640 protein-coding genes, 13 tRNA genes, 1 other RNA gene, 7 pseudogenes and 1 riboswitch are annotated in these 715,156 nt (G+C 70.0%); of the genes and pseudogenes, 318 read left to right on the top strand and 343 right to left on the bottom strand.

Annotated elements, in window-relative coordinates; genetic code table 11:
• The 3 genes and pseudogenes from JIG36_RS17930 to JIG36_RS17920 form a co-directional block, all read left to right on the top strand.
• Nucleotides 1-575: pseudogene (locus tag JIG36_RS17930) on the top strand (2-oxoacid:acceptor oxidoreductase subunit alpha); the annotation flags it as partial.
• A complete protein-coding gene (locus tag JIG36_RS17925) occupies nucleotides 568-1,599 on the top strand; it encodes a 2-oxoacid:ferredoxin oxidoreductase subunit beta (RefSeq protein ID WP_203377385.1) in 1,032 nt (343 codons plus the stop codon). The pseudogene JIG36_RS17930 and the gene JIG36_RS17925, both read left to right, overlap by 8 nt.
• Nucleotides 1,600-1,663: 64 nt before the next feature.
• The gene (locus JIG36_RS17920; protein WP_203377384.1) at nucleotides 1,664-2,476 is read left to right on the top strand and encodes an SAM-dependent methyltransferase; all 813 of its coding nucleotides are present in this window, start codon (nucleotides 1,664-1,666) and stop codon (nucleotides 2,474-2,476) included.
• Here the strand turns inward: JIG36_RS17920 and JIG36_RS17915 are convergent.
• The gene (locus tag JIG36_RS17915) at nucleotides 2,473-3,486 is read right to left on the bottom strand and encodes a potassium channel family protein (protein WP_203377383.1); all 1,014 of its coding nucleotides are present in this window, start codon (nucleotides 3,484-3,486) and stop codon (nucleotides 2,473-2,475) included. The two genes, JIG36_RS17920 and JIG36_RS17915, sit on opposite strands and share 4 nt — an antisense overlap.
• A 165-nt stretch (nucleotides 3,487-3,651) precedes the next feature.
• On the opposite strand from JIG36_RS17915, the gene JIG36_RS17910 reads away from it, so the two are divergent.
• Nucleotides 3,652-4,149, top strand: a complete 498-nt coding sequence (locus JIG36_RS17910; RefSeq protein WP_203377382.1) for a phospholipase — start codon at nucleotides 3,652-3,654, stop codon at nucleotides 4,147-4,149.
• On the opposite strand, the gene JIG36_RS17905 is transcribed toward JIG36_RS17910, so the two are convergent.
• Both JIG36_RS17905 and JIG36_RS17900 read right to left on the bottom strand, forming a co-directional pair.
• Nucleotides 4,096-6,780, bottom strand: coding sequence for an adenylate/guanylate cyclase domain-containing protein (locus JIG36_RS17905; RefSeq protein WP_203377381.1), 2,685 nt, complete (start codon nucleotides 6,778-6,780; stop codon nucleotides 4,096-4,098). The two genes, JIG36_RS17910 and JIG36_RS17905, sit on opposite strands and share 54 nt — an antisense overlap.
• 800 nt (nucleotides 6,781-7,580) lie before the next feature.
• A complete protein-coding gene (locus tag JIG36_RS17900; protein ID WP_203377380.1) occupies nucleotides 7,581-7,802 on the bottom strand; it encodes an FmdB family zinc ribbon protein in 222 nt (73 codons plus the stop codon).
• Between the two features lie 725 nt (nucleotides 7,803-8,527).
• Between JIG36_RS17900 and JIG36_RS17895 the strand changes: the two genes are divergently transcribed.
• From JIG36_RS17895 to JIG36_RS17885, 3 genes and pseudogenes are all read left to right on the top strand, one after another.
• Nucleotides 8,528-9,685, top strand: a complete 1,158-nt coding sequence (locus JIG36_RS17895) for a lytic transglycosylase domain-containing protein (RefSeq protein WP_203377379.1) — start codon at nucleotides 8,528-8,530, stop codon at nucleotides 9,683-9,685.
• Nucleotides 9,686-9,772: 87 nt separating this feature from the next.
• On the top strand, nucleotides 9,773-10,792 hold the full coding sequence (locus tag JIG36_RS17890) for a GNAT family N-acetyltransferase (protein WP_203377378.1): 1,020 nt from the start codon (nucleotides 9,773-9,775) through the stop codon (nucleotides 10,790-10,792).
• A 105-nt stretch (nucleotides 10,793-10,897) separates the two neighbouring features.
• A pseudogene (locus JIG36_RS17885) lies at nucleotides 10,898-13,327 on the top strand (lamin tail domain-containing protein); the annotation flags it as partial.
• Here the strand turns inward: JIG36_RS17885 and hemB are convergent.
• The 8 genes from hemB to JIG36_RS17845 all read right to left on the bottom strand — a co-directional run bounded on the left by hemB (nucleotide 13,324) and on the right by JIG36_RS17845 (nucleotide 21,513).
• Nucleotides 13,324-14,313: a porphobilinogen synthase gene (gene hemB, locus JIG36_RS17880; protein WP_203377376.1), complete on the bottom strand. Its 990-nt coding sequence runs from the start codon at nucleotides 14,311-14,313 to the stop codon at nucleotides 13,324-13,326. The pseudogene JIG36_RS17885 and the gene hemB overlap by 4 nt on opposite strands.
• Before the next feature lie 10 nt (nucleotides 14,314-14,323).
• Entirely contained in the window at nucleotides 14,324-15,910 is a 1,587-nt protein-coding gene (locus JIG36_RS17875) for a bifunctional uroporphyrinogen-III C-methyltransferase/uroporphyrinogen-III synthase (protein WP_203377375.1), read from the bottom strand.
• A complete protein-coding gene (gene hemC, locus JIG36_RS17870) occupies nucleotides 15,907-16,836 on the bottom strand; it encodes a hydroxymethylbilane synthase (RefSeq protein ID WP_203377374.1) in 930 nt (309 codons plus the stop codon). Before hemC ends, JIG36_RS17875 begins: the two co-directional genes overlap by 4 nt.
• Nucleotides 16,833-18,122 carry a glutamyl-tRNA reductase gene (locus tag JIG36_RS17865; RefSeq protein ID WP_203377373.1) on the bottom strand — a complete coding sequence of 430 codons (1,290 nt, stop codon included), beginning with the start codon at nucleotides 18,120-18,122 and terminating at the stop codon, nucleotides 16,833-16,835. Before JIG36_RS17865 ends, hemC begins: the two co-directional genes overlap by 4 nt.
• The gene (locus JIG36_RS17860; RefSeq protein WP_203377372.1) at nucleotides 18,119-18,877 is read right to left on the bottom strand and encodes a redox-sensing transcriptional repressor Rex; all 759 of its coding nucleotides are present in this window, start codon (nucleotides 18,875-18,877) and stop codon (nucleotides 18,119-18,121) included. The genes JIG36_RS17865 and JIG36_RS17860 overlap by 4 nt, the downstream gene beginning before the upstream one ends.
• 215 nt (nucleotides 18,878-19,092) lie before the next feature.
• A complete protein-coding gene (locus JIG36_RS17855) occupies nucleotides 19,093-19,734 on the bottom strand; it encodes an HAD family hydrolase (RefSeq protein WP_203377371.1) in 642 nt (213 codons plus the stop codon).
• Between the two features lie 10 nt (nucleotides 19,735-19,744).
• Entirely contained in the window at nucleotides 19,745-19,993 is a 249-nt protein-coding gene (locus JIG36_RS17850; protein WP_203377370.1) for a glutaredoxin family protein, read from the bottom strand.
• A complete protein-coding gene (locus JIG36_RS17845) occupies nucleotides 19,990-21,513 on the bottom strand; it encodes an AMP-binding protein (RefSeq protein ID WP_203377369.1) in 1,524 nt (507 codons plus the stop codon). Before JIG36_RS17845 ends, JIG36_RS17850 begins: the two co-directional genes overlap by 4 nt.
• A 435-nt stretch (nucleotides 21,514-21,948) precedes the next feature.
• Between JIG36_RS17845 and JIG36_RS17840 the strand changes: the two genes are divergently transcribed.
• Nucleotides 21,949-22,812 (top strand): ECF subfamily RNA polymerase sigma factor, BldN family, encoded by an 864-nt coding sequence (locus JIG36_RS17840; RefSeq protein WP_203377481.1) that lies wholly within the window; start codon nucleotides 21,949-21,951, stop codon nucleotides 22,810-22,812.
• Between the two features lie 247 nt (nucleotides 22,813-23,059).
• Nucleotides 23,060-23,959 (top strand): annotated as a pseudogene (locus JIG36_RS17835) (DUF5667 domain-containing protein); the annotation flags it as partial.
• Nucleotides 23,960-24,371: 412 nt separating this feature from the next.
• Here JIG36_RS17835 and JIG36_RS17830 read toward each other — a convergent pair.
• From JIG36_RS17830 to JIG36_RS17810, 5 genes are all read right to left on the bottom strand, one after another.
• Nucleotides 24,372-25,193, bottom strand: coding sequence for a lysophospholipid acyltransferase family protein (locus tag JIG36_RS17830; RefSeq protein WP_438870731.1), 822 nt, complete (start codon nucleotides 25,191-25,193; stop codon nucleotides 24,372-24,374).
• 177 nt (nucleotides 25,194-25,370) lie between these two features.
• Entirely contained in the window at nucleotides 25,371-26,435 is a 1,065-nt protein-coding gene (locus JIG36_RS17825) for an NAD-dependent epimerase/dehydratase family protein (RefSeq protein WP_203377367.1), read from the bottom strand.
• A gap of 69 nt (nucleotides 26,436-26,504) precedes the next feature.
• The gene (locus JIG36_RS17820; RefSeq protein WP_007465623.1) at nucleotides 26,505-26,606 is read right to left on the bottom strand and encodes a 30S ribosomal protein bS22; all 102 of its coding nucleotides are present in this window, start codon (nucleotides 26,604-26,606) and stop codon (nucleotides 26,505-26,507) included.
• Nucleotides 26,607-26,767: 161 nt separating this feature from the next.
• Nucleotides 26,768-26,980: a helix-turn-helix domain-containing protein gene (locus JIG36_RS17815; RefSeq protein WP_127498359.1), complete on the bottom strand. Its 213-nt coding sequence runs from the start codon at nucleotides 26,978-26,980 to the stop codon at nucleotides 26,768-26,770.
• Nucleotides 26,981-27,179: 199 nt separating this feature from the next.
• On the bottom strand, nucleotides 27,180-28,097 hold the full coding sequence (locus tag JIG36_RS17810) for a proline dehydrogenase family protein (RefSeq protein ID WP_203377366.1): 918 nt from the start codon (nucleotides 28,095-28,097) through the stop codon (nucleotides 27,180-27,182).
• Nucleotides 28,098-28,314: 217 nt separating this feature from the next.
• On the opposite strand from JIG36_RS17810, the gene JIG36_RS17805 reads away from it, so the two are divergent.
• Complete coding sequence (locus tag JIG36_RS17805) at nucleotides 28,315-28,851, top strand: CGNR zinc finger domain-containing protein (RefSeq protein WP_203377365.1); 537 nt, start codon at nucleotides 28,315-28,317, stop codon at nucleotides 28,849-28,851.
• Here JIG36_RS17805 and JIG36_RS17800 read toward each other — a convergent pair.
• The gene (locus JIG36_RS17800) at nucleotides 28,838-29,659 is read right to left on the bottom strand and encodes a sugar phosphate isomerase/epimerase family protein (protein ID WP_203377364.1); all 822 of its coding nucleotides are present in this window, start codon (nucleotides 29,657-29,659) and stop codon (nucleotides 28,838-28,840) included. The two genes, JIG36_RS17805 and JIG36_RS17800, sit on opposite strands and share 14 nt — an antisense overlap.
• A gap of 111 nt (nucleotides 29,660-29,770) precedes the next feature.
• On the opposite strand from JIG36_RS17800, the gene JIG36_RS17795 reads away from it, so the two are divergent.
• Nucleotides 29,771-30,634, top strand: coding sequence for a DUF3109 family protein (locus JIG36_RS17795; RefSeq protein ID WP_307872772.1), 864 nt, complete (start codon nucleotides 29,771-29,773; stop codon nucleotides 30,632-30,634).
• Between the two features lie 3 nt (nucleotides 30,635-30,637).
• On the opposite strand, the gene JIG36_RS17790 is transcribed toward JIG36_RS17795, so the two are convergent.
• Nucleotides 30,638-31,321, bottom strand: a complete 684-nt coding sequence (locus JIG36_RS17790; RefSeq protein WP_020512993.1) for a response regulator — start codon at nucleotides 31,319-31,321, stop codon at nucleotides 30,638-30,640.
• A gap of 31 nt (nucleotides 31,322-31,352) precedes the next feature.
• Nucleotides 31,353-32,651: a sensor histidine kinase gene (locus JIG36_RS17785; protein ID WP_203377478.1), complete on the bottom strand. Its 1,299-nt coding sequence runs from the start codon at nucleotides 32,649-32,651 to the stop codon at nucleotides 31,353-31,355.
• Nucleotides 32,652-32,874: 223 nt separating this feature from the next.
• On the opposite strand from JIG36_RS17785, the gene phoU reads away from it, so the two are divergent.
• Nucleotides 32,875-33,528, top strand: coding sequence for a phosphate signaling complex protein PhoU (phoU, locus tag JIG36_RS17780; protein ID WP_203377363.1), 654 nt, complete (start codon nucleotides 32,875-32,877; stop codon nucleotides 33,526-33,528).
• 93 nt (nucleotides 33,529-33,621) lie between these two features.
• Here the strand turns inward: phoU and JIG36_RS17775 are convergent, their stop codons facing one another.
• Nucleotides 33,622-34,368: a phosphoglyceromutase gene (locus JIG36_RS17775; protein ID WP_203377362.1), complete on the bottom strand. Its 747-nt coding sequence runs from the start codon at nucleotides 34,366-34,368 to the stop codon at nucleotides 33,622-33,624.
• A 134-nt stretch (nucleotides 34,369-34,502) separates the two neighbouring features.
• On the opposite strand from JIG36_RS17775, the gene JIG36_RS17770 reads away from it, so the two are divergent.
• Together JIG36_RS17770 and JIG36_RS17765 are read left to right on the top strand one after the other, a co-directional pair.
• Nucleotides 34,503-35,783: an MDR family MFS transporter gene (locus JIG36_RS17770; protein WP_203377361.1), complete on the top strand. Its 1,281-nt coding sequence runs from the start codon at nucleotides 34,503-34,505 to the stop codon at nucleotides 35,781-35,783.
• 43 nt (nucleotides 35,784-35,826) lie between these two features.
• The gene (locus JIG36_RS17765; RefSeq protein ID WP_203377360.1) at nucleotides 35,827-37,053 is read left to right on the top strand and encodes an MFS transporter; all 1,227 of its coding nucleotides are present in this window, start codon (nucleotides 35,827-35,829) and stop codon (nucleotides 37,051-37,053) included.
• A 719-nt stretch (nucleotides 37,054-37,772) separates the two neighbouring features.
• On the opposite strand, the gene JIG36_RS17760 is transcribed toward JIG36_RS17765, so the two are convergent.
• Nucleotides 37,773-38,261, bottom strand: a complete 489-nt coding sequence (locus JIG36_RS17760) for a type III secretion system chaperone family protein (protein ID WP_203377359.1) — start codon at nucleotides 38,259-38,261, stop codon at nucleotides 37,773-37,775.
• Nucleotides 38,255-39,523, bottom strand: coding sequence for a D-inositol-3-phosphate glycosyltransferase (gene mshA / locus JIG36_RS17755; RefSeq protein ID WP_307872771.1), 1,269 nt, complete (start codon nucleotides 39,521-39,523; stop codon nucleotides 38,255-38,257). Before mshA ends, JIG36_RS17760 begins: the two co-directional genes overlap by 7 nt.
• A gap of 124 nt (nucleotides 39,524-39,647) precedes the next feature.
• On the opposite strand from mshA, the gene JIG36_RS17750 reads away from it, so the two are divergent.
• Nucleotides 39,648-40,403, top strand: coding sequence for an SDR family oxidoreductase (locus tag JIG36_RS17750; protein WP_203377357.1), 756 nt, complete (start codon nucleotides 39,648-39,650; stop codon nucleotides 40,401-40,403).
• 2 nt (nucleotides 40,404-40,405) lie between these two features.
• Entirely contained in the window at nucleotides 40,406-41,182 is a 777-nt protein-coding gene (locus JIG36_RS17745; protein WP_203377356.1) for a class I SAM-dependent methyltransferase, read from the top strand.
• Here the strand turns inward: JIG36_RS17745 and JIG36_RS17740 are convergent.
• Nucleotides 41,146-41,544 carry a response regulator gene (locus tag JIG36_RS17740; RefSeq protein ID WP_203377355.1) on the bottom strand — a complete coding sequence of 133 codons (399 nt, stop codon included), beginning with the start codon at nucleotides 41,542-41,544 and terminating at the stop codon, nucleotides 41,146-41,148. The two genes, JIG36_RS17745 and JIG36_RS17740, sit on opposite strands and share 37 nt — an antisense overlap.
• Nucleotides 41,545-41,859: 315 nt before the next feature.
• On the opposite strand from JIG36_RS17740, the gene JIG36_RS17735 reads away from it, so the two are divergent.
• Together JIG36_RS17735 and JIG36_RS17730 are read left to right on the top strand one after the other, a co-directional pair.
• Nucleotides 41,860-42,072, top strand: coding sequence for a DUF7455 domain-containing protein (locus JIG36_RS17735; protein ID WP_203377354.1), 213 nt, complete (start codon nucleotides 41,860-41,862; stop codon nucleotides 42,070-42,072).
• 57 nt (nucleotides 42,073-42,129) lie between these two features.
• Nucleotides 42,130-43,545 carry a PAS domain-containing sensor histidine kinase gene (locus JIG36_RS17730; RefSeq protein ID WP_307872770.1) on the top strand — a complete coding sequence of 472 codons (1,416 nt, stop codon included), beginning with the start codon at nucleotides 42,130-42,132 and terminating at the stop codon, nucleotides 43,543-43,545.
• Nucleotides 43,546-43,595: 50 nt separating this feature from the next.
• Here JIG36_RS17730 and JIG36_RS17725 read toward each other — a convergent pair whose 3' ends face one another.
• The 8 genes from JIG36_RS17725 to JIG36_RS17690 all read right to left on the bottom strand — a co-directional run bounded on the left by JIG36_RS17725 (nucleotide 43,596) and on the right by JIG36_RS17690 (nucleotide 50,631).
• Nucleotides 43,596-44,384 carry an SRPBCC family protein gene (locus JIG36_RS17725; RefSeq protein ID WP_236047143.1) on the bottom strand — a complete coding sequence of 263 codons (789 nt, stop codon included), beginning with the start codon at nucleotides 44,382-44,384 and terminating at the stop codon, nucleotides 43,596-43,598.
• 82 nt (nucleotides 44,385-44,466) lie between these two features.
• Nucleotides 44,467-45,210, bottom strand: a complete 744-nt coding sequence (locus JIG36_RS17720) for a hydrolase (RefSeq protein WP_203377353.1) — start codon at nucleotides 45,208-45,210, stop codon at nucleotides 44,467-44,469.
• Nucleotides 45,211-45,321: 111 nt separating this feature from the next.
• Complete coding sequence (locus tag JIG36_RS17715; RefSeq protein ID WP_203377352.1) at nucleotides 45,322-46,866, bottom strand: methyl-accepting chemotaxis protein; 1,545 nt, start codon at nucleotides 46,864-46,866, stop codon at nucleotides 45,322-45,324.
• Between the two features lie 186 nt (nucleotides 46,867-47,052).
• Entirely contained in the window at nucleotides 47,053-47,295 is a 243-nt protein-coding gene (gene csrA / locus JIG36_RS17710) for a carbon storage regulator CsrA (protein ID WP_203377351.1), read from the bottom strand.
• 88 nt (nucleotides 47,296-47,383) lie between these two features.
• Entirely contained in the window at nucleotides 47,384-47,821 is a 438-nt protein-coding gene (gene fliW / locus JIG36_RS17705) for a flagellar assembly protein FliW (RefSeq protein ID WP_203377350.1), read from the bottom strand.
• Nucleotides 47,822-47,823: 2 nt separating this feature from the next.
• Entirely contained in the window at nucleotides 47,824-48,720 is an 897-nt protein-coding gene (locus JIG36_RS17700; RefSeq protein ID WP_203377349.1) for a flagellin N-terminal helical domain-containing protein, read from the bottom strand.
• A gap of 16 nt (nucleotides 48,721-48,736) precedes the next feature.
• Entirely contained in the window at nucleotides 48,737-50,146 is a 1,410-nt protein-coding gene (flgK, locus tag JIG36_RS17695) for a flagellar hook-associated protein FlgK (protein ID WP_203377348.1), read from the bottom strand.
• The gene (locus JIG36_RS17690; protein ID WP_203377347.1) at nucleotides 50,146-50,631 is read right to left on the bottom strand and encodes a flagellar protein FlgN; all 486 of its coding nucleotides are present in this window, start codon (nucleotides 50,629-50,631) and stop codon (nucleotides 50,146-50,148) included. Before JIG36_RS17690 ends, flgK begins: the two co-directional genes overlap by 1 nt.
• A 271-nt stretch (nucleotides 50,632-50,902) precedes the next feature.
• On the opposite strand from JIG36_RS17690, the gene JIG36_RS54060 reads away from it, so the two are divergent.
• The 14 genes from JIG36_RS54060 (at nucleotide 50,903) to JIG36_RS17620 (ending at nucleotide 63,769) form a co-directional block, all read left to right on the top strand.
• Entirely contained in the window at nucleotides 50,903-52,129 is a 1,227-nt protein-coding gene (locus tag JIG36_RS54060; RefSeq protein WP_203377346.1) for a flagellin N-terminal helical domain-containing protein, read from the top strand.
• 114 nt (nucleotides 52,130-52,243) lie between these two features.
• The gene (fliD, locus tag JIG36_RS17680) at nucleotides 52,244-53,635 is read left to right on the top strand and encodes a flagellar filament capping protein FliD (protein ID WP_203377345.1); all 1,392 of its coding nucleotides are present in this window, start codon (nucleotides 52,244-52,246) and stop codon (nucleotides 53,633-53,635) included.
• A 46-nt stretch (nucleotides 53,636-53,681) separates the two neighbouring features.
• Complete coding sequence (gene fliS / locus JIG36_RS17675; RefSeq protein ID WP_236047141.1) at nucleotides 53,682-54,065, top strand: flagellar export chaperone FliS; 384 nt, start codon at nucleotides 53,682-53,684, stop codon at nucleotides 54,063-54,065.
• A gap of 16 nt (nucleotides 54,066-54,081) precedes the next feature.
• Nucleotides 54,082-54,405, top strand: a complete 324-nt coding sequence (locus tag JIG36_RS17670) for a hypothetical protein (protein ID WP_203377344.1) — start codon at nucleotides 54,082-54,084, stop codon at nucleotides 54,403-54,405.
• 179 nt (nucleotides 54,406-54,584) lie between these two features.
• Nucleotides 54,585-54,932 carry a flagellar basal body rod protein FlgB gene (locus tag JIG36_RS17665; protein WP_203377343.1) on the top strand — a complete coding sequence of 116 codons (348 nt, stop codon included), beginning with the start codon at nucleotides 54,585-54,587 and terminating at the stop codon, nucleotides 54,930-54,932.
• A 2-nt stretch (nucleotides 54,933-54,934) separates the two neighbouring features.
• On the top strand, nucleotides 54,935-55,327 hold the full coding sequence (locus JIG36_RS17660) for a flagellar basal body rod protein FlgC (RefSeq protein ID WP_203377342.1): 393 nt from the start codon (nucleotides 54,935-54,937) through the stop codon (nucleotides 55,325-55,327).
• Between the two features lie 8 nt (nucleotides 55,328-55,335).
• Nucleotides 55,336-55,701 (top strand): flagellar hook-basal body complex protein FliE, encoded by a 366-nt coding sequence (gene fliE, locus JIG36_RS17655; RefSeq protein ID WP_203377341.1) that lies wholly within the window; start codon nucleotides 55,336-55,338, stop codon nucleotides 55,699-55,701.
• Nucleotide 55,702: 1 nt separating this feature from the next.
• Nucleotides 55,703-57,331 carry a flagellar basal-body MS-ring/collar protein FliF gene (gene fliF, locus JIG36_RS17650; RefSeq protein WP_203377340.1) on the top strand — a complete coding sequence of 543 codons (1,629 nt, stop codon included), beginning with the start codon at nucleotides 55,703-55,705 and terminating at the stop codon, nucleotides 57,329-57,331.
• A gap of 85 nt (nucleotides 57,332-57,416) precedes the next feature.
• Nucleotides 57,417-58,442, top strand: coding sequence for a flagellar motor switch protein FliG (gene fliG, locus JIG36_RS17645; protein ID WP_203377339.1), 1,026 nt, complete (start codon nucleotides 57,417-57,419; stop codon nucleotides 58,440-58,442).
• Nucleotides 58,426-59,106 carry a FliH/SctL family protein gene (locus tag JIG36_RS17640; RefSeq protein ID WP_203377338.1) on the top strand — a complete coding sequence of 227 codons (681 nt, stop codon included), beginning with the start codon at nucleotides 58,426-58,428 and terminating at the stop codon, nucleotides 59,104-59,106. The genes fliG and JIG36_RS17640 overlap by 17 nt, the downstream gene beginning before the upstream one ends.
• A gap of 25 nt (nucleotides 59,107-59,131) precedes the next feature.
• Nucleotides 59,132-60,439 carry a FliI/YscN family ATPase gene (locus tag JIG36_RS17635; RefSeq protein ID WP_203377337.1) on the top strand — a complete coding sequence of 436 codons (1,308 nt, stop codon included), beginning with the start codon at nucleotides 59,132-59,134 and terminating at the stop codon, nucleotides 60,437-60,439.
• A 95-nt stretch (nucleotides 60,440-60,534) separates the two neighbouring features.
• On the top strand, nucleotides 60,535-60,978 hold the full coding sequence (locus JIG36_RS17630) for a flagellar FliJ family protein (RefSeq protein WP_203377336.1): 444 nt from the start codon (nucleotides 60,535-60,537) through the stop codon (nucleotides 60,976-60,978).
• Complete coding sequence (locus JIG36_RS17625; protein ID WP_203377335.1) at nucleotides 60,975-61,985, top strand: transglycosylase SLT domain-containing protein; 1,011 nt, start codon at nucleotides 60,975-60,977, stop codon at nucleotides 61,983-61,985. The genes JIG36_RS17630 and JIG36_RS17625 overlap by 4 nt, the downstream gene beginning before the upstream one ends.
• Before the next feature lie 38 nt (nucleotides 61,986-62,023).
• Nucleotides 62,024-63,769, top strand: coding sequence for a flagellar hook-length control protein FliK (locus JIG36_RS17620; RefSeq protein WP_203377334.1), 1,746 nt, complete (start codon nucleotides 62,024-62,026; stop codon nucleotides 63,767-63,769).
• Between the two features lie 70 nt (nucleotides 63,770-63,839).
• Here the strand turns inward: JIG36_RS17620 and JIG36_RS17615 are convergent, their stop codons facing one another.
• The 25 genes from JIG36_RS17615 to JIG36_RS17495 all read right to left on the bottom strand — a co-directional run bounded on the left by JIG36_RS17615 (nucleotide 63,840) and on the right by JIG36_RS17495 (nucleotide 85,866).
• A complete protein-coding gene (locus JIG36_RS17615) occupies nucleotides 63,840-64,082 on the bottom strand; it encodes a hypothetical protein (protein ID WP_203377333.1) in 243 nt (80 codons plus the stop codon).
• Nucleotides 64,079-65,749: a hypothetical protein gene (locus JIG36_RS17610; protein WP_203377332.1), complete on the bottom strand. Its 1,671-nt coding sequence runs from the start codon at nucleotides 65,747-65,749 to the stop codon at nucleotides 64,079-64,081. Before JIG36_RS17610 ends, JIG36_RS17615 begins: the two co-directional genes overlap by 4 nt.
• On the bottom strand, nucleotides 65,727-67,781 hold the full coding sequence (gene flhA, locus JIG36_RS17605; RefSeq protein ID WP_203377331.1) for a flagellar biosynthesis protein FlhA: 2,055 nt from the start codon (nucleotides 67,779-67,781) through the stop codon (nucleotides 65,727-65,729). Before flhA ends, JIG36_RS17610 begins: the two co-directional genes overlap by 23 nt.
• Before the next feature lie 163 nt (nucleotides 67,782-67,944).
• Complete coding sequence (locus JIG36_RS17600) at nucleotides 67,945-69,036, bottom strand: EscU/YscU/HrcU family type III secretion system export apparatus switch protein (protein ID WP_203377330.1); 1,092 nt, start codon at nucleotides 69,034-69,036, stop codon at nucleotides 67,945-67,947.
• Between the two features lie 8 nt (nucleotides 69,037-69,044).
• The gene (gene fliR / locus JIG36_RS17595) at nucleotides 69,045-69,809 is read right to left on the bottom strand and encodes a flagellar biosynthetic protein FliR (RefSeq protein WP_203377329.1); all 765 of its coding nucleotides are present in this window, start codon (nucleotides 69,807-69,809) and stop codon (nucleotides 69,045-69,047) included.
• Entirely contained in the window at nucleotides 69,806-70,663 is an 858-nt protein-coding gene (gene fliP / locus JIG36_RS17590) for a flagellar type III secretion system pore protein FliP (RefSeq protein WP_203377328.1), read from the bottom strand. Before fliP ends, fliR begins: the two co-directional genes overlap by 4 nt.
• A complete protein-coding gene (locus JIG36_RS17585; protein WP_203377327.1) occupies nucleotides 70,660-71,103 on the bottom strand; it encodes a flagellar biosynthetic protein FliO in 444 nt (147 codons plus the stop codon). Before JIG36_RS17585 ends, fliP begins: the two co-directional genes overlap by 4 nt.
• 5 nt (nucleotides 71,104-71,108) lie before the next feature.
• Nucleotides 71,109-71,870: a flagellar motor switch protein FliN gene (fliN, locus tag JIG36_RS17580; RefSeq protein WP_203377326.1), complete on the bottom strand. Its 762-nt coding sequence runs from the start codon at nucleotides 71,868-71,870 to the stop codon at nucleotides 71,109-71,111.
• Nucleotides 71,867-72,814 (bottom strand): flagellar motor switch protein FliM, encoded by a 948-nt coding sequence (locus JIG36_RS17575; protein WP_203377325.1) that lies wholly within the window; start codon nucleotides 72,812-72,814, stop codon nucleotides 71,867-71,869. Before JIG36_RS17575 ends, fliN begins: the two co-directional genes overlap by 4 nt.
• A gap of 114 nt (nucleotides 72,815-72,928) precedes the next feature.
• Nucleotides 72,929-73,387, bottom strand: coding sequence for a flagellar basal body-associated FliL family protein (locus JIG36_RS17570; protein WP_203377324.1), 459 nt, complete (start codon nucleotides 73,385-73,387; stop codon nucleotides 72,929-72,931).
• A gap of 12 nt (nucleotides 73,388-73,399) precedes the next feature.
• Nucleotides 73,400-74,428 (bottom strand): flagellar motor protein MotB, encoded by a 1,029-nt coding sequence (locus JIG36_RS17565; RefSeq protein ID WP_203377323.1) that lies wholly within the window; start codon nucleotides 74,426-74,428, stop codon nucleotides 73,400-73,402.
• A 4-nt stretch (nucleotides 74,429-74,432) separates the two neighbouring features.
• Entirely contained in the window at nucleotides 74,433-75,224 is a 792-nt protein-coding gene (locus tag JIG36_RS17560) for a flagellar motor protein (RefSeq protein WP_203377322.1), read from the bottom strand.
• Complete coding sequence (locus JIG36_RS17555; RefSeq protein ID WP_203377321.1) at nucleotides 75,224-75,511, bottom strand: flagellar FlbD family protein; 288 nt, start codon at nucleotides 75,509-75,511, stop codon at nucleotides 75,224-75,226. The genes JIG36_RS17560 and JIG36_RS17555 overlap by 1 nt, the downstream gene beginning before the upstream one ends.
• Before the next feature lie 201 nt (nucleotides 75,512-75,712).
• Nucleotides 75,713-76,996 (bottom strand): flagellar hook protein FlgE, encoded by a 1,284-nt coding sequence (locus JIG36_RS17550; RefSeq protein ID WP_203377320.1) that lies wholly within the window; start codon nucleotides 76,994-76,996, stop codon nucleotides 75,713-75,715.
• Nucleotides 76,997-77,023: 27 nt separating this feature from the next.
• Nucleotides 77,024-77,473 (bottom strand): flagellar hook assembly protein FlgD, encoded by a 450-nt coding sequence (locus JIG36_RS17545; RefSeq protein ID WP_203377319.1) that lies wholly within the window; start codon nucleotides 77,471-77,473, stop codon nucleotides 77,024-77,026.
• 119 nt (nucleotides 77,474-77,592) lie between these two features.
• Nucleotides 77,593-78,081, bottom strand: a complete 489-nt coding sequence (locus JIG36_RS17540) for a hypothetical protein (protein WP_203377318.1) — start codon at nucleotides 78,079-78,081, stop codon at nucleotides 77,593-77,595.
• Between the two features lie 7 nt (nucleotides 78,082-78,088).
• Nucleotides 78,089-78,451: a response regulator gene (locus JIG36_RS17535; protein WP_203377317.1), complete on the bottom strand. Its 363-nt coding sequence runs from the start codon at nucleotides 78,449-78,451 to the stop codon at nucleotides 78,089-78,091.
• Complete coding sequence (locus JIG36_RS17530; RefSeq protein ID WP_203377316.1) at nucleotides 78,448-78,936, bottom strand: chemotaxis protein CheX; 489 nt, start codon at nucleotides 78,934-78,936, stop codon at nucleotides 78,448-78,450. Before JIG36_RS17530 ends, JIG36_RS17535 begins: the two co-directional genes overlap by 4 nt.
• Nucleotides 78,933-79,328 carry a response regulator gene (locus tag JIG36_RS17525; RefSeq protein WP_203377315.1) on the bottom strand — a complete coding sequence of 132 codons (396 nt, stop codon included), beginning with the start codon at nucleotides 79,326-79,328 and terminating at the stop codon, nucleotides 78,933-78,935. Before JIG36_RS17525 ends, JIG36_RS17530 begins: the two co-directional genes overlap by 4 nt.
• Nucleotides 79,325-80,170, bottom strand: coding sequence for a CheR family methyltransferase (locus tag JIG36_RS17520; protein ID WP_203377314.1), 846 nt, complete (start codon nucleotides 80,168-80,170; stop codon nucleotides 79,325-79,327). Before JIG36_RS17520 ends, JIG36_RS17525 begins: the two co-directional genes overlap by 4 nt.
• Complete coding sequence (locus JIG36_RS17515) at nucleotides 80,167-81,408, bottom strand: protein-glutamate methylesterase/protein-glutamine glutaminase (protein ID WP_236047139.1); 1,242 nt, start codon at nucleotides 81,406-81,408, stop codon at nucleotides 80,167-80,169. The genes JIG36_RS17520 and JIG36_RS17515 overlap by 4 nt, the downstream gene beginning before the upstream one ends.
• 4 nt (nucleotides 81,409-81,412) lie before the next feature.
• Nucleotides 81,413-82,285 (bottom strand): hypothetical protein, encoded by an 873-nt coding sequence (locus tag JIG36_RS17510; RefSeq protein WP_203377312.1) that lies wholly within the window; start codon nucleotides 82,283-82,285, stop codon nucleotides 81,413-81,415.
• Entirely contained in the window at nucleotides 82,285-82,722 is a 438-nt protein-coding gene (locus JIG36_RS17505) for a chemotaxis protein CheW (RefSeq protein ID WP_203377311.1), read from the bottom strand. Before JIG36_RS17505 ends, JIG36_RS17510 begins: the two co-directional genes overlap by 1 nt.
• 1 nt (nucleotide 82,723) lies before the next feature.
• The gene (locus JIG36_RS54055) at nucleotides 82,724-85,078 is read right to left on the bottom strand and encodes a chemotaxis protein CheW (protein WP_203377310.1); all 2,355 of its coding nucleotides are present in this window, start codon (nucleotides 85,076-85,078) and stop codon (nucleotides 82,724-82,726) included.
• Between the two features lie 89 nt (nucleotides 85,079-85,167).
• The gene (locus JIG36_RS17495) at nucleotides 85,168-85,866 is read right to left on the bottom strand and encodes a response regulator transcription factor (protein ID WP_203377309.1); all 699 of its coding nucleotides are present in this window, start codon (nucleotides 85,864-85,866) and stop codon (nucleotides 85,168-85,170) included.
• Between the two features lie 357 nt (nucleotides 85,867-86,223).
• On the opposite strand from JIG36_RS17495, the gene JIG36_RS17490 reads away from it, so the two are divergent.
• Nucleotides 86,224-86,745, top strand: a complete 522-nt coding sequence (locus JIG36_RS17490; protein ID WP_307872769.1) for a CAP domain-containing protein — start codon at nucleotides 86,224-86,226, stop codon at nucleotides 86,743-86,745.
• Here the strand turns inward: JIG36_RS17490 and JIG36_RS17485 are convergent.
• Entirely contained in the window at nucleotides 86,742-87,785 is a 1,044-nt protein-coding gene (locus JIG36_RS17485; protein WP_438870730.1) for a UDP-N-acetylmuramate dehydrogenase, read from the bottom strand. The genes JIG36_RS17490 and JIG36_RS17485 overlap by 4 nt on opposite strands.
• A 67-nt stretch (nucleotides 87,786-87,852) precedes the next feature.
• Here JIG36_RS17485 and JIG36_RS17480 point away from each other — a divergent pair, with 67 nt between their 5' ends.
• From JIG36_RS17480 to JIG36_RS17470, 3 genes are all read left to right on the top strand, one after another.
• Nucleotides 87,853-88,611, top strand: a complete 759-nt coding sequence (locus JIG36_RS17480) for a maleylpyruvate isomerase family mycothiol-dependent enzyme (RefSeq protein ID WP_203377307.1) — start codon at nucleotides 87,853-87,855, stop codon at nucleotides 88,609-88,611.
• Nucleotides 88,612-88,707: 96 nt separating this feature from the next.
• A complete protein-coding gene (locus JIG36_RS17475) occupies nucleotides 88,708-90,126 on the top strand; it encodes a GH1 family beta-glucosidase (RefSeq protein ID WP_203377306.1) in 1,419 nt (472 codons plus the stop codon).
• A gap of 13 nt (nucleotides 90,127-90,139) precedes the next feature.
• Nucleotides 90,140-91,165, top strand: coding sequence for a LacI family DNA-binding transcriptional regulator (locus JIG36_RS17470; RefSeq protein WP_203377305.1), 1,026 nt, complete (start codon nucleotides 90,140-90,142; stop codon nucleotides 91,163-91,165).
• On the opposite strand, the gene JIG36_RS17465 is transcribed toward JIG36_RS17470, so the two are convergent.
• The 3 genes from JIG36_RS17465 to JIG36_RS17455 all read right to left on the bottom strand — a co-directional run bounded on the left by JIG36_RS17465 (nucleotide 91,130) and on the right by JIG36_RS17455 (nucleotide 93,186).
• On the bottom strand, nucleotides 91,130-91,951 hold the full coding sequence (locus JIG36_RS17465) for an EI24 domain-containing protein (RefSeq protein WP_203377304.1): 822 nt from the start codon (nucleotides 91,949-91,951) through the stop codon (nucleotides 91,130-91,132). The genes JIG36_RS17470 and JIG36_RS17465 overlap by 36 nt on opposite strands.
• A gap of 37 nt (nucleotides 91,952-91,988) precedes the next feature.
• The gene (locus JIG36_RS17460; protein ID WP_203377303.1) at nucleotides 91,989-92,414 is read right to left on the bottom strand and encodes a hypothetical protein; all 426 of its coding nucleotides are present in this window, start codon (nucleotides 92,412-92,414) and stop codon (nucleotides 91,989-91,991) included.
• A gap of 349 nt (nucleotides 92,415-92,763) precedes the next feature.
• On the bottom strand, nucleotides 92,764-93,186 hold the full coding sequence (locus tag JIG36_RS17455; RefSeq protein WP_203377302.1) for a hypothetical protein: 423 nt from the start codon (nucleotides 93,184-93,186) through the stop codon (nucleotides 92,764-92,766).
• Nucleotides 93,187-93,358: 172 nt separating this feature from the next.
• Between JIG36_RS17455 and JIG36_RS17450 the strand changes: the two genes are divergently transcribed.
• Nucleotides 93,359-94,426 carry a PKD domain-containing protein gene (locus JIG36_RS17450; protein ID WP_203377301.1) on the top strand — a complete coding sequence of 356 codons (1,068 nt, stop codon included), beginning with the start codon at nucleotides 93,359-93,361 and terminating at the stop codon, nucleotides 94,424-94,426.
• Between the two features lie 223 nt (nucleotides 94,427-94,649).
• On the opposite strand, the gene JIG36_RS17445 is transcribed toward JIG36_RS17450, so the two are convergent.
• The 10 genes and pseudogenes from JIG36_RS17445 to mtfM all read right to left on the bottom strand — a co-directional run bounded on the left by JIG36_RS17445 (nucleotide 94,650) and on the right by mtfM (nucleotide 100,737).
• Complete coding sequence (locus JIG36_RS17445) at nucleotides 94,650-95,534, bottom strand: alpha/beta fold hydrolase (RefSeq protein WP_203377300.1); 885 nt, start codon at nucleotides 95,532-95,534, stop codon at nucleotides 94,650-94,652.
• A complete protein-coding gene (locus tag JIG36_RS17440) occupies nucleotides 95,531-95,845 on the bottom strand; it encodes a DUF2516 family protein (RefSeq protein ID WP_203377299.1) in 315 nt (104 codons plus the stop codon). The genes JIG36_RS17445 and JIG36_RS17440 overlap by 4 nt, the downstream gene beginning before the upstream one ends.
• 66 nt (nucleotides 95,846-95,911) lie before the next feature.
• Nucleotides 95,912-96,358 carry a hypothetical protein gene (locus JIG36_RS17435; RefSeq protein WP_203377298.1) on the bottom strand — a complete coding sequence of 149 codons (447 nt, stop codon included), beginning with the start codon at nucleotides 96,356-96,358 and terminating at the stop codon, nucleotides 95,912-95,914.
• A 14-nt stretch (nucleotides 96,359-96,372) separates the two neighbouring features.
• Nucleotides 96,373-96,738 (bottom strand): annotated as a pseudogene (locus JIG36_RS17430) (helix-turn-helix domain-containing protein); the annotation flags it as partial.
• 69 nt (nucleotides 96,739-96,807) lie between these two features.
• Nucleotides 96,808-97,716, bottom strand: coding sequence for an asparaginase (locus tag JIG36_RS17425; protein ID WP_203377296.1), 909 nt, complete (start codon nucleotides 97,714-97,716; stop codon nucleotides 96,808-96,810).
• Nucleotides 97,713-98,546 carry a beta-keto acid cleavage family enzyme gene (locus JIG36_RS17420; RefSeq protein WP_203377295.1) on the bottom strand — a complete coding sequence of 278 codons (834 nt, stop codon included), beginning with the start codon at nucleotides 98,544-98,546 and terminating at the stop codon, nucleotides 97,713-97,715. Before JIG36_RS17420 ends, JIG36_RS17425 begins: the two co-directional genes overlap by 4 nt.
• A gap of 10 nt (nucleotides 98,547-98,556) precedes the next feature.
• A complete protein-coding gene (gene ygfZ / locus JIG36_RS17415) occupies nucleotides 98,557-99,591 on the bottom strand; it encodes a CAF17-like 4Fe-4S cluster assembly/insertion protein YgfZ (protein WP_203377294.1) in 1,035 nt (344 codons plus the stop codon).
• Between the two features lie 4 nt (nucleotides 99,592-99,595).
• On the bottom strand, nucleotides 99,596-99,988 hold the full coding sequence (locus JIG36_RS17410; protein WP_203377473.1) for a Fur family transcriptional regulator: 393 nt from the start codon (nucleotides 99,986-99,988) through the stop codon (nucleotides 99,596-99,598).
• 48 nt (nucleotides 99,989-100,036) lie between these two features.
• Nucleotides 100,037-100,639 carry a heme-binding beta-barrel domain-containing protein gene (locus JIG36_RS17405; protein ID WP_236047136.1) on the bottom strand — a complete coding sequence of 201 codons (603 nt, stop codon included), beginning with the start codon at nucleotides 100,637-100,639 and terminating at the stop codon, nucleotides 100,037-100,039.
• Complete coding sequence (mtfM, locus tag JIG36_RS53265) at nucleotides 100,633-100,737, bottom strand: small membrane protein MtfM (RefSeq protein WP_268919125.1); 105 nt, start codon at nucleotides 100,735-100,737, stop codon at nucleotides 100,633-100,635. Before mtfM ends, JIG36_RS17405 begins: the two co-directional genes overlap by 7 nt.
• A gap of 14 nt (nucleotides 100,738-100,751) precedes the next feature.
• Here mtfM and JIG36_RS17400 point away from each other — a divergent pair, with 14 nt between their 5' ends.
• On the top strand, nucleotides 100,752-101,126 hold the full coding sequence (locus JIG36_RS17400) for a DsrE family protein (protein ID WP_203377292.1): 375 nt from the start codon (nucleotides 100,752-100,754) through the stop codon (nucleotides 101,124-101,126).
• A gap of 10 nt (nucleotides 101,127-101,136) precedes the next feature.
• Here the strand turns inward: JIG36_RS17400 and JIG36_RS17395 are convergent, their stop codons facing one another.
• From JIG36_RS17395 to JIG36_RS17385, 3 genes are read right to left on the bottom strand one after another with little or no spacing between them, the layout of a single operon-like run.
• Nucleotides 101,137-102,012 carry a hypothetical protein gene (locus tag JIG36_RS17395; RefSeq protein ID WP_203377291.1) on the bottom strand — a complete coding sequence of 292 codons (876 nt, stop codon included), beginning with the start codon at nucleotides 102,010-102,012 and terminating at the stop codon, nucleotides 101,137-101,139.
• Nucleotides 102,013-102,035: 23 nt separating this feature from the next.
• Nucleotides 102,036-102,446, bottom strand: coding sequence for an NUDIX hydrolase (locus JIG36_RS17390; RefSeq protein ID WP_203377290.1), 411 nt, complete (start codon nucleotides 102,444-102,446; stop codon nucleotides 102,036-102,038).
• Nucleotides 102,447-102,451: 5 nt separating this feature from the next.
• Entirely contained in the window at nucleotides 102,452-104,485 is a 2,034-nt protein-coding gene (locus JIG36_RS17385; RefSeq protein WP_203377289.1) for an ATP-dependent DNA helicase, read from the bottom strand.
• 55 nt (nucleotides 104,486-104,540) lie between these two features.
• On the opposite strand from JIG36_RS17385, the gene JIG36_RS17380 reads away from it, so the two are divergent.
• A complete protein-coding gene (locus JIG36_RS17380) occupies nucleotides 104,541-105,047 on the top strand; it encodes a DUF402 domain-containing protein (RefSeq protein ID WP_203377288.1) in 507 nt (168 codons plus the stop codon).
• On the opposite strand, the gene sigJ is transcribed toward JIG36_RS17380, so the two are convergent.
• Nucleotides 105,027-105,893 carry an RNA polymerase sigma factor SigJ gene (gene sigJ / locus JIG36_RS17375; protein WP_203377287.1) on the bottom strand — a complete coding sequence of 289 codons (867 nt, stop codon included), beginning with the start codon at nucleotides 105,891-105,893 and terminating at the stop codon, nucleotides 105,027-105,029. The genes JIG36_RS17380 and sigJ overlap by 21 nt on opposite strands.
• A gap of 89 nt (nucleotides 105,894-105,982) precedes the next feature.
• On the opposite strand from sigJ, the gene JIG36_RS17370 reads away from it, so the two are divergent.
• From JIG36_RS17370 to JIG36_RS17360, 3 genes are all read left to right on the top strand, one after another.
• Nucleotides 105,983-106,936, top strand: a complete 954-nt coding sequence (locus JIG36_RS17370; RefSeq protein WP_203377286.1) for a PI-PLC domain-containing protein — start codon at nucleotides 105,983-105,985, stop codon at nucleotides 106,934-106,936.
• Nucleotides 106,937-107,015: 79 nt separating this feature from the next.
• Nucleotides 107,016-107,642, top strand: coding sequence for a DUF47 domain-containing protein (locus JIG36_RS17365; RefSeq protein ID WP_203377285.1), 627 nt, complete (start codon nucleotides 107,016-107,018; stop codon nucleotides 107,640-107,642).
• Nucleotides 107,643-107,645: 3 nt separating this feature from the next.
• Entirely contained in the window at nucleotides 107,646-108,659 is a 1,014-nt protein-coding gene (locus JIG36_RS17360; protein WP_203377284.1) for an inorganic phosphate transporter, read from the top strand.
• On the opposite strand, the gene JIG36_RS17355 is transcribed toward JIG36_RS17360, so the two are convergent.
• The 3 genes from JIG36_RS17355 to JIG36_RS17345 all read right to left on the bottom strand — a co-directional run bounded on the left by JIG36_RS17355 (nucleotide 108,652) and on the right by JIG36_RS17345 (nucleotide 112,480).
• Nucleotides 108,652-110,250 (bottom strand): glycoside hydrolase family 13 protein, encoded by a 1,599-nt coding sequence (locus tag JIG36_RS17355; protein WP_203377283.1) that lies wholly within the window; start codon nucleotides 110,248-110,250, stop codon nucleotides 108,652-108,654. The genes JIG36_RS17360 and JIG36_RS17355 overlap by 8 nt on opposite strands.
• 31 nt (nucleotides 110,251-110,281) lie before the next feature.
• Entirely contained in the window at nucleotides 110,282-111,328 is a 1,047-nt protein-coding gene (locus JIG36_RS17350) for a LacI family DNA-binding transcriptional regulator (RefSeq protein ID WP_203377282.1), read from the bottom strand.
• Between the two features lie 174 nt (nucleotides 111,329-111,502).
• Nucleotides 111,503-112,480, bottom strand: coding sequence for a Gfo/Idh/MocA family protein (locus tag JIG36_RS17345; RefSeq protein ID WP_203377281.1), 978 nt, complete (start codon nucleotides 112,478-112,480; stop codon nucleotides 111,503-111,505).
• 47 nt (nucleotides 112,481-112,527) lie between these two features.
• Between JIG36_RS17345 and JIG36_RS17340 the strand changes: the two genes are divergently transcribed.
• On the top strand, nucleotides 112,528-113,319 hold the full coding sequence (locus JIG36_RS17340) for an NUDIX hydrolase (RefSeq protein ID WP_307872768.1): 792 nt from the start codon (nucleotides 112,528-112,530) through the stop codon (nucleotides 113,317-113,319).
• A gap of 137 nt (nucleotides 113,320-113,456) precedes the next feature.
• On the opposite strand, the gene pstB is transcribed toward JIG36_RS17340, so the two are convergent.
• The 6 genes from pstB to JIG36_RS17310 form a co-directional block, all read right to left on the bottom strand.
• A complete protein-coding gene (pstB, locus tag JIG36_RS17335; RefSeq protein ID WP_133874204.1) occupies nucleotides 113,457-114,233 on the bottom strand; it encodes a phosphate ABC transporter ATP-binding protein PstB in 777 nt (258 codons plus the stop codon).
• A 9-nt stretch (nucleotides 114,234-114,242) separates the two neighbouring features.
• Nucleotides 114,243-115,292: a phosphate ABC transporter permease PstA gene (gene pstA, locus JIG36_RS17330; protein WP_438870736.1), complete on the bottom strand. Its 1,050-nt coding sequence runs from the start codon at nucleotides 115,290-115,292 to the stop codon at nucleotides 114,243-114,245.
• Between the two features lie 32 nt (nucleotides 115,293-115,324).
• Nucleotides 115,325-116,401, bottom strand: a complete 1,077-nt coding sequence (pstC, locus tag JIG36_RS17325) for a phosphate ABC transporter permease subunit PstC (RefSeq protein WP_203377279.1) — start codon at nucleotides 116,399-116,401, stop codon at nucleotides 115,325-115,327.
• Nucleotides 116,402-116,442: 41 nt separating this feature from the next.
• Nucleotides 116,443-117,540: a phosphate ABC transporter substrate-binding protein PstS gene (gene pstS / locus JIG36_RS17320; RefSeq protein WP_203377278.1), complete on the bottom strand. Its 1,098-nt coding sequence runs from the start codon at nucleotides 117,538-117,540 to the stop codon at nucleotides 116,443-116,445.
• 247 nt (nucleotides 117,541-117,787) lie between these two features.
• A complete protein-coding gene (mshD, locus tag JIG36_RS17315) occupies nucleotides 117,788-118,660 on the bottom strand; it encodes a mycothiol synthase (RefSeq protein WP_203377277.1) in 873 nt (290 codons plus the stop codon).
• Nucleotides 118,661-118,670: 10 nt separating this feature from the next.
• Entirely contained in the window at nucleotides 118,671-119,393 is a 723-nt protein-coding gene (locus JIG36_RS17310) for a winged helix-turn-helix transcriptional regulator (RefSeq protein ID WP_203377276.1), read from the bottom strand.
• Between the two features lie 258 nt (nucleotides 119,394-119,651).
• Between JIG36_RS17310 and JIG36_RS17305 the strand changes: the two genes are divergently transcribed.
• The 5 genes from JIG36_RS17305 (at nucleotide 119,652) to JIG36_RS17290 (ending at nucleotide 123,043) form a co-directional block, all read left to right on the top strand.
• Nucleotides 119,652-120,653 (top strand): hypothetical protein, encoded by a 1,002-nt coding sequence (locus JIG36_RS17305; RefSeq protein ID WP_307872767.1) that lies wholly within the window; start codon nucleotides 119,652-119,654, stop codon nucleotides 120,651-120,653.
• Nucleotides 120,654-120,728: 75 nt separating this feature from the next.
• On the top strand, nucleotides 120,729-121,523 hold the full coding sequence (locus JIG36_RS17300; protein ID WP_307872766.1) for an LmeA family phospholipid-binding protein: 795 nt from the start codon (nucleotides 120,729-120,731) through the stop codon (nucleotides 121,521-121,523).
• A 70-nt stretch (nucleotides 121,524-121,593) separates the two neighbouring features.
• Nucleotides 121,594-121,671, top strand: a complete 78-nt coding sequence (locus JIG36_RS54655) for an Ms5788A family Cys-rich leader peptide (protein WP_369076880.1) — start codon at nucleotides 121,594-121,596, stop codon at nucleotides 121,669-121,671.
• Nucleotides 121,672-121,856: 185 nt separating this feature from the next.
• Nucleotides 121,857-122,705 carry a sulfurtransferase gene (locus JIG36_RS17295; RefSeq protein ID WP_203377275.1) on the top strand — a complete coding sequence of 283 codons (849 nt, stop codon included), beginning with the start codon at nucleotides 121,857-121,859 and terminating at the stop codon, nucleotides 122,703-122,705.
• Between the two features lie 2 nt (nucleotides 122,706-122,707).
• Nucleotides 122,708-123,043: a DUF1416 domain-containing protein gene (locus JIG36_RS17290; protein WP_203377274.1), complete on the top strand. Its 336-nt coding sequence runs from the start codon at nucleotides 122,708-122,710 to the stop codon at nucleotides 123,041-123,043.
• A gap of 148 nt (nucleotides 123,044-123,191) precedes the next feature.
• On the opposite strand, the gene JIG36_RS17285 is transcribed toward JIG36_RS17290, so the two are convergent.
• Both JIG36_RS17285 and JIG36_RS17280 read right to left on the bottom strand, forming a co-directional pair.
• On the bottom strand, nucleotides 123,192-123,806 hold the full coding sequence (locus JIG36_RS17285) for a hypothetical protein (RefSeq protein WP_203377273.1): 615 nt from the start codon (nucleotides 123,804-123,806) through the stop codon (nucleotides 123,192-123,194).
• 41 nt (nucleotides 123,807-123,847) lie between these two features.
• Nucleotides 123,848-125,104 carry an AI-2E family transporter gene (locus JIG36_RS17280; RefSeq protein ID WP_307872765.1) on the bottom strand — a complete coding sequence of 419 codons (1,257 nt, stop codon included), beginning with the start codon at nucleotides 125,102-125,104 and terminating at the stop codon, nucleotides 123,848-123,850.
• 112 nt (nucleotides 125,105-125,216) lie between these two features.
• Here JIG36_RS17280 and JIG36_RS17275 point away from each other — a divergent pair, with 112 nt between their 5' ends.
• Both JIG36_RS17275 and JIG36_RS17270 read left to right on the top strand, forming a co-directional pair.
• Nucleotides 125,217-125,513: a GroES family chaperonin gene (locus JIG36_RS17275; protein WP_203377469.1), complete on the top strand. Its 297-nt coding sequence runs from the start codon at nucleotides 125,217-125,219 to the stop codon at nucleotides 125,511-125,513.
• A 79-nt stretch (nucleotides 125,514-125,592) separates the two neighbouring features.
• Nucleotides 125,593-127,542, top strand: a pseudogene (locus tag JIG36_RS17270) (PrsW family intramembrane metalloprotease); the annotation flags it as partial.
• 490 nt (nucleotides 127,543-128,032) lie between these two features.
• Here the strand turns inward: JIG36_RS17270 and JIG36_RS17265 are convergent.
• Nucleotides 128,033-129,181, bottom strand: coding sequence for an FUSC family protein (locus JIG36_RS17265; protein ID WP_307872764.1), 1,149 nt, complete (start codon nucleotides 129,179-129,181; stop codon nucleotides 128,033-128,035).
• Nucleotides 129,182-129,643: 462 nt separating this feature from the next.
• Between JIG36_RS17265 and JIG36_RS17260 the strand changes: the two genes are divergently transcribed.
• A complete protein-coding gene (locus tag JIG36_RS17260; protein WP_203377269.1) occupies nucleotides 129,644-130,276 on the top strand; it encodes an HD domain-containing protein in 633 nt (210 codons plus the stop codon).
• Here JIG36_RS17260 and JIG36_RS17255 read toward each other — a convergent pair.
• The gene (locus JIG36_RS17255) at nucleotides 130,273-130,533 is read right to left on the bottom strand and encodes a DUF4031 domain-containing protein (protein ID WP_203377268.1); all 261 of its coding nucleotides are present in this window, start codon (nucleotides 130,531-130,533) and stop codon (nucleotides 130,273-130,275) included. The genes JIG36_RS17260 and JIG36_RS17255 overlap by 4 nt on opposite strands.
• Nucleotides 130,530-132,329: a glycerol-3-phosphate dehydrogenase/oxidase gene (locus tag JIG36_RS17250; RefSeq protein ID WP_203377267.1), complete on the bottom strand. Its 1,800-nt coding sequence runs from the start codon at nucleotides 132,327-132,329 to the stop codon at nucleotides 130,530-130,532. The genes JIG36_RS17255 and JIG36_RS17250 overlap by 4 nt, the downstream gene beginning before the upstream one ends.
• A 139-nt stretch (nucleotides 132,330-132,468) precedes the next feature.
• Between JIG36_RS17250 and JIG36_RS17245 the strand changes: the two genes are divergently transcribed.
• On the top strand, nucleotides 132,469-137,829 hold the full coding sequence (locus JIG36_RS17245) for an Ig-like domain-containing protein (RefSeq protein WP_203377266.1): 5,361 nt from the start codon (nucleotides 132,469-132,471) through the stop codon (nucleotides 137,827-137,829).
• A gap of 117 nt (nucleotides 137,830-137,946) precedes the next feature.
• Here JIG36_RS17245 and groL read toward each other — a convergent pair whose 3' ends face one another.
• Nucleotides 137,947-139,569, bottom strand: coding sequence for a chaperonin GroEL (gene groL, locus JIG36_RS17240; protein WP_203377265.1), 1,623 nt, complete (start codon nucleotides 139,567-139,569; stop codon nucleotides 137,947-137,949).
• A gap of 277 nt (nucleotides 139,570-139,846) precedes the next feature.
• Nucleotides 139,847-140,764 carry a hypothetical protein gene (locus tag JIG36_RS17235; protein ID WP_203377264.1) on the bottom strand — a complete coding sequence of 306 codons (918 nt, stop codon included), beginning with the start codon at nucleotides 140,762-140,764 and terminating at the stop codon, nucleotides 139,847-139,849.
• 97 nt (nucleotides 140,765-140,861) lie between these two features.
• Here JIG36_RS17235 and JIG36_RS17230 point away from each other — a divergent pair, with 97 nt between their 5' ends.
• Nucleotides 140,862-141,371 (top strand): GNAT family N-acetyltransferase, encoded by a 510-nt coding sequence (locus JIG36_RS17230; protein WP_203377263.1) that lies wholly within the window; start codon nucleotides 140,862-140,864, stop codon nucleotides 141,369-141,371.
• A complete protein-coding gene (locus JIG36_RS17225; RefSeq protein WP_203377262.1) occupies nucleotides 141,371-141,862 on the top strand; it encodes a hypothetical protein in 492 nt (163 codons plus the stop codon). The genes JIG36_RS17230 and JIG36_RS17225 overlap by 1 nt, the downstream gene beginning before the upstream one ends.
• Here the strand turns inward: JIG36_RS17225 and JIG36_RS17220 are convergent.
• The 4 genes from JIG36_RS17220 to JIG36_RS17205 form a co-directional block, all read right to left on the bottom strand.
• The gene (locus JIG36_RS17220; protein ID WP_203377261.1) at nucleotides 141,801-142,778 is read right to left on the bottom strand and encodes a GNAT family N-acetyltransferase; all 978 of its coding nucleotides are present in this window, start codon (nucleotides 142,776-142,778) and stop codon (nucleotides 141,801-141,803) included. The genes JIG36_RS17225 and JIG36_RS17220 overlap by 62 nt on opposite strands.
• Before the next feature lie 260 nt (nucleotides 142,779-143,038).
• On the bottom strand, nucleotides 143,039-144,322 hold the full coding sequence (thrC, locus tag JIG36_RS17215; protein ID WP_203377260.1) for a threonine synthase: 1,284 nt from the start codon (nucleotides 144,320-144,322) through the stop codon (nucleotides 143,039-143,041).
• Nucleotides 144,323-144,333: 11 nt separating this feature from the next.
• Nucleotides 144,334-144,470, bottom strand: a riboswitch (SAM riboswitch).
• A 77-nt stretch (nucleotides 144,471-144,547) separates the two neighbouring features.
• The gene (locus JIG36_RS17210; protein WP_203377259.1) at nucleotides 144,548-145,411 is read right to left on the bottom strand and encodes an ABC transporter permease; all 864 of its coding nucleotides are present in this window, start codon (nucleotides 145,409-145,411) and stop codon (nucleotides 144,548-144,550) included.
• A complete protein-coding gene (locus JIG36_RS17205) occupies nucleotides 145,408-148,170 on the bottom strand; it encodes an alpha/beta fold hydrolase (protein WP_203377258.1) in 2,763 nt (920 codons plus the stop codon). Before JIG36_RS17205 ends, JIG36_RS17210 begins: the two co-directional genes overlap by 4 nt.
• Before the next feature lie 113 nt (nucleotides 148,171-148,283).
• On the opposite strand from JIG36_RS17205, the gene JIG36_RS17200 reads away from it, so the two are divergent.
• A complete protein-coding gene (locus tag JIG36_RS17200; RefSeq protein ID WP_203377257.1) occupies nucleotides 148,284-150,476 on the top strand; it encodes an AAA family ATPase in 2,193 nt (730 codons plus the stop codon).
• Here the strand turns inward: JIG36_RS17200 and JIG36_RS17195 are convergent.
• The gene (locus JIG36_RS17195; protein ID WP_203377256.1) at nucleotides 150,473-150,814 is read right to left on the bottom strand and encodes a DUF3263 domain-containing protein; all 342 of its coding nucleotides are present in this window, start codon (nucleotides 150,812-150,814) and stop codon (nucleotides 150,473-150,475) included. The genes JIG36_RS17200 and JIG36_RS17195 overlap by 4 nt on opposite strands.
• Before the next feature lie 252 nt (nucleotides 150,815-151,066).
• Between JIG36_RS17195 and JIG36_RS17190 the strand changes: the two genes are divergently transcribed.
• Nucleotides 151,067-151,525: a hypothetical protein gene (locus tag JIG36_RS17190; protein WP_203377255.1), complete on the top strand. Its 459-nt coding sequence runs from the start codon at nucleotides 151,067-151,069 to the stop codon at nucleotides 151,523-151,525.
• Nucleotides 151,526-151,584: 59 nt separating this feature from the next.
• The gene (locus JIG36_RS17185; protein WP_203377254.1) at nucleotides 151,585-151,992 is read left to right on the top strand and encodes a hypothetical protein; all 408 of its coding nucleotides are present in this window, start codon (nucleotides 151,585-151,587) and stop codon (nucleotides 151,990-151,992) included.
• A gap of 60 nt (nucleotides 151,993-152,052) precedes the next feature.
• Here the strand turns inward: JIG36_RS17185 and JIG36_RS17180 are convergent, their stop codons facing one another.
• The 6 genes from JIG36_RS17180 to JIG36_RS17155 form a co-directional block, all read right to left on the bottom strand.
• Entirely contained in the window at nucleotides 152,053-153,063 is a 1,011-nt protein-coding gene (locus JIG36_RS17180; protein WP_203377253.1) for an ABC transporter permease subunit, read from the bottom strand.
• A complete protein-coding gene (locus tag JIG36_RS17175; RefSeq protein WP_203377252.1) occupies nucleotides 153,060-154,046 on the bottom strand; it encodes an ATP-binding cassette domain-containing protein in 987 nt (328 codons plus the stop codon). Before JIG36_RS17175 ends, JIG36_RS17180 begins: the two co-directional genes overlap by 4 nt.
• Before the next feature lie 22 nt (nucleotides 154,047-154,068).
• Nucleotides 154,069-154,467: a contact-dependent growth inhibition system immunity protein gene (locus tag JIG36_RS17170; protein WP_307872763.1), complete on the bottom strand. Its 399-nt coding sequence runs from the start codon at nucleotides 154,465-154,467 to the stop codon at nucleotides 154,069-154,071.
• A 25-nt stretch (nucleotides 154,468-154,492) separates the two neighbouring features.
• Nucleotides 154,493-155,659, bottom strand: coding sequence for a putative T7SS-secreted protein (locus tag JIG36_RS17165; protein ID WP_203377250.1), 1,167 nt, complete (start codon nucleotides 155,657-155,659; stop codon nucleotides 154,493-154,495).
• The gene (locus tag JIG36_RS17160) at nucleotides 155,652-155,969 is read right to left on the bottom strand and encodes a hypothetical protein (RefSeq protein ID WP_203377249.1); all 318 of its coding nucleotides are present in this window, start codon (nucleotides 155,967-155,969) and stop codon (nucleotides 155,652-155,654) included. The genes JIG36_RS17165 and JIG36_RS17160 overlap by 8 nt, the downstream gene beginning before the upstream one ends.
• 84 nt (nucleotides 155,970-156,053) lie before the next feature.
• Entirely contained in the window at nucleotides 156,054-156,839 is a 786-nt protein-coding gene (locus JIG36_RS17155) for a DeoR/GlpR family DNA-binding transcription regulator (RefSeq protein WP_203377248.1), read from the bottom strand.
• A 190-nt stretch (nucleotides 156,840-157,029) separates the two neighbouring features.
• Between JIG36_RS17155 and JIG36_RS17150 the strand changes: the two genes are divergently transcribed.
• From JIG36_RS17150 to nagA, 3 genes are read left to right on the top strand one after another with little or no spacing between them, the layout of a single operon-like run.
• Nucleotides 157,030-157,950 carry an SIS domain-containing protein gene (locus JIG36_RS17150; protein WP_203377247.1) on the top strand — a complete coding sequence of 307 codons (921 nt, stop codon included), beginning with the start codon at nucleotides 157,030-157,032 and terminating at the stop codon, nucleotides 157,948-157,950.
• A gap of 2 nt (nucleotides 157,951-157,952) precedes the next feature.
• The gene (locus JIG36_RS17145; RefSeq protein WP_203377246.1) at nucleotides 157,953-158,939 is read left to right on the top strand and encodes an ROK family protein; all 987 of its coding nucleotides are present in this window, start codon (nucleotides 157,953-157,955) and stop codon (nucleotides 158,937-158,939) included.
• Complete coding sequence (nagA, locus tag JIG36_RS17140; RefSeq protein ID WP_203377245.1) at nucleotides 158,936-160,030, top strand: N-acetylglucosamine-6-phosphate deacetylase; 1,095 nt, start codon at nucleotides 158,936-158,938, stop codon at nucleotides 160,028-160,030. Before JIG36_RS17145 ends, nagA begins: the two co-directional genes overlap by 4 nt.
• On the opposite strand, the gene JIG36_RS17135 is transcribed toward nagA, so the two are convergent.
• Nucleotides 159,993-160,712, bottom strand: a complete 720-nt coding sequence (locus JIG36_RS17135) for a phosphatase PAP2 family protein (protein ID WP_307872762.1) — start codon at nucleotides 160,710-160,712, stop codon at nucleotides 159,993-159,995. The two genes, nagA and JIG36_RS17135, sit on opposite strands and share 38 nt — an antisense overlap.
• A gap of 9 nt (nucleotides 160,713-160,721) precedes the next feature.
• A complete protein-coding gene (locus tag JIG36_RS17130) occupies nucleotides 160,722-162,104 on the bottom strand; it encodes a trypsin-like serine peptidase (RefSeq protein ID WP_203377467.1) in 1,383 nt (460 codons plus the stop codon).
• Between the two features lie 178 nt (nucleotides 162,105-162,282).
• Between JIG36_RS17130 and JIG36_RS17125 the strand changes: the two genes are divergently transcribed.
• Nucleotides 162,283-163,500 (top strand): DUF4032 domain-containing protein, encoded by a 1,218-nt coding sequence (locus JIG36_RS17125; RefSeq protein WP_203377244.1) that lies wholly within the window; start codon nucleotides 162,283-162,285, stop codon nucleotides 163,498-163,500.
• On the opposite strand, the gene JIG36_RS17120 is transcribed toward JIG36_RS17125, so the two are convergent.
• Nucleotides 163,483-165,264: a potassium channel family protein gene (locus tag JIG36_RS17120; RefSeq protein ID WP_307872761.1), complete on the bottom strand. Its 1,782-nt coding sequence runs from the start codon at nucleotides 165,262-165,264 to the stop codon at nucleotides 163,483-163,485. The two genes, JIG36_RS17125 and JIG36_RS17120, sit on opposite strands and share 18 nt — an antisense overlap.
• 112 nt (nucleotides 165,265-165,376) lie before the next feature.
• On the opposite strand from JIG36_RS17120, the gene JIG36_RS17115 reads away from it, so the two are divergent.
• Nucleotides 165,377-166,369, top strand: a complete 993-nt coding sequence (locus JIG36_RS17115; protein ID WP_203377242.1) for a hypothetical protein — start codon at nucleotides 165,377-165,379, stop codon at nucleotides 166,367-166,369.
• Nucleotides 166,370-166,437: 68 nt separating this feature from the next.
• Here JIG36_RS17115 and JIG36_RS17110 read toward each other — a convergent pair whose 3' ends face one another.
• The 4 genes from JIG36_RS17110 to JIG36_RS17095 all read right to left on the bottom strand — a co-directional run bounded on the left by JIG36_RS17110 (nucleotide 166,438) and on the right by JIG36_RS17095 (nucleotide 172,304).
• Entirely contained in the window at nucleotides 166,438-166,989 is a 552-nt protein-coding gene (locus JIG36_RS17110; RefSeq protein ID WP_203377241.1) for a hypothetical protein, read from the bottom strand.
• 172 nt (nucleotides 166,990-167,161) lie between these two features.
• Nucleotides 167,162-170,443, bottom strand: coding sequence for a S8 family serine peptidase (locus JIG36_RS17105; RefSeq protein ID WP_438870735.1), 3,282 nt, complete (start codon nucleotides 170,441-170,443; stop codon nucleotides 167,162-167,164).
• Nucleotides 170,444-170,715: 272 nt separating this feature from the next.
• The gene (locus JIG36_RS17100) at nucleotides 170,716-171,879 is read right to left on the bottom strand and encodes a low temperature requirement protein A (protein WP_203377239.1); all 1,164 of its coding nucleotides are present in this window, start codon (nucleotides 171,877-171,879) and stop codon (nucleotides 170,716-170,718) included.
• Between the two features lie 2 nt (nucleotides 171,880-171,881).
• Entirely contained in the window at nucleotides 171,882-172,304 is a 423-nt protein-coding gene (locus JIG36_RS17095) for a GNAT family N-acetyltransferase (protein WP_203377238.1), read from the bottom strand.
• Nucleotides 172,305-172,333: 29 nt separating this feature from the next.
• Here JIG36_RS17095 and JIG36_RS17090 point away from each other — a divergent pair, with 29 nt between their 5' ends.
• Nucleotides 172,334-175,174: an Hsp70 family protein gene (locus JIG36_RS17090; protein ID WP_438870728.1), complete on the top strand. Its 2,841-nt coding sequence runs from the start codon at nucleotides 172,334-172,336 to the stop codon at nucleotides 175,172-175,174.
• Nucleotides 175,175-175,225: 51 nt separating this feature from the next.
• Here the strand turns inward: JIG36_RS17090 and JIG36_RS17085 are convergent, their stop codons facing one another.
• Complete coding sequence (locus JIG36_RS17085) at nucleotides 175,226-176,311, bottom strand: ABC transporter ATP-binding protein (RefSeq protein WP_203377236.1); 1,086 nt, start codon at nucleotides 176,309-176,311, stop codon at nucleotides 175,226-175,228.
• A 152-nt stretch (nucleotides 176,312-176,463) separates the two neighbouring features.
• On the opposite strand from JIG36_RS17085, the gene JIG36_RS17080 reads away from it, so the two are divergent.
• Nucleotides 176,464-176,537, top strand: a tRNA-Thr gene (locus JIG36_RS17080).
• Between the two features lie 367 nt (nucleotides 176,538-176,904).
• Here JIG36_RS17080 and rlmB read toward each other — a convergent pair.
• The 4 genes from rlmB to JIG36_RS17060 are packed head-to-tail and all read right to left on the bottom strand — an operon-like array spanning nucleotide 176,905 to nucleotide 183,842.
• Nucleotides 176,905-178,023 (bottom strand): 23S rRNA (guanosine(2251)-2'-O)-methyltransferase RlmB, encoded by a 1,119-nt coding sequence (gene rlmB, locus JIG36_RS17075; protein WP_203377235.1) that lies wholly within the window; start codon nucleotides 178,021-178,023, stop codon nucleotides 176,905-176,907.
• Nucleotides 178,023-179,438 (bottom strand): cysteine--tRNA ligase, encoded by a 1,416-nt coding sequence (gene cysS, locus JIG36_RS17070; RefSeq protein WP_203377234.1) that lies wholly within the window; start codon nucleotides 179,436-179,438, stop codon nucleotides 178,023-178,025. The genes rlmB and cysS overlap by 1 nt, the downstream gene beginning before the upstream one ends.
• A gap of 31 nt (nucleotides 179,439-179,469) precedes the next feature.
• On the bottom strand, nucleotides 179,470-180,825 hold the full coding sequence (locus JIG36_RS17065) for a class II fumarate hydratase (RefSeq protein ID WP_236047467.1): 1,356 nt from the start codon (nucleotides 180,823-180,825) through the stop codon (nucleotides 179,470-179,472).
• Between the two features lie 38 nt (nucleotides 180,826-180,863).
• Entirely contained in the window at nucleotides 180,864-183,842 is a 2,979-nt protein-coding gene (locus tag JIG36_RS17060) for an AfsR/SARP family transcriptional regulator (protein WP_236047126.1), read from the bottom strand.
• Between the two features lie 299 nt (nucleotides 183,843-184,141).
• Here JIG36_RS17060 and JIG36_RS17055 point away from each other — a divergent pair, with 299 nt between their 5' ends.
• The gene (locus tag JIG36_RS17055; RefSeq protein ID WP_203377231.1) at nucleotides 184,142-184,654 is read left to right on the top strand and encodes a hypothetical protein; all 513 of its coding nucleotides are present in this window, start codon (nucleotides 184,142-184,144) and stop codon (nucleotides 184,652-184,654) included.
• On the opposite strand, the gene JIG36_RS17050 is transcribed toward JIG36_RS17055, so the two are convergent.
• Nucleotides 184,639-185,385, bottom strand: a complete 747-nt coding sequence (locus JIG36_RS17050) for a TetR/AcrR family transcriptional regulator (RefSeq protein ID WP_203377230.1) — start codon at nucleotides 185,383-185,385, stop codon at nucleotides 184,639-184,641. The genes JIG36_RS17055 and JIG36_RS17050 overlap by 16 nt on opposite strands.
• 96 nt (nucleotides 185,386-185,481) lie before the next feature.
• Between JIG36_RS17050 and JIG36_RS17045 the strand changes: the two genes are divergently transcribed.
• Nucleotides 185,482-186,597, top strand: a complete 1,116-nt coding sequence (locus JIG36_RS17045; RefSeq protein ID WP_203377229.1) for an FAD-dependent oxidoreductase — start codon at nucleotides 185,482-185,484, stop codon at nucleotides 186,595-186,597.
• Nucleotides 186,598-186,626: 29 nt separating this feature from the next.
• On the opposite strand, the gene JIG36_RS17040 is transcribed toward JIG36_RS17045, so the two are convergent.
• The gene (locus JIG36_RS17040; protein WP_203377228.1) at nucleotides 186,627-187,739 is read right to left on the bottom strand and encodes an ROK family protein; all 1,113 of its coding nucleotides are present in this window, start codon (nucleotides 187,737-187,739) and stop codon (nucleotides 186,627-186,629) included.
• Between the two features lie 52 nt (nucleotides 187,740-187,791).
• Between JIG36_RS17040 and JIG36_RS17035 the strand changes: the two genes are divergently transcribed.
• Nucleotides 187,792-189,003, top strand: a complete 1,212-nt coding sequence (locus JIG36_RS17035; protein WP_203377466.1) for an MFS transporter — start codon at nucleotides 187,792-187,794, stop codon at nucleotides 189,001-189,003.
• 33 nt (nucleotides 189,004-189,036) lie between these two features.
• Here the strand turns inward: JIG36_RS17035 and hisC are convergent, their stop codons facing one another.
• Genes hisC through hppD form a run of 4 tightly spaced genes read right to left on the bottom strand, consistent with a single transcriptional unit; the run spans nucleotide 189,037 to nucleotide 192,879 of the window.
• Nucleotides 189,037-190,119: a histidinol-phosphate transaminase gene (hisC, locus tag JIG36_RS17030; RefSeq protein WP_203377227.1), complete on the bottom strand. Its 1,083-nt coding sequence runs from the start codon at nucleotides 190,117-190,119 to the stop codon at nucleotides 189,037-189,039.
• A 9-nt stretch (nucleotides 190,120-190,128) separates the two neighbouring features.
• The gene (locus JIG36_RS17025) at nucleotides 190,129-191,097 is read right to left on the bottom strand and encodes an RDD family protein (protein ID WP_203377226.1); all 969 of its coding nucleotides are present in this window, start codon (nucleotides 191,095-191,097) and stop codon (nucleotides 190,129-190,131) included.
• Nucleotides 191,094-191,714, bottom strand: a complete 621-nt coding sequence (locus tag JIG36_RS17020; protein WP_307872760.1) for an RDD family protein — start codon at nucleotides 191,712-191,714, stop codon at nucleotides 191,094-191,096. Before JIG36_RS17020 ends, JIG36_RS17025 begins: the two co-directional genes overlap by 4 nt.
• Nucleotides 191,715-191,724: 10 nt before the next feature.
• Nucleotides 191,725-192,879 carry a 4-hydroxyphenylpyruvate dioxygenase gene (hppD, locus tag JIG36_RS17015; RefSeq protein ID WP_203377225.1) on the bottom strand — a complete coding sequence of 385 codons (1,155 nt, stop codon included), beginning with the start codon at nucleotides 192,877-192,879 and terminating at the stop codon, nucleotides 191,725-191,727.
• A gap of 180 nt (nucleotides 192,880-193,059) precedes the next feature.
• Here hppD and JIG36_RS17010 point away from each other — a divergent pair, with 180 nt between their 5' ends.
• Entirely contained in the window at nucleotides 193,060-194,391 is a 1,332-nt protein-coding gene (locus JIG36_RS17010; RefSeq protein WP_307872759.1) for a PQQ-binding-like beta-propeller repeat protein, read from the top strand.
• Between the two features lie 70 nt (nucleotides 194,392-194,461).
• Entirely contained in the window at nucleotides 194,462-196,129 is a 1,668-nt protein-coding gene (locus JIG36_RS17005) for a fumarate hydratase (RefSeq protein ID WP_203377224.1), read from the top strand.
• Between the two features lie 520 nt (nucleotides 196,130-196,649).
• Here JIG36_RS17005 and JIG36_RS17000 read toward each other — a convergent pair.
• The gene (locus JIG36_RS17000) at nucleotides 196,650-197,531 is read right to left on the bottom strand and encodes a LysR family transcriptional regulator (protein WP_203377223.1); all 882 of its coding nucleotides are present in this window, start codon (nucleotides 197,529-197,531) and stop codon (nucleotides 196,650-196,652) included.
• Between the two features lie 75 nt (nucleotides 197,532-197,606).
• On the opposite strand from JIG36_RS17000, the gene JIG36_RS16995 reads away from it, so the two are divergent.
• Nucleotides 197,607-198,908, top strand: a complete 1,302-nt coding sequence (locus tag JIG36_RS16995) for an aspartate aminotransferase family protein (protein ID WP_203377222.1) — start codon at nucleotides 197,607-197,609, stop codon at nucleotides 198,906-198,908.
• Nucleotides 198,909-199,002: 94 nt separating this feature from the next.
• On the opposite strand, the gene JIG36_RS16990 is transcribed toward JIG36_RS16995, so the two are convergent.
• From JIG36_RS16990 to JIG36_RS16975, 4 genes are read right to left on the bottom strand one after another with little or no spacing between them, the layout of a single operon-like run.
• Entirely contained in the window at nucleotides 199,003-199,998 is a 996-nt protein-coding gene (locus JIG36_RS16990; RefSeq protein ID WP_307872758.1) for an outer membrane protein assembly factor BamB family protein, read from the bottom strand.
• Between the two features lie 14 nt (nucleotides 199,999-200,012).
• Nucleotides 200,013-200,471, bottom strand: a complete 459-nt coding sequence (locus tag JIG36_RS16985) for an SRPBCC family protein (protein WP_203377221.1) — start codon at nucleotides 200,469-200,471, stop codon at nucleotides 200,013-200,015.
• Between the two features lie 33 nt (nucleotides 200,472-200,504).
• A complete protein-coding gene (locus JIG36_RS16980; RefSeq protein WP_203377220.1) occupies nucleotides 200,505-201,614 on the bottom strand; it encodes a fumarylacetoacetate hydrolase family protein in 1,110 nt (369 codons plus the stop codon).
• Entirely contained in the window at nucleotides 201,611-202,456 is an 846-nt protein-coding gene (locus JIG36_RS16975; protein ID WP_203377219.1) for a hypothetical protein, read from the bottom strand. The genes JIG36_RS16980 and JIG36_RS16975 overlap by 4 nt, the downstream gene beginning before the upstream one ends.
• Before the next feature lie 74 nt (nucleotides 202,457-202,530).
• On the opposite strand from JIG36_RS16975, the gene JIG36_RS16970 reads away from it, so the two are divergent.
• Entirely contained in the window at nucleotides 202,531-203,688 is a 1,158-nt protein-coding gene (locus JIG36_RS16970; protein ID WP_203377218.1) for a homogentisate 1,2-dioxygenase, read from the top strand.
• Between the two features lie 23 nt (nucleotides 203,689-203,711).
• On the opposite strand, the gene JIG36_RS16965 is transcribed toward JIG36_RS16970, so the two are convergent.
• Nucleotides 203,712-204,413, bottom strand: coding sequence for a hypothetical protein (locus JIG36_RS16965; RefSeq protein WP_203377217.1), 702 nt, complete (start codon nucleotides 204,411-204,413; stop codon nucleotides 203,712-203,714).
• A gap of 412 nt (nucleotides 204,414-204,825) precedes the next feature.
• On the bottom strand, nucleotides 204,826-206,022 hold the full coding sequence (locus JIG36_RS54050; protein ID WP_203377216.1) for a chitosanase: 1,197 nt from the start codon (nucleotides 206,020-206,022) through the stop codon (nucleotides 204,826-204,828).
• Nucleotides 206,023-206,227: 205 nt separating this feature from the next.
• On the opposite strand from JIG36_RS54050, the gene JIG36_RS16955 reads away from it, so the two are divergent.
• The 6 genes from JIG36_RS16955 to JIG36_RS16930 all read left to right on the top strand — a co-directional run bounded on the left by JIG36_RS16955 (nucleotide 206,228) and on the right by JIG36_RS16930 (nucleotide 212,879).
• A complete protein-coding gene (locus JIG36_RS16955; protein WP_203377215.1) occupies nucleotides 206,228-207,409 on the top strand; it encodes an ROK family transcriptional regulator in 1,182 nt (393 codons plus the stop codon).
• Between the two features lie 106 nt (nucleotides 207,410-207,515).
• Nucleotides 207,516-208,832 (top strand): ABC transporter substrate-binding protein, encoded by a 1,317-nt coding sequence (locus tag JIG36_RS16950; protein ID WP_203377214.1) that lies wholly within the window; start codon nucleotides 207,516-207,518, stop codon nucleotides 208,830-208,832.
• A 3-nt stretch (nucleotides 208,833-208,835) separates the two neighbouring features.
• On the top strand, nucleotides 208,836-209,774 hold the full coding sequence (locus JIG36_RS16945) for a carbohydrate ABC transporter permease (protein WP_203377213.1): 939 nt from the start codon (nucleotides 208,836-208,838) through the stop codon (nucleotides 209,772-209,774).
• Nucleotides 209,771-210,652: a carbohydrate ABC transporter permease gene (locus tag JIG36_RS16940; protein WP_203377212.1), complete on the top strand. Its 882-nt coding sequence runs from the start codon at nucleotides 209,771-209,773 to the stop codon at nucleotides 210,650-210,652. The genes JIG36_RS16945 and JIG36_RS16940 overlap by 4 nt, the downstream gene beginning before the upstream one ends.
• Nucleotides 210,649-211,905 (top strand): 6-phospho-beta-glucosidase, encoded by a 1,257-nt coding sequence (locus tag JIG36_RS16935; RefSeq protein WP_203377211.1) that lies wholly within the window; start codon nucleotides 210,649-210,651, stop codon nucleotides 211,903-211,905. The genes JIG36_RS16940 and JIG36_RS16935 overlap by 4 nt, the downstream gene beginning before the upstream one ends.
• Nucleotides 211,902-212,879 carry an N-acetylglucosamine kinase gene (locus tag JIG36_RS16930; RefSeq protein ID WP_203377210.1) on the top strand — a complete coding sequence of 326 codons (978 nt, stop codon included), beginning with the start codon at nucleotides 211,902-211,904 and terminating at the stop codon, nucleotides 212,877-212,879. The genes JIG36_RS16935 and JIG36_RS16930 overlap by 4 nt, the downstream gene beginning before the upstream one ends.
• A 117-nt stretch (nucleotides 212,880-212,996) precedes the next feature.
• Here JIG36_RS16930 and JIG36_RS16925 read toward each other — a convergent pair whose 3' ends face one another.
• The 4 genes from JIG36_RS16925 to JIG36_RS16910 form a co-directional block, all read right to left on the bottom strand.
• Entirely contained in the window at nucleotides 212,997-214,154 is a 1,158-nt protein-coding gene (locus JIG36_RS16925; protein WP_203377209.1) for a tetratricopeptide repeat protein, read from the bottom strand.
• Between the two features lie 335 nt (nucleotides 214,155-214,489).
• Complete coding sequence (ispF, locus tag JIG36_RS16920) at nucleotides 214,490-214,960, bottom strand: 2-C-methyl-D-erythritol 2,4-cyclodiphosphate synthase (protein ID WP_203377208.1); 471 nt, start codon at nucleotides 214,958-214,960, stop codon at nucleotides 214,490-214,492.
• Between the two features lie 70 nt (nucleotides 214,961-215,030).
• Nucleotides 215,031-215,726, bottom strand: a complete 696-nt coding sequence (ispD, locus tag JIG36_RS16915; RefSeq protein WP_203377462.1) for a 2-C-methyl-D-erythritol 4-phosphate cytidylyltransferase — start codon at nucleotides 215,724-215,726, stop codon at nucleotides 215,031-215,033.
• Nucleotides 215,727-215,776: 50 nt separating this feature from the next.
• On the bottom strand, nucleotides 215,777-216,262 hold the full coding sequence (locus JIG36_RS16910) for a CarD family transcriptional regulator (RefSeq protein WP_030443670.1): 486 nt from the start codon (nucleotides 216,260-216,262) through the stop codon (nucleotides 215,777-215,779).
• Nucleotides 216,263-216,597: 335 nt separating this feature from the next.
• Here JIG36_RS16910 and JIG36_RS16905 point away from each other — a divergent pair, with 335 nt between their 5' ends.
• Nucleotides 216,598-217,350 (top strand): hypothetical protein, encoded by a 753-nt coding sequence (locus tag JIG36_RS16905; protein WP_203377207.1) that lies wholly within the window; start codon nucleotides 216,598-216,600, stop codon nucleotides 217,348-217,350.
• Nucleotides 217,351-217,359: 9 nt separating this feature from the next.
• Here the strand turns inward: JIG36_RS16905 and JIG36_RS16900 are convergent, their stop codons facing one another.
• Genes JIG36_RS16900 through JIG36_RS16885 form a run of 4 tightly spaced genes read right to left on the bottom strand, consistent with a single transcriptional unit; the run spans nucleotide 217,360 to nucleotide 220,786 of the window.
• Nucleotides 217,360-217,818 (bottom strand): DUF6023 family protein, encoded by a 459-nt coding sequence (locus JIG36_RS16900; RefSeq protein WP_203377206.1) that lies wholly within the window; start codon nucleotides 217,816-217,818, stop codon nucleotides 217,360-217,362.
• On the bottom strand, nucleotides 217,808-218,869 hold the full coding sequence (locus tag JIG36_RS16895) for a type III polyketide synthase (RefSeq protein WP_203377205.1): 1,062 nt from the start codon (nucleotides 218,867-218,869) through the stop codon (nucleotides 217,808-217,810). The genes JIG36_RS16900 and JIG36_RS16895 overlap by 11 nt, the downstream gene beginning before the upstream one ends.
• Nucleotides 218,870-218,915: 46 nt before the next feature.
• Nucleotides 218,916-220,070 carry an acyl-CoA dehydrogenase family protein gene (locus JIG36_RS16890; protein ID WP_203377204.1) on the bottom strand — a complete coding sequence of 385 codons (1,155 nt, stop codon included), beginning with the start codon at nucleotides 220,068-220,070 and terminating at the stop codon, nucleotides 218,916-218,918.
• A complete protein-coding gene (locus JIG36_RS16885) occupies nucleotides 220,067-220,786 on the bottom strand; it encodes a methyltransferase domain-containing protein (protein ID WP_203377203.1) in 720 nt (239 codons plus the stop codon). The genes JIG36_RS16890 and JIG36_RS16885 overlap by 4 nt, the downstream gene beginning before the upstream one ends.
• A 46-nt stretch (nucleotides 220,787-220,832) precedes the next feature.
• On the opposite strand from JIG36_RS16885, the gene JIG36_RS16880 reads away from it, so the two are divergent.
• The 6 genes from JIG36_RS16880 to JIG36_RS16855 all read left to right on the top strand — a co-directional run bounded on the left by JIG36_RS16880 (nucleotide 220,833) and on the right by JIG36_RS16855 (nucleotide 226,235).
• A complete protein-coding gene (locus JIG36_RS16880; protein WP_203377202.1) occupies nucleotides 220,833-221,660 on the top strand; it encodes a UbiA family prenyltransferase in 828 nt (275 codons plus the stop codon).
• A 100-nt stretch (nucleotides 221,661-221,760) separates the two neighbouring features.
• The gene (locus JIG36_RS16875) at nucleotides 221,761-222,432 is read left to right on the top strand and encodes a hypothetical protein (protein ID WP_203377201.1); all 672 of its coding nucleotides are present in this window, start codon (nucleotides 221,761-221,763) and stop codon (nucleotides 222,430-222,432) included.
• Between the two features lie 30 nt (nucleotides 222,433-222,462).
• Entirely contained in the window at nucleotides 222,463-223,881 is a 1,419-nt protein-coding gene (radA, locus tag JIG36_RS16870) for a DNA repair protein RadA (protein ID WP_203377200.1), read from the top strand.
• Between the two features lie 73 nt (nucleotides 223,882-223,954).
• Nucleotides 223,955-225,145 (top strand): DNA integrity scanning diadenylate cyclase DisA, encoded by a 1,191-nt coding sequence (disA, locus tag JIG36_RS16865; protein WP_203377199.1) that lies wholly within the window; start codon nucleotides 223,955-223,957, stop codon nucleotides 225,143-225,145.
• A 14-nt stretch (nucleotides 225,146-225,159) separates the two neighbouring features.
• A complete protein-coding gene (locus tag JIG36_RS16860) occupies nucleotides 225,160-225,504 on the top strand; it encodes a hypothetical protein (protein ID WP_307872757.1) in 345 nt (114 codons plus the stop codon).
• A gap of 113 nt (nucleotides 225,505-225,617) precedes the next feature.
• Nucleotides 225,618-226,235 (top strand): DUF6518 family protein, encoded by a 618-nt coding sequence (locus JIG36_RS16855; protein WP_203377198.1) that lies wholly within the window; start codon nucleotides 225,618-225,620, stop codon nucleotides 226,233-226,235.
• A 10-nt stretch (nucleotides 226,236-226,245) separates the two neighbouring features.
• Here the strand turns inward: JIG36_RS16855 and JIG36_RS16850 are convergent, their stop codons facing one another.
• The 4 genes from JIG36_RS16850 to JIG36_RS16835 all read right to left on the bottom strand — a co-directional run bounded on the left by JIG36_RS16850 (nucleotide 226,246) and on the right by JIG36_RS16835 (nucleotide 228,649).
• Nucleotides 226,246-226,761, bottom strand: a complete 516-nt coding sequence (locus tag JIG36_RS16850; protein WP_203377197.1) for a 2'-5' RNA ligase family protein — start codon at nucleotides 226,759-226,761, stop codon at nucleotides 226,246-226,248.
• The gene (locus JIG36_RS16845) at nucleotides 226,762-227,529 is read right to left on the bottom strand and encodes an adhesin (RefSeq protein WP_203377196.1); all 768 of its coding nucleotides are present in this window, start codon (nucleotides 227,527-227,529) and stop codon (nucleotides 226,762-226,764) included.
• Between the two features lie 83 nt (nucleotides 227,530-227,612).
• Entirely contained in the window at nucleotides 227,613-228,149 is a 537-nt protein-coding gene (def, locus tag JIG36_RS16840) for a peptide deformylase (protein ID WP_203377195.1), read from the bottom strand.
• Nucleotides 228,146-228,649 carry a glycine cleavage system transcriptional repressor gene (locus JIG36_RS16835; protein WP_203377194.1) on the bottom strand — a complete coding sequence of 168 codons (504 nt, stop codon included), beginning with the start codon at nucleotides 228,647-228,649 and terminating at the stop codon, nucleotides 228,146-228,148. The genes def and JIG36_RS16835 overlap by 4 nt, the downstream gene beginning before the upstream one ends.
• 21 nt (nucleotides 228,650-228,670) lie before the next feature.
• Here JIG36_RS16835 and JIG36_RS16830 point away from each other — a divergent pair, with 21 nt between their 5' ends.
• The 3 genes from JIG36_RS16830 (at nucleotide 228,671) to JIG36_RS16820 (ending at nucleotide 233,582) form a co-directional block, all read left to right on the top strand.
• Nucleotides 228,671-229,567 (top strand): iron-sulfur binding domain-containing protein, encoded by an 897-nt coding sequence (locus tag JIG36_RS16830; protein WP_203377193.1) that lies wholly within the window; start codon nucleotides 228,671-228,673, stop codon nucleotides 229,565-229,567.
• A gap of 128 nt (nucleotides 229,568-229,695) precedes the next feature.
• Nucleotides 229,696-232,200 (top strand): alpha-L-arabinofuranosidase family protein, encoded by a 2,505-nt coding sequence (locus JIG36_RS16825; protein WP_203377192.1) that lies wholly within the window; start codon nucleotides 229,696-229,698, stop codon nucleotides 232,198-232,200.
• Complete coding sequence (locus tag JIG36_RS16820; protein ID WP_203377191.1) at nucleotides 232,197-233,582, top strand: glycoside hydrolase family 43 protein; 1,386 nt, start codon at nucleotides 232,197-232,199, stop codon at nucleotides 233,580-233,582. Before JIG36_RS16825 ends, JIG36_RS16820 begins: the two co-directional genes overlap by 4 nt.
• Nucleotides 233,583-233,849: 267 nt before the next feature.
• Here the strand turns inward: JIG36_RS16820 and JIG36_RS16815 are convergent, their stop codons facing one another.
• From JIG36_RS16815 to JIG36_RS16775, 9 genes are all read right to left on the bottom strand, one after another.
• Entirely contained in the window at nucleotides 233,850-236,372 is a 2,523-nt protein-coding gene (locus JIG36_RS16815) for an ATP-dependent Clp protease ATP-binding subunit (protein WP_203377190.1), read from the bottom strand.
• Between the two features lie 479 nt (nucleotides 236,373-236,851).
• Nucleotides 236,852-237,208, bottom strand: coding sequence for a histone-like nucleoid-structuring protein Lsr2 (locus JIG36_RS16810; RefSeq protein WP_203377189.1), 357 nt, complete (start codon nucleotides 237,206-237,208; stop codon nucleotides 236,852-236,854).
• A 127-nt stretch (nucleotides 237,209-237,335) separates the two neighbouring features.
• Nucleotides 237,336-238,844 carry a lysine--tRNA ligase gene (gene lysS / locus JIG36_RS16805; RefSeq protein ID WP_203377188.1) on the bottom strand — a complete coding sequence of 503 codons (1,509 nt, stop codon included), beginning with the start codon at nucleotides 238,842-238,844 and terminating at the stop codon, nucleotides 237,336-237,338.
• Nucleotides 238,845-238,897: 53 nt separating this feature from the next.
• Complete coding sequence (locus JIG36_RS16800; protein ID WP_203377187.1) at nucleotides 238,898-239,656, bottom strand: type III pantothenate kinase; 759 nt, start codon at nucleotides 239,654-239,656, stop codon at nucleotides 238,898-238,900.
• Nucleotides 239,657-239,686: 30 nt separating this feature from the next.
• Nucleotides 239,687-240,538, bottom strand: coding sequence for a carboxylating nicotinate-nucleotide diphosphorylase (gene nadC / locus JIG36_RS16795; protein ID WP_203377186.1), 852 nt, complete (start codon nucleotides 240,536-240,538; stop codon nucleotides 239,687-239,689).
• 14 nt (nucleotides 240,539-240,552) lie between these two features.
• The gene (locus tag JIG36_RS16790) at nucleotides 240,553-242,196 is read right to left on the bottom strand and encodes an L-aspartate oxidase (protein ID WP_203377185.1); all 1,644 of its coding nucleotides are present in this window, start codon (nucleotides 242,194-242,196) and stop codon (nucleotides 240,553-240,555) included.
• Nucleotides 242,197-242,258: 62 nt separating this feature from the next.
• A complete protein-coding gene (locus JIG36_RS16785) occupies nucleotides 242,259-243,164 on the bottom strand; it encodes a septum formation family protein (protein WP_203377184.1) in 906 nt (301 codons plus the stop codon).
• A gap of 142 nt (nucleotides 243,165-243,306) precedes the next feature.
• Nucleotides 243,307-244,143 (bottom strand): pantoate--beta-alanine ligase, encoded by an 837-nt coding sequence (gene panC, locus JIG36_RS16780; protein ID WP_203377183.1) that lies wholly within the window; start codon nucleotides 244,141-244,143, stop codon nucleotides 243,307-243,309.
• The gene (locus JIG36_RS16775) at nucleotides 244,140-245,006 is read right to left on the bottom strand and encodes a Rossmann-like and DUF2520 domain-containing protein (RefSeq protein WP_203377182.1); all 867 of its coding nucleotides are present in this window, start codon (nucleotides 245,004-245,006) and stop codon (nucleotides 244,140-244,142) included. Before JIG36_RS16775 ends, panC begins: the two co-directional genes overlap by 4 nt.
• 263 nt (nucleotides 245,007-245,269) lie before the next feature.
• On the opposite strand from JIG36_RS16775, the gene JIG36_RS16770 reads away from it, so the two are divergent.
• Both JIG36_RS16770 and JIG36_RS16765 read left to right on the top strand, forming a co-directional pair.
• Nucleotides 245,270-246,214: an SAM-dependent methyltransferase gene (locus JIG36_RS16770; RefSeq protein WP_203377460.1), complete on the top strand. Its 945-nt coding sequence runs from the start codon at nucleotides 245,270-245,272 to the stop codon at nucleotides 246,212-246,214.
• Nucleotides 246,215-246,231: 17 nt separating this feature from the next.
• Nucleotides 246,232-247,356, top strand: coding sequence for an NADH-quinone oxidoreductase subunit D (locus tag JIG36_RS16765; RefSeq protein WP_203377459.1), 1,125 nt, complete (start codon nucleotides 246,232-246,234; stop codon nucleotides 247,354-247,356).
• Here the strand turns inward: JIG36_RS16765 and JIG36_RS16760 are convergent, their stop codons facing one another.
• The 8 genes from JIG36_RS16760 to folP form a co-directional block, all read right to left on the bottom strand.
• Nucleotides 247,357-248,544: a hypothetical protein gene (locus JIG36_RS16760; protein ID WP_203377181.1), complete on the bottom strand. Its 1,188-nt coding sequence runs from the start codon at nucleotides 248,542-248,544 to the stop codon at nucleotides 247,357-247,359.
• 246 nt (nucleotides 248,545-248,790) lie between these two features.
• The gene (locus tag JIG36_RS16755; RefSeq protein ID WP_203377180.1) at nucleotides 248,791-249,282 is read right to left on the bottom strand and encodes a hypothetical protein; all 492 of its coding nucleotides are present in this window, start codon (nucleotides 249,280-249,282) and stop codon (nucleotides 248,791-248,793) included.
• Between the two features lie 63 nt (nucleotides 249,283-249,345).
• Complete coding sequence (locus tag JIG36_RS16750) at nucleotides 249,346-249,663, bottom strand: hypothetical protein (RefSeq protein ID WP_236047123.1); 318 nt, start codon at nucleotides 249,661-249,663, stop codon at nucleotides 249,346-249,348.
• A 31-nt stretch (nucleotides 249,664-249,694) separates the two neighbouring features.
• On the bottom strand, nucleotides 249,695-250,936 hold the full coding sequence (locus tag JIG36_RS16745) for an ABC transporter permease (RefSeq protein ID WP_203377179.1): 1,242 nt from the start codon (nucleotides 250,934-250,936) through the stop codon (nucleotides 249,695-249,697).
• A gap of 137 nt (nucleotides 250,937-251,073) precedes the next feature.
• On the bottom strand, nucleotides 251,074-251,553 hold the full coding sequence (locus tag JIG36_RS16740; RefSeq protein WP_203377457.1) for a DUF3180 domain-containing protein: 480 nt from the start codon (nucleotides 251,551-251,553) through the stop codon (nucleotides 251,074-251,076).
• A 35-nt stretch (nucleotides 251,554-251,588) separates the two neighbouring features.
• Nucleotides 251,589-252,116, bottom strand: coding sequence for a 2-amino-4-hydroxy-6-hydroxymethyldihydropteridine diphosphokinase (gene folK, locus JIG36_RS16735; protein WP_203377178.1), 528 nt, complete (start codon nucleotides 252,114-252,116; stop codon nucleotides 251,589-251,591).
• Entirely contained in the window at nucleotides 252,113-252,475 is a 363-nt protein-coding gene (gene folB / locus JIG36_RS16730; protein WP_203377456.1) for a dihydroneopterin aldolase, read from the bottom strand. The genes folK and folB overlap by 4 nt, the downstream gene beginning before the upstream one ends.
• Nucleotides 252,476-252,518: 43 nt before the next feature.
• Nucleotides 252,519-253,352 carry a dihydropteroate synthase gene (folP, locus tag JIG36_RS16725; RefSeq protein WP_236047423.1) on the bottom strand — a complete coding sequence of 278 codons (834 nt, stop codon included), beginning with the start codon at nucleotides 253,350-253,352 and terminating at the stop codon, nucleotides 252,519-252,521.
• Between the two features lie 341 nt (nucleotides 253,353-253,693).
• On the opposite strand from folP, the gene JIG36_RS16720 reads away from it, so the two are divergent.
• Genes JIG36_RS16720 through JIG36_RS16690 form a run of 7 tightly spaced genes read left to right on the top strand, consistent with a single transcriptional unit; the run spans nucleotide 253,694 to nucleotide 262,230 of the window.
• A complete protein-coding gene (locus JIG36_RS16720; RefSeq protein WP_184954644.1) occupies nucleotides 253,694-253,987 on the top strand; it encodes a hypothetical protein in 294 nt (97 codons plus the stop codon).
• 1 nt (nucleotide 253,988) lies between these two features.
• Nucleotides 253,989-254,351, top strand: coding sequence for a hypothetical protein (locus JIG36_RS16715; RefSeq protein ID WP_202990866.1), 363 nt, complete (start codon nucleotides 253,989-253,991; stop codon nucleotides 254,349-254,351).
• Between the two features lie 34 nt (nucleotides 254,352-254,385).
• Complete coding sequence (locus tag JIG36_RS16710; RefSeq protein ID WP_236047119.1) at nucleotides 254,386-258,006, top strand: ATP-binding protein; 3,621 nt, start codon at nucleotides 254,386-254,388, stop codon at nucleotides 258,004-258,006.
• Nucleotide 258,007: 1 nt separating this feature from the next.
• On the top strand, nucleotides 258,008-259,966 hold the full coding sequence (locus tag JIG36_RS16705) for a DMT family transporter (RefSeq protein ID WP_203377176.1): 1,959 nt from the start codon (nucleotides 258,008-258,010) through the stop codon (nucleotides 259,964-259,966).
• Between the two features lie 4 nt (nucleotides 259,967-259,970).
• On the top strand, nucleotides 259,971-260,516 hold the full coding sequence (locus JIG36_RS16700; RefSeq protein WP_203377175.1) for a hypothetical protein: 546 nt from the start codon (nucleotides 259,971-259,973) through the stop codon (nucleotides 260,514-260,516).
• A complete protein-coding gene (locus tag JIG36_RS16695; RefSeq protein WP_203377174.1) occupies nucleotides 260,513-261,628 on the top strand; it encodes a M23 family metallopeptidase in 1,116 nt (371 codons plus the stop codon). Before JIG36_RS16700 ends, JIG36_RS16695 begins: the two co-directional genes overlap by 4 nt.
• Entirely contained in the window at nucleotides 261,625-262,230 is a 606-nt protein-coding gene (locus JIG36_RS16690) for a hypothetical protein (protein ID WP_203377173.1), read from the top strand. The genes JIG36_RS16695 and JIG36_RS16690 overlap by 4 nt, the downstream gene beginning before the upstream one ends.
• Before the next feature lie 2 nt (nucleotides 262,231-262,232).
• On the opposite strand, the gene JIG36_RS16685 is transcribed toward JIG36_RS16690, so the two are convergent.
• Nucleotides 262,233-262,790, bottom strand: a complete 558-nt coding sequence (locus JIG36_RS16685) for a hypothetical protein (RefSeq protein ID WP_307872756.1) — start codon at nucleotides 262,788-262,790, stop codon at nucleotides 262,233-262,235.
• Nucleotides 262,791-262,890: 100 nt separating this feature from the next.
• Here JIG36_RS16685 and JIG36_RS16680 point away from each other — a divergent pair, with 100 nt between their 5' ends.
• Nucleotides 262,891-265,524 carry an FtsK/SpoIIIE domain-containing protein gene (locus JIG36_RS16680; protein WP_203377172.1) on the top strand — a complete coding sequence of 878 codons (2,634 nt, stop codon included), beginning with the start codon at nucleotides 262,891-262,893 and terminating at the stop codon, nucleotides 265,522-265,524.
• Complete coding sequence (locus JIG36_RS16675) at nucleotides 265,521-266,204, top strand: hypothetical protein (RefSeq protein WP_307872754.1); 684 nt, start codon at nucleotides 265,521-265,523, stop codon at nucleotides 266,202-266,204. The genes JIG36_RS16680 and JIG36_RS16675 overlap by 4 nt, the downstream gene beginning before the upstream one ends.
• Nucleotides 266,205-266,363: 159 nt before the next feature.
• On the opposite strand, the gene JIG36_RS16670 is transcribed toward JIG36_RS16675, so the two are convergent.
• A complete protein-coding gene (locus JIG36_RS16670) occupies nucleotides 266,364-266,765 on the bottom strand; it encodes a RidA family protein (RefSeq protein ID WP_203377171.1) in 402 nt (133 codons plus the stop codon).
• A gap of 159 nt (nucleotides 266,766-266,924) precedes the next feature.
• On the bottom strand, nucleotides 266,925-267,392 hold the full coding sequence (locus JIG36_RS16665) for a MarR family winged helix-turn-helix transcriptional regulator (protein WP_203377170.1): 468 nt from the start codon (nucleotides 267,390-267,392) through the stop codon (nucleotides 266,925-266,927).
• A gap of 64 nt (nucleotides 267,393-267,456) precedes the next feature.
• Here JIG36_RS16665 and JIG36_RS16660 point away from each other — a divergent pair, with 64 nt between their 5' ends.
• Nucleotides 267,457-267,960 carry a carboxymuconolactone decarboxylase family protein gene (locus tag JIG36_RS16660; RefSeq protein WP_203377169.1) on the top strand — a complete coding sequence of 168 codons (504 nt, stop codon included), beginning with the start codon at nucleotides 267,457-267,459 and terminating at the stop codon, nucleotides 267,958-267,960.
• A gap of 104 nt (nucleotides 267,961-268,064) precedes the next feature.
• Here the strand turns inward: JIG36_RS16660 and folE are convergent, their stop codons facing one another.
• The 6 genes from folE to dacB form a co-directional block, all read right to left on the bottom strand.
• Nucleotides 268,065-268,712, bottom strand: a complete 648-nt coding sequence (folE, locus tag JIG36_RS16655; protein ID WP_203377451.1) for a GTP cyclohydrolase I FolE — start codon at nucleotides 268,710-268,712, stop codon at nucleotides 268,065-268,067.
• Nucleotides 268,709-270,727, bottom strand: a complete 2,019-nt coding sequence (gene ftsH, locus JIG36_RS16650; protein WP_203377452.1) for an ATP-dependent zinc metalloprotease FtsH — start codon at nucleotides 270,725-270,727, stop codon at nucleotides 268,709-268,711. Before ftsH ends, folE begins: the two co-directional genes overlap by 4 nt.
• A 274-nt stretch (nucleotides 270,728-271,001) precedes the next feature.
• Entirely contained in the window at nucleotides 271,002-271,577 is a 576-nt protein-coding gene (hpt, locus tag JIG36_RS16645) for a hypoxanthine phosphoribosyltransferase (RefSeq protein WP_203377168.1), read from the bottom strand.
• A gap of 138 nt (nucleotides 271,578-271,715) precedes the next feature.
• Nucleotides 271,716-272,753 (bottom strand): tRNA lysidine(34) synthetase TilS, encoded by a 1,038-nt coding sequence (gene tilS, locus JIG36_RS16640; protein WP_203377167.1) that lies wholly within the window; start codon nucleotides 272,751-272,753, stop codon nucleotides 271,716-271,718.
• Nucleotides 272,753-273,814, bottom strand: coding sequence for a zinc-dependent metalloprotease (locus JIG36_RS16635; protein ID WP_203377166.1), 1,062 nt, complete (start codon nucleotides 273,812-273,814; stop codon nucleotides 272,753-272,755). Before JIG36_RS16635 ends, tilS begins: the two co-directional genes overlap by 1 nt.
• A gap of 97 nt (nucleotides 273,815-273,911) precedes the next feature.
• A complete protein-coding gene (gene dacB / locus JIG36_RS16630) occupies nucleotides 273,912-275,315 on the bottom strand; it encodes a D-alanyl-D-alanine carboxypeptidase/D-alanyl-D-alanine endopeptidase (protein ID WP_307872753.1) in 1,404 nt (467 codons plus the stop codon).
• Between the two features lie 1,081 nt (nucleotides 275,316-276,396).
• Here dacB and JIG36_RS16625 point away from each other — a divergent pair.
• Nucleotides 276,397-276,900, top strand: a complete 504-nt coding sequence (locus JIG36_RS16625) for an inorganic diphosphatase (RefSeq protein WP_203377165.1) — start codon at nucleotides 276,397-276,399, stop codon at nucleotides 276,898-276,900.
• Nucleotides 276,901-277,035: 135 nt separating this feature from the next.
• On the opposite strand, the gene eccD is transcribed toward JIG36_RS16625, so the two are convergent.
• A complete protein-coding gene (eccD, locus tag JIG36_RS16620; protein WP_203377164.1) occupies nucleotides 277,036-278,469 on the bottom strand; it encodes a type VII secretion integral membrane protein EccD in 1,434 nt (477 codons plus the stop codon).
• Nucleotides 278,470-278,614: 145 nt separating this feature from the next.
• On the opposite strand from eccD, the gene eccCa reads away from it, so the two are divergent.
• Complete coding sequence (gene eccCa, locus JIG36_RS16615; protein WP_203377163.1) at nucleotides 278,615-282,583, top strand: type VII secretion protein EccCa; 3,969 nt, start codon at nucleotides 278,615-278,617, stop codon at nucleotides 282,581-282,583.
• A gap of 117 nt (nucleotides 282,584-282,700) precedes the next feature.
• On the top strand, nucleotides 282,701-283,966 hold the full coding sequence (gene mycP / locus JIG36_RS16610) for a type VII secretion-associated serine protease mycosin (RefSeq protein ID WP_203377162.1): 1,266 nt from the start codon (nucleotides 282,701-282,703) through the stop codon (nucleotides 283,964-283,966).
• 35 nt (nucleotides 283,967-284,001) lie between these two features.
• Here mycP and JIG36_RS16605 read toward each other — a convergent pair whose 3' ends face one another.
• The 6 genes from JIG36_RS16605 to JIG36_RS16580 form a co-directional block, all read right to left on the bottom strand.
• On the bottom strand, nucleotides 284,002-284,757 hold the full coding sequence (locus tag JIG36_RS16605) for a hypothetical protein (RefSeq protein WP_203377161.1): 756 nt from the start codon (nucleotides 284,755-284,757) through the stop codon (nucleotides 284,002-284,004).
• 149 nt (nucleotides 284,758-284,906) lie between these two features.
• Nucleotides 284,907-286,079 (bottom strand): MarP family serine protease, encoded by a 1,173-nt coding sequence (locus JIG36_RS16600; RefSeq protein ID WP_203377160.1) that lies wholly within the window; start codon nucleotides 286,077-286,079, stop codon nucleotides 284,907-284,909.
• A gap of 70 nt (nucleotides 286,080-286,149) precedes the next feature.
• Nucleotides 286,150-286,857 carry an NUDIX hydrolase gene (locus tag JIG36_RS16595; protein ID WP_203377159.1) on the bottom strand — a complete coding sequence of 236 codons (708 nt, stop codon included), beginning with the start codon at nucleotides 286,855-286,857 and terminating at the stop codon, nucleotides 286,150-286,152.
• Nucleotides 286,854-287,438: a TlpA family protein disulfide reductase gene (locus JIG36_RS16590; RefSeq protein ID WP_307872751.1), complete on the bottom strand. Its 585-nt coding sequence runs from the start codon at nucleotides 287,436-287,438 to the stop codon at nucleotides 286,854-286,856. Before JIG36_RS16590 ends, JIG36_RS16595 begins: the two co-directional genes overlap by 4 nt.
• A 170-nt stretch (nucleotides 287,439-287,608) precedes the next feature.
• Nucleotides 287,609-288,406: an endonuclease III gene (gene nth / locus JIG36_RS16585; protein WP_268919627.1), complete on the bottom strand. Its 798-nt coding sequence runs from the start codon at nucleotides 288,404-288,406 to the stop codon at nucleotides 287,609-287,611.
• Between the two features lie 42 nt (nucleotides 288,407-288,448).
• Nucleotides 288,449-289,645 (bottom strand): CapA family protein, encoded by a 1,197-nt coding sequence (locus tag JIG36_RS16580; RefSeq protein ID WP_203377158.1) that lies wholly within the window; start codon nucleotides 289,643-289,645, stop codon nucleotides 288,449-288,451.
• 205 nt (nucleotides 289,646-289,850) lie between these two features.
• Here JIG36_RS16580 and JIG36_RS16575 point away from each other — a divergent pair, with 205 nt between their 5' ends.
• From JIG36_RS16575 to JIG36_RS16565, 3 genes are all read left to right on the top strand, one after another.
• Nucleotides 289,851-290,528, top strand: coding sequence for a Crp/Fnr family transcriptional regulator (locus JIG36_RS16575; RefSeq protein ID WP_203078383.1), 678 nt, complete (start codon nucleotides 289,851-289,853; stop codon nucleotides 290,526-290,528).
• A gap of 213 nt (nucleotides 290,529-290,741) precedes the next feature.
• Entirely contained in the window at nucleotides 290,742-292,079 is a 1,338-nt protein-coding gene (locus JIG36_RS16570; RefSeq protein WP_203377157.1) for a carboxyl transferase domain-containing protein, read from the top strand.
• Nucleotides 292,076-294,082, top strand: a complete 2,007-nt coding sequence (locus JIG36_RS16565) for an ATP-binding protein (protein ID WP_203377156.1) — start codon at nucleotides 292,076-292,078, stop codon at nucleotides 294,080-294,082. Before JIG36_RS16570 ends, JIG36_RS16565 begins: the two co-directional genes overlap by 4 nt.
• Here the strand turns inward: JIG36_RS16565 and JIG36_RS16560 are convergent.
• From JIG36_RS16560 to sp36, 5 genes are all read right to left on the bottom strand, one after another.
• Nucleotides 294,059-295,018: a serine/threonine-protein kinase gene (locus tag JIG36_RS16560; RefSeq protein WP_203377155.1), complete on the bottom strand. Its 960-nt coding sequence runs from the start codon at nucleotides 295,016-295,018 to the stop codon at nucleotides 294,059-294,061. The two genes, JIG36_RS16565 and JIG36_RS16560, sit on opposite strands and share 24 nt — an antisense overlap.
• A gap of 51 nt (nucleotides 295,019-295,069) precedes the next feature.
• The gene (locus JIG36_RS16555) at nucleotides 295,070-298,720 is read right to left on the bottom strand and encodes an adenylate/guanylate cyclase domain-containing protein (protein ID WP_203377154.1); all 3,651 of its coding nucleotides are present in this window, start codon (nucleotides 298,718-298,720) and stop codon (nucleotides 295,070-295,072) included.
• Nucleotides 298,717-299,529: an MBL fold metallo-hydrolase gene (locus JIG36_RS16550; RefSeq protein ID WP_203377153.1), complete on the bottom strand. Its 813-nt coding sequence runs from the start codon at nucleotides 299,527-299,529 to the stop codon at nucleotides 298,717-298,719. The genes JIG36_RS16555 and JIG36_RS16550 overlap by 4 nt, the downstream gene beginning before the upstream one ends.
• 101 nt (nucleotides 299,530-299,630) lie before the next feature.
• On the bottom strand, nucleotides 299,631-300,116 hold the full coding sequence (locus tag JIG36_RS16545) for a RidA family protein (protein WP_203377152.1): 486 nt from the start codon (nucleotides 300,114-300,116) through the stop codon (nucleotides 299,631-299,633).
• A complete protein-coding gene (gene sp36, locus JIG36_RS16540; protein ID WP_093619400.1) occupies nucleotides 300,113-300,268 on the bottom strand; it encodes a Sp36 family protein in 156 nt (51 codons plus the stop codon). Before sp36 ends, JIG36_RS16545 begins: the two co-directional genes overlap by 4 nt.
• A 118-nt stretch (nucleotides 300,269-300,386) precedes the next feature.
• On the opposite strand from sp36, the gene JIG36_RS16535 reads away from it, so the two are divergent.
• The 3 genes from JIG36_RS16535 (at nucleotide 300,387) to bagB (ending at nucleotide 303,562) form a co-directional block, all read left to right on the top strand.
• Nucleotides 300,387-301,235, top strand: coding sequence for an Rv0361 family membrane protein (locus JIG36_RS16535; protein ID WP_203377151.1), 849 nt, complete (start codon nucleotides 300,387-300,389; stop codon nucleotides 301,233-301,235).
• 187 nt (nucleotides 301,236-301,422) lie between these two features.
• The gene (gene bagA / locus JIG36_RS16530) at nucleotides 301,423-302,376 is read left to right on the top strand and encodes an ATPase BagA (protein ID WP_203377150.1); all 954 of its coding nucleotides are present in this window, start codon (nucleotides 301,423-301,425) and stop codon (nucleotides 302,374-302,376) included.
• 58 nt (nucleotides 302,377-302,434) lie between these two features.
• Entirely contained in the window at nucleotides 302,435-303,562 is a 1,128-nt protein-coding gene (gene bagB / locus JIG36_RS16525; protein ID WP_203377447.1) for an ArsA family ATPase, read from the top strand.
• A 16-nt stretch (nucleotides 303,563-303,578) separates the two neighbouring features.
• Here the strand turns inward: bagB and JIG36_RS16520 are convergent, their stop codons facing one another.
• Nucleotides 303,579-303,881 (bottom strand): WhiB family transcriptional regulator, encoded by a 303-nt coding sequence (locus JIG36_RS16520; protein ID WP_203377149.1) that lies wholly within the window; start codon nucleotides 303,879-303,881, stop codon nucleotides 303,579-303,581.
• A gap of 317 nt (nucleotides 303,882-304,198) precedes the next feature.
• Between JIG36_RS16520 and JIG36_RS16515 the strand changes: the two genes are divergently transcribed.
• The gene (locus JIG36_RS16515) at nucleotides 304,199-306,619 is read left to right on the top strand and encodes a transglycosylase domain-containing protein (RefSeq protein WP_203377446.1); all 2,421 of its coding nucleotides are present in this window, start codon (nucleotides 304,199-304,201) and stop codon (nucleotides 306,617-306,619) included.
• A gap of 49 nt (nucleotides 306,620-306,668) precedes the next feature.
• Here the strand turns inward: JIG36_RS16515 and JIG36_RS16510 are convergent, their stop codons facing one another.
• On the bottom strand, nucleotides 306,669-307,070 hold the full coding sequence (locus tag JIG36_RS16510) for a nuclear transport factor 2 family protein (protein WP_203377148.1): 402 nt from the start codon (nucleotides 307,068-307,070) through the stop codon (nucleotides 306,669-306,671).
• A 133-nt stretch (nucleotides 307,071-307,203) separates the two neighbouring features.
• Between JIG36_RS16510 and JIG36_RS16505 the strand changes: the two genes are divergently transcribed.
• The gene (locus tag JIG36_RS16505) at nucleotides 307,204-308,112 is read left to right on the top strand and encodes a restriction endonuclease (protein WP_203377147.1); all 909 of its coding nucleotides are present in this window, start codon (nucleotides 307,204-307,206) and stop codon (nucleotides 308,110-308,112) included.
• Nucleotides 308,113-308,114: 2 nt separating this feature from the next.
• Here the strand turns inward: JIG36_RS16505 and JIG36_RS16500 are convergent, their stop codons facing one another.
• The 4 genes from JIG36_RS16500 to JIG36_RS16485 all read right to left on the bottom strand — a co-directional run bounded on the left by JIG36_RS16500 (nucleotide 308,115) and on the right by JIG36_RS16485 (nucleotide 311,026).
• Nucleotides 308,115-309,194 (bottom strand): Gfo/Idh/MocA family oxidoreductase, encoded by a 1,080-nt coding sequence (locus tag JIG36_RS16500; protein WP_203377146.1) that lies wholly within the window; start codon nucleotides 309,192-309,194, stop codon nucleotides 308,115-308,117.
• Between the two features lie 21 nt (nucleotides 309,195-309,215).
• Nucleotides 309,216-309,722 (bottom strand): hypothetical protein, encoded by a 507-nt coding sequence (locus JIG36_RS16495; RefSeq protein ID WP_203377145.1) that lies wholly within the window; start codon nucleotides 309,720-309,722, stop codon nucleotides 309,216-309,218.
• 246 nt (nucleotides 309,723-309,968) lie between these two features.
• A tRNA-Pro gene (locus JIG36_RS16490) sits at nucleotides 309,969-310,045 on the bottom strand.
• 72 nt (nucleotides 310,046-310,117) lie between these two features.
• Nucleotides 310,118-311,026 (bottom strand): metallophosphoesterase, encoded by a 909-nt coding sequence (locus JIG36_RS16485; protein ID WP_203377144.1) that lies wholly within the window; start codon nucleotides 311,024-311,026, stop codon nucleotides 310,118-310,120.
• Between the two features lie 26 nt (nucleotides 311,027-311,052).
• On the opposite strand from JIG36_RS16485, the gene JIG36_RS16480 reads away from it, so the two are divergent.
• Nucleotides 311,053-311,505 (top strand): GatB/YqeY domain-containing protein, encoded by a 453-nt coding sequence (locus JIG36_RS16480; protein WP_203377143.1) that lies wholly within the window; start codon nucleotides 311,053-311,055, stop codon nucleotides 311,503-311,505.
• A 67-nt stretch (nucleotides 311,506-311,572) separates the two neighbouring features.
• On the top strand, nucleotides 311,573-312,535 hold the full coding sequence (locus tag JIG36_RS16475) for a hypothetical protein (protein WP_203377142.1): 963 nt from the start codon (nucleotides 311,573-311,575) through the stop codon (nucleotides 312,533-312,535).
• Nucleotides 312,536-312,644: 109 nt separating this feature from the next.
• Here JIG36_RS16475 and JIG36_RS16470 read toward each other — a convergent pair whose 3' ends face one another.
• From JIG36_RS16470 to JIG36_RS16460, 3 genes are read right to left on the bottom strand one after another with little or no spacing between them, the layout of a single operon-like run.
• Nucleotides 312,645-312,944 carry a hypothetical protein gene (locus tag JIG36_RS16470; protein ID WP_203377141.1) on the bottom strand — a complete coding sequence of 100 codons (300 nt, stop codon included), beginning with the start codon at nucleotides 312,942-312,944 and terminating at the stop codon, nucleotides 312,645-312,647.
• Between the two features lie 60 nt (nucleotides 312,945-313,004).
• A complete protein-coding gene (locus tag JIG36_RS16465) occupies nucleotides 313,005-315,212 on the bottom strand; it encodes a putative bifunctional diguanylate cyclase/phosphodiesterase (protein ID WP_203377140.1) in 2,208 nt (735 codons plus the stop codon).
• Nucleotides 315,213-315,215: 3 nt separating this feature from the next.
• A complete protein-coding gene (locus JIG36_RS16460) occupies nucleotides 315,216-316,376 on the bottom strand; it encodes an FIST signal transduction protein (RefSeq protein WP_203377139.1) in 1,161 nt (386 codons plus the stop codon).
• Nucleotides 316,377-316,467: 91 nt separating this feature from the next.
• On the opposite strand from JIG36_RS16460, the gene pyrE reads away from it, so the two are divergent.
• From pyrE to JIG36_RS16440, 4 genes are all read left to right on the top strand, one after another.
• The gene (gene pyrE, locus JIG36_RS16455) at nucleotides 316,468-316,995 is read left to right on the top strand and encodes an orotate phosphoribosyltransferase (RefSeq protein WP_203377138.1); all 528 of its coding nucleotides are present in this window, start codon (nucleotides 316,468-316,470) and stop codon (nucleotides 316,993-316,995) included.
• Nucleotides 316,996-317,034: 39 nt separating this feature from the next.
• Complete coding sequence (locus JIG36_RS16450) at nucleotides 317,035-317,349, top strand: PadR family transcriptional regulator (protein ID WP_203377137.1); 315 nt, start codon at nucleotides 317,035-317,037, stop codon at nucleotides 317,347-317,349.
• Nucleotides 317,346-318,095 (top strand): hypothetical protein, encoded by a 750-nt coding sequence (locus tag JIG36_RS16445; RefSeq protein WP_203377136.1) that lies wholly within the window; start codon nucleotides 317,346-317,348, stop codon nucleotides 318,093-318,095. Before JIG36_RS16450 ends, JIG36_RS16445 begins: the two co-directional genes overlap by 4 nt.
• A gap of 202 nt (nucleotides 318,096-318,297) precedes the next feature.
• A complete protein-coding gene (locus JIG36_RS16440) occupies nucleotides 318,298-319,047 on the top strand; it encodes a sulfite exporter TauE/SafE family protein (protein WP_203377135.1) in 750 nt (249 codons plus the stop codon).
• A 220-nt stretch (nucleotides 319,048-319,267) separates the two neighbouring features.
• Here the strand turns inward: JIG36_RS16440 and cutA are convergent, their stop codons facing one another.
• Genes cutA through JIG36_RS16425 form a run of 3 tightly spaced genes read right to left on the bottom strand, consistent with a single transcriptional unit; the run spans nucleotide 319,268 to nucleotide 321,911 of the window.
• On the bottom strand, nucleotides 319,268-319,585 hold the full coding sequence (gene cutA, locus JIG36_RS16435) for a divalent-cation tolerance protein CutA (RefSeq protein WP_203377134.1): 318 nt from the start codon (nucleotides 319,583-319,585) through the stop codon (nucleotides 319,268-319,270).
• Nucleotides 319,582-320,637, bottom strand: a complete 1,056-nt coding sequence (locus JIG36_RS16430) for an aspartate-semialdehyde dehydrogenase (RefSeq protein ID WP_203377133.1) — start codon at nucleotides 320,635-320,637, stop codon at nucleotides 319,582-319,584. The genes cutA and JIG36_RS16430 overlap by 4 nt, the downstream gene beginning before the upstream one ends.
• An 8-nt stretch (nucleotides 320,638-320,645) precedes the next feature.
• On the bottom strand, nucleotides 320,646-321,911 hold the full coding sequence (locus JIG36_RS16425; RefSeq protein WP_203377132.1) for an aspartate kinase: 1,266 nt from the start codon (nucleotides 321,909-321,911) through the stop codon (nucleotides 320,646-320,648).
• Nucleotides 321,912-322,122: 211 nt separating this feature from the next.
• Between JIG36_RS16425 and JIG36_RS16420 the strand changes: the two genes are divergently transcribed.
• From JIG36_RS16420 to JIG36_RS16380, 9 genes are all read left to right on the top strand, one after another.
• On the top strand, nucleotides 322,123-322,911 hold the full coding sequence (locus tag JIG36_RS16420; RefSeq protein ID WP_307872750.1) for a hypothetical protein: 789 nt from the start codon (nucleotides 322,123-322,125) through the stop codon (nucleotides 322,909-322,911).
• Between the two features lie 185 nt (nucleotides 322,912-323,096).
• A complete protein-coding gene (gene leuA / locus JIG36_RS16415) occupies nucleotides 323,097-324,824 on the top strand; it encodes a 2-isopropylmalate synthase (protein ID WP_203377131.1) in 1,728 nt (575 codons plus the stop codon).
• Nucleotides 324,825-324,911: 87 nt separating this feature from the next.
• Nucleotides 324,912-325,556, top strand: a complete 645-nt coding sequence (locus JIG36_RS16410; RefSeq protein WP_203377130.1) for an HNH endonuclease family protein — start codon at nucleotides 324,912-324,914, stop codon at nucleotides 325,554-325,556.
• Nucleotides 325,556-325,921 (top strand): hypothetical protein, encoded by a 366-nt coding sequence (locus JIG36_RS51915; RefSeq protein WP_236047111.1) that lies wholly within the window; start codon nucleotides 325,556-325,558, stop codon nucleotides 325,919-325,921. Before JIG36_RS16410 ends, JIG36_RS51915 begins: the two co-directional genes overlap by 1 nt.
• A 104-nt stretch (nucleotides 325,922-326,025) precedes the next feature.
• Nucleotides 326,026-327,186, top strand: a complete 1,161-nt coding sequence (locus JIG36_RS16400; protein WP_203377129.1) for a calcium-binding protein — start codon at nucleotides 326,026-326,028, stop codon at nucleotides 327,184-327,186.
• Nucleotides 327,187-327,294: 108 nt separating this feature from the next.
• On the top strand, nucleotides 327,295-328,455 hold the full coding sequence (locus tag JIG36_RS16395) for a calcium-binding protein (protein ID WP_203377128.1): 1,161 nt from the start codon (nucleotides 327,295-327,297) through the stop codon (nucleotides 328,453-328,455).
• Entirely contained in the window at nucleotides 328,452-329,471 is a 1,020-nt protein-coding gene (locus JIG36_RS16390; protein WP_203377127.1) for a calcium-binding protein, read from the top strand. The genes JIG36_RS16395 and JIG36_RS16390 overlap by 4 nt, the downstream gene beginning before the upstream one ends.
• Entirely contained in the window at nucleotides 329,468-330,490 is a 1,023-nt protein-coding gene (locus JIG36_RS16385; RefSeq protein ID WP_203377126.1) for a calcium-binding protein, read from the top strand. The genes JIG36_RS16390 and JIG36_RS16385 overlap by 4 nt, the downstream gene beginning before the upstream one ends.
• Nucleotides 330,491-330,510: 20 nt before the next feature.
• Entirely contained in the window at nucleotides 330,511-331,935 is a 1,425-nt protein-coding gene (locus JIG36_RS16380; RefSeq protein WP_203377125.1) for a calcium-binding protein, read from the top strand.
• Between the two features lie 75 nt (nucleotides 331,936-332,010).
• On the opposite strand, the gene JIG36_RS16375 is transcribed toward JIG36_RS16380, so the two are convergent.
• The 9 genes and pseudogenes from JIG36_RS16375 to ffs form a co-directional block, all read right to left on the bottom strand.
• Nucleotides 332,011-333,048 carry an ABC transporter ATP-binding protein gene (locus JIG36_RS16375; protein ID WP_203377124.1) on the bottom strand — a complete coding sequence of 346 codons (1,038 nt, stop codon included), beginning with the start codon at nucleotides 333,046-333,048 and terminating at the stop codon, nucleotides 332,011-332,013.
• A gap of 14 nt (nucleotides 333,049-333,062) precedes the next feature.
• Nucleotides 333,063-334,103, bottom strand: a complete 1,041-nt coding sequence (locus tag JIG36_RS16370) for an ABC transporter ATP-binding protein (RefSeq protein WP_203377123.1) — start codon at nucleotides 334,101-334,103, stop codon at nucleotides 333,063-333,065.
• A gap of 11 nt (nucleotides 334,104-334,114) precedes the next feature.
• Nucleotides 334,115-335,116, bottom strand: coding sequence for an ABC transporter permease (locus tag JIG36_RS16365; RefSeq protein ID WP_203377122.1), 1,002 nt, complete (start codon nucleotides 335,114-335,116; stop codon nucleotides 334,115-334,117).
• Between the two features lie 117 nt (nucleotides 335,117-335,233).
• The gene (locus tag JIG36_RS16360; protein WP_203377121.1) at nucleotides 335,234-337,006 is read right to left on the bottom strand and encodes an ABC transporter substrate-binding protein; all 1,773 of its coding nucleotides are present in this window, start codon (nucleotides 337,004-337,006) and stop codon (nucleotides 335,234-335,236) included.
• 75 nt (nucleotides 337,007-337,081) lie between these two features.
• Nucleotides 337,082-338,083 carry an ABC transporter permease gene (locus JIG36_RS16355; RefSeq protein ID WP_203377120.1) on the bottom strand — a complete coding sequence of 334 codons (1,002 nt, stop codon included), beginning with the start codon at nucleotides 338,081-338,083 and terminating at the stop codon, nucleotides 337,082-337,084.
• A 407-nt stretch (nucleotides 338,084-338,490) separates the two neighbouring features.
• Nucleotides 338,491-339,084 carry a recombination mediator RecR gene (recR, locus tag JIG36_RS16350; protein WP_203377119.1) on the bottom strand — a complete coding sequence of 198 codons (594 nt, stop codon included), beginning with the start codon at nucleotides 339,082-339,084 and terminating at the stop codon, nucleotides 338,491-338,493.
• 4 nt (nucleotides 339,085-339,088) lie between these two features.
• Nucleotides 339,089-339,388, bottom strand: coding sequence for a YbaB/EbfC family nucleoid-associated protein (locus JIG36_RS16345; protein WP_236047368.1), 300 nt, complete (start codon nucleotides 339,386-339,388; stop codon nucleotides 339,089-339,091).
• A 2,570-nt stretch (nucleotides 339,389-341,958) separates the two neighbouring features.
• Nucleotides 341,959-343,590, bottom strand: a pseudogene (locus JIG36_RS54775) (DNA polymerase III subunit gamma and tau); the annotation flags it as partial.
• 98 nt (nucleotides 343,591-343,688) lie between these two features.
• Nucleotides 343,689-343,783, bottom strand: an RNA gene (gene ffs / locus JIG36_RS16335) — signal recognition particle sRNA small type.
• Between the two features lie 81 nt (nucleotides 343,784-343,864).
• Here ffs and JIG36_RS16330 point away from each other — a divergent pair.
• Nucleotides 343,865-343,952, top strand: a tRNA-Ser gene (locus JIG36_RS16330).
• 293 nt (nucleotides 343,953-344,245) lie between these two features.
• Here JIG36_RS16330 and JIG36_RS16325 read toward each other — a convergent pair.
• From JIG36_RS16325 to JIG36_RS16315, 3 genes are all read right to left on the bottom strand, one after another.
• Nucleotides 344,246-344,635, bottom strand: coding sequence for an STAS domain-containing protein (locus JIG36_RS16325; protein ID WP_307872748.1), 390 nt, complete (start codon nucleotides 344,633-344,635; stop codon nucleotides 344,246-344,248).
• 142 nt (nucleotides 344,636-344,777) lie between these two features.
• A complete protein-coding gene (locus tag JIG36_RS16320; RefSeq protein ID WP_203377117.1) occupies nucleotides 344,778-344,987 on the bottom strand; it encodes a hypothetical protein in 210 nt (69 codons plus the stop codon).
• 357 nt (nucleotides 344,988-345,344) lie between these two features.
• A tRNA-Ser gene (locus tag JIG36_RS16315) sits at nucleotides 345,345-345,434 on the bottom strand.
• 126 nt (nucleotides 345,435-345,560) lie between these two features.
• On the opposite strand from JIG36_RS16315, the gene deoD reads away from it, so the two are divergent.
• On the top strand, nucleotides 345,561-346,277 hold the full coding sequence (gene deoD, locus JIG36_RS16310; RefSeq protein WP_203377116.1) for a purine-nucleoside phosphorylase: 717 nt from the start codon (nucleotides 345,561-345,563) through the stop codon (nucleotides 346,275-346,277).
• A 178-nt stretch (nucleotides 346,278-346,455) separates the two neighbouring features.
• Here deoD and JIG36_RS16305 read toward each other — a convergent pair whose 3' ends face one another.
• The 3 genes from JIG36_RS16305 to JIG36_RS16295 all read right to left on the bottom strand — a co-directional run bounded on the left by JIG36_RS16305 (nucleotide 346,456) and on the right by JIG36_RS16295 (nucleotide 348,119).
• Nucleotides 346,456-346,872 carry a nucleoside deaminase gene (locus tag JIG36_RS16305; RefSeq protein ID WP_203377442.1) on the bottom strand — a complete coding sequence of 139 codons (417 nt, stop codon included), beginning with the start codon at nucleotides 346,870-346,872 and terminating at the stop codon, nucleotides 346,456-346,458.
• A 32-nt stretch (nucleotides 346,873-346,904) separates the two neighbouring features.
• Nucleotides 346,905-347,423, bottom strand: a complete 519-nt coding sequence (locus JIG36_RS16300; protein ID WP_203377115.1) for a tRNA adenosine deaminase-associated protein — start codon at nucleotides 347,421-347,423, stop codon at nucleotides 346,905-346,907.
• A gap of 360 nt (nucleotides 347,424-347,783) precedes the next feature.
• Nucleotides 347,784-348,119 (bottom strand): hypothetical protein, encoded by a 336-nt coding sequence (locus JIG36_RS16295; protein WP_203377441.1) that lies wholly within the window; start codon nucleotides 348,117-348,119, stop codon nucleotides 347,784-347,786.
• Between the two features lie 150 nt (nucleotides 348,120-348,269).
• Between JIG36_RS16295 and JIG36_RS16290 the strand changes: the two genes are divergently transcribed.
• A complete protein-coding gene (locus tag JIG36_RS16290; RefSeq protein WP_236047107.1) occupies nucleotides 348,270-349,010 on the top strand; it encodes a M23 family metallopeptidase in 741 nt (246 codons plus the stop codon).
• Between the two features lie 156 nt (nucleotides 349,011-349,166).
• Here the strand turns inward: JIG36_RS16290 and JIG36_RS16285 are convergent, their stop codons facing one another.
• Nucleotides 349,167-350,300, bottom strand: coding sequence for an NHL repeat-containing protein (locus JIG36_RS16285; RefSeq protein WP_307872747.1), 1,134 nt, complete (start codon nucleotides 350,298-350,300; stop codon nucleotides 349,167-349,169).
• 453 nt (nucleotides 350,301-350,753) lie between these two features.
• Here JIG36_RS16285 and JIG36_RS16280 point away from each other — a divergent pair, with 453 nt between their 5' ends.
• Both JIG36_RS16280 and JIG36_RS16275 read left to right on the top strand, forming a co-directional pair.
• On the top strand, nucleotides 350,754-351,713 hold the full coding sequence (locus tag JIG36_RS16280) for a prephenate dehydrogenase (protein ID WP_203377113.1): 960 nt from the start codon (nucleotides 350,754-350,756) through the stop codon (nucleotides 351,711-351,713).
• 38 nt (nucleotides 351,714-351,751) lie between these two features.
• Entirely contained in the window at nucleotides 351,752-352,330 is a 579-nt protein-coding gene (locus JIG36_RS16275; RefSeq protein WP_203377112.1) for a DinB family protein, read from the top strand.
• 197 nt (nucleotides 352,331-352,527) lie between these two features.
• On the opposite strand, the gene mtnA is transcribed toward JIG36_RS16275, so the two are convergent.
• Nucleotides 352,528-353,490 (bottom strand): S-methyl-5-thioribose-1-phosphate isomerase, encoded by a 963-nt coding sequence (gene mtnA, locus JIG36_RS16270; protein ID WP_203377111.1) that lies wholly within the window; start codon nucleotides 353,488-353,490, stop codon nucleotides 352,528-352,530.
• A gap of 197 nt (nucleotides 353,491-353,687) precedes the next feature.
• Here mtnA and JIG36_RS16265 point away from each other — a divergent pair, with 197 nt between their 5' ends.
• The 10 genes from JIG36_RS16265 (at nucleotide 353,688) to JIG36_RS16220 (ending at nucleotide 365,336) form a co-directional block, all read left to right on the top strand.
• Complete coding sequence (locus JIG36_RS16265) at nucleotides 353,688-354,758, top strand: PHP domain-containing protein (protein ID WP_203377110.1); 1,071 nt, start codon at nucleotides 353,688-353,690, stop codon at nucleotides 354,756-354,758.
• A gap of 142 nt (nucleotides 354,759-354,900) precedes the next feature.
• On the top strand, nucleotides 354,901-356,571 hold the full coding sequence (locus tag JIG36_RS16260; RefSeq protein ID WP_203377109.1) for a DUF885 domain-containing protein: 1,671 nt from the start codon (nucleotides 354,901-354,903) through the stop codon (nucleotides 356,569-356,571).
• 518 nt (nucleotides 356,572-357,089) lie between these two features.
• Entirely contained in the window at nucleotides 357,090-358,166 is a 1,077-nt protein-coding gene (locus JIG36_RS16255; RefSeq protein WP_307872746.1) for a hypothetical protein, read from the top strand.
• Complete coding sequence (locus JIG36_RS16250) at nucleotides 358,153-361,107, top strand: ATP-binding protein (protein WP_203377108.1); 2,955 nt, start codon at nucleotides 358,153-358,155, stop codon at nucleotides 361,105-361,107. The genes JIG36_RS16255 and JIG36_RS16250 overlap by 14 nt, the downstream gene beginning before the upstream one ends.
• Nucleotides 361,104-361,568, top strand: a complete 465-nt coding sequence (locus tag JIG36_RS16245; RefSeq protein ID WP_133874038.1) for a roadblock/LC7 domain-containing protein — start codon at nucleotides 361,104-361,106, stop codon at nucleotides 361,566-361,568. Before JIG36_RS16250 ends, JIG36_RS16245 begins: the two co-directional genes overlap by 4 nt.
• Nucleotides 361,565-362,026 (top strand): DUF742 domain-containing protein, encoded by a 462-nt coding sequence (locus JIG36_RS16240; protein WP_203377107.1) that lies wholly within the window; start codon nucleotides 361,565-361,567, stop codon nucleotides 362,024-362,026. The genes JIG36_RS16245 and JIG36_RS16240 overlap by 4 nt, the downstream gene beginning before the upstream one ends.
• Nucleotides 362,004-362,642, top strand: coding sequence for a GTP-binding protein (locus JIG36_RS16235; protein WP_203377106.1), 639 nt, complete (start codon nucleotides 362,004-362,006; stop codon nucleotides 362,640-362,642). Before JIG36_RS16240 ends, JIG36_RS16235 begins: the two co-directional genes overlap by 23 nt.
• A 122-nt stretch (nucleotides 362,643-362,764) precedes the next feature.
• Nucleotides 362,765-363,697 carry a hypothetical protein gene (locus JIG36_RS16230; RefSeq protein ID WP_203377105.1) on the top strand — a complete coding sequence of 311 codons (933 nt, stop codon included), beginning with the start codon at nucleotides 362,765-362,767 and terminating at the stop codon, nucleotides 363,695-363,697.
• 245 nt (nucleotides 363,698-363,942) lie between these two features.
• Nucleotides 363,943-364,974, top strand: a complete 1,032-nt coding sequence (locus JIG36_RS16225) for a UDP-N-acetylglucosamine 2-epimerase (RefSeq protein WP_203377104.1) — start codon at nucleotides 363,943-363,945, stop codon at nucleotides 364,972-364,974.
• A gap of 11 nt (nucleotides 364,975-364,985) precedes the next feature.
• Nucleotides 364,986-365,336, top strand: coding sequence for a hypothetical protein (locus JIG36_RS16220; protein WP_203377103.1), 351 nt, complete (start codon nucleotides 364,986-364,988; stop codon nucleotides 365,334-365,336).
• Here the strand turns inward: JIG36_RS16220 and JIG36_RS16215 are convergent.
• Complete coding sequence (locus JIG36_RS16215; RefSeq protein WP_203377102.1) at nucleotides 365,333-366,085, bottom strand: dienelactone hydrolase family protein; 753 nt, start codon at nucleotides 366,083-366,085, stop codon at nucleotides 365,333-365,335. The two genes, JIG36_RS16220 and JIG36_RS16215, sit on opposite strands and share 4 nt — an antisense overlap.
• 59 nt (nucleotides 366,086-366,144) lie before the next feature.
• On the opposite strand from JIG36_RS16215, the gene JIG36_RS16210 reads away from it, so the two are divergent.
• The gene (locus tag JIG36_RS16210; RefSeq protein WP_203377101.1) at nucleotides 366,145-366,711 is read left to right on the top strand and encodes a TetR/AcrR family transcriptional regulator; all 567 of its coding nucleotides are present in this window, start codon (nucleotides 366,145-366,147) and stop codon (nucleotides 366,709-366,711) included.
• 77 nt (nucleotides 366,712-366,788) lie between these two features.
• Entirely contained in the window at nucleotides 366,789-368,240 is a 1,452-nt protein-coding gene (locus JIG36_RS16205; protein ID WP_203377100.1) for a glycoside hydrolase family 18 protein, read from the top strand.
• Between the two features lie 76 nt (nucleotides 368,241-368,316).
• On the opposite strand, the gene JIG36_RS16200 is transcribed toward JIG36_RS16205, so the two are convergent.
• On the bottom strand, nucleotides 368,317-368,913 hold the full coding sequence (locus tag JIG36_RS16200) for a TetR/AcrR family transcriptional regulator (RefSeq protein ID WP_203377099.1): 597 nt from the start codon (nucleotides 368,911-368,913) through the stop codon (nucleotides 368,317-368,319).
• Nucleotides 368,914-369,029: 116 nt separating this feature from the next.
• Here JIG36_RS16200 and JIG36_RS16195 point away from each other — a divergent pair, with 116 nt between their 5' ends.
• The 3 genes from JIG36_RS16195 to JIG36_RS16185 all read left to right on the top strand — a co-directional run bounded on the left by JIG36_RS16195 (nucleotide 369,030) and on the right by JIG36_RS16185 (nucleotide 373,387).
• Nucleotides 369,030-370,619: an MDR family MFS transporter gene (locus JIG36_RS16195; RefSeq protein WP_203377098.1), complete on the top strand. Its 1,590-nt coding sequence runs from the start codon at nucleotides 369,030-369,032 to the stop codon at nucleotides 370,617-370,619.
• Between the two features lie 244 nt (nucleotides 370,620-370,863).
• Complete coding sequence (locus JIG36_RS16190; RefSeq protein ID WP_307872745.1) at nucleotides 370,864-372,474, top strand: tetratricopeptide repeat-containing diguanylate cyclase; 1,611 nt, start codon at nucleotides 370,864-370,866, stop codon at nucleotides 372,472-372,474.
• A gap of 112 nt (nucleotides 372,475-372,586) precedes the next feature.
• Nucleotides 372,587-373,387 carry an SAM-dependent methyltransferase gene (locus JIG36_RS16185; protein ID WP_307872744.1) on the top strand — a complete coding sequence of 267 codons (801 nt, stop codon included), beginning with the start codon at nucleotides 372,587-372,589 and terminating at the stop codon, nucleotides 373,385-373,387.
• A gap of 406 nt (nucleotides 373,388-373,793) precedes the next feature.
• Here JIG36_RS16185 and JIG36_RS16180 read toward each other — a convergent pair whose 3' ends face one another.
• Nucleotides 373,794-374,045, bottom strand: a complete 252-nt coding sequence (locus tag JIG36_RS16180) for a hypothetical protein (protein ID WP_203377096.1) — start codon at nucleotides 374,043-374,045, stop codon at nucleotides 373,794-373,796.
• A 267-nt stretch (nucleotides 374,046-374,312) separates the two neighbouring features.
• Here JIG36_RS16180 and JIG36_RS16175 point away from each other — a divergent pair, with 267 nt between their 5' ends.
• The gene (locus JIG36_RS16175) at nucleotides 374,313-374,549 is read left to right on the top strand and encodes a DUF397 domain-containing protein (RefSeq protein ID WP_203377095.1); all 237 of its coding nucleotides are present in this window, start codon (nucleotides 374,313-374,315) and stop codon (nucleotides 374,547-374,549) included.
• Between the two features lie 366 nt (nucleotides 374,550-374,915).
• Here JIG36_RS16175 and JIG36_RS16170 read toward each other — a convergent pair whose 3' ends face one another.
• Entirely contained in the window at nucleotides 374,916-375,824 is a 909-nt protein-coding gene (locus JIG36_RS16170) for a Sco1979 family transcriptional regulator (protein ID WP_203377094.1), read from the bottom strand.
• A gap of 323 nt (nucleotides 375,825-376,147) precedes the next feature.
• Here JIG36_RS16170 and JIG36_RS16165 point away from each other — a divergent pair, with 323 nt between their 5' ends.
• Nucleotides 376,148-376,471 (top strand): hypothetical protein, encoded by a 324-nt coding sequence (locus JIG36_RS16165; RefSeq protein ID WP_203377093.1) that lies wholly within the window; start codon nucleotides 376,148-376,150, stop codon nucleotides 376,469-376,471.
• Complete coding sequence (locus JIG36_RS16160) at nucleotides 376,468-376,647, top strand: hypothetical protein (protein ID WP_203377092.1); 180 nt, start codon at nucleotides 376,468-376,470, stop codon at nucleotides 376,645-376,647. Before JIG36_RS16165 ends, JIG36_RS16160 begins: the two co-directional genes overlap by 4 nt.
• A 372-nt stretch (nucleotides 376,648-377,019) precedes the next feature.
• On the opposite strand, the gene JIG36_RS16155 is transcribed toward JIG36_RS16160, so the two are convergent.
• The 7 genes from JIG36_RS16155 to JIG36_RS16125 all read right to left on the bottom strand — a co-directional run bounded on the left by JIG36_RS16155 (nucleotide 377,020) and on the right by JIG36_RS16125 (nucleotide 383,971).
• Nucleotides 377,020-377,859, bottom strand: coding sequence for a phosphoribosylaminoimidazolesuccinocarboxamide synthase (locus JIG36_RS16155; protein ID WP_203377091.1), 840 nt, complete (start codon nucleotides 377,857-377,859; stop codon nucleotides 377,020-377,022).
• A gap of 74 nt (nucleotides 377,860-377,933) precedes the next feature.
• A complete protein-coding gene (locus JIG36_RS16150; protein ID WP_203377090.1) occupies nucleotides 377,934-379,148 on the bottom strand; it encodes an MFS transporter in 1,215 nt (404 codons plus the stop codon).
• Between the two features lie 167 nt (nucleotides 379,149-379,315).
• Complete coding sequence (locus JIG36_RS16145; protein ID WP_203377089.1) at nucleotides 379,316-380,380, bottom strand: outer membrane protein assembly factor BamB family protein; 1,065 nt, start codon at nucleotides 380,378-380,380, stop codon at nucleotides 379,316-379,318.
• A gap of 114 nt (nucleotides 380,381-380,494) precedes the next feature.
• Nucleotides 380,495-381,112, bottom strand: a complete 618-nt coding sequence (locus JIG36_RS16140) for a DUF305 domain-containing protein (protein WP_307872743.1) — start codon at nucleotides 381,110-381,112, stop codon at nucleotides 380,495-380,497.
• Complete coding sequence (locus JIG36_RS16135) at nucleotides 381,097-381,894, bottom strand: lytic polysaccharide monooxygenase (protein WP_203377088.1); 798 nt, start codon at nucleotides 381,892-381,894, stop codon at nucleotides 381,097-381,099. The genes JIG36_RS16140 and JIG36_RS16135 overlap by 16 nt, the downstream gene beginning before the upstream one ends.
• A 92-nt stretch (nucleotides 381,895-381,986) precedes the next feature.
• A complete protein-coding gene (locus JIG36_RS16130; RefSeq protein WP_203377087.1) occupies nucleotides 381,987-383,288 on the bottom strand; it encodes a HAMP domain-containing protein in 1,302 nt (433 codons plus the stop codon).
• Complete coding sequence (locus JIG36_RS16125) at nucleotides 383,285-383,971, bottom strand: response regulator transcription factor (protein ID WP_203377086.1); 687 nt, start codon at nucleotides 383,969-383,971, stop codon at nucleotides 383,285-383,287. The genes JIG36_RS16130 and JIG36_RS16125 overlap by 4 nt, the downstream gene beginning before the upstream one ends.
• 36 nt (nucleotides 383,972-384,007) lie before the next feature.
• Between JIG36_RS16125 and JIG36_RS16120 the strand changes: the two genes are divergently transcribed.
• The 3 genes from JIG36_RS16120 (at nucleotide 384,008) to JIG36_RS16110 (ending at nucleotide 385,632) form a co-directional block, all read left to right on the top strand.
• Complete coding sequence (locus JIG36_RS16120; protein ID WP_203377085.1) at nucleotides 384,008-384,610, top strand: superantigen-like protein SSL4; 603 nt, start codon at nucleotides 384,008-384,010, stop codon at nucleotides 384,608-384,610.
• 66 nt (nucleotides 384,611-384,676) lie between these two features.
• Complete coding sequence (locus tag JIG36_RS16115; RefSeq protein ID WP_203377084.1) at nucleotides 384,677-385,087, top strand: phage holin family protein; 411 nt, start codon at nucleotides 384,677-384,679, stop codon at nucleotides 385,085-385,087.
• Nucleotides 385,084-385,632 carry a DUF3618 domain-containing protein gene (locus JIG36_RS16110; RefSeq protein ID WP_203377083.1) on the top strand — a complete coding sequence of 183 codons (549 nt, stop codon included), beginning with the start codon at nucleotides 385,084-385,086 and terminating at the stop codon, nucleotides 385,630-385,632. Before JIG36_RS16115 ends, JIG36_RS16110 begins: the two co-directional genes overlap by 4 nt.
• Before the next feature lie 9 nt (nucleotides 385,633-385,641).
• Here JIG36_RS16110 and JIG36_RS16105 read toward each other — a convergent pair whose 3' ends face one another.
• The 3 genes from JIG36_RS16105 to JIG36_RS16095 form a co-directional block, all read right to left on the bottom strand.
• Nucleotides 385,642-386,625, bottom strand: a complete 984-nt coding sequence (locus JIG36_RS16105; protein ID WP_203377082.1) for an SGNH hydrolase domain-containing protein — start codon at nucleotides 386,623-386,625, stop codon at nucleotides 385,642-385,644.
• Complete coding sequence (locus JIG36_RS16100) at nucleotides 386,612-387,838, bottom strand: acyltransferase family protein (protein ID WP_203377081.1); 1,227 nt, start codon at nucleotides 387,836-387,838, stop codon at nucleotides 386,612-386,614. The genes JIG36_RS16105 and JIG36_RS16100 overlap by 14 nt, the downstream gene beginning before the upstream one ends.
• 120 nt (nucleotides 387,839-387,958) lie before the next feature.
• Nucleotides 387,959-389,836, bottom strand: a complete 1,878-nt coding sequence (locus tag JIG36_RS16095) for a discoidin domain-containing protein (RefSeq protein ID WP_203377080.1) — start codon at nucleotides 389,834-389,836, stop codon at nucleotides 387,959-387,961.
• A gap of 100 nt (nucleotides 389,837-389,936) precedes the next feature.
• Between JIG36_RS16095 and JIG36_RS16090 the strand changes: the two genes are divergently transcribed.
• A complete protein-coding gene (locus JIG36_RS16090) occupies nucleotides 389,937-390,944 on the top strand; it encodes a LacI family DNA-binding transcriptional regulator (protein ID WP_203377079.1) in 1,008 nt (335 codons plus the stop codon).
• On the opposite strand, the gene JIG36_RS16085 is transcribed toward JIG36_RS16090, so the two are convergent.
• Nucleotides 390,904-392,736, bottom strand: coding sequence for a hypothetical protein (locus JIG36_RS16085; RefSeq protein WP_203377078.1), 1,833 nt, complete (start codon nucleotides 392,734-392,736; stop codon nucleotides 390,904-390,906). The two genes, JIG36_RS16090 and JIG36_RS16085, sit on opposite strands and share 41 nt — an antisense overlap.
• Before the next feature lie 168 nt (nucleotides 392,737-392,904).
• Here JIG36_RS16085 and JIG36_RS16080 point away from each other — a divergent pair, with 168 nt between their 5' ends.
• The 3 genes from JIG36_RS16080 (at nucleotide 392,905) to JIG36_RS16070 (ending at nucleotide 396,555) form a co-directional block, all read left to right on the top strand.
• Nucleotides 392,905-394,398, top strand: a complete 1,494-nt coding sequence (locus JIG36_RS16080) for a PAS domain-containing protein (RefSeq protein ID WP_203377077.1) — start codon at nucleotides 392,905-392,907, stop codon at nucleotides 394,396-394,398.
• The gene (locus JIG36_RS16075; protein ID WP_203377076.1) at nucleotides 394,395-396,086 is read left to right on the top strand and encodes a putative bifunctional diguanylate cyclase/phosphodiesterase; all 1,692 of its coding nucleotides are present in this window, start codon (nucleotides 394,395-394,397) and stop codon (nucleotides 396,084-396,086) included. Before JIG36_RS16080 ends, JIG36_RS16075 begins: the two co-directional genes overlap by 4 nt.
• A 136-nt stretch (nucleotides 396,087-396,222) precedes the next feature.
• On the top strand, nucleotides 396,223-396,555 hold the full coding sequence (locus tag JIG36_RS16070) for an STAS domain-containing protein (protein WP_203377075.1): 333 nt from the start codon (nucleotides 396,223-396,225) through the stop codon (nucleotides 396,553-396,555).
• Here the strand turns inward: JIG36_RS16070 and JIG36_RS16065 are convergent.
• The gene (locus JIG36_RS16065) at nucleotides 396,529-396,681 is read right to left on the bottom strand and encodes a hypothetical protein (protein ID WP_203377074.1); all 153 of its coding nucleotides are present in this window, start codon (nucleotides 396,679-396,681) and stop codon (nucleotides 396,529-396,531) included. The two genes, JIG36_RS16070 and JIG36_RS16065, sit on opposite strands and share 27 nt — an antisense overlap.
• A gap of 252 nt (nucleotides 396,682-396,933) precedes the next feature.
• Here JIG36_RS16065 and JIG36_RS16060 point away from each other — a divergent pair, with 252 nt between their 5' ends.
• Together JIG36_RS16060 and JIG36_RS16055 are read left to right on the top strand one after the other, a co-directional pair.
• Nucleotides 396,934-399,027 carry a PhoX family protein gene (locus tag JIG36_RS16060; RefSeq protein ID WP_203377073.1) on the top strand — a complete coding sequence of 698 codons (2,094 nt, stop codon included), beginning with the start codon at nucleotides 396,934-396,936 and terminating at the stop codon, nucleotides 399,025-399,027.
• A 161-nt stretch (nucleotides 399,028-399,188) separates the two neighbouring features.
• Complete coding sequence (locus JIG36_RS16055; RefSeq protein WP_203377072.1) at nucleotides 399,189-401,252, top strand: PhoX family protein; 2,064 nt, start codon at nucleotides 399,189-399,191, stop codon at nucleotides 401,250-401,252.
• A gap of 71 nt (nucleotides 401,253-401,323) precedes the next feature.
• Here JIG36_RS16055 and JIG36_RS16050 read toward each other — a convergent pair whose 3' ends face one another.
• The 3 genes from JIG36_RS16050 to JIG36_RS16040 all read right to left on the bottom strand — a co-directional run bounded on the left by JIG36_RS16050 (nucleotide 401,324) and on the right by JIG36_RS16040 (nucleotide 403,441).
• The gene (locus JIG36_RS16050; protein ID WP_203377071.1) at nucleotides 401,324-402,307 is read right to left on the bottom strand and encodes a metal ABC transporter substrate-binding protein; all 984 of its coding nucleotides are present in this window, start codon (nucleotides 402,305-402,307) and stop codon (nucleotides 401,324-401,326) included.
• A gap of 104 nt (nucleotides 402,308-402,411) precedes the next feature.
• Nucleotides 402,412-402,999 (bottom strand): GNAT family N-acetyltransferase, encoded by a 588-nt coding sequence (locus JIG36_RS16045; protein ID WP_307872742.1) that lies wholly within the window; start codon nucleotides 402,997-402,999, stop codon nucleotides 402,412-402,414.
• Nucleotides 403,000-403,234: 235 nt separating this feature from the next.
• A complete protein-coding gene (locus JIG36_RS16040; protein ID WP_203377069.1) occupies nucleotides 403,235-403,441 on the bottom strand; it encodes a tautomerase family protein in 207 nt (68 codons plus the stop codon).
• A 127-nt stretch (nucleotides 403,442-403,568) separates the two neighbouring features.
• On the opposite strand from JIG36_RS16040, the gene JIG36_RS16035 reads away from it, so the two are divergent.
• Nucleotides 403,569-404,414, top strand: a complete 846-nt coding sequence (locus JIG36_RS16035; RefSeq protein ID WP_203377068.1) for an MmyB family transcriptional regulator — start codon at nucleotides 403,569-403,571, stop codon at nucleotides 404,412-404,414.
• Nucleotides 404,415-404,458: 44 nt separating this feature from the next.
• On the opposite strand, the gene JIG36_RS16030 is transcribed toward JIG36_RS16035, so the two are convergent.
• Genes JIG36_RS16030 through JIG36_RS16015 form a run of 4 tightly spaced genes read right to left on the bottom strand, consistent with a single transcriptional unit; the run spans nucleotide 404,459 to nucleotide 409,126 of the window.
• Complete coding sequence (locus JIG36_RS16030) at nucleotides 404,459-405,160, bottom strand: class I SAM-dependent methyltransferase (RefSeq protein ID WP_203377067.1); 702 nt, start codon at nucleotides 405,158-405,160, stop codon at nucleotides 404,459-404,461.
• 56 nt (nucleotides 405,161-405,216) lie between these two features.
• Nucleotides 405,217-406,386 (bottom strand): aminotransferase class V-fold PLP-dependent enzyme, encoded by a 1,170-nt coding sequence (locus tag JIG36_RS16025; protein WP_203377066.1) that lies wholly within the window; start codon nucleotides 406,384-406,386, stop codon nucleotides 405,217-405,219.
• Entirely contained in the window at nucleotides 406,386-407,693 is a 1,308-nt protein-coding gene (locus tag JIG36_RS16020; RefSeq protein ID WP_203377065.1) for a pyridoxal-phosphate dependent enzyme, read from the bottom strand. Before JIG36_RS16020 ends, JIG36_RS16025 begins: the two co-directional genes overlap by 1 nt.
• On the bottom strand, nucleotides 407,690-409,126 hold the full coding sequence (locus JIG36_RS16015; RefSeq protein WP_203377064.1) for an alanine racemase: 1,437 nt from the start codon (nucleotides 409,124-409,126) through the stop codon (nucleotides 407,690-407,692). Before JIG36_RS16015 ends, JIG36_RS16020 begins: the two co-directional genes overlap by 4 nt.
• A gap of 237 nt (nucleotides 409,127-409,363) precedes the next feature.
• Here JIG36_RS16015 and JIG36_RS16010 point away from each other — a divergent pair, with 237 nt between their 5' ends.
• Nucleotides 409,364-410,509, top strand: a complete 1,146-nt coding sequence (locus JIG36_RS16010) for a YibE/F family protein (protein WP_203377063.1) — start codon at nucleotides 409,364-409,366, stop codon at nucleotides 410,507-410,509.
• Nucleotides 410,510-410,543: 34 nt separating this feature from the next.
• Nucleotides 410,544-411,584, top strand: a complete 1,041-nt coding sequence (locus tag JIG36_RS16005; RefSeq protein WP_203377062.1) for a glycerophosphodiester phosphodiesterase family protein — start codon at nucleotides 410,544-410,546, stop codon at nucleotides 411,582-411,584.
• Here the strand turns inward: JIG36_RS16005 and JIG36_RS16000 are convergent.
• Nucleotides 411,577-412,413, bottom strand: a complete 837-nt coding sequence (locus JIG36_RS16000; RefSeq protein ID WP_203377061.1) for a class I SAM-dependent methyltransferase — start codon at nucleotides 412,411-412,413, stop codon at nucleotides 411,577-411,579. The genes JIG36_RS16005 and JIG36_RS16000 overlap by 8 nt on opposite strands.
• Nucleotides 412,414-412,515: 102 nt before the next feature.
• Here JIG36_RS16000 and JIG36_RS15995 point away from each other — a divergent pair, with 102 nt between their 5' ends.
• Entirely contained in the window at nucleotides 412,516-415,440 is a 2,925-nt protein-coding gene (locus tag JIG36_RS15995; protein ID WP_203377060.1) for an ATP-binding protein, read from the top strand.
• 44 nt (nucleotides 415,441-415,484) lie between these two features.
• Here the strand turns inward: JIG36_RS15995 and JIG36_RS15990 are convergent, their stop codons facing one another.
• From JIG36_RS15990 to JIG36_RS54045, 8 genes are all read right to left on the bottom strand, one after another.
• Nucleotides 415,485-420,263, bottom strand: a complete 4,779-nt coding sequence (locus JIG36_RS15990; RefSeq protein ID WP_203377059.1) for an ExeM/NucH family extracellular endonuclease — start codon at nucleotides 420,261-420,263, stop codon at nucleotides 415,485-415,487.
• A gap of 216 nt (nucleotides 420,264-420,479) precedes the next feature.
• Complete coding sequence (locus JIG36_RS15985; RefSeq protein WP_203377058.1) at nucleotides 420,480-422,051, bottom strand: DHA2 family efflux MFS transporter permease subunit; 1,572 nt, start codon at nucleotides 422,049-422,051, stop codon at nucleotides 420,480-420,482.
• Between the two features lie 146 nt (nucleotides 422,052-422,197).
• Nucleotides 422,198-422,584 (bottom strand): BlaI/MecI/CopY family transcriptional regulator, encoded by a 387-nt coding sequence (locus JIG36_RS15980; protein WP_307872741.1) that lies wholly within the window; start codon nucleotides 422,582-422,584, stop codon nucleotides 422,198-422,200.
• Nucleotides 422,585-422,695: 111 nt separating this feature from the next.
• Nucleotides 422,696-423,934, bottom strand: a complete 1,239-nt coding sequence (efeB, locus tag JIG36_RS15975) for an iron uptake transporter deferrochelatase/peroxidase subunit (RefSeq protein ID WP_203377057.1) — start codon at nucleotides 423,932-423,934, stop codon at nucleotides 422,696-422,698.
• Nucleotides 423,935-423,972: 38 nt separating this feature from the next.
• Entirely contained in the window at nucleotides 423,973-425,106 is a 1,134-nt protein-coding gene (efeO, locus tag JIG36_RS15970) for an iron uptake system protein EfeO (RefSeq protein WP_203377056.1), read from the bottom strand.
• 7 nt (nucleotides 425,107-425,113) lie between these two features.
• Complete coding sequence (gene efeU / locus JIG36_RS15965; protein WP_203377055.1) at nucleotides 425,114-425,953, bottom strand: iron uptake transporter permease EfeU; 840 nt, start codon at nucleotides 425,951-425,953, stop codon at nucleotides 425,114-425,116.
• Nucleotides 425,954-426,024: 71 nt separating this feature from the next.
• Complete coding sequence (gene chrA, locus JIG36_RS15960) at nucleotides 426,025-427,143, bottom strand: chromate efflux transporter (RefSeq protein ID WP_203377054.1); 1,119 nt, start codon at nucleotides 427,141-427,143, stop codon at nucleotides 426,025-426,027.
• Nucleotides 427,140-427,832: a metalloregulator ArsR/SmtB family transcription factor gene (locus JIG36_RS54045; RefSeq protein ID WP_203377053.1), complete on the bottom strand. Its 693-nt coding sequence runs from the start codon at nucleotides 427,830-427,832 to the stop codon at nucleotides 427,140-427,142. Before JIG36_RS54045 ends, chrA begins: the two co-directional genes overlap by 4 nt.
• Nucleotides 427,833-428,086: 254 nt before the next feature.
• On the opposite strand from JIG36_RS54045, the gene JIG36_RS15950 reads away from it, so the two are divergent.
• A complete protein-coding gene (locus JIG36_RS15950; protein WP_307872740.1) occupies nucleotides 428,087-429,793 on the top strand; it encodes a glucuronyl esterase domain-containing protein in 1,707 nt (568 codons plus the stop codon).
• 50 nt (nucleotides 429,794-429,843) lie between these two features.
• Here the strand turns inward: JIG36_RS15950 and JIG36_RS15945 are convergent.
• Nucleotides 429,844-429,917: transfer RNA gene (locus tag JIG36_RS15945), tRNA-Glu, on the bottom strand.
• Between the two features lie 45 nt (nucleotides 429,918-429,962).
• A tRNA-Glu gene (locus JIG36_RS15940) sits at nucleotides 429,963-430,035 on the bottom strand.
• Between the two features lie 180 nt (nucleotides 430,036-430,215).
• On the opposite strand from JIG36_RS15940, the gene JIG36_RS15935 reads away from it, so the two are divergent.
• Both JIG36_RS15935 and JIG36_RS15930 read left to right on the top strand, forming a co-directional pair.
• Entirely contained in the window at nucleotides 430,216-430,824 is a 609-nt protein-coding gene (locus JIG36_RS15935; protein ID WP_203377052.1) for a TMEM175 family protein, read from the top strand.
• Between the two features lie 110 nt (nucleotides 430,825-430,934).
• Nucleotides 430,935-431,552 carry a DUF4232 domain-containing protein gene (locus JIG36_RS15930; RefSeq protein WP_203377051.1) on the top strand — a complete coding sequence of 206 codons (618 nt, stop codon included), beginning with the start codon at nucleotides 430,935-430,937 and terminating at the stop codon, nucleotides 431,550-431,552.
• A gap of 7 nt (nucleotides 431,553-431,559) precedes the next feature.
• On the opposite strand, the gene dcm is transcribed toward JIG36_RS15930, so the two are convergent.
• The gene (dcm, locus tag JIG36_RS15925; protein ID WP_307872739.1) at nucleotides 431,560-433,536 is read right to left on the bottom strand and encodes a DNA (cytosine-5-)-methyltransferase; all 1,977 of its coding nucleotides are present in this window, start codon (nucleotides 433,534-433,536) and stop codon (nucleotides 431,560-431,562) included.
• A 409-nt stretch (nucleotides 433,537-433,945) separates the two neighbouring features.
• Between dcm and JIG36_RS15920 the strand changes: the two genes are divergently transcribed.
• The 6 genes from JIG36_RS15920 to JIG36_RS15895 all read left to right on the top strand — a co-directional run bounded on the left by JIG36_RS15920 (nucleotide 433,946) and on the right by JIG36_RS15895 (nucleotide 443,290).
• Entirely contained in the window at nucleotides 433,946-435,928 is a 1,983-nt protein-coding gene (locus JIG36_RS15920; protein WP_203377050.1) for an AIPR family protein, read from the top strand.
• A 26-nt stretch (nucleotides 435,929-435,954) separates the two neighbouring features.
• Nucleotides 435,955-437,469 carry an ATP-binding protein gene (locus JIG36_RS15915; protein WP_203377049.1) on the top strand — a complete coding sequence of 505 codons (1,515 nt, stop codon included), beginning with the start codon at nucleotides 435,955-435,957 and terminating at the stop codon, nucleotides 437,467-437,469.
• Complete coding sequence (locus JIG36_RS15910) at nucleotides 437,466-438,452, top strand: PD-(D/E)XK motif protein (protein ID WP_203377048.1); 987 nt, start codon at nucleotides 437,466-437,468, stop codon at nucleotides 438,450-438,452. The genes JIG36_RS15915 and JIG36_RS15910 overlap by 4 nt, the downstream gene beginning before the upstream one ends.
• A complete protein-coding gene (locus JIG36_RS54040; protein ID WP_203377047.1) occupies nucleotides 438,449-441,439 on the top strand; it encodes a Z1 domain-containing protein in 2,991 nt (996 codons plus the stop codon). Before JIG36_RS15910 ends, JIG36_RS54040 begins: the two co-directional genes overlap by 4 nt.
• Nucleotides 441,440-441,524: 85 nt before the next feature.
• The gene (locus tag JIG36_RS15900) at nucleotides 441,525-441,914 is read left to right on the top strand and encodes a very short patch repair endonuclease (protein WP_203377433.1); all 390 of its coding nucleotides are present in this window, start codon (nucleotides 441,525-441,527) and stop codon (nucleotides 441,912-441,914) included.
• A gap of 53 nt (nucleotides 441,915-441,967) precedes the next feature.
• Complete coding sequence (locus JIG36_RS15895) at nucleotides 441,968-443,290, top strand: ATP-binding protein (RefSeq protein ID WP_307872738.1); 1,323 nt, start codon at nucleotides 441,968-441,970, stop codon at nucleotides 443,288-443,290.
• A gap of 129 nt (nucleotides 443,291-443,419) precedes the next feature.
• Here the strand turns inward: JIG36_RS15895 and JIG36_RS15890 are convergent, their stop codons facing one another.
• Entirely contained in the window at nucleotides 443,420-444,274 is an 855-nt protein-coding gene (locus JIG36_RS15890) for an oxidoreductase (RefSeq protein WP_203377046.1), read from the bottom strand.
• Between the two features lie 99 nt (nucleotides 444,275-444,373).
• Here JIG36_RS15890 and JIG36_RS15885 point away from each other — a divergent pair, with 99 nt between their 5' ends.
• Nucleotides 444,374-445,237, top strand: coding sequence for a helix-turn-helix domain-containing protein (locus tag JIG36_RS15885; RefSeq protein ID WP_203377045.1), 864 nt, complete (start codon nucleotides 444,374-444,376; stop codon nucleotides 445,235-445,237).
• The gene (locus JIG36_RS15880) at nucleotides 445,234-446,184 is read left to right on the top strand and encodes an aldo/keto reductase (protein ID WP_203377044.1); all 951 of its coding nucleotides are present in this window, start codon (nucleotides 445,234-445,236) and stop codon (nucleotides 446,182-446,184) included. The genes JIG36_RS15885 and JIG36_RS15880 overlap by 4 nt, the downstream gene beginning before the upstream one ends.
• 8 nt (nucleotides 446,185-446,192) lie before the next feature.
• Here JIG36_RS15880 and JIG36_RS15875 read toward each other — a convergent pair whose 3' ends face one another.
• Entirely contained in the window at nucleotides 446,193-447,809 is a 1,617-nt protein-coding gene (locus tag JIG36_RS15875) for a methyl-accepting chemotaxis protein (RefSeq protein WP_307872737.1), read from the bottom strand.
• A gap of 121 nt (nucleotides 447,810-447,930) precedes the next feature.
• Nucleotides 447,931-449,028 carry a glycoside hydrolase family 19 protein gene (locus tag JIG36_RS15870; RefSeq protein WP_203377043.1) on the bottom strand — a complete coding sequence of 366 codons (1,098 nt, stop codon included), beginning with the start codon at nucleotides 449,026-449,028 and terminating at the stop codon, nucleotides 447,931-447,933.
• Nucleotides 449,029-449,307: 279 nt separating this feature from the next.
• Here JIG36_RS15870 and JIG36_RS15865 point away from each other — a divergent pair, with 279 nt between their 5' ends.
• From JIG36_RS15865 to JIG36_RS15855, 3 genes are read left to right on the top strand one after another with little or no spacing between them, the layout of a single operon-like run.
• Nucleotides 449,308-449,595, top strand: a complete 288-nt coding sequence (locus JIG36_RS15865; protein ID WP_203377042.1) for a hypothetical protein — start codon at nucleotides 449,308-449,310, stop codon at nucleotides 449,593-449,595.
• Between the two features lie 42 nt (nucleotides 449,596-449,637).
• The gene (locus JIG36_RS15860) at nucleotides 449,638-451,707 is read left to right on the top strand and encodes a hypothetical protein (protein ID WP_203377041.1); all 2,070 of its coding nucleotides are present in this window, start codon (nucleotides 449,638-449,640) and stop codon (nucleotides 451,705-451,707) included.
• Nucleotides 451,708-451,711: 4 nt separating this feature from the next.
• Complete coding sequence (locus JIG36_RS15855) at nucleotides 451,712-453,892, top strand: hypothetical protein (protein WP_203377040.1); 2,181 nt, start codon at nucleotides 451,712-451,714, stop codon at nucleotides 453,890-453,892.
• Between the two features lie 7 nt (nucleotides 453,893-453,899).
• Here the strand turns inward: JIG36_RS15855 and JIG36_RS15850 are convergent, their stop codons facing one another.
• The gene (locus JIG36_RS15850) at nucleotides 453,900-455,384 is read right to left on the bottom strand and encodes a family 43 glycosylhydrolase (protein WP_203377039.1); all 1,485 of its coding nucleotides are present in this window, start codon (nucleotides 455,382-455,384) and stop codon (nucleotides 453,900-453,902) included.
• A 129-nt stretch (nucleotides 455,385-455,513) separates the two neighbouring features.
• On the opposite strand from JIG36_RS15850, the gene JIG36_RS15845 reads away from it, so the two are divergent.
• Nucleotides 455,514-457,142: a hypothetical protein gene (locus tag JIG36_RS15845; protein WP_203377038.1), complete on the top strand. Its 1,629-nt coding sequence runs from the start codon at nucleotides 455,514-455,516 to the stop codon at nucleotides 457,140-457,142.
• Here JIG36_RS15845 and JIG36_RS15840 read toward each other — a convergent pair.
• Both JIG36_RS15840 and JIG36_RS15835 read right to left on the bottom strand, forming a co-directional pair.
• Nucleotides 457,129-458,364 carry an NYN domain-containing protein gene (locus tag JIG36_RS15840; RefSeq protein WP_203377037.1) on the bottom strand — a complete coding sequence of 412 codons (1,236 nt, stop codon included), beginning with the start codon at nucleotides 458,362-458,364 and terminating at the stop codon, nucleotides 457,129-457,131. The genes JIG36_RS15845 and JIG36_RS15840 overlap by 14 nt on opposite strands.
• 34 nt (nucleotides 458,365-458,398) lie before the next feature.
• On the bottom strand, nucleotides 458,399-459,118 hold the full coding sequence (locus JIG36_RS15835) for an IucA/IucC family C-terminal-domain containing protein (protein ID WP_203377430.1): 720 nt from the start codon (nucleotides 459,116-459,118) through the stop codon (nucleotides 458,399-458,401).
• A 385-nt stretch (nucleotides 459,119-459,503) separates the two neighbouring features.
• On the opposite strand from JIG36_RS15835, the gene JIG36_RS15830 reads away from it, so the two are divergent.
• Nucleotides 459,504-461,033: a peptide deformylase gene (locus tag JIG36_RS15830; protein ID WP_203377429.1), complete on the top strand. Its 1,530-nt coding sequence runs from the start codon at nucleotides 459,504-459,506 to the stop codon at nucleotides 461,031-461,033.
• Between the two features lie 10 nt (nucleotides 461,034-461,043).
• On the opposite strand, the gene JIG36_RS15825 is transcribed toward JIG36_RS15830, so the two are convergent.
• Complete coding sequence (locus tag JIG36_RS15825; protein ID WP_203377036.1) at nucleotides 461,044-462,156, bottom strand: globin domain-containing protein; 1,113 nt, start codon at nucleotides 462,154-462,156, stop codon at nucleotides 461,044-461,046.
• A 144-nt stretch (nucleotides 462,157-462,300) separates the two neighbouring features.
• Between JIG36_RS15825 and JIG36_RS15820 the strand changes: the two genes are divergently transcribed.
• A complete protein-coding gene (locus JIG36_RS15820; RefSeq protein ID WP_307872736.1) occupies nucleotides 462,301-463,068 on the top strand; it encodes a CPBP family intramembrane glutamic endopeptidase in 768 nt (255 codons plus the stop codon).
• Nucleotides 463,069-463,078: 10 nt separating this feature from the next.
• Here JIG36_RS15820 and JIG36_RS15815 read toward each other — a convergent pair whose 3' ends face one another.
• Nucleotides 463,079-464,290 (bottom strand): hypothetical protein, encoded by a 1,212-nt coding sequence (locus JIG36_RS15815; protein WP_203377035.1) that lies wholly within the window; start codon nucleotides 464,288-464,290, stop codon nucleotides 463,079-463,081.
• 133 nt (nucleotides 464,291-464,423) lie between these two features.
• Here JIG36_RS15815 and JIG36_RS15810 point away from each other — a divergent pair.
• Both JIG36_RS15810 and JIG36_RS15805 read left to right on the top strand, forming a co-directional pair.
• Nucleotides 464,424-464,514 (top strand) — tRNA-Ser (locus JIG36_RS15810).
• Between the two features lie 37 nt (nucleotides 464,515-464,551).
• Nucleotides 464,552-464,624 (top strand) — tRNA-Arg (locus JIG36_RS15805).
• Between the two features lie 72 nt (nucleotides 464,625-464,696).
• Here the strand turns inward: JIG36_RS15805 and JIG36_RS15800 are convergent.
• Nucleotides 464,697-466,847: an MMPL family transporter gene (locus tag JIG36_RS15800; protein WP_203377034.1), complete on the bottom strand. Its 2,151-nt coding sequence runs from the start codon at nucleotides 466,845-466,847 to the stop codon at nucleotides 464,697-464,699.
• Between the two features lie 165 nt (nucleotides 466,848-467,012).
• Between JIG36_RS15800 and JIG36_RS15795 the strand changes: the two genes are divergently transcribed.
• The 3 genes from JIG36_RS15795 to JIG36_RS15785 all read left to right on the top strand — a co-directional run bounded on the left by JIG36_RS15795 (nucleotide 467,013) and on the right by JIG36_RS15785 (nucleotide 470,402).
• Nucleotides 467,013-468,176 carry an amidohydrolase family protein gene (locus JIG36_RS15795; RefSeq protein ID WP_203377033.1) on the top strand — a complete coding sequence of 388 codons (1,164 nt, stop codon included), beginning with the start codon at nucleotides 467,013-467,015 and terminating at the stop codon, nucleotides 468,174-468,176.
• 97 nt (nucleotides 468,177-468,273) lie between these two features.
• Complete coding sequence (locus JIG36_RS15790) at nucleotides 468,274-468,957, top strand: response regulator transcription factor (protein ID WP_203377032.1); 684 nt, start codon at nucleotides 468,274-468,276, stop codon at nucleotides 468,955-468,957.
• 68 nt (nucleotides 468,958-469,025) lie between these two features.
• Complete coding sequence (locus tag JIG36_RS15785; protein ID WP_236047097.1) at nucleotides 469,026-470,402, top strand: HAMP domain-containing sensor histidine kinase; 1,377 nt, start codon at nucleotides 469,026-469,028, stop codon at nucleotides 470,400-470,402.
• 139 nt (nucleotides 470,403-470,541) lie between these two features.
• Here the strand turns inward: JIG36_RS15785 and JIG36_RS15780 are convergent, their stop codons facing one another.
• A complete protein-coding gene (locus tag JIG36_RS15780; RefSeq protein WP_203377030.1) occupies nucleotides 470,542-471,078 on the bottom strand; it encodes a hypothetical protein in 537 nt (178 codons plus the stop codon).
• Between the two features lie 303 nt (nucleotides 471,079-471,381).
• Complete coding sequence (locus JIG36_RS15775; RefSeq protein WP_203377029.1) at nucleotides 471,382-474,093, bottom strand: IPT/TIG domain-containing protein; 2,712 nt, start codon at nucleotides 474,091-474,093, stop codon at nucleotides 471,382-471,384.
• A 157-nt stretch (nucleotides 474,094-474,250) separates the two neighbouring features.
• On the opposite strand from JIG36_RS15775, the gene JIG36_RS15770 reads away from it, so the two are divergent.
• Together JIG36_RS15770 and JIG36_RS15765 are read left to right on the top strand one after the other, a co-directional pair.
• Nucleotides 474,251-475,438, top strand: a complete 1,188-nt coding sequence (locus JIG36_RS15770) for a WD40 repeat domain-containing protein (protein ID WP_307872735.1) — start codon at nucleotides 474,251-474,253, stop codon at nucleotides 475,436-475,438.
• Nucleotides 475,439-475,535: 97 nt separating this feature from the next.
• Nucleotides 475,536-475,685, top strand: coding sequence for a hypothetical protein (locus JIG36_RS15765; RefSeq protein ID WP_203377028.1), 150 nt, complete (start codon nucleotides 475,536-475,538; stop codon nucleotides 475,683-475,685).
• 224 nt (nucleotides 475,686-475,909) lie between these two features.
• Here JIG36_RS15765 and JIG36_RS15760 read toward each other — a convergent pair whose 3' ends face one another.
• Nucleotides 475,910-477,895, bottom strand: a complete 1,986-nt coding sequence (locus JIG36_RS15760) for a DUF6311 domain-containing protein (protein ID WP_203377027.1) — start codon at nucleotides 477,893-477,895, stop codon at nucleotides 475,910-475,912.
• A gap of 266 nt (nucleotides 477,896-478,161) precedes the next feature.
• Between JIG36_RS15760 and JIG36_RS15755 the strand changes: the two genes are divergently transcribed.
• Nucleotides 478,162-478,875: a class I SAM-dependent methyltransferase gene (locus JIG36_RS15755; RefSeq protein ID WP_203377026.1), complete on the top strand. Its 714-nt coding sequence runs from the start codon at nucleotides 478,162-478,164 to the stop codon at nucleotides 478,873-478,875.
• 47 nt (nucleotides 478,876-478,922) lie between these two features.
• Here the strand turns inward: JIG36_RS15755 and JIG36_RS15750 are convergent, their stop codons facing one another.
• Nucleotides 478,923-479,453 (bottom strand): YbhB/YbcL family Raf kinase inhibitor-like protein, encoded by a 531-nt coding sequence (locus JIG36_RS15750; RefSeq protein ID WP_203377025.1) that lies wholly within the window; start codon nucleotides 479,451-479,453, stop codon nucleotides 478,923-478,925.
• Nucleotides 479,454-479,734: 281 nt separating this feature from the next.
• On the opposite strand from JIG36_RS15750, the gene JIG36_RS15745 reads away from it, so the two are divergent.
• A complete protein-coding gene (locus JIG36_RS15745; protein WP_203377024.1) occupies nucleotides 479,735-480,931 on the top strand; it encodes a GAF domain-containing sensor histidine kinase in 1,197 nt (398 codons plus the stop codon).
• A 59-nt stretch (nucleotides 480,932-480,990) separates the two neighbouring features.
• On the opposite strand, the gene JIG36_RS51905 is transcribed toward JIG36_RS15745, so the two are convergent.
• The 4 genes from JIG36_RS51905 to JIG36_RS15725 all read right to left on the bottom strand — a co-directional run bounded on the left by JIG36_RS51905 (nucleotide 480,991) and on the right by JIG36_RS15725 (nucleotide 485,849).
• Entirely contained in the window at nucleotides 480,991-481,995 is a 1,005-nt protein-coding gene (locus tag JIG36_RS51905; protein WP_236047091.1) for a C40 family peptidase, read from the bottom strand.
• A 237-nt stretch (nucleotides 481,996-482,232) separates the two neighbouring features.
• Nucleotides 482,233-482,862: a DUF4352 domain-containing protein gene (locus tag JIG36_RS54035; RefSeq protein WP_203377023.1), complete on the bottom strand. Its 630-nt coding sequence runs from the start codon at nucleotides 482,860-482,862 to the stop codon at nucleotides 482,233-482,235.
• Between the two features lie 161 nt (nucleotides 482,863-483,023).
• Nucleotides 483,024-483,983, bottom strand: coding sequence for an NAD(P)H-quinone oxidoreductase (locus JIG36_RS15730; RefSeq protein ID WP_203377022.1), 960 nt, complete (start codon nucleotides 483,981-483,983; stop codon nucleotides 483,024-483,026).
• A gap of 18 nt (nucleotides 483,984-484,001) precedes the next feature.
• Nucleotides 484,002-485,849, bottom strand: a complete 1,848-nt coding sequence (locus tag JIG36_RS15725) for an RICIN domain-containing protein (protein ID WP_203377021.1) — start codon at nucleotides 485,847-485,849, stop codon at nucleotides 484,002-484,004.
• A 217-nt stretch (nucleotides 485,850-486,066) separates the two neighbouring features.
• On the opposite strand from JIG36_RS15725, the gene JIG36_RS15720 reads away from it, so the two are divergent.
• Nucleotides 486,067-486,151: transfer RNA gene (locus JIG36_RS15720), tRNA-Ser, on the top strand.
• 151 nt (nucleotides 486,152-486,302) lie between these two features.
• On the opposite strand, the gene soxR is transcribed toward JIG36_RS15720, so the two are convergent.
• Nucleotides 486,303-486,743, bottom strand: a complete 441-nt coding sequence (gene soxR, locus JIG36_RS15715) for a redox-sensitive transcriptional activator SoxR (protein WP_203377020.1) — start codon at nucleotides 486,741-486,743, stop codon at nucleotides 486,303-486,305.
• Nucleotides 486,744-486,788: 45 nt separating this feature from the next.
• On the opposite strand from soxR, the gene JIG36_RS15710 reads away from it, so the two are divergent.
• Nucleotides 486,789-487,463, top strand: coding sequence for a thiamine pyrophosphate-binding protein (locus JIG36_RS15710; protein WP_203377019.1), 675 nt, complete (start codon nucleotides 486,789-486,791; stop codon nucleotides 487,461-487,463).
• Nucleotides 487,463-488,332, top strand: coding sequence for a transketolase family protein (locus JIG36_RS15705; RefSeq protein WP_203377425.1), 870 nt, complete (start codon nucleotides 487,463-487,465; stop codon nucleotides 488,330-488,332). The genes JIG36_RS15710 and JIG36_RS15705 overlap by 1 nt, the downstream gene beginning before the upstream one ends.
• Nucleotides 488,333-488,348: 16 nt before the next feature.
• On the opposite strand, the gene JIG36_RS15700 is transcribed toward JIG36_RS15705, so the two are convergent.
• Both JIG36_RS15700 and JIG36_RS15695 read right to left on the bottom strand, forming a co-directional pair.
• The gene (locus tag JIG36_RS15700) at nucleotides 488,349-488,786 is read right to left on the bottom strand and encodes a hypothetical protein (protein WP_203377018.1); all 438 of its coding nucleotides are present in this window, start codon (nucleotides 488,784-488,786) and stop codon (nucleotides 488,349-488,351) included.
• Between the two features lie 58 nt (nucleotides 488,787-488,844).
• Nucleotides 488,845-489,975 carry a thiolase family protein gene (locus tag JIG36_RS15695; RefSeq protein WP_203377017.1) on the bottom strand — a complete coding sequence of 377 codons (1,131 nt, stop codon included), beginning with the start codon at nucleotides 489,973-489,975 and terminating at the stop codon, nucleotides 488,845-488,847.
• Between the two features lie 35 nt (nucleotides 489,976-490,010).
• Between JIG36_RS15695 and JIG36_RS15690 the strand changes: the two genes are divergently transcribed.
• Nucleotides 490,011-490,415 carry a PH domain-containing protein gene (locus JIG36_RS15690; RefSeq protein WP_203377016.1) on the top strand — a complete coding sequence of 135 codons (405 nt, stop codon included), beginning with the start codon at nucleotides 490,011-490,013 and terminating at the stop codon, nucleotides 490,413-490,415.
• Here JIG36_RS15690 and JIG36_RS15685 read toward each other — a convergent pair.
• On the bottom strand, nucleotides 490,412-491,323 hold the full coding sequence (locus tag JIG36_RS15685) for a rhomboid family intramembrane serine protease (protein WP_203377015.1): 912 nt from the start codon (nucleotides 491,321-491,323) through the stop codon (nucleotides 490,412-490,414). The genes JIG36_RS15690 and JIG36_RS15685 overlap by 4 nt on opposite strands.
• 22 nt (nucleotides 491,324-491,345) lie before the next feature.
• A complete protein-coding gene (locus JIG36_RS15680; RefSeq protein WP_203377014.1) occupies nucleotides 491,346-491,876 on the bottom strand; it encodes a peptidylprolyl isomerase in 531 nt (176 codons plus the stop codon).
• 160 nt (nucleotides 491,877-492,036) lie between these two features.
• Here JIG36_RS15680 and JIG36_RS15675 point away from each other — a divergent pair, with 160 nt between their 5' ends.
• Complete coding sequence (locus JIG36_RS15675) at nucleotides 492,037-492,663, top strand: hypothetical protein (RefSeq protein ID WP_307872734.1); 627 nt, start codon at nucleotides 492,037-492,039, stop codon at nucleotides 492,661-492,663.
• 73 nt (nucleotides 492,664-492,736) lie between these two features.
• Here the strand turns inward: JIG36_RS15675 and JIG36_RS15670 are convergent, their stop codons facing one another.
• Together JIG36_RS15670 and JIG36_RS15665 are read right to left on the bottom strand one after the other, a co-directional pair.
• Nucleotides 492,737-493,846 carry a magnesium and cobalt transport protein CorA gene (locus JIG36_RS15670; protein WP_203377013.1) on the bottom strand — a complete coding sequence of 370 codons (1,110 nt, stop codon included), beginning with the start codon at nucleotides 493,844-493,846 and terminating at the stop codon, nucleotides 492,737-492,739.
• 92 nt (nucleotides 493,847-493,938) lie between these two features.
• On the bottom strand, nucleotides 493,939-495,033 hold the full coding sequence (locus JIG36_RS15665) for an aminotransferase-like domain-containing protein (protein ID WP_203377012.1): 1,095 nt from the start codon (nucleotides 495,031-495,033) through the stop codon (nucleotides 493,939-493,941).
• Nucleotides 495,034-495,144: 111 nt separating this feature from the next.
• Between JIG36_RS15665 and JIG36_RS15660 the strand changes: the two genes are divergently transcribed.
• From JIG36_RS15660 to JIG36_RS54650, 4 genes are all read left to right on the top strand, one after another.
• Nucleotides 495,145-495,876, top strand: coding sequence for a phosphocholine cytidylyltransferase family protein (locus JIG36_RS15660; RefSeq protein WP_203377011.1), 732 nt, complete (start codon nucleotides 495,145-495,147; stop codon nucleotides 495,874-495,876).
• Nucleotides 495,864-496,925: an iron-containing alcohol dehydrogenase family protein gene (locus tag JIG36_RS15655; RefSeq protein ID WP_203377010.1), complete on the top strand. Its 1,062-nt coding sequence runs from the start codon at nucleotides 495,864-495,866 to the stop codon at nucleotides 496,923-496,925. The genes JIG36_RS15660 and JIG36_RS15655 overlap by 13 nt, the downstream gene beginning before the upstream one ends.
• Nucleotides 496,900-497,625: a CDP-alcohol phosphatidyltransferase family protein gene (locus JIG36_RS15650; RefSeq protein ID WP_203377009.1), complete on the top strand. Its 726-nt coding sequence runs from the start codon at nucleotides 496,900-496,902 to the stop codon at nucleotides 497,623-497,625. Before JIG36_RS15655 ends, JIG36_RS15650 begins: the two co-directional genes overlap by 26 nt.
• Nucleotides 497,626-497,717: 92 nt before the next feature.
• A complete protein-coding gene (locus tag JIG36_RS54650; protein WP_369076878.1) occupies nucleotides 497,718-497,939 on the top strand; it encodes a DUF6879 family protein in 222 nt (73 codons plus the stop codon).
• Between the two features lie 208 nt (nucleotides 497,940-498,147).
• On the opposite strand, the gene JIG36_RS15645 is transcribed toward JIG36_RS54650, so the two are convergent.
• The 4 genes from JIG36_RS15645 to JIG36_RS15630 form a co-directional block, all read right to left on the bottom strand.
• Nucleotides 498,148-498,726, bottom strand: a complete 579-nt coding sequence (locus JIG36_RS15645; RefSeq protein ID WP_307872733.1) for a TetR/AcrR family transcriptional regulator — start codon at nucleotides 498,724-498,726, stop codon at nucleotides 498,148-498,150.
• Nucleotides 498,719-499,552 carry an alpha/beta fold hydrolase gene (locus JIG36_RS15640; RefSeq protein ID WP_203377008.1) on the bottom strand — a complete coding sequence of 278 codons (834 nt, stop codon included), beginning with the start codon at nucleotides 499,550-499,552 and terminating at the stop codon, nucleotides 498,719-498,721. Before JIG36_RS15640 ends, JIG36_RS15645 begins: the two co-directional genes overlap by 8 nt.
• 74 nt (nucleotides 499,553-499,626) lie before the next feature.
• Entirely contained in the window at nucleotides 499,627-501,114 is a 1,488-nt protein-coding gene (locus JIG36_RS15635) for an arylsulfotransferase family protein (protein ID WP_203377007.1), read from the bottom strand.
• 64 nt (nucleotides 501,115-501,178) lie between these two features.
• Complete coding sequence (locus JIG36_RS15630; RefSeq protein ID WP_203377006.1) at nucleotides 501,179-502,354, bottom strand: glycosyltransferase family 4 protein; 1,176 nt, start codon at nucleotides 502,352-502,354, stop codon at nucleotides 501,179-501,181.
• Nucleotides 502,355-502,379: 25 nt separating this feature from the next.
• Here JIG36_RS15630 and JIG36_RS15625 point away from each other — a divergent pair, with 25 nt between their 5' ends.
• Both JIG36_RS15625 and JIG36_RS15620 read left to right on the top strand, forming a co-directional pair.
• Nucleotides 502,380-503,240 carry an Fpg/Nei family DNA glycosylase gene (locus JIG36_RS15625; protein WP_203377005.1) on the top strand — a complete coding sequence of 287 codons (861 nt, stop codon included), beginning with the start codon at nucleotides 502,380-502,382 and terminating at the stop codon, nucleotides 503,238-503,240.
• Nucleotides 503,241-503,388: 148 nt separating this feature from the next.
• Nucleotides 503,389-504,978: a sugar transferase gene (locus JIG36_RS15620; protein WP_203377004.1), complete on the top strand. Its 1,590-nt coding sequence runs from the start codon at nucleotides 503,389-503,391 to the stop codon at nucleotides 504,976-504,978.
• Here the strand turns inward: JIG36_RS15620 and JIG36_RS15615 are convergent.
• A complete protein-coding gene (locus JIG36_RS15615; protein ID WP_203377003.1) occupies nucleotides 504,975-505,835 on the bottom strand; it encodes a poly(ethylene terephthalate) hydrolase family protein in 861 nt (286 codons plus the stop codon). The two genes, JIG36_RS15620 and JIG36_RS15615, sit on opposite strands and share 4 nt — an antisense overlap.
• Nucleotides 505,836-505,960: 125 nt before the next feature.
• Here JIG36_RS15615 and JIG36_RS15610 point away from each other — a divergent pair, with 125 nt between their 5' ends.
• The 9 genes from JIG36_RS15610 (at nucleotide 505,961) to JIG36_RS15570 (ending at nucleotide 516,311) form a co-directional block, all read left to right on the top strand.
• Nucleotides 505,961-507,154 carry a sensor histidine kinase gene (locus JIG36_RS15610; protein WP_203377002.1) on the top strand — a complete coding sequence of 398 codons (1,194 nt, stop codon included), beginning with the start codon at nucleotides 505,961-505,963 and terminating at the stop codon, nucleotides 507,152-507,154.
• Nucleotides 507,151-507,894 (top strand): LytR/AlgR family response regulator transcription factor, encoded by a 744-nt coding sequence (locus JIG36_RS15605; RefSeq protein WP_203377001.1) that lies wholly within the window; start codon nucleotides 507,151-507,153, stop codon nucleotides 507,892-507,894. Before JIG36_RS15610 ends, JIG36_RS15605 begins: the two co-directional genes overlap by 4 nt.
• Before the next feature lie 606 nt (nucleotides 507,895-508,500).
• Complete coding sequence (locus JIG36_RS15600; protein WP_438870727.1) at nucleotides 508,501-509,187, top strand: response regulator transcription factor; 687 nt, start codon at nucleotides 508,501-508,503, stop codon at nucleotides 509,185-509,187.
• Nucleotides 509,184-510,215 carry a HAMP domain-containing sensor histidine kinase gene (locus JIG36_RS15595; protein ID WP_438870726.1) on the top strand — a complete coding sequence of 344 codons (1,032 nt, stop codon included), beginning with the start codon at nucleotides 509,184-509,186 and terminating at the stop codon, nucleotides 510,213-510,215. The genes JIG36_RS15600 and JIG36_RS15595 overlap by 4 nt, the downstream gene beginning before the upstream one ends.
• A 91-nt stretch (nucleotides 510,216-510,306) precedes the next feature.
• Nucleotides 510,307-511,794: a DUF4153 domain-containing protein gene (locus JIG36_RS15590; RefSeq protein ID WP_203376999.1), complete on the top strand. Its 1,488-nt coding sequence runs from the start codon at nucleotides 510,307-510,309 to the stop codon at nucleotides 511,792-511,794.
• Nucleotides 511,795-511,824: 30 nt separating this feature from the next.
• Complete coding sequence (locus tag JIG36_RS15585; RefSeq protein WP_203376998.1) at nucleotides 511,825-512,220, top strand: DUF485 domain-containing protein; 396 nt, start codon at nucleotides 511,825-511,827, stop codon at nucleotides 512,218-512,220.
• Nucleotides 512,217-513,839 (top strand): sodium/solute symporter, encoded by a 1,623-nt coding sequence (locus tag JIG36_RS15580; protein ID WP_203376997.1) that lies wholly within the window; start codon nucleotides 512,217-512,219, stop codon nucleotides 513,837-513,839. The genes JIG36_RS15585 and JIG36_RS15580 overlap by 4 nt, the downstream gene beginning before the upstream one ends.
• 118 nt (nucleotides 513,840-513,957) lie before the next feature.
• Nucleotides 513,958-514,737, top strand: a complete 780-nt coding sequence (locus JIG36_RS15575) for an ABC transporter ATP-binding protein (protein WP_203376996.1) — start codon at nucleotides 513,958-513,960, stop codon at nucleotides 514,735-514,737.
• Between the two features lie 35 nt (nucleotides 514,738-514,772).
• Nucleotides 514,773-516,311, top strand: a complete 1,539-nt coding sequence (locus tag JIG36_RS15570; RefSeq protein ID WP_236047298.1) for an ABC transporter permease — start codon at nucleotides 514,773-514,775, stop codon at nucleotides 516,309-516,311.
• Here JIG36_RS15570 and JIG36_RS15565 read toward each other — a convergent pair.
• Nucleotides 516,308-516,535 (bottom strand): hypothetical protein, encoded by a 228-nt coding sequence (locus JIG36_RS15565; RefSeq protein ID WP_203376995.1) that lies wholly within the window; start codon nucleotides 516,533-516,535, stop codon nucleotides 516,308-516,310. The two genes, JIG36_RS15570 and JIG36_RS15565, sit on opposite strands and share 4 nt — an antisense overlap.
• 94 nt (nucleotides 516,536-516,629) lie before the next feature.
• Nucleotides 516,630-516,863, bottom strand: a complete 234-nt coding sequence (locus JIG36_RS15560) for a hypothetical protein (RefSeq protein WP_307872731.1) — start codon at nucleotides 516,861-516,863, stop codon at nucleotides 516,630-516,632.
• A gap of 89 nt (nucleotides 516,864-516,952) precedes the next feature.
• On the opposite strand from JIG36_RS15560, the gene JIG36_RS15555 reads away from it, so the two are divergent.
• The 9 genes from JIG36_RS15555 (at nucleotide 516,953) to JIG36_RS15515 (ending at nucleotide 525,279) form a co-directional block, all read left to right on the top strand.
• Nucleotides 516,953-517,459, top strand: coding sequence for a flavin reductase family protein (locus tag JIG36_RS15555; RefSeq protein WP_307872730.1), 507 nt, complete (start codon nucleotides 516,953-516,955; stop codon nucleotides 517,457-517,459).
• 140 nt (nucleotides 517,460-517,599) lie between these two features.
• Entirely contained in the window at nucleotides 517,600-517,959 is a 360-nt protein-coding gene (locus tag JIG36_RS15550) for a DUF485 domain-containing protein (RefSeq protein WP_203376993.1), read from the top strand.
• The gene (locus JIG36_RS15545; protein WP_203376992.1) at nucleotides 517,959-519,632 is read left to right on the top strand and encodes a monocarboxylic acid transporter; all 1,674 of its coding nucleotides are present in this window, start codon (nucleotides 517,959-517,961) and stop codon (nucleotides 519,630-519,632) included. The genes JIG36_RS15550 and JIG36_RS15545 overlap by 1 nt, the downstream gene beginning before the upstream one ends.
• Before the next feature lie 133 nt (nucleotides 519,633-519,765).
• On the top strand, nucleotides 519,766-520,977 hold the full coding sequence (locus JIG36_RS15540) for an LCP family protein (RefSeq protein WP_203376991.1): 1,212 nt from the start codon (nucleotides 519,766-519,768) through the stop codon (nucleotides 520,975-520,977).
• 17 nt (nucleotides 520,978-520,994) lie between these two features.
• The gene (locus tag JIG36_RS15535; RefSeq protein ID WP_203376990.1) at nucleotides 520,995-521,327 is read left to right on the top strand and encodes a rhodanese-like domain-containing protein; all 333 of its coding nucleotides are present in this window, start codon (nucleotides 520,995-520,997) and stop codon (nucleotides 521,325-521,327) included.
• Nucleotides 521,324-522,121, top strand: coding sequence for a glycerophosphodiester phosphodiesterase (locus JIG36_RS15530; protein WP_203376989.1), 798 nt, complete (start codon nucleotides 521,324-521,326; stop codon nucleotides 522,119-522,121). The genes JIG36_RS15535 and JIG36_RS15530 overlap by 4 nt, the downstream gene beginning before the upstream one ends.
• Nucleotides 522,122-522,266: 145 nt before the next feature.
• Nucleotides 522,267-523,460, top strand: a complete 1,194-nt coding sequence (locus JIG36_RS15525; protein WP_203376988.1) for a sensor histidine kinase — start codon at nucleotides 522,267-522,269, stop codon at nucleotides 523,458-523,460.
• Complete coding sequence (locus tag JIG36_RS15520; RefSeq protein ID WP_203376987.1) at nucleotides 523,460-524,389, top strand: DUF5926 family protein; 930 nt, start codon at nucleotides 523,460-523,462, stop codon at nucleotides 524,387-524,389. Before JIG36_RS15525 ends, JIG36_RS15520 begins: the two co-directional genes overlap by 1 nt.
• A gap of 146 nt (nucleotides 524,390-524,535) precedes the next feature.
• A complete protein-coding gene (locus tag JIG36_RS15515) occupies nucleotides 524,536-525,279 on the top strand; it encodes a glycoside hydrolase family 16 protein (protein ID WP_203376986.1) in 744 nt (247 codons plus the stop codon).
• Here JIG36_RS15515 and JIG36_RS15510 read toward each other — a convergent pair.
• Entirely contained in the window at nucleotides 525,250-526,464 is a 1,215-nt protein-coding gene (locus tag JIG36_RS15510; RefSeq protein WP_203376985.1) for an arginine deiminase, read from the bottom strand. The genes JIG36_RS15515 and JIG36_RS15510 overlap by 30 nt on opposite strands.
• Before the next feature lie 314 nt (nucleotides 526,465-526,778).
• Here JIG36_RS15510 and JIG36_RS15505 point away from each other — a divergent pair, with 314 nt between their 5' ends.
• The 5 genes from JIG36_RS15505 to pheA all read left to right on the top strand — a co-directional run bounded on the left by JIG36_RS15505 (nucleotide 526,779) and on the right by pheA (nucleotide 530,178).
• Nucleotides 526,779-527,516: a hypothetical protein gene (locus JIG36_RS15505; protein ID WP_203376984.1), complete on the top strand. Its 738-nt coding sequence runs from the start codon at nucleotides 526,779-526,781 to the stop codon at nucleotides 527,514-527,516.
• 105 nt (nucleotides 527,517-527,621) lie between these two features.
• Nucleotides 527,622-528,083, top strand: coding sequence for a PAS domain-containing protein (locus tag JIG36_RS15500; protein WP_203376983.1), 462 nt, complete (start codon nucleotides 527,622-527,624; stop codon nucleotides 528,081-528,083).
• 94 nt (nucleotides 528,084-528,177) lie between these two features.
• On the top strand, nucleotides 528,178-528,567 hold the full coding sequence (locus tag JIG36_RS15495) for an ACT domain-containing protein (RefSeq protein ID WP_203376982.1): 390 nt from the start codon (nucleotides 528,178-528,180) through the stop codon (nucleotides 528,565-528,567).
• 40 nt (nucleotides 528,568-528,607) lie between these two features.
• Nucleotides 528,608-529,195 carry a hypothetical protein gene (locus JIG36_RS15490; RefSeq protein ID WP_203376981.1) on the top strand — a complete coding sequence of 196 codons (588 nt, stop codon included), beginning with the start codon at nucleotides 528,608-528,610 and terminating at the stop codon, nucleotides 529,193-529,195.
• Between the two features lie 35 nt (nucleotides 529,196-529,230).
• Nucleotides 529,231-530,178, top strand: a complete 948-nt coding sequence (gene pheA, locus JIG36_RS15485) for a prephenate dehydratase (RefSeq protein ID WP_203376980.1) — start codon at nucleotides 529,231-529,233, stop codon at nucleotides 530,176-530,178.
• Here pheA and JIG36_RS15480 read toward each other — a convergent pair.
• The 3 genes from JIG36_RS15480 to JIG36_RS15470 form a co-directional block, all read right to left on the bottom strand.
• Nucleotides 530,175-530,912 carry an AIM24 family protein gene (locus JIG36_RS15480; protein ID WP_203376979.1) on the bottom strand — a complete coding sequence of 246 codons (738 nt, stop codon included), beginning with the start codon at nucleotides 530,910-530,912 and terminating at the stop codon, nucleotides 530,175-530,177. The two genes, pheA and JIG36_RS15480, sit on opposite strands and share 4 nt — an antisense overlap.
• 120 nt (nucleotides 530,913-531,032) lie before the next feature.
• Entirely contained in the window at nucleotides 531,033-531,392 is a 360-nt protein-coding gene (locus tag JIG36_RS15475) for a metallopeptidase family protein (protein WP_203376978.1), read from the bottom strand.
• A gap of 46 nt (nucleotides 531,393-531,438) precedes the next feature.
• Entirely contained in the window at nucleotides 531,439-531,867 is a 429-nt protein-coding gene (locus tag JIG36_RS15470) for an OsmC family protein (RefSeq protein ID WP_203376977.1), read from the bottom strand.
• Nucleotides 531,868-531,933: 66 nt separating this feature from the next.
• Here JIG36_RS15470 and JIG36_RS15465 point away from each other — a divergent pair, with 66 nt between their 5' ends.
• The 4 genes from JIG36_RS15465 to JIG36_RS15450 all read left to right on the top strand — a co-directional run bounded on the left by JIG36_RS15465 (nucleotide 531,934) and on the right by JIG36_RS15450 (nucleotide 535,769).
• Nucleotides 531,934-532,716: a hypothetical protein gene (locus JIG36_RS15465; protein ID WP_203376976.1), complete on the top strand. Its 783-nt coding sequence runs from the start codon at nucleotides 531,934-531,936 to the stop codon at nucleotides 532,714-532,716.
• Between the two features lie 67 nt (nucleotides 532,717-532,783).
• Nucleotides 532,784-534,046: a serine--tRNA ligase gene (gene serS, locus JIG36_RS15460; protein ID WP_203376975.1), complete on the top strand. Its 1,263-nt coding sequence runs from the start codon at nucleotides 532,784-532,786 to the stop codon at nucleotides 534,044-534,046.
• A 110-nt stretch (nucleotides 534,047-534,156) separates the two neighbouring features.
• Entirely contained in the window at nucleotides 534,157-534,969 is an 813-nt protein-coding gene (locus JIG36_RS15455; protein ID WP_203376974.1) for a Cof-type HAD-IIB family hydrolase, read from the top strand.
• Entirely contained in the window at nucleotides 534,969-535,769 is an 801-nt protein-coding gene (locus JIG36_RS15450; protein WP_203376973.1) for an HAD family hydrolase, read from the top strand. Before JIG36_RS15455 ends, JIG36_RS15450 begins: the two co-directional genes overlap by 1 nt.
• On the opposite strand, the gene JIG36_RS15445 is transcribed toward JIG36_RS15450, so the two are convergent.
• Entirely contained in the window at nucleotides 535,766-536,338 is a 573-nt protein-coding gene (locus JIG36_RS15445) for a bacterial proteasome activator family protein (RefSeq protein WP_203376972.1), read from the bottom strand. The two genes, JIG36_RS15450 and JIG36_RS15445, sit on opposite strands and share 4 nt — an antisense overlap.
• 108 nt (nucleotides 536,339-536,446) lie before the next feature.
• The gene (gene ddaH, locus JIG36_RS15440) at nucleotides 536,447-537,274 is read right to left on the bottom strand and encodes a dimethylargininase (protein ID WP_369076877.1); all 828 of its coding nucleotides are present in this window, start codon (nucleotides 537,272-537,274) and stop codon (nucleotides 536,447-536,449) included.
• Nucleotides 537,275-537,341: 67 nt separating this feature from the next.
• Between ddaH and JIG36_RS15435 the strand changes: the two genes are divergently transcribed.
• Together JIG36_RS15435 and JIG36_RS15430 are read left to right on the top strand one after the other, a co-directional pair.
• Nucleotides 537,342-537,800: an Lrp/AsnC family transcriptional regulator gene (locus tag JIG36_RS15435; protein ID WP_203376971.1), complete on the top strand. Its 459-nt coding sequence runs from the start codon at nucleotides 537,342-537,344 to the stop codon at nucleotides 537,798-537,800.
• A 40-nt stretch (nucleotides 537,801-537,840) separates the two neighbouring features.
• Nucleotides 537,841-539,679: a beta-propeller domain-containing protein gene (locus JIG36_RS15430; protein WP_203376970.1), complete on the top strand. Its 1,839-nt coding sequence runs from the start codon at nucleotides 537,841-537,843 to the stop codon at nucleotides 539,677-539,679.
• A gap of 187 nt (nucleotides 539,680-539,866) precedes the next feature.
• Here the strand turns inward: JIG36_RS15430 and JIG36_RS15425 are convergent, their stop codons facing one another.
• The 3 genes from JIG36_RS15425 to mobA form a co-directional block, all read right to left on the bottom strand.
• Nucleotides 539,867-540,955 (bottom strand): T3SS (YopN, CesT) and YbjN peptide-binding chaperone 1, encoded by a 1,089-nt coding sequence (locus JIG36_RS15425; protein WP_203376969.1) that lies wholly within the window; start codon nucleotides 540,953-540,955, stop codon nucleotides 539,867-539,869.
• Between the two features lie 86 nt (nucleotides 540,956-541,041).
• Nucleotides 541,042-541,317 carry a DUF6457 domain-containing protein gene (locus JIG36_RS15420; RefSeq protein WP_203376968.1) on the bottom strand — a complete coding sequence of 92 codons (276 nt, stop codon included), beginning with the start codon at nucleotides 541,315-541,317 and terminating at the stop codon, nucleotides 541,042-541,044.
• Between the two features lie 95 nt (nucleotides 541,318-541,412).
• Complete coding sequence (gene mobA / locus JIG36_RS15415; protein ID WP_307872729.1) at nucleotides 541,413-542,012, bottom strand: molybdenum cofactor guanylyltransferase; 600 nt, start codon at nucleotides 542,010-542,012, stop codon at nucleotides 541,413-541,415.
• A 192-nt stretch (nucleotides 542,013-542,204) separates the two neighbouring features.
• Here mobA and fdhD point away from each other — a divergent pair, with 192 nt between their 5' ends.
• Nucleotides 542,205-543,032, top strand: a complete 828-nt coding sequence (gene fdhD, locus JIG36_RS15410; RefSeq protein WP_203376967.1) for a formate dehydrogenase accessory sulfurtransferase FdhD — start codon at nucleotides 542,205-542,207, stop codon at nucleotides 543,030-543,032.
• Between the two features lie 142 nt (nucleotides 543,033-543,174).
• On the opposite strand, the gene JIG36_RS15405 is transcribed toward fdhD, so the two are convergent.
• Together JIG36_RS15405 and JIG36_RS15400 are read right to left on the bottom strand one after the other, a co-directional pair.
• Nucleotides 543,175-544,197 (bottom strand): DUF4192 domain-containing protein, encoded by a 1,023-nt coding sequence (locus tag JIG36_RS15405; protein ID WP_203376966.1) that lies wholly within the window; start codon nucleotides 544,195-544,197, stop codon nucleotides 543,175-543,177.
• Nucleotides 544,198-544,238: 41 nt separating this feature from the next.
• A complete protein-coding gene (locus tag JIG36_RS15400; protein WP_203376965.1) occupies nucleotides 544,239-544,742 on the bottom strand; it encodes a GNAT family N-acetyltransferase in 504 nt (167 codons plus the stop codon).
• A 56-nt stretch (nucleotides 544,743-544,798) separates the two neighbouring features.
• Between JIG36_RS15400 and JIG36_RS15395 the strand changes: the two genes are divergently transcribed.
• The 5 genes from JIG36_RS15395 to JIG36_RS15375 all read left to right on the top strand — a co-directional run bounded on the left by JIG36_RS15395 (nucleotide 544,799) and on the right by JIG36_RS15375 (nucleotide 552,058).
• The gene (locus JIG36_RS15395) at nucleotides 544,799-545,680 is read left to right on the top strand and encodes a fructosamine kinase family protein (RefSeq protein ID WP_203376964.1); all 882 of its coding nucleotides are present in this window, start codon (nucleotides 544,799-544,801) and stop codon (nucleotides 545,678-545,680) included.
• A 69-nt stretch (nucleotides 545,681-545,749) separates the two neighbouring features.
• Entirely contained in the window at nucleotides 545,750-546,781 is a 1,032-nt protein-coding gene (gene moaA, locus JIG36_RS15390) for a GTP 3',8-cyclase MoaA (RefSeq protein ID WP_203376963.1), read from the top strand.
• A 105-nt stretch (nucleotides 546,782-546,886) separates the two neighbouring features.
• On the top strand, nucleotides 546,887-547,147 hold the full coding sequence (locus JIG36_RS15385; RefSeq protein ID WP_203376962.1) for a MoaD/ThiS family protein: 261 nt from the start codon (nucleotides 546,887-546,889) through the stop codon (nucleotides 547,145-547,147).
• A gap of 349 nt (nucleotides 547,148-547,496) precedes the next feature.
• Nucleotides 547,497-548,843 (top strand): metallophosphoesterase, encoded by a 1,347-nt coding sequence (locus tag JIG36_RS15380; protein WP_438870734.1) that lies wholly within the window; start codon nucleotides 547,497-547,499, stop codon nucleotides 548,841-548,843.
• Nucleotides 548,844-548,920: 77 nt separating this feature from the next.
• Entirely contained in the window at nucleotides 548,921-552,058 is a 3,138-nt protein-coding gene (locus tag JIG36_RS15375; protein WP_203376961.1) for a UvrD-helicase domain-containing protein, read from the top strand.
• On the opposite strand, the gene JIG36_RS15370 is transcribed toward JIG36_RS15375, so the two are convergent.
• On the bottom strand, nucleotides 552,045-552,722 hold the full coding sequence (locus tag JIG36_RS15370) for a prepilin peptidase (protein WP_236047086.1): 678 nt from the start codon (nucleotides 552,720-552,722) through the stop codon (nucleotides 552,045-552,047). The two genes, JIG36_RS15375 and JIG36_RS15370, sit on opposite strands and share 14 nt — an antisense overlap.
• Before the next feature lie 236 nt (nucleotides 552,723-552,958).
• On the opposite strand from JIG36_RS15370, the gene JIG36_RS15365 reads away from it, so the two are divergent.
• From JIG36_RS15365 to JIG36_RS15350, 4 genes are all read left to right on the top strand, one after another.
• Entirely contained in the window at nucleotides 552,959-553,519 is a 561-nt protein-coding gene (locus tag JIG36_RS15365; RefSeq protein WP_307872728.1) for an LppU/SCO3897 family protein, read from the top strand.
• A gap of 110 nt (nucleotides 553,520-553,629) precedes the next feature.
• Nucleotides 553,630-554,835 carry an ATP-binding protein gene (locus tag JIG36_RS15360; RefSeq protein ID WP_203376959.1) on the top strand — a complete coding sequence of 402 codons (1,206 nt, stop codon included), beginning with the start codon at nucleotides 553,630-553,632 and terminating at the stop codon, nucleotides 554,833-554,835.
• Nucleotides 554,836-554,863: 28 nt separating this feature from the next.
• Nucleotides 554,864-555,397, top strand: a complete 534-nt coding sequence (locus tag JIG36_RS15355; protein WP_203376958.1) for a DoxX family membrane protein — start codon at nucleotides 554,864-554,866, stop codon at nucleotides 555,395-555,397.
• Between the two features lie 137 nt (nucleotides 555,398-555,534).
• A complete protein-coding gene (locus tag JIG36_RS15350; RefSeq protein ID WP_203376957.1) occupies nucleotides 555,535-556,854 on the top strand; it encodes a glycosyltransferase 87 family protein in 1,320 nt (439 codons plus the stop codon).
• On the opposite strand, the gene JIG36_RS15345 is transcribed toward JIG36_RS15350, so the two are convergent.
• The 4 genes from JIG36_RS15345 to moaC are packed head-to-tail and all read right to left on the bottom strand — an operon-like array spanning nucleotide 556,841 to nucleotide 559,496.
• Entirely contained in the window at nucleotides 556,841-557,257 is a 417-nt protein-coding gene (locus tag JIG36_RS15345; RefSeq protein WP_203376956.1) for a molybdenum cofactor biosynthesis protein MoaE, read from the bottom strand. The genes JIG36_RS15350 and JIG36_RS15345 overlap by 14 nt on opposite strands.
• Nucleotides 557,254-558,471 (bottom strand): molybdopterin molybdotransferase MoeA, encoded by a 1,218-nt coding sequence (locus JIG36_RS15340; RefSeq protein WP_203376955.1) that lies wholly within the window; start codon nucleotides 558,469-558,471, stop codon nucleotides 557,254-557,256. Before JIG36_RS15340 ends, JIG36_RS15345 begins: the two co-directional genes overlap by 4 nt.
• A gap of 9 nt (nucleotides 558,472-558,480) precedes the next feature.
• On the bottom strand, nucleotides 558,481-559,011 hold the full coding sequence (locus JIG36_RS15335) for a MogA/MoaB family molybdenum cofactor biosynthesis protein (RefSeq protein WP_203376954.1): 531 nt from the start codon (nucleotides 559,009-559,011) through the stop codon (nucleotides 558,481-558,483).
• Nucleotides 559,008-559,496 carry a cyclic pyranopterin monophosphate synthase MoaC gene (gene moaC / locus JIG36_RS15330; RefSeq protein WP_203376953.1) on the bottom strand — a complete coding sequence of 163 codons (489 nt, stop codon included), beginning with the start codon at nucleotides 559,494-559,496 and terminating at the stop codon, nucleotides 559,008-559,010. Before moaC ends, JIG36_RS15335 begins: the two co-directional genes overlap by 4 nt.
• A 565-nt stretch (nucleotides 559,497-560,061) precedes the next feature.
• Between moaC and JIG36_RS15325 the strand changes: the two genes are divergently transcribed.
• From JIG36_RS15325 to JIG36_RS15315, 3 genes are all read left to right on the top strand, one after another.
• Nucleotides 560,062-562,518, top strand: a complete 2,457-nt coding sequence (locus JIG36_RS15325) for a putative bifunctional diguanylate cyclase/phosphodiesterase (RefSeq protein ID WP_203377415.1) — start codon at nucleotides 560,062-560,064, stop codon at nucleotides 562,516-562,518.
• 1,139 nt (nucleotides 562,519-563,657) lie between these two features.
• Nucleotides 563,658-565,028 carry a glycosyltransferase 87 family protein gene (locus tag JIG36_RS15320; RefSeq protein ID WP_307872775.1) on the top strand — a complete coding sequence of 457 codons (1,371 nt, stop codon included), beginning with the start codon at nucleotides 563,658-563,660 and terminating at the stop codon, nucleotides 565,026-565,028.
• A gap of 1 nt (nucleotide 565,029) precedes the next feature.
• The gene (locus JIG36_RS15315) at nucleotides 565,030-565,440 is read left to right on the top strand and encodes a TFIIB-type zinc ribbon-containing protein (RefSeq protein ID WP_203376952.1); all 411 of its coding nucleotides are present in this window, start codon (nucleotides 565,030-565,032) and stop codon (nucleotides 565,438-565,440) included.
• A gap of 393 nt (nucleotides 565,441-565,833) precedes the next feature.
• Here JIG36_RS15315 and JIG36_RS15310 read toward each other — a convergent pair whose 3' ends face one another.
• A complete protein-coding gene (locus tag JIG36_RS15310) occupies nucleotides 565,834-567,030 on the bottom strand; it encodes an SUKH-3 domain-containing protein (protein ID WP_203376951.1) in 1,197 nt (398 codons plus the stop codon).
• On the opposite strand from JIG36_RS15310, the gene JIG36_RS15305 reads away from it, so the two are divergent.
• From JIG36_RS15305 to JIG36_RS15290, 4 genes are read left to right on the top strand one after another with little or no spacing between them, the layout of a single operon-like run.
• Nucleotides 567,023-567,589, top strand: a complete 567-nt coding sequence (locus JIG36_RS15305) for a YbaB/EbfC family nucleoid-associated protein (protein ID WP_307872727.1) — start codon at nucleotides 567,023-567,025, stop codon at nucleotides 567,587-567,589. The genes JIG36_RS15310 and JIG36_RS15305 overlap by 8 nt on opposite strands.
• Entirely contained in the window at nucleotides 567,579-567,896 is a 318-nt protein-coding gene (locus JIG36_RS15300) for a hypothetical protein (protein WP_203376950.1), read from the top strand. The genes JIG36_RS15305 and JIG36_RS15300 overlap by 11 nt, the downstream gene beginning before the upstream one ends.
• On the top strand, nucleotides 567,893-571,786 hold the full coding sequence (locus JIG36_RS53250; RefSeq protein WP_203376949.1) for a toxin glutamine deamidase domain-containing protein: 3,894 nt from the start codon (nucleotides 567,893-567,895) through the stop codon (nucleotides 571,784-571,786). Before JIG36_RS15300 ends, JIG36_RS53250 begins: the two co-directional genes overlap by 4 nt.
• On the top strand, nucleotides 571,786-572,115 hold the full coding sequence (locus tag JIG36_RS15290; protein ID WP_203376948.1) for a hypothetical protein: 330 nt from the start codon (nucleotides 571,786-571,788) through the stop codon (nucleotides 572,113-572,115). The genes JIG36_RS53250 and JIG36_RS15290 overlap by 1 nt, the downstream gene beginning before the upstream one ends.
• Here JIG36_RS15290 and dnaB read toward each other — a convergent pair.
• Complete coding sequence (gene dnaB, locus JIG36_RS15285; protein WP_438870733.1) at nucleotides 572,112-573,545, bottom strand: replicative DNA helicase; 1,434 nt, start codon at nucleotides 573,543-573,545, stop codon at nucleotides 572,112-572,114. The genes JIG36_RS15290 and dnaB overlap by 4 nt on opposite strands.
• A 403-nt stretch (nucleotides 573,546-573,948) precedes the next feature.
• Between dnaB and JIG36_RS15280 the strand changes: the two genes are divergently transcribed.
• Nucleotides 573,949-578,208 (top strand): hypothetical protein, encoded by a 4,260-nt coding sequence (locus JIG36_RS15280; protein WP_203376946.1) that lies wholly within the window; start codon nucleotides 573,949-573,951, stop codon nucleotides 578,206-578,208.
• 164 nt (nucleotides 578,209-578,372) lie between these two features.
• Here the strand turns inward: JIG36_RS15280 and JIG36_RS15275 are convergent, their stop codons facing one another.
• The 6 genes from JIG36_RS15275 to JIG36_RS15250 all read right to left on the bottom strand — a co-directional run bounded on the left by JIG36_RS15275 (nucleotide 578,373) and on the right by JIG36_RS15250 (nucleotide 582,537).
• On the bottom strand, nucleotides 578,373-579,236 hold the full coding sequence (locus JIG36_RS15275) for a hypothetical protein (RefSeq protein ID WP_203376945.1): 864 nt from the start codon (nucleotides 579,234-579,236) through the stop codon (nucleotides 578,373-578,375).
• 363 nt (nucleotides 579,237-579,599) lie between these two features.
• Entirely contained in the window at nucleotides 579,600-580,049 is a 450-nt protein-coding gene (gene rplI / locus JIG36_RS15270) for a 50S ribosomal protein L9 (RefSeq protein WP_203376944.1), read from the bottom strand.
• 14 nt (nucleotides 580,050-580,063) lie between these two features.
• Nucleotides 580,064-580,303, bottom strand: a complete 240-nt coding sequence (gene rpsR / locus JIG36_RS15265; RefSeq protein WP_007073789.1) for a 30S ribosomal protein S18 — start codon at nucleotides 580,301-580,303, stop codon at nucleotides 580,064-580,066.
• 36 nt (nucleotides 580,304-580,339) lie between these two features.
• Nucleotides 580,340-580,903, bottom strand: coding sequence for a single-stranded DNA-binding protein (locus JIG36_RS15260; RefSeq protein WP_203376943.1), 564 nt, complete (start codon nucleotides 580,901-580,903; stop codon nucleotides 580,340-580,342).
• 65 nt (nucleotides 580,904-580,968) lie between these two features.
• Nucleotides 580,969-581,259: a 30S ribosomal protein S6 gene (gene rpsF, locus JIG36_RS15255; protein WP_133873827.1), complete on the bottom strand. Its 291-nt coding sequence runs from the start codon at nucleotides 581,257-581,259 to the stop codon at nucleotides 580,969-580,971.
• Between the two features lie 294 nt (nucleotides 581,260-581,553).
• Nucleotides 581,554-582,537 (bottom strand): hypothetical protein, encoded by a 984-nt coding sequence (locus tag JIG36_RS15250; protein ID WP_203376942.1) that lies wholly within the window; start codon nucleotides 582,535-582,537, stop codon nucleotides 581,554-581,556.
• A gap of 129 nt (nucleotides 582,538-582,666) precedes the next feature.
• On the opposite strand from JIG36_RS15250, the gene JIG36_RS15245 reads away from it, so the two are divergent.
• Both JIG36_RS15245 and JIG36_RS15240 read left to right on the top strand, forming a co-directional pair.
• Nucleotides 582,667-583,443 (top strand): deoxyribonuclease IV, encoded by a 777-nt coding sequence (locus tag JIG36_RS15245; protein WP_203376941.1) that lies wholly within the window; start codon nucleotides 582,667-582,669, stop codon nucleotides 583,441-583,443.
• 22 nt (nucleotides 583,444-583,465) lie between these two features.
• Entirely contained in the window at nucleotides 583,466-585,886 is a 2,421-nt protein-coding gene (locus JIG36_RS15240) for a hypothetical protein (protein WP_236047083.1), read from the top strand.
• 7 nt (nucleotides 585,887-585,893) lie between these two features.
• On the opposite strand, the gene JIG36_RS15235 is transcribed toward JIG36_RS15240, so the two are convergent.
• The 3 genes from JIG36_RS15235 to JIG36_RS15225 form a co-directional block, all read right to left on the bottom strand.
• Entirely contained in the window at nucleotides 585,894-587,423 is a 1,530-nt protein-coding gene (locus JIG36_RS15235; RefSeq protein WP_203376940.1) for a glycosyltransferase family 87 protein, read from the bottom strand.
• Between the two features lie 110 nt (nucleotides 587,424-587,533).
• Nucleotides 587,534-590,110 (bottom strand): transglycosylase domain-containing protein, encoded by a 2,577-nt coding sequence (locus tag JIG36_RS15230; protein ID WP_307872726.1) that lies wholly within the window; start codon nucleotides 590,108-590,110, stop codon nucleotides 587,534-587,536.
• Between the two features lie 364 nt (nucleotides 590,111-590,474).
• Nucleotides 590,475-590,945 carry a DUF5318 domain-containing protein gene (locus tag JIG36_RS15225; protein WP_203376938.1) on the bottom strand — a complete coding sequence of 157 codons (471 nt, stop codon included), beginning with the start codon at nucleotides 590,943-590,945 and terminating at the stop codon, nucleotides 590,475-590,477.
• A gap of 159 nt (nucleotides 590,946-591,104) precedes the next feature.
• Between JIG36_RS15225 and JIG36_RS15220 the strand changes: the two genes are divergently transcribed.
• Together JIG36_RS15220 and JIG36_RS15215 are read left to right on the top strand one after the other, a co-directional pair.
• Entirely contained in the window at nucleotides 591,105-591,755 is a 651-nt protein-coding gene (locus JIG36_RS15220; RefSeq protein ID WP_203376937.1) for a PadR family transcriptional regulator, read from the top strand.
• 20 nt (nucleotides 591,756-591,775) lie between these two features.
• On the top strand, nucleotides 591,776-592,855 hold the full coding sequence (locus JIG36_RS15215; RefSeq protein WP_133876851.1) for an inositol-3-phosphate synthase: 1,080 nt from the start codon (nucleotides 591,776-591,778) through the stop codon (nucleotides 592,853-592,855).
• A 70-nt stretch (nucleotides 592,856-592,925) separates the two neighbouring features.
• Here the strand turns inward: JIG36_RS15215 and JIG36_RS15210 are convergent, their stop codons facing one another.
• From JIG36_RS15210 to JIG36_RS15195, 4 genes are read right to left on the bottom strand one after another with little or no spacing between them, the layout of a single operon-like run.
• Nucleotides 592,926-593,315 carry a hypothetical protein gene (locus JIG36_RS15210; RefSeq protein WP_203376936.1) on the bottom strand — a complete coding sequence of 130 codons (390 nt, stop codon included), beginning with the start codon at nucleotides 593,313-593,315 and terminating at the stop codon, nucleotides 592,926-592,928.
• On the bottom strand, nucleotides 593,312-593,512 hold the full coding sequence (locus tag JIG36_RS15205; protein ID WP_236047081.1) for a hypothetical protein: 201 nt from the start codon (nucleotides 593,510-593,512) through the stop codon (nucleotides 593,312-593,314). Before JIG36_RS15205 ends, JIG36_RS15210 begins: the two co-directional genes overlap by 4 nt.
• A gap of 32 nt (nucleotides 593,513-593,544) precedes the next feature.
• Nucleotides 593,545-594,000, bottom strand: a complete 456-nt coding sequence (locus JIG36_RS15200; protein WP_203376934.1) for a methylated-DNA--[protein]-cysteine S-methyltransferase — start codon at nucleotides 593,998-594,000, stop codon at nucleotides 593,545-593,547.
• A gap of 35 nt (nucleotides 594,001-594,035) precedes the next feature.
• Nucleotides 594,036-594,443 (bottom strand): hypothetical protein, encoded by a 408-nt coding sequence (locus JIG36_RS15195; protein WP_203376933.1) that lies wholly within the window; start codon nucleotides 594,441-594,443, stop codon nucleotides 594,036-594,038.
• Between the two features lie 87 nt (nucleotides 594,444-594,530).
• Between JIG36_RS15195 and JIG36_RS15190 the strand changes: the two genes are divergently transcribed.
• Together JIG36_RS15190 and JIG36_RS15185 are read left to right on the top strand one after the other, a co-directional pair.
• The gene (locus JIG36_RS15190; RefSeq protein ID WP_203376932.1) at nucleotides 594,531-595,049 is read left to right on the top strand and encodes a SigE family RNA polymerase sigma factor; all 519 of its coding nucleotides are present in this window, start codon (nucleotides 594,531-594,533) and stop codon (nucleotides 595,047-595,049) included.
• Nucleotides 595,046-596,140: a TolB-like translocation protein gene (locus JIG36_RS15185; protein ID WP_203376931.1), complete on the top strand. Its 1,095-nt coding sequence runs from the start codon at nucleotides 595,046-595,048 to the stop codon at nucleotides 596,138-596,140. Before JIG36_RS15190 ends, JIG36_RS15185 begins: the two co-directional genes overlap by 4 nt.
• Before the next feature lie 10 nt (nucleotides 596,141-596,150).
• On the opposite strand, the gene JIG36_RS15180 is transcribed toward JIG36_RS15185, so the two are convergent.
• The gene (locus JIG36_RS15180) at nucleotides 596,151-597,584 is read right to left on the bottom strand and encodes a CCA tRNA nucleotidyltransferase (RefSeq protein WP_203376930.1); all 1,434 of its coding nucleotides are present in this window, start codon (nucleotides 597,582-597,584) and stop codon (nucleotides 596,151-596,153) included.
• Nucleotides 597,585-597,641: 57 nt separating this feature from the next.
• On the opposite strand from JIG36_RS15180, the gene JIG36_RS15175 reads away from it, so the two are divergent.
• The 8 genes from JIG36_RS15175 (at nucleotide 597,642) to JIG36_RS15140 (ending at nucleotide 606,349) form a co-directional block, all read left to right on the top strand.
• Nucleotides 597,642-598,523: a hypothetical protein gene (locus JIG36_RS15175; protein WP_307872725.1), complete on the top strand. Its 882-nt coding sequence runs from the start codon at nucleotides 597,642-597,644 to the stop codon at nucleotides 598,521-598,523.
• 48 nt (nucleotides 598,524-598,571) lie between these two features.
• Nucleotides 598,572-600,350 carry a murein biosynthesis integral membrane protein MurJ gene (gene murJ, locus JIG36_RS15170; RefSeq protein WP_203376928.1) on the top strand — a complete coding sequence of 593 codons (1,779 nt, stop codon included), beginning with the start codon at nucleotides 598,572-598,574 and terminating at the stop codon, nucleotides 600,348-600,350.
• A gap of 188 nt (nucleotides 600,351-600,538) precedes the next feature.
• A complete protein-coding gene (locus tag JIG36_RS15165) occupies nucleotides 600,539-602,065 on the top strand; it encodes a protein kinase family protein (RefSeq protein ID WP_307872724.1) in 1,527 nt (508 codons plus the stop codon).
• A gap of 45 nt (nucleotides 602,066-602,110) precedes the next feature.
• Nucleotides 602,111-602,800, top strand: coding sequence for an RNA polymerase sigma factor SigM (sigM, locus tag JIG36_RS15160; protein WP_307872723.1), 690 nt, complete (start codon nucleotides 602,111-602,113; stop codon nucleotides 602,798-602,800).
• Nucleotides 602,797-603,660 (top strand): RsmA family anti-sigma factor, encoded by an 864-nt coding sequence (locus JIG36_RS15155; protein ID WP_203376927.1) that lies wholly within the window; start codon nucleotides 602,797-602,799, stop codon nucleotides 603,658-603,660. Before sigM ends, JIG36_RS15155 begins: the two co-directional genes overlap by 4 nt.
• 135 nt (nucleotides 603,661-603,795) lie before the next feature.
• Nucleotides 603,796-604,755, top strand: coding sequence for a thioredoxin-disulfide reductase (gene trxB, locus JIG36_RS15150; protein ID WP_203376926.1), 960 nt, complete (start codon nucleotides 603,796-603,798; stop codon nucleotides 604,753-604,755).
• Between the two features lie 18 nt (nucleotides 604,756-604,773).
• A complete protein-coding gene (gene trxA, locus JIG36_RS15145; RefSeq protein ID WP_203376925.1) occupies nucleotides 604,774-605,100 on the top strand; it encodes a thioredoxin in 327 nt (108 codons plus the stop codon).
• Between the two features lie 100 nt (nucleotides 605,101-605,200).
• Nucleotides 605,201-606,349 carry an N-acetylmuramoyl-L-alanine amidase gene (locus JIG36_RS15140; RefSeq protein ID WP_203376924.1) on the top strand — a complete coding sequence of 383 codons (1,149 nt, stop codon included), beginning with the start codon at nucleotides 605,201-605,203 and terminating at the stop codon, nucleotides 606,347-606,349.
• 7 nt (nucleotides 606,350-606,356) lie between these two features.
• On the opposite strand, the gene JIG36_RS15135 is transcribed toward JIG36_RS15140, so the two are convergent.
• The gene (locus JIG36_RS15135; protein ID WP_203376923.1) at nucleotides 606,357-607,025 is read right to left on the bottom strand and encodes a GNAT family N-acetyltransferase; all 669 of its coding nucleotides are present in this window, start codon (nucleotides 607,023-607,025) and stop codon (nucleotides 606,357-606,359) included.
• 167 nt (nucleotides 607,026-607,192) lie between these two features.
• On the opposite strand from JIG36_RS15135, the gene JIG36_RS15130 reads away from it, so the two are divergent.
• Together JIG36_RS15130 and JIG36_RS15125 are read left to right on the top strand one after the other, a co-directional pair.
• Nucleotides 607,193-608,497: an aminotransferase-like domain-containing protein gene (locus JIG36_RS15130; RefSeq protein WP_203376922.1), complete on the top strand. Its 1,305-nt coding sequence runs from the start codon at nucleotides 607,193-607,195 to the stop codon at nucleotides 608,495-608,497.
• Between the two features lie 8 nt (nucleotides 608,498-608,505).
• The gene (locus JIG36_RS15125; protein WP_236047077.1) at nucleotides 608,506-609,468 is read left to right on the top strand and encodes a D-alanine--D-alanine ligase family protein; all 963 of its coding nucleotides are present in this window, start codon (nucleotides 608,506-608,508) and stop codon (nucleotides 609,466-609,468) included.
• A gap of 334 nt (nucleotides 609,469-609,802) precedes the next feature.
• On the opposite strand, the gene JIG36_RS15120 is transcribed toward JIG36_RS15125, so the two are convergent.
• Nucleotides 609,803-610,729 (bottom strand): phosphotransferase, encoded by a 927-nt coding sequence (locus JIG36_RS15120; protein WP_203376920.1) that lies wholly within the window; start codon nucleotides 610,727-610,729, stop codon nucleotides 609,803-609,805.
• Nucleotides 610,730-611,198: 469 nt separating this feature from the next.
• Here JIG36_RS15120 and JIG36_RS15115 point away from each other — a divergent pair, with 469 nt between their 5' ends.
• Nucleotides 611,199-611,687 (top strand): HEAT repeat domain-containing protein, encoded by a 489-nt coding sequence (locus JIG36_RS15115; protein ID WP_203376919.1) that lies wholly within the window; start codon nucleotides 611,199-611,201, stop codon nucleotides 611,685-611,687.
• A 520-nt stretch (nucleotides 611,688-612,207) separates the two neighbouring features.
• Here JIG36_RS15115 and JIG36_RS15110 read toward each other — a convergent pair.
• Complete coding sequence (locus tag JIG36_RS15110; RefSeq protein ID WP_307872722.1) at nucleotides 612,208-613,056, bottom strand: hypothetical protein; 849 nt, start codon at nucleotides 613,054-613,056, stop codon at nucleotides 612,208-612,210.
• A gap of 310 nt (nucleotides 613,057-613,366) precedes the next feature.
• On the opposite strand from JIG36_RS15110, the gene JIG36_RS15105 reads away from it, so the two are divergent.
• Entirely contained in the window at nucleotides 613,367-613,612 is a 246-nt protein-coding gene (locus JIG36_RS15105; protein ID WP_203376918.1) for a hypothetical protein, read from the top strand.
• Nucleotides 613,613-618,138: 4,526 nt separating this feature from the next.
• Here JIG36_RS15105 and JIG36_RS15100 read toward each other — a convergent pair.
• The 8 genes from JIG36_RS15100 to rpmH form a co-directional block, all read right to left on the bottom strand.
• Nucleotides 618,139-619,182: a ParB/RepB/Spo0J family partition protein gene (locus tag JIG36_RS15100; RefSeq protein ID WP_203376917.1), complete on the bottom strand. Its 1,044-nt coding sequence runs from the start codon at nucleotides 619,180-619,182 to the stop codon at nucleotides 618,139-618,141.
• Nucleotides 619,179-620,147: a ParA family protein gene (locus JIG36_RS15095; protein ID WP_369076879.1), complete on the bottom strand. Its 969-nt coding sequence runs from the start codon at nucleotides 620,145-620,147 to the stop codon at nucleotides 619,179-619,181. Before JIG36_RS15095 ends, JIG36_RS15100 begins: the two co-directional genes overlap by 4 nt.
• A gap of 1,533 nt (nucleotides 620,148-621,680) precedes the next feature.
• Nucleotides 621,681-622,457 (bottom strand): 16S rRNA (guanine(527)-N(7))-methyltransferase RsmG, encoded by a 777-nt coding sequence (gene rsmG, locus JIG36_RS51885; protein WP_438870732.1) that lies wholly within the window; start codon nucleotides 622,455-622,457, stop codon nucleotides 621,681-621,683.
• Nucleotides 622,458-623,133: 676 nt separating this feature from the next.
• Nucleotides 623,134-623,703, bottom strand: a complete 570-nt coding sequence (locus JIG36_RS15085) for a Jag family protein (protein WP_203376915.1) — start codon at nucleotides 623,701-623,703, stop codon at nucleotides 623,134-623,136.
• A 140-nt stretch (nucleotides 623,704-623,843) separates the two neighbouring features.
• Nucleotides 623,844-624,887, bottom strand: a complete 1,044-nt coding sequence (gene yidC, locus JIG36_RS15080) for a membrane protein insertase YidC (protein ID WP_203376914.1) — start codon at nucleotides 624,885-624,887, stop codon at nucleotides 623,844-623,846.
• A 1-nt stretch (nucleotide 624,888) separates the two neighbouring features.
• Entirely contained in the window at nucleotides 624,889-625,146 is a 258-nt protein-coding gene (yidD, locus tag JIG36_RS15075) for a membrane protein insertion efficiency factor YidD (protein WP_203376913.1), read from the bottom strand.
• Complete coding sequence (gene rnpA / locus JIG36_RS15070; protein ID WP_203376912.1) at nucleotides 625,143-625,499, bottom strand: ribonuclease P protein component; 357 nt, start codon at nucleotides 625,497-625,499, stop codon at nucleotides 625,143-625,145. The genes yidD and rnpA overlap by 4 nt, the downstream gene beginning before the upstream one ends.
• A 35-nt stretch (nucleotides 625,500-625,534) precedes the next feature.
• A complete protein-coding gene (rpmH, locus tag JIG36_RS15065) occupies nucleotides 625,535-625,672 on the bottom strand; it encodes a 50S ribosomal protein L34 (protein ID WP_133873797.1) in 138 nt (45 codons plus the stop codon).
• Nucleotides 625,673-626,368: 696 nt separating this feature from the next.
• Between rpmH and dnaA the strand changes: the two genes are divergently transcribed.
• The 5 genes from dnaA (at nucleotide 626,369) to JIG36_RS15040 (ending at nucleotide 634,186) form a co-directional block, all read left to right on the top strand.
• The gene (gene dnaA, locus JIG36_RS15060; protein ID WP_203376911.1) at nucleotides 626,369-628,135 is read left to right on the top strand and encodes a chromosomal replication initiator protein DnaA; all 1,767 of its coding nucleotides are present in this window, start codon (nucleotides 626,369-626,371) and stop codon (nucleotides 628,133-628,135) included.
• A gap of 1,787 nt (nucleotides 628,136-629,922) precedes the next feature.
• On the top strand, nucleotides 629,923-631,056 hold the full coding sequence (gene dnaN / locus JIG36_RS15055) for a DNA polymerase III subunit beta (RefSeq protein WP_203376910.1): 1,134 nt from the start codon (nucleotides 629,923-629,925) through the stop codon (nucleotides 631,054-631,056).
• A 104-nt stretch (nucleotides 631,057-631,160) separates the two neighbouring features.
• Nucleotides 631,161-632,033, top strand: coding sequence for a phosphogluconate dehydrogenase (NAD(+)-dependent, decarboxylating) (gene gnd / locus JIG36_RS15050; RefSeq protein ID WP_203376909.1), 873 nt, complete (start codon nucleotides 631,161-631,163; stop codon nucleotides 632,031-632,033).
• A 7-nt stretch (nucleotides 632,034-632,040) separates the two neighbouring features.
• Nucleotides 632,041-633,171, top strand: coding sequence for a DNA replication/repair protein RecF (gene recF / locus JIG36_RS15045; protein ID WP_203376908.1), 1,131 nt, complete (start codon nucleotides 632,041-632,043; stop codon nucleotides 633,169-633,171).
• A gap of 526 nt (nucleotides 633,172-633,697) precedes the next feature.
• Nucleotides 633,698-634,186 (top strand): DciA family protein, encoded by a 489-nt coding sequence (locus tag JIG36_RS15040; RefSeq protein ID WP_203377408.1) that lies wholly within the window; start codon nucleotides 633,698-633,700, stop codon nucleotides 634,184-634,186.
• On the opposite strand, the gene JIG36_RS15035 is transcribed toward JIG36_RS15040, so the two are convergent.
• Complete coding sequence (locus JIG36_RS15035) at nucleotides 634,177-635,640, bottom strand: hypothetical protein (RefSeq protein WP_236047075.1); 1,464 nt, start codon at nucleotides 635,638-635,640, stop codon at nucleotides 634,177-634,179. The two genes, JIG36_RS15040 and JIG36_RS15035, sit on opposite strands and share 10 nt — an antisense overlap.
• Nucleotides 635,627-636,193, bottom strand: a complete 567-nt coding sequence (locus JIG36_RS15030) for a hypothetical protein (protein WP_203376907.1) — start codon at nucleotides 636,191-636,193, stop codon at nucleotides 635,627-635,629. The genes JIG36_RS15035 and JIG36_RS15030 overlap by 14 nt, the downstream gene beginning before the upstream one ends.
• Before the next feature lie 560 nt (nucleotides 636,194-636,753).
• Here JIG36_RS15030 and gyrB point away from each other — a divergent pair.
• The 6 genes from gyrB to JIG36_RS15005 all read left to right on the top strand — a co-directional run bounded on the left by gyrB (nucleotide 636,754) and on the right by JIG36_RS15005 (nucleotide 642,790).
• Entirely contained in the window at nucleotides 636,754-638,703 is a 1,950-nt protein-coding gene (gene gyrB, locus JIG36_RS15025) for a DNA topoisomerase (ATP-hydrolyzing) subunit B (protein WP_307872721.1), read from the top strand.
• Between the two features lie 116 nt (nucleotides 638,704-638,819).
• Nucleotides 638,820-641,327 carry a DNA gyrase subunit A gene (gyrA, locus tag JIG36_RS15020; RefSeq protein ID WP_203376905.1) on the top strand — a complete coding sequence of 836 codons (2,508 nt, stop codon included), beginning with the start codon at nucleotides 638,820-638,822 and terminating at the stop codon, nucleotides 641,325-641,327.
• A gap of 3 nt (nucleotides 641,328-641,330) precedes the next feature.
• The gene (locus tag JIG36_RS15015) at nucleotides 641,331-642,206 is read left to right on the top strand and encodes a DUF3566 domain-containing protein (RefSeq protein ID WP_203376904.1); all 876 of its coding nucleotides are present in this window, start codon (nucleotides 641,331-641,333) and stop codon (nucleotides 642,204-642,206) included.
• 79 nt (nucleotides 642,207-642,285) lie between these two features.
• Nucleotides 642,286-642,359: transfer RNA gene (locus tag JIG36_RS15010), tRNA-Ile, on the top strand.
• 211 nt (nucleotides 642,360-642,570) lie between these two features.
• Nucleotides 642,571-642,699, top strand: coding sequence for a DLW-39 family protein (locus JIG36_RS51880; protein ID WP_215795213.1), 129 nt, complete (start codon nucleotides 642,571-642,573; stop codon nucleotides 642,697-642,699).
• 18 nt (nucleotides 642,700-642,717) lie between these two features.
• Nucleotides 642,718-642,790: transfer RNA gene (locus JIG36_RS15005), tRNA-Ala, on the top strand.
• A gap of 76 nt (nucleotides 642,791-642,866) precedes the next feature.
• Here the strand turns inward: JIG36_RS15005 and JIG36_RS15000 are convergent.
• The 7 genes from JIG36_RS15000 to JIG36_RS14970 form a co-directional block, all read right to left on the bottom strand.
• Nucleotides 642,867-644,102, bottom strand: a complete 1,236-nt coding sequence (locus JIG36_RS15000) for a site-specific integrase (protein WP_307872720.1) — start codon at nucleotides 644,100-644,102, stop codon at nucleotides 642,867-642,869.
• Between the two features lie 6 nt (nucleotides 644,103-644,108).
• On the bottom strand, nucleotides 644,109-644,387 hold the full coding sequence (locus JIG36_RS14995) for a helix-turn-helix domain-containing protein (RefSeq protein WP_203376903.1): 279 nt from the start codon (nucleotides 644,385-644,387) through the stop codon (nucleotides 644,109-644,111).
• Entirely contained in the window at nucleotides 644,384-644,650 is a 267-nt protein-coding gene (locus JIG36_RS14990) for a hypothetical protein (protein ID WP_203376902.1), read from the bottom strand. Before JIG36_RS14990 ends, JIG36_RS14995 begins: the two co-directional genes overlap by 4 nt.
• Nucleotides 644,651-644,782: 132 nt before the next feature.
• Complete coding sequence (locus JIG36_RS14985) at nucleotides 644,783-646,360, bottom strand: replication initiator (protein ID WP_203376901.1); 1,578 nt, start codon at nucleotides 646,358-646,360, stop codon at nucleotides 644,783-644,785.
• 394 nt (nucleotides 646,361-646,754) lie between these two features.
• On the bottom strand, nucleotides 646,755-647,006 hold the full coding sequence (locus JIG36_RS14980; protein ID WP_203376900.1) for a hypothetical protein: 252 nt from the start codon (nucleotides 647,004-647,006) through the stop codon (nucleotides 646,755-646,757).
• Nucleotides 647,003-647,260: a hypothetical protein gene (locus JIG36_RS14975; protein ID WP_203376899.1), complete on the bottom strand. Its 258-nt coding sequence runs from the start codon at nucleotides 647,258-647,260 to the stop codon at nucleotides 647,003-647,005. Before JIG36_RS14975 ends, JIG36_RS14980 begins: the two co-directional genes overlap by 4 nt.
• On the bottom strand, nucleotides 647,257-647,778 hold the full coding sequence (locus tag JIG36_RS14970; RefSeq protein ID WP_203376898.1) for a hypothetical protein: 522 nt from the start codon (nucleotides 647,776-647,778) through the stop codon (nucleotides 647,257-647,259). Before JIG36_RS14970 ends, JIG36_RS14975 begins: the two co-directional genes overlap by 4 nt.
• Nucleotides 647,779-648,040: 262 nt before the next feature.
• Between JIG36_RS14970 and JIG36_RS54645 the strand changes: the two are divergent.
• The 4 genes and pseudogenes from JIG36_RS54645 to JIG36_RS14955 form a co-directional block, all read left to right on the top strand.
• Nucleotides 648,041-648,241: pseudogene (locus JIG36_RS54645) on the top strand (GntR family transcriptional regulator); the annotation flags it as partial.
• A gap of 93 nt (nucleotides 648,242-648,334) precedes the next feature.
• Nucleotides 648,335-648,811, top strand: a complete 477-nt coding sequence (locus tag JIG36_RS14965) for a GntR family transcriptional regulator (RefSeq protein WP_307872719.1) — start codon at nucleotides 648,335-648,337, stop codon at nucleotides 648,809-648,811.
• Nucleotides 648,786-649,637, top strand: a complete 852-nt coding sequence (locus tag JIG36_RS14960; protein WP_203376896.1) for a hypothetical protein — start codon at nucleotides 648,786-648,788, stop codon at nucleotides 649,635-649,637. Before JIG36_RS14965 ends, JIG36_RS14960 begins: the two co-directional genes overlap by 26 nt.
• 7 nt (nucleotides 649,638-649,644) lie before the next feature.
• Nucleotides 649,645-650,094: an NUDIX hydrolase gene (locus JIG36_RS14955; protein ID WP_203376895.1), complete on the top strand. Its 450-nt coding sequence runs from the start codon at nucleotides 649,645-649,647 to the stop codon at nucleotides 650,092-650,094.
• Between the two features lie 317 nt (nucleotides 650,095-650,411).
• Here JIG36_RS14955 and JIG36_RS14950 read toward each other — a convergent pair whose 3' ends face one another.
• Complete coding sequence (locus tag JIG36_RS14950) at nucleotides 650,412-651,200, bottom strand: hypothetical protein (protein WP_203376894.1); 789 nt, start codon at nucleotides 651,198-651,200, stop codon at nucleotides 650,412-650,414.
• Between the two features lie 549 nt (nucleotides 651,201-651,749).
• On the opposite strand from JIG36_RS14950, the gene JIG36_RS53245 reads away from it, so the two are divergent.
• The 5 genes from JIG36_RS53245 to JIG36_RS14930 all read left to right on the top strand — a co-directional run bounded on the left by JIG36_RS53245 (nucleotide 651,750) and on the right by JIG36_RS14930 (nucleotide 656,026).
• Complete coding sequence (locus JIG36_RS53245) at nucleotides 651,750-651,875, top strand: hypothetical protein (RefSeq protein ID WP_268919609.1); 126 nt, start codon at nucleotides 651,750-651,752, stop codon at nucleotides 651,873-651,875.
• A gap of 927 nt (nucleotides 651,876-652,802) precedes the next feature.
• On the top strand, nucleotides 652,803-653,486 hold the full coding sequence (locus tag JIG36_RS14945; RefSeq protein WP_236047229.1) for a DUF6461 domain-containing protein: 684 nt from the start codon (nucleotides 652,803-652,805) through the stop codon (nucleotides 653,484-653,486).
• Between the two features lie 53 nt (nucleotides 653,487-653,539).
• Nucleotides 653,540-654,076, top strand: a complete 537-nt coding sequence (locus tag JIG36_RS14940; protein WP_203377405.1) for a helix-turn-helix domain-containing protein — start codon at nucleotides 653,540-653,542, stop codon at nucleotides 654,074-654,076.
• A 132-nt stretch (nucleotides 654,077-654,208) separates the two neighbouring features.
• Nucleotides 654,209-655,504 (top strand): class I SAM-dependent methyltransferase, encoded by a 1,296-nt coding sequence (locus JIG36_RS14935; RefSeq protein WP_203376892.1) that lies wholly within the window; start codon nucleotides 654,209-654,211, stop codon nucleotides 655,502-655,504.
• Between the two features lie 123 nt (nucleotides 655,505-655,627).
• The gene (locus tag JIG36_RS14930; RefSeq protein ID WP_203376891.1) at nucleotides 655,628-656,026 is read left to right on the top strand and encodes an NUDIX domain-containing protein; all 399 of its coding nucleotides are present in this window, start codon (nucleotides 655,628-655,630) and stop codon (nucleotides 656,024-656,026) included.
• 70 nt (nucleotides 656,027-656,096) lie between these two features.
• Here JIG36_RS14930 and JIG36_RS14925 read toward each other — a convergent pair whose 3' ends face one another.
• The gene (locus tag JIG36_RS14925) at nucleotides 656,097-656,879 is read right to left on the bottom strand and encodes a hypothetical protein (protein WP_203376890.1); all 783 of its coding nucleotides are present in this window, start codon (nucleotides 656,877-656,879) and stop codon (nucleotides 656,097-656,099) included.
• Nucleotides 656,880-657,025: 146 nt separating this feature from the next.
• Here JIG36_RS14925 and JIG36_RS14920 point away from each other — a divergent pair, with 146 nt between their 5' ends.
• A complete protein-coding gene (locus tag JIG36_RS14920) occupies nucleotides 657,026-657,577 on the top strand; it encodes a YbaK/EbsC family protein (protein WP_203377404.1) in 552 nt (183 codons plus the stop codon).
• Nucleotides 657,578-657,654: 77 nt separating this feature from the next.
• On the opposite strand, the gene JIG36_RS14915 is transcribed toward JIG36_RS14920, so the two are convergent.
• From JIG36_RS14915 to JIG36_RS14900, 4 genes are read right to left on the bottom strand one after another with little or no spacing between them, the layout of a single operon-like run.
• Complete coding sequence (locus tag JIG36_RS14915; RefSeq protein WP_203376889.1) at nucleotides 657,655-658,296, bottom strand: DsbA family oxidoreductase; 642 nt, start codon at nucleotides 658,294-658,296, stop codon at nucleotides 657,655-657,657.
• 11 nt (nucleotides 658,297-658,307) lie between these two features.
• Nucleotides 658,308-658,733 carry a SufE family protein gene (locus tag JIG36_RS14910; protein WP_203376888.1) on the bottom strand — a complete coding sequence of 142 codons (426 nt, stop codon included), beginning with the start codon at nucleotides 658,731-658,733 and terminating at the stop codon, nucleotides 658,308-658,310.
• A gap of 24 nt (nucleotides 658,734-658,757) precedes the next feature.
• The gene (locus tag JIG36_RS14905) at nucleotides 658,758-659,150 is read right to left on the bottom strand and encodes a CBS domain-containing protein (protein WP_203376887.1); all 393 of its coding nucleotides are present in this window, start codon (nucleotides 659,148-659,150) and stop codon (nucleotides 658,758-658,760) included.
• Between the two features lie 28 nt (nucleotides 659,151-659,178).
• The gene (locus JIG36_RS14900) at nucleotides 659,179-660,912 is read right to left on the bottom strand and encodes a proline--tRNA ligase (protein WP_203376886.1); all 1,734 of its coding nucleotides are present in this window, start codon (nucleotides 660,910-660,912) and stop codon (nucleotides 659,179-659,181) included.
• A gap of 137 nt (nucleotides 660,913-661,049) precedes the next feature.
• Between JIG36_RS14900 and JIG36_RS14895 the strand changes: the two genes are divergently transcribed.
• The 12 genes from JIG36_RS14895 to JIG36_RS14840 all read left to right on the top strand — a co-directional run bounded on the left by JIG36_RS14895 (nucleotide 661,050) and on the right by JIG36_RS14840 (nucleotide 678,530).
• The gene (locus JIG36_RS14895) at nucleotides 661,050-661,817 is read left to right on the top strand and encodes an SGNH/GDSL hydrolase family protein (RefSeq protein ID WP_203376885.1); all 768 of its coding nucleotides are present in this window, start codon (nucleotides 661,050-661,052) and stop codon (nucleotides 661,815-661,817) included.
• Between the two features lie 47 nt (nucleotides 661,818-661,864).
• Nucleotides 661,865-662,764 carry a sulfurtransferase gene (locus JIG36_RS14890; RefSeq protein WP_203376884.1) on the top strand — a complete coding sequence of 300 codons (900 nt, stop codon included), beginning with the start codon at nucleotides 661,865-661,867 and terminating at the stop codon, nucleotides 662,762-662,764.
• A gap of 67 nt (nucleotides 662,765-662,831) precedes the next feature.
• Entirely contained in the window at nucleotides 662,832-664,559 is a 1,728-nt protein-coding gene (locus tag JIG36_RS14885) for an HSP90 family protein (RefSeq protein WP_203376883.1), read from the top strand.
• Nucleotides 664,556-667,318, top strand: coding sequence for a tetratricopeptide repeat protein (locus tag JIG36_RS14880; protein ID WP_203376882.1), 2,763 nt, complete (start codon nucleotides 664,556-664,558; stop codon nucleotides 667,316-667,318). The genes JIG36_RS14885 and JIG36_RS14880 overlap by 4 nt, the downstream gene beginning before the upstream one ends.
• A gap of 44 nt (nucleotides 667,319-667,362) precedes the next feature.
• Complete coding sequence (locus JIG36_RS14875; protein WP_203376881.1) at nucleotides 667,363-667,968, top strand: TetR/AcrR family transcriptional regulator; 606 nt, start codon at nucleotides 667,363-667,365, stop codon at nucleotides 667,966-667,968.
• A gap of 62 nt (nucleotides 667,969-668,030) precedes the next feature.
• Nucleotides 668,031-669,359, top strand: a complete 1,329-nt coding sequence (locus tag JIG36_RS14870) for an acetyl-CoA carboxylase biotin carboxylase subunit (protein ID WP_203376880.1) — start codon at nucleotides 668,031-668,033, stop codon at nucleotides 669,357-669,359.
• A 5-nt stretch (nucleotides 669,360-669,364) separates the two neighbouring features.
• Complete coding sequence (locus JIG36_RS14865) at nucleotides 669,365-670,243, top strand: hydroxymethylglutaryl-CoA lyase (RefSeq protein ID WP_203376879.1); 879 nt, start codon at nucleotides 669,365-669,367, stop codon at nucleotides 670,241-670,243.
• A gap of 144 nt (nucleotides 670,244-670,387) precedes the next feature.
• On the top strand, nucleotides 670,388-671,413 hold the full coding sequence (locus tag JIG36_RS14860; RefSeq protein WP_203376878.1) for a hypothetical protein: 1,026 nt from the start codon (nucleotides 670,388-670,390) through the stop codon (nucleotides 671,411-671,413).
• Between the two features lie 288 nt (nucleotides 671,414-671,701).
• Nucleotides 671,702-673,039, top strand: a complete 1,338-nt coding sequence (locus tag JIG36_RS14855; RefSeq protein WP_203376877.1) for a chaplin family protein — start codon at nucleotides 671,702-671,704, stop codon at nucleotides 673,037-673,039.
• A gap of 233 nt (nucleotides 673,040-673,272) precedes the next feature.
• Nucleotides 673,273-674,814, top strand: coding sequence for an acyl-CoA carboxylase subunit beta (locus JIG36_RS14850; protein ID WP_203376876.1), 1,542 nt, complete (start codon nucleotides 673,273-673,275; stop codon nucleotides 674,812-674,814).
• A gap of 12 nt (nucleotides 674,815-674,826) precedes the next feature.
• Nucleotides 674,827-675,984 carry an acyl-CoA dehydrogenase family protein gene (locus tag JIG36_RS14845; protein ID WP_203376875.1) on the top strand — a complete coding sequence of 386 codons (1,158 nt, stop codon included), beginning with the start codon at nucleotides 674,827-674,829 and terminating at the stop codon, nucleotides 675,982-675,984.
• A gap of 89 nt (nucleotides 675,985-676,073) precedes the next feature.
• Nucleotides 676,074-678,530 (top strand): ATP-binding protein, encoded by a 2,457-nt coding sequence (locus JIG36_RS14840; RefSeq protein WP_203376874.1) that lies wholly within the window; start codon nucleotides 676,074-676,076, stop codon nucleotides 678,528-678,530.
• A 266-nt stretch (nucleotides 678,531-678,796) separates the two neighbouring features.
• Here the strand turns inward: JIG36_RS14840 and JIG36_RS14835 are convergent, their stop codons facing one another.
• The gene (locus tag JIG36_RS14835; RefSeq protein ID WP_203376873.1) at nucleotides 678,797-679,282 is read right to left on the bottom strand and encodes a MarR family winged helix-turn-helix transcriptional regulator; all 486 of its coding nucleotides are present in this window, start codon (nucleotides 679,280-679,282) and stop codon (nucleotides 678,797-678,799) included.
• A gap of 105 nt (nucleotides 679,283-679,387) precedes the next feature.
• On the opposite strand from JIG36_RS14835, the gene JIG36_RS14830 reads away from it, so the two are divergent.
• Entirely contained in the window at nucleotides 679,388-679,966 is a 579-nt protein-coding gene (locus tag JIG36_RS14830; RefSeq protein WP_203376872.1) for a YceI family protein, read from the top strand.
• 154 nt (nucleotides 679,967-680,120) lie between these two features.
• Nucleotides 680,121-681,587: a glutamate-cysteine ligase family protein gene (locus tag JIG36_RS14825; RefSeq protein WP_203376871.1), complete on the top strand. Its 1,467-nt coding sequence runs from the start codon at nucleotides 680,121-680,123 to the stop codon at nucleotides 681,585-681,587.
• 241 nt (nucleotides 681,588-681,828) lie between these two features.
• On the opposite strand, the gene JIG36_RS14820 is transcribed toward JIG36_RS14825, so the two are convergent.
• On the bottom strand, nucleotides 681,829-683,625 hold the full coding sequence (locus JIG36_RS14820; protein ID WP_203376870.1) for a Hansenula MRAKII killer toxin-resistant protein 1: 1,797 nt from the start codon (nucleotides 683,623-683,625) through the stop codon (nucleotides 681,829-681,831).
• A gap of 165 nt (nucleotides 683,626-683,790) precedes the next feature.
• Here JIG36_RS14820 and JIG36_RS14815 point away from each other — a divergent pair, with 165 nt between their 5' ends.
• Nucleotides 683,791-684,831 (top strand): PASTA domain-containing protein, encoded by a 1,041-nt coding sequence (locus JIG36_RS14815; RefSeq protein ID WP_203376869.1) that lies wholly within the window; start codon nucleotides 683,791-683,793, stop codon nucleotides 684,829-684,831.
• Nucleotides 684,832-684,835: 4 nt separating this feature from the next.
• On the opposite strand, the gene JIG36_RS14810 is transcribed toward JIG36_RS14815, so the two are convergent.
• Complete coding sequence (locus JIG36_RS14810; protein ID WP_203376868.1) at nucleotides 684,836-685,135, bottom strand: hypothetical protein; 300 nt, start codon at nucleotides 685,133-685,135, stop codon at nucleotides 684,836-684,838.
• Between the two features lie 372 nt (nucleotides 685,136-685,507).
• On the opposite strand from JIG36_RS14810, the gene JIG36_RS14805 reads away from it, so the two are divergent.
• The 3 genes from JIG36_RS14805 (at nucleotide 685,508) to JIG36_RS14795 (ending at nucleotide 687,192) form a co-directional block, all read left to right on the top strand.
• Nucleotides 685,508-686,389 (top strand): helix-turn-helix domain-containing protein, encoded by an 882-nt coding sequence (locus tag JIG36_RS14805; protein ID WP_203377403.1) that lies wholly within the window; start codon nucleotides 685,508-685,510, stop codon nucleotides 686,387-686,389.
• Complete coding sequence (locus JIG36_RS14800; protein ID WP_203376867.1) at nucleotides 686,353-686,577, top strand: DUF397 domain-containing protein; 225 nt, start codon at nucleotides 686,353-686,355, stop codon at nucleotides 686,575-686,577. The genes JIG36_RS14805 and JIG36_RS14800 overlap by 37 nt, the downstream gene beginning before the upstream one ends.
• 156 nt (nucleotides 686,578-686,733) lie before the next feature.
• A complete protein-coding gene (locus JIG36_RS14795; protein WP_203376866.1) occupies nucleotides 686,734-687,192 on the top strand; it encodes a hypothetical protein in 459 nt (152 codons plus the stop codon).
• 51 nt (nucleotides 687,193-687,243) lie between these two features.
• On the opposite strand, the gene JIG36_RS14790 is transcribed toward JIG36_RS14795, so the two are convergent.
• From JIG36_RS14790 to JIG36_RS14780, 3 genes are all read right to left on the bottom strand, one after another.
• Nucleotides 687,244-687,837 carry a hypothetical protein gene (locus tag JIG36_RS14790; protein ID WP_203376865.1) on the bottom strand — a complete coding sequence of 198 codons (594 nt, stop codon included), beginning with the start codon at nucleotides 687,835-687,837 and terminating at the stop codon, nucleotides 687,244-687,246.
• Nucleotides 687,838-687,920: 83 nt separating this feature from the next.
• Nucleotides 687,921-688,739, bottom strand: a complete 819-nt coding sequence (locus JIG36_RS14785) for a WecB/TagA/CpsF family glycosyltransferase (RefSeq protein ID WP_307872718.1) — start codon at nucleotides 688,737-688,739, stop codon at nucleotides 687,921-687,923.
• Nucleotides 688,740-689,403: 664 nt separating this feature from the next.
• Nucleotides 689,404-689,486, bottom strand: a tRNA-Leu gene (locus tag JIG36_RS14780).
• 199 nt (nucleotides 689,487-689,685) lie between these two features.
• Between JIG36_RS14780 and JIG36_RS14775 the strand changes: the two genes are divergently transcribed.
• From JIG36_RS14775 to pknB, 7 genes are all read left to right on the top strand, one after another.
• Nucleotides 689,686-690,483, top strand: coding sequence for an FHA domain-containing protein (locus JIG36_RS14775; RefSeq protein ID WP_203377402.1), 798 nt, complete (start codon nucleotides 689,686-689,688; stop codon nucleotides 690,481-690,483).
• A gap of 5 nt (nucleotides 690,484-690,488) precedes the next feature.
• The gene (locus JIG36_RS14770; protein ID WP_203376863.1) at nucleotides 690,489-690,974 is read left to right on the top strand and encodes an FHA domain-containing protein FhaB/FipA; all 486 of its coding nucleotides are present in this window, start codon (nucleotides 690,489-690,491) and stop codon (nucleotides 690,972-690,974) included.
• The gene (locus tag JIG36_RS14765) at nucleotides 690,971-692,416 is read left to right on the top strand and encodes a PP2C family protein-serine/threonine phosphatase (protein ID WP_203376862.1); all 1,446 of its coding nucleotides are present in this window, start codon (nucleotides 690,971-690,973) and stop codon (nucleotides 692,414-692,416) included. Before JIG36_RS14770 ends, JIG36_RS14765 begins: the two co-directional genes overlap by 4 nt.
• Before the next feature lie 79 nt (nucleotides 692,417-692,495).
• Nucleotides 692,496-693,956, top strand: a complete 1,461-nt coding sequence (locus JIG36_RS14760; protein WP_203377401.1) for an FtsW/RodA/SpoVE family cell cycle protein — start codon at nucleotides 692,496-692,498, stop codon at nucleotides 693,954-693,956.
• Complete coding sequence (locus JIG36_RS14755) at nucleotides 693,953-695,449, top strand: penicillin-binding transpeptidase domain-containing protein (RefSeq protein WP_203376861.1); 1,497 nt, start codon at nucleotides 693,953-693,955, stop codon at nucleotides 695,447-695,449. The genes JIG36_RS14760 and JIG36_RS14755 overlap by 4 nt, the downstream gene beginning before the upstream one ends.
• Nucleotides 695,450-695,451: 2 nt before the next feature.
• Nucleotides 695,452-696,780, top strand: coding sequence for a serine/threonine-protein kinase (locus JIG36_RS14750; RefSeq protein ID WP_203376860.1), 1,329 nt, complete (start codon nucleotides 695,452-695,454; stop codon nucleotides 696,778-696,780).
• On the top strand, nucleotides 696,777-698,606 hold the full coding sequence (gene pknB, locus JIG36_RS14745) for a Stk1 family PASTA domain-containing Ser/Thr kinase (protein WP_203376859.1): 1,830 nt from the start codon (nucleotides 696,777-696,779) through the stop codon (nucleotides 698,604-698,606). The genes JIG36_RS14750 and pknB overlap by 4 nt, the downstream gene beginning before the upstream one ends.
• Nucleotides 698,607-698,664: 58 nt before the next feature.
• Here the strand turns inward: pknB and JIG36_RS14740 are convergent, their stop codons facing one another.
• From JIG36_RS14740 to JIG36_RS14725, 4 genes are read right to left on the bottom strand one after another with little or no spacing between them, the layout of a single operon-like run.
• On the bottom strand, nucleotides 698,665-699,315 hold the full coding sequence (locus JIG36_RS14740; RefSeq protein ID WP_203376858.1) for an aminodeoxychorismate/anthranilate synthase component II: 651 nt from the start codon (nucleotides 699,313-699,315) through the stop codon (nucleotides 698,665-698,667).
• Between the two features lies 1 nt (nucleotide 699,316).
• A complete protein-coding gene (locus tag JIG36_RS14735; protein ID WP_203376857.1) occupies nucleotides 699,317-699,625 on the bottom strand; it encodes a hypothetical protein in 309 nt (102 codons plus the stop codon).
• Nucleotides 699,626-699,629: 4 nt separating this feature from the next.
• On the bottom strand, nucleotides 699,630-702,020 hold the full coding sequence (locus JIG36_RS51875; RefSeq protein ID WP_236047069.1) for a class E sortase: 2,391 nt from the start codon (nucleotides 702,018-702,020) through the stop codon (nucleotides 699,630-699,632).
• Nucleotides 702,020-702,832 carry a DUF881 domain-containing protein gene (locus JIG36_RS14725; protein WP_203376856.1) on the bottom strand — a complete coding sequence of 271 codons (813 nt, stop codon included), beginning with the start codon at nucleotides 702,830-702,832 and terminating at the stop codon, nucleotides 702,020-702,022. Before JIG36_RS14725 ends, JIG36_RS51875 begins: the two co-directional genes overlap by 1 nt.
• Before the next feature lie 180 nt (nucleotides 702,833-703,012).
• Between JIG36_RS14725 and JIG36_RS14720 the strand changes: the two genes are divergently transcribed.
• Nucleotides 703,013-703,276 carry a cell division protein CrgA gene (locus JIG36_RS14720; protein ID WP_203376855.1) on the top strand — a complete coding sequence of 88 codons (264 nt, stop codon included), beginning with the start codon at nucleotides 703,013-703,015 and terminating at the stop codon, nucleotides 703,274-703,276.
• A gap of 207 nt (nucleotides 703,277-703,483) precedes the next feature.
• Nucleotides 703,484-705,619 (top strand): (Fe-S)-binding protein, encoded by a 2,136-nt coding sequence (locus JIG36_RS14715; protein ID WP_203376854.1) that lies wholly within the window; start codon nucleotides 703,484-703,486, stop codon nucleotides 705,617-705,619.
• A 3-nt stretch (nucleotides 705,620-705,622) separates the two neighbouring features.
• On the opposite strand, the gene JIG36_RS14710 is transcribed toward JIG36_RS14715, so the two are convergent.
• Nucleotides 705,623-706,291 carry a GOLPH3/VPS74 family protein gene (locus tag JIG36_RS14710; protein ID WP_203376853.1) on the bottom strand — a complete coding sequence of 223 codons (669 nt, stop codon included), beginning with the start codon at nucleotides 706,289-706,291 and terminating at the stop codon, nucleotides 705,623-705,625.
• Nucleotides 706,292-706,392: 101 nt separating this feature from the next.
• On the opposite strand from JIG36_RS14710, the gene JIG36_RS14705 reads away from it, so the two are divergent.
• The 3 genes from JIG36_RS14705 (at nucleotide 706,393) to JIG36_RS14695 (ending at nucleotide 709,706) form a co-directional block, all read left to right on the top strand.
• Entirely contained in the window at nucleotides 706,393-707,727 is a 1,335-nt protein-coding gene (locus JIG36_RS14705) for a hemolysin family protein (RefSeq protein ID WP_203376852.1), read from the top strand.
• Nucleotides 707,720-708,775 (top strand): hemolysin family protein, encoded by a 1,056-nt coding sequence (locus tag JIG36_RS14700; protein ID WP_203376851.1) that lies wholly within the window; start codon nucleotides 707,720-707,722, stop codon nucleotides 708,773-708,775. Before JIG36_RS14705 ends, JIG36_RS14700 begins: the two co-directional genes overlap by 8 nt.
• Before the next feature lie 85 nt (nucleotides 708,776-708,860).
• On the top strand, nucleotides 708,861-709,706 hold the full coding sequence (locus tag JIG36_RS14695) for a LamG-like jellyroll fold domain-containing protein (RefSeq protein ID WP_203376850.1): 846 nt from the start codon (nucleotides 708,861-708,863) through the stop codon (nucleotides 709,704-709,706).
• 302 nt (nucleotides 709,707-710,008) lie between these two features.
• On the opposite strand, the gene JIG36_RS14690 is transcribed toward JIG36_RS14695, so the two are convergent.
• Complete coding sequence (locus JIG36_RS14690) at nucleotides 710,009-710,632, bottom strand: HAD family hydrolase (RefSeq protein ID WP_307872717.1); 624 nt, start codon at nucleotides 710,630-710,632, stop codon at nucleotides 710,009-710,011.
• 369 nt (nucleotides 710,633-711,001) lie between these two features.
• Between JIG36_RS14690 and JIG36_RS14685 the strand changes: the two genes are divergently transcribed.
• Both JIG36_RS14685 and JIG36_RS14680 read left to right on the top strand, forming a co-directional pair.
• Nucleotides 711,002-711,475, top strand: coding sequence for a YcxB family protein (locus JIG36_RS14685; protein ID WP_203376849.1), 474 nt, complete (start codon nucleotides 711,002-711,004; stop codon nucleotides 711,473-711,475).
• 160 nt (nucleotides 711,476-711,635) lie between these two features.
• Nucleotides 711,636-712,379: a hypothetical protein gene (locus tag JIG36_RS14680; RefSeq protein ID WP_203376848.1), complete on the top strand. Its 744-nt coding sequence runs from the start codon at nucleotides 711,636-711,638 to the stop codon at nucleotides 712,377-712,379.
• 46 nt (nucleotides 712,380-712,425) lie between these two features.
• Here JIG36_RS14680 and JIG36_RS14675 read toward each other — a convergent pair whose 3' ends face one another.
• On the bottom strand, nucleotides 712,426-713,331 hold the full coding sequence (locus JIG36_RS14675) for a phosphotransferase family protein (protein WP_203376847.1): 906 nt from the start codon (nucleotides 713,329-713,331) through the stop codon (nucleotides 712,426-712,428).
• Between the two features lie 358 nt (nucleotides 713,332-713,689).
• Nucleotides 713,690-714,268: a dCTP deaminase gene (dcd, locus tag JIG36_RS14670; RefSeq protein ID WP_203376846.1), complete on the bottom strand. Its 579-nt coding sequence runs from the start codon at nucleotides 714,266-714,268 to the stop codon at nucleotides 713,690-713,692.
• Nucleotides 714,269-714,343: 75 nt separating this feature from the next.
• On the opposite strand from dcd, the gene JIG36_RS14665 reads away from it, so the two are divergent.
• Together JIG36_RS14665 and JIG36_RS14660 are read left to right on the top strand one after the other, a co-directional pair.
• Nucleotides 714,344-714,844 carry a pyridoxamine 5'-phosphate oxidase family protein gene (locus JIG36_RS14665; RefSeq protein ID WP_203376845.1) on the top strand — a complete coding sequence of 167 codons (501 nt, stop codon included), beginning with the start codon at nucleotides 714,344-714,346 and terminating at the stop codon, nucleotides 714,842-714,844.
• Between the two features lie 52 nt (nucleotides 714,845-714,896).
• Nucleotides 714,897-714,967 (top strand) — tRNA-Gly (locus JIG36_RS14660).
• Nucleotides 714,968-715,156 lie beyond the last annotated feature (189 nt).

Here is a 715,156-nt window from a genome sequence, read left to right as displayed (position 1 = left end):
TCTCGGTCGAGTTCACCACCCAGGCCAACGGCGACGACGGCCGCTTCCTGCCCTACCTCCGCAACCCCGAGACGATGGCCCGGCCGTGGGCCATCCCGGGCACACCCGGCCTCGAACACCGCATCGGCGGCCTGGAGAAGGCCGACAAGACCGGCGACATCTCCTACGACCCGGCGAATCACGAGCACATGGTCCGCACCCGCGCCGCCCGGATCGAGGCCATCGAGGTCCCCGACGTCGAGGTCGAGGACGCCGACGAGAACGCCCGCGTGCTGGTGCTGGGCTGGGGCTCCACCTACGGCCCGATCGGCGCCGCCTGCCGGGCCCTGCGCCAGCGCGGTCTCCCGATCGCGCAGGCCCACCTGCGCCACCTCGCCCCGCTGCCGGCCAACCTCGGTGAGGTCCTGGCCGCGTACGACAAGGTGGTGATCCCGGAGATGAACCTGGGTCAGCTGGCCCACGTGATCCGCGCGAAGTACCTGGTCGACGCGGTTCCCTTCAACCAGGTCAGCGGCCTTCCGTTCACCGCCGCGACCTTGGAGAGCATGCTCGAGGACGTGGTCAAGAATGGCTAGCCCGACGATTCCGCTGACGCCGGTCAACCTCACCGCCAAGGACTTCAAGTCCGACCAGGAGGTCCGGTGGTGCCCCGGCTGCGGTGACTACTCGATCCTGGCCGCCATGCAACGGTTCATGCCCGAGCTGGGCATCCCGCGCGAGAACATCGTGTTCGTCTCCGGCATCGGCTGCTCCTCACGCTTCCCGTACTACATGAACACCTACGGGATGCACTCGATCCACGGCCGCGCGCCGGCGATCGCCACCGGACTGTCCGCGTCGCGCCCCGACCTGTCGGTGTGGGTCGTCACCGGCGACGGTGACGCGCTGTCGATCGGTGGCAACCACCTGATCCATGCCCTGCGCCGCAACGTCAACCTGAAGATCCTGCTGTTCAACAACCGGATCTACGGCCTGACCAAGGGGCAGTACTCGCCCACCTCCGAACTCGGCAAGATCACCAAGTCGACCCCGGCCGGCTCGGCCGACTCACCGTTCAACCCGCTGTCCCTGGCCCTCGGCGCCGAGGCGACGTTTGTCGCCCGGACCATCGACTCGGACGCCAAACACCTGCAGTCGGTGATGCGGGCCGCGGCCCAGCACCAGGGCTCGGCGTTCGTCGAGATCTACCAGAACTGCAACATCTTCAACGACGGCGCGTTCGAGCTGATCAAAGACGCCGGCACCCGCGACGACCACCTGATCCGCCTGGAGCAGGGCCAGCCGATCACGTTCGGCGCCGACGGCCGGTTCGCGGTCACCCACCCCGCCGGCGGCTTCGGCCTCAAGGTCGAAGAAGGCGGCGAAGCGATCGTCCACGACGCCACGGTCGACGACCCCGCCTACGCGTTCGCCCTGACCCGGCTCTCCGGCTCCGACCTGGGAACCACCCCGATCGGCGTGTTCCGCAACGTGCAACGCCCGTCCTACGACGAACTGATCACCAAGCAACTGGTCGACGCCAAGGCCCAGGCCGACGGCACCGCCGAGCAGATGCTCGACAACCTGCTCACCAAGGCCGACACCTGGACCATTATCTAGGCCTGCCGTTTCTCCGGACCCCTCGGTACGATGTCAGACCTCATCGATACCGGGGGGTCCTGCCGTGACCGAGACACCCGATCCCGAGCTCCACAAGCTGCTCAACACCGAGGTCGCACATTCGGCCCGGGTGTGGAACTACCTTCTCGGCGGCAAGGACAACTTCGCCGCCGACCGTGAGGCTGCCGAATACGCGCTGGCTCTGATGCCCGAGCTGGTGCAGTCGGCCCGGGCCAACCGCGAGTTCCTGGGCCGGGCGGTCCGCTTCCTGGCCGGTGAGGCGGGCATCCGCCAGTTCCTCGACATCGGCACCGGCCTGCCCACCGCCGACAACACCCACGAGGTGGCGCAGGCCGTCGCGCCGGACAGCCGGATCGTCTACGTCGACAACGACCCGACGGTTCTCGTGCACGCGCGGGCGCTGCTGACCAGCTCACCCGAGGGCGCGACCGACTATCTCGACGCCGACCTGCGGGACACGGCGACCATTCTCGACGGCGCCGCCCGCACGCTCGACCTGAACCGTCCGGTCGCGATCATGCTGTCCGGGTCGGTCAACTTCGTGGTCGACGACCCGGAGGCGTACGCGGTGGTCGATCGCCTGGTCGAGGCCGTGCCCGCCGGCAGCTATCTGGTCGTCTCGCACCCGACCAAGGAGGTCAACGGGCCGGCGGTCGAGGAGTCGATGCGCCAGTGGAACGAGAGCGGCGCGGCGCCGATCACCGCCCGCAGCCGCGAGGGCATCGAGCGGTTCTTCACCGGGCTCGAACTGGTGCCGCCCGGCGTGGTGACCTGCTCGGCCTGGCGGCCCGACCCGTCCCGGCAGGAGATCACCGACAAGGTCTCCGAGTTCGCCGGGGTGGGGCTCAAACGCTAGACGGCGACGTCGACGCTGCTGCTCTCGTCGCGGATGTAGACGATCAGGTCGCCGGTCTCGATGGTGACCTTCTGCTCGCCGCCCAGGGGCAGCACCTTGCCCCGCCGGATCAGCGCGACGGCCAGCGTGGACAGTTCGCGCGGGTTGCGGCCGACCTCGGCCCGCTCGGCGCTGCGCATCGCCAGCGCCATGCCCGCGCCGGGGGTGAGCAGGTCTTCCACGACGTCGATGAGCGGCGGCGCGGTGGTCGTGAGGCCGAGCAGACGGCCCGCGGTCGCCGACGAGACGATCACGTGGTGGGCGCCGCTCTGCTTGAGCAGTGCGGCGTTCTCCTGCTCCCGCACCGACGCGATGATCCTGACCTGGCCGGCGGTGAGCTGGCGGACGGTCAGCGTGATCAGCACCGAGGCCTCGTCGCTGTCGGTCGCGATGATGACGGCCTTGCAGTTCTTGACGTCCGCCTCGAGCAGCACGGCCGAGCGGGTCGCGTTGCCCTCAATCACCGCCAGTCCGTTGGCCTGGGCCTGGCGTACGCCGTCGGTCCGGTTCTCGACCAGGACGATCCGCGACTTGTCGTAGCCCGTCTCCAGCAGCGCGGCGACCGCGGCCCGGCCCTTGGTGCCGTAGCCGCAGATGATGATGTGGTCCTTCAACTTTCGCCTCCACCGCGTCACCCGCAGGCTGTTGCGGTATTGATCGGTCAGCACCTCGAGGGTCGTGCCGACCAGGATGATCAGGAAGAGCACACGCGCCGGCGTGATGAACAGGACGTTGATCAGGCGCGCGTGCGGTGTGACCGGCGTGATGTCGCCGTAGCCGGTGGTGGAGAGCGAGACGACCGCGTAGTAGAAGCAGTCGAGCAGCGTGAGGCCGTCCTCGTTGACGTCCCGGTAGCCGTCACGGTCGGCATAGATGATCGCGACCGTGACGAGGACGAGTGTGATCGCCAGCGCGAGCCGGATGGCCAGCGCGCGAAGGGGGCCCTGACGGACCCTCGGCAGATTGATCATGAGATGCCCCGCACGGTGACACCATAGCGATCGGACCTGGGCCGACCACCCAGGACATCACATTAATAAACGTTAAGGGAACATCATCTCTCGACTTCGGCACGCAGCGGGAAAGCCGGATCGACAACCTTGTATGCCACCGACAGGCGTTCGAAAACTGCTGTGATGACACGACGCCTCGCTGTAGTCCTCACCCTCGTGCTGGCCCTCCTCGCGCCGGCCGGGACAGCCCGGGCCGCCACCACCGACAAGGCCTCCGTTCTGGCGAACTGGACACAACCGACCTCGACCAGCACGGCCGCCTGGAACGCGGCCCGCCTCGACCGCGAGCCCTGGACCGGCTACGGCTTCGACTGGACCACCGACTACTGCTCGGCCAGCCCCGAACGGCCGCTCGGCTTCGACTTCAGCAACGCGTGCTGGCACCACGACTTCGGCTACCGCAACTACAAGGACCTGGGACAGTTCAAGGCGAACAAGGCTCGCGTCGACGACACGTTCTATGCCGACATGAAGCGCGTCTGCGTCAGATACCGGGTGATCGCGCGGGCCGCCTGCTACAGCGTGGCCTGGGCCTACTACCAGGCCGTGCACGTGTTCGGCTCGATCTCACTCGTCCGCCAGGCCGACCTGGACCGCGCCGAGGCGCTGATGGACCGCTAGCGACTGGGTGAACCGGGTCGCGCCGTCCTCGAGGTCCGGGTGCTCGACGGCGAGCGCCATCGCGACGATCCGGTCGAACCCCAGACCGACCCCGTCCGCGTACGCGGCGTCGAAGGCGGCATCACCCAGCGAACCCCGCAGGGACAGTTGCTGGTCGGCCCAGAAACGCCCGAACATCTCCGTACGCCGGGCTCCGCGCGCCGCTTCGGCCCCGCCGAACAGCACCGTGGCGGTCGCGGGGTCACCACCCATCGCGCAGCGCACCGCGATGGCCGCCACCGCGTCGGCCGCCGCGCCCCGGAACCCGTGCCGCAGCCGGGACCGCAGCGCCACCACCAGGTGGTCGTGCCCGGCGACCAGGTCACCGCGGCGCAGCGCGACCATGCCGAGCAGCCAGTCGACCGTCCGTTTGCCACGGTGCTCGGGACAACTCGCCTCGGCCTGCCGGGCGGCGCCGAGCAGGTCGGCCGCCGGGGTGAGCTCGTCGCGTCGCCACAGCAGCTCGGCCAGGGCGATCACAGCCGGCAGGGCTGATTCGGCCACCCCGTTGCGCTCGGCCTCGGCGATCACCTCGCGGCACAGCTGCTCGGCCTGGTCGTACCGGCCGTCTTGGATCAACGAGGTCCGGTGCCCGGCCAGGGAACGCATCAGCAGCGGCTGGTCCTCCTCGGCCCGGGCGATCCGCTCGGCCCGGACGAGGAAGCGCGTACGCTCCGCCCGGTCGTCGGCCAGACCGGCGTGCACCAGATGCGCGTACGCGAGCACCGCCGGTTCCACCTCGACCCCGTCGAGCCGCTGGTAGAGGCGGAACAGCAGGTCCCGGCCCTCCCCGGCGCCGCCGTGCTCACGCCACCACGGGTCGAGCACGAGAGCCAGGCGCAGGCCGGTACGCACGCTGCCCTTGGTCGCGGCCCAGCGCAGCGCGGTCTCCCACTCCGGCACATAAGGCGTCATCTCGGTGAGCGACGTCGTCCGCGGCTGGCCGTCGGTGTCGACCGCGACGGATTCCAGCGTGTGCAGGGCCCAGGCCGCGTGCCGGTCACGCGCGGCGCGCTCGTCACCGGCGGCGGTCAGGCGGCGGGAGGCGTACGCGCGCACCTGTCCGGAAAGGCGGTAGCGCGGCCCCGGAACGACCTCGACCAGGGACTTGTCGGAGAGTTCGGAGAGGGCGCCGAGCGCGTCGGCCGACCCGCACCACTCCACCGTGGCCAGGTCGACCGTGCCGGCGAAGACGGCGAGGCGGCGCAGCAGCCCGGCCGCCGGAGCGGTCAGCGTGCGGTAGGACCAGTCCAGAACGGCGGTCAGGCTCTCGTGCCGGTCGCCGCCCTCCATCTCCACCGGGTCCAACGCGGCCAGCGGGTCGTCCAGGCGGGCCGCCAGCTGGGCCGCCGAAAGGGAGCGCAGACGAGCCGCGGCCAGCTCGATCGCGAGCGGTGAACCCTCGAGCCGGGCCGCGACCTCGGCCAGGTCGGTCTGGTCCTCGGCCAGGCCGGGGCGTCCACCACGCGCCTCGGTCGTGCGCTCGGAGAGCAGCGTGAAGGCGTCCCCGGGCGACAGCGGCGGGATGCGCCAGACGACCTCGCCCGCCACGTTCAGCGGCACCCGGCTCGTGACCAGCACGTTCACCCGCGGACAGCGGGCCAGCAGACGGCGTACGAGGGTGGCGCCGGCGGCCGGGGAGGCGTCGGCGGTCTGCAGGACGATCAGCATGTGCCGGGTCGAGCAGTGTTCCAGCAGCGTCTCGAGCACGGGACGACCCGGCTCGGTGCGCACACCCAGGGCCGCGGCCAGCGCGGGCGCCAGTCCGTTCGGCGCGCCGGCGACATCCACATTCCAGACCCCGTCCCCGTACGAGGTCAGCAGAGGCTCGGCCACCGCAAGCGAGAGTCGCGTCTTGCCCGCGCCACCGGGGCCCGCGACCGTGACGATGCGGTGGCGCTGCAGGAGCCCGGTGACCTCGGCCAGCTCGTTGCGGCGGCCCAGGAACGGGGTGATCGGGGCGGGGAGGTTGTGGGTGGCCGCTCCCGGGGTGCGCGGGCGGGGGAAGTCACGCTCCAGACCCGAGGCGAGGATCTGGAAGAGGCGCTCGTCGTCGTCGAAGCCGCGCAGGCGGTGCGGGCCGAGGTCGAGCAGGGTCTGCGGGGCCTCCGTGGCTTTTGTCTCCGGCTCATGGGGGGCCGTGCCGGCTCCGGACGTCAGGATGGCGAGGGCGGTCGCTCCCGAGCAGAGGATCTGTCCGCCATGCGCGGCCGAAGCGACGCGGGAAGCGCGGTGCACCTCGGCGCTGGCGTACTCGTCGCCGTGGGGACGAGCCCACCCGGTGTGCATGCCCATACGCACCCGGGGTGCGACGTCCGGACTGGGCCAGTCGTGTGCGGACAGTTGCCGTTGAGCCTCCACACAGGCCGCGATCGCTGACGCCGGATCGTGGAAAGCAATGAAAAAACTGTCACCCTCAGTGAAGAGCTCGACACCGCCGAAGTAACTCAGCGCATTCCTCATCACCGAGCGGTGATCGCCGAGGACCAAGCCGTAGTCGTCACCTAGCATCCGGGCCAACCGCGTCGAGCCCTCGATGTCGGTGAACACAAAGGTCACCAGCCCGCTCGGCAGCTCGGTCCGTCCCGACACGGTTGAACCTCCGCCCCCTTTGGGAAGTCAAGTCTCATGCTGCCGTATCACTGCGTCACCGGCCATCGTAGAAACGGACGGTAATCATCCACCCGCCACGGCCGACCCCGGACGAAGGACATTGGTAGCTTCGTTAAGCACTACGCGTGACGTAACGAAATGGATCGAGCCGGGTCACGCCGCAGTTGGCCAGTTCCGGCCGCCCGTTCGGCGGTCCCCGCAAGAGGCACGGTGTGCGACGGCTCGCCAAGCCCTCTCCGTACCGCTAGATCATCATATTTCCGGTGCCGTCGCCGCAGGTCGCACCGTTGGTCCGCCGTACGGGAAGATCGCGTTGTTTTCCCCGGCCGGGTGCATCTCCGGGCCGGGTGTCCCGCTATGTGGACCCCGATCGGCTCTCGTGAAGCGATTCCCGGGTCTGAAGCCCGCCGCCGGTGTTGAGGGCGGCCGAGGTCATCGCCCCCGCCAGAGGTCGCCGACGTGTGGGGTTGCGATCTCGCCGGGCGGACGCCGTTTGCCTTGTCGGCGCCGTCCTGGGTGGTCACGGACGCCGGGCTGCGGTCGTCCTGGTTGGGCTCTCACCTGCGGCGCTCGGGCCGGGCCTCGGTCCCCGTTCGTGGTCGGTGGTCCGTTCGGGCTGCGGCGCTCGGGCCGGTCCGTTCGGCCGTGGCGCTCGGGCCGGACCCATTCATGCTGGCCCATTCGGGCGTGGCGCTCGAGCTGGTCCGCTGCAGACTGGGCCGTTCGGCCGTGGGGCTCGGGCCGGTCTGTTCAGGCTGGTCCGTTCGGGCCGCGGGCCGTCAGCAGCCGCAGGCACCGCCACAACAACCGCCGCCGCCGGCCGGGGCGGCCGGGCGTGCGGACGCAGTCCCACCACGACCGGTGAAGGCAACCGTCGAGAGCAGCTTGACCGTGTCGGCGTGCCCCTGCGGACAGGCCGTGGGCGCGGAGGCCTCACTCATCGGCCGGTTGACCTCGAACGTGTCACCACAGGCCCGGCAGCGAAACTCGTAACGCGGCATGCCGAAAGCCTAGGCCCTCGCCCCAGCCACAGAAAGGCGACGCCCCTACCCTGCCTCCTGCTCCCAACTAGGCCTACCCCACCCAACCGGGGGCGGGCCCAGACCGTACTCCACGGCCCTGAGAAATCGGCGAGTTATCCACAGGCAGAAACGAGCCTGGCAGTTATCCACAGGCATCGAAGCGGGCACTCGGCGGCGGGCCCGGGTTGGGTAGTGTCGTCGGCGTGGTGGAGCGGCAGGACAAAGAGGTGCCAAGGCCCGAGCTGAGAGCTGCGGCGCCCCATCTGGGTGGCCCGTTGGGCAGCTCCGGGGCGGCCCCGCTCGAGCAGCCTCCGGCCGCCTCGGCGAGCTCCGACCACGATGCGACTTCCGAGACCGACCACCCCGACGAGACAGGATCGGCGAGCGGTCGGCCGACCACCGGAGAGCCGGCTTCACCGGCGGCAGGGGACGCGGCCGGCCCGAGTGTGGGCACAGTCCGGCCAGGAAAGCCCGGCGCAGGAGGAGCGAGCACGAGCCCCACGGGCGCAGGCACTTCGGGAACAGGCAGCGCGGGCGGCCCGGCAGTAGGCGCGAGCGGCCCGGGGACGGGCAACGCCAGCGGCACGGGAACAGGCAGCGCGGGCGGCCCGGGAGTGGGCGGGGCGGCCGCGGGTGCTGTCGGCTCGGGCGCCGCTGGAGCGACGAAGGCCGGCGGGCCGAAGATTGCGCCGCCGGCGGGGCCCATGAGCGAAGTGGAACGGGCCGCCCGGCTCAGCGCGGCCCCGGGGAAAGAGGACTCGGCCGCCGACAAGGCCCAGGACAAAGCGCGAACTGCCACCGACAAGGCCGAGGCCAAAGCGGGGGCCGTCGCCGACAAAACAGCAACGGGCGCCGACAAGGCCGGAGAAAGCACGGACAAAGCGGGGACCAGCACGCCGACCGTCACCAAGGGCGGGGCGGACGGCAAGGCCGGCAGTCCGGCCAGCGTGGGAGTAGCGGTTCGGCGGCGGTCGGGGCTCGGGCGGGTTGGTCGCGGGGTTGCGTCCTGGGCCAAGCGGCCCAGCGGGCGGCTCATCGTGCCGGCCGTCATCGCCGTCTTGTTGCTGGGTGCGGCGGGGACGGCGGGGGCCTATCTCGTTCCGGAGGCGCTTCAGTCGGCGCCGTCGCCCAGCGCTACTCCCGGTTTTCCGCTCGACGCCGCCGGTGGCGTGCCCTCGGCGGGGCAGCCGGGTGGGCTGCCGGGAAGTGATCCGGCGGGGCTGCCCAGCGCGTTCGCGCCCTCGCAAGGGCCGGCCGTGGCGCCGACCACCGCTGTGCAGAACGGGGTCCGGCCGGCCGACGCGCTCGCGGGGTGGGCGGGGCAGATCGGCACGCGGGTCGGGATTCCGGTGGTGGCCGTGCAGGCGTACGGGTATGCCGAGCTGGTCACCGTGCGCACCAACCCGGCCTGCCGGCTGAGCTGGACCACCCTGGCCGCGATCGCGTACGTCGAGTCTTCGCACGGCAGCGCCAACGGGGCCGTGCTCTCCACCGACGGCACGGCCATGCCGCCGATCCTGGGGCTGCCGCTCGACGGGAAGGGCGGGCGGCAGCTGATTCCGGATACCGACCGGGGCGCGCTCGACCAGGACACCACCTATGACCGGGCGGTCGGGCCGATGCAGTTCATCCCGGCGACCTGGAACTCCTACAAGGTGGACGCCGACAACAACGGGATCGCCGACCCGAACGACATCGACGACGCGGCGCTGACCGCGGCCAAGTACCTGTGTCAGAACGGGCGGGACATGTCCAAGCCGGAGTCGTGGTGGGACGCGATCCTGTCGTACAACGCGGTCCGGCCCTATGCACAGAAAGTGTTCGACGCGGCCAACGATTACGGGAAGCGGTCGCGGAGCTGACGTCAAAGTTGCACGCAGGGTGACGATACCTACACATTTACGTTCGGAGCACTTCCCAGACGGAACGCTTACCGGCAAGCTGTACGAGTGAGGGTGCGTGAATGGGATCCCCGGACCGCGTCGGCGGCGGAGATCCGGTCGCTCGTGGAGACGGTGAACGCGGTGCTGGCCGCCGACCTCCCCGACGACCCGGCGTGGGTGGACGGTCAGGTCCGCGAATACCTCGCCGAGACCATGCCCGGCGAGCGCCGTCTGAGCTGGGTGGCCGAGGACGACCGGCTGCCCGAGGGCGAGAGCGAGATCTTCGCCCACATCAGCATGCTGCTGCTCGGTGACATCGGCGTGCTCGAAGTTCTCGTACGTCCCAGCCTGCGCCGCCGTGGTCTGGGGCGCCAGCTCGTGGCGGTCGCGGCCCGCCGGGCGTACCACGAAGGCTTCTCCACCATCGGCGTCGAGGCCATCGGCGGCACCCCGGCCATCGCGTTCTACGAGTCGCTGGGCTTCGAGCGGGAGTACGTCGAGACCCGCAGCGTCCTCACCCTGTCCTCGATGGACTGGCCCTCCCTGACCGTCATGGCGAACGGTATCGGCGCCGGCTACAGCGTCGAGTTCCACCCCGGCGGCCCGCCCGACCACCTGCTCGAGGCGTACGCGCAGGCGAAGCTCGAAGCCCAGGACGACGACGATGACCTCGACCTGGCGCCCCGCTCGTCCGACCCGCAGCGGCTCCGCGACTCGCTCGACACGTTGCACAAGCGCGGCCTGACGCCGTACATCGTGCTCGCCGTGCACGACGACACCGGTGTCGTGGCCGGGCTCACCGAAGTCGTCGTCCCCGCTCACCACCCGGAACGCGCCGATCAGTACGACACGATCGTCGTGCGCGACCACCGCGGCTACGGCATCGACCGCGCGATCAAGGCGCGCATGCTGTTCGAGCTGCGCTCGGCCGAGCCGGGGCTGCGCGAGGTGCAGACGTGGAACGCACAGCACAACGAGTCCATGCTCAAGGTCAACGCCGAGCTGGGATATCAGGCCGACCGCGACTGGTACGAGTACGGTGCCGACGTCGCGCAACTGGTTCAAAGCCTCGAGTCCATCGATTAAGCTCAAACTCCGCGACCGGACGACGCCGAGCGCCCGCCGACGCCACCGCCGGTCCGCCGTGGAGGCACCGTGCCGGGTCGCTCGCTGGTCGCCGCTCTGAGAAAGACAGCTGCGCCGAAAAAGGTGGCTGCGCCGGGAAGGACAGACGCCTTCATGGGTGCGACCGCGCTCAGAAAAGCACTCATGAGGACGACTGCGGCCGCCCTCATGACAACCGCCGTGCTGATGGCGCCCACCCCGGCCCAAGCGACGGCCACCGACCCGCTGACGGTGGGCGTGATCCAGGGCAACACCGCCCGGTCCCCGTACGCGCCACCGACCGGCAACGGTTCGAGCAGTGCGAAATACCAGGTCCGCGGCGTGGTGACCCAGCTCGCCCGATCACACACCAGCGCCGGCGTCGAGCAATACGGCTTCTTCCTGCAGAGCCGCAAGAACAACACCGACGGCGACCCGGCGAGTTCCGACGGCGTCTTCGTCTACATGGGCACGTTCAGCACGTTGATCGGCGGCTACACCCCCAAGCCCGGTGACGAGATCATCATGAGCGCCCGCGTCGCCGAATACTTCAATCTCACCCAGCTGACCAGCGCCGAATGGGTCACCATCCTGGCCACCGGGCTCGACCTGGCCTCCGAGGTGCAGATCGACGATGCGATCCCGCCCGCCCAGAGGACTGCGTCCGACCTCTACTGGGAACAGCGCGAGGGCATGCAGCTGCGGGTGCGCGCGGGCTCCGGCGTCGTCTCGAACACCAAGACCTACGCGTCCACCGACGACGCCGAGGTGTGGCTGGTCGACCGCGACGATCCCCTGATGAAGCGGCCCGATCCGTACGCGCGAAGGGTCTTCCGCGACGCCCACCCGCTCGACGACGTGCCCGGCCCGGCCGACAACGGGAACGGCAACCGGATCATGCTCGGGCCGATGGGTGTGAAGGCCGCGGCCGGCGACAGCTCGGTGGTGCTCCCGCCCGCCCGCACCTTCGACACCACCAGCGGCGACGCGGTCGGCGGCGTCTACTTCGCGTTCAACAAGTACGGCATCCAGGTCGCCGCCGTCGCCTTCACCCGCGGCGCCGACCCGGCCGCGAACAATCCGCCGCGCCCGGCCAACCGGCAACGCGAGGTCTCGATCGCCACGTTCAACGTCGAGAACCTGTACGACTTCCGCGACGACCCGAACGACGGCTGCGACTTCACCGGCAACACCGGCTGCCCGGGTGTCACCCCGCCGTTCGACTACACCCCCGGCAGCCAGTCCGAGTACGACAACCGGCTCGGCCGCCTCGCCCGCCAGGTCACCACGGGCCTGCACAGCCCCGACCTGATCCTCGTGCAGGAGGCCGAGGACCAGGACATCTGCCGGGTCGTGGCCGCCGCGTTGAGCTGCGGCACCGCCGACAACGCCGACGGCAAGCCGGACACGCTGCAGGAACTCGCGCTGACGATCGGCCGCAACGGCGGTCCCGCGTACGACGCCGCCTCCGACCGTGGCGGCGCGGACGCCCGGGGCATCGTGTCGGGCTTCCTGTTCCGCACCGACCGGCTCTCGCTCGTCGCCGCCGACCGGATGTCGTTGCCGGTGACCTATCGGGGCGCTCCCCTGCCGGGCAACGCCGACGTCGCCAACCCCAAGACGTTCAACGCCGTGCTGCCGGCCGACGTCGACCGTTCGACCGGAGTGGACGGCGACAATGTCTTCACCCGGGCCCCGCAGGTCGGTCTTTTCGAGGTGCGCGCTGCGCCCGGCTCGCCCGACAGCTACCAGCTCTGGGCGATCAGCAACCACTTCTCGTCGGGGCCGGAGACCCGTGTCGGCCAGCGGCGCGAGCAGGCCGCGTACAACGCCGCAATCGTCGCCGCCGTCGAGGCGTCCCGTCCGGGGGCGCGCGTGGTCCTCGGCGGCGACCTGAACGTGTTCCCGCGGCCGGACGACCCCACGCCGGCCACGCCCGGTGATCAGCTCGGCCCGCTCTACACCGCCGGCCTGCACAACCTCTGGGACAACCTGGTCGCCGACGCTCCGAGCACCGCGTACTCGTACGTCTTCGAGGGCCAGGCGCAGACACTGGACCAGCTGTTCGTCAACAACGCGCTGTTAGGCGACCTGATCCAGATGCGCTCGGCGCACCTCAACGCCGACCACCCGGACGCCGTCAGCGACCACGATCCGCAGGTGGCGCGCTTCCACTCACGGGCCGGGCTGACGGTCGGGGACGCGCGCGTGGTCGAGGGCGACTCGGGGCGGACACCGCTGATCTTCCCGGTCACGCTGACCCGGCCGCTGAGCCGGGCGTTGACGGTCTGCGCGGCCACCGTGCCGGGAACGACGACCCTGCCGTACGCCGACTTCGACCCGTACCTCGGTTGCCGCACCATTCCGGCCGGTTCGACCCGGGTCGAGTTCCCGGTTCAGGTGCGCGGCGACCGCCTGCGCGAGCGGGACGAGCAGCTCACGCTCGAGGTGGCGGCGCTTTCCGCCGTACGGGTCGTGGCCGGCACCGGCACGGGCACCATCGTCAACGACGACTAGTAGCGGTTGCGGAGCATCTGGGCGACCTCGGTGGCCCAGTACGTCAGCGTGACCTGAGCGCCGGCCCGCTTGATCGACGTCAGCGACTCGATCATGACCCGTTCCCGGTCGATCCAGCCGTTGCGGGCCGCGGCCTCGACCATCGCGTACTCGCCCGACACCTGGTAGGCCGCCACCGGCACGGTGACCCGCTCACGGATCGCGGCGATCACGTCGAGGTATGGCAAAGCCGGCTTGACCATGACGATGTCCGCGCCCTCGGCCACGTCGAGGTCGACCTCGCGCAGCGCCTCGCGCAGGTTCGGCGGGTCCTGCTGGTACTGCCGGCGGTCGCCCTGCAGGGTCGACTCGACGGCTTCGCGGAACGGGCCGTAGAACGCGCCCGCATATTTGGCCGAGTAGGCCAGCACCGAGACGTCCTGATAGCCCGCTTTGTCGAGAGCGCGCCGGATGACCCCGATCTGGCCGTCCATCATCCCGGACGGCCCGACCATGTGGACCCCAGCGTCAGCCTGGGCCACGGCCATCTCGGCGTAGATCTCCAAGGTGGCGTCGTTGTCCACCGAGCCGTCCGAAGCCAGCACGCCGCAGTGCCCGTGATCGGTGAACTCGTCGAGGCACAGGTCACCCATGACGACCGTCGAGTCGCCGACCTCGGAGATCAGGTCCCGGATGCCGACGTTCAGGATCCCGTCCGGCTCGAGGCCCGCGGACCCCGTCGCGTCTTTGTGCTCGGAGGTCGGGACGCCGAAGAGCATGAGCCCGCCGACGCCGGCCGCGACCGCCTCGTGCGCGGCCTTCCGCAACGAATCGCGCGAATGCTGCATCACACCGGGCAGCGAGCTGATCTCGCGCGGCTCGGTCAGCCCCTCCTTCAGGAAGAGGGGCAGGATGAGCTCGGCCGGCGCCAGCCTGGTCTCTTCGACCAGGCGGCGCATGGCCGGGCTGCGGCGGAGGCGGCGCGGACGGACATCCGGGAACGACATGACGAAACCCCTAGCGGAAGCGAAGAGCCGTAGGTCCCTGCACCTTGGAGCCGCGCCGCTGCTTGGCCGGCATCGCGGCCAGCTTCTCGCGCAGCTCCACCGCGTACGACGCCAGCGCCTCGACCAGGTCCGGCACCGAGGCGTGCTGGGGCTGGACGTCGACGCGCAGGCCGAACTCGGTGGCCGTCTCGGCGGTCTTGGGGCCGATGACCGCGACGACCGTGCGGGCGTGCGGTTTGCCGGCGATGCCGACCAGGTTGCGTACGGTGCTGGACGAGGTGAAGAGCACCGCGTCGAAGCCACCCGACTTGATCGCGTCACGGATCTCGGCCGGCGGCGGCGCCGCGCGAACGGTCCGGTAAGCGGTCACGTCGTCGACCTCCCAGCCGCGCTCGATGAGCCCGGCCGCGAGCGTCTCGGTGGCGATGTCGGCCCGGGGCAGCAGCACCCGGCCGACCGGGTCGAGGATCTCGTCGTGCGGGGAGAACTCGGCCAGCAGGCCCTCGCTCGACTGCTCGCCCTTGGGCAGCAGCTCGGGCTGGATGCCGAAGGCGCGCACGGCGTCGGCGGTCGCCTCACCGATGCAGGCGATCTTCACGCCGCCGAAGTGGCGGGCGTCGAGGCCGTGCTCGTCGAACTTCTCCCAGACCGCGCGAACGGCGTTGACCGAGGTGAAGACGACCCAGGCGTACCGGCCGTCGACCAGGCCCTTGACCGCGCGCTCCATCTGGGCCGGGGTGCGCGGGGGCTCGACCGCGATGGTCGGCACCTCGCACGGGATGGCGCCGTAGGCCCGCAGACGCGCGCTCATCGCGCCGGCCTGCTCCTTGGTGCGCGGCACCAGCACCTTCCAGCCGTACAGCGGGCGGTTCTCCCACCAGCTCATCGAGTCGCGCTCGGCGACGTCGGTGCCGACGGTGAGCACCACGCGGCCGGTGAAGCCGAGCGCGGCGGCCACGAAGCTGTCGACCGTCGAGGTGGTCGTGTACTGCGTCTCGCCGGTGCCGTCGCCGGTCACCGCGACCGGGATGCCCGGCTCGACACCGGCGGCGAGCAGGCCGTCACGCACGGCGGCGAGGTCGCCCGCGTCGACCGCGACGGCGAACGAGCCCTTGAGGGCCGCGGCGGCGAGCGCCTCGAAGTCGAGGGCGCCGACGTCACCGACGTCGGCCGTGACGCGCACGCCGGGCAGCGGGACGCCGGCGTAGGTGGCCACACCTTCGGCCTGACCCAGACCGGGCACGACCTCGAAGTGCACCGCGGTGCGGGCGACCGCCTGCACCTCCTTGACCACGGACTCGTGGCCGAACGGGTCACCGGCGACGAGGTGCACGGCGGACAGGCCGGACTTGGCCGCGGAGAGCAGCACCTTGGCGACGTCGCCGGGCGCTCCCTCGGCCGGGCTGAACTGGGCGTCCTCCTTGGCCTCGGACCGGATGGCGGTCAGCAGGGACTCGGGGACTCCACGGTCGTAGACCACCTGGTCGGCATCGGTGAGTGCGGCGTGCGCGCGGCGGGTCAGCAGTTCCGGGTCGCCTGGTCCGGCGCCGACGAACGCGATGCGTCCTGCTGGCTTGCGGGCGGTGCGGGTGGTCATTCTGTGCTCCCGATCAGGGTGTCGGCGCCGTTGTCGAGGAGATCGGCGGCGAGCGCCTTGCCGATCTCCGCCGCGTCGGCGGGCGTTCCGGTGCGCGACAGCCGGATGGCTCGAACCCCATCCGGGCTGATCACCGCACCGCGCAGGTAAATCTCGTCGCCTTCCTCGCCTTCGGCGAGCTCGGCGTGTGCCGCAACCGGGGCGGAGCACCCGGCCTCGAGCGTGGCGAGCATCGCCCGTTCCGCCGTGATGGCGGCCCGGGACGGTGCGTGGTCGATTGCGGCCAGCAGTTCGACCAGGTCTGTGTCGTCGGCCCGGCACTCCACCGCCAGCGCGCCCTGGGCCGGGGCGGGCAGCATGAGCATCGGGTCGAGCGTTTCCGCGATCTCGGCGACCCTGCCGATCCGCACCACGCCGGCCCGGGCGAGAACAACGGCGTCCAGATCGGCCTCGGGTCCGTGAACCCGGGCGATCCGGCTGTCGATGTTTCCGCGGATCGGCGTGACCTGCAACTCTAGGCCCAAAGCATGCAGTTGCGCGATTCGGCGCACCGCGCCCGTTCCGATCACCGAACCGGGCGGGAGCTCGGCCAGTGTGCGGCCGCCCTGGGCGATCAGCACGTCGCGCGGGTCTTCGCGCGGGGGAACGGCCGCGATGTGCAGCCCGGCGTGCTCCCCGGTGGGCAGGTCCTTGTACGAGTGCACGGCGAAATCGATCTCGCCGGCGAGCAGCGCGTCACGCAGCGCCGAGACGAAGACACCCACGCCGAGCTGGGCCACCGGGGCCGAGGACCGGTCGCCGGACGTGACGATCCGCACCAGCTCGACCGGGCGGCCGGTGGCGGCGGTCAAGGCGTCGGCGGTCTGCTGCGACTGGGCGAGCGCCAGCGTGCTGCCGCGCGTGCCCAGGCGAAGAGGGGCGGTCACGCCTGTCCTCCGATCTCGGGTACGGCGTTGGCGGGTGTGGCATGGGGCACGTCCAGATCGAACAGTTCGCGCAGCAGCGTGGCGTACTGGTCGCCACCGGGTTCGGCGGCCAGCTGACGAACCCGCACGGTCGGCGAGTGCAGCAGCTGCTGGACGACGCGATGCAGCGTACGGGAAACATCGGCCCGTTGCTCCTCGCTGAATTCCGACCGGCGTGACCACAGCTTGCGCAGCTCGGCCGAGACCACGTCTTCGGCGCGGGCGCGCAGCGCGGCCACCGTGGGCGCGATGTCGGCACCGCGCAGCCAGCCCAGGAAGTGCTCGACCTCGGCGGCCACGATCTGCTCGACGGCGGCGGTCTCGGCCGCGGCCGGCATCGACCGGCGGGTGGTGGCCAGGCTGTCGATGTCGATCACGGTGACGCCGGGGATGCCGGTCGCGTCGGCGGCCACGTCGCGCGGGACGGCCAGGTCGAGCACGACCAGCGGCGCCGCCGCCTCCAGGCGCTCGCGGGTGAGCACCGGCTCGGTCGACGCGGTGGCCGAGACGACCAGGTCGGCCTCGCGCAAGGCGGCGTCCAGATCGTCGTAGCCGACGGCCACGGCCCCGTACGCCTCGGCGAGCCGGTCGGCCCGGGCCGCGCTCCGGTTCGTGATCCGCAGCGGCCCGACCCCGGCCCGGGTCAGCGTCGCGACCGAGAGCGCACCCATCGCGCCCGCGCCGATCACCAGCGCCTTGCGGCCGGTGAGATCACCCAGCTCGGACTCGGCCACGTCGAGTGCGGCGGTCACGACGCTCTGCCCGGCCCGGTCGATCCCGGTCTCGGAGTGCGCCCGCTTGCCGACCCGCAGCGCCTGCTGCATGAGCTCGTGCAGCAGGCGGCCGGCGGTGTCCGACTCGGTGGCCGCGTGGTACGCGTCGCGCAGCTGCCCCAGGATCTGGGACTCGCCCACGACCATGGAGTCGAGACCGCTCGAGACCTTGAACGAGTGCAGCACCGCCGCCTCGTCGTAGTGCACGTAGAGGTGACCAGCCAGCTCGGTGGCCGGGATGCCGGAGACCTCGGACAGCACGTTGCAGACGTCGCCGAGACCGCCGTGGAACGTGTTCACCGCCGCGTAGATCTCGACCCGGTTGCAGGTGGAGAGGACGACCGCCTCACCCACGAACGGCTGGGCGACGAGCTTCTCGAGCAGCCCGGGCACGGCTTCGTCGGCGATGACAAGCCGTTCGAGCGTGGCGACGTCGGCGGTGCGGTAGGACGCACCGACGCTGAGAAGATTCACGACCCGACCGCCTCCTGGTTGCCCGCCGCCGGGGCGGACCGGCCGCCCGGCAACGCGGTCAGCGATGCCTTGCGGTGTTCATGGAAAGAGAGAATCTGCAGCTCGATGGCGAGGTCGACCTTGCGGACGTCGACGTTGGCCGGAACCGACAGCACACACGGAGCGAAGTTCAGGATGCTGGTGACGCCCGCGTCGACCAGCACGTCGGCCACGGCCTGGGCGGCGCGGGCGGGGGTGGCGATCACGCCGATCGCGATGTTCTCTTCGACCGCGACCCGCCCCAACTCCTCGATGTGGCGCACGGTCAGGCCCTGGATCTGCTCGCCGACCTTGGCCTCGTCGGCGTCGAACAGCGCCACGATCTTGAAGCCGCGGCTGGCGAACCCGTCGTAGCCGGCCAGCGCGTGGCCGAGGTTACCGAGACCGACCAGGCAGACCGCCCGGCGCTGGTCGAGGCCGAGAACGTACTCGATCTGCTCGATCAGCAGGGTCACGTCGTAGCCGACGCCCCGGGTGCCGTACGAACCGAGGTGTGAGAGATCTTTGCGGAGTTTCGCCGAGTTGACCCCGGCCGCCGCGGCCAGCCCCTCGCTCGAGATCGTGTCCGAACCGCTGTCGCCCAGGTTGTGCAGGGCGCGCAGATATTCGGGCAACCGCGCGATCGTGGCCTCCGGCAGATCCGGGAAGGCCGGAACGGCACCGGCGCGGTCGCCTGGGGCATTACCGGGCGTAACTCCGTGACGCTGCTGGCTCATCTGACTCCGTGCCGACGAGGTGGCGAACCTGCGAACCCCCGGGCGCCTGGATCGACCGGCTGTGCTACCGGGGCTCTTCGGCATCAAAGACTAGGCGCTTGTGAAGGCGTGCACAAATCGCGATCTTGGTGGCGCAGCTGGACAAAGATCATCCAGCGTGCTATCGGGGTGAACTGTTGAAGTATGCCCGCTTCGCCCCCGCACCGACCACCCTGCTACAGGGTACGAGCGATCGCGACCGCTTCGACGAGAGTGTCCGCAACCGGGCGACCCGAGGCGCGCAACCGGGACGGGTCGGTGAAGCCGCCGGTGTAGAGCACGATCTGCCCTCCGACGGCGTCGGCCGCGGCCGCGTCGTCGAGCGAGTCGCCGATCAGCACGACCTGATCACCGGTCACCCCCAGCTCGGCGATGTGCTCGGCCAGATGGCCCGCCTTGAGGTGGCCGCCGATCTCGGTGCGCAGCCCGTCGACCCGGGTGAAGACCCCGGTCAGCCCGTACGTCTCGATGGCCGGCACCAGCTCGGAGTGGAACCACATGGACAGCAGCGACTGCGAGCCGTGCCACTCCTTGAGCGCCGCCGACGCGTCCGCCGCCAGGGTCATGTTCGTCAGACCCAGCCGGTACGCGTCGTGGAAGATCCGGTCGAGGCGGCCGAACTCCTCGTCGTCGACCGCGCGTTCGAGGATCTCGGCGTAGAACTCGGCCACCGGCCGGCGGAACCGGCTGCGGTGCTCGTCGGCGTCGACCGACCGTCCACCGACCGCCGCGAAGGCCTCGTTGGTGGACGAGACCACCAGGCTGAGGTCGTCGAGCAGGGTGCCGTTCCAGTCCCAGACAAGGTGAGTTCGCGCCACGGCGAACAACCTACAGCCGGGGCTCCCCGGGCGGTCGGGCCAGATCACGAAGGAGTCGCGACTCCTCGACCCGCCAGTAGCCGTGCTCGGCGCCGTCGAGCAGCACGACCGGCACCCGGTCGCCGTAGTCCCGTTCCAGCTCGATCGATGAGTCGACGTCGACCCGCACCCACTGACCAGGAAGGATCCGGTCGAGCACGGCCTCGGCGTCCTGGCATAGGTGGCAGCCGTCGCGGCTGATCAGGGTTACCCGGCTCACGACCCCAACTCTCTCTTACGCACCTTGCCGGTCGCCGAGTGGGGAAGCTCACGAACCAGCTCGACGGTCGGCAGCTTGAACCGGGCGAGCTGGGCCGCGCAGAAGACCTGCAGCTCGGCCGGGGTGGGCGGCGGGTCGATGGCGGCCACCACGAACGCGTGCGGCCGCTGCCCGGCGTCGTGGTCGGGCACCCCGACCACGGCCGACTCGGCGACGCCGGGATGGGAGCCGAGCACCCGCTCGATCTCGGCCGGATAGACGTTGAAGCCGTGCACCAGGATCAGCTCGTCGATCCGGTCGACCAGGTGCAGGTCGCCGTCGCCGTCGGCGTAGGCCACGTCACCGGTCGCCCACCAGCCGCCGGCGTCCGGGCCCTCGCGCCCGTCGGGCCAGTAGCCGGAGAAGAGGTTGGCGCCGCGCACCACGATCTCGCCCGGGTCGGTGCCGGCGACATCTTCGACGGAGAGGTCGAGCTCGGCCAGATCCTCCTCGGGCGAGGGCGTGCCGTCCTCCCAGAGCACCTGACCCGCGGCCGAGCGCAGCCGCAGGGACACCCCGGGCAGCGGGCGGCCGATCGAGCCGGGCTTGCCGCGGTCGCTCACCGCCGTGGTGGTCAGCACGGGCGCGGTCTCGGTCAGTCCGTATCCGACCAGGATGCTTTTGCCGGTCGCGGCGCCGAAGCGGGCCATCTCGTCCGGCACGAGCGGCGCCGCCCCGCACACGGCACTCCGCACGCTGCGCATGGCGATTTTCACGCTCGGCTGCCGGGACCAGGCCGCATACATCCCCGGCACGCCCACGGCCACGGTCACTCCACGCTCGGCGATCACCGTGAGTGAGGCCGCCGCGTCGAAACGGTCGATCAGGACGCCGGTCGCCGCGTGGTGCGCGACGCTGCCCAGGCCGGTGTTGAGCCCGTACGCGTGGAACATCGGCACCGCGAGCAGCACCACGTCATCCGGGCCGACCACAGGAGGATCGATCGCGTCGAGCTGGTCGTGGTTGGCGGCCAGCGCCGCGTGCGTGAGCATCGCGCCCTTCGGCCGGCCACTGGTCCCCGACGTGTAGAGCAGCACGGCGAGGTCATGCGCCGCCACCTCGGGCAGGTCATCGGGCGCGGTGTCCAGATCAAGATCGAGGTTTCCCCGTACGCGGGGAGGCCCGGACCCGCGCTCCCCCGCGCCCACGACGAGGGCCGCCTGGGAGTCGGCGAGCACGTAGTCGAGCTCGTCGGGCGCGTAACCCGGGTTCAGCGGCACGGCGACACGCCCCGCCCGCAACACCCCGTAGAAGGCCACCACGAACTCGATCGAGTTGCCGAGCACCAGCGCGACCCGTTCGCCGGGCGGCACGAGCGAGGCCACCCGGTGCGCGGCCGCGGTCACCCGGCGGTCGAGCTCGGCCCAGGTCATCTCGGTGTCGGTGGTGATCAGCGCGGTGCCCTCGGGCCGGCGCGCGGCGGCCCGAGCGACCGGGTCGCGGGCTGCTTCGTCCACGAGGCACGAGTCTGGCACAAACATCCACGGAAGTGGACGGCGGACACCGTGTCCGTCGCGCGGACACCCGTGTCGGTCATCGTGGCAGACGTTCCTTGTGTCTTGTCTGCGCCACTTCGTACCATTTTCGCGCAGCGCACACGGAGTGCGACTCCGTGTGTTCGGTGTCCGTGATACTTCGCGTCTAAGTAACGGACTCCACAGCCATGGGTGAGGTTGGTCTGCACAAAAGCGGGCTACTTCACCCGTTTTGCTATGAGTGATCACCCCTCATCCCGAGGAGGCCGCTGTGCCACAAAAAGCACGGAAACACTGCGAATCCCAGTCTGGCGGGACGGATCAGCAGTCGGAGCAGAGCCGCCGGGTCGAGGAGGCGCAGTGAGTCATGTTTACGCCGGGGATCCGTACCGCCCCACCCTCGCCGACAGCCTGACGGGCCTCCGTCGCTCGGTCGACGACATGATCGTCAACACCATCCGGGGGGACAGCCCGAAGCGGACCCGCAACCGCCCGCACGTCAACGAGTCGCCGGGGCAGCGGATGCCCCCGACCGGCAACGCCAAGCCGATGGCCGGCGGTGGCCGGGTGGCCGTGCCCGGCCGGCCCTCGATGCCGGCCCAGCCGACCGCCGGTCAGCGCAGCAACCTGCCGGAGGCGCCGGTCGGTGAGCAGACCGTCGTCGTGCCCGCGCAGAGCACGACCGGTCCGCAGCGCGACGCCGAGCCGCCGAAATACCCGGCCCGCCCCGACCCGGGTGACGCCGCGGCCGAGGTGTGGGCGCTGGTCGAGCGGGCCCAGGCCGGCGAGGCCGAGGCGTTCGGCCTGATCTACGACCGGTACGTCGACACCGTGTTCCGGTTCGTCTACTTCCGCGTCGGCAACCGCCAGCTGGCCGAGGACCTCACCTCGGACACGTTCCTGCGCGCGCTCAAGCGCATCGGCAGCTTCACCTGGCAGGGCCGCGACCTCGGGGCCTGGCTGGTCACCATCGCCCGCAACCTGGTCGCCGACCACTTCAAGTCGGGCCGGTACCGCCTCGAGGTGACCACCGGAGACGTGCTCGACGCCGACCGCGAGGCTCGGGGGCCCGAGGGCAGCCCGGAATCGTCGGTGGTCGACCACATCACCAACGTCGCCCTGCTCACCGCGGTCAAGCAGCTCAACCCGGAGCAGCAGGAGTGCATCGTGCTGCGGTTCCTCCAGGGCTTCTCGGTGGCCGAGACCGCGCAGACGATGGGCAAGAACGAGGGCGCCATCAAGGCACTGCAGTACCGCGCGGTCCGAGCGCTCGCCCGCCTCCTGCCGGATGGATTCCAGGCGTGACCGCCTGCACCGAGCGGCACCCAGCCGCCGCCGACCAACGGCCTCGCAGGCGAGGACCAGAAGGGCACGCCAACAGCAAGCCCAGCGTGACGGGGCTCTCTCATACCCGATACCGGACGCAGTCTCCCGTAACCGGGGACGCGTGTCGCGCGTTTGTCCGAGTGCGACCCCGGGCGGCACTGTCGGCCACCGGCTTCGTCGCGACCGCCGGCGGTGCTGCCGGCGAGACATTCACAAGCGAGGGGAGGTGCCCGCGGTGAGATTCGATTTTCTGGACCGGCGGAGCGCCGAGCGCTTCGCGGAGCTTCTCGACGAGACCACCGGCGGCCGGCGGCATCACAGCCGCGGCCCGGCCGATGAGCAGCTCGCCGAGCTGGTCGCCATCGGTAGCAGCCTGTCCACGGCACGCCCGGCGGCCCGGGTCGATCCCGAGTTCCGCACGGGGCTGCGGGCCATGCTGGTCGCCACCGCGGAACGGGACGGCATCGGCCGCACCGCGACCGCGACGGCCGTCGACGAGCCCGCCATTGCCCAGCCCACCACGGCCCGCGGGGGCCGGTTGAGGCACGGACTGCTCGGCCACGGCGGCCGCATCCGGGCCCGGGGCGCGATCGTCATCGGGGTCGCGGCCGGCGCGCTGGCCGTCTCCGGCATCTCCGCAGCCAGCGAGAACGCATCGCCGGGGGACGCCCTCTACGGGGTCAAGCGCTCGACCGAACGGGCCCAGCTGGCGATGGCCGGTTCCGACGTCACCCGGGGGCAGCTGTCGCTGGACTTCGCCCGCAACCGGCTGGCCGAGGCCGTCGCCATGCCCGGCGACGACACCGGGTTCCCCGGGGTGCTGGACGACATGGACGCCGACACCCGCAAGGGCGTCAAGCTGCTGACCACCTCGGCGGTGGCCCGCAAGGACAGCAAGCCGCTGATCACCGTCGACTCGTTCGTCGACCGGCAGCGGCAGACGCTGAGCCCGGCCTTGACCAGGCTCTCGTCGCCGAACCAGGAGCGGGCGCTCAAGTCGATCGCCCTGCTCGACTCGGTCAGCGAGCGGGCGGAGTCCCTGCGTACGGGATTGAGCTGTGAAGACACCGTCTCGGCGGGGTCGGACGCGCTCGGCCCCAAGCTGAAGGGCTGCGCGGCCGACAACGGATCGGGCAGCCAGAGCTCGTCGAAGCCGTCGGGGCAGGCCGGCAAGCCGGCCACGCGCCCCGGCAGCAAGGGCGACCCCACGGCCGACCCGCAGCAGAGCGGCGACCCGGCCGTCACGCCGTCGGCCACGACCAACCCCGGCATGAAGGGGCAGCGCGCCCAGACGAGCGCGCCGGTCCTGCCGCCCGGCGGCACACCGGTGCAGTCGACCGGCCCGGACGGTGAGATGTCGCCGCAGCTGAACGGCGACGAGGGCGAGGAAGACCCGCTCGGCGGACTGCTGGGCGGACTGCTCGGGGACGACTGAGCAAGCGCGAAGACATGGCGAGGGGCGGTTGCCGGGTGTTACCGGTGCCGCCCCTCACTTGTCACTATAGGCGCACAGGTCGTCACGATCCAGTGACAATCGGTCATAGCCCGAAGGCGTCCGGCCGTTTCTCCAGCAACTCCAGCAACGTGGCCTGAATTGTCTCGCGTACCTGGTCAGCCAGGTTGTAGACCACCATCGGGTCGTCCGCGAGGTCGGTCAGGTGCTCGGTCGGGATCGGCGGGCAGAACTGGATGAGCCACTTGCTCGGCAGCGGCACCAGACCCAGCGGGCCCAGCCATGGGAAGGTCGGCGTGACCGGGAAGTAGGGAACGCCGAGCAGCCGGGCCAGCGGCTTGACGTCGGCCAGGATCGGATAGATCTCCTCGGCCCCGACGATCGCCACCGGGACGATCGGGGTGCCCGTGCGCAGCGCCGCCGAGACGAACCCGCCGCGGCCGAACCGCTGCAGCTTGTAACGGTCGGCGAAGCGCTTGCCGATGCCCTTGAAGCCCTCGGGGAACACGCCGACCAGCTCGCCCGTGCTCATCAGGCGCTCGGCGTCGGGGTTGCAGGCCACGGTGGCGCCCGACTTGCGGGCCAGCTCGCTCACCACCGGCATGCGGAAGACCAGGTCGGCGCCGAGCAGGCGCAGATGCCTCTCTTCGGGGTGCTGGTCGCGGATCGCCACCCCCAGCATCAGCGCGTCGAGCGCGAGCGTGCCCGAGTGGTTGGCCACCACCAGGGCGCCGCCCTTGGGCGGCACGTTCTCGATGCCGAAGACCTCGGTGCGGAACCAGTCGTGGTGGAGCACGCGCAGCAGCGGCTGGAAGACGGCGTCGTTCAGCTCACGGTCGAAGCCGAACTCGTCGACCTCGTAACCACCGGTGAGCCGCCGGCGCAGGAAGGCCAGGCCACGGGCCACCCGCTGATCCCAGATGTCGAGCGTGTCGGGCTCGGGCTCCGGGGGCGTGGTGGCCGTTCCCGTTCATCGACGGCACCTCCGGGATCGGGCGACGGCCGTTGACACGGACCGGCTCGGCCGGTCGGGGCAGCGTGAAGTCGGCGTGTCCCGGCAGCATGCCGCGAAACTCGTCCTGGCTCAATGCCGGTCACCTCCGGCGGCGGCGCCGGCCCGCACCCGGCGGATGCCGTCGAGAATCGCCTTCTCGGCCGCGGCGAGGCGGTCGGCGGTGAGCGACGAGCCGTTGGCGTGGCCCTTGATGAAGTCGTCGAAGGCCTCGGCCGTGGTGCGCGGGGTGAACCCGAACTCGCGCTCGAGCCGGGTCGTGTCGACCACGCGGCCGTGCACGAACAGGTCGATCTGGTCGAAGCCGATCTGACCGATGCCGACGTTGCGGGCGACTCCGGCCAGCGTGGAGAGCGTGCCCTCGGGCAGCGGCACCGAGATGCGCCCGGCCCGCCGGATGGCCTGCGAGAGCGACAGGATGCCGGCTCCGGCCACGTTGAAGGTGCCCGCGTGTTCCTCGACGATCGAGCGGTGCAGGATCTCGAGCGCGTCGTCGACGTGCACGAACTGCAGACGCGCGTCACGGCCGAGCACGGTCGGCACGACCGGCTGGGCGAAATAGCGCGTCAGCGTGGTGTCGGCCGTCGAGCTGATGAACGGCGCGAAGCGCAGCACGGTGGCCGCGACCTCGGGCCGCCGGCGCCGGAAGCCACGCACATAGCCCTCGATGTCGAGGATGTCGCGCGCGAAGGAGCCACGCGGCACGGCCCGGGGTTCGGTGTCTTCGGTGAAGACGCCCGGGTCGCGGAACGACGCGCCGTAGGCCGCCGTCGACGAACGCACCACCAGCTTGCGCAGCCGGGGTGCGGCCTGCGCGGCGGCGAGCAGCTGCATCGTGCCGATGACGTTCTGCTCTTTCATGGCGGCCCGCCCGTGCTGGGCGTCGGGCGCGCTGGTCACCGCGAGGTGCACCACCGCCTCGGCTCCGAGGTCGGCGATCGCGCCGGACGCGGCACGCGCGTCAGCCCGGATCAGCTCGACGTCGGCCAGCAGCTCACGCAGAGCCGTGGGCGGTTCGTGCGGATCCAGGCCGACGACACGGTCGACCCGGGAATCTGCGGCGAGACGAGCGGCCACCCGGGCGCCGAGGTATCGGCTGACTCCGGTGACCACAACGACGCTGGGCGGAGAGGTCACGACGGGCGCACCTTCCGATGCGGCGTGCGGCAAGTGTCCGACCGGCCGGGAATCACACCCGGCCCCGGATCACTTGCCCAGACGACGACGCTGGACGCGGGTCTTGCGCAGCAGCTTGCGGTGCTTCTTCTTCGCCATACGCTTGCGGCGCTTCTTGACCACGGAGCCCATACGAAATGCCTCTCGAAACCTGGTGGCTCGGAACGGGTGGCGCCGGTGGCACTCCCCGATTCCGATCTGATCGACGGCCCCCGAAACGCACAGCAGTCGGGAGCCAACCGCACCAGCGTACCGGCCCGGCCGTGGCCGGGCCAAAACGGCCCCGGGACGCGTTACGCGGTCTGCGAGAAAGCGCCGCGGAGATACTCGTGCACAGCGTGCTCGGGCACGCGGAACGACCGTCCGACCCGTACGGCCGTCAGGTCACCCCCGTGCACCAGCCGGTAGACCGTCATTTTGGAGACCCTCATGAGGGCGGCCACCTCGGCCACGGTCAGGAACCGCACCTCCGAGAGCTTCTCCTCGGTCTGGGCTGGACCTGTCATGTCGTCGCACCGATCCTTTCGCAGGCACAACCGCGGCGACCGGAAGGTCTAGCGACGCGGTGGCAAACGTGCGTGTCATCAGAACGGTATCGATACGGCTGTGACCAACGCGATACGTTCCGTGAAAAAGGTCAGAAAAAGTCAAGGCCGACACGCCGGATCTGTTGCGGTTTAGACCGAATTGTTGCCCATGAGGCGGCTATCGCCCCACCAGCCCCCGTCCGAGAACGGCCACGTTGCGGGGCCGCTCGGCCAGGCGGCGCATGAGGTAGCCGTACCACTGCTCGCCGTACGGGAGGTAGACACGCACGACGTTGCCGCCGGCCGACAGCCGGGACTGCTCCTCGACGCGGACGCCGTGCAGCATCTGGAACTCGTACTCCTCGGCGGTGCGGTCGAACCAGCGGGCCCGGTCTTCCGCGATCGCGATCAGCCGCGGGTCGTGGGTGGCCACCATCGGGTAACCCTCGCCCGACATCAGGATGTTGAGGCAGCGCACGAACGACTTGTCGATGTCGAGCGCCGACTGGAACGCGACCGACTCGGGTTCCGCGTAGGCCCCCTTGCAGAGCCGCACCCGGGAACCGGCCGTGGCCAGCTCGCGGCAGTCACCCTCGGTGCGCCGCAGGTAGGCCTGCAGGACGGCGCCCGTGCCCGGGTGGTCCTTCCGCAGGTCGGCCAGGATCTCCAGAGTGGAGTCGGTGAGGGTGTGGTCCTCGGCGTCCAGCGTCACCGTCGTGCCGGCCTCGGCCGCGGCCGCGCAGACGGCCTGAGCGTGCTCGTAGGCCAGCTTCTCGTCGAGACGCTGCCCGAGGGCGGAGAGCTTGACGCTGACCTCGGCCACGGGGCTCAGACCCGCGCCCTTGATGCGGCTCAGCAGCGAGCGGTATTCGTCGCGGACCGCGACCGCCTGCTCCACGCTGCGGGTCTCGGCCGCGAGGTGCTCGAACGTGATCGACAGACCGTCGTCGGCCAGCGTGCGGCCGGTGCGCAACGCCTCCTCGGCGTCGTCGCCCCCGACGAACTTGCGGACGGCGTTCTTGCTGACGCGGGCCGAGGTGGCGAGCCGCCCGAGACGGTCCGACCCGGCGGCGGCCAGGAGCAGGGAACGGAGCATGACCCGAGCGTATCGTCCGGAAGACCCGCAATCGCGGGAGTGCCACTCGCGTGGCAGTGCCGCCTCACGACCATGGCAGCGCCGCCTCACGACCATGGCAGCGCCGCCTCAAGACCGTGGCAGTGCCGCCTCACGAGCGTGGCGGTGGCCGCCTCGCGAGGCGTAGTCGGCCACAGAGCTTATGTTCGACCGGCTCAGAGGCGGCTACCTTTGTCGGGTGAACTTCGATGCGTACGCCCGGACCGCGGTCGACCTCGTCAACGCGGAGTTGGGCGATCTCGACGGGCTGCGGGCGCTGTTCGGCGACGAACAGGGCTGGATGCGCGACGAGGTCGTCGAGAAGGACGTGGCCGTGTTCCGCCGGGCCCAGCGCCGCCTGCGCGAGGTCTTCGAGCACGGGACGACCGGCCACGACGGCGACGCCGTCAAGGAGCTGAACTCACTGCTCGAGATGTTCCCGGTGCAGCCCCGCATCTCCGGCCACGACGCCGCCGACTGGCACATGCACGTGACCAGCCGCGGCTCGTCGGTCAGCGCGGAATACCTGGCCGGCGCCGCCTGGGGCCTGTCGGTGTGGCTGTGCGAATACGGCAGCGCCCGCTTCGGCATCTGCGCCGACGAACGCTGCGGCAACGTCTATCTGGACACGTCGTCCAACAACTGCCGGCGCTTCTGCTCGGAACGCTGCGCGACCCGCTCCCACGTCGCGGCCCACCGCGCGAGAAAGCGCGCCCAGACGCTTACGCCCGCGTGATCGCTGGGGTCGCCGACTCGGCCGGGGCCAGGTGCTTGCGGGCGAACTCGAGCGACTCGCGCAGGTCGGCCTCGCGGACCGCCCGGCTCGCCGCCTTGCGGGTCGAGACCTCGAGCGCCACCGACCCCCGGAAACCGCGCGCCGAAAGCGACCGCAGCAGCTCGGCGCAGGGCTGGTTGCCGCGGCCCGGAACCAGATGCTCGTCGCGGCCCTCACCGGTGCCGTCGCCCAGGTGCACGTGCTTGAGGCCGGAGCCCATCTTGTCGGCCATGCCCAGCGCGTTGATCCGCGACGCCGCGCAGTGCGACAGATCGAGCGTGTACGCGTCGAAGCCGGTCTCGGTCGGATCCCAGCCCGGCGTGTAGGGCACGAACCAGCGGCCGGCCATCTTGACCGGGAACATGTTCTCGATCGCGAACGCCAGGTCGGGGTGACGGGCCTGCACCTTGGCCAGGCCGGCGGCGAAGTTCTTCGCGTAGTCACGCTGCCAGCTGAACGGCGGGTGCACCACGACCGTGGGCGCGCCCAGCGTCTCGGCCAGCTGGGCGGCCCGGTTGAGCCTCTCCCACGGGTCGGGGCTCCACACCCGCTGGGTGACCAGCAGACACGGGGCGTGCACCGACAACACCGGCAGGTTGTAGTGGTCGGACAGACCTTTCAGGGCGCCGGCATCCTGGCTGACCCGGTCGGTCCACACCATGACCTCGAGGCCGTCGTAGCCGGCCGTGGCGGCCAGCTCGAACGCGGCGGCCGTCGGCTCGGGGAAGACCGACGAGCTGGACAGAAGCACGGGGACGCGGGAACTCACGTAGTCAAGCGTAGACCCGATTGTCGCGCACGCCGCCTCCTCGACCGGGTATATGCGGTCATACCGGGCGTCAGCGCGGCTTTGGTCACCTGCGCGCGTACGCTGTCGCGAGTGAGCCGCCGTACCCCGATCCGCATCACCCTCGACCCCGCGGCAGCCGAGCGCGCCCCCGAGGTCGGCCTCGACTTTCCTCGTGAGTGGATCGAGTTCCTCGACCCCGCCGACGAGAAGCATCTCGTCCGCGCCGACCTGACCTGGCTGCTGTCCCGCTGGACCTGCGTCTTCGGCTCGGCCTGCCACGGCATCGTGGCCGGCCGGGCCCAGGACGGCTGTTGTTCGCACGGGGCGTTCTTCACCGACGCCGACGACGGGAACCGGGTCAAGGCCGCCGCCGCCAAGCTGACCCCCGAGACGTGGCAGCACTACCGCCGCGGGTTCAAGAACTACACCGAGGTCGACACCATCGACGGGTCCAAGCCGGCCCGGCGCACGGCGATCCAGTCCGAGGACGGGCCGTGTGTGTTCCTCAACGACGCCGACTTCTCCGGCGGCGGTGGGTGTGCCCTGCACGCCCAGGCGCTGCGCGACGGCCGGCACCCGCTGGAATACAAGCCCGACGTCTGCTGGCAGCTGCCGGTGCGGCGCGAGCAGGACTGGATCAAGCGACCGGACGGCTCGAAGCTGCTGCAGTCCACGCTGACCGAGTTCGACCGGCGGGGCTGGGGGCCGGGCGGGCACGACCTCGACTGGTGGTGCACCTCGTCGCCCGAGGCCCACGTGGGCAGCGACCCGATGTACATCTCATACGCGCCCGAGCTCATCGCGTTGATCGGCCAGGCCGCGTACGGGAAATTGGCCGAGCTGTGTGACGCCCGGCTGAAGGCCGGCGTCGTGGCGGTGCACCCGGCCACCGTGGCCGCCGAAGGGCCGAAGAAGCGCGGCGGACGTGAGCCCGCCGCGCCCCCGAAGTCCTGAGGATCAGGGCTCGAACTTGTAGCCCAGGCCACGCACGGTGACGATGTAGCGCGGCGCCGACGGCTCCGGCTCCACCTTGGACCGGAGCCGTTTGACGTGTACGTCCAGGGTCTTGGTGTCACCGACGTAGTCGGCGCCCCACACCCGGTCGATCAGCTGGCCGCGGGTGAGCACCCGCCCGGCGTTGCGCAGCAGCAGCTCGAGCAGCTCGAACTCCTTGAGCGGCAGCTGCACGCCGGCGCCGTCGACCGTGACGACGTGGCGCTCGACGTCCATCCGCACCGGGCCGGCGGCGAGCGTCGGGGTCGAGACCTCGGCGGCCTCGGTGCCCTGGCGGCGCAGCACGGCCCGGATCCGGGCGACCAGTTCGCGCGGCGAGTACGGCTTGGTCACGTAGTCGTCGGCGCCGATCTCCAGGCCGACCACCTTGTCGATCTCGCTGTCGCGGGCCGTCACCATGATGATCGGCACGGCCGAACGCTGCCGCAGCTGGCGGCACACCTCGGTGCCGGACATCTCGGGAAGCATGAGATCGAGCAGCACGATGTCGGCACCGGTCCGGTCGAACTGCGTCAGAGCCGAGGTTCCGGTCGGGGCGACCGACACCTCGAAGCCCTCCTTACGCAGCATGTACGACAGGGCGTCGGAGAACGACTCCTCATCCTCGACCACGAGCACGCGGGCCAATGTGGTTCCTTCCATCTTCCGGCTTCCGGGGCTAACGCCCGGCCGCACCGGACTCGATCTCAATTGCCGTCGGTAACGGCAAGGGGGCTTCAGGGGGTCGCGCTGGTAGGCGCAGGGTGAACGTCGAGCCGTCGCCCAGGGTGCTGGTCACGTCGACCCGGCCCCCGTGGTTGGTCGCGATGTGCTTGACGATGGCCAGGCCCAGACCGGTTCCGCCGGTGGACCGGGAACGTGCCTGATCGGCACGGTAGAAACGCTCGAAGATGCGGTCGACGTCGTGCGGGGCGATGCCGATGCCCTGGTCGGCCACGTCGATCTCGACCCAGTCGTCGCCCTGACGCAGGGTGAGCTCGACCTTCGTGTCCTCACCGGAGTAGGCGATCGCGTTTTCCACCAGGTTGGTCACGGCGGTGGCGACCTGGCTGTCGCTGCCATAGACCATGGCGCCCTTGGGGCCGTTGTAGACGACCTCGATGGTCTTGGCCGAGGCCGTGGTGCGGGTGCGGTCGATGACCTCGGCGATCACCCAGTCGACCGACACCGGCTCGGGGGTCGGCAGCGGCTCGGCGCCCTGCAGCCGGGTCAGTTCGAGCAGCTCGCTGACCAGCCGGCCCATGCGCGCCGACTCGTGGTGGATGCGCTCGGCGAACCGGCGGGCGGCCAGCAGATCCTCGTTCTGTTCCTGCTCGGGGTCGGCCGCCGGCAGTTCGGTGGCGTCGAGCAGGGCCTCGGCGAGCAGTTGGAGGGCGCCGATCGGGGTCTTGAGCTCGTGGCTGACGTTGGCCACGAAGTCCCGCCGTACGCGGGCCAGCCGGTGCGACTCGGTGACGTCGGCCGCCTCGATCGCGACGTGCGTCTGGTTCAGCGCGACCGCGCGCAGGTGCAGGCCGAGCGGCGCCTGCGCCCCACCGGCCCGGCCCCGAGGAAGATCAAGTTCCACTTCCCGGCGTACGCCCGTACGACGCACCTGACCGGCCAGCGTCCGCAGAATGGGATGGGCGGCGATCGTGCCCGGCGCCCCGCCCGACCGGAGCAGGCCCATGGCCCGGGCGGCCGGGTTGACCAGCACCGGGTGGTCCTCGGCGTCGAGCACCACCACGCCGACACGCAGCGAGTCGAGGCTCTTGCGTCCGAGCCCCTTCATGCCGTGCTTGCCGGCGTGCGGCTCCCATCCCGCTCCCCCGGAACGGGCCGAAGGCTCCTCTGCGTCGATGGTGCGACCCCCCTCATGCGGCCTGTTGCCAGACTTTTCAACCGGCCTCGGCGACCTGCGGGCACGGGCGAACACCAGCCCAGCGACCGCGCCGACAACGAGCGCGGCGAGGATCAGAGGGATGCCGTACGCCAGGTCCACGCAGCGATCGTAGGGTCATTGTTTACCTGGCTACTAGAATGAGCCGGACAAATCGGGCGCGCGTCGAATAATGTTCACCACTGCGCCCGGCGTCGTTCATCGCCGTTCACGTAGCCGCCGTAACGCCCACTTAGCGTGGGGGCCAGCCACGGTCGTGCCCTGCCCTTGGGACGGCCCCACCGAACCCCGGGACGAGGACATGCGCGAGGAGTTCCAGGCCGACCTCAACGAGGTCAGCCGCCTGATGGTCACCATGGCGGAAGCCGTACGCGAGGCGATGCGCAAGGCGACCAAGGCCCTGCTGACCGCCGACCTGAAGGCGGCCGAGGCCGTGATCGAGCGCGACCACGAGGTCGACGAGCTCAACAGCCAGGTCGAGGCCAAGGTCGCCGACACCATCGCCCGTCAGGCGCCGGTCGCCTCCGACCTGCGGATGGTCATCACCGCCCTGCACATCTCGGCCGATCTCGAGCGGATGGGCGACCTGGCCGAGCACGTGGCCAAGACGGCCGCCCGCCGGCACCCGTCGCCGGCCGTACCGGCCGAGCTGCGCCCGGTCTTCCAGGGCATGGCCGAGGTGGCCGACAAGATGGCCGAGAGCATCGGCAACCTGCTGGCCAAGCCCGACGCCGAACTGGCGGCCAAGCTGGAGCACCAGGACGACGAGATCGACGACCTGGAGCGCAAGCTCTTCAAGATCATGCTGGACGACGACTGGCCGTACGGCGCGGAGACCGCGATCGACGGCGCGCTGCTGGGCCGCTTCTACGAGCGGTACGCCGACCACGCCGTCAACGTGGGCGAGCAGCTTGTATACCTGATCACCGGAGAGCCGGTGGCCGACCAGAGCTGAGCGGTTCTTTCGCTCGCCCGGTCGGGGCGAAGGCCGGGACGCCACGGGGGCGTCCCGGCCTTCTGCTGTTTCCGGGGCCGTGGTCGGCCGTTTCTAGCGGCCCTGGTTGGCGACCGCGGCCGCGGCTTCCTTCGCCGCCTCGGGGTCGAGGTATTCGCCGCCCGGCTTGAGCGGGCGCAGGTCGTCGTCGAGGTCGTAGCGCAGCGGGATGCCGGTCGGGATGTTCAGCTTCGAGATCGCCTCGTCCGAGATGCTGTCGAGGTGCTTCACGAAGGCCCGCAGCGAGTTGCCGTGCGCGGCCACCAGCACGGTCTTGCCGGCGCGCAGGTCCGGAACGATCTCGTCGTACCAGTAGGGCAGGGCCCGCACCAGCACGTCCTTCAGGCACTCGGCCTTCGGCTTGGCCTCGGGCGGCAGCAGGGCGTAGCGCGGGTCGTCGAACTGGGAGAACTCCGAGCCGGCCTCGATCGGCGGCGGCGGCACGTCGTAGGACCGGCGCCAGAGCATGAACTGCTCCTCGCCGTACGTCTCGAGGGTCTGCTTCTTGTCCTTGCCCTGCAGGGCGCCGTAGTGGCGCTCGTTGAGCCGCCACGACCGCTTGACCGGAATCCAGTGCCGGTCGGTGATGTGCAGGGCGATCTCGCTCGTCCGGATGGCGCGGCGCAGGACGCTGGTGTGCACCACGTCCGGCAGCACGCCGCTCTCCTTCAGCAGCTCGCCACCGCGGCGGGCCTCGGCCTCGCCCTTGGCGTCGAGGTCGACGTCGACCCAACCGGTGAAGAGGTTCTTGGCGTTCCACTCGCTGTTGCCGTGTCGCAGCAGCACCAGAGTCCCTGTCATGACCTCCATCCTGCCGCAGCCCGTTTCCTTGCGGGCCGCGACCCCGAAGTGGCGACCACCACATGGAAACCCGGTTGCGCTCGCTCTTTCCATGTAAGGGAATGAAGGCCGGGCGCTACTTACGGGGGAATGACGTGCGGGGATGGTTCGACCAGGCTGTGGGTGGCCTGCCACGCCAGTTCTGGCTGCTCTGGACCGGCACGCTGATCAACCGCCTGGGCTCGTTCGTCGTGATCTTCCTGGCGATCTACCTGACCGCCGACCGGCACTTCTCGCAGAGCCAGGCCGGCCTGGTCATCGGCCTGTACGGGGTCGGGGGCGCCCTCGGCACCACGCTGGGCGGGGTGCTGGCCGACCGCTGGGGCCGCAAACCGACCATGCTGACCGCCCAGTTCGGGGCGGCCGCCCTCATGCTCGTGCTCGGTCTCGCCCACGACTACGGCCAGATCCTGGCCGCGACGTTCGCGCTGGGCCTGTTCACCGAGGCGGTGCGCCCGGCCTTCTCGGCGATGATGGTCGACGTCGTGCCCGAGCACGACCGGGTGCGGGCGTTCTCGCTCAACTACTGGGCGATCAACCTGGGCTTCGCGCTCTCGGCGGTCGGAGCCGGGCTGGCCGCCAAGGTCGACTACCTGCTGCTGTTCGTCGTCGACGCGGGGACGACCCTGGTCACCGCCCTGATCTGCCTCGTCTTCCTCCGCGAGACCCGGCCCGCTCGAGCGCCCGAGGGGCATCGGACCCGCGACTCCGGCGGCATGATCACCGCGCTGCGCGACCGCGTCTTCCTGGCGTACCTGCTGGTCTCGGTCTTCGGCATCGTCGTGATGATGCAGCACATGTCGACGCTGCCGATCGCCATGACCACGGAGGGGCTGTCGGCGGCGACGTACGGCTGGGTGATCGCGGTCAACGGTGTGCTCATCGTGCTCGGGCAGCTGTTCGTGCCGCGGCTGATCGGCGGGCGCGAGCCGGCCCGCGTCCTCGCGCTCGGGTCGCTGATCATCGGTGTCGGCTTCGGGCTCACGGCGTTCGCCCACGCATCCTGGTTCTTCGCGCTGAGCGTGGTGATCTGGACGCTCGGCGAGATGATCCAGTCGCCCAGCAACGCGACCACGGTCGCCGCGCTCTCCCCGGCCTCGATGCGCGGGCGCTACCAGGGGCTCAACTCGCTGAGCTGGTCGGCCGGCACCGCCCTGGCCCCGATCGCGGGTGGCCTCACGCAGGAACATCTCGGCAATACGGCCCTGTGGCTGGGCTGCTTCGTCGTCTGTGCGCTGGTCGCCGTGGGGCACCTCGTGTCAGGGCCGAGCCGCCGGCGGCGTATCGCGCTGCTCTCGCCCTCGGCTCCCGTCGCCGAGCCTCCGCCGGTGCCCTCGATCGCCGAGCCGCTGGCCGACGCACCGCCCGCGCGGTAACGTCCGCATCTGTTAAGACAGTTACCTATAGCGGGGGCGCCGGGTGCGGGCATGGCTGCGGGACACGGCCGGCGGGCTGTCCGCGACGTACTGGTACCTCTGGACCGGCCTGCTGATCAACAAGGTCGGCGGGTTCGCGATCCTGTTCCTCTCGCTCTACCTGACCTCGCAACGCGGCGCCGGCACCGCTCAGGCGGGGCTCATCGTGGGGACGTACGGAATCGGGGGTCTGCTCGGCAGCCTGACCGGCGGCGTCCTGACCGACCGCTGGGGACGTCGCCGCACGCTGCTGACCTCGCACTTCACCACGGTGGCGGCGCTGCTCGCGCTGGCCTTCAGCAGCGACCTCGTCATGATCGCGGTGTGGTGCGCGCTGCTCGGCGTGGCCCAGTCGATGGCCAGTCCGGCCTTCGTGGCCGCGATCATCGACGTCACTCCCGCCGAGAAGCGGTCACGCGCGTTCAACCTGCAGTTCTGGGCGCTCAACCTGGGCCTGGCCGGGGCGTCGCTGCTGGCCGGGCTGCTGGCCCAGTGGAGTTACGTGGGCCTGTTCCTGATCGACGGCGCCTGCACCCTGGTCACCGGCATCCTGATCGCCTGGAAGGTCCCCGAGACCCTCCGTACGCCGTCCTCCCCGTCCCGCCCTCGCGCCGGCGGCCTCGGCACCGTGCTCACCGACCGGATCTTCCTGGTGTTCGTGGGACTGACCCTGCTGCAGGCGCTGATCTACGCCCAGAGCAACACGATCGTCCCGCTGGCGATGCACGCCGACGGCCTCTCCCCCGCCGCGTACGGCTCGGTGGTCGCCCTCGGCGGCGCCCTGATCGTGCTGGGCCAGCTGTTCGTGCCCCGCCTGATCGACGGCCACCGCAAGCACCGGGTGCTGGCGCTGGCCCTGCTGGTCGACGGCGTCGGCTTCGGCGTGCTGGCCTTCGCCGACCACCTGGCCTGGTATCTGCTGGCCGCCGCGATCTGGACCGTCGGCAGCATGCTGGCCGCCCCGCCCAACGCCGAGATCAACTCTGAGCTGGCGCCGTTGGCTCTGCGGGGCCGTTACCAGGCGGTGTTCTTCCTGACGTTCCCCGCCGCGTCGTTCCTGGCGCCTTCGGTGGGTGGGGCCGGTCTGCAATACCTCGGGGACGCGCACTGGGTCGTGGTGGGCGTGCTGGGGGCCTTGGCAGCGGGCCTGCATCTGCTGGCCGGGCGACCGCGGGAGCGCCGGGTGGCCGCGATCCGCGACGAGACGTCAGCCGTCGCCGAGGTCAGCTGAGGAGGGAGGCGTCTTCCTCTCCCACTAAACCCACCGCCACCCCCAGCCACCCAGGGCAGGGTGGGGACTTTACGCCCCGACGAGGCCATGAAGCGGGTTGTCCACAGGCACCCGCAGACAAAAAATGACGGCCACTTGGGCCGTCCTCAGTTGGCACCGGCGGCGGCGGACGACGCCCATCCCCATAGGCGTCGCCCGCACTAACCGCCGGTCTCGGGTCGCGCCGTCCCCCAACGGCTTATGCCACCCGTCCCCAAACGTCGGCCGCGGCGATCGTCTCCGATCCACCAGTTCCCCGAACTAACGGTCCGACGTCCATTGATTACGCTAGTTGGGGCAGTCAAGGCAGACAAGCCAACTGGCTGTCCGCCATCTGTCTGCACCATCACAGTCATCGACAATTGGCCGATCGGCCCATGACCTGTCCCACAACTGGACCGGATTAAAGCCGCAGTCCGGACACGACACGGGGTGACGGGACCGCGGTCGATGCGTTCGCACGCCCTCCGAGATCGACGTGATCTTCTGCGGGCGGTCGACCGGGAAGGAAAGTTTCCTGCCGTCGGCGCCCTTCTTCGGAGACGAGACGGAAGGGGAGGCCGATCGGCGGCGCCGTTCACTCCGCATTCATCGGCAATTTCCTATCGCCGAGGAAAACCCGCCCCGAGTCGGGGGCGATCAGGATTCGTCCGCCTGAGGGAGCCAGGTGTTTGCGGCGATCAGGATTCGTCCGTCTGGGGAGCCAGGTGCTTGAACGCCTGGAGGTTGGCCAGGGACTCGCCCCGCTTGACCCGCCACTCCCACTCGCGCCGGATGGACGAGCCGAAGCCGATCTCGAGCATCGTGTCGAACGACTCGTCGGCGTACGTGAGAACCGCGCCCAGCAACCGGTCCAGCTCGTCCTCGTCCAGGCCGCCGAGCGACACCCGGCCGGTCAGATAGACGTCGCCCGCCGCGTCGATCGAGAACGAGACCCCGTACGTGCGGGCGTTACGCCTCAGCAGCCAGGCCCACAGCTCCTCGTGCCGCTCGTCGGGACGGCGCATCACGAACGCCTCGACGCGCAGCGCGTGCTCGCCGACGATCAGGTTGACCGCGGTCTTGAGCTTGTGGGTGCCGGGGAGCGTGACCACGTACGAGGCGGGGCCGGTGCTCTCCCACTCCAGCTCGCGGTCGGTCAGCACCTTCTCGATCAGCTCGGTCACCATGCGTACGCCTCCAGGCGCTTCGCGATCAGGGCCCGGTGCGCGGTCACGGCCTCACGGTAGACCCGGAGCAGACCCTCGGCCGTACGGTCCCAGGAGAAGTCGGACGCGTGCGCGACCGCCCCCGCCGCCAGCCGTCGCAGCTCGCGGGGCTGGGCCAGCAGGTCGTCGAGCACCTTGGCCCACGTCGAGGGGTCGTGCCCGTCGACCAGCAGGCCGCTGATCCCGTGCCGCACCGCGGTCACCAGGCCACCGACCGCGGCCGCCACCACGGGGGTGCCGCAGGCCTGCGCCTCGAGCGCGACCAGCCCGAACGACTCGTTGTAGGACGGCACCGCCACCAGGTCGGCGCTGCGATAGAGGGCGGCCAGCCCCTCGGTGTTCTGGGGCGGCAGGAAGACCACCTTGCCGGCCACGCCGAGCGAGGTCGCCAGCTCGATGAGGGCGCTCGGGCGGTCGAGCCCGGTGCCGCTCGGCCCGCCGCAGATGACCAGCGTGGTGTCGGGGTCGTTCATCGCGGCCAGCGCCGAGATCAGCACGTCGGGCGCCTTGAGCGGCTGGATCCGGCCGACGAAGGCGATCACCTTGCCCCGCTCGGGCAGCCCGAACCGGGCCCGCTCGCTCGCGCCCGGACGGAACCGGTCGAGGTCGACGCCGGGCTGCACGACCGTGGTGCGGGCCGGGTCGGCGTCGTAGTAAGCGACCAGGTCCTGCGCCTCGAAGCGGGTGTTCGCGACGAGCCGGTCGGACTCGGCGATCACCTGCTCCTCGCCGATCACCCGGGCCTTGGGCTCGGGGCGGTCACCGGCCGCGATCAGCCGGTTCTTCACCTTGGCCAGGGTGTGCGCGGTGTGCACGTGCGGCACGCCCCAGCGTTCCCGGGCCAGCCAGCCGACCTGGCCGGAGAGCCAGTAGTGCGAGTGGATCAGGTCGTAGTAGCCCGGCGGGCGTGCCGCCTCGGCCCGCAGCACGCCGTTGGTGAAGGCGCACAGCTGGGCGGGCAGCTCCTCCTTCGAGAGCCCCTCGTACGGGCCGGACGTGATGTGGCGTACGCAGACGCCGGGGGCCATCTCGACCTTCGGGGGCAGCTCGCTGCGGGTGGCACGGGTGAAGATCTCGACCTCGACGCCGAGGCGGGCCAGCCGCTTCGAAACCTCGACGATGTACACGTTCATGCCGCCGGCGTCACCGGTGCCCGGCTGCTCGAGCGGGGACGTGTGAACCGAGAGAGTGGCGATGCGCCGGGGGGTCGGCCATTCTGCCACGATCAATCCTCCTGGACGGGTGTCACGCAAATTGTTGCGCAGTCACTAATCTTCCCCGCCGCGGTGCCCTGAACCACCATCCAGTCACTCCGGGGTGACCCAAGTCATCGGGAAGGATGGGGGCATGCAGAACATCGCAGTGGTCACGGGCGCGTCCAGCGGCATCGGGGCGGCGACCGCCCGCCGGCTCGCGTCCGAGGGTTTCCACGTCGTCGCCGCGGCCCGGCGCGCCGACCGGCTCGCGGCCCTGGTCAAGGAGATCGGCTCGGCGGCCACCGCGGTCGAGTGCGACGTCACGTCCGACGAGTCGGTGGCGGCGCTGACCTCGGCCGTCGCCGACCTGGGCGGACCGGTCACGTTGCTGGTCAACAACGCGGGCGGGGCGCAGGGGCTCGACCCGGTCGAGTCGGGCGCGGTCGCCGACTGGCAGTGGATGTACGACGTGAACGTGCTCGGCTCGCTGCGGGTGACCCAGGCGCTGCTGCCGGCCCTGGTCGCGAGCGGGGCCGGGACGATCGTGACGGTCGGCTCGACGGCGGCGTTCACGGTCTATGAGGGCGGCGGTGGTTACACGGCGGCCAAACACGCCCAGACGGCCCTGGTCGGGACGCTGCGGCTGGAACTGGCCGGGAAGCCCGTACGCGTCATCGAGGTCGATCCGGGCATGGTGCGTACGGACGAGTTCTCGCTCAAGCGGTTCGGCGGTGACCAGGCCCGGGCCGATGCCATCTATGAGGGCGTACGGGAACCGCTGGTGGCGGACGACATCGCGGACATCATCGCGTACGCCGCGACGCGTCCCCAACACGTCAATCTCGACCGCATCGTGGTGCGTCCGATCGCGCAGGCCGCCCAGCACAAGGTCCACCGGGAGAAGTAGGCGTGAGACCCGTCGGCGAGATCACCCGCGGGACCACCAATCCGAACCGGTTGCGCCGCGTCGACAACTACGTGGCGTACCGGTGCGGTGATCTTCTGCGGGCCGCCGCGGAGCCGCTGGTCATCGATCTCGGCTACGGCGCCACCCCGGTCACCGCGGTGGAGCTCCGGAGCCGTCTGGCCGCATCCGTGCGCCCGGACGTCACGGTGGTGGGGCTGGAGATCGATCCCGTACGGGTGGAAGCCGCCCAGCCGCATGCCGATCCCCCGCACCTGGTGTTCCGCCGGGGCGGTTTCGAGCTGGCCGGTCTGCGCCCGACGGTGGTGCGCGCCTTCAACGTGCTGCGTCAGTATGCGGAGGAGGAGGTCGCGGCGGCGTGGACGGCGATGACCGCGACCGGCGCCGTGCTGGTCGAGGGCACCTGCGACGAGCTGGGCCGGATCGCCACGTGGGCCGTGGTCGAGGCCGGCGAGCCGGGCACGCTCACCTTTTCCGCCCGGTTGTCCGATCTGGACCATCCGGCGACGTTCGCCGAGCGGCTGCCCAAGTCGCTGATCCACCACAACGTGCCGGGCGAGCCGGTACACACGCTGCTGCAGTCCCTGGGCCGGGCGTGGGAGACCGAGGCGACCCCGTTCGGGCCGCGTCAGCGTTGGCTGGCGACCTGCCGGCGGATGCGGGCGGAGGGCTGGCCGGTGCTCGACGGCCCCGCCCGTTGGCGGCTCGGGGAGCTGACTGTCCCCTACTCGTTCTCGCCCAGCACCGAGCGCAGAGTCTGAACCAGCACCTCGCTGCTGAACGGCTTCTTCACCAGCAGCGCGTCCTCGCCGATCAGCCCGTCGGCCACGGCAAGCTCCTTGGGCAGCCCGGAGATGTAGACGACGCTCATCTCGGGGCGCAGCTGGGTCGCCGACCGGGACAGTTCGCCGCCCGAGACGCCGGGCAGGCCCAGGTCGGTGACCAGGATGTCGATGTCGCCCGGATGCTCGCGGCAGGCGGCGATGGCCTGCTGGGAGTCGCCGGCGATGAGGGTGGCGAAGCCGCGGCGCTCGAGCATCCGGCGCATGATGTCGCGCAGATCCTCCTCGTCGTCCACGACCAGGACCGTGGGCCGCGTCTCGGGTGCGGGCGCCTGCGACATGGATCCTCCCGGTGGTTCTGATGTCACGTTCCGTGCCGGTTCGCGCTCTCACGCTAACCGCAGGAGGTTGCACGGTCCGGCCTTTAGGCCGAAGGGCCGTGACCAATACCGGTGTCAGCCAGTTCACCCGCTCGGAAACGCATGCTGAGGCCCGGTTGGGGGAAGGATGGGGGCGACCCGGTTGCACCTGGGTTGCAACGCCTCCAGCCCCGCACCGGGCCGCTGGAAGATCGAAGAGAACAGCTAAAGCTGCGGGGCGGAGGGCCGATTGACACGGCGTACCGCTACACACCGCCACTGAGCAAGGAGAGCGATATGTCCAGCCTGCTGTCGCCCGAGATCACCACCGTTGCCGCGATGACCGAGCGCTGCGACCGTTGCAGCGCCGCCGCCAAGCTGGTGGTCACGCTGACCAGCGGCGGCGAGCTGGCGTTCTGCGGCCACCACGGCAACCGCCACCACGAGGACATCGTGAAGGTCGCCGAGCGCATCGTCCTTGAGGACGGCTACGAGTGGGCCGGAAAGTAACCGCTTGATACGCATGCGCCGCGTTATGCTCGTTTCCTCGGAATATGAGGGGATTACGTGCATGATGCGGCGCGTGATCTGGGCAGGTTGTCCCGGCTGACCGCCGGGTGTGCCGGTCTCGCGGTCGCCGTCTTCGGCACCACGGCCCTGCTCATGTCACTGAAAGGCGCTCCGCCGGACGGCTTCCTCGCCGATCCGGCGGCCGCGCTCGTCCCGGCCGGAATCGCCCTGGTGCTCCAGGCGGTCCCGGTGGTCAGCCGCACAGCCGGCCGGGTCGTGCACGGTCTCGCCGCCCTCCTCCTCGCCGGGGCCGTCGTGCTCGGCGTGGCCGCGTTCCCCCGCCACGCCGCCGCCTCGATCGCCACCCTCCTCGCGATCGCTGTGCTCGTGCTTCTCGGGCAGCTGATCCGCGCACTGGTCACGGCCGACAAGCGACAACGCCGCCTCGCCGACTTCACCGACACCCTGTTCCAGTCGATGAACGAGGCCGTCATGGTGACGGACGCCAACTACCAGGTGATCGACGTGAACCGGCGCTGGCGCGAGCTCACCGGCCACGACGCCGACGAGCCGGTCCGCCTCGATCCCCCGCCGGTGCCGCCCGCCGGCGGTGGAGACTGGATGCTGCCCCGCGTCGACGGCGGCGCGGTGCCCGTCCTGGCCTCGATGGCGCCGATCCCGGACGAGGAGGGCGCGCCCCGGGCGTACGTGGCCACCTACGTCGACATCGCCGACCGCAAGCGAGCCGAGGAGACCCTCAGCGAGAAGGCGGCCGAACTCGAGCGCGGCAACGCCCGGCTGCGCGAGACCAACACCCGGCTCGAGGCGGCTCTGACGTTCAAGAACGACCTCACCTCGATGCTGACCCACGACGTGGCCCAGCCGATCAGCTCGATCGCCAGCCTCGCCGAGCTGTTGCACGCGGACTGGGGCGACCTGCCCGACGACATCCGGCTCGAGCTCGCCACGAAGATCGACAAGAACACGCAGCGGCTGATCAAGATGATGAACGACCTGCAGCTGCTGTTCCGGCTCGACATGGGTTCGGTGACCGCGCGGCGGGCGCCGGTGCCGCTGCACGAGGTGGCGGCGTCGGTGGTCGCGGCGTCACCGGCCGGCCCCGGCGAGATCGTGGTCGAGATGGGCGACGACGTGACGGCCCTGGGCGATCGGGCCCACGTCGTGGCCGTCCTGCAGAACCTGGTCAGCAACGCCATCGCGTACGGGAACGCTCCGGTCCTGATTTCCGCCCGCCATCTCGGGGATCAGGTCGAACTGGTCGTGCAGGACAGCGGCCAGGGCATCCCGGACGAGCTGCTGCCCAACCTGTTCGGCCGGTTCATGCGGGGATCGGGGCTGGGGCTGTTCATCGTGCGGCACCTGGTCGAGGCGAACGGCGGTTCGGTGCGCTACGAGCACGCCGACCCGCACGGTGCCCGCCTGGTCGTCACCTGGGAGGCGGCGCCCGTATAGCGAACCGCCCACCCCCTGACAGCGGGGCGGGCGGTTCGGCCGGCGGCCGCTCACCAGTCGCTGGCGCTGCCGCGGTCCTCTTCGTTGATCATGCCGTCGCCCCACGCGTCCTTCTTCGTGGTGCGGCCGCCCATCCGGGCGCTGCCGGCCGCGCCGCCGCTGACGACTCCGGGCTTGCCGATGCGCCGCCCGGGGGCGAGCACCTCGTCGAGGTCGTGCGGGTCGCTGATGCCAGGGGCGGAGGTGATGTCGACGCGGGTGCCCATGGCCGAGGCCGAAAGTCCGTGGTACGGCAGGTCGGCGCGGCTGGCGTTGCTCTGCTCGGCGGCGCTGGTGCCCCACCCGGCGCCGGGGTGCGGACGGTTGCGGGCCCGGGCGGCGACCGCGGCCGGGGTCGGCACCGGCCGGGCGAACTTCTTGGAACTGGCCCCGGCCTCGACCAGTCCCTTGAACGTGGTGAGATCGTCCTTGAGGCGCTTGGTGAGCGACGCCTGGCCGTGCCGGTCGTGCGGCATCAGGAACGCGATGTCGGCCTCGAGCTGCGCGACCACCTGGGTCTTGGCCTCACCCATCGGACGCAGTGTGATGGTCTCGGCGAGCAGCGGCCCGTCCGTGGTCGCCCACGAGATCCGCTCGTCCAGCGTCAGTTCGGTGATCTGCGCGTCGAACTCGCGGCGGTGGCCCTCGACATCCATGATCCAGTGCGTCTGGTGCTGGCCGATCGGCGTGACCTCCTGCACGCCGCTCATGAACTGCGGGTAGTTCTCGAACGCGGCGAGTTGCTCGTACACCGTGTGCAACGGCGCACTTACCTCGATGGCCTGCTGAACCATACTCATCGCATCTCTCCTATGCCTTCACGTAATGACTGTCGGCATGACTGAGAGTACGGAGACGGCTACTTCGAGCGGCCGGTTTCGCTCAGACCCGGCGGACGTACTGCCAGTGCCCGACCTCGGTGGCGTACCGGGCGTCACTCGCGGGGACCATCGCCACCTCCGACGCACGCAGCATGGCCACGACCCGCGGCGACGGCGAACGCCAGGACTCGCTGATCTCGACCAGGGTGCCGGTCTCGCGGCAGGCGGCGGCCAGGGCGCCGATCAGGTCGGGGCTCAGCACGGCGTCGTCCAGGCCGACCTGAGCCAGCAGGCCGAGCGGACGGGCGAGCTGGGTCGGGGCGTACCGGGAGGCCCGCTCGATGCCGCGGACGGTGACGCTGACCAGTTCCTCGGCCACCTGGTCGGCGGTGATCCGGCCGGTGGTGAGCATGGCGCGCACGTCGCGCGGGCCGACGACCCCGCCGGCCATCGGCAGGCGCGAGACGGCGACCGACAGCGCCTCCAACGAGCTGATGTCCGGCGGCAGCGCGAGCCAGCCGTCCGGGCGGACGACCTCGACCTCGGCCGCGATGCGCAGCGTGAGTTCCGTACGCCGCTGGGCCCGCCGCACCGAGTCGGCGTACGCGGAGATCCAGGTGGTGTCCGGGCCGACCTGGTCGGCGAACGTGATCGCGGACAGCCCGGCCAGGTCGGCGGCCGAGACGACCACCCCGACGGCGTCGCGCCCGGCCGAGAAGCCGGTGTGCACATGCGCATCGGCCGTAAGGTCCAGAGCGTCGACGGCGCTCACGACACCGATGACTGATTCCCGCTCCGCGCTCACTGTCTCTCCCCGGCCTCTGCTGCGACGGGCTCTTCCCGTCTGACCAAGAGAGTGGGCCCGCCCCGTTGTCAACCCCGGTCCGCTGCCGGTGCATATCGGGTGCGCCCCGAACTAGATGCGGAACGAACTGACCAGGCTGCGCAGGTCGTCGGCGGTTCGGGCCACGCCGCCGGACGCCTGGCGGGTCTGCTCGACACCCTGCACCGCGGCCGCGCTCGCGCTCGAGACGTCGGAGATGTTGGACGCGATGCGGGCCGAGCCGTTCGCCACCTCGGCGATGCTGCGACTCATCTCGCCCGTCGTGGCCGTCTGCTCCTCGACCGCCGACGCGATCGTCAGCTGGAACTCGTTGATCTGGCCGATGACCTCGCTGATCCGCGAGATGACCTCGACCGCGCCGCCGGTGTCCTGCTGGATGGCGGCCACGCGGGAGCCGATGTCCTCGGTCGCGCGGGCGGTCTCCTGGGCCAGGTCCTTGACCTCGCTGGCCACCACGGCGAAGCCCTTGCCCGCCTCGCCGGCGCGGGCCGCCTCGATCGTCGCGTTCAGCGCCAGCAGGTTGGTCTGCTCGGCGATCGAGGTGATCAGCTTGATGACGTTGCCGATCTCGGCCGACGAGTCGCCGAGCTGACGAACCGTGTCGGTCGCGCGGGCCGCCTCGGACACCGCGATCGACGCGATCTGGGCGGACTCGCTGGTGTTGCGGGAGATCTCGCGGATGGCCAGGCCCATCTGCTCCGAGCCGGCCGCCACCGACTGCACGTTGCGGGAGATCTCGTCGGCCTCGGCCGAGGCGGCCGCGGTCTGCCGGTCGGTGTTGCCGGCGGCCTCCGCGATCTGCGCCGCCACCGCCGACAACTCGCTGGCCGCGCCGGCCAGGGCGTCCGCGTCGCGGCCGATCGTCTCGAGCGACACCCGGATCGATTCGAGCGCCCCGTCCAGCCCGGCCGCCATCTTGCCGAGCTCGTCGCGGCTGGTGATGCCGCTGCGCCCGGTCAGGTCGCCCTTGGCCAGCGCGTCGATGACGGCGCCGAGGGTGCGCACCGGCACCAGGATCGAGCGGGCCAGCGGGATGGCCAGGCCGATCAGGAGCGCCAGGCCGGCCAGGGCGACCACGATCGAGAGGGTACGGGTGCGGCTGACCGTCTGGGCCATGTCCTGCTCTTCGGTCCCGACGGCGGCGGTGACCTGGTCGATCAAAGCGCCGAGTTCGTCGTCGGTGACGTTGTTGCGCTCGGCGATCTCGCCGATCCGGGTGCGCTTGTCGGCCGCGGCCACGAAGTCGGAGATGAACGTGCCGAAGGCGACGAAGTCGGGGCGGTTCTGGGCGAACGTCTGGGCCACGCCGTCCGCCACGCAGGAGGCGACCACGGCGTCGGCGGCCTCGGTGGCCGACTGCACGTCGTCCTTCACGTCCTGGGTCACGTCCTGGGCGAGGGCCGACCGGTACGCGTCCACCTTGAGCTCGCTCTGCCGGGTGTCGAGGTGGTTGAGCGCGGCCTGACAGGCCTGCAGCTGCGACACGTTGTAGCCCTGGTCGGCCAACCGGTTCTGGCCGATGAGCCCGATCGCGGTCAGCGCGGCCAGCATGACGGCGCCGACACCCACGATGATGGCAAGACGTTTGGCGATTCCGAGTTCGGCCAACCGCGACATCGATCCCCCTTCGAAGCCGGAACAGCACCGCCCGAGCGGTAATGAACATCTTTCAGGTGTTCCGGCGCGGAGGATGCGCTTTTGTCTTTTACAACAGAAAAAGCGCACTGAACGTCAGTCCGATATGGCGGACACAAAGACGGGCGCCCCGCCGATAACGACGGGGCGCCCGGAAGAGCAAAAACGTCAGTCCGATGTGGCCGGCGGTTGGAGCATCTTGCTGACCGCCTGCACTTCGTCCTGTGTGGGCGAGGCGGCCTCTCGGTTCGAGGCCTGCAGCTCCCGGTACACCTCCTCGCGATGCACCTGCACGTCACGCGGAGCCTGGATGCCCAGCCGGATCACATCACCACGCGCTTCGAGGACGGTGATGACGACATCGTTGCCGATCATCACGCTTTCCCCGGAGCGCCGGGTCAGTACGAGCATCGTCGGTGCCCTCCTCCATCCGTGGACGGACAGCATCGCGAGACAGACGCGGTCGCGAACGATGCGCGCGACCGCGCCTGCGGATACCTCAGTAGACCGGGTTCATGACCGCGCGGACGGGGAACCCCGAGCCGCTCAGAACCACCTGCATGGCGCGCATGGAGTCCCGGTCGACGACGATCGGGGCCATCAGGTTGGCGGTGGTCTCGTTGGTGCCGGCCGTGATGACGGTCAGCAGCAGCAGACGGTCCGGGTCCTTGCTGTTGAGCGCGGCGAAGACGTCGGCCTCGATCTCTGGCGCGTAGTCCGGGAAGAACGGCTCCGGCGGCGCCACGAGGAAGCGCAGGTCGGGGTCCTCAGTGGACGTGAACGCGTAGAGCAGGCCGTCTTCGTTGAGACGCACCAGCACGAACTCCCGGTGGGCCGGGAACCCGGGCATGGGTACCGCCATCGTGATGGACGGCAGACCCAGCGACGGGTCGGACATGCTGGCCTCGATCGTTCGGGTCGCGGTACGAGTAGTCATGGTCACCTCAGGAAATCGATGAGCGAGGGCTGGATCACCTTGGCCGAGGCGGCCAGGGCGGCCTGATAAGACGTCTGCTGGATCTGCAATTCCATGATCGCCTTAGGCAGGTCGACATCCTCGATGTCGGAAAGCTGCGACGTCACGGAGAGCAGATGGTCATCAGCGGACTGCTTCATCTGCGTAATCCGATTATATCGGGCGCCAACGTCCGAAAGGGTGGACTTTAGTAAATCGTGCGCCGTATCCAGGTTGCTGAGCCCGGTGTTCAGGGCGACGTCGTCATTGCCGCGAAGCGCCGCCGAAATGTCGCCCAGCACCTTGAAGAGCTGAGTGTCGCTACCGTTCGCGCCGTACGCTTCCGCGCCGGTCGTGTCGATCCGCACCTTCGCGTTCGGTCCGACCGATCGGGTCGTCTGTCCGTCGTTGCCGACGTAATCGCCGGTTTCGCTGAAGGCGACCGCGCCCGGCGTGGTGCCGCCGAACACCGGCCGGCCGAGATACTTGGTGTTCGCCTCGCCGATCATCGACTGGCGGATGTTGTCGATCTCGACGGCGATCGCCTCACGCGCCGACGCGTTGTTCGCCGAGCTGAGGCCCTGCACGGTCAGATCCCGTACGCGGATGATCTGTCCCGACGCGTCGCCCAGCTTGTCCTGGATGGTGCCGAGCCAGCCGAGCCCGTCGTCGGCGTTGCGCGAGAACTGTTGCGTGGCCCGCATCTCACCGCGCAACTGCAGCGACGTGACGGTTCCGGTCGGCGAGTCGGAGGGGCGGCTGAGCTGCTTGCCGCTGGAGATCTGCTCCTGCAGCTTCTGGCCCTTGGCCATGCTGCGGTTGAGGTCGCCCAGCATGCGGTGCCGCATGCTGGTGTCGGTGACCCGGCTGGAAATGGTCATGCGAGCCCCCTACCCGCTACCGGCCGACGAGACCGGTGCGGTTGATCAGCTGATCGAGCATCGAGTCGATGGTGGTCAGCACCCGGGAGGCGGCCTCGTAACCGCGCTGGAAGGTCAGCAGGTTGGTCATCTCCTCGTCGAGGTTGACCCCCGACTCGGCCTCGCGCGAGGTGTCGACCTGATCCCGTACGGCGTCCTGGATCTCGCTGCGCCGCGACGAGGACTGCGAGGCCACACCGAGCTGACCGATCATCTGCTGGTACATGGCGTCGGGGCCGCTCTGCGACGTGCCGAGCGCGGCCAGTTCGTCGGCGCGGTCGTTGTCGATCGCGGCCACCGCCGGCGGTACGGCCTTGGGGTTGCCGGCCGAGAAGGCGACCTTGTCGGGGTTGTCGATCGCGACCTTGATGTCGCGGGCGTTGTCACCCGTGAAGAACGCCTGGCCGGGGTCGCCGTTGACGTCGTAGCCGGTGGTGGTCAGCCCGTTGACGGTGTCGGCCAGGCCCTTGGCCACGGCGTCGAGCTGGCCGGAGATGCCCGGGATGATGGTGTTCATCGTGTCGAGCATCGAGCCCATCGTGCCGCCCGCGGGCGCGACGGTGTCGGTGCCCGCCCACTTGAGCGCGACCTGGGTCGTCGGCGTCCAGGAGTCGAGGTTGGGTGGCCCGGACAGCTCCAGCTTGCGGGTGGAGAAGTCGCTGACCAGCGGCGACGTTCCGACGTAGACATTGATCGAGCCGTCGGTCTTGGCCAGGGAGGTGGCGCCGACCAGCTCGGAGAGCTTCATGACGGCCACGTCGCGCTGGTCCTGCAGCTCGTTCGCCTCGAGACCGGCTGCCTTGGCCACGACGACCTGGTTGTTCATCTTCGCGATGTTGTCGGCCATCGTGTTGACCTGATCCACGAACGCGCTCATCTCGTTGCGGTTCGCGCCGAACTGACTGGCGAGCGACTCCCGCGTGTCGTTCAGGGTGATCGCCACGGTGCGGCTCTTCTCGAGCAGCGACGAGCGGGTCGACGGGTCCTGCCAGTTGTTGGCGACGTCGTTCCAGCCGTCCCACATGTCGTGCAGACGAGCCTGCAGCGCGGTGTCGCTCGGTTCGGCCAGAACGCTTTCGATCTGCCCGTACGCGGCCTTCTGGCTCTGCAGGTACGCCGAGTTCGCGTGTTCGGTGCGACCCCGTTCCTCCAGGTACGCGTTCCGGCCGCGCTCCACGCCGGCGACGGTCACGCCGTTGCCGACCTGGGTCGTGGTCGCGTAGACACCGGGGTTGAGGCTGCCGGTCTGCGACGCCATGCGCACCCGTTGCTTCGTGTATCCCTCGGTGTTCGCGTTCGCGATGTTCTGGCCCGTGATGTCCAGGCCCCGGCGCTGCGCGTAGAGCGAGGTGAGCGCCGTGTTGATCCCACTGAATGAACTAGCCATCAGATCGCCTCATCCACCAGGCTGGAGCGGCGGATGCCGCCGGAAACGGTCTGGCCCTGCGGCCCGTACGTTTCCACAGTTTCGGCGAACGCGAGCATGGTTTCGCGTGCTGCGCGTTGCCCGGCCGTGAGCAGGTCCCGGTTCACGTCGGCGAGCGCGCTGATCTCGGACGTCAGCAGCAGGAACGCCTTGCGATGCTGGTGCAGCAGATCGGACCAGGGGGCGGGAGCGGCGTCGGCCAGCTCGCCCAGCGAGGCCTCGGGCGGAAGTCCGAGTTCGACGGCGACGTCCTGGGCGTAGGCAGCGCGGATGACCTCGGTCTGCCGAATCTGCTCCAGCACCACCTCGACCTCGCGGGTGGCGTGGCTCAGCCAGCGGGAGCGGCCGGCCGCGAGGAGCAGCTGCTCCTCCTCCAGCTTGAACAACAGCATCTCGAGCAGCTCACGTGAACGCCACAGGACGCTGGCCAGGTCGGTCAGACTCACCCTGGTCCTCCGTCTCGCCTTCGGTCGGGTCGGAAACGAACCCGCTCATTCGGACACGTCGGCACGTCTGCCACTCCGCTGAGGGATTTCCCCCGATCGGGTGCATTACGGGTTCATGTGAGTTCCACTCGGGTTTCTTCGGGTTCGCCGGAAATGGGCGCGGAAATCTCGCACACTGCTGAGGAACCGTCGGCACCGCGCCGATCGGCCTGGCGTAACGCCACGGCCCCATGGATGGGCCGCTCCAAGACCCCTCAAGGAGGAAGCACTCATGGGTCTCCGCATCAACCAGAACATCGCCGCGCAGAACGCCTACCGGAACCTGTCGGTCACCGACAGCCAGATGTCGAAGTCGCTGGAGAAGTTGTCCAGTGGTTTCCGCATCAACCGGGCGGCCGACGACGCGGCCGGCCTCTCCATCTCCGAGGGCCTGCGCTCGCAGGTCGGCGGTCTCAAGGTGGCCGTGCGGAACACGCAGGACGGTGTCTCGGTCGCGCAGACTGCTGAAGGTGCGCTCAACGAGACGACCGCCATCCTGCAGCGTATGCGCGACCTGTCGGTGCAGGCGGCCAACTCGGGCGCCACCGACTCGTCGGCCGCCGACGCCGCCAACAAGGAGATGGGCCAGCTCAACGCCGAGCTCGACCGGATCGGCAAGAGCACGGCGTTCGGCAAGCAGAACCTGCTCGACGGCACCTTCGGCAACACCGTCAAGACCAAGTTCACCGACGCCGCGACCAACTCGCTGCCCGCCGACGGCACCACCGGCGCGGCCGCCGCCGTTCCGGGCACCGGTGGCGACTTCAGCTTCACCATCAGCAAGGTGGGCGGCGCCGCCCCGACCGGCGGCCCGATCGAGGTCAAGGTGGGCCAGCTGGGTTCCGACGCGTCGGCCCAGGACCTGGCCAAGGCGGTCAACGCGGCGACCGAGAAGGCGCTCAAGGCTGCCGGCTACCAGGGCAACGAGATCACCATGTCGGCCAAGGTCGACGCGCAGAACAACACGACCTACTCGATGGCCGGTTCCGGTGACTTCTCGGTGGCCGACACCACCGGCACCGTCCTCGGCGACACGAAGATGGACCTCACCAACCTGGACAAGACCGGCGGTAACAGCGGCAAGTTCCAGGTCGGCGCGAACGCCAACCAGAAGATCGGCATCTCCATCGGCGGCGTGGACTCCGAGACGCTCGGCACGGCGTCCCTCGACCTCACCAAGGACCCCGACGCCGCCATCAAGGCGATCGACAAGGCCCTGTCGTCGGTGACCGACAGCCGCGCCACGCTCGGTGCCGTGCAGAACCGCTTCGAGCACACCATCAACAACCTCAACGTGGCGGTCGAGAACCTGTCCGCGTCGGAGTCGCGTATCCGTGACACCGACATGGCCCAGGAGATGGTCTCCTTCACCCGGTCGCAGATCCTCACCCAGGCCGGCACGTCGATGCTGTCGCAGGCCAACCAGTCGGCGCAGAACGTTCTCTCGCTGCTGCGCTAACCGAACTGCCACCGCCAGCAACTGAATATCTCGTGCAAGTGACCGAATAGGTGGGGGTAGCCGTCAAAAGCGGCTGCCCCCGCTTCTTCTTCCGGCAGTGAAAGGCAGGCTCCGATGAGCACTTCGGTTGACGGACTCGTCAGTGGCCTTCAGACCTCGTCGATGATCACCTCCTTGATGCAGGTCGAGGCCGCGCCTCAGACCCGCCTCAAGACCAAGGTGAGCACCGCCCAGACCGCGGTCGCCTCCTATCAGTCGGTCAACGCCGCACTGACCTCGCTCAAGAACTCGGCCGACAGCCTCGGCCAGCTCAGCACGTGGCGCGCGGTCAAGGCGACCTCGAGCTCCAGCACCGTCACCGCGACCGCCGTGACCGGCACCAACAGCGCCTCCGGCACCACCGTGTTCAACGTCAAGAGCCTGGCCAAGAACCAGATCACCACGGCCAAGGTGCCCACCAGCGGCGACATCAGCTCGGGCACCATCCAGATCACCACCGGCCCGCTCGACGGCAGCACCAACGACAAGGTCAACACGATCACGCTGGGCGACGACAAGTCGCCCAAGGGTGTCGCCGCCGCCATCAACGCGGCCGGCATCGGCCTCAAGGCGACCGTGGTCACGACCGGTGGCTCCAGCGACATCCTGCAGATCAGCGGGGCCAAGACCGGCAGCGCCAACGCGTTCCGGATCGACAGCGGGCTCGACGGAGTGTCCTCGCCGCTGACGAACGTCGCGTCGGCCTCCAACGCCCAGCTGGAGATCGGCGGCGGTGACGACAACGCCGCCAACGGTGGTTACTCCGTCACCAGCGACACCAACACCTTCGCCAAGCTCATGCCCGGTGTCTCGATCACCGTCTCGAAGCTCGAGAACGACGTGACGGTCACCTCCGACCAGGACGTCAGCGGCATCGCCAGCAAGATGCAGGCACTGGTGGACGCGGCCAACAGCGCGCTCAGCGAGATCGGCAACCAGACCGCATACGACGCCGCCACCAAGAAGGGCTCGCCGCTGACCGGCGACTTCTCGGTCCGCAACATCTCGCAGTCCCTGCTCAGCAAGATCAGCCTCGGTCTGACGTACACGAACCCCTCGTACGACAAGACCCAGCCGAGCGACCCGTCCACCCGGACCAACCTCGAGAAGATCTCGATCTCGCTGTCGAAGTTCGGTGTGGCCCTCGACAGCACCGGCAAGCTGACCTTCGACTCGGCCAAGTTCACCGCCGCCTACAACGAGAACCCGCTCCAGATCCAGGCGGCCGGCATCGAGTTCGCCGACCAGATGGAGAAGTACGCGGGCGACCAGTCGACCAACATCACCTCGGTCATCACCGGCCGCAAGAACGAGATCGACGGCCTGAACTCCCAGATCAGCAACTGGGACATCCGGCTCGCGGCCAAGCGGACCGCACTCCAGAAGCAGTACTCCGACCTCGAGACCTCACTCGGCAAGTTGAAGAACCAGTCCACCTGGCTCGCCGGCCAGCTCTCCGGCCTCTGATCCACCGCCCCGACCAGCCGTCGCAGGGCCCTGACCTAGGAGACCGATGACCGTGACCGCCCCGAACCTCCGCCACCGCTACCTGCAGGACTCGATCCAGACCGCCTCGCCCGCCAAGCTGCTGATCATGCTGTACGACCGCCTGATCCTCGACCTGGCGCAGGGCGAGGAGGCCCTGCGGGCGGGCGAGATCGAGAACGCCCACGAGAAGATCACCCACGCCCAGGAGATCGTCATCGAGCTGCAGGTCAGCCTCGACGTCGAGGCCTGGTCGGGCGCTCCGGGCCTGGCCAACCTCTACGGCTATCTGCTCACCGAGCTGATCGGGGCGAACATCGCCAAGGACCCGGCGCGGGTCGCCGTCTGCCGCGGTTTCGTCGAGCCGCTGCGCGACGCGTGGCGTGAGGCGGCCGCCTCGGCGGTCGCGTGACGAACGGGCTGACCAGATGAGCAACGGTGAGTGGCACGGCGCCTGGAGCGCGGCCCTGGACGAGCTGGAACTGGATGTGTCGACGGTCGAGTTGATGCTCGCCGACGAGCACCGCCATGCCGAGACGCCACCGGCCAGCCTCTGGAAGCCGCCGACCGAACTGGGCGCGCTGCCGCTGGAGCTCAAGCCGAGGGCCGACGAGATCCTCACCCGGCAGCTCAAGGCGGCCGAGGAGATCGCCCGCCGGATGACCGCCACCAAGCAGCAGATGACCATGACGACCAAGATCGAGACGGGCGAGGCGGTCAAACGACCCGTCTACGTCGACCGCGCTATGTGAGGGACCTCCGACGTCCCGGGACCCCCTATGTGGGGACCCGGGACGTTTTCGCGTGCAACCGGCCCGCAACCGTCTGACGCTCAGCGAATCGGCGCGCGAACCGAACTGCAATGTACGAGCGACGGAACGCTCACCGAAGTGCCACGGATCGGCCCTTGGAACTCACACAAGGAGCTGCTGTGTTCGACGATGTCTCGTCGTCCGCCCTGCGCGTCGCGGTCACTGGTCTCGCGGCCCGGCAGAGCGCTATCGCGAACAATATTGCGAACATCGAAACCCCAGGCTATCGGGCTCGTAAGGTTGAGTTCGAGGAGGCGCTGCGCGGCGCTGTCGCCAAGGGTCTGTCGCCGCTGGGAGTCGCTCCGCAGACCTCGACGTCGCTGGAGCCGACCCGGCTGAACGGCAACAACGTCAACCTCGACGAGGAGACGCTCTCCCACATCGACACGACGATGCGCTACCAGCTGACCATCCGGGCGCTGGACACCAAGTACTCGATGCTGCGCGACGCGATCAAGGGAGCCTGACGATGAGCACTTTCAACGCTATCGGCGTCGCCGGTTCCGGCGTGACCGTCTACCGCAAGTGGCTGGACGCGGTGTCCGACAACATCGCCAACATGGACAACACCAGCCGTACGTCGGAAAAGGCGTTCCAGGCGCGGTACGTGATCGCGCAGGAGGCCCAGGACGGCAACGGCGCCCAGGTGGGTGGCGTGGCGCTGGGCAGCGCCGAGGGTGTGCTGGTGCACGACCCGGACAACCCGCTCGCCGACAACCAGGGCTACGTGCGCAAGCCGGACATCGACCTGAGCTCCCAGATGGCCCAGATGATGATGGCCCAGCGCGCCTACCAGGCGAACCTGTCGGTCGTGGACCGGGCCAAGGACTCCTACACCGCCGCCATCAACCTGGGGAAGTGAGGTAGGCGATGACCTCCGCGATAGGACCGATCGGCAGCCCGTTCGGCAGCGTGGCCGGCATCTCCGGCCTCGACAAGGTCGGCGACATCGGCAACATCGGTGGGGCCGGCGCTCTGACCGGCACCGACAAGGCCACCGAGGCCCAGGGACCCAACGAGAGCTTCGCCAGCATGCTGTCGCGCGGCCTCGAGAGCGTCCAGGCGTCACAGACCAAGGCCAGCGACCTCGCGGTCCAGGCCGCCCAGGGAACACTGCAGGACCCGGCCCAGTACACGATGGCGGCCAACGAGGCGCAGCTCGGCCTTCAGCTGACGCTCGCCGTCCGCAACAAGGCCGTGGAAGCGTTCCAGGAAATCATGAGGATGCAGGCCTGACATGACCGACCGCCTTCCCGCTCCGGTTCGCCGCGTCACGGACATGTTCCGGTCCTTCACCCCGGGACAGAAGGCCGTCACGATCGCGGCAGTGATCGCACTCGTCGTGGGTGCCTACTTCTTCGCCACGTGGGCGTCGAAGCCGTCGTACTCGATCCTGTTCAACAACCTCTCGTCCAAGGACGCCAGCGCGATCGTCGAGTCGCTGAAGAAGTCCGGGACGACGTACGAGCTGGCCAACGACGGTCAGACCATTCTGGTGCCGCAGGACCAGGTCAACGAGCTGCGCCTGTCGCTGAGCGGTGAGGGCCTGCCGGGCGACGCCGGCACCGGCTACGCGCTGCTCGACCAGCAGGGCATCACCACCAGCGACTTCATGCAGCAGACGAACTACCAGCGCGCCCTGGAGGGCGAGCTGTCCAACACGATCAAGTCGATCGCGGGGGTCGAGGCGGCCACCGTGCACCTCGTGATCCCCAAGAAGGACGTCTTCGCCGACGAGCAGGACAAGCCGACCGCCTCGGTGCTGGTGCAGACGTCGGCCACCGAGCCGCTGGACAGCCAGCAGGTGCAGGCCATCGTGCACCTGGTCGCCTCCAGCGTGGAGGGCCTCGACCCGACCGAGATCACGGTGGCCGGCGCCGACGGCAAGATCCTGTCGACCGGCGGCGGTGCGGCCGTCGGCACGGGCGGCGACAGCGGCACCGATTCGGCGACCGTCGCCTTCCAGAACCGGATGAACCAGTCCATCCAGAGCATGCTGGACAGCGTGGTCGGGCCGGGTAACTCGTCCGTGGTCACCACGGTGGCCCTCGACTTCGACCAGACCCAGACGACCAGCAAGACCTACAACTCCGACCCGTCGGTGCCCGCGCTCTCCGAGCAGAACACGCGGGAGGCCTACAACGGCGCCAACAACTGCGCCGGCGGCGTGCTCGGCCCGGACAACATCTCCGGCCCCGGCTGCACCACCGGCAGCGGCAGCAGCAACGGCCCGGGTCAGTACGAGAACAGCAGCAGCGTCCGGAACAACGCGGTCAACGAGGTCAACGAGGTGCGCCGCAGCGCCCCGGGCGGCATCAAGAAGCTCAACGTGGCCGTCCTGCTCAACAGCAGCACCTCCACCACCATCGACCCGGCCCAGGTGCAGCAGCTGGTGACCGCGGCGGCCGGCATCGACAGCACCCGCGGCGACACGATCGCGGTCTCGGCCATGCCGTTCGACCAGAGCGCGGCCAAGGCGGCCCAGGAGGCCCTGGCCGCCTCCTCGGCGGCGGCCACGCAGGCCAAGCAGATGTCGATGTACAAGACGGCCGGACTGGCCGGACTGGTGCTGGTGCTGCTCTTCCTGGCCTGGAGGTTCAGCCGCAAGAGCAAGAAGCGGCGGGGCCTGACCCCCGAGGAGCGCAAGCACCTCGAGGACATGCAGGCCGCGCTCGAGGCACAGCGGCTCGCCGAGCTCAACCAGGCGATCCCCGCGCAGATGCTCGAGGCCGGAATGGCCATGGACGACACGAACGTGCAGGCTCGCGAGGAACGCCAGCGGGAGATCGATCAGATGGTCAAGGATCAACCTGAGGAGATGGCAGTGCTCTTGCGCGGCTGGCTGGCCGCCGATGTGACGCGCTGACCCTTCGCGCGGCGGCCGGTCAGCCCGGCCGCCGCCACAGCCGTCCTACGGCTTGTTTCCGCTGCGGGTTCCGAGGGAGTACGCGTTGACCACACCGGCGCTCACCACCATGTCGATGACGGGCGTGCGCAAGGCCGCCATCATGCTCGTCCAGTTCGGCAAGGAGCAGTCCGCCCAGATCATGTCGCAGATGTCGGAGAAGGAAGTCGAGATGATCTCGGCCGAGATCGCCCGGCTCGGCAAGCTGGAACCGACCCAGGTCGACGATGTGATGGACGAGTTCTACGCGATGGCCACGACCCGGTACGCCGGTTCGGGCGGCATGGACTACGCCCGCGAGCTGCTAGAGGCCTCGCTGGGCAAGGACCGCGCGGCGTTGATACTGGATCGCCTCGAAGCCTCGATGAACGACATCCCGTTCAACTTCCTCAGCCACGCCGACCCCCGGCAGCTGCTCTCCTACGTGCAGTACGAGCACCCGCAGACGATCGCTCTGGTGCTCGCGCACATCCCCTCGGCGCTCGCCTCGTCGATCCTGGCCGGCCTCCCGATCGAGGTGCAGACCGAGGTCGCGCACCGGATCGCGGTCATGGACCGCACCTCCCCCGAGATCATCCGCCAGGTCGAGCAGGCCCTGCAGCGCAAGCTTTCGTCGGTGCTGCAGCCGGACGAGCTCTCCACCGTCGGCGGTCTGCAGCCGCTGGTCGACATCATCAACCGCGCCGACCGCACCACCGAACGGCTCATCCTGGAAGCCCTGGACGCCCGCAGCCCCGAGCTGGCCGAGGAGATCCGGCGCCGGATGTTCATGTTCGAGGACATCATCAACCTCGAGGACCGCGCCATCCAGCTGGTGCTGCGCCAAGTGGAGCCGGCCGACCTGGCCACCGCCCTCAAGGGTGTGCCCGACACCGTGCGCGACAAGGTCACCAAGAACCTCTCCGAGCGCGGCCGCGAGAACCTGCTCGAGGAGATCGACCTGCTCGGCCCGGTCAAGGTCAAGATGGTCGAGGAGGCCCAGGCCAAGATCGTCTCGGTGATCCGCTCGCTCGAGGACTCCGGCCAGATCGAGGTCCAGCGCGGTGGCGAGGCCGATGAGCTCATCGCCTGAGAGCACCAGCCCGGTTCTGCGCGGCTCGAGTGCGGAGTCGGTCTCGGCCGCCCGGTTCGGGGTCGACCTGCGTACCGGGCTGCCGAGCGACGGCGACTCGCTCGACCGCCTCAAACAGCAGGCCCGTACGGCCGGATACGCCGAGGGGTGGGCCCAGGGTCAGCGCGAGGCGGCCGTGGCCGCGGAGAACGCGCACGCCCGGGCCCGGGCCACCGAGCAGGCGTACGAGCAGCGGCGGGCGACCGCGCTGGCGCAGGCGGTCAACGCGCTCGGCCGGGCCGTGACCGAACTCGAGAACCAGCTCATGCCCACCTTCGGCGAGCTGCAGGAGGTGCTGCTGGCGCACGCCTTCGAGCTGGCCGAGGCGATCATCGGGCGCAGCCTGGACGACCCTCAGGGCCGTACGGCGGACGCGGTGCGCCGGGCCATGGCAGCCGTCCCCGAGGCCGGATCGCTGGTCGTCAGCCTGCACCCGGAGGACTTCCACGTGCTGGTCGGCGAGGGCGGCGACACGGAGTTCGAGTACGAGGGACGCCGGGTGCGCCTGCGCCCCGACCCCGCGCTGCGTCCCGGTGACGCGATCGCGGAGACCGGCATGGCGACGGTGGACGCCACCATCGCCGCCGCCGTGACCCGCGCGCGGGAGGCCCTGCGGCTGCAGTAGCCCGGCGTCAACGGAGAGGCACAAGATGACGGACGTGTTCCGGCACCGCATGACGGCGGCGATCGAGGCGGCCCGCCCGCTCACACGGGGCAAGGTGGTCGGCGCGGTCGGCCTGCGGGTGACCGTCAGTGGCGTCGACGCCCGGGTCGGCGACCTGGTGCAGATGGGCGAGGGCGCCGACGCGATCTTCGCCGAGGTGGCCGCGATCGAGGGCGACAAGCTCTCCTGCCTGCCGCTGGGCCCGATCGCCGGGCTCGGCACGGGCACACCGGTCATCAGCACGGGCGGGCCGCTGCGGGTCGCGGTCGGCCCCGACCTGCAGGGCCGCATCCTGGACGGGCTGGGCCGCCCGATGGACGGCGGACCGCCGCTCAAGGGCCACATGGTCAGCATCGACGCGGCGCCCCCGTCGGCCATGGAACGCCAGCTGGTCGACAAGCCGATGTCCCTGGGCGTACGGGTCCTGGACACGCTCGTGCCCTGCGGGCGGGGGCAGCGCATCGGCATCTTCGCCGGCTCCGGCGTCGGCAAGTCGACGCTGATGAGCATGATCACCCGAGGCACCTCGGCCGAGCTGAACGTGGTCGCCCTGGTCGGTGAGCGTGGCCGCGAGGTCCGCGAGTTCATCGAGCACGACCTGGGCGAGGAGGGGCTGGCGAGGTCGGTGGTGGTCATCGCCACGTCGGACACCCCTCCCCTCGTACGCCTGAGGGCCGGCGCCGTGGCCACCCGGATCGCCGAGTACTACCGCGACGAGGGCGCCGACGTGCTGCTGATGATGGACAGCGTGACGCGTGCGGCGATGGCGCAGCGCGAGGTGGGGCTGTCCGTGGGCGAACCGCCGGCCACCCGCGGATATCCGCCCTCGGTGTTCGCCATGCTGGCCTCGCTGCTGGAGCGGGCCGGGCCGGGCGCGCGGGGCAGCATCACCGGCCTCTACACCGTGCTGGTCGAGGGTGACGACCACAACGAGCCGATCGCCGACGCGGCCCGCTCGATCCTCGACGGTCACGTGGTGCTCGACCGCAAGCTGGCCACCGCCGGCCACTTCCCGAGCATCCAGGCCCTCGACTCGATCTCGCGTGTGGCCAATAAGATCACCAGCAAGGAGCAGCGGGCCGACGCCACCGAGTTGCGCCGCCTGATGGCCGCTCACCGCGACGTCCGTGAGCTGGTCGAGATCGGGGCGTACGTGGCGGGCACCAACCCGGACGCCGACCGGGCCACGGCGATCTGGCCGCACATCAACGCGTTCCTGCGCCAGGGCCTCGACGAGCGCGTCACCGCCGACGAGGCCTGGGCCCAGCTCCGGGCCCTCGTCGCTGCTTCCTGACGAGTTGCAGCTCGGGTGCAAGGGCTCAGTGATCCGGTTGCCGGGCCGACCGGGAAGGTGAGGGCCCGTCCACGGCCGCGCTAGGAGGCAGAACGTTGAACCGCTTCTTCCGGCTCTCTCCCGTGCTCCGCGCCCGCAAGGCCCAGGAGGACGCGGCCAAGGGCGCCGTCATCCAGTCCCGGGCCGACATCCGTGATGCCGAGGCCCTCGTACGCCGCAAGCATCTCGACCTGGTCGGAGCCGAGGCGCCCACCGAGGGCTCGGCCCGCGCCATCGTCGCCGGCCTGGTCGCCCGCCAGTCGCTGGCCGGGGCCCTGATGAGCGCCCATCGCATGGTCTCCGACGCGCAGGAGATCGAGCGCGAGCGCATGGCCGTGCTGGCCGACGCCGCCAAACGCCGCCGTGCGGTCGAGATGATGGCCGAGCGGCACGCCGAGATGGTGCGCGCCAACGACCTCCGCCGGGACCAGGCCAACCTCGACGAGCTGGCGATGACCAGCAAGGCCCGCAACGCCGCTCGCGGCGGAGGCGCTGAATGATCGGTGTCACCGGGGTGCTCAACCGCATCCAGGAGTTGCAGGGCCAGCTCGGCCTCACACCGGTCAATCCGGCCCCGGGCGCCACCGGCACCGTCGGCACCGCCACGACCACCGGCGCCGGCGGCAACGTCTCGTTCGCCTCGGCGCTGGCCACCGCGACCGGCCAGGGCGGCGGGATGCGGCTGAACAACCAGGCCAGCGGCCAGGACGTGGTCGACGCGGCCAAAAAATATCTCGGCACCCCGTACGTCTTCGGAAGCACCGACCCCGACAAGGGCCTGGACTGCTCGGCGCTGGTGCAGCGCGCCTACAGCGACCTCGGCATCAAGCTGCCCCGCCTGTCCCATCAGCAGGCCAAGGCCGGCGAGCCGGTGGCCAACCTGGCCCAGGCCAAGCCGGGCGACATCCTGGCGTTCGACTCCCCCGTCGACCACGTCGCCATCTACCTCGGCGACAACAAGATGATCGCGGCGCCCAAGCCGGGTGACCACGTCAAGATCCAGAGTGTCTACGAGAAGCCCACGCACATCCGCCGGGTCGTCTCAGACTTCTCCGCGGTGGCCGGTGGTCAGAACGTCGCCGCGGTCCGGCCGGCCAGTCTGCAGGGCACCGGCTCGCTGGCCGGAGTTCCGTACGCCGACATGTTCGTCAAGGCCGGCAACCGCTACGGCGTCTCCCCCAAGCTGCTGGCCGCGGTGGCCAAGGTCGAGTCCGGGTACGACCCGCAGGCCGTCAGCAAGGCCGGCGCGCAGGGGCTCATGCAGCTCATGCCGTCGACCGCGCGCGGCCTGGGCGTCAAGAACTCGTTCGACCCCGAGCAGGCGATCAACGGCGGGGCCAAGCTGCTGGCCCGCAACCTGCGTGAGTTCAAGTCGCTGCCGCTGGCTCTGGCCGCCTACAACGCGGGCGGCGGCGCGGTGCACCGGTACGGCGGCATCCCGCCGTTCTCGGAGACCCAGGCCTATGTCCCGAAGGTCCAGAAGGCCCTCGCCGCGCTCGGCGGCTGACCGCCGAGCGCCCCAACCTGAAGGAGAGGCTGATCAAGATGCCGAATTCCGTCAGCGGGCCCGACCGCGCGTCGGTCGCCGACATCGGCCGTCGTCCCGGCAGCAAGCGGGGCGAGGGCGCGGAGGAGTTCGGTTCCGCGCTCTCGGCCGAGCTCGACAAGCCGAAGCGGGACGAGCCGAACCGGGCGGACGGGCGCGACGACCGCCGGACCGCCGATCAGCGGACCGCCGAGGACCGGGCCGCCGACCGGACCATGGACCGCGCCGCCGACCGGGCGGCCGCGGACCGCGCCGCCGATCGGGCCGCTGACCGCCGGGCCGAGGCCGAGCAGGCCGCCGCCGGGCGCAGCGCCCTGCAGCGTGACGCGGCCGACCGGGCCGCCGCCACGAACCGGGCCGATCAGCGTCGCGCCGACCGCCCCGCCGACCGCCAGACCGATCGCCCGGCCGACGCTCAGGAAACCGCCGGTCGCACTGGGACCGAGCGCGCCGACGGCGACAAAAAGACCGACTCCTCCGGCACGACCACCGGCGCCGACGAGACCAGACCGGCGGAGGCTCAGGCGGCCGCCACCCCATCGAGCGCCGCGCAGACCGCCGCCGCGACCGCCGGAGCCGCCCCGCCGCAGCCGGCCAACCCGAACGCCCCGGCCGAGGCCGCGAAGGGCGATGCCTCTGACGCCGTCTCGCTCGCCGGAGGACCCATCCGGCCCGCCACCCCTCAGGCCGCCGCGAACGCGCCGGCCCCGGACGCGGCCGCTGCTCAGCCGGGCACGGGTGCTCCTGGCACCGGGACTCCCGGTACGGCCACTCCCGGCACGGCTCTTCCGCCCGCCCTCGCCGCCCAGGTCGCCCAGAACGCCGCCGCGGCCCAGGGTGGCCAGGACGGCCATCCGGCCGTCGGCACCGACCCCACCGGCACCGCGACACCGGCCGGACCGCTGGCCGCGGCCGACGCCGCGGCCACGCTCACCTCGCCCGCCGGCATCGAGACCCCGATGGCCGGGCCACGCCCGGCCGGCCTCGCCCCGCCTACGACCGACGCCGCGACGGCCACCACGCCGGCCGGACCGGCTCCCACACCCACCGGCACCACGCCCGCCGACCCCGCGGCCCAGCCGGACGCCACGGCCGGGCCGCCGGCGGCGATGCCCGACCAGGCCCAGACCGACGCCGGCACCGCCGCCCCGACCGCCAACCCGGTCAACCCGGCCGCCGCCCCCGGCGTGGCCCCGGACGGCACCGCGACCCCGGGCGCGCTCGGCCAGGCCGGCATCGCCGGAGTCACCGGACCGCAGGCGGCTGCTCCGGCCGCGCCCGCCGCCGGCACCGCACCCCCGCCCAGCCCGGCGCAGGCCTTCCAGCCGACCGCCGCCCAGCTGGCCACCCGGATCATCCCGCTCAAGCTGGACGCGGACGGCGTACACCGGCTGACCGTGCACCTGCACCCCGTCGACCTGGGCCCGGTGCAGGTGGTGGCCGAGATCCGCAACGGCGAGATCAACGTGCAGCTGACCAGCGGCACCGACGCCGGCAACGAGGCGCTGCGCAACGCCATGGACGACCTGCGCCGCGAGCTGAACGACGCCGGTTTCCGCAACACCTCGCTCGATCTGAGGCAGGGCAACGCCCAGCAGGAGCAGGCCCGGCAGCAGTTCACCCAGGGCGGTCTCCCGGGCGGCGGCCGCCGGGACACCACGGCCGGACCGGCCACCGCCGAGACGACCGCTCCGACGATCCGCCGGGCCGCCCCGGGCACCAGCCGCCTGGACACGCACGCCTAGCGCTTCCTTCTCCACAGCAAGAAGAGGGGGTGGCCGCCGAAGCGGTCACCCCCTCTTTTGCTGACCCTGGTCAGGCCGGCTTCTCCGTCCCGTCCATGGGCGTCGGCGTCACCGGGGCGCCTTCCGGCTTCCCCTCCGGCCGGCCGTAACCCGCGGTGACGAACCGCAACGCCGCCAGCAGCAGCGCGGCGATCGGAACCGCGATCACGAACCGGATCAGTACCTCGGTGACATCGATCTGGTCGAGGACGTAGCGATAGAGCGCCGGCGCGCTCATCAGGAGCGCGAACAGCAGAACCGACGGACGGATCACTGCCGCACCGAGCGGGTGACGCGCCGCGGGGCCGCGGCGACCGGCTGGACGTCCGAGGCGATCCGCGCACAGAGCATGGCGGCCCAGGCGTGCGGAGTGGCCGGCTTGCCGTCGAGCGAGTAGATCGGCAGCTCGAGCCCGAGCACCGAGGCCGGGTCACCGGTCAGCTCGACGCCGTGCACCACCAGCGACTCGACCTCGCCGAGCGTCCGCAGGTGGCGGGCGCTGTCGGCGGTCTTGCGGGTGGCGTCGACGACCGCCCAGACCGCGGTGGCCCCGATCGCGTCGCACATCTCGTTGACCCAGATGGTGTCGGTGCCACCGACCGGCGCCTCGAGGACGACGACCCAGGGTTCCTCGGCGCTGTGCAGCTTCTCGGCCCGGGACTCGGCCGACTCCGGCGTCGAGATCAGGCGGGACGAGTGCAGCCCGGTGCCGGCCGTCGACTGGGCGGCGAGCAGCAGGTGGTTCTCGGGCACGCCGATCTGCTCGAGCAGCTGGCGGCCGATCGTCACCCCGAGGTTGATGTCGCCCGCGAGCACCAGGATCTCGCCCGGCCCGTCCGGAATGCCCGGAGCGCTGGGCCGCGCGGCCAGCACACTCAGAACGCCGGCGTAGGTGTCGCTGCCGGTGATCTGGCGGGCCATGTTCTCGGGCATGCCGACCGACATGAGGTTGCGGACGACCGGCTCGTTGTCGGCCACCGGCTCGGCGACCGGCACCGGCGCGGGCGTGGCGGCCGGGACGGCCGAGACCGGCGCGGCCTGCTTGAACCCGTACACCTCGGGCGCCGGGGTCTCGATGACCGGCTCCGGAGCCGGCGGCACCTCGTCGATCTCGATCTCGCTCGCGGCCAGGCCACCGATCCGCTCGGCCAGGCTGGGCGCGGGCGAGGTCGGCATCGCGGCCGGTGCGGCCGGGCTGATCGGAGCGGCCATCGGAGCCGGAGCCGCCATCGGAGCCGCGGCCATCGGGGCCGGAGCGGGCGGCTCGGGCACATAGGCCGGGGCGGCGGGCGACTGCGGCGCCACCGCGGGCGGCGGCGCGGCAGGCGTCCGGGCCACGTTGACCGGCGACTCGCTCGCGGCGGCCGGGCGGAACGGCCGTACGGTCGGGGTGTCCTCCCGCGGAGCGGGCTTGGGCCGCGACGTGAGCTGTTCGCCCCCGCCTCCACCACCCGGGGTGCCGCTGTTGAGACCGGCCATCAGCTCGGCGAAGGCGGCCCCGGTGTCGCCGAGGGCGGCGTGGCGTCCCTCGTCGGCCCCGAAGTTGTTCTCGGCCGCCGGCCGGGGCGCGGTCTCGCCCGGGCGGGTCATGCCGAACGACGCCGGCGTCACCGACCGGGGTGAGGACGATCCGAACGGGCGCGGGGCGCTCCGGCCGGGTTCGTCGAGCCGGTCCTGCGACTCGGCCCGCTCCAGGAGCCGTTCCAGGCTGTGCTGGCCGGTGTCGGCCGTCTTCGTCCGTGAAGCCATGTCATTCCTGTCCTCGTTCGGGTCCGGCACCTCGACCGACAGCTCGTAATGCTGTTTCGCGAAGAAGCCACCGACACCGCCACTGCGGACCTTGTCGGCGGAGATGATCCGGACACGGGAGCCGTACTCATCGCGCACCTGAGCCAGCAACGGCTCGATGGCCGGCCCCTCAAGCAGCACCCGCGTAGGCACCGTTGACCACCCCAATCGTCTCGATCTGTGCTGTGGAACCAGAGATTTCGCCGTACGACAGCACCTGGACCCGGCGTGAGCCGGCGCGCAGAAGACGCATCAGGGGCAGTCGCAACTGTGGCGAGCAGGCCAGCACCGGGGCCAGACCCTGCTGTTCCGCGGTCTCGGTGAGCCGGGCCGCCTCACTGACGATCGCCTCGGCACGCATGCCGTCGATCGCCATGAAGGCCCCCGTCTCACTGGGCCGCAGAGATTCGAGCAGTTGCTGCTCGAGCATGGGATCGAGCGTGATCACCGTGAGACGGCCGGCGGTCGTGTACTGGGCCGCGATGGCGGGACCCAGAGCCGCACGGGCCGCCTCGACCAGGCTGTCCTGGTCGACGGAGACCTTCGCTCGAAGGGAGAGTGCCTCGAAGATGCGGACCAGGTCGCGGATCGGCACGCCCTCGTCGAGCAGCCCCTGGAGCACCTTCTGAATCTGGCCGAGGCTGAGCACCGCGGGCGTCAACTCCTCGACCACGACCGGGTGGGTGCGCTTGACCGTCTCGGTCAGCGCGCGCACGTCCTCGCGGCCGAGCAGCCGGCTCGCGTTGCTGCGGACCACTTCGGCCAGGTGCGTGATGATCACGCTGGCCCGGTCGACGACGGTCGCACCGGAGAGCTCGGCCTGGTAGTGCAGCTCGGAGGGGACCCACTTGCCGGGCAGGCCGAACACCGGCTCGACGCCGGCCTTGCCGGGCAGGCCCTGGAGCCCGTCGCCGATCGCCAGCACCGTGCCCGGCGGCGCCTCGCCGGTGCCGGCGTCGGTGCCGGAGATCCGGATGGCGTACGAGGAGAGCGGAAGGTCGAGATCGTCGCGCGTGCGCACCGGCGGCATGATCACGCCGAGCTCCATCGCCATCTTGCGCCGCAGAGCCCGTACGCGGTCGAGCAGGTCACCGCTGCTGGCGTCGACCAGGTCGACCAGGTCGGGTGAGAGCGCCAGCTCCAGCGGGTCGACCCGCATCTCGCCCAGGAGTTGCTCGGGCGAGTCCGCGGGCGGCATCTCGGGCGCCTCGCCGGCCGCCGCGATCGCCGCCTGCTCGTCCTCCGGCACCGGATCCTTGATCTTCTGGGCGGCGAACAGGACCCCCGCGCCGACCACCAGGAACGGGAGTTTGGGCAGGCCCGGGATGACGCACAGGGCGAGCGACGCGCCACCGGCGATGCGCAGCGCGAGCTTGTTCTGGCTGAGCTGGGTGGTGACCGTCGAGCCCATGTCGCCCGAGGTCGCCGAGCGGGTCACGATCAGACCGGTGGCGACCGAGAGCAGCAGGGCCGGGATCTGCGAGACCAGACCGTCGCCGATGCTCAGCAGGCTGTAGTGGTTCATCGCGTCGCCGGCCGACATGCCCTGCTGGGCCACGCCGATGGCGAAGCCGCCGACCAGGTTGATCAGCGTGATGATGACGGCCGCGATGGCGTCACCCTTGACGAACTTGGAACCACCGTCCATGGCGCCGTAGAACTCGGCCTCGGCGCCCACCTCGGCCCGGCGCTTCTTGGCCTGGTCCTCGTCGATCAGGCCGGCGTTCAGGTCGGCGTCGATCGCCATCTGCTTACCCGGCATGGCGTCGAGGGTGAACCGGGCGCCCACCTCGGCCACGCGCTCGGCGCCCTTGGTGACCACGACCATCTGGACGATGACCAGGATCAGGAAGATCACCAGACCGATGACCAGGTTGCCACCGACGACGAAGCTGCCGAACGCGTGGATCACCTTGCCGGCGTCACCCTCGCTGAGCACGAGCCGGGTCGCGCTGATGTTGAGCGCGAGGCGGAACAGGGTGGCCACCAGCAGCAGGGCCGGGAAGATCGAGAAGTCCAGCGGTTTCTGGACGAACATGCTGGTCAGCATGATCAGCAGAGCGGCCGTGATGTTGAGCGCGATCAGCATGTCCAGCAGGAAGGTCGGCAAGGGCACGACCATCATGAGGACGATGCCGACCACCCCGACGGGTACGGCAAGTTTGCTGATGTTGCGGTTCTTCACGGCACCTTCCAGGAGTGGGCGTGGGAGCCATCCCTGCGCGGTCGTCGCCGTCCTGGCGTTTTTCTGTTCGGCGGTCCGTCGCCTTCACTGAGCAAGGGCTGCTCTCCAAGGCGATCTTCCCTCGTTCGAGGGACCTATGTGAGGAAATCTCCTAACTTTTCAGTTATGCGGCTTCTGATTCAGAATGTGGGTTGCGGTGCAGGCCTGCCGCCGATCCCTTCGTCTTCAGGCTCATGACGAACGCCAGCACCTTGGCCACCGCGCCGAAGAACTCGGCCGGGATCTCGTGCCCCACCTCGACGCCGCCGTAGAGGGCCCGGGCCAGCGGTTTGTCCTCGACCATGGGCACCCGGTGCTCGGCCGCGAGCTCGCGGATCTTGGTGGCCAGCGGGCCCTGGCCCTTGGCCACCACCCGGGGCGCGCCCTTCTGCGGCTCGTAGCGCAGCGCCACCGCCACGTGGGTCGGGTTGACCATGATCACGTCGGCCGTCGGCACGTCGGCCATCTGCCGGTTGCGGGCCATGGCCATCTGCCGGGCCCGGATCTGGGCCTTGATCAGCGGGTCGCCCTCGCTGTTCTTGTACTCCTGCTTGACCTCTTCCTTGGTCATGCGCAGCTGCTTGTTGGTGCGGCGGCGCACGACGAAGTAGTCGGCCGCGGCCATCACGATGCCGGCCACCGAGGCGGCCCGGATCAGGTTGAGGGCGGCGTCGACGACCGTGCCGAGCAGGGCGGCGATAGGCAGCTGACCGGCGCTCATCAGGGCCGGGAAGACACTCTTGGTGGTGGCGTAGAGGACGCCGGCCAGCACCGCAGTCTTGATCAGCGCCTTGGCGCCCTCCCAGAGCGACTGCGGGCCGAGCATCCGCTTGAGGCCGGGCCACGGGTTGAGCTTGCTGAACTTGGGGATGAAGAGCTTGGTGGCGACCCGGATGCCGCCCTGGGCACCGGCCGCGGCGATGCCGACCACCATCATCGTCATGGACAGCGGGAGCACGGCCCAGACCGTGCCCATGCCGGCTTCCTTGAGCAGGGCCATCGCCTGGGCCGGCTCCGGGTCGGCGATGACGTCGGGGATCTGCGCCATCAGCTTCTCGGCGTGCTCGAGCGCCGACTCCAGGGTGCGGGGCAGCATGACGCTCGCGGCCAGCATGCCGAACCAGGCGCCGATGTCCTGGCTGCGGCCGATCTGGCCTTCGCGCTTGGCCTTCTTGAGTTTCTGGGGTGTCGGTTGTTCAGTCTTCTCTCCCGACATCTCACCCCCTAGCCGCCGCTGATCGTGACCACCGCGTTGACCGCGCGCTCCACGATCGAGTCGACCACGCCGGGCAGCGCGGAGATCGCAATACCGGAGATCAGCAGAACCATGAAGATCTTGGCCGGGAAGCCCAGCTGGAACGCGTTGAGCGCCGGAGCCACGCGGTTGAGCAGGCCGAACGCGACGTCGGTGAGAAACAGGACGGCGATCAGCGGGCCGGCGATCTGGATGGCGGCCATGAACATCTCGCCGATGCCCCGGATCAGCAGCTCGCTGAACTCGCCCGACGAGAAGGTCCAGTTCAGCGGCACGGTTTTGAACGTCTGCAGGAATCCGCGCAGCACCAGCTGGTGCCCGTCGGTGGCGAACAGCAGCGTGATGGCGACGAGGTTGTAGAACCGCCCGAAGATCGAGCTCTGGTTCTGCGACAGCGGGTCGTAACCCATGGCCAGCGTGAAACCACCGAACAGGTCGATCAGGTCACCCGCGGCCTGGAGGGCGGCGAACAGCAGCGCGGTGACGAACCCCAGCCCGGCGCCCACGAAGACCTGGATCAGGATGCTGAAGATGATGTCCGAGGTCTGCAGCGACGGGAGCGTGCCGCGCAGGTAGGGCGCCATCGGCAGGGTCAGCCCGATGGAGAGCAGCGCCTTGACCGTGCCCGGGATGAGCCGCGAGTTGAACGGCGGGCAGACCATCATCCAGGCCCCGGTGCGGGCCGCGCCGAGCATGAGGGCCAGCAGCTCGGCGGTCGGGACGCTGTAGTTCATCGGTACGAGGCCACCAGCGCCGTGAGGATCAACCCCCACCCGTTGACGATCACGAACAGCAAAAGCTTGAAGGGTAAAGCAACAGTCACCGGTGGCAGCATCATCATGCCCAGCGACATCAGGGACGCCGAGACCACCATGTCGATGAGCAGGAACGGGATGAAGATGACGAAGCCGATGATGAACGCGGCCCGCAGCTCGGACAGGATGAACGCGGGCACAAGCGTGGTGAGCTCGACGTCGTTGCGGTTGGCCGGCCGCTCCTGACCCGAGAGCTTGATCATCAGCGCCACCTCGTCGTCCCGGGTGGTCTTCCACATGAAGTCGCGCAGCGGCTGCACGCCGTCCTTGAAGGCCTGCGCCTGGGTCTTGTCACCCTTCAGATAGGGCTGCACGCCCTGCTCGTTCATGGCCGAGACGGTCGGGCCCATGATGAACAGGCTGATGAACAGGGCCAGACCGGCCAGCACCTGATTGGGCGGCATGCTGGTCAGACCGAGCGCGTTACGGGTGATGCCCAGCACCATGAAGATCTTGGTGAAGCACGTGCAGAGCAGCAGCAGGGCCGGCGCGACCGAGAGCACGGTCAGGCCCAGCATGATGATCAGGGAGGTGGCCGGGCGGCTGCCGTCCGGGTTGGTGCCCTGGATGTTGACGTTGAGGTTGGGGCCCCGGGGACGGGTGGGCGGGCTGGGTGGCGCGGGGGCCCGCTCGGGCAGGGCGACCGTGTAGGTCACCGGCGCGCGTTCCGGGGCGGCGGGCGTGCGGGACGGCTCGGCCGCGGCCGCACCGGGCAGCAGCACGAGCGCGAACCCGAGGCTCGCCAGCAGGAGGAACACCGCGCGTTTGATCATCGGTGGCTGGTCCGATCCCGGAGGAACTCGACCGCCGAGCGCCACGTGCGCGGCGAGAGGATCGAGCCTTCCAACCGGCTGGGCCGCGGGGCCGCCGGATGCCGGCCGGGCAGGTCGCCCGGCCCGTTCGCCAACTCCGTGGCCAGCTCGTCGTCGACCTCGACGTGGTCGCGGTGCTCGGCCGGGTGGTGCTCGAAGATCTCGACCTCGGCCTCGCCGAGCAGGCTGACCTGCTGATCGGTGACCCCGAGGATCATCGCGCGGTCGGCCACCTTGACCACGGCCACCGCGGCGCCCCGGGACAACTGCTGGCGGTTGAGCACCTCCAGGGTCCCGTGCCCGCGCCCGAGCAGCGGACGGCGGATGAGCCGGGCCAGGCCCCACATCATCCCCAGGATGATGAACAGCGAGAAGCCGATCCGCAGGACGAGCTCGAACAAGGCCGTTACTCCCGCTCGGTGCCGGGGGTGACGATCTCGGTGACCCGGATGCCGAAGTTCTCGTCGACCACCACGACCTCGCCCCGGGCGATCAGGCGTCCGTTGACCAGCAGGTCAGCGGGGCTGCCGGCGGCCCGGTCGAGCTCGACGATCGCTCCGGGCGTCAGAGACAGGAGCTCCCGTACGCTCATCCGGGTGCGGCCCAGCTCGGCCGACACCTCCATCTCGACGTCGTGCAGCATGTCCAGGCCTCCGCGGAGCTGCACCGCGGGTGCGGCCGCGGCCTCCCGGCGGGCCACGTTGCCGCCACCCGCGCCCTCGGCGGGCCAGGGGCTCAGCGCCAGCGCCAGCACGGCCCGGATCTCGGGGCCCTCGACCAGCGGCACCGCGACGGCGTCGTCCTTGGCGGCGATCGCGCTGAGCGCCACCTGCGGCTCCATCACCACGCCGGGGTCGAGCACGACGGGGCCGAAGATCCGGGCGGCGGCCTCGAGGGCCGGGCGCACCGCGGCGGTCAGGTCGAGCTCGCCGAGCGGACTCTCCTTGAGCGCGTCCGCCAGGTCCTGCCCGACCACCACGACGACCTCGCCGGCGGCCGCTCCGCTGAACCTGGCAGTGACCGCCTGCCCCTCGGTGAGGATGTCCGCGGACGCGGCGACCGGCTCGGCGACGGCCAGCGGCCGGCTCGTGGGAAGGACGCCCAGCGCGGCGTCGGCCGCGTTCCGGGCGAGCGCCAGCTGCGGCGCGGTGATGGTGGGCGCGGTCATGGGCGACCAGACTCCTTGGGCGATTCCTTGGGCGTCGGCACCACAAGACAGGCGAGCCGGGCACCCTGATTACCGGGAACTGCATGGGCGAAAACGGTCTCGTTGACGGTCACCTCGAGCGGCTGACTGGTCGGGTGACCCAACGGCACGACGTCTCCGGGACGTAGGTCCACGATGTCATCGGTTCGCATACGAATGGGCTGGAATCGGACCGCAACGTCGAGCGGAGCGGAGGAAAGTCCGGCCGTGAGGTTGCGCATCGCCAGGTCCTTGGCGGCCCGTTCGGCGTCGCTGAGCACCACCGTCTCGGTGCGCGACAGCACCGGGAGGATCGTGTTGAAGGGCAGGCAGATCGTGTGCATCGTCTCCTCGGCACCGATCTTCATGTCGAACGAGGCGATCACGCAGGCGTCACCGGGCTGATGGGCGCGGAGGAACTGCGCGTTGTACTCGATCTCCTTGAGCTTGGGCGACATGTCGACCAGCGTCTCGAAGCCGTACCGCAGCTCGCCCAGCATCCGCTCCAGCAGACCGCGGAGCAGGGGCATCTCGACCTCGGTCAGCGGCCGCTCGGGCTGGGCGCCGCCGGGGCCGCCGAGCATGTGATCAATAGCGGTCATGGAGGCCGAAGTGGCGATCTCCATGAGGGCCGAGCCGGGCAGCGGGTCGAGAACCACCACCGCGATCACCGTGGGGTTGTTCAGGGCCGCCACGTACTCGTCGTAGTTCAGCTGTTCGATCGAGGCCAGCGTGACGTTGCTGACCGCCCGCAGACGCGTCGTGAGCAGCGTCCCGCAGCTGCGTGCGTACGTCTCGAAGGCGATCTGCAGGGTCCGGATGTGCTCACGTGACAGCTTGATCGGCTTGCGGAAGTCGTACGCGGTCGGCCCTCCGCCCTGACCACGGCGGGACAGCCGGCCCGGGGTACGTGCGGCGTTGGTCACGTTGTCCCCATCGGCTCGTTTCCGGAACGGCTGAGCGCGAGGGGCGTTTTGATCCCGTTAAAGCCAGTAGGGCGGGTTCACCGCAGTGAACCCGCCCTGGCTGATGACTACTTGTTACTGGGTGACGAACGAGGTGTAGTACATCCCCATCACCATCTTCTTGCCGTCCTCGGTGTACGCCTTCACGATCTTCGCGGTGAGGTCGGTCTTGATCTCCTCGCGGCCCTTCTCGGTGGAGAGCGCGGCCAGGGTCTTGCCGGTGTACTCGTCGATCGCCAGCTCGCGGGCCTCGCTCGTGTCGACCGACTCGGCGCCGGCGTCCGCGGTCTGCTGCAGCGAGAAGTTCAGCTTGAGGTAGTGACCGTCGGCCAGGTTGATCGTCATCGCCTCTTCGAGGGCCACCACGCTGCCCTTGACCGGAGCGGCCTCGGCCTTGTCGCCCTTCAGCATGAAGAACGCTCCGGCGCCACCGCCACCGAGCAGCACGACGGCGGCGATAACGATGATCATCAGCATCTTCTTGGACTTCTTGGGGGCGTCGGCGGCGGTAGTAGTCGTCTCGTCCTTGCTCATCGAAAGCTCCTCTCAGTCGTGCGTCGGGTTGGTGTTGCCGGAAGTCGTGCCGGTCTCGCCAGTTGTATCGGCCTTGGTGGCGGGCGTTTGAGCTGACTTGGCTGCAGCTGAGGTTTGTCCCGGGTGCAGTTTGTTGTCGGCCCCGGCCGCGGCCGGCAGTAGCGCTGCCTGGTCGGCCGTGAGCGTCGTCAGAACAACGATGTCCACGCGGCGGTTCATGGTGATCGAGCGCGGGTCGGACGGGTCGATCAGTGGCTTGGTGTCGGAGAAACCGACGGCGCTCATCCGGTTCTTGGCGACGCCGTGAGCCCCCAGATAACGCACGGTGGTCGAGGCGCGGGCCGCGCTGAGTTCCCAGCCGCTCGGGTAGAACGTGGTCTTGGCCTTGAGCTGGTTGGTGTTGCCGTCGACCTCGATGTTGTTGGGCAGCTTGACCAGCGACGGGGCGATGGCGTCGAGGATCTTCTTGCCGCCGGGCTGCAGGTCGGCCCGGTTGCCGTTGAAGACGACCTCGTTGGTGAGGATGGTGACGACCAGGCCGCGCCGGTCGATGGTGAACTGCACCGAACCGAGCAGCTTCTGGGCGGCCAGAGCGTCGGAGATCTTGTTCTCGACCTTCTTGAGGTTCTCGGCCTCCTTGGCGGCGGCGTCCGCGTTCTGCGAAGCCTTCTTGCGGTCCTCGGCCGCCATCGCGGCCTTGACGGCCTCCTTCTGCTGAGCGGTCAGGTTGGACGAGCCGGCCTTGCCGTCGCCCGGGTTGGCGCCGGGGTCGATGGCGACGATCTCGGCACTGTTGCCGGAGCCGTCCATCGGGCCGGTCTGGCCCTGGAAGGCGACGCTCTGCGCGCCGAAACCGGACGAGAGACCGGAGGCGAGCTGGGCGAACTTCTTCATGTTGACGTCGCTCATGGAGTACAGGACGACGAAGAGAACGAACAGCAGGGTCAGCATGTCGGCGTAGGACACGAGCCAGCGCTCGTGATTGACGTGCTCCTCGTGCTCCTCGTGCTTCTGCTTACGCTTGCCCCCGCCACCGCTCATCGGGTCAGGCCGCCTTCTTCGTGTTCGCGGCCGACTCGGCCTTCTTGGCCTCGTCCGGCGGGAGGAGGCTGCGGAGCTTCTGGGCGACCAGACGCGGGTTGGAGCCGGCCTGGATGGCCAGGACACCGTCGACGACCAGCTCCATCTCCTCGGCCTCGACACCGCTGAGGCGGGTCAGACGGGCGGCGATGGGCAGCCAGATGACGTTGGCGCTGAGCACGCCCCAGAGGGTCGCGACGAACGCGGCGGCGATGGAGTGACCGAGCGTGTCCGGCTTGTCGAGGTTCTCGAGCACGTGCACGAGACCCATGACCGTGCCGATGATGCCGATCGTGGGGGCGTAGCCGCCCATGTTCTCGAAAAGCTTGGAGCTGGCCTTGTCGGCCTTCTTCTTGGCCGCGATCTCGGCGTGCAGGATGTCGTGGAGCTCATCCGGGTCGGTGCCGTCGATCGCCAGCTGCAGACCGCGCTTGAGGAAGGGGTGCTCGACCGTCTTGACCGCGTCCTCCAGGGCCAGCAGGCCCTCGCGGCGGGCCCGCTCGGCCAGCTTCACGATCTCCTCGACCAGCTTCGTCGGCGGCGTGACCTTGGCCAGGAACGCCTTCTGCAGCATCTTGCCGGCGCCGGTCGCGTCCTTCAGCACGCCGCCGGCCATACCGGCCGAGAACGCGCCGCCGAACACCAGCAGCATCGAGGGGATCAGGATGATCGAGGCCGGTGAGCCGCCCTCGAGGATCTGCACCGTGAAGATGATGATGAGGCCGGCGACTACACCGACGATGGTTGAGATGTCCATCAGCGTCCATTCCGGTGCAGCGGGAGCACCTTGGCGTCGTCGTCGTCACCGGGCGACGGGGCGGAGGAGTGGGTGTTGGTGGGCTCGGCCTCGAGACGACTTGCCTGTGCGATCAGTGAGGCGCGGTAGTGCCGCACCGAATCGATGAACTCGGGCACGGACTCGGCAATGACGTACTTGGTGCCGTCGACCAGCGTGATGACCGTGTCGGGCGTGCAGTCCGCGCGCTCGACAAGGTCCGGGTTCAGGGCGAACACGGCACCGTTGATACGGGTTACGAGGATCACTTACATCCGTCCTTGGGTGATGGTGTGTGTTCTGGCTGGCGGGCCGTCCGTGGCCCCTCGATATGTGTTTCGGCCTGTTCCCGGTTGCCGATGAGATCCAAGCGGTGGCGGTACGGGTGCAGCGGCTGTTTCCAAACACAACGGCCGGGGCAGACGCGGATGCGCCTGCCCCGGCCGGAGGCCGAACGCGTGGTGAGACAATTACCGCTTCATGCTGACGAGCTCCTGGAGGAGTTCGTCGGAGGTCGTGATGATGCGGGAGTTCGCCTGGAAGCCGCGCTGGGCGATGACCAGGTTGGTGAATTCCTGAGCCAGGTCGACGTTCGACATCTCGAGGGCACCGCTGATCACCTGGCCGAGGCCGGCGCTGGTGGGCGTGCCGACCTGGGCCAGACCGGAGTTGACGGTGGAACGCCACTGCGAGTCACCGGTCTTCTCGAGGCCGTTGACGTTCTTGAAGGTGGCCAGGGCGACCTGGCCCAGCACCTTCTTCTGACCGTTGCTGAAGGCGCCGATGATCTGCCCGGTGTCCGACACCGTGTACGACAGCGAGGCCAGCGTGCCGGCCGCGTTGCCGTTGGAGTCCGACACCCGGGCCTCGGTCAGGCCGTGGAACATCGTCAGGTCGCCGGCGTCGACGGAGAACGTGTCACTGATGTTGGGGTCGATCGCGGTGGCGCCCGTGAACTCCAGCATCGCCTTCGTCGCCGGAGGCGTGGCGACCGGCTTGCCGTCCTTGAACTGGATGGTCGCGGTGATCGGCGTGCTCGGCCCGGCGTCACCCGACTTCGTGAGGGTCACCTGCCAGTCCTGGACGGAGGCGGTGGGATCGGTGGTGGTCCGCGTGAACTTCGCCGAGAGGCTGATCGGGTTACCCGTCTTGTCGAACGCCTTGAACGGGATCTCGATGGCCGGGATGGTGGTCGGGTCGGTCACGTCCTCGGGCATGTCGTTGGTCAGGTTGCCCTTCATCTCCACCGTGCTGGTCGCCACCGGTGAGATGCTCTTGCCCAGGGGCATCCTGATGTCGCCCGGCTTCGCGGCCGGGTTGACCACGCCGTCCTCGTCGGCGGTCCAGCCCTGCACGGGCTCACCGGTCGCGGTGGCGAGGGTGCCGTTGGCGTCGAAGAAGAACGAGCCGGCCCGGCTGTAGAGCTCCTCGTTGCCGCGGCGCGTGATGAAGAAGCCGTCGCCCTGGATCATCATGTCGCCGGCCTTGCCGGTGGTCTGCGCCGATCCCTGGCTGAAGTTCGAGGTGATACCGGCGTTGCGGACACCGAGACCGACCTGGCCGGGGTTCGAGCCGGCCTGGCCGTTCTGCGGGGCGCCGGCGGCGGCGGTCATCTGGCTGAGCGTGTCCTGGAACTGGACCGAGCTCGCCTTGTAACCGACGGTGTTGACGTTGGCGATGTTGTTACCGGTCACGTCCATCATCTGCTGATGCGCGTGCAGGCCACTGATTCCGGAATAGAGCGAACGCAGCATGGATAGTCCTTCGTTAGCGGATGCGGATTACGGCTTGGGCGTCGCTTCGGTCCCGCCCGGCTGGTTCTCCTGGACTTCCGTGACCTTGGACAGCAGCACTTCCGTGTTCCCGATCCGGAGAATCGGTTCGCTGTCGCCGTTGAGCTTGGCGGCTGAGATGGCCCCGGTGTGCCGGACGCCGTCGCCGTCCATGTATTCCACGTTCTTGCCGACCAGGGAGCTGGCAGTGATCAGCTGCTGGCCCTTGAGCATGTCGGCGATGCCTTCCAGCTTCTCGACCTGGGTGAACTGGGCGGTCTGAGCCAGGAACTGGGTGGAGTCGGCCGGTTTGCTGGGGTCCTGGTATTTCAGCTGGGCCACCAGGAGCTTCATGAAGGTGTCCCGGTCCCCGAGGGTCTTGCTTTTCTCCTTGGCCGCACCGGCACCGGCCGCCGCGGCGGCCCCAGCACCGGAGATTCCTGAGGTCGGCGAAGTCATAAGAGTTGCTCCCGTCCGTCAGCACGCTCTTAATCCGATTCGGCCGCACCGGCGTTTTGCTTAGAACCAAACAGAAACGGGCCTGCCACCTGGGCAGACCCGTTTCTGTGCGGCGTGCGTCAGGGCGCGAGGGAGAGGCTGAGCTTCCCCTTGCCGTAACGGTTGACGTCGACGAGCAGGTCGACGCGACGGCCGAGCGCCATCAGGTGGGCCCGGGCGTCGCCGGGCAGCGGTTCACCCGGGTAGACGACCTGGTAGAGCTTGATGTGCGGACCACCCTCGCGGTTGAGCAGGCTGGTCAGCACGTTGCACAGCTCGCCGACGTTCTCGGCGAGGTTCGGGTAGAGCTGCTTGTCGTCGATGCTGTCCTCGGCAGCACCGGCGGGAAGCAGGCCGAGAGCGGCGCCGGCGTTGGCCGCCAGCGCGAGCTCCATCCCGAGCACGGCGTAGATGTTCTGCGCGGAGTCGGTGAAAATCGCGACCGTCGAGGTGGGGATCTCATCTGCGCTGAGAGGCTCACCGGGACTGACGGTCACCTCGCGGCCGAGCAGATCCTCGAAGAGATTACGGACGGCCAGGGTGCCAGGAAGAACCGATACGTCGGACATGTCTAGATCATCCCAAAATAGGAGCGAAGACCTCATCGAATCGCTCAGCTGAGAAAGGCTTGACGATGAAAAAGAGAGCACCGGCGGCATCCGCCTGTTCCTTCATCTCGGGAGTGCTCTCGGACGTCACGAAACCGAACTTGACGTCGCTTCCGGAAGCACGGAGCTGCCGGAGACATTCGATACCGTTCATTTCCGGCATGTTCCAGTCGGAAAGCACCAGATCGGGGTTCTCCGACTTGACCATGTCGAAGGCCTCACGCCCGTTGGCGGCCTCGATCAGTTCGTGATCGCCGAAGCCCGCCTGCCGCAGGGTGCGGACCACGATCTGACGCATAACCCGGCTGTCGTCAGCGATGAGAATCTTCATTCCGCGCCCTCCTTGTTGTTGTCACCGCGGCTCTGCCACATGGAAATCGACACCGGCTCGCCGTCCCACATCCCGTAGACCCCACTGATCCGTACGGTGTTGGGAAAGCGCGCCGTCGCTTCGGGAGCGAGCACCACCTGCGGCAGCGACAGAAGCGCGCCGGGTGGCAACATCGCCTTGACCTGTCCGCCGACGATGTTGGCGAGTTCGCCGAGCACGTCGGACATGTCCTCGTCGCTGACCTCGTCCGCCTCCATGGCCAGAAAAGCGCCGGCGGCACGACGGGCCGCCTGCCGGGACGAGGCGTAGACGACGTGTCCGGTCCAGGAACCGTTGATGGAGACGGAGGAGTGGACCTCGGACGGCTGGTTCTCGTCGTTCGTCGGGATCAGCGGGCTGACGCCCTCGGGATCCAGATACGACTCCCACACCTGCTCCACCATCTCCGCGAGGTCGTTCTCGTTGACCTCGACTTCGATGCTCATGAGTTCGCTCCGGTCGGGACGAGGCCCAGAAGGGCCAGCTTCTCGATCATGGCCCCCTCGGTGAAGGGCTTGATCACGTATTCGTGGGCGCCCGCGGCGAGCGCGCGGACGATCTGGCTCTGTTCGCTCTCGGTGGTGACCATCACCAGCGTCATCTCACGCAGACGCGGCTCGGACCGCGCGTGCGAGACGAACTCGAGCCCGTTCATGTTCGGCATGTTCCAGTCGATGAGGGCCAGCTCCGGCACCTCGGTCATCGCGTTCAGCAGGTCGAGCGCCTCTTTGCCGTCGCCCGCCTCGATCGCCTCGAAGTTGAGCTTGGTGACGATGCGCTTGAGGATCATGCGCATCGCGCGGGAATCGTCGATCACCATGGCGCGCATCGGCGTCATCCCCTTCTCCCGGCGCCTACGGACGCCCCGGTGCGGACTCGGTAGGCGGACGTGCGGCCGGCGGCCACCCGCTCGTAGTTGTCGTCGATTCCGATCGTGGTCTCGGCCGCCCCCAGGAAGAGAAGGCCGTCCGGGCGGAGCAGCCGGGCCACGTTCTGAAGCACCGTGCGTTTGGTCGCGACGTCGAAATAGATCAGGACGTTGCGCAGGAAGATGACGTCGAACGGCTGCATGGCGGGCAGCGGCGCGGTGAGGTTCATGAGGCGGAACGACACGTTGCGGCGCAGCGCCGGGGCGATCCGCCAGTGCGCGCCGGCCCGCTCGAAGTACTGCACCAGCTGTGCGGCGGGCAGGCCCCGGTTCACCTCGACCTGGCTGTACTCCGCGGTCTCGGCCCGCTTCACCATCTCGGTCGAGATGTCCGTCCCCATGATCTCGTAACTCCACCCCGGCGGCAGCGTTTCCTGCAGGGTGATGGCCAGGCTGTACGCCTCCTGGCCGCTGGAGCTGGCGGCCGACCACACCCGGATCTTGCGGGTGGACGCCCGTGACTTGATCAGTTCGGGCAGGACGACGCTGGTGAGCGCCGTGAACGGCTCCCGGTCCCGGAACCACGACGTCTCGTTCGTGGTCAGCGCGTCGATGATCCGGCGCTGCTTGGCCGGGTCAGGCCGGCGCTGCAGGTCGGCCAGGAACTCGGTGACGCCGGAAGCGCCGACGGCTCGGGCGACCGGGATGAGCCGCGCCTCGACCAGATACTCCTTGCCGGGGGCGAGCACGATCGAGGCCTCACGCCGCACGAGCTGGGAGACGAAGTTGAACTCGGCTTGGGAGAGCGTCATCGGGCCACCGCCGCCGAACGGCCGGACTTGACCCGGTTGACCAGGTGGGCCGCGATCCGGTCGAGCGGCAGGACCTCGTCCGCCAGCCCCGCGCCGACGACGGCGCCCGGCATGCCCCACACGACCGAACTGGCCTCGTCCTGAGCCAGGATCTCGGCGCCCGCGTCTCTCAGCACCTTCGCACCACCCCGTCCGTCATGTCCCATTCCGGTCAGCACGGTGGCGTAGGCCGACGCGCCGTAGAGCGCCGCGACGGACCGGAACATGACGTCCACGGCCGGGCGGCAGGAGTTCTCCGGGGGCGCACTGCTGAGCTGGATCAGCGTGGACGTGCCCCGGCGATGGAGGACCAGATGCTTGTCGCCCGGCGCGATGTAGGCCCAGCTGGGGTTGAGCTCCATCCCGTCACCGGCCTCGACCACCCGCAACGGCGTGCTGCGGTCGAGCCGCTCGGCGAACATCTTGGTGAAGACGGGGGGCATGTGCTGCGTGATGACGATGGGCACCGAGATGTCGGCCGGGATGTGCTGGAGCACCTTGGTGAGCGCATCGGGCCCGCCGGTCGAGGAGCCGATCGCGAGGATGTCGATGCGGCCGCCGGGGGTGGTCCGTCGCGGGGCGGGGCTGCCGGGCCGGGCGCCGGGTCCGGCCGGCGCGGCACCGGGCCGAGCGGGGGCGGCGCCGGGCGGGGTGGCACCCGGACGGCCCGGAATCGGCCGGGGCGAGGCGGCGCCGGGGCGGCCCGGGATCGGACGGGGCGGCGCGGCGGACGGGGCGCCGGCGGACGGGCGGGCCGGGGGCGGCATCGGGGGCGCGGACATCCGGCGCTTGCCGGAGAGCACGTAGATCTTGGGGACGAGCTCGGTGCGGACGGCCTTGATCGACTCGTTCACGGACCCGACGTTGCTGGGCTTGGTGACGTAGTCGGTGGCTCCGGCCGCGAGCGCCTCGAGCGTGCTCGCCGCCCCGGCCGCCGACAGCGTGCTGAACATGATCACCGGGATCCGCTTGTGGCGCTTGCGCAGCTCGCGGACCGCGGTGATGCCGTCCATCTGCGGCATCTCGATGTCCATGGTGATCACGTCGGGCTTGAGCTGATCGATCTTGGCCTGGGCCAGCAGCCCGTTGGACGCCGTGCCGACGACCTCGATCTGATCGGCGCCACTGAGGGCGTCGACGATCAGACGGCGTACGACCACCGAGTCGTCGACGACGAGAACCGAAATCATCGGGCCCATGTCCTCACCCCAACCAAGCCGGGCCGAGAGCCGCCACCACGGGGGCCAGAAGCCGGTGGGCGGTCGAGGTGTCCAGCAGGTCCCGCACCACCAGCGCCTGCACCGCGCCGCTGAGCATGTTCCACACCCCGCCGGCCCGGTCGGCCAGCGGAATGGCGGCCGTGTCGACGGCCTGCACCAACAGCATCTGTGCCGCGGCGGCCGTGCGGACCCGATCCGAGAGATACGCCGCCCAGGACGCCGAATGCACCGCCGGGGACCAGCCACCCGCGTTGCGCCGGGCGTCCTCGGCCGAGGCGAGGAGCCGGTTGAGATCCCTCGTCGGCAGCGAGCGCAACCGGTCGAGCAGCGACGAGACCGTGTAGTGGTGCGGTCCGAGGTCGATCGGGGCGCCGACCGGCAGCTTGCGCATGGCCGCGACCCAGCCCGCGCCCAGCCGGCGGCGGGTGTCGGCGTCGAGCACCTCTTTGAGATAGCTGGCGACCGCCGCGTCGCAGATCAGCGCGGTGGCCGAGGCCGCGGTCTCGGACTGCTGCGCGTCCCGGCCGGTGCCCGTCCACGTCCAGGCCATCACGTCGTAGCGCAGGCAGGTCAGCAGCGCGTCGACGGTGCCGATCGGGGCCCGCTCGACAAGGGCCAGGCTCCCGGCCGGGTCGTCCTTGCTCATCCCCTTGAGCGACGGCATCCGGCGGGCCGCGCTCTCCACCTCGACCCAGAGCGGACCGCGTACGCCCTCGTCCGGCAACCGCTCGGCGAGCAGCGGCAGGTCCGCCGCCTGCAGACGCAATCCGCGCAGCACGACCTCGGCCGTGGCCGACCCGCCGGTGAGGCGGGTCAGGTCGAAGCCGAGCACCGGGGCGCTGACGAGGCTGTACATCAGGTCGTGGCGCGGTACGTGTCGACGGCCGCGTTCACGTCGAGGGCGAGCATCAGCCGGCCGTCCAGTTTGAACGTCCCCACGACGAGGTCGCGGGTGGGCCCGCTGAGCGTGACCGGCGGCGGCTCGAAGGTGTCGTCGTCGAGATCGACCACCTCGCCGATCCGGTCGACCACGAGGCTCACCGGTTCACCGTCACCCCGCAGGATCACGTTCATCACCGGGCCCTCGAGCTCCTTGCGCTCCAGGCCGAGCTGGACCCGCAGGTCGACCGCGGCGATCACCTGACCGCGCAGGTTGAAGAGCCCGCCGATGGCCGGCGGTGCGAGCGGCACCGGGGTGTACTCGTTGTACGAGAGCACCTCCTGCACCGTGTGCACCTCGACCCCGAACAGCTGGTCGGCCACCTCGAAGGTGGCGAACTGACGGCTCGCCATCTCAGGCCTCCACCAGCAGCTCGTCGTTTTCCAGGTCGGTGTAGAAGTTCGGGTCGGCCGCGAGGATCGCGCGGCGCACGTCCAGCAGCTCGGTCACCCGCTGCTGGATGACCGCCGTGCCGACCAGGCCGTCCTCCTCGGCGTCGCGCCGGGCCGTCGTCGAGTTCTCGGCGATGTCCACGATCCGGTCGACCACCAGCGCCACGCTCCGGGCTCCTTCGCTGTAGACGACGACCGAGACGGTGTCGCCCTCGGGCTCCTCGCCGTACGCCCCGAGCAGGTGCGACAGCCGCACCAGGGGCAGGATCTGCCCGCGGTACTGCACCACCTCGCGGCTTCCGGCGTGCTCGATCCGCTCGCGCGGGAACTCCTCGAGCCGGGTGACCGTGTCGAGCGGGATCGCGACCCGCCGCTCGCCGACCGCGGTGACGAGCAGCCGTTCGCCCGTGCCACCGCCCTTGGCCGCCCGCGCAGACGCCTCCAGGTTCTGCCGTTCGGCGTCGGGGGCCAGGTGACTGCGGCGGGCCAGCGACGAGACGTCGAGGATCAGGCCCACCTTGCCGTCGCCCAGGATCGTCGCTCCGGCGTACAGGCCGATGTCCTTGAACCTCGAGTTGAGGGCCTTGACCACGACCTCTTCGGTGTTGAGGACCCGGTCGACGACCAGGCCGAAGCGCCGGCCGTCGGCCTGCAGGACCATGATGTAGACACCCTGGTCGCCGCCGACCTCGAGCCCGAGCGCGCGGTCCAGCCGTACGAGGGGAAGCAGTTTGCCCCGCAGGCGGTAGACGGGCGCACCCGACGCGTACTCGATCTTGGTGGACTGCCCGTCGATGAAGACCAGTTCCAGCACCGCGACCTGCGGGACGACGTACCGCTGCTCACCGCAGTCGACCGTGAGCGCCTGGATGATGGCGAGCGTCAGCGGGATGGTCAGGCGCCACACCGTGCCCTGGCCGGGAGTCGAGTCGACGCTGACCGCGCCGCCGATGTTCTCGATGTTGGTCTTGACGACGTCCATGCCCACGCCGCGGCCGGACACGTTGGTGACCTTGGCCGCGGTGGAGAAGCCCGGCTGGAAGACCATCGCCATGATGTCGCGCTTGTCCATGGACGCGATCTGGTCGGCCCGCAGCAGGCCGTTCTCGACCGCCTTCTGCGCGATCCGCTCCACGTTCAGGCCGGCGCCGTCGTCGGCGACCTCGACCGCCACGTGACCGCCCTCGTGATAGGCGCGCAGCGTGAGCTTGCCCTCGGCGATCTTGCCGGCCGCGGTGCGGGTCTCGGGGTCCTCGATGCCGTGGTCGACCGCGTTGCGGACGAGGTGGGTCAGCGGGTCCTTGACCGCCTCGAGCAGGCTGCGGTCGAGCTCGGTCTCCTTGCCCTCCATGACCAGCTGGACCTGCTTGCCGAGCGACTGGCTCAGGTCGCGGACAACCCGGGGCAGCTTCGACCAGATGTGCTCGATGGGCTGCATGCGGGTCTTCATGATGCCCTCTTGCAGCTCACTGGTGATCATGCCGAGCCGCTGGGCGCTGCGGACGAGGGTGGCGTCGCCGGTCTCCATCACGCCCCGGACCAGCTGGTTACGGGCGAGCACGAGCTCACCGACCATGTTCATCAGCGTGTCGAGCAGGTCGACGTCAACCCGGATCGCGCTGTCGGCGATGCTGCGCTTGGGCGTCTGGGCCTGCAGGGCCTCGCTGACCGCGGCCGGCTGGGCCTTGCCCTCGTCGAGCAGGATCGTGCCGAGCTTGCGCTCGTCGCCCTCGATCTGCTGGGCGAGCGCGGAGCCGACGTCCGAGGCCTGCGCCGCGCCGGTCTCGACCAGGATCTCGCCGATCGGCTTGCGCTGGTTCTCGACCGGCTCGGGGGCCGGCCGGGCGGGCGTCTCGTCCAGGGACTGCGGGGTCCCGGCCTCGGCGGTCTCGCCCGCGGGGGCCTCGGCGGCCGGTGCGGCCGCCGCCTCGCCCGAGTTCATCTGAGCGTTGACCTGCGCGATGATGGTGTCGATGTCGACGTCACCCTCGGCCTGCGTCTCCTCGATCGCGGCGAGGATCGAGCGCACACCGTCGATGGTGGCGAGCAGCGTGGTGATCGTCGTCGGCGTCACCGGCATGACCCCGTCGCGGAGCTTGGACAGCAGCGACTCGCCCGCGTGGGCCAGCTTCTCGAGCCGGCTGAAGGCCAGGAAGCCACTCGTTCCCTTGATGGTGTGGATCGCCCGGAAGATGCGGGAGATCAGGTCCCGGGAACTGGGGTCCTGCTCGAGTTGCACCAGGTCGCGGTCGATCTGGTCCAGGTTCTCGTGGCTTTCCATGAGGAATTCGCCAACGATCTCACCAAGGTCTTCCACGCTCGTTTACCTCCTGCTCGGCGTCCAAGGCCCTCATCGGTTGTCGGCTTCGTCACCTGAGGACACCGGGACCACAACCGAAGGGGAAATCAGGCCTCGCCGCCGGGACGGCGGTAGCGGTAACCGAATCCGCGCACGGATTCGATGGGTGAATCGTCGGGGTCGGACCAGCCGAGCTTGCGGCGCAGGCGGAGCACGGCGAACTTGACGCGCTCCTGGCCGATGCCGGTCGGGTCGTCCCAGGCCTGGGTCAGCAGCTGGTTCGGGCTGAGCACCGCCCCGGCGTGCCGCACCAGCGCGTTGAGCAGCCGGAACTCGGTCGGCGTGAGGCGCTTCTCGTCACCCTTGACATAGACCCGGCGCTTGGTCGGGTCGAGGTGCACGAGACCGTCGTCGTAGACCTGACTGGCCCAGCTGTTCTGCCCGGTCGACGAGCGGCGCAGCAGCGCCTCGACGCGGGCCAGCAGTTCGTTGTTGGCGAACGGCTTGGTGAGATAGTCGTCGGCGCCGCCGCGCAGCCCGCGCACCTTCTCGGCCTCCTGGCCGTGCGCGGTCAGCACCAGCACCGGCACGTCGGAGACGTCCCGCAACCGCTCGAGCACCTGCCAGCCGTCCATCTCGGGCAGGCCCACATCGAGCACCACCAGATCGGGGTGTTCGGCGTACGCCTCCTTGAGGCCGGTACGGCCGTCGCCGGCGTGTGCCACCTCGTACCCCGCACGGCTGAACAGCAGTCGCAGAGCCAGTGCGATGTCCGGATCGTCCTCGACGACGAGTAGGCGACTCATCCTGTGCTCACCCTGCCCCACCCCTCGCTCGCACCTTGTTCCGGACACGACCGCCCGTCCGGTGCGCCGCTCGGCGCCCGGTGGGGGTCGGTGTCGTGGGTCCTGCACCGGCGACTGCCGGCGGCGGAATCAACCGCGCAAAGCCACGATAGCGTGATGTCACGGTCTATTTACGGACAGTGACAGATTCGCGGGCTATCCGCTCGTAGCGGCGTGGCCCGGAAGGATCACCAATCCCCCCAGACTGACACGTTCTGACCATCCGTTTCCGGTTTCCGGCAAAGATGGGACTTACGGCCGCAAAACGGCTCCGATATCCCTAGGTGGGCGACTCCGCCCAGGGAGAGGAGCCAAGCCGTGCTCAAGAACGTGGTGCGAGGTCTCGTCCTGCTCGTCGCCGGTCCGGCGATCGGGCTCGCCGTGGCCGCCCCCGCGCAGGCCCAGGTGCCGGTGCCGCCCCTGCCGCCGGGCGTCGGGGCCACGGTGGTCGCGCCGCGCACGCTGATGTCCCAGGTCGTGACCATGACCAATCAGCAGCGCTACGCCAACGGCTGCCGGCGTCTGCTCACGGTCGATCAGGAGCTGACGGTCGCCTCCGTACGGCAGAGCGTCTACATGGCCCGTACGGGACTCTTCAGTCACGTCTGGCGCGACGGCACCACCTTCGTACGGCGGTCCCACCTGGCCGGATATGCCCAGCCCTCCGGCGAGAACATCGCCTGGGGCTACCGCACCGCGACCGAGGTGATCGAGGCCTGGATGGCCAGCCCGCGGCACCGCGCCAACATGCTCAACTGCGGCGCCAAGTCGATCGGCACCGGCGTCGTCTACGCCGCGAACGGGGTGCCCTACTACACGCAGGTCTTCGGCTGGGATTAAAGAGCGCAGTTGATCAGCACGGGCTCGGGACGCAGCTCGACGCCGAATCGCTCCCGCACCCCGTCGCGGACCGTGCGGGCCAGCGCCAGCAGCGACTCGGTGGTGCCGGCGCCGCGGTTGGTGAGCGCCAGCGTGTGCTTGCTCGAGATGGCCACGCCGTCGCCGGCGAAACCCTTGGGGAAACCGGCGTTCTCGATCAGCCAGGCCGCCGGGATCTTCACCGTGCCGTCGTCACCCGGCCAGTGCGGGGCGTCGAGCCCGAGCGCGGCCCACTCGTCGGCGCCGACCACCGGGTTGGTGAAGAACGAACCGACCGACCACGTGTCGCGGTCGTCTGAGTCGAGGACCATGCCCTTGCCCGCGCGCAGCTTGAGCACGGTGTCGCGGGCCAGCTGCAGCGGCACCCGGTCGCCGGCCTCGACACCCAGGTTGCGGGCGAGCTCGGCATAGCGGATCGGCGCCGACTCGGCCGAGCGGGCCAGCCGGAAGTCGACCTCGAGCACCACGAAGCGGTCGTTGTGCTTGAAGACGCTCGCACGGTAGGCGAAACCGCACTCGGACGGGGGCATCACGCGGATCGTGCCGTGCTCACGGTCGTACGCGTGCACCGCCACGATCGTGTGACCGACCTCCTGCCCGTACGCACCGACGTTCTGGATCGGGGTGGCACCGGCCGAGCCCGGGATACCGCTGAGGCACTCGACCCCGGACAGGCCCCGCTCCACCGCGTACGCCACGAAGTCGTCCCACGGCTCCCCCGCGGCGACCCGGACGACAACGCTGTCCGCGTGTTCCTCGACGACGCGCACACCCCGGTTGCGGAGCAGCACGACCATGCCGTCGAAGCCGCCGTCGCCGATCACGACGTTGCTGCCGCCGGCCAGAATGAGCACCGGGCGCCCTTCGGCCGTGGCATTGCGCACGGAAGCCACCACTTGGTCCGTTTCGGTGGCGACCGTCAAGATGCCGGCGGGCCCGCCAAGGCGTAGCGTCGTGTACGCCGACAGGTCGGTTTGCGGGGCGGCGGTAACGTCAGGCACGCCAACCACCCTAGGCTCAACGGTTCGGGCATCTCATCGGCGGTCCGGTGGAGCGGAGAGAATCGCGATGAACAGGCTGCACGCCACGAAGGACTTCTGGCTGGCGGCGCTGCGGGCAGACAGCCCCGCGCTGCAAGATGCCGTCGCCCAGGCGGGGCCCGAGGCGGCCGTGCCCGGCTGTCCCGACTGGACCGTCGCCTCGCTGGTCGAACACCTCACCTCCGAGCTGCACTGGGTGCGGGAGATCGCGGCCCGGGGCACGACCGACCGGCCCGACCAGCCCCAGATCCCGGAGCGCCCCGGGTGGGAGGCCGCTCTCGACGGCCTGCGCCGCGAGCTCACCGGCACGATCGAGACGCTCGAGGCCCTCGACGCCGACTTCCCGGCGTGGAACTGGGCGCCGCAGGCCAAGAAGGCGGCGTTCTGGCAGCGCCGCATGGCCCACGAGATCTCGGTGCACCGCTGGGACGCCGAGTCCGCGGCCGAGCGGCCCGTCCCGATCGAGACCAAGCTGGCCGCCGACGGGGTGAGCGAGGTGCTCGACACCTGGCTGCCGGCCGGTCGCCGCAAGGGCCCGACCGACCTGCACGGCGTGGTCCACCTGGTCGCGAACGACGCCGGCTACGAGTGGTTCGTGCGGTTGCGCGGGGCCGGGGTGGCCCTGCTCGACACGATGACCATCCTCGACACCGACGACCATCACGCCCGCGCTCAGGCAACCGGCACGGCCAGCGATCTGCTGCTGATGCTGATGGGCCGCGTGCGCACGGATCGCCTGGTCATCACCGGTGACCCCCGCCTGATTACGGCCCTGCACACCGGGTAGCGCGCTTACATTCGACTTACCGGTCTTCCGCGGATTGTTTCCGCGCCTATGATTAACCGGTTAAGTTCAGACTTCGTGAGCGACTAAGGGGTACGTATGACGGCCACCGTCACGTCCACGTCGGCGCAGCCGGCCCTAGCCGCGATCACCTTCCCCGACGACTTCATCTGGGGCGCGGCCACCGCGTCGTACCAGATCGAGGGCGCGGCGCGGGAGGACGGTCGCGGCCCGTCGATCTGGGACACCTTCAGCCGTACGCCGGGACGCGTCTACAACGGGCACACCGGCGACGTCGCGTGCGACCACTACCACCGCTACGTCGACGACGTGGCGCTGATGGCGGATCTGGGGCTGGCGTCGTACCGGTTCTCGATCGCCTGGCCGCGCATCCAGCCCGACGGCACCGGCCCGGTCAACGTCAAGGGCCTGGACTTCTACGACCGGCTCACCGACGAGCTGCTCGGCAAGGGCATCGACCCGGTCGTCACGCTCTATCACTGGGACCTGCCGCAGACCCTCGAAGACCTCGGCGGCTGGGCCAACCGCCTCACCGCGGAGGCCTTCGCCGAGTACGCGCAGATCGTCCACGCCCGCCTCGGTGACCGGGTCAAGACCTGGACGACGCTGAACGAGCCGTGGTGCTCGGCCTACCTCGGTTACGGCAGCGGCGTGCACGCGCCCGGCAAGCAGGACCCGGCGGCCGTCTTCGCCGCCGTGCACCACCTGCTGCTGGGTCACGGCATGGCGGCCCGGGCGCTGCGTTCGGCCGGCGCCCAGAGCATCAGCATCACGCTCAACCCGTCGGTCGCGCTGCCGGTCGACGGCACCAACCCGGCCGACATGGAGGCCGTACGGATCGTCGACGGGCTGTCCAACCGGATGTTCCTCGACCCGCTGTTCAAGGGGCACTACCCGGCCGACATGCTCGAGCACATGTCCCGGTTCACCGACCTGTCGTACATCGCCGACGGTGACCTGGCCACGATCAAGGCCCCGATCGACGTGCTGGGGATCAACTTCTATCAGCCCGCGTACGTCTCGGCGAAGCCCGGCGCCCCGGCCGCGCTCGACCAGCCCGGCAGTGAGGGCATCGCGTGGCGGGCGCCCGACGGTCCCGTCACCGACATGAACTGGCTGATCGAGCCGTCCGCCCTGACCGGCCTGCTCAAGCGGATCAACGACGACTACCCGGGCATCCCCCTGCTGATCACCGAGAACGGCGCCGCGTACCCCGAGGGCCCGTCGGCCGACGGCGAGGTCCACGACGCCCGCCGCGTCGACTATCTCGACGGCCACCTGCGGGCCTGCCATGATGCCCTGGCGGCCGGAGTGGATCTGCGTGGTTACTTCGTCTGGTCGCTCATGGACAATTTCGAGTGGGCCGAGGGGTACCGCAAGCGGTTCGGAGTCGTGCACGTCGACTACGCGACCCAGAAGCGCACGCTGAAGGACAGCGCGAAATGGTACCGGGAGGTGATCCGGCGCAACGGCATCGCCGCGCCGGGGACTGAGTAAGGAGTGAGCTTTTGTGGTGACGCGGGAGCGGCCGACCCTGGAAGCAGTGGCGCGCCGCGCCGGGGTGTCCCGGGCGACCGTCTCCCGCGTCGTCAACGGCTCGACCTCGGTGGCCGCCGCCATCCGCGAGGCGGTCACGCGGGCCGTCGACGAGCTGGGCTACGTCCCTAACCAGGCCGCCCGTAGCCTGGTCACCCAGCGCACCGAGTCGATCGCGCTGATCCTGCCCGAGACGGCCAACCGCGTCTTCTCGGACGACCTCTTCTTCCCGGCCATCATCCGGGGCGTCGGCGTCGAGCTCGAGGCCGCCGACAAGCAGCTCGTGCTGATGATGGCCGGTTCGGCCAAGAGCCACGACCGGGTCGAGCGGTACGCGGTCGCCGGTCACGTGGACGGCGTCATGTTCGCCTCCATGCACGGCGACGACCCGCTCCCCGGCAACCTGGCCCGCCTCGGCATCCCGGTGATCTGCAGCGGCCGCCCGCTGGGCTCGCTGGATCACAGCGGCCCCGAGGTGCCCTATGTGGACGTCGACCACTTCGGCGGGGTCGCCGCGGGCGTACGTCACCTGGTCGCCGCCGGCCGTCGCCGGATCGCCACCATCGCCGGCCCGCAGGACATGGTGGCCGGCATCGACCGCCTGGCCGGCTACCGCGCCACCCTCGAGGAGGCCGGCCTGGCCCAGCACGTGGCGTTCGGCGACTTCACCCGCGAGTCCGGCATCAGCGCGATGCGCACGCTGCTGGCCGACGACCCCGCGGTCGACGCCGTCTTCGCGGCCTCCGACATGATGGCCCACGGCGCGCTGATCGCCCTCAAGGACGCCGGCCGCCGGGTCCCGCACGACGTCGCCGTGATCGGCTTCGACGACTTCGAGATCAGCCGCTACAGCGATCCCCCGCTGACCACGGTCCGCCAGCCGATCACCGACATGGGCCGCACGATGGCCCGTCAGCTGCTGGGCCTGATCAACGGCGAGGACGGCCTGCCCGACGCCGTGGTGCTACCGACCGAGCTGGTGGTCCGCGACTCCGCCTGAGACCGGCGCCTGCACGGAGTGGCCGAGCGCCTGCCGGGCCAGCAGCGTGGCCCCGGCGATCGCGGCCGGCATCATCAGGATCGCGCCCAGCGGAATCAGGAAGCAGCAGAACACGGCCACGCCGAACCCGAGCGCCAGTGGCCGGCACGCACCCAGCACGACCCGCCGGTGGCGCAGCCGCTGCCCGCGCCGCTGGAACGGCACGCCGGTCAACTCGAGGGCCAGCAGCCAGCCGCCGAAGGCCCCGCCGATCACCGGGATGACCGTCTGCCCCACGACCGGCAGGAACCCGAGCAGGAACAGCGGGATGCCGATGACGATCGACAGCCCGATCAGCCGCAGCGAGTCGGCCAGGCTGCGCCGCAGCCCCGGCCAGAACCCGGCCTCGACCGCGTCGGGCACCCCGCCGAACCGGTCTTCGACCAGCTCCGAGATCCGCTCGTAGAACGGGTCGCCGATCAGCAGTGTCACGGCGGTGAAGGTGAGCACGCCGAGCAGCACGGTCACGCCGAGCAGGGCCAGCCCGCCCAGCACCTGAACGAGGTCGCGCAGCCACTCCGACCAGTCGTCGGCGAACCAGGTGACCGCCTCGGACAGCTGAGGCAGATAGTCGAGCAGGAAGAACAGCGCCGTCCCGTAGAGCAGCCCCGCGATCAGCGCGGGCAGCAGCCCGAGCCCGAGCAGCTTGGGGCTGCGAAGCACGAGGCCCAGCCCGCGCCCGAGCAGCCCCGCACCGAGAAAGAACTGCTTGACCGCGCCAAGCGGCTTACCGGGGTCGGTGTTCACGCCAGCAGAGTAGAGCAGCGGGGTGAGTTCGGTGTTGTTAGACCGCCGGCTTGACCACGATCAGGGCCAGCAGCGCGTGCACCACGAGCAGGGCCCACATGTTCCCGGACTCGTAGACCAGAAGCGTCGGCGGAGCGAGCAGGATCAGCGCGGCCAGCCGGAACCAGGGCCACGCGAGCCCGCGCAGCAGTTGCAGCACGAGCAGCATGACGATCACACACGGCAGCAGCAGGATCGAGATCCACAGGGCACCGGCAAAGCCGAACACGAGCCGGGTCAGAAACGGATCAGCCGGGCTGTCGACGAACTGGAGGACGATGCTGCCCGCGACAAGCAGGACAAAATAGACAGCCGCGTGCACCAGGGTCCAGAGCAGCAACGGCAGCATGGCGACCTCGGCCCGGGCCCGGCGGGCCCGTTCCACCGGCCGACCGGCCTTCGTCCAGGGAGTCGTCAGTGTCATTCCGCTTTCCCGTCGCCGCCCGCCGAGCCGAGAAGCGAACCCTGCCCTCGATTGAAGAGCCGCAAGATTTCGTTGTCGGTGGGAGAGCAGCCACCGCCTCCCCCACCCGCCCTGGGACGGTGCTGCGCAGCCAGCCTATCGCCCGCCGGCCGCCGCCCGGCTTCCTGTCCACAGGAGCGCACGGCCCGATTCCGCGTTGTCCACAGGGCGGGTGCCGAGCGGGCCGACCGCAACCGGCCGGCCCTCGGTTTCCCGTTCCCGCCGCCGGGTCGGAGGTGGGCTCCACTGGGGAACCTCACGGGAACGTGGGCGGGACCTCACGTCACGGGAACGTCGGCGGGACCTCACGTCACGGGAACGTCGGCGGGGCCTCGCTGCCGGGGGCCGAGGACGACGGCGGCTCCTCGGGCGGGGTCGGGGAGATCTCGGTCGGGGTCGGCACCGGGGGCATGGTCAACGGCGGGAACGGGTCGTCGGTCGGGGTCGCCGACGGCGTGGTGGGGGACGGTGACCCGGTAGGAGCAGTCGTGGTGAGCGAAGGCGCCGCGATCGGCGCGATCGGCTGGAGCGACGGCGTCCCGGAGGCCGTGACGGTGGGGGTCGGGCGGCGGGGCTGGGCGGAGTAGCGGACCGCCACCGGCTCGCGCGATGTCGAGGTGGGAGCGGCGCCCAGGGCGCCCGAGCCACCCGGAGCGCCCACTGCAGCGGGGCGCTCGGATGGCGTGGCCAGGTTCCAGCCGATCGAGATGGCGATCGGCAGTCCGATTGCCACTAGTCCGAAAAAAACTGATTTGGGGGAAAGCCGCACGTTCTAGACAACGTGCCGAGAGCCGAAAAAGGTTACGGCCCAGCTGGTAGAACGGGCTTGATCAATGGGGTGTGTCACCGGTACTGTCCGCTGGCTCCCCTCTGTCGGGAGGCGGAGGCACACCAACGGGGGAAACATGAAACTCGTTCACCGTCGCGCCTTGCCGGTCCTCTTCACCGCGGCCCTCACCGCTGGTGTGGTCGGCGTCGGCGCGCCCGCGTTCGCGGCCGGGGAAGCACCCGTCGGCGCCTACGATCTGGACAGCAACGCCATCTGGACCGGTCAGACGGTGACCCTCACGCAGACCGCGCTGACCGACGACGACACCGAGGCCGCGGCGATCAGCCGCGTCATCAACTGGGGCGACGGCACCGCGGCGCAGACCGCCGAGGCCGGCACGACGAGCTGGACACACACGTACGCGGCGGCCGGCTCCTACACCGTCGCCGTGACTCTGAACGACGGCACGGTCGAGGGCCCCGGCACGCTGACGCCGGCCGCGGTCGGCGTGACCGCCGCGCCGGGCAACCTCGGCTGGCAGAAGAACCTGATCTACACGAACACCTATCAGGGCACCGACGGCGCCGAGCACGACTACACCGTGGAGGGTGTCTTCACCCCGACCGGCCTGCCGACGACCGCCGACGAGGCGTGGGTGGCGTGGGGCGACAGCGAGCACACTCTGCTGGCCCAGCAGGAAACCTCGGTCACGGTCCCGCACTACTTCGGCCACGGCACCTTCAACCCGCAGGTGCAGCTGGAGAACGAGCAGGGCAAGGCGACCGCGCGCAACGCGTCGACGCTCACCGTCAACTACGACCGCACGGCTCCCCGGGTCGCGGTGAAGTTCCCGGCCAGCCCGAACAAGGCCAGCTCGTGGACCACGGTCCGGGGCACGGCGAGCGACAGCCAGGCCGGTGTCGACTACGTCAGTCTTCTCACGTTCAAGTGGAAAGACGGCGCCGGCATGTACATCTACAACTTCGACACGAAGTCGTGGATCCGCTACACCGGCCAGCCGCTGAGCGCGCTGCCCAGCGGTGTCGAAGACCGGGCTCCGGTCACCTCGTCCGGCACCTGGGCCTCGCGGTCGGTGGCCGGCCTCTCCAAGGGCTGGCACCTCGAGCTGTGGCCGATGGCGATCGACAAGGTCGCGAACTGGAGCAGCGAGGAATACTACGTTCCGGTCTGGCTCTCCAGCTGACCCCGAGGAAAGCGAAAGCTGCCCTGCGGAAAGGCGAAAGCAGACCCGCGGAAAGGCGAAAGCAGACCCGCGGAAAGGCGAAAGCAGACCCGCGGAAAGGCTAACGCTGACACGCGGAGAGGCGAAAGCCGACCTGCGGAGAAGCGAGAGCTGACCTGAGGGAAAGCAGAAGCTGACCGACCAACGCGTACGAGGCCTCTCCGGGAATCACTCCGGGGAGGCCTCAGTCGTTGAGGAACGCCGAGATCCGTTCGCGCAGCTCGGCGCGGTTGGTCCAGAGCACGGCCGGACGGTCGTACACGTGCAGCTCGGCCCCGGGCAGCAGGGACGCGACCCGCTCGGCCCACGCGACGGGATGCACCTCGTCGCCGACGCAGCCGAGCACCAGGGCCCGCCCACGGAAGGCACGCATCAGCGACTCGTCGGGAACAGCGGGCTCGTGCCACAGCGTGGTCAGCTCGGGGGCCAGGCCGTCGCGCTGCAACTGCTCGACCCGCTGGCGCAGATAGCTCCAACCGGTCGGCGTGTTGCGGACCGAGGGCGGCAGCTCCGCCTCGACGGCCGCCGCGATCGACGCCGCCTCGCCCGACTCGACCGCGGCCAGCAACCGTTCGACCCGGGCCTCGGCCGCCGCGGGGCGGGTGCCGTCGAGCGGCGCCGGAAGATAGAGGACGACCCGCTCGAACCGGTCGGGCGTGTCGCTGAGCAGCCGGCACAGCGCACCCGCGCCCATGCTCACGCCCAGCGCCCGGGTCGCGCCGGCCAGGTCAGCGACCCCGCGCAGGTCGGCGGCGAGGTCGGCGAAGCTCCACGGCCCGACCGGGGCCTCGGAACGGCCGTGACCGCGGAAGTGGAAGAAGACGCGCCGGCCCTGGACCGCACTGCCCAGCGGGCGGGTGCCGGAGATGTCACCGCCCAGCCCGTGCGCGAACACCGTGACCGGGTCACCGACGCCGGTGGTCAGCTCCTCCAGGCGTACGCCGGAAGGGGTTGCGATCATCTCGGTCGCGGGCCCGGGCAGGGTCGGACGCCCCGAGCGCGGACCGGTGGGGTCGGCGCGGTGCAGGCGGGGCCCACCGTCGGGCGGTGGCGGGCCGAACCGCCTCACCAGAAGCCTTTGCCGTCCGACAGATCCTTCAGGCCGGGACGGACGTCGAGCAGATAGATCAGGGCCGCGGCGATGCCGATCAGGCTGAAGATGCCGACCGCGCCGCTGATCAGCAGGGTCAGCACGATGCAGATGGCGAGAATCGCCGCCCACGCGCCCTTCGGCAGGGTGCCGATGGCCTGGAATCCGTCGCCCCTCTGGGTCAGGCAGTGGATCAGCGCGACCGCCTGGACGACCAGCGAAAGAATGAGGATGAGCAGGTTGAGGTAGCCGACGACGGCGGCGTAGAAGATCGGCGCGGAGGAGGCCATGAGGGAAAGTCTATGCCGCGGGGCCCAGGCGATGCCGGGCCCCGCTGATCATGTGTTGCCAGGTCGTCACTTCGAGGCAGCGCGCTTGCGCGGCTTCGGCGCCGGCTTGGCCTCCTGGGCGGCCTCGATGGCGGCCGGCTCCTCGGTGGTCTCGAGGTCGGCGTTCACGACCTCGGCGGCCTCGACCACGCCGGTGCCGACGACGCGCTCGCCGCGGGCGACCAGGGCGGTGTACGTCGCGACGGCGCGGTCCTGGGCGATCTGGGCGAACGAGGTGGCGACGCTGGCGGCGTTGCCCCGCAGAGCGTCGAAGTCGGTCGTGGACGCCTTGTCACGCAGCTCGGCGGCCTTGGTGCTGGCCTGCTCGTTGTAGACGCGCAGGGAGGCCGCGGCGCGCTCGCTCAGCTCGTTGAGCACGGCGGGCAGCTTGCGCAGCTGCTCGACGGCGAGGTCACCGGCGCCGGCGGCGGCGTAGAGCGGGGCGGGGAACCGGGTCTTGGTCTGCTCGGTCATTTCTGCTCCTCATGGGCTTCGGAGGCGGTCTGGGTGCGAGCGTTCTCGTTGCGGAACGTCTCGTAGATCTGGGACAGGGACTGCTTCTGCGCGATCGTGAGGTCCGGATCCGCCGCGATCGCGGCCAGCACCCCCTGCTGGCCCTCGCTGTCCAGAAGGCCGGCACGCAGGTACATCGCGGGCGTCGACACCCGCAGCGCGCTGGCGATCTGCTGCAGCACTTCGGCACTGGGCTTGCGCAGGCCACGTTCGATCTGGCTGAGGTACGGGTTGCTCACGCCCGCCTTGTCGGCGAGCTGGCGCAGCGAGATCTTGGCGGTCTGCCGGAGGTCACGGATGAAACCGCCGATGTCCTCAGGCAGATCCTTGGGTGTGGCCATGCATCCGAAGGTAGCTCCGGGTGCTAGCTGTTGCAAGCAAAACGCTAACTACAGCTAGCGTGAGTCGAGTCACCGTACGGGTCGTACCTGACCCACGGGCTCTCCTCCACCGAGGACCAGCTCCTCGATCAGCGGCACGCTCACGCCGAGTTTACGCAGCTCATCGAGGAGTACGGGGGTACGCGCGCGCATCCCGCCGTCGTCGATCTTGAGCGCAACGGCCCCTACGTGCGGCACGGCGACCGCCACCACGCCCTCGGCGCCACCCTTGGCCAGCAGCCCCGGCACGCCCGCCATCAGCACGGTGTCGTCGGCGCCGGTGCCGGCCACCAGCTCGGGGCGGGCCCGCATCTCGTCGGCCACCCGGCGCTCGGGACTGCCCGGCTCGGCCTCGACCAGCCGCTGGAACGAGCGCGCCAGCCCGGTCAGCGACAGCGCGAGCACCGGCGCGCCACAGCCGTCGACGCCGACCGCGGTGATCTTCTCGCCGGCCAGCTCGGCCACCGCGTCGGCGATCGCCACCTGCAGCGGGTGGGCCGGGTCGAGGTACGTCTCGAGCGGCCAGTCGTTGGCCACGCACGTCGCGAGCATGCCGGCGTGCTTGCCCGAGCAGTTCATCAGCACCCGCTCGGGCCCACCGCCGGCACGCAGCCAGTCGTCCCGGGCGTCCTCGGCGAGCGGCAACGAGGTGGGACAACGCAACGCCCCCACCTCCAGTCCGGCCCCCGCGAGGATCTCGCGGACACGGCGTACGTGGAAAGGCTCTCCGAAGTGGCTGCCGCTGATCAGGGCCAGGTCGGCGTCGTCGCGCGGCACGAGGCCGGCCCGCAGCATCCCGACCGTCTGCAGCGGCTTGTTCGACGAGCGCGGGAAGATCGGGGTGGTCACGTCGCCCCGGCTCGCACCGCCCAGGACGGCGACGGAACCGTGGTGGACGCTCTCGACAAAGCCGGAGCGCACGACTTCGGCGATGATCATCGAGCGGGGACTCCCAGCAGCTCACGGGCCTCGCCGGCGGTCAGCGGCGGGCGCTGGGCCAGCTGGGCGAAACCGACGGCGCGGGCCACGAGCTGCATGTTCGACTCGACCGGCCGCCCCTTGGCGTACGTGATCGTGTCTTCCATGCCGACCCGCAGGTGACCGCCCGCGCTCAGCGAGGCGAGCATGACCGGGATGGTGCCGCGCCCGATGCCGGTGGCCGAGAACGTCGTGCCCTCGGGCAGGTCGCGGATGGTCTGCTCACACGCGACGAGCGCGGCCGCGGTGGCCGGCATGCCGCCCGGCACGCCCATCACCAGGTCGACGTGCACGTGACCGCCGAACGGCAGCCCGTGCCGGCTCAGCAGCCGCTGCAGCGACGCCAGCTGGCCCAGGTCGAAGATCTCGTACTCCGGCACGATGCCGCGCTCCTGCATGCGGGCGTGCAGGTCGACGATGAACTCCCAGCGGTTCATGAACACGCCGTCACCGAAGTTGACCGTGCCCATCGTGCAGGAGGCCATCTCGGGCCCGGCGTCGAGCACGGCCAGGCGGTCGGACTCCGGATCGGTGACCGCGCCGCCCGAGGAGAGCTGCACGATCAGGCCGGTCGACTCGCGCAACGCGGACACGGTCGCGCGCAGCCTCCCCTGGTCGAGGGTCGGTTCGGCATCGGCGTCACGGATGTGGACGTGGATGATGGCGGCGCCCAGCGCTTCGCACTCCTTGGCGGTGGCCACGAGTTCGTCGAGCGTGACGGGCAGCGCGGGCACATCGGCCTTGCTGCTTTCGGCGCCGGTCGGAGCAACGGTGATCACGGTCCCGGTCATGGGAGTGACACTAGTGTTCGTCGAGGGCCACCACGGACTCGCCCACCATCAGCTGGTCGGTGGCGGTGCGCTTGAGCACGGCGAGGGCGATGAGACCCAGTTCGTGGTGGCGCACGGCCGTGCCGATGAATCCGACCTCGCGGCCCTCGCGGGTCACCGGGGTGCCCTTCGCGGGCGGCTGGTCGGTGGCGATGCCGTCGAAGTGCAGCAGGGCGAGGCGGCGCGGCGGACGGCCGAGGTGGTGCACGCGGGCCACCGTCTCCTGACCGCGGTAGCAGCCCTTGTCGAGGTGCACGGCGGCAGCCAGGAACTCGGCCTCGGCCGGGATCGTGCGGTGGTCGGTCTCCCAGCCCAGCCGGGGGGTGTGCCGCTCGACGCGGAGCGCCTCATAGGCCCACAGACCGGCCATCGGGACGCCGAGCTTCTCGATCACCGTGGTTTTCTGCGCGCGCGGGACGAGCAGGTCAATCCCGAGCGGCACCCGGCGGGCAAGGCCAAATTCGGTTTCCCGTACGGCGTAACGACTCGTCGCCCCGGGCGGGACATCGCCGGCGGCGAACTTGGCGCCGGGCACCGCGTTGATCTCGGGCTCGGCCAGGCCGGGGATGACGTCGGCCGCCCCCGGGCCCACGAGGGAGAGAACGGCGATCTCGGCCGTCGCGTCCCGGGGCTCGACGCGGGTGAAGAACCGCATCATCTCGAGGTATTTCAGCAGGCCTTTTCCGGCGCCGGGCTCGGTGTCGAGCCACGTGGTCGTGCCGTCCTCGGTCACCATCGCGTGCTGCTCGACATGGCCGTTGGGTGAGAGGACCAGCAGCTCGGTGCCCTGCCCGGGCGACAGGTAGGACAGGTGCTGCGTGGTCAGCGTGTGCAGCCACGAGGCGCGTTCCTCGCCGGGCACCGCGATCACGTCACGGTTCGACCGGTCGACCAGGCCCACCGCGGTGGCCAGCGTGCGCTGCTCGCGCATCGGGTCACCGTAGTGTGCCGGCACCCCGGCGTCGGCCGACTCGGGATCGAGGTCCTCGACCATCACCACGGTCATGTCGTTACTCCTTGCAGTCCCCGCACACGCCGAAGAGCGAGACGTGACCCACATCGACCCGGAAGTCGCGTTCGCTCAACAACCGGTCGGTCACCGGTTGCATCACACTCGGGTCTACCTCATCGATCGACCCACATCCACGACAGACGAGGTGAACGTGCTGATCCTCACCCGCCGCGTGATAGGTCGGCGACCCGTGCGACAGGTGGGTGTGCGTCACCAGCCCGAGCTCCTCGAGCAGCTCGAGCGTGCGGTAGACGGTGGTGATGTTGACTCCGGCCGCTCGTTCGCGCACGTGGTTGTGCACCTGTTCGGGCGTGGCGTGGCCGAGCTCGTGCACCGCCTCGAGGATCAGCTGGCGCTGCGGGGTGAGCCGCAGGCCACGCTCGCGGAGCATGGCGGCAAGCGAAGTGGCGGACACGCCACAAGATTACGCCCTCGGTGCTCAGCCGCCGACTCTCAGCAGCCGCGCCGACATGTGCGGCTTGAGCTCGCTCTTGTCGATCGACACCTCGTGGGCGTAGAGAAGAGCGCCGTCGACGATGCCGAAGAGCCGCTGGGAACCGGTGAGGTGCTGACCGTTGGGGGTGTAGGCGATCGCGTCGGCCTCGATCTCGAGCCGCGTGGTGCCGATGGTCTTGCCGACGTAGATCTCGGCGACGCCGTCCGGGTTGATCATGACGGCCTCCATCTCGTCGGTCGCGCGGCCGTCGTGCAGAACCGGACGCCAGAAGCCCGACTCGACGATCCACTCGCCGGCCGGCTTCGACTCGGCGTCGAGCAGCCACGAGCGCGACTCGAACCGCAGGAACGGCCGGCCGTCGTGGCTGATCCGCACCTCCTGGCCGAAGTCGTAGTCGTCGTCGGCCGGGAAGCCACCCTGGCCACGCCCGCGCCACAGCCCGACGAACGGCAGCAGGCCCAGCAGAGCCGGGTTCAGGTCGGCGCCCTGGCGGAGGTCGTGGGTTTCCTCGTACGGGTAAGGGTCGACCGGCGGCGCGTTGAGCCACGGGGGTGGGCCCAGCGGATTTTCCTGATCGCTCACCAACGCCCCCTCGAAACGCGCATCGCCAGATAGCCGAAGCCGCCCGCCAGTGCGCCGAGACCGGCGACCAGCAGGCTCACGAACCCGATTTCCGTAACCATGACCGGCCCATCCTATGCTGGCCGCCATGACACGCCTTCTGGTCGTCAAGGCAACCGCCGGCGCCGACGCCCCTGAGCGCTGTTCGCAGGCGTTCACCGTGGCCAGCACGGCCCTCTCGTCCGGGGTGGACGTGTCGTTCTGGCTCACCGGCGAGTCGGCCTGGTTCGCGCTGCCGGGCCGGGCCGCCGAGTTCGAGCTGCCGCACGCGGCGCCGCTGCCCGACCTGCTCGACCTGCTGCTCTCGGCGGGCCGGGTGACCGCCTGCACGCAGTGTGTGGCCCGCCGCGACATCACCGCCGACGACGTGCTGCCGGGCATCCGCATCGCCGGCGCCGCCGTCTTCGTCGAAGAGATCATGTCGGACGGCGCGCAGGCGCTCGTCTACTGACGTCGCCCGCTCACCGGCAGGGTGTGCTCACGGTGACGCGCAGCGCCGGGCCGTCGGGGGCGACCACGGCCGAGCCCTCGGTCGCGGTGTAGGTGACCGCCGGATCTCCGACCTGCACCGCGCCTGCCCCGCCGGGCAGCTTCCGCAGACGATCGGCGAAATCCTGGCGCATCGGGACACCGGCCACCGTGTACGACGCGGCCACCGTGCCGTCGGCACACGTGACCGCCTGGACCTCGGGACCCTGGGCCGGGGCGCCGAGCACCCGCAGCACCTCGGTCAGCAGCGCCGGCGCGGGCGCGGCCCGGGAAGCACCCGGATCGGCCGTGGACGGGGTGTGGCCCTCGACCGGGCGGCAGCCCGACGACAGCCGCAACGTCAGCGCCCGGGCCGAGGTCGGGGCGTTCATGTCGACGCCGATGAAGTTGCCGGCGTCCGCGTGCAGCGACACGCGCGTGCCGCCACGGGTCTCGGCCACATCGGCCTGATAGTCGCCGGGCAGGGCGGCGGCGATCGCCTCGGCCGTCCCGGTCGCGTCGCCGCCGGGCACCTGCACGGTGATGGTGCGGGCGGCGATCAGCCCATCGCGTACGGGGGTCACCCGGCAGTCCCGCGTGAACTCCAGCCCGCCGAGCACCGCGGCCCGTCCGTCACCGCCGGCCGCCGCGTAGACCACCCCGGCCGCGCGTTGCAGGTCGGTCACCGCGAGGCTGAGGTCGCGCTGCTCGGGCACGGTCGCGCGCTCGTGCCCGACCGACCAGACGGCCAGCACCGAGACGACGACGATCCAGGCCCCGACGATCGCGGCCGCCCACCATCGCCGCTTCCGGTGCGGCGGCTCTCCCGCCGGCACAGCCACTCGCTCCGGCGCCGTCACGGCAGCCATGGTGACACGCTCCGTCTCGGCGATCAGGTCAGGGCGGCGTATTCGGCGGACGTCAGGAAGCGCTCGATCATGGCGGCCGTGCCCGGAGTGAACTCGCGGTCGAGCGCCTCCGCGGCCGGCGTGAAGACCATGGCCGCGCCCTCGCCGAGCACCACGTCGGACTGCCGGGCGCTGGTCGGGGCGTAGAAGTAGTGCTTCTCGCGGGCGTCGGCCGCGATCTCCTGCCTGGCGAACAACCGCAGCGGCGCCGCCGGGCGCAGGGCGGTCTCTTCCCACAGCTCGCGCTCGGCCGCCTCGACGTGGGTCTCGCCCGCTTCGACCGAGCCGCCGGGCAGACCCCAGACGTGCGGGTAATAGGGGGCGTTGCCGTCGCGCAGCTGCAGGAGCAGCGCACCGGAGCTGTCGACCAGCAGGACGCACGCGATCTGGCGCATCGGGCTCACTTTCCGGAGAGGCGCTGCAGGGCGCCCAGGGCGACGTCGGGACGAGTCGTGTACCAGAACGGCGGCAGCGACTTGCGCAGGAACGCGCCGTAGCCCCGGGCCGTCTCGAGGCGCGAGTCGAGGACCGCGACCACGCCCTTGTCGCCGGTCGAGCGGATCAGGCGGCCCACCCCCTGGGCCAGGCGCACCGCCGCGATCGGCACGCTGACCGAGGCGAAGCCGGAACCGCCGTTGGCGTCGACCGCGGCCGCCCGGGCCGCGGCCAGGGGCTCGTCGGGGCGCGGGAACGGCAGCCGGTCGATCACGACCAGCTGGCACGAGTCACCCGGCACGTCGACGCCCTGCCAGAGCGACATGACGCCGAACAGGCAGCTCGCCTTGTCTTCCTTGAACCGGCGGACCAGGACCGGCAGCGATTCCTCGCCCTGCAGAAGGATCGGCAGGTCGGTGCGGGCGCGCAGCAGCTCGGCGGCCTGGGTGGCGGCCCGCCGCGACGAGAACAGGCCGAGGGTGCGGCCGCCCAGCGTCTCGACCAGCTTCACCAGTTCCTCACCGGCGGCGGCGGGCAGACCGGACATCTGGGGGCGGGGCAGGTGGGCCGCGACGTAGAGAATGCCCTGCTTGGGATAGTCGAACGGCGAGCCCACGTCGAGCGACGTCCACCCGTCGCCCGAGACGGCCGGGGTCTCGGCCGAGATCGGCTCGCCGGGGCGGGCGGTCGGCACGGGCGAGGCGGCGGGCAGGCCGAGCGAACGCGCCACGGTGTCGAAGCGGCCGCCCAGCGTGAGCGTGGCCGAGGTCGCCACCACCGTACGGTCGGTGTAGAGCCCCTGGGCCAGGGTGCCGGCGACCGAGAGCGGGGCGACCACGAGCGCGCGCCGGCCGCTGCCGGTGTCGGACTTCTCGACCCAGGCGACGTCGAACGCCGACTCTTCGAGCAGCCGCTGGGCCGTGTCGTTCAGGTCGTCGAGCGCCGCCTTGGCCTGCTGCTTGCGGACCGGGTCGGGGTCGTCGCTCTTGATGTCGCCGATCGCCGTGAGCCCGGCCCGGGTGGCCGACTCGGTCAGCGTCACGGCCTGTTGCAGCAGCTCGGGCAGCCCGCCGGTGATGCGACCGGCCGGGGTCTCGGCCAGGCCGACGGTGAGCGCGTCGGCCGCCTCGGCCAGCGACTCGGCCGCCGCGGGCGGGATCAGCGTGCGGGCGCGGCGGGAGGAACGCTCGATCGCGTCGGGGGTCAGCTCGGCCTGCGAGGCCGAGGAGACCCGGTCGGCCAGCTCGTGGGCCTCGTCGATGACGAGCAGCTTGTGCGGGGGCACGATGTGGCGCTCGGCGAGCATGTCGACCGCGAGCAGGCTGTGGTTGGTGACCACGAGGTCGGCCTCGCGGGCCCGCGCGCGTGAGGCCTCGGCGAAACACTCCGGCCCGTACGGGCATCGTTGCGCCCCGACGCAGTCGCGCGCCGGCATCGACACCTGGCGCCAGGCCGTGTCGTCGACGCCGGGGTCGAGCTCGTCGCGGTCGCCCGTCTTGGTCTTCTCGGCCCAGGCCTGCAGCCGCTGGATCTGCTTGCCGAGCCGGCCCGCCTCGCCGAGCCACTGGGTGGCCTTGGGCGGCGCGTCGTCGAAGAGCGTGTCGGTCGGCTCCTCTTCGTCGGCGTGTTCCATCTTGGCCATGCAGAGGTAGTGGTGGCGGCCCTTGAGCACGGCGAAGGTGGGCTTGCGGCCGAGCACCGGCTCGACCGCGGCCGCGAGGCGGGGCAGGTCGTGTTCGACCAGCTGGTTCTGCAGGGCGAGGGTGGCCGTGGAGACGACCACCGGACCGTCGACGAGCAGCGAGGGAGTCAGGTAGGCCAGGCTCTTGCCGGTGCCCGTGCCGGCCTGGACGAGAAGGTGTTCACGCTCGCGTATGGCCTTGTCGATCGCGGCGACCATGGCCTCTTGACCGGGGCGGGACGCACCCCCGGGCACGGCGCCGACCGCGGCCTGGAGGAGTTGGTCGGCGGTGGCGCTCTTCTTCGTTGCTGCGGGCACGCGCAGACGGTACCCGCCACCACCGACAGAAGCCGACCACCGTTAGGGTTCTCGCATGCCGAGTGACACGGTCCGGGTCGTCTACACGAAGTACGACGGTTCGGCCCATCGGGACTATCCCGCCCGCCGCTTCGACACCGACGACCTCGGAGTCTGGGTGGGCGTGTCGCGCGGCACCGAGTCGGTCTACCACGGCCGCCCGTCGGTCGAGCAGATCCCGTTCGTGCTGGTCATCCCGCATCACGCGTGGTGGACGGGCATGTTCAACCCGCAGCCGCGCACGAGCGAGGTCTACTGCGACATCACCACTCCCGCCCGCTGGGAGGGTGACACGGTGCACATCATCGACCTCGACCTCGACGTGGTGCGCCGCCGCGCGACGGGGCTGGTCGAGCTGCGCGACGAGGACGAGTTCGACGAGCACCGCACCCAGTTCGGCTACCCCGACGACCTCGTCCGCGAGGCCCGGGCGGCGGCCGACAAGCTGCTCGTGGCGCTGGGCGACGGTAGCGAGCCGTTCGCCACGCACTACCACCAATATCTACAGAAGGTCGCTGACTAGCAGCTTGTTGGGGTTGAGCTGCTGGAAGAGGCCGGTGATGCGGCCGTCGGCCACCGTCACGGCCATCGCCCCCGAGATCTGGCCGCCCCGCACCAGGACCCCGGCCACGCCGTTGACCAGCACCGGCTCCAGCGTGACGCCGGCCATGCGCTGCCCGTGGGCGATGCCGACATAGAAGCGCGAGACCTTCTCGACGCCGACGATCGGGCGCAGCGCGGTGCTCGTGAAGCCGCCGCCGTCGCTGATCGACACCACGTCGGGCGCCAGCACCGCGGCCAGTGCCTGCAGGTCACCGCTGTTCGCGGCCTCGATGAAGGCGGTCAGCACGCGCCGCTGCTCGGCCACGCCGGCGGTGTGCCGCACTCCGCCCTCGGAGGCGGCCTTGCGCCCGCGGGAGGCGTGCTGGCGGGCGGTGGCCTCGGTCGTACCGAGAACCCGGGCGACCTCGTCGTAGGGCACGGCGAACGCGTCGTGCAGCACGAACGCCACCCGCTGCTCGGGGCTGAGCCGCTCGAGGACCACCAGCAGGGCGAGCCCGACCTGGTCGCGCTGTTCGGCCCGGGCGGCCGGGCCGACCTCGGGGGCGACGAAGAACTCGGGGAGCCACTGGCCGGTGTAGGCCTCGCGCGACACGCGGGCCGACTTGAGCACGTCGAGGCAGAGCCGGCCGGTGACCGTGGTGAGCCAGCCGCGCAGGTCGCGGATCTCCTGATCACCGGCGCGCGTGTAGCGCAGCCAGGCCTCCTGCACCACGTCCTGGGCCTCGGCCATGCTGCCGAGCATCCGGTAGGCGACCGAGACGAGGTGTGGACGCTCGGCCTCGAAGGCCTCGGCAGACGGTGGCATGGGGGAATTCTGCGCGAGATTCCTGGGGCGGGGTAGCACTTGTGACACAGTAGAGAACGCATATTTGGCACGAATCGGGCGGTGGGACTGTGGTTGACGGGCTGGTGATCGCGGGTGGCCTCGCCGGGGCCGCGGGGTTGGCCGGAGTGGTCGCAGCACTGGCCCGCCGCCGGACCCCCTACCTGGCGGCCGGGCACGGCCTGGCCCGGCCGGACGACATCGACCCGCTGCCCGCGGTGCTCCGCCGGGGGCTGGGCGGGCTGACCGTGCCGGTCACACCCGGCCCGCGCGGCGAGCTCTTCCTCGGGCCCGGAGCGCCGCAGCCCGGCCGTACGCTGCGCCGGCTCGTCCTGACCCCGCTCTTCGCCCGGGCCCGCGGCCACAACGGCCGGATCACCCGCGACCAGAAGGTGCCGTTCCGGCTCGTGGTCGAGTTCACCGGCGCCGTGCGCGACGCCGAGACGCTGCTGCGGGCCTACCGGATGCTCGACCAGCAGCTGCGGGACCACTCCGGTCTGCTCAGCCGCTGCGCCGGGGACGACCTCACGCCGGGCGCGGTCACCGTCTCGATCGCGGGCATCGTCGACGTCCGCGAGCTGCTCGTGACCGAGGAGGTGCGATACGCGTTCGCCGAGGGCTCGTTCGACGACCTGGGCTCGCGGTCGGCGCCGCCTGCGCTGGTGCCGACGATCAGCGAGCCGTGGAGCCGGCGGTTCGGCTGGGACGGGCTCGAGCCGATCCCGGCCGAGGAACGGCACCTGCTGCACGCGATGGTGCGGTCGGCGCACGACGACGGCCGTACGGTGCGCATCTCGGGCCTGCCCAAGGGACCGAGGAGCGCCCGGGAGGCGATCTGGACCGAGCTCGGCGCGGCCGGGGTCGATGTGATCGCCGACCACGACCAGCGCCACCTCGCCCGGCACCTGCGCCGCCACCCGGTGAGCCGCTGGGCGGCCCAGGAACCGCTGCCCACCCGGGCGGTCCGCCGTCCGTCGCCTCGCCCCAACGCTCCGCGACCGGAACGACGCCGGCAATCCGTTTAGCGGGCGAACGAAAGGTGAACCAGGGGAAGCCGTAGCATTCCCCGGAGATCATCCCAAGTCCGTCGATCGAGGTCGAGCCGTGAAGTTTTCGTTCCGCCCCGTCGAGGGCGCCTTCTACGACCTGTTCACGCAGGCCGCGAACAACCTCGTCAAGGGCACGGAGCTGCTCAACGAGCTGGGCCTGCCCGGGGTCGACGTGCAGTCGGTGAGTGACCGGCTGACCGACGTCGAGCACGACAGCGACCAGATCACGCACGACCTCTACAAGAAGATCAACTCCACGTTCATCACCCCGTTCGACCGCGAGGACATCTATTCGCTGGGCTCGCAGCTCGACGACGTGATGGACCACCTGGAGGCGGTCGGCAACCTCCTCTATCTGTACGGGCTGACCGAGCTGCCGTCGCTGCCACGCGAGATGCACGAGCTGGTCGACGTGCTCGACCAGCAGGCCAAGATCACCGCCGGGGCGATGCCGCGGCTGCGCACGATGAAGGATCTCGAGGAGTACTGGATCGAGATCAACCGGCTCGAGAACGAGGGTGACCGCGCGTACCGGATGCTGCTGGTCCGGCTCTTCTCCGGCGAGTACGACGCCCTCACCGTGCTCAAGATGAAGGAGGTGGCCGACGAACTGGAGGCCGCCTGCGACGCGTTCGAGCACGTGGCGAACACCGTCGAGACCATCGCGGTCAAGGAGAGCTAGGCCTTGTCGCCCGAGTTCTTCGCGGTCACCGCGGTGATCATCGCCGCGATGGCCTTCGACTACACCAACGGCTTCCACGACGCCGCCAACGCCATCGCCACCAGCATCAGCACCCGGGCCCTGACCCCCCGGGTCGCGCTGGCCATGGCCGCCGTCGGCAACTTCATCGGCGCGCACCTGGGCGCCGACGTGGCCAAGACGGTCGGTGACGGCCTGGTCAAGCTCGAGCTCGGCGTCCCGAGCCTCGGCATCGTCTTCGCCGGGGTGCTCGGAGCGGTCACCTGGAACCTGATCACCTGGTGGTTCGGCCTGCCCTCGAGCTCGTCCCACGCCCTGTTCGGCGGCCTGGTCGGGGCGACCATGGTGGCCGGGTCGTCGCTGGGCTCGGTGCAGTGGCACACGATCATCGAGAAGGTCCTGATCCCGATGGTCGCGTCGCCGATCGTCGGCCTGATGCTCGGCTTCCTGGTCATGGTCGCGATCATGTGGATCTTCCGGCGGGGCAACCCCGGACGGCTCAACCGCGGCTTCCGCGTCGCCCAGACGATCTCGGCCGCGGCCATGTCGGTCGGCCACGGCATCCAGGACGCGGCCAAGACCATGGGCATCGTGGTGCTGGCGCTCTACACCGGCGGCTTCCAGGACAGCTCCACCCACATCCCGTGGTGGGTCTACATCACGACCGCGACGATGCTGGCCGCGGGCACCTACTCGGGCGGCTGGCGGATCATCCGTACGCTCGGCCGCAAAATCATCGACCTGGGCCCGGCCGAGGGTTTCGCGGCCGAGACGGTGGCCAGTTCGGTGCTCTTCTTCAACGCGTACGTGCTGCACGCCCCCATCTCGACCACGCACACGATCACCTCGGCGATCATGGGCGTGGGCGCGACGAAGAGGCTGAACGCGGTCCGCTGGAACGTGGCCGGCAACATCGTGATCGCCTGGATCACCACGTTCCCGGCCGCCGGCCTGATCGCCTGCCTGCTCTACTTCCTGTTCCGCCCGGTCTTCAGCTGACCGACCACCAGGCGGTGGTGTCGGGTGGCAGCACACCGCCCTCCACCGGTCCGCTCGCGAGCAGGAGGGTGCCGGGCGGGTCGATCGCGACCGGTGCGCCGGTCATGTTGACCGTGCAGGCGAAGCCGTCGCCGCGGGTGAAGGACAAGATGCCGGTGGGGCCCGGCTGCCAGGTCAGGGTGGCGGCCCCGGTCAGGGTCTTGCGGCGCAGCGCCAGGGCCTCGCGGTACATCGACAGGGTCGAGCCGGGCACGCCGTCCTGGGCCTCGACGCTCAAGGACGCCCACGAGGCGGGCTGAGGCAGCCAGCTCGGTCCGCTGTCGGGACCGAAGCCGTACGGGGCCGTGGTTCCCGACCAGGGCAGCGGGACCCGGCAGCCGTCGCGGTATCCGTCCTGGCCGGTCGCCCGGTGGAACGCCGGGTCCTGGCGCACCTCGGGCGGCAGGTCGGTCACCTCGGGCAGGCCCAGCTCCTCACCCTGGTAGAGGTAGGCCGAGCCGGGCAGGGCTAGCAGGAGCAGGGTCGCGGCGCGGGCCCGGCGCAGACCGGCCACCGGATCGACCTCAGTCGGGCGGCGGCCCGCGACATCGCCCGCGTCCGCCTGCAGCAGGCGGTTGGTGTGGCGCACGACGTCGTGGTTCGACAGGGTCCAGGTGGCGGGGGCGCCGACCGCGGCCATCGCGCCGATCGAGGCGTCGATCATCTCGCGCTGGGCCGTCGGCTCCCACGGGGTGGCCAGGTAGCTGAAGTTGAAGGCCTGGTGCAGCTCGTCGGGGCGCACGTAGTCGGCGACCCGGGCCAGGGTCGGCGCCCAGGCCTCGGCCACGGCGATGCGCTCGCCCGGGTACTCGTCGAGGATGGTCCGCCAGCTGCGGTAGATGTCGTGCACGCCGTCACGGTCGAAGCACGGGCTCTCGCCGACGTCGAGCAGGTGCCATTCGGCCACGCGCCCCAGCGACGGCAGCCCGGCCTCCTTGACCAGGCCGTGCGCCACGTCGATGCGGAAACCGTCGACGCCCAGGTCGAGCCAGAACCGCAGGATCGTGCGGAACTCGTCGGCCACGGCCGGGTGGTCCCAGTTGAAGTCGGGCTGCTCGGGCGCGAACAGGTGCAGGTACCACTGGCCGTCGGGCACCCGGGTCCACGCCGGACCGCCGAAGATCGACGGCCAGTCGTTGGGCGGCTGATCGCCCCGGCCGTCGCGGAAGTGGTAGCGCTCGCGCAGCGGAGAGCCGGGCCCCTCGGCCAGCGCCTGCTGGAACCAGATGTGCTGGTCGGAGGAGTGGTTGGGCACCAGGTCGACGATCACGCGCAGGCCGAGGTCGTGCGCGTCGGCGACGAGGCCCCGGGCGTCGCCGACCGAGCCGAAGATCGGGTCGACGGTGCGGTAGTCGGCGACGTCGTAGCCGGCGTCGGCCTGCGGGGACAGATAGAACGGGGACAGCCAGACGGCGTCCACGCCCAGGTCACGCAGGTAGGGCAGGCGGGCCCGGATGCCGGGCAGGTCGCCGATTCCGTCGCCGTTCGCGTCGGCGAAGCTGCGCGGATAGATCTGATAGATCACCGCGTCTCGCCACCAGGACTCAGTCATGGTGGCGAAGCTATCACGTTACTAACACGTGTTACATACGCGGTTTGACCGCCGAATCGCGAACCACCAGGGTGGTGCCGAGAACCTGGTGCGGATGCTGGTCCTCGCCGCGCATCGCCGAGATCAGGAAGTCGGCGGCCGTGCGGCCCTTGGTGACGATCGGCTGCCTCACGGTGGTCAGCCGCGGCCGGAACCAGGCCGACTCGGCCAGATCGTCGAAGCCGGTCACCGACACCGCCGACGGCACGTCCAGCCCCATCTCCTGCAGCGCGTCGACCGCCCCGTAGGCCAGCACGTCCGACAGGGCCAGGATCGCGGTCGGGCGCGGGTCGCGTTTCATCAGCTCACGGGTGGCGGTGTAGCCGTCCGTCCGGGTCACCGGCACCTCGGCCAGCGCCACGTCGGCCATCGTCATCCCGGCCCCGGCCAGCGCGTCGGCGATGCCGTCCATCCGGCGCCCGAGCGGGCCGCGGTAACCGCGGGACTCCACGTCGGGGCCGGGGCCCATGGAGAGCACAGCGATCCGGCGGTGGCCCAGCTCCAGCAGATATTGCGTGACCTCACGAGCCCCACCGCGGTCGTCGACCTCGACGCTGGGCGCGTTCTCGTAACGGTCGCTGTCGATCAGCACGAACGGGACGCCCCGCCGTTCGAGTTCGAGCACCTCGGCCCCCTCGGTCTCGAGCCCGCAGACCACGAATCCGTCCACCGCCGCGTACGGGATCGCCTTGAGCACCGAATCCTGCAGGGGCGGGGTCAGCAGAAGGGTGTAGCCCTCCTGGTCACAGACCTGACCGACACCCATCAGGAAGCGGGCGTAATAGGGGTTCTCGAGGATGCGGGCCAGCCGTTGCGGCAGCAGCACCCCGATCGAGTTGGTGGTGCCGGCCTGGAGCATGCGGGCCAGCGTGTTCGGCGTGTAACCCATCTCGGCGGCGACCGCGAGAATGCGGTCGCGGGTCGCCGCCGAGATGCGCTGCGGGCTGTTGAAGGCGAACGAGACGGCGGAGCGGGAGACGCCGGCAGCCCGGGCCACATCGCTCGATGTCGGCTTGCCGCCGACCTTTCTCGACGGCATGCGCCAACCCTAGCGCCTGTTTCGTAGCTGAAGCGGGGCTGCGTCGAGGTCCAGATCCCGCCTGGCGGCGTCCCGCGAAAGCCCGGTTCCAACACCGGGAGCCGGACCTCCACGGGCCGACACCAGACGAAATCTGGACCGCGCCTCGCACACGCCCCAGCTACGAAACAGGCGCTAGTAGGCGACCCCGATCTCCTCACGGATCGTGTCCAGCAACGTCATGATCTCCAGCGTCGTCGCGTGCGGCATGAGCGGGCTCTCCAGCTCGCCGGCGAGCAGGCACCGCTGCACCTCGGCCGCCTCGAACTGGTAGCCGCTGCCCGGGAAGTCGAACTCGAACGTCTCGGCCTCGCGGCCCGCCCGCTGCAGCACGAACGAGCGCGGCACGAAGAAGCCCTCGGGCAGCTCGATCCGCCCGTCGGTGCCGGTGATCGTCGCGTTGTTGCGGCTCTGCCCGTTGATGCTGCAGGTCAGCGCGGCCACCGCGCCGGGCTCCCAGCCCATCAGGATGCCGGTGTTCTCGTCGACACGTTCCGGCGTCAGGTGCGCCCACGCCTGCACCGAGGCCGGCGCCCCCATGATCAGGTGGGCGAAGTTGATCGGGTAGACGCCGAGGTCGAGCAGTGCTCCGCCACCCAGCTTGGGATCGCGCAGCCGGTGCTCGGCGTCGAACGGGCCCTGCAGACCAAAGTCGGCGTGGATCGAGCTGACCCAGCCGATCGTGCCCTCCTCGACCAGCTCGACGATCTTGCGGATGGCCGGGTTGAGGCGCATCCACATGGCCTCCATGAGGAAGACGCCCTTCTCGCGGGCGGCCGCCACGAGCCGGGCGGCCTCCGGCAGGTCGAGCGTGATCGGCTTCTCGACCAGCACGGCCTTGCCGGCCGCGACGCACAGGTGCGCGGCCTCGGCGTGGAAGGCGTGCGGCGTGGCGATGTAGACGACGTCGACTTCGGGGTCGGCGGCCAGATCCGCGTACGAGCCGTGGGCGCGCGCGAAACCGAACTTCTGGGCGAACTCGGTGGCGGTCTCCTGACGGCGGGAGCCGACGGCGGCGAGTTCGGCGCCGGGCACATGCCGCAGGTCGGCGGCGAACGAGGCGGCGATCCCCCCGGGACCGAGAATTCCCCAGCGAACCTTCTGATCGGTCATGATCCTTACGGTATCGTCCGCGGCCGTCCCGGTGTCAGGATCGTCGGGTGACCGATTCCACGCCGTTGCGGCTGCCCCCGGCTCTGATCAAGCGAGCACGCGAGTTCGACGGGGTGCCGGCGCCGGTGCGCGACGCGGCCACGGTCGTGCTCCTGCGCCCTTCGGGCGAGAGCTTCCAGCTGTACGTGATGCGGCGCGCGGCCACGATGGCCTTCGGCGGCCTGTACGCCTTCCCCGGCGGCGGCGTCGACCCGGACGACCGCCCCGATCCCCTCCGCACCGACTGGCCCGCCCGTCTCGGTGTGCCCGCCGAGCGTGCCCATGCCGTGGTCGGCGCCGCCGTGCGCGAGCTCTTCGAGGAGACCGGCGTGCTGCTCGCGGGCCCGGCCGACCGGCCCGACCGCACGATCGCCGACGTGAGCACCGACGACTGGGAGGCCGACCGCGCCGCCGTCCTGGCCCGCGAGCTGACGCTGAGCGAGCTGCTGACCCGGCGGGGGCTGCGGATACGGGACGACCTGCTGTTCGGCTGGGCGCGCTGGGTCACCCCGGAGTTCGAGCCCAAGCGGTACGACACGTGGTTCTTCGTCGCCCTGCTGCCCGAGGGTCAGCAGACCCGGGACGTGTCGGGCGAGACCGAGGACACCGCCTGGATCACGGCGGCGGAGTCGGCCGGGCTGCCCATGCTGCCACCGACCCGCTCGGCGGTGGACTCCCTGGCCCCGTACGGGGAAATGGCGCAAGTGGTCGCGGCCGCGAGCCGCCGCGACGCCGCGACGCCGGTCATGCCTCGCGTCGAGCTGACCGACGACGGCGGCGCGCTGCTGCACCTGCAGTAACGCGCCGCCAACTGGCCCAACCCCGCCACACCCAGGGGGCTGGCCAAAAAATACGCCGTCGCAAGTGGACAAATCGACTTGTCCACAGGTGACGTTCTAGACAATCGCGCCGGTAGAGCCGAAGCCCACCGAAGGGCCTAGCCGAAGCGACCGGTGATGTAGTCCTCGGTCTTCTTCTCGGTCGGGTTGCTGAAGATCTTCTGCGTGTCGTCGTACTCGATCAGACGGCCCGGGTCACCGGTCTTGTCGATCGAGAAGAAGCCGGTCTTGTCGCTGACCCGCGCGGCCTGCTGCATGTTGTGCGTGACGATGATGATCGTGAAGCGGTCCTTCAGCTTGAACATCAGGTCCTCGATCGCCAGCGTCGAGATCGGGTCGAGCGCCGAACAGGGCTCGTCCATCAGCACGACCTGCGGCTCGACCGCGATCGTGCGGGCGATGCAGAGACGCTGCTGCTGACCACCGGAGAGGCCGGCGCCGGGCCGGTTCAGGCGGTCCTTGACCTCGTTCCACAGGTTCGCCGACTTGAGCGACTGCTCGGCCGCGTCGTCCAGAACCGACTTCTTCTTGACGCCGTTGAGCTTGAGTCCGGCGACCACGTTCTCATAGATCGACATCGTCGGGAACGGGTTGGGCCGCTGGAAGACCATGCCGATCATGCGACGGACCGCGGTGACGTCCACGTCCGGGTCGTAGATGTTCTGGTCGTCGATGGTCAGCGAGCCCTCGATGCGGGCGCCCGGCAGCACCTCGTGCATGCGGTTGACCGACCGCAGGAACGTGGACTTGCCGCAACCCGACGGCCCGATGAGGGCGGTGATCGTCTTCGGCTCGACGGTCATCGACACGCTGTCGATCGCCTTGAACGACCCGTAGTAGGAGGAGACGTTGCTCGCCTCGATGCGCTTGGCCATGGGTTACCTCTACTTGGACAGACTGTTGCGACGGGCGAGCAGCTTGGCGGCGATCGTGAGGATCAGGACGATCGCGACCAGGGTCAGCGCGGCCGTCCAGGCCCGCGCCGGGGCGTACCGGGAGGCGTCACCGGCCTGCTGGTACACGAAGAGCGCCAGGGACTGCTGGCCACCCTCGAACGGGTTGAAGTTGATCGACGCGGCACCACCCGCGACCAGCAGCACCGGGGCCGTCTCGCCGGCCGCGCGGGCCACGGCGAGCATGACGCCGGTGACGATGCCGGGCAGCGCGGTCGGGAGGACGACCTTGAGGATCGTCTTCCACTGCGGCACCCCGAGCGCGTACGCACCTTCGCGCAGCGGCCCGGGCACCAGGCGCAGCATCTCTTCGGTGGACCGGACGATCGTCGGCAGCATCAGCACGGTCAACGCCAGTGAGGCGGCGAAACCGGAGAACCGCGGGGTGCCGTTGTTGAACCACGGGCTGACGATCAGCACCCAGAACGAGAGGATGAACAGACCGGCGACGATCGACGGGATGCCCGTCATGACGTCGACGAAGAAGCGGACGGTGTTGGCGAACCGGCCCCGGCCGTACTCGACCAGGTAGATCGCGCCGAGCACACCCAGCGGCACAGCGATCAGGGTGGCGATGCCGACCTGCTCGAGCGTGCCGATGATGGCGTGGTAGGCGCCGCCTTCGGGGTCGCGGGCACCGATGTTGTTCATCGACGTGCCGAAGAAGTTGCCGTCGAGGCGCTCGACACCCTTGGAGACCAGCGTCCACACCACCGACGCGAGCGGCAGGATCGCCAGCACACAGGCGGCGTAGATGAGCGTCTTCCACATGCGGTCGCGCGCGGTGCGGGGACCCTCGATGCGGCCGGCGACGACCTGCAGGCCGATCAGGTAGAAGACGACGCCCAGCACCACGACGAGCACATAGTTGCCGATGCCGAAGCCGTAGACGACGGCGGCCGCGATGAGCAGGCCGGCCGCGGCGATGCCGAGGTTGATGCCCAGCGGCAGGCGCTTGGTGCGAATGTTGTCCGGCGTCATGACGACGCCGGCGGCTTCCCGATCCAAAAGGCTCATGCCGCACTGTCCCGGAACTCGCGCCGACGGTAGATGATCGCCCGCGCCGCCATGTTGACCACCAGGGTGATCGCGAAGAGGACGAGACCCGAGGCGATGAGGGCGCCACGGCCGGTCTCGTTGGCCTCGCCGAAGGCGTTGGCGATGTTGGCGGCGATCGAGTTACCGCCGTTCTCGATGATGTTGAACGAGATGTTGAAGACGATGCCGAGCGTCATCGCCAGGGCGATCGTCTCGCCGAGGGCACGGCCGAGGCCGAGCATCACCGCGGCGATCACACCGGGCTTGCCGTACGGCAGGACCGCGGTGCGGATCATCTCCCACTTGGTGGCGCCCAGTGCGAGCGCGGCTTCCTCGTTCATGCCCGGGGTCTGCCGGAAGACCTCACGCGACAGCGACGTCACGATCGGCAGCACCATGATCGCGAGGACCAGGCTGCCGAGGAGCACCGAGCGGCCGAACGGCCCGTCGCCACCGAAGATCGGGATCCAGCTGAAGTACTTGTTGAGCCACGTGGAGAACTCGCGGACCGGCTCCATGAAGACGTCGCGGCCCCAGAGGCCGAAGACGACACTGGGCACGGCGGCCAGCAGGTCGATCACGAAGCCCAGCGGCGTGGCCAGCCGCCGGGGTGCGTAGTGCGACAGGAACAGCGCGATGCCCAGAGCGATCGGCACCGCGACGAGCAGGGCGATGATCGAGGTCAGCAAGGTGCCGAAGGCGAGGACCGCGATACCGAAGCGCGGCTCGGTCTCGTTCGGGAACCACTGGTTGAAGGTCAGGAAGTTCTCGTTGTCGGCCCGGATGGCCGGCACTGCCTTGGAGATCAGGAAGATCGCGATGGCGACGATGATGACGAGCACCATCGCGCCGGCCGCCACGGAGAGGCCTTTGAAGCCGGCCTCCATACCGAATCGGGCCTTCTTGGGCAGGGCGCCCCCGCCGCCGCCGAATGGGGGTTCATCGTGACTACTCGGTGAAACGCCGGTGCCAGCGCCCCGGGTGTGACGTCCGATCACACCCGAGTCGCTGGCGGTGGCGTTCTCCGAGCGGGAGGAGGGGTAGTCACCCATCTGCTCGCTCGCTGTCGTCTCGGAGGGATTTGTTCGTCAGGTCAGGAGATCGAGGCGACCGCGGTCTCGACCTTGCTGCGGATGCTCTCCGGCAGCGGGGCGTAGCCCAGGTCGCCCAGCGCCTTCTGACCGCCGGTGCTGGAGGTGTAGGAGAAGAAGGCCTTCAGCGGAGCGGCCTTGGCGGAGCCCTTGCTGCAGACGATCTCGTACGTCACCAGGACGATCGGGTAGGCCCCGGCGGTCGTGGCGGCGTAGTCGATGCTGAGCTTCAGGTCGTTGCCGGTGCCCTCGATCTTGGCGCCCTCGATGCCCTTACCGGCCGACTCGCCGGTCAGCTCGGTGTACTCACCGGCACCGTTCTTGATCTTGGCCTTCTGCAGGTCGCTGTTCTCGGCGTACGAGAGCTCGACGTAGGAGATGGAGCCGGCGGTGCCCTTGACCGCGGTGGCGACACCGTCGGACTTGGCGGCACCGGTGCCGCCCTTGGCCTTCCAGGCCTTCGCGTTGCCGTAGGTCCAGTCGGCCTCGGCGGTCTTGCTCAGGTACTTGGTGAAGTTGTCAGTCGTGCCCGACTCGTCCGAGCGGTGCACGGCGGTGATCGCGCTGTCCGGGAGCTTGGCGCCGGAGTTCTGCGCCGCGATCGCCGGGTCGTTCCACTTGGTGATCTTGCTGTCGAAGATCTTCGCAAGGGTGGGGGCGTCGAGCTGGAGACCGTCGACACCGTCGAGGTTGTAGACGACCGAGATCGGGCCGACGACCATCGGGAGGTTCAGCGCCGCGCCACCGGGGCACTTCGCGTCAGCCTGCGGCTGCTCCTCCTCCTTGAGGGCGGAGTCGGAACCCGCGAAGTCGGCGGTGCCCGCGATGAACGCCTGGATGCCGGCACCCGAGGCGGTGCCCTGGTAGTCGACCTTCGCGTCGGCACACTGGGCCTGGTAGGTCTTGATCCACTCGTCCATGGCGTTCTTCTGCGCCGACGAACCCTGAGCCGTCAGGCTGCCGGCGACACAGTTGCTCGACGCCTCGGACGCACCGGCGTCGTCGGACGGCGAGTTGTTGTCCGAGCCGCACGCGGTGAGCGCGAGCGATGCGGTCAAAGCAATGCCGGCTGCCAGAAAACCGGACCGCTGGAGCTTCACAATGTTCCCTTCGGTGGTGTGCAAGCCGGCGTCGCACCGGCACAACCGAAGCTAAGAGGGGGAGGTAGCCGGTTACCCGGGGCTAAATGAACGCGCAGTGAACACGTTCACGCCGAAACGTGGCCTTGCCCTGAGGGCGAGTTGTCCGTTGCGTGAACTGAGTGACTAGAGACCGACATGTCGGATATAGGGGGGCGGCAGTTACCGCCTCGAGATACGCCGTTGTCCGGGTCGTGACCCGTGGGACTCAATTTCGGGCGTAGTTGATGTCGGTCTTGTAGATCTCGAAACCGAGCCGCCGGTAGAGCGCCACGGCGGCGGTGTTCGACTCGTCGACGTACAGGCTCGCGACGGTCAGACCCTGGCCGGCCAGGTGCCGCAACCCGGCCACGCTCAGCGCGGCCCCTAGGCCCTTGCGGTGACCGGCCGGGTCGACGCCCAGCACGTAGATCTCCCCGATCGCCGGGTCGGCCGCGGAGGCCGGGTGCACCTTGGTCCAGTGGAAACCGAGCAGGGTGTCGGCGACGTCGACGGCGAGCAGGAACCCGGCAGGGTCGAACCACGGCTCGCTCTCGCGCGCCAGCAGGTCGTCGCGGGTCCAGCGGCCCTGCTCGGGGTGGTGGGCGAAGGCCCGGGAGTTGACCTCGAGCCAGGCGTCCTCGTCGGCCCCGGGGCGGAAACCACGCACGGTGACGCCGGCCGGGAGCGCGATGTCGGGCATGGGCTCGGTGAGCGGGCGGCGCATCTGCCACAGGACCCGTACGCGCTCGAAACCGTTCTTCTCGGCGAAGGCACGGGCGCCGGGATCGTCACCGTGCGCCCAGAACCGCAGCTCCCCCGGCCCGGCCGCCACGAGCAGGGCCGTGCCGTAACCCTGCCGGCGGTGGGCGGGATGGACGACGAGCTCGCCGCCGGAGAAGGCGTATCCGGCCAGGGAGCCGTCTTCGGCCCGGACGAGGAAATGCGTGTGCGCGGCGGGATCTTCCCCGCCGCGCACACGCAGCACTACGTCTTCGGACAGTGGGTAGACGCCGTCGGCCTGCTCGGCCGCGGCGGCCAACGCGAGAACGTCAGCCGCCTCAGCAGCACTCAACCGGTCAAGAGCACGAACTGACGTCATGCCCTCAAACTTAGACCGGCAGCGAGACCGGCTCGTTGTCGGGCAGCTGGCGGCCGGACGGGGGGACGACGAACTTGTAGCCCACCTGGCGCACCGTGCCGATCATCGACTCGTATTCCGAGCCGAGCTTGGCCCGCAGACGACGGACGTGCACATCGACCGTGCGCGTGCCGCCGAAGTAGTCGTAGCCCCAGACCTCGCGCAGCAACTGGTCGCGGGTGAAGACCCGGCCCGGGTGCTGGGCGAGGAACTTCAGCAGCTCGAACTCCTTGTAGGTGAGGTCGAGCGGGCGGCCCTTGAGCTTCGCCGCGTAGGTGTCGGGGTCGATGTTGAGCTCGCCCGCGCGGATCGAGCCACCGGCGCCCGCGGTCGCGTTGCTCAGTCGGCCGACGGCCAGGCGCAGCCGCGCCTCGACCTCGGCGGGTCCGGCGCTGGCCAGGATGACGTCGTCGACACCCCAGTCGGCGTTGAGCGCGATCAGGCCCGCCTCGGTCACGACCGCCATGAGCGGGACGCCGATGCCGGTCGCGTGCAGCATGCGGCACGTGGCGCGGGCCTCGGAGAGCTCGGAGCGGGCGTCCACCAGAACGGCGTCGGGGCTGGGCCCGGACACCAGGGTGCGGACATCGCGAGGTGCGGTGCGTACGGAGTGGGGAAGCAGATCCAGCGCGGGCAGCACGGCGGAAGGCTCGCCAGCACGTGCCGTCACCAACAGAAGGATTTCCACACTCACCTCCGTCCTTGCGGCACAGGGCCGCTCGGGTGACTCGATGGCGTTCATACTTCGGCTCCGCCATCGGCGGACATTTCCCGGCGTCACCGACGGGTGGGCTGGGCTTACCTTAACCGATGCATCACCGAGAACGCCTCGATCGTTTGACTGAGTGATGTAGTGAACGCCCTTCCGGTGTACGAATGGCGGTTTAGTAACAAGCCTTTAACAAACGCCGCGGAATTGGGTGCCCGGTCGGGTTCTGGCACGATCTCATCCGTGTTCCCTTCCATGCCGCAGGACGACTCCTGGGACGCCGACGCCTCGCGCGAGATCGCGAGGGGCGGCGGCAAGCGGCCGCCGACCGGCTTCCGGGACGACAAAGAGCCGGACCGCAAGGGTTCCGCCGAGCCTGATGAGGCCGAGGACGACGAAGAACTCGAAGAGATCGAAGTCGTTCCGGTACGGCGGCAGCTGGCGCTCGCCATCGCCGGGTTCGCCGGTCTCCTGTCGGTCGGCATGGTGCTGGGCGCCCTGACCTCCGCGCCCGACTCGCGGCTTCCGTACGCGATCGTGGTGTTCGGCGTTCAGTTGCTCTATCTGCTGGCCTGGGTGATGGCGCTCAGCCCGCCCGCGCCCGCGGCCACCGCCGGGGTCAGCGTGGCGGTCGCGCTGGTCGCCGACTATCTCAGCGTCACCAGCGCCGAGGCGGCCCTCATGCCGCTGGTGTGGACGACCCTGGGCGGGTTCGTCGCGGCCCTGATCGGCCAGCTGTTCCGGGCCGAGGACCGGGCCCGGCTGACCGACTCGTGGCGGGCTACGCTCGCGATCGTGGCCGGCGTGGCCGCGTACGCGATCCCGATCGTCCTGACCCGCCAGGAGAACGGCACCCAGACCGTGATCGTCTGCGCCGCCGCCGCGGGTGTCGCGCTGGTCGTGGCCCGGGCCACCGACGCCCTCTTCCCCAAGCCGCGCATCGCCGCCCAGGTGCCGCGCGGTGTGGCCGGGGTCGTGCTCGGCGCGATGCTCGGCACGCTGTCCGGGGCCGCCCTGGGCAGCTTCCTGGTCTTCCCGTTCACCCCGGCCAAGGGCGCGATCGTCGGCCTCATCGCGGTCGTGGTCGCCCACCTGGTCGACCTCGCGGTCAACTTCGGACAGGCCGGCCGCGAGCTCGCCGGTGACGCCCCGACGTTCTGGGTGGCCCGGCACATGCAGGGGCCGCTGGGCGCCTTCGCCCTCGTCTCGGCCGCGGCGTACGCCCTGAGCCACTGGTTCCTCTGAGGCCGCTGTTTCACCGGGTCCACAGAACGGGCATGTACGGTTCCCGGCAAGTTTTCGGCTCTGTCAGGAGGACCGGTGAGCGGCGAGGTCTACGGCACTCAGCGCCCGCGTAAGAAGCGGTGGGGACGACGCCTGCTGATCACCTTCATCGTCTTCCTGGTCATCGTGCTCGGCCTGCTCATCGCGCTCGACCGGTTCGCCGTCGGCTACGCCGAGCGCACCATCGGCGACCGGGTCTCGCAGCAGGTCGCCGACCAGAACGCGAGCAGCGAGAAGCCGGACGTCACGATCGAGGGCGTCCCGTTCCTGACCCAGGTGCTCGACGGGAACTACCAGGAGATCCGGATCCAGCTGGCCAACCTGACCGGCCCGGCGGGCAACAACCGGACGGTCAAGGTGGCCAACCTCGACGTGCGCGCCAACGACGTCAACGCGCCGCTCGACACGATCCGCAACGGCACCGGCGACATCGTCGCGAAGACGGTCACCGGCACCGGCACGATCGACTACCCGCAACTGGCCGAGCTGATCGGCCAGCCCGGGCTGAAGCTCGACGAGAAGGACGGCAAGCTGGTCGGCAGCGCACCGCTGCAGGCGCTCGGGCAGACCTTCAACGTCTCGGGCACGGCCACCGTCGCCGTGCAGAACGGCGTCGTCCAGGTGCGCTTCTCCGACGTGACCGCGGCCGAGCTGCCCAACGTGCCGATCGTGCGCAACCTGGTCAACGCGTACGTGCAGAAACTCTCGGTCGACCTGCGGGTGCCGGAACTGCCGCTCAAGCTGGCCGTGCAGAAGGTCGAGCCACGTCCCGAGGGTCTCCAGTTCACCGCCGGCGCCAACGACGTGTCACTCAACGCGGGCGGACTGTGACCCCGGCCATGTTCCCGGATCGTGGTCGAGTCTGTTACCGGCACATGAACCGCTGGTAGGGTCCAATCTCATGAGCCCGTTGCTCACCAAGAGGCGTGCGGTCGACCTGTGCCGCATGGCCGCCTGCCTGTGTTGCCCCGTCATCTGACGGGGCCACGTGTGCTGAGCACTTTCTAGCTCTCTCTCCCCGCCGGCAACGCAGCCGGATTCGTGGCGCCGTCGCACGACAGCTCGAGATCCATTTCCAATCTCCACTGGGTCCCGCGCGCGGTGCGACAAGCAAATTCCGTGCGCTGACTCACCCCCATCTCTCACCTGACAGGGAGTAGACCGATGAGTCGCGACACCGCACTCGTCTCGGCCGACTGGGCCGAGCAGAACCTCGACACCCCGGGCGTCGTCTTCGTCGAGGTCGACGAGGACACCTCCGCCTACGACGGCGGGCACATCCCGGGCGCCGTCAAGATCGACTGGAAGCAGGACCTCCAGGACCCGGTCCGGCGTGACTTCGTCAACCAGGAGCAGTTCTCCGCCCTCCTCTCCGAGCGCGGCATCTCCAACGACGACGTCGTGGTGCTCTACGGCGGCAACAACAACTGGTTCGCCGCGTACGCGTACTGGTACTTCAAGCTCTACGGCCACGACCAGGTCAAGCTGCTCGACGGTGGCCGCAAGAAGTGGGAGCTCGACGCCCGCGCGTACACCAAGGACGTTCCGGTCCGCGCGAAGACCAGCTACTCGGCCTCCGCGCCCGACCTGTCGATCCGCGCCTTCCGCGACGAGGTCGTCGAGGCCATCGGCGTGAAGAACCTGGTCGACGTGCGCAGCCCCGACGAGTTCGCCGGCCGCCTGCTCGCTCCGGCCCACCTGCCGCAGGAGCAGTCGCAGCGGGCCGGCCACATCCCGACCGCGATCAGCGTGCCGTGGAGCAAGGCCGCCAACGAGGACGGCACCTTCAAGTCCGACGACGAGCTCGCCAAGATCTATGGCGACGCCGGCCTCGACGGCAGCAAGGACACCATCGCTTACTGCCGCATCGGCGAGCGCTCCTCGCACACGTGGTTCGTGCTCAAGGAGCTCCTCGGCCAGCAGAACGTCAAGAACTACGACGGCTCCTGGACCGAGTACGGCTCGCTGATCGGCGTCCCGATCGCGCTCGGCGACGAACCTGGGAAGGCCTGATCATGACTTCTCCGTCCAACACCACCGCGGCCGGTTGCGCCGCTCCCGACCAGTCGGCTCCCATCCCGGCCTCGGTCGACCTCAACCGCGAGACCGTCCTCACCGGCATCGTGCAGAACGCCGAGGGTGAGCCGGTCGGCGGCGCGTACGTGCGGCTGCTCGACTCGAGCGGCGAGTTCACCGCCGAGGTGGTCTCGTCCCCCGAGGGCGTGTTCCGCTTCTTCGCCGCCCCCGGCTCGTGGACGCTGCGTGCCCTTTCGCGCAGCGGCAACGGCGAGGCCGTGGTGGACGCCACGGTCGGTGTCAACGAGGTCGCGCTGGCGGTTTCGCCGGCCTGACCGCCCACGCTCTGAAGATCAAGGGCGGGTTTCCCGTACGGCGGGAGGCCCGCCCTTCATCGTGCCCGGACACCCTTTTGTGGGCGGCTGCCGTGCCCGCGTTCACCGTGGGTTGCCACCCCGTTGTCGGCGGCTGCGTTGCCCGCGCTCACCGTGGGCTGCCGTCCCACTTCCACTTCTCGGGGCGCGGGTGGCCGGGCCGGTCGGCGCGGCCGGTCGACCAGAGCAGCGTGGCCCACGGGTCCTCATCGGCCGGAGCCTCGGGGAACAGCCTGGTCAGCGCGCGGGCGCACAGATCTTCCGGCGGCTCCCACGTCAGACCCAGCCCGGCCGCCAGGTCGTGCATGTGGACGATTACCTCGACGACACCCATCGCCGCGAAGCCGCTCGGGTCGGACGGCCCGTAGTTGTGGAACGACCTCCGCTCGGGCGGGGCCGTCGCCACCACTGCGGCCAGCAACCCACCGCACGACTCGAGAACCTGCAGCAGACCGGCGGGACGTTGAGCCGGATCGACGAACACGGTCAGGTAGGGCCCGCCCTCGCGACGACTCTGATACCCGTACGGGACATGGGCGGTCACCGACGGCGCGGCCAGGGACAGCTGTGATGCGTACATGAAAAGGTCGTCCGCCATGTGCTCGGTGGTCTCCCAGCAGGTCCAGGTGAGATCCCCCGCCCGTACGGACCAATCGCGGTCTTCCGCCTCGGACAGGGTCTCGATCGCCAGGCCCACCGCGCGCGTCACATCGTCAGCATCCACGGCCGTGACTCTGCGTTCTCCGGCCCGCGCGGACAACCGAATTAGCCGCCGCTTCCCCCGCTCACCACGACGGCCGTCGGCGGCACCTCGGGGCGGCGCCGGGTCAGGCGGCGGACGCCGGTGTTGAGCACCGCGATCAACGGCACCGCGACCAGCGCGCCGATGATGCCGGCCAGCACCACCCCCGACGCGATCCCGATGATCACGGCGAGCGGGTGGATGGCGACGGCCCGGCCCATGATCAGCGGCTGGAGCACATGACCCTCGACCTGCTGCACCAGGATCACCGCGCCCAGCACGATCAACGCGTAGACCCAGCCCTGGTCGACCAGCGCGACCAGCACGGCCACCGCCCCCGACACGCTGGCGCCGACGATCGGGATGAACGCGCCCAGGAACACGAGCGCGGCCAGCGGGAACGGGAACGGGATGTCCAGGATCACCAGCGCGATGCCGATGCCGACGGCGTCGATGAACGCCACCAGGACGGTCGCCCGCACATAGGCGCCGAGGGTGGCCCATGAGGCGTCACCGGCGTCGGCGATCGACCAGCGGGCGTTCACCGGGAACAGCCGGACGACGAACCGCCAGATCTTGCGGCCGTCGCGCAGAAAGAAGAACGTCGAGAAGAGCACCAGCAGCATGCCGGTCAGCACCTCGAACACGGTCGCCGCGGTGGCGATGCCGGTCGAGGTGAGCGACGCGCTGTGCGTGTTGATCCACTCCTGTGCGTTGTCGATGGCCTGGTTGACCTGGTCGTCCGAGAGGTGCAGGGGGCCGGTCTTGGCCCACTCCTGGATCTGGCGGACGCCGGCGGTCGCATTCTGGGTCAGCGACGGCAGGCCGTCGAGGAACTGGTTGATCACCAGGGTGAACGTGCCCGCGACCGCGGCCAGGCCGCAGATCAGCACGAGGAACGTGGCCAGCGACGGCGGCAGGCGCAACCGGCGCAGCCAGCCGACGGCGGGCGCGAGCAGGGCCGAGAGCAGCAGGGCGACCGCGAGCGGGATGACGACGACGCTGATGATGCCGATGAACCGCAGCAGCGCCCAGCCGACCAGGCCGACCACGATCAGACGCCAGCCCCAGGCGGCGGCGATCCGCAGCGAGTGCGGCACCTCGGCGTCGTCGCGGCTGTTGGTCGAGTGGTGCACGTCGTCGGGCTCGGGCGGCGGAGGCGCGAATTCGACCTCGTTGTCCGGTTCGGGCGCGGGGTCCTCGCGCGCCAGGCGGACGGACTCCCGCCCGGATTCATAGGCACGCTTCAAGTTGTCCCGGACTCGCTGCAACCGGCTCACGGCTAACAACCTAGTCTCCGGGCGCTCCCGCACGGTGGCCGCCACGACGGGCGGCGTACCGTCAGCAGTCGTGAGCACCGACACCCGAACCGAGAGCGGACTGCCGATCCGCATGCTGCACGACCGCGTGCTCGTCCGGCAGGACGGGGGCGAGGGCGAGCGCCGTTCCACCGCGGGCATCGTCATCCCCGCGACGGCGTCGATGGGCCGCCGGCTCTCGTGGGCCACGGCGGTCGGGGTGGGCCCGAACGTCCGCTCGATCGTCGTCGGCGACCGGGTGCTGTTCGACCCCGACGACCGGTCCGAGGTCGAACTGCACGGCCGGGAATACGTGTTGCTCCGCGAGCGTGACGTGCACGCCGTCGCCGCCAGCCGGGTCGAGTCGGACGGCACCGGCCTCTATCTCTAGACCCTCCCGGCCGCTGTCTCGCGGCTCGCTCATCCGCCTCGGGGCGGCCGCTCCCCGATCGGGTGACTACGCTGGCTGCATGGCCGACGTTTCGCCGGGTGGGACGCCCGACCAGGCTGCTCCGCTCTCCTCGCCGCCCGCTTCTTCGCCGGCCGGGCCGGGGCAGGCCGGTGTCGCGGCCTCTTCGCCGGCCGGCACGGCGCCGGCCGGTGTTGCGGCCTCTTCGCCCGCGGGCCCGGTGCAGGCCGGTGTTGCGACCTCTTCGCCCGCGGGCCCGGTGCAGGCTGGTGTTGTGGTGCCCGAGGCCGGCGAGCTCACGCCCATGGTGCTGCCTCCGACCGAGGTCTCGGTCGCCGCGCGTCGCACCGGCTGGCGGCGGTGGCTGCCGATCGCCGGCGTCATCACGTTCCTGCTGGCCGGCGCGATCGGCATGCTGCTGTTCCTCGGCGTCAACATGGGCGTCACGAGCCTGTTGGTCGGCCTCACCGCGGCCGTTCTGCCGGTCCCGCTGCTGGTCGCCAGCTTCTTCTGGCTCGACCGCTACGAGCCCGAGCCGATCCGCTACCTGGCCTTCAGCTTCGCCTGGGGCGCCGCGATCGCCACCGCGGTAGCGCTGGTCGTCAACACCGCCTCGGCCTCCCTGTTCGAGCGGATCGGCCTGCCCGACGCCCTGGTGGCAGTGCTGGTGGCGCCGTTCATCGAGGAGCTGATGAAGGCCGCCGGCCCGCTGCTGCTGTTCTGGCGGCGGCGGGCCGAATGGTCCGGCATCACCGACGGCATCGTCTATCTGGGCATGTCGGCGCTCGGCTTCGCCATGGTGGAAAACGTTCTCTACCTCGGCGAACACGGTTACGGGGCCGGCGCCGAGCAGTACGGTCCCGCCACCGGCCTGCAGAACCTCTTCGCGATCTTCATTGTGCGCATCCTGTTCACCGGTTTCGCGCACCCCCTGTTCTCCGCGATGACCGGCATCGGCCTGGGCATCGCGGCCCGCTCGGGCGACCGCCGGGTGCGCTGGCTGGCCCCCATCGCCGGCCTGCTGCTGGCGATGATCCTGCACGGCACGTTCAACCTGCTGCCCACGCTCTCGGTGAGCCTCTCCCAGCCCTTGATCATGCTGTACGGCTACCTGGGCTTCATGGTCCCGTTCTTCTTCGCGGTCGTCGGTTTCGCGATCGCGTTGCGCTCCTGGGAGGGCCGGCTCACCGAGCGGATCCTGCCGTTCTACGTGAACACGGGCTGGTTCTCCCCACCCGAGGTGGCGGCGCTGGGCAGCCTCGGCCGCCGCTATTCGGCCCGCCAGTGGGCCCGCCGGGTGGCCGGCCAGTCCGGCCAGAGGGCGATGAAGAGCTTCCAGTTCGCCTCGACCCAGCTGGCCCTGCTCCGCGACGGCATGAACCGGGGCCTGGACCGCAAGCCGGCCGACATCAACCGCGCCGCCGCCGAGGAACATCGCCTGCTCAACGAGATCCTGGAATACCGGGCCGCCTTCAACGGCCGAGACCCCCAGGCGCCCAGAGCCTTCTGGGACGGCCACAACTACCAGATCACCTTCCCCGACGGCGTGACTCGCACAGTCCCCCCACCCGCCGAGCCGGTGGTCCCGCTACCGATCAAGATCCCCCAGCCCCCGTACGCCGCCGCGTGGCCCCACCCGCACGGCAACCCTCCCCACGGTTACGGAGCCCAGCCGGCCCTCGGTTACGGCTGGCCCACTCACAGCCCCCAGCCCGGTTATCCCGCCCAGCCCGGCTACCCCGCCCCCGCGCAGCCCGGTTACGCCGCTCAGCCTGGTTACGCCGCTCCCGCCCAGCCCGGTTACGGCGCCCAGCCCGGCTACGGCGCCCAGCCCGGTTACGGCGCTCAGTCTGGTTATGCTGCCCAGCCCGGCTACGGCGCTCAGCCCGGTTATGCCGCTCCCGCCCAGCCCGGCTATTACGTCCAGCCCGCCCATAACGGTGAGCCCCCTTACGGAGGCCAGCCGACTTCCGGCGCGCACCCGTCGACCGGCGCTCAACCCGGATATGCCCCACCCGGATATGTCGCCCACCCCCAGCAGCCCGGCCAGCCCACATACGCCACTCAGCCCGGCTACGGCCACCAGCCGCAATACGGAACACCGCCGGGCTACGACGCAACCCAGCCGGGCCACACCGCGCAGCCCGCTCAACCCCATCCGGCCCCGCAGCCCGCGGCTCAGCCCGGCCACGATGGAGCGCAGCCCAGCCAGAGCGCTCAGCCCGGACAGAACCCCGCGCAGCCCAGCCAGAACGCATCGTCGCCCCGGCCCGAAACCGCGCCCGAGCCCGACCAGGGCGCCCAGCCGGCCAACGACGCGCCCCAGCCCGGCTACAGCTACCCGACCACCTACCAATACCCGGACAACTACAGCTACCCGACCACGCCCAACTACCCGACCCCACCGCCGTTCGCCCCGCCGCCCACGGAGGCCACCCCGGCCAACGACCGTCACCCCGCGAGCGAGAACCCGCCCCAGCAATAGGGAGTGCCCAGGTGGGTCAGGTCGGTGGGTGGCCCAGGCCCGAGCGCGAGGCCGGTTTGCGCCGCTGGGAGTGCGGGCGCCCGTGCCAACCGACCGCCCGCCGGACCAGGCGCGGCGCCTCGGCATGGTCCACCCCGCTGGCCCGAAGAAGGTCGGTCGCGGTCGTACGGATCTGTGCCACGATGACCCCGCCGGAGAAGCCCACCCCTTCCTCGTACGCCTTCCCGCACTCGGCCGCCGCCCGCAACGCCCGCTCACGGGCGGCAACCGGCTCGACTCCCTTGGCCCACTCCTGGCGCAGCAGGTCGACCGCGTCGCCCAGCAACCCCACCGAGACCGGCAGCACCTCGGGAATCGTCTCGTCATCACCCAGCGCGGTGTCAGCGCGACGGCTCATCACGCGACAGTTCCTCAACGCGTACGTAATGTGGCTCGCCCCGTCGACATAGAGCGCCAACGCACCCCGGTTGCGCCAGCGGGCCGGCGCGAACGCCACGTTCTCGCGGGCGGCAGTCACCGCGGCCGAGAACGCCGCGAAGGTCGCCTCGGCCGCCCGCAGATGGGCCAGCGCGTCCTCGATCGTGCTGCGTTCCCGCTCGGCCAGCCCCGCACCGACCTGATGCAGCCCGTCGGCCAGCGCACGCAGGGCCGGGTCGGCCGCCCGCCGGACGACGTTCAGCGGGTTGAGCGGCAGCAGCAGCGTCATCACCGCCAGCCCGACACCACCCCCGACCAGCGCGTCGAAGAATCTCGTCCAGGGCAGACCCGTGCTCGACGTCAGCGTGGCAACCAGCACAGCCGACGACGCCGACTGCACCACCAGCGGCGTCCCGCCCCCGACGGCCGTCGCCACCAGGACCGCCAGCAGCACGATCAGCCCGATCTGCCACGGCCCGCTGCCGACCAGCAGGATGAACGCGTCGCCGATCCCGATGCCGATGGCCACCCCGAGAACCAGTTCCGCCGTACGCCGCACCCGCTGCCCCACCGACGAGGCGAGCGTGATCACCGCGGCGATCGGGGCGAAGAAGGGGCTGGGCCGTCCGATGAGGTCGTGCGCCACGAACCAGGCCAGCCCCGCCGCCACGCCGGCTTGCACGGCCAGAGCCAGCCCGTAGCGCGTGCGTCGCAGCCCCTCCCAGAGACCGCTCCGACCTCGCGCCACAGCCCGAGCGAACCGCCCTCGTGCCGCCGACTCCGTCATGCCCAAACCCTAGGTCGTCCGCCATCCCGGCGTGCAGACCCAACTCCGCCGCTGTGGATAACTCCGGAATGTGGATAACCGCTCGGCCGCTCAATTTCGGAGTACGTTCGGTGCGCCACGGCAGTCACGTGGCCCGACGAGGTGGGACGGAGGCCCCCTTGGTTGGGGTGGGTTGGGCCAGTTGCCGCCAGCCCCGAGAGCGGCGGGTTAGGGCAGTTGCCGCCGCATGGGAAGGGACAAAGGCCCAGCACCACACACGGAAAGGGCCCAGCACCCAAGGAACGGAAACGACCCAGCGCAGGCACGGAGACGGCCCAGCACCCGGAGAACAGAAACGGCCCAGCGCGGGCACAGACACGACCAGAAACAGGCGGCCGAGCAGCGATCGACGGCCCCACCGAAGGTGATGTCAGGATTGGCGACGTGGAAAATCTCGTAGCGCAATTCCGCGGCGCCGTCCGCACGGCCGGCGCCACCGTGGGGGACGGAGATCTGGAAGCCGCGGCCGCCTACCTGCTGACCAGGTGGTCCGAACCGCAGCGGCAATATCACACCGTTCAGCACCTGACGGCCGTTCTGGACGTGATCGACCGGTTCGACGCGCTGGCACCCCACCCGGAACGGGTTCGGCTGGCCGCCTGGATGCACGACGCCGTCTATGACCCGACGGCGCTCGGCGATGCCAACGAGCGGGACAGCGCCGAGTTCGCCGAGGGCCTCCTGCAGACGCTGGGCGTGCCGGAAGACACCGCCGCCGAGGTTGCCCGCCTGGTCGGCCTCACCGCGGGCCACGCCACCGAGGAGGACGACCCGGACGGGGAACTGCTCTGCGACGCCGATCTGGCCGTGCTCGCGGGCGACGACGAGGCGTACGCGGACTACACCGCGAAGATCCGGCGGGAGTACGCCCACGTGCCGGACGACGACTTCAAGGCCGGCCGCGCCCAGGTGCTCAAGGCACTGCTCGAGCTGCCCTCGATCTACCGCCTCGAGCCGATCCGTGAGCAGTGGGAAGCGCGGGCCCGCGCCAACCTGGAGAACGAGTTGAAGAGCTAGTACAGGTGCTTGGGCCGCCGCAAACCGGCGGCCCTCAGGCGCGACGCCAACTCGCGGGACGGCAGCAACACCGCCCCGAGCCACAGCGCGCTCTGGAACCGGAAGGCCGGAATGTCGTAATGGTCCCGGTCGAAGGCCCGCCGCGGCGCCCCCAGCATCTCGGCGAAGACGTGCAGCTCGTCGTACGAGAGGTCGCTCACCAGATGCGACCAGAGCCGCCCCCGGGCCGGCCAGAGCGGCTCGTCGACGAGGATCAAAGGTCGACTTGCAGCAGGTCGATCCCGCGGTCGGCGGCGAACCCCCGCACGTCGGGCGCGCCCACCCGGGCCGCGTCGGCCGCCGCGTCGTCCGGCATCGTCTGGGACTGCCGTTCGGCCGCCACCCGCGCCATGTAGTGCTCGACCTCGCGTTCGCGCACCGCATTGTCCCAGCCCAGCGCGTCACCCATCACGGCCGCGGCGTGGGCGGCCGATTCGGTGCCGCGGTGGGTGGTCTCGATCGAGATTCGCGTACGGCGGGTGAGCACGTCATCGAGGTGCAGGGCGCCTTCGGCCAGGGCCGCATATGCCACCTCGGCCGCGAGGTATTCCGGCGCGCCCGTGAGCGGGACCGCCAGCTCCGGATCCGCCTTGATCATCGCGAGCAGGTGGACCGCCAGCGTGCCGTAGCGCTCGAGCAGGTGCTCGACCACGCCGGCAGTGACGCCGTGGCGGCGGGCCGTGTCCTGCCGGTCGCGCCAGGCCGCCGCGTAACCGTCGGCGCCCAGCAGCGGCAGCTCGTCGGTGCGTGAGGGCGGGATCTCGCCGCCGAGCCGCCGCACCGCCTTGTCGACCACGTCGGCCGCCATCACCCGGTACGTCGTGTATTTGCCCCCGGCCACGAGCAGCAGCCCCAGCATCGGCTCGAACACGGCGTGCTCGCGGGAGAGCTTGGACGTGGAGTCGGCCTCGCCCGAGAGCAGGGGCCGCAGACCGGCGTAGACGCCCTCGATGTCGTCGGTGGTCAGCGGCCGGTCGAGCACCATGTTGACCTGGTCGAGCAGATAACGGATGTCGCGCGCGGAGGCCGCGGGGTGGGAGCGGTCGAGCTTCCAGTCGGTGTCGGTGGTGCCGATGATCCAGTGGCCGCCCCACGGGATGACGAACAGCACCGAGGTGGGCGTCCGCAGGATCAGCCCGGCCTCACCGGTGATCGCCGAGCGGGGCACCACCAGGTGGACGCCCTTGGACGCCCGGACGCGCAACCCGGGGCGTACGCCCACGTCGCGCAGCATCTGGGACATGTCGTCGCTCCACACGCCGGTGGCGGCCACGACCGTACGGGCCCGGACCTCGATCTCGGGTGAGTCGGGGGCTTCGAGGTCGCGTACGCGGACACCGACCACCTCGCGGGCCTCGCGGATGAAGCCGGTGACGCGGGCGCTGGTGACCACGGCCGCGCCCAGGCTGGCCGCCGTGCGGGCCAGCGTGACCACCAGGCGGGCGTCGTCGACCTGGCCGTCGTAGTAGCGGATCGCGCCGCTCACCGTGTCGGCCCGCAGGCTCGGGAACAGGTGGCGGGCGCCGTCGCGGGTGAGGTGGCGGTGCAGCGGCATGCCCCGGCCGGGGCCGAAGACACCGGCGAACACGTCGTACGCGGCCACACCGAGCCCGTAGTAGGCCCGGCGGCCCACGCGGACGGCCGGGTTGCCGGCGGGCAGCGGCACCAGGATCGGCACGGGGCGTACGAGGTGGGGCGCCAGCCGGGTGGAGAGCAGGCCCCGCTCGGTCAGCGCCTCGTGCACCAGGTGCAGCTCGAGCTGTTCCAGATAGCGCAGGCCACCGTGGATCAGCTTGCTGGATCGGCTGGACGTGCCGGCCGCGAGGTCACGGGCCTCGACCAGGGCGACCTTGAGGCCACGGGAGGCGGCGTCGAGGGCGGCGCCGGCACCAGTGACCCCGCCGCCGACGACGAGGACGTCGAACTGCTCGTCGCGCAGGCGCCGGATGTCGGCCACCCGGCGGATCGGGGAGAGACGACCGGCCGCGTAACGGGAGACGGAGGGTTCGCGCACGCGTCCCACGTTAGCGCCCGCGAGCGCTCCCCAACCCGCTCCTGTGTGCAACCGATCCGCTCTCGGCCGTCCCTAGCGTCAGATCTTGGCCTGGACCAGCGGAGTCCCGGTCGCCGGCCTCGAGACAACGGGGATCTGAATGCACCGAGCCGTTCTGCGGTCCAAGGCCTACCGGACGCTGGTCCTGGTGGTCGTGACGGCGGTCGCCCTGACCGCGACGATCACGATCCTGGGTAACCGGGCGGACGCGGCCATCACCACCGCTTTCAGCTCCCGTTTCCAGGCCAACGTCAACGGCTCGATCCTGCTGCGTGGCAACACCAACATGGTGTGCCCGCCCGCGCTGGCGGCCTGCACCGACGGCCAGAACGGCGTGGCCACCGGCAACGTCCTCGGCACGCTGAACAACAACAACTACGTCATGCAGTACGCGGACGTGGACGGTGACCCGGCCACGTTCAACGACAGCACGGCGACCCTCAGCCTTCCGGCGGGCAGCAAGGTGCTGTTCGCGGGGCTCTACTGGAGCGCCGACACGTCCGCCGGCAACAGCGGCGCGGCCGCCCGGAGCGCGGCGGACAAGGGCACGGTCAAGTTCCGTACGCCGGCCGCCGCGACCTGGAACCCGGTGACCGCGTCGACCGTGTTCACGAACGGCACGAACTACGCCTACCAGGGCTTCGCCGACGTGACCGCGCTCGTCTCGGGCGCGGGCAGCGGTGTCTACAGCGTGGCCGACATCCAGGCCGGTACGGGCAAGGACCGGTACGCCGGCTGGGCGCTCGCGATCGCCTACCAGAACTCGGCCGAGCCCATGCACAGCCTGCGCATCTTCGACGGCTTCGGCGTGGTCAACAGCAACAGCGCCGACAGCAGCGTGAAGATCGGGGTCAGCGGCTTCCAGACCCCGCAGAGCGGCACCGTGCACGCCACCGTCGGCACGGTCGTCTACGAGGGTGACCTCGGGCTGACCGGCGACAACCTGATGCTCGACAACCAGAAGATGTCGGACACCGCCAACCCCGAGGACAACTTCTTCAACAGCACCGTCAGTCAGGCCGGTACGAACCTCACCAGCGACCGCTCGCCCGCCAACAAGAACCTGATGGGCGTCGACATCGACCAGTTCGACGCGAGCGGCAAGCTCCAGAACAACGTGCAGAACGCCGAGCTGACGCTGACCACCGGCGGTGAGACGTTCTATCCGGGCGTGGTCACCTTCACCACCGATCTGTTCGCCCCGGACGTGCAGTCCACGGTGACCGGCGTGGACACCGACGGCGGCGACCTGCTGCCGGGCGACGTGATCGAGTACACGATCACCGTCCGGAACGACGGCACCGACACCGCCCTGCAGACCGTGCTCACCGACGCGATCCCGACGCACACCACGTACGTGCCCGGTTCGCTCACGATCGCCGGCGCCTCGAAGACCGACGCCTCGGGCGACGACTCCGCCCAGTTCGCGGGCGGAACCGCCACGTACAACGTCGGGACGCTGGCGCACAACGACACCACGACGCTGACGTTCCGGGTCAAGGTCGACAACGACACCCCGGCCGGCTACCCGATCACCAACCTGGCCAACTCCACCTACAAGGCCCAGTTCACCGGCATGACCGTCAACGGCGTCCCGGCCACGACCGGCATGACCGTGCAGCAGCCGCACGCGGACCTGTCGGCGGCGCTCAGCGTCTCCCCGACCGCGGTGCAGCGGGCCGCCTCCCCGAACGGCGTCACCTACACCGTCGTCGTCACCAACAACGGCACCGACCTCGAGCCGGCCGCGAAGGCCGAGCTGACCCTGCCGGCCGGCGTCACCACCGGTCCGCTGCCCTCGGGCTGCACAGTCGCGGGCCCGGTCGTCACCTGCTCGGCCGGTGCGCTGCTCAAGAACACCCAGGCCACGTTCGTCATCCCGGCCACGGTCGCCGCCGGTGCCGCTGCCGGCGCGGTCGCCTCGGTCCAGGTCTCGGGCGCCGGCGCCGACGCGGTTGGGCCCAACAACACCGCCTCGGCCGCCGTCCGCGTCAACTCGGCGCCCCAGGCCACGGCCGACACCGCGAACACCACCAACGGCGTCGCGGTCCGGATCGACGTACGGGCGAACGACAACGACCCGGACAACGCCCGCGCCGACCTCACCGTCACGCTGGGCACCCCGCCGGCGCACGGCAACGTGGTCGTCGACGCCGACCGCACCATCACCTACACCCCCGACCTGGGCTGGGCCGGCACCGACTCGTTCGGCTATTTCGTCGCCGACGGCGAGGGCGGCAGCGACACCGCGACCGTCACCGTGACCACGGACAACGCCGCCCCGGTGGCGGTCGACGACACCCGCGCCACCGCGGCCGCCACCCGCATCGACATCCCGGTGCTGGACAACGACTCCGACCCGAACAACCACCCGATCCACGTCGCCTCGATCACCCAGCCGCCGGCCGGCGCGGGGTCGGCCACGCTGACCGGCAACGTGGTCAGCTACACCCCGGCCGCGGGCTTCACCGGCACCGCGACCTTCACGTACGCCGTCGAGGACAGCCTGGGCGCACGGACCACCGGCCAGATCCGGGTCGCCGTGGACAACGCCAAGCCGGTCGCCGCCGACGACCTGGCCGGCGTCGCCTACCGCGGCAGCGTCACGATCGACGTGCTGCACAACGACACCGACGCCAACAACGACCCGCTGACGATCAAGTCGGTCGGCACGCCCGCGCACGGCACCGCCACCATCACCGCCGGCAAGATCGTCTATCAGGCGCCGGCCGGGTTCTCCGGTGACGCGACCTTCACGTACGTGGTGACCGACGGCTCCGACGACGCCACCGCGACCGTCACCGTGACCGTCGCCAACGCCGCGCCCACCGCGGCCGACCAGTCGGTGCACACGGCCACCGACACCGCCGTCCGCATCGACGCGCTGCTCGGCTCGAACGACCCGAACGGCGACACGTTGACGGTCACCGGCTGGACCAACCCGACCTACGGCAGCGTGGCCCGGAACGCCGACGGCACCCTCACCTACACCCCGACCACCGCCTACACCGGCAACGACAGCTTCGACTTCACGGTCGGCGACGGTCACGGCGGCACCGACACCAAGAAGATCAGCATCGTCGTCACCAACGGCGCACCGATCGCCAGGCCCGACCCGGTCACCGTGCCGTCGGGCACCGTCGCCACCATCGCGGTGCTGGCCAACGACTCCGACCCGAACAACGACCCGCTGACCGTGACGATCGACGTGGCGCCGCAGCACGGCACCGCCTCGGTGGACGCGAGCGGCAAGGTCACCTACACGCCGGCCGCGGGCTACGCCGGCGGCGACTCGTTCCACTACACGGTCGCGGACGGCCGGGGCGGCCAGGACGGCGCCACCGTGACGGTCGGCGTCATCAACACCGCGCCGGACGCCCGCGACGACGCCACCAGCACCGACACCGACACCGCGGTCACCATCACGCCGCTGGGCAACGACAGCGACGCGAACGGCGACGCCCTGCGGGTCACCGCGATCACCCCGCCCGGCCGGGGCACCGCGGTCCGCAACGCCGACGGCACCGTCACCTACACCCCGAACGCCGGCTGGTTCGGCACCGACGCCTTCACCTACTCGACCAGCGACGTGCACGGCCTCACCGCGACGGCGACCATCACGGTCACCGTGCGCAACGCCGCGCCCATCGCCGTCGACGACCGGTTCGTCGTACGCCCCGGCGTGACCACGAAGCTGGACCTGCTCGCCAACGACCGCGACCCGAACACCGGCCAGAAGCTGAGCGTCGCCACCCTCGGCAGCCCGGCCAAGGGCACGGTCACCCTCAACGCGGACGGCACCGTGGGCTACCGCCCGAACGCGCTCACCGGCGGCACCGACACGTTCGACTACGTGCTCACCGACGACCTGGGCCTCACCGCCACGGCCACGGTCACCATCGTCATCGACGCGCTGCCGACCGCGGCCGCCGACACCGCCACCACCAAGGGCGGCACCGCCGTCGACATCGCGGTGCTGGGCAACGACACCGACCCCGAGGGCGGCGCGCTGACGCTGCTGTCGGTGGGCACCCCGGGGCACGGCACCGCGACCATCGTGGACGGCAAGGTCCGGTACACGCCGGCCACCGGCTTCAGCGGCGACGACACCTTCACCTACGTGGTGCGGGACGCCGCCGGCAACACCGTCACCGGCACGGTGACCGTCGCGGTGGCCAACGCCGCCCCGGTCGCCGACGACGACGCGGCCGCCGTGCTCGCGGGCAAGCAGGTCGACGTGGACGTGCTGGCCAACGACACCGACCCCAACACCGGTCAGAAGCTGACCGTGACCACGGTCGGCACCCCGGCCCACGGCACCGCCACCATCGTGAACGGCAAGGTCCGCTACAAGGCGGCCGCCGACTACGCCGGCATCGACACGTTCACCTACACGATCAGCGACGGTCAGGGCGGCACCGCCCAGGCGACGGTCACCGTGACCGTCAGCTCGGGCGCGGCGGTCGCGGTGCCGGACGAGCGGACCACGCCCTACCAGCAGGCCGTCACCGTGCCGGTGCTCGCGAACGACCTCGACCCGGACAAGAGCCTGACCCTGAGCAGCGTGACCACGCCCGACCAGGGCACCGCGGTGATCGTCGGCGGCAAGGTGAAATACACGCCGCCGGCCGGCTTCACCGGCGTCGCGAAGTTCAGTTACACGGCCGTGGACGGCGACGGGAACCACGTCACCACGACGGTCACCATCACCGTCGGCGCCCCGCCCGTGGTGCCGGACAAGTCGCTGACCGCCAAGCCCGGCGTGGGCGTGACGATCACCCTGCCCACAGTGGACGAGCACGGCGTGCCGGTGACGGTGAAGTCGATCGGCAAGCCCCGGCACGGCACGGCCAGGCTCAACGCGGACGGCACGGTCACCTACGTGGCGGCCAAGGGCTTCAGCGGCACCGACACCTTCACCTACGAGGCGGTCGACGCCAACGGCAACCCGGCCGAGGGCACGATCACGATCAAGGTGGCCGGCACCAACACCAAGCCGGTCGCGAAGAACGACAACGTCTCGGTCGGCGCCGGTGACTCGGTGGTGATCGCGCCGCTGAAGAACGACACCGACGCCAACGGCGACAAGCTGACGGTCGTCAAGATCGGCAAGCCGAAGCACGGCACGGCGGTGCTCAACCAGGACGGCACGGTCACCTACGCGCCGAACCAGAGCTACGCCGGCGGCACGGACTCGTTCACCTACACGATCAGCGACGGTCACGGCGGCAGCGCCACGGCGATCGTCACGGTCACCGTGGACCCGGCCGCGACCGACGTCGGGGCGGGCAACGGCAAGCTGGCCAAGACCGGCGCGGACATCATCTCGGTCGTGGTCGCGGGCGGTATCGCCGTCCTGGTCGGCGGGTTCCTGCTGATGGCGGGCGGCGACCGGCTGCGGCTGGCCGCGCTCGGCCTGCACGGTCCGGGCCGCCACCGCCCGGGCCGCCACCGCGGCTAGGCGTCACACAAGCTGCGCCACCGGCCGCCACCGCGGCTAGGACCGCAGCGGAGCTGGACAGCAAGAGAGGCAGGTCGCCAGGCGACCTGCCTCTCTTGGTTGGTGCTAGGACTGGACTCAGAAGTCCATGTCACCGCCGCCCGGGGCGCCGGCCGGAGCCGGGGTCTTCTCGGGCTTGTCGGCCACGACGGCCTCGGTGGTGAGGAACAGCGCGGCGATCGACGCGGCGTTCTGCAGCGCCGAGCGGGTGACCTTGGCCGGGTCGATGATGCCCGCGGCCAGCAGGTCGACGTACTCACCGGTCGCGGCGTTGAGGCCGTGACCCGCTTCGAGGTTGCGCACCTTCTCGACCACGACGCCACCCTCGAGGCCGGCGTTCACGGCGATCTGACGCAGCGGGGCGTCGAGCGCGACCTTGACGATCTGCGCACCGGTCGCCTCGTCGCCGGCCAGGTCCAGCTTGTCGAACGCGGTCTTGCCGGCCTGCACCAGGGCGACGCCACCACCGGGCACGATGCCCTCCTCGACGGCCGCCTTCGCGTTGCGAACGGCGTCCTCGATGCGGTGCTTGCGCTCCTTGAGCTCGACCTCGGTGGCCGCGCCGACCTTGATGACCGCAACACCGCCGGCCAGCTTGGCCAGGCGCTCCTGCAGCTTCTCGCGGTCGTAGTCGGAGTCCGACTTCTCGATCTCGGCGCGGATCTGGTTGACCCGGCCCTGGATCTGCTCGGCGTTGCCCGCGCCGTCGACGACGGTGGTCTCGTCCTTGGTGATGACGATCTTGCGGGCCTGGCCCAGCAGGCTCAGGTCGGCGTTCTCCAGCTTGAGGCCGACCTCTTCGCTGATGACGGCGCCACCGGTGAGGATGGCGATGTCCTCGAGCATGGCCTTGCGACGGTCACCGAAGCCGGGGGCCTTGACGGCGACCGACTTGAAGGTGCCGCGGACCTTGTTGACGACCAGGGTGGCCAGGGCCTCGCCCTCGACGTCCTCGGCGATGATGACGAGCGGCTTGCCGCCCTGCATGACCTTCTCCAGAACCGGGAGGAGGTCCTTCACCGCGGAGATCTTGCTGTTCGCGATCAGGATGTAGGGGTCGTCGAAGACGGCCTCCATGCGCTCGGCGTCGGTCATGAAGTAGGCCGACACGAAGCCCTTGTCGAAGCGCATGCCCTCGGTGAGCTCGAGCTCGAGGCCGAAGGTGTTGCTCTCCTCGACGGTGATGACGCCTTCCTTGCCGACCTTGTCCATGGCCTCGGCGATGATCTCGCCGACCGTGGAGTCACCGGCGGAGATGGAGGCGGTCGAAGCGATCTGCTCCTTGGTCTCCACGTCCTTGGAGATCTGGGTCAGACCCTCCGAGACGCTGGCCACGGCGGCCTCGATGCCCCGCTTGAGGGCCATCGGGTTGGCGCCGGCGGCCACGTTGCGCAGACCCTCACGGACCAGCGCCTGGGCGAGGACGGTCGCCGTCGTCGTGCCGTCACCGGCAACGTCGTCGGTCTTCTTCGCGACCTCCTTGACCAGCTCGGCGCCGATCTTCTCGTAGGAGTCCTCGAGCTCGATCTCCTTGGCGATCGACACACCATCGTTGGTGATGGTGGGAGCGCCCCACTTCTTCTCGAGCACGACGTTGCGGCCCTTGGGGCCGAGCGTCACCTTGACGGCGTCGGCGAGCTGGTTCATGCCCCGCTCGAGGCCGCGACGAGCTTCCTCGTCAAATGCGATGATCTTGGCCATACGGCTGTGTCCTCCTGGACATTCGAGGTGCCGGGCCGCCTGGCCCCGCCCCCGCACGTGTGCGGAACTCTGCGGACGTCACCACCTGGCGTCGTGACGTCCTCAGGCCGAGCCGGATAGCCCGCGACGACCGGCCCCGTGCCCCGGCGCCGATGGCGACGCCGCGACCGAGACCCCACCGTCCCGACCTGCTTGGCACTCAGGAGTCCCGAGTGCCAATGACTTGTTTAGCACTCCGGGGGTGCGAGTGCAAGAAAACCCCGGCCTCCGGCGGCGGTCACTCCTCCGGGGCGCCGAGCTCCGCGAACAGGGATCGGCTGGTCACCGGTTCCACGGCTCGGCGGGCCTGCCCGTACGTCACCAGGGCCGCGATCGCCCACAGCTGAACCAGCAGCACTCCGGCCACCGTCGCGGCCAGCCCGCCGAAGGCGTAGTCGACCATCCGGGGCACCACCGTGGCCGCGGCCGCGGCGACGATCAGCCCGGCCGGTCGCGAGTGGGAGAGCAGGTGCATCGCGCGGCGCGGACCACGCCCACGCTCGACCAGCACCACGCAGCCGAGCAGCCCGCCGAAGGTCAACGCCACGGTCGAGCCGATCGCGAACACGATCGCGACCAGACCGCCCGCCGTGCCCACCTGCTCCTCGGTCAGCAGCAGGGGCAGGCCGCCGGTGAGCAGGCCGAACCCGGAGAACCAGAGCCACAGGGCCCGCAGCCGCATCGAGACCAGCGCCCACACCCGGCCCGGGCGGGGTCGCAGGCCCTCGGCGGCGGCCGGCAGCACCACGCCGGCGGCGCCGGCCAGGCTCAGCACCAGCGGCAGGGCGGACACCGCGAGATAGGCCAGCCACATGGCCGGGAGCAGGAGCAGGCCGAACCCGCCGACCAGGTCGGCCAGGGCGGGGGCGGCCACGATCGTGTCGTCGACCCGGCCGACGAAGAAGTGGGTCGGCAGCGCGACGAGCAGCATGACCGGCAGCAGGTGGGCGGCGTGCCGCGCGACGACCCGGCCGAACCGGCGGGCCCACGCGGCCAGCCCCGGCCCGGCCACGAGCGGGTCGGTGACGGCCGGCAGCTCGGGACCGAGGTCGCGCCGCCAGCTCAGATCGGCCGTACGCCCCTCGGGGTCGAAGGGATCGGCGGCGGCCACCACCGGTTCCTCGACCATGAAGATGCGTGCCTCGCCGTCGTTCACCAGCACACCTTGCCCCAGCACCCGCGCCGCCCGCCACCCCGTCCGATTCCTGCCAACCCGCTTGCCGCCCGCGCCTGCGCAGGGTAGTCAGGACGCCATGGGCAGCTGGAACGTGCACCGGGTGAGACGGGAGGACGCGGCCCGGATGCGCGCGCTGCGGCTCGAGATGCTCGCCGACAGCCCGCTCGCCTTCCTCGAGACGCTCGCCCAGGCCGCCCAGCGGTCCCACGAGTCGTACCGGCAGCGGGTCGTGCAGGCCGCGTCCGGCGGCAGCCTGGCGATGTTCGTGGCCGACCCGGGCGACGGCGGGCCGCTGATCGGGCATGCCGGCGGCACGGTGGCGCCCGACTTCCCGGGTGAGACGGTGATCTTCGCGGTCTACGTGACGCCGGCCTACCGCGGCGGCAAGGTGGTGGCCGACCTGATCGAGGCGGTGTCCGGGTGGTCGCGGGCCGCGGGCCGGCGCCACACGCTGCTCGAGGTCGTCGTCGGCAACGACCGGGCCGTGCGGGCGTACGAGAAACTGGGGTTCTGTGACACCGGCGAGCGCGTGCCCCACCCGGTGATCCCCACCCTCACCGAGCTCCGGATGCGCCGGAGCGTGTGATGGCCGCCCGGCACGTGGCGCGAGGCGCGTTGACCGCGGTCAACGGCACCACGGCGGTCGGGCTGCTGATCGCCCTGGTCACGCGCAGCAAGATCCGGCGGGGCCGCCACGGCGTGCTGATCGCCGAGGGCTACCGCCTGAAGGTGCCGCCCGCGTCCTGCTTCACGGTCGGCTCGGTGATCCTGACCCGGCGCAGCGCCGAGTGGCTGCTCGACGAGCAGCGCCGCGACCTGTTCGACCACGAGCACCACCACGCCGGGCAATACGCGGTGCTCGGGCCGCTGTTCTGGCCGGCCTACTGGGTCGCCTGCGGCTGGTCGTACGCGACGACCGGCTCGTGGGGCGTCCGCAACTTCTTCGAGAGGAACGCGGGCCTGGAGGCCGGTGGCTATCCCACCGACCTGCCGTTGCGGCCCTGGCTGCTCAAGCTCAGAGGTCCTTCTGCCACTCGATCCAAGCGTCGGCCGCCCGGAAACCCATCGCCCGGTTGACCTTGAGCATGTAGGTGTTGGAGGCGGCGTTGAACGTGTCGATCGCCTCGAGCCGGGGCTTCGCCGCCCGTACGTAGGCCAGGTTTTCGATCTTGACGAGCATGCCGAGCCGGTGGCCACGATGGTCGGGGTCGACGATCGTGGTGCTCTGCCAGGCGTGGACGGGCTGGTCGGCCTCGGCCACGATCCACGTCCAGGCGACCGGCCGGCCGTCGTGCAGAGCGCCGGTCTGATAGCTGACCCGCCCCCGGGCCTGCCGCGACTGCTCGCCCTGGCGCAGCCGGTCGGCGTCCATTTTCTCCGGCTCGATAACCAGGTCTCCGGTCGGGGCGTCGGCGTTGAGCCGGCCCTCCAGGTAGGCCACACCGTCGATAAGGTCGTCGGGCGGCACACCGACCCAGCTCCGCAGCGTGTAGCCCTCGGCGTGCTTCTCGGCCTCGCTGCGCAGCTCGGCCAGCAGTGCCTCGTCGAGCGCGGTGACGTCGAGCCGGCTGCGGATGTCGGTCAGCCCCGGCTTGGCCCCGACCGACTCGGCGAACAGCTTGCCGTCGGGATGCCGGTCGACCGAGGAGCCCTGCAGGTATTTGCGGTCGTGGGCCGCCGCCCGTTCGACCGCCACGTCGTAGAGCGCCCGGCCCAGGCCCTGCCGCCGGTGGCCGGGCAGCACCATCAGGTCGACCCCGACCAGCTCCAGATTGTCCAGTTGCGGGAAGTCGAGTTCGAGATAGCCGACCGGCTCGCCGTCCAGATAGCCCAGATATCGCTCGACGAGCGAGCCGGGTGGCGGATTGTCGAAGATCTTGAGGAAGTTTTTCCGGATCGAGAACGGAATGTCCGGACAGTCGTGATGTGCCGTGACGCTGGCGATGTCGAAGACGATCTCGCGCGAGGTAAGAGGCCCCACAGATACACGCATGGCCGCCACCCTTGCGGGCGACGGCCAAGAGCGCGAACGATTTTCCGTCGTTCGAAAGTTGGTCGGGAGGGCGGACGCACAGCGCCTCCGGCACTGGGTCGTTGGGCCCCTCGAGAGATTGTCGCCAAGCTCGAGGTGAGGGGCCGCGTACGGCGCCGCACCCTCCCGCAGAGAGCATCCTGCCGATCCGGAGATCCCGGCGCAAGTCCTCGCGCGATGGAATTCTCACTTGATGCCAGAAGCTCGGTTACTCACCGTTATTACCCCAGGAGACCGGCCTCGCGCGCGCCCTTGAGCGACGGCTTGATCCGATGGGTCGGACCGACCAGTTCGGAGATCGCGTCCAACGTTTTGAGACCTTCGCCGGTGTTGTAGACGACTGTCTCCTTCTCCGGGTCGAGTTTCCCGCTCTCCACGAGCTTCTTCAGCACCGCCACGGTCGTGCCGCCGGCGGTCTCGGCGAAGACGCCGGTCGTCTCGGCGAGCAGCCGGATGCCGGCGCGGATCTCGTCGTCGTCGGCGTAGTCCATCCAGCCGCCGGTACGCCGTACGGCCTCGATCGCGTAGGCCCCCGCGGCCGGGTCACCGATGTTGAGCGACTTCGCGATGCCGGTCGGCTTGACCGGGGTGATCTCGTCGGTGTCGTTGTGCAGCGCGGTGGCGATCGGGTTGCAGCCGGCCGACTGGGCGCCGAAGACGGTCCAGCCGCCCTCGGGGGCATCGCACAGGCCGATCTCGACGAGCTCGCTGAACGCCTTGTCGACCTTGGTCAGCAGCTCACCGGAGGCCATCGGGATGACCACCTGGGCCGGGATGCGCCAGCCGAGCTGCTCGGCCACCTCGTAGCCCAGGGTCTTGGAGCCCTCGGCGTAGAACGGCCGGACGTTGACGTTGACGAACGCGGTGTCCTCGAACTCGTCGGTCTCGACCAGTTCGCCGCAGAGCCGGTTCACGTCGTCGTAGGAGCCCTCGATGGCGACCAGGTCACCGCCGTAGACCGCGGTCGTGACGACCTTGCCCTGCTCCAGGTCGTACGGGATGAAGACGATGCTGGGCGCGCCGGCCCGGGCCGCGTGGGCGGCGACCGAGTTGGCCAGGTTGCCGGTGGAGGCGCAGGCGAAGCGGGTGAAGCCGAGGCCGCGGGCGGCGGTGAGCGCCACCGAGACGACCCGGTCCTTGAACGAGTGGGTCGGGTTGGCCGAGTCGTCCTTGACCCACAGCGGCGCCCGCAGGCCGATCGCTGCGGCCAGGGCGGGCGCGCTCACCAGCGGGGTCAGGCCGGGGTCGAGGGTGACCCGGGTCGCCGGGTCCTGGCCGGCGGGCAGCAGACCGGCGTAACGCCAGATGTTCTGCGGGCCGGCTTCGATCTGCTCACGGGTCACCCGCGCGAGGAGCTCCTGGTCATAGGCCACCTCGAGCGGGCCGAAACACTCGTAACAGGCATGCTGGGCGACCAGCGGATATTCCGCTCCGCAGGCACGGCAGACGAGGCCCTTGGCGGGCGAGGCGGAGGTAGCAGTAGGTGCACTGACGGTAGACGTCATCGAGGCCTTCCCTCTCATCTTTCCCCGGGGCGACCTGCCAGGCCGGGGACGGAATTAGCACCTGCCGCGCGCGGCCTCGTCATCGAGACATGCGTGGTGGTTGCCGGGGCTTCGCAGGGCCGTATCCCTCTGCCCCTCTGGATGAGGTATTCAGTTGTGTTTCCAACACCTTACGACGGGATCCCTCGAATCAGCTCGTGGGTTCCTAAGGTGTGAGCATCACCCCTAGGAGGTGACGTCCTTGCGGGTGAAGCGCCAGAATGCCACCCCCCAGCAGATCGTGGCATAGACGATCGCGCTGATCGCACCCTTCACCAGGTCGTCCACCTGCACCGGGGTGGACAGCAGCCCCATCCAGGCGTCGCTGTAATGCGTGGGCAGGGCGTTGCGGATCGCACCGAGCGCGGTGATCTGGTCGAGGATGCTGGACAGGATCCAGATCATCACCGCCCCGCCGACCGCACCCAGCGGCGCGTCGGTCATGACCCCGAGCAGGAACGCCAGCCCGGCCACGACCAGCATCGTGACGGCCAGATAGCCGGCGATGCCGAGCAGCCGCAGCAGACCCGCCCCGGGGGCGATCTCGGCCGCGATGGTGCTGCCGAGCGGATGCCAGCCGTAGCGCAGCGTGCCGGCGAGCAGCCCGACCCCGGTCAGCACGGCCAGCGCCACCGCCGAGTAGGCGAGCGCGACGATCAGCTTGACCGCGAGCAGCCGGGCCCGGGGCACGGGAACCGCCAGCAGATAGCGCAGGCTGCCCCAGCTGGCCTCGCTGGCCACCGTGTCGCCGCAGAACAGCGCCACCACCACGACCAGCAGGAAGCCGGCCGAGACGGCCAGGCAGAACAGCGCGAAGTTGAGCCCGCCCGAGGTGGCCAGGTCGACCAGGCTGCCGAACGCGCCGCCGTTGTCGTCGTCCCCGCCGCCGCTGTCGAACTCGAACGCGATCAGGATGATCAGCGGCAGCACGGCCATGAACCCCAGGCCGATCTGGGTACGCCGGCGCGAGGCCTGACGGCGCACCTCGGCCCAGATCGGCAGGGTGCGCGACGGCCGGTAGCCGGTCGCTCCGCTCACGTCGACGCTCATCGGTCTCCACTCCCCCGCGAGTTCTCCCCGACCAGGGCCAGGAAGGCGTCTTCCAGGCGACGGCGCGGCACCACCCGGTCGACCGCGACCCCCGCCCGCACCAGCGACGCCACCACCTCGGAGCGGGGCGTGCCGTTCATGTCGACGATCAGCCCGGACGGCCCGTCGGGCAGCACCGAACGCACACCCAGCTCGCCCAGCACCCGCTCGGCGGCCGGCACGTCGGACACCTCGATCTGCACCGACGGGGACTCGCCGACGATCTCCTCGACCGGGCCGGACGCGACGATCCGCCCCTTGTTGACCACGACCGCGTGCGTGCAGGTCTGCTCCACCTCTGCCAGCAGGTGGCTGGAGACCAGCACGGCCCGGCCGTCGGTGGCGTAGCGCTTGAGCACGCGGCGCATCTCGGCGATCTGCGGCGGGTCGAGTCCGTCGGTCGGCTCGTCGAGCACCAGCAGTTCGGGCAGGCCGAGCATGGCCTGGGCGATGGCGAGCCGCTGCCGCATGCCGTGGCTGTACTTCTTTGTGCGGCGGTGCACCGAGTCACCCAGGCCGGCGATCTCGAGCGCCTCGTCGAAGCGGGCGTCCTCCCACGGGCGGCCGGTGGCCTTCCAGTACGCCCGCAGGTTCTCGAGCCCGGTCAGGTGGGGCAGGAAGCCCGGGCCCTCGACCAGCGCACCGACCCGCGACAGCACCGGCGAGCCGGGCACCAGCTTGTGGCCGAACACCAGGGCCTCGCCCGCGGTCGGCATGGTCAGGCCCATCAGCACCCGCAGCGTCGTGGTCTTGCCGGCGCCGTTGGGACCGAGAAGACCGACCACCTGCCCGCGCTGCACGGTGAAGCTGATCTCTTCGACGGCGACAAACCCGTCCCCGTACGCCTTCCGCAGCCCCTTGACCACCAGAGGCGTACCGGCGTGCTCGGGGTCGGTCGGCGTGTGCTGCCGCCGGAGCCGGCGCCGCCGTACGAGCAGCAGCACGGCCAGCCCCACCGCGAGCACCACGATCAGGGCGCCCAGCACGTACCGCCAGATCGTCTGCGGGTTGGCGATCGGCTCGCCCACCACGGTCGGCAGCGTCATCTGCGCGCCGGCCTGGACCGTGTAGGTGGCCGGCTCGACCGGTGAGAGGAACGCCTGGTCGGTGGTGGCGACCACGACCCGTACGGTGTGCCCGGCGTCGATCTGGCGCACGATGGCCGGCAGCCGGACCGTCCGCACCTCCGACTCCTCCAGCGAGGCGGGCAGACCGGTCAGCCGCACCGGGGCGACCAGGCCCGCGCTCAGCGTCTCGGCGCCCGACTGGTCGACGTCGTAGAGCTTGACGAAGAGGGTGGCCTCCCCGGTCGGCGAGGCGGCCCGCAGCTGCACGGTGGGCGACCCGACCACGTCGATCGCCTTGGTCACCGGTTCCGACTCGAACGTCGCATGCTGCCCGGGGATGTCGGCGGCGACCCCGGAAAGCAGTTCGCTGAGGCGGCCGCCGGTGCCGGGCAGTGACGAGAGCGTGCCCGGGTTGCCGTTCGGCGGGTTGGCGATCGGCTGCGCCGGGCCTTGCAGGGTCACGGTGGTGCTTCCGGTTCCGCCCAGGCCCGGGTACGCGTCGTCGGAGTACCCGTTCGTCACGAGCCCCCGGTCGAGCGCGCTGAACCCGGCCACGCGCGAGTAGGTGAAGCTGTCGGACGGCGCCTCGCCCTCGCCCTTCACGTAGTGGTCGAGCCACTGCGCGGTCAGGAACTTCACCCTGTCCTGATCCGTCTGCGGGCCCACGCCACCGTCGTGGCCGCCGGTGAACCAGGCGACCCGCACCGTGGTGCCGGTCGCGGCGATCGAGCGCGCGTTGGCGTCGGCCTCGCTGAGCGGGAAGAGTGTGTCGACCGCGCCCTGGATGAGCAGCGTGGGCGCCTTGATCTGACCGACGGTCGCGGCCGGGCTCGACCGTCGCAGCAGGTCGAGGGTCGACTGGTCGGGGTCGCCGCTGGTCGCGACGTCGAGATAGGCCCGGCACACGTCGGCCGCGAACCGCCCGCAGGCCGGGTCGATGGTCACCCCGGCCGGCGGCGCGGACGGCCCGCGCAGCGTCTCGGCCGAGGGCACCGCGCCCCCGTTGCCGAAGAAGACGCCCGCCCAGCCCTTCTTGAAGACTCCGGTGGCCGACGTGTCGGCCGACTGCGGCAGGAAGACGTTGGTCAGGTCGTTCCAGGTGATCGACGGGACGATCGCGTCGACCCGCGGGTCCTGCCCGGCCAGCATCAACGCCAGCGCCCCGCCGTAGGAGCCGCCGACCACGCCCACCCGCGGGTCGCCGGCGGCGTCGGTCTCGATCTCGGGCCGGGCCGCGAGCCAGTCGAGCAGGCCCTGCGCGTCGCGGATCTCGTAGTCGGGGCTGTTCAGGTGGATCTGGCCGCCGCTGCGCCCGAAGCCCTCGGCCGTGTAGGTGAGCACGGCGTAACCGCGCCCGGCCAGCGACTCGGCGTCGTCGCTCATCGACTCCTTGGTGCCGCCGAAGCCGTGCGCGAGCAGCACCGCGGGCACCTTGCCGTCGCGGTCGCGGGGCAGGTAGAGCCGGGCGTCGAGGGTCACGCTCTCGTTGCGCTCGGGGCCACTGAGCACGGTGATCATCTTGTCCTGCGAGGTCCAGCCCGCGCGCTCGGGCCAGGCCGACCAGCCCACGAGGCCGGCCAACAGCACGACGACGGCCGAGGCGGCGATGACCCGCCGCCGGGTGGGCCGGGGCAGCCGGCTGGTCCAAGACATGCGTGAACGCTAGCCGGAGGCGTCTGAGCGATGCCTGTGAAACCTCTCAGGAGCCCGCGGACGATAGCGTGGACCATGGGATCAGGAAGCTCTATCGACAGGGGCCTGCGCGCGTGACTGAGGAACTGACGCTGACCGTGACGCTGCGGCCGACCGGGCTCGACGACCGCCGCGGCATCGTGCGACTGCACCCCGAGGTGATGACCGCGCTGTCGATCAACGCGGGTGATCCCGTACGCCTGAGCGCCACCCGCACCACGTCGGCGCTCGCGGCCAAGGCGCAGCCGGGGGCGAGCCGCGAGTTCCTCTACGCCGACGATCTCACCCTGGGCAACCTGGGCCTGCGCGACGGCGGCCGGGTCACCGTGGCCCGGCAGCCGGCGGTCGCGGCCCGGCGGGTCACGCTGGCCGGCTCGGCCGACGTGGTGGCGCTGGTCTCGCCCGAGATGCTGCGGCTGGCCCTGCTCGGCAAGGTGGTCAGTGAGGGCGACAACGTCTCGCTGCGCCCGCAGGAGGTGCTGCCGGCCGGCACCCCCGACGTCGGCCAGAGCCTGCGCAACCGGCTCGGCTACCAGTGGACCACCGCGCTGCTCACCGTCACCGAGGTCACCGGGTCGGACGGCGCCGTCATCACCATGGACACCGTGGTCGGCTGGCAGGACGGCCCGGTCTCGTCCCCGGTGCCGGGCCCGGTCACGCAGCCGCAGGCCCCCGCCGCAACCGATCCCGAGGTGCCGCCGCTCAGCATCGACGACCTGCCCGGCATGCGCTCGCAGGCCAAGGAGCTGGAAGAACTGCTCGACCTGGGCTTCAACCACAAAGAGGTGCTCGAAAAGCTGGGCACCGAGGTCTCGCTCGGCGTGCTGATCTCGGGACCGGCCGGCTCGGGCAAGTCGTCGCTCGTGCGGGCGGTCGCGGCCCAGGTCAAGGCCCGGGTGCTGGCCGTCTGGGCGCCCGAGGTGGCCGCGCTCACCAACACCGCGGCCGCGAGCCGGCTGCGTGAACTGGCCCGCGAGGCCCGCAGCGGCGGCTCGACCGTGCTGCTCTTCTCCGACGTCGACGCCCTGGCCCCGCGCGACGAGCCCGGCCCCATTTCGGTGGTCCTCCGCCAGGTGGTCGAAGAGACGATCCGGGCCGGGGTCGCGGTCGTCGCCACCACCAGCCGGCCCGAGTCGCTCGACCCGTCGCTGCGCGCGCCCGAGCTGCTGGCCACCCAGCTGGCGGTGCCGCTGCCCGACGCCGCCATGCGCCGCGAACAGCTGAGCGTGCTGACCCGCAGCCTGCAACTGGCCGAGGACGTACGCCTGGACGAGATCGCCGGACGCACCCCCGGCTTCGTGGCCGCCGACCTGGGCGCCCTGGCCCGTGAGGCCGGTGTGCGGGCCGCGCTGCGCCAGAAGGACGGCAGCGTCGAGAAGCCGACCGTGGCCATGGCCGACTTCGAGGCCGCGCTCGACGTGATCCGGCCGACCTCGATGGCCGAGTCCACTCTCGAGGTCGCGGCGGTGACCCTCGACGAGGTGGGGGACATGGTCGAGGTCAAGCAGGTGCTGACCGAGTCGGTGCTGTGGCCGCTGACCTATCCCGACACGTTCGCCCGGCTCGGCGTCTCGCCGCCGCGCGGTGTGCTGCTCTACGGCCCGCCCGGCTGCGGCAAGACGTTCCTGGTCAAGGCGATCGCCGGCACCGGCAAGGCGAACGTGCTCTCGGTCAAGGGCGCCGAGCTGCTGAGCAAGTGGGTGGGCGACAGCGAGCGGGCCGTCCGGGAGTTGTTCCGCCGGGCCCGCGAGGCCGCGCCCACGCTGGTGTTCCTCGACGAGGTCGACGCGCTGGCGCCGACCCGCGGCCAGGGCACCGACGGCGGCACGGCCGACCGGGTGGTGGCGGCCCTGCTCACCGAGCTCGACGGCGTGGAAGACCTGCGCAACGTCGTGGTCATCGGCGCCACCAACCGGCCCGACCTGATCGACCCGGCGCTGCTGCGGCCCGGCCGGCTGGAGCGCCTGGTCTACGTACCGCCGCCCGACGCCGAGGCCCGCGCCGCGATCCTGGCCGCGTCGTCCAAGTCGGTGCCGCTCGACGAGGCGGTCGACCTGACGGCCCTCGGCGCCGAGCTGGAGGGTTTCTCGGCGGCCGACTGCGCGGCCCTGATCCGCGAGTCGGCCCTGGCCGCGATGCGTGACTCGCTGGAGGCCACGACCGTCACCGCCGGCAACGTGGCGACGGCCCGCAAGCGCGTGAGGGCGTCACTCGACCCCGGTCAGGTCGCGTGGCTCGCCGCTTACGCGGAAACGCATCAGCCCTAACGCCGGCGCGTGCGCGCTCTCGTCGAGCGCAGTCGCCGCAGACGGCCGACCAGCACCGGGTCGTGCTCGAGGGCGGCCGGGTTGTCGAGCAGGGCGTTGAGCAGCTGGTAATAGCGTGTCGAGGACAGGCCGAACGTGTCGCGGACGGCCTGCTCCTTGCTGCCGGCGTGCTTCCACCACTTGGCCTCGAACGCGAGTATCTGCTGCTCACGCTCGGTCAGCCCGGCCGCCTCGGGCGTCGGCTCGACCGGCGGCGCGGCCTCCTCCTGTTCGCGGGGCGTCGGAATGTGCTGGTCAGCGGTCGACTGCTCGCCGGACGGTTCCGCGACGGGCTGCATGACGCTCCAATATCGAGGGTGAGCACAGGTGTACGAGGGGAACCGTCAGCATAGATGCCCGGCGGCCCCATCCGCATGATCGACTCGGCGCCACCCGGAGGGCCCGCCCTTGCCCGATCGCCCGGGAAAAGCGCCGGATCGGGCATCGCACTATTCTCTGTCGTCTATTTCACAGAGAACGTTTCAAGGGCATTTTCCGAGCCCCTTCCTTGCTAGCGTCGGGCCACATTGATCATCGCTACAAGCACGGGGGTGTTTGTTATCAAAACGGCACGTCGCGCACTTTTTTCGGCGCTCAGCATCCTGACCCTCACGACTGGAGTCGTCGTCAGCGGCGTTTCTCCGGCGTCGGCCGCGACCACCTGCGACCGGAAGATCAAGCCCTACACGTGGGCCAACTTCAAGGGCACGGTCACGCTGAAGATCTGCCACAACAAGCACTTCGTCGAGACCGTCCACGCGGCCATTCAGAACAACACCGGATGGGCCGTCTACGGCACGCTGCGCATCGCCGACAACCAGAACCAGGCCTGGAACAGCACCCAGTTCCGTACCGATCCCGGCGTCGAGATGGGCGACTACTGGACCGTCAACCAGAACTGGCCGAACGGCCGCCGGGCCTGCGCGGTCTTCCGTCGCGACGGCGTGATGCCGCCGGCCCTGGGCCACGCGTGCATCAAGGTCGAGGGCGGCAAGTTCAAGAGCGACTGAAAGCAAGGGGCAATACCATCAACACCGTACGGAAAAAGGTCTCAGCCCTCCTCGGAATCGTGGTTGTCACCACCGGCCTGGCGCTGAGCGCCGCTTCGCCGGCATCCGCCGCGACCACGTGCGACCAGAAATCGTCGGCCTATACGTGGGCGAATTTCAAGGGCCGGGTCACTTTGAAGATCTGCCACAACAAGCATTTCGTGGAATCGGTTCACGCGTCCATCACGAACCTGACCGGATGGGCCGTCTACGGAAGCCTGCGGGCGGCGGACAATCACAACCACGCATGGGACAGCAACAACACCCGCGTCGACCCATCGGGGACCAAGGGTGTGAACTGGGACGTGAATGCGAACTGGCCCAACGGATACCGGGCGTGCGCAATTTTCCGTCGTGACGGAGTGACGCCGCCGCCGCAGGGCCACGCCTGCATGAAGGTCGAGGGCGGCAAGTTCAAGAGCGACTGAGCGACCGATGAAGAGAAAGGGGGGTGGCCGAGGCCACCCCCCTTTCCTTCGCGCGGCCGCTCAGGTGATGTCGCGCCGGCGGATGGCCCACAGCGCCGCGCCGACGGTCACCACGAGGATGCCCGCGAGCAGGCCGCCGGCGTGCTGCCAGGTGAGATCGAGGATTGCCGGCTGGCAACCGTTGTTCGAGGAGAAGTCGCAGGCGCTGGTGTCCTCGATGCGGTAGGTCTTGTCCATCCAGGCCGACATCCAGACCGGCGCCAGATAGGCCTCGGCGAACTTCACCTTGGCCATGAACAGCACCGCCCCCAGGCCGAACTGCAGAACGATGACCACGCCGACGGCCACCCCGAGCGCCATGGCGGTGTGCCGGCCCAGCGAGGCCAGCGAGAAACCGGCCGCGCCGGCCACCAGCACCAGGGCGAGCCCGCGCAGCTCGGTCAGCGCGATCGACTGCCACGCGCCCGAGGTCAGCCCGTCGGTCGAGCCCCGCAGATCGGCGATGGCCAGGAAGGCCGCGGTCCAGAGCGCGGACACCACGACGGTCAGCACGGCCGCGCCGGCCAGCAGGATCGTCAGCTTGGTGGCCAGCACCCGGATCCGGGTGGGCCGCCACAGCAGCAGGTTCATCATGCCGCCGCTGTTCCACTCCGCGCCCACGAAGGACGCGCCGACCACGAAGGCCACCATCGCCAGCAGGGCGGCCAGCGTCGTGATCATGCCGGGGAACTCGCCGAGGAACTCGAAAGTCGCCGGCATGAACCACTGCGGGTCGTAGTCGGACTCGGTCGGGATGTAGATGTCGTCGCAGTTCGGCGGGAACTGGCTCGCGGCCGGGGTGCCCTGCGCGGCGGTGCAGTTCTCTTTCTCCGTCACGGACTGCTGGTAGCTGCGCTGGAACTGCGCCTGCGCCTCGGCCTGGGCGGCGGCCCGCTGATCCGACCCGATCTTCTCGTTGGTCAGGAACATGCCGGCCGCGATGGCCACCAGCAGGATGAGCAGTCCGGCCACGAAGAACTTCGTGAAGCGCCGCTTGACCAGGCGCCGTGCCTCGGCTCGGGCCAGGCTCACTGTCCCCACCCCCCGGTCGGCGTCGCCACCGCGCTCTGGTCCACCTGACGGTTGTGCCCGTCGACCGGCGCGGTGCCGGTGAGCTCGAGGAAGACGCTCTCGAGGTCGGCCGCGATCGGGGTCAGCTCGCTGACATAGATCTCGCGCTCGGCCAGGATGCGCGTGATCTGCGCCGGGTTGCCGGCGTTGCCGACCGTGAAGTGGTCGTGCTCGACGACCACCTGGGCGCCGTTGGCCCGCAGCAGCTCGATCGCGCCGCGCATGTCGACCCCCGGTTCCAGGCGCACCTTCACCCCCGACGAGGTGTGGCTGGCCAGCACGTCGGCGACCGATCCGGCGGCCACCCGCCGGCCGCCCGAGATGATCGTGACGGAGTCGCAGATGAGCTGGATCTCGCCGAGGATGTGGCTGGAGAGCACCACCGTCATGCCGGACTCGGCCAGGTTGCGCATCAGCGTGCGCATCTCGCGGATGCCGCCCGGGTCGAGACCGTTGGCCGGCTCGTCCAGAATCAGCAGCTTCGGCTCCTTGAGCAGCGCCGACGCCACCGCGAGACGCTGCTTCATGCCGAGCGAGTACGTCTTGACGCGGTCCTTGGCCCGGTCGCGCAACCCGACCAGCTCGAGCACGGCGACCACGCGTTCCTCGCGGACGCCGCCCGCGTCGGCCAGCAGCGCGAGCGTGTCCTGCGCCGTGAAGTTGCCGAAGAACTGCGGGCTCTCCACGATCGCGCCGACATGGCCCGCGACCTCGGACAGGTGCTCGGGAACCTCACGACCGAGAATCGCCATCCGCCCGCCGTTGGGCCGGATCAGCCCGAGCAGCGTCCGCAGCGTGGTCGTCTTGCCCGAGCCGTTGGGCCCGAGGAAGCCGTGCACCTGCCCCGCCTCGACGACCATGTCGAACCCGTCGAGAGCCCGTCGCACCCCTTTACGGCTGCGATACGTCTTCTGCAGCCCGGATATCTCCAATACGGCAGTCACGGGCAGACTCTAAGCAGCCTCGTCAATGCGTAGTACTCCGGAACGCGGAAATGTCCCTCATAAGGTCCCGATCGAGGTCGTCGGGTGATATCGCGGCGACGACCCGCCGCACCCGCTCCACCTGGTCGGGGTGACTCCGCCAGTGCTCGGCCGGCAAACGCAGCACCGTGGCGAGCAGATCACCGGGATAGAAGTCCCCCTCGACCAGCGGATCCTCTTCCAGCCGGGCGAGCGCCAGCGGCACCAGCACCGGGACCCCCACCTGCTGACCGAGCAGAATCCGCAAGTCTTCGACCTCCAACGTGCCGACGGCCCGCCGCCGGAGCGCCAGAACGGTGCTCACCAGCCGAGTCGCATCCGGCTGCGGATCACCCCAGTCGTCGTCCTCGATCTCCTGAAGCGATCTGTCCAGCCCTTGCACGTCCACCTCCGATGTCGCGGCCATCCTAGGGCCGGGGAACGAACTGTTCCGAGTGATCGAGCAACCGGCTCGCCTCGGACAGCTCGGACTGGTAGCCGGCCTTGTCCCGGGCCGAGATGCGTGTGTCGCCCAGCAGCCGCTTGAACTGCGCGATCCGCCTCACCAGACCACGCTGGGCACTCCTCACCTCGTCGACGTGGTCGTAGGGAACGCCGTTGCCCTTGGTCGCGACCACCTCGCCGTTCAGCTCACGCCGGGCGCCCTCGAGGTCCTTGGGCGTGAGATGTTCCTTGAGGCGGTCGGTCTTGCTCGGCGCCGCACGCGGAGGCGCGCTACCGCTCGCCGGAGCGACTGCGTCCTCCCCGGCGGCGTGCTGCATGATCGAGCCGCCGGCGGCGACGGTCACGGTGGCGCCGGTCGCGATTCCCGCCGCCGCGACGACGTTGATCGGCACACCGGCGACCGCACCGACTCCGGTCGCGTCGAGAGCAAGGCCCAGCCCTTCGCCGCTCGCGCTGATGCCGGTGAGAGCGATGCCGCCGGCCAGGGCCAGGGTGTCGAGCGGATGGTTGAGCATCGCGTTGCCGACCGAGGCCACGTTGTTGACGACGTTCGCGCCGATGTCGCGCGCCTTGTTCGCGGCCCTGCGCAGCCAGCTTCGCTTCCTCGGTGCGGCATCGGCTTCCTGATCGAGGAATCGGGCGGCGGTGCGGCCGGCCGTATCGACCTGCTGCCGAGCCAGCCCGAGCATGCTCCGAGCCGCTTCCCGGCCCGGCTCGCCCGCGTCTACGAAGGCCGGAATGGCCTGGTCAGACGCGGTGCCGGCCACGGTCTGGTCGTACTGTTGCCGAGCCGCCCGCGTCTGCGCTTCCGCCTCGTCCCACTGCCGGATGGCGTCGGCCGCCTGACCCTGCGCCCACTCGAGCGTGTGCGCGTAGGTGTTGAGGACGTCGCCCGCCGTGCCGAGCGAATCCGACGCGGCGTACCACTTGGCCGGCTCGTAGTGGAATTTCTCCCGGAACTCCTCGGCCGCGACACCTGTCCACGCGTCGGTGTCGATGGCGACCAGTCCGTCACCCGCCCGCTCCGCGTCGGCCGACCGGCTGAGCAGCGAAGACGCGTTGGCCCGGATCGCGGCCGGGTCGCCCGGGACCAGGGCCAGCGGATCGTAGGTGGCGCCGAGCTCAGTCATCGAGCACCGGCTCACCCGGATCGCTGGTCAGCCGCCCGGCTGCCGCCTGATCCGCGGCGCGATAGGCCCCGGCCACGTCGGAGAGAATGCCGCCGATCTCCTCGGCGTCCTTCAGGAGCATGCCGATGCCGGTGTCCCACCGGTCGCAGAAGTTCTCCATGGCGTTGTGCAGGTCGGCCTGGCCGTACATGGCTTCCGGCCCGTCCAGTCGCTTCAGCTGCAGCTCATGCTGGTCGGCAACGCTGCGGGTGATACCGGTGGAGGCCGACTCGAGAACGCCGATCTCCACGTGGAATCCAGGACCGTCCATCTCGTCGCCCCGTCCCTCGAGTCGCTCCGCATGCTAGGACCGGCGTGCAATATGGACGTGGATGATCCTTTTGGGTGGATCTTGTCAGGCGGTGATGACCTGGACGCCGGCCTCGCGGAAGCGTGCGACCACGTCGGCCGGGGCACCGGAGTCGGTGACCAAAGTTTCGATCTTGGTGATGGGGCAGATGCGGGCGAACGCGTGGCCGCCCAGCTTCGACGAGTCGGCGATCACCACGACGCGCTTGGCGCGGGCCACCATCAGGCTGTTCATGGCGGCCTCGCCCTCGTGGTGGGAGGCCGCGCCCAGTTCGACGTCGACCGCGTCGACCCCCAGCAGCACGATGTCGAGCGTGACCTCCTTGAGCAGGGCCCCGCCGAGCGGCCCGACCACCTCGAAGGACTGCGGTCGCACCACGCCGCCGGCCACCACGATCTTCATGCGCGAGCGGACCAGCAGCTCGTTGGCGATGTTCAACGCGTTGGTCACGACCGTGAGCTGGGAGCCCTCGCCACCGGCGTTGAGGTCGGGACGCACGGCCAGCGCCCGCGCCACCTCGGTCACCGTGGTGCCGCCGTTGAGCCCGACGACCGTGCCGGGGGTGACCAGGCCGGCCGCGGCCTCGCCGATGCGCTGCTTCTCGGCCGAGTGCTTGGCGCTCTTGTAGCGCAGCGGCAGGTCGTACGAGACGCCGTTGGCGACCGCACCCCCGCGCGTACGCGTGATCATCTGTTGCTGGGCCAGCTGGTCGAAGTCACGGCGGATGGTGGCCTGCGAGACGTCGAGGCGTTCGGCCGCGTCCTCGACGCTGACCCGGCCACTCTCCGCGAGTAACTCGAGCAGGGCATTCCACCGCGCGTACCGGTCCACCCAGACTCCCAGATGCACATTACGTGATAAGAGTGTGCACATTAGTGCGCGAAAGCCCGACAAGCAAAGCTCACGGCTGCGCGGTGCGGCGACGACGGTTGCGTCCGCGCCGGACTTCCACGCAGAATGACGCTCGAAAGACCCCGGTACTGAGCGCTTATGCGCAGCACGCACGGTTGAAGGGTGGCCCATGACCTACGTCAAGGCGGAGATCGCCAGCCAGCCGGAGTGCTGGCGGCAGGCCGCGAAGCTGGCCGACGCCCCCGGGCTCCCGCAGCGCGGTGAGCGGGTCGCCGTGGTCGGCTGCGGCACCTCCTGGTTCATGGCCAAGGCGTACGCGGCCCTGCGCGAGCAGAAGGGCCACGGCGAGACCGACGCGTTCCAGGCCTCCGAGTTCCCGCGGCGCCGCCGCTACGACCGGGTCGTCGCGATCACCCGCTCCGGCACCACCACCGAGGTCCTCGACCTGCTCAACGACCTGGCCGGTGGCACGCCGACCACGGTGATCACGGCCGACGACGCCCAGCCGGCGGCGCGGATCGCCGACCAGTCGGTCGTGCTCGACTTCGCCGACGAGGAGTCGGTGGTGCAGACCCGCTTCGCCACCAGCACCCTCGCGCTGCTGCGGGCCCACCTGGGCGAGGACATGGAGTCGGTCGCGGCCGACGCCGAAGTCGCCGTCCGCCTGCCGCTGCCGGTGCACCCGGCGCTGGCCGAGCAGATCACCTTCCTGGGCCGGGGCTGGACCGTGGGCCTGGCCGAGGAGGCCGCGCTCAAGTGCCGCGAGGCCGCCGCGTTCTGGGCCGAGGCCTACCCGGCGATGGACTACCGGCACGGCCCGATCTCGATCGCCGCTCCCCGCCGCGCGGTGTGGGCCTTCGGCGAGGTCCCGACCGACCTGGCCGACGAGGTCGAGGCCACCGGCGCCCTGTTCGTGCACAGCCGCCACCACGGCGGGTACGCCGCCCTGGGCAGCTGGTGCGGCGGCCGGGCCCCGCTCGACCCGATGGCCGACCTGGTCGTCGCGCAGCGCGTGGCCGTTCTGCTCGCCACCAGCCAGGGTCTCGACCCCGACCACCCCCGCAACCTGACCCGCTCGGTAGTCCTGTAGGTATGAGCGACTGCACCGGAGGGAGCGGAGCGGCTGTAGGGCCAGGAGGGCATGCCCATCAGGCTCAGCGCCGCGTGGTGGTCGCCCTGGACGTGGGCGGAACGGGCATGAAATGCGCACTGGTCCGCCCGGACGGGACGGTCCACCACACCGAGCGACACCCCACCCGTGCCGAGCGGGGGCCGGAAGCCGTGCTCGGCACGATCCTCGACGTCGCCGCCGGTCTGGCCGACAAGGCCCGGGCCGACGGCCTCGAGCCGGTCGCGGCCGGGGTCGCCGTGCCGGGCGTGGTCGACGAGGAGAACGGCATCGCCGCCTGGTCGTCGAACATCGGCTTCCGCGACGTGCCGGTCCGCGCCCGCCTGGAGGAGCGGCTCGGTCTGCCCGCCGTGCTCGGCCACGACGTGCGGGTCGGTGGCACCGCCGAGGCCCGCCTGGGCGCCGGCCGGGGACACCGGCACGTGCTGTTCGTGGCGATCGGCACCGGCATCGCCGCCGCCCTGATCGTGGACGGCACCGGATACGGCGGCGCGCACGGCGGGGCCGGGGAGCTCGGCCACATCGTCGTCCGGCCGGGCGGTCCGGCCTGCCCGTGCGGTCAGCGTGGCTGCCTGGAGTCCCTGTGCTCGGCCCGCGCCATCGGGCTGCGTTACGCCGAACTGGCCGGGGTTCCGGGGGCCACCGCGCTCGATGTCGTCACCCGGGCCGGTCAGGGCGACGATCTGGCCCGCACGGTCTGGCGGGAAGCGATCGAGGCGCTGGCCGACGGCATGGTCATCGCGCAGGCGCTCTACGACGTCGGGGTGTTCGTCATCGGCGGCGGGCTGGCCGAGGCCCGGAGCGAGCTGCTGCACCCCCTGAAGGAGACGTTCCGCGAGCGGGTCACCTTCCACCGCGTACCGGAGTTCGTCCGCGCCGGCCTCGGCGACGAGGCCGGCTGCATCGGTTCCGCCCTGCTCGCCCTCGACCACCTGGAGAAGACATCGTGACGACCCGCATCGGCGGCAAGATCGTTCGGCCCGGAGCCGTCGTCGAGGGGTACGTCGAGGTGGACGGGCCGGCCATCCTGTCGGTCGAGGCGGCCGCCGTCACGGATGACGACGTGATCGTGCCCGGCTTCGTCGACCTGCACTGTCACGGCGGGGGCGGGCACACGTTCACCACCGGCGACGCCGAGTCGGCCCGCCGGGCGGCCGCGTTCCACCTGGGCCACGGCACCACGACCATGCTGGCCAGCCTGGTCAGCTCGCCGTTCGAGCTGATGCGCGACGCCACCGAGGCCTACCGCCCGCTGGTCGAGGCCGGGATCATCGCCGGCGTGCACTACGAGGGTCCCTACCTCTCCGGCGTACGGTGCGGCGCGCAGAACCCGGAGTTCCTGCGCGACCCGTCGGTCAAGGAGCTGGCCGAGCTGATCGACCTGGGCGGCGTCCGCCTGGTGACGGTCGCCCCCGAGCTGCCGGGCGCGTTGGAGGCGATCGGCTTTCTGGTCGAGCGGGGCGTCGCCGCTGCGGTCGGGCACACCGACGCCACGTACGAGCAGACGCTGGCCGGAGTGGCCGCGGGCGCGACCGTCGGCACCCACCTGTTCAACGGCATGCGGCCGCCGCACCACCGCGAACCGGGCCCGGTCGTCGGCCTGCTCTCGTCGCCCGTGGTGTGCGAGCTGATCGCCGACAACATCCACCTGCACCCGGGCATGCTGGCGTTCGCCGCGGGCACCGCCGGCCCTGACAAGGCGGCGCTGATCACTGACGCCATCGACGCCACCGGCATGGCCGACGGCACCTACGACCTGGGCGGTCAGCAGGTGGTGGTGGCCGACCGGGTGGCCCGGCTGGCGCGCGACGGCTCGATCGCGGGCAGCACGCTGACCATGGACGAGGCGTTGCGCAACACGGTCGCGGCCGGAATCCCGCTGGCCGACGCGGTGGCGATGGCGTCGACCACGCCGGCCCGGGTGCTCGGCCTGGGCGACGAGGTGGGCGCGCTCGAGGCTGGTCTGCGGGCCGACCTGGTCGTGCTCTCGAGCGACCTGCGGGTCAAGCGGGTGATGAGATCCGGTCGCTGGGTGGAGTGAGCCCGGCCGGCCGTTCCCAGCCGCGCAGCGCGGGCAGCGGGATGCGGTCGAACGGGATGCGCTCGATCAGGCGGGCCAGCACGACGCCGAGCAGCGCGCCGGCGATCGAGTCGGTGAGCCAGTGGAAACCGGTGTAGACGGTTGTGATGAACACGATCACCACGGGCAACACCCGGAGCGCGTACGTCTCCCGGCGGCTCAGCGGACGGCGCAGGAGCGCGACGACCAGCAGGGCGATCACCGCGTACCAGACGAGTGAGTTGCCGAGGTGCCCTGAGGGGTAGCTCATCGCGTACGCACCCGAGGCGTCCGGGTTGTGCATGATCACCGGGTTGGGGCCGTCGAACCGGGGCGCGGCCCGGTCGGCCCAGATCTTCAGCGGGCCGATCGTCAGGTAGGTCAGCAGGAACCCCGCCGCGAACGGGAAGACCGCCCGCACCGAGCGGGTACGCCAGGTCAGCAGACCGGTGAGGATCAGCGACACCGGCATCAGGATCTGACCGCCCTGGCCCAGGTAGTTGAGCACCCGGGCGGTCCAGTAGGGCAGCCACGGCTGGTGGCCGAGCGACCAGTCGGCCACCCGCTCGTCGAGCCGGAGCAGGTGGCCGTTCATGAGTGCGACCGTCAACGCGACGAACGCCGCCAGCAGGGCGACGTCGAGCCACCAGTTCTTCTTCGGCACAACCTCAAACTAGAGGTAGCGGGCCAGCCGGGCCGCCAGCAGGTCGGCCCGTACGCCGGAATTGGGGCATCCGCCGAAGTGGTGCAGCGCCACCACCTTGTTGGTCGCGCGCGAGAGCACCGGCGAGCCGGACGAGCCGCCCTCGGTGTCGCAGTAGTACGCCACGTCCGATCCCGTGGCATAACCGTCGTAGCCCGGGTTGACCACCGCGCAGTTGCCGGCCTTCTCGCCGAGCGACCCCGCGATCCGGGCCGGTTCGCCCGCCGGGTGCTGCGGCACGTACAGCTCCTGGCCCTTGGCCGGCCGCTTGGTGTCGAGCAGCAGGTAGCCGAACTTCTTGACCGCGTCGAACTTGTCGACCGAGAACAGGGTGAAGTCGTACGTCTTGTCGGTCGCGATGACCTGGGAACCCCAGACCTTGGTCGGCTGGAGGACGTCGTAACCGCCGCACTTCGCGCACTGGTAGTTGAACCAGACCTCGGTGTCGTAGGCCTGGGCCGAGCTGGTGAAGCAGTGGTTGTTGGTGAGCATGCGGTTCTGCGGGCCGACCCGCCAGCCGGTGCACAGCTCGGTGCCGTTGATCAGCAGCCGGGCGATGGCCTTGGTCTTCGTGAACGCCACCGGGTCGGAGGTGCGGTAGCAGACGGCGTCGGCCGAGGTGTCGCTGCCGCAGACCGATTCCTCACGGCCCGTACGGCCGGGGGCGAGCACCTGCTTCTCGGGCTGACGGTCCTGTTCCGTACGACTGAAACCGCGCGCCACCCGGTCCACGTCGACGCCGGGGCCGCCGGCCAGGCTGTTCAGCCCGAGCGGGTCGGACGCGCCGCGGTGCACCTCGAGCACGGCCGTGTCGCCGGTGACCGACATGGCCCAGCGGTCGTTGTCGGCCGGCTTGTCCGTGGCCTCGTACCGGTAGCTCTCGGTGCCGTCGGCGTTGGTGACCGTGACGTAGTCGCCGGGCAGCAGCGCCATCCGCGAGAAGTGCAGCTTCACATAGGAGGCGCCGGGATAACTGAACGTCTCCTTCTGGGGCTTGCCGCCGAGGTAGCCCAGAAGCTTGCTGACCCGGAGCTGCTCACCGACCCGCTGCCGGCCGTTCGCGGTGCCCGACTCGATCGGCCGTTCGGTGGTCCCGGGCTCCGGCGGGGCCAGCGTCCCCTTCTCCGTCCTCGGCTCCGCCGCCTGCTCGGTGGCCGCCGCGCCGGGCTGCGCGGGTGCGGGAGTGGCCGGCGTGACTCCGGGTTGCGTCGAGGCGTTCTGCCCGCTTCCGAACTTCTGGTCGGCGGAGACCGGCGTACGGGCCGCCTCCGGCGCGTCCTGCCAGGTGCCGACCGGTTTCCCGTTGTCCCCGGCCGCACGCCAGGCGGTCGCGCCCGCCGCGCCCGCCAGCATCACGGCCGCACACGCCGCGATCGCTATGCCTGCCTTACGTCGACCGGTCTTCAACGGCACTGTGGTTAACCCGCCATTCGTTTCATTTCTAGAACATCTGTACTGATCCGGCGTTCTCGCACCTGTGTAACGAGCCACCTCCGGCAGCGTCGCGCGGTGGAGCGTGCACACTGGTTCGGTGCGCATCACTTCCGCCCTCGTCGACCCGGCTCTGCTGGATCTGCCGTGGGGCATTCCGCTCGAGGACTGGCCGGCCGACCACCTGGTCGCCCTGCCTCAGGGCATCTCGCGCCACATCGTGCGTTTCGTGAAGCTCAACGACGTGGTCTACGCGCTGAAGGAGACGCGCGAGCGGATCGCCGAAAAGGAGTACGACCTCCTGCGCGCGCTCGAACGCATCGACTTCCCGGCGGTCGAGGCGGTCGCGATCGTCACCGACCGCGAGACGCCCGAGGGCGAAGACCTGGAAACCGTGCTGATCACCCGGCACCTGCAGTTCTCGCTGCCCTACCGCGCGCTGTTCTCGCACACGCTGCGGCCGAACACGCTCAACCGCCTGCTCGACGCCCTGGCCGCGCTGATCGTGCGGATGCACCTCACCGGTTTCTCGTGGGGCGACTGCTCGCTGTCCAACACGCTGTTCCGCCGTGACGCCGGCGCCTTCGCGGCCTATCTGGTCGACGCCGAGACCGGCAACCTCTATCCGAAGCTCTCCGAGGGACAGCGCAGCGAAGACATCGAGATCCTGCGGCTGAACATCTTCGGCGAGCTGCTCGACCTGCAGGCGGCCGAGCTGCTGCACGAGTCGATCGACCCCGAGAACGTGGTCGACGACATCGTCGCGCGCTACGAACGGCTGTGGCACGAGGTGACGTACGAGCAGGAAGTGCCCCGGCGTGACGCCCGGCTCGACATCGAGGGCCGCATCCGGCGGCTCAACGAGCTCGGGTTCGACGTGGCCGAGGTGTCGATGTCCACCGTGGACGGCGGTGTCCGCATCCGCCCCAAGGTCGTCGACGCCGGCTACCACACGCGTCGCCTGCTGCGCCTGACCGGCCTCGACGCCGAGGAGAACCAGGCCCGCCAGCTGCTCAACGACCTCGACACCTATCGCGCCGAGAGCCTGCTCACCGACGAGCAGCAGGCCGCCCACCGCTGGCTGACCGAGGTCTTCGAGCCGGTCGTGCGCGCCGTCCCGGCCGACCTGCGGCGCAAGCTGGAACCGCAGGAGATCTTCACGCAGATCATCCAGCACAAGTGGCTGCTCTCCGAGCAGGCCGGCCGCGACGTCGGCATGGCCCCCGCCGTGCAGTCCTATCTCACCGACGTGCTGTCCAAGAAGCCCGACGAGCAGGCCGTCCTCGGCGTCGAGGTCGACTCACTCGCCGGCGGCTGAGCCGTCCGGCAGGGCCGCCGCCTCTTCGAGCAGCGCCCGCAGACCGGCCCGCCGGGCCACGACCACGACCTCGTCGCCCGGCGCAAGCACGCGCCGCCGGTCGGGCAGCCAGTCGACCCACTCCGAGCCGGCCGCGGTCATGCCGATCACGCGGGTGCTCTCCGGCCGTTCCGCGACCTCGAGAGCCGAGCCGTCCAGAGCCGAGCCCGGCATCACCCGCACCGCGGCTACCAGCAGCGCGTGCCGCTCGACCGGGATCGTCGCCAGCACCTCACGCTCGCGCATGGCGGCGGCGAAGGCGGGCGCACACAGCCGCGAGACGCTGCGCGAGATGTTGATGTTGAAGGCGGCCTCGACCCGCTGGGCGAAGTCGTCGTCGAACAGCCGCAGCACCACGCGGATGTCCTCGCGGGCGGCCCGCGCGTGCAGGGCGGCCTGCAGGTTGACGGCGTCGTTGGTCGAGACCACCACCAGCGCCTGGCAGCGGTCGATCGAGGCCGCCCGCAACGTCTCCTCCTGGGCCGCGTCTCCGGTGATCACCGGCACGCCCAGCGACTCGGCCACCTTGACCCCGCGCGCGTTCGGATCGCGGTCGACCGCGACCACGTCGAGCCCGAGGTCGATCAACTGCCGCAGCACCCGGGTGCCGACCGTGCCCAGCCCGACCAGCACGATGTGACCAGAGTGGACCTTGAGCACCTCACCGCGGTCGAGGGCCAGCCGGGTCTTGACCACGCCGTCGACCACCGCGGCCGTGATCAGCGGGAGCAGCGCGACCCCGGCCAGCGTGAGCACCAGCTGGGCGGCCTGGGCGGCGGGCGTGTTGCCGGGTTCCACATCGGACGAGCCGACCACGGTCAGTAACGTGATGTAGATCGACCGCCAGAACCCCTCGACGCCGGTGAACCTTGACAGCAGGACACCCGAGATCACCGTGAGACCGAGAGCGATCAGCACGGCGATGCCCAGCTTGCGGGTCAGCCCGACCCGCACGGCCCGACCGATCGACAGCCACGGGCGACGGCGGCGGCCGGCCCGGGCCAGACGGCGGGCGGTCACCGCCTGGGCCGCCGGGCGGCCGGTGGCCTCGGCCAGCACCAGGTCGACCGGCTTGCGCGCGGGCTCGTCGGGTTCGGCCGGCAGCACGGTCATCCGCCCGGCGTCGTTGTAGGTGGCCAGGGTGAGCAGCGCCGACGAGCCGGGCACGTCGCCGCGCCGGGCCACGGTGAGGGTGCGGGCGGCGTACCGGAAATGGGTCGGCGCGACCTCACCGAGCGCGGCGGCGACGAAGGCGGGAGCGGCCATCGCGGCGTCGGAGAGCACCGCGGCATCGGCGAAGAGCCGCCGGACCCCGTACGCGAGACCGGTTGTGAACATGCGGATGACGAGTCGCAAGTCACCCTCGACGGCACGCGCACACAACGCGGCGTGAAGGTTGACCATGTCGTCGGGCATCACCAGCGCCAGGGCGGCGGCACCGGCCAGACCGGCCTCGCGGAAGGTGCGTTCGTCGAGCCGCTTCGCGGTGATCACCCGTACGCCGCGGGCCCGCAGCCCTTGCAGATCAGGAACGGCCGGACGCAGGTCAGGCGGCGTGATCACGGTCAGGCGGATGCGACCCGAGGTGGCCAGTTCGTCGGCCAGCGTATAGACGAGCGCGTCCGACCCGCAGACCACAAAATGCGGCCGGGTGTCGCCGTTGCGGTCCCTCAGCCGGGCGACGAAACCCTTCCTCGCATTGTCCTTGATCGGTTCCGTAGCCACGTTCGCGATGGTAACCAGCCGGAACCGCTCGGCGGGGCCGCTCGTTGCCCCATCCGACGCTTTCGTCCGAATTCGGGTAAATCGCTTTCCCGATCTTGCCAGAAGGAGAACAGTGCGCAAGTTGTGGTATGCCGGAGCGGCCATCGCCGGTGGGGTCTTCCTGTTCGCGGCCACGCCCGCCCAGGCCGATCTGCTGCCCGGCACCGACGCCGCGGCCCAGCAGGCCGACGAGCGGCTCGCCGACCTGCTGGGACAGAGCAACGGGCTCAATGTGGACAATCCACTACGGAGCAGCACGCTGGGTGACAGTGCCCTCGGCAAGACCCCGATCACGCAGCTCAAGGCGGGTCAGAACTCGCCCGACCTCAACCCGCTGCTGCCGGGCGAGGGTGACACCCCGCGGCGCGGCCTGACGCCCCGCGAATCCGCCGGCGACGAGCGGCCCCAGCTGCTGCCCGACGCCGATGTGGTGCGCGGCTCCGGCCGTTCACTGCCCGTCCGCAGCCTGCCCATCTTCGGTTCGGACGGCCTACCCACACTGAACGGCACGATGGCCGACGGCCAGACCCAGAACTTCTGGCTCCCGGTGATGCAGAACTCGTCGTTCAACGGGCGCCCGCTGGACCCGGCCGCGCTCGGGCGGTCCTCGAAGACCGAGAGCTTCGAAGGCGGCGTGCCGCTGCTCGGCGGCCTCGGCGGCGCGCAGCCGGCCAACCAGGGCGGCGACGAGCCCGACATCTCCGGCCTCCCACTGGGCGGCGTGATGATCCTCCCGGCCGCCTCGGCCACGGCGGCGCCCGCCACTTCCGCGGTTCCGGTGCCGGACTCGGCCGCCGGGATGCCGACCGCTGGGACGCCCGCCGCTGGGACGCCGACCGCCGAGATGCCCGCCGCCGGGACACCGACCGCTCAGACGCCCATCGCTGGGACGCCGGCCACCGGGGCGCCGGTCGCCAAGCCGCAGAAGCAGAAGCAGAAGCCGGCTCCCACCGTCACTCCCGACGACCCGCGCCTGCACGAGGAGCCGGTCGACACCGACACCACGGCCGAGCACCGGCCGTTCTCGGCCGACAGCCGCCCGATCGCCGGAATCGACCAGCAGTAGCGCTGATCCGCCAGGCCTCACGGGAAAGGCCCGCGCGGCGTATGCCGGGCGGGCCTTTTTCGTCTTCGTCAGCCCCGCGCCCGCTGCACCGCCGCTTTGATCAACTTAGTCGCGTCGACGTCGGCGGGCGCCTCGATGAGGATGGCAACCGTGGCGTCGATGACGACATACCGGCTCTTCGCCGCCTGCACGGGTAGCCGGTGGACCGCGGCGCCCGCGACACTGGCGCCGGCCTTCGACCCGCACGAGCGCGCCTCGTCCACCAGCATCTTCAAGCCGTCGCTCTCCGGTGTGCGGAACAGCAACAACTGCTCGTTGACCGTCTCGCCGGAGACACCGAGCAGGCTGAGGGCCGCGACGTAGTAGGCGCCGTTGGTCCGGTAGCCGGGCCATCCCTCACCCAGCACGTCGCCGAACAGGTCACACGCCTGCGGCCAGTCCGGCCCGTCATCACACGAGTCGCTGAGCTCGTACGCCACCCGGGACGCGGCGTCCGATTCAGCCGTCGACCACACGTCATCCGCTGTCAGCAGCCGGCGGGGTTGCGCCTCGACGGCACAGAGCGGCTCAGCCGCGACGCTCGTCCGGGCCGGGCCCGCTCCGTCCGAGGAAGAGGGCATTGCCTGCGGTGGAGGCGATCCGCCGGCCTCACACGAAGTGAGCAGGGCGAGCGCTAGAACAACACTCAGCACGCGGGGAAACAGTGTCAAGAAGCCTTCCTCGGTTCAGAGCTCGATGAAAGGGCCCGCCCGGCATGACGCCGGACGGGCCCTTTGCTTACTCGCCGGAGAACTACCCGGTGACGGCCGAGATCACGATCGGGCCGCGGCCGACAACCGCGCCCTCGTCGGTCACGATCGCCACCTCAGCCGACAGGGACCGGCCCGCGGGCGGCACCGACGCGGCGGTGACCGTACCCGAGACCGTCGTCGACGCGCCGTTGGCCAGCGTGACCGACGTCGCCGGCACGGAGACCGCACCCAGCGCCGGGCTGAAGTAGACGTCCAGGTAGTCGTACTCCGTGGTGCCCGCGGGCACCGCGTAGCCGTCGACCACGGCGGTGTAGGTGCCGGCCGCCGGGTTCGCCAGCGAGACCGACTCCTCCGAGTCACCGTCCGCGTCCTGGCCCACCAGCACCCCGTCGCGGTAGAGCGACAGGTCGAGGTCGGCCGTGGCGTCGCTCGTGCTGCCGATCTTCACGTCGAGCCGCGAGGAACCGGCCGGCACGACGATCTCGTACTCCTGGCTCGCACCCTCCGCGATGGACGGACGCTGGCGGCTGGCGCTGCCGAGCGGGCCGCCCTGCGCCGAGACGGTCACCGGGCCGAACACGTTCTTGACGTTGAAGCTGAACGCGGCCGGCTGGTTCACCGTGACGCTGGGCAGCGTGACCGTCTCGGGGGTCAGCGTCACACCCTGGATCTTGGCGCTCACCTTGAACGGGTTGTCCATGACCGGAGACGTACGCCGGGCCTCGACCTCGATCTCCCAGACGCCCGGGATCGGGTTCTCGTACGACCGCTCCTCCGGCTTGCAGGTGGCCGGGTCGGAGTAGTTCGTGAAGCACAGCGCGCTCGCCGTGTCCTCGGCCGGGACGCCCCACGGGTTGATCGCAATCCAGCGGGTCTGCGAACCGGACGCGACGCCGGACAGGTTCACCTGCAGCGCCTTGGTGCCCTCGGGAACGGTCACGTAGTACGAGGTGGTCGACGCGCGGTCGACCTTGCCCGAGAACGAGGTCGCGTACGAGGGCTTCTTGGTGTCGACGCCGGTGACGATCGTGTTGAGCACCTCGAAGTCGATCACCGGGGTGGTCGGGTCGTCGACCTTGAGCAGCGCGCTCGCGACGCCGTCCTTGGCCCGCACCACGACCGGGACGCTGACCGTCTTGTTCAGCGGCAGCACGACGACCGGGGACGAGACGAACGACGAGCGGTCGCCCTGCCACGTGAGGGTGTGCAGCACCGGGTAGCTCGGGCCGCTGGTGCGGGTCAGCTTGATCGTTTGAACCTTGACCTGGCCCGGCTTGAGGCCACCGTCGGCGACGGCGCAACGGTTGTAGATGCCGGTGCCCTGGCCCGGGGTGGCCAGCAGGTCGGACAGCGGGGTGCAGACCGGGGCCGACGAGGTGTACGTGCGCGTGGCCGGCTTCTTGGCCAGCAGCTTCCACGCGTCGGGCACGTTCATCTGGCCGTAGCCCTGCTCGTTGACCTGCTCGCCCGGGATCGGGTCGGCCGACGAGTAGATCGCCCGGCGCAGCTGCGGCGGGGTCACCTTGATGCCGTTGGCCTTGGCCGCCGACAGCAGCAGAGCCGCGCCACCGGCGGCCTGCGGGGAGGCCATCGAGGTGCCGTTCTGCATCGAGTAGCCCGGGGGCAGGGTGTAGGGCACGGTGGTCAGACCGGCCACGTCCTCCCACAGCGGCGACAGCGAGACCGCCGAGCCGGGGGCCGAGATGTTCGGCTTGAAGCCGCCGTCCTCACGCGGGCCGCGCGACGAGAACGGGAACAGCTGCAACGCCTTGCGGGTGTCGGCGCCGTAGTTGGACTTCCACGTGTCGTCGGAGATGCTGGCCGCGACGCTGACGACCTCGGTGGAGCCGGACGGCTCGCCGAGCGTGTTGGTGCCCGGGCCGCTGTTGCCGGCCGAGATGAACAGCTGCACGCCGTACTTGGTGATCAGCTGGTTGTACAGCTGGGCCTGGGCGTTGCTGCCGTCGTTGAGCGCGGGCAGGCCGCCGATCGACATGTTGACGACGTCGACGCCCCGGTTGATCACCAGGTCGGCCATGCCGGTGGTCAGCGCGGCGTTGGTGCAGCCGCCGCCCCACGAGCAGGCCCGCGCCGAGACGATCTTGGCGCCGGGCGCCTGACCGTCGAACGCCTTGTTGCCGAACAGGTCGTTACCGGCGGCGATACCGGCCACGTGCGAGGCGTGCAGGCCCTCCGGGATGCCGATGTTGACGAAGTCGGCGACCCCGTCGACCCCGGCCGGCGTCAGGTCGACGTCCTCGCGGTACTCGACGACGAACGGCATCCGCTCGGCGATCGCGGTCGCCGGGTTGTCGGTGCCGAAGTGGCCGACGTCGAACTTCTCCTTGTACGGCCGCATGACGGCGTCGTCGGTGAAGTCGAAGTTCTGGTTGGTGTCGACCCGAATGTCATGGCTGACCGGGTCGTAGAGGATGCCCCACGTGTCGGTGGTGTCGCCGTCACGGTTGACGTCGCCCTCGGGCTCGGAGGCGGCGGTGATCGACTCGGCGAACCGGTTGACGCGCCAGGTGCCCGCGGGGGCCTTCCAGGTGGAGCCCGCGTACGTGAAGGACGGGCCGCTCACCTCGGTCAGCATCGCGCGCCAGGTGCCGTCGCTCTCGAGCAGCGGGTCGGTGGCGGTGACCCAGTCGACGATCTTGCGCTCGCCGGTGGTCGTCTTCGCCAGCGCCGGGTGGTCGAGGTCCACACCGGAGTCCATGATGCCGATCGTGACGCCGCGGCCGTCGTACTTCGGGTTCTTCTTCTTGAAGCCCTCGGAGCCGATCTCGTCGTTCGGCATGTACGGGTTCACGGCGGGCGTCGTCGGCCCGGGCGCGTCCAGCTTCGCCGGCTTCTTCGACGACTTCTCGGCCGCGCCGGTCTCGGGCAGCCTGATCGTCTCTTCGAGGTCGACGGCCGAGACGCCGGCCAGCTTGGCGGCGGTCAGCACCTGGGCGATCGGCACCGAGGCCAGCACGTAGCCGATCTCGTCGAACTGCCGCGTCACGACGCCGCCGAGCGCCTTGATCTTGGCGGCCACGTCGGCCGACTTGCCGGCCTCGGTCGCGACGATGACGGTCACGAACTTCTTGTGAGCGGCCTCGGCCTTGGCCAGCAGATCGGCGTCGTGCGCGCCGAGGGTGTCAGCCGGTGCGTCCTTGGGGGTGGCCGGTTCCGCGGCCGCCTTCTGCAGGGCGGCGGGAACCGGGTCGCCCGGCGCCGCAGCGGCCGGCAGCGCACTGCTCAGTGTCGCGCCGGCGGCCACGCCGACGGCCAGCACAGAGGTGAACGTTCGCCGGCCCCATGTGGATTGTTGTCTCACGTACGGGTCCTCCGGAAGGAAGGCGCCCAGCGGGGGTTCACTGGGGCGCATCCACCGGATCTTCCGATCGATCACCATTAAAGTCACTACGCTCGATGACGTTGTGACTAGGCCGTGACATTCGCCGATACGCATCTGTGCGGGATCATTTCCTGCGCGTTACCGCAGGTCACGGAAATTCTTCGCCGCCCGCGGCCCTATCGCCGTATGCGAAAGCAAATGTCCGATCTTCGATGCGCACTCTCCGTTCCATGCCCCTTCGGGCAGCATTCCTAGGTGATCGGATCCGGCGTGCGGCGGCCAAGAGCGACCAGAAGAACGAGCACGCCCGCGATCAATTCGATCGAGCCCGGGACGAACGGCGTCAGAAGAACCAGAACCACACCCACCGGGTACGCGAACCGCAGCGGCCCGGCCTGATGCGGGCGCACGTGCAGCAACCACACGAAAAACAGATAAACGGCAACCGGAACGGCGATCGCGTACGCGGTCAGGGTCGCCGAGATCTCCGCGTGATCCGTCACGTGATCGACCGCGAGCGCGAGCCCGGCCCCGACCGCGGCCGCCGATCCGAAGATGAAGTAGTGGCCGTAACCCCACAGGATCGAGGTGCGCAACGAGGTCAGCAGGCGATGCGCCGACCGGTCGAAATAGATCCACCACAATGCGAACACGATGACCACGCCGGAGACCGCGAGCCGGGTCAGTCCGGCCGCGTATTCCGCACGCTCGTCGAACGCGTCGTGGAAGGCGACCGTCGCCGCCATCACCGATTCGCCGAGCACGATCAGCGTGAACAGGCCGTACCGCTCGGCGATGTGCCGGGGATGAAAGGTGGTCGGCCCCCCGGGCGCATTCTCGGCCCAGACCGGCACCGCCAGTTCGAGCAGCACCAGCGCCACGAAAACGGGAACCGTCGCGGCGGATTCGGCCGGCAGCAGAAGGCGGAGAAGCCACAGCACCTGAACGGCGGCGATGCCGGTCGCATACCGCAGGGCCGTCGCCCGCCGTTGCGGGTCGGAGCGGGCCGCCCGCAACCACTGCGCGACCAGCGCCAGCCGCATCACCACATAGCCGATGGTGATCTCGGTGAAATCGGAGTGCTCGAACGCCGAGTCGACGCCGGCCGCCAGCACCAGCGCGCCCGCGATCTGCACCAGGGTGGTCAGCCGGTAGACGTCGTCGTCGGTGTCGTAGGCCGAGGCGAACCAGGTGAAGTTCATCCACGCCCACCAGATCGCGAAGAACACCATCAGGAAGCCGCGCAGCGCGATCAGCACGTGCCCCTCGGCCAGGTTGTGGTGCAGCGGCGCCGCGGCCAGCGACACCGCGACCACAAAACACAGGTCGAAGAAGAGTTCCAGCGGTGTCGACGCCCGGTGCGGCTCGTCGGCCGAACGGGCGCGCATCGGGGCGAGCCAGGTGCGGTCAGTCATCGTCAAGCTCCGGCGATCAGGTCCCAGTTGAGCAGGGTGAAGGGCGCCTCCTCGGAAGCGCCGGCCCGACGGTAGGTGGCGAGAGCGGCGTCGTTGTCCGGCTCGGTCCCCACCCACATGCCATAACAGCCGTTGCGCCGGGCGATCGCGGCGAGCTCGGTCACCAGCGCCGTCGCGACACCGCGCCGACGGGCCTCCGGCGCGACACCCAGCTCGTACACGAACATCTCGGTGCCCTTGTCGGGGTGCGTCATCTCGACCCCCGAGATCATCCCCAGGGCACGACCCTCATTCCCGTACGCAATGAGGAGGTGATGCCCCGGGGAGGCGAGGAAACGCTCGGTCGCCCCGATCAGGGGAGGCGCGTCGAAGAGCTCCGCCGCCGCGTGAACCGGAGCCGCCTCGGTGATTCGCTCGATACGCATGGGCGCCACCTTAGGGTCTACGTCGTAGCATGGCGGCCGTGACGGAAGGGTTCGTACTCGGCGTCGACCTGGGAACCTCGCACACCGTGGCCATGCTGCGACGCCCCGACGGGCGCACGCGGCCACTGCTGTTCGACGGGCGCCCCCTGCTGCCGTCCGCGGTCTATCTCGACCCCGGCGGCCGTCTGCACGTGGGCGCCGACGCGTTGCGCCTCGGCCATGCCGACCCGGCCCGCCTCGAACCCCACCCCAAACGCCACGTCGACGACGAGTCGGTGCTGCTGGGCGACGGTTCCGGCGTGCCGGTGGCCGGACTGCTCGCGGCCCTGCTGGGCGCGGTGGCCGACGAGGCGGTGGCCACGGCCGGTTTCCTGCCGCCGGCCACGGTCACCTATCCCGCGTCTTGGGGCGCGCCCCGGCGGGCAGTGCTGGTCGAGGCGCTGGGCCGGGCGGGCTGGCCGGCCGAGACCCGGCTGCTGCCCGAACCGGTGGCCGCCGCCCGATACTTCGCCGAGGTGCTGCGCCGGCCGCTGCCGGTGGGTTCCTCGCTCGCGGTCTTCGACTTCGGCGGCGGCACGCTCGACGTCGCGGTGGTGCGCCACGACGCGCCGGGGGCCGACTTCTCGGTGACCGCGTCCGGTGGCGCCGACGACCTGGGCGGGCTCGACCTCGACGCGGCCCTGGTCGACCACCTGGGCAAGACGCTGGCGGGTGCCGAGCCGGCGGCGTGGCGGGCCCTCACCGAGCCGTCGACGCTCGGTCAGTGGCGGGCCCGGCGCCAGTTCTGGGAAGACGTGCGTGGCGCCAAGGAAATGCTTTCCCGCAGCTCGTTCGCCCCGGTGGCGGTGCCGGGCGTCGAGCACGCGGTGCATCTCACGCGCGACGAGCTGGAGGCAACGGCCGATTCCCTCGTACGCCGTGGGGTCGCCGAAGCCGCAGCGGTGATCGCGGCCGCCGGCCTCGAACCGTCCGAGCTGGCCGGTCTGTTCCTGGTCGGCGGCTCGTCGCGGGTGCCGCTGGTGGCCCGGCTGCTGCACAGCGAGCTGGGCATCGCCCCGACCGTCCTCGAACAGCCCGAACTGCCGGTCGCCGAGGGCGCCACCCTGCCCTCCCCCTCCGCCCGGCCCACTTCTGCCCCGGCCTCCGCGCCTTCCTCCGGTGCGCCGACCTCGGGTCCTCCGACCTCCACGATGGCCTCGACGTCCGCCGCGCCGACACCTCCTCCAGCGCCGCCGACTACGCCCACCTCCGCGCCGCCGCCGGCACCCGCACCCGCTTCTTCGCCCGGCGACGACCGGCACTACGCCGCCCCCGTCGACCCTTGGGCCACCGGCGAGGCGGCCGCGATCGCCGCGGGCGGGCACGCCGCCCCGCCCGGCTCACCCTCGGTCTTCGGTCCGCCCAGCCATGAACCCTGGCTCGCCTCCGAACAGACCCCACCGCCTCGCGGGGGCCGGCCCGGTCACCGCCCGCCCGGCGGTCCCGGCTTTTCCGGCGCTCCCGAACAGACTCCGTCCCGCCGCAGCCGCCGCCGCTGGGTGGTCGCCGGCGCCACCGCGGTCGTCGTCCTGATCGCCGCCGGGGCCACCGCCGCCTGGGCGTTCTGGCCGCGCTACCCCGCCCTCGGCTTCCAGACCCTCGGCGCGCCGGTCCACGTCACCCCCGCCGTCCCGCTCAGCAGCGCCTTCCAGGAGGTCGCGGTCCACGGCGACCGCGCCTACATGGCAAGCGCCGACTACGACACCGGCAAGATCGGCGTGGTCAGCATCCGGACCGGCGCCACCAAACCGGACTGGACCAACCCCGACGCCGGCACCGCGAAGCGCTGGGAAGCGATGATCGGCCTGCCGGTCGGGGTGGCCCTGCTCAGCGACGGCGACTACGACACCAAGACCCGCCAGCTCGTCATCCTGCGCGCCGACGACGGCAAGCTGCTGTGGAAAAGCTCCCTCGGCCAGGACGACGAGGTCTGGTTCAACGGTGACCGGGCCGTCGTCGCCGACCGGCAGAACAAGCGCCTGGTCGGCCTCGACATCGCCAACGGCCGGGAACGCTGGCAGCAGCCCGACCCGCCCGGCTCGGCGCCCCAGCTGATCAGCGTGACCACTCCCGCCGACCTGTCCGGTCCCGCCGGTCCGACCGGTCGTCCCCTGTCACCCGACCTGGGCGACGACCCTCGCCTCGTGCAGATCGGCGGCGACAGTTCGGCCCGGGTCATCAACGCGAACACCGGCGAGGTCCTGGTCACCCGCCCCGACGTCGCCGACACCACCGACGCCGACTACGCGGTCGCGCACAACAACCGGCTGATCGTTCGCAAGTCCGACGACACCAACCGCCTGGTCTCGTACGGGCTGGACAAGCTCGACGGCGTCGACATCGTCTACACGTCCCCGTCGCGCGACGCCAAGCTCTACCGGGTGAGCCCGTGCGGCGACGACCGGGTGTGCGCGGTCGAGGGCAGCGGCTCCACCGACGACAACGCCCAGCTCGTCGCCGTCGACATCCCCGAGGCGAAGGTGGCCTGGAAGGTCCCCGCCCCACGCTCCGACGCGGTCGTTCCGGTCGGCGACGCCGTCCTCACCGGCTACACGTCGGAGGCCCGTCTGTTCGACGCCGACGGCAAGCAGCTCTGGGCCGGCGAGGAGGCCACCGCCGCCCGCCTCGACGCGGCCAACATCCTCGAGTTCAGCAAGCCCTACTCCGGCTACCCTGAGGATCCCGCCTTGGCCGGCCGTCACCTGGGCGACAAGCCCGTGCAGCTGGGCCCGCCGCAGAGCAAGATCGCCACCGGCAGCTGTTCGTGGAACACCACCTACCTGGCCTGCCCGACCGACAAGGACTTCGTCGTCATCAAGTTCGCCGAATAGAAAAACCGGGCGGCCCCGAAGGGACCGCCCGGTTCTCTACGCCAAGGTGCTTCAGATGCGAACGCCGGACTCCGCGTTGAACACGTGGATGCCGGTCGTCTGCGGCTGGATGTAGACCGTCTCGCCCATGTTCGGCATGTTCTTGCGGTCGGTGCGGACCACGAAGCGCTCCTGCGTGCCGTCCAGGTCGGCGTGACCGTAGACGTTGGCGTCGGAGCCGAGGTCTTCGACCAGGTCGACGACGATCGGCAGCGCGCCCGCCGACTCGGTGGTCAGCTCGGCGGCCTCCGGACGGAAACCGACGGTGACCTTGCCGCCACCGCTCTGCGCGGCCGCAACCTGCTCGCGGGTCAGCGGCACGTTGAACGAGCCGAACTTACCGCCGGTCTCGGTCAGCGGAACGGTCTTGATGTTCATGGCCGGCGAGCCCATGAAGCCGGCCACGAAGACGTTGCCCGGGGTGTCGTACAGGGCGCGCGGGGTGTCCACCTGCTGCAGCACACCGTCGAGCATGACGGCCACGCGGTGACCCATCGTCATGGCCTCGACCTGGTCGTGCGTCACGTAAACCGTGGTGACGCCCAGCTTGGCCTGCAGCGAGGCGATCTGCGAACGGGTCTGCACACGGAGCTTCGCGTCAAGGTTCGACAGCGGCTCGTCCATGAGGAACACCTGCGGCTCACGCACGATCGCGCGGCCCATGGCAACACGCTGACGCTGACCACCGGAGAGCGCCTTCGGCTTACGCGACAGATACTCGTCGAGCTGCAGGAGAGCCGCAGCCTCCTTCACCCGCCGGTCGATCTCGGCCTTGGAGGTCTTCCGAAGCTTGAGCGCGAACGCCATGTTCTCGTACACCGACATGTGCGGGTACAGAGCGTAGTTCTGGAAGACCATCGCGATGTCGCGGGACTTCGGCGGCAGGTTGGTGACGTCCTTGCCCTCGATCAGGATGCGCCCACGGTCGACATCCTCCAGCCCCGCGAGCATGCGCAGGCTGGTGGACTTGCCACAACCGGAGGGACCGACCAGAACAAGGAACTCTCCGTCGCCGATCTCGAGATTCAACTCGTTGACCGCCGGGCGCTCAGACCCCGGGTAGATGCGCGACGCCTTGTCATACGTAACGGTAGCCATGCTGAAACAGACTTCCTTTCCACCGGCAGGAACGTGCCGGACGATCCGAGTGGAGGAACAGCCATGTAAACGTAAAGCTTTTTACACGACATGCCAAGACAGCCAGCAACTTCACAGCAAGTACACTGACCCCCTGACACGCGCCGGAACACGCCCCTGTAGCTCAGATGGCCAGAGCACCCGTCTTGTAAACGGGAGGTCGTCGGTTCGATCCCGACCGGGGGCTCTGAACTCGCCTGGGGGCCGAGCCCCCAGACCCCACGTTACGGTGGTAACGGTTTGCCGGGCCGTCGCGCTGAGCGCGAGTCGGGCCAGCGGCTTCGCCGCGAAACGGCGCCCCCAAGCCCAGCCCAACCCGCCCCCGGTTCGGGGGATCTCCTTGCGACGGCTGCTGTAGCTCATCGTGAAGAAGGGCAGGGTGCAACCGGGGTTTGGTTGCGCCCTGCCCTTCTTTGCGATTCGCTGTGGCCGCCTTCGCAAGGAGATCTCCCGAACTCCCCTGCGCTCCCACCCCCCACCGCTCCCATCGCCAGGGAGATCTCCACAGCGATGGCCTCAAGGCAGGGGCAAGGGGCGGCAGCCCCAACAACGGCCTACTCCACCGAACGCCGCCGAGAAACCTCAGCCAGAGTCACAGCCGCAGCCACCGACGCATTCAAAGACTCCACATCCGAGGCCATAGGAATAGAAACCCGCAGATCACAGGTCTCCCCCACAAGCCGCGACAACCCACGCCCTTCCGACCCCACCACAACAAGCAACGGCCCCACGGCGGCTTCCAGCTCATACAGGCTGGTCTCACCATCAGCATCCAGCCCAATGGCAGTAAACCCAGCCTCCTGAGCCTTCTTGACGGCTCGAGTCAGGTTCACCACCTGCGAAACCGGAACACGAGCCGCAGCACCAGCACTGGTACGCCAAGCAGTAGCCGTAATCCCAGCCGCCCGCCGCTCAGTCATGAACACCCCATGACCACCGAACGCGGCCACCGACCGAATCACGGCCCCCAGGTTGCGCGGATCCGTAATCCCATCAAGGGCCACCAGCAACGGCGCCGGCTGCTCCAACGCCGCAGCCACCAGGTCATCGAAGTCCTCATACGCGAACGGCGGAACCTGCAGCCCAATACCTTGGTGCAGCACCCCACCGGTCATCCGGTCGAGCTCGTTACGCCCGATCTCGAGAATCGGGATGCCCCGATCCCCCGCGGTCCGCACGATCTCGGCTACGCGCTCGTCGATGTCGATGCCCTGAGCGACATAAAGGGCCGTCGCCGGCACGGCCGCCCGCAGAGCCTCCACCACCGGATTGCGGCCGAGCAGCAGCTCAGGCCCTTCCTTGGTCGGGTTCGACCGGCGACCCGGCGCGACCCGAGGCCCACCACGCCCGACAGCACCGCGACCGCGCTGAGGCGCCTGCTTGCCATAGGCACGGCCCCCACCACGACCCCAAGTCGTGTCCTTGGAGCCCGGAACCCCCACCTTGGGCGCACGCCCTTCAGCGGCCGCCGCGCGCCGCTCCTTGTCCTGCTTGCGGGCGGTCTTCTCCGGCAGCTTCTCGGTGCCCGAATATCCCTTGTGCCACGGCCGCTCATCGGCCGGCAGGGTCTTGCCCCGGCCCTTCAAGCCGGAGCGGTTCTTCCCGCCCGAGCCGGCCACGGCCCCCTTCTTCGAGGTGACCCGCTTGCTCGCGTTGCGCGAATTTCCTGGCATCAGTGCTGCTCTCCTACCGTCCAGCGCGGCCCGGCCGGAGTGTCCTCCACCTGAATTCCCGCGTTCTTGAGCTGGTCGCGGACCGAGTCGGCCGCCGCCCAGTCCTTGCGTGCCCGGGCCTGCGACCGCTGCTCGAGGGCGAGCTTGACCAGCGAGTCGACGACCGGCTTGAGGTCGCTCTGGGGCGTCCTCCCGGTCCACGCCTCGTCGAGCGGGTCGAGACCGAGCACACCGAGCATCGCGCGGACGGCGGTGATCGCCCCGCGGATGCCGGCCTCGTCTCCGGCCGCGAGCGCCGTGTTGCCCTCGCGGATGCAGTCGTGCACGACGGCCAGCGCGGCCGAGGTGTTGAGGTCGTCGTTCATCGCCGCCGCGAAGGCCGGCGGCACATCTTTGGGGCGGCCCGGGCCGACGATCTCGGTGGCCCGCTGCACGAAGCCCTCGATCCGCCGGTAGGCCACCGCGGCCTCGCGCAGCGCCTCGTCGGAGTAGTCGATGCGCGAGCGGTAGTGCGGGGTGCCGAGGTAGTAGCGCAGCTCGACCAGGCGGATACCCATCGCCTGCACCGCGGCCACGTCGATCACGTTGCCCAGCGACTTGCTCATCTTGGCCTCGCCGAGGTTGAGCAGCGCGTGGTGCACCCAGTGGCGGGCGAACGGCAGGCCGGCCGAGCGGGACTGGGCGATCTCGTTCTCGTGGTGCGGGAAGGTCAGATCGAGCCCGCCGCCGTGGATGTCGAACTCGTCGCCGAGGTAGCGACGGGCCATGGCGGAGCACTCGATGTGCCAGCCGGGACGGCCCCGGCCCCACGGCGACGGCCACGACGCGTCGCGCGGCTCGTCGGCCTTCACGCCTTTCCACAGGGCGAAGTCGCGGTAGTCGCGCTTGTCCTTCTCGCCGCCGTCGGAGGGCGGGCGCATGTCGTCGGGGTTCTGGCCCGACAGGGCGCCGTATTCCGCATAGGACGGCACGTCGAAGTAGACGTCACCGGTTCCGCCGGACGCCGGGTACGCGTGTCCGCGCTCGATCAGTTCCTCGATCAGCTCGTGCATCTCGGGGATGTGACCGGTCGCCAGCGGCTCGTACGTCGGTGGGATGACGTTGAGGTCGCGGTAGTTGGCGTCGAGCACCAGCCGGTTGGCGTGCGCGATGGCCCAGAACGGCCGGGTCTGCGTCGTCGCCTTGTCGAGGATCTTGTCATCGACGTCGGTGATGTTGCGGATGAACGTGACGTCGTAGTTGGTGTGCAGCAGCCAGCGGCGCAGCACGTCGTAGTTGACGGCCGAGCGCAGGTGCCCGATATGGGGCACGGACTGCACGGTGAGCCCACACAGGTAGATACCGACCTTACCGGGCGTCATCGGGACGAAGTCCCGGACCGATCGGGTCGCGGTGTCATACAAGCGCAAACTCACCGTACAAGGGTACCGGCCTTGGGAAGCGGGTTCAGGGGCGCGTCATCCGCAGCACGTCGAGGGCCTGATCCAGTTGCTCCTCGGTCAATGTGCCCTTCTCCAGGTGCCCGCGTTCGATCACGACCTCGCGGATCGTGCGGTTCGACGCGAGCGCGGCCTTGGCGATGGCGGCGGCCTCGTCGTAGCCGAGATACCGGTTCAGCGGGGTGACGATCGAGGGCGAACCTTCCGCGTACGCGAGAGCGACCTCGACGTTGGGTTCGAGCCCGTCGATGCAGCGGTCGGCGAGCAGGCGCGACGCGTTGGCCAGGAGCCGGATCGACTCGAGCAGGTTGCGGGCCATCACCGGCAGCATCACGTTGAGCTCGAAGTCGCCCTGCGAGCCGGCGAAGGACACGGTCGCGTCGTTGCCGATGACCTGCGCGGCGACCTGCCGGACGGCCTCGGGCACGACCGGGTTCACCTTGCCCGGCATGATCGACGAACCCGGCTGCAGGTCGGGCAGGCGCAGCTCGCGCAGGCCGGCCCGCGGCCCCGAACCCATCCAGCGGATGTCGTTCACGATCTTGTAGAGGCCGACGGCGATCACCTTGAGCTGGCCGGACGCCTCGACCAGCGCGTCGCGGGCGCCCTGGGCCTCGAAGTGGTCGCGGGCCTCGGTGACCGGCAGGCCGGTGCTCTGACGCAGACGTTCGATCACGGCCGGGGCGAACCCGGGCGGGGTGTTCACGCCGGTGCCGACCGCGGTGCCGCCCAGCGGCAGTTCGGCCAGGCGCGGCAGCGTGGCGGTCAGCCGTTCGATGCCGTTGGCGACCTGCCTCGCGTACCCGGAGAACTCCTGCCCGAGCGTCACCGGCGTGGCGTCCATCAGGTGCGTGCGGCCGCTCTTGACCACCTCGGACCAGGCCTCGGACTTCGCGACCAGCGCGGCGCCGAGGTGTTCGAGGGCCGGGATGAGCTCGGCGGTGACCGCCTCGGTGGCGGCCAGGTGGATCGACGAGGGGAAGACGTCGTTGCTCGACTGCGAGGCGTTGACGTGATCGTTCGGGTGCACCGGCCGGCCCAGCTCCCGCGCGGCCAGGGTGGCGATGACCTCGTTGGCGTTCATGTTGGACGACGTGCCCGAGCCGGTCTGGAAGACGTCGATCGGGAACTGGTCGTCGTAGCCGCCGTCGGCCACGTGGGCGGCCGCCTTCACGATCGCCTGGGCCAGGTCGTCGTCGAGGACGCCGAGCGCCGCGTTCACCTGCGCGGCCGCACCCTTGATCTGGGCCAGGGCCTTGATGTGGGCGGGTTCGAGCCCGCGTCCGGAGATGGGGAAGTTCTCCACCGCGCGCTGCGTCTGCGCCCGCCAGAGGGCGTCGGCCGGAACCCGGACCTCGCCCATCGTGTCCTTCTCGACCCGATAACCGCTCTCGTCAGTAGTCACGCCTCCATCGTCTCTCCGCCCGCGCCCGAGTGCAGATGATCCGTACCACCCAGCGCGACGAGTGACTTCTCGACGTCGCGCAGCTCCGGCGCCTCCAGCCCGGCCAGCGTCGCCCGGGCCTGTTCCAGCAGCCGCCGGGCCTCCTGCGGGTCGTCGCCGAGCAGGCAGTCACCGAGGCCGGCCTGGGCCAGGGCGATCGGGTAGGGCAGCCGGGACTGCCGGGCCAGGAGCAGGGCCCGCTCGAAGGCCGTGCGGGCCTGCGCGTCGTCGCCGGTCAGCCGCAGAGTGGTGCCGAAGCCGTGCCACAGCCGGGACTCCTGCGTCGGGTCGTGCACCATGGCGGCCCGGTCGATGGCTGCCCGGTGGCTCGCGACCGCCTCGGTGAGCCGGCCCTCGGCCGCCAGCAGCAGCGCCAGCTCGTTGTGGTTCTCGGCCTCCCCGTACGGATAGTTGGCCTTCTGCATCGCCCGCAGGGCCACCCCGACCTGGCGGCGGGCCGCGCCGATGGTCACCTTCCCCATCCGCTGCTTGACCACCGCGATGCTGGCCAGGGCGTCGCCGATCCGGGTCGGGTCGCCGACCTCGAGCTGCATCAGCAACCGCAGCCGGTGATATCGCAGCGACTCGGGATAACGACCGAGCCGCTGATAGCCGAGCGCGATCGCGTTGAGCTCGTCCCGGCCGGTCCGCGGGGTGAACATCCGCCGCACCGCCAGCGCGACCTCGAGGCTGCGGGCCCAGCGCCCGGCCACGTGGTGCACGCCGGCCAGGTTGACCATCGACATCGCCACCGCGTCGCGGTCGCCCAGCTCCTCGCGCAGGGCGATGCACTGCTCCAGCAGTCGGACCGCCTCGTCCATCTCGCCCCGGCGGTAGTGCACCGACGCCAGATAGTTGAGGACGGTCGCGGTGGCGGCGCGGTCCCCGCTCGCCTCGATCACCGACCGGGCCTGGGACTGCAGCGCGAAGACGTCGTCGAGGTAGCCGCCGGTGAACAGGTGCCGCCAGGCCGCCCGGGGCAGCTGCCACGCATAGCGGCTCAGTTCGGGCACGGTGGCGGCGGCATCCACGTACTGGCCGAGGCTGGTCCGCTCCCGTTCGAGCCGGGCCACCGGGTCGGTGAGCGCCTCGACCAGGTCGGGCCGCAGCGGCTCGGGCGCCCCGATGTCGCGGTCGAGCACCGCCCGGTAGGCCGGCAGGTTGGTCGCGGCCGCCGCGTGCAACTGCTGATCGAGCAGGCCCCGCAGTGCGGTGACCCGCTCGCCGGGCGCGATCTCGGAGCCCAGCGCGGCGGCGAACTCGCGCAACAGGTCGTGCAGCCGGTAGACCTCCGGTTCCGGCTCCTCCACCAGGTGCACGTCGACCAGGTCGTCGAGGATCTCGCGGGCGTCCTCCAGCGGGAGCCCGCCCAGCGCGGCCACCGTGAACGCGTCGAACTCGGACGCCGGGCCGACGCCGAGCAGCCGGAACACCCGCTGGGTGGCCTCCGGCAACTGCCGGTACGAGACGGCGAACGCGCTGGCCACCGACCTGTCCTCGGCCGCCAGCTCGGGCAGCGCGGAGTCGCCGAGCCGGCGCACCAGGTCGGCCACCTGCCAGCGGGGCCGGTGGGCCAGACGCGCCCCGGCCAGCCGGAGGGCCAGCGGCAGGCAACCGCAGCGCCGGGCCACCTCGGCCGCGCCGTCCGGGTCGGCCCATACCCGCGGGCCGGCGATCCGGGCCAGCAGCGTGACCGCCTCGTCGGGGCTCAGCAGGGGCAGCGATTCCGGATGCACCCCGTCCAGGCCGAGCAGCCGGCGCCGGCCGGTGATCAGCGCGAGGCTGCCCGGCGCGGTCGGCAGCAGGTCGGCCAGCTGGGCGCTGGAGGCGGCGTTGTCGAAGAGCACCAGCGTGCGGCGCCGGGCCAGTTCGGTGCGCCACAGGCCGACGCGGTCGACCAGCCCCGGCGGGATCCGCTCGGCCTCGACACCGAGCTGCCGCAGCAGCACGAGCAGGGCGGCGGCCGGTTCGACCGGACGGCCGTCGCTGTGGCCCTGCAGGTCGACGAAGAGGTGCGCGTCGGGATAGCGGTCGCCCAGCAGCGTGGCGACGTGCAGCGCGAGCGTGGTCTTGCCGCTGCCGGCCATCCCGTCGATCACCGCGACGACCGGGCCCGCCGTGTCGGAGCCGTCGATCGCGGCGACCAGGCGGCGGACCACCTCGACCCGGCCGGTGAAGTCGCCGACCGTACGGGGAAGGCATCGGACCTGTGCGGGCCGCGCGGGCTCACTCAGCGCGCCGGAGAGCATCGCCGTATGCAGTTCCTGCAGCTCGCGACCGGGATCGAGACCCAGCTCGTCCCGCAGAGCCGAACGCACCCGCTGATATTCGCCGAGCGCGTCGGCCTGCCGTCCGGACCGGTGCAGGGCCCGCATGAGCTGGCCGCTCAGCTTCTCGCGCAGGGGGAACCGGTCGACCGCGGTGACGAGCTCGCCGATCAGGTCGCGGTCCCGCCCGGCGGCGATCTCGAGCTCGGCCCAGCCTTCCAGAGCGGCCACGTGCTGCTGGTCGAGAACGGCCGCGGCCAGCCGTACGCCGTGACTGTCGAGCCCGGCCGCGGCGTCCCCGCGCCACAGGTCGAGGGCCCGGCGGTAGAGCGCGGGATCGTTGTTCTCGCGGGCGTCGGCCACCAGACGCGTGAACTCGGCGGCGTCGAGCTCCCCCGGGCCGGGCCCCAGGCAGTAGCCGGCCGGGTCGCTGCGGATCGCGCCGGCCGGCAACGAGCGGCGCAGGCGGGACACGCAGGTCTGCAACTGGCCGCGGGCGGTGGCCGGCGGCTCGGCACCCCAGACCGCCTCGGCGAGGGTGCCGACGCCCAGCACGCGTCCCGCGTGCAGCAGCAGCATGGCCAGCACGATGCGATCACGGCCCGCCGTGATGGCGACGTCCTGCCCGTCGACGGTGACGGACAGGGGCCCGAGGATGCGATACCGCATGCCGCCCCCAGCCTTGTAGGACATCGACACTAGCCGAGACGGCAAGAGCGGAACGAGAGCGGAACAACAGCGCGATGCGCGACGCTGTTCAGCGCCGCCGTCGCGCCGTGGATGTCCAGGCATCGCCCCAGCACGGCGCGGCGGCCACGGTGTTACGGGGGACCCATAGCCCGTCCGCGTCCGGCTGGACGCGGACGGGCTGTAGGTATTTCGCTGATCACTGTCGGTTGGACGATCCGGCGACCGGAACGTACCGTCGTGCGGGCGTGCCCCCTCGTCCCCGACCGAAGGAACCCTTCATGCGACGCGCCCTCCTGGCCGTGATCGCCGGCAGCCTCCTGCTGACCGGCGCCGCCTGCGACAGCGACGCGGACAGCAACGAGGCCGCCGCCCCGGCCACCACCGCCCCGAGCACGGCGCCGAGCAGCGCCGCGCCCGACTACACGGCGAACACCAAGCAGGTGTGCACCAAGCTCCAGACGCTCTACACGGTCGAGCTGCGCGACTTCGGCTCCGCCATGGGCAAGCTGATCACCTACCGCGAGGCCAAGCAGACCGCCGAGATCACCAAGGCCGAGGCCGCCGCCACGACCGAGCTCAAGCAGGTCGCAGCGAAGATCCGCAACGACACCGCGGCCGCCCAGAACCCCGAGTTCAAGGCGGCCGGCATGACGTCGGCGGCCAAGGTCGACGCGAGCGCGGCCAACAAGGGCTACGTCAAGACGGTGACCACCATGACCAAGCTCAACAGCACGATCGAGAACCAGTTCAAGGAGTGGCTGAGCCCGGTCGCCGGCTACTGCGCCGCCTGACCCCGGCCGTCAACCGGGCTTCGCCGGTACAGGTTGTCGAGGAACAGGTCGAGGGTGAAGTCGAAGCGCTCGTGCCCGTCGCCGGAGGTGCGTTCGGCCGCGTAGCGCCTGGTCTGGGGGAACCTGTCGGCCGGCAGCGCTTCGAGGCGGCGGACGAGGTCGTCGCGACTGAGGATCCACGCTGCCTCGGGGTCCTTCTGACGCTGCTGGACCAGTGAGGTCTCCAGCGCATAGCCGACGACGTAGAGCGAGAGGGCGTCGACCGCCCAGGCCGCCGTGCGGGGGTCGGCGCCGGAGGCCAGGGCGATCGCGAAGAGGCCCTCGCCGACCCGCAGAGTCTCCAGATTGGTGGGGACGACGGCGAGCGCGGCCCGGGAGACGCCGGGGTATCTCAGGTATTGATCACGCAGCTGGGCGTAGACGTCCTTGAGCTGTTCCCGCCACCGGGCCGGGTCGGGCTCGGGCAGCACGATCCGGGCGCTCAGCCAGCCGATCAGCAGGTCGTCGATGTCGGCCCGGTTGACGATGTGGGCGTAGAGCGAGGACGGGCCGGTCCCGAGCACCTTGGCGACGCTGCGGATGGTCAGCGCGTCGTACCCGTCGGCGGAGATCACCTGGAGGGCGGCCTCGGTGATCCGTTCGACGGTGATGGGCACCCGGCGCGTCACCGGCTCGGTGGCTCCGGGCTGGGCGTGCCGGGCGGCGCGGCGCTGTGAGGGGTCGACCGACATGCTCGTCACTATACGTTGACACGAACTTAGCTCGTTGGCTAGAACTTAGTTCGTTAAGACGAACTTAGTTCGTTGAGCGCGACGGAAGGAACAGCGATGGTCACGATCGTCGGCGCCGGCCTCGGCGGCCTCACCCTGGCACGCGTCCTGCACCTGAACGGCATTCCCGTCACCGTCTATGACGCGGACGACTCGGCCGGCGCCCGCAGCCAGGGCGGGCAGCTCGACCTCCACGAGAACGACGGTCAGCGCGCGCTGGGCATCGCCCGGCTCACGGACGAGTATCGCCGGATCATCCACTGGGGTGGCGGCGCGCAGCGGATCCTCGACCCGCAGGGCGGGGTGCTCGTCGACCTGCCCGACAACGGGTCGATGGCGCGGCCGGAGGCGCTGCGCGGGGACATCCGGCGGATCCTTCTGGAATCACTGCCGGCCGGGACCGTGCAGTGGGGCCGCAAGCTGCGGTCGGCGACACCGCTCGGGGCGGGGCGTCACGAGCTCGCGTTCGCGGACGGGTCGACGGCCGTCTCCGAGCTGCTGGTCGGCGCCGACGGGGCGTGGTCCAAGGTCCGGCCGCTGGTCTCGGACGAGAAACCGGTGTACGCGGGCATGAGCTACATCGACCTCTACCTGCACGACGTGGACGAGCGTCATCCGGCGGCGGCCAAGGCGGTCGGGAGCGGCGCCATGAAAGCTCTGGTCCCGGGACGGGGCTTCCTCGCGCACCGGGAAGCGGGGGACGTCATCCACACGTACGTGGTCTTCCTCCGGCCGGTCGAGTGGTTCGCCGAGGTCGACTTCGCCGACCCGGGTGCCGCGAAGAGCCGGATCGCCGCCGAGTTCGACGGGTGGGCGCCCGAGCTGGTCTCGCTGATCGCCGAGGGCGACACCGCGCCGGTGCTCCGCAGCATCTACGAGCTTCCGAACCGTCATCGCTGGGAGCGGGTGCCGGGCGTGACGTTGCTCGGCGACGCGGCGCACGTGAGCCTGCCCGGCGGCGACGGCGCGAACCTCGCGATGCTGGACGGGGCCGAGCTCGGACAGGCGATCGCCGCGCATCCCGGCGACCCCGAAACGGCGCTTGCGGCGTACGAGGATGTCATGTTCCCGCGCAGCGAAGCGGCCGCGATCGCCGCGCACCGGACGGTCGAGCTCATCTTCGGCGCCAACGCCCCGCACGGGCTCGTCGACCTCTTCAAGCCGAGGAGCTGAGGACGGACGGGCGGAGCGGGGACGGGCGGTCAGCTGAGCTGGGGCAACAGGGACGACCAGGCGTTCTCGGCGGCGCCGGCGATCGGGCCGTCGGGGCCCAGCGCGGCCGCGACCAGCGGGGGCGGTGTCTCGCGGCGGATCGCCATCAGGCCCGCTCGGTACGACGCGTGCAGTTCGGCCGGGGCCGCCGCCAGCAGGTCGGCGGCGATGCTGCCCAGCGTCACCAGGTCGGCGTCCAGGCCGTTGACCAGGCCCGCCAGGCCGCGGCCGAGGGCGGCGGCGATCACCCCGACGGCGGCGCGCTCGTCGGGGCCGTCGGAGGCGATGACGCGGCGGGCGTACGTGACCGGGTCGCGCGGCGGCGGCTGGCCGAGGAAACGGGCCAGGGCCGTGCCGTCGACCGCCGTTCCCCAGCAGCCGCGCGCGCCGCACGGGCAGAGGACCGCGGGGTCGCCGAACGGCATGTGGCCGAACTCGCCGCTGGCCCCAGTGGCGCCGACCAGCAGGTGACTCCGGTCGACGACGGCGCCGCCCAGGCCGCCCTCGATGCGCACGTGCAGGGCGACCGAGGCGTCCGTCGCGGCGCCGCGGGCCGATTCGGCGGCGGCGGCCAGGCTGGCGTCGTTGCCGGCCACGAACAGGGGCGCGCCGGGCCACAGTTCGGTCAGGTCGACGTCGTGCCAGCCCAGGTTGCTGGCGTCGAGACGCAACGAGGGCGAGACGGTGCCGGGGACCGAGATGCCCATGGCGCGCAACCGGATCCCGTACGTACGGAAGAACTTGCCGACCGCAGCCGTGACCGCCGCCGTGAGCTCGGGCCACGTCGCGCCCGCGTGGGGTGCCGCCAGCGAGGCGAGGGGATGTCCGCCCAGCTCGACCACGTCGATCCGCCAGGCCTCGTGGGTGATCTCGGCCGCCAGCACCAGGGGACCTTCGGGGTGCGGCATCAGCACCGTCGTCGGGCGGCCGCGGGCGCCGCTGGGGGCGGCCGGCGCCTCGGACAGCAGGGCGGCCTGGGAGAGGCGGGCCACCAGTTCGGTGGCCGCTCCGGTGCCGACGCCGAGCAGGCGGGCGGCGGCGGCCCGGGTGACGCCGGGGCGCGTGTGCGCCACCCGGAGCAGCTCGGTTGAGCGCGTCGTCACAACCGACTCCCTTCTTTTGCTCTGATCAAGAGCTTATTCTGCGACAGTGACCATGAACCGCCCGGCCCTGGCCGCCCTGGGCGCCTCCGCGTTCTTCTACGTGACCGCGGAGACGCTTCCGGTGGGCCTGCTGCCCGAGATCGCCCGCGGGCTCGACGTGGCCGAGTCCGACGTCGGCCTGCTGCTGACCAGCTATGCCGTGGTGGCCGGGGTGAGCACGATCCCGCTGACCGCGCTCACCATGCGGGTGGCCCGGCACAAACTGATCGCGATCACCATGGCGATCTTCGTGGTGTCGCAGGCCGCGGCCACGTTCGCGCCGACGTTCGAGATCCTGGCCGGCGCCCGGCTGATCTGCGCGCTGGCCCACGGCGTGTTCTGGTCGGTGATCGGGCCGGTCACCGCCCGGCTGGCACCTCCGGGGCAGGCCGGCAAGGCGACCGCGCTGGTCTTCGTGGGCAACTCGCTCGCCATCGTGCTGGGCGTTCCGCTGGGCACCGCGCTGGGTCAGTGGCTGGGCTGGCGGGCGGCAGTCGGGGCGGTCACCATCGGCGGGGCGATCTGCGTGCTCGTGCTGCTGCGGGTGCTGCCCAAGCTGCCGCCGCGGCCGCACGACCTGGCGACCCGCCCGGCCGTCCAGCTGCGGGCCGCGGTCGCCATCGTGCGGGACCCGCAGGTGGCGCTGCTCTGCCTGATCACCGCGGTGCTCGTGATCGGCCACTTCGCGGCGTACACGTACATCGCCCCGCTGGTGCGGCGCGACGCCGGGCTGGAGGGGGCCGGTCTGAGCGTGCTGCTGCTCGGCTACGGCTTCGTCGGGCTGATCACCAACGGGGCCGTCGGACGTCACGTCGACCGGCGGCCGGGGACCGTGCTGGTCGCCCTGCTCTCGGTGCTGGCGGTCTCGGCCGGGCTGCTCGCGCCGGTGCTCGGTCTGTGGCCGACCGTGCTGGTCACGCTGCTGTGGGGCGGCGCCTTCACCGCCATCCCGGTCATCCTGGCGGCGGCCCCGCTGCGGATCGCGCCGCGGGCCCGGGACGCCGCCTCCGCGCTCTATGTGGTCGCGTTCCAGATCGGGATCGGCGGCGGCGCGCTGCTCGGCGAGCGGCTGGTGGGTTCCGGTCACCTGGGCGTGCTGCCGCTGGTCACGGCCGCGATGGCGGTCACCGCGGTCGTGCTCGTGCGGACCGCCGGGCGCCGGGTCTTCCCCGCCCGGCTGAGCGAGGAAGACCATCACCGCGCCGAGGCGCAACTCGTCGGCTAGGCGCCGTTTCGCGGGCCGGCCCACAAGAAGGGCTTAGTTGGTGAGGGCCACTTCGGCGGCGGCCAGGAAGGAGTCGTTCTCCTCCGGCGTGCCGATGGTCACCCGTACGCCGTCCCCCGCGAACGGCCGCACGATGACCCCCCGCGATTCGCAGACCTGGGCGAACGGCACCGCCCCGGCGCCCAGCGGGAGCCAGACGAAGTTGGCCTGGCTGGACGGCACGTCGACCCCGAGCTTGCGGACGGCCTCGGTGACCCGGTCGCGCTCGGCTACCACGAGCGCGCAGCGGCGGCGGACCTCCGGTTCCTGACCCAGGGCCGCGATCGCCGCCGCCTGCGCGACCAGGCTGGTCGAGAACGGCGTGACCACCTTGCTGATCGCGGTCGCCACCTCGGGCTGCGCCACCAGGTAACCCATCCGCAGACCGGCCAGCCCCCACGCCTTGCTCATGGTGCGCAGCACGAGGACGTTCGGCCGGTCGCCGTAGGTCGCCACCCCGTCCGGCACGTCGGGGTCGGTCACGAGTTCCCGGTACGCCTCGTCGAGCACGATCAGCACGTCGGAGGGGACGGCCGCGATGAAACGGTCGAGCTCCGCCTTGCGCACGCTCGTGCCGGTCGGGTTGTTCGGGTTGCAGACGATCACGAGCCGGGTCCGCTCGGTGATCGCGTCGGCCATCGCCTGCAGGTCGTGGCCGTGCTCGCCGGTGTTCGGCACGCGCACGCTGGTCGCGCTCGCACCGGCCGCGATGATCGGGTAGGCCTCGAACGAGCGCCACGAGTAGACGATCTCGTCACCGGGCAGGCAGGTCGCCTTGACCAGGATCTCGGCCAGCGCCACCGAGCCGCAGCCGGTCACGATGCGGTCGGCGCTCACGCCCAGCTTGGCGGCCAGGGTGTCGCGCAGAGCCACCGAGCCCATGTCGGGGTAGCGGTGCGAGCTGAGCATCGCCTCGGCCACCGCCTCGGCCACGCCGGGGAGCGGCCCGTACGGGACCTCGTTGCTGGCCAGCTTGATCGCCTCGGCGATGCCCAGCTCACGGGTCAGGTCGGCCAGGTTGCGACCCGGCACGTACGCGGGAAGGTTGTCGAGGTCGGCACGGGTGAGGCGGGTCATCGGGGTCCTTTATGAGGAGGAGGAGGAAGAGGAGGTGCCGTTGCTGCCGCCGCCGGTGGTGGCGTCGACGGGCTGACGGTCGTCCGGCGGGAGCGCGACCACGACCGTACGGGCCGTCTTGTCGTGGAACGCCTGGCGCAGCTGCTGGTCGAAGACCGGCGAGATGCAGTCGATCAGCTGCAGGACGAACCCGATGCCGGCGCAGCCCCAGGCCGGCGTCCACAGGCCGAGGCGGGCCCAGCGGCCGAACGCCCGCCCGAAGCCCAGCGGCTCGGTGTTCTCGACCGCCATGACCTTGATCCGCATGAGGCGTTTGCCCAGCGTCTGGCCGGTGCTGCCGATCGACGGGGCCTCGTAGAGCAGCCAGAGCAGCGTGGCCACGATCAGCATGGCCCAGAGCAGGCCGTCCATGCGGCCCGAGCCCTGCACGTCGAAGGCGCTGCCGCCGTTGGCCATCTCGTCGAGGCTGGCCCGGTAGAGCGGCACGAACTCGCGCGCGAACTCGTAGAAGAAGTAGCCGTTGACCACCACGTTGAGCAGCAGCACGGCCAGGATGTCGACCAGGCGGGCGACCAGACGCGGCCCGAGACCGGCCAGCGCGTAGCCGTGCGGGCGGGCCTGGATCGGCGGGTACATGCCGGCGCGCACGCCCGGGGGCATCTGCTCCCAGCCGGGCGGGGGCTGCCATCCCGGCGGCGGCTGCCAGCCGGGCGGGGGCGGCGGCTGCGGGCCCCACCCGGGCGGGGCCTGCGGCGGCTGAGGCTGCTGGTGCACCGGGGGCGCGGGTGTGACCGGGGTCGGCGGGGCCGACACGGGCGGGGTGGCTTCCGCCGGCGGCTCCTCCTCGACCGGCGGCGGGCCGTCCGGCGGCACCGCGCCGGCCGGGATGGCCTTCCCCAGCCAGCCGTCACCGTCCCAGTAACGCTGAGTGTCGGGGTCGGCCGGGTCCTTGTACCAACCGGCGGGCAGCGAGCTCATGGAGAAACCTTAACGACCACGGTGCGGGCGAATTTGTCGTGCAGGGTCTGCTGGTACGGCTTGTCCCAGAGTTGCCACAGTCCGTCGACCCAGCTGAAGAACGGCAGGAACATCCCGCCGATGTATTCGACGAGATAGCGCTTGGCCGCCATCCCCCGGGTGAGGCGCTGCGCCGGGTCGAGCGGCACGACCCGGATCTTCATGGCCTTCTTGCCGAACGTCTGGCCGCTGCGGTGCATGTATTCCACCGCGTACACGAAATAGAGCAGCATCATCAGCACGAGGAAGCCCAGTTCGAGCAGCAGGAACGGCAGGAACAAGCCGCCGAACACCGCCTCCGGGTCGGGCTCGGGCCCGTACGGGTCGGGGAATTCGATGCGGGAGACGATGACGAAGAAGGCCGGGACGGCCAACACGAAGCTCACCCCGGTGAGGATCGCCATGTCGATCATGTATGCGAGCAGGCGCTGCGCGAAGTCGGCGAGGGGCACCCCGGCCGGGCTCAGGGGCAGCGGCGGTGGCGCGTACGCATAGCCGTAGCCCGGGTAGGGCGGCGGCGGATGGCCGGGCCCCGCCGGATAGCCCGGCGGCGGCCCGTATCCCGGTGGTTCGTTCACGCGACCAGTGTCACAGATTGCCGCGCAGTTCCTGCTCCCGCTCGATGGCCTCGAACAACGCTTTGAAATTGCCCTTGCCGAATCCGAGCGAGCCGTGCCGCTCGATCAGCTCGAAGAAGACGGTCGGGCGGTCCTGCACCGGCGACGTGAAGATCTGCAGCAGGTAGCCGTCCTCGTCCCGGTCGACCAGGATCTTGCAGCTCTGCAGCTCCTCGATCGGCACCCGCACCTCGCCGATCCGGGCCCGCAGCTCCGGGTCCTCGTAGTAGGAATCGGGCGTGTCGAGGAACTGGACGCCGGCCGCGCGCATGGCGTCGACGCTGGCCAGGATGTCGTTGGTGGCCACGGCGACGTGCTGGGCGCCCGGGCCGCCGTAGAACTCGAGGTATTCGTCGATCTGCGACTTGCGCTGCGAGACGGCGGGCTCGTTGAGCGGGAACTTGACCTTGCGGGTGCCGTCGGCGACGACCTTGGACATCAGCGCCGAGTAGTCGGTGGCGATGTCGTCGCCGATGAACTCGGCCATGTTCGTGAAGCCCATCACCCGGCGGTAGAACTCCACCCACTCGTCCATGCGGCCCAGCTCGACGTTGCCGACCACGTGGTCGACGGCCTGGAAGAAGCGCTTGGGCTGGATCCCGGCCTCGATGGCGGGCTGCCGGTCGACGATCGGGGCGCGGGAGACGAACCCGGGCAGGAACGGCCCGTCGTATCCCGACCGGTCGATGAGCGAGTGCACGGTTTCCCCGTACGTCGCGATGGAAGCGACCCGGACGGTGCCGTGCTCGTCCTTGAGGTCGTGCGGTTCGCTCACGCTGCGGGCGCCGGCGGCCACCGCGTGCGCGTACGCCTTGTCGACGTCGGGAACCTCGATCGCGATGTCCTGGATGCCGTCGCCGTGCTTCGTCACGTGGTCGGCGCCCGGCGCGCCGGCGTGCACCGCCCCCACCAGCACGAACCGGGCGCCACCGCTGACCAGCACGTATTCGGCGTGGTCGCGGTAGCCCTGCTCGGGGCCGCGATAGGCGACACAGGTCATGCCGAAGGCCGTGGAGTAGTAGTGGGCCGCCTGCTTCGCGTTGCCCACGAGGAACTTCAAGTGGTCGACGCCCTTGACGGGAAAGACGTCGTCGGTGCGGGTCCCGTGTTCCATCGTCTGCGTCATTGACCGAGGTTGTCGCAGGTCACAGGCGGTTTCAACAGTTGCTCGCGCGCCTGGGCAGGCTGACCGTCCGGCGTCGGGGAAACCGCCGCGGCCGGTGCAAATTGCACAATGTCACGGGCGCCCTGCCCGAAATATCGTACAAATGCTATCGACACGGGCGAATCAAGATCCTTCGTCCGGGTGATTGACCTGGTTAGCGTGTCGCGCATGGCGTCGGGTGGCAGCCCCTGGAAAGGGTACGCGCTGGTCGCGATCGTGATCGTGATCGTGCTGGCCACCACCGGCGTGTGGAACCCGTGGCCCCAGGTGTGGAGCTGGGTCAACACGAGCGAGCCGATCGCCGGCGGCGCCGCCCGGTGGCAGGCCCGCATCGGTGGCAGCCCGCAGAGCGTCGCGATCGTCGGTGACGCGGTGGTCGTCGAATACCGCACGTCCATCGAGGCGTACGGGCTGACCGCCGGGATCAAGCTCTGGGACAACGACGCCGACTGGGCCGCGATCTCGGGTGAGGGCGGCGACGCGGTGGTCGCCACCGGGCGGCTGCTCACCAAGGGTTACCAGGTGCTCGACCCGCGCAGCGGCGCCCAGCTGCGCGCCGACACCGAGGCCACCGCGGTCTGGACCTACCGCAACGGGCTGCTCGACCTGCGCTGCGCCAAGGGCGGCGACTGCCAGCTGACGGCGTGGGCGCCGCGCGGCACCAAACCGCTCTGGAGCGTCGACACGGGCGGGATCGGGTTCGTGCTCAACGCGGCCAACCCCGACCTGCCGGACACCCGCCAGCTCACCGCCGACCGGGTCGACGACGACGTGGCCCGCCCCCGGCTGATGCCGAGCCTGATCGGGCTGCCCGACGACGGCAAGGTGCGCGTGGTCGACACCGCCACCGGCCGGGTCGTGCAGACCGCGGAGCCCACGGCCGAGCAGCGGATCGCGATCGCGGGCGGCCGGGTCCTCACGGTCACCGGCATCGCCAAGGACGGCACCTGCTACTACGGCGTGGTCGCGACCGACCCGCCCTCGTCGGCGCCGGTCTGGCAGCGGGACGGGCTCAACCTGCGTACGGCCGACAACGGCTCGGGATGCAAGCAGGAACACGACCCGGCCGGTGGTGAGGACGTGATCCTCGGCGTCGACCCGACCGGCCGCGAGGAGTTGCTGGCCGGGCACGACGGGCGGGTGTTGTGGCACGGCGCGAAGGGCGAGACCGTGCTCAGCGTCAACGACAGCTTCGCGGTGATCCGCAGCGCCGACTCGCGGACACTGCGCGGCTTCAGCTTCAGCCGGAGCCGGAACGCCTGGTCACGGTCGGTCGGCGAGGGGGTCGGGGCGGCCCTGACGCCGTACGCGGCCATCATCACCAGCCGCAGACCGGACCGGGTCGTCGCCGTCGCGCCCAGCACCGGCCGGGTGCTGGCCGACGTGCGTACGGACGCCGAGATCTTCGCCGCCGGACCGGGCGGACTGATCGCCGTTTCCGGACGCGATATGGCCTATCTGCCGTTTGCTTGACCGAAATGGTATGTGCCCGACGTGGGAGCGGTTCGCCGAAGCCCCGACCGCTGTCCTAGGCTTTCCGCTCATGAGCAGAGGCGCCGCATTCTCGTACTCGCCGCTGTTGCCGATCGGCGACGACCTGACCGAGTACCGACTGGTCACGGACGAGGGCGTGGATGTGGTGCACGGCCCGGGCGGGCGGCGGTTCCTCACCGTCGAGCCGGCCGCGATGACCCAGCTCACGGCCGAGGCGATGCACGACATCGCGCACTACCTGCGCCCGGCCCACCTGTCCCAGCTGCGGGCCATCATCGACGACCCCAAGGCGTCGCCCAACGACCGGTTCGTGGCGCTCGACCTGCTGCGCAACGCGAACATCGCGGCCGGCGGCGTGCTGCCGATGTGCCAGGACACCGGCACCGCGATCGTGATGGGCAAGCGCGGGCGGCACGTGCTCACCGACGGCACCGACGAAGAGGCCATCGCCCAGGGCGTCTACCAGGCCTACACGCGGCTCAACCTGCGCTATTCGCAGCTGGCCCCGCTGACCATGTGGGACGAGCGCAACACCGGGTCCAACCTGCCGGCCCAGATCGAGCTCTACGCCGAAGACCCGGGCGGCCAGCCCGACGCCTACAAGTTCCTGTTCATGGCCAAGGGCGGCGGCTCGGCCAACAAGTCGTACCTCTACCAGGAGACCAAGGCGCTGCTGAATCCGGCGCGCATGATGGAGTTCCTCGACGAGAAGCTGCGGCTGATCGGCACGTCGGCCTGCCCGCCCTACCACCTGGCCGTGGTCATCGGCGGCACCAGCGCGGAATACGCGCTCAAGACGGCCAAGCTGGCCAGCGCGAAATACCTGGACAACCTGCCCCGCCACGGCACGATGTCGGCGCACGGCTTCCGCGACGTCGAGCTCGAGGCGGCGGTGCTCGAGCTGACCCGCGACTTCGGCATCGGCGCCCAGTTCGGCGGGCGTTACTTCTGCCATGACGTACGGGTGATCCGCCTGCCCCGCCACGGCGCGTCCTGCCCGGTCGCGATCGCCGTCTCGTGCTCGGCCGACCGCCAGGCCCTGGCCAAGATCACGCCGTCCGGTGTCTGGCTGGAACGCCTCGAGACCGACCCGGCCCGCTTCCTGCCCGAGGTCGACCTCGGCGGCGAGCCGGTGGTGAAGGTCGACCTCAACCGGCCGATGTCCGAGATCCGGGAAGAGCTGTCGAAATACCCGGTCAAGACCCGCCTGTCACTGACCGGCCCGCTGGTCGTGGCCCGCGACATCGCCCACGCCAAGATCGCCGAGCGCCTCGACGCGGGCGAGCCGATGCCGCAGTACATGAAAGACCACGCGGTCTACTACGCCGGCCCGGCCAAGACCCCCGAGGGCTACGCGTCGGGTTCGTTCGGCCCGACCACGGCCGGCCGCATGGACTCCTACGTCGAGCGCTTCCAGGCCGCCGGGGGCTCCCTGGTCATGCTGGCCAAGGGCAACCGCTCGGGCCAGGTCACCCAGGCCTGCAACTCGTACGGCGGCTTCTACCTGGGTTCGATCGGTGGCCCGGCCGCCCGCCTGGCGCAGGACTGCATCCGCCATGTCGAGGTGCTCGAATACCCTGAGCTGGGCATGGAAGCGGTCTGGAAGATCGAGGTCGAGGACTTCCCCGCGTTCATCGTCGTCGACGACAAGGGAAACGACTTCTTCGCCGACGTCACCCGCCCCAACCCGCTCCTGCGCATCGGCGCCCGCCCCTAGCTGAGTCAACGCCAGGCTCTTGTCGTCACTATGAGTCCTCCGGGGCGGGAGAACGAGCAACCGTCGGTATTCTCGTAGCCCTACTCAGCGCCCTCCTTTGGTTCTCGGATGAGAGACGTCTGGCGGCCTTCGTCGTCCTCGCCCTCTTCGTTCCATACCTGGCGGTGGTGGCCCCATTCAGATGTGGCGGTTTCACGCGTGAACGTCGTGCGTGCCGGAAGCTCGGCAACAGCTGGCTGATCGGTTGTAGCTACCACCGCTTCGATCGCCTCGGACGGATCTTCGGTCGCGACCGGGACCGCGCGGCGGGCCGTGGCACATCCCCGAACCCGCGGGTCCAGGCGGCTCGCTCCGGGGGGAATGCCTGGCAGACGACCTGCGGGCGAGCCAAGTCGCCCCCGCGGATTCGACATTCTGTCGCTGGCGGTGAGCCTCAGCAGCATGGTCGCGGGCTGGTTGGCGTTGTGGATCGGTCCCTGATCCGAGGCCGGCAGAGCGCTTGGACGACGAAAGCGCGCGTCTACTGGCTGCGGAGGGCGGTCAGCACGGCCGTGATCTCGGGGCGCGGCGTGGACGGGCGCCGGGCCGCCGCGGTGATGCGGCGGGAAACCGGCGGCGAAAGGGGCCGCGTGACCACCTCATAGCGCGGGTCGACGGCCAGGCCGGGCAGCAAGGTGATCGAGCCGCCGCGTTCCACGTGTTGCAGCGCGATCATGTAGTTGTTGAAGCGGCACACCACCGACGGCTCGAAGCCGGCCTCCCGGCACAGGCGGGTGGCCAGCTCGGACATGTAGGAGCCGGCCACGTCGAACGTCCAAAGCTGGCCGGCGCAGGCCTCCAGGTCGACCGCCTCGAGTGCGGCCAGGGGATGCCCCGGCGGGAGCACGAGCACCACCTCGTCCTCGGTCAGCGGCACCAGGTCGATCGACGGGTCGAGCTCGGCCCCGGCGAAGTCGGTGGTCGTGATGATGACGTCGACCTCGCCGCGGCGCAGGGCCGGCATGCTCTCGTGCGGTTCCATCTCGAGCAGCACCACGGTGACGTCGGGGTGGCGCGCCGCCAGCACCGACACGGCCTCGGCGGCCAGTCCGGGCAGGGCGCTCTGGAAGGCGCCCAGCCGGACCGTTCCGGCGGGCTGGAGCGCCAGGCCGCGCAGTGACGCCTCGGCCGCGTCCATGGCGGCCAGGATCTCGCGGGCCCGCCCGGCCAGCAGCACCCCGGCCGCGGTGAGGCGCACCCGGCGGCCGGTGCGTTCGACCAGGGCCGTTCGGGTCTCGCGTTCCAGCGTGGCCAGCTGCTGCGACACCGCGGACGGGCTGTGGTTGCCGCGCTGGGCGACCGCGCGCACGGTCCCATAGGTAGCGAGATCAACGAGCAGTCGCAGGCGCCACGGGTTCAGCATTGTTCGCTTCTCCTTAACAGCACCGGCGAAAACATGAGATGGACCTGACGCTCGCAAACAAAATAGCGTCAAGGCATGGCTGATTCCTTCTGGTCCGACGCCGAACGACACCTGGTCCGCTATTCCGGCGCGGGACGCTTCGTCCCCGAGATCATCGAGCGCGCCGAGGGCAGCTTCGTCCACACGGCCGATGGCCGCCGCCTGCTCGACTTCACGTCGGGGCAGATGAGCGCGATCCTCGGCCACTCGCACCCGGCCGTGGTCGAGACCGTGCAGCGCTCCGCGGCCACCCTCGACCACCTGTTCAGCGGCATGCTCAGCCGCCCGGTGGTCGACCTGGCCCGCCGTCTGGCCGAGTCGCTGCCCGACCCGCTGAACAAGGTGCTGCTGCTGACCACGGGCGCCGAGTCGAACGAGGCCGCGATCCGGATGGCCAAGCTGGTCACCGGCCGGCACGAGGTGATCTCGTTCGCCCGCTCGTGGCACGGCATGACCCAGGCCGCCGCGAACGCCACCTACAGCTCGGGCCGCAAGGGCTACGGCCCGGCCTCCCCCGGTAACTTTGCCATCCCGACGCCGAACACGTACCGGCCCGACTTCACCGACGAGAACGGTGAGCTGGACTGGCGGCGGCAACTGGACTTCTCGTTCGACCTGTTCGACGCGCAGTCGGTGGGCAGCCTGGCCGCCTGCATCGTCGAGCCGATCCTGAGCTCGGGCGGCGTGCTCGACCTGCCGCCCGGCTATCTGGCCGTGCTGCGCGACAAGGTGCACGAGCGCGGCGGACTGCTGATCCTCGACGAAGCACAGACCGGTCTGTGCAGGACCGGTGACTGGTACGCGTTCCAGCGCGACGGCGTCACCCCCGACATCCTGACGCTGAGCAAGACCCTGGGCGCCGGCCTGCCGCTGGCCGCGGTGATCACCAGCGACGAGATCGAGCGGACGGCCCACGAGCGGGGCTTCCTGTTCTTCACCACGCACGTGTCCGACCCGCTGGTCGCCGCGGTCGGCAACACCGTGCTCGACGTGCTCGAGAACGACAAGCTGGACCGGCGGGCGGCCGAGCTCGGCGCCCACCTGGCGGGCGGCCTGCGCGAGCTGGCCCAGCGGCACGAGATGATCGGTGACGTACGGGGCCGGGGTCTGCTCGTGGGTCTCGAACTCGTGCACGACCGTGCCACCAAGGAGCCGGCCGACGAGCTGGGCGCGGCCGTCACCCGGCGTTGCCTGGAGCTGGGCCTGCACATGAACGTGGTGCAGCTGCCGGCCATGGGCGGCGTGTTCCGCATCGCGCCCGCGCTGACCTCGACCGTGGAGGAGCTGGACCTGGGCCTGCAGATCCTCGACCAGGCGATCAGCGAAACAAAGCGCTGACCAGGCCAGGCCAGGCGATCAGCGAAACAAAGCCATGACCACGCCGGGCCAGGCGATCAGCGAGACAAAGCCATGGCCACGCCGGGCCAGGCGATCAGCGCAGCGACGCGATGATCACGGTGTCGACGGTGAGGTAGTGTTCGGGCGCCTCGGGGTCGGCGGGACCGTCGGCCGTGAGGCGCTCGATCGCCACCCAGTCGTCGGTGACCTGCCAGCGGCCCGGCTTCCAGTCCAGCTTCTCCGAGCCCACAGCCAGCGGAAAGTCCGCCACGACGGCCCCGCCCCGGATCACCTGCAGATGCCGCTCGGCGGTGAGCACCACCAGCCGCCCCCGCGACACTCCCAGCAGTTGCGTGCCCGGCGGCGTGTCACCGGGAACGGAACCGGCACACATCGAGCGGCCGACTGCACAGGTCAAAGGCTGGTTCCCGTACGACGTGACAGCCGCCCCCGTGGAGATCGCGTAGGCCCCGGAGGCGCAGACGTACTGCCCGCTCGTGGTGGTGAATCCGTCGGTGCACGCGGCCGGAACCTCGACGCTCCACCCGCGGGCGCCGGAGCTCACCCCGTACGCGGAAAGCCTTTGACCCTCTCGGACCAGCACGAACTCGCCACCGACCCAGAGATCCACCGGCGCCCAGACGACCGACGCGCCCGTGCGGTGCCCGTCGTAACCCGGCGCGTCCGGTCCCGTGGCGACGGTCCAGAGTTCCTTTCCCGTACGCCCGTCGACCGCGATCAGACGGCCGTCGGACCAGCGGCTGATCACCGTCGACCCCGACGCCACGACTCCGGAGACCTCGGCCGGCCAGCGCCGCAGCGACCACCGGGCGGTGTTCACGCTCTTGGCGTCGACCGGACCGTCCGCGCGCACCTGCCGCTTGGCCGCGTAGACCCGCAGGCTCTCATCGACGATCAAGGGCGCCATGTTCGTACGGCCGGTCACCTGGGCGGTCGAGACGGAAGCGCTCGGATAGGGCGTGGCGGCCGGCGACAGCACCTCGGCCGGGGCCAGCACCCGCCAGCCGATCAGACCGGCCACGGCGAGGAGCACGAGCGCCGCCAGAGATCGCAGCAGCACCCGGGACACCCGGGAAGCCTATGTCAGGCGACCGCGGCCAGATCGTCGAGGTCACGGCGCAATGCACCCTCGGCGGTCTCGGCCGCGAGCCCGCCGAAGATCAGCCCGAGGATGCGACCGGCCGGAGCGGTGGCCGAGCCGTCCTGCTTCACGGTCACCATCGTGCCGCCGCGGTGCCGGCCCGAGATGACCGGAACGAACGAATATGTCATGCGGTAGTCGGCGCCGATGCCGGGCGAGGTGACCACAAACCGCTCGGGCACCTCGCACTCGCGCACCCGGAACTCCTCGGTGACCTCGCCGCCGTCGGCCATGCCGCGCGTCTCGCGCCACACCGTGCCCGCGCCGAACGGCCCGTGGGTGCGCACCTCGACCCGGGTCACGGCGGTCAGCCAGTCACGGCGCCGATGCAGATCGGTGAACACCTGCCACACCGCCGCGACCGGCGCGTCGATCAGGCGGGTCACCACGACCGTCGACATAGCGTCACCCCCGGGTACACGGTACGACACATCTCACGGCAGGATCGTGCCGGAAACCGAGCCCAGCGAGATCTCGGTCCCGGCGACCGAGCGGGCGGTGCCGGCGATCCGTACGCGGTCGCCGTTCTCGAGGAAGCCGCGCAGGGTGCCGTCGGCCAGTTTGACCGGCTCGGCGCCGTTGCGGGTCAGTTCGAGGAACGAGCCCACCTGGTCACGCTCCGGCCCCGAGACCGTGCCCGAGGCATAGAGGTCGCCCGTGCGTACGGAAGCTCCGTTGCTGGTCAGATGGGCCAGCTGCTGGGCCGCGGTCCAATACATGGAGGCGAACGGTGGCGTGCTGACCAGGGTGTCGTTCCATTCGACGGTCAGCCGCAGGTCGAACGCGGGCCCGGCCGGGAGCAGATAGCCGAGCGGTTCCGGACTCTGCGGCGGCGCCGGCACGGTGGCCAGCGCGTCGAGCGGCACCACCCACGGCGACACCGAGGTCGCGAACGACTTGGCCAGGAACGGGCCGAGCGGCCGGTATTCCCAGGCCTGCAGGTCACGGGCCGACCAGTCGTTGACCAGAGTGACCCCGAAGACGTGCTCGGCGAAGTCGTCGGTCGCGATCCGCCGCCCCGGCGTGCCGACCACAAAACCGACCTCGGCCTCGACGTCGAGCCGCCGCGTGGGCCCGAAGACGCCCTCGGCGAGCTGGCCCGACGGCCGGACGATCGGGGTGCCCGAGACGACCACGGTCGCGGACCGGCCGTGATAGCCGATCGGCAGGTGCTTCCACTGCGGCGACAGACCGGGCGAATCGGGGCGCAGGATCGCCGAGACGTTCAACGCGTGCTGCTCGGACGAATAGAAGTCGGTGTAATCGGCGACCTCGAACGGCAGGTGCATAGTCACGTCGCTCAGCGGGATGACAGGCGGACCGGTCACCACGTGCGCCACCACGGCCTCGCGCGCGGCCGTCCACTCCCGACGGCCGGCCGCCATCAGCGGGTTGAGCGACGCCTGGGCCAGATGTCCGCCGAGCGCCGACAGATCAACAACACCGGTTCCCAGCCGTACGCCGATACGCCGCTCGCCGCGGGGCCGGCTGAACACCCCGTACGGCAGATTGTCGGGCCCGAACCCGCCATCATCGTCGCTCACTCGAACCCCCCGTTGATCAGCCCCAGCCGCACCAGCTCGGTGAGCGGCTCGACCACGTTGGCCGCGCCGAAACCGACGAACAGCGGCCGGGGTTCGGCCCGCCGGGCCCGGCACGCCTCGACGAGCGGCACCGGATGGGTCGCGGCCAGCACCTCGGCCACCTCGGCGACCTCGCCGCCGTCCTGCGCGCTGATCGACGCGGTCAGCACGTTGAGGAAGCCGTGATGGGTGAAGCCGGTCTCGGGGTCGGTGTGCCGGATCGCGTGGCGCAGACCCGCGGCGAGCCGGAACGGCAGGTCACGGTCGCGGCAGGCGCAGAGCACGGCGGCCAGCTCGACCGGGGTCGGGAACAGCTCGGCCGCGAGCCCGCCGACCCGGAACTTGGGGGCCATGGCCAGGCCGTCGGCGCGGGCCTGGGCGACCGTGTCCAGGGCGGCCAGCAGACCCCAGCTGAGCGGGATCTCGGCGTACACCCGCAGGTCTTTGTCGCTCTGCGCCAGCGCGCGCAGGTCGGCCAGGCCGGGCTGCGGATCCTCACCACGACGGGCGACCGCGGCCTCCAGATGTTGCACCCGGGCCCCGGCCGCGCGCAGTTTCTCGACCGCGACCGGCACGGCACTGACGCTGACGTCGCCGACCAGCGCGGCCGGCAGATCATGGGCGCGCAGGTCGGCGCCGATCAGCGAGGCGGGCACGAGCAGCGGACCGAGCAGGCCGGCGAACCAGCCCGCACGGTGCTCGTCGTGCTTGGCGACGGCCTCGGCGACGCCGGTGGGACTCGGCGGCAGCAGAGACGCGTCGTCCACCAGCCCGGCGAAGAGCGGAGGCACCAGCGTTGACACGATTCCGAACCTAATGGACGCTTCGAGAAGCGGACAACCACGTCCAGTATGTCTGATTTTAGGTGGAGGCAACGATGCCCTACTACCGCAGCGTCGGCGAGGTGCCCCACAAGCGGCACACGCAGTTCAGACGCCCCGACGGCGGACTCTATGCCGAGGAGTTGATGGGACAGGAAGGCTTCTCGTCCGATTCCTCGCTGCTCTACCACCGGCACGCGCCGACCGCGATCGTGTCAGCCGAGACGTACGAGGCGCCGAAACTGACCCGGTCGCCCAACCTGCCGTTGAAGCCGCGGCATCTGCGTACACACAAGCTCGACGCCGGTCCGGCCGACGCGGTGCTCGGCCGCCACCCGCTGATGGCCAACGACGACGTCCGCATCGGGTACGCGGTCGCCGACCGCCCGTCGCCGCTCTACCGCGACGCCGTCGGCGACGAGATGCTGTACATCGAGGACGGTCGGGTGGTCGTCGAGACCACGTTCGGCACACTTGACGCCGGCACCGGCGACTACGTGATCATCCCGACCTCGGTCGTGCACCGGATCGTGCCGGTCGACGGCCCGGCCCGGCTGCTGACGATCGAGGCCACCGGCCACATCGGACCGCCGAAGCGTTACCTGTCGGTGCGCGGCCAGTTCCTCGAACACGCGCCCTACTGCGAACGCGACCAGCGCGCCCCCGCGGCGCCGCTGCAGGTCGACGAGACCGACGTCGAGGTGCTGGTCAAACACCGGGCCGGCTGGACCCGGCATGTCTACGCCCACCACCCGTTCGACGTGGTCGGCTGGGACGGCTGCCTCTACCCGTGGGCGTTCTCGATCCACGACTTCGAGCCGATCACCGGCCGGGTGCACCAGCCGCCGCCCGTGCACCAGACGTTCGAGGGCCCGAACTTCGTGGTCTGCTCGTTCGTGCCGCGCAAGGTCGACTACCACCCGCTGGCGATCCCCGTGCCGTACAACCATCACAACGTCGACTCCGACGAGATGATGTTCTATACCGGCGGCAACTACGAGGCCCGCCGCGGTTCCGGCATCGACCAGGGCTCGATCTCGCTGCACCCGTCCGGCTTCACCCACGGCCCCCAGCCCGGAGCCGTCGAGCGGGCCCTCGGCGTCGAGGCGTTCGACGAGCTGGCGGTCATGGTCGACACGTTCCGCCCGCTCGACCTGTGCGACGCCGCGCTGGCGGTCGAAGACACCGCCTACGCCTGGACGTGGAACCGCTGACGGCGGCTAATGGGCTTCCCGTTTCAGCCGGTCAGCACCGCCATCTCGACCAGGAGCCGGGCCGGGAGCGGCTTCTCGGCCGGGAAGGCGGGAACCCGGAGGGCCACCGTGCCCTCGTCCTTGTGCAGGCAGTACGCCTTGCCCGCGGCCAGTTCGAGATAGCCGTCCTGATACTTGACCCCGTTGCTCTCGTCGCAGGCGGCCGGGTCGGCGAACGGATCCCCGCTCGCCGGCCCGATCGTGGCCCGCCCCTCGAGTGGTTCGGCGCTCCAGATCCGCTGGTCGGAGCCCGTGCAGTTCTGCACGGTGTCGTTCTTGCCCGGCGTCGCGCAGAGCAGCGAGATGTCCCCCGTGTACGGATCCGTGCCGGCGCGCGGCGGGTCGAGCCACACCGCACCCTGCGGATACTTCGACGCCGTGCTCATCGGGATCTCGACCTTCACGACGGCCGTGCCCAGGCCCTGCTGAGCGGGCGCTGTCGAGCCGACGACCCCGGTCGACGCATCCGGCCCGGCGGAACCGATGACCCGGGGCAACGCGGCCGGCTCGGAATCGTCGCCGGTCTGGCTGCGATAGAGCGAGACGGCGAAGGCCCCCGCGGCCAGGACGGCGACGGCCAGGGCGGCGACCAGGCGGACCGGGCTCGGTCGCTCACCCCGCACCAGCACAACGGCCACGCCGATGAGCACGATCACCGCAACGACCGCGATCACTAGATCCACCATGCCGGACAACCTACTCACCACCGGCCGGCCGCACGGACCGCCTGTGGACATCCGAGTTTCGGCCGGTCGCTGCCTGTGGACAACCGAGCACCGCCAGCTTGACAGCGGCGTAGCTTCCCCGCCCAGGTCCCCGAGGTGGGTGGGGGTTTGGGATGGCCGTACAGCTGATCTTGAGGAATCGCGATCTTGGAATGGCGTCCTGGAATGGCGTCTCGGAATGGCGTATTGGAACGGCGCGCGGATCTTGACCCGGTTCTGCATCGGGCTCCCGTTCACCAGGCGCGCGGATCTTGAGGGGCCGGCCGCAAATTGTCGCGTGGCAAGGACATGCCGGAGCGGGCTTAGACCGAACGACCGCGGCGAGGCCGGAACCGCCGTGGCGGCCCCGGCCTCTGATCCCCGGGATGGAAGCTCAGCCGATGTGGAAGGCCTCGCCGTAGACGGCGAAGTCCAGCGGCGTGTTCAGGTCGAAGTTGCCGTTGTTGAGGAAGCGACGCTGGGCCGTGTCCACACGGGACGTGTCCGAGTGCGCCTCCTCCTTCTTCATCTCGATCACGCGCTCGTCGAGGAACACGTTGAGCCACGTACGCTCGTCGCCGCCCTGCGCCGGGGGCTTCGCGCGCTTCAGCGCCTGCGAGCGGATGGCCCGCATGCCCTCGTAGCCGTGCATCACCGCGGCGTCGTAATAGGCGAACTGACCCAGAGCCCGTACGCCGTCCGACTTGCCGTCCCGCACCGACGGGTTGAAGTAGACGCGGTCGCGCTCGGCCTCCTGCGCGGCCTGGAAACGGGAGTCGGCGGCCGCCGTACGCCAGTCGTTGGTGAAGTTCGGGTCGAGTCCCGCGTGCGAGTCCGTACCGTTCACGTTGCGCAGCGCGGGCAGGTATTTGGCCAGCACGTTGCCGGGGACGGCGGCGGTGTAGGCCTCGACCAGTTCGAGCATGTCACCGGTGCCCGAGCAGAACCCGATGATGCCGGCCGTGTAGCCGCGCCCGTCGCCGATGTCCTCGATGTAGCGGAACTGGGCCCGCCAGTCGAGCGACGAGTTCTCGGCGGCCGACACGATCTGCATCGCGACGTCCTTCTTGGCCGGATTGTCCAAGTTGGTTCCCGAGGGAGTGGTCGGGGAAGTCGTGCCGCCGGGCAACGTCCACTTCTGGTTGGCGGCGGTCGAGCAGGTCCAGATCTGCAGGCGGGTGGCGTTGGCGGTGCTGCTGCCGGTGACATCCAGGCACTTGCCGCTGCCCGAATTGACCAGAGTTCCACCGGAGGCCGAGGCCGACCACTTCTGCGCCCCGGTGCCGTTGCAGTCGTACAGCTGAATCTTGGCGCCGTTGGCGGTGGACGCGGCGGTCACGTCGAGGCACTTGCCGAGGGCCCGGATGCTGCCGTCGGTGTTGCCGACCGTCCATTGCTGGGCGGCCGAGCCGTTGCAGTCGTAGAGCTGGATGGCGGTGCCGTTGGCCGTGCCGGCGGCCGCGACGTCGACACATTTGCCGCCCAGGCCCTTGATCGGACCCGCGGTCGCGGCACTGGCCGGGAGCAGCCCGACGATCAGGGCAGCACTGGGGACGGCCAGCGCGACGGCAGCGTAGATGGCGCGTTTCATGGCGCTCCTCGCAGAGGGGGGATTCGTGGGGATGGCGCGCGCGACGAGGAGAGACGCTACAACTGTTAAATAGGTTTATCAATAGGCTTCGATCGACTGCTCTACGCTGAGCCTCGGGCCCTTGACACCCTCGACCGGCCCGCCTACCGTCCGGGCTAACTGTTAGTCAGTTTGCCAATCAGTCGACACGCTCCCGGGAGCCGCCGTGACCCGTCTGGCCGGTTCGTCAAAGCTGCTGCGCGCCATGAACGAGAGCGCGGCCCTGGCCCACCTGCTGGACCCCGGCATGCTCACGCGGGCCGATCTCCGGAAGCTCACGGCCCTGTCGACCCCCACCATCTCCGAGGTGCTGCGCCGCCTCACCGACGCCGGCCTGGTCAACGTGGTCGGCCACAACAGCGGCCGGCCGGGGCCGAACGCGGAGATCTACAACGCCAACCCGGACGCGGCGTACGCGGCGGCGGTGTCCGTGCGGGACATCGGCGCGAGCGGCGCCCCGTCGGTGGTCGCGGCGCTCTGCGATCTCACCGGCTCGGTCCGCGGGCGCGTCGAGGCCCGCATCGACTTCCTCACCACCGACCCGCTGACCGCCCTGGTCGACGTCGTCGCCAAGCTGCGCGAGGAGGCCGGCGTCCCGGCCGAGCGGATTCGCCATGTGCAGTTCGGCGTGGCCGGCTCCTACGACCCGCACACCGAGACCATCCGCCACGTCGACGTGCCTGGGTTCGGGCGTACGGGCCTGGTGCCGCAACTGGCGGCCGCACTCGGCACCGACGTGGGTGTCGACAACGACGTCAACCTGGCCGCGATCGCCGAGCGGCGGCGTGGCGTGGGCCGTGACGCCGAGGGTTTCGCCCTGCTGTGGCTGGGCGAGGAAGGCCTCGGTCTCGCCATCGACATGGCCGGCACGCTGCTGCGCGGTGCGCGGGGCGGCGCCGGCGAGATCGGCTACATGCCGCTCTACTCACCCGATTCCACGCACCGCAAGCTCGATCTGCAAGACCTCTTCGGCGGTGCGGCGATCCTCGAGCTGGCCCGGGACAACGGCGTTCCGGGTCGCACCCCGGCCGAGGCCGTCCGCGCTTCGGCCGCCGACCCGGCCACGGGCGGCGACTTCCTCATCGCCCTGGCCGACCGCATCGTGATCGGTCTGGCCGCGGTGATCGCCGTGCTCGACCCCTACCTGGTGGTTCTGGCCGGCCCGATCGCCCAGGCGGGCGGCGAGCGGCTGCTGTCCGCGGTGAATTTCGCCGTACGCCGGGCCGCCCCGCTCGAGAGCACCATCGCCGTCACCTCCATCGACGACGACTCCGTGCTGCTCGGCGCCCTCGACGCCGGCCTCACCGCCGTGCACGACTCCCTCATCGCCTCGATCCGCGACTCCTGATCCCGAACCACGGTTCGGGATCACACCCCTCCGTCGACCCTTTCAATTTCTCGCGTTTTATCGCTTTATTTCGTTTCTTCGCACAGACGAAACCTGAGAGGCCACAGTGAACAAACGGTTCCCGCGCGCCCTTTTTGCCCTGATAACCGCGGCTTCCCTGGCCGCCGCCTGCACCCCGGCGCCCAAGGAAACCAAGATCGCCGACCCCGGTACGGAGGTCGCCGGCACCGTCGAGCTCTGGCACTTCTTCACCGAGCGCGAGGCCGACGCGATCGACCAGGTGGTCAAGGACTTCGAGGCCGCCCACCCGAAGATCAAGGTGACGGTCAAGTCCGGTCAGGACGACTCCAAGGTCACCCAGGCCATCGGCGCCGGCAACGGTCCCGACGTCGGCCTCTCCTACTCCACCGACGTGGTCGGCAAGTTCTGCGCGTCCGGCGCGTGGGTCGACCTCAAGCAGTACATCGATCGGGACAAAGTGGACCTGAACCAGCTCAACGCGACCACCCGGTCCTATACGGAGTATCAGGGCAAGCGCTGCGCGATGCCGTTCCTGGCCGACGCGTACGGCATGTTCTACAACAAGGACCTGTTCGCCAAGGCCGGCCTCAGCGCGCCGCCCAAGACCCTCGACGAGCTCACCGCGTACGCGAAGAAACTGACCGTGAAGAACGCGGACGGCTCGCTGAAGACCGTCGGGTTCCTGCCGCTCTACGACTTCTATGAGAACGCGGCCTCGCACCTCGCCCCGGCCGTCGGCGCCAAGTGGCTCACCGACGACGGCAAGTCCGCGGTCGGCTCCGACCCGGCCTGGAAGACGCTGATGACCTGGCAGAAGCAGCTCGTGGACTGGTACGGCTACGAGAACCTGACCAAGTTCCGGGCGAGCCTGGGTGACGAGTACAGCGCCGACAACGCGTTCCAGAAGGGCCAGGTCGCGATCAACATCGACGCCGAGTACCGCCTGGCGTTCGTCAAGGACCAGACCCCGAACCTCAAGTACGGGGTGGCGCCGATCCCGACCAGCGACCCCGCCCGGTACGGCGGCGGCTACGTCACCGGCAACATCGTCGGGATCAGCAAGAACGCCAAGAACCCCGAGGCCGCGTGGGAGCTGATCAAGTATCTGACCACGAACGACAAGGCCATCGTCAAGCTGTCCGGGCTGCTCAAGAACATCCCGACCACGACCGCCTCGATCGCCGACCCGGGCCTCAACGCGGACGCCGACTTCAAGACGTTCATCGACATCTTCACCAACCCGAACTCCTCGACCACGCCGCCCAGCGCGTCGGGCCCGGCGTACCAGGAAACGTTCGGTCAGTTCCTCAACAGCTATCAGGCGGGCAAGGTCAAGGATCTCGATGCCGGTCTGGCCGGCGCCGACAAGCAGATCAACAGTGTCATGACGCTGGGCGGCTGAGAGATGACCGCCAAACCCTTGGGCGTACGGGTGAGGAAAGGCGCCACGACCCTCTCGTTCCTCGCGCCCGCGCTGATCGGTATCGCGGTGTTCTTCCTCTACCCGCTGGGTTCGGCGGTCTACTTCTCGTTCACGAAGTTCGACCTGCTCTCTGTGCCCGAGTGGGTGGGTCTGGACAACTACCGGCGGATGGCGGACGACCCGTTCCTGCTCCAGTCCATTCGCAACACGCTCTGGATGGTGGTGGTCTTCGTTCCCGTACGCATCATCGGCGCGATCGGCCTGTCGATGCTGCTCACCCAGCTCAAGCGGGGTGCCGGGTTCTTCCGGACGCTGTTCTACCTGCCGGCGCTGGTTCCTCCGGTGGCCGCCACCATCGCGTTCGTCTACCTGCTGAAGCCGGGCACCGGACCGGTCAACCACTTCCTCGAGATGATCGGCATCGAGGGCCCGCTCTGGTTCAACTCGCCGGCGTGGGCCAAGCCCTCGCTCGTCCTGCTCGGGCTGTGGGCGATCGGCGACCTGATGGTGATCTTCCTGGCGGCCGTCCTCGGGGTTCCGGCCAGCCTGTACGAGGCGGCCGAGCTGGACGGCGCCAACGCGTGGCAGCGCTTCCGGTCGATCACGCTGCCGACGATCCAGCCGGTGGTCCTGTTCGCCGCGGTGACCGGCGTGATCTACACGTTGCAGTACTTCGACCAGGCGGCGGTGGCGGGCTCGATCGCCAGCGGGAACGCCACCGTCGGCGGCGGGATCTCGTCGAACTTCGGCTTCCCCGAGGGCTCGACGTTCACCTACCCGCTCTGGCTCTACACCGTCGGCTTCCGCTACAGCGCCCTCGGCTATGCGAACGCGCTGGCCATCGGGCTGTTCGTGGTGGCGCTCGGGGTCACCCTGATCCTGCTGCGCCGGGCCAAGGCCTTCACCGGGGAGGAATCGTGACCGCCGTGCTTTCTCCGCCGGTGGTGGAGGCACCCGCCCCCGACCGGCGCTATCACCGCCAACGCCGGCTGGCGTGGATCGGCAAGCACAGCATCGCGATCGCGCTCGGCATCATGTTCGTGACGCCGGTGGTCTATCTGGTGCTGCTCTCGCTGATGACCAGCGACCAAGCCCTGACCAGCGACTACTGGCCCAACTCGTGGCATCCGGAGAACTACGTCCGGGTCTTCGAGGTCACGCCGCTGCCGCACTATCTGCTCAACACGGTCATCTACGCGGTGTCGTCGACGGTGCTGGTGCTGTTGTCGAGCGTTCCCGCCGCGTACGCGCTGGCGAAGTTGAAGTTCCGGGGCCGCAACGGGCTGTTCCTGCTCGTGATCTGCGTGATGATGCTCCCGCCGCAGGTCGTCACCGTGCCGCTGTATCTGATGTGGGCCCGCTACGGCCTCACCGGCTCGCTGGCCCCGCTGATCATCCCGGCCGTCTTCGGCGACGCGTTCTGCATCTTCCTGCTGCGCCAGTTCCTGCTCACCATCCCGAGCGAGTATCTGGACGCGGCCCGGGTCGACGGCTGTGGCGAGTGGCGCACGCTGCTGCGGGTCGTGCTGCCGATGGCCCGCCCCGGCATCGCGGCGGCCGGGCTGTTCCAGTTCTTCTACTGCTGGAACGACTATTACGGCCCGCTGCTCTACACCAGTGAGAACGAGAACTCGTGGACGCTTTCGCTCGGCCTGGCGTCGTTCCACAGTGTCCATCACGTCGACTGGAACCTGGTCACGGCGGCCACGGTGCTGGCCATGGCCCCTCTCATCATCATTTTCTTCTTCGCTCAACGTGCCTTCGTCCAAGGCATCACATTGACGGGATTCAAGGGTTGAAAATCGCAGTCATCGGCGGTGGATCCACCTACACGCCGGAACTGGTCGACGGGTTCGCCCGGCTCGGGTCGATGGTCACCGAACTGGTGCTGATCGACCCGGCCGACGAGCGGCTCGAGGTGGTGGGCGCGTTCTCCGCCCGCATCCTGCGGCACCACGGTCACCCGGCCAAGATCTGGTGGACGACCGACCTCGACGCGGGCGTGACCGACGCCGACGTGGCCCTGATCCAGCTGCGCGTCGGCGGCCAGCAGGCCCGGATCAACGACGAGACGTTCCCGCTCGACTGCGGCTGCGTCGGTCAGGAGACCACGGGCGCCGGGGGCCTGGCCAAAGCCCTCCGTACGGTCCCCGTGGTGCTCGACGTGGCGTCACGCATCCGCGAGCGGGCCAAGCCGGGGGCGTGGATCATCGACTTCACGAATCCGGTCGGCATCGTCACGCGGGCCCTGCTCGACGCCGGTCACCGGGCGGTCGGGCTGTGCAACGTGGCGATCGGCTTCCAGCGGCGGTTCGCCGGCCACCTCGGCGTGGACCCGTCGCAGGTGGTGCTCGAACACGTCGGCCTCAACCACCTGACCTGGGAGCGGGCGGCCTATGTGGATGGTGTGGATCAACTGCCCTCACTGCTTTCCTCGTACGGCGATGCGATCGCGGCCGAGGTCGACCTGGACCCCGCTGTGCTGCGGTCGCTGGGCAACGTGCCGTCCTACTACCTGTCGTACTTCTATTCGCACGACCGTCACGTGCGGTCGCTGATCGGCGCCCCGACCCGGGGCCAGCGGGTGGCCGAGCTGGAGGCTTCGCTGCTCGAGATGTATCGGGACGTGTCACTGGTCGAGAAGCCGGCGCTGCTCGGCGAGCGTGGGGGCGCGTTCTATTCGGAGGCCGCGGTGGGGTTGATCGCCTCGCTGCACGGGTTCGACTCGCAGTCAGTGCATTCGGTCAACGTACGCAATGAGGGCCTTTTGCCCTTCCTGCCACCATCGGCCGTGGTCGAAGTGTCGGCCCGTGCCACAACCGACGGCCCCGCACCACTGGCCGTGTCGACCCTGCCTCCTGACATCTCCGGACTTATCGGTCATGTGTCTGGTTACGAAGAGTATGCGTTGGACGCGGCTCTGCGCGGCGGGCGCGACCGGGTCTACCGCGCCCTGCTCGCCCACCCGCTGATCGGGCAGCACGAGATCGCCGACCCGCTCACCGACCGGCTGATCGCCAGCGGTCGCGCCCATCTCGCGTGGGCCCGATGAGAGCGCTCTATCTGGCGGTCGACGGCGGCAACTCGAAGACCGACGTGGTGCTCGGGACGGCCGCCGGCGAAGTGCTGGGCCACGTCCGCGGCGGCACGTCGTCACCGCACAACATCGGCCTCGACGGCACGGTCCGCGTGCTCGACCAGCTGATCCACGACGTGCACGCGCGGGCCGGGCTGCCCGTGGGCACGCCGGTCGAGGTGGTGGCCGCCTATCTGGCCGGCGCCGACCTGCCGATCGAGGTCACCCGCCTGCACGAGGCGTTGTCGGCCAAGTCGTGGGCGGCCCGGACCATCGTGGACAACGACTGCTTCGCGCTGCTGCGGTCGGGCACCTCGATGCCGGACGCGGTGACCGTGGTGTGCGGCGCCGGCAACAACTGCGTGGGCCGCGCGGCCGACGGGCGTACGGCCCGTTTTGTCGCCCTCGGTCCGATCTCCGGCGACTGGGGCGGCGGCCATGAACTCGCCGAGCAGGCCCTGCACCTGGCCGCGCGGGGCGAGGACGGACGCGGCCGGCCCACCGCCCTGAGCGCCGCGGTCGCCGCCCACTTCGACCAGCCCACGGTCGAGGCGGTCTCGGTGGCCCTGCACTTCGGCGAGATCCCCCGCTCCGAGATCGCGTCGCTGTCCCGCCTGTTGTTCGAGGTGGCCGCGGCGGGTGACGAGGTCGCAGGTCAGCTGATCAAGCGCCAGGCCGACGAGATCGTGGGCCAGCACCGGGTGGCGGCAAGCCGGCTGGACCTGCTCGACCGGCCGCACGCGCTGGTGCTGGGCGGCAGCGTGCTGCGGGCCCAGCACCCGCAGTTGCACGACCAGGTGGTCGAGGGCGCGCGCGGGCAGGCCCCATTGGTCGAGATCTCGGTGCCGACCGCCCCACCGATCGTCGGCGCGGCGCTCCTGGCCCTGGACGCCCTCAACCAGTCCGCCACGGCCGAGCTCACGCTGCGGGCCGCCCTCGCCGACGCCTAGATCCACCCCTCGGCCCGGGCGTCGCACTCATCAGAGGGGCACACGCCCCGGGCCGAGCCGCTACCCACCTACACGCGCCGGGCGCCTCGGCCGAGCCTGCTCACCGCCGGCCGCGTTTCAGCGGCGGGTGAGGATCAGCAGCTCGGCCAGCGCGGCCACGACCATGGCGGCGACCAGGGGAACGACGCCGCCCACCAGCGCATAGACGAACAGGAGCAGCGGCGCGACGAAGCCGACGTACGCCGCGGCCGCCAAGGCCCGGTCGTTCTGCCGCAGGCGGGCGAGCGCCACGGCCAGCGGCTCCGGCACGGCCCGGTTCAGCACGAACACCACGCCCACGAAGATCAGGATGCCGATCAGGCCGGCCCACATCCGCGAGATGCCGTCGCTGGTCAGGGTCATCAGACCGGCGACCAGGCCCGCGACCAGGGTGCCATTTGTCCCGTACAGCACATGCTGCCGAACGGCCTCGGCCGACTCGTTCGACGGGTCGAGCACGGGCTTCTGCGGCCGGCTGACCACGCTCTCACCGGTCCAGCTGGTCGACGAGGTCGTCTCAGGCTCGTCGGGGGCGGGCCGGTCAGGCGCCGGATAGGGCCGCGGGAACGGCTGCGGATAGTCACCCTCGGCATCGGGCGGCACGGGCAGGGTCGCCTCGTCGGCCAGCGATTCCAGGGCCTGCGCCCAGCGCCGCCGTTCGAAGCGCACGATGCCCACGTCACGCTGGGCGTCACCGATCGCCGGGTCAAGATCCAGGGCTTGCGCGTACGCCCTCTGGGCCAGATCGAACAACCGCAGCCGCGCTGCCACGACGGCCAGGACCAGGTGCGCCTCGGCTTCGGCCGGCGCGACCCGGACGGCGTTCCAGGCCGCGTTGAGCGCTTCCTGCCCGTTGCGCGACTCGCTGAGCAGGGCCGCCCCGGTCCGCTGGGCGTACGCGTCGGCCGGCCACTGCCGGATGATCTCGCTGGCGACCTGGGCCGCCTCCCCGTACTTGCGGCTGTCGGCCAGGGCCATGGCCCGGACGACGAGGTTGGGCAGCTTCCCCGGCTCGGACGCGACCGCCTTCTCCGCCGCCCGGAGCGCCTCACCGGGCTGTTCCGCCGCGAGGTGGATGCGGGCCAGCGTGGCGAGCAGACTGGCATCGCCGGGCGCCGATTCCAGGCCCGACGCGATCTCCTGCGCCGCCTCGTCGTATCTCCCGAGGTCGGCCATCAACAGCGCACGCTGCCGATACTCTTCCGGCGTGGTTTCAGGTTCCAGGGGCGCGGCCACATTCCGAGAGTAAGCGCTCCCGCGAAATCCCCCGTTGGCGGGTAACCAGCGCGTTCAGAGCCTTCCCGGCCGCACTTCCAGCCGGCAATCAGCGCCCTCACAGCCACCGTCCCCCGGCAGCCACCGCAATTACAGCCGCGCCTTCACAAGGCAGTCACGCTGGCCACCGCCGTACCTTTTGCCGGCAGCAAGCATGACCACCGTCCGTCTCACCTTCGGCCGACCGCCAGCGTGATCAACACCGCGCCCCCGGCCGACCCGTCAGCGCTGTCACCAACGCGCTTCAGCCGACAGCCCCCGTGATCACCGTCGACGGGGGAAGCGGGACCGGCGCGTCAGAGCGTGATCAGGGCGATCGCCGTCGCCGCCAGGCCCTCGCCGCGGCCGGTCAGCCCCAGGCCGTCGGTCGTGGTGCCCGAGACGGTGACGGGCGCGCCGATCGCGGCCGACAGCACTTCCTGAGCCTCGGCCCGCCGCTTGCCGATTTTGGGATGGTTGCCGATCACCTGGATCGAGACGTTGACGATCTCGAAGGAGGCCGCACGGACCAGGCGAGCGGTCTCGGTCAGCAGCGCGACGCCCGAGGCACCGGCCCACTCGGGGCGTGACGTGCCGAAGTTGCTGCCGAGATCACCGAGCCCGGAAGCGCCGAAGAGCGCATCGCACGCCGCGTGGGCGGCCACATCGGCGTCGGAGTGCCCGGCCAGGCCGACCTCGTCCGGCCACAACAGCCCAGCCACCCAGCAGGGACGCCCCGGCTCGAAGGCGTGCACATCCGTCCCGATACCGACGCGCTGGTTGATCACCTCGCCAGGCTACCGAGGGCAGCACCCCGATCGACCCCCGGCCGGCTTCAGCGGGACGAAGCCCGGCCGGTTATTGGGGTGAGCCCAGCAGAGCCTCGGCCAGGAACAGGTCGAGAGGGCGGGTGATCTTCATCGCCATGTCGGAGCCGGGGACGCAGGTGACCGGAATGCCGGCCTTCTCGACCAGGCCGGCGTCGTCGGTCAGCGAGTCGGCCGCGGTGGCATGGGCGGCGACGAGCACATCGCGGCGGAAGCCCTGCGGGGTCTGCACGCTGCGCAGGACGGAACGGTCGACCGTGCCGAGAACGGTGTCGTCGGCCGAGACCTCTTTGATGGTGTCGACGACCGGGAGCACCGGGATCACCGCGGGACTGCCCTCACGGACGGCGGCCGCCACCGACTCGATCACGTCGGGTGGGGTGAGAGCGCGGGCCGCGTCGTGGACCAGCACGATGCCGATCTCGGGCGGGACGGCGGCGAGCGCGAGCGCGACCGATTCCTGACGTTCGGCCCCGCCGGCCACCACGGTGACCGGCGCGACCGGCGTCAGAAGTGTGCGCACCGCCTCGACCTCGGTCGCGGGAGCGGCAATCACGATCAGACGGACCGACGGCGAGGCCGCGACCCGGCGAACCGCGTGCACGAGCAGCGGCTCGCCGGCGAGCAGACGCAGAGCCTTGGGCCCGCCCGGACCGAGCCGCAGGCCGGCACCTGCCGCCGGAACCAGGACCGCGACGTCACCGCGGGCATTGAGCTTCGCGGTCACGTCGCGGTCCTGTGCAAACACACGTGTAATTGTGTTCGAGGTGGGGTGGATCAGGCCTCGGTGAGGACCTTGTCGAGGAGAACCTCGGCTTCGTCCTTGGTGCTCTTCTCCGCCAGAGCAACCTCACCGACGAGGATGTCGCGAGCCTTCGCGAGCATGCGCTTCTCTCCGGCCGAGAGACCACGCTCACGCTCACGACGCCAGAGGTCACGAACAACCTCGGCAACCTTGAGGGGGTTGCCGGAAGCAAGCTTCTCGAGATTGGCCTTGTAACGCCGCGACCAGTTCGTCGGCTCCTCGGTGTGCGGAGCGCGGAGGACGTCGAAGACCTTACCCAGGCCTTCCTCGCCAACCACTTCGCGCACGCCGACGATCTCGGCGTTCTCAGCGGGCACCCGCACGGTCAGATCGCCCTGAGCGACGCGCAGCACGAGATACTGCTTTTCTTCGCCCTTGATGACCCTTGTTTCGATTGCCTCGATGAGTGCGGCCCCGTGGTGGGGGTAAACAACGGTCTCGCCGACACTGAAAACCATAGGTTCGAAGCCCCTTTCGCTGTGTCTAGGGTAACACGCTCAGGCAGCTATGTCCCGCCCAGCCGGTGACTGTTAGTGCAGCTCAGAGGCCCTGTGATGGGCGTTTCTGCGGCTTGACAGAAGCGCCCGGAGCTGCCTCAGTGACTCTGAGTGACCAGTTGGCTACGGCATTGGCGTACGGGTCGGATATTTCGCACCTACGGCGTTTGTGAGGTCAAGCTTATCGCTAAGGTCCGGAAGCGCGCACTACTGGCGGTCGGGCCCCGCGTAAGGAAGGCTGGACGCAAGGTCCCCGACCGAAGAACGACTGGTCGGCCCGGGGGGAGGGTGAGTCGATGGCTGGTGCGAGCGACAACGGCGGATGGCCGGACGACCTGCCTGACCTGCCCGAGGAGTGGGGCGTCATCGTCATCCCCGACGACCTCTCCGAACTGTCCGACGAGGTCGACGCCGTCCGCGCTGAGCTGCGGCTGGCCGACCCGCCGACCCGTTGGCAACGGCTGATCCGCCGCCCCGGGGTCCGCCGTCTGCGCCGGCTCGCCACCACCACACTGCGCGCCCCGGTGCTGATCATCTCGCTCGCCGTGCTGGTCACCGTGGCCAGCCTCTTCGCCTCGGCGTGGCCCGGCCCGCCCCGCCAACCGGCCACCCAGCGCACCGCGAGCACGACCCCTGAACAGGCCACGACCCTGCCCGCGCTCGAGCTGGTGGCCTCCGACGGCGCCACCGTGCCGCTGCGGGGCCGGCTACCGGCTGTCATCCTGCTCGTCGACGGTTGTGCCTGCGCCGCGCTGGTTTCCGACACGATTGACGCGGTCGGCCCCGAAATCGCCGTGATAACCGTCTCGGCCGCGACCGCTTCGGCGTCGGCCGCGGGCACCCCGCCGACAGGTGCCACGCCCCCGGCGAACGGGAAGACTGTGCGAATCCTGAACGATCCGACAGGCAGCCTGCGCAGCCATCTGAACCTCGGCAACCCCGACACGACGGCGGCCGCCGTGCTGGTCAACCGCAGCTCGCAGATCGTGCGCCTGGTGCCGCGCACGGCCACGGTCGACGACTTCCGGGCCGACCTGGCCCGCCTGTGAACGGCCCGGCTAGTCGACCACGCGCTGCAGCGAATAGCGGAACACGACCGGGCCGTCGTCGCTCACCACGACAGTCATCCGCATCGTGCCGCCCAGGCCCACCTCGAAGCTCTCCGGTGGCCGTCCCTCGGAACAATGCACGCCCAGACCCGAGTCGTTGCCGATGCGGCTCAGGCTGACCCGCACCATGCTGCCGGACTCGCCCCGGCAGACCGTCGACACCAGGTAGGAGCCGGTGTCGACGAACGCCTCGAACGAGTGCACCCCGCCGGACTCCAGCTCCGACGTCTCGGCCGCGGCCTGACCGTCGACGTCGGGGATCTGCTGCTCGACCGCGGAGCGCCACTGGGCGGTCGGGTCGGCCGGGGCCTCCGGCGGCGCCGAGAGGACCCACCAGGTGGCTCCGCCGACGACCAGCGCCGCCGCCGTCGTGTAGAGGACCGCGCCCCGTGTCCGCTCACCCGTCACGCTCCGACTGTAGAAGCAGCGTGCCGTAGAGCGTGAGTCCCGGGCCGAAGGCCAGCATCACCACCCGTCGCGGGGGCACCGGACGGCGACGGAGAGCGTCGAGGACCAGCAGCACGGTCGGCGACGAGCAGTTCCCGTACGTGGAAAGCACATCGCGGGACGCAGCGAGCGCGTCGTCGCCGAGTCCGAGCTGCTGCTGCACCACATCGAGGATCTTGGGGCCGCCGGGATGGATCGCCCAGCCGTCGACGTCGCCGATGCTCAGCCCGTGCCGGCCCAGCAGGTCGTCGACGAGCTTGCGGACGTGCAGCTCGAGCACGGCCGGCACCTGCGGGGACAGCCCCATCCGGAAGCCGGCGTCGGTGACCTCCCAGGTCATGTGGCCGGCGGTGGTCGTATCGGTGACCGCCGCGACGTCGCGCACCACAAGCCCGGACCCGCCCGGGGTGAGCACCACCGCGGCCGCCGCGTCGGAGAACAGCGCGTGCGACACGATCTGCTGGAAGTCCGTACGCACCGCGGCCGGTTGCAGGTGCAGGCTGGTCAGTTCGGCGCAGAGCAGCAGGCCGGGTTGCTCGCGGGCGGTCACGAAATCGGCCACCGCGCCCAGCCCGGGCAGCGCCGCGTAACACCCCATGTGCCCGACGAAGAGCCGCTGGACCGACGCCGACATGCCCAGGTCACGGGCGAGCAGAATGTCGAGTCCGGGCGTCGCGTAGCCGGTGCACGAGCAGACCGCGAACAGGCCCAGGTCACCCGCGCCGAGGCCGGCTGAGGCCAGCGCGCGGCTCACCGCCTCCTTGCCGAGCGGCACGGCCTCGGCCTGGTAGCGGCGCATCCGCTGCTCGGTGGTCCAGTCCGACACGTCTTCGAGCAGCGGGCTGACCGCCGCCTGCCGGGTACGGACCCCGGAGTTCTCGAAGATCCGCTTGGCCAGCGTCCGGCGGGTGCCGGTGTAGTGGTGGGCGAAGTAGTTGTCCCAGAGCTCACTCTGCACGGCCGAGGGCGGCAGTGCCGTCCCCACTCCCGCGATGGTCGCGTTGCGATTCACTTGTGCCTCCTAGGCCGCACCCCGCCGCCGATTTGAATCCGTGCAATCACCAGCGAGGGGCCGACCCCTCCGAGTCCGCGTCGCCGCCCAGCGCGTCCACCCCGAGCCAGTCCGCGCAGACGTCGCTGGTCGCCGGCTGCAGCGAACCGGCCCGGGCGTCCCGGTAGAGCCGCTCCAGCGGGTGGCCGCGGCGCATCGCCGACGTGCCCGCGGCCTCGAGCATCGACGCCGCCACCTCGGCCGCGGTCGTGCCGGCGAGCAGCTTGGCCCGCCACACCCAGCGGGTCGTCTCGGCCTCGCCGGGCTGCTCGTCGACCCGCCGGGCCGCCTCCATCACCGCCAGGTGGGCGGCCGCGACCGCGGCGTCGGCCCGCCCGATCCGCGACCGGATGGCCGGCAGGTGGCCCAGCTTGCGCTCGTTGACGTGGGCGACCGCCGCGTCCACGGCCGCACGGGCCACCCCGACGTAGACGGCGGCATAGCTCGCGACCATCCAGTGCGGGGCCAGCTGGGCGACGACCAGCGCCAGGCCCTCGACGCCGCCCAGCAGCGCCCCGGACGGCACGGTCACGTCGACGTGCAGGTCGTGCGAGCCGGTGGCGCGCATGCCGAGCGCGTCCCAGGTCGGGTCGACCCGCAACCCCTCGCCGGCCGGCACCAGGAACTGGGAGACCTGGGACTGGTCGGCGACGCTGCGGGCGGCGACCAGATAGGCGTCGGCGTGACCGGCCCCGGAGCAGAACGTCTTGGCGCCCTGGATGCGGTAACCCTCGGGCACCGCCTCGTAGACCGTGCTGAGCTGGGACAACCGGGAGCCGGCGCCACGCTCGCTCATCGCCACCGCGTACCACTTGCCCTCGGCGGCCGCCCGCAGGTGGTTGTCGCGGGCCTCGATCGCCTCGGGCGGCAGCCCCAGGGCGTCGGCCAGTTCGTCGGTCACGCCGGCCAGGGCACCGGTGACCGAGGCGTGCATGTTGAAGATCAGCGCGGTCGCGCCGTTGCCGCGGGCCAGTTCGTAGGCGGTCGCCGCGTACTGCGCGAAGCCGGCCCCGGCGCCGCCCAGCCGGGCCGGGACCATCAGGCCGAACAGGCCGGAGGCGCGCAGGTCGGCGAAGTCGTCGGCGGGGAAGGCGCCGTCCCGGTCGTAGGCGGCGGCGCGGGCCGCGAACCGGGGCGCGAGCCGCCGGGCCTCTTCGATCATGCGATCTCCTCTGCCTTGCGGCCACGGCCCTGATAGAGCACGGCGGTCGAGCGGGTGGGGACGATGCGGCCCAGGGGGCCGGTCGCCGGGAAGCGGCCCAGCCAGCGCACGAGGCCGGGAACGCTGGGACGGGCGCCGCGCACCTGGAGGCGTACGCCGTGGGAAGCGCACTCCGCGGTGAGCCGGCGCGGGTCGACGAAGAGCGCGGGGTCGTGCAGCCCGACCGGCGCCAGACCGAGCAGTTCACCCAGCGTGACCGTCACGAAACGGCTGAGCGCGTTGTCGTTGACCGTGTCGAGCACGAGCAGCCCGCCCGGCGCGAGCACCCGGCAGAGCTCGGCCACCGTGCCCGGCAGGTCGGTGACGTGTTCGAGGATCTCGCCCGCGACCACCACCTCGGCCGAGCCCGTGGCCAGCGGCAGGGCCGTCACGTCGCCCCGGACGGCGCGCACACCCCGCGCGGCCGCCTGCCGCAGGCCCGGACCGCGCAGATCGACCCCGACGTGGGTGTAGCCCTTGCCGGCCAGGTGCGGCGCCATCAGCCCGCCGCCGCAGCCCGCGTCGACCAGCACCGCCCCGGGTGTGCGGGCGGGCGGGATCAGCCGCGACCGGGCCTCGGCCAGCCAGTGCAGCAGCTCGAACCCCCCGCCCGGGCGCCACCACTCGTCGGCGAGACGGTCGTACTGACGCGGATCGTTACGAGCCATCGACGGCATGTGATCGAGCCTGGCATGCATCCGGCACACCCGCCACACTGCTCGCATGTCCCGAGCGCTGACAGTGATCAAGTCGTCCCATCCGGAGCCGGGCGGGGCCGTCACCGTGGCGATGACCTTGCTGGCGATCGGGGTCGGCCACCGCGGCTGGGCGATCCTGGGCGTTTTCCTCGCCGTGGGCGCGACCCAGCTGTCCGTGGGATGGGTCAACGACTGGCTCGATGCCGACCGGGACCGGGCGACCGGGAGGACGGACAAGCCGATCGCCTCGGGGGCGGTCTCCCGCCGTACGGTGGGTACCGCGGGTTTGACCGCCTCGCTCGCCATTCCGCTGCTGGGGCTGCCGTTCGGCCTGCTCCCGACGGTCCTGATCACGCTGGTGGGCGTGTCCGCGCTGCTCTACGACTGGCCGTTGAAGTCGACCGTGTTCTCGGTGGCGCCCTATCTGGTGGCGTTCGGGCTGCTGCCGGCGTTCGTCGTGGTCGCGCTGCCCGGGCATCCGGCGCCCCCGGTCTGGCTGGTCGCGGCGGGGGCGCTGCTCGGTGGGGGCGCGCACTTCGCCAACGTGCTGCCCGACCTCGCGGACGACGCGGCCACCGGCGTACGGGGTCTGCCGCACCGGCTCGGCGCGACGGGTTCCTCCATTTCGGCCGCGCTGCTCCTTCTGGGTGCGACACTCACGCTGGTCCTCGGGCCGCCCGGGCCTCCGTCGTGGGCGGGCTGGGCGGCCGCCACGGCCTCCGTCGTGGTCCTTCCGCTCGGTTGGTACGCGACCCGGCGCGCGAAGGGACGCGGTGTCGCCATGTTCCGCGCGGTGATCCTGGTCGCGCTGATCGACGTCCTCCTGCTGATCTTCAGCGGTCGGGTGGTGTGAATGGACGGGTCGGCGCACGCGCCCGATCACCGACCTCTAGGCTGAGCCTGACGACTTGAGATGTCGTGGGTGTTCGGTTTGATCAGCTTGGAGGATCGTGATGCGCTCGCTGGGAACCCGCCGCGTCGCACTGGCCGCGGGTGTCGCCACGGTCGCCGTGATCGCGCTGGCCGGCTGCTCGGCCGGTCAGGTTGCCGAGACCGCCATGCTCAAGACCCCGATCTCGGGCCTGAACACGGAGAGCCCCGACGGGCGCCTGCTGATCCGCAACCTCCAGGTGGTCTACAACGACCCCGAGGGCTACCCGGCGAACAGCGACGCGCCCCTCGAGATCAGCCTGTTCAACCAGACCACCGACGAGATGACCGTCCTGATCAGCAGCAAGCCGCTGCAGGACGAGGTGGCCGGCGTCGTCTCGGCCCAGCAGATCGGCCTGACCGGCTCGGCCGCCCCGGCCGCGTCCGCCTCGGCCGCGGCGCCGTCGACGCTTCCCTCGGCGGGCGCCTCGAGCGCACCGGCCACGCCGGCCGAGCCCGCGCTGGAACCCGCCCGCATCACCATCCCGCCGCTGGGCAGCGCGGTCTATCTGCCCGAGGACGACCAGAAGCTGATGGCCGCCGGCCTGAGCGACGAACTGGTGCCGGGCCACTCGCTGAGCCTCGTGCTCGAGGTGAGCGGGCAGTCGCAGCCGATCGAGCTGACCGCGCCGTTCGCCGTCCCGCTCTCGCCCGCCTCGCGTGCGCCGGGCGAGGCCGGCGAGAACCACGAGTAATTTGTCGTACCGTCCCGCTAGCTTTGCGGGGTGACATCGTCCCGCACGGCCGCCAAGGCCGCCCGCCCCGCCTTCGTCTGCGACGCCTGCGGCTTTCAGCCGCCCAAGTGGCTGGGCCGCTGCACCGAGTGCGGTGAGTGGGGTTCGGTCGTCGAGTCCACCGTGAGCACCCCGCTCGGCTCCGGGCGGGTGGTCAGCTCACGCATGCCGGCCGAGCCGGCCCGCCCGATCGCGCAGATCAGCGCCGCCCCGGCCAAGGCCGTGCCGACCAACGTCGGCGAGCTCGACCGGGTGCTCGGCGGTGGCCTGGTGCCCGGCGCGGTCGTGCTGCTGGCCGGCGAACCCGGTGTGGGCAAGTCCACTCTTCTGCTCGACGTGGCCCAACAGTGGGCGGCCGGCGCCGGCACACCGTCCCTGGTGGTCAGCGGCGAGGAGTCGGTGAGCCAGGTGCGGCTGCGGGCCGAGCGGCTCGGCGCCCTGCACGACAAGCTCTTCCTGGCCTCCGAGAGCGACCTCGGCGCGGTGCTCGGCCACCTCGACGCGGTCAAGCCCGGCCTGCTCATCGTCGACTCGGTGCAGACGATCTCCGCCCCGGGCACCGAGGGCGTCTCGGGCGGCGTCACCCAGGTCCGGGCGGTCACCGCCGCGCTGGTCGGCGTGGCCAAGGAACGCGGCATCGCCACCGTGCTGGTCGGCCACGTCACCAAGGACGGTCAGGTCGCCGGCCCCCGCGTGCTCGAGCACCTGGTCGACGTCGTGCTGCACTTCGAGGGCGACAAGCATTCGTCGCTGCGGCTGGTGCGCGGTGTGAAAAACCGGTACGGCGCGGCCGACGAGGTGGGCTGCTTCGAGATGAACGAGAGCGGCATCACCAGCCTGGCCGACCCGTCGGGCCTGTTCCTCACGCGTTACAACGAGCCCGTGCCCGGCACGTGCGTGACGGTGGCCATGGAGGGCCGGCGTGCGCTGGTGACCGAGGTGCAGGCGCTGATCGGGGCCGAGGTGCAGGGCTCCCCCCGGCGTACGGTCTCGGGGCTCGACAGTGCCCGGCTGGCCATGGTGCTGGCCGTGCTCGAACGCCGCACCAAGCAGCTCAAGCTCTACAACCGCGAGGTCTTCGCGGCCACGGTCGGCGGCATCCGGCTGATCGAGCCGTCGGCCGACCTCGCCATGGCGCTCGCCGTCGCGTCCGGCGGGCTCGACCTGGCGATGGCGCCCCACCTGGTGGCGATCGGCGAGGTCGGGCTGACCGGCGAGATCCGGCGGGTCGGCGCGGTCGGCCGACGGCTGGCCGAGGCGGCCCGGCTCGGCTTCAAGGCGGCCCTCGTGCCGCCCGGCTGCGCCCCCGAGGCACCCCGCGGCATCGAGGTGATCGAGGTCGGTGACCTGCGCTCCGCTCTGCAGTCGGCGGCCCGGGTGTCGGCCGCCCACGGCGGTGACCGTAAGTGACGTTTCATCACGCTACGGAGCATTCATCGAACCACGGCTCGTTGGGGTGGATGACAGTCCGTAGAATGTCCAGGTGCCGCTCGACCGCGATGGTTCCAAGCCCGCCGCCAGCCCGACGCCACGACCAGGCGTCAACGGCTCGGTGCATCGTCCGGCTCCCACCGCCGCAGCCGGCCCCGGCCTCACGGGCGGCGGCGTGAGCGGCGATCCCCTACGCGCCAATCTGGCCCTCATGGCCCCCGGCACGGCGCTGCGCGACGGCCTCGAACGCATCCTGCGCGGCCGCACCGGCGCGCTGATCGTGCTCGGCCACGACGCCGTCGTCGAGAGCATCTGCACCGGCGGCTTCCCGCTCGACGTCGAGTTCTCGGCGACCCGCCTGCGCGAGCTGTGCAAGATGGACGGGGCGGTCGTGATGTCGAGCGACGGCACCCGCATCGTGCGGGCCGCCGTCCACCTCATGCCCGACCCGTCGATCCACTCGGAAGAGTCCGGCACCCGGCACCGCACGGCCGAGCGGGTCGCGAAGCAGACCGGCTTCCCGGTGATCTCGGTCAGCCAGTCGATGCACATCATCGGGCTCTATGTGAACGGCCAGCGGCACGTCCTCGACGACTCGGCGGCCATCCTGTCGCGAGCCAACCAGGCGCTGGCGACCCTGGAGCGTTACAAGCTGCGCCTCGACGAGGTCTCCGGCACGCTGTCGGCGCTGGAGATCGAAGACCTGGTCACCGTGCGTGACGCGGTGGCCGTCGTGCAGCGGCTCGAAATGGTCCGCCGCATCGCCGACGAGATCTCGGGCTACGTGGTCGAGCTGGGCACCGACGGGCGGCTGCTCGCGCTGCAGCTCGACGAGCTCATGGCGGGTGTCGACGCCGACCGCACCCTGGTCATCCGCGACTACCTTCCGACCGGCCGCAAGGCCCGCACCCTCGACGAGGGCCTGGTCGAGCTCGACCTGCTCACCGCGACCGAGATGATCGACCTGGTGGCCGTGGCCAAGGCGATCGGCTACCCCGGCGCCAGCGACTCGCTCGACGCGGCGGTGTCGCCGCGCGGCTTCCGGCTGCTGGCCAAGGTGCCGCGCCTGCCCACCCAGATCGTCGACCGTCTGGTCGACCACTTCGGCAGCCTCCAGCGCCTGCTCGGGGCCACGGTCGAAGACCTGCAGGCGGTTGACGGTGTGGGTGACGCGCGGGCCCGCGGCGTACGGGAAGGGTTGTCCCGCCTGGCCGAGGCGTCGATCCTCGAGCGTTACGTCTGACGTCGCCCCTGGTCGTGCCGGCCGCCGTGGTGCTCTTCGCCTACGGCACGATCGTCCACGTCGTCCAGCTGGCGATGGGCGGCTATCCCGAAATGCCCGGCTGGCTGGCGGCCTATTTCGTGTCGCTCACCTTCCTCGACGCGCTGGCCGTCGTCCTGCTGCTGTGCCGTCCCGCCGCGGGTCTGGTGCTCGGATGCTTCATCATGGTCACGGACGCGGCGGCCAACTTCTACGCCAACTACGTCGTCGACAACTCCCCCGGCCTGACCGCCGGGCGCGTCGGCCAGGCCGTGATCACCCTGCTGGCCGTCGCTCTGGTCACCCTGACGCCCCGCACGCGGCAAGCCCTGCGGCGATAGATCGGTACTCGGGCGCCGCGGGAGTGGGTCGACCGTTCGGTTGATCGCCCGCACGCCTGATCTGTCCTGGGTCCGATGCGGAGTCGGGCCGGGTGTTCGTAGGCTCATTGATCATGATCAGCAACCGCTCCGCCGTCGTGGTGGCTCCCGTGGCCGGCGTTCTGCTGGGGGCGCTCGACTTCGTCTGGATCAAGTACGTGCCGTCGCCGTTCGGGGATCTGGGGAATTCCATCGCGGTCTGGGCGGTGGCGGCCTTCCTGCTGGCCTACCTGACCCGCTGGAGCTTGCCGGTGGGCGTGCTCGGGGCGGTCGTGTGCCTGGTCGTCGCCGTGCCGTTCTACTACCTGGCGGCCACGCTGATCCAGAACGACGACCTGTCCAACGCGTACAACGTCAACGCCCTTCTGTGGATGGGTCTCGGTGTCGTGGCGGGCCTGGTCTTCGGGGCGGCCGGGGTGATCGCGCGCCGGCCGGGTCGCCTGCGGACCGCGGCCCTGGCCATGCCCGGCGCCGTGATGTTCGCCGAGGCCGTGATCCAGTTGCGCCGCATCGGCGACCCCTCATACGACACGGCCGGTCAGGCGGAGTCGGGTGCGGTGCTGATCGTCCTGGGCGTCCTGCTCACCCTGCTGGTCGGCCGTTCGTGGCGGGAACGCGCCCTGGCCCTGCTGATCGCGCTTCCCCTGACGGCCGTCGGCTGGGTGCTGTTGTCCGTCACGGGATTCCGGTGAGCCGGACGATTCAGGCAAGCCTGACGTCGATGCCGTTGGCGTGGTCGGCTAGGCCGGCCCCGGTCACCGTCGCCCGCAGAGGCAGGATCTCGAGGCAGCGGCGTACGGCCGGGCCCATCTGCGGATTGGGCACGCGCATCGAGACCGTGCAGTGCGGCACCCAGCGGCCCGGCTCGTAGAGATCCCACGTCTCGACACCAGCGGCCGCCAGCCGCTCATGCACCGCGGCGTGGTGGGCCAGCAGCTCGGCGGTGGGGGTGACGCCCAGCCACAGCACCCGCCCGACGAACTGGCCGACGAAGTCCATGCTCAGGGTCAGGCCCCGGCCCACGGTCAGGCCGTCGAGGGCCTCGACGATCCTCGACGGCTCCAGTGAACGGGCGGCGGCCAGCGAGACGTGCGGGCGGTGCTTGTCGTTGAGCAGGGACTTCAGCGTCGGGATGCCCTCGTCCTCCAGGGCCCGCCACAGCGTGCGGACCCGGCGGGTGGCGTCCACGTCCAGGTAGAGCTCGAGCGCGGCGACCACTCAGGCGGTGATCGTCAGCGTGACCGGGTTGCTGACCAGGGTGCCGAGGCGGGCGCGCAGCTCGAACTGGCCGGGCGGCGGGTTCGGGCCCGACGCCGAGCCGCCGGTGCAGTTGCTCGACTGGCGGCCGTTCCAGGTGACCTTGTAGGTGAGTTCCTGACCCGGCGGGAGCTGACGCACGTCGCCGCCCTTGGCGGTGCTGCACGTGTCGGACGACCAGTATTTGCGGGCGCCGGAGTCGATGTAGAGCTCCTGCGGGTCGGCTCCGACGTCACGGGAACACGTCCGCTGGCTGTTGTTCTTGATCTTCAGTTCGATCTGGACCGACTGGCCGCGCTTGAGGTTCGTCGAGGCCGGAACCGGGGTCACGCTGAGCTCGCCGTCGGCGCAGGAGCCGTCGGCCGGAGCGGTCACGTTGTTGTTCTGCCCGCTGCCGGGGTCGGCGCCCCCGGTCGGCGGCAGCGTCTCGGTCGCGTCGCCCTCGCCGTCGCCCGCGGGCTGCGACTGGAGATCACCGGGGGCCGGCAGCGAGGGGCCGTTGTTGCCGGGCCGTCCGTCGAGGAACGACGGCTCGGGTGAGGCCGGCTCGGGCGTCGGCAGCTGCGACGAGTTCGACGTCGGGGTCTGCCCCTGTTTGTTGCCGTTCTTGTCGTCACCGCCGGAGCACGAAACGAACAGCACGATGATGCCGAGCAACAATGCGCCCAGCACAACCGCACGACGCCGCCAGTAGACGGCGGAAGGAAGGGGACCAACCGTCGATCGCATAGTGGGCCCCACGGTAAACCCGCGCGCCCGCGAGTCAGCCGCGACGCGCCGGGGTTATGCGACACCGACTCACAACGAAAGAGTCAGAGGTAGACCTTACGCTGGTAGATCGCGTGGGCCCCGGCGACACGATCGAGAAAAAGCTTTCCGGCGCAGTGGTCGATCTCGTGTTGCAACGCGCGCGCCTCGAACGCATCGGTGGTGATCGTCACCTCCTCGCCGCGGCCGGGCAGGGTCGCCGCGACCACGATCCGGCCGGCTCGCTTCACGTCGCCGGTCAGGTCGGGCACCGACATGCAGCCCTCGCGGCCGGCCTTCCAGCGACTGGCCTCGATGATCTTCGCGTTGCACAGGACGAACGCGCCGTGGGTGGTCGCGGCCTTGGGGTGGCCGGTGACGTCGACCGCGAAAATCTGGGCGCCGATTCCGACCTGAGGTGCGGCCAGGCCCACGCAGCCGGGCGAGACCCGCATGGTGGCGACCAGGTCGGCCGCCAGCTGGACGATCGCCGGGTCGGCCGGGTCGACCTCGTCGCCGACCGTGCTGAGCACCGTCGCCGGGGCGGTGACGACCGGCAGAACCTTGCCCTCCGGCCCGTCCCAGGCGATCGGCGACGTCACAGCATCTCCGACTCGGCGCGCCGCAGGGTCACCTCGACGCCCAGTTCGGCGGCGGCGACCGCGAGCTGCTCGGCGAGTTCGTCGGCGGCCCCGACCGGCAGGTCGACCTCGGCGATCAGCACGTAGAGGGTGCCGGTCAGACGCGTACTCAGATCGGTGATGTTTCCGCCGCCGGCCGCGACCACGCGGGTCACCGCCGAGACGATGCCGAGCCGGTCGGCGCCGTGGACGCTCACCACGTACGGGTCACCGCTGTCCTTTTTGTCAGCTTCGGGGGCGACCGACCGCACCTCACTCACCACGTCGGCGAGAGGCGCCAGCGCGGCCTCGGCCTCCGCGAGAGACGGCCCGTTGCAGATCAGGGTCATCGTGAAGTGGCCGCGGAGGCGGGTCATGGTGGAGTCGGTCAGGTTGGCGCCGACCCCGGCCAGGGCCTCGGCCACGTCGGCGACGATGCCGGTCCGGTCGGGACCGATGACGGTGATGGCGAGCTCATGCACATGCTTACAGTAAGACCTGCCATGACTCTCGCCGATGACGCCATCACGTGGTTCGACAAGAACGCCCGCGATCTGCCCTGGCGGCAGCCCGACACCACCGCCTGGGGTGTGCTGGTGAGCGAGGTGATGCTGCAACAGACCCCGGTCGTACGGGTGGAGCCCGCCTGGCGCTCCTGGATGACGCGCTGGCCCACGCCGGCCGACCTGGCCGCCGACCCGCCGTCGGAGGCGATCCGCATGTGGGGCCGGCTCGGCTACCCGCGACGGGCGATGCGCCTGCACGCGTGCGCGGTGGCGATGGTCGAGCGCCACGACGGCGAGGTGCCGTCCGATCTCGACCAGCTGCTGGCGTTGCCGGGAGTGGGCACCTACACCGGGCGGGCGGTGGCGACCTTCGCGTACGGGCAACGCCACCCCGTCGTCGACACGAACGTGCGCCGCGTGGTGTCGCGGGCCGTCGAGGGCAAGCCCGACGCGGGACCCACCACCACCGCGGCTGACCTGGTCGCGATGGCCGACCTGCTGCCCGAGGAGCCGGCCCGGGCCGCCCGCGCCAGCATCGCCTTCATGGAACTGGGCGCGCTGGTCTGTGTCGCCCGCTCGCCGCGCTGCCACGAGTGCCCGTTCGAGGCCGTCTGCGCGTGGCGGCTCAGCGGTTCGCCCGCGCTCGAGGGGCCGAGCCGCAAGCCGCAGCGGTACGCGGGCACCGACCGCCAGGTGCGCGGCCTGATCCTCGAGGTGCTGCGGCACGCGACCGGCCCGGTCCCGCGGCAGCGCCTGGACGAGGTGTGGAACGACGACGTGCAACGGGCCCGGGCGCTGGCCGGGCTGGTCGAGGACGGCTTGGTCGAGCCGCTGGCCGAGGACGTTTTTGTGCTCGCCGGCGACGGGCCGCGGGTCGCTCCGCAGTCTCTGTGACAACCCTGGCCTTCCGTCGGCGTTGCCTCTATGGTGAACGCTAACATCGACCATCTTCACGCTCCCAGGTGCGACAACGACGCCACCGGTCGCGCACTCACGAGAGCGCGAACAAGGGGAGGACCCTCGTGGCCCGCTTCCGATCCCGCACGGCCGGCGCCTTGGTCGCCCTGGCCGCCCTACCTCTGGCGGTCGCCCCACCGGCCGCCGCCGCACCCACGCCCGACTACACGATCACGGTCGACCCGGCCACGAGCGGCCCGGCGATCGGCGACCAGATGTACGGCGTCTTCTTCGAGGACATCAACTACGGCGCGGACGGCGGCCTCTACGCCGAACTGGTCCGCAACCGCTCCTTCGAGTTCCAGGCGGCCGACAACCGCGCCTACACCGGACTGACCGGCTGGACCGTCACCGGCACCGCGGCCACGGTCGACGACACCGAGCGGCTCAACGAGCGGAACCGCACCTACCTGCGACTGAGCGGCCCGGGCAGCATCACCAACGCCGGCTACAACAGCGGCGTCGCGCTCCGGAAGGGCGACTTCTACGACTTCTCGGTCTGGGCCCGCAGCGACACCGGCTCGGCCCTGACGATCTCGCTCGCGACGGCCGGCGGCGCCGCTCTCGCCAACCCGCTCACGATCAACGTCAAGGGCAACACCTGGTCCCGGTACGCGGGGAAACTGCGCGCCACGAGCACCAGCGACGCCGGGCGGCTGACCGTGTCGGTGACCGGCACCGGCACCCATCGGCTCGACATGGTGTCGTTGTTCCCGCGCGACACGTACAAGGGACGCGCCAACGGCCTGCGCGCGGACCTGGCCGAGAAGGTCGCCGCTCTGCGCCCCGGTTTCGTCCGTTTCCCCGGTGGCTGCCTGGTCAACACCGGCAGCCACTACGCGTACGACGCGGCCTCGGGCTTCCCGCGCGCTCGTTCGTACCAGTGGAAGGACACCGTCGGTCCGGTCGAGACCCGGGCCACCAACGCGAACTTCTGGGGCTACAACCAGAGCTACGGGCTCGGCTACTACGAGTACTTCCAGTTCAGTGAGGACATCGGCGCCGCCCCGCTGCCCGTGGTGCCGGCCCTGGTGACCGGCTGCGGCCAGAACCGGGCCACCGACGACCCGGCCCTGCTGCAACGGCACATCCAGGACACGCTCGACCTGATCGAGTTCGCCAACGGGCCGACCACCTCGACCTGGGGCAAACTGCGGGCGCAGATGGGCCACCCCAAGCCGTTCGGCCTGACCATGGTCGCCGTCGGCAACGAGGAGAACCTGCCCGAGGAATACTTCGCCAACTACCTGAAGTTCCGTGACGCGATCAAGGCGAAGTACCCGGCCGTCACGGTGATCAGCAACTCCGGGCCGGACGACATGGGCGTCACGTTCGACAACCTGTGGGCCAAGAACAAGGCCGCGGGCAGCGACATGGTCGACGAGCACTACTACAACAGCCCGAACTGGTTCCTGCAGAACAACGACCGCTACGACTCGTACGACCGCAGTGGCCCGAAGGTCTTTCTCGGCGAGTACGCGTCGCAGGACGCCAAGTTCTTCAACTCGCTGTCCGAGGCCGCCTACATGACCGGGCTCGAACGCAACGCCGACGTGGTGAAGATGGCCTCGTACGCGCCGCTGTTCGCCAACATCGACAACGTGCAGTGGCGGCCCGACCTGATCTGGCTCGACAACGACGAGTCGTGGGGCTCGACCAGCTATCAGATGCAGAAGCTGTTCATGACCAACGTGGGCGACCGGGTGGTGCCGTCGTCGGTGACCGGCGGCCGGGTCGTGCAGCCCAAGCCGATCACCGGCCGGGTCGGGTTCTCGACGTGGCGTACGGCGGCCCGGTACGACGACCTCAAGGTGACCACGCCCGACGGGACCGTGCTGCTCGAGGACAACTTCGACGACGGCAACGCGGACGGGTGGACGCCGATCGAGAACCGCGGCACCTGGGCGGTGGCCGACGGGGCGTACGCGCAAACCGACGTCGCCGCCGAGAACACGATGGTCGCGGCGGCCACCGACATCACCGCGACCGACTACGACATCACCGTCAAGGCCACCAAGACCGCCGGCGACGAGGGCTTCCTCATCCCGTTCGGGATCAAGGACTCGGGCAACTGGTACTGGTGGAACCTGGGCGGCTGGAACAACACCCAGGGCGCGATCGAGAAGGCCACCGGGACCGCGGCGGCCAAGGAACAGCTGATCACCCGGCCCGACACGGTCACCACCGGGCAGACGTACGACCTGAGGATCGAGGTCCGCGGCACGAAGGTGACCCTGATCCGCGACGGCGAGGTCTGGGGCAGCTTCGACGACAACGCCGTCACCGAGCCGTTCGCCCAGGTCGTGACCCGCGACGTCCGTACGGGCGAGTTGATCGTGAAGGTGGTCAACGCCTCGCCTTCCCCCGCGCTGACCAAGGTGGATCTCGGCGGCCTCCGGGTCGCTCCGACCGGCCGCATGACCGTGCTGACCGGCGACCCCGGTGAGCAGAACACCCGCTCGGCCGAGCCGATCCTGCCCGTGACCAGCACGGTCCGCGGCCTCGGCTCCACCTTCACCCGCACCTTCCCCGCGAGCTCGGTCACGTTCCTGCGTTTGGAGATCCGATGAAGCGCCGCACCCTGTTCGGAGTCGCGGCCGGGGCCGGTGTCGCCGGGCTCGCGACCGCCTCCTCGCCGGCCACCGCCGCCGAGCCGCGGACCGACGCCGAGATCTACGGTGTCCCGACCGTGCAGCCGCTGGTCACGCAGCGGGCCGACCCGTTCATCACGCCCCGCACCAACGGCATGTACTACTTCACCGGCTCGGTCCCCGAGTACGACCGGATCGCGCTGCGCGGCGCCTCCACCCTCGCCGGTCTCTCGGGGGCGGCCGAGACGGTGATCTGGCGGCGGCCGGCCAGCGGCAAGATGGCCGGGCACATCTGGGCGCCGGAGCTGCACCGTATCGACGGCAAGTGGTACATCTACTTCGCCGCCGGCGACTCCGACGACGTGTTCCGCATCCGCACCTACGTGCTCGAGTCCCCGCTGGCCGACCCGCTCGACGTGAGCGGCTGGCAGCTCAAGACCCAGCTGGCAACCGAGTGGGACGGCTTCACTCTGGACGCGACGACGTTCGCGCACCGAGGCCGGCGCTATCTGGTGTGGGCGCAGAGCGAGCCCGAGATCGCGGTCAACACCAGCCTCTACATCGCCCGGATGGGCACGCCGTGGTCGCTGGCGACCAAGCCGACCCGGATCACCACACCCACCCGCGACTGGGAGATCCAGGGGTTCCGGGTCAACGAGGGCCCGGCCGTGCTGATCCGCAACGGGCGGGTGTTCCTGACCTTCTCGGCCAGCGCCACCGACGCCCGTTACTGCATGGGCCTGCTCACCGCGGACGCCGACGCCGACCTGCTGCGGCGCGAGTCGTGGGTGAAGACACCCGACCCGGTCTTCGTGACCTCGGCGGCGACCTCACGCTACGGGCCGGGGCACAACTCGTTCACGGTCGCCGAGGACGGCCGTACGGACGTGCTGGTCTACCACGCCCGCGACTACCGGGACATCACCGGCGACCCGCTCTACGACCCCAACCGGCACGCGCGGGTCCAGCGGCTCTACTGGCATCCGGACGGCACCCCGCTGTTCGGCGTGCCGGTGGGCGAGGGCGGCCCGATCGTCCGCATCTCCCCCGCCGATCACCCCGACGATTTCGTACGGCACTCGACCGGCGGCGCTCTCGTCGTCGAGCGGGCGCCGCGCGACCTGGCCGCGACCCAGTTCCGCTTCGAGGCCCGCACCGACGGCACCGAGGTGCTGCGTTCGGTCGACCACCCCGACCAGTACCTGGGCAGCGGCCTGCGCCTGTCCACGACGCCGCTCGGGCTGCGCCGGGAGACCACCCGCACCGGCCTCAAGCTCCGCGCGGAGAGCGGCGGTTATCTGCGGATCTCCGGTACGACCGTCTCGCTCGGCCCGGCCGGCACCGTCCTCCGGCTGAGCTGACCCCCGACGCCGCGCACGTGGTCCCCCCGCCGCGTGCGCGGCCCTCCCTCGGGCTGCACACGCCTCGCGTACGCGGAAGCGGCCCTCACCAACCGCAACCAACCGCCTCGCCGGAAGCGAACCGAGGTTCGGGGCGGGGGATGGTCCACGCAGGGATCAAGCCTGACCGCCCGGAGTGGGCCATCCCCCGCCCCGAACCGTCCCACCGCGACCACAAGAAAGCGGCCCGGCGCGCAAAACGCACCGGGCCGCTTCCGTATTACAGGCTTACTCCTCGGTGGCAGTTGCTCCGAGGTCGGCCGGAACCGCGTCGGGAACCGCGACCCCACGGTCGGCGCCGTGGAAGGTCAGCTTCGACTTCTCGACGTTCTCCGGGTCGCCCTCGCAGTCGACCACCACGATCTGGCCGGGGCGCAGCTCGTTGAAGAGGATCTGCTCGGAGAGGGTGTCTTCGAGGTCGCGCTGGATCGTGCGACGCAGCGGCCGCGCGCCCAGCACCGGGTCGAAGCCCTTCTTGGCCAGGTACTTCTTCGCGTTGTCGGTCAGCTCGAGGCCCATGTCCTTGTTCTTGAGCTGGGACTCGATGCGCGACGTGAAAATGTCGACGATCTGCAGGATCTCTTCCTGGCGGAGCTGGTGGAAGACGATCGTGTCGTCGATGCGGTTGAGGAACTCCGGGCGGAAGTGCTGCTTCAGCTCGTCGTTGACCTTGACCTTCATCCGGTCGTAGTTGCTCTCGACGTCTTCCGAGGCCTGGAAGCCCAGGGAGACCGCCTTGGCCACGTCACGCGTGCCGAGGTTGGTGGTGAGGATGATGACCGTGTTCTTGAAGTCCACGATCCGGCCCTGACCGTCGGTCAGGCGACCGTCCTCCAGGATCTGCAGGAGGGTGTTGAAGACGTCGGGGTGAGCCTTCTCGATCTCGTCGAAGAGGACCACGGAGAACGGCTTGCGGCGGACCTTCTCGGTCAGCTGGCCACCCTCGTCGTAACCGACGTAACCGGGAGGGGCACCGACGAGGCGGGACACCGTGTAGCGGTCGTGGAACTCCGACATGTCGAGCTGGATCAGCGCGTCTTCCGAGCCGAAGAGGAACTCGGCCAGCGCCTTGCTGAGCTCGGTCTTACCGACACCGGACGGGCCGGCGAAGATGAACGAGCCGGAGGGGCGCTTCGGGTCCTTCAGACCGGCCCGCGTGCGCCGGATCGCCTTGGAGACGGCCTTGACCGCGTCTTCCTGGCCGATGACCCGCTTGTGCAGTTCATCTTCCATGCGGAGCAGACGGGAGGTCTCTTCCTCGGTCAGCTTGTAGACCGGGATGCCGGTCCAGTTGCCGAGGACCTCGGCGATCTGCTCGTCGTCGACCTCGGACACGACGTCGAGGTCGCCGGCCTTCCACTCCTTCTCCCGCTGCGCCTTCTGGCCCAGCAGCTGCTTCTCCTTGTCACGCAGCTGGGCGGCGCGCTCGAAGTCCTGCGCGTCGATCGCGGACTCCTTGTCGCGACGCACCTGGGCGATGCGCTCGTCGAAGTCGCGGAGGTCCGGCGGCGCGGTCATCCGGCGGATGCGCATCCGGGCGCCGGCCTCGTCGATCAGGTCGATCGCCTTGTCGGGCAGGAAGCGGTCCGAGATGTACCGGTCGGCCAGCGTCGCCGCGGCCACCAGGGCGGCGTCGGTGATGCTGATCCGGTGGTGGGCCTCGTAGCGGTCGCGCAGACCCTTGAGGATCTCGATGGTGTGCGCCAGCGACGGCTCGCCGACCTGGATGGGCTGGAAGCGGCGCTCGAGAGCGGCGTCCTTCTCCAGGTGCTTGCGGTATTCGTCGAGGGTGGTGGCACCGATGGTCTGCAGCTCGCCGCGGGCCAGCATCGGCTTGAGGATGCTCGCCGCGTCGATCGCGCCCTCGGCGGCACCCGCACCCACCAGGGTGTGGATCTCGTCGATGAACAGGATGATGTCGCCCCGGGTGCGGATCTCCTTGAGCACCTTCTTGAGGCGCTCCTCGAAGTCACCGCGGTAACGCGAGCCGGCGACCAGCGCGCCGAGGTCGAGCGTGTAGAGCTGCTTGTCCTTGAGCGTCTCGGGCACCTCGCCCTTGACGATCGACTGGGACAGGCCCTCGACGACCGCGGTCTTGCCGACGCCCGGCTCACCAATGAGGACCGGGTTGTTCTTGGTGCGGCGGGACAGCACCTGCATGACCCGCTCGATTTCCTTCTCGCGCCCGATGACCGGGTCGAGCTTGCCCTCGCGGGCGGCCTGGGTCAGGTTGCGTCCGAACTGGTCGAGCACCAGCGACGTCGACGGCGCGGCCTCGCCCGCCGCCGCACCGGCCGCGGCCGGCTCCTTGCCCTGGTAGCCCGAGAGCAGCTGGATGACCTGCTGACGGACGCGGTTGAGGTCGGCGCCCAGCTTCACGAGGACCTGGGCGGCGACGCCCTCACCCTCGCGGATCAGGCCGAGCAGGATGTGCTCGGTGCCGATGTAGTTGTGGCCGAGCTGCAGCGCCTCACGCAGCGACAGCTCGAGAACCTTCTTGGCGCGGGGCGTGAACGGGATGTGCCCGCTCGGCGCCTGCTGACCCTGGCCGATGATCTCTTCGACCTGCTGCCGCACTCCCTCGAGGGAGATGCCCAGGCTCTCCAGAGCCTTGGCGGCGACGCCCTCACCCTCATGGATCAGGCCGAGCAGGATGTGCTCGGTCCCGATGTAGTTGTGGTTGAGCATCCGGGCCTCTTCTTGGGCCAGGACGACAACCCGTCGCGCTCGGTCGGTGAACCGCTCGAACATGCCCTCGTGCTCCTCACGTGCCGTGCGCCAATGTCTGGCGGGGCCAGCGCACGGGCATCGGTGATGCCCGCACTAATAACTCTATCGCCGCCGGGTGGTCTTGCTGGGCCCTCGCGGCCCCTCGAAACCGTCCGCAACGTTGATTTAGCCAACTTCGCACGCTCAGAGCCTGTTCCCCCAGCCGAACGGCTACGCGGACAGCGAAATTGCCGATCCGTCATCCACAGCCTGTGGACAACGTTGTCCCCACCTGTGGATAACCCTACGGGGGCACGACGAAGATCGAGCGAAAAGCAGCGGGTCCGAGCAGTCTGGCGTCGCTTCGCTCCGCGGGCGGGCGCCTTGTAACCGACGAGAAGACGCGCTGGCCGCAGCGACTGCAAACCCCACAGTCGTTGCGGCCAGTGCGTCTTCTCGTCGGCGGCACCCGCGGCACAGTGTGCGGCGGACCCTGCTGCGTCTTGTCCGGGGTGGTCGGGTCAGTTACGACCCGGTCCCTTGGCGTGGAACTCGTCCACGATCTCCTGCGGGATACGACCCCGGTCGGAGATGTCCTTGCCGGCCTTCTTGGCCCACTCCCGGATCGCCTTGTTCTGCTCGCGGTCGGCGGTCGCACCGCCGCGGCCCCGGGCGGCCCGGCCGCCGACGACGACCCCGCCGCGGGCGACCTTGGCACCGGCCGCTACGTACGGGTCGAACAGCTCCCGCAATTTGGTGGCGTTCTTCTCCGACAGGTCGATCTCGTACTGAATGCCGTCGAGAGCGAACTTCACCGTCTCGTCGGCGTCGCCCCCGTCGATGTCATCGACCAGCTTGTGAATGATCTGCTTGGCCACGCGCCGTTATCCTCCCGAACACAGGTTCTCCCCACAGCAACGCACAGACAATAACGCCAAGGCGCAGTCGCCCGTCAATGGCGGTCGGAACATTTCCGCGTTTGGATTTCCGCCGGGCCGGCAGAACTTACTCCGGACGGACCAGCGGGAAGAGGATCGTTTCCCGAATGCCGAGCCCGGTGAGCGCCATCAGAAGCCGGTCGATTCCCATTCCCATCCCGCCGCTGGGCGGCATTCCGTACTCCATGGCACGGAGGAAATCCTCGTCCAGCTGCATCGCCTCGGCATCGCCGCCGGCCGCCAGCAACGACTGCGCGAGCAACCGCTCACGCTGCACCACCGGGTCGACCAGCTCGGAATAGGCGGTGGCCAGTTCGAAGCCGTTCACGTACAGGTCCCACTTCTCGGTGAGGCCCGGCGTTTCCCGGTGTGCACGGGTCAGCGGAGCGGTCTCTTCGGGATAATCCCGCACAAAAGTCGGCGCCTGCAGGGTGTGCTGGACCAGGTGCTCGAACAGCTCCTCGACGAGCTTGCCGGGGCCCCACTTCGGGTCGACGGAAAGGTCGTGCTTTTCGGCATACCGCTGAAGTTGCGCGATATCGGTCCCGGGCGTGACTTCTTCGCCGAGCGCGTCGGAGAGAGAGCCATAGAGCGTGACCGTCGCCCACTCGCCGCCGAGATCCAACTCGGCGCCGTCGAAGTGCGTCACTACGTGTGATCCGGCGACTGCGAAGGCGGCTTCCTGAATCCACTCACGCGTCTGCTGTTGCATGACGTTGTAGTCCGCGTACGCCTGGTAGGCCTCGAGCATCGCGAACTCCGGAGAGTGGGTCGAGTCCATACCCTCATTGCGGAAGTTCCGGTTGATCTCGAAGACGCGGTCGATGCCGCCGACGACGGCCCTCTTCAAAAAGAGTTCGGGCGCGATCCGCAGATAGAGATCGGTGTCGAGAGCGTTGCTGTGCGTCACAAACGGACGGGCGGTCGCGCCACCGTGCAGCAACTGCAACATTGGCGTTTCCACCTCGAGATAATCGCGGCGGAAGAGCGATTCCCGAAGACTGCGCACGACGGTGGCCCGGGTGCGGACGGTGTCACGCGCCTGCGGGCGGACGATCAGATCCACGTACCGCTGACGGACCCGGGTCTCCTCCGAGAGCGGCTTGTGCGCCACGGGCAGCGGGCGCAACGCCTTCGCGCTCATCGCCCAGCTGTCGGCGAGCACGGACAGCTCACCCCGGCGGCTGGTGATCACCTCACCGGTGACCGAGACGATGTCGCCCAGGTCGACCAGCTGCTTCCAGTCGGCCAGGCGCTCCTCGCCCACCTTGGCCAGCGAGAGCATGGCCTGGATCTCGGTGCCGTCGCCGTCGCGCAGGGTGGCGAAGCAGAGCTTGCCGCCGTTGCGGATGAAGATGAGCCGGCCGCTGACCGAGACCTGGTCGCCGGTGGCGGTGTCGGTCTCGAGGTCGGCGTACTGCTCCCGCACCTGCTTCAGCGACACCGTCCGGGGGACAGTCACCGGGTAGGGGGACACCCCTTCGGCGAGCATCCGGTCCCGCTTCGACCGGCGGACCCGCATCTGCTCGGGAAGGTCCTCGGCGGGATCAGGGACGGGCACATTCTGCTCGGTCACGGCACGACTCTCTGTACGAGTGGATAAGGCCGCTAAAGCCTACTCAGCCGCGCTCAGACGTTCCGCTCATATACCATCCGCAGCCCGATCAGCGTGATCATCGGCTCGTGGGCGGTGATCGTCTTGCACTCGTCCTTGACCAGCCAGGCCAGCCCGCCGGTGGCGATCACGGCCTTGACCGGGCCAATCTCGTCGATCATGCGGGTGACGATGCCGTCGACCTGACCGGCGAACCCGAAGTACATGCCGGACTGCAGGCACTCGACGGTGTTCTTGCCGATCACCGACTTGGGCTTGGCCGGCTCGACCTTGCGCAGCTGGGCGGCCCGGGCGGCGAGCGCGTCGAACGAGATCTCGATGCCGGGCGCGAACGCCCCGCCCAGAAACTCGCCCTTCTCGCTGATCACGTCGAAGTTGGTGGTGGTGCCGAAGTCGACCACGATCGACGGACCGCCGTAGAGGGCGTGCGCGGCCAGGGTGTTGACCACGCGGTCGGCGCCGACCTCCTTGGGGTTGTCGATGGCCAGCTGGACACCGGTCTTGACGCCCGGCTCGACGACCACGTTGGGCAGGTCGCCGTAGTAGCGCGCGAGCATCGTGCGCAGGCTGCGCAGGGCCGCCGGCACGGTCGAGCAGGCGGCCACCCCGGTGATCTCGACGGCGTCGCCGGCCAGCAGGCCCCGGAACATCAGGCCGAGCTCGTCGGCGGTGGACCGGGCATCGGTCTTGATGCGCCAGTTGTGCACGAGCTTGTCGCCGTCGAACGTCGCCAGCACCGTGTTGGTGTTGCCGATGTCAATGCAGAGCAGCACGGGGTAACCCTTTGTCTCGGGCCCCGGCGGTCAGCGGGGGCGCAGATCCATGGCTATGTCGAGGATGGGGGACGAGTGGGTCAGGCCGCCGACCGAGAGGTAGTCGACACCGGTCGCGGCGTAATCCGGAACCGTCTCCAAGCGTAAGTTGCCGGTCGCCTCGAGCTCGGCCCGGTCGCCCACCTCGGCGACCACCTCGCGCAGCAGGTCGGGCGTCATGTTGTCGCAGAGCAGGAACGTCGCCCCGGCCTCGACCGCCTCGACCGCCTCGGCCACCGTGGTCACCTCGACCTGCACCGGGATCTCGGGGAACTTCTCCCGTACGAGGCGGAACGCGGCCGTGATGCTGCCGGCGGCCAGCTTGTGGTTGTCCTTGATCATGGCCACGTCGTAGAGGCCCATGCGCTTGTTGGTGCCACCGCCGACCCGGACCGCGTATTTCTCCAGGTAGCGCAGGCCGGGCGTGGTCTTGCGGGTGTCGAGCACGGTGGCCTTGGTGCCGGCCAGCGCGTCGGCCCAGCGGCGGGTGTATGTGGCCACTCCGGACATGCGGCTGAGCAGGTTGAGCGCCGTCCGCTCGCCGGTGAGCAGGGCCCGCGTCGGGCCGGTGACCACGGCCAGCACGTCGCCACGCCGGACCCGGTCACCCTCGGCGACGCTCTGCTCGAACGTGGCCACGTGGCCCGACGTGTCGTTGAAGACGATCGCGGCGACCGGCAGCCCTGCCACCACGCCATCGGCCCGCGCCACCAGCTCGGCCGTGTCGACCTGGTCGGCCGGAATAGTGGCCTCGCTGGTCACGTCGTGCGGCGGCGAGCCCAGGTCTTCGGCCAGGGCCGTGCGGACGATCATTTCCACTTCGGCTACGTCGAGCTCGTTCATGGATCCCCCTGTGATCAGGCCATCTCTTCGAAGGTCTGTGCAAGCCCGGCCTTGCGGTCGAGCAGGTGCAGCAGGTGGCCGCGCCACTCGTCCTCGGCGACCGGGAAGTCTTCGCGCCAGTGGCAGCCACGCGTCTCACGGCGGGTGCGGGCCGCCGCCACCAGCACCGTCGCGACCGTGAGCAGGTTCGTCGCCTCCCAGGCGGCGTTGCGGGGGGTGTCGCGCTGCTCGGCCAGGCGGGCCAGTTCCTTGGCGGTGGCGCTCAGCGAGTCGGCCGAGCGCAGCACGCCGGCGCCCCGGGTCATCGAGCGCTGCAGCTCGGGGCGGACGGCCGGGGACACGACCCAGCCCGGATCGGCCGGCGTCGGCGCCGGGTCGGCCTGGGGTGGCAGGTCGCGGGCGATGTCGTCGGCGATGCGCCGGGCGAAGACCAGGCCCTCCAGAAGGGAGTTGCTGGCCAGACGGTTGGCGCCGTGCACGCCGGTGCAGGCGACCTCGCCACACGCGTACAGGCCGGGAATGCTCGTGCGCCCGTGCAGGTCGGTGCGGACGCCGCCGGACGCGTAGTGGGCGGCCGGGGCGACCGGGATCAGCTCGGTCGCCGGGTCGATGCCGGCCGCGCGGGTGGACGCGACGATGGTCGGGAAGCGCTGCTCGAGGAAGTCGCGGCCCAGGTGGCGGGCGTCGAGATAGACGTGGTCGGCGCCGGTGGAGCGCAGCACCCGGTGGATGCCCTTGGCCACCACGTCGCGCGGGGCCAGCTCGGCCAGCTCGTGCTGACCGACCATGAACCGCTTGCCGGTCTCGTCGACCAGGTGGGCACCCTCGCCGCGCAGCGCCTCGGAGATCAGCGGCCGCTGCACCGAGTTGACCGTCGAGGTGACGAACGAGGTGGGGTGGAACTGCACGAACTCGACGTCGGTGACGACCGCGCCGGCGCGCAGCGCGAGGGCCACGCCGTCGCCGGTGGAGACCGACGGGTTGGTGGTGGAGGCGTAGATCTGGCCCATGCCGCCGGTGGCCAGCACAACCGCGCGGGCCAGGATCGCGCCGACGCCGTCCTCGCTGCCCTCGCCCAGCACATGCAGGGTGATGCCGCAGGCCCGGCCGTCGGGGGCGCGCAGCAGGTCGAGCACGAGCGCGTGCTCGACCAGGCGGATCCACGGGTCACGGTGGACGGCGTCGTGCAGGGCGCGCTGCACCTCGGCCCCGGTCGCGTCGCCGCCCGCGTGCACGATGCGGTCGGCGCGGTGGCCGCCCTCACGGGTCAGCATCAGCGAGCCGTCGGGGTTGCGGTCGAACGAGGCGCCGAGACGGATCAATTCCCGTACGCGGGCCGGACCCTCCTCGACCAGGACGCGTACGGCGGCGGGGTCGCACAGCCCCACGCCCGCGATCTCGGTGTCGTTGGCGTGGGCGGCCGGGGTGTCGAGCGGGTCGAGCACCGCCGCGATGCCGCCCTGGGCCCACCGGGTCGAGCCGTCGTCGATATTGACCTTCGTGACCACCGTGACGTGCAGCCCCTGCTCGCGCAGGTGCAGCGCCGCGGTCAGCCCGGCCACGCCGGAACCGACGACGAGCACGTCGGTGGTCTCGTTCCAGCCCGGGTCGGCGGCGGCGAGCCGGCGGGGCAGCTCCGGGAGATCGGCGACATGCATCTGCTCAGTACACTCCGCCGGTACGACACCATGCGGCCGGGGTCGGACATTCGTGGTCACCGTTACTTGTACTGGACCGGAAGGCTCTTGACGCCCTTGCCGCGCAGCGACGACGTGAGTTCCATCCCGTCCAGCCAGAGGTAGCAGCGCACACCCCGGTCGCCGTCGGCCCAGACGTCCTCGCCGCCGGGCAGCGAGACCACGCCCGTACGGTATTGCAGGTCGGCGTCCTTGGGCACGCCGACGTAGTCCGCGATCAGGTCGCGGCAGCCGTCGTGGAACTTGGCCCAGGTGGCGTCGTCCTTCGGGTAGTCCAGGTCCTTGGCGTACCAGACCCCCGCGAACTCGCCGTTGTGCTTGGCCGCGCAGCCCACCGCGGGCATGGTGGCGATCGCGCCGTTGCCGTCGAGCTGGATGGCGTAGCAGGTCAGCATCACGTCGGAGCTGCCGTCGGCCAGCGCGTTGCGCAGGCTGCCCTCGCGCTGCACCAGGCCGCCGTCGTCCTCGACCGAGTTCAGCTCCAGCAGCTCGCAGCGGTACCAGCGGGCGCCGCCGCTCCAGGCCGCCTCGGTGGGGTGCGTGACGCCGATCCACAGACGCGCGTTGCGCCACGGCCCGCCGACGAAGGTGGTCGTCTTCTGGTCGCAGACCGAGTAGGCGGCCCGGGCGCCGGCCGAGCCGTCGGCGGGCGGGACGTCGGCGTCCGCGGCCGGCGACTCGTAGGCGCCGACGAACACGGTCTCGGTGCGGTGCCTACCCGAGCAGTCGATCTCCTCGTACGTACCGCGCGGGCCGACCGGGTTGAAGTTGGCGTTGTGGCAGGCGCCCTCGTTGGGCTCGAAGCCGGTCGCCGCCTCCATCGCGCCCCAGCCGTTGGTCAGGTCGCCGTCGACGCCGCCCGGTTTGCCGCAGCCCGCGACGAGCAGCACCGCGGCCAGGACGGCGGCGATGCCGAGCCGGTGTCGCATGAACTCACGCCTTCCCCGCGGGCCACAGATGTCCGATTTCTGATCATATGGCGACCGAAGGCGGGATCAGCGGAGTTCGAGGAATCCATTTCGGGCGGGCCGGCGCTTTCGGGTGCCCAGCGCTATCTGGCGGCCTGCGCTCTCAGGCGGCCCCGGCCCCCAGGGTCAGGGCGACGTTGTCGATCAAGCGGGTGCTGCCGACCCGCGCGGCCACGAGCAGGCGGCCCGGGCCCGCGGGCGGCGGGTCGCCCAGGTCGGCCCCGGTGAGGGCCAGATAGTCGACCCGGACCCCGGGCTCGTCGGCCAGGATCTTGGTCGCGGCGGCCAGCGCGACCGGGGCGTCGGTGTGCGTCGCCCCCTCGCGCAGAGCGCGGGAAAGAGCCAGAGCGGCCCGGCGGTCATCGGCCGAGAGGTATCGGTTGCGGCTCGACATGGCCAGGCCGTCCGGTTCCCGTACGGTCGGCACGCCGGCGATCTCCACGTCAAGTTCGAGATCGGCGACCATGCGGCGGATCAGTGCCAGCTGCTGGAAGTCCTTCTCGCCGAAGAACGCCACGTCGGCCCGGGTGAGCATGAGCAACTTCTGGACGACGGTGAGCATGCCCGAGAAGTGCCCCGGACGGCTCGCCCCCTCGAGGATCCCGCCGAGCGGCCCGGCGTTCATGGTGATCGACGGCGCGCCGGTCGGATAGACCTCGTCCCGGCTGGGCGCGAACACCAGGGCGACGCCCTCTTCCCGGCACGCCTCGACGTCGGCCTCGAGCGTGCGCGGGTATTTCTCGAAGTCCTCGTTCGGGCCGAACTGCAGCGGGTTCACGAAAATCGTGACGATCACGAAGTCGGCGCGCTTCCTCGCCTCGCGCATGAGCACGCGGTGCCCCTCGTGCAGCGCCCCCATGGTCATCACGACCGCGATCTCGCCCGGAACCGGCGCGACGGCGGTCGCCAGCTGGTCGCGCGTGTGGATCAGGTGGGTCATGCGGCACTCCCGATCTCGACCTGGGCCAGGACGTCGAGCAGCCGGGTCGCGTCCTGCGGGCGCAGGCGGCCGGCGGCGATGGCGCGGTCGGCCGTGCGGCGGGCGAGGGTCAGATAGGCCGGCCGGGCCTCGGACGGCATGCGCTCGAGGTGCTTGCCGACGGTGCCGGCGTCACCGCGCGAGACCGGCCCGGTCAGCGCCGCGTCGCCGAGGCGTAGCGCGTTGTCGAGGGCGGCGTGCAGCAGCGGGGAAAGAACGCGCGACGGCTGAGCGATGCCGGCCGCCCGCAGCAGGTCAGCCGCCTCGTTCACGAGCGTGACCAGGTGGTTCGCGCCGTGGGCGAGGGCCGCGTGATAGGTCGGGCGGGCCTGTTCGGCGACCCACTCGGGAACGCCGCCGAGGTCGGCCACGAGCCGGGCCGCGAACACCCGGTCGGCCGTGGTGACACCCCAGGCGATGCCCGGCAGCCGGTCGAGGTCGGAGTCGGCGCCGGTGAAGGTCATCGCGGGGTGCAGGGCCAGGCCCTCGACGTCGCCCAGGACGGCGAGGCCGTGGGCGCCGGAGGTGTGGGCGACCCGCTGGCCGGGGCCCAGCGCGCCGGTGGCCGCGAGGCCGGAGACGACGCTCTCGAGCGCGTCGTCCGGGACGGCCAGCAGGAGTAGGTCGTCGGCGGCCCGGGCGACCTCGTCGGCCGGGAGGATGGCGGCGCCCGGCAGCAGGCGGGCGGCTCTCTCACGGGAGGCGGCGGAGACTGCGGCGGCGGCCACGACGTGGTGGCCGGCGGCCTGGAGTGCGGCGCCCAGGACGGCGCCGACCCGGCCCGCTCCGACCACGCCCACGGTCAGACGCGACGATGCGCTCATGTTCAGATCCAGTCCTCGACAAGGGGGTACCGGTCGAGGCAAGTATGCGCCGCCGTAACACGCCCGTGACAAGACGGTGTGAACAACCCCATGATCGCGGCCCGTCAAGATCACTGGTGTGAACAGGGGCCCGCCCACCGGGGGTCCCCCACCCAGCACCCATCCTAGGGAGAAATGGCGATCTTCAAATCGGGGCTGTGGACAACGCCGGAATGTGGATGACCGCGCCTAGGGTGGGCGGTGTGCAAGGGTGGCGGGCGGCCATGGCGGCCGGGCTCTACGGGCCCGACGGGTTCTTCGTGCGCGGCGATCAGGGGCCGGCCGATCACTTCCGCACCAGCGTGCACACCTCGCCGCTGTTCGCCGGGGCGCTGCTGCGGCTCGTCGAGCGGATCGACGACGCGCTCGGGCAGCCCAAGACGTTCGACCTGGTCGACGTAGGAGCCGGCCGCGGGGAACTGCTCACCCGGCTGCGGCCTCTGCTGCCCGAGCGGATGCGGCTGACCGCGGTCGAGCTGGCGCCGAGACCGGCGGGCCTGGCGGGCGGCATCACCTGGCGGCCGGACATCCCGGACGGGATCGTGGGGCTGCTGGTCGCCACCGAATGGCTCGACAACGTGCCGCTCGACGTGGCCGACCTCGACGACCACGGGCGGCTGCGCAAGGTGCTGGTCGAGCCGTCCACCGGGGCCGAGTCGCTGGGCGGGGCGGTCGACGCGGCCGACCTGTTCTGGCTGCGGCGCTGGTGGGGCGAGCCGGGGCGGGTGGAGATCGGGTGGCCGCGCGACGCCGCCTGGGCCGGCGCGGTCGAGCGGGTAGGCCGGGGGTGCGCGCTGGCCATCGACTACGGGCATCGGCGCGGGGAGCGGCCGCCGCTCGGGTCGCTGACCGGGTTCCGGGGTGGACGGCAGGTCCCGCCGGTGCCGGACGGTTCCTGCGACGTGACGGCGCACGTGGCGATGGATGCGGTGGCGGCCGCGGCCGGGGTCCCGTACGGGCTGATCCGCCAGCGTGAGGCCCTGCGAGCGCTGGGGATCGACGGCGCCCGGCCACCGTTGGATCTGGCTCGCAGCGACCCGGCGGGTTATGTGCGCGCGCTGGCCGCGGCGGGGGCGGAGGCCGAGCTGATCGAGCCGGCGGGACTCGGCGGGCACTGGTGGCTGCTGCACAGCATCGGGCTGGGCGAGCGTGGGAGCATGCTCCTGTGACCGATCAGCTGCGCGAGATGACTGTGGGCACCGGCGCCGGGCTCGAGACGGCCGACATGGTGCTCAACATCGGCCCGCAGCACCCCTCGACCCACGGCGTGCTGCGGCTCAAGCTCACGCTCGACGGCGAACGGGTGGTCGCGTGCGAGCCGATCGTCGGCTACATGCACCGCGGCGCCGAGAAGCTGTTCGAGGTGCGGGACTACCGGCAGATCCTGGTGTTGGCCAACCGGCACGACTGGCTGTCCGCGTTCTCGAACGAGCTGGGCGTCGCGCTCGCCGTCGAACGGCTGATGGGCATCGAGGTGCCGGAGCGCGCGACCTGGCTGCGGATGGCCCTGGCCGAGCTGAACCGGGTGCTCAACCACCTGATGTTCCTCGGTTCCTACCCGCTCGAGATCGGCGCCATCACGCCCATGTTCTATGCGTTCCGCGAGCGTGAGACGTTGCAGGCGGTGATGGAGGAGGTCTCCGGCGGCCGCATGCACTACATGTTCAACCGGGTCGGCGGTCTCAAGGAAGAGGTGCCGGCGGGGTGGACCGGGCGGGCGCGGGAGGCCATCCGGACCGTCCGCACGCGACTGCCCGACCTGGACAACCTGATCCGGCGCAACGACATCTTCCTGGCCCGTACGGTCGGGGTCGGCGTGCTGACGGCGGAGCAGGCGGCCGCGTACGGCGCCTCGGGTCCGGTCGCGCGCGCCAGCGGACTCGACTTCGACCTGCGGCGCGACGAGCCCTATCTCGCGTACGACGAACTGGACGTGCCCGTGGTGACGCGGAGCTCGGGCGATTGCCACGCCCGGTTCGAGGTGCTGCTGGAGCAGACGTTCGTGTCGCTCGACCTGGCCGAGCAGTGCCTGGACCGGGTCGACCGGATCTCGGGGCCGGTCAACGTGCGACTGCCCAAGGTGGTCAAGGCGCCGGAGGGGCACACGTACGCCTGGACCGAGAACCCGCTCGGCATCAACGGCTACTACCTGGTGTCGCGGGGTGAGAAGACGCCGTGGCGCATGAAGCTGCGCACCGCCTCCTACGCGAACGTGCAGGCGCTGGCCACGCTGATCCCGGGCTGCCTGGTGCCCGACCTGATCGCGATCCTGGGGTCGATGTTCTTCGTGGTCGGCGACATCGACAAGTAGTTATGGACGGCGGTGGCCCGGGTCGGGTGAGTAGCCGTTGTACTGGGCGAAGTCGCTGAGCGAGCCCACGTTGGTGTCGTTGGCCGAGGGCCGGTGCCGGCGGGCCTTGTAGTGGGGGTCGCCGGTCGTGGTGCCGGGCTCGCGGGGCGGCGGGCCGTAGTCGGGCTCGTCGGAGTAGCCGTAGTCGCCCTGGTCGGAGCCGCCGTAGTTGGGGGCGCCGTAGCCGTTGTACTCGTCGGAGTCGAAGTCGTTGCCGCCACCGCCGTACGTGCCGCCGGTGGGCGTGCCGTAAGCGCCGCCGCCCGCGGGAGCGCCGTAGACGCCGGGGCCCTGGGCGGCGTAGCCGGTGCTCGCGCCGAAGTCCTCGGCGAGCGAGTCGGGCTGGTGGCCGTACGCACCGGCGGGTCGCACCGAGGCCGAAGCGCGCGGGGGCGCCGGGGGCGGGATCGGGGCCGCTCCGCGCTGCCGGGGGACCTGGGGCGGGGGCGGTGGGGGCACCGACGCCGCGGCCGAGGCGACCGCGCGGCCGCCGGTCGAGGAGCCGGGCGGATTGATCGGGCGGCCGCCGGTGGTCAGGCCCGGGCCGGTGCGGGACGGTGGGCGCACCGCCGCCGACGCGACCGGGACGCCGGCCCGGCCACCGGCCGGGGGCCGGGGGCTGCCCATGGGCGGCGGACCGGCCGGCATCGGGGGCGGCTGGGGCGCGTAGTCGTCGGCGGGGTAGTCGTTCTGCGGGTAGTCGTCCTCGACGTAGTCGTTCGCGAACGGGTCGGGGTATTGCCCCTCGGCGGGCAGGTCGGAGAAGAAGCCGGACGGCTCCTCCTCGGGCTGCTGCCGCATCATGGCGGGCGCCGGAACGTGCGCGGGCATGGGCATGGGCGGCGGCGGTGCCTGATGCGGCGGCCCGCCGCGACCGAACTCGGCACGCAACTCGCGGCGGAGGGTCGCCACCTCTTCGGCGACGCGCTCCTCGACGTCCATCCGGCCGAGCACCGGATCGCTGCGGACCAGCACCGACGCGCCGATGGCGACGATGGCGACCGCGAGGAGCAGCATCGCGAACCGCACGGAGTTGGAACTCTGGCCGAGCAGCACAACGGCCGCGGCCAACGGAGCGAGCAGAACACCCGCCCAGATGAGGCCGCGGAGCAGGCGTGCGTTACCCGCCACGGATTCCCGGTCCGGCATGGGCGCCGATACTACCCAGAGGTCCCGATCGGGCAAATGTTCGACCGAGGAGCTTCAGATGGTCCAAATCTGGTGCTTAACCGGACAAACCACGATCGGTGCTGGCCAGCGCCCTGGGCGAGAGGAACTGCAGGCCGGGGCGTGACTTTAGGGAAGATCGGCGGACACCGACCGTGATCGAACCGCCGGGCCCCGGACGAGGCCCGGCGGTCGAAGTGTTCGCAGCTGCGAACTGTTGCCGGGGGTCTATCGGGTGCCGCGGTAGCCACCGAGCGTGGCGAACCCGACGATCCAGCCGACGAAGAGCCCGTACGCGGCGCCGTTGCCGGCCGCCTGGAACGCGCCCAGCAGCGACGGGTTGGCCAGGAACAGGGTGGTCAGCAGCGCGGCGAAACCACCGGCGAAGATGTACGACGCCCAGCCGGCGAAGAACTGGCTGATCGTGCCGCGGGCCCGGGCCAGCTGCGATCCGGGCAGCAGGAACAGGAACAGCAGCGTGAGCAGGACCAGCAGGATCGCCTTGAGGTCGCCGACCAGGATGTCGCGCAGCGAGTCGCTCGAGTCGAAGGACCAGCGGGGCCAGGCGAGCAGGCGCAGCCACCAGCCGCCGGCCGTGTCGGGGTTGGTGTTCTCGCTGGCCCACTCCGCGTACCACGGGCTGCCGAAGACGAGAACCAATATGAGCGCGGCCAGCGTGCCCGCACCAGGCGCAGACTTGTAACGGTTACCGAGAGCCATGCGCCGCTAGTTCCCAGAGCGGCGGCCTTTCCAAACGACGGGCTTGGATGTGCCGCCCGGCTCTCAGTCGCTCTTGGCGTGGCGGGGGCGGTGGTGGGACGGGCTCTGCAGGTAGTCGATGAACGCCGCGCGCAGCAGGGGCTCGCTCTCGCCGTAGCCGTGGCCCTCGAGCTCACGCCACAGCGCGACCGCCTCGTCGACCGTGGGGCCGATCGAGTTGGGGGCGCCGTCGAGCTGGGCGGCCTCGTCGGCGTTGGGCAGATGCTTGAAGACAGACCAGAAGAAGCTGATGTCGCGCCGTTCCCGCGCCAGGGAGAAGGCGCGCTCACGCAGCTCCTCGGTGGGCAGGGCGTCCAGCTCGGCGAAGCTTTCAGTGGTCATGGGCAAAAGCATAGGCGGCACGGCCGGACGATCACCGGCTGGTTCCCCACGGACCCGCGTCCCAACGGTCCGTACGGGGTGCGGTGGTCGCCGGCGACCAGGTCTCGGGCAGGTCGGGCGACCAGTTGGCGCTGGTCGTGGTGGCCGCCGCGTTCCAGTCGGCCGGGGCGGCCGAGGTCAGCGGCCGCCCGTACGTCTCGACGAGCCTCGTGACGACCAGGCCGCCCGCGAAGACGCAGGCCGCGATGGCGTAGAGGGCGATGTCGAAGTTGCGCCGGTCGGCGTAGTCGAGGAACAGCGTGAGGGCCGCGACCGCGAACAGCGTGCCGAACAGGCCGCCGCGCCGCCCGTAGGCGCTCGTGCCGGCGAGCATGGCCAGGCCGATCGCGATGCCGGTCCACTCCAGGCCGGTGCCGGGCACGACCGGGGCTTCGGACCGGGCGGTGAACAGCATGCCCGCCCCGACCGCGAAGGCCGAGGAGAGGATGAGCGCGCCGAGCACCGGGAAGGCGACGGCGGGGCCGCGGCGACGGGCCGGGTCGCCGGTCGGGCGCATGCGGCCGAGCCATCGGCGGACCGGCGTGGCCGTGCCGAGGGCGCCGCCGAGCACGGCCAGCAGCGCGAACCCGCCGAAGAGGAAGAACGCCTGGTCGGTCGGGTCGTAGGTGCCCTGGACGGCGACCGGCGCGACCCGCAGCTGGTCGAAGACGATCACGCCGAGGGCGGCGGCGAGCGTGGCCGCCCAGCCGGGCACATGCAGCACGAGGATGACCAGCGCGATCACGATGGCGCCGGCCACGGCGAAGACCAGCGCCGGCACCAGGGCCTTGACCAGGCCCTGGTCGCCCTGCTCGGCGTATTGGAAGGAGGCGGCCAGGGCGATCGGGCCGAGCGCCAGGTTGGGCACACCGGCGCGCAGGCTCAGGCCCGCGCCCAGGGTGAGCAGGCCGATCGCGGCGCCGGTGATGAGCAGCTGGTCGAGGTCGGGGCGCTTGAGGCTGGCCGGGTCGAGGCGCCAGAGCAGGAAGCCGATCGCGGCCGCGGCGACCAGCAGCACCACCTCCCACCCGAGGTGGATGCCGAGCCGGTCGCGGCCGTCCTCGTCGGCCTCGGCCCGGCGCAGCACGTCGGCCGTGGTGTCGCCGACCCCGTCCAGCTCCTCGGCCCGCCGGCGCTGCTCGGCCGCGGCCAGGGTGTTGGCCCGGTAGGCAGCCGGATCGGTGGGCGTGGGCTCCTCGGTCTGCCGACGGTAGGTCGCCTCGTCGTACGCCATCGCCGTGCCTCCTCGTGTGCGTCCCCCGTGCGGCGGAAGACGCACGCCGAAATCCGTCGGGCGCATGCCCGTACGCAGAGCATACGGATACGAGTCGGTCTCAGTTCAAGGCCGAAAAGTGGGGGGCCGGACCGGACTCAGAGGATGCCGGAGGGGCGGTCCGAGTCGTCCTCGTCCTTGGTGTCGGGCTGCTCCGGAATGCGGCACGAACGTTCCAGCCAGAGGGCCGCGCCGATCAGCGCCGCGGCCGAGATCACTCCACCCACCGCCACCGGCAGGTCGCCGTGGGCGGCGTCGGTCGGCTCCATGGCCAGCCAGGCCAGCAGGCCGGCCGAGAACCCGGTGGAGATCGCGCCGACCAGCGAGGACGCCTTGGCCAGGGCCACGTAGCGGGCGACCGCGAGCGGGTCGACGCGGGGCGTGCCGGGCTTGCGCTGGATGCGGGCGGCCGTGTTCTGCGCGAGCAGGGCCTCGGCCACGGCCAGCACGGCCAGCACGATCACCGGTGACCACGGCAGGTCGGGCAGTGTCGCGTACGAGAAACTCAGCAGCAGCCAGCCCACGGCGGCGGCGCCGAGGCCCGCGACGATCAGCACCGAGATGCTGGTCGGGCGCATCGACGGGTCCGACTTGGGCGCCTGCGGGTTGCTGCTCACGCCACCGACTCTAATGCGATATCGGGCCGAGGGGTCAGCGCGGCGACGTCGTCCGCCAGCCGGGGGTCGTCCAGCAGGGCCGCGACCGGTCCGTGGCCGGGCAGGTCGGCGGCGGGTTCGACGTCGTGCCAGGGGCCCAGCACGAAGGCCCGCAGGTGTGCGCGGGGATGCGGCAGGGTGAGTTCGGGGTCCGCGCTGAGCACCGGTCGGCCGTCCGCTTCCCACACGGCGATGACGTCGACGTCGAGGGTGCGCGGGCCGAAGCGGCGCTCCGGATCCCGTACGCGGGAAGCCTTGGTCTCGGCCGCACGCGCGCGTTCCAGCCAGTCGCGCGGGGTCGCCGCCGGATCCGAGACAAGAACAACAGCGTTCAGGTACGCCGGTTGGTCGGCATCCCCCCAGGGCGGTGTCTCGTAGACACCGGAGACACGCTCGACCGCGCCGCCGAGCACCCGCAACGCCTCGCGCAGGTGCTGTTCGCGGTCGCCCAGGTTGCTGCCGAGCGAGAGGACGGCCCGGGTCACGCCCGGCTCCGGCGCCGGGTGACCGCCACGTCGGCGAACTCGAGCGGGATCGGGGCCTGGGGCTTGTGGACGGTGACCTCGGCCGCGGACACCCGCGCGTCTTCCAGGCAGGCGTCGAGCAGGCGGTCGGCCAGCGTCTCGATGAGGTTGACCGGCTCGCCCCCGACGATCCCGGCCAGACGCTCGGCCAGCACTCCGTAGTGCACCGTGTCGGCGACGTCGTCACTGGCCGCGGCCGGGGCGAGGTCGAGATCGAGGCGTACGTCGATCACGAAGTCCTGGCCCTGTTCCCGCTCGAAGTCGAGGACGCCGTGCCGGCCGCGCACCCGCAGCCCGCTCAGCGTGATCCGGCCGTCCACGTGCTCACTCCTGCTCATTCACCCGATCCTTGTTCACCGGCGGTCACCGTGGCTGGATCTTGGGCGCACCCGTGGCACGCCACACAGCGAGCGCGTCGGCGGTGGCGGTGACATCGTGCACACGTACGCCCCAGGCCCCGGCCGCCACGGCCAGGACCGACGTGGCCAGGGTCGCCGCCTCGCGCTGCTCGACCGGGCGGGGATCGCCATCGGGACCGGCCAGCAACCGGCCCAGATAGGTCTTGCGGCTGGCCGCGAAGAGCACCGGGTGACCCAGGCCGACCAGGACGTCGAGGTGGGCGCTGAGGGCCCAGTTGTGCTCGGCCGTCTTGGCGAAGCCCAGGCCGGGGTCGAGGATGATCTGTCCCGGGTCGACACCGGCGGCCAGCGCGTCGTCGACCCGTTGGAGCAGTTCGTCGCGCACCTCGGCGACGACGTCGGTGTAGACCGCCAGCTCGGTCATGTGGCGGGAGTGCCCGCGCCAGTGCATGAGGATCCACGGGCAACCGGCCTCGGCCGCCACGCGGGCCATGTCCCGGTCGGCCAGGCCACCCGAGACGTCGTTGATCGCCACCGCGCCCGCTTCCAGGGCGGCCCGGGCGACCGCGGCCCGGGTGGTGTCGATGCTGAGCGGCACTCCGGCCGCCGCCAGGGCCCTGATCACCGGGACCACGCGCGAGATCTCGGTCTCGGCGTCCACCCGACCGGCCCCGGGCCGGGTCGACTCCCCGCCCACGTCCACGATGTTCGCACCTGCGTAGTGGAGGTCGATGCCATGCTCGACCGCGGCCTCCACGTCCGTGTATTTCCCGCCGTCCGAGAAGGAGTCCGGAGTGACGTTGAGGATGCCCATCACGACCGGGTGATCCACATGCATCAACGCGCGGCCCGCGACCTGCGCATCCGTCGGCTCAGTCGTCACGGCACGAGGGTACGGCGGTCGGGGTTGTCGCACGTGCGTACGATGGCCCGTAACTCAATTTCACGCACGCCATCACCTTGCGTAACGTTTCGGACGCTTGTAGCCAAGAACGGCGGGCCGTACTCTTCGGAACTGGGCATCATTTGTAGGAACCGGAGAGAGCAGACGAGCATGGCAATGCCCGAACGGCTCACTCGACGCGCAGGGTGGGAAGTAGCACGATATGGGCGGTGCCGTGAGGCTTCACAACTGCAGCGTGTCCGGAATCCCCTAGCCGGGCACGGGGAGGTTTACCAATGATCGCCACTGAGCTCGCCCAGCAGGCCGCGGCCGTGCTCCAGCAGGCCACGCTCGCTGCGCCCGAACCCAAGGGCATCAACACCGAAGGCATCGTCACCTTCTTCGCCAGCAACATCGCGCCGATCCTGCTCGCGGTGCTCGGCGTGATCTTCATTGGACGAGCCAGCCGCGGTGAGATCTCCAAGGTTCTGACCAGTTCGGCCATCGCCATCGTGGGCCTGGCGTTCATCGCCGGCGCCGCGACACTGTTCTTCGTCGGCGATGCCCTGATCAAGTTGATCTTCAACTGAGATGCGGCTTCGTACCGACGACGACATCTACCGGGCGAGGCTCGTCTATCTGGGCCCCCCGGGCTACACCCTGCCCATCCACCTGCCGTACGCGCAGTACGGCATGTTCGTGGCGCTGGTTCCGCTCTTCATGTTCCTGCACTACCTGATGACCTTCGAGTTCGATCCCTTCCCGGCGTGGGAGATCGCGCTCGCCATGGTCACGACGTCGTACGTGTTCCGGCATGTCGACCCCGACCGGCCGGCCCGGGTCGTCATCCGCACCGCGCTCACCGACTGGCGCCGCACCCGCGAGCCCGCGGTCGAGCGCCGCGACCCGAGACTTGTCGCCACTCGCATCCGGGTTCGGGAGGAGTTGGTATGACCAGTTCTGTCGCACGCTCCCTCGGGGCCGACGCATGACCGGACCTCTTCCGCACGGGCATCCCCGCGCGGATGCCGACATCCAGGGCAGGCAGGGTAACGGAGTGCGCTCGAACCGCTACCCTCCGAACGAATCGGCCGACGAGGCCGCCGAGGAGTTCGTCGCCGCGCCCGGGCACGGCGCGGTGGGTGTCTTCCAGTCCCCGCAGCCGGTGCGGCCGCGCGGCGGGCCGGTGGACAACACGCTCGACATCGATTCACCGTTCCTCGACCTTTTCGGCGGGGCTGCTCCGCCGAGCCCGGTCTCCTCGGCCCCGGCCGCGCCCGCTCCGGCGGCCGAGGCCGAACCCGATCTCGATTTCGACTTCGGATTCGACTTCGACGACCGGCCGACCGACCCCAACGGCGCCGCTCCGGTGTCGACGCCGCCGACGGCCCCGGCCCCGGCCGCGCCGGCCGTGGAACCGGAGCCGGTCGCCTTCGCCCCGACGCCCACTCCGGTATCCGAGCCACCCGTCGCCGGGCCTCCGATCTCCGAGCCGCCGGCCTTCGAGCCGTCGGCTCTGGAGCCGCCCGTTGCCGGGCCGCCGATCGCCATGCCGTCGGCACCCGGGCCGCGCGTCTCCGATCCGGCCGACGACCGGGACGGCCCCTGGGGCGCTCAGGAACCGTCCACCCCGTACAGCCGGGCGCCGATCGGGCCCAAGGCCGACTTCTTCCAGGAGTCCGGCGCCGCGGCCGACCCCGACCTCGACGAGTGGCCCGACTTCGACAACTGGCCCGAGAACCCGCAGGTGAGTGCCGCACCGGCCACCACGACCGGCCCGGTCTCGGCGGCTCCGGTGTCGACTCCCCCGCTGTGGCAGACCGTGGGCGGCAACCAGGCGCGCCCGCCCCAGGCGGGGCCGGTCGAGGCGTACGCGCCGCAAGCGCAGCCCCCGGCCGAGATCGCGCCGGCCGAGGCTCCGCTGCCGGTGCCCGCCACCGAGAAGGCGCCCGCCAAGCGCAAGGAGAAGGCTCCCGCCCGGCGCAAGAAGGAGCCCAAGAACCTGCCCGCCCAGCGGGTCAAGCAGCCCAAGCCGGTCGCGCTGCGGCCGCACAAGCTCAAGTTCAACGACCGTGACCCGGTCATGGAGCTGGAGATCAGCGAGATCGCCGGCCACCTGACCTTCACCCAGAGCACGGTCACGGCCTGGTACTACCTGCCCGAGGTGCGGTGGGCGTTCCGGCCCGACGCCGAGCGCGAGGCCCTGCTCAGCGCGATCTCCGAGCAGTACGCGGGACTGGCCGGCTTCCGGCTGCACCTGCGCCGCACCAACCGGCCCTTCCCGGCCGACGAGTGGGCGCGCACGGTCGACTCGTTCACCGCGAAGCCGCTGCCCGACGTGCGCGGCGGCATCTCCTGGTCCGACCACCTGGTGGCGGCCCAGCGGCACCTGCTCTCGGTCAACCACGCCGAGGGCCAGACCTACCTCGGCGTGACGTTCGCCCGGCGGTCCCTCGGCGACACGTTCTCCGAGCGCATCCTGCGGATGTTCGGCCGCGGCACCTCCGACAGCGAACGGCGCAAGCTGGGCCGCACGGTCGAGCAGTTCGACGAGGTGCTCAACGCGTTCGGCATGCGCGGCCGGCGGGTCACCCCGCAGGAGCTGGAATGGCTGCTGTTCCGCTCGGTGGCGCTGTGCATGGCCCCGCCCGGGCCGCTCAGCCCGGTCACCAACGGGCAGTGGGACACCGGCGACCTGCTCGCGCTGACCGAGCAGGTGGAGCGCTACCGGACGCCGTACGGGTCGACCGTGAAGTTGGTCAACCGCATGACCGGCGAGGAAAGGCACGTGGCGGTGCTGTCGGTCGGGCGGATGGAACCGCTCGAGATCCCCGAGAAGCACGAGCCGTGGCTGCACTTCCACGAGCGTCTGCCGTGGCCGATGGAGATCTCGTCGCGCCTCGACATCCTCGGCTCGGGCAGCTCGTTCAAGAACCTCGAGCACCGGCTCCGGATGATCCGCTCGCAGCAGCTCGACTACGCCGAGCACGGTATCGACGCCCCGCCCGAGCTGGAACGACTCGCCAAGCGGGCGCTGGTGATCGGCGACGAGATGACCACCGGGCTGCCGGTCGAATCGGCCCGCGCCCACGGCTGGCACCGGATCGCGGTCGGTGGCGCCACCCGCGAGGAATGCCTCGAACGGGCCCGGCGGCTGATCCAGCTCTACTCGCGCGAACTGCGGATCTCGCTGCAGCACCCGAAGAACCAGGACCAGCTGGCCCGCGAGTTCATCCCGGGCGAGCCGATCGCGAACACCGGCTACGTACGGCGCATGCCGGTGAAGCTGCTGGCCGCGGCCCTGCCCCAGGCCGCCTCCACGGTCGGCGACCGGCGGGGCGACCTGATCGGGCGTACGGCGGGAACCTGTCGCCGGCCGGTCTTCCTCGACCTGCACTTCCCGATGGAGGTGCGCGAACGTTCCGGTCTCGGGGTGTTCGTGGCCGAGCCCGGCGGTGGCAAGTCGACACTGATGGGCGCGCTGGGCTACCTGAACGCCCGTCGCGGCGTGCAGGTCACGCTGCTCGACCCGTCCGGCCCGCTGGCCCGGCTCTGCCAGATGCCCGAGCTGCGCCCCTACTCGCGCGTGCTCAACCTGACCGGCTCGGAACAGGGCACGCTGGCCCCGTACGCGCTGATCCCCACGCCCGTCCGCTCGGAGTTCCCGACCGGGCCGGGCGGCGACCGCGAGTACGAGATCTCGGTCTCCAACGCCCGCGCCGAACGCCGCATGCTGGTGCAGGACATCTGCTCGATGCTGGTGCCGCCGCAGGTGGCCAAGGAGGCGTCGACGGCGACGCTGCTGCGGCACGCCGTGCGCCAGGTGCCGGCCGAGGAATCCTCCACCCTCGACGACGTGGTCCGCACCCTCCAGGGCCTGGACGACGAGGGCCGCGAACTCGCGAACCTGCTGCTCGACACGGCCGAGATGCCGCTGGCGCTGCTGTTCTTCGGATCGCCGCCGCAGCACCTGCTCGGCGCCGACGCCGCCCTCACCGTGATCACGATGGCCGGGCTGCGCCTGCCCGACCTGAAGATCGAGCGCGAGTACTGGTCGGCCGAGGAATCGCTGGCCCTGCCGATGCTGCACACGGCCCACCGGCTCGCGGTGCGGCGCTGCTACGGCGGCTCGATGTCCTCGCGCAAGATGGTCGGCCTCGACGAGGCGCACTTCATGGAGGGCTGGCGCTCCGGGCGGTCGTTCCTGGTGCGCCTCGCCCGCGACTCCCGCAAGTGGAACCTGGCGGCGTTGGTGGCCTCGCAGAACCCGCGCGACATCCTCGGTCTCGACGTGCAGAACCTGGTGTCGACGGTCTTCGTGGGGCGCATCGCGGAGGACCAGGAGATCGCCTCCGAGGCGCTGCGGCTCCTGCGGGTGCCGGTGCACGACGGGTACGAGGCGACGCTGGCCTCGCTGTCCCAGGTCGACACGGCGTCGTCCTCGCGGCTCGGGTTCCGGGAATTCGTGATGCGGGACGTCGATGGACGCGTGCAGAAGGTACGTGTCGACGTGTCGTACGTTGAAGGTCTGCTGGAGCACCTCGACACGACGCCGACGGCCGCCAAGGCGCCGGCGATTCCGATGTCGCCGTCCGACCTGGAGGTTTGAGATGGTGCGGCGGGGGTTGGCGCTGCTGATGACGATGTTCGTCATGGTTGTGGCGTCGATCGTGTGGGCGGTGGCGGCTCCGCCTGCTTCGGCTGCGCCTGCCCGGGCGCCGGGGGGCGCCTGCAGCGTCGAGGAGTGGCAGGGAGATTTCAAAGGCTGCGTCAGCCGCCTCGCTGATGTAGGTGCGAGTCGCGCTCAGTGCCTGACTCCCCCTACCCCCAGCACCCCTGACTCCGGGCTTGCGGGATGGTTCGCAGAACGTCCGGAATCGTCGACGAAAAACGGACCGCAGGGCCTCTACAGCCAGTACGGATACGCGGGATACAGCTACACGACTTACGACTTGGACAGCGGTTGCGCGTCCACATTGATCGACCCGGATTACAAATTTGAGACGACGGTCGCCAACGGCGAGTTCATGATTGCTACTGCGATCATTGGAGCATCGAACGCCCTTCGAGAGCGCGCGTGGGACCCGGCGTCCCTCTGGGGTTGGGCCGATCCTCTCGTTGACCAAGCCACCAAGGCGGTCTACGAGAAAGTCTTCAGCGTCTTCGGCGTGATCACGTTGGCGATCGTGGGCATTTATCTGCTCTGGCGGTCTCGGCAAGCGGAAATGGGCGCGGCGACGACAACAGCTGGTTGGGCCATCCTGGTGATGGTGGCTGTAACAGCGATCGCTGCGTGGCCTGTCCGCTCGGCCAACATTGCAGATCAGAGCTTGATTACGACGCTCGGCGTGGTGCATGACGCTGTCGGCCCGCGGGCTCAGAACACCCCGGCGAGCCAGTGCGACGATCCGACACCGGGAGCCTGTGACGACAACCGGCCGCCGGCTGTCCGGGCGAGCGACACCTCCACCGAAACCATGCTCTATCGCAACTGGCTACGCGGTCTCCTTGGCTCGGCGGACAGCGAAACCGCGCAGAAGTACGGCAAAGCCCTCTACGACGCCCGTTCCTTCTCGTGGCGTGATGCCGAGCGTCTTCGCACCAATCCTGCTGACCGCGACGCGACAATCGACGCCAAGAACACTCAGTGGGAAAAGGTCGCCGAGCAGATCAAACAGGAAGACCCCGAGGCATACCAATACCTTCAGGGCGTCAACGGCATGGACCGTATCGGCGCCGGATTCATCGCAATGCTGGCCGCGATCATGTTCGCGATGTTCGACGTGACGGCATCCGTCCTGGTCCTACTGGGCTTCTTGGTCTTCCGATGGGCAGTGATCGCTGCACCGATCCTCGGAACAATCGGCCTTCTACGCCCGGCCAACGCCGGAATCAAGCGGCTCGGCAACGCTGTCGTCGCCGCTGTCTTCAACATCGCCATCTTTGGCACAGGTGCAGCTATCTATCTGTTCGCCGTCGATTTGATCATGAATACGGCGAGCCTGCCCGGTTGGCTCCAGGTAGTGCTGGTCTGGTTGTGCGGTGTCGTCGGCTGGCTTCTCCTACGCCCGTACCGACGGGTGACCCAGCTGGGCGGCAAGGACGGCGCCCGCACGATCGCCACCGGCTCCTGGCACCGGAAGTTCTTCCGGGACATGCGTGAGGCTTCCAAGCTCGACACGGTTGACGCCGGTGACGGCGGCCAGATCGTCAGCAAGGGCGGCCGGACGGTCTACGTCGATCAGGGCAACCTGCGGCCAGAGGCGCGGCTCGAGGACCCCTCGCACGCCGCAAGGCGGACGGATGCGGATCCGGTCATCGCCGGTGGCCGGGGCGGCGCTTCGGCTCCGACGCGGCCGGACGGCAACGAGTCGTCGCGCGAAGAGGCACCGGTCCCGGTGGCCGCGGCCCGGCCAACGCCGAACCGGCAGCAGAGGACCTCCGGCTGGAGCGAGCCGGACGTGTCGGAGCAGCCGTCGTCCTACGCGATCTACCGCCCCGAGACCGGCAGCACCAGCGCCGAACCGGCGACGCCACGGACGCCGCGCATCCGGTCCGAGGCCAAGTGATCGCATGCCCCGCTCTCTCGAACTCGGCCTCAATCGGATCTTCCGCTCCCGCTGGGGTGTCGCGATCGTCCTCGCCGTCATCGTGCTGGCGATCATCGGCATCGGCCGGTTGTTCGCCGGCGACGACGGTTCGCAGCCGTCGCTGGGCACCGCCTCGCCCGGCCCGGTGGTGAGCGCCGACCCCAAGGATGACGACAGCGTCATCGAGACCGATCCGCCGCCCAGCCCGTCGACCAGTCCGGGCCGGGCGCAGCCGGAGGCGGTCGCCTACGCCTTCGCGTCGGCCTGGGCCGACCATCAGAACGTCACGCCCAAGGCATGGCGTGCGCAGCTGCTGCCGAACTCGACCAGCAAACTGGCCGACGAACTGGACGGCGTCGAACCGGAGTCGGTTCCGGCCGAGCGGGTGATCGGCCGGCCCAGCCTGGTGCCGGTGAGCGAGACCGTGGTCAACGCGGTCGTCACGATGGACACCGGCAAGCTCAGCCTGCGCCTGATCTCGCCGGACGGCCACTGGCGGGTCGACGGGATCGACTGGGACCCGGCGTGAGCATTCCCAAGCCGCGGAAGATCGTCCTCCTCGTCGCGCTGGTCGCGACGCTGGCGCTGCTCTGTTGCGGCGGGAGCATCACCGCGCTGTTCGTCGGCGGTCTGACCGACGAGGGCAACAACAAGCTGACCGCCTCCGGCGGGTGCGGCAAGGCGGGACCGGTCGATCCGGACACCAAGCTGCCGCGGGTCCGGCCGTACGGCGCCGAGCAGATCCGGAACGCGGCCATCATCATCAATGTCGGGGCCGACCTGAAGATGCCGCCCCGGGCCTGGGTCATCGCGATCGCCACGGCGATGCAGGAGTCCCGGCTGAACAACCTCGGCAACCTGGGCTCGCGCAACGACCACGACTCGCTCGGCCTGTTCCAGCAGCGACCGAGCAGCGGTTGGGGCTCGCCGGCCCAGGTGCGGGACCCGGTCTATGCGAGCACGAAGTTCTACAACAAGCTCAAGACGATCCCCGGCTGGGAGAAGATGTCGCTCACCCGGGCGGCGCAGCGGGTGCAGATCAGCGCCTATCCGGACGCCTACGCCAAGCACGAACCCCTCGCGACCCAGATCGTGAACTCGCTCGCCGATGGCGCCGCCAACGCGGTCGGCAGCTCGCTGACCATGGTGTGCGCCTCGGGCGGCCAGATCGCGGCCTCGGGCTGGACCCTCCCGGTCGGCGCGGTGGTCGGCTCCGGGTTCCGTACCGCCTCGCGCCCCACCCATCAGGGCGTCGACCTGATCGCCGGCAAGGAGACGCCGATCGCGGCCGCGGCCAGCGGCATCGTCTCGAAGGTCAAGTGCGACGAGGACCACCGCGGGCGGCGGACCTGCAACGTCGACGGCTACCCGGGCAAGGGCGGATGCGGTTGGATGGTGGAGATCCAGCACGCCGGCGACGTCATGACGAGGTACTGCCACATGATCAGGGCACCCTTCGTGAAGGAGGGCCAGGAGGTGACGGCCGGCGAGATCATCGGCCGGGTCGGCAGCAGCGGCAACTCGTCCGGGCCCCACCTGCACTTCGAGGTCCACCTCAACAACGACCGGTCCAGTGCCGGGGCGATCAACCCGGTGCAGTTCATGCGCGAGCAGGGCGCGCCGCTGGGAGGTGCGGGATGAGCGGGGAGTCGTTCCCCGACCCGTTCGCCGGGCACCCCGAGTGGGAGCTGGAGCCGCCGCGCCCGATCGTGCCGACGCCGGCCACCATGAGCGGCCAGCTGCGCGGACGACGGGTTCTGATCGGCCTGCCCGGGCACGGCTGGCGCTCGGACCTCCGGGCCGACGAGAAGGTCGTGCAGGGCAGCCGCACCTACGTCCCGATCATGACCGAGGGCGAGTGGTACCGCGCCGAGGCCGAGCAGACCGAGATCTTTGCCCCGCTCGTGCCCGTGGAGCGGGTCTGGGTCGAGGAGTACGGCGTCGCGGGCATCACGTTGCCGGCCGCCGACGCCGCCTCACGTCTCGTATCGCTGGACGAACCCGCCCGTCGGACGCCGGTGGCCGCTCTGGACGCTCCGTCGCTCTCTGGGCGCCGGGTGGTGCGGTTGCTCGACGACGGTGGTGAGGAACGGGACCTTCGCGCGGTGACCGAGCTCCACACCAACAATCAGGGCGACGTCTGTGCCCGCGTCACGACCGAGCTCGACTGGTATCGGTGGGGTTGGAGCGGCCATGCACCCCGAACACTCGAGGTGTCGGCCCACCTACTTTGGGTTGAGTAGCGTCAAGCTTTCCTGGTTGCGCTGCAAACACGCCACCCGTCTTGATCGAGCAGGCCGAACATCCAAGGTTCGGTGCGGCTGCTCACCTGCTGGCCGCCCTTGGATCCCGTGATGACCAGGTCAACGCTGACCGACGTCGAGCCATCTGTCGTGCCGGAAACCCTAAGTGACTCCCAGACAGCGGTGACGGTTGTTCCGAAGTTCTGCTCGCGGTCGACCATCTCGGTGCGGAGAGAAGCGATCTGACCCAGCTGCGCATCGCTCTTGCAGCTGTAGAGCGCGGCTTCGTCATCGCTCCGATTCACCAGATAGGCCCGCAGAAAACTCGATGTCACCTGGTCCGGGTCGGCGCGCTCGATCTTTGTTTCCTCGTCGTAGAGCAGCACCGCCACCCCCACACCCCCGAGGCAGAGCAGCGCCACAATCCCCGCCCCCAGAGCCAGCCACAACCGCAACCGCCGGTTACGCGGCTTCTTGACCGGCGCCGCCGAGGCCGCCACCGGCGCCGCCCCACCCGGCGGCGGGGGCGTGTCTCCGGTCACTGGCTCCTGCGGCTGCACACTCACGACAGTAGTGCCTCCACACACCTATCACCCCGGACGGGGCGTGGACGGCACAAGCCCGGACGACGCGGACACCGAACCGAGCACCGGGAACGCGATGCCCCGCTCCGTCTGGGATAAGTTTTATCCGCGCACACAGGAGGTGAGGGCGGTGGTGGATTCGGCTTTGCGGGTCCAGCAGGCTGCCGCTTTGCACCGGCAGGCGGCCGCCCTCGCGGATGCCGCCTCGGCCGCGCTCGATGCTGACGCCTCGACGCCCGATCCGCTGGAGCAGCATCGCCTGGCGGAAGATCTGCGGGCGGCGGCCGGCGCGCTGGCGCCCGGCTGGCTCGGCGCGCCCCTCGACGCGCAGTCGGTGAACACTCCGCTCGGTGGTGTCTACCCGCCGCAGTTCGTCCGTCTGGGGGCCGCTCAGCTGCTCGACGACGCCCGTTTCCCGGCGATCGTCCCGCTGCTGGGCACGGGTCATCTCACGATCGATGCGACGGCGACCGATTCCCGGGTCTTCGGCCTGCTGCGGTCGGTTCTGTTGCGGTTGCTGGCCGCCGCCCCGGCCGGTTCGCTGCTGGTGCGCGCGGTTGACGGCATCGGCGGCGGCGAGGTGTTCGCCCCGTTCGCCGACCTGCGTGACGCCGGCCTGATGTCGCCTCCGGCCACCGACCGCCAAGGCCTGCGTGACGTGCTCGCCGAGGCCGAGAAGTGGCTGCGCCCGGGCCGGGGGGTGGCGCCGCGGCGCACCCGGCGCGACCGCATGATGCTGGTGGTCATCGCGAGCCTGCCCGAGCTGACCGAGGGCGAGGAGTTGCGCCGCATCGCCGCGCTCGCCCAGCAGGGCCCCGACTCCGGCCTGCACCTGATCGTGGCGGGCTGGCCGCCGCCCCCGCTGACCGCCGAGACGACCCAGGCGCCGCTGCCGCGCACGACGATGGTGTCGGTCCGCAACCCGTACGCGGTGATCGGCGACCCGCCCGGGGCGACGTACGGCTCGACCTCGGACGTCTCGTGGCTCAACGCACCGGTGTTCCTCGACGACGATCCGCCGCCCCACCTGATCGACGCGGTCTGCCGTGAGCTGGCCGCGCATTCGGCCGCCGCGTCCCGGGTCACGCTGGCCGACCTGCTGCCCGAGCCGGGCGAGGAGTTGTGGGCGGGTGACGCGGCCGAGGGGCTGAGCGCGGTGGTCGGCCATGACGGTGACACCCCGCTGGCGCTGCGCTTCAACGACCTGACACCACACTGGATGGTCGGCGGCCGGTCGGGCGCGGGCAAGACGGCCTTCCTGATCAACGTGCTGTACGGGCTGGGCGCGCGTTACAGCCCGTCCGAGCTGGCGCTCTATCTGCTCGACTTCAAAGAGGGCGTGACGTTCGCCGAGTTCGTGCCGACCCGCAGCGACCGCACGTGGCTGCCCCACGCGCGGGCGGTGGGTGTCGAGGCCGACCGGGAGTACGGGCTGGCCGTGCTCCGCGAGCTCAACGCGGAGATGTCGCGCCGCTCCACCGCGTACGAGAGGGCGGGTGTCTCGACCCTCAAGGAGTTGCGCGCGGCAGCCGCCGAGGACGGCCTCAAACGACCTCTGCCCCGCATCCTGTGCGTGATCGACGAGTTCCCGGTGCTGCTGGCGGGGGGCGACCCGGTGGCGACCGAGGCGGCGTCGCTGCTCGAGGCGCTGACCCGCACGGGCCGCACCTGCGGCATCCATCTGGTGCTGGCCAGCCAGGCCCTGACCGGCATCGAGGCGCTCTACACCAAGCGTGACTCGTTCTTCGGCCAGTTCCCGGTCCGCATCGCGCTGCCCGGCGGCGGTGACGTGCTGGAGCCGGCGAACGACTCGGCGGCCGGGCTGCCGCTGGGCACGGCGGTGGTGAACACGGCGGGTGGTCTGGGCGGGCCACGCGGCGCCACCCGCGGGCACGAGCGCATCATCCGCTTCCCCGACCCGCACGCCGACGAGGAGTTGCTGAGCGACCTGCGGCACAAGCTGTGGGGTTCCCGCGATCCGGAGTCGCAGCCGCCGCGCATCTTCGCCGGCTACGCCCATCAACATCTCGCCGACGACCCGACCTACCGGCTGGCGCTGGCCGGCCGCGGTGGGGCTCCGGCCGCGCTGCTGGGCCGCGCGCTCGACGTGAACCTGTCCACCGTGGCGTTCCCCCTCGGCGCGGCGCCGGGCCGGCATCTGGCGATCTTCGGGTCGCAGGCGTCGGCGTCCGAGGTGCTCGACGCGGCCACGCGCAGTGTGGCCGCCTACCACCAACCCCGTACGGCGCGGTTCGTGATCGCCTCGCTCACCGCCGAGGGGCATCGTCTCGCCGAGGCCCTGGCCGCCGAGATCGGTCACCGGCAGGAGGTCGCGCTGGTCGACCGGGCCGGGCTGGCAGCCGAGTTCGATCCCGGCCGTCCCGGCTACCGCGTCGTCTTCGGCATGGACGCGATCGCCCCCGAGACGCTGACCGGTCTTCCGGCGTTCCTGCGCGACGGCCCGTCCCGCGGCGCGCACCTGCTGTCGTGGTGGCGCGATCCCCGCATGTTCACCGGCGGTGACGACGTCGCCGGGCTGCTGTTCCTCAACGTGCCGACGGCCGAGGTGTCCACGATGATCGGCCGGCCGGTGGAGTGGCAGCCGCGGCCCAACCGGGCGCTGCTGCATGACCGTGAGTCCGACCGTACGGTCTCTCTCGTGCCGTTCCTCGATCCCGGCGTGGGCGACGACTGGGGTGATGAGGCGTGACCGACCAGCAGGAGACGACCAGCGCGATCCCGGCCCAGCCGGCTCCCCCGGCGCCGGGTCCGTGGGCCGATTATCTGGCCGCCGCCCAGCGCCTCGATGCCGTGCGACGGGCCGCGAGCGCGGCGTCGGCCGAGCATCAGGGGGCGGTCACGGCCGCGAGGCAGGAGCTTTCCTCCGTACGGTCGAGGCTCGCGGCCCAGGAGACCCGGCTGGCGCGTGATCTGGCCGTGCCGGTGCTCGAGCTGCGGCCGCAGTCGGCCGATCTGGAGGTGGCCGCTCAGGCCGCCGGCACGGGTCCCGCGTCCGCGCTCGCCGCGTTGCAGCAGGCCCGCCGCAGTGCCGACGCCGCCGACGCCCTGCTGACCGAGGCTGCCCCGGCCCGCCGCTGGCGCCCGTGGGCGCGCAACCTGCTCGTCTACGGCCCGTTCGCGGCGGTCGTGCTGATCGTGCAGATCGCGCTCTACCTGGTCGCCGATCCGGGCTCGGTGCCGACCTACGCGCTGCTGTGCGGCCTGACCATGCCGGTGATCGCCTTCGGTCTGGGCTGGGTCACGATCGGCTTCGTCTACGGCGGCGACCCGGGCGGGGTCGACCGCACCCCGATCATCGGGGCCGTCGCCTGCCTGGTCCCGGTGCTGCTCACCTGCATGGGCGTAGGACTCGCGTCGTTCCTCAACTGACACCGCGCCGAGACACCCACGTCGCCGCACCCTTCACCGCCCACACTCACGCACCGCGACGCCCCACGCCGCCGCACCGCCCTACTCCCACCCCGGGCCGCGCCGCCCGCACACCGCATCGCGCCGCCGCATCGCCGGTCGCGAGCGTGCGACCGGAGATCAGGGTAGGGCGGCGGTCAGATCGACCTCGACCAGCTGGCCCCGGAAGCCCAGTGAGGCGACGCCGAGCAGCGTCGAGGCGGTCGTGAAGGCGGGCGCCAGCGGTGACTCGTTGAGCCGGTCCCAGACGGCGGCGAGCTGGGCGCTGTCCGGGCTCACCACATAGATCACCGAGCGCACCACGTCGGCCGGGGCGGCGCCGGCGGCTTCGAGCACGGCCAGGCAGTTGGTGATCACCTGGTCGGTCTGCGCGTCGAAGTCGCCCGGTTCGCCGACGACCTTGCCGTCGAGGTCGAGCGGGCACTGACCGGCGAGGTGGGCGAGGCGTCCCGCCGACGAGATGGTGATGTGCGTGTAGCCCGGCGGCTCGTGGACGGTGGCGGGGTTGAATTTCTCGATCACCCGGCCAGTATTCCGACCCCGCGATGCGCCCGACACCGATTAACCACCCCTCGCCCACTCAGCAGCACAATCCGACCCGCCGCGCGACCAGGACGACCCCACCCACGGCGGCCAAACGAAACAGCCCGCCGCGCGACCGGGACGGGCCCAACAGGGCGGTTAGCCGAACCAGCCGGGGACGTCGACCGGGAAGCCGGTGGCGGGCACGACCGTACGCAGGGACGACTCGAGCGAAGTGACCCGCTCCGCGCCCAGCTTCTCGACCCAGCGCGCCCGCAACCGGTCGAAGATCTCGGCCGACTGGGCCAGCATGTCGAGGCCGAGCGGCGTCAGCCGGATGAGCTTGCGGCGGGCGTCGTGGGGATCGTCGACCCGCTCGACATAGCCCAGCGCGGCCAGCCGGTCGACGGTCTTGCCGGCGGCCTGTTTCGAGACGCCGAGCCGCCGCCCGACCTCGCTGGCCGTGGCCCCGGCGGGCCCGATCGCCTGCATCGCGAAGCCGTGGACCGGCCGCGCGTCGGGATGCCCGCGCGTGGCGAGTTCCGCGTGCAGCTCGTCGATGAGCGCCCGGAAGCCCGCGAACAGCAGCAACGGCAGCTCGAAGCCGGGCGGGTCAGCGGGCGGCATTGGCAAACTCGACAACCTGGTTTACTGTTTCGACAACCACGTTGACGAGTTTACCGGAGGAACGATGTTCACCCCGCACACCCTGGAGTCCGCCCCGGCCGCGTCCCGGCCGCTGATCGAATCGACGGTGCAGCACCTGGGCCACCTGCCCGGCGCGGTCGGCCTGCTCGCCGAGTCGCCCGAGATGCTCGGCGGGTTTCTGCAGGCCAGCAACCTGTTCGAGGCGAGCACACTCGACCCGTTGGCCCGCGAGGTGGTGGTCATGGTGATCGCGGCCCGCAACCAGTGCCGCGTCTGCCTGGCCATGCACACCGGCCGCCTGCGCACACTGGGCGCCGACGCGAGGCTGATCGCCGCCCTGCGTACGGGGGAAACGCCGGACGACCCCCGGCTGGCGGCGTTGCGGGAATTCACGCTGCGGGTGCTGGCCACGGCCGGCGAGGTGCCCGACGACCAGATGACCGAGTTCCTGGCGGCCGGCTACACGCGGCGCAACGCGCTCGAGGTGGTGCTGGGCATCGGGACGTACACGATGTCGACCCTGGCCAACCGCATGGTCCGCGCGTGAGAGATGCCGCGCGGGAAACGCCGCATGAGAGATGCCGCGCGGGAAACGCCGCGTGAGAGATGCCGCGCGGGAACGCCGACGGGCGGAAATTCCGGGCCCAGACGTCAGCGGGCGTTGATCAGCGCCATCGCCTCGGCGCGCACCTTGGCGTCGGTCTGGTAGGCCCCGCGCACCGCCGAGGTGACCGTACGGGCCCCCACCTTGCGGATGCCGCGCATCTCCATGCACAGGTGCTCGCACTCGAGCACCACGATCGCCCCGCGCGCGTCCAGCTTCTCCATCAGCAGGTCGGCGATCTGCGAGGTCAGCCTCTCCTGCACCTGGGGCCGGCGGGCGTAGACCTCGACCAGGCGGGCCAGCTTGGAGAGCCCGGTGATCCGGCCGTGCGGGCCGGGGATGTAGCCGATGTGCGCCACGCCCTTGAAGGGCAGCAGGTGGTGCTCGCACATGCTCATCACTTCGATGTCGCGGACGAGCACCATCTCTTCGTGGTCGGCCTCGAACGTCGTCCGCAGCACGTCGGCCGGGTCGACCCGCAGGCCGGCGAACAACTCCGCATAGGCCCGGGCCACCCGGGCCGGGGTGCGTTCGAGCCCGTCGCGGTCGGGATCTTCGCCGACCGCGATGAGGATCTCGCGAACCGCCTTCTCGATCCGCCCGAGGTCGACGGCCTGCTCGACCGGAGCACCGGTGAGCTTGCCGTCGACCAGGCGGGCGGCGAGATAGTCGAGCTCGTCGTCGTCGCTTATCAGTTGCTGCCTTCCGAGCTGCTGCTGCCGTTCGGGTTGGGCCCGACAGCGATCTGTCCGTCCGCCTCGGCCTGCGCCTTGAGCTTGTCGCGCTCGGCCGGGGTCAGCACCGGGGGCGCCTCGGAGGGCAGGCGCTTGCCGAAGCCGTTGAACGGCGACATCGGCGGGCGCTTGACCACCCGGACACAGATCCGATCCATGTCCTCGCGGGTGATGGTCTCCTTCTCCATCAGCTCGAGGACCATGCTGTCGAGGACGTCCCGGTATTCGACCAGGATCTCCCACGCCTCGTCGTGCGCCAGCTCGATCAGCGCGCGCACCTCGGCGTCGATGTCGGCCGCCACCGAGTCGGAGTAGTCCCGCTCGTGACCCATGTTGCGACCCATGAACGGCTCGTCGCCGCTGGTGCCGTACTTCACCGCACCGAGCTTGGAGCTCATGCCGTACTGGGTGACCATGGCCCGGGCCAGGCCGGACGCCTTCTCGATGTCGTTGCCGGCGCCGGTGGTGGGCTCGTGGAAGACGAGCTCCTCGGCGGCCCGGCCACCCAGCGCGTAGGCCAGGGTGTCGATCATCTCGGCGCGGGTCTGGGTGTACTTGTCTTCGGTCGGCAGCACCAGCGTGTGACCCAGCGAGCGGCCACGCGGCAGGATCGTCACCTTGTGCACCGGCGCGGAGTGCGGCAACGCGTAGGCCACCAGCGCGTGACCACCCTCGTGGTACGCGGTGATCTTCTTCTCGTTGTCGCTCATCGCCCGGGTGCGGCGCTCGGGGCCGGCGATGACGCGGTCGATCGACTCCTCGAGGAACTCGTTGGAGATCGCCCGCTTCTCGTTACGCGCGGTGAGCAGCGCGGCTTCGTTGATCACGTTGGCCAGGTCGGCGCCGGAGAAGCCCGGCGTGCGGCGGGCCACCGAGTCGAGGTCGACGTCGGGCGTGAACGGCTTGCCCTTGGCGTGCACCCGCAGGATCTGCTTGCGACCCTCCATGTCCGGGTTGTCGACCGGGATCTGGCGGTCGAAACGGCCGGGGCGCAGCAGGGCCGGGTCGAGGATGTCGGGCCGGTTGGTGGCCGCGATCAGGATGACCCCGCCCTTGGTGTCGAAGCCGTCCATCTCGACGAGCAGCTGGTTGAGCGTCTGCTCGCGCTCGTCGTGACCGCCGCCCATGCCGGCGCCGCGGTGACGGCCGACGGCGTCGATCTCGTCGACGAAGACGATCGCCGGCGCGTTCGACTTGGCCTGCTCGAACAGGTCGCGGACACGGCTGGCGCCGACACCGACGAACATCTCGACGAAGTCGGAACCGGAGATCGAGTAGAACGGCACCCCGGCCTCGCCGGCGACCGCGCGGGCCAGCAGCGTCTTACCGGTTCCGGGCGGGCCGAAGAGCAGCACGCCCTTCGGGATCTTGGCGCCGAGAGCCTGGTACTTCGCCGGGTTCTGCAGGAAGTCCTTGATCTCGTGCAGCTCCTGGACCGCCTCTTCCGAGCCCGCCACGTCGGCGAACGTCGTCTTGGGCGTGTCCTTGGTGATCATCTTCGCCTTGGACTTGCCGAAGTTGAGCACCCGCGAGCCGCCACCCTGCATCTGCGACATGAACAGCAGCAGCAGGATCACGAGGATCGCGATCGGCAGCAGGTTGATCAGCAGGCTGAAGAGGATGTTGTCGCCCGAGACGGTGGCGTTGATCGTGCCGGTGATCCGGCCCGCGGTCTTGGCTTCCTGCACCTCGTTCCAGATCGACTGCGTGACCTCGTACGGGTACTGGGTCTCGATCTTGTCGGTGGTCTTGCCCTCGAACCGCTCGGGCGAGGCGAGATCGATCTGGAGCGTCTGCTCCTTGTCCTTCTGGACGACCTTCTCGATGCCGGGCTGGTTCAGGCGCTCGAGCGCCACCGAGGTATCTACGCGCTGGTAGCTCGGACCACTGGTGAAGAACGAGCTCAGCGCAATCACGCCGATGATCACCAGAATGATCCAGACCACCGGGCGGCGGAAGAAACGCGTACGTTCCATACTCTTGTCGGGCGCCAAGCGCCCGGACCCTCCTGATCGGCGTCCTGGTCACCTCAACGTGCCGCCCACCGGCGGCCCCGGTCCGACGATGCCGTCCCGGCCCCTCCGGCGCTTGTGACACTGCGCCATCGGTCACTCGACGGTACACCGTGGGTGCCGGTTGCGAACCCGTGAGCCCGCTGCCCGGACATCCGCAGGCCGTCGCCCGTTCAGCAAGCTTTAGTGGCAAAACCGCCCATAAGGACGGATTTCTGAGAAGAGGCTGAGAAACGGTTCAGCTACGGGCGTAGACCTCGGGCTTCAGCACACCCACGTACGGAAGCTCGCGGTAGCGCTCGGCGAAGTCCAGACCGTAACCGACGACGAACTCGTTCGGGATGTCGAAGCCCACGTACTTCACCGGGACCTGCACCTTCACCGCGTCGGGCTTGCGGAACAGGGCGACCACCTCGACGCTGGCCGCGGAGCGCGACTGCAGGTACTTCATCAGCCACGACAGGGTGAGACCGGAGTCGACGATGTCTTCCACCACGACCACGTGCCGGCCGGTGATGTCGCGGTCGAGGTCCTTGAGGATGCGCACGACGCCGGACGACGTGGTGCCCTGCCCGTAGGACGAGACCGCCATGAACTCCATCTCGGTGGAGGGACCGTGGTTGCCCAGCGCGCGGGCGAAGTCGGCCATGAACATGACCGCACCCTTGAGCACGCAGACCAGCAGGATGCCCTCTTCGGCGTCCGCGTGGTCGGCGGAGACCTGCTTCGCCAGTTCGGCGATCTTTTCCCGGATCTGCTCCTCGGAGATGATCACGTGGTCGATGTCGGCGTCGTACCAGGACCCGTCAGCCATGGCCCCAGCGTGCCGCATGAAGGTTGCCGTCCGCCGCACGGGGCGGCGATCAACTGCGGCCTAACCGCAGGAAAACCGCCTCTTCCGCCCAGCTCGACCGCCAAATCCGACAACCGGAGTGACAACTCTCACAGGCGATCAGGGCACTCGAACGAGTGCGCCGTGGTCGCGGACGACCCGAATGCCCCCCGGGAGGTGTACGGCACCCTGGCCGCGCCAATCGGTGACGAGGGCGTCGAGCGCCTCGACATGCCGATGCGACAGGGCACCTCCGGGCGCGCCGAGCTCCCGCGCCCACATGTGCAGCACTCGCCGTCGAACCGCCATCCGCATACCCGACAAATCAGAAATCTCCAGCTTGTCGGGGAGCAGCCACCGCCTCCCCCACCCGCCCTGGGAGAGCTCGGAACCTACACCGGTGTCAAGTGCGGGCTGCTCGGTTGTCCACAGCCGTGCCTCGGTTTTCCACAGGACCGCCGCGGCCAGCTCGTCCAGCGCCTCGTTGTCGGCCGCGATCATCGACGCCGACCGAGCCAGATTGGCCACGACCGCTGGGCCGAGCGCCTCGACAAGGGCGGGAAGAGCCTTTCCCCGTACGCGGGAACGTGCGAACGCCGGATCCGAGTTCTGGGGGTCCTCCCATGGCGCCGGCCCGTGAGCGGCGCAGGCCTTGCGCGTGTCGGCCCGGGCCACGTCGAGCAGTGGCCGCACGAAGATCCCCTTGCGGGCCGGCATCCCGGACAGTCCGCGCGGCCCCGCACCCCGGGCCAGCGCCAGCAGCACCGTCTCGGCCTGATCGTCGCGGGTGTGCCCGAGCAGCACCGCCACCGCCCCGGCCCGCTCGGCCGCGGCCGCCAACGCCTCATACCGGGCCGTTCGAGCCGCCGCCTCCGGTCCGCCGGGCCGTCCGGCCACCGACACCGTCTCGACCAGCACCGGCGCGAACCCCGCCCCGGACGCCCATGCGGCCAGCTCGGCGGCCCGCTCGGCCGAACCGGCCTGCAGCCCGTGATCAACCGTCACCAGACCGACGTCGGCCCCGACGAACCGGGCCGCCGCGGCCAGCGCCAGCGAATCCGCCCCGCCCGAGCACGCCACCAGGACCAGGCCGTCCGCGGGCAGGGCCCGGCGCACGGCCAGCCGCACCGCGGCGACGGCGGGCGGGATCCGGGCCACTACCCGCCGATCGCGGGCTGCGACCCGTGCACCCGGGTCACCCAGGCGTCGGGGTCGCCGAGCTCGTCGAGCCGCGGCAGGGTCAGCGGCGAGTCGAAGATCTTGTTGAAGCCGTCCATGCCGACCCGCTCGACCACGCCGTGCACAAACTTGCGGCCCTCGGCGTACTGCCGCATCTTGACCTCGATGCCGAGCAGCCGCCGTACCGCCTTCTCGAGGGGGTTGCCGGTCTCGCGCCGGCGGTTGAACTTGGCCCGGATCGACTCGACGCTCGGGATCACGTCGGGGCCGACGCCGTCCATCACGAACTCGGCGTGACCCTCGAGCAGGGTCATCAGCGCGGTCAGGCGGTCGAGCACGGCCTTCTGCGCCGGCGTCTGCACGATGTCGAGCACCGAGGAGCGGCTTTCCGGGTCGCGCAGCGCGTCGGAGAGCGTGGCGACACCCCGGCGCATGCGCTCGAGGATGTGTTCGGTGCTCTGCGAGGCGTCGACGAAGGCCTGCACCTCGCCCAGGAAATAGCCGCGCATCCACGGGACGGCGGTGAACTGGGTGCGGTGGGTGACCTCGTGCAGGCAGACCCAGAGCCGGAAGTCACGCGGGTCGGCGCCCAGCTTGCGCTCGACCTCGACGATGTTCGGCGCGTTGAGCAGCAGCTGGCCCGGGTTGCCGGAGAACACCTCGTACTGCCCGAGGACCCGGCCGGAGAGATAGGCCAGGATGGTGCCGGCCTGCACGCCGGTGACCCGCGAGCCGATCGCGTCGGCCAGGCCGCCCGGCTGCTTGTCGCCGGAGAGCCGGGTCACCAGCGGGATGATCACCTGTTTGAGGCCCTCGATGTTGACCGCGGCCCAGTCCTTGCGGTCGACCACCCGGACGGGCGGCACCTCGACCTGCGAACTCAGGCCCGTGTAGGCCGCGACGTGGCCCGCGGCCTCGTCGGTGAGGTTCCGCAGCTCGGTCACCACCGTCATCGCGTCGTCATAGGAGACCGCGGGGCCGGATTTCGAGAGCGCGCCCGCGGTCGCAGCGGCCAGATCCCAGTCAACGAACTGCGCCATGCCACCCACCGTACCCGCGGAAATCGAGCCCAGACTCAGGTGAAACCCCGAGATCAGCACCCCCGGTCCAACCACCCCACCCGCCACCCGAACCGGATCAACTGCAATCACACTGAACTAAACGAGCCGCCACCCGGTCGAGCGCAGCCCGCCCGGTAACCGCGTTCCCCGACCCGCTCGCCATGATCGCGAAGACCAGCAGCCGCCCGTCGGCCGTGGTCAGCATCCCGGCCATCGTGTTGACCCCGCTGAGCGTCCCCGTCTTGGCCCGCACCACACCCTGGCCGACCTGGTTGGCCTGCGGCTTCACGAAACGCTTGAGCATCGTGCCCGACCAGCCGGCCACCGGCAGCCCGCCGAACATACTGCTCAGGGCCGGTTGCTCACCCGAGGCGGCGAAGGCCAGCAACTGCGTCAGCAGCGTCGGGCTGATCCCGTTGTTGCGCGACAGCCCGCTCGCGTCGTAGAGGTTGGCCTCGTCGGCCGGCAGCCCGAGGTCGCGGATCCGCCCGATGATCGCCTCGGTGGTGTCGTCGAACGTGCCCGGCTTGCCGCCGGCGATCGCGACCTGCCGCCCCAGCGCCTCGGCCGCGGTGTTGTCGCTCTGCTCGAGCATCCAGTCGGTGAGCTGCACCATCGGCGGCGACTGCACCACGCCCAGCGGTGCGCCCGGCGCGACCTCCCCCGCGGCGGCCGAGGCGGCCACGGGAGCTTTGCCCTTTTTGACAGCCGACGAGGGCACTCCGAGCATCTTCGCGAACGCCTTGGCCGCCGCGTCGGCCGGATTCGACGACCGCGGATCCCCGCCGAACTCGTTGTGGATCGGCTTGACCCGCCCCGCGTTGACCATCAGCGCCTGGATCCGCGACACCTGGCCGAACGAGATGTCGCTGCCGTCCCAGCCCCGGGCCGTCTCGGGCCCGCTGAACAGCGAGATGTCGTACAGCACCCGGGTCGGTTTGGTCGTCCCCAGCGCCTTCTTGACCTGCGCCGCGAGCGTGTCGAGGCGCGCCGCCCCCGGGAACAGCTTGTTCGCGGTGGTGGCCAGCGTCGGATCCCCGCCGCCGATCAGCACCACCTCACCGGGCCGGCTGCCCGCGACCACCCGGGTGCTCAGCCGGTACGACGGCCCGCGCGAGCTCAGCACCGCCGCCGCCGTCAGCAGTTTTGTGGTCGAGGCGGGCGTGGTCATGGTGTCGGCGTTCCGCGCGTAGAGCACTTCGCCCGAGGCCACGTCCAGCACCGCGACGTGCACCTTGGTCCCCAGCGCGGTCGACTTCACCAGCGGGTCGATGGCCCTTGTCACGCTGTCGGCGGTGAGTGCCGCGCCTCCCCCGGTGGCTGCCACGAGCACCGGTGTCGGCGACGGGTCGGGCGTCGGCGGCGCTGTCGTGGGCGTGTTGGTCGGTTCGGCCGACAGCCACCCGGCCACCGGTCCCGGGCGCACCAGTCCGACCACGCCGGCCGCCACGACCAGGGCGATCACGACCGAAAGAGCCACCACCCATTTCGTACGGGATTTCCGACCGCGCCCGTCCGTCCCTGGCCCGGCCGCGTCGTTGGTCACGGCCGTGCGGCCCGCTGCGGGGGATGCTGCCGGGGCGCGCATATCGGTCCCGCCGCCCCCGGCCCCCGGGGCGCGCAGATCAGTCCCGCCGCCCGGCCCCGGTCGCTCGTTCGGCCCCGCTCCGACGGCGGCCGCCCCGCGCGCGGCCGCGTGCTCCACTCCCGGCCCGACCCCCGCCGCTCCTCGCGCGACCTGGTCCGCCTCTTGGCCCGAGCCCGGCGCGACCGCACCCTCAGCGGGACCGTTCGACGCCCCGCCGGCCCGGGCGGCGCTGTCCGGCACCACAGGCTGGGCCGGTGACGTGGGCCGAAGGTTGTTGATCGGCACGGACGCCCGCCCATAGGTGCCGCCGGCCACGGCCGCGGTGCCCGGCGCGGACGCCCAGGCCCCCTGAGCCCGCTCACCGGCGGAGGGCTGGTCCGACAGCTCGACCCCAGCGTTGCTCAGAGCCCGCGCCGCCACTTCGCTCGGGCCACCGCCACCTGGGTTCGGCGGCGAATTGTCGGAACTGTCGGCAAATGGGCGCGGTGACGACGGCGGCGGCGCCTGGCGATTTTCCGGCGCGGGCACGGACCCCCGCGGCGCTTGTTGCGGATCGCTCAAAAGCTGTGCCCGACCGGCCACCGATTCCGGCCGAACGGGTGGCGTCGACACGGTCGCCCGACCAGCCTCAACGGCCGTTTCGGGGGACGGTTGAGGCTTTTGTGCCCCCATGTGCCCCCTGAGGTCGACGGTGGCTTCGGGCTGGGGCGAAGCCGCACCGGCCGGGCCCGCCGCCGGGTTACCGTTTCCGGAGCCCCGATGCGACTCGGACACGCCGTCGTAGTCGGGACCATCGTGTGAATCTTGCCTCCCCACGAGCCCCTCCTAGAACGCGGCGTAAGACTTAGGGGAGACTAGCGACATCCGGCACACCGACGCGCGCGGATCCTGTCGGCCGCTACTGTCCGGCCGCAGTTTTCCCCGCCCCGTGGGACCGGTCTTTCTCTCGAGCGGGCGAACAAGGGAGCACAACATGGATTTCGACGTAGTGGTTGAGATCCCCAAGGGGCACCGCAACAAGTACGAGGTCGACCACAAGACGGGTCGCATTCGGCTCGACCGGACCCTGTTCACCTCGACGCAGTACCCGGCCGACTACGGCTTCATCGAGGGCACCCTGGGCCAGGACGGCGACCCGCTGGACGCGCTCGTGCTGGTGCAGGAGCCGACCTTCCCGGGCTGCCTGATCCGGGCGCGCGCCATCGGCATGTACCGCATGACCGACGAGAAGGGCCGCGACGACAAGGTCCTCTGCGTGCCGTTCGAGGACCCGCGCCAGGAGCACCTGCGCGACATCCACCACCTGGGCGAGTTCGACCGGATGGAGATCCAGCACTTCTTCACGGTCTACAAGGACCTGGAGCCGGGCAAGTCGGTCGAGGGCGCCACCTGGACCGGCCGGGTCGAGGCCGAGGAGGAGATCAAGGCCTCCTTCAAGCGCCAGGAGGCCGCCGAGGCCGAGGGCCACGAGCACTGACCTGAGCAAGAGAAAGGTCGCGCCCCGCCGTCGCCCGCCGACGTCGCGCGGCCGCTGAACGAGCAACAAGCGTGGACGGCAGCTGAGAAGCGCCGTCCACGCTGCTTTTCCGAGCAGGTCGAAAAGACCGGCAGATCAGCGGCCGATGCCGGTCACCGCGTCATAGAGGCCGACCACCGCGCAGGCCACCGGGATCACCGACACGACCACGAGCGTGTCCAGCATGTCGGCGGCCCGGCCCAGATAGGGCGAGGGCGGCTTGCGCGAATAGGTCGCCCCGGCCACCACGGTGATCAACGCCAGTACCAGCGCCGCCCCGACCATCCCGAGCAGCACCGTCGCGTCGGCGCCGCGCAGCATGTCGACGCCGAGCGCCGCGATGCCGGCCAGACCGCCCACCACCAGCGGCACCCGCTGGCGCAGGGTGACGAACAGCCGTGAGCGCAGCAGCAGCGCCGCCGCCGAGACGGCGATCAGGATGCGGGTGGAGAGCGAACCGTCGACGGCCAGGACGCTGAACGCGGCCACAGCCAGCACGGCGTGGCCGAGCAGCATGCCCGCCAGCAGTTCCTCGGTTCGGGTCACGGCCGCGAAGACGGTGGCCCGGTCGGGGCGTTCGCGGGCGGCGTCGAGCGCGCTCGAGGCGCTGACCCCGGTGAACCCCTCGGCCGCCTCGGCGCCGGTGGGCAGCGTGACCGGCGGCATCGGCACCTTGCCGAAGCGGATCGCCAGCAGCGGCAGCGCGCCGATCCCGCAGACCAGGATCGAGATCAGCACCGCGGCGGCCCCGGCGGCGCTGGTGACCATGCTGGTCAGCGCCGCGACCGCACCGAACAGCCCGACCACGGCGCCGGCCGTGAAGAGCCGCAGCTGACCGGCCACCCCGACCGCACCGAGCGCGGCGACCAGCAGCAGCGCGACCGATCCGGCCAGCAGTTCCGAGCCGCCGAGCCAGGGCAGCAGCCCGAAGACGCCGACCGGGTCCTCGGTGGCGACGAGAACGGCGCCACCGGCGAAGGCGAACGGCATCGCGTACGCACCGAGAGCCGCCCCGGCGCGGGCATCCCCGTACGCGCGGGAAGCCGTCACCCCGGCCAGCGCGAGCAGCACCGCGAGCCCGAGCCCGGCGAAGGCCGCACCGGTCCATCCTGGACCCGCGGCGAGCACCGCGATCAGGCCGAGCGCGAGCAGCACCCCGGCCCCGACCAGCGTCGCCGTGCGGGTGGAGGCCGGCGTCCACGCGTTGCCGCGGCGGCGCGCGCCCTCGGCGATGGCCTCGACCACGTCGTCGTACTCGAGCTCGGGCCACTCGTCGTGGGCCGGCACCAGGTGGAGCACCTCGCCGTCCCGCACGCCCTGGGGGAACAGACCCTGAGCCGTGGCCAGCGCGACCCCGTCGGTGCGCCGCAGCACCCAGCCGCCGTGTCGCTCGCCGTCGTCGGCCAGGCCCTCACCCGCGTGCCGCAGCACCTCGGGCAGCAGCTCGGCCAGCGGCACGTGCTCGGGCAGGGCCACGTCGATGCGGCGCTGCGGGGCGCTGATCGTGACCCGCGCCAATCCGATACTCATGGACACCTCCCCGTTCCCCGTTTTACCCCGCCGCCGCACATCGACGAGGACGAGGCTGCGGGCGCAAGCGCACTTTACCTACGATGAGCCCAGGGCAACGCCCAGTGGCGACCCGCCAATATGGACGAAAGGGACAAAGGGCGGAATGAGTACGGTAGTGATCAAGCGGTCGGCCCGGCGCCCCGCGCCGGAGATCCCGACCGGCGAGATCGCTGTCGAGCCCCCGCCCGAGATCCCGCAGGCGGCCGGCGGGCGCTGGCAGCAGGCGATGATGGCGCTGCCGATGCTGGGCGGCTCGGTCGCGATGGCCATGATGATGGGCCAGGGCCGCACGGGGGCCTATTCCTATGTGATCGGTGGCCTGTTCGGCATCTCGTCGGTCGCCATGCTGGCCACCAGCTTCGGCTCGAACGGCTCGCCCAAGAAGGCCGAGATGATGGCAGCCCGCCGCGAATACCTGCGGCACCTCTCCGGCCTGCGTAAACGCGTCCGCGAGACGGCCCGCAAGCAGCGCGTGGGCCTGCTCTACCGCCACCCCGACCCGACCAAGCTCTGGTCCACCGCCGGCAGCCACCGGGTGTGGGAGCGGCGCACCAGCGACCCCGACTTCGGCGTGGTCCGGCTCGCCGTCGGGCCGCAGACGCTGGCCACGCCCCTGCTGCCGCCGGTGACCCGCCCGCTCGACGAGCTCGAGCCGATGACCGCGGGCGCGCTGCGACGCTTCCTCGACGCCTACTCCGTGGTGCCCGACCTGCCTGTGGCGGCCTCGCTGCGCGGGTTCGCGCGCGTGTTCCTGCGGGCCGGCGGTCCGGGCGCGACCAGCGACGTGCAGGGCCTGACCCGCGCCGTGGTCGCGCAGCTGGCCACGTTCCACGCGCCCGACGACCTGATCGTCGCGGTCTGCGCCGGCCCCGAACGCCGCTCGTCGTGGGAGTGGGTCAAGTGGCTGCCGCACAACCTGCACCCGGCCCGCACCGATGCGCTCGGTCACGTGCGCCTGGTCGCGAGCACCGGCCAGGAGCTGGAGAAACTGCTCGAAGACGTGATCGGCAACCGCCCCCGGTTCAACCCGATGGGCCAGAGCGTCAGCACGCCGCACGTGGTGATCGTGCTCGACGGCGCCGACCTCAAGGGCGCGACCCAGCTCGACGACGGCATCGACGGCGTCACCGTCCTCGACCTCGACGAGCAACCACCCCGGCTGCTCGACCGCTCGCTGCTCGTGCTCGAGGTCGCGCACCATTCCGGCCGCCGGGTGCTCAACACGTATTCGATGGAGCACGAGGCCGAGGTCGGGCAGCCCGACCAGCTCAGCGTCGAGGAGGCCGAGGCGGTCGCGCGGCGGCTGTCCCCGCTGCGCCTGGCCGCGATGTCGAAGTCGTCCGACACCCCGCTGTCGACCGAGATGGGCCTGGCCGATCTGCTCAACATCGGCGACCCCGAGACGTTCAGCGTGGCCCAGGCCTGGATGCCCCGGCCCAACCGCGACAAGCTGCGCGTGCCGATCGGCGTCGGGGCCGACGGCGCCCCGGTCGAGCTCGACCTCAAGGAGTCGGCCCAGGACGGCATGGGCCCGCACGGCCTGCTGATCGGGGCCACCGGTTCGGGCAAGTCCGAGCTGCTGCGCACGCTGGTGCTGGCGCTCGCCACGTCGCATTCGTCCGAGTCGCTGAACTTCGTCCTGATCGACTTCAAGGGCGGCGCGACGTTCGCCTCGCTCGACCGCCTGCCGCACACCGCCGCCGTGATCACCAACCTGGCCGACGAACTGCCACTGGTCGACCGCATGGTCGACGCGATCGACGGCGAGATGATCCGGCGGCAGGAGGTGCTGCGCAAGGCCGGCAACTACGCCAGCCTGCGCGACTACGAGAAGGCCCGGGCCGGTGGCGCCGCCCTTCCGCCGCTGCCGTCGCTGCTCGTGATCTGTGACGAGTTCTCCGAGCTGCTCTCGGCCAAACCCGACTTCATCGACCTGTTCGTCCAGATCGGACGGCTGGGCCGGTCGCTCGGCGTGCACCTGCTGCTGGCCAGCCAGCGGCTCGAGGAGGGCCGGCTGCGCGGCCTCGACACCCACTTGTCATACCGGGTGGGCCTGCGGACCTTCTCGGCGCTCGAATCCCGGGCCGTGCTCGGCGTGCCGGACGCCTACGAGCTGCCGCGGTCCCCCGGCCACGGTTATCTCAAGTTCGGCACCGAGCCACTGCTGCGCTTCAAGGCCGCGTACGTCTCGGGCCCGTTGCCCAAGGCCCGCGCCCGCACCACCGGCGGCGGCGCCGGGGCCGAACCGCAGGTCCTGTCCTACTCGACGCGTTACGTCCCGGCGCCCAAGCCGGTGAAGCCGGTCGAGCCGAAGCCCGAGGAGATCCCGGCCGGCGAGAGCGTGCTCGACGTGATGGTCGACCGCCTCGGCGGTCAGGGGCCGCCGGCCCACCAGGTCTGGCTGCCGCCGCTCAACCAGTCCCCGGCCCTCGACGAGCTGCTCGGGCCGGTGGTGGTCGACCAGGCCCGTGGCCTGGCGTTCGCCAACCCGGAACTGCACGGCGCCCTCCAGGTGCCGATCGCGATGGTCGACAAGCCGCGCGAGCAGCTGCGCGACGTCATGTGGCTGCAACTCGCGGGCGCGGCCGGGCATGTGGCGATGGTCGGCTCCACGCTGAGCGGCAAGTCGACCGCGATGCGCTCGATGATCTGCGGGCTGGCGCTCACCCACACACCGGCCGAGGTGCAGGTCTACTGCCTCGACTTCGGTGGCGGTTCGCTCGGCACGCTGCGCGACCTGCCCCACGTGGGCGGCGTGTCGGGCCGGCTCGACACGGTGGGCGTCCGGCGTACGGTGGGCGAGATCTCCACTTTGCTCACTGAGCGCGAGGCGCGGTTCGCCGCCATGGGCATCGACTCGATGGCGTCGTACCGGCGCCGCCGGGCCAACACCGCCAGCCAGGCCGGCGACAACGACCCGTTCGGCGACGTCTTCCTCGTCGTGGACGGCTGGGCCACGCTGCGCAAAGAGTACGAAGAGCTGGAATCCGTCATCACCGACATCGCCACCCGCGGTCTCTCGTACGGCATCCACGTCGTCGCCGCGAGCTCCCGGTGGATGGACTTCCGGCCGGCGATCCGCGACCTGTTCGGCTCCAAACTCGAACTGCGTCTCGGCGACCCCAGCGACTCCACGGTCAACCGCCGGGCCGCGATGACGGTGCCCGAGAAGCCCGGCCGCGGCATCATCGAGCACCCGACCGACAAGAACAAGTTCCTCCACCTGCTCACGGTCCGGCCCGAACTGAGCACCCTGGCCGACACGTCCGACCTGGTCAAGGAGATCGCCACCAACTGGCACGGCGCTCCGGCGCCCCGGGTGCGTCTGCTTCCGGCCCTGGTGCCGTACGCGGACCTGGATCTCCAACGCAGCAGCGGCCTGCGCCTTCCCATCGGCATCTCCGAGGCCGACCTGCAGCCCGTCGAGATCGACTTCGCTTCCGACCCGCACTTCCTGCTCTTCGGCGACGCCGAGTGCGGCAAGTCGACGTTCCTGCGCGGCCTGGCCACGACGATCACGAACCGGTTCGCGCCCGAGGAGGCGCGGATCATCCTGGTCGACTACCGACGCTCCCTCATGGACCTTCCGGAGACCGAACACCGCATCGGGTACGGGATCCAGGCCCAGAAGACGCTCGAGCTGATGCAGTCGGTCGCCGGCTACATGGAACGCCGCCTGCCCGGCCCCGACGTGACCGCCCAGCAGCTGCGCGAACGGTCATGGTGGACCGGTCCCGAGCTGTTCGTGCTGGTCGACGATTACGACCTGGTCGTCGCCGGGCCGACCAACCCGCTCACCCCGCTGCTGGAATACCTGCCGCAGGCCCGCGACGTCGGCCTGCACCTGATCCTCACCCGGCGGGCCGGCGGCGCCAGCCGGGCCCTGTACGAGCCGGTCATCCAGCGCCTGCGCGAACTGTCGGCGCCGGGCCTGGTGATGTCCGGTCCGTCCGACGAGGGCGCACTGATCGGCAACGTCCGGCCGGTGCTGATGCCACCCGGCCGCGGACGTCTGCTCACGCGGCGTGAGGGCACACGGCTGATTCAGTTGGCGCACCTGGCGCCGTACTGACATGCGCGAAGATTTAACAGACAGGCGGTGCGACAACCATCGACCGATCCCCGCCGTAAGGCTCGGTTTCGGAGTAATCTGCATCGACCTGGTTCTGGCCTTTGGAGGCGGTGCGCCTTGGTGAGTGGTCGCCGACTGGCCGCTGCCGCGACGGCTGGGCTTTTTGCCCTGGGTTTCCCGGTGTCGCCGGTCTCCGCCGCACCCACCGTGCCGGCCGAGCTCCGAGCCGAGCCGAGCCCGCTGCAGGGCGATTCGGTGCGGGCCGACGAGTGGCACCTGGCCACCCTCAACATCGCCGAGGCCTGGACCTATGCCAACGGCACCGGCGTGACCGTCGCCGTCATCGACTCCGGTGTCGACGCCGACCACCCCGACCTGCAGGGTCAGGTGCTGCCCGGTCTCGACCTGGTCGACGACAAGGGCGACGGCGACACCGACCTGGTCGGCCACGGCACCACGGTCTCGGGCATCATCGCCGGGCGCAGCGACGACGAGTCCGGTGTGGTCGGCATCGCGCCCAAGGCCAAAATTCTTCCCGTACGGGTCCTGGACGAGGACAACCGCTACAACGACGCCCTGATCGTCGCGAAGGGTGTGCGCTGGGCGGTCGACAAGGGCGCGAAGGTCATCAACTTGTCGCTCGGCGGCAACGGCAGCAGCGCGGCCCTGGCGGCGGCCCTCGACTACGCGTTCGCCAAAGACGTCGTCGTCATCGCCTGCACCGGAAACACCAGCGCGTCCTCCTCGACCGGGGTGTGGTACCCGGCTCGCGAGCCCGGCGTCCTCGCCGTCGCGGGCATGGAACGCGACGGCACCACCCTGTGGTCGGGTTCGATCACCGGCAAGGAGACGGTGGTGACGGCCCCCGCGACCCAGCTGGTCGGCGCCAACACCGGCGGCGACTACTGGAAGGTCCAGGGCACCAGCTTCGCCGCCCCGATGGTCTCGGCCACCGCGGCCCTGATCCGTTCCCGCTGGCCCGACATGCCGGCCGGCGAGGTCATCAACCGCATCATCCGTACGGCGAAGGACAAGGGCGCCCCCGGCCGCGACCCGGTCTTCGGTTTCGGCCTGGTCGACCCGGTCGGTGCCCTGACCGCCTCGGTCCCGCCGGTCTTCGAAAACCCGCTCGACAACCTCCCGTCGCCCGGCATCGCCCGGTTCGGCAGCGCGCCGGTTCCCGGCCAGGCCCAGTCGGCGCCCGAGGGCGCGACCAAGGAACTGGTCCCCGCTTCCCCCGACCGCGAGGCCGGCAGCGGCGCCGCCCCGGTCGCGGCCCCCGCCACCGACTCCCACCGGGGCTGGTGGGCGGCGGCCGGCTTGTTCCTGCTCTCGGCCGTCGCGGCCGCGCTGACCATCCGCCGTTTCGCCGCCAACACCTGACCCACCCCCGGCGGTCGGCCGCCATGGCCGGGTTGTCACTGGTTATAGATCGCCTGGCGCATGAGCTTGGCCGTGGGAGCATTCGGGCAGAGCTTGTAGACCGCCTGCAGCCGGTCCTCGTCCATGTCTTCGTAGCGCTCAACCGTCTTGGGCTCGATCTTCTCGTAGGTGACGTCGTAGTCGACGGTGTCGGCGCAGAACCCGAGAAGCACCTCAAGCGAGTCAATCATGCTGTCACCGTTGCCGAGTCTCTGGTCGATGACGACAGCCGCCTTCTCCGAGCTGGTCAACCGGTGCGAGTCCGGCACCTCCGCCTCGCAGAAGTACGTTCCGCCGTTGGCGGCCCACGCCTGCTTGACCGAAGTGAACGTCACCTCGTCGCCGGAATCGCCGACATCGCATGTGATGGTGAAGGCAGGCGCTGGTGTCACCACGGGTGACGGCGATGGCGACGTTGTCGGCACCGGTGACGTGGTGGGCACCGAGCCGGCTCGCACCGTGGTGGGCGAATCGACCGGAGACACCGCATAGCTCGCAGGCGCGGCGGCCGGTTGAGAATCACGGCGCGAGGCCACGAAGAGGACAAGAGCGCCACAGGTCACCACGGCAACCGCGGAGATGACAGCCGCCCGCTTCAGCTTCTTGTCTTGCGTCTTTTCCTGCGAGGCGACGAGAAACGTCTGCGGAAGGTCATTGGTGAACCGCGCGAGATCGCCGGACCACACCGTCCGGTTCACGTCGGCCGATCGTTCCTCGAACTCCTGGAAACGGAAAATCTGTATCGGCGCCACGAACGCCTAGCTGAGCGGGCAGCCGAGAACACCGGCGCAACGAACGGATCGCTGCGTAGGCGGAGGCGGGCCACCGACCGCCGGAACGCGCTTGTCGGGGACGCCAGACCCGGCCGGGCGGCGACGGGCCGGCGCGTCGGGGCCGGCGGTCAGGCGCAGTCGCCGGTGCGGACGCCTCGGGTTCGGGACTCGCCGGCCTGGGCCACCGGGGCCGCCTCGTTGGCGGTCAGGGCGAAGCCCGTGTTCTTGTCGTCGGCCGCGGCCGCGAAGATCACGCCCAGCACCTGGCCGTTCGTGGTGATCAGGGGGCCGCCCGAGTTGCCGCTGCGGACCAGCGAACGGATCGTGTAGATCTCGCGGGTCACGTCGCCCGAGTCGTAGATGTCGGGACCCGTGATGCGACCGACGTCGCGGACACGGGCGGACTGGGCGTCGTACGGGCCGTCCTGCGGATATCCCAGCACGATCGCGCTCGCCCCGGTGGCGGCCTGCTTCTTGACGAACGGCATCACCGGCGCGGTCAGGCCCGGAACGTAGAGGACGGCCAGATCGCGGTCGGGGTCGTAGACGACCACCGTGGCATCCTGACGCCGGCCGTTGACCTCGACCTCGGTCTCGCGCGTGCCCGCGACGACGTGCGCGTTGGTCATCACGCGCTCGTCGGCGTAGACGAATCCGGATCCCTCGATGCGCCGCGAACAGCTCGGCGCCGTGCCCAGCACCTTGATGACCGAGCGCTTCGACTTCTGGACGATCTGGGAACCCTTGAGCGCCGGGTCGGGCGCGGCCACCTCTTTGGCGTCGGTCGGGGTGAGGCCGCCGAAGACGTCGGGGAAGCCGCTGGTGTCGAGCGTGTCGCGCAGCGCGGCCGAGAGAGCCTGCGCCTGGTCGGGCATCAGGCTGTTGATGCCGCCGAGGATCGCGCTCTCGCGCACCTCTTTGTTGAGCGCCGGGAACGGGGTCGAGCCCAGCGGCACGGCGATCAGCCAGGCCACCAGCAGCACCGCCACCAGCGAGATGGCCGCGCCGCCGGCGTCGTCGACCCGCTGCAGCGGACGGCTCTGGATGGCGCGGCGCAGGTGGGTGCCGAGCCAGCCGGCCAAAGTCTGCCCCAGCACGGCCAGCGCGAAGATCGTGACCAGCGAGACGACGAGCCGCGCGGTCGGGTCGGTGAACCGGTCGGCGATCAGCGGGCCGACCTGCAGGCCGATCAGCACGCCGCTGAAGAAGCCGCCGAACGAGAGCGCGCCGATGACAAAGCCTTGGCGGTAACCGCTGATCGCGAAGACCAGCATCAGCAGGATCAGGATGCCATCGACCACGGACCCTCACCCAGCGTAGAAATCGACCACGGACACTCACCCAGGGTAGAGGTGGGAAGCCAGACCCGGGTCATGGCAGAACCTCGTCGGGCGCTCCGCCACGCGCGGCGGGCACCGGGGCGCTCGCGTCGGGCAGGTCGACCAGGGCTCCCGGCTCCCACGGCCGGGCCCAGCCACCCATGTCGAGCAACGTCGAGATCACCCCTGCCGTGAAGCCCCAGACGAGCAGACCCCGGACCTGGAAGGCCGGACCGATCCAGCCGCTGGGGTGCCGCACCCGGATACGGTTCCCGGGGTCCACCAGTTCACTGATCGGCAACCTCGCCACGTGGGCGACCTCGGCCGGCTGACGCGGGCTCACCGGATGGGGTTGCCGCCACCACGCCAGCACGGGCGTGACCACGAACGAGCTGACCGGGATGTAGAGGTCGGGCAGCAGCGCCAGCACCTCGGCGCTGGACGGCTCGAGTCCGACCTCCTCGTTCGCCTCGCGCAACGCCGTGGCCACCGAGTCGATGTCGTCGAGGTCGGTGGCGCCGCCGGGGAAAGCGGGCTGCCCCGCGTGGTTCCGCATCGTCGCCGCGCGCTGCAGCACCAGCAGGTCGGGGCCGATTTCCCCCTCGCCGATCAGCACGAGTACGGCGCTGGGCCGTCCACCGCCGGCCGGGGGCCGCAGGGTGGTGAAGTCTTCGGTGCGGCAGTTCGCGACCCGGGTGAGCAGCGGGTCGAACCATCGCGGCAGGCCGTCGGGGCGCCCGAGCACACGTCCCCGGCTCACGGGGTCACCGTCACGCCGGTGTGCGTGCCGACGAGTTCGGCCAGCTCGGGGGCTTTCAACGGCAGAGGGTGTACGTACGTCTTCCCGCCCGCATCGACGAAGAGCGTGATCGGCAGGTTGATCCGGCCCAGGTTGTTGAGCAACGTGCTCTTCTCGTCGAACAGGGTCGGCATGCGCACGCCCGCGTCGACGGCGAAGGAGGCGCCCTTGTCGCGCTGGTCGCCGGTGTCGACGCCGAGCACGGTGAGCCGCCCCGCCGTCTGGTCGGCCAGGCTCTGCATCACGGGCAGCTCGGCTCGGCACGGCCCGCACCACGAGGCCCACAGGTTGATCACCGCCGGTCCCCGCACCTCGCGCAGCGAGACCTGGTCGTCGCCGGTGAAGCAGGGCAGCGTCAGATCGGGCAGGCTCGCCATCGCGGAACCGCCCGCAGCCGGAGAGGCCGAGGACGGCACGGCTGATGCCGGAGCCGACGGTGGCGGAGCGGTCAGGGCCTCGCAGCCGGCAAACGGCGCGGCAACGGTCGGCTCATCACTGGTGCAGGCGGCGACCCCGGCCAGCAACAACACGAGCGGCGCCACAAGCAGCCGTTTCCGCAGATCCGCGGACGGACGAGCAGGCGCCGCGGACGGACGAACGGGCGCCGCGGACGAACGAACGGGCGCCGCGGACGGAGGGTGGATCGGCGCGGCAAGCGGCGGGTTCGGTGCCGCCAACGGGTGCGGCGGTGCGGCGGACGGCCGCGGGGAACTCACGGAACGTCCGGCGCGACGACCGCCGCGGCCGGCACGAGCGCCGGATCAACCCCGGCGGCCACGGCCAGCTCGCGGGCGCGCGGCCCCTTGAGCAGCTTCGCCGCGGCGGCCGCCTCGGTCGGGCCGGTGCCGTAGGACGGGCACATGGACGCCAGCGTGCAGGCGCCGCAGGCCGGCTTGCGCGCGTGACAGACCCGGCGCCCGTGGAAGATCACCCGGTGCGACAGCATGGTCCAGTCGCGCTTCTCGATCAGGTCGGCGACCAGGAACTCGATCTTGACCGGGTCGTCCTCGGTGACCCAGCCGAAGCGGTTCGTGAGGCGCCGGAAATGGGTGTCGACCGTGATGCCGGGGACGCCGAACGCGTTGCCGAGGATCACGTTGGCCGTCTTGCGCCCGACGCCGGGCAGCGCCACCAGCTCGTCGAGCGTGGCCGGGAGCACCCCGTCGTGCCGCTCGATCAGGGCCTGGCCCAGCTTGATCAGCGAGTCGGTCTTGGCGCGGAAGAAACCGGTGGGCTTGAGCAGGGTCTCGAGCTCGGTGCGGTCGGCCGCCGCGTAGTCAGCCGCGCTCTGGTAGCGCTTGAACAACACCGGCGTGACCTGGTTGACCCGGACGTCGGTGGTCTGGGCGGACAGGACCGTGGCCACGGCCAGCTCGAGCGGGGTGGTGAAGTCGAGCTCGCAGTGCGCGTCGGGATGCGTCTCGGCCAGGACGCGGGCCATCTTGCGGGCCCGCCGCTTGCGCCCGATGGGCGTTTCCGTCGAGAACCGCTTCGCCGACCGGGCCACCAGAGTCACCGCTAAAGAGTACGTCGCCCCTACGACAGGAAATCGTCACGCGGACGGGGTGATCGACCCGTCCGAGGAGATCTTGGCACCCGTGTCGGGGAAGTCGGCCGCGCTGAGCTGCGAGACCAGCTTGCGGCCCTGCTCGTTCTGCGTGTCCAGGGTCGGCAGGCCGTTCGAGTTCATATAGGTCGAGAGCAGCTTGCCCCCCGCGTACGACCCGTCCGGCCCCAGCGTGACCTGCAGGATCCCGCCGTACTTGAGCACCCCCGTACGGGACAGCGTGCGACCGCCCCCGGCGAAGTTGCCGAGGCTGTAGGCGATCAGCTTGCCGTTGTAGAACTCCATGCCCCGGAGCACGTGCGGCCCGTGTCCCACGACCAGGTCGGCGCCGGCGTCGATCACGGCGTGGCTGAACTTGATCGGGTCGCCGCGGTTCTCGCCGTGGAACGTCTCGGTGCCGGGCTTCACGTGCTGCTCGTCGGAGCCCTCGGCGCCCATGTGCACCTGCACGACGACCAGGTCGGCCTGTTGCCCGGCCTGCTCGACCACGGACCGGGCCTGGTCGAGGTCGATGAGGCTGTTGGCTCCGGCGTACGAGGAGAAGCCGACGACCGCCACCTTGACCCCGTTGACCTCGGACACCGTGATCTCGTCGGTGTTGCCGGTGGCCTGGATGCCGGCCTCGTCGAGCACCGCCCGGGTGTTGCGCGCGCCCTGCGTACCGAAGTCCTTGGCGTGGTTGTTGGCGGTGTTGACGAGATCGAAGCCGCCGGCCTTGAGGTGCTTGACGTAGGAGGGCGGCGAGCGGAACGCGAAGCAGTTCGGCGACGGCGGCGACCCGCACTTGGAGGCGCCGGTGTTCTCGGTCAACGGCTGCTCGAGGTTGCCCATCACGAGGTCGGAGGCGAGCGCCTCTTTGACCGAGTCGAAGAATCCCTCACCGTTCGCGGGCGGCATCCGATTCGGCGCGTTGCTCATCATGATGTCGCCGGTGGCCGAGAGTGTGACGGTCCCCTCAGCAGCGGCCTTCTCAGTGGGAGCGGAGGTGGGGGCGGCAGAGTCGGACGGCGCCGCCGCATCACGAGGCTCCTGCCACGACGATGCCGACTCGTCGTCGGATTGCCGATTCGCAAAAGCGACACTTCCGGCACCGATTCCGGCCAGCGCGGCCAGGACAATAGTGATAGTAAGGACAGGTCGCCCGAAAATGCCTGGCCTTCGATGCGGGGGGTGGGAATTCATCGACGGCGACGATACCTTCAGGTGGCGACGCGGACGAACCGTCGAAAGGCTTGTCGTTGCCTCCACCCGGCGACGAAAAATACTGCCCGTCACGGTCGGAGTGGTTACCCTGCGGTATCTAGATCAAGGGGTGCCCGCCCGATTCCCGCCCGCGTGCGCCTAGACTGATCGAGCGCAGGCGTTGCGCGTGTTCGGAGGTGCGGCGATGGATGAGGTACTGGCGCGCAGCGGGATCTTCCAGGGCGTAGACCCGGAGGCCGCCGAGGCGCTCGCCAAAGAGATGGACACGGTCGAAGTCCGCAAGGGCGACGTCCTGTTCAACGAGGGCGAGGCCGGTGACAGCCTGTACATCGTGCTGTCCGGCAAGATCAAGCTGGGCCGGCGCGCTGCCGACGGCCGGCAGAACCTCGTATCGATCATGGGCCCGTCCGACATGGTCGGCGAGCTCTCCCTGTTCGACCCCGGCCCGCGCACGGCGACCGCGACCGCGGTGACCGACGCCCGCATGGCCCGGCTCAAGAAGACGTCGTTGCGTCCGTGGCTGAACAACCGCCCCGAAATCGCCGAGCAGCTGCTGCGGGTGCTCGCCCGCCGCCTGCGCCGCACGAACGACGCCCTGGCCGACCTGATCTTCACCGACGTCCCCGGCCGGGTCGCGAAGAACCTGCTGCAGATGGCGGGCCGGTTCGGCACCCGCGACGGCGGTGTGCTCCGCGTCACGCACGATCTCACCCAGGAGGAGCTGGCTCAGCTCGTCGGGGCGTCCCGCGAGACGGTGAACAAGGCCCTGGCCGACTTCGCCTCCCGCGCCTGGCTGCGGCTCGACGGCAAGAGCGTGATCATCCTCGACCCGGAGCGTCTCGCGCGCCGCGCTCGCGTCTGAGCCAACGACGAACGTCATCCAGGGGCCGTCCCATCGGGGGCGGCCCCTAGAAGTCTATGCATTACCCCTTGAAAGGGTACAAAACGCCCTCTTTCGCATCCGTGTCGCACCCGCTCAACCACTCGTTACGGAGGTGGTCGAGAGGCACCGGCGGATACGAGAGGGCGCGGCTTTGAACATGGTGGCGGGCGTACAGCGCATCGGGGTGCCGACGTGACCGTGCTCGACACCGCCCTCGACCCGCGCACCCCCGGCTATCCGGAGGCCCGCAACGCCACCCTCGACCGGCTCGACCGGCTGGAGGCGGCCATCGAGGAGGCCCGCGCCGGCGGCGGCGAGCGCGCGGTCACCCGGCACCACGCCCGCGGCAAGCTGCTGCCCCGGGAACGGATCGAGATGCTGGTCGACCAGGACGCCCCGTTCCTGGAGCTCTCGCCGGTGGCCGGCTGGGGCACCGAGTTCCCGGTGGGCGCCGGCGTGGTCACCGGCATCGGCGTGGTCGAGGCCGTCGAATGCGTGATCATCGCCACCGACCCCACGGTCGAGGGAACGGCGGTCAACCCGTACGCGGTCGAGAAGATCCGCCGGGCCGCCCGCATCGCCTCGACCGACCGGCTGCCGCTGGTCAACCTGGTCGAGTCGGCCGCCGAGAGCCCGGGGGCCGGAACCCCGCCGGGCGGCGGCATAGCGCGCGACCTGAGCCGGCTGTCCACCCGGCGCGTGCCCACGATCAGCGTCGTCTTCGGGCCGACCAGCGGAGACACGGCGTACCTGCCGGCGCTCTCGGACTACACGATCATGGTGCGCGGGCACGCCAAGATGCTGACGCACCCACGCCCGAGGCCCGGCACCAACGGCTCCGACGTACGCAAGACGCCCACCGCCCCGGCCGATCAGCTGGCCGAGGACGAGCGCGACGCCCTGCGCCTGGCCCGTCAGTGCGTCCGCCGCCTGAACTGGCGCAAGTGCGGCCCGGCACCCCGCACGTCCCCGCCCGGCGAGCCCAAGTACGACGCCGAGGACCTGCTCGCCCTGGCCGGGCCGTCGACCCTGTTCGACCCGCGCGAGGTGCTGGCCCGGCTGCTCGACGGCAGCGAGTTCGACGAGTTCAAGCCGGCCGTCGGCGCCGCCGTCCTGGCCGGCTGGGGTGAGCTGCACGGTTACCCGATCGGGGTGCTCGCCACCTCGGACGGTCCGCAGACGGCGGTCGACACCCAGAAGGCCGTGCACTTCATCCAGCTCGCCAACGCCACCGACACGTCGCTGCTGCTGTTCCGGCGCGACGACGCCGGCACGCTCGGCTCCGGGGCGGTGGACGCGCTGGCGCATTCCACCGTGCCGCTGCTCTCGCTCAACACCGGACGCACCGGCGATCCCCGCTTCGCCTTCAGCTGGCCGGCCGACGGCCCCGCGGCGAGCGACGACGACGGCGTCATCGACCCCCGTGACACACGCACCGTCCTGGGACTCTGCCTCTCCGCCGTGCACAGCGCGGCCGTCGAGGGCGCCGGGCACGTCGGCGCGTTCCGACCCGGAAAGGTAGACCAGTGATCCGACGTCTTCTGGTGGCCGATCGTGGCGAGACCGCCCGCCGGGTGTTCGCCACCTGCCGCCTGGTCGGGATCGAGACGGTCGCCGTCTATGCCGAGGCCGACTCCGACGCTCCCCACGTCGCCGAGGCGGATTACGCCGTACGCCTCGACGGCGGCACGCCGCGATCGTCGTACCTGCGCGGCGACCTCATCATCACGGCCGCCCAGCGGTCGGGCGCGAACGCGATCCACCCCGGCATCGGCGAGCTGGCCGAGGACCCCGACTTCGCCTCGGCAGTGGCCGACGCCGGCATGATCTGGGTCGGGGCCCCGGCCAAGACGCTCGGGGTGCTGCGCAGCAAGCGCGAGACCAAGATGCTGGTGGCCGAGGCCCGGGTGCCGGTGCTGCCGAGCTTCACCGACCCGTCCGAGGTGCCCGGCTTCCCGGTGCTGATCAAGCCGGACACCGGTCTCGGCGGCACCGGCCTGCGGGTCGTCCGCGACTCGGCCACCCTGGTCGAGGCGCTCGCCTCCACCCGGCGCGAGGTGGGGGGCGAGGTCTACTGCGAGCCGTACGTCGAGGACGTGCGCCACATCGAGGTGCCGATCATCGCCGACGAGCACGGCGCGGTGATCCCGTTCGGCGAGCGCGAGTGCTCGATCCAGCGCCGCTACCAGAAGATCGTCGAGGAGACGCCGTCGCCGGCCGTCGATCCGGGGCTGCGGGAGGAGCTGTGCCGGGCGGCGATCGTCACCGTCCGGGCGCTCGGCTATGTGGGCGCGGGCGCGGTCGAGTTCCTGCTCGACCCGAACGGTGACTTCTGGTTCCTCGAGCTGACCCCGACCCTGCAGGCCGAGCACGCGGTCACCGAGTGCGTGTCGGGCTACGACGTCGTACGCCTGCAACTGCTGGTCTCGGAGGGCGGCAGCCTGCCGATGCCGGGCCCGCCGCCGATCCGCGGTCACGCGATCGAGGTGCGGCTGTGCGCCGAGGACCCGGCCTACGCGTGGCTGCCCGCGACCGGCACGCTGCACCGGTTCGCCGTGCCCGACGTCGCGAGCCGGTTCCGCCCGCTGCCCGCGCCCGGCCTGCGGCTCGACGCCGGGGTGCAGGACGGCTCGGTGATCGGCGTGCACCACGACTCCACGCTGGCCAAGCTGATCGCCTGGGCCCCGACCCGGCAGGAGGCGGCCCGGATGCTGGCCTCGGCGCTGACCCGGGCCCAGATCCACGGTGTCGCCACCAACCGCGACCTGCTGGTGCGGGCCCTGCGCCACCACGCGTTCCGCACCGGCGACGTCGACACCGGGTTCCTCGACCGGCGGCCCGAGGTGTTCGCCCCGCTGCTGTCGGCGGTGGACGCCGTACGCCTGTCGTGTCTGGCCGCGGCCCTGGCCGGCGCCGCCGCCCGCCGGGCCGGTGCCGCCGTGCTGGGCACGCTGCCCTCGGGCTGGCGCAACGTCCCGTCCGGCTCCCAGACCGCCGTGTACGACGGCCCGGCCGGCCCGGTCGAGGTCGGTTACCGCATGAACCGGCACGGCGAGCTGGCCGGCTGGTGGGTGCGCACGGTCGACCCCGAGGAGCTCGACCTGGCCGGCCTCGGGCAGGCGCCGGTGGCCGCCGACTACCCCGAGACGCTGGTCGTGCAGGCGAGTGACGAGCGGGTGGTGCTCGACGTCAACGGCATCCGGCTGACCTTCAACGTGCACCGGGTGGGTGAGGTCTCGTACGTGGACAGTCCGGAGGGCTCGGTGGCGCTGCGGGCCCTGTCCCGGTTCCCGCTGCCCGCGCCCGATGCGGTTGAGGGCTCGTTGATCGCTCCATTGCCCGGGGCCGTGCGTCGTGTGCTTGTGGTGCCGGGTCAACGCGTACGGGCCGGGGAACTGCTCTTGACCCTCGAAGCGATGAAGCTGGAGCATCCCGTGCACGCGCCCAGCGCCGGGGTGGTCGCCTCGCTGCCGGTGCACCCGGGGACCGAGGTCGACACCGGCGAACTGCTAGCGGTCCTGGCTCCCGAGTAGGCCGCCGAAGGGCCACTTCTTCTTCGGGGTCTTGGCCGACCGCGGGTTGCGGATGGTCGGGGTGTCGTCGCTCGACGAGGGCCGGGGCGGCGGCACGTAGTTGATCGGCGGGTTGAGCTGCACGCTGGTGAGCAGTTCGCGCAGCTGCTGGGCGGTCGGCCGGCGCGACGGGTCGTTGTCCATCCCCCAGCGCAGCACCTGGGTGAGCGCCGGCGGCACCCCGGGCAGGTCGGGGATCGGCTGGTGGAAGAGGTCCATCAGGGTGAGCAGGCTGGGGCTGCGGTCGCCGTCCCAGCGCGGCGGGCGGCCCTTCATCACGGCGTAGAGCGTGGCGCAGAGCGCGTAGACGTCGACGGCGCCGCTCGGCTCGTCGTGGCGGAACATCTCGGGCGGGGCGTACGCCGGGGTCAGCACCTCGAGGGTCACCGACGAGTCGCGCATCTCGCCCAGCACGGCCAGCCCGAAGTCGGCCAGCACGGCCGTGTTGAACTCCGAGTAGAGGATGTTGGCCGGCTTCACGTCGCGGTGGAGAACGCCGTTTTTGTGCGAGTGCACCAGCGCGTCGGCGATCTTGACGCCCAGGTCGCGGGTCTCGGCGGCGCCGAGCGGGGAGCGGCGCATGCGGTCGAGGTACGACCCGTCGCAGAGCTCCATGATCAGGTAGGGGTGCTGGTCGACCGTCACACCGACGTCGAACAGGTCGACCACGTGCGGGTGGGACGACATGCGCCCGGCCGCCCGCGCCTCACGCAGGAAACGGGCCTGGTCACGGTCGCTCTCGAGGCGGCGATTTTCCACCTTGATGGCGACCTCACGACCGACCGAGTCCTGCATCGCGCGATAGACGGTCGCGTAACCACCACGCGCCATAATCGACAACCCGGACATCCCAGGCACGTACGGGACTGGGAGCGCCCCGCTCGGTGTCTCGGTCATAGAACCCGGGCTCCTGTCATGGACTTGAAAATACGCCAGGTGCCCCGGAGATCATCCAGGCACGTCAGACGCGTACGCGACACTAGCCGCCGGAGCCGCCTCGACACCCGTGGTCGCCAGCGCCGCCCGCAGCTCCTCGGCCCCCAGTCGTTCGCTCGTCTGCTCGGTCGAGTAGGCCAGCAGCACCGCCTCCTCGGCCGCCTCGCGGGCCGGTTCACAGCGGTCGGCCGCGGCCAGCACCCGGGCGTGGGTCATGGCCGCCGTCACCCCGCTGCGCACATCTTCGGCCTTCACCTCGCGGGCCCGTCCGATCCAGGACAGGGCGGCGTCGACCTGACCGTCGGCCAGCAGCGCGGCCGAGTATGAGGCCAAGGCGTGCCGCCGCGAGAAGAGCAGCGAGGGCGCGCCCGTGTCGGTGGCGATCGGCGCCAGCAGCCCGATCGCGGTCTTGGCGTCGCCCGCCCGCAGTCGCGCCTCGGCCAGCAGCACCCGCGGGCCGACCTGGGCCGGCGCCATCGGGTTGTGCGGCTCGACCGCCACCATCACCCGGCGCGCGTCCTCCTCGGCCGCGGCCAGGTCGCCCCGGTGCAGGGCGACGAACCCGCGCACAGTGCCCGCCATGCCCAGCAGCAGCGGGTGGCCGGTGCGGTCGGCGTAGTCGAGCGCGTCGCTGAGCAGGTCGTAGGCGTGGTCGAACTCGCCCAGCCCGCGGGCGATCGCACCCCGCACGACCAGCGCCAGACCCCGGCCCCAGTCGTCACCGACCGCGTGGAAGTCGCGGTAGGCCCGGCGGGCCTCGCCGTCCGCCTCGGCCAGCTCGCCCAGCTCGGAGGCCGCGTACGCCTCGACCGCGCGCAGCGTGCCCACGGCCCAGGCCTCACCCACCCGGTCGCCGAAGGGCAGGAACACCCGGGCCAGCCGACGGGACTCCTGCAGACGGCCGGCCAGCAGCCGCGCGAACGCCGTGGTGCCGCGCAGCCACGAGCGGCCGACCGGATCGCCCAGCTCGGCGAAGAGCCGTGCCGCCCGCCCCAGCACCGCGTCGGTGCCCGCGAAGTCGCCGCGGGTCGTGGTCACCCAGGCCAGGTTCTGCAACGCCCAGGCCTGGCCGTGCCGGTCACCGGCGGCGAGGGTCACCTGGTAGGCCGCGGCGAACCGGCTGCTCGCCTGGCTGAGCCGCCCGGCCAGGAAGTCGGCCATGCCGAGCCGGCGCATGGCGTTGGCCCGCTCCGGCAGCAGCTCGGCCTCGGTGGCGACCTCGAGCGCTTCCTGCCAGGCCGCGACCGCCCGGCCGCTGTCGCCCATCGCCTCGTGCGCCCGGCCGACCACCAGCAGCGCCTCGGCCCGGTTGACCGGTTCGTCGGCGGCGCTCTTGGCGATCTTCTCGCCGTGGGCCAGCGCCTCTTCGGCCCGGCCCAGGCGCAGCAGCGCGCGGGCGTGCACGAGCTGGTCGGGCAGCGGCAACCCCTCGGAGGCGAGGGCCGAGGCGCGTTCGGCGTATTCGATCGAGGCGGCCGGTTCGATGTTGGCCAGCGCGCGCCGGGCCAGGCGGCCGAGCGCGGAGACACCGAGCGGGGCCACGTCGCGTACGGCCGCCTCGGGACGCAGCCGCACCGCGTCGGCCAGCTCGACCGCGCACTCGGCATGCGTCGCCACGAACGCGTCGCGCTCGTTGTCGGTCAGGTTGAGCCGGGCCGTGGTGTCGTAGCCGGTGCGGCCCATGTGCTCGGGCGCGGCCCAGTTGGCCAGGTAGGCGTGCCGGTCGGCGAGGTCGGCCTTGCCGATGCCGGAATAGGCGGCCTCGCGCATGAGCGGGGTGGTGAACGCGTAACCGCCGCGCGAACGGTGCAGCATGCGGCGCTGGAGCAGCTCGTCGATCGAGCGTTCGAGCTCGACCGCGGCCACCGCCCCGGGCCGCGCGTCGCTCGAGGCCCGTCTCTCACGGAGAGCTTCGATGACGCCAGTCGGCACCGCGTCGCCCACGACTGCGGCGTCGCGCAGCACCGAGCGCGGCTCGGGCGGCAGCGCGTCGATGCGCGCGGCCAGCACGGCGGCCAGGTCGCGGGAGAGCAACTGGCGGCCGAGCGAACCGTCGGCCAGCTGCCACTTGCCGGCCGCGTTGGCCCCCACGGCCGGGGTCAGCGCGCCCCGCTCCATGAGCAGCGTGATCATCTCGGCCAGATAGAACGGGTTGCCCTGGGCGGTCGCGAGCAGCCGGTCGGTGTCCATCTGCGGCAGCTTGCCGCCGTTGAGATAAGAGGTGAGCAGCCGGGAGGCGTCGGCGCCGCGCAGCGGGGGCAGCGTGTGCACCTCGGCGTCGGCCAGGCGGGTCAGCGCGCCCGCCGTGCGCACCAGCTCGGGCCGGCCGAGCAGCAGCACCACCACCGGGCCGTCGAGCAGCGAGAGGGTGCGGCCCAGGGCGTCCACGGTTGACGCGGTGGCGTCGTGCAGGTCGTCGACGATCACCACCAGCGGCGCCTCGGCGGCCAGCGCGGTCAGCAGCTCGGCGACCGCGGCCGACAGCGCCTCGGCGTCGGCCCGCATGGCGCTGGGCTGCCAGTCGGCGCCCGTGGCGGGACCGACCGGGTTGGCCGGGGCCTCGCCATAGCCGAGCAGCGCCAGCAGCCGGTCGAGGTCGATCGGGGCGGGTTCGCCGTCGCGGCCCAGCCGGTTCGCGAGTTTGCGCAGCCGCTCCTCGACCACCGTGCGCCCGACGGTGGCCACCACGTCCTTGGGCAGACCCACCGATTTCCGTACGAGGTCAGCCAGCGGAGCGAATCGGCGCCGCTCGCCGAACGCCCGGCAGCGCACCCGCAGCACCCGGGCCCCGGCGTGTGCCGCATAGCGGCCGTTGCCCACGTCGTAGCCCGCGGCCAGGCGCTTGACCTCACCCGCGAACCGGGACTTGCCGATGCCCGCCTCGGCCGTCATCACCATGACGCGCGCGGTTCCGGAGTCGATCGCCTCGGCCAGCCGCCCGGCGACCCGGCCCAGTTCGGTCTCGCGGCCCACGAACGGCGCCTCGTCACCCAGACCCGACCGGGTGCCCGGCGCGTCGTGCAGGCCGAGCAGCTCGAACGCCGGCACCGGTTCCCGCTTGCCCTTGAGCCGCAGCGGCCGCAGCTGACGCCAGGAGGCGACGTGCCGGGTGCCGCCGCTCGTGCGCGAGCCCGCATAGACGGCGCCGACCGCGGCGGCGTCGGCCAGCCGGGCGGCGGTGTTCACGGTGTCGCCGATGACGGTGTATTCGATGCCCGCCTGCAGGCCGGCCACCACCTCACCGGTGTTCAGCCCGACGCGCAGGCCCAGCGGCGCACCGCCGCCGCGCTCGTCGTCGAGCACCCGGCGGACCGCGCGCTGCATGCTCAGGGCCGCGCGCACCGCCCGCTCGGCGTCGTCCTCATGGGCCACCGGGGCGCCGAACACGGCCATGATGCCGTCACCGGTCAGCTTGTCGACGTGGCCACCGAAGGTCTTGACGGCGCCCGCGAGCGCGGCCAGGACCCGGTCGGTGACCGCGCCGACGCGTTCCGGGTCGAGGTCTTCCGACCAGGAGGTGAAATCGGACAGGTCGCCGAAGAGCACGGTGACGATGCGTCGCTCGGCGGCCGGGAGGGTGGCCGCAGCCGGCAGCGCCGCACCGCAGTTGTGGCAGAAGCGGGCGCCCGGAACGGCGACGGTTCCACACACAGGACAGGTCACAGCGGATCCAACCTGCCTGCGGGTGTTCCTGATTCCCTGTTTTTGTGATTCAGGTAATCCAGTTGGGCCGCCGCCGACCAGATCGCCGCGAACCGGACGCCCGGCTCGATGTCGGGATACACAACGTCAACAACCTGTTCCGGAGTGTGCGCTCCGGCTGCGATCGCCGCCTCCACCTGCGCCAACCGCTCGCGCCGGTGATCGAGGTATTCCCGGGCGACCGCCGCCACGTCGTCGCGCGCCGGGCCGTGGCCGGGCAACATCATGACTTTCCCGTACGCGGCGAGGCGCTCGAGACTGCCCAGATAGGCCCCCAGGTCGCCGTCCGGATGGGCGACCACGGTCGTGCCACGTCCGAGGATGGTGTCGCCGGTGAACATCAGCGAAGTGTTCCCGTGCGCGACCAGAAAACACACGGAATCGGAAGTGTGTCCGGGTGTGTCCAGAATGGTGAGGTCAAGCCCCTCGACCCGGGGCGGGGCGGCGGCGTCGAGCGGCCCGCCGGAGACGCAGTGAGCGGGGTCGGCCGCCAGAACCGGGGTGCCCCCGAGGATCTCGGAGAGCCGGGCGGCGCCCTCGACGTGATCGTGGTGACCGTGGGTAATCAGAATGAACGCGTACGGACCCTGGTCGGCGATCCGGGTCAGGTGACCCTCGTCGAGCGGACCGGGGTCGATCACGACGGCCCGCTCGGCACTGGGCGCCCGCAGCACCCACGTGTTGGTGCCGTCCAGCGTCATCGGGCCCGGGTTGGGGGCGCGCAGCAACGTCACCCAGCCCGGCAGCCCGTTCGGTGCAGCACCCCCCATGCGCGAAATCCTACGTCGCGCATGGGGTCGTTCGAGAGGACCGGATGTGCGATCTCAGTGCCCGCTCAGGTAACTCTTAGCGACCGGAACGGGCTAACCCGCTAAGCGACCTCGGCGATCAGCTCGACCTCGACCGGGGAGTCGAGGGGCAGCTCAGCGACGCCGACGGCGCTGCGGGCGTGGCGGCCCTGCTCGCCGAAGACCTCGCCGAACAGGTTCGACGCTCCGTTGATGACGGCCGGCTGACCGGTGAAGCCGGGGGCCGACGCGACAAAACCGGTCAACTTCACGATCTTGACAACGCGGCCGAGGCCGACCAGCGACTCGATCGCGGCCAGGCCGTTGAGCGCGCACAGGCGGGCCAGCTCGGTGGCCTGCTCGGGCGTCACCTCGGCGCCGACCTTGCCGGTCAGCGGCAACTTGCCGTCGACCATCGGGAGCTGGCCCGAGCAGTAGACCAGGTTGCCGGTCTGCACGGCCGGGACATAGGCCGCCAGCGGCGGCACCACCTTGGGCAGGGTCAGGCCCAGCTCGGCCAGCTTCGCGTAGGCGTCGACGCCGCCCTCACCGGCGATCGGCGTGGTCACGACTTCGGCCGCTTCAAGTAGGCCACCAGCTGCTCCGGGTTCGGCCCCGGAACGACCTGGACCAGTTCCCAGCCGTCCTCGCCCCAGTTGTCGAGGATCTGCTTGGTCGCGTGGACCAGCAGGGGCACGGTCACGTACTCCCACTTCTGCATCGCTCGCCTACTCCCTAATCGTCGGTACCGGCCCAGCTTAGGGCCCGCGGACGGGCCGGTTTGGCTAGGCTGAGCGACCGTAAGGCCGACCAGTAACCGGGACAGCACGGAGGGCTACATGACGCACCCGCCCGGCCCCGGTTCGCCCCCGGGCGAGTGGCCGCCGCCCGCTCCCACCCCTGTCGCCGATGTCCCGGCGCCGCCCCCACGTGTGGTCGATTTCATCGACGCCGCTCCCGAGCCCGACGATCAGCAGTGGCCGCCACCCGGTTCGTTCGCCGACGAGGCCGCCGGCCACGACAGCACCCAGGTGATCCCGCCCGTCGCCCAGCCGTCGGGTTGGCAGCCGACCCCGGCCACCCAGCCGTTCCACGCCCAGCACGAAGCGCCCGGCGAGTGGCGGACCACGCCACCCGAACACCTGGCCCACCACCACACGATCCCGGTCGAGACCCCGCAGCCCGAGCCGATCTGGTCGGGCGGCCCCCAGCAGCCCTACCAGGTTCCGGCCGACCCTCAGAAGCCCCGCCGCCGCGGCGCCCTCTGGGTCTCGCTGGCGCTGGTCGGCACGCTGTTCCTCTGCGGCGGCGGCGCCGTGTCGGCCTATTTCCTGCTGCGCGACGCCGACAACCCGGGCTCGCCCGACCCGGCCACCGCGGTCAGCCGGTTCCTCACGGCCGTCTACACCAACCAGGACGCCTCCGCCGCCGACGACCTCGTCTGCCGCGAGGCCCGCGACGAGACGAAGATCGCCGACCGGGTGTCGGACATCAAGGCGTACGCGGAGGGCTACACCGACCCGGTCTTCCGCTGGGCCGACCCCGAGGTGACCGAGAACAAGGACGACCGCGCCCGGGTCGAGGTCGAGCTCACCATGTCCACCGCCGACGAGAAGACCTCGTCGCAGGAGCTCGAGTTCACCGTGATCCGCAAGACCGGCTGGCTGGTCTGCGAAGTGACCGGCTAGGGCCTGTCCTGCCGGTCACGCGGGAGTGAGGCGAGGTCCAGGTGGTGGCTGGCGTCGGCCGGGAAGTGTCCGCATCCCGGTGTTGGATGTGGGCGCTTCGCGGACGCCGTCAGGCGCCGCCTGGGCCACGCCGCAGCCCCTCGTGACCGGCAGGACAGGCCCTAACCCTGCGCCGTACGGTTGAAGAATGGGTGAGCGCGTCAACAGATGGCCGGCACGACTGCACGTCGTGACCGGCAAGGGCGGCACCGGCAAGACCAGCGTCGCCGCGGCACTGGCGCTGGGCCTGGCCGCGGACGGCAAGCGCACGCTGCTGGTCGAGGTCGAGGGCCGGCAGGGCATCGCCCAGCTCTTCGAGACCGAGCCGCTGCCCTACAAGGAGCTGCGGATCGCGAAGGTGTCCGGCGGCGGTGAGGTCCGCGCGCTCGCGGTCGACCCCGAGGAGGCTCTCCTCGAATACCTCGACATGTTCTATCACCTGGGCGCGGCCGGCCGGGCGCTGCGCAAGGTGGGCGCCATCGACTTCGCCACCACGATCGCCCCGGGTCTGCGCGACGTGCTGCTCACCGGCAAGGTGAAAGAGGCCACCACGCGGTCGGCCGACGGCAGGCGCGCGTACGACGCCGTGGTGCTCGACGCCCCGCCGACCGGCCGGATCGGCCGCTTCCTCAACGTGACGGCCGAGACCGCCAAGCTGGCCAAGATGGGCCCGATCAAAACCCAGAGCGAGGGCGTCGCGTCGCTGCTGCGCTCGCCGATCACCTCGGTACACGTCGTGACGCTGCTCGAGGAGATGCCCGTACAGGAAACGCTCGATGCCATCGCCGAACTGGACGCGTTGAAGATCCCGGTCGGCCGGATCGTGCTCAACGCCACCCGGCCGGCCCTGGCCACGGCCGCCAAGGTGACCAAGGCCGAGCTCAAGCGGGGGCTGGCCGAGGCCGGGCTGCCGACCGACGCGGCCACCGTCAGCGGGCTCGCCACCGAGGTGAAGGCGCACCTCACCCGCCAGGAGCTGGAGGAGACGCTGCGGGCCGAGCTGGCCGAGTCCGGCCGCCCCCTGGTCGAGCTGCCGCTGCTGCCCCACGGGGTCGACCAGGCCGGGCTGGACGAGCTCGCCGCGGCTCTGATGCGTGCGTGACGGGCCACAGTCGCCATGCGTCCGATCTCCAACGGATTACGCTTGAGCAGTGGCTGACGTGACCGCGGAACGACTCGATGTCGACGGTCTGCTTGCCGACCCCTCGACCCGGATCGTCGTGTGCTGCGGCGCCGGCGGCGTCGGCAAGACCACCACCGCGGCCGCGGTCGGGCTGCGGGCGGCCGAGGTGCACGGGCGGCGCACCGTGGTGCTGACCATCGACCCGGCCCGTCGGCTGGCCCAGTCCATGGGTCTCAGCGAGCTCGACAACACCCCGCGCCAGGTCAAGGGCATCGACGGCGACAACGGCGGCGAGCTGCACGCCATGATGCTCGACATGAAGCGCACCTTCGACGAGGTGGTGCAGCAGCACACCACGCCGCAGCGCGCCGCCGAGATCTTCGCGAACCCGTTCTATCAGGCCATGAGCTCGACCTTCGCCGGCACGCAGGAATACATGGCGATGGAGAAGCTGGGCCAGCTGCGGGCCACCGACGAGTGGGACCTCATCGTGGTCGACACCCCGCCGTCGCGCTCCGCGCTCGACTTCCTCGACGCTCCGGCCCGCCTGTCCCGGTTCCTCGACGGCCGGATGCTGCGCATGCTGCTGGCGCCGGCCCGCTCCGGCGGACGGAGCATGTTCAGCCTGGTCACTGCTTCGTTCGGGCTCTTCTCCCGTACGGTGCAAAAGATCCTGGGAGCCCAGCTCCTGACCGACCTGTCGGGGTTCGTGGCGGCGCTCGACTCGATGTTCGGCGGCTTCCGGCAGCGGGCCGACCAGACCTACCGGATCCTGCAGGACCCGCAGACCGCGTTCCTGCTGGTCGCGGCCCCGGAAAGGGACGCCGTGCGCGAGGCCGCCTATTTCGCCGAGCGTCTCGTGGCCGACCGGATGCCGCTCGCCGGCCTGGTGCTCAACCGCATGCACCGCCCCGAGGCCGAGGGCCTGTCGGCCGACGAGAGCGAGGCCGCGGCCGACGCGCTGACCGCCGCCGGCGAGTCGCCGCTCACCGCGGACGCGCTGCGCATCCACGCCAACCTGGTCCGTCAGACCGAACGTGAACTGCGGGTGGCGGCCACCTTCACCGACGCCTTCCCGGCCGTGCCGACCGTCTCGGTCACGGCGCAGCCCGCCGACGTCCATGACGTCGACGGGCTGCGGACGATCGGCGCGCTCCTGGCGTGAGCCACCCCGCGCGGTCTCAGCGGGTGGGGACGAGCACCTTGTCGGCGCCCTTCTCCTTCATGGCGGCCTCGAACATCTTCCGCCAGCTGGCCACGTGCGGGTGACGGCGCAGCAGTGCGCGTCGCTCCCGCTCGGTCATGCCTCCCCAGACACCGAACTCGATCCTGTTGTCCAGGGCATCGGCGAGGCACTCGTAGCGGACCGGGCAGCTGCGGCAGATCCTCTTCGCCACGTTCTGCTCGGCGCCCTGCACGAAGAGCGCGTCAGGGTCGCCACTCTGACACGCCGCCATGCTGGGCCAATCGCTGATCATCCCCATGTGTAAACGTCCCCCCTTGCGTTACCCCCCTTGACGTCCGCTGCTCATGTCCCCCAAGCGGCGCAGACGTCGTGCGACAAGCTCGCCGGACCATCATGCTCTGTAGTCGGGCGATTACGCAACGTTGTACCTGAAATATGTACAGCCCGGTTGTTCCGGGCAAAGGCCGCCAAGCACACGGGAGCAAGCGGGGTGCGCTTCAGAAAAACGGTCTCAAGAAGTGAGCCGGGAGGGCACAATAATTCAGGGCGAAGCGTGACCTTCTCGACGAGCGGTCGCGTGCTCATGTCGCGTACCCTGCCCAGGTGACCTCCTGGATGCGCAGACGCGATCACAACATTTTCGCCAATGCGACCTCGTTGCTGATCTGCGGTTTACTCGCCGGCGTCGTCGTCGCGGCCGCGGCTTTCCCGGCCGCCGCGATGTCCGGACTGGCCGCCAAAGCCGGTGGCGAGACCTTCGCGCAGCTGCCCAGTGAGCTCAAGGACTTCAGCTCCCCGCAGATCACCCGGATCTACGCCTCCGACAACAAGACGCAGATCTCGCAGTTCTACGACGAGTTCCGCAGCGACGTGCCGCTGAAGGACATCTCGAAGTACATGCGTGACGCGATGGTGGCCGCCGAGGACCGGGAGTTCTACAACCACAACGGCGTCGACCTCAAGGGCGTCGCGCGCGCGTTCGTGAACAACAGCGGCAAGTCCGACTCCAAGCAGGGCGCCTCGACCATCACCATGCAGTACGTGCGGATGTCGCTGGCCTACTCGGCGACGAACCCGCAGGAGGTCGTCGACGCCACCAAGGACTCCCCGAAGCGCAAGATCACTGAAATGAAGTACGCGCTGCAGGTGGAGAAGGAGCTCTCGAAGGACCAGATCCTCGAGCGCTACCTGAACATCGTGCCGTTCGGCAACCAGACGTACGGGGTGTTCGCCGCCAGCCAGGTCTACTTCAACAAGAAGCCCAAGGACCTCACGGCCGGTCAGGCCTCGATGCTCGCCGGCATGGTGAAGGCGCCGACCAGCTTCAACCCGACCATCAAAGAGGGTTACGACCAGATCAAGCAGCGCCGGGACAACTACATCATCCCGGCCATGGTCGAGATGGGCTCGATCACCCAGGCCCAGGCCGACAAGGCGAAGAAGGAAGCGATCCCGCGCCAGGTCCGGCCGGTCGGCAACGGCTGCGTGTCGGTGGCCAACAACAACTGGGGCTTCTTCTGCGACTACTTCTACCGCTGGTGGATGAGCCAGGAGGCCTTCGGCGCGACCCCGTACGACCGGGAGCGTCGCCTGAAGAGCGGTGGCTACCGCATCACCACGACGATGGACGTCAGCGCCCAGGCCGACGCGCGCAAGCGGATCGCCGACAAGATCGCCGAGAAGGACAAGAACGCGCTGCTGCTGGCCGCGACCGAGCCCGGCACCGGTAAGGTGCGGCTGCTGGCGGCCAACCGTAAATACAAGCTGCCCGACCCGGCCCACCCCAACCCGCTGTCCTCGGACAAGAAGAAGGCCAAGGCGGGCGTCCGCGCGACCTACCCGAACACGACGAACCCGCTGCTCAGCGGCGGCGGTGACATCAGCGGCTACCAGGCCGGCTCGGTGTTCAAGATCTTCACGATCATCGCCGCGCTCGAGAAGGGCTTCCCGCTGGCCTACCCGATCAAGGCCGAGAAGCGCTACAAGTCGGGCTACATCATCAGTTCCAGCAACGACTCGGCCTGCCCCGGCACCCACTTCTGGTGCCCGAGCAACTCGGGCGGCGGCGGTGAGGGCGTCTACACCATGCACTCCGCCTTCGCGAAGTCGATCAACACGTACTTCGTGCCGCTCGAGGAGCAGGTGGGCGCGGAGAACGTGGTGGCCGTGGCCAAGCGCTTCGGCGTGCAGTTCCGCGTGAGCCAGGACGCGAAGTTCGCCAACGACCCGGTCTCGGCGAACCAGTGGGGCGCGTTCACGCTGGGTGTGTCCGCGTCGACGCCGCTCGACATGGCCAACGCGTACGCGACCCTGGCCGGCGACGGCATGTACTGCGAACCCACCCCGATCGAACAGATCACCACGCAGGACGGCGACAAGCTCGACGTCGGCAAGCCGCGCTGCATCCGGGCCACCAGCAAGGACGTGGCCCGCGCGGCCCTCGACGCCGCCCGCTGCCCGGTCGGCGACTCGGCCCAGATGGGTTCGTGCAACGGCGCCACCGCGCGCCAGACGAAGTCGACGGTCAAGCACCCGGTGTTCGGCAAGACCGGCACCACCGACGCCGACAAGACGGCCGCGCTGATCGCCGGCACCACTTCGCTGGTCATCGCCGGTTACCTGGTCAACCCCGACTGGCCCGACCACCGCGACCGCATGTCGCACGACATCGTGAACCCGGCGGTCTACCAGACGCTCGGCGACTTCATGAAGGGCAAGCCCAAGGAGCAGTTCAAGGAGCCGGAGAACCGCAAGATCGCGTACGGCGACCAGAAGTCGATCCCGCACGTGACCTGCGACTCGATCGAAGACGCCCGAAGCCGCATCGAGGGCGCCGGCTTCGACGTCTCGATCGGCAGCCCGGTCGAGTCCGACTGCCCCGCCGGCACAGCCGCCGGCACCTCACCCGAGGGCCGCACCATCAAGGGCGGTTACGTGGTCATCAGCCCGAGCAAGGGCAAGACCCCCGAGGTCCCCACGGGCCCCGGCGGCACACCCCCGTCAGGCCAGCCCAACGGCCCTGGCCGAGGCAACTGACCGCAGAACACTCAGCTAGGGCGGGGCACCCCACGTGGGGCGCCCCGCCCTAGTGCTGTTCGTAGCGGTCGCCGTGCCGGTGGACGACCCGCCAGGCCCCGGCTTCCCGCCGGAAGACGGTGGTCGCCCGCAGCGCGTACGAGACCGGCTCCCCGTTGACCAGAGCCGTGACCCGCTCGATGGCGACCAGATAGGCCAGATCCCCACGCGCATCGACCGCGACGATCTCGTAGTCGAGGGCCTGGCACTCACCGAAACGCGAGGCCAGCCACGCGAACGCCGGTTCGAGCTCGCCCCAGCCGACCCGGTTGATCTCGGCCCCGAACAGCGAGACCGGATCTTCGTGCGACCACAACACCCCGCGCGGCCCCGGGTCCCCGGCGTGCAGCGCGATCTCCGCCGCCCTCAGCCGCGGCATGACCTCAGCAAGAAAGTCGTCGGTCTCCGACATGACCCTCAGTGTGGCAGCGCCCGGACGGGGACAGCGCGTGCTGTCCGAATGGCAACAGCAGCCGTCCGGCCCCAGGAGTGCCCTGCGGCATAATCCGACCCTACGGATACTGACAGTTAGGCGCCTACCTCCGATGACACAGACGGGTGTTCCCGCGTACAACGATCTCCTCTGGCCCACGCTCAGCGCGGTTCGGACCCTCGGCGGTTCCGGGTCCAACGACGAGATCGCCGACAGTGTGATCAAGGAGCAGGGATTCACCGAGGAACAGCAGGAACTTCTCCATCACGACGGGCCGACGACCGAACTCGAATACCGGCTCGCGTGGGCCCGTACTTATCTCAAGGGCATGGGCCTGCTGGTCAACAGCACCCGGAGCGTCTGGAGTCTCACCGAGGACGGACGAACAGTCCAGAAGGCGGAGATCAGCGATCGACACCGGAAGTACGTCGCCGAGTACCGCTTGAAGAGGCTGGCCAAGAAGCAGCAATCGATCGCTGAAGTGCCGGACCAGCAGTTGGCGGACGAGGAAGCAACGGCTTCTGGCGATGCCGAGGCGGAAGCCTCCGACGATCTTCCGGACTGGCGGGAACAACTGCTTGACGCCCTCATGGGGATGGCGCCGGACGGATTCGAGCGGCTCGCTCAACGCCTGCTGAGGGAGGCCGGCTTCATCAGCGCGACAGTCACCGGGCGGACCGGTGACGGCGGAATCGACGGTCTGGGCGTGTACCGCATGTCCCTTGTGTCGTTCCCGGTCTTCTTCCAGTGCAAGCGGTACAAGGGAAGTGTCGGGTCCGCGGCCGTCCGCGATTTCCGTGGTGCCATGGCCGGGCGAGGAGACAAGGGCCTGCTGATTACGACCGGCACGTTCACTCGGGAGGCAAAGGCCGAGGCGACTCGCGACGGGGCTCCGCCGGTGGATCTGATCGACGGGCACCGACTGTGCGATCTCCTCAAGGAGTACGACCTCGGCGTCACCACCACGATCCGTCAGGTCGAGGACGTTGCCGTCGACGCAGAGTTCTTCACCGAGGTCTGACCTCAGCTGGTCGTACCGCTAGGGAACTCGAGCGACCAGGCCTCGACACTGGTGATGATTTCGCGGCCGGTTTCGGCGGCCTGGTCGACGGCCAGGGCCAGCAAGTGGTCCTGGGCGCCCTCGGCCAACGGGTACGGCGGTGGGCCTTCCCCGCGCACCCAGGCGGCCATGGCCTCGAGCAGGGCCGCGGTGGCGATCTCGTCGTCGTTGAAGCGGCTTCCCACGTACGGGTTCCGGTGGAGCACTTCGCCGTCGAGCGTGATCGTCTCGGTGTCGAGGCCGTTGAGGTCGAGGTCGTGGCCGCTCTGGCGCCGGCTCAGCGGCGTGCGCGCGATCGTCCGCGGGGCGGGCATGTGCACGATCTCGTCGTCCTGCAGTTCGCCGTGGGTGCCCCGGACCAGCAGGCGCCGGAAGCGCAGCAGGTTGCGTGTCTGGTTGCTGGTGAAGTCGTACAGGCCCGAGCGCCCCCGACCGAAGTCCAGCGTCGCAATCGTGGTCGTGGCCGGCTCGGGCTGATCGGTGTCGGTCCACCCGCCTCGGTCGAGCGGGTTGAGCAGAGGCGCGACGGTACGCACCGCCCGCACCGCAGCCGGTTCGTGCCCGACCCCGAGGAACCCGCGGACCAGCGACATCGCGTGATATTGCTGCGTCGACGAGACCTGCACCTGGGTGGGCGTGCCAATGATCCCCGACCGCACCGCGGCCAGACGAGCCGCGTGCGAGGGCATCAGGAGATATTGCTCCGCGACCTGCACCAGTCCCGACCCACCGACCGCGGTCCACAGCGCCCGCAACCCGTCCCGGTCCGGTGCCGGCGGAGTCTCAGCCAGCACCGGAAGCCCCTGGGCGACCGCCTCGGCGACGATGGCCGGGGTGGCCGCTCTCGGGACGCCGGTGATCAGGAAATCCGGCCGGGCCTCCCGTACGCAGGCCGTCAGATCCCCGAAAGCCGGCACGGGAAGCACCCGCCGCCCCGGTTCCCGCACCACCGCCCCGACACACACGACGTCGTCCAGCGCCCGGGCCACCCGGAAGAACGCCTCAGCCCGAAACCCGAACCCGACAAGCGCGAACGTCGTCATCGATGAACTTTAGATCGCCGATCAGCTCGAAGACTCGGTGTACTTCCAGCCGACCGCACGAGTCGGGAGCTTGGCGGTGCCCGACCCCAGCGTCCGCTGGTTGCAGTTGGAATAGGTCCGCACCTTGGCCCAGGTGGCCTTGTAGCCCCACGAGCCGTACGTGAGGGTGCCGTACTTCCTGGGGGCGATGTCACGGGTGTAGGTGTGACCGGTCGTGACGGCGACGGAACCACTGATCGAACCGTTGATGGTGCTCTTGGCCGACGCCACCACCGCCGCCAGGCCGACCTCCATGGAGCCGTTGACGGTGCCCGTGATCGTGCCGCTCCGCGTGACGGAAGCGGTGATCGTCCCGCCCGGGCCGTCCTTGTATCTGGTGGCGCTGGGCAGGAAGTACGACCCGGCCTTCTTCGTGACCACCCGGGTCCGCGGGTCGCAGTATTCCGAGGCGAGCGCAGCGCCCGGAACCATGAGACCGCCGAGCATGGACGCCATGGTGAGCGCGCCCGCGAGCATTCCCTTACGCATCTTCTGCCCCCGTGTTTTCCAGCGGCACCCTGTGGCCGCCTTCGTGCCATCAGCTTCGAACGGCGAGCTTCACCACAGACAAAATCGAGACGGTTTGAGACACCGCAAAAGGCACGGGGTTGCCGTGCGGGCGCTGGCGAACGCTCGCCGACCGAGCGCGAAGCCCCGTGCCGTCCCACATGGGCCAGAACACAGTTGAGGGCCGGTCACCGTTTCCGGTGGACCGGCCCTCAACTGGCCAAACTCTGGTCGGGGTGGCCGGATTTGAACCGACGGCCTCTTCGTCCCGAACGAAGCGCGCTACCAAGCTGCGCCACACCCCGAGCTGCCTGGAAATACTATCCGACGCCGGGGCTCCTGCGAAATCGGTATCCCCCTAACCGTAAAACCGCAGGTCAGCGTGGGATCAGGGTGAGCACTGAGGCTTCGGGGCGGCAGGCCAGGCGTACGGGGGCGGTGGGGTGTGTGCCCAGGCCGGCCGAGACGTGGAGCCACGCGTCGGAGGCCGGCCAGCGATGCAGGCCCTTGGCCATGTTCAGCGGGAGGTCGCAGTTGGTGGTCAGGGCGCCGAAGAACGGGACGCAGACCTGGCCTCCGTGGGTGTGGCCGGCCAGCAGGAGCTCGAAGCCGTCGGCGGCCGTGGCGTTCAGCACGCGGGAAGCAGGGGTGTGGGTGACGCCCAGGTGCACGTCGGCTCCGGGGGAGATGGGGCCGGCCACCGACTCGTAGTCGTCGCGGTTGATGTGGGGGTCGTCCACGCCGGCCAGCTCGATGGAGCGGCCGCCTGCCTTGAGCACCGTACGGGCGTTGTTGAGGTCGGCCCAGCCCGCGTCGACCAGGGCCGCGCGCAGGTCCTCGGTGGGCAGGTTGGGGCGTTTGAGCTGGTCCTCCTCGTACTCCGAGGACGGACGTACGAGGTAGGCGAACGGGTTCCTGAGGCGGGGGCCGCGGTAGTCGTTCGAGCCGAAGACGAACGCGCCGGGCACGTGGAGCAGCGGCTCGAGGGCGCGCAGCACGCCGGGGACCGACGCCGGGTTGGCCATGTTGTCACCGGTGACGATGACCAGGTCGGGGTCGAGACCGCCCAGCGCGGCCACCCAGTCCTGCTTGCGCCGCTGGTCAGGCATCATGTGCAGGTCGGAGAGGTGGAGGATGCGCAGCGGTTCGGCGTCCGGTTCGAGCACGGGTACGTCGAAGCGCCGGAGCGTGAACATGTTGCGTTCGACCAGCGAGGCGTAGGCGAGGGTGGCGGCCCCGGCGGCGACGACACCGGAACCCAGGGCGAAAAGGGAGCGCTTGCGCATGGAAAGCAAGGGTAGTTTCTCCGTCCATGGGAACGCTGAAAGACCGCCTGAACGATGATCTGCACGCGGCGATGAAGGGCCGCGACGAGCTCACCACGGCCACGCTGCGGATGGCGCTGGCCGCCGTGCGCAACGCCGAGGTCGCCGGCACCGAGGCCCGTGACCTCACCGACGACGAAGTGCTCGCCGTGCTGAGCAAGGAGTCGAAGAAGCGCCGCGAGGCGGCCACCGCGTTCGCCGACGCGGGGCGGGCCGAGCAGGCGGCCAAGGAGCGCTCCGAGGGCGAGGTCATCGAGCGTTACCTGCCCAAGCAGCTGAGCGACGACGAGATCGCCGAGCTGGTGGCGGGTGCGCTCGCGGCCGGCGGATTCACCGGCAAGGGCCAGATGGGCCCGGCGATGAAGGCCGCGCAGGCCGCGGTGGCGGGTCGGGCCGAGGGCGGCCGGGTCGCGGCCGAGGTGCGCAAACAGCTGGGCTGATCGGCTCATGTCCGTGGGTTGCGGGTCGATTGCGTCAATCGACCCGCCTCCCCCGGAAAGAGCGTCCATGACCTGCTTGAACTGTGGCTCGGCCGCGGTCCAGCCGAACGGCTGGTGCGGCAACTGCGGCTATCAGGCCGCACCCCCGCCGGCCCCGCCCCAGTCACCGGCGCCGCAGGCCGCATGGCCCCCGCAGCCGCCCGCCTGGCCGACGCCGGAAACGGCACCGGCAGCGCCTCCGGCCCCCAGCTGGTCGACGCAGCCCACGGCGCCGCAGTCCTCGTGGTCCTCGCCGAACGCCTCGTGGCAGGCGGCCGAGCCGTCGGTCGAGCACGCCCGGTTCACCGACCCGATGGGCGAGCCGTCGTGGAGCGCCGCCCAGGACCCCGCCGTGGCGGCCCCACAGTCAGCGTGGTCCGGCGGACAGCAATGGCCCACCGGACAACACCAGCCGTCGCAGCCCAGCTGGGCCACCGACGCGACTTCGACGTTCAACCGGCCCGAGGCCGAGTTCCAGCCGTATGCACCCACGCCGGCCATGGACGCGACAGTCGTCAACGGCTACCCCGCGTACACGCAGCAGCCGACCCCCGAATACACACAGCAACAAGCCCCGACGTACGCGGAACAGCACGCATCCTCGTACGCGCAGCAACAAGCGCCCACGTACGCCGTACCCCCGAGCCCGGACGCCACAGCGGTTCAGGGTTTCCCGCCCGTTCCGCCCGCGCCCTACACCCCGCCCGCGCCCCAGTACGGCTCCGCGCCGCCGCCCTACATGGTCAACCCCCACGCCCCGGCCACCGCCAAGGGTGGGAAGGGCGACATCTACAGCCATTCGGCGTTCGGCCTGGCCGTTATGGCCGTCCTGTTCATGCCGGGCATCTTCGGCGCCGCCGCGGTCGGTTCCGCCGTCGTCGCGCTCATCCGCCGCGAGCGCCGCGCCAAACTCGCCCTGATCCTGTCGCTGGCCGGCACGGCCCTCGGCGTCGCGTTCACGCTGTTCCTGCGCGAGATGGTCCTGAACTGACAAGCGAGCTGAACCTCAACCGGCAAGCGAGCTGGTTCTGAACTGAGCGCACGAACCACAACGGGGGTACGGCCCTGAGGCCGTACCCCCGCAAGCTTGGAAAGGGACGCTAGATCGCGAGCTGTGGCCGCACCGGGACGGCCGTGACCGCCGGCGACGCGCTGCGACCGGGAAGCTGCTGCTGCGGCACCGCGTACGGCCCGAGCATGGATTCGATCGCCGGGGCGATGGCCGGCCGGTCGTTGAGCTGGATGAGGCGCGCGGCCCGGGCCAGGGAGCCGGTCTCGCCGTCACGGAAACCCTCGCGGTACCCCTTCTCGTAGCGCTCGCCACGGCCGAGAGCCCGGCCGAGGGCGAAACACGAGGAGCCGGCTAGGGCGAGCAGGAAGAGCAACGCGAAGGGTGTCACCGTTATTTTCCTTCCGGGGCATATGTACCAATTAGCCGAAAAGTACCCCTAGAGCATGGCTCATGCGGTAGAGCGGTGATCAAGTACGCCAACGGGTGACTCGACTTGCGCATCGGCGAGTCGATCAGGCATGAACTCCGGATCGGTCGGCCGGCACAGGTGGTAGCCCTGCCCGTAGCCGCACCCCAGGCCACGCAGCGCCGACAACTGGGCCGCGTTCTCGATCCCCTCGGCCACCACGCGCAGGCCGAGGATCTGCGCGAGCTCGACGATCGTACGGACCAAGGCGAGATCCTCGGCCGTCAGCTCGGCCCGCGCGATGAAGGCCCGATCGATCTTCAGCTCGTCCACCGGGAGTTCGCGCAGGTAGGCCAGCGACGAGTAGCCGGTCCCGAAGTCGTCGATCGAGAGCTGCACCCCGAGCCCGCGCAGCACGTTCAGTGCCGACTTGCCCAGGTCGGGCTCGCTCATCAGCACCGACTCGGTCAGTTCGAGAGTGACCGCGCTCGACGGCAGCCCGGCGATGGCCAGCGCCCGCATCACGTTGTCGGCGAAGCGCGGGTGTACGAGTTGATGGCCGGAGACGTTGACGTTGAGCCCCAGGTCGGGGAAGTCGCGCCGCCACTTCGCGACCTGGAGGGCGCTGGTCTCGAGCACCCACTGCCCGATGTCGACGATCAGCCCGAACTCCTCGGCGATCGGGATGAAGTCGACCGGCGAGACGAACCCGCGGGTCGGGCTGTTCCAGCGGATCAGCGCCTCGACCCCGGCCGCGCGCCCGTCGGCCAGCCGGATCAGCGGCTGGTACTGCAGGCGGAACTCGCCGTCGCGCAGCGCCCGCTGCAGGTCGCCGCGCAGGCTGAGCCGGTCGAGGGCCTCGGCGTGCATGTACGGCTGATAGACCAGCACCCGGCCCGGACCGTCCTTCTTGGCCCGGTACATGGCCAGGTCGGCGTTGGCCAGCAGCTCCTTCGACTCCTGCCCGGACTCGCGCGAGATGGCGACCCCGACGCTGGCCCCGATGAAGATCTCGCGCCCGGCCACCCGGAACGGCTCCTTGATGGCGGCCACGACCCGCTCGCCGACCGCCTCGGCGGCCTCGGCCGGGGAGTCGTGCAGCAGCGCCGCGAACTCGTCGCCGCCCAGCCGCGCGGTGGTGTCACTCGCCCGTACGCACCCGCGCAGCCGCCGGGCGACGAGCGCGAGCAGCTGGTCGCCGGCGTCGTGGCCGAGGCTGTCGTTGACCGCCTTGAACCGGTCGAGGTCGATGAAGAGCACGCTCGTGGGGTCGGCGTCGGTGACCCGCGAGGCCAGAACCCGGTTCAGGATCTTGAGGAACAGCGCCCGGTTGGGCAGCCCGGTGATCGGGTCGTGGTGGGCCTCACGCACCGCCTCGACCGTGCGCGCGTCGGTCAGGGCCAGGCTCACCTGCTGGGCGTACGCGGCCAGCTGATCACGCTGCTCGGTCTGCCGACCGGCCACTCCGGGCAGGTGTGCGACCAGGCTGCCGGCCATCTCGCCGGTGACCCGCACCGGGGCCGCGATCATCCAGCCGGCGCCGTCCGGGCGTACGAGAACCGCACCACCCGCCATCGCCGCGCGGGCCAGGCTCTCCGGGGGCGACTCGTCCTCGCCGTGTTTCAAGGCGACGGTCAGCCGGCGGTCCGGGCCGCCCTCGGCCAGCATCAACGTGACCGTCGCGCCGCCCAGCAGCTCGGCCGCACCGCCGGTCACCGCGTCGAGGATCTCGGGCAGCGGACGCCGGGCCGAGATCGCCCGCTGGATGGTGAGCAGCGACTCGACCAGCCGCTGCCGGGTCTGGGCCGAGGTCGCCTGCTGCTCCTGCTCGGCGCGCAGGTGCCGTTCCGCGGCGAGCACGCGGATGCTGCGCAGGGCGAGTCCGAGCACCTGCCCCATGCCCTGCAGCATCTGACGTTCCGCCGGATCGAACGGCTCGGCCAGCCGGGCCACGATCAGCGCGTCACCGGTCTCGGAACCCAGCGGATTGCTGACGGCGTGAAGTTCCCCCACGTACGGGACGGTGAGCAGCGGCTGCCCAGCGGCGACCTCGTGCAGCGCGGCCTCGGGGACAACCGGTCCGAAGCCGTACGCCCCGAAGATCCGGCCCTCGCGCACCACCGCGCCCACCTCGGCCTCGACCATCTCGGTCGCCCGCTCGACCGCGCTTCTGATCGCCGAGTCCTCGTCGGCGGCGGCGTTGACCGCGGCGAAGTACTCGGTGAGGAGGTGCGACGACCAGCTGGGCATGGCTCAGGCCAGGGCCAGCGTGACGAGGGTCAGGTGGTGGGTACCGAGAGCGCCGCGGACCCGGGCGATCTCGCCGAACGTGTAGAAGCCGGCGAACGGGGCGTCGCTCAACGCCGTACGCATGGCCTGGATCTCCTGCTCGAGACCGCCCTCGATCAGCCCGGCCCGCCGGCCGCCGCAGTCGAACGCCAGCACGCCGAGCGGGGGCAGGCCCTCGAGCCGGGCCACCGCCTCGGTGCACGACCAGGCGGCGCCGTCCAGAAGGGACTGACGGTCACCCTCCATGAGCCAGACCAGCGCGCCCTGCGGCACGTCGGCGGTGCCCCAGACCGTACGGGCTTCGTCGTCGCCGGAGTGGATCACCCGGATGTCCTCGCCGCTTCGCCGCGACAGGCCAAGCGGCTGGAGGCTGCGTCCGCGGTCGAAGAACTCCTCGGCCGAACCGTCGAAGTTGTTGCGGCGCAGCAGCACGTCGAGTGCGGGCTCGCCGTCCAGTTCGTAGATGTGCGGGCCGGTGGCCTTGGTAACGATCATCGGTGGCTCGATCCGCCGCCAGCCGTGCGCGACGCCGATGCCGATCGGCCCGTCCGAGCCGAGCGCCAGCCCGACCACCGCGCCGGTGTGGGCCTCGTCGCCATAGAACTGGTACGTCGCCTTGAAGTTCCGGTCGTCCGCCGCGAACCCGCCGACCAGCGGCACACTGGCCCCGATGGACGAGTACGCCCCGCGCACGATCTCGTGGGGCTGCCCGGTCAGGCCGTCGGCGAACATGATCAGCACCTTGTGCTCATCGTCCATGTCGTGCAGGGCCTCGGCCACCGCCGCGCCCGCCTCACGCGGGTGGGCCCGGTCGATGCGGGCCGCGCGGGTCTGCACGGTGAAGCCGTCGCCGCCCAGGGCCGCAACCGAGATCCCGCCGCTCGTGACTCCGGCACTGCCCATCTCGCCCATGGTGGTGGCGCCGACGATCTCGGCGTCGGCCCCGGCCTCCATCCGTACGCCCCGGAGCAGTTCCGCCAGGTCGTGCGAGACCGACGCGAAGACGAAGACTGCCTTGGCCTCGCGTCCGCCGATCGCCTCGGCCGCCGCTTCGGCCCCCGCCTTACGCGAGTCGGCCGCGCTGCTCTGGCCCACGCCGAACCACCGGTGCGGGTTGGTCTGCATGATCCTCTGATCGGCACGGTTTGTCGGTTGCTGAGTGGTTGCGTGTGGGGTGCCGTCCGGTGTCCGTGAACGGCCTGACAGGCTTGGTCCCGTGACTGCTTCTGACCTTGCGCGGCAGGTCCGCGCCGTGAGCCGGCTGACCGGCGAGTTCACCCTGCGCTCGGGCCGCATCGCGAACGAGTACTTCGACAAGTATCAGTTCGAGGCCGACCCGGAACTGCTGGACCGGCTGGCCGAGCAGATGGCGGTGCTGATCCCCGAGGGCACCGAGGTGCTGGCCGGCCTCGAGATGGGCGGCATCGCCGTGGTGACCGCGCTCGCCCGGCACGCCAAACTGCCCACCGCGTTCGTCCGCAAGGAGGCCAAGAAGTACGGCACGGCGCGGCTGGCCGAGGGCGCCGAGGTCGCCGGCCGCCGTGTGCTGGTCGTCGAGGACGTCGTGACCTCGGGCGGCCAGGTCGTCATCTCGACCGGCGAGCTGCGCAAGCTCGGCGCGCATGTGGACCACGCGCTCTGTGTGATCGACCGTCAGGAGGGCGGCGCGCAGGCCCTCTCGGCCGAGGGCATCACGCTGCGGGCCCTGCTGAACCGGGCCGACCTCGAGGCCGCCGCCGAGTAACTTCTTTACATATGTAAGTCATGGACATATGTTGTCTCCGTGAGGGAGCCGACGTATTTCATCCTGGCCGCGCTGCAGCATGAGCCCGGCCACGGTTACGCGATCATGAGCCGGGTGGCCGAGCTGTCCCAGGAAAGGGTCAGCCTGGCCACCGGCACGCTCTATCAGGCGCTCGACCGCCTGACCAAGGAAGGCCTGATCGAGGTCGCCCGCGAAGAGGTCGTCAACGGCCGGGCCCGCCGGCACTATGCGCTGACCCCCGGCGGCCGCTCGGCCCTGCAGGCCGAGGCCACGCGGATGGCCGAGGCGGCCCGCGTCGTTCTCAAGCCGCGCCTGATCGGGGGCACGGCGTGAAGGGGCGGGTCTATCCGGCGCTGTTGCGTCTCTATCCGGCCGGTCACCCGCGCGACGAGATGCTCGACGTGCTGTTCGAGGCCGGTCGCCCGATGCGCCGCGAGGTCGTGCCGCTCGCGCTCGGCGGCCTGCGGGCCCGGTTCGGCAGCGACCAGCCGCTCGCCGTGAAGTGGCTCTACGCGGCCCGGGCGGCGGCCCTCATGCTGCTGGTCATCCAGTTGGTGGGCACCGCGATCGAGATCGCCACCGGCCGTCCGGCGTCCACCGTGCTGATTCTGTCTCTGACCGCGGCCGCCCTCGCCGCCGTCGCGGTCGGCGCCGGGTGGCGCGTGCCCGCTCCCCTGCTGGCCGCGGCCGCCTTCGGGCTCGGCGCCGCCGACCTGGGCGACCCCCGGGCCGTGACTGCCTGCGGGCTGGCCGCCGTGCTGCTGGCCGTTCCCGGCCCCCGTACGCCCGTCCGCAGTCCGCTGCCGCCGTTGCTGGCGCTCGCGGCGACGATGCCGTCCGCCCTGGCCGGCTGGCCGTTGCTGCTGATCGCGGCGGCGGTGGTGGTGTGGGCCGCGGTGGACGAGCGGTTGGTGCTCGCCGTCGGGTTGACTCTCGCCGTCTCGGTCGTGCAGGCGGTGGCTTATCTGCCCGGCAACGACCCGGTCCTGGTCCTCGGCCTTGCCGCGAGTCGTCTGGCCCTGGTCGTCGTGCCGCTCGCCCTCGGCGCCGGCTTGGCCCTGCGCCGCTCCCGCGTCTGACACCGTCCCGGCGGCGCCGCCCGCGTCTGCTTCCCGTCGCGTCAGTGCCGCGTGCGTCTGCTTCCGGTCCCGGCGGCGCCGCCCGCGTCTGCTTCCCGTCGCGGCGGTGCCGTCCCGCGTTTGGGGCGGTTGGGCTGTGAGCTGAGCTACCCGGGTGACGTCCGTCGTCGCGGCCGGCCCGGCTGGTCAATAGCGTGGCCGGGTGCTCGTGAGCGATGCGTTCGTGCTGGTGGCCGGTGGGGTCGGGGGTGGACTGACCGGATCCATGGCCGGGCTCGCCTCGCTGGTGAGCTATCCCGCGCTGCTGGCCGTGGGCATCCCGCCGATCGCCGCCAACGTCACCAACACCGTGGCCCTGCTGTCGAACACCGCGGGCACGGCGATCGGGGCCCGGCCGGAGCTGCGAGGCCACGGACAACGGCTGCTACGGCTGTGCGCGGCGGCCGCGGTGGGCGGGCTCGCCGGCGCGGTCCTGCTGCTGGCCACGCCGTCGTCGACGTTCGAGCGGATCGTGCCGGCGCTGGTCGCGCTCGGGGCCTTGCTGCTGCTGATGCGCGATCAGCTGCGGCGGTGGGCCGGGCACCGGTCGCTGTCGGCACCCGCCCTGAGCGCAGCGGTCCTGCTGATCGGCGTCTACGGCGGTTACTTCGGCGCGGCCGCGGGCGTGCTCATGCTCGCGGTGCTCACGGTGGCCGCGACCGAGCCGCTCCCGGTGTCCAATGCGATCAAGAGCATCGCGCTGGGCGCCTCGAACCTGGCCGCCGCGATCATCTATGCCCTGGTCGCACCGGTGAACTGGGCCGCCGCGGGGCTGATGGCGGTGGGGTGCCTGCTGGGCAGCTGGCTGGGACCGATGCTGGTGCGCCGCCTCCCGGAACGGCCGCTGCGCGTGGCGATCGCCGTCGCCGCGTTCGGCCTGGCCGCCTACCTGTGGTGGCGCGCCGGCCGCTGAGCCGCACCGGGGCCACGAACGATGGCGAACGGCACACAACCGCAAAGCGGACGCGCGCGAAAAGGGGCCGGGCGAAGTGGGCCGGCACAAAGCAGGCGGGCGCGTGCGAAACGGGCCGACGTAAAGCGCCGAGCGAAATCGGCGGGCACGAGGTAGCGCAGCGTGGGCGCGCGGGGCAGCGGCTTCGTTCGGTGCGTGGCCGTGAAGGCGTACGGGGGAATCAGGCTGTTTGCTGGCGGACCCAGTCGAGGTAGGCCGGGTTGCCCGCGAGCACCGGCATCGCCAGGACGCACGGGACGTCGTACGGGTGCTCGGCGTTGGCCCTCTCGACGATGCGCGGGACCAGGTCGGCCCGGGTGTGCAGGGCCACCCGGGCCTCGGGGTCGTCCTGCACCTCGCCGTCCCAGCGGTAGATCGAGCGGATCGCGGCAATCTGCTGGCCGCAGGCGGCGAGGCGGTCGTCGACCAGGCGACGGGTGAAGGCGGCCAGCCAGTCCGCGTCGGCGGCGGTGATGACGACCTCGACGACGTCGGTCACTTGGACAGCTCGGCGGCGATCAGCTCGGCGATCTGCACCGTGTTGAGGGCGGCCCCCTTGCGCATGTTGTCGCCGGTGACGAACAGGTCGAGGGCGCGCGGGTCGTCCATGGCGCGGCGGATGCGGCCCACCCACGACGGGTCGGTGCCGACGGCGTCGATCGGCATCGGGAACTCGCCCGCCTCGGGGTCGTCGACCAGGATCACGCCGGGTGCGTTGCGCAGCGCCTGACGGGCACCCTCGGCGTCGACCTCGGAGCCGAAGACCGCGTGCACGGCGATCGAGTGGCCGGTGACGACCGGGACCCGTACGCAGGTGGCCGAGACCTTGAGCGCCGGAATCCCCAGGATCTTGCGGGACTCGTTGCGCAGCTTGAGCTCTTCGGAGGACCAGCCCAGCGGCTCGAGCCCGCCCGACCACGGCACCACGTTGAGCGCGAGCGGCGCCGGGAACGGGCCGAGGTCGTCGCCGACCGCCTGGCGCACGTTGCCCGGCCGCGAGCCCAGCAGCCGGTCGCCGGCCACCTTGCTCAGCTGGTCGTGCAGGGTGTCCACGCCGACCTGCCCGGCCCCCGAGGCGGCCTGGTAGGAGGCCAGCACCAGCTCGCGCAGGCCGTATTCGTGGTGCAGCGGCGCGATCGCCATGATCATGGCCATCACCGTGCAGTTGGCGTTGGCGATGATGTTGCGTGGGCGGTGCCGCAGGGCGTCGCGGTTGACCTCGGGCACCACCAGCGGCACCTCGGGATCCATGCGGAACGCGGCCGAGTTGTCGACCACGGTGACACCGCGGGACGCCACGATCGGCGCCCACTGCAGCGACACCTCGTCGGGCACGTCGAACATCGCGACGTCGACCCCGTCGAACGCCTCGGGGGTCAGCTCGGCCACCGTGAGCTGCTCGCCCCGGCACGTCAGCACCTTGCCGGCCGACCGCGACGACGCGATCAGCCGGATCTCACCCCAGACGTTGCGCCGGGAGGAGAGCAGCTCGAGCATGACCGTCCCGACGGAGCCGGTGGCCCCGACGACGGCGAGCGTGGGCTGCGCCATGACCGGGGTTACCGGCCGGTGCCCGCGTAGACCACCGCCTGCTCGCCGCCGCCCAGCTCGAACTGGTCGTGCACGGCCTGCACCGCGGTGTCGAGGTCGCTGTCGCGGCAGACCACGGACACCCGGATCTCGGAGGTGGAGATCATCTCGATGTTGACGCCGGCCTCACCGATGCAGGCGAAGAACGAGGCGGCCACGCCCGGGTGCGACCGCATGCCGGCGCCGATCAGCGACACCTTGCCCACGTGGTCGTCGAAGAGCAGGCTCTTGAACTTGATCTGATCCTTGATCTTGTCGAGGGCGGCCATCGCGGTCGGGCCGTCGGCCTTCGGCAGGGTGAAGGAGATGTCGGTGCGCCCGGTGCCCTCGGTCGACACGTTCTGGACGATCATGTCGATGTTGATCTCGGCCTGGGCCACTGTGTTGAAGATGCGACCGGCCGCGCCGGGCTCGTCGGGCACGCCGACGATCGTGATCTTCGCTTCGCTCCGGTCGTGCGCGACACCGGTGATGAGCGCTTGTTCCACGGAAGGGTCCTCCATCGATCCGGTGACCATGGTGCCGGGCTTCTGCGAGTAAGACGAGCGTACGTGGATGGGCACCTTGAAACGGCGTGCGTACTCCACGCATCGCAACATCAGCACCTTCGCCCCGCCGGCGGCGAGCTCGAGCATCTCCTCGTACGTGATCTGCTTGATGTGCTGCGCGTCGGGAACGATCCGCGGGTCGGCCGTGAAGACGCCGTCGACGTCCGTGTAGATCTCGCAGACGTCGGCGTGCAGGGCCGCGGCCAGGGCGACGGCCGTGGTGTCGGAGCCGCCGCGCCCGAGGGTCGTGATGTCTTTGGTGTCCTGCGAGACGCCCTGGAAGCCGGCCACGATCGCGATCGCGCCCTCGTCGAGCGCGCCCCGCAGGCGGCCCGGGGTGACGTCGATGATGCGGGCCTTGCCGTGCACCGAGGTGGTGAGCACGCCGGCCTGGGAGCCCGTGTAGGACCGGGCCTCGTAGCCGAGGTTGTGGATCGCCATCGCCAGCAGCGCCATCGAGATGCGCTCGCCCGAGGTGAGCAACATGTCGAGCTCGCGGCCGGGCGGCAGCGGGCTGACCTGGTTGGCCAGATCCATCAGCTCGTCGGTGGTGTCGCCCATCGCGGAGACCACGACCACGACGTCGTCACCGGCCTTGCGGGCGTCGACGATGCGCTCGGCGACACGCTTGATCCGCTCGGCGGTCGCGACCGACGAACCACCGTATTTCTGCACCACCAGTGCCACGGCGAACCAATCCTCCGGCTGTACGTACCGGCGGCGCCGGTCAGGACAATCGCCACCACAGTAGCCGCGTCCCAGCCGACCACCGACAGCCGATCCCAGATTCCGGCGGTTACGTCCCCGTGGGTACGGCCCGGGGACACGCGCGACACGCCGAAGGAACAGTGGGACGCACTAGACGGGCATAACGGCCGATGGAGGCGAGAATGTCTCGGTGCGAGCTTCCTCCGTCGTGGTCGCGTCCGCCGCCGCCCTGCTGCTCACCGGGGTCGCGGCGTGCTCGGGCGCGTCCGGCGACGACCCGCAACCGGCCCCCTCGGCCTCGTCGGCGCCGCCCTCGGAGGCCGTCTCGGGCGCCCGCGGCCTGCTCGCCGCCAAGGCCGCGACGGCCCTGGACAAGGCGTATTCGGCTCTCTACTCGTTCGACGACGGCAACGGGCAGCCCCGCAACGTCGTCGCCCAGATCGGCCGCGACGGCACCTGGCGGGTGGACGTCAGCGGCGGCGCGCTCGGGGGCACGGCCGACGTGACCATCGTCTCCACCGCGGCCGGCGTCTTCCAGTGCACGCTGGGCTCGCAGTCCAACCCGATCAGCCCGACCTGCGTCAAGGTCGCCAAGCCGGGCAAGCGTGTCCCGGCCGACTATTCGCCCAAGGTCGAGCGGCTCTTCCGGCCGGGGTTGAGCGTCTTCACCGACCGGCAGGCCGCCCTCTCGGTGGCCGAGGTGCCGCCGCTGGCCGGGGCCAAGGGCACCTGCTTCTCGGTCGACTCGATCTCGGCCTCGCTGACCGCGCCGGTCGACGTCGGCATCTACTGCTACGCCGACGACGGTGTTCTGACCGCCGTCCGCGTCGGGTTCGGCGAGCTCAAGGTCAGCAACCAGATCGACGGGCCGGCCACCGTGCCGCTGCCCGGCCCCGAGACCGCCGGTCCGCCGATGGGGATGGATGCGCCACCGGCCGCGCCCCCGGTTCAGCCGACCGGGATCGTCCCCTCGGCCTGAGCTTCCCACCATCCGGGCGTACGGCTGGCAACCCCCGAGTTGATCACGTAGGGTCATTTTCGACATGTGGCAGGCGCTCCTTCTTCTTCGCTGCCGCGACGAGGCCCCATTCGAGGCCGGCACCTCGTCGCGGGGCTGACGCGCGCCGCCTTCTCGTCTTCTCTCCCTCTTTGGAGCAGTTCCACATGTCCGCAGAAGCTTTCCAGACCCAGCGCTCCAGCAAGATGCCGTTCGAGCGCTACGTGCCGTACGAGAAGCAGTTCGCCGTTGATCTGCCCGACCGCCAGTGGCCCGGCAAGACCGTCGAGGCGGCGCCCCGCTGGTGCGCGGTCGACCTGCGCGACGGCAACCAGGCCCTGATCGACCCGATGTCCCCCGAGCGCAAGCGGCGCATGTTCATGCTGCTGGTGCAGATGGGCTACAAGGAGATCGAGGTCGGCTTCCCGGCCGCGTCGCAGACCGACTACGACTTCGTACGCCAGCTGATCGAGCAGGACCTGATCCCCGACGACGTCACCATCCAGGTGCTGGTGCAGTGCCGGGAACACCTGATCGACCGCACCTTCGAGTCGATCCGCGGAGCCAAGCGCGCGATCGTCCACTTCTACAACTCGACGTCCACATTGCAGCGCCGGGTCGTGTTCGGCCTGGACAAGGACGGCATCACCGACATCGCCACCACCGGGGCGCGGCTCTGCCAGAAGTACGCCGAGATCCACACCCCCGACACCGAGATCTTCTACGAGTACTCGCCCGAGTCCTACACGGGCACCGAGCTCGACTACGCGCTGGAGATCTGCTCCGCCGTGATCGACGTCATCGACCCGACCCCGGACCGGCCGCTGATCATCAACCTGCCGGCCACGGTCGAGATGGCCACCCCCAACGTGTACGCCGACTCCATCGAGTGGATGCACCGCAACCTGCCGCGGCGCGAGTCGATCGTGCTGTCGCTGCACCCGCACAACGACCGTGGCACCGCGGTCGCCGCGGCCGAGCTGGGCCTGCTGGCCGGGGCCGACCGCATCGAGGGCTGCCTGTTCGGCAACGGCGAGCGCACCGGCAACGTCGACCTGGTCACCCTGGGCCTGAACATCTTCTCGCAGGGCATCGACCCGATGATCGACTTCTCGGACATCGACGAGATCAAGCGCGCCGTCGAATACTGCAACCAGTTGCCCGTGCACGAGCGTCACCCGTACGTCGGCGATCTGGTCTACACCGCGTTCTCGGGCTCGCACCAGGACGCGATCAAGAAGGGCTTCACCGCCCTGCAGGCCGACGCGGACGCCGCCGGGACCGACATCGACAGCTTCACGTGGGGCGTGCCCTATCTGCCGATCGACCCCAAGGACGTGGGCCGCAGCTACGAGGCGGTCATCCGGGTCAACTCGCAGTCCGGCAAGGGCGGCGTGGCGTACATCATGAAAGAGGAGCACAAGCTCGACATGCCGCGCCGGCTGCAGATCGAGTTCTCGGGCGTGGTGCAGCACCACACCGACGAGGAGGGCGGCGAGGTCAGCCCGCAGGAGATGTGGGACATCTTCGCCGGCGAATACCTGGTCGAGCACCAGACCCGCAAGGCCTTCACGATCGAGGACTACTCGACCTCCGTACGCGACGGCAAGGTCGAGATCGACGTCGAGATCTTCCACCGCGGGCAGCGGCGGCCGCTGGCCGGCGTCGGCAACGGCCCGATCGACGCGTTCGTCCAGGCCATCGCCCCGCTGGGGATCAGCGCCCGGGTTCTGGACTACAACGAGCACGCGCTCACCTCGGGTGGTGACGCGCAGGCCGCGGCGTACGTCGAGGTCGAGGTCGGCGACCGCACGGTGTGGGGGGTCGGCATCGACGCCAACATCGTGAGCGCGTCGATCAAGGCCGTGACCAGCGCCGTCAACCGCGCGAGCTGATTTTTCACCGTCGTCCGGCGCGCGGGATCTTCCGCCCACGGGCGACGACTCGGGCAGAAGGGGCGCGCTCCTCCTACGCTGAGGAGCGTGCCCCCTCGTACCCCCTTCTTCGCCGCCGTAGCCGCCACCGCCCTGCTCGCCCTCTCGGCCTGTGAGGGCGTGTCCCTGGAGCCGGCGCCCACCAGCACCGGCTCCACCAAGGACGCCACCGCCTCGGCGTCCGAACTCGACACTCTGAAGGTCGTCACCCGCGCGGGCTCGATGAGCGGCTACAGCCGCGAGAAGTTCCCGCACTGGCGCAGCACCGGCTCGAACTGCGACGTGCGCGACTCGGTGCTCAAGCGGGACGGCAGGAACGTCAAGACGTCGGGCTGCAACGTCGTCGCCGGCACCTGGACCAGCTTCTACGACGGCAAGGTGCTCAACGCGCCCGACAAGGTCGACATCGACCACATGGTGCCGCTGGCCAACGCGTGGCGGTCGGGCGCCTCGAAGTGGACGACCGACCAGCGCGAGGAATTCGCCAACGACCTCGACGACCCGCAGCTGATCGCGGTGTCGGCCTCCTCGAACCGGTCGAAGGGCGACCAGGATCCGTCCACCTGGAAGCCGACCGAATCGAGCAGTTGGTGCGAATATGCGCAAGACTGGATCGCGGTGAAGGTCAAGTGGAAGCTGACGGTCACCACCAAGGAGAAGACCGCGCTCGAGGACATGCTGGGGAGTTGTTGATGACCACGCCCGCGCCTGAGGCCGAGCCCACACCCGAGGCACCCACACCCGAGGCACCCACCGCCGAGGCCCCCGCGGCCGAGGCCGCCCCCGAGGCACCCGCGGCCGCCGCGGCTCCGGCGCCTCTCACCACCGACATCGTGGCGGGGCAGGGCGGCGTCATGACCGACGAGGTCGGCGTCGTCACGGGCGACCTCACCCTGCGCACGGAGATCTCCGGCTCCGAGGTCGTGGTGCGGGTGCAGTACAAGGACGCCGACGAGTGGTACGTCGTGACCGGCGCCAAGGCCACACTCAGGGACCCCTCGGACATCGATGCCGTTCACGCTGTCGTTGTGGGCATCCTGAATCGTCCGGAAGGCTGATCTTTCGGGGCGGTGCGGGACAGCGGAACGCTCCCGTACCGTCCTATGATCTCCAGGCTTCGCCAAACCTCCTCGCGTAGCTGAAGCCTCAAGGAGAACCAGTCGTGGACAAGCGCAAGACCTCCATCCGCGCCGCCGCGGGCGTGCTCGGTGCCGCCGCCGTCGCCGGAGCCGCCTGGATCGCGCTCCCGGCCGAGGCCGCCGCCACCGGTGTCGTCTCCCGGTCGGGTGGCGTGGTCACCTACACCGCTGCGTCCGGCAAGGCCAACACCGTCGTGCTGACCCGCAACGGCGCCGTCCTCACCGTCGACGACGTCTACGGCCTGAAGGCGGGCGCCGGCTGCGCCGCGGTCGCCGGCGACACCACCAAGATCACCTGCGCCGGGGTGTCCTGGGTCCGCGTCGACCTCGGCGACGGCAACGACACCCTGATCAACAACAGCAACCTCGGCATGACCGCCTACGGCCGGGCCGGCAGCGACAAGATCACCGGCGGCTCGCTGAAGGACGACGTCTACGGCGGCGACGGCAACGACGCCATCTGGGGCCTGGCCGGCAACGACGTGCTCCGGGGCGAGAACGGCAACGACTCGATCTCCGGCGGCGACGGCAACGACTCGATCTCGGGCTCGAACGGCAACGACAGCCTGATCGGCGGCAACGGCGCCGACACGTTCTGGGACGGCGCGGGCAACGACAAGGCGTCGGGCCAGGCCGGCGACGACTGGTTCATCAACGGCCAGGGCAACGACGCCTTCGACGGCGGCGCGGGCGTCGACGAGTTCGACTCGCCCAACGACTACCCGGCGGGCACCGACCGCGACTCGTTCACCGGCGGCCCCGACCTCGACGCCGTGGACTACCAGTTCCGCACCAAGCCGGTGGCGGCCGACGCCGACGGTGTGGCCGGCGACGACGGCTCGGCCGGCGAGGGCGACACGATCAGCAGCTCGGTCGAGGTGCTGGGTGGCGGCAGCGCGGGCGACCGCCTGATCGGCACCTCGCGCGACGAGGGCTTCTTCGGCCGCCCGGGCAACGACACCATCGCCGCCAGCACCGGCGACGACATCCTCTGGGGCGAAGAGGGCCGCGACTCCCTGAACGGCGCCGGCGGCACCGACCAGTGCGTCGACCCGGCGGCGGGCGAGACGGTCCTCAGCTGCGAGATCATCGGCGACGGCCTCTCGGCCTCCCGGATCGACTCCTTCCCCGAGGGCGAGCGGCTCGTCGACTTCGCGAAGAAGCTGCGCGCGGCCCGCAAGTAAGCAGCACCACCCTTACTCGCCGCTCCGGTCACCTGACCGGGGCGGCGGGCGTCTCTCCGGCGTACGGGAGGAATTTGTTGTGGGAGACCGACACGTGAGGAATCGACCGTGAAGAGGACTGTCCGCATCGGAACCGGCGTGCTCGGCGCCGCCGCGGTGGCCGGGGTCGCCTGGATCGCCCTTCCGGCCGAGGCCGCGGCCACCGGGGTCGTCTCGGTGGTGAGCTCGAACATCGTGGTCTACACGGCCGCGTCCGGCAAGGCCAACACCGTCGTGCTGACCCGCTCGGGCAACGCGGTCACGGTCGACGACGTCTACGGCATCAAGGCCGGCACGGGCTGCTCGGCGGTCAGCGGCGACGTCACCAGGATCCGGTGCGCCCTCCCGGTGGCGCCGATCTGGGTGCGGGTCGACCTCGGCGACGGCAACGACACCCTGATCAACAACAGCGGCCTGGGCATGACCGCCTGGGGCCGGGCCGGCAGCGACAAGATCACCGGCGGCCCGCTCAAGGACGACGTCTACGGCGGCGAGGGCAACGACGGCATCTGGGGCCTGGGCGGCAACGACGTGCTGCGCGGCGAGGGCGGCGACGACGCCGTCTCGGGTGGCGACGGCGCCGACGTGCTCTCCGGCAGCACCGGCAACGACCGGCTGTACGGCGGCGAGGGCAACGACCGGGCGATCTACGGCGGCCCGGGCAACGACCGTCTCGAGGGCGGCCCCGGCGACGACTTCCTGCGCGGCGACGCCGGCAACGACATCGAGCTCGGCGGCCCCGGCACCAACTTCTTCTACCAGGACGTCGAATACCCCCGGGGCACCGACGCCGACTCGTTCGCCGGCGGCGACGGTGACGACATCGTTCTCTACTGGCAGCGGACCAACGCCGTCACGGCCGACCCCGACGCGGTCAAGGGCGACGACGGCGCGGTCGGTGAGGGCGACACCATCGGCACCTCGATCGAGCAGATCTGGGGCGGCTCGGGCAACGACCGGCTGGTCGGCTCGGCGCGGGGCAACGAGACCCTCGACGGCGGTGCGGGCAAGGACACGCTGCTCGCCGGGGGCGGGGACGACGCCGTGTGGGCCGGCAGCGGCATCGACTATGTGGACGCCGGGGACGGCCGCGACTACTGCGCGGACGACGTCGAGCCGGGCGAGACCGTGATCAACTGTGAGTACGGCAACGGCGCTCCGGCTCTGGAGCGGGCTTCGCTGCGCCGCGAGGCCGGCCTGATCAAGACGGAAGCGGTGGCCATCCGATGACGACCTTCCTGCGTACGGGAATCGCCGTTGTCGCCGGAGGCCTGCTCACCGTCGGCCTGAGCGTCACACCGGCCCAGGCCGCGGCGCCCAAGGGCGTGGTCTCGGTCGAGCGCGCGACGGTGGTCGCCTACGTCTCCGACCCGGCCAAGGCACACAACGTGGTCCTCACCCGCTCCGGCCGCACGGTGACCGTCGACGACGTCGTCGCGATCCGGGCCGGATCGGGCTGCGCGGCGGTCAGCGGCGACAGCACCAAGGTCCGCTGCACGCTCAAGGTCAACCCGACCTGGGCCCGGGTCGTGCTCGGCGGCCTCAGCGACACGCTCGTGAACAAGACCGACCTGCACCTGTCGGCCAAGGGCGGCGCCGGCAACGACCGGATCACCGGCGGGCCCGGCAACGACCTGCTCGACGGCAGCATCGGCGACGACGCGATCTGGGGCATGGGCGGCAACGACACCATCGACGGCTGGCACGGCCGCAACGCCCTCTCGGGCGGTGACGGCAACGACGTGATCACCGGTGGCAACGACGCCGACCGGCTCTACGGCGGCAACGGCGACGACTCGCTGAACGCGTTCGCGGGCAACGACATCGAGGACGGCGGCCCCGGCGACGACCACATCTTCCAGAACATGGACCCGATCGGTTTCGCCGACGCCGACGCCGTCATCGGCGGCACCGGATACGACACCGTGCACTACGACGCCCGGAGCCGGCCGGTGATCGCCGACGCCGACGCGGTCAAGGGCGACGACGGCATGGCCGGCGAGAAGGACACCCTCGGCACCTCGGTCGAGGCCATTCTCGGCGGCAACGGCAACGACCGGCTGATCGGCACCCCGCGCGCCGACAGCCTCCACGGCGGTCCCGGCAACGACGTGCTCGCCGGCAGCAGCGGCGACGACGTCCTGGAAGGCGGCCCGGGCAACGACTACGTGAACGGCGCCGGCGGCTTCGACCAGTGCCTCCGCGAGGGTCAGGACACGATCCTGAACTGCGAGGAGCTGCCGTGAAGCGGACCGGTGTGATCGTGGCCTCGGTCGTGGCGGGCGTGGCCTCGGTCGCCGCACCGGCGAGCGCGGCGGCCACCCCGGGCGTGGTCCTGGTCGTCGCGTCCGAGATCGTCCGCTACAACGCCGGCAACCAGGCCCACAATGTCGTCTTCACCCGTTCCGGCCGCACGGTCACCGTCGACGACGTCGTCGCGATCCGGGCCGGGGCCGGGTGCTCGGCGGTGAGCGGCGACCGCACCAAGGTCCGCTGCACCACGCCGGTCGAACCGCTCTGGGTCCAGGCCTTCCTCGGTGACCGCAACGACACCGTGGTCAACCGGACCGATCTGGCCATGTCGGCCGACGGTGGCAACGGCAACGACCGGATCACCGGTGGCCCCCGCGGTGACCGGCTGCGGGGCAGCGACGGCAACGACGCCATCTGGGGTCTCGGCGGCGACGACTACCTCTCGGACCAGTCCGGGACGAACGCGCTGTCCGGCGGCGACGGCGACGACTCCGTCTTCGGCGGCGAGGGCAACGACCGGATCTACGGCGGCAACGGCAACGACACCATCAACGGGTACGTCGGCAACGACATCGAGGACGGCGGCCCCGGCGACGACGTCTTCTCTCAGAACGCCGACCCGTGGAAGTCGGATGCGGACGCCTTCGTCGGCGGATCCGGCTTCGACACGGTCTCGTACGAGTTGCGCGCGAAGCCCGTGGCGGCCGACCCGGACGCGGTGAAGGGTGACGACGGCGCGGCCGGTGAGCACGACACGCTCGGCACCTCGATCGAGGCCGTCACCGGCGGCCGCGGCAACGACCGGCTGATCGGCTCGGTTCGTGACGAGGAGTTCCGGGGCGGCCCGGGCAACGACGTGATCGCCGCGGGCGGGGGCGACGACCACCTCTGGGGCGACTCCGGCAACGACTACCTCAACGGCGCGAGCGGCAGCGACACTGTCAACGGCGGTCCCGGCAGCGACACCTGCATCCCGGACGCCGCCGACACCTTCGCCGAGTGCGAGAAATAGCAACCACGGGGGAAGCAGCCATGTCACGCAGAAGGTGGGCCGCCCGTACCGGCGTGGTCCTGATGGCCACCGCGGGGGCGGGCGCGGTCGCGCTGCCGGCCCAGGCCGCCACGACCGGCGTGGTCTCGATCGTCGAGTCCCAGGTCGTCAAGTACGTCGCCGGCTCGGGCCGGGCCAACCAGGTCGTGATCACGATGACCGGCAACACCATGACGGTCGACGACGTGTTCCCGATCAAGGCGGGCGCGGGCTGCAGGACGGTCCAGGGCGACAGCACCAAGGTCACCTGTACGCCGACCGGCGGCCGCCCGGTGATCTGGTCCCGCACCTACCTGGGTGACGGCAACGACACCTACGTCAACAACAGCGTGCGCGGCGCGACCGTCGACGGCGGCGCCGGGAACGACCGGATCACCAGCAACGCGACCTCGGACAACATCCTGGGCGGCGCCGGTAACGACGCCATCTGGGGCAACGGCGGGAACGACCGCATCGACGGCGGGCCCGGCAACGACGCCATCTCGGGCGGCGACTACGACGACATCCTGTTCGGCGGCAGCGGCAACGACCGGATCTACGGCGGCAACGGCATGGACCAGCTGACCGGCGGGCCCGGCAACGACCTCGAGGACGCCGGCAACGACAACGACAAGATCTACAACTGGACCCAGTACGCCGCGGGCACCGACTCCGACACCTTCATCGGTGGCGGCGGCATGGACATCGTGCAGTACACGAGCCGCAAGCTGCCCGTCTCGGTCGACTTCGACGGGGTCGTGGGCGACGACGGCACCCCGGGCGAACGCGACACGTTCAGCACCTCGATCGAGGGTGTGGTCGGCGGCGAGGGCAACGATCGGCTGATCGGCGGTCCGAGCAACGACGCCCTGTACGGCCGTGGCGGCAACGACGTGATCGCGGGTGGCGCCGGCAACGACGTCATCGAGGGCGGCAACGGCCGTGACTACCTCAGCGGGGGCAGCGGCAACGACAACCTGCGCGGCGACGACCCGTACAACGCCCCGAAGTTCGCCGACCAGATCTTCGGCGGCCCCGACCGTGACCTGGTGTCCTACCAGAACTACCAGCAGGGAGTGCGGGTCGACCTCGACGGCTCGCCCGGCAACGACGGCCGGCCCGGCGAGGGCGACACCGTCGGCGCCGACATCGAGAAGGTCTACGGCAGCGAGGGCGACGACACCATCATCGGCAACGCGGCCGACAACTTCGTCTCCGCGTTCTCCGGCGACAACGTCATCTACGGCGGCGACGGCAACGACCACCTGGAAGCCGGCTGGGGCACCAACCGCGTCTACGGCCAGAACGGCGACGACGAGCTCTCGGCGCCTCAGGGCACGCTCGACGGTGGCGCGGACGACGACCAGTGCTCCTCTCGTACGGAGGTCACGGTCGTCAACTGCGAACGTCTTGTCGCCTGGCCCTGACTCTCGTCGAGGCGCCGGGAAACGCGACGGCCGTTCCGCCCCTCAGGGGGTGGAACGGCCGTTTCGCGTACGGGGTCAGGCGGGTGTCGCCGCCGGACGGCGTCCCGCGACCGTCTCGTCGTCGACGACCGGGAAGTGGCACGCCGTGAGGTGCGACTGCGGGTCCTCGAGCCGTACGGTCAGGGGCGGCTCTTCGGTGGCGCAGATGTCCTGCGCCTTCCAGCAGCGGGTGCGGAACCGGCAGCCGGACGGCGGGTTGATCGGGCTCGGCACGTCACCGGTGAGCAGCACCCGGTCGCGCTGCGCACGGTCACGCCGGGCCGGGTCGGGCACCGGGACGGCCGACATCAGGGCGACCGTGTACGGGTGGCGCGGGTTCTTGTAGAGGTCGTCGCGCTCGGCGATCTCCACGACCTTGCCCAGATACATGACGGCGACCCGGTCCGAGATGTGCCGCACCACGGACAGGTCGTGCGCGATGAACACGTACGTCAGGTCGAACTCGCGCTGCAGGTCGTCGAGCAGGTTCACGACCTGGGCCTGGATCGACACGTCGAGCGCGGACACCGGCTCGTCGGCGACGATCAGCTTGGGCCGCAGGGCGAGCGCCCGCGCGATGCCGATGCGCTGCCGCTGACCGCCGGAGAACTCGTGCGGGTAGCGGTTGTAGTGCTCCGGGTTCAGGCCGACCAGTTCCAGCAGCTCCTGCACGGCCTTCTTGAGACCCTGCGGGGTCGGGATGTTCTGGATCTGCAGCGGCGCCGAGATGATCGCCCCGACCGTGTGCCGCGGGTTCAGCGACGAGTACGGGTCCTGGAAGATCATCTGCACGTCGCGGCGCAGCGGGCGCAGCTGTGTCACCGACTTGTGCGAGATGTCCTCGCCCTGGAACGTGACCGTGCCGCTGGTCGGTTCGAGGATCCGGGTGAACAGCCGGCCCGTGGTCGACTTGCCGCAGCCGGACTCGCCGACCAGGCCCAGGGTCTCGCCGGCGCGCACCTCGAGATCGATGCCGTCGACCGCGCGCACGGCCCCGACCTGCCGCTTGAGCAGGCCCTTGGTGATCGGGAAGTGCTTCTCCAGCCCCGACACCTCGAGCAGGTTCTCGCTCATCTTTTCCACTCCGCTCAGAGGTTCGGCAGTACTTCCTGCTGGAAGATCTCGGTACGAGCTTCCGGAGGCAGGTGGCAGGCGACCTTGTGCACGTCGCCGTGCAGCTGGGGCACCTCGGTGAAGGACCGGTTGCCGTTGCGTCCCGCGTACGGGCAACGGGGGTGGAACGCACACCCGTCGGGCAGGTTGATCAGGCTGGGCGGGGAGCCCTTGACCGGGTTGAGCCGGTCGCGCACCTCACGGTCGAGCCGCGGCATCGAACCGAGCAGACCCCAGGTGTACGGGTGTTGCGGGCTCTGGAAGACGTCGAGCGCCGGGCCCTTCTCGATCACCTTGCCGCCGTACATGACCAGGACGTCGTCGGCCAGTTCGGCCACCACACCCAGGTCGTGCGTGATCATGATGACCGCGGAGCCGAACTCCTCCTGCAGGTCGCGGATCAGGTCGAGGATCTGCGCCTGCACGGTGACGTCGAGGGCCGTGGTGGGCTCGTCGGCGATCAGCAGGGACGGGTCGTTGACCAGCGCCATCGCGATCATCGCGCGCTGCCGCATACCGCCCGAGAACTGGTGGGCGTAGTCGTTGAAGCGCCGCTCGGGCTGGGGGATGCCGACCCGGGCGAGCATGTCGATCGCCCGTTCCCGGGCCACCTTCTTGTTCGTGCCGGGGTGGTGCACCCGGTAGGCCTCGACGATCTGCGACCCGACCGTGAAGTACGGGTGCATCGCGCTCAGCGGGTCCTGGAAGATCATGGCCATTTTGCCGCCACGCAGCTTGCGGACCTGGTCGTCGGTGGCCGTGACCAGTTCCTGGTCGTCGAGCCAGATCTCGCCGGCGACCTTGGCGTTGCTGCGGGTGCGGTGCAGGCCCAGGACGGCGAGCGACGTGACGCTCTTGCCGGACCCGGACTCGCCGACGATGCCGAGCGTCTTGCCGCGCTCCAGGCTGAACGTCGAGCCGGACACCGCCTGGACGATGCCGTCGTCGGTCTCGAACCGGACCTGGAGGTCCTTGACCTCGAGGTAGGGGCGGGCGTTGGTGGCGCCGATGGACACGTGACTCTCCCTCAGGCCAGCCGGACGCGAGGGTCGATCCAGCCGTACACCAGGTCGACGATCAGGTTCGCGAGGACGATGAACGTTGCGGCGATCAAGGTTACGCCGAGAATGATCGGCAGGTCGTTCTGCCGAATCGCGGTCAGGGCCTGGTAGCCGAGACCACGCAGGTTGAAGACGGTCTCGGTGAGCACGGCGCCGCCCAGCAGCGCGCCGAGGTCCAGACCGAAGATCGTGACGATCGGGGTGAGACCCGAGCGCAGGGCGTGCTTGCCGATCACGACGCGTTCCGTGAGGCCCTTGGCCCGGGCTGTCCGCACGTAGTCCTCGCCCAGCGTCTCGAGCATGTTGGCCCGGGTGAGGCGGGCGTAGGTCGCCGCGAAGAGGAAGGCGAGCGTGACCCAGGGCAGGAGCAGACCGACGAACCAGTCCGCCGGACTTTCCGTGAACGGCACGTACTGGCCCTGTGGCAGCCATTCCAGCCAGTAGATGAAGATCGCGGACGCGAGCAGACCGGTGAAGTAGACCGGTAGCGAGACACCCGCCAGGGCGGTGGTCATGGCCGCGCGGTCGATGAACGTGCCTCGGCGCAACGCGGAGACCACGCCGAAGGAGATACCGATGATCAGCCACAGGACGGCCGCGCCGAGCGCCAGCGACAGAGTGACCGGCAGGTCCTCCATCAGCAGCGGCGTGACTTCCTGGTCGGTCGAGAACGAGTAACCCAGGCAGGGCGCGGGACAGTGCGTCACGTCGGCGCCGTTGGCGTAGTCCCGGCCGGCGACGATGCCCTTCAGGAACTTGCCGTACTGCACGACGATCGGGTCGTCGAAGCCCATCTTCTGACGGATGCCCTCGATCGCCGCCGGGTCCGACTGCTTGCCGATGTAGAGCAGCGCCGGGTCGCTACCGGTGGCCTTGGGGATCGCGAAGAAGATCGCGAATGTCACCGCGGTCACCACGAGCAGCGTGAGAACCGCGTTGAACAAGCGACGAACGATGTATGCCAGCACGACTTTCGGCCGAGGGACGGGCGGGCATCGATGTTCTCGCGAACTCCGATGCCCGCCCGCCGGGGGCGGCCTTCACCAACCCTTCGAATTACCCGTTGTTACTTGGGTGGAGCAACGTCACTTGCCGTCGCTGGTGCCGAGGGCCTGGAAGTCGACCATGCCGAAGGCGTCGTGGATGTAGACGTTCGTCAGCCGCGGGTTGCGGTAGTTGAGCGCCTTGTCGACCACGAACGGCAGGAGGTACGCGCCTTCCATGGTCTTCTCGTTGATCTGCTTGTAGATCTCGGCGGCCTTGGCCGGGTCGGTCTCGGCGGCCGCGTCGTCGAACAGCTTGTCGATCGCGGGGTCCTTGACCTCGGCCCGGTTGAAGTTGCCGTTCTTCACGATGTAGCGGCTGTCGACGATCGGCTGCATGTAGCCGGCACCCGTCGGGAAGTCGGCGCCCCAACCGGTGATGATGATGCCGTAGCCGCGCTGCTTCACGATCTCGGGCGAGCCACCGATGGCCGAGTCCTGCGCACCGTCGTACTGGTCGATCTTCGCGATGATGCCGACCGCCTTGAGCGACGCCTGCAGCGCCTCAGCGGTCTTGACCTCGGCGTCACGGTTGTTGCGAGCCGCGATCGTCACGTTGAAGCCGTTCGGCTTGCCACAGGCGGCCAAGGCCTCCTTGGCCTTGTCGATCTGCGGCTTGCCCTGCTTGCGGTTGTACGGGTCGTAGTTCGCGTCCGAGCCGGCGATGTTCGGCGGCAGGATGCTGGTGCCGATGTCGCCACCCGCGAACGGGCCACCACGAGCGGCCTGCAGCGCGGTCGGGTCGGCGGCGTAGATCACGGCCTTACGGCAGTTGATGTCGTTCATCGGCGCGACCGGGGTCATGTCGGCGAACCGGAGGAAGCCCGTGGTCGGGGCGTCCGAGTTGGCCTTCAGGTTCGGGTCGGTCAGCAGCTTCGTCCGCGCCGCGGCCTGCACACCGGTCTGGCCGACGTCGAGGTCAGCCGTGCCGGCGAGCAGACGGTTGTCCAGGTCGTCGGCGTTGGTGGTGATGGTCAGGTTGATCGCTTCCGGCAGCGCCTTGCGGATCGGGTCGGTGGCCGGGTCCCAGTTCGGGTTCCGGACCCACGACACGCTCTTGCCGGGCTGGATGTCCTTGAACATGTACGGACCGGAGGCGGCCGGCTTGAGGCCGTACTTCGCGCCGGTGTCACGCTTCTGCGGCACCGGACCCGAGCCGGGCATGGCCAGCAGGTAGAGGAAGTCCGAGTACGGCTTGGCCAGCTTGAACTCGATGGTCTGGTCGTCGGGCGTGGTGACCGACTTCAGGCCCAGCTTGTTCGGGTCGGTGTCCTTGTAGGGGCCCTTGTAGTTCTGGCCTTGGTCGAGGACGTTCGGCAGGTAGTAGGGACCACCGGAGATGGTGTCGGTCGCCCACACACGCTCGATGCCGTACTTGACGTCCTTCGAGGTGATCGCGCTGCCGTCGTCCCACTTCAGGCCGCTGCGCAGCTTGAAGGTGTAGGTGAGCTTGTCCGCGCTGATCGTCGGCTCGGCCTCGGCGAGGTCGGGCTGGAGCTTCAGGCCGTCCTTGCCCGGCGTGGCGGCGTAGTCCACCAGCTTGCGGGTGTAGAGGCGGTTGAGGTTCCAGACGAACGCGTAGTAACCACGAGCCGGGTCCCAGCTGTCCGCGTCCTGCGACGACCAGAGGTTGAGCGTGCCGCCCTTGGTCGTGCTCTGGTTGACGACGCTGGTGATAGCGGCGCCGAACTCCGACTTGCCGCTGGAATTGTTGTTCCCGTTGTCATCGTCCGAGCCGCCACCGCACGCGGCGGTGGTGAGCCCGAGTGCGAGTGCGACGCCTGACGCCGCCAGCACCCTTGTCTTGCTTGCCACCAGTTCTCCTACCTCCTCGAACAGCGAACCCGGCCGGTCCGCAGGAAATTGCGGTGTAAAACCGACGCCGCGGGCTCAGCGAGCCTTCGGGTCGAGTGCGTCGCGCAGGCCGTCGCCGAACAGGTTGAAGGCCAGCACGGTAATGAAGATCACCCCACCGGGAATGATCATGAACATGGGGTCGATCTGGTAGAAGGTCACCGCGTCCGACAACATGCCGCCCCACGACGGGTTGGGCGGCGGGATACCGACGCCGAGGAAGCTCAACGCGGCCTCGGTCAGGATGTTGGTCGGGATGATCAGCGTCGTGTAGACGAGGATCGGGGCGGCCAGGTTGGGCAGCAGCTCGCGGAAGAGGATGCGACCCGAGCGTGCGCCCATGCTGCGGGAGGCCTCGACGAACTCGCGCTCGCGCAACGACAGCGTCTGACCCCGCACGATCCGGCCGATGTAGGGCCAGCCGAAGAAGCCGATGACGCCGACCAGCACGAGCACCCGCGACCAGCGGTCACCGAGGCCGAAGAACTCGTCGGGGAGGACGGAGAGCAGGGCGATCGCGAAGAGCAGCTGCGGGAAGGCGAGGAGGAAGTCCATGATCCGGCTGATCACCGAGTCGACCCAGCCTCCGAGGAAGCCGGCCATCAGGCCGAAGACGGCGCCGAGGATCGTCGAGACGAAAGCCGACAGGAACGCGACCGTCAGTGTGGTCTGCGCGCCGTAGATGATCCGGCTGAAGATGTCGCGGCCGGACTGCGGCTCGACACCGAGCAGGAAGTCTCCGCTGATGCCACCGAGCTTGCCCAGGGGCGTGCTCAAAGTGGGATCGAGCTGGTCGATGTGCGGCTCGTCGTACGGGTGGCCGAACCACCTGATCAGCAGCGGGGCGAGAATCGCGACGACGACCAGGAAGATGACGACGCAAGCGCCGGCGATCGCAACCTTGTCCCTCTTCAGGCGACGCCAGGCGATCTGTTTGAGCGATCGACCGGCGATCGCCTTCTCGCCGGGACGTTCGGCCGCGTCGGCGGTGGGCGCCGTCGACTCATCGGTGATCGACGCCTCTGGGCCAAGCGACATCTAAGCGCCGGTCCTCTCCCGGCGGCCGGACGTGCATGAGTCCACGGCCCCCGGCGCGCAGGGCTTTGAGACCCCCGCAAGACCCGGATGACGATGGCCCACGCAGCGAACGGCAACCGATCGGTTATCGCATGCCTCGAGTGCCGACCCTCATCGCGCGGGTCAGATCAGACCGGCGCCACGAAGGCACTCGACGGCGGGTGTGCCGCCATCGGAGGAACACTCACCTACTGCGGTGCTTCAGGTCAAGTTCACCGACCGCACACGACCAGTTCCGTGTCCCCGTCGTGATGTGACCGTGACCTGTGCCGCCGACCAAACGGAAACTACCGTGTAGATGTCCTGCAAGCAGCGAATCCGGACCAAAACGCTATCTCTTCGTGATCATACGATCACGTTATGTTCCCTCAAACGGAGCGCCGACCTTCAAAAGCGCGACCGAGAGTAATCTCGTCCGCATACTCAAGGTCACCACCAACCGGCAAACCACTTGCCAGACGCGTGACGGCGATCCCCATCGGTTTGACCATCAACGCCAGGTAAGTGGCGGTGGCCTCACCCTCGGTGTTCGGGTCGGTGGCGAGGATCAACTCCTTGACCTCGCCCGTTCCGAGCCGCAGAAGCAGCTCACGGATGCGCAGGTTGTCCGGGCCGATCCCCTCGAGCGGATTGATGGCCCCGCCCAGCACGTGGTAGCGGCCCCGGAACTCGCCGGTCCGCTCGATCGCCACGACGTCCTTGGGCTCCTCGACCACACAGAGCACCTCGTTGGTGCGGCGCTGGTCGCGGCAGATCCGGCACTGCTCCGACTCGGCCACGTTGAAGCAGGTGGTGCAGAACCGCACCAGCTCCTTGACCTTGCGCAGCGCCGTGGACAGCCGGTTGACGTCAGCCGGGTCCGCGGAGAGAACGTGGAACGCGATCCGCTGGGCGCTCTTCGGGCCGACGCCCGGCAGCCGCCCCAGCTCGTCGATCAGATCCTGGATGGCGCCCTCGTACACGCGATCAGAACCCCGGCAGGGACAGGCCACCGGTGGCCGGCCCCATCTTTTCCTCGGTGAGCTCCCGCTGCGCCTCGGCCGCGTTGTGGATGGCGGCGAGCACCAGGTCTTCGAGGGTCTCGACATCCTCCGGGTCCACGGCCTTGGGGTCGATCTTGACGGCCTTGTACTCCCCCAGCCCCGTCACGGTCACCGTGACCAGACCACCGCCCGCGGTGCCGGTCAGCTCGGCCGCGGCCAGCTCAGCCTGAGCCTGCGCAACCTGCTGCTGCATCTTCTGCGCCTGCTTCATGATCTGCTGCATGTTGGGCTGTCCACCGGGCCGCATGGCACCGCTCCTCATATCAACTAGAAAGTCTGTGTTCAACGCTGAGCCCGTCATTTACCACCACCCGGGCGAACGTAACCGCCGCCCAGCGTAGCTGCCCCCTACGCACAAGACACTTCACGCCACTCGGGCCCCAAACCGCCCTTCCCGTACGCGTCGTCACCGCGCCCGCCACACCACCGCCGCCCCACCACGCACGTGATCAGCAACCGTCAGCGCCAGCCCCGACGCGGGCTCGCGCCTGTCGAGGCCGCTCGTCTGCGCGCACGAAGTCAGCGCGCATGAGCGAGGCTCTGACCCGCGAACGGCGCGCGCAGGCTCAACCGCCCCGGCGTGCTGAGCGTCAAGCAACTGGACGACGCCCGCGCGTGGCCTCAGCTCTCCCCGATCTTCTCGGCGCCGAAGGCCTCTCGGAGGAGACGCATCGCCTGTTGTTCGCTGCTCTCGCGGGCGGTCTTCTCATCGATGACGTCGTCCAGCGGTTCGTCACCGGGGTCGAATCCCTCATAACCGCCGCCCTTGCTTGACGGCGGGCCGTCGAACTCGGGGTCGTAGGGCGCTTCTTCCGTGGGTGAACCGTCGGACCAGGCCTCGCCTCCGGGTTTGCCGGCCGCAGCTCGCCCTGCGCTGGGACCACGCGCTCCGGCCGCCGCCGCCCGGGCCGCTGCCAGTCCGCTGCTCGCTGCGCCGCCCCGGCCGCCGCCGGCCGGGCCGCCGCCCACAGCCGCGCCGGGTGCGCCCGCCGGGCTCGCGATGCCCGCGTCGGGCTGGCTGCTGCCGGCGTTGGCCGAGCCTCCGGCCGCGCGGGCGCCGGCCGCCCGGGCCGCAGCGCGAGCAGCCGCGATGGCAGCGCTACCCGAGGCGGCCGGAGGCGCCACGGGGGCGGCCGGAGCAGCGGGAACATCGAGCGGAGCCGAACCCGCGGGAGAAGCCGAGGCGGAGGAAACCGCCGACACCATCGGGCCACTTCCGTTTCCGGGAGTGTCGGGCCACGGTTCACCGCCCGGGCCGCCGTCACCCGGAGCTGCCTGATGGCTGTCTCGTTCCGCCCCGCCTGCGGGGGAAGGCTCCCCGGCCCGCGGCGCACTGATGCTCTGCTCGGCGTCGAAGCCGTTCCCCGCGGCAGTGCCTGGTCCAGCGCCTGCCCCATCGGTGCCGCCGAAGCCCGCGCCGCCATGCTGCGGAGCCTGGGCGGCGTTGCCGGTCGGGTCGGCATAGTCGCCGGCCTCTGGACGGGCCGGCTGCGGGTCGGCGGTGACCGGTGGTGCGCTGTCAGCAACGCCGCGGGCGGCGCCGGGGGCATCGTCGCCGCGGGTGGTGCCGAGGGCATCGTTGCGGGTGGTGCCGAGGGCATCGTCGCCGTGGGTGGTGCCGCTGAGGGCAGCGTCGCCGGAACCTGCGGAGCGCAGGGCACTGGGCTCCGCGTCGCCGGAAACTGCCGAGTGCGGGGCACTGGGCGCAGCGTCGGCCGGCGCGCTCACCGGGATGGCGCGGACCTCGGGCCAGTCCTCGTCGTCATCCTCGAGGTCCGCCTCGGAGGCGGACGATGTCGCGTGACCGCCGGGACGGGCGGCTTCGGGCCGGACCTCGTTGCCGGGGCGGGCCGGTTCCGGCCAGTCGTCGTCGCTGGAAGCGGGGGCCTCCGCCTGACGACGCTGGTTGTGCGGGGCCCGACCGGCGGCCGCGGGCTGCTGACCGGCGGCCGAAGGCGCGGCCCCGGCCTGCGAGGAAGACTGAGTCGAGGACTGCCGTTGCGCCGGGGCTTCTGAACGCTGGGCGGGCGAGCCCTGGCCACGGCCACGAGGGCCGCCGCCGGACGCGCCGCCGCGGGTCGGGGCCGCGCCGCCGGCTACCTCGCACCGGATCTCCCAGCGGCCGCCCAGCACCTCGTAGAGCGCGTTGGGCAGTGCGGACTCCTGGCTGATCCGCTGCGCGTGGGTCGCGGACGGCACGGTCAGGAAGAGGGTCTGGCCCTCCAGTTCGCGAACCGTCGCATCGGCCACCATCGCCCGCAGAACCACCCCGCGAGGCTGCTTCTTGACCTCGTCGAGCACCTCGCCCCACACCTGCCGGACCGCCTGCGCGGTCAACTGTCCGGGCGTGGCCGCCGCCTCGACCGCGGCCGCAGCGGGCTCTTCCGGCGCATCGGGCATGACCCCGGCCGGCTCCCGCCGCGCGGGGGCAGACTCGGCCACCGGCTGGGCCGGACGCGCAGGAGCAGCTTCGGCGGCGGGCCGGGCAGCTTGAACCGGCGCGATCTCAGCAACAGGCTGGACCTGTGCGGCCCTGGCAACAGGCTGGGCCTGCGCGGCCTCGGCAGCAGGCTGGGCTGGGGCGACCTCGGCAGCAGGCTGGGCTGGGGCGACCTCGGCAGCGGGCTGCGCCTGGACGACGCCGACCCCCGGGCTCGTCAAGGAGGGGGCGGAGGGGCTACCGCCGTTCGGCTGCGGCTCATCGTGGTCCGGCTCGTCGTCCCACGGCGGTTCGTCGAACTCGGGCTCGGCGACAGACACGGCATGCGCCTGCGAAGCAGCGCCGCCGTTGGCGACCTCGTTCCAATCCGCTGCAACCGGAGGAGAGGAGACGGGAGACCCGACAGCCTCCGGCGCTGCACTCACCGGGGCAGCGGACACGGGCGTCGCGCTGACGGGAACTGCGGAAACCGGGGCGGCACTGACGGGAGCAGCACTCACCGGCGCGGCCGGAGCAGCGGACGGGGCCGCCGCAGGAGCAGCGGACGGGGGCGCGGCAGGAGCAGCGGACGGGGGCGCGGCAGGACCGGCGGACGGGGCCGCACCGGGGCGTGCGCCAGTGGCGGCACGCCGGGCCGCGGCCTTGGCAGCAGCCATCGCGGCCGACTTGCCGCCACCGCCACCCGCCTCGGCCGCAGGAGCAGAGGCGCCCTGATCAGAGGCGCCAGGACCAGAGGTGCCAGGACCGACCGGCGCGGCAGGCGCAGCCGAGACCGGCGTGACGGCCGGGGACACACCCTCGGGCAGCGTCAGAGGCTCGCCGCCCAGAGTCAGGCGGCGCTCCATGCGCTCGAGACGCTGGAGCAGGGCACCGGTGGAATCTTCGGCGCCGGGCAGGAGCATGCGGGCCGTGATGAGTTCGAGCAGCAGGCGCGGAGCCGTCGTGCCGCGCATGTCGACCAGGCCGTTGTGCACGATGTCGGCGCAGCGGGACAGGGTGGCCGGGCCCAGCCGGGCCGCCTGGGCGCCCATCGCCTCGAGCTGGTCGGCCGGGCCGTCGATCAGGCCCTTGGCCACCGCGTCGGGCACCTGCTGAAGCACGATCAGGTCGCGGAAGCGTTCGAGCAGGTCGGACGCGAAGCGCCGCGGGTCGTGCCCGGCCTCGGCCACCCGGTCGATCGTCGCGTAGGCCGCCGCGCCGTCACCGGCCGCGACCGCGTCGCACATCTCGTCGAGCAGCGTGACGTCGGTGACGCCGAGCAGGGCGATCGCCCTCGCGTAGCTCACCCCGTCGGGCCCGGCCCCGGCGATCAGCTGGTCGAGCACCGACAGCGTGTCTCGCGCGCTGCCGCCACCGGCCCGCACCACCAGCGGGAACACGGCCGGCTCGACCTGGACGCCCTCGGCCTCGGTCAGCTGTTGCAGGTAGGGCCGGAGGATCGCGGGCGGAATCAGCCGGAAGGGGTAATGGTGGGTCCGCGACCGGATCGTGCCGAGCACCTTCTCGGGCTCGGTGGTCGCGAAGATGAACTTCACGTATTCCGGGGGTTCCTCGACCAGCTTGAGCAGCGCGTTGAAGCCGGCCGACGAGACCATGTGGGCCTCGTCGATCACATAGATCTTGTAGCGGCTGTTGGCCGGCGCGAAGAACGCCTTTTCGCGCAGCTCACGGGCGTCGTCGACACCACCGTGGCTGGCCGCGTCGATCTCGATGACGTCGATCGAACCGGCGCCGTCGTTGGCCAGCGAGCGGCACGAGCCGCACACCCCGCAGGGCTCGGGTGTGGGGCCCTGCTCACAGTTGAGCGAGCGGGCCAGGATGCGCGCGCTCGACGTCTTGCCGCAGCCACGTGGGCCCGAGAAGAGGTAGGCGTGATTGAGCCGGCCGCTGCGCAGAGCCTGCGACAACGGCTCGGTGACGTGCTCCTGCCCGATGACCTCCGCGAACGTGCGCGGGCGGTACTTGCGGTAAAGCGCGAGTGCCACTGCTGCCCCTCCTCGACGACCGCGCCATTGTCCTTCGGGGGTACGACAAGAACCAACCCAGGTACCGCTGCGGTGGCGAAGGAGGAGGACCGGAAAAAGAAAGGGCCCCCCGTGCACCCGTCAGAGCCCGCTTATCCTTGCTGCCTTCCGGCCCTGGGGAGGTTCACGAGATGCACGCCGCACGAGAGGCTTACCGAGAGCCTACCCGGTGCCCCCGCGCGGCGAGGCGGGGACCCGTGCGTCCGCCGCGCCACGGATCTGTATCCTGGCTGACGGAGGATTCGCCTAGAGGCCTAGGGCGCACGCTTGGAAAGCGTGTTGGGTTCACACCCTCACGAGTTCGAATCTCGTATCCTCCGCCAAGCGATCGAGCTGACGAGCCGGGCCCCGTGCCCGGCTCTTCGCTTTCCCCGCCCGGCCTTCCCAGATCAAGAGCCTTCCCGCGTACGCAGGAACACGCACCGAAGGCCGAGGAGCCCACGGGTACGCAGGAACGCGTCGAGGAAGCCCACACGTACGCAGAAACGCGCTCCGAAGACCGACAAAGCCCCACGCGTACGCAGAAACGTGCGCGCGGGGCTCAACCGGTACGGCTCTCAGGACGATCAATTTCCACTGTCGAGGACGCCGCCACGCCCCGACAATGGCCGCCGGGTCAGAGTTGCGCGGCGGCGATCGCGTCGTCGACCTCGGGGAAGATGGCGAAGTAGCGGCTCAACCCGACGGTCTCCATCAGCTGGACCAGGAACGGGTTGGCGCCGGCGAAACTCAGCCAGCCACCCCGGGCGTCGATGACCTGCTTGCAGGTGATGAAGGCGCTGAGCCCCACGGAATCGCAGAACTTCAGGTCGGTGAGGTCGACCACGATGCGCGGGACCGGGCGTTCCAGCAGGTCCGCCAGCATCGTGTGGAGTTGAACGGCGGTGTCCGAGTCGAGTTCGCCGCGCAGTTCGAGAACGGAGATGTCGCTTCGGTGATCGGTGACTTTGGCCTGCATGGGAATCGCTTCCTGGCGCTGATTGAGGTCAGCCCAGGCTAGATCCACGCAAACAATTGTCACCGGACAAACAGTGCGGTGAAACAGGAACGCAATAAGGGCCAGATCCAAAATTGGATCCGGCCCTTATTGAAAAGTTCGGCTGGCCGATGAGATCAAGCGTGCGGCGCAGCCTGGGCTCCTGGCGCCGCTACAGCTTGCGCCACTGCCAGCGTGGTCCACGCCACGCGTCGGCCAGGATCATGGCTGATGCCCGTCCTGGACACTGCTGCACCTTGGACTTGCCCTCTGGTCCGCCCATCTGAGCTTCGACTTCCCAGAGATCGCCGTCGGTGCGGACGTAGACGTCACGGCGCGCAAGCCGGACGTCACCATTCCACCAGTGACTGTCAACTCTCACCAGTCAAATCTAGGACAGTTCCCAGGCATCGGCGTAGGGCAATCTTGTGAAAGTTTCTCACCAGGCGGCTAAAGGGCGTTGTCTGATCCGGCAGTTTTCGTCTGCGTGACTTGCGCGACAGCGAAGGTATTTGCGCAGTCCCCGAGGCGTCACCGTGAGTCATCAGCACTGCTCGCGAATGAGGCGGCTGGACATCGAAACGGCGGCGTTACGCGGACGATACCTGATCATGGAGAAGAGCCGATCGGACGACCCCGCGCCTGGACGTACGGCCCACCCGGTCCGTGACACGCAGAGTGATCGCCGAAGGCAAAGACAAACCCGGCGGCTCCGCATTAACGGAACCGCCGGGTTCGGTGGCGGTGGTGAAGGGATTTGAACCCTTGGAGGGCGTAAACCCTCACACGCTTTCGAGGCGTGCTCCTTAGGCCGCTCGGACACACCACCGGGAAGTACGTTACCGGACGCCTCTCAGCGCTCGCCGCCGGGTGCCCCAATACCCGCGCCCAGCCGGAGCGACCCGGTGCGACCTGGCAGGATCGGGACCATGAACGAGCGAGAAGAGACGCGCCGATGAGCGTGCACATCGGCGGACAGCCGGGCGACATCGCCGAGCGGGTCCTGCTCCCGGGCGACCCGATGCGGGCGAAGTGGATCGCCGAGACCTTCCTGCAGGACGCCAAGTGCTACACCGAGGTCCGCGGGATGCTCGGGTTCACCGGCACCTACCAGGGCGTCCCGGTGTCCGTGCAGGGCTCCGGCATGGGCATGCCGTCGGCGTCGATCTACACCCACGAACTGATCAACGAGTACGGCGTGAAGTCGGTCATCCGGATCGGCTCGTGCGGCGCGCTCGCCCCCGACCTGCAGCTGGGCGACGTGATCGCCGCGATCGGCTCGGCCACCGACTCCAACATGAACCGGTCCCGCTTCGACGGCCTGATCGACTATGCGCCGGTGGCCGACTTCAGCCTGCTGCGCACCGCGGTCGAGGTCGCCGAGCGCCAGGGCACCTCGATGCGCGTGGGTCCGATCCTGGCCGCCGACGCGTTCTACACCGACCGTCCCGACCTCTACGACTCGCTGGCCGACTACGGCGTGCTCGCGGTCGAGATGGAGTCGGCCGCGATCTACACGATCGCCGCCCGCTACGGCGCCAAGGCGCTGACCATCCTGACCGTCAGCGATCACATCAAGACCGGCGCCAAGATGGATTCGGCGCAGCGCGAGCAGGGATTCGGCGACATGGTCCGGATCGGTCTCGAAACCGCGATCACGGGCGCTTCCTGAGCGGACTGCCGCGGCGCGGCCCCGATGCGGCGTCGCGGCCTTCCCTCCGTACGGGAAAAGGCAGTGTCACCTCCGTACGGAAAAGCGATCGTCCCTCCGTATGGGGCAAGCAGTTGCCCCCTCCGTACGGAGAAAGCCCACCCTCCCCCCGTACGGGAAATGGGGTCGTGGGACGGAATCAGCGGAAGAAGTCCCGCAGCAGCGCGGCGCACTCGTCCTCGAGCACCCCCGCATAGACCTCGGGCCGATGGTTGAGACGACGGTCCCGTACGACGTCCCACAGCGACCCGACCGCACCCGTCTTCGGCTCCCAGGCCCCGAACACCAGGGTCGACACCCGGGCCAGCACCAACGCCCCGGCACACATCGTGCACGGCTCCAGTGTCACCACGAGCGTGCAGCCATCGAGACGCCACGTGCCGGCCCGCTCGGCCGCCCGCCGCAGCACCAGGATCTCGGCGTGCGCGGTGGGATCGCCGGTCGCCTCACGTTCGTTGCCCGCCGTGGCCAGTTCCCGGCCGTCGGCGTCGAGCAGCACCGCCCCCACCGGCACGTCGTCACCGGTGGCGGCGGCCGCCTCGAGCGCCCGCCGCATCCAGGCCACGTGCCGCGGCTGCGCCTTCAGGCTCACGCGTCGCGCAGTTCTTCCATCTCGTCGCCGCAGCCGATGCGCTGGCAGATCTCGGCCGTCACGTCGGCCGGCATCATGCCCTCGAGCCCGCACAGCTGCAGCAGCCGGTGCGCGGTGATCCCTAGGTCGGTGAGCAGCTCGGCGTCGCCGACCGGATCCGCGTCGGGGTCGACGGCCGGCTTGTCGCTGTCCTCGTCGTCGTCGCCCTCGGCGGCCAGATCGTCGATCTCGAGCGCCGGCGCCTCGATCTCACCGAGCAGCATCGCGCCGATCCGGGACTCGTCGGCGAACGCCGAGTCGGAGCCGAAGATCCGCAGATCCTCACCCTCGTCCAGCCGGAGCACGGCCAGATATTGGTCGTCACTCTCGACGAACAGGAGCGTGACATCGGCGTCCGGCTCCACGTCGCGCATCGCGTCGACGACCTCGTCGATGTCGGCCAGCCCACCCAGGTCCAGCTCGGACGCCGTCCACCCGTTCTTGCCCCGGCCCACGGCGGCAGCGAATGTCGACAACTTTCCCCCCACGACTGATGTCTTCGCGAGTGACGGTAGCGGGAAGAACGGCGGGCGACGCGCGCCACGCCTTTGTGTGTGGCGGAAGTCAGTTCACCAGGCGACGACGCATCGCGATGAGCTCGCGCAGGCGCGCCCTCCGCAGCCGCTGGGGCTGCGTCGTCTCCCGCGCCGTTTTGGCACTGGCGAGAGCCGCCAGCAACTCGAGCCGGCGCCGGCGACGATCAGGATCGAGCCGATTCGGTGAGGGGGGCATGGACCCGAGGTTGAACCTTTCCCGGACCTTAAGTCAAGACCAAGTGCGTACCGCGACGAGGACGGCACATCGGGTCGCCGACAAGCCCGGTCAAGATCGGACAATCACCACAGCGGCCAGTCCTGGGTGGTGATCCACCGGCCGCCCACAAAAGCCATGGCGATCGATAGCCCGAGGCCGCTCGCGAGGGCGACCCCGGCCGCCGCGCCGCGGTCGCCGATCAGGGTCAGGACCAGGGCGACGGCCCAGGCACTGACCGCCGCGAGGATCGTCCACCAGGCGTATCCGGCCAGGTCACGGCCGAGCGACCCGAACAGCGCGAGCCAGGCCACACCGGCCGCTATGCCGGCCAGCAACGGGCCGGCGTTCACCGGGTGGGGTTCCCGATAGATCGGGCGGGACGGACCGGGGAACAGCCCCGACGGGGGTCGCGCCGGCATCTCGCCGCGCGTCGCCGCCTGCTGCCAGTCGGTCACGGCCCACCTCCCTCTTCATGGCCTCTTGTGTGCCAGCCTAGCCAGCACGGGTCGGCGGGGCGGGCGCACTTCTGCCAGGATGGCCGGGTGCAATTGCTCCGTACCCTCTCCGGTTTGACCGTATTGGCCGTCTGCCTGGCCGGTTGTGGCAACAACTCCGGCGGCGTGCCGGTGTCCGCGACCCCGCAGTTCGTCGAGCCCTCGGTGACCTCGGAAGCGGCGGCTCCCACGCCGTCCTCCGTCGTGCCGAGCCAGCCGGCCGCCACGTCGCCGAGCGCGTCCGCGAGCGCCACGCCGTCGGCGACGCCCTCCAGCACCGGCTCCGCGACCATCACCGCGTCGAAGAAGGTGAAATACGTCTTCCCCGTGAAGGCGTCGAACGTCGACTGGCACACCACCCACTCGAAATACAAGGCGACCGACATCTTCGCCGACTGCGGTGAGTCGGTGGTCGCCACGACCAGCGGTGTGGTCCTCGAGATCAGCCTTAAGGACGTCTATGTCAAGGGCTCGCCCGACGGCCCCAACAACGGTGGCCTGTCGGTGTCGCTGCTCGGCGACGACGGCGTGCGCTATTACGGCTCGCACCTGAGCAAGGTGCAGTCCGGCATCAAGAAGGGCGTCCGGGTCACCGCCGGCCAGCTGCTGGGCAAGGTCGGCCACACCGGCAACGCGAACGGCGTCTGCCACCTGCACTTCGGCATCTCGCCGCCGTGCGCCAAGGTGGGCGACTGGAAGGTCCGCCGGGGCGTCGTCTGGCCCTATTCCTATCTGGCCTCGTGGCGCAAGGGCGGCAGCAAGAGCCCGGTGGCCGAGGTGGCGGCCTGGAAGCGCTCGCACAACTGCAAGGCCTGAAAGGTCAACCGCGTTCCCCCGTACGCAACAGCCTCGCCCTCGACGGCATGAAGGCCAAACTGCGTTCCCGCGTACGCAAGGGGCCGCACCCTCGCCCGATGGGTGCGGCCCCTTGCTGCCGGGAGAAATGTCTGGTGGTTACTGAATCGCGCTTTTTTAGGCGCTGAACTGGGCGAACCGCTTCTGCTGGCGGCCCTCGACGGTCGTGAACGCGCCGCCCATCCCGACCTTGCCGAGCTTGGCGCTGCCGGCCAGGGCGAGCACGCCCTCCACCCCGTTCGCGTCGGCGGTCCAGTCGAGCAGGTGCCCGTCCGCCGCCGACAGCGCGGCCAGCTTGATGCGGTTGTCCGAGCCGTCCACACAGGCCCCCTGCGATCCCGTGCGGGCCGTGCTGCACGCGCGGTCGAAGTGCCCACCGGCATAGACGGAGTCGCCGAGCACGGTCACCGCCTGCGCGTCCCCGTCGAACGTGGCCGACCACTTGAGCGCCCCGTCCGGGGTGTAGCGGCTGACCCGCCCGCCCTGCCCGCCGTGGGCCGAGAACACCGCGTCGCCCGTGACCGCCAGCGCGTACGTGATGACCGGGGGCCGAGGTTTGAAGCCGGCCACGACGGCCGCGCCGGCGGGATCGAGAGCGGCCAGACGGTCGTACCCGGGAAGGCCGTTGATCTTGTGGAATTTGCCGCCCACATAGATCCGCCCGCCGCCGGCCGCGATCGTCTCGACCTGGTCGTCGGCCGTCGGACGCCACCCCGCGTCGAGCTTGCCGCTGCTGAGGCTGAACGCGGCGAGCCGGGTCCGCGGCTGCCCGTCGACCGCGGTGATCGTGCCGCCGACGTAGAGCCGCCCGTGCGCCGCGAACGCCGCCATCGGACGCCCGCTCACCGCATGCTTGAACGTGCTGTGCAGCGCCCCGTCGGCCAGGTCGACGCGGGCCAGGCTGTCCCGCTTCTGCCCGCCGACGGTGGTGAAGTCGCCGGCCAGGTAGGCGGACGACCCGCTGACGACGAGCGCCTTGACCCGCCCGTCAGCTACCGGCGCCCAGGGCAGCAGCGCTCCGGTGCGGGCATCCATCGCGGCGAGGCGCCCGCGGGCGACCGGCTTGCCGTTGACAATCGCGGCGGTGAAGTCGCCGCCGACATAGACGACATTCTTGGCGTACGCGATGCTCAGAACCGCACCGTTGAAGCTCGGCATCACGTCGGAGTCCTGGGCGTGCGCGGGCGAGGCGCAGACCACGGACGAGCTGAGCACAAGCCCCGCGACGAGTGTTTTCCCCCGGTAAGTCACGTGACGACCGTAATGCCGAGCCGCCTACTCTCCGCCGTCGCGAAACGGACAATTACCGCAGCTAGGACGGCCGATCCCCGCCTGCCCGAACGGCTGATCTTGCCCGGCGGCGCGAATCTCGGCGACGCTGACCAGCACGACCGTATTCAACCGTGGGTCCAAGACCGCGTCTTCGCGTTCCCCTTCGTCGCCTGCCCCTGCGGCCAGCCCCACCCCCACCCCGTTACGAACGTCGCAGGTCCGTTCTCGCCCCTCCGCCTTTTGATCTCTTCCTTGATCAACTTCACCCTGTAGCGCCATCCCTAACCCCCACCCACCACTGGGGAAAAGAAGGTGGCCCGACCGTACGCGCCGTCAAGGCCCGCCCGGCGGTTGTCCACAGGGGCCCTCGTTATCCACAGCCAGCGCCGGAAACTCGGCCCCGGGGTGGCCCGCTGTGGGAGAGTTCCGGGCGTGAACATCGCAGTCGTCGGGCTTGGACTCATCGGTGGATCTCTGCTGCGTGCGCTCGACGCGGGTGGGCATGACGTGGTCGGCTTCGACGCCGATCCGGTCACCCGCGAAGCGGCCACGGCCGCGGGCTTCCGCGTCGGAGCAGACCTTCAGCGCGCGGTCGCCGGCGCCGAACTGGTGGTGCTTGCGGTTCCGCTACCCGCCCTGCCGTCGGTAATCGGCGAGCTGGCGGACCATCCGGGGCTGGTCACCGATGTCACCTCGGTCAAGCAGCCCGTACGCGATCTGGCCGCGAAACACGGCGTACGGCGTTTTGTCGGCGGGCACCCGATGGCCGGCAAGGAGACCTCGGGATTCGCGGCGACCGACGCCCGCCTCTTCGACGGCTGCGCCTGGGTGCTCTGTCTGGAGCCCGGCGAGACGAGCCTGACCGACTGGCTCCTGCTGGCCGACCTCTTCACCCGGCTCGGCGCTCGGGTCGTGCCGATCGAGGCGGGCCGCCACGATCGCGCGGTCGCCCAGGTGAGTCACGTGCCGCATCTGTTCGCGGCCGCGCTCGCGGGGCAGCTCCGCGACAATCCGCCGGCCGCGACCCTGGCCGCGGGGTCGTTCCGCGACGGCACCCGGGTGGCCGCCACGCGGGCCGAGCTGATCGCGGCGATGTGCGGGGGCAACGCGGCCGCGGTCGGAGCCGAGCTCGACCGGCTGCTCGCCGAGCTGCACGAAATGCGCGCCCTCCTCGACGAGCCCGATCCGGTGGCGGCGCTGACTCCGGCGTTGCGTCCGGCCGGGGAGCTGCGGCGGGCGTGGCCACCGGCGCCCGGCCCCTCGGCCGAGCTCCCGGGCGAGGCGGCCGCGCTGCTGGAGCTGGGCCGGGCCGGGGGCTGGGTCACCGCGGTCGCCGGGGATCGCTCGACGGTGTCATCAATGCGGCCGGAAAGTGGCTGCAATCGTCCATAGCGTGGTGGGTGTCAGCACAACCGCGAGGGGAGTCCGCGATGCCGGGTCAGGTCGGTTCCATCGAGAACGACCAGCAGGGACTGCTCGCCTACCTCGCTCAGATGCGCTACGTGCTGAGGCTGACCGCGTACGGCCTCACCGACGAGCAACTGCGCGCCACGCCGTCGGCCAGTGAGCTCAGCGTCGGCGGGCTGATCAAGCACTGCGCCTCGACCGAGGCCGGCTGGATGGGGCAGGTCCGCGGGGAGCCGCAGGTGCTCGACTACGAGGCCTACGCGAACAACTTCCGGATGGCCGAGGGCGAGAGCATCGACGACGTGTTAGCCCGCTACGACCGGGTCGCCGAGCAGACCGAAGAGACCGTGACCGAGCTCGGCAACCTCGAACACGCCGTTCCGGTCGACCATTCGGTGCCGTGGAACAGCCGGGACATGTCGCACTGGACGCTGCGGTGGATCCTGCTGCACCTGATCCAGGAGACGGCGCGCCACACCGGCCACGCCGACATCGTGCGCGAGTCGATCGACGGCGCGACCGCCTACCCGCTGATGGCCGCCGCCGAGGGGTGGCCCGAGACCGACTGGCTCAAACCGTGGAAGCCCGCGGCGACCAGCTGACAAGCCCCGCCGAGCAAGCCGACGGACCACGCGACCACCAGCAAGCAAGCCCCGCCGAGCAAGCCGACGGACCACGCGACCACCAGCAAGCAAGCCCCGCCGAGCAAGCCGACGGACCACGCGACCACCAGCAAGCAAGCCCCGCCGAGCAAGCCGACGGACCACGCGGCGAGCTGGAGCAGAAAAGCAGTGGGACGTCAGATCTTCTCGCCGCGGTCGAGGCGGATCACTCGGCGGTCCGTGACGATCGCGGTGACCAGGTCGTGCGGGGTCACGTCGAAAGCCGGGTTGGCCGCCGGCGCCCACGCGGTGATCTCGGCTGCGCCGCGGTCTTCGATCGGCACAGCGTCGCCCGAAGCGGTGTCGAGGTCGACTGTGGACTCCGGCGCCACCACTACGAACGGCAGGTCGGCCCGGCGGGCGCCGAGGGCGTGGGCGTACGACCCGATCTTGTTGATCACGTCGCCGTTGGCGCAGATGCGGTCCGCGCCCAGGATCACCGCGTCGACCTCGCCGCGGGCCATCAGGAAGGGGCCGGCCGAGTCGACCGCGACGCGGTGCTCGATGCCCCACTGGGACAGTTCCCACGAGGTGAGGCGGGCGCCCTGCAGCAGGGGCCGCGTCTCGCTCGCGACGACTCCGGCCAGGTGGCCGCGCTTGTGCAGCTCGTGCACCACGCCCAGCGCCGTACCGACGGTGACCGCGGCCAGCCCGCCGGTGTTGCAGTGGGTGAGCAGGCGTGGTCGTTCGCCGCAGAGTTCGACCATCAGGTCAGCGCCGAGGGCGGCCATGGCCTCGGAGGCCGCGATCTCTTCGTCGCGCACGCGGCAGGCCTCGGCGAGCACGGCCTGCGCGCCGTGCGGGAGCGATTCGGCGGCCCGGCGGGCGCCCCGGGCCAGGTTGACCGCGGTGGGCCGGGCGTTTTCGATCCGGCGTACGGCGTCAGCGAGCTCCTCCGGATCGTCGGCGTGCACGCGGGCGGCCAGCGCCACACCGAACGCGCCCGCCACACCGAGGGCGGGCGCACCCCGTACGGCCAGCGACTGGATCGCGGCAATCAGCTCGTCCACGGTGTGCAGGCGCAAAATCCGCAACTCACCGGGAAGCACCGTCTGATCGATGATCTCGACAGCACCGTCCACCCAGTCGATCGTCCGCATCCCGCGATGCTAGCCAGCGGCCTCGGCGAGAGTCCGCGGGACGTGACGGCCGAGGCCCGCACGACAGGCAACATACGCGGGCGCCGCCGCAGCACGACGGCGGCCCGTAAAGGCACGGCACACACGGTAAGGCGGGCGCGGGGATGAGTGACGCCGGGGCGCCTCGAAATGGGGCCGGTCGTCCTAGGCTGGGCGGCATGGCTTCTCGTGACCCGATTGCCGACCTGCGGCGCATCGCCTTCATGCTCGAGCGGGCGAACGAGGCGACCTATCGCGTACGCGCGTTCCGCTCGGCCGCCGCGAAGATCGCTGAGCTGGACGAGGAAGAACTGGTCGCGCGGGCCGGTGAGGGCACGCTCGGTGAGATCAGCGGCATCGGCGCGGTCACCGCCCGGTGCATCGCCGAGTCGCTGGCCGGCGAGGAACCCGTCTATCTGCGCCGGCTCGAGTCGACCGAGGGCGTCGACCTGCAGGGGGCCGCCCGCAAGCTGCGTGAGGCGCTGCGCGGGGACTGCCACTGCCACTCGGACTGGTCGGACGGCGGCTCACCGATCGAGGAGATGGCGCTGGCCGCGGCCGACCTCGGGCACGAATATCTGGTGCTCACCGACCATTCGCCGCGGCTCACCGTGGCCAACGGGCTGCCCGCGGCCCGGCTGCGCAAGCAGCTCGACTACGTGGCCCGGCTCAACGACCAGCTGCCCGACGGCTTCCGCATCCTCACCGGCATCGAGGTCGACATCCTCGACGACGGCTCGCTCGACCAGGAGGACGCGCTGCTGGAGCGGCTCGACGTGGTGGTCGGCTCGGTGCACAGCAAGCTGCGTGACGAGTCGCCGCGGATGACCAAGCGGATGGTGAACGCGATCGCCAACCCGCACCTCGACATCCTGGGGCACATGACCGGGCGCAAGGTGGCCGCCTCGGGCGCGGGCGACCGCGGGCACCGCGCCGGGCGCACCCGGCCGCCGAGCACGTTCGACCTCGACAAGGTGATCGCCGCGGTGCTGGAGCACGGCAAGGCCATCGAGATCAATTCGCGGCCCGACCGGCTCGACCCGCCGAAGCGGATGCTGACGGTCGCGGTCGAGGCGGGCTGCCTGTTCAGCGTCGACACCGACGCGCACGCGCCGGGCCAGCTCGACTGGCTGGGCTTCGGCTGCGAGCGGGCCGCGCTGTGCAACGTCCCGGTCGAGAACGTGGTCAACACCTGGTCGATGGAACGCCTGCTGGAGTGGACGGCCGGCCACGGCGCACAGAAGGCGTGAGCGTGGGGCGGGACGACATAAGGCGCCGGCCGACAAAAGGGGCCGGGACGACAAAGGGCCGGGACGGCACAAAACGCCGGACGACAAAGCGCCGGGCGGAAAAGGGACGTGACCGGCCCGGGGGAGAACGTATGGTCGGCCCGTGGGAAGAATTGATGACCTCGCTGACCGCTATGTCGAGGAATGGGCCGAACTGAGCCCGCTCGGCGCCACCTACGTCGGCATCTCGGGGCACGACTCCAAGACCGACGACCTCTCCCCCGACGGCTACGAAGCCCAGACCGAGTTGACCCGCCGTACGCTCAATGACCTCGACGTGATCGACCCGGAGCACGAGTCCGAGGCGGTCGCCAAGGACGCGATGATGGAGCGGCTCGGGCTCGAGCTGGCCCGCGACGAGGCCGGCGTGTCCCGCAGCGAGATGAGCGTCATCAGCAGCGGCCTGCACGCGCTGCGCGGCGTCTTCGACGTGATGGCGACCGAGGGCGAGGAGGCGGTCGCCAACATCGCGGCCCGGCTCAACGACCTGCCGCGCGCCCTCGACCAATACCGCCGCACCCTGCTCGAGGAGGCCGACGCCGGCCGGGCCAGCGCCCGGGCGCAGATGCTGGCCATCGCCGAGCAGTGCGACGCCTGGACCGACCCCGACCGCGACGACTTCTACCGTGGCCTGGCCGGGCGCCTGGAGGCCGACGGCGCCCTCGCGGCCGAGCTGACGCGTGGGGCCGAAGCGGCCACGGCGGCCACCGCCGACTTCGCCGAGTTCCTGCGCCGCGACCTGGCGCCGCGCGGCCGCGAGAAGGAGGCCGCGGGCCGGGAGCGCTACGAGCTGGCCTCGCAGTACTTCCTGGGTGCGAAGGTCGACCTGCAGGAGACGTACGAGTGGGGGTTCGCGGAGCTCTTCCGGCTCGAGGAGGAGATGCGGGCGACGTCGGCCCTGATCGCCGGCTCGGGCGCCTCGATCGACGAGGCGGTGGCCGCGCTCGACGCCGACCCGGCGCGCAACATCCCGGGCAAGGAGGCGTTCCGCGACTGGATGCAGCAGCTGGCCGACAAGGCGATCTCGGAGCTGAACGGCACGCACTTCGACATCGAGCCGCCCGCCCGCAAGATCGAGTGCATGCTGACCCCGACCAGCGACGGCGGCATCTACTACACCGGCCCGAGCGAGGACTTCAGCCGTCCCGGCCGCATGTGGTGGGCCGTGCCCGAGGGCGTGACCGAGTTCTCCACCTGGCGTGAGGTCACGACCGTCTACCACGAGGGTGTTCCCGGCCACCACCTGCAGGTGAGCCAGACGCTGCTGCGCGCCGACACCCTCAACCGCTGGCAGCGGCTGCTCTGCTGGTGCTCGGGTCACGGCGAGGGCTGGGCGCTCTATTCCGAGCGGCTGATGGACGAGCTGGGCTATCTCTCCGACCCGGGCGACCGGCTGGGCATGCTCGACGGCCAGGCCCTGCGGGCCACCCGGGTGATCGTCGACATCGGCATGCACCTGGAGCTGGAGATCCCGCGGGACAACCCGTTCGGCTTCCACCCGGGTGAGCGCTGGACGCCCGAGCTTGGCTGGGAGTTCCTGCGGGCGCACACCCGCATGGAGGAGAAGACGCTGCGCTTCGAGTGGAAGCGTTACCTGGGGTGGCCGGGCCAGGCGCCGTCCTACAAGATCGGCGAGCGGATCTGGATGCAGGCCCGCGAGGAGAGCCGGCAGCGTAAGGGCTCTGATTTCGATTTGAAGACGTTCCACCGGGACGCCCTCAACCTTGGATCCCTGGGCCTTGATCCCCTCCGGAAGGCACTCGCCCGGATCTGACCCGTTTCGGGCTTTTCCCCGGTTAGCGCCGGGGAAAAGCCCGTTTTTGTTGTGAGCACACCACCACTATCCGCTGTTTATTGCTGGTAGTGATCATGCGACTACTAAACGTGGAATTGATACTGGTCTTATCGGTCACGGTTTAGGAATCTTGTGACTTCTCGTGCGGCGACTCTGCCGTTAACATCGCGGCGGTAGCTTTCCCAGGTTCCGGAACCGGTCTGGACTGCGACTTCGAACCCCGGTAACGGCAGCACCAGCGCTTGTTACAACGACGACAACCGCACCCTGTATCCCCCGATCAGCCGAGAGAGATGTGTCCCTTGGAAAGGGGTTTTCTTGAGGTTTTCTCGGATAGATTGGCCCGGATCCGTGCGCCTGACGGCTACGGAAAGTAGCCGAAAATACGGCTCATCGCGTGTGCATGGCGGAGGACGAAAGCAATGAACAGCCGGCGAACTCGTTTAGGCTCCGCGATCGCGGTGATTTTGACGGTTTTGGTGCTTGTGCCGACAGCGGTGCTTTTCGCCCGTGTGTGGACCGACAACTCCGACAAGCGGGACAGCACCGACATGGAGAAGAAGGGCGTCGAGTTCATCACCGCCCTGACTCCGCTGGTCAGCGCGCTGGCTGAGTCCCAGTCGACAGCCGTGCAGGGTGTCAGCGAGCCGCCGCAGTCCTTGGCCGCCGCGGTCGCCGGTGTCACCGCCGCCGACGCCAAGCTGGGCGACGAGTTGCGGACCAAGGAGCGCTGGGCCGACCTGAAGGACAAGATCGGCAAGCTGTCCAAGGTCACCGGGCCGGTCGCCAGCCTCAACGCGCACGTCGAGGTCACCGACCTCACGCTCGCGCTGTACTCCGCCGTACGCACCAATGCCGAGCTCAACCGTGACCCGGACGGCGACGTCTCGAACCTCCAGCAGGCCGTGGCGATCGACATGCCGGTCACGATCGTGCGGGTGAACCGGATGGGCGACTACGCCGGCCTCATCCAGAACCCGGCCCTGCCGGCCGCCAGCCGCACCCAGGTGCAGGGGCAGTTCGCCCACGAGGTGCTCGCCGTGCAGGACTCGGTCAAGCAGCTCACCGACGACCTGCAGAAGGCGGTCGACAACACCCAGAGCGCGACCCTCAGCAGCAGCCTGGTCAGCTCGCTCGACTCGTTCCGCCGCGGCGTCGAGTCGATGGTGCGTGGCGCCGACCCGGTCGGCGGCGAGCCCAGCGTCGCGACGATGACCACCGCGCAGTCCACGCTGCAGGGCGCGCTCAGCAATCTGGCCGGCGTCACCCTGCGCGAGATGGACCGTCTGCTCGACGACCGGCTCGACTCGCTGAACTACCGCCGCGTCGAGGCGGTCATCATGGGCGCGCTCGCCCTGCTGTTCGTCGCCGGCGCCCTGATCTGGCCGGCGTTCTCGCGCCGCCGCGAGGCCGAGCCGGCCCCGGCCCCGGAGCGCCCGATCGGCGAGTCCACCCGCGACGTCGCCCTCAACCAGCCACCCGGCGGCTACGGCGGGCCCGGCTCGTACAACCAGGCGCCCGGCTACGGCGAGTTCGACCCGACACGGCGGGAGCGGTCCGGTGCTGTTCGGTAAGTTCCGCATCCTGGGCAAACTGGCCCTGCTCGTGCTCGTACCGCTGCTCGGCGTCGTGGCGCTGAGCGTGCCGATCATCGTCAACCGTGTCCAGGCCGCCACCGACGCGCAGAACATCTCGGATCAGGTGGCCCTGGCCACCCGGGTCGGCACCGCCGTGCAGGAGCTCCAGGAGGAGCGCCTGCTCTCGGTCGGCTTCCTGTTCCAGCTGGTCCAGCAGAACGAACTGGTGGTGCAGAGCGCCGCCGCCCGCGACGCCGTGGCCCGCGTGGACGACGGCAGCGGTGCGGTCTCGCGCGACCTGGCCCGCGCGCTGCGCAACACGTCGAAGCTGGAGAACACCCGGCAGAACGTGCTGAACGTGGCGATCCAGCCGAACGTCATCGTCGACGACTTCACCAAGGTCATCACGCCGATCATCAACGGCCTCGCCCTGTCGTCCAACGCCGACCTCAAGACCGGTGTCGGCCGGCAGATGTTCGCCCTCGAGCAGGCCCTGCGCAGTGACGACCTGATCAGCCAGGCCTCCGGTCACCTGACCTCGGCGGTGGTTCTCAAGGACCGCGCGCCCGCCCTGATCGGTCTGTTCACGCTGTCGCTGATCCAGCTCCAGCAGGTGATCGGAAACGCCGAGGCGTTCTTCACGCCCAGCCAGTACCGCCTCTATCTGGGCGCCCAGGAGGCCTTCTCGGCCCGTGTCGGTCCGAAGTTCCTCGAGGACGCCGCGACCAGGCCGGAAGAGGCGATCCAGACCCTCGACATCGGGACGCTGTTCCCGTCGCTGCAGTCGGTGCTCGTCCTCGGCGGCTTCGTCGAGAAGCGCGTCGCCGCGGACGTGGACGCGATCGTGACCAACAACCGCGACACGGCCATCCGCGACGCCTTCCTGATCGGTGGCGGTTCGCTCCTGCTGCTGCTCATCGTGGTCGCGCTGAGCCTGTTCATGGCCCGCGCGGTGGCCCGGCCGCTGCGCCGCCTCACCACTTCGGCCGACCGCATCGCCCGCGCCGCCGAGGCCGAGCTCGAGAGGGTGGCCGACGACGACGCCGAGTCCGTACGGCCGATTCGACTCGACCCGGTCGACGTCGAGGCCCAGGACGAGATCGGCGACCTGGCCCGCGCCTTCGACCGGGTGCAGACCACCGCCGTACGGCTGGTGGAGCGCCAGGTTCTCGGCCGGCGCAACGTGGCCCAGATGTTCGCCCACGTCGGACGCCGTACGCAGAACCTGGTCGGCCGCCAGCTGGCCCTGATCGACAACCTGGAACGCCGCGAGACCGACAGCGACCGTCTCACCGAGCTGTACCGCCTCGACCACATGTCGAGCCGTCTGCGCCGGAACGCGTCCAGCCTCGTTGTGCTCTCCGGTGGCGCCGGCGCCAACGAGCACATGGCCCCGCTGCCGCTGCAGGACGTCGTCCGTCTCGCCCTCGGTGAGATCGAGGACTACACCCGCGTCGACGTCGACGTCCCCGAAGAGATCGTGGTCGTGCCGGCCGTCCTGGCCGACCTGACCCTGCTCATGGCCGAGCTGATGGAGAACGCCACCGCGTTCTCGCCGCCGCACACCCGCGTCGTGATCAGCGCGAACGAGCTGCGCGGGGGCGCCCGCCTCGCCATCATCGACCAGGGCCTGGGCATGCCGCCCGAGCGCTTGGCCGAGGAGAACGCGCGGCTCACCCGCCGTGAGCGCCTCGACCTGGCCCCCAGTGAGGTGCTGGGCCTGTTCGTGGTCGGCCGGCTCGCCCGCCGGCACGGCATCGAGGTCACGCTGACCGAGACGCCCGGCGGCGGCATCACCGCGTGGGTCGACCTGAACCCGTCGCACCTGATCGCCCGGGTGTCGAGCATGCCGGCGTCCGAGATCCCGCCGTTCCCGTCGGTCGGCGCCCCGCAGCCGGGTCACCACACCTCGGAGTTCGCGCAGGTCTTCGCCGGTTCCGCCGCCCGCTCGGTGCCGGGCAGCCAGCAGCCGTTCGACGCCAACGTGCTGCACCGGGCCACCCAGACCCTTGAGTCCGGGCAGTCCTGGAACGCGTTCGCGCCGGTGCGGGCGACCGCTCCGGCGATCGAGGCCCAGCCCGAGCCGTACGCGGGTCAACCCGTCTACGACGCCGAGACGGTGTACTCGCCCGGGCCCGCCTATCAGCAGCCGGCTGCCTTCCAGCCGCCCGCGGCCTACCAGGAACCGTCGTACCAGCAGCCGGTCTCGTACCAGCAGCCGGTCGTCACGCCCGACTACGACCTGAACGCCCCGGTCGCCGGTCGGGTCCCGGCCGCGATGCCGGAGCTGCCGGCCGCCGGCCCGAGCGCGTGGCACCAGCAGTCGCCGGAGCCGCCGCAGGCCACGTGGTCGCAGCCGGCCGTCGAACCTCCGCCGTCCATGCCCGCGATCCCGCGGCAGCGGACCAGCGAAGAGGATTACCGGTACGCACCCCAGGCGTACCAGCCGCCGTCCCTTCCGGAAGCGCGACCGGCGGAAACCCAGCGACCGACGGACCCGTTCCGGTCGGCGGACACGCACCGGCCCGCGGAAACCCCGCAGCCGAGCGTGGGCAACACCGGCCCGCTGCGCCGCCGCGTTCCCGGCAGCCAGCTTCCGGCCGAGAGCGGCACACCCCTTCCCAGCCGGCCGCCGTCGCAGGACGACGCGATGGCCGCGCGGGCCGCGTTCGACGACTTCGAGGCCGGTGTCAACCGGGCTCAGTGGGATGTCGCCGAGACGCAGATGTCCTCGCCGCCGTCGGCCGGACACGCCCCGCTGGCTCGACGGGTTCCCGGTGCGACCCTGCCCAGGGACGAACCGAACTACCCGCCGCCGGCCTCTCCGAGTCTTCCCCTGGACCCGGACGCCGCCCGAGCCCTGATGGAACAGTTCGAGTACGGAGTCGCACTCGCACTGAACGAAACTCAGCCACAACCCGAGGGACAACCGCGATGACTTCCCCCTACAGCACCGACACCGGTAACGGCTACGCCCAGTCACAGCTGAGCGCGGAGGCCAAGACCTTCAACTGGCTGCTGGACTCCTTCACCTCCGGAACCGCCGGCGTGATCGAGGCCATCGCGGTGTCGTCCGACGGCCTGCTGATGGCGATGTCGGCGATCAAGGACCGGCCCAACGCCGAGCGCCTGGCCGCGGTCGTCTCGGGTCTGACGAGCCTGGCCGGCGGCGCCGCGAGCTGGTACCGGCTGGGCTCGCTGAACCGCGTCATCATCGACATGGCCGACGGGTATCTCCTGGTCACCGCGATCAGCGCCGGTTCGGTGCTGGGTGTCATCGCGGACCGCTCGGCCAATCTCGGCACCCTCGCGTACGAGATGACGCTGTTCGCCACCCGGGCCGGTGGCGCTCTGAGCCCGCGTTTGATCGCCGAGTTGAAGAACGCCGTTCAGCAATGACCTATCCGGACAGCGACGACCCGGCGTACCCGGCTCGGCCGAGTGTCCGCCCGTTCTTGCAGTCCGGCCCGCTCTCGGCCGGCGGTTACAGTCCCGCGATCCGGGACTCCGAGCCGCCGGCCGCGGAGCAGACCTCCGGCCTCCGCCCGTTCGTCATCACGTCCGGGCGCACCGACGGCACCGATCCCGACATCGGGATGGAAACCCAGGTGACCGTCAACCCCGCCGCCGGTCCCGTGCGCCTCTCCCCCGAGATGCGCGCCATCGTGGGCCTCTGCGGCGAGCCAGTCTCCGTGGCGGAGATATCCGCCCGGCTGCGCCTGCATCTCGGCGTCACACGCATCCTCGTCGGCGACCTGCGGGCCGCCGGCCAACTGGACGTCCACGTGCTGGACAACGAGACCCCCGACCCTGAGACCATCATGCGAGTGATCCGTGGACTACGAGCAATCACCTGACCGCCACGTCGGCACGGCCGCGGTCGGCAGTGGCGGGGACCGCCCGAAGAGGGCGCCGGTCCCGGTCAAAATCATCGTCGCGGGCGGCTTCGGCGTGGGCAAGACGACCACCGTCGGCGCCATCTCCGAGATCTCGCCGCTGACCACCGAGGCCGAGATGACCTCCGCGGCCGTGGGTATCGACGACCCCGGCCAGGCCACGATGAAGACGACGACGACCATCGCGATGGACTTCGGCGTCCTGACCATCGACCAGACGCTGAAGCTCTACATCTTCGGTACGCCGGGACAGTCGCGCTTCGCGTTCATGTGGGACGACCTGATCAAGGGCGCCCTCGGCGCGCTGGTCGTGGTCGATACCAACCGGATCGACGACTGTTATCCCGCCGTAGACTACTTCGAGCGGGCCGGGCTTCCGTTCGTCGTCGGCGTCAACACGTTCAACGGTCAAATGAGCTACAGCCTGGATGAAGTGCGCTGGGCCCTGGCCGTCCGCGAGGACGTGCCGGTGCTGGCGTTCGACGCCCGTTTCCGCGGGTCGGTCCGCGACGCGCTGCTCGTCGTGCTCGATCAGGCCCTCGACAAGGCCATCCGGCAGAAGTCCACGCATTCCTGACGGCGGTGTCCTCGTACCCCTGAAGGCGGGTGTGCGAGGGGTCGCGAAGATCGAGGTTCCCAAATCGGCCTCCGAGCGGGCAGAGTGGTATCTGGCGAGACCCGCTACGGAAGGAAGATCAGGTGCGAGGCGGACTTGATGACGCTCTCGACAAGCTCGCGCGCCGCGATGAGCTGCGACGGCGGGCTTCGGGCGAGGCTCCTGGCACCCCGCAGGCCGTGACCGAGCTCGTCGAGGCGGTCGCGGCCGTTGTCGCGCGCCACCCCGAGCTGGGCGTGAGCGTCGGCGTCGAGGGTTCCGGCGATCCGCTGCTGCTGCACTTCTATGTGTCCGAGGGCCAGGTCCAGGTGAACGCCGAGAACGCGGCCGCCCTGGCACCCGAGCCCGCCGGCCCCCGCCACGCCGACTTCGACATCGAGGCCGACGAGCCCGCGCGACCCGTCGCCGATCCCGTGGGCGGCGAGACCCGCCGGCTCAGCCACGACGATCAGGACCGTTTCGGCCCGGCCACGTTCGGTTATCCGGCCCAGCCCACCTCGGCCGCCCCCGACGACCGCTATTACGCCGAGTCCGACACCGCCGAGCGCCGCTACGGCTCGTTCGACTCGGCGCCCCCGCCGGCCGAGCCCGACCCGCGCTATCCGACCCGCGACCCCGGCGAGTCGTCGCGTGACCTGGGTGCGCGTCTGCGTGACCTCGGCATGGCCTCCGGCGGCCAGCCGATGACCTACGAACCCCACCCGTTCGCGGCCACGCCGCCGCCCCCGGTGCCGCCGGCCGCCGCGATGCCGTCGCAGCGCCCGCCCGCGCCTCCGCAGGAAGACACGGCCGGCACGACCCGCCGCATCCAGCCCGAGCAGCACCGCGCGCCGGCCGAGCCGCCGGCTTCCGAGCGTGGGCGGGGCCCGGTGCCCGAGCAGCGGGGCATGCCGACCCCGCTGCCGCAGCCGATCCCGTTGCAGGTCGAGCGACCGGAAGAGACCGAGATGGCCGCCCGGCGCCTCGCCGCCCTGCTTCGGGACGACCCGTCGCTGCTCGACAACCCGCGCGGCTGACCGATCCGAAATCACGCGACGTAATGTCGACGTCGCGACGCTGAGCAATCCGGTCATGTCCGTTTTTGTACCAACATGGCGCGCCTGAGATGTCTGGGTTAGGCCGTTCGGCCAGAGTGCACCGCCTCCCAGGCCGCAGGACTTGAATCACGCTCAGTAACTGAAATAGCGTCCAAGCCGTTCCCATTACGGCGCGTGACCTCCACCGGCTCGCGGCCCACCTGCGCACGCCCTCGGAGAGATCGATGTCGTTGCCCGAAGTCCATCTGGTCGCCGGCACTCCCGCCGAGGCCATGCGGCTCGCGCCGGTCGCGCTCGCCATGCGCGAGCAGGGCCGGCTCACCCCGGTCCCGGTAGCGACCGGAGCCGACCCCGACACGGTCGGCACGGTCCTGGCCGCGTTCGGGCTCACCCCGAAGATCACCCTGCCCGCCGGCGCCGACGACGCCGAGACCATGCGCCGCTTCGACGAGCTGTGGGCGGTCCGCACTCCGGCCGCCGTGGTCGTGCGCGACGGCGTCGCCCCGGCGCTGGCGGCGTTCTGGCGGCGCGTGCCGATCATGACCGTCGACGCCGGACGGCGCTCGGGCGAGCTCGGCTCGGTCTCGGCCCTGGAATCGCAGCGCCGCCTGCTGGCCCAGATCACCACCGTGCACCTGGCGGCCACCCCGCTCGCCGCGATGAACCTGCTGGACGAGCGCGTGATCGCCGGCGACACCCTGCTCACCGGCGGAACGGCCCAGGACGCGGCCCAGTTGCTGGCGGCCCGGACCCTCGTCGCCCCGCCGCGTGAACGCCGTACGGTCGTGCTGGGTGTCCCCGCCGAGCGGGCCGAGGCGATCGCCCCCGCGCTGCGCTACCTCGCCGCCCGTTTCGAAGACCTCGAGGTCGTACGGGCCGCCGACTGCGCACCCGGCCTCGACTTCGCCACCCTGCTCACCCAGGCCTACCTGGTCGTCACCGACGACGAGGACCTGGTCGAGCAGTCGCTGGCCGCCTACTGCCCGGTCCTGATGATCGGCATGGAGGCCCGGCACGCCGAGGCGCTGCACGCCGGTTCCGCCCGGCTGGTGCAGCCCGACCCGGCGGCCATCTCGGGCGAGGTCGCGACGTTGCTGGAGAGCCGGGTCCGCCGTGACGTGATGGCGCTGGCCGGCAACCCGTATGGCGACGGGCTCGCCGCCTACCGGGTCGCGCAGGCCACCGCGGCGCTGCTGGGCCACGGCCAGTTCCCCGACCCGATGCCCGCCAAGCCCACGGCCGGTGTGGCCCGATGAAGGAGGAGCTGATGGACGTCGTGTCCTTCTGGACGAAGTCCTGGACCAGCGACGACCGGGTCGCGGTGCGGCAGATGCTCGCACCGGACGCCGAGATCGAATGGAACCTGGACGCGCCGGTCGACGACGAGGAGCTGGTGCAGGTGCTGCACCGGATCGCGGCCTTCGCCGACGGGGTCGACGTGGTCGGGCAGACCCGGGCCGACGACGGCGCCGCGCTCGTCTACGACCTGCGGGCGCCGTTCGGGACGGCCCGGATGGTGGAGTTCCTGACCGTCGCCGGCGGCCGGGTCACCGAGGTGCGGCAGGTCTACGACGTGACGGCGACCGACCGCTTCTTCCCCGGCCTCTACGCCAACTAGCGCGACCCGAATCGGTCGAGCAGGGCGAACAGGTTGACCCAGTGGCGCTGCTCGGCCTCGCGGTTGTACATCGCGGTGTCCGACATCGTGAAGCCGTGCGGCGCCCCGGCGTAGACCTCGGACGTCCAGGTCACGCCGGACTCCTCGAGCGCGCTGTCCAGCACCTTGATCTGGTCGGGCGTCATCGACTGGTCGTTGTCGGCGTGGGCGAAGTAGACCTCGCCGGTGATCGCCCCGACGCCCAGGTGCGGGCTGTCGGGCTGGTCGGTGACGACCCGCCCGGCGTGGAAGCTCGCGACCGTCGTGATGCGGTCGGGGTGGGCCTCGGCCGCCACCAGGGCGCTGCGGCCACCCATGCAGTAGCCGACGATCAGCACCGGCCCCTCGGCCACACCCGCCTGGGCGGCGAAGAAATCGAGGTAGGCCTCACTGTCGGCGGCGACCACATCCCTGGTCAGCCCCTGGATCAGCGGCATCAACCGGCCGAAGGCGGCGCCACGCTTCTCGTTGTCGGCCAGCTCCTCGGCCGAGACCAGCGGCGACGGGCCACCCCGGTAGAGGATGTTGGGCGCCAGGACGGCGAATCCCCGCTCGGCGATCCGCTCGGCCATCTCGGCGATGCGCGGACGGAGTCCGAAAGCGTCCATGAAGAACAGCACGCCCGGAAACGGGCCGGCGCCGTCGGGCACCACGAGGTAGGCGTCGGCCGTCCCGTCCGGGGCGGGGATCTGCACGGTAGTCGTCTGCATGGCGCGACGCTAACACCAAGCGGGGATCGATCCCCGGTCCCGTCGGTACCCTGTCACCCATGGCAGATCGACTGCGTGCGGACGCGCAGCGTAACCGGGCCGCGCTGCTGGCCGCGGCCCGTGAGGTCTTCGCCGAGCACGGCCTGGACGCCTCGCTCGACGAGATCGCGCGTCGGGCCGGGGTCGGCAACGCCACCCTGTACCGCCGGTTCCCGACCCGCCGCGACCTGGTCGCCGAGGTCTTCGCGAGCCAGATGAGCGGTTATGTGGAACTGGCCGAGACCGCGCTGGCCGAAACCGATCCCTGGGCCGCGTTCGTGGCCTACCTGACCCGGCTCTTCGAGATCCAGGCGACCGACCGTGGCCTGTCCGAGCTGCTGGTGACCAGCCGGTTCGACGACGACGAACGGCTGGCCGACCTGCTCGCGACGGCCCAGCGGGGTGCCACCCAGGTGATCCGGCGGGCCCAGGCCGCGGGCCGGTTGCGCCCCGATTTCGCCCGTCAGGACATCAGCCTGCTCATGCGGGCTAACGCCGGCGTGCTGCGGTCCTCGGCCGAACCCGACGCGTGGCGGCGCTACCTCTCCCTCGTACTGGACGGCTTGAAGGTATTTAAGGATCTTTAAGGCTCTCCGCAAGACTGTTTAACGCGCCGACGCCGAGACTCGATTCCGCTCGATAACCCCGGCGATCGGAGTCACCCATGCAACGCAGCCGTCTGCGCCTCGCCATCTATGCCTCGGCCGCGGTCGTCGCCGTGGCGGGCGGCGTCGGCGCGGCAGTCGCGGCCACCAACCCGACCACGAAGGCCGCGGGCGTCCTCACCGCGTCGTTCAGCAAGGACAGTGACTGGGGTACGGGCTACCAGGCCCGCTACACGATCACCAACGGCACCGGCTCGGCCGTGAACGGCTGGCAGCTCGCCTTCGGCCTGCCCGCGAGCGCCAAGCTCGGCAGCTTCTGGGATGCGACGATCAGCACCGCGAGCGGCGTCTCGACGGCGAAGAACCCCGCGTACGCCCCGACGATCCCGGCCGGCGCGAAGGCCGAGTTCGGCTTCATCGTCAACGGCAGCGGCGCCCCGACCAGCTGCACGATCAACGGTGCGGCCTGCGGGGGCGGTTCGGTGCCGACGACCGCACCCACCACGGCGCCGACCAAGCCGCCGACCACCGCCCCCACCACGCGGCCCCCGACGACGGCCCCGACCAAGCCGCCGACGACCGCACCCACGACGAACCCGCCGACGACCACCGCACCGCCGGCCTCCGGAGCCAAGGTGCTCGTGGCCCCGTACGTGGACATGGGTCTGCTCTCGAACGGCTCGACCACGCTCAGCCAGCTCGGCCAGAGCGGCAACGTCAAGTCCTTCAGCCTCGCCTTCGTCACCAGCGCCGGCTGCAAGGCGAGCTGGTTCGCCGCGTTCGACCCGCGCGCCAAGCAGTTCGCCGACCAGATCAGCGCCGTACGGGCGAACGGCGGCGACGTGAAGGTCTCGTTCGGTGGCGCCACCGGCGTCGAGCTCGCCCAGGCCTGTGGCAGCGTGGCCGCCCTGCAGGCCGAGTACCAGGCGGTCGTCTCCGCGTACAACCTGAAGTACATCGACCTCGACATCGAGGGCGCCGCGGTGGCCGACCCGACCACGATCGCCCGCCGCTCGACCGCGCTGGCCGCCCTGCAGAAGGCCAACCCGGGCCTGAAGATCTCGCTGACCCTGCCGGTGCTGCCCGAGGGCCTGACCGCGGACGGCCTCAACGTGGTGCGCTCGGCCAAGAACGCCGGCGTCGACCTCGACCTGGTCAACATCATGGCGATGGACTACGGCCGGGCCGGGCAGGACTACGGCAACCTGGCGATCCAGGCCGTCAAGTCCACGAAGGACCAGATCAAGTCGGTCTACGGCAACAGCGACGCGGCCGCGTTCAAGATGGTCGGCGTCACCCCGATGATCGGCGTCAACGACGACCAGGGTGTCTTCGGCCTGGCCGACGCCCGCGACCTGGTCGCCTTCGCCAACCAGAACCACATCGGGTTCGTCTCCTGGTGGGAGGCCAACCGCGACAAGAACGCCTGCAACGGCGCGCTGTTCCAGTGCACCAACATCGCCCAGTCGCCGTTCGACTTCAGCAAGATCTTCGCCGGCTTCACCGGCTGAGCGGCACCACCTGAACTTGCCTTTCTCCATCCCCAAATAGGCGCGACTCCGGGCCCCCACCCGGAGTCGCGCCGTTTTACCGGAAGCCCTTGGCCGCTTCGGCCAGCGTCTCGCTCACCAGGTCCCACAGGTTGGTGCCGGGCGGCTTGTCGAGCCAGATGTGCAGCCCCACCCGCAGCGACGCGAGGAAAACGGCCGAGGTCATCTTCACCCGTACGCTGCCCGGGTCGTCCCCGGCGCGAGCGGCGATCTCGCCCGAGAGGTCGCGCTCGAGGGCCGCGAACGTCTGCACCTGCGCCGCCACGAGCGCGGGCTGGGCCCGTACGAGACGGGACTGGGCCACCCAGTGCGGGTCGAGATCGCCCAGCTTGAGATAGAACTGGCGGGCGGCCGCGGTGAGCGCCTCCCACGTCGGCTCGCTCACCGGACGGGCCCGCACCTGCTCGATCAAAAGGGTGATGCGCTGACGCTCCCCGTAGAGCAGGGCTTCTTCCTTGCTGCCGAAGTAGTTCGAGAACGTACGCCGGGAGACACCGGCCTCGTCGGCGACCGCCTCCACGGTGACGCGGTCGAAACCGTGCTCGATGGCCAGGCGCATCGCGGCGGCGTGCAGGGCCTGCCGGGTCGCGGCTTTTTTGCGTTCGCGCAGCCCGGGCTCGGCAGTCGTGCTCATGGCATGAGCGTACCGGCGTGTGATTCGCTTCTCAAAGAGCAAACTTGCGCAATAGGCAAGCTTTCTAAATAGTTGTATGAAGCAAATACTTCCTCGTCCGAGAGGCGGCTGCGCGCATGAGCGCCACCACTGTCGGCACCCGCCCGGGCGCCATGTCCCATCGCCAGATCATGGAGGCTCTCTCCGGCCTCCTGCTGGTGCTGTTCGTCGCGATGGCCAGCTCGACCATCGTCTCCACCGCGCTGCCCAAGATCATTGGCGCTCTCGACGGCAGCCAGACGCAGTACACCTGGGTCGTCACCGCGACCCTGCTGACCGCGACCGCCTCGACCCCGATCTGGGGCAAGCTGGCCGATCTCTACAGCAAGAAGCTGCTGGTCCAGATCTCGATCGTGGTGTTCGTGCTCGGCTCGATCGTGGCCGGCTTCTCGCAGACCGCGGGCCAGCTGATCGCCGCCCGCGCGTTCCAGGGCCTCGGCATGGGCGGCGTGCAGGCGCTGGTGCAGGTCGCGATCGCCGCGATGATCCCGCCCCGCGAGCGCGGCCGTTACAACGGCTACCTCGGCGGCGTCATGGCCCTGGCCACGGTCGGCGGCCCGCTGCTGGGCGGCCTGATCGTCGACTCCTCGCTCGGCTGGCGCTGGTGCTTCTTCATCGGCGCCCCGATCGCCGTGATCGCCCTGGTCGTCCTCCAGAAGACCCTGAACCTCGAGGTCATCCGCCGGGCCGACGTGAAGATCGACTACCTGGGCGCCGGCCTGATCGCCGCGGGCGTGAGCACCCTGCTCGTCTGGGTCTCGTTCGTCGACAGCTCGTTCGCCTGGATCTCGTGGCCGACCGCGGTCATGGTCGGCGCCGGCCTGGTGCTGCTGGCCGCCGCGATCTGGGTCGAGTCCCGCGTGGCCGAGCCGGTCGTCCCGCTCGACATCGTCAAGAGGCGCGGCACCGCGCTGGCCATCATCGCGAGCCTCGCGGTCGGCATGGCCATGTTCGGCGGCGCGGTCTTCCTGGGGCAGTACTTCCAGATCGGCCGCGGTTACAGCCCCACCGAGGCCGGCCTGCTCACGATCCCGATGATGGCGGGCATCCTGGTCTCGTCCACGGTCTCCGGGCGCATGATCACCAAGAGCGGCCGGCTCAAGCCGTACATCGTCGCCGGAACGGTCGTGCTCGTCGCCGGTTTCGCCATGCTCTCCTTCCTCGACCACGAGACCCCGCTCTGGTACGTCGGCGTCGCGATGGCCCTGGTCGGCGCGGGCGTCGGCATGTCGATGCAGAACCTGGTGCTCTCGGTGCAGAACACGGTCTCGCTCAAGGACATCGGCGCCGCCAGCTCGACGGTCGCGTTCTTCCGCTCGCTCGGCGGCACGATCGGCGTCTCGGTGCTGGGCGCGGTGCTCGCCCGCCGGGTCGGCGACCAGATCACCACCGACCTGGCCAACGCGGGTGTCCCGGCCGGCAGCACGGGTGGCAGCAGCACGCTGAACCTGGCCGCGCTGCCCGACTCGATCCAGCACATCGTGCGGGCCGCCTACGGCGACGCGACCGGGCACATCTTCCTGATCAGCGCGGCCATCGCGGTCGTCGGCGTGGTGGCCGCGGTGCTCATGCGGCCGGCCGCGCTGCGCTCGACGGTCGACGCGACCCCGGCTCCGGCCGCTGTCGCCGCCGACGAACCCGAGCCCACGCCCGCGCTCAGCCGCTGACCCACTCCACCTCTCGGGGCGGCGCTCGCTCCGCTTCACGCCTCATTGCGGCGCTCGCTCCCGGCGAGCGCCGCTTTGTTAACTCCGTAACCTTCTGTGGCGACATTGCTCACGTCTGTGACCATGGAACCGGCGGCTTACCGAGAGCTAACCTTCGGAAGCAGAGCGCTGATCATGGCGGAATCCCTCAACCGACGGGCGACGCGGTCGATCAGTGGCCCAGAAGCGAAAGGGGGTTGGCCACGTGGATCACCAGCGGGAAGTGCTCGACGCGGAGAGGCTCAACGCCGCCCTCCTCGAGCTGGAAGACGAGATCCACTGGGATGCCGCCCCGACCCTCGAGCTCGCTCAGCGCTACGAGCGCCAGGCCCGGCTGCTCGGTGACGAACTGCTCGTCGCCCGGGCCCGGCTCAGCCAGATCAACATGCGGATGCGCGCCGGCGACGTCGCCGAGGCCGCGCAGCGCATGTGGCACGTCCACCAGTGGGCCGTCGACCACGACGCCCACCAGCTGACCGCCCGCATCCACCTGGTGTGGGCGGCCATCCACCGTCACCTCGGCGACGCCGCGCAGAGCCTCGAGCACGCCGTCCGCAGCGTCGAACTGCTCGACGACACCGCCACCGACTTCATGCAGATCTGGCATCGCGCCAAGCTCGCCGACTCGCTCGCCTTCGCCGGCTCGATGGAGCCCGCCCGCGAGCGGTTCTCGCAGGCCGAGCGCCTCACGGTCGAGCTCGACCGGCCGTTCCTGCTGCTCTACGTGCTCAACAACTACGCCTACTCCGAGCACGCGGCCGGCAACTTCGCCCTGGCCGCGGAGGTCGCGACCCGGCTGCGGGCGCTCTCCGCCAAGCACGGCTACGAGCTCGACGCCACCGTGCTCGACACCATCGGCGCCATCGAGATGAGCAACGGGCACTTCGCCGAGGCCGAGCGGACCATGCAGGCCTGCATCGAGAAATACTCGTCGTTCCGCCGGCACGACGCCGACGCCATGCCGGAATATCTGCTCAACCTGGCCCGGGCCCAGCGCGGCCTGGGAGCGTACGAGCGTGCCCAGTCCAGCCTCGACGAGTCGCGCCGGCTCTGCGCCGACCGCGAGCTCGGCCACTTCCTCGTGCAGACGCACCAGGAGCAGGCCGAGCTGCACGCCGCCCGGGGCGAGTTCGCCGAGGCGTACGAGGCTCACAAGGTCTTCTTCTCGGCCTACAACCGTCTGCAGTCGGGTCAGCGCGAGGCCCAGGCCCGCACCCGGCAGGCGATGTTCGAGACCACCGAGGCCCGGCAGGAGGCCGAGCGGTTCCGCGAGCAGGCCCGCCGCGACCCGCTGACCGGTCTGCGCAACCGCCGCTACCTCGACGAGCAGCTCCCGCGGCTGATCGACAACGACCCCGAGCTCACCGTGGCCATCGTCGACCTCGACCACTTCAAGCGGATCAACGACCAGCTCTCCCACGACGTCGGCGACCAGGTGCTCGTGCAGGTGGCGAAGCTGCTGGAGACCGAGCTGGCGGTCGTGTCGCCCGAGGGCTTCGTCGCCCGGATGGGTGGCGAGGAGTTCCTCATGGTGCTTCCGGGCTGCCCGGCGTCACGGGCCGGCCACGAGATCGACGGCATCCGCCGCGCGGTCCGGGCCTACGACTGGGCCGAGATGACACGCGGGCTTCCGGTCACGGTCAGCATCGGCGTGGCGGGGGTCAGCGAGGCGGAATCCCGTACGCAACCGGGCCTGTTGTCCACTGCCGACCGCAACCTGTACGCCGCGAAGCACGGCGGCCGCGACCGCGTCGTGTGCGGAGTGCCCGGTCCGGATAGGACCCATTCGTACCGAGATCGCGCGTCCGCGGCCTGAGCAGCGACTTCCCCTCGTCAACGACGGGCCTGAATTTGATCATCTTCGACCGCTACGCTTTACCGACTGACGGACAGTCGGCTCTGTGCGAGTCGGGCGAGGAGGCGAACGAGTGGAAGAGGTTGCGCCCCCCGGCGTGAACATCAACGTGCCCCACTCGGCGCGCATCTACGACTACTGGCTCGGAGGCAAGGACAACTTCGCCGTCGACCGTGCCGTCGGCGAAGCGATGATCAAGGCGATCCCCGGCATGCGCTACATGGCCGGCGAGAACCGCAAGTTCGTCCACCGCGCGGCCCGCGACCTGGTCGAGAAGGAGGGGGTCCGCCAGTTCCTCGACGTCGGAACCGGCATCCCCACCCGGCCCAACCTCCACGAGATCGCGCAGCGGATCGTCCCGGCGGCGCGCGTGGTCTATGTGGACAACGATCCGATCGTCCTGGTTCATGCTCGAGCCCTGATGATCAGCACCGACGAGGGCCGCAGCGAATACATCTCGGCCGACATCCGCGACCCCGACTCGATCCTGAACGACAAGGTGCTGCGCGACACGCTCACCTTCGACGAGCCGGTCGGCCTCACGTTGATCGCCATCCTGATGCTGATCGCGGACGAGGACGACCCGTGGTCCAAGGTCGCGGCCCTGCGTGACGCGATGCCCTCGGGCAGCCTGCTGGCCATCACCCACCCGACGGCCGATTTCGCGCCCGACGAGGTGAACACCGCGGTCGCCGCCGCGACGGGGGCCGGCATGACCCTGGTGGCCCGGCCGCGGGCCGATGTCGAACGCTTCTTCGGCGACTGGGAGATGCTGGAGCCGGGGTTGGTGCCGGTTTCCAGCTGGCGGCCCGAAGAGCCGGTCGACGATCCCGCGGCTGCGTATTACTGGGCGGGTGTGGCCCGCAAGCCCTGAGCCCTGCTCGCGGCCTTTCAGCTCCATCCCCCTGCTGGGCGCCTTACTGAGCCCGTCGCCGGGCGCCGGCTGACCTTTTCCAGCGCCGGCTGGTTCGTCGCGCTGCTCGTCCTCGCCGCTCGCCCCCGTGCCGGACGCCAACCGGCCGGGCCGCCCGGCACGGGGGAACCAGACGACCCGACCGGAGTCGGCGGCGCCATGCGCCTTTTCACCGCAGCAGGTTTAGAACTCTTCCCGCCCGGGAACTTGCAGCTCAGCAACTACCTTTCGAGGATCGTCCACATAGCCACAACGGTCCGTAGTCGGACCGCGCCCGTGACACTCACCCACGGAAACAGAACGGCCCGCCCCAACTCCCTCACTCAAAGTGATCAAGGCCGACCGTCGCCGGACGCTCGGACCGCGATCAATTTCGGGCATCGGAGCCTCCCTCATCGGTCGTCGGCCGGTCGGCCGCGGGGTGGGCGCGCGGGCGGGACAGAGCGAGCCTGACCCCACCGAAACGGTGCGATATCACCGTCGCACGGCGCGTCGCGGCACTCACGTCGTCGGTGAGCGGCTCGTCCCGGCACAGCGGCGCCGGGTTGCCCATCCGCTGTTCCACCGCGAACGAATCCCCCTGGTCGAAGTGCTCGGGACCGATGTTGGGAACGGTCATCTCGTTACCTCTCGCTAGGACGCCCCCGCCAAGGAGCCTTGCGCCGAGGCCGCAGACACCGTTTCCGCGACCGATCAGTCACTCAAAGATGTCACCCTAAGTGACACCCGCGAGCATCGTACGTGCGTTATCATGCTCACAATCCCGTGAGTACGCAAGGCCAGATGCACGTGCATTTGCACCACCCGTGAGGTCCTTGTCGCGCAAACGGGAGATCATTTGACTCCGGACGATCCCCGACCGGAGGAGAACCAAGGGAGCGTCAACATGCAGTACGCGGTCAACGGCATCCCCGCCGGCCAGTTGGAAGGTGTCACCTGGCAGAAGAGCCGGCGCAGCAACCCCAGCGGCAACTGCGTCGAGTGCGCCGTCCTCCCCAACGGCGAGGTGGCCATGCGCAACTCCCGCGACCCCGAGGGCCCGGCCCTCATCTACACGCCGGCCGAGATCGAGGCTTTCCTGGGCGGCGTCCGCGACGGCGACTTCGACAACCTGCTCGGCTGATCGAGCCGGCGCAATCACCACGGCGCTGGCCGATCATGGCCGGCCGCCTCGGGCGTGAGGTGCCCATCTCCGCGTCCCGCCCGAGGCCGAAGAGCCATCCGTCCGATCGCGACAGCCGTTTGACAGGCGGCGAGACGATGGGGTGGCCGGGTAACGCGACGAGACAGGCCGCGTGCCCGGGAAAGGGATGGGCCTGCCTAGCGGTTCAAGCCAGGCAGGACCCGGGACGGTAATGCGGTCTCGTCCACGATCGTCGGCAGCGGGCGTGGGCGAGCCCTACCAGCACTCGCCTGTCACGCAATGCGGATAGGCGAGTGCGCCGAGCGTACCGCCGGTCGGCGCGCGGCTCCAGAGAGTCGCGGAAGATCAGGCCGGACGCCCCACTTCGTGGAGAAGTTTGCCCAGAATCTCGGGCGTGTGGCTCGGCGGCTCGGCGTCGATGCAGACCCGCTCCATCGCCATCGCGTACTGGTCGACGTCTTCCCGCTTGTCCAGGTAGATCGCGCTGGTCAGCTGCTCGACATAGACGACGTCGGGAAGCTCGGGCTCGGGGAAACGCAGAACCGCGAACGGACCGCCCGCCGCGGCGTGACCGCCGGCGTGGAACGGGATGATCTGGAGCCGTACGTTCGGCTTCTTGGCCGCCTCGATGAGGAACTCGATCTGGGCCTTCATGACCTCGACGCCGCCGATGGGCCGGCGCAGCACCGCCTCGTCGATGACCGCCCACAGCTGGGGGCCTTCGGGACGGTCGAGGATCGCCTGACGCTGCCGACGCAGCTCCACCCGCTTGTTCATCTCTTCCGGAGTGACACCGGCGTGGCCGAGCATGATGACCGCACGGGCGTAATCGGGTGTCTGCAGCAGACCGGGGACGAACTGGATCTCGTACGTGCGAATCAGTGTCGCGGCGGCCTCGAGCCCCAGATAGGACTGGAACCAACCCGGCATCACGTCGCTGAACTGCTGCCACCAACCGGGGTTGTTGGCCTGGCGGGCGAGCACGAGAAGAGCCTCACGCTCGTTCTCGGCCGTCACTCCGTAGAGCGTCAGCAGGTCGCTGACGTCACGCTCCTTGAAGCTGACCCGGCCCAGCTCCATCCGGCTGATTTTCGAACCCGAGGCCCTGATCTCCCACCCGGCGTCCTCACGGGTGATGCCCTTGGCCTCGCGCAGCTTCCGAAGCTGGGTTCCGAGGAGAATGCGCAGAACGGTGGGGCCACCGGTCGGCGCCTCCTCCTGCTGCGTACCCGCGCTCACCTGGCTCCTCGTCATCGCTGTCGTCACCGCTGGCGCTGTCGGCACCGCTGTTGTCACCGCTGGGAAGAGGCCTGGCGGCCGCAGTCCCTAGGCATCCTAAAGGGGAGATCGTCCACAACGAAACAGCGCGGGCACTCGCCCGGGCGTCTGCCCGCTGCGGATGCACGTGCATCCGGCCTTGCGAACGCCTTGGTACGCGAGCATGATAGCTGACAGACACGCACCGCCTGCTGACACAGCGTGGTGGAAAGTTCGGCTTCTCGGCCGACACGTAAGCCTCGGTGGCGTTCCCCCGCCATCCGGACGACCGAGTCCCGAGATCTTGGAGGGTCATCTCGATGTCCACGGCACCGACGTCCGCCCCGACCATCGCTCCGCCCCAGCGTGAACCCGGGGACGTGGCGCCCGCCGACAGCTACCACCCCTCCGACCGCGTGTGGGTCTACCGCGACGGCTGGCGGGCCGGCGTGATCGAGGCGGCTTCCCCCCGCGCGGTCACCGTCACCTACCGCCCCGGCGCCCACCTCGGCACCGGGGTCGACACGTTCACGGCGCCTTATGTCACGGCGCGCTCCAGCGAAGACCCGGCGGTCGACCGGCGTCACCTCGGCCGCGGCGTCTACACGCCCACGAGCCTTCCGGTCCGGGGTTCGGCGGCATGACCGGGGCGGTCACCGTCGCGGCCGTTGTGGGCCTTCTGAGCCTGCTGGCCGGCGTCGCCCTCGGGTGGCGTCTGCGTCGCGTCAACAACTGGTGCGCCGCCTGCGGCGACCAGATGGGCTGTACCGCGTGCGGTCAAGAGGCAGCCTGGCCCGAGCGCGCGGCCTCCACGTTCTGACGACTCTTTCCTCCAGGCCCGGGATTTCTCCCGGGCCTTCTTCGTTTCCCCATTAGTACGGATTCCGTATCGTGACGGGCCGGCTCCACCCGGTGATCCACATCCAGGCGCGGAAAATGGGCACGGCCGGTGCAAGAATCGGCCCGCAAGCGGTGCTACCAGGGACTACCCGGCGGGCACCCACCATCCGTGAATTGTCCGGAAAACGCATTTCCATGCACCGTTTTCCGCCACGCTTCGTATAAGTGGAACGCCCCCGAACCGGCCGGGGAATTGTTAAACCCTCGGTCTTTCACTGTCCGGGTTGGACACCTATGCTCCGAAGACGGCTAATGGGAGCTGTGCCACCCGGTGCGAAACTGCCGGGCCCGCTCAGACCCAACGCTCGCCGGTGAGGCGCTCGTAGACCTCGACGTACCGGTTGCGGGTGGCCTCGACCACCTCGTCGGGGATTTCCGGGCCGGGCGCCGTACGGTCCCAATCGGTCAACGACGACGACCAGTCCCGCAGGAACTGCTTGTCGAGGTAGCGCTGGGTGCCGCCCGGCTTCCACTCGTCGGCCGCCCAGAAACGCGACGAATCCGGAGTGAGCAGCTCGTCACCCAGCTTGAGCGACCCGTCCCCGGCGATCCCCAGCTCGATCTTGGTGTCGGCGATGATGATCCCCTTCGACGCGGCAATCTCCTGCCCGCGCCGGTAGACCTCGAGGGTGATCCGCTTGAGCTCGGCCGCCTCTTCCTTGCCGACCTTCTCCTCGACGTCGGCGTAGGTCATGAACTCGTCATGCCCCTCACCCGGCGGCACCTTGGTCGTGGGCGTGAAGATCGGCTCAGCGATCCGCGACCCTTCAATCAGCCCCGGAGGCAGCGCAACCCCCGACACGGCCCCGTCCCGCTCATATTCTTTGAGCCCCGAGCCGGCCAGATATCCCCGCGCGATGCACTCCACCATGACCATGTCGAGCCGCTCGCACCGAACGGCCCGCCCCACCCACTCCGCCGGCACGTCGGTGCTGGAGATCACGTGGTTGGGCACCACGTCGGCGAGCTGCTCGAACCACCAGAGCGAAAGCTGCGTGAGAATCTTCCCCTTGTCCGGAATCGGCGTAGGAAGCACCACGTCATAGATAGAGATCCGATCCGACGCGACAAGCAGGATGTCCTGCCCGTCCGCATAGACCTCACGGACCTTCCCCGAGTGCAACAGCTCCACGTGCTCCCCTTAGCTCACCGGCCGGATGACCTCACGCTATCCGACCGGTCACCGAACAGATCCGAGCCCGGGCGTCAGGCGGGTTGTTCGATCGGGCGGCGGAGAGCCGGGAACGCGAAGCCCTTGGCTCGGGCCAGGGCGGCCGCGCCGGTCAGGGCTGCGACTGTGGTGATGGCGCCGGCCAACAGGAGGGCCGTGCGGGGGCCTGCGGCGTCGCAGAGCCAACCCACCAGCGGGGCACCGACGATTCCCGACAGGGAAGAGACCAGGCCGAGTGTGGCCAGGACACGACCCCGCATGTCTTCGCGGGTGTCGAGCTGGATGCGGGTTGCCACCACCGTGTCGAAAACGACCGCACCGGCTGCGATCGGGAGGATCAGGGCGGCGAAGCCGAGGACATTGGGGGCCAGGCCCGAGGCGAACTGGAGGACGCTGATCACGAAGGCGGTGGCCAGCAGGACGCGCAGCGTCGACTTTCCGGTCCCGGCCAGCAGCAGGCCGCCCAGCACGGCGCCCACGGCGAAGACCGTCGAGAGCAGGCCGTACGAACCGGAGGAACCGTGCAGCGGGCCGGCCACCATCGCGGCCATCGAGACCTGGTAGTTGCGGCCCAGGGAGCCCAGCACGAACGACAGGGCCAGGACGATCAGGACCACGGGCTGGGCCAGGACGTAGCGCAGACCGGCCGCGACACCCCGGGAAGTGGCGTCGGCCACAGGCAGGGCGCGCATTTCCTCCGTACGCATGAGGAACAGCGCGACGATCACCGCGACGTACGAGACCGCGTTGATGGCGAAGAGCACGTTGGGGCCGGTGAGGCCGACCAGCACGCCGCCCAGGGCCATGCCCCCGATGCGGCCCGCCGAGGACAGCACCGAGCCGAGTGCCAGCGCCGAACCCAGCGACTCCTTCGGCACCAGCGCCGAGCCGAAGCGCCCGAGGACGGGGCCCTCGAACGAGCTGATCACGCCCGAGGCCAGCGCCACGGCATAGATGATGGCGACGCCGCCGTGGAGGAGCAGGGCGAGTGCGAGCAGGGCCCGTACGGCCTGGAACGCGATCAGCAGGGGGCGGGCGGGCAGACGGTCGGCGAGCGCACCACCCCAACTGCCGAGCAGCAGCACCGGCAGGGACTGCAGCATCACGACGATGCCCATGGTGGCGGCCGAACCGGTGGCCGAGAGGATGAGCCAGTTCAGCCCCAGCACCTGCATCCAGGTACCGCCCACCGACACCAGATCGGCGGCGGCCCAGAGCCGGTAATTGCGCACTCGGAGCGGCGCGAACATCGGAGCCAAGCGGTGGCACCCCCAACAGACAAGGGACGCCGTCTTTCGGCGTCCCCTGCATGTTCGGGAAGTGCCCGGAAGCGCCTTCGCGCCAGGAGAACCGCGCTACCCAACAGCAACCTCGGCCGGGCGCAGGCACAGGTGCAGGCGGTTCTTGCCCACGGAAGTCACGACCGTGGAGCGTAGGCCGCCAATCGGTTGCCTTCCACCGCGTAGAGGTGGCCGCCGGTGACCACCTGCGGGCCGCGGCGATGGGGGGCCACCACGGCGCCCGAAGCTGCGGACAGCACCGGGCCGCCGGTGTAAAGAAGACCGCCTGCCCGTACGGGCTGAGTTGCCACCACGGGCAAGGTGCGGGTCCAGACCACGCGGGCGTCGCGGATGTCCAGGGCCGAGACAGTGCGGTTCACGGCGCGGTAGACCCGGCGGCCGTCCGTGGCCAGGAACTTGCTCTGCCGGCCGGGGGCGGTCCACAGCGGGGCCCCGGATGCGGCGTCGACCAGGGTCAGGGCCACGCCGTCGGTCACCAGGAAGCGGGTGGGAGTGGCGCTCTCGGCGTACAGGGAACGCGGTTTGGTCCAGATCACCGACCCGGACGTGACCGAGACCGCGGAGGTGGAACCGCCCCTGGTCAGCAGGATGCGGCCGGCGGACGACGCGCTCGAGCTCTCGAAACCGCGCTTGCGCCACACCTCGCGGCCGTCGGTGGCCCGGTACGCCACGGTGGCCGTTTCGTCCGATTCTGAACTGCCGGAGACGATCGCCACGCCGCGGTCGACCACGAACGAGTTGACCGGCATGTCCAGGTCGAGCTTCCAGCGCCGGCTGCCGGTGCGCAGGTCGAGGCCGACCAGGCGGCCGTTCGGGTCGCTGGCGGAATGGCAGTCGCCGTTGCCGAGCACGACGACGCCGCCCGAGACGGCCATCGACGGGACGGTCGAATCTTCCGGATCGTCCCAGTCGAAGCTCCACGCCAGGCGTCCGTCAGCGGCGCGGTAGCCGGAAACACCCCGTCCGTCGGTCGCCACGACCATGCCGCCGGCGACGAGCGGGGCCGACGGGCCGCCGCACGTGGGCTCCTGGCGGCGCAACGGGACCGACCACCGCGAGGCGAGCTTGCCGATCGTGCCGGCGTTGATCTGCGACTCGGCGGGGTTGTAGAAGCTGTCCTCGGCGTCGTACCCGGCATGTTCCCAGCCGACCGGCGGAACAGGAGTGAGGGCAAGCGTCACAGCAAGAACAAAAGAGGCATACACCCCACTACACAATCACCCACAGAGGACAAAAGTCGCCGAAATGCCGAAAAGGGCAGCCCCGCCAGGCCGCCCTTCCGGAGTTCGACGCTACTACCCGTTCATCAACTTCAGCATCTGCTGGATCTCGCCCTGCCGGGACTGCTGCACCCGCTCGGCGAACTTCTTGGTCTCCTCGTTCTTGCCACCGGTCTTCTCGATCTTCGACATCTCCATCGCCTGGTGCTGGTGGGCGAGGAAGAGGTTGAGGAACGCGGTGTCGAACTGGGCCGCCTTCACCGTGGTCAGCGCCTTGATCTCGGCCGCCCCGGTGCCGGGCAGTCCACCGTGGTCGGCGTGCAGGCTGGGCGCCTTGTCGACCTCGGTCGACTCACCCCAGCCCTTCAGCCACGACTCGACCATCGCCAGCTCGTCCTTCTCGGTGGCCTGGATGGCCTGGGCGAGGGTCTTGAGCTCGGGGCTCTGGGCCCGCTTCATGGCCGTCGACGTCATCTGCAGGCCCTGCTTCTGATGGAAAATCATCATCTGCAGGAACATCACGTCGGTGTCGTTGTGGTCGTCGCCGGCCTTGATCTCGGCGACCGTCTCGGCGGCGACCGTGCCCTTTCCGGCCGCGACCGGCGGCGCCTCCTTGGCGGTGCCGCAGGCCCCGAGCACGAACGGCGCGACCAGGGCGACGGCGATCAGGCGGCGCTTCACAGCGGGAGCCACAGCGCGAGCGTGTAGATCGACGGCTCCCAGCTGTTGAGCGCGGTGTGCGCCTGGCGGCACTGGTACTTGGCGCCGTTGAAGGTCACGACGTCGCCGGTCTTGTAGGCCGTGCCCGCGGCCCAGGTGCCACCGGCGGCCGGCGGCGGGGCAGTCGTGGGCTTCGTGGGCGGCGTGGTCGGAGCAGCCGTCGGCGGCGTGGTCGGGGCCTTCGTGGGCGGGGTAGTAGCCGGGGGCTGGGTCGGCGTGGTGCCGCCGCCACCGGAGGAGCCGCCGCCGACGTTCAGGTCGATGCAGTTGTAGAAGGCCATGGGGGTGTCGGCGATGTTCCACACGGCCAGCACCTTCTGGCGGCCCGGGAACTTGCTCAGGTCGACCTTGTGGTTGACCACCGCGGCCGGCTGTGCGCCGCCGTCGTCGATCGAGGCGACCCGGGTTCCGCCGATGAAGTATTCCCAGGTCGTGGTGCGGTGGCGGGCGGTGAGCACCCAGCTGAAGTCCACCGTGGAGCCGACCGCCTTGGCCGGCCAGTTGCGCGACTCGTCGGCCAGCTGCGAGAACTGCGACAGGCCGCCGTCACAGGACTTCAGGCCCTTGGGGCCCTCGACGCTCTGCGGCTCGAACTGGATCGACCCGCAGTTGGCGACCGCGCCCGACGCGCACAGCGCCTGGCGGCTCGGCGGCGACGACACGTACCCGTGGGCGGAGGCGGGTGAGACGACCCCCAGGGTTGTGCCCGCCGTCATTCCGAGGGCGACCAAGGGGTAGGCGATCTTGCGGCGCATGTCGGCTCACTCCGTACTGTCTCGTTGCGGCAGTTACGGCGGGGACGTTATGGGCAGGTTCCATAACAGAGCCTTAAAGGCCCCGAAAACAATCATGAAACCGCGCGCCGGCTCCGGCGGGGACGGGCCGGCGACTGCAGATAGATGCCGACCCGGGCGCCGCCGAGCGGGCTGCGGGCGATTACCATCTCGCCGCCCGCCTGTTCGGCCGCGCGGCGCACGATGTCCAGGCCGAGACCGGTCGAGCCGGCGCCGCTGACCCCGCGTTGCACGGCCTTGGACGGGTCGGCGATGCCCGGTCCGGCGTCGTCGACCAGCAGCCCGGCGGGCGAGACGCTGACCCGGAACGCGACCCGCTCGGGGGTGTGCGAGAAGACGTTGCCGAGCATGGCGTCGACCACGCCGATCAGCTCGCTGCGCGGGATCGGCAGCATCACCGGTTCGTCGCCGCCGACGACCTGCCAGGGCCGTTCCTGGTCCTCGGCCAGCACCGACCAGAAGGCGAGCCGGTCGGCCAGCACCTCGACCAGGTCGGTCTGTTCGGTGGCACGGGCCGCCACCCCGAGCCGGGCCCCCTTGATGATCGCCTCGAGTTCCTCGTCGAGCAGGTCACAGGCCTGCCGCATGCGTTCGCCGATCGGGCCGGGCGGCATCGCCTCGGCGTCCAGCCGCAGCGCGGTCAACGGCGTCCGCAGGCGGTGGGACAGGTCGGCGGCCAGTTCCCGCTCGCGTTCGAGCAGGCTGCTCAGGTCGTCGGCCATCGTGTTGAAGGCGTACGCCGCATCGCGCAGTTCCCGCGGGCCGTCCGGTTCGACCCGGGTGTCCAGTTCGCCGGCACCGAGCTTGCGGGCCGAGCCGGCCAGTTCCCGGGTCGCGCGCACGAGCCGGCTGCCGAGCCGGTCGGCGAACAGCGTCGAGCCCGCGACCAGCAGGATCGCCAGGCCACCGAGCACGAACCAGGCCGTCCACACCCCGCGCGTGAGTTCGCCGTCGGGAATGAAAACTTCGACGATCACCGTACGGCCGTCGGTGAGCACGGTCGGCTGAAGGTAGACCATCCCGTCGTCGACCGGGGCCAGAGCCGAGCGGCGGTCCTGGGTGGCGATCGTGATCTGGGCGGCCGAGGTGTGCGAGACGCCGATCGCGGCGATGTCGGGCAGGTGGACGGCGAGCCGGCCCTCACTGCCCGCGGTCGTGCTGGCCACGGCGTTGGTCAGCAGCGTCGGGTCGGCGTTGACCCCGAGCACGGTGACCAGCGAGGTGGCCTGCTGGCGGGCGTCGCTGACGGCCCGGTCGTGGGCGATCTGGCGGGTGGCCACGGCCAGCGGCACGAGGAAGGCGAGCGCGACCATCGAGGTGATGGCGAGGGCCAGCCGGTTGAGCGCCCACCTCATCGCGGGTCGACCATCATGACCCCGACCCCGCGCACGGTGTGCAGGAAGCGGGGCTTGGCCGCGGTCTCGCCGAGCTTGCGGCGCAGCCACGAGATGTGGACGTCGATGGTCTGTTCCTCGCCGATGCGGGCCTGGTTCCAGACCTCGTTCATCAGCTCACGCCGGCTGATCACCTGGCCGACCCGCTCGGCGAGATAGGCCAGGACGTCGAACTCGCGGCGGGTCAGCTGCAACGGCTCGCCCGCCAGCTCGGCCCGGCGCTGGCGCGGACTGATCACCAGCTCGCCCACGGTGATCGCGCTCGGCGCCTCGGTGGTCGTCGCGCGGGAGCGCCGCAGCACGGCCGAGATGCGGGCCAGGATGTGGCCGCCCGAGAACGGTTTCGTCACATAGTCGTCGGCACCGGCGCTGAGCAGGCTGATGATGTCGGCCTCGGAACGCCGTGCGGTGGCCACGATGACCGGCACGTCGGAGACCGAACGCATCATCCGCAGCGCGTCCGTGCCGTCGATGTCGGGCAGCCCGAGATCAAGAATGACCAGGTCGGGACGCTCGTCCGTAACGATCTTCAGGGCCTCGGCGGCCCGCCCCACCGGTCGCACGACGTGACCGGCATCGGTCAGCGCGCGGGACAACGCCGCCGTGATGATGCGGTCGTCCTCGACCAGCAGGATCATCGCCATGGCGTACACCATAGGGGCAGATGAGACGATGTCCTCGTGCGATCTTCCCGGTGGACGCCGATCGCGGGGTGGTGTGCCGCCACCGCGACGAGCATCGTGCTGGCCTCGGTAGCGATGCTGCCGGTGCTGCGCACCGATGCGCCCGACGACAGGGCCCTGGCTCAGCTGCCCGCCTCCGACGCCAGCGAGTTCCCCGTGCCGTTACCGAGCGCGACGACTCCCCCGCCGAAGAGTGCGGTTCCCTCGGCCACCGCACCGACGCGCAAGCCGAAACCCACCGAGACGCAGACGACCACCACCGCGCCGCCCCGGGCCACGACCACGGCTCCGCCACCGGTGACCACCACGCCGCCGACCACCACCGAGGACGGCTGGACGGTCACCACCGCCGGGGACGGGACACGGACGTACGTCAGGTCGTTCCGGGTCGAAGGGGGTCAGGCCGTCATCCGGATGACCTCGGACGCGGTGGTCCAGCTGGTGACCGCGACCCCGGCCGACGGGTGGCAGGTGCAGAAGGTGCAGGACACCCCCGACAACCTGGCGGTCTATTTCAACGAGACCGGCCACAGCTTCATCATCCACGCCACCTGGCACAACGACCGCCCGTTCGCCCAGGTGAGTGAGATCGGGTCATAAGCCGCTGAGCAGCGGTTATCCCCGCCTCCGAGGGGTAAGTGAGCTTCATACGAAGGGAGCTCACTGATGACGACGCACACCGAGCAGCAGCCGGTCGGCCAGCTGGTCAACCAGCTGAGCGAGCAGGTGTCGACGCTGGTCCGGGACGAGTTGACGCTGGCCCGGCTGGAGATGGTCGAGAAGGGCAAGCGCGCCGGTACGGGCGCCGGTCTGCTCGGCGGGGCCGGCGTGATCGCCCTGTACGGACTTGGGGCGCTGTTCGTGACGATCGGCGCATTGCTGGCGCTGGTCATGCCGGTGTGGGCGGCGGCGCTGATCGTGACGGTCGCGCTCTTCGCCACGGCCGGGATCGCGGCGCTGATCGGCAAGAACCAGGTGAAGCAGGCAGTGCCGCCGGAGCCGGTCGAGGCGATGGAGAGCGGCAAGCGTGACGTGGAGGCCGTGAAGACGGCCTTTCAGGAGGGACGGCACTCATGAGTGACACCAGGTCGCGCGAAGAAGTGCGCGAGGACATCGCCGAAACCAGGAGCGAGCTCGCCGACACGGCGGCCGCCCTAGCCGCCAAGACCGACGTGAAGGCCCAGGTCAAGAACGCGGTGGCCGAGAAGAAAGAGGCCGCCGCCGAGAAGACTTCGCAGGCCAAGCAGGTCGCCGCGGAGAAGGCTTCGCGGGCCAGAGAAGCCGCCTCCGAAAAGGCCGAGCAAGCGAAGCACGTCGCCGCGGAGAAGACCGAGCAGGTCAAGGAAGCGGCCACGGTGGCGGCGGGCAAGATCGCCGAGAAAGCCGGCCAGGTGAAGGAAATCGCCGCCGAGAAGGCCGCGCAGGTCAAGCAGTCGACGGCCGAGACCGCCCACCACGTGGCCGAGACCGCGGCCGACACGAAGGACCAGTTCGTCGGCCGCACCGACGAGCACGGCAACCTGCGGGAGCGCCGCCCGATGCCGCTGGCCATCGCCGGCGCCGCCCTGCTGGCGGCCGCTGCGGCGGCGGCAACGCTGCTCCGGCGTCGCCGCCGCCGCTAGAAAACAGGATCAGGGAACGGCGTTCGAGGGGAAGCGTTCCAGCAGCGCTTCCTCGAGGACGCCGTTCAGCATGCGGGAGTATGTGCCCGACAGGTGGAACCGGTTGCGATAGACGGTGACGTTGCCGATCACCGCCGGACACGTCTGGGTGCACAGCCAGGGCAGCACCGGAATGTATCCCGAACCCGTCGCCTCGGCCGCGGCCTCGTCGGCGGCGTTCCAGACCCGCGCGGTCGCCACCTTGCGCGACGTGGAACAGGCCCGTACGTCGTCCTGGTTGGCGGCCAGACACTCGGGGGCGCTCGCGTCGAGCACCGGAGTGTTGCCGAGCACGACGACCGTACCGGCGGATCTGTGCAGGTCCCGAAGGGTGCGGCCGAGTCCCGTCCGCCATTCGTCCGGCGTGATCAGCTGCCCGCGCCCCCGCTTCTGCGAGAAGCTCTCGTTGGTCACGACCACGAGTTCCGGGGCGGTGGCGGCGATCCGGCCGGCCACGAAGTCACGGAACCGGTCGCACTCGTCGAAGACCCGGTCCTCCTGCTGGTTCCAGACGGTCACGGCCAGGGCCGGGCAGCCCGGTTTGCCGAAGAACTGGAGCCGCCAGTGCAGCCGGTCGGCGATCTGGGTCATCGCCGGCAGCCACATCCCGGCGTGCGAGTCGCCGTAGAGCACCACGTCGGTCGCGCTCGCCCGGTCGCCGAAGACGCACGGCTCGATCCGGTCGGCCCTGGGCCCGGCCTCGCACTTCTCGTTGTCGAAGCCGTAGTCCTGCCCGCTCGTGGCCAACGACGGAGTGAGGTCGGCGGGCAGCGTACGCAGGCTCGGGGCCTTGGCCACGGCCGACAGGATGGTGTTCAGCGGCACCTGGGGCGCGGGCTCGGGCGCGGTCATCCGCGGGGGCGGCGGCACGGCGGCCGTGCAACCGGCGATCACCGCGAGCAGCGCCACCAGCAGCGAGAGCCGGAGCGTACGGGTGATCTCAAGGTTGCGCATGCGCCGGAGCTCCAAGTCGGGGTCGGTATTCGGCGCCGTGACCGGTGTCGGCGGCCGGTGAGGTGGAGGTCTTCCACCGCGCGACCGCGAGCGGTGCGACGATCAGCCAGGCGGCCAGGGACAGGGTGATCACGTGGGAGCGGCGCAGCCGGACGTTGCGGCGGATCGGGTTCTCCAGGCCGAAGTACGTGGCCACGGCCAGCCCCAGCGAGGCGAGCACCAGCAGCGCCCGGGTGGTGGCCGGCAGCGGTGCGCCGTACGCCTGCTCGGCACCGATCAGCACCGGCCAGTGCCACAGGTAGAACGAGTAGGACAACCGGCCGAGCCAGACCAGGGGCCACCGGCCGAGCACCGGGTCGCCACGGCCGGCCAGCACCAGCACGGTCGCCAGCACCGGCAGCGCGGCCGCGTACCCGGGAAAGCTCGTGGTCTCGTCGTAGGTGAGCGCGGCGACCACGATCAGCGCCAGGCCGACGCCGGCCATCATGGTCGCGAGCCGGTGCGGGATCCGGTCGAGCCGCGTCGCGACCAGGGCGAGAAGGCAACCGGCGCCGATCTCCCAGGCGCGGGTGGCGGGCGAGAAGTACGACCAGGTGCCGGCCGCCCAGACCGACCAGCCGAACGACACCGCCACCGCCGCGGCCAGCCACCAGCCGATCGCCCAGCGGAAGCCGAGCCAGATCAGCAGCACGACCGCGGCCGGCCAGACGAGGTAGAACTGCTCCTCGACGGCGAGCGACCAGAAGTGCTGCACCGGCGAGACGGCGCCCTGGGACGCGAGGTAGTCGACGCCCTCGGTGGCGAAGCGGAAGTTCGAGGCGAACAGCGCCGACCACACGACGTCCTCGGCGATCTCGTCGCCGCGCAGCCAGCCGAGCCAGTGGTAGCTGCCGACCAGCGTGGTGACCAGCACGAGCGCGGCCGCGGGGAGGATCCGCCGGGCCCGGCGGGCGTAGAAGGAGATCAACGACAGTTCGCCCGTACGGCGTACCTCGCGCATCATGAGCGAGGTGATCAGAAAGCCGGAGATGACGAAGAAGACGTCGACGCCGACGTAGCCGCCGGCCAGGCCGGGCACGCCCGCGTGGAACAGCACGACGAGCACGACGGCGATCGCGCGCAGGCCCTCGATGTCGGGCCGGAACCGCATCGACGGCCCGGCAGCGACCGTGGCCGCCGGGCCGTGAACGCCGGTCTTGATCGTCTCTGTCATCGGCGACAAGGCTAAAGCGGACGAAAGCCCCCAAAGCGCCTCTCGGTCGACAACCGCTCATTCCGGGTGGATTTCGCCGATCGAGCCCCGCCTCCGCCTCAGCGTGATAGTGGCTTTCGCTCAGCGGTAGGCGCGCACGTCGGCCACGCTCCACCAGTTGTCCGGTGCCGCACCCGTCAGCGTGATGCGGACATATCGCGCGCGACCAGGAGCGGCTTCGACGAACTGTCCGGTTCCGGCAGCCTTGACGGTGCGCCACCGGGACCCGTCAGTGGACGCGGTGACCGTGACGCCGCGCGGATAGTCGCCCAGGTCAGCGCCGGTGTCGAAGACAATTTTCCGGACCGGGTGGACAGCGCGCATGTCCACCTGAAGATACTGACCCGCCTGCTGACCGACGCCGGTCGTCCACCGGGTGCTGGCGTCGTCGTCGACGGCGAGAGCAGCGTCGGCCGCCGGGTTGGCGGTGGCGGTCCAGCCCGTCGGCGCGATCGGCCGGTCGTCCGAGTGTCCACGCCAGACGAACGTGGCCAGTGCACCCCCGGGCAGCGTGTATTCGAGGGTCCGCCCGCCGTACTGCACCGCGAACTTCCGCGGCTCGTCGTTCTCGTTGTGCGCGACCAGCGCCGTGCTGCCGTCCGGGTTGACGAACGCGACGGTCATGACCTGGCCGTTCCAGCCGGTCGTGCCGAACGACGTGCTCGCGACCCGGACCGCGCCCGGCTTCACGAAACGGGCGACGTGACCGAGCGTGTAGAACTCGGCGTTGCGGGTCACCGTGCCGTCCGACGCGACGGTCAGCACGCCGGTGCAGGTGCCGCAGCCGCCGTTGTGCGGGCCGTTGTTCTCGTCCAGGGCCAGATTCCAGTTGATCACCGTCTTGGCCCAGTTCCGGGTGTTGCCGATGATCAGGTTGCGGGCGTGCCACTTGAGCGTGTCCGAGAACGTGTTGGCCGGGTCGCTCGACTGGCTGCCGGAACACTCGGTGAAGTAGATGTCCTTGGCCGGGAACTCGTTGTGCAGGGCCGTCATCGCGCTCGGGTCGCCGTAATAGCAGTGGTACGCCGTTCCCTCGACCCACCGCGCGGCCGGCTTGGCGAGCAGCGCCTGCGGATAGTGGTCGATGTCCTCGACCGAGTCGGGCGGCGTGTTGGCGGCGTCGTTCGGGTGCTCCGACCAGTTGTGGTCGTAGCCGAGGATCTTCGTCCGCTCGCCGGCCGCGCGCAGCATCGGGCCGAGCCGTTCGATCACCTCGGCCGCCTGCCACGAGGGCAGGTCCATGCCGGGGTAGCCGGCGGGTGTCCGGTTCTGGGGCTCGTTCTGGAGGGTGAGGGTGTCGATCGGAACCCCCTCCTTCCGGTACGCCCGCACGAACGTCACCAGATAGGCGGCGTACGCGCGGTAGATCGCCGGCGAGTCGATCAGCCGGCCCCCGACCAGGGACCCGTTGGTCTTCATCCAGGCCGGTGGGCTCCACGGGGTGCCCATCACGCGCAGGTCCGGGTTGAGGCGGCGGGCCTGGCGCAACAGCGGCAGGATCTGGGCGCGGTCGTGGTCGATGCTGAAGTGCTTCAGGCCGTAGTCGGTCTGACCGGCCGGCACGTCGTCGTAGGTGTAGGCCGGTCCGTCGGTGAAGTCGGAGGCGCCGATGGGCTGGCGCAGATAGCTGAGCCGGTTGTCCCGGAACAGCGACTGCATGGCCGCGTCGCGGGCGCGGGGCGTGAGCCGGTAGAGCACCGACGCCGACGAGTCGGTGATCGAGGCGCCGAAGCCGGCGATCGTCTGGAAGCGGCGGTTCGGGTCGACCACCACCGTTCCGGCGTCGCTCCGCTTCTGATCGAAGGCGACCCGGCCCTGGTCAGCGAGTCGCTGGGTGCCATCGGGGGTGGTGATCCAGACCTGCGCGGTCAGCTTCGAGGAGTGGGCACTGGCCGGCAAGGGTGCGGCGGCCAGAACGGTGGCACCGATCGCCACCAGGGTTGTTCCGAATCGAGCCACGGGTCTCTCCCATGTAACAGACTGAAACAAATACGGAACGTTTCTGATACACACAGGTAACTCCGCAACCGCGAAGCTTGTCAATGTCTATAGTTCGGTGATGAGACAGGGACCGACCGTCCGTGACATCGCGTCCCACGCGGGCGTCTCGATCGCGACCGTCTCGCGGGTGCTCAACGACCAGGAACACGTCTCTCCGGGCACTCGTGAGCTGGTGCAACAGGCCATCGACGAGCTCGGCGGCCGGGGTCCGCGCCGCCGCCCGGCCCGCACCGGAGCGGTCTTCCTGCGCTGTCCATACCTTCTGACCGACTACTTCGGACTGATCGTGTCGTCGATCGCCGAGACGCTCGACCTGCACGGCCGCCAGCTCGTGCTGAACGCCGGCGAGGCCGCCCAGCAGCTTCCCGTGCTCTCGTCCCTGCCCAGCCGCCCCGGCATCGGCGGCGCCATCGTGGTGCTGCCGCCCGAGCCCGGCACGGAACTGGTCGCGCTGCAGGAGGCCGGCTTCCCGTTCGTGGTCGTCGACCCACGCGAGCAGGTGCCGCGCGACATCGCGGCGGTCTCGGCCGCCCACTTCGCCGGGTCGCGCAGCCTCACCGCACACCTGACCGCCCACGGCCACCGCCGGATCGGCCTGCTCGCCGGTCCCGACAACTGGCTGGCCAGCTCCGCCCGGCGCGCGGGGCACGTCTCGGCGCTGGCCGACGCCGGTGTGCTGCTCGATCCGCGGCTGTCGATCGCGGGCGAGCCGACCGTCCGATTCGGATTCGAGGCCGCCCGGCAGCTGCTCTCCCAGCCGACGCGGCCCACCGCACTGGTCGCGTTCAACGACAAGGCGGCCTCGGGCGCGTTGGCCGCGGCGGCCCAGCTGGGCCTGCGGGTTCCCGAAGACCTGTCGATCGCCGGCTTCGACGACATCGACCTGGCCCAGGCCACCCGCCCGACGCTGACGACCGTGCGTCAACCCCTGGCCGAGATGGGCCGGATCGCCGTCGGGCTGCTGATGCGCCTGCTCGACCACCATCGCCTCGACGCCCTGCACGTCGAGCTGGCGACCGAGCTGATCATCCGCGACTCGACCGGTCCCGCTCCGGCGGGTCAGTGATCGATCCCCAGGCGGGCGCGGGGAGTTCCGGGGTGTGCGATTGCCCGGGGCTCATCTGCACGCGGGGAAGGGTGACGATGGCCGGGTCGACCTCGACGGCCTGCACCACCGCGCCCGTGCCCTCGTTCTTGACGAGCACCATCGCGTACTCGGGAAGATCTTGCAGCACCCGGGGCTCGACCGTGTATTCGTAGACGCGCTCGGTCGACGTGGCATTGCTCCAGTTGGTGGCGTCGGCGGTTGATTCCGTACGGCTCCAGTTGCGCGTCTTGCTCCAGTTCGTGCTGGTGTAGCGGCGCAGTCCGTGCCGGGACGCGCGCTCGCCCTTGGTGCCGCCCTTCGTCTCGGACTCGCCGGTCATGTCGGCGACGGTGTGCGTCTCCTCCCCGCCGAGGCTGCGGGTCAGCCGGGACAGCACAAACTTGTGACCGCGCCCCACGAACTCGGCCGCCTGCGCCGCCTCCTGGTGGTTGCCCAGCCGCATCAGCGCGACCTCGCCGCCCCCGATCGTCCGCAGCGACTCGGCCCGCAGGTGCTGGAAGAACAGCACCAACCGGATGCCGCGCCGCTCGCACAGGGTGCTCAGCCGCTCGATCGCCCGGTGGTCGATCTCGTCGGCGCCGAGCAGCACCAGCGAGCCGATCGGGTTGGTGGTGCGGCGCAGCTGGTGGCCCAGCCACTGCACCAGCAGGTCTTTGAGCAGCTCGTGCTGGGCCCGGCCGCCGCCGGCCTCGGCCACCAGGCAGGTGAGGTCGGCCGGGGCGGTGGTCGCGGGGGCGCTGCCCATGGCTTCGAGCGGGTGCAGGAACGCCTCGATGCGCCGGACACGCGCCTCCTCGGGCCGCAGAGCGTCCAGGCGCGGGTCGATGCTGTTCGGCCCGGAGGACAGCGCGCGCAGGGCGGCCGTGAACCGGGCCATCGTCAGGTCGGGGGCCAGGATCGAGGCGATCTGGTTGAGCAGCAACGCGTCCTGTGACCGCTCGGCCCGGTTCCCCCCGTCCGGCGCGTCGCCGTACATGGCCTCGACCAGGCCGTCCACCAGCTCGGCCGGTTCCAGCCCGGCGACCAGGTCGAACTCGGCCAGCTGGGCCGGCAGCACGACCTCGCGCACGGACCGGCCGGTGGCCGAGGCCAGATCCATCAGCTCGCCCGACAGCGCCTCGCCGGTGAAGTCGGCCAGCACCAGCGAGCCCCGGGTGGCCAGCAGCGAGCCGCCGAAGACGGTCAGCACCGCCTCCCAGCCATAGAGGGTGCCGCCCACGATGTCGACCCGGCGCGTGCCCGGTGACGGTGTGGCCGCCAGCCACTCGGGCAGGGCGTCGACCAGGTTCTGCTGCTGCTGGTCGTGCCACTGGCGGCGGCTGTCCCACGAGGCGTGCTCCAGGGCGTACGCGGCCTGGGACTTCTCGGACGCCTCCTCGATCGAGCGCCGGGCCAGTGAGGGCATGATCCCGGCCAGGATCGCCCCCGCGACGCCGCCCAGGAAGCAGATGCCGGCCAGGAAGAACACCAGCGTGCGCGCGTTGTCGCTGTCGCGGGTCAGGAACCCGCCGCAGCAGCCGATGAGGACGGTGAGGCCCAAACCGGCACCGAGTGAGACGAGGATCCGCCGGACCATGCCCCGCTGCGCCCGGGTGAGCCGTTCGCCCAGCTCAGGGTCGACCGGCGCGGGTTGCGGGGGCGGCTCGGTGAACCGCTGCCGGTGCTGGTCGGGGTCGTTGAAGATCCACCCGAGACGTTCTCCCACGGTGGCGAGGCGCGACAGCGGGTTCGGGTCGGGAACGGGGCTCATCGCGGCGCACTCCGGGGGGTCGATGTTCCTCTGACCGTACCGCCCCGGCGACCGCCGGCCGGGGAGCCACGGACCGTGGTCCGCGCCGGTTCCACGGGAAACGCTCAGGAAGCGGCCGGAACTACCGATCAATAAAAAGTGCGGCCCGAAGCCAGTCTTCTGACGAGCGTGCCCTCGACAGCGGGTGCGGCGCTGTCAGCCACGTCCATCGCGTTCGTCGAGGTCGACCGCTCGGGGATCATCCGTGAGTGGAACCCGGCCGCCGAGCGCCTGTTCGGCTGGCCGCGCGACGAGGCCCTGGGCCGGATGCTCGCGGACACCCTCGTTCCCCCTCAGCTGCGCGCCGCGCACGCCGCCGCGTTCGCCCGGCGGTTGGTCAACGACGAGCCCTGGCCCGGCATGCGGGTCAAGGTGCCGGCCCGCCACCGGGACGGCTCCCAGCTGCAGGTCACGCTCACCATCAGCCCGCTGCCGGACGGCTTCTGCGCGTTCCTCTCCGACGAGACCGACCAGGACCAGGCCCAGCAGGAGCTGCAGCGCAGCACGACCCTGGTCAACGCGATCCTCGAGCACACCTCGGCCATGATCTCGGCCAAGGGCCTGGACGGGTCGTACCTGTTCGTCAACGCCGAGTACGAACGGGTGTTCCAGGTGACCGCGGTCGACCTGGTCGGCCACAACGACGCCGAGGTGCTGCCCGAGGTCGTGGCCGAGGCCGGGCGCCGGCACGACCGGCAGGCGGTGGAGAGCGGCGAGGCCGTCACCGCGCTCGAGGAGCTGCCTTTCGGCGACGAGATCCGCCAGTACGTGGTGACCCGGTTCCCGCTCACCGACCCGGACGGCTCGGTCTACGGGGTCTGCTCGATCGGCATCGACGACACCGACCGGCGGCGGGCCGAGGCCGCCCTGAGCGAGACCGAGCGGCGCTTCCGGGCGACCGTGAACAACGTGCCCGGCATGCTGTTCCAGTTCCGCATCGACGTCGACGGCGCCCGGTCGTTCCTGTTCGTCTCCGAGGGCTCCCGGGAGATCTGCGGATACGAGCCGCACGAGCTCGTCGCCGACGCGGACCGGATCGTCAACCTGGTGGCGGAGGAGGACCGGGAGGCGTACGAGGCCTCGGTGGTCGAATCCGTGATCACCCTGCACCCGTGGCGGTGGGAGGGCACGCTGGTGCTGCGTACGGGCGAGCGCCGCTGGATCCACGGGGTGGGACGGCCGTTCCGGCTCGGCGACGGCAGCACGGTCTGGGACGGCATGCTGCTCGACCGCACCCGGGAGCGGTGCACGGCGCTGGCCCTGGAGGAGCGCCGCCGCGACCTCGACGACCTGACCCGCCGCCTGGCCGTCTACCGCTTCACCGCGATCGCCGGCCCGACCGGCGGCGCGCTGCTGACCGCCTCGTTCGGTGATCCGGCGCCGGTGCTGGGGGCCGCGGATCCCTCCGGTGACCTGGTCGAGGCGTTCCGGGCGGTGCTCGACCCGGCCGGCCACGACGCCCTGGCCGAGGCGTGGGCGACGGCGCTGGGCGGCGACCGGTCCGAGGTCGAGTGCGAGCTCCACGGCACCGCCGTACGCCGCCTCTGGCTCCGCCTGCACCCGCGTGAGGTGGACGGCCGCCGGGTGGTCGAGGGCTCCTGCTTCGACCTGGCGCGCCCATGAGCGAAGTGCCCCTGGTGCGGACGGCCGTGCGGCTCCCGCGCAAGCTGGGTGAGATCGGCGTTCCGGCCGAGGTTCTGCCGCCCGGCACACCGCTCGGCGAGATCGCGGCCCGGCTCGACGCCGAACCGTTGCTGCCGGGTGTTCTCGTCGGGTCGCCGGACGGCCACCGGCTGCTCAGCCGGGCCCGGGCCGCCGTCGGGTTCGAGGCGGACGCGGCCGGGACCCTGACGCTGCCCGCCGACACCGACATCGACATCGCCGTGCAGGCCGCGCTCGCCCGCCCCGAGGCCGACCGGAGCGAACCGGTCGTGGTGCGCTGGCCGGACGGCCGCTGCGGGATCGCGCCGGTGATCGGCCTGCTCACCGCGATGGCCGACCGCTACGCCCGCCTGGTGCGGGCCGACCCGCTGACCGGGCTGCCCAACCGGTCGGCCGCCCTGTCGGCCGGGCGCCAGCGGCTGGAGGACGGCGACCTGACCGCCGTGCTGCACCTGGGGCTCGACCGGTTCTCCGAGACCAACGACATGCTCGGCACCCAGGGCGCCGACGTGCTGCTGCAACGGGTCGCAGCCCGGCTGCGGGCCGTGTGCCGGGCCGAGGACCTGGTCGCCCGGCTCGAAGGCGACCAGTTCGTGGTGATGCTGGCCGACCCGGCGCCGGCCGAGGGGCTGACCACCATCGCGCGCCGCCTGACCGACGCGCTGCGGGGGCCGTACACGGTCAACGGCATCCCGGTCAGCGTCGAGACGAGCATCGGTATCGCCACGGCCGACCACCGTGACCTGGCGGTGGTGCTGCGCCGGGCCGCCGACGCACTCCGCAACGCCAAGAGAGACCGTACGGGCGTGGTGGTCTGGACCGCCGAGACCGCCACCACCCACCGGGCCGACCTGCGGCAGCTCACCGAGCTGCGCACCGGCATCCGCGCCGGCCACCTCCGCCTGCACTACCAGCCGCTCTACCGGGCCCGGTCACGCGAAATCGACGGCGCCGAGGCCCTGGTCCGCTGGCAGCACCCGCAGCGCGGCATGCTGCCACCGGGCGTCTTCCTGCCCGACGCCGAACGCTCCGACGTCATCCTCGAACTGACCGACTGGGTGCTGGCCGAGGCGGTGCACCAGACCGCGCTCTGGCACCGGGCCGGGTTCGACGTGCCGGTCTCGGTCAACCTCTCGGCCGCCTATCTGGCTCAGGACCGTGCGGTGCCGACCATCCTGGCCCTGCTCGACCTGGAACGGCTGCCCGCGCGCCTGCTGATGGTCGAGATCACCGAGACCGCCGTGCTCACCCGGCCCGATCAGGCGGCGGCGCGGCTGGCGGCGATCCGGGCGGCCGGGATCCGGGTCGCGATCGACGACTTCGGCACCGGCTACACCTCGCTGGGCCTGCTGCCGGAGCTGCCGATCGACGAGCTCAAGATCGACAGGTCGTTCGTGATGCGGATGCACGACTCACCCGCACGGGCGACCATCATCGACTCGGTGATCGCCATCGCTCGATCGCTCGACCTCACCGTGGTGGCCGAGGGGGTGGAGGACGAACCGACCGCGGCCGCCCTCGCCGAGGCCGGGGTGGACCTCCTTCAGGGGTATCACCTCGACCGCCCGCAGCCCGCTGACCAGCTGGAATCGAAGTTCACGCAAAGTTCAGACGGTTCCACCGGGCATCCGGCACTGGTCGGGTTCTAACGTGGAAGGTGAACGGACGGGGTCGATGTGACCTTGCCGTGACCTGGTGAATTCCTCGCCGGAGCAGTCGACGGCCCATCTCCGGGGTCCTGACCTGACAGCCCGGAGAACAGCGGGTAACGGAAGGTATGTCGCGATGACCGCAAGCACGGTCGACGTCGAAACCAGCCCCGACGGAACACTCGTCATCCAACCCCACGGCGTGCTCGACGCCGACGACGCGGTCGAGCTGCGCCGCACCCTGGTCCACGCCGTGCGCCACCTGCGCCCGCTGCGCCTGGTGCTCGACCTGCACGACGTTCCCGACGTCGACCCGATCAACCTGGGCACCCTGGTCGCCGCCTGCCATCTCGGCGACGACCACCAGGTCGCGGTCTTCCTCGACCGGACGTCCGAGTCGATCGCCAGCCGGCTCTTTGCGGCCGGGGTGGCGAACCACCGCCTACGACAGGTCGGCAGCGCCGCCTGACCGGCCCCAGGACTCCCGCAACGCCCGCCGCAGATCCCGGTGCGCGCTCCGGTCGAAGACGCCGCCGAGGAGCAGACAGGTGGTCTTTCCGCTGCGATCGGTGTCGCGCCCGATGGAATAGTCCATGCTCCCGGTGTGCCCGCGGCAGATGGACGGCGGCCGAACATCGGGCGAAACGCTCGCCGTTCACGCCCCGGCCATACGAACATATGCATATAGAACTATGCATCGACGATGCTGGGAGCAGGCTGAAAGCCGCTCCTATCAATGGCTTATGGAATTCCGTCCGTCAATACGTTAATGCTCCGTTCACCTCGGGGCGAGGGTCGCGCCAATCTGTTCTCCTAGCGTGCGGGCATCCCTGACAAGAGGAGCAGCATGCCTGAGTTCAGTCGTCGTCGGTTACCGCTGATCGGCCACAGTGGTGGCTCGCGGGACGCGATGACCTGCCTTTACCGTTGCGGCAACGCGTGCGACCACCCGGCTCCGAACGAGTCGGACAACCCGTACCTCGGTGATGTTGTCAACGCTTCGATGAGCCGGCGCGGAGTCATGCGGGCCGGCGCGGCGGGCGCCCTGGTTCTCGGTCTGAGCGGCACGGCCGCGGCTACGGCGGTCCCGGCAACCGCCGCGCCCGCTGGTCCGGCGCTCGCGGGCCAGGGCAAGCCGCCGGCCGGCGGCAAGGCCGGTGCGATCAGCTTCAAGCCGATCCCGCCCAACACGCTGGACAGCCTGGTCGTTCCGAACGGCTACGACTCGTCCGTCGTCATCCGCTGGGGCGACCCGGTCGTGCCCGGTGCACCCGAGTTCGAGCTGGACAAGCAGACCGCCAAGCGGCAGTCGATGCAGTTCGGCTACAACAACGACTTCGTCGGCGTGCTGCCGTTCGAAGACGACCGGGCGCTGCTCGTGGTCAACCACGAGTACACCAACGAGAATCTGATGTTCCCGGGCTTCACCACCCTGGACGCGCTCTCGGTGGAGCAGATCAAGGTCGCGATGGCCGCCCATGGCCTGTCCGTGGTCGAGATCGAGCGCGTCGGGCGTACCGGCGAATGGCGACCGGTCGAGGGCCGCCGCCTGCGCTACAACAAGCGCATCACCGCCCTCGAGACGGTGTTCAAGCTGACCGGCCCGGTTGCCGGCTCGGCGGCCGTGAAGACGGCGGCCGACTCCAAGGGCCAGTGGGTGATCGGCACGCTCAACAACTGCGCCGGCGGCGTCACCCCGTGGGGCACCGTGCTCTCCGGCGAGGAGAACTTCAACCAGTACTTCGTCGGCGGTGACGGCGTGGCCGAGGCCGACAAGCCTCGCCTGGCTCGTTACGGCATCTCGACGACCGCGCGCTACCCGAGCGACTCCCGCAAGTGGGACCGCGCGCAGGAACGCTTCGACCTGGCCAAGCACCCCAACGAGGCCAACCGCTTCGGCTGGATCGTCGAGGTCGACCCGTTCGACCCCGAGGCCCCGCCGCGCAAGCACACCGCGATGGGCCGCTTCAAGCACGAGGGCGCCAACGTCATCGTCGCCAAGAGCGGGCACGTCGTGGCCTACATGGGCGACGACGAGCGTTTCGACTACCTGTACAAGTTCGTGTCGGAGAAGAAGTACCGGCCCGGGGACCGCCGCCACAACCTGACGTTGCTCGAGTCGGGGACCCTCTACGTCGCCCAGGTGACCGGGGACAGCCCGGCGGCCGAGATCGACGGCACCGGCAAGCTGCCCTCCGACGGCGCGTTCGACGGCACCGGCAAGTGGATCAAGCTGGTCTCCGGCAACCGCTCGTTCGTGCCCGGCATGACCGCGGCCGACGTGCTGACCTGGACCCGCCAGGCCGGCGACGCGGTCAAGGCGACCAAGATGGACCGTCCCGAGGACGTGCAGCCGTCCCTGCGTACGGGAAAGATCTATGCGGCCATGACCAACAACACGAACCGGGCTGTCGGCACGAACCCGGGCGTGGACGAGGCCAACCCGCGCGCCAACAACAAGCACGGCCACATCTTCGAGATCACCGAGGACAAAGGCGACCACACCGGCGAGTCCTTCACCTGGACGCTCCCGATCGTGTGCGGTGACCCGGCCGCCGCCGACACCTATTTCGGCGGGTACGACAAGACGGCCGTGTCGCCGATCTCGTGCCCCGACAACGTGGCCTTCGACAGCGCCGGCAACCTCTGGATCTCGACCGACGGCAACGCCCTGGGCACCAACGACGGACTGTTCGCGACCCCGATCGAGGGCTCCGAGCGCGGCCACCTGCGGCAGTTCCTCACGGTGCCGCGTGGCGCCGAGACCTGCGGCCCGTTCATCACCGAGGACGACAAGTCGGTGTTCGTCGCGGTGCAGCACCCGGGCGAGATCTCGGGCGCGTCCGTGGACAAGCCGGCCTCGACCTGGCCCGACGGCGACTACGCCAAGCCGTCCGTGGTGGTCAGCTGGCGTCTCGACGGCCGCCCGATCGGCAGCTGATCGCCGGCGGTGGCCGCGGCCCCGTCCCGGGTCGCGGCCGCCGCTCTTCGACGGAAGGTCCGGAACCTCACGGTTGGCACGACCAGCATTCACGGTGATCTATCAACACCGGGCGTTGGATCTGTGTTTACCTGGGGTTCACTTTCGTCGAGGAGGCAACGATGCCCGATCCCGCCCGGCGCCAGTTACCCCTGCTCGGACATGGCGGCGGCTCGCGCGACGCGATGACCTGCCTTTACCGCTGCGGCAACGCGTGTGACCACCCCGTACCGAATCAAACGGACAACCCCTATTTCGGCGACGTCGTCAACGCTTCGATGAGCCGGCGTGGGGTGATGCGGGCCGGTGCGGCCGGCGCCCTCGTGCTCGGTCTCGGCGGCTCGGCAGCGGTCACGGCGGTCCCGGCAGCCGCCGCGCCCCCTGCTCCGACCTCGGCAGCAGGCGCCCTCACCTTCAAACCGATCCCGCCCAACACGCTCGACACGTTCATCGTGCCGAACGGCTACGACTCGGCGGTGGTGATCCGCTGGGGTGATCCGATCCTGCCCGGCGCCCCCGCGTTCGATCCCGACCGGCAGACCGCGCAACGGCAGGTGCGGCAGTTCGGCTTCAACAACGACTTCCTCGGCGTCGTGCCGCTCAGCCGCGACCGGGCCCTGCTGGTCGCCAACCACGAATACACCAACGAGGAACTGATGTTCCCCGGGTTCACCACCCTGGAGGCCATGACCGTCGGCCAGATCGAGGTGGCGATGGCGGCGCACGGCATGTCGGTGGTGGAGCTGGAAAGGGTCGGCGGCACCGGGCAGTGGCAGCTGGTGACGAGCGGGAAACGGCCGTACAACCGTCGTTTCACCATGCTGGCGACCCCGTTCCGGCTGGATGGGCCGGTGGCCGGGAACCCGCTCGTCCGGACGGCGGCCGACCCCCGCGGCGTCAGCGCGATCGGCACGCTGAACAACTGCGCGGGCGGGGTGACGCCGTGGGGCACCGTGCTCTCCGGCGAGGAGAACTTCAACCAGTACTTCGTGGGCGGCGACGCGGTGCCGGCGGCCGACAAGGCCCGGTTGAGCCGCTACGGCATCACCACGACGGCGCGCTACCCGGCGGGCTCGCGCCGGTGGGAACGGGCCCAGGAACGGTTCGACCTGGCCAAGCACCCGCACGAGGCGAACCGGTTCGGCTGGATCGTCGAGGTCGACCCGCTCTCGCCCGATGAGCCGCCGCGCAAACACACGGCGATGGGCCGCTTCAAGCACGAGGGGGCCAACGTCATCGTCGCCAAGGACGGGCGGGTCGCCGCGTACATGGGCGACGACGAACGCTTCGAATATCTCTACAAGTTCGTGTCGGAGAAGAAGTACAAGCCGGGCGACCGGCGGCACAACCTGACCCTGCTCGAATCGGGCACGCTCTATGTCGCCCGGCTCACCGGGGACAGCCCGCCGGCCGAGATCGACGGCACCGGCAAACTGCCCTCCGACGGCGCGTTCGACGGCACCGGCAAGTGGATCAAGCTGGTCTCCGGGGACCGGTCGTTCGTGCCGGGCATGACCGCGGTCGAGGTGCTGACCTTCGCCCGACTGGCCGGTGACGCGGCCGGGGCGACCAAGATGGACCGTCCCGAGGATGTGCAGCCCTCCCTGCGTACGGGAAAGATCTATGCCGCTCTGACCAACAACACCAACCGGGGCGTGGGCACGTATGCCGGGCCCGACGAGGCCAACCCGCGGCGCGAGAACCGGCACGGGCAGATCCTGGAGATCGTCGAGGACGGCGGCGACCACACGGGCGAGAGCTTCACCTGGTCGCTCCCGATCGTGTGCGGCGATCCGGCCGATCCGAACACCTATTTCGCGGGGTACGACAAGACGGCCGTCTCGCCGATCTCGTGCCCCGACAACGTGGCTTTCGACAGCGCCGGGAACCTGTGGATCGCCACCGACGGCAACGCCCTGGACAGCAACGACGGCCTGTTCGCGACGCCGATCGAGGGGCCGTCGCGGGGTCATCTGAAGCAGTTCCTCACGGTTCCGCCCGGGGCCGAGACGTGCGGGCCGTTCATCACCGCCGACGACCGGTCGGTGTTCGTGGCGGTGCAGCATCCGGGCGAGATCACCGGGGCGACGATCGACAACCCGGCGTCGACCTGGCCCGACGGTGACTACGCCAAGCCCGCCGTCGTCGTCACGTGGCGACTCGACGGCGGGCCGATCGGCAGCTGATGTCCGGCGGCCGCGGTGTCCGGCTGGGCACCGCGGCCGTTCCGTGCCATCCCGCCGGCAAACTCTTCGCGTCAACCCGCCAGCGCGGCGACGATGACCTCGGTGTTGTGCTTCTCGGCACCCAGGTAGGTGCCCTCGGGCGTGCCCGGCTCGCCCAGACTGTCGCCGAACAGCGCGTCCTCGCCGCCGACGACCTTGACGCCGGCCTGCTGGGCGATGCTCTCGGCGGTCTTGGGCGGCAGCGAGCTCTCGGTGAAGATCGCCTTGGTGCCGGTCGCCTTGATCTTCGCGACCAGGTCGGTGAGCTGCTTGGCCGAGAGCTCGGCCGACGTGTCCAGGCTCGGGATCACCGAACCGACGAACTCCAGCTTGTAGCGGTCGACGTAGTAGCCGAACGCGTCGTGGTTGGTCACGAGCTTGCGGTCGGCCGCGGGCAGCTTGGCGAACGCGTCCTCGTTGTCGGCGTCCAGCTTGTCCAGTTCCTTCCCGTACGCCGCCAGGTTGCTCGCAAACGCATCGGCGCGTCCCGGGTCGGCCGCGGCCAGGCCCTTCTCGATGTTGGTCACCATGATCTTGGCGTTCTGCGGGTTGTGCCAGATGTGCGGGTCGTGTTCCTCGCCCGCCTCCTCCTCGGCGTGCTCCTCCTCGCCCTCCTCGTGCCCGTGGTCGTGGCCGCCCTCGCGCAGCGTCACGCCCTGGCTCGAGTCGACGACCGCCCCCTGGAAGCCGGCCGACTCGATGGTCCGGTCGAGCCATTCCTCGAGCCCGACGCCGTTCTTGACGACCACCTTGGCCTCGCCGATCGCCTTGATGTCGGCCGGCGTCGGCTCGTAGTCGTGGGGGTCGACGTTGGGTTTGATGATCTGCGTGACGGCGACGTCGTCCCCACCGACGTTGCGCACGAAGTCGGCCACCTCCGGCGTGGTCGCCACGACGGCGAGCTTGGCGCCGGCGGCTTCCGCCTCACCGGAGCCGGACTCACCCCCGCACGCCGCCACACCGACCAGAACCACCGAGACGCTTGCTATCCCCAGGCCGCGATAAAGCGATTTCACGACAACCACTCCGTTCCACTCGAAGCGAAACGGTAATCGTTTTCAATAAAAATCGTCTAATAGCAAGAAGCTGATGTGTTGATGAATGCCGACCGTCGCAGTGGCTACGCGTCGCCGCGGATGCGGGCGTGCAGGTGCATGTCGTGGCGACCGTCGGCGTGGACGGCCTCGCTGCGTTTGGTGCCCTCGAGCGGGAACCCCGCCTTGACGGCAACGCGGCACGAGGCGTCGTTGCGCGTCGAGTGGCTCAGGTGCAGGCGGTGAAAACCGGCCGCGCCGAGCGCCCACGCGCTGACTGCGATCAGGGCGCTGGGCGCAACACCGGCACCACGAGCCGACGGGAGAACCCAGTAGGCACAGATCGCGGTGCCGGCGTAGAGGTCCATGTGCCCGAGAGCCATCCGCCCGAGCACCTCACCGCCGCCCCGGGTCACCGCCCAGCTCGCACCCTGCTCCTCGGCCCAGCCTTGGCGGTACTGCTCGAACCACTTCCGCACCTCGTCCTCGGAGGCCGGATGCCGAGGATGCCAGTGCTGGATCACCGGGTCCTGGTAGGCGCCGAAGAAAGCGGCCACGTCGCCCGACTCCCACGGCCGCAACACCAGCCCACCAGCGGCCGCCAGCACCGGTTGCGGACCAGCGGCGAGACTCCCGATCGGAATGGTCGGCGGAAACGGAAGCAACGAACTCACGGGAACATTCTCGGCCTTTCCCCCCATCGAGCGCGACCAGACTCAGACCGCCCGCGCCTTGTCGGGTTTTCGGGTTTTCGGGTTTTCGGGTTTTCGGGCGCAACCATTTACGCAGGTCGCCCGGGTGGGTTTCGCGTTCTGGACGCGTCAGCGGCCAGCGAAGCCCACCCGGGTCCCCGCGGGAGCGACGGTCCGCACCCCCCACCCCGCTGGGACATCCGGCTCTTGATTGTGTTTATTCGCCGTTCAACATGGCGGCTGTGAGCACGTGACCACCCACCCCCCAACCGCCGTCAACCACCTCGTCGACCAGGACGACGGTGGTGGCACGGGCCCGCTCGCCATAGATCGAGGCGTAGAGGTCGGTGGTGGTTTCGACAATTTTCTGCTTCTGCTCGGGCGTGATGGTCCCGGCCGGCACCTTGAAGTTCGCGAACGGCATGTCGTCTCCCAAGTCGGATGAATGAATGACCCCACCCTGCTCCCGGTCGCGGGCGGCAGGCAGACGGCGTTTACCCAGGGGTTGGCATCCCCTGCGTCGGGGCGGATGTCGGCGGCAGACTGGGCGGGTGAACCTCTCCGAGCTCGGCGCCTTCCTCCGCTCCCGGCGCGACCGCATCCGGCCGGCCGACGTGGGGCTGCCGAGCGGGCCCCGCCGCCGGGTGCCGGGCCTGCGCCGCGACGAGGTGGCGCAGCTGGCCGGCGCCTCCGTGGAGTACTACATCGAGCTCGAGCGCGGCGCCGGGTCGCAACCGTCCGAGCAGATGCTGGCCGCGCTGGCCCGGGCCCTGCGCCTCACCGAGGACGAGCGCGACCACGTCTTCCACCTGGCCGGCCGGGTGACTCCGCCCAAGGGCGGCCCGGCCTCACACGTGCACCCGGGCATGGCCGACCTGCTGGGCCGGCTCCTCGCCACGCCCGCCCAGGTCATCACCGACCTGCACGTGACGCTTCTGCAGAACCCGGCCGCGATCGCGCTGCTCGGTGATCACTCGGTGCACCGCGGCGCCGACGCCAGCTTCATCCACCGCTGGTTCACCGACCCGGCCTCGCGGCGGCTCTATCCGGAGGCCGACCACCCCGTGCAGTCCCGGGCGTTCGTGGCCGATCTGCGGGCGGCCGCGGCCCGGCGCGACGCACGCGACACCGAGATCGCCGCCCTGGTCGGCACGCTGCGGGAACGGTCGGCCGAGTTCGGGGAGCTCTGGGCCGAGCACGACGTGGCCTTCCGGCGTGACGACCGCAAGCGGATCCTTCACCCCGCGATGGGCCTGCTCGAGGTCAACTGCCTGACCCTGTTCAGCGAGGACGGCCGTCAGCGCCTGCTCTGGTTCACCCCGGCGCTGGGCACCGACAGCGCCGAGCGGCTGGACCTGCTGGCCGTCATCGGCACGCAGGACCTGCTGCCGGGTTAGCGCCTGTTTCGTAGCTGAGGCGCGGTCCAGCTACGAAACAGGCGCTAGACCGCAACCAGGGCCGCGTGGCGGCCGTCGCGCCAGACCACACCCGCCTCACGGAAACCGGCCGAGCGGGCCGCGGCCACGTGCCACGAGACCGAACCGGCGAAGTTGGCCGGCGGCCGGTGCCGGAAGATGTCGGCCCGGTCGGCCATGAGCTGCGCGAACTCGGGAGCCTCGGCCACCTCGCCCCACCACTGGGCCCAGGCCAGTTCGGCCGCGGCCTCGCCGGGCGCGGGATTGAGTGCGTCCATCACCGAGGGGAGCCCGTCGTCGGGCATGAGGTCGGCAATCACCAGCAGGCCGCCGAGCGTCAGGGCCTGCCGGCAGCGCCGATAGAGGGCCCGGATCCGCTCCGGCCGCAGGTAGTGCACGGTCATCACGGCCGTGATCAGGTCGAAGCCGGCGGGCAGGGCGTCACAGAGATCGGCTTCCAGCACCGAAACGGCCGGCGGCACGCCGTCACGGGCCAGGGCCAGCAGCACGGGGTCGATGTCGATCATCGTGACCTGGGCCGAGGGCCAGCGGGCGGCCAGACGTTCGGCGAACACGCCAGGGCCGCCGCCGAGGTCGAGGATGCGCCGGGGGTCACGGGCGGCGCAGGCGATCACGTCTTCGAGGGAGGGCAGGCCGGGGACGAACCCGGTCATCACCTCGTCCCAGGTGGCGCGCCACGGCGCGGAGTCGAGTGCGGTCGACGGCATGCGACCCATCCTGATGGCGGCACACAGAAACGACAATCATTTCTAAGAAGACGGGGTCAGTCGAGCGAGGTCAGCACGGCCAGAAGACGGTCCACCTCCTCGGGCGTGTTGTAGACCTGCAGGCTCACCCGTACGGAGGAAGTGGTCTCACCCTCGGACCCCTGACAGTGCCCGTCGGCCCGCACGAGCAGCCCGTCCGAGGCCAGGATGAAACCGAGGTCGTTGGAGCCGATGTCGCGGTGCCGGAACGTCACGATTCCGTGCCGCGGCTGCACCGTCGACGTCGCCGCGAGACTGTCCTGGCAGCCCAGCACCTCATAGCTGCGCAGCCCGGCCAGCCCGGCGGTGAGGCGGCGGCCGAGCGAGACCACGTACGAGGAAATGCGGTGGAGCCCGACGGAGGTGAGCCAGTCCATCGCGGCGGCCAGGCTGACGATGCCGGCGGTGTTGGGCGACCCGCTCCACCCGGCCGGCGCGAAAGCGGGCCCCCGCTTGTCGGCCGACCACACCGCCCCGACGCCGGGCAGGGCCATCGCCTTGTGACCCGAGAACACCACGAAGTCGACGTCGAGGTCGGCCACCGAGAACGGCATGTGCCCGAAGCTCTGCGCCGCGTCCAGGCAGATCGGGATGTCCGGCCCGGCCGCCGCGCGCAGCCGGTGCACGTTCATGTCGTTGCCATAGACGTGGTGCACGTGGGTGGCCGCGATGAACCGCGTCCGCGGGCCGATCGGGAGCCGCGCGATGTCGTAGTCGTGGGCCGCGTCGTAGGGCATCGGCCGCACCACCACCTCGGCCCCCTGCCGCCGCAGCTGGCCGGCCGCGTCGAGCCAGGGCACGAGGTTGGCGCTGTGGTCGGCGAACGGGACGATGATCTCGTCGCCGTCGTTCAGCCGCGGCACCAGCCAGTCGAGCGCGACGGTCCGCAGCCCGTCCGTGGTCCCGCTGACGAAGTGCACGCCCGTGTTGTCCGGAGAACCGAGAAACCGCCGTACGCGATCACGGGCGTCCTCGATCCGGGCCGTGGTCCGGTTCGCCCACGGATACGTCCCCCGCGCGGCGTTGGCGTTCTCGCTGGTCAGATAGGCCATCACGGCGTCCAGCACGGCTTGTGGCTTCTGCGAGGTCGCCGCGCTGTCCAAATAGGCCACACCGGGGTTGGCGGTCAGAAGCGGAAATTGCGTCCGTACGGCGGTCTGCCAGTCACTGCGCAGGGCCAGCGTCATCAGTCACGCACCAGCCTCGCGCCCGCGTCCCGCCAAGCGATGATGCCCCCGGCCAGCGACCGCACCGCGGGGTGCCCCATCCGGGTCAGCAGCGCCGCATAGCGGGCCGACTTCTCGCCGACCGGGCAGACCAGCAGCACCGGCTGGCGGCGGCCGAACGGCAGTCCACCGTGGAGCATCTCGGCGAACAGCTCGTCCACGATGTTGATCGAGCCGTCGATGTGCAGCGCCTGGTACGCGTGCGGGTTGCGCAGGTCGACGATCAGCCCGGGCCAGCGCGCCGCCTCCTCGACGTCGACCGTCGGGGCGGCGGCGATCTCGTCGGCGGCCAGGTCGCGGGTGTCGTTGCGGCGGGGCGGTCGCCCGAAAAGAGCCGGCCGCCTCTCGCGCAGATAGCTGAGGTAGCTCTCGACCCGGTCACAGACGATGAAAACGGCCGTCTTCCGCGAGGTCAGCGTGGGGTCAAGGGCGCGCAGATGCCGTACGGCGCCCTGGAACGCTCCGCCCCCGGTCGGCCCGGCCGGCGTTCCGCACCGCCGCACCAGCGTCAGCAGCCCGTCGACGGCGTCGTCCGAGGTGATCGTGTCGACCGTGTCGTAGACGCCGGGGTCGAACAGCCCCACCTCGTGCACCTCGTCGATCGTGCGGATGCCGGGGATGAAGTCGCTCTTGGCGGCGACCAGCCCGACCACCCGGACGTCGGGATCGTGCTGGCGCAGGGCCCGGGCCACCCCGGTCGACGAGCCGGCCGTGCCCACGCAGGCGAAGAAGAAGTCGGGGGCGCGGCCGTCCAGGTCCTTGACGATCTCGGGGCCGGTGCCGTGCAGGTGGGCCTCGACGTTCTGCTCGTTGAAGTACTGGTCGGTGTGCACATAGCCGCTGCCGTTGGCGCTGAGCGTGCGGTGCATGCGCGAGAGCGGGTCCTCGGTGTCGGTCGGGTCGAGACATTCGGCCTGGCCCGGCAGCTCGTCGATCTCGGCGCCGAGCAGCAGCAGGAGGTCCTTGATCTCGGGGACCTTCATCCGGTTGGTGACGCTCTTGAACGGCACGCCGTGCATCCCGGCGATCATCGCGAGCGCCTTGGCCGTGTTGCCGCTGGAGAGCTCGACCACGGTGTCGCCACGCTCGGCGGCGCCGGCCAGCAACGGCCGCACCATCTGCAGGGCGGCGCGGTCCTTGAGCGAGCCGAACGGGTTGAGCAGCTCCATCTTGGCGTAGAGGTCGATCTGGCGAAGACCGTGCACGGCCGGGTCGATGCGCACCAGCGGGGTGTTGCCGATCGCCTCGGTCATGTCGTCGAATCTCATGCTGCCTCCTCGCGCTCGGGGACGGGCCAGTAGTGCTCGTCAAGGCACCAGCTCCACCGCTCGCCGGCGCGGTGGACGGCGACCTTGCGGGCGATCGGCTGGTGCAGGGCGCGGCTGGCGCTGAAGTCCATGAAGTAGCCGGCCGTGTTGACGAAGGCGAGCAGGTCACCGGGCCGGGGCCGCGCGGGCAGGGTGACCCGGCGGCGTGTGATCAGGTCGGACTCCAGGCAGAGGTTGCCGAGCAGGAAGACCTCCGTGGGTTCGTCGCTCCGGTGCGGGATCAGCACCGGGTCCATCAGCACCCCGTGCTCCTCCAGGCTCACGTCGCGGGCGTTGGCCTCCAGCCGGACAAGGGTGTCGGGCCCCTCGGAGCGCACCTCGAGCACCCGGGCCAGCACCAGACCGCACTGGTCGAGCAGCGCCCGGCCGGGTTCGATGTCGAGGTCGGCCATGCTGTCGAGCAGCAGCTCGCCGAGGGGCCGGCGCTGGGCGGGCGCCACCGTCGAGAGCAGCTGGTCGAGATAGCCGGCGCCGGAGACCGGCCGGAAAGCGGGATAGAGCCCGAGCGCCCCGCGCAGGGTGCCCGCCTCGTTGCGCAGCCCGTAGCCGTGTTCGTTCCAGGTGAGCGGCGGCCGGTGCCCGAGCACGGCCCGGGCGAGCTCCGAGGTCCAGCGTTCCCACTGCTCGCCGTCGGCCAGATAGTTGACGCCGAACCCGCCGCCGATGTCGATCGACCAGACCGGCAGCCCGCGGCGGCGGCACTCGTCGAGCGCGGTCAGGCAGCCCTCCAACGCGATCGCCTTCTCGGGGATCCCGATCGTGTCGAGGTGGTAGGCGATCCCGACCAGCTCCAGCCGGCCGGCGTGTTTCTCGACGCGGTCGAGGGCCTCGGTGAGCTGCTCGGACGGCACCCCGAAGCGGCTGCGCCGGCTGATCATCTGCACGCCCGGCGACACGAATCCGGACAGGCGGACCATGACCCGCACCGGTGCGCGTCCGAGGGCGGCCAGTTCGTCGAGCTCGTCCGGGGAGTCGGCGCTGACGATCACGCCGGTGCGCGCGGCCAGCCAGAGGAACTCGCGGTTCTTGGGCCCGGTCGCGATGATCCGGTCGGGGGTGAAACCGGCCCCGAGCGCGTGCTGCAGCTCCTCGAGGGAGGCGACGTCGACCGCGACCTCGGCCGCGGCCAGCCGGCGGAGCAGGGCCGCGGACCGGTTGGCCTTGTGGGCGAAATAGATGCGGCCGCGCAGCCGATGATGCCGGTAGACCGCCCGGAAAGCCTCCACATTGGCGGCGAGGGCGTCGGGCAGAACGACGTTGAGCGGTGAGCCGAGTCCGTCGACCAGTTGTCGCAGGAGCGCTTCCTCGGCGAGAACCGATTGGGTGTCCGGTTCGATTCTGGGGGTCAGCGGGAGGGGACGTGAATCGGTCACAGTACGACTCCCCGGATGGCCGTTCCAGCAGGTCAAATACAGATCTCGGCGTTGAGTCGGTTTCTTCAACGTAACGGATTCCGCGACCGTCGCCAAGGGGAGTCAATACTTTGTGTGAGGCCTTCGTTACAGATTCATATGTCAATACCTTTGTCGTTGATTCGGCAACCGTCTAACTGCTGTCGATTGTGCATATGTGCATTCATTCACGCTTTCCGGAAGGGCTAACCTGCTGCCATGAATCGCGTCGGCGGGCGGCACGCCCACTCCCACGGCGACCTTCCCGAGGCGTCCCGCCGCACCCGCCGGATCGTCGCCGCGGTGCTGATTCCGGCCGCGCTCGTCACCCTGATCGCAATGCTCGTGATGTGGCCGGGCCGCGTCGATCTGCCCGGTGGGACGAGCGGCGGCGAACGGGTCCTCGGGACGGTGACCGCCGTGGCCGCCACCTCGGCGACCGTCCAGGTCGACAACGGCCCGGTGACCACGGTCGACCTGCCGCAGGGCCCCGGCGCGGTCACGCTGGCCGACGGCGACGAGGTCGTGCTGCTCCACTTCCCGGGGGCGGTGCCCGGCGGCCCCGACTACACCGTCGTCGACCACCAGCGCGGCGGCGGGTTGACCTGGCTGCTGGCGCTGACCGTGGCCGTGATCCTGGTCTTCGGCCGCTGGCGCGGGCTGACCTCGCTGGCCGGTCTGGCGATCAGCTTCGCCGTGCTGCTGTTCTTCATCATCCCGGCCATCCTCGAGGGCTCACCGCCGCTGCTGGTCGCGGTGGTCGGCGCCTCGGCGATCATGTTCGCCGCGCTCTATCTGACCCACGGCGTCACCGTGCACACCTCGGTCGCGGTGGCCGGCACGCTGGCCAGCCTGATCGTCACCGGCCTGCTCGGCGCCGCGTTCACCGCCGCCCTGCACCTGACCGGCGTCGCCAACGACGACGACTCGTTCCTGTCGGTCACCCAGGGCAGCATCGACATGCGCGGCCTGCTGCTGGCCGGCATCATCATCGGCGCGCTCGGCGTCCTCGACGACGTCACGGTCACCCAGGCCACCACGGTCGCCGAGATGGCCCAGGCCGGCGGCACGACCTGCTGGGGCCTCTACCGCGCCGCCATCCGCATCGGGCGGGCGCACGTGGCGTCGGCCGTCAACACCATCGTTCTCGCGTACGCCGGCACGTCGCTCCCGCTCCTGCTGCTCATCGCCGCCGGGCCGCAACCGGTGGGCGAGCTGCTGACCAGCGAGTTCCTCTCCCAGGAGATCCTGCGCAGCGCGGTCGGCACGATCGGCCTGGTCGCTTCGGTCCCCATCACGACCGCCCTCGCTACCCTGGTCGCAGAGATTTCCGTCAATGGCCGCCACCGGTTGCCACAGCCGTAGCCCGGCCGCCGCTCCCTCCCCCGAGGCTGCTCCGATGAGGATTCCGAGAAGTGGCGTCGCCGCCCTTTTGACGGCCGGCGTCCTGTTCGTCCCCGGCCCCGCCACCGCGGGCGGGAAGACCTTCGACCTCCAGGCACATCGCGGCGGGCTCGGCCTGTACGTCGAGAACACGCTGGCCGCGTTCGGCAACGCGCTCAGCCTCGGCGTCAGCACGCTCGAACTCGACGTGCAGATCACCGAGGACGGGCAGGCCGTGGTCACGCACGACCGGCGGGTCACGGGCGCCAAATGCACCGACACCGCGCCCGCCACGATCGGGGACCCCGAGTTCCCGTACGTGGGCAGATATGTCAACACGCTCACGCTGACCCAGATCCGCACGCTCGACTGCGGGTCGAAGACGCTGCCCGACAAGCCCGGCCAGGTGGCCGTCCCGGGCGCCCGCATGCCCCTGCTGCGCGAAGTGTTCGCGCTGGTCGAGCGGCGCCGCGCCCACGGCGTGACACTCAACGTCGAGACCAAGGTGGAGGCGGGCGCCCCGGCCGAGACCGCGCCGCGCGAGCAGTTCGTGCGGGTGACCGCGGCCGAGATCCGCCGGGCCGGGATGCTGCGGCAGGTGACGATCCAGAGCTTCGACTGGGGTGCGCTGAAGCTGATGCGCCGGGTCGAGCCGCGGCTGCCCCTGGTCGCGCTGACCAACTACGACTTCCTGCAGACCGGTCAGCCGGGGGCGTCGCCGTGGCTGGGCGGGATCGACATCGACGACTTCGGCGGCGACCCGATCCGCGCGATCCGCACGTTCGGCGCGACCGCGTTCTCGCCCGTGCACGGCTTCCCGCAGAACGGCACGGTCACCGACCCCGGCTACCAGCCCCACGTCACCCGGGCGACGGTCCGGCACGCCCACGCGTACGGGATCAAGGTCGTCCCCTGGACCGTGGACGACGTGCCGACCATGGCCAAGCTGCTCGACGACGGCGTCGACGGCCTGATCACCGACTATCCCGACCGCCTGCGGGCCCTGCTCGCCGAGCGGGGCTACCGGCTGCCCCGCCCGTACCCACCGCTCACCTGACCCCGGAGATCACCAGCATCTCGCACGGCGCGGTGAAGCCGTCCGGGCCGTCGAAGCGGCGCAGCGTGTCCTCGATCTCAGCCCAGGCCGCGTCCCGCTCCGGCTCGGGCAGGCCGGCCAGCATCTGGTGCAGCGCGCCGAACGACTCCCGCTCGAACCGGGTGCACTCGGCGGCGTCGCTCATCCGCAGGGGCGAGGGCACGGCCTCGATCCGTACGTCGTGGAACCCGGCCTCGGTGAACAAGGTCTCGGCCCGCTCCGGGTCGCCCAGGCTGAACGGACCGGGCTGACCCGGCTGGGGCGGCGGCAGCTGGGCCCGGCGCCGGATGATGCCGACCGGCAGGGCGAAGAACCCGTTGCGGTCGGCGGTGGAATAGACGACGGTGGCCAGCCGCCCGCCCGGGCGCAGCGCGGCGTGCATGCCGGTCAGGGCGGCGTGCTGGTCGGGGAAGTAGATGAGGCCGACCCGCGAGATCACCGCGTCGAACGAGCCGGGTGACACGGCGAGGTGCTCACCGTCCAGCTCGCGGGTCTCCACTGTGGCCGCGTCCGCCTCCGAGGTCGCGAACTTGAGAATGGCCGGCGAGAGGTCGGTGGCCAGGACGTATCCGTCCCGCCCGGCCCGGCGCGCGGCGGCCAGGCTCTGCCCGCCCGCGCCGGCCGCGACGTCGAGCACCCGGCTGCCCGGCCCGATCCCGGCCGCGTCGAGCATGCGGTCGGTCGCCGGGCCGAGCCAGCTCTCGATCCGCGGCCCCCAGCGGTGCCACGCCTCGGCGGCCTCCTCCCACTGCGCCCGGGTGGTGGTCTTGTACTGCTTCGCGTCGAACACGGTTCCCCCTTCGAACTTCGGTTGTCACCCGGTACGCGCCAGATCCGGTCGGACATCCGCCAGAAAGCGTCCGGCACTTCCGCCAGGGGCAAGAATGCGCTGGTGACACCGTTCGTGGGCCGGGGCGGAGCACTGGCTCGCCTGCTCGCCGCACGTCGCGCCAGCCTGGCCGGGCCCGGGCCGCGACGCGCGGGTCTGGTGCTGGTCGCCGGCGAGGCCGGGATCGGCAAGACGGCCCTGCTCGGCCGGTTCGCCGCGGAGTGCGCGCCCGCGCCCGTGCGGTGGGGAACCTGCTGGGACGACGAGCAGGCACCGGCCTGGTGGCCGTGGACGCAGGCCCTGCGGGACGCCGGCCCGCCGCTCTTCGATCACGTCGCGCCCGCACCCGAAGATCCGGACGCGGCTCGCACCCGGGTCTTCCTCGCGGTCCACGACCGGCTGGAGAGTGCGGGCCCGGCCACGGTTGTGCTCGACGACCTGCAGTGGGCCGACGAGACATCGATGAGCCTGCTCACGTTCCTCCTCCGCCAGCCCCGCACCACGCCGTTGCTGCTGGTCGGCGCCTACCGGCCCGACGAGCTGCCGACCGGCCGGCTCGCCGGGCTCGTCCCGCCGGCCGAGCAGATCGTCCTCGGTGGACTCTCGGCGGGTGAGGTCACCGAACTGGTCCGGTCGATCGCGGGCGAGACGGCGGCCGGCCGCTGGGGCCGGGCCGTGCACGCCCGCAGCGACGGCCACCCCTTCTTCGCCCGCGAGCTCTGCCACCTGCTGGAGGCGGGCGGCGCCCCGGCCGACGTGCCGGCCGCGGTGCGCGAGGTCATCGGCCGCCGCCTGGCCCGCCTGCCCGACGACGCCGACCTGCTCGACGCGGCCGCCGTCGCCGGTCCCGTGCTGCGCCCCGACGTGCTGGCCGACGTCGTCGACCGGCCCGCCGCCGAACTCGACGGCCGGATCGGCGCGCTGCTGGCGACCGGTGTGCTGGCCGGCGGGGGCGACGAGCCGGTCCGCTTCGCCCACGACCTCTACCGCGAGACGATCTGTGCGGCGCTGCCGGGCGAGCGGCGCACCATGCTGCACGAGCGCACCGGCTGGGCGTTGCTGCGCCGCCACGAACGCGGCGGGCCGGTCTTCCCGGCCGAACTGGCCCGCCACTTCGCCGCCGCGCCCGCCCGCTGCGGCGTCGAACCCGTGCTGACCTGGGCCCACGCCGCGGCCGAGGCCGACGCCGGGCGCTTCGCGTTCGGCGCGGCGGCCGGTCACCTGCGCCGGGCCCGCACGGCGATCGCCGACGCCGGCTGTCACCTGCCCGCGGCCGCCCTGGTGCGGCTGCTCACCGCCGAGGCCGACCTGCGGCTGCGGGCCGGTGACGCCGCGACGGCCCGGGCGCTGCTCGACGGCGCGTGGCGGCCGGCCGGCGCCGACCCGGACCTGCTGGCCCTGGTCGCGCTCGGGCTCGACCGGGTGGGGGCCCGGTTCGCGATGCCCCGCACCGAGCTGATCCGCGCGCTGGAGACCGCCCGGTCGGCGCTGCACGACCGCGGGACAGCGGCCGAGGCGCAGGTCACCGCGGCCCTGGCCCGTCAGCTCCAGCATTCCGTCCCGGCCGATCGGCCCCGCGCCGGGCCATATGCCGAACGCGCGGTGACGATCGCCCGCACCCTCGACGACCCGGCCACGCTGGCCGGCTGCCTGCTGGCCCGGCACGACTCACTGTGGACACCGGGGACGGGTGCCGAGCGGGTCGTCCTCGCGGCCGGGATCGTCGAGGCGGCGCGGGCCGCGGGTGATCCCGAGCGCGAGGCCCAGGGGCTGCTGCTGGCGGCGAACGCGCACCTGGAGAACGGGTCGGCGGCGTTCCGGGCGGTCTTCGCCGAATTCGCGTATCGCACCGAACGGCTGCGACAGCCCCGCCACGACTATCTGCTGCGCACCCGGCAGGCCGCGATCGCGCTGCTCGACGGTGACCTCGGCGCCGCCGAGAGGCTGGTCGACGAGGCAGCCGCGCTGGGCAAGGCGGTGGGTGACCGCGACACCGGCAACGTGCGCATGTCCCAGCGGCTCGAACTCGTGCGCGCCCGCAGCGATCCGGACGAATTGCGCCGTACGGCCGAGGAGTCGGTCCGCTGGTGGATCGGCGCGCCGGCCCACGCCCACGCGGTCGCGGCCGGGTTCCTGGCCCGCGCCGGTGACCTGGCCGCGGCGCGGCGCGAGGTCGACACCGTGCTGGCGCTGCCGGATTGGCGGGCCGACCGGTCGTACCTGTGGTCGGTCTTCGCGGGCGAGCTCGCGACCGGGGCCATCGCGCTGGACGATCAGAATCTGTGCCGGGTGCTGCTGGCCGACCTGGAACCGCTCGCGGCCACCTGCACGGTGAACGGCGCGCTGGTGTGCTTCATGGGTGCGCACGCGCACCGGGTCGGGCTGCTCCGGGCCGCGCTGGGTGACGCCACCGGAGCCGTCGCCTCGCTGCGCCAGGCCCTCGACATCCACAAGCGGCTCGGCGCCCGCCTCTGGGCCGCCGAGACCGGCCGGGCGCTGGCCACGCTGGGCTTGGACGACGCGGCCGCGATCCGGCGGGACGCCGAGATGTGGCGGGTCAGCTACCACGGTCGCAACGCCTGCCTGCGCGACTCCAAGGGGCTGCGCGACCTCGCGATCCTGCTCGCACGACCCGGGGCCGACGTCGCCGCGGTCGAGCTGATGGCCGGCGGCGGGCCGGTGGTGGTCGACCGGCTGGCCGCCGAGCCGGTCCTCGACGCGACGGCCCTGCGGGCGTACCGGAAACGGCTCCTGGATCTTGATCGTGACCCGGCCGAACGGCAACGGCTGCTCGCCGAGGTGCGCCGCGCCACCCGGCCCGACGGCACCGTGCGGCCACTCGGTGCGGACAACGCCGAACGTGCCCGCAAGGCCGTGGCCGCCCGCATCCGCGACGCGATCCGCCGGATCGACGTGGTCCTGCCCGAGTTCGGCCGGCACCTCGATCGCAGCGTCCGGACGGGTCACATGTGCCGCTACGACGGCTGAGCCCCCGCCTGCCAGGTGGGGAGACGGGGGCTCAACGCGTCGGGTTACTTAGTGATCTTCGCCGTGTAGGACTGGACGGCGGAGTCGTTGCCCGCCCGGTCCGTGGCCCAGTAGCTGACCTTGAGGGTGCCCTTCTCGACGCCCTTGAGGCCGATGCTCCACACGCCGAGGATCGGCAGCGGCTCGTCCGTCAGGACCTTGGCCTTCGCCGCGGCGTCGGACTGCGAGGACGCCTTGACCCACTTGGCGCCGTCGAAGTAGTGCCACTGGCCGGACCGCTCCTGGATCAGCGTCGCCGAGACCGTGGCAACGCCCGAGCCGGTGTCACTCGCCAGGCCGTTCAGCGAACGCCAGGAGGACGCCGACGACGGGATCAGCGGCGGCACGAAGCGCACGCCGGGGGCGTACGTGTCGGCCGTGACCTTGACCGAGCCGACCTTGACGGCCGTGCCCGCACCGGCCGCGTTGTGCGGCGTGACCGTCACCGGGAAGGTGCCGGCCCTGGTGTAGGCGTGCGAGATCAGCGAGCCGTTGGCCGACATGTCGGACGACGCGCCGTCACCCCAGTTGATGACCAGCTTGGTGGCGCCACTGACCTTGCTCACGGCGAGCACGGTCGACTGTCCGGCCCAGATCGACTGGGGGGCGAGCAGGTAGACGCCCTTCGGCTGGGCCGTGACCGTGACGACCGCGCCGCCCTGGATGGTGGCCGCCGCCTTGTTGCCGGCCTCGTCGGTGAGCTCGACCGAGACCGTGTAGGTGCCGGCCTTGGCGTACGTGTGGGTCAGGCTCTCCGAGGTCGAGCCGTCACCCCAGTTCACCACCTTCTTGATCTTGTCAGCGGCACTGACGTCGTCGGAGAGGGCGACCTGCGACAGCGTGACCGACTGGCCGGGCCAGAGCGCGGTTGCGCCGAGCTTGAACGTGCCGGTCGGCGGCGTGGTGTCGGTCGGGGTGGCCGTGCCGGGGGTGCTGCGCATCACCGGGTCGGCGGTGACCGGCGAGTTGGCGGCGAAGTAGTTCACCAGCATGGTCAGGTCGTTGTCGCCGGTGGTGAGCCGGTTCGTGCCCTGTCCGAGCGTGGTGAAGTTGTCACCACCGGCGGCCAGGAACGAGTTCGACGTGACCCGGTAGGTGCCGGTCGGGCTGAGCACGGCGCCGTTCAGCTTCAGGGTCGACGCGATGATGCGCGAGCCCCGCGGCTGGCTGACGTCGTACGAGTAGGTCAGCCCCTTGGACGAGCCGAGGTGCAGCACCGGGCGGGACGCGCCCTCCGGCTGCCACTGCTCCTCGAGCACCTGCTTGATCTGCGCGCCGGTCAGGGTCTGGGTGACCACGTCGTTGGCGAACGGCTGCACCGAGAACGCGTTGGCGTAGGTGACCGTGCCATCGGTGCCGAAGAGCAGGTCGGCCCGCAGACCACCCGGGTTCATGAACGCGATCTGGGCCCCACCGCGGCCGGCCGCGCTGGTCTGGTCGAGCTGCACGTCGGCGATGAAGTTGCCGAGCACCGACTCGGCGCCACGGTCCTCGGCGCCGGCGGCGGAGTAGGCCCGCTTGATGTCCGCCGTGATCTTGCCGAGCGGCTGCTTGCCCAGCTCGTCGGCGGTGACCTTGGCCTTGGCGACGATGTCGGCGACCGCGGCGTCGGCCGGGTAGCCGGTCACGGTGAGCAGCTCGGCGGTCGACTTCGTGACCGACTTGGTGGCCGGGTCGAACGTGAGCACGGCCTTGCCCAGGCGCAGACCGTAGTCCTCGGCCTGGATCACCGGACGGGTGCGGTCGGTGCCGGGAACCGGAACCTCGAACGCGTACGGCTGGTGGGTGTGCCCGCTGAAGATGGCGTCGATCTCGGCGCTCACCCGGGTGAAGTCGCCGAAGACCGGGTCGGCCTGCAGCGCCGCCGCCGAGCTGATGTTCTCGGTCGCCGCGCCCTCGTGGGCCAGCAGCACGAGCACGTCCGCCTCGCCGTTGGCCTCGTTGCCGTCGGAGAGCTGCGCCGCGAGGGTGTTGGCCTCGGCCACCGGGTCGCGGAACTCGACCCCGGCGATGCCGTCCGGGCTGACCAGCGACGCGGTCTGCTCGGTGACAACACCGATGTAGCCGACCTTGACCCCGCCCAGCGTCTGCACGCTATAGCCGGGCAGCACCCGCTGCCCGTCCTTGTAGACGTTGGCGGCCAGGTAGGGGAAGTCGGCCCGGTCCTCGACGCGACCCTGCAGGTCGGCCAGGCCCTTGTCGAACTCGTGGTTGCCGACCGCCGAGACGGCCAGGTCACCGGCGTTCAGCACGTCGATCGTGGGGTTGTCGTTGTCGATCGCCGAGATGAAGGTGGAGGCGCCGATGTTGTCGCCGCCCGAGACCCAGGCGGTGTTGGGGTTCGCCTTGCGCAGCTCGTTGACCATGCCGACCAGCTGGGCCGCGCCACCGTTGCCGGCGGAGGGCGGCTCGAGGCGGCCGTGGAAGTCGTTGATGCTGAGCAGCTGCAGGTCGACCGGGCCGGCTTTTTTGACAGACAGGCCGACGACCACCGGGTCGTGGTCGCTGGCCCGGTACGGGTCGGCGTTGTAGAACGGCGCGTAACCGTCGTACTGGTAGGCGAACGACTCGACCGAGTTGATGTTCCAGACGTCGACGCCGGTCACCTTCGACGCCAGCGAGGCGGACGCCAGCGCGTGGTCGAGCGAACCGGACTCGCCGCCGAAGACGTACGACTTCTCGTCCGGGCCGGCGATGTTGCTGTACCCGGCGTCGGCCAGGATCTGGATCGGGTCTTCCTGGCTGTACGCGTTGAAGTCGCCCAGCAGGAGCACGTCGTCGGTCCCGAGCGACTTGACGAAGGAGGCCAGCGCGGCGGCCTGCCGCTTGCGGTCTCCGTTGTACGCACCCTGCCCGTCCCCGGTGTCCACGTTGTCCCCGGACGGCGGCGTCGAGGCGCTCTTGGACTTGAGGTGGTTGGCGACCACGGTGAAGGTGGTCGACCCGGCCGTGAAGGTCTGCGCGATCGGCTCCCGCGCGTTCGACCACACGGTCTCGTCGTTCACCGAGCGGGAGGCGCCCTTCGGGGTCACCGCGGCCGGCTTGAAGATGATCGCGGTGGTGATGAAGTCCTGCTGCTCGGCGCCCGGCAGGTCGGCCGGCGAGCGCACGTAGTCCCAGGTGTCTGCGCCGTCCTTCGCGTTCAGCGCCGCGACCAGGGTCTTCAGCGCCACCTGGGGGTCGTCCGGCTCGAAGCGGACCGAGTTCTCGATCTCCATGAGCGCGACCACGTCGGCGTCCAGCGCGCTGATCGCCTCGACGATCTTGGCCTGCTGCTTGGCCAGGGCGGCCGCGTCGGTGGCGCCCCGGGCCTCGCCACCGAAGTGGACGAAGTAGTTGAGCACGTTGAAGCTGGCCACGCGCAGGTCGCCACCGACGTTGGCCGGAGCCGCCGTACGCGGGTTGGAGTTCTTGAAGGTAGTGCTCAGCTCGGCCGGGTCGGCCGGCTGCAGGCGCCACTCGCTGAAGCCGAAGCTCAGCACGCTGGGCCCGAACTTCTCGACGGCGTCGCCGACCCGGATCGGATCGTCCTTGGTCAGGTAGGCCGGGGGCAGACCGGCGTCGGCCAGGTTGGTGGTGCGGCCGTCGTCGACCAGGAGCCGGCGGGTCTTGTTCTCGGCCTTGATCGCGTTGGCCTCGGCCGAGCCCGGACGGGCCAGGTCGGTCGGGATCGGGGCCGCCTCGTTGCCGGCGGCCAGGATGACCTCGCCGTAGCGGTTCGTGTTGTAGACGTCCGAGACCGTGTACGCACCGACGGGCGCGACCAGCATCGACTCGACCGACTCGCGGGCCGCGTCGTCCAGCGGCAGGGCCAGCGCCACCGGGGCGGGCAGCGCGACGCCGGTCGCGCAGAGCTGGGTGTCGGCCTTCGCGGTGGTGGTGATCTCGGTGAGGCCGTTGTACTCGGTGACCGTGCCGGTGACCCGCACCTGGTCGCCGATGGTGACGGCGGGCGCGTTGGCGGTGCTGGTGCCGAAGTAGACGAAGACGGCGTCCGAGGCGGTGCCGGCCGCGACCGGGCGTTCCCCGCCGGTGCCCGCGGTCTGCACATAGACGCCGTTGTAACCACCGGTGCGGTGGTCGGCGGTCACGACACCCTCGACGGTGACCTTGGTGTTGGCCACGGGGGTGGCGGCGCCGGTGCCCTGCACCTGGGCGATCGTGTGGGTGACGGCGGTGGTGCAGTCGGCCGGGGGCTCCTCGGGCTCCTCGGGCGGGGTGCTCCCGCCGTTGACCGCGCCGAACGAGCTGGTCGCGGGGGCCCGCCAGGTGCCGTCGACCTTCTGGAGCGAGAGGCCGGGCTCCTCCGAGCCGGTCTCGGCGACGCCGATGTCCACGCTCGTCTGTCCGGAGGCGGGACCGCCGGTGGCGGTCATGACACCCTCGTAGCTGAGGAACTCGGCGACCGTGCCGTCCGGCTTGACCAGGGCCACGCCGTCGGGCGCGCCGTTCTGGATGCCGTTGGCCGGGTACGTCTGGACGACGACGCCCGCCGCCGGAACGGCGCCGCTGAGCGTGGAGGTGCCGTAGGTGGCGCCCCCGGTGCCGTTGTAGAGGACGATCTGCCAGCCGGTCAGGTCGGTGCCGGCCGGGGCCTGGACCTCGATCGCCTCACCGCTGTCGGTGCCGGCGTTGTCGTAGTGGATCTCACTGATGAACGGGTCGGCCGGGTCGGCGGCCACGGCCGGTCCGGCCAGGCTCACGCCGATCACCGTCGCGAGGGCGGCCGCGCCGACCGCTCGCAGCGCCGCGGCGGAAGGACCGCCGCGCAGATATCGATGCATGGAAGATTTTCCTCCGGAGAAGGTGATTCGCCGGAGGTTAAGGACGCCGCATGACGATCAATTCTCGTTCCGGTAACGGTTAAGCATTGCAGCAGGTGAATGCCCGGTGGACAGACCCTTATCGATCGTTTTGCGGGCGCTCATTGTCCGCCTTTGTAACAACGCCCCGCCTCCCAGTCGGGAGGCGGGGCGCGGAAACGCAAATGCGAATAGTTCTCAGTGCATCATGATGGGCGCCTCGACGGCGGGCTCACCCGGCGCACCGGGCGGGGTCGCCCGCCGCTTGCGCGGCAGGAACGCGATCGGGATGAAGGTCGCGAGCACCAACGCGAACCCGACCCAGAACGTGGTCGCGAACGAGTCGGCCGCGAACTGCAGACCGCGCTGAAGGATCTCCGGCGGCAGCGGGATCTGCGCGCCGTGGTTGACCGCGATCGCCGCGCCGGCCTCGGTCAGCGGCTCACCGGTCTGCGGGTTGGTCACGCCGGGGATCTCGGCCGAGCCGTTGAGCCGGCTGGTCAGGATCACCGACATGATCGCGGTGCCGATCGAGCCACCGATCTGCTGGAGGATGTTCACCAGCGTGGAGCCGCGGGCCACCTCGAGCGGCTGCAGCGTCCGCAGGGCCGAGGTCATGATCGGCATCATCGTGCCGCCCATGCCGAGGCCCATGACGAACAGCGAACCGCACAGGAACAGGTACGACGTGTCGGTGCCGACCTGGGTGAAGCCGAAGAACCCGACCGCGATCAGCGCCATGGCGAACGGCACCGTGCGCCCGACCGGGATCTTGTCGGCCAGCATGCCGGCGATCGGCATCGTCAGCACCGCACCGATGCCCTGCGGCGCCATCAGCAGACCGGCGTCGAGGGTGCCCTCCCCGCGCACCTGCAGGAAGTAGCTCGGGAAGAGCAGACCGGCGCCCATGAACGCGATCACGAAGACGAACAGCGAGACGCTCGCGACGCTCAGGTTGCGGTTCTTCAGCAGGCGCAGGTCGAGCAGCGGGTGCTTCGGCTTGAACGAGTAGAAGACGAAGCTGATGACCAGCACCGCGCCGATCAGCATGGTCACCCAGACCTTGGTCGCCGTGATCGTGCCCTCCTCGGGCAGCGACGAGACGCCGTACAGGAAAAGGGCGAGACCGGGCGAGAGCATCAGCATGCCGACGAAGTCGAACGACTCCGACGGGTGCGCTTCGTCCTTGGGCAACGCGAACTGCGCGTAGATGAGGGCGATGATGCCGATCGGCAGGTTGATCAGGAAGACCCAGTGCCAGCTCGCGGCCTCGATCAGCCAGCCGCCCAGGATCGGGCCGCCGATCGGGCCGAGCAGCATCGGGACGCCGAGCACGGCCATCAGGCGGCCGATCCGCTCCGGGCCGGCGGCCCGGGTCATGATCGTCATGCCGATGGGCATGAGCATGCCGCCGCCGAGGCCCTGCAGGACCCGGTAGGCGACCAGCTGCTCGATCGAGCCGGCGGTGGCACAGAGCACCGAGCCGGCCGTGAAGAGCAGCAGAGCCAACATGTAGAGACGCTTGGTTCCGAACCGGTCGGCGGCCCAGCCACTGAGCGGGATCACCGTGGCCAGGGCCAGGGTGTATCCGGTCATGGTCCAGGCGACCTGCGCGTAGGTCGCGTCGAACTCGGTCTGGAAGGTCGGCAGGGCGACGCTGACGACGGTGATGTCGAGGATCGACATGATCGCGCCGAGCACCACCACCCCGGCGATCTTGAGAACCGCGGCGTCGAGCTTGCCCGGAGGCGCGGCGGCTTGATCGGTCACGAGAGAACTCCCCCAGCTTTTTTGCCCGGGTCTCGGGCCGCGCGCAGGTCAATCCGCGCGCACAGAAACGTCCATGCTGCCACTGGTGCGTTACCGGCAGCATCCCGCTTTCAGCATGCCCTCAGGTGTGAGTCACTCTCGCGGTTTCAGTCGGCCGAGGGATCTTCTTGCAGAAGTTCACGCAACAGACGCTCGTCGTCCGCACTGAGGGTGGAGACAAATCGCCGTAAAACCGTCGCTCGGTCGGGTTCGACCGCCATCAGGCGGCTCATCCGGTCTGCGACCAGACCGGCCGGTGCGCTCAGAGCTCCGTACCGGAAGGCCCTTCCGTCCCGATGACGGGCCACTGCACCCTTCTCGAACAGGCGCGTGAGAGTCGTCACAACCGTGCTGTAAGAGAGCGATCCGTCCGGTTCGAGAAGATCGCGAACCTCGCCGGGGGTCAGCGGGCGCACCGTGCCGTCGAGGACCGTCATGATCTCGGTCTCCAACTGGCCGGGCCGACGCCGGCCTCCCCCCGTCGGTGTGGTCACGCTTTCGACCCTATCGATGCTTCCTGTGCGTCGGTTGTGCGTTCGATGAAGAGGCTTTCTGTACGTCGGTGGGGCGTCAGGCGAAGAAGCTCGCTGTACGTCGGTCGCGCGTCAGTTGAAGAGCGACCGGCCCCAGAAGTCGTCGGCCGCGAGCAACCCCGGCGGGCATGCGAACAGCCCGCTCGACACGTGCCGGATGTATTCGTTCAGCTCGTCCTGCCGGGCCAGCTGGGTCTGCACCGGCACGAACTGGCGGCGCGGGTCCCGCTGGTAGGCGATGAAGAACAGCCCGGCGTCGAGCCGGCCGAGCCCGTCCGAACCGTCGACGAAGTTGTAGCCACGGCGCAGCAGCCGGGCGCCGTTGTTCTGCGTGGGATGGGCCAGCCGCACGTGGGCCGTAGTGGCGATCACCGGCTCGCCGTCGTCCCCCCGTACGGCGAAATCGGGCTCGTCGAACTCGCCCCGGCCGGTCAGGGGAGCGCCCTCACCCTTGTCGCGACCGAAAATGGTCTCCTGCTCGAGCAGCGAGGTGCGGTCCCACGGCTCGATCAACATCCGGATCTTGCGAGTGACCATGTATGACCCGCCGGTCATCCAGTCGGGCCCGTCACCTGGACGCACCCACAGATGGTCGTCGAGCAGCGCCGTCTCCTCGGCCTTCAGGTTGGCCGTGCCGTCCTTGAACCCGAACAGGTTGCGCGGGGTCGCCTGCGTGGTCGAGGTCGATGAGGTGCGCCCGAACCCGAGCTGCGACCATCGGACGCTCACCACCCCCATGCCGATGCGTGCGAGATTGCGGATGGCGTGCACGGCCACCTGCGGATCGTTGGCGCAGGCCTGCACGCAGATGTCGCCGCCCGAGATGCCCGCGTCGAGGGTGTCGCCCGGGAACTTCGGCAGGTCGGCCATCGCCGCCGGGCGCTTGCCGCGCAGCCCGAACCGGGAGTCGAACAGGCTGGGGCCGAAGCCGATCGTGAGGGTGAGGCCGGCGGAGGGCAGGCCGAGCGCCTCGCCGGTGTCCTCCGGCGGCGCCTCGGGCAGGCCACCGACCGCACCCAGGGCACCCGCCTCCTGCCCCTGGGTCATCCGGGCGGCTGCGGCCGTCCATGACTGCAGCATGTCGACCAGGGCGGCCCTGTCCTTGGTGATCACGTCGAAGGCGACGAAGTGCAGGCGGTCCTGGGCCGGGGTGATGATCCCGGCCTGTCGCTCGCCATAGAACGAGATCCGGTCCGGTGCCGGCGCGGCGGGCGCGGTGTCCTGACCCGCCGCCCGCCACGCGACAGTTCCGGCGGCCGCGGCGCCAACCACGCCGGCGCCCGCCAGTCCGATGACCTTGCGCCGTTTCATGTGAAACCTCTCCCACGTACGGCTTGTCGCTTCGGGCCCTACTTGCCGGCGACCAGCGCGGCTACCTTGCTGATCGGCTCGGACAGCGCGTTGATCTCGTCGCTCAGCACCTTGAGGTCGGCCTGGCTGAGCTTGTCGTAGAGCTTCCAGCCGTCGCCCTCGCGGTGCTTCTCGAGCGCCGCCTCGACCGAGGCGAACCGCTCGTCGAGCGTCTTGACCAGGGCGGCGTCCTTCTCCTCAAGAGCCGGGCGGAGCGCCGCGATCGCGGCCTGCGAGCCCTCGACGTTGGCTGCGAAGTCCCACAGGTCGGTGTGCGAGAAGATGTCCTCCTCGCCGGTGATCTTGCCGGTGGCGACCTCGTCGAGCAGGCCCTTGGAGCCGTTGGCGAGCTGCACCGGAGAGAGCGTGACGGTGTTCGCCTTGTCCACGATGGTCTTGACGTCGGTCAGCAGCTGGTCGGCGGTCGGGCCCGACTTGCTGACGTCCTTGGCGACCCAGAGGTCCTTCTCGATCTTGTGGAAGCCGGTCCAATCCTGGCCCGCCTCCAGATCGGCCTCGCGTGCGTCGATCTTGGGGTCGAGGTCGCCGAAGCTCTCGGCCACCGGCTCGATCCGCTCCCAGTAGGTGCGGGCGACCGGGAACAGCGCCTTGGCCTTCTCGATGTCACCGGCCTTGACCGCGTTCACGAAGGCGGTCGTCTGCTCGATCAGGGCGCCGGTCTGGCTCTTCACATACCGCTGGTAGTCCTTGGTGGCCTGGGCCAGCTTGGCGTCCTCGGTCAGCGCCGGGGCCGAGCCGGAGACCTGGAACGCGTTCCGGATGCCCTTGCCGATCATGCCGGGCTTGCAGGCGGTCTCGTACGTGCCGGCGGCCAGCTCGACGATGAGCTCGCGGGACAGGCCGGGCGCGATGTTCTCGATCTCGCCCATGACCCGGTCGCCCGGGGCGTAGACATAGAACTCGGTGACCTTGTTGCCCTTGTTCGCGATGGCGAAGGTGACGGTGCCGGCATCCGACTCGGACGCGGCGACCTTGCACTCGGTGTCCGAGGCGTCGACGGTGATCTTGCCGCTGGCGCCGGACGCCGAGTCGTCGTCGCCACCGCCGCAGGCGGCGAGCGGGACGGTCGCCGCGGCGGCCGCGACGATGGCGAGCAAACGGTTGGTGCGCATGAATCTCCTACGTGGCGGGGGTGGAGGCGGGAGCCGGTGCGGCCTTCTTCGATCGCGTCGGCCAAAGGAAGATCACGAGTACGGGGATGCCGTAGGCGAGCCAGGCGATGGTCTCGAGGACCGTCGGCGCGGGCGTGAAATTGACCATGCCGCGCAGCAGTTCGGCGTACCAGGCACCGGGCGGCCAGCTGCCGCTGATGTCGAACGCGGTGGTGTTGAGCCCCGGCAGGACACCGGCCTCCTGCAGGTCGTGCACGCCGTACTTGAGAATGCCGGCAGCGACGAGCACCAGCAGGGCGCCGGTCCAGGTGAAGAACTTGGTGAGATTGATCCGGACGGCGCTGAAGTAGAGCAGCCACCCGAGCACGACGGCGGTGAGCAGGCCGAGCGTGATGCCGATCAGGGGCCGCGCCCCGTCGGCCGAACCCTGCGCGGCCGAGTAGAAGAGGATCGAGGTCTCGAGTCCTTCGCGCACCACGGCCAAGAACGCCACGCCGACGATGGCCGACGGGCCGACCTGGATCGCGCCCTCCATGCGCCCGCGCAGCTCGGATCCCATGTGGCGGGCCATCCGCCGCATCCAGAAGATCATCCAGGTCACGAACGTGACGGCGACGATCGACGCGATGGCCTCGAACAGTTCCTGGTGGGTGAAGGAGAGCCGGGTGACGCCGAACTGGAGCAGCGCGGCGAACCCGATGCTCAGCGCGGCCGCGACCGCGACACCGGACCAGACCCACTTGAGCAGGGGCTTCCGGTCGGACTTGACCAGGAACGCGACGAGGATGGAGACCACCAGGGTGATCTCCAGGCCCTCCCGGAGGCCGATCAGGTAGATGGCCGTCATCGAACTCCTCAGGTAAGCCAACCCTAACTACGCTGAGGCTTACCTTCTTTTATTCACTTGTAGAAGTCAACTCACCGGCTCAGGACCACCACCACGCCGACCGCCGCCGCGCTCAGCAGGGTGAGCACCGGACCCCGGCGGAACGCGAGCATCAGGACCAGCGACCCGGCCAGCACCGCGTACTGCCACCACTCGGCCAGGGCGAGCGCGAGCGGGACGGCGGAGCCGAGGATCGCTCCGACCGCGCCCGGTCCTGCGCCGTCGAGGAAGGCCCGGATGCGGCGGTTGGCACGCAGGCGGTCGAACCGATGGGCTCCCAAAAGGATGAAAGCAAAGGAGGGGGCGAAAGCTACGGCGGCCGCCAGCAGGGCGCCGGCGAGACCCGCGGCCGCGTAGCCCACCACGGCGACGGTGTGCACCACCGGGCCGGGCGTGATCTGCCCGAGGGCCACCGCGTTGAGGAACTGGGCCGAGGTCATCCACCGGTAGTGGTCGACCGCGTCGGCCTGCATCAGCGGGATGATGACGAACCCACCGCCGTACGAGAGAGCGCCGACCTTGAACGCCATCCAGGCGACGCTCCCGGCGAATCCGGTCGTGGCGATCAGTGGCAGCGCGGCCAAGGGCGGGCGGCGACCGGCCGGAACGCGCTGGAAGAGGATCTCGGCGATGCCGCAGGCGATCAGCAGGAGCACCAGCCACGGCCCGATCGTCGCGGCGCCGGCCGCACCCAGAAGCAGATAGACCAGCCACCGGCTCCGGGCGGGTGCGCGCTGCCAGCCCGGGCGCACGAGGCTCCAACCCGCCTGAACGGCTACCGCGGCCACGGCCGACCCCGCTCCGGCGCCGGCCGCCGTCACCCACAGTGGAGGTTCGCCCTCGAGAAAGAGCATGGCCAGCACCAGGATCGCGATGAGTCCCGGCACGATGAAGGCGAGCCCACCGACCACGGCGCCGGCCCGGCCGCGTACGCGCCAGGCCGTGAAGATCGCCAGCTGGGTGGAGGCGGGGCCGGGCAGCAGGTTGCAGGCGGCGATGGCGTCCTCGAACTCCTGCGCGTCGAGCCATCGGCGGTCGTCGACGCAGAGTTTGCGGAGGAGGGCGATGTGCGCGGGCGGCCCGCCGAAACCCACGCAGCCGATCCGTCCCCATTCGCGGAAGACGGTGCCCAGACCGACGGTCGCGGTCATGCGTGGTCCAGGTGCAGCAGGTAACGGATCCGTTCGTCGAGCTCGTCGGCCACCGTCTCGAACAGGGACGGGTCGCGGGCGGGGTCGGCGACGCTCCAGTGCAGTGCCCCCGGATATTCCGGGCAGACCTCGCGCACCTTGTCGCACAACGTGATGACGCGGTCGAAGCTCCGGCCGGTGAACTCGTCGAGATGCTTCGACCGGGCGGCACCGAGGTCGAGACCGCGCGCGGCCATCACCTCGACGGCCCTCGGGTGGATCGGCTTGGGCGCGCTTCCGGCGCTGTACGCCTCGACGCCGGCCCGCCGCGCGAGAGCTTCCGCCATCTGGGAGCGCGAACTGTTGCCCGTACAGAGAAACAGCACCCGCGCTCCCCGTGACGAGGGCGTCGGCGGGGCCACCCACCGTAATCCCGGGTGCAGCGACCCACCGGCGGCGGCCAGCAGGTCGCCGCACCGGGTGAGATCGAGCCGGTAGTACGTGTCGCGACCGTCGGCCGAGCTGCGCCGCGCCCGCACGAGGGAGGCCTTGCGCAGCTGACCCAGGTGGTACGACACCAGGTTCTGCGGCTGCCCGAGGCGGGCCGTCAACTCCTGCACGCGCAGGTCGCCCGGGGCGAGCGCGCTCAGCAGCGCCCATCGCACCGGGTGGCCCGCGGCCCGGAACACGTCCGGCGGTCCTGTCTCCACCGCCGCAGATTACATCAAACTGACTTGATGTTTTTGGGTGGTGTGCCGGCCATTCGCCTGCCTCCGCTTTGTCGACTTCGTCGACGCCGGACCGAGAGTTTCGGCGGCCATAAAGCCGCAGCTCATGCTTGCGCGCGGCCGGAACGCCGCGGACCGGAGCCTCGGAAGTTTCCGAAAGCTATTGACACCTTTCGATTTGAGGTCGGAGACTGCGATTTCGGGAGCGCTCCCAATTCCCCGGAAGGAGAAGCTCTGTGATCACCCGTCCCCGCCTCCACGCGGCGGTCCTGACCCTCGCGGCAGCGGTCACGATCGGCGCCGCGGCGGCCACCACCATCTCCGCGGCGGCCATCGCCATCCCCGCCCAGGCGGCTCCGGGCGTCGAGGACGAGGGCGCCGCGTGCGCCGTCCCCACCCTCCCCGACGCCGGCTCACTGCCCACCGACGCCAAACTCCCCGACCCGTTCCAGCGGCTCAACGGCACCCGCATCACCACCCGGGCCGACTGGACCTGCCGCCGTGAAGAGATCAAGCGCCTGGCCGAGAAGTTCGTCTACGGCGAGAAACCGGCCAAGCCACAGTCCGTCACCGGCACGGTCTCCAGCAGCTCGATCACCGTGAACGTCTCGCATCAGGGCCGCAGCTCCAGCTTCTCGGCCCGGGTCGAACTGCCGAGCGGCACCGGCCCGTTCCCCGCCGTCGTCGTGCTCGGCGGGTTCGGCGCCGACACGGCCGCCATCAAGGCCGCCGGCGCCGCGGTCATCAACTACGACCCGTACGCGGTCGGCAAGGAGGGCACACCCCGCACCAACAAGCAGGGCGCGTTCTACAGCATCTATGGCGCGACCAGCCCGACCGGCCTGCTGATGGCCTGGTCGTGGGGCGTCAGCCGGATCATCGACGTCATCGAGCAGTCCGGCGGCACGATCCTGCGCCCCGACGCGACCGGCGTCACCGGTTGCTCCCGGTTCGGCAAGGGTGCGTTCGTGATCGGCGCGTTCGACCAGCGCATCGCGCTCACCATGCCGATCGAGTCGGGCACGGCCGGCGCGCCGATCTTCCGCGGCGTCCCCGGCGAGGGCGCACAGAGCCTTTCTTCCGCGTACGGGGAACAGCCGTGGCTGGGCGACGCGTTCGGCAGCTTCACCGGCAGTCCGCAGCGTCTCCCGGTCGACACGCACGAGATCGCGGCCATGGTCGCCCCGCGCGGCCTGTTCATCATGGACAACCCGCACATCGCGAACCTGGGCCCGCGCTCGGCGAGCGTGGCCGCCTTGGGCGCGGCCGAGGTCTACAAGGCGCTGGGCGCGGGCGACGCCATCTCGTACTGGTCGGACGTCACGGACGGCACTCACTGCGCCAGCCGTTCCGAGTGGCGCACGCCGTTGCAGCAGAACATCCGTCGGCACCTGCTGAAGACCGCCAACGACCCCGGGGTGATCCGCATCTCGGCCAAGGCCCAGGGCCGCCTGTCCGACTGGGCCACCTGGACGACCCCGACGCTGGACAGCACCCCGCCGCCTTCGACGCCGCCGCCTTCCACCCCGCCGCCTTCGACCCCGCCGCCTTCGACCCCGCCGCCTTCGACCCCGCCGCCTTCGACCCCGCCGCCTTCGACCCCGCCGCCTTCGACCCCGCCGCCTTCGACCCCGCCGCCTTCGACCCCGCCGCCGGCAAGTGGATGCACAGCCTCCGCTTCCGTCAATGCCTGGACCGGCGGTTTCGTGGCAACAGTCCGGGTAACGGCCGGTTCCACACCCGTCAACGGCTGGACTGTCGGCATAACGCTCGCGTCAGGAGCCACCGTCACCAATTCCTGGAACGCGAACCGAACTGGCACAACCGGCGCCCTGCAATTCACCAACGTCGCCTACAACGGCCAGATCCCGGCCGGCGGCTACACCGAATTCGGCTTCCAGGCCACCGGTTCCCCCGGCACCCTGACCCCGTCCTGCAGTTAGGGAAAAGGTGGCGGCCGCGCCTCTTCTCCTTCTGAGCTACCAGGGCTTCGCAGCGCGGACGGGATTCGAACCCGCACGTGTCCCGGGTGAAAGCCGGGCGACTCTACCTTTCGTCCACCGCGCCTCCGGGCCCTGTTTCGTGGGTCGAACCATGAAACAGGGCCCGCCGTAGGCCGTACGGGATTCGAACCCGTGATCTCCTGATCGAGAGTCAGGCGAGTTGACCGCTACTCCAACAGCCCGCAAACAAAAAGACCGCCCTTTCCCCGTACGGGAGAGGGCGGCGCAACCACGCACGAAGCGGCTACGTTCCTTCGCCCCTGAGGGACCGTTCGGTCTCGTGCCCGGTGTGCGTCATGGACACCAAGTTAGGGCGGTTCCGCCGCTCCCGCAACGCATTTACCAAGCGGCATACTGCCTGCGTGGATGATGCCCCGAGCTCGGAACGGCTGGTCTTCTTCACCGACGCCGTCGCCGCGATCGCGATGACCCTGCTCGTTCTGCCGCTGCTGGACGTCATCACCGACCTGAGCGAGGGCCATCCCGGCCTGGACGAGCTGTTGCGCGATCACCGCCTGGAGTTCGGGGCGTTCCTGCTGAGCTTCAGCGTGATCTTCCGCATCTGGTGGGCCCACCATCGGATCTTCCGGCACGTGTCCCGGCTCAACCCGCGGCTGGTCTATCTCAGCGCACTGTGGACGCTGGCGATCGTGTTCCTGCCGATCCCGACCGCGCTGATCACGGCGTACGAGCCGTCGCCCGGAACCGTGGCGATCTACGGCGGCACGTTGGCCCTGGCCAGCGGCTCACTCGCGCTCATTTCCGGGTACGCCCGCCGGCACCCCGAGCTGAGTGACGGCCGCACGCCCGTCCCGGCCGAGATCGTGCTCGGGAACTTGGCCACGTTCCTGGTCCAGCTGCTGGCCACGGTGGTCGGCGCCGTCTTCGCCGACCGGGTCAACTTCTGGGCGTTCCTCCTGATGTTCCTGACGCCCCTGCTCGAACGGGTGCTCCGGCCGGTCGCCCGCTGAGCCGGTTCCTCACCATTTCATGCCACTCGGGCGCAAACGATGCATGCTCTCGATCTTGTCGGGCAACCGTGGAGCTGGACACGGCAAGACCGACGAATCAGGAGCAAGTCATGGAAACGCGTTCTTTCCGGATCGTCACCCTCGGCGCGCTGGCCGTAGGCCTTACGCTCGGCTCGCAGGCCTGCGCGAACACCAGTAGCGACGACACCGCCTCCACCCCGGTGAACGCCGCTGCCCAGTCAAGCGCCCAGCCGTCCACGTCCGCCTCGTCCCGGCCCGCGGGCGCCCCGTGCACCAACGAGGACGTGGCCGTCGAGATCACCTTGCAGCCCGACCGGAAGGACGGCGCGCAGCGGGCGCTGGTCGCGCTCACCAACAAGTCGGACTCGGACTGTGGCGTCAACGGCCGCGCCGCGATCTCGCTGCGCAACGCGGCCGACGAGGTCGTCGACGTGCCTACCAAGGAGGTCAACCAGCCCGGCGCGGCCGTCCCGATCATGCTGAAGTCCGGCAGCAGCGCCTTCCAGGGCATCAAGTGGACCCCGTGCGACAAGGGCGACACCACCTGCGGCGCCGGCAACACTCTGTCGTTCAACTTGCAGGCCTCCACCGACGGCCCAGCGGCCAAGCTGATCAACTTCCCGGCCCCGGAGAAGAGCAACATCACCATGAAGTCCCTCCAGGTCGGCACCCTGCAGCCCGCCACACAGGGCGTCGTCGCCTGGTGAGGCGTGGTCAGAACAGAGCTCCAGCCGGCAGCTCTGCTTCGGCACATTTACCCGCGAGCGGGCATTCGCTACATATCGGGTCCTGTGGTCGGCACAGAGTATTGGCCAAGTCGATCAGACCGAGATGAGCGCTACGGGCATCGGCGTCGATACCGATCATCCGAGCGACCTCCAGCCGACCGTCGGTCAGACGATTTCGCCGGCCGACGGTCGGCTTTCCGCTGAAACGCGCAGCGACCCTCAGTACACCCTTGGTGACGAGTACGGGCTCCTCGGACTCGTCCTCGTCGTCGTCCCGCACGGCTGGCACCGCTAGGACGGCGAGGTCGGCCAGGGACTCGTTCAGCCCGTGCCCACGACGGAGAGCTGCATCGTCGTTGAGGGCATCAGGCTGCTTAGCAAAGATCCGGGCAAGATCAAGAATGGCTTCGACACGGGCCGCCCGGTCGGTGAACTGTCCGATGCGGCGCAGGTTCTCCTCGTGGCGGAGAGTCTCCTGCGGTTCAGTCCACTCCCCGACCACACGCCAGACCCTGCGGACCACGTCCTGGGGCGCCCGGTCCAGCAGGAGCTCGCCCTGGATGAGCTGCCAGCGGGTCGTCGCCCGGAGCCACGGGAGACCGTTGACCTGGCCTGCTTCAAACCATCCGGCCAAAGTCGCCGCGACCTCGCGGGTGGAGACATGAGCCTCGCGATCGGCTCGGAGCGACTCCAGGACAGCCCCGCCCAGTTGCTCACCCAGCAGCGGCGGCACAGCGTTGCCGATCTGCCGGAACGCCGCCGAGGGCGGTCCCGCGAAACGGAAGTCGTCCGGAAAGGTCTGGAGACGAGCAGCCTCGCGGACGGTGATGGTCCGGTGCTGTTCCGGGTGGATGTACCAGTAACCGTCCTTGGCGATGTGAGCGGTAATGGTCCGGGACAGGCCGTGCATGTCGAGACGCTTGTACTTGTCGTCGAAAATGTCGTCCCGATACCGCTTCATCTCCGCCGGCAGGTCGGAGTAACGCGTGTTGGCATCCATGAGCTTGAACGCCTTCAGGTCGTCGTCGCGGACCGGCCGCGTGATGTGGTCGAAGACCTTTGTGTTGTCCTCGGGCTCCACGTTCCGGCGCATCCTGCGCTGATACTCCGTCTTGGGACCCGTGTAGTCCGCCCAGCCCTCGGCACCGCCTTCAGGCCGCCAACCGCCTTCGACCGACGGCAGATCGCTGATGGCGTTCCAGACAGTCGGACGTTCGGAGGACTCGGTCGGCCACTGGAACTCCTTGCCGTCGCGGAGAGCTACCAGGATCAGCCGCTGCCGGAACTGAGGCACGCCGTAGCGCCAGGTGTCGACGGCCCGCTCCTCGACGGCGTAGCCGAGGGATTCCAGCTCATGCACCATCGTCCGGAGAATAAACATCTCCTTGTCGAGAGCCATGTCCGGCACATTTTCCATGAGCACGGCCGGGGGCCGGGCGAGCCGGATCACCTCGAGAAACGATCGCCACAGGTCACGGCGCTCGTCGTACGGATCGCGGAGACCCGAGCGCACACGATGCCTGATCTTGGAGCGGCCCGCCTTGGAGAACGGCTGACACGGCGGTCCGCCGGCAAGCAGTTCGACCCCGGCTTCCCGAATCAGATCGGACACCTGCCGGATCCGATCGGGGTCGCCCAGATCCCAGTCGACGCTGAGGCCGGGATGGTGGTGCCGATGCGTCTCCACGGCCTCGGGGTAATGATCCACCGCCAGCACAACCTGGTAACCAGCGTCATGGAGGCCGAGACTAAGCCCGCCCGCACCGCTGAACAGATCGGCCGCCAGGCGGCTGCCTTGTGCCCTCGCCTTGGCCGCGAACTTCAGCATCTCGCTCGGGTCGTCGGTCGCGTCGGGGTGCGCCGGCAGTTGCACGAACGGGCCACGGATGAGCTTGACGCCATAGAACCCCTGCTTGGCTGGTGGATCGTCCGTCAGCTGGGCAGGATCATCGGCAGGGCTCACGAATGGGCAGGCTACCGGCACAGCAGCCCCGTCCCCAACAGCAACACCGTTAGGCACCGGTTCGGGTCTGGCCACCGGCTTTCCGATCAGGGAAGGAATGGTACGTACCGAGAGACCCCTACCGGACCGTCGGCATGCCGGACGACTGGCCGTGCAGAATCGGACACCCGGAAGGATGGGATCACCCCGTCCGAAAAGCTGACATCTGTCTTCAGATCTCATTTCGAACCGCCGTGGCAGGATCCGTCGGCGGGTTCATCCTTATGCTGAGGACCCTGCCCGATCGGTGAAGTCCTGCAAAGCTCCGATCCGATCGTCGACCGGCATCCGGAGAGGAATATGTCCACCGTCAGCCCTCACCCGGCCCATCGATCAGCACTGTTTTCCACGCCCATGCCGGAGGCCACCGGTGCGTGAGGCGGATCAGGATTTCTACGCCTACGCGGTTCTAGAGGACGTCCGGGCATACGCGGAAATCAACGATGTCGATCCGCAGGACGCTTTTGCCGGCATGGTGCTCGAACAACTGGCGAGCGAGGGACTGACCGAGGACGCCGAAGTCGTCCGTTTCAAGGACCACGGAGTGGAGGTCAGTGGATACGGCGTCGCGACCGACGACGCGGTCCTCGACCTGTTCGTCACCAACTACAGCCCACGCGCCGATGACGGCTGGAAGGTCAACCGATCGGACATCGAGGCCGCGTTCCGGCGGCTCGAGAACTTCCTTGCCCGGAGCCTGTCCGGCTCACTGGCCAGGAAGGGCCCGTCCAGCGAATTGACCGGCATGATCGAACGGGTCGTGGATGCCTACGGCCGGGTGGACAAGATCAGGTTTGTCTACATCACCAATGCTCGCAGCGTCCTTCGCGAACCGCTCTCGGCGTTGACATTTCAGGGGCGGGACATCGTCCTGGATGTCTGGGATCTCCGGCGGCTGGCGAACTGGAATGCGTCAGGCAGCAGCGCCGAGCCCATCGTGGCGGAGTTTCCCGCTGGCCTTCCGTGCCTGGGCACACCGACCACGACCGAGGACTACTCGGTGTTCCTCACGATCGTGCCCGGCTTGGACCTTGCGGAACTCTACTCCCGTCACGGCGCCCGGCTGCTGGAACGCAACGTACGGGCTTTTCTTCAGGTTCGCGGCTCGGTCAACGCGGGAATCCAGCGCACCCTTCGCGAGCACCCCGAAAGGTTCCTTGCCTACAACAACGGGATCGCCGCCACCGCTTCACGGGTCGACCTCGAAACGGACGAGTCCGGTCAGCGCGTCATCCGCCGGCTGCACAACCTGCAGATCGTCAACGGCGGCCAGACCACCGCCTCGATCCAGTACGCCAAGCGCACGACGGACATCAGCCGGGTCCAGGTTCAGATGAAGCTGACGGTCGTGTCGCCGGATCAGCTCGAGGAGATCGTCCCGAAGATCTCCGCCTACTCCAATACTCAGAACCGTGTGACCGCCTCCGACCTGCGGGCCAACGCGGGCTACCACGTCGATGTCGAACGCATCATGCGCACCCTGTGGGCGCCGCCCGGCCCGGCTCACGACAGCGACACCCACTGGTTCTACGAGCGGGCGCGCGGCCAGTACGCCACCGCACTGGCGGCCGAAATGACCCGCTCCAAGCAGAAGATCTTCAAGACCATCAATCCGGCCGATCAGAAGATTACCAAGTCGGATCTGGCCAAGTTCGAGATGTCCTGGCGGATGCGGCCCCAGCAGGTGAGCCTCGGCGCCGAGAAGAACTTCACGTTGTTCTCCGAATTCATCGAGGAACAGCCCCCGCTGGTCGACAAGGAGTATTGCCAGCATCTCGTGGCGAAAGGCATCCTGTTCCGCCAAGCCGACAAACTGGTGTTCCAGCAGAAGTTCGGGGGCTACAAGGCCAACATCGTGACCTACACGATCGCCAAGCTCGTGCACGCCACAGGCGGCCGGGTGAACCTCGATCGGATCTGGCGCGAGCAGCGTCTTTCCCCTGCTATTGCTGAGGCCGTGAGTGAACTCGCCCCGCTGGTGCAGAAGGTGATCGTTTCGCCGCCCGGCGCGGGCAATGTCGGCGAGTGGGCCAAGAAGGACGGCTGCTGGGATGCAGTGCGCGACATCGACTGGACGCCCCCGCCGCAGCTGGAGGCGGAGCTGACCATGGTGGACAGATATCCGAACGACGTCGATGCGCTGCAGCAGAGCGCGGTCGGCGACTGGGAGGATCTCGCCGCCTGGGGAGCGGAAAGCGGGTATTTCGACGCCGGCCAGCGGAACATCGTGCGGGACGTTGCGCACGCCCTCTCCGACGGCAACACACCGGCCGGAAGACAGTTACGGGCCGCCTCCCTTCTCATGGAGATCGCCCGGAAGAGCGGGTTCCGCCCCACCCGCGAGGATCGCTGACAGCCGAAAGCATCGAGGAACCAACGATGACTGCCTGGATCGCCGAAGTCCCCACCCACGGATCCGTCGAACTGCCCCCCGATCCGCATGCTTTGGACGCTCTGGGCCGGAACCATTCGCTGGAGACTGCGCTGGCCGACCTCGTAGACAACTCGGTGGACGCGGGTGCGGGCAACGTCCTCATCCGGTTCATCCGCAACGAGGGGCGCCTCATCGGTCTGTACGTGGTCGATGACGGAAAAGGCATGACGCCCGAAGGCATCGACACAGCGATGACGCTCGGCGGTCGTCGCGCCTACGACAATTCTGACCTTGGCCGGTTCGGCATCGGCCTGAAGGCCGCCTCGTTCAGCCAGGCAGAGAGCCTCACCGTCCTCAGCCGGGCGTCCGGGCATCCGGCGGTCGGGCGCCGATGGCTTCACGAGCAGGACAGGACAACGTTCCACTGCGATCTGGTTCCGGCTGAGTTCGCCGAGACAGAACTCGGCCGGCCTTGGCCCTTCTCTACATCGACGTCCGGGACAGTCATCCGGTGGGACCGTGTGGCCGGCTTCCCGGCTGTGGAAGACTCCCAGCAGGTCACCACCTTTCTCACACGCAGCGTCGAGCACCTGCGCGGGCACCTCGGGCTGATGTTCCATCGCCTGCTGGCGGCCGGCCGGGTACGGATCATGATCGACGCCGAAGACATCACCGCCGGCACCGGAGTTCCGACCGAGGTGACTCCGATCGATCCCTTCGGCTATCCCAAGCCCGCGCTGGGCTGGCCCCGGACACTTATCGCCGACTCCCCCCGCGGACCGCTGAAGATTGTCTGCCACCTGTGGCCGCGAAAGTCCAACGCCGTGGAGTACCGCCTACCGGGCGGGGCGGAGAACCGGCAGGGACTCTACTTCTATCGTCACGACCGGCTCCTGCACGCCGGTGGTTGGGAAGGCATCCATGCTCCCGACAAGAAGCTGCAGCTCGCAAGGGCCAGCGTCGACATCGACGGCGACCTGGCCGGCATGTTCGTCATGAACCCGGAGAAGTCCCGGGTCACCGCCGGCGCGGACTTCGCTCCCGCGGTGACTGCGGCCCGCGCGGATGACGGCACCACGATGTCGGACTACCTACGGGCCGCCGAGGAGATGTGGTCGACCAGTAACCAGCGGGCCACCGCACAGCGGCGTGCCGTCATTCCACCCGGTAAAGGGCTCAACCCCAAGGTCGTACGGGAAATCCTCGATGAGCTTCCGCAACTTCCCGCAGATTCACTCAACATCCTCTGGGCGAAGTTCGACAGCGATGACTTCTTCGAGGTCGACCGGGCGACCCAGACCCTCCGGCTGAACAACCGCTACCGAGCCGCGATCCTCGGGGGACGCCGGGGCGGACTCAACGATGTTCCCCTACTCAAGGCGACCTTGTTCCTGCTCGTCGAGAACGTCTTCCAGGGCGCTCATCTCGGAGCTCGCGACAAGGACAACATCGAACTCTGGCAGAACATCCTCACTGCTGCGGCTCGTGCCGAGCTCGCCTCTCATGTGGGTCGTTCATGAGCGAGCAGGGGCGGCACCTCACCCGCGAGAGTTTCATCGAATATCTGAATGCCGACTACCCGGTCGACCTTCCGATCGACGGCGAGCCGCGCGTGCTGATTTTCGTCGATACAGACAATCGGCGGATCGGGCTACGGGTCTCCGCAGGAGCAGGCGAGAAGGCCAGGCCGACCGGCCTGGAACACGTCAAGATCCTGGCCGTGCACCACCAGGGTCAACGGATGATCGAGGTGGAGATCGATGAGCCTCGGCTGTTCGTGGACGCGTATCCGATTCTCCGCGGCGTCGCCGATCGGATCCAACTGGACCGTATGTCCGTTGCCCGTGCCCTGAGCGAGACGCTGCGCAGGCTGGGTCATCTCATCAAGGCCGAACAGAGCCTGACCCGAGAGGTCGAGACCGGCCTGATCGGTGAGCTGACCCTCCTGGCCGGCCTCGTCACGGTCATGCCACCGGAGCTGGCCCTCACGGCATGGCGGGGTGGCTCCGAGGAACACGATTTCGGGTTGCCGTCGGTCGACGTCGAGGTCAAGACGACGACGTCGGAGAGCCGCAGCCACCGGATCTCGTCAGCGACGCAGCTGCAGGCGACGGGTGAGCGGGCCCTCTGGTTGCTGTCGATGCAACTGACCGCGGCCGGCACCGACGGAACCACCGTCGCCGCGCTGATCGAGCGGGTACGTGCCCTCTTCACCACGCCGCTTCTCCGCGACGAATTCGATTCCCGGGTGCAGGCCGCGGGCTGGGCCGAGCGTTACGCGAACAGTTCGCTTCAGCGCTGGCGGTTCCGATCCGAGCCTGCCATCTATCACGTCGCCGGCAACTTCCCCCGGCTGACCGCCGAACAGCTCGCCTTTGCCGGGACAGATCTCAACGTCATCACCGACATCCGATACCGCATCGACCTCTCCGGCCGTACGGGTGATGAGGCGCCCGAACCGCTACGAGCCGCCGTGCAAGCCGGACGACAGGAGCTTCCGTGAGCGACAACATCGCCACCGCGTACAGCGCTGCCCTCGACGCGATGGGGCGGACCGGCCCGAAGAGCCTGCACCAGCTGGCGGGCCTGCTGGGAGATGAGGATGTTGTCGCGGACGGCTCGGCCCTGCTCTCCTATCTCCGATCCGCAGGGCCGGAGGACGCTCTGCGGCAGCAGTTCACGCACGTCCTAGCCGGCTGGGACCACATCCAGACGGACGCCAAGTGGGCCGCGGGCACTGACGCCAATACCGCCGAACGGCGCGACGCCATCATCGGTGCGCTGGTGCTGGACGCCCCGACCCGGGAACTGTTCGCCGACCGCTTCCCCTTCGCGGCGTCTTTCGGCCCGATCGTCATCGCGGACGACTGGGAGGAGTGGCGTACCGAGGAACGCCGGCACGACCGCAACTTCTACTGGGCGCATTACCGCAGATACCTCTTGGACAAGGGCTGGGCTCCCGAAGCGGTCAATGGCCTCGACCTGGCTACGGAAGAGGTGGTCCGGCGCCTCTCGGATCCGACACGCACCCACGCCTACCAGGCCAAGGGTCTGGTGGTCGGCTACGTCCAGAGCGGCAAGACCGCCAACTTCACCGGCGTGATCGCCAAGGCGGTGGACGCCGGTTACCGACTCGTCGTGGTTCTGACCGGAACGACGAACATGCTCCGAGCCCAGACCCAACGCCGGCTCGATCTGGAGTTGCTGGGCCGGGAGAACCTCGAACTCGAAATCTCCGCTCACGACAAGACGGCTCACGAGTACGAGGACGACCCCGACTGGGAGGCGGACAAGTTCATCCGGCACGGGGGACGGCCGTCGGACGCCGGATATCCGGATATCCGGCGACTGAGCACACATTCGTGGGACTACCGCCGGTTGCGGCAGGGATTCTCGGCCCTCGAGTTCCACCGCCGGGAACGCACCAAGAACCTCTTCGAACCGGTCAACCTGTTCACGAGTGACGCACGGCTCGTCGTCGCCAAGAAGAACAAGAGCGTTCTGCAGGACCTCGTCGCCGATCTCGGGCGGATCAGCGATCGCCTGGGTGAGGTACCGGTGCTGATCATCGATGACGAATCCGACCAGGCCTCGGTCAACACGACCAGCCCGGCGAAATGGAAGAACGACAGCAAGGAACGAACCGCGATCAACGAGCTGATCGGGCAGCTGCTCGGCATGATGCGCCGAGCCCAGTACGTGGGCTACACGGCGACACCGTATGCCAACGTCTTCGTCGATCCGTCCGACGTCGAGGACATCTTCCCCCGTGACTTCCTGGTCTCCCTGCCCCGTCCGCCGGGCTATATGGGTGCGGAAGACTTCCACGACTTCGACTCCGACATGCCGCTCGAGCAGCGCAGCATTGCTGAGTCACAGGAACGCCGGCACGTACGCCTGCTCAGCGAAGAACCGGCCGAGGACGAGCTCTTCACCGCACTGGACATGTACGTGCTGACGGGGGCCGTCAAGCTCTACCGGGAGCGTCATGGCTACGCGAGCTACCGTCACCACACGATGCTCGTCCACGAGGCGATGGGTCGCGATTCGCACAAGGAGACCGCCGCCCTCATTACCCGGATGTGGCGTAACGGGGACTACCGCGGGCCGAGCGGACTCCGCCGGCTCCGCCGCCTGTACGAGAAGGACGTTCTCGAGGTCAGCCGGCTCACCGCACCCGACCATCCGACCCCGGCCGACTTCGACGATCTCAAGGTCGACATCGGTATGGCCCTCAACCTGATGACCCCGCCGGACCGGGACGCCAGCCCCGTCCTCGTCGTCAACAGCGATCCGGATCTCGAGAAACAACAGGAGAGCCTCGACTTCGACCGTCGAAAGGTGTGGCGCATCCTGGTCGGTGGGAACAAGCTGGCACGGGGTTTCACGGTCGAGGGACTCACCGTCACCTACTACCGACGGGCCACATCCCAGGTCGACACGCTCATGCAGATGGGACGCTGGTTCGGATTCCGCCCCCGGTTCCGTGACCTGGTACGGATCTACACCACCGAAGACCTGCACAGCATGTTCGCCGCGGCGTGTCAGGACGAGGCATACCTGCGAGCCGAGCTACAGCGCTACGCACAGCCGAACAACGGTCAGTCGCAGATCACGCCTAGGCAGGTTCCTCCCCTTATCGCTCAGCACCGTCCCGACCTCCGGCCTGCGGCTCGCAACAAGATGTGGAATGCCCGGCTCGTCGAGCGCAGCTCGCCGGGCGAGCCCATGGAGCCGGTCGCCTATCCCGACCCGAACAAAGGCACCCGGAAGACCGAGACCAACAACAAACTCTGGCTTCCCGTACTCGCGCGCGCCACCGAACGGGAGATCCAGAAATTTCAAACTGTTCGGGCGGTCAAAGTCGGTGATAAAACCAGCACCCGACTGGTGAACACCCGGTATGACGCTCGCGTGGCCATCGTTTCGCACACGGAGATGCTTGCGATTCTGGACGGGATCCAGTGGAACGGCGACGATACCTTCAAGCCTGAGATCGCCTGGCTTCGATCTCTTCGGTCGGACCAGCTAGATCGTTGGGTGGTTCTCCTCCCCTTGCAGAGTTCAGGCAAGGGGGCCCGCCAGAAAATCATGGGCCATGGCCCGTTCGATGTATTTCAGCGCATCTGGACGCCGAACCGCGGTTCGCTCCGGGTGATCAGTGAGTTCCGGCACCGCAACGCCGCCCACCGTATCGCGGGTCTGTCGACTTCTGTTGCGGACCCGGCCGCTGACGCCCTTCACCAATCCGCGACCGGCTCGGTGCTTCTGTATCCGGTTGCCGAGAAGGACGATATCGAGTCGAGCAGATCAGCCAAGGCGGCCGAGGAATCGCCCAGTGACATCCCGACGGGCCGGATCACCCTGGCATTCCATATGGTGACGCCGATGAGCACGATGCCGCTTAACGGCAGGCTCATCAAGTGGCAGGCTCGCGACAGCCGAAAGCCGACCGCCTTGGTCGTGGACGCGCAGCCCGGAGACTCATGACCAAGCTGGTCCGGCGGTGAAATCCACCGAGAGCCGTCAGCAGTCACCCGCGCGGGTGCCCCTGAACGCGGCCGTCTCCGATCAGATGAAGCGCATGCCGCGGGAACGCACGGCGCCCGAAATGAAGCTGAGGCGTGAGCTTCACCGGCGCGGAATGCGCTTCCGGGTCAATTTCCGGGAGCTGCCGGGCCGGCCTGACATCGTGTTCACGAAGGCGCGTCTGGCAGTTTTTGTCGACGGCTGCTTCTGGCACATGTGCCCCACACACTCGACCATGCCGAAAAACAACGGTGACTGGTGGCGGGAGAAGCTGTTCCGCAACGTCGAGCGCGATCGGGAGAAGGACGCCAAGCTTGCTGACCGGGGCTGGACGGTGGTGCACGTCTGGGAACACGAAGGCGTCGTCGAGTGCGCCGATCGGATCGAGGAGCTGTACGGGTCGATCCGATCGGCTGATTCCTCCACACCGGGCTGAAACGCCTTCGTGCTCTTGAAGGACGCTGTGGCATCCTGGTCGTCATCGACAACGTGCTGGAGGAACAGGTGGCTGAGAGAACGTGGTACGACGTGTCGCCGTCCGCCGCGCGACTGACTGGGTCATTACGTGACATCGGCTACGACTTCACGACAGCCGTCGCGGACATCGTCGACAACAGCGTCGCCGCGGGGGCGACGCGTGTCGAGATTCTGGTCGAACATGACGGAGCCGAGTCGCGCGTCTTCATCACTGACGACGGCTGTGGCATGTCCGCACAGGGCCTGCTGGAAGCGCTCCGATTCGGGACACGCCGGGCCTACGGCCGAGGCGAGCTGGGCCGCTACGGTCTTGGACTCAAGACTGCCTCACTCTCCCAGTGCCGGGTACTCACTGTGGTGAGCCGCAACTCCGAGAAGGCGGTCCGGGTGAGCGCCCGCTCACTCGACCTCGACCTGATCGAGGAGTGGGACCAATGGGTGATCGTCGACCCGACCAACACCGAGCCAAGCGCCAAAAGAGCACGTCAGTGGCTTTCCGAGGGCACGGGCACAGTGGTGATCTGGGAGGTCCTCGACCGCGTGCTCCCGGAGAAGAAGCCCGAGGGAGGTTGGGCACGTCGACGTCTCGAGACGCTGGCCGCCCGCACAGCGGAGCACCTCGGCATGGTTTTCCATCGCTTCATCGAGGGCGTTGAGGGACGACCGCAACTGGTGATCACGGTGAACGGCCAGAAGGTCGTCGCCTGGGACCCGTTCGCACGCCACGAATCCGCCACGCAGGAGCTCCCCCGGCAACGCTTCGAGGTGGAGGCGGGCGGGGTGGTCGGTCAGGTTGCCCTCCGGCGTTTTGTGCTGCCGGCCAAGGACAGATTCAGCGAGCCGGCCGAGTTCGAACGCCTCTCCGGCCCTCTCAACTGGAATCGTCAGCAGGGCCTGTACGTCTACCGGGCCGATCGGCTCGTGCAGTGGGGCGGATGGGCCGGAATCCGCGGGATTGACGAGCACACCAAGCTTGCCCGCGCCTCAATAGAGTTCGACACCGATCTGGACACGACCTTCAACATCAACGTGGCGAAGATGCGCGTCACGCTGCCCGCCCAGCTGAAGAGTCTGATCGAGCCTGCGGTCAATGAGCTCTGCGTGCTGGCCGACGACGCGTACCGGAAGACGTCGCGGGCGACGAACACGCCGGTGCCCGCCAACTTGGGCGCGCCGCCCGAGGCGCGTGCGGCCGCTCAGGCCGCGATGTCGGCCGGACTGGCATTGCGGATGGCCGCGATGCAGGCGGATCAGTGGCAGGCATGGGAGCAGATCGAGACGATCATCCGCGAGCAGTCTCCCGATGTGGCGGAGTTGCTGGGCCTGCAGAACTGAGCCCCCACCCATTCCCGGACGAAGACCCAGGGAGAGATACAGGTTTGTGCCAGGGCCTGCCCAAGGTTGGTCCTGGCACCCACCGCGCGTCCGATCCGGGCGTGGTCTTCGACACGAGATCGAGGACGACTAGGCCACGGCGTCGAGCGTTTCCAGGGCCTCGCGGTCGAGCTTCAGGGCGCCGGCCGCGAGGTTCTCGCGTAGGTGCTTCACCGAGGACGTGCCGGGAATCAGCAGGATGTTGGGTGCCTGGTGCAGCAGCCACGCCAGCGCCACCGTTTTGGGGGATTCGCCCAGGCGGGCGGCCACCGCGTCGAGGGTGCCGGACTGCAGCGGGGTGAAGCCGCCCAACGGCCAGAACGGGACGTACGAAATGTTCTGGTCGGCGAGGGACGCGATCAGCTTCTCGTCGCCCCGGTGCGCGACGTTGTACCAGTTCTGCACCGTGACGACCGGGGCGATCGCCTGGGCCTCGGTGACCTGGGCGGCGTCGACGACGCTGAGGCCGAGGTGTCTGATCAGGCCCTCGCGGCGCATGTCGGCCAGCGCGCCGAACTTGTCGGCGATCGAACCCGGCACCGGCGAGTGGCCGTCCGCGCCGCCGCCGACCCGCAAGTTGACCACGTCGAGCGCCTCGACGCCGAGGTTGCGCAGGTTGTCGTGCACCTGGGCGCGCAGCTGCTCGGGTTCGCGGGCGTGCAGCCAGGCGCCCGCCGAGTCGCGGACCGCGCCCACCTTGGTGACGATCAACAGATTTTCCCCGTACGGGGCCAGCGCCTCCCGAATGATCTGATTGGTGATGTGCGGGCCGTAGAAGTCGGCCGTGTCGATGTGGTTGACACCGGATTCGACCGCGGTCCGCAGCACCGCGATCGCCTCGGCCCGGTCCCGCGGCGGGCCGAACACGCCCGGTCCCGCGAGCTGCATGGCGCCGTATCCCATGCGCTCGACCGTGATGCCGCCGGCCATCGTGAAAGTTGTCATGACCTCAGAGTCGGCCGCCGCCCGGGTGTCAACCAGCACTCCGCTGTTCCTGGGAGTGACAGGGACAGGGAAGCCGAGGGCACGATTACCGTGAGATCCATGAGCGAGGGCAACCTGATCGGCGATTTCCTCCGTGCCCGCCGCGCTCTCGTCAGCCCCGAGGAAGCCGGTCTGCGACCCCAGGGGATACGCCGGGTCGCGGGTCTTCGCCGGGAGGAGGTGGCGTTGCTCGCCGGCATCAGCAGCGACTACTACCTGCGGCTGGAGCAGGGCCGCGACCGCCATCCGTCGGTTCCGGTGCTGGAGAGCCTGGCCCGCGTGCTGCGCCTCGACGAGGAGTCGGCCGACTACCTGATCGGCCTGGCGACCCCGAAGCCCGCCCGGTCGAAGCGGCCGCGCCGCGAGGTGGTGCCCTCCGGCGTACGGCAGCTTCTCGAGGTTCTCGGTCTGCCCGCCTTTGTCGAGGGGCGCTATTTCGACGTGCTCGCCGCCAATCCGCTCGCCGAGGCGTTGTCGCCGTGTCTGCGGGTGGGCCGGAATCGGCTGCGCGACGTCTTTCTCGACCCGGCCGAACGGGCTCTCTTTCCGGACTGGGAAACGGCGACCGTACGCCTCGTCGCCGGTTTCCGGGAATCGGTCGGCGACCACACCGACGACCCTCGGTACGTCCATCTGGTCGACGAGTTGTCGCAATCGAGCGAGAAGTTCCGGCAGTTGTGGGCGCGGCACGACGTGCACACCCGGGAGGGCGAACCCACCCGCATCGAACATCCGCAAGTGGGCGAGATGACGGTCCGGCGCGAGAAGCTGGCCATCGGCGGCGCGAAGTCGCAGATGCTGGTCGTCTATCACGCGAAGCCGGACACGCCCAGTGGCGACAAACTCACCCTGCTCGGGCATCTTCCGCCGACCACGGGTACTTCAATGGTCGTACACGATCAGGGCTCGAAAGGACGACCATGAGCAGCACTCTGGGCAGTAGCGGCATCGAGGTGTTCCCGCTCAACCTCGGCGGCAACGTGTTCGGCTGGACCAGCGACGAACCTGCGTCGCACCAGATCCTGGACGCCTTCGTCGAGGCCGGCGGCAATTTCGTGGACACCGCCGACGGCTATTCGGCCTGGGTGCCCGGCAACTCCGGCGGCGAGTCGGAGACGATCATCGGCAACTGGCTGGCCGCCCGCGGCAACCGCGACCGGGTCGTCGTCGCCACCAAGGTCAGCCAGCACCCGCAGTTCCGCGGTCTGGCCGCCGCCAACGTCGCGGCCGCGGCCGACGCGTCCCTGGCCCGGCTGCGCACCGACTACATCGACCTCTACTACGCCCACTACGACGACGAGAACACGCCGCTGGCCGAGACCGCGGCCGCGTTCGACGCGCTGGTCAAAGCGGGCAAGGTGCGCGCGATCGGCGTCTCGAACTACAGCCCGGCCCGCATCCGCGAGTGGTTCGAGATCGCCCGGCGGGACGGCCTGACCCTGCCCGTGGCGCTGCAGCCGCACTACAACCTGGTCGCGCGCGCCGCCTACGAGCGGGACATCGCCCCGATCGCGGCCGCCGAGAACCTGGCCGTGCTGCCGTACTACGCCCTGGCCAGCGGGTTCCTGACCGGCAAGTACCGCACGACCGAAGACCTGGCGCAGGGCCCGCGCGGCGGCGGGGCCAAGACCTACCTGAACGAGGAGGGGCTGGCCGTCATCAAGGTGCTCGACGACATCGCCGGCACGCACGGCGTCGAGCCGGCCACGGTGGCGCTGGCCTGGTTGCGTACGAAACCGCAGGTGGCCGCCCCGATCGCCAGCGCCCGCACCACCGGGCAGCTACCGGCCCTGATCGCCTCGGCCACGCTCGACCTGGCGGCCGACGAGGTGGCCGCCCTCGGCGAGGTCTCGGCGAACGTGCCCGAATAAGACTGGCCTCAGAGCCGGTACGTCGACACCGTGCTCTGCAGGTCGGCCGCGGTGCGGGCCAGTTCGGAGGCGGTCTGCTGGGTCTCGGTGGCACCCGAGGTCACCTGGTGGGCCGCCTGCGCGACGCCGGTGATGTTCTCGGCGATGCTGGTCGAGCCCTCGGCCGCCTGCCCGACGCTGCGCGCGATCTCCGCGGTCGTGGCCGTCTGCTCCTCGACGGCGGCGGCGATCGTGGTGGCGTAGTCGTTGATCGTGCCGATCACCTCGGCGATCTGCCGGATCGCCTGGACCGCGTTGGTGGTCTCGTCCTGGATGGCCGAGACCTGCGAGGTGATCTCCTGGGTGGCGCGGGCGGTCTCCTGGGCCAGGTCTTTGACCTCGGCCGCCACCACGGCGAACCCCTTGCCCGATTCGCCGGCCCGGGCCGCCTCGATGGTGGCGTTGAGCGCGAGCAGGTTGGTCTGCTCGGCGATCGAGGTGATCAGTGCGACCACCGTGCCGATCTGCGCCGAGGCCTCGCCGAGCCGGGCGACGCTGGTGTTGGTCGACTCGGCGGTGCGGGCGGCCTCGGCGGCCACCCCGGCCGCCTCGTTGGCGCTGTTGGAGATCTCGCGGATCGACACCCCCATCTCGTCGGCCCCGGCGGCCACCGCCTGCACGCCCAGCGAGACCTGACCGGCCGAGTCGGAGACGGTGCCGACCTGCGCCGACGTCTCCTCGGCGGAGGCCGCCAGCTGGGCCGAGACCGCGGACAGCTGCTCGGAGGCGGAGGCCAGCAGGTCCGAGTTCGCGTGCACCCGTCCCACGGTGCCGGCCATCGATTCGGCGGTGTGGTTGAGCGTCTGGGCCATCCGGCCCACCTCGTCGGTGCTGTCCACCGCGACCCGTACGGTGAGATCGCCCGTACCGACCTTCTCCAGGGCGTTCACGCACTGCGACAGCGGCCGCACGATCATCCGGGTGATGCCCAGCGCGAGCGCCACGCCGATCAGACCACCGCCGACCAGAACGGCGATGACCAGCCACTTCGTCGACTGGTAGCGGCTCTCGGCCAGATGCTGCTGGTCGGCCGCGACCCGCACGGTCAGGTCGGCGAGCGCGGTCAGCGGCGCGCGGACGTCGTCCATGGCGTCGGCCAGGGCGCCGGTGCGGACGCTCTGGAGTGCCGCCCGGTCACGCAGGGCGGCCGGGGTCAGAACCCGGGCGTCGAGAATTTCCACGTACGCGGTCCAGGCCGTCCTGAAGGCTGCCTCGGTGGTCCGCATCTCGGCGCCGATGCCGAGCGCCGCGAACGTGGCGGCGTACTGCTCGACCTCCTGCTCGGCAGTGGCGAGTTTGGTGTTCGCCGCGGTCCGCCCGGCGTCGTCAACGGCGAGCAGATAGTCGTTGACGGCCAGCCAGGTGCGGTTGACCGCGGCCCGCAGGTTGCCGACGGCCTCGAGTTCGAGGCTGTGCTCATAGCCGGTGGCGACCTGGTCGTTGGTGTCCCCGAGGCTGCGTAACGCGATCAGCCCGTCGGTCACGCTGAACACCGTGACCGCGATGACCGCCAGCATGATCTTCGTGCCGACCCGCCGGTCGGTGAGCAGACGTCGCAGACGTCCACTCCTGTTATCAGCCGTCACACGCGCCCCCGGTCCGATGTATCCCGCCCTGACCAGCGAACACCGGATGCGACCGGAAAGACCCGGAAATGCGGAAAGAGCGGCGCCGCCGGGCAGCACCGCTCTTTCCTGAGAAACGTGGTCAGCAGTACAGGTTGCCGCCCGTGGGGACGCCGAGGATGCCGGCGATCCGGGTGTAGAGGGTGACGCGGCTCTGCACCTGGCCGGCGTTACCGCCGTTGCACTCGATGCTGTTGATGGCCCGGATCGTGGTGCCGAAGCCGTTGCCGTTGACCATCGCGTTGTGCGAGGTCGTGCCCGCGCCGCCGGTGCCGGTCATCCAGTACCAGAGGCCGGTCTGCCACGAGATCGACGAGTTGGTGGCCACCAGGTTCGGGTTGCGCAGCAGGTCGACGCCGAGCGCGTTGCCCGCCGCGTAGTAGTTGAAGTTCCAGCTCAGCTGGATCGGGCCACGACCGTGGTAGGCGGACTGACCGGCCGGGCACCCGTACGGCTGGGAGGTGTCGCAGTAGTGCGGCCAGTTGGCCTGGTTGATCTCGTCGATGTAGACCAGCCCACCGGTCTCGTGCCCGACGTTGGCCAGGAACGCCGCCGCCTCCTGCTTCTTGACCGTGTCACTGCCCGCGGTCGCGAACGCCGGGAACTTCTTCATGGCGTCGGTCAGACCGGCGTACGTGTAGAAGCTGTTCCGCCCCGGGAACATCGAGTTGAACTGGGCCTCGCTGACGACGAACCCGGAGGTCCCACCGCCGCCGCCGTTGTTGCCGCCGCCACCGCTGCCGCTGCAGGTGTAGGGCGACCAGTACCAGGTGCTGATGACCGGGTCGTAGCCCGGGTTCTCGTGCGAGGCCTGGTAGTACTGCCCGTTGGTGTAGCGCACGATCGAGCCGGCCGCGTAGAACTGCCCGGCCACCCAGTTCGGGTAGTTGCAGGTGGTTCCGCCGCCGGTGCCACCACCGCCGCCGCTGCCGCCGGTGCAGGTGCCGTTGTCCTGCCAGACCCCGGAGCCGCCGGTGCTCGGCGCCTCTCCCTGGGTCCACCATTTGGCCGTCCAGTTACGCCCGTTGTAGGAGGCGGTCATCCCGCCGGTGTAGACCGCGCCGTTGTTGTAGGCCGAGACGCACGCCGCGGCGGCCTGTGACATCGCCATCGGCATGATCGCGCCGACCGCGCCCAGAGTGAGCACTGCAAGCAGTGTGAGCAGGGATTTTCTTTTCATGGCGGGCCTTTCGAGGGGGATGGTGGCCGCTCAACGCATCGACCAAACCAAATCTCTGGAGGGCCCGTCAATATCTGTTAAGAAACTTTAGTCAAAGATGCAAAACGGAGCAACGCCGGGCTCTGTCGTCAGGTTGATATCGCCGCCGCCGCCGACCTTCTACGTTGACGCAGAGACCCGCTCAGCTTGCGGGTGTATCTGCGACTCCCCCGTCATCCCCTGCCCTGCGGGCGGCCACGCCGTCCCGCCATGTTCGTGACTACGGGGAGCGAGGCGGCGATGAGCGACGAACCGAGCCTGGCCGGCGAGTGGCACAAAGTGGACGCTCCGGAATGCGCCGCGGGCTACCCGGAGTTCCTCACCTTCTCGGCCGGCCGATATACGGGCCGGCGCGGCGAATCCCAGGGGTTCGTCCGCTGGGACGCCGGGATCTTCCGCCTCGAAGGCGGCCGCCTGGTGCTCAGCGGCGCCGACGACCGGCTCGTCGCCTACGCCTTCGACATCGACGGTGACCTGCTCCGGATCACCGACCCTGAAGGCTGCACCTTCTCCTATCGGCGGGTGTGAGACACGAACTCCTACCAGCGCGTGTGAGACACGGAGGAAATCATGTGCAACTGCCAAGGCCATTCCACTTCCGGCCCCGCCGCCCCCGGCGTCGGCGCGACCCCGGGCCTCGTGCCGCCGGTCGTGGCGCCCGAGGTCCCGCTGGCCGAACGGATCCCGATCGTCGACGAAGGCCCCGAAGGTGCTCCACCGGGCCCGGTCCCGATCAGGCCGTGCCGGAACTCGTTCCGGTCCGGCTGTTACGTCCTGAACTTCACGCCGATCGATGGCGGCCGCCGGCGCTACGAGGGCACGATGCGGGTCGACCGGTCGGCGCCGGACGGCGGGCCGGACAACATCATCGTTAGCGGTGACCTCTATCTACGGAGGATCGCCTTCCCGATCCCGGATGCGGAACAGCCGGCCACCGAGTCGACGGCCGCCGCCGCGAGCCGCCCGGCGACCGACGAGAACGGGCGGCCGATCCCCATCCTGAGGCCCCGGATCCCGATCTTCCCGCGCAGCCGCTACCACTCGTATCTGCAGGCCGTAAGAGTGACGGCGTCCGCGAATCGGCCATGCACGGTCACCCTGGTCGTCGAGCAGTTCGACTACACCCAGCCCGCCGCGGGCACCTTCAAGGGCTCGTTCCCGGCCACGGCGAGCCGCACCGTCACCCTCAAACTGACCCAGGTGCCGGCCGTGTTCCCGTTCACCGGGCCGCATCTGGTCGGACGCTGGATCGAGAACGGCACCGACAAGGGCGCCGTGACCCTGTCGTGGGTGTCCAGCTTCTTCCGGCGGGCCAGCGTCGAGATCGACGTGCTGGAGGGGGCGGTCGCGCCGCAACCCGTGCCCGACGGCGCCGGCGGCACGGAGTACTTCGACACCATCTATGCCAAGCACGGCTGGCAGCTCAGCGTGATCAGCGACCAGGTCGGCGTACCGGTGCCGGCCGGGGTTGACCCGACTGCCTGCTGGAACACCGGCGCCCTGCACAACCTGATGACGACCAGTCACCAACCGGCCGATCTGGACACCGACTGGCGCATCCACCTGATGTTCGTGCCGGCCCGGCTCGGGTGCGGGCGCGGCGTCATGTACGACCAGATCGACGTACCGCGGGAGGGTTGCGCCAGCTTCTGCGACGACGGCTACCCGCTCTCCGAAACGGCCAACTTCGGCGCCGCCGGGGACCAGCATCAGCGTGACGTGCCGCGGGCCTTCCTGCGCAGCGCCACACACGAGATCACGCACACGTTCAACCAGATCCACCAGGAGCAGGAGACCGCGGCCGACAACTCGATCATGACGACCACCGGCAGCGTGGCCAACGTGCTCGGCGGACCCACCACCGGCCAGCCCGGCATCTTCCCCGACCAGATCAACCTGGCCGTCAACACCACTGTGCGGCACCACCTGGTGCACATGCCTGATCCGGTCATCCGCCCCGGAGGCTGGCCGTTCGCCTCGTGGTTCGGCTCCGGCGTGCCCCAGGCCTCGGACCACAACCTGTTCGACCCGTCCGAGCTCGAACTGACGGTCACCGCCCCGGCCACGGTCGCTTTCGGCCAGCCGTACGAGGTGGGCTGGACGCTGACCAACCGCAGCGACGGACCGTTGATCGTGCCGGACGACGTCTCGCTGGAAGCGCTGTTCGCCACCATCACGATCACCGACGCCGAGGGTGTGGCCCACCCGTTCCGCCCGTTCGTGATCGTCTGCGACAACGCCCGCCTGGCCGAGCTGGCGCCCGGGGAATCGGTCTCGGCCACGCACCGGGTGTTCTGGAGCTCCGACGGCTTCGCCTTCCCGCAACCGGGCTCCTACCGGCTCACGGTCGCCGTCACCTGGTCGGCGAGCGGAGTGCCGGTCGGTGTCGTGGCCGACCCGCAGGTGTTCGTGCAGTTCCCGGTGAACAGTGTGGACAACGACGCCGCCGGTCTGGTGCTGAACCCCGAGGTCGGCAAGTGGGTCGCGCTCGGCGGCAACGCCTACCACCTGACCGAGGCCACAAGCCGGTTGCGACAGCTGGCCGACAGCGGCGGCAGCGCCGATGCCCTCGCGGACAACCGCCCGGCGCCGAGCCTGCTGGCCGGTTTCGAAGGACTGCTGCCGGACCGGGAGGGGTGACGTCATGGCCACGAACTTCGACCTCGCGCCGCCTCCGGTGACGGTCTCCGGCCGTACGGCGGTGCCGATCGACATCTCCACCGTCCGGGCCCGCCTCACCTTCGACGGGGCGAGCGGGACGGCCACCGGTGAGGCGCGGGTCGAGTTCGTGGCCGGTCCCACCGCGGGCTGCCCGATCTTCGACCTGCGCCAGACGATCACCGGTGTCGTCCTGGACGGCACGCCGCTGACCCCGGCCCAGGTGCTCACCGCGAACCTGGGCGGGGGCACCGGCGCCGACCTGCGGGTGCTCGACTCGGTGGTCGCCGCCGGTTCCGCGCACACCCTGGACCTGACCTGGTCGCTCGGACCGCCCAACTCGCCCGCCGGCGGCTCCTATCCACCGGCCCTGACCTGGTCGGCCGGCCCGCGGCTGACCTTCACCTTCGGCTTCACCGACCTGGCCCCCGCCCGCTACCTGGAGTCCTGGCTGCCCGCGAACCTGCTCTGGGACCAGTACGCCATCGACCTGGAGCTGGTCGTCACCGGAACGTCGATCGCCCACCGGCCGATCACCAACGGGACGGTGACGACGCTGGGCCCGAACCACTGGCGGGTGGCCTTCCCGCAACGGTTCACCGCGTTCTCGCCGATGCTGGAGATCCGCGCCGTCGACACGCTGGCGTCGGTCACCGGCACCGTGCACATGCCGGTCAGCAGCGCGCCGCTCACCGTCGAGGTGGTCAAGCTCGCCGCCAACACGACCTTCGACCTGGCGGCCGAACTGGCGCGCCTGAGCACCTGGCTGCCCGCGAACGAGCAGGCCATCGGGCGCTACGTGCACGGCGACCGGTTCACGGCGTTCCTGATCCAGGGCGGGATGGAGTACGAGGGTGGCTGCACCGCGACACCCGGCTCGCTGCGCCACGAGGCGTTCCACTCCTGGTGGGGGCGGGGCGTCAAACCGGCGAGCCAGGCCGACGGCTGGTGGGACGAGGCTTGGAACACCTACCACGACAGCGGAGGCACGGGCGTTCGTCCGTACGACTTCAGTGAGCCCCCGAACACGCTGTCGCCCCGCAACCCCTACTTCCGGGTCACGCCGACGGCGTCGTACCCGGCGGGTGAGCGGTTCTTCGCCGGCGCGGCCGCCCTGACCTCGCCGGCCGACCTCACGGGATGGATGAACGAGTTCTACCGGGAGCACCTGAGCCGGCCGACCACCACCGAGGCGCTGGAGGCCCACCTGGTCGCCCGCAGCGGCGCGGCCGACCTGGTCGACGCGTTCCACCGGTGGATCTACGGGTTCGGCGACCCGGCGCCCGGGCCCGATCTCTGGCTGCGCGACGACCCCGCGCACACCGGCGGCGAACAGTGGAACGGCCGGTTCTGGGACTCGCCCGACCTGTGGATCCGCAACGCGGACGACGGCGGGACGACGCACCAGGAACCACGGGCGGGGCAGGACAACTGGTTCTACGCCCGGATCCGCAACCAGGGCGGCGGCATCGCCCAGCATTTTGTGGTCACCTTCCACGTACGCCCGTTCGCCGGCGTCCAGTTCACCTGGCCGACCGACTTCCTGCCGTCGCTCACGGCCGTCACCGGCTTCGGACTCGCCCCCGGGCAGAGCACGGTCGTCAAGGCCCGCTGGCCCGCCGCCGCGGTTCCGGCGCCCGGCACCCACGCCTGCTGGCTCGCCGCGGTGCACGCCCGCTCCGACCGGCCGATCGCCGGCGCCCACGTCTGGGAGCACGGCAATCTGGCCCAGAAGAACCTCACCGTCGTACGGCCGAAGCCTGGTCATGCCGTTCTCGTGCCGTTCGTGGCGCGCGGCATCCGGCCCGGTGAGACGGCCGGGCTCGAGATCCGCCGCCCGGCGAAGCTGGCCGACTTCCGGGTGCGGATCGTCCGTTCGTCGCCCGAGCCCCCGGAGGCGCCCTTCCGCCCGGCCGAGGTGGTGTCGGGCGACGAGAAGGACGTGGCCGCCGGCGGATTCGACCTGCACGAGGCGGTCGTCTTCGCCGACGGCCGGACGGCGACCCAACGGTTGCCGATGCCGCTCGGTTCGACCCGGCTGGGTCTGCTGATCGAGGTGCCCAAGGACGCGCTGCGCGGCACCCACGGCACGATCGACCTGGTGCGCGTCGACCGCGACGGCCGCCCGATGGGAGGTCTCGCGATCAGCGTCCTCATCGACCGGTGAGCCTCGATCAGACCAAGATGGTCCACTGCTGGCAGGCATTACCCAGAGAGGCCCACAGCCGTACGGCGACCCCGTCGCCCGTGCCGCAGTTCGTGACGTCCAGAACCTGGCCGTTGTTGCGGCTCGCGATCAGGTAGCCACCGTTGATCGGGGTCAGACTCCACTCCTGGCAGGTGTTGCCGAGCGACGACCACAGGTTGAGCGCGGTGCCGCAGTTGACCGCGTCCAGCACCGTGCCGCTGTTGGCGTTCGTGATGCGGTAGTAGTTGCTGGTCGTTTTTGTGAACGTCCACTGCTGACACGCGTTGCCGAGCGACGACCACTGCTGGATGGCCGTGCCGTTGGCGGTGCCGCAGTTCTGCGCGTCCAGCACCTTGCCGCTGGCCTGGTTGACCAGGCGGTAGCGCGTGCCCGCGACCGGGAACGACACCGTGCCGCCGGGGTCGCCCGCGGGCGCCGTCAACGAGGTCGACAGCCGGTCCGGCGTACCCAGGTTCGGGGTGTTGTCGCTGTTCCAGTTGACCTTCTTGATCCGGGTCGTCCGGGTCGCCCCGCAGCCCTGGGCGGTCGTCTCGTTGGCGTGGTAGGCCATCCACGTCTCGCTGCCGTCGGGTGAGGTGAAGAACGAGTGGTGGCCCGGCCCGTAGACGCTGTTGGCGTCGCTGCGCTGGAACAGCGGCGTGCTGCGTTTGGTCCACGACGAGGCCGCCAGCGGGTTGCTGCCGGTCAGCGTGAGCATGCCGATCTTGTAGTCCGGCGTGTTGCACGAACTGGCCGAGAAGGTCAGATAGGTCGCACCGTTGCGCTGCAGCACGTACGGGCCCTCTTCGGTGTTGCCTCCAACCTTCTCCCAGTCGTACGTCGGATAGGAGATCCGCGTGCCGTAGGCGCTCACGGTCCACGGGTTGCTCATCGGCGCGATGAACAGGCTCTGCAGGTCACCGACCCACGACGAATACAGGAAGTAGTTCCTGCCGCCGATCGTGGCGACGCTGCCGTCGATGGCCCAGCCGTTGTTCGCCTGCACATTCAGTTGACCCTTGTACGCGTACGGGCCCATCGGGTCACTGCCCGCGCTCTCGAGCACAAAGGACCGTTGCCCGTCACAACAGGCCTGCGTGCCCGCGCTGTAATACAGATACCAGCGGGTGCCGTTGGGCCCGCTGAGCTGGTGCAACGAGGGTGCCCAGACATTGCAGCAGTTGCTCGAGCCGCTGCCGGTGAAAACAACCGACTCGGCCGCCCCCGGCAACGAGGCCACCGAGGGCGCCTTCTTGACGACGATCTGAGAGTTCCAGGTCGTGGCGGCCAGATAGTAGTTGCCGTTGTAATAGCCCATCCAGGGATCAGCCCCGTAGGGCGCCGAGGCCACCGGATTGGTGAAGGCCACCGCGGCCGCACTCGGCAAGGGCTTGAAGACAATTACGACGTACGCCGTCAGGAGCATGAGCATCACGACGAGCGCGGCACGTAGGGGGCGTGGGAGCGCCATCTACCGCTTTCCTTTCGCGGGGGACACCGGCGGACTTGGGGGGAGAACCGCCGGCGCAGGTAAGTGGCCGGCCGGCCCGCAAAGGTTGCCGGGGCAGCGAAAGATCGATGGTGATGTTAAAAGATGGTCATGAATCTGAGTTTCGCCCGCGGGATGCTCCGCGGTGCCCTGGTGCTGGCGATCGCGACCGCCACAGCCGCGTCCGGCGCCACCGCGGCCCAAGCAGCCGCTCCCCGCATCACTCTCACCGCGATGGCCTTCGAGCACACGAGCGTCGACGCCTCGTCCGGCTCGGCGGTCGACGATCTCACCTGGACCGTCAAGAACACCGACCCGGAGGCGAACGGCCTGTACGGCAGCATCACGCTCCGGATGCGCAGCTCGGCCACCGGCGCCTTCGTCGGGCACGAGCGCGTGGTCGACTTCGCCTACGACCGGACCTGCTGCGGGGGCGCCGAGTTCGTGTCCGGCACGCCGCAGGAGTCGACCTACAAATACAGCTTCGGAGTGCCTCGCTACTCCGACGCGGCCACCACGACGTGGGAGGTCACCAAGCTCACGGCGAGCTCGAACGGCCTCACCCTCTCGGTCGGCGCGGCCAAGCTGGCCACCTTCGCCTCCAAGGTCACCGCGACCACCGAGGCGGACACCGACGGCCCCAGCCTCGAGTCGCTGATGCTCGTGACGAGCAACCCGGCCCGGCCGTACCGGTACGTCGCTGACGGCACGGCCCGGGTCACGTACGACTTCGGCGCGCAGGACCAGCAGTCCGGCTTCTGGAAGGGCTCGCTGAAGCTGACCGGTCCCGGCGGGCAGAGCGTCACGACGCCGTTCACCTGGGAGTACAGCGAGTACAGCACCGACACCCGCTGCGGTGACGTGTACGGCGGCGACCTCTACTACATGTCCTGCCGGATCTCGGCGATCCTGCCCCAGGGCGCCGCGGCCGGCCGCTGGCAGGTGGCCCAGATCGTGCTCGTGAACAACGCCGGCGTCCGGTCGGTCTTCAGAAACCCGCAGGTCGACGGCGTCACCGTGACCTCGAACGCCGTTCTGAGCGCGGACAACTTCGCGATCAGCCCGACCGAGGCCGACAACTGGCGGGGCAACGTGTCCGGCACTGTCACCTTCGACGTGGCCGGCCTGAGCGGGGGCCTGTCCTCGGTCGAGGCCGACTTCGGCCCGTACAGCCGCTGCGACCAGCGCGGCCCGGCAACGCTGGACGGCACCAAGGTGACCGTGACCTTCGTCATGTGGCAGCGCTCGACCGACTGCACGCTGACCGGTCTGGCCATTGTCGACGGCGCCGGCACGCTCGCCCTCTACGGCAGCAACTACGGCGCTCCCGACCCGGGTTTGAAGGTGCGCCGTAAGCCGAACACCACCCCGCCGGTCGTGACCGGTGCGACCATCGACCCGGCCACGATCTCGCTGAGCCAGCTCGGCGAGCGGTCCCCGCTCCTGCGCATCCAGGCCGAGATCCTGACCGCGCCGATCAACGGCATCGACGTCAAGCTGTACGCCGCCGACGGTGAGGTGGTCTACCAGTCCACCGGGGGCAGCGGGCAACGGCCGGACGGCACCATCGAGGACTGGATCTCGCTGTCGCCCTGGGGCGGGATCGAGCCCGGCACCTACACGGTCGGGTTCCGGCTGAGCGACGAGGGCGGCCTGTACAGCACGTGGGGCATGCTCGACCGGACCGACTCCAAGCCGGTGCCGGGCGGCCCGGTGACGCTCACGATCACGGAGGGCTGAGCAGCCAGGCCCGTACGGCGTCGATCTCCTCGTCGGTGAAGGTCATGTCCATGGCCTCGGCCCGGCTCAGGACGTTGTCGACGAAAGCCGCACCGATCTCGTCGGCCGTCGGCGGGGGCTGCCGGAACAGGGGGCAGCCCCCGAAGGCGGCGCCGCGCACCACGAACGCGACCGCGCCGCGGCTGGCCGGCGTGCCCTGGTCGCGCAGGCGGTCGCGGGACCAGCTGGTGCACTGGGTCAGGTTGAACTTGTGCGAACCGGCGTACTCGCCCAGCGTCCGATAGATCGCCGGCCACCACGACGGCGGCAGGCGGGGCAGGTCGAGCTGACCGGCCAGGCGTTCGACGGGCTCGGGCAGCGCCAGGCTCTGCGCCGTGGTGGCGCCGGGCTCGGGGGCGGTGTGGCGGGTGTCGTCCCACAGGAACAGCTGGGACATCCGTAGCTCGGGCAGTTTCAGGCTGGCCACGGCGCGGGCGAAGCTGCCGAAGCCGAACCAGTTGCTGTCGCTGATCGACTGGCCCAGCTGGGCCCGCAGCCGCGCCGCCAGCGACGCCATGTTGAGCGGCTCCGGCGCCTCGGCATATTCGCTGGTCAGGAACGCCCGGAAGGTTTCGTACGCCTCGGCCAGGCCCGCCTCGACGCCGAACTCCGCGTCCTCGTCGAGCTCCACCGGCTCGCCCTGCACCAGCTCCAGCAGCTGCTGGCTGTCCAGCACGTGGTCGGCGATCGAGGTGAACGCCTCGGCCGCGTCGGCCGGCGACACGATCATCGTGCGGCGGTCGGACCGGCGCAGGCGCTGCAGCAGCGGCGTCATGTCGGAGTCACCGGACGCGATGACGAACTCGTCGTAGCGGGTGTCGGCCGACAACGCGTCGACCGCGTCCACCACGATCCGGATGTCGGCCGCGTTCTTGGTCCCGCTGTAGCGCGGGCAGTCGATCACGTCGAAGCCGGCCCGCACGAACCACGGCCGGAACTTCGAGAAGAACAGCCGGGTCTGCTCGCCCGCCATGTCGGTGTGATAGACCCAACCGGCCGGGTTGAGATAGCAGCGCAGCACCAGCCACCGCCGGGGCGCCTCGGTCGTGGCCGTCACCGACATGCGGCGCAGCCAGGCTCCCGGATCGCTGGCGAACTGGACCGCCGCTTCCGGGTCGAGCCGGTAGAGCCCGCCGAACACGTTGTCGAAGTCGAGATAGAGCGCCGCCCGGACATGACCCACGATCGCAACCTATCAACGCGGCGAGGCCGGGACCTCAGGACTTGATGCAGCAGCCCTTGCAGACCTTGGGCTGGGGCAGCGTGAAGGCCAGGCAGCAGGTCTTGCGCTGCACGTCGAGCCGGCCGTTGGGGCCGGGGACCAGCTCGACCAGGTCTTCGACGCCCAGGGCCCGGTGCAGCTGGGCGATGGTCTCGGCGGACGGGCCGGGCAGCACGTCGGCCGAGCGAAGGACGCCGTACGCCACCCCGGAGCTGAGCGACCCCAGCAGGGTGCGCTTGCCGAGTCGGACCCGGGAGTGGATCGCGTCGAGCAGCGGGCTCAGGTGCTGGTCGAGCAGCGAGCGGCGCAGTTCGGCCAGGAGCGCTTCCTCGTCGGGGACGACGCGCACGTGGGGCAGGCCGGCGATCGCGATCGGGTCGCCGGGCAGGACCGCCACCTCGGTGCCGGAGCGCAGGCCGAGGGTGACCAGCGGGCGCGGGTCGTCGAAGTGGACCAGCACGTCACCGGCGGTGAGCAGCGGGACGCGGCGGGCCGACGCATAGCCGAGGACCGCGGGCAGGGCCAGCCAGTAGGTGTACGCCTTCCAGGCCAGCGCGGCGGCGGCGTGGGGCTGGGCGTTCCAGCGGCGGCGGGACGAGTCGAGCAGGGTGTCGAGCCGATCGCCGGCGAGCACGCTCGCGGGACTCCAGCCGGCCGTGTCGTGGACCACAAGATCGGGGGCGACACCGGGCAGTTCGGTGCTCGTGCCGAACATCACCTTCAACGTGGCCGTCACGGGCGCCAGAGGGTCGGCGACGGTGACGGTGCGTGCGACGCGGTCGAGGGCGGTGGTCACCGGCGGCACCCGCCCCGCGGCGACTTCCGTGCCGTTGTCACCGCATTCACCTCGCCCAATGAACTTCCACGCCGAACGGATCACGAAGGCCGGAACGCCCCCGTGACGACGACCCACCGTACACCTGTAAGGCTAGCCTAACCAAGCCCACTTTTCGGACGAATACCCTGCGCGAGGGCAACCTAACCGACCGCGCGCACGTTGCCTGATTCGTCAAGGTATCTGTCGTGTACGCGCTACTAGCACCATCCGGACACGACCGGCGGCGACACTGAAATTCTCGTCCGCGAAGGGGACATCGATGATGACCACCTCGCCCGTCGAGCGGGCCGCTGACCAGTTCGTGACGGCGCTGGCGCATTGGCGGGTCGAGCGGGGCATGAGCAAGAAGCAGCTCGCCGCGCGCATGGGTTTCGACCCCTCCTACGTCAGCCACGTCGAAGGACGGCGGCACAAGCCCACCGAAGACTTCGCCCGCCGCGCGGAAGCCGTACTCGGCGCGGGCGGGATCATCTGGCAGCGCTTCCAGGAGTACGACGAACTCCGTCACGCCCGCAGCACGGCCCTGCACCGCGACCCGCCGGTGCCGGTGCAGTGGCTGCCGCCGGGCACGGGACTGATCGTCGAGCGCGAAGTGGCCGAGCTGGCGTACGAGGAAGGGGTCTACCGCTGCCGGGTGCGGCGAGCCCTCTACAACGCCGGGTCCGAGCCGGTGACGCGCTACCTCGTGAAGATCGCGGTCGACCGTTACCCGAACGACCCGACCGGCTCCAACCGCCACCACCGCGAGCATCCGCTGACGTTCCAGGAGATGGCCCTCAGCGCGTGCGCCGGCGAAGGGGACGCGGTCGAGCCGATGCACTGGCGGATCAAGCTGGACCGGGACGCCTCCAAGGAGGTGTGGCTGCTCTTCGCCAACGACCGCGGCCAGTTCGCGCTCTATCCCGGCGAGCGGACCACGATCCAGTACGAATACACGATCGGCGTGGAGAAGTGGGGTCAGTGGTTCCAGCGTGCGGTGCGGCTGCCCACCCGGCGCCTGTCCGTGCGGCTCGACTTCCCGGCCTCCTTCGACCCGCAGGTGTGGGGCGTCGAGACGTCGCTGGCGGCCGAGGTGCCCGTACGCACCCCGATGGAACGCCACAACGACGGTGACCGGGCGGTCTTCGAGTGGTCGACCGACTCGCCGCAGCTGAACGCGCGCTACCGCCTGGAGTGGCGGTTCCGGGGCGCCGACGCGCCGTCGTGCTCCACGCTGGCCCCCGAGAGCAACGGCAACGGTCAGCCCCGCGCGTCGGGGCAGATGCGCGGCATCGGGATCGTCCAGCGCGGGTCCGAGCTGCTGCGGCAACGCGCCCGGCACTTCCAGCTGCCCCGCGAGTCGGCCGTCGCCCGCGAAGCGGTGACGGCGCTGCACGCGGCGCTGGGCCGGCTCGAGCAGGTGCACGACTTCACCAAGGGGGTGGGGTTGTCGGCGCCGCAGATCGGCCGCTCGGCGGCGGTCGCGGTGGTGCGGCCGGCCGACCGCGAGGCAGAACCGGTGGTGCTGATCAACCCGCGGATCGTCGGTGAGTCGTCCGAGCGGGACGAGCAGTACGAGGGCTGCCTGTCGTTCTTCGACTACCGCGGGCTGGTGCGGCGGCCGCTGCGCATCGACGTCGAGCACGCCCGGTACGACGGCACCCGCGTGACCACGCGCTTCGACCGGGCCATGGCGCGGCTGGTCGCACACGAGATCGACCACCTGGAGGGACGCCTCTACGTCGACCGGATGAACGCCGAGGCCAACCTGGTGCCCGACTACACACAGAGCGGTCGCCCCTGGTCGTACTAAGGCTGCTTGGTCAGAAGTCCGTAAAGCTGTCGTATTTGATACGGATCGACGGCACCTGCAGCTCGGCCAGCGTCTTGAGGGTGGCCTTGACCATGGGGCCCGAGCCCGAGACGAAGAAGTCGTGCTCGCTCCACGGCCCGTAGCGCGCCACGACCTCGGAGATGTCGCCCTGCTCACCCGGGAACGTGGGGTCGTCGCTGCAGGCGGTCACCACCGACAACCACGGGTAGCGCGCGGCCAGCCGGTTCAGCTCGGCCAGGTCGTACAGGTCCTCGCGGTTGCGGGCGCCGAAGAAGAGGTGGACCCAGCGGGTGCGGTTGTAGCGGGTCAGCTCCTCGAGCAACGACTTGATCGGTGCGAGGCCGGTGCCGCCGGCGATGAACACCGTGTCACGGGTCGAACGGCGGTCGAGGTTCATCGAGCCCATCGGGGCCGCGAGCCTGATCATGTCGCCGACCTCGAGACGCCGTACGAGAGCGCTGGACACCCAGCCGGCGCCGACCGCCCGTACGTGGAACTCCAGGGTGTTGTCGCGGCGTGGGGCATTCGCCACCGAGTAGGTGCGCCACAGCCGCGGCTGTATTCGCGGGCATTCGACGCTCAGGTATTGCCCGGCGCGGAACTCCAGGGGCTGCATCGGCTGGACGGTGAAGACGGCGATGTCCTTGGCCCGCCGCTCGTGCGCGACCACCTCGGCATACCAGTAGGGCGGATTGGTGTCGGCCTCCGCGCCGGCCAGCATCTTCGAGGCGATGGTCGCGTAGGCGTCGGCCCAGGCCTGGTCGTACTCGACGCTCCACTGCTCGCCGGCGTACTCCCGCATCGCCTCGATCAACGCACCTCCCACGACCTCGTAGTGCTCTGGTTCCACGTGGAACTTCCGGTGATCGCGGCCGAGCGCGCGGAGGTAGTCGTCGAACTTCTCCGGATCCTCCAGCGTCTGCACGGCGGTCACGATGGCGTCGAGCAGCCGTGACCGCTGCACGTCCATGTGCACCGGGAAGAGCTCCCGCAGATCCGGGTTGGACAGGAACAGGCGTGCGTAGAAATAGCCGGCGACCTTGTCTTGATGCTCCTCGACGAGGCTCCAGCTCTCCTTGAGCAAGCGTCCGAGGTCTCCCATGCATTCAGGGTGGTGACAACAGTCGGATAGGCGACGCACGGCCCGTGCGACTCATCTCATTTCATCCCGTGACGCTTGCCCCGATTAGTCCGTTTACTTCGAGGCTCGGAGTCTCCTTCGAGTGAGTGCTCCTACAGTGGGCGCGTGACTCTTGAGCGCCAGCAGGCCACCCGGCCGATTCTCACCATCGAGATCGTCATCGTGCTGATGCTGTCGCTCGGGCAGAGCGCGATCTATTCGGTCGTCTCCCTGATCGCCAAGCTGACCGCCGACAAGCCGCTCTCGCAGCAGGCAGCCGTCCTCAACGCGTCGCAGTCCCCGCGCCCCTACCTCGACCTCGTCTATCAGCTGCTCGGCATCACGTTCGACCTGATCCCGGTCGCGCTGGTGCTCTACCTGCTGATCCGCGACCACATCTCGCCCCGCCACGAGCTCGGCCTGTCGGCCGATCGACAACGCTTCGACTGGGGCTGGGGCACGTTGCTGGCCGCCTGCATCGGGATTCCCGGGCTCCTTCTGGTGTACGTGGCCAAGCTGCTCGGCATCAACGCGGAGATCGTGCCGGCGGCCCTCAACCCCGTGTGGTGGGCGGTGCCGGTGCTCATCCTGTCCGCCATCCAGAACGCGGTGCTGGAAGAGGTGATCGTCGTCGGCTACCTGATGACCCGCCTCAAGCAGTGGGGCATGTCCGCGACCGCGATCGTGATCACGTCGGCCGTACTCCGCGGTTCGTACCACCTCTACCAGGGGTTCGGCGCCTTCATCGGTAACGCCGTGATGGGTGTGGTGTTCGCGCTGTTCTTCCTGCGCACCAAGCGCGTGATGCCGTTGATCGTGGCGCACACGCTGCTCGACGTCGTGGCCTTCGTCGGATACTCCCTGCTGCCCGACTCGTGGCTCAGCTGGCTCTGACCGTTTCCGCTCAGGCGGCGGTGGCACCCCGGTAATAGGTGATGGCCCGGGCGGCGGTCATCTGAGCGTCTGCGGCACTGGTCAGGACCGCTCCGATCAGGCTGAAGCCCGGGTAGTAGCGGTTGATCATGCGAAGAGCGGTCCAGCTGCCGGTACGCGAGACGAACATGCGCCCCACCCGCCACATCGCGTCGCCGAGCCCGCTGGCCGTCGGCTCGGGCCCCTGGGTGGCGGCCAGCGCCTCCTCCGCCTCGGCGGCCGTCTCGTGCACCTGAGTGATCACCAGCAGATCGACGGCCCGGCGCGGGTCGGTCGGATCGAGCCCGTACGCGGCCGCCAGGTGCAACACCAGCTCAGCGTCGGTCAGCGTGCGGGTGGCAACCAGGGCGATCGACGCGTACGACCCGGCCAGCGCCCCGAACACACTGGCCACCGCCCCGAACCGCGTGAACTGCCGGCTGGCGAGCCGAGCCAGCGCGTCCGGTGTCGCCGCCGGGTAGGCCGCCCTGGTCGCCGAGGCCCACTCCCGCGCGCGGGGCCCGATCGTCTCGACCGCGGCCCGCGCCAGAAGCTCAGGCGTATGCACGGGGTCGGCCAGCAGCTTGGCCCAGCGATCGACTTCAGCCCGCCCAACCGGCGGCGCGTGGGTGGCACTCACTTCCACCGCCGTCGCGCCACTCACCTCGGCGGCGGGCTCCACGGCCACGGGCGTCTCCCCCGCAGGGGCGAGAGACGCTTCTACTACCTCTACTTCCACCTCGGGCGCGGGAGCCGGAGCGTTCACCGGAGGTTTCTTGACGGGAGCAACCTTCTTGGCGGGAGCCGCCTTCTTCGCGGCCGGCGCTTTCTGGGCAGCGGCCGCGACCCTCTTGGCCGGCGCACGCTTCTCGGGTGGGGTCGCCTTCTTGGCCGGCGCGCCCGGGGTGGCCTTGCGCGGGCGCTGGGCTCGCGCCGGGGCAGGCTCGGAGGCGTCCGGCGACGCGGGCTGAGTCACACCTGCGGGGTCGGCCGAGCGCGGACGGCCCGGGGTCTCAGCAGCTGCTGGGCCCCCTTCGGGGTGATTTTCGGCACCCGGCGGCTGGAAGGTCACCGGCGGCGCGGCCTTGCGGGGACGCCGCGGAGAAGTCTCACCCGGCGGCGACTCGCCCGGCCCGGTGAACGGGGCCCGGGGAGTGCGGGCGCGCGTGGTCTTGCGGCGCTCGGGGGGCGAGTTCTCCTCCATGCCGCAGGAGCCTATCGCTCATGGCAACATTTCACCTGTTGGAGAAGGGTCCGGCGCGCGGTATGGCAACCTCTTTGTGCGGCGCTCAACGGGTCCGGTATCCTCAACCGTCGGTGGCCTTCGTGGTCGCCGGGGAGACTTCGCCTAGTCTGGTCTATGGCGCCGCACTGCTAATGCGGTTGGGGTTTTAAAGCCCCTCCCGGGTTCGAATCCCGGAGTCTCCGCGCGAAAAGCCGGTGTGTATGCTGGCTAACGCACCGAGCGCCCGTAGCTCAATGGATAGAGCATCTGACTACGGATCAGAAGGTTAGGGGTTCGAGTCCCTTCGGGCGCACCGGAAGTTGAAAGGCCTGAACTGCGGAAACGCGGTTCAGGCCTTTCTCGCTCCTGCCCCAGTGGGACGCGCTCACCGTTGCATTGCGAGCTCCTCGTCGGACGGCGAGTGCCGCCCCGCCGGCGGCGCCTCCGCCGGCGGCCGGGACAGCCGGCTCGGCCACCAGATCCGCCGGCCGATCAGCAAGGTCAGGGCGGGCACCAGGACCGAGCGCACGAGCAGGGCGTCGAGCAGCACGCCGAAGGCGACCAGGAATCCGACCTCGATCAGCATCACCAGCGGAAGTGAGACGAGGACCGCGAACGTGGCGGCCAGGACCAGGCCGGCTGAGGTGATGACGCCGCCGGTGGCGGAGAGGGCTTTGAGCATCCCGTCTCTGGTGCCTAGGCGTACGGTCTCCTCCCGGGCTCGGCTGGCCAGGAAGATGTTGTAGTCGACGCCGAGCGCCACCAGGAACAGGAATGCCAACAGCGGCACCGAATAGTCGATGCCCCGGAACCCGAGGATCGTGTCGAAGACGAACACGCTGCCGCCGAAGGCCGCGGCGAACGAGACGATCACCGTCGCCATCAGGACCAGCGGGGCGACGATCGCTCGGAGCAGCAGCCCGAGAACGATCAGGACGACGGCGAGCACCAGCGGGATCACCAGCTTCTCGTCCCGGCTGGTGGTCACCTCGGTGTCGAGGTTCTCCGCGCTCGGCCCGCCGACGATCGCCTCGGCCCCGTTGACCGCGTGCACGGCGGCGCGCACCCGCTTGATCGTGTCGTACTCCGCGGTGGTGTCCGGCGCGTCGGTCGGGAACACGGAGATGTCGGTCCAGCCCTGGACGGTCTGGCCCGGTTCGACCTGCGTCACGCCGGGAGTGCGCTTGACGACGTCGAGAATCTGCTTCTGGTACGCCGGCCGCGTGTAGATGGTCATCGGCTGGCCGCCGAGCTCCGGGAAGTTCTGGCGCAGAACGGTGAAGCCGGTGACCGACTCCGGCGCGGACAGGAACTGGTCCTGCTCCCGCAGGGCACCGGTGTTGCCGGTCAGCCCGATGCAGAGCACGGCGAGGATGCCGAGCGAGCCGAGCGCCGCCACCCACCGGCGGCGGCTGATGGCGGTGCCGAGCCGTCCCCACAGCCCCGGCTTCTCCGGCATGGCCGCGTTGAACCGCGGGATGGCCGGCCAGAAGATCCGCCGGCCGAGCACCACGAGCAGCGCCGGGAACAGGGTCAGCATGGCCACCAGCGCACACAGGATGCCGGCCGCGCCGATCGGGCCGAGCCCGCTGATGCTGTTGAGGTCCGCGGCGAGCAGGCAGAGCAGGCCCGCGACCACGGTGGCCGCGGACGCGATGATGGCCGGCGCGGCGCCGCGCAGCGCGTGGACCATCGCGACCCGGACGTTCTGGTGGTGGTGCAGTGTCTCCCGATATCGGGCGATGAGCAGCAGCGCGTAGTCCGTGCCGACGCCGAACACCAGGATCGTCAGCAGCGCCGAGTTCTGGTTGTCGACCACGATGCCGAGACCCTTGACGAGCAGGTAGACGGTCGCCATCGAGGTCAGCGCGGCCACGCCCACGACTACCAGCGGGACGAACCACAACACCGGGCTGCGGTAGGTGAGGATGAGCAGGACCGTGACGACGATGACGGTGGTGAGGAAGACCTGCAAGTCGATGCCGTCGAACACGGCGTCCAGGTCGCCGTCGATCGCGGCCGGGCCGGTCACCTCGAGTTCCAGGCCGGTGGGCCGGTCCTTCGCGGCGTCGCGCAACGGTCCGACGAGTTCCTCCGGCGGGCCGTAGGCCGGGCTCAGGTCGAGGGTGAACATCATCGCCTTGCCGTTGGTGGACGGCCTGATCGGGGGACCGTCGTCATCCTCTTCGCCGGACGTCGCCGTCTTCGACGGGTACCGCTTGGCCAGGGTGTCGTAGTGGCGTTCGACCGTGGCGCGGTCGGCGTAGGTCAAGCCGCCGGCGCGGTGGTACACAAAGACGAACGTGTTGGCTTCCGCGCCGGGAAGGCTCTCCTCCAGTACCGCCACCTTGGTGGACTCGGCGCCGGCCGGTAGGGCGTCCACGGCCTTGTCGGTCGTGACCGAGCTCAGCTTTCCGCTCAACGGCACCATGACCGCCGCCAGGGCCACCCACAAGCCGATCACCAACCACGGCACCCACCGGCCGGCCAGCCGACCGGGCGGCGCTTCCCGGGTCGGGCCTACGTTGACTGTCATCGATCCTCCTGAGCAATTGTTCGTCCGAGGCCGACTTCGTACCGAGTGAATCTGAGACGTTCATTAATGCGGCGCCTGAGCAGCACATTAATGTTCGTCTCAGATTCGCCCGGTACGAAGTCGGCGTCAGACCAGCGGGGCAATCCGTCGACAGGAGAGACCGACATGAAGCCCATGGGACGCCGCAGCTTCCTGGCCACCGCCACGGCACTCGGCATCGGCGCCGGCGTGTCCTCGCATGCCATTGCCTCGGCCGCGAGCGACAACAAGAAGACTCCGGACCAGGCTCCGGACCAGAACGCGGACAGGACCGCGGAAATTTACCAGCGGGACCGGGACCTGCCCTTCATCGGCGCGGAGGAGACATTTTCGACTCCCGCGTTGTTGAAGCTCAACTCCATCAACGAGGATCACATAGCGTTCCTCGAGGAAATCGGGCTCGCGGATCTGGGCCAGCGCCGCATCGACGACATGAACGCGGGAGGACTCAACGTTCAAATCCTCTCTGCTCACACACCGTCCGTACAAAACATTCCGGGGCGAAGGGGTATCGACCTTGCCTATCGCCTCAACCGGCAACTTGTGGACGGGCCGATCGCCAAATATCCGGGCCGCTTCAAGGCTTTCGCCACCTTGCCCTTGCAGAGCCCGCAGGCGGCGGCGGACGAACTGGAACGCTCGGTTCGGGAAGATGGCTTCCTGGGCGCACTGACCAACGGGCACATCACGAAGAAGTACCTCGATCATCCCCAGTTCGAGCCCGTTCTGGCACGTGCCGTTGCTCTCGATGTGCCGATCTACCTGCATCCCGGCTATCCGGCGGACGAAATCTTCAAGATTCTCTACAGCACCACCCGGGCTCAATACACAAAAGAGTTCCAGCCCTACATTTTCAGCGGGTCCGGATATGGCTGGCATCAGGAGGTGCTGACCCAGTGCATTCGGATGATCACTTACGGGGTTTTCGACCGGTTCCCCAAACTGAAAATCATCATCGGGCACATGGGCGAGGGTCTTCCCTTCTACTACGAGCGGATCGTCAACGACATGGGCGAGCCGACCGAGAACTCGCTCAAGAAGCCGTTCGGGCAATACTTCCAGGACAACTTCTGGGTCACCACCAGCGCATTCCCCCAGACCGAACTGCTCAGTCTCCTGCTGAAGCACATCAGCGTGGATCGGGTGATGTTCGCAACCGACTACCCGTTCGCGGACATCAAGGCGCAGACCGACTGGTTCCGCGGAGTCGATCTGCCACGCGAGGAAAAGGAAAAGATTGCGTTCCGAAATGCAGAGAAACTGTTCAGAACGAAGGTGCCCGTGAAGTGACGCGCCCGGCGCCGGCAGCTCTAATACTGACCTCAGGTTGATCGGGGACGATGAGCGTCAGAGGCGTCGGTGGGAGGTGGGGGCCGGAGTGCGGATCATGATCGCGGATGACGAGGCGGCCATCCGTGAGTCGCTGGAGCGAGTGCTCCAGGTCGAGGGATATGCCACCAGTACGGTTGCCAACGGTTTCGCCGTGCTCGACGAGGTCGAGGGCATGGGGGCTGAGACGGTGGATCTGCTGATCCTGGACGTGATGATGCCCCGCCTCGGCGGGTTGGAGACCTGTCGGCGGTTGCGGGCGGCGGGCCGGGATATGCCGGTGCTGATGCTGACCGCCCGTGACCAGGTCTCCGACCGGGTCGCGGGGCTGGACGCGGGTGCCGACGACTACCTGCCCAAGCCGTTCGCCACCGAGGAGTTGCTGGCCCGGGTGCGGGCCTTGCTGCGCCGGCGCGCACCGGCCGGCGAGGAGTCGCCGGTCCTGTCGTTCGCCGACGTGCGGATCGATCCTGACCGGTTCGAGGCGTGGCGTGGCGGGCGGCCGCTGCGCCTGACCCGGACCGAGTTCTCCCTTCTGGAGGTGCTCGTGCGTAACGCGACCCGGGTGTTGACCCGTGACGCGCTGTTCGAGGCGATCTGGGGCTTCGACATGAGCACCACCGCCAACAACCTTCAGGTGTACGTGAGCTACCTGCGCCGCAAGTTGGAGGCCGAGGGTGAGCCGCGATTGATCTACACGCTGCGCGGCCTGGGATACACGTTGCGGGAGACTCCCCCGTGAGCAGGTCCGGGGCCCGGGTGCCGCGCCGGTTGACCCGGTGGTGGCGTGGGCGGTCTCTGCGGACCAGGATGACGGTGATCGCGGCGACCGCCATCGCGGTCAGCGTGTTCGTGGCCTTCCAGGTGGCCAGCGAGCTGATGGACCGCAAGCTGCTGGAGACCGCCGAGAATCAGCTGCACGCCGACTCCCGCGTCCTGGCGACCAACGCGGAGCGCGCCGGTCTGGCGCAGGTCCAGCTACCGCCGTACCCAGGATCCGGTCGTCTGGCGCGGGTCATCCTGCCCGACGGCTCGACCCGGACGCCGGCCGGTCAACCCGAGCTGCCCCCGGTCAGTGAGCAAGCCAGGCGCGTCGCGGAGGGCGCGTCGACCGACCTGCTGGAGTCGACCGACTGGAACGACGGCTACCGCGTCTACACGCTGCGGGTGGGTGACGGCGCGGTCCAGGTGGCCGACCTCGCCGACGACAGCCCGATCAACGAGTTCGGGTTCGGCATGCTGCTGATCGGCCTGCTCTGCATGGCGGGCGGCGCCCTGGTCGGGCGGACCGTGGCGCGGACCGCGCTGGCACCGATCGACCGGCTGACCGCCGCCGCGGTGCATGTCGCGCAGACCCGGGACCTCGACGCCGACATCCCGGATGAGGGCGGTGGGGAGATCCGGCAGCTGGTCCAGTCGATCAACGACATGCTCGCCGCGCTCCGGGACTCCCGGCAGGCCCAGCGGCTGCTCGCCGAGGACGCCGCCCACGAGCTCAAGACCCCGCTCACCAGCCTGCGCCTCAACGTCGAGCTGCTGATCCGGCTCGATCGGCGCGGCACCCTGGACAGCGCACTGCCGGCGGAGAGCCGGACCCGGCTGCTCAACGACCTCGGCGCCCAGGTGGCCGAGTTGAGCACCCTCGCCGCCGAGCTGACCGACCTGGCGCGCGGTGACGTCAGCGACGAAAGCACCGAGCTGATCGACTTCGCCGACGTGGTGGTGGCCGCCGCGACCCGGGCGGGCTCCCGAGCGCCCGACATGGAGATCGTGCTCGACGTGACCCCCGTGTGGGTGAGCGGGCGTCCCGCCGCGCTCCAGCGAGCGGTGCTCAACCTCGTCGACAACGCCGGCAAGTGGTCCCCTGTGGACCAGCCGATCCAGGTTCGGCTCCGTGCCGAGGGCGCGTCGGCGGTGCTCGAGGTCGACGATGCCGGGCCGGGCATCGACGCCGCCGACGTGCCGCGGGTGTTCGACCGGTTCTACCGGGCCGACAGCGCCCGGGCGTTGCCGGGATCCGGTCTCGGGCTGTCGATCGTGCAGCGGGTCGTCGACGCCCACGGCGGCCGGGCCACCGTCGCACGCTCCGCCCGTGGTGGCGCGCTGCTTCGGGTCGACCTTCCGGCCGCATCCCCGCCCACCGCGAGGCCGTTGTTCACCGCCGGGAAGGACACCGCGGCACGCTGATGCGCCCCTGGGGTGCGGCGGGAGCAGCAGCATTGTGCGGTCGTAGCCGAAGCGCTGTTCACGGCCGCCCGCTCATGGCACCGGCATGACGAAGGGCCCCGATCATGGTGATCGAGGCCCTTCGGGATGGATCGGATCGTCAGTCGGCGGTGACGGTGGCCGGCACGTAGGGGCGGGCGTCGTGCAGCGAGCCGGTGGTCGAGCGGAACAGCGCCGGGAAGTCGGCGGTGGCGGTGCCGACCCGGACGTGACCGAGGGTCGAGGCGATCTGCGCGTACGGCTGCGGGGTCGCCGACGACCGGAAGCCGATGGTGACGATCTCGGTCTCGCCGGCGCCGATGCTGAGCGCGAGCCCGCAGTTGACGATCGTGCGGTTGTCGTCGGTGTAGTCGAAGATGCACCCGTCGGCGCCGTCGAAGCTGTCGAAGTTGAAGGTGTTCGCGACAGGCTCGGTGATGGAGATGCCGTTGTTCAACGGCGCATCGGAGTTGTTCTTGATCGCGATGTCGATGCTGCCGGTGTGGTCGCCCTGCTCCCGCGGGTTGAAGATCAGCGGCCCGACCGTGAGGGTCGGCTGGGCGGCTTCGGCCGGTGCGGCCTGGGCAGCGAGCGCGCCACCGAGCAGGGCGGCGGCGGTGGCAAGCGCGACGGCGCCCGCACGCAGAGGGTTACGCAAGATTCTTCTCCTCGTGTCGACTCCCGTTCGGCCGGAGCAGAAGCACGTCGGCCGATCGACTCAGCGGACAGGCTAGCAGTGATCAGCGTCCATGTTTCACCGACCGGGATGCCCTATGTTGACGTCGACGGGCGCAGCAGAAGAAGGCCGTCACCAGCTGAATGCGGGTGGCGGCCTTCTTGCATTCCAACTCCCCATCCACACGAGCGGCCGGCCATCAACCCGGTCAAGCGGCAGGTCGCCATTTCGGCCGATCACGGCCGGACGAGCCGCCGGGCCGACATCCCGGCCGGCCGCGGGTGCCTACTTCTGGATCGTGACCGGAGTGCTCGTGGCACGGCCGGTGGTGTGGCCCGCCCTGGCCGCGACCACGGTGACGGTGAGCCGCTGGCCGGCCATCGCGGCGGTCAGGTCGAGCGACGCCGAAGTGGTGCTCAGGAGCTTGCCGTTCGCTCGCCACTCGTAGCTGTACGCATCGGCGGCCGGCTTCCACGTGCCCGTCGTGGCCTGGACCGCGGAGCCGGCCGCAGGCTTGCCGGTGATCTTCGGCAGGACGGTGGCCACCGGGGCGGGGCCCTTGGCGACGGCGGCCGTGGCGGTCGACCTGGCGGTCGCGGCCGTGTAGCCGGATCTGGTCGCGGTCACCTCGACCGAGAGTCTCTTGCCCAGGTCAGCGGCCTGGACCCGATAGGTCGCGCCGGTCGCGCCGTCGATCGGTGTGCCGCCCGCCGCCCACCGGTAGGTGAACGCCGTTCCCTTCGGGTTCCACGTGCCGGTCGACGCCTTCAGCTGGGAGCCGACCGCCGCCTGGCCGGTGATGGCGGGTTTGGTCACCGGCTTGAGCGCCGGCGCGGCGACGATCGTGAAGGCGTTGTCGAGCCGGACCGAGCCGTTGAAGCCGTCGGGCTGGACGCCGACCGTGACCGGACCGGTCGCGGCCCCGGTCAGGTCGACCGTGGCCGTGAGCGTCGTGCGGTCGGCCGACACCCCGGTGATCGTGGCGCTCTCGTAGCCGCCGTCGGACAGGTAGAGGTTGACGTAGTTGCCGGTGTTGAAGCCCGAACCGGTGATCGTGATGGTGCGGACGCCGCCGGTCATCACCGTGGCGGGCGACACCGCCGTGACGGTCACGGGATCGGCCTCGATGTAGAAGCTGTAGTACGTCTCGGTCGAGCGGACACCGTCCGCCGTCTTGCTCGACGCGTACAGGCTGAAGTAACCCGAGGTCGTCGGCGTCCACGGGACGACCGCCGTGCCGTCGGAACCGACCGGGACCTCGACGTTGTAGAGGTCGGTGCCGCTGATCGAGTAGATGAATTTGGTCGCGCCGGCCTGCTGGGACTTGAAGGTGAACGTGCCGGGTCTGATGTGGCCGGAGCTGCCGAAGTCGGCCGACGTGACCACCGGCCCGTTGGACACCGACCAGGAGGTGCCGCCCTCGTGGGTGTGCACGCCGGCGGCGTTGCGGGCGATCACGCTGACCGACGTGTATTGCGCTTTGGTCACCGGGAACCGGAACGTCGCGGTGCCGTCGGCGGCCGCGGGGACGACCTGCTTGGTCGTGGCGTCGCGGTTGAGGACCGCCTCGTATTCGGTCGGGTTCGCCATCTCGGTGCTCGCCTTGATCGTGGCGGTCGAGCCGACCACGTCACCGCCGGTGCGGGTGATCCAGGGGGCGGCGCCGAAGACACTCATCGAGAGCCAGCGCGACTGGGACAGCGTGCCGTCGGCGCTGCGGGCCTGCACCCGGATGCCGATCGTGTCGTCGTTGGTGTTATCGGCGGTCCAGGTCAGGTCGGCCGTGCCGTCGGCGCCGACCGGGATCGTCTTCTTGTCGGGCTCGGACGAGCTGCCGGTGGAGTTCCACCAGACGTACGACGTGACGTCGCTGGTCCGCGGCGCGAGGTGGAAGCGGAGCGACGACCCGATGATCACGCCACGGTTCACGTCGCCGGTGACTCGCGGTCCATTGTCGACGTAGAACTCGTAGGCCTGCTCCGGGTGCGGCACTCCGTCGCGGGTGATGGCGCGGACGTGAAGGGTCTGATGCCCGGGCTTGGCCGGCGCGATCATCACGTCGGCCCGGCCGTCGGCGTCGGCGTCGGCGGTGCCGGACGGGCCGTCCTCGTCGATGCGCCAGGTGAACGACGACGTATCAGCGACGTTCGACGAGAACTCGAACCGGCCCGGGACGCCGACGTTGTAGTCGAGGTCGGCCGAGGACTCGTAGTTCTGGTAGGCCGCCGAGAAGACGCTGGGCCGGGTCTCGCGCACCGAGAACGCGTAGTACTGCCGGTCCGAGTAGTTTCCGGCGCGGTCGATCGCATAAACCGACAACGACGTCTGGCCCGAGGTGCGGGGCTTCCAGCTGATCGTGGCCGGGCCGCCGAGCCCGGAGGCCGGGACGGTCTGGTTGCCGGTGGTGGAGCCGGAATCGACGCCGTCCCAGAACGAGTATTGGTAGCTGACCGTGTCGTCGGCGGCCGCGGTGAAGGTGAACGAGCCGGCGGTGCCGACCTCGCCGTGCGGGTCGTCGCCGGAGGGGTAGTCGTCCGAGGTCACGGCCGGCGCCGAGCCGCCGCTGCGGTCGACCGTGAAATAGCACGTGTCGCTCCACGGCGAGGCGTCCACCCGGACCTTCCAGGCGTACGTGACCCCGTCGAGCTGCCGCTCCGGGTCTTCGAGCTGGAGGTGGAGCTTCCCGTCGAGCGCCCCGGCCCGCTCGCTCCAGTCCTGCGGCTGATCGGGATGGGCGGTGTCCCAGACCTGGAAGTCGGCGGTCGGCTCGGCGCCCCAGACCGAGGTGTCGTACGTCCCGTCCAGAACGACCGCCCGGGCGTCGTTGAGACGTTCCGGGCTCAGGTAGGGCCCGGGCGACGTGGTGGCGCAGGCCTGGCCTGCCGTGGTGAGCCCGGCCGGGCCGCCCTCGGCCGCGAAGGCCGGCACCGCGCCGGCCCCCGCCGAAGCCAGGCCGAGCGCCGAGGCGACTATGAGTGAATACACACGCCTGTGCATGCATCCCCCGTACAGATCGATGGGCCTCACTCGGGCCCGAACGGCGGAAGCATCGCATAGGCGTCCGACAATTTCTGGGCGCCCCGGATGACCTCGGCCGGATGAAACCGCGTGAACTACCCCAAAATCTCCCCGCGAGCCTCGTTACCGTGCCGAGGTGACTACCAAAAGAGATCGTAAAGACACGCGCTGTGACGATACGGTCGGCGGCCGTCTGCGCCGCGCCGGATGGTCCCTCGCCGTGGCCCTGGTCGGGCTGCTCGCCCTCACCGCCATCCCGAGCGCGCCCGCCCAGGCGGATGCCCCCGGCGCCCGCTCCCGCAGCGTCGTACCCGGCACGGCCGGACTGATCGCCCTGCGCCCGGACGGGAAAGTGTTCGCCACCGTGAGCAAGGCGACCGTGCGGCAGTGGAACACGGCGAACGGGCGCAAGGCGGGCCCGCCGATCACCGGCCTCACCGGGCCCGTCCACTCCCTCGCCTACAGCTCGGACGGCAAGCTGCTGGCGGTCGCCGGCAACGACGGTGTCTCGCTGTGGGATCCGGCGACCGGGCAGCAGTCCGGTCCGGCGCTGACCGCCCACGGCGGGGCCGTGCGCTCGCTCTCCTTCAGCTCGACCGGCCGGCTGGCCAGCACCGGCGACGACGGCACGATCCGGCTGTGGACTCCCACCACCGGGCATCTGGTGCGCACCATCGTCACCGGTCACGCGGGCGCGGTGAAGCTGGTCGTGTTCAGCCCGGACGGCGACCGGCTCGCGACCGCCGGCGCCGGTAGCGACAACTCGGTGGAGCTGTGGGAGACCGCGACCGGCCGGCAGATCGGTGAGACGCTGACCGTGAGCCCCGGCCCGGTGTACGCGGTGAGCTTCAACCCGGGCGGGCGGCTCCTGGCGGCCTCCGGCGGCGGCAACGTCGTACGGCTGTGGAACGCCGCCACCGGCGCACCTGCGGGCGTGCCGCTGACCAGCAGTTCCGGGCCGGTGCTGGCCCTCACGTTCAGCCGCGGCGGCAAGCTGCTGGCCACCTCGTCGGGTGGCGACAACACCGTGCAGCTGTGGAACATGGCGACCCGCGAGGCGGCCACCGAGCCGCTGACCGGCCACACCGGGCCGGTGCGGGCCATGCGGTTCAATCCGAGCGGAAAGCTGCTGGCCACCGGTGGTGACGACGGCACCGTACGGGTGTGGAACGCGACCACCGGAGCCTCCGTGGGCCGCACGCTGACCGGGCACGTCGGGCCGGTCTGGGCGTTGCGCATCAGCCCCGACGGCAAGCGCCTGATCAGTGCGGGCGCGGACAACAAGGTCCGGCTGTGGCGGGTTCCCGGCCGTAACGCCGCCTGACCCGAACGACCCGGAAAGGCCGTCACCAACCGGTGGCGGCCTTTTTCCAACTGTCTTTCAGGGAGCTGTGTCAGGCTCGGACGAAAAGGAGCCCCGAATGCCCACGCTGTCCCAGCGTCTTCGCACGTTTCTGTCCAGCCCGCAGGGCCGACGCCTGATCCAGCAAGGCCAGCGTCAGCTCGCCAAACCGGAGAACCAGCGCAAGCTGCGCAGCCTGCTGACCAGGCTGCAGGGCCGCCGCCGCTGAACGAAGACCGGCCCGCGCCGCCCCGCCTTCCTCGCGCAACCCGCCGAGGGGGCGGGCCGCGGCGTCACCAAAGGGATCGAGGGCGGCGGCCGCCTGATCGGGGTGACCAGCGACGGCGCGTATGCGCATCGGCAGCGCGCGTCGGTATCCCCGTACGGAAAAAGCAGCGTGACCGACGCAGAAAGGCGGCCCACCGGACCGCCTTTCGCCAGTGTGCCGGGGACTCAGCCGATGTCGGGGCCGGTGAGCACGGCGTTGGGATCGTCGACCAGGTGGCGGACGTCCCAGACCCAGGCGCCGCCGGTCCAGGTGGGCTGGAAACCCAGCAGGCCGGTCATCGCGCGCAGCATTTCGGTGTCGCGCAGCTGGGGGGTCAGGACGATGACGGCGGCCTTCCAGTAACGCAGGTCGGCCAGGGTCATCTCGCGGCGCGTGTCGTTGATCTCGGGGATCGGGTTGCCCTGGCGGATCGACGCCATCAGGCCGCTCGTGGGGCGCCACGGCGGGGAGAACAGGGCCGTGCGGTCGCTCGGGTTGAGCGGGTTCTGGTTGGGCAGCAGTGCGTACGCCCCGGCGATGCGCATGTCCTGGCCGGTCGTCGCGGTCCAGCGCAGCGGGTCGGGGTAGCCGGAGTCGGGCAGCGGCAGGGTGACGACGGTGTGGTTGTCGTCGACGTACTGCTGCCAGGCACCCGACGTGACGAACTCGGGCGTGGGGGCCATCGGCGCGGTCTTGAGCTGCACCGGCACAAGCGGCACCAGGGCCATCGCGACCGCGGTGATCATGGCGACGCGGACCGGGCCGCGGGCGGCCGGCTGGACCCGCACGAGGTCGATCGCGCGCTGCACGCCGAGGGCCAGCAGGATGCCGACGACCGGGGCGATGGCCATGGCCCAGCGGGTCGGCACGGCCGAGTTGAGCACCGGAACGCTGTGCAGAACGGACCAGATGCCAGGAATGCCGGTGTTGATGCCGTTGAGGAAAATTCGCGGTCCGAGCGACATTGCCGCGAAGATCAGCGCCAGGAAGCCGAGCGAGAGGACCGCGGCCGAGCGTCGCATCCACACGATCAGGCCGACGAACAGAATCACCAGGCCCCAGCCGAAGAATGCGTTCTCCTCGGCCGGATTCTGCGCGAGCCGTTCGGCGATCACCTCATTACCGGCGACCGAGTGGCTCGAATAGGCGGTGAACGAGGCGAGGTCGGCGCCGAAGTTGCGGACGAACTGCGGCAGGCCGTGGTAGCTCTGCGGGCCGAAGAACTGCACCGACAGCGGATAGGCCAGGACGGCCAGGGTGACCGTGCCGGCCACCGCCAGGCCACGCAGGAAACGCTTGGTCTCGCCCGGGTGCGTCTTCCGCCGCACGATGGCCATGATCAGGCAGAACACGCCCAGGCCGACCGCGGTCATGAAGAGGACCTCGAGGTTGATGAACGCCTGCCAGATCAGCAGCGCGGCCATGATCAGGCCGTTGCGCACGGCCCGGCCGGGCTGACGCAGGCGCAGGGTCCGCCAGATGATCAGCGGGACCAGGAACTGCGAGACGATGTTCGGGTGACCGCCGGCGTGCGAAATCATGCTCGGCGCAAAAGTCGCGAAGAGCGCGCCGACCCAGGCTGCGAGTCGCGATGAGACGAACACGCGGGAGAGCACGAAATACCACGCGATGCCGGTGAGTGCCAACGCGAGAGTAAGAAATAAGTTGAACGCCACATGGGGCCCGAACAGAAGAGTGACGGGCGTCATCGGCAGCGAAATGGCCAGCACCGAGGTGTTGGCCATCATGTTCACCCCATCGGGGTAATTCATGCGATCGGAGAAGAACGGATATGCGCCATCGGTGAGCACGCGCGCACCATGCGCCATCATCCACTCAAAGAAAGCCTGGTCTTGTGGATCATCTCGCAACTGGTGATCGAGATTGAACCACAAGGGGGCCGTCAAGTAGAGCGCGACAGCGACGAACGTCGCTGTCGCGAGGATGTCCCGCCAGTCCGGACGCCGCCTCCACCACCGCTTTGCCGGCTTCTGGCCCTGCTCAGGGGCAGCCTCGACGTCGGGGACGACCGAGATCGGAGCGGTCTGGGCGACGTCGGTCTCGAGCGCGATGAGCTCGGCTTCGAGGTCTCCGGTTTCGGTCACTTGACGGGGCGGCAGCACGTTCCCGCCGGCCGGTTGGCCTGTCGAGGCATTACCCGTAATCGTCATAGCGTGGGCGAGCCTAACCGAGGTTGGTAACGTTGCAGTGACGAGCGGCCCATGCGTGATCGAGCCGATATGAACGGTGTATTCAAGACATCCGTGCGTGTCGGCGCATGCGAACCGACCTGACCCGGTACCCAGCTGAGCTATGTCTCAATCAGGCAAATAATGAGGGCCCGTCCCCGGCTCAACTTTCGGTTACGCGCGTGGAGATGGTTAACTCTTCCGGTCCCGCTGTCAGCTCGGATCGGCAAGACGAGGGAACCTTACATATGGCAGACATCACTGGAGACCAGCGGATCCAGTCCGAAGTGCTCGAAGGCCTCGCCACGGCCGTGAACCACCGCCGGTGGTTCGTCGAGCTCGCTCTTCCGTACCTCGGGGACAACCCGATCGAGATCGGCAGCGGTCTCGGGGACTACGCGATCGAGTGGGCGGAGCACCTCCCGCGGTTCACGGCGACCGAAGCCGACCCGGACCGGCTCGTGCTGCTCAAGGAGCGCATGGCCGACTACGCGAACATCGACGTGCGGCAGATGCTGCTGCCGTCGGCCGACGCGAACGGTGAATACAGCGCCGCGGTCTCCTACAACGTGCTCGAGCACATCGAGGACCACGTCGGCGCCCTGCGCAGCATGGCCGACCTCGTGCGCCCCGGCGGCCGGGTCATCATCATCGTGCCGGCGTTCATGTTCGCCATGAGCAACGTCGACATCGCGACCGGCCACATCCGGCGCTACACGAAGAAGACGATGCGTGCCGCCATGGAAGACGCCGGCCTGCAGATCGAGAAGATGCACTACGCGAACGCGCTGGGCCTCATCGGCTACTACGGCGCGACCAGCATCTTCAAGCTGGCGCCCAAGGAAGGCCCGATGGTCAAGGTGTACGACTCGGTCGTGCTGCCGGTGACCAAGGCCGCCGAGAGCATCGTGAAGCCGCCGTTCGGCCAGTCGGTGTTCGTCGTGGCGCGCGTCCCGTCCTGAGCGACGCTCCAGAAAAGGCCGCCGGTCACCCGGCGGCCTTTCTGATGTCAGCCCTTCACCTGGAACGTCGGGCGGATCGTGGCCCGGGCCAGCGTGTGGAAGGCCAGGTTGAACCCGACATAAGCGGGCGACGCCTCGGGCGGAACCTCGAGCTTGTCGACGTCGATCGCGTGCACGGCGAACACGTAGCGGTGGGGCCGGTCGCCGGGCGGCGGGGCGGAACCGCCGTAGTTGCTCTCGCCGTAGTCGTTGCGGACGCAGAACGCGTCACCCGGCAGGTCGTCGACCCCGCGCGGCAGCTCGGTCGTGGTGACCGGCAGGTTGACGAGCACCCAGTGCCAGAACCCGCTGCCGGTGGGGGCGTCGGGATCGAAACAGGTCACCACGAAGCCACGCGTCTCGCCGGGGAAACCCGACCAGGACAGCTGGGGTGAGAGGTTCTTGCCGCCGACGCTGGGGTGGGCGAACAGTTCGTCGAGCGGCCGGCCGTCGGTCACGTCCGCGCTGGTCACCGTGAAGGACGGGACCGCGGGCAGAAGATCGTACGGATCCGGGGCTACGGCACGTTCGAGACTCATCGTGATGTCCTCCGCGATGTGCTGGCCTTCTCCGGAAAGAAGACTAGTCCGTACCCCTGGGTGCCGCTGTGTCACCCGATCGGGCGGACGCACAGCGGGTGCGTACGTAAACCCGTGGGCCGGGTGATGCTTCTGTCTGACATCCGACCGGGTGCGAGCGGCCGAGATCCCCGCGCCCGGTGGCGATACGCAAGTCGGCACCCGCCGGTCGAGGCGGGTGCCGACTGCTGTTGTCGGACGAATCGCCCCAAATCAGTCGACTGAACTGAGACGATCGAGCGATGAGGGCTCCTCTGCCTCCGGACGAGCCGGGCCGGCTCGCGGCCCTGCACGACGCCCAGGTGATGGACACCGGGCCGGAAGAGGACTTCGACGACATCGCGCTGCTGGCGTCGCAGATCTGCGGGACGCCACTGGGCCTGGTGAGCCTCGTCGACCGGGACCGGCAATGGTTCAAGGCCAAGGTGGGCACCGAGCTCGAAGGCGTGCCGCGCGACCTGTCCTTCTGCGCGCACACCATCACGTCGCACGATCTGCTCGAGGTGCCCGACGCGACCACCGACCCGCGCTTCGCCGAGAACAAGGCGATGAGTGCCGCCAACATCCGGTTCTACGCCGGTGCGCCGGTGGTGCTCGACGGGACGTACGCGGTGGGCACGGTCTGTGTCGTCGACCATGTGCCCCGCACGCTCACCGCACCGCAGCGACGCGCCCTGCGCAGCCTCGCCCGGCACGCGTCGGTGCAGCTCGAGCTGCGCCGTTACGCCCGGCACGCGGGCGAGATCGCCGACCGGATGCGCCAGCTGGACCGGATGAAGGACTCGTTCCTGGCCACGGTCAGCCACGAGTTGCGGACGCCGCTGTCCACCATCCGCGGCTACCTGGAGATGCTGCTCGAGGACGACTTCGACGCCGAGACGTCCCGCCGGTTCCTGTCGGTGATGTCACGCAACTCCGACCGGCTGCTCCGGCTCATCGACGAGCTGCTCATGGTGGCGAAGATGACCGAGGACCGGATACAGCTCGACCTCGGCGAGGTGGACCTGGCCGAACTGGCGCACCAGGCCATCGCGGCCTGCCGGGCCCTGGCCGATCACCGCGGGGTGAAACTGCGCGACCGTACGGAACGTCCCGTCCCGGCCCGGGCCGACGCCAAGCGGGTCGCCCAGGTGCTCAACCATCTGCTGGTCAACGCGATCAAGTTCACCGACGCGGACGGCGAGATCACGATCGACTCCACGTCCGAGGGCGAGCCCGAACTGATCATCACCGACACCGGGGTGGGCATCGCCGCCGACGAGCTCCCGCACGTGTTCGACCGCTTCTATCGCTGCGCGGCGGCCGAGGTGATGGCGGCCCAGGGACCGGGGCTCGGTCTGGCGATCGTCAAGTCGATCGTCGATGCGCATCACGGCAGTGTGCATTTGGAGAGTGAGCCCGGAGTCGGCACGACCGTGCGCCTGACATTGCCGCGCTGAGCAATGGGTGGACAGCGCGGAACGGGCCGCCCGGAGGCGACCCGTTTCCGGCGTCTGATTCAGGAGATACGCGCGACCCGGAGGCCGTTGTACACCTTGCGGTAAACCACTCCGGTGCGGTGGTTCCCCGCGTCGATCATCATCCCGCGGCCCATGTAGATGCCCACGTGCCCGGGACCCACGACCAGGTCGCCGGGGCGGGCCTGGGACCGCGAGACGCCCCGCGAGCGAGCCGCCTGCGCGCCGGACGAGTGCGGCAGCCGGATGCCGGCCAGCGCGTACGCCCGTTTGGTGAACCCGGAGCAGTCGAAGCCGTTCGGGCCCGACCCGCCGGTCACGTAGCGCTTGCCGACCTGGGAGCGGGCGAACGCGATCACCGCGTTCATCCCGTTGCCCAGCCGCATGACACGTTCGCCCTGCTGGACCGCCGCCGCGTGGCGGACCGTGACCGCCCGCTGGTAGCGGGTGGCCGCCCCCTGGTAACGGCTGGCCACCCGGTTGCGGGCGGGCCGGGTCCAGGTGACGTCGTCCACGAGCTCGGCGGCCTGCTGAGCCGCCGCCCGGGCGGCGCTGCGCTCGGCCCGGACACGCTGGGCGGCCAGCTGCCGGGCCGTGGCGTCGGCCCGGCTGAGCAGGGCTTCCGAGGCCGGAGCGGGCTCGTCGGCCACGATCTCGCCGCCCCGCAGGTCGTCCCGCACGTCGACCAGGGCCTGGGTCTCGGCGGTCCGCAGGGCGACACGCTCGTCGGCCACGGCCAGCTCCACGGCGTCGCGCAGAGCCTGGCCGCCGTCGGGAGCGGCGAACGGGTTTGTCCGGGCCCGGGCCGCGGCGGCCCGGGAGAGTGAGAAACGCCGGGGGGCGGCGCGTGAGGCGCGCTCGGCGATGGTGGTGCGCTCCTCGATTCGGATGTCTTCCGAGGACTTGGGTCCCACCGGTTTGGTGGGCGGCACGGCCTCGGCGGCGTGCTCGGTCGGGTCAAGAGCCGGTGAGATGACGGCCAGCGCGATAGCGCCGGCGGTGAGTGCCCGGCTCGGGGACGGACAGTGCAGTGTTGCCTCCGACATCGGTCCGGGGCACTCGCGCGAATCCCGTCGGTGTGGCATTAGCGTGCGCCGCACCGGCGCCACCCCAATACGGGGAGGCAATGGGAACCCGGACTACTCGTTAATTCCGTCGACCATGCCAACACACATCAGGAATGTTTCGGGGCTGAAATCGCACAATCACCCTCGCTCAATCGAGAAAAGAATGCGAGTTACGCACTCGATCGGCGACTGTGGATCTCCGAAATATCCCTGTGATCAGGACAACTGCACCCGTACGCCCGTACTGTAAGGCGACTTGTGCACCATGAGGGAGGTCAGCGTGACCCCCTTCGGTACGTCGAACGGGACCACGCCCTGGCGGATCGCGCCGGGCGGAATCTCGTCGAGCAGCGACGGATCCTGATCGTTCACGAAGACCGCGGCCTGTTCGGCCACCCGATAGGAACGGCCCTGTCGGTCGAGGGCGCGCTGTGCGCCCGGATCGAGCAGGCGAGGTTCCTTGCCGGTGTTCTGGACAGCCACGCTGACCAGGCAGAACTCACCTTCGGCGGCGAGCGGGAGATCCGGCGGGCCGACCTCGGTGAGGCCGCACTCGGTCTTGGTCACCGCGACCGAGAGCGTTCCCTCCGAGGCTTTCCGGCCCACCGGAAGCACCGTCAACGCGGGCTCGACCGGCGGCGTCGTGGCCGCGGCGGCCGTAGTGGTCTCCGCCACCGGCGCCGCGACCGGCTTTTCGTGACGGGTTGCCGCATAGGCACCCGCCCCCGCCACAACCACGACAAGCGCCCCGCCCACCAGCCACGGCGCCTTGCTGCGCCGCTTGGCCGGTTCCGGCCCCCGCGCGGCGGGCGCCGACCGCGCGGGGCGCAACGGCGTATTGGTCACGAGACCTCCCGGTGTCGTAGATCACCGGCCGACCGCTCGGCCCGAGTTCCACCATGCTGAGATGCGCACCCGCCGGGAGCGTGTCGCCGCGCCGCAGAAAGCCGACAAACCCGTACAAAATCTGCGTTCTTATCGCCCGAAAGAGTATGTTTCAAGTCGCTTCAGGCGGTTAGCAGGATCTTGCCCAGGTGGTCGCTCGACTCCATCAGCTCGTGCGCCCGGGCCGCCTCGGCCAGCGGCATCGTGGTGTGGATGACCGGCTTGACGGCGCCCGCCTCGACGAGCGGCCATACATCCCGGGCGACCGCGGCCACGATGCGCGCCTTATCACCGGCCGGGCGGGCCCGCAGCGACGTCGACGACACCGAGCCGCGCTTGGCCATCAGCTGGCCCAGGTCGAGTTCGGCCTTGCGTCCGCCCTGCATGCCGATCACCGAGATGCGGCCGTTGGGGGCGAGCGCCTCGATGTTGCGGCTCAGATACTTCGCGCCCACGATGTCGAGGATCACGTCGGCGCCGCGGCCGTTCAACTCACGCGTGGCGGTCACGAAGTCGTCGGTGGTGTAGTCGATCAGCAGATCGGCGCCGAGCGCGCGCAGGGCCTCGTGCTTGTTCGCGCGGGCGGTGGCGATCACCGTCGCGCCGAGCGCCTTGCCCAGCTGGATCGCGAACGTGCCGATGCCGCTGCCCCCGCCGTGCACCAGCAGGGTCCGGCCCTGGCGCAGGCGGTCCCGGTCGACCACGTTCGACCAGACCGTGCAGGCGACCTCGGGCAGCGCGGCCGATTCGGTGAGCGAGAGACCGGCCGGCACCGGCAGCAGCTGCCCGGCCGGCACGGCGACCTTCTTGGCGTAACCGCCCCCGGCCAGCAGCGCGCTGACCCGTTCGCCGACATGACGGCCGGTCACGCCCGGCCCGACGGCGCTGATCACACCGGCGCACTCGAGACCCGGATAGGGCGAGGCGCCGGGTGGGGGCGGATAGAAACCTTGGCGCTGGGAGACGTCGGCGCGGTTGACGCCGGCGGCGGTGACGTCGATGACGACCTCACCGTCGCCGGCCTCCGGGTCCGGGACCTCACGCAGGACCAGCTGCTTGTCCTCGATCACGATCGCGTGCATGGTCCCTAGCTTGCCCTCTTACGGTGCCGTCCACTTCTGGTTCGCGGCTCCGGTGCACGCCCACAGCTGCAGCTTCGCGCCGTTGGCGGTGCTGTTGTCCTTCACGTCGAGGCATTTGCCCGACGCGTTGTTGACGATGTCGCGACCGGCCGTGACCGTCCACTTCTGACTGGCGACCGAGTCGATGCAGTCCCACTGGTGGACCACCGCGCCGTCGGCCGTCGAGTTGTTCGCCACGTCGAGGCACTTGCCCAGGCCGCGGATCGTGCCGTCGGTGCCCACCGTCCACTGCTGGTTGGTGTTGCCCGAGGTGCAGTCCCACAGCTGGGGCTGGTTGCCGTTGGCGGTCGAACCGTTGGTGACGTCGAGGCACTTGCCGCCGAGCCCGGTGATCGTGCCGGTGCGGCTGGATCCCCCGCTTTGGGTTCCACCCCACGTAAAGGTCGCGGAGGTGCGACCCGGCAGGTTGTAGACGAACGACTGCCCGCCCCAGTTCACCTTGACCGACTGGTTGCCGGTGGTGGTGTTGTAGGCGATCAAGGCCTTCGAGCCGTCGGTGTTGCGGAACGCGACGTTCGACACCGTGCTGTTCGCGCTGGAGTCGATCCGTACGGCGCCCGGCTTCACGAACTTGGTCAGGTGACCCATCGTGTAGTACTCGATGGTGTAGTCGACCTGGCCGTTACGGCTGCCGCCGCGCTGCACGGTGATCAGGCCGGTGCAGGTGCCGCAGCCCCCGTTGTGCGGGCCCATGTTCTGGTCGACGGCGAGCGACCACTTCGTCCACGCACGACCCCAGTTGCGGAAGTACTCGATGAGGTCGCCCATGTCCTCGGCGTGCTGGTTGCTCACCCAGGTGCCGCCGGAGTGCTCGGTCATGTACATGTTGACGTTCGGGTACTGGTTACGCACGGTGCTGGCGGTCGACGGGCTGCCGCCGTAGTCGTGCCAGGCGATGCCACCGAAGTTCGGGTGGTTGCGGATCGCGGTATCGGCCACGAGCGGGGCCACCCACTGGTCGTACGTGTCGAAGTTCCAGTCTCCGATGAGGAGCTTGGTGTTGAGGCCGGCCGCCTGCAGAGCGGGCATGAGGTCGTTCTTGGCGAACGACTGCAGACCCGAGACCGGCCACTGCATCGACGGGTAGCCCGGGCAGCAGCCCGGCTCGTTCTGCGAGGTCACGTACCGGATCGGGACACCCTGGGACTGGTAACCCTGGATGTACTTCACGAAGTACTGGGCGTACGTCTTGTAGTACTGCGCCTGCAGATAGCCCTGGCTGTACGCGTTGTTGTCCTTCATCCACGGCGGCGCGGTCCACGGCGAGGCCATGACGAAGCCGGCCGGGTTGAGACCGACCGCCTGCTTGGTCAGCGCCATGACGTCGGCGTCCCGCGACAGCGAGAAGTCGTTCACGTCACAGCACGTGTTGTCGTACGAGAAATTGTTCTGCGCCAGGTCGGACGAGCCGATGACGTTGCGGATCGCGCTCACCCCGATGCCGGCGGTGGGGCTGAACAGCTTGGTCATCACGTCGTTCTGGGTGGCGGCCGAGAGCGCGCCGCTGCCCCGGATGTTGAACGCCGCGGTGTCGGTGATCGACGCGCCGGCGCCCTCGAACTGCTGGTAGCTGGTGTTCTCGTTGACCGTGATGGTCTGGTTGGCCGACCCGCTGCTGCTCGCGAACGCGATCGGCGACTGCTGCTGGAGACCGCGGGTGACCGTACGGCCGCCGCTGTCGCTGGTGGTGGTGAGGTAGACGTTCACCGTCTCGTTGGCGGCGAACGCCGCGGGCGCCACAAGGACGGTCGTCGAGACGACCGCGGCCGCGGATGCGACCCACCCGATCTTCCTGGGGACGGACATGACGGGGACTCCCTTGCCTGAGGTGGGGGCCTTGGCCGGGATAGGTAAAGGCTCAGAACTGTAAACATGTCCATCGATGTTGTGTCAACTGCCTGTAACATTCCCGGAAAGCGTGTTCCAGCAGCTCAGACCCATGTTAAGAGTCTTGATACAAGTTTCCTGGCCGCCTGTTACCGAGGCGATCGCCCCGATCTGGCACACTGGGACGGCAACATCGGGAGGGCTCGCCTAGTGGCCGATGGCGCCGGTCTTGAAAACCGGTATGGGGAAACTCATCGTGGGTTCGAATCCCACGCCCTCCGCAACCCATTCCGTACGGGGATACCGACGCGCGCTGCCGGCGCGCACACGCGCCGTCGCTGGTCACCCCGATCAGGCGGCCGCCGCCCTCGATCCCGCTGGTAACGCCGCGGCTGCCCTCGGAGGATGAAGTCTTTCGCCCGCGCGGCGCGGTCAGTCGGCTGGATTCAGCAGGATTCGGGGGCCCGGGCCCTCCTCGGCCAGGCGGTCGTCCGGGTTGATGAGCTTGCAACGGTGCAGGGAGAGGCAACCGCAGCCGATGCAGCCCGACAAGTCGTCGCGCAGGCGTTGCATCAAGGCGATCTTCTCCTCGAGGCGGTGCCGCCACCGGTCGGACAAGTGGGCCCAGTCGGCGCGGGTCGGGGTTCGGTTCTCGGGCAGGTCGGCCAGGGCCGCCCGGATCTCGTCGAGGGAGACGCCGACCTGCTGGGCGATCCGGATGAAGGCGACCCGCCGCAGCTCGGCCCGCTCGTAGCGGCGCTGGTTGCCGGCCGTGCGGGTGGAGCGGATCAGGCCCTCGCGCTCGTAGTAGCGCAACGCCGAAGGCGCCACCCCGGAGCGGGCGGCGAAGTCGCCTATCGTGAGCGTCTCCATCGCGTCCCTTGAGTTGAAGTGAACTTCAACTTGCACCCTATCCCTATGACAGCGACAGCAGTGCAACCCGACCAGCTCGGCCCCCTGCTGAGCCGCATCACGGGGGACCAGAAACACGCGCCGAGTGCGCATTCGACGTTGGACGTGCTCTGGGTGCTCTACGACCGTGTGCTGCGGATCACCCCGGCCACCGTCGACGCGCCCGACCGCGACCGGTTCCTGCTCTCCAAGGGGCACGGGCCGGCCGCCTACTACGCCGTCCTGGCCGCGAAGGGCTTCTTCCCCGAACAGTGGCTCGACGGCCTCGGGGGGTGGGACAGCCCGCTCGGCCACCACCCCGACCGCGTCCGCATCCCGGGGGTCGAGATCGGCACCGGCTCGCTCGGGCACGGCCTCGGGCTCGGCGTCGGTGTCGCGCTCGGGCTTCGGGCCCAGGGCTTTTCCCGTACGCGGACCTTCGTGCTGCTGGGTGACGCCGAGCTCGACGAGGGGTCGAACCACGAGGCGATCGCGTACGCCGCGGCCACGCGCCTGCCGATCACGGCGATCGTGGTCGACAACCGTTCCTCGACCCACGGCTGGCCGGGCGGGATCGCCGCGCGGTTCCCGGGCTGGGACGTCTCCGTTGTGGACGGACACGACCGGGACCGTCTGGAACGAGCCCTCGAACCGAGGCACGACCGTCCGAATCTCGTGGTAGCGGAGGTGGAACCGAAATGATGCGTGACACGTTCATCACGGCGACAACGGGACTGCTGGACGACGATCCGCGCACCGCGCTGGTGCTGGCCGACATCTCGGCCGAATCGTTCGCACCGGCCCGCGACCGACATCCCGACCGGGTGCTCAACGTGGGCATCCGTGAGCAGCTCATGGTCGGCGTCGCGGGTGGGCTGGCGCTGACCGGGATGCGGCCCTTCCTCCACTCGTACGCCCCGTTCGCGGTCGACCGGGCGTACGAGCAATTGAAGCTCGATCTCGGTCATCAGGACGTGGGCGCGGTCGTTGTCAGCATCGGCGGCTCGTACGACGCGTCGGCCGAGGGCTACACGCACCAGTCGCCCGGCGACGTCGCCCTGCTCGACACGCTCGAGGGCTGGACCGTGCACGTGCCTGGCCACCACGACGAGGTGCCGGCGATGCTGCGGACGGCGGCCCGGCACGACGACCGGGTGTACGTGCGTCTGGCTGCCCAGGAGAACGACCGTGCGTACGCCGACGGCGGCCGGTTGCGCGTGCTGCGCCGGGGCAGTCCGCTGGTCGTGGCGGTCGGTCCGATGCTCGACCCCGTGCTCGAGGCCACCACGGGTCTGGACGTCACGGTGGCGTACACGAACACGCCGCGCCCGCTCGACGCCGAGGGGCTGCGGGTCCTGACCGAAAGCGAGGTCGTGATGGTCGAGCCCTACCTGGCCGGCACGTCCGCGGCCGCGGTCAGCAGCGCACTGGAGGGCCTGCCGCACCGGGCGATGCACCTGGGGGTCGGACGCACCGAGGTCCGGCGTTACGGCAGCTGGCGTGACCACGCGCGAGCCCATGGCCTCGACGCCCCGGGCCTGCGGGCGTCGATAGTGGACTTCCTGGGTTGAAAACCCGGGGGCAAGCTCAGGCGGCCAGCGCGTGCTTGGCGTGGAAGACCTGACGCAGGCGCCCGTCCATGCTCCACACCGCGTCCGGGCCGGCGACCCGGACGCGGAACCGCTCGCGCACCCCGTCGACCGCGGTCGCGGCGATGTCGATCGCCGAGCGCGACGCCGCCGGGCTCCACGAGACGTTGCTCAGGTGCCGCAGGTTGGCGTTGAGGTGCAGCTTGAGGCGGTGCAGCACCTTGGTCTCCTGCGTCACCACGAGCCGCCGGTGCGTCAGCACCAGCATGAACTCGCCGGAGAGCGGAGCGTCGGGGCGCAGACACCGGCCGACCAGCACGGTTGTCTCGTCCGGCTCGACGCAGCGGCGGAAGATGGGCATGTGGCGGCTGACGGCCGGGATGGCGACACCGGCTTCGGCGGCAGCGGGGAGGAACGTACGGGAAAACACGTCCATGTGGCGTTTAACGGTGACCTCCCGGGGAAGTCGCTGCCACCGGCCGATGAATGTCGAATTACAAAGCCTCGACAATCGTTGCGTTGGCCATTCCGGCGCCCTCACACATGGTTTGCAGGCCGAACCGCACGCCGGACTGTCGCATGTGGTGCAGCATCGTCGTCATGATGCGCGCGCCGGATGCCCCGAGCGGGTGACCGAGGGCGATCGCCCCGCCGCGCGGATTCATCCGGGCGCGGTCGGCGCCGGTCTCGGCCAGCCAGGCCAGCGGCACCGGCGCGAACGCCTCGTTCACCTCGTAGACCCCGATGTCGCCGATCGCCAGGCCGGCCTTGGCCAGCACCTTGGCCGTGGCCGGGATCGGGGCGGTCAGCACGATCACCGGGTCGGCGGCGGCGATCACAGCGGCGTGCACGCGGGCCAGCGGGCGCAGACCGCGCGCGGCGGCCCACTCCGAGGTGGTGACGGCCAGGGCCGCGGCGCCGTCGGAGATCTGGGAGGCCGACCCGGCGGTGACCACGCCGTCGGCCTGGAACGGGGTCTTGAGCCCGGCCAGCTTCTCGAGCGTGGAGTCGCGGCGGATGCCCTCGTCCTGCTTCACACCGGCCAGCGGCTCGATCTCGGCGTCGAACTCGCCCGCGTCCTGCGCGCGGGCGGCCGCGGCGTGGCTGGACAGCGCGTATTCGTCGAGCTGGGTGCGCGACAGGCCCCAGCGCGCGGCCACCATCTCGGCGCCGACGCCCTGGTTGAAGGAGTCGACACCGAAGCGGGTCCGCACGGTTTCTCCGTACGGGTCGGCGCCTTCCCCGCTCGATCCCATCGGCACCCGGGTCATCGACTCGACCCCGCCCGCCACGACCAGGTCGGCCTGACCCGAGATCACCGTCGCCGCGGCGAAGTGCAGCGCCTGCTGGCTGGAACCGCACTGCCGGTCGATGGTCGTGCCCGGCACCGAATCGGGCCAGCCGGCCCCGAGCACGGCGTTGCGCCCGATGTTCCACGACTGCTCGGCCACCTGGGAGACGCAGCCCCACATCACGTCGTCGACGTCGGCCGGGTCGAACCCGGTGCGCTCGGCCAGGGCCCGCAGCACATGGGCCGACAGGTCGACCGGGTGCACACCGGCCAGGCCACCGTTGCGCCGGCCGACCGGGGTCCGGACCGCTCCTACGATCACCGCATCACGCATGGGTCGACGGTAGCCCGAACTGCCATAGTGGTGACATGCAGTGGCGGATCAAGCCTGTCCTGCCGGTCAGCAAACTGATCGGCGCGGTCGCCGTCGTGGTGCTCGCCTTCGCCTTCGCCGGCATCGACCCGGTGCGCTGGGCGCTCGCCGCGGTCCTGGTGGTGGCGCTGCTGGTCTGGGCGCTGCGCGACCTGCTGCGGCCGGTGCGCCTGGCCGCCGACGACGAGGGTGTGACCGTGGTGACGGGCTTCCTGGGCCGGCGCCGGCTCGCCTGGGGGCAGATCGAGCGCGTACGGGTCGATCGCCGCACCCACCGTGGCCTGCGCAGCGAGTTTCTCGAGGTGGACGCGGGCGACGCGATCTACATCTTCAGCGCGAACGACCTGGGGGCCCTGCCCGACGACGTCGCCGCCTCGCTGTCCGACCTGCGGATCGCCTAACCGAGCAGGGCGGCCGTTCGCATCACGGTGGCGATCAGCAGGACGGCCAGCACCGCCGCGCAGCCGACGGCCTGGATCTGGGTGCGTCTCTTGAGGGGGGCATAGGCGAGGACCCAGGCCACCACCCCACCGATGACCAGGCCACCGAGGTGCCCGGCGACCGAGATGTTGTCGATGCTGAACGTGAAGATCAGGTTGACCACGAGCAGCGGGATCAGCTGGGTGATGTCGAGCCGCAGCCGTCTGTTCACCACGATCATCGCCAGCACCAGACCGAAGACCGAGGTCGAGGCGCCCGCGGCCGGGGCGTTGGGGGCGCTGAAGATGTATGCCGCGACGTTGCCGCCGATGCCGGCCAGCAGATAGAGCGCGGCGAAGCGCAGCGGGCCCAGCTTCTCTTCGAGATAGCGGCCCAGCTGCCAGAGAAGCATCATGTTGAGCAGCAGATGCAGCGCGCCGTAGTGCACGAACATGGCGGTGAACAGGCGCCACCACTCGCCGGCGGCGATGCCGTGGGGCTCTCCGCCGGTCACGTAGGACGCGTAGCCCAGCACCGAGGCCCAGCGGGTGACCTCGGTCTCGGAACCCATCAGGCCGAACCAGCCACCGGCGCCGGCGATCGCCCGCGAGCCGCCGACGATCGCCGAGAGGATCATGACGAGGACGTTGACCGCGATCAGGCCGCGGGTCACGTAACCGGCCCGGCCGGCGATGCTGCCGCCGAACGCGGTGCGGGCCTGACGCTGGGTGCGCTTGCCCTCGGCGACGCACTCGGGGCACTGGTGACCGACCGACGCCTCGTTCATGCAGTCGGGGCAGATCGGCCGGTCACACCGTGTGCACCGGATGTAGGTCTCCCGCGACGGATGGCGGTAGCAGACCGGAGCCGTCGAGGGAGCCTCACTCATGGGTCAAAGGTACTTCAACGATTCAGTCGTTCACGCGCTCGATTTCCACGCGCTCGATGACGACGTCCTCGCGGGGGCGGTCGCCGGGGCCGGTCGGGGTGTTGGCGATCGAGTCGACGACCTTGGCCGACTGCTCGTCCGCGACCTGACCGAAGATCGAGTGACGGCGGTTCAGGTGCGGGGTCGGGCCCACCGTGATGAAGAACTGCGAGCCGTTGGTGCCCGGCCCGGCGTTCGCCATGGCGAGCAGGTACGGACGGTCGAACTGCAGCTCGGGGTGGAACTCGTCACCGAACTGGAAGCCCGGGCCGCCGCGGCCGGTGCCCGTCGGGTCGCCCATCTGGACCATGAAGCCGGCGATCACCCGGTGCGAGATCGTGCCGTCGTAGTACGGCCCCGAGCCCTTCTGGCCCGTACGGGGGTCGGTGTATTCCTTCGTGCCCTCAGCGAGCTCCACGAAGTTGCGCACCGTCGCCGGGGCGTGATCCGGGAAGAGCTGGAGCCGGATCGGGCCATGGTTCGTGTGCAGGATGGCGTAAAGCTTCTCGGCCACGGGTACTCCTGTCTGTGTCACGGTCGCCCCGTGGCGTACCTCTGCGGGGCGATTGGACAGTTCCTAACAGTTCGGATCCTCCCCCATGTGTCTGAACGGGCAGCGAGGGGGTACCGAAACAGGGCACCATGCATGTCAGAGACACAGGAGGTGGGCACTGGTGTTCACGACGATGCGCCGCAAGAGCCGCGGCCGCCGGATGAAGAACGAACTCGGGCAGAGTGTTGACCACTTCAAGCGCGCGGCGTCGCTCGCGGCTGCGGAGACCAGCTCGACCGTGGGACCGACGCTGAGCGCGGCGGTCGACCGGGTGCAGCCGGCCGCCGTGAAGGCCAAGGACGTCGCCTCGAGCGGCTGGGACAGCGCGGTGGCGACCATCACCCCGCTGGTCGTGGCGGCGAGTGAGAACATGCGGACGGCCGGCGACAACGTGCGGCAGGCCGGTGAGGTCAGCAAGCGCAAGGCCAAGAAGGCTGCCAAGCAGAACAAGAAGTCGGCCAAGCAGCTGCAGAAGCGGGCCAACAAGGCCGTGGGCCGTGAGCCCAAGGGCCGCGGCAAGAAGCTGGTCGGCCTCGCGCTGATCGGTGCTGCCGTCGGTGTCGCCGCCGCTTACGCGGCCAAGCGCCGCCAGGCCGCGCAGTGGGACGAGTACGACCCGGCCGCGCCGATCAGCTCCAACCCGCAGGGCGGCGCCGACGACGCCGCGTTCGAGCCCGACGCTGTCGAGCCCGAGACCCGCGAGGCGTTCAGCTCGCAGAACGGAACCTCGCCGAACACCCCTCGGTAGAGCCCGTGTTGCCCAAACGGGCGGGTTGCCCTTCACCGGCGGCCCGCCCCTTTGTGGCGTCCGGCGGCGGAGATCAGAGCCAGCCGCTGCGGCGGAACACGCGATAGAGCAGCACCGAGGCGATCAGGATGATCGTCCACCACGCCGGATAGCCGTACTGCCAGCTCAGCTCGGGCATGAACGAGAAGTTCATGCCGTAGATGCCGGCCCCCGCGGTCCAGACGGTGGCGATGGCCGCCCACGCCGCGATCTTGCGCATGTCGTTGTTCTGGTCGACCGTGACCTGCGCGAGCCGTGCCTGCAGGATCGAATTGAGCAGATCGTCGAAGGACGAGACCTGCTCCACCGTACGGGTGAGGTGGTCCTGGACGTCGCGGAAGTATTTGCCGATCCGCTTCGGAACAAGCGCCACGATCATCGCCAGCGGGCGTTGCAGCGGCACCACCGCGCGCCGGAACTCCACCAGCTCCCGCTTCATCTGGTAGATCGCCGGGATCGGGCTGGCGTGGTCGCGGGAGAACACGCCCTCTTCGATCAGGTCGAGATCGGACTCGACCCGGTCGGCCACCGCCACGTAGTGGTCGACCACCCGGTCGGTCACCGCGTAGGCCACCGCCCACGGGCCCTGCTCGATCAGGTCGGCCCGCGCGGACTCCAGGTCGGCGCGCACCGAGCCCAACTCCGAGGCGTCGCCGTGGCGGACCGTGATGACGAACTGCTCGCCGACGAAGACCATCATCTGGCCGGTCTCGACGACCTGGGACGTCTCGGTGATCTCGCCGTGCGGCACGTAGCGGGCGGTGCGCATGACCAGGAAGTGCACCGAGCCGAACTGCTCGAGCTTGGGCCGTTGCTCGGCCTTCACCGCGTCCTCGACGGCCAGCTCGTGCAGGCCGTACGTGTGGGCGATGGCGGTCATCTCCTCCTGGCCGGGCTGGTGCAGGCCGAGCCAGACGAACGCGTCGTCCCGTTCGCAGGCCACCCGCAGCGCCTCGTCGGGGGAGAAATCGCCGGGCAGCCGCCGGCCGCCGACGTAGACCGCGCAGTCGACGACCGCGCTGCCGGCCGACCGGCCCGGACCGAGGTCGTCGTGGCCGTCGGCGGTGCCGAGGATGCGGTTCATCGCTCGGACGGGGGCGGCGAACGCTCGTGACAGAGGCCTGTTCCGGTAACGATCGCTCATCCTGACCTCCCCCACCCGACGTTCAAACCGCCCGAGGCTACGCCCGGCGGGCCTGTCACCTACCCACCGGGCGTCCGTTCACCGCCGGCGCGTCAGGAGCGAACCTCTTCGATCGCCTCGGCCAGACGGCGTACGCCCTCGTCGATCTGCTCGACGGTGACGGCCGAGTAGGCCAGGCGGACCGAGCTCCGACCGCCTTCGAGCAGGAAGTCGCTGCCCTTGACGATCGCCACGCCCTTCTTCATCGCGGCCGGGAAGAGCTTGTCGACGTCGACGTCGGACGGCAGGTCGACCCAGAGGAAGTAGCCGCCGTCGGGCTCGGTGAAGGTGGCGCCCGGGATGTGCTTGCGCAGCGACTCGGCCAGCACCTGGGCCCGCTCGCCGAGGGCGGCGCTCACCTTCGCGATCGAGCGCTCGATGTCGCCCGAGACACAGAACTGGTGCACGATCGCCTCGGAGACCATACCGGGCGAGATGTACAGGTTGGTGGCCTTCTTGGCGATCGCGTCGATCAGCGCGGCCGGGCCGACCAGGTAGCCCACGCGCACGCCGGGGCACACCGTCTTGGTGAAGCTGGACGCGTGCACGACCAGGTTGTCGGTGTCCTGCGACAGCATCGAGGGCAGGGCCTCGCCGCGGAACCGGATGTCGACGTACGGGTCGTCCTCGAAGATCGTGAACTCGTACTGCGCGGCCAGCGCGAGCAGGGCCTGCCGCTTCTCGGCCGAGAGCGTGATGCCGGCCGGGTTCTGGTAGTTCGGAATGATGTGGGCGAGCTTGGGGCGGACGCCCGACTCGAGCAGCGTGCGCAGCTCGTCGACGTCGATGCCGTCGGACTGCAGGGTGACCTGGTGCACCTTGGCGCCCAGGTTCTGCAGGCTGAGCAGCGTGCGGTCGTAGGTCGGCTTCTCGACGACGACGTCGTCACCCGGCTGCACGAGGTGGTTGAAGAGGAACGCGTCGGCCTGCAGCGAGCCGTTCGTCACAATGACCTGATCGGCCGAGACCCCGTGCTTCTCGGCGATCCACTTTCGCAGCGGGACGTAGCCGACGGACGTGCCGTAAGCGGTCACACCAGCGGGATCGGCGTCGAAGGCGCGCGCGGCGGCGGCCTTGAGGCCCTCGACGTCGATGATGTCCAGCGACGGAGCGCCCCGGGCGAAAGAGATCAGCTGCTCAGCGGTCATGGCGTCAAGCTTACGAGCCGCCTCTACGGGATTTTCGTCTGGCTCAGGGCGTCCGGGCTGTGGGACACCACCCGTTATTCTCCTGGAGTTCACCAATTAGAGGGAGACCCGATGATCGGCCTGATTCTCGCCGCCGGAGCCGGACGCAGGCTTCGTCCTTACACGGACACCCTGCCCAAGGCCCTCGTGCCGGTGGACGGCGAGACCACGATCATGGACATCTCGCTGCGCAACCTGGCCGCGGCCGGGCTGACCGACGTGACGATCGTCGTGGGCTACTGCGCCGGCGCCGTCGAGGAGCGCCAGGCCGGGTTCGAAAGCAAGTACGGCGTCAAGATCTCCCTGGTGCACAACGACAAGGCCGAGGAGTGGAACAACGCGTACTCCCTCTGGCTGGCCCGTGACCACTTCGCCCAGGGAGCGTTGATGGTCAATGGCGACACGGTGCACCCCGTCAGCGTCGAAGAGACCCTTCTCGCCCAGCGCGGTCCGAGCATTCTGCTCGCCATCGACAACGTGAAGAAACTCGCCGACGAGGAGATGAAGACGATCTTCAACGAGGACGGCCAACTGACCTCGATCACGAAGCTGATGGACCCGGCGGACGCGTTCGGCGAATACATCGGCGCCAACATCATCGAGGGTGCGATCGCCGCCGAGCTGGCCGACTCGCTCAAGGCGACCTGGGAGCGCGACCCGAACCTCTACTACGAGGACGGCTTCCAGGAATTCGCCAACCGCGGCGGCGAGGTTCGCGCCGCGACCATCGGCGAGGTCGACTGGGTCGAGGTCGACAACCACGACGACCTGGCCAAGGCCCGGGGCATCGCATGCCGCTACTAGCCCGCAGCGTCCAGGCGCCGCTGCACATCCACGTGCGGCGCGGCGCCGTCGCTGACCTGGGCCGCCTCCTCGCCGACGGACGCATCTCGGCCGGCGGCGACGTGGCCGTGGTCGTCGGGCCCGGCCTGGGCGAACGGGTGGCCGAACTGATCCGGCCCTCGCTGCAGTCGGCCGACGTCTTCACCACCACCGGCGGCACCCTCGACGCCGCCCTCGAACTGGCCGACAAACTGCGCGCCCGGCCCTACGACGCGGTGGTCGGCATCGGCGGCGGCACGACGGTCGACACGGCGAAATACGCGGCCAACCGCTGGGGCCTGCCGATGATCTCGGTCGCCACCAGCCTGGCCAACGACGGCATCGCCTCGCCGGTGGCCAGCCTGATCAACGAGGGCGTCAAGGGTTCGTACGGGGTGCACATCCCGTTCGGCGTGATCGTCGACCTGGACTTCGTCGAGACCGGCCCCGACCGGGTCAACCGGGGCGGCATCGGCGACGCGATCAGCAACATCAGCGCGCTGGCCGACTGGGAACTGGCCCGCGAGGTGCGCAACGAGCCGGTCGACGGCCTGGCCGCGTCGCTCGCCCGGATGGGCGCCGAGGCGGTGCTGACCATGCCGGGCGACCTCGAGGACGACGCGTTCGTCACGGTCCTGGCCGAGGCGCTGATCTCCAGCGGGCTGGCCATGGCGGTGTGCGGCAGCAGCCGGCCGGCCAGCGGTGGCTGCCACGAGATCATGCACGCGGTCGACTCGCTCTACCCGGGCACGGCCTCGCACGGCGAACTGGCCGGCCTAGGGGCGCTGTTCTGCACGTTCCTGCGCGGTGACGAGCGTCGTTTCGCCCAGATGTCCGACTGCCTGGCCCGGCACCAGCTCCCCCGGCTACCGTCCGACGTCGGACTGAGTGATGCGGAGTTCGTCGAGGCGGTCAGTTTCGCCCCGCGCACACGCCCCGACCGCTACACGATCCTGGAGCACCTCGCCATGACCCCCGACGAGATCAGCCGAAAGCTGGCGTCCTATGTCGCAGCCGTCACCGCCCGCTGAGCACGCGCCCACCGCGGCCGACTATTACGCCGTCAACCGGGGCGGCGGGCTGTTCAGCGAGGCCTTGAGCCAGCGGCTGGGCGCTCAGATCGCCGTGTACGCCCACAAGTACCGGCTGGCGCCGACCGTGCTGACCGTGTTCAACCTGGGCATCGGCGGGCTGGTCTCGATCCTCGTGATCGCCACCGCGGTCCCCGTCGCCGACGGCCAGATCTGGGCCTGGCCGATCGGCCTGCTCGCGCTGGTCGGCTGGCAGGTGGCGTACGCGTTCGACTGCGCCGACGGCCAGCTGGCGCGGGTCACCGGACAGACGAGCGCAGCCGGCGCCCGCCTCGACGTGCTCTGCGACGTCGCCGTGCAGATCTCGCTGGTGGCGGCGCTCGCCGCGACCGCCGAGGCCCAGGTGCCCGACACCCCGGCCTGGCTGCTGGCCGCGTTCGCCGGAACCTGGATGGTCAACCTGGTGACATCGGTGATGCAGACCGGCGACAAGGCCGCCAGCATGGTGACCAGCCGTTCGTTGCCGGTGCGGCTGGTCAAGCTGGTCCGCGACTACGGCGCGGTGATCGCGCTGGCCGGCCTGGTGCTGACCGTCGCCCCACAGTGGACGATCTGGTTCATTGGCCTCTTCACCCTGGTCAACGCGGCTTTCCTGGCCGCCAGCGTGATGTTCTCAGCCCGCGAGGCCCTGCACCACTGACACACGACTCGCGAAGACAGCCGTCGCCCGAGTCTGAGCCGTTCCAGAAAGTTCCTGGCCGGCGAGCCGGATGACTTCGGCTGGCACCGGCCGTGGCTCGATCTGGTCCGGGAGGCGAGACTGCGGCGGGCCGCCGCATCGAGCGCGTCAGAATCATCACCGTGCCGCACGTCGACTACACCCGCTGGGGACTGTCGTTTGCGCCGCTGCACATCGAGGCACGCGAACGACTAGATCGGCAAGCCCGTCCGAGGATGACGTCCGGCCTGCTGCCCACGGCCGGGTGCGCGGCTGCCGTGCTCCCGCCCACCTAGCGGCGTCGGAGCGGGCCGCGGCGTCACCAAAGGGATCGAGGGCGGCGGCCGCCTGATCGGGGTGACCAGCGACGTTGCGTGTGCGCGCAGGCAGCGCGCGTCGGTATCCCCGTACGGAATGGGTTGCGGAGGGCGTGGGATTCGAACCCAGTTTCCCATGCCGGCGTTGAAAGGCCCTCGCAGCGGACATTCGAGCTCCAACAGCGCCCTATTCGGATGACTCCCGCCTGAGTGAGAGGCCTCGGTCGACGAAGTCGACGATCCAGTCGAAGCTGTCGTCGACCTCGGTGTTCATCTCGAAGCCGCCCGCGGCCTCGATCGTTGCGAAACCGTGGAACAGGCTGCGCAGCAAACGCAGCGCGTGGATCTTGTCGGCCGGGTCTATCCGGTAGGCGATCAGCACCGCGGCCAGGGAGTCCAGCACCCGCGCGCCCGCGATGGCCAGCGGGTCGTCCGGGCCGGTCACGCCGAGGCGGATCGTTGTCGCGTAACGCCCGGGGTGCTTCACGATGTAGTCGCGCATCGTGCGGGCGGCCGCCGCCAAGGCGTCGCGGCCGGACCGGCCCTGCAGGGCCTCGCGTAGCGCGTCCCCGAGTTCCTCGGCGACCAGCAGCGCGATCCGGCGGTTGAGGTCGGCCTGCGAGTCGATGTGTTTGTAGAGCGACGGCGCCCGCACCCCGAGCCGTTCGGCCAGTGCGCCCATGGTCACGTTGGCCAGGCCGACCTCGTCGGCGAGCCCGGCGGCGGCCAGTGTCACGGCCGCCGGGTCGAGTCCGGCCCTAGGCACGGGCGTACGCCTTGAGGAACGGCAGCATCGCGGCGACGGTCTCGTCGGGGTACTGCGTGTGGGGGTAGTGGCCGGCGCCCTCGATGACCTCGAGCCGGCCCAGCCCGGCCGGGAGCTCGGCCACGATCGCCTCGCCCTCGGCCCGGGGCGAAGCCCAGTCGGGGTCGCGCGAGCCTTCGATGATCAGGACGGGGCAGCGGACGTTGCCCAGCTGTTCGCCGGCGTCGGTGGCCGGTGTCTGGCCCATCTTCTGCAGCGCCTTCATGCGGCCGGGCTCAGCCAGCATCGCCGCGTTGCGTTGCAACTGGGTGGACCAGTCGGCCGGCTTGCGGCCCTCGAAGGCCAGGTCGAGGTATTTGTGCCACCACTTCACGCTACCCAGCACGGCCATCATCAGCAGCCGCGTCATGCCGGTGCGGTACGACTTGACCCGCAGGTCGCCCAGGTTGATCGCCTGCTTGCGGGTGAAGGGGGCGATCTCGACGATGCCCTCGATCAGGTCGGGCGCCTGGGCGGCGGCAACGGTGGCGGCCCCACCCGAGATCGACTGGCCGACCAGCACGGCCGTGCCGCCGAGGTGCCGCACGACGGCGAGCAGGTCACCGGCGATGTCCGTACGGGTGTAGGAAGGCCACACGGCGCTCGACTCGCCGCAACCGCGCAGGTCGACGTTGGCGACGCGGTAGCCGGCGGCGACCAGCTGCGGGACGACGAACCGGTAGGACTCGCGGCTGTCGCCCATGCCGTGCGTCAGCACGACCAGCGGGCCCTCGCCGGTGACCTCGTACGCGATGGTGCCGCCCTCGATCTTCAGGAACTCGGTCATGACAACCTCCAGGTTCGGCTAACTCCGTTAGCTAAAAGCTAATGGCGTTAGCCAACCCTGTCAACAGTGACTTGTCAGACCCGCACGGGGATGGCCGACGACGTGCCCAGCACCTTCCCGCTCGCGTCCAGCGCCTCGGCCACCACGTATTCGGGGGTGCCGGGCACGGTCAGGGTCGTCTCGAAGCCGCTGCGCTCCTGGTCCACCTCGCCGCCGGCCAGGGCGCCGGGCTGGGTGCCCCACCGGGCCCGCCAGCGCGCGACCCGGGTGGCGCCGTTCCAGCTGGCCGAGACGATCACGTTGCCGCCCTCGACCCGCAGGCCCAGAGCGGGCTGGTCGGGCGGGCTGCCGGTCCATTCGGCCTTGTAGGCGCGGTAGGACTGGTTGTCCAGGGGCAGGTGCCCGGCCAGCCGTACGGTGCCGTCGGCGTTGTGCTCGGTGAAGTGCGGCATCTGGCCCCAGCCGACGAAGGAGCCGCCGTCGGCCAGCTCACGGAAGCTGCCCTGTGTGGGTGCGGAGAGCCGGTCGGGGTGCACGTACTCGGCGACGAAGGTGGTCTTCTTCGTGGCCTCGTCCACTCGGAACACCACCCCGCGCGAGTACTCCCGCTCCTTGGTCACCCCGGCGCCGTTGTCGAACAGCCCGTACGAGCCGTCGCGCCGCTGCCGGAAGTCGTGCTGCCAGGAGAACTTCGTCCGCTCGTCGACCTCGAAGTCCGACTTCTTGCCGCCGATCCGCCAGATGATCTCACCGCTCTTCCGGTCGATCTTGTAGGCGCACCAGGTGTGCCGGGCCGAGGCGATGATGTTGCCGTCGGCCGACAGCCCGACCGAGTTCGCGTGGAAGTAGTCGTACGGCAGGTGGGCCGACTCGCCCTGCGGCAGCGGCGCGTACGACTCGTCGAGGCCCACGTGCTCGCTGGAACGCCACTCGAAGACCTTCCGGCCGGTCGCGATGTCGATCTCCTGGATCACACCCTCGTGCAGCACCCCGTCGGACGGGCCGCCGAACGCCGTCAGGTCGTACGGAATCGGGTCGTAGACCCAGAAGAGCGCGGTGTTCTGCGGCGTGATCACCAGATCGTGCTGGTCGGCCTGCTCGGTGCCGGCCGCCCGGACCCGGGTGATCTCGCGGTACTGCTGGTCGGCGATCACGAACTCGCCCTGCCCGACGCCCTGCCCGCCGGTGCCCCCGATGGTCCCCTCCCACCAGGTCAGCACGGGCTTGTTCCGGTACTGCTGGGCCTTCAGGTCGATCGCGACGGTGGCCGGGTCGGGCACCTTCTTGAACCAGACCGGGGAACCCTTCTCGTCCACGACCAGCGGGCCCCACAGACCGGTGCCCGAGGCGGGGGTCAGGAAGATGGATCCGGCCACCGTGCCGTTGGCCGCCGTGGTGATCGTGACGTCGGGCAGGGTGCGCAGGTCGGGCCGGGACCGGTACTTCGGATCGCCGGCGGGGGTGGCCGCGGGATCCTCGGGGGCGGCGGCCGGTTCGCTGTTGTGCCCGAGCGCGTAGCCGATGCCACCCCCGGCGATACCGGTCAGCGCGGCACCGCCCACGCCAAAAAGGACATTTCTCCGGGAGATGCTCACAATTTCAAGCGTTCCCGGGTTATCGCAAGATCTACCTATGTGAGTGATCAGAGTTTGCTGTGAGGCTGTTGTAGATGTCGATCAACCGGACGGTCAGCACATCGGGGTGGAATTCGCGCAGGTAGCGGGCCCGGGCGGCGGGCGCCACGGCGGCGGCCCGGTCGCGGGCGGCCGGCAGGGCGGCGGCCAGCGCGTCGGCTCGGGGCGGCACGACCCAGCCGGCGTCGTCACCGACCAGATAGGGGATGCCGCCCACCTCGGTGCCGAGCACGGGCCGGCCCGCCGCCATCGCCTCGAGGATCACCGTGGGCAGCGTGTCGTTCCAGGTCGGCGCGGCGATCACGACGGACGAGGCGTCCCGGGCCTGGCGCATCCCGTCGCGGTCGAGGATGCCGAGATACTGCACGTCCGTACGGTCGGCGGCCGCTTGCTCGGCGAGCGGGCGCAACTCGCCGTCACCGGCGATCCGCAGGGTGCCGAGCGAGCCGTCCGGGTGCTGCCGCCAGGCGTCGAGCAACAGGCCGAGCCCCTTTTCCGGGGACAGCCGGGCCCCGTACAGGAAACCCTCACCCAACGGCGTGGGCCGGCCAGGATCGGGCATCGCGTTCGGCTTGACCACGATGTGCTCGTCCGGGATGCCGTAGTCACGCAGGTGCGCGGCGATCCGGTCGGTCAGGGCGATGAACCGGTCGACCGAACGCCAGGTCGGGCGGTGCACGGCCAGCGTGGTCGCCATCAGCGCGCTCTGGGCAGCCGAGCCGCGGTAGCAGCGGTGCTGGACCGCCGGATAGCCGATCAGCTTGCCCCGGCAGTCCTGGCAGTTGTGCCCGTCGCGGAAATAGAGCCCCGACGAGCAGACCTGACGGTAGTTGTGCACCGTCTGCACCACCGGCACCCCGTGCTTGTGGGCGGTCCGCACGACCCAGGGCGAGAGCAGCGGGTACGGGTTGTGCAGGTGCAGCACGTCCGGACGCTCGGCGGTCAGCAGCTCGGACAGGTCGCGCTGGGCGGCCCGGCCATAGATCGGGGAGAGCGGCAGCAGCGCCTTCTCGACCAGCGGCAGGTCACCGATCGAGTCGGAGCTGCGCTGGAACGGCAGCACCTCGACCCCGGCCGCCCGGAGCTGGGCGATCTCGGTGTCCACGATGACGTTCTCGCCCGACGGGACGGCTTCCCGATACCGGTTGTGCGCGACGACGACCTTCACGCCGGGAAACGCTACCGTTGACGACGTGCCCGAACTCCCTGAGGTCGAGGCGCTCGCTGCCTACTTGCGTGAGCGCGCGGTCGGCCACACCGTGCAGCGCCTCGAGGTGTCCTCGTTCAGCGCGCTGAAGACGTACGATCCGCCCGCCTCGGCCGTCGCCGGGCTGGCTGTCACCTCGGCCGCACGCCACGGCAAGTTCCTCGACATCGGCCTCGGCGACGACCTCCACCTCGTCGTCCACCTGGCCCGGGCCGGGTGGCTGCACTACCGCGACGCCTTCAAGTCGCCGGCCCCGCTCAAGCCGGGCAGCGGCCCGATCGCGATCCGGATGCGGCTCGACGACGGCTCCGGGTTCGACCTCACCGAGGCCGGCACCCAGAAGTCGCTGGCGGCCTATCTCGTACGGGATCCGGCCGAGGTGCCCGGGGTGTCGCGCCTGGGCCCCGACGCGCTGGCCGTCACCCGCGACGAGTTCGCCGAGCGCCTGAAGATCCGCAGCGGCCAGGTCAAGGGCGTGCTGGTCGACCAGGAGGTGCTGGCCGGCATCGGCAACGCCTACTCCGACGAGATCCTGCACGTGGCGAAGATGTCGCCGTTCGCGCTCACCGGCAAACTGACCGACGAGCAGATCGACGCGCTCTACGCGGCCATGCGTGAGGTCGAGACCGACGCCGTGACCCGGTCCGTGGGCATGAAGGCGGCCGAGCTCAAGGGTGAGAAGCGGGCCGGCATGCGCGTCCACGCCCGTACGGGCCTGCCGTGCCCGGTCTGTGGCGACACCGTGCGCGAGGTCTCGTTCGCCGACAAGAGCCTGCAATATTGTGCGACCTGCCAGACCGGGGGCAAGCCGCTGGCCGATCGACGCCTGTCCAAGTTGATCCGATAGCGGCGTATCGGTCACGCTACGTACACGGTTGGTAAAGCGGGCACAACGTCCGCTTCTTTCCGCCCGATCCATCGGTATAGTGGCCCGGTCCCACGTTTCCACGGCGCGGTTGTCCGTCAAACTCGTCGCGGTGCGTAATCTTTTCCGGATGCGGGAGGACGTAGGCGAGGTGACCGCTAGCCTGCATCGCCCGGTTACCGACAGCAGCCGGAGCAAACCCGTGCCGTACGACAGCTTCGAGTGGCAGCAGGAGCCGCCACCGAGCAACGGCGTACCCCGATCAGCCTGGAACCGCCAGCACAAGCGCCTGTCGCGCTGGCACCGCCCGTACACGCTGGCTCTGGTCTTCCTCGACCTGATCTCGGTGGTGCTGGCAAGTCACCTGGCCGCGACGTACATCGAGAAGTCCCGCTCGGGTTTCTACGGCAAGAGCCTGTTCTTCCTGCACAACGAGCAGCTGTTCATCTTCTTCGCCTACGTGGTCCTGCCGCTCGGCTGGCTGATCCTGCTCTGGGGCAACGGCACGTACGACCGGCGTTACCTGGGCCTGGGCAGCGAAGAGTTCAAGCGCATCGCCCGCACCTCGGTCACCATCGTGGCCTGCGTGTCACTGCTCGCGTTCGCCACCAAGGCCCCGCTGTCCCGGGGCACGGTCGCCGCCGTCTCGCTGATGGCCGTGGCCTTCCTGCTGGTCGGCCGGGTCGCCGCCCGTCAGGTGCTGCACTTCGCCCGCCGCAAGACCGGCCACGGCGCCCACCGGATGATCCTGGTCGGCACGCTGCCCGAGGCCCTCGAGGTCTACACGGCGGTCACCCGCAGCCCGGCAGCCGGCCTGATCCCGGTGGCCATCCACATCACCGACGGCTATGCGGCCGCCCGCGGCATCGAGACCCCGGTGCCGGTCTACGCCGCCCGTGACGTGCTGGCCCTGGTGCGTGAGGTCGGCGCCGACACGATCGCGGTCTGCGGCTCGGCCAGCGCCGAACCGGGTGAGCTGCGCCGCCTGGCCTGGCAGCTCGAGGGCACCGGGGTCGACCTGGTGGTCGCGCCCCAGCTGACCGACATCGCCGGCCCCCGCGTCCACATCCGCCCGATCGAGGGCCTGCCGCTGCTCCACGTCGAGGAGCCGACCCTCTCGGGTCCCGGCTGGCTGGTGAAGAACCTGATCGACCGGGTCGCCGCCGGCCTCGGCCTGCTGCTGATCAGCCCGATCCTGCTGGCCATCGCGATCGGCATCAAGCTCTCCGACCCCGGCCCGGTGTTCTTCCGTCAGCCCCGGGTCGGCCACGAGGGGCGCACGTTCCGGGTGTGGAAGTTCCGCACGATGTACGTGGACGCCGAGGAGCGCAAGCGCACGCTGGAGGAGCTGAACGAGTCCGACGGGATGCTCTTCAAGATGAAGAACGACCCCCGGATCTTCGCGTTCGGCGCCAAGCTCCGGGCCACGTCGCTCGACGAGCTCCCCCAGCTGATCAACGTGCTCAAGGGCGAGATGTCGCTGGTCGGCCCGCGGCCGCTGCCGGCCGACGACGGCGACTACCTGGGCGACGTCCGCCGCCGGCTGCTGGTCCGTCCCGGCATCACCGGCCTGTGGCAGGTGTCGGGCCGGTCCGATCTGTCGTGGGACGAGGCCGTACGCCTGGACCTCTACTACGTGGACAACTGGTCCCTGACGTACGACCTCGGCATCCTCTGGCGAACGATCTTCGTAGTGCTCAAGCGCAAGGGCGCCTACTAGCTATAGGGGCAGGTGCTGCGCCACTCCTGGATCGCCGACCCCGACGGGTTGGGGCACAGGAACTGGTCGTAGCGGGTGTCGTCGTCGATGAACCTCTTCAGCCACGAGATGCTGTACTTGGCGACGGTCACGTTGGTCGAGGTCGGCGCCGAGTGCGAGGCGTTGTTGAGCTCCAGGTACGCCTTGTCCGACGTGCTCGGCAGGCTCGTGTAGAACGGCTCGGAGTGGGAGCTGACCGGCGCCACGGTGTCGTTCTCGGCGCCGATGATCAGCGTCGGCACCCGGTCCGACGACCAGCTCTTGGTCCCGTGCCACGGCGTGAGCGGGACCGCCGCCTGCAGGGACGGGCGCGACACCGAGGCCGACAGACTGCCGCCGCCGCCCATCGAGTGGCCCATGACCCCGAGGCGGGCGGCGTCGATCCGCGTACGGACGCTGCTCGTCCTGGTCAGGTAGTCGAGCGCGGCCAGAAGCTGGGTGCCGCGCGAGGCCGGCTGATCGAGCGTGCTCAGCGTGTCGATCGTGATCACCACGAAGCCCTGCGAGGCCAGCCGCGGCCCGAGCCACGAGACGCTGGACTGCGAGGCCGTGAACCCGGGTGACACGGCGACGGCGCCGAACGTGCCCTCGGCGGTGCTGGTCGGGTAATAGATCGTTCCCCCGCCGAACCCGCTGACGGAGGAGCGGGCGACGGTGGTCTGGGCGATCGCGAAGGAGCCCCGCGACGCCTCGATGCTGCTGGTGGTGGGGGCGGGACCACGCTCGTACGGGTTGGCCGCGAGCGCGGGGGAGGCGGGTGAGACCCCGATGAGGGCCGCGGCGAGGACGGCGGCGACGAATCCGGTTTTCCGTGCCATGGAACTCTCCCTGGGATGTGGGTGAGCCAGATATCGATGTGTTCACATTGTTGATCACTCTGTTACCGGCCGGTAATCCCAATTGGCACCCTGCCAATACGGTATGACCGCCTACTATCTGTCGCGTGGCGGGACAGGTCGGAAGTGTGCTGGCGGTAGTCGCCGTTCTGGCCGCGCTGGCCGCCGCGGTCGTCGCCGTGGTCCGGCTCCGGGCCCGCCGCGGCATCGCCACCGCCATGCAGCGGGCCACGTACGACGTGCTGCACACCGCCGCGCTGGCCGCCGACCCGCTGCGGGCCGGCCTGAGCCCCGGCACCGCCGCCAAGGCCGCCCGCCCGCTGCGCACCCTGGTCGGCGCGGCCGGGCTGACGATCACCGACGGGGATACCTGCCTCGCGTTCGACGGTCGCGGCAGCCACCACAGCGAGCAGTTCACGGCGGCCGCCGTCCGGGCCCTCGACAGCCAGCGCTCGATCGTGCTGTCCGCCTCCGACCTGCCCTGCGACCTGGTCGACTGCATCGTGCGCGGTGCCGTGGTGGCGCCGCTGCCGAGCCCCGACGGCCGGGCCGTGGCCGCGATCGTGGCCGTCGCCGACGACCACCCGGCGCCCGGCCTCGTGCAGGCCACCCTCGAGGCCGCGCGATGGGCCGGCTCACAACTGGCGCTGGCCGAGCTCGACTCGTCCCGCGAGCGGCTGGCCAAGGCCGAGGTGCGGGCGCTGCGGGCCCAGATCAGCCCGCACTTCATCTACAACGCGCTGACCGCGATCGGCTCCTTCGTCCGTACGGATCCCGAGCGGGCACGCGAGCTCATCCTCGAGTTCGCCGAGTTCACCCGCTACTCGTTCCGCGCGCACGGCGACTTCACGACGCTGGCCGAGGAGCTGCGCTCGATCGACCGCTACCTCACGATCGAGCGCGCCCGGTTCGGCGACCGTCTGCAGGTACGGCTGCAGATCGCACCCGAGGTGCTGCCGGTCGGCCTGCCGTTCCTGTGCCTGCAGCCGCTGGTCGAGAACGCCGTCCGGCACGGTCTTTCGCGCAAGCCCGGCGTCGGTATGGTGAGCATCGAAGCCCAGGACGCCGGCGCCGAATGCCACATCACGGTCGAGGACGACGGGGTCGGCATGGATCCGGCGGTGTTCGCCGCCGGCATGCCCGAGACAGACGACGGGCAGCACGTGGGCCTGGCAAACGTGGACGAGCGGTTGAGGTCGGTCTTCGGCGACCACTTCGGCCTGGTGGTCGAGACAGCCCCCGGAGCGGGTACGAAGGTGAGCATGCGGGTCCCGAAGTTCCACCCAGGAGTACGCGCGTGAGCCTGGTCGTGCTCGCGGTCGACGACGAGCCCCCCGCCCTGGACGAGCTGGCCTACCTGCTCAACGCCGACGGGCGGGTCGCCCACGTGCACCGCGCGGGCGACGCCACCGAGGCGCTGCGGGTCCTGCGCGACACCGAGGTCGACGCGGTCTTCCTCGACATCCGCATGCCCGGCCTGGACGGCATGGAGCTGGCCCGCATCCTGCGCCGTTTCGCCCGCCCACCCGCGATCGTCTTCGTGACCGCGTACGACGACGGCGCCGTGGACGCTTTCGACCTGGGCGTCACCGACTACGTCCGCAAGCCCGTCCGGGCCGAACGCCTGGGCGAGTCCCTGCGCCGCGTGGCCGGCTCCCGCCTGGTCCCCACCGCGGCCCCCGCCCCGCCGGTCGACGAGCCCACCATTCCCGTCGAGCTGGCCGGCACGACCCGCATGCTCCCCCGCTCCTCGGTCCGCTGGGTCGAGGCCCAGGGCGACTACGCGAGGTTGCACACGTCGGACGCCTCTCACCTGGTCCGGGTCTCCCTGGCCACGTTGGCCGAACGCTGGGCCGACGCCGGTTTCGTCCGCATCCACCGGTCCTACCTGGTCCAGATCCGCCTGATCGCCGAGCTGAGACTGACCGGCTCGGGCTACGTGGTCTCGGTCGACGACATCGAGCTCCCGGTGAGCCGCAGACACACCCGGGAGCTGAAGGACCGCCTGATCAGAGCCGTAAAACACGACTGGACCCGCTGACTTTCCCCACCCCGTCCACACGGTTGTCCACAGCCTCACAGCCTTTTCCACAGAGTTATCCACAGGCCAGCCAGCTGGGGACACGGCATCTCAGGACTCTGCGAGGCGTCGCCAGGCGGGAGAGGTACCTCCTGTTCCTGACGCCGCCGTCGAATCGACCTAGCAGAAGCCCGGTTGGGTCCTGCTAACCGACGGTGGCGAGGTGCACCGACCACACCCGACCACAGGAACCTGCTGTTGTGCGGCCTGAGCCACGACTCGGCGACCCCCGTGCGTAGTCATGCGCCCGCCGACAGCGTTCTCTGCGCCAAGTGCAGCGGCCGGCTCGGCGAGGGTCGTCGCGAACATGGAGTCTCCAACCGGCCCAGGAGCGGCAAACCGAGGCGGGTCGACCTGGAGGAGATCGACAAGAGGGACCGGGAACGGGAACGCGGCACGTCCGTCCGTGCGCTGCGAGGCGGATTGCCCTCGTAAAGCGTGCGGATGATCTCCACAGGTTGTTCACAAACTCACCGCCACGCCTGCACTGCCGGTCAATAGGCTCACCGCCGTACGGTCGGTGGGTCACGGGGGCCCACCGGCCGCCTGGACGAGGGGGTGCGGAGCGTGGAGATCGAGCGACGCGTGCTCGTCGTGGAGGACGAGCGGACCATCGCCGAAGCGGTTGCCGCCCGGCTGCGGGCCGAAGGGTTCGCCGTTGAAGTGGCCGGGGACGGGCCGTCCGCGGTTGAGGCCGCCCGCCGGAACCCGCCCGACGCGATCGTGCTCGACGTGATGCTTCCCGGGTTCGACGGGCTCGAGGTCTGCCGGCGCATCCAGGCCGAACGCCCGGTGCCGATTCTCATGCTCACCGCCCGCGACGACGAGACCGACCTGCTCGTCGGGCTTGCGGTTGGCGCCGACGACTACATGGTCAAGCCGTTCTCGATGCGGGAACTGGCTGCCCGCGTGCACGCCCTGCTGCGGCGCGCGCAGAAGGGGCAGGCGCCGGCGCGTGATGACAAGATCCTGCGGTTCGGTGACCTGGAGATCAACCAGTCCGAGCGGCGGGTGCAGCGGGCGGGTGTCGAGGCGCATCTGACGCCGACCGAGTTCGACCTGCTCGTCCATCTGGCGGCCCACCCCCGTACGGTGCTTCCGCGCGAACGCCTCCTGGCCGACGTCTGGGGCTGGGCCGACGCGTCGGGGACCCGCACCGTCGACAGCCACATCAAGGGACTGCGCCGCAAGCTGGGCTCGGACCTCATCCGTACGGTGCACGGGGTGGGTTATGCCCTCGAGGTCGAGAAGTGAAGGAGCGCCTAACTCGCGCGCTGGCCTGGCTGCCCCGGCCGCTCGACCCGGTCCGGTCGATCAAGATGAAGATCATCATGGTCCTGCTGGCGGGTGGCCTCAGCGGTCTCTTCTGGTTCTATCTGTGGCTGGGCTGGTTCCCGTTCTGGACCGGGGTCACCGCGACCGTCATCGGCGTGACGATCGTGCAGTTCCTGGCCCGCGGCATGACCTCGCCACTGCGGGAGATGACCGCGGCCGCCCGGTCGATGGCGCAGGGCGACTACGACCGCCGGGTGCGCGCCACCTCGGCCGACGAGGTGGGCGAACTCGCCGCCGCCTTCAACCAGATGGCGGCCGACCTGGCGGCGGCGGACCGGCAGCGGCGTGAGCTGATCGCCAACGTCTCGCACGAGCTGCGGACGCCCATCACCGCACTTCAGGGCCTGCTCGAGAACATCGTCGACGGTGTGGCCAAGGCCGAACCGGCGATGATGCAGACCGCGCTGGCCCAGACCGAACGTCTGGGCCGCCTGGTCACCGAACTGCTCGACCTCTCCCGCATCGACGCCGGCGTGGCGCCGCTGAAACGCCACCCGATCGACGTGCCGGCCTTCCTCGACGGCGTGGTGCGCGAGGCCGAGGTCAACGCCGCCGGCTCGGGGCGGGACGTGAACTTCACGATCGTCTCAGCGGCGGCGCTGGTCGTGCCCGGCGACCGGGAGCGGCTGCACCAGGTGTTCGCGAACCTGCTCGACAACGCGGCCCGGCACAGCCCGCCCGGCGGCACCGTTCAGGTGCGGGCGCAACGGCACGACCACCACGTTCTGATCGCCGTCGCCGACGAGGGCGAGGGCATCCCGCCCGAGGAACGCGACCGGGTCTTCGAACGGTTCACGCGCGGGGAAAGACCCGGCGGTGGCGGCACCGGCCTCGGTCTCGCCATCGCCCGCTGGGTGGTTCAACTGCACCACGGCACCATCGCCGCCGTCGATCCCGAGCGGCCCGGCTGCCAGATCAACGTGACGCTCCCCCTCGGCACTCACTGAGACCCGCCCCACAAGACGGAGGTACATCGTGTCGATAGCCCCTGCCCAAAAACAGCCCGTCAAGCCTCTGCCGCAACTGCACGGACCGTGGATGTCGAGCATGCCCTGGGGCCGGCAGTGGGCCGGTCCGGGCCGCCCGGCCTCGGTCGTCACGGTCGCGGCGGTCGCGGGGGCCGCCGCCGTGGCCGCGCTCGGCCTGCCGCTCGACCGGCCCGGCATCGGATGGCTGCTCACCGCCCTGGCCGCCGTCGCCGCCGTCGCCGTGGCCGACACCACGCGGGTCACCCGGGGTCCGAAACCGCTGGTCGTCCGCTCACGGCCGAGGCTCGGCGCCGAGCAGATCGCCTGGGCCGCGGCCACCGTGGCCCTGTTCGCCGTCGGCACGTTCCGCTCGGCCGGCTGGCTGTTCACGCTCTGTGTGCTGGTCGCCGGTCTCACCACCGCCCTGGCGCTGGCCGGCGGCCGTTCGATGCGCAGCATCTTCGTGGCGTGCACGCTGCCGTTCTTCGCCGCGCTGCGAGCGGTTCCGTGGCTGGCCCGCGGCCTTTCCCGTCCGGGCGAGGAAAAACTGGGCAATTCCCGCGTACGCATCGTGGCCACCGCCGTCGTCTCGGCCGTCCTGCTCGTGGCGTTCGGCGCGCTGCTCGCCTCGGCCGACGAGCGCTTCGCCCACGCGTTGGAACGGCTCGTCCCCGATCTCGGCGTCGACACCGTCTTCCGGTGGATCTTCGTCGGCGGTTTCGCGGCGATGGGCGTAGGCGGCGCCGCGTTCCTCCGGGCGGCCCCGCCCGACATGTCCAAACTGGACCGTACCCAGGGCCGCAAGGTGCACCGCTGGGAGTGGGCGGTCCCGCTGGGCCTGCTGACCTTCCTTTTCGCGGCCTTTGTCGCCGTCCAGGCGGTCACGCTGTTCCGGGGCGACTTCGGCGTGCAGGAGTACGCCGATGAGGCGCGCAGCGGTTTCTGGCAGCTCAGCTGGGTCGTCGGCCTGACCCTGCTGGTGCTCGCGGGTGCGGCCCGCTGGGCGCCGCGCGAGAATCCGGCCGACCGTCTGCTGATCCGGGTCATCCTCGGCACACTGACCGCCCTCACCCTGGTGATCGCCGCGACCGCGATCCAGCGCATCACCCTCTACACCGCCGAGTACGGCCTGACCCGCCTGCGCCTGCTGGTGCTCTGCTGCGAGCTGTGGTTCGTGTTCGTCCTGCTGCTGGTGCTGGTCGCGGGCCGCCGGATCCGGGCCGCCTGGCTGCCCCGAGTCGCCATCGCGGCCGGGGTCAGCGCGCTGCTCGGCCTGGCCGTGGCCAACCCCGATGCCATGATCGCCGAGCGCAACGTGCAGCAGCACGGCAACCGCCCGATCGACCTCAGTTACCTCGGCGACCTCTCCCCCGATGCCGTCCCCGCGCTGACCCGGAGCGGCGACCTGACCCCGGAGCAGCTGCGGTGTGTGCTCGGCCGCCTCAACACCGGCCCGATCTCGCAGCCCGACGACTGGCGCAGCTGGAACCTGGGCCGGGAGCAGGCCCGCCTGCTGATCGCGGCCCGCGGCAACCCCACTTTCGACTGCACCCCTTGACATCCCGTCGTCGGCGGCCAGACTCCGCACATGGCCGCCGACGACGAACCGAGCACCAAGCCCCTCCGTACGCGGGTGGTGCTCGGTGAGGCGGCGACGCGCCGACGCCCCGCGGACCGGGCCCAAGCCGACCTGGCGGAGCAGACGCCCGTCGGCGAAGCGCTGGTCAAGGGCCTGATGCGGGCCCAGCTCGCACTCGCGTTGCGGCTCGCGGTGGTGGTCGTGACCGCGCTCGGTTCGCTGCCGCTGCTGTTCGCGGTCGCTCCCGGCGTGGGCGGGCTGAAAATCTTCGGCATCTATCTGCCCTGGCTGCTGCTGGGCGTGCTGTCGTTCCCGTTCCTGATCGGCGTGGGCTGGGCCTACGTGCGGTGGGCGGAACGCAACGAACAGGACTTCATCGCTCTGATCCGCAGGCCCGAGCCGTGAACCCGTACCTCGTCCCCGGTCTGATCGTCGTGGTGCTGGTGACCGTCGGCATCGGCGTGTACGGCCTCCGGTTCGCCCGCACCACCTCCGACTTTCTCGTCGCGTCGCGGTCGGTCAGCCCGGCCTGGAACGCCGCGGCGATCAGCGGCGAGTACCTGTCGGCGGCGTCGTTCCTCGGCGTCGCCGGGCTGATCCTGCGCTACGGCGTCGACGTGCTCTGGTACCCGGTGGGTTTCGCCGCGGGCTATCTGGCGCTGCTGCTGTTCGTGGCCGCGCCGCTGCGCCGGTCGGGCGCCTTCACGCTGCCCGATTTCTGCCAGGTACGCCTCGGCTCGCCCCTGCTGCGCACCCTGGCCAGCGTCTTCGTGGTGTTCATCGGCTGTCTCTACCTGGTGCCGCAGCTGCAGGGCGCGGGGTTGACGTTCACCACGGTCACCGGCGGTTCGTACGTCTGGGGTGCCCTGCTCGTCGGCGTCGTGGTGACCGCCAACGTGGCCCTCGGCGGCATGCGCGCGATCACGTTCGTGCAGGCCTTCCAGTACTGGCTCAAGCTGACCGCGCTCGCCGTCCCGGTGATCTTCCTGGCCCTCCAGTGGCAGTCCGACGGCCGCCCGGTCGTCACACCCGACGCCGGCGCCACCTTCCCGGTCGCCACGACCGTGGTGATCGAGCAGGACGCCCTGGTCGACGGCGTCCCGGTCGAGAAGGGGCAGCAGCTCAGCTATGACGCCGGCGCCCCGGTGCCCGAGGTGAGCACTGTGGACGCCGCGTTCGGGGCCGACTGGCTGCTCCCGGGCGGCGACGGCACCCTGTTCGCCACATATTCGCTGATCCTGGCCACCTTCCTGGGCACCATGGGCCTGCCGCACGTGCTCGTCCGCTTCTACACCAACCCCGACGGCGCCTCGGCCCGGCGCACCACCCTGGTCGTCCTCGGTCTGGTCGGCGCCTTTTATCTCCTGCCGACCCTTTACGGGGTGCTCGGGCGCATCTATACCCCGCAGCTGCTGATGACCGGACGCACCGACGCCGTGGTCCTGCTGCTGCCCGAGGCCGCGCTCGGCGGCGGCCACCTGGCCCAGCTGCTCGGCGCCCTGGTCACCGCGGGCGCGCTGGCCGCGTTCCTCTCCACGTCGTCCGGCCTGCTCACCAGCGTCGCCGGGGTGGTCTTCACCGATGTGCTGCGCGCCGGCCGCGGGGGCTCGGTCCGCGACTTCCGCCTGGCCACCGTACTCGCGGCCTCGGTTCCGGTGCTGCTCTCGCTCTATGTCTCCAACATGGACGTCTCGCGCGTGGTCGGCCTGGCCTTCGCGGTCGCCGCGTCGAGCTTCTGCCCGCTGCTCGTGCTCGGCATCTGGTGGCGGCGGCTGACCGACGTCGGCGCGGTCGCCGGGCTGCTGGCCGGGGGTGGTGCCTCGATGGCGGCCGTGCTGATCACCGTGCTCGGCCCGCCGCTCGACGGCTGGCTCGGCGACGCCGTCAGCCAGCCCGCCGCGTGGACCGTGCCGCTGGCGTTCCTGGTGATGATCGTCGGATCGCTGCTGACCAGCCGGCGCGTCCCGCACGACGTCGGCGCGACCATGTTGCGGCTGCACGCGCCCGAGTCGCTGCGTGTCTGACCGGCCGACGCGATCAAAGCCGGCGCGACCCAGGCCGGCGCGATCAAGGCAAGTGTTTGAGGCGCCGCGTGTCTGATATGTGCTGGTCACGGCACCGGCCAGCGACTAGGTTCACAGCATGACGGTGCCGGCGCCACGCGAGGGGGATCAGGGCGCGGCGTTGTCGCTGCGCGGTCTGGTCAAACGGTTCGACACCAAGCTCGCGGTCTCCGAGGTCAGCCTCGAGGTGCCGGCCGGCTCGTTCTACGGGCTGCTCGGTCCCAACGGCGCCGGCAAGACCACCACGCTCTCGATGGCCGTCGGCCTGCTGCGCCCCGACGCCGGTCACGCCGTCCTTCTCGGGCACGACGTGTGGGCCGACCCGGCCGCGGCCAAGGCCCGCCTCGGCGTGCTTCCCGACGGCGTACGCCTTTTCGACCGTCTCACCGGCCCCGAACTGCTCGCCTACCACGGCCTGCTGCGCGGCATGGACGCGGCGACGGTCGACCAGCGCGCCCGCGAACTGCTCGACGTGCTCGAACTCGGCACCGGCAACTGCACCCTGGTCGTCGACTACTCGGCCGGCATGCGCAAGAAGATCGGTCTCGCCTGCGCGCTGCTGCACGCGCCGCGCCTGCTGGTGCTCGACGAGCCGTTCGAGGCGGTCGACCCGGTCTCGGCCGCCCGCATCCGCGAGATCCTCCAGCGATACGTCTCCGGCGGCGGCACGGTGATCTTCTCGAGTCACGTGATGGAGGTCGTCGAGCGGCTCTGCTCGCATGTCGCGATCCTCTCCGACGGGGTGCTGCGCCGGCACGGCACGCTCGACGAGGTGCGCGACGGCAGCTCGCTCGAAGAGGTCTTCGTGCGAGTGGTCGGCGGCCGGGTCAGCACCGGCTCGGAGCTGGCGTGGCTCTGAGCCCCTGGCCGTTCGTCCGCCTCAAGCTGCGGCTGATGGTCAACGGCATGCGCGGGCGCCCGGCCCGGATCGTGCTCTTCGTCCTCGGCGCCGTGATGGCCGGGTTCTTCGCGATCTCCGGTTACGCGATCTTCGCGATCCCCGGCGTGGTCGGCGACGCCCGCGCCGCCGGCATGCTGCTCCAGCTCGGCGGCTCCCTGCTGGTCGTGGGCTGGCTGGTGCTCCCGTTGATCTTCTTTGGGATCGACGAGTCGCTCGATCCGGCCCGGTTCGCGCTGTTCCCGCTACCCCGGCGCACCCTGATCACGGGCATGTTCGCGGCCGCGCTGGCCGGGCTGCCCGCCCTGTCCACACTGGCCGCCACGGCCGGGATGGTGAACACCGTGGCCGCGCTCGGCGGCGCCGGCGCGGCGTTGATCCAGGTCGTCGGCATCCTGGGCGGCCTGTTCCTGTGCGTGGCCGCGAGCCGCGCGGTGACCAGCGCCTTCGCCACCGGGCTGCGCTCGCGCCGCTCGCGTGACCTGGCCGTGGTGATGTTCGCCGTGCTGGCCGCGCTGCTCGGGCCGCTGCAACTCGCGCTGCTGGCCGGGGCCGAGCGCGCCGACTGGGGCGCGTTCGCCGTGCTGGCCGACGTGCTGGGCTGGACACCGCTGGGCGCCCCGTACTCGCTCGGGCTCGAGGTCGCCGAGGGCCGGCTGTGGGCCGTACCGCTGAAGCTCCTGATCGTCCTGACGACCCTGGCCGGGCTGCTCCGCTGGTGGAGCGCGACTCTGGAGAGCGCCATGGTCGGCTCGGTGAGTGAGAGCCGGGGCGGCGACCGGGATGTCGCCTCGCCGACCGGTCTGCTGCTCGGCCGCCGGTTGCCCCGCAGCCGCTTCGGCGCGCTGGTCGCCCGCGAGACCCGTTACTGGTGGCGCGAGACCCGGCGGCGGGCCGCGCTCATCACGTTCACGGTGGCCGGGATCTTCCTGCCGGTGTCGATCTCGCTGAGCGGTGGTTCGGCCGGGCCGATGGCGGTCTTCGTCGGGGCGATCGCGGCGATCGCGCTGGCCAACCAGTTCGGATACGAGGGGAACGCGTACGCGGCCAATGTCACCGCCGCCGTGCCGGGCCGGGTCGAGATCCACTCCCGGGCCACGGCTCACGCGTTCTTCGTGCTGCCGTTGTTGCTGCTGGTCGCCGTCGTGGTGGGTGCGGTGACAGGCCGGCCCGAGCGGATCGCCGGCGATCTGGGGCTGCTGATCGCCACGTACGGCGCGGGTCTGGGCCTGGTGTTGCCGCTGTCGGTGCGGGCCGCCTATGCGCTGCCCGAGTCGACCAGCCCGTTCGCCGTCTCGTCGGGCGGCGGTGCGGCCAAGGGCCTGCTGACCTTCGGCGTCATGATCGGCACGCTGCTGGCCACCGTGCCCCTGCAGATCCTGGCCTGGACGCTGGGCGACGTGTGGCTGTGGATCGGGTTGCCGGCCGGCGCCGCGTTCGGCTGCGCGGCCTACCTGATCGGCTCGGGGGTGGCCGGCGACTGGCTCGACCGGCGCATGCCCGAGGTGCTGGCCGCCGTGACCGCGGGCCGTTAACGCTTCTTGATCAGGCCGTCCTTCTTCACGAAGATGACCCGCCGTTCGAGCGCGTCACCGGACGGGCCGAGCACATAGCCGTCGATCCACAACCATCCGTCGTACGTGATGCGGGGGTCGACCCGAATGACGCGGAACGTGAGCGCGCGCTCGCCCTGGAACTGGACGCTGGCCGCGCCACCCACAAAGAGCACGTCGCCGGGACGCGGCAACGCCTCTGTCATCCGCCCCTCCCCCATATCGCTTATGTACGTACGCGATTACGGAAGGGATTACGCTACCGACGATTCGTTCACGCCCACATGCCCCGAACGCGTCTCACCCGATGGCCGGACGGAGACCCTCGCGGCGTACGAAAATGCGGCGCCGCTGCAATGCGGTGCCGGTGGGGTCGAGCACATATCCTTCGAGCCACAACCAGCCGTCGTACGTGCTGCGTTGATCGACCCGGATGAGACGGAAGGTCAACGCCCGCTCGCCCTCGAACTGCACGCTCGCTTCGCCGCCGATGTGCAGCACCTCTCCGGGTTGCAGCTGCACTTGCTGATGCACGGGCGACCTCCTCCCGACGAAGATAGTTGTTGATCAATCGCGGGGGATAGCTATGTGCACCTTCTGTAACCAAAGAGAGAATGGTGCCCGTGACGATTCACTCGACTGATCCATTCGCCACTCCGGACGGGGAGAAGTCGGCCGTACGGCGGTTGCGCGGGCGTCTGGCGGCGCCCGTCACGCTCTGGACGACCCCCGGGCCGGCCGGTCTCACCGTGTCGTCGACGCTCGTCGCGGACGGTGACCCGGGCCGAGTGCTCGGCCTGATCGACGACGAGAGCGACTTCTGGGACGCGCTCGAACAGAGCGGCCGGTTCGCGGTGGTCGCGCTGACCCCGGCCGACCGGCAGCTGGCCGACCGGTTCGCCGGTCTGATGCCCGCGCCGGGCGGCCTGTTCGCCGGCGACGACTGGACCGACACCGACTACGGCCCGGTGCCGGCCGGAGACCGGACGTGGGCGGGCTGCCGGCTCGAGTCGTCGCGGGTCGTGGGCTGGGCGCTGCTGGTCGAGGCGGTGATCGAGAAGGTCACGGCCGGGCCGTCACCCGACCCGCTGATCCACTATCGAGGCCGATATCACACGCTGGGCGGTTGACCCCCCCCCCGGCCTGACCACCCCGCTCAGCGCAGTCAGACCACCACTCGGCGCAGGGGCCGACCGGTCGGTCTCGGGCACCACCATCTCTCCGTACGTTGCCGGAAAGTCCGCCCCACCCAGAAGGTGGTGAACCCCCGGTGACTACCGAAGTGCCCTCGTCCTCCACCGAGAGGTACCGGGCCGTCCAGGAATCCGAGGAATTCGGCCGGCTGCGTCACGCCGTACGCAGCTTCGTCTTTCCGATGACGGTCGCGTTCTTCCTCTGGTACGCGCTCTACGTCCTTCTCTCCGCATATGCACGTGGCTTCATGGGCGCCAAGATCGTCGGCAACATCAACGTCGCGCTGATCTTCGGTCTGCTCCAGTTCGTCTCCACGTTCCTGATCGCCTGGTACTACTCGCGCTACGCGGCCCGCAAGATCGACCCGCTGGCCGAGAAGATCCACGCCGACCTGGCGGCCGGCGACACCAAGGCCGACGGGAAGGTCGAGGACTGATGCAGAGCCACACGCTCGCGGCGGAGGTCTCCACCTCCACCTCCCGCGGTCTCACGATCACGCTGTTCCTGGTCTTCGTGGCCATCACCCTGGCCATCACGATCTGGGCCAGCCGCCAGACCAAGACGGCCACCGACTTCTACGCCGGCGGCCGCCAGTTCTCCGGCTTCCAGAACGGCATGGCGATCGGCGGCGACTACATGTCGGCGGCGTCCTTCCTGGGCATCGCCGGCCTGATCGCGCTCTACGGCTACGACGGCTTCCTCTACTCGATCGGGTTCCTCGTCGCCTGGCTCGTCGCGCTGCTGCTGGTCGCCGAGTATCTGCGCAACTCGGGCCGCTACACGATGGCCGACGTGCTCGCGTTCCGCATGCGTCAACGCCCGGTCCGTACGGCGGCCAGCGCCTCCACCATCGTGGTCTCGATCTTCTATCTGATCGCGCAGATGGTCGGCGCCGGCGCCCTGGTCTCGCTGCTGCTGGGCATCAAGGCCGACACCACGTTCCTGGGCATGGACGCGGGCACCGCCAAGGTCGCCACGATCATCCTGGTCGGCGCCCTGATGATCGTCTACGTGATCGTGGGCGGCATGAAGGGCACCACGTACGTCCAGATCGTCAAGGCGTTCATGCTGATGACCGGCGCCCTGGTGATGACGCTGCTGGTGCTCGCGCACTACAAGTTCAACCTGTCGCAGCTGCTCGGCGACGCCGCCGCGCAGTCGGGCAAGGGGGACGCCTTCCTCGAACCGGGCCTGCGCTACGGCGTGGAGTCGGCCAGCGCGTCGGCCACCTTCTACAGCAAGATGGACCTGCTCTCGCTGGGCATCGCGCTGGTGCTCGGCACGGCCGGCCTGCCGCACATCCTGACCCGGTTCTACACGGTGCCGACCAGCAAGATCGCCCGCAAGAGCGTGCTCTGGGCGATCGGCATCATCGGCACGTTCTACCTGTTCACCCTGGCCCTCGGCTTCGGCGCGGCGGCCCTGGTGGGCGGCGCGAACATCACCGCGCAGGACAAGGCGGGCAACACCGCCGCACCCCAGCTGGCCCAGGTGCTCGGCGTCGACTATCTCGGCGGCGAGACGGGCGGCGCGGTGCTGCTGGCGATCATCGCGGCCGTGGCGTTCGCCACCATCCTCGCGGTGGTGGCCGGCCTGACGCTGGCGTCGTCGTCGAGCGTGGCGCACGACTTCTACGCCAACGTGATCCGCCGCGGCGAGGCGTCGGAGCGCGACGAGGTGCGGGTCGCCCGCATCTCGGCCCTGGTCATCGGCGCGGTGGCGATCGCTCTGTCGATCTTCGCGCAGAGCCTGAACGTGGCCTTCCTGGTCGCGCTCGCGTTCGCGGTGGCCGCCTCGGCCAACCTGCCGGCGATCCTCTACAGCCTGTTCTGGCGGCGGTTCAACACCTCGGGCGCGCTGTGGTCGATCTACGGCGGTCTGACCGCGGCCGTGGTCCTGGTGTTCTTCTCGCCGGTCGTCTCCGGCTCGGCCACCGCCATGTTCCCGGACAGCGACTGGCACTTCTTCCCGCTCTCCAACCCGGGCATCATCTCGATCCCGATCGGCTTCCTGTGCGGCTGGATCGGCACGGTGATCTCGAAGGAGGACGACACCGCCAAGTACGCCGAGCTCGAGGTCCGGTCACTGACCGGGCACGGCGCGCACTAAAGGTTGGATTAATTCGCGGACGCGGGACCGGCCACCGCCGGTCCCGCGTTTGTGCTGCTGAGGCTTCTCCCTACTTCGTGCCGTGTCGGTTTGATGGCAGGGCGTACGGGCGTCGGGTACGTAACCTGGTTTCATGTCAGCGTCCACGTCCCCTCGCGGGGGTTCCGGTAGAGCCTCTGTCCCGTCGTCGGGCCGGGCCTCGGCCCAGCCGTACCGCAGCGCCGCGTCGCCTCAGCGCGACGACTGGCCGCCTCGCGGGGGCGGCCCGGGCGGTCCTCCTCCGACGGGCCCGGGTGGTCCGGGCCGGGGCACGTCCTACCGCGGACGCCGTCCGAAGCCGCGCTGGGGCCGCATCGCCCTGCTGGCCGGTCTCGCGGTGCTGATCATCGCGATCATCGCCGGCATCTCGCTCTACGGCTATGCCTCGGGCCTCGACAAGGATCTCAAGCGCACCGACGCCTTCACCGGCATCAACGCCGACCGGCCGGCCAAGGCCATCGAGGGCGCGCAGAACATCCTGCTGGTGGGCAGCGACTCGCGGGACCCCGACATGAAGGACGACGGGGCCGGCAAGTGGCGCGCCGACACGCTGATCCTCATGCACATCCCCGAGGACCACAAATCCGCGCAGCTGATCTCGATCCCGCGCGACCTGTGGGTGGTCATCCCGAAGAGCAACGACGCCGAGTGCGGTGACGGCGGCCGGGCCAAGATCAACGCGGCCTTCGCCTTCGGTGGCCTGCCCCGCGCCGTGCACACCGTGGAGTGCCTGACCGACGTCAAGATCGACCATGTCATGGCGATCGACTTCGGCGGCTTCAAGGAGGTCACCGACGCGCTCGGCGGTGTCGACCTCAAGGTCGAGCAGACCATCACGTCGATCCACAAGCCGTACCGGGTGTTCAAGAAGGGCACCATGCACATGAACGGCGAGCAGGCCCTCGACTGGGTGCGTCAGCGCAAGCAGTTCGCCCGTGGCGACTTCGCCCGCATGCAGCACCAGCAGGAGTTCCTCAAGGCGATCATGGACAAGGCGGCCAGCAGCGGCACGATCACCAACCCGGGCAAGCTCAACTCGTTCCTCAAGGCGGTCACCGCGGCCGTCACGGTCGACAACGACTTCTCGCTGACCGACATGGCGACCGAGATGCGGGGCGTCCGCGGCAGCAACCTGACGTTCATCACCAGCCCCAACAAGGGCAGTGACACGATCGACGGGCAGTCCGTGGTGGTCTCCGACCGCGAGAAGGCCCTGGCCCTCTTCAAGGCGGTCGCGGCCGACGACATGGACACCTGGATGGCGGCCAACCTGAAGAAGGACTCGGCGGCCGGCTCCGGCAGCTGACCCGTACGCTTGTGGTCGTGTTCGGACCACAAGTACCCAGCGTGACCCCCGCCGAGGTCGGCGACGACGTCTACCTGCTCGACGTGCGCGAGCCCGACGAGTGGGAGGCGGGGCACGCTCCCGGCGCCCACCACCTGCCGATGATGGAGATCCCGGCCCGCATGGCCGAGGTCCCGACCGACGGCGAGGTGGTGGTCGTCTGCCGTTCCGGCGGCCGCTCCGGCCAGGTCGTCTCCTACCTCATGGGCAACGGCTGGGACAACGTGCGCAACCTCGACGGCGGCATGCACTCCTGGGCCGCCTCAGGTCGCGAGGTCGTCAGCGAGAGCGGGCAACCACACGTTCTATGAGCAGTTACCGCCCGCTCGTCTTCGCGCACCGCGGAGGCGCCGACGCGCTGCCGGAGCACACGCTCGGCGCCTACCTGCGCGCCCTCGATGAGGGCGCCGACGGCCTCGAGTGCGACGTCCGGCTCACCCGCGACGGTCACCTGGTCTGTGTGCACGACCGCAAGCTGGGGCGCACGAGCAACGGGCGCGGCCGGGTCAGCACCAAGACCCTGGCCGAGCTCGACTCGCTCGACTTCGGCTCGTGGCACCCGGGCTATCCGGTCGACGAGGAACCGCTGCCCGAACTCTCCCGCCTGCTCACGCTCGACCGGCTGCTGGCGGCGGTGCGTGACAGCGGCCGGAACGTGCGGCTACTCATCGAGACCAAACATCCGTCACGGTACGGAGCCGAAGTTGAGCGCCGCTTGGTCAAGATGCTGCGCCGTTACGGCCTGGCCGACCCGAAGCCGGACGACCCGGTGCAGGTGACCGTGATGTCGTTCGCCGCGCTCGCCCTGCGCCGGGTCCGGGCCCAGGCGCCGGCCCTGCCGACGGTCTATCTGATCGAGATCCTGCCGCCCGGGATCGGCCGGGGCCGGCTGCCGTTCGGCGCGCGGATCGCCGGGCCGGGAGCGGCGCTCGTACGGTCGCGGCCGGGGCTCATTCCGGCCATCCGGGCCGCGGGGCACCAGGCGTACGTCTGGACCGTCAACACCCAGGCCGATCTCGACATGGTGCTGGCGCACCGGGTCGACGGGGTGATCACCGACCGCCCCCGGTTCGTGCTGGACCATCTCGCCTCATGTGAGAGCTGAATCCGCTTGCGTCGCGGTGAAGGCTGAATCGCGAGTCGCGGTGAAGGGAGGATCCACCGGCGTTGCGGTGAGGGTACGACCGTCCGGCCGCTGGTGTGACGCGGGACACTATCCGGGATCAGGGAAGCGAGGCAGACTCACAGTCATGCCGGACCGTCCCGACTACGCCGCGCTGACGCGCGGGCAGATCGCGGTCCTCGACCGGATCAACGCGGGCGAGGCGGGACTGCCCGTGCTCCAGCAGATCGTCCGGCTGGCCCAGGAGACGCTGGGCGGCCGCGGCGCCGGCTTCGCGGAATACTCCGCCGACCACGGCCGCATCATCGCCGCCACCGGGGCCTGCACGGCCGCCACCGGCCGCCGGGTCGACCGCGCCGACACCCGCCTGCGTGACGGCCGCACGCTGCTCATCCCGCTCGACTCGCTCAACGACGAGTTCGCCAAGCAGGTCGAGGGCGGCGACGTGCACCGCATGCTGGGCGCCCGCTGCGAGGTCGGCGAGACGATCGTGGGCTCGCTGCACGTCTATTTCGGCGACCGCGACGACGAGCCCGGCCCCGAGCACCACGCCGTCCTCGAGCTGCTGGCGGGCTATGTCGGCCGGCTCTACGCAGCCCGCGACGGCCTGCCCGTGCACAGCGGCGAGCAGGCCCGCCGGCAGGAGAAGCGCGACCTGTGGGTGGCGGTCACCAGCCACGAGCTGCGCACGCCGGTCACGGTCATCAAGGGGTACGCCGACACCCTGTCGAACCATTGGGACACGCTCGGCGACGTCGGCCGCCACGAGGCCGTCCGCATCATCAACACCCGCGCCGGCGAGCTCGCCCGGCTCGTCGACCGCCTGCTCTCGGCGGCCAGCGAGGACGGCGACGTCGGCGCCTCCCCGGCCGGCCCGTTCGACCTGGCCGAGGCGCTGCGCGCGGCCGTCGAGGAACTGCCGGCCGACCTGCGCCGCCGCATCGTGCTCGACAATCTGCCCGGCGAGCTCCCCAAGGCGTACGGGGAAAGGGATTCGATCGCGACGATCCTGACCGAGCTGGCCACGAACGCCGAGAAGCACTCGCCGCCGGGGTCGATGGTCGAGCTGTGTGCGGCCGCCGACGAGGAGACGCTGCGGTTCCGGCTCTCCGACCGTGGCGTGGGCATCCGGCCCGAGCATGTCGAGCAGGCGTTCGAGCGTTACTGGCAGGCCGAGGGCGGCGACCGGCGCCACCATCCGGGGGCGGGGCTGGGGCTTTACCTCGTACGGCGTCTGGTCGAACGCCAGCACGGCTGGGTCTCGTTGCGTCCCCGTGAGGGCGGCGGCACCACGGCCGAGGTCCGTCTTCCGCGCGCATAATGCGGGGCGGAGTGTCCTTTTCGGCCGTGCACCGCCTAGGCTGTCTCGCCGTGAGCAAGCGTCGCAACCAACGCCAGTCCGCACCCAAGCGCGAGAAGGTGCGGGACATCTTCGTGGCCCGCCCGTTCGAGGGCCTGGCCGACGAACCGGAGTGGATCGCGCTGCGCGAGCTGGTGCCCGCCGCCTCGGCGCCGCTCACCCTCCGGCCCGAGATCATCGAGGAGTACGGCGACCGCCCGGTCACCCTCTCGACGGTGCTGCCCATGGCCTGGCCGGCCATGACGCGCCAGGACGGCCGGGTCTTCATCGGCCTCCAGCGGCACGTGCAGTCCGGTGACGTCTCCCGCGACCTCGCGGTGGCGATCCTCAGCGCGCTGCGCACCGAGCCCGGCGACACGGTCTCGGTGCCGGCCCTGCCCGGTGAGGGTCCGCGCCTGCAGGACGTGCTCGTCGACGGCCCGCTCGAGATCACCATGCACGACGGCTTCGAGTACTGGCTCGACGCCGAGCAGGCCGAGGACGTCAACGTGAAGGCGTCCCTCGAACGGGCGAACGCCTCGATCTATCCGACCGTGCGACTGTCGGCGGGCCGGGCGGCGTACTGGTGCCGGGTCGCCCCCGACAAGGGTCACGTGCGCTGGGTGCTGCCCGACGCCGAGGACCGTGCGCTCGACACGCTGGCCCGCCTGTCCGCCTCGGGTGACCTGCTGCTGGGCGAGCAGACCAAGTTCGCCGGCATGTTCCGGGCGCACGGCCTGCTGGTGCCGGTGTGGGACATCCCGGGCGAGCCCGAGGGCGCCGACTGGGAGGCGCCGCTGGCCGACTTCGCCAAGCGCTACGCCGACACGCTGGCCGAGACGGGCCCGCTCGACGGCGACGCCCGCCGGGCGAAGCAGGGCCTGATCGGTCGCCAACTCACTCTAAGATGACCTCGCTCCGCTCGGTTGGCATCGCGCCCCGAGAGGTCGGTGTCGAGGGCGCCGAAAACGACCTCGGCTTCGCCTAGCCGTTTTCGGAGCCCTCGACACCGACGGGCGCAATGCGTGTTGGGCGAGCAGACAGGAGCACCACGGTTGTGCTGGACGAGCGGTTCGACTCCGGCGAGTTGGACCGCTCCGTCTGGGTGCCCTGGTATCTGCCGCATTGGAGCTCCCGCGAGCGGTCCCGGGCCACATATGAGGTCGGCGGCGGGGAACTGCGCCTGAGCATCCCCGCCGACCAGCCGCTGTGGGCCGAGGGCGTGCACGAGACGCCGCTACGGGTGTCCGGCATTCAGAGCGCGAACTACTCGGGCCCGGCCGGCAGCACGACCGGCGGCCAGCCCTTCCTCCCCGATCAGCGGGTGCTCGAGGAGCAGGGCGAGTTCTGGGGTTTCACGCCGGTCTACGGCGACATCGAGATCCGCATGCGCGGCACGATCACGCCGCGCTCCATGATCGCGTTCTGGCTCTCCGGCATCGAGACGATTCCCGGGATGTCGGGCGAGATCTGCGTGATGGAGGTCTTCGGCACGGCCCCGCAGGCGGTCGGGATGGGGTTGCACCGCTTCCGCGATCCGCGCCTGACCGAGGACTGGGCGACGGTCACCCTGCCGATCGACGTTACGGCCTTCCACACGTACGGCGTGAGCTGGCGCCCCGGTTCGCTGGAGTTCTCGGTCGACGGCGAGGTCGTCAAGCGCGTCGGTCAGGCTCCTGACTACCCGGTGCAGCTTGAGATCGCCGTCTTCGACTTTCCCGACCGGGCCCACCTGGTCGACGGGCCGGTGCCGGTTCCCGAGCTGGTCGTCTCACACGTCAGCGGGCGCCCGTTCCAGTGAGTCGCGCTCGATCGGGCAGCTCATGCAGCGCGGTCCGCCGCGGCCGCTGCCCAGCTCGGAGCCGCTGATCCGCACGACCTCGATGCCGGCCCGTTCCAGCTGGGCGTTGGTCTCGACGTTGCGCTCGTACGCCACACAGAGCCGCGGCCCGATGGCCAGGGTGTTGTTCCCGTCGTCCCACTGCTCGCGTTCGGCGGTGACCGGGTCGAGGCCGGTGTCGATGATCCGCAGCCGGTCGATGCCCATCGCCTCGGCCGCCGCCACCAGGAACGGCCGCGGCCCGGCGGCGCGGGGCTCGCCGTCGGCGTCGGCGGTCACCGTGTACGCCTGCAGCGTGTCCGCAATGTTGGGATACATCACCACGGCGTCGACGTCGACCATCGTGCACACGGTGTCGAGGTGCATGGTGGCGCGTTCCTGAGCGATCGGCACGGCCAGGATCGTGCGGGCCAGACCCGACGTGAAGACCCGGCGGGCCAGCCGCTCGGCGCCGGCCGGGGTGGTGCGCTCGCCGACCCCGATGGCCAGCACGCCGGGCGCCAGCATCAGCACGTCGCCGCCCTCGAGCAGCTCGAGCGAGGGGTCGTAGAGCAGGTCGGTGCCGGCGAAGCGGGGGTGGTAGCGGTAGATGGCCCGGGTGAGCGTGGTCTCGCGGCTGCGGGCCGGCATGGCGAGGCTGGTGACGGCCACCCGGTCGCGCACCCAGACCGACGAGTCGCGGGTGAACAGCAGGTTGGGAAGCGGGTCGATCACGAAGTCGAGGCGGTCCATCATCTCGTAGACCAGACCGCCGGGGCCCGGTTTGAGTTCCTCGTGCGCCAGCCCGGCCATAAGGACCTCGGCCAGCCGCCGCGGGTCCTGGTCGGCCAGATAGCGGGCGACGCTGTCGCGCAGGGTGTCGCCGAGCCGGCGGTCGGCCAGCACCCCCTCGGTCAGTTCGCCCCGCGCGGCCTCGACGGCCAGGGTCTCGGCCAGCAGGTCACCCAGATAGAGCACTTCGACGCCGCGCTCGCGCAGGGCGGCGGCGAAAGCGTCGTGCTCCTCTTGGGCTCGGCTCACCCACGGAATACCATCGAAGAGCAGGCTGTCGTTGTTCCTCGGGGTCAGCCTGGCCAGTTCCGGCCCGGGCCGGTGCAGCAGCACCGTCCGCAGCCGGCCCACTTCACTGTCGACGTAGTGCACCACGAGCCGACGGTAGCCCACCCGTCGATCTCTCGGCACCTGCCCGGCACTCCCCGCAATCGGCCGATGACGTTCTGCCTAGATCATGAGACATGTGTGCGCGAGTGCGACGCGCCGACTAACTTGGTCCATGAACTGGTTTCGAACAGGGGAACAGGCGCCGAGATGCACCATCCGCAAGAAGTCGCGATGCGTGAATGCGGCATTCATCCCCTCTCATTCCACTTTCTTTCCACCCCAGTGTCTTGCTTCCGTAGGGGGTCGAGCACTTACGGTAGTGAAAAGAGAGCCCGAAGGACCTTTTGCCGGAGGTCGCAGTGACTGTCTTCCCAGCACGCCCCGCTCTACCCGTCCCACCGAACAGTCAGAGGGTCATCGACCGTCGTCTGAGCGAGACGCAGGCGCTCGAAGCGCCGAACCGCCAGTCGCCCGCCGAGTGGGCCCGCCGTCGCCGCGCCGACCGTGACGCACGTCGCCTCGAAGCTGCCGGCGCCCGCGCCCTGACCCGTCTCGACCGTCTCGGACCCAACTGGCACATCGTGGACTGGCCGCGCACCGACGCGCTGGGCTACTACGAGCCCGACCCCGCCGACGACCGCGCCGGGTTCCTGGCGATCGGCCCCGGTGGTGTCTACGCGGTGACCGTCGCCGACCACGGACGCGCCCGGGTGCTCATCGCCGGTGACGTGGTGCAGATCAACGGGAAGCGTCCGCAATACATCGCGGAGGCCCGTCGCGAGGCCCGCCGGGCGAGCAAGGCGCTCTCCGCGGCCGTCGGCCTGAGCGTGCCGGTGACCCCGGTGCTCACTTTCGTGGGATCCGGTGTGATCAGCGTGCACGGTCTGCCGAAGGAGGTGCTGGTCGCCACCGACAAGGAGCTCGACCGGCTGCTCATCGCGGGTGGAGCGCGCATCTCGCCGGCCACCGCGGGCAAGCTTTCGGCCGTCGCCGGCCACCCCGCGACGTGGGCAAACGCTCCTTATCGCCCGGCCGGCGACTATCGCTGGCACGCTGACGGACAAACGGCCGCTGACAAGCGGACAGCACGCCGGTAACGTTCCTTCCGGTTGTAGTCGACGGCTTGCCGCCGCGGCGGGTGCCCGGGAGACCGGGCGCGGCCGCGGCGCACGCCGTCGAGCGGCGAGAGCGAGGAGGACCGGGTGGCGCACGTCGAACTCTCACTCTCGGGGGCGTTCGTACCGCAAGCGCGCACACCTTCCGAGGCCGAGTTCGTCCCGAGCCTGGAACGGTGGACCACCACGGTCGCGGGCGCTCCGGAGCCTTGCCTCATCCTCGACACGAGCACCGCGATCATCGCCGTGTCGGCCAGTTGCGGCGAGCTGCTCGGCCTGGGCAAGCCGCCCGAGGTGATCGGCAAGCCGCTCGGCTCGGTGATCCGCCTGATCGACTTCACGGCCAACGCGAGCGAGCTCGAGGAGAGCGACGCCGACAAGATCCCGCCGCTGCTGGCCCTGCGCAGCGAGCGCCTCGCGCGTGGCCTGCTGCGGGTCATGCCCGGCCCGGGTGAGATGCCGCTGACGGTCGACGCGATCGCCACCCCGCTCTTCGACAACGAGCGCGTGGCCGGCTCGATGACGTTCTTCTCCGCGGTTCGTTACTGAAATCACCGCTCATTGCGAGCAGGTTTCAGATATGTGGTGTTTGCCGCACCGGGTGGGCATTGGGCATCTGCGTGCGAAAACGTAGTCTGCCCTCATGCTCGATCTAGATCTGCTGCCTGCGGAGTACGCGGTGTGCCGGCTTCCGGCCGGCTCGCCGATCCCGGCTTCGCTGAGCGGAGGTCCGGACGAGAAGAGCGTGATCTCACTCAGCTGGGACGCCGACGAGTTCTCGATCATCTGCCCGGCCGACCGGGTGCCCGAGGGCGCCGAGGTCGACACCGCCTGGCGCTGCCTGCGGGTGGTCGGCCCACTCGATCTCGCGCTGACCGGGGTGCTGGCCTCGCTGATCGGGCCGCTCGCCGAAGCCCGAGTCAACATCGTCACCTTTTCGACGTATTCGACCGATTACCTGCTGGTCCCGACCGTGCGGCTCACCGAGGCGGTCGACACGCTGCTGGCGGCCGGCCACCGGATAGCGTCCTGACCCCGGTCACATCGGGCGTTCCGGGTCTTACCATGTGCGCGTGTCCCCCCGCACACCCCTGATCCCGCTCGCCGTGCTCGCCGGCGTGGGCCTCCTGCTGGGCGCCTGTGGCGAGCCGCCGCGGCCGTTGCCCTCCTCACCCCCGTACGCGCCTCCCAGCGCGGGCCCGATCTCCATCGGCCCGTCCGTGGACCTCACGCTGCCCACCGCCCCGCCGCTGCCGACCGCCCCGACCACCTATCCGGCGTATCCGACCACCCGGCCCACGACGATCGTGCCGACGACGACCCCTCCTCCGGAGACGGTTCAAGCCACGGCCACCCCGTCGCACGCGCCCCGGTGCCAGGCCCAGCCGACCGGCGCGCAGATCCTCGCGCTGGTCAAGGGGCAGCCCGGCGTCCCGGACAAGCCGATGCGTATCTACGAGGGCCCGTTCTGCTCGGGCACCTGGTCGTTCGCCACGGTCGAGGTCACCGGCGAGGACGCCGACGAACTGGAACCGCTGATGGTGGTGAGCACCGGCGCCGGCACCACGCTGGCGCTGGTCGCCGCGGGTTCGGACGTCTGCATCGACCGGGTGCAGACCTCGGCGCCACCCGGCATCCGAGTGCTGGCCTGCGGCTTCTGAGACCCCTGGGACCGCCGGGGCCTACACTTCGCGATATGCCGGGAACGCCGCCCATGCGCTTCGTCTACCTCGGTCCGGAGGGCACCTTCACCGAGGCCGCCCTTCGCACCATCCCCGCTGCCGAGCACGGCCTGCGCACTCCGGCGCGCAGCGTGCCCGAGGCGCTCGAGGCCGTACGGGCCGGGGACGCCGACGCCGCGCTCGTCCCGCTGGAGAACTCGGTCGGCGGCGCCATCCCGGTCACGCTCGACGAACTGGTCACCGGCAGCCCGCTGGTGATCACCCGTGAGGTCGTGATCCCGGTCGAGTTCGTGCTGGCCGCCCGCGCGCTGACCCCGCTCGGTGAGATCCGGTCGATCGCGGCCCATCCGCAGGCCTCGGCCCAGTGCCGCAGCTGGCTGCTGGCCAACGTGCCCGACGCCGTGGTGGTCGACGTGCTGTCGAACGCGACGGCGGCGATCAGCGCGGCCGCGGGCGAGCACGACGCCGCCTTGTGCGCGCCGATCGGGGTGCCGCGCAACGGGCTGACCGTGCTGGCCGACAAGGTGGCCGACCACGCCGACGCCGTGACCCGCTTCGCCCTGCTCACCCGGCCCGGGCCGCCGGCCGAGCCGACCGGCGACGACGTGACCTCGCTGGCCCTGTCGATCCGGCGCGACCAGGTGGGGGCGCTGCTCGCGGTGCTCACCGAGCTGGCCGTGCGCGGGATCAACCTGTCGCGCATCGAGTCCCGCCCGACCGGCGAGCAGCTGGGGACGTACGTCTTCTTCCTCGACTGCACCGGTCACGTGGCCGAACCGCGGCTGGGTGAGGCGCTGCAGGGGCTGCGCCGCATCTGCGCCGAGGTGCGTTTCCTCGGCAGTTACGCCCGGCACCGCCTGACGCCCGAGGCCCCCGTGGCCTCACCACGGGGGCTGTCGAACTCCGACTTCGCCGACTCCGCCGCCTGGCTCGCCCAGATCAGAGCCGGCGACCTGGCTTAATTCCCGAAGATGTTGCCGAGGATGCCGCCCTCTTGCTGGTTGCCGCCGCTGCCGGTGCCGGCGAGACCGGCCGGGGGCTCCTCGGAGGGCTGCACGACCACGAAACCCTGACCGGCGAACGTCATCGTGAACCGCTCGCCGGTGGTGCGGCCCAGCAGCGTGCCCAGGCCGAGCTGCTCGGCGCGGTGGTAACCGGTCTGCAGGTTGGCCGACCAGCAGATCGCGGCCTGCGGGTCGACGTAGGTCGGCTGGTCGACCGTGAGCACGACCGGCGTGCCCTTGGTGGTGACCGCGATGCGGCCGTGACCACTGAAGACGCAGTTGAAGAGGCCGGCGTTCGACATCATGCCGGCGCCCTGCACCATCTTGATGTCGTAGTTGAGCGACGAGTCGAACGCGAGCACGTTGGTGCCGTTGATCGAGAGCGCGTCGCCCGGCTCGAGGTCGATGAGGTGCACGTCGGCGGCGTTGTCGGCCAGGAAGACGTCACCCTGACCCCGTACGCGCATCAGCGGAACGCCCTCGCCGGTGAGCTTCTGCTTGAGGAACTTGCCGATGCCGCCCGAGCCGAGCGCCTCGAACTGCACCTGACCCTGGTAGGCCACCATCGAGCCGACCCGGGCCATGAACTCGCCGTTCAGCTCGGCCTTGAGCAGCTTGGAGTTCTGGAGTCGGAGGCCGGGCTGGGCCGATTCCTTCTCGAGGTTCTCGGCGGAGAAAAGCTCGCTGCGCATGCTGCACGTCCTCCTGCTTGGCTATTTGCCATCAGGGTAGGAGGCTGCGCCAAGGGGAGACCCAGCCTTTAGTCCATTCTTGGGTGGCGGGCGGGGTGGTTGGATGGATTCAGGTTTCTTTCAGCCCCATCCCAGCTCGTGCAGACGGTGGTCGTCGATGCCGAAGTGGTGGGCGATCTCGTGCACCACGGTGATCGCGACCTCGTCGATCACATCGGTCTCGGTGTCGCAGACGCGCAGCGTGGGGTTGCGGAAGATGGTGATGCGGTCGGGCAGCACGCCGGCGTAGTCCCAGCCGCGCTCGGTCAGCGCCGTGCCCTCATAGAGGCCGAGCAGATCCTCGCCGTCGGGCGGATCGTCCTCGACGACGATGACCACGTTGTCCATGACCTTCAGGAGCTCGGCGGGCACCTCGTCGAGGGCCTCACCGACGAGATCCTCGAAGCGTTCCCGACTCATCTCGACCGGCACAGCCGCCATTGTGCACCGGCCACCTGGGAGCGACCGGTGCACATGTCGGCGTGAATCAGGCGAGCTTGGCGCTCAGGGTGATCTCGGCGCCCGGCGAGAGCAGGCGCGAGATCGGGCAGTTCGCCTTCGCGTCCTCGGCGATCTTCTGGAACGTGCCGTCGTCGACACCCGGGACGTCACCCACGGTCTCGAGGTCGATCTTGGTAACACTGAATCCGGCGTCGGTCTTGTCCATGTGGACCTTGGCGACGGTCTCGACCGAGGTCGGCGTGAAGCCGGCGTCGGCCAGCGCCTTCGAGAAGGCCATCGAGAAGCAGCCGGCGTGCGCGGCGCCGATCAGCTCCTCCGGGTTCGTCCCCTCGCCCTCCTCGAAGCGCGACTTGAACGAGTAGTTCCCCTGGATTCCCCCCTTGCCGGTCTTGATGGTGCCGGAACCCTCGGTGAGGTTCCCCTGCCAGCGGGCGGTAGCAGAACGAATAGGCATGACCGAAACGCTAGTCCATGCGACGACTGCTGGCCGCTCGACCTGGCAGGAGGCACCATGGTTGCCATGCCATCGCAGCAGCACCCGGCGCCGATCGAGATCGACGTGACGTCGCCCGAGGCCGTGGTCGAGTTCGGTCCCGAGCCGGATGATCGTCCCCGGCGCCGCTGGGATCTCTCCGGTGCCGGTCGTGACCTGCTGGCCGACCGCCGCACGGTGCCGCTGGCCGCTGCCCTGGCCGCCCTGGCCGCATTGATGTCGATCCTCTCCGAGTGGCAGGTCACCACGTTCAATCCCGGCGACGTCGGCGGCGACTCGAGCGAGCGGGTGCTGCCCAGCAGCGTCGACGACATGGGCGCCCTCGGCATCGGCTTCGTGCTCGGTCTGTTCCTGCTGGTTCCCGCGATCGTGCTGACGCTGTTCGGGCCGGCGGCCGCCCGGCGGTCCGTCCGCCTGACCGGCCTCAGCGTCGGGGGCACGCTGCTCGGGGTCCTGGTGGCGGTGGCGGCCCGGCTGAGCTCGGAGAGTTACGCCGTCGACGCGGTCTATCGGGTCGCGTTCGACAACACCCGGACCACCATGACGTACGGGCGGGGCATCTGGTGCGCCTTCGCGGCCGTGCTCCTGGCCCTGGCCGCGCTCTGGCTCGCCGGGCGGCACCTGCCCGCCGACGGGGCCGTTCCCCTGATCGAGGCCGCGGACGACGACACCGGGCCCGCGGCCATCTGGTCGTGGCGCCGGCCGTCGAGCCGCCGGGAGGCCGAGCTCGACGGCGAGCCGCTCGACCTCACCGTCTCGTCCTCGCAGCCGTTCACGTCGCTGCAGGACGACCGCGACCGCCCGAACTGATCTCCTCCGGGCACCAAGGTGATATCCGGGTGCTGACCGGACATCGCCGCCGGTAGGCTCGACACTCGTGATTGACCTGCGTCTGCTTCGTGAAGACCCCGACCGGATCCGCGCCAGCCAACGGCTGCGTGGCGAGTCCCCCGAGGCGGTGGACGAGTTGCTGGCCGCCGACGAGGCCCGCCGATCGTCCACCCAGCGGTTCGAGGCGCTGCGCTCCGAGCAGAAGTCGCTGAGCAAGCAGGTCCCCAAGGCGCAGGGCGACGAGCGGGTGGCCCTGCTGGCCCGCACCAAGGAACTCGCGGCCGAGGTCAAGGCGGCCGAGGCCGAGACGTCGGCGGCCGACGAGAAGCTGCGCGCGGCCCACCTCGCGGTGTCCAACATCGTGCAGGACGGTGTTCCGCCCGGCGGCGAGGACGACTTCGTCGTGCTGCGCGAGGTCGGCGACATCCCGCAGATCGACAACCCGAAGGACCACCTCGAGATCGGTGAGGGCCTGCGGGCGATCGACACCGAGCGGGGCGCCAAGGTTTCGGGCTCGCGGTTCTACTTCCTCACCGGTGTCGGCGCGCTGCTGCAGCTGGGCCTGCTCCAGATGGCGATCGCCCAGGCGGTCGAGCACGGCTTCACCCCGTCGATCACGCCGTCGCTGGTGAAGCCGGAGTCGATGGAGGGCACCGGTTTCCTGGGTGCCCACGCGAGCGAGGTCTACCGTCTCGAGGCCGACGACCTCTATCTGGTCGGCACCTCGGAGGTGCCGCTGGCGGCGTACCACTCGAACGAGATCATCAATCTCGAGGGTGGGCCGGAGCGCTTCGCGGGCTGGTCGTCCTGCTATCGGCGCGAGGCCGGCTCGTACGGGAAAGATGTTCGCGGCATCCTGCGCGTGCACCAGTTCGACAAGGTCGAGATGTTCTCGTTCTGCCGGCCGGAAGACGCGGCCGAGGAACACCTGCGCCTGCTCGCGATGGAGGAGGAGATGCTGGCCAAGGTCGAGATCCCCTACCGGGTGATCGACGTGGCCGGTGGTGACCTCGGTTCGAGCGCCTCGCGCAAGTACGACTGCGAGGCCTGGGTTCCGTCGCAGGGCCGCTACCGCGAGGTCACCTCGACGTCGAACTGCACCACGTTCCAGGCGCGGCGGCTCAACATCCGCTACCGCGACGCCGACGGCAAGCCGCAGACCGCGGCGACGCTGAACGGCACCCTGGCCACCACGCGCTGGCTGATTCCGATCCTCGAGAACCACCAGCAGCCCGACGGTTCGGTGCGGGTGCCCAAGGCCCTCCAGCCGTACCTGGGTGGCCGCGACATCCTCGAACCCGCGCGCTAACGATCCATACACCCGCCGACTACCAGAAGTTATAGCCGCTGGTAGTCGCGCGGGTGTACCGTTTTCCTTCCGCCCTCCGCGGGGGTCAGCAAAACCCTCGGAGGCTCTAGATGGTCAAGCCTGGACTCCCCAAGCTCATCGCGACCGACCTCGACGGCACGCTGGTGCGCAACGACGACACCGTGTCCGCCTATACCCACGAGGTGCTCGACCGGGTCCGGGCCGCCGGCATCCGCGTCGTCGGCGCCACCGGCCGCGGCCCGCGGCTGACCTCCCTGACCCGCAACGACATCCGCGACGCCGACTTCCTCGTGATGGCGCAGGGCGGCTGGGTGCTCGACCAGGCCGAAGCCACCTATCTGCTGCGCTCCCGGCTCTCCGGGCCCGTGCTGGCCAAGGTGCTGGCCGACCTCGAGGCCGAAGTCGGCGAGCTGTCGGTCATGGTCGAGGCGCTGGAGCACGACGACGCGCCGCTCTGGGGCGACTACGACCCGACCTGGCGCTACCCGGTGGTGGTCGAGCGGCGGGAACGTGCCGAGTGCTGCACCACCGACGTGATCAAGGCGTTCGCCCGCTCGTTCGCGTACGACGTGGACGACCTGCTCGCGGTGGCCCGCCGGATCGTCCCGCCCGAGGTGGCATCGGTCACGCAGGCCGGACTCAACTACGTCGAGATCTGCCCGGCGAACGTGGACAAAGGCACCGGCCTGGCGGTGGTCGCCGAGGCGGTCGGGGTCGACCCGGCCGACGTCCTGGTCTTCGGTGACATGCCCAACGACCTGCCGATGTTCGCCTGGGCCGGGTGGGGCCGGGTCGCGGTCGGCAACGCGCACGCCGAGCTGCGGGCGGTTGCCGACGACGTGACGCTCACCAACGACGAGGACGGGGTGGCGGTCTATCTCGACCGGCTACTGTCGAGGTGATGGCCACCCCTTACAAACTTGTCGCCAGCGACATCGACGGCACCCTCATACGCACCGACGGGAGCTTGAGCCGGCGCACCATCGAGGTGCTCGCCGCTCTTCCGGTCCCGTTCGTGGTTGTCACCGGTCGCCCGGTGCGCTGGCTCCACCAGCTCTTCGAGCAGATGGCCGCGCCGGTCCCCGCGATCTGCGCGAACGGTGCGGTGATCTACGACGCCCAGACCGACGAGGTGCTGCGCGCCGACCCGCTCTCGGTCGACCTGCTGCTCGACGTCAGCAAGCGGCTGCGGGAGGCCGTGCCCGACATCGCGCTCGCGGTCGAGGTCGAGGACGGGCGCTCCTTCTGGTACGAGGAGGCGTGGCCGGTGCGCTGGGAGCCGGACAACGTCTCCGTACGCGTCCTGGCCACTCCCGAGGAGCTGACCTCGGCGCCGGCGGTGAAACTGCTGGCCCGCTCGGCCCACCACACCGCCGACGACTTCTATGAGCTGGTGAGCCGCACGCTGGGCGACATCGCCACGGCCACGCACTCGTCGTCCAGCGCGCTGGTCGAGATCAGCGCGGCCGGGGTGACCAAGGCGGCCGGGCTGGCCTGGCACTGCGAGCGCTACGGCATCGACAAGTCCGAGGTGGTGGCGTTCGGTGACATGCCCAACGACATCCCGATGCTGGCCTGGGCCGGACACGGGGTGGCGCTGGGCAACGCCCACCCCGCGCTCAAGGAGGTGGCCGACGAGATCGGCCCCACCAACGACGAGGACGGCGTGGCGAACTACCTCGCCGACCTCTACGACCTTTAGAGGTATTGACCCGTCCGGCCGCCTTCACCCTCGCCGCCGGCGCGCGGGCTGGGCATGCCGGGGAGGCCGCCCATCGGCAGGGCCGGGCGGCCGCCGTTGCCGCCACGCATCTGCTCGAGCTGGAGCCGGGCCGCCATCTGCTGCGCGACCAGGGCCGCCTGGATGCCGTGGAACAGGCCCTCGAGCCAACCGACCAGCTGGGCCTGGGCGATCCGCAGCTCGGACTCGCTGGGCGGGGTGTCACCCTCGAACGGCAGCGAGAGGCGTTCGAGCTCTTCGCGCAGCTCGGGGGCGAGACCGTCCTCGAGTTCGGTGATCGACCGCTGGTGGATCTCGCGGAGCCGGCCGCGGCTGGCCTCGTCGAGCGGCGCCGCGCGGACCTCCTCGAGCAGTTGCTTGATCATGCTGCCGATGCGCATGACCTTGGCCGGCTGCTCGATCAGGTTGCCGGGCTCCTCCGGGTTGACCGTCCCGTCGGCGTCGATCGTGCCCATCGGTCGCCCGTCGGGGCCGACCACGATGACGGAGCCGTCTTCCTGCTTCTCCGCGGTGCGCTGTTCGTCGGTCATGCGACCCATCTTCCCGCACGGCCATCAGACATTCGTCAGCGCCCGTGCCGTTGTTCACGTGTCTGCCGTCACGCCTGTTCGGGGCCGCTGCCGGGGAGTTGAGGTTTTCTAGTGGCGCAGCTCGGCCACCGTGCACTTCACGCTGCCACCGCCGCGCTTGAGCTCCGACAGGTCGACGTGGACGGGCAGGTAACCGGCCGCGCGCACCTTGTCGCCCATGGCCGTCGCCTCGGTGTTGAGGATGACGTGCCGGCCGTCGCTGACCAGGTTGAGCCCGAACGCCTCGGCGTCGGCGCGGTCGGCGATCACGGCGTCGGGGAACAGCTGGGCGAGCACCCGTTGCGAGGCGGGCGAGAACGCGCCGGGGTAATAGGTGACGTTGCGGTCGTCGAGCGCGGCGAGCGCGGTGTCCAGGTGGTAGAAGGCCGGGTCGACCAGGCGCAGCGAGACCACCGGCCGCCCGAGCACCTCCTGGGCCTCGGCGTGCGCGGCCGGGTCGGTGCGGAAGCCGTAGCCGGCGAGGACCATTCCCCCGTACGCCGCGGGGAGGTAAGCGAAATCACCCTCACCCTCGTTGATGTGCTGCGGGCCGGCGAACTTCCAGCCCTGCAGGGCGTAGAACTCGCGGTGCGCCTCGGCTTCGGCGCCGCGCTCGGCGTAGCGGAAGCGGGCGCCGTAGACCATGCCGTCGACCGAGAACGCGCCGTTCGCGGCGTACACCATGTCGGGCAGGCCGGGCACGGCGTCGAGCACGTGCACCTGGTGACCCAGATCGCCGAGCAGGTCACGCAGCATCTCCCACTGCTTGAGCGCCAGCACGGCGTCGACCGGGACGGTGGAGTCCATCCACGGGTTGATCGCGTACTCGACCGTGAAATGCTTCGGGGGACACATCAGATATGTCCGGTTTCGCGGCAGGCGCTCGGTGTGGTTCACGAGTTAGAGCGTAGGTAGGCTGCGGTGCACGAAACAGCCAGAAATCTTGTCCGTTGGGGGCGAATCGTTGCAACTGGACGCCGTAGACCAGCGAATCGTTGCGTTGCTCATGGCCGACGCCCGCTCGTCGTATGCCGAGATCGGCGCCAAGGTGTCGCTGTCGGCTCCCGCGGTCAAACGACGGGTCGACCGGCTTCGATCCAGCGGGGTCATCAAGGGCTTCACCACGGTGGTCGACCCGGCCGCGGTGGGCTGGACGACCGAGGCGTTCGTCGAGCTGTTCTGCACCGGGCGCACCACTCCGGCCCAGATCACGGTGGCCACCCGGCGCCACCCCGAGGTGGTGGGGGCCTACACCGTCTCCGGCGAGGCCGACGCCCTGGTCCACCTGCGGGCGGCCGACATCGGGCATCTCGAACAGGCCCTGGAACGGCTTCGGGCCGAGCCCTTCGTCACGTCGACGCGCAGCATGATCGTGCTGTCCCGGTTGGTGGAGACGCCCACGCCCGTACCCGCTCCGGAGTGATGCCGGGAACCGGGCCGCCGGCCGGCGCGTCCAACCGGACATGTCGCGTCGATCCTGGCTCTGGTCCGCGCTGGCCGTTCTGCCGCTGGCGGGCTGCACCGCGTCCGCCGCTCCGGCACCCGGGTCATCGCCGGTCCCGGCCCCACCCCTGAAGCTTGTCGCCTTCGACTCCTGTGCCCAGCTCGAGAAGGAGCTGCGGGCGGCCACCGAACTGAGCAGCACGGCCGAGACCGGCAGCGCCCGGCTCGCGGTGCCCGACAACGCCCGCGCCGCCGATTCCGCCGCCCCGGCCCCGGCCTATTCGGGCACCAACGTCCACGAGGTGGGCGTCGACGAGCCCGACATCGTGAAGACCGACGGACGACGGATCGTCACCATCTCGGGCGGCGAACTACGGGTCGTCGACACGGCGACCCGCACCCAGACCGGCCGTCTCGACCTCGGCGTCCAGGCCTTCGGCGAGCCGACGCTGCTGCTCGCCGGCAACCGCGCGCTGGTGCTGGCCGACGGCGGCGGGGGCCCGGCCCTGCGCGAGGACGCCCGGATCATCCGGCCCTCCAACGGCCGCTCCGAGGTGCTGCTCGTCGACCTGAGCGGCGCCCCCAAGCTGATCAGCCGCTATCGCGGCGACGGCCGGATCGTCGACGCCCGGCAGACCGGCAGCGTGGCCCGCGTCGTGATCAGCAGCGGCCCGACGTTCCAGCTCCCGTTCCGGGGCGTGCCCGAGCCCGAGAACGTGATGCAGGACGACAAGAACACGATCGTGAACACGCCGGTCGACTCCTGGCTGCCCGACTGGGAGATCACCACCGGCGGCCGGACCACCAAGGGCCAACTCGACTGCGAGGCGGTGAGCCGGCCGGATTCGTTCTCGGGCATGACGATGCTGCGGCTGCTCTCCTTCGACCTGAACGCGGCCGCGCTCGGCGCCGGCGACCCGGTCGCGGTGGTGGCCGACGGTGACACCGTCTACGGCACGGCCGACAGCCTCTACATCGCGAACAACGAGTCCTGGCGGTTCAACGCCGCGGCCACCGACACCAACCGGTTCGCCCCGCCGGACGGCACGAACATCTACCGTTTCAGCCTGCCGCCGATCGGCAAGCCCGCATACGTCGCTTCCGGCACGGTGCCGGGCCGGCTGCTCAACCAGTACTCGATGTCCGAATGGGACGGTCACCTGCGGGTGGCGACGACCAGCTGGAAGGACGACGCCTCGGCGGTGCGGGTGCTCGACGACCGGGGCGGCAAGCTGGTCGAGGTGGGTTCGGTCGAGGGGCTGGGCAAGGGCGAGCGGATCTATTCCGTACGGTTCATCGGGCCCCGCGGCTACGTGGTGACCTTCCGGCAGACCGATCCGCTCTACAGCCTCGACCTCTCCGACCCCGCCCAGCCGCGGGTCACCGGCGAACTGAAGATCTCTGGTTATTCGGCCCATTTGCAGCCGGTCGGTGCGGACCGTCTGATCGGCATCGGCCAGGAGGCGAACGCCCAGGGCGTGCCCCAGGGCGTGCAGGTGTCGCTCTTCGACGTCAGTGACCCGGCCGCGCCCAAGCGTCTCGACCAGCACGTCGTCGCCGGCGGGCAGTCCGAGGCCGAGTCCGACCCGCACGCCGTCCTGTGGTGGCCGGCGACCAACCTGCTCGTGATGCCCGTGGCCGACGCGAAGACCGACGGCGCGCTGGCTCTGCAGGTGAGCGGCGACAAGCTGCGGAACGTCACCCGGCTCGCCTCAGCGCCGGTCTCGGTCTCGTCGTCGGCAGGTCCGATGCGCCGGGCCGTGGTGGTGGGCGACGTGTTGTGGTCGGTCACCAGCGCCGGCCTGCTCGCCACGAACGCGTCCACCCTCGACCGCATCGCCTGGGTCGACCTGAAGTAGGTCACCGAGCCAGGGCCCGCCCCGACGGTCCGCCCCAGCCCCGCGTGGCCGGACGGAAAGGCCCTGTCGAGCCGCCCGGTCCCGTCCGCCCCGGCGGGCCGGGCGGCTTTCGACCGCCTGGCCGCACGGCGCGACCTGGCCTGGAGGTTGATCCCGGTGCGCGTGTCGTCGGGCGGCTCTCGGCTACCTACAGGTACATCCCGGTGCGGTGGGTGTCGTCAGGGGCCTTGGCCGGGGCGGGCTTGTCGCCCTCGCCGAAGAAGCGCTTGCCCCCGAACTCCCCGTGCAGCCGGTCGTCGAGCTCGTCGGCCAGCCCGGTCATCACCTGCACGGCCAGCATGAGGTGGGTGGCCTGGAAGTTGCGCCCGAAGACCGGGATCGACGCCCACACCGTGTCTTGAGCGCAGTAGAGCCGCCCGATCGGCATGCGGTTGGTCAGCTCGGAAAGCTTCACATAGAGCTGCTCGGTCGGCTCGACGTCGGTCAGGACCGGCGAGAACACGTCGACCAGGGGCGGGTTGTCGCGCACCCGGACGAACACCATCGCCGACCCGGCCCGGATGCCGATGTCACCGTCGGCGTCGACCTGGAGCTGGTCGGTGGTCGTCTTGGACATGGTGGCGACCACCGTGCGGACCCGCTCGTCGAGCGGGACGACCTCGTCGGCCGCGTCGGCCAGGGCCGCCGCCAGCGAGCCGTCGTCGTCCAGGTCGTCGAGGCTCAGGTCGCCGTCGATGCTGGGCTCGTGCCGGGCGGTGGCCAGGGGCGCGGTGTCGATCGGCTCGTCGTTCTCGTCGTGCACGAGGTAGACGAGGAACGCCGGGTGCGGTGCGCCGTAGACGTCGCGCAGCGTGCGGGCGACCACGGTGGCGAGGCGGTTGGCGCTCTCCTGGTCGGAGCTGAGGCCGAACGAGTCGCCGGAGCCGGCCAGCACCCCCGGCGGCGACCAGCCGAGCGCGACCAGGTCGGCGATCGAGCTGCGGTCCATCCGGTAGCCCTCGGGCAGCCCGGCGTTGCCGATCGCCAGCGCCTCGACGACGCCGCCCTCACGCACCCGGATGCTGACCGAATAGACGGCCATGCCGGTGCCCGAGGCGGTCGGGTCGAGCGTCAGATCGACGTGCGCGCCCGGAGCCAGGGTCGGCAACAGGTCGGCCAGCGCCCGCGCGAACTCCCGCCAGGCCTCGCCCACCTTGGCCCGAAGATCGGCCGTGGTCGGTTCGTCGAGAAGTACACCCTCGGTGGATTCGCCGCCCTCGGCGCTCTGTGCCGTCATGATCGTCACCTCCGCTCCCGCCACCCTATCGAGCGGCGTCTGCCCGCTCGCCCCCTCTCTCAGGTGATGGGCGTTTCTTCAAATTTTCAGTCGGTCCCGGCGTCGCCCGCCGCCTCTTCGCCGACGTTCGCCTCGGACGGCCAGTCGAGCGCGAGGTCACTCAGTTTCCCGGCCAGCCCGGAGACATCCGCGCCACGTCCGGCGGCGAGGCCCAGCAGGTACGCCGTCACGGGGGCACCCGGCCGCACCACACCGTGGGCGACGTCGCGCGCCAGATCCAGCACGGTCTTGACCGGAATGTCCGCGGGGTCGACGCCCGCCTCTCCGGCGGCGGCGATCACCCAGGCGTCCAGCTCGTTCATGGTGTCCAATCCGGTCGGCTCATCCTGCGAATTTCTCGCCATCTTTCCCGCTGCCGACCGAGTTGATCATCGTGTTTCCGGCCACTAACCGAAGATCAACGTGCCCATTCCTCGGCGGTCCGCAGATCGTCGTCGGTGTCGCAGTCGAACCAGGGCGGCGGGCCCGGGCGGCGCCACGAGACCTCGGCGACGCGCAGATGGTTCATCAGCTCGCGGACCGAGGCGCCGTGCAGCCCGCCGCGTTCCTCGGCCAGCCGACTGACCGCCTCGCGCAGCGCCGCCGTCCGCCAGACGCCGCAGAGCATCTGCCGGCGGCCCTCGGCGTCGCGATAGACCGCGCCCTGCATGGGCGCCGACTCGGCGGTCAGGCGCAGCACGTCGATCGCTTCGCCGGTGAGCAGCGGCAGGTCGGCCGCGAGCAGGGCGGTGTAAGTGACGGTCTCGGGGACCAGCGCCAGGCCCGCCGCGGTGGCCGCCACCGGGCCTCCGCCGGGCGGATCCTCCCTGGTGGAGTGCACCGGCACGGGCAGATCGGGCGGGACCCGGCCGACCACGATCCGCGGGTCGGCGTCGTGCACCGCGGCGAGGACCCGGGTCAGCATGGATTGGCCGGCCACGGGCAGGGTCGGCTTGTCCGCGCCACCCATCCGCCGCGCAGCTCCGCCGGCCAGCACCACCGCCGCAAATCCCCCCACGTACGTACCGTATCCCGACCGCGTGTCGAGCGTGAGCGCGCGCTCAGTAACCAGACATGGATCACTCCCGCCCCACCGCCGGACGATGCCCCCCAGCCGAGGCCGAACGGCGTGCCCCAGCCGCGGCCGAGCAGTGTGCCCCGGCCGCGGCCGAACAGTGTGCCCGGGCTGCGGTCGACCTACGCTCGTCTCATGGCGAGGACGATGACCCGGCGACCGGTCGTGAAGATCAACCTCGAGGCGTCCGGCGACCCGCGCCGCCGCCCCGACGATCTCGCCGCCGAGGAGCCCCTGGAGATCCGGCTGCGCCGGGCCCCGCTCGCGGTCACCATGCGCACCCCCGGGCAGGACATCGACCTGGCCATGGGCTTCCTGCTCACCGAGGGCGTGATCGGCGACGCCGGCGACGTGGTCACCGCCCAGCTCTGTGCGGGCACGGACACCCCGAACACCTACAACGTCGTCGACATCGTGCTCGGCGCGGACGTGCCGCCGCCGGTCACCGACCCGAGCCGCAACTTCTACACGACCAGTTCGTGCGGCGTCTGCGGCAAGGCGAGCATCGACGCCGTCCGCACCCGATCGCGCTTCGACGTCGCCGGCGACCCGCTGACCGTCGCGGCGGCCACCCTGGTCGAGCTGCCCGACCGGCTGCGCGCGGCCCAGCGCACCTTCGACCGCACCGGCGGCCTGCACGCGGCCGGGCTCTTCACCGCCGACGGCGAGCTGCTGGTGCTCCGCGAGGACGTGGGGCGGCACAACGCCGTCGACAAGGTGATCGGGTGGGCGCTGCGGGAGGGCCGGCTGCCGCTGACCGGGCATGTGCTGCTCGTCTCGGGCCGGGCCAGCTTCGAGCTCACCCAGAAGGCCTGGATGGCCGGCATCCCACTGCTGGCGGCGGTGTCGGCGCCGAGCACGCTGGCCGCGGAGCTCGCCGACGAGGCCGGGATGACGCTGGTCGGTTTCCTGCGCGGCCGCAGCATGAACGTCTACACCTCCCCCGAGCGGGTCACGGTCTGAAGCCCCCGTCGCGGCCCTCGACAGCGCGGAGCCGGCGATCACGGCCCTCCTCATCGCGCCACGCTCCTCGGCGGCGCGAACACGGCCCTCCTCATCGCGCCACGCTTCTCGGCGGCGCGAGGTCGGCGACCACGGCTTTTCTTCATCGCGTCACGCTTCTCGGCGGCGCGAGGTCGGCGACCGTGTCGTGACTGATGCCCGCGGCCAACAGGCGGTCGAGGGTGCAGGCCATCCGGTGGCCGGGGTCCTGTCGTAACGCCCGGTCGATCGCGACCCGCGCCAGCGCGCCCAGCCCCTGCCGCCAGGCCGCGTGGGAGAGCAGGCAGGCCGGCCCGGGCACCCAGAACGGATCGACCCCGCGCGTCACCTCGGTCCACAGTGCGATGCGCCACGGTTCGTCGCGGGTGCGGTTGATCGCCTCGTCGAGCACCACCGGGCTGGTCAGCACCACGCCCAGATGGGCGATCTCCTCCGCGGTCAGCGAGCGGCCGGACGCGTACGTCGTCTCCGCCTTGATCACGAGGAGCCGACCGGCCCGCAGCAGCACCAGTTCCGGATGGGGGTTCACCGAGAAGAGCAGCGCGTATCGCCGGCAGATCCGGGTCGTCGCGGCGCTCGTGCGCGCCCGCAGCTCCCCCTCGACGGCGGCGACCTGTGCGATCAGCGCCTCGCGGCTGGGCAGCGCGACCTGCCCCTGATAGACCGCCGCGGCAGCGACCGAGCCATGGGTGGGCACGGGATTTCCGGACGGCGGGCAGCACGCACTGTCGGTGCAGCCGAATCGCCACCACCGTCCGTCGGTGATCCGCAGTTTCTCCCGGATGGGCACGCCGCTGCGGGTGAGCCCGGCCGCCAGCGTCTCAACCGTGCGGCCCACCGGACCGGGCCGGCCGTAACCGAGGATCGTGACCGCCTCGACCTCCTGCGCGGCGACCAGCGGCGCGATCGAGTCGTCGCCGTCGTCGTCGGGCCGCAGCAGGTCGTGCCGCGCCACGAAGCTGACCACCGGACCGGCCGTGCCGATCACCACCACGCTGTCGGTGGGGTGGAAGCCCAGCAGGTAGGGCGTGACCGCGATGAGGTCGGCGGAGCTCCGGACGGTGATCGTGCACTCGGGGTTCATGCCGGGCAGCGTGGCCGCTCGGGCGTCCGCGCCGAGTGCCATGCCGCCGCCCTGTGGACGACACGCCAGGTTATGAACAGGCGCTACGAACGGAACTGCAGCTCGTGGAGTTCGAGGCTGTCGTGCTGGCGGTCGGGCGCCGCGCTCTTCAGGTCGAGGGTCAGCTCGATCGACGAGACCACGTCGTAGCCGGCCGCGTGCAGGCTGCGGATCGCCTCGACGTTGCGCGACTCGGGCGAGATCGTCAGCGAGGTCATGTTGCGCCGCCGGGCCTCGTTGGCGACGTGCCGCAGCAGCTTGCGGCCGACACCCTTGTGGCGGTGCGAGATCGTCACGACGATCGGTTCGACCTCGCCCGCCTGCCCGTGGATCACGAGCCCGACCAGCCCGATCACCCCGTCGTCGGCGTGATCGGCGACCCACAGGCCACCGAGATCGAGCCGGGTGAGGTATTCCTCGAAGCCCTCGCCGCCGTCCTGATCCGGCACGCCGTACATCTGGTTGTGCTGGTTGGTCAGCTCGGACCACAGCTGACGGCCCGCGGAGTGGTCACTCGGACGGTACGAACGCACTGTGACAGGGCTCATGCCGACATTTTGACTCCGATTTCCGGCATCCGTAAGCCGAAGCGGAAGATATGGCCGTGGACCAGGCGTACTTGCGCGCGCACCCGGAGCATCTCCCGACATTTCTCACCCATCAGCGCATCCGGGAGACGCCGGTGGGTGGCGGCAGCGTGTCCTCGGCCAGCCGCCTCACGCTCGACGACGGCTCGTCCGTGTTCGCCAAGACGTGGCGGTCGGGTGAGCCCCCGGAGGGCTTTTTCGCGGCCGAGGCGTCCGGTCTGGCCTGGTTGCGTGAGGCCGGGGCGCCGGTGCCCGAGGTGATCGTGGCGTTGCCGGCCCTGATCGCGACCGAGTGGATCGAGCCCGGCGAGCCCACCCGCGAGGCGGCCGAACAGCTCGGACGCGACCTGGCGGCGCTGCATCGCGCCGGCGCGGACACCTTCGGCGCGACCTGGAACGGCTATATCGGCCCGCTCGGCCTCGACAACACGCCGGCGACCGGATCGTGGGGCGCCTGGTTCGCCGAGCGCCGCCTCCTCCCGTACCTCAAGCTTTCGGCCGACCGCGGCGCGCTCACCACGACCGAGGTCACGCTGGTCGAGCAGATCATCGAGACCCTTTCCCCGTACGGCGGTGACGAGCCCCCCAGCCACACCCACGGCGACCTCTGGCCCGGGAACGTCTTGTGGGCCGCCGACGGCCGGGCCCGGCTCGTCGACCCGGCCGCACAGGGTGGTCACCGCGAGACCGACCTGGCTGAGCTGGCCCTCTTCGGCGGCGTGCCCTACCTGTCGGCGGTCCTGGGGGCGTACGAGGAAGTGTTTCCGCTCGCCGATGGGTGGCCGGAACGCGTGCCGCTGCACCAGCTGCACCTGCTGCTCGTCCACACGGCGGCGTTCGGCGGAGGGTATCGCGCCGACGTCCACGCGGCCGCGTTGTCCACACTTCGCGCGATGTGAGCCGGACCGGTTGTCCACCGGCGGATCTTCGTTACGGCCGTTGAGCGCGGAAGCGGCTAGATTCGATCTGTGAGCACGCGGGAGAAGCCGGCTGTGACCCCGCTCGCCGACCGGTTCGGGCGAGTGGCGAGAGATCTGCGCGTCTCACTCACCGACCGCTGCAATCTGCGCTGCACCTATTGCATGCCCGAGGAGGGGCTGGCCTGGCTGCCCCGCCAGCAGCAGCTGACCGACGACGAGGTGATCCGGCTCATCCGGGTCGCGGTCGAGCGGCTCGGCATCCGTCAGGTGCGCTTCACCGGCGGCGAGCCCCTGCTGCGGCGCGGGCTGGTTGGCATCGTGCAGGCGGCCGCGGCTCTCGAACCCCGGCCGACGCTCATGCTGACGACCAACGGCATCGGTCTCGAACGCCTGGCGGTCCCCCTGCGCGACGCTGGGCTCGACCGGGTCAACGTCTCGCTCGACACGCTCGACCCCGCACGGTTCCGCGAGCTGACCCGCCGCGACCGGCTGCCCGACGTGCTGCGGGGGCTGTCGGCGGCGGCTGCGGCCGGGCTCACCCCGGTCAAGGTGAACACCGTGCTCATGCGGGGCATCAACGACGACGAGGCGCCGGCCCTGTTGCGCTTCGCCCTCGACCATGGCTACCAACTGCGCTTCATCGAGCAGATGCCGCTCGATGCCCAACACCAGTGGAACCGGCACGAGATGGTCACCGCTGAGGAGATCCTGGCTTCGCTCCAGCCATACGCGTTGCAGCCCGATTCGGTTTCACGTGGAACAGCGCCCGCCGAGACCTGGTTGGTCCCGGGCCACCTCGACGCGGCCGGCGAGCCCGCCCGGGTCGGTGTCATCGGCAGCGTGACCAGGCCGTTCTGCGGTGACTGCGACCGCACCCGGCTGACCGCCGACGGCCAGGTGCGCGACTGCCTGTTCGCCACCGACGAGAGTGACCTCCGCAAACTCGTCCGCGACGGCGCCAGTGACGCCGACCTGGCCGAGGCCTGGCGGGTTGCCATGAGCGGCAAACGAGCCGGCCACGGCATCGACGACCCCAGCTTCCTGCAGCCTGCTCGTCCCATGTCGGCCATCGGCGGCTGACATGGCCTTGGTGATGATCTGCTGTGCCGACGAGGTCGCGCTCGACCATGCGGCGACCGCCCTCGTCATGGCTGGGACGCGCACCGCGGCGGCCCGCGAACAGGAATGGAGACCGTCGTGGCGAGCCTGACCATCCGCTACTTCGCCGGGGCGCGGGCGGCGGCGAACGGCACGCGGAGCGAGACCGTCGAAGCCACGACGCTGGGCGAGCTGAAGCAGCAGCTGACCGACCGCCACGGCGAACGGCTGGGCGTCGTGCTCAAGGCCGCCAGCTTCCTGGTCGATGGCCTGACCTGCCACGACGAAACCGCGCCGCTGCCGACCGACGCCACCGTCGATGTCCTCCCACCCTTCGCCGGCGGCTGACGAGGGGTTTCGGCCCGCACGACTTGGCAGCGGTTGAGGCAGACGGCAGCTGTTCGGCGCCGGCCGACGTTGAGTGACGCACGCGAAACCGAGCGGCGGCCAGGGCGGATAGAAGGCGAGCGGCGGCCGGGGCGGATAGAAGGCGAGCGGCGGCCGGGGCGGATGGCAGGCGACGAGCGGCATTCCTCTTCGCCTGGCTGAGGAGCTATTACGCCCGAACGGCTCCGTCAAGACGGTGAGTGGGGACACCCTGGGTGGGCTCGTCAGTCGGCTCTCAGGAAGAGCCTGGACACTGTGCGGGAGTTGAACTGGGGAGGACGTCTTGGTGGTATTCGTCGGGCTGATTCTGGTGGTCATCGGCCTGATCCACTTCTATCTGTGGAAGCGGCTGGTCAAGGACACGCTGCCGCCGGGACGAGCGCGCCGGATCGGGACGATCGTCGCCGTCGTTCTGACCCTCCTGGCCCCGGCGACCCTCATCGGGGTGCGGTCGGGGGCCCTCGCGTTCCTGGCCTGGCCGGGCTACCTGTGGATCGCGCTCATGTTCTACCTGCTGGTCACGCTCGCGGTGCTCGAGATTCCCCGGCTCGCGGTGGTGCTGGTGTGGCGCTCACGGAGGCGTACGGGAAAGGGAAGCGCAAGCGGAACCGCCCCGAGTGACCCCGTTGTGCCCGCCGCAGGCGACACGCAAGCCGAAGCGGGACAGGTGCTCACCCTGGTCGAGGCACCTGAAGACAGCCCCGGAAATGGTGAAAAGTCGGGCGGAAGCACGGTCGGAGCGGCCCCGGGAACCGGCCCGAACAGCGGAACGGACGCGGCCAGCGGAACCGGCGCGGGCAGCGGAACGGGCGCGGACGACACCAGCGGCGGGAACGGGATCGACCGGCGGGTCCTGCTGGCGCGCGGCGCGGCGATCTTCGCGGGACTGACGGCCGCGGGCATCACCGGCTACGGCGTCAAGACCGCGACCGGCGGCCCGCAGATCGCCCGCATCCAGATCCCCCTGGCCAAACTCCCCCGCGCCATGGACGGCACCCGCCTCGCGGTCGTCTCCGACATCCACCTCGGACCACTGACCGGCATGAATCACGCCCGCCGCATCGTCGACGTGATCAATTCGGTGCAGGCGGACATCGTGTGCGTCGTCGGTGACCTTGTGGACGGCAGCGTGGCAGAACTCGGGCGGTTCGCGGCGCCGCTGGCCGACATCCAGTCGCGACAGGGGGCGTATTTCGTGACCGGGAACCACGAGTACTACTCGGGCTTCCAGGAGTGGGTCGACGAGGTCGCTCGGCTGAACATCCGCCCGCTGCGCAACGAGCGCGTCGAACTCGGCGCCCTCGACCTGGCCGGCGTCAACGACCTGGGCGGCGCCGACGCCGGTGACCCGCCCGACTTCGCCCGGGCGCTCGGCGACCGCGACACCGCCCGGCCCGTCGTGCTGATGGCCCACCAGCCGGTCGCCGTGCACGACGCGGCCCCGTTCGGGGTCGATCTTCAGGTTTCCGGTCACACCCACGGCGGCCAGATGGCACCCTTCAACCTGCTGGTCGGCCTGGAACAACCGGTTACGTCCGGTTTGGGCACGGTCGATGGAGTTCCGGTCTATGTCACCAATGGCGCCGGCTTCTGGGGGCCGCCGGTCCGCGTCGGAGCGCCGCCGCAGGTGAGCGTGATCGAGCTGCGCACGAAATAGAGAAGACACAGGAACATCAAGATCCGTAATTTCGTCAAGGCGTGGCGATTCGTGCGAGCGATGGAGGGCGTGACAGGATGCAGCGCGTGCCCTCGGACGACGCAGGTTTTCCCGCGGACACGTACGTTGCGGATCTGCACATCCACTCCCGCTTCTCGCGTGCCTGCAGTCGTGACCTGACGCTGCCCACCCTGTCCTGGTGGGCGCGGCGCAAGGGCATCGCGCTGCTGGGCACCGGCGACTTCACCCACCCGGCGTGGTTCGACCATTTGCGCGAGAGCCTGGTCGAGAAGGAACCCGGCCTGTTCGCGTACTCCGACGAGGCCGAGGTCACCAAGCGGCTGCCCGGTTCGTTGCAGGCGAGCCGGGCCGCGACGTTCATGCTCAGCGTCGAGATCTCGACGATCTACAAGCGGGACGACCGCACCCGCAAGGTGCACCACCTGATCTACATGCCCGACTTCGCGGCCGCGACCCGGTTCAACACCGCGCTGGGCCGGATCGGCAACCTGACCGCCGACGGCCGGCCGATCCTCGGGCTCGACTCGCGCGACCTGCTCGAGATCACCCTCGAGGCCGGCGGCTATCTGGTTCCGGCACACATCTGGACCCCGTGGTTCTCGGCGCTGGGCTCGAAGTCGGGCTTCGACGCGATCGCCGACTGCTACGCCGACCTGGCCGAGCACGTCACCGCGGTCGAGACCGGCCTCTCCTCCGACCCCGAGATGAACTGGCGGGTCTCCAGCCTCGACCGCTACCGCCTGGTCTCGAACTCGGACGCCCACTCCCCGGCCGCGCTGGCCCGCGAGGCCACGCTGTTCACCGGCGTGCCCGACTACGAGGCCGTCCGGACCGGGGCCGGCCTGGCCGGAACGCTGGAGTTCTTCCCCGAGGAGGGCAAGTATCACGCCGACGGGCACCGCGCCTGCGGCGTGAACTGGGAGCCGCAGCGCACCCGCGAGAGCGGCGGGCGGTGCCCGGAGTGCGGCAAGCCGTTGACCGTGGGCGTGCTGAGCCGGGTCGAGGATCTGGCCGACCGACCGCTCGGCTTCCACCGGGACGACCACGTCGAGCACCTGATCCAGCTGCACGAGATCCTCGGCGAGATCAACGGCGTCGGCCCGAAGTCGAAGACGGTCGAGTCGCAGCTCAACCACCTGGTCGCCACGCTCGGGGCCGAGCTCGACATCCTGCGCAAGGTGCCGCTCGACGCGATCGGGCAGGCCGGCGGGGACGAGCTGCGCGAGGGCATCACCCGGTTGCGCCGCGGCGACGTACGGCGGGTGGCCGGTTACGACGGTGAGTACGGGGTGATCACCCTGTTCGAGCCGGGTGAGCTGCGCAACCGGGCCAGTGCGCCGCAGGTCGAGACGCTGTTCGACGTGCCGCAGCAGCGAAAGCCCGAGCCCGCCGCCCCGCGCCCGAAGACCCCCAAGGCGCCCAAGGAACCCAAGAAGGTCACGCCGCCGCCGATCACCGTTCCGGCCAGCCCGCACGAGCCGTTCGAACCGATGCTCGCGGGCATGGAAGAGGTCGGTACCGGCCTGCTCGACCGCCTCGACGCCATGCAGCGGGTGGCGGCGTCGGCCCCCGGCGGTCCGCTGCTGATCGTGGCCGGCCCGGGCACGGGCAAGACCCGGACGCTGACCCACCGCATCGCCTACCTCTGCGCCGAGCTGGGTGTCTTCCCGCACCGCTGCCTGGCCATCACGTTCACCCGGCGGGCCGCCGGCGAGCTGCGCGAACGGCTCGACGCCCTGCTCGGTGACGTGGCCGAAGACATCACGGTCGGCACGTTCCACTCGGTGGGCCTGACCATCCTGAAGGAGAACGCCAAGGCGGCCGGGCTCGGCGCGCACTGGCGGATCGCCGACGAGGCCGAGCGGGTCGAGGCGCGCGAACAGGCGGGCGACGACGACCTCGCGTACGCGAAACTGCTGCGCCAGCAGGACCTGGTCGACCTCGACGACCTGATCGCCCTGCCGGTCGCCCTGTTGCGCGACGAGCCGGCGCTGGTCGAGAAGTACCGCAAGCAGTGGCAGTGGATCTTCGTGGACGAGTACCAGGACGTCGACGACACCCAGTACGAACTGTTGCGCCTGCTCAGCCCGGCCGACGGCAACCTCTGCGCGATCGGCGACCCCGACCAGGCGATCTACTCGTTCCGCGGCGCCGACGTGAAGTACTTCCTGCGCTTCAACGAGGACTTCGTCGACGCCCGGCTCGTCCGCCTGACCCGCAACTACCGCTCGTCGGCGCCGATCCTGGCCGCCGCGGTGCAGGCGATCGCGCCGTCGTCGCTGGTCAACGGCCGGCGCCTCGACCCCGCCCGGCTCGACCCGGAGGCGCCGCTGGTCGGCCGTTACCCGGCCGCGAGCGTGGCCGACGAGGCCGACTTCGTCGTGCGCACCGTCGACGACCTGGTCGGCGGCCTCTCCCACCGGTCGCTCGACTCGGGCCGGGTCGACTCCCGCTCGGTCGCGGCCGGAAACCTGTCCTTCTCGGACATCGCCGTGCTCTACCGCACCGACTCGCAGTCCGGCGCGATCGTCGAGGCGCTGTCGCGGGCCGGCGTGCCGGTGCAGAAGCGCTCGCACAACCGGCTGCGGGACCGGCCCGGCGTCCCCGAGATCGCCCGCGAGCTGCGGCACGCCGACGGGCTGAGCGGTTCGCTCGCGGCCCGGGTCAAGCAGACCGCGGAGGTGCTGGCCCAGCGGTCCGCCGCGCCCACCCTGGACGGCGAGCAGATCGCCCCCGAAGACATCTGGACCGCGGCCGACCTGCTGCGCCCGCTCGCCCAGCGGATCGGCGACGACATGCCGCGCTTCCTGCAGGAGATCGCGACCGGCGCCGAGGTCGACGCGCTCGACCCGCGGGCCGAGGCGGTCAACCTGCTGACGCTGCACGCCGCCAAGGGTCTCGAGTTCCCGGTGGTCTTCCTGGTCGGCTGCGAGGACGGCCTGCTCCCGCTGCGCTGGCCGGGCAGTTCACCCGACCCCGATGCGGTGGCCGAGGAGCGCCGGCTGTTCTTCGTCGGCCTGACCCGCGCGCAGGACCGGCTCTATGTCACCCACGCGGCCCGCCGGTTCCGGCACGGCAGCGAGCGGGAACAGAGCCCGACCCCGTTCCTCGACGTGATCGACTCCGGCCTGTTCGAGCGGATGGGCGACACCGTGCCCTCCCGTCCGAAGGATCGGCAGCTCAGGCTGTTGTGAGCGCGACCAGCGCCCCGAACAGGAGGGCCGGTCCGAACGGCAGCGGGCGTCCGCGCCGGGCGAGCAGCAGCGTCAGCGCGATCGTCCCGTTGATCAGGTGGGGCACCACCAGACCGACGATCACGGCCGGCCATCCGGCGAAGCCGAGGACCGTCGCCAGCACGGCCGCGAGCTTCACGTCGCCCAGGCCCAGGCCGCGGCCGGGCAGAAGAGCGATCATTCCGTACGTCGTGAGCACCACGCCCCCGGCGACGAGCGCCGGGCCGATCCGCGGTGGCCACTGCACCGCCAGAGGCACCACGGTCAGCAGCCCCACCGCGGCCACGAGCCGGTCGGGCAGCCGCAGGCAGCGCATGTCGATCAACGCCAGCAACAGCCCCGGGACGGCCGCCAGCAGGAAAAACGGCAGCAGTGGGGACGGGCCGAGCGACACCGCCAGCATCGCGCCGGCTGCTGCTCCGGTGAGCGGCGTCATCGCGTACGGGAAGGGACAGCGACAGGACGCACCCACCCGGACCCACCCGGTGAGATCGCGGCCGCAGGACGCGCAGGTCGCCCGCGGCGACTCTCCGAACGCGACGCCGAGCCGGTGCGCGACCCGGGGCAGGAACGCGGCCGTGGACCCGCCGAAGACGGCGGCCATGATCACGAGGAGTGCGGACATGGATCGGGACCGTATCCGCCGTACGCGGCATTCGCGGGTCGTGTTGTTGACAACCGCGGCGATTCCGTCCGGGTTTGTGTCGGCCCCGCACGCTACGGTGGCAGCAGCGTAACCCGCTTCCGGAGGAAATCCTGATGTCGCAGAACGGCCCGTATTCCGGCCCGCCGTGGTCGCACGGGAGCTCCGACGAGCCGTATGCCGAGCCCGCCGACCCGTGGGGCGATCACGGTGCGCCCGTGTCGGATCAGCAGTCCTCCTGGGGTGGTCACCCGCCGTCGATCCCGCAGCAGCCGGTGAGCTTCCACTCGGCGCCGATGGAGCCGGTGAGCAGCGGCCCGTCGTGGGAGAGAACTCCCCCGCCGGCGCCGCCGAAGCGCAACACCCCGATCATCGCCCTGGTCGTGACGCTCGGCCTGCTCATCGTGGTCGGCCTGGGCACGACGGCCTGGCTGCTCAACAAGAACAAGGACAACAAGTCGGAAGCCTCCCCGACCGCGTCGGCCACCGGTCCGATCGCCGGCCCGGCCCCGGTGGGCAGCGAAGACGCCCGGTTCTACGTGAAGAAGGGCGACTGCGTCGTCAACGACGGCACCGACGAGGAGCCCAACATGCGCGCCACGGCGTGCACGAGCGGGGCCTATGAGGTGCTGGCGCGCATCACCGGCCCGACCACCGGGGAGAAGGACGCCGAGCGCAAGTGCTCAAAGGTCGCGGGCTACACGAAGTGGTTCTTCTACGACAGCCAGCTCGACGACCTCGACTTCGTGCTCTGCCTCAAGGAACATAAGCCGCTCTAGCCTTTTCTAGCCTCAGCGCTAGAGAGCGGTAGACCATCCTCGACACCACTCGCGAGGTTTTGCTAGCGCACTCTAGCTATTTTGCTAGACGACCCGATACGGTGCTATCCGTGGATCCGGTCAGGAACCCGTACGCACCCGGCGCCGGTCAGCGCCCACCCGAGCTGGCCGGTCGCGACCGTGAGCTCGACGCGTTCGACGTCGTGCTCGAGCGCATCGCCCGCGGCCGTCCCGAGCGCAGCCTCGTCCTCACCGGCCTGCGCGGGGTCGGCAAGACCGTGCTGCTCAACACGCTGCGCTCGGCCGCCATCGGCCGCCTGTGGGGCACCGGCAAGATCGAGGCCCGGCCCGACCAGTCGCTGCGCCGCCCGGTCTCGGCCGCCCTCCACATGGCGATCCGCGAGCTCGCACCCCACCACCGCGACCCCGAACGGGTCGACGACGTGCTGGCCGTGCTCAAGGCGTTCGCCCTGCGGGCCAACGACAGCTCGTCCAAGCTGCGCGACCGCTGGGCCCCCGGCATCGACGTGCCACCCGCCCGGGGCCGGGCCGACAGCGGCGACATCGAGATCGACCTGGTCGAGCTGTTCACCGACGCCGCCTCGCTCGCCACCGACGTGGGCACCGGCATCGCCCTTTTCATCGACGAGATGCAAGACCTGGGCCCGGCCGATGTGTCCGCGCTCTGCGCCGCCTGCCACGAGCTGTCCCAGCTGGGCGCGCCGCTGATCGTGGTCGGGGCCGGGCTGCCGCACCTGCCGGCGGTGCTGTCGGCCGCCAAGTCCTACTCCGAGCGTCTCTTCCGTTACCAGCGCATCGACCGCCTCGACCGGGTCGCGGCCGACCTCGCGCTGTGCGCCCCGGCCGCCCGCGAGGAGGTCGAATACGAGGCGAAGGCGCTCGACCTGCTCTACGAGAAGTCCGGCGGATATCCGTACTTCGTGCAGGCGTACGGGAAAGCCACCTGGGACCACGCCCCGCAGTCACCGGTGACCGACGCCGACGTGCGGGTCGCCGCCCCCGAGGCCGAGGCCGAGCTGGCCGTGGGCTTCTTCGGGTCCCGGTTCGAGCGGGCCACCCCGGCCGAGCGTGAATACATGCGTGCGATGGCCACCCTGTCCGGCGACACCGACAACGACATGGACGCGGCCGTGCCCACCGCCGAGATCGCCACCGTGCTCGGCCGCAAGCCGGCCAGCCTCTCGCCGGCCCGCGACGCGTTGATCAAGAAGGGCCTGATCTACTCGGGCGAACGGGGCACGGTCGCCTTCACGGTGCCGCATTTCGGCCGCTACCTGCGAACCCAGCCGGTGTGATCCCCGCTCGGCGGGTATAACCGAATTCATGAAGCCCGTACGCACGGCCGCCCGCGCGATGCTCGCCTCGATCTTCGTCGTCCAGGGGGTGCGCGCGGTCCTCAAACCCGACACCTCGGTCGAGGCCGCCAGCACCGTCACCGAGCGGGTGAAGCCGCTCCTGGAGAAGGTCGACCCGCGCATCCCGACCGACACGCTCACGCTGGTGCGGATCAAGGGCGCGAGCGACGTGGTCGCCGGCCTCGCGCTGGCCACCGGCCACTTCACCCGCCCTGCCGCGGCCGTGCTGGCGGCCGGTCTGGTGCCGTCGACGATCGCCCACGCACGCGACGAGCAGAGCCAGTTCCTCAAGAACCTGGGTCTGCTCGGCGGTCTGCTGCTGGCCGCGGTCGACACCGAAGGCCGACCGAGCCTCGGATACCGCGCCGGTCACGCCGCCGACCGCACCGAGCGCTCGATCAAGCGGTCCCAGCGTTCGGTGAAGCGGGCGGTCCGCACGGCCAAGCGGGAGGCCAAGATCGCCGCGATGAGCGCGGCGGCCGCGCGTAAATTGCCCGGCTAACAACCTCCTCGCGATCTTTGCGTTAAAGCGGACGAGGGGCCGCGCGGATCATCCGCGCCTTCTAAGCTCCGCCATGACGCCGTGTCTCGGGCCTGGCTCCGCCGTGTCCGAGAGACGAGAGCGACGGGGGTCGCGCCATGCCGGCAATGCAACGCGAGCGGACCGGAAGATCCGCGGTGGTCGGGCTCGGGTGCCTGGGGGCACTCTGGGCGATCGGTTTCTTCCTGCGTGCGTACGGGGTTCCCGACCTCGCCGTCGATCAGGCGGCGATCCGGGGCTGGCTGGCCGGAGGCGATCTCTATGACCTGGGCACCGGCCGGCCGCCGATCACCGCACTGCTGCTGACGCCCGGCGCGGTGCTGCCGCTGACGGTGCTGGCCTGGCTGCTGGCCCTGGCCGGGGTCGCCGCCCTGGTGTTGACCCTGGTCGCGCTGGCCGGCCCGGTGGCCCGCCGCTACGGCCGCTCCCGGTTCGTGGCCGTCGTCGCCGCGGCCGTGCTCGCCCTGCTGACCGAACCGGTGCGGGCCACCCTTGGCCTCGGCCACCTCGACCTGCTGATCCTCTGCCTGATCACGGCCGACGTGGTGGCGCTGCGCCGCTCGGCCTGGGCGCGCCGCCGGGCCGCCTGGTGGCCCGGGCCGCCCGCCTCCTCCCGGCCGTCGCGGGGCCGCCTCGACCTGCTGCGGCGCCTGTGGTCGACCGGGGCGTGGGCCGGCGTCGGCATCGGCGTCGCGACCGCCCTCGCCGTCGGGCCCGCCCTGTTCATCGCCTATCTGGCCGTGACCCGGCAGTGGCGGGCCGCGGTGACCGCGACGACCACGGCGGTCGCGCTGACCCTGGGCGGCCTGCTGATCGCGCCCGGCGCCACCGGGTCGTGGCTGGGTTCGGTGCTGTTCCAGGTCGACCGCTCCGGCCCGGTCAGCGACCACGCCAACCAGTCACTGGCCGGTCTGCTGGCCCGCCTCTACGACTCGTCGAGCACGCCCGTGCTGGTGTGGCTGTCGTTCGCGGTGCTGCTGCTCGCGGTCGGGCTGATCCGGGCCCGGGCCGCGCACACCGACGGCGACGAGATCGCGGCGATCACGCTGGTCGGTCTCACCGGCGCCGCCGCGGCCCCGGTGAGCACGAGTCACAAGCTGGTCTGGGTGCTGCCGGCGGTGCTGATCCTCGTCGACGCGGCGGCCCGGTCGCGGGTCGGTGCGCGCCGGCCGGGGAGGTCGCGCCGGTTCGCCGGCCTGGGCTACGCGTCGGCCGCGCTGGGGACGTACCTGCTGTTCGTGCTTCCTCCGCAGTGGACGACGAGCTGGAACGCGTACGCCTTCGCGGTGATCGTGCTGATGAACGCGCTGCCGTGGCGGCCCGGGGTGGCGCCGGCGACCCCGCCGACGGCTCCGGCCGTACGGCGTCCGGTCGCGCCGGCGCGGGTGCCGGCGATCCCTGTGCCTAGGGGCAGTTGACCCACTCGTCGGTGCCGTCGGTGAAGACCTGCCGCTTCCAGATCGGCAGCCGGGCCTTGGCCTCGTCGACCAGCCGGGCGCAGGCCGCGAACGCCGCCGCCCGGTGGGCCGTGCTCACCGCCGCGACCAGCGCGACATCGCCGATGGCGAGCGTGCCGACGCGGTGCGAGACGGCCACCGCATAGACGTCGGGATCGGCCGCGATCTCGGCCGCGACCTCGCGCAGCACGGCAGCCGCGTTCGGGTGGCCCTCGTATTCGAGCAGGGTCACGCCCCGGCCGTGGTCGTGGTCGCGGACGACGCCCTGGAACGAGACGACGGCACCGGCCCGGGGGTCGGCCACCGCCTTCTCGTGCGCGGCGAGGTCGAGCGGGGCGTCGAGAACCTCGGCGATCGCGATCATGGGCGTTCTCCGGTGACGAGCGGCAGGGGCAGGAAGGGCACCAGATCGCCCGCCGCCGCCTCGGTGCCGGGCCGGACGACGACGAAGCCGTGCGCGTTCGACAGGCCGCGCAGCATCGCCGAGCCGACGTGGCCGACCGGGGTCGCCGACCGTCCATCGTGGTCGAGCCGGGCCAGTGCGAGGTGGGTGTCGCCACCGCGCCCGCGGACCTCCCCGGTCAGTTCGACGGTGGCCAGGCGCGGCGCCGGGCGGCCCTGCAGACCGGCCAGCAGCGGGGAGACCAGGGTGATCAGCGCGATCACGGCGGACTGCGGGTTGCCGGGCAGGCCGGCCAGGAACCGGGGCCGCCCGTCGGGGCCGGGCACACGGGCCAGCAGCATCGGGAAGCCGGGCCGGACGGCGACCGTGTTGACGAGGTATTCCGCGCCGAGTTCGGTCAGCGTCGGGTGCAGGTGGTCGACCGGGCCGTGCATCGTGCCGCCGGTCGTGCAGACCAGTTCGGACTTCGACAGAGCTTCCCGTAGGGCGGTCAGATGCGCGTCAAGCGTGTCCTGCACCGGGCCCGCGACCGCCGACGCGTCGATGCTCGCACCGAGGCGCCGCAACCAGCCGGGCACCTGGGGACCGAGCGAATCACGCACCCGACCGGCCCCCGGGGTGCCGCCGGTGAGCAGCTCGTCGCCGAAGACGAGCAGCCCGGCGCGAGGCCGCGGGTAGACGTTCAGTGACTCGTAACCACAGGTGGCGGCGACACCGATCACGGCCGGGTCGATCGCCGTGCCGACCGGCAGCAGCTCCTCGTCCTTGTGGGCCTCCTCGCCCGGCTGCCGCCACTCCGGCACATAGCCGTTGCGGGGCTCGCCGCTGACGAGGCCGTCACCGTCGCGAGTGGACGCCTCGACGCGCACCAGCGCCTCGGCGCCGACCGGGACCATCGCGCCGGTCGCGATCTCGACGCAGGTGCCGTCGTCGGTCAGCGGCGGAGCGACGTGACCGGCCAGCACCCGGCCCACCGGTCGCCAGGGCTTCGGCCCCCGGACCGCCCAGCCGTCGATGCTCGAGGTCGGGAACGCGGGCAGGTCGGTCAGCGCCCGCAGCGGTTCGGCCAGCGTGCGCCCGTCGGCGTCGGGCAGCGCGACCGGCTCGGCCGCGCCGGCGGCCGCCCGGCCTGCCGCATAGGCCAGCTCGCGTGCTTCTTCCCAGTCGACGCTCACCCGACGAGCCTATCCACCGGCGGCGGACGAGGGATGGTCACCGCCGTGGATCTGGTCGACGGTGTGTCGCAGCAGCGGGCCGAGCACCGCCAGGCCGTCCTTGGCGCCGCCGGTCGAGCCGGGCAGGTTGACGATCAAGGTGCGTCCGGCGACGCCGGCCAGGCCGCGGGAGAGGGCGGCGGCGGGCACCTTGTCGCGGCTGTAGGCACGGATCGCCTCGGCGATGCCCGGGATCTCGAAGTCGAGCAGGCCCCGGGTCGCCTCGGGGGTGCGGTCGGTCGGGGTGACGCCGGTGCCGCCGCTGGTCAGCACGACGTCGACGGCGTCGGCGACGGCCATGCGCAGGGCGTCGGCCACGGGTTCACCGTCGGGCACGACGACCGGGTCGTCCACCGTGCAGCCGAGCTCGCGCAGGCCGGCGACCAGGCGGGGGCCACTCGTGTCGGCGTAGACCCCGGCCGCCGCGCGGTTGCTGGCCACGATCACGCGGGCGGTGATCCTCGTGGTCGGGGCGTGGTCGGGTGCGGCCGGGTCGCTCATGGGCGGTCCTCGGGCCGTACCCAATCGCCGGTCTTGCCGCCCTCTTTGCGGAGCACCCGCACCGACTCGATGCTCGCGGCCGGGTCGACCGCCTTGATCATGTCGATCATCGCGAGCCCGGCCGTGGCGACCGCGGTGAGCGCTTCCATCTCGACGCCGGTGCGATCCGCGGTCTTGGTGGCGGCAGTGATCTCCACCGTGGTCGCGGTGAGTTCGAGATCGACAACGACGCCGTGGAGTCCGATCGGATGACAGAGCGGAATGAGATCGGGAGTCTTTTTCGCGCCCATGATCCCGGCGAGGCGGGCGACCGCGAGCGCATCTCCCTTGGGAAGTTCGTCGCCGCGTAACAACGCGATCACCTCGGGTGTCGTCACCACTCGGCCGGCGGCCACCGCGCGGCGGGCGGTCACCTCCTTGGCCGAGACGTCAACCATGCGCGCGGCGCCGGTCTCGTCGACATGAGTCAGGGATTCGTCGGGCATACCGGGAGTTTATAGAAGGTTCACCGGGAAACTCGTTCGCGTAATAGTGGCCCGGCACTCACGATTTTGTGACGCCGAATGTGGCGATCTATACGCAGGTCAGAGACCATATACCGGGGTTGGGATAACGGGGAAGCACAAACGGGTATTGACAATCCGGAGCGTCAGTCAAACAGCACACTCAGCGATCCGGACACTGCGGCCAAAACGCGAATTCAGGTAGCTCAGAGTTTCGCGATCGGAACTGCCGGTAATCGTTTCCCCTTCGGTTATCGCTTTCTGCGCAATGCGACACGAATCGGTACCAACCCTGATCTTCTTCGCATATTGTTTCTCTCGTCGCGACAGACACCTTCCCCGAGTTCCCCACCCGCGAGGAGAAGAACCATGACCGGCAACGACTGGGAATGAGACAGTGCGCGAAGGCGCGCGCTTGAATACGCTTGAGCCCGGACCCCTGTCCGCTGCGCTCGGCGACTGGACGACTCCATTGCGAAAAGCTCATAGCTCCAACGACGACGCGACCGGTCGGCAGCTCCCGCTGCTCATCGGTCTCGTCGTCGTTATGGCGTCGGGCGCGGCGGCCGCCGACCTCTGGTACGCGATGACCCACCCGCGGCCGCTCCCCGACTGGTGGCAGCTCGCGTTGGTGCTGGTCGGCGCGGCGATCGCCAACCGGGTCAAGGTCTATGTGCGGGTCCGCTCGAGCCGCAACGGCACCACCTGGAGCGAGGTCCCGGTCCTCATCGGACTGGCTTTCCTGCCGCACGGGTGGGTGGTGCTCGGCGCCGCGGCCGGCATCGCCATCGTCAAGATCATGGCGCGCGCCGCGCCCCACCGCTCGGTCTACTCCGTCGCCAAAGAGGTGCTGACCGCCAGCACGGCGAGTCTCGTGCTGACCTTGGTCGGTTCCTGGATGCCGACCGACACGGTGGCCGCCACGATCGTCCCGGTCGCGCTGGCCTATCTGGCGATGGCCCTGGTCGACGACCTCGTCTTCATCCCGGTCATCGCGATCGCGTCCCGCACGACGATCGCGCAGGTGGCCCGCAAAGACCTCAGCGGCCGGCTGGTGGCCCACGCGTTCCGGCTCGCCACGATCATCTACGTCATCGAGGTGCTCGCCTCCGGCGCCAGCCCGCTGCTGCTCGGGTTCGTGCCGCTGCTGATCGCCTGCCTGCACCTGTGGCACTCGCGTCAACTCCGTACGAGCGAAGAACGACATTCCTGGCGTGAGCTGGCCAAAACCACCGAAGAGCTGAGTTCGGTCGAGCTCACCCAGGTGCTGCACGTGGCGGCGTCGCAGGGCGCGCGGGTCTTCTCCTCCGACGAGGTCGAGATCGACCTGACCGCGAGCGGCATCGACCGGGTGGTCCGCGCGCGCGGCAGCGAGGTGGTCTACGACGGGCCCGGGCCGCGGCGGTTCGACGGGGTCAGCGCGATCACGGCCGAGCTCGAGACCAGCGACCACAGCTACCGCGCGGGCATGCTGGTGCTCGGCTTCCACGGGCGGGTCAAGCTCAACGAGTTCGAGCAGTACAAACTGAAGACGTTCGCGGCCGCGCTGTGCACGGCGATCCGCAACGCCACGGCGTACGCGGAACTCCAGCGCCTCAACGAGGAGAACGCGTACGACGCCGCGCACGACCCGCTGACCGGTCTGGCCAACCGCCGTGAACTGTACGAACGCGCGGGCGAACACTTCCCGGGCCGCCCGGCCGACGGCGTGGTGGCGCTGCTGCTGATCGACCTCAACCACTTCAAAGAGGTCAACGACACCCTCGGGCACGCCGCCGGTGACGCGGTGCTGCGCGAGGTGGCCCGCCGGCTGGCCGACGCCGCGACCCCCGGTGACCTGGTGGCCCGGCTCGGCGGTGACGAGTTCGCGGTGCTGCTGGTCAACCTGCCCACGCCCGCGCTGGCCACCCACCGCGCGAAGTCGATGCTGAGCACCCTCGAAGAGAGCGTGACCGTCGAGGGCATGCAGATCACCGTCGAGGCGGCCGGCGGCATCGCGCTCGCGGCCGGCAGCGGTGGCGTCAACGAGCTGATGCGACGGGCCGACATCGCGATGTACCAGGCCAAACGGGCCGGGCAGCAGACGGCGACGTACGCCCACTCGCAAGACACGGCCGACGTCAGCCGGCTCGCCCTCGGCGGTGAGCTGCACCGCGCGGTGGCCGAACACGAATTCGTGGTCGACTTCCAGCCGATCGTCGACCTCGGCAGCGGCGAGGTGGTCTCGGCCGAGGCGCTGGCCCGCTGGCACCACCCCGAGCACGGCTACCTCACGCCGATGGAGTTCCTGCAGACCGTGGAGCGGTCCGGCCGCCTGCAGGACTTTGCCGACGCCGTGCTCGACCAGGCGCTCGACGCCTCCGACCAGTGGCGCGAGGCCGGCTTCGACCTGCCGGTGGCGGTGAACGTGTCGCCGCGCAGCCTGCTCGACCCGCGCTTCCCCGAGACGGTGCTGGGCCGCCTGCGCCGCCACGCCGTCCCCGCCGACCGCCTGATCTTCGAGCTGGCCGAGACGCTGACGCTGAGCCAGCTCGACGTGGTGGGGCGGGCGCTCACCGAGCTGAGCGAGGCCGGCGTGCGGCTGGCCCTCGACGATTTCGGTACGGGGGTGACGCCGCTCTCGGTCCTGTCCCACATCCCCGTCCACCAGCTGAAGATCGACCGCGAGTTCGTCGGCGCCGTGCAGACCTCGTCGGAGGCCGCGGCGGTGATCCGCTCGACGGTCGACCTGGCCCGCAGCCTGCACCTGGCGGTGATCGCCGACGGTGTGGAGAGTGAGCCGCAGCGGCACGCGCTGTGGAGTCTGGGCTGCGTGGCCGGCCAGGGTCACCTGTTCGCGCGCCCGATGTCGGCGGCCCGCCTGCTGGCGACGCTGCAGCGGGGCACGGCCGGTCGTCCCGGCGCGCTGGCCTCGTCCCTGCACGACGGCGCGGCGGTGGTCCGCATGTCGCGGCGCCGGTCCGGCGGTTCGGGGAGATCGGCTCTGCCACACTTGCCCGCGTGACCAAACCAAGGCCGACGGCGAGCAAATCCGCAGTTGAGGGGCCCGCCGCCACCTCCGGCACCGCTTCGGACAGGGCAGATTCACAACCTTCTTCCCGTACGCCGGAGGGCCGCACTTCCGAACAGCCGCCCGCGGCGGACAAGCCCGTCGAAGAGGACAGCCCGGCCCGCACGGAGCCGAACCCGCAGACGGCCGTCACCAGCGAGGACACCGCTTCCGACCGTGTCCGCAACGGCTCCCGAGCCACCAGCGTCAACCGCGCCGAGACCCCCGACGACGCCGACCGGGCCGAGACACCTGACGCCGCCGGCCGCGGTGAGGCACTTGGCGGCGACACCGGTCCCGCCCCCGACCGCGGCGAAGCGGCCGAAACCGACACCGGTGCCGCCGACACACACCACGTCGAGACGGCCGAAGTCGATGCCTCCCGGGTCAGCATCAACGCCGCTGAGACGCCTGACGCCAACGCTCAGCCGGCCCCGAAACCCCCGGCCTCGACACCCAGCGCCCAAGCTCACCTGGCCGAAGCGACCTCCACTGAGGCAACCGACGACGCGCACTCGGCCGACGCCACCGCCAGCGACGACGCTCCCTCAGCCGACGCCACCGCCAGCGACGCCGCTCCCTCAGCCGACGCCACCGCCAGCGCCAGCGCCAGCGACGACGCTCCCTTGGCCGATGCCACCGGGGCAGAAGAGGCCGCCGACGAAGCACCCGTCCGCGTCACCGCCGACGACGGCGCTCACCCCGATGACGTCAACCCGGCCGACCACGATCCGGCTCCGGCGACAGCCAAGGAGCCCGAGACCGACGGCGAACGCTCCGCCGAAAGCACCGACAGCGAGCCCGTCACCAAGGCCCCGGACGAGACGCCGGCCCCCGCGGACAAGGGCGAAGAGTCCACTGAAGACGCAACGGCCGCCGAACGCACCGCCAAAACCGAAGTCGTCCCTCCCACCGCTTCAACGCCCGCAAACGCCGGCTCCGACGATCTCTCCGCCAGGTCCACGGCGGCCGCGAAAACCACCCCCGCGGCCGCGCCCTCAGTCGTCGGCCCGGCCGCCACAGACGAGGCGTCCACCGAAGGCGACGGCACGTCCGGGGCATCCACGGAGGGTGGCGACACGTCCGGGGCGCCGATCTACGAGGTCCGGGCGCCGGGCACCCGGGTCGGGCGTTTCTTCGCGCGGGTCGACGAGGCGGCCGGCGGCTACGCGGTCGACCTCACGCTCTACGGGCTGTCCGCGGTCTTCGCCCTGGTCACGGCCCTCACCTCGACCCTCCTGCCACACCGGGCCTGGGGCTCGATCGCCGTCTGGGCGTACGCGGACGCCTTTCTGCTCGCCGTCCTGCAGTTCATGGCGTACCGCTTCCTGCGCGACCGCCCGGACAAGACCGGCGGCCCCTGGCGCCTCCTGCGCCGCCTGGTCGGCAACGGCGGCCGCTCGGCCCTCACCTGGTTCACGTGGGCCACTGCGGCCCTGCTCCCGCTGGTCGTCCAGGCCGTGCAGCGGGCCGACGGCCGCACCGACCGCGCCCAGGAGGAGGTGCTGGTCGTCGAGCACATGGGCGAGCGCCTGCTCAACGACGGCACCCCCTATCTGTCCCGGGAGGCGATCGCCGCCCTGCCCGCCGACGAGCGCCTGATGGGATACAGCCCGTACCAGCCCGGCATGTCCATCTTCGGTCTGCCCCGCGCCCTGGCCGGCAACGTCTGGTGGACCGACGCCCGGATCTGGTTCGCGCTGTTCACCGCGGCCGCCCTGATCACGGCCCTGATCCTGCTGCGCCCGAAGAAAGCCCGGCGTCCGCTGGCCGGCCGGTCGTTCCCGATCGTCCGGGCACTACAGGCGGTGACGGTCCTGCCGATCTGCGCGCTCACCCTGGCGACCGGTGGCGACGACATCCCGGTGCTGGTGTTCTGTCTCCTGGCGCTGGCCTTCGCCGCTACCAAACGTTACGGATGGGCCGGTCTCGCGGTGGGTGCGGCCGCCGCCTGCAAACTCTTCGCGTTGCCGGTCGTAGTCGTCCTGGCGATCCTGGCGATCGCCGTGAAGCGCGGCGGCCGGCTGCTCCCGGGCGCTCTCGGTCTGCCCATCCTCGTGCTGGTCCCGCCGTTCCAGGTCGACCAGGACGCCTTCCTCGAGAACGTGATCCGCTTCCCGCTCGGCCACGGCCTGATCACCAGTCCCGCACAGTCACCGTTCCCCGGCTACCTGATCGCACAGAACGTGCCGGGCGGCCGGTTCGTCGCGATCGGGTTACTGCTCGTAGTCGCGCTCGCCATCGCCGTACGCATCCTCCGGTCGCCCCCGCGTTCGGCCGACACCGCCTCGCTGATCTGCGGCTGGGGTCTGCTGGCGGCGATCCTGCTGATGCCGACGACCCGGTTCGGTTACCTTCTGTATCCGGCCGCGTTCCTGGTCTGGGCGGCCGCCCTGCGACCCGTACACAGGAACCACACAGCGACTAGTAGCCCGTTGGATGACACAGCCTTGTACCGTCTGTGAGATGCAGATGACCTGTCCGAAGTGTCACGGCCAGATGCGGGTCTACGAGCGCAGTGGCGTCACGGTCGACCAGTGCTCCGAGTGCCGGGGGATCTTCCTCGACCGCGGTGAGCTGGAGAAACTGTTCGAGGCCGAGTCGAGCTACAACTCACGCCCGGCCACGCCGCCACCGCCCGCGTCCGCCCCGCCGCGTCCCGCCGCCGCCCCGCAGCCGGGTTACGGTCAGCCGCAGCCGGGTGGTTATGCCCCGCCGCCGCCTCCGCCCGCGCCGGGCTACGGCCAGCCGGGGTACGGCCAGCCCGCCCACGGTGGCTACCCGGCTCCGGCTTACGGTCACCACGGCCACTACCGCCACGGTCACCACGGCCACTACCACCGCCGCAAGAGCTTCCTGCACAACCTGTTCGACTGACGGCCGCCAGACAAGCCGCGCGCTCGAACGCCGGCTCCCGCGCGGGAGCCGGCGTCAAGCCGTGCGCAGGGGCCAGCATCACGCCGTGCACGGGAGCCGGCATCACGCCATGCGCAGGAACCGGCATTACGCCATGCGCAGGAACCGGCATCACGCCATGCGCAGCAGCCGGCATCACGCCATGCGCAGCAGCCGGCATCACGCCGTACGCAGGAACCGGCATCACGCCGTACGCAGGAACCGGCATCACGCCGTACGCAGGAACCGGCATCACGCCGTGCGCACCCAGAGGCCCCCACTAAGCAGGCCGACCCGTGGCGCGAGCGGACCGACGCACGAATCAGACCGACACACCCGACGCAGGGCGCCGGCCCGCATAAAGCAGGCCGACGATCACCAGCTGCCGTCGTCGCGGACCCGCCGCGCCGGGCCGTCCCCGGTGAGCAGCCCGGTCAGCGCCTCGTCGACCGTGCTCCCGACGAACCACTCCCCCGCCTGGTCGAGCACGAAGACCCGCCCGAGCTCGTCCAGGGCCACCACACCGTCGCCGCCCTCGATGCCGATCGGGAAGAGCGGCACCTCGATGACCTGGCCGAACTCCACGAGGGCGGCCGCCGCGTAGGCCCCCGGCACCGGATCGAGCCGCAACAGCCGGATCGCCCGCCGCAGCCCCGGCCCACGCCGCGCACAGCGCACCCCCGGGAAGTCCGCGATCACGCCCCGAGCCGCGTCGAACGGCTCCAACCGGCCGCCCGACGCCGCCACCGCCCGCTCGACCGCGTCGTCCCCGGCCGACGGCCCGATCCAGCCGCCTCCGGCGAGCGTGCGCGCCACCTCGTACGGGAATCGGCCGTTGACCGGAATGCGATCCGAGCCGTGCCTCCACTCGCTGGTGAACGCCAGATCGGACCATGGCAGCACCGCGAGATCCACGAGGACGCCGATGCAGGTCTCGCACGGGCGGGCGTCCTGACCGGCGGCGGGATCTCCCTGGTCGCGTACGAGAAAAGCAGCGAAAGTCGCCCCGGTCAGCCAGGCCCTCGCCTCGTCGAGCGCGATCTCGCGCCCCCGGGCGCGGGAAGCCTCGTGCAACGCGTCGGACACGGCGATCAGCTCGGCGTGCCGCTCGGCGCCACGCACCCGGGCCTCGGCGCCCAGCATCTCGAGCCGATCGACCACCAGCGGATGGTGGTTGATCACCTGGTCACCCTTCGCGCCCTGGGTCCGGAACAGCCGGTCATCCACCGTGAAGTGGACGACGGTTGTCGGGGCCGGCCGGCGGCGCGTCAGCCGGAGTAGCGAGATGGCCGGATCGACCGTTCCCGGCGGGCTCGGGCGGCGTTCACGATAGATCGCGGCGATCTCCTCGGGCGGCACGCCGGGCCACGTCGACAGCACCCCGGTCTCCCGGTCGATCACCGTGCGTGCGCCGTCGCCGGGCACGGAGAGCACGGTGGACGGCTGCCGCGTCCAGATCACGAACCCGAGGTCGAACTCGGCGAGCATCGGCTCGCACCCGTATCCGCGCTGCTCGGACTCGTTGCTGGCCCAGCGCGCGGCGATCGCCTCGGCCTCTGCTCGCGTGATCACCTGGCCGCTCCCTCCTGACGAGCTGAACGACGAACTGAACGGTGGACTGAACCCGATCGCCGGTCCCGACGTTCGCAGATTGAAGTTAACCGAACACGCAAAGTCTCGGTACGACGAGGGGTGTGGCCCGGTGGCGACAACGGCGAATCGTGATGCGAATCGGGAACTACGGGACCGGTTCGCCGAGGTGCACGAGCGGTATACCCGGCTGAGGTCCGATCTGGACGATCTTCAAAGACGACTCGACGCCGTACGGATCACGGTTGTTTCACCGGACGGACTCGTCCGCGTGACGGTCGGCCCGCGAGGCGAACTGATCGATTTGCGCTTGATCCGCCGAGCCACTCGGAACATGGACAACGAATACGTTTCGCGGACGATTGTCGCGACTGTCCACATCGCATCCGAGAAGGCCGCGGAACGCGTTCAGACTTTGATGGCCGACTATCTCCCGGCCGATTCCGGTCCCCTTCAGTACCTCCGCGACCACAAGTTCGGCTCACTGCTGGGGCGCTCCGACGAGATCGTCCAGGATCTGGCCGGCCGCGATGACCGCTAACCGGCTGCGGCTCGACGCCGACGAGGCTCTCGCGGGTTCACGCGCCCTGAGCGCGGCCGGCGAGGACCTCAGCGCGCGCCGCAACCGGAGTGGCGCCGAGATCGCCGCCGCCAGTTCCGCCACGCCGTGGGGCCGGGACCAGTACGGCCAGTCCTTCGAGCAGCACTACCGGCCGTTCGAGGAGCAGGTTCTCGAGGCGTGGCAACGGCTCGCCGCCTACGTGTCCGGGCTCGGCGACGCGGCCGCCCAGTCCGTGCACGACAACCTCGGCGCGGACCACGACTCGGCGAGGCGGTTCCGGTCATGAGCTTTCTGCCCAGCCCCGTCCCGCACCCGCTCGAGTTCAGCCCGTTCGACGTTCCGGCCTGGGCCTACGAGGCGCTCGAATGGGTCGTCGGCTTCGACTGGCCGGCCGGCAACGAGGTCGCCACCTGGGACGTCGCCGACCGCTGGTTCTCGCTGACGACCACGCTGGCCGCGCCGAACGAGGCGGCGATGTCGGCCGCGAACCGGTTTCTCTCCGGTTACGGCGGCGAGGGCGTCACGGCCGAGGGCTTCCAGGACGCCTGGCACCTGGTCGCGGGCGACGAGAACGCCCCGCTGCACGACCTGCTCCGCCTGTCGGGCGAGCTCGGAAAGCTGGTCGAGGGCTGCGGCGCCGACATCGAGGCGGCGAAGATCGAGGCCTGGATCGAGATCGGCATCTTCCTGATCGAGCTCGTCGGCATGGCGATCTCCGTCGCGCTCACGCTCGGTGCCGCCTCCCCCGCCGCCGGTGGGCTGATCGTCGCCACGCGTATGGCCGTCCAGCAGATCTTCAAGCGCCTGGCCGAACAGCTCGGCAAGAAGGCCCTCAAGCAGACCGCCGGCCGCGCGGTCAAGCAGCTCACCACCCGCCAGGGCCTGCGTCACCTGGGCCGCGAGGCGCTCGACGAGGGCTTCGACGAGGCGCGCGAGGAGATCGCCACCAACGGCGGCATCCAGCTCTACCAGCAGTCGACCGGCCGCTCGGACGGCTTCGACATGGACAGTCTCGGACGTTCCGCACTGGCCGGTTTTGCCGGCGGCGCCTCGGCCACAGGCGCGCACGCCGGTTCACACGGTCACGGCGGCCTGATGCGCGGCGCCGGCGGCGAGGTCTTGGCCGAGTTCGGCGCCGCCGCCACCTTCGGCCAGCTGCCCGATGCCACGGGTCTTGCGAAATCGGCCACTTCGGGCGCGACCGGCTCCGCAATGCACGGCATGCACACCCCGATCGATATCGGCCAGCTCGACACTTCCGGCCTCAACGTCCCCGCGGCTCCGCCGCTCCTGCCAACGGTCACGGTGGGCGACGATCTTCAGCCCTTTCCCCGTACGCCGTCAGCCGGCGACCTGACGAGCGGAGCGGCCCCCGACAGCGCGAACCTGACTCAGGCGGCTCCCCCAGCCGCATCCGAGGGCGGATCGCTTTCGTCGCCCATACCCGCCGATCCGACCTCCGCGTCCCCGTCCCCCGACCCGACCGCCACCACGTCCCCGTCCACCCCCGCCACTGCGCCTCAGCCCTCCCCTTCCGATTCGTCCCCCGACATCTCTGCTGCTCAGTCGTCGCCGTCCCCTACTTCCACCTCGTCCCCTTCCCAGTCGCCGACCCCCGACCTCTCCCCGGCTGCCTCTGCGCCTTCTCCGTCCTCTCCGTCCTCTTTGGCGTCCCCTCCGCTGCCCGACGGCTCCAACGTCCTGGCGTCCACCGCCCTGGGATTCGCCGACCCCACCACCACCGCCGCCGCCCCGACCCCGTCCTCCCCGCAGCCCACCTCACCAGCCACAACCCCCATGACCGGCGGCCCTCTCGCCGGCCCGTTCCTGACCCCCACCCCAGCCTCACGCCAAGCCGGAGCCCCACAGCGCCCGACGGCCCGCAACTCCACCCCGCGCACGGACGCACCCGACTACGGGTCCCGCGCCGGCACATCCCGTTCGGCGATCCCCGGCGGGTCGCCACGCGCGGGGAGCAACAACTCGCCCGACCTCGCGTCCCGCACGGCGGGTCCCGGCGCGTCGCCGCGCCGCCAGAGCGGTTTCCGGACCGAGCCGCCGGGTTCCCCCACGCCTCAGCGCTCCCCGCTCTCCGACCTGGACCGCATCGCCGAAGCGCTCGGCCCGCGCCCGATCCCGCGCCAGCGCCCCCGCCCGGTCGACGCGTCCCTCCCGAGGACCCTGCCCACCCCCATGCCGGCGCACTCCACCCCGCCCCGGCCCGAGATCCGCGACGAGCAGGCTTACTTCGGTTACGTCGAACACGCCCGCCAGACCCACGAACGCAACCGCCGCGACGAGTACGCGGCCTACCTGGACTCGATCGCCGAGGACAACCGCGCCAAGATCGTGGACCTGAGCCGTCGAGCCGACGAGGCCGACCGCGCCGGCTCCACCCTGCGGGCCCGCCAGTACCGCCACCAGGCCTTCGAACTGAGCGAGATCGTCACCGAGATCGACGCCCAGATCACCGACGTCCGCACCGGAACCGTGGCCCCCACCCGGATCGAGGTGGAACCCCCCGACTGGGCCCGCATCAACACCGACGTGGGAAATCTGGCTCCTGGAGGCGTACGAACCGGGGATGTGTCCGCCTTGGACGGTTTCAGCGGCCGCCCCCCGATCGACCGAACCCGCCACTACAACGTCACCGGCGGCCTACGCCCCCCGCTGGCCGTGCACCAGGTCGACCTGGAGAACGCCGTACCCCGCGATCACAACGGCCACGTCTCCCGCCTGCCCGACCCCCGCGACGGCGCGTGGTTCCGCCTGGCCAACGACGGCGGCCCCGCCGCCGACCCCACCCGAGGCCTGAACTGCGTCGACGGCGTCCTGGCGCTGTTCGACACCTACATCCACGGCCGCCCTCGCGTGTCGGCCCCAAGAACGTTCGACGTCTACGCCAACGGCAACCCCGACCGCCCCTTGGGCGGCGAAACCAACGGCATCAACCGAATCCGCCAGGCCACCGGCGGCGACTTCCAAAACCTGTGCCCGTACGTAGCGGACGCCGACCCCGCAGCCGCCAAACCAGCCGTGGACCAGGCCGTACAGAACCTGACAAACCACCTACTGAATACCGGCCACGGCTCCTTCGCCTTCTTGGTAACCGACCTGGAAGGCGGCGGTTCCCACTCCTGGGCAGCGCTGAACCACCACGGAACCGTCCTCTACCTGGACCCCCAGATCGGCAAGATCTCCGAGCACCAGCCCATGTACCGCCACCACGGAGTAGCCACCCCCATCAACGTGGTCTCGCTGGAGGCCTTGGTAGTAGACGCCAACGCCGTCCCAGCCCCCCTCCCACACCACGGCCCCGGAAACTGGTCCGCCACCCCACCCACGGGGTCTGACCCCGACCCGCGCATCGAGGCGATCAGGGCTGCCGAACGACAGGCGTTCGAGTCCCTTGCTCCCGCGCAACGCGCAATACTCGTCAACTCCACCGTGGAGTCTCAAGCAGTTGCTGAACAGGTTTCAGCCGATCTGCACGATGTCGTTAATGCCCTTGGCAGCAACGAGCTCCAAGTCGTCGATGAGGAGTACCGCGTCAAGTCGGCGGAGTCGCTCGGCAGGAAGTACCTCGAGGACTCCTCGTTCGACTACACCGATCCGACTGACTACCTGGCCAAGGTGAAGGATCGTGTTCGGTTCTCCGTCGAAACACCCGAGACGGACTACGGAGCACATGTCGCCCATGTGCTGGACGGACTGCTCCGACTTGGCTACGGAGATGTGAAAGCCGCGAGCTTCTGGGCAGATCATGGGCGGCACAACGGTCTCAACGTCTGGCTGACCACACCCGATGGGTTCCGTATCGAAGTGCAGTTCCCGACGCCGCTGTCCCGCGTAGTTGGCAAGGCCACCCACACCAGCTACGAGATCCTGCGATACGGCGGCAGCTCGACCTGGGACCGCGTCGATGCCTTCCTCGAAATTCTGAACGTGAACAAGACAAAGGGCATCTACCGTCATCGACCGTCCGACCTACCTCCCATCGAGGGCCTGCAGACCAAGCCGAGCACGCTGTTCAGCTGGTTAGGCTCGGACTCGGTGGTTCTGGCCGAATATCGAAGGGTATTGGCAGCGCAAGGCATGCGATTCGAGGACCATCTCCGAGACCATCAGCTTGAGCCGAGTGATGTGCCGGGCATGCAGGGAGTGGGTCTGTTCTGATGACAGGAACCTTCGCCTACAAGGCGGTCTTGAGAAGCGATGACCCTTCCGTGATCACCAGCATGATCGCCTACCAAGCGCCCGGCGATGCGCCGCTCCGTGCGGTCATCTGGAGTACGCCGCACCGGGAGTGGATCTACGCGCCGTACATCGCTTCTCGCGTTCTCTTCGACGACATGGAACAGCATCGCAGCCGGCCCGTCGATCGTCAGACCGCGGAGCAGATCGCGATGGAGATCCTGCACACCGAACTGCCGGACGAAACCACCCTTTCCGAAATGTCCGACGAGGGCGAGCGCAACGGCTGGAACTACGGTCCGCCGCGCTAGACGATGGCCATGTCTACGAAGCGGGACAAGTGCAGCTGCGCGGCCACGGTGATGGTGTCGGTGGGGCCGTTTCGGTGCTTGGCGACGATGAAGTCGGCCTCGCCGGCCCGCGGGCTCTCCTTGTCGTAGTAGTCGTCGCGGTGGAGCAGGATGACCACGTCGGCGTCCTGCTCGATCGAGCCGGACTCGCGCAGGTCGGACAGCTGGGGACGCTTGTCGGTGCGCTGCTCGGGACCACGGTTCAGCTGTGACACCGCGATCACCGGGCACTCGATCTCTTTGGCCAGCAGCTTCAGGCCACGAGAGAGTTCCGAGACCTCCTGCTGGCGGCTCTCGGTGCGCTTCGGCGAGCTCATCAGCTGGAGATAGTCGATGACCAGCATCTTCAGGTTGTGCCGCTGCTTGAGACGCCGCGCCTTGGCCCGGATCTCCATGAGGTTCATGTTCGGGGTGTCGTCGACGAAGATCGGGGCCTCGCTGATCTCGCCCATCCGGCGGGCCAGCTTGCTCCAGTCGTCGTCGGTGAGCTGGCCGGAACGCAGCACGTGCAGCGGCACGCGGGCCTCGGCCGAGAGCAGACGCATGACCATCTCGATCTTGCTCATTTCGAGCGAGAAGATGGCGCTGGCGCAGTTGTGGCGGATCGCGGCGTTGCGCGCGAAGTCCATGCTGGCGGTCGACTTGCCGAGACCGGGGCGCCCGGCCACGATGATCAGCTGACCGGCGTGCAGGCCGTTGAGCAGGCGGTCGAGGTCGGAGAAGCCGGTCGGCACGCCGCTCATCTGGCCGCCCGAGGCGCCGACCGCCTCGATCTCGTCGAGGGTGGGCTGCAGCATGTCGCCGAGGGCGGCGAAGTCTTCGCTCACCCGGTTCTCGGTGACGTCGTAGATCGCCTGCTGGGCCAGGTCGACGATGTCGTCGACGTCGCGCCCGCCGTTGCCGTTGGCGCCGTAACCCAGCTGGACGATCTTCGTGCCGGCCTCGACGACGCGGCGCAGGATGGCCCGCTCGCTGACGATGCGCGCGTAATAAGAGGCGTTGGCCGCCGTCGGCACGCTCTCGATCAGCGTGTGGAGGTAGGGCACGCCGCCGATGCGTTGCAGATCACCCGAGTCGGCGAGCGCCGCGGCCACGGTCAAGGCGTCGGCCGGTTCGGCCCGCCCGTAGAGGTCGAGGATGACGTCGAAGATCGTGCTGTGGACCGGACGGTAGAAGTCGTGCGACTTGAGGATCTCGACGACGTCGGCGATCGCGTCTTTCGACAGCAGCATGCCGCCGAGAACGCCCTGCTCAGCCGCGACATCTTGCGGTGGGGACTTGTCGAAGGAGCCGCCGCTGGACGGCCCACCCCCGCCGGGCCCACCGCCACCGGGGCCGCCCCCGGACCCGCCGCCGGCCGATTTGGCCGGTGGCCGCGTCTCGTCGGTGATCGACACCCCGGTCCCCCTCCGCTCGCCGACCGTGCACCCAGATCAAACAGCCCGGGTATGACACTTTCGGCTGACTCACCACCATGATCAGGAAAACTCCCGATCAAGCCCCGCCCGTGCGGCCGACCCACTCTACGAACCGGCCCCCCACCTGCCCAACTGCACCGGTGGACGAGCCTCGGGACAACCTGTGGACATCCCGCCCGATCCTGTGGGCAGCCCTGTGCACAGCCTGTGTACAACTCCTGGGGACGACGCGGGTTCCGCCTTTGCGAGCAGGGATTTTGTCGTCCCCACCTGTGGAGGGGAAAAATACCTGCACAAGTGCGAAAAGGTGCCCGGCGTGAGCAAGCCGTCGCGCGGAGGCGTTGCGGTTCCGACTCTCAAAAGGCACGCTTTTCAGGTGGACCAACGGGAGTGGGACTACGGAGCCCGCATGTCGCGTGAGCGACGAGCGGCCGAGTCGCGATCCTCCCGCAGCTCAGATTCGCCCGATTTAGGCGATCCTGAACCTAAATGGTCGTCCCTCACCGACACCGGCAGCCTGCAGCCCAGCGCCGAGGCGCTCGACTGGCAGCGGCGCGCCGACGCGTGGGCGCAGCAAGCCGAGACGCCCGATCAGCACCAGTCCGTCGAGCCGGCGAACCGCTGGTCCGACGTCGCCTCGACCAACGGCCGCCCCACGTTCCCGCCCGACGGTGTGAGCTGGCGTACGGAGACGGCCGAGTGGCGCGCGACCGGCGCCCGGTGGCGGCAGACCACCGAGTGGCGTTCGACCACCGGCTCCCACGGCTGGCGTTCGACCACCGAGGCCTGGCAGACCGGCGGCAACGACTCCTACCCGCCCTCCGCCGAGACACCCGCGTCGCAGCCGGCGCTCTCGAGCACGGCCTGGTCCGACGACTCGGGCACCGACACCCGCCCGTCCTGGCAGGAGTTCGCCGACCCGTCGAGCGACACCAGCACGACGAGTAGCCGCGGTGAGACGACCACGCCGAGCTGGCAGCAGTCCGCGCAGCAGCAGTCGTGGCAACAGCCCTCCCCCCGTACGCCCGCGGAAAGCTCCCCCTCCTGGCAACAGCTGGTCGAGCCCACGCCCCAGCAGCCGTCGTGGAACTCCCGGCCCTCGTGGCAGCGCGACGCCATCGAGGGCTCCGCGACCTGGACCGACCTCACCGACCAGCGCTCGTCCACCGACTCCGGCGCCAGCTGGCTGCGTCCCGACGACGACGGCCGTCACCTGGTGCGCGAAGACGACCGGGCAGCCTGGCGACGCGGCGCGAGCGACGAGTCACCCCAGGTGGGGCGACGTCGCGCTCCCGAGCCGGGTTCCGCTCCTTCCGGCGGTACGGGGTGGTCCAGCTCACGGTCCGATTCGGACAACTGGGAGAACACTGACAACTGGGCGCGCCACACCGACACCGGCAGCATTCAGCTGTACGGCGACACGCCCGCACCGCCCTCGGCCCCGTCCACCTGGGGCACCGGCACGGGCTTCGGCTCCCGCAACGTCAACCGGCGTGACGAAAGCCACACACAGAGCCCTTCCACGTCGTACGGGGATAGTCAGGGCTACCAGATTCCACCCGCGACGCCGTACGGGCCGCCTCCCCGACCGCCCCGCCGCGACGACACCTCCACCGGACGCGCACTCCCGAACGCGTACGAGGAACCGACGCGCCCGAGCTTCACGCCCGAGGAGGGCCCGGCCGCCGGTGGCCGTCGCCAGCGCGGTCGCCGCTATGCCGACGAGGAGCCCGGTTATCCGACGCGTGGCGCCGCCGCCGCGCCCGCCGAGCCCCGCGCGCCCCGGCGCCGTTCCGAGCCGGACGAGACGGCCACGTTCAGCGCCGTCCCGATGCCGGCGCCGCCACCCGCCCAGCGCAGCGCACCCCCGTCGGCTCAGCGCAGCGCGATGCCGGCCGACCCCCGCAGCGCACCCCCGTCGGCCCAGCGCAGCGCCATGCCGGCCGACCCCCGCAGCGCACCCCCCTCGGCCCAGCGCAGCGCCATGCCCGCGGCTCCTCGCAGCGCCATGCCCGCGGCTCCTCGCAGCGCCATGCCCGCGGCTCCTCGCAGCGCCATGCCGGCCGCGCCCGGCAGCGCGCCGGCTTCGGCCCCGCGCAGTGGTCCGGCGGGTGGCGCGCCGACCGGCCGGGCCAAATACAACGGCGGCGGCAACGACTGGCGCGAGCAGACCGGTTCGTGGGAGGCCGAACCCGACACGAGCAGCTGGGTCCGCGACCCCGACACCGGCCAGTGGAGCCGCTCCGAGGACGACCCGCGCATCCTGGCCTGGCGCCGCGAAGCCGCCCGCCGCGAGGCGATGGGCGAGGGCCCGCGCGCGCTCCCGGCGGCGCCCGCCCCGTCCGAGCCCGAGGCACGTCAGCCTGAGGCACGCCAGCCCGAGGCCCGTCCCGAGCCGACGACCGGTGGCTGGCGCAACACGCCTCCGCCGCCGCTGCCTCCCGGCCCCACGCCGCGCAGCGCCACGCCTTATTCCGAGACCGACTACGGCACCACGCCCGCCGGTTACAGCCCCGGCTCGACCGGCCGTGACAACGGCTACGGCCCGGCGGGCAGCGTCCCGAGCAGCGACAACGGATACGGGTCGAGCGCGGCCAACGGGTACGGGTCTGGTGCGGCCAACGGCTACGGCCCAGCCGGCAACGAGTACGGATCCGGCGCGGCCAACGGCTATGGGCCAGGGCCCACGAGTTCCGTTCCCGGTGGCCGCAACGGCTACGGCGCTGGTCCGGCCGCCCCCTTGGCCGGTTACGGCTCCACGCCGACCAGCCCCGCCCGCGACGACGGCTACGGCGCCGGGTCCGCAGACGGTTACGGCCGTGACGGTGGAGCGGCCGGCTACGGTGCGGCGCCGACCAGTTCGGCCCCCGGGCGCGGCTATCAGGATGAGCCTCCCCGCGGCTATGGCACCGCGCCCGGCCGTGACGACGACCGCTATGACGCCCCCCGCGGATACAGCGCCGCGCCGACCAGCTCGATGCCCGGCCGAGGCCGCGACGACGGCCCCCGCGGTTACGGCGTCACGCCCACGAGCTCCATGCCGGGCCGGGGACGCGACGACGACCCCCGCGGTTACGGCGTCACGCCCACGAGCTCCATGCCGGGCCGGGGACGCGACGACGATCCGCGTGGCTTCGGCGTCGCGCCGACCAGCTCCATGCCCGGCCGCGGACGAGACGACGACCCCCGCAGCTACGGCGCCGCACCGACCAGCTCAGCACCCGGCCGCGAACTCGCTCTCAGCCGCGGCTACCAGGACAACGAGCCGCCCCGCAGCTACCAGGACGACGAGCCCCGCGGCTATGGCGCCGCACCCGGCCGTGACGACGACCGCTACGACCCACCCCGCGGCGGCAGCTACGGTTCGACGCCCACCGGCCGCGGCAACGCGGCCCCGACCGGTCGTGGATACGACGAAGCGACCGGGCGCGGCTACGACGAGCCGACGGGCCGTGGATACGACGAGCCGACCGGGCGCGGCTACGACGAGCCGACCGGGCGCGGCTATGGCTCGTCCGCCGGGCGCGGCTACCAGGACGAACCCGGCAACGCCCCACGCAGCGGCACGGCTTACGGCAGCGCGACCTCCACGCCGTACGGTGGTCGCCCTGCCCTTCCGAGTGCCCCGCGCAGCGCTCCCGGCTATGGCGATGACGCCACCACGGTCTATCCCGCCGCCCCGGCCAGCGGTGTTCCAGCCAGCGGCGTTCCGGGCGGACCGATCGGCTACTCGGCCTCTGCCCCGGTCAGCGCGCCGCGAAATGGATATTCCGGCGCCGCGTCCGTGCCTCCGGTCAGCGCCGACCCGTACGGTGAGTCACCCCGTTCCGGCCGCCGCCGCGGTGCCGGTGACGAGCCGCTGAGCCCCGAGGCCTGGCAGCTCGGCGGACCGGCCCGGAGTGAAGCCGCACCGTGGTCGCTCGACGAACCGGACGACGGGCAACTCACCGACACCGCCACGTGGGCGCTCGAGGAACGCCGGGAACGCGCCCGTGGCAGCGCCGTCTATCGCGAGGGCGGTGGCGGCGACTGGCGACGCGACCTGGCCGACAAGAGTGATCTGGCCGAGGGCGAGTCCCGACGATTCGGCACCTCGGACTACATGCCCTTTCGGGCCGGCGGCTCAGCCGCGGTCTCGGGACAATCAAACTTATCCACCACGTCGACGTCGCTGATCTCGCCGGTCGCGCGCGACGTGTCGGCGATGCCGCAGCGTGGTGGCGCGAGCTGGAACGGCCCGTCGGGGGCCTATGAGCGTCGCCCGGTCACCAACGGCTATCCGACGGGCCGGAAGAGCGACGTGCTCGATCCGGACGACGAGGAGGGCGAACAGGAGTCCGGCGGCCCACTCGCCGCGGTCGGTTACACCGTCATCTGGTACGGCGTCCCGGTCGTTCTGTTCGTCGCCTACATGCTCGTGGTCGGCGCCGGCGCGCAAGGCCACGCCCTGTCGACGCTCGCCAAGGCCGCCCCCCAGTTCCTGATCTCACTGGTGCTGAGCGTCGTCGTGGCGATCGGTCTGCGTTTCGTCAGCCACTCCTGGAAGGCGATCAGCGTCGGCCTGGCCGCGGCCGTGGTCGGCGGCGGCTTGGCCACCGTCCTGACCTCGGCCATCACCGGCAACAGCCTCAGCTGACCCCGCCCGGCCGTCGGCCGCAGCCTCGGCTGACCATGCCCGTCCCGCCCCAAACCTCAGCTGACCTCGCCGGGCCCGCGACCACAGCCTCAGCGGACCTTGCCCGGCCCGGCCCCCATCCTCAGCTGACCTCGCCGGGCCCGCGACCACAGCCTCAGTCGACCTCACTCGCCCTCGACGACAGCCTCAACTGACTTCACCCGGCCCCCGGCCACAGCCTCAGCTGACGTCACCCGCCGCCCGCGTCCGCGGATCAGGGTGGCGGTCAGCCAGATCGCGACGATGAGCACGCCGACCACCGTGAACAGCCCGGGTCCCCACATGCGCTCCGACATCAGCGACGGCGCCGTACCGAAGTATTCGATGAGGTCACCCGCGATGAGCGCGGTCACCACGACGATGTTGACGCTGAGCAGCGCGAACCCGAACGTTCCCCATCGGCCTAGCCGGCCCCGCACCAGCCGGGCGACGCCCGCGCCCAGCAGCGCCCCGATCAGCCAGAACACGCCGGCGAGGGCCAACGCCCATCCGCTCACCGCCTGCTCCACCCGCACAAGGGCCGTCCGGGACGGGTCGGCGGGCATGTCCGCGCTCAACCGCCAGCCGTCGCGCGCCGCGGTCACCCGGTGGTCCGAGCTTTCCCCGACCCGCCACCCCGCCGCTTCGAGCCGGGACGCGACGTTCGCGAGGTCGTCGCGGGGACCGGGATATGCGGCTTCGAATCCGTAGTTCGACCTGGTCGGCGCGATGAAGAACAGCGAGGCCGACTCGGTCCCGCGGCCGAACCCGTAGCCTTCGCCCGTCTGCCCGAGCCGGATGCTCGAGGCGTCGGCCGCCATCATCACCGCGAAGAGCGCCCGTACGTCCTCTTGGGACGCTCTACCCTCAGATCGCCACCCGGTCGGCGCCGTTCCACCCGTTCCGGACGCCTCGTCCTCGGGAGTTCCGATCGCCGCTCCGACCGGCGCCAGCAGCGACGCGAACGCGAGCATGACCCAGACGTTGACGACCCTGAATCTCCACCCCACGGCGACAGAGTAGGGCCTGGTCCATCCCGCCCGTCGCCCGCCGGCACACCCGGGATCACCAAACACGCGGAGCCCGGCCGAGGCGACAACAGAACGGCGACGCGGGCGACGCGGATGACGCGGACGACGCAGGTGACGCGGATGACGCAGGTGACGCGGATGACGCAGGTGACGCGGATGATGCAGGTGACGCGGGGTGACGCGGACGCGGGCGAAGCGGCGCGGCGACCAAGCGGCCAGGCGATAAAGCGGCGCAGGCGACGAACAAGAAACGCGACCCGCGAAGGGCGGCCGAGGCGACAAAACAGAACGGCGCGCCGGGACCGTAAGATCCCGGCGCGCCGTCCGTGCGCGAAGGCGGTGTTACTTGGCGGCGACGACGTTCACCGGGAACGTCGCGGTCACCTCGGGGTGGAGCTTGACCTGGACGTTGTAAGCGCCCGTGGTCTTGATGTGGCCGGGCAGCTCGAGGCGGCGCCGGTCGAGCGACGGACCGCCGGCGGCCTTGACCGCGTCGACGATCTCGGCCGGGGTGATCGAGCCGAACAGCCGGCCACCGTTGCCGGAGCGGGCGGTCAGCGTCACCTTGAGGCCGGACAGCTGGCCCTTGACCTCGTTGGCCTGGCCCAGGTCACGGATCTCACGGGCGTCACGCGCCCGCTTGATGACCGCGACCTGCTTCTCGGCGCCCTTGGTCCACTGGATCGCGAAGCCCTGCGGAAGCAGGTAGTTGCGGCCGTAGCCGTTCTTGACCTCGACGATGTCGCCGGGGGTGCCGAGACCCGACACCTCCTGGGTGAGGATGATCTTCATATTGGTGATCCTCCTCAGCGCGCCGTCGCCGTGTACGGCAGGAGCGCCATCTCGCGGGCGTTCTTGACCGCGCGGGCGATCTGCCGCTGCTGCTGCGAGGTCACCCCGGTGACCCGGCGGGCACGGATCTTGCCCCGGTCGGAGATGAACTTCCGCAGCAGGGCGGTGTCCTTGTAGTCGATGTAGGTGATCCCGTCCTTGTCGAGCGGGTTCACCTTCTTCTTCGGCTTGCGAAGCGCCGCAGCCTTAGCCATTGCTCTTACTCCTGAACTCGGTTAGCCCTCAGCGGGCTAGAAGGGAGGCTCGTCGTCGAACGAGGAGTTTCCGCCGCCGCTGCCGCCGGAGCGGCCGCCGCTGGAGGCCGGAGCCGCCGTCGCCCACGGGTCGTCGAAGTTGTTGTTTCCTCCGCCGCCACCGCTGCTGGACTGCTGACGGTTTCCACCGCCACCACCGGAGGCGCCGAAACCGCCACCTCCGCCACCGCCGGAGCGGTTCATGCGCTGCACCTTCGCCGTGGCGTACCGCAGCGACGGGCCGATCTCGTCGACCTCGAGCTCGTAGACGGTGCGCTTCTCTCCCTCGCGGGTCTCGTAAGACCGCTGGCGCAGCCGGCCCTGCACGATCACCCGAGAGCCGCGTTGCAGCGACTCGGCGACGTGCTCGGCGGCGTCACGCCAGATGTTGCACGCAAGGAACAGTGGCTCGCCGTCTTTCCACTCGCCCGACTGCCGGTCCATGGTGCGCGGCGTGGACGCGATGCGGAACTTGGCAACCGCCGCACCCGAAGGGGTGAAGCGCAGCTCGGGATCGTCGGTGAGGTTACCGACGACCGTGATAACGGTTTCTCCTGCCATGATCTTCTCCTCGCCGCTTCGCTCGTTCGTAGGAGGTTGTCAGAACCCCCTGACAAAAACGAGGCTCAGCGGGTCTCGGGCCGGATGACCTTGGTACGCAGGATGGACTCGTTGAGCCGGAGCTGACGGTCCAGCTCAGCCACGGCCTCGGGCGTCGCCTGCAGGTCGACGACCGCGTAGATGCCTTCGGCCTTCTTGTTGATCTCGAACGAGAGCCGGCGACGGCCCCAGACGTCGAGCTTCTCCACCGAGCCACCCGCGGTCCTGATGACGTTCAGGTACTGATCGAGCGACGGGCCGACGAGGCGCTCCTCGAGCGAAGGGTCGAGGATCACCATGAGTTCGTAATGACGCAAGACGTTCTCACCTCCTGTGGGCTGAACGGCCACGGTCTCTCCGTGGCAGGAGGTCTTGTGTCGATCGCATGAGAAAGCCGTGGGAGCTTGGACCCACGGCGGCCACACTGCGAACCGAGCAAGCATACCCGCGACGGTCGTGCCGCCAAAAAGAAGGACCCCGCCTTGCCGGCGAGGTCCTTCCTGGTGAAGCCGCGGGGCGTCCGATCCGCATTCGCTGGGTGGGACCTGGGGAGGAACGACCACACCGATGAGGTTGGACGCGGCCGCCCCGCGGAGCTTGTGGCCAGAAGCCTATGCGATCTGTGCCCGATTTGCACGTTGCGACACGATTGCCCGAATAGCGGCAACTGTTACTCCGACCACACAGACGGCGGCGGTGAGCGCCAGGAGGCCCAGCGGGCTGCCCTCCGGCATCGGCTCGAGCGTCGCCACGGGCTCGGCGGCGGCGATCTGGGTGGGCGGCGGGGCGGGTGCGGCCGGCTCGGCGCCGATCGTCACGGGCTCCAGATCCAGGCGCGGTACGCCGGGGAGAAGCGTCTTCTCGTCCCCGGGCGGCATCCCGGCGAACGCGGGAGCGGCGCTACCCGCCGTACGGGAAGCGGTCTTGGTCTTGGCCTGAGGAGCGGCGCCACCGTGCGGCATGGCCTGGGCCGCGGTCCGGGCCGCCTGGGCCGCGACGCCGCTGGATCGCAGGCTGGGCTGCTTGCGCACGTCCGGAGCGGTGTCGGCGGGCCGGGCCCGGGACGGACGCTCGGCGGGCGCGGCGTTCGAACCGGACGGCGTTCCCGAGGAATCACCCGACCCGGCGGGAGCCAGCGACATCGGCGACACGTCGTCGGCGGGGGCCGTAGGCGCCGGCTCGGGCTGCGCCGGCGCCGTGGCCGACGGCGACGTGGTCACCATCATCGGCGAGGCGTCGTCGCCGATCGCGCAGCTCGGCTTGACCATCACGGCCGTCGTGCCCCGCCGGAAGATCACGTCGGCCGAGGCGTTGTCGTCCAGTGAACCCTTCTCGTCGCCGCCGAGCAGCAGCTTCGCGGCGTAACCGGTCTGGTTGACCACGCGGACCGTGCTCTGTGCGGGCACCGTCATCGACTCGACGCTGGGCTCCGAACCGCACGATATGCCGAACATCCCGCCGCCGGTGAACGTCACCTGGCGAGTTCCCTCGGGCACCGGTTGCGCGCTGGCCACCCCGTTCGCCAGCATCGGCGCACCGAAGATCAGACCGCCCAGCACGATCGCCGTAACCCGATTCCGGACCTGCCGCGACATGCACCATCTCCCACTTCGCACCGGCCGATGGCCGATATCGGTCAAACGTGATCAATGGAGCTAACGAGACCCGGCAAGGCGCGGTGACGCGTGGAGGAAAGTGTCGGACGGTCGTCGTAGTCTCGTCCCATGCGCATCGGAGCCCATGTCGATCCCGCCTCCCCGCTCGAGGAGGCCACCGCCCGCGGCGCCGAGGCGGTGCAGTTCTTCCTCACCGACCCCCAGGGTTACAAAACACCCAAACCGCGAGAGGACGCCGAGGCGCTGCGAGCGTCCGAGGTGGACGTCTACATCCACGCGCCCTACATCGTGAACGTCGCCTCGCCCAACAACCGCATCCGCATCCCCAGCCGCAAACTGCTGGTGGCGCACGCCAAGGCCGCGGCCGAGCTGGGGGCCAAGGGGCTGATCGTGCACGGCGGCCACGTCGGCAAGGGCGAGGATCTGGCGGCCGGCTTCGACAACTGGCGCAAGGCCTTCGAATACGCCGAGAAAGACGGCGGGCTGCCGCTGCCGATCCTGATCGAGAACACGGCCGGCGGCGACAACGCGTGCGCGCGCCGCTTCGACGACCTGGCGCGGCTGTGGGAGGCGGTCGGGTCGTTCGGCGCCGGCTTCTGCCTGGACACCTGCCATGCGTACGCGGGTGGGGAAGACCTGGTCGGCATCGTCGATCGCGTCAAGGCGATCACCGGACGCATCGACCTGATCCACGCCAACGACTCCAAGGGCGGTTTCGACTCCGGGCAGGACAGGCACGACAACCTCGGCAATGGCAAGATCGACCCCGACCTGATCGTGGCCGCGATCCGGGCCGCTGGTGCGCCGGCCGTCGTCGAGACGCCGGGCGGCACCGAGGGACAGACCGCCGACATCGCGCTTCTGCGGGAGCGTACGGGTCGTTGACGCGCCGCACGGGGAGAGGCACATGACCGCCGAGCAGCCGATCCGCCCGCCCGCCCCGGCTGACAGCAAGCCCGGCGCGCGCACCGTCCCGGCCCAGGCCGGCCCACCGCCGCAGGAGAGCAACGCCGCGACCCCGCCACTGGAGAAGAAGGTCGCCACCCCGCCGCAGGAGAAGCAGGAGAAGCAGGAGGAGCAGGAGAAGAAGGCTGCCACACCGCCGCAGGAGAGGGGCGCCACCCAGCCGCAGGAGAACAAGGTCGGCGCTCCGCCGCAGGGAGGCACGGCCAAGGCCGGCGCGACCCCAGCCGGCAGCGGCACCACGAGCATGACGGCGACCAAGGTCGACCTGCCCAAGGTCGACGACGCTCCACAGAAGACGAAGCGCTGGTGGAAGCGCGGGGCGAAGGCGGAGCCGAGGCAAACGGCGAAGCAGCAGGCGCAGCCGGCGACAGCGACGGCCGCGACAAAGCCCGGGACGGCGACAGCGACGGCCGCGACAAAGCCGGAGCCGGCGACAGCCACGACCGCGACAAAGCCGGAGCCGGCGACAGCCACGACCGCGACAAAGCCGGAGCCGGCGAGAGCGACGACCGCAACGAAGCCGGAGCCGGCGACGGAAAAAGCGGCGAAGAAGCCGGCCGAGCCGCTGCCGACCGAACGCCCACCCGGCACCCCACCCGACCCGTGGAAGGCGTTCGCGACCACCGCCGAACGCCCACCCGGCCGCATCCGGCGCGGCACCCGCCGGCTGCTGCGTTCGCTGATCCACGAGTACGCCCTGGTCGTCTACGCCAGCCTGCTGCTGGCCGCCGCCCTCACCTGGCCGACCCTGCGCTACCCGCTGCACACCCTGCCGCAGGACGTGTGGGACCCGTCCCGCCAGGCCTGGCAGATCGCCTGGGCCGGGCACACCCTGCTGACCGACCCGACCCGCCTCTGGCAGTCCAACGCGTTCTTCCCGCTCACCGACAGCTTCGCGTTCGGCAACAGTCTCCTCGGCTACGCGCCGGCCGGCATGATCGGTGAGGGCCCGCTGGCCGCCACCCTGCGCTACAACATCCTCTATGTGCTGGCCCACGCCCTGCTCGCGATCGGCGGCTATGCCCTGGTCCGCCAGCTCGGCGCCGGCCGTACGGGAGCCGCCGTCGCCGCCGTCGCTTTCGCGTACGCCCCGTGGCGCCTCGCCCAGGAGGGCCACCTCGACATCATCTCGGCCGGCGGCATCCCGCTCGCCCTGGCGATGCTGGCCCGCGGCCACGGCTGGTCGTTGCGCCGCGGCCTGCGCCCGGAACGCCGCAGCGCCAAGTGGGCCGCGGCCGGTTGGCTGGTCGCGATCTGGCAGGTCAGCCTCGGTTTCTCGCTCGGCGTCCCGTTCCTGTTCGTCCTCGGCCTGATCCTGGTTGTGATCATCTTCGGGGTGCCGATCCGCCGTCTGCGCCGCCCCGCCGAGCGCCCGGTGCTCGGGTGGCGCCTCTGGATCACCGACACCCTCGGCCCGCTGATCCTGGCCGGGGTCAGCGGCCTGATCGCGATTCCCTATTTCCGCGTCCCCGACTCCGGCCCGGCCGGCACCGAGATCGCTTTCTTCTCCCCGCCGCTGCGCAGCCTGCTGATCGGCCCTGCGGAGTCCCGCATCTGGGGCGCCCCGCACGATGTGCCGCGCTCGTCGCTGGGCTGGCCGGCCGAGATGGGTCTGCTGCCGGGGTTCGTCCTCTATGCACTCGCGCTCGCCGGCCTGGCGTTCTCGATCTGGACGCTGCGCCAGCGACTGCTCCTGCTGGCCGCCCTGGCCGTCACGATCGTCCTGACCCTGGGTACCAACTTCTATGAGGGCCGCTGGACCTACCTGCCGCTCTTCGGCCACCTGCCCGGCTCGCTGGGCCTGCGCATCCCGGGCCGGCTCATGCTCTGGGCCACCCTGTTGCTGGCCGTCCTCGCGGCGGGCGCGGTGGCCGAGTTCGTCCGCCGGGCCGAGCATCTCTCCGAGCAGCGCATCCCGCCGTGGCCCGGCCCGTGGCTGCGGCTGGCCACCTTCATGCCGCTGCTGCTGGTGCTGGTCGAGGGCTGGAGCGCCACCGCCCACCCGGTCGTCCCGGCCCAGCCGGTCGCGATGCGCACGGTCAGCGGCCCGATGCTGGTGCTACCCACGGCCGCCCTGACCGACCAGACCGTGATGCTGTGGTCGACCACCCGTTTCCAGCCGATGGTCAACGGCTCGGGCGGTTTCGCGGCGTCCCGCCAGGCCGAGCTGCGCACCAACGTCCAGAACTTCCCCGACCCGGCCAGCATCGAATACCTGCGCTCGCTCAACATCGACCGCGTCCTGCTGCTGCGATCCCAGTCGGCCGGTACCCCGTGGGAACGCGTCGGCGACATCCCGGTCGACGCCTTGGGCATCCGCCGCGAGGACGTTGACGACGCGGTCGTCTTCCACCTGCGATGACCAGGCGCTAGACCTTCACGACGATCTCGTTCGGTGGTGGGTCGAGCGGGGCCGGAGCAGCGGCGGGGGAGCGGTCGAGGCGGAAACGCCGTCGTAGCCCGGCCACCCAGGCGGCGTCGGGCCGGTTGAGCGGACCGCCGTCGGGATCGTCGTCATAGGACTGCCGCACCGCGTCCAGCTCGGGCTTCCAGATCTCGCGGACCACCAGGCCGCAGAGCACCGCCACGGTGATCAGCCGCAGGCTCGAGGCCAGCACGAACGTGCCCTCGGGAATGACCGGTTTGCCGCCGGCGCCCATCAGCTCGGCGTAGAACGCGGTGAAGTAGCCGAACTCGGCCACGGTCCAGGCGAGGATCGCGCCCCAGCGGGGCCGCGCCAGCACGATCAGCGGGAGCAGCCAGAGCACGTACTGCTGGGACCAGACCTTGCTGGTGATCAGGAACGCCGCCACCACGAGGAACGCCAGCTGGGAGACCCGCGGGCGGCGCGGCGCCAGCCATGCCAGCAGACCGATCCCGACACAGGCCAGACCGAACAGCGCGTACGAGAGGAGGTTGAGCGACGGCACGTGGTTGCTGAGCCACTGGAACGGGCCCTGATCACCCTCGGCGCCGGACGCCCACTTGCCGTCGAGGTAGCGCCCGATGTACCAGAGTGTGCCCCAGTCGATCGGCCGGTCGCTGTTGAGCTGGAAGAACTTCAACCAGCTCTCGTGGTACCAGTAGAAGACCGGGAAGTTCACCACCGCCCACGCCACCACCGCGGTCGCCATCGCGGCCGTCCACGAGCGCATGGTCTTCGACCGCATCGCGAGCACGAGCAGCGGCCCGAGGATGAACAGCGGCCACAGCTTGGCCGCCCCGCCCAGCCCCAGGAAGACACCGGCCCAGGCCGGATGCTTCTTCGCCCACAGCCAGAGCCCGATCGCGGCCAGCCCGATGGCCAGGAAGTCCCAGTTGACGGTCGCGGTGAAGAAGATGATCGGCGAGAGCGCGAAGATCGCCACATCCCAGGGCCGTCGTCGTCGCAGCGCCAGCAGGATGGCCGCGGTCGCGACGGCCAGGATCGACAGGATGATCGCGTTGATGTTGTAGAACCACGTGCCCTGGTTGATCTCGGGGTGGTCCTGCCCGTACGCGTGGACCGGCAGCCCCAGGGCACCCATGAAGTAACCGGTCACGACCGGGTATTCCACGGGCCAGTCCTTGTAGGGAACCGCGCCCTCGTTGAGGTGCTCGGCGTAGTAGAGCGCCAGCACGTCGGTGTAGCAGAACCGGGTGTACTGCACGTTCTGCTGCCAGTCACCGCTCTGGCAGGGCGACTTCTGCACCCACGAGAACGCGAGCGTCAGGCACGTCAACGCGATGATGATCCGCGACGCCGACCAGAACCGTCCCGTCTTGGCCTCGGGGCGCACGGCGTGTGAGCCGAGCGGCCCGCCGATCGCCTCCGAGATGCCACGCACGAAGCCGTCCGACGTCGCCGGCGCGCTGGGCTTGTCAGGGCGGTCGATGTCTTCGGACGGTTGCGTGCTCATGACATGGCATCATGCCGTACTTCGCACCCGGTATCCGGAACGCCCTGCGGCGAACCAACGAAAACCGGCGTACGTCCCGAGGGACGTACGCCGGTCAGCGGAGCCGGAAGCTAGTTCTCGGGTTCGAATGTCGGATCAACCGTCGGCTGTTCGAACGTCGGCTGGGTCTCGGGTGTGTTCCCGTTCCCGCCGCCGTCGTCTCCGCCGTTGCCGTTGCCGTCATCGTTGCCGTTGCCGTTGCCGTCGCCGTTGTTGTTGCCGCCGTTGTTGTTGCCGTTGCCACCGTTGTTGTTCTGGTTGCAGTCGGGGCCGATGAAGCCGAGCACGCAGTCCCCGCCGTTGTTGTTGTCGCCGTCGTTGTTCTGCACCGGCGGCGGCGGCTCCTGGCCGTTGGCGAACGGGCTGTCGGGGTTTCCGGTCTCGACGCGGTCGGGGAAGTCCTCGTTCTTCAGGTCCTTCGCCTTGATCACGGCGTCGAGGAACTTCTTCCAGATCTTCGACGGCGTGCCGGCGCCGAACATGTCGCGGCCGTTGGATTCCTTCAGCTCGACCTTGTTCTTGGCGCCGCCGACCCAGACCGTCGCGGCCAGCTGCGGCATGCCACCGACGAACCAGGTGTCACCGCTGCCCTCCTTGAACTCCCAGGTGCCGGACTTGGCGATGCCCTCCTGGCCGCCACGCAGGTCACGGTCGTCGACCTCGACGATCTCCTTCATGACCGACTGGAGGTTGGACATCTGGTCGGCCTTGAAGACCTCGTTACCCTCGATCTTCTCGCTGCCGACGATCGACTTCTTGCCGGTCTCGGGGTCGACTCGGGTCACCGACTTCACGAAGTGCGCGTCGTGGTGCACGCCGTTGCCGACGATCGTGGCGACACCCTCGGCGTGCTCGAGCGGGACCACGCGGTACTGGCCGAAGGCGACCTCGTTGTCGAAGTAGCCGGTCTTCTCCCACGTCGACTTGTCGGTCTTGTTCAGGTCGACCAGCTTGCCCGAGTCGGTGAACATGTGGCCGACACCGGCGTCGCGGGCGGCCGCGATGACCTTGTCGCGGCCGATGCCGTCGGCGATCCAGTAGAACGGGAAGTTGTACGACTTGATCGTCGCCGTCTCCAGGTCGCAATACTTGATCTTGCCCTTACAGACCGTTCCCGGGTCGGCGCCGGCGTTACTGATCTTGGTGCCGTTCGGGCGCAGCTTCGTGCCGTCCCAGGTCGTCTTGAAGGAGATGTCCTCCTTCAACGCCGCGGCCAGGGTGTAGATCTTGAACGTCGAGCCGGGGGACTGGCCGCCGACGATCTCCGTGCCGTCGGGCGACATGTAACCGCCGTAGTCGAGGCCGTTGGCGTCATCACCGCCGTAGTAGCCGAGCACCCGTCCGGTCTTGGGGTCGATGCCGATCACCGCGGCCTGGTAGGTCGCCGGCTTGTCGTTCATCGGCGAGCTCTCGCTCTTGCGCGAACCGGCTTCCTCGGCCGCCTTCTGCACGTCGGGGTCGATCGTCGTGGTGACCGTCAGGCCACCCTTCTTGAACTCCTCCGCGCTGATGCCCATGTCGGCCAGCTCGGCCTTGACGTGCCGCATGATCATGCCGACCGGCTTGTTGTCCGTGCTCTTGACGGAGGAGGCCTTGACCACCTTGAGGTTGGTCGGATACTTCCGCTTGTCGTAGACGTCCTTGGAGATCCAACCCATCTCGTACATGTTCGCCATCGTGTATTCCCACCGTTCCTTGGCGGCGGTGGGATTCACGGTGGGGTCGTAACCGTCGTGGCTCGCGCTCGGCTCGGGCTGCTTGATGATCCCGGCCAGCACCGCCGCCTCGTACGGCGTGATCGCGTTCTTCTGCCCAGCCGGCGTCGTCACCGACTTGCCGAAGTAGCCCTGCGCCGCCGCCTCGATGCCGTAGCGCCCCTGACCCAGGTAGATGTAGTTCAGGTACATCCCCATGATCTGGTCTTTGTCGTACTTCGACTCGAGCTTGCGGGCGATCACGGCCTCGCGCAGCTTGCGGTTGATGCTGATGTCCTTCAGCTCGGCCGCGTGCCGTGCGTACTGCTGGGTGATCGTCGAGGCGCCCTGGGTGGCGCCGCCGGTGAAGTTGTTCCACGCGGCGCGGACGATGCCCTTCATGTCGATGCCGTGGTGCTTGTAGAAGTTCTTGTCCTCGGCCGCGGCGACGGCGTGCTCGACCACCTTGTTGATGCGGGCCTCGGGCACCACCGTGCGGTTCTGGTCGCCGAGCTTGGCCAGGGTCGTGCCCTTGGCGTCGAGGATCACGTTCGACTGGTCCTCGCTGACCGGCGGCGGCAGGTCGACGTCGTCGAAGAAGTACGTGCCGCCGACCACACCCGCGCCGAGCATGATGACGACCACGGCCGCGGCGGCGGTCAGGATGTTCGTGCGGCGGCGACGCTTGGCCGCCTTCGACTTGTCCTTGCCACCCCGGCCCGGGCGTTCCCCACCGAAGCTGCCCTCGTCATCGGGGGCGTTCGGAGGACCAAACCCAGTTCCCGGCCGTACGGCGGCACGAGCGACCGCCGCACGCCCGGGCGGGGGAGCGGCGGCGGCACCGACCCGGGCCGAACCGCCGACTCGAGCCGAACCGACCGAGGCGCTGCCGACGGACGCGCTGCCGACCGACGCGCTGCCCACGGAAGCGCGGCCGGAGGTGTTGTTGCCCACGGACGCACGACCACCAGCCCCACGGCGGTACGCGTCGGGCGCCGGGCGCGCGGAACCCGAGGGGCGCGCCGAAGCTGAGTAGGAACGAGGCTGGTCGTCGTCAGGCGTTGAGCCGGCGGACCCGGGCACACGGGCCCGGGCACGCGAAGACTGCGGTTCGCCGTACGGGTTCATGCGGTCTACACCTCGGTCGCGTGAGCGCACGCGAGAGGAGCCCTGGAGAGGCCCTTCCCGGCGACGCCACAAGCGGACGATTCGGGCTGCATGCCGGCAGCCGCCCTGACTGATGTCGGAAATGACCGGCTAGGACGCTGGATGCGCGAGCCGGTCGGGGTCAACTCCACGGTAGCGAGATCGATCCGCGTCATCGGCGGCTGTCCCAACTGTGTGACGATGACCCAATTTCGCGGTGGCGGCCCGCGGTGGACGAGGCGGCGACCGCCTCGACCCGATCGAGTTCGTCGGCGGTGAGCGCGTCCCGGCCGAGCAGGTACTGCTGGGTCAGGTGATTCCACGCGCAGGAGGGGCACACCTCCACGACGAAAACCTGGAACTCACGCAGCGTCATCGCGAGGACGGGCAGCTCGGCGAGCTTGCGTGCCTGTCCGGCGGTCTGCTTGAGCTCGTCGCCGTAGATGTAGTGCACGAGGGTGAGGTTGTCTCGCCGGCAGATCGGACAGCGCTCGTCGGTGGGCTCGCCATGGAATCGAGCAGCACTTTTGAGGTATGGCGAGGCATCACAGACCTCGAGCGTCCCGATCTTGCCGTTGTGCACGTCACGCAGCACAGCCCGCTTCTGTAGCGAGTAGTCGACCACCTGCCGCTGCGTGCGCATGGCGGAAAGAGTACGCGGTCGCGCGGCGAGGAGCGACAGCCATCACGCAGCGTGGCGCGCGTGTAGCTCAATCATGAACACCTTGCACACTTCCGGCAACCGATCTACGGTTGCGATGTATCGGGCCGATACATCGGGACAGAGCAAGGGGGTGGGCCGATGTTGGAGCTGGCGATTCTCGGCCTCCTTCAGGAGACCCCGATGCACGGGTACGAGCTCCGCAAGGAACTCGCCACCAAGCTGGGCACGATCCGCGCCGCGATCAGCTACGGCACCCTCTACCCGACGCTCAAGCGCCTTCAGACGGCCGGCTGGATCACCGAATCCGCGTCCGATCCGACGATGATCCCCCCGATGACCAGCAAACGGGGCCGCGTTGTCTACAAGATCACTGCCGACGGCAAGGAGCGGTTCGCCGACCTCCTCGCCCAGGCCGGTCCCGAGACGTACGACGACGCGGGTTTCGGTGTGCACTTCGCGTTCTTCTCGCGCACCGACCGCGCCACCCGGCTGCGGATCCTGGAGGGCCGCCGCCGTCGCGTCGAGGAGCGGCGGGAGGGTCTGCGCGACGTGCTTTCGCGGGCCGCCGGCCGTCTTGACGCTTACACCCTCGAACTGCAACGCCACGGACTCGACGCCGCCGAGCGCGAGGTCCGCTGGCTGGAGGAGCTCATCACCAACGAGCGCTCCGGCCGAGCCCCGGCAGGATCAGCCGGGGAGATCGACATCCCAGTCGCCGAGCCGCCACAAGAGCGCGCCGCTGAGGATGCATCCCCTGAACCCCCGCGTCCGCACAAGGACCGGCCGTGATGAACAAGGAGGCAAACGCGATGGGCTCCGTCCGCGTCGCCATCGTCGGTGTGGGTAACTGCGCCTCGTCCCTCGTGCAGGGCGTGGAGTACTACAAGAACGCCGACCCCAACGACCGCGTCCCGGGTCTCATGCACGTGACCTTCGGCGACTACCACGTATCCGACGTGAAGTTCGTCGCGGCGTTCGATGTGGACGCCAAGAAGGTCGGCATGGACCTCGCGGAGGCGATTGTCGCCAGCGAGAACAACACCATCAAGCTGACCGACGTGCCGCCGACCGGCGTCACGGTCCAGCGTGGACCGACCTTCGACGGTCTGGGCACCTACTACCGCGAGATCATCGAGGAGTCCTCGGCCGAGGCCGTCGACGTCGTGCAGGCTCTGCGTGACGCCGAGGTCGACGTCGTCGTCTCCTACCTCCCGGTGGGTTCCGAGCAGGCCGACAAGTTCTACGCCCAGGCCGCGATCGACGCCGGCTGCGCCTTCGTCAACGCGCTGCCCGTCTTCATCGCCTCCGACCCGGTGTGGGCGCAGAAGTTCACCGACGCCGGTCTGCCGATCGTCGGCGACGACATCAAGAGCCAGGTCGGTGCCACCATCGTGCACCGCGCGCTGGCCAAGCTGTTCGAAGACCGCGGGGTCGAGCTGCTGCGCACCTACCAGCTCAACTTCGGCGGCAACATGGACTTCATGAACATGCTGGAGCGCAACCGCCTGGTCTCGAAGAAGATCTCGAAGACCCAGTCGGTGACCTCCCAGATCCCGCACGAGATGGTCAAGAGCGACGTGCACATCGGCCCGTCCGACCACGTGCCGTGGCTCGACGACCGCAAGTGGGCCTACATCCGGCTCGAGGGCCGCTCGTTCGGTGACACCCCGCTGAACGCCGAGCTCAAGCTCGAGGTGTGGGACTCCCCGAACTCGGCCGGCGTGATCATCGACGCCGTCCGCGCCGCGAAGATCGCCAAGGACCGCGGCGTCGGCGGCCCGATCCTCTCGGCCTCGTCCTACTTCATGAAGTCCCCGCCGGTGCAGTACAACGACCACGACGCCAAGGAGAGCGTCGAGGCGTTCATCCGCGGCGACATCGAGCGCTGACCCCCCGCAAAACGCATTGAAGGCCGGCCCGGTCCTCCGGGTCGGCCTTTGCTCATAGTGTCGAAGTTCGTCAGTATCGAAGGCGGAGGAACGGCGTCAGCCTGTCGGCGAGACTGCCGACGGAGTCGAGCTCACCCCGCTCGATCTCGTCCGTGATCATCATTTGCTCCCAAGGTGTGATCGCAAGATCGAAACCGTTGCGGGCCAGCAAACCGTACGTCGCTCCCCAGCCGAGCCCGCTGTTCCACAATTGAAGCGGGCGCCAAGCCACGGCACTGTGCAGAAGCGCGGCCGACTGCTCCACGACGGTGGTGTAGACGACAGTGCCCAACATCTCAGCGTTAGGGCGGCTCGCCACCGCGACGAGAATCCCGGCATCCCTGACGCCGTCGTCGTGTCCGGTCCACTCGGCGAGCAAGTGCAACAGGTCTTCGGCGTCGGGCCAGGTCGAGCCGTTCATCGATCGCCGTTCAGGTCGAAGAACTCGCGATGCTCGTCGATCACCTGGCGTGCGAGCCGCTTGCTCTGACTCTCTTGCGCGCCGGCCAGGAACGCGGCGATGACCTGGTTGATCGGCGGAGCGTCGCGCGCCCGTCGGTTGTCGGAATGTTCCTGCATCCTCTGAGCGACTTCAGGCCGCACATCTTGCGTTGTCATGGAACGTTTGTACGCGTGACTATAGGCATAGGTCAACCCCAGGCGCGTGCCAAGGCGATCCGTGCCTCGAGCTCCAACAGCTTGCGCTTGCGGTCGAGCCCGCCGCCGAAACCGACCATCTTGCCCCCGGCCCCGACCACCCGGTGACAGGGCACGATCACCGGGATCGGGTTGTGGTTGCAGGCCGTCCCCACAGCCCGCGCAGCCCCCGGATCACCCAGTGCGGTCGCGATCGCGCCGTACGTGATCATTTCCCCGTACGGAATCTTGGCGATCTCGCCCCACACCGCGCGCTCGAACTCGGTGCCGCCGCGCATCTCGAACGGCACGGTGAAGTCGGTCAGCTCGCCCGCGAAATAGGCCTCGAGCTGCTGAGCGGCCGGATGCGCGGCCGACGCTCCGGGACGCGAGCCGAAGTGCACCCCGACCACCGTGTCACCCGACACGGACACGCCGAGCGGACCGATGGGCGAGTCAACGACGAACATGCCCACGATTCTGCCCCCGGGGTACGACAACTTTTCTAGAGGTAACCGTTGGCGCGACCCCACCGCTCGAGCGCATCCGCGGCTTCCTCATGGGCCGGGTCGGGAGTCTTCGGTGATCTCGCCAGGTCGGCGACCGCCGTGATCGCGGCCAGTGGAACGGCAACGATCAGGCCCAGAACCGCGTTGCCGGCCACCAGCACCGCCGAATCCGGAATGGTGGACATGCTCCGGGCCCAGTGGATGCCGTCACTTCCGCCCGGCGGAGGAGGGGCAAGCGGTTCGGGAACGTACTTGAACAGGTAATACCCCCACGCGCAGGTCATGAGCACGCCCACGACCGAGACGGCGGCGAACCACAGACGCACGGGCCGGGTGCCGCGCCACCACAGCACGAACCACGTCACGACGATCGCGGCGGGAAGGACCAGGAGGAGCAGGAGCACGCGGGCGACCCTAGCGGCGGCATACAAACTTCCCGATCCGTGCAAGCCTTTCGATCCCGCCGGCGTCATACCGGACGGAGGTGACGGGTGAAGCAGTCACTCGAGGCGGAGTTCACCGCGTTCGTCGCGGAGCGGGGGCAGTCGCTGCTCCGGATCGCGCACGCCCTGACCGGCGACCCGCGGGCCGCGGAGGACCTGGTGCAGGGCGCGCTCGCCAAGGCGTACGCGAAATGGCCGCGGATCCACGGCGACGCCGAGGCGTACGTCCGGAAGATCCTTTACAACGACCGCATCTCGGGCTGGCGCCGGGCGGGCCGGCACCGTGAGGTCCCGATGGCCGAGATGCCCGACCGGCCGGTCCAGGGCCACGACGTCGCCGAACGGCTCGCGCTGCGCCAGGCCCTGCTCACGCTGCCCGACCGGCAACGCGCCGTCCTGGTGCTGCGCTATCTCGAGGATCGCACGGTCGAGGAGACCGCCGAGGTGCTGGGTTGCCGTCCCGGCACGGTGGCCAGCCAGGCCTCCCGCGCCCTGGACAAACTGCGCGACCTGTTCGGCAAGGAAACCGGGGGCGATCTCGGCAAGCAGATGGAGGGCTCACGATGACCCTGGAGGACAAGGTGCGGCTCACCGTCCACGACCTGGCCGGCACTGCCCCGGCCACGCCCGGCCTGGCCGACATCGCCCGCCGCCGGGGCCGCCGGATCCGCCGCCGCAACCAGGCCCTGGTGGGCGCGGCGGCAATCGTTCTCACCGGCGTGGCGGCTGTCCCGTTCGCCGTGCCCGACAAGAGAGACACGTCACCACCGCCGGTGACGACGACCAGTTCCCCCGTACGCCGGACGACCGCCCCCGCCAATTGGGGAAGCACCCCGCTGAAACTCCCCGGTGGCGTCGTCGTCACCGCCCTGACCCGCAACGACGTGGGCACCGACGCGCCCGCCGGACGCACCCTGGCCACCGGCAACGTCGTCCTCAACCGTGCGACCGGCCGTTACGAGGCGTTGAAGGCCGACTACTACACCGTCTGGGGAGCGCCCGCCGAAAATCTGGGCGTGGTCAGCGACGGCGCCGACGGGCTGGGCATCGTGCACGCCGACCGCAGCATCAAGTGGATACGGATCGGCTACGCGCTCGATCCGCAGTGGTCTCCCAACGGCACCCTCCTGCTGGCCACGACGCAGACCGGCTTCGCCGTGATCGACGCCGCGACCGGAAAGGTGACTCGGCACGCCACGCCCGAGGCGATCGCCGCCTGCCCCGACGAATGCCTCTTCACCTGGCAGACCGACAACCGGACCGTAGCCGTCGCTCAGCGCGATCTCTCGGTTCCCCAGTCGGAGGAGAAGGCCGACACGATCAAGGAGGTCCGGGTCTACAGCGCCGCCGACGGCCGGGCCCTTGCGGTGCAGAATGTGCCCGGCCTGCCGGTCAGCGGGAGCCCCTGGTCACCCGACGGCACCCGGGTTCTTCTGCGATCACCGGAGCCAGGCGGCGGCACCCGGATCGCCCAGGTGATGAGCGGGACAACCATCACAACCGTCCCGGAGAGCGACACCCGGTTCCTGCCCGGTGGAGGCATCCTCGGCCTGAGCGAAGGGATGGCCCGGCTCTACGACTCCGACGGCAAGCTCTACGAGGAGATGACGCTCCCGGCCGACTTCGCCGGCCGCCGGGTGAGCATCGGCACGCCCTGAGAAGACAGCCCTAAGAAGAAAGGTGCCCGTTGTCGCGGGCCCACTTGAAGAGCTCGGCCTCGGCCTCGTCCCGCGTCAGCGGCCCGCGGTCGAGGCGCAGCTCCTTGAGGAACCGCCACGCCTGACCGACGACCGGACCGGGCGGCACCCCGAGCAGCTCCATGATCGCGTTGCCGTCGAGGTCGGGACGGACCCGGGCCAGGTCTTCCTCCTCGGCCAGCCGGGCGATCCGCTCCTCGAGCGCGTCGTAGTCGGCCGCCAGGTTGGCCGCCTTGCGCCGGTTGCGGGTCGTCACGTCCGAGCGGGTGAGCTTGTGCAGCCGGGTGAGCAGCGGGCCGGCGTCGGTCACGTAGCGGCGCACCGCGGAATCGGTCCACTCGCCCCGGCCGTACCCGTAGAACCGCAGGTGCAGCCCGACGAGCTCGACCACGTCGGTGATGACGTCCTTGGGGTATTTCATGGCCTTCATGCGCTGCTTGGTCATCCGCGCGCCGACCACCTCGTGGTGGTGGAAGCTGACCCGGCCGTCGCGCCCGACCGCCTTGGTGGCCGGCTTGCCGATGTCGTGCATCAGCGCGGCCATGCGCAGCGTGAAGTCGGGCCCCTCGTCGCCCTCGAGCCGCATCGCGTTCTGCACGACGATCAGCGTGTGCTCGTAGACGTCCTTGTGCTGGGCGTGCTCGTCGATCTCGAGCTTGAGCCCGGAGATCTCGGGGATGAACCGGTCGGCCAGGCCGGTGTCGACCAGCAGCCGCAGGCCGACGATCGGGTCGGCGCCGCACATCAGCTTGGTGAACTCGTCCCGGATGCGTTCCGCGGTGATCCGGTCGAGATCGGCGGCCATGTCCCGCATGGCCGAAATGACCTTTTGATCCACAGTGAACTGCAGCTTCGCGGCGAACCGGGCGGCCCGCAGCATCCGAAGTGGATCATCACCGAACGACTGGGACGGCGCGGCCGGTGTGCGGATCACCTGGGCCGCGAGATCATCCAGACCACCGTACGGGTCGGTGAACTCGTGCCCGGGCAGCGAGACGGCCATCGCGTTGATCGTGAAGTCGCGGCGCTCGAGATCGCCGAGCAGGGAATCGCCGTACTCGACGACGGGGTTGCGCGTCACTCCGTCGTACGCCTCGGCCCGGAACGTGGTGATCTCGATGCGCAGGCCGTGTTTCTGAATGCCGATCGTGCCGAACTCGCGACCGGTCTCCCAGATCGCGTCGGCCCAGCCCTGCACCACGGCCAGGGTCTGCTCGGGGCGGGCGTCGGTGCAGAAGTCGAGGTCGTCGCCGAGCCGGCCCAGCAACGCGTCGCGCACGGAACCGCCGACCAGGTGCAACTCGTGGCCGGCGGCGCCGAAGCGGCGCCCCAGCTCGTCGGCGACGGGGGAGACCCGCAGCAACTCGGCGACCGCGTTCTTCTGGGCGGCATTCAACACAGACATGGGATGACCAGCGTATCGGGCGTGGCAGCACGCCGGAGCACCGGGCAGGATGGGCGGGTGCCCGTTTCCGACACGCTGCTGAACCTGACCGAGAACCCGGATTTCTGGGCCGGTGAGAGCTGCGTGACCAGCGACGACGATCCCCGCGAGCTGCGGACGAGCTTCCCGGTCACCGGTGGCTACGCGCTCGTCCTCGACCTTGATCTCCACACCGGCGAACGCACCCTCGGCCTGCGGATTCCCTCGTCCAGTGAGCCCGTGCAGCTGGCCTACGCGCTGCCCGGCGAGCCCGGCCCGGCCGCGCTGCGCTGGTGGGAGCTCGACCTGTGCGCCCGGGTGATCGCCTGGGAAGATCCGACCCTGCCGCATCCGGGCCTGGTCGTCGCGCTGTTGTCCCCGTTCGCGCCGGTCACCGCCGACGACGACGAGACCGGCATCGCGGCGATGCGGGAGGCGGCCTACCGGTCGCTGCGCCGCGACGTGCCGCCGGCCGAGCCGTCCGGTCCCGAGCAGACGCCCCTTCCGCTCTTCTCGGGCGACGACTGGTGGCCGGCTCCGGCCGTGGTGTCGCCGCAGGTGCTCGACGAGGCTTCGATCGCCGAGCTGAGCCGTCCGGAAAGAGCGGTCCGCGACGTACGGGGTGGGTCCCGCTTCCCGCGCGAAATGCTTGCTGATCTGGTACGCCGGGCCGCCGCCCACCTGCGCGAGGCGCCCCGCCAGAGGTGGTACGCCGAGACCCGCCCGATCGCCCGCCACATCCACGACACCGGTGATCTCCGGGCCGTTCCGCAGCTGCTCGGTGCGCTCACCGAGGCCGGCTGCGACCACCCGACGGTTCTCGATGCGCTGAGTGAACCCCTGGTCACGGCCGAGGCCTGCTGGATGGTCGAGACCCTGGCCGGGGCCGAACCCGGCACTCTGCTGCGACACCGGCTGTGACCAGAGCCGTATGGTGACTGCAGTTCCGTCAGAAGCTCGGGAGGATCGGTGAACGGCGGTCTCTACCGCAGCGCGCACTCCATGCCCGAGGGCGAACCACCGCGGCCGGAGGACGGCGTCACGGTGATCTCGGTCGATTCGCAGCTGGGCAACACCGGCGCGGTCGAGGATCAGGCGCTGCCACCGGAGGAGCTGCCACCCGGCGACAAGGCCGGCGACGGCGGCACGGCCGGCAACAGCGCCGTCATGGCGATCGGCAGCTTGGTCAGTCGGATCATCGGCTTCGTCCGCAACGCGCTGATCGGCATGACGCTGGGCTCCTCCGGCATCGGTGACGCGTATGTCGCCGCGCAGTTCCTTCCCGGCCAGATCTACGAGCTGCTGCTCGGCGGCATCCTGTCCAGCGTGCTGATCCCGCTGCTGGTGCGGCGGCGCAAGGCCGATGCCGACGGCGGGCTCGAGTTCACCCGGAAGCTGCTCACGTTCGCGATCGTGTCGCTGGGCGTGGCCACCGTCCTGGTGGTGATCGCGGCACCGGTCATCACGGCGATCCAGTCCAACTCCGATACGCCCGGGGCCTACCGCGACCTGGTCACCCACTTCGCATACCTGATCCTGCCGATCATCTTCTTCACCGGGCTCTCCGCCCTGATCGGCGCCGTGCTCAACGTCCGCGGGCACTTCGCCGCCCCGATGTGGGCGCCGATCCTCAACAACCTGGTGGTGATCGCCGCCTGCGGCGTCTTCATCGTCACCTTCGGCCCGACCACCGATCTCGGGCCGGAAGACATGACCCAGGGCCGGATCCTGCTGATCGGCCTGGGCACGCTGCTGGGCATGGTGGTGCAGGCCATCGGCCTGCTCCCGGCCCTGCGCAAGGTCGGCTTCAGCTGGAAGTGGCGGTGGGCTCCACGCTCGCTGGGTCTGCGCGAGATCGGTGGCCTGGCCGGCTGGATGCTGCTCTACGTCGGCGCCAACCAGATCGCGATCTTCGCCGTGGTCCGCATCCTCAACGGGGTGGCCGGCAAAAACAGCGCCAGCGTGCTGGCCTTCAACAACGTCTACCTGCTGACGATGATGGCGCACGGCATCATCGGCGTCTCGGTGATGACGGCGCTGCTGCCGAAGATGAGCGCGGCCGCCGCCGAGGGCCGGTTCAGCGAGGTCAGCGCCGACGTGAACCGCGGCATCAAGCTGACCGCGGCCGCCCTGGCCCCGATCGCCGTCGTCTACGGCGTGCTGGGCAAGCCGATCGCCGTCACGCTGTTCGAGGGTGGCGCCTTCAGCCACGACGCCGCCCTCGACACCGGCGTGGTGCTGGTGGTGGCCGCGTTCGCGGTGCTCCCGCTCTCGATCAGCTATCTCTGCACGTACGCCTTCTATTCCCTGCAGGGCAACCGGACCGCCGCGCTGATCAACGTGCCGGTGGTCGCCGTCCGCATCGCGGGCTACTTCATCCTGGCCGGCGTGCTGGGCGCGTCGCTGTCGGCGGCCGGCATGACGGCGGCCAACGCGATCTCGTACGCCGTCTCCGCCCTGATCTCGCTCGCCGTGCTGCGCCGCAAGATCGGCCGGCTCAATCTGGGCAGCGTCGCCGTGGCTCTGATCAAGGTCGTGGTCGCGGCCGCGGTCGCCGCCGCGCTCGGCCTCCTGGTCGTGCATTTCCTGCCCGGCGCGGGCTCGCCGAGTGGCCGCGGGGAGGCGATTCTGCAACTGTTTGCCGGCGGCGCGGTGATTCTGGTGGCCTACCTGGGCGCGGCCACCGTGCTTCGGGTGTCCGAGGTCAGCCAGGTGATCGGGATGGTGCGCCGCAAACTTGGCCGCTGACCAGCGGTTTCTCCGGCCACATCAGTAACACGGGTGGTTCGGCGGGGCTCTTCGGCGGTTGCCGCGCCGGGGGGACGACCTGCCGCCGGATGGCCCCGGGCGGGTATGGTCGGTGTCGGCATGTGCCCATCGCACGTGTCATTTGCACCTAGCACGGCAAAACGTGCGTGGAGCACCGAGGAGGACTGGTGACCCAGGTCGGCGAAGGCCACGAGACCACGGCCGATGCGGACGGACCGGTCATGACTTTCGGTGCGCCCACCGCCGGCGAGGTCCTCGCCGAGCGTTACGAACTCCAGGAACACGTCAACGACGACAGCGCCGGCCGGCAGGTCTGGCGCGGCATCGACGTGATCCTGCGGCGTCCGGTCGCGGTCGTCCTGCGTTACCCCGGCGGCGATTCCGCCACCGAGATGCTTCAGGCCGCGGTCGACGCGAGCCGGGTCATCCACCCCAACCTGGTCGGGGTCTACGACGCCATCGACGAGGGCGCGCGGGCCTATGTCGTACGCGAATGGGTCGACGGCGAGTCGCTGCGCGAGATGGTCAGCTCCCAGGGCCCGCTCGACCCGGCCCGCGCCACCGCCATCGCCCACTCCATCGCCGACGCCCTGGCCGCCGTGCACGCCACCGGCATGGTCCACGGCAACGTCCACCCCGGCACCACGCTGATCGGCGACGACGGCCGTGTCGTGCTGGCCGACGCCCGGGCCGACTCGGCCGACAGTGTCGAGGGTGACCTGCGTGCGGTCGGCGGCATTCTCTATTACGCGCTGACCGGTCACTGGCCCCACGACGAGGTCGGCCGCAGCGCGCTGCCCGACGCGAGCCGCGACGCGACCGGTGCCCCGGCGGCGCCCCGCCAGATCCGCGCCGGCGTCCCGGCCTACCTCGACGATCTGACGATGGACCTGCTCGACGCCCGGGTCGCCGTGCCCGAGGCCGACGCGCTCACCGCCGAACTGGCCCGGCTCGACGCCGCCGCCGAGGAGGAATACGAAGACGTCGGCCCGCTGCGGTTCGCCCAGAACACGACGACCGAGCCGGCTCGCAGCACGTCGAAGATCATCATCGGGGTCGCGGCCCTCATCGTCATCGCGGTCGTCGGTCTCGTCTTCGGCATCCGCGCGATCGACAACTCCGGCAACGCCCAGCCGACAACCACCGCCGAGGCGGGCGCGGGCAGTGACCCTCAAGGCAGCACCGACAGCCAGGCCCCGGCGCCCGAGCCGAAGAAGATCGCGCTGAACGCCGACATGGTCCGCATCGTCGACCCGCCGCAGGGCGACCGCGACGACACCGGCGAGTCGAAATACACGGTCGACGGTGACGACGAGACCGCGTGGGAGCTGCAGCACTTCAACCAGGCCAACTTCGGCACCCGCAAGCCCGGCATGGGCGTGCTGATCGACCTCGGCCAGGCCCGCAAGCTCTCCGAGGTCGAGGTCCTGCTGTCGCAGCCCGGCGTCACGATGGACATCCGCACCGGCACCGACGACTTCGGCGACACCTCGGCCGGCGACCAGAAGATCATGGACACCTACAAGCGGCTGGGCGACTCCGAGACGGTGACGACCGGCAACCGCAAGGTGTTCTCGGTCTTCAACCCCGACCAGACCTACCGCTACGTTCTGGTCTTCATGACCAAGCTGCCCTCCGACGGCGAGGGCCGCTTCTCGGTCGATCTCCAGGAGATCTCGGTTCTCGGCTACTGAGCGTCGGGCGCGCGCCCGATCGCCCCGTCCGGTTAGATTGCTGGCGTGACTTCCGGGGACGCCTCGCAGGGTGTCGCGCCCAGCGACGCCGAGCTTCTGCGCGCCCACGTCGAAGGCGACAAGGAAGCCTTCGGCGAACTGGTCCGGCGGCACCGTGACCGTCTCTGGGCAGTCGCCCTGCGCACCATCGGCGACCGCGAGGAGGCCGCCGACGCGGTGCAGGACGCCCTGCTCTCGGCCCACCGCAACGCCGCCAGGTTCCGGGGCGACTCGGCCGTCACCACTTGGCTGCACCGCATCGTGGTCAACGCGTGCCTCGACCGGATCCGCAAACGCCAGGCCCACCCGACCGTGCCGCTGCCCGACGGCAGTCGCTCGGAAGACCGGCCGTCCGGTGTGGAGCCGGCCGCGCCCCAGGCCGACCACGAGACCGCGCTGCTCGTGCGGCAGGCCCTGGCCGACCTGCCGGCCGATCAACGGGCCGCGATCGTGCTGGTCGACGTGCAGGGCTACCCGGTCGCCGAGGCGGCCGAGATGCTCGACGTGGCGGTCGGCACGATCAAGAGCAGGTGCGCCCGGGGCCGGGCCAGAATGGCCTTGGCACTGGGCGAGTTGCGGGGGAGAGACACCAATCACGCCCCGGCCGGGAACCCGGGGGCCACGGAAACCGTCCCATCCGGACCGGGTGCGGTGAAACCGCCGCCCGGCGGGAACGAGCGGAGGGACCAGAGGTGACCGGGGCCGAGTTCAGCGGGGTCGACATCGACCTGCTGGCGGACTACATCGGCGGCGCCCTCGAGGGCACGCCCGACGAGTCCGCGGTGGCCACGCTGATCGCCCGCGATTCCGCTTGGCGTGAGGCGTACGAGCAGCTCAGCGGCGGCATCGACGTCGTCGTGGCCGAGCTGGGAAACCTCCCGGCCGAACCCATGCCCGACGACCTGGCGGCCCGGCTCGACGGCATGTTCGCGCCCGTGCCGCAACTCACTGTTGTGCGTGGGGACGCCCCTGAGGGCGGACGGGAAAAGAAGCGTGGCCGTCGGATGCGCTGGGCCACCCCCATCGCGATCGCGGCCGGATTCATCGCCTTTGTCGGCTTCGGCGCCGACTATCTCGCCGGGCAGAGCCGCGACGACTCGGCCGACTCCGCCAGCTCGGCCGCGGGCTCGGCCGAGAAGACCACCGCGCTGGCCGACTCGGGCCCCGGCGCGGCCGTCACGTCGACCGGCACCGACTACAACCGAGCCACACTCGCCGCCCCGCCGCAGGTCACGCCCATGAGTGCCCCCAGGAGCGAGCAGGCGTTCGGCAGCGAAGAGGACCAGGCGCAGCGATCGTCGTCGGCGATCTCGGGCGATCCCGCGCTGTCCCGTCTGTCGGCGCGAGCGGCCCTCGAGGAATGCTTCGCCGCGATCCAGCAGGAGAACGGCGGCGTGATATCCGTCCAGTCCGCCGACTTTGCCCGGTTCGACGGCGCTCCGGCGGTGATCGTCCGGTTCTCCGGTGCCGGCGGCGAGCAGGCCTGGGCGGTCGGCCCGGATTGCGGCGCGCGCGCCGGCGACGCCGACACGATCGACAAAGTCCCGGTACGCTGAGCGACACCCCAAACCCGTTCCGCGTGAGGTCGGACACGACCACGCCCGCGGGAATGGTGGGCGCCTATCTTGACGTTCTAGCGTGCAGTGTCGCCGAGGGGATTTCCCGGCGAAGAGCAGACTGAGGAGTCGGCAGTGGACGAGGTCCGCAATCTGATCATCATCGGTTCGGGACCGTCCGGTTACACCGCGGCGTTGTATGCCGCCCGGGCGAACCTCAAGCCGCTCGTGATCGAGGGCGTCCAGTCCGGTGGCGCCCTGATGACCACCACCGAGGTGGAAAACTTCCCCGGCTTCCGCGAGGGCATCATGGGCCCGGAGCTGATGGACAACATGCGGGCGCAGGCCGAGCGGTTCGGCGCCGAGTTCATCACCGACGACGCGACCCGGGTCGAACTGGGCGACAAGCCGACCGAGGCCGGCACCGAGGGCCTCAAGACCGTCTGGGTGGGCGACAAGCAATACTTCGCCCGCGCGGTCATCCTCTCCACCGGCTCGGCCTGGCGGCCGCTGGGCGTGCCCGGTGAGCAGGAGCTCCTCGGCCACGGCGTCTCGTCCTGTGCCACCTGTGACGGCTTCTTCTTCCGCAACCAGCACATCGTGGTGGTCGGCGGCGGCGACTCCGCGATGGAGGAGGCGACCTTCCTCACCCGCTTCGCCGAGACGGTCACCATCGTGCACCGGCGTGACTCGTTCCGGGCCAGCAAGGTCATGCAGCTGCGGGCGCTGAACAACGAGAAAATCAAGGTCGAGTGGAACTCCAAGGTCGAGGAGATCCTGGGCGACGACGGCAAGGTCTCCGGCGTCCGCCTGAAGAACACGCAGACCGGCGAGGAGAAGCTGCTCGACGTCACGGGCGTGTTCGTGGCGATCGGTCACGACCCGCGCAGCGAGCTCTTCAAGGGCCAGATCGAGCTCGACGACGACGGCTACGTGAAGGTCGACTCGCCGAGCACGCGCACCAACATCCCCGGTGTGTTCGCGGCCGGCGACCTGGTCGACCACACCTACCGCCAGGCCATCACCGCCTCCGGAACGGGCTGTTCCGCGGCGCTGGACGCCGAGCGCTTCATCGCATCGTTCGTCGAGCTCTAAAAGATCAGGAGTGTCGTAGTGGGAGTAGCAGGTAAGACGGTCACCGACGCCACGTTCGTCAACGACGTGCTGCAGTCGAAGAAGCCGGTGCTGGTGGACTTCTGGGCCGAGTGGTGCGCGCCCTGCAAGAAGGTCGACCCGCTGCTCGCCGAGATCGCCAAGGAGATGGGCGACAAGGTCGAGATCGTCCAGGTGAACATCGACGAGAACCCGGAGACGACCCGCGCCTATCGGGTGATGTCGGTGCCGACCCTGACCATCTTCAAGGGTGGCGAGGCGGTCAGCTCGGTGACCGGCGCCAAGCCCAAGAGCGCCCTGGTCAACTTCATCGAATCGGCCCTCTGAGCCGTCGTTCCCCACGCCCCGCGCCCTCACGGGTGCGGGGCGTCTTTGGTGGGTCCGGAGTACGCTGCCCGGAGTCCTTCTTCGTTCTAGGGAGTCGCGCGTGCGTTCCATCCGACGTGGAGACAGCGGCCCGGCCGTTGCCGAGATCCGATCGATCCTGGTCGGTCTGGAACTGCTGGAGACGGCCGGAGACTCCTTCGACGACGCCCTGGACACCGCGGTGCGGGCCTTCCAGCAGAGCCGTGGTCTGGGCATCGACGGCCTGGTCGGCGACGAGACCTGGGGTGCGCTCGACGCGTCCCGCTGGCGGCTCGGCGCGCGCACCCTGTTCCACTCGGTGCCCGACGCGCTCGTCGGCGAAGACGTCCGGACCCTGCAGGAGCGGCTGCTCGAGATGGGCTTCGACTCCGGTCGCGCCGACTCGATCTACGGCCCCCGCACGGCCCGCGCGGTGGCCCAGTTCCAGCGTGAGGTCGGCCTCACCCCCGACGGCTCCTGCGGCCCCCAGACGATGAAGGCGCTGCGCCGCCTCGGCCGCAAGGTGGTCGGGGGCCGGCCGCAGTGGCTGCGCGAGGCCGAGGCGTTCCGTCAGGCCGGCACCAACCTGGTCGGCAAGACCATCGTGATCGACCCCGGCCACGGCGGCGGTGACGACCAGGGTGTCGTCGTGCCCGACGGGCCGCTGCGGTGGAGCGAGGCCGACCTGGTCTACGACCTGGCCAACCGCCTCGAGGGCCGCCTGGCCGCGGCCGGCATGCGGGTGCACCTGACCCGCGGTCCCAAGCCGGCCGAGTCGATGAGCGGCGCCGACCGGGCCGCGCTGGCCAACAGCCTCGGCGCCGACCTGCTGATCTCGCTGCACCTCGACGGCCACGACAACGAGGCGGCCGACGGGGTCGCGACCTACCACTACGGCACGGGCAGCGGCCTGAGCTCGACGGTGGGGGAGCGGCTGGCCAACCTGGTGCAGCGGGAGATCGCCGTACGCACCGGCCTGCGCGACTGCCGCGTCCACGCCAAGACGTGGGAGCTGCTGCGTCTGACGCGCATGCCCGCCGTACGGGTGGACCTGGGTTATCTCACCTCGCAGGTCGACCGTGACCGGCTGGTCAACCCGCTGTTCCGCGAGCAGATCGTCGAGGCGATCCTGGCCGCGGTGCAGCGCATGTATTACCCGGTCGAGGCCGACGTTCCCACCGGCTCGATCGACGTGCGGCAGCTGCGGATGGCGCTGTCGAACCGCGCCTGACCCGGCCTCAGTTCTCGACCGTGCGGGTTGCTGTGGCCGGGCGGACCGGCCGCAGCAGCGTCTCGGGGCTCATCGAGCCGAGCAGCTTCTCGAGCGCGTATTCGACGTCGGACTTCCACGACAGGGCGGTGCGCAGCTCGAGACGCAGCCGCGGGAAGCGCGGATGCGGACGTACCGTCTTGAAGCCGACGGAAAGGAAGAAGTCGACCGGCGCGACACAGCCCGTCTGCTTCTCCTCGTCGGCCTCGCCGAACTTCGCGTCGCCGAACGCCTCGATCGCCTTGACCCCGCGCTTGGTGAGATCACGAGCGACGCCCTGGACGAGCATGCGGCCCAGCCCGCCGCCAGCGAACGAGGCCACCACGTGCGCGGTCATCAGCAGCGCCGCGTCGGCGCTCACCGGCGAGGTCGGGAAGGCCATCGACCGGGGGACGTAGGCCGGTGGGGCGTACATCACAAAGCCGGCCGGCATGCCGTCGACATAGGCCAGCTTGCCGCAGGAACCCCACTCCAGCAGGGTCTGCGAGACCCACGCCTCCTTCTCGAGGCCGGGGTCGCCGGAGGCGCAGGCACGTTCGGCCGCGACCGGGTCCAACTCCCAGAACACGCACTGGCTGCACGGCCTCGGCAGATCGCCGAGCGTGTCCAGCGTGAGGTTGACCAGGCGTCGCGACACTGAATCCCCCCAGAGTGTTTCCGGCCCGCTCCCGGGTGGGATCCTACGCCGCAATACTCATGAACGGGACCAGGTCGGGCACAGTGGCCGGTTAACCGAGGGCTTCTGTCGTCGGGCCCGACTAGCATCGGGTTTCGTCCCTTCCTTTTTTGTGAGGTGAAGCCCGGATGACCGGCACAACCCAGGACGACTACACCGATCGGTACGCGCGTCGGGTGCGTGGCATGACCACCTCTGAGATCCGCGCACTCTTCGCAGTGGCAAGTCGTCCCGAGGTCGTGTCGCTCGCCGGTGGCTCGCCCTACATCGCCGCCCTCCCGCTCGACGCGGTGGGCGAGATGCTCAACCAGCTCGCCGCCGAGCAGGGCGCGAGCAGCCTTCAATACGGCATCGGCCAGGGCACGGTCGACCTGCGTGAGCGCATCTGCGAGGTGATGGCGCTTTCCGGCATCAGCGGCGCCTCACCCGACGACGTGGTGGTGACCGTCGGCGGTCAGCAGGCGCTCGACCTGCTCGCCCGGCTCTTCCTCGACCCGGGCGACGTGGTTCTCGCCGAGGGCCCCAGCTATGTCGGCGCGCTCGGTGTCTTCCAGGCCGCGCAGGCCCAGGTCACGCATGTCCCGATGGACGACGAGGGACTGATTCCGGCCGCCCTCGAAGAGGCGATCGCCGCCACCGAGCGGTCCGGGAAGAAGGCCAAGTTCCTCTACACGATCCCGACGTTCCAAAACCCGGCCGGCGTCACCCTGACCGACGAGCGGCGCGAGCAGGTTCTCGACATCTGTGAGCGCGCCGGGCTGCTGGTGGTGGAAGACGACCCGTACGGCATGTTGTCGTTCGAGGGGGAGGCGCCGCGCCCGCTGCGGGCCCGCCGGCGTGAGGGCGTCTTCTATGTGAGCACGTTCTCCAAGACGTTCGCCCCCGGGTTGCGGGTCGGGTGGATTCTCGCCCCTCACGCCGTACGGGAAAAGCTTGTGATGATGAGCGAGGCGAACGTGCTGTGCCCGAGTGCGTTCGCGCAGGGCGCCGTGACGCAATATCTGTCGACGATGCCGTGGCAGGAGCAGATCAAGGTCTACCGCGAGATCTATCGCGAACGCCGCGACGCGATGCTGACCTCGCTGCGCGACCTCATGCCGCCCGGCACCTCGTGGACACACCCGACCGGTGGACTGTTCGTGTGGGCGACGCTGCCCGAGGGTCTCGACTCCAAGGCGATGATGCCGCGGGCGATCGCGGCCCGGGTGGCGTACGTGCCGGGCACGGGCTTCTACGCCGACGGCACGGGCCGGTCCAACATGCGGCTCAACTTCTCCTTCTCCTCTCCCGAGCGCATCCGCGAGGGCATCCGGCGTCTGTCCGGGGTGATGGAGCAGGAACTGGCGATGCGGGCCGTCTTCGGTTCCGGTTTCGCCTCGTCCCGGCGCCGGGGCACGGCCGCCGCGGACGCCCCCGGTCCCGACTTGGCATGATCTCCTCCATGGTTGCGGGTGACGAAGTGCGCGTGATGGTCCTGGCCGGTGGCCTCTCCTACGAACGGGACGTGTCGCTGCGCTCGGGTCGCCGGGTGCTCGACGCGTTGCGCGAGGTCGGCCTGAGCGCCGAGATGCGCGACGCCGACGTGTCGCTGCTGCCGTCGCTGCAGGAAGACCCGCCCGACGCGGTGGTGATCGCCCTGCACGGCGCGACGGGGGAGGACGGCTCGCTGCGCGGTGTGCTCGACCTGTGCGGAGTGCCCTATGTGGGCTGCGACGCGCGGGCGGCCCGCCTGGCGTGGGACAAGCCGTCGGCGAAGTCGATGCTGCGTGAGGCCGGCATCCCGACGCCCGACTGGGTGGCGCTGCCGCACGACCGGTTCTCCGAGCTGGGCGCGGTGGCGGTGCTCGACCGCATCGTCGACCGTCTGGGCCTGCCGTTGATGGTCAAGCCGGCGCAGGGCGGTTCGGGCCTGGGCGCGGCGGTGGTGCGCGAAGAGGCCGATCTGCCGCCGGCGATGGTCGGTTGCTTCGCGTACGACTCGACGGCGCTGGTGGAGAAGTTCGTGCCCGGCATGGACGTGGCCGTCTCGATCGTCGACCTGGGCGCCGGCCCGCAGGCGTTGCCGATCGTCGAGATCGTCCCGCGCGACGGCGTGTACGACTATGCGGCCCGTTATACGGCCGGTCTGACGACGTGGCACACGCCGGCCCGCTTGTCCCCGGCGGTGGCGGCGGCGGTGGCCGAGACGGCGTTGGCGGCGCACAAGGCGCTGGGTCTGCGCGACCTGTCCCGGGTCGATCTGATCGTCGCCGAAGACGGGTCGCCGCAGGTGCTGGGCATCAACGTGTCGCCCGGGATGACGGAGACTTCGCTGTTGCCGCTCGCGGTGCAGGCCTCGGGGGAAGACCTGGGCCACATCCTCAAGACCCTGGTCGAGCGGGCGGTTGCGCGGTCAGGTTCCTGACGGCTTTTTCCCGTACGGTCTGAGGCCCGTTCTCTTCTTATCGGGTGCGTGTTCGGTTCCCTTTGGACGTGGCCTGGCTGGGCTCAGTTGGGCCTGGCTTCAGCTTGCGCGGCTCGGTCTTTGTCCTGGCTCGGTCTTCGGCTTGGTTCGATCCTTGGCCTGGCTCGGTCCTTGGCCTGGCTTGGTCCTTGGCCTGGCTCGGTCCTTGCCCGGGTCGCGGTCCTTGGCCGGAGTCGGTCCTTGCCCGGTCGCGGTCCTTGGCCGGAGTCGGTCCTTGCCCGGTCGCGGTCCTTGGCCGGAGTCGGTCCTTGCCTGGCTCGGTTCGGACTGGCTGTCAGGCTCGGGCGAGGATCTCCAACCAGGCATCGAAGTCGGCGGCGACCAACCTCAGCCGGGCTTCGGTCTTCACTATCTCGGCACCGCCGACGACCTCTGCCGCGCGGTGGTCGGCGTTGTAGTCGAGCCATCCACCCATCGCCGCCACCCACCCGCCGAAGACCCACGGCTCGGCTTCCACGACCACACCACTTCGGCGGCGATAGATGGCAACGGCCCGCGCGAACACGCCCCGATCCTCACCCGCCCAGTCGAGCGCGAGAGCGACCGCTTCCTGGGCCGCCCCGACCGGCCCCGCGGCATCCCAGTCGAGCGCGACCATGACCCCGTCCTCACGAAGCAGGGTGTTCTTCCGATCGAGATCCCCGTGGCTGTCGACCACGAGCATCCGCTCCGGAGCTTCCCTCACTCGTTCCGCCAGCCTGGCCAGCTCCGGCCCCCACCGCTCAGCCTTCCAGCCAGGCCCCACTTCCTCCTCGCCGCCGTCGGAGTTTCCGCGCTGCCCATCACCGCCGTGATCCACGCGTCGGCGTTGCCCGTCGTCCCGCCGCCCGGCCGCGTGAATGGTCGCGAGCAATTCGGCCGCCTGTTCCGCAGTGCCACCCCCCGCGGCCCCGCTCACCCACCGATGCACCCGGTAGAGATCACCCTCAACCCGTGCGAGCGCACACCCGGTCTCGGGATCCACTATCGGCTCCGGCATGGCCACGCCTTCTTCCCAGGCCCGCCGCTCGACAAGAAACGCCTTCTCGACGTTCCCCGCAAACTGCGGGAGCCGAGCGTTGACCACCATCCGCTTGACCGCGAACACCCCCGCATCGCAAGTCACCCGCCACAGCTCATTGGACAGCCCACCCGCCACAACAGCCGGTTCCGCCCGAAGCCCGCCCAGCCCGAACCGCTCCGCCACCCGCTCGATCGCCACCCACCGATCCTGCCGCTCCCACCCACCCAGAGCGACCTCTTATCGCGGCGCCCCTCTTTCCCGGCGCTCTCTCCCAGCGCCCTACTCTCCCGGGGCCTCCCCTTCCTTGCGCCCCTTCCTAGCGCCCCTTCCTAGCGCTTCACTTCCCGGCGCCCCACTTCCCGGCGCCCCACTTCCCGGCGCCCCACTTCCCGGCGCCCCTCGGCGGGGCCGGCTCCACGCCGTCCCGGCCCGCCGTCTTTTGGCGGACCGATCCGGCTTCACGTGATCAGGATTCTCAGGAAGATCGGGTAACAATGCAGGGGTGGACTCCAGCCCTGTTCGCCCAGACCCCGCCCGACTGTCGACGGCAGATCTCTTCGCAGCCGCCCGAGCCGAGGTTCTGACCGACGATCCTGAAGCCCCCGTTCCTCACTTGGTCGCCTTGCACGAGCACCCCACCCGCGAAGTGTTCGACGCTTCGGTTCGCTTGCTGAAGAGCTCCGATCCCACCGACCGCCAGTTGGCCGCCCGGGTCCTGCGCGAGCTGGGCCCCGAGAACGAGACCAACCGCCGCCCGTTCGCCCAAGAGGCGATCCCTCTGCTCCGGGCTCAGCTCGCCACCGAATCCGACGCCCGGGTCCTGAGTTGGCTGATCTCGGCCCTGGCTTACAACACAGCCACCGACGCCCTGAACGACGTCCTGGCCTTCGCCAACCATCCCGACACCCGCGTCCGCTTCCACGTAGCCGCCGCCCTGAGCTCGCTGATGAACCCCGCGCACCCCGAGCCGGCGGCCGTCGAGGCCCTGCAGTCGCTGTGCCAGGACGACGACGCGGACACCCGCTACTACGCCCTTTACGCCTTGGTGGAGGAGTTCACTGATCTTCCCTCGCACCAGGTGTCCACAACCTTGGCTGCGTTGTCCACAGACCCCGACCCTCAGATCCGAGAGCTGGCGCAGTCCCACCAACACTGACGCCCGCGCTCGGCCCCCGCGCTCGGCCCCCGCGTTCAGCACCTGCGTTCAGCAGACTGGGATCGGCCCTCCCGCCGGCACAGTTAGTCGGCATCTGCGGTCGACGACCGACGTTCGGCAGGCGCGATGGGCACTCGGGTTCGGCAGCCGGTGATGGCGGCGGGCACGGCCATCACCCGCGCTCGCAACCGGTAGTCGGCACCTCTGGTCGGCAGATCGGTTCAGCGGCCGACGATCGGCAGGCGTCTTGAGCACCTGGGTTCGCAGCCGGGATGGCGACAGTTGCGGCCAGCACTCGCAGTCGGCAACCGGCAATCGCCGGCCTCGACGGTCAGCACCTGCCGTCATCAGCCGGTGATCGGCGGGCGCGGTCGGACCGGCTTGCGCTAACTGACGTCTCACCCTGGTCCCCAGAGCGACCTCTTCGGCACCGACCGTGCTGAGCCGAATCCGCCCCTCTGCGGGACGTGGATAACCCCCGACGCCCTCCGCGCGAGGTCGCCTATTACCCGCCGACCGACTACTCGGCCGAGCCGGCCGGTGAAGCTCCGAGGGCCGTGGAAGCGGCGCGCTGTGTAGGAATCGACTCGCTGAGCGGGGTGTCACCCGCAACGCTGCGGCTATGGCTGTCCGGTGACGTGGTCGCGGACTGGGCGGCCCGGTCGCGGTGATCGGCCGGTGTCTGTCGGGGATCGACGTCATCGAGTGAGGCCGGGCGTGCCGACTCGGTGTGCGGGGGAGTGGCGGGCGTGTCCGGCTCGGTGTCGGAATAGTTGATAGTGGAGGGCGACTCCCACTGGATGTGCGGGGGTTCGGCGATCGCGGTTCCGCCGAACTCAGCCAGCCACGCGGCGACGAGCGCCAGGTTCTCGCGCCACTGCTGCTCGGGGATGACGGGGAGGATGTCGTCCCAGAGGGTGAGGAACGTGCCGCGCAGTTGGAGCCGGCCGTACGGGCGCGCGAGGAACCACATGTGCAGGTGCGCCGAGCCGTCGCCCCAGCGGTTGACGTGAACGCGGGCGACGCCGTCGAGCGACCGGATCGCCCGCTCGAGCCGGACGGTCATGACGCCGAGTTCCGCGGCGAGCAGGTTGGGCAGATCCCCGATATCGAGGTGCGACCGGCACTCGAGGATCAGCACCATGGGAAGCCCTGTCGGGCGGTCCATCGCCCGGACGCGCCACCGCTCGCTGATCCAGATGTACGCGTCGTCCGGGGTGTTGCAGGCGACGCAGTCGGCGGCGTCCTCGCCACTACGCGGGGGCTCAACCTCGACCGGCGCGGCCAGGGGCTTGACCCGCATGTCGCCCTCGAAGGGGAACGAGGGCCAGCGCGTGAAGTCCGGCAGCGGGGAGATGTTCTCGGGCACGTCGTGACCTTAGCCGAGGCCAGAGCCGCTGTCCCGGGTCAATTTTGCGGTACGTGGTGAACCCCCACAGACGCACACACCGAGCACACAGAGGCCAGCACGACGTAGATCACCGTCACCGTCCGTGGGTGCCACTACACAGCCAAAGTTATCCACAGAAGTTATCCACAGCCCCCCGCGTTTCACGTGAAACGCGACGTCGCAGGCTTGCACCCCCTGTGGATACCGCAGTGGACACCCAGCACCACATCAACACCGTTTCACGTGAAACGGCCCACCCGAGTTTCTCAACAGCCGTTACCCACACCCTGTGGATAACTTCGAGGCCGCTGCCGAACGCGTCACCGCCGCCATCGCGGAGGGCCCCTTCGACCCCGACGCCCGGCCCTTCTGGTCGCCGCCCGTAGACCCGCTCCAGACCCGAAACGAGAAGTTCTCACGTGGCATCGAGTCGCCGGCACGCACCCGCCTGGCCACCGCTCTTCCACCTTCGGCGCCGTCGGTCCAGGCCGCCTCCTCCAGTTCGACCGGCACCGGCCGAGCCACACAGTCCTGACGCGCGGTGTGCCGGCCGGCGGTTTCCACCCGCGATCCCTCAGACAAAGACCCCACCCGCACTCCCGCAGGCAAGCCAACTGCAGATGTGAACCACCATCGCGATTGCAGGCCATCTCATCGAGGTCTCGTCCTCTTCTCGGGGCCCGTCCTCGACCCGGCGGAGTTCATCTCCTGCTCGGACCCCGTTCTCGCCCGGCAGAGCTCATCCCCGCTCGGGACCCCGTTCTCGCCCGGCAGAGCTCATCCCCGCTCGGGACCACGTTCTCGCCCGGCAGAGCTCATCCCCGCTCAGGACCACGTTCTCGCCCGGCAGGGCTCATCCTCTGCTCGGTCGTCTCGACCTCAGACGTATCCGACCTCGGCTCGGTTTGCGCCTGGGGTCATCAGCTACCCCACCACGCGACGAACCGGGCTGACCCATACCCGAGCCTCGCCCGTCAGTTTCTGGCACCTTTGGTCGGCTCGTCAGTTCCGGGCACCTTGAACCGGACACCAAGTTGATCCCGCCACCAAGGTCCGGGAACTTTCAAGTCCGCCATCAGGCACGCCCCTCAAGGCCGGCCTGGTCGCCTAGAAACGAGGTTGCTGGCGCACCACATCACCGGTCCATCGGTTCGGTGCACCGGGCGGGGACACCGTCTGGCCGGAGCCGGCCCGCACGTTCAGCGGGCCAGCCTCCTCCTCTGCCGTACCGCCCTCCGTCGCGCGCTCGGCACACCTGCTCGGGCCCTACTTGGTCCACGCTTGTCAGGTCGCCGGCTGGAGGACGTAGGGGGTCGAGCCGGACCGGATCCGCGGAGGCTCAGCTCGGGCCGGCTCACGCAACAGTCACGCGAAGCGGGCTCGGAGACACGTCTGACGGGCGAGGCTCCTATAAGCGTTCGCACCGACCGACACCCGCGTGAACGCTGGGCCGGATGAGGCTACCGTGCGAGTCAGGCCGGAAGCGACCCGCACGACTTTCTCGGGCCGGCGAGACTTTACGCACCGGGCGATGCTCGCACGATGTTCGAAGCGAACCGCACCTTTGCTCAAGTCGATCCCCGGATGCAACCGCGGCCCAGTACTGACGTAACCGCGCCCAGCAATGAGCCCGGCCAAGACTCGCGTGATAGTTCAGGTCAGGACAGATCCCTTCTCCGACCCAGCCCGAACGGATCGCCAGACAACGACAACGAAGCTGACTGGGTGGCTGCACCCGACTCACCCTGATAGCCCGGACACTCTCCTGATAGCTCGACCACAGTGCTTCGCTCGCGCGAGCGTGTTCTGCCGGGTGAGCATCGGCTGCGCAGAGAAGAGTTAGTCGCAGTGAGTCTCCATCAGCGCGGCACATGGCCTCCGGTCCGTCGGCCCGCCACACCCCAGGCCGCCGCGAACGCGCCTGCACCGGACGCGGCCGATACTCAGCCGGACACGGGTGCTCCCGACACCGGGCCTCCCAGTACGACCGGACCGATGGCACACCGCAGACGCGTTGATGGGAGCGGCGGTGTCGGTGAGCTTCGTTGCGTGGAGCGCGCGGGCTCTGTGGTCGAATGCGAGCTTGGCGGTCAGCCGCAGACTAATTGGCTGAGCTTGGGCCGCCTGGTCAAGGCCTATGACAACGCAGCCGAGCCCGAACTCCGGTGACCCCAACTCCGCGAGAGGGTCTGCGTCGAGAGGTAAGACCGTCAAGAGGTCTGAGAGGGTCGAGAGGTCTGAGACGCTCGACGGATCGAACTGCTGGGGGAGCAGGCGGCGCGAGAAGGATCTGCCCGGCGCCGCTGGCGGAATACCCCGACGGTCACGGCAACGTCAGGAGGATGGTGTCGTCTCTTCAATCACGAAGCGACGATGCCGAACGGCGATCAGCGGGGCCGACACCCGAACCGTGACGCCGAAACGGTGACGCTGACGAGGCGACGCGACGCGCCGGGCGGCGCCGAAACGATGACGCCGATAGGGCGACGCGGGGCGCCGGGCGGGGATCAGGGCCGCGATGCCGGCAGGGCGACTTCCATAGCGGTAGTCGTCTCTTCTTTATGACCGAACTCCGGCCAAGGTCCGGGCCAACAACTTTCCGCTGTCAGGCCTTCAGGCGAGCCAGAACTAATCCGTCACGTCCCGGTCGACCGGGCCGCCTAGCGCGTTCCACGTGAAACGGTGCGACCAAGTAATCGCAATCACGTCGGGCGGGAGGCAAACTCTGCGATCTGCTCGGCTGTCACATAGCGAGCCAGCCCGGCCAGGCCGCGAAGCCTGGATCGACTACGGTCCCATCGGTCGGGTAGCCGCGGGTGCGCCTCGCCGGTGGCCGAAGGGGTTTATGACTTCATCGCCCTCTCTGCCGAACAGACTGCACCGATTCAGGATCGGGATGTACTCACCGGCCAACTGGGCGCCTCGCTGCAGGGGACCAGAGAGCTGCCTCGTTCACCTAATGGCGATGAGAGGACGGCTTCACAGAACACACCTGCGCACTGCGCACAGGCCGTGGGGCCAGCGAACGTGCAGGCGGCTCAGCCTTCCCGGATGATGCCCAGACAGATCAGGGCCTGTTGCTGGCGCTGTGTTTCACGTGAAACCGGGCTCCGGGCTCCGGGCTCCGGGCTCCGGGCTCCGGGCTCCGGGCTCCGGGCTCCGGGCTCCGGGCTCCGGGCTCCGGGCTCCGGGCTCCGGGCTCCGGGCTCCGGGCGATTTTGAGCCTGACGGTTTCACGTGAAACGGGAGTCCTGCGGAGCGGGGTCGTACGCCGCCTACCGAACGACGGCGCTTCGCCAAGCACACTGTGCCTCGCGCTCCTCCATCCATGCCACCGTAGCCACGATCAAGGCGCCGACCGTCTGCGATCTACTTCGGCGCCGTATCCGGGAGCCCGACGGACCCCGAGGACGAGGACTAAATTATGGGCGCCCCATAGCAGCCGGCAGTTGGTCCCTCCGGCGCGACAGAGGCACTATGAGGACCGGCCCGGCGTTTATGCGACTCATTGCCTTGAGGTTTCACGTGGAACGAGCACGAAGGAAAGCCGGATCGGCATAGAGATTGCGCGGTCAGGGATAGGCCGCAATGGGTGCGCCACAGCTCAGACTCCCTCGTAGCTGAGGAACAGGAGCTTTCGTGCCGCAGGACCTGGCTCAGGCGCGAGTCGAATTTGTCGAGCCACCCAGGGGTCTATTGCTGCCGTACAGCGTCTTCATCGCCACACAAGCGGGGAGGGCTGCGTCGAGCGTCGAGCAGGGAAGAGTTTGTGACGTTCAGGCCGGCTACCCAACCGGCCGTCGAGCCGTTCGGCTGTAGAGGTAGGAGCGACCCAGCTCCGGACCTCACGTTGACGGCCGTTCAGTCCTTCTCCGTGCACCCCGATGTCGAGGTCGATAAAGAACTGGGTCGACTGGGTCAGCGGCGGGCACGCTTCCCAAAGCGACGCTCGAACTACTGTTTCACGTGAAACGGCCACCCGCACCCGCATCGCGACCGCCCACTCCGGCTAGACGTCGAAGCTCGGACGAGGCTCGGCCGCCGCTTGGCCAGCACGACGCTCGTTCCACGTGAAACCAAGCGGCCCGACGTCCGGCAGAGACGCACCTAGTCGATTACAGAGTCGCGCCTCGCCCACGAGAAACGGATCGGCTACAGGCGAACTACAGGAGTGCGTCATTCGCGGAGCGCTCATCCACCCCACCCACACGCTCAGCCTCAGCGAGCTTGCGGCGAACCAGTCAGCGAACCTCACCCGCGTTCGTGTCCGGACCTCCGGCGGTCTCTGAAGTCCGGTGAACATCGCACTGGATACGCCACCTGCCTGTCGGTTAGCGATCTGACCAATCAGAAAGGGTCGAGAGTGCTCAGTCTTGTAGACCAACGTATGTGGTCGACCTTTGGGCACTTTTCAGACTTAGCGCGAAGGGGGCCTCGTGGCGAACATCGATGTTGTATCGAAACGTACGTACGTTCCTGCTTAGGTACATCCGACGTCTGCCATGTGTCGGCCCGGGGGAGTAAGCGGAACGCGTCTGCCGGTGAGGTCGATTCTCAGCGACCAAAGCAGTCCGGCCCGCATCGACGATGTCAGCGAAACTATGGACTCCATCTCCGGTCGAGGCAACCCGACGACGGCTTCGCGCTTCTCGAACACGGATGCGAATCGGCCTCGCAGGGAAGCAGAGGGTCATTCACACGGCGAATCTGGAGCGAAATCGGCTTGGCGCGAATCCGATTCGCAGAACCTGATCAGAATTCGCAAATGGGACCGTCAGAAATGGCTGCTGGCATCAGATCGGCCTCTGCGGAAATCCCAGGAGAATGGCTCTGACAGAACCGAAATTGGCGACCCGGCGACCCGGCGACCCGGCGACCCGGCGACCCGGCGACCCGGCGACCCGGCGACCCGGCGACCCGGCGACCCGGCGACCCGGCGACCCGGCGACCCGGCGACCCGGCGACCCGGCGACCCGGCGACGAGAGTGAACCACGGGCCACATGACATTGGGGGTACGCGAACCAAGTCGCGTACCCCCAACGGGTGAATCGGTGGGCGGGCTACTCGTCGTCGGAGGCGGCGCCGGCGCCTTCCTCGTCTACGCCGATCATGCCCACTATCCGCTCCAGGTCGTCGACCGTGGCGAACTCGATGGTGATCTTGCCTTTGTTACGGCCTATGTCGACCTTGACCCTCGTGTCGAAGCGGTCGGACAAGCGCTCGGCCAAATCGTTCAGGGCGGGCGCGTGGACCTTGGCTCGGCGCGACGGCGCCGCCTTCTTGGCCGGCCCGTCCGAGATCGCGAGCGTGACCAGTTCCTCGGTGGCCCGTACGGAAAGGCCCTCAGCAACAATCCGAAGCGCGAGCTTCTCCTGCGCCTCGGAATCGTCCAACCCGAGCAACGCCCGCGCGTGACCGGCCGACAGCACACCTGCGGCGACGCGGTTCTGCACGGGCGCCGGCAGGTTCAGCAGTCGGATCGTGTTGGAGATCTGCGGGCGGCTACGACCGATCCGCTTGGCCAACTCCTCGTGCGTCGCCCCGAACTCCTCGAGCAGCTGCTGGTAGGCGGCCGCTTCTTCCAGCGGGTTCAGGTTCGCGCGATGGATGTTCTCGAGCAGGGCGTCCCGCAGCATCGCATCGTCGCGCGTCTCGCGCACGATCGCGGGGATCGACTCGCGCCCGATCGCCTGGGCGGCACGCCAGCGGCGCTCACCCATGACGAGCTCGTAGCGGCCCTCGGCCAGCTCACGCACGACGATCGGCTGCAGGAAGCCGACCTCTTGGATCGAGGTCTTGAGCTCGTCGAGCGCCTCCTCGTCGAAGACGTGACGCGGCTGCTTCGTGTTCGGCTCGATCGACGTGACCGCGATCTCCGCGAACCGCGCACCCGGCACGGGAGCGAGATCGTCGGAGGCCTGGGCGGGCTCGGGCACCACCGGTGCGGCGATGATGTGCGCGGCCGGCTCAGCGGCCGGCGGTGGCACAGCGGCCGGAGCCGAGCCTCCGCCGTCACCAGAGGCCGGAGCCGACACCGGCGCCGGTGCGGTCGGGATCAGAGCGCCCAGGCCGCGGCCCAGGCCGCCACGTGGACGGTTCTTCATGCGTTGCCTCCCGTGTTGACGCCACGCATCGCGATCTCCAGGGCGGCCTCGAAGTAGCTGGTCGCGCCCCGTGAACCCGGATCGTAGGTCATCACGGACTGCCCATAGCTCGGAGCCTCCGACACCCGCACGTTACGGGGGATGACGGCGTTCAAGACCTTGGACCCGAAGTGGTTCCGCACGTCCTGCTCGACCGCGTCGGCCAGCCGCGTGCGGCGGTCGTACATGGTCAGCAGGATCGTGGAGACATCCAGCGTCGGGTTCAGGTGCTGGCGTACCAGATTGATGTTGTTGATCAGTTGGTTCAGGCCTTCCAGCGCGTAGTACTCGCACTGGATCGGAATGAGGACCTCCTGCGCCGCACACAGCGCGTTGACCGTGAGCAGGCCCAGCGAAGGCGGGCAGTCGATGAAGACATAGTCGAACTGCTCCGGGTGCGCCGCGATCGCCCGCGCCAAGCGGGACTCACGCGCGACCACGGACACCAGCTCGATCTCGGCACCGGCGAGGTCGATCGTCGCCGGTACGCACCACAGGTTCGGGATGCCCTCGACCGGCTGCGCCACCTCCGACAGTGGGAGGTTGTCGATCAGGCAGTCGTACACGTCGGGCACGCCGGCGTGGTGCGGCACATTGAGCCCCGTGGACGCGTTGCCCTGCGGGTCGAGATCGACGACAAGCACCCGGTTGCCGTGCAGCGCCAGGGCGACCGCCAGGTTCACCGTCGTCGTGGTCTTGCCGACGCCGCCCTTCTGGTTCGCGACGCAGAGCACCCTCGGGTGGTCCGGACGCGGCATCGTGATCTCGCCGCTCGGGTTGAGGATCTGCACAGCTCGCAACGCTTCCATGGCCAGGGGCGGATCGTCTTCATCCCGGCCCGGCGTTTCACGTGAAACGTGTTCGTCCGCCTCCAACGAAGGCGAGGCCGGGGACACGGGTGCACCCGAAATGGGGGAGGAGGACACCGGCGCGGCCGAGACGGGCACGGGTGTCGACGCCACCGCGGGCGGCCCCGAACGGGGTGCGGGCGCCGGGCGACGAGAGTCGTCAGTACCCGGCTGCGGCGCCGGCGAGCCGTAGATCTGGCCGCCTCCGCCCGGGTACGAGTTTCCTACGCGAGGCGCGGGCACGCCCTGCTCGCCGGTGTTGAATGCGCCACTATGACCGCCGACGCCCGCGCCCGACGCGCGATCGCGGTCGAGAGATGACTCGGTTTCACGTGAAACACCGTACTCATGCACCGTTTTATCCCTGTTAGTGAGGAACGGGTCGGTCGGCGACACGTGCGTTCCGGTGGCAGAAGACCGGTCCACACTATCGACGCCCGGCCAGCCTACGGCCGTCGGGCGAGCCTCGCCATGCCCGACCGCCCGATGAGGCGAGTGCATTGCCGACACTTCACTCTCGGTGCCCGACTCGAACCCCACATCACCTGGAACGGCCTCGAAAACCGCCTCCGCGTCCACACTTTCCGCGACCGCTTCGTCGCCCGATCTCACCCAAACTGCCGCGGCGTCGGCCGATGGTCCGGCTGCGTGCGGCGCCTCCACTGCGTCGACCACGACCGATTTCCCCGTACGGCGGAAGGCCCGCGACAACCGCGACAGGGCACCGCGAGCTCCTTCGCGTGGAGCCTCGCCGACCCGGAACTCGACGCGCTCGCGCCGATCGCCCTGACTCGGGCCCGCACCTCCGGGAGATGCTTGCTCTCTCGCAGCGCGAGCTGCGGCGCTCTCTGATGGAGACGACTGGCTCCCGGCACCCCCACGCCTCGCCCTGGACGCGCCATCGCCATCGCGGGTGCCTCCACGCTGGCCGTTGCCGCGAGTCCGGTCGTTGGAGTCACGAGCGTCGTCAGCAAACGGGCGACCTGAGTTCGAGGCGCCCCCACGCGACGCGACACCGGCACGCGAGGTAGGACCACCAGGGCGCCGAGGACCAGCCTCTGGGGGCAGGGCGGTGCCACGGATCGCGTTAGTAGGAGTCGGCACGCCGGGCGCAGACCGCGTCATGCCGCCGCGTGTGGCAGGGCTACCGGGTGGTGGAGACCCGGCTGCCGGGGGCGGGACGGAACGACGGGTCGCACCAGCAGGAGGCACCGCACCAGGTGCAGATCGCTCGGCGCCGGTGCGTGAGGCGGGGCCACCGTTAGCGCCAGTGGACGCAGAGCGCTCCAGGCCAGTGCGTGAGGCGGGGCCACCGTTTGCGGCAGCAGGTGTTGAGCGCTCGACAGCGGGCGGGTTCCTGTGCACGGCGGGACCACCGGTCGCGGCGGGGGAGCGGCCGGCACCACTCGGTGGGACGCCGCCGGCACCACTCGGTGGGACGCGGCCGGAGCCCGTACGAGAAACCGCCTTTGAATTGCCGTCGGCGGCTGGAGCCTGCGAGCCTGTGCGGGATTCGGCGTCGCCCGGAGGTGGGGGACCGAGTCCGGGCGGGGAGCCCTGGTCGGGACGTCTTGCCTTTGCACTCCGCTTGCGCGCGCCCCGCCTGGACATCTATCCCCTCCGCGAACTCCCTCGCCCGGAAGCGCGACCCCCGGATCGCCCGGTGTCACGTTTCGGGGCCGCCACCCGGCTGGGCGGCTTCGGCCTCGACTGCACGACGACCTCGAGCACCGTGGTGGGTGGGTCGATCAACCCCTCCCCGCACAGCCGGAGAACCGGATCCGAGCCGCCCAGAGCGGCAACCGCATCGCGGTGCTCCGCCGCTTCCTCGGCGGCCGTGGCGCCCTTGAGCGCCAGCAACCTTCCGCCGACCCGGGCCAACGGAAGGCACCAACCGGCCAGCCGGTCGAGCGGGGCGACCGCCCGCGCCGTGACGACATCGGCGCCGGCGGGGGGTCCGTCGACGACGTCCTCGGCGCGGCCCCGGACGACCGTGACGGTCGTATCGAGGCCGAGTGCGGTCACCGCCTCCGACAGGAACGCGGTGCGTCGTGCCAGCGGTTCGACCAGCGTGATGCGTAGATCCGGACGAGCCACTGCCAGCACGATACCGGGCAAACCGGCACCAGACCCCACGTCAACCACCGAAGCGCCGATAGGGATGATCTGGGACACGACGGCACAATTCACCAGGTGGCGCTCCCAGATGCGGGGAGCCTCCCTCGGTCCGATCAGCCCACGCACTACGCCGTCGGTGACGAGTAGGCGTGCGTAGTCGAGCGCCAGCCCGTACCGGTCGCCGAAAACCTCGGCCGCGACCGCCGCGATCTCCGCCGGCGGTTCCGCCTCGGCGCTCCCGGCTCCCAAGGAAGCGCTCCCGGCTCCCAAGGAAGCGCTCCCGGCTCCCGAGAAACCGCTCCCGCCTCCTGAGAGACGCGGCCCCTCCGGCGTTCGGGCAGAGCCCAGGTCCGAAGGTGCAGACCGCGCGCCCGCCGCCGGCTCGACAAAGACTGGCGTCACCGGCGGCTGTTGCGTCTCCGGCGATGAGGGAGCGGTCGACCAGGAGACCGCCGGAACCGTGCCACTCGGGGCCGCGCCAGTGGTGTCCGGGGCGGCGGCGGCATTACCCCAGGCCACATCGGCGGTATCCGGGGCCGCGTTGGTGATGACCGGGGAGGCGTCGACGGTGTCCGAGACCACGTCGGTGACGCTCGGGGACACGCTGGCGGTGTCCGGGGGCACGTGGGTGATGGTCGGGGACACGCCGGTGGTGTCCGCAGCCGCGTCAGAGGTGCTCGGAGGCATGTCGGTGGCGTCCGGGGACACACCGGCGCCATCAGAAATCGCGTCGGCGCCGCCGGGAACTGCCTCGGCGGGGGACGCGGGGCTCGGGGACGAAGCGGCGGAATCCCGGGACCGCGGCCTCTCGGCGGAACGCGACTTGCCCGGAAACGCGATCGGACGGCGTACGGGACGACGGGTCTTTTTGCCCGGGAAAGACTGCGGCCCGGGCGATTCCTCACCCGGGCCGGTGTCTCCCGCGCCGAAGCGGGGGTTGCTCATGTCAGTCCGCCACGCGCACCACGATGCGGCGGCTGGGCTCGACGCCCTCCGACTCGCTCTGCACGCCCGGGATCGCGTTGACCACGTCGTGGACGCACTTGCGCTCGAACGCCGACATCGGCTCGAGGCGGACCGGGTCGCCGTGCTCCTTGACCTTCTCGACCGCGTTGCGGGCGACCGCGGCCAGCTCCTTGCGGCGCGACGCCCGGTAGCCACCGATGTCGAGCAGCAACCGCGACGGCGAACCGGTGGCCCGGAAGATCGCCAGGCGGGTCAGCTCCTGCAGCGCTTCCAGCGTGGCGCCCCGCTGGCCGACGAGCGGCTGCAGCCGACCGCCGACGACCTCGACCATCGGACGGCCCGCCGACACGAGCTCGTCGATGTCACCGTCGTAGTCGAGAATGTCCAGCAGACCCTCGACGTAGTCGGCGGCGATCTCGCTTTGGCGGAACAGGTCTCCGTCGGAAGCGACGTTTTCCGACGTCTTGGTCTCCTCGGTTGTCGCGGTCGAGGCCTCGGCCTCGGACGACGACGCGGAGACCGACGATTCGGGCGTGCTGGTGTCGGTCACGGTCTCATCTCCGTACTAATCGGGCCGGACCTGCGGGTCCGCTGTTTCCCGCGGCGCCGGGAGCGGTGTGCCGGGCCGCGGGGAGGTATCGGCAAGGGGAGCGCTCGGGCGCCGGCGAAGCGACAACGCCCGAGCCGCGATCATCCCTTGGGTTTGCTCGCCGGTCGGCCGCCGCGCTTCGGATTCACCGGTTTGGCACCGGGCTTCGGAGCGAGGGCCTTGGTTTCGACCACCGGCGTCTCGGGCTCGGGCGCCGGCTTGTTGCGGCCGAACAGGCCACCGCTGCGGCCGGGCTGCACGGGGCTCTGCGGGGCCTTGCCACCGGCGGCGGGCTTCTTGGCCGGCGGGCCGGACGGGCGGGCCGGCGAGGACGAGCCGCCCTTGTTGGCCATCGGCGGCGGCGGGAACTTGCGGAGCACCCACTGCTGCTGGGCCAGCGTGAACAGGTTGTTCGTGACCCAGTAGATGATCACACCGATGGGGAAGAGGGCGCCGGAGATGAGCAGCGAGGCCGGGATGCCGTAGAGCATCAGGCGCTGGATCATCTTCTGCTGTGGGTCTTCGGCCCAACCGGTCTTGAGGATCATCTGGCGGCTGGTCAGGTACGTGGTCGCCATCATGATCAGCACCAGGATGCCCGCGATGATCTTGACCGTGGTGCCGTTGGCCTGCAGCGCGTTGAGCTCTTCGGCGGTGGAGCCGAACTTGCCGGCGAGCGGCGCGGTGAACAGCGACGCGTGGGTGGCGCTCTCGAACTGCTCGACCGTCCACCCGTACAGGGTCTTGCCCTGGTTGTCGGGGTTGAGGCGGCGGAGCGTGTGGAACAGGCCCAGGAAGACGGGGATCTGCAGGAACATCGGAAGGCAGCCCATGAGCGGGTTGGCCTTCTCGGTCCGGTACAGCTCCATCATTTCTTTCTGGAGCGTCTCCCGGTCACCCTTGTGCTTCTCCTGCAGCTCCTTGACCTTGGGCTGCAGCGCCTGCATGGCCCGCTGGCTCTTGATCTGCTTGACGAAGACGGGGAACAGGATGACCCGGACCGTCACCACGAGGAAGACGATCGCCAGGATCCAGGACCAGTTCGAGCCGATGAACCGGCCGTCGGGCACACCGATGAAGTCCCAGAGGGCGTGCCAGCGCAGGAGGATCCACGAAATGGCGTAGTAGATCCAGTCGAGACTCAATTCAGGCTCCAGTCACATCGGCAGGACGGTGACGGATCGGGTCAGGTACCGGGTCGTACCCGCCAGGGTGGAAGGGGTGGCAGCGCAGGAGCCGCCAGACCGTCAGACCTGTCCCCTTCACAGCGCCGTGACGCGACAACGCCTCTTGGGCGTACGCGCTGCACGAGGGATAGAACCGACAGCGGGCCGGCAGCACCGGGCTCACGTAACGACGGTACGCGACCACCAGCGCGGTCAGCACGCGGGCAAGCAGGCTCATCGCGGCCGCCGGGGCTTGCGGGCCGACGCGACCGCGGAGGTCAGGTCGGTGCCGAGCGTCGCGGATGAGGCCGCGGCCGAGGCCGGGAGGGCCCTGACCACCAGTGTCGATCCGTCGGGAAGGTCGCTGAGCACCGGCCGGACCAGGTGCCGCAGACGGCGGCGGACCTGGTTGCGGATCACGGCGTTGCCGACGGCCTTGGATACGACGAAGCCGGCGCGCGCCGTGGAGGCTTGCGCCGGCTCCTCGAGAAGCAGATGAACGACAACCGTGCCCCGGCCGACTCGGCGACCACCGCGAATCGCAGCGGCGAAGTCGGCACTACGCCGCACTCGCTGTGCCGCGGGGAGCACGACTACCTGGGCATTCCGGCCCGACAGCAGTCGGCTCAGGCCGACAGCTTGTCGCGGCCCTTGGAACGGCGGGACGCCAGAATGGCACGGCCGGCGCGGGTGCGCATGCGCAGCCGGAAGCCGTGGGTCTTGGCACGCCGGCGGTTGTTCGGCTGGTAGGTGCGCTTGCTCACGTCAAAACTCCGTCTTCGTACAACATTCAGGGGGCATCAAAGCTGCAAGACGCCACTTTACCAGAGCGCGGCGGAGCAACCGCTCGACCCTACGCAGGGCGACTTCGCCGGTCAACCATATCCTGACCCGGCACGCCGGTACCGAGATCCAGAACTCACCGACTCGTCTTTCTACACAGGTAGTGAATCTTTTCCTGCGGTCGGGCGCTTGTCGGCCGATGGCAGAGTTGATGGTTCGACGATGTCGCTGTTAGCGTGCCCGTTTGCTGGTCAACAGCACTGTGCGCATACCACGACGAATCGGCCAAAACCAGACAAGCAGGTAAATCGTTCGCCTCGGGAGCACTTCGCGGGCAACTTCGCGGGAACCTCGCAAGCAACGTCGGGGAACCTCGCACGGACCTCGCGGGAATGTCGCGGGAACCTCGCCACGACCGAGCGGACGACGAGCCTGGGAGGACTGCGCCGAACCAGGCTCGCAGAACGTCGACCGACCATCCGGCCGGGGAGCGTCCGCCGGGCGGTGCACAGGTTGTGGATAACCTGTGGACAGCCGGTGGCGCCGAGCGTCTTCAGCACGTTAAATGTGGTGCTGGGTTGGGGGCCGTCGAGTGCCCGGAAGGGGCAGCGACGGGGCAAGGCGGTTAGCCGGACAAAGGTCCACCGGGGGTCGGTGGCGATGGGGGTGGCGCGGCGGTGGCCGATCAGGTCGACCTGAGCGGTGTGTGGAAAGCGACGCTGGACGAACTGGCCGACGAGATCTCGTCGCGGCAGCAGCGCGCTTATCTGCAGCTGACCCAGCTGCGTGCCATCGTCGAGGACACCGCGCTGCTGGCCGTCCCCGACGCCTTCACCCGCGACGTCATCGAGTCGCGCCTGCGTCCCGCGATCACCGAGGCCCTGAGCCGCCGGCTGAACCGTCCGATACAGGTCGCGGTCACCGTCAAGCCCCCGGAGGACGGCACGGGACTGCCCGGCACGGTGTACGGCACCCCGGTCGAGCCGCCGCAGGAACAGGCCGAGGAGTCGCAGCCCCGTCACTACGCCGAGGCCCCACGACAGCCCGAGCCACCTGCCTACGACTCGTTCCAGGCCGGCTCCGCGCAGCGTCCCGCCTACCCCCGCAACGTCCCCGCGGCCCGTGGCGGCCAGGAGGCGCTCTTCGGCGACCCGATGCCGGCGCCGCCCGCCCCACTCGGCCGTGGCGGCAGTCCAGTGGCGCATGTCACTGAGAAGACTGAATCCAACGACGTGCCCCCGCACCGCATGACGTCCGATCCGTCCCACTTGCGCGACAACCAGCGCCGCCCCGACGACTTCGGCGCCGGCAGCGACCCGCGCGACGACACTCTGCAGATGCGCGGCGGCGACAACGGCCCCGGCCGCTCGCCGCACGACATCCGCCCGTCGAGCAACCCGCGCGGCACCAACGACGGCAACCGCCTCAACCCGAAGTACATGTTCGAGACGTTCGTCATCGGCTCGTCCAACCGCTTCGCCCACGCGGCCGCCGTCGCCGTCGCCGAGTCGCCCGCCAAGGCGTACAACCCGCTGTTCATCTATGGCAGCTCCGGTCTGGGCAAGACCCACCTGCTGCACGCGATCGGCCACTACGCCACGACCCTCGGCCACGCGCGCAGCGTCCGCTACGTCTCCACCGAGGAATTCACCAACGACTTCATCAACAGTCTGCGCGACGACAAGACGCAGGCCTTCCAGCGGCGCTACCGCGACGTCGACATCCTGCTGATCGACGACATCCAGTTCCTGGAGAACCGCGAGCGTACGCAGGAGGAGTTCTTCCACACCTTCAATACGCTGCACAACGCGAACAAGCAGATCGTCATCAGCTCGGACCGGTCGCCCCGCCAGCTGGCCACATTGGAAGACCGCATGCGCACCCGCTTCGAGTGGGGCCTGCTGGCCGACATCCAGCCGCCCGACCTCGAGACGCGTATCGCGATCCTCCAGAAGAAGGCCGCGCAGGAACGGATGTACGCCCCGGCCGACGTGCTCGAGTTCATCGCGTCGCGCGTCTCCAACTCGATCCGCGAGCTCGAAGGCGCCCTGATCCGGGTGACCGCGTTCGCCAGCCTCACCCGCTCCCCGGTGCAGCTCTCGCTGGCCGAGGAGGTGCTGCGCGACTTCATGCCCGACGGCGCCGGCCCCGAGATCACCGCCGACCAGATCATGGTGTCCACAGCGGACTACTTCGGCGTCTCGCTGGAGGACCTGCGCGGTCACTCCCGCTCACGGGTCCTGGTGAACGCCCGCCAGGTGGCGATGTATCTGTGCCGTGAACTGACGGAACTCTCCCTCCCTCGGATCGGACAGGCCTTCGGCGGCCGCGACCACACCACGGTCATGCACGCCGACCGCAAGATCCGGCAGCACATGGCCGAGCGGCGTTCCCTCTACAACCAGATCGCCGAGCTGACCAACCGCATCAAACAAAACACCTGACCCCTTTTCCAGTACGCGAGTGCGCAGCTGAACACACGCACACGCACCGTCACCGCCTCTCGCGCGGGGCGGTGCGGCGCCTCGCGGACGGGATCGCATCGCGCGCGGAGCTGTGCGGCGCCCTCTCGGCCGGGATCGCATCACGCGTCCGTCGACGACGTCCTCGGCGCAGCCCTCGGGGTGCGGCGGCATCTCGCGGACGGGAATCGCATCGCGTGTCGGGCCGGCATGTCGGGCCCCGCGCTGACCCCACCTGAGCGCCCTGACCCAGCTGAGCCGCCTGACGCAGCCGCGCCGCCGGACACAGCCGAGCTGCAGTCTTGGGCTGTGGATTTCTCGCGTCGCGCCGGCCGTGTGTAGGAGGCCGCAGGTCGACGAACGCGCCAGAGCGTGCTCTGACGTGCGAAGACTTGCGGAGAGGCCGAGTTGTCCACAGGGCAGCGGTGACTTCCACACAGGGTGCCTGGGACGCCGTTCGGGCCCGGCTCGGTTGTGGGCAGTGAGGGCCCGACTCGTCGTGCCGACGTGGGCCCAGAGGGTGTCGTCCCCGAAGGACGACCAAGTTATCCACAGCTTTGTTCGTCGCCCGATCGAGGTAATTCTCCGCATTCAGCAGCATTTGTCCACAGGCTATGTGCACAGGTTGTGCGCACAAGCGTGAGTTCTCCACAGGTGTGGGCGGTCTATATCCCCGGACCGGTCTCGTCGATCACCGCCGACGGGCCTCGCACCGGCCCGTTCCCAGGCCTGGTTTGTCAACGTTGGGACGCGACGGTTTCGTGCCAACGTTGTCCACACCAATCCACAGGCATTCACAGCTTTTATCCCCAGCGGTGGACAACCGGCCTCGCCGCTCCCCACAGATGTGGACAACTCCTGGGGAAATCGATGTGGACAGACACGGAGAGTCATCCGAGTTTCCACCGCCTGTGGAAGCGTGTGGATTTCCTGTTGAAGAAACTGGGGACGACGGGTCGGAAGCGTCTCGACGCTGTCCACAGACCTGGGCACAAACCCGGTGGATAAGCGGTGGATAGCCGGTGGACAACGGTGGACAACCGCGATCGGCCCGCCGGCTGTGGACGCAGACCCGGGTTTATACCCGGGTTTCCCACATGTGAATCACCGGTGGATAACCTCTTGACCTGCACTAACTTGAGTTCTCCACAGTGTGCACAGGCCCGATGAAGACGACTAGTTATCTCTATAAGAGAAGAAAAAGAAATCAACGGCGTTGTGGAACTTGTGGATCGTCGGCCTGACGGCTCCTCGGTGCTTCAGGTCTTGAAGAGCGCACCGAAGCCAGGAGAGGGGTCGCCGGACGACCGATGCCCAGCGACAGCGGAAGACAACAGCCGAACACCACAGCGGAGGACCACAGCCGAAGACGACGGCCGAAGACCACATCAGGACGCGCACAGATCGACACGCTGACGACCTCGCCGAGACGACCTGACTTAGGGCAGGCTGGTCGGCGCTGGAAACGTGGCTCCAGGGAACGTGGTGGCAGGACGGCACCGGCACCGAGGACCGCGGGGTTGCGACAAGGCACGATGGTTCGTTGCGTTGATGGGGCTCGGCCCGGCCGACGTACGGGAAAGCTCGAAACGCAGGACCAGAAGCTGGAGAAGCAGGACACGCAGGGCTGGCACACCCCGGACCCACCGGGGCGGGTCACCAGGCGTCACCATGGTGGTCGACACTGATTAGGCCCTGATCGGCTCGGCGAATAAGGTTCGTGGGGGTCGACGACGCCCCCGATACGAGGAAGCGACGCGGAGGACAGCATGAAGTTCCGGGTGGAGCGAGACGCACTCGCCGACGCCGTGGCGTGGACGGCGAAGAGCCTGCCCAGCCGGCCGTCGGTGCCGGTGCTCGCCGGCGTCATGCTGCGCGTCACCGACAGCCGCCTCCAGGTCTCCGGCTTCGACTACGAGGTGTCCAGCCAGGTCACCGTCGACGTGCAGGCCGACGCCGACGGCGCCGCTCTGGTCTCCGGCCGTCTGCTCGCCGAGATCACCAAGGCGCTTCCGGCCAAGCCGGTCGACATCGCCGCCGTCGGCAGCCACCTCGAGCTCGTCTGCGGCAGCGCCCGCTTCACCCTGCCGACGATGCCCGTCGAGGACTACCCGAGCCTGCCCGAGATGCCGTCGAGCGCCGGCACGGTCGACGCCGCCGCCTTCGCCGCCGCCGTGGCCCAGGTGGCCATCGCCGCCGGCCGCGACGAGACGCTGCCGATGATGACCGGCGTGCGCATCGAGCTGAACGGCTCCACGATGGCCATGCTCGCCACCGACCGCTACCGCCTCGCCATGCGCGAGATGGAGTGGAACCCGGACGACCCCGAGATCAGCCTCAACTCGCTCGTCCCGGCCAAGACGCTGAACGACACCGCCAAGACCCTCGGCCCGCTCGGCGGCTCGGTGATCCTCGCGCTGGCCCAGGGCAACGCCGGCGAGGGCATGATCGGTTTTGCCGGCGGCACCCGCCGCACCACCAGCCGCCTGCTCGACGGCGCCAACTACCCGCCGGTGCGCTCGCTCTTCCCGGCCAGCAGCAACGCGCAGGCCCAGGTCGGCGTGGCCGCGCTCGTCGAAGTTGTGCGCCGTGTGGCCCTGGTGGCCGAACGCACCACTCCGGTGCTGCTGAGCTTCAGTGAGGACGGTCTGGTCGTCGAGGCCGGTGGGACGGAGGAGGCGCGCGCCAGCGAGGCCATGGAGGCCACCTTCACCGGTGAGGCGCTGACGATCGGCTTCAACCCGCAGTACCTCATCGACGGCCTGCAGAACCTGGGCTCGCCCAACGCGATCCTGTCCTTCGTCGACGCGTTCAAGCCCGCTGTGATCTCCCCCGCATCCGAAAACGGCGAAATCGTGCCGGGATACCGCTATCTGATCATGCCGATCCGGGTAACCCGCTGATACTGAAGGTTATTCAGGCGATTTGCCGCAGGTCACCGCTTAGGTGTCCAACGGCCTGAATAATCTTCACCGGGCACGAAGCAACGCTCATCTAGGGGGACACCATGCAGCTCGGCCTCATCGGTCTCGGCCGAATGGGTGGGAACATGCGCGACCGGATCCGCGCAGCCGGACACGAGGTGGTCGGTTACGACCACCACCCGGAGAACAGCGACGTGGCCAACCTGGCCGAACTCGTCTCGAAGCTGGCCGCTCCGCGGGTCGTCTGGACCATGGTCCCGGCCGGAAAGATCACCGAAGACGCCATCACCGAACTCGCCGGGCTGCTCGAGCCGGGCGACATCATCGTGGACGGCGGAAACTCCAAGTTCACCGACGACGCTCCGCGGGCCGAGCGGCTCAAGCCCAAGGGCATCAAATACCTCGACTGCGGCGTCTCGGGCGGCATCTGGGGCAAGGACAACGGGTACGCCCTGATGGTCGGCGGTGACGCCGAAGACGTGGCCCGGGTCCAGCCGATCTTCGACGCGCTCAAGCCGGCCGGCGAGTTCGGCTTCGCGCACGCCGGCACGCACGGCGCCGGCCACTACGCCAAGATGATCCACAACGGCATCGAGTACGGGATGATGCAGGCGTACGGCGAGGGTTACGAGATCCTCATCGCGTCCGAGCTCGTCCACAACGTGCCCGCCGTGATCAAGAGCTGGCGCGAGGGCTCGGTCGTCAAGTCGTGGCTGCTCGACCTGCTCGACCGGGCGCTCGACGAGGACCCGACGCTCTCCGGCCTCAAGGGTTATGTCGACGACACCGGCGAGGGCCGCTGGACCGTCGACGAGGCCATCCGCCTGGCCGTTCCGGCCCACGTCCTGGCCGCCTCGATCTTCACGCGGTTCGAGTCCCGGCAGGACGACTCGCCCGCGATGAAGGCCGTGGCAGCGCTGCGTCAGCAGTTCGGCGGCCACGCCGTCAAGCGCTGAGGCCCACGTGTACGTACGCCGGGTCGAGCTGGCCGACTTCCGTTCCTACGAGCGGGTGGCGGTCGACTTCGATCCCGGCGTGTCTGTGCTGGTCGGCCAGAACGGCATGGGCAAGACCAACCTGATCGAAGCTCTGGGCTATGTGGCCACTCTGGACAGTCACCGGGTGGCCACCGACGCTCCCCTCGTGCGGGCGGGGGCGGCCTCGGCCGTGATCCGCTGCGCGATCGTCCACGAGGGACGCGAACTGCTGGTCGAGCTGGAGATCGTTCCCGGACGGGCGAACCGGGCCCGGCTCAACCGCTCGCCGGTGCGCCGCCCGCGCGAGGTGCTGGGCGCGCTGCGTATGGTGCTGTTCGCTCCCGAAGACCTCGAGCTGGTGCGCGGTGACCCCTCCGAGCGGCGCCGCTACCTCGACGATCTGCTCGTCGCCCGCCAGCCCCGCTACGCCGGCGTGCGGTCCGACTACGACCGGGTCGTCAAGCAGCGCAACGCCCTCCTGCGTACGGCGTATCTGACCCGCAAGGTCGGCGGGAACCGGGGGCAGGATCTCTCCACGCTCGCAGTCTGGGACCAGCATCTCGCCCACCACGGCGCCGAGCTGCTGGCCGGCCGGATCGAGCTGGCCGCCGCCCTCGGGCCGCACCTGACCAAGGCCTACGACGCGGTCGCGGCCGGAAGGTCAACGGCTTCCATCGCGTACGCCTCCCGGCTCGGTGACGGCCTCACACCGGATCGCGAGGCATTGCAGCAGGCACTGCTCGGCTCGCTGGAGGAACGGCGCCCGGCCGAGATCGAGCGGGGCACCACCCTGGTCGGCCCGCACCGCGACGACATGACCCTGGCGCTGGGCGACCTGCCCGCCAAGGGATACGCGAGCCACGGCGAGTCGTGGTCGTTCGCGCTGGCGTTGCGCCTGGCCGCCTATGACCTGCTGCGCTCGGACGGCATCGAGCCGGTGCTGGTGCTCGACGACGTCTTCGCCGAGCTGGACGGCGGCCGCCGCGACCGCCTCGCCGCCCTGGTCTCGGACGCGTCGCAGCTGCTGGTCACGTGCGCCGTCCCCGAGGACGTGCCGGCCGCCCTGCGGGGCGCGCGCTTCGATGTCACTACGGGGTCGGTGAGCCGTGCCGTCTGAACCGGATCAGGACGAACCGCGCGAGGGCCACAACCGGGAGCGGCACGACGACATGGTGCGCGAACGCCACCAGGGTCTGGCCCGGGAACGGAACGCCGACCTGTCCCGCGGCCTGCGCGACGACCTCGTCCGCGAGCAGCGCCCGCCGCGGGCCCGGGGCGACCGCCCCGACGCTCCGTCCACAGCGGAACGGTTTTATCCACAGGCCGACCGGCAGGGGCTGGCCCGCGAGGAGCTGGGCGACGTCGACGACGGCTGGTACACGGCCGAGTCGGCCGCGGCCGGTGACACCCCCTACCGCCCGGACGAAGCCGACTGGGCCCGCGAACCCGACGACGGCCCCGACTGGGCGCGCGACCCTGGTGAAGGCGCCAGCCGGTCTCGTGCGTCCGGCGGCGGCTCCCGGAAGTCCCGGGATCGCGGTGAGAGCCCGTCAGCGCCCGCGCCGGATGTCGACCATGGTGCGGGCGGGGCCCCGGCCGGTTCGGAGGCTCAGGAGGGCTCTGAGGGCGCTTCCGGGCCTCAGCTGGCGCGGGCCGTGCTCGACGCCGCGCTCGCCAAGCGCCGGGATGCCGCCGCCCGTAATCCCCGCCGCCGTTCCGGCACCGGCGAAGGATCAGGCCGGCGCCTCCGTGGTTACTCCGGTCCCGGCCCCGACCCGCGCGACCCCCAGCTCTTCGGCGACATGCTGCAACGCCTGATGAAGGCCCGCGGCTGGGAGCGCCCCAAGGCCGAGGCCACGGTTTTCGGCGCCTGGGAGAAGGTGGTCGGCCCCGAGATCGCCGCGCACAGCCGCCCGGTCAAGCTCGACGCCGGCGTGCTCACGGTCGAGGCCGAGTCGACCGCCTGGGCCACGCAGCTGCGCCTGCTCGCGGCCACCCTGTTGCGCAACATCGCCGGCGAGGTCGGCCACAACGTCGTCACCAAGCTCAACATCCACGGCCCGGCCGCCCCGTCGTGGAACAAGGGCCCGCGCCGCGTGCAGGGCCGGGGCCCGCGCGACACCTACGGCTGATAGACCCGCCCGATCGGCAGCGACGGGTTCGCGGCGGCGTGTTCGGCCAGGTCAGGGTCGTTGAGCAAGGCCAGGATCCGGTCCACCGGCAGCTGTGGGCAAGAGCTCATTGCTTCCCGTACGCGACGGGACGGGTCCCCGAGCAGCCGCGCAACCACCTGTGGATCGACCTGTGGATCGCGCGCCGCCAGCCGCCGTACCGCGGGATCGTCGTGGTCGGCGAACCGTGCCAGCCCTTCGACCGGGAACCGCGGGTGCGCACCGAGCTGGACCCGTCCACAGCCGTCGTGCGCGAGGAAGCAGTCGACCAGGAGCGACGGCGGCGCGGCCGGGTTGTGCAGGGCGGTCAGGACCCGTACGCCCAAATCGGGGTCGTCGGTGGCCGGCGTGACCTCGGGATGGCGGGCCGCACGCCGCCGCAGCAGCGGATTGACCGACCGCGCCCACCGCAGCGCGTCCTCCCACGACGGCGTCCGGGAATCGCCGTGCCGGGGCTGGTCGTGAGCCGGGCACGTCCGGGCCGGCCCGTAATGCCCGTCCTCCGGCACCGTCGTGACGTCGATGTCGATGCCGGCCCGCTGCTCCTCGGTCAGGCCGGGATGCACCGACACCCGGGTCCGCACACCGGCGTCGGGGTCGGCCGCGAGCACCAGCAGCTGGTCCCCGGTCAGGTCGGCCCGTTCGGCGAGGCGCCGCCGCACTCGGGCCGAGGGGTGCCGGAGCAGCGACTCGACCACGTCGGGCGGTGTCGACGGGTTGGGCCCGACGAAGTAGAGCGCCTGCTCATCGGACAGCACCTGATCGACCAGGGCCCGCGAGAGCGGCTGCTGCAGCACCCACCAGAACCCGTGGCTGTGATGTGACGGCAGATCGGCGGGTTCCCGGAGCCGGCTGTTCTCGTCCCGTTGCCGTTCGGCGGCCCGCCGGACCTCGTCCACCGGGTCGGTGAGCAGGCGTGGCAGGTGTTCCGGGATCCAGACGGCATACAACCGGATCCGCGGATCGGGATGGACCGCGGCCGCGGCGTGGAGCCGGGGGTCGTGCCTGGTCAGGAACTCCAGCTCGCCGAAGGCCTCGGCCGGCGTGAGCAGGTCTTCGGGCCGCAGCTCGGCGACCTCGGTCAGCAGCGTCCCCAGCTCGTCGTCGGTGAGCCGCATGTGCGGAATCACGCGCACCCGCAGGCGCCAGTCGGGCGTGGCGAGCAGACGCCTTTGCAGATCGGGATCGGTCGCCGGGTGATCGGCCAGGGCGCCGAGCAGCCCGCCGGCCCGGCCCCCGGCCATGATCGCTTCCTGCAGCGGGCGCGGCACATCGGCGCGTCGCGGCAGGGCCCGGCGGAGGGCTTCGGGGGCCGTCTCCAGCAGGCTGAGCAGCACAGTTACCGGTGCGGCGGGGTTGCGGGCGATGCCGCGCAACACCGCCTCCCGGTCGCGGAAAGGCTCAGTAGTCGGCAAAGACCGCGAAGCCCCGCTCGGCGCAGCGACGGTAGAAACCGGCCAGGATGGCCAGCTCGGAGCGCGCGAAGCTCCAGTGCGGCGCGTTGCCGGCGTCGTCGCGCAGGGCCGACAGCCGCTGGTCGAGCCAGCGCAGCTGCTGCTCGGCGAGCCGGCCGGCGGCGACCGCGTTGCGCATGACGGCGGCCACCGAGTCGAACGTGACCAGGTCGCCGTGCTGCTCGTGGCCCTCGACGAACCGCTCCAGGCCGCCGGCGATCCACGCACAGCCGTCCGGGTCGATCACCGGATCTTCGTCCTCGGCCGCGGCGTCGGTGGCGTAGAGCACGCCGTCGAGACCCAGCAGAAGATCAACAAGTTCCGTGTACGCCGTGGCGCGCACCGTGCCGGTCTTGGCGATGTGCAGCGCCAGGGCTCCGGTGGGCGCGGCGATCTCGGGCGCGTCGGCGATCGCCCCGAAGTCGACGAACTCGGCGGGAGCCACCGGGTCGTAGTACTGATTCGTCCGCGGCCAGTGCACCGCGACGTTCTCCAGCCCCTTGTCGTGCGCCATGTGGGGGCCACCCCTCCTCGACCAGCGTCGCGGCCGTCCGGCCATTCACCGACCCGCGCGGGCAGAGGTTACGACACAAACGCCTGTCGTTGGGAGGCAGTGTCGCAGTGCGTGGCGACGGCGGGTAGCCGGCGTGTCGCGGCGGTCGACGCCCGGATCACTTGCCGTTGCGCGGGGCCCCCGTTCCGTGTAGGGGGAGACTGGGGAGCGACCCTCGTCGCGTCTGCGGCAATCTCAGGCACCCGGAAGGGGTGCCGTACCCTCGCCAACTCGCTTCGGCGGAGTAGAATCGATGAAGACCGGGAAAACCTCTGTGTGACGGTCACGGTTCGGTCCCGTCCGGGACTAAACGGACCTGTGTCGTCACGCTACGCGGTTTTTCCAGCCGATCACGATCCGCGGGCCTGCCGCGGCGACCGGCGTGCACGGTTCCACCGGTGGTCCGCTCGCTCCTCCCCGCGGGTTGTCGCCTGTGGCTCACCATGCCTGCCGCCGCCCGCCGCGCGCCCGCCGAACCCGTGCGTGGCCCTCCGGGGCCCGTCACGAGAAAGTGGCCGAGGGTGGCAGAGAACAAGGAATACGGTGCTGATTCGATCACCGTGCTGGAGGGGCTCGAGGCGGTTCGCAAGCGCCCGGGCATGTACATCGGCTCCACCGGCGAACGCGGTCTGCACCACCTCGTCTGGGAGGTCGTCGACAACGCGGTCGACGAGGCGCTGGCCGGTTTCTGCGACACGATCGACGTGGTTCTGCTGTCCGACGGTGGTGTCTCGGTCACCGACAACGGCCGCGGCTTCCCGGTCGACCTGCACCCCAAGCTGAAGAAGCCGGGCGTCGAGGTCGCGCTGACCGTGCTGCACGCCGGCGGCAAGTTCGACGGCAAGGCGTACGCGGTCTCCGGTGGTCTGCACGGCGTCGGCGTGTCGGTCGTGAACGCGCTCTCCAGCAAGATGTTCGTCGAGATCAACAAGTCCGGCAACGTCTACCGGCAGCACTACACGGCCTCCAAGCCGGGCCCGCTGGAGAAGGGCGAGGCCACCGACACCACCGGCTCCATGGTGCAGTTCTGGCCCGACCCGACGGTGTTCGAGACGGTCGAGTTCGACTGGCAGACGATCTACCGCCGGCTGCAGGAGATGGCGTTCCTCAACCGGGGCCTGACCATCAACCTCACCGACGAGCGGGCCGAGTCGGCCGACGACAACGGTGAGCCGCGCAAGGTCACCTTCATGTACGCGGGCGGCATCGCCGACTTCGTACGCCACCTCAACGCCACCAAGAGCGCCATCCACAAGACCGTGATCGAGTTCCAGGCCGAGGACAACGAGGCCCGCATGGCGGTCGAGATCGCGATGCAGTGGAACGAGTCGTACGGCGAGTCGGTCTACACGTTCGCCAACCGCATCAACACGCACGAGGGCGGCACCCACGAGGAGGGCTTCCGGGCCGCGCTGACCGGCGTCGTCAACCGGTACGGCAAGGACAAGAAGCTGCTCAAGGGCGACCAGAACCTCTCCGGTGAAGACATCCGCGAGGGCTTGGCCGCGATCATCTCGGTGACCCTGGCCAACCCGCAGTTCGAGGGCCAGACCAAGACCAAGCTCGGCAACACCGACATGAAGAGCTTCGTCCAGAAGGTCGCGAACGAGCAGCTGGCCGACTGGTTCGACCGCAACCCGGCCGAGGCCAAGAGCATCATCACCAAGGCCGACCAGGCGGCCCGGGCCCGCATCGCGGCCCAGCAGGCGCGCAAGCTGGCCCGCCGCAAGTCGCTGCTCGAGTCGGGCTCGATGCCGGGCAAGCTGGCCGACTGCCAGTCCACCGACCCGCGCGAGTCCGAGCTGTTCATCGTCGAGGGTGACTCCGCCGGCGGTTCGGCCAAGCAGGGCCGCAACAGCCGCATCCAGGCCATCCTGCCGATCCGCGGCAAGATCCTGAACGTGGAGAAGGCCCGCATCGACCGGGTCCTCAAGAACAACGAGGTCCAGTCGCTGATCACGGCGCTGGGCACCGGCATCCACGAGGACTTCGACGTCGCCAAGCTGCGCTACCACAAGATCGTGCTGATGGCCGACGCCGACGTCGACGGCCAGCACATCCAGACGCTGCTGCTCACCCTGCTGTTCCGCTTCATGCGGCCGCTGGTCGAGATGGGCCACGTCTACCTGGCCGCCCCGCCGCTTTACAAGATCAAGTGGAACAAGCGGGGCGACGACGCGCAGTACGCATACTCCGACCGCGAGCGTGACGGCCTGATCGCCCTGCGTCAGCAGAAGAAGGCCAACGCGAAGCCGGACGACATCCAGCGGTTCAAGGGTCTCGGCGAGATGAACTTCCACGAGCTGTGGGACACGACGATGGACCCGGCCACCCGGACGCTACGCCAGGTGACGCTCGACGACGCCGCAGTGGCCGACGAGCTCTTCAGCGTGCTGATGGGTGAGGACGTGGAGGCGCGGCGCTCGTTCATCCAGCGCAACGCCAAGGACGTGCGGTTCCTCGACATCTAGATGGCCGCCCGGGGGAGCTGTATCCACAGCGTCCCCGGGCTTTCCACAACGTTATCCACAGCAGGATGCGTAGTTTCGCCGTACATGTCTGGTTTTACCTTGAGTAAGGGTTAACAGTGACTGACACTCCCGAAGCGCCCGACGGCGACGAGGCCCCGGACACCGGCGGCGTGGCCCAGCGGGTCGAGCCCGTCGGCCTCGAGGTCGAGATGCAGCGTTCCTACCTCGACTACGCGATGAGCGTGATCGTGGGCCGCGCGCTGCCCGACGTCCGCGACGGCCTCAAGCCCGTACACCGCAAGATCCTTTACGCGATGTACGACTCCGGCTTCCGGCCCGACCGCGGCTACGTCAAGTGCGCCCGCGTCGTCGGCGACGTGATGGGCAACTACCACCCCCACGGCGACTCGTCGATCTACGACGCCCTGGTGCGCATGGGCCAGCCGTGGTCGCTGCGCTATCCGCTGATCGACGGCAACGGCAACTTCGGCTCGCCCGGCAACGACCCGCCGGCGGCCATGCGCTACACCGAGTCGAAGCTCTCGCCTCTCGCCATGGAGATGCTGCGGGACATCGACGAAGACACCGTCGACATGCAGGACAACTACGACGGTCGTACGCAGGAACCGACGATCCTGCCCGCGCGCTTCCCGAACCTGCTGGTCAACGGCTCCGAGGGCATCGCCGTCGGCATGGCCACCAAGATCCCGCCGCACAACCTGCGCGAGATCGCGGCCGCCGTGCAGTGGCAGCTCGACAACCCGGACTCCGACGAGGCGACCGCGCTCGAAGCGATGCTCGAGCTCGTCCAGGGTCCCGACTTCCCGACGTACGGGCTGATCGTGGGCCGGCAGGCGATCCAGGACGCGTACCGCACCGGCCGCGGCTCGATCCGCATGCGGGCCGTGGTCGAGGTCGAGGAGGACCCGCGCGGCCGTCCCCAGCTGGTCGTCACCGAGCTGCCCTACCAGGTCAACCCCGACAACCTGGCCGAACGCGTGGCCGAGCTGGTCAAGGAGGGCAAGCTCACCGGCATCGCCGACATCAAGGACGAGTCGTCCGGGCGTACGGGAATGCGGTTGATCATCGTCCTCAAGCGGGACGCGGTCGCCAAGGTGGTGCTCAACAACCTCTACAAGCACACCCAGCTGCAGGAGACGTTCGGCGCGAACATGCTGGCCCTGGTCGACGGCGTGCCCCGCACGCTGAACCTGGCCCAGTTCATCCGCTACTACGTCGACCACCAGATCGAGGTCATCCGCAGGCGTACGGCCTTCCGTCTGCGCAAGGCCGAGGAGCGCGCCCACATCCTGCGCGGCCTGGTCAAGGCGCTCGACATGCTCGACGAGGTCATCGCCCTGATCCGGCGCTCGCCGACGGTCGAAGACTCGCGTCAGGGCCTGATGCAGCTGCTCGACGTCGACGAGGTGCAGGCCACCGCGATCCTCGACATGCAGCTGCGCCGCCTGGCCGCCCTCGAGCGCCAGCGCATCATCGACGAGCTGGCCAAGATCGAGCTCGAGATCGCCGACCTCAAGGACATCCTGGCCAAGCCGGAGCGGCAGCGGGCGATCGTCTCCGAGGAGCTCGGCGAGATCGTGCAGAAGTACGGCGACGAGCGTCGTACGCAGATCATCCCGTTCGACGGCGAGGTCTCGATGGAAGACCTCATCACCCGCGAAGACGTTGTGGTGACCATCACACGTACGGGATACGCGAAGCGCACCAAGGTCGACCTCTACCGCTCGCAGAAGCGCGGCGGCAAGGGTGTGAGCGGCGCCACGCTGCGGCAGGACGACATCGTGTCGCACTTCTTCGTGATCTCGACCCACGACTGGATCCTGTTCTTCACGAACAAGGGCCGCGTCTATCGGGCCAAGACGTACGAGCTTCCCGAGGCGGCCCGGGTGGCCAAGGGTCAGCACGTCGCGAACCTGCTCGCGTTCCAGCCCGACGAGCACATCGCCCAGGTCATCCAGATCCCGAACTACCAGGTCGAGCCGTACCTTGTGCTCGCCACCAAGAATGGGCTCGTGAAGAAGACCCGGCTCGAGGAATTTGACTCCAACCGCAGCGGTGGCATCATCGCCATCAACCTGCGGGAGGACGACGAGTTGGTGGGCGCGACGCTGGCGGCACCGGAGAACGATCTTCTGCTCGTCTCCAAAAATGCTCAGGCGATCCGATTCAACGCAACCGACGAGGCGCTGCGTCCTATGGGTAGGGCCACCTCGGGCGTCATCGGCATGCGCTTCAGCGGCAGCGACGAGCTCCTGGCCATGGAAGTGGTCCGGGAGGGCATGGATGTGTTGGTCGCCACCGACGGTGGGTATGCGAAGCGGACGCCGATCGAGGAATATCCCGTGCAGGGCCGGGGCGGCAAGGGCGTCCTCACCGCGAAGATCACGGAGCGCCGTGGTGGACTGGTGGGGGCACTCGTGATCGACCCGGAGGATGAACTATTTGCCATCACCAGCAATGGTGGTGTCATCCGGACTCCCGTGAAGCCTGTACGGCGCACGCGGGATCGGAACACAATGGGGGTCAAGCTGATGGACCTCCCAGAAGGTGTAACCATCGTGGCGCTTGCTCGCAATGCCGACGAGCCTGACGAACAGGACTAGTTGATGCCGGAGACACAGGCGAAGTCGGGGGCCACGGGAGGCTCAGCGACTCCGAACGAGGCGGCCAAGAAAGACGGCGCCGCCCCGAACGGAGCCGGCGCCGCGGCTCGTGCGGCAGCCCCCGCTGACGCCCCGGCCACGCCGAAGTTCACCCGCGCGCCGGGCATGGCCCCGCCGCCGGGTGAGCCGCCCGCCGACCACGACGGTCAAGACTCGAAGCGTCCCGGTGGGGGCGTGAAGGGTTCGGCCAGCGTGCCGACCGTCACCAAGGGCAAGGGCGCGGCCCCCGGCAGCAGCTCGGGCCGGGTCAGCGTGCCGCCGGCCGGCAACAAACCCGGCGCCCCGGCCGGCCCGCAGCAGCGGCCCGGCGGAGAACCGGCCAAGGCGGCCCGCCCGGCCAGCGTTCCCGGCGGAGCCACCGGTTCCGCCGCGGTCGGCGCGGCCCGGGTCACCGAGGCGGTCCGGTCGGCGCGGTCCACGGTCACGTCGGCGGCCGCGCGTGGTCCCCGGCGGGCCCGGCTCAACCTCAAGCGGATCGACCCCTGGTCCGTGATGAAGTTCTCGTTCGCCGTGTCTGTGGTGCTGTTCATCGTCGTGGTCGTGGCCACCTCGGTGCTCTATCTCGCACTCGACGCCATGGGTGTCTGGGGCGAGGTCAACACCAGCCTCAAAGAGCTGGTGACCGCCACCGGCAGTGAGAACGGGTCGTCCAGCGGCGGCTTCCAGATCACCGCCTGGGGCGTCATCGGCACGTCGATGCTGATCGGCGCGGTCAACGTGGTGCTGTTCACCGCGCTGGCCACGCTCGGTGCGTTCATCTACAACGTCTGCGCCGACCTGGTGGGCGGGGTCGAGCTGACCCTGGCCGAGCGGGACTGACCGACGAACACGGGTCAGGGGGCCACCCCCGTTTTGGTGGCTCCCGACCCTGTGCGGTAACCTTCGGTGTCGCACTTGAGGGGCTATAGCTCAGTCGGTTAGAGCGCAGAGCTGATAACTCTGAGGTCGCTGGTTCGATTCCAGCTAGCCCCACGAGCGGCGGGTGTTCTTTGTCTGCGGAAAGCGCAGACGGTGACCGCTCGTCATGCTGGCTCAGGGGGCCGAGCCCCCTGAAACCCCACGGTGCGGTGGCCGCTCTTCGCGGGTCGGTCACGGTGGTGACTCGTGGCCTTCGGCCACATCGGGGGCCTCGCCACGAAGCAAGAACTACTGCTTTTGGTCGGCCGCATCCTAGGAGAGCTAGATGTTCAAGAAGCTCCTGATTGTTGCTGGTGTGGTGGGGGCGGCTGCCCTTATCTTCAAGAAGGTCAAGGCGTCCAGTGATGAGCGGGCGCTCTGGCATGAGGCGACTACCGCTCCTGACCTTCGGTAACTGTTGGTTGGTTGTTTGGGGGCCCTAGCTCAACTGGCAGAGCACCGCCTTTGCAAGGCGGGGGTTAGGGGTTCAAGTCCCCTGGGCTCCACAAGAGAAGGCCTGTGAGCAGGCCCGATGCGATACCAAGATTTTTCGGCCCAGATCCGGGCCCAGATCGGCCCCGATCACCAGCGTCCCCCGATGATCGGTTTAAGGGCCTCGCCGACGATCCCGCGGCGGCGCTCGGCCCGCGGCCAGAAGTGCACGTAGACCTCCAACGTCAGCTGCAGCGTGGCGTGCCGCAGCGCCCGCTGGACGTCCTTCGGGTCGACGCGTTCGGCGATCAGCTTGGTCGCGAAGTAGTGCCGCAGGGCGTGGAAGCCGCTGTGCTTCGGGTCTTCGGGCCAGCCGGCCAACCGCCGCCACTTGACCCACTCACCCGACCACGTGCGGTCGGTGAACGGATTCCCGTGGGTCGTGGTGACCAACAGCGGCACGCGGCGACGGACCGGCCGCCCGGCGGTGAGATCCAGCATCTCCACCTCGACAGGCGGGAACTGCTGCCGATGCCAGGCCAGGCCCCGGGCCACCATCGGATCCAGGTCGACCGTGCTGCTCGCGGGATCGAACGTCCGCACGCCCTTGGGCAGCCGCAGGTGGTGCCCGCCTTCGTACTCGCTCGGCTCGTAGCCGAGCTGCTGCACCACGTGCAGTTCGCCGTGCTCGGGCTCGAAGCACCGCGGCCCGTCCTCCACGCCCAGGGCCTCGCCGATGCGCAGGGCCTCACCGGCGCCGAGCAGCAGCACGAGGTGGTACCGCTCGGGCACCACCTCGAACAGCCGGATGACGTCCTGGTCACTCGGCACCCATTTCGGCGTGCGGGTCAGACCCCGGAACACCTGGGACAGCTTGATCCCGTCACAGGGGTTCGCCGGGAGCGCCCCGTCGACCACTGCCGCTGCACAGATTGCGTCGAAGAGCTCGAAGTACAGCCGCACGCTGGACGGCGCGACCCCGTCCGCGAGGCTGCGCGTCAGCCACATCAATACCTCTGTCTGCGTGACCGCGCGAAAGATCCCCGGGAAGGCCAGCTTGAGGTGCAGCCGGATGTTCGACTCGATCCGGCCGCGGGTCTCGATGCCCCACGTGATGACCCGAGCCTCGCGCCATCGGTCCGCGTACGACGGGAACGTGACGTTGCGTTCGCTGTGTTCGAGTCGGACCTCCGGCGCGATGCCGGTCCGGCAGGCGGCGTCGAAGTTCTTGGCGTCGTCCTCTCGCTCGAACATCTGCTCGCGCGGTTCACCCGCGGCGTCGGTGTATGTCACCCGCCAACGCTTACCCCGGCCGTACTTGGCGGTCTTGAGCCGCTGGCCGTTCGGGCCTTTCTTGGTCTTGAACCAGACGTCATGAACACCCACGGTGGGCTACCGCCTTTCAGGCTCCCGGTCCCCGACGCAGGAGTCGAGCCATTCGGCGAAGCGGCGCTTGGGGATAACCCAGCGACCGCCGAGCTTCTTAGCGGGGATCTCGCCGATACGGATCAGGGCGTAGGTGCCACCGAGCGAGATCCGGAGGATCTGGCTTACCTCTTTGACGGTGTAGACCCCGCTGCCGCCGAGTTGGGTGACCGGGGCGGGGTGCTCGGTGCCGGTGTCCGGAGGCGGCTGGGGCCGGTCGGGGAAGGTGTAGACGGTGGCGTTCATCGGGTGTTCTCCTGTCGCTTCGAGGTCGGGTTTTCGTTGTGCTGCAACGGTTCCGGGGTCATGGTTCTGGTCTCCTTCTGGGTGACGCTGAGATAGGTGCGGCACTCTCCCTGGTGGGAGCCGTGCCGGGTTGTGGACCGGTAGTCAGCGGTCGGGCCGTAGAGGTGTTGGAAGTGTTCGATCAGGTGGGCCTTGTGTGCGGCGACGGTGTCGGCCGGGCCGACGAGCCGTACCGCGATCAGCGGCCGGGGTCGTGCAGTCATTCGAGGGGTTCCTTCCGGGAATCGGGTTGAGAGCCACGGAGAGGGCACAGAAGTGGCCGGGGTGGGTTTCCCCTAGCGCTGTGGAGTTGTCAAAGAACACCGTCCGGGTTGCCTTGACGGTCAACCGGCCGGTCAGGCCGCGCGGCTGGTCAGGTACTCGCGGGCCGTGTTCTGGTGCTCTCGGGCCATCTGAGCGGACGTGTTGGCGAGCATGGCGTCGGCTGGGGTGCGCCAGCCGGAGCCGACGAACTCGAGGAAGTTGACGATCAGGGTCGTCGGTTCGCCCGCGGGTTCGGCCGTGTCGGGGCCGGCTGTTTGGGTTCGGCGGAACGCGATGCGGTTGCTGCGTAGCAGGGCGAAGGTGATCGAGTAGCGGCGGGACTTGGTGAGGAAGTGGCCGCCGTAGCCGAGCATGTGCGCCCACCGGCGTAGCCGCCACCACTCGCGGGGACGGCCGAGCATCCAGCACGCTTCCACCAGCCGTTCGGTGTGCGTGCCGTCCGGGTCGGCGTAGACGTTGACTGTCTCGTCCGTCAGCCGCGTCGATGCGTGCCCGGTGACTTCGGTCGACTTCGTGGCGTACTTCGCCAGGTAGGCGGCGACTTGGGCGTCCGTGACCTCGCCATCGGCGGCGACAGTGATCACCTTGGTCAGGATCTGGTCACCCCAGCCGATCCGCCAGCCCTCGGGCGCGGCCGGGTGCGGGTCGGTGGTGAATCCGACCGTCGCAGCGGCGTGGTCGATCGCGTCGACCAGGTCCTGAGCGTCGATCCCCACGGGCGGCGAGACGATCGCGGTCGGATCGGCCGGGTCGACGCCGTCGAGGCGGACGATGGCGTGGAAGTGCACGCTCCCGCGTCGCTGCATCTCGGCGGCTTTGCCGAACGACAGCCGTACCGGCGGCACTACACGCAGCTTGCCTGAGGCGGAAAACGTTGCCACGTAAGGGATCCCGCGGGCGCGGCACAGCCGCCGCACGTAGCGGTTGATGGCGATCGTGGTCCGGCGCCACAGCTCTCCTGCGGTGAGGTTCCAGACGGCTTGGGCGTCATGGTCGTAGCAGTCGAGACACAGCGGGGTCCCGAGGTTGCGGTCCGTGGCCGCGTGGCGGGCGAAGCAGACCAGCCGGACGCCGTGCTCGCAGACCATGAAGTCGCGGCGGGCGTGGCACGGTTCCGGACGGCAGTCGCAGTCGGCCCGGCGGGCGCACGTATGCCGCTTGACGTTGCGGGTGTGGACCTCACCGAACGAGGGCGCGGTAAACGTCGGGAACACCGCCGGGTGCCGGGCCACGTCCTCGGGGATGCCTTTGCCGCCGACGAGACCGGACCGGACGACCTGGTAGGCGTCGCGCTGGTAGAGCTTCGAACACGACGGGCAGACCGAGGCACGGCGGTTGCCGCAAGGTTTGTAGATCACCCCGTCCGGCATGTCCGCGGTGTGGCGTTCGGCGAGGAGTCGTCCGGTGGCGGCTTCGACGGTGGCGATGGTTCCGGCCAGCCGGACCGGCCGCATGCATGCGGACGCGGTTTGGACGTGGCTGAGCCAGGCGGGGAAGTCGTCGCGGGCCGCACGGGCTACGGCTTGGGCGTGCAGGTCTGTAGAGCGGGCGAGCCATTCGAGGCGCATCGCGGTGGTGGGCTCGGCGTACGGGGCCGCACCCGAAACCGTGGTGGTTTCGGGTGTGGCGCTGAGCGTCGAGACAGTCATCGCAAGCTATCCAGGCGATTGCGAGTACCGGCGACGGTGTGGATACGGACGACCGAGCCACCGACAGCAGACCCGGTCGGACCCGGCAACGCGGTGGCCGGCACGACGGTTCCCCGAGTGCGGACCGCGGGCAGATCCTGGTTCCGGGCACTGTGAAGCGCCCGCGTCACCGTGGCCGGCTGGTGGCGGGGTGTCGTGGTCTGGGCAGCGTCCGGCTCGGTGACAGGGGTGTCGATGGCGGGACGGGCGAGACTCGGCACCGGCCGCAGCCGGACAGGTGGGCAGGCGTAAACGGGCCAGGCCAGGACAGCCGGCGGGGCGGCCGGGAGACCGGCGGCGGCACCACGAGTGCGGGCGGCCGGGCGGGTGGAGGCGGCTCGGATGGCCATCTAGCTCACCGCGCTCCGACGGGAGTCGAAGTGGTGCGGGGTAGATGGGTGAGCTGACCGTCGTAGATGCGGTCGAGCAAGCTCACGTAGTAGGCGGGCATGGGGGCGCGGTGGTTCTCCCAGAGGAACAGGAGCCGCACCAGTAGGTAGACGGCGGGCAGACGGATCCCGTCACGGTCGGCCGCGATCTTCATGTGACCGATCAGTTGGACCGGGTCCCAGCCCTGGGACAGTCGCAGTTCCCGCAGCTTGGTCATCGGACTTCGACCAAGCCGTCGATGCACTCGGCGCAGTACACGCCGGTCACCGTCGAAAAGCAGGTTCCCCCGCAGTCGGGGCACAGTTCCCACCGGTAGCGGGGCCACTGGACCGCGCAGCCGGGGTCGGCGCAGTCCTGGCGGATGCATACCCGGCAGAACCCGGCATAGTTGAACTGAGGCAACGTCAGACGCAGCCCGGTCAACTCGCCGCCGGACGACGGTGTGACGGCCGGAGCCAGCAGGTCGGTCATGCCGCCACCACCACGGTGTCGAGCGGCACCGGTACGACCTCGGTTGTGGCCGTGCTGTCGTACACGTCGACGTGCACCACACCGAACGGGTCGGTGTTCGGCATACCGTTACGCGCCCAGAACGCGGCACGCGTGTGGCGGCTCTTGAACGTGTGGGCCAAGTCGAGCGCGGTCTTCCGCGCGCTCAGCGACGACCACAGCCGACGCCGACGGACCCGCAGCGTGTCCGAGCAGATCACCCGGTCCATCCGCAGCAAGTTCAACTGGCAGTCATTCGCCGCACGCGACTGCACCTCGGCCAAGCCGAGCCGAGCCAGGCCCACCGCCGCCGTCCACGCGATCGCGTCGTACGACGACAACTCCTGCAGCACTACCCCGGCCGCGTCCAACGCCACCGCGCACTCACAGAAGTTGAGCGATTCCACCTCGTCAACGCCGAACAACGGCGTCACCGACGCAGAACCGCTGCCCGCTCCATCACGGTCACGGGCCTTGAGAGAGGTACCTTGAGACAGCATCGACTGACTCCCTTCACTCGGGTGGATCGATGTCTGGCCTCGGTGGGTGGCAGCCCGCCGGGGCCTTCTTCGTCGGGCGGTAGCCCGATAGACGTAATACGTCTTTCCTCAAGCTACTGCGAGTCACCGGATAAACGCAAGACGTAAGACGTCCTATATGTGACGCGGTGGAGCCAAAAACTTGCCGAGCCTGGCTAAGGCAGCAGGCGCGCGCAGTGTCTAGACTTGGGTAAGACGTCTTACGAGGGAGCGGGGAGGGTGCGTGATCGAGCCATCTCGTTCCCAATACGTACAAATCGCCGATCTATTGCGCTCGCGCATCCAGGACGGCACCTATACTCCCGGCGCACTTCTCCCTAGCGAGGATCGTCTTGCTGAGGAGCTGGGCGTCTCTCGCGTCACGATCAACCGAGCAGTCGGTCTTCTTCGGTCATCGGGCGATGTGAGAGTGCGGCGAGGGGCCGGCAGTGTGGTCCGGTCACTACCCCGTATCCGCCGCGACGCCCAAGCCCGGTATGCGGCTCGCAGGGAAGGGACCGGAGCGGGTGAGGTTGAAGTGCGCAAGCTCAACCTCAAGTCAAGGACGGATTACCGGCGTATCGGCAAAGCTGAGACCCCGGCCGATGTTGCCAAGACTCTTGAGATCTCGCAGGACGCGCCGTCGCTCCTGCGTAGCAGGGTCCTATACGCGAATGACGAGCCTACGCAGATTGCGGACTCATATATTCCCTGGGAAATTGCAGAGGGCTGCGAATCTCTAATGCAGCCGAATGCCGGGCCGGGCGGATCGTACGGGCGGCTGGAAGATTTAGGGCACGGCCCCGTTCGGTTTGAGGAAGAAATTACGGTTCGCATGCCGACCGAGCCGGAACAGCGAACGCTGGACCTGGAGCCGCTCCAGCCAGTATTCCAGATTTGGCATGTGGCCTACACGGCCCGGAATCTACCGATCGCCGTCACTGTGCACGTAATGCCGGGGCACGTATGGACCCTGCACTATGCGTGGGATGACAAGCATTCCCAAGGAGAGTAGCGGGATGCGGGTTACGCTCGCCTCGCAGGCCGCACCGAATCGGGCCGAGAACGAGGACGCGGCAATTCATCTCGGCCAGGTCGTAGGGGTGTTCGACGGCGTAACGGAGCCGAGGGACACCGAAACCGGGTGCGCGCACGGCCCTGCCTGGTACGTGCAACGCCTGACGGCACGCCTACGAGAGGTGATCGACGAAGAGCCGGCTGTCGGCTTGTCGCCCGCTCTCGCAGCTGCGATCACTCGCGTCCGAGACGACCACGGTGGGCAGTGCGATCTGGCCAACCCAGCGACGCCCGCCGCCGCTGTCTGCCTTGTACGTGTCTGTGGCGAAAGGCTGGAGTACCTGATTCTCTCGGACTGCACGCTCGTGGTGGACCAAGGGTCGCAGGTAACCACGTTTACGGATGAGCGGTTCGCCGAGATCATCACACGGCTGCGCCTGAAGGCGTACGCGGAGGAGCCCGCGCAGGCGCCAATTCTTGGCCATACGCCCGGTAAGTACAACCTGGTGAATCAGCCCGACGGTTATTGGATCGCGGGGTCGGACCCGGAGGCTGCATATAGGGCGGTAGTCGGGGACTTGCCGCTTACCGGCTCGAAAAGGGTGCGGCGCGCCGCCCTTTTGACCGACGGTGCATCGTGCGCCGTTGACCTATACAGGATCATGGACTGGAAGACGCTCCTTGACACGCTCGGTCTCGAAGGCCCAGGGCATTTGATCAGCCTGGTACGCCAGATCGAGAACGAGGACCAAAGCAACGTCAGGTACCCGCGCTTCAAGCGACACGACGATTCGACCGCCGCCTTCTGCCAATTCGAGGAGTAGACCCGCGATGGCAAACACACCCCGGCACTCTGTCAGCGTTGCCGCTGTCGTAACGAACGACGAAGGCGAAGTCCTCGTCATCCAGCGTCGCGATAACGCTGCCTGGCAGCTTCCCGGCGGGGTGCTAGAGCTAGACGAGGTCATCGAGGACGGCGTACGGCGGGAAGTCGCGGAGGAAACCGGCGTCACGGTCGAGCCAACCCGACTGACCGGGATCTACAAGAACATGAAGCTTGGCGTCGTGGCCCTGGTCTTCCAGGCTAGGCCGATCGCGGGGTCGCCCGGTCCGACCGAGGAGTCGGTAGCCGCCGAATGGTGGCCGGCGGACCGTGTCGTCGCCGAACTAGACGGAACGTTCAAGACTCGCGTTCGCGACGCGCTCGCCTTCGACTCGTCTCCCGTGATCCGACACCACGATGGAGTCCAGTTTCTCGACGGCGACGCTAGCCAGCGCTGAGCGATGACGACGCCCAGCCTGGAGTGCCCCGCCGCTGTCAACCTCACCCGCCAGCAACTTGAGTGGCTGGCCACACTTCCGATGCCCGGCTACGGGATAGAGCCAGTTCTGACGTGCAGCCTGGAGGTAGGGCACGTCGGGCCGCACGCGAGCATCGCTCAGCACTCCGGTGACACGCAATGGTGGGCACACTGGACACTCCTTGCCTCGGAGATCAAGCCGCTACCGGCATGTCCCGCCCTACGCGTGGATGATCCATTGGTTGACGTAGACGACAACCTCTGTTTGCTCTTCGAAGGTCATCCAGGGCACCACGTCTACTGAGCCAACAGCCGTTCGATAGCCGATCGCAGCCGAGGTATGTCCGAAGAATTCTGATACTTCATGTCTTTCATCTCGATCACGTGAATTCGATTTTTTTCGAGCCCCAGCCATACGTGGCTCGGTGCGGCTTTGGCCACGATGAGAATATGATCGGTGGGTCGCAAGTTTTCTGCTTGCCGAAGATATGTTCGGCGCAAATATGGCGTCGGTACCAACTGAAGCTTCAGGGCGATCAGGATCCGCCGCTTGCCATCGACTGTTTCCACGCCTGCATCGAACCCATAATCACCTTTCACCGCGATGGCGCTGTCGATCAACCGGACCGACGGTAGCTCTTCTACCGCTTCACGCAGGGATTCGAGCGCGAACGCGTAGAACGCCGCTACCTCGACAGCTTCCGCCGAAACCCCCGCGAGCTGTGGAACAGCCCGGCTTAGTTCTGCAGCGCGGCGCGCTTCCTGAGGCTTTTCCTCTGGCGGTGCCTCGGCAACGGTTTCCTGGATGTACTGCTCGACGGCTTGCCACTCGGCCTCGTTGTCGCCGACTTTCAGCCTGCTCGGGAGTCTCCCGCTCATCGACACGAGCGAGAACACTGCGCCGACGAGCAAAAGAGCGACGGGACCCGCCTCGACGTCCGTAGTGAACACGGCTGTGCCCCCGGCGCCGAGACTGCTGATGCCGAGGAATCCAGCGAACCAGCGCCACGACGTCTTCATCTGAGACTGGCCCGACGGGCGCACAACTGGCGGCGTGGGCTCGTCTGGCGCCTCGGGCTCAGTCACCGATCGACCATACGGCCAGTAGTCAAGAGGGCAGGCAACCGGGGAATGACTGGCGCTTCGGCGGTGAGAACTTTCTATACGTCTTCAAGGCGCGGCACGGGATCGACGCCTTGCCGCTTCGCTCTCGGCGTCGACCCGGCCGCGCAACGCCAGCTACCAGCGGACACAAAGAAGCCCGGCAGTCACCCCGGAGGGGACTGCCGGGCTTCTTGAGGTCTGGAGCAAAACCGGTGCCCTCACCACAGTGTTAAGACGTCTTATCCCGTGGGCAGCTCGTCTTCCTGCGACGGGACCGACGCTGGTTAGGCCATTTCCCGGGCGGTCAGCTCGCGCGTCGTTTATCACGGAACGGCAACGAATTACACCGTTGCCACCGGCCATTTCCGGATTCGTACGGCCTCTGACAGCATGGCGACGTCTACTTGGGACCCCCTCCCAGCAGGAGTTTCACCCCGCGTACCGAAGTCATCCGGCCCGAGACCCGCTGAGCCTCGTTTTTGTCAGGGGAGTCTGGGACTCTCTGGAGGTTCCTACGAGAAAGGAGGTGCAATGCCCGACCGGCCCCGTCGGCCGCGATGGTGGGAGATCCTCGTTCGCGTGCTCTACGCGATCGCCGCTCTCACCGGTGCTCTGGCCACTCTGGTCACCGCGGTGAACGGGTTGGAACTCTTCTAGCGCCAACTAGAAGACGCCCCAACCCGGTCCACCAACTACCTATCCCTACTACCTGGGGTCCCGCTCCCGGCTCTGACCGGATCCATGGGCGCGGGGCCCCTTCCATGTCGCAACGATCGACCGGATAGTCCGGTCAGTCAAGCCACGACTTGACAGTATGACCAAGGTACGACATTTATCTGACCGGGAACAACCTCGGACCGACCTTGAGCTGCGAAAACGTCTATCTCGCAAGGGCGTTCGAGTGACCTGCTCTGACTGGTGCCGGTACGGGCGACTGCAGGACCGGCGAGGGGACTGCTCCGATCACGGCTCCCTTGGGTCAGAGCGAGGTAGGCGCTCCCGCTCGACAAAGGCGGAAGCGTCCTGAGCCCGACGTCAAGGACTCTGACCGCGCGCTCAGCGCGAAGCTACCTCCCCGCCGTAGAGTCGACGAGCTTGCCTCCGGCGGCCGGGGCGCTGCCCCGAACCCCGAAGAGACCTGCCTCCGGCGGGCGCTCGGGAAGAGGCTTCCAGGAACGCGCCGTAGGCAAGTCACATCGCGCGGTGGCCGGCAAGCGGTGGGGCGTGCTTGCCGGCCACCGCGCGATGTGATTGGGCAGAGCCCGCGCCCCGGGAAGCCTCGGCCCCCTCCGTTGCCGAAAGATCATCGGGCCCAGATCCGGCCCAGATAAAAGCCGACAGCGCGCGATTACCGCCGACAACCGCCTGTACCAAGCGCCAGATCAAAGGCGATACGCGCGCCGAAATGTCCACGATCCGTCGTTAGGGGTTCAAGTCCCCTGGGCTCCACACATAGATCCCTCCGGCTGAAGCCGGGGGGATTTTTGCGTTCCTCCGGGGATATGTCGACCGGGTCCGGGGGCTCGTGGGTTGTGGACGTTTGATCTACTGGGCGCCGTGCGACGGCGTGCGGTTCTTACGTTGATGGCGGGTGGGGTGCTGGCGGGCTGTGGGTCCGAGCCGGCCCCGGCCCCGGCGCCATCGTTGCCGTCGCCGTCCTCGGTTGCTCTGGGGCGGGAGGCTGTTGCGGCTGACTACTCCTGGTTTGCGCAGGTGGGGGATCTGCGTAAGGGGTTCTGCTTTGTCTGGGTGGGCAACGTGCGGCCGGCTCAGGTGCTTGAGCGGATGGGCGCCAAGGAGCTCGAGCGCATCGGGTGGCAGCAGATGGTGGGGGCGGGGGACGGGCAGCGCGGGGCCATCGAGAAGTACTACTTCGGGGTTTCGCGGCTTGATGACTCGTGGTCGCTTGTCGTCGAGGACAACGGGACGCTGGGGCTCGCGGACGAGTTGCTGAGGCCGCTCTCGGTGGGGACGACCGTGGTCTGTCTGTATCGCGGGGCGGACGGGCGGGGGCGGTTCCTGGTTCTCGAGGACGAGGCGGTGCAGCTCGCTCTCGATCCGATGGAGGCCGGTCGGCGCACCGGGGCGAAAGCGTCGGAACTGGGGACACAGATCGCGGCGGCGGGACTGGGTGGGTCGGCGGACCCTACGGCGGCGGGGTTTGCGCTGGCTGAGCGGCTTACGGGCGTACGGCTCAGCCTGGAGATGCTCCAGGAACGGACGTATCTCTTCAGCGAGGTCCCAACCGGTCAGCGAAAGAGTCAATAGCCGTTCGGTTGTTGCATCGGCGATCGCGTACGCGCCAATATCCACGCGTGACGATGCGCACGGGCGATCTGCTCACCATCGGTGAAGCCGCGATCCTGCTGAGGTTCTCGCGGCGCCGGGTGCTGGACCTCTGCGCCCGCGGCCTCCTTCCGTACGTCGTGATCGGCTCGCACCGACGGGTGCGCCGGGCCGACGTCGAGGCGCTGATCCACCCGGTACTCACCCGGGCCGAACTCGAACAGCTGTGGCTGCACCAGGCCATCGCGGCCCGGCTCGCCGCGTCGCCCGCGGCCGTGCTCGCCCTCGCCGAGATCAACATCCGCCGGCTGCGACGCCTGCACCCGGGCGGCAGCGAATGGGAATGGCTCGACCGGTGGGAGGTGCTGCTGGCCGGCGAACCCGCCGCCGTGCTCGACGCGTTGACCTCCCCGGCCCAATACGCGGTCCGGCTGCGTTCCGCGTCACCGTTCGCGGGCGTACTGTCCGAAAGGGAGCGTCGGGCCGTTCTCGAGGCCCTCACCGAAAGCCGCCGTGACCAGGCACGACCCATGAGACTGGCCAGTCTCGAACGGGTCATGCGCGCAGTGTGAGTCCGCTCATGCGCACCGCATGAGTCCTCCATCACAAAACTACAAAAGCATCTTATGTAATTTGCCGCGTCGGGCGGATAGTGAATCGGTTCCATGATTCACCTCGCGCGATGCAGCGCCCGGGAGGTTCCGATGGCGACCACGATCCCCCACTTCACCACCACCGCGACAAAACTGCAGGGCGTCCTCGAGGCGCTGCTCCAGACCCCGATTCCCGTACGCATCCGCGCCTGGGACGGCTCCACCGCCGGTCCCGCCGACGGGCCCGTCCTGGTCATCCGCCACCGCCGTGCGCTGCGCCGCCTGATGTGGCAGCCCAACGAGCTCGGCCTGGCCCGGGCCTACGTCGCCGGCGAGATCGACGTCGAGGGCGACCTCTACGAGATCCTCAACCGCCTGGCCGCGCTGGTCTGGCGGTCCCCGGACATCAAGGACGTGCCGATCCGGGCCGTCGCGGGTGATCTCGTACGCCTCGGCGTGCTGGGCACCCAGCCCAAGCCACCGCCGGAAGAGATGGTCGTCACCGGCACCCGGCACAGCAAGCGCCGCGACCGGCAGGCCATCAGCCACCACTACGACGTCGGCAACGACTTCTACCGGCTCGTGCTCGGGCCCAGCATGGTCTACTCCTGCGCCTACTGGACGTCCGGCGAGCCCGGCTACGACCTGGCCGACGCCCAGCGCGACAAGCTCGACCTGATCTGCCGCAAGCTCGGCCTCCAGCCGGGACAGCGGTTGCTCGACGTCGGCTGCGGGTGGGGCAGCCTGGCCATCCACGCCGCCCGCGAGTACGGCGTGCGGGTCGTCGGCATCACGCTCTCGACCGAGCAGGCGGAGTTCGCCCGCAAGCAGGTCGCCGAGGCCGGGCTGGAGGGGCGGGTCGAGATCCGGGTCGAGGACTACCGCGACCTCGAGGACGGGCCGTTCGACGCGATCTCCAGCGTGGGCATGGCCGAACACGTCGGCACCGAGCCCTACGCGGAATACGCGGCCATCCTCTATGCCCAGCTCAAGCCGGGTGGGCGGCTGCTCAACCACCAGATCTCGCGGCTGCACCTGCCGCCGAAACAGCCGCACCAGCCGCGCAGCTTCATCGACGCGTACGTCTTCCCCGACGGTGAACTGGCGCCGGTGGGCACCACGGTCACGATCCTCGAACAGGCCGGCTTCGAGGTACGCGACGTGCATGCGCTTCGGGAGCACTACGGCCGCACGCTGCGGGCCTGGGTCGCGAACCTGGAGTCGGACTGGTCGACGGCCGTGCGGCTCACCTCGCCCGGACGGGCCCGCGTGTGGCGGCTCTACATGGCGGCGTCGGCGCTCGCCTTCGAGCAGTCACGTATCGGGGTCAACCAGGTCCTGGCGGTGAAGGATCACCGTGACGGAGCGAGTGACATGCCTCCTACGCGCAGTGACTATTCGGTGTGATCGGTATCGGTCTGTCCTCTTCGGCCAGTGAGAGATCCGTTACACGGGAACGAATGCGGACGTTATCCACAGGCTTCGAAGTTGTCATGCGGAACGAGCGTGGGGCCGGTTAGCCTGCGTCTCGTGAGCGAACGAAAACGGGCCGCTGCCGTGATCGTCCGGGACGGCCGCGTACTGATGGTGCATGAGCGCAGTCGGCGATCCGGTGGCGGTGAGTGGTGGACCTTGCCGGGCGGCGGCCTCGAACCGGGGGAGACCGCGGAAGAGGCCGTCCGGCGTGAGGTGTTCGAAGAGACCGGGCTGGTGGTGAGCGCGGCCCGCCACGTTCTCGAGATGCCCTACCCGTCGGGCATGACGTCGGTGTTCGCGGTGACGGTGGCCGACGGTGAGCCCCGCATCGGCATCGACGACGGGATGGGTCCGGAGTTGCTGGGGCTCGACTGGTTGCCGGCGCCGGAACTTCCGACCGAGACCACGGGCGGCGTCCCGGTGCCGCCGATGATCGTGGTCCTGCCCGCCTGATCGGGCCGCACAACGCGCCCCGGCCGTCGAGGCACGTCGGGTGCCTCCCCGCTCGTCGCTTCAGCACTTGTCAGGCGGCGTTGGTCGCTCCCGCTGCTTCCGAGCCCGCGAAGATGTGGGCGGCGGGAGCGTGCGCCACGGAACGGCCGTGCTTGGCCGGGCCGTGCGACATCGGGTGGGTGGGCAGGGCGGGTGCCGGGCCGGCCGACGGGCGCCGGGCCGACATCATCGGGCCGTGGCCGGCCGTGGGGGCGTGACCGGAGAAGCCGCCGTGGCGCTGGTGCAGAACCGTCCCGTCATCCTCCGGCCGACGGGGTTCGTCGCCGGCAGTGGTCACGGCCGCAGTCGGCGAGGGCGGCGAGATGACGCCGAGGTCAACCGTCGTCGGAAGGTGCCCGGCGCCCGGCTCCTCGCCTGGCTCCTCGTCCGGCTTGACGGTCGGCTGCCGGCCCGGAGCCGCGACTGCGGGAGTGGTCTCGGCGACCGTACGACGGCGCTCGGTGACGAAATAGCCGCAAGCGGCGGCATAGGCGACGGCGAGTACCAGACCGACCGCCCGCGTGGCCGACGAGTGGAACAGCAGGATGCTGGCGAGCAGCGAAGTCTCGGCCCACACGCCGAGCAGAACGGCGTTGGTGGTGTCGGAGCGCGACCAACGGGCCGCCGCGCGACGGGCCTGACGCTTGATCTCGTCGAGCAGCGAATGCCCGAGCCCGAGCGTCAGCGCGCCCAGCAACAGCGTCGCCGACAGCGACTGGTGATCTCCGCCGACGGACGCCGCCATGGCTGTCCCGCCGGCCAGAAGTGCCAGCCCACTGACGGTTCCGACCCGTCCTTCACGTCGCTCCCTCACACCCTCTGACGGTCGGCAGCCGAGGCCGCTTCCTGAGGAAGAGGGCCCGGGCACATCGCGGCTTGTTGACGGGCGCGCCCCACGCCCGGCCCCGAACGGGGGAGGACTACCTGGCGGGGCGGTATTGAGCGAGGATGGCGGACGTGATGGGAACCCTGAAGCTCGAGCCCGCCCAGACCCGCACCGACCTGCTCGCGACCCCGGTCGCCAAGGCGCTGACCGTCTGGCCCGAAGACGCGCCGATCGACGCGGACCAGGTGCTCGTGGCTCCGATCGACGCCCAGCTCGCCGACACGGCGGCCTTCTGCGAGGCGTACGACGTCGGTCTGGACGTCTCGGCGAACTGCGTGATCGTGGCCGGCAAGCGGGACGGTGAGACCCGCTACGCCGCCTGCATCGTGCTCGCCACGACACGCGCCGACGTGAACGGTGTCGTGCGGCGGCGCCTGGACGTCCGTAAGGCGAGCTTCGCCCCGATGGACGACGCGGTGCGTCTGACCGGCATGGAGTACGGCGGCATCACCCCGATCGGCCTGCCCGCCGACTGGCCCATCCTGGTCGACGCCCGGGTGGCCGCGACCCCGCACGTGATCATCGGCTCCGGGGTGCGGCACAGCAAGATCGCGATCGCCGGGCCGGCCCTGGGTGCCCTGCCGGGCGCCGAGGTGATCGAAGACCTCGCCAAGCTGATCGGCTGACGTATCGACGCTGGTCGATCACGTTTCACGTGGAACCTCATCGACCGGCGTCGAAATTCACGGATGGGTGGCGAGGTCTACCGACCCGCTTCGACCGCTTCCCGCCGGATGATTTCGTTGAACGCCTCGACCAGGGTCGCCGGCTCCTGCGCCCCCTGCAGGGCGAACTTCCCGTCGACGAGGAAGAACGGCACGCTCGTGATGCCCAGCTCGCGCGCCCCGGCCAGGTCGGCGTTCACGGCATCGGACCCGGCGTCGGAGTCGAGGTAGGCGGCCGCTGTCTCCGGGTTCAGCCCGGCCGTTCCGGCGATCGCGGCCAGCGCCGGTCGGGAGCCGATGTCGAGCCCGAGGGCGAAATGGGCCCGCTGCAGCGCCTTGACCATCTCGTGCTGACGCCCCAGGCCCGCGGCCCACGCGATCAGCCGGTGCGCGTCGAACGTGTTGGCGGCGATGGCCCGGTCGAAGTCGAGGGCCAGGCCCGCGCCCGCCGCAAGCGACGCAACGGCGGCGAGCATCTGGTCGACGCGCGCCGGGCTGCCGATGCCGGCCTCCATCGCCTGTCGCAGGGGAAGGCCGGGCGGGACCGGGGACGGGTCGAGCTGGAACGCCCGGTACGTCACGGTGACCTCGGTGTCGAGTTCGGCGATGGCCGACTCGAGCCGGCGCTTGCCGAGATAGCACCACGGGCAGACAACGTCGGACCAGACCTGGATATCCACGGGACGCTCCCTCAGCGTTGGGCCGCGACCTGGCGTTTCAGGCGGGACAGGATCGCCGTGCCGCCCCGGATCCGCAGCGGGCTGATCGCCTGCGACAGACCCATCCGGGCGTAGAGGTCGTCGGGCACCCCGAGGATCTCGGTGGTCGTCGCCCCCTCGAGGCCCTCGGCCAGGATGCCCGCGAAGGCCCGCGTGGTCGGCGCCTCGGGCGGGCAGTCGAAGAACACCTCGACGGTGTCGTCGGGCCGCACCGTGGCCTTGAGGAAGAACTGGGTCTGGCACTCGGGCACCTGCTCCATGCCGTCGTGCCCGGCCAGGTCGGCGGGCAGCGGCGGCATGGCGTCGGCGAACTCGAGCAGCATCTCGAGCACCACGTCGCGCGGCGCCGAGGCGAACTCGTCGACGATCCCGGCGAGTTTCTGGGGCATGTCGGTCACGGCACCGACAGTAACGCGGCCCTCCTAGGCGGGCGCCGATGTGGGGAGCAGCGCCACGTCGCTGAGGCTCAGGATGCCGACCACCTTGCGGTCGGCGTCGCACACCAGCAGCCGGCGGACACCCCGCTCGCGCATGGCCTGGACCGCCTCGTCGATCGTGGCCGACTGCTCGACCATGATCAGCTCATGCGCGGTGATGTCGCCGAGTGAGGTCGTGCGCGGGGGCAGATTCTCCGCGATCGCGCGGACCACGATGTCGCGGTCGGTGATCACGCCGATCATCGTCGGACCGCGGGTCACCACCACGTCGCCGATGCCGCGGTCACGCATCACCTGCGCGGCCTCGTCCAGCATCGTCGCCTCCGGCAGGTAGACCACCTGCCGGGTCATGACCTCGGCGACTGCCGTCCTCGCCATGCGCATGCACCTCCCGTTGTGAATGGGGTTACCCGAGTGAAGTAGCGATTACACGTGGTATGTCCGTGACCGCCACATCGTTTCGTTCCCCTGTGCGGCGATCGCGAAATTCGACGTAACCCTCGGCCGACCGGCGCCCGACCACGACGGACCGGGTGACCCCGATCAGTTCGGCGTCGGTGAACTTCACGCCGGCCGAGACCTGGGGCCGGTCGTCGACCAGCACCCGCAGCCCGGCCGCGACCAGCTCCCCGGCCAGCTCCAGGGCGGCTGCGACCTGGCCGTCCTTGCCGGCCGCGACGATGTGCACGTCGGCCGGGGCCACCTCGTCCGGCCAGAGCAGGCCGCGCTCGTCGTGGTGCTGTTCGGCGATCGCCGCGACGGCCCTCGACACCCCGATGCCGTAACACCCCATGGTGGGCCGGACCGGCTTGCCGTCCACGCCGAGCACGTCGAGCTTGAACGCGTCGGTGTAGCGCCGGCCCAGCTGGAAGATGTGGCCGATCTCGATGCCCCGGCGCATGGTCAGCTCGCCCGCCCCGCAGGCCGGGCACGGGTCACCGGCGCGGACGTCGGCCGCCTCGATCGTGCCCTCGGGGGTGAAGTCGCGACCGGCCACCACGTTGATGGCGTGCCGGCCCGGTTCGTTCGCCCCGGTCAGCCAGGCGCTGCCGGCGACCACCCGCGGGTCGGCCAGATAGCGGGCCTTGATGCCCTGCGGGCCGATGTAGCCCTTGACCAGGTCGGGCCGGGCCGCGAAGTCGTCGAAGAGGGTGGCCGTGGCCGGGGCGAGCGCGGCGTCGAGCCGCCTGAGGTCGACCTCGCGGTCGCCGGGCACGCCGATCACCAGAACCTCGTCCGGCCGGCCCGGGGTGTGCACGGTGACCACGACGTTCTTGAGGGTGTCGGCCGCCGTCCAGTCGCTGCGGCCGCCGAGGGCGCGGGCGTTGGCCAGGTCGACCAGCGAGGCGATGGTCGGGGTGTCGGGGGTGTCGTGCACCTCGAGCGCGGGCGCCGTGACCCGGGGCGATTCCGGCGCCGGGGTCACCACGGCCTCGGTGTTGGCGGCGTAGGAACACGAGGTGCAGCCGACGAACGTGTCTTCGCCCACCTCGGCCGTGGCCAGGAACTCCTCGGAGGCGGACCCGCCCATCGCGCCCGACATGGCCGAGACGATCGTGTGGGACAGCCCCAGCCGGGAGAACGCGCGCTGGTAGGCGACGCGCATCGAGGCGTACGCCTCCTCCAGCCCGTCGTCGGTGAGCGAGAACGAATAGGCGTCTTTCATCAGGAACTCGCGCCCGCGCAGCAGGCCGCCGCGGGGCCGGGCCTCGTCGCGGTACTTCGTCTGGATCTGGAACAGCACCAGCGGGAAGTCGCGGTAGGAGCTGGTCATGTCCTGCACCAGCAGCGTGAACATCTCTTCGTGGGTGGGCGCCAGCAGATAGTCGCCGCCGCGCCTGTCCTTGAGCGTGAAGATGTCGTCGCCGTACTCGGTCCAGCGGTTGCTCACGTCGTAGGGCTCACGCGGCAGCAGCGCCGGGAAGGCGACCTCCTGCCCGCCGGCGGCCGCCATCTCGTCGCGCAGGATCGCCGAGACGCGGTCGAGCACGAGCTTGCCGAGCGGGAGCCAGGTGTAAGCACCCGGGGCGGCGCGGCGGACGTATCCGGCGCGCAGCAGCAGCCGATGACTCGGCACCTCCGCGTCCGCCGGCTCCTCCCGCAGGGTCTTCAGGAGCAAGGTGGACATTCGCAACAGCATGCGGAGCAGCGTAGGGAGGTTGACGCACGGGAGCACCCCTATATCGAAGTGTCGCCAGCGTCACGCTACCCAGCGCCTTGATCGAGTGGAAATGTGTTCCCCACGGGAAAAATTAAAAGAGCGTTAAGGGGGCGGCGATGGCTTGGCGAAGCTTCGTTGCTATGGGAGACAGCTTCACCGAGGGCCTGAACGACGCGTACCCGGACGGCAGCTTCCGGGGCTGGGCCGATCTGGTGGCCGCGCGTCTGGCGGTCGACTCGGGACCCGATTTCGGTTACGCCAATCTCGCGATCCGCGGCAAGGTCATGCACGAGATCGTCGACGAGCAGCTGGAACCGACCCTGGCGATGCATCCCGACCTGGTCAGCATCGCGGCCGGCGGCAACGACGCCCTGCGCGTACGGGTCGACCCGCACGCCCTCGTGATGGAGCTCGACGGCGTGGTGCGGAGGCTGCGCGAGTCGGGTGCCCAGGTCATCCTCTTCCGGTTCGCCGACGTCACCGTCAACCTTCCCGCCATCCTCGGGCGGCGCGCGGCCGTGCTCAACGACGGCGCCTCCATGCTGGCCGAGCGCTACGACACCCTGCTGGTCGACCTGTTCGCCGACGACGCGTTCCACCACCCGCACATGTGGGCGCCCGACCGGCTGCACCTCTCACCGGCCGGCCACCGCCGCACGGCCGGACACGTGCTCAACGCTCTCGGTGTCGGCGCGAACGAGGACTGGATGCTGGTGCCACCCACGCCCGAGCCCACCCCGTGGCTGCTCGCGCGCGGCGCCGACCTGCGCTGGGCCCGCGAGCACCTGGCCCCCTGGGTCGGCCGCCACCTGCGCGGACATTCGTCGGGCGAGCTCGTCACGGCCAAGCGCCCGGCCCTGGCCCCGATGGGCTGCAAAGAGTGACGGAGAGCGCGCCGGATCGAGCGCTGCGAAGGGCTAGCGTGACAGTCATGTCTGTTGCGAACGATCCGGCGCCTGCGCTCCAGGCGTACGCGCATCCCGACAAACTCGTCACCACCGAGTGGCTTGCGGCGAACCTCGACACTCCCGGCCTCGTGGTCGTCGAGTCGGACGAGGACGTGCTGCTCTACGACACCGGGCACATCCCGGGCGCGGTCAAGGTCGACTGGCACCTCGAGCTGAACGACCAGATCACCCGCGACTACCTCGACCCGGCCGCCTTCGCCGCGCTCTGCGAGGCCAAGGGCATCGGCCGCGACGACACGATCGTCTTCTACGGCGACAACTTCAACTGGTGGGCCGCGTACGCCCTCTGGGTCTTCAGCCTGTTCGGCCACCGCGACGTGCGCCTGCTCGACGGCGGACGGCAGAAGTGGGCGGCCGAGGGCCGCGAGCTGACCCGCGAGCGCACCGAGCGGCCGGCCGCGAAATATCCGGTGCCGGTGCGCAACGACGCCGAGATCCGGGCCTTCCGTGACCAGGTCATGGGGCACATCAGCAGCGGCCGCCCGCTGGTCGACGTCCGTTCCCCGCAGGAATACACGGGTGAGCTGACGCACATGGAGGCCTATCCGCAGGAGGGTGCGCTGCGCGGCGGGCACATCCCGGGCGCGGTCAGCAAGCCGTGGAAGTCGGCGGCGAACGAGGACGGCAGTTTCAAGCCGGCCGACGAGCTCACCAAGATCTATCGCGACGAGCTGGGCCTGGAGTCGGGCGACGACATCATCGCCTACTGCCGGATCGGCGAGCGGTCCAGCCACACCTGGTTCGTGCTGCGCCACCTGCTCGGATATCCGCAGGTCCGCAACTATGACGGCTCGTGGACCGAGTGGGGCAATCTGGTGCGCGCCCCGATCGCCACGGGCCCGGAGCCGGGCGGTCTGAGCTGACGAACCGAAACGGGGCGGGTGGGAAACCGCCCCGTTTCTGTCGCCCGTTCGCGGTACCTTCTCCGCCGTGAGCAACACGTTCCAGGTCGATCTCCGCGGCATCGTCGATCTCCTCAGCCACCACCTCTATGCGAGCCCCCGGGTCTATGTCCGTGAGCTGCTGCAAAACTCGGTCGACGCGATCACCGCGGCCGGCGGGCCCGGGCTGGTCTCGATCACCACCGGCTCCGACATGCTGCGCGTCACCGACAACGGCATCGGCCTGACCGAGGCCCAGGTGCACGAGCTGCTGGCCACGATCGGGCGCAGCTCGAAACGCGACGAGCTCGGCTTCGCCCGCCACGAGTTCCTCGGCCAGTTCGGCATCGGCCTGCTCTCCTGCTTCCTGGTGGCCGACGAGATCCGCGTGCACACCCGCCGCGCCGGCGCCGAGCCCGTGCTCTGGACGGGATACTCCGACGGGCGTTACGAAGTGCGCCCCGGCGACGAGCGCGAACCCGGCACGACGGTCACGCTGCTGCCCCGCCGCGGCTCCGAGACGCTGCTCACCGCCGAGACCGTGCGCGAACTGGCCGGGCTCTACGGCTCTCTGCTCCCGGTGCGGGTCGAGGTCGACGACGTGCCGGTCACCACCGGCGAGTTGCCGTGGCGCGGGGGCGACCTGGTGGCGTACGCGCAAGAGGTCTTCGGTTTCCGCCCGCTCGACGTGGTGCCGCTCGACGTGCCCGAGGCCGGCCTGACCGGCGCCGCGTTCGTCCTGCCGACCCCGGTCAACCCGGCCGCCCGCGGTGGTCATCGCGTCTATCTCAAGCGCATGCTGCTGGCCGAGAGCGTCGAGGGCCTGCTGCCCGAGTGGGCGTTCTTCGCCCGCTGTGTGGTCGACAGCACCGAACTGCGCCCGACCGCGAGCCGTGAGGCGCTCTACGACGACAGCCTGCTCGCCGACACCCGCCAGGCCATCGCCGACCAGTTGCGCGGCTGGCTGGTGCGTCTCGCCTCGACCGACCCGCGCCGCCTCGGCGAGTTCCTTTCCATCCACCACCTCGGCGTCAAGGCGCTGGCCCTGCACGACGACGAGATGCTGCGCCTGGTCGAGCAGTGGGTGCCGCTCGAGACGAACATGGGTTTCGTCACGCTGGCCGAGTTCCGCGAGCGCCACGGCGTGCTGCGTTACGCGGCCGGCCACGACGAGTTCCGCCAGCTCGCGTCGATCGCCGCCGCTCAAGACCTCGGCGTGATCAACGGCGGCATCGTCTACAACTCCGACATCGTCGAGCGTCTGGCCACTGTAGATCGCGAGGTGCGGGCCGAGCGGCTCGAGCCGTCCGACGTCGCGGCCCGGTTCTCGGCCGTCGACACCGAGACCGAGCTGCGGTTGCGCCCCTTCCTGGCCGTTGCCCAGCGCCGCCTCGACCGGCTCGGGTGCGAGGTGGTGGTCCGCGGGTTCGACCCGGCGACCGTCCCCGCGCTCTATCTCGTGAGCCGCGCCGCCGCCTTCAACGAGCAGTTCACCCAGAGCCGTGACGCCGCCGACGACCTGTGGGGCGGGGTGCTCGACGCACTGTCCCGCGTGACGACGGTCGACCGTCCGCAGCTCGTGCTCAACCACCGCAATGCCCTCGTACGCCGCATCACCGCGCTCGCCGACCCCGAGCTCGCCGGCCTGGCCGTCGAGTCGCTGTACGGCCAGGCCCTGATGCTCGGGCAACACCCGATCCGCCCGGCCGACGCCGCGCTGCTGACCAGTTCGTTCATGGGCCTGCTGGACCGGGCCGTCCCGGGGGAGGACAGATGAGGACAGCCGACGAGCTGTGGGAGTTGTGCCGGCAGGCCCGTTCGCTGCCGCACGGCGCGGCCCAGATCGCCCTGGTCGAAGAGGTCCTGCGCCACGCCGACACGGTGAACGACCCGCAACTCGCCTTCCACGTGCGGCTGCTGGCCACGAACGCCTACACGTACGGCGGTGAGCCGGCCAAGGCGTTCGTCACCTTCGCCTGGAGCCTGGCCGACTTCGACCGCAACCCCGGCGCGCACCACGAAAGCGGCAAGCACACCCTGCTGTGGCACTTCAAGACCATGGTCAACGCGATGACCAACTTCCCCGAGATCCCGCTGGACCGCACCTATGCGGTGCTCGACGACATGGAACGCCGCTACCGGGAAGACGGCCACAGCATGCAGGCCGTCTACAAACACCGCTACATCGTGGCCGACCACGTCGGTTCGCCCGAGGCCGACGAGTGGTTCGCCCGCTGGCAGGCCGCACCCCGCGACGACCTCTCCGACTGCATCGGCTGCGACCCGTCCTCGGTCGCCGCCTATTACAACGAGCGCAACCGTTTCGCCGACGTCGTGGCGACCGCCGAACCGGTGCTGGCCGGCGAGCTGACCTGCACCGAGCAGCCCCAGGGCATCCTGCGTGAGCTGATGGTGGCCTACCTTCGCACCGACCGGCTCGACGAGGCGGCCGACGCCCACCGCCGGTCCTACCGTCTCGAGCGCGGCAACCTGGCCGACCTGTGGAACCTCGGCACCCACCTGGCGTTCTGCGCGCGCACCGGCAACGAGCACCGCGGCCTCGAGATCCTGCAGCGGCACATCGACTGGCTCGACAACGCGCCCTCGCCCGCCGCCGAGATGCACTTCTCGGCCGACGCCGCGATGCTTCTGCGCCGCCTCACCGAGCTCGGCCACGGCGACGCGGTCGTCCACCGGCGCGAACGTGGCGACATCACGGCCGCCGACCTCGCCGCCGAACTCTCCGCCCGCGCCACCGACCTGGCCGCCCGGTTCGACAAGCGCAACGGCACCGACCACCAGGGCCGGTCGATCGCCGACAGCCTGAACGCCGAGCCGTATGCGTCGGTGCTGACCCTCTCGCCGACCGCCCGCCAAGCCGCCCCCACCCCGGCGCCCGTCATGCCGGCTCCCGCCCCGGTCGACGAGGTCCCGGTTGCAGCCGATGCGGCCGAACTGCTCGACCTGGCGAGGCAGCACTGGCGGGCCGACCGTGACGACGATCTGGAAGCGACGCTGGCCGCTCTCGACGCCCGCTTCCCCACGCTCGACGACCCGCTGCTCCGCGCCCGCCGGGAGCTGATGATCGGCAACCGCCGGCAGTCGCCCGAGCACTGGTCGCGGGCGCTCGAGCTGTTCGAGGAGGCGGGCGCGACCGGTGACGCCAGCACGCTCCGGGCCCGCATCGCGATCAACCACGGATACGAGGGTGACCAGGTCGACGAGGAACCGATCCGGGCCGACGTCACCTACCAGGAAGAACACGGCGGCGCGTTCGAGCGGGCCAACGCGTGGGCCCGACTGTCCATTCTGCACCTGATGAACGAGCGCATCGACGAGGCGAACGAGGCCGGCGACCGCGGCGACGCCTACGCCGCCGAGACCGGCGACCCGCGCATGGTCGCCATGCACGCGATGTGGCGCTCCCGCAACCGGATGGCGGCCCACCGGCACGAGGAGGCCGCGGCCGCGGCGCGTGCGGGATGGGAGTTCTACCGCGCGAACGGGCCGGCCCGCCGGATGGCCGAGGCCGCCATCTACTGGGGCAACACCACCCACGACCCGGCCGAGAAGGTCGAGGCGTTCAGCGCCGTGCTCGCCGTCGGGGAAGACGACATGGCCCTCACCGCGCGGGTCGGCCGGGGCAACGCGTTGCTGCGCCTCGACCGCCCCGACGAGGCGATCGCCGACCTGACCGAGGCCGTGGCCCTCTGCGCCGAGAACGACCTCGAAGCGGGCGGCGCCTACGCCCGGGGCGACCTGGCCCGCGCCTACCGGATGGCCGGCCGGCCGGTCGAGGCGGCCGAGGTGGCCGAGGAAGCGCTCGCGATCTTCGAGAAGCTGGACGACGACGAGACCGCCGACAACACCCGTTACATGCTGGCCGGGCTCTATCAGGAGATCGGCGACCGGGACGGCGCCCTCGTCCTCTACCGCACCCTGATCGAGCGGCTGGCCGACAACCCCGCCGGTCGTGGCCAGATCACCGAAGACGCGGCCGGCCTGCTCTTCGACATGGACCGCGACGCCGAGGCGGCCGAGCTGTTCCTGGCCGCGGCGTCGGCCCTGCGCGAGGCCGAAGACCCGATCGGCGAGCTGCGCGCCCTGCGCCGGGCGGTGAGCGCTCTGCACTATGCCGACCAGCCCGAGCGCGGCGAAGAGGTGATCGCCGAGATCGGTGCCAAGTTCGACGCGCTGCCCAGTGAGCTCGCGGCCGAGCCCAACGCGATCTTCCAGCGCAACCTGACCGCGTACGAGGCCGGTAATCTGCTGATGTCCCGGGGGCGTTACTCCGAGGCGTTGCCCCACCTGCGCGGCGCTCCCGAGCGGCTGGCGGCGATCGGCGCCACCGATCAGGCCGACCGCATCGAGGGCATGCTGGGCGAGGCGCTGCTGCGCTCGGGACAGCCGGCCGAGGCCGTGGCGTTGCTGCGGGCGCTGCTGGAGCGCATGCCCGACAACGCCCCGACCCGCGAGATCGCGGTGCGGGTCCACGACGAGGCGGTGGCTGCCCTGGAGGGCCGTTCCACATCCTGAACGCCCGTTAAGGCCAGGGCTTGACAGCGGGTTAAAGTGGCCTCGTGACAACGGTTGATCAGCAGCAGCGCCAGGGCCCGCCCGCGCCCCGGCGGCGGTCGCGCCGCGACGAGATCCTCGAGATCGCGGTCGGTCTGTTCGCGGCCCGTGGCTACCACGGCGTGTCGATGGACGACATCGGTTCCGCGGCCGGGGTGACCGGGCCGGCGCTTTATCATCACTTCGCCGGCAAAGAGGCGATGCTGGTCGCGGCCCTGATCCCGGTGAGCGAGAGCCTGCTGCACGGCGGCAAGGCCCGCGTGGGCCAGCACCCCGAAGACGCCAGCGCCGCGCTGGCCGACCTGATCGACTTCCATGTCGAGTTCGCGCTGGCCAACCCGGCCGTCATCGCTCTGCACCTGCACGAGCTCGACCGCCTGCCCGAAGAGCCGCGCCGCCAGATCCGCCGCCTCCAGCGCCTCTATGTCGAGGAGTGGGTGGGCGTGCTGGCCATGCTGCGCCCCGAGCTCGACGCCCCCGAGGCACGGGTGCTCGCCCACTCGGCGTTCGGCCTGATGAACTCGACCCCCTTCCTCGGCGGCGAGGTCGACCGCCGTCGCCGCGCGGCGCTGCTGCGCGAGGCCACCATGCACGCCCTGACCGGGCGGTAAGGCGGCCGCACCAGAGAGAGTGCCCCACAAGGGCCACATCACAGGAGAAGAGAAGGTCAACGATGATCGACTCGCTGCTCATCGCCAACCGGGGCGAGATCGCCCGCCGGATCATCCGGACCGCACGACGGCTCGGCATCCGGACGATCGCGGTCCACTCCGACGCCGACGAGGGCATGCCGTTCGTCCTCGAAGCCGACGAGGCGGTGTGTGTCGGCCCGGCCAACCCGGCCCAGAGCTACCGCAACACCGAGGCGATCCTGGCCGCCGCGAAGTCCACCGGCGCCCAGGCCATCCACCCCGGCTACGGCTTCCTCAGCGAAAATGCCGCCTTCGCCCGCCTGGTCGAGCAGAACGGCCTGATCTGGGTCGGTCCGAGCGCCGACGCGATCGAGGCGATGGGCGACAAGATCAACGCGCGCAACCTGATGGCCGCCGCCGGCGTCCCGGTCGCACCGGGCACGCAGGAGCCGGTCGCCACCGAGGGCGAGGCGGTCGAGGCGGCCGCCGGCATCGGCTACCCGATCATGGTCAAGGCCGCCGCCGGCGGGGGCGGCATGGGCATGGCCGTCGCGAACGACGAGGCCGCGCTGCGCACCGAGTTCGAGAAGGTGCGAGCGTTCGCCGAGCGCATGTTCGGCAGCGGCGATGTGCTGCTCGAGCGTTACTTCCCCCGTGTGCGCCACGTCGAGGTGCAGATCCTCGGCCTGGCCGACGGCCGCGTGATCGCCCTCTCCGAGCGCGAGTGCTCGGTGCAGCGCCGCAACCAGAAGCTGGTGGAGGAGGCGCCGAGCCCGGCCGTCGGGCCCGAGCTGCGCGAACGTTTCCTGGCGGCCGCGGTCAAGGCGGGCGAGGCGGTCGGCTACCGCAACGCCGGCACCGTCGAGTGCCTGCTCGACCCGGCCACGGGCGACTTCTTCTTCCTCGAGATGAACACCCGCCTGCAGGTCGAGCACCCGATCACCGAGCTGATCCACGGCATCGACCTGGTCGAGCAGCAGCTGCTGATCGCATCCGGTCTCGAAACCACCATCACCACCGCCACCAGCGGTCACGCGATCGAGCTCCGCATCAACGCCGAAGACCCGAAACGCTTCCTCCCCGGTCCCGGCCCGATCACCACCTGGGTCGAGCCGTCCGGCGAAGGCGTCCGCATCGACTCCGGCTACGCCGAGGGCACCACGGTCGGCATGTCCTACGACTCCCTGATGGCCAAGTTGATCGTCGTCGGCGCCGACCGCGACGAGGCGGTCGCCCGGGCCCGGGGTGCGGTCGCCGGGTTCCAGATCGCCGGCCCCAAGAACAACCTGCCGTTCTTTGCCGAGCTGCTGGAGAACGACGAGTTCCTCTCCGGCGACTACGACACCGGCATCGTGTCGCGGATGCGGTGAGTGCGATGACATCCGTGAGCATCCGTGAGGTCGCGCCCCGAGACGGCCTGCAGAACGAGGAGCCCGTCCCCACCGACGCCAAGGTCGCGCTGATCGACGCGCTCAGCGGCACCGGGGTCCGGCGGATCGAGGCGGTCTCCTTCGTCCACCCGAAGGCGATCCCGCAGATGGCCGACGCCGACGAGGTGTGGGCCCGGGTCGACCGCCGTCCCGGGATCCGCTATTCGGCGTTGATCCCCAACACCCGGGGGGCCCAGCGTGCGCTGGCCGTCGGCTTCCGCGAGATCGAGGTCGTGGTGTCCGCTTCGGACACTCACAACCGGCGCAACCTCAACCGCTCGACCGAGGAGTCGCTCGACGACATCGCGTCGCTCACCCCGCTGATCCACGAGGCCGGGGCGACGGTCGAGGTCATCGTGGCGACCAGCTTCGGCTGCCCGTTCGAGGGTGACATCGACCCCGATCGGGTGGCCGGCATCGTCGCCCGCGTCCGGGCCGACGGCGCCGACCGCATCGCCTTCGGCGACACGACCGGCATGGCGACCCCGCGCCGCGTGCGCGACCTCCTTTCCGCCGTACGCCCCGACCTGCTGCACTTCCACAACACGAGGGGCACCGGCCTGGCCAACATCCTGACCGCGCTCGACCTCGGGGTCACCGAGTTCGACGCCAGCGTGGGCGGGATCGGTGGCTGTCCTTATGCCCCGGGCGCCTCGGGAAACGTGGCCACCGAAGAGGTCGTCCACATGCTCCACGACATGGGCATCGACACCGGAATCGACCTCGATCGCCTGATCAGCGTGGCCGAAACGGCCGAGAAGATGCTCGGCCGCACCCTCCCGTCGGGTGTGCTGCGTGCGGGGCCGCGTACCAGATTGGTGTGAATTACTTCGCACTGACCCGCGATCATTTTTCCTATTTGTCCGCGTGACCCGGTCCCCGTCGTTTCGTTACCAATATCGAGTGGCCGATATCGCCGAATGCGGCGGATCCGCCACCGGTTCAGTCGACACGACGAGGGGCGGATCATGACGGGACTGGGGGTCGAGCGCATGCCGCGCGCGGCGTACCCGTTGCCGTCGGATGCGCCCGCCGGCGACTCCACGCCCTTGCCGCCTCACATCCAGGGGGCGGAGCGGCGGTCGGAGAACCGCGCGCGACACACCGGCATCCGGTGGGGTCTGCGTGTGCTCGTCGTCGGCGGCCTGGCCGGTGCGGCCTGGCTGCTCACCGGCACCGCGGCTCAGGCGGCGGACCACGCGGACGGGCCGGACGGCTCGTTGCTCGGGTCCGTGCTGGGCTCGGACGCCGACTCGCCGGTCCTGGGGCTCCTGCAGGCGGCCGCCCAGCCGCTGGAGAACACCCGACCGGCACATCACCAGCGCCACATCGTGGCCGACATCCTCGACGTCCCCCGGCAGGTTCTGACCCGCCCGGCGGAGACGGACGACGACCCGGCCGGCCACGATTCGTCCGGGACCACTGTGGACGCCCTCACCGGCATCGACAAGGTCCTGGGGGAGGTCGCCGCCCCACACCGCCCTACCGGCGAAGCGGCGCCCGACCAGCGGCTCACCGACGAGTTCCCGGCCGACGACTCCCCGCAGCTCGCGGAGGAGGAGCCGGTAGCCCTCCCGCAGGAAACCGAGCGGGAGACGGAACCGGAACCGAGCCGCACCCCGGTTCACCAGGCCAAGCCGGCCCCGGCCACCGGCGGTCACGCCGTCGTCCGGATCAAGCACGGCAGGGCCTCCTCCGCACCGTCCGCCCACCGGCACCATCGGGCCGCTCACGCGGTGTCCGCGGAGCCGGCGACGGAGCAGGAGGAAAGCACCCCCGGCGGTGACGGACCAGCCGCGCCCTTGCGGCTGCACCTCGGGGACGTCAGCGGTACTCCGACCAGCGGGTCGGGGACTCCGACGGAAGGTGGCTCCGCGGCCTTCCTGCCGGTTGCGATCGCAGACAGCACCATGGCCAGCCATGCGGCGGCGATCGCGTCCGATGTCGAGGCCCGGCGGCACGACGCCGAGGCACCGACCGTCTCACCTGACTGAGTGATGGCGCCCGGCGGTCCGCCCGACCGCCGGCGAACCCTCCCGGCACCGGCTTCGGTGTCGCGTTCCGGCCCGATTCCCGAACCGCTTGCGAACAAGCGGCGAATCGCTCATGCCTGAATCACACGCACCGCACCGAAGCGCCGGATGGGCGCGCGTCGACAAGCGGGGTCAGGGCAGAAAGAAACCGAGCCAGGGCACCGCTGCGCCCGAATGCAGTCCGGCACGCCTCCAACTTAATAAGTCACACCATTTGCCGAAACATTATTGAAAGGCATTTCTTTTCTCATGAAGACTTGGGTTCGTAAGACTCTGAGCGTCGGCGTCCTGGCCGCTGGCGCCCTGCTGTTCGCCCCGGCTGCCGCGCAGGCCGACAGCAAGCAGGTCACCGGTGCCAACAACGGCATCCTCAACGGCACCCAGATCGCTGTTCCGGTGAACGTCCCGGTCAACGTCGTCGGCAACTCGCTCGCCATCCTCGGCGCGGCCGACGCCCGGGGCATCGGCGTCAACCGCACCGAGAGCGGCCGGCGGGGCGACGCCCAGGTGACCGGCGCCAACAACGGCATCGCGAACGGGACCCAGGCCTACCTGCCGGTCAGCGTTCCGGTGAACGTGGTCGGCAACTCGGCCGCCGTGCTCGGTGGCGCCAGCGCGACCGGTGTCGGCGTCAACCACACCGAGAGCGCCCGTACGACCGAGGGCGCCCGCGGCGGCTGGGGTGGCGACACCCAGTTCACCGGAGTGAACAACGGCATCGCGAACGGCACGCAGATCTACGCGCCGATCGACGTTCCGATCAACGTCTGCGGCAACTCGCTCGCCATCCTGGGCGGCGCCTACTCGCAGGCCATCTGCTCGAACGACACCCGTGGCGGCAGCCACTTCCACCGCGGTGGCAACCGGCACCGCGAGAGCGCCCAGGGTCACCGCGGCGGCCGTGGCGGCAACGTCCAGGCGACCGGCGTCAACAACGGGATCCTGAACGGCACCCAGCTCTACGCGCCGATCAGCCTGCCGATCAACCTGTCCGGCAACTCGGCCGCCCTGCTGGGCAGCGCGAGCAGCCGCGCCATCTCCCGCAACGAGTCCACCCACGGTGACGACTTCGTGCAGGCCACCGGCGCCAACAACGGGATCCTGAACGGCACCCAGGTCGCCGTGCCGATCAACGTTCCGGTCAACGTCTGCGGCAACTCGCTCGGCATCCTGGGCTCGGCGCACTCCGCCGCCGCCTGCTCGAACGGTGGGGGCTTCGACTTCCGCGACCGTGACCGCGACTGGGACGGCGACGACTGGGGCCGCCCGCACCGCCCGGGCCACGGCCACGGCCACGGCGGCAAGGACGACGACGTCAACGGTGTCGGCGACGTGGACGACGACGACTACAAGGGTGACGGCGGCGTCCGCGGCGACGACAACAAGGGCTACGGCGACGTGCAGGACGACGCCGCGGGCGAGGAGCCGGCCGACGACAACGCCGGCTACGGCGACGTGCAGGACGACGCGACCGGCTCGGACAGCAAGAGCAAGGGCGGCCGTGACACCGAGGCCTCCCCGATCTCGGGCCTGACCGAGACCGTCGGCGGGGTCGGCAGCCTGGGTCTGCTCAACACCCTGCGCTGAAACCCGCTTTCCCACGGGGGTTAGCGAAAGACCGGGTCGCACCGGTCCCGGGTGCGACCCGAACGGCGCCACGAGGCGTCGGGCAGTAACCGGTGCCCCTCCACGGTGCCGGGAGCAGTGAAACGGACGGGAGTCTCCGCAGCCGGCGGAGGCTCCCGTCCGTCGTTGCCGCGTGCGTACGCAATGGGCTAACCTAACGCTCGTTAAACTTTAACGACCGTTCAGGAGGGCCGATGGCCGACAACCTCGTGACCCACGACGAGGCGCTCGCCCAGGTCCGCAAGCGGGTCCTGGCCGGCGGCGCCGAGCGCTACCACGCTGCCAACGCCGCCAAGGGCAAGCTCTTCGCCCGTGAACGCATCGCGCTGCTGGTCGACGACGGCTCCTTCGTCGAGGACGGGCTCTATGCCAACAGCATGGCCGACGGCCTGCCCGCCGATGGTGTGATCACCGGGATCGCGCGGGTCGACGGCCGTGAGGTCTGCCTGATGGCGAACGACTCGACGGTCAAGGCCGGTTCCTGGGGCGCCCGCACGGTCGAGAAAATCATCCGGATCATCGAGCGGGCCGTGCAGTACGGCGTACCGATGATCTATCTCGTCGACTCGGCCGGCGCGCGCATCACCGACCAGGTCGACCTGTTCCCCGGTCGTCGTGGCGCCGGCAAGATCTTCCACACCCAGGTCAAGGCGTCCGGGGCGATCCCGCAGGCGTGCGCGTTGTTCGGCCCGTCGGCGGCCGGCGGGGCATACATCCCGGCCTTCTGCGACATCGTGGCCATGGTCGACGGCAACGCCAGCATGTACCTCGGCTCCGACCGCATGGTCGAGATGGTCACCGGCGAGAAGACGACGCTCGAGGCGATGGGCGGGGCCCGGGTGCACTGTGCCGAGTCCGGTGTCGGCCACTTCCTCTGCAAGACGGAGCAGGACGCGCTCGACACCGTACGGGGGTATCTGTCCTATCTTCCGTCCAATTGGGAGCAGGCGCCGCCCGTGACCGAGGCGAAGGCGTCGCCCGGCACCGACCTGGGTGCGCTGGTTCCCGAGAGCGAGCGCCAGGCCTTCGACATGCGGCGTTACATCAAGGGCCTGGTCGACGCCGGTTCGTTCTTCGAGATCCAGGCGCTCTGGGCCAAGGAGCTCACGATCGGGTTCGCCCGGCTGAACGGCGAGGTCGTCGGCGTCGTCGGCAACAACTCGATGTTCAAGGGCGGCGTCCTGTTCCCCGACTCCGCCGACAAGGCCTCGCGTTTCGTGCAGCTCTGCGACGCCTTCAACGTCCCCCTGCTGTTCCTCTGCGACGTGCCCGGGTTCATGGTCGGCTCGGCGGTCGAGAAGCAGGGCATCATCCGGCACGGCGCCAAGATGATCACCGCGATCTCCGAGGCCACGGTGCCCAAGATCTGTGTGGTGGTCCGCAAGGCGTACGGCGCCGGCCTCTATGCCATGGCCGGCCCGAGCTTCGATCCCGAGGCCACGATCGCCCTGCCCACCGCCAAGATCGCGGTGATGGGGGCCGAGGCCGCGGTGAACGCGGTCTACGCCAACAAGATCGCCGCCATCACCGACGAGGCCGAGCGCGCCGCCTTCGTGGCCGCGCGCCGCGCCGAGTACGAGCAGGACATCGACATCATGCGACTGGCCAGTGAGCTGGTCGTCGACACCGTCGTCGAGCCGGGCGACCTGCGCGACGAACTCATCCGCCGCTACCGCGCCGCCCGCGGCAAGGAGCGTTTCTTCGCCCGTCGGCGCCACGGCGTCACGCCCGTCTGACAGGAGCACACCATGGTCGACTTCCGGCTCGACGAGGAGCAGGAGGCGCTGCGCGTCAGCGTGCAGGAGTTCGCGCGCGAGCAGGTGGCGCCGGTGATCGCCGAGCACTACGAGAACAAGACCTTCCCGTACGACGTGATCCGTCAGATGGGCAAGATGGGTCTCTTCGGCCTGCCGTTCCCCGAGGAGTTCGGCGGCATGGGCGGTGACTACTTCGCGCTCTGCGTCGCGCTGGAAGAACTGGCCAGAGTGGACAGCTCGGTGGCGGTCACGCTCGAGGCCGCGGTCTCGCTGGGCGCCATGCCGATCCACCGTTACGGCACGCCCGAGCAGAAGGAACAGTGGCTGCCCCGGCTCACCTCGGGCGAGGCGCTGGCCGCCTTCGGCCTCACCGAACCCGGCACGGGGTCGGACGCGGCCGGCACCAAGACCCGCGCGGTCTACGACGAGGCGACCGACGAATGGGTGATCAACGGCAGCAAGGCGTTCATCACGAACTCCGGCACCGACATCACCTGCCTGGTCACGGTCATGGCGGTCACCGGCACGAACCCGGACGGGTCCAAGGAGCTGTCCACGATCATCGTGCCGTCGGGAACACCCGGCTTCACCGTCGCGCCCGGCTACTCCAAGGTCGGCTGGTGCGCGTCGGACACCCACGAGCTGGCCTTCGACGACGTATGCGTCCCGGCCGCCAACCTGCTGGGCGAGCGCGGCCGCGGGTTCGCCCAGTTCCTGCGCATCCTCGACGAGGGCCGGATCGCGATCGCGGCCCTCTCCGTCGGCCTCGCCCAGGGCTGCGTCGACGAGTCGGTCCGCTACGCCGGCCAGCGCGAGGCGTTCGGCCAGCCGATCGGCACCTACCAGGCGGTCCAGTTCATGATCGCCGACATGGAGATGCGGGCCCACATCGCGCGTCTCGGCTACTACGACGCGGCCGCCCGCATGCTCGCCGGCGAGGACTTCAAGCGCCACGCCGCGATCGCGAAGCTGAACGCGAGCAACGCGGCCATGGAGAACAGCCGCTGGGCGACCCAGGTGCACGGCGGCTACGGCTTCATGAACGAGTCCGCGGTCGGCCGCTTCTACCGGGACGCCAAGATCCTGGAGGTCGGCGAGGGAACCTCCGAGGTGCAGCGCATGTTGATCGCCCGTGGGCTGGGGCTTTAGTGGCTTTTGATGGCCTGGCTTCGGTCCGCAATCCGACAAGAGCGGATCTCTGCTCGCCGCGCACCTGAACCCACCCTAAGTTCGGTGTCGTGGGGGCGAAAAACGGGGCCGAAGACGCGCCGGAGCAGGGCGGATTCGACGCCGTACTCCGGCGCGAGCGTCTGCGCGCCCGCCTGACCCAGGACGAACTGGCCACCCGGGCCGCGGTCGGCGTGCGCACGGTCCGCGATCTCGAACGCGGCCGTGCCTCCCGGCCGCAGCGCACCACCGTCGAGTTGCTGGCGGCCGCGCTCGGGCTGGCCGGCGCCGACCGCGAGGCGTTCCTGGCCGCGGCCCGTGGCCAGTCCACCGAGGACGCCCCGCCCGCCACCGGCTTCCTGCGGGTGCTGCCGACCGGCGAGCTGATCGGCCGCGACGACGACCTGGCCGAGATGGCGTCCCAGCTCACCGCGCCGGACGGCCCGCGTGGCATCACCCTGGTCGGCCTGGCCGGGGTCGGCAAGACGAGCCTCGCCTTCGTGGCCGCCCACCGGGCGGCCACGGCTTATCCGGGCGGTGTCGCCGGCATCGTGGTCACCGACGGCTGCACGGTGGGCGAGATGCTCGGCAGCATCTGCGCCGAGTTCGGGGTCGGCCGCCCCGACGACCTGCCCGCCCACTTCGACGGCCGGGCCGCCCTGGTCTTCGTCGACGCCGTCGAACGGTCGGCCGACGCGACCGCCGAGATGCTGACCCGCCTGCTCGAACGCCTGCCCACCCTGCGGTTTCTGGCCACCGGCCGGCATCCGATCGGCCTGCCCGCGGAACGTGTCTGGCCGCTGGCGCCGCTCACCGCGCCCCCGCCCGAGACCGCGGACACGCTGGAAGAGGTCACGGCATACCCGGCGGTCTCCCTGTTTCTGGAACGCCTCGGCCAGGTGCGCCGCACCGGGCCGGAACCCGACGAGATCGCACCCTTGGCCGCGCTGGTCCGTCGCCTGGGCGGCCTGCCGCTCGCGATCGAACTGGCGGCGGCGCGCGGCCGCGTGCTCACGATCCCCGAGATCCTCGACCGGTACGGCGACCGCCTGCTCGACCTCGACCGCCCGGGTTCGATCTCGCTGCGCGACGCCGTCGCCGCCAGCTACCGGCTGCTCAACCCCGAGGAACAGCGCGCGCTGCGACGCCTCGCGATGTTCCGCTACCGGTGGTCGATCGGCCTGGCCGAACAACTCCTGGACGACCCCCGCACCGACGTCGTGCACCTGCTCGACCGCCTGCTCGAGCTCGGTCTGCTCAGCGTGCGCGGCAGCCGCACGTTCCGGTTCCGCCTGCTCGACGTCGTCCGTGACTATGCCGCCGAGCGGGCCGCGGCCGAGGGGGAGCTGGACGAGGGCCGCCGCCGGCACGCGCGGGTGCTCGCCGACCTGGCCCACGAGATCTGGCCCGACCTGACCGGCGCCAAGCTGCCCGAGGCGGCCGGCCGGCTCGACGACGTGGCCGGCGACTTCGGCACCGCGCTGGCCTACGCCGCCGGCGAAGACCCGCACACCGCCCTGCGCCTGGCCGCCGCGCTGCCCCGCTGGTGGCGGTTCCGCGGGCGCGACGTGACCGGCCGCCAGTGGCTGCGCCGCCTGCTCGACGACCCGCGCACCACCGACGCCGACCCGGCCGTCCGGGCCTGGGCGCGCATCGGGTTGGCCCAGCTCGCCCGCGAGCACGGGGACGGTGCCGACGAGATCGGCTCGGCGAGCGCGGCGCTGGCCGAGTTCGCGCGGCTCGACGACACCGCGGGCCAGCTCACCGCACACGCTCAGCTGGCCGGGCTGTGGATGAGCGTCGGCGACTTCGACCGGGCGCGTGGGCACGGCGAGGCCGCCCTGACGCTGGCCCGGCGTGGCGGCCAGGCCCGTGACATGGCCGTGGCCGAGAACAACCTGGTCTGGCACGAGATCCGGCAGGGTGATCTGCCCGCCGCGCGCCGCCGGCTGGCCGCGGTCGAGGAACTGGCCGGTCGCGGCGGCGAGAAGCGGCTGCGCGCCCTGGCCCAGGCCAACCTGGCCGAGGTGCAGCGCCTGGACGGGCGGCCGGCCGAGGCGGCGCGGCTGGGCCGGCGGGCGATGACCGAGCTGGTGCGGCTGGGCGACCCCGGGCACCGGCGGCGGCTGCTGGCGACGATCGGGTTGGCGCTGGCCGACGCCGGGCGGCTCGACGAGGCCACGGTCGTGGTCGAACAGCTGAGCCCCGAGGAGGACGAGCCCCAGGACGGTCCCGCGGCCGTGGTCGAGGCGGCGGTGGCGCTGCGCCGGGGCGAATCGAAGCGGGCGGCCGAGTGTTTTGCCCGGGCCGCCGAGGCGTACGACGGCGCTCATGATCCGCGCGACGTCGTGGAGGCTCTTGTCGGGCTGATCGTCAGCACGCCCGACCAGGACGAGCGGGACACCGCCGTGCTGAGGCTCGGTCAGATGTGTCGCGCGAGTGGAATCACGCTGTTGCCCCGCGAGCGCGAGACGCTCGGCGCCGAGATGGTGGAAAGGGTCCTGGGTGGGCGTGGACGGTCGGCGTAGCGTGCCCCCCACGCGCCGACCGTCACAACGCCCCACCAGTTAAGCGGCGAGAACGAAGCTCCCCCGTCAAGCCCCGCCGTCGCCTCGGTCGCGCCGCATCCCCCTTGCGCGGATCACAGTAGCGGCGGCGCGCAGCCCTTCCTGGGAGATTTGTCCGTTTAGACCCGCGCGTCGCCCGATTCTGCCGGTAGTTCTGCCGGTTTACCCCAAGCATTCCGGCGCGGTGGTCACGGACGGCTTTATGTTGACTTCGGCGGGTTGTGCTTTCAGGCCGCGGAGCGTTCCTCGGTCGTGCCCGCCGTGGCGCACGGGTTGACCGCGTCACGGATCTTGCGGAGTGATCCGAGCATGTCGTCGAGTTCGGCCGGGCCCAGCTGGCCGATGAACCACTGCTGGAGTAGTTCGAGGTGACCCGGAAGAACCTCGTCGAGGCGGCGCAGGCCGGCCTCGGTGATCACGGCGAAGGAACTGCGCCGGTCGCTCGGGCAGGCCTCGCGGCGAACCAGGCCGTCGCGGTCCATGCGGTCGACCACGCGGGTCACGCCGCTGGTGGACAGAGAGGTCTGACCGGCGAGATCGGTCATGCGCAGACGCCGGCCGGGGGAGCGGGCCAGACGCATGAGCACCTCGAACTCGACGGCGGAGAGGCGGTGCTCCTCGAACTGGGCGGCAAAACGATTGGTCAGCCCCGTGAACGCCTCGGCGAAGAGCCCGAAGGCCGTGAAACGGGGGTCATTCAAGTCCGTACTCACGGGTACATGCTACACCGAGCACTTGACACAGGGAATATTGCTTGGCATATAGTTGCTCCGTCACACAAACACCGACCACACAGTGCTTGAGAGAAGGACACAGTCATGACCGAGTCCGTCGCCAACACCCGCGCGTTCGAGGGTCTGCAGATCCCGGCCGCCGGAACGTACGACCTGGACGCCGCACACAAGCGGGTCGGCTTTGTGGCGCGCCACCTGATGGTCAGCAAGGTTCGCGGTCAGTTCGCGGACGCCTCGGCCGTCATCACCATCGGCGAGGACCCGCTGCAGTCCTCGGTCACCGCGTCGATCAACACGGCCAGCATCGAGACCGGCCAGACCGACCGCGACAACCACCTGCGCAGCGGTGACTTCTTCGAGTCCGAGAAGTACCCGACCATGGACTTCCGCAGCACCGGCATCAAGAGCCACGCGGGCGCCGAGTTCGTGCTCGACGGCGAGCTCACCATCAAGGGTGTGACCAAGCCGGTCGAGCTGACCGTCGAGTTCGAGGGCGCCGGCCAGAGCCCGTACGGCTTCGCCGTCTTCGGTTTCAGCGCGACCGCCGAGATCGACCGCGAGGACTGGGGCCTGACCTGGAACATGGCCCTCGAGAGCGGCGGCGTCATGGTCAGCAAGAAGATCAAGATCGAGATCGAGGGCGAAGCCATCCGCCGCGCCTGAGATCCACAGTCGAGCCGCCGCCCGCAATCCGGGACGGCGGCTCGTTGCTGTCTGGCGTCACTCCCTCACGGATGGCAAGGTAGACCGAGCGCACGCACTCGCTCACACAGTGGTGATCGACGTTCGTTCTGTCCCCGGCCGCCCGGGAGGGTATGTGGGCAAGGAACTCGCGACCGTCGGATTCGCCCCCGAAGATCGCGCCACCTATCGGCAGAAGGTCCGCCGATGCCTCGACGTCTTCGCCCAGATGCTCGACCAGCACGCCTTCGACAGCAGTGACGGCATGACCGGACTCGAGATCGAGCTCAACCTGATCGACGACCGGGCCCGGCCGGCCATGCGCAACGCCGAGGTGCTGGCCCAGCTGGGCGACCCGGCGTTCCAGACCGAGCTCGGCCAGTTCAACATCGAACTCAACGCCCCGCCGCGGTCGATCGCCGGCCAGGGGCTCGCCGACTATGAGAACGACCTGCTCGAAAGCCTGGGCCGGGCCGCCGACAAGACCGACTGCGGGCTCGTGATGATCGGCATGCTTCCCACCCTCACCGCCGACCACCTGGTGCTCGAGAACCTCAGCGCCAACGAGCGGTATCGGCTGCTCAACGACGAGATGGCGGGCGCTCGCGGCGAACAGTTCGACCTCGACATCCGCGGCGTCGAACGGCTGCGCAGCGCCAGCACCTCGATCGCCCCCGAGGCGGCCTGCACCAGCGTCCAGTTCCACCTGCAGGTGCCGCCCGACCGTTTCGACCGCTTCTGGAACGCGTCCCAGGCGATCGCCGGCGTGCAGGTCGCGATCGGCGCCAACTCGCCCTTCCTGCACGGCCGCCGCCTGTGGGCCGAGACCCGGATCGCGCTGTTCCAGCAGGCCACCGACACCCGTCCGGAAGAACTCAAGGCCCAGGGCGTACGCCCGCGCGTCTGGTTCGGCGAGCGCTGGATCACCTCGGTGTTCGACCTGTTCGAGGAGAACGTTCGCTTCTTCGCGCCCCTGCTGCCGTTCCTCTCCGAGGAAGACCCGGGCGAGGTGCTGCGGGCCGGCGGCGTTCCCCGGCTGGGCGAGTTACGCCTGCACAACGGCACCGTCTATCGCTGGAACCGGCCCGTCTACGACGTCATGGACTCGCGGCCGCACCTGCGCGTCGAGAACCGTGTGCTGCCCTCCGGACCCACCGTGACCGACCTGCTGGCCAACGCCGCCTTCTACTTCGGGCTGGTGCGGCAGCTGGCCGAGGAGGAGCGTCCGATCTGGTCGCGGCTGTCGTTCGCCGCCGCCCGCGACAACTTCCACGCCGGTGCCGTCGGCGGGATCGATGCCACCCTCGCCTGGCCGGGGCTGGGTGAGGTGCCGGTTGCCGAGCTCGTGCGGTCGGTTCTGCTTCCCAAGGCTCATGCCGGGCTCGACCGTTACGGCGTCGAGCCTGCCCTGCGGGACCGGCTGCTCGGCGTCATCGACGAACGTTGCCGACTGCGGCGCAACGGTGCTTCCTGGCAGACCGAGGCCGTCCTTGCGGGGGAGCGTCGGGGGCTTTCCCGGGTTGACGCGTTGCAGCAGATGTTGCTCCGATATTGGGAGCTGCACCGCACCAACGACCCCGTCCACAGGTGGCCGACATTCTGATCTCCGACGACCGGATTTCTGCTTCCCGGGTTCTATCTCCGGCCGGCCGGGTTCCTGCTTCCCCGCGCCCATTCCCGACGGCTTCGCCCCAAGATCAAATGCCGGATGTCCCAGCGGGGTGGTGGGTGACGGACCGTCGCTCCCGCGGGGACCGCGGCGGGCTTCGCTGGCCGCTGGCGCGTCCAGGGCGCGAAGCCCACCACGGCGACGTGCGTGCATGGTTGCGCCCGAAAAGCGCTGGTCAGCCCTTGGGTTTGGGATTGATCTCGGCAATGGTCGGTGTGGACGGTGGGGGAGTCACCGTGGACTTCGGTCGTGCCGTTTCCGGGGCCGCCTTGGCCGGGGTCGTCTTCCTCGGGCGAGGGCGGGGCGGGCGTGCGGCCGCGGCGATCTCCGAGTCGATGGGAGCCGGGCTTCCGTTCGCCGGCTTGGGGCTTTTGTCCTGATCAGACGGTGTCGCGCCCCTGGTCGACGAGCGGCTAGCTGGGTTGCCGCCCGAGCCGCTGGCCGAGTTGCCGCCCGAGCTGGTGGCCGAGTTGCCGCCCGAGCCGCTGGCCGAGGTGCCGGCCGAGCTGGTGGGCGAGGTGTTGGCCGAGCCGGTGGATGAGGTGCCGGCCGAGCTGCTGGCCGCCGCGTTGCTGCCGCTCGACGTGCCGCGGCCCGCCGCTGAGCCGGTGCTGCCCGACGTGCTCCTGCCCTCCGATGTGCTCGCGGGCGACGACTTGGCCGAGGCCGACCTGTTGTCGCCCGTTTTGTCGTCGGCGACGGGCGTCGGCTGGGCCGGCACCTTCCGGCGGCCGAACAACCCCGACCGCGGCGGCTTCGGTTGCTTGGCCGGCGGCTGCTTCGGCTGTTCCTGCTGCTCGCGCGGCTCCGACTGCTTCCGTGATTCGGGTTTGCGCGGCTCCGGCTTCCGGGATTCCGGCCTGGCAGCGGAAGACGAGCCAGCAGAAGACGAGCCAGTAGAGGACGTGCCAGTAGAGGACGTGCCAGCGGAGGACGTGCCAGCTGAGGGCGTGCCAGCGGAAGACGCAACGCCGGAGGATGCAGCGCCAAGTGGGACGGAAGGCGCGGCGGAGGACGGCCCGGCCTGTGTCACCGGCGTGGTGGAACCCGACGGCTCGGCGACCCGGGCCGTACCGCTCACGACCGACCCGGCCCGGCGCGAACGCTGGTCCTGAACGGTCCGGGTGAGAGTCACCGTGAGCACCGACCCGGCCAGTCCGGCCAGTACCGCGTACGGGGAAATGAGATAGGCCGACTCTATGGGCCCGAGCGCCCCGGTGAGACGCGGCGCCAACGCCAGGAAAGCGATCGCGACCAGCAGCGGCCCGGCCAGACCGGACGTCGCCGCCCCCACCCCGAGGTCACCCCGGAGCGCGGCCGGGGCCACCGTCACCGCGCCGACCAGGAAGGCCGCCCCCAGCGTGAGCAGGGCGCTCGGCCAGTAGATGGTGCCGTAGAGCCCGCTGTTGGCCACCTCGGCGAACTGCCAGCTGGTCAGATAGGTGGCCGAGTCACGGTTCACGGTCAGCTCGACCGCGATCGCCGCGATCGCCAGCGCCCACAACCAGACCCCGGTGGCCATCAGATTGGCCGCCACCGGCCGGGACGACACCGCCCAGAACGCCACGACCAGGCCCAGCACAAGACCGACGACCGCGTAGCCACCGGCGACGACCTGGGGGCTGAGGGTGTCGAAGCGTACGGCGGAACGGGCCGGGAGCGCGATGAGCGCGACCGTCACCAGGGCCCCGACCGCCGCGCAGGCGGCCAGGGCGAAACGCCAGGGCCCGCTCGTGCGGGGACCGGGACCGTCCTTGTATCGGCTGCCGAGGACCGCTCCGAACACTGTGGCGCTCGCCGTGATCCAGGTGGCCCAGCCCAGGCTGCCCAGCCAGGCGCTGTCGTCGGGGGTCGCCGTGACCGGCCAGACCACCACGCCCAGGCCGTAGCCCAGACCCAATTGCGCGGCCCCGGTTCCGGCTGCGGCGCCCGCCGCAGTTGCTACCCGTGCCGTCCAGCCCTTGTCGGCCATGCGCCGCACTGTAGCGGTACCCGCCGATGCCTGCGAATCAAGGAGTCGATCCCTGTGTGTCCTTCTCACCTGTAGCCACCTGGTGTGTTTGTCCTGCGGAGATCAGACATGTCCCGGCAAGATTCGATACGTTGACCCCTGCGGGTGACGAGCCGGAGGAGAGCGATGTCCGACGAGAGCGACGAGACGCGACGTTTCTCGCCCGGCGACGCCGACGACCCGCCGCCCGAGCCGAAAAACCCGGGCCAACCGGCCGAGCCCGAGAAGCCGAGCCCACCCGCCGCCAAGAAGCCCGACCCCGACGCCACCCAGGTCGGAGGCACGCCGGCCGACTTGGATGCCACCCAGGTCGGAGGCACGCCGGCCGACTTGGACGCCACCCAGGTCGACGGCACGCCGGACGATGCCACGACCGTGGGCCGCGCCGCCGTGCCGCCCGCGGACGACGAGGACACGCTGCCCGGCAAGGGCAAACGGGACGACGACACGCTCGACGACGTACGCACCGTCCCGACGATCCGGGACGAGCCGACGGTCGTGACCGACAAACCCGGCTCGACCGCGGTGATGCCACCCGTGAGTGACGACGACTGGGCGCCCAGCCGGGCCAATCCGGCCTGGTCGGGCCGGGCCGAGGTGCGCCGGCCCCAGCCCGGGCGGGGTTATCCCGAGGTCGACTGGGCCGCCGCGGCGCCGGGCCGGCCGCAACGGGACCGTTGGTGGATGCCGATCGTGGTCGGCATCGTCGCGCTGATCCTGCTCGCCGTGCTGGGTTGGGCGATCTATCTGATCGTGCAGAACTCCTCGGGTGACGAGTCGCCGGCGCCCGCCACGAGCACTTCGGCTACTCCGAGTGAGACTGTCGCCACCCAGACGACGTCACCGAGCGCAACGCCGACCACCACCTCGCCGGAGCCGCAGCCGTCCACGACGGAGCCGAGCGCGAGTGAGATCACGATCCCGGCGTTGCGCGGGCTGTTCCTGGCCGACGCGCAGGAGGCCCTGCGGTCGACCGGGCTGAGCTATCGCCTGATCTATCGCCAGGCGGCCGACGTGCCGCCGGACACGGTGATCGACAGTGATCCGGTGGAGGGGCAGGAGGTCCCACCGGACACGACGGTCACCCTCGTGATCGCCATCGCGGCGACGGACACGCCGACGAACACGACCGAGCCCACGGTGCAGCCCGGGGCGGGCGGAAACTAGCTGGTCAGCGGTTGGTTCGGACCGTGCGGGTCTGGATCGTGCCGCTGACCAGGCCCGGCTGGCGACCGTTGCGGGCCCGGGGGTCGGGCGCCTTGCCGACGGCTCGCAGTCCACTGACCTGAACGAAGATCGACCGGCGCTCCACCGCGTCGCCCGACACGTTCAGTTCGTATCCGTCCAGCCAGATCCAGCCCTCGTACGTCGGCCAGTCGTGGACCCGGATGACACGGAACAGCATCGGCGCCGCGAATTGGACGCTCGCTGCCTTTGTCACGTGTATGACATCACCGGACCGAGGTAGCACGTCATCTCCTGCCCTGAAACCTTGACACGAAAGCACCAAGTGTGCCCGGCGTTAACGCCTGTGCAAGCTTTCGACGATGCCAATCATCGAAAGGGTTGCGGAACGTCACCGTCGCCGATCTCACAACCGGCCAGATGTGGATCAGTCCACGTCGGACGGTACATAAGATCGTCACCCCGTAAACAGTGGCGTATCTCTACGTTGAGCGGGACTCGACCCCATCGCCCGTACGGGCTGAGTGACGCGAGCCATACCGAAAAGATTGCACCACGAGTCCGGTCGATGCAAGTTGCATGTCAGCCCTTAGTGATTACCGGTTGGTAGGTCTTCGACAACTTGAATCGCTTAATGATCGACAGGAGACTGGTGGTCGTGAATCAACATCGCAGTCCCACCATTCGCCGCCGTCGGCTGGGGGTCGAGTTGCGCCGGCATCGGGAGGCGGCCCGGGTCACGATCGACATGGTGGCGGAGCGACTGGGTTGTTCGACGTCCAAAGTGTCCCGAATTGAGACGGGGCACACCAGCGCCAGCCCGTCCGACGTTTCGGCCATGTTGGACATCTACGGCGTAACCGACCAAGCCAAGCACGAGCTTGTCCAAATTGCCCGAGAAGCGCGGCAAAAGGGATGGTGGCACCCTTTCTCCACGGTTCTGACCGGGGCGTACGTCGGGTTGGAGGCCGCGGCCAGGTCGGTCCGGACGTACGAATCGCAGGTCATTCCGGGTCTTCTGCAGAGCGAAGAGTATGCAATTGCGATGATTCGGGCCGCCCGTCTGGGGGACAGCGACCAGGAAATCGACCAGCGGGTGCGCGTCCGCATGGAACGCCAGTCGTTATTGATTCAGGACAATCCGATTGATCTTTGGGTGGTGCTCGATGAGGCGGTGGTGAGCCGGCCGGTCGGTGGTGACGAGGTCATGCGTGATCAGTTAGTCAGATTGATCACGACGGCCCGGTCGCCGAACGTCACGTTGCAGATCTTGCCGTTTGCGGCGGGTGCACACGCTGGGATGGACGGCACGTTCGCCATTCTCGAGTTCGAGGAGGAGGGCGACGCGGACGTGGTGTTCACCGAGAATGCGACCGGTGGCCTGTTTCTCGAGAAGGCCGAGGAGCTCAGCAAGTACATCTCCATCTTCGAGACGATCCGGACGTCGGCCCTCCCTCCGGAGGAGTCCATCGGGATGATTCAAATGCTGGTAGAGGAGCCATTGTGGAAGTCGAAGCGAAGGGTTTCCGGATCGATCTGACCCGGGCGCAGTGGTTCAAGAGCACTCGTAGCGGGCCCAACTCCGACAACTGCGTCGAGGTGGCCTTCGTGGACGAGGCGATCGCGGTGCGGGACTCCAAGAACCCGCACGGACCGGCGCTGATCTTCACGCCCGCCGAATGGGACGCGTTCGTCGGTGGCGCCAAGGACGGCGAGTTCGACCTCTGAGTCTCGAGGTCGTCTCTGACGCGGCCGGCCCCTCCCGCCCAGTGCGGGGGAGCCGGCCGTAGTCATTTCTCCGCTCGCCTCGTTGAACGGCAGAAGCGCGGCCCGACCGCGCAACACCGGCCGGGGTCGTTCCCCCGAACGAGGCAAGGCAGACAGATGACGATTGGTTCGGAAAACCTCAGCAGCGGATCCACGACGGCGCAGGACCGCTTCAGCGGCGGAGTCAGCGCGTACCGGCAGAACCGGCGCGAGGCCGCTCTCGCCGCGGAGGCCGCGGACGGCGAACTGGTGTCGCGCAGCAGTTCGTCGGGCCTGCCCACCCGGTCGCCGGGTCGCTCGCACAGCATCGAGTCGACCAGCCCGCTCGACCGCGCGGCCAAGCTGCCGTCGCTCGACCTGCACGGGCTCACCGAGCCGGTCTTCCCGTCGAGCGGCTGGCCCGACACCGATTCCGGGTCGTCGCAGTCGATGGCCGACCACCCGTTGCTGCGGGGGCTGCTGCTCGAGCTGCCCGCGCGCGGCACCCTGCCCACATCGGACTGGCTGGACCGCTGGTTCGAGGCGGCGCGGTCGATTCTCGAACTGCTCTACGTGCAGGAAGCCAAGAAGAACTAGCAGCCGACCGTTTGTTCGCGGTCCGTCTCCGGGTGATCGGCGCGACGGCGTCTAGCGGTCGATCGGCACCCGCGGCCGGTGGCGGCCGATCGGGGCCAGAGCCTGCAGGCTGAGCCGGCTGTGCCGCAGTCCGGCCCGGATGCCGATCGCGAGCACGGCCACGCCCACGACGGTGATCGCGATGCCGGCCAGGTCGGCGCCGGGCACCTCGACCCATCCGGCCGCGATCGGCAGGCCGATCAGCGTCGCCAGGCCGGTGACCTGCAACGGAACCAGCAGCATGGGGTGGGCGGCGGCCGCGCGCAGGGCGGGCGGCACCGGGGTCTGCGGCGCGGTGGCGAAGGCGCCGGCGCCCCGCCACACCTGGGTGATGCGGCGCAGGCCGGTGGTCAGCACGATCAGGGCCGGAACGGCCGGGGCGAGCGCGGCCGCCGGCGCCGCCGACTTCCCCGGCATGAGGCCGGTGACCAGCGGGATGGCGACGAACACCGCCGCACCGGCGACGACCAGCACGGTGAGCAGGCCGGACCGGCGGCGCAGGTGCGACGCCGAACGGGCCGACGGCAGCGCGTCGGCCAGCAGCCCGGCGGTGAGCCAGACGGCGACGAGGGCGCCGGCGAGGATGAGGTCCGCGACGATGTTCACATCGACAGCCTTCGCCTGAACCCGTCGCGGCGAAACCGGGTTATCACCCCAGCGGTCCCGTAGGGGACCGGTGGCCTTGACCCCTAGACGGCGAAGGTCGTGACCGGCTCGGTGGCCGGCGCCGGGGGCGTGGCCTTCCACAGTCCACTTCGCTGCGCCGCGAGCCGGCTCAGGTAAGCGGGGTTGAGCAGCACATACCGCTTCCACAGCCGCTTCGGTTCGAGGCCCAGACGCCACAGCCACTCGAGCGCGTACTTCTGCATCCACGCGGGCGGGTTCTTGAGCAGACCGGCGTGGTAGTCGAAGGCGGCACCGACAGCGAGAAGTGGCATGTCGAGAAGCGGACGCATCGCGTACGTGAAAATCTCCTGCCGCGGGCAGCCGAGACCGACCAGGACGACCCGCGCGCCCGAGCTCTTGATGCGCTCGGCGATCTCTTCGGCCTCACCCGGGTGGTTGGTGCGGAACTTCGACGCCTCGACCCCGGCGATCTTCAGGGCCGGGAACATCCGCTCCAGCGCCGGGACGAGGCGGTCGAGGGTGGGCTGCGTGGAGCCGTACAGATAAATCGGAAGACCCTCGGCGGCCGCCTGCTCCACGACCTTGAGCGTCAGGGTGGGGCCGTAGACGCGGTCGGTCAGGCCGGCGTGGTGCACCAGGTTGAGCGCCCAGCGGACGGGTTGGCCGTCGGGGGTGACCAGGTCGAAGGAGTTGAGGCGCGCGTTGTGGGCCTTGTCCTGGACTCCGGTCATGACGCCGTGGACGGCCAGGGCGGTCACCGCGAAGGGGCGCCGCTCCCGGGCCGCCTCCATGATCCGGGCTGTGGCGTCCGCGTAGTTGGTGACGTCGACCAGCACACCGAGCACGCTGCGCTTGTCGGTGGTGGTGTTGTGAGCAGTCACGGATGCAACCCCTGGAGTCGGCGTCACCGGCAATTTTCCGCCGCCGAGCATAGCCGCATGTAGTGGTGTCACCCGTTCGGTGGCGCTTGGGGTGGCCTGTATGCGGGAGGGATGTGGGGGAGAACCTGGGGAGCAGAGCTCCAAACCGAAGACCTTGGGGCTCTGCCCCAAACCCCGGCCGCTCGAGAAGATCACCGGGCTTTGACGCTGGCCTGCGGTGGGTGGTGGGTTGCGGTTGTGGGTGTTGTGGGGTTCGGGTGATCTCCCCGGGACGACCGCCCAGGGGATCGGGAGACGGGCGGGGGCGCAACCAAACCCCGGTTGCACCCCCGTCCGCCTCCCGATGAGGCTGAACGGCCGCCCCGGGGAGATCACCCGAACTGGCTTATATCTGTGTGTGTTTGGGGTGTCTGGGGTGTCTGGGCGTGATTGTGTTTGTCGTTGCTGGGGCGACACGATGTTGGAACCACAACGTGATGATCACGCAGAGCAACCAAAACAGGGTTTGTAGGTTGCCCGGCGGAGCCGGCAGTCAGGCGAAGGGTGAGATATGCCGCAAAGCCGGTAGCCGCACCGTGGGGTTTCAGGGGGCTCGACCCCCTGAGCAGATATGACGAGGAGCCCCGGTTCGCGCTTCTCAGCGAACAGGGGCTCCTGCGACTCGTGGGGATGGGGGGAGTTGAACCCCCACGTCCTTTCGGACACACGGACCTGAACCGTGCGCGTCTGCCATTCCGCCACATCCCCGTGGCTTTATGAAGCCGGCCCTAGGGCCTGCCTTTTTGTTACTGGCTGCGACAGACTACGCTGTCGCACGTCACCAAGCGAGTTGATATCGCCCCTGACGCCAGGGAAGACTAGCACGGCGTCGACGGGTGTCATACGAGGGTCAGAAGTGCCGGTCGTCCTTGAGCTAGAGATGCACAAGCGGCGGCCGGATACCATCATGTCCTCGGAAGCCGAGGAGGAGCCGGTGAGCGTGCTGCAGCGCTTTGAGAAGCGATTGGAAGGCCTGGTCGAAGGGGCCTTCGCCAAGGTGTTCAAGGGTGTCGTGCACCCGGTGGAGATCCTGAATGCCATGCAGCGGGAGGCTGAGGCACACAAGGCCATTCTCGCCGGTGGCCGGACTCTCGTGCCGAACCGCTACGTGATTGACCTCTCGCCCTACGACCACAGCCGGCTGGCGCCCTACGCCGCCGCGCTCGCCCAGGAGCTTGCGCAGTCGCAGGCTGAGTTCATCGGGGAGCAGGCGTGGACGGTCTACGGCGATGTGATCGTCGAGATCGAGCGTGGTGACGGGCTCGACACGGGCATGTTCCGGGTCACCGCCGAGGTCTACACCGGTGGCGAGGTCGCCCCGGTGCAGCAGCCGGCGTACGACGCGGGCCCGCAATACCCGCCCTACGAGCAGCAGGGTGGCTACCAGCAGCACGGCGGCGGGGGCGGCGCGCCCAACGGCCGCGGTGGTGTGGGCCTCATCTCGGGTGACGGCCGCACGTACCCGCTTCAGATGGGCTCGACCGTGATCGGCCGGGGCGACCAGGCCAACCTGCGTCTGCCCGACGTCGGCATCTCGCGCCGGCACGCCCGCCTGGACTACGACGGCAACCAGGTCGTCCTGACCGATCTGGGTTCCACCAACGGCACGATGGTCAACGGCCAGCGCGTGTCGGCAGTGGCGCTCAACCCGGGCGACATGATCCAGTTGGGCACGACCACCCTCACGTTCCGAGTGGACGGCTAGCCACCTTGCCCGAATTCGTCCTCACCGTCGCCCGGTTCGGCTTCCTCATCCTGCTGTGGATCTTCGTGTTCACGGTCGTCGGGGTGATCCGCCGGGATCTCTTCGCTGGGGTCCGGTCCAAGAGCATCGTCGCCAGCCCTCGGGGGGTGGGTGGCGCGGTGCCCGCGGACCGGCCGGCGGCCAAGGCGAAACGCGGTAAGGCGGCACGGCAGCTCGTGGTCACGGCCGGCCAGCTGGCCGGCACGCGCATCACGCTGGGCGAGATTCCGATCACTATCGGTCGTGCCGAGGATTCGACTCTCGTCATCACCGACGACTTCGCCTCGGCCCGGCACGCGCGGCTCGTTCTGCGGGACGGACAGTGGTTCGTCGAGGATCTCGGCTCGACGAACGGCACCTATCTCGACCGCGGTAAGGTCTCCGGACCTACTCCCGTCCCCCTTGGCGTACCGATCCGCATCGGTCGCACTTCTCTCGAGTTACGGCCATGACCCTGACCCTGCGCTATGCCGCTCAGAGCGACCGCGGTCTGATCCGAGACCTGAACCAGGACTCCGTCTACGCCGGGCCGCGGCTGCTTGCTGTCGCCGACGGTATGGGCGGCATGGCCGCTGGTGACGTCGCGTCCAACATCGTCATCGCCGCGATGGCGCCGCTCGACGAGGACGTCCCCGGTGACGCCCTGGTCGACGCGTTACGTCATGCGGTCGGGACGGCCAACCAACAGCTGCGCGACACCGTCGACGCCAACCCGCAGCTCGAGGGCATGGGCACCACGCTCACCGCGGTGCTCTTCTCGGGCAGCAAGTTCGGCATGGTGCACATCGGTGACAGCCGCGCCTATCTGCTGCGCGGGGGTGAGTTCGCCCAGATCACCAAGGACGACACCTACGTGCAGATGCTGGTCGACGAGGGCCGGGTCAGCCCCGAGGAGGCGAGCAGCCACCCGCAGCGGTCGCTGCTCACCCGGGCGCTCGACGGCCGCGACATCGACCCCGAATACTCGGTGCGTCAGGTGCTCAAAGGCGACCGCTACCTGATCTGCAGCGACGGCCTCTCCGGCGTGGTCAGTTCCGACACCATCGGGCAGACCATGCGTGAGCTCACCGACCCGCAGGCCTGCGTCGAGCGGCTGGTGCAGCTGGCGCTGCGCGGTGGCGGGCCCGACAACATCACCGTGATCATCGCCGACGCGACCGACGGCGACATCATGGAGCAGGCGCCGATCGTGGGTGGGGCCGCGTCGCTCGACCGCGGCAACAACACGGTGGCCGACAGCTCGACCTCGGCCGCGCGGGCCGCCGCGTTGCAGGCGCCGCGCCCGGCCCAGCCGCAGCCGCAGCGCGACACGTACGAGGAACCGCAGCCCAAGGGTCACCCGGTGCGCGCCACCCTGCTCGTGCTGGTGCTGCTCGGCGTGCTCGGTGGCGGCCTGTGGCTCGGCTACCAATACACGCAGGAGCAGTACTACGTCGGCGCGACCGACGCCGGCCAGCTCGCGATCTTCCGTGGGGTGCCGGGCCAGATCGCCGGTCTCGACCTGTCCAGCGTCAACGAGACCAGCCCGTCCCGCCTCGACGACCTCACCGCGGTCGCCCAGGACAGGGTCAAGGAGGGCATCCACGCCGACGACCGGCCGGACGCCCAGCGCATGCTGGCCGAGCTGACCGACGACGTCCCGTCGAACCCGAACCTCAAGCCCATCTGCAACACCGCCACCACCGCGCCGAGCACGACTCCCACGGCGCCGTCGGTCCCGTCCTCGGCCCTGCCGAGCGCCGGAGCCGTCCGCACGACCGGCCCCGCCGGCAGCACCGCCGCCGGCAACGGCGTCACGTCGGCGCCGAACTCCGTGCCCGCGACCACGCCGTCCGCTCAGCTCTCCGAGTCAGCGCCCGCTGCCGATCCGGTCGGGTGCCGGACCGTCAACTGAGCCTCGGCTCGACCACGTCTGGGGATCCTTCTTGACTGCGCCCGCCGTGCCCGCCTCCTCGCCCGCGTCCACGGGCGAGATGGCGCGTATCCCGGGAATGAAGACCCAGCGCAACGCCGAGCTGGGTCTGCTCGCATTCGCCATGATCCTGGTGGCGGCATACGGCGCCACCGTCGAGGCGAGCCGGATCGGCGAGATCACCCCGACCTTCTGGGTGCCCGCCGCGCTGCTGAGCATCCTGTTCCTCGGCCTGCACTTCGTGGTGCGCTACACGGCGCCCTACGCCGACCCCGTGCTCATCCCGGCCGTCGCGCTGATCAACGGTCTCGGCGTGGGCTTCCTACGCCGGCTCGACATCGGCGACGCGCTCAGCGACAAGCAGCCGGTGCCGAGCGTCTTCGCCGGCATCGGGGGCCGCCAGCTGGTCTGGACGCTGATCGCGCTGATCCTGGCGGCCATCCTGCTGCTGGTGGTCCGGGATCACAAGATCGTCTCCCGGTACGCGTACACCCTGGGTCTGACCGGCATCGTGCTGGTGATGATCCCGGCCGTGCTGCCGGCCAGCATCTCCGAGGTCAACGGCGCGAAGCTGTGGATCCGGCTCGGGGCGTTCTCGATCCAGCCCGGTGAGTTCGCCAAGATCGCGCTGGTCTCGTTCTTCGCGTACTACCTGGTCCGCAAGCGCGAGGTGCTGTCGCTGGCCAGCCGCCGGGTCCTCGGCATCGACTTCCCGCGCGGCCGCGACCTCGGCCCGGTCGTCACGGTCTGGCTGCTCAGCCTCCTGGTCCTGGTCTTCGAGAAGGACCTCGGCACCGCACTGCTGTACTTCGGCCTGTTCGTCGTGACGCTCTATGTCGCCACCGAACGCGCCAGCTGGCTGATCATCGGTCTGCTGCTGTTCTTCGGCGGCGTCTATGTGGCCTACCTGCTCGGCGCCTCGGTCGGCGGCCCGTTCGCCAACTTCTACGACCGCGCCCAGGTCTGGCTCAACCCGTTCGACAACGAGAACTACGAGCGGCTCGGCGGCAGCTATCAGCTGGTGCAGGGCCTGCTCTCGCTCGGCACGGGCGGCCTGTTCGGCTCCGGCCCGGGCGGTGGCTCGCCGCGGTTCGTGCCCGAGGTGCAGAACGACTTCATCTTCGCCGGCATGGGTGAGGAGATCGGCCTGTTCGGTCTCTCCGCCCTGCTCGTGCTCTATCTGCTGATCGTCGAGCGGGGTCTGCGGTCGGCGCTGGCCGTGCGCGACTCGTTCGGCAAGCTGGTCGCGGGTGGCCTGTCGTTCACCCTGGGTTTGCAGATCTTCGTCATCCTGGGTGGCATCACCGGGCTGATTCCGCTGACCGGGCAGACGACACCGTTCCTCTCGTCCGGCGGCTCCTCCCTGATGGCCAACTGGCTGCTGATCGCGATGCTGCTGCGGATCTCGAACGCGGCGCGCGGCCCGGCGGCCAGCGGCGGGGGAACAGACCGGGCCGGTGGTGGCCCCAAGAAAGCACCAGTCCAGCTGCACGGCGCCATGACGGAGGTGATCAAGCCGTGAACGCACCCCTTCGACGGGCCGGCGTGGTCATCCTCGTTCTGTTCGGCCTGCTCTTCGCGAACCTCAACTGGGTCCAGGCTTACAAGGCCGACGACTATCGCACCAACGACTACAACCGCCGGGTCGTGGTCGCGCAATACGAACGGCCCCGCGGCATCATCGAGGCCGGCGGTCAGGGCGTGGCGACCAACAAGGTCACCGACGACGCCCTGAAATACCTGCGCGTCTACCCGCGCAAGGAGGTCTACGCGCCCGTCCTCGGCTACCGGCCGGTCGGCCTGGCCGCGACCGGGATCGAGAACGCGGAGAACGACTTCCTGTCCGGCGAGAGCGACAAGCTCTTCGCCGACCGGGTGAAGGACATGTTCACCGGCAACAACACCGGTGGCGGCAACGTGCTGCTGACGCTCAACACCAAGGCGCAGGAAACCGCCTGGAAAGAGCTGAACGACAACGAGCGCGGCGTCGACAAGGGCGCGGCGATCGCGATCGACCCGCAGACGGGCGCCGTGCAGGCCATGGTGTCGATGCCCAGCTTCGACCCGAACCCGCTGGTCAGCCACGACGAGAAGGCGGCCGCGGCGGCGTACAACAAGCTCAACAAGAACCCGGATCAGCCGCTGCTCAACCGTTCGACGGCCGAGACCAAGCCGCCCGGTTCGGTCTTCAAGGTGATCATCTCGGCGGCCGCCCTCCAAAACGGTTATACAACTGAGACCGAGATCGAGGCGGGGCGCGAGTACCGCGAGAGCGGCGCGGTCATCCGCAACTCCGAGGACGAAGTTTGCCCTGGTAGCCAGATCGATCTGAAGGCCGCGCTGACCACGAGCTGCAACACCGGCTACGCCCGGCTCGGCGTGACCCTCGGCCGCGACAAGGTGCTCGCGACGGCCAAGGCGTTCGGCTTCGAGGACGACCAGCTGACCGTCGGCGACCTCGAGGGCAGCGGCCTGCCGGTCGCGATGAGCGACACCGGCAAGATCGCCAACCCGGACGGCAGCGTCGACAAGGGCGCGCTGGCCCAGTCGTCGCTCGGTCAGCGCGACGTCCGGATGACCCCGCTACAGGGTGCCCTGATCGCCGCCACGGTGGCCAACGGCGGCAAGCAGATGCGCCCCTACCTGGTGCAGAAGCTCACCAGCCCCGATCTCCGCACGATCTACACGGCTGACCCGAAGACGCTCCGCACGCCGATCAACGGCCAGGTCGCCTCCGACCTGAAGGACATGATGGTCAGCGTCGTCGAGAACGGCACCGGCAAGCGGGCCCGCATCGACGGCATGGAGGTCGGCGGCAAGACCGGAACGGCCCAGAACGCCGAGGGCGCCGACCCGCACGGCTGGTTCGTCGGGTTCGCCTTCAACGACAAGGGCGAGGCGGTCTCGGCCGTGTGCGTCATGCTTGAGAACGTGCCCGGTGGCCACGCCAGCGCCGAGGCAGCCCGGATCGCCGGGCTCATCATGAAGGCCGCGGCAGGTCAGGGAGGGGACTGAGCATGATCAGCCCTGGGGTGACCCTCGGCGGCCGGTACGTTCTCGACGAGCGGATCGCCGGTGGCGGGATGGGTGATGTCTGGCGCGGCACCGACGAGGTGCTGGGCCGGACGGTTGCCGTCAAGATCCTGCTGCCCGCCCTGCTCGACGAGCCCGGCTTCGCCGAGCGGTTCCGGGGCGAGGCCCGCACCATGGCCACGATCAACCACCCCGGCGTGGTCGACGTCTACGACTACGGCAGCGACCAGCAACTCGCGTTCCTCGTCATGGAATACGTCGAGGGCGACGCGCTGTCGCGCACGCTGAGCCGGGTCGGCCGGCTGACCCCGGCCCGCACGATGGCGCTGATCGCCCAGGCCGCCGACGCGCTGCAGGCCGCCCACGCGAACGGCATCGTGCACCGCGACGTGAAGCCCGGCAACCTCCTCGTCCGCCCCAACGGCACGCTCGTCCTCACCGACTTCGGCATCGCCCGCTCGGCGCTGGTGGGCCAGCTCACCGTGGCCGGCTCGGTGCTCGGCACCGCGTCCTACATCTCCCCCGAGCAGGCCTCGGGCGCCGTCGCGACGCCCGCATCCGACGTGTACGCGCTCGGCGTCGTCGCCTACCAGTGCCTCTCCGGGCATCGGCCGTTCGACGGCGCGACGCCCATGGAGATCGCGATGAAGCACGTGCGGGAGACGCCGCGGCCGCTGCCGGGCGACATCCCGCCGCAGGTGCGCGCGATCGTCGACCGGGCCCTGGCCAAAGACCCGAACGCCCGCTGGCCCTCGGCCTCCGCGCTGGCCGCCGTCGCCCGGCAGGCCGCCGCGTCCCTGGCCAACCCGGCCCAGGCGGCGCCGACCGGATCACCCGCGCGCCCGTCCGGCCCGGTCAGCCCGGCTCCGGCCCGCCCCCAGAGCGGCGGCCCGTCGAGCGGCGCCCCCATGCCCGGCTCGCCGATCGCGGGTGCGGCCCGTCCGCCGTACCCTCCGGTTCCCCGCCCGGTCTCGGGCGCGCGCGGTGCCGCTTCGGTACCGTCCGGGCCACCCGTTCAACCGCAGCCCTACCGTCAGCCGTACCAACCACAGCCGGCCCGTCCGGCACAGGCCACCAAGCCGGAGAGCTCCGGCGGGCGGCAGGTGCTGATCGTGCTGGCCGTGGTTCTCGCTCTGTTGGTCCTGCTCTGTGCCGGCGTGATCTCGTTCCTCTACAACCAGCAGAACGCAATGGGCACCGGAAACACGGGCGTCACCGGAGGGGATCCAACGGTGGCGTCATACCGTCTAACTACACAGGCGGGCGCGAATCCCGGCTGGATCAGAGCTAACGAAGGACGACAGACGCTATGACGGCGCAGGCCCGCCTGCTCGGTGGCAGGTATCAGGTCGGCGAGCTCCTGGGCTACGGCGGCATGGCCGAGGTGCACCGCGGACGCGACCTCCGGCTCGGCCGTGACGTGGCGATCAAGATGTTGCGCACCGACCTGGCCCGCGACGCGACGTTCCAGGAGAGGTTCCGGCGCGAGGCGCAGAACTCGGCCGCCCTGAACCACCCCGCGATCGTCGCCGTCTACGACACCGGCGAAGAGATCTCCTCGACCGGCGAGAAGCTGCCGTTCATCGTCATGGAGTTCGTCAACGGGCGGACCCTCAAGGAAGTGCTGGCCCAGGAACAGCGGATCCCGACCCGCCGGGCCCTCGAGATGATCGCCGACATCTGCGCGGCGCTGGAGTTCAGCCACCGCCACGGGATCATCCACCGGGACATCAAGCCCGGCAACGTGATGATCACGCAGAACGGCCAGGTCAAGGTCATGGACTTCGGCATCGCCCGGGCCCTGGCCAGCGGCGCCACCACCATGACGCAGACCAGCGCGGTCATCGGCACGGCGCAATACCTCTCGCCCGAGCAGGCCCGCGGCGAGTCGGTCGACGCCCGGTCCGATGTGTACGCCGCCGGCTGTGTGCTCTTCGAGCTGCTGGTCGGCCACCCGCCGTTCGTCGGCGACAGCCCGGTCAGCGTCGCCTACCAGCACGTGCGCGAAGAGCCCAAGGCGCCCAGCGACATCAACCACGACGTGCCGCCCGACGTCGACGCCATCGTGCTCAAGGCCCTGGCCAAGAACCCGATGAACCGTTACCAGAGCGCGCAGGAGATGCGGGCCGACGCGCTGCGGGCCGTCGCCGGTCGCCCGGTGCTGGCCACCCCGGTGATGTCCGAGGCCGAGACCATGGCCATGCAAGGCTCGCCGCGGCAGTGGCAGCCCCAGGCCGCCACCACCATGCAGCGCCCGGTCGCGGGCGGGCCGCGGCCGCCGGAACGCCGGTCGTCGTCGTGGGTGTGGGCCGCCCTGGCCGCCCTCGGTGTGCTGGTGGTGGTCGTGCTGGGTGTCGCGCTCGCGATGGACCGCGACAAGACCAACAACAACACGGCCGACAACACGCCGTCGGCCCCGGTGACGTACACGATGCCCGATCTGCAGGGTCTCAGCGACGCCGAGGCGCTGGCCGCGCTCCAGAAGGCCGGCATCCAGAACTCCGAGCCGCAGTCGCCGACCTATGACGCCGACTGCGACGGCACGGTCGTCAAGCAGACCCCGGCCAAGGGCGCCACGGTCAGCGCCGACCAGCAGGTCAGCTATCAGCTGTGCCAGAAGCCGCAGCAGGTCGAGGTGCCCGACAACCTGGTCGGCTCGACCAAGGACGCCGCCACCGACGCCCTCAAGCGGATCGGCCTCAAGGTCAACCCCAAGGAGGTCGACAGCCTCCAGCCGGTCGGCATCGTCACCAAGGTCAGCAAGGCCGGCCGCGAGGTCGACCCGGGCGAGACGATCACCATCGAGGTCTCCAACGGCCGGCTGGTCAAGGTGCCCGACGTGGTGGGCAAGTCGCAGGGTGCCGCCCAGGGCGCCCTCGAAAATGCCGGCCAGTTCAACGTCAACATCGTCGACCAGCCGGGCGAGGGCGAGCCGGGCACGGTCGTCGCGCAGAACCCGGCCGCGAACACGACGGCCGAGAAGGGCGACGACGTCACGATCACCGTGATCAGCGCGCCCGACCCGAACGAGACCACACCCAACCCGGACGAGACCGAGACGCCGGGCACCGGCAACGGCGGCGGCACGGGCACCAACGGTCTGATCGGCAACGCGATCGGCGCCTACCGCCGAGACTGATCCACACGGAGACGGCCGCCCCCGAACTGCTCGGGAGGCGGCCGTTTCTTCTTGACGGTCAGGCGGTGGCGAAGGCCGAGCGTCGCCGCGACTCGACCTCGGCGGCCAGCGCGGGCGCCTTCTCGAGGGCCGACGGCAGACCGCAGGAGGCGAGCCAGTTGGCGAGCATGGTGTGGCCGCCCTCGGTGAGCACCGACTCGGGGTGGAACTGCACACCCTCGATCGCCAGCTCGCGGTGACGCATCGCCATCACCACGCCCGACCCGGTGCGGCCGGTGACCTCGATCTCGGCCGGCAGCGTCTCGGGCAGCACCGCCAGGGAGTGGTAGCGGGTGGCGGTGAACGGGTCGGGCAGGCCGGCCAGAACTCCGGCGCCCGTGTGGTGCACCTCGGAGGTCTTGCCGTGCAGCAGCTCCGGCGCGCGGGTCACGGTCGCCCCGAACGCGGCCCCGATCGCCTGATGGCCGAGGCAGACCCCGAACATCGGAACCTTCCCGGCGTACGCCTTGATCACGTCCATCATGATGCCGGCGCGCTCGGGCGAGCCCGGGCCGGGCGACAACAAGATGCCGGCTGCGCCGAACGTGCCGACGTCGGCCACCGAGATCTCGTCGTTGCGACGCACCTCGCACTCGGCGCCCAGCTGACCCAGATATTGCACCAGGTTGAAGACGAACGAGTCGTAGTTGTCGATGACCAGAATGCGCACGTCAATCACCCGGGATCTGGCCGCCGCCGGTGGCCTCGGAGGGATGTGGTTGGTTCGACTCGGTGCTGTACGGGATGTCGTCCGGACCGTGGTCGGGGTTGTCCGTGCTGGTGATGTCGGCGTTCCCACCGTCCGGCCCCTGCTGTTCGGTGCCGGTGCCCACCTGCACGTCGTCGAACGGCAGCAGCGGCGTGGCCCAGGGGAAGACGACGTACCAGAGCAGCGCGGTGGTGGCGGCGATCATCCCGAGCGAGCCCAGGGTCTTGCCCCAGACCCCGCCCGGGAGCTTGCGCCAGATCCAGCCGTACATCGCGTCACGCCCCCTTGATCTCGGCCGGCATGCCGGCGTTGGGCAGGGCCTGGTCGCGCTTCGCGGTCGAGACGAGCTCGGCGTGGATGATCAGCCGCTCGTAGTTGTTGTACTTCGGGTTGCAGGTGGTCAGCGTGAGCAGCGACTGTGTCGGCTTGGCCTTGGGCTTGCCGGGCACGGGCGCGACCACCTCGACCGCGCTCGGCTTGACGACCTGCTGCTGATAGACCTTGTAGACATACCAGTTGGTGCGGGTCTCGACGCCGATGACGTCGCCGTCCTTGAGCTCGTCGAGCCGCCAGAAGATCTTCTTGATCCGGTGACCGGCCACCGAGAAGTTGCCGACCCCGCCCGGCTTGGCCGAGTCGGGATAGTGACCGGGGGCGTAGCGGATGTCGTCGGGCTGCACGCCGTCGACGACCACCCACTCCTTGTCGAGCTTCGGGATGTAGAGCCGGCCGACCAGGTTGGACCCGGGCGCGGCCGGGGCCTTGGTGGCGGCCGACGGGGTCGGGCCCACGGTCGGGTCGTTCCACACCTCGTCGAGCTCGCTGTTCAGGGCGTTCTGCTCGTCCTGGACCTTGGCCGAGTTGCCGAACACCTCGTAGCCCGCGAACAGCAGCACGATCAGGCCGAAGGTGATCATCAGCTCGCCCGACACCCGGATGCCGGCGCGGATGCGCGAGCCCAGGGTCGGCCGGGTCATCTCGGAGTAGACGCTCTTGTAACCCTCGCCGGTCTGTTCCGGCCGCAGCTTGACGACCTTCTCGCCGCGTTTCGGTGCTTCCTGCACGGGCTCTTCCTCTGCCGGGGGCCTCGGACCGCCCGGGCCGGCGGGGGAGACCGAGGCGGCGCCAAGGACGGCGTCGGGCTCGGCGTTCGCCTTCGCGGCCTGTGCGGCGACGCCCGGTACCGCGGAGAGGAGCGCGGTGGGTTCCTTGATCGGGGGTAGCTGCTCGTCGGGGCGCTTCATCGCGGGGAGCAGGCCGGTCGGTGCGTCCGACGTACGGATCACCGCGGTCTCGCCCGGGTCGCGCGGCACGCTGGTGCCGGAGCGGACGGCTGGGCCCGGGTTGACCGGAACGTTGAAGCCCTGGTCGGCAAGGCCGGACCCGCCGGTCGGATAGCCGCCTGAGTTGTGGCCGGCCGTGGCGGGCGGAACGGGCGGGCGCAGGCCCTGGGGCTCGCCGTTGCCGAAGCCGGAACCACCCTGCGGCACTCCGGGGAAGGGCGGCTCGGGCCGAGCGGGGGAAAAGCCGTTTGCTCCCGTACGGGCGTCGGCCGCGCCCGGCCCACCCCGCGAACCGTCGAAGCCACCGTCGCGGCCCGGACGCTCACCGGAGGAGCCCACGCTGTCCCAGCCGCCGCTGCGCTGCCGGCCCGCCCCGGAGAAGCCGTCGTGCTCCGGCGAGGCCGGGTGGCCGCCGAAGGAGGAGGGCGAGGCGGGGTGACCGTTGGCGGCTGCGGGGGAGCCTGGGTGGCCGTTGAAGGGGCTGCCGGAAGCGGGCCGGCCGTTGAACGGGTCGTTCGGGGCTTGGGGGCTGCCGTAGGACGAGCCCGCGGCCTGCTCGCTGTTGCCGCGCGAGCCGGACTGCTGGTCGACCGGGAAGGCGCCGCTGCCCTGACCGCCACCGCCGAAGAAGGCGTTGCTGGGCTGCGCGCCCCGGCCATAAGCGGAGTCTGTGGCACCCCCACCACCGCCGTAGCGGCCGTCAGCGGGCGGGGACGGGTCGGCGGTGCCACCGGAGGCCCCGACACCGCCGAAGGGCACACGGGCGGCCTGAGCGGGTTCGGCGCCGCCGCGTGCGGGCGGACCGTCGTACGAATCGGTGAACTGAGGCCCGTTCACCGGCACGCCGTGCTCGTGGGCCCAACCGGTCTCACGCCGTCGTGGCGAGCCGGTCGGGTTCGGCGCGGACGCCATGCCGGCCGGAAAAGGAGGCGTGGCCGCGCCGGCGGGCATGCCGGTCGGAGGTGGTGAGACCGCGCCGGTGGCTCGGGGCGCCGAGGGCGTGCCGGTGGCCCGCGGCTGCTCGCCCCCGGCGAAGAAGTCGAAATCCGACCGCGCGGGACGGGCGGGCTGCTCCGTGGTGGCGGGGCGGAGGGCACGCGCGGCGGCGCCCAGGGAACCGCCGGCGGCGGCGATCCGCTGCTGGATCTCCTCGTCGGTGTGCAGCACGGCGGTGTCGGCCGAGGCAGGCGGGGGCGGCAGCGTCGGCGGGGCCGGCCGCGGCGCCTCGGGCCGGCCACCGAGGCCGATCTGCGGGGCCAGCGGACCGCCGGGCACGCCGTCGGGCGACGCATCGGTGATGCGGGGGATGTACGCCGTCTGGGCGTCGGCGTCGGGTGCGCGGTGACGCCCCGATCCGGCCCCCGCGGGCGGATTGTCGGCCATCAGCCGGCTACCCGCGCGGACCGGAGGTCACTCGACCCGTCGTACGCCCGCACTGTCACGTTCCTCTCGACGGTTTCCGTATAACCGAGGCCGAAGTCAGCAACCGCGTCGCGGAACTGCCGGACTCCTTCCGCGGACTCCAACGCGCGATGCATCGCTGTGGGTTCGCCGATAGCCGTGATCTTGAACGGCGGCGAGAAGACCTGGCCGTGAAGAAGCAGCGTGTTGCCGACACAGCGTACAGCGCTGGTCGAGATCACGCGGACATCCATGATCGACATTGCCTCGGCCCCACCAGCCCAGAGGGCATTCACCACCGCCTGGACGTCACCCTGGTGGACGACAAGGTCGTCGTTGTCGGGGGCGTTGGCGGCCACGAAGTCGTTGCTGCGGCGTGACGAGTCGTCGAGGCTTACGGTCAGGCCGGGGCCCTGCAGCGCGGTGAAGCCGGCCGGCGCCCGCAGCCGTTCGGCGTTCGTGCGGGCCGCCCCGACCGGGCCGTCCACCTTGGCGAGGTTGGCCGTGTCCTGGTCGACGGCCGCACGCAGGTCGGCGGCCGTCTGCTCGCGGGCCACGAGGCGCTCGCGCTTGTCCTCGATCAGCTGGGTGAGCTGAGGCCGCCGGTCGTCGCGCAGAGCCGTGCCGTCGGCCGTGGTCGCCGAGGTGGTGAAGAGCAGACCGGCCGCGAGGAAGATCAATGGAGATCCGATCGCCCAGCCGCGCATGCGCTGAACAGGGCGTCCGGGTCGCAGACCACGCCACGCGCGGCGCACGACAAGACGCCACGAGGGCGTGCCGGTGGTGTATTCCACGTCCTCGTTTCCCCCCGAAATAGCCGCTCCGGACATTTTCCTCGCCCGCCGGGTGCCTGGTTTCGCGTCCCCTTGACTACGCTAGCTGTCGAACATTAATCGCCACGGGCAGCATTCGGGGTCTCCGGAGCCGCTCAGCGGTGGGGTTGTTCACCACTTGTTGCCCTTCAGGAGAGCACCGTGCCGAAGTCTCAGGTCCGCAAGAAGAAGGTCTACACGCCGCCGACGGACATTCGTCCGGCGGCCGCTGCGGCGTCGAAGAAGCCGAGCCCCATGTGGCTCCCGATCAGCGCCGTGGCGCTGATCGTGATCGGCATCGCGTGGCTGGTCGTGTACTACCTGTCGTCCCAGCAGTACCCGGTGGAGTCGCTGCGCTACTGGAACCTCTTGATCGGCTTCGGGTGCATGGTGGCCTCGCTGGGCATCCTGTCCCGCTGGCGCTAGCCGCGTTCGGGGCGTCCGACCGGCGTAACGCCGTAATGCCCGCATACCCGCGGGTAGTGTGACTTTCGTCCGTTTTGAGCGCACCCCGCGCCGCTGGCCGGGGTGCGCTTTGCGCGTGGGCGGGCCACTTGACCCGGTGGCGTGCGTCCGTCTATTACTCGTGGGTAACATGAGCGGCGGACCGCCGATCGAGGAGGCACAACGCTGATGGGCATCGCGCAGATAGTCGCCACCGTTCTGGCCGGCGCCGTCACGATCGTCGCCGTGGTGCTCGCGGTCCGGGCCGTCCTCACGATCACCTCGGTGATCCGGCAGGGCAAGCCCGACCCGGCCCGGTTCGAAGACCCGAAGACCCGCACCAAGACCATGCTGGTCGAGACGCTGGGTCACACGCGGATGCTCAAGTGGAGCGCGATCGGCGCCGCCCACTGGCTCGTGATGGTCTCCTTCATGATCCTGTTCCTGCTGGTCGTGGAGGCGTACTTCGAGGTCGTCGACCCCGAGGCGGGCCTGCCGATCATCGGGCACTGGCTGATCTTCGGGTTCGTGACCGAGTGGATCGGCATCCTCGGCCTGGCCGGCATCCTCTACCTGATCTTCGTGCGGCAGCGTTCCAACCGCTCTCCGAAGAACCGGTTCCTGGGCTCGACGTGGTGGCAGGCCTACTTCGTCGAGGCGGTCATCCTCGGCGTGCTGGCCTGCGGTTTCCTGATCCGCGGCTTCAAGGTCGCCACCGACCACTTCGAGTACGCGGTATGGGCCACTCCGCTGTCCCACGCGATCGGTAACGTGCTTCCGGCCTGGGAGGACGGCGGCACCTGGACCGCCCTGGTCAAGATCTTCATCTCGATGGGCTGGCTCATCACCATCGCGCTGAACCCGACCATGGGTGTGGCCTGGCACCGCTTCCTGGCCTTCTTCAACATCTTCTTCAAGCGCGCGCCCGAGAAGCCGGCCGGCTCCGGGATGGGCGCGCTGCGGCCGATGATGAGCCAGGGCAAGCCGCTCGACTTCGAAGAGGCCGACCCCGAGAAGGACCAGTTCGGGGTGGCCCAGGTCGAACAGTTCACCTGGAAGGGTCTGCTCGACTTCTCCACCTGCACGGAGTGCGGACGGTGCCAGTCGCAGTGCCCGGCCTGGAACACGGCCAAGCCGCTCTCGCCCAAGCTCCTCGTGCTCAGTCTGCGCGATCACGCGTACGCGAAAGCGCCTTATCTCCTCGCCGGCGGCGGTCTCGATCTGACGGGCGAGGAAAAGGCCACGGAGGAGCAGCTCAAGGGCGTTGATGTGCTCGCCCTGGCGGAGAAGGACCGGCCGCTGATCGGCACCGAGGACGAGAACGGCGTGATCGACCCCGACGTGCTGTGGTCGTGCACCACCTGCGGCGCGTGTGTCGAGCAGTGCCCGGTCGACATCGAGCACATCGACCACATCGTCGACATGCGCCGCTACCAGGTGCTGATCGAGTCGAGCTTCCCCTCCGAGGCCGGCGTCATGCTGCGCAACCTCGAGAACAAGGGCAACCCGTGGGGCGCCCCGCAGAACACCCGCGAGGACTGGACCAAGGGTCTCGACTTCGAGGTGCCGCGGGTCGGCGAGAAGGAAGACTTCGAATACCTGTTCTGGGTCGGCTGCGCCGGCGCGTTCGAGGACCGGGCCAAGAAGACCACCCGGGCCGTCGCCAAGCTGCTGCACGAGGCCGGTGTCGACTATGCGATTCTCGGCGAGGGCGAGACCTGTACGGGTGACCCCGCGCGCCGCATCGGCAACGAGTTCGTCTTCCAGATGCTGGCCCAGCAAAATGTCGAGACGCTGCAGGAAGCGAACGTCAAGAAGATCGTCGCGACCTGTCCGCACTGCTTCAACACGCTCGGCAACGAGTACGAGCAGCTGGGCCTCAAGGTCGAGGTCGTGCACCACACGCAGCTGCTGGCCCACCTGGTCGCCACCGGCAAGCTCACCCCGGTGCAGCCGGTCGACGGCGGCGTGACCTACCACGACCCCTGCTACCTGGGCCGCCACAACCGGGTCTTCGACGCGCCCCGCGAAGTGCTGGGCTCGGCCATCGAGGGCGGCATCCAGGAGATGCCCCGCAACTCGGAACGCTCCTTCTGCTGCGGTGCCGGCGGCGCCCGCATGTGGATGGAGGAGAAGATCGGCAAGCGGATCAACGTCGAACGTACGGAGGAAGCTCTCTCCACCGGCGCCAAGACGATCGCGGTCGGTTGCCCGTTCTGCTACACGATGATCGGCGACGGCGTGACCGGCAAGGGTGAGCAGGAGAACGTCGAGGTCGTGGACGTGGCGACGGTCCTCCTCCGCTCGCTCAAGCAGGAGGTCTGAGGCTCACGAGGGCGTGCCGGCGGTGGCCGCGGTGGTCGACGCGACGATCGCGACCATCACGGCCGCCTGGATCTCCTCGATCGCCTTCTTCACGGCCTCGGCCGCCCAGGCGCCCTCGCTGATCTCGCGCAGTCGCGTCTTGACGACCTTCTGGTCGAGGTCACCGAAGACGCTCTTCTCCAGGTCGGTGGCGGCGACAAGGGCACACAGCGCTCCCGTACGCGGTTCGGCCGCGCCCGTACCGAGCACGGCGTGCCGCATCCGGTCGCGCGCCGCCGTCTCCTGCACGGGCTCGACACCGTGAGCGGCCGGGTACTTGGTGCGGGGGAAGACCCACAGCACCTTGTCCTTCTCGACGCGCAGGATGCCGTCGGCCACCAGCTTGTCGAGCACCTGGAACCGGGTGTCCTTGGCGAACTTCGACACCCAGTGACCGGGTTTGCGGGGCTTGTCGTCGGCCACGATCCGCATCAGGGCCGCGTCCACCAGCGGGTCGCCGGTCGGGCTCGTGTCGAGCGCGACCACCTTCTTGTCGGCGACGTCGACCCGGCCGGCCAGCGCCAGTTCGAGCAGCAGCCCGCCGCCCAGACCGTGGTCCAGGTGGGTGCCGTCGGTCAGCGGAGTGCCGTCGTCGTCATACGCGAGCAGCGTGAACTCTTCGACCAGGTTCATGCCGCCAGGATTTCCCGACCGGGGGCCGTGCCAATCCTCACCTCGGGTGGGCACGCCGGGTTCGCCCCGGTCCGGCACAATGAGACCGAGGTGAACCGATCATGGACGGCCTGCTCCTGACCGCGGTGCTCCCGTTGGCGGCGTTTGCGCTGCTCACGGCGGGCAACGCGTTCTTCGTGGCAGCCGAGTTCGGGTTGGTCACGGTTGACCGCGCCGAGATCGCGGCCCGCTCGACCTCGGGTGATCGCCGGGCGCGCACGGTCCAGCACGCTCTGCACGAGCTCTCGTTCCAGCTTTCCGGCACCCAGCTCGGCATCACGCTCACCGCGCTGCTCACGGGTTACCTGGCCGAACCCGCCCTCTCCAAGATCTTCAACCCGGCCGTCGAGCCGATCGCCGGCGACGCCACCGAGGGCGTCACCCACGCGCTCGCGCTGATCGTCGCCACCCTGATCTCGATGCTCTTCGGCGAGCTGGTGCCCAAAAATGCCGCCCTGGCCCGCCCGATGCGCGCCGCACTGCTGACCGCGGCCCCCCTGCGTACGTTCTCCAAGCTCTTCAAATGGCTCATCGGCGGCCTCAACGGGTCGGCCAACTGGCTGGTCCGCCGCCTCGGCATCGAACCGCAGGAAGAGCTGGCCAGCGCCCGCTCACCCGAGGAACTGGGCCTGCTCGCCGCGATCAGCGCCGACGCCGGAGCGCTGCCGGCCGAGACCGCCACCCTGCTGCGCCGCACGATCCGCTTCGGTGAGAAACGCGCGGCCAAGGCCATGACCCCGCGCGTCGACGTGGTCGGCCTCAAGACCACGGCCAGCGTCGCCGAGCTGATCGCGGTCGCCCGCGAGAGCGGCCACACCCGCTTCCCGGTCTATGAAAACACGATCGACCTAGTCATCGGCGTGGTCGGGGTGCCCGACGCGCTGGGTGTGCCGCCCGAGCGCCGGGGCGCCACCCAGGTCGCGACGATCGCCCGCGAACCGGTCTACGTCCCCGAGAGCCTCGGCCTCGACAAGGTGCTCGCGACCCTGCGCGAGGCCAACGCCGACCTGGCGATCGTGGTCGACGAATACGGCGGCACTGACGGCGTCGTCACCGCCGAAGACCTGATCGAGGAACTGGTCGGTGAGATCGCCGACGAATACGACGTCGAACCCGCCGAGACCTCGACGCAGGAGCTCACGGCCCCCGACGGCGAGAAGTCCTACCTGGTCGACGGCCTGCTCCGCGAGGACGAGTTGATGGAGCAGACTGGATTCGCTCTGCCCGAGGGCCCGTACGAGACGCTCGCCGGTTTTCTGCTCTCCCGCCTCGGCCACATCCCGGTGGTCGGCGAGTCCTACGAGACGTCGGGGTGGGAGTTCACCGTGATGGCCGTCGACCGGCACCGCATCGAACAGGTGCGGGTGTCCGCCCCGCCGGAGCCCGACGATGACTGAACTCCTGGTCACCGTGGTGCTGCTGATCGGCAACGGGCTCTTCGTGGGCGGCGAGTTCGCGCTGATCGCCTCCCGGCGTACGGCGCTGGAACCGCTCGCCGCGACCAACAAGCGCGCTCAGTGGGCGCTGTCGGCGATGAGCCAGATCCCGCTGATGATCGCGGGCGCGCAGCTCGGCATCACGATCTGCTCCCTCGGCCTGGGCGCGCTGGCCGAACCGGCGCTGGCGCACTACCTCGAAGGCCCGTTCCACGCGATCGGCCTGCCCGAAGACGCGATCCACCCGGTCGCGTTCGTGCTGGCCCTGGGCGTGGTCGTCTTCCTGCACACGGTCATCGGCGAGATGGTGCCCAAGAACATCACGCTGGCCGGGCCGGAGCGGGCCGCGCTCATCCTAGGACCGTTCATGCTGGCGTTCTGCACGGCCACAAGGCCGCTGCTCAACGCGATGCGCTGGGCCGCCCGGGTGGTGCTCAAGATCTGGTCGATCGAGTCGACGGACTCGGTCAAGACCGTCTTCACGGCCGAGGAACTGGCCGGGATGGTGACCCAGGCCCGCAGCGAAGGGCTGCTGGGAACCGAGCAATACGCGCGGATCCACGCCGCGCTGGGGTTGCACGGGCGCACGGCGGCCGACACTCTGCGTCCCTGGTCGAGCGTCACCACCATCGCCGACGACGTGTCACCGGCGACGGTCGAGGCCATGTCGACCCGTACGGGCCGGTCGCGGTTCCCCGTCGTGCAGCGCGAAACCCGTCGGGTGCTCGGATTCGTGCACGTCAAAGACATCCTCGGATACTCCGCCGAGCGCCGCACGATGCCGATCCCGGCCGAGATCATCCGGCCCCTGGCGGTGGTGGCCCCCGACCGTACGCTGGCCGATCTGCTGCTGACCATGCGGCGCGACCGGCTGCACATCGTGCTGGTCAGTGACGGGCGGCGGCCGCTCGGCGTGATCACATTGGACGACGTGGTGCACGCCGTGGTGGGCGAACCGGGCCACCCGCATGTGGCCGCTGCGGTGGTGCAGCCTCGGGCGGTCGGCTGACCGCGTACGGGTTGATTGTCACCCGCCCGGCATTTCGCGACGGGCCGGAAGGGATCGTCGGCCAGCCATTTCGGACAATAAACCTATGTCTCGCAAACGGTGGTGGCTCGCTCTGGCGGGGTTGCTGGTTCTCGTCGGCGCGGTGGCGCACTCTCAGCGGCCCTCATCGGGGTCGGCCTTCGCTGTGGTCAAGCCGTCGGCGGCGGCACTTTCGCCGGCCGGCCTGCTTCCTGTGCGTGAACCGGTGGAGGGATCGCCGTCACCACAGCCCGCGGGGAAGATCCGCGTCGCGACCGGGCCGGTGTCCGTGCGTTACACCTTCGACGGGGGTGTCGGCCGGCCGATCACGGACCACCGCGGCCGCCACGAACTACGACCCCTCGGACAGAACGGGGGCGCGCTCCGCCTCGTACGGCAAGGCTCGGGTCTGGCCGTTTCCTATCCCGACCGGTGCCGGCTCGCGCGGGAACGGGACTGCCCGCGGGCGATCCTCGAAGGCGTACGGGACGACTCGCTCAACCCCGGAACACGACGCTTGCGGTACGGGGCTTCGGTGCGCATGACGTACGCCGACCTGGCCGACGGCGCGAACGTCGTGCAGAAGGGCTACTCGGTCGGCGGAAGCCAGTACAAGGTGCAGGTCGACCATCGGCAGGGCCACCCGAGCTGCGTGATCGCCGGCGGCGGCCGGATCTATCGCGCCGAGCCCGCGATCGACGTGGCCGACGGGCGCTGGCACACGCTGGCGTGCACGCGGGGGCGCGACCGGTTGACGCTGGAGGTCGACGGCAAGGAGGCGGCTGCGGTCGCCGTGCCCGCGACGTTGTCGATCGCCAACGCCGAGCCGTTGCGGATCGGAGGCAAGGGCACCAGCAAGAGCAACGACCAGTTCGCCGGCGAGCTGGACGACGTCTTCGTCCAGATCGACTGACTGGCTGGCTGCCGCTGGCGCCGGACTCTTTGCGGCGCTGGATCTTGCGGCGCTGGGTTCTTTTGCGGTGTCCGGACTCCTTACGGTGCTGGACTTGTTTGCGGTGCTGGACTTGTTTGCGGCGCTGGACTTATTTGCGGCGCTGGATCGCCAGGACGATGAGCGTCGTGACGATCCCGACGACCACGGTCACGCATCCGAAGGTCAGGAGGATGTGCCACGGCTTGAGTTCACCCATGCCGTGACCCTAGGTCCACTCCGCCAGCGTCCTTCTGTTCACTCCGCCAGCAGTTCCGTTTGTTTCACTCCACCAGCAGTTCAGCCATGGAACTGATCACCACGTCGGCCGTCGCGAGCGTCTTACCGGGCCGGTTCGCATATCCGACAACTCTGACCCCAGCCGCGCGAGCCGCTTCGATGTCGGTGACCGAGTCGCCGACCATCGTGCCGGCGGTCGGTTCGGCGCCGAGCCGCTGAAGGGCGGCCCGCAGCGGAAACGGGTCGGGCTTCATCCGCGACGGTTCGGCGTAGGGCCGGCCGACGATCACCTCGACGTATCCGTCCAGCCGGTGCTTCGCGAGATAGACCTCGATGGCGGTCGCCGAGTTGTTGCTGACCACGGCCACCGGCACCCGGTCACGCTTCGCCATTTCCAAGACTTCCCGCGCGTACGGGGTCGGGGCAGCCGAAGCCGCAGCAACCACCTCGGCCGCGATGAGGGCGTCCTCGATCTTGCGAAGCTCGACCGCCGACCGGTGCCGGCCCACCCACTGGAGCACCGCCAACGGGTCTTGCATCCCGCTCGGCGGGCGATCGATCTGGGCGGTCAGTTCCGCAGCGATCCGCGGGGCCGGGTAGCCGCTGAACATCGCACACACCGGCCCGTCAAAATCCAGCAGCAGAGGGCCGGCTCCGATGATCTTCACGTAGCCCAGCTTCCCTGACGTTCGGCCGTTTTCCACAGCCGGGAGTTGTCCACAGGCCGCCCCGCAGCGATCGCCAAAACTTGCCACAATCGATCTGGGGGGATCCCCCGCGGGTGGATCATTTTGTCGGTGGCAGACGGCCCCGGTGGCGGGCTTTCGGGGCTGATCGGCGGCCCGGGCTGTCGAGCTGAACGGCGACGGGGCTGGACGGCGGCGAGCTGAACTACGGCGGGCTATCGGGGCCGATCGGCGGCGGGCTTTCGGGGCTGAACCGTGGCGGATTACCTCTCATGCGTGGCCGTCCGAGGTGGCGGCGGTCGGCCGAGTGGAGGATCCCAGGGCGGCGGGACGGAAAGTTACATTTTGGGAGTGTTTCTGCAGATCACCGCGCAGCGGGACCCCCACCTGATTGCGGCTGCCGCCCGTCATGGGCTGCGCCGGCCGGTGTTGCTTGCCCGACTTGGGGGCTGGGCGCTTCTGGGTCTGGCTGTGCTGCTCCAGATGCGCGGTGACGGCCTCAACGTCGCGTTGCTGCTGGCCGGTGTTGTCCTGGCCGTGGTTGTCCCGATGTTCCTGATCAACCACGGCGTGCGGCGGGCTGCCGGTGACGGGCCGATGAATCTTGAGGTCAGCGATGACGGGGTGGCCTGCTCGACACTGGAGAGCCGGCACGCGTACGCGTGGAACGCCTTTACGCATGTCGACCATCTCGCGGGTCAGTTGGTGCTGGGGCTTGGGGGTGGGCGCTTTGTCCAGATCCCGACACGGGGGCTGAGCCCGCAGCAGATTCACCAGGTGCTGACCACGGCCGCTGCGCGTGGTGTTGCTGTTCGTCGGGGCTGACCACGTCATTCCCGTACGGACCTGCGGTTCGTCGAAGCCTGGCCACCTGCCCTGCGTACGGAATGCATGTCCGTCGGGCGGGATGTTTGAGTCCGGCGGCTTACCTCTAACGGGTTCTGTGCGAAAGCGATCAAAACGGTATCCGTCCTAGAGTGGACATATGACCCGAAAGTTCCCCCATTCGACTCGACGGCCGATGATTGCCGCGGCGGCTGTCATCACGACCGCCCTTGCCGTGAACGCGGTCAGTGTTCAGCCGGCCAGTGCCTCGTCGCACCGGCCGTGCACGGTCGTCAAGCACAGCAACACCACCGGCGTGACCAAGGTCGGCACGGCCACCGCTACGGTCGGCACCGACGGCATCAAGCTGACGACCGCCCCGGGCGCCAACGCCGACAAGGTCTCCTGGCGTGAGAACATCCGGCCGGTGCTCGCCGGCACGGTCGAAGAAGTCAGCTACGAGACCGTCAAGCTCGACGAGCCCGGCGTGGGTGTCAACGACGCGGCGCTGCCCGCGTACCACATCTATGTGAAGACCCCGGCCGGCGAAGGCGTCCTGATCTTCGAGCCGTACTGGTACACCGGCAAGATCGGCGCCGGCAACCCGCAGCGTCAGATCCGCTCCGAGTGGAACGTGCTGCAGGGTCCGCTGTGGACCTCCTCGACCACGATCAACGGTCTCGAGAAGTCGCCCGGCGGTCCCGCCACCAAGACGTTCGCCGAGGTGGTGAAGGACAACCCGAAGATGGTCGTCACCGGCGTCGGCTTCGGGCTGGGCACCTACAACCCGGGCACCACGGCGATCCTCGACGAGCAGCGGTTCGCCACGAAGCAGTCGTGCTCCGAGCACCAGTGGTCGACCGGTTTCCGCACCGGCACCTGGTGGCCGGGCTGGCTGCGCTAGCCGATCTTCCCGGACGGCGGCCGGCTCTCGGTCGCCGTCCGGGGCTTCACCTCTCCAGCCGGCTGGTCAGGTCGTCGACCCATTCTTCCGGCGTACGGCGGTCGGGCAGCGGGACATTCGCCTCGCAGCGCCACCGCATGTCCGCCAGGACCGTACGCAGGTGCCAAGCCATGATCCGCTCCCGATCGAGCGTCGCGCCGGTCAGTTGCTCGTAGCGGTCGGCGGTCGCGGTGAACAGTTCCATGCCGCAGTCTCCGGGCAGGCACCGCAGATCGAACTCGGCCTCCCCGGCCGCGGCCGTCTCCAGATCGACAACCAGTTTCAGGCGCAGGGACACCGGATCCCACAGGTGGTTGTCCCCGTGGAAGTCGCCGTGAATCAGGACCTTCCGCTTCGACGGCGTCGCCAGCACTTCATCGGCCCAATCACACCATTCCCGTACGCGTCGCCACCGCTCGCCACGTGGCGGGTCGACGCTGTCCGTCCCCAGTGCCACCCCGGTTCCGGCCGCCGCGGGCGCTGCTCGCAGGACCTCGGGTGCGTGCAGTTGAGCCAGCACGGTGGCCAGGTCGTCGGCGACGCGATCGCGGTTGGTGACTCCGACCAGGTGCCGCACCTCGAAGAACGGGCGGACCGGGATCCGGCGGGTGACCAGCATGGCCGGCGTCCGGGACTGGGCAACCACTTCGGGCAGCGGCAGCGTCGGAGCGACCCGGTGGAGGACTTCCAGGATCTGGGCCTGGTGGGCGATGCGCTGGGCGGCCTGCTCGGACCAGGCGAACTTCACGATCCAGCGGTCATCGACCACGGCGCTGGCCGCACACCAGCGCGGATCGTCCGAGGGCGCCAGCCCACGCGGAACGATCGTTCCCGCGGCGGCCGCCGGCAAGATCGGCCGTAGCGCCGCTCGCAGATCCTCCACAGTGGGCGTGGCCGCCCATCCCGTTCCCATTCGCCCAGCTTGCCGCAGGCGTTCACTTACGTTCGCGGCTGGCAGTAGGCCGGGGTCACGTAGCAGCTGTTCGACACCGTCGCGGCAGATCGACCTCCGCGGCTCGTCCGACTCACGCGGGTGGTCGAGCAGGTCGTGCGGTCTTTGGTTTGGCTTTGGGCGCAACCGCTCACGCACGTCGCCGTGGTGGGTTTCGCGTTCTGGACGCGCAGCGGCCAGCGAAGCCCGCCGCGGTCCCCGCGGGAGCGACGGTCCGTCACCCACCACCCCGCTGGGACATCGGCTTCTGATGCATTCGCCGGAGGCGAGAAAAGCGGACCGTAAGCGATATTGCTGTTGCGGATTTACGCCGGCTTTGTCAGCTTGTGGGCCAGAGGCGGAAGTTCTGCGCCGAGCGGCTGGGGGTCGGGCCGCGTTGGCCCTGGTAGCGGCTTCCGTAGACGGCGGAACCGTACGGATGCTCGGCCGGGCTCGACAGGCGGAAGATGCAGAGCTGGCCGATCTTCATGCCGGGCCAGAGCTTGATCGGCAGGTTGGCCACGTTGGACAACTCCAGCGTGACGTGACCGCTGAAGCCGGGGTCGATGAAGCCCGCGGTCGAGTGGGTCAGCAAACCTAGGCGGCCGAGGCTGCTCTTGCCCTCGAGGCGGCCGGCGAGTTGCTCGCCCAGCGTGATGACTTCGAGGGTGGACGCCAGCACGAACTCGCCCGGGTGAAGCACGAAGGCCTCACCGTCGGTGACCTCGACCTGGGCGGTCAGGTCGTCCTGCTGTTCGGCCGGATCGATGTGGGTGTAGAGATGGTTGTTGAACACCCGGAAGAATCTGTCCAGCCGCACGTCGATGCTGGACGGTTGCAGCAGCGCCGGCTCGAAGGGCTCCAGAGACAGATCGCCCGACTTGATCTCGGAGACCAGGTCGCGGTCGGAGAGCAGCATCGCAACACCATACCTACCTGCCCGTTCGGCGTGTTTTAGTGGGCGTGTCGAACGTATGTTCGATAGAATGCCCGCATGGCTTCCTGGTCCGATTTCGCCACCGCCGAGCCCACCCTCGCGGCGGGCGTGCGCGCGCTCCTCCAGCAGTACGGTCCTGGCCTGGCATACCTGGCCACCGTGCGGGCCGATGGCGGTCCACGAGTTCACCCGGTGTCACCGGTGATCACCGACGAGGGCGTCTACTGCTTCATCGTCGACTCACCCAAACGGCGCGACCTGGAGCGCGACGGGCGCTACGCGCTGCACTCATATCCCCCGGAAGAGAACGACGACGAGGCCATCCTGACCGGCCGCGCGACCCCCGTCCGCGACCCGCGCGTGATCGCCGACCTGGCGCTGTCGCTGCACGCGTCCCGCGAGGTCGACTGGCGCTTGTTCGAGCTCTCGATCGAGAGCGCGGTGCTGCGCACCCACGGCCCGGCCGGCGCCTTGCCCTTGGCGGTGTTGCCGAAAGTGGCGCCGCTCAACCGTTCGTGGCACGCAGAGTTACCCAGACCGTTGGCGGCGGTGAGTTAGTGGCAGGGCAGTGCTCTTGTCGGCGGCCTCAATCGGGTACAGTGATGCCGCTGCGGGTGTAGTTCAATGGCAGAACATCAGCTTCCCAAGCTGACAGTGCGGGTTCGATTCCCGTCACCCGCTCGTCGGAGGAGGCCTGTGTCCACGGAAAGCGTGGACCGGGCCTCCTCGCCTTTTGCCTGGGGGCCGAGCCCCCAGACCCCACGGTGCGGTGATTGCGGGGGTGCTCCGCTCGCGGTGGTGGCCTTCGCGCTGGCGCGCTTGGCCTAGCTGGCTGGACGGGCCATCGCGCTGGCGCGCTCGGCCCCGAGC

Source organism: Paractinoplanes ovalisporus (assembly GCF_016834655.1).
GTDB classification, from domain to species: Bacteria; Actinomycetota; Actinomycetes; order Mycobacteriales; family Micromonosporaceae; genus Actinoplanes; species Actinoplanes ovalisporus.
The sequence above is the reverse complement of the archived record's forward strand: the minus strand, read 5'-3'. Positions and strand labels throughout refer to the sequence as shown.

Bases quoted from the DNA above. Each gene is read 5' to 3' on its own strand.
- JIG36_RS16885 (WP_203377203.1), bottom strand. From the start codon at position 220,786: ATGCCGTCGATGGCTCGTAACGATCCGCGTCAGTACGACCGTCTCGCC.
- JIG36_RS16465 (WP_203377140.1), bottom strand. From the start codon at position 315,212: ATGCCCAGCTGGTCGTCGCACCTCCTCACCGAGTACTTCGCCGCGGTC.
- JIG36_RS15655 (WP_203377010.1), top strand. From the start codon at position 495,864: ATGCCGCTACTAGCCCGCAGCGTCCAGGCGCCGCTGCACATCCACGTG.
- JIG36_RS17090 (WP_438870728.1), top strand. From the start codon at position 172,334: ATGGCGGCCGTGACGGAAGGGTTCGTACTCGGCGTCGACCTGGGAACC.
- JIG36_RS15420 (WP_203376968.1), bottom strand. From the start codon at position 541,317: ATGAACGAGCTGGACGCCTGGGTGATCGCCGCCGCCGGAGAGGCGGGC.
- JIG36_RS15705 (WP_203377425.1), top strand. From the start codon at position 487,463: ATGCGTGACACGTTCATCACGGCGACAACGGGACTGCTGGACGACGAT.
- JIG36_RS16985 (WP_203377221.1), bottom strand. From the start codon at position 200,471: ATGTCGACGGTCGTGGTGACCCGCCTGATCGACGCGCCGGTCGCGGCG.
- JIG36_RS16875 (WP_203377201.1), top strand. From the start codon at position 221,761: ATGCGCTCGCTGGGAACCCGCCGCGTCGCACTGGCCGCGGGTGTCGCC.
- JIG36_RS16625 (WP_203377165.1), top strand. From the start codon at position 276,397: ATGGATTTCGACGTAGTGGTTGAGATCCCCAAGGGGCACCGCAACAAG.
- JIG36_RS17000 (WP_203377223.1), bottom strand. From the start codon at position 197,531: ATGCTGAACCCGTGGCGCCTGCGACTGCTCGTTGATCTCGCTACCTAT.
- JIG36_RS14765 (WP_203376862.1), top strand. From the start codon at position 690,971: ATGACCCTGACCCTGCGCTATGCCGCTCAGAGCGACCGCGGTCTGATC.
- JIG36_RS15245 (WP_203376941.1), top strand. From the start codon at position 582,667: ATGCGCATCGGAGCCCATGTCGATCCCGCCTCCCCGCTCGAGGAGGCC.
- JIG36_RS16220 (WP_203377103.1), top strand. From the start codon at position 364,986: ATGGACGTCGTGTCCTTCTGGACGAAGTCCTGGACCAGCGACGACCGG.
- JIG36_RS15260 (WP_203376943.1), bottom strand. From the start codon at position 580,903: ATGGCAGGAGAAACCGTTATCACGGTCGTCGGTAACCTCACCGACGAT.
- JIG36_RS17535 (WP_203377317.1), bottom strand. From the start codon at position 78,451: ATGAAGATTCTCATCGCTGACGACAGCCGGGTTATGCGTCAGATCGTG.
- JIG36_RS14905 (WP_203376887.1), bottom strand. From the start codon at position 659,150: ATGGCGAGGACGGCAGTCGCCGAGGTCATGACCCGGCAGGTGGTCTAC.
- JIG36_RS14705 (WP_203376852.1), top strand. From the start codon at position 706,393: ATGGACGGCCTGCTCCTGACCGCGGTGCTCCCGTTGGCGGCGTTTGCG.
- JIG36_RS16390 (WP_203377127.1), top strand. From the start codon at position 328,452: ATGACGACCTTCCTGCGTACGGGAATCGCCGTTGTCGCCGGAGGCCTG.
- JIG36_RS15250 (WP_203376942.1), bottom strand. From the start codon at position 582,537: ATGTCGCGGCAGGTCCGGAATCGGGTTACGGCGATCGTGCTGGGCGGT.
- JIG36_RS17165 (WP_203377250.1), bottom strand. From the start codon at position 155,659: ATGACTGAGCTCGGCGCCACCTACGATCCGCTGGCCCTGGTCCCGGGC.
- JIG36_RS17295 (WP_203377275.1), top strand. From the start codon at position 121,857: ATGAGTCGCGACACCGCACTCGTCTCGGCCGACTGGGCCGAGCAGAAC.
- JIG36_RS14945 (WP_236047229.1), top strand. From the start codon at position 652,803: ATGGCGGGTGGGGTGCTGGCGGGCTGTGGGTCCGAGCCGGCCCCGGCC.
- JIG36_RS17060 (WP_236047126.1), bottom strand. From the start codon at position 183,842: ATGCGGTATCGCATCCTCGGGCCCCTGTCCGTCACCGTCGACGGGCAG.
- JIG36_RS17525 (WP_203377315.1), bottom strand. From the start codon at position 79,328: ATGACGCCGATGCGCGCCATGGTGATCGACGATTCCCGCGCGATGCGC.
- JIG36_RS17410 (WP_203377473.1), bottom strand. From the start codon at position 99,988: ATGCTCCGCGAGCGTGGCCTGCGGCTCACCCCGCAGCGCCAGCTGATC.
- JIG36_RS16745 (WP_203377179.1), bottom strand. From the start codon at position 250,936: ATGGCGTACGACGAGGCGACCTACCGTCGGCAGACCGAGGAGCCCACG.
- pknB (WP_203376859.1), top strand. From the start codon at position 696,777: ATGACGGCGCAGGCCCGCCTGCTCGGTGGCAGGTATCAGGTCGGCGAG.
- JIG36_RS17700 (WP_203377349.1), bottom strand. From the start codon at position 48,720: ATGACCATTTCCAGCCGGGTCACCGACACCAGCATGCGGCACCGCATG.
- deoD (WP_203377116.1), top strand. From the start codon at position 345,561: ATGAGCGTGCACATCGGCGGACAGCCGGGCGACATCGCCGAGCGGGTC.
- JIG36_RS15690 (WP_203377016.1), top strand. From the start codon at position 490,011: ATGCAGTGGCGGATCAAGCCTGTCCTGCCGGTCAGCAAACTGATCGGC.
- JIG36_RS15745 (WP_203377024.1), top strand. From the start codon at position 479,735: ATGAGGGCTCCTCTGCCTCCGGACGAGCCGGGCCGGCTCGCGGCCCTG.
- JIG36_RS17545 (WP_203377319.1), bottom strand. From the start codon at position 77,473: ATGACTTCGCCGACCTCAGGAATCTCCGGTGCTGGGGCCGCCGCGGCG.
- JIG36_RS16475 (WP_203377142.1), top strand. From the start codon at position 311,573: ATGACCTGCTTGAACTGTGGCTCGGCCGCGGTCCAGCCGAACGGCTGG.
- JIG36_RS15565 (WP_203376995.1), bottom strand. From the start codon at position 516,535: ATGACAGAGGCGTTGCCGCGTCCCGGCGACGTGCTCTTTGTGGGTGGC.
- JIG36_RS17565 (WP_203377323.1), bottom strand. From the start codon at position 74,428: ATGAGCGGTGGCGGGGGCAAGCGTAAGCAGAAGCACGAGGAGCACGAG.
- JIG36_RS16100 (WP_203377081.1), bottom strand. From the start codon at position 387,838: ATGACAGAGACGATCAAGACCGGCGTTCACGGCCCGGCGGCCACGGTC.
- JIG36_RS16520 (WP_203377149.1), bottom strand. From the start codon at position 303,881: ATGGGGATGATCAGCGATTGGCCCAGCATGGCGGCGTGTCAGAGTGGC.
- JIG36_RS15445 (WP_203376972.1), bottom strand. From the start codon at position 536,338: ATGACCGACGAACAGCGCACCGCGGAGAAGCAGGAAGACGGCTCCGTC.
- JIG36_RS17355 (WP_203377283.1), bottom strand. From the start codon at position 110,250: ATGACTGAGTCCTGGTGGCGAGACGCGGTGATCTATCAGATCTATCCG.
- JIG36_RS16135 (WP_203377088.1), bottom strand. From the start codon at position 381,894: ATGCGCCGCAAGATCGCCTACCCCTTGGTCGCCCTCGGAATGACGGCG.
- JIG36_RS17715 (WP_203377352.1), bottom strand. From the start codon at position 46,866: ATGTCGCGGTTGGCCGAACTCGGAATCGCCAAACGTCTTGCCATCATC.
- JIG36_RS16830 (WP_203377193.1), top strand. From the start codon at position 228,671: ATGACTCTCGCCGATGACGCCATCACGTGGTTCGACAAGAACGCCCGC.
- JIG36_RS17505 (WP_203377311.1), bottom strand. From the start codon at position 82,722: ATGGCGAGCCGTCAGTTCGCCACCTTCGAGGTGGCCGACCAGCTGTTC.
- JIG36_RS17290 (WP_203377274.1), top strand. From the start codon at position 122,708: ATGACTTCTCCGTCCAACACCACCGCGGCCGGTTGCGCCGCTCCCGAC.
- fliD (WP_203377345.1), top strand. From the start codon at position 52,244: ATGAGCACTTCGGTTGACGGACTCGTCAGTGGCCTTCAGACCTCGTCG.
- JIG36_RS16170 (WP_203377094.1), bottom strand. From the start codon at position 375,824: ATGACGAGGAGCCAGGTGAGCGCGGGTACGCAGCAGGAGGAGGCGCCG.
- JIG36_RS15205 (WP_236047081.1), bottom strand. From the start codon at position 593,512: ATGACAACGCAAGATGTGCGGCCTGAAGTCGCTCAGAGGATGCAGGAA.
- efeO (WP_203377056.1), bottom strand. From the start codon at position 425,106: ATGCGCACCAACCGTTTGCTCGCCATCGTCGCGGCCGCCGCGGCGACC.
- fliP (WP_203377328.1), bottom strand. From the start codon at position 70,663: ATGATCAAACGCGCGGTGTTCCTCCTGCTGGCGAGCCTCGGGTTCGCG.
- leuA (WP_203377131.1), top strand. From the start codon at position 323,097: ATGTCCGCAGAAGCTTTCCAGACCCAGCGCTCCAGCAAGATGCCGTTC.
- JIG36_RS17875 (WP_203377375.1), bottom strand. From the start codon at position 15,910: ATGACCACCCGCACCGCCCGCAAGCCAGCAGGACGCATCGCGTTCGTC.
- JIG36_RS16770 (WP_203377460.1), top strand. From the start codon at position 245,270: ATGGCGGCCGGGCTCTACGGGCCCGACGGGTTCTTCGTGCGCGGCGAT.
- JIG36_RS17760 (WP_203377359.1), bottom strand. From the start codon at position 38,261: ATGGTGACCGAGCTGATCGAGAAGGTGCTGACCGACCGCGAGCTGGAG.
- JIG36_RS16025 (WP_203377066.1), bottom strand. From the start codon at position 406,386: ATGACGCTGGCCCTGCGCAGTGACTGGCAGACCGCCGTACGGACGCAA.
- JIG36_RS17640 (WP_203377338.1), top strand. From the start codon at position 58,426: ATGAGCTCATCGCCTGAGAGCACCAGCCCGGTTCTGCGCGGCTCGAGT.
- JIG36_RS16210 (WP_203377101.1), top strand. From the start codon at position 366,145: ATGGCAGATCGACTGCGTGCGGACGCGCAGCGTAACCGGGCCGCGCTG.
- dnaN (WP_203376910.1), top strand. From the start codon at position 629,923: ATGAAGTTCCGGGTGGAGCGAGACGCACTCGCCGACGCCGTGGCGTGG.
- JIG36_RS17380 (WP_203377288.1), top strand. From the start codon at position 104,541: ATGCCGAGTGACACGGTCCGGGTCGTCTACACGAAGTACGACGGTTCG.
- JIG36_RS16460 (WP_203377139.1), bottom strand. From the start codon at position 316,376: ATGCAGACCAACCCGCACCGGTGGTTCGGCGTGGGCCAGAGCAGCGCG.
- JIG36_RS16970 (WP_203377218.1), top strand. From the start codon at position 202,531: ATGCCCTACTACCGCAGCGTCGGCGAGGTGCCCCACAAGCGGCACACG.
- ftsH (WP_203377452.1), bottom strand. From the start codon at position 270,727: ATGGAACGTACGCGTTTCTTCCGCCGCCCGGTGGTCTGGATCATTCTG.
- JIG36_RS14775 (WP_203377402.1), top strand. From the start codon at position 689,686: ATGTCCTCGGAAGCCGAGGAGGAGCCGGTGAGCGTGCTGCAGCGCTTT.
- panC (WP_203377183.1), bottom strand. From the start codon at position 244,143: ATGACCCACCTGATCCACACGCGCGACCAGCTGGCGACCGCCGTCGCG.
- JIG36_RS17100 (WP_203377239.1), bottom strand. From the start codon at position 171,879: ATGACTGACCGCACCTGGCTCGCCCCGATGCGCGCCCGTTCGGCCGAC.
- JIG36_RS16070 (WP_203377075.1), top strand. From the start codon at position 396,223: ATGACCGCAAGCACGGTCGACGTCGAAACCAGCCCCGACGGAACACTC.
- JIG36_RS16890 (WP_203377204.1), bottom strand. From the start codon at position 220,070: ATGATCGAAGAGGCCCGGCGGCTCGCGCCCCGGTTCGCGGCCCGCGCC.
- rpsR (WP_007073789.1), bottom strand. From the start codon at position 580,303: ATGGCTAAGGCTGCGGCGCTTCGCAAGCCGAAGAAGAAGGTGAACCCG.
- JIG36_RS17860 (WP_203377372.1), bottom strand. From the start codon at position 18,877: ATGAGCCAGCAGCGTCACGGAGTTACGCCCGGTAATGCCCCAGGCGAC.
- JIG36_RS17440 (WP_203377299.1), bottom strand. From the start codon at position 95,845: ATGGCCTCCTCCGCGCCGATCTTCTACGCCGCCGTCGTCGGCTACCTC.
- fliS (WP_236047141.1), top strand. From the start codon at position 53,682: ATGACCGTGACCGCCCCGAACCTCCGCCACCGCTACCTGCAGGACTCG.
- JIG36_RS14980 (WP_203376900.1), bottom strand. From the start codon at position 647,006: ATGACCAAGCTGCGGGAACTGCGACTGTCCCAGGGCTGGGACCCGGTC.
- JIG36_RS14680 (WP_203376848.1), top strand. From the start codon at position 711,636: ATGACCCGAAAGTTCCCCCATTCGACTCGACGGCCGATGATTGCCGCG.
- JIG36_RS16515 (WP_203377446.1), top strand. From the start codon at position 304,199: ATGCGCAGACGCGATCACAACATTTTCGCCAATGCGACCTCGTTGCTG.
- JIG36_RS17840 (WP_203377481.1), top strand. From the start codon at position 21,949: ATGATCGTCAACACCATCCGGGGGGACAGCCCGAAGCGGACCCGCAAC.
- JIG36_RS17910 (WP_203377382.1), top strand. From the start codon at position 3,652: ATGACACGACGCCTCGCTGTAGTCCTCACCCTCGTGCTGGCCCTCCTC.
- JIG36_RS16105 (WP_203377082.1), bottom strand. From the start codon at position 386,625: ATGCGCAACCTTGAGATCACCCGTACGCTCCGGCTCTCGCTGCTGGTG.
- JIG36_RS15730 (WP_203377022.1), bottom strand. From the start codon at position 483,983: ATGCACGCGATCGTGATCGAGGACAAGCAGCTGGTCCTGCGTGAGGTC.
- JIG36_RS16680 (WP_203377172.1), top strand. From the start codon at position 262,891: ATGCCCCGCTCCGTCTGGGATAAGTTTTATCCGCGCACACAGGAGGTG.
- JIG36_RS54655 (WP_369076880.1), top strand. From the start codon at position 121,594: ATGAGCCCGTTGCTCACCAAGAGGCGTGCGGTCGACCTGTGCCGCATG.
- JIG36_RS17395 (WP_203377291.1), bottom strand. From the start codon at position 102,012: ATGGCTGCCGTGACGGCGCCGGAGCGAGTGGCTGTGCCGGCGGGAGAG.
- JIG36_RS15590 (WP_203376999.1), top strand. From the start codon at position 510,307: ATGTCGAGCATGCCCTGGGGCCGGCAGTGGGCCGGTCCGGGCCGCCCG.
- JIG36_RS17725 (WP_236047143.1), bottom strand. From the start codon at position 44,384: ATGAGTATGGTTCAGCAGGCCATCGAGGTAAGTGCGCCGTTGCACACG.
- JIG36_RS17495 (WP_203377309.1), bottom strand. From the start codon at position 85,866: ATGAGTCGCCTACTCGTCGTCGAGGACGATCCGGACATCGCACTGGCT.
- JIG36_RS14880 (WP_203376882.1), top strand. From the start codon at position 664,556: ATGAGGACAGCCGACGAGCTGTGGGAGTTGTGCCGGCAGGCCCGTTCG.
- JIG36_RS17660 (WP_203377342.1), top strand. From the start codon at position 54,935: ATGAGCACTTTCAACGCTATCGGCGTCGCCGGTTCCGGCGTGACCGTC.
- JIG36_RS14955 (WP_203376895.1), top strand. From the start codon at position 649,645: ATGGCAAACACACCCCGGCACTCTGTCAGCGTTGCCGCTGTCGTAACG.
- JIG36_RS17530 (WP_203377316.1), bottom strand. From the start codon at position 78,936: ATGAGCATCGAAGTCGAGGTCAACGAGAACGACCTCGCGGAGATGGTG.
- JIG36_RS16665 (WP_203377170.1), bottom strand. From the start codon at position 267,392: ATGCCGCCCGCTGACCCGCCCGGCTTCGAGCTGCCGTTGCTGCTGTTC.
- JIG36_RS51905 (WP_236047091.1), bottom strand. From the start codon at position 481,995: ATGTCGGAGGCAACACTGCACTGTCCGTCCCCGAGCCGGGCACTCACC.
- JIG36_RS15450 (WP_203376973.1), top strand. From the start codon at position 534,969: ATGGCCACCCCTTACAAACTTGTCGCCAGCGACATCGACGGCACCCTC.
- JIG36_RS15775 (WP_203377029.1), bottom strand. From the start codon at position 474,093: ATGCACAGGCGTGTGTATTCACTCATAGTCGCCTCGGCGCTCGGCCTG.
- rlmB (WP_203377235.1), bottom strand. From the start codon at position 178,023: ATGCCAGGAAATTCGCGCAACGCGAGCAAGCGGGTCACCTCGAAGAAG.
- JIG36_RS17345 (WP_203377281.1), bottom strand. From the start codon at position 112,480: ATGACCGATCAGAAGGTTCGCTGGGGAATTCTCGGTCCCGGGGGGATC.
- JIG36_RS16295 (WP_203377441.1), bottom strand. From the start codon at position 348,119: ATGCCGGCGCGACCCCCGTCGGGGCTGTTCCCCGGTCCGTCCCGCCCG.
- JIG36_RS17480 (WP_203377307.1), top strand. From the start codon at position 87,853: ATGAACAGGCTGCACGCCACGAAGGACTTCTGGCTGGCGGCGCTGCGG.
- JIG36_RS15345 (WP_203376956.1), bottom strand. From the start codon at position 557,257: ATGATCGCGATCGCCGAGGTTCTCGACGCCCCGCTCGACCTCGCCGCG.
- JIG36_RS17540 (WP_203377318.1), bottom strand. From the start codon at position 78,081: ATGTCCGACGTATCGGTTCTTCCTGGCACCCTGGCCGTCCGTAATCTC.
- JIG36_RS15335 (WP_203376954.1), bottom strand. From the start codon at position 559,011: ATGAGCGACCCGGCCGCACCCGACCACGCCCCGACCACGAGGATCACC.
- JIG36_RS15180 (WP_203376930.1), bottom strand. From the start codon at position 597,584: ATGTCTGTGTTGAATGCCGCCCAGAAGAACGCGGTCGCCGAGTTGCTG.
- JIG36_RS17570 (WP_203377324.1), bottom strand. From the start codon at position 73,387: ATGAGCAAGGACGAGACGACTACTACCGCCGCCGACGCCCCCAAGAAG.
- JIG36_RS15885 (WP_203377045.1), top strand. From the start codon at position 444,374: ATGAGCGAGGGCAACCTGATCGGCGATTTCCTCCGTGCCCGCCGCGCT.
- JIG36_RS15725 (WP_203377021.1), bottom strand. From the start codon at position 485,849: ATGTCCGTCCCCAGGAAGATCGGGTGGGTCGCATCCGCGGCCGCGGTC.
- JIG36_RS16505 (WP_203377147.1), top strand. From the start codon at position 307,204: ATGACACAGACGGGTGTTCCCGCGTACAACGATCTCCTCTGGCCCACG.
- JIG36_RS16995 (WP_203377222.1), top strand. From the start codon at position 197,607: ATGGCTGATTCCTTCTGGTCCGACGCCGAACGACACCTGGTCCGCTAT.
- JIG36_RS15870 (WP_203377043.1), bottom strand. From the start codon at position 449,028: ATGAAAAGAAAATCCCTGCTCACACTGCTTGCAGTGCTCACTCTGGGC.
- JIG36_RS16125 (WP_203377086.1), bottom strand. From the start codon at position 383,971: ATGGCGATGATCCTGCTGGTCGAGGACGACCGCATCATCACGGCGGCG.
- fliR (WP_203377329.1), bottom strand. From the start codon at position 69,809: ATGAACTACAGCGTCCCGACCGCCGAGCTGCTGGCCCTCATGCTCGGC.
- JIG36_RS16485 (WP_203377144.1), bottom strand. From the start codon at position 311,026: ATGCGCAAGCGCTCCCTTTTCGCCCTGGGTTCCGGTGTCGTCGCCGCC.
- JIG36_RS17145 (WP_203377246.1), top strand. From the start codon at position 157,953: ATGAGCGACTGCACCGGAGGGAGCGGAGCGGCTGTAGGGCCAGGAGGG.
- JIG36_RS15495 (WP_203376982.1), top strand. From the start codon at position 528,178: ATGCTCGATCTAGATCTGCTGCCTGCGGAGTACGCGGTGTGCCGGCTT.
- JIG36_RS15130 (WP_203376922.1), top strand. From the start codon at position 607,193: ATGACCGGCACAACCCAGGACGACTACACCGATCGGTACGCGCGTCGG.
- JIG36_RS17900 (WP_203377380.1), bottom strand. From the start codon at position 7,802: ATGCCGCGTTACGAGTTTCGCTGCCGGGCCTGTGGTGACACGTTCGAG.
- JIG36_RS15525 (WP_203376988.1), top strand. From the start codon at position 522,267: ATGCCGGACCGTCCCGACTACGCCGCGCTGACGCGCGGGCAGATCGCG.
- eccCa (WP_203377163.1), top strand. From the start codon at position 278,615: ATGAGTACGGTAGTGATCAAGCGGTCGGCCCGGCGCCCCGCGCCGGAG.
- JIG36_RS17230 (WP_203377263.1), top strand. From the start codon at position 140,862: ATGGGCAGCTGGAACGTGCACCGGGTGAGACGGGAGGACGCGGCCCGG.
- phoU (WP_203377363.1), top strand. From the start codon at position 32,875: ATGCGCGAGGAGTTCCAGGCCGACCTCAACGAGGTCAGCCGCCTGATG.
- JIG36_RS17130 (WP_203377467.1), bottom strand. From the start codon at position 162,104: ATGCTGGCGGGCGCGGCGGGCGCGACCGCCTGGCGTGCGGCCGGGGAC.
- JIG36_RS15990 (WP_203377059.1), bottom strand. From the start codon at position 420,263: ATGCATCGATATCTGCGCGGCGGTCCTTCCGCCGCGGCGCTGCGAGCG.
- mtfM (WP_268919125.1), bottom strand. From the start codon at position 100,737: ATGGTTACGGAAATCGGGTTCGTGAGCCTGCTGGTCGCCGGTCTCGGC.
- JIG36_RS16550 (WP_203377153.1), bottom strand. From the start codon at position 299,529: ATGGGGGGTGCTGCACCGAACGGGCTGCCGGGCTGGGTGACGTTGCTG.
- hemB (WP_203377376.1), bottom strand. From the start codon at position 14,313: ATGTCGTTCCCGGATGTCCGTCCGCGCCGCCTCCGCCGCAGCCCGGCC.
- JIG36_RS17775 (WP_203377362.1), bottom strand. From the start codon at position 34,368: ATGACAGGGACTCTGGTGCTGCTGCGACACGGCAACAGCGAGTGGAAC.
- JIG36_RS14865 (WP_203376879.1), top strand. From the start codon at position 669,365: ATGACATCCGTGAGCATCCGTGAGGTCGCGCCCCGAGACGGCCTGCAG.
- JIG36_RS15215 (WP_133876851.1), top strand. From the start codon at position 591,776: ATGGGCTCCGTCCGCGTCGCCATCGTCGGTGTGGGTAACTGCGCCTCG.
- JIG36_RS15880 (WP_203377044.1), top strand. From the start codon at position 445,234: ATGAGCAGCACTCTGGGCAGTAGCGGCATCGAGGTGTTCCCGCTCAAC.
- flgK (WP_203377348.1), bottom strand. From the start codon at position 50,146: ATGGCTAGTTCATTCAGTGGGATCAACACGGCGCTCACCTCGCTCTAC.
- JIG36_RS51880 (WP_215795213.1), top strand. From the start codon at position 642,571: ATGTTCAAGAAGCTCCTGATTGTTGCTGGTGTGGTGGGGGCGGCTGCC.
- JIG36_RS16130 (WP_203377087.1), bottom strand. From the start codon at position 383,288: ATGAGGTGGGCGCTCAACCGGCTGGCCCTCGCCATCACCTCGATGGTC.
- JIG36_RS15475 (WP_203376978.1), bottom strand. From the start codon at position 531,392: ATGGCGGCTGTGCCGGTCGAGATGAGTCGGGAACGCTTCGAGGATCTC.
- JIG36_RS16750 (WP_236047123.1), bottom strand. From the start codon at position 249,663: ATGACCACTGAAAGCTTCGCCGAGCTGGACGCCCTGCCCACCGAGGAG.
- JIG36_RS14975 (WP_203376899.1), bottom strand. From the start codon at position 647,260: ATGACCGACCTGCTGGCTCCGGCCGTCACACCGTCGTCCGGCGGCGAG.
- JIG36_RS17635 (WP_203377337.1), top strand. From the start codon at position 59,132: ATGACGGACGTGTTCCGGCACCGCATGACGGCGGCGATCGAGGCGGCC.
- JIG36_RS16090 (WP_203377079.1), top strand. From the start codon at position 389,937: ATGAGACAGGGACCGACCGTCCGTGACATCGCGTCCCACGCGGGCGTC.
- bagA (WP_203377150.1), top strand. From the start codon at position 301,423: ATGGGTGAGCGCGTCAACAGATGGCCGGCACGACTGCACGTCGTGACC.
- JIG36_RS17560 (WP_203377322.1), bottom strand. From the start codon at position 75,224: ATGGACATCTCAACCATCGTCGGTGTAGTCGCCGGCCTCATCATCATC.
- JIG36_RS15910 (WP_203377048.1), top strand. From the start codon at position 437,466: ATGAGCGAGCAGGGGCGGCACCTCACCCGCGAGAGTTTCATCGAATAT.
- JIG36_RS15660 (WP_203377011.1), top strand. From the start codon at position 495,145: ATGATCGGCCTGATTCTCGCCGCCGGAGCCGGACGCAGGCTTCGTCCT.
- JIG36_RS17150 (WP_203377247.1), top strand. From the start codon at position 157,030: ATGACCTACGTCAAGGCGGAGATCGCCAGCCAGCCGGAGTGCTGGCGG.
- JIG36_RS15240 (WP_236047083.1), top strand. From the start codon at position 583,466: ATGACCGCCGAGCAGCCGATCCGCCCGCCCGCCCCGGCTGACAGCAAG.
- pheA (WP_203376980.1), top strand. From the start codon at position 529,231: ATGCCGGGAACGCCGCCCATGCGCTTCGTCTACCTCGGTCCGGAGGGC.
- JIG36_RS15575 (WP_203376996.1), top strand. From the start codon at position 513,958: ATGACGGTGCCGGCGCCACGCGAGGGGGATCAGGGCGCGGCGTTGTCG.
- JIG36_RS17045 (WP_203377229.1), top strand. From the start codon at position 185,482: ATGGTCACGATCGTCGGCGCCGGCCTCGGCGGCCTCACCCTGGCACGC.
- mtnA (WP_203377111.1), bottom strand. From the start codon at position 353,490: ATGCGGACGATCGACTGGGTGGACGGTGCTGTCGAGATCATCGATCAG.
- JIG36_RS17400 (WP_203377292.1), top strand. From the start codon at position 100,752: ATGCTGGCCGCCATGACACGCCTTCTGGTCGTCAAGGCAACCGCCGGC.
- nadC (WP_203377186.1), bottom strand. From the start codon at position 240,538: ATGAACGAGCTCGACGTAGCCGAAGTGGAAATGATCGTCCGCACGGCC.
- groL (WP_203377265.1), bottom strand. From the start codon at position 139,569: ATGGCCAAGATCATCGCATTTGACGAGGAAGCTCGTCGCGGCCTCGAG.
- JIG36_RS15325 (WP_203377415.1), top strand. From the start codon at position 560,062: ATGGCGTCGGGCGCGGCGGCCGCCGACCTCTGGTACGCGATGACCCAC.
- JIG36_RS14895 (WP_203376885.1), top strand. From the start codon at position 661,050: ATGGCTTGGCGAAGCTTCGTTGCTATGGGAGACAGCTTCACCGAGGGC.
- JIG36_RS15640 (WP_203377008.1), bottom strand. From the start codon at position 499,552: ATGACCGAGTTCCTGAAGATCGAGGGCGGCACCATCGCGTACGAGGTC.
- JIG36_RS15455 (WP_203376974.1), top strand. From the start codon at position 534,157: ATGGTCAAGCCTGGACTCCCCAAGCTCATCGCGACCGACCTCGACGGC.
- JIG36_RS16715 (WP_202990866.1), top strand. From the start codon at position 253,989: ATGCGGCTTCGTACCGACGACGACATCTACCGGGCGAGGCTCGTCTAT.
- JIG36_RS15385 (WP_203376962.1), top strand. From the start codon at position 546,887: ATGGAGACCGTCGTGGCGAGCCTGACCATCCGCTACTTCGCCGGGGCG.
- hpt (WP_203377168.1), bottom strand. From the start codon at position 271,577: ATGGCTGACGGGTCCTGGTACGACGCCGACATCGACCACGTGATCATC.
- JIG36_RS14985 (WP_203376901.1), bottom strand. From the start codon at position 646,360: ATGACTGTCTCGACGCTCAGCGCCACACCCGAAACCACCACGGTTTCG.
- JIG36_RS14995 (WP_203376903.1), bottom strand. From the start codon at position 644,387: ATGAACGCCACCGTCTACACCTTCCCCGACCGGCCCCAGCCGCCTCCG.
- JIG36_RS15220 (WP_203376937.1), top strand. From the start codon at position 591,105: ATGTTGGAGCTGGCGATTCTCGGCCTCCTTCAGGAGACCCCGATGCAC.
- JIG36_RS15370 (WP_236047086.1), bottom strand. From the start codon at position 552,722: ATGTCCGCACTCCTCGTGATCATGGCCGCCGTCTTCGGCGGGTCCACG.
- JIG36_RS15845 (WP_203377038.1), top strand. From the start codon at position 455,514: ATGAATCTGAGTTTCGCCCGCGGGATGCTCCGCGGTGCCCTGGTGCTG.
- JIG36_RS14760 (WP_203377401.1), top strand. From the start codon at position 692,496: ATGGCGCGTATCCCGGGAATGAAGACCCAGCGCAACGCCGAGCTGGGT.
- JIG36_RS15700 (WP_203377018.1), bottom strand. From the start codon at position 488,786: ATGGACGTGTTTTCCCGTACGTTCCTCCCCGCTGCCGCCGAAGCCGGT.
- JIG36_RS51915 (WP_236047111.1), top strand. From the start codon at position 325,556: ATGACCACGCCCGCGCCTGAGGCCGAGCCCACACCCGAGGCACCCACA.
- JIG36_RS14715 (WP_203376854.1), top strand. From the start codon at position 703,484: ATGGGCATCGCGCAGATAGTCGCCACCGTTCTGGCCGGCGCCGTCACG.
- JIG36_RS15750 (WP_203377025.1), bottom strand. From the start codon at position 479,453: ATGAGTCTCGAACGTGCCGTAGCCCCGGATCCGTACGATCTTCTGCCC.
- JIG36_RS14890 (WP_203376884.1), top strand. From the start codon at position 661,865: ATGTCTGTTGCGAACGATCCGGCGCCTGCGCTCCAGGCGTACGCGCAT.
- JIG36_RS16855 (WP_203377198.1), top strand. From the start codon at position 225,618: ATGATCAGCAACCGCTCCGCCGTCGTGGTGGCTCCCGTGGCCGGCGTT.
- JIG36_RS16265 (WP_203377110.1), top strand. From the start codon at position 353,688: ATGGCTTCTCGTGACCCGATTGCCGACCTGCGGCGCATCGCCTTCATG.
- JIG36_RS15890 (WP_203377046.1), bottom strand. From the start codon at position 444,274: ATGACAACTTTCACGATGGCCGGCGGCATCACGGTCGAGCGCATGGGA.
- mshD (WP_203377277.1), bottom strand. From the start codon at position 118,660: ATGACGTCAGTTCGTGCTCTTGACCGGTTGAGTGCTGCTGAGGCGGCT.
- JIG36_RS15615 (WP_203377003.1), bottom strand. From the start codon at position 505,835: ATGGCACGGAAAACCGGATTCGTCGCCGCCGTCCTCGCCGCGGCCCTC.
- JIG36_RS14970 (WP_203376898.1), bottom strand. From the start codon at position 647,778: ATGCTGTCTCAAGGTACCTCTCTCAAGGCCCGTGACCGTGATGGAGCG.
- JIG36_RS17220 (WP_203377261.1), bottom strand. From the start codon at position 142,778: ATGCGTGTATCTGTGGGGCCTCTTACCTCGCGCGAGATCGTCTTCGAC.
- JIG36_RS15210 (WP_203376936.1), bottom strand. From the start codon at position 593,315: ATGAACGGCTCGACCTGGCCCGACGCCGAAGACCTGTTGCACTTGCTC.
- JIG36_RS15855 (WP_203377040.1), top strand. From the start codon at position 451,712: ATGGCCACGAACTTCGACCTCGCGCCGCCTCCGGTGACGGTCTCCGGC.
- JIG36_RS14675 (WP_203376847.1), bottom strand. From the start codon at position 713,331: ATGGGAACGGGATGGGCGGCCACGCCCACTGTGGAGGATCTGCGAGCG.
- JIG36_RS14700 (WP_203376851.1), top strand. From the start codon at position 707,720: ATGACTGAACTCCTGGTCACCGTGGTGCTGCTGATCGGCAACGGGCTC.
- JIG36_RS15430 (WP_203376970.1), top strand. From the start codon at position 537,841: ATGTCGCGTCGATCCTGGCTCTGGTCCGCGCTGGCCGTTCTGCCGCTG.
- JIG36_RS15570 (WP_236047298.1), top strand. From the start codon at position 514,773: ATGGTCAACGGCATGCGCGGGCGCCCGGCCCGGATCGTGCTCTTCGTC.
- JIG36_RS16165 (WP_203377093.1), top strand. From the start codon at position 376,148: ATGTCCACGGCACCGACGTCCGCCCCGACCATCGCTCCGCCCCAGCGT.
- JIG36_RS16790 (WP_203377185.1), bottom strand. From the start codon at position 242,196: ATGCATGTCGCCGATCTCCCGGAGCTGCCCCGCCGGCTCGCCGCCGCC.
- JIG36_RS17740 (WP_203377355.1), bottom strand. From the start codon at position 41,544: ATGTCGCAGGCGCCCGCACCCGAGACGCGGCCCACGGTCCTGGTCGTG.
- JIG36_RS17245 (WP_203377266.1), top strand. From the start codon at position 132,469: ATGCACCGAGCCGTTCTGCGGTCCAAGGCCTACCGGACGCTGGTCCTG.
- JIG36_RS14750 (WP_203376860.1), top strand. From the start codon at position 695,452: ATGATCAGCCCTGGGGTGACCCTCGGCGGCCGGTACGTTCTCGACGAG.
- JIG36_RS17515 (WP_236047139.1), bottom strand. From the start codon at position 81,408: ATGGGCCCGATGATTTCGGTTCTCGTCGTCGACGACTCGGTGGTCGTA.
- JIG36_RS15290 (WP_203376948.1), top strand. From the start codon at position 571,786: ATGACAGGAACCTTCGCCTACAAGGCGGTCTTGAGAAGCGATGACCCT.
- JIG36_RS15900 (WP_203377433.1), top strand. From the start codon at position 441,525: ATGAAGCGCATGCCGCGGGAACGCACGGCGCCCGAAATGAAGCTGAGG.
- ygfZ (WP_203377294.1), bottom strand. From the start codon at position 99,591: ATGACCGTGGTGATGGTCGAGGACCTCGATCCCGAGTCGGCCGACGCC.
- JIG36_RS15755 (WP_203377026.1), top strand. From the start codon at position 478,162: ATGGCAGACATCACTGGAGACCAGCGGATCCAGTCCGAAGTGCTCGAA.
- JIG36_RS16115 (WP_203377084.1), top strand. From the start codon at position 384,677: ATGACGACGCACACCGAGCAGCAGCCGGTCGGCCAGCTGGTCAACCAG.
- JIG36_RS16055 (WP_203377072.1), top strand. From the start codon at position 399,189: ATGCCCGATCCCGCCCGGCGCCAGTTACCCCTGCTCGGACATGGCGGC.
- JIG36_RS16240 (WP_203377107.1), top strand. From the start codon at position 361,565: ATGACCTATCCGGACAGCGACGACCCGGCGTACCCGGCTCGGCCGAGT.
- JIG36_RS16110 (WP_203377083.1), top strand. From the start codon at position 385,084: ATGAGTGACACCAGGTCGCGCGAAGAAGTGCGCGAGGACATCGCCGAA.
- JIG36_RS17055 (WP_203377231.1), top strand. From the start codon at position 184,142: ATGCGACGCGCCCTCCTGGCCGTGATCGCCGGCAGCCTCCTGCTGACC.
- JIG36_RS16030 (WP_203377067.1), bottom strand. From the start codon at position 405,160: ATGCCGTCGACCGCACTCGACTCCGCGCCGTGGCGCGCCACCTGGGAC.
- JIG36_RS15815 (WP_203377035.1), bottom strand. From the start codon at position 464,290: ATGGAGGAGAACTCGCCCCCCGAGCGCCGCAAGACCACGCGCGCCCGC.
- JIG36_RS15200 (WP_203376934.1), bottom strand. From the start codon at position 594,000: ATGTTCGTCGTTGACTCGCCCATCGGTCCGCTCGGCGTGTCCGTGTCG.
- JIG36_RS15355 (WP_203376958.1), top strand. From the start codon at position 554,864: ATGAAGCCCGTACGCACGGCCGCCCGCGCGATGCTCGCCTCGATCTTC.
- JIG36_RS16225 (WP_203377104.1), top strand. From the start codon at position 363,943: ATGTCGTTGCCCGAAGTCCATCTGGTCGCCGGCACTCCCGCCGAGGCC.
- JIG36_RS15795 (WP_203377033.1), top strand. From the start codon at position 467,013: ATGAAGCCCATGGGACGCCGCAGCTTCCTGGCCACCGCCACGGCACTC.
- JIG36_RS17915 (WP_203377383.1), bottom strand. From the start codon at position 3,486: ATGATCAATCTGCCGAGGGTCCGTCAGGGCCCCCTTCGCGCGCTGGCC.
- JIG36_RS14820 (WP_203376870.1), bottom strand. From the start codon at position 683,625: ATGGCCGACAAGGGCTGGACGGCACGGGTAGCAACTGCGGCGGGCGCC.
- JIG36_RS16740 (WP_203377457.1), bottom strand. From the start codon at position 251,553: ATGCGCCCGACCAGCATCTCGGTGCTGATCGTCGCGGGCCTCGGCGCC.
- JIG36_RS16150 (WP_203377090.1), bottom strand. From the start codon at position 379,148: ATGTTCGCGCCGCTCCGAGTGCGCAATTACCGGCTCTGGGCCGCCGCC.
- JIG36_RS17600 (WP_203377330.1), bottom strand. From the start codon at position 69,036: ATGTCGGGAGAGAAGACTGAACAACCGACACCCCAGAAACTCAAGAAG.
- JIG36_RS15125 (WP_236047077.1), top strand. From the start codon at position 608,506: ATGGTTGCGGGTGACGAAGTGCGCGTGATGGTCCTGGCCGGTGGCCTC.
- JIG36_RS17085 (WP_203377236.1), bottom strand. From the start codon at position 176,311: ATGGCTACCGTTACGTATGACAAGGCGTCGCGCATCTACCCGGGGTCT.
- JIG36_RS17160 (WP_203377249.1), bottom strand. From the start codon at position 155,969: ATGGACGGTCCTGGATTCCACGTGGAGATCGGCGTTCTCGAGTCGGCC.
- JIG36_RS15620 (WP_203377004.1), top strand. From the start codon at position 503,389: ATGCGGGAGGACGTAGGCGAGGTGACCGCTAGCCTGCATCGCCCGGTT.
- JIG36_RS15825 (WP_203377036.1), bottom strand. From the start codon at position 462,156: ATGGGAGACCTCGGACGCTTGCTCAAGGAGAGCTGGAGCCTCGTCGAG.
- JIG36_RS15315 (WP_203376952.1), top strand. From the start codon at position 565,030: ATGCAGATGACCTGTCCGAAGTGTCACGGCCAGATGCGGGTCTACGAG.
- JIG36_RS14960 (WP_203376896.1), top strand. From the start codon at position 648,786: ATGACAAGCATTCCCAAGGAGAGTAGCGGGATGCGGGTTACGCTCGCC.
- JIG36_RS17275 (WP_203377469.1), top strand. From the start codon at position 125,217: ATGCTGCACGACCGCGTGCTCGTCCGGCAGGACGGGGGCGAGGGCGAG.
- csrA (WP_203377351.1), bottom strand. From the start codon at position 47,295: ATGCTCGTACTGACCCGGCGCTCCGGGGAAAGCGTGATGATCGGCAAC.
- JIG36_RS16040 (WP_203377069.1), bottom strand. From the start codon at position 403,441: ATGCCGTTCGCGAACTTCAAGGTGCCGGCCGGGACCATCACGCCCGAG.
- chrA (WP_203377054.1), bottom strand. From the start codon at position 427,143: ATGACCGCGACCGTCGGTCTGGGCACCGTCTTCCGCGAATGGGGACGG.
- JIG36_RS16945 (WP_203377213.1), top strand. From the start codon at position 208,836: ATGACCGCCAAACCCTTGGGCGTACGGGTGAGGAAAGGCGCCACGACC.
- JIG36_RS15850 (WP_203377039.1), bottom strand. From the start codon at position 455,384: ATGGCGCTCCCACGCCCCCTACGTGCCGCGCTCGTCGTGATGCTCATG.
- JIG36_RS17420 (WP_203377295.1), bottom strand. From the start codon at position 98,546: ATGACCGGGACCGTGATCACCGTTGCTCCGACCGGCGCCGAAAGCAGC.
- JIG36_RS16930 (WP_203377210.1), top strand. From the start codon at position 211,902: ATGAGAGCGCTCTATCTGGCGGTCGACGGCGGCAACTCGAAGACCGAC.
- JIG36_RS54060 (WP_203377346.1), top strand. From the start codon at position 50,903: ATGGGTCTCCGCATCAACCAGAACATCGCCGCGCAGAACGCCTACCGG.
- JIG36_RS16075 (WP_203377076.1), top strand. From the start codon at position 394,395: ATGAGCGAAGTGCCCCTGGTGCGGACGGCCGTGCGGCTCCCGCGCAAG.
- JIG36_RS17620 (WP_203377334.1), top strand. From the start codon at position 62,024: ATGCCGAATTCCGTCAGCGGGCCCGACCGCGCGTCGGTCGCCGACATC.
- JIG36_RS17035 (WP_203377466.1), top strand. From the start codon at position 187,792: ATGAACCGCCCGGCCCTGGCCGCCCTGGGCGCCTCCGCGTTCTTCTAC.
- JIG36_RS17625 (WP_203377335.1), top strand. From the start codon at position 60,975: ATGATCGGTGTCACCGGGGTGCTCAACCGCATCCAGGAGTTGCAGGGC.
- JIG36_RS16580 (WP_203377158.1), bottom strand. From the start codon at position 289,645: ATGAATTCCCACCCCCCGCATCGAAGGCCAGGCATTTTCGGGCGACCT.
- JIG36_RS16820 (WP_203377191.1), top strand. From the start codon at position 232,197: ATGAAGCGCCGCACCCTGTTCGGAGTCGCGGCCGGGGCCGGTGTCGCC.
- eccD (WP_203377164.1), bottom strand. From the start codon at position 278,469: ATGAGTATCGGATTGGCGCGGGTCACGATCAGCGCCCCGCAGCGCCGC.
- JIG36_RS15375 (WP_203376961.1), top strand. From the start codon at position 548,921: ATGCAGCGCGTGCCCTCGGACGACGCAGGTTTTCCCGCGGACACGTAC.
- JIG36_RS16020 (WP_203377065.1), bottom strand. From the start codon at position 407,693: ATGAGATTCGACGACATGACCGAGGCGATCGGCAACACCCCGCTGGTG.
- JIG36_RS14870 (WP_203376880.1), top strand. From the start codon at position 668,031: ATGATCGACTCGCTGCTCATCGCCAACCGGGGCGAGATCGCCCGCCGG.
- JIG36_RS14830 (WP_203376872.1), top strand. From the start codon at position 679,388: ATGACCGAGTCCGTCGCCAACACCCGCGCGTTCGAGGGTCTGCAGATC.
- efeB (WP_203377057.1), bottom strand. From the start codon at position 423,934: ATGAAACGGCGCAAGGTCATCGGACTGGCGGGCGCCGGCGTGGTTGGC.
- JIG36_RS17005 (WP_203377224.1), top strand. From the start codon at position 194,462: ATGAGCAGAGGCGCCGCATTCTCGTACTCGCCGCTGTTGCCGATCGGC.
- JIG36_RS17820 (WP_007465623.1), bottom strand. From the start codon at position 26,606: ATGGGCTCCGTGGTCAAGAAGCGCCGCAAGCGTATGGCGAAGAAGAAG.
- JIG36_RS17460 (WP_203377303.1), bottom strand. From the start codon at position 92,414: ATGACACTGACGACTCCCTGGACGAAGGCCGGTCGGCCGGTGGAACGG.
- JIG36_RS17195 (WP_203377256.1), bottom strand. From the start codon at position 150,814: ATGCAGCCCGTCGCGGAACCGTCCGGCGAGCAGTCGACCGCTGACCAG.
- JIG36_RS15830 (WP_203377429.1), top strand. From the start codon at position 459,504: ATGACCACCTCGCCCGTCGAGCGGGCCGCTGACCAGTTCGTGACGGCG.
- JIG36_RS17225 (WP_203377262.1), top strand. From the start codon at position 141,371: ATGGCCGCCCGGCACGTGGCGCGAGGCGCGTTGACCGCGGTCAACGGC.
- JIG36_RS16760 (WP_203377181.1), bottom strand. From the start codon at position 248,544: ATGCCGGACCGGGAATCCGTGGCGGGTAACGCACGCCTGCTCCGCGGC.
- JIG36_RS17425 (WP_203377296.1), bottom strand. From the start codon at position 97,716: ATGATCATCGCCGAAGTCGTGCGCTCCGGCTTTGTCGAGAGCGTCCAC.
- JIG36_RS15030 (WP_203376907.1), bottom strand. From the start codon at position 636,193: ATGGCGCACGACAAGGGGCTGGAGAACGTCGCGGTGCACTGGCCGCGG.
- JIG36_RS16380 (WP_203377125.1), top strand. From the start codon at position 330,511: ATGTCACGCAGAAGGTGGGCCGCCCGTACCGGCGTGGTCCTGATGGCC.
- JIG36_RS17670 (WP_203377344.1), top strand. From the start codon at position 54,082: ATGAGCAACGGTGAGTGGCACGGCGCCTGGAGCGCGGCCCTGGACGAG.
- JIG36_RS16510 (WP_203377148.1), bottom strand. From the start codon at position 307,070: ATGTCGGAGACCGACGACTTTCTTGCTGAGGTCATGCCGCGGCTGAGG.
- rplI (WP_203376944.1), bottom strand. From the start codon at position 580,049: ATGAAGATCATCCTCACCCAGGAGGTGTCGGGTCTCGGCACCCCCGGC.
- JIG36_RS16175 (WP_203377095.1), top strand. From the start codon at position 374,313: ATGCAGTACGCGGTCAACGGCATCCCCGCCGGCCAGTTGGAAGGTGTC.
- JIG36_RS16905 (WP_203377207.1), top strand. From the start codon at position 216,598: ATGGCTGGTGCGAGCGACAACGGCGGATGGCCGGACGACCTGCCTGAC.
- JIG36_RS16275 (WP_203377112.1), top strand. From the start codon at position 351,752: ATGCCGGGTCAGGTCGGTTCCATCGAGAACGACCAGCAGGGACTGCTC.
- JIG36_RS17350 (WP_203377282.1), bottom strand. From the start codon at position 111,328: ATGCCGTCGAGAAAGGTCGGCGGCAAGCCGACATCGAGCGATGTGGCC.
- JIG36_RS16065 (WP_203377074.1), bottom strand. From the start codon at position 396,681: ATGGACTATTCCATCGGGCGCGACACCGATCGCAGCGGAAAGACCACC.
- JIG36_RS16700 (WP_203377175.1), top strand. From the start codon at position 259,971: ATGCCCCGCTCTCTCGAACTCGGCCTCAATCGGATCTTCCGCTCCCGC.
- JIG36_RS17815 (WP_127498359.1), bottom strand. From the start codon at position 26,980: ATGACAGGTCCAGCCCAGACCGAGGAGAAGCTCTCGGAGGTGCGGTTC.
- dcd (WP_203376846.1), bottom strand. From the start codon at position 714,268: ATGCTGCTCTCCGACCGCGACCTGGTCTCCGAGATCAAGTCGGGCGAT.
- JIG36_RS15665 (WP_203377012.1), bottom strand. From the start codon at position 495,033: ATGACCGCTGAGCAGCTGATCTCTTTCGCCCGGGGCGCTCCGTCGCTG.
- JIG36_RS17550 (WP_203377320.1), bottom strand. From the start codon at position 76,996: ATGCTGCGTTCGCTCTATTCCGGAATCAGTGGCCTGCACGCGCATCAG.
- JIG36_RS17065 (WP_236047467.1), bottom strand. From the start codon at position 180,825: ATGGGCGAGGTCCGGGTTCCGGCCGACGCCCTCTGGCGGGCGCAGACG.
- JIG36_RS16010 (WP_203377063.1), top strand. From the start codon at position 409,364: ATGAATCGCGTCGGCGGGCGGCACGCCCACTCCCACGGCGACCTTCCC.
- JIG36_RS14900 (WP_203376886.1), bottom strand. From the start codon at position 660,912: ATGCTGTTGCGAATGTCCACCTTGCTCCTGAAGACCCTGCGGGAGGAG.
- JIG36_RS16345 (WP_236047368.1), bottom strand. From the start codon at position 339,388: ATGCAGCAGATCATGAAGCAGGCGCAGAAGATGCAGCAGCAGGTTGCG.
- JIG36_RS16635 (WP_203377166.1), bottom strand. From the start codon at position 273,814: ATGGCGCAGTTCGTTGACTGGGATCTGGCCGCTGCGACCGCGGGCGCG.
- JIG36_RS16200 (WP_203377099.1), bottom strand. From the start codon at position 368,913: ATGAGCACGACTGCCGAGCCCGGGCTGCGCGAACGCAAAAAAGCCGCG.
- JIG36_RS16480 (WP_203377143.1), top strand. From the start codon at position 311,053: ATGGGAACGCTGAAAGACCGCCTGAACGATGATCTGCACGCGGCGATG.
- JIG36_RS15685 (WP_203377015.1), bottom strand. From the start codon at position 491,323: ATGAGTGAGGCTCCCTCGACGGCTCCGGTCTGCTACCGCCATCCGTCG.
- JIG36_RS16690 (WP_203377173.1), top strand. From the start codon at position 261,625: ATGAGCGGGGAGTCGTTCCCCGACCCGTTCGCCGGGCACCCCGAGTGG.
- JIG36_RS14845 (WP_203376875.1), top strand. From the start codon at position 674,827: ATGGTCGACTTCCGGCTCGACGAGGAGCAGGAGGCGCTGCGCGTCAGC.
- JIG36_RS16705 (WP_203377176.1), top strand. From the start codon at position 258,008: ATGGTGCGGCGGGGGTTGGCGCTGCTGATGACGATGTTCGTCATGGTT.
- JIG36_RS16535 (WP_203377151.1), top strand. From the start codon at position 300,387: ATGACGCACCCGCCCGGCCCCGGTTCGCCCCCGGGCGAGTGGCCGCCG.
- JIG36_RS14850 (WP_203376876.1), top strand. From the start codon at position 673,273: ATGGCCGACAACCTCGTGACCCACGACGAGGCGCTCGCCCAGGTCCGC.
- JIG36_RS15470 (WP_203376977.1), bottom strand. From the start codon at position 531,867: ATGCCTATTCGTTCTGCTACCGCCCGCTGGCAGGGGAACCTCACCGAG.
- fdhD (WP_203376967.1), top strand. From the start codon at position 542,205: ATGGCGAGGACGATGACCCGGCGACCGGTCGTGAAGATCAACCTCGAG.
- JIG36_RS14815 (WP_203376869.1), top strand. From the start codon at position 683,791: ATGTCCGACGAGAGCGACGAGACGCGACGTTTCTCGCCCGGCGACGCC.
- hisC (WP_203377227.1), bottom strand. From the start codon at position 190,119: ATGACCCGCCTCACCCGTGCCGACCTCGACAACCTTCCCGCGTACGTG.
- sigJ (WP_203377287.1), bottom strand. From the start codon at position 105,893: ATGCCACCGTCTGCCGAGGCCTTCGAGGCCGAGCGTCCACACCTCGTC.
- JIG36_RS17110 (WP_203377241.1), bottom strand. From the start codon at position 166,989: ATGCCCTCTTCCTCGGACGGAGCGGGCCCGGCCCGGACGAGCGTCGCG.
- JIG36_RS53250 (WP_203376949.1), top strand. From the start codon at position 567,893: ATGAGCTTTCTGCCCAGCCCCGTCCCGCACCCGCTCGAGTTCAGCCCG.
- JIG36_RS17735 (WP_203377354.1), top strand. From the start codon at position 41,860: ATGTCCAGCCTGCTGTCGCCCGAGATCACCACCGTTGCCGCGATGACC.
- JIG36_RS16180 (WP_203377096.1), bottom strand. From the start codon at position 374,045: ATGACCGTTCCCAACATCGGTCCCGAGCACTTCGACCAGGGGGATTCG.
- JIG36_RS16005 (WP_203377062.1), top strand. From the start codon at position 410,544: ATGAGGATTCCGAGAAGTGGCGTCGCCGCCCTTTTGACGGCCGGCGTC.
- JIG36_RS16785 (WP_203377184.1), bottom strand. From the start codon at position 243,164: ATGCGACACCGGCTCGGCATCGCCGCCGTCCTGGCCGCGGTGCTGCTC.
- JIG36_RS15400 (WP_203376965.1), bottom strand. From the start codon at position 544,742: ATGAGCCCTGTCACAGTGCGTTCGTACCGTCCGAGTGACCACTCCGCG.
- JIG36_RS15480 (WP_203376979.1), bottom strand. From the start codon at position 530,912: ATGCGCAGCGAGCTTTTCTCCGCCGAGAACCTCGAGAAGGAATCGGCC.
- JIG36_RS54050 (WP_203377216.1), bottom strand. From the start codon at position 206,022: ATGAAACGCGCCATCTACGCTGCCGTCGCGCTGGCCGTCCCCAGTGCT.
- JIG36_RS15930 (WP_203377051.1), top strand. From the start codon at position 430,935: ATGGAAACGCGTTCTTTCCGGATCGTCACCCTCGGCGCGCTGGCCGTA.
- JIG36_RS16430 (WP_203377133.1), bottom strand. From the start codon at position 320,637: ATGGCGCAGCCCACGCTCGCCGTCGTCGGGGCCACCGGCTCCGTCGGG.
- JIG36_RS16560 (WP_203377155.1), bottom strand. From the start codon at position 295,018: ATGACCGAGACACCGAGCGGGGCGCTCCCAGTCCCGTACGTGCCTGGG.
- JIG36_RS16720 (WP_184954644.1), top strand. From the start codon at position 253,694: ATGATCGCCACTGAGCTCGCCCAGCAGGCCGCGGCCGTGCTCCAGCAG.
- JIG36_RS16815 (WP_203377190.1), bottom strand. From the start codon at position 236,372: ATGTTCGAGCGGTTCACCGACCGAGCGCGACGGGTTGTCGTCCTGGCC.
- sp36 (WP_093619400.1), bottom strand. From the start codon at position 300,268: ATGCAGAAGTGGGAGTACGTGACCGTGCCCCTGCTGGTCCACGCGACC.
- JIG36_RS15670 (WP_203377013.1), bottom strand. From the start codon at position 493,846: ATGAGCGATCGTTACCGGAACAGGCCTCTGTCACGAGCGTTCGCCGCC.
- folP (WP_236047423.1), bottom strand. From the start codon at position 253,352: ATGCATGTGGATCACCCGGTCGTGATGGGCATCCTCAACGTCACTCCG.
- JIG36_RS16305 (WP_203377442.1), bottom strand. From the start codon at position 346,872: ATGCGGCGGGCGCTCGAGGCGGCCGCCGCCACCGGTGACGACGTGCCG.
- JIG36_RS17210 (WP_203377259.1), bottom strand. From the start codon at position 145,411: ATGAGCGTCGACGTGAGCGGAGCGACCGGCTACCGGCCGTCGCGCACC.
- JIG36_RS15185 (WP_203376931.1), top strand. From the start codon at position 595,046: ATGACCCTGGAGGACAAGGTGCGGCTCACCGTCCACGACCTGGCCGGC.
- soxR (WP_203377020.1), bottom strand. From the start codon at position 486,743: ATGGAGACGCTCACGATAGGCGACTTCGCCGCCCGCTCCGGGGTGGCG.
- fliE (WP_203377341.1), top strand. From the start codon at position 55,336: ATGACCTCCGCGATAGGACCGATCGGCAGCCCGTTCGGCAGCGTGGCC.
- JIG36_RS17925 (WP_203377385.1), top strand. From the start codon at position 568: ATGGCTAGCCCGACGATTCCGCTGACGCCGGTCAACCTCACCGCCAAG.
- JIG36_RS16710 (WP_236047119.1), top strand. From the start codon at position 254,386: ATGACCGGACCTCTTCCGCACGGGCATCCCCGCGCGGATGCCGACATC.
- JIG36_RS16060 (WP_203377073.1), top strand. From the start codon at position 396,934: ATGCCTGAGTTCAGTCGTCGTCGGTTACCGCTGATCGGCCACAGTGGT.
- JIG36_RS16375 (WP_203377124.1), bottom strand. From the start codon at position 333,048: ATGAGCGAGAACCTGCTCGAGGTGTCGGGGCTGGAGAAGCACTTCCCG.
- JIG36_RS16880 (WP_203377202.1), top strand. From the start codon at position 220,833: ATGTCCCGAGCGCTGACAGTGATCAAGTCGTCCCATCCGGAGCCGGGC.
- JIG36_RS16245 (WP_133874038.1), top strand. From the start codon at position 361,104: ATGACTTCCCCCTACAGCACCGACACCGGTAACGGCTACGCCCAGTCA.
- JIG36_RS15800 (WP_203377034.1), bottom strand. From the start codon at position 466,847: ATGACAGTCAACGTAGGCCCGACCCGGGAAGCGCCGCCCGGTCGGCTG.
- JIG36_RS15785 (WP_236047097.1), top strand. From the start codon at position 469,026: ATGACGGTGATCGCGGCGACCGCCATCGCGGTCAGCGTGTTCGTGGCC.
- JIG36_RS15765 (WP_203377028.1), top strand. From the start codon at position 475,536: ATGCCCACGCTGTCCCAGCGTCTTCGCACGTTTCTGTCCAGCCCGCAG.
- JIG36_RS15350 (WP_203376957.1), top strand. From the start codon at position 555,535: ATGCCGGCAATGCAACGCGAGCGGACCGGAAGATCCGCGGTGGTCGGG.
- JIG36_RS14695 (WP_203376850.1), top strand. From the start codon at position 708,861: ATGTCTCGCAAACGGTGGTGGCTCGCTCTGGCGGGGTTGCTGGTTCTC.
- JIG36_RS17390 (WP_203377290.1), bottom strand. From the start codon at position 102,446: ATGCGCCAGATCGCGTGCGTCCTGCTGGTCGACAGCTCCGGTGCGCTG.
- JIG36_RS17845 (WP_203377369.1), bottom strand. From the start codon at position 21,513: ATGTTTGTGCCAGACTCGTGCCTCGTGGACGAAGCAGCCCGCGACCCG.
- hppD (WP_203377225.1), bottom strand. From the start codon at position 192,879: ATGACGCAGACGATGGAACACGGGACCCGCACCGACGACGTCTTTCCC.
- JIG36_RS15465 (WP_203376976.1), top strand. From the start codon at position 531,934: ATGCCATCGCAGCAGCACCCGGCGCCGATCGAGATCGACGTGACGTCG.
- JIG36_RS15585 (WP_203376998.1), top strand. From the start codon at position 511,825: ATGGCCGCCGACGACGAACCGAGCACCAAGCCCCTCCGTACGCGGGTG.
- JIG36_RS17435 (WP_203377298.1), bottom strand. From the start codon at position 96,358: ATGACCGAGCAGACCAAGACCCGGTTCCCCGCCCCGCTCTACGCCGCC.
- JIG36_RS17510 (WP_203377312.1), bottom strand. From the start codon at position 82,285: ATGTACAGCCTCGTCAGCGCCCCGGTGCTCGGCTTCGACCTGACCCGC.
- JIG36_RS16085 (WP_203377078.1), bottom strand. From the start codon at position 392,736: ATGAGCCCCGTTCCCGACCCGAACCCGCTGTCGCGCCTCGCCACCGTG.
- JIG36_RS16160 (WP_203377092.1), top strand. From the start codon at position 376,468: ATGACCGGGGCGGTCACCGTCGCGGCCGTTGTGGGCCTTCTGAGCCTG.
- JIG36_RS53245 (WP_268919609.1), top strand. From the start codon at position 651,750: ATGCCCGACCGGCCCCGTCGGCCGCGATGGTGGGAGATCCTCGTTCGC.
- JIG36_RS15860 (WP_203377041.1), top strand. From the start codon at position 449,638: ATGTGCAACTGCCAAGGCCATTCCACTTCCGGCCCCGCCGCCCCCGGC.
- JIG36_RS14855 (WP_203376877.1), top strand. From the start codon at position 671,702: ATGAAGACTTGGGTTCGTAAGACTCTGAGCGTCGGCGTCCTGGCCGCT.
- JIG36_RS14710 (WP_203376853.1), bottom strand. From the start codon at position 706,291: ATGAACCTGGTCGAAGAGTTCACGCTGCTCGCGTATGACGACGACGGC.
- JIG36_RS16495 (WP_203377145.1), bottom strand. From the start codon at position 309,722: ATGCGTAAGGGAATGCTCGCGGGCGCGCTCACCATGGCGTCCATGCTC.
- JIG36_RS14860 (WP_203376878.1), top strand. From the start codon at position 670,388: ATGACGGGACTGGGGGTCGAGCGCATGCCGCGCGCGGCGTACCCGTTG.
- JIG36_RS16500 (WP_203377146.1), bottom strand. From the start codon at position 309,194: ATGACGACGTTCGCGCTTGTCGGGTTCGGGTTTCGGGCTGAGGCGTTC.
- JIG36_RS15650 (WP_203377009.1), top strand. From the start codon at position 496,900: ATGTCGCAGCCGTCACCGCCCGCTGAGCACGCGCCCACCGCGGCCGAC.
- pstB (WP_133874204.1), bottom strand. From the start codon at position 114,233: ATGGCCAAGCGCATCGAGGCGAGCAACGTCTCCTCCTACTACGGGTCG.
- JIG36_RS16775 (WP_203377182.1), bottom strand. From the start codon at position 245,006: ATGAGCGCATCGTCGCGTCTGACCGTGGGCGTGGTCGGAGCGGGCCGG.
- JIG36_RS17205 (WP_203377258.1), bottom strand. From the start codon at position 148,170: ATGTCTTGGACCAGCCGGCTGCCCCGGCCCACCCGGCGGCGGGTCATC.
- JIG36_RS16845 (WP_203377196.1), bottom strand. From the start codon at position 227,529: ATGCGATCGACGGTTGGTCCCCTTCCTTCCGCCGTCTACTGGCGGCGT.
- JIG36_RS15915 (WP_203377049.1), top strand. From the start codon at position 435,955: ATGACTGCCTGGATCGCCGAAGTCCCCACCCACGGATCCGTCGAACTG.
- JIG36_RS15835 (WP_203377430.1), bottom strand. From the start codon at position 459,118: ATGTTCGGCACGAGCACCGAACTGCCCGGTGTCGCCCCCGATCTTGTG.
- JIG36_RS16660 (WP_203377169.1), top strand. From the start codon at position 267,457: ATGTTCACCCCGCACACCCTGGAGTCCGCCCCGGCCGCGTCCCGGCCG.
- pstC (WP_203377279.1), bottom strand. From the start codon at position 116,401: ATGGGTGACTACCCCTCCTCCCGCTCGGAGAACGCCACCGCCAGCGAC.
- JIG36_RS15865 (WP_203377042.1), top strand. From the start codon at position 449,308: ATGAGCGACGAACCGAGCCTGGCCGGCGAGTGGCACAAAGTGGACGCT.
- JIG36_RS14920 (WP_203377404.1), top strand. From the start codon at position 657,026: ATGGGAACCCTGAAGCTCGAGCCCGCCCAGACCCGCACCGACCTGCTC.
- JIG36_RS15235 (WP_203376940.1), bottom strand. From the start codon at position 587,423: ATGAGCACGCAACCGTCCGAAGACATCGACCGCCCTGACAAGCCCAGC.
- JIG36_RS17025 (WP_203377226.1), bottom strand. From the start codon at position 191,097: ATGAGCTCGCTGCCCGCCGGTTGGTACAAGGACCCGGCCGACCCCGAC.
- yidD (WP_203376913.1), bottom strand. From the start codon at position 625,146: ATGAGCCTGCTTGCCCGCGTGCTGACCGCGCTGGTGGTCGCGTACCGT.
- JIG36_RS17450 (WP_203377301.1), top strand. From the start codon at position 93,359: ATGAAACTCGTTCACCGTCGCGCCTTGCCGGTCCTCTTCACCGCGGCC.
- JIG36_RS14935 (WP_203376892.1), top strand. From the start codon at position 654,209: ATGGCGACCACGATCCCCCACTTCACCACCACCGCGACAAAACTGCAG.
- JIG36_RS17095 (WP_203377238.1), bottom strand. From the start codon at position 172,304: ATGCGTATCGAGCGAATCACCGAGGCGGCTCCGGTTCACGCGGCGGCG.
- JIG36_RS16910 (WP_030443670.1), bottom strand. From the start codon at position 216,262: ATGGTTTTCAGTGTCGGCGAGACCGTTGTTTACCCCCACCACGGGGCC.
- fliF (WP_203377340.1), top strand. From the start codon at position 55,703: ATGACCGACCGCCTTCCCGCTCCGGTTCGCCGCGTCACGGACATGTTC.
- JIG36_RS17475 (WP_203377306.1), top strand. From the start codon at position 88,708: ATGACGGCCACCGTCACGTCCACGTCGGCGCAGCCGGCCCTAGCCGCG.
- fliW (WP_203377350.1), bottom strand. From the start codon at position 47,821: ATGACTACTCGTACCGCGACCCGAACGATCGAGGCCAGCATGTCCGAC.
- JIG36_RS14795 (WP_203376866.1), top strand. From the start codon at position 686,734: ATGACGATTGGTTCGGAAAACCTCAGCAGCGGATCCACGACGGCGCAG.
- gnd (WP_203376909.1), top strand. From the start codon at position 631,161: ATGCAGCTCGGCCTCATCGGTCTCGGCCGAATGGGTGGGAACATGCGC.
- JIG36_RS51875 (WP_236047069.1), bottom strand. From the start codon at position 702,020: ATGGCCGACAATCCGCCCGCGGGGGCCGGATCGGGGCGTCACCGCGCA.
- JIG36_RS15790 (WP_203377032.1), top strand. From the start codon at position 468,274: ATGATCGCGGATGACGAGGCGGCCATCCGTGAGTCGCTGGAGCGAGTG.
- JIG36_RS15405 (WP_203376966.1), bottom strand. From the start codon at position 544,197: ATGGCACTCGGCGCGGACGCCCGAGCGGCCACGCTGCCCGGCATGAAC.
- JIG36_RS17520 (WP_203377314.1), bottom strand. From the start codon at position 80,170: ATGACGCTCTCCCAAGCCGAGTTCAACTTCGTCTCCCAGCTCGTGCGG.
- JIG36_RS14665 (WP_203376845.1), top strand. From the start codon at position 714,344: ATGGCTTCCTGGTCCGATTTCGCCACCGCCGAGCCCACCCTCGCGGCG.
- JIG36_RS17750 (WP_203377357.1), top strand. From the start codon at position 39,648: ATGCAGAACATCGCAGTGGTCACGGGCGCGTCCAGCGGCATCGGGGCG.
- thrC (WP_203377260.1), bottom strand. From the start codon at position 144,322: ATGACGTCTACCGTCAGTGCACCTACTGCTACCTCCGCCTCGCCCGCC.
- efeU (WP_203377055.1), bottom strand. From the start codon at position 425,953: ATGACGGCCATCTACCTGATCGGCCTCCGGGAGGGCCTGGAGATCACC.
- JIG36_RS17810 (WP_203377366.1), bottom strand. From the start codon at position 28,097: ATGCTCCGTTCCCTGCTCCTGGCCGCCGCCGGGTCGGACCGTCTCGGG.
- JIG36_RS15760 (WP_203377027.1), bottom strand. From the start codon at position 477,895: ATGACGATTACGGGTAATGCCTCGACAGGCCAACCGGCCGGCGGGAAC.
- JIG36_RS15015 (WP_203376904.1), top strand. From the start codon at position 641,331: ATGCCGGAGACACAGGCGAAGTCGGGGGCCACGGGAGGCTCAGCGACT.
- JIG36_RS15540 (WP_203376991.1), top strand. From the start codon at position 519,766: ATGTCAGCGTCCACGTCCCCTCGCGGGGGTTCCGGTAGAGCCTCTGTC.
- JIG36_RS15695 (WP_203377017.1), bottom strand. From the start codon at position 489,975: ATGCGTGATGCGGTGATCGTAGGAGCGGTCCGGACCCCGGTCGGCCGG.
- JIG36_RS17895 (WP_203377379.1), top strand. From the start codon at position 8,528: ATGAGCGAAGTGGAACGGGCCGCCCGGCTCAGCGCGGCCCCGGGGAAA.
- moaC (WP_203376953.1), bottom strand. From the start codon at position 559,496: ATGCCCGACGAATCCCTGACTCATGTCGACGAGACCGGCGCCGCGCGC.
- JIG36_RS14990 (WP_203376902.1), bottom strand. From the start codon at position 644,650: ATGACTGCACGACCCCGGCCGCTGATCGCGGTACGGCTCGTCGGCCCG.
- JIG36_RS15425 (WP_203376969.1), bottom strand. From the start codon at position 540,955: ATGACGGCACAGAGCGCCGAGGGCGGCGAATCCACCGAGGGTGTACTT.
- JIG36_RS16765 (WP_203377459.1), top strand. From the start codon at position 246,232: ATGACTGTGGGCACCGGCGCCGGGCTCGAGACGGCCGACATGGTGCTC.
- JIG36_RS16205 (WP_203377100.1), top strand. From the start codon at position 366,789: ATGCAACGCAGCCGTCTGCGCCTCGCCATCTATGCCTCGGCCGCGGTC.
- JIG36_RS15300 (WP_203376950.1), top strand. From the start codon at position 567,579: ATGACCGCTAACCGGCTGCGGCTCGACGCCGACGAGGCTCTCGCGGGT.
- JIG36_RS16215 (WP_203377102.1), bottom strand. From the start codon at position 366,085: ATGCAGACGACTACCGTGCAGATCCCCGCCCCGGACGGGACGGCCGAC.
- JIG36_RS15530 (WP_203376989.1), top strand. From the start codon at position 521,324: ATGAGCAGTTACCGCCCGCTCGTCTTCGCGCACCGCGGAGGCGCCGAC.
- fliN (WP_203377326.1), bottom strand. From the start codon at position 71,870: ATGACCGCGCCCACCATCACCGCGCCGCAGCTGGCGCTCGCCCGGAAC.
- pstA (WP_438870736.1), bottom strand. From the start codon at position 115,292: ATGACGCCGGACAACATTCGCACCAAGCGCCTGCCGCTGGGCATCAAC.
- JIG36_RS16575 (WP_203078383.1), top strand. From the start codon at position 289,851: ATGGATGAGGTACTGGCGCGCAGCGGGATCTTCCAGGGCGTAGACCCG.
- JIG36_RS14735 (WP_203376857.1), bottom strand. From the start codon at position 699,625: ATGTACGGCTGGATCTGGCGCAAGCTCCCGGGCGGGGTCTGGGGCAAG.
- JIG36_RS15225 (WP_203376938.1), bottom strand. From the start codon at position 590,945: ATGCGCACGCAGCGGCAGGTGGTCGACTACTCGCTACAGAAGCGGGCT.
- JIG36_RS16755 (WP_203377180.1), bottom strand. From the start codon at position 249,282: ATGGCTCTCGGTAACCGTTACAAGTCTGCGCCTGGTGCGGGCACGCTG.
- JIG36_RS16355 (WP_203377120.1), bottom strand. From the start codon at position 338,083: ATGTCGCTTGGCCCAGAGGCGTCGATCACCGATGAGTCGACGGCGCCC.
- JIG36_RS15710 (WP_203377019.1), top strand. From the start codon at position 486,789: ATGACAGCGACAGCAGTGCAACCCGACCAGCTCGGCCCCCTGCTGAGC.
- JIG36_RS16965 (WP_203377217.1), bottom strand. From the start codon at position 204,413: ATGGTGGATCTAGTGATCGCGGTCGTTGCGGTGATCGTGCTCATCGGC.
- JIG36_RS15100 (WP_203376917.1), bottom strand. From the start codon at position 619,182: ATGAAGAACCGTCCACGTGGCGGCCTGGGCCGCGGCCTGGGCGCTCTG.
- JIG36_RS16195 (WP_203377098.1), top strand. From the start codon at position 369,030: ATGAGCGCCACCACTGTCGGCACCCGCCCGGGCGCCATGTCCCATCGC.
- JIG36_RS15520 (WP_203376987.1), top strand. From the start codon at position 523,460: ATGCGGGGCGGAGTGTCCTTTTCGGCCGTGCACCGCCTAGGCTGTCTC.
- JIG36_RS17050 (WP_203377230.1), bottom strand. From the start codon at position 185,385: ATGTCGGTCGACCCCTCACAGCGCCGCGCCGCCCGGCACGCCCAGCCC.
- JIG36_RS14940 (WP_203377405.1), top strand. From the start codon at position 653,540: ATGCGCACGGGCGATCTGCTCACCATCGGTGAAGCCGCGATCCTGCTG.
- JIG36_RS15545 (WP_203376992.1), top strand. From the start codon at position 517,959: ATGCAGAGCCACACGCTCGCGGCGGAGGTCTCCACCTCCACCTCCCGC.